This window comes from Caldalkalibacillus salinus (assembly GCF_016745835.1).
Classification (GTDB): Bacteria; Bacillota; Bacilli; order Caldalkalibacillales; family JCM-10596; genus Caldalkalibacillus_A; species Caldalkalibacillus_A salinus.
The window spans coordinates 57,672-820,610 of sequence record NZ_JAERVL010000001.1 but is presented as its reverse complement, the minus strand read 5'-3'; the positions used below and the strand labels follow the sequence as shown (position 1 = coordinate 820,610).

Here is a 762,939-nt window from a genome sequence, read left to right as displayed (position 1 = left end):
CCGAGCAAGCTCTGTTCCTCTTTGAATTCATTTAATACATGGCGAATTTGTTCCGATTGACCGTTGATGTCAGTGATCATGTTATGTTGATTGTTAGACAGAGAATACACGCTATTTTCTATCTCACCTACTCTAGTTAATAGATTGAAATTAACGATTAAACTCACCACTAAAGCCGCGGAAACGAAAATCATAAAAGGTTTTATGTACTTATTGCTCTCCAATTTCTTCCCCTCCTGTTATTCTTGTCGAGGTCAGCTTCGCTCAACACATAAACTCACGCTATGACGTAGTAACGTATCAACGTTTTTATATCCTTCTGTTCTATATTGCCTTTTTGCTTGTTGGATAAATGAGATGCAACCAAATCTCTATTGGCCACGCTGAGATACTTCATTGACCTTCTGCCTCAGCGATCAGCAACCTCCGTGAAGTGTAGAGCCGTTACTATATTGTAGTCTTATTGGCGAGACTTTCTTTTATTGTCTTCAGGATTAATTCGAGTAGTAACGATATATGCATGAAGAGAAGTGCAGCAATTACTGAGAACATAGCAATATAGTAGACTTGAAAGTGCAATTGTCTTGTAAGCATAAAAGTTAAAATGATCCCTAGAAAGGTTCCACCAAATGCATAAACCAACAAGGAGTACAAATACCTCTTTCCCCTCGAATTTATCCTCCTTAAATAATGCTCGGAAAGTATTGAATAAGGAAACCCACCGAGTATATATGATGGGAAGACATACAGTGAATAAAAAATAAAAAGACTTGAGAAGGACCAAATATACGTATCGTCCCCGTTGTGTGTTACTGGCGTGTATTGAATGACTACCAAAAGCAACGTAAATATAGATATAGTGATAGGTGATGTCTTCGTTACTCCATTGTATTTGATTTGGTTTGTGGCCCAGTTTATCTTTTCAATGGTATGCATCTATGGTAAAATTGGGATGAGAAACATGGCTTTTGAATATACTAATAAAGACCGTAGATGTTGGTAGCATCTACGGTCTGCAATAGATTGCCTCAAAGGCGATCGACATATGGATTTAACAAAGAGTAGATCTCCAAGCTTCCAAGGCTCAAGGGAGATCTACTTCTTTTTGTGGAACGCAAGTATCAAGACGACTAAAGTAGCAAATGAAATCATTAACATCAAAGCATCTTGAATCTCCACTGGCATCACCTCCTTTACAGAGGCTAGCCGACCACCCTTGAGAGTCGATTCTATTGCACCCATATTATACCATGTATTTATAATACGAATATATGTTTCTATCAAAAACAAACAATTATTCTATAAATTTATAATGTGGTTTATGATTTTATCTTTAAATAAGGTTTTAATACAGGATTCATTCTTTTGGATAACGTTTTCGTATCTACGACGTTACAGACGTTTCCGAGCTTTAGCTAGATCTTAGCTTAGGCTCGGAAAAGCCGACTCGGTTAGCGATTGGATGTGTCGAGCGTTACTTCTTGATGTCCCTCCGAGGCCGAGGTCGTTCTGCGACCGCAGTGTAGATACAATGCTAGGTGATTTTCATAGCTTCTCAGCTATCCAAACTGTCCATCTGTCTTCTTCTATTAATTTTTCTTCTCTTCCAATTTTCTGTTCTATGTAATGTACAAGATCTTTTAACTCATCATCAGTAAGTTCATGAAGAATAGAGCGACCTGTTCTCCCCATAAGATCCAGCTTAAGCTGCATAAAGTGACTATATGATTTTCTAGTCTCCCAAATCTTTTGTTCATTGATCAATTTAAAACCTGATTCATTCATTATAGATACAACCTGTTTACTAGTGTATCTCCTATTTAACTCTTTTTCTAATAATTTTGGATATCTTTCGAAAAAGAATCCTCTGATATGAGTTATACTACCGGGGAGAGAACAATCTGTAGGCGTTCTATCTTGAATAATAAGTTTCCCTTGAGGCTTTAACACTCTATTTGCTTCCTTAAAACATGATTGTAGATCCTTAATATGATGGATTAATGCTCGCTCTAAAACAATATCAAAAGTTTCTTCCTTTATACCTGTTTCAAAAGCACTGCCCTGTTTGAAGGAGATGTTTTTTATATTTTTGCAATTTTCTTTTGCCATCTTTAACATCTCTTCTGAAAAGTCTAATCCCGTTACATGTTTTGCCTCAGATTGTGCAAACACTTTTGAATATATTCCACCTCCACATCCGATATCGAGTACCTCTTTACCTATAACTTCAACGTGCTTCTTAATATTATCAATCCAACAACTCTCAGCTTCTCTCTTAGCATATGTTGATTTATTCTTACTATCATGAAAATTAATTGGCATATGCTTCACCACCTTAATGAATTTCGCCTACGCTTTCGTATCTCCGACGCCTATGAGCCTTACAGGCGATGCCTGAATCTAGAAATGCATTTCTTGGCAAAGGCGAGCCGACTCGGTTGGCGAATGGGATGTGTCGCTGATATCCTTCTTTGTCTTCAAGCCTCTAGCGACCGAGGGTGCTTGTCACCCGACGCGTGAAAACAGTGTTATCTGATGGCGATGTCTCCCTGTTCAGAGGTTGCCATGGACCCCTTGCTTGAAAATACAAGCCCCTTTTTAGCTCAATAAGCAATGCTGTTATACTATGTATACTTTGATTTAAATTTTACGAACAACGTGCAACTGCAAGCTCACTGTCTTTTTTTTGGATTATCACATTTTTATCTTTATCAACCTTATACTCGATTTCTTCAGTATTCAAGCATTTGAAAAGTGATTCCCTCAATTCATTATTCATATTTTCATTTTTAGCAAAAACAAAAAATCCATTACTTTTATCGTTTTGTTGATTACACCCCGTAAATAGAGATAACAAAAATATCGTTACCAGAACTCGTCTATTTATCAAACTGTTTACCCCCCATTCTTGCAATGATTAAAGTCCTATACTAACCTGCACCTTTACTTCTATAAAAATGGGGCATTAATCATGCTTGGATCAATGCCCATCATATTAAAGATCACAGCCCGTTAGCCAAACAACAATTTCAGTAAAGCTTTCTTTCTTGTTGACTTTTAACTTTAATGAGGATTTCCCTAACAAATGCAAAGGCAATTAACATAGTAATCATACTCGCAACTTATTTTTAAAAGTACTTTTTAAAGGTTCTAAAATGCGGTCATGGACGGCCGCACCAATACATCGCTTTCAGATAACGTTCATGTGTTCACAACGTTTCCGAGGCTTACAGACGAAGTTTGAGCTTTAGCTAGCTCCTAGCTTAGCGAAATCGAGACGACTCGGTTAGCCTCGGGAATGCGTCGCCTGAATTACTTTCAAACTTCTTGAAGTACATCTAAGTAACAATGCTTATCATTTACGTTCTAGTATTTATAAATCCTTTAAATAATTTTATAGTAAGATTGAACGGTTTCACATATTCAACATCTTCTTAAATAAGACTCGATCTCCTCCGACCCCATCATAATCCTTTGTAACAGGTACTCCATCAACTAGATAATCCCCTGGTTCTATGTCAAACCCCATTTTTTTATGAACTGTATTGATGTTTTATTCAATAGTGATGTCACACAACGGATTGAATCATATCCCTTTTTTCTTACTGCATCTATAAATATTGTATATAGTTCACGTCCCAAACCGATATTTCTATGTTCAGGATTGACTCCCACAAATGAATATAAGCTTCATTTGGATAAGTCTGAGATACAAAACCTACAATAAAACCAATAATTTTTCCGCTTTCTTCCTGCAACAAAACTAGCTTCCTTAAAGTGAATGAAAAATAGCTTTGGTAACATATCAAACATATGTCTACCACCCCACCATTCATTCATTATTGGAATAATTACGTTGTAGGCCGAATCTTTTACCGTACGGATCATTCGTGAATGCTCGTGTTATACGGCGCTACTACTTAGTTCTCCTTTATATACCGTGACAGCCTTACCAAATAAATATATATCCTCTCCTCTTACTTTGATCTTAATCTTTCCACCCCTTTTTGAGGCTTGATAAGCTATAAATTCATCTTTTTGTAATTTGTTATTCCAATATGGTGCTAAACAACAATGGGCAGATCCTGTAACTTGATCTTCATTTATTCCCTGAGCAGGTGAGAAAAACCTAGAGATAAAGTCATACTCTTTTTGTTTCGATTTTGTGGTTACAATTACGCCTCTTACTGGTAGTTTTGATATAAGATCAAAGTCCGGTTTTAAGCTAATCAGCTCTTCTTCTTTCTCTATTTCAACAATGTAGTCCCACTTGTTTTTACCAATATAGTTGACATTATTGATTCCCATTGCATTTAACAATTTGGGGTGTGGTTCCACTTCAATAGGTGCTACGGCTTGGAATTTCAATTGTATCCATTCGTTTTGATATGTCGTAGTTAGGTGGCCAGCTTCAGTATGAAAATGTATCTTTTCTTTAACAGGTAGCACATTGGTTTCCCATAGTATAAAACTTGCAGCTAAAGTACCATGTCCACAAATCATGATTTCTTGAGTTGGTGTAAACCACCTTATTTTGTAGGGATAACTATTTGTGCTGACAAACGCTGTCACTGGTTGATTTAGCTCTTTTGCAAGATTAGACATCCAATGATCACTTTTGTTTTCTTCTAGTATACAAACCATAGCAGGATTCCCTTTAAACATTTCATTACTGAATGTATCCACTTGATATATATTCATTTTTGACCTCCAGCTGGATATGTCGCCTAACGTTCATGTATTGATGATGTGCTCGTCCTTACTCCTTCATAGCATCACTTCTAATAGTAAGGTTTGCACAGGATTTTGCTACTCATCTTTATTCAACATCCAGTCTGCAAATCCTTCCAAAGAGCATGTGCCGTAGGCCGTAGCCTAAGCGGAGCGTCAATGCGGTGTTATGGGAAGTTTATAGTGTTACCTGTATGATTAAGGACATCACCATTTTTTGTTATAAATCTTATAGAATGTTCTTTATAATGTTGATTTTCTGGAATTTCAATGATGCTTAAAAAAGAATTGCTCTCCAGATTAATTTTATCTTTGATTTGCGATTCAGAAAATTCATATACAATCTGAACATACTCAATTTTATTGGATTTATTAACATATCCGAAACTAAACATTGTATTATTATAACCTTGTAAATCAGATGGGTAATAATATACAAAATCTCTTTTATTCAAGGACCCTTTTCTACCTGAAATTCCACTAGATTTATTACTACTATATTGATATTTGCCATTGTGCTTATCATAAAAGCCAGATATTAAATTCCCGTTATCTACACTAAATATGACAATGTCGTGTAACTTGTCAACATGATGAACGTTTATCTCATGACCATAACTAAATTCATGTTCTATAGCTTCTTTTAAACTTGGAAAATACTCAGGAGATTTTATACAACCTCCAAGTATTAATATGCAACATAGAATCAACAATAGTATTTTAACTTTCAATTTCTTCACATCCGTAAATTATATTCAAGAGAAAAATTTGATTGTTCACTTTCCCATAACGTTCTCGTATATACGACGCCCATGAGCTTACAGTCGAAGGCTGAGCCTATAAATGCCCTTCTTGGCAAAGACGAGCCGACTTGGTTAGCTAATGGGATATGTCGCTGATTTTACTTCTTTGTATTGAACTTTCTTCTATGTAAACTTGCCTCCCTCACTTCTAGCGACCAAGCCGCCCTCGCGCGTCGAGGCGTGAAAACTGTGTTATAAGATGTAGTCGAGCACAACATTATGTATTACTCCCTAAGTAAGTTGTGTTTAATTGTTCTTCCATAACCTTGTTATATTGTGCATTCACCCTATATCCTTTTGCACTTACTCTTGAACTTACAACTTTGTATAATTCTTCATTTATAAAATGTAATGCAACTCCATCATCCGCAGCAAATCCATGTTTAATCTCTTTAGACTCTATTAGTCTATGATATGATGGTCTTCTCACTTCTTCACCATCATAATGTGGACAATTACTTCCTTCTAAGAAACCTAGACAGTCTAGTTTGGTTAACTCACCTGGTATAGAATCGGTAACCCCTTCTTCAAACCAACATATTGATCCAGCACTGAGACCAGTAAGGATAATACCCTTTTCGTAAGCTTTCTTAAAAATCTGATTGAGACCCCACTCATTCCATAAAACTAAAAGGTTCTTCGTATTGCCCCCACCTACATAAATAATATCCTTAGACATAATATAATCTTCTAAATCTTTGGTTGGAGGCTTAAATAAAGATAAGTGGCTTGTTTCACATTTATGTGATTCAAAAGAGTTATAAAACCTTTGAATATATCCTTCGGCATCACCACTTGCGGTTGGAACAAAACACAATTTTGGAATAACTTTGTTTGATTGTCTTAATATATACAAATCTAAAAGAGGATTATCAGGCTCCATAGAAAAGCCCCCGCCTCCCATTGCTATTATTTGCTTTTTCATAACTTCACCCCAGTACGGCTTATGTATTAATAAATCCGCCTATCGTTCCCGGCATTCACGGCGTGCTCGTCCTCCACTTTGTGGAGGTTATCGCGAGACTTGCCTTTCAGTTACTCTTCTGAGCAGCAAGTCTCGCGATAAAGAGCATGATTAAGAAATGAACTTCGCTGGACCTACATCATACATGAATGCACGTGTTATAAGAAGTGTGTCGACTGCCTTGTTCAGGAGACATAATGGACGGCGTCCCTTCTTATACCTTAAACCTTTTCTCAAACTCTAACTCGTGCTGTATGGGTATCCCTTCATATCCCGTCAGTGGTATTTCGGGTTTTATTTTTCTGGCATATTCAACTGCTTTTTGGTGTAATGCGACTAAATCATATCCTCTTTTCTGGTAAAATTTGATTGCCCGAATGTTATCGTTTGTGGTAATCAACCAAATACGTTTACACTTCTTTTCTCTTGCAATTTTTTCTACCCCTTTGATCAGCTGACTTCCTAGTCCTCTATTCTTTTCAAGGCTATCCAAAGACACAATTTCACACTGATCCCCAGCTATATGATATGTAAGCAGTCCAATAATCCCATTATCTTTTATAGCCACGAAACCTGGTAATTGATTCATGTAGTGAATATGACCACGTGATACGATTTTAGGTGAGCCCCACTGTTGTGTTATTAGCTCAACCACTTGTTTTCTTAACGCCTCATTAATATGTTGTATCTTATACTCCATTACAAAACTCCTTGTTTCCTTAAGTTTTTTCTTTTTAGGCTATTATGATATTTCTGTCCCGCCATGGACGGAGGACTCTACTAATCGTCACATTTCTTATAACGTTTGTGCATTCACGAACCTCACCGACTAAAGTGAACGTAGTGAGGGGCCGCGATGCGCTTAGTCAGTGAGGGTTGTCGCCTGAGTCCGCTTCTTCGAAATGCCTCTTAAGACCGAGGGTCTGGCAAAGCCAGTCCCGATGCGTGAATGCGTTGTTATACGAGGGGCAAGGAGGCGATCAAGCATTCCCCATCTGCCGATAAAGCCTTATGTATCAACGGCTTCAGCGGTTTGACAGCTTTTCGATATTTACGAAAATAACCCCGAAAGTTATGCGAGATCGTATATCGAAATGTTTTACGCAATTCCCCTTCCAGCTTCGCATATCTTTTGACCGCGCATTACCTTCAAGGAGGAAATGCGCAATGTCCACAAACTCGAATCAGCAAAAAAACCTGTCTAAGATCGACTCGTCCATTGAGTTCAACAAGATGGCGAGCGACTCCTTGCAGGAATGCAGAGTCCGCAATTCACGGCAGGATCCATTCGGCGTTATCGCAACGGTTTAAGAAAGTTCTACCATTGTCTGGAGGCTCGGCAGCTTCTTGTTCATGATTTGAATGCCTACGATCTCACCCACAAAATCATTCCGGATATGCTGCAAGAAGGACTGGCGATCCGAACGTCAATTGCAACCTCTGCATTCTCAAGGAATTTTTCAAATTTCTTGCTGCGGAAGGATTTCTGAAAGCCATTATCGCTTCCGACCTCAAACCGTTTCAAGTCAAACCCACGATCGCCCACACTTTTACAGAAGGTCACCTGCAGCGCTTGTTTGCCCATCCCAATCGCTCGACCTTTACCGGCTATCGTAACTATGTGATGATGCTGGTTTTGCTTGACAGCGGTATCCGATTGAAAGAACTTACAAATCTCAAAGTCACCGACATCGATTTTCAGGAGCCATCTATTTTACAGGCCTTTCTCCTTAACTAGATCTGCAAAAGCTTCATACCTCGATTGATAAGAAGCAATTAGGTTCATGAAATTTCCGCACGTAACCCGTTCCAACAACACCTATTTTTAATGAGCCACTTGGTTTACCGTGATCTTGAAGTATTTTGATAGACTCATCTGCCATTTGCAAAACAGATGACTTACATTGATTATAAATTGCTCTTCTTTGAATGGCAGCAAGAAGATTCAAAAGAGTGTTCATATTCGTCATGACGACGAAGCCATGTCTTGCCGTTGCCGTCACTGCGTCCAGGTGGCAGTTCCCAGTCCTCCTGCCTGCCAAGAGCTGTTAAATCGAGGTAGTTGAAGGTGCCAATTAGTAGGTCAGTTCCACGGGCGTAAGTCGTATACGTGTGAAAAATTCTTTTACCATCGCGAAGAAAGGTACTAAAGCCAGGCACTTCCATTGACTGTACGGAATCAAGGGGGACATCTTTCTTAACAAGCTCATCCTTGGTCAAGTAGTTGTATTCGATCGGTGCGACGGATTCGTCCAGCGTAGCATGAAAGTCATAGTTAAAGTCGCTATCGAAGGACGAGTACCAAGGAATGTTCCAACCCATGCGCTCCTTGTAGAGTTGGAGCTTGGGAAGTGGAGCACGGGATATCAGAACCAGTGACGTATTTCGTGCATGCAGGTGGGCGAGATGGCCGATGTTGTCCGTAGCGAGTGAGCAAGCCGGACAACCTGCTTCCCAATCAGGATCGAACATGAAGTGCTTCACGATAAGCTGAGGACGTCCTTCAAACAGATCAAGTAGACTGGTTTTACCATGCGGACCATCGAAGACATAATCTTTATTAATCTCTACCATTGGAAGTCGTCGACGCTCGGCATTCAGCGCATCCCGTGCTCTAGTGAACTCCTTCTCTTTGGCCAGCAGTTCCTTACGATCCACAAGCCATTCGTCTCGGGACACGACATTTGGTAGTTGCAGATGTTTTTGATTTTTTTTCATATCATCTTCTCCTTTTTTGTTCTTAAGCCTATCTCAAACAATTGCTATAGACTTTTCCTACATTGCTAAAACACCTCCTTTATTTTCTTGTCATCGATTTATCAATTAACTGGCCGATTAAAGAAAAGGGACATTGTCTTATTTCAATAAGTGAACCCGATTGTTGAAAATTGTCCCGGAACATCAACACTGAAAGGATACTCAAGATAAGACTCGAGAAGATTATTGCTTAAAGTACCCTTTTTTTTTTGGAAGACTGTTATTACGCAGTGCAAGAGCTGCAACATATCCCCATCCTTTAGTCAAATATGTTTTATCAGCTATTTCCGACCTCTAAATTCGACAAAGGATTACTAGCCCTTCTGACGAATTGATGAAAACCTTTTAAAGGGGATGTTTAATCGACGACGTCTGCACTGGTGACGATTGCCGGCGTTAGCCGGCAACGACCGTCGCCGCGACGTTCTGCATACCGATCGGACACCCGTACCAAAGCCGACGAGGACCTGGTGGGAAGGACGTCACATTCCGTCGCGGTCGACCGGTGGGACTTGACCGGTGGCGATTTATGCATCTTGCGAGTAGCCATCTGCGAAGAGGATCCATGAAGGCTCCTTCTCAGTTCTTGCTCGCCGTCTACTGCTTTTAGTCGCTCAGGTGCGTCATCAGATCGTCGAGTGCGTCAGACCAGCCATCATACACGTACTGATCACCGGGGTAACCGGCGAATCCGCGTAGGTGGAAGATCATCTTAGTGCAGTCGCCGTGCTCCGTAAGGGTTAGAGTCACGACAGGGGATTTCTGGATGGGATCGTCGGGGTGACCCCAGGTGAAGACGAGCCGTTCGAAAGGTACAACGTCGAGGAACACACCTCCGGTAGGATACTCCTCGCCGGTCTCAGTGTTGACCATCGTGTAACGGTAGCAACCGCCTTTTCGTACGTCGAAGGAGATGGACTCCAGGGGTGTCGAAGGCAACCAGTTGACGAGTTCTTTCTCCTCGGTCCAGGCGCACCACACGAGTTCGCGGCGGGCGTTCAGGGTGCGAGTGATGGTGAACTCCGGTACGGGTGTAGGCACATTCATTGTTCCTTTTGAATCATTGGGCATATTCATTGTTCCTCCTTTTTGGTCATGGTCTTAAGGTGTTCTTCCAGTGCGTCGAAGCGCTGGTTCCACTCGCGGCGGTGCTTCTCGACCCAGGCTGATGCTTCATCGAGAGGCTCTGTGCGTAACGTCAGGGTCCGCCACTGTGCGTTCGCTGTGCGTTCGATCAGCCCTGCTCGCTCCAGCACTTTGAGGTGCTGGGAGATCGCGGGTGAGCTTATCTCAAAGAGCTGGGCGATCTCCCCGACTGTTGCGGCCCTCTGTGACAACCTGGTCAGGATGTTTCGGCGCGTCGGATCGGCGAGCGCAGCAAAGATGAGGCTGAGTGAGTCCTTCGTAGTCAATTAACCCACTCCTTAATTAAGTATATTATTAAATATATACTACAATGTGTTGTCATGTCAAGCTGATAGTCGGAGGAAGCCGGTCTGGTGCGAAATCTGTCCTACATCTGTTGACCTGGCTTAAAAAGCAGGGGATCGATGACGAATTCATACAGCCTTAGTGGTATATCATCAGGAAAATGCGGTTATCTTAACTAGCTACAAACGCGCTATTCATAGTATACAAAGTAAAGAAAACCGTCCAAAATGTTACTTTGTAAAAAAGTTATTTTAACTCTGTAAACAACGTATTTAGCGTAGTGATGTCTTTACAATGAGAAGGCATCGGATAACCGTTTCACAAGTGTCGGCCAAGAGGTTAGAATCTGATGCCGCGACGCTCATTGTCAAGACGAATACGTTGTTTACATGGCAAAAATGAATAAAGTATTGATAGACAAAGGTTTTCTCTTTGCGAGTTAAGATAACCGTGAATTTACAACGATAAGGAATCCGATACTAAAAAGCCCAACTTCTCCGAAAACTTTAGAGAAACTGGACCTTTTCATTACTTCATTAAAGCGCCCGATAGCTTAACAAAGTCCCGTCAATATTTATTTGATTTGCTCCGCCAACTCTAAAATAATTCCTTCTGGTCCACGAACGTAGCATAATTTATAAGCGTTTTCGTAGTTTTGTATCTCACCAATAAGTCCCGTGCCTTCCTTTTTCAATTTGGCAACAAGGGCTTCAATATCTTCAACAGCAAAGGCTATGTATCTCTTTGTTCAAAAGCTTCGAAAAGGCGGCTACGTCCCCTTCTTCGTCACGGAGAAATCGGCTCGGAAACAGCACATTTGCAAGTCATTCAAGAAGCGTATATTCATGGTGTATCTACTCCGAAGATCAAGAAACTGGCAAGTCCGCTCGGGATCGAGTCGGTCTCACGAGGCCAAGTCTCGCACATCACGCATGAGTTAAATGAACAAGTCGAGGCTTTCCGCCATCGTCCGCTAGCCACTACCTATCCCGTGCTTTTGGTGGATGCATTGTACGAAAAAATTCGTGACGGCCACCGTGTTGTAAATATGGCGGTGCAAATGGTGGTCGGCATGGATCTGGAAGGCAACGCGAGATTTTAGCCATTGAACCCATGCAAGACGAATCGGAAGCCACGTATCACACCTTGTTCGAAAACCTGAAAGCTAGAGGGCTACAGGACGCATGGCTTGTGATTTCGGATGCCCACAAGGGCCTAGCGAAAGCCATCCGTAAATCGTTCGTCGGTTGTTTTTGGTCTTTCAATGCTATTTTCAATTGAATACCCCCTGGAATATTTTTTCTAAAATGATTCTTTCGGATAACGTTCCGTATCTACGACGCTCATGAACTGACTCGGTTGGCGAATGGGGTGTGTCGCTGATTCTACTTCTTTGCCTCAATACTACAGTGACCAAACCGCCCACGCGCGGCACAGCGTGAACATATTGTTATCGGATGGCGATGTCTTCTTTGTTCAGAGGTTGCCATGGACGGCAACCCCTTTCTCGTTTAACTTAATTTAGTGACTTATTCTTCATTAGGGTACAAATACATATCAATCTCGATGGTTGTCCCTGTTAAGTAGCAAAATTCAATTATCTCAACATTAAAACTCATAAGTGGCTTTTCATCTCCATAAATACTAGGTACAATCATTATTGCAAATTCTACATCGTATTGTTCTTTGATTTGTTTTAATTGTGGTATTTTATTTTTTAGATTTTTAATTGTGTCCATGCATTGTGCTTCTACATCTAACCTTTCTATATCAGATTTTTCAGCACCCCAGTTAGAAAATAAATACTTCGATCCATTCCTTCTTATATCACCATAATTCCAACACTTAAAAGGTTGTATTCCAAGCAATTCAGTTATCTCATCTGTATTAAATATCCCATTTTCATTAGCAACCAATCCTCTATGGTCAATTTCTCCATTACTTGTTATTCCAAAGTAAGTATATGTGTTAGTTTTTTCCATTTTTAACCTCTTACTTTTATCTTTTTAAGTTGCAAAAATAGATGAATTAGTCTCCATAAATCAAGCAGTTTGTGCGTTCACAATTGCGGCCATGGACGACCGCACCAGAATACGCTGATGTCATATAACGTTTCGTATTCACGACGTCCATGAGCCTTACAGGTGAAGCCTGAACCTAGAAATGCTTTTTTCGACTGAACTCCGAGATACTTACAACTCTTGTTTCATGATGTTTGCCGCAGTCAATACCACTTAAAATTATGTATTTTTCTTCCAAAATATTTCTGTATGTGTTAAAATGATTTTAAATGAAGGTTTTTAAATGTGTTTTAATGTATATGCTTTTAAAGAGACCGCAGATGTTACTAGCACCTACGGTCAAGCAATAGCATGACCCTTCAAGGGCAATCAGCTAAATAGAAAGTGCAGAAGTTAGACCTCCTTTGCTTTCCAAGGCTCAAGGGAGGTCTACTTTGTTAAGTAGGAAAGTAATGCCAAGATGAACATGCCGAACATGAGCATCAAGAATAAAGCATCTTTTACTTTCATAGCACCACCTCTTTCCGGAGATGAAGCCAGCCGCCCTTGAGAGCCGATTCTATTGCATCCATATTATACCAAAAATTCCTCGATGCGAATATATGTTTCTAATAAAAAATAACCATTTTTTCTATAAATCTTTAAATGTGTTCTATCATTTAAGTTGTTTTAGTATTTTAAAAATGTTTAAGTCTTAATACAGTAACTTCGTTCTGTCGTATAACGTTTCAGTATTTACGATACGACCCAGCCCTAGATAGCTCTTATCTTGGGCTGGGTCGTTTGTTGTATGATTGAGTTTTGAAACATTCCTTCTAACAACCAAGGGGCTTGTCCCCGTAGCGTAAATACGTTGTTACATGACGTAGTCTTGATTAGCTTCTACTTAGTACCTATGTATATACAACCATCTTCTTAAAATCTAGAATTAATTGGTTTTTTTCAATAAAATCAGTGCCAATAATGCCATCAAAACCGTAAGTTTCTCGAGTGATTCCTAACTGTATCAAAAAATTATCCAACAAGTATGAATATATCTCAAGATTCGACACGGGTTGCTCATAGCATAATTCACTCTCCCCACCAACACCATACATCCTTCTTGCTTTCCCATAAGTCGGATCAATACTTAAGCCTATCTCTTGAACTAGATCTGTATCAAATATAGTATTGGAAGAACCTGTATCAATTAATACTTGCTTTAAAGTCATCATTTTGTCGTTATACTTCAGTTTAACCGAAATGATAGGTAGTCCGTTTTCAATATTAATTTTCACTGATATCTCCTGCTCCTAACCCCGGTAAACTGCTCTTCAATAACTTCAATGTCCTTGTTACAAGTATGGAAAATATACAATTCTCGACTTCGATCCTTCAAATGTAAATATTTGTAACCTTTCCATGCTTCAACAGAATTATTGAACTCCGAAATGACTGACATTTCTTCGATTTCACGTCGGTTGTCTTTAGATTCAGCCTTTAAAGCTTCTACGAGGACCCAACTGTCTGGATATTGATTTCTTATCTCTTCCCATTTCATATCAAATCCCCCCTTGTATAACTTTTAATTCCATTTTACTATATAGGCAATTACTTTGTATATCCAGATTAATCTACCTATGTCAGCTAATTTCTTATTTACGAACCAAGTCGTAAACACTTCCATTTAGGATATTATACGAATGATGTCTTATATATCTTTTAAAGCTCTATATAATATCTACAAATCCCTCTTTTTCCGATATAAGATCGAAGAAAAACGAGGAAAGACGAGATAGCCTTTGTCATTCTGGGGCCTATTTTCGCGTTATTATGCCGAGGGTAAAAATCCCCCGAAGTCGACTAAATGGCCGAATGTCGGGGGATTTGATTTATGCTGCTCTTCGAAACGATTCGTTAACTTATAATTGATAACTATATTACTCCCTGTGGTCAATTTTGACGTTGATCTGGATCAGCGACTCGCCTTGTAGAAAGACCATTAATGAAGGGGTTAATATCATATATTGCTCTAAACTCGACAGGTGCTCCTTTACCCCCACTAGTAACGATATTCCATTCATAATCAATCTTTTTTAAACTGAAACTTAAGTTTTTAGAAAGGAGTCCATTTTGATCAAGGTTTATGCCAAAGCTACGCCTTGACTACTTTTAACATTTGTCGAATGGCTCCAAGATGATATACTGAATGAGCCAAAGACGATAACACTTCATTAGCCAATAGTTCATTCCATTCAATAGCGTCAATTGATTCCAAAAGTGTTAAGTATTCATTTCGCAATCCTTCCTGAATTCGGCTCCATTGCTGTTCATCTACTGAATGAATATCCCAACTCTCTCCCCAATCCATTTCCGGTTGTTTACCTTTTTTAAAGATTTCGTTTATTCCCCACATGTGATAGCGGACGTGATCAGTATGTGCTGCCAATGTTGTTCCATGAACTGACATTGAAGCTTCGTCGCAAGACATTCCCTCTATTACACCAAAAATTCCGGAATTCGGTTCAACTTCTGTAAACCAACTTCCTTTTACAGGAGATGGGGGTCCTTCGAATGTTTCCTTTACCATTGTTTTAACCGAGTTTTTTAATGCTTCACTCATTTTAGCCCCTCCAATAAGTTTTTGTTATGCATACACACAACTGCCAATTGAAAAACCAACTGCTCCCATTAAAATCATCATAATAATTGATTTACCCGTAGTGGGCGACATCCTTTGCGAACCGATTTCAAAGATACTTTTACAAAACGAATGTCGAGTGAAATCAGTACATTGCTCTCAGATGTATATAACCCTCTATAGTGATTTTGATGGTTACATTGTAATGCGGTTGCTTCTAACTGTCAATACCTTTTATAATGGTTAATGGCTATAAGGAAAAATAAAAGTTATATTGCCTGGACTGTCAAAATACTTACGGTAAGACAAGGAGAAGTCACATGTCTGATATAAATAAAGATGCACACAAGCATGATTTGCTTGGCGGACGTTTGTGTTTGGATTTTGCCAATACAGTAAGTTGGCACGATAGCAGTGAGAAATCACAGGAGATGCTGACGAGTTACGAGAAGCTGGTGAACTGGAGTTTGCATGCCAATATTCTTAAGAAACAACAATCGCTTTCACTACTAAAAAAAGCAGAAAATCGACCTTCTAAGGCAAAAGAGGTTCTCCATCAAGCTATTGAGCTGCGCGAATCGATTTACCGAATATTTAGTTTAGTATCAAACAATGAAACACCAGCCTCTAAAGATCTTTCTATTTTGAATAAAGCCTTAGGCAATGCTTACGGGAGGTTGCGAGTAGTGCCTGATGAAAATAAATTTTCATTGGAATTTATAGATTGTGAAGAAACATTAGACGGTATGCTTCCACCGATTATTCAATCTGCTATAGATATTCTTATTTCTGGAAAAGAACTAAGTAGAGTGAAAAAGTGTGAAGGGGCTCCGTGTGGTTGGCTGTTTTTGGATACAAGCCGCAATCGTAGCAGACGTTGGTGTTCGATGTCAGACTGCGGGAATCGTGCAAAAGCAAAGCGATTTTATCATAATAAAAAGTAATAGTCCTAATACGGTGTTATTTTGCTTTGATAATCCAGTATTACGTTAAGGGCGCATTTCAGGAGGAATGCGTCTTTCTACATGAAACATAATGCTGTGATTAAATTATAAATTTAGTGTGAACTTTCCCTTGCCCCTTACGCAACGTCATGTCTTATAATCAATGTACCGGTAAAAAAATATGCGCGCATATGGAGGGGTGATCATCGAAAACCATGCATGGAAAGTTGGAGAACTGGCGGAGCTGACGGGGCTGTCGATTCGGACCCTCCGATATTATGATCAGATCGGATTACTGACGCCATCTGGGCATACGGAGGCAGGACATCGACTATACAACGAAAAGGATATCGCCCGCTTGCAACAGATTCAGGCGTTGAAGGAACTGGGACTGACTCTAGGGAAAGTAAAATTGATACTGCTTAATGAACAAATTGACCCGTTGGAAGTTGTGCTCATGCAAATGGAGCGAATTAAAGCAAATCTTGACAAGCAACAGAGGTTGCTGAAAGAATTAGAAAACGTGTCGAAACTTATGCAATCCGGCTCTTCACTGACAATCGAGGACTTTACCCGCTTGCTACAGTTGATGAGAGAAAATCACAATCAGTATTTTGCCAATCGTCAGAAAGAAATTGAACACCGTTTACATCGTCTGGGGAATTTCATAATCAGTAGCTCAGAAAATAAAAATGAAGAGGATGATACTTGATGGAAAACCGATTGACTGCTCATGATACCTTCGTTGTTGAAAAACAGTTCGATGCTTTGCCTGCGCAGGTATTTACCGCTTGGTCCCATCCTGAAGTGAAGTCGCAATGGTTTGCCGAGCCGGATTCGTTTAATTTTAAGGTAGGCGGCAAGGAGACGAACCAGGGAGGTCCGCCGGATGGACCGGTATTTACTTTTGAAGCCTGCTATCAGGACATTGTTCAGGATCGCCGCATCGTCTATACGTACACGATGAATAATGGAGACACAAGAATATCGGTATCTCTAGTGACTGTGGAATTTCAACCCATAGAAAACAACGGAACGAGGCTTACATACACCGAACAAGGGGTCTTTTTAGACGGGCATGATACGCCAGAAATTCGCAAACACGGGACAGAAATCATGCTAGACAAACTGGACGAAGCGGTCCAATCCAGAATGGAGCGAGAGGTCGTCAATACACGGGTGTTACATGCGCGGCGAGAGCAAATACTCAGGGCGATCAGTGAGCCAGAATTTCTTGCGCAATGGTGGGGGCCAAAAGGCTTTACGAATACCATTCAACAATTCGACATGCGTCCGGGTGGTATTTGGAAGTACGTCATGCACGGACCGGACGGAAAGGATCATGAAAACAAAAGTGAATTTATCGAAGTTGTAAGGCCTCAGCGGATCGTTCTCCGCCATTTGGAACCTGTTCACCAGTTTTTCTTGACGATGACCTTTGTCGAACTTGATGAAAAGACAGAATTGACTTGGACCATGCTTTTTGACACAAAGGCTGAACGGGATAAAGTTCAAAGATTCGTGTCTGAAGGCAACGAGCAAAATTTCGACAAGCTGGAGGCGATTCTGAAGGAAATGGAAGCGTAATGCGTTACGTTAGACACCATTGAACAATTGAGCATGTCACTCGAAAAAACAACATTACACGGTGTCACAGAGTCTATTGAAGTTCGTCAATGACCTGTGATACCGTGCTTTTGGATGAGTCAAGTCAATGACTCCTTCTGAAAACTGAAAACCACACATATAGGTGAACGCGCATGATTGATTGGAGATAAATCTGCTGTTCTAGTCTAGAACTCGCTTAAAATGGCGGTCCTGATTTCTTTATTTCATGCTTTTGCACTTCTACGCTTATCATCGGAGTGATCTGCTTTGGGGGATTGGCTATAGCACGAAACGATTGCAAATCCTCTTCTGACTGCCAAAACTCGAAATTGTTGATTCTCGCTGGATCAACAGGATCCGCCGTTATGGCCAGATCAAGGCATCCAGGAGATTGCCGTGCACGTTTTACAAGGGGCTCGTGTGCTTTCACAACTTCGTCACGCTTACTCGGATCAACGGTATACCATCCTGCTATAATCACCTTATTTGCACTCATGAAAATCCTCCTCATACATATCTTTTTCATAATATCAAAAAGTATAGCACGCATATTGAATACCAATTTCTTTTTGATTGCTGTTTTTAGTTGCGTATCATGACGTTCGTGTATCATAATTTAAGCAGATAAAAAAGCCATTCTCTTCTAGAATGGCCACTATGAGCTTTATTTGGAGTTTTATTTTACACGTCGCTTTTATAGTACTATACTTACAGATTTCCTGCGTTAGTCCGAACGCCCTCATTTCTACCCTTTCACTGAACCTGCAAGCAAACCACGAACGAAATACTTCCCGAGAAAAACGTAGACAAGCATAGTGGGTAACGCTGCTAGTAATGCACCGGCCATCTGCACATTCCAATGCACAATTTGGCTGCCCGATAGATTCTGTAACGCAACCATCACCGGTTGTGATCCTGTACTGGTGATGCTTACCGCGAATAAGAATTCATTCCAGATGTTCGTAAATTGCCAGATACAGACCACCACAAACCCGGAAATGGACAAAGGGAGTACGATGTGGCGGTAGATGCCTAAGAAGCCCGTTCCGTCAATTTTGGCTGCTTCTAGCAAACTGGTTGGAATGGCCGCATAAAAGTTTCTAAAGATTAATGTTGTGATCGGAATACCGTACACAACATGAACGAGAATAAGCCCTGGAATGGAGTTGTACAAGCCAATCGTTCTCAGAAAGTCTATGAGCGGAATGAGAATACTTTGATACGGAATAAACATGCCGAATAAGATGGCGGTAAATATCCACTCCGATCCTTTAAACCGCCATTTAGACAAGACATACCCATTTAAGGAGCCGAACAAAGCGGACAAAATCGTGGCGGGTACAACTAAATAAATCGTGTTTAATAGACTCGGTGCAAGGCGTTCAAAAGCGTATTGATATGAATCGAACGATATCGCAGTGGGCAGTTCCCACATACGGGATAGTGACACTTCATCGATCGGCTTTAAACTCGTGATCAGCATCACATAGATAGGCATGATGAAAACCAAACCCATCAAGATCAAAGAAGCGTACAAGAACACGCGACGAAAACGAAACGGTGTCAAAGCATTATTCATCGATTAATCCCCCCTCCTGTTTCCGATAAGATAAGGCACGATAAAAATAGCGACAAATAGTAGCATAATAACCGCTATCGCTGCCCCATGAGCAAAATTGTTTCCACGAAAGGTCGTCTCAAACATATACATCGCTGGGACATCTGTAACAAAGTTTGATCCTGAACCTGTCATGGCATAAACCAAATCAAATATTTTTAGTGAAATATGAGCCATAATAATCGCTACACTGACGGTAATAGGCATGAGCATTGGAAATATCACTCTACGATAAACCTGCATTTCAGTTGCACCATCGACACGTGCCGCTTCTCGTACTTCATCAGGAATGGCTCTTATACCGGCTAAATACATGGCCAGAGAGAATCCTGTCATTTGCCATACGGCTGCGATGACAACAGCAATCATGGCTATAGGTAAACCAAATTCAATACTTCCGAGTGGAAAACTGAAGGCGATGGTCGTATCCGTATACCATCGTGGTAAACTTTCAATCCCTAAACGCTCTAAGAGTAGATTAACGCCAGTACTAGGGTTGAACAGCCATTGCCAGACAACACCGGTGACAACAAAGGATAAGGCCATAGGAAACATAAAAATATTACGGAATAAAGACTCTTGTCTAATGTTCTGATCAATAAATACAGCGAGGAAGAACCCTAAACCTGACACACCTACAATAAAAAATAGTGTAAAAAATAGTGTGTTACGCATATCCGATTGGAAACGATAATCATTAAAAAGAAACGCATAGTTTTTAAGACCGGCAAAGGATAAGTCCTTCACCAACGTCGTCCAATTTGTTAAGGAAACGTACCCTGTCCAGCTGATAAACCCGTAAACAAAGATCGCAATGGCAATGATAGACGGCAGGATGAACAGGAATGGAAGTACTTTTTCAGATGAAATCTTAGGCCGATAAGCTTTTGAATGCGTTCGTTGATTCGGTTTGACTTCTTTATCATAGGCATAGTTCGTTTGGCTCACGCTTAAACCCCCCTCTTCCCTTTTCTAGTTGATTCGTTTCAGATTCGTTTCAGATTTTATTTCATAAATATGAAAACATGTTTTGTTGTGACTACTGCTTTGTAAACCACTGATGGCTCTGAAAACCATCTCAACGGCTACGGCTTAAATTGATGCCCTTCTGAGTTATCTCAACGGCTACGGCTTACAAATGATGTTTCCTAATTAAACGTGTAGAGAAAAATAAAGGTGATAGTAGGTTCACTACCACCTCCATTCACTCCTACTGACATACTCTCTACTACATACTCTCCTACTACATACTCTTCTACTGGCTATTTACTTGATATGTTCGTCCTGTGCAAGTTGAACACTTTGCACAAATTGATCGACATTTCCTGATGAGACAAAGACGTTAACCGCTTGGTTGATTTGTTGAACAAAACCAGCTGGTGCCGCTGAATTATGTGCCAAAGTTGGGGTGAGTACGCTTTCATTAAATTCTTGAATCGTTTTTTGTCCATATTCGTTATACTTGGACACATCTGCGTCCACACGTGCCGGGATTGATCCTTTTAACGGATTAAAGGTATCCTGTCCTTCGACAGAACCTAGCACTCTTAAGAAGTCTTTCACCACTTCAGGATCTTCTACCCCTGTTGGTAATCCAAACGTATCCGTTATGACCATAAACAGACCTGATGTTTCTGGAGGCGCCACCCAACCAAAGTCCTTATTTGGTTCCAAATTAAGATCAGCAGTAAAGTAACCTGCGGCCCAGTCACCCATCACATTCATAGCCGCTTCTCCGTTAGCCACCATTTGAGCCGCATCCTGCCAGTTACGTGCGGCATGATCTTCATTGATATACGCTAACATTTGCTTAAAGTTTTCCATTGCCTCTCTTACTTCTGCACTATCGAAATCGAGGTCACCTGTCCACAGTTGATTATACTTATCAGCACCTAATGTCCCGAGTAAAACAGATTCTAAAAGATGTGTAGCCGTCCATTCCCCTCGATCACCAAGTGCTAACGGCGTCACGCCCGCCGCTTGTAATTGGTCAGCGACATCAAAAAATTCATCGAATGTGGTTGGTGCTGTTAACCCATGCTCTTCAAAAATTGCAACGTTATACCATAACACATTACTTCTGTGAATATTGACCGGTACAGAATAGATCTGGCCATCTGTTTGCACCAAATTGATGAGGTCTTCAGGAAATTTCTCCGTCCATCCTTCTTCTTCATATAAATCATTCAGCGGTTCCATTTTCCCTGCCGCGGCCCATCCTGTATTTAAAGCAGCACCACCATGAATTTGGAACGTCCCAGGAGGATCATCCCCTTGCATACGGCTGGCCAATACGGCTTGCGCATTCGTACCCGCTCCACCTGCTACAGCTGCATTAATGACTTTTACATCTGGATGCTTTTCTTCAAAAAGTTCAATTAAAGCGAGTAAACCTGCTTCTTCACCAGCACCGGTCCACCAACTGAAGATTTCTAATTCCCCTTCTGAAACATCACCTGTTGCTTCTGTCCCTTCTTCATCTTGAGCAGCTTCTTCCGATCCACAAGCAGCCGCTATCAGTAGCAAAGCCATGAACAAAGCTGTCAGGATTGATAATCTCTTTAAATTCATCATTTTATTCCCCCTTGGTTTTAGACAACTTGTAACCGTTTTCATAACCTATTTAATCATAAAATGAGTCGTTATGGTTGAATGAAAACCTGTAGTATATTGTTATTTGCTAGACATTTTTAAGATGCTTCCCGTTTCTTTTTAAAGCTTATGCTTATCAGAGGTCGTTAAGGCTAGCATTTTTTGTTTTTATCCTCATAAGAAACCCATTGTAGATATCATCGTGATAGAACCTACAATGGGATTTTAGAACGTGAGTACACTTTACCGTTTATAAAAACTAAAGATCAATTTCCCTTAGAGAGTCTATCAATGTCTACTTGTGGTGCTAAAACATCATTCACTTCTTCTACTATAGTGTCCTGTTTGACAGTAAATGCGACTGTCCCTTTAATATCTGTGGATGAAGAGCCTACTTTTACTTCGTACGTTCCTTGTTCTAGAACCCATGCGGATAACTCTTCATCAAATGAAGCAATGTCTTTTGCCTGGAGCTCAAATTTTAGATTCTCTCTCTGATTGGGGCGTAGTTCTTTTGTTTTACCGAAAGCCGCTAATTCTAGCTCCGGTTTCTCAAGTTTTCCATCTGGCTTGCTGACATAAACCTGCACCACTTCTCTCCCAACCGTATCTCCTGTATTCTCTATCGTTGTAAAGATCGTGATTTTGTCTTTAAACTGACCATTTCGAGTTGTTCTCACATGACTATAATTAAAATCAGTGTAAGATAAGCCGTATCCAAATGCATAAGCAGGTGTGACATCAAATGTTGTATTGTAACGGTACCCGACATAAATATCTTCTTCATATACCAATTCACCATCGCCAGGGTATCTGTCAGCATACGGAAGATCACTATAGTCTACTGGCCATGTCAACGGAAGTTTTCCTGATGGATTAACGGCTCCTGTGATGACGTCTGCTAACGCATGACCAAACTCCTGTCCCGGCTGCCATCCAACGACAATGGCATCAACTTTATCTCGCCAGCTCACCACTTCCAACGGACCTTCAACGTTCAATATGGCAATAACAGGTTTACCTTGAGCACGATAAGCTGCTGAGACATGCTCTATCATTTGTTGTTTAGAATCGGACAAATAAAAATCTTCCTTTGATCTATCATTGCCGTAACTTCCGAATTCAGATGCTAAAACAATGATAGCTGCATCAGTGTTTTCTGCTGCCGTGACAGCCTCTTCAGTCACATCCATTTCCGGTAGGGTGGGAAAAGTTGAAACAAAAAAGTTACCTGGTGTTTGTTTATATTCATCAGTGGCTCTTAATTCCTCCACATACGTCTCATATTTCTCATACAAATCTTTATTCAATTGGAATCCAGCGTTATCTAAACCTTCAACAATCCCTACCTGCTCAGCGGGAAAATTGAGAGAGCTTCCTCTTCCACCAAACATGGGTTCGATTTGTGGTGTACCAAATACTGAAACACTGACATCCGGATCAATCGGTAGGGCATTTCCTTCATTTTTAAGTAGAACCATCCCGTCCGCTGCCGCTTGTCTTGAAACCTTGGCATTTCTATTCAGATCAGGATTGTTAGATACCGTCTCACCTTTAAATGTTGGTGTTTGAACAATGATACGTAGCATCTCTTCAACATTGCGATCTAAAATCGCTTCATCGAGAGTCCCACTGTTAACCGCATCGACGATGGCGTCTACTTGCTCCGGTCGACCGGGCATCAGTAAGTTTGTCCCCGCCTCCATCTGTTTAGCGACGTTTCTAGCACCAAATTCCCAATCGGTCATGGCAATGCCGTTGAATCCCCAATCGTCTCTTAACACATCTGTTAAAAGTGCTTGATGCTCAGTGGCCCATGTGCCATTGATCTTATTATAGGAGTCCATAACGGCCCATGGATCAGCGTCTTTTACAGCCATCTCAAAACCTTTAAGATATATTTCTCTTAAAGCTCTCTGACTCACAATTGAATCGACATTATTATCTGCTCTCTGATTGTAAGCTGCCAAATGCTTAAGCGTGACGCCTACACCATTTTCTTGAACCCCATCTGTAAAAGCACTCGTCATTTTCCCTGTTAGGACTGGATCCTCTGAAAAATATTCATGATTTCTCCCGTTAAGAAGGTAACTCTGAGTGTTTAATCCTGGGGCTAGTAACAAATCAATTCCGTATGCTCTCATTTCATCACTGATTGTGTTTCCCATTTCATTAACCAGCTCTGTATCCCATGAGGCGCCAATGCTTATTGGAAGTGGGAATTGAGTCGCGTGGTAAGTATGCTCATCCTCTTCTCTTGTTGGGCTAATTCTGACACCCATAGGGCCGTCTGCCATCACAATGGATGGAATCCCTAAACGTGGTATGCCTTGCGTTTGGCCAGCTGCACCGGGTACTTTCGTAGCCTGATCACCAATAATTTCATTATCGGTTTCTTCTAGGACTTCCTTATTGCCTCCTACAAGTAAAGCAGCCTTTTCTCTCAACGTCATAGCATCTATGACAGCTTCAATAGATGCTTCATCAACTAACTGTGGCGGTTGCTCCTCCTGTGTGGCGGCTGTTGGGTCACCATACACGGGTAGTACCAACGTTAAAGCAAGTGCCAATGACAAGAAAATCTTCAATCTCTTCATGATTGACCTCCCTTTTTTCATTTTTTGTATTTTGTAAACGCTTACAATTAAAATGATAACAAATAAAATATATAAAATTTTCAAAATAAGCTTCAAATTAATGTGATGATACTGGATTATTTTGTCCTTAGCGTTAAGTCTCCCCTACAAAAAACCTCTTTTGAACTAAGGTTCAGAAGAGGTTTTTGGTGCCCGTATTCATTTAGCTCTGTCCTTGTTTGACCCGATACTCAGAGGGCGTTATTCCTTCACTTTTTTTAAAAACACGACTGAAATAGTTGGGGTCACGGTAACCGACTTCATAACAAATTTCTTTTAAACTGTAACTTGAAGATGCCATGAGGGATTTGGCTTTTTCAATTCGGATATGGGTCAAATAATCAATGAAATTCATTTGAAATGCTTCTTTAAAAATTTTACTAAAGTAATAAGGGCTCAAATTAATATATTTGGAAACGGAGTCCAATGTCATCTCCTCATTGTAGTGCTCCTCGATATATAACTTAGCTTTTTCCAGTAAGCTTGCAGATTGCTTTTCATCTTCATCTCTCATACGTTTGATGATGATTTTTAACCGGTAGAGAGCCGTTTCTCTTAATTGCTCAATAGAGGAAACATGACTGAAATCAGTCATCTCATGTGTCAGTCCCCCTAGTTCTTCATTCATACGTGTCATGACAACAAACAGTTCTGTGACATAGCGGATAATCTGCGCCAATTGACCCTCTTGTGTTTGAAGAATGTGAGTGAAGAGTGCTTCAAATAATGGTAGAGCTTGCTCTTCATCGCTCTTTTGAATCGCTTGAATGAATAATTTCTCTTTATCAAAAGGGATCCCATGGGAATCTCCCTCTTGCAGGAGATCTTCATAAAAACGAATATTCGCTTTATAGAACTGATCTCTGGACGCAATCAATGCTTCGTGGTAAGAATGTTTTAATCCTTCTAACGAATCATATTGGCGGCCAACGCCTGCACATACATGAATGGTTCGGAAAGTTGAATCCTTAGAGACCGCTTTAAATAAATCACGTATAGCAAAGACAGCATGACTTCGTAAGGACATGGACAGGTTTTCTTTTTCTTTTAGTATAAAAATAGGGAGATGTTGCCCCATCATCGGTCCCACCAGGCATGGTGTTCTTTTTTTAATGGTTGCTTTAATATGCCTATACAAAGCCTGTTTTTGCCCTTGATCCATCTGGCATTGATCTTTGGTATAACAATGAAGAATCACACCGACGCCATAGTGGACCTTTATATCTAATAGGTGATTTAACTCTTGTAGAGACATATCCTGAACCTGATCATGGATTAAAGTCGAAACCCACTCTATTTCCGCTAGGTTCTGAACATGTCCGACCCGATCTCTTAAGTCTCGTTTTTCTTGACGTTCCTCACGCTCTTGATCGACTTGACCGCAGATATCACCAACTGTTTTTATTAATTCATCTCGTTTATACGGTTTTAACAAATAGTGCGTCACTTTAAGCTTCATAGCCTCCTGAGCATAACTGAATGTATCAAAGGCTGAGAGCACAATAAATTTAACATTGGGTTCAATGGTTTGGATCTCTTCAATCGCTTCAAGTCCATCCATTCCCGGCATTTTGATATCCATTGTGACAATATCGGGTCTCAACTGATCGGCTAGTTCGATTGCTTTTCTCCCATTTTCCGCTTCACCCACGACCTCTATATCATCCATCATCTGCTCTAACATTGATCTTAAAGCTTGTCTTTCCAATCCTTCATCGTCAACGATTAAAAGTTTATACATCATGAGACCCCCTCATTTAATTGAGTATTTTGTTTGGGAAGTTTTAATCGAATGCGTGTCCCTTCTCCTGGTTTTGAATGGATATCCATGACATTGTGATCTTGATAGAATAAAGATAATCGTTTGAACACATTCGATAAACCAATCCCTGTCGTATGACCTTTTCGATTCGTTGACTGTAGGTCGTTCTGTTGAACCTGCTGATTTTGCAGATGAGATAAGGTCTCTTCTAATGTCTCTTCATCTATGCCTACCCCATTATCATAAACGTCAATAAGTGTATGACCCTGTGTATCATAAACATTGACACGTATGACGGCGCCTTCCTCCAACGTATCAATGCCATGAATACACGCATTTTCAACCAATGGCTGTAACGTCAAAAGTGGCACAGTGTGAGATAAGTCATTGCTGTCAATATTCATATCAAACGTGACGCGCTGGCCAAAACGACTCCTTTGAATCTCAAAATAATCACGAACATGATTAATCTCATCTTTTAACGTGACCGGCTGATCTAAAGACTTTAGGCAGTAACGCAGGAGGCTGGACACGGAAACAATGAGATCGCTAGATTTTTCTGCCCCCTCAATATAGGCCATCTTGGATAACGTATTAAGCGTATTAAATAAAAAGTGCGGATTCATTTGATTCTGTAAAGTGCGCAGTTCCATTTCTTTTAACAGATGGTTCATTTCAATATTTTGTATCGTTTGTTCTTTCAGCTCCGTTTCAAGCGCAGCTTTTTGCTTCATTTCGAGAATTAATTTCTGGATACTTCTTTTCATCTGATTAAACGTCCGGTTTAGGATCGCAAACTCATCTTGCCTATTCTCTGGTGCATCTTCAATATCAAAGCGCCCTTTGGAAAGTTCTTTGGCTTGTTTGGCGAGGAACCGTATGGGGTCCGTTACTCTCTTACAGAACACATAGGTGAATAACAGGCTCAGATTAAAAAAGAAAATGACGGCCATCAATCCTAAGGACAGGTGATGCTGATTTTTCATTAAAATACCATGATGTAATTCATGATAACTTTGCAATTCATGATGGATAAAAGATAGACTCGTTTCATTTAACCATGAGGCCACCTTCTGCACATCTTCTCTATATTGAAAATGCTCCCAGCTGTGCTTCGTGTACGTGTCCATCGCCAGATCCATCCGATTAAAGAAATAGGAGAGCATATGATAATAGTTTTTATGCATGGGACGTACCTCATCAGCTACCTCCAGTTGAGCGAATTCTCCTTGTAACTGCTGAATGTCTGCCCTGTACTCTTCATACTGACGTCGTTTATCCTCAGTGGGCACGAGTAAATAGGACTGGAACAACTCATGTACTTGGTTGTTCCGTTGCGTGATCTCATTTAACAACAGAAACCTCTGCAGGATGTCATCGTACTGACGAATCGATCTCTCACTACTTTGATAAATATAAAAAGTAACGACACTCATGGATATGATTAAAATACAGAAATAGGCCGTAAGCTTATTTTGAATGGTTACATTCATATCTTCACCCACTTATAAGAGTTTTCTTTATATTCACACATCTTATCATAACAAATAGAAACAGCCACTCAAATGGTGGCTGTTCGTAAATAGTCTATTACTCTTAAACTAAAATGCCTCGTTAAGGAATATAAAATGAAAGTCTTTCCTCAGTCATCCATTTTCAAATTTGAGCTGTCTGTAAGCTAATCCCTTTATGACGAAAGTGAGGTTTATTCTGTTACTTTTAATAATACAGAGACAGATTCTTTGGGAAGACTAACTGTTTTCGTTGATGTAGATAAGAAAACTGTTGTTGGGAAAGGGTTTGCCAATCATTAGAACACTATTCTCTTTTTGATTAGTAGTAACGATATTTCTATTTGAACGGGAAACCTTTGAAAATGAAGGTAGGGTAATTTTTTAACTAATGAGCAACATTAAAGATTAACAAAATTAACAAACCCTAAAGTTTAGAAAGTGCAAACCAAACTTCTAATATCGATTCTGAATGATCATTTCCTTTAAAACGTTCATCGTAATATTCAAAACTAAACGTGTCAGCTGGCTTATATCCATCGATACGTGGACCCCATTGATGATAAAAATGATCGTAACATTTCTATTCTCCTCATCCTTTTTCCTTAACGTCATTCTACAAAAAAGACCGTAGACCTGAAGTACCTTTAGGTACTTTGTCTACAGTCTGCAATTTTTATATCAAATTTAATCACTTTCTACCCGTTTCTTTTGATAACTTCAACAGTAAACTCACCTGGAGCTTGAACATAAAAGGTATATCCATGAGATTCAATCGGAGCATCCACTTCATAACCATCAGTTTTTAGACGCTTGTTAATGTCGTCCACTTTTTCTCTACTCTCTTGAGGAAAGCCAACATGAAAGGTTTTCGGATATTGAACGTTCATCCCTTTCATTAATGTCAATACGAACTGGTCATCATCAAACATGACAGCAAACCCTTTTCCGTTGCCGCCAACCCATTTCATATCAAAATATGTTTCTAAGAACTTCCGAGAAGCTTCAACATCATCAACAGTTAAATTTAAGTGTCTAAGTTTCACTACATCACCCCCTCTCACCATTATGAAATACGTAACACGACTTCACGTGCAACATATTCATCCCTCAATTTCCCGCATGCTTCTTTTTGAACTATGTCGCACGTTATAACGATATATAGCAAAAACAGCCACACACAAAATCGCCAACCCTAGAAAGAGATTACTGTAGATAGATCCCGCCAAAGAGGCAGATAGCGGATTCCATGAACGGCTTGTTTCAAAATCAATGATCCTACTATAAACTGCAATAGCAAACGAACCTGAAATAAAGTTTTGCATCATTAACAACCCCATACCTATACCTGCATGCTTCGACGGCAACGTTAACGAAATTGACCTCGACATCACAATCCCCATGAACGATTGACCTACGTACCCCAATATAAGCAAACAAGCAATCAGCCATACACTGGAACCAATAAACGTGGACAAAAGGAAGTAACAAGAGAACAATAATACCGAGGCAATAAAGAATAAAACGTTTGGACCTTTGCTATCTGCCAGCTGTCCTCCCTGCCGGTTCAAAAGTGCTGTAACTGCTGCGGCAGGCACCATCACTAAACCAATAATACTCGCTTGAAGATCATGCACCTCTGCCAGAAATAAAGGAGTGGTGAAAAATAAAGAATAACCAATGCCTGTGACAACAAATGCTAGCATAAGATAAAAAGTGTACGCTCGATTCTTAAAAAGCACCGGTTGCACAAATGGATCCTTAGCAGTACGGATACGTGTGATAAAACAGATGAACGCGATCACTCCGCCAATCACCCATCCTATATAAATCGTGGCAGCTAATAAAAATTGTGCCACACTGACTGCCAACAAAGCGCCGCCCAGCCAATCAATTCTTGATTCCGTCGTTTGTTCGTCTCCCAGAAATTTTATATAAAGGGGTAAGGTGAATACCAGTAACATTGGAACCGCAAACAACCACCTCCAATCCAACACACTAACAATCATTGCGGAAGTCATTGGACCAAGTGCATTTCCTAGCGCGACACCAGCAAATACGGTACCCATCGCTTTGCCTCTCTGTTCCAATGGATAATAGCGAATCGGGATTAGCGTTGCAGCCGCCGGAATAGATGCAGCTCCGATAGCCTGTAGACATCTTGCGACCAACAGCAGCCAGTAGGAAGTGGAAAAGAAGCCAAGTAAAGAAGCTAAACTGAATACAATTAAGCCAAATGTTAACAAGTGCTTCAGTTTGTAACGATCGGCCATTTTTCCATAAATAGCCGTTCCAATTCCGTATAAAAGCGTATACGAAGAGGTAACCCAACTGACTTGGGAGCTATTGAGTTGAAACTCCTCCCGGATTAACGGAAGGACAAAGTTGAAAAGCAGAATACTCATAGAGGACAGGGTAACGGTTAACATCACTAAAATGAGCAACGTTTCATTGCGTTTCCTCATTATATTTATCATTCTCATTCCTCCTTAAGGTTAGTCTGTACTGACTGACATTTATAGCAGTAAAGAAAAACTTGGCTTCTTACCCAATCTTAATAGAAGTTTTAGTTTTTCTTATGCTTTCGTTGATATTAATGATGCTTTATAGTAAAAAAATGATGAGGGAGTTTAATTAGGGAGTTAATCCCCTAGTAAAAAGGTCAACACTTTCTTTCAACAATGCTTTAAATTCTTCATCAGAAAACGCCGGGTCCTCATTCATTCTTCCCTGTGCTAAACCAAAGTTCATATACAAAAAAGTAATCGCTACCTTTTCTTCATCTACATCACGCAGTTTATTTTGTTTTTTCATATCCCCAAAATATTGAGTTAAAAATTCCTGCAATGCTCTCGGATGCCTATGAGCATATTGATGCAGTCCCGGAAGGTTATTTCCGACTTTCATAATCACTCGCAGCATCTTGCGGTTTCGGTACATAATCCTGTGGTAATTCTCACTAATTAACCTCAAATCATCATATACATTCCCACTAAGCTCATTGTCAAAAATCGCACGCATTTCATCTGCATAGTGATAGCGATCAATGGCCTGCTCTAATAAATTCTGCTTACTTTTGAAATGGCGAAACAACGTCTTCTCACTAAAACCAGCTGCGGCAGCGATTTCCTCTGTTGTCACACCGTCAAATCCATTCTTAGAAAACAGCTCAATAGCCGCATCCATAATTTTTTCTGAAGTTTCCTTTTTTCGACTTGAAGCCATTCGTTACTCAACCCCCAAAATAATGTCAGTACTGACTGACTTAATAGTATACCACTATCCTTTCACTGTCAAGGTACATCTGACGTAGTATCGTTAAAGATATTTCACGTCAAAATAGCCTGTTAAAAAAGCTCAACAGGCTATTTTTATGGGCTTACACAAAATATGTTACGCCACCTACTATAACCTTACTTAAATTTTTACTGTTTAATCTTATTATCATTGATTAAACGTTCTTTTTCGCTCAAATCAAATCTACCTGGTGACCAATTAGGAAGTACGCCAAAACCTCCAATAATGTCGTCTTCGGCTTCAAATACGACTGCTTTTAAACGTTCCCCATCAGTATCTGTTTCCTTTAACTCGTAAGTATGGCTTGTCACTTCTTGGCCTACATAATCTTCCAAGAAGGTGATCCCGCTCGCTTCATAATCACTTAGCACTTCCTGTGGCATGTTTAATATGTAGGTTTTGACTTCAGTCGCTTTGTTAATTTCCCACCCTCTATCTGCTAAGTACTGTTTATGATGTTCATTTAAGCTCTCTTGACCACAACCAGAAATGATGAACAATCCAATTAATATGAGACATATTCTATTTCTCAAAAAACCACCCCCTTAACACATTCCTTTGTTACTAGACGCACAAATAAATTGAAATGTTCCATTAACCTGCTCGTTAGCACACTCTCCAACCTGTAAAAGAAGGCAAATAAGGCTGTATAATGAGTTCTAAATCAGCCTCTATCTCTGATCATGTGTTTATATATTTTAAATGTGCTGACATTGCAGTATTTGAGTTTCTATTCCTTTATCCCTGCTATTCGGCTGATCCTCATTGACTTCACAAAAGTTGAACCCTATAATAATATTATTACAATCGTAAGTTTAAGGGTGGTTTGTATGAAAGATTTACCTCAAATTTCGGAAGCTGAATTAGAAGTAATGAAAATTATCTGGAAGCATCATCCCATCAATACGAATGAGGTGGTTGAGAAGCTATCCCAAACAGCGACATGGAGCCCAAAAACCATTCAAACAATGTTGTTACGGCTACTGAAAAAAGGGGCCTTAAGTAACCATAAGGAAGGTCGCGTCTTTGTTTATACACCGAATGTAGCCCAAAGTGATTACATCGAAGTCGAGAGTGATAGTTTTTTACATCGTTTTTACGATGGTGCCCTTCATTCTATGGTGTTGAACTTTTTGGAAAAAGATAAGCTCTCGGATGATGAAATTAATGAGTTGTATCACATGTTAGAAGAACATAAGAACAGAAAGAAGGAATAACATGGACCTTTCTTTCTTTACACCCTTTCTCATCAGTCATCTCCTATTATCTGTGATCCTTTGCATCATTATCTTCATTAAAAAAGCCGTCAAGAGCCACATCACTGTGAATAGCCAGTATCACATGAGTTTGATTTCTCTTTTGGCCTTAGTTGCTCCTTTTATCCCCTTACAGTCTCAAACTTTACAACCATTCTATGACTGGATCATGAGCGTGGGCATGAGTGAGTCGAACGCTTCGGATAGTGCTGCTGCTGGGAACACGACACAAGCAATGCTACAGAACACACATTGGCTACAAGACTTTTCGATGTCCATTGAACAATCCTCATTCGGTATGATGGAGGTCAGTTTTTTCCTCCTGTGGATCACCGGCATGATCGCTGTGCTTCTAATGACGTTATCTAGCATTCTAAGAATCGGTAAAATAAAGAAAAGTCTACACGTTGTTGAAAACAAACCGTTACTCACGGTTTTTTCTGCATGCAAAAAGAAACTCCATATTCATAAAGACGTTATATTAGGGCACTCTTCATTGGTCAAATCCCCTATAACGTTTGGGCTAATCCGCCCCTATATTGTCCTACCCGATCATATGTCTATGTTTTCTACTGAGGAACTGAAATGTGTTTTGCTTCATGAGCTGTACCATTGTAAACGTAGAGATATGCTTGTAAATTACGTCATGTGTTTGTTTCAAACGGTCTATTGGTTTAATCCGCTCGTCTGGTATTTCTTAAGGGAAATGAAAACGGAGATGGAGATGTCTTGTGATTATGCCGTTTTAACATCACTAGAGCAGGAAGCGCATCTTAACTATGCTGAGGTAATTTTAAAATTTGCTTCTCTTTCTCAACGAACATCCTCTTTGCTAACGGCTTCGGAAATGAGCCACTCCTACAAACAAGTCAAGAGACGCCTGGCGACCATCTTAAATTTTCAAGCAGAATCACGTCCGCTTAAACTGAAAAGCGCGCTCGTCTTCGTCACTGTGTTAGCCGTCATTCTAATGAGTATCCCCTCTTTATCTGTCATGGCTATGAACAAAGATAAACATGATTTTGCTTATACGAATGTGACGTACAAAAATGACAACTTCTTTGACGAACGTTCCGGAAGTGCGGTACTGTATGATGCAAGCAAGGATCAGTATACCATCTATAATGAAGAGGAAAGTACGACAAGATATGCACCCGCCTCCACTTATAAGATATTCAGTGCATTGTTTGCGCTAGAGTCCGGGATTATTACTAAGGAGGATTCAAATCTGACGTGGGATGGCACAGTCTATCAGTATGAGGAATGGCATCAGGACCATGATTTATTCTCTGCGATGGAAAGCTCAGCCACATGGTATTTCCAGCATCTTGATCAACAGATGGGTAAAGAGACATTACAGCACTACTACGAACAAATAAACTACGGAAACAGAAATCTATCCGGTCATATCTCAGATTATTGGCTGGATTCCCTCAAGATTTCTCCTGTCGAACAGGTAGAATTATTGAAGAAGTTCTATCTTAATGATTTCGAATTTGCCCAGACGAACGTTGAAACGGTGAAGGACGCCTTGCTTCTGGAGGAATCGAATGGTCTTCGCTTATATTGTAAAACGGGGACGGCTGTTCTTAACGGAGAAGATATAGATGGTTGGTTTGTGGGATATGTAGAATCACGAGAGAATTATTACGTCTTTGCGGTTCATATCCAAGGTGACAAGCAGTCAGGTGGGCGCGCGGCTGCCAATATCGCATTGGCCATCTTAGAGGAAGAAGGGATTTATCAATCTACTACTAGCCCACGATAAGATTCTTGGACAAAACGGAGTGCCCCGAGGTAGGGCCCCGAATCAGGCATGGAGCGATGTACAGGAGAGCCTATCTATCGCCTTCATGAGGGGCTCTTGATTGTTGATTCTCATGTGTTAGCCTTGCGAAGTAACCATTGAGCGCAGCTCGAGTTACCGACTTACCGACGAAGGCTAACACATTTGGCCTGAGTAAGAACGGACGTAAGGATTCCCCTATTTTACTGCTATCCTGTGTCATTCACGCATCTCTGGACTTATTCTACTCTCTATGTTCATTTAAATCAAAGAACGCCGTTAGAATCTGTTTGGTAATCAACTGGGCGTAGGCCACTTGCCCCTGGGAATTCGACTTCTGCGATTTGGGTACAACAGAAGCAAAAGCAATCTGCGGATCATCGGCAGGGGCATAACCGACAAGCAAGGTATGGTTGTTCCCAAAAGAACCGTCAGCCTCAACCGTTTGTGCCGTTCCCGTTTTAGCTGCGACTTTTACAGGGAAGTCACGAAATATACGATAAGCAGTACCACCTGGCTCTGTCACCATCTCCATTCCCCGTTTGACGAGTTGAATATCGTCATCACTCATATCCACGCGATTAAGGACTTTAGGTTCCGTTTTCTTCACCACCTGCAGCAAGTCTACTTCCCCCGTAGTCCCTCGACGAATCTCCTTTACCACATAAGGCTGCATACGATAGCCATCGTTGGCGATGGTGGAGACATACTGAGCTAATTGTAGCGGGGTATAATTATGATATTGTCCAATCATAAAGTCGGCCAATAGCCCTAACAATGTTGCGTCACTTTTATATCCATCATACTCTTCGGGAAGATCGATGCCGGTCTTAACCCCTAACCCGAACTGTGAAAAATAATAATGCGCTCGGTCAAATGCTTCCTGGCGGTCTCCTAAACGATGATTCAAGTCAAGTCCAATACGGAACATGAAGATATTAGATGATCGCTGTAACGCTGTTAACGTATTCACATTCCCTAGATTTGTCCACGATTTTTTGGTTAGATTTCCAATGCGCATCGGCGTATCATATATCGTCGTGTTCGGCGTCACAACCCCTTCCTGAAGCCCCATAAGGACAGTGGCCATTTTAACCGTAGAACCCATGGCATATGACGTTTTGCCTGCTCCGATTGTTCTCACATCGTTAGACATGCCAAGAATTTCACCCGTTTTAGGATTCATAGCCACGAAAAAAGCTTCATCCACCATGTCATTTTCGGCGATGGTGTCCTCAATGACATTTTCAATCGTCTGTTGCAACTTACGGTCAATCGTCAGCACTAAATCGTTCCCGCGCTGACCAGGACTGAAGACGGGATCACCCATCGGTTTCAGTTGACGATCGACCGTCACTTCGATCACACCTTCTTTCCCCCGCAACTGCTCCTCATATTGCCACTCCAGGTAACTGGTTCCGACCATGTCATTCATGCGATATCCCCTCGATTGGTAATACTGCAGTTGATCAGCCTGAATAGGCCCCACTTTCCCCAAGAAATGTCGAAAAAGTGGGCCGTATGGATACGCCCTCTCTGCGTCAATCATCATATCGATGCCGGGCAGTTCTGCTCGATTTTCTTCTATCTTTGAAACAGTCTCAAATGATAAATCCTGTTTGATTCTCGTTGGGGCAAAGGGAACCCCTTTGTCCATCTCATGAAGTATGGCTCCCTTATCCCAATCCAACAGTTTTGCCAGACGTTCTGCTACGATCTCCCGATTATGAGGGGAAAAACGACTATTCTCTGTATAGGTCACCGTATAGATCGGTGTATTTTGAACCAATACCTCTTCGTTGCGATCCATGATTTTGCCGCGCGGAGCCTCGACCATGATTTTTCGTACGGTCGTGTCTGATTGATGACGCCATTCTTCACCGTGTACAATCTGCAAAAATCCTAAGCGAAAAATGAGAACAGAAAACAGCCCAAACGTGATCAAAAATAAAATATTCAAGCGGAAAGATAAAGATCTTGCTTTAGTATGATTCGGCACCTTCTCCCCTCCCCTTTCCCCCATTGGTCCTTCACCAAACGATTTACGCTCGCCTTGGACTACTGAGCGTTAAAGTACTCTCGAACAACCGCAGCCGTTTTCCGTAGGACATAAGCGCTCCCACCGCGATGTTGCACATCTTCGATCATGACGGTCACTAATAGATCCTCTTGCTCCGCATCATACATGACAAACCATCCGTTCTCTTGTCCTTCCTCCTCTTTGCTCCTTTTTAGTTCCGCGGTACCCGTTTTACCGGCAATACGGTGACCCTCTATGGTTGCCCCGTGTCCCGTACCCTCGGGATTTTCCACAACCTCAAGCAGCATGTTGTTCACCGTATCCGCCGTTTCAGAATCTATAATTTTGCCCCACGCTTCGCTCACCGGCTCCACGTCCTGTGCAAGTTCTAGCACCGGTTTGATCAGTTCCCCACGGTTAATAAACGGGGTATACGCCAAAGCCAGGTGCAACGGGGTCATCTGAACCTGTCCTTGTCCGTATGCAGAATCCGCCAATAAGATGTCACTCGTTATTCCCTCGTTGGATAAACTCGCTTGAGGAAACGGGTAAGCGATCGGTAGCTCTAATCCGAAACCGAATGTCTCTGCTTCTCTGGTGAAAGCCTCCGCGCCGATCTCCATCGCCTCTTGCGCTAAATAGATGTTATCCGAATACATGATGGCATCCGTAAGGGTTTCGACAGGGACATCCTTTACCCGTTTGACGTAATAATTGCCCCAGCTTTCGTCCTTAGACCACCGTAATCCATCGATGGTTCTCAGCTCGTCGGCGGCACTGACCCCCAGCTCTATGCCGATGGCGGCGGTAATTGGCTTGAAGACGGAGCCGGGAGCGTAAAGACTCGTAAACCGATTCATCAGGGGCTTTTTCGGATCTTCGTTCCACGTCGTCCATTGTTCTGTAGAAAGACCTTGAATGAATGCGTTCGGATCATAGGCCGGGCTACTGACCAATGCCAGGATTTCACCCGTCCGGGGGTGTATCGCCGCCCCTGATCCTGCGTCACCGTCCAAAGACTGATAGATCAAATGCTGAAGTCGTGCATCGATGGTCAAGTGCACGTCTTCCCCGTGTACTGGATCGTTCTTTGCAAGGGTTTCTTTATGCTGACCATTGGCTTTGACGATTGAGATTTGAACGCCGTTCTGTCCTCTTAACCGCTCCTCATATATCTGTTCCAACCCTGCTTTGCCAATCGTGTCACCCGCTTTAAGTTTCTTGTCGGGGTTTTCCTCGATATCTTCTGCAGAGACTTCTCTTATGTAACCCACTAGATGAGCGACCGATTCTCCGTAAGGATATACTCTTGCGTTCTTCTGTCTTTTCGTAACGCCTTGTAAATCACTAAAGTCGAGGTCTTCCCGATCTTTCGTCACATTAACGATAGGCACAAAAAGATCGTCTTCCACCCACGGAGCGGCAAGCTTATCGTGAATAAACGACTTGGTAACGGACAGTCTTTCTGCAAGTTCAGTGATCGTGCGCTCTTTCTCTTCCCCCATCTGGCCAGGAACAAGCCCGAGCTCTTCGATGCTGCCATTCTTAGCAAGCTTTTGACCGTTACGATCATAGATTTCTCCTCGATCGGCCTTTATTGTACGAACGATGACCTTATCCTCTCCTGTCATCGACGGAAACAGCAAGGACGGGGTCCATGTCACTTTCCACTCGTTCGTTTCTTTGTTTTTAGTCATTTTAACGGTACCTTCTACATCTATCGGTCCAGCTACGGTTCCCATCTTCATCTGATAAGGAAACGATTGGACGGCCGATTCACTGTTTTCCTCCTCCTCATCATCGTTATATACTGCTGCGACCTCCAGATCACTCATGTCGATTCCTTCGTAAATGGTGCGATATCGCTGAACGAATTCATCCTTCGTTGTGACAGCTTGACTAGACTCGGAGATAAGGCCATACATTTGTTCGTAATCCCCTTGCTCCCAATACGTGATATAACTTTCTAACACATCTTCTGGTTTGATCTCTTCTGTGCACCCCGTTAAAAGGAATATGAGTAATAAACTAAGCATAAAAACGCCAAATGTCTTCATCTTCCACCCTGCCTCCCGTATAACAAATAAATCTTACATGTGTAATACATTATAGCCTACGGGTGTAAGTCTTATCAAGTCAAAAAAAAGACTCGCCAAAGATGCGAGTCCAGAATTTTATGCTCCGATGTCACGTCGTTTGTAGCCAATAAATCCGCTGATAACGAGCACGATAGCTATACATGTGACCGCAATGACTTGAATCACGTCAAATTCTTCCACTGGCAGCTGTGGAATATGGCCAAACGGCGTTAATTTCCCCATCCAATCAGGGAATTGAAGCAATTCACCTAAATAAATGACTAAAAAGGAATACCCTAGATATAACCAAGTGATGCTCGCGAAAGTTGGTAGGAAGCCTAGTAATAGAACCGTAACCCCGATCATCACCCATATAGCGGGTAAGTAAACCATGGATGCCTGCAACATTGTAGCAAAAGAAATAGGGTCATCCATTACGGCGGTAGCGGCAGACCACAAACCGATGTTAGCAAGGCATAACACGACAAATCCCATAATCATGGATAAGATGAAATAGCTTCCCAATAATCTCGACCGAGAGACGGCAGCACACGCTAGCATTTGTTCAGTATGTTGTCGTTTTTCCTCTCCCTTAAGCTTTAACAGAATCATTAATGGAGGAATCGTACTTATAATTGTGATGACCGACATGAGCATCGTTAAGTATTGTTCCGTTAGAGATAAGCCTTCCATAGGCTGTAATAATTCTCTCATCATGTCATTACTGTTCAAGAATGTTTCCAAATCTCCGAAGACGGACCCATAAGATAAGCCTAGCAGTAACATACCAATAGCCCAGGCGATAATCCCTGTCCTCTGCAATCTAAATGGTAGACCTAGTGGACTAAGCAAAAAATTTGAGGCGTGTCGTCTACCCGGGCGTGAAGGAATGATGCCCGCACCTAAATCTCGAATCGCATTTAAATAAAGAGCGATGCCTACTAAAATCAATGCACTGGCAACCGTTAAAAATACGGGCCACCAGATATGACTCACATACACTTCAGTGCGTAAAATCCAGCCTAATGGAGAAAGCATGGACAGGGCCTCACTGCTGACATCCCCAATGGCACGGATAAGGTAAGCGATCAATAACGCAGCAAAAGAGAATCCTATCGTTCCCCTCGTGTTTCCTGAAGCTTGGGCAAACAAAACGGTGACGCCGGTGAAGAACATGCCGGTCGTACCTAAAGCAGCGCCATATAAGAGAGAACCATGTAAATCCATGCTCTCAAAACCTAAAGCAAACAATCCAAAGCCTATGGTCAAAGCTAGGAGCACATGGGTAATAAATAAAACGATGACCGTTGCACTCACATTGGATAAACGTCCTACCGGAAGGGATCGAATAAATTCGATTCGTCCCTCCTCTTCATCTGTCCGTGTGTGACGTGTCACGAGCAAAATACTCATGATGGCTACTGCGATCGCCGTGAATAGCAGCATCTGGTGAGCCATCATCGCCCCTACAGTATAATGGTCTACTCCGTAACCAGGGCCCACCATGGCGGTTACAGCTGGATTTTTCATCGTTTCAGCGATCGCCTGTCGTTCTTCTTGTGAATGAAACGCACCGGCCAAGGATGATGCCGAGATGACTGTGATAACCGTTAGGGCGATAAGCCATATGGGCAGACGCATACGATCTCGCCGAACGATGAGTCGTATCATTTTACCAGTGTGATGAAACAGCTGAACCCACATTAGGACCCACCTCCCACCCCTGCATCTGATGGGCGACCGACGTCTTTATAATGGCGCATAAACAAATCCTCTAATTTAGGCGGTGCGCTTTCTATCCTCTCCACCTGGAATTGACTCACATATTGGATCACAGCGGCTAGCTCATCCGCATCAACTTGGAAGGTCAGAGCGTTATCTCTTTCTTCTATGTCATACACACCTCCGAGCTCATTTATAGCGGGTATCGGTTGTTTTGTTTCAACCAGGAGATGGGTTCTAGTTAAATGACGTAACGCTTTTAACGTTCCCGTTTCGATGATTTCCCCCTGCCGAATAATCCCCACTTTATCACACAGTTTTTCAACTTCAGATAAGATATGGCTGGACAGTAAGACACTTTTTCCTTCTCGTTTTGCCTCCATCACACACTCTTGGAACACCTGTTCCATTAAGGGATCAAGCCCGGATGTCGGTTCATCTAAAATATATAAATCAGCATCCGCTGCGAAAGCGGCGACTAAAGCTACCTTTTGACGATTCCCCTTTGAATAGGTTCGGCATTTTTTGGATGGATCTAAGTTAAACTTTTCTATTAATTCATTACGTCGCGACTTGTGTTTGGTTCCACGACACGACATCAATAAATCGATAACCTCTCCACCCGTTAGATTGGGCCAAAGATTCACATCCCCAGGGACGTATGATAAACGCTTATGGATGTCGACCGCATCCTTCCACACGTCCTTACCAAAAATCTTTGCTTCCCCTGATGTTGCTTTCAATATGCCAAGCAAGATACGAATCGTGGTGGATTTTCCTGCACCATTAGGACCAATAAAACCGTAGATCTCCCCTTCATTTACTTCGAGATTCACGCCTTTTAAAGCCTTAAACGAGCCAAACCTTTTTGTGATGTTCGTCGTTTTTAAGATGGTCATTTCCATTCTCCTCATCTTTTTGATCTTTTGCCTTAGGTATAAAATGTCTACCCCTAAGGTCATAATTATGAAATTTATTATCCCTTTTATTTCATAATATAAGATATTTAGTGCTTTGACAATAATTTATGAAATATTTTGTTTGTTTTATTACATATTTTTTATTACACTTATGAATGAGGTGAGAGCAGTGGATGGATTTCAACGACGTAGAGAACGAAAGAAAAAAGACATATTAAATGCAGCCTTATCCTTGTTTATGAAACACGGTATTCAAAAGGTGTCGATTGCCGAAATTGCAAAGGAAGCAAAGGTTTCTCAAGTGACGATTTATAATTATTTTGAGAGCAAACATAATTTGATTCATGCAGTATTCAATTATTATGTAGACAAGGCGTTAGCAGAGTATGAACAAGTCGTTCACAGTGATCATCCTTTTCCCGAAAAAATAAAGCAATTGATTTTTAATAAAACGCAAGTCGCTAGGGATATAAACGAGGAGTTCTATCAATCATTAATGTACGAGTTCTCGAGTGGTGATTATATTCAAAAAATTTATGCCCAAAAGGTCCTACCTCATTTTACTGATTTATTTAATGAAGGCAAGGAACAAGGCTATGTTGATCGTGATCTATCTAATGAGGCTATTCTGTTTTATATCAACATGTTGAAAGACGCTATGCTACAGAAGGATGTGTATCAAAAAGTATTGCCCGTTACTGAAGATATTACAAAGATATTCTTTTATGGCATCGTTGGTAAAAGGGATGAATGAATGAGTGAATGGAAGTATGCGAAGGATGTGAATATGTATGGAGATATGGAAGTATGTGTGGAAGGATGCAGTATGAAAATATGAGAAAACAGCAGTTTGTTACGAACCACCGTATCAAACTGCTGTTTTTCGGTGATAAATTTGCTCACACTGTATTTGCTCATACACCATCTTTTTTAAACCATCCTTTATTGCTGAGTCATAAACAAAAGACAATTCACCATAACGGCAAATTGTCTTAAGTAACGGCGAAAGTCTTAACGTGTTGTTCCTACCGTTTAGAGACCTATATAGATTTGACAGCTTCCTTAACAGGCTGGTCCCCACTCACGACCTGGAATTCCTTACCTATCGTAGCGTCATTTTCTAAACATGCCTCGATGACACGTGCCACATCCTCTCTAGGGATTTCCCCTCGCGCCACTTCGGATGCTGCTTCTATCTGTCCCGTTCCATTATCGTTTGTTAATAAACCAGGGTGGATAATCGTATAGTCCAGATCCGTTTGCCTTAACCATTCGTCGGCATAGTACTTCGCTGCAACGTAGGGTGCGAAGGATGGGGATGCATCAAGTATCGCTTGACGTCTGGTGTCAAACGAACTAATCATGATAAATCGTTTCACCCCACTGTTTTTAGCCGCTTCAATGGTTTTCACCGCTCCGTCCAAATCCACCATAATGGTTTTGTCTTTCCCCGTATGTGGCCCAGAACCAGCAGTGAATACAATCGCATCAACGCCCTCAGCCGCTTTTGCAATGGTTTCGATATCCTGCTCTAGATCGACGACGACCGTTTCAGCCCCCAAGTCTTCAAAATAAGAAGCTTGCTCCGGCTTACGAATCATGGCTTTAGCATCGAGGCTATCATTTTCCTGCATAAAAGACACAAGGTGTTTACCTATTTGACCGTTTGCGCCAACAATGAGAACTTTCAATGTCTTCACCCTTCCTGAGTCAAAGTCAAAACTAAAAATGAATGGATACAAACTATTATGTACATAAACGCTTATTTATATCGTATCTCCTATAGAGCCATGATTTCAAGAATCACGCTCAAGTAGAGAGCTCAAGGGCAGACCATATTCTCCGTAAAAACGTTGGGCTCGAAAAAACGCCTCTAACTATTACTCACTCACACAAAACTCATTAATGCAAAAAACGCAACGACAATAAGAAAATAAACGATGCTAGTATTTCTGGCATTTTTATAGTATTTATAGCGTTGATTGACGAGATGTTCTAAAGCAGTAAAGAATTGTAAGATAAAACATAACGCTATGACAACAATAATCCCAATATAAAAATAGACCGAGGTCATGGTGACTCACCCCTTTGCTCGTATATATCATAAAAGCTGATATCTACATTATAGTTTCTTGTGTTTTCAAAATAAAGTTAAAATAACAAAAAAAGGTTGCCGCAGCAACCCCATTCTATTTCTTAAGTCTGTCAGTCTATATAGCTTCTCCATCATTCTAACAAGGTTCTAGCACCGCACGTACAATGATTGAATGCTAGGCTGGGTCTGGAGAAGTTAATTTTTTGCTATGGGTCGGTTGATGAGCGGGTGGTGCCGTAAACCCTTCACCAAACACCTCTGATGCCTCACACAGTATGATAAAAGCATGGGGGTCAATTTCCTGAACGGTGGATCTTAAATCCTCTGCTTTTGCTTGGTCTAGGACCATCATCATGATCACTCTTTCACTGTCCGTATAACCTCCTGCCCCCGTTATTTTCGTTAAACCGATATCTATGCCATGCAGGACCCCTTTGGTTATGCTTCTCTCATAGTCTGTAGATGAGATGATGTAAGCCACCTTCGATCCCTCACTTTTCTCTTTTCTCGCTTGAAAGATATCCATCGTTTTGCGCGTGACAAAGGCTCCAACAAGGGCGTACAATGCTTTTTCCGGTGAGAAAATAAAACCTGATGCCACCATTACCATACCGTCCATAAACAAAATCGATGTGCTGGGTTTAACAGCCTTTACTTTGTGCAGTATCTGCGCAATGAGGGTAAAGCCGCCCACATTCCCGCCAGATTGAAAGACGAAGACTAAGCCAATACCGACCCCAAATCCGCCGTAGATAGAAGCTAACAGAGGATCGTTTGTAAGTGAAGGTAACCCACTTGTAAGGTTAACAAATGACGGAAGTAAGATGGAGCCAACGATCGACTTTACAATGACCTGCCCCCCTAAGAAGTACCAGCAAATCACTAATAATGCAATCGTGGTGACCCATAAGACAGTGGCTGGAGAACCATTAAAGACAGAACTGAGTACCAGAGAAGCACCCGTCAAACCACCAGAAGCAATCTCATTTGGGCTCTGTAATACTGTAAAAGATAAAGCAATGATAAAAGTACCAACGACTAAAGATGCGTAATTCTTAACTATATTCACAATATTCTACCCCTATCCTTGTGATGTTTCTCTCTTTTCTCTTTCTCTCTTTTCCTCTTATCTTTCTTCTCTACAAGTATGGGAAACTTTCTATCTCTCCCCTGCTATTGAGATTATAAGCCTTAAGTCTATCTCTAGCAATGAAGCAAATTAACGCTTTTTTGTTTTGACGCTTTGATGCTTTTGTGTGTTAAATAACTATATTTATTTGTTCAAGTAGGATGTAGCCGTTGCGTTCAATGACCGGTTCCCGTGCCCCATTAAGGCCATGTTGATATGTGACCAAGGCAAAATTAAAAAGGACACCAAGACATGGTGTCCCTTTACTGCTTATATCATAGAACGTATTGCCTCATATCTCACGTTGTAACGTTTATATCATAAGACGTTGATTCCTCATAAACTGACGTTGTGTTCAAAAACGATAGCATTACGTCCCACAAAAAGTACGGTAAGGACGATCGGATGGTGGTGGAGGTGTGGTATAAGCTTCTTGGTCCGGTGTATGCGCGTACGGCTTAGATAATACTTCAAGCAGTTGCGTCATCACACTATAATCCCCTCGTTCCACTGCAGCTTCCAATGCTTCTTCTACACGGTGATTACGCGGAATGACAGCAGGGTTACTCTTTTTCATCAGCTGCTGAGCGTCATCTGCAGATTCTTTCTGCCTGTTTCGCCTTACCTGCCACTGCTCATACCATTGTTTGAAATCGGAAGCGTCCTGCAAATCTGTATCCTCAAGTTGATCAAAGGTGATTGCCCGAAAGGTGTTGGTAAAATCGGCACCCTGTTCCTTCATGAGACGAAGGAGATCCTGTATGAGGGATTTATCCTCTTTTTCCTCATGAAATAGGCCGAGTTTTGCTCTCATGCCATTAAGCCAGTACTGCTCAACCCGCTTGGGGTAATCTGACACGACATCCTGGGCCAGTTTGACCGCCTCTTCCTGATCGTCGTGGAGGAGAGGTAATAGCGATTCAGCAAACCTTGCCAGGTTCCACCCACCTATAGGGGGCTGATTACCATAAGCATAACGGCCTTGCGTATCGATAGAGCTAAACACCGTCGCTGGGTCATACGTATCCATAAAAGCACAAGGCCCATAATCGATCGTCTCTCCAGATATGGTCATGTTATCCGTGTTCATCACCCCATGAATAAACCCAACCAGCTGCCACTTGGCGATAAGTGAAGCCTGCCGATCCACCACATCCTTCAGGAGTGCAAGATAAGGTTGGTTCTCATCTTTTAGGGCTGAAAAATGTCGTTCAATCGTATAATCAGCTAAGTTTTTCAAGTCCTCATCCTTGCCCATGTTGGCTGCATATTGAAACGTACCAACACGTATATGACTATCCGCCACACGTGTCAGAATGGCACCGGGAAGCTCCTTTTCACGTAAGACAATCTCCCCCGTCGTCACGACCGCTAGACCACGAGTAGTAGGAATCCCCAGAGCATGCATCGCTTCACTGATTATATACTCACGTAACATCGGACCCAGTGTGGCTCGTCCATCGCCACCCCGTGAATACGGTGTTCGACCTGATCCTTTAAGTTGAATATCCAAGCGTTCACCTGAAGGGGTGATGTGTTCGCCGATCAAGACCGCACGACCATCCCCTAACATTGTAAAATGTCCAAATTGATGTCCCGCATAGGCCTGAGCAAGTGGTTTCGTCCCCTCCGGTACATTATTTCCGGCAAAGACGGCTATGCCCTCATCACTTTGCAATACCTCATCATCTAATCCTAGGGATGCCGCTAAATCTTCATTGAGGATCGTAAGCTCTGGTGAACGTACAGGGACGGGATCAATCATACTGAAAAATGATGAAGGTAAATCGATATAAGTATTGTCAAAATGCCAGTCTGCTTCGTTTGTGTGTCTATTTGTCATCGTATCCCCTTTTCTCTTCTAAAATAAATATATGCATCATGAATTATGTAAGAGAATGAGTCTTTTAACTCATGGCGCCCCATCCTTAAAAGCACTAGGAGGCTCTTCTTATTGTATACCTTTACCATTTTATCATACCTCTGCTGAACACTGATATGTGCTTGTGACCCAATAAATTTTTTCGCCCCTTACCCCCTTTACTTACATATTGGCTCGCTCTCAAATTTGTCTTCTAGCCCAACTGACTATATAATGGTAACTATTAACTTCAATTAAGGTTTGATAGAAGACAATCGTTTTCAGACATAAAGGATGATAGTCATGAATAACAGTCTAATCGTTCCAAAAATGAATATAAACGCAGCGCTTAGAGAAAATGCGATTTTCGTAGATGTGCGTTCACCAAAGGAATTTGAAGAATTTCATATCCCAGGGGCCATTAACATACCTTTATTTGATAATGAAGAGCGAGCGCAAGTGGGGACGCTATATAAACAAGAAGGTGAAGAGCAAGCGAAGGACCTTGGCATTCAGATACTATCAGCGAAGCTTCCTGACTTCTATGCAGCTTTTAAAAAGCTACATCAAGACAATGAAGGTAAGTCCCTCATCGTGTACTGTTGGCGCGGGGGTATGAGAAGCTTGAGTCTGACCTCAGTTATGTCATTGTTGGGGTTACCCGTTGCTCAGCTTAACGGTGGGGTTCGTTCATTCAGACAAGCCGTTACGAGCACCTTGGACATGCATGCCTCTTCACCAAGAAAATTTATTGTCATAGAGGGGTTAACGGGTACTGGAAAAACGGACATTCTCCATGAGCTGAGTCATGAAGGGTATCCTGTCATAGATATTGAAGGCTTAGCCAACCATCGTGGTTCAGTATTCGGGGGAATTGGAAGCTCACCCATAAGCCAGAAAGCATTTGAGACCCGACTATGGGCGAGACTTGAAGAATTGGATGATTCACCGTACTTTATCATTGAAGCCGAAAGTAAACGCATAGGCAATGTCATACTACCTGACTTTATTTTACAAGGAAAAGAGAATGGCCACCGCATGCAAATCGAAGCCGACTTAGATTTTCGTGTCAACACCATTTGCATGACTTATCCCTTTGAAGCCTTTCACGATGAATTTCGTCAATCATTATCCCGATTAGAGAAACGTATACCCCCAAAAGTATACGCCGATATCCTAGCAGCCTTTGATCGTAAGGATTACCCGAACTTTGTTTCCTCTCTCCTTCTAGAATACTATGATCCTCGCTACAAACATGCGTTTAAGCAGTATGATACGAGCTCCTATCATATATCTATCTCTCGCTTAGATGAAGGGGTCCAGCTCGTTAAACAGAACGTTACACACATACTCGACAAGTGGGATATCACTCATTAAATATCCCTTCTGTTATTCACACCTCACTTTTTCACACCTTTATTCATATCAACAAACCCCAAGCGTATTCGCAAGGGGCTTAAGGGTTTTTAAGCTGTTAAGCATCCGTTCCTGAGTCATCGGTTTTCTCTATGATGCCACGTTCTAGTATAGTCAGTACTCTAGATAACCCGGCTGGCATATTGTCCTGCACCGCTCTGACCTTAACATTCATATGATACTCCTGGCCTAGACGAGATGCACTTGATGATTCATTCGTGCGATTATGGGTTAGAGAAGCTGTAAATGACGCTTTAATTGGTGAGAACCACTTTGAATATGATAACCGTCCACTCGTGGAGCTCCCTGTGAAAGTAGAACTAGAAATCTCTTCTGTCATAATCTCCGTAATTTTAGCACTAAAATCAATGTCCATGGTATCGATCCGGATATAAGGGACAGGGACGATGGATAATACAGGAACTGTAATTTCAACAGACTCCTCTGCGCCATCCGCATTCAAACGCTCGTACGAGAAAGTGATCGTTCTAGCTTCTTGTAGATCATCGACTTGTACTCTATCATCGGGTGCCGTAAAACCTACCTTTTCGATAAATTCAATGGTAGACTTAGCAGCCTCCGCTTGTGCTTCAATAACGGATGATAAAGGCACACCAATCAGATGCCTAAAAGGAATCGCTTCTAAAAGCTCCGTTGATCGAGACATTGCGTTCCCCTCCTAGTTGTTTTATAAGCAAGTTATTTTTGTTTGCCCTAAAGCCTTGAAAACTTGGACTTGCTTATATGATTTACTATATGTGAGTAAAAAAGAAGGGAAACGATGAGAACACCTATTTCTAACTAAATGTGTTGATGAGCTATCTCTATTTATCCTTCTTGGTATGAGGTTGATATGACGCTAGTTTGTGAATATCCGCCATGACTTCAGTAAACGGGGACAATATATCCGTTATTTTTTTCGCGGTTGCCCCTACCTCTCTCCACTGCTGCTCAAGGTTCTTTTGTTGAGTTGTAAGAATGAATAATCTCTGATGCTGTAGCGTCTCTTTCATCTTTTTATATCCTGGCAGCGCCTCTTTAAACCCAGAGGCCTCTAACGCTTGATACATTTGTGAAAGACCTTTTTCGACCTCCGCTAGATTATCCTCTATATTTTTAACGATCGCTTCTTGTTCTTTGTCACTCATCAAAGCACCCTCCCCTATCAAACTATTTCCTTAAACCGCCTACTCCCTGACGAGCTTATAAGCAGGTTCACCATCTTGCATATCGACTTGATGCCATTCATAATCTTTAATCTTAAACGTTAACTTAAGTGTTGATAACACATCCTTACTGACATGCATTAAATCATCATGTAATATCATCAACTTGAGTGGTTGTGGATCTTTGTTCAACCCTTTACGCAGCTGAATGATCCCCTCCTCATGACGGTCCTTTGTTGGTGTCAGGACGCGTTTCATCTCAAGTTGAACGTCTTCAACACTGTCATCCCTTAATTTTGCCCACTTTCTTTTTAGAATGGTGTCTAGAATGTCATGTGCCACTTGATCTAAATCATAAGTTGTCATATCGACATCGGACACCCAAGGCGTACATCCGACAAGATAGGTAGGGTCCTTAATGAGTTCCGTTGTTATTTTCTCTGATTCAGCACGGATCGCTTCTATATTAATCTCCTCTAGCATGTCATGAAGTGAACCGACCTCCATACTTGTCGTTAATGCGTAACTCGTATAGACGCTAGTTCTGTTCACCCTATCGCTTAATGCAGCCTCGTTAGGACATGGATCTTCATGTAGCGCAAATTTTAGTTCCATGTCTATTTTTTCAATATCTGGTCTAGGGACTGGGAAGCCTCTCATAGTCTCGTCATTTAAATACTGTTGGGCCATATATTTGGACATTTGATCAGAGATTTCCCTTCCCTCTGCTAACGCAAGAAGGAAACTGCCTAGAACATCTTTGAAGGAGACTGGTCTATGGGGGTGATGGGGATGATGGGGATGGTCCGGGTGATTCGGATGGTCCGGATCGTGTGGATGATGATTTGTTTTTGTTTGATCAGACATGTGGCAAACACTCCTTCTTATGCATGGTGCTCTTCATTTAATGTCATGGGGTGTGACAATTTGCTTTGGATGCGTTGAGTTCCTTCAGGTAGGGTATCTTGTACAGCCGTCATCTTCACTTTCATATGTGACGTGCCGGTTTGTGTATAAGGTGTGTAAGCTGCCCTTAAATCTGGTCGGTAAGGAGATGACGATAGCCAGTCATCATATAATCCCTGTTGTTTGTTACCCTCAGCTTCAGCTGGTTGTATGGGAACCGCTTTGATATCTGTTATTTTTACCTGCCACTCAAAGGTTGTATTTTCAATACGAACATAAGGGATATTGACGAGGGAAAGTATCGGAATCTGTACGTCAGCGACTCTCCGTTCTCCATTGGACTCATAATGATCGTATGAGAGTGTCATCGTTCTGGCCTTCCCTACGCTCTGTTGGTCTTCTTCTTGTTCCGGTTCAAATCCAACTCTTTGAATAAATTCTAAGCTCGCTTGTAGGGCTTGGGCTTGAGCCTGTATAAGTGAAATTAATGGCCCACCCACGAGGTGTCTAAATGGCACAGACTGTTTAACCTGCATAGGCATTGACATCACATTCACCGTCCTCTTATAAAAAATAAAAATGAGATTTTGACAATGCTTTTGCTCGTATTAATATATGTCTGCCTTAAGCTCCTGCTAGCCTAAAAGTAAAAACCTCGTCTATATAAGACGAGGTCGGTAGAACTATGTAGGTGCAATATTTGAAACATTGGGATCTATGCATTAACCTGCCCTAATACGCCGTTGGTTGCGGCCATGCCTATAATCACGCATCCCCACATATGTTTATACGCACTGACATAATCTTCACAGGTGAACCGTATCGTTTTAGGGTTAATGAGTTCAACGGACGGAATCGTGGTGGTCATATAGGCTTGGTTTGTGCCTTTAAAAGTGATCTCAAACGTCACCGGTCCTTCCACCCGATACGGTTGAACTCGATTAGCCTTTTGTACAGTTAATTTTGCTTTATCTCTGATAAGAGCTTGCGCTTTTTGAGGCGAGAGTAAGTCAGCGGCCAAACGATCCACGCCACGCTTGACAACAGCCGTTTCAATATCTGGTAGCGTCTCCTTTACCTCTTCGGCAAGAACATCATCCCCAGACACGAGAAGAACGGGAACATTAAAGTGCCCCGCCACACCCGCGTTCATTTCCGTTTCTCCTACCACTTGGCCATTAATTTTCATCTCTTCAACACAAACGCCAGCGAGGGTATGGTTAATAATGGTCCGTTCAGAACCGCCTTCACGCCCGTGATAGCCAATAAAAAAAACACCGTCAAAGCGATCATCTAATCCTTCCATTTGACACATGACCCGGTTATTACCTGAGATCAGGCGCGCACGAGGGTCTAACTCTTCTATAAAGATGTTGGACATATTGCCATGGCCATCTGCGACGACAATCTCCGTCGCACCCGCTTCACAGGCACCTTCTATCGCAGCATTAACATCCTGAGTCATCAGCTTACGGAAGCGTTGGTATTCATCATTCTTTTTCAGTTGTATGTTCGTCGCCACACCCGATACACCTTCGATATCGGCGGAAATAAAGATTTTCATGTTCATCCTCTCCTTCTGTTCAACTCTATTATTACTTTGACTGATATGGTTTTATAAATCAATACTACGTTGGCATCATGTTTCATGATATATAACCGAATTTACTTCATGACATTAATTGGCATATGGTATATAATAGATATCTTAATGGGTCCTTTCAGGCTATATGAAGTGGCATCATGATGGGCACAATTTTAAAAAGACCCATACTATGATTTAGTGTGATGAAAGAGGAACTTTTATGTATCATGCGGAAACGTTACGAAAAAAAATCATATTGTTTATATCTATTCTATGGCCGATTTTGGTCACCCAAGTGAGCCTACATGCCATGAGCTTAGTGGATACTTTAATGAGTGGTAGAGTCGGCACGGATGACTTAGCAGGGGTTGCTATTGGCTCTAGCTTATGGTTACCGGTCTTTACAGGCATTAACGGCATTTTACTCGCTGTCACACCGATCATTTCCCAATTACTAGGGAACAACAAGCGGGATGACATCGCTTATTCAGCGACACAGTTTCTATACTTAGCCGTTATTTTGGCCGTATTGGTCATATTACTTGGCAGTTTAATCCTCCAACCTATCTTAGGCTTCATGTCTTTAGAGCCGAACGTCTCTTATATTGCTTTCCATTACTTAGTCGGCCTATCTTTGGGCATCATACCGTTATTTTTATTTAACGTCATTCGGAACTTTTTTGATGCGCAGGGGTTAACGATGATGACCATGGCCATCATTCTTATGGCTGTCCCGTTTAACGCTCTGTTCAACTATGGTTTTATTTTTGGAAAGTTTGGACTTCCTGCATTAGGAGGCGTTGGTGCCGGCTATGCCACCGCTGTAACGTATTGGATTATCTTACTCATCAGTGTGTTCATGACGTTTAAAGTGGAGGCCGTTCGTCAGTACCGCCTGTTTATAAATTGGTTTAAACCTTCATGGCAAGCTTGGAAATATCAGCTCTCAATCGGTGTGCCCATCGGACTATCTATATTCTTTGAAGCGAGTATATTTGCAGTGGTAACGCTATTAATAGGCATGATGTTCTCAACTGTCATTATTGCAGCGAATCAGATTGCTTTAAACTTTACCAGCTTAATCTTTATGGTTCCTTTAAGTATTTCAATGGCGTTGACCATATTGGTCGCTTACTCTGTAGGGGGTAAGAAGCTTGAGGCGGCCAAACAATATTCGTATCTCGGTGTTTTAGGCGGCATGGGTATATTAGGGCTATTTGCGGTCTTCCTGTTCTTCTTTAGAGAACAGATTGCTTATCTCTATACCTCTGACCCGGAAGTGGTTTTAGTGGCGTCACAGTTTTTTATCATTGCCATTTTTTATCAGTTGTCGGATGCCCTGCAAGCGGGGCTTCAAGGGGTACTTAGAGGATATAAAGATGTCCAAATCCCTTTCCTTATCGCTTTGACAGCGTATTGGATCATCGGCATCCCAGTAGGCTACACTTTATCCGCGTATACCGATCTAGGTCCACTCGGCTTTTGGATCGGCATAACACTTGGATTAACGTTCGCCGCTGTTGGCTTCCTTATTCGCTTGCGCATCATTCAAAAAAAAGCAGCCCAAAGTTTGGACCGCTTTTAAAAAAACAGACGGTGAGGTTTGTTATCATAACCTTTTTATCAAGTTGTACCATGTGGCGCCCCCATGCGTGGAGTCCGCCACCCCTGTGTTGGTATACCCCAGTTTCTTGTAAAACTGAATTAATACTGCCTTGCAAGTGAGTGTCATCGTTTCACGGTTTTGCTTTTTGGCTTCTTGTTCCAAAGTGGTTAGTAACGCGGTTGCCACACCACGGTGCTGGGCATGTGGGGACACGGCTAAACCTAAGACGCTCTGATGTCCCCCAACACTTGGATTTGGCGCACTCTCTTCAAATAAGTCGTCCGTGATGTACGCCGTCTCAATCACTGGACCATTAATGTAACCCACAATGGCCTCTTCTTCTTCCGCCACAAGAAAACTGTCTGGTATGGTTTTTATGCGCTTTTCTAACGCTTCTTCCGTCGCCGCTTCCTGAGCTGTAAAGCATCGCCGTTCAATGGCCACGAGCTGTGGTAAATCTACCATTGTGACATATCTGATGTTCAAAGATATTTATCCCCCTATCAGTTTTATCTTTATTGGTCCTTCTCATTTGGTCTCATTTATTCTATCACGACATGTACGGTTTGAATCAAGTAGATCGCGCCATACCGGGCGCATAATAAAAACCCCTCTTAGACAATATATAATAGTCTTAAGGGGGGTTGGGTTTTCTACTTTTAAAATGCGCCTATGTCATAGATTTGCCCTGTTCTATTGTTGTGTTTGTTCATTACTATCCAAGGTGACATTGACCGTCTGTAACTCACCTTCACGATAAAATTCAAGCGTAACAGTATCGCCCACAGACAACCCTGTATATAAATATTTCCGCAGGCTATTGTCGTTCTGAATAGCATGATCATCGATGGACACGAGAATATCTTCAGGTTGAAGCCCCGCTTCGGCTGCCGCTGACGATGGGTCAACCGACACAACGATGGCACCTTCAGTCACATCAGAGGGAACATCCTGTAGGTAATAGGATGGAATATCAGACAAACTCGCTAAGCCTACCCCTAAATAAGGTCGCTCGACGTATCCTTTATTCGTCAGTTCTTTAACAATCTTGGCGACATCATCACTTGGTATGGCAAAGCCAAGCCCTTCCACGCCATTGTTCGCTATTTTTAAGCTATTAATACCAACGAGCTCACCCGCTGCATTAATCAATGCACCACCACTATTTCCAGGATTAATGGCTGCGTCCGTCTGAATGACCTCTAGCTCCCATTCCCCGGCCGAGGTCGGCACTGATATTGTACGATCTACTGCACTGACGATACCTTGTGTAACCGTTCGGGATAGATTTAAACCTAGTGGATTTCCGATGGCCAGCACTTTTTCACCTGTACGTAATGATTCAGAGTCACCAAACGCCAACGGCTCTACAGAATAGTTTCCTTCAATTTTTAATACGGCGATATCGGTGAGCGGATCACTTCCGACGACATCCGCAGTGACCACTTCTCCATTATATAAAGACACTTCAATCTCGTTCGCACCTTCCACAACATGATTGTTTGTGACAATATAAGCAGCATCATCTGTGACTTCGTAAATGACGCCCGACCCTGTTCCGTTTTGTGCTTCTTCTCCCCTACGGTTAAACGGATGTTGTTGCTGAGCAACGTGAGTGACACCCACAATCGCTTGTGACGTTTGCTCAATCATGTCTGCTTGAGATTCAGATGAAGCGGACACTTGCTCGACATCCACCTGGCTTGTCGACGCTTCTTGCTCTGTACCAGCACTCTCCTCTTGAACACTTTGAGCACTTGAATTTTCTCCCTCACTAAGGTAGCCCCCTTGTGTAACGACACCAAAGGTTAACATAGAACCGATCACACCGGCCGTTAAGGACGTGAACACCATGCTCCATTTGGATTGTTTGTCTCGACTCATTGCGCATCTACTCCTTGTCTGTTTTTTTATTGACTTGATTTATCATGACGACATCTTTTATATACCCTTACTTTAACCTTTGAGTGTGTCAGGACAATGTCAGGCATAGCAAAGAAAAAACATAAAAAAAAAACGACCGTTTTAAATAGGTCGTTAATAGGTCGATCATCGTCTAGTCATCCTCGTATTCAGCGATGGGTAAGGTGATGCGAAACGTGGTTCCTGATGAGGTACTATCTTTGAGTGTCAGATCTCCCCCAAGCGATTGGGCCACCATTTTACTAAAAGGTAAACCGAGTCCCAATCCACCAATTTCAAACTTTTTATTGTCTCCGCGGTAAAAACGCTCAAAAATAAAGGGCTGGTCCTCCTCTGGGATACCGATTCCGTTATCACTGACATCGATTGTAACGTTATGTTGTGTCTTACCCAATGTGATATCTATGGTGCCTTCACCGTCCATTGCGTGAGTGGCGTTAGTCAAAAGATTGGTCATCATTTGTTGCAAGCGGATGAGATCAACACGCACCTGTATAGGTTCATTTAATAAGCTCAGTGATATTTGAATAGCCTCTTCTTCGTGAACAACCTCCCATTGACGGATAAAGTCTTGGAGAACTTTATCAATAGCGTGAGGCTCCGTTGTAACAGGGATGGCATTGGCAGCGAAAGTATTAAACGCTAATAAATCCTCCACCATCTTTTTCATTTTCGCCGTTTCTTTCAACGAAATCTCTAGAAACTCCTTCGCTTCCTCTTCCTCCACGACACCGTCATTTAACGCTTGAAGCAAACCACTGATAGAAGTAACGGGTGTTTTCAATTCATGGGTCACCCCTGCTAACAGTTCTGTTCGGAGGGATTCTAACTGCTTAAGTTTTTGAGACATATCTTTAAAGGAGTGGATTAAGTCATAGACTTCCTTCTCTTGCACGTCTTCCGGAAGATCGATATCATAGTCACCTTCTTTGACCTGTTGTGCAGCCTGGGCGACACCTGTAATCGGTTTCGCTAATTTCTTAGATAGAAAATAGATAGCAGCCCACCCTAGCAAGGCCAGTCCGATAATCATAATCGATAACTGCCGATACTCTTGATTCACTTTGGTTAAGTTCGCTTTTGTTTCAATCAGTACGACCCAACCGATGAGAAAATCCTCGGCTACTATCGGCTTTTTGACAATGTAAATCGCCTCTCCACTCTCTTCAATCGTCATACTTTGGATATCCTCTTCACTATTCACGATCGCAGGGTGTATCTGTTGCTCCAACGGACTACGTGGTAAGTTGCTGAACAGGACATTTCCTTTTGTATTGACAATATACATAAACGGCTGACTGTCCATGTCCATATACCGCCCACTCTCTCGAAGCACACGATGTAATTCAGCTTCAGGCGGCACCCTATGTTCCTCTATATTCACCATGCGGTGGACGGTTTCTTCAGCCATAAACTCCATGATATTTAATCGATGTTCTAACGTCTGATGACGAATCCATATAGCAGAAATGATCGCAATGACCACAAGCCCCACCACCAGCGTGACAACATACCGTGTCGTCCAATAACGCTGGAGTGGTATTTTCCTCTTGTTAGGTTGTATAGACACTAAACTGATACCCCAATCCTCGTAGTGTTCTAATCTCTCCCTCTGACTCGGACCAATCCTGTAAGGCTTTTCTTATACGCTTAATAGATAAATCAACGGCTCTATCACTGCCCTCGTACTCCCAGCCCCAAACGTGTTCAATGAGCTGTTCTCTGCTGAACGTCTGATTCGGATGCTCGGCTAAAAAAAGGAACAGGGACAAATCCCGTGGTCTTAAGACAATGTCCTCGTCATGTAACTTCACACGGTGGGCCTGATGATCAATTTCTAGTTGTCCGTAGCTTTTGACGGGATGCTCATCTTTTTCTGAACGTCGTAAGACTGCTTTAACGCGAGCCACGACCTCATCGCCATCAAAAGGTTTGGAAATATAATCATCCGCCCCACTGTTTAACCCCTCTAATCTATCATTCACATCACCTAAAGCGGTGAGCATGATAACGGGACAGGTACTGATTTCTCTCAATTCCTTTAATACATGCCATCCGTCTTTTTTGGGAAGCATGACATCTAGGAGCACGAGCACCGGTTTGACTTCCTTAAACCTGTCTAGGGCTTCTTGTCCATCAAATACTTGTATCGGTTTGAATTTGGCCTTCTTGAGATAAGCCTTTAAGACTTGACTAATGGCCATATCATCTTCGACAATCAATATCGGTTTCATAGCTCCATCCCCAATCAATGAAGATTTATCGCTGTCACAGTCTATATTTTTCAACTATATCATGCTTTGATGTCAGGACGATGTCAAGGTGAGCTGCAGATAAAACGTGTCATAATGATAAAAAGAGAGTGCCACTGTTTGACGTTCACTTTTATCTGAGTTATGATTTTGAAATTAAAATATAAAACCAATGATGAGCATTGACTCATGCTAAACTAAAGAAGGAGTATTTATATGTATGATAACCCATATGAGCAGAACAAACACAAACAATCGCAAGAAACAATGAAACGTAAAATTGATGTGGCAGCTAAACGAAGAAAAGCCGAAACCGTGATTAAAAATGGACAAATTGTCGATGTATTTAATCAGGAGTTGATAGAAGCCGACGTCGCCATCCAAGATGGGAGTATCGTTGGCATAGGACAGTATGACGGGGAACACATCATTAATGCACAGGGGAAATATATTGCGCCTTCATTTATAGATAGCCACGTTCACATCGAATCTTCCATGGTCACACCACAAACGTTTGCTAAAGTTGTGCTGCCTCATGGGGTGACAACCATCATTGCTGATCCTCATGAAATTGCGAATGTAGCGGGAGCAGAAGGTATTCAATATATGTTAGACAGTTCGGAAAACCTCGCCCTTAATGTGTACATGATGGTGCCTTCTTGTGTACCTGCTACTCGTTTTCAAAATGCAGGGGCCGTACTAAAAGCAGAGGACATTGCCCCGTTTTATCAGCATCCACGAGTATTGGGTCTAGGAGAAGTCATGGACTATCCATCTGTCAATCACAACGAGGAGACTATGGTCCAAAAGCTGTATGATGCGTACATAAAAAATGTCAAAGTAGATGGCCATGCGGCTGGTTTAGGCCCAGATGCTATTAATGTATACATGACAGCAGGGATTAGAACAGATCATGAGTCCATATCAGTACAAGAAGCCAAGGATCGGTTGCAAAGGGGGATGTATCTCATCATCAGACAAGGTTCTGTTGCCAAGGATCTCCCCCAACTTATTGATGTGATCACAGACAAGAATGCTCGGCGCTGTCTGTTTGGGACGGATGACAAACATATCGATGATCTTGTTGCGGAGGGCAGTATTAACCATAATGTTAAGCTAGCTATACAGCACGGCGTAGACCCTATTAACGCTATACAAATGGCATCCCTAAGTGCGGCGGAATGTTACGGATTGGATCAGAAAGGCGCGATTGCACCTGGCTATGATGCAGATCTTTTGATACTCAGTGATCTCAGACAAGTTGAAATAGAACAGGTTTTTTCCGCAGGTAAACGGGTCGCCGAAAAGGGGAAATATATCGCACAGCAAGAAAATAATGTCCAGCCCCCTCCTACTTTAAAGCATCGTATACGTGTAGCTGACATGACCACAGAACAACTAAACATTCACATGGCGTCTAGCCACTCAGCTCACATCATTGGTATCGTCCCTAATCGTTTAGTCACGGAACACCTTGTAGAGGACGTTCAAGTAGACCAAGGGTTATTTCAATCTTCTGTGGAGCGAGACCAACTTAAACTGGCCGTTATTGAAAGACATCATCAAACGGGTAACGTAGGCTTGGGGATAGTCAAAGGACTAGGTATCAAAAAAGGCGCTATCGCAACAACCATCGCGCATGATTCACATAATATCATTACGGCAGGGACGAACGATCAAGACATGTTATACGCTGTAAAGGCGATAAAAGACATGGGAGGCGGATTAGTCATTGTCGAAAATGAAAAAGTAGTGGCTTCCCTAGCCCTTCCTATCGCGGGTTTAATCTCTGGTGACAGCGTTGAACAAGTGCACTACACGTTAAAGGAGCTTAAAGCAGGACTCAGATATATAGGCGCATCCATGGAGTTTAACCCTTTTCTCACCCTTTCTTTCTTAGCCTTACCTGTCATACCTGATCTCAAAATAACGGACAAGGGTCTATTTGATGTTATAAACTTTAAACATATAGACGTAGAGGTTAACGAGTGAAAGAAGATAAGTGAGTGATGAGCTAAACGTTTGACGTAAATGCGTGTGAGTAGAGGTTCTGAGAAATAAGAGAAGATACAAAAAAGGAGGCCACAACTAAATCTGTTGACCTCCTTTTTATATTGCAATCATTCAATTTTTGTATAACCATATTCAGTTCGTTTGCATCATGACTATCTAATTAATCACACCTACACCAGCATATTGCTGCACCAGTGATTTAGCTTCCTCCGCAGTATTCGGCGTGTAAGAATAAGGCGGGACGTAATTCGTTGTAGACTGTAGATGGTCGGATGGGGTGTTGACGTAAATATTACCACTGAGATGCCAGTATCCGGTCTCAGAACTTCCGTAATACCAACCTACTGGGCCTTTCACGTGTCCAGTGGTCCCATCGGTGCCACCATCCCCAACGTTTTCAAAGTAATTATTTTCAACATAAACCCTGGCCCCCATTCGACTGTTGATCGCTGTATCATGAACATCCTCATAGTAGTTATTAAAGATATGCACATCAGCAAATCTGATGAGTGGCCCGCGTGAGTTGATATTATACCAGTGATTATGGTGGTACGTCACCTTATCCGCTGCTAATGATTCGTCGTCGGTATGACCGATTAGGGCCGTTTTCCAATGGTCATGAATCTTGTTCCATGAAACGGTGACATATTCTGTCCCTCGCTTGATATCCACAAGTCCATCATAGTAGTCTCGGTCATCATTCCCATCAAGCTGACTGTATAGATCGTTATGATCTATCCATACGTTTGAACTGTTCTCCGTGACTTCAATCGCTGTTCCTTCTCCAGCACTGACATGATGAATGGACAGATTACGAACGATAATATTGTGGGCATTAATCAGTCGTAAACCTATCCCATCAAACTCACCTTGCGTTCCAACACCAATTATAGACACATTACGAATCTCATTTGCTTTTCCACTTGGGTGCTTCAATTCAATGCTAGATTTAGAAGAGTTGGATTGTGTGATCGTCCCTTGAACATAGATCGTTAATGGCTCGTGAGGATGGGCACTACGGCTTCGTTCATTGATGATTTGTTGCAATTCAGCTCCCGTGCTAACGTATTCCTCTCTCCCCCCTTCACCACCTGTGGTTCCTCCGTTCATGCTAGCAAATCCAATCGGTGCGTCTGCATTTATTGATGGCTTGGTGTTCATCTGGTCACCCTGTTGAACCGTTTCATCCTGGTGGTCAAGCTGCGTATCAAGGGTGGCCGCTCGAGATGTAAGCGAAGGTAAATAGACAAATAACGTGAGAAACAAACTAAAGATAAGCAGTAAGCTGACGAATTTTCTCATTAATCTTATCCTTTCTCCTCAAAATTGTTATTTGTGTGAGCGATGTCATGGTTGTGAAGAAAAAACGATCTGTTCACCTCCTCTGTTTATATAACGATCTTAACGTGGTGGATATGGATATCCATATAAATATTACCATAAAAATAAGTAAAATATGTTTAATTATGGAAATTGTTATGCAAAATGGTTCTATGATACTAAATGATCAATTTATAATCTAAAAATTTTATAATCTTAGGAATGAGATAAGTGCGGATGCTAAAGAGACTCATTGGCCATCCGCCGTTTTTTTAAACTCATGGCAATTATACCGACAATTAAGGCAGTCAGTAGAAGATAGATTGCATATTGATGTTCTATAGAAATAACGCCAATTGAAAATAAAGAGAGAATAAATACAAATATCATGTGACCGAACAGTGTCGCAAGTAAATAATGTTTTGCCTTGATGTTACTCATACCACTTACAATATTAATCACACTGGAGGGAATAAAAGGAATAATACGAGATACAAAGACAGACATAAACCCTCGTTTCTCTATCTTTTGTTTAATTGATAAATGGTTGTATTTTTGAGCCCATTTATGCAGTCCGTATCTAGCCAAATAAAAAACCAGTACGGAGCCTAGGATATTGCCAGCAAGACTCCACATATAGCCGTATAGAAATCCGAAAAACCAAATATTAAACATCGTCAATAACAAAAACGGTATAAGAGAGATCACATTTTGCAACAGCATGAAACCCATAGTGATCATTAACACACTCCTCCACTCGTCCCCCATCATCAGTCGCAAAGTATCCCAATCTCCATTTTTAAACAGAGTCACCCATTCTTGTTGATAAGTGACGACAATCATGATTAAAACAATGATGAACCCTATCAGAACAGCTTTCAAAACGGTCATCTCCTTCTCCCAATAACACAATGATGTCACGATTCTACCATAGACTTTAAGAACATTTTATTTTATTTACCATTAATAGTAAAACATAATCTTTGAGCCGTGTGAAGTTATACAAGTTTTTCGACAGATGACCGCATGTAGAAGTGGATTTAACGGTCGGCTTTTCCGTCCGTCTTTCCGTCTGCTGTATTCCGTTCTTCCTTATTCGGCATGCAGACCGTAAACGTCGTGCCTCTTCCCTCTTCACTATCTACAACAATACGACCAGCATGTAACGACACAATTTTTTGCACAATCGACAGTCCAAGACCGTTCCCTTTGATACCACTGCTTCGTGCTTTATCCACTTTATAGAAACGTTCAAAAAGATGTGGAAGCGCCTCTTGTGGGATGCCTTTTCCGTCATCCTCCACACTAGCAACGATCGTTTCATTTCTATTTTTTAATACGACATGGATGTGTCCTCCGTCGTCAGCATACTTTATCGCATTGGCTATTAAATTGAACCACACCTGGTCCATCAAATCCCGGTCAGCCACAATGTCCGTCGAAGCTAAATCCAGTTGGATCTGTAGATTTTTGGCTTTCCACTGGGGTTCGGTCGCTAGTACTGTTCTCCGTATTTGTTCATCAAGTCTATACTTTACTGGATGATAAGGATGATGTTCTGAGTCTAGTGAGGCTAAACGTAATATGTTCTCTCCTAATCTAGAGAGGCGATCTGATTCTTGATACAGTATGTCTAAGTATTCTTTTTGATGGTCTTTGGGGATCAGATCATCCTTTAACGCTTTTGTAAATCCCTTTATCGAGGTCAGAGGCGACTGTATTTCATGCGATACATTGCTGACAAAGTCATCCCTCATTTTATCAATTTTTCCTAGCTCAGTCGCCATATGATTGAAGCTTGTCATTAAATCTCCAATTTCATCATTGTTCTTACTTTTTAAGCGCACATTGAAATCCCCGGTGGCCATTTTCTTAGCCGCACGCGTGACTTTCTTTATGGGGTTGACCAAGTGGCGTGAAGCGAGGACTATCAAAACACTCCCTATAAATAGCACTAAAAACAGGGCAAATACGGTCACGCGTTTGAATGTCCTGACCTCGTCCTCATAGCTGATAAGCATGAATAACCCTAAATCTTCACCTGCTACATTGATGGGTAGACCGACCAACCTCGTCGCTTCATCTTCAAAATGGTGAATGATTTGAGGTGCAGGGTCGCTCGCCTGGATCACTTCTTCTCTCGTATCTTTATGAACCTGAAATGAGGCCGTTGTCTGTGTGTAAGGCGTCCCCTCCTCATCTAAGAGTAGGATTTCAAAGTTAAACGTTTCCAACGTCTCGAACAGTGCTGGTAATCGTTCTGGCTCCGTTAGACGAACGAAATCGGCCACACCATTGGCCGCTTTAATGACTTCCTCTTCGAACATGGCCTCCTGTTTAAAGGATAACGATGTCATGATGTAGGAGATGATCAGACTGATAATCACAACACCGATAAAAGTGGCGACGATGCGTAGGTACAAGCTTCTTTTGATCATTTAAATATCCTCCAAACGATACCCTAAGCCCCTTACGGTTGTAATCGTTAACGGCGAAAAAACGCTCAGTTGCTCTCTCAGCCGCTTGATATGGACATCGACCGTTCTTTCGTCTCCTTCATAATTATAGCCCCAGATTTTTTCTATTAATTGTGCCCGGGTGTAGATTTTCCCTGGTGAATTGGCAAGTACGAATAATAGTTCGCATTCCTTTTTCTTCAGACTCACAGATTCATGGGAAGAGTGAACCATCAGTCGATCCAAATCAACGGCGACAGGACCGACCTTGACAACCTTTTCAGATACCACATTGTAACGTTTAAGCAGGGCTTTCACTCTGAGAATCAGTTCGACAGGGTCAAACGGCTTGACGAGATAATCATCCGTTCCTGCTTTGAATCCTTTGACTTTATCCTGTGACTCCCCTTTTGCGGTCACCATGAGAATCGGTATATCTAGATACGAACGGATATCTTCCGTTAAAGTAATACCATCTATATGGGGCATCATCACATCCACGATAGCGAGATCGACATGCTGCTCCCAGAGCATCTCCATTGCTTCGCGTCCATCTGCGGCTTCAATCACGGTAAACTGGCTATTTTCAAGATATAATCTGATTAATTTACGTATATGTATGTCATCATCGACAACTAGGATATGAGCGTGCATAAAGGCTCCCCCTCCTTTAAAAGGTACAGAAGATATGAAGATTCACTAGCTTTTTATTCACTAGATCATTATTTTACTAGAAAAATGTGAACTGAACATGACATACGGAAAAAAACCTTTCACCAGTTCATATTGAGTTCATATTCCTATGGTACTTTTTGTCATGTACATAGAAATGAATTCAGCTAGATTCATCCAACTGCGTCGATATGTCTAGCTGTCTTTAAGGAGGTCCAGTCGAGTGAACATAACGAAGCATGCCATCAAAAGACCTGTTTTTACGATGGTGACCATGATCTTATTTCTTCTATTAGGGACTATCTCTCTGACGAATATCCCTTTAAAGCTCATGCCGGATATTGAACCCCCCGTCGGGGCAGTGGTGACAAGCTATCCTCAAGCAGGCCCACAAGAGGTTCTAGATAAAGTATCTCGCCCGTTAGAGGGAAGCTTAGCGACGGTTCCAGGTTTAAACAACATCAGTACCGTCTCAATGGAAGGCGCTTCTATGACCATTTTAGAATTTTCATGGGACACTGCCATTGAAGATGTGGAAAATGATATCATTAATCGCATGAATCAGGTTCCCCTCCCTTCGGAAGCGGGGTCACCAAGCTTTTTAAAGTTTGATCCCTCCCAATTGCCTGTCATTCAGTTAACGTTAGCTTCTGAGGAGGAAAATTTTCATGAAATAGTGAACGATCTTGAGTCAGAACTACTCAACATGGAAGGGATCGCTTCAATAGATATTACGGGGCAAACCACTGATGAGATCGTCGTCTCGTTAGATCAACATGCCTTGGAAACATACGGATTAGACCACTCGGATGTTGTCTCTGTGCTCCAGACACATAATGTGACATCTCCTGGTGGCATGGTTCAGAGTGGAGACCTGCAATACACCACTCGCGTGCTATTTGAAATGACGAGTGTTGAGTCCATCGAGCATACGGTTGTTACAATTGATCCACAAACGGGTGATCAGATCACCGTAGCTGATATCGCTACAGTTGAGCGATTACCTGAACAAACAGACACGATAACGAGAACGAATCAAGAACCGTCTATCATGATGAGTGTGCAACAGCAATCGGATGCGAATCTCGCCCAGGTCTCTCGTGCTTTTAATGAACGGCTAGACGCGCTACTTAGTCAAGAGAAGTACAGTGACTTGGACGTGGCCGTATTATTTGATCAGGGAGAATACGTCCAAGAGGCTATCTCAAGCGTCTCCACAGCCTTAATGCTCGGCGGCTTATTTGCCATCCTCGTGCTATTTGGTTTTCTACGCAGTATGAAAACGCCCTTTATAGTAGGGATAGCCATACCGTTCTCGGTTATTGTGACCTTCGTTTTACTCTATTTTACGAACTTATCGTTGAATATCATGACTTTGGGCGGACTGGCTTTAGGCATTGGGATGCTCGTTGACAATGCCATCGTGGTCATTGAGAACATCCACCGTCATCTCTCTATGCAAAAAGATCCAAAGCAGGCAGCCTTGGAAGGGACGAAGGAAGTCGGTGGTGCGATTACAGCATCAACCTTAACGACCATTTCTGTCTTTTTACCTGTTGTCTTCATCTCAGGTATCATCGGCGATATCTTTATGGCGTTTGCCCTGACCGTTTCCTTTAGTTTGCTCGCCTCATTAGCGGTAGCTTTAACCGTTGTACCGATGATCGCTAGCCGAATATTAAAAGCACCGAAAGTCAATGTGGAAGAAAGAAGACAACGAAGTCCCCTAATCCGAGCGATGAGCGCCACGATCACATGGGCTTTGAAACACCGCCTGAGTGTGTTGGGTATCACTGCGCTATTACTTATTGCAGGTGCAGTAGGTGTATCACAGGTAGGAACAGAATTTATACCGGAAACGGATGAAGGGTTCTTTCAAATCGATGTCACACTAGAGCACGGCACGCCATTAGAGGAGACACTTGCATCCGTAGAAAGAATTGAGGATGTTTTAGACGGACAAAACGCCATCCTACACTATGTTAGTACCGTCGGTTCCAGTGGGACCGAAGGCTCGGTATTAGGAGGTAGCAGTACACACGAGGCTTCTATCTATATCACCATGGCCCCTTTAACGGAAAGAAACATGTCAACGGCAGCATTTGCCGATGACATTCGAAGTGATGTAGCTGGTGCCGCACCCGAAGCCGAGATATCAATACAACAGCAAGCGATGATGGGAGGGGAGGCTCACACCCTTACCTTTAACGTTTTAGATTCCAATTCAGCTAGACTAGAAAAAGTAGCTGCTGAGATCATGGCAACCTTAGAAGATTTGGAGCCTATCGTTGAGGTATCAAACGATTTGACGGACACGGCAACAGAAGTACAGTTCCATGTAGATGAAGACGCGGCACGCGATTTTGGTTTTGTACCAGCTCAGATTGCCCAGATGCTAAACGAAAAAATGAATGGAGCTTTTGCCACTCAAATCGTAGAGGATCAAGGTGATGTGTACGACGTCCACGTCCGTTACGATGCAGCATACGTTTCCACGATCGAAGCTGTTGAGGACCTGTTACTCAGAACACCATCAGGTACCTATATCACCCTGAGTGACGTAGTTGATGTCGTTGAGGGTGAAGGGCCTGTCACGATCAATCGTATCAATCAAGAGGCAGCTGTCCAATTTAATCTTCAATACGACAGTCAGTATCATCTAGGCGATATGTCACAGCTCGTTCAAAATACCATCGCAGATATCGACATGCCAAGTGAAACCTCTGTCGTCTATACAGGAGATCAGGACTTAATGGAAGAAGCCATGCAAGACCTAGCCCTAGCCTTAGGGTTGGCCTTAATCTTTGTTTACTTGGTCCTTGCGGCACAGTTTGAATCCTTTAGATACCCGTTTGTGATCATGTTTAGTGTTCCGCTCGTCATCATCGGTGTGACGATCGGATTAACGGTAACGTTCACCCCACTCAGTGTGATGGCTTTTATTGGCCTCATTGTGTTAGCAGGTATTGTGGTCAATAACGCCATCGTGTTAGTCGATTATATTAATAAAAAGAAACAGGCAGGTTTGCCGAGTGATACGGCTATTGTTGAAGGCGTAAAGGATCGTGCACGTCCCATCCTGATGACGTCATTAACGACGATTTTAGGGCTCATCCCGTTAGCAATGGGCATGGGAGAAGGCGCCGAAATCCAACAACCCATGGCCATTACTGTCATCGGTGGCTTAGTCAGCGCCACATTCTTAACACTCATCTTCATACCGGTGATCTACAGTTTCTTTGGTCAAGTGACTAGACGTTTAAACCATTAGTCATCGATCGTGTGCATGAAACATCAACACTAAAAAGGTGTGATAAAAGTTTTTGGCTTTTATCACACCTTCATGACATTTGTGTAGATTTAAAGTCTATTGAGACACCGAAGGTCTATTGAGACACCGGAACCGCATCCATATATTCTTCCATTGTTACGCCGAGAGAGACCATTTTCTTTGCCATGTCTTCTCCTACATACCGGAGATGCCATGGTTCATATTTGTAGCCTGTGATGGACTCTTTGCCTTCTAAATAACGTATAATAAAGCCATATTCCGCTGCATGCTCTGCTAACCATTGGGCTTCAATGGTATTTGCGAAACAATCTTCGACCACACACGTTTGATCCTGACCTGTCACATCAATGGCCAGCCCTGTTTGGTGTTCACTTTGCCCCGGTAAGGCACTGTATTGGCGTGCCACTTCATATCCATCTTCTTCAACATAAGCATTAAATAGCGCTTCCTGTGTTTCATAAGACCGATAAGCAGACACACCTAAAAGGTAGATTTGATCTTGCTCTGCTGCGGAAAATAACCTTTCTAAAGCTCTCGCCGCTTCTTCACGCATTTTTCGCTTCTCGATTTTTTCCTCAAATATGAACGGGACATCAGGATAAACCAAATCTGTAGGGGTATAATCTTGCGGTAATGCGTACGCCTTATTGACGAGCACAGCGACACTATCTGAATCCGTTACAACCTCCACCTGATTATCTTCTGAACCCCGCTGATCTCTTGAAGACGGGTCGGCTTCGTTCGGTGCGTCGTTCTCATCCTCATGAGGACTTCCGTCATCAGAAGGTGTTGAGGTAGATTCCGATTGGTCATCCTCCGGTGTGGATGGTGTTTGTTCGGCTTCTGTTCCAGTTGCTGATTCAATTTCTTTCTCTGTCCCTGACTCTGACCCCGACTCTGACTCTGATTCAGGCTCCGATTCTGACCCTGATCCTAATTCTGACTCGTGTTCTGATTCATCTTCAGTTTGGGACAGCAGCTCTTCAACGCCACAACCACCTAATAAGATGATAACGGCACTCAATAATAAGACAATCGTCAGTCTGCGTTTCATGAAGTTTCTCCTCCTAAAATCCCGTGTCCAGCCTCATGATATCATGATCAATAAATGAGTGTATATATGATTTTATCCCTAAAAAAGAAAAAAGCACCCTTCAAAAATGAAGGGTGCCGGTGGTCTGTATGGTTCATCTTGCTAGATACTTACATTAAGCGTTTTCGATGGCTTCCACCATTTTCTCAGTGGTACTTTGGCTAGACATTGGATTTTGCCCAGTGACTAAGTTACCGTCACGCACGGAGAAATCCGTCCATTTCTCACCTGAAACAAACACTGCGCCTTTTTCGCGTAAAGTCGTTTCAAGTAAGAATGGCATTGCGGCATCAAGTTCCATGTCACGCTCTTCTTCATCAGTGAATGCACTCACTTTTTTCCCTTTAACGAGCGGCGTTCCATCTTTATACGTGACATTTACGAGACCACTCGGTCCGTGACAGACAGAGCCGATCACTTTGTCCTTCTCAGCAAAAGTTTGTAAGACATGTTGCAACACTTCGCTATCTGGGAAGTCAAACATGGTACCGTGACCTCCAGGTAGGAAAACGCCGTCAAAGCCTGTGGCATCATCTTTGCTGAGTTTTACCGTCTTTTCTAACTCCGCCTCTGCTTCTGCCCACGCTTCATTTTTTTCTTCAGGGATGCTGTTAGGGTCTAATGCTACTTTGCCCCCATCAATGCTGGTTACCTTAATGTCGTATCCTTTATCCTTAAATACGTTGTAAGGAACTGCAAATTCTTCTAGCCACAGTCCTGTTTTGTGGTCATCTGAGATTGTTGTATGGTTAGTAACCACCATAAGTATGCGTTTTGAGTCAGACATGCTATCTTCCTCCTCTAGTTGTCGTCAGTATATATGCTTGAGAAGCTGCGAGTGACTTCCCTAGGGCATGATACGATAGACCTACGTTAATCATCAACTATTTTGCTTATGTTTATACATCCCTTTAAACTTTTCATTTCTATGAAGACGTTGTTTATGAATTCGATGATCCTTTCTGGACGGGAAGAAACAGGAATTATTGAACGTCAAAGCCATTTATGAACCTTTAAAGATCTGTTCCTTTGTATGGGACTTACTCCATTCTTTCATTATATTATAGAAGTCCGACCAGAAACCTATCAATTAAGACGAAATAAATAACAATTACTATTCTTGGAGCGTGATTTTTGGTGAAAGTAGTGTATAGATTATTAGGGGTTGGAAGTGCAGAATGCATGATAAAAATCGGAGAGGATAGATATACGTTCTATGCTGGAGATGTAACGAATGCTTTAGGGGATATTCTGTTTGCATTACTAAGAGTTAACCCGTTATATCCTGACGGGAAATACTCACCTGAGAATAATTCAGCCACTTTCCGATGGGATGGTGAGCCTGAAGAAACAGAATGGGGCTTTCGTTTAATAGAAGGTGACAGACTACTAGTTACAATAAATCACGATCATAAGATCAAGTTAAAAACAGAGTGCTCATATCAAGCATTTCTAGAAGATATTTTAGCATCTGCTGAGCAAATTTTAGAGGAATATGGCATTTTGGGATTTAGTGAAATGTGGTATGGTTATGGTTTTCCCATAGAATCATATCTTAAATTAAAATACTCTCAGAAGCATATGTCAGCCTTTCCTTTAGCTGAAGAGGACAAATCTTTCAAAAGTGATCTAACAACAGAATTTAAGTTATTAAAAGAAATCCTCAAAGACGACGGGTCGTGTGAAGACCTTGGAAAGTAACACTAAATATCCTTTAGGGAAGGATCGGGGAATTATAAGGTTCATCAAGTGTGTACAATTAGGTCGCCAGTCACCTTGAGTTGTTTTTTAGTTCCCTCCATTTTAAACATGTGGTTTTATCTTAATTTATTTCTGGAATTATTCACATCTTGAATACACTCATCTATGGATATGTTAAAGCTTACAACAGGTTCATCAGGGTTATCGCTTTTACGCGTCACCTGGAATATCCGTGGACTGCAAGCCGACATCGTAAGTACATCAATACTTTGAACCGACTTTGAAAAATCCTCAAGAGAATCACGATCAATATTTAACCCATCACCTGCAAAATCATCGGTGAAACCAAACGCCATCCTTAGTTCATTTTTTTCTTTGATGACCTTAAAGCAGCCCATTCCCACTTCATGAAATAATAATGGTAAGTAACGAGTTTCGTTGTCTTTCATTTTTCTTACGGTGTGTTTCCAGAAATTAAGTACGATGGCCACGGAATATTTTCTTTCGGGCAAGTAGTCTTCATCTTCGTCTTGATAATCAAAATCTTCATATGGTAATACTAAAAAATATGTAGGACAAACAATTTTAGTACCTAGTTTAGGAATCTCCATTATGAGGTCATCTGGTCCTGCATCCTTTACTTTCTCGTCAACGGTTACAAAAAACATCCGTTTCCCTCCATTCTAAACGTCTGGTTTTATCTTAATTTATTTCTAGAGTTATTCACATCTTGAATAAACTCATCTATGGATATGTTAAAGCTTACAACAGGTTCATCAGGATTATCGCTTTTACGCGTCACCTGGAATATCTGTCGTGGACTGCAAGCCACATAACTAAAATACTATTTAAATTCACTATTAGATTTATATATATTTTGTAGCATTTCTTGGACAGTAATATTAAATTTTAAAATAGGGTTCTTATTAGATTCTGACTTTTTTTCTACTATTGCTCCGTATGGCTCTTCAAATGTTGCAGGTACATAATAAATCTTATTTGTCGAGAAATACATTAACTTTTCAGAGTCAATCACTGATAAAAACAACCCATTATAAGGAGAATCTGAAATACCGTACTCTAATGATAATTGTTCGTTTACTCTCGTCATCTTAAAGCAGCCAATTCCATCATCCTCAAATGCAAAGGGAAGGTGTCTTGTTTCATTTTCATTTATATCATTTACAGTGCACTCCCAAAAATCAAGTAAAAGTGAAATTCCTTTTTTTCGTTCATCCAAATGAAAATTTGAAAAGTCCCTATATCTCATAAATGACTCGACCAAATAGAAAGTATCTGTAACAACTCTCATTTTCAGAGTGGGTATATCCATAATTAAGTCTAAGAAAGGTTCTCGTTTGTTTTCGTCTAGGTAAATATAAAACATTATTCAACCTCTGAAAGGGATTATGAATCAATCTGTTTATTTGTGTATTAACATATCAGTAATAGTTAATAAGACTTAATGTTGTAGAATGGACTTGTACACATTTTCAAATCCTCAAAATTACACATATGTTTTTATACATACATTTCGGCTTAATATAAATCTGTCTAATGCTTTTGACTAATTTTAGCCTGGTGGTTTATACCTATTTTTTTAAAATTTTCAATTTTACTGGCTATAGATAAATATGCATTGATGTGAAACGCATTCCATCGATAAACGCTACCACACAGGCAATGCCAGCCTCTTCCGTTGTGGTAAATGCATCGCTCGGGTAGCTTGGTTGAGGAAGCTTTGGTTTTGGAATGTATGATTCACCAAATATTACCATTATCTGGCTTTCAAATGACGAAAAACGAAGTCAAATTCTTCTTTTAAGGAACTATAGGCCATTTTTGGCTTCTTTCCTTTTGATAACTCTCGCCTTTCAACCGTTTCCTCTAAAAGGTATTCCTTCATTATTAGATAAGAGGTGAAAGGAAAGTCCCTTCCCGCCCAAGTCTCTAGGTAACCAAGGATGCCATGTTCCTTTATCATAGCATCCATAGAACGGATTAGCTGTTCACTAAACTCTCTTATCGAGCATTCTCCTTGAATGACTGTCTCAGTATCATCACCTATGCCGTCGACATCGTACTTAATTTCTATGTATACAGTGTCGTCATTTATCTTTTTTAATTTCCAAAGGCAAAGTGAAGGCTCTTCATCCCAAGAAAATTTTAAGGTCTTAACATTACGATGGGAAGGGTTGAAATAGCTTGAGAGTGCAAATACAGCTTCAACTAAGTCATATAAAGGTTCGCCTAAATAGCTTGGTCTCATATCGAAACTTTTATCATTAAGCTCAATCTTAACATCTGCCCATCCCGTTCCGTTTAATTCATATGATAATTTCATTAATCAAGATCCTCCTAGTCTTTTTTATATTTTTCGAGTTCCCTCCATTCTAAACGTCTGGTTTTATCTTAATTTTTTTCTGGAGTTATTCACATCTTGAATAAACTCATCTATGGTTATGTTAAAGCTTACAACTGGTTCATCAGGATTAACAATTTTACGCGTCACCTGGAATATCCGTGGACTGCAAGCCGACATCGTGAATACTTCAAAATTTTGTACCGACTTTGAAAAATCCTCAAGAGAATCACGATCAATATTTAACCCATCACCCGCAAAATCATCGGTGAAACCAAACACCAACCTTAGTTCATTTTTTTCTTTAATGACCTTAAAGCCCCCCATTCCCTCTTCCTCAAATAATAATGGTAAGTAACGAGTTTCGTTGTCTTTAATTTTTCTTACGGTGTGTTTCCAGAAGTTAAGTACGATGGCCACGGAATATTTTCTTTCGGGTAAGTAGTCTTCATCTTCGTCTTGATAATCAAAATCTTTATATCGTTCAACTAAATCTGCTGTGTATCCTATGATTTTGGTACCCAGTTTAGGAATCTCCATTATGAGGTCATCTGGCCCTGGGCGCTTTACTTTCTCGTCGACGGTTACAAAAAACATCCGTTTCCCTCCATTCTAAACATGTGGTTTTATCTTAATTTATTTCTGGAGTTATTCACATCTTGAATAAACTCATCTATGGATATGTTAAAGCTTACAAGAGGTTCATCAGGGTTATCAATTTTACGCGTCACCTGGAATATCCGTCGTGGACTGCTGAAAACCGACATTGTGAATACTTCAAAACTATGAACTGATTTTGAAAAGTGCTCAAGAGAATCACGATCAATATTTAATCCATCACCTGCAAAATTAGAGGTGAAACCAAACGCCAACCTTAGTTCATTTTTTTCTTTAATGACCTTAAAGCACCCCATTCCCTCTTCCTCAAATAATAATGGTAAGTAACGAGTTTCGTTGTCTTTCATTTTTCTAACAGTGTGTTTCCAGAAGTTAAGTACGATGGCCACGGAAAATTTTCTTTCGGGTAAGTAGTCTTCATTTTCGTCTTGATAATCAAAATCTTCATAAGGTAATACTAAATCGGCTGTTGTACCTATGATTTTGGTACCTAGTTCAGGAATCTCCATTATGAGGTCTCTTGGTCCTGCATCCTTTACTTTCTCGTCAACGGTTACAAAAAACATCCGTTTCCCTCCATTCTAAACATGTGGTTTTATCTTAATTTATTTCTGGAGTTATTCACCTCTTGAATAAACTCATCTATGGATATGTTAAAGCTTACAAGAGGTTCATCAGGGTTATCAATTTTACGCGTCACCTGGAATATCTGTCGTGGACTGCAATCTGACATCGTGAATACTTCAAAATTTTGTACCGACTTTGAAAAATCCTCTAGAGTAAAATGGACTTGTACACATTTTCTAATCCTCAAAATTACACATATGTTTTTATACATACATTTCGGCTTAATATAAATCTGTCTGTCTGATGCTTTTGACTAATTTTAGCCTGGTCGTTTATACCTATTTTTTAAAATTTTCAATTTCACTGGCTATAGATAAATTTGCATAGATGTTAGAATTTGGACACAACAAATAGGAGAGTTTAATAGAGCAAACTCCAACCTATTTAATTATCTGTTAGGCGATCCCGATATTTATCTTTAAAATCAGGGTTTTTTTCGATTTGAATCAGGTACGGGATATCCTCATTTTTCTTTTCGAAATTTACAAAATAGCTTTCTCCTACCTCAATTAAGTTCCACACCATTTCTTCTTTTACCTTTAGTGTGACATCTGTATAATCACTATCCTTAGTTTCAGAAAGCATTCTAAATACTGTTAAATATCCATCCTTGTTGTAACTTTTATCTATTACGACCCCTGATGTTACTGTGCTGGTATATGTGCTTTTCGACTCCAAGAGCGGTAAGAATAGTATTACCAAGAATATACTTAGAATCGCTATGAATACTGTTTTTCTCTTCATTTACAAGTACACCTCCGATCAATTTCACTGGCAATAGATAAATTTGCATTGATGTAATACGCATGCCATCGATAAACGCTACCACACAGGCAATGCCAGCCGCTTCCGTTGTGGTAAATGCATCGCTCAGGATCCGGTCCATTGATGAATTCTTAGTATAAATGCCTCGGTACAAACGCCCTTACACTTTCCCTCCAATTCTTAATCTATATCCGGGCTTCCTTTACTCAATTTTTTCACCGTTCTAGTCGGTAGAGGACTCTCATAGGGTCATAGGTTGTTTTTAATAGCAATAGATATATAAGGACAAAAATGACTAAAAGCCAAAAACATTTTGACAATTTTGTGAATAGAATAGATAATAGCAGTGAAGGGAGTGTGAGCGTCATGGGAAACACGAACCATCGTATACTTAAGGCTGTGAAATACGTGAGTCTGATTGTGCTGATATGTGGGATTTTCACCTTTTTATTCGGTCTCTTTGGGACTCATAGCACGTTAGTCCCTATATCGATCGGCATGATGACAGGCGCTATTTTTATCTTTATTATAGGAACCTTCTTTGTGGTTACTGAGGAAGTTCTGAAAAACCAGTGAGTAAGCGTGATATAAGAGAAGTTATTTTATGTATCGTACAGTGAACATAGTAACAGAGTACCTTTCCAGTTAAGATAACCACGACCACGACCATGACCTGATCTGACCATGATCTAAAATTTGAGGCCCTGCCCCACAGGCTGGATTGATCGTAACACGGCGTCTTTCACCTTATCGTTCAGAAGCGTCTGGATCATCCAACCCACGAGGTCCTGAGCCGCTAGGCACCCTGCGGCCGTTGCAATACGATCCTCAACAACAATAGGGTGTTCGACGACTTGCACACCAAACTTTTGTAACGCCTTCTTTGCCGATGGATACGTTGTCGCTGTTTTTCCATCCAGCAGGCCGAGGGCACCTAAGATCAGGGCTCCTGAACACATGGACCCTATCAGTTGGGTGCTAGGTTCTAATTTTATTCTTCTAAGATAGGCTTCATCCTTGTACAGTGCCCTCGTGCCAGGCCCACTAGCAAACAATACCGCATCAGCATAGGTTAACTGCTCAATCTTCCGATGGACGGGGATGGTAAGGCCCGTGACCGAACGATGAAAGTCTTTTGTTCCGTATATGTGTACCTCCCATTCAGACTGATTGACGCGGTTCAATAAATCCCACGGTAAAAAAACATCAATATCGGTGAAGTCATCAAAGGCGACGATGGCAACATCCATTCTATTTTCCTCCTTCCATAAACACCCGTTTAGATCATAAGTTTCATGATATGCCGGTCATAGCGAGCGATTAAACTTCGGTCTACTCACACCAGGTTCATAATAGGACACGATAGGCCTTGTTACACGACCGGTCTTGTCAATTGTTGAGCTGACTCACGTGTCACAGGGCCTACCTCTGTTAAGTCTTATTAGGTCTTATGGTTCAAAGCTCTCAATCTCACCACTGTCCCTATCTAGTTCGTATAATCTTGTAGTCTTTTCCGGGTTCCAATGTATGAAAAATAACTGATCCCCAATGGCATTCACCCAGTGCCATTCCTCTTCTCCGTTATAAATCTCCGTGACCTCATCACTATCTACATGTCGACTCATTAAGTGCTGACGTTCACCCGACGAAGAATAATAGAGGAATGCCTCTCTTTGATCAAACGTATGTAGGCTGCCACTCGCCAGCGGCTCCACTGTTGAGCCGTCTATACTCATTCTATAGATGTTACACTGGTCACAATCATGGTCCATGGCATAAAAGCTGTCAAAATTCGAATCTTCATTCTCAAAGTATATCCAACGCTCTGTCACGATGAATTGGGTCGTGGAAATGTCCAAGCCTTCCTCCGTCTTAATAGGGGTAACATCATGCCCGTCAGGTGAGGTCCTCAATAACTGCCCGCCACTAGGTATGGCATAATATAACTGCCCGTTAAAAAACTGCATGGCGTTCACAGGACCTTCTACAAGCTGCTGCTGATTTTGACCATCAAGATCAGATCGGAAAAGTCCGTTTTGCGCTTGATCCTCCGATGAGTATAACGTATAAAAAATATAATCGTTAACGATCACAGCATCATTGGTATGTGTCTCGTGAATGGTGTCTATTTCGCCATTAGGATCTTCTTTTGGAATTCTATACAAGCCTGTTTGACCACTCGGACTAGAGCTATGAGAGGTGAAATACAGGTAATCGTCGGTGACATTAATACCTCGCCCGTAAGTGTTATTGTACGTTTGCACTGTTTGGCCATCTGTTCTAGAAATCTGACTCTGTTCATCTCCATTAATGTAGTAAAGCCACTCGTCGTCCTGGGCCACAAACCCAAATTGTGAAGCATTAATAGGGTCGGTCCCTAACTGATAAGGTGTTTCTAACTCAACTACTTCCCCTGAACATCCCGCTATGAAAAATAGGATGCCAACGATGATAAAGACATATTTATGGTTCATGTTTTTCTCCTCCTATAGAAACGCTAACTGCCATGATAACCGTTTTCCTGGTCCCTCCTATTATAACGGGCAAAGTGTGCAAATAACAGGCGACAAAAGTCATCATTTTACCATATCAGTTGATACGCTCTTCTTATGTAACGGCTCTTCTTATAAAACGTAAAATAAGCCTAAAAGTTGCAGGTTCTGCGTCAAATGTTGGAAAAGATCGCAAGCGCCGTCCTCTATGATGCCAACAAATAGAAGTTATTACCCGTTTTAATACGATGTTGGGACGTGCTTACGGCCGCTCCTACCCCTTCCCTTTTTTGATATCATGAGGGAAAGAAGGCCTTCATAAAGGCAGGGATTGGTTCATAAGCAAAAGGTGCGTCGCCCGTACTGAACAGTACTGGACAACACACCTTAGTCTATACGTCGAATGATATATCTTCTACCACCAGTGCATGAACGACACCGGGGCCGTGAACCCCAATCGTCAGGTCATTCTCTATATCCGCTGAACGACTAGGCCCTGAGATAAAATGAATCCCAGCTGGCATCGTCTCCGGATGGTACTGGCTAATGTCTGTCATCACTTCTCCTAAGCGAGTTTTGACCACGCTCGCTGGGATCAGTATCATTAACGCCGTCGGAAGTAGACTGACGGAACGCCCTTTAAATGGATCTGACATGAGGACCACTGAGCCTGTTGTTGCGACAGCGTAATCGGCGACCACAACCCCCACATCTGCCCCCGCCGCCTTGGATAGTAAATGTCCTCTCTCCGCTTCTTGACCGTTCCAAACCGTCCAGTCACAGTCAAGGAGAGCATCCTCTAAACCAAGATCATTGAGAGTTGGGTGCTGGTGACGAATGATGTGTTTGGCTTTCATCTCCTGCGCCGTTTGAACGATATAGGATTGCGCTGTTGAGAGGTCTGGACACCGTTGGGCGTGTCCGCCTACCTGTTGCCAATTGTCTGTCAAAAGGGTTAAACGTTCCTCCAGATCTAACTCATGCGTTTGCCAGAAATCGGGTGCGCCTTGGTACGGGTGTGCCGGTGCTTCCGTTACTTTTGGCCGACCTAAGCGCTGGGCAATATGCTGCATGAACGTTTCTTGTTTCTGTTGTGAACGTGACGCTAAATCTTGATAAAAAGGATCTTTACTCATGGGAGGTCTCTCCTTTCCCATGCTTTTGCTCTTGTGCCGCTTTCACTTTATCCATCCTCGCTTGGATATCTGGGTCCATCTCTCTTAACTCCTCTTGGACATCTAAGTCCAGTGATGCCCACGACTCACGGAAAGACTGTTGATGTATAGACGGGGCATGCCTATAGGCGGTCCACGCTTTGAGCGGCCCAAGGTTCAACTTGCTCCGACCATCTTTGAGCACCGTCTTTTGCCCTACCCTACCAGCCTTTAATGCGCGGCTGAACCGTTTATGGTTGCCCATGACATACTGATAGCCTTTGAATCCTGCTCGTTCTGACAAGGGGGTATGACCGGCTTCCGCTTTTCTACGACGTAAGTACACTAACATATCATGGAGCGGTATTTTTACGGGACAAGCTTCATAACAAGCGCCACACAAGCTAGACGCATTAGCAATGTCGTCCCACTCGGCTACATTTTGATTGAGGGCAGGCGTCAGTACGGCTCCGATAGGGCCACTATAGGTACTACCGTAGGAATGACCGCCGATATGGCGATACACAGGACAAGCATTCAGACAGGCCCCACAACGAATACAGTTTAATAATTCTTGAAATTCTGGATCGCCTAATTGATGGGATCTTCCGTTGTCTAGTATAATGACATGCATCTCTTCTGGGCCGTCGCCATCTTGAGCACGTTTGGGACCCGTGATCCCTGACATGTACACAGTCAGCTTTTGTCCTGTGGCCGATCGAGGGAGGAGCGTGGCCATCACTTCTAGGTCATCCCATGTGGGAATAATACGCTCCATTCCCATTAACGTGATCTGGGTTTTCGGTACCGTGCTCACCATTCTCGCATTCCCTTCATTTTCAAAGAGGATCATGGACCCACTCTCGGCTATAGCAAAATTACACCCCGTCATCCCGATATCCGCTTCTAGGAATTTTTCACGCAGTTTTTTGCGAGCAAAACCGGCCAGGGCCGTTGTTTCAGGTGGCAATTCTTCTCCTGCCTCCTTCGATAACAGTTCAGCGACCTGATACCGGTTCTTATGTATAGCAGGGATGATAATATGGGACGGTGCTTCGTGAGCCAATTGGATAATATATTCTCCTAAATCCGTCTCAACTGATGCTATCCCTTCCTTTTCGAACGCCTCATTGATATGGATTTCTTCGGAAACCATTGATTTTGACTTGACAACTGTTTCCGCTTGTTTGTGCTCCGCAATCTTCATCGTGATGTCGGCTGCCTCTTGACCCGTTTCTGCGAAATGGACATGAACGCCCTGAGCGCGCGCATGCTCGACAAACTGATTGAGATAGTAATCTAAGTGTGCAATCGTATGGAGACGGATTTGACGTCCGCGTTCACGCCACGCCTCCCAGTTCCCGTGTTCTTCTGACGCTGACTTTTTACCTTTGCGTAATTTCTCAGTCGTGAATTTAACGGCATTTCTTAAAAACTCGTCATTCAGTGCCACTTGCGCTCGGTCTTTTACCGTCTCTCCCTTAGGTGCCATACGCTTCCTTCACCCCCTCATAGAGCAGTTCAGCTAAGTGCATCACTTTGATCGGTTGTCCCCGATAATGAAGATGACCTGATATATTCATCAAGCAGCCCATATCGAGACCGACGAGCACTTCAGCTTCCGTTTCTAGAATATGATCGACCTTCTCAGCGACCATCGCCCCTGAGATATCTGACATCTTTACGGCGAACGTGCCGCCAAAACCGCAACAATCCTCAGCAAAAGGTAAGGGGAGCAATTCAAGGCTGTTCACGCGCTGTATGAGCGTGAGCGGCTCTTCCTTAACGCCTAACAAGCGACTACCATGACAAGAAGGATGATAAGTGACCTTGTGTGGATAGGTCGCCCCCACATCTTCAACGCCTAAGACCTGCACCATAAACTGAGAAAACTCATACGTCTTGCTCACCAGGCGGTTCGCTTTCTCCAGATAAACCGGGTCGTTTTCAAATAGCTTAGGATAATAATGTTGGACCATGCCCGTACACGACCCGGAAGGAGAAAGAACAAAGTCGCTATCATCAAACGCGTCTAGGATGGTCTTAGCTGAGTGCCGTGCTTCATGCCAATAGCCGCTGTTGAACGCAGGCTGGCCACAGCACGTTTGTACGTTTGGAAAGTCCACTTTAACACCGTAACGGGCTAATAGACGTACGATGGCTTCTCCCACTCGCGGATAAATACTATCCGAGAGGCAAGTGATAAATAGAGACACTTTCATTCATGCTCACCCTCCTCTTCTCTTCCATATGCCTTATTTCTTTTTCTATTATCTGACGAACGATGACATGACTGATATCTGATAGACTATGATATGACTGCTGACAGATTATGAACTGACTGACGAGTCTTCTGACGATCCCTTTAAACGCTGTGTCTGTACCCTTAACTCTTCTAACGCTTGCAGATCCTCTTGCTTGGTTCTAGCGTCTGTGATCAGCGTATCGATATGAGTCCAGTCCGTGACTTGAGTGAAGGACTGTACACCGAACTTACTATAGTCGGCTAGAAGAATCACTTGATCAGCCAATTCAATCATTTTCTGCTTTAAGCGTGCTTGGAGCTCATTGGATTCACTAATCCCTCTCTCGATATGAACGCCTTGGCACGACACGAAGGTTTTATCAACGTGGTAGAGGTCTAAGGACCGTTCGGCTAAAGGGCCAATATAAGATAGAGATTTTTTACTCAAGCTCCCGCCCGTTGAAATGACTTCAATCTTAGCCTTGTGACTCAATTCCATGGCCACCTTGATCGAGTTGGTCAGGACGGTCAGTGGAATGTCAGGCAGTGCCTTGGCCATATACCATGCTGTAGAACTGGCATCAAGGATAATACGGTCATTTTCTTGAATATGATGAACCGCTTCTTGGGCAATTTTTTGTTTTTCATCCACGTTTTTAATCTCGCGTTCAAAGTAAGGAATCTCAGACTGCTTATCCTTTACGGAAACAGCGCCACCATGACTACGGCGTAATCTGCCCTCTTTTTCAAGGTTGTCGAGATCCCGACGTACGGTCTCCTCGGTGACGCCAAAAATCTCACTTAATTCGGAAACACGGATACTGCCTTTTTCATCGACGAGTTGTACGATTTTTTCATAACGTTCTGCAACAAGCATGTTCGACCCTTCTTTCTAACCATAATCGGACATAGTATATTTTACTTTTATCATATCACAAAATGTCTCGTAAGCCTGATGCCAAGTGGCTGTTTCTCGTGGTTCATAGGTCTGGATGGGGATGGAACGGCGAATGAGTGCTCTAGCCTCGTGGATATCCTTTAGCTTACCAAGGGCGATGTATTGCACCACCACATTCCCTATGCCGCTCGCTTCTGTCGGTCCCGCCCAAACAGGTCTGGCAATGGCGTTTGCCGTGAACTGGCATAACAACGTGTTGTTAATACCGCCGCCGACGACATGTAGCCCTGAAAAATGCTTATGGGACAATTGTTCCGTTCTTTCGAGCACGAAACGGTATTTCAGTGCGAGACTTTCTAACACAATGCGAATCATATGACCTTTCGTTTGTGGTGTCTGCTGATTCGTTTGCTGGCAGTACTGCTCTATTTGCTTTGGCATGTGAGACGGGTTTAAGAACTGTAAATCATCTGGGTCGATAAAGGCTTGAAATGCCGGAGCCCCTTTGGCCTGCTCCATGAGTTCAGTGTAACTGAGCTTGGCCCCTTCTTTTTCCCATGCGCGTTTACATTCTTGGACAATCCACAGCCCCATGATGTTTTTCAGTAGGCGGTACGTATCGCCAACGCCCCCTTCATTGGTAAAATTCCATTCTAAGGCTTGCTCGTTCAATACGGGCGTATCGACTTCGGTTCCCATCAGAGACCAAGTCCCACAACTGAGGTAAGCAAAATCTTGATCATGAGCGGGGACGCCAGCTACAGCTGCGGCGGTATCATGCTCCGTGGTTGCAATCACGGGCGTGGCAGGCACATCCAGCTCTTGACACACCGCTTCGTGTAAGGTGCCCACAACGGTGCCAGGCTGGACCACTTCACCAAAGAGGTGAACAGGGAGATCAAGCGCTTTCAAGAGGTCGTCATCCCAATCCATGGTCGTCGGATTAAAGAGTTGGGTTGTTGTCGCATTCGTGAACTCGGACTTTCGTTCCCCCGTCAGGAAGTAGCGTAAGAGGTCGGGGATCATGAGCAAAGCATCCGCTGACGAGAGTACGGACGCCTGAGCGTTTTTCATCGCCACCAACTGATAGATTGTATTAAACGGTAAAAATTGAATGCCGGTTTGAGCAAAAATCTTTTGCTTACCGAGTTGGGCGTGGACCTCCTCCATCACGCCGTTGGTATGGTGATCCCGGTAGTGATAGGGGTTACACAGCAGCTCTCCACTCGCATCAAGTAACCCAAAATCCACCGCCCAAGAATCGATGGCGATACTGTCAAGCTCCTCACCTCGCCATTTGGCTTTGACTATGCCTTGCTTGATTTCGTGATACAGGCGTAAAATGTCCCAATGCAGGCGGTTCCCCACCTGCACGGGGTCATTAGAGAAGCGATGGATTTCTTCAATGACCAGCTGGTCGCCTTGAATCTCTCCGATTAACGCACGTCCACTGCTCGCACCTAAATCAAAGGCTAGCACACTCACCAGCTGGCACCGCCTTTTCCACGAGACAGTATGGCATTGGCATGACCACTCTCTTGATACGCCTTCATAGGGTCAACGGGGACGCCCATCTCTTCACGAACCACTTGTAAAAGGGGCAACACATCAAACTCGAACGCTTGGCGTACAGCTTGTTCAGCTGCGAGAACATCTTGTTTCGCTTGAGCGTCCCTGACCTCATCTAGATTCACGAGTAACGCTTTGGCGTATAAGGTTTGAACGTTAAGGATGGAACGGATCATGGCGGGGATTTTCGGTTCAAGGTTATGACACTGATCGAGCATGTACGCGATATGCTGTGCCGTCTGAGCCACTTCAGGATCAGCGTCGTTCTCTGCTTCAATAATTTGATAGAGAATTAAGAAAATTTCGTACGGATCATGTGCCGCCACGATCAGATCATCATCGGCGTACTTACGACTGTTAAAATGAAACCCCCCTAGGCGTTTCTCATCCAATAAGTAAGCCACAATATGCTCAATATTCGTCCCTTGTGGGTGATGTCCGGTATCCACTAAGACTTCCGCTTGTGGTCCTAGCTTAAGCGCCATATTGTATGACATACCCCAATCGGCTAGGTCTGTATGGTAGAACGCCGGCTCAAAGAATTTATATTCAATCAGCATACGCATGTCTTCATCCAACGCTTGGTACATGTCCGTCAGGCATTCTTGCATCCAGTGCTTTCTGTGACGAAAGTTCGCTTGCCCCGGATAGTTCGTACCGTCTGCAAACCATAGGCTTAAGAGCTTAGAATCCACTTCTCTAGCAATGTCCACACATTCTAGTAAATGCTCGGTGGCCTTACGACGAATATGGGGATCGGCGTTGGTGACACTGCCGAACTTGTAATCGTCATCCTGAAATAAATTGGGATTGACCGCACCGATGGACACGCCGAGGTCTGCCGCATGTCGCTTTAATTGACTGTAATCCTCCACCTTGTCCCAAGGGATATGCACCGCCACGGATGGTGCAATCCCCGTAAACCGATGGACTTGGGCTGCATCTTCGAATTTTTCGAAGGGGTCTCTCGGTACCCCTTCTTGCTGGAAAACCTTAAACCTTGTTCCCGAATCACCGTAGCCCCAAGACGGGGTTTCGATTTTTAGCGCTTTCAATTTTGTTTTCACCGTTTCCAAATCTATGCCTCTTTGGTTCTGTTGTGCCTCGAATAAAGCATATTGTTGATCTAACAATGCCACCCACCCTTTCTATTGAATCATAATCATCTGAATGATCATCATCGCGATTCTATGTGCGACTCATCTATCTTTTTATAACCCTTCAAGCTTTTTAACCTATCTTGTAAAAGCGGCAGGGACACCGCCATCGACCGTGAGCATGCAGCCTGTTGTCTTTTCCGCTTTGGAAGAAGCAAAGTAGGCGATCGCTTCAGCAATGTCGTGGGGATACACATTGACCTGCAATGCCGTTCTTTTACGATAATGTTCTTCTAGCTCATCCGGTTCAATCCCGTACGCCGCAGCACGCTCATGTCTCCAGGAGGAGTCCCAAATGGCTGACCCTTGTAACACAGCGTCTGGAAGAACGGCGTTCACCCTGATGCCGTACTGACCACCTTCTGCAGCAATACAACGAGCGAGATGAGTCTCTAAGGCCTTCGCTGCGCTATACGCTGACGCATTCTTCCCTGCATAGACTGAGTTTTTGGATCCGACAAAGACCATATTCCCCCCGACCCCTTGCGCTTTCATGTGCTTAAAAGCCTCACGTGCAACGAGGAAGTAACCAGTGCCTAAGACATCCATGTTTAACTGCCATTCCTGCAAAGACGTTTCCTCTATCGGACTGGAAGTGGCTAATCCCGCGTTATTGACCACGATATCGACACCACCATAGTGTAGAGTCGCTTGTTGAAACGCTTTCTGGACTTGTGCCTCTTGGGTCACATCCATCTTAACGGCCATAGCTCTATCAGCCCCATACTTGCGGTTGATCTCCTGAGCCTTTTCTTGAGCCCCTTCTTCATTAAGATCAGCGATAATGACATGCGCGCCTTCACTGACTAGATGCTCACAAGTGGCACCGCCGATCCCACCGGCACCGCCAGTCACGAAAGCCACCTTACGGGAGAATGCGGCTTCTGGTGGGGCTAAGCTTAACTTATATAGCTCAAGGGGCCAGTATTCAATGTTGTACGATTCATTTTCATTAAGCGACACAAAGTGGCCGAGCGCAGTGGCCCCCTTCATGACAGCGATCGCACGATGATAGAGATCTCCACTGATGTGAGCCATTTTGAGGTTTTTCCCTGAGTTGACCATGCCTATCCCCGGAATGAGAATAACGCGTGGCGCCGGCTCAAACATCGTGTCTCCTTCATTTTTGTTTCGTTCAAAATACTGTTCATAGTCTCGTATGTAGTCGCTTACCCTTTTTCTAATCAGATCAGTCAGTTCGTTTACACTCTGTGTCTGTGGGTCCCAATCGATATATAGCGGGACACGCTTCGTATGCACGAGATGATCTGGACAAGCAGCTCCGACCTGAGACAGTGTTTGAGCGTCCTTGCTATTGACAAACTGCAATACGTCTTCATCGTCAGCATACGTGAGCAGCATGTTCTTTTGTTCACTTACGGCCCCTCGAATAACCGGTAGGATGTCTGCGAGTACTTTTTGACGCTTTTCTTGCGGTAAAGCCTCATATTTTTGTCCGCCAAAGGCGTTGTCCTGTGTCCGCTTTTCGTTGATGTACGCTTCAGCCTCGTTAATCACAGCGATGGTTTGTTCATAGCTTTCTTCGGCTGTCTCTCCCCAAGTCACAAGGCCGTGCTTCTCCATAAGGACAAGTTCTGCTTCAGGGTTGTTTTGAACGGCCTCAGCTAACATTTTAGATAGTTTAAAGCCTGGTCGGACATACGGTACCCATACGAAACGAGAGCCAAAGATCTCTTCTGCTAATTGACGTCCTTGATCAGAACAACATAAGCTAATGATGGCGTCTGGGTGTGTGTGATCCACATGCTTAAAGGGTAGAAACGCATGTAATAGTGTCTCAATCGATGAACGTGGGTGCTTGCTGTCTATCATACAATGCGATAGATAGTCTACCATTTCCTCATCTGACATATCCTCTCTTTCTAGCAAGGGTCGGATATCGTCCATGCGTAAGCCTGTAAAATGCTTTGCTTCCATTGTGGCGAGGTCTGAACCACTCCCTTTCACCCACATGACCTCGACTTCGCGACCGCGGAAGTCTTTCTCCATCGTTTTCATAGACGTATTACCGCCACCGAAGTTACAAACAGAGCGGTCACGTCCTAGTAGATGAGAACGATAGACGAGCTCATCCAGCCCTGCTTGTAAATGCTTTGCTTCTTCATTATCCCATAAACTTTTGACCACATCGATTCCTCCAACTCTTCTGTTTTTATTTTTTTATATTTACATTGTAGCACATATGCATTTGTTTGTGTCTAATATATTTTGTTTTAGTTTTGTTAATATTGTTTTGTATTTGTTTAATAAGTTGGACACTATACGAAGCAGGCATTTTGGCACAAAAAAGCCCTTATTTTTTAATAAGGGCACATCTTGGTATTCAGAAATCGAACAAAGGTAGGTTTAACACCTCTAATTATTGCACTTGTATCGATTGACGCAACGATTCTAATAACGGATACATGCCGTCTCCTGCTTCAGCTGGGAATGTGTAGGAGATAACAAGGACATGGTCAGCTAGGTCATAAGCATAAAAACCTCTTACAGGATAAACGACATATTGCATTTTTCCTTCTAGGCCATTTTCTGCTACCGGGATGTCTTCTAGTTTTCCTTTTTCTTCATAATCTCCTGTTTCTAATTGCGCTTGAAGTTCCTCTACTGCTTCATCTAAAGATGTGTCCGTCATGATTTCTATAGAGACCTCACTTGTCCCTTGTTCGTTCGTATAGGTTATCAATTGACCATTCACTTCGGGCTCGCCAAACAAAGTATCTAGCTGATAGGAGATACCGTACTGTGTGAGATGATAATTGACCACTTCAACCTCGTTTTCCATGCCCTCAATCATTCTCGTAACAGTCTCAGTAGACCCCGTCTCTACTTCAAGACCTTCATTTTCTGCATCGTTCTCACTCGTATCTCCTTCTTGATCACTCTCTTGGTCACTTTCTAGTTCATTTTCGTTTTCAGTCCCACTCTCATCGTTTTGTTCAGCTGAGTTGTCGTTCTCTTCTATTTGATCTGGTGCGTCCTCAGTATTCGGTGTACAACCCACTAACACGAAGCTTAAAATCAAAATAAACCCTAAAGCATACCTTTTTTTCATATATATGTCTCCTTTCGTGTGTCATGAAGATAACCATTCGTATCACCAATTAAGTTTATGACGCTGACTTGGATATTTCTACTAAAAACTTACTAGATAATAGGCCTCTGGTTCATGACACAAGTTCGCTTAAGGTTGTCCCTAAATCAGTATACTTAAATTCAAAGCCAGCATCTAAAAACTTCTTCGGAATACAATTTCGCCCCGTTAACGCTAAGCTGGGCTCCGTTCTCATAAATATATAAGCCCCTAACCAGACAAAGGGGGTTGGCGCTGGCGGTGTCCAGCCCTTACCCATTGCGTCACGTAGCGTTTTCATAAACGTTTTGTTCGTGACGGGCGTTGGTCCTGTCGCATTGTAAATGCCATCATATTGATCTTGTTCGATTGCCTCTAAAAACATATGGTTTAAGTCATCTATGTGCAACCAACTGATATACTGTTTCCCTGACCCTACCGTTCCTCCTAGGTTGAATTTCACTAATGTCTTTAACGGCTCTAATGCACCACCATTCTTTCCTAGGACAAAGCCAATTCTTAACAAGACTTGTCGCGTATGTGGGAAGGACACTCGGAAAAATTCGTCTTCCCATTGCTTACAAACGTCCACGGAAAAGCCTGTACCGTGAGGCGCCTCCTCATCACACTCCTGTTTTGTATCCCCGAATATGGCTAAGGAACCGGCTTGAATAAAAGACTGTGGAGGCTCTGAGCACTGATGTATAGCATCCCTTAACACTTTAACAGAGTTTAACCTAGAGGATAGAATCTCCTCCTTATTGGCTTTCGTGTAAATGCAATTAACGCTCTTACCAGTGAAATTAACAATGGACTCGCAGCCCTCGATTTCTGTCGCCCATTCCCCTAAGTTGACGCCGTCCCAGTGTGCATACCGAACACCATCACGAGTTGTAGACGCGGCTCCTCTCGTTAGGACCACCACGTCATAGTTTCTTTTTATCAGAAATTGAGCGAGTGATTGCCCTAAAAACCCCGAGCCGCCTGCTAGTACAATTTTTTTACCCATAAGATCACCCTTTCAATGTCAAGTATACACCTGATTCTCATCCCCAACCAATCATTTTATTGAAAAATAAGGTTATAGATGATGTCGTAGACGTGGTTGAAAGAGGCAGAGTTATCTTATAAAAAAAGCGTGCAACGAATTGAGTTGCACGCCTCTTAATATTTACTCTATTGGGCTACCTGTGAATATATAACGCATATTAAGACGGGATAAAAACTATTATTCTACTCTTGACCTAGCATATGGTCTACTTTGTCTCTATTTTCGTCAATCCATACCTGAGCCAAATCTTCAAAGGATGTGCCTTCGTTTTCATGCTTGTACATCATTTCCTCTAAATCTGAAACATCAATACGCCAACGAGACATGATGTCATACACTTCTGGGTGCTTCTCTTCCACACCGTTGTAAGAGATTACATAAACGTTATCTGATTGAAAGTACTCATCTTGTCCTTCTAGGAATTTAAGGTCGTATTGAATGAACATGGAGTGAGGTCTCCAACCCATGAATATAACGGGTTCTTCAGCGTTCATTTTACGCATCGCTTCAGACATCATGGCTTGTTCGCTACTCGTGATAAGTTCAAACCCGTCTAGATCGTAATCTTCTATTATTTCTCGAGATGTTTCTGTCATGCCAGAACCGGGACCTAAACCAACAATTTGGCCATCAAAGGCCTCTGCATGCCCTTGTAATGCTTCAATGGTATCCTCTTCAACATACTCAGGAACGACCCAACCCAGAGGGACATCCTCGTAACTAGTTGTAACCTGCTGTAGATCTTCTTCGTATTGGCTCCATAATTCGGCTTCGGTATAAGGGAGCCACGCATCCATAAAGAAATCTATTTCTTCCGTTGTCAGACCTGTAAATAGAACGGGTTGATCTGCTAAGGTAAATTTCACGTCATATCCTGCTTCTTCGAGAATCAGTTTCATAATATTGGATGGTGCTTCTGTACTTGTCCATTCTGTCATACCGAGCACGATTTCTTCTTTTTGTCCCTCTGCTGTCTGCTCGTCTCCTGTGGCACTACAACCGACAAGCGCGATTGTGAGCATTAACATCATCAACATTATTTTACTGCCTGTCTTCATGTTTGTGTTTCCCCCTGTGTGAATAATGAATAATTATAAATGCGATCTCTTCGTGACCTAGAACAATCGATGCTAATGATCTTCTCCAGTCACTTGATTAAATACGTCCCTCATGGTTTCAGGTGTGAATTGTAATTGATCTGGTCCTGTAGACTCCCAAGCCCAATATGATTCACCGCGGAGATGCTTGATTAAGTTGTCCGCACTATAAATCTTTAGACCGTAAACCCAATTAGCCATGATCAAGATTGAAGACATGTGGGCGCCACTGTTCGTCGTGGCACTGATGTCGTGAACCAAATTAACCTGATAATCACGGAAATAACCATCGAATACCGACGTCATTAAGCAACCATCTGTAACAAGGCCACCAATGATCAGATGTTTGACGCCTAGGCTTTGTAGCATAAGGTCTAGACTTGTTTGGTAAAAAGCACTCCAACGATGCTTATCGATGACAATGTCTTCTTTTGCAGGTTTTAGATCATCTATGACCTCAATACTGTCGGTACCTGTACAATAAAAAACAGGCGCGCCGGCATCGTCCAACGGTTCACCATAGGACAAACCGATGCCGTCTTGGCGGTTAATTTGACGTGTGTAGATAACGGGAATATCTTTTGCCCTACATTCTTCTATTAGGGCTTGCGCGTTTCCGGCAATGCTTTCTAACCCTTCCACACCATATTTACTCTCTTTCTGTATATCGATAAGGACTAACGCTGACTGACTGAAATCCAAGTAAACCACCTCATCTATTCTTCTTTATTTTGGCTTTGGCGCGGAATATATTGGTATATTTCTCCTGACTCCATGGCATTAATCATGCGTAGGGTCCAGTCGAAATAATCCTGTGAGCTTTCAATTAACTCAAGGTTATGGCGCGCTTCTTCTCTTGCTCGTTCACTTTCGGCATGGTGAGCCATATATTCAAGGTCGGGTTTGACGTGTCCGACAGCCTTGAGGATAATATTGCGCTCCTGACGAATGTTTTTAACAAAGAACGTCATAAAGTTCTTAAAAAAATCTTTTTCGGCTATAAAGTGGTCCTTACGATCACCTTTTTTCCAAACCTTACTCACCATCTCGATCTCTAATAATTCCCGAATCCCTGTGCTGACACTCCCTTTACTCATGGCCACTTCTGTTTGAATCTCATTAATGGACAGCGGTCTCTCGGCGAAGTAAAGCACACCATAGATTCTACCAACAGAGGGAGTGACGCCATAAATCACCATCGTTTGGGCAATTGAACTAATCATAATATCTTTCATCTGTTCAATTTTTTCATGCTCATTCACCAACAACACCTCAAACCTGTTTTGTTCAATTTTTTCAGAACTTATAAAACTCAATGAACATATTACTAGCAATAGGGGTAAAAGTCAACTTATCTTTGAATAATGAATGATGTATTGATTTAAAACACTAAAGTTAAAGACTAGTGTGATAAACATTGCCTAACGTGTGGACTTAGTTCATACACCATACTTATTTACGATACCTGCTCTCAAATTCTTTTATTTTAAAAGGTTGATGACCTTTTGTCAAAAATAAAAAACGAGTGGTCATGTCACTCGTTTTTTTATCAAGCTGAATCAAATTCACTTTCTTAACTAACTTTTGTTATTGCATCTACAAGCTGGAACTCTGGGTCAACTTGCTTAAACATGTGTACGCCAAGCTGACACCACCTGAATATAATGCCTGAGATTTATGTCAAATGAATGAGTTCCTGCAATGTCAGTTCTGCTACAACCTCGAAACCCTGCCCTTGTCCAAGAGGACGTATGACAACCGTACCCATATCTGGTATAGGGCCCAAACCAACGCCTTCAGGAAAACGATGTCCAATGATGACTCTATTGGTCGTTGCATACGGTGGACTTTCCAATATGCTCTTGAGTTGAAATAATATTCTCTCTTGTTCCGCTAGGTTCAATGGGCCACTCAATCTATTTACATCAATCCAAAAATAGTCCACTTGAACATTCCTTACCCCAAAAGCTAATTGGGCCGTATGTAACGCGCGACAGAATGGACTGGCGTGCACTGGAATCATGATAGGGATTTGCAGCTGACGTAGTGTTTGACCATAAAGGATGGCTTGCCTTCTACCATTTAGGGAAAGATTCCTTTGAGTATGACAATCTTCAAAATTCAAGTTTGGGTGATCTACGCCGACAGTGGCCTCGGCATGCCTAGCATATAAAATATACCCACCTTCTTGGAGTTCATCAACTAATTTCATCTCAATCACCTCCGTGATAGACGTGATTTAAGTGAAAATGAGACTCTAGGTCAGATGCCCACTTGCCCATCCTTAAGTAAAACATGAACAAACCATAATGATATTGCCATCAGGATCTTTGAGTGTAAAATCGGACAAGTCTGGGTGATGTTGTATGTCCGTTACAATTTCGGCCCCCATCTCTTGCACATGCCGGTATGCCGCGTTAATGTCCTCGGTGCTCAGATTAAACAATGGTTGGTTGGACAGCTTCAATGTCATCCCCTGATCAAATGAGTGATCATCTAAGGTTAATCCTGGCCGTCCTGCCCCCATATTAAAAGTGAAAATAGGGTCTCTTATTTCCCTATCTCCAATGTCTATACCCATCAGTCGACTGTACCATTCAACTGATTCTTTTAGATTGGTGACGTGCACAAAGATCGTATCAACACGGTTTTCAATGGGCTTCATAATTCCTTTCCTCCCTCTAGGTTTAAATGACATTCTTTCTATCCGGTCTTTTTGCTGGTCATTCATGTTTAACCTCCTTGGTCGATCAAGATTGGTTACTTCCTAGTGCTTACGGGGAATCGTTAAAGTGGTCCATTTGTCAGATTGGAATTGTTTGGCGATGTATACGATCTGGCCAATATGATATGAGTAGTGATACATTTGACGCTCAATCGCTTGAATGACAGTGTGAGGCTCCTGTCTAATCCTGATATGCTGAAGCAGATCACTTTCGCTAAGTGTGTGTAAGGTGGTCAAAAAGATATGCCAACCTTCCTCCCAACATTTTAACAACGTCTCTCTGTTTTCCATATCATCCACGAATTCCTGATCACGGTTTCTGTCTGGTTTTTCGCCATCCGTTTCAAAAATATCTGTCCAGCGAGAGATCATATTGCCACTCATGTGTTTCATAATCACAGCAATACTATTAGATTCTTCATTTATAGACCAAAACAAGGCTTCATCAGGTAACTTCTCTATTGCTTTCTCCGCCGTTTCCTTCATGTCCAAAAAGCGTGTGCGTACGACTTCAAGATACTCTTCAGCTATACGACGTTCTTGACTCTCCAAACGTTTCACCTCATCTTTGTATGCTATGTAAACCAGTCTAGTCTATGTAAGTGATACACCTATAACAAAAGGGGATACATACTCATAAGCGTTAAAAAAGTGTGTGATTAAAACTGTTTTTTATTTGTAATTAACATGTCCTAAATACCTTATATGAGCAATCTCATCACCAACTCTACCACTATATTGAAAGTTGTAGAGCAATATGACACTGTTCACGTGATAGGGGATGTGCTCACCGCATAAATCAACGAATTTGGGGACAATCACTTGGTGATGCGTACTAAAGGAAAGTAAATCTCTAAGATGAGATTGCTTCTGTTTATAATGCTCTATCTCCAATTGGTCGTGGTCGTAGAAGCTTAGCATAAAATCTTCCTCAAATAATGACCGTTTGACTAGCCCATCTTCTGTTTCAAAGGGAGTGAGGTAATCCTTAAGATCAATATATTCCACAAAGTTTCCAACCCATAAAGATACATAGCCGTCTCTTTTCATGATGTTATACCCCCAAGGCTCATAGATTTAAAGTTAGCTCACATATGATACGTTTAGGTACTAGCTTTGTAGCAGATACCTATAGCTTACTTTTTCTGAGCGGGGATAACAAGACCTATTAATCAGATCGTATGTGATTTTGGTACAAGCCGTCTCTTAATCAAGGGGATAAAAATTCATTGCACCAAAAAAGACGTGCAAACCTCATATTAGTCTGCACGTCTCTTAACTTGTAGCACGTTTTTTAGGCACTATAGATAGATCTTATTAACAATGTCTTTTACAAATTGCAAAACTAAATGACAGGGAATTTAGAATCTATGAGATTATACGTAACCCCAAACCATGACTAAAAGAGTGCCGAATACGGTGAGTAAGGCCAATATTACACCGTAATAGATGTTGGTGTAGATCGGTTTCTTATCTTCTGTTTCACCAGCGTGCATAAAGAATGCTAATTGGAGCCCTGCTTGGGTAAAGGCCGTTACAAGCAGGATCGTCATACCCGCAGCGAAAGACATCTCAAAGAAGTAAACTGCGAGTGCGACGGCCGTAAGCACCAGTGAGAAGATGAAACCCATCACTTGCTTGCGCGGGAATAACTCCTTCATTTACATCATTCCTTTCAAGTAGATGAAGCTAAAGATAAAGATCCACACCACATCTAAGAAGTGCCAGTACAGTGAAAAGATAAATGATTTGTTCGCTGTATGAGGCGTGAAACCATCTCTTCTCACCTGTAACATGATACATAATCCCCAAAACAATCCGAATGCCACGTGGGCACCGTGTGTCCCTAACGTTGTCAGCAACATTGATGTGAATGCACTCGTTTGAATGCTTGCCCCCACGTGTACATAGTGGAAGAACTCATAAATCTCTAAGCTTAGGAACCCTAGACCTAGTAATAACGTCAGGCCGAAGAATGTCAGCATCGCTTTTTGTCTACCTAAGCGCATCGCATGAATGGCAAGCCCTATCGTAAAACTACTCGTTAATAGAAGTAACGTTTCTATGAGTACTGGGGTGAGCTCGAAAATCTCAGCTCCGGTTGGACCGCTGCCAGTGCGGTTAACCAGAGTAAAATAGGATGCAAAGAGTGTAGCAAAGAGCGTAATTTCAGCTCCTAAAAAGATCCAGAAACCTAGGATTTTGATACGGTTTTCTTCGGTACTATATTCAAGCGGGAGTGATTGATCGATTTTCATTGCTTATGACCTCCCAACTTACGTTCAGTTTTCTCAATCGTGTCTACATGGATATGGTAACCATCATCTTTTTCAAATGATTGATAAGCCATGCAGGCAAAGATGGCTATCGTTGTCACGATGGCTGGTAGCCATAGGCTAAAGACGAACGAGAATCCCCATACGAAGAAAATACCAGCCATAATAATCGGAAGTCCGCTGTTATTAGGCATGTGAATGTCTTTGTAGCCATCCTTGAACAAGACGTGTCCATGCTTCTTCGCATCCCAAAATGCCTGATCAGAATTGACTTGCGGTACGACGGCAAAGTTATAAACAGGTACAGGGGTATGCGTGGACCATTCAAGTGTTCTAGCATCCCATGGATCGGCACTGATGTCTCGAGACGCATAACGTGTACTATAGTAGATGTTATACGCGATGAGTAGGAAGGCCACCCCAATCGCAAGTGCACCTACAAACGAAATCATGTTCCAAATGCCGAACCCAGTTGCCTCTGAGTAAGTGTACATCCGACGTGCTTGGCCGTCCAACCCTGATATAAACATGGGGAAGAAGGCGACACAAGTCCCGATGGCTAGCAACCATGCAGCCCACTTACCGATACGTTCATTTAGCATGAAGCCAAACATTTTTGGCCAGTAGAAGGTGAGACCTGCTAGTAGGGCAAACATAACACCTGGGATAATCACGAGGTGGAAGTGCGCCACTAAGAACATCGTATTATGATACTGGTAGTCCGCTGCGGACATACCTAGCATGACCCCTGTTACTCCCCCGATGGTGAAGATAGGGATAAACAGCATAGAGTATAGCATGGGAACGGTAATCGTAATCTTACCTTTCCATAGCGTGAACAACCAGTTAAATATTTTAACACCCGTAGGAACAGCGATGGCCATAGTCGTTATGGAGAATATACTGTTGGCAAAAGCGCCTTGCCCCATCGTGTAAAAGTGGTGTGCCCACACTACGAATGAGAGCAGACAGATAACAACCATAGACGCGACCATTGATTTATAACCGTATAGATTACGGCGAGCAAAGGTTGAGATAATCTCACTATATAATCCAAAGGCAGGTAGAATGAGAATATATACCTCAGGATGTCCCCAAATCCAGAACAAGTTAGCCCAAAGCATATCCATACCACCATCGGCCGTTGTGAAGAAGTTCGTACCGAATATTCGATCCATAGAGCCCATCGCTAACGCCACAGTCAGCACTGGGAATGCAAACACAATAATAATGTTTGTAATGAAAGAGGACCATGTGAACATCGGCATCTTCATCAAGGTCATACCTGGTGCTCTCATTTTGAGTATGGTCGTGGCAAAGTTAATTCCTGAGATTAGAGTACCTAAACCTGCAATTTGAAGGGAGAACATGTAATAATTCGTTCCCACATGCTGACTAAACTCATTACTGGCAAGAGGGAAATAAGACGTCCACCCAGCGTCAGGTGACCCTCCAATCACAAATGAGATATTAAACAGCATCGCACCGGAAAAGAACAGCCAAAAACTTAAGGCGTTCAGACGTGGAAAAGCCACGTCCCGTGCACCAATTTGTAAAGGTACAATGTAGTTCATAATGGCGATAATAAAAGGCATGGCCATGAATAGTATCATGACGACCCCGTGCGTTGTGAAAATTTCATTGTAGTGTTGAGCATCTAATAGCTGATTGTCTGGCATGGCCAGTTGTGCCCGCATCATAAGCGCATCGACAAAACCTCTAAACAACATCAGTAACGCTGCGATGAGATACATAATCCCAATCCGTTTATGATCAACCGTTGTTAACCATTCGCGCCACAGATAACCCCACTTTTTGAAGTATGTTAATCCACCGAAGATGGCAACCGTCGTCAATACAATAGCAACCATTGAAGCGTATATCGCTGGACTCGGGTGTGGTGGAGCGAATTGCTGGAAAAATTCCATTCTCGTTGACTCCTTTCGATGACTAAATCAAAATGTGATCAATCTTTCAGGAAAGCCTATCATTCAAAGACGTGTGTCTTTTCACGTCATTCATGATGTCCATGCTCATGCTCATCTTGAACATCCTGCTCATCTGAAGCACCTTGCTCATCTTCATGCTTATCGTTATGACTCCCATGTGATAATGGCGGGGGTGAGAATGAGAGGTGTGTCCCCGTAAATGTTAACTGGCCGAGATGGCCCGGTTCTAATAACTCGTTAAAGGTATCCTCAGTTAACGGTTCAGCCGTTGTTTTCACTTCTTCAACCCACTCATCAAATTCATCTTCATTCATGGCTTTAACACTAAATGTATTCTTGGCAAAGCCCTCACCACTGAAATTGGCGTTACGCCCCAAGTACTCACCAGGTACGTCAGCCCCCAAGTGTAGGGTTGTGGTCATGTCTGCCATGGCGTATTTTTGTCCCCCTAGTTGTGGAATCCAAAAGCTGGTGATCGGCCCATGTGAATATAGTTTAAATTCAAGTGGACGATTCGTGGGCACATATAAATAGTTCACTGTTTCAATATCTTGTTCAGGATAACTGAAATGCCATTTCCAGTTAGACGATGAAGCGTAGATCACCAATGGTTCCTTATCTTCATACACTTCTACTGGTGATTCAACGATGTAGTTACTTTGGACAGTAACGACGGATAGAAAAATGACAATTAAAGCTGGGACGCCGACACATATGGCTTCCACTATGGCATTACCTTCTATGTGTGGCGGTTCATAATCGTCACTTTGATTTGAAGCACGATACTTCACTAACATGTAGATCAAAATCACAAAGACAGCGACGACCACCCCTAGCATAATCCACATAGAAAGGATAATGTCTCCTGCAAGCCTTTCAGCTTGCGGCCCTTTAGGATCTAAAACTGTTAACGGTTCACAACCTGTCAAAATGCTCGTTATCGTGAAGAATGCTAATAAGATAGCCCATTTCATTTTTCTCATAGGGGTAACCTTTCCTTTCTTGTTGTTAGAAATCTGAAAAAAATCGCTAGCGTTAGTCATGCGCCAGTGAGCAGAATGATCACACTGACGCGTAGGGTTGATATCTGATTCATTCATGAATGTTTAATTCATATTGAATGATTTGATAGAATTGAATTTTAAAACACAGTGAGGTTGTTTTAGAAGACCTGTAGTCAAAAGTTCATAAATCAGTCACATTTGTGAATGTTTTCACAAACCTGTCAAAAAAATTTGTTATTTGACTTGCACACATTCATTGCACGATATCAAATAACAGTCTACTATCATTTGCTTATATACTTTTGTATATTAAACTTTACACCATGACAGGCCTTTTTTTCAAGGCATATGGCCACAGAATTATGAAGAATGCGTGAACGATAGGTTGCTAATATGTGACAAAGGTATCATACATCAAACCAAGTTCTCTGCTGATCTTGTTTAAACGCTAAAGACAGAATTCACCAACCAACAAAGCAAGAAGATTACCCGCCAACTGAAGCGAAAAATAGAAAAAATGTCCACTCGACGAGTGAACATTACAGATGGTTGCAAAACATTGTAGAAAAACCTCTTCTATTTTCCTATAGCATATGACGTCTAATAACCTGGCGTCTTTCTAGTGTTTAAAAAGCTAAACAAATATATGATTGATTAACCACTTGTCTTGCCGCTATATCTATGACTATGCGGCGTTTCTCCATTGACACTTGTCATTCCACTAAATTCGTGGTAGTGACCTCCGTTAGGAAGCGGGATCGCTGGTCCTGTTGTCCCACGTATCACATGCTTGTGTCGGGCATCAATCGATGTAAACGTAAAGTAACGATGTGTGTGTTGAACCCCACTCGGGGCAGGCTCAGTCGTCCCTGCGTAGCGATGATTATGTCCGACATCAAACGACGTCACGCCTTTAAATTGGTGTGTATGAACAGGCTGCCCATCCCAAGTTGTCACATAGAGGCTATGCGTATGAGTATCTCCATCGCCAGTAAACGCACATAGGTAGCCTGTTACAGGTACATCTCCCATGTCATCCCACCCTCTCAAACAAATGATGTCATATAATTTATGTAGCTAGAAAGGAGAAGGAGTGGGAACATACCTATTAATATTATAATTATACGATAACCTACTTTTACCCATCCTATATTATTTATCCCTTATGACTCATCCTCTTTCCAAATACTCTAGTATCTTATAGTCCATTGACACATTTTACTAGGTGTACACAAGGGCACAATCTTATCCTTTGACACAACAATATAATACGAGTGAACGATAATCCTAGAATGAGGGAGGTCTTTGATGCACCATCGTTACTATGGGGTCTGCAGAGCTAATATAGGCAGAGAAGCTGATATTCGCACTGTAGACGGTAGAAGACTACATGGGCAACTTGTCGGTGTCACGCCCTCCGGTGTAAGATTAAGTCCTACAGGGAGAGGCATAACAGATAAGGATGTTGCTAGTGTAAAAGGGGTCCGTGCACTGGATACAAAAGGAGATAAAACTGGCGATAGTATTCTATTTTTCCCCTTTTTCGTTCCTTTCGCAGCGATTACAGCACTCACATTTGCAGCCGCTGCAACAGCACCGTTCCGCTTCCGTAGGAGAAGATTTAGAAGAAGATTTTTTTATTAAAAATCAACCGCTCTCACACAACTACTCTGTGAGAGCGGTAAAGACTGTAAATATTACAAAACTTTGCGCCGTTTTCCGTATAGCCTGTTAACATTTCTTCGCTAACGTTACTTCGTTAACGTTGCTTTATAATTGGAATCAGAATGTCGAAGTGTGGATCCTCTAAATCTCGATCCGCAGGATACCGTTCGTGTTTTATTGGAAGGTAGTCGTCAAAATACTGAACGGATGGCTCTCTATAAGGATCGTATTCACTTTTTGTCATCCAATTCCACACTTCGTTATACGTTTGACCGATATCTTGTCCTTTTTGATGTTGTGTCATAAGATACGTCATTTCAGGCACCGCGATCTCGACCATTCCTTCAGGCACGTCCTGTTCATCTGTTACCTCATATGCGGAATAGTGCACAAAACCGTCGGGTCTTAAGTGATAAGATAACCCTAATTGTATTTGTGGGTTTACCGCATGTTCTAGTTCCCCCACTCTTTGACTTACTTCCTGAATCATAGCTTTCAATTGGCTGATGTCTGACCAAGGACCGTCCCATTTTAAACCGATCGCTCTATAAGCTGGTTGAGTGACCACCTCAAATTCATAACCCTTCATTATATTCGCCCCTTCCTCTAATACAATTAAACGTGTATGGCCATAAACCACTATCACAACTCACTGGTTCAATCATGCATAGAGTAATGCATTCATTCTATATGCTTTCATTCTATATGCATTCTATCAACTTGTCTTGACTATACTTGGTGCGCTTTTATAAATTTCTTGAAATCTATCACAGCTTGGACATGCATCCCTTCATGGAAGATCATACGTACAATGGCTTGTTCTATAGTGGTTAAATCCTCCATTTCCGTTGGAGGGAACACCTCTTCCAAACGATGCCCATAATCTCGCTCAATTTGGCTCACTTGATGATAAAGTTTCTCCTTCAGCTCATCAAAAGAAGGTGTTTCATCCGTGAAGTCAGCTGGCGTTGTACCAAAACCGAACCACTGATCATAAGCCCTCGGATAATCAATCTGTTCTCTTGTCACTGCCTCAATCCACAAATACTGATCCAAGTACACATGGCCTAAGTTCCACCTGATATTATTTTTAAATCCGTCGGGTATCATCTCGGCCTCAGCCTCTGTCACCCCCTCTAACACATGAAAGAAATAGCCCCGGTAATCTTGTAACTGTTTAAACAGCGCGACATGTCGCTTTTTCATATATCAGTCTCCTTTACTGATCACCTGTACTCATTGTAAGGCACAGACGACATTTTTGTTCGTATCATGAATGATTTATTAAAATGAATACCCGTAAGCTTTCTCCTTTGATGTTAATTGTACTGGAGTGATGCAGGAGTCGATCCAGAATGGCTGTGGCCAACACAGAATCTCCGAAAATCTCACCCCATGCACCATACGATTTGTTTGACGTCAGGACGATTGCACCTTTCCCGTAGCGTCCGGAGACAATCTGGAAGAAAAAATGTGCAGCTTCATCTTCCATTTTCCTGTACCCGATCTCATCAATGATCAGAATATGGGGCTTGGTATATTTCTTCATCTTCTGCTCGAATAAAAGAAAAAAAGAAAGCCGGATTTTTCAAGCCTCATGAACAGGACAAGCAAAACTTAACCGTATTGTTCTGATGGGCCTGCTGCATGGGCGGTCGTAAAATAGACCGTATAGCGCTTGGCGATGGCCTCCAGTGCCAGCGCTACCACAAGGTGGGTTTTGCCCACACCCGGAGTACCCAGGAAAATGAGATTTTCCTGATGTTCCACAAATTGCAGGGTAGCCAAGTCCCGGATGCGCCGCTCATCAATGGATGTTTGAAAGTCGAAGTCAAACTCATCAAATGTTTTATGATACAGCAGGTGGGCACTTGACACCCACATGAACTAAGAGGTTTGCTGCAGGCAAAGAAGGCCACTCTTCCGGAGAAATGGGAAGAGTCCTGTACACCCTCCGTACTGATCGATGCAGAAATAGATTTGCAGACTATGACAAGAAACTTTGTCCGCAATTAGCTGGGAGTGGTATCCAATGAGCAGTGACCTTCAGAGGTTGTGCAAATCACTACGATCAGCATACGTTACATACCTGTACGAGGATATTCCTTATGAGCATAAGTAACAATTCCTGTTTGATGTACTTTAAGCAGAACGTTTTCTATTTATGATCGTTCTTGAGAGGACGGGGGCTAACCCCCCTCCTACTCTATTACCATACTTTTGTTATATACAGCATCCTCCTATGATTCGTTCATCCCTTTCAGTTTAAGCCTTGTTAATCTAATACAAAGCGTTAGTTGTAAGGAGTAACTTTATATAATTGATTTTTTTTATTTGCAAACAAATCAAAATGACCTGTATATGTCTCTTCCACATCTAATGATAACCAGAGGCTTTCTTTTTTTACATATAATTTTTGTTTTTTATCACGAACCGGGGTTGATATAAATACCCAGTATTCTGTCTTATCATGACCTTTTTCGAGAATGGTTATATCAGCAACGACTGCTTCTTGAACAATGCCTTCTGTATTTTCATACTGAGATTCATCTGTACAACCAAGCGTTGTTATTAATAAAATCATTATCCCTACAATTTTTCTTGTCATTTAAGTTTCCTCCCTCACTAACGTTGCATAAAAGTTCATTTATAATTTGACAGATGATTCTCCAGAGCATGCTTGTAACCATCGGCTGAGTTGCAATAAGGACTGCTCTGCATTTGTCTCTAGCTGAACAAGTACTAATAAACAATACGTGATGAGTGCTATGTAGATCTGGTTTTGTACAGCCGTTTCACTCATGCCATAGAACGTTTTGATACGTACGTGCTGCTTAAGCCATTTGAAGAACAATTCAATAGCCCATCTTGAACGATAGATTTCACCAATTTCTTCGGCACTTAGGTCAAATCGATTGGTGATGATGCGAATACCGTTACCTTTAGAGTCTATCGTCTCGAGTATTATGAATGTTCAAAATTAATTAATGCAATGCTAGTGGGTTCGTATAATTATTTATACAACGTAAGCCTTTGAAAATCCTTTCTGTACCACAAAAGGCATTAAACGCTAACCCCTTTTTGAAAGTAGAAAATGTCTAAGCAACAACTGATTTGTAATATTCCGATTTTAAACAACTGTTTAAGACAAGAATCCTCAAAATGATGGATGATAGTCTCTTTCTGCTGTTATTTTTTACGCTTATACCATTCCCATGCTTTTCGTTCTATATCTGCTACCAAGTGGGCTTTACCACTGATGTAAGCCGCGATATCCCAAGGATAGTGTTGAGTTTAGAGCTGTTCAATGTCCTGCAATCCGCCATACATATATCTATGATGTGTATATTTTTTTACCAAACGCACAGTGTATGCTAAAATATATTTATTAGCTTTATATGGAGGTTTTTAAACAATATGAGTCAACATACAAACACAACAGAACCCGTTTGTTCTTTCTGTCATAGAGGTAAAGATCATGTCGAGGCCATTGTAAAAGGACCACAGGGCATCGCAATATGTAATGAATGTTCTGATAGCGTCCACGATATCGTTCAGAATACACTAAGCAACCAACAAGAGGACATCGACCTTGCTGACGTTCCGAAACCTGCTGAATTAAAAGATCAGTTAGATAAATATATTATTGGTCAAGATTATGCCAAGAAAGTGATGTCAGTGGGCGTTTATGAGCATTATAAAGAATTGGCTCATGACGACAGTGATGATATTGAACTACAAAAATCTAATGTCCTCTTACTCGGCCCAACCGGTAGTGGTAAGACCTTAATCGCTCAATCGCTAGCTAACATGCTCGATGTGCCGTTTGCGATCGCTGATGCCACAACAGTAACCCAAGCCGGTTACGTGGGAGAAGATGTTGAGAACATCTTACTCAAACTGATTCAAGCGGCCGACGGCGATATTAGTAAAGCGGAACGAGGCATTATCTACCTAGATGAGATAGATAAGATCGGACGCAAAGGCGAAAACGCGAGCATCACCCGTGATGTGAGCGGTGAAGGCGTGCAACAGGCTCTGTTAAAACTGATCGAAGGTACCGTCTCTAATGTTCCGCCTCAAGGTGGACGTAAGCATCCGGGACAGGAATTTGTACAGATTGACACGTCTAAGATCTTGTTTATCTGTGGAGGTGCCTTTGTCGGCATTGAGGACATTATTAAAACTCGTCTCAATCAAAAAGTGCTTGGATTCAATGCGGGTACGTCTTCCAAGACAGACATTGACGATAAAGAGATCCTAAAGTACGTTGAACCTGATGACATCTTAAAATTTGGACTTATACCAGAATTAATCGGACGTCTGCCTATTATCGCTGCTTTAGAAGAGTTAGACGAAGAGGCCTTGGTCCGCATTTTAACTGAACCTAAAAACTCTATCGTTAAACAGCTACAAAAACGTTTCGAAATTGATGAGAAAGAAATTGATTTCGAAGAGGATGCGCTTCGACTCATCGCCCAAAAGGCACGCGAGAGAAAAACGGGTGCCCGAGGGCTTAAATCGATAATGGAAGATCTACTACTTGATCTCAGATTTGAAATCCCTTCTAGAGATGATGTTAAGAAGATCGTGGTCACTCAACGTTTTGTAAAAACGAAGAACCAAGACGATTTAATGTTCACTGATAGTGAAAATGTGGCTTAATAATAAACGGTATGAGATAAAGATATATTAGATAAAAGAGGGCCTTCATCAAAGGGCCCTTTTTGTCATGCTTTATGTAACCACCATACGCCAGCACACTCTGGTAACGTCACCAAATGATCCTTTACCACGCTATGGGCTAAGTCGTCACCAAAGAAAAATCGCGTCAATGTCTCAGCTTCTTCAATATCTGCAAACTGATAATCCGTTCGCATCCATTGGTGCTTAAAACCGTATTGATTCTCAAGCAGCGTATAGTATTCTTTTAGGAAATCGGGTGGATGTGGTTGCTTGACCCCTGTTCCCATTGTTTCGAAAATGATAATAGACCCCTTCGGACGCAGCACTCTCATCATTTCACGATAGACCTGCTCTATGTTTTGATGATAGCCCTCCACATTGGCACTTCCTAGATAACAAATCGTCCAACCGGCTATTACGAGGTCGGCACTAGCATCCGGAGCTGGAATGTGTCTATGGTCAGCTACTTGTGTTTTAAAGTGACTATGTCCCTCTTGTTTCAGCTTTTTTTCATTGAGAGCTAGTATATCAGCGGACGCATCTAAAGCCAAAATGGCATTCACATAGGGCGCCATGACGGTGGTGAACCTCCCCGACCCTGCTCCTAACTCTATCACATCCAGTCCGTTTAGGGGTCTTATCTCCTCTATCACGTCTAACAAGCTCGGTTGTTTTGACACCAGGCGGTCATACTGTTCGACTTGATTCTGATAAACGTCTTCATGATTTGGCATGTCTCTCCCCCCTTTTATTATTTGTTCATTTAAAGCTTAAGGCTTGCCGTTGCGTTAAAGTCAAGGGGATATTTAAGATAACGAGCGTTTTTGATACAGATCTGTGGGGGTATAGCCGGTGTACTTTTTGAAAATAGTCGTAAAATATGCCGGGTTGACGAAACCGACTTTTTCGGAAACCTCATATATAAGGTATTGGCCCTCTTGCAGCATTTTTTTGGCTTTTTCTACTCTTACTCTTGTCACATAGTTTTTAAAAGACTCTCCGACGACATTTTTAAAAATTTGTCCCAGATAATTCCTAGAAATATATAATTGATTGGCGATATCTTGCAAAGTGATGTTCTCACTTAAGTGATCATGAATGTATTCAATCATCTGTTCAACGAGCTGCCGATGCTTAAGGTTTTCATCCCATTGCTGGTGATGACATATATATCTAATCTTCTCCTTTAACAGGGCGGCCATCTCTGCCCATGAAGTGCAAAACGTAAGGTCTGTATCAATGTCGTACGTATCTGTGAACATATCATTCATTCTGATGCCAATATCATATAAGGCGTAACTCATGATGGTCCACATTTCCATTCCGATCTTAATTCCCGTTGTAGCATGGTACGCGTGCGTCTCTAACGCTTCAAAATAAGACTCGACAACCTCACAGGCCTGCTTTTCATCAGCAAAGCGTATGGCTTCGGCTAATTTTTGGTGGGTATCCATTGTTTCGGCTCTAATGACCTCAGGCGAGATGGTTCCTGTTAGCAGCGATTTTATTTTCTCTTTTTCAACGAGGGGTTCGTATTGCAGGACTTTTTCTCTCAAGGCAGATAACTGAAGCTTTGCCTCTTGCTCCGCTTCTAACTGTGCGATGACATTGTCTAATACGTGATGAATCGTATCCATTGAAGCGGGTTTAGATAAGTAATCATCGACCTTCAGCTTCATGGCTTGTCTTGCGTGCTCGAAATCATTGTAACCGCTTAGAATAATAAATTTACCGTCAAATCCTTCTTCCCTCAGATGCTTGACCATATCTAGCCCGTTTAATTTGGGCATATAGATATCTGTGAAGACAATATCTGGTTCCTCCTGATTGATCAGCGCCATCCCTTGCTGTCCGTTTTTAGCCTCCCCTACCCACGTACACTGTAGCAGATCCCAGGGGATGATTTTTTTCATCCCTCGCAACACTTTATCATCGTCATCGATAATCGCTATTTTCCACACTCGTATCATCCCTTTTCGATATTAATCGTGTGTTCCAGCTCGTTCCTTTCAGTTACCTTAGGGATACGCAGATGCACCTCTGTCCCGCCACACGCTCTATTGGTGATATTAAAACTTGCCTGTTTGCCGTAGTATATATCTAACCTTTCAACAACATTTTGTATACCGTAGCCGCCTGAATTTTGTCTAGCTGGGGTCAATGTCTCAAAACCTTCGCCATTATCACAGATGTAGATATTGAGGTGTGTGTCTTCTTCTAAGACATTGATGTCAATGACGCCCGCTCTGCCATCTTGAAAACCATGAATAACCGCATTCTCAACAAAGGGTTGCAGCGTTAACTTAGGAATATAGTAATGAGACACGTGCTCAGGTAAATCGATATGATACGTCAGCGTGTCTTCTGATTTTATTTTTTGAATCTTACAATAATAACTAATATAGGTCACTTCGTCTCTGAGCGTAATGATACTCTCCCCTTTTGATAAACCGACACGTAACATCTTGCCTAATAGTTCAAGCATTTTACTCATATCGTGGTCGTTTCGTTCAATCGCCATCCAGTTGAGCTGGTCAAGGGTATTATATAAAAAATGGGGATTGATATTCGCTTGGAGTGCTTTCATTTCCGATTCCCTGAGCCTATTATGTTGTTTGATGAGGGAACGATATAGATTCTCTCCTCGATGGATGAGTTCCCTAAACCCATCAAATAATTGGCCAAACTCATTTTTATAATCCCGCGGTAATTCTTTTTTGACCTGGGTTAACCGGTAATTTTTCATCACATAGGCGAGATGGCGTATCGGCTTCGTTAACTGGTTGGTCAGGAAGTAAGTGCCTAGGAAAGCGAGAATGATCGCATATAACCCGATATAGACCAGAGACTGAATCATCTCTCGACTCCCTTGTAGCATGTCCTCTAATGGTGTGACATTCACAAGCGTCCACTGTGCAGGTGTAATTTGAGTGGCCACCATCAGGTGTTCTTTGTCATGAAGTAAAATTTTATGTTGGAAGACTTCCCTTTCTTCGCTTAAGGTCTCGATGTTTTTCACGTGGTCAAAAAAGACCTCGCCGATATCGAAAGAGGCTGTGCTCGATATGGTCTTCTGGTTATTATCGAGTAGCACAAGGTTGGCATCATCCGTATAGCGATACAGCCAGCCTTGAATGACGTAAGGATCGACGTTAATGATGAGCAGGACATCCATATCTCCACGGCTGTCATTGATTTTACGCCCGAGGCTAATAACGGATTGCTCACCTGCAATGGTAGATACTTTTCTTTCCCCTAGCCACGACGATTGGACCTCCTCTAGGTGCTCCAACCATGGGGCGCCTTCAACTTCACGAATATCTGAGTATCGGACAGGATAGGCAATATCATCTGGTGGCGGATGTTCTAGGAAAATCTCAATAGAATGAATGGCCGGTACGCTATAGATAAGATTGGAGAAATCATGACGCAGGTCGCTCGCATTGCGGCTCCTCTCATAATCATGCTCAGTGCCTTTGATCACATCTCGAAAAAGTTGTTGTCTTGATAAGGCAAGGGAGTAATCGTGAATGTGCTGTAACTTGCCCCTCAAATCCTCGCTCATAAACGTGAGATTCTTACCCTGGTAACCCCGTGTCGTGTTCAGTATTTGCTCAACTGAATAATGATAACTAACAAAGATGACGATCGTAAACAGAACCGTAATAAAGATGAAAAAACTGCCGAAAAAGATAGATTTCACACCGTACTTTTTGAATATACTCATGGTTTGATCCACCCCTGCTTACGTTGGTGCGTAGATTTCTACGGGACAAAGTGATCCCTCAAAGTGAACTTACTGCTCCTACACACTACTATAGAACTGTAGGCATGAGCAGACAAACACCAAGATATTGGCCCGGCATCGTCATAATATATTTCCTATCTGATACCACAATACGGATAAACGATTCACAGACAGGGACTTTGTAAGGGGTTTCATACGTTCTCAAAAAAACTCATCATCGTAACCTCATTAAGCAACCTCATGATAGCCATCCTTTTGTTATTATTCGCTCTACAAAGGTGAATCTCCTTCTTATTGGCATAAAAAGGAGATTCGAAGTGCAGACCTATATTGACTTTGTTTACATCATTTTACCTCATTTCCTTTGTTGTAGGACGGCCACATCCCATCCTTGAAGTGGAAAATGATCTTTGACCACTTTTTGAGTTATGAGATCAGTATAGGGTTGGCCCTCGGGAATACGAATGTGTACTGCCTCTTGATGATAGTTAAGCACAAATATGAAACGATCAGAGGCGGTATGTCTTTCTTGCACCTCTACGTTTGGTGGCACGTCGAGCGGGGCACGTATCTCTTTTTCTTCTAAAACCGTCCCCACTAATTCATCTATATAGGATGGATCCGGTTCTGTCCCGATGTAAAGGGCCTGGCCCTGTCCATACGTGTTTAGGGTGACTGCTGGGTACCCTTTGTACCAGTTTTCTCCAAATGCGGCCAGAGTTTTGGCCCCATCCAAGTGAATGACATCACTCCATGTATAACACCAGGCTTGTTTGTCTTCATAATGTAAACGATTTTTAGCCCCGACAGGATAAGGGTCAAATTCCTCTACCCAGAGACCTAACACGTCACGCAGTGGACCACCGTATCCTGTTAAATGAAAACGGTCGTTTTCATCCACAATAGCACTGAAGAATGTCACAATCAGCGTCCCACCTTGTGAGACAAATTGTTCCAAATTTTGTGCCTCTCCTTCTTTAAGCATGTACAGCTGTGGGGCGACGACAATCTGGTATGGACTCAAGTCATCTTGGGCTCGAACAAAGTCGACAGCAATGTGACGCTGGTAGAAAGCTTGGTAATACAACATGACTTGCTGTATATAACGCTGATGCTGGTGGGGTTTTCCTTCCTGCTCTACAGCCCACCAGTTCTCCCAATCGAAAACGATCGCGACGCTCGCTTTTGTTCTTGCCCCCACAACGGGATCTAAATTTTTTAATTCTTGCCCCAGCTGTGTGACCTCCTTGAAGATTCGACTCTCTTCCCCACCGGATAAAGGTAGCATGGCGCCATGGAATTTCTCAGCCCCAGCGCGACTCTGTCTCCACTGGAAAAACATGATGCCATCAGCGCCGTGTGCTATAGCGGCATAACTCTGTAGCCTCATCACACCGGGTGGCTTGATGACATTCACATCCATCCAGTTTACCTGGCCTGTGCACTGTTCCATCAACAAAAAGGGTTGGCCTTGCTTTAAGCTTCTCATTAAGTCATGCCACATCGTATGGCTAACGGATGGCGTGCCTTCTAGAGGATCAGGATAGGAGTCCCAAGTGACCACGTCTAGTTCCTTGGCCCACTGCCAGTAATTCAAAGGTTTAAACTGATACATGAAGTTGGTGAAAACAGGAACGTCAGGCGTCACCTCACGCAAGATATCCTTTTCTATCTTATACAGATACAAAAAACGATCATTCATAAAACGTTTATAGTCTAGCGTTTGACCAGGATTGGTAAATGTAGGTGTATGTCTCGGTAATGTGATTTCCTCAAAATCGTTATACCTTTGGCTCCAGAATGCGGTCCCCCACTTCTCGTTCAGCTTATCAATCGTGCCATAAGTCTCTTGAAGCCATACACGAAACGCTTTTTCCGTGTGCGCACTATAACATTCCGCCATATGACAAGCGTACTCATTATTGATATGCCACATTTTCAACGCCGGATGATCCTTATATCTATCCGCTAATTGACGAACGATTCTCTTCACGCCTTGAATATATTCCGGACTACAAGGGGAGTAATGTTGTCTCGACCCGAACGAGTAAGGCACCCCTTGGCGATCAACGGCGACAGAGTCGGGATATTTTTGAACGAACCACGCGGGTGTAGAGGCAGTCGCCGTTGCTAGCGAAACCCCTATTCCGTGATCATGTAAGATATTCATGATCCTATCCAACCAGGAAAAATCAAATTGATTTTCATTCAGCTCTATGACGGACCAGCTAAAAATGCCAACGGACACGAGATTCACACCTGCTTGTTGCATCAGTCGGGCATCTTCTAGCCACACCTCTTCGGACCACTGCTCGGGATTGTAGTCCCCACCATAAGCCATATATGGACATATTTCTGAAACAGATCGCATCTGGCATAACGCCTCCTTCACATTAGACGAGTCTCGTTTGTAATAACGAGGATAAGAACACGAGCATCAGTCCTTGCCCCCAACCCTGTACACGCTTATACGGCACATCCTTATATCCTTGGGCATCATTCATGACTGCTGTTCCTGCCGACACACGCATCACGCTGCCGTCTTCTCTCACTTGTGCTAATAGGCCTTCTATGGCGCGTTGAATATATTTATTATATAGCTTACCTCTGACAAACAGACTCGCAGCGATACCGGCTGTGCCCGATGTTTCTAAGTAGGAGCTCGGGTCCTTCAACACCGTGTGCCATAACCCTGATTCATGTTGTAAACGGACTAAGGCACTCTGCTGATCACGTAAAGAACAGTCGATCACCATATAGGAGGGATGCTGGACCTCGATGAGTTCTAATGCTCTCGCCATTGTTATCGCCGCCCAAGCATTACCGCGCCCCCAAAAGATACCGGACATATGGTTTTGGTTAATGTTGTCCCAACCATGATAATAAAGGTGGGTCATATCGTCTTGTAGGAAATTTTCATGACCATGGTATTGTTTCAGACCCATATCAAAGTAATCATCTCGCTCACACAATTTCCCCATCCGCAACAGGAAGTAACCTGCCATAAACATCGTATCGACCCAAGCCTGTTCAGGAAAATGATATTTCCCACCGTTAACGGTATGTTGTAAAACATCATCATCAAATCGTTCTGCATCGTGTAGAAGAAAATCTGCCATTTGAGTGGCAATGTCTAAGTAACGTTCTTCCTTTGTCGCTTGGTACAGCGTGATTAAGATATGACCAATGGAAGACGCGTTGACGGTAAGTGGGGGGATCCCATCTTCTAGCTCTTCATCCATCCAGTCCTTGATCATTTGGAGATACTTTTCTTCTCCCGTGGCTTCATACGCTTCTGTTACACCGTAAAAAGCGACCCCTCCAGGCCAATCCCAGCTGAAGTCCATGTTAAACGTTCTCTCAACGACGCGATCAATCGCTTGTTTGACCTCTTTTTCATCACATACTAATTGTGGCATCCTTATTCCTCCTATTCATTCATGTATTTATCATATAGATTGAATAATCAAAGTAGCATTCAAAGTAGAACCGAAAGTAACTCAAGTAGCATCAATGTGAACTTACTTTAAACCTGTCGTGGCAACCCCTTGCACCAAATACTTCTGGAAGAAAGCAAACAGAATAAACTGCGGAAGCAAAGACAACGTGGACATGGCTAAAATCGGCCCCCAGTTCGTACCAGATTCCGCGTCCATGTAATTTCGTATCCCTAATGCGACCGTTTGAAGTTCAGGTTTATTTAGATAGATGAGCGGAGAAAGGAAGTCATCAAACGTCCACATAAAAGAGAATATGGCAACGGTCACCAGAGCCGGCTGTAATAACGGAAGGATGATGCGCCAGTATATCCCGATTGTTGAACAGCCGTCTACTGTCGCCGCTTCGTCTAACTCCTTCGGTATGCCTCTGATAAACTGAATAAGCAAGAAGATGAAAAACGGTGCGCCTCCAAGGAAAGCGGGTACGATTAAAGGAAGAAAGGTATTCACCCAATTCAAATTGTGAAACAAGATATACTGCGGGACCAAAATGACTTGCACAGGGAGCATAATGGTGCCCATGAGACAAACAAAGAGCGTTTTCTTAAGTGGAAATTGTAATCTCGCAAACCCGTAGGCAACGATACTCGCCGACATGAGCGTTCCGATCACAACGAGACTGGTAATAATCAATGAATTTTTGAAAAATGTGTCAAAGCCATAGCGACCAAAACCTTCCCATCCATCCGTATAGTTGGACCAAACGAACGTACTTGGAATCAGTGAAGCAGCCGTATCCCCTAATATCTCATAGTTCGGCTTTAAAGAACTAGCCACCATCCATAGAATGGGATAAATCATGGCAAGGGCTAATATAGTGACAAAAGCATAAAAAGCAATATCTTTTATCCTCAATGCTAACGACCTCCCTCCGCTTCATAATGGACCCAATACTTCGCTGATAAAAAGAGGAGTAGCGTGATCACCGCAATAATGAGCAGCACCACCCAGGCCATGGCCGAGGCATAACCCATTTTTAGAAACTCAAAGGCCGTTCGGTATATATACACGGCGATTAAGTTCGTTCTTTCCATCGGTCCACCCTCAGTGATGAGGTAGACTTGGGTAAATGTCATGAAGGACCCAATCGTTTGCATGACCAAATTAAAGAAAATGACGGGTGTAAGCATGGGAATGGTAATGTGAGTGAATTGTCTCAGTGCCCCTGCCCCATCTACACTTGCCGCTTCATATAAATCTGAAGGAATCTGGCGTAAGCCTGCTAGGAAAATAATCATTGGCGACCCAAACTGCCAAATGATTAAGAGAATCAGGACAGAGAGTGCATGGTCAGGATGCATGACCCATGAGACCGGTTCCACTCCGAATCTTTCTAAAAAGGCATTGATGGCCCCATCGCTCCCAAACATCCTCCTCCATACCACAGCAATCGCGACACTTCCCCCTATGATAGAGGGGATATAGTAGACTGTCGTAAATATAGAGGAGCCCTTGCGCCCAGTATTAAATAGAAAAGCGAGGAATAAAGCGAAGGCTAATTTTAAGGGCACGGACAGCATGACGAACACAAGGGTCACTTTAATGGCATTGATAAACCTCGGATCATTGGTGAAAAGCTGGACGTAGTTCTGAACGCCAATCCACTCCGCACCCGATAATAGATCATATGAGGTAAATGATAGGTACAACGACGCTAGCATCGGACCTACAATAAAAGCGAGAAATCCAATAAGCCAAGGTGATATAATGGCATATGCTGTCAGATATTTTTTCATTCTACGTTTACGTGCTTGAGGATCTTCTATAATGATCTTATCCTTTTGTTTTGGTGCAGGAAGACTAGCATTGTTCATAAGGACCTCCCTAAATCGAAAGGGCCAAATGAATGGCCCCTATTATTTCCGTCTATCAGTGTCCGCTACTATCACGGTTAAGTGCGTATGACGCTAAGATTTCACTCTATGATCTCATTCACATCTTCTATCAGTCTTTTAGCTGCGTCTTCCGGTGTGACCATGCCGTACTTCAACTCTTCAATAATCCTCATAAACACATCCCTTGCTTCTGTAGAGCCAGGTGGCGGTGGCGGATCAGCCGGTGCAGAATAATCTTCTAGCAAATCTAAGTAATTGAATTGAGCTTGAACGTCATCAGATAGCTGATCGTAAAGGGCTTCTCTAATGTCTGATGACACCGGCACGCCTCTTTCAGCTTGCATGATTTCATGAGCCTCTATGTTATTGGTGAAGAAATCGATAAAGGTGGCTGCAGCCTCCTGATGTTCCGAATGTTGAGTGATAGAAAAGCTCATACTAGGACGAATCCAACTTCCGTGCTGATCACCTAGAGCAGGGAGTAACATTAATCCCACATCATCTTCTGTCCCGTTAGAGATGGCCACCACTTGGTTACTGGCTGCAATTTGGAGTGCTGCCATACGTCGGCCGGTATACGCTTCAGATAAGTCCGTTACCTCAGCTTGTATATCCGGAGGAACGGTAATCCCCTCTTCTAAGTACGATTGAATCATGGTGAAAAACTCAGTGGCCACGTCCTGATCAAAGCCAACGCCTGTGCCTTCTTCATTGTAAAAGGATTGTCCATGTTGACGAGCATAAACATAAAACTGTTCATAATCCGCATCGGCGAGATCGTAACCATAAAAATTATCACCCAATTCAGACTTTAGCTTCAACAGTTCATCCTGTAGATCATCAAACGTATACCCAGGTGGGAGATCGATATCATGCTCTTCAAACAAACTTTCGTTATAGACCATCGCAAGTGCATTCGCGCCTAATGAGACACCGAGTAATTGATCACCCTCTACGTTTAATTCATTGTACATAGGATCTACATTATCCAAGTTGATGGTACCATCATCGACAAAAGGCTTTAAATCAGCCAAGACCCCTCGGGAATGATACTCATTCAGCGTGTTCACATCCATCTGCACGATATCAGGGAGATTGCTTCCTGCCGCTTGTGTATTGATGCGCTCCCAATAACCGGGCCAACCTGTATATTCAGGCTCTATTTTAATGTTAGGATGCTGCTCTTCGAAGAGATCGATCACATCTAGCGTCATCTGATGCCGTGTATCTCCACCCCACCAGCCCACACGTAGTGTGATGGTATCATCATCTTCTCCTTGCCCTGGTTCAGCATCAGATTCCGAACTACACCCCGCTATGAGCATGGTGAAAACCATAAGCAGGATTAAGAAATAACGTTGACGTCTGTTCACATGAACACCCCTTTTCGACAATTTTTGTTTTTTTGTAAGTGCTTTCATAACTTATTTGTCATTATATATCGCTTACACCCATAGTGATAGATCATAAATGTTAAAAATATTTTGAAAAACAACAAAATAATGCATAAAGCCATAAAAAAGAATACAAACAAAAAAACTGTAGATCTGAAGTCCCTCTTATGGACTTCTATCTACAGTCACTCTGAACGCTTAAGGCTTATCACGTCAAAGTATAAATGATATCGCTGAGGCTGATGAGGATATACGAATGATTATTCACTCATGTTTAATTGGTAATCATGTTGTTCTAATTGATTTCTAAAGTCTAGGTATTTTGATAATATTTGATCATCTCTAGTTAGAATATCGTATCCATATACATCCTTGAGGGTAAAATCACTAGATTCAGAGCTTATGATATCCCCCTCCCATGTAGAACCAACAGGATATTTAGCGTATAGGGTTGATAATGGTAAATAAGAGCGCTCTTCTTCCTCGCTTTTTTCATATCCTTCTGGAACAGGCAATTTCTTTAAAAACAGGATATATTCACGGTCATTTTCCATTAGAAGATACCCACTTCTTGAATAATAAAAACTGAGTTTTTGGCTGGTGAAGTCAATATCACTGGGTTCGTAGATGTTTATGACGTTTTCCTTTAGCTCTCCTTTTAATACGATAGACACCTGGAGAGGCGTGAATGTCGCTTGGTGTAGATGTTTTCGTGGTTCCAGTGGTACACCTCTAACAACAGTGTCAGCTTGTTGCCACAATTCCTTTACATCCTTGATATTGTTATTAAAGTAAATGGATGTAAAAGAGTCGTTAGATGTGACAGTAACAAGGGCATCTTCATATTCAGATAGATCATTAAACTCTTCGTTACTAGCAAAAGATGACTTTGTTAGTAACGCTGTTAATACGGAAACTAACATAACCGATACTATTAAAATTAAATATATTTTTTTTCTTTTACTAATAGACAAAATCGTTTCCCCCTTAACTCTCAAAAGCTTCTTGAAGTTCTCCATTATTCATTTTTAGCTTCCTATCTGATAATAGGGTTAAGTCTTCCTTATGATGACTAGCAATAACGACGATTGCGCCTCGCTGTTTCTCTTCTATTAAGATATCCCTAATTAGCTTAACACCTTCCTCATCAAGCGCATTTGTAGGTTCATCTAGCAAAAGTATATCCGGCTTTTCCATTATGGCTTGGGCAATGGCCAGACGCTGTCTCATTCCCAAAGAATATCGCTTAACCGGTCTCTTATCCTCTGGATTTAACCCCACTCTTTCAATCGCAGCCTTAATGTCTGGACCACTAATTTCATTTTTTATACTTGCAAGCATTTTCAAATTTTCAAATCCTGAGTAGTCATCCCAGAAACCGGGCGTTTCAATGATGACTCCAATACTAGGGGGGAAAGAAATGTCGTGGTGTAGTTGTTGATCATTAATATAAACGGATCCCTCTGTGGGTTTTATCAGGCCACAGATCGCTCTAAATAGCATTGTTTTTCCAGAACCATTTCTGCCAAAAACACCATAAATGAATCCTCCTTCGAATACCATATTAATGTTACGAAGGATTGTATGATGATTTAACTCTTTGTTAAGCTGTCTTACCGTTACGTTATTCAAAGTGCTAGACCTCCTAATATAATTCCATCTTGTCTATTTTCCTTAAGAAACAATAGAATAACAGTATAATGATGATCACGAGATAAAGATACGAGATAGAGAACGTGAAATCATTGATTGTGTAACGATGAAAAACCGAAGTAAAATAAGTTGACTCATGCCATGTTATGATTCCCTGAGAAACAGGAAGCCATTTTAATAACGTCAGGTCACCTAGGACTTGGTTAAAAAAACCAGCCACAAATATATTAAACATATAAATGAAGCTTGTAATCAAATAGCTAAGTTGACTATTCAACATAACAGCCAACAGGTTAGAAAATAAGGCTATCACAAAATAAAATAAAATATAGAGGGTGTAAATGATGCCCAATGAAGTGAAATGCTGAACAGATGAGCTACTCTTTGTTACTAAGAGGATTAATATCAATGCTATAAATAGAACACTCACATAACAAATGGTAAATACAAGCAATTGCATGAGAATACTAAATGTCCATCTGCTCCTATTCTGTACTCTAGTGAAAATAAAAACACCCTTGTTTAAAATCTCCTCTCTGACAAAAGTCCCTGTTAGCATTATAAAAATAAAGAACGGGATCGCGTGAATGAAAACCGGGATAAGATATTTGATTTCAGCAAAGGCTAAATTCTCTAGTAAAAGTAATAATTGTAGCTCTATAGCATCGATTGTCTGGTCGGGAATTCTAAATACATATAAAAGAATAGCAACTGTAGCAGCCCACACACTGACTTGTATTAATATCTGTTTATTTATCACTTTCATTAGAAACTCTCCCGGCAAAGTCGGCATGATTAAGTACAAGTTTGATAAGTTTGATCAAAACTAGTAGTAAAATAAAGAAAATAAAGTATATAAAACCATCAGCAATTGTGAAAATCCCCACCTGGTTCATATCTTTGTAACGCATAAACATTATTTTATCTATTGAAGGAACAGATGAGCCATAGAACAACATGTCTATAACATTAAGAGATGTAATCAAACAGAAGGTGACAAAAGTCGCTAAGGCGCGTCTATTCACTCTTAGTACAACACACGTGTACACTAAAGCAATGATCATGAATCCTAGAAACTGCAACGTGACTCCAGTTAATATAAAGATGATAAAATCTATACCGCCTTGTCCCCTATTATTAAAAAATAAAGTTGCCATCCCAATAGTGAATAGAGGGATATGAATTAACATCACAAAACGAAAGGTGACTAACATATAAACTTTAATAACAGATTTTAATAAGTTGTTAATACGAGTGAACCTTGTCAATACTGTAATACGCTGAAAATAAGACCATAAGCCCCCCATCCATGCCAAATAGATAGGTAGGATAACCGTTATAAAGATATAATCTTTAAAGTAGATCATATAAAAGTCATAAATGCCAAACAATGAACCATCGACAATAAAATAAAGAAGGGTAAAAGCAAAGACGGTTACAATCATCAACAGTAGTCTATAACCTTTTGAGCGACGAATTAAATGATCTAGTATTTTAACGAAATCCATTGACTACTCCTATCTTTACGAAAAATCCTTTTTCTTTAATCCTAAGTAAATCAAAATGCCTGACATCATAATAAGGCAACCTGCCCAATAAATTATCACATATTCTGGGTAAATTGAAACAGGATGTAACAAAGTAGTCAATCTCAAGTGTCTTAAATCTGCCATGCTCAGAACAATATTTAAAACAGTAAATCCAAGAAATACACCAATAATCACTCTTAATTTCCATTTTTTCAAAAAGAGTAAAACAGCGTAAGTAAACAGTGCAAATAAGCCAGCAAAACCACTTATGATAAACATATATAAAAAGTTATATAGATAGGGCGATTGAATACGTAATAAATCAAATGCAAATTCAGGGCCGTAATTTTGGAACGCGAGGTCATAAGTTGGAAAACCAAAATTGTTTGATACGCCTTCGATAGGAAAAGCTATCAATGTCAAAACTTGATTAATAGTAAAACAAACCATATAAACAGTGAAAGTGGTACTAAAAATAACAATACATTGGGCGATCACTATCCTATGTACTGCTATTCTCGTTAAAGTAAAGGGGTAAACTTTGTTTGTCAAATCCCTAATAAAAGCATCAGAATATATAAGAGCGGCGAACAAAGGTAACGTTGCCACAACAATATTTAGTAAAAATGATGAGTACACTGACTGAACAATTGACATCTCTGCTGCAGATCTTAAACCATTTGCACCCGAGCCATAATGATAAAAGGCATCTATCATAAAAGCTGCAATCGATATTAAAAATATTAACAGAGAAGTAACTTGAAATTCTTTTCCTTCTATACAACGCTTCCACTCACTTCTTAATATATGTAACATTTATGCTTTTCTCCTCATGTTCAATTAGATGTATTGATACTCGTAATTATAGGGTAAAAGAGAGTAATGCCGTAAACGACACTACTCTCTTTTATCTAAATTGACGAAAATCTACTCTACCAGATACATCCTAATTTTTACAGACATGAACAAACATGTGAATAGTGCGAAATACCTATTTTATGTTTAGTAAAAAATATGACTTGTTTTGGACTATCATGTTAATTTAAACTTTTCTGTTTTCCTGTCTTGTATAACATAGAGAACATTCGCAATCTTAATCTGCTCGCTCAGCGTTAACGGCACAGATCTTAAATTCGGGCATGCGACTCTGAGGATCAAGGGCATCATTCGTCACCTGATTAATGGACAAAGCACCTCCCCAATGGAAGGGGACAAAAATCGTTCGGGGATGAATCCCATTGTGTATTTTGACTTGTAGGGTGATCTCTCCTCTTAGGCTCGTCAATTTAACCTTTTGATCCTTCCCTATTTTTAACTTTTTCGCTAGCCACGGATGGATTTCAGCTAACGGAACAGGCGCTTTCCGATTGAGTTGAGCTGTCCTCCTCGTTTGTACGCCACTAAGATAGTGACTAGCCAATCGTCCCGTTGTGAGGACATAAGGAAATGCCCTCGTCGTCACTTCAGCCGGCTTTTTTGGGGTAATAGGCGTCAACTTGGCCATACCGTCTGAATGATAGAATCGGTCTGTAAACAGTAATGGACTCCCGGCGTGATCACGCGATGGACAAGGCCAGTAGACCCCTTTTTCCTTCTTCAGACGATCATAACTGATGCCACTGTAATCCGCTTTACCTCCCGCAGAAGCCCTGCATAGCTCATCGAATACGGCTTCGATAGAATCATATTGAAAATACTGACCCTTCCCGAGGTGCTTAGCAAGCTGACAAATGATCTGGTAGTCTTGCATACTATCACCATACTCACCGAAGACTTGCGGTCGATGGATGACACGTCCTTCAAGATTTGTCATCGTCCCTTCTCCTTCTAAAAAAGAAGAACCTGGGAGCAGCCAATGAGCCAGTTGTGCCGTTTCAGTCTCAAACATATCGATAACGACCAATAAATCTAGCTTTTGTAATGCTTGTTTGACAAAATGATTATTCGGACTTGAAACGACAGGATTGGAACCTAGCACAATCATCGCTTTTATCTTCCCCTGATCTATCTTTTCTATCATTTCATAGGCTGAGACACCTTTCCCCGGCAGATCATCTGGCGATATTCCCCAAACATCAGCGACGTGCTGACGTGCAGTGGGATCGTCGATCAGACGATAACCTGGGAGCTGGTCCGCTTTCTGACCATGCTCACGTCCACCTTGACCGTTTCCTTGTCCTGTTACAGCACCAAAACCACAACCGTTTTTACCGATCTTCCCCGTTACGAGACTGAGGTTAATATAATTTAAAGTGTTGTCTACGCCGTTCGTTTGCTGTTCGACTCCGCGTGCCGTAAGCACGATGCCCGTTTTAGCTTGGGCAAAGCCGCGAGCAATCGTGCGTGTCACTTCTGGCAGAATCCCGGTTAGCGCTTCGACGCGATCAGGTGTATAGGCTTCCACTGCGTCAACCAAGCTTTCAAAGCCTTGGGTCCTTTGCTGTACAAATGTATGATCATATAAGTTTTCTTTGACGATCACATGCAATAACCCATTCACAAAGACGGCATCAAATCCAGGACGCAAGCGGACATCTATATCAGAAAGCTTAGTGGTTAGTGTATACCTTGGATCAATGGTGACGATCATCGCGCCTCTCTTCTTTGCTTCTAATAAATAGGGCACCATCGTTGGCTGACATTCGGCTATATTCGTCCCCGCCAAAATAATATAGTCTGCCTTTGAGATATCTGATAAAGGAAACGTGAAGCCGCGATCGAGGCCGAACGCTTGATTAGCGGCCGTTGCAGCGGAGGACATACAATAGCGCCCGTTATAATCTATATGTCTCGATTGCAAGGCTACACGCGTAAACTTACCTAAGAGGTAACTCACTTCGTTCGTCAGAGACCCTCCTCCGTAAACAGCAACAGCATCATGGCCATATTTGGATTGTATAGATGTGATCCTTTCTGCAATTGAGATCATAGCGTGATTCCAATCCCTAGGCATCCAAGGGTCATCCTCAGGGTTTTCACGCTGAAGCGGTCGTGTGATTCGGGAATCATGTTGCGTGTGCGTCACTGCATTTAACCCCTTTTGACAGAGTCGCCCTGTTGCCACAGGAAATGATTTACTTGGTTTGACTTTATACGTGTCGTCATCTTTGTTTTCAATGACTAAACCACATTGCATACTACAAAAACAACAATGGGTGTGCATCATTCACAGACTTCCTTGCTCAATGGTCTGCTGTCGATGTAGATTTTATGATCCGTTATCACAACAGGATAGGTTGTCACACACCCCGTATCTGGTGGCTGTACATGGCCGGAACTCAAGCTAATCTTTTGATCATGCATGGGACAAAAGACGTATTCCCCACTGACGATTCCCTCTGCTAACACACCGCCTTTGTGCGGACAGCGGTTCTCAATGGCTCTAACGTCACCATTACTTAACTTAAATAATGCCACTTCGTACCCTTGTACACGAACGGTTTTACCTGTGTTTTGGGGTAACTCATCCACAGGGCCTATTTCTATCAGGTATGGTTGTTCGTTTGTTACACTCACAGTTGGCTCTCCTCCCCTATACATCCTTTTCTTTTCTAAGCTTTCGCATCTATGACTTCATATAGATCTTTCTGTACCTGTTTGTCTTCAATGGCCTTTTGCCATGGGTCACTATGAACAGAAAGTGCGGTGACCATGCGCTGACATAAGGCTTGCCGTTGCTCATCATCCTCGATCACTGCTTGAACGTGCTCGAGACCCATCCGTTCCACCCATTGCGCTGTACGTTCTAGATATCTAGCCGTTTCTCTGTAGTACTGTAGAAATGCCTCTGCGTACTCAATAAGTTCATCTTCTGTCTTCACTGTCGCTAACAAGTCACCGACACGTATCTTCACGCCGCCGTTACCCCCGACATATAACTCCCAACCTCCGTCGATCGCCACGACGCCAAGGTCTTTTATACCTGATTCAGCACAGTTTCTTGGACATCCGGAGACGGACATTTTCACTTTATGAGGGGTATTGAGTCCTTCAAAGCGTTTCTCCATTCGGATGCCCATTCCCATCGCGTCAGCCGTTCCGAAGCGGCAGTATGTATCGCCTACACACGTTTTTACTGTACGCAACGCTTTACCGTAAGCATGCCCTGAACGCATACCGAGGTCTTCCCACACTTCGGTGAGGTTTTCTTTTTGTACCCCTAGTAAGTCGATGCGTTGTCCACCCGTGAGCTTAACCGTTGGGATTTCGTATTTTAAGGCCACTTCGGCTATTTTCTTTAGATCCTCTGGTGTTGTTACCCCGCCGTATATACGTGGCACCACCGAATATGTGCCGTCTTTTTGAATGTTGGCATGCATTCTTTCATTAACAAAGCGGGAAGTATGATCATCCGAGTAGGCCACAGGATCAACCACACCTAGGTAATAGTTCAATGCGGGACGGCACTTTGAACATCCTTCTTCATTTTTCCACTCTAAAACGTTCATCACTTCTTTGACGTACGTCAGTTGTTTTTCACGTATCGCTTCTACAACTTCCTCATGAGAGTAGTCAGTGCACGCACATATAGGCTCTTTTCCTTCTGACCCTGTATACTGATCACCTAGTGTATGCTCTAAAATCTCACTTACGAGTGGCCGACATCCGCCACATGAACGGGACGCTTTCGTGACGTTTTTGACCTCTTCCACCGTTGATAAGCCTTGCTCTTGAATCGCTTGGCAGATATCTCCTTTACTGACACCATTACATCCACAGATAATATCGGCGTTATCCATGTGTTCCGTACCTAGACCTGTGGGGGCTGTTGAGTTGTTTCCTTGGCTACCCGTTAATAGGGCATTCATGTCCTGCTGACTCACCTCCACCTGATCACGGACCAGCTTCATGATTCGACTGCCTTCCTTCGTATCGCCAAACAAGACGGTGCCTACGACTTGGTTGTCTTTGATGAGCACTTTTTTGTATATGCCAGAGAACTCATCATGAACACGAATCGCTTTCGTCTCATCCGTATCGATAAATTCTCCCCCAGAGAAGACGTCTACACCGGACACCTTCAGTTTGGTATCGACGACAGAGCCTTCATACGGTTCCGTCTCAACGTCAGCGAGTCGTTTCGCTAGCACGGCACTTTGCTCATATAGAGGGGCGACCAACCCGTATACCGTTTCTCGGTGTTGAGCACATTCGCCCACGGCAAACACGTGAGGCTGATTCGTTTCTAGCACATCATTAACAACAATCCCACGATCGACCTCTATCCCACTCGTTTGAGCCAATTCCACGTTTGGTCTAATGCCAACCGCCATGACGACAAGGTCTGCTTCTGTTGATGTACCGTCTCTGAAGCTTAACCCTGTCACCCTTTCCTCGCCTAAGATCTCTGCTGACTCTTTGTTTAGGAGAAAGTTCATCCCCTGTTCTTCCAGAGCTTCCTGTAACATTTTTGACGCGGTAGGGTCGAGCTGTCTCTCCATAAGGTGATCGCAGATATGAACCACGTCCACCTGCATCCCGAGATTAATAAACCCTCTTGCCGCCTCTAAGCCTAATAGGCCACCGCCTATGACGACCGCTTTTTTGTACTTTTTTGATGCATCAATCATGGTCTGACAGTCTTGGATATTTCTAAATGCAATAACCCCTTCTTTATCTGCCCCTGGGAGCGGCAACATAAAAGGATTTGAACCGGTGGCTAGGATCAGCTCGTCATAGGGTACTTGAACACCTTGATCACTGGTCACCGTTTGCTTGGTCGTGTCGATGTTCGTAACAGTTTGCCCCGTGTATAACGTGATACCATGCTTTTCGTACCATTCATAAGGATTCATCACGATATCGTCAACGGTTGAATCCCCTGCTAAGACCGAAGAAAGCATAATACGGTTATAGTTTGGATACGGCTCAGACCCAAAAACAGTCATATCAAATTTGTTAGGCGCGAGCTTGAGCATGTGTTCAATCGTGTTAATGCCCGCCATCCCGTTACCAACTAGCACAATTTTTTTCTTTTGTGACATGATAAACCTCCTTCAGTACTTCCACTCATTCGTTAGCGACATGCACGCGTCATTAATCTTTTCCAACAGGTGGTTTTCTTACATAAGTTGAAAAAAGCTTTACGTGTGGCTGCATGTGTTTAAATTTGTTTTTATTTTCGCACAATGAGGTTCAGTTGAGAGGTATCGTGTCAGTTTATATGACATAAAAAATGTTATTTGTACCATATAAATGAAAAAGACCCGCTCAGTGAGTAGGTCTTAACCACTCATGAGGGGACTTTTTAGCTTAGCGTTTAATACGGCTTGTTGAATGGTTTCAAGTACCCAATGCTTGATTAAAGGATGTGGGAGATACGTTTCGCCACTATACTTATAATCCAAACCGGATAGCGTTTCTGGTATCACATGATGAGTAAAGTAACCTTGGCTTAAGAATAGTGGGATGACCACGGGCGGTTTTTTATAACTAAGTTCCATCGCTTGTGTTCGTAGAGTGTTGGGCAGTAATGTAGCATAACGTGCTTCGCTAAAATGGCATGTGTGTTGTAGCTTCGTCACTAACCTGTTCAAAGTGATCTCCCACAATCGTTGGAAGATCAGTTTATTGCTACCGTGTGCAACCAATAGTAACGTCTCCTGATAAGGGGAGTGACTCAGTGCTTGAATGCGCTCGGTTAGGATACGCGTGATGATGGTATGGCTATCCATTGGAGGGCACCATAAGAGCCGCGCTTGGCTTCGAATCAGCTTGAGATGTTCAGTGGGCACCCATGATTCCTTTTTCACACCCAAAATGTACTTAATCTCCTCGAGGTGCGTACTCCCAGAGCATACAAATAACGGGACAACGATAATGTCACCTACCCCCTGTCGTTCAAGTAGACGTATACCGTCCTCAATACGCCTCTCTTCAACCAGTTCTAGAAAACCTAAAGCCATAGGAAAAGGGAGTTTAATCGATTGGGCTAAGTGGTCAATGGCACGAACCCATGTCTTTTTTCTAGACCCATGAGCAATCAGTAACACGCCTGTTTTTTCTGTTTTTTCTAACCCTGCCGTTAACATAGTGAAACACCTCGTTTCAAAAAAAGGATTATCAAAAACGCTATAAAGCCGATCTTAATGCCAGCTGTTCATGTTGCACCCAACCTCTCAGTTTTGAGGCCCCTTTTGATTGTAATAACTGTTCATTCGCGATGTTGATGCCTTCTTGTATGGAGGTGGTGTGTCCAAAAAGGTAATATCTAACCCCTGCATTTAATAAGACCTGTGCTCTATAATAAGCGATGTCGTCTGACCTCCCCTTCAAGCAACCGGTCAATGATATTCACTTGTTGCGCCAGGGTGAGGTTTTCCTTTGTAGGGTCTTTCTCATACTTAAGCCCAAACGCTTGGGGATCAATATGATGGGTGTGGACGTCTTGTGATGTCACTTCGTAGATCACACTTTTACGGTGAATCGGAACATCTTCAGACCCTTCAATTCCTTGCACAATATAGGATTGTTTGAAACCCATAGCTCTTAGCATTTCGATGTGTACATCTAGAACGGTTTTGTGAAAGATACCCACGATGACAGCAGAAGCGTGGCTAAGATTTAAAAGCTTCTCAACGGTATTAAGAAATGAGCGAACACCAATCTGCGCGCGTACAGTTTTCAGATGAGATAAAGTAGGGCACAATTTTTCAGTCCAAGCGACACCGATATATTGCTGGTCTAACGAGGACCCTACGTCCTGGGCCGAACCGGTTGTGTGAACACCTAAGCGCTCTACGATGTCTTTGATTGAGGTTCCCTTCTTTGGAGGTAGGGTATCACTGCTGTGTAGATAAGAAGGGATCCCCCTCTCAGCAAGTAATATAGAAACAGGAACCGTGGCTGCAAATGTCTGACGTCCGTCATAAGGACCAGCCACATCAATGAGCCGTTCACGAATCGTTGGTGACACTTGTATGGGCGTCGCATGTACCCTGAACTGGTTAATAAAAGCGCGTATTTCTTCTGCTGACTGCCCTTTCAACCTCAGAGCGATTAAGAATGCAGCCACTTGAGCATCTGTCGCTTCACCAGAAATCATCTGTCTTGCCACTTCCGATGCCTCTTCATATGTCAAATGACGGGCACCCTTCTTTCCTCGGGCCACTTCCTTAAGGTATGTTTGCATCTCTCCACCTCATTAAAGTTGAACTTTTCTTGTGTGATTAATATGATTGTATCGTGTCAACAACGACTTCACATTAATGTTGTAATAAATTCTCTCACACAAATGTCGTGTCTCTCTTTTCTTCTGTGTTACGTTTTGTATTAGATATGACTTGGTGGACGTCACGCACTATCGCTCTCTTTGCTCTGTTCTCCAGGCCCATAAACTGGGTTGCCTAACATTATTTCCATAAAAAAATTCGTCACAAAATCTCACTTCATTCAAGTTTTAATGAACGAGACTCAATATAATGATGGGCAATAGAAAAAAGATACTAGAGACAAAGACAGGATGAGGAGTGTGTGAGGTATGAAAGTAGGAGATTTATTTAGATTCGGTGACGAACGAATCCAAGTCTTGCATTTAACCATGATTGCTTTTTTTGTTTCCTTCTTTACGTGGTTTAACATGGCCCCCTTAGCCATGACCATGATGGAGTCGATGAACTGGTTAACACAGGAACACATTGCCGCGCTAGGTATATTAAATGTGGCTCTAACGATTCCAGCAAGAATTGTTGTTGGCATGCTGTTAGACCGATTCGGTCCCCGGGTTGTGTACGCTGCTTTATTAATCACGATGTCTATACCCACGTTTATCTTTGCTTTCGGGACGACTTGGGCTCAGTTAGCTATTTCACGACTGCTTCTTAGTAGTATTGGTGCTAGCTTTGTGATTGGTGTCCGTATGGTAGCCGAATGGTTCCCTCCCAAACAGATAGGATTTTCCGAAGCTTTCTATGCTGGATGGGGCAACTTCGGTTCTGCAGCAGCTGCGATGACACTCCCTTGGATTGCGCTCACCCTTTTTGGTGGGGACGAAGGATGGCGCTACAGTATTGCCTTTACAGGTGTTATGTGTTTCATTTACGGGATCATTTACTATATGAATGTAACGGATACACCTCAGGGGAAAAAATATGTGCGCCCAAAGCACACGGCTGCTATGGAAGTCAGTTCTTGGTCTGACTTGGTACAGCTTATCATTTGGACAGTTCCACTGGTGGGGGCCCTTGGGTTGCTCGCTTGGCGCTTACGAGAATTAGGGTTTATATCCACTACACTACTGCATGGCACATACATCGTACTGAGCTTCGTTTTTGTTTATCAAATAGTCAGAATTTTGCAAGTCAATATCCCAATATTAAAACGAGGCGTGCCCGAGGATGATCGCTATCAATTTAAAAATGTTGGGGCCCTCAACCTAACTTATTTCGCTAACTTTGGTGCTGAATTAGCCATCGTTTCAATGTTGCCCCTGTTCTTTACCGTACTCTTTTCTTTACCCCCTACATACGCAGGTATCATTGCGGCGTCCTTTGCCTTTGTTAACCTCTTCGCCCGGCCGTTAGGAGGATGGCTTTCCGACCGCATGGGAAATCGCAGAAGAACGATGCTCATCTACATGTTTGGCATTACGATAGGATTATTGGGTATGTCGACAATAGATGCCGGTTGGCCACTCTTTTTAGCGATCGCCATGACCGTCTTTACTTCCCTATTCATTCAAGGGGCTGAGGGGGCCACCTTTGCCATCATACCCATGATCAAGAAACGTATGACGGGACAAATTGCAGGTATGGCTGGTGCGTATGGTAATGTAGGCGCTGTGGTTTATTTAACCCTATATACCTTGGTCACGCCTCAACAATTCTTCCTGATACTAGCAGGAGGGGCGTTAATGAGTTTTGTATGTTGTTTACTGTGGTTAGAGGAGCCTAAAAATGCTTTTGCTGAAGATTACGAGGTGTCTTCTGTAGATTTCGCCGAACGAGAGGTGGCTGCCACCACTGATCAAGACAGTCATAAAAGAGTCGGACAGCTAGACATGACTTCATACAAATCTGAATACAAATCTTAATACAAATTTGGAACCCATGGGGACTAGAGACATCCCTACCCGTGGTTATGATGCTATACTTAACGCTTATCAACATTGATAAAAATAGGAAAGGGAGATCCATTATAGATTTTACCCCTCTACGGGTCGGATCTCCCAATTCTATTAAGTGTATGATCGTATATGAGTGTAGCAAACGAATCGCTTTGACTACTGATTTGAGTCTTGGCGCTGTTGTAAGTCTTTTAATATCTGAGGGTATTCTTGATCCAAGCGATACAGGTACATTAATATAAGTTGAGCAGCCGCAATCATCACTGGAATAAAGATAAACAAGAATATAATGGCGTTTATAGCTGTGGCTGACTGTACCTCCAACGTTCCGTTATAGCCACCTAGTGAGAGACCCCACCCTAACATAGCCGCACCGAATCCCATTCCGACTTTGGTTCCGAAGCTACCCGCACTATATACGAGGCCTTCTGTTCTCAAGCCTGACTTCCATTCTCCATACTCTATCGTGTCAGCAAGCATGGCGAAGATCGATCCCACCACTGGAACCATCCCCAATGCTCTAATGACGGTACCAACTAGGATTAAGGTCGCATTCTCAGGTTCAATTAACATGATTACTGACCCTATGATAGTCAGAATGATACCACAGATAATAGCGTTCCGCTTGCCCATTTTTTTTATGAGCGGCGCTACTAGCAATAGACCGACCATAATAGGAATGGTACTGGCCAACCCTATCGGTCCTACCCAGTCGGGGTCGTTTAAGATGTACTGAGCGTAATAGACATTGACTCCGTTCTGTAATCCCATTCCTGTATAAGTCACTAAACCGAATAGCACCATGATGATCCAGTATTTGTTTTTAATCAGTGCTTTTATGCCTAACTTCAGCGGCACTTTTGATTGTGCCTTGTTGTTGGTTGGAATGACTCTTTCTTTTGTCGTATAGAAAGTAATAATGAAAATGACAGCAGCTAAACAACCGAAAATTGAAAAGGTCACTTGCCATCCTCGTTCACCTCCACCAAAAGCGCTTACAAATGGAAGGGTAAAATACAAAATAAATGTGGCCGCAGCCGTAGCCATAAACATACGGAATAAATTTAGCGTGGCACGCTGGTATTGATCCTGAGTCATTAAGGAGTTGAGGACACCATACGGAATATTAATCGCAGTATAGATTAAGTGGATGATATTATAGGTCACTGCAATATAAATAAACTTTCCTAACGTACTAAAATCTGGCACACTAAATAATAGAATCGTTCCTATGGCATAAGGGATAGCCATCCATAACAGCCATGGTCGTGCTTTGCCATGTTTGGATGTCGTTTTATCAACGATTGCCCCCATACCAATGTCAGTTAACCCATCAAGTAACCGTGACACCAGAATAATCGTTCCTATTACGGCGCCAGATACGCCAATCACATCAGTATAATAAAATACAACAAAGGCACCCACTGCCATAAAAATAAGATTACTTGCAAAATCACCAAGTCCATAACCTAATTTCTCTTTGAAGCTGAGCTTAGCTTCTGCTTGCGTTGTGACCTCTGGTGTTGATACGCCAATTTGACTCGTTTCCGTGCGCATATTCATCCCCCTTAAGTATCAATATCATTTGAAACATTATTAAAAGCGCTTTCAACATAATGGTGAAGTAGGCTACCTCCCCCTTTGAGTGACGTTGCTTTTGCAGGTGCGAGGTAGCACTTCAACTGTACACTTAATAGATAACTAGTAGACCCCTGATATCATCGTAGCGTTATCCTTCTAAGCCAGTAAGCTTGTCAATCAGCGCGTTCAACATTTGCTCATCAAAATGTTGACTATTAAAAGCGACCAGACCTCTTAAAGGCATGTATTTGACCATTGCGGCCATCATTTCCGATGCTTCCTCTTCATCTTGCATAGCGGCAAACATTCCGCTTTTCTTATTAATGTCTTGCAAGGTCTGTTTCATAGTCGATGCATATACGGGATGATCTAATAAGTCACCTATTGTGGTATTACGTGTGATTGTAAAGGTTTGTTCTGGCTTAGAACCATGTACATAAACGTGTTCAGTAAGGTGGATATCAGCTGAGGATGACCCCACTAAGATGTCAAAATCACCACTTTCAACGACCCAATCCTTTAAATCTTCATCGTAATAAGCGAATGAACGTTGATTGAGGGTAAGCGTGACCCTTTTCTCCTCTCCTGGCTGTAAATCCACTTTGTCAAACGCCTTAAGTTCCTTTTTCGGTCGAACCACTGTGCTTTCTTTATCACATACATAAAGCTGTACGACTTCTTTTCCTGCCTGTTGTCCTGTGTTTTTAATGTTGACAGACACCGTTAACTCGTCTGTACTATGCATCTCTGGCGTACTTAAACTTATGTTTGTATACTCAAAGGTTGTATAGCTTAACCCATAACCAAATGGAAATAAAGGTTTGATATCCTTAGTATCATAATAGCGATATCCCACAAATAGGCCCTCTTTGTAATCTACTGTGTCTCCTTCTCCAGGGAAGTTAAGATAGGACGGGTTGTGACTAAGTGTTTCTGGGAAAGTTTCCGCTAGTTTGCCACTCGGATTCGCTACACCATATAATAGATCAGCAATAGCGCCACCCAGTGCTTGCCCACCTAAATAGCCTTCTAATACACCCTGAACCTTATCTAACCAAGGCATCTCGACTGGAGCACCATTTAGGAGTACAACCACAATATGACTTTGAACTTCTGTGATCGCCTCAATGAGCACGCGTTGATTCTCAGGAATGTGCAAATGGGTACGATCATAGCCTTCAGATTCATAATGATCAGGGAGCCCAGCAAACACCACCGTAACATCTGATTGGGCGGCCACTTTTTTCGCTTCCTCAATCCGTGTTGGTTCAATATCATCAGACTTTAATGTATAACCTTCAGCAAAACTAAATGCCGCTTGGGGATCGGCTGTTTTCACTAATTCATCATAGATATTGTCTAGTTTCGTTGGATTAACATGTGAGCTTCCGCCCCCTTGGTATCTTGGTTGCTGTGCAAATGCTCCGATGACAGCAACATTTGCCTGCTTTTTCAGCGGAAGAATGTCATTCTCATTCTTTAGTAAGACCATACTTTCCTGGGCCACTTCTCTGGCTAGCTGATGATGCTTTTCTTGATCAAAGGATGTGGTATCCTTCTGGTTCTCAACTGCCTTGAAGATCATAGTCAAAAGCCTTTCGACTGCAGTATCCAGCGTGCTCTCTGATAGAGTTCCTTCTTGTACAGCGTTTATGATCTTTTGGTCACCAATGCCGTTGTTGGCTGGCATCTCTAACTCTAGTCCGGCTTTAAGTGCATCGACACGCTCATTAACTGCACCCCAATCTGAAACGACAACCCCTTCATATCCCCACTCTTCTCTTAAAATGTCCGTGAGTAAGGTTTCGTTCTCCGAAGCGTATTCACCATTAACCTTGTTATAGGCACACATCACGGTCCATGGCTCCGCCTCTTTTACGGCCGTCTCAAAACTGGCTAAATAAATTTCTCTTAGTGTTCTCTCGTCAATCCTAGCGTCAGTTGACATTCTACGATGCTCCTGATTATTAGCGGCAAAATGCTTTAGGGATGTCCCCACACCCTGACTTTGAACACCTTTAATATGACTTGAAGCGAGTTGAGAAGAGAGATAAGGGTCTTCTGAGAAGTATTCAAAATTTCGCCCACATAACGGCGAACGTTTAATGTTCGTCCCTGGTCCGAGTAAAACAGCGACATCCTCAGCTTGACATTCCTTTCCTAGCGCCTCTCCGACCCTTTCTAATAGGGCTGTGTCCCATGAGCAAGCCATACCAGCTGCAGAGGGAAAGCATGTGGCAGGGACACTATCAAATAACCCTAAATTGTCTTGCCCCTCCCTTTGCTTACGAAGGCCATGGGGGCCATCAGTAACCGTAACGGAGGGAACGCCTAATCTTTCTATGCCTTTGGTATGCCAGAAATCTAGCCCTGAACATAAGCTAGCCTTTTCTTCCAATGTCATGTCGGATATGAGTTGTTGGATATCGTATTGCTGCATGTTATACCTCCTCAAAACTAAAATGCTGCTTAAGCCCTATTTTACTGTGCTTATACACCCTATTTATGGTACTATTTTTGTATTATTGGTCATTTTTTTAACTATTTTTTCTGATAATTGAAAGCGAATACACGCTAAAGGAGTTTTGTCATGCGTCCGATCACATTTCACGACCTGACACATATATGTCAACTTGCCCAAAGTGCGATTGGGGTTCCTCTCATGATTGTAGCTCAGGATAAGACTGTACTTGCCTCTTATGCCGAAATAGAGATACCGCATCCTTTTTCCAAATCATCTCATACCTCACAACTCGAATGCTTTGAACTTGAATCTGATGTTGCAGACACCTTAGTCCTGCAAAAAAATGCCTCATTAGAGCAGTTTATTTCTGTTCAAGTGACCTTATCAGACGGACAAAATGTCTGTATTATTGTGGGACCTTGTATCTCTTACAAATTGAACCGTGACGCGCTTGTCAGTCTGCTCCATGATATTGGACAGTCGTATGATCAACCTCAATTCGAGATGATACAGCAGTATTATGATCAACTTGCCGTTGTAGATAAACCCAGATTAGTGAAAATAGGGCTCATGCTTTATTATATGGTCTATGGGAAGCACCTTGACGTTGAAGACGTGGTTCAGAAAAATACAGATGTACAATTTTCAGATCAGGTTGAGCTTAACCCAGATCTCACTTTAAGTAGGAAAAGACAAGAGCTCTCTTTTCACCATCACGTTTTACACGAAAAAAACGTCCTACAGTGCATTAAAGAAGGACGTAAGAAAGAGTTACTCAAACTAACCAATCAAGCGCCAGAAGGCGAGTTTGGGCTCTTATCTAAAAAGAGTTATTTACGACATACGAAAAACCTTAGTATCTGTGCTATCGCATTGGCCACAAGGGCAGCTATGGAAGGGGGGGTACATCAAGAAGTGGCTTACACAGTGAGTGACCTATATATACAGGCGATAGAGGAATTACAGGACGTTAACGACGTACAACATATAATGACGAAAGGATTAGCAGAGTTTGCTGAACGTGTACAACATGATAAATCTAATCGGTATTCAAAACCGGTTAAGATGTGTCATGAATATATTGATCAGTTCTTATATGAGAAGATATCCCTAAACGAACTAGCACAGCACGTCAATCTTAACCCGAGCTATTTATCACAATTGTTTCAACGTGAGACAGGTGTGACTATTAGCGTTTATATACAACAGGAGCGAGTAAAAGAAGCCCAAAAGCTACTACGGTTGACGAATCAGTCACTCGCAGACATCTGTACTTGGCTACAATTTCATGATCAGAGTTATTTCACGAAAGTGTTTAAGAAATACACAGGTGACACCCCAAGACGGTATAAAAACAAGTATTCCATCATTTAACCCGGCCTTTGACTGATGGATGGCCATATTTTTAAACTTTCCCTAAAAATGGTCCTGCTGGGATCATACCTCCCTACAGGACCTCATGCATAACATTCATCGTACAACCGTGATGCTTTCACTATTTGTATGTTTAATCCATCTGTATCATCAGTCTCCAAAACCTTCATGGCCTTGACGCTGTAAGTCTTCTGCTACTAGCTCTGCTAAAACCGTTGCACCTTGACGATTAAAGTGCATATAATCTCCCGTGCGGTAGAGTAATTGGGTTTCGGCTGGTCCAATTGAGGTAAAGTAGTGAGAGCTTAAGACATTAAGATCAACAAAGCCCACTCCTTCCTCCTCTGCTAAGCTCATGGTTGTCGGGCGGTACCATTTGTCTTTGGCGTCATGTACCGGACCACTTTCATCCACATCCCAATCAATCGCTCTTCCTTGAGGCGCCACTAGAACAACCGTTGCGCCCTTTGCTTTTGCAGACTGTACAATCTCTTTCATATATTGATAAAACATCTCTTCGGAGTATGCTTTCTCGTCATTAATCCCCATTTCAAATATAAAGTAATCACCCGGTTTGATGTACTTAAGGATAGCCTCCATTTGACCGTCTTCTAGGAAACCTTTGGCCACCTGACCGGAGGTAGCCATATTTCGTACGGTAAATAAATCTTCATCTACAAATTGGTGAAAAACCTGTCCCCATCCAACAAGCTCATCGCTGTCTTTGGGATAATAGTTGGCAACGGTAGAATCTCCCCCAATCCATACCGTTCTAGGCATGACAACGCTATGAGACAATTTTTCTATCTCAAGGGCTGACAAAGTGAAAGGGGTTCCCTCTTTTCCGGCGGTTATGAGTAGGTTCAATTGGCCATCTTTTATAGGGACAAGGAAAGAATCTGTCACTTGATTACCGGTCATATTCATGATCTGGTAAACACCTTCTGCTGCAACACTGGCACGTGAAGTATCACCTAAGGTAACCTGAACCTCATATAACCCATTTTTCAAGTCTACATTAAATGTATTTGTACTATCTGTTCCGTACCTGATAAACTCAACCGCATCACTGCCAACCCCCTCACCTGATGCGTGAACATTTTCTATATACTGTGGTGTTTGGAAACCGTATCCTTTTGATCGATCATAGGCATCAGAAGCACGGACCCCGATATAGTTTTCCTCTACCTCCCCATGACCAAAGTCGAATTTGAATGAGGTAGGGTACGTTTTCGCAGATACCAATGTTGAGCTACCAATCATATCAGCTGTCATAGGGACCATTAATACAATGGCTGTTAAAAACATTAATACAGCTTTCCTCATGTTTAACCCTCCCATTAATTTTCTGAACCTACTTTTTTTTGAAATGGCTTAAGTCATTTTTTGACGACAATTGTAGTGGTTTCACCAAGTGCATCACTCCTTCCTCATTCTGAATGAGTCTCAAACAGTGAGCTCTAACAATCATGCTGACGCTTTCATTTATATATGAGTAATAATTTTCTGACAATAACAAAAATTTGCAAGAGCCCTTCATAACGTATAAGGCGAATAATGATCTTTTGATAATTGATCCATTTTTTGCAAACGCAATGAACTCAATTCCGCTCTAGCTTTGGTCTGTCGCTTGAGAAATTAACGAAACCAATTTAATTTATCCTGATGATAAGAGGCATCTCATGCATGAAACATGAATGACTCGGAAAAAATATAAGCACTTCATTTTTTATAAGCCCCTAATCTCAATGGGGTTTCTACTACATTACATTCACAAAACAAAACAGGTCTTTCTACACCACTGAATAGCTAAGGAGAGTGAGCTTATATATGACCGATCATCATGACTACCAGGATGCAATTGAAGCAGTAAAGCATGCTGAAGTGGCCCTTTATGAGGCTCAAACGAATGCCAATCCCGAAGAACGACAGGATGCGATTGTTCAGTTGAAAATCGCTCGTGATAAAGTTCTTGAAGCACAAAAAAACATAGGTCCCGACGATGACGAGCATCAACACCGTTTAGGCCAGGCAATGGAACAACTAGATCACCTTGAAGCGGCCGAACAAGCCCTTAATAACTAAACCCCAGCTCCAATTGATGGAGCTCTTCTTTGTTCTGTGTCCTTACATCCTCTCCCTCCCGCCACTTCCTTCCCTATACACCTCCTACAATAGGTTCCGATATATACCTGTGTTATCTGCACATATCTAAAACACTGACCTGTTTTGCCCTTACAACATCTTTTAATCTTCAATATACTGACCTGTATTTGCCGTACATCCCCTCTTTCTACTCGTGGTCATACCGACTGTTACTAGTTGTAAACAGAAAAACATGTCCGAAAATGTAGTCGTACAACCCATACGGTTTGCATATCTATGTACAAGGTTACAAAAATCATTGTGTGGGGTGGGATTTTGGGCAACTTTATAAGCTATGTGCTGCTAGGTTTATCACTAGCTGCACCGATCGGACCTATTAATGCTGCACAATTAGATCGTGGATTAAAAAGTGGTTTTTTTAGTGCTTGGTTGATTGGATTAGGCTCAGTCGTTGCTGATATCCTTTTGATGTGTACAGTTTATTTAGGGATGGTTCATATTATAGAAATTCCCTTTGTTAAAGCGTTTCTATGGCTGTTTGGATTCTTTGTCTTAGTGTATACGGGCATCGAAAGTATTGTTAGTGCTATACAACTAGGGACGGATCTACGTAGCAGCCAGGAATCACGTATCAAGACCTTTTTTACAGGCTTCTTTATGGCGCTATCAAATCCGTTATCCGTATTGTTTTGGCTAGGAATCTATGGCTCTATCTTAGCCAATACGGCCAAAAATACAGCCACCGACCAGCTAATCTTATATAGTTGTGCCATTATCATCGGCTTGCTCCTATGGGATGTAACGATGGCAGCCGTTTCAAGTTTTTTCAGAAAGGTACTCACCACGAGAGTATTAAAAACGATTTCTGTTTTATCTGGTTTATCTCTCGTCGGCTTTGGTATCTACTTCGGGATTCAGGCCATCATTTTAATTTTCTAAAGCACCTGTTTTCAGTCGACACCGTCCGTCTGCTGATAGATACAACACAAAACGTAAAACCTTACTTAGTTATGTATGTATTGTCAAGGCTTCCATCGTTGCCAATTCAAATGGTCTTCGTTCTCGTGACGGGGCGACCATTTCTTTCTCATGATAAGCGTGACGATGCCCACTAAAATAATAAAGACAAGACTCACGAAGAGGCCGGGTCTCGTCGATGCGTCAAACATCGTCCCCGTTATGGTTAAAAGAATTAATATAATAGCAGTGATGGACTTAATGTGATCCCACGTTGTCAGTTTAAGTAACTTCCGTGCTGCCATGAGAATGAATAACCAAGAAAAGATCAGCATCAGTCCGCCTGCCGTTGTGATGTATTCATACACTTTCTTAGGCAGTAAAAGAGCGGCAATAATAGAGATGATCATGCCGACCACAGTCAGTCCTAGCGATTGGTAAGGGATATTTCTTTTTCCTTTTTGGGCAAAGAATTTGGGCGCATCCCCATCCTTTGCGATGGTATACATCATCGAGGTGACAGCATATAAAGAAGCGACAAGACTAGAAAAACCGGCAATAATGAGGACACCGTTAAAGATATACACGATACTCGTAAACTTAATATCTTTTAGCGCAGTGACAAATGGACTTTCCTGGGCACTGAAACTGTCAAGGGGTGCTAATAGCAGCGCTAAACTGATAGAAGCCAAAAATAATACGGTCACAATCATGACCATGATTCTACCCGCTTTCGGGGCATCTTTTGGGTTTTCTAATTGTGCAGCCATGATCCCCATCACTTCTATTCCGGCGAAAGCGAAAAAAACAAAAATGAGCCCTGTCCACATGCCCATAACTCCTTGAGAAAAATAGTGGTCTGGCGTATGCATGTGAGGGGGGTCCTGACCGATCACACCAAACAAGGTTAAGGAGCCGACGCCGATAAACATGATAATGGCAGCCACCTTAATAACAGCCAATAAGTCTTCCATCGTTTCAAAGCCTTTGGTTCCTAATAAGACAATACCCACACCCAGTGTGGCAAAGATACTGGCAAACACCCACAAGGGAATATCCGGGAACCAAAATTGGGCAAATAAACCGATGGCGGTTAACTGACTGCCTAAGATTAATATTTCAGAAATCCAGTATAGCCAGCCGTGACTAAATCCAGCCCAATGGCCAAACGCTTTTTTAGAGTAAGTTCTAAATGATCCCTTCTGTGAATCGTTGGCTATCATTTTCGCTAAAGCGTCAAACACAAAAAAAGTACCAAAAGCGGCCAGTAAGAAAAGGCCTAAGACCAAAAAGCCACTTTTCTGAATCGCGATGCTAGACCCTAAGAAAAAACCCGTTCCCGTTGTGAAGGCGATCCCTAAGATAACCAAGTGCCACCAGGGTAGTTGTTTTGAACGCTTTTGTTTACTCATCCTAGTTCCACACTCCCTTCTACCAGGTTATTATCGTTGGAAAAAAGGACTGAAATTATGCATTCCCCTAAAGATTATGCATTGCCCTACGGATAGAAAGATTGACACTTCCGTAGGGTTTTTCTATTTTACTTCAGGCGATATATACAGGAACTCGAGGCTATGCATAATTAAGACACATTCAGGACACTGATAATTAAAAGAATAATAAAAGGTGGGGATTGCGATGAAAGAAAAAAATCGTTGGCTCATTGCATTAAGTGCGATCGCCATTCACTTGTCGATTGGATCTATCTATGCTTATAGCGTTTATAAACAGCCTTTCTCTGAAACGTACGGTTGGAACGCTACAGATGTGGCTTTTTCTTTTACTATTGCTATCTTCTTTTTAGGACTCTCTACGGCTATTTTTGGGCGTTTTGTTGAGAAGCGCGGGCCACGTATCTCTGCCTTCCTTGCTGCAATCCTGTTTAGTGGGGGAATGATTGGGGCAGGCTTTGCCTTAAGCATGGGTTCACTTTATGGTTTTTACCTGATGTTTGGGGTCATTGGTGGGATTGGGCTAGGGATAGGTTATATCTCCCCCGTGTCCACACTGATCAAATGGTTTCCAGATCGTCGTGGTTTAGCAACAGGGATGGCCGTTTTTGGTTTTGGTGCCGGCGCGTTAGTCGCTGGTCCAGGTGCAGAGCTACTGATGGCGACCGTGGGGATCCCTGCTACTTTTTATATCTTAGGCTCCGTCTACTTTATATTGATGGCCCTCGGTGCCAGTTATATTGCCAAACCACCGCAAGATTGGAAGCCGGCTAGCATGAAGGAAACGAATGATAAAGGACAGGTTGAAGTGAAGCAGGACCTTTCTCAAATGACGGCGAGCGAAGCAGTGAGAACAGGTCGATTCTGGATGCTCTGGTGGATGATGCTCATTAATATTTCGGCCGGCATTATGCTCATTTCGATCGCTTCGCCAATGGCCCAAGAAATGGTGGGCATGACTGAGATTGCAGCCGCCACTATGGTCGGGGTCATGGGTCTCTTTAATGGTGGAGGACGAGTCGGCTGGGCCACTATTTCAGATTATATTGGTCGTCCGAATGTTTTTGTTATCTTTTTCATCGCTCAATTGGCCTTCTTCTTACTGTTACCTTTTATCACGAGTGCGCTGCTCTTTCAAATCATTATTTACATCATACTGACCATGTACGGCGGTGGTTTTGCTTCCCTACCCGCTTTCATAGGAGATTTGTTTGGGACAAAGCAGTTAGGCGCCATTCATGGTTACTTATTAACATCGTGGTCTACGGCGGGAATTTTAGGACCGATGGTTGTGGCCTACTTAAGGGAAACAACTCAAAGTTATACCCTGACGTTTTACGTTTTTGCCTTTTTACTCGCAACAGCTTTAGGTGTATCTCTGTTCATGCGCAAAGCGATTAGGAAAGAACGTCGAGAGCTGCAACAGGCATAGCATGTTAGATCTTATTTGGAGGTATGAACATGAGTGAACAAAATTTCACGATTAAAATCGATGGCCAAACTTTTGAAGCGAGTCCGGAACAATCGATTTTTGAAGTGGCCAAGGCGTATAGTGACGTGTACATTCCTGGAATCTGTTCTTATCAGCCACAGCTGGGGATCGGTGTCGTACAGACTTGTGACACTTGTTACGTCGAAGTCGATGGCGAACTGAAAAGAGCTTGTACCACTCAAGCAAAGCCGGGTATGACAGTAGATACCACGTCGGAAAAGACGCAAGAAGCACAGTATGAAGGGATGTCTCGTATCTTAAAAAATCATGAGCTGTACTGTACGGTTTGTGATAATAATAACGGCAATTGCGAAGTGCACAATACGGCCGAGCACCTAGGAATTGAACATCAAAAATACGACTTTGAGGCTAAACCGTACCCACCAGATAACTCGCACCCTATGTACCGCTACGAACCGGATCAATGTATCTTATGTGGGCTGTGCGTTGAGGCTTGTCAGGATGTCCAAGTGAGTGAGGTATTGAGCATTGACTGGGAACGCGAACGACCACGTGTAATTTGGGACGATGATGTGCCCATTAATGAATCATCCTGTGTGTCCTGTGGGCATTGTGTGACAGTCTGTCCGTGTAACGCCTTAATGGAAAAATCTATGCTCGGTGAAGCGGGGTACATGACGGGCATGCCCAAAGATGTCCTTGAACCTATGATTGATTTAACGAAAGAAGTCGAACCCGGTTATAAGGAGATCTTTGCGGTCTCCAATATTGAGGCCACCATGCGTGAAGATCGTATTAAACGAACCAAAACCGTATGTACATACTGTGGTGTCGGTTGTAGCTTCGAAGTATGGACAAAAGATGATCGTGAAATTCTTAAGGTTCAACCTCAGGATAATGCCCCCGTTAATGGGATCTCGACATGTGTCAAAGGGAAATGGGGCTGGGATTTCGTCAATAGTGAAGACAGATTAACGACACCGTTAATTCGTCAAGGCGATAAATTTGTAGAAGCGTCGTGGGAGGAAGCCATAAGCCTTGTAGCCTCTAAGTTGAAAGAAACAATGGACACGCACGGGCCTGACGCTCTGGGCTTTATTGCCTCTTCGAAATGTACCAATGAGGAAAACTACCTATTCCAGAAGCTATCTCGTGCGATTTTCAAAACGAATAATGTCGATAACTGCTCCCGATACTGCCAATCCCCTGCCACAGCTGGTCTGATGCGGACAGTCGGTTACGGTGGGGACTCAGGAAGCATAAAAGACATCGCCAGCTCTGAGCTTGTGTTCGTTGTGGGTGCTAATCCGGCCGAATCGCACCCCGTATTGGCCACAAGAGTCAAAAGGGCCCAAAAACTGGGGCACCAGAAGATCGCTGTAGCAGATATCCGAGATCATGAGTTATTGCAGCGTTCAGATTTTCATATCAGACCGAAACCCGGCACAGACCTCGTGTGGCTGAACGCCATCACCAAGTATATCATCGATCAGGGCTGGCATGACGAAAACTTTATCAAAGATAGAGTCAACGGCTATGAAGACTACGCCGCGTCACTCGAAAAATATACGCTGGCCTATGCGGAAGAGATTACAGGTATCAGTCAAGATCGGCTGATTGAACTGGCCACCATGATTCATGAAGCAAAAACGATGTGCATTTTATGGGCGATGGGCGTCACACAGCACATGGGAGGTTCGGATACGAGTACCGCCATCTCAAACTTACTCATTGTGACTGGAAACTACGGTAAACCTGGCACAGGAGGCTACCCCCTTCGTGGACACAACAATGTCCAAGGCGCCTGTGACTTCGGAACAATGCCCGCTTGGCTGCCTGGTTATGAGCCCATAGAGAACGAACAGGTTCGCGAACGCTATGAAAAAGCATGGGGAACAGACATACCGAAAAAACCAGGGCTTAATAACCACCAGATTGTAGAAGCCATCCATGATGGCAAAGTCAAAGCGATGTATCTGTTCGGTGAGGAAATGGGGCTCGTAGACTCCAACATCAACCACGTGGAAGCCGCGTTTGAGAAGCTCGACTTTTTCGTTGTTCAAGACATTTTCTTATCTAAAACGGCCAAGTTCGCCGATGTTGTCTTACCTGCTTCTCCAAGTCTAGAAAAGGAAGGAACGTTTACGAACACGGAACGTCGTATCCAGCGTTTATACCAGGTGTTTGAACCCCTCGGAGACAGCAAACCGGATTGGGAGATTTTCCAAGAAGTGGCGAACGCCCTTGGTGCGGATTGGGATTACAAGCACCCAGGAGACGTTATGGATGAGGTTGCTAGCTTAGCCCCTATTTTTTCAGGCGTAAGCTATGAACGATTGGAAGGCTGGAAAAGCTTGCTTTGGCCCGTGGACAAGGATGGGACAGACTCGCCCCTTCTCTATGAGGACGCCTTTGGCTTCCCAGATGGCAAAGCACGCTTGTTCCCTGTAGATTGGACACCACCGTTAGATGTGGGAGACGATTATGACCTGCATTTAAACAACGGGCGTCTGTTAGAGCACTTCCACGAAGGGAATATGACTTATCGTGTGGCGTCCATTACAGAAAAAGTGCCGAATCCTTGGTTGGAGGTATCACCTGAACTTGCTGAGGAAAGAGGCCTCCAATCTGGAGCGTTAGTCAAACTAACCTCCCCGTATGGTGAAGCAGAAGTGAGGGTACTCGTCTCTGATCGTGTCCACGATAACGAATTGTATCTACCCATGAATACGCGTGAGGATCGTTCTGCCGTCAATAAGCTCACAAGTAGCTATCACGATAAAATAACCCATACACCGAACTATAAGGAGATGCAGGTGAAAATGGAAGTGCTTGAATCAGAGGGCCCTTCTCCTCTTCCAAGAAAAAATCACCGCTTTGGAAATCCGCAGCCTCATATTGGCGTTGAGGTGGAGAAGAAGTGGTCTAGACCTGATTTTGTACCCATTCCAGAAATGATTGAAAGTGAGGGAAGCGACCATGGCCAAGGCGATCAGTCACATTGAAAAACATGAACCGACCCCTGCCGAACGACAAGCGATGGCACTCGATGAGCTACTCTCGCTCATCGCCCATAACAAAGAAGCCATCACCACAACTCTGGATATCCTTAAAGAGCTGCAAGAAGCGGGGGTTCTAGACATCCTCAAAGGCATGTTAAGGACACGCGATAAAATTGGCGTCATCGGTGTTGAACAGTTAAACCAGCCTCACATGCATCGTACAATCAAAAACGGCATCAATCTCTTTCAACTGATAGGAGAAATTGACCCGGACCAACTGAATACGATTCTGGGAGCCGCCAACAAAGGCATGACCCATATCAACACATCGCCAGATAAGGTAAGTAAATGGCAGTTAATCAAGTCAATGAATGACCCTGATGTCCTTTCTGCTCTTTCTGCCATGACCGGACTGTTAAAAGGCATGGGCGTTGAATTAAAGAAACAACAACAGTCTCAAAACCCACACTAATGATGCTGACTTTTGCTTCTAAAGAGAAGGAATAAAAGGAGTGCAATCAAATGGTCACCAAGAAAACCCTATTATTAGAGGATATGAATACACCTGAGGATGCTGAACTCATCAGTGGCGTCCTGCACGATGTTTGGGGTATTCGTAAGGTTGAAATCCACTTAGATCAAAAAGAGGCCACTATTTCATACAACGAGAATGCGGCTTCAGTCCAAGACTTCGAACAAGCGATAGCCGATTGTGGATTCCAGATACGGAATGCTGAAGGCCCAATCAAACAGTAGGCCAATCATGTAAAAGGAGTGAGAATAGGTGCCTAAAATCTGTGAGGTATGCGGTAAGAGTGAGGAGTATCATGAGGAAGAACACGATATTTATGGGGTTTGTGAGGATTGTATCCATGACAGACACATCGAGGAAACACCACCGACAGAAAGTTGAATGGGCGTTTAAGACAAACAGGGTGACTGTGGTCCGTTATTAAACCTCACAGCCACCCTTTTTTTTACCTTGCCATCCACCCACCGTCAACCACTAACACATGACCATTCACATAATTTGAAGCTGGAGAGGCCAAGAAAACGGCTGCCCCTGCGAGATCATCTGGTTCGCCCCAGCGCCCCGTCGGGATTCGGGACAGGATTGCAGCATTACGCTCTTCATTTTCACGTAACGCTTGTGTATTATTTGTCGAAATGTACCCAGGGGCGATCGCATTGACTTGTATCCCTTTTTGCGCCCATTCATTGGCCAACGCTTTCGTTAAACCGGCTACCGCATGTTTACTAGCAGCATAAGAAGGAACGGTAATTCCCCCTTGAAAGGATAGGAGTGAGGCGATATTAATGATCTTCCCATATCCCCTTTCGAGCATAGGCTTAGCGATGTGTTGACTTAACACGAATAACGCATTGAGGTTCGTATCAATCACGGACTCCCAATTGTCATAGGAAAAATCGACAGCTGGCTCTCTCCGAATAATCCCCGCGTTGTTGACGAGGATATCAACTCGATGTTCAGCAAGTAAATCCTGGCAAAAAGGCGCCACTTTATCCGGCTTAGACAGGTCAAGCAACACCGTTTGCGATTTCACGCCTGCTTCACTGACCAATTGGGATGTTTCCTGCATATTATCTCTATGGCCCAAAAGGATAAGATTTGCGCCAGCCTGTGCCAAGCCCACTGCAATCGCTTGTCCTATCCCTGTTCTAGCGCCAGTAACCAATGCTGTTTTTCCTTTCAGTGAGAACATATTCTCTATACTCATCTTATCACCTCCGATGTCTGTCTCGTTTATCTCAAATCCTTCATGTCAACAAAGTCCATGTCTTTAAATGTATAGTTTTCCCCTGCCATGGCCCAGATGAATGTATAGTGACTTGTGCCGGCACCGGAGTGAATAGACCAGCTTGGTGAAATCACGGCCTGCTCATTGCTGACAACGAGGTGACGTGTTTCCTGTGGCTCTCCCATGAAGTGGAAGACACGTCCCGTATCATTCATATCAAAGTATAAATAAACTTCAGCACGACGATCATGCAAGTGTGCTGGCATTGTATTCCAGTTGCTTCCTGGTTGGAGCAAGGTCATCCCCATCATGAGCTGACAGCTTTGGATACCGTTTGCGTGAATATATTGATAAATCGTTCGTTCGTTACACTCTTCTGAAGACCCCATATGTACAGGCGTTGCTTTGTCAATCGCCAGTTTCTGTGTAGGGTATTGCGTGTGCGCCAGGCTCGAAATCATATATAAACGTGCTGGATTTTGAGGATCCGCACTGTGGAAGGTGACGTCCTCGTGACCAAGTCCCACGTATAAACAATCTCTTTTATCGAGCGTATACTCTTCCCCGTTCACCTTAACAACGCCTTTAGAACCGATATTTATAATGCCGATCTCACGACGCTCAAGAAAATAATTCGTTTTTAAATAATCGCCTGCGTCTAGCTTTAAAGGTGATGATGTCGGTACAGCCCCTCCGATCACCATCCGATCATGATGACTATAAGCCATGTTTAATTCACCCGTTTGAAACAAGTTCTCTATTAAAAATTCCTTTCTCAACCTATCCGTTGTGTAATGTTTAACGTCTTCGGGGTTCGTCGCGTATCTCGTTTCCACTATAACAACCTCCTCAAATTGTTCGTTTATGTTTGTTATAGTTTATATTTTATCACACTTGGTTTGAATCGCAACAATTTTTTGACTTTTATACCACTGTCACATTGACACCTTTTTGTTCCAGATCGCCAAGTAGCGAGCGGTCAACTTGGTCATCCGTGATCATATGATCGATGTCAGACACTTCAGCGTACTGTATTAAAGCGATTTTCCCTACTTTAGTGGCGTCCACTAACAGTGTAATGTGGTTTGCGATTTGCATGATTTGCTTCTTCCAGTCTGCATGAAGACTATTAAAGACCGTTAACCCTCGAGTAGGATGGATCCCTGTCGTTCCCAGAAACAGATGATTTACGTGGATTTTTTGCAATTCATTTATAGCCTGTGTCCCTATGAGTGAAGCTGTTGTATCAATCCTCGTGCCGCCTAAGACCATCAACTGCACCTTTTCTTTCTCTAACAAGACGTGCGCGATCTGAATATCGTTTGTAATGACGGTGACCGGCTTGTCCCCTAATTTCTCAGCTAAGGCCAGTGTTGTACTGCCTCCATCTAGTAGAATGGTATCTCCCTCCGTTATCATCGGCAGTGCTTGTTCCGTTATAGCTTGCTTCACATGGCTATTACGAGACTGACGTTCCTTTATCGGAAGCATCGTGTGACCATCTTCAGCTAAAATCGCGCCACCATGTATTCTTTTGAGCAGGTTTTGCTCTTCTAACTGTTCTAGGTCTATACGAATGGTTTTCTCTGTGACTCGCAAGGTTTGACTGAGCTCTGACACTTTGACCACTCTTTTTTTGTTAAGTAGCTCTAAAATTTTCTCATGACGTTCTATTGAGAGCATATTGTCCTCCTTTTTTCTAAATAAAAAAAACGAACATAAATGAACATAACAATACCATAGCACAAATACGAACGAAACAAAAGCAGAATAAAAAGGAGAAGCCGCAGCTCCCCCTTCTCTCTTTCTCCTAGTTAGACTATTCTCCTATTACTATTTACCTTTCTCTAAAGACAAAAATCACACATATCGCGTGCATTTCTATCTCAATACATTTGTTTTTTAATAATGAGTACAACCCCAATTACAATTCATAAACCCTAAGATTGGCATATTCCCCTATCAGCGGTGCCATTTGTCTAAAGCCTATTTTTCCTCCTTTCAATATAGGGCCGTACGTTTGCCCGTCGTCTGTCCAATCAAAGAGGATTAAGTCATTGATAAAAAACTGAATGTGACCCTCGTATTTGTAGAGCTTCATATGGTAAGGCGGCGTGGCGTCTGAAACTGAAGGCATCGGGTCGGCTCCTTGGCACACAAGGTGGAAGCCCCTACTTTTACGTAGATTGACTGTTTGGAACGCACGCTCTTCTGTATATTTACGCCGAAAGTAAGAAACATGGTACGTGTGAATATCTCCTGAATGATACTGAGCATATTCACCGGTTCTCTTTTGGAGGGTAGAGTCAAACAAGTCCTCTCCATTTTGCCCAATAGCGGCGAAAAATAAGATACAAAGCCCCGGTTCTCTGATGGGCCAAAACTCCCATTCAACACATAGATCACTAGGGAAGTCTTGATTAAGCCAGTAGACAAAATTTGCTTTCTGTCCCTCTTGGGCGTTCAAGCTGTTCTCCATTCGTAATCGACCTTGTGGGAATGAGATGACGCCCTTTCCTTCCATCGTAAAATCTCTCACATCTTTTGCCGATGCCAGTTTGTTTGCATAAATTAACGACCGATCTCGACATAAATGATCCGGCATTCAAACACACTCCTCATGCCTCTCTTTGGTTTGTTCTAGCCTGCTGTATCATCTGCCGTTTTTTCTCTATTAACCAAAGGCGATAATCGTCATTACGCCTTCTCTCTTCTCAAATTACTCCTTCTCAAATCACTCTTCCTCAAATCACTCTTCCTCAAATTACTCCTTCTCAAATCGGATGATGAGATGTTCAAATGGGTCTACTCGTATCGTTCCTGCAGATACCTTTTCACCCGTCACAGGGTTCGAACCCTTTCGTGGTATGGTCAATCTTCCACCTTTTCCGTCCATGTTCACGACACACCATAGATTATAGTCATTGCCCTGCCTTGGAGCTACGATAGTGCCGGGCGTGACGTTAAAGTAGTGATTGATGTTGGCCTCTTGAGCGTAATGATCAATCAACCGCTTCAGCATCCGATGTCCATTTTCCCCGACAGGCATAGCACCGAGCATCACGACTTTTCCTTGTCCCACCTTATGTTCTGTTATAAAAGCTTCACCAGGTGTGACACCTTGCCTGATGACCCCCTTCATCGTCCCTCCCTTTGTTTTGAATACGGCACTCCACATATCTAGAGCAGCTCGTTCTCCAAAAGCTTCACCTTCAGTGGTACGAGGGTCCATAGGAAAGGTGTACAGCGTTTCTACTCCAGCTAGTCTCTCTAGGTTTTTTCCTAAGGCCGCATCCGTGTGTATGGTATGTTCCGATGTTCGTCCCCCACTCAGAGGCCCAACAACCCATATGCCCCCTTGCTCAACGAAAGCCTGAGCTTTTTGCATATACGCTTCTGAGATATACGGCATAAAAGGCGTGAACAGCAGTTTATAGTGATTGAGTGGGTGACCTTCTAGTATTAAATCCCGATGAATCCCCATCTCTAGTAACCGTTGATGAAAATCCGACGTTAGGCTTCTGTAATTCAGCTGTCGATGGGGTTCTGTGGTAAGGAAAGTTTTTGCGCGATCCGAGTAGGTCATCGCCACCTCAGCGGGCGTGAGGACCGTGTCAACGATATAGGGTTCTATGTCTTTTCTAACCTGTTCGACCTCTAACACATTAGGATATCCCACAGTCGGTTTCCCCCAAGCACTGATCACAGACCCATGCGGTTGCTCACTTCCCGTCCTCTGCTGCCGCCAAAGCCAATAACAGAAAGCTTCTGCACCAAGGGCATATGCCGCGACCGCCTCAGCTTTTAGGTATCCGTTCGGGTGAGGAGATGCATATCCCTCTAGATGAGCATTGTAGGATGGACTCGTTTCCATGACCCAGACAGGACGGCCCTCCTTCACGTTACGCCAAAAGTCGCAGTTCATGATATACGCTCCGGCATTTTCAATGGAGGCGTAAGTATCGAACGAGGCAAAATCTAACGATTGAAAGATACGCTCATTATCAACCTTAAAACCGAAACTGCCATTATGTGTAATGGGCGCTTTTGAATATCGTCTTATCATTTCAGCCTGTTCAGCAGTAAATGCTGCTAGCATCTCCATCGAAAAAAACTGGTACATGGTCTTTAAAGCAGCATTGTGCAAAAAAGGCGTGGGTCCCGGTTGTGGCACTTGTTGAAAGGTCTGATAATACTGGCTCCAAATAGCTGTTCCCCATGCTTCATTCAGCTTATGAATCGTACCGTAGCGTTCTTCTAACCACTGATGCCACAGCGTTTGACACGTTGCGCAGTAGCACTCCCCGACATGCGCCTTCAATTCATTATCGATTTGCCAACCAACCAAACCGGGACGCGTTCCAATTGCTCGGGCCATATGCTCAGTGATAATCGCTGCCCTTTTTCTAAAATAAGGATGATTGGTACATACGTGCTGTCGAGAGCCGTGCGCCATCGTTGTGCCATCCTGATGGACATGCATACGCTCGGGGTGTCCATGCGATAACCAAATTGGAGGTGTTGGGGTTGGCGTACACATGATCGTGTCTATCCCGTGATGGTAGAGTTGGTCTATCATGTCAGCAAAAAACTGGATGTCAATGTTGTCCTCCTCCGGTTCCATGGTAGACCAAGCAAACTCCCCCATTCGAACAACGTTAATCCCTGTCTTCTTCATCAAACGGATGTCTTCTTCTCTGGTTTTGGCATCCCACAACTCAGGATAGTAGGCTGCACCATGATATAATTGTTTTTTACTGCTCATATGATGACCCCACATTATATTGATTAATTTTGACATTAATTTTAACCATACTTACGTTAAAGACACACCTGATTTCACATAGGATGATAGGGCTAACTGCTCATGATGCTTTATTTCATCTGCTACAAGTCTTGCGATCACGTCAGCACCTTTTTCTGTAAAATGCGTGTAATCTTCCCCCTTTACTGAGACCATAAACAATGTCTGCGCCTCGTCATAACCTATCGCCTCATAGTGTTGCAGACTTCGGCTCATCAGGTCGATGAGTGGCACTTGTTCCGTTTCGGCCACGTTTTTCATGGCCTTACAATAGTCTTCGAAATCGTTCATAAAGTGACCGTTTTCATAATGAAGTCTGGCTACGGGGGTAATTAGCACGGGACGGCCGTTGTGTTCTTTTATCAGTTGAATATACGTTTCTAAGAAGTCTTGATACGATGTAAAAGGGTCCGTATACCGCTCGGGCTTGTTTTTACTCGCGTCATTATGTCCGAGCTGAATGAGAACGTAGTCGTCTTGTTTTAGTCCGTCTAATATAGGCGCGAGACGTCCTTCTTCATAAAATGTCTTCGTACTTCTCCCACCTATGGCATGATTTTGAATATGAGCATGGGAAGTAAAATAGCGGTGAATGTATTGTCCCCATCCTGCTTGGGGTGCGTCATCTGTGCCATAAGTCTGGACCGTGGAATCTCCAATCAGAAAGATCTGCAACTTGTTATCTGACATGAATAAAAATCCTTTCTAAGATATTTAGAGGCTGACCTTGGCAGATCAGCCCTTTTAATCTATGCTCATCATTACTTACGCTATTACTCATGAACGGCTTCTAGTGTCGCCTGGCCCACGTATCTATCTCCGTTTGATAGTGAGCCTGTCACCTTCACATCAACACTTCCTTCCGCTTCTTGAAGTAGGTTTTTGATGTCTTGGCGATTGAACTTCGCTTTTGTTTGTTGATCTGAATCGACTAATTCTCCGGCAATGACTTGATCATTGACCTTCATATAAACCTCTTCGATGGCAGCATGAAGCTGAGTTGGTAATGTGATGTCGGCCATGAGTGTACCATTTTGACTATCTTTTTTTGTGTTTATCTTATGAGGCGTGACGTTTACCTCGGCAGGTACAAGCTGATATACATTGGGGGTTGGTGGCTCATCCATGCCGTTCCCTAAGTAAAAGCTAGGATGAGGTGGTTGGTTATAAGCGACGTTCTGCCAAGCAATGCCTAGACGATAGTTCGTATCATGCATCAGTGTATATATACGATGGTCCGTGATGTCGGTGGTGGTATACACACGCAATTCACTGCTATCGATGTCTCTGACAATCACCTCTTCACGCCAATCACCTAGGATATCAGCTTGTAAGGTAGGCGTCCCTTTTGTTCCGTTGTTGGAGGCTGTTCCATCAAGCACAAGGATGGGGTTTAACTGGCTTGTATGATAGTCCCATTTATCTATTTTAGGTGTACCGTATCCTACATCCCAGCCGTGCCAATCATGATCGAGTAACTCCCGACTGAGATCAGCATCCCACCAGATACCGAAATTAATAGAGGTTGGTGAATTATCCTGCAAGATACCGATATCAATAGAGGCTGGTGAATCATCTGATAGCTTCTCTCCTTTGGCGGTATACAAGCCCATACCATGTGAGGCCCACACTTCCTCTCCTAAGTGTCGTGGATCAATATCTGCGGACATGCCTCGACCGATGTCTTGATCCGATTTCACGCCCCATAAAATCTCGCCCGTCTGAGCATCACGATAAGTTATGCCGTACTCGCCCGACTCATGAACACCAAACACTTCTAAGCCCTCTCTAGAAGGATCTAGGTTACCAAAGTGCAAGGCATCCCCATGATTAAGTCCAGTGGTATATAAGCCTTGGCCATCATGGTCGATTGTCATCGCGCCGAAAATGATCTCATCTCGACCATCCCCATCTACATCACCGACACTAAGTTGGTGATTACCTTGTCCAACGTAGCCTTCATTACCAGGCGTATCGGTATCAAAGGTCCATAATTTTTCTAGTTGGCCATCTCTATAGTTATACGCGACAAGCATTGTTTTCTCATAGTAACCCCGTGTCATAATGAGACTAGGTTTTTCCCCATCGAGATAAGCGATACCAGCTAAAAATCGATCCACTCGGTTGCCGTAACAGTCTCCCCAGTCGCACCCGTCTCCTCTAGCAGGCTCAAAATCAGTTGTCACCATCACTTCTCCACTCTCTCCATCAAAGATAGAAAGAAATTCAGGTCCTTCTAGAATCCGTCCTTGTTCGTTACGGTAATCCGCGTCAGCATCCCCGATAACCGTTCCTTGTGAATCAGTGGCGCCATCAGCTGTTCTGAGGGCTACTTCAGCTTTACCATCACCGTCTAAGTCGTAGACCATAAATTGGGTATAGTGCGCACCTGCTCGTATATTTTTCCCTAACCCTATTCTCCACATTTGTGTCCCATCGAGCTTATATGCGTCGATGAATACTTCTCCTGTATAACCGTTATGGGCATTGTCTTTCGCATTTGAAGGGTTCCATTTGAGGACAATTTCATACTCCCCATCTCCGTCTAGGTCACCTACACTCGCATCATTCGCATGGTAAGTGTAGGAAACGCCATCTGGTGTGACACCCCCATCAGGTTTTTGTAGTGGAATGGCATGATAAGACTCTCCCCACACCTGCACAGGTTCAGATTTGGGCTGCTCTTCCCCATCAACGACTGCACTTACGCTATAAGATGCCTCCTCTGTCCCTTCAGAGTCCAGGTAATTTGTACTCGATGTGATCGGTGTGTCGTTCACCTTGACATCATCACGATAGAGGTTAAAAGTGACTTGCTTAGACTCAGTGCCCAGCCATCTCCAGCTGACAAATACCCCCTCATCCACTTTGACCGCTACAACTCCTCGATCTAGATACTCCATTTGACGCCCTTGCTCACTTTGTTCAGAAGCTTCTGCGCTACTTTGTTGACCAGAGAACGGTGTTACGAGTAATAGCCCGCATAGCAGCGTTGAGCCTAGACGTTTCATCCTTTTCATCTTTTTTCTCATTCTTTCATCTCAACTCCTTTAAATTTTCTTTTGGCCTTATTGGGTTGTCCCTCGTTAAAAAAGACTGTTTTGATCCCTCCTTTTTCTAATCATCTCTCGTCATTACAACTCATATTTATAATATTTTGTATATTAAAAATAATATGGTCTATTTGGTTGTCAGTCGTCGTTTGCTAGTATAGGTCACTACAATGAAATCCCTTTTGACAGGAAAATCTATCCCTTAACCGAACCAATGAGAATCCCCTTGGCAAAGTGTTTTTGTAGAAATGGATAAATGATAAGAATCGGGACGGTGGCCACGATGATGACTGCGAACTTAAGAGATTGCTCAGGTGGCTCAATATATTCTGCACCCATCTGACTCGCGTCCCCAATAGCCATTTGAGATAAAATAATGACTTGCTGCAGTAAGAGTTGTACTGGCCATTTAGAACTATCATTGATATACAGGAGGGCGGCAAAGAAATCATTCCACAACAGTACGGCATAAAATAAGGCAAACGTTGCGATGACAGGTTTTGATAAGGGTAAAAATATGCGCCAAAAGACACTAAACTCGCTACACCCGTCGATCTTTGCCGACTCTTCCAACTCTATCGGTAATTCCTGAAAAAAGTTTTTGACGATAATCAGGAAAAATGGGTTAATGGCCATCGGTAACATCACAGCCCACAGCGTATCTAGCAACCCTAATCCTTTGACCACAAGATACGTTGGAATCATCCCCCCTGAAAACAGCATAGAGAACAAAACCAAGTTAAGGATGACGTTTCTACCCATTAATTTTTTCCTGGATAATGGATAAGCCATTGTAAATGTAAAAATCAAACAGATCAGTGTCCCTACAACGGTCACATAGATAGAAACAAGGATACTCCGAAAGAACGTATCAGTAGAGAAAATATACTTATAAGCTTCTAGTGAAAAAGTTTCCGGTATAATAAAGAAGCTGCGCCTCGTTAACTCTGCCTCGGTGGCAAAAGAACCTGCAAGAATGTACAGGAAAGGGAGAACCGTGACGAGCCCTATGAATCCTAAAATCATGATGTTGAAGACATCAAAAACCTTTCCAGCAGGCGTATTGTGCATATTTAACATGACGTTTCATCACCTCCGTTCACTATCCCTCACATCAGAATATGCCATTCTGTCCCATCTTCTTAGCTAGCTTATTCGCCCCTAGTATGAGGATGATGCCAACGACTGCTTTAAATAATCCCACGGCTGTACTGTAGCTATAGGCGCCTTGGGTGATCCCGACAAAATAAACATACGTATCGAAAACGTCTGCCACTTCACGATTCAGTGAGTTTGTCATTAAGAAAATCTGCTGGAATCCGGTATCAAGAAAGTTACCTAGTCTCAGGATGAGTAAAATAATAATCGTACTTCTAATAGCAGGTAACGTAACATGCCACAGTCTGCGTAGCCTTCCTGCACCGTCCACGATAGCGGCTTCATATTGCTCCTGACTGACACCGGCTAGTGCAGCTAAAAATATAACGGTCCCCCATCCTGTTTCCTTCCATATAATCTGTAGCATGATCAAAGGACGGAACCATTCAGGCGCGGATAAAAAATTGATTTGCTTACCCGTGACGTTCTCTACGAGCATATTAATCGCACCACTCCCTGCGGTGAAAAAGAGATAAGTCATACTCGCAACGATAACCCAAGACATAAAATGGGGGACATAGATTAACGTTTGGATCGTCCGCTTATAAAATGTGAACCTCAATTCATTTAACATAAGGGCTAATATAATCGGGGCCGGAAAGAAAAAAACTAAGTCTAGTACGGCTAGATAAAGCGTATTGCGTAACAATCTAAAGAAGTCAGGATTCTGAAAAAAATTTCGAAAGTGATCCATTCCGACCCACGGACTGTCCCAAAAGCCCAGAAATGGAGAATAATCTTTAAATGCAATCAATACGCCCCACATCGGTGTATATTTAAATATCAAGAAGTACGCGAGACCAGGGATTAGCATGAGATATAACCATTTATCTCGCTTAAGCCTTTGATATTTAGTTAGGGGTTGTACTTGATGTTTGGCTTGGTTTTTTAACGCATATTCTGGTTTGGCCATTTGCAATAAAATCCCTCCCTCCGTATAAAGCTCCTAAATACGTCACGTCGTCCTAGTTCTGTATGGCCTGATACTGCTCGTTAATCTCATTCACATAAGCCTCTCCACCGCTTTTGTACCATAGGTCAACTGCGTCTTGGAAACCAGCCTCATCAATCTGTCCGACAATAAATTTGATCCTAGCATCATTAATGATGTTATCGAGTTGTTGGCCTCTCTGACTGTAAACTTCAGAAATTAACGCTTCAGCAGGGTTAGGGACCACGATTGCCTCGTTGGCTTCCATGATTTCTTGTTCCTTTACTCGCAGAGGGGTTTGCTCCGGTTCATGAAACCGGTTTTCAGGGATAAAAGCAATGAACTGATTGAGGTCCTGCTTCTCATAGACCAACTGATTATTGCCATTATCCAGCTCCACTAATTCACCGTCTTGTATTTCAAAATGTCGCCCTTCTACGCCGTTCTGGGCAAAGATTTGAGGTTCGGCGTCATTTAATTTATCTATAAACGTTAATATCTGTCTGAGATGCTCCTCCGTTTGTACGCTGGTTTTTGGTATCGCTAACATACCTGAATAACCAGAGGTCGGTAAGTGACGTAGTCCTTTGGGTCCCTCTACAGCGCCAAAGACATCTATAGGGTCTTCTATATCTGGATTGATTTCTTGAATATCTTCTTGTGCTCGATGCCCACGGTCTAAAACATCGACAATCACGCCAGCCTCTCCGTTCACGATCGGATCGCCCCATTCAAGGGGGTCCATCACAGCAAAGTCTTCATTAACCAAACCCTCATCATACAGTTTTTTAAAGAACCTCAACGCTTCCATATATTCATCAGTCGTAAAATCGGGGATGAGTTGGCCGTTGGGATCTTCACCCCACTTGTTTGGTGCACCGAACCAAGTCTGCATAATGTCCCAGGGGCCATTATATTTGGAGACGACCATTCCGTAGGTATCGTCTTGTCCAGAACCATTTGGGTCTTGTTCTTTAAACGCTTTCAAAACATGATAAAACTCATCAATCGTCTTCGGGATATCGAGATCTAAATGCTCTAACCAGTCTTTTCTTATGGTCACGCCTAATCGGCCCAGTGGGCGCGCTCGATACACGCCATATACCTTGCCATCGATGGACATATTATTGAGCACAATTTCATTGGACTCCTTCAGATTAGGATAGTCGTCTAAATATGGACCTAACTCCCAAAAAGCGCCGTTTCTGACCGCATTGATGAAACTGGGCATCTTATTAGGAATCATCATGATCTCTGGCAACTCTCCCGAAGCCATGGTAATGTTAAGTTTATCTTCATAGGCGTTGTCAAGAACCCAGTGCATTGTAATATCCGTATCCGTATAATCTTCTATGCCTTTTAACGCTGGACTATCGTCTGATGGTGGCTCAGGTGAGTAAGCGGTGGTCATAATATTGATTTCCAACCGATCTGTGTCGCTTTCTGTAGTAGATTGATTCGTTTCCTCAGTTGGACTACACGCTGACATGACAGTTGACACAAGAAATAAGACACTCAGTGTGAACACACCAAACCTTGTTTTTAATATTGACTTCATATGACGCCCCCCTAAATTGAAATGATTATTTGGTACTGGTCTTCCACTCCGTTAACAAACCTTCAGGTATCTTGTCTCCAATGAGCTCTAAAGCAACGATCATGTTCAAGCACCATTGAGAGATGGCATTCGTCGAAATCCAGGGTATCTCCGTAAATGTACGATAAGTCTCAATATCTTCTGTCGTTAGTGGTAAGTTCATATGACTCTGCTGTTCATCTAGTAATAGGGACCATGCTGTTTCAGCCAGGGTGCTATCTTCGGTTCTTGCCGCCGCATAGGCCACCATTCCTGAAGCAAACATTGGCCAGCTGAACATGTCGTCCGTTAAGACGCCTTGTGTTCTTGCTCTTTTCTCCTCATCACTTAGGACATAAAACGCGCCAAACTCAGCGAGCATATCTGACAACGTGTCATCCTCAAGTACTTGATCTAACTCCATCCAGACTTGTGGCGCTCCGAAGGCAATAATCATGTGATAGCCACCAGGCAGGCCATCCCCTAGATGATATAAGGTCCCGTTACTAGGGTCATATCCGTGAGTGGGACCAGATAAAAGTCGATAAGGCATGGATTTCAGACAGGTGATCCCATTCGTGATTTTATCCAGGTATACGCCATTGCCTGTACGTTCCCATTCCGTAAACCAGTTGGAGGTAAAGGCGGCCCAATCTGGACCCACTCGTGCATGTGTGGGATAAGCATCCTTCTCGACATACTCACGCATGGGGTCCAAACGCACGGTGGCATGGTCAGCATCTCTGACATCTCGTAATAAATCTCCAATCCTCTCATCAGCAGTGAGGTAGTAATAATAGCGATGCAGTCCGGCCATACTGATCCTCGCTTCTTTACAACCACACCCCCAGTGACTGACATTGTGTCTTGACCCTAACCCCGCGTAATCCCCTAGGTGATAACAGTCCACTTCACTCGTATGACGAGTCATCGCCTCAGCGAAGTCAAATAACGCTGCACGACCGGAACGGAGAAAGGCGTACCACAGCCACATATTGGGCACGAGTTCAGTATTTTGCCAGGCGAATCCCCCTAAGTCATATCGCCATTGATGTCTGACGCGGTCGTATGTATGCATCACATCCCCATAATGCCAATAACCGTACCATTTTCGCTGCTCTACTTCGTGCATATAAAATTCGAGGGCCAAGTCTAGTTGTTCCTCTAGCAAACGCTTCTGGGGGTCATGGTCATCTGGAAGACTCCAAACACCAAATACACCGGTACGATGGTAATATTCAGGTTGACAGACGAGTAATGGTGTGGATTGCCATCGTTCCGCTAGGTTGTATAGCTCTTCATGGGTGGGTGACTGGTCGAAGCATTTTAAGTTAATCTGACTCGTATTCCCTATGCCTACAGGCGTAGCCCGCATGTCATCAAATCCCTCATAAGCACTCAGCACATGGGTTGACGTGTCGTAATGTCGTAGATCCATCGCTTCTGTCTCAGGTGACCAAAACCAGACCACCATCGATGATGCTTCATCATTTAATCTTGAGACTTCTAACGTTGAAGGATACTTTTGCCAGAAATCCTTTAACTGAACGGCTAATCCCCCATTTTCTCCACCAGCATACATGAGCCCTTTGGCGCGATGACCATGTCCCGCATCAATCCATGAACAATCCGGACCGGTCCTTTTTATGATCTTGTAATGATCAGCCGAATCTTGAATTAATTTAAAGTCGTTCCATATCGCGTTTTGGGTGACGTGCTCTAATGGTTCTCTATCATCACTGTCTTCAAAGTGAACCGCCTGTCCATCGATTTGACGTCTGTACCGTCCTTTGTGATTCTGGTGTCGCCTGGTTAAAAGTAGTTGGGACGGCTCGGAGAACATGCCCTTTTCACCTGCAAACCGCACATGCCTGTTCCAAGGTTGCCCTTTTAGCGGAAGTTGAAAAGTCATACCTAATCCCTTTATAAAATCTTCATGAGGATGACCATCGTATAAGAAAGTGTGCACGATATGAATAGTGTCTGTCCCACCATAAAAGTAAAGTCTTACTGTGAAAGGGAACTGATCGTGTTCACCTCCCTCTTGTCTATGCACCCCTTGAATTTTTACCACACCTCTAATGGGACCGGCTTGTTCAACAACAACATTTTGGACATCACTGATCATCTTGACCTGCCGAAAGATCTTCTCATCCTTAGTATTTTCCCGTGACTCCTTGATGGCTATTAACTGACCGTTCGTTCCAAGTCGTTTGTCTCCTATTTTGATCGATTCAATTAAACGACTTCCTTTTTTAGGAACGATACAAGTGAGCTTTCCAGTGTCAATAATGACATGCGCTCCCGTTTCTTTAATCGTCAGTTTCAACATGGGCTCTATATTTCTGTGATTCAAACTGAGTTCCAACGATTCGTGATTGGTTTCGGGAAAAACAGCCGCGTGCCCAGTCCATTTCACGCTTCCATCTGGCCAAAACGCCATGGGCCAACTCTGAAGTGCCGTTTGTTGCCCTGACTCATCGACTAAGGATATGGCCTCACATGCTTGTACTTCCCCTTTCTTCCACGGAACGCCCCACGTGGTGCCAGCAGCTGTGTCCCGAGGTGGTGCGTTGAGCCAATGTAATTTCAACCCCGTCACTCCTTTCTCTACATCAATGTTCGGTATGTCGTTATCGTACCTCATGTGATGATAGGTTTTATGGTGGTGCCCTTGAGTAGATGTCCTAGAAGCGATCATTGATTAATTAAAAGATACAATCGATTAAATTTTCCGACAATAATACTTTCTTGTTTCACCCTCTTTTCACGCCTTTTGTATGTTTGCACTTTTTAGTCATATGCGACATTTATAGCAGTCATAAAAAAAGCAGTTTCTATGAGCAAGAAACTGCAAAACGGCCATATGTTTGTTCTAACCTATTTATTTGATACCTTAGCTGATACGGCGTGTGTGTCCCAATGTGTTTTTCTAAATTGACTCGGCGGCACACCCGTTTGCTTCTTGAAAATACGATTAAAATAACTGTGTCGATAACCCACTTTGGCAGAAATGTCACTGATTTTCAAATCCGTATTGATTAGCATGTCCTTGGCTTTATCAATCCTTAGTTGTGTGAGATAGTCTATAAAGTTAACACCCGTCACTTGTTTAAAAGCTTTACTTAAAGTATAAGGGTACGTTCCAACCTCATCCGCACAATATTCGAGGGAGATATCTTCCATGTATTGTGTCTTGATCATGGTAATCACTTTTTCGACTAATTGTTTAGACTGTATATTCGTCCTGTTATTAATCTCTTGAATATAAGGCTCAATGACCTCCTCGTTAAACCACTGTATGATCCGTTCAGGTTCACGTATGAGCGACAGTTCCTCTAACATATTCCTTCCGTTAAATAACTGATAAGGGTGTATACCAGTGTGCAAAATCTCGTGTTGCAGACTACCGAACAGTTGGAAAACTCCCGGCTGGATATTGAGCTCTGTTACACCTTTTTCGGTTAACTCTCTTATAAATGCTCGGATAAGGCCCTCTACTTCCTCTATATGCCCCATTCTAACGGCTTGTATCACTTCCTTTTCAATGGCAAATGGGTAATAGATATGCTGTGTGGAATGGTAAGCGCCGACATCTTGAAGATTGATGACCTGATTTTCATTGTCAAAATTGCGATAGCCCTTAGCCTGCGCCACTTCTTCAAACAAATGAGCGATTTTCTTCACTTGAGTTGTGGGTGAACTCAGGATAACGGTTAATGGTGAATCAATGTTTTGATTGACGGCTTTCGTGATCGCTTTTACAAATTGGTCTAAATCATGCTGGATTGAAACGTTGCTTGCGTAGACTAAAATGATACCTACCGACAAGTCATGGAAGTTGATCACATGCGATTGTTGAAAAAAGTCTTCCGCTATCTCTTCTATCATATTAGCAGCGACAAACGTCACTAAACTTTCGTCATTATTTGCATCTGAGATATCATTTCCTATTGATTGATAGCAACCAGTAAGCTGGGCATTAATGACAATAAATTGTTTATCTTTGGTATCCCAGCCGTAGCTCTCCATCCTTGCCCTCAGGTCCTCTTCAGTGTAGTGATAGAGGTACCCCTGAATAAGTTGCAAGAGGAAACCATTTGATAACTGAGGGAGGTGGGCCGTTATTCTGTTTTGGAGCAACTCACTTTTATAAGATAATTCCTGCCACTTCTCCTCAATCAATTTAAATTCATCGGTATGTTTTGCTGTGTCGGCCTCCGATTTATCTACTGTTAAATGCTTTAATAACTGTCCCACTGGATGATATATTTTCCGGGAAACAAACCAAGTTAAAATAACGGCAAGACCCAAGCCGGTCATGCTAACGAAGACGATCAGTTTAGATATGAAGACAACCGGTGAAGTGATGGATGACATAGGGGCCGCTGATACATAGGTCCATTCACTGTTGAGTCTTTCCATCTTTCCGAATGACACGGAGTAGGTGTGACCATGCCAATCAAATTGAAAAGCGTGATCATTTTCTTGCAAATCATTAATACGCTTTCTTAATGCGTGCTCTAATTGATAGCTGTGATCCGTATTGGAGGATATAAGAACTTGATTCTCCTGACCTAAGATAAATGAAATCCCCTGATTATACGGTGTTAAATTGTCTAGCATTTTGACCAGTTTGTCACGATTCAATGTCACATAGATCAGGCCATACGGCGCATGGCTTGTCCCGGGAATATGGTGTATGAGGGCAAAGGAAGGGTCATTATGACTGAGACTATCTTCAGTACCCAGACTATGTTGAGTATCGAGTCTAGCTTGAATACCAAGTCTATCTTGAGTAGCGAATATATCCTTTCGGGCATGCTCTAACCAGTAAATATTACGTTCATGATTGAATAGGGATTGAAAGAAGTCACGTTCTTGTTGATTTTTGACGGTCCCGTAATTGGTATCGAATAGGACTGAATCATCTTTCTGTACGAATAGCTTCACTTTATCAATGAGCGGATTGTAGCTTTGCATCATAATGAGCGTCTTTTCAATGGTATACGTTTGACGAAAATCCTTAATAAAGTCTATATCTTCAATAGAGGCACCAAAATTAGGTTCAAAAGCCCAATGAGAAATGGTGTATTCTAAGATGTTCAGTTGATCATTTAAGTAACTCACCGACTGATCTATTTGATTTTGATGGAGTTCCGTGAGCTCGTCCTCGACCTGTCCCACGACAAACAGATAGATACATATCCCTGTTATTAACCCAGGAATGGCGGTAATGAATAATATAAGTACAAAATTCTTTCGAAAGTACGCCCTGCTCCATCGGTCACTTACTTTTGCTTTAAATCTTTTTAAAAGCTTTAAAGACGTTCGCAAATGCCCATTCCTCCTCATACCAAATCATAGTCTATAACCTAAACATTAAAGCGCTTTCATTAATGTCCAAAGATATTTTTGTTTGTATATTCAGAAAAGTAAAAAGTCTTTTTTATAGTATAGCACTATTTTTTTGTCTATGCTATATTTCGTTTGTTTTAATCTTTGTTTGTTTTTATTTTTGTTGGTAAAATAGTCGCAATATAAACTAGCTAATGATATGTACTTATCTAGATTCATTCTTACAAAAATCATTTTATCGTTTAATGCGATTTAAGGGACGTGCTTACGGCCGCTCTTACTTAGGCATATACCCTAACATAAATTGTAGAACCGAGACATAAAAAAACCTACCTTAGTATGAATGAAATCAAGCGCCGTAAAGAAGCGGCATCCATTCGTTTACTAAAGTAGGTTTGTACAGCCCATTCTTTTTATTGTGCGATATGGCAAGCGTTATTGCTGTGCCATAGCTTCTTTTTTCTGTTGAACTTTAGTAAAAGCGGTATACGAAAACCACATCATGACGTAAGCAAGTACGCTCCCACTAAAGAAGGGAATGAGCCCTGGAATAGTAAGCATGACATAATAAAAGGCAAATACCCCCACGACCATCATAATTGTCTGTACAGGGTTCATGATCATAATAATAAGCGCATTTTTGAGGACTTGAAAATTTTTAATATCATAGTGGACAAAGGTTGGAAAAACGTAAAAAAGCATCAGGAGATAAAAGAATGTGATTGTTAAAAAGGGATAATAAAGTAATTGAGTGAGACCTGAGAGTGTCTCTCTAAAGAATCTTAGGTCAACTATGAGGATAGTACCTATGATGATAAGCACTAATCCCAATGTATTACTCTTAAGGAAGTCCCTTTTATAGTATTCTAAGAACGAACGGAACACTGGAACCTCAACCTCACCCATAATCCATTTGCGTGTAATGGCAAACATAGCAGCCGTTGCCGGAAAGAAACCTAAGATAATGAGCCCACACAGTGTAAATAAAATCCAGAGTAAGTTCACGTATGCGAGCCTCATAATCCATTCTGAAACCTTATAAAAACCGCCCATCAATCCGTTCATTTGCATGTTCTTTCTCCCCTCCAAAACTGATCCAAAATTATATTCTGTTAATGTTTGTGATTGGATTCCTTTAATCTTCTAATATGAGAGATAGTCATCCCGCGCTATGATGGCGCTTGCACTTTCAGTGTATATCACAGATTATAACATATTCTCGCCTTTATTATGGATTGTTTGTATAGAAAATTCAGATAGAACCTTATATAGAAACCCTATTTGCCCTTCAATTTTTCAATACATAACATGTCAAACATTGACAGAACATATGGGTAATAAGGTTTTGACGGATTAACTAGCCTCTTTTAGACTCCTAATTAAGCAAAGGAGTATCTAAAGCTTTATGGGTAAAGGAGGGAAGCGAAACTTGAACACTCATCACCATACGAGGTTAACAGCACCTGAAATAGCTAGCTTATGGACACAGTATCTCTTTGATACAATGTCTATCTGCTTCACTAAATACGCGCTTTCTCATATAGAAGATGAAGACATCCGGCATATATATCAATATTCTTTAAAAATAGCGCAAAGTCATGTAGAGGACATAAGGGGCTTCTTTGAGCATGAGTTATACCCGATCCCCCAAGGATTTACGAAGCAAGATGTTGATGTTCATGCTCCTCGTCTTTTTCAGGATACTTTTTATCTTAATTATCTCTATATTATGAGTCTGCATGGATTATCTGGCTATTCTTTATCTCTTAGCACTTCCATTCGCAAGGACCTAAGGGATTATTATGTGACATGCAACGAAGAGGCCATGGAGATATTTCAAAAATGCGTCGATGCCGTATTAAAAAAAGGTATTTACAACCGGCCACCTGTGATCAATCCTCCTGAAGAAAACCGAATCAGTCAAGCATCAGGGATTTTTGAGTGGGTGGTTTGGACAGCGGCGTCCTTTGACTGCTATCGAAATCAGTCATATTACGTTCAATATGAATAAAATGTACCTACATATTGCTTTGAAAACAGGTTTTGCTCAAGTCTCCCAAATAAAAAACGTTCGAGACATGATTTTAAGGGGTGTCGATATAACCTTAAAACAAACCGAGGTCTTCGAATCTATGTTCCGTGAAGAACAACTTAACTTTCCAACCTCTTGGGAATCTACTGTTACAAATTCTACAGTCCCTCCGTTCTCGGAAAAACTCATGATGTACATGGTACAGCTGTCTACGCAAGCAGCCATTGCATTCTACGGTGCCTCTGTTAGCACGACAAACCGTAGAGATCTTGGGACTCATTATTTACGTCTGATACCTGAGCTTATCAAATATGGTGAGGATTGTATGAATATTATGATTGATCATGGTTGGATGGAAAAACCGCCATCAGCTACAGACCGTAAAGCTTTGGCAAAGGAGAAAAAGCAAAACAGTGACTAGAAGTTCATGTCGGTTAGGCAAATATATACATAAAAAAGCCCATTGATTCGTGGAACCAATGGGCCAAAAAACGAATGAAGTCGGCAGCTTCACTTCATAAAATTGTAAGTGTTCACAACTAATTTACAATATACTCTACCGTATAAGTACCTGTATAGGACTCAACGGTGTTGAGCCAACCGGTCACGTCGACTGTCCATTCACCCGTTTCTGGGTGTGATATGTTTACTTTCTCAGACGTAGTTGCAAATTGACCGGAGCTTCCTGCAAGTCCACCTTCCGGGTCATACACATACAGGTCGAGGTCGTTAACGGCAAGTCCCCAGTCAATTTCGACTGTTACATTGACGGCTTCACCATCGATATCAAATAGGTATTCGTCATGAGATTCCTCATCAATTTCCGCTACGCCGGGACCAATAGTTCCCTCCCATTCGTATGAGACGGTATAAGTATCGTACTCCTTCTCTTTTTCATTATCTTTATATTTGCCTTTCTGATTCCCTGCTCGAGACGCTCTAGTCACTGCATCATATGCGTTAACATAACCTGCTCCGACTTCATGCTCACTATAATCTGGCATAGGGGTTGCTGTATCAACGAGGATTTGTTTGACGATGTCTGGGTGCAAATCAGGATTTGCATCAAGCATCAAAGCGATAACACCTGATACATGAGGTGTGGCCATACTCGTACCACTAGCCGTTGTATAGTAAGGCAAATGCCCAGGCGCGATAACCTGAATATCTGTCACTAAACCTAATGAATTCATCACTAAACCTGTGCTCGATTTTGCCGCAACAATGTCTACACCTGGAGCTGTTATGGTTGGATGTAATAATTCATCTCCTTCAACCCCACGTGAAGAGAAACTAGCTAACTGGCCTTCTTTGTCTCCTGCCGCAACACCGATCACCCAAGGTGCAACAGAATAAGGATTTAGTGTGTTATCTCCAGGACCTTCATTACCGGAGGCGAAAACGACTGTCATACCTGCATCATAAGCTTCCTTGCTGGCGATATTAATAGGGTTATTAGGTGTATACTCCCCTGTCGTTCCCCAGCTATTACTGATGACTTTAATATCATAAGTTTCTTGGTGCTTAAGAACGTAATCAAAGGCTTGAAGTGCAAAAAGGATTGAGATTGCTTCGCCCGTCCCAAGACCTACAAGGTTAGCATCAGGAGCGACACCTCTATAGGTTCCTTCGCTCGCTTCACCAGTCCCAGCAATCGTACCAGCAACGTGTGTACCGTGACCTGAAGTTGTATCCGTATTCGGCACATCCTCAGCATAAAGGGAACCATCACCAAACGGATCGATATCTGCAAGTATTTTAACGTTTTGGATGGTTTTCTCCGCTAATGTTAAGTCAGGGTGCATGGCATCTATACCAGAATCAATCACAGCAACGGTCACATCTTCACCCGTGTAACCGAGTTTAGGATCTTCCCATACTTGATCTGCTCCGATATAGGACACACTTTCATTCGTATAGTACTCTAACTCTTTGTCTGCATAAATAGAGCGAATATTAGTTAAATTAAAAAGTGATTCAATCTGAAGTTTAGTTCCTTGTACTGCCACCATAGGCAACTCTTCAAATACATAAGTGTTAAGGCCTATAGAAGTTAATGACGATAAATCTTTTTCTGTTGGTGTGTCATAGTATGTAACGACTACAGTATGTAGGACTGAATCTAGTGAGTCTTGTAATAGTGTTTGTAACTCTGGGTCCACTTCAATCGCAGATGATTGGGTAGTAGCTGTAACATGGCCTAAGCTCGACACCAAAACAAGTACGGCCAATAGCATTAAAGTAAAACTTTTCTTCCAGCTCAATAACAACACTCCTTCGTGAGACTAAATTTTGTTTGTGTCTAAATTATAGCACGACAAGTGTTGTATAAAGTCAATATTTCAAAAATTAGAACTAATGTCCTAGCATCCCCTATGACGATATAGACCCCGATATCATAAAATATACTATTTTTATACATTTTATACATTTTTTAAGATGCAATTTTGCTAGTTCGTTCATAGGAGGTTTTTCAACAATCTAAGGGAGTCGCTTGTAGCAACTCCCTTTCTTTAACCATCTAATCAGGGATCCTGTTTGTGTTGTGACTGTCATTTTTGTTGTTAGTTTTATTGTTGTTGGTTCCCTCGCTTAGTCACCCCTATCGCCGCTCCATCTCTTCTTGCATCAGCGACACCATAGAACATATGGTTATCATGGTCGATATATATGCTCTGAACATTACCGATTAGACGAGGATGTTGCTCATAAACTTGCCCTCTATCTCTCAGTTCAGTAATAACATCCTCTGGTATCCCCTCTTCCCATCTCGTTACGGAAGTATGCGTATTATATATTCGTGGCTCGTCAATCGCAGCTTTTAAACTCATATCATACGCCATAATATTGAGGAATACCTGTAGCACCGACGTGATAATAGTAGGACCACCTGGAGAGCCCAAGGTCAACACAGGCTTACCATCTTGTAAAACTATCGTAGGCGTCATCGAACTTAGGGGACGCTTATTCGGTTGGACTTCGTTCGCGCCACCCGGTCGGGCATCAAAATCCGTGAGTTCATTGTTCAACATAATACCATAACCCGGGACCATAATCCCAGTACCAAAAACCTGCTCGATCGTTGACGTATAAGACACAACGTTCCCCCAACGATCAGCTACAGTAAAATGCGTGGTCTCTCCAATATCCTTATCGTCTTCTTGTGTCACAATCCCATAATCAGCTTCTGCTTCTTCATAGCGCCATGGGTCACCATGGGTCACATGCTGCCCCGCAGTCCTTACATCAATAAGACTTTGTCTCTCACTGATATATTCAGGGTGTAATAGTCCTTGCATCGGTACCTCTACAAATTCAGGATCTCCTGCGTATGCAGCCCTGTCTGCATATGCGAGTTTCATGGCCTCAGAGAGGAGGTGGTATTTATCTGCTGAGCGGACATCATATTGTTCTAGATCGAATCCCTCAAGTATCTGAAGCATTTGAATTAAGAATAACCCACCTGAGCTAGGAGGTGGCATGCTGGCAACGGTATAACCCTTATAATCTCCATAAATCGGCTCATCAACTGTTACATCGTAACGAGACAGGTCCGAAGTCGCCATACTCCCACCGAATGATTGTACAGTTGCTGCTAACGCTTCTGCTATTTCACCGTTATAAAAAGCGTCTGAACCGTGAGTACGAATGAGCTTTAAAGTTTGTGCTAAATTACTTTGAATGAACCAATCCCCTTCTTCAATTGGCTCTCCATCAGGTAAAAACACGTCCTTGGCTGCACTAGCAGATAACTTTTTCTCGTTATTCGCTACAGCATCGGCTAGTTGTCTGTCCACTTCAAATCCTTTCTCTGCATATTGTATAGCGGGGGTGATCAGTTGTTGTAGCGGACGCGAACCCCAGCGCTCTAATGCTGTCTCTAGCCCTTTTAATGTCCCTGGTACACCAACGGCTGTTCCGTGCGTCGAACGTTGGGAGAAAGGTATAATCTTGCCTGTTTCATCAAGAAACATGTCTGGTGTTGCCCCTGCTGGTGCTCTCTCTCTGCTGTTTACAATGGTTGTATCACCCGACTCGGCATCATACACCATCATAAAACCACCGCCACCGATACCAGACATCATAGGCTCGACAACGTTTAAAGTAAACTGGACGGCAACAGCCGCATCAATGGCGTTGCCCCCTCTCTCTAATACCTGGGCACCGACTTCAGAAGCGATAGGGTGTGACGTCGATACCATGCCATGCGTGCCACTCGCTTCAACCTCAGTTGTATTTAAATGTAAATCATGGTTCTGTTGCCCAAACACAGGTTGAGAAACTGATGAGTAAGTCATCGTTACAATTAAACTGATCATGATGAAGAAAGAAACAAGTCGTTTATATCGTTTATGGCTTACTAGCACACTCAACACCTCTTTTCATGGTTTCGATTTACTATTCACAAGTCTATGTGGCTTCCAATAACTTATGAATAATCATGATATAATAAAAATAGGAGAAACAGTTTGACTGCTCCTCCTAAAAATATTGCATATCATATTAATATTAACTTCTCACGCTACCATGATCTTCGCTTCTCACACTTCCGTGATCCGCGTAAAGGTCTACGCTTCTCACGCTACCATGATCTTCACTTCTCACACTTCCGTGATCAACTGTTAAGTTTGAAGCACTTGTTTTACCTATTGTCTTATAATCGACACTAGTAAAACTGATTGATAGAGCAACCACCAGACCACCAATTATTAATTTTTTGTTCATTTTAAAGCCTCCTTCTCAGTAATCTTTCTTTTTGCTTCCAAGCTTATGTTAAAATAATGTGATGCCTGTTCATAATCTCTATTCTGATAAAATTTTTGTGCAAGTTTCTCTGAATACTCTTGAGCAAACGCCCATAAATCTTCTTTATTAAAGTAGTCAATACCCTTTCTCATAATAGGTTCCAATTCATGAAGTTCTCGGTTAGAGTAATAGGCTTCTAAAATATTTAAATGATGAAGGTACTCTTCATTGTTTAAAGCTCTACATGATTCTAATCCATCTGCAACCATTTGATATGCTTTATTGTTTTTGTTAACTCTAAAATACTCTCGAGCTAAAAGAAAGCAGGTTTTATAGCGATCGGCCTGTTTGTTATATATGTCGTTTAAATGTCGTATAGCGACCTCAGATAAACTTTGTTCTGAATATAGATAACCTAAATTGTATTTGACATGAGTTACTAAATCCTCATCATTGTTTTTCTGTGCAATATCAAGTGCTGTTATAAGGTGCTGTTCTGCATCTTCATACTGCTTGACCGCTATACAGTTTACACCTAATAAATTTTCACAGTCAGCATACTTAACACCATGGCCTATATAATTGTTAAATATGTACTGAGCTTTTCTGGTATGTTCTATGGAGACTACATTTTTACCGATATCGTAATTAACCGCAGCTACTCTGTAGTGAAACTCTCCTTCTTCAATGTGATCAGGAACATGATTTATATGTTTTTCAGCTGCACGGTATTGCTCTAAAGACTCAGTAAATTGACCGATACGCCAGAAGTACAATCCTTTAAAAAAATGGAAGTAGTATTGGAGGGTATCGTTCAGATCTCTTCGATGACGTTCTACTGTTGCTAACAAAGATTCGTACTCTGAGAAGCGGTCGGTCATAAGATGGTGACGAAATTCTAATAAAGTATAAAAGTGATGGGAGTCTTGGTCCATCCTAATATGATCTCGTCTTTCATGAATGTTTTCCCTTATCAGTTCAGCCTTGGATACGTTATGGGAACGAATTTGCTTGTACCAGTCGTTTAAGAGAAAAGCGATCTCTTCAGAAGTGATCGTTGTCATGTCTATTTCTACTCCTTTCACAATCAACCCCTACGCTTAACTCCATCCTAACATTTATTACCATAATGTAAATTGGGAAACTCGTCCAAAAATATTCGTATGATAGACATGTTTATACTAAATTTTCACAATATTGTTGATTAAGATTAAAGATGTTGTTTTTTCAAGAAACAAACAACATCTTTTAATGCTATAATGCCCATTCTTTTTAAACCATCGCGGCCGAACCCCACTAAGACCTCGTCTTGTCTGCAAAAGCTTCCCTAGGATCGTAATCTTGTAGGTTTAACTCCGTCTTTTCACCTAGTGCAAGCCTAGCGAGTTCAGCCCCTAAAAAAGGGCCACTCGTTAATCCTGAAGCACCGAGGCCATTGGCGACGAATAAATGATCGAAGCCTGGTACGACCCCCATTATCGGAAGAAAGCCTGGAGTAAAAGGTCTAAAACCGACTTTTGTCTCCAAAACGGTACTTTGGACAAGTCCAGGGGCAACATTTAGAGCTTTGTCTAAAATTTCATGCATGCCACCTGCTGTCACGCGTAGATCGTACCCTACATCATCTTCGTGCGTTGCCCCAACCACTACACGCCCTTTTTCAAAGGTCAGCATGTATTGGTTATTTGGTGGCATAACAACCGGCCATTGGCTCGTATCGGTATCGGGTAACTGTAAGTGTACAATTTGAGCTTTCTGTGAAGACACTTGTAACTCAATGCCCAAGGGTTCAAGTAATGCTTTTGCCCATACTCCGGCTGTCACAATCACTTTATCGGCATCAAGCCTGTCACTACCGACCCGTACACCTGTTACCTGATCCTTTTTCACAACCAACGAGGCATCAGCATAATTGATGAGCTTTGCACCCATCCTTGTTGCTGCATGGAGTAAGCTATCTCGCAAACGCTTACCGTTGACTCGTGCAGCGCCACTGATATGGACTGCCCTGTAGACATCAGATAGTGGCGGAAACATAGCCTGTACTTCTTCACTCGATAATCTTGATATCTCACCTATCTCTGGAGCATCCTCGCGCCGTTTATATGCACGTTCCTCCATCTTGTTCAACTTGTCTTCATCTGTATGTAAGCAAATGGCACCTACTCGCTGATATCCCGTATCTGTTAAGCCTATAGCTTCTAACTCTTTTATGAGGTCAGGATAGTACTTGGCACCCGATTTAACTAACCTATACCAAGCTTTATTACGCCGTTGGGTTAGCCATGGACATATAATACCCGCAGCTGCATCAGTGGCTTGTCCATGGTCATGTCGATCTACAATAGTCACTTGGACACCTTGCTTAGCTAAGTGGTACGCCGTCGAAGCACCTAAAATACCTGCACCTATTATGATATACTGCGTCATGTTTACACCTCTATATATCCAAATCGATTGATAGACAAGAATGTGTTCATCATTTCAGTGTTCATCATTTCAGTGTTCATCATTTCAATGTTCATTCATTTATGTATCTTTTACTATATACAAAACCTCTAGTATAACTTTAATGTCATTCATGATTAGTCTACCACGCTCTCCTACCCTAATGCCATTTATGTTTATAAAAAAGACCGTCAACAAAACGATATATTACACGCTTTACTTTACATGTAACATATGGTTTCGTTTACCGGTCATCGAATATTTATATTACTGTATTTAAGCTTGTCTTTTAATCAATGTATTCCAATGAAAAATAGCCTTAGACACTGTAACGTGACAATCTATTTTTAATAAGTTGATCACCATTGTGGTTTTGACGCAAAGGAACTCTCTTAATTCCCTTTGAAAGTGTCTCAAACCATTGTTTATCTTTTGTTTGAAGCGCAAGATCAATTAAGTCAAGCCATTGTTGATCATTTGGTACGTCTGCTGGAGGTAGTTTCTTAAGTTCCGCCACTTTAAGGCCAACAGTTTTATTGATGATTTTATCGTTATCACTAGTAACAACACGCACTTTTGTCACTTCATGATTCGATTCAATCTTCTCAATAAAACCATGAACCAATTCACCCTCACCAGTGACACCACTCACCCAATCGCCTATACTTAATACATTATTTTGGTTCATAATGATATCACCACCTATTTCTTATTGTATAGGATGAACGATAAATGAATCAATAATCTTGCCTACTTACGTCTTGATGGACTTCCGCAACAATTTCGTACGAGCGTACCCGTTCTTGGTGCTCATACACATGGGTATTAACGATTAACTCATCTACTTGTGTGACTCTTAAAAATTCCTCAAGCTCTTCACGGACTCTCTGTTTGTCCCCTACGACAGACGCTTGGAGCTGTTGTTTAACCACTTGTTTTTCATGTGGGTGCCAAATCGTCTCCATCTCCTCAACATCAACAGGTGGGTCGAGGGGTTGAGGACGACCGCGAATCAAGTTTAAGAATTGCAATTCCTGAGATGTTGCTAGCATACGTGCCTGGTCATCCGTGTCGGCAGCGATGACGTTCACTCCAGCCATGGCATAAGGCTCATCTAATACTTTAGATGGCTGGAATTGACGACGGTACAAATCAAGTGCCGCTAATAAATGATCAGGCGCAAAATGACTTGCGAATGCAAACGGTAAGCCAAGTTTTGCTGCTAATTGAGCACTGAACCCACTAGACCCTAATAACCAAATCGGAATGTTTAATCCTTCTCCTGGTATAGCCCGCACTCGTTTCTCACCAGGTTCTGGTGCACGGAAAAATTTACGCAGTTCCTCTAACAATTCGGGGAAGTCTTCGCCACCGGTCCTTAATCCTCTGCGTAGCGCTTGAACAGTCTGTTGATCCGTTCCAGGCGCCCGTCCTAAACCTAAATCTATGCGCCCAGGGAACAAGGTTTCTAAAGTGCCGAATTGCTCAGCAACCATAAGTGGCGCGTGATTAGGTAGCATGACACCCCCTGAACCGACTCGAATCTTATCTGTATTTGAAGCGACTTGACCTATAAGCACAGAAGTGGCTGCACTAGCGATACCTGGCATATTATGATGCTCCGCTAACCAGAATCTTTCGAAGCCCAATTTCTCAACATGTTGCGCAAGGTCAATGGTGTTGTGTAAAGCTTGTTTTGCGGTTGATTCTTGTACTATAGGAGATAAGTCTAAAACAGACAGTTTAATATCTTTTAATGCTTTATGATGCTCTTGCCCTTTTTCAGTCAAATAAGTTCACTCCTGTACTCTCTGTTATGTTCATATTATCGTTAGCATTTGTCTTAAATGAATGTTTATTCTACGCCGAAGCCCTCTAAAAGCCTTAGACGAGCAGTGGAATGTGTAGGTTAAATATAGGTGGCTTAGGTTTATACATCACGCTCCTCTACATTAAATTTTGAAGGAGATAAATGTCTTTTGCAATTCATATGCTTAACGCAAAAACGGTATCGTGACCGATACAAATGGCCGAAGATACCGTTTCTTTGTCTTTATAATGCCAACTCCCAAGTTTCCATCACTAAACCTTTACCGAAAGTCTCATGCTCCTCTTCTGCTACAAGCTTGAAGCCGTTCTTACTATAAATATGTCTTGCTGCCTTCAATGCACGATCCGTCACTAGTTCTATCTTCTTATAACCTACTTCTCGACAAAATCCAATGACTTCACTGACGAGATGTTGCCCCAAGCCTTGTCCTCGTGCTTTATCATCAACAAAGAATAGACGTAACTTAGAGACGCTATCTGATGACTTAGCAACCGCGATCGAACCTACTATTTCTTCCCCGATCTCGGCAATCCAACAACGTTCACGTTGCTGGTCAAAATCTCTCAAGAAATCTGCTGCAATCTGAGCGACCATCGCTTCAAATTTTTGATCCCATCCGTACTCTGTAGCATAGAGTACACCGTGTTTGTGGAGGATCATGCCTATATCACCTGGTTGATGCTGGCGAAGCGTATACGTTCTCTCTTTCACTTGTGTTTTTTGTGTTTTCTGATTTCTCTGTTCAGTATGGATTGATTTAGTCATCTCTCATGCTCCACTCCTCTTCGTATGTCTCTGGGCATATATTGCTAGAATATTATAACAAATCATAACGATTTATACACTAAACTAGTCTCGAGATTTTTGTTGTTTGTTTATTGTCCACCTGCTAGAGGAAAAGCTGACGGTATTGTATTCATAAAAAAGGCTACCCCTCAGGATAGCCTTTAAGTTCAAAATCATTTTTTGGCATCTGGATGTTCTTTTAATTCTTCGCCTTTCTCACCAGAATAGCGGCGTCCCCAGCCGGTAATGACGGCAATTAACATAACGATAAGGAGCCCCCAACCTTGGAATACGAATGGGAATACAGCAGTAGGACTTACCACGTTGACGAAATCATAGTTCTTTGCCACAGCCTGTATGGTGGCCCACGCCAATAGCACACCACCGCTCCAAGGGAATATATACCCTAACGATGAGGTGACGGTATCTAATAAGTTTGCCCGTCGGTAAGGATGTAACTTGTACTCTTTACCTAGCTTACTGACAAATGGGGCAGCAGCGATCCCCGCAGCCGTGTTAATCGTTATGAATGAATTTAATAATGCAACGATCCCATAGATGACGAATTCTGCACGGCGCGCGACGTTCTTAATCTGTTTCATGAAGAAGGATTTAATGACGTCCATCGTACCTGCTAATTCTAACAAATGTGCTGCCGCTAAGATAAATAAGATGAGTATGGCCATATTGAAGTAACCACCAATACCAGCCATAAGCGCACCTTCAATAACAGGAGATTCACCTTCACCCATATAGATATTGATTACTTCTGACATCGATGTGCCCGTAAAAAACATTAATACGATCGAGGCAAGTATCCCCCAGGTTAAAGAAGTAAGTAGATGATGTCCACTCAAGGCAAGATAGATGACCAATGCAAAAGGAATCAGTAATATTAGCCCTTCAGGACTGACTTGCTCAGATAACCTTGCAATGACATCTTCACTGCCAATGCCGCTACCTCCCCCGAATATAACGAATAAGATAAGGGAAGGAACTGCAGCCGCTATTGAATACTTGAAACGAGAACGTACAACACCAGGCACGTCCGCTTCCTGAGTGGTTGCTGACACGATTGTAGTGTCGGATACTGGCGCGAGATTGTCTCCGAAAACCGCACCACTCAAAATGGCGGCAAGGAGCATAACAGGATCTGCTCCTAGAACAATACCAGCAGGATACATTAACGTACCAAACGCGGCAACTGTGCCATATCCTGTCCCAACGGCTGTTGAAAACATAGCGGCTAACAAGAAAGTAAGACCAACATATAGTCCACCCGTTAACCCTGTCTGAAAACCTACCCAGATTAACCCATCAACGAGACCACCTGCGGATAGTAGGTTAGCAAACATACCAGCCCAGAACCAGGCGATAACGGCAACTACCCCAATCGGTTGGGCCATTCCTGAGAACAACGCTTGAGCGTAATCGGACCATTTAGATTTTGTAAAAAGTAGGCCAATACCAATCCCGATCACCATACCAAGTACGAGTGCCTCTTCTGTTACTAAGCCTTTTACACTAAGTGTAATGGCCCATACAATGAAAAAAACGAGTGGTATCGTGGCCATAAAAGGTCCCCCGCGGAACTCAAGTCTAGTAATTTCCTTCTGTCCCACTGCATCATCGACTGTGCTGTTTGATTGTGCCAATCACTTTCCCCCCTTATGTGTATTTTCGGTTAATATCTAAGTGTTGACTTGAATCTATGTTACCATATTTTTTTATACGTGTGTAATAGTTTTGTGTACATACAATAGACTAATTTCCATATAAGGTGGAATGATTTTAATATAAAACCAATTTACTGTCTGTAAAATATGATTAATATGCTTCCTCCCGTGATATTGGGAAAACTTTTATGATATCAGAACACCTGTTGTCTGCCTTTGACAACAGGTGTTTTACTCTTCATTTCTTTTGACTAGTAATGGATTGAGCTACTTGTACCGCACGAACACAGAAATGTTCTATCTCTTCCCGTGTCTTGCCTAGCTTGCTAACAAATCGAATGGTTTCATGCCCGTCTTTAAAGGCGATAAAACTCGGAATGCCAAATACATCATACTGCTCGGCCAAATCAGGTAACGTATCTCGATTAACTTGCACCATCCGTAATTGATCCCGGTACTGAGCTTCAACTTCAGGCATGAATGGGTCAATACGATGACAATCTGGACACCAATCTGCGTAAAATTTCACGACAACATGGCCTTTTTCAATCGTAGATTGAAACGCTTCAATTGTCTTGATCTCTTGCATTTTTTCTCTCCCCTTTTATTAACAACTTTTTTTAGTATAACAGGATGATCGATTGTAAATCTTCTATGATGATCGCGATTATGAATTTTTTATTATGTTTGTTATACAGTGAACCCTTTCACTCTAGATGAGCTCTCTTTTCCACTCGCTATGTTTGAAGTGACCACAATGGCTAAAATAATAGCTGTGACCCCACTCGTGAGCTTTCCAATGATCATGGCGAAGACCATTTCCTTATTAATACCAGCAACAAAGGCCAAGTGACCGCCAAAAACAAAGGCGCCACTTACAGCAAAGGCCACATTTATAATCTTACCTCTTTCATCCATGTTCTTTAACATAGCGAACATCGGGATGGCGTGAGCAAGAGCAGCAATCAACCCCGCTGTGGTATGAGCGTCTACACGCAGTAGTGCCCCTGCTTTGCTTAATGGCGTCTGAAATACCTTGGTAACAAACGCCACCAAAGGGAAAGCACCCGCAAGGACCATGGCAATCATACCAACGATTTTAAACCCTTCTTCAACTGGGGTCATACCAGGTATAATGACGTGTCCCGTTAAGGTCTCAATGATAATACATGACAAACCGATCGTAGCTATAACTTTAATCGCTTTGCCAAAAAAATGAAAGCCCTTCATGATTTGAGTTGGGAATTTACACAGACCTAAAAGGATGAAGGCCGAAAAGATAACGGTCGGAATGAGATTCCTAATGACCATTGTGATGTCTAATCCAGCTAAAACAGCCCCAACAAAGCAACCGATGGGGATCGTTGTCATTCCTACTAAAATGCCCTTGGCAAAAACGTCGTGATCTTCTTTTCGTATAAGGCTCAACGCCACAGGGATTGTAAAAACAATGGTAGGCCCCATCATCGTCCCGAGAAAAACCCAGGAAAACAACGCCGCCTCCTGATTTTGCCCCATTTCTTGGGCTAATGCGTATCCCCCCATATCCAATGCTAGAATCGTGTTGGCAAACGCCGCAGGATCTGCTCCGATCCACCCATAAACGGGACCGACGATAGGTAAGAGAACTGAAGCTATCAAAGGGGCCAGAGACACAATACCAACCATGGCTAAAGTCAATGTCCCCATAGCCATAAAACCTTCCTTAAATTTATCACCTAATCCAAAACGGTTGTCCATACAATAATCGATGGCGCCCATACACAAAAACACGACAAGTATATATATAATGACGTCATTAATCATACTACTCTCCTCAATTTCCCTAGGCCTATGACTTGTTCCGAACTAAAATGGTTAAGTAAACAGTCTCATGATCATTGTTTCCACGCCCAATAAACGTCTTTTACTTTAAAATAGAATTAATCAAAAATTTGAACTATCACGTTCATTATATATGAAAAATAGTGAGTGATAAATGAAGGGAATAATCGTTCCATAGACGTGATATTATGTCACACTATTCTCGCTTGATGATTGAAATAGGCAAATTTGCCGAGGATGGCACCAATATCTTAATTCGGAAGGGTTGGCTAGAGCAGCCACCCACGTTTGCAGATAGAGATAAGTTAGCCAAAAAAAAAAATTCCCGTCCTCAAACTTAGTGAGTGACGGAAATGATGTTTTATAACGCTTTAGTAGACTGACGGATGATTAATTCAGGCTCGTATATGACACTGTCCAACTCGGTTTTCTCTTTTTTAGATGTGGCATGTTTTTCCCTGATTAAATCGACAATCATTTTGGCTGCCGTTTCTCCCATTACATGTTTTGGATGATGGATGGATGACAACTTCACCTCAGATACCTGTGCTAAAGATGAGCTGTCATAGCCCACGATGGACATGTCCCTAGGCACTTGTATTTTCTGTTCTCTCAGGACATCTAACAACTGTAGGACAAGCTCATCGTTATATCCTACGATCGCAGTGGGTTTATCCTCTTGGTTTCCTAACAGGTTTTTGAGCTCCTGAATAGGCTTTGTCTTTTTTTCTTCTGAATAATAAGTAATCATATGCTTCGGATTAATAGGAATTTGGTGCACACGATGAGCCTTGATATAGCCTTTCATACGCTTCACACCTTGCATATCATCCGTTTGGAAAAAACCAAGGATGGTACGGTGCCCTTTCTCTATTAGATGTTCCGTTTGAATAAAGCCACCCTTCTCATCATCCATCATGATACATAGCGGCTCGAGCTCATCGTAGAAAGCGTTCACCATGATATAAGGAATATTTGAACGCTCAAGATTAAGATAATAATTAATATTAGGATTGGAAAATGCACTCTTGGTCGGTTCAATGATCAGACCATCTACACCTTGGGTGAGTATATTTTCTAGTACTCTTTTTTCGTTATCTAAATTATTGTTGGTACTAAATAGACTCACCTGGTAGCCCAACGAACTAAGGTACGATTCAGCTCCTCGTATAATCTCTGGGAAGATATAATCCGAAATATACGTTGTCATGATAGCGATATTTTTCTGATCATGGTTTTTGACGTCTTGTAATGAACGATCGGCACAAAATGTACCAGCGCCTTGCTCCCGGTACAGCCAACCTTCATTAACAAGTTCTCCTATGGCCACGCGGATGGTATGACGACTCACACCGAACTCTTTCATCAACTCATTTTCTGAGCTAATCTTCTGATGGGGGACAAAGGTCCCATCAAGTATTTGTGATCTAATGGCTTGTTTCACTTTATTATATTTTGTTTGCACTTCAATACCTCGATTCTATATATGGTTCTTGACATCATCGCACAACGTCAAATATTACCTATATGTACGTATAAGTCAAGATTACCATAACATGAACACACTCTGCAAAGTTCATGTGAGGTTTGCAAGTTACGATAATCTACGTGCGATCTCGTTCCATTGGAGTTCCTTTTGGAATTCAGACACTTTCGTCGATTCGTTAATCGTGACACACTCAATGTCGGTTAATACGGACCAATCATGTAGCTGTTCGGGTGTCACTTGGAAAGAGAAGACCGTATGATGAGCCCCACCGGCATGGATCCACGCTTCTGTCGCTTCACTTAATGATGGTCGTGGCTTCCATAGGACTTTTGCAACAGGCAAATTTGGCATGTCATGCGTAGGTTTAACAGCATCCACCTCATTAATCACAAGTCGGAAACGATGACCCATATCAACTAAAGACGCATTCAATGCGGGACCTTCAGCACCGTCAAAGACCATACGTGCCGGATCTTCTTTTCCTCCGATTGAAAGTGGGTGTACTTCAATTTTTGGACGAGTGGCCGCCACTGTCGGACAAACCTCTAGCATGTGTGAGCCTAGCACTAGGTTATTGTTCGGTTCCAAATGATACGTATAGTCCTCCATAAAGGATGTGCCTTTTCCGTCAGCTATGATTTTCATCATTCTTAAAAGTGCGGCCGTTTTCCAATCCCCTTCTCCACCAAAACCGTATCCTTGGGCCATTAGACGTTGGACGGCTAGACCTGGAAGCTGTTTCATCCCATGGAGGTCCTCAAAGTTCGTCGTAAATGCGCTAAACCCGCCTTCTTCTAAGAAAGACTTCATGCCTAACTCAATTCTCGCTTGTTCTAATATCGCGTCCCGATATTCCGGTGAGCGCTTCGCCTGAGGGTCAATGTCATACTGCTCCTCATATTCTTCATAAAGCGCATTCACTTCAGAGTCGGAAATGTCCTTCATACGTTGCACAAGGTCACCGATGCCAAAAGCAGATATGGACCATCCAAACTTCATTTGCGCTTCAACCTTATCACCTTCAGTGACAGCCACTTCACGCATGTTATCACCAAAGCGAGCGACCTTAAGATGCTTTCCGTCTGTAAAGGCAACCGCCGTACGCATCCATTCTGAAAGACGTCTTCTAACGGTTTGATCCTCCCAATGTCCGACGACAACCTTCCTTGCAACGTTCATCCGAGCCCCAATAAACCCATACTCTCGATCGCCATGTGCGGACTGGTTAAGGTTCATAAAGTCCATATCAATGTCTCCCCAAGGGATATCACGGTTAAACTGCGTATGTAGATGTAATAGAGGCTTTCGAAGCTCTGATAGCCCTCCGATCCACATTTTTGCTGGGGAAAAGGTGTGCATCCAAGTGATCACACCCGCACAGTCCTCATCGACACTTGCGGACGCACATACGTGACGAATGGCATCCGGGGTTGTTTGAACTGGTTTGAGTACAATCTCGTACGGTATGCGACTGTCCTCATTTAATGCCTGTACCATCTGTGAGGCGTGGCTTTCAACCTCTCTAATCGCTTCTTCACCGTATAAATGCTGACTACCAGTCACAAACCAAAATTGATATTGTTTCGTTTTTAACATATGACTCTCCCTCCCAGAAGGTATCTTTTGCTATCAAATCATGATTAGGTTAAAAGTGGCCTTTATCGAACCTGTGATTGGCCGCCCTTGTCTTTTATTAGGCTTTGATATTAGGCGATCCTTGAGTTTCTTTAGATAGAGATAGACCAGGCTTATGACTCTTCTTTAAGGGCTTTAAGCCTTTTCATGATGTCATTCTCACCTCGACCAAAGTAGTCGTGTAATCTTGTATATTCCTGGTATAGCTTCTCATAAATGGCGACATTCTCCGGAATTGGTTTGTACGTCTCTTCCTTCACACGCCCCATGCGTTTGGCAGCCTCGGTAATATTACGGTAGCCACCTTCTTCTTCACCTGCAGCCACGGCTCCGAACATAGCAGCGCCTAAGGCAGGTGTTTGTTTAGAAGCAGCCACTTTAATTTCTCTATTCGTCACATCAGCGTATATCTGCATGAGTAACTCGTTTTGTTGAGGTAACCCACCACAAGCATATAACTCGTTTACCTCCACACCGTTTTGGTGGAAAGCGTCTACAATTTTCCTCGTGCCGAAGGCTGTCGCTTCTAGCAAAGCTCGGTAAATCTCTTCCGGCTTAGTCAACAACGTACAACCGATTAATAATCCACTGAGGTCGGTGTCTACCAGCACAGAGCGATTTCCATTCCACCAGTCTAACGCGAGCAGCCCTGACTCACCCGGCTTGTAAGTGGCCGCTCTTTGTTCAAGGTACTGATGGACATTTAGGCCCTCTTTCTCAGCCTCATGCTGAACATAAGCTGGCACGGCATGATCAACATACCAAGCAAAAATATCTCCTACAGCGGACTGTCCCGCTTCATAGCCTAAGTATCCAGGGATGATGCCGTCCTCAACGACGCCACACATACCCTCAACTTGTTTTTCTTCGGTGCCTAAAAGCATATGACAGATTGATGTCCCCATCGCCATCACAAGCTTTCCCGGAGTGACAACCCCCACACCAGGTACGGCAGCATGGGCATCCACATTCCCGACTGCAACAGCCGTTCCTGGCTTTAAACCCATCGCTTTAGCCATGTCCTCTGTCAATTCGCCAGCTTTTGTACCTAATGGTAAAATGTCCCCTCGTAGCTTAGTCTCCACAACATTTTCCAAGCGAGGATCTAGTGATTTGAAGAACTCTTTTGACGGATAACCGTCCGTCTTGTGCCAGATTGACTTATAACCTGCTGTGCAACTATTTCTAGTGATACGACCTGTCATCTTAGACACAACCCAGTCCGTCGCCTCAAGGAAACGATCAGTGTGCTCATAGATCTCTTCGTCTTCATTTAAAATTTGCCATATTTTCGCCACCATCCATTCCGATGATAGCTTCCCACCGTATCTAGGAAGGAATGCTTCTCCTCGTGAAGCGGCAATCTCATTCAAGCGGTTGGCTTCATCTTGAGCAGCATGATGTTTCCACAACTTCACCCAGCTATGTGGGCGCGCTTGCCACGTTTGATCAAAGCATAATGGTTCCCCCGCTTCATCGACAGGCAACATCGTACAAGCAGTAAAATCAATGCCGATGCCGATCACATCATGTGGATCAATATTCGATTCTTGAATAACAGCCGGAACTGACACCGTTAAAACATCGAGGTAATCTTGAGGATGCTGCAATGCCCACTCATGACCTAAGGCCACTTCGCTGTTAGGCAGAGCTTGGTCTATGACACCATGCTTGTACTCGGTGACGTGATTGGATACTTCATGCCCATTTTCTAGGTCTATGAGAACGGCACGTCCAGATAATGTGCCGTAATCTATACCAATGGCGTATTTTTTCATTATTTATTTACCTCCTTAACCATACTGGCTACTTTTGCCCGTAATAGGCGTTTGCACCATGTTTGCGTAAAAAGTGACGATCTAATAGCGTTTGGTTCATCCGTGAGACCTGAGGCTTAATGCTTTTCGTGCGCCAAGCCATTTGGGCCACTTCCTCTAACACAACGGCATGATATACAGCCTCCTCAGCGTCCTTTCCCCATGTGAAAGGCGCATGAGAATGAACAAGGACACCCGGAATTTGTAGTGGATCTAAGGAAGAAGAGTGGAAGGTCTCAACGATGACACGACCCGTTTCAAGCTCATAGTCACCGTTAATTTCGTCATCAGTCATTTCTCTTGTACAAGGCACATCACCGTAAAAATAATCAGCTTGTGTTGTACCTAGGATTGGAATGTCCTCCCCAGCCTGTGCCCAACTCGTCGCACATGTTGAGTGCGTATGTACGATACCGCCAATATCTTCGAATTCACGATAGAGTGCCAAATGCGTAGGTGTATCCGAGGAGGGCTTCAGATCCCCCTCAACCACATTCCCCTTTAAATCAACGACAACCATATCCTCGTTTTTGAGGTCTGAATATTCAACCCCACTGGGTTTAATCACCACTAATCCATTTTCTCGATCAATGCCACTGACATTTCCCCAAGTAAAAGTGACCAGTCCATATTGAGGTAGTGCTAGATTTGCTTTGCATACGCTTTCTTTTAACGCCTCTAACATGTTTTATTCCTCCTCTCTCCTGTTATGTCTAACCCTATTATACACTTGTACGTACATATTTTGCAGTCCTAATTTTTAATATTTTTATTTTTTTTGTTGCTAAGTAAGAAAAACAACACAGTCACAACCGTACATATTGCCTGATCAAAAGGGATTTATCTCACAGTGCGGTGTTTTTATATGTACGTACATATTAGTGTTTTTATTGCATTAGTTATTTTGTTGCAGATCTCTGATCTCATCTGCGGCTTCTTTTAATGCTTCTTCAGGGCTTTGAGAACGCTGGCGCAGCACATTATTTAACACATTTATTGTTAATTGCTGTTGGACGAGAGGATTATGTTCATTGATATGAATAGACTCTATTTCATCTCTCATTTCTAGTAGAATGTCAAAAATATCATCGTTAAAGTATTCATAGTACTGATTGTCTTCTAACATTTCAGGACTGTCCCACACATCCCAACGAGGTGGGTCAAACCCTAATACTCGCCAAAGGTCGATGTTACCTTGCTCTGATAGCTTAGCAAAAGCTAAGAATTCTTTTGCCAGATCGGCATGTTCGCTTTGGTTTGTCACCACTGTACCTGTACCACCAGCACCAGCGGAACGATCGCCCCCCTCTTCCCACCGTGGTAAGGGGCGAATACGCATTTTACCGTTTAGATCCTCCATGTAATCCGTAAACCGACCCATATACCACATTGGCATCATCACTGAAGCGGCACCTTCATCGTTCATAAATCCGTAATACTCTTCAGCGTGATGGTCTCCACCGGGCGTTAACATAGCGATTTCATGATCATAAATGAGATCTTGTAAAAACTGTAATGTGTCAATGTTCGTGTTGTGATCTAGAGTGACTTGACCATTTGCGTCAAAGAAGTCCGAACCTTGCTGCTTAAGCATAGGCCAATAAGCCCAGTAGTCATTGGTTTCGACTGTTGTCATAACAGCATCAGTGTTAGCCACCACTTGTTTACCGGCCTCGACGTAGTCCTCCCAGGTCTCAATCTGATCAATATCGACACCCGCTTCATCCATGATGGCCTGGTTATAATACATCACTGTGGCCCCGACATGTGTCGGTAACCCATAATACACCCCGTCTTTGGCGTAAACATCAAATCGTGAAGATACAAATTGATCCAGAAGAGGTTCAACGTATTCATTCATCGGTTCTAATTGAGGCTCCCCTTGGAGAAAGTTTGGAAAACGCCCCAGCTCAATGTCTACAAGGTCGGGTGCACCTTTTCCCGATTGCAAAGATAGCAACAGATTATTATGCATATTATCGTACGGATAAGTTTCAGCTTTCAGTGCGATAGGACGGTCTGGATGCTCTTCATTCCAGCGAATAATAGCGCTTTCAAAAAAGTTGATGTGAAGTTCTTGAAAGGTCCAGAATAAAAGTTCTGTTGCTCCCTCATGCTCCTCTCCGATCAACCTTGTGCTGTCAGCTTCAGTCTCGCCTTGACCACATGACGTCAGAATGATGGCTAATACAACGACCACCATAAGGCTTATTAAATGTTTTTTCATACCCATAACATGACCTCCTTCTTAATTTAAGCAAGCTAAAAGTATGAGTGTCTGATGTTCACCTCTTCCCCGGAAATTCAACCTCCTCCCTTCAAAACATACGTGCCTTTTTACAAAACGCTACAATAGGTACGTATATTTTAGTGACCATTAAGATTGACTTGTATGTTTAATCCCTATTAGGAGCGAATTTAAAAAATGACCTGAATTTTCTGTCTAATTAATAAAAAAAGCTCATCGCTACTGACCCTCTAGGTTCCCTAGACGTTACGCCTATAGCGTGAGCTTCCATTATTGTATTGGCCTTTCTGATTTTGCTTTGCATTAATATGATCTATTACACCTCTTGCTCAGCCTCTAGCTTAGAGCGTAATGCTTCAAAATCATAGATAGTATCATGGGGACGATAGGCTGACTCTGTCTCACGTCGACGATGGTTATACCAAATGCTTGTCCAGCCAGCTTTTAATGCAGGCTCTACGTCGTTAGCCCAAGTGTCGCCGACGTAGACGCAACGATCAGCTGATAATCTTAGTGCATCCTGTACATATTCAAATATACGAGGGTCGGGCTTGGCTATGCCAATAGCATCCGAAATAAAGATCTGGCTTGGGGGTATGATGGTATCTAATTTTAACGTACGAATCTTTCTCATTTGATGTGCAACAGGACCATTGGTGATTAGCCCTACACATTGATGCCGTTTGACTAACACCTGTAGACAAGTCATAGCCCCTTCAAACAAGGAGATGAGGCCCTGTTGCTCCTCGTATCGATCTTGTATGTCCTGAGCCTGTTTGACTGAGAGTTCGTATCCGTGCTTGTGAAAAGCATGGATCAATCTTTGCACCCTTAGTTCTTCGAGACTCATCTTTTTATTCTCATACGCTTCCCATAACCGATCACTCGCCCTTCTGACGTCATGGAACAATTGACTATATGGAGTGTCAATATTTATATTTGTTTTTTCAATCGCTACAACAAAGGGTCTTAACTGATCATAGAGCGTATCGTCTAAATCAAAGAAATAAGCTTGATCGTACGACATCCTGATATAGATTCCTCCGTTCATGTAGAGCGTTAGTGGGCCGTGCTCACTTGATTGACATACTCGTTTAGAAAATGTAGGAAAGTGAAACGCTCTCTGATGGTATGTGCTTCTTTGAGGCTGTGTTGTACGAGATTTTGACCAATTCCTAAGTCATCTGGTGATATGTCGGCACGTACTTGCACGAGCATTTCCTCTAATTGCGAGGCTGTAGGAATGGTATCAAAGAGTTCATTAATCTCCTTTAGATTGTCTTTTATATTTTTCTTAATCGCTGGCTCTTCCTTACATAAGTGTTCTAAGGCTGTACGGTCTGAGAAAATGGCCGCACTTTCAGTTTTATATAAATGGGTAACCAAGAGACTTGAGACGGCTACTTTTGCTCCGTGTAGCACAGGACGCTTGCCATCCTTTAAAAAAGCCATTTCCCAATAGTGTGATAGGTGATGCTCTGCGCCAGAGGCAGGGTGAGAACGGCCGAATATTGACATGGCAAACCCCGACATCATAAGAGCCGACGTCAAGATTTCGATGCCCTCTTCATCACGCTCGGCAATACGACCGACGTTTTTCACACATGACGCTAAAGCTTTTTTTGTGATATCAGCCACAACTGGGCAATAAGGTTCGCCTGCAACGAGATGCCCAAAACGCCAGTCCACGAGTGACGTATACTTACCAAGCATGTCACCGAATCCGGACGCTACCATATTCTGAGGGGCTTCCTTCAATACGTTCACATCGGCAAAAACGGCGATGGGTGCTTGTGTCTGATACGTTATCTTTTGATTTTTGATGATCAGAGGTGCGCCCATAGAATTAAATCCGTCAACTGAAGGTGCCGTAGGAACGGCGATGAACGGCTTATTCATCTTGTAACTGACGACACGCACGATATCATGTATGGTACCAGCCCCTATGGCTACTACAGCAGATGCATTAGCTGGGACGTCCATTAACACATGTACAATGGCCGCTTCATCTGCCACAACATCACCATTCTGATCCCCAGGCAACATACACGTTTGAGATATGATCCCTTCCGAATCGAGCGCATCTTTTACCAACTGTCCAGCGGCGGCATAAGTTCGTTCATCGGCAACTAATACCACCTGTCCCATGCCTTTCCCCTTACAAAACTCGGCCATGTGTTTAATGGCATGTGGTTCGATGACCACCTTTTCGACAGTCAGCTTATGATGATCGTAACCACAATGACAACTCTCCGCCAATGAAGATAAATGATTGATGATACTATTCATTGCTTTGCTTCTCTCCCTTTTTTGATTTTTTATTTTATATTTCACTCCTATCTATCCCTATTCTTATATAATTTCTGAATTTTTTGCAAGAAAATTTTCCAAAAGTATTTACAATGAATGGCGTAAAAAGTTATAAAAAAGCAACACAGCGGTCTTTTGCTGTGCTGCCTTTAGTTAATGAGAAGATACTTATCCGTACCTATTGTACGTGCAAGTCTTGTATTTAAATATTTTACTTTGTTTTAACCATGACTGATGTTTAGGTCAATTGTACCGTCTGCTTAGTCATATCATTCTCTTGAGGCTCGATCGGTTTAATCTGCTGTCTATTCGCTAAAAATTCAGGTCTCGGCTTTCCACCTGAGAATGGTTGGGTCAGTTTATTTTCAATACTGTTATAAACGAAAAATACGTTACTACGAGGGAATGGGGACATGTTTCCACTTGAACCGTGCATCGTATTACATTCAAAAAATAAAACAGAACCTGCTGGCCCGGTTGCGCGATCAATTTGGCCTCCTGCTTGGTCTACGAGCCATTTGAGACTGTCATGGTCTGGTACCCCAAGCTCTTGTTTTTTCAAAGACTGTTTGAAGTTATCTTTTGGTGTTTGACCAGCACATGATACGAACCATTTATGTGATCCAGGAATTAACATGAGCGGACCGTTATGCTCATAATTATCCGTTAAAATGATGGAGCAACTCACAGCTCTCATACGTGGCATCCCGTCTTCTACATGCCAAGTTTCGAAATCTGAATGCCAGTAGAATTCTTTCCCTTTAAATCCGGGCTTAAAATTAATACGAGATTGCGTCATGTATACTTGACTACCCAAAAGTTGTTGGGCAATAGAAACAAGACGACGATCCTGTGAAAGCCGCTTCATAAAATCATTTCTCTTGTGTACTTCAAAGACAGAGCGTATCTCATCACTTTCCGGCTCACGAATGACATCATCTTGATGGTTATATTTGTTGTTCTCCATCTCTTGTTGTAGTTCTTCTTTCATCATTATGACATCGTCACTAGAGAAAAACGTTTCAAATAGGATATAGCCTTTCTCCTCGTAACTTAAAAGGTCAGCCTTGCTTAAGGGACCATCCTGTTCGGAGCTTCCATGGATGATTGGATCTTTTCTCTCCATCAATTGTACTTCAGTGCTGTTTCTTGAGGGATATAAATCTACTACCATACCAATTCACTCCTTTAGAAAATATTTTATTGTCAAGCTGGCTTGAATTTAAGCCTCACCCTCCATTCTATTGATATAGCGCTAAAAAACAACGACCGTATAAAGGCGTATGTCATCACATAAATTTTTGTTGGGCGTTCAAGGTGACATTATACGTTTCTTGCCTATTTTTGCACGTTGTATCAACTATTATTTTTTTCTTGCGTCGTTAAGCCTATTAAGTCCCACCATAAACAAGGCGTTTGATTGGGTCAGCACGCTTACAAAATGAATAAGAAGAGATAAGGTAAAGTTGAAGGAAATTAAGACGAAGATAGAAACAAAAAAAAGACCTTCTATATTCAGAAAGTCTCCATAATTGAAAAGAAGTGATCCTACATCAAACATCCATCAAGCTCACAGTGGGCTCAAGAACAGTCAAGCGATTATTAACTGTATCCAAGTTGACCGTCGCTCCTATAGGGATAGCGGCTTTATATGTACCATGTGCTGTCGCCAGGTTTGTCATCAGTGGCTTTCCTAAAGGCACTATAAAATCGTTAATGAGGTCTTCATATGTTGTGCCGTAAGAAACGAGACAATTAGTACACTCTCCCATAATAATCCCTAAACAATCGTCGAGTTTACCTGACATCGCTAACTGTGTAAAATATCTCAATAGCGTGTTTGTTGGGGCATTGATATCCTCTAAGAAAAGGATTTTACCCAATGTGTCAATCTCGAACGGTGTTCCAATCGTATTGACGACAGATGTGATATTTCCACCCACTATGGGGCCCGTCACATTTCCTGGTATCAGACTGTTTAAACGCATATCTGGTGGATTTTCTATCACTCTTGGTGCTGTTAGTGTAGAAGTGGCTTCAAAAAACTGATTAAAGTTGTATGGCGGAGTTTGAGGCGCAAAGTCTCTGAGCATCAAGCTATGGAAAGTGATGAGATCACTAAACTGATATATAGCATTTATCAAAACAGTGATATCGCTATAACCTGTTATAATTTTTGGATTTGACGATATGACTTGATAATTCAAAAAGGGAAGTATCGTTTGTACTCCCGTCCCTCCGCGAGTGGGTAATATCATTTTCACTGTGGGTTCTAGAAACATGTTCATGAGATCTTCAGCTCTTCGTTGCGCTGAAGTTGCAACGATGCCTTCGAATGCATAGACATAACGACCAAGCAGAACGTTGAAACCCATATCGGTTAAGGTTTGGGCTCTTTCATTAATAATATTCGCTTCAAGGGGACTCCCAGGCGTGACTAACCCGATCGTGTCTCCCCTTTGCAAAATTGGTGGTCTTATCGGCATGTTTCTCCCTCCATGTTGTCACTTTATGCGCCTGATGGCATACATATGACTTCTTAACTATTTAAATTAAGCAAGCCAAATTTACACCATATTTAACTCAAAATGACCTTGGATAAAGGACACACGCTTGGTTACATTATGTACAAGGGAGGTGTAGGGATGTCACGCAATAATAAAAAACGCGAGCGTCAAGAGGATAATCCACGTGTCGAGCTAGGTGGGATGGGCCTCTATGGAACAACCACCAATGAAGAGTTGGATGGTTATCAAGCGTCTGGTGATATAGAAAACGCTGGACAACTTGAGCATTTTAAAAAGGAAGATGGAACAAGCGGATCAACCGCGTCAGTAGACGAAAAAGTACAAAGGGATTAGCAACCAAAGCTCTTCATTACGAGGGGCTTTTTTTAGCTAATCCCTTTGCCTTCATTTATTTTGTGATAAACATTTGTGTCCAATAATGGCCATTCTCGTTGTAGCCTACGCCGATATGTGTGAAACTGCCATTCATGATGTTCTGTCTATGACCTTCACTGTTCATCCAGGCATCGACGACAGCTTCAGCAGTCGGTTGCCCTTGCGCAATATTTTCTGCTGCCGCTTGGTAGGACACTCCCATATCCCTCATCATGTCAAAAGGTGAACCGTAAGTTGGGCTAGAATGAGAGAAGTAGTTGTTGGCCTGCATATCATCCGATTTCTCTTGTGCCACATTTGTAAGTTCATTGTCTATTTCCAATGCTGATAAACCACTGCGTTCTCTCTCAGCATTGGTTAATTCTACGACTTGTGCTACAATCTCGTCTGCCTGCTGCGCTTGTTCTTGTTCAGGTTGTTGCTGTTGTTCACCTGGTTGCCCATGTTGACCTGGTGTTCCCATATTCGGTTGCTCAGCACCGGGCTGTTGTGAATCGGGCTGTCCATAGTTTGGTTGTTGTTGATGATCTTGTTCTGGACGATGTGGTTGTCCCCCACCTGGTTGTTGTTCGGCTTGCCCCGGTTGCTGACTTTGCTGTTGGTCCCCATGTTGCTGTGAAGGGTCGACTTCGACATAAATATACTTTGACGGTTGGACTAATATCGCTCTGGTATGTGGAAATTGTTCACTGGCAATACTGGTGTGATCGCTGGAGATGTTTTGATTTGCAAAAGATTGATTCTGTTGTTGCAGATTCTGTTGCTGAAGATTCCGTCTGACCACGTAACCATTTTGTCTTAGTTGTCTATCTAGTGGTTCTACATCGCTCGATTGTCTATTATTTTGTGCCATGTTATCTGCATTACAGCCTACAAGGGCTAGGCATGCAATCAAACAGCACATCAACGTGCCTAGTTTTTTCATTTTCTGTTATGACCTCCTTATACTGTGATACATGTTTATTTTTACACTTATCACAAGGAGTATTGATGGGAATAAATGAGAATAAAGTCATGCAGATGAGTTGAACCCCACCTTTAAATGAATTAGTATTAATAGTGAACCTCGAATACAAGATCATAAGTCGTGGTATAGTATAATTACTTACATTGTTTAGGAGGAGAAAAAATATGCTACCAGAATTACGTGAGCAAGATTATGAGGAAAAAGTACAGAACGCTGATTTACCCGTTGTACTTAAATTTACAGCAGACTGGTGACCAGGATGTAAACAACTGGATCCAGTTGTAAGTAGCGTTGCAGAGGATTTATCGAACCAAACTAAGTTCTTCAGTGTCGATGTTGACCATGCGCCAGAAATTGCTCAGCGCTTTGGCATCATGAGTATCCCAACCATGGTCCTACTAAAAAATGGTGAAGAGCAAAACCGCTTAACGGGTGCTGTACCTGAAGAAGCCGTGAAAGATTTCGTTTCCGGTTCATAACTGGTGGTTCATCAAGTAAAAAGCAAAACTAAAAGGAAGAAAATAATGAGGGTGTTTTCACCCCTTTGTTTTCTTCCTTTGTTTTTTCCTTATTTGCATTACTTTTTTATAAAAAATAAAAGTCATATCGCAAAACAATTGTGGTATGACGACTCATCGTCATATCAGGCTACATTGAGAAAGGCCATGATTTTCTCGCGTAATTTCACAAGACTTGCGCTATTTCTATTTCTTGGACGTGGCTCGTCGATGGTTAACTCTTGGACAATTTGGCCTGGTCTTGCACTCATCACAATGACACGATCCGCTAAATAAAGGGCTTCATCAATATCATGTGTGATCAGAAGCATCGTTTTATTGGACCCTTCCCATAGTTTGAGCAGCTCTTCCTGCATTTTGACCCGTGTTAAAGCATCCAGCGCCCCGTATGGTTCGTCTAATAATAATGTGTCGGGGTCCATCACAAGTGCTCTCGCAATAGAAGCGCGTTGTTTCATTCCCCCTGACAGCTGGTGCGGATAGTACGTTTCAAAGCCGGCTAAACCTACCTTAGCCATCATCGCCTTAGCCCTTTCACGACGTTCTTCTTTAGGCACACCGGCTAACTCTAAGCCAAAGCCCACATTCGATTCAATTGTCAGCCATGGATATAAGGCACTGTCTTGAAAGATCATCATGCGTTTAGCGTCTGGCCCTTTAATCGGACTATGGTTTGCTAACACTGAGCCTGACGTTGGTGATTCTATCCCAGCACACATCCGTAACAGAGTACTTTTTCCACATCCTGAGGGGCCAACAATCGCACACAATTCACCTTGATGGACTGTAAAATTAATGCCTTCTAGCACAGTTAGATTACCAAATGTTTTACTCACATCTTTAAAAGTTAATTCTTGCACGGTTATTTCTGCCCCCCTTCACCAACATAACGCCATCGTAACAATCTGCGCTTTAAGGATTCTAGTATGACTAAATCGAGTATAATGGCTATTGACCCTATTGTCACAATGCCGGCAAGCACACCGGTCATGTCTCCAATTTCAGATGCGTAGCTAGTCGACCAACCCAGCCCCACCGATGCACCTCCAACCATTTCGGCCGCAATAAGGGAACGCCAAGCGTTACCGAAAGCCACTTGCGCCCCCGTCACAAAAGCGGGTAGTGTCTCCATCGCATACACTTTGGATAACAGCTGTCTCTTGTTTGCGCCCATGACGCGAGCAAGGTCAAGGTGCGTCCGATTAACCCCCTCCGTCGCATTGAGAACGGATAAGGCCATTGGGAAGAAACTAGCAATCGTAATCACGATGATGATAGGCAAGTTCCCAAAACTAAATAATAGGACCAAAAAGGGTACCCATGTAATAGGTGGAATGGCTTGTAAAATTGAGATAACAGCGCGAAGATAAACAGCAAAAAGTCTTGAAACCCCACCAATTAAACCTAATGTGGCACCTAAAACACAAGCAAGAGGGTAGCCCCACCCTAATCGGGAGAGACTCGCTTGCACCGTCTCGATAAAGACGGGATCGGAAAAATTGCCAAAGAAGCGGCTTAAGCCTTCAAATACACTGGGCATCAAATAACCGGGTAAAATCCAATGCACCACTTGCCATATGAACAACAAACTCCCAACAGCGGCAACGAAGGGGAGCATCTTCCTTAATATCACATAAGGGGCTAGTCTAGCCCCTTTTTTTAGTATTGTTTTTGCTCTCTTGATGCGGCTGATTCGAATGGTTTGTTTCTGGTTTCATATTAATCCCTCACGTCATTCTTGACTTTCTTGCCAGTTAAGGTCAATGATACTTTCTACGTCAAACGGTTCGTCAATAACCCCTTGGTCGACCATGATATCCGCTAAGTCTTGCATCTGTTGTACATTCTCTGGCGTGATTTGCCACGTAAACGTTTGAGCTTCGATCGCTTCTTGTATCACATCAACAGCAGATACTTCGCCGTCTGGTGTGTCAAACGTATCGCCCTCGACAAAGCGATGATAGATATACTCTGCAGCTTCACGCGGTTCGTTCTCTAACATCTCGATGGCATCTTTCTGTGCATCCAAAATTTTATTGATCTTTTCTCGGTCTTCATCTAACTTATCGCCTGATGTGATAACCACCATACAAGGAAACGGCCATACCTTGCCGATCTCATAGATTTCGTCAACGTTACCCTGGAGGCGCGCAATACGGTCATAAGGTTCAAATAGGAATGCGGCATCAGCTTTACCAGCCTGTAGTGACTGAACAGCTACCGATGGCGAAACATAGTTCATATTCACGTCTTGTCTTTTTAGACCTGCTTCCTCGAACGTCACACCATTGAGTACGACGTCAGCCGTGCTTCCTTGTTTTTGTGTCGCTAAATCTTTGCCTTTCAAATCCTCTACAGTTTCTATTCCACTATCTTCATGTGCAAGTATGCTATGATACCCCATTTGAGCGCCACCGACCACTTTCAGGTCAGCCCCTCTGGAGGACCAGGATACACCGTTGGTAAACCCTAAAACGCCAGCGTCTAATTCTCCATTTACAATGCCCTTAATCAGATCTGTCCCACTAGCAAAAAGTTGTAGCTCAACATCTAAACCGTGTGCTTCATATAAGCCTGCATCCTTCGCTAACATCGCTTGTGCATCATCCATGACATTAACATAGCCTACCTTTACAGGCTCTAAATCTTGTCCTTGGTCTTGACCCTGCTCCGCCTGTCCGGTCGTTTCCGTACCACCTTGGGCACCACAGGCACCAAGCGCTAAGCTTAAAAAAAGTATGAATGCTGTTCTAAGTATACGTTTCTCTCTCACAATGACTCCCCCACTTCTAGTTATGATGTGTTAATTTCCTAGTTTACCGATAGGATTATTATATGTTCGTTTGTCTATTCCGTCAACGTTAAACACTAAAAGTCATAAGTTTTACTTTTTCTCATAAAAAGAACAGGATAGACGTTCAATCCGTCCATCCTGTTCCTATGTCTTATATGCTTTTCTCTTCATCTATACGTAGGGCAATCTTTCCAAACTGTTCAGCCTCTTCTAATCTCTTAAAGGCCTGCTCCGCGTCACTTAAAGGATACACCCGGTCTACGAGAGGTTTAATGTTGTATCGCCGTATAAAGTGTAGCATTTCTCTATACTCATCTCGACTCCCCATCGTCGTGCCTAGTAAACGATATTGGCCATAGAAAAATTGTCGGATATTAAGGGAAACTTCATCACCCGCTGAAGCACCGAAGGTCACCAACGTCCCGCCTTGGCGGAGTTGCCCTAGCGTTTTACTAAACGTGGCCGCTCCGACTGTTTCAACGGCAACATCTACTTTTTCACCTCGGAGGGCCTCACTCCAATCCTCCTGAGCACTGTCTATCGCTACGTCAGCCCCTAACGCTAACGCTTTTTGTCTTTTCGTTTCTGAACGTGATGTGACAATCACGCGGGCGCCAATCGCCTTTGCATACATTAATAAAAACGTCACAGCTCCACTCCCAACGCCGGGTAGTAAGATCGTTTGAGAGGGTTTGACACTCGCTTGTGTAAACAACGCTCGATAAGCTGTTAAAGCAGCCAAGGACAGTACACCAGCCTCTTCCCATGATAGGTGCTGGGGTTTAGGCTCAACTTGCTCCTGAGACACAATCACTTTTTCGGCGAACGTTCCGTTGTCCGGGAACCCTAATATTTGAAATCCTTCTGGTGGTGCATCGCTTTTCTCATACCAACCTAAGCTAGGATTAATGAGCACTTCGTCTCCAGGGGAGAAATCTGTCACCCCTTCACCTACCGTTTCAACGATACCAGCTCCGTCTGAACCTAGTACCAAAGGGGGATCATGCTCAGGGTGTTTGTCAAGGACGAACAAATCCCGATGATTTAAACCCGCAACCTTAACATGAATCTTGACTTCCCCCACACGAGGTGATGGTTCATCGACATCCGTCAATTTTGCACCGACTATCCCTTTTTCTCCCTCATGCACATAAGCTTTCATGCAGGCCCTCCATTCTCGTCATCTGTGAATACTACTCATATTTCTAGTCCATTCAATCGGCTATTATGACAACCTTAATGCTTTTGATACATTAGTCATAAACACGTCATCGTTTAACAGCCCATTTTTTTATTATTAAGACAAATTGTACATTCACCAGATTATCCCTGCAACGATTTTGTTTTGAAAGCTTTAGGTTCTAGGCGCGTCATCCATTTTGTTTTTCCAAAGCTAAAAATAAACAGAGCTGTCCATATTAAGATAAATGAGACGAGGTGGACTTGAGTGAAGGGCTCATGGTACATAAAGACACCGATCGTCAAATGAAGCGTAGGGGCGATGTACTGTAAGAATCCTAATAGTGATAAGGGCACTCTTCTCGCGCCGCTAGCAAAGCACAAGAGTGGAATGGCTGTAGCGGCTCCCCCTGCGGCTAATAGCCATACCGTTTGTGTATCTGATAAAACGAAATGTTGTGTCTCCCCACCCGCTAGAAAAACAATATAGCCTAATGCGACAGGCGTAACCATAAACGTTTCAATTGTTAAGCCCGTCATAGCTCCTAAGTTGACCATTTTTTTCACTAATCCATAAAGACCAAAGCTTATGGCTAAACAAAAAGCCATCCATGGAAAGGACCCAAACTGAATTGTTAAATATAATACGCCGATGAGGGCCAGGATGCAGGATATCATTTGCCAAAAAGAAAGCTTTTCTTTTAATACTAGAACACCGAGGAGCACGCTAATTAAAGGGTTAATGTAATACCCTAAACTGGTTTCGATAATGCGATCTGTATTCACAGCGTAGATATATGTAAACCAGTTAATGCTGATCAAAATTGAGGCCAGCAAAGTACCCAGGACTAGCTTTTTCTGTTTAAAAATCTCCTTAAGATCTTTTACAAACGTGCCCCACTTTTTCATTAGGATAAGAACGACAATCATGAAGACTAGTGACCATACGATACGATGGGATAACACTTCACCTGCGGGCACGTGTTCGAGTAGTTTCCAATAAATCGGGAGGATGCCCCAAAGTATATAAGCCAAGATACCGTACCAAGTCCCGATCAGTAAAGCTTTAGGATCATGATTCATTTACAAAACCTCTATTCTATTATGTCTTTGAAGCTACTATAGTCATTATAGCTCCTAACGTTTTAGTGGTAAAATAGAGATTTATGATTGAATCAATCGTTTTTTATGAACAATGATCTCCTGATAAAAGAAGGGCCTCGCTCAACCTATTGAGGTCTAAATGTTTGTAACGCCTCGTTTAGATCCTTTGTTTGGGTATAAATGTCTTGATAAATTTTAAACAACGTTTTATACTTGGCCACATTCTCAGGGATTGGCTCATATACTTGCGCTTCCGTTGTGAAAACATCAGCACACTGCTGTAAGCTATCAAACCATCCGCAGCCATAGGCGGCAAGCATGCCTGCTCCAACAGCAGGGCCTTGTTCGTTAGCCAGTTTGACGATCGTAGCGTCAAAGACATCCGCTTGGATTTGTAACCAAGTCTCGTTCTTGGCTCCGCCACCGATAGAGACGATTCTGTCTATCTTCTTACCGTTTGCCCTGAATATGGCGATAGATTCATTGAGTGAAAAAGTGATGCCTTCAATAATGGCCCGCGTAAAGTCTTTTCGTTTATGTGACGCCTCAACGCCAATAAAACTTGAGCGAATGGTTGCGTCTGCATGTGGCGTTCGTTCACCGACCAGATAAGGTGTAAATAACAGGCCGTTTGCCCCAATGGGCACCTCTTCTAGCCCTGCGAGTAAACGCTCATAATCCTCATCTGCTGCAAAGATGTCTTTGAACCAGCTTAAGCTGTACCCTGCGGCGAGGGTCACCCCCATCGTATAAAAGGCTTGCGCTTCACCATGGTTGAAGTAATGCACTTTTCCCTCAAAGTCCAGGTCATTCCTCTCTTCATAAGAGAGGACAACACCTGATGTGCCAATGCTACATAACGTTTTCCCTTGTGAAAGGATCCCTGAACCTATGGCCCCACAGGCATTATCCGCTCCACCAGCAAACACCTTCGTCGTTGAGGACAAACCTGTGGCTTGGGCAAACGCTTTAGTGATGGTTCCTACGCTATCATGAGAAGCCACTAAAGGAGGACACAGGTGAGGCTCTACCCCCACGAGGTCACAGATCTCTTTGCTCCAGCGCTTCTCAGCAACGTCTAACAAGAGTGTGCCCGCTGCATCGGAGTATTCACTATGTAATTGCCCCGTCATGACAAAGCGTAAGTAATCCTTCGGTAACAAGAACACAGCTGCTTGGCTGTAAATGTCCGGCTCGTGTTGCTTCACCCAGAGAAGTTTTGGTAACGTAAAGCCTTCCAGAGCCGGGTTTTTCGTTATTTGAAGGAGTTTATCCGGACCAACGAGATCATAGATTTGCTGACACTGCTCCGTCGTTCTAGTGTCATTCCATAGTATGGCCTCTCGAAGCACGTGATGATCTTCATTAAGTAAAACCAAACCATGCATCTGTCCTGAAAAGCTAATGCCTTCTATTTGATCGACATGTCCTTCCATCTGATTGACTAATGTTTTAATCGCTTCCGTTGTCTTGTCAACCCATTCTTGGGGGGCCTGCTCACTATACCCGGATTTTTTCTGGATGAGTGGATAGGATTTGGACACCGTATCACAAACAAGCCCTTCTTCGTTCATTAACATCACTTTAACGGCACTTGTGCCAAGATCAACACCTATAACGTACCTCATGAAGCATAAACCCCTGTGTACGCCTCGAGTAAGTATTGATTGATTATGCCTTTTAGTTTCTCTTGACGGCCGGACTTGTTTCCAACCTCACCGAGCTCAAGGGCATACTGCTCGAGTTGATGAAAATCTGTTTGTCCTTCCACAATCTCTAGCCCAATCCCTTTGGTATAACTGCTATAGCGGTCCTCTACCACACTGTCTAAAACGCCGTCTTCGATGAGACGCTGGGCTACCTTTGCTCCAATGGCAAAAGCATCCATACCAGCAATATGTGCGTGGAATAAATCTTCCTGATCAAAGGAGCCTCTCTTCACTTTGGCATCAAAGTTAAGACCACCTGTACCTAGCCCGCCATTTTTCAATATCTCGTACATCGCTAATGTTGTGGCATATAGATCCGTTGGAAACTCGTCCGTATCCCATCCCAGTAACGTGTCGCCTTGGTTGGCATCAACAGACCCTAACATGCCATTAATGCGCGCCACACGTAATTCATGCTCAAACGTATGCCCCGCAAGCGTGGCGTGGTTCGCCTCAACATTAAACTTAAACGTATCAGTTAAGTCATACTTTTGTAGGAAGGCTAATCCAGTGGCCACGTCGAAATCGTATTGGTGCTTCGTTGGTTCTTTCGGTTTCGGTTCAATCAAGAATTGAGCGTCAAAGCCAATCTCTTTGGCGTAATCCTTGGCCATATGGAAGAATCGTGCTAAGTTATCTAACTCCTGCTTCATATCCGTATTCAATAGTGTTTCATAACCTTCACGTCCACCCCAGAACACGTAGTTTTCTGCGCCTAGTTCTTTCCCTATTTCTAGTCCTTTTTTCACTTTCGCGGCGGCATAAGCATACACATCCGCGTTTGGTGACGTTGCCGCACCATGTAACCAGCGTGGATGCGTGAACATATTGGCCGTATTCCACAAGAGCTTTGTCTTACTTGTCTTCATGTAGTCTTTAATCATGGCTACAATGTCATCTAAGTTGGCGTATGTTTCTCTCAGATTCTGCCCTTCAGGCGCGATATCGACATCATGAAAACAGAAAAAAGGAACATCTAATTTCTCAAATAATTCAAAAGCCGCTTCAACTCTCGCTTTGGCTAGATCCATACCCGTATACTGATCCCATTCACGGATCATGGTCCCAGCACCAAAAGGATCGCTACCGTCTCCAACAAAAGTGTGCCAATAAGCCACTGAAAAACGTAGAAGCTCCTCCATCGTTTTTCCGTTAATCGTTTCCTCCGGGTTATAGTATTTGAAAGCAAACGGGTTAGACGACTTTGGCCCTTCAAATGTGACCTTGTTCATGTTTTTAAAATAAGACATACCAACGACCTCCTGTTTTTCTTATCATTCTAATTTTCTGAACATTTTACTTTCAATTTTAGACAACTTAGTGTGTGTAGCTCTATCATAGATGTACTGACAAACATATTGTAACAGTTAAAAGTTAGTTTGTCTATCGAATGAACAAAGTGCTAACTTAACAAGTAGGGGGGGAATATTTTACTTCGTCCCTCACAAAAAAACTGGGATCGAATACCGTCCCAGGCTTTTTTATTATTTTACTGTTATTGTTCTTGTTCAGTTATCATTCTTAATTAGTCTTTTTTGTACCTCTTGTTATTCTTGTTCTCTTCAATCTCTTCAACAATAAGCGACAGTTCAGTCCAACGTTCCATCGCCTGTTCCAATTCGTTCTCTACTTTCTTTTGCTCCTCATATAAATCACTCACTTGAGCAATATCACTACCAGCTTCGCTGATTCGTTGTTCAATGGATGCCTGTTGTTCTTCTAATGAAGCAATACGCTCCTCGATCCCATCCCATTCTTGCTGTTCATGGTACGTTAACTTTTGACGCCCTTCTTTATTGGGAGGAGCTGTGGCTTTGTTTTCTTTCTGTTTTTCTTTCTCCTGTGCTCGTTGAAGGGTCATTTCTTCTGCTCGTTCAGACTTCCTCGTTTCAAGGTAAGCAGAGTAGTTCCCTGTAAACCGTCTTAGATGTGCACTTCCCTCAAAGGCGATCAGGTCATCGACAACACGATCGAGAAAATAGCGGTCGTGTGAGACGGTGATGACGACACCAGGAAAATGGTCAAGGTAGTCTTCTAAGATTGCTAATGTCTGCACATCAAGGTCATTGGTGGGTTCGTCGAGGATGAGCACATTAGGCTCTTCCATTAATACCCGCAAAAGGTATAAGCGTCGACGCTCCCCTCCGGAAAGTTTGTTAATGATGTTCCACTGTGTGGGGCGAGGGAACAAGAAACGTTCTAACATTTGTTCAGCGGTAATGGCTTGCCCGTCAACGGTGTGGATCACTTCTGCCCCTTCTCTCACATACTCGATGACGCGCATATTGACGTCCATGTCTTCGTTCTCTTGCGTGTAGTACCCTATTTTAACCGTTTCACCAATGTCTATTGTTCCTTCATCCGGTAATACCTTTCCGGCTATAAGGTTTAATAACGTGGTTTTACCACTGCCATTCGGACCAATGATACCGATACGGTCTCCCGGCTGAACTAAATAATCAAAATCCTGGATGACCGTCGTTTTTTCATAACGCTTGGACACATTTTCGCACTCAATGACCTTTTTTCCTAACCGGGTTGAACCGGTACTCATCTCGATATCCTGGTGGACTGTGTGCGTTTTTTGCTCCTTGATCTGATCGATACGTTGAATTCTCGCTTTTTGTTTAGTGGACCGTGCTTTCGCTCCCCTTTTGAGCCAAGCAAGTTCTCGCCTCAACAGATTCTGTCGTTTACTTTCGGTCGCTAATGCTTGCGCTTCCCGTTCAGCTTTTTTCTCTAAAAACGTCTCATAATTACCCACATACTCGTACAATTCTCCCTGGTCCAGCTCAAAGATAGAGTTGGTCATACGATTGAGGAAATACCGATCATGCGTCACGACCATTAATGCGCCGGGATACTGCGCCAACGTCTCTTCTAGCCATTCAATCGTTTCGTTATCTAAGTGGTTGGTCGGTTCATCTAGTAGCAGTAGATCTGCAGGTTGAATCAGCGCTTTGGCAATGGCTACTCTCTTCTTTTGACCACCCGACAGTGCATTTATCTTTTTATCGTAGTCAGTGATGCCTAACTTATTGAGGACGGTTTTGGCGTTAGCGTTCGCTTCCCATGCGTCGTTTTCATCCATCTTCTGTTGTTTAACCATAAGCTGATTGAGCTTCGTCTCGTTTTGAGGATCTCGCTCTAAAGCCATTAACGCTTGTTCGTAGGCCCTTAGGGCGCGCATGATGTCAGAATCGCCGTAATAAATTTGTTCCAGCACGGTGAGGTCCTCATCCAGAGCAGGCACTTGCGGAAGGTATTCAACATGAAACTGCTTGGCATGTTTGATATGGCCTTCTTCTGCTGTATCTAGCCCTGCTAAAACTTTTAAAAGACTTGATTTCCCCGTGCCATTCACTCCGATTAACCCGATACGTTGTTTTTCTTTAATAGTAAAAGAAATATGGTCGAATAAAACTTTTTCGCCATGTGTTTTTGTTAAGTTTTCAACAGTAAAAATACTCATGTTATCAACCTTACCTTCTATTATGTATACCCTCATTATACACGTTAAGAGGATTGAACACATACCATGAGCTCATTAAAAAAAGCACCCTTTTATAGGTGCCATTTTATCAGCTGTCCTGCATGGGTGAGTCCCCCGCCAAATCCATACAGCAAGACATGATCTTCCTTTTTCAATTTTCCTTCACGAACGCTTGCATCTAAGGCTAAAGGAATTGAAGCTGATGATGTATTACCATACTGTACAAGGCTTGTCAGTGTTTGATCTATAGGAAAGCCAACTTTCTTACATATCGATTCAATCATTCTGAGGTTAGCGCTGTGTGGGACAAACCAGTCTACATCATTCATATTTAAGCCTGCTTTTTCGATAAGGCGCTTCATCCCGACCGGTATAGTAGATACAGCCCATTTGTATACTTCTCGACCGTTCTGTACCAGATAGCCTGGATTGTCCAACACTTCCCCGTTCATCTGTGTCGAAAGGTGGGTACCGTATAAGTTCATCCCGCCTTCCCCTTTGGCCCCAAGATGATGGGAAACAAAGCTTGGCTGCGCTTCGTCGTATTCCAGAAGCATAGCCCCCGCCCCATCACCAAATAAAATACACGTTGAACGATCCTTGTAATCAATGATTTTAGACATCGTTTCCGCACCGATAACCAGTACTTTTTGGTGTAAGCCGGACGATATCAAGCTGTTGGCAACGTGCAATCCGTAAGTAAAGCCTGCACAAGCCGCGTTAAGATCTAAGACACCCGTTTGTGGAATTCCTAGTTTCCCTTGTATATGAGCAGCGACACTGGGCATGATGTAATCAGGCGTAACCGTACAGACAATGACCATGTCTACATCAGCTACTGTTTGGTCATAACGGGCCATTAAATCCTGTACCGCTTTAAAGCCAAGGTCGCTGGAAAATTCATTTTCAGCTGCGACTCGTCGTTCCTTCATCCCTGTTCGCTGTGTAATCCACTCATCGTTGGTTTCGACCATCTGCTCTAAATCTTGATTGCGTAGTATACGTTCAGGGACGTATGACCCGATCGCAGTAATACGTGCTTTAGATTGATTCACAAAGTTCCACCTCTGAAGTTATTATTTGATTATAAGCTAATAAATATAACAATAAATGACCACATAACTTAATAATAACACTACATACTATGACTTGGTACTAATTTTTTATCAAAATGATAGACATCTGACGACAACAGCCATAAAAAAAAGTGAAGGACAAACCCTTCACTTTAAAGGCTTCACAGTGATTTAAAGACAAGCTTACATGAGTCATGTTTCGCACTTCACGCTTAACCTGGTTATGAGACCACGCTAAAAGTATAAGTGGTTTTAGCACGATACCGTTGTCCTTCTTTGACGACCGTACTCTCAAATTCGGGGTGATGAATCGCATCTGGCAGCTTTTGAGTCTCTAAGCATAGGCCTAAGTATTTACGAGATGGGACGCCTCTAATTTTAAATTGATTGTCTAACATATTACCAGTGTATAGGACCACACTTGGTTGATCCGTTTCAACCACAAGTTTACGGCCACTCTGCTTATCCATGAGCTGAATTTCTTCAGTATTGTTCACAGATAAACGCATGGGGTGGTCATAGCCACGACCAGCTAAAATATTCTGTGGATGTTGTGATTTCACGCCGTCTACGATCTTTCTTCCTTGGCGGAAATCGAATGGCGTATTCGTGACATCAATGAACGCTCCTGTTGGGATCAGATCATCTGCTAGCTCAAGAAATTCGTCACTCTTAATCATTAATTCGTGCTGTAATACGTCACGTTGTAGGTCGCCGCTCAAATTAAAGTACGTATGATTCGTCATATTAATGATCGTCGTTTGATTCGGTTGGGCATCGTATTCTATGGTGAGCGCATCATCTTCATGGAGCGTATATGTCACCTTAGCTTCAACCTGGCCTGGGTAACCTTCCTCCCCGTCAGGACTAGTATAAGTGAAGACAACGCCTACTTCCTGTTCCGTTTGGAAGGGCTCCCCTTTCCATAAGACACGGTCCCAACCTTTTACACCACCATGAAGATGGTTTTGGCCATCGTTTTGAGCTAACGTGTACGAGCGCCCTTCTAAATCAAAACTAGCGTCCTTAATTCGCCCAGCTACTCGTCCTATTATGGCACCAAAATACGGTGAATGTTCCTCATAATCATCTATATGGTCAAAGCCTAAGACAACGTTTTCATAATGACCCTGATGATCAGGTGCTAACCATTCGGTGATGACACACCCATAGTCTATACACGTCAGTTGCATCCCTTTATCGTTATGTAGGGTGTATGCGTGTACCGTTTGCCCATCATGCTCTGCAAATACCCTCTTGTCTACTTTCATCTTATCAACCTCATTCCTTTGCCCGATTTTATGCATAAATAAATTCGTTTATCACTATCATCTTATTATAACGTTGCATAGCTGTCATCCATTTCTCACAAATCAAACGGTTATGAAATGTCTTTAAACCTGTAAAAATGATAAAATAGAGCCAAGATTCACCTTCAACGACTAGGAGGACAACCCATGTATTTTATCCCTACGCTAATGCAATATCGTTCGGATTCCCAAATCCCTATACGCAGCCGTATGGTTGAACTATATCAACAGACATTCGAAACCGAAGTTGAGCAGCCTCTAGATCCCCTAGAACGTGAACAACTCAATTTTGAGTATGAATTGGAATTCTTTCAGGCACGTAGACGCATCCACTTCGCACATCGCGTGGAGTTAAAAATGAGAGTCGGTGTGGGACGTCTCTACGTCGTTAAAGATATTGAAGCGTTTCTCACTGCTTTGCTAGAACGAGAGCCTTATACATTTTCGGATCGATTCAGCTACGAACCGGACAAGCATGTTTTGTCCAACGAAGATAAAAAGGTCGCTGAGTATATCCTCACCCTGTATCGTATTCAGGAAAACGACGCCCTGTACATATCCAACCGCCAAGAGAATAAACGGGGCTTCCCTATCCCAGATGTGGCTATGAAAGAGTTAATACAGCATCTGCATGGACAAACCTTAGTTGTCACGACCGCCAGCGACCAGCGTAGACATGTACACATACAGGAGCTTGACCATTCCTATTTATTTTCCTTTCATTTGCGTAAAAGAAAAGCGGGCCGAGATACGCTCCTGACATTAGAAAATGCAGCCAATTACGTCTTTACCTATGCCTCGTATCACACACTCCTACACCAAGACACGCTATACACTTTAAGTGAAAAACAAGCCAAACAACTAGAAATGATCGGCTCACAACTACAACGAAATAACGTCATTGATACGATACCGCCTTCAGACCTAGAAGATTTTTGTTCTTACGTTCTCCCTAATCTACGTCAGATCGGACAGGTGAGCTTGCATGAATCTTTGGCAGCAAATTTAGAGACTGAGCCTTTACAGGCCGTCCTTCACTTAGCCATGAACGATCATGTTCTAGAAGGCCAGGTGACGTTTCGGTATGGTCAGCATGAACGAAATCCGTTCAGTCATGAGGTTCACAGGGATTCACCAACCATCATTGCTCGAGATGTTGAAAAAGAGGGGCTTATTCTTTCTCTATTGTCCCATACCGCATTTACGACTCGTAGTGGCAAACTATACCTTAGTGGATGGGAAAATATTTTTTATTTTATAGTCGAAAACTTACCTCGCTTACAACATGAGATGGAAGTCTATATGACAAAAGAGGTACGACAAATTCTGGTCACCCCATCTACCCCGCCCTCGGTCAGCATGGACATTGACACAGATACGCATTGGCTTGATTTGTCATTCTCCATAGATGGGATACCTGATGAAGAGCTTGTACCATTATTAAAAGCGATGCAAAGTAACGCAAAGTACTATCGTTTGGCTTCGGGGTCCTTTGTCCCCCTCCAACACGAGCAATTCAAACCTTTGAGTGATGTGCTTGATACTATATCTCCGGCAGATCAAAACATACAAAAGGATATGTCCGTCCCTCTATATCACGCGTTCACGTTAGATCCTGAAGGGGCTGGCAAAAGAATATCTGGTCGGTTGCATCGTTTACTCACGGATATAGACAAACCTGCCTTCAGTGACCACCCTGTACCCGAGTCACTTCAAGCAGATCTAAGAGACTACCAGGTCGCTGGCTTCCGATGGTTAAAAACATTATCTCATTATGGTTTAGGTGGCATACTAGCGGATGATATGGGACTTGGAAAGACCGTGCAAACCATCGCTTATCTGCTGTCAGAGGTGGAAGCCAAAAACGATTTTCAAGCTTTGATTATCTGTCCTGCGAGTCTCGTGTATCACTGGGAAAAGGAAATCCATCGCTTTGCCCCTCGTCTGAATGTGAGGGTTGTTGCAGGTACAAAGGACGCTCGACAAGAAGCGTTGAGCACCACAGACAACATGGACGTGTGGATTACATCCTACCCATTAATGCAGCGAGACGTGGATTTATATCACGCGATGCTTTTTACAACTTTGATCCTTGATGAAGCACAAGCGATAAAAAACGAGGCGACCAAAACGACAAAAGCAGTCCGCGCGATACGTACACAGAAAGTGTACGCTCTGAGCGGCACACCGATAGAGAATCAAATTGACGAAATATACACCTTATTTGAAACCCTCATGCCCGGTATTTTAGGATCAAAGCAGAAGTTCAAAAATCTCAGTCACAAAGAGATCGCAAAACGAGTAAGACCCTTCATACTCAGAAGATTAAAATCAGATGTTCTAACCGAATTACCAGACAAAATGGAATCTGTACAGTACACGGACCTAACAACTGAGCAAAAGAAGTTATACGTGGCTCAAGTCAAGCAATTAACGAAAGAAATCGATGATGCCGTCACAACAAATAAATTTCAAGAACGGAGAATGGAAATACTGGCGGGCCTCACCAGGCTAAGACAGATCTGTTGTCATCCTGCCTTAGTTTTAGAAGAGGGACAGACATACGGTTCTGGCAAGCTTGAACGTCTCTTAGAATACGTCCATGATGCTCTAGCAGCAGGACAGCGCATTGTTATTTTCTCACAATTCACTTCAATGCTCAGTATTATAAAAGAAGCGTTCGACCAACGTGAATGGTCTTATTACTATTTAGACGGACAAACCCCAAGTAAAGAACGGGTGGCTCTCGCTGATAAGTTTAACAACGGGGGTAAAGCTCTGTTTCTCATTTCATTAAAGGCAGGTGGCACTGGACTCAACCTAATCGGAGGCGATACCGTTATTCTCTACGATACATGGTGGAATCCAGCGGTCGAAGATCAAGCGGCAGATCGTGTATATCGCTATGGGCAAACGAAAAATGTCCAGGTCATCAAGCTCATTTCGAATGGGACCATTGAGGAAAAAATCCTAGCTTTACATGAAAAGAAAAAAGCACTCGTAGAGGAGATTATCCAACCTGGAGACACGACACTCCACTCCCTGAGTGCTGATGATATCAAAGCTTTACTTGCGACAGATGAAACGACGTTCAATTAAGTTCGCAAAAAGATACAGGAAAAGCCATCGGCAACTCCAAATAGGGGCCTAGCAAACCAAAAGGAGTTGAAACGATGGCTTACCAAAATTCTACCGTATCCTTAGAACAAAGGCTACTAAAATTCATGTTAATCAGTGAGGAAGGTTTTTTAACTTAGTACTATTTTACAGCTTCCGTGTTCTCATATCTGCTGTCTAAAAAATCTACAATATGAATAATGTAGCCTTCTATTGACTGTGGATTACGAATACATGATCCCCACTCCGGGAGACCGTGGTGACAGAGAATACAGTGAGTCATTTGGTGAATATTCTCTAAAGATATATGAATGTTCTCATTTTCAATAATCTTGGTAAGAATAAGTACACCATAAGGAATATGCCCTACCATTACTCCTAATTCATCCATAGTGATACCAGTTTGTTTTCGATTTGTTGTATTTGACTGATCAGCTGTAGGAAATAAAAATTGAAATTCATCAAATGTTTTTCCGGCATGATCATATTCTAACAACTTTCCAATATCATGAAATAGAATACTAGTCATAATTAAATCATAGTTAGGTTGAGTATCTTTATACTTCATCATACCCTGTAGCATATTATAAAGATGATCTATAGTGTCCTTCCAAATTAGTTGTTGTGGGTTACCGTCTGTTTGCAGTTGAGACCATAACTCATTTTTGTATGCTTTTTCAACAATGCTTATAAGTTTCATTGTTGCTTTGTAGTGATTCTCTTCAATTTTTAAGATATATCTTGCAAATCTCATTAACCCAATTGTATGCTTTAGTAATCCACCTAAATAATTATGGTGGTAGCCCTTTGCTGCTGGCCTAATTCTAAATTGATCCCAAAAGCGAGTCATTGCTGCTAAGGCAATATCTTTAAAAGGTGAGGCTAGTTCATAAATGTATGAAAATAGCTCGACAGTAAGTTCTTCTATGTTTTGTTTAGTATATGCCAATAATGAAAAAGGATTGATATCTTCTGTACATGGAGCGATTTGATTTATAGTTAGTGATTTAAGTCCTCGAAACTCATCAACAATACCTTCAATATCAAAAATAGAATGCTCTTCTAACAGAGGTTGATTCTTCTCAACAGCCCCTTGGTTATCCCACATTTTTGCATTAATTATTCCTGCGTTATTACTAAATTTCATTTTTAGAAACTGTTTGTTAGCTTTAGTTAGTTGAACATTATATTCGTTAAGGAGTACTCGAATCTTCACATTATTTCCTTGGACTTCATTTTGTATATTAAAGTTCTCATCATTATTAGGTAATACGGGTGGTGGATACTGATTAAGTATTTGTTCTCTTTCTGTTTCAGAAGCCTCGAATTTAATAGGGATAATATCATAGAAATATGATTTTAAGTCAGACATTTTTTCACTCCAATAAATAGATTAAAACTATTATGTTACTGATAGAATAATGTGTTTCTTAAATTATTGTAACGTAACTTAGCATATAGAACATTAATAAACTTTTAAAGAAAAAGAGCTAAGCCCGTGTAATTGTGTGAAAATAAAACTCTCTTAAAAATAATGAGAGCCAATTTCAAAATCCTCTGTTAGAGTTGTAGTTAACGATAACTGTACAATAAAAAAGGCGCATCACTATTGTGATAGCACCAATTGTATAGTATTAATCCCAGATACGGACTCTTGGAACATCTGCTGTTCTTAAATAATCTAATAACTGACCAGTATGAACTGATTCATGATAAGCAATACGTAAAAGCATGTCCCCCAAATCTCTTATGTAACCTGATTCTGAGCGATCAATCTTTATGTTTATTAAATCGTCTTCTGAAAATGACTTAATTGTATCCATGAACTGGTTTCGATAAGGTTCTGCAAATTCTAATTCTGCATTTACAGATGTAAAAGGTCGATTTTCGAAAGGTGAATCAAAAACAGCTAAACTACCTTTATTTTTTATAGCCAGGTGATAATAATGTTCGCTTTCGAGTACGTGTCTAATCATTTCTAAGCAGTTCAATGCTTTGTCATCTGGCTTCCAATGGAGCTTTTCTTCTGGGATAGATGTCCAGACTTTTATGCTTCTTCTTCTAACTTCAGTAAAATTTAATATAATTAAATCAATTGAATTCATATTAATTCCTCCTTTGTTTAAAAACACTTTAATTATTCACGAATGAATGTTCACGCTATTACTCCTGTCTTTGATTCTATTTCATGTAAGAACTAGAATAATTGATTAAGTCCCCCAAAAATTATAGCAGGCCACGCTATACACTAACGTATAAGTCAAACATGTTCACATCGTAATCTAACTGTTTCATGTAGTTAAATAGCTGCGCACGATGGTGGAAGATATGGGTCGCCGTTTCTGTTAACCATGTGGCTTGTGTGTGCCCACTTTCAGAATAAAAAGCGGTTGTCTCCTTATTTAGAAACGCTTCATCAGATAGAGATGTCATGTACGTTTTTAACTTTTCAAACCCCTTATACATCTCCTCAGCCAAATCTTCAGCTGTTTCTAAACGCTTATAATATCCTTCTATAGTACGGACGTCTCCTTCACCCTTCTCTTGCATAATTGTTAAATCAACCTCTGGGATAGACACGAGATGCCACATCAAGTGTCGCAGACTGTTCATATGATCAGCAGGTTGATAGTCCCAGTGCTCCTCTTTTACCTTTTTAATAAGATTGGTACTACTCTTGATCCCGACCTCCATCTCGTGTAACAAAACATCACGTAACGTATTGACCGCATTGGACATCATGAACATCCTCCCTTTCCTCATATGGTATATTTTGGGTATACCAACCACATTATAACACGTACATATGTTCCTTATCTACTATTTTTATTCATAATAGACAGTACCCTTCTTCCCTCTTCATCCTTCTACATATTTTCCCCTTGTTAGACTAGCGCTTGTCACTTCCTGCGCTTGCTCGGGAAATATTTTATGCGTCAAGTGTCTATCGTTTAATAGTGTTTGGTCCTAAATATTGTGTTACACTAAGACAAAAGATTCTGACTATATCATAAATAATCAAAAACAGTTTATATGGTACCACTTACATAGGAGGCCTACGTGTATGACAATAGACTTTCACTTACCAACCATCATTCGTGCGGGGAACGATACTTTTAGAAAAACGGGGATGTACCTTAAGTCCTCTATACTGTGTCAACGTATTTTCATTGTCACAGACTCAGGCATACAACAGGCAGGTTATGTCCAGGAGCTGGAACAAGTATTACAACGAGAGGGCTATATCACTGACGTCTTTACACAAGTACAACCGAATCCAAGAGATACAGATTGTATGGCGGGAGGGGAAGCGGCGCAACGATTTGCAGCCGAGGTCATTTTGGCTTTAGGCGGTGGCTCTGTTATAGACTCAGCTAAAGCGATTGCCATCTTACAGCGTCTGGGCGGACGTCCTCAGGACTACCAAGGACGAGACCAAATACTAGGTGACGTCACACCAGTTGTGGCCATACCTACGACGGCTGGTACTGGAGCTGAAGTGACACGTTCATCCGTGATTACCGATACAACACGTAAGGAGAAATTGACGATAAAAGACGTCAAGATCGCCCCAAAGCTAGCCATTGTAGATCCAACGTTAACTCATGCGCTTCCACCCTCGTTAACAGCGTCTACCGGTATGGATGCTTTAGTTCACGCCATTGAAGCGTACACTTGTAAAAGGGCAAATCCCATATCGGATGGATTAGCCTTACAAGCGATGCACTATATATTTCCACACTTGCGAGCCGCCTTCGAAGATGGGACTAATGAAAGGGCGAGATACAACCTCATGATAGGTTCAACGATTGCTGGTATGGCTTTCTCCCATGCTGACGTGGCCTCGGTGCATTGCATGGCCGAAGCCATTGGTGGCCGTTATGATATTGCACATGGTGTGGCCAACTCTATTTTTCTACCATACGTACTGGCATATAATGCTCAGACGGACATCACCAAGCATGCCAACATCGCTCGCACAATAGGACTCACTTCAACACAAGATGATCACGAAGCTACTGACATTTTAGTCCAAGAAATGAAACAACTTGCCCTAGATTTGTCGATCCCTTCACTATCTTCTTTTGCCCAAGTCAAAGAGCATGACTTTAATCAACTCGCTGAGGCGGCTGAAGCGAACGGTTCGACACCGAGTAATGTGAGAACAATGACAAAATCAGATTATTTGTACCTTTTCAAGCAAACCTATAAAGGTTATTAATACATTATCTAACGCATCCATTCTGGTAAGAGCTGATAGAATACATCCGTAGCAGTACCTGAAAAGTAATAAAGAGCAGCGAAGAAAATGATAAAAAATAATAATTTTTTCATACTTACTACCCCTTTCAATTTATAATGAGCGTCGAAAGCTATAATAGTGCCATTTATCTTGATTAGAAGACAATTTCTTTTATCTGTCCTTTTTTCGACAGCGACCTCAAAAGTCCTTCAGACGCTCAGTATATTTTGTTGAGAAAACATGAAAAAAGTAGCCTGTTTCTCACGAGCAAATAGCGACATTGCACTTTGTACTCATAAGATACAGGCTACATCTTAATTGTCCTTCTTACTCATCAAATTCTTGAACTCATGTGAAGACACCGATGACCGACGTACAGTCAATAGAGATGGTTATTCATCTAAGTGCTTTTTCAACTCTTTTAGCATTTGGTTGGCACCCTCTGGGCTTAGCACAATCTGCCCATCGTGTAACGTAAGATTGTCCTCAGAGATATGCCCAGTTAAGATACAAGCTTGACGGGAAATATGTTTACGTAAAATAATATGTTCGCCATCCACTAATATCTCCAAAGGATCTCCTTCCCTGATCTCGAGTGTCTTACGAAGTTCTTTAGGTATGACCACCCGACCTAACTCGTCCACTTTTCTTACAATACCAGTCGACTTCATACATACCCCTCCCTTATTCATAAATTAAAAAGCCTTATATTGGCCACCGTGTAATCTTTTAGTTTTGCAGGCATTACATGTCAATAGAAGCAGGCTTTAAGCAGAAATAGAGCATTTAAAGAAAGGAGTTCTAGCACCACTCTATATTTTTCGTTACTAGGGTATGATTCTATGTCCGTTAATTTTAATATTGTTAGGTATTTAAACATCTATTACCAGTATATCCGCTTACTTGTATTTATTTAGTTCCATTAAATCATACCTTTTATGAAGGAACAACCATTTTTTGGCCCTTTATACCTATTTTATTTCAACACTTTAAACAAATAATGCACTTAATTTTTCTAGATACATGAAAAGTTTCTCTTGTGAATCAAAGTTGATTTGAAGGGATACGTTTTCTTTAAATGTTTATGTATTCTAACGAGGTATATGATATAATACATTTAAGGTACATTGTCAGACGGTCGATCACTGTGATGATTGTAAGGAGGTTTCATTTTGGCCAATCAATCGAAGGATAATAGCAAAATCAATGAGACCGCATTCGGTCTTAGCCAAAAACAACTGATTACCTTGTTTGTCCTGAAACAATTACGTTATGGTCACCAACGTAATGCGAACCAACTGTTTAATCTTATGGAGCAAGCTCTGCCCTTCAAGCGGCGATCGCGCATGTATGTGTACCAAACATTAAAAGGCATGCATCGTAACGGCACTGTAGCACAAACAAAGTCGGGCAGAAGCTACTATTATGCGATCACGTCCAAAGGTGAGCAAGATTATCAACATTTTCTAACGTTACATCTACAGCGATTTGAGACGATAAAAAAGATACTAGACATGATGCTAGAGCAAGTCATTCATCCTCAAAGACAGAAGGCGCACGCCCTGGAAATGACACTCAGTGAGGAGGATCGCAAATTCGTAAGCAGAGTGATTAATGTGCGAGACCTGGTCCGGTATCTGACATTGCGAGAATTGCAGCAACACCCCAAAGGCATCCACGGAGGGCATGTCTACCGTTATATCAAGGATTGCTTTGTTTGGTATGTAAGCGAGGGGTACTTTTATGACGTTTTACGCCGCATGGAAAACCCACAAAAATACGACCCTGAAAGCGTTGAATTTTCTCTCGTTTACAGTACTTGGGCAGACCCGGACACTAGAAGCCATAGAAACTATTTTTTGAACCAAAACGGAAAAGCGGTGTTCTCTACCATCGAGTCAAACTTGACGAATGAGTTAAGAGACGTTCATCGCTATATCAACAGTATTCTTTCCCTATTATCTACTTCTTGAGATTTGCCTTTCGGGATTTATTCGCGATTTCGCGTGTTGACGGTCATGACCTAATATGATCATGATCTGCTGATATCTCATCATCTAGTGTTAACAGCATGTCGACATGCGGTATACCGTCCTCCAAATACATATCTGATACGGACTTAAAACCGAAGGAAGCGTAAAAATGTTGCAAATATTGTTGAGCTTGAATCTTCACCCTTTTAGCATCTAGTTTATAGTGAATCATATCTAGTGCCTGACGGAGCATGTCTTTTGCTAGTCCTTTTCCTCTATACTTTTTATTTACAATCACGCGGCCAATCGACGCTTCATCATAAGCCACACCTGGTGGTAGAATACGGGAATAGGCGGCTATCGCACCTTTTTCTTCTATATAAAACAAATGGTAGGAATCCTGATCTTTGCCATCTAATTCTGGATAAGGACAATCTTGTTCCACAACGAAAACATTAATTCTCGCCGTTATGATGTCATAGAGCTCCTGCTTAGATAATTCACTGAACGTCTTAAGTTTCCAACTCATCGCTATTCCTCTCCTTTGATCCGTTTATATGGTATACTCATTCATAAAGATTTTTTCCGTGTTATGATAATTGCAATTGACTACGCTTATTTTATCGAGTCAGAGTCGGTATGAGAATGATCTTACCGCTTACGATGCTATCAATTCAAGAATAAAAGTGACTGAAAGGAGTCTAATTGTGACAAAGTTTACATTCGAACTCATTCACTCAGATATCGAAAAATTTGAAGAAATAGACCATGTCATCCCCGCGAGCTCCTTAGAAGACGCCATTCAAAAGTTTGTGCGCAAACATGATCTTGAACCACCCGCTTATTATGATGCCCCAACGTTCGATAAGGAAATTGAATTATATTTTAATAGTGAACGAGGTAAAGTGCAATATAAAATTATGTGGTAAAGGACGAGGAGGAGTCATAAATGTATATAAGTGATGAGGCCAAACAGTTTCTTTTGCATCTACTCGCAAAGCGTCAGAAAAAAGGCATCAGAATAGGATATAACGAAAAAAGCAAGTGAGGTCTGTCAAAATTTAAGCTAACTCTGGATGAGTTAAAAGAGGGTGATCATGTACAAAAAGTAAACGGGTTGACGGTATTTTATCAAGGAGAAGTGAGCTTACATGTACACCGATTACGCATCGCATACCATGACGGTCGGTTGAAATTGTATGACACACAAGCACATGACGACAATTAACGACAAATTGATTGCCATGTAAGAATAACTAACAAACAAATATTGAGGGATCAATCCCTTGGTATGACTGCTTTAACATTATTTTTCTGAATTTTCATAATATAAAAGCATCTTTGCATATCGTTGATAGATTTGTGGTACAATGGTAGTATCACACTAAATGTGACAAAATTTTGTCATTTTTCGGCGCGTTATGTATGCGCTACATTTTTAGGGGGGTTATAATGGAGTTTTCATTTACAAAGTTTTTACAAGCCTTTGAAGAGTATCTACAAGCCTTCATTGGTGGGAGTAATGAAATACTTTGGTCTTATTTACTCGTCGGTTTGTTAGTGATCCTCGGCATTTATTTTACTATCAGGTCTAACTTCGTACAATTTAGACATATCGGGGAAATGTTTAGTCTATTTAAAGAAAAGCCTAGTAGCAAGAATCGTGTGTCTTCCTTCGGGGCATTTTGTGTGGGCGCTGCCTCTCGTATTGGGACAGGTAACCTTGCTGGTGTTGCTGTGGCAATCACATTAGGTGGTCCTGGTGCAATATTCTGGATGTGGGTCATGGGCTTTTTCGGAGCCGCATTAGCCTTCGTTGAAAGTACCCTAGCCCAAGTGTATAAGGTTAAGGATCCAAGTGGGTTTAAAGGTGGACCTTCCTATTATATGGAAAAAGCGCTTGGTAAGAGATGGATGGGTATTATCTTCTCAGTCCTCATTATATTCACTTTTGGTCTCGCCTTCGTCTCTGTACAAGCTAATACGATTTCCGAAGCCTTCAATAGTGCCTTTGGCATTGATCGTCTCGTCGTTGGTCTTTCCATTGCCTTAATCACAGCCCTCGTTATTTTCGGTGGGATCAAACGTATTGCTAAAGTGTCTCAAGTTGTTGTACCTGTGATGGCTGTATTTTATATCTTACTCGCATTATATGTGGTCATTGTTAATATCACTGAAATTCCTGGTTTAATCGGTATGATTGTATCTAGTGCTTTCGGTTGGAACGAAGCATTCGGGGGTGCGATTGGTGCCGCGATTGTAAACGGTGTCAAACGTGGATTGTTCTCTAACGAAGCTGGTATGGGTAGTGCACCTGTAGCCGCTGCAACGGCGGACGTCAGTCACCCTGCCAAACAAGGGTTTATCCAGACACTCGGGGTTTTTGTAGACACCATCATTATCTGTAGTGCGACCGCGTTTATCATTTTACTTTCTGGATTTACCCCTTCCGAAAACATGGAAGGTATTACGGTGACCCAGCTTGCGTTGAGTGAGCATGTCGGTGCATGGGCAACAACGTTTATCGCCTTTGCCATCTTACTGTTCAGCTTTAGTTCTATTATCGGGAGCTACTACTACGGGGAATCAAATATTGAATTTATCAAAGAAAGTAAGCCTACCCTGTTCGTCTTCAGACTTGCGGTTGTCGGTATGGTCACATTTGGTTCTATCGCGAGCTTAGAACTAGTCTGGAGCTTAGCAGACTTATTTATGGGATTAATGGCTGTGACCAACCTCATTGCTCTTATCCTTATTGGGAAAATTTCAATTACTGTCTTACAAGATTATTTAGAGCAGAAAAAAGAAGGCAAGGACCCTGTCTTCTTAGCGAGTCGTATCAAAGGTTTAAACAATACGGAATGCTGGAACGAAGAAGATGTACGTCATTTCACTGACGATATCAAGGTAGAGCAAAAAGATTCACAAGATGTGAACGTATAAACAGTAAACAATCTTCATTAGTAAAAAAGAGAAAATATATGTTTAGCATGCATCATTCACGCTTCCCTTAGATCTCATTCTGGGGGAAGCTTTTTTGTATCTATCATCAAAAAAAGCATCCATCTCACACGGGGATGGATGCTATCAGGATCATCGAATCAGGCTCATGTGCTCATTATGATATGAAATATGAACACACTCTATTCAACGTATGACTAGACTTTTCTTCCAGCTGATTCATAGATGACATCTATCACTTTCGTATTCAGTACAGACTGCGCTGTATCGATCGGAAGCGGGGCCTCTCCACGTATAGCTGCACAGAAGTGCTCGACCTGCGAGGCATACATGTTAAATGGCTCAAATGTTTCTTCCCACTGTTCATTTTTCGCCTCCACCCTAATCTTAGCCTCTCCTTTATCTGGGCGAAAAGGGAGATCAATTTCGATTGTACCAACAGCACCCACCACCTCAACGTACTGTCTATTGGCCGCTTCAAAAGAACAGTCAAAGTGAGCAATTGATTCATTATCGAATTTAAGTAAGGCCTGTAACGAGGTATCTACGATGCCATTGTCAGCATATTTGGCCAGTGCACGTACGTCCGTTGGCTCTTTCTGCATAATCAGACGACTAGCGTGAACACAATAACATCCTACGTCATATAAGGCACCGCCACCTGTGTCCGGTTGTAAACGTATATTCTCCTTGTCGTCCATAGGGAAGGAAAAGTGCGCTTGAATAATTTTAATCTCCCCTATGCGCCCACTGTCTAAAACCTCTCTCACCTTCTCCCATTGCGGGTGAAACTGATACATATAAGCTTCCATGAACTGTACATCGTTTTCTTTGCATACGGCTATCATCTCTTCCACCTGAGCTTGGTTTAGCCCCGCTGGTTTCTCACATAATACATGCTTGCCTTTTTGGGCTGCTTTTTTCGTCCATTCCGCATGTTTATGATTTGGAAGTGGTATGTAAACGGCATCAATGTCATCTTGATCTAAAAGTGCCTCGTAGCTATCATACGCTTCTGGAATATCATTTTGTTCAGCGAAAGCCTTCGCTCGCTCTAGAGAACGGCTAGCAACGGCCACAACTTCAGCATGATCCACTTCTTTTATAGCCGGTATGAGCTGTTTACGGGCAATACTGGCACAGCCCAGAATGCCCCATTTTATCTGTTTCATTCACGAACTCCCTCCATGGTTATCCCTTTTTATCTCTGCCACTACGATTTCTATGTCCTTTTCGTAATTCCTGTCTATTTGCGAAAATTCCTTAAGCTGTTGTATTATCATACCAACATTCTTTCCAAATCGGATGAGGATGAAAAAAATAGTATAAACAATTTACCTATAATGCCTGTTTTTTTAAATGGCACATCATGTTTGATCGGTTTTTTACTTTGTTTCATTTCCTATATGATAAAGTACATGCCTTAATAATTTACTATTACGATCCACTCTAGGATGATCAAACTCTAAGCATTTTGACATGCCTATTTTTCTCATCACGTTCTCGGAACGCGTATTTAATTTGGTTGTGAAGCTATAGACGTCTTTAAATTTTAACTCGTTAAATCCATAGGCTAAACAAGCTTTGGCCCCTTCAGTAGCATAACCGTTTCCCCAAGCTTCCTTGACTAATCTCCACCCAATCTCAATACAGGGTGTAAATTCAGCTTCAAATGTGGCCCAGTGAAACCCAATAAAGCCAATACATTTCTCATCTGACTTTGTTTCGACGGCATATAGTCCGTATCCATACTGCTCAAATTCTGCTTTAATGGCTTGTAAAAACGTCATTATTTGGGGTTCCGTCGGCATGTGAGCAAAATACGCCATCACGTCGCGGTCTTGATTCATATTGATAAACATATCAATATCCTTATCCTCCCAATCGCGGAATAACAACCTTTCAGACTCAAAATAGATCATGTGTGTGTCCCCTTTTCCCTATGTCATTTACTAGAATATTATAATCTTTAAATAGATGTATACATTCAAACCCGAAACAAAAAACGGGCCTCGCAGTGAAGCTAAGACCCGATCAGTAAAATATCCAGCTACCCTTCCATCTGTTGTTGTATCGTTTCTGGAATCATGACCACCTCTGTTTTGACATCAACCGGCTTGTATGTTTTATCAATACATTCTTCCCAGTACTGCAGATGAATCTTTTTCGTGCTGTTAAGAATCACGTGAGGTCATCGACCTGGTATAATAGAGAAACTTCAACTTTTGTCCATTCATTTCAAATTCGTCTTCACCCGTTTTTATATGCTTGAAACCATTCTTGTATAGAACTTTTTGCGACGCTATGTTGTTGTTCGTTGTCTTAGCATGGAGCTCTTTTAGGTCAAGCTCACTTATAGACTCTAATAATAGACCCAGTGCCTTGTGTCCAATCCCTTTGCCAACGTGGCTCTTTCCAACCCTATACCCTATATGGCCTGCTTTTTGAGATTGATTAATATCGACCAGATTCACTCTACCAAGTATGTCTCCTCGTTTGTTTTTAATTAAATAGTACGTTGCCAATCCTTGCGCTTGTTCATTCAGTAATGATTCATGTCTAACCTTAAAGGTATTTAAATGATAATATTCGTCCCCTCGACTAGGTACCATTGTTTCAAAAAACGCTCGATTGTCCCGTTCAAATTGATACAAATGTTGGACATCTGAATCTTTTAATTTCTCAATCGTTATATCCATTTGTTTAATCACCTACATCAGCCATTTGCATATCTACAGAATAGTTTAACGAAAATTTCATCAATGCTGCCACAAACGATCATTTCCGTGTTTACTGAGTGATCATCGGCTTAATTTCTGTTTCTGTCGTACCTTTGCGTATGGGGTCTTCATCACTTCTAGGTGAGCCATGTACAAATAAAACGTCTCCAATTCCATCGATTGTAACCGTGACACTTTCTTGTAAATGACTTAAAAACGCTCTCTGTGATTTCGTTAATTGATCTGCACACCATTGATTAACTTCGGCTACCCCGTCATCTAGTCCATGTTCAGTGCCATACCGTTCTCCAACCTCTCTATCGGCAATACCTTTTATAAAATGTACATTGCCATCAAGAGACATCAACCGTCCCAACACTAACGCCGGCTGTGGCCCCCAAGCCAAATCACCACCAACAACGATTGTATCCACATTACATTTTTGAATATCTTTCAGTACGGCATCTAACGCAAAATCATTGCCATAAATGTCATAGATAGCGGCCACTCGTTTCGCCATTTCTTGCCCCCTGACTTATATACATCATGAAACTTTGTCACCAAACACTTCTAACCTAATGCTTTGAAATGTATGGGTCATTCATTGCTTTCAAGCTTTCTAGTCGTCTTATTCCTTAAAATAAAGGATTGAAAGTATGGCTTGTTAGTTTTGAGGATAACTTTATTATAGTACTCAATGTCAAAATAGTGCCTTAATAGACTGTGAATATCTTCTTCTGTATAGAAAGAAAAAAATCGTTTTGGTTCGCACCAATCTTCTTCCCAAATGCCTTCAAAATTTTTACCGCCATAAATCCCTAGATAGAATAACCCATTTCCTTTCATCACCCGTTTAATTTCCACTAATACCTGATGGATCTCATCTTTCGGTACATGGAGTAAACAGTTCATGGCATATATACTATCAAATGACTCCTTTGGGAAACCAAGATGATAGAGATCCATCACTCTTGCATCTATTCCTTTTCTAGAACAAATTTTTACCATCTCAGTAGATAAGTCAATGGCTGTTACCCTAAGGTTATGATTCATAAAGTGCAAGCTGTCTATGCCTGCACCTGCTCCTATTTCTAGTAGTCTGGTCTTATCCTCCTGCAGTAACATATTTGTAAACTTCATTCTCTCAACTACTTTCCACTCATCCCGTTTCTTGGCTGAGCGACGATGGGCATCATAGTCATAAGATTTAATTAGATTATTTTTTATTTGGTCACTCATCGAGAGACATCCTTTCCTCTTGGAATCTTCCTCGAAGACATCATCACCCACACCCGTACTATATTAACGAGGAAGGGATAAGAGGAAGGGATATACGGTGTTTAATTCAACATTTTATTTTAAGAAGTATGATTCTTGATTCTTTATTACATTCTTCCATGCACTCATATATTCCTTCTTTATGTAATGAAATATCTACACCATATTCCCTATTGCTTTTTTGGAAATCCCTCTTGTGGTAACAAACAAGACATTTACGAATCGGATGGTTCCTGCGTTGTTTGTGCCCGCTCGTGTGACATTTGCGTAACGCTCAATAAGAATAAAACGGCCGGTACCAGTGCAACGACAAATGTCAACGTAATCGAAGAAGAAAAAGCCGAAATGACCTGATGCAAGGCTTCACCAGAAAACTGATCACGTCCCTCAGGATTTAAAAGGGTTCTTGGATCGACTTGAGAGACTTGCCCGCCAGCTACAGGAACCGCCAGCTCTCGTTCAAATCCAGTTCTTTGTACAATCCCAAATACGGTAATACCCAATGTCATTCCCAGGTTAATGGCAAATCGGTTTGTCGCTGAAGCCGATCCTCTGCGCCGATAATCAAAATTGTGCATAGCCGCCATACTGAGCACTGAAAAGGAAAAACCTGCACCGAATCCGGTCAGCGCCATGTAAATGGTGACCCAATACCGGGCTGTCTCGACGTCTAGAGTACTAAGCAAAAGAATGCCCGGAACAAAAAACGCACTAGCCAGCAACATAATCTGCTTATAACTCAGTTTTGTCGTCAAAAATCCCCCGGCTTGGCTACCGAACACCGATCCGAGCATCATCGGTGTCAAAATGTAGCCGGCTTGAGTAGCGGACCCGCCGAATACCCCCTGTACAAACATCGGGATGTACGTAATAGCCGATATATAAGCGGCGCCCACAAACAACGCGGCGGCGCAGCTAGAGGCAAACAATCGATCCTTAAACATGTCAAACGAAAGGATGGGATCAGCTGTTTTGTTTTCAATCCACAAAAACAGTGTGAGAAAGACTGCAAATAGAGTAAACAACCCAATGATGAACGGAGAAGCCCAGGCGTAAACGTCACCGCCTAGTTGAAGGGCTAGCATGAGTGCCACGACGGAAAGCACAAGCGTGACCGCTCCCCACCCATCAATTTTCTGCTTCACTCTTTCCATTGACTCCCGATAACAAAGGAACGTCAATAGAAAGGACAGTAGGCCGATGGGAAGATTGATGAAGAATACCCACCGCCATCCTATCGCTTCAGTGACCAAGGCACCGAGCAAGGGACCGAAGATACTAGATATACCAAAAATTGCACCCACGATCCCCATCATTTTCCCCCGTTTTTCTACAGGAAATAGATCTGCGACTATAGTAAAAGCGATCGGCATCAATGCACCGCCCCCGATACCTTGGATACCTCGGTATATAATTAACTGAATCATGCTCCCCGCCATGCCGCAAAGGATCGAACCAGCCAAAAACAGCGCCAATCCAATCATAAAAAACAGCTTCCGCCCATACATATCGGACAGCTTGCCAAAAATTGGCGTACTGGCCATCATCATCACCATATACGCCGATGTGACCCAGACAAACAGGTCCAATCCACCTAAATCACTAATAATGGTCGGCAGTGCCGTAGCGACAACAGTCCCATCCATCCCAGCCATCAGCATTCCTGCCAGTAAGCCCGCAATAACGAAGCCTCTGCGTGTTCGCATTTTTAAATTCCTCCTGTCATGTTCAAACGATTTATTTTATCGTAAATGCAAATGATCACACAGAATGGCTAGATTCGATCACAATACAGTCACAAAATATGAAAGCTTAATCACAGGAGCCCAACCGCATGATCGACATGATATAATAGGGCCAAATGAAACCACAATGCTCATACGGGAGTAGATAGCGATGGATCAACAAATCGTTCTTATCGTCGATGACGATCAAGCGATTTTAGAATTAATGCGGGATTTTCTAGAAGACGAAGGGTTCCTCGTTGAAGAGGCTGCCAACGCCAAAGAGGCACTGGGGATCTTACAGCGTATCCATGTTGACTGTGTACTACTTGATATCATGATGCCAGGCCAAAGCGGATTTGACCTCTGCCGGCAAATCAGACGTACCGACGACACGCCGATTCTGATCTTCAGTGCGCGCGATGAGGATATGAAAAAAATACGGGGATTGAGCTTGGGGGCGGATGACTACATTGTCAAGTCCGCCACTCCAGAGGAAGTCGTGGCCAGGATCAAAGCAGTGCTTCGCCGTAGCGGGAAAACAAAAGAAGAACGCAATACGGTACTGGACTTCGGTTCGCTGGTGTTGGACCTAAAAGCTTACGAGGCAAAAGTAAATGGAGATCAGGTTGCCCTGACCCCCAAAGAGTTCGACATTTTATGTATGTTTGCAGAATACCCCAGACAAGTGTTTACCTATGACCATCTACTAGATCGGTTCTGGGACGGCATCGGTGACAAGCATACCGTCACGGTGCACATCGGTCGTATACGAGACAAAATTGAAAAAGACGCCTCTCCCCCCCGACTCATTGTCAATGTCTGGGGCGTTGGTTACCGTTTCGAAGGCGTGCGGCAATTATGAGAATACGAAGTAAATGCCGGGGATTGCTTCGGATTCGCACGTTTATGCTGATGGGCATCCTGCTCTTATTGCTACTACCACGGCTGTTGTCTCCAATTCCCGAACTGTTAGACCGTTGGTTGACTGAAACACTACACCAGGCTGAGCAGAATCGGCAAGAGGTTGCCGTAGATCAAATTATCAGCCGTGTTGCGGCTAACCCACTACACTGGTCAGATACAGAATGGCAAGCTAGTGTAAAAAATACACTAAACGGTACCGACACAGGGCTCATGCTACTCGACGAAACCGGCCAAGAAATGTTCCGAACCGGACCCCCAGGCGCCATCCGGAACCCGTACCGAGAAATCTTGGTGACGGAAAATGGAAAAGTGACTGGGACGATCCTTTTGTTTACCCCTGATGATCATACGGCGGCTATTCTGTCAGCATCCTTGTCCATTCTCCTTATTGTGTGTATCGTCCTATTTATACGGCGGCAAATGGGACGTTACGTGGTCAAGCCACTGGAGGCAATGAGCGAGGCGACACGAAAGATCGCTGAAGGAAACATGGATTTTCAGTTGCCCCGAACGACGGTCGTGGAAGTAAACGAGGTAGGCACTGCATTGCATGAACTTAGTGAGGAAATTCAGAAGTCGATCAAGCGGCAGTCGCAATTGGAGCACGAACGTCGGTTTTACATCGGTGCGATCGCACACGACCTACGCACACCGTTGTTTGCATTGCGCGGATTTTTATCCAGGCTGGAGCAAGGTTTAGCTCGCAGCCCGGAGAAGGCTGAGAGATATTTGACCATCTGCAGACAAAAGGCCGAGCATCTGGAACGACTGGTATCTGATCTCTCCTCCTATGTCAAAAGCGATATACTAGAACAAACGATACAAAAGCAGTCCGTTCCGTTCAGTATGTTGATGCGTGAAATCATTGACGGATACCGCCCTCTGGCCGCTGCCAAAGACGTCGAAATCGTAGCAAATGACCCGGACGACCCGTGCCGAGTCAAGGCTGACGAACATATGCTGGAAAGAGCCATTGAGAACCTAATGGATAACGCTCTGAGATACACCCCATCTGGAGGAAGGATTGAAATCACTTGGGAACGAAAGTCAGATTGCGTACAGTTCACATTGTCTGATTCGGGACCCGGTATTCCAAGCAAGGTCCTCCCCCATATCTTCGACCCATTTTATAGAGAGGACACCTCCCGAAACAGCGAAAGTGGAGGAAGCAGTGGTCTTGGCCTGACCATCGCCAAGCGCATCGTCAAGGCCCATGGCGGCAACCTGACAGCCGTTAACCGTCCCTCAGGCGGTACGTCCTTCACCGGATGGATGTCGTTTTACCGTGACGAGGGCCCCCCAGAAAAGTAACAAAGCAATCACGGGATGCAAAGCGGCAATAATCGGGATTGCTAAATGAATCGTCATAAATTGAAGGGCCACTAAGATAAACAAACTGAGGCTTAACCATCGTTGGCGCCGGAGAGGCAAGGCGAGCAAAAACATCACCAGCGGAATTGGCGCAAAAAATTCAACAAAGGTACGGTGCATGCTCCAATCCATCGTCGGTGTAAATAGAGCTAGTCCGGCCAGAAACATCTGAACCAGCAAACAGCTCATAAAAATCCAAGCGAGCGCAAGATAGGCCACACGAACGATCTCTAATCGCGAAATCGACGCGTCCAAATGGCTTGATCGTGTAGGTTTCATACTTCTTTTCCTCCTTATGGTGGTGATCGTTTAAACATCTTATAACATACCTAGACATCGCGATCACCGGATTGGCATAGAACGCCTTGGTCACACGTCCTTAAAGCCTTACTCCTTTTCAGTATAGAGTTACATTTTCATTTTATTCGCTTCTGATCACAAAATAGTGTATATTCCCATCACAAAGCAATCACTAGACAACCACAATTTAGTCATTATTGTCTCTTAATTCCGCGAATGCTCTAACAGGAAATGTGCCCATTTGTTTAATTTTGGGAGGAATAGCGTAAAAAATAAACCCTATGGTAGGGAGACTCTCTAAGTTGCACATATGTTCAACAATAGGTATTTCATGTTTTAATAAGATGGAATGCACAGGCCTAGACTTTCCCTGAGTACAATCTATGTTCATGCTATCAATCCCCACTAAGGCCGCTCCATTGTTCAGTAAATAATCGGCTGCTCCTGCAGTAAGATACGGATGATCAACAAAGTAATTGTCCGTATTCCAATACTTAGACCACCCAGTATGAATGAGCACGGCTTTATGTCTTAAATCTTTGCCATCAAAAAACGATTCATCTATGACTTTAACTGCCTCGTCCACCCTTATGACAATACCATCAAGACCAGCAACGGCGTTAATAGCAATTTGTGACAAGTCTTTTCCTTCTTCATATCGGTGAAACGGGGTGTCTATATATGTTCCTGTATTCGATACCATTTCAATCTTACCTATTTGAAATTGTGTATCCTCCTCGTAAATCTCTTTAGAAGCTTCTCTACTTAGATAATCACAAATAATCGGTGCCGGAAGTCCTTTATAAGTGATCGTCCCGTCTTCGATCATATGACTAAGATCAATAAACGTTTTCTTCATCGCACTCCCTCCTAATATGTTCATTATAGATAATTATTTCGTGACGCTTTGCCCCTTGAGGCATACATGATTATTATGTTGTCACCCTGAATGAATCTTCTCATAGTACTACCCTAACTGTTCCCGTATCTTTTGAATAACTTGTCTATAAAAAGACATTTGGTGTGGTACGAAATGATCCCGGTTCACATTTTCCTCAACTATAACTTTATTACCATCACTGGTTATCTCAAATCCACTGATTCCAATCTCATCTCTTTCATTAAACCAAAGCTCTGCAAAATCGTTAAATTTGGCTCTAACGATACCTGAAACTTCTTCCGCTTGAAGGGTAAAGTCATCAAGGGCATTCTCACTCTGATATAAAAATATATTTGCCAACTCTTTATCAATAAAATTCTCTTTAACAACACAATAATCAATAACACCTATCTGTACTAAATCGTCGAAAGCGACATCTATTCCTATTTCTTCTTTTATTTCCCTCACGCCATCTTCAACCGTTTCATCAGATAGTAGGTGTCCAGCAGCCGTTATATCTAAAAGATTGGGATAATCTTTTTTATTTTTGCTTCGGAGCTGTAAATAGATATTATTTACGCCATTCTCATTGCTAACGAACCAACAATGAAATACCTCATGCCAATAACCAAGCCTATGGACATCACTACGTGAAGCCACACCGATTTGGTTTCTATCTGCGTCAAAAATCTTTAATTTTTCTTGTTCTCCCATACTTTCTCCTCATTTGTAAAATTATTCTATATTTGAATATGCGGACTATTATTTATTTAATCATCTTGTAGTAAATGACAGTCCCATCTAGTTGACCATTAGACGACTTTGCAAAATGAGGTATTTGTCCTGCTTCTGTATATCCTAGTTTTTTATAAAGAAGGTTAGACACATCTCCAAGCCTTGTGTCTAAAACGATTAATTCTCGATTGATCCTTTGAGCAGTGGCTTCAGCACTTAACATTAATTGCTTTCCTATTCCTTTCCCTCTCAATTCAGGATGAACCATAAGTTTAGCTATTTCTGCTCGATGAGTTGCATTGGGCTTCGTGTCCAGATGTAATTGAACAGTGCCTACGATACGTCCATTAGTTCTCGCCACCCACAAAAGAACATCTGAACTTAAGACACTTTTCCAGTACAGCTCTGCTTCGGGAGCAGAAATTGGATGTAGAAATCCAATTGAAGCCCCTTCCTCTACAACATCTTTTAAAAGCTCTGTTAGCCCTATTAATTCTGATTCATTAATAGCTTTTAGTTCTTCTACTAGTAAATTCATTTCCAAGTTTCATACACTCCCTTTTATTTAATAGCACTATGTTGACATTCGTTCTATCGCTCATAGGGCCAGCTTAGTTAAATTCATTGTATGTACGTGAGATGACGTTAATACTCATTATTCCACTCTATTAAATGACCATTTTTATCATATGCTGAAATTTCCTTCGTACTAAATGTCTCATGGCTTTTGTAGTACCAAATCGTTATATTCTTTACCGTAATAATAATTGCTTCTTCGTCATCTATTTTGATGTTATTAATATGTGGATCATGTACGACACCCCAATATACTGTTAAGTCCTTTTCGTTTAGCCATTTCCAAGAATACGGCATCGCTTGTCCTGGAAAAGAATCAATCTGGACTGATCCACTTACGGTACTTACTTTCCGTTTTCCATTCCACTTTTTCTTGATAAACGCTACATTAACAGCTCTTGTTTGGAAATTTTCGTAAAAAACAATATATTTATTATCTGTTTCTATTATTTCAAGTATTTCACCATATTTAAAATTTATTGGACCATTCAGCGAATAGTGAAATAAGGCTTCTTCTATGCTGTTTCCAGTCATATCTGTATGTACAAATCCATATCCCTCAGTCCAAAACCATCCAAAAATTAATAATAGGCCAATAAAGGATATAGATATCATTCTTTTTGACATTATGGCCTCCTCAAAAATATATGTTAGCTAAATCTTCGACGCCTATCAGGATAGCAAAAGTTATACTCATGATACCATAAACTAATATAAATATTCCAAAAAATGGACTGTTACTATATTTAAACGAGTGACATATGTTCTACCATCTTTAAATTGATTTGCTGAAACGTTCACCTTCCTAATCTTCGGTGCTTCATATAACGTTCATATGTTCCGGCATTTTAATGTGTTGAAAAGATAGATTTTAACCTTTTAACCAATTTTTACATTATATATGTTAAGATATCAAGTTGAGTAGGCTTTTGATATCATTTTTAAATGATGTATATACAAGGGTGGTAGCATGTTTATATTAAAAAATATTATAAAACTTATCGTCATCATTGTAAGTGGTGTATGGCTTTATGATATTAATCAGCAGATACGACAACTACCAGGTGTGGTTACATCTTTCCCTATGTCAGTTTATATTGTGATAGCTCTGCACATTTTTGTAGAGGATTTCTTAAAAAAGCTGATTCTAGGTGAAAAAAGAAAAAAGATCTCAGACACAAGCGGAAAATATATCGATCTATGGTGGAGGTATATTGTTGGTACAATTGCTCTTTTAACGGGCTTAATTGTCATTATTCACACAACAAATTACCTTATGGTTAAGTGGTTTTGGTTAATATTTATTACCTTAGCATTTGGGTTTCAGTTGTTTATGCAATGGAAGTTTTTAAAGGAACCGAGAGAGTACATTATTACACTTATTTTATTACTCATAAGTTTACTTATTGTTGTTCTATTCTCATAACGTATAGATTGTTGTAACCACTGAGAAACAGGCATGAATGTCACCTTATACATCCATGCCCTTCGCGTAGACGTTTCCAAGTACTTAATGACTCAAATGATCCTCTTCTGGAAACAGATCTTTTCGCCTGTATACACTTAAGATTATTCCCACCAGTGTGGAGTAAAACAGCAATTGAATTCCTCCGTAGCTAATAAATGGTAGGGAAACCGATGTGATTGGAACTAACCCGAATGTCATGAGTACATGCCAAAGGGTGGCCACTAGTAACATCGTTGCCCCCCCTACGACTAAACTCCTACCAAAAGGGTCCTTCGTCTTAATCGCCGCATATCCCATTCTGATAATAATGAATAGTAGGATAGCAACAAAGAGGATGCCCACAAGCCATCCAAACATATGGACGACGGACACAAAGATAAAGTTGGTGTGAGCGTCAGGCAGTCTACTCAACTCCGGTGCTTGCCACGGTATGTTCAGCCAGGATGCTTCTTGTAAATACACTTTACTCATATTCAGTTGATACCCACCTGCCTGCGGGTGGGATGCAGAAGAGAAAAACCCCGCTAATCTATTGTAGACATATTGTACATTCATTAAAAAAAAGGTTGTGATAAGACCTGTACAAACGAGTATACCTACAGATAAATGTAGCAATGTCTTGCGGTCTATTTTTGAAACTAGCAACATGGCTGCGATAGCCGAAATATACATTAGGGCGTACATTAAATATCGACTAAAAAGTAAGAGAATCAACGGTAAGCACAGTATGACTAATAATTTTATTTTCTGGGGCAGTGTGTGATATACCCTCACACGGCTTAATACTGCAGCGCCACCGAGATAGAATAAAAATAAAGCCACATTATGATCCACCCCTAAACCGAATATCATGAACATCTTCTTCCACTCAACCTGAGTGCCATAATTCTCCATTAGTATGATGAGGAGAATGCCACCGGTATAAAACCAAACGCCCCACTTCAGAAGCACGCTATAAGGAAAAAACAATAAACATAAAGCTACCGCTATTGCTATAGCAGTTGATAGGACCTTTTTTTCAAAAGACAGCTGTAAACCCGACTCTACGGATAGGACATAGATTGGCACCATGCTTAAGCCAAGAATGAGTATAAATAATAGACTTAAACCCCAATCAATGCGAGGTTTATGAATTTTATTAAAATCCTGCCCTAGGTCAATCGGATTGCCCATCTCCTTTACGGCGAGATCCTCGGCTTCTTCCCGTGAGTATCCCTCAAGCTGCAACGCCGTACACTTCTCCTCTAGGTGTTGACGTATTTCTCTTGCGACATGAGGACGGGCTTCTTTAGCCTTCATCTGTTCACATACCTGTCGAATGAAGGACTGGAAACGATTAATCTTTGATTCATTCATACCGTTCTCCCCCTTAGCCTCTCCGCGGTCACTGACTGACGTTCCATTTTTTCTGCTGTGTAAGAAGTCAGCTGCCTTTTTCCTTTAGACGTTAAGCTGTAGTACTTGCGCGCCACCTGATGAGCCTCCGACTTCGACTCACTGACCTGTTTAGGATCACTCGTATGAGATGTGGGGCTTTTCGTATCTTGATGACCTTCAGACGCATCGACTCGCCACTCAGCATAGAGGATACCGTCTCTTTCAAGCTCATGAAGGAGCTTATATATGTTTCCTTCTCGACCGTCAAAAGTTTGTATGTGATGCTGGCGTAGTTGACTAAGAATAGCATAACCATGCTGAGAGTGGTTTTTGAGGATGTCCAAAACGATCAATAGCAAATCCTTCGACCATAATGCTTTATTCTGCTGGCCCGTATTTGCCATACATGTCTGAATCGCTTCCCTTCTATCCTCGGTAAAGGATAAGCGCTTAAATGTGTGTCTTTCCATCGCTTTCTTCAAGTTATTAAGTCTATGCTCTGTATTCACCTCTACCCCTCCTCCTGCTCTGGTCCTAACTTTTCTTTTAAAAGTGTCCTTGCCCGCTTAAGACGAGATTTAATCGTATTAGGACTTTTACCTACTGCCTGACCAATCTCATGGACCGTAAACGCTTCAAAGTAATGGAGAAAAATGACTTCACGGTAGACGACCGGTAAGGCCATGACCGCTTCTGCTAATCTCGCTTCTTCGTCCTTTTGAATCACTTGTTCATCCACATCTTTGTCTTTCGTTGAAAGGACATTCAAGATCGTGTTCTGCAAGGTAAACTTGCGGTGAGACCAGCTTTTTAAATAATCCTTACAAGAATTGATAGCAATCCGATATAACCACGTTTTTAGTCGTGACCGTTGTTTGAATTGATCTAGGTTGCTATAGCATTTCAAGAAGATATCCTGGGTGAGGTCTTCAGCTATCCCTTCATCTTGCACGTATGTATACACTAGCTGTAGGATGTCTTGTCCATATGCAGTCATAATGGTGTCCATGACATGACTGATATCTTTTGTTTCTGTGAAGTCGAATTCAGCCTCTGCTGATAAACGATGGTTTATCTCTTCCACAAGTTTTAGCCCCCCTTTCCTCTATAGATTAGACGAGGCACCCTAGGAAACGGTTTATGTTTATTTTTTTAAAAAGCTTGTCTTTCAAGAACTTCTCTTTCAGGGATCTCCTAAAACCACTCTTAATAGAAAACGAGGTCAGTCCCACTAAAGGAACTGACCATCCGTTTTATTATAGATTTATTATAATCTCCCTGTTAGTTGTGTCTAATTTTTAGGCTTCAACATCAAATCCTTGTTCTTCAATAGCTTCTTTCATAGCGTCAACATTTACTTTTGATTCATCAAAAGTCACATCTACATTACCAGCTTCTAAATTAACTTCAGCTAATGACACGCCATCTAATTCTTTTAATGCACCTTCAACTGACATCTTGCAATGACCGCATGTCATCCCTTGAACGTTTAACGTTTTCTCCATGACAATTTCACCTCCTTTAAATGGGTCTTTTTATAACTTTGCTCGTTTTAAGCGTAGTGAGTTAGAGACAACACTAACCGAACTTAATGCCATTGCCGCACCAGCAACCCATGGTGCAAGTAATCCGACCGCTGCAACCGGGATTCCTGCTGTATTGTAACCGAAGGCCCAGAAGAGGTTTTGGCGGATATTCTTAATAGTGGCGTGGCTAATTTTGATCGCTTTTGGAATAAGCAATAACTCACCACCAAGAATCGTGACATCAGCCGCTTCAATGGCTACTTCGGTTCCGGTACCAATGGCAATCCCTATATCGGCGACTGCTAATGCCGGGGCATCATTTACACCGTCTCCGACCATTGCCACTTTTTTACCTTTATCCTGAATGTCTTTCACTTTATCTGCTTTTTCTTCAGGTAAAACTTGAGCGATGACTTTGTCGATGCCAACCTGTTTTGCAATGGCTTGTGCAGTTCGCTCGTTATCACCTGTTAACATGATCACTTCTAAGCCTTCCTCTTTTAACTCTCTAATCGCTTGTGGTGCTGTTTCTTTAATTGTATCTGCAACGGAAACAATGCCACGATACTGGCCGTCAACCGCAATTAACATCGCTGTCTTTCCTTCAACCTCGTAATCAATTAATGCTTGTTCCGCCCCACCAACATCGACTTGATGATTTTGCATGAGTGTTCGATTACCAACAAGAATATGCTTGTTTGAAATTTTAGCTTCGATACCCTGTCCGGGTATGGCAGTGAAATTGTCGACATCAACGAATGTCATATTTTTTTCCGTTGCATAAGCCACAATAGCTTCTGCAAGCGGGTGCTCAGAACCTTTCTCAGCACTCGCGAGTAACTGTAGTGTTTCCTCATCGCCAGTAAAGTTTGTGACTTCAGGTTTTCCTTTTGTGATGGTCCCCGTTTTATCTAGCACGATTGCGTTTAATTCATGTGTACGCTCGAGATGCTCTCCACCTTTAAATAAGATCCCATTCTCTGCAGCCTTTCCTGTTCCAACCATAATAGAAGTAGGGGTTGCGAGTCCTAAAGCACAGGGACAGGCAATAACCAGGACAGCAATCGCTGCAACTAAGGCTGGTTCAAGCTGACCAGGCTGGACCAATGCGATCCATACGATAAATGTGAAAATGGCTATTCCTACAACAATCGGTACGAAATAACCTGAAATGATATCAGCTAATCGTTGGATTGGTGCTTTTGAGCCTTGGGCATCCTCAACTATTTTTACGATCGACGCAAGGGCAGTATCTTTACCTACTTTTGTCGCTTCCATTTCTATTGATCCATTTTTATTTATCGTTGACCCAATCACAGGTGCGTCTACTTCCTTTTCAATCGGAATGGATTCTCCCGTAATCATCGATTCATCGACGGATGTTCTTCCTTTTACAACGATACCATCAACGGGTATTTTCTCCCCGGGTTTTACAACTAAGCGATCCCCTTCGGCCACTTCCTCGACTGGTATCATCACTTCTTCGCCATTTTTTATAACGCGTGCCTCTTTCGCCTGTAAATTGAGTAAAGAAGATAGTGCATGCGTTGTTTGGCTTTTTGCTCTAGCCTCCAAATATTTACCAAATAAGATCAACGTGATTAAAATGGCACTTGTTTCAAAGTATAAATGCGGCATATATTCAGGGTTGCCCATGGTCTTAAATGCTTCGTATAAACTATAGAAATAAGCTGCACTTGTGCCTAATGCAACAAGGACATCCATGTTCGCTCCACCATTACGAAGGTTCTTATAGGCGCCAACATAGAATTGCCAACCGATTATAAATTGAATGGGTGTTGCTAAAGCAAATTGGAACCATGGATTCATAAATATACCCGGTATCGACATATTAAATAAATGATCCAACATCGTCACCAATAACGGCGCCGCTAACACGGTTGAAACGATTAATTTTGTCTTCATACTCTTCATTTCTTTTTCTTTGTGTGTTTGTTTCTCTGCTGCTTCAGCTTTTGGCTTCGCATCATATCCGAGATTTTTAATTTTCTCGATTATGGCTTTAGGGTTCACCAATCCAGGATTATACTCGATAGATGCAGATTCTGTTGTTAAGTTGACAGACGCTGACTTAACGCCCTCTTGCTTATTCAATACCTTTTCAATCCGGGTCGAACAAGCAGCACAAGTCATTCCAAAAACATCTAGTTCCGTTTTTTCCATTAAGACCCCGTAGCCAACATTTTCAATTTTTTTCGTAATATCCTCAATTGAAGCCTTTTCTGAATCATAATCTACAGTTGCTTTTTCGGTCGTTAAATTGACTTGAGCTTCGACGCCATCCATTTTATTTAATACTTTTTCAACACGGGTGGAACAAGCAGCACAGGTCATTCCCGTTATACCAAGTGTTGCATGATTTGTTTTTCCCACATCGTTCCCTCCTTTTCCTTACTTGGAAAACTGCTTCATAACGTTCATTAATTCATCAATGGTTGCTTGACCATCACCTTGCTTGATCGCATCACTGACACAATGGTTGAGATGTCGTTCTGTGACAGAGAAACCTACATTTTTTAAAGCGGATTGTATTGCGCTAATTTGGACTAAAATATCTACACAATATCGGTCTTCCTCCACCATTTTCTGAATGCCGCGTACTTGACCTTCTATACGTTTTAAACGGTTAATGACTTTTTCCTTTTCATCTCGCGTCCTGGGTTTACTAGGGTGATCCTGTAAGAATTTATCCACATCATTCACTTCCTTTTGGCTTTTATATATTTATACTATACCCCCATATGGTATTTTAGTCAAATGAAAAAAAGAGCTTGGCGATATACACCAAAACTCCTTTCTCTTTAAAGGACTATAATAGCCTTATCATTACAACTTAAGATTTATTATTAAATCAATTACATTGTGCTGACATCAATCACGAAACGATACTTTACATCTGAAGCTAATACTCGTTCATACGCTTCGTCAATTGAATCGGCAGAAATCACTTCAATTTTAGGCACAATGTTATGTGTCGCACAGAAGTCCAACATTTCCTGAGTTTCACGAATGCCCCCAATCATTGAGCCTGCAAATGAACGACGATGACCGATGAGAGAGAATACATTTACTGATAATGGTTCTGCTGGCGCACCGACATTTACCAAAACACCGTCTAGAGTAAGAAGTCCAAAATAATCATCCATATTGAGCTTTGCACTTACCGTATTAATAATTAAGTCAAAGGATCCGGCAAGATTCTCAAATACTTCTGGATTACTAGTGGCGTAGTAGTTGTCTGCACCGAGTTGCAAGCCATCTTCTTTTTTATTTAATGTTTGTGATAAAACGGTAACTTCTGCACCCATAGCATGAGCAATCTGGACAGCCATATGACCTAGACCTCCCATACCAACAACAGCTACTTTCTTGCCCGGGCCAGACTTCCAATGATTGAGTGGAGAATATGTCGTAATACCTGCGCAAAGTAATGGTGCGGCAACATCTAGTTCAATGTTATCGGGGATTCTAAGTACAAAATCTTCAGTTACGACAATGTGGGTAGAGTAGCCACCTTGAGTTGGCTCTCCGTATTTGTCAACACCTGCATACGTAGGTATATTTCCTTTGAGACAGTATTGCTCTTCTCCCTGACGACAGTTCTCACATTCACCGCAAGAGTCTACCATACATCCGACCCCTACCCGGTCACCGACCTTGTACTTTGTAACGTTAGGCCCTATAGCAGAAACAACCCCCGCAATTTCGTGTCCTGGTACTAGGGGATAGTTTACTTCACCCCATTCGCCGTGAGCAGTATGGATGTCAGAATGACATATGCCTGCATATTTAATTTCAATTAGAACATCATGGGAATCAAGGTCACGTCGTTTAATTTCAGTTGCGTGAAACTGTTTGTCTGGACCATCGACAGCTCTTGCTTTTGCAGTAATCATACAGTTAGCCTCCTATCATTTCTATTAAAAGGGAACAGGCTCATAAAATGAATAATCTCAACTAAGTTAAAATCCTTCATTCATTGCTACCCCTTCTTTATCCTTTCAAAGTCTATGTTAATCCTTATAGTTAACTCTAGGTCAAGAGGTTAGTTTCATTTTTTTGAAAAACCTTCTCTACACTGGACCTCTCCAATTCTGGTGACTTTGACATTCAATCAATATCATGATAATATCCTTTCCATTCATAGCGTTAACTCGAAGTCTATATCATTTCTACAATGGAGGTAAATGATGAAGACATATTCTATCAGCGAAGTTGCAAAAGCGTTGGATCTTACAGTATATACCTTGCGTTATTACGACAAGGAGGGACTCATGCCTTTTGTTGAACGAAATCCCAACGGCACACGATTGTTTAAAGACTCCGATATCGAAGCTTTAAAAGTGATTGAATGTCTAAAATCCACTGGGATGCCTATTAAGGAAATTAAAAACTTCATTGATTGGTGTTCTGAGGGAGATGCCACCTTGCAACAAAGATATGACATGTTTATGGAACGAAAAGTAACTGTAGAAGCACAGATAGAAGAGCTAAAAAAAACAATGGATCTTATCGATCATAAATGTTTATATTACAAGACTGCCTTAGATGCCGGAACGGAAGATATTCATAAAAACGATAAAATAGAGATCCCCATTAATCATTAACAGAAACCACCCGTGTTTCATAATTGTATGGAATATAGGTGGTTTTCTTTCTATCTAAAAGCAGTACTTGAAATGGTTAAAATTGAGTTTGGGATAATTTTACGGCTATAGAAATACATGAATTAAATACTACAAGGGCTTGGGATAACACTTATAATAAACAAATGAAACGTTATGAAGATGAAGTGTTAGGGGAGTTTTAGGTGATTTTACTAGTATACTAGAAAGGATGAAGGACAATATAACTTCTTAAAAGAGGCAATTTACTCACCAACAGGATATTACTCACTTTATTGGAGTTATAATTGGGTAGCGAGCAGTCATATTTAGAATATATAATAGTAAGAAGGAGTGTTTTATCACTCCTTCTTTTAAAGGTTAGGAGGTTTAAACTTGCTCATGAGAAGAATATTAATTATCCTTAGTTCGGCCATGATTTTAGCTGCATGTACACACAATTCATCAGAAGATGAAACTAAGGTGCGTGGTAGTAGTTCAAACCCTTCAATTACTAAAAAGACGGAAGAGAGCAATCAACTATCTAATAAAGAATATATAGTAACAGAATCTGGATTAATGTATTCTTATGTAGTAGACAATACCCCCTACAATGAATTACTTGATTCCATCAAGCCTAGTTACGATAAAGAATTGCAGAATCTAAACAGTATAATTAAAACGCTACCATCTGATAAAAAAGACAAGATTAAGACATACATAAAAAATTCCGCATACGGTGGTTACTATTTAGTAGTTCCTAAAGCGATTTATTCCAAGGATAGTGTAGAAAGTAGTAAAAGCTATGTAAGTGCCGGTTTTGGTGGAAGGGCATATTTTTTATCTGAGAAAGAGTTTAATAAAACCTTAGAGAACAAAGGGACATGGGTAAACCTAATAGATGATCTTGAAGAAAAAATGAACATGCTAGATAATATAACGTCGCTCACCAATAATGAAAAAATGCATACTTATATCAATGAAACGATTAAATTGTTAAAACATGCTAGTGTAAATAAAAGTTATGCTGACTATTATTTAGCAACACAAAGATGTATCATGTTAGATTATTACATTAACGGTACGTTTCCAGCTCCATAAAAGTAGATTGATGTTTTAAAAGATTTTTAAACCACTCTGAAAAAGTTGAGCTAGAGAACCATGTTTCATAATTGTGTGAAATATAGGTGGTTTACTTTCTATAAAAGTAGTTGTTTCGTTTGCAACAACGCTACTAAATCAGCTACCCGAGGCTTGTATAGTCCCAAAGAATATGGAGTGAACTTTTTGTGATGAAGATGTTGTGATAGAACTGTTCCATAATGAGAGGAAGTATGGCGAGACCATGGACTTAATAATACTACATAATTGTATTCTTTGTATATAATTCCCAGTAAGATTCGTGCTTTGCTCCCCTGACAAAAGAGTCAAGGGACAAGCTTGTTTTGCAAGAAAAACTTTAGAATTGTGTAAATAAAAAAGGCTTGCCAGCCCTGACAATTTTATTACTGGGTGTGACCCTTGATGTTCTCTCAAACTTACTTAAATATTCAATGAGGTCCCCATGTCATTGTTTTTATATAATTCTCTACTAAACCCAAAGCACATGCTTAAAACACCTCGTTTAATTCAAATTATACCTTTGGATAGCTGTGCGGTAAATAATACTGTATTTAAGAGATGAATGCATATTAAAACAATTATTCTAAGGATCTAAGCTTATCAAATGTCCATAGTACGAAAAACGAAAAAAGAATGATGAAGCTACCACAAGAAAGTAAGATCCAAGATATAGAAAAATTAAGAGAAAGGGCAACGGAGGTCATCCCGTATGACAGTGGTATTAGCCCATTGGACGCAGTTGACATCATCCCCATTACGCGACCTATCTTATCGGAATCTGTTTTTTCTTGGATTATAGCTCTAGCTGGTATATCTCCTATAGTGATACCCATACCTAAAATAGCCAAGACTAAAATCGCCTGCCAAAAGGAATGTGACCTGTCCTAATAGTCCGATAGATATTCCCAGAATAGTTATCCTTGTTATGATTAAAAGGCCTCGCTTTGACCTAAGATTGATGATACCGATAATGATTGCGCCCAGTATCAACCCTCCTGCAATCGTACTTTCTAAATAACTAAGTTCTAAGGGACCACCCATTAAACGTTCTTCTACTATTAAAGGAATGGCCATCGTACCAGGTCCAGTGATAAAAAAATTGACGAATATACTAGTCCACATTAAACTGAGCAAGACAGGTGAACGCTTCAGATAAGAGTATCCTTCTGTAAGATCCTTTAGTGGTGAAGGCTGACGCTTAACTTCCGGCTTATCAAACGGTTCTTTTACTAGGTATATCAATATGGCCCCTATGATGAGCAAGCACGTTATCGTTCCAAAAATCCATTCATAAGCGATCATCGTGATGAGCCACCCAGCGATCATCGGTCCAATAATTAAGGTAAGATGGTTTGTGCTCTGTAAAAAGGAATTCGCACGAGTGAGGTGATCTTTCGATACAATAGAGGGTAAAATTGCATGGTTAGCTGGCCAAAAAAAAGCATCTAAAATCCCAATACAAAAAGCAAATCCAATGAGTATCCATATATTAATTAAGCCCATATACTGAAGAATGACCATCCCAAATAAAAGCCCACTTCTTGTTATTAATGAGCTAAACATAATCGTGGAACGTCTAAATCGATCCGCTAATACTCCCCCAATCATCATGAGTAAAACACGTGGAACGGTCATGGCCATTAGGACTACACCGAGAAAGGCCTTTAAACTAAGTTCATCAACCACATACCAACTTTTAGTCAAAAAATAAATAGAGAAAGACAATCCTGAAAAAACACTGGCAAACCATAAAAGTAAGAATTTTTTGTTCCTTATCAGAGAAGACAATCGCTCGCTCTGAGGTTGTTGTTGTATTTCTTTCGACGGCTCCATATCCATAAAATTCCTCCTTTATCTCATTTTTGGTCATTCACACCAGTTCAGATATGCTCATCTACTTTCCATTAGACCTTCACCGCTTAGTTCCTTTTTCACTTTCCATCATGTTTGATTCCTCATCTTTAATCTCCTGTAACGAAATATCCACGGCATACTCCAACATCCCCTCTCCATTGCCTTGTGGTAATTTACGTCCCCATTGATCAAGGAGTTCTCGAAGATCAGATTGAAACTGTTCTATATCTTCTTTGGTAAGTAACAAGCGTGTTGTCATTCGAGTGGTTGACGTGTCCCCAGGTATAGATTTTGAATCAGACTTAATGTTAAACCACGTGGATTTCGCCTTATAGTATTTCTCTACGATACCCCCGGTTTCTTTCGTTTCAATAAGGTCAATGAGTTGACCTTCATACAGTCTCTGCATATGGTAGTGAATGTTCCCTGGAGTCTGACCAAGCTGGTCTGCGACTTGTTTAGCAGTTCTCGGCACATCCTCGAGAGCATGAAGGATCTTGACCCGAAGTGCACTACCTAATAACTTAGACTGTTCAATCGAAATAGAGAGTTGTTTTGACTTATTATCCATGTCCTCACCCTTTACTAATTATATAGTCCATTCTAAAAAATTAGTACGACCTGTAAAAATAGTATAATTATAAGAAATATTTGTCAACGTTTTATTGGTCTCGCCACTACTTAAAAGCTTTGAAAGAAAACAGTATATGACCAATTACAATCACTACGGATATCAATGGAAACGAAAAAGATGCCCCCTGTTCAATACAGAGATCATCTTCTTAGAGCAGCTTAGGCTTTTTATAAATTGTCCTTTACAAAGGGTACACTTTAAATGAAGGGTGTCTTTAATTAAAGAGTTGATAGTTGGAATGATTGTCAAGTCGATTCAGAATAGCTGTGGAAATGATTCCATTGCCGAGCACTTCACCCTATTCACTGAAGGTCTTTTTAGATGTTAAGATGATCGAACTGTTCTCATATCGTTGGCTAATCACTTGGAACAAATAGTGACCTCCGTTATCTGACAGATTCAAATAGCCCTTCTCATCGATTATGAGGAGAGAAGGCTTTGCCAGCCCTCTGATCTTCTTCTCTAGTTTTCCCTGATTGTCTGCGGTTTCAAGCGTTGTGACAAGCTCTTGGGCCGTCATGAAATACTTTTAAAGGCCATTTCTTACGGCCTCTAATGCAATCGACACGTCAGGTGTGTTTTCCCTATACCGGATGGTCCTAAAAAGACGAGACTTTGATTCTCTTTAATGAAACTCAGATTCATATACTCTTCAATATCCCGTCTGCTCACGCCGGTAACCCGGTCAAAGTCAAACCCATCAAGCGTTTTTCGAAAAGGCAACCGCGATAATTTCAATAATGTCTTTCTGCTTCGCTCAATTCTGTCTTGATTTTCTATCCCCAGCACTCGCTCAAGAAATGCATGATATGGTATATTATCTTTAGAAGCTTCGTCTATGAGAGAATGCCATTCTGATTGAATTTTGGTCAATTTGAGCGATTCGCAGTATGTATCAATGATTTGATTCATGACGGATCGCTCCTCTCATTGATGAATTGGTCGTAGACGCTTAGTGGGCGCACCGCGACCTCTATACCTGAAGCAGCGTTTGAGGTGTCCGCCTTTGAACGTTGCTTTTTTCTTATCTGCTCTGATAGTGGTAATACGTGGTCATCTTTTGTATAACTCAACACAGGGTTACCGCGATGATAGATTGTTATTTGACCGTCCAACGTTTCTTTGATCATCACTTCCTGGCGAGCCATTTTAGATGGCATAAGCAGTTTCCGTGCATGATAGTTTAGTACACTGTCTCTGCCAATCTTGCGATAGGCGATATAACTAACATCGTATGTCGAAGGTGCAGGATGTATGTAAAGATTCTTTCATCCAAAGTTCTACCGGCTTTCGTTCGGTTGTGCTATGAACACGTTGGTTTGCCGTTTCTTCCACCCATCTCAGAATCATGTAATGACTGTACAGAGAGGTTTCTAGCCATCCATTCATATATCCGATGAAGCGTTCTACTTTCCCTTTCGTTTGTGGACGATAGGGACGATGTACCTTAGGCGTAAATCCATAATGATCCACGAAGTCCAGAAACCGGATTCACTTGTCTTCTTTTAAGTTTAAGTTGTATTATCTCTGACTTACTGCTTCAGTAATAGTCCTATTATGTCGACAAATTACATCCACAGATCTTTTCTTTTTACTATTTCTTATTTCAATTCCAAATTGTTTAAATGTCTCTGCTGTCTCTTCATCTATTATTAGCATTCTCTGTTCCTTTAATTGATCATTAAGATATAATTTTTTTCGATGGTTTGTCGAGATTTCTGTTATAACACCATCCACATTTTCTTGTGTGATTTCAAATCCTTCTTTTTGAATTGTTTCTAAGAGATGGTTAACGTCTACTAAGGCACATTTATCCCTTTCATTATAAAAGAATTTTAGATTAGTTTCCTGAGAATTCAATTGAGTTTTAAGAGGTGAAAATTTTATTTCTTCACTTGATATATCTAAAGATAAAGGAACCCGAGTCTCTAACTCGGTTTTTTGTTTCAGAATAGATGTAGTATGTAAATAATCCAATCTTCCAATTCTTGAAACATGAAAATCTAAATTATTTTGCACCTTTAAAAATGAATATGCAATGTTATCGGACCATGTAGTATGTTCCCCATCTGAAAAATCTTTTAATTCTTTTGATCTGTCTTCTATTAACTTTGTTAAATATTTATAGTAAAAACTCCCCCAAGTAAACTCTCTATCTATACTTTGGTTTAATTCAAATTTTGATTTACCATTGTCCGAGTCTAAAGTTGTAAGATCTAATAGCCAAGAAGGGATAAGAATATTTTTTCTTACATCAAATATTATTTCTTCTGTCCCTAATCTAAATCTCATACAACTTTGTCCGGTCACTTGAGGAACCTCTAAAATAATTGATGCCACTTCAGCATTCCTTCGAATTTTTCCCTTAACCTCTCTTACCATTAAATCACATGATTGTGTTACAAGAATACCTCTTACTGGGTTATCTTGTATTCTTAATTCGAAAATATCCCCAAAGTCTATTGGAGCATTCCTAACATTAATATTTTCATCCAACAGTTCTATTCTTCTTAACTGTCTTAAATGATTATCTGTTTCATAATCCCATATTTCACAAGTCCATCCCTGAATGTTAGATAAATTTTCATGAATTTCTTTCATTTGAGTTACACTATCAGTAATTAAATTCTTAACTAATGCTAAACTTAGTTCAACTATATAGGTAGTTTCAGAAACTCCTTCTATTTCAAGTTTTTCAGATATTAAGGCTTTCATTGTTTTACTATTTGTTAATAACAGTTTACTTATGGCATCATTAACACCCTTATCTAGCAACTTTTTCATAGAAAATAATGATTCAAACATTAGTTTGCCTGATTCCAATTCTAATAATGTTTCATATAATGCTGCGTAAAAGTCATCTTTTCTATGAACTGTATCTTTATTTATATAATTTAATATAGATTTGAATTCAAGAATATTATTGCTACTATATCTTCTAAATAGATCCTGTCTACTTTCTGAATCAGTCATCTTATATGTTTTTTCTTTATATTCGAATTCCTTATGAGAACTAATAAATATAATATATTTTAACTTCTGATCATCAAAATCATTACTCTTTAAAATATCTAGGGCAGTAAACTCACCTTTAGAATAATTATAATCCATTATAATCAGTTCAAAATCATTAAAATCTTTTTCTTCCGGCGTCTTTGCGGTTTCGATTTTGTCACTACCGAAATAGTCAGATAACTTTTTTTCAATATGTTTTGCATGGCCATTCATTATTTCTTTATCATAATCTTCTATAACCACATAGATATCGTTCCTCTTTTCTTCATCATCTAGTAAAAAATCGAAATCTTCTTCCACGAATATTAGCTCTAACTCTCCATCACTTAAATTTGTATCTGTATTTAACTTTTGCTTTAATTCTGTGTTATCTTTCTCTTTAGATAAATAAAGCACCACCTGCTGGAATTTTTCATCATCATCCAACTCTAATTGATCATCAATAAAAAGTATTTTTGAAACACCCAAAGATCCTAGTAAATTTTCTACGGACATTAGATCTCTCCCCCTAATACAATCTCAGAAAAATCTAGATTAAAGCAATATAACCTATCTCTTTGATTTCTATATTCCAATATTTCTAGGTTAATTTTGTGATAGGCTGCAATCTCTCTGCAAATAAATAAACCTAATCCTTTACCATCCCTTTTTCTAGAAAAGAATGGTTCAAAAATTGCTTCAGCATCTAAAATAGAAATTCCCGGCCCATTATCATAGAAAACAACATTCCCATCCCTCTGAATCTTAATATTAATTACTCCCTTATCTATTTCATCACTTGTCCCTAAAGAGTTTATCCAGTAAAAGGAGTTTATTAGTAAGTTATCAAAAAGTTGAATTAGTAAACCTTTATTCACTTTTATATATAGACTAACAACTTCTGATTCAACATTGATTTCAATGGCTCTATTGTTATAGTTACTTAACAATGATTTTGAAGTATCCACTATTTGTTGAATTTGATCAACAAGATTCACCTTTGATTTTGCTCTTCTTAATGTTGAAGCCTGCTCATCTATTTGGGAAATCATAGTTTTAAGGGACTTAATATTTAACTCAAGCATTTCAATATTAGTTAAATACACATTCGGTAGTTCTCTTTTTAAATCATCTAGTTTGGACAAGATTTTTTGCATAAAGTTATGAATCTCATGTGCAATTTGCATTGAAGTCATTCCAACACTAGATGTTTCTAGTAAAGCCTTTTCTCGTCTATTTAGTTCCTTAATTCCTTTATTTATTAACTTAGACTCTTGAATAATTAGCTTTATATCTTTTTCCTCTATATCACTGCTTTGAGAAATTTTTAGAATAGTTTTCTCTATATTCATTGCTGATTTTTTTGCATGACTGGTAATATCACTCGATGTTTCTTTTGGTTCATTTCTTTCAACTATATTTAATAACTTTTGAAATACACTTTTTACAATAAAATTAAAATTTTCATAAGATTTATTTTTAACCAGTCCCTCACGATTTGTTTGATCTACTAGATATGGAGATTTATTAGAGTTTAAGGCAATATAACCTGTTGTTTGCTCTCCTATAATACTCGCTTTTCCTTTTCTATACTTTTCCTTATTCAATTCCAACCAATCATCTCCGGGATCACCATAAGGAAATATCCTAAAACCGTCTCGAAAAATCATCGGCCCACCAGTATATCTGTCTAGAATTTCGCGGATAACTCTAGTATTTTCAAAACCAGTCATTTCATTTAACCTACGCCTATTAAATATATAAAAATGAAATCTAAATTCTCCTATAAAGCCTGATTCCAAAGGGTCTCTGTCTTCAATTTTAGAATCTAAAAGAATATTATCTTCACCTTGGTCGACAATAGTTCCGTTCCTTCTTACTTGAAATTGATAGTGAATTTTCCCGGGAGTATATTTTCCTTTAATTTCATGATGTGCTTGACCTAACAATTCTTTTTCAGTCTGACCAATCTTAATAAAACTTTTCTTATTATTACGGTCTGTAAACCAAACTTTAATGTTAAATTTTCTTGGTAATTCATAAAAAGGATTTATATACTTAGCTGCAGTATTAGAAATAAACTTCTCTACTTCCACCTTATCCCATTCCTCACTAATAAAATCCTTTATATCACTTATTATCAGCTTGGTATATGAACCTTCTTTTTGTTTAGATAATTCATATAAGTTATTATTAACCTGATCCAAGTATAAGTCACTCTTGTAACCAAATTTAGTCCAGTCAATTTCTAAATTCCATTGAACGTCAGAATCTTTAGTTGATGTTTGTAAAAGTAGGTGATTACCTAATTTCATGGTAGAAAAACGACCTAAGCCCTTTTCTCCAAGTGGCACTTCCTCCTGATCATCCCCAATTGAACCTTTCCTTTGAAGTCTGTTATTTGTTCCTACTACAAGCCAATGGTTTTCAATAGTCTTGTCGTCCATGCCGTGACCTTCATCATAAATGATAATTTGTTTATCATACTGATTTATAGTAATCTCTACAAATTTAGACTTGGCATCATATGAGTTTTTAACTAATTCTAAAAGTGCAACCTTTGTACTACTAATTAACCTCTCTCCTAAATGAGAAATTATTCGTGCCATTGGCCTAAAGTGGGCCATAATAATTCCCTCCCTGTATATCATCTTATACACTAATATACTGCAAAAAAAAGTATTTTCCAATGTTTTCCCTTAAATCTGAGAACTATTATTAGATGCTCAGTGGAATCACGCAACGGAAGAGGATTACGATATTAAGAGGCGACAACTACAGGAAGAAAATAAAGAAGATGGTGAGTAATAAGTTCACCACTTCTTTAAGCTAACGCTTCTTTATAACTTGACTTAAATTAAATATATCACTACTGGAAATGAACGGTACTTGTGCATAAATTAAGTTTGGTTCCCCAGACAACCTTGCGACAAGATGACCTTTGCCTAACAAATTCTCAGCGCCTTTTTCTCCCAGAGCAATTTCGGAAGTTCCTATACTACCCACTTTTAAAATAAGTCTATTGCCTAAGTTATCTCTTAATTGCATTGGCAGAGCATCCTTATCAGGTCTTTGTGCGGCAAAAATCAGGTGAATTCCGGCTGCCCTCGCCTTCACCCCTAACCTTTGAACTGTCGAAGAAACAATACTTTTATACTCATCTATTAACATCCAGTCGGCAAACTCATCATGAATTAGATATATGAAAGGCAGTTTTTTATCTTCCGGAACCTTTTCGTTATACTCTTTTAAATTTGGCACTTTATATTCTCTAAACATTAAGTACCGATTTTCCATCTCATTAACAAGATCCTCTAAAATTTCTGATGCTCGATTTTGATCAATTACAATACCTTCAGTTAAATGCGGTAAATCCTCTAAATTCTGATAGTCCACTCCATATTTTGGATCAATAAGATAAATCTTTGCAGTATTAATGGAGTTGGTAGCACAAATATCTAAAATTAAAGTTTGTATTAATACAGACTTTCCACTCCCTGTTTCCCCAGCAATTAGGGTGTGCGGTGCGTGCTGCTCTAACCCACCAAAAGGACCACCAAGATTTAAATACAGTAGTTCTCCATCTACTTCTTTGACCCCCACTACGAAATTTAAGTTTGTGTCTTTGACGTCACTTTTTAAAGTTCTAGTATTCCACACATTTGCTAGTGAAATTGTTTCTCGTTCCGGTCTTTCTATAAAGACAACAATTTCTCCGGGCTGCGGGAGCACATTAATGATATTTAAAGCGTGTGTTGTTAAAAGCTGTGATTTTTTCTTTTCTATATCTTCTACTCTTAATCGATCAGATCCCTTCAACCTGACAATTGCAGCATTAGGAGTGAGTCTTAATTCCAGAACTTTCCCCTGAAGATTATAAGTTGCTAATGCAGCTTTTAATGAGTTAACAACACCATTAAGCCATTCTCTATCACTTGAGTTTTGATCCTGTGTAACTACATTTTTAGCAATCCAAGTGTGAAGATCATTGTCTAGCTGTTCACCATTTGTCTGTGTATCATCCTTATAATCTTTCGGGTTATCTTGTTTATTAACTAACTTTTCTTCGCTTTTAATTCTATCAACATCAGCATATTCATTATTGTTAGCTAGCTGATCATTATCTCCTTGAACATCGTCTGTTTGATTCTCAGGCATATGCTCACCTTCTTGAGCAATATTAGGTAAGGTTGGATTAAAGTTTCTCCAAGTAACTTCTGTAGCAAATTTTGACCTAACTGTATATAAAGGGTTCTTTTCTAAGAGTGAAAGTATTAATTCTCTGACAGAATTCCTTGAATAAACCTCTTGGTAGCTGCTTTCAATATCATTAACCTTTATTTGTTCGCTCTCTATAGAATCTGTATTATCACTTGTTGGTACAAAGACATGCGAATATCCCTTAATTTCAATTTCAACGTTACCAGTTCTTATTAACTCTCTCCACTTTTCAATAGAAGTACTGGAATTTTGCATGAAAATTGTACCTTCAACAAGTAAATCACTAATTTTTGAGAGCCATAAGTCCCTATCAAGACTACTTGGTTTCCCAAATAAAGCCTGATCAATCCTTGAAACAGTATCGATTAATTGTTTCTTTGATGTTTTCTTTGAATTTGATAGATTTTTAATATCAACAAATTTAGCCTCAGTAACTAATAATTTTAAATAATACTTACCATTCTTTTCAAATGGGCTTATGGCAAGTAAGTCTGCAATTTGTTCTTCCTTCTTACCTAACCAACTTGCATAGTCATCGAGAAAGTACCATCCAATACTTTCTTCTTCTTCAAATTCCTCTTTAGAGATTAGCTTACTAAGGACTACTCCCATTAACTCACTAGCATATCGGCCTATTTTGGCTGCTCTTAATACGATATCACCTGATAATTCATTTGCTTCATTTATGAAAAGGTCTGTTAGCCATTCAATATCGTCATCCTTAATACCCAAATTTAGCGATTTGAACTTTCTTTTTAATATAATTTTCAACAATTTAAGTGATGTAGTAGTTGAAACAACTAAGTTAGGACCATTTGTCTTGTTATGTTGATATTTAATAATATTAACACCTTGGCTTTTCAAGAGTCTTCTATCAAGTAGTTCATCATAGTTAGCTACCCATTCACCAAGTTTATGTGATTCTTCAAATACATTTTTTGTTTCGCTGTTTTGAAAAGAAATCTGCCTTGCCGGTAAGAAATATCCCTCGTTTTCTTCATCAACACTTTCAGATATACTCTTGATGAAACGTAAATATTCCCATCCCTCGTACAATTGAATTGGACAAACTAAATAAGTAGTCGATTTCAATTCATCTTTTGCTGATGGACGACGACGTGACCATCGTGCCGGAAATAAATCTATATTACTAGGACTATTAACAGACTCAACCTTAGTCCATTCGAAGTTTGAATGCCTTGAAATAACATCTTGTAAAAATACTATGTCGTAAGGTTTCCCTTCTTCCTTTTCCGATACAGAAGATTGATGAGCCATTACTCCAATTCGCAACTTAGCCATAAAGTCATTAGTCACTTCACTCGCAACAAACATATCTGGATCAGAATCAGACCCCTCAACCATTTTGGAATAAATTTGATTCAGTTTATTTGTATCTCTATGCCTTAATACTACTTGGCATCTAATATTGTCATCCTTGCTATTTAATTTTGATACAGAGTCTACAATTGAAAGTGGCAACCTAGTTGAGTCTGAATTATAAAGAACTACTCCTAGATTTGCTGCTTCATGAGGCTGTAAAGCAAGATATTTTTCAAGTAAACCAGTTAACTTTGCGCTAGCTTCCTTGGGATCTTCATTTGTTTCCTGATCACTAACCTTAACAATAGGCATTTCCATTAAGCTATAATCATATAAAGAATCAGTAATAGAAAGTAACTCAGGCAACTCATCGCCGTTAAATCCTAGGCATATTTCTGGATAATATGAATGTTCTATATCGTTAACTAACTCATTAAAGAATAGTTTAGAATCCCCAAAATCTATTTCATTCGAAGTTAACAGTCGCTTAACTATATTATTCACTTGTTGCATTTTAGTAGCAAGAGCAGCCATTCTAAAAGGATTCCAAGGTGGTATAATCGCTAAAGGTTTTGTATCCTTTACTTCAACTACACCAAGTTTTATTATCGGATACCAGAGGTTAATACGGTTTATGTCACCTTTTGCATATTTGGCTATCTGATTTAATAAATCACCATATAGCCTAGACTGATTGATTTGCGTATCATCTATCAGGCCTTCTTCTACCCAGTATTTAAGAGCTTTATGGTATTCTGAAGAGAATTTATTCCATGAATCTAGAATGCTTGTATATCCCGCTTCGTTAATTCTTCCTTGTGCTTTGGCATCATCTAATTCTTGAAGAAATTGTTTAGAGATATCTTTTTCTTGCTCATACACCCCTACTAAGGAGCCTCTATCCTGTCTATATACAGCTTGTAATGTGTAAATATCATTTAACGAAATTCCTTGCAATTTCCCTTTTTTACTAATTGGGTTTTTGGCTACACTAGTAAATGGGAAAGGATGTTGTTTTAATCTTTTCAAATCATCAATTAGCTCCATTCCAATCGCATTAGTTGAACCTTCCCAAATTAATTGAACTTTACAGTCTTGCTCAAGTCCGTGTTCATCTTGATAATATAACTCAAAATAAAATTTTATCTGTCTAGATCCCTTAGATATCGAAGTGTTTGGCTTAAATGGCTTCCCTTTAGCCTTTGCTTTTTTCTTTTCCTCTTCAATAAAATTATCATATTTAAAAAGGTTGAAGGTTTCCCATTCAATCAAAGGCTTTGTTATTTCATCTATTCCTTTGTATCTTGTACAAAAATACAATCCTAAGTCAGTATTAAGATTTAACCAAGCAGTTCTTGAATCTCTTTTTTGTGTCTTTACTTTAATAACTTTTCTTCCTTTAGATAATTCAGATTGTGCGAATAATCTCTCAATAGCTTGTAGAAATCCAACTAAGAAATCACTACATTCAATCGGTTTTCCATAAATGAATTTATCCCATTTTGCTTTTAACTTTTTATTGTTTTCAATTTGATATCGATGTTTTTCATAAAATTCTATATCTTCTTCATTTGGTTCCCTTGCTTTTCTTTTATTTAGTAAATCTAAATAGCTCTCATCTTCTTCTGCAACTAAATCTGCATATTCGTCGGCTAAATACTCTCTTGTTTCTTCAGACAAAGTTGTTTTTTTAGATACTTTAATACCAGAAAAAAGTGTGCCGATATGGTCCTGCTCCCATTCATAGTTTGCCAGAACAGTTGATTCATGATTCCATCCGGGTTTAGAATCAATGAACCTTAGAATATCTGGGTGTATATTATCTGGTATATACTCTTTAGCCTCCTCAAATGAATTATTAAGTTGGTCATTCTCGATAACATCTCTTGAAGGTGTCAATTTATGCAAGAAATAACTTCTTTTTTCCTTTACCTCTTTGTATGCAGCTGCCCACTTATTTTTATATGTCAGCCTATTATCGGGAATACTATAGAAGTAACCTGAATCACGTGGGATTTCTAATGCTGGTAATGCCCATCCCAGTGCTTCAATAAGAGAAGCACCGTCAATTTCTATTCTCTCTCTAGTAGTAACTACATACTTACTAAACATCTCCAAACTGCAATCGTTCATACTAAGTAATCCAGTTAATGCTTTTCCCCATATATTTAACAACCGATCACTTCCGTTTATTGACGGTAAGTTATTAGAAACAACTTTTATCCAAAGGTTAGTATTTGCCTTTAAATCATTTGCACCAATAGTATAAATATTTCTCAATGATTGACCTTGATCATCATTATTATTCGCCAATAAGAGGACTGGCTTATCCGTGTAAGTATGCCTCAATCTTGTAGTTCGTTCCTTAGTGATTATTCTGTCTGGCAAATCATTACCTTTTGCTAGTTCTATTGGTATTTTTATATCAATTATATCTTTAAGATACATATCATCTAATATTTCTTTGCAAATGATTAATACCTGCGGACCAGATAGTCTATCTAATAAGAACCTTGCTGTTCCTTCAGAAGATTCACTTTCTATATTAGTTTTGAGGTATTCAACTGCTACTTTACCTATTAATTCTAAATGATTCATTATATACCATCCTTTGCAAAAGGATTCTCAACATACGCACAGGCATCAGACAATCTCCTCAATAAGCCCATACTTGAGAGTCTCTGCTCTAATCTTTGAGCATTTTCTGAAAAGGCTTCCTGATCTGCTTGCCCTGAGTTGATTACTTCTACCGCTTCGTTATCACCAATGATAAATCCATACTTTTCAAAGAGGACACCTAAAAAGTCTTGAAATTCCATTCTGTTTGGTACGTTAGCGATAACTAATGTCTTTAGAAGACTATCAGTTGGAGCATATCTAATTCTTTGACTATTTCTACTAGAAGAAAGTCCAATTTCTTTTCCCCATACTCTATGAAAATTATTCACATGCTGTTTATGTCTTGAAATTGCCTTTTCAACTAGTTCATCAATTAATGAATCTATATTTTCTGCCAAAATTTCTTCACTACTCGACGGCCATAAGAAATATTTATTTAACAGCTTTTGAGCTTCGAAAAAAGGATCTGGTAAAGATTGAATTGCTTCCCACTCATCAGTACTCTTTATACTCCTTATATAATGCTCTATGGCTTGTCTAGATAGATTATTATTATTAATATAAAAATCTGACGCGAGATCTCTTATAATAGTTTTCTTAGGAGCTAAGATCTCTAATATGAATTTTGTTTTATCATTATGACCCAGAACATCTTTAGAGCGATTAATAAAATAGATGATAAAGTGCAATCCAGTAATATTTACTATATGAGGTACAGTATCGTATGCAGGTATTTTATTATTAAATATATTAATCCAATCATCAGCCATATTAGAGTATTCCTTTAAATACTCATACGGTAAATAAGAACCTGTCGAATCTCTAGCTACTTCTTCCTTTCCATAATTAGGTTGCAATAATTGTGCTAATCTATTATAAATTGATTTTGAATTAATAATATTAGATTCAAGGAAATTTAATAGCTCGTCCCCTTTGTTGGAGCGGGAGAGCATTAAGTATAGCAATTCACCTGTTCGCCCAAAAAACCTTCTATCATTTTGGGCTTTATTTCCACTTACCCTCAAATCCTCATATAAACAATCTTTACCATAAGGAAAAATAAACTGGGAACTCCATCTTTTATTATTTTCTCCTTCTATTGTGTTACTTTGAAGGAACTTAACAGTCTCATAAAAATCCTCGAAACTATTAAAGTTTTCCGGTAAATATGAAAGATTAGGATAGTCGCTCCCACCAAAATTTTGCTCGGCCAACTTTATCCATTCATTCCATGCCTTTTTATCATCGTTATGTGCTAGATAATCTCTATATACAATTTCCATGAAAGGGTTATTGAATAGAATATTTCTCAAATATAACCTAGTATATGGACTGTATGTCAGTGTGTTAAAGCTTTGCTCTTTAAAAGCTCTCTCTCTTTCACACTCTGAATTTAATATCCCCATAAATTCCATTAAGCATAACCAAGGTGTTTGCTCATCGTATAGTCTATGACCCCAAATGGCTTCATCTACCCAAAAATCCAATCTAACATTATTAGATGTTCGAGGAAGAGTTTTTATCATTAGAACACCTCCAAATTCTTATGCTCAACTACGCCTTTATCATTTACTTTTATTAGTTTTAAAGATACTTGGGTCTCTTCTAATTCGCCATCCGCTTTTCTTCTGTCAACTAACCTCTTCAACAGGGTACTCTTAAAAGCTAATATGTCTTCATAGCATTCCCTAGAAAAGCTTCCGGGTAATGCACCTTCAGCTACCCTAGATATAAATTCATACCTTACTAATTGCAAATTAAGTCTTACAGATTCAAGTTCATTGGAAAAACCCACAGTGAGATATAACTTTTGATTGTCATCTGATAATTCGAACTTTATATATTCTCCTCTTTTTGGTGCTACTGAAATCTTTTCTTCCAATACTCGACTAATCTTTGCCTGAGAGTAGTTACCAGATGTCGATAGTATTAATGAATCGTTATCTTGAACCAATAGGCCTGTAGTAATTCGGTTTAGTCCTTTAACTAACCTAGTAATATATTGAGGTTTTACTCTTTGTTTTCCTTTTAATGCTCTGAATACTTGGTCAAGAAATTCTCCAGCATATTGAAATGTCGTTAAATTCCATAATTTCAATCTTTCTTCTTGATTCTCAGGAATAACAAAGAATAATCTTTGGCGTTGAGATTTCAACATTTCCAAGAATTGATCTTTATCTGTAACGTCACCTTCTAAGTAAGCTTTCTTTTCTGAAATAAAAACCTTATCAGCTCCGTACTGCTTATCTGAATGTACAAGATCTTCATACAAATCGTTATACTCATGGTCATCTTCTCCGAAAATCAGTATATTATCTACGAGTGTATTCGTTTCAGAACCTATACCAAACTTATTCAACGTGACAAATATATCAGTTGAGTTTCTTTTCCTAACAGATAAATTCTCTCCAAATATATTACGATAAATGCTACCTAGATAAGTTGTATTGTTTTTATTTATTTTCGGTATATCACTACACTTTAATAGTTTATCTCGTACATCTGGATGTCCTAACAGCATATTTGAAACTAGTAGTAGTAACTGCCTAAGAGGCATATGTATTTCATTAATTTCACATAGAGTTAATAAGTCAACTAATCTTCTTGTTATTAAGCTGTTTTCTTCTTTTAATCTCTTTTTATTTTCAATTATTGGGCATACATTTTCATCTTTACTATTTAGCGGACAGCTCTTACACTCTTCCCATCCCGGATTATTAAGAACTTCCTCTATTATCTTTGGAAGCAAGGTGGCAGAATTTGTTTTGCTCAGGTTATATAATTTTAACCAGAAACCACTTTGCTCTTTTTTTCCATCTACCAAAAGATCCTCAATACATCTCTTTGTATCTATGATATTATAGGTAGGCTTTAACATCTTCCACGTTTCAAGCAATTGTCCATCATTAGCAGCGACTAAAAATACGGTTTTATTTTCAATTCCCATTATAGAGTCTGCCATCGTAGACAATATTTCTCTTTCTTCTTCTAGAAGCTCACTTAGATCCTTTATGAAGATCACATTGTAATCGTTTACTACTAACTTTTCAATTTTATTATTTTCTGCCCATATAGCCGCATCTCCACCGAGCTTCTTCCATACTTCTCGACAGTAATATGTCTTTCCGTCTCCTGCTGTCCCAGTCAATATAACAGAATAGGGATTTTCACCTTTGAAGTTATCTACTAGCTCATCTAAATACTCCATATCTATTCGTATCGGTGTAACCTTTTTCTTTCTAATAATCGACTGTATTGTTTCATCATACATATTGTCGTTTTGAGGAATAGGACCGTACTGCCTTAGAAAGTTAACCCAATTAGACCTTATTGTACTCACTCTTTAATCCCCACCTTATCCCGTAACAAAATTTACCTAATTTTATTATACAAGAATATGCAGGTCTATCAAACCATGAATTAATTACCATGCTATCAACAAATCGAGAACAGTATATGAGTTAATAGTATAAAAAAAGGCGTCTTCCTTAATAAGAAGCGCCCTTGTTCAATTATTAACTTTTGTTGTGAAATTAGACTCCGCAAGAATCACCGTTTTTTAATCTACTGCTAGAGAATTTTTACTTACTTATAAGCTCATATCCGTATCGCTGATAGAAAAAGGTCAAGGCTTTGAAGTGAAAGAGTCTTATCCTCTTTAATGTTACAAAGTATTTAGATATATAGTATTTCCAAATTACACCTAATTGCGAAACATCTTTATTCAAATAGTATAATAGTATTGCTCATTAAGTTATCAATATGTAGTTGCCTATGATGGTAAATTGCAGCTCTGATTGATTGTTTGTTTAAATAGATTATATGAGTAACAGATAACTCCATACTCTTAGTTCAAAATGTGGAGTGTTTTTGTTTTTTTAATTTAGACATATCTGCGAAAATCAACCTTTAATTACATCTAAAATATCCTTGAAATCATTTTCTTTAATGTTATTAAATGACCTGCCTATTTTATTTTGTAATAAGCTCATAAAACTACTTGTTGAGGGAATTATCGAAACTAATTTTCTTTTTTCAAGTGCAAATTCGGCAGTCATTTCGGATGGAAGGTCTGCACTTTTAAGACTATTCTCCATTTCCTTCCCTCTATTATTCCAGTACGTTATGTAAGATAAACGCTTATTAAAATCATAAATACCCGCTTCAGTATTTGCATATTTATTCTCTTCCTTATAATATTTAGCGTCATCGTTGTTAACGATAATGAACAATAACTTTTCATTAAAATCAGAATCTTTCATTAACTCTGTAATTTCATACATACAATTTAAAGATTCCAAATATTTACTAGTAACAATTGAAACGACAAAATCATGATTTCTAATTGTTTTCATGAATCCATCCAAATCATCTCTATATTGAGTTATGTTTATATCTCTACTTACGCTAATATCATCATGTTTATTTAAACTTTTCTCAACGATATCTGCAAGGTCAGCATCAGCATGACAATAAGAAAGGAATACGGTTTTTGTTTTCAATTCTACCAAGTCTCCATTCGGATTAATTATATAAGGTATGCCTTCAGCCTTGACTAAATCCACTGATTTGTCAATGGAAATATAACAAAGTTTCTTACCTTCAAATTGAAAATTTTTAATTATACACTTTACATTGATATTTAAAAATTTAAATACTTTTTCTACTTGGAAGGGGATTGAATAATTTTTAACTCTTAGCAAACGTCCATCGTCTTGTACACCCAAAATTATATCGCCCCCGCTTTCATTTGAAAAAGCAGAAATATATTTAGCTGCTTTTTCAGGAGTTAAAACCGGATGTATATATATTTTATTTTTTCTGTCGCTATTTTTTATAGCTTGTATAATTTCTTCTTTTGTTCTCAATATTTTGCACCTCAGACTTTTATAATTTCCTAAGAGGTATCTTCGAGATACCGGTTGTTTTGAGGAGATCACCCAATGTTATATTCTTTTGCTCAGTACCATTATCTGTCCATAACTCATACTCTGTACTATCAAGAACTTCTAATTCTCCATCATCATGAAAAATAATTTGGTCACCATCAGTTGGGCGAATGACAATTGTTAATTCTTTTTCATCTTTTTTAATAGGGAATATCGTTTCAGTGTATTGATTAGCTTTCCATTCTTCTAAAGTTGTTGGAAGACTATATCGCTGTAATTCTTTTAAGTAACTATAGACATTGGAAACACTTCTTTCTAATAAGGCTTCGAAATACTTTCGCATTTCAGACGTCGAAGTTACAACATGCTTTAATAATTCTCTTATTTGTTCGAGGTCTAATTGTGGGTTTGCTAAAATATTTTTGATTTGTTGTTGGTTATTTATGAGTTCATCTAAACCTTTCATATCTATTCCATTTCGTTCAACTTTTTCAGCAATTTTCATTCTTCTTAAAGTTTCTTCAGGTGTTGATAACAGCATTCTTTTGGATAAACTCTTAGGAAGGAAATCTTCAGCTAATTTAGGTTCCTTTAAAAAGAAATCGGTCAGTTTATTAAAAGTCACTTGTACTTCATTGTTTCTCTCTGCTTGATTAACTGTCTCTTCTGAAAGAATAGCTGTTACTTTATGCTCTATTAAATCAGCACATGACTTCGTATCTTGTAGTTTTAAAGGATTTTTTTCATAAAAGGAATCAAATGCTGAAATGTTAAGATTCAGTAACTTCTTTTTATAGGATGAATCTAACTCAAATAAAATCCCTTTTAATTCCTCATTGATATTTGAATCACAAGAGACATTGCTAACATGCCGGAAATTATTTTCTTGCGTTGGAACAAATGCAGATATAATAACCTCTTCCATACTTTCATCATCAACCCATAATGAATAAAATCTATTTAACCACTCGCATGTTTTGAATTCGTCTTTAAAATATCCGTTAAATTCGGCAATATTCATTTCTTTGAGCATCGAATTAATGTGTTCTAAATAGAAGTTACCACCAAATACCTTTCTCCAACCTAAGAAGGTATCTCTTGTAGGTATATTAACATATCCACCATCAGTGAATAATTCCCAAAATAAAAGATCATTGTCTCCCTTTTTTGCTTTCGGTAGATGAATTTGAATGTCTCCAGAATCATCTAAATAAGACATTCTTTCGTAATCGGAAGAAGGGCTGTTAATTGGAATAAGGGGTTTTTTCTCTATATAATCCTTAATTTCATCATAGCAATATTTTTGAAGACCATAATACTGGCCACTTTTTAATAAACATATTTTAAATTCGTCTCTAGTAGTTACATTATCAGTACAATAGTCTATTAATTTTTTATATAAATAAACAGCTTCTTCAATTATCTTTTTATTCTCTGCATTACCATCTCTTATAGCGTTACGATCTATTTCAACATCAAATAAATCAGAATTCACAATGATAGGAAATGCGTAGTCCTCGCTTCCTATTAATGGGAAGTTACAAAATAACTTTGGCATATTCTCAGGAATTCTTAAAAATGACAATAAAGCAGTATCGAAATCATATGTAACAGGGCAAGCGATTGTTACGTTGTTCCGTTTTAGACAGAGTATATACTTCGGAGTATCGTTTTCAACATTGTTAGTTTTTATAGAGAATATGTTTCTATCTAATGGAGAAGGTATAGAATCGGTAGTTGCTCTTTCATAAATTAAGCCATTATAATTAATTGAATTTATATTTTGATTAAATGCTAATAGATAGGGTAATGATGCTATTAAATCATCTACCCCCTGTTTAACTGCAGCTAATGATTCAGGGGTTCCGTTAAGATTGTAAATGAATTTTGTTTTATTTACTTTCTCCATATCTCCATTAGTGCTATGGTTTAAAGTATCTAACTCACTTAACATTTCTTCTGTTTTATTTCTAATATCAGGATAGGTTCCATTAGTACGGTCAATGGTAAAATTCATATCAGTCCTGTTACCATTTTCGCAAATAAAAGTCCCTTCAAGTTCAACAATCTCCGATAATAAAAAAGTAGACATAAATCCCGTACCAAATTTTCCTGTCAATTTATCTTCAGATAGTTGTTTTTCAGAACACTGAGTTATTAACGAGAATAGATTGTCATATGAAAAAGGTGTTCCATCATGACTGAAGGAAATTCTATCATACGCAACTTCTAAAGATATGTTAATCGAACTGTCTTTAGGTGTACAATCAGAAGCATTTTGAATTAGTTCCCATATCCATCTGCGACGAATTTCATTTTTTTTTGCATCTGAAGACTCTTTAATATTTTTTAATTCGTTGAATATTTTACTTGTGCTTGTATTTAATGCAATTTCGAAATATTTATCTTTTTTCAAAACTTGACCTTCCTTCCCTCTATAAAGTTTAATTTTCTCCCGAATACTCTCGTATTCTCAAAATTTCATAAACACATAATAGCTGACACACCGTTTAAAATGGATACATATGGTTTAAATTTTAATTATTGTAAATATGGTGGGCATCCTATCTTCCGAACTGGTTAAGTTTGGTAAAAGTATATAACCGTGCCTGAAATCTCCACACAGCTCACGGTCGCTCACCCTCCCATATCTCACCGGATTATGGTCCATACATTCCTTCTTCCTGCGTATCCATGAGGTGGAGGTCGGATATGCTCCTATGCTGGGTCATCTGCCCGTATGGAATATATAAGCTCCGACTCTGCACTATTGGTGTTTGTTGAGATTCTAGTAAGTATTCAGAAGTGATTAACAGGTATTTAAATTTAAGCAACCTGTAATGTATTACTTTGAGGTAACCCTCGCAATAGCTTTAAACCATCAAATTTACACTGTTTATGACCAATGACAAACAAGATGCGAAGTAGTTTGCAACATACGGCAATCAGTGACTGTTGCTTCTTTAATGGGCGTCAGATCGTTTTGTATAGTAATGGTGCAAGGCTTTAAAGATTGGATTATGGGCAACGAGTGGGCGAATAGCTAGATACAATGTTCTTCGTAGTCGACTTCGTCCCCGTTTAGAAATCCTTGTTTGCCCTTTAAACTTACCTGAGCTATGTTCTCGCAAGGAGAGCCCTGCTAAGTTAACTAATTGCTGAGGGTGGCTGTAGTTCCTTATGTTACCAACTTCAGCAAAGAATAACGCCACTGTGGTTGTCCCTAGACCAGGGATCGCTATCATTTCATTTGCACCTGGTAATGATACAACTAAAGCTTCTAGCATTTCATCCAACTGTTCAATCTGTGTCTTGTATAGCTCGTATTGGTCAAGCAGGCAGCCCATTTCACGTTTAGCAAAACTCAAGCCAACTTGAATCCCAATACTCTTTTTAGCTGTTTCAACTAGCTTTGTTGCTCGCTTGATCCCAACCCCACGTTGTACAAAAGGCTTCCATTTCGCTAGAACACCTTCCGGTGTCATCTCCTTAATCTCTGAAGGAAATGGGAACATGCGTAATGTACACAGGGCTGCTTTGCCTTTCCAATCTCCAAACACATCGAAGAACTCTGGAAAGTAACGTTGAATGCAATTTTGAATACGCCCCTCAATGACCATCAACTGTTTTGTGAGCTGGTCTCTTAATTTAGCGCCTTCTCTTAGTTCAGCATAAATACCTTCTAAGAGATTTGGTACGGAGTACCGCCCATCCTTGATCAGTTGCGCAATCACTTTGGCATCCTTTGTATCGTTCTTCGTTGGAGAGTTGTCATCTAGCTCTTTGCTCTTCTTGACATGCATCGGATTGACCAGTACAAAGTCATACCCTTTTGCGGTAAGGTAATAGGCTAGATTCATCCAAAAGTGCCCCGTTGGTTCAACGCCGAAGATGATGTGATTTTTCTCATTCGCCTTAGCATGTTGTTGAGCCCAATCTAAAAGCTTTTCAAATCCATGTATACGATTTTCAAAGATCAATCGCTTACCATACTCAATGCCTCGATCATCCTGGGCACGCGCCACATGTTTATCTTTGGCAACGTCAATTCCAACAATGAGAGTTGACGGTGTGATTTGCGATATTTTGTGATTTTGAGTATAATTCATTCTAAGTCCTCCTTGGGTATTAATTAAGGGTCCGTAGTGCTGATCAGCTTTGGACACCTCGTATCATACCAAGGGGGCTTTTTTTGTTCAAACCTCAAATTTCTTCATTACAGGAATGCTCCTATGAAATTTATTTGATTTACTATGGAATAAATGCTATTTGTATGGAGAGAAACTCTAATTTATAAATCTACAACAGATACTTTTTCCTGTTCTTATCTATAAACAAATACGTCTTCGCAAAAACTTTTTACTGCACAGTACTCAGTACTTAGTCTACTATGTAATTGACATCCCACTCCACAATCAAACTCGTTTGGATGCTGACCTTATTTAATATCAGTCAATTTTTTTATATCATTTTTCAAACACGCAAAACTATAGCTATTCCTTTATCACAAGATGGTGGTCTGTTATTTTTCCTCACTTATTGTTATTTGGTGATAAGTGTTAATTAAAAGGTGGTCCATCTCAAAGGCTATGACAGCTAATGACTGGGAAGTTTCTAATATTTGCAAATCTATACCAGCAAGATATCCCTTCATCAAGTTTTTCAAATTGGATAAGTATGTTTCAACTGTAATTTTTCATGAGAACTTATATCAAAGGACTTGGATTCCTCCAAGCCCTTAGTTTATAGTCATATTTGCAGACCTAAGCATAATGACATACACAAGGTATATCTGTTTCTTCAGCCAATTTTTTTGCTACTTCAGAGTCTTTGTCTAACTCTTTTCTGTATTCCTCTAAGGTAAAAGGCTTTCCATTCCTTTTAAGGATAGTAACATCACCTAATTGATCCCTAAGTCTGCTTTCCATTTCTTCTTGTTCAATATAAACACTCGGCCAAGTCTCATATAAATGCTTATAGTGGTTAAATCCACCCCTTACACATCTTCCACCACAATTGGCATGAGAGAATCCTAAATGATACATTTCAGGTAGTTCAATTTCCCAATCTTTTGTGATTATTTCTTTTATTTCATCATCGGAAATATTACTCTCATAGAGAGGAAATACAGTTTTTACTGGTTGTTCTTCACCGTCACGGGGAAGTAAGAAGTGATTATATAATCTCTCAATCCCTTCTCTTCTTCGCTTCTCATGTTTGCCAATTCCAAAGTAAAGAATTGGTTCATATCCTTGATCACGCAACTCTTCAAGATACACCATTGTCTGATGAACCTTTAATTCAGATGAACATTTTGCAAGCCTAGAGTTACCTAAGAATTTAGTCTCCTCAAATACTTCTTCTGGTGTTCTTCCATCTCTTACAGTTTTGATATCTATACCGATTTTCTCAGCTATCTCTATCATAAAGCGCTTATTATCTTTGTGTTCCCAAAGTGTATCAGTAAAAAACAACTGGGACTTCTCTGCACCATGTTTTTGAACCATCAAGTATGCAACATAGGAACTTGCCGCACCACCGCTAAACATTGCAATATATATTGGTTCTCTACCATACATATTACTCACTCCTATCTATTTTCTTCATAATAATCTACCAATAATTTGTATAATAGTGCAGTAATTTCTTCTTTAGGCAATTTTCTAGCCATTAACTCAAGGTCTGTTTTTACATTAGAATAAATAATATTCCCTTTTGGTGATAAGTCTCTTTTTGGTATTGCTAAAGTTTTTGAATCAATCTTGACTTCGTGATACTCATCTTTTAAGTCTATATCCTTTATTTCTACTAGTGATTTGATTGTTTTAAAGAAAACTTCACTTGTTGCATCAGACCAATCTACTCTATTTACACCAACTAATTCACTAGATAACTCATCTACCCAATTATCCTCTTTTGTTGTTAACATTAAGTTATAAAATTTATTATCCACTTTTACTAATTCACTTTGACTCTTAACGTAATTAAGTAAATCGTCGAATGAATTAGTGTTAGTTAAGTCAAATACTGTTTTCTCAATTAACTGTTTATGTTTCTGAGAATACCCTTCACATTCATGTTTTATCTTGTTGACTGTATTCTCGTTATATTTTAATTTGAATAACTCCTTTAGTGCTGTATCTGGTTCGAATTCCCCTTTAGAAACCAACTTCTTAAATAGTATTGCTTCCTCGGATAGCTTATTAGTCTTTTGAGCAATCTTTGGTAGACTATTTAACCACCTCAATAACATTCTATTTATTCTAACACTAGGGTGATATGAATTATCTATCTCTTCTTTATATTCTTTAAAGCAGTTATCAATAGTATCAATTATACTCTTATATTTATTATCTAACTTTTGATGAGTGAATGTGTAATTTTCTGGCTTATCAAGCATTCTATCATACAATATATCCGCATCAACCTCATTAATGTATGAACCATCTTTATGATAAAACATTATATATTTCCATTCCTCTTTTAATATGGCTACTAATAGGACTGGAATAACTGGGACTCTAATACCGAAATTTTTACCTACAAATATGTTAACAAGGCTTTCGAAGGTTCCCCGATCTGATTTTACCACTCTCATAAGTTCTTGACGTAATAACCGTACATCAGCACTTTCATCTTGCATGTTAATATGATTGTTTTTCACTACAGAGGCATAAATCAACTTTGCTGGACCCTTAAACTTATAATCACTGGTCCCTCCGATAATAGAATTTACAACCTCTTTAGCAGCATTTAACTGTTGCTTCGAGATATTTCTTCGGTTAAATGACTCATTATTAATAACCGGTGTATTTCCATAGTACTTAGATGCCATTTTAGATAAGTGTTCACTTAGTGACATTCGACTTTTTATGTTTACTTGAGTACCATCATAAATCCATAAGGACCCTTTAAACTGAGTGAAAGGCTCTAGATACTCTTTTAATTTATGTGTTGTGTTTTCCTTTATTTTTAACAATTCTTCTTCCACGATAGGATCTTCATTTAATAAATATTTATCATCTAGTAATTTCTCAATAGATGAGAGTTCTATAATTCCATCATCTAATTTGTTAGTATGTCTCTTTGTGAATGCAAATAGTAATTTATGGTGATTTTCACTTATTTTAATAATATTATTCCTTAAAGTTTCCGTATCTTCACCTTTCTCATGAAGAACATATAGTACTTTAAAGTCTGAAGTATTGTCATTACTATATTCACTAATAAGGCTTTCTGTTAAATCACTATCATATACCGGTTGTATAGCCGCAAACCGAATCATATTTTTTTCATCATTATATCTCTTCGGATAAGCAAACTTTGAATCCAGTATTGTGTTAATAATATTTATTTTCTCTGACTTGTTTATGCCAAGGAGGTTCTTCTCTCGTATTTTTTCTTTTAAATTTATAGCACTACCTTCAAATACCTCCCAATTGTCATCCGCTAACCTATATCTAATAAGCTTCTTGCCTTCTAGTGTGTTCATTACTTTGTTAACTTTATTACCTTCCCAATTCAACGCAAAGGATATAAAATCCTTAGTTAACTTACGTTTACTATTTAAACTAGCTATGTCCCATAAAGTTAAAAGCTTCAATACTTGTAACTCGTGTGAGGCAGAAGCCGAATTACCTACTCTTTTTTTAACTCTAAGATATTTAACGTATGCTCTTCCAATTAGGGAGTCATTTTCAAACTCTTGGAAAGCAGGTTCAAAATAATCAAAAAGACTGCTAGTATAATACCATGTTTTCTCTTCACCGAAATAGTTTGCTAAGCCACCCTTTTCATTACTCTCTAAAAAGGTAAACAACGTTCGCTCATTCTGGGCTACAGCGTTTGCTAAACGAGGAAGCGCATAAAGTGTTACAGGATGTAATGGGTATGAATTTTCCACAACAATTGTTTTCTTTTCTCTTCCATTCAATTCAGGAAATAAGTCATACTTTATAACTTCATTTTCAAATTTATAATCTTGACTCCAATTATCCCTATATTCTGAAGTAACTTGACTAGACAACCTAATAAATGTCGCAGGGTCACTTTGTGTATGGTATATCCTAAATCGGCCTTGAATTCTTTTGAATTCATTCTGTAACTCTTCACCATAACTTAAAAAGTACTGATTTAGATTTCTATGTGTTATTAATAACACGTTAAAATTAGCACTTGGATGATGATCAGCCAATTCTGCAATATCTTGTATATCCTGCATGGCTTCAACGGTTTCATACTTATCTAAACTTTGAAGAAAACGACCGAACTCATCATAAACAAGATAGATTCCATAACCTTTTTTATCTAATTCATCTAAAATAAGTGTTAAGTGTTCAGTTAAGTCAAGGTTATAAGAAGGGCTTAATTCAGCACCGGCTGTTAATAATGGATAGATTTTTTTGAACCAATTTATTGTTTCTATCTCATATTCATTTATTTCTTTGATAAAGTCCTCTAAGCCCCAATTATTACTCTTTAACTCCTTTTTAAATTGAATAAATGTACCTTGATACTTTTCCTCCCATAAACTAATCATTTTCTTAATTTTATCTACATATGAAGGTATAGAAAAGTCAAAGCCAACATTATTAATCGACTTATGAATTGATGATACTATTGTTTCTCGAAAGTTCCCTTGGTTTCCATTTATAACAACAGGTATATATATTTTTTTCATACTCCTTAATTGGTTTAATAAATAACCAACATCTGACTCTTTAGTATTAACTCTGTCAAATTTGTTAATTAGTTCCTTGAACGTTTGGGTTTTAATGTTCTTTGAAACAATATTTCCTACTAAAGTACCGACCATTGACTTTCCTGACCCATAAGACCCTATTAATATATGTGACTTATGTCCTTTATCTAAAAAGCCTTCTAACACTCCTGCAAGACTTTCTGAATGAGTTGGTGTAGGAATATATCTTTCGGCTATCCAATTACTCCCCAAATCTAGTTTGATATTAACACTCGACTTAAATTTACTCTTTATAGTTATCATCTTAATGCCCTTTCTTTTCTAACATACTCTTCTTTCAAAAATTCAATTGGATCCACAAGAGTAACTCTAACTATGTCCAACCTATTAGTTCTATCGAATACAAGGGGATATTTAGAAGTGTTTACTAACTGCTCAATTGCCCTAACAATCTCACTTCTCTGTAAATTAAAAACCTTGCCCCAAAGTTTTTTGCTATTCTCAATTTCATCAATAGAAATTTCAGATTGACCATACCCTAATATTACGTACATTAAAGCTGTTAGACCAATATCTTCAAATTTGGGATTCTTTTTATAAATCCTACCATCTATTTCTTCAAGCAAATTCAAGGATGATAGCGGACTCTGAATAACTTCCTCCGGATCATCTGATTTAATTCTTGAAAAATATTGTTTAATTAAGCAATCAAGATCCCTTTCCAAGGTGTCAGATGAATTCTTAGATTCATAGTTTTTGTTTATCCATGCAATTAAATCATTTAAAGCTTCATTTTTATCGAATGAATTTTTTTCATATTCATTAAATAGCCAATACCATGTTGTTGAAGGATCAACATTATCAACAATATGATAATGAATAATACTTATGGTATCGTTTATCTCAATATATGGATCATAATCATCAAAAATTTTTCCAAATGGAGAAATACTATGTATTACTTTGTTATCACTATTACGTTTTTCAGACTCACAGATATCAGTTGCCTCAATCCAATGTTTTAGTGACTTTACCATATTAGTTCCTAAACCTATTAATTCCGATGCCTCTTTCTCGTAGAAAAATCTATTGTTTTTATCAAGTTGTTGTATAGCCTTTCTTAACCAATAAGTTCTAAGATAAAAGCTTTGATGTTGTCCAAACCCCAATATAATTCGCTCCTTTATTTCTGGAGGAATGTCTCCAGAATAACTACTGATTCATTTTAACATATTTCATACAGTATATCAGTCAAAATAATAGAAGAAATAACCATTCCACAATAGCTATTACATCCACCTCCATTACCCCGAAAAATTAATTCCTAAAGTTCTGTATAAGTGCGTCTTCAACGTTAATAATAACTTGTTCATATTGTTTACTAATAAGTAATTTAATATAGTGCTTTTCTAACTACTCCTCAGTTGTTTGATTAGAAGATTCATTCCTCAATATGTTCATTTGTTAGATAACCTTAGAAGTCAGGCCACTTGTGAGAGACACTTTTTCTCAACACTTTTATGAACACTTTGTACTGATCGTCTATCCCACGTCTTTTTTTGATACAATAGGCTGTAACGCCTGTATGGCATTATTTATGAGGAAAGTGGTGAAACAATGGATCGCACTCGATTCCTTTTGCGTACATCTGCCATTTATGCCTTTATCGGGGTCATGATCGGCTCCCATATGGCGGGATCTGGCGATTACGTATTCCGCGCGATACACGCGCACATCTTGGTGGTTGGATGGCTGTCGTTATTTAGCTTTGCTATCTTTTATCGCTTGTTTTCTATTCCTGCATCATCCGTGTTAGCAAAGATACACGTATGGACGTCGTTTTTAGGAACGTTTGGTCTGACGGTCGGGATGTGGCTGTATTACGCTAATCCTATACCGAATCTAGCAACGTTTAATCTCCTGTTCTTTATCATAGGGGGATCGGTTCTTTTCCTTGGATTTTTTGCCTTTTTATTGATAGCTTTTGTGCATGGCAAGCATATACACGAATAACTGTAACGACAAGGAAGCTTGACTTGTAACATATGGGAATACGCATATAGAAAACCTCTTCTTATCGCCTGTATAAGGCCAGGAAGAGGTTTTTTGTATAAGGTCAATGTATAAGAACGGATAGTCTCCCTACTCTAGTGGGTCTCCTACTCTAGTCCGAAATGACTAAGATAAACTATGGCCTTACCTCTATCGTTTGTGCCTAGTTTACTATAAAGTGTTGAAATATAGTTCTTAGTGGTCCCTTCCGTTAAAAACAACGTTTGTGCTATTTCTCTGTTCGTTTGACCTGCTAACATGAGCTTGGCAATGTCCTTTTCTCTCTCTGTAAAGGAGATGGATGGCCTTCCTTCGCTTCCTTCACTTCCTTCACTGAACTGCTGGTTCCGGAGATGTGCCGCCAGCTTAGCTGCCAGTGATGTGGGAAGCATCATGTCCCCTTGATCGCAATCTCGGATGGCTTGGACGAGCTTTTTATGGGGGATATCCTTTAACAGATACCCACTCGCCCCATGGATTAGCGCTTCTACTAAATAGTCATCATTGGGGAAAGTGGTGAACATAATTAATCTCACCTCTGGATATTCGGCTTTAATCTTTTTTAAGCTTTCGTGTCCATTCATGACGGGCATTTCTATATCCATGAGCACAATTCGAGGAAGATGGTGGGAGACAAGGTCATAGGCCTCTAACCCGTTCTTGGCCGTTGCGACAACCTGTATATCTTCCTCCAGATTTAAAATCGCTTCCAGTCCCTCACGCAGTATCGTCTGATCCTCTACGATCATCACGGGTATCTTCTCCACCTCTTGACCTCCTTTCTCTTCTGATGGGTCACGACAATGATCATATCCTATACTGTCGGTCAAATCTGCAAAAGGTTAACACATGGGTTAACACCAGCGTTTTCGTGTGAGTCATCACATTGGTCTCACGTTGGTCAGCACATGATTTATCGTGTGAGTCATCACATGAGTTATGATATTGATTTTCATCACATGGGTCTTCAAATGGGTCAGCACATGAGCTATGACACTGGCTATCACGATGAGTTCATGCGAGATATGTTCAGCTCACCGGTTGCCGTCTCCCCCCTCGTGTTTGTAGCCGAACGTTCATAAGGAATGACAATACTCAAAGTGCTACCCTTGCCCGGTTTAGACTGGAAAAAGAATTCTCCGTTCCACGCCTCCACTTGTTCCTGCATCATCGTCAACCCGAAGCCATATGTCACATGGTCCGTTCCAATCCCATTGTCTTGTAGCTGAAAGTCTATGAGACCATTTTTATAGATTAATTTAAATTGAAACTCTGTACTCTTCCCGTGACGTATGCCGTTGGTTAGGCCTTCTTGTAAAGCGTGAAAGAGGAGTTTTTGCAGGTCCGTCGGCAACTGTTCTAGTTCATCTTGATTTTTTTGTTTATATCCTATCGTGACGTGCATATGTCGTTCAGTCTCTTCAAGCAAGTGTCGCACCAAACGATGGAATTCAACATGAGAGTCACGGGCATTGGTATATACCGTCTTGACGGTGGCCCTGATTTTTTCTAACCCTTGACGTAGATGATTCTGCAGTTGGTCTGCTTTGAGCAATGCTTGCTCTGGTTCTTCCTGAATCAGATGCTTGAGCCATTCACACTGAACGATCGTCCCTGTGAAGGTGTGGCCTGCGATATCATGTATTTCCTTAGCCATTTTCGTCCTTTCCTCTAATACGGAAACTTCAACCATCGCTGTCATGGTCCCCCATATCGATTCACGTAACGCTCTGTTTTTTTCTTCGAGATGCTGTGTTTTGATTTTCACTTTTTGCTCGAGCGATTCATTGACATATGTCAATGCGTGGGCATATTGTTGGAGCTGCATTTTGGATGCTTCTATTTCTGACATCATGTTGTAAGTTTTGAGTGAAGTGTAGACAGAGGAGTACAGCTTCTGTGCTGTAAGTTCAGTCTTCTCCTTGTAATCGTTGATATCATAATCTTGAATGACTCGTTTCTCTGGCGCTTGACCAGGTTGACCTGTACGCAGAATGATGCGTACATTCTTGTTTAACATGGCATCCCGCACATAGTGAACAAAGCGCAAGCCTGCATCATCCTTCTCCATGACCACATCTAGTAGTATGACAGCGGTATCAGGGTGTGCTTTAATCATCTCTTGAGCCTCCTGGGCCGTGTATGCACTGATAAATTGCAGTGGTTTCCCTTCATAAGCAAATTGGTTTAACACCAGCTTCGTGACTTGGTGCACTTCTTCTTCATCGTCAACGATCATCAACTTCCACGCTTCTATCTGCTGTGTGTTGCTGGGGGTTAGGTTGTGTTCCATACGTGGCTCCAAGCTCCACTCCCTCCTTGGTACCATTTTTCAAAAAGTACTTCTCCACGTCACGATCCTTCCCTAAACGAACTGCGACTGCCGCTAGAAGGTGGATCATCATTTTTTGCAATACGATGGGGATGACGGGGGCGTAGGTTCCACCTAATTTTCCGAGTATCCCCACCATGAGCGGACTCTTAGGTACGACGCCTAATATAGATTCCAAGGCACGTAACGCCCGCCGAAAAAGAGGATACTTTCCTCGAACAGGAAAGCGCTTGTAATTAAAGGTCAGTTGATCATTCTCTAATCCGTAACCGATACGAATAAAAGGCTCAAAATCCCCCGCTGGCGACATCGTAACCTTAAACCGTGTGACTTGATCAGTGTGATTCCAAAAGCTGTGCGTAACGTATGGGGGCACGACTACTGAGGATTGTTGGTCTCCCGCCTTGAGGTGTAATGTTTCACGATTAAGACGCAGAGTGAGCTCACCTTCTAAAATCTCAAAGACTTCCGTCAAATACGTGTGGCGATGGGGAAAGATCCCGTCCTCAGGGTCAAGTATTGTGACAAATTCAAGGGACTGACAAGCGGTATCTTTTGTTGTTTTGGTAAAAGTGACCTTCTCCCCGCTGAGCTCATTACCGACCGTCCGGGGCATCAGACTCATCGACTCCACGATGTCTGGATCGTTTGTCAAAAAACCCATGCTAATCAACCTTCTTCCATTTCATATTCTCTTGCACTGTCCCACCCTTAGAAGTATGGTCCGCCGTCGTCGTTATAGTTTCCTGCTCTCTGACGATGGGGATCTTTATGATAAACGTGGTACCACGATCGACCTCACTTTGACAGCTAATCTGTCCAGCTAATTTCTGTGTAACGATATTGTATACAAGATTGAGACCTAACCCTGTTCCGCCGTTATGACGATTCGTTGTAAAAAAGGGTTCAAAGATTTTATTCCTATACTTTGACTCAATTCCCTTACCGTCATCCTGATAGATGATCCGTCCGTACGCTTTATCTCGTTGGATCTCTATTTGAATAGAACCGTGTTGCCCTTCGTCATAGGCGTGTTCTATAGAGTTGATGACGAGATTGGTGATAATTTGAGAAAAGGCGCCTGGATCTTCGTATAACGTCAGGTGCTCATCACCATGAACCTCTATTTGATGACCACTTTTTTCTATCTTTGGCTTCAAGGTTGAGAGGATTTTCGTAATGTAATTTAAAAGGTGAAAGGTTCTCTTCTCCTCCAATACTTGATCAACAGACATTTGCTTAAAGCTATCCATGAGTGTCGTTGCTCTCTGAAGATTTGATAGAATCAGCCGTGTGGACTCATGTGCATGTGCAAAAAAAGATTCAAAATTACCTTGTTCAGAGTCCGATAGCCTATCTATATCTCGAATTTGAGCTTGGCATTCTTCGGTCCTCTGTTGAAGGTATGATGAAGCAGTGATGGCTATACCCAAGGGGGTGTTAATCTCGTGTGCCATCCCACTGACAAGTTGACCTAGGGCAGCCATCTTCTCAGACTCTATCAGTTGGCGCTGTGTGTCTTTTAGCTTTGCCATCGCTTGTTCCAAATGGTACGTGCGGTCCTGCACCATTTGATCTAGTTCAGCGTATAAACGTGCATGCTCTAACGAAATGGCAGCCTGAGTTAGCATCATGTTCAGCATTTCAATTCTCTGAGCTGAGAATGCATGGCTGTTATACTGATTTTCAACATAGAGGATGGCGCTCAGCATCCCCCCGCGTTTAATAGGCAAACACAGGCATGAACTCACTTGGTGATCGATGAAGTAGGGATCATGACTGAGCCTTTTGGCGTCTGTCTCACTTGAACGGATGTTTGAGTCTGTAGCACGTGTGGGATCGATGTCATTAAGAATAGACGGTTTCCCCGTTTGAATCACGTGCTGGACGACTGCCATGGGGTAGCTGTCCGTATCGTGAGCAGCCGTGTCCACTCGTACGTGGATGTCGTCCTCGTCACTCTCTCCACTCGCTTTGACTGTCCATCGGTCCTCTGTCTTAAGTAAGATGATGGCTTTATTAGCACCAGCGTTTTCTAACGTGATGTGTAATAGCCGATGCAATAAGCGTTCTAGTTGTATCTCACTTGAGATGGTTTGCGTCACCTTAAGAACCGTCTCATAATCAATGACACTGGAAATATGCTTGTATTTCTTAAACGTCTCTCCGACACTCATACGATCAGGAGGCTGATCCTGCTGACCTTGACCTAGTTGACCTCGATCGCTGCCTTGCTGTGTGACGCTGCTTGACTGTCGCAATAACGCCTCAGCTTTCCCCTTGGCTCCCCATCGTAGATATGCATCGTACGCTTTTTGGAGGTAGAAGTCCTGTAACTCAACCTCCCCTTCCACTTGATACAAGTCCGCTAGCCGTTCGTAAGCGATGGCTACGTGTTGCTTGAATCCGTATTCACGGGCTGAAGACACGGCTCTCATATAGGCACGGTTGGCATGGTTGGCCTTACCGGCTACCCTGTATCGTTCAGCTTTAATCAACCAATACTTGTGATCAAAGTTAGCAGGACACCGTCGAGCCCACTGTTTAAATGTTTTCTGACCCTTTTTCAAGGACATCATCATTTTTTTATCATGTGTGGGTTGCTGCTGAGCATCAATCGCGAGAAGCATACATTTATAAAATAAGTGATCAATGTACACGACCTGACCAAGTACCGAATGTGTGTATGAATCGGCCTTTAGGATATTTTTCAGCGCCCCTGTGTAATCTCGATATATTAAGCCCCATTGCGCATGGTACAAGTGGGCTAAAAAAAGATTTAAAACCTGATTCCCTTGTTTATCTGCCTCATGATGTGATAGGGAGTCCATGATATGGTGATCAAGAGAAGCATGGCCAGCATATTCATGTCCATGTTGTAAGCGATCCATGAAATCGTGAAGGATCATCAGTCGGTCTAACGTTTCATTATTCTTAGTACGCTGATGATACTCTTGCAGCTCCTCTGCCAAAGCGTCGATCTCAGTTCCACAAAAGAGAAGCGTATCGAACCGCGCAACAGCACAGTAACTGGCGTACAGGGTATTCCCCGATTCTAAACCGGCTTGGTAACCTTCCAACAGGTAAGGCATATTCGACTTGGCGTGATGCATCCAATGGTTAATAAAAATACCGAACGGACCGTAGGCTCGGTTCTTACCGTAAGGATCACCCATTTTATCTGCTAAGGCGCATCCGATCCGCCCAAACTTGTAGCCTCGCTCGAGGTCACGTTCTGTGATGACGAGTGCTGTTCCGTAGCTCGCAAAGCCGATACACGCATCCGGAGAAAGGCCATACTTGAGTATAAATGAAACCACTTTGGCATTGATATAGCCAAACAGACGATGATGAGTGTAATAGGCTGCCGGTCCGCAATTGTGAAGTACTTTAATGACCTCGTGATATTTGGGATGGGACATCAAGGGTAGATTTAATATCTTATCCTCCGTACGCCCTCTCATCAACACCCTGACTTTGATATCTTCCCATAAGCTTGCTAAGCGACTCACATGATGCCTCATAGAAAACCCTACAAGTCCTAATACCTTGCGACTCAGCGCAAGAACATCGGTGTAACGTGTCATCCATGTATACATGTCAATTTTGACCTGGTAAACCTTAAAGATTTGTCTTTCACGCGTCACCTTTTGCAATATAGCCGCTAGTGTTCTTTCTGCTTCATCATATTGGCCATTAATGTAAAGGGCTTCAGCTTTGCCCAGGTGCAGCATGAACGCCACGTCATGAAAACTCTGATGTTGCCAGTCGTGATCATCTATTAACTGGCATCCATGCAAATAATAATGTAGCGCAGTCTGAAATGCGGCCACACGCCGGGCTTCTTCTGCAGCGAGTAAATTGAGCTCAGCCACGTCCTGTTGTTCTGCTTTATGTTTCATCATCCTTGTGCTTTGATTTAAATGATTCACGCGAGAGAATATATCGACAAAAGCGCTCTGTCCCTGAGTTAATGGCGCCCTATCATAATTGCTTGCGATAAGGTAATGCAACCGGTCTCTGTCTTCCTGAAGGATAGATTCATAAGCGACCTGATGAAGCTTCTCATGAGCAAAAACAAAATCATAGCGATGTTTCAACAACCCTTGATCTAGCGCCGTGTTCAGCGCTGTAATAATCTGTTGCTCAGATAGGTCTGTGATGGTTTGGATTTGTGTTTTGGTAAAAGAAGCTCCCACGCATGCCCCTACGGCCAATACGTACTGGGTTTCTTCAGACAGTCGCGAAAATTTGTCGATGAGAACATCAATGACATTTTCTCTTATCAAGGTCACGTCAAATGGCTGACTTAAGTCCCATTCCCACCGATGAGACGTTGAACTGTAATAGATAATCGCCCGTTCGTACAGCGTGTGGATGAGCTGCTGTATGAACAGAGGATTTCCCTTTGTGACCCTGTGTGTGTAGGCTGCTAAAGGTGCGACGGTTGATGAGGCAAGATTGAGAGATTGTTGGAGTATGGCCGATGTTCCTTTGCTATCCAATGGTCTAAGCGTAAGCTCACATGTGGTCCATACGTGAGATAAAGATGGCTTCTGTAGGTCCTGCAACAAATCATGCAAGGGTTGAGAAGTACACTCATCCCGGTAAGCCATGACCAGTAGCACCCCTGAACAATCTGAGTGATGTAATACATAACGGATGAAGGCTAACGTTGCTGTATCCGCCCATTGAAGTTGATCTAGGCAAATGACCAACGGTTGGTCACGAGGGACAAACACGCGTAAAAACCGAGCCAAGACGTAGTGAAAACGAGCCTGGGCCTCCATCCAAGATAAGGATGCCATTTCAGACTGTTCACCCCATAAGAGATGCAGTTTCGGCAGAAGATCGTTCAATATCTGACCGTTCGGACCAACCGCCTTTTGGATGTGATCAATGTAGCCTTTTTTCTTATCCGGGTCATCTAAATCAATAATGTCGTCTAACAGTTGATTCATAACACTAATGAGTAGCGCGAGTGGGGTTTCCGAGTGACCAGGCTCAGCACCCCCAAAAACGGCTCTTCCCTGATGCTGCTTGGCGTATGATGTGAAGGCATGTAGGAGTCTGGTTTTTCCAACCCCTGTCTCCCCGTTGACGAGCACAAGTCCAGAACCCCCGCTCCTGACGTGATCATACATATCGGAAAATTTTCGCTCTTCCTCCTCACGTCCGACTAATTCGCTTGATATAACTAGTTGTTCAAACTGATCCTGATCTCCCAGCTGGAACTGAGGACTGTCTAGCTTTACATGTTGTTGGTGTGGGGACATACAAAGCAACAAATCCGCTTTTAAACCCTGCGCGCTTTTATACCTTTGTACGGGTGATTTCTCTAAGCACTTTAAGATCACTCGTGAGATGGCTTCAGGTATATTGTCATCAATCTTGGAAGGTGATAGCGGTGGTTTGGCCATATGGGAGTGAATCGCTGTCATCACATCATTGACGGGGTATGGTAATTGACCTGTAAACAGTTCGTAAAGGGTCACCCCCAAAGAATAAAAGTCTGTTCGGTAATCAACAGTCCCGCCCATACGGCCAGTTTGCTCAGGCGATACATAACCGAGTGTGACTTCTTGATCATGAAACACTGCCTCCTGAACTTGTGGGTTCGAGCGAAAGGCCGCATTAGCAAAGTCTATGTATTTAGGCTCCCATCGTTCAGGATGAATCACAATATTAGAAGGGTTAATATCCCTGTGAAAGACACCATGTTGGTGTATCGCTTCCAAACCTTGTACCAGTTGTAAAGCTATATGCCACTTGTCATAGATGCTCAACTCGCTTCGGTTTCGTAAGTCATGTAAGGTCATGTAGCCACCATCCTCTAAAACCAACACAGGTCTATCTTCAACGAGTGCTAAACGAACAGGTTGTACGACGTAATTAGAGGGACACGCTTTGAGGAGATTAAACTCATGCTGATACTGTGAATATGTACTATGAGTGACATATCTTTTGGAAGGTGTTTTGATGATAACGCGCTGATCAGTGCCTTGGATACCTCGCATCAACACGGTCGATGAACTTTCATAAATCTTGGTCAGATATTGCCAGTGACCCATTTTCTTAACGGCATCAATATGCGGTTTCATGCCAGCTTAGATTACACCTCTTTTCCTAACGAGTTAAATATTTGTCCTTGCACCTTGTATCCTGTGATCATCCGTGTTGAGATACCGCTGTTCAATCTCTTCTATCGTTTTCTGAGCTGGCTGGACCCATTCACGAATCCACCTAGGCTGTGGGGAGTCAATCGTCAGTTGATGTTTGGCCATCATGTGGTGATATAACTTATCTGCTGGAGTGGGGATCCACCAGGTGAATACAGCGCTAAAACGTCGGTGAGTAAAAAAATGAAAATAATGCTGGAGTAATGCTGCCGTTAATCCTTGTTCATCATTTAACATGTCTCGTGGCTCAGGGGCTGGATAGGCTTGAGGATACTTGAGCGGTCCGTGATTTAAGAATTCTCCTATAAGCCCTATGGGTAACATCATATTGCGATGGTGAGGCAGGTGAAAAGGTAAGTCTGATACAAAATCGAGGCGTATAATGACACCGTTAATAAAGCGTTGCTCTACAGGATCTTCAGCGTTGTAATAGTCTTGTACACGCGCTTGCCAATCCCAATACACAATGGACGTGTTATGTGATCGCCAAAATAATGCAAGCATGTGATGGATATGCTCGTTGTAGCGGTGTCGCCACTTCGTTCGCCAACGTTTCAAGAGGGGTGTCTGACCCTCTCTATCCCGCCAAGCTTTCCCAGCATTAAGGTAATCGATAAGGTATTGCACTCTGGACTCATCACTGTGAGCGTCACGCGCTTGTAACACGGCGGCTTGATACAGATCACGACAAAAGTGACGGTTAACATACGCCCAGTAGTTATACTTTGCTTTCGTCCCATGACCTAGACGATCAGAGACACGATTCGTGTCATATTCCCATCGAGAAAATAATTCTACATCCATACCAAAATAATAATCACGAACAAAGGATAGCTTTCCAAATATATCGAACCATTTGAAAACGTAAGGGCTCACTTGCTTGTACCAATACCTAATACCCTCTAAACGTTCCTTTGGCGATGAACTCAATAAACGTTCTAACGGCTCTAGCTGGCTATCTTTCATCTCACCCTATCCCTCCTCCCCGTTACTGATTCGCTTTTACACTATTAACCCTTCACCCTTTCCTTCCTTTTTTGTCAACGATATCCATCGACGATATATTTTTATTCTACATTAAAGATATAACAAAAGTAAACGACAGGTGTGACTTGAATCCTCGTTTATATTAAAGATCCATAACTATGATGACAATGAATACTATGCGAGTTCGAAGGTGGATATACTGAAGGATACATACGATGAATACACCACAGGAGGAAGTCCATGAACAAGGGAGATCGAGCGTTGAAGCACCGTAAACACATCAAAAATAGAGATAAAGTTATCGATATAACGGGTTCAGAAGAGAAAGGTGCCGTCCAAACCATCCTTGAAGGGATGTGGTTTACGAAGCATTTTCGCTCTGCAACGGCCGAAGAGTGGTTTGTTTTTGTACCTCAATATACGGACCCGCGAACGGGTGGGGCTTCAGGAAAGGCGATCGTTCATTACAATCTGTATGGTAATAAAGACATTTTTATTAATACCACCGTTATCTTTGACGCGCCTGAGCTTCATACACCTGATAAACATGAGCTCGTCTACGCCCTTGCGGATGAATTGGTAAATCGTTTGGTTGGATACGCAAACACCCTGCTCTCTGTTCACGCGGGACAAAACTCTTATGAGGCAGAATACATCGATTAACACAAAAAGCCACTTCAGTACAGAACGGTCAATCCGCGTGTGTACTAAAATGGCTATCGTCGTTCGATGTCTAAAACCGCTTACTGTGGTAGATTATCGTTCAGGTGACGTTGGTCAGCAATATCCCCTTGTCCATCCAACAAATGCTCCATCCCTCTAACAAGGGTATCGTCCTCTAGCAGGCTCCAAATATGGTACCCGAAGTCTTCTCGATCGAGTAAGACTTCCTCAAGTGTCTCGACCGTACCAAAATCATTGAGATCATGCGCTCTCTTAATCGTCTTTCTCATCATTCCCTGAATTTTGAGCTCATGCTCGAGGTCGTTACGTAAGAAGTCCCTCATCGTGTAGCGACCCTCTACTTCGTGCTTAATATATGAAATTTTATGCTGTGTCTCTGGGTGGGCTGTTGGCACGACACCAAGCCGTGCAACACGCTCACCTACGCTGTCGATATGGTCTTGGGTTTTCTTCACATGTTCATCTAAGATATGGTGTAAGCTTCCGAAAGACTCCGCACCTTCCGTTAACCAGTGGTGTTTCGTGTATTGATGTAAGGCCACATTCAGCGCACAAAGATGTTCATCTAATTGGAGCCCCATCTCTAAGCGCGTTTCATACGGGAGACTGATCCCTGATCCCTCTGTTCTTGCCGTACGCGGCTCCTGACGAAAGATCATATTCTCCTGGTGCTCAGGTTGTTGATGACCTGGCATCGTCGGGTCAAAGCCCGTCATGGCTAACTTAAAGCCATCGTGTGAAAATCCTTGGTTATCATGGCCTTGCTCTTGGTTCATATTTTATACCCCTTTCACATGCGTTTGAACATAGTTTCTGTTCGATAACCAATTTTATACATTGACGCACGGTCATTTTAAGGGGCTTTGATCTAAAAATGATCTACCGATCTACCGGTCGCTGTTAAATAAGCTCCTCTGATACCGGTTGCTTTAGCCACGCCTGTAAGGATGCGTATTGGGCCTTGGCATCTTCATAACCAAGCTCATACAACGCTGTTAAACGCGTTTGATCTCGCTCTATCCTGCTCACTGGAACCTCTCGACTCGGCTGAATGAGAAAGACCTCACCCTGATCCACCCGGTGATATAAATCCTTTAATGTTTGATTGTATCGCTCATGTCTATTTTCTAGGCTTTCTCCTATCTTAGGATGTTGCCGATAAAACAACCTAGACAAGGACGCAAGTCGACTCCGTTTGCGGGTAAATCCCTCTGCTTTGGTCATGATGACAACATGACGGGTGTTACCGTCCTTTTGTGATTTTTGCAAGGGGATGGGATCAATAATACCACCATCAAGCAATGATTTCCCGTCATATTCCACCGCGGGTGCCACAAAAGGAAGTGAACTCGATGCTCTAATAATCTTGAGCATGTGCTCACCATGCTCCCGCTTCGTATAATATACAGGCTCACCAGTCTCACAATCGGTCGTACCTACGACAAATGTTTCTTCAGCATTTTGAAAGGTGTCAAAATCAAAAGGGATAATGTTATTAGGAATCTCGTCAAAAAGAAAATCCATGCCAAATAATTGCCGTTTCGTCCACAGATTACGATAAGACAGGTACTCCGGATGATTCGCTAAACCGATATTTACTTTTTTATTCCGACCCTTCTGACGTGACAGGTAGGACGCTGCCATACAGGCCCCTGCCGAGACCCCAATGACGTAAGGAAAATACAAATCCTGCTCCATAAAATATTCTAATACGCCGGCCGTATATAACCCGCGCATACCGCCACCTTCTAAAACTAATCCTGTTTGTTCCATCTCTCATCCCTCTTTATCCTGAGTGCTTCACACAGTTACCATTTTTGTATGGCTTGATGTTCGTAGTTTTTTAGCTTATTGATTAAGGTATCCGCATCGTCTTCCATGACAATCAAGTCTTTGTATGCCGGTTTTACGAAGCCTTGTTCAATCATATGATCGAACAGAGACAGCATTGGGGTGTAGTAATCGTTCACATTATGGAGCGCGCAAGCTTTCTGATGATAACCTAACTGCGCCCAAGTAAACACCTCAAACCATTCTTCTAATGTTCCTGAACCACCAGGAAAGGCGATAAAAGCGTCTGCGTAATCCATCATCAGTGCTTTTCTCTCATGCATCGTATCGACCACGTGTAGGTCAGTTAAGTTTTGATGGGCGATTTCAACGTCCTTTAACTTTTTAGGGATGACACCAATCGCTTTCCCACCTGCTTCAATAACTCCGTCGGCGACAGCCCCCATACATCCTACGGCGGCTCCACCATACACGAGATTGAGCCCGTTGGCCACTAAGGTTTGCCCTAATTTTTTGGCTTCTTGCATATAAATTGAATCGTGTCCTGTACTTGATCCACAATACACAGCAATGGTTTTCATCTCTTTTTCCTCCTGAATGATGTAAGTGACGTAAAGTATCGTGCTTACTATTTATCTTTAGCACACTTGCCTATATTTTACATTATGTATCTTATAAATCAAACCAACACCTCTCACCATTTTATCCTGTCACACTTTCATAAAAAAAGGAACCAGCACATCTGAGACGGTTGGTTCCTTATAGGGTGACCCTATTCTGGTGATCTACTCTGTTTGCGATCTACTCTGTTTGTGATCTACTCTGTTTTCGATCTACTCTGTTTTCGATCTACTCTGTTATTGCACTTTTATATTTTTGAAAGTATATCTGTGAGCGGCTTTTTACTAATACCAGGGACATGGCAATCCTCCGTGGGGTACCCTACAGGCAATACGACGATGGGCATTTCATTTTTGGGACGACCAAGGAGGTCACGTAAGAAGGCCATTGGGCTTGGCGTATGGGTAAGTGTGCATACCCCTGCATGGTGAAGGGCGCTCAGTAAAACACCCACGGCCATCCCTGCCGCTGTCATAGCTTCAGGTCCTCGCTTATCGACCTTCGTGCCATCGTCGTACGCTTGCTGTGCCCGATCCTCCTCTACTTTAAAAGCAATAATCAGGTGTGGGGCGTCAGTGAGATGGGGCTTCTGCCAGTTTGTTCCCAATGGACTTAACGCCTCTCTCCACTCGTCAGACATCCGTTCTTCGTAAAGTTTCTTTTCCTCTATTTCTGCCTGCTCACGAATTTGTCGCTTCAACGACGGTTGACTCACAACAGCAAAACGGTAGGGTTGTACGTTACCTGCTGATGGCGTGGTTGCAGCGACTTCTAAAGCTTTTTCAACAAGTTTAATGTCCACATCCTCAGTTGAGAAATCCCGAATGTTTCTACGCCGACGAATGGTCTCGTAATAGTCAGTGGCCTGCTGTAGCTGTTCTTGTGGTGTCCAATGGGGTTGTGACTGAAACTCTGGTGCCTGTGTCGTGCCCTCAGGCATGTTAATATCGCCTAATATCACTTCCGATAACGCTTTTCGGGCCAATGTAGGCGCTTGATAATCTGACTTTGCTTTACCCACGGCAAACAGGGCGATCATGGCTTCATTTTTGGGGCGATTGAGTATGTCTTGTGCCGCCTGAACGGGCTGATGCACCACACAATCTAATCCTGCATGTTCAATGGCGGTTAGCAAAAACCCTGCACAAATGGCGGCAGACTCTAGTGCATAATAATGCTTAACCTTTTGTTCCTTTCCTGACTCATCTTGTTTTAAGCCGTAGTTCTCTCTGTACAAAGCGATGAGATAAGGGGCTTCTTCTAGATAATCCAGTGATTTGTGTCGGGGGCTACCTTCACCGTTCTGTGTGGTAGTTTCTCTGTCAGATGCTTCACGAATGGCCTTCTTCACACTTGGGTCTTTGATTAAGACAAACTGCCAAGGCTGTTGATTGGCTCCTGAAGGTGACGTACCCGCCGCTTGTATGACCTTTTCCAGCGTCTCTTCTAGAATATCCTCGTCTGAAAAAGCACGAACACTTCGTCTGCGGGACATTTTCTCAGTAAACCGTGATACACTTCGCCACTGTTCTGCACCGCTTTTGCGTTCAAAGTTTAAGGGAATGAATCCTTTCATTTCTAGCATACCGGTCTCCTCCTATTAGTGTGTTCAGGGTTCAACACTTTTTTTAATAACTCTTTGACTGGCCAACTTTAGGTGTGTGTTGGGCTTTTCTTTGTTCCCAGTAGCTAGCCAAGACGGTGACGACAGGTGCAAACCATAATAGAATGGCGTAGAGCATATAGTCTAACGTCGCCACACCGATCGCAGCAGAAGATAAGATGGCCACCATGTTCCACGGGATAAGGCCTGAGGTCACAACGGCAGAATCATTAATGATACGACCGAGATCGCCTTGACGTAGCCCAGCTTGACGCCACATGCTGTGAACGGATCGTCCCGTTAAGATGACAGGGAACGCTTGATTACACCCACTCACCGCTAGGCTGATTGCGAGAATGACTGTCCGATATGTATACCCGGTAAAGGTGGATACACCCATGAAAAGCTTTTGTATCAAAGGATAAAACATTTGGGTGCGTTCGACGAGACCATTCAACATACCAGCTAGGGATACAAACAAAAGTAATGGCACCATACTCCCTAGCCCTCCCCCGCGTAAAATAGCCTCTAGTCCCTCCGGTGCCGAGTGATACCCACTTAATAGACTTGAGGACACCTCTGAGAAAGACGCGCCCTGCATGGTGAGAGCGAGGATAAGAGCACTTCCCACGCCACATAGTAGAGCATAAACGGTCGACATTTTCATTAAAATACAACCGAACAATAGACCAATGGGTAATATAGCAGCCAAATGAATCACATAGGTTTCCGTTAATTGCATGAGCACTTGATTCCCAAGTGCTTCCCCGTTCACCTCTATAGAGGAGCCTAGCAAGGTGTAAAACAATAGGCATACTGTCAGTAACATGACCGTGGAAAAACTCATGTTTCTAAGAATCACACGTACATGCTCTTCAACCGTTGTGCTTGTCAGGTGGACCATAGAAGATAAAGGAGAGGTTCTGTCACCAAAGAAGGCGCCAGACACGAGGGCGCCTGCGACGATGGGGACAGGGGCCCCAACCGATACAGCCACACCTAGAATAATCATCCCAAGAGAACCTAAAGTGCCAATGGAAGTGCCAATCACGTAGGATGTGCCTGCGGATAAAACGAAGGCAAACAGGACAATCCATTCTACCTGTATCCAACCTGTGAGATAATAGATAATGGTAGGAATCGTGCCACTTAAAATCCATGCTGGGATTAAAAGTGAGATGAGAACGAGGATAGACATGACAGGCCTAATTTTTCGTACACCAGCATAACAAATACCTAAGCCTTCCCTCAGTGAAACACCCGTCCTCAACACGAGTAGAAAAATAAAACAAAACCCTACAGCAAACCCAAGCACTAAAGGAATGCCTAAAATAGCAGAGGTGACAATACTTCCCAGCAAATAGACGAAAGTGAGTATGGCTCGCTTCAAGCACACCCCTCCTGTATATAAATATTGTACATTGTTTAATTTTATTGTACAAAAAGATCACAAAAATAGGAACCTTCTATATGAAAAGATTCCTAATAAAAGTTGCTATAAAGATGAGATCACCAGAAGTAACTCTGTTTGCGTTAGCCCGGGATTATAAAACTGGTGAGGCGTTGTCGAGCGAAACGATATCGTATCCCCTGCGTATAACCTTTGTTCCGTATGAGGAAAAACAACGTGTACTTCCCCACTCAACACATAGCATGTCTCTGTGTCGTGGTGTTCGACCTTTTCCGAAGATGAGTACTGACCAGCCTCAAGCACCACACGTAACAACCGTACGTCACCATCCATGTGAGCGGGCGTTAACAACTCGTATACGGGGATATGATCAGGAAGTTCGAGCTTTCTCCTCTGCTCCCTACGCACAACACTTTGTTTCCGTGCTTCTTCTGCCTCTTCAAAAAAGCGGCCCACGGGAATGCCTAAGACTTCTCCCATTTTGATCAGCGTCTGGATGGAGGGGCTTGTCGCGTTACGCTCCACCTGACTGACCAAACTAGGAGAAAGCTTACATTGCTCAGCAAACTCCCGTAGGGTATAGCCTTTTTCGGATCTTAGGGTCTTCACTTTTGCACCAATGTCCATACGATTCATCATCTCACTTGGTTGGCTATAGCTTATCAACTATTAAAAGTTTCCTTGTTTTCTTCTCTATATTATCGTTTATTGAACAGATTGGCAAAGGAGCCTGAGATATTTTATTCATATAGTAAGAAATGGCGATTAAAGACTGGGGTCTTCGTCTGCACTTGGCCCATAGACAGCAGGAACAGGTATATCTAATAGACGCAGGTATACGACGAGTTGTCCTCTATGGTGAAACCAGTGATTGAGCATCACTGAGCGGAGCATGAAATATCTCGATTCAGTGAAAAAGGGTTCTCCCTTTTGTGTTAATTGACATACTGCTTGTAAATCATCATCATCCCATGAGGATAGCCTCTCGATTGATGCTGTTTCACCCTGATCTAGAGCTGATAGAATCTCGGAAAGTGATTGGGGTTGTGGAAAGGTAACATCAGGCAGTTCAAGCATTTGTTCGGTGAAAAGTTCTGTGAGGACACCAGGGATAACAGCAATATGATAACCGAGTTGTCCCATTGTCATAGACTTTTCGTGTGGCGCCCAAGATAATTTGTCTTCGGGTATACACTCAAGTACTCGTCGTGAGGTGTTTACTTCATGCTTAAACTCTTTTAACAGTAAGTCACTTAACGTCACCGTTTTGTTCATTCGTATCCCTCCAGTTTAATATTTTGACGAGTGCCATTAAGAATGAACGGCACTTTCATCCATATAAATGACTTCCCACATATGACCATCTAGGTCCTGGAAGCTCCAACCATACATGAAGCCGTGATCTTGTGGGTCCATTGAATGCTTTCCACCCGCTGCCAATGCCCTGTTTACAATCTCATCTACTTGCTCCCTACTTTCAGCCGTTATCGCTAAGATGGCTTCGGTACTCGTTGTTGCATCAGATATCTCCTTCTTTGTGTACGTCTGAAAGTACTCCTCAAGAAGTAACATGGCGTAGTTATGATCACTAATCACCATACACGCCGCTTTATTATCTGAAAATTGAGGATTAAAGGCAAACCCCACACTGGAGTAAAATGCTTTCGTTTTCTCTAAATCCTTGACCGGTAAATTAACAAAAATCTTGTCCGCTTGTAACGCCATCGTTTTAGTCCTCCTTTATTTTTATTTACTCTGTACTTCAATATTAATTCTAGCACTACCGCGAAAGACAGATTTCTTCTGAATTGCGTTTTTGAGCGGTTATACTATGAACATGTAGAGAGTCGTAGTAAACTAAGAAGAGATGTAAAAAATGGAAGGAGTGGTTGAAATGAAAGTATTAACGATCGTGACTCATCCCAGAACAGATTCTCTCACATTCTCTGTGGCCAGCCGATTGGTAAAGGGACTAGAGGATGCAGGGCACAAAACCGAGGTCTTAGATCTCTACCGTAGTGGTTTTGACCCGGTATTATGGGAGGCGGATGAGCCAGATTGGTCCGCAGACGTCCAACACTTCTCACCTGAGGTTGAAAAAGAAATGACTCGCATAGCGGAACATGATGCACTAGCCTTTGTTTTTCCTCTGTGGTGGTGGAGTATGCCAGCCATGCTCAAGGGGTACATCGACCGTGTCTTCAACTATGGTTTCGCCTATGGCCCGAACAAACTTCAACATGAGCACGTGTTGTGGTTAAGTTTAGCAGGCGCGCCTGTAGAGCGATTTACGAAACGTCATTACGATGACATGATGACACATTATTTTAATGTTGGCTTAGCAGATTATGTCGGTATTAAAAGTTCAAAGTTTGAATTGTTTTACCAAACGATACATCCGACACAGGAGCACATTGAAGACCTATTAACACAAGCGTACAAGCTAGGGTTAAATTATCCTAAAGCTTAAGCGCCTATGTTTAATTTTCAAGTAGATAAACTTTTCCATATAAAATTATATTTGCTGTCCATGGTTAAACCGACTTAGAAATCTAGACATAAGTAGTGGCAGTGATATTAAGATGGGGGGGTCTCCTAATCTTGGTGGATGAAGGGTGACGTTCTGATGTGGGACCTTACCCGTAGGTTTAACCGTAATCGGTGATCTTGAACGTCCTCTCAGTGTCTGATGAGGGAGCAGGATATCCTTGGCGTGCATCCCCCAACTGACTGAGGTGGCCATCAAGTAGTAAGTTCCTGGTTGGACATGAGGAAGCACAAAGTGGCCTTCAGAAGAAACGATGGTGCCATACAAAGGTAACCCTTCCGGAATGGGCTTAGCAAACAATCCAACAAATACTATCCCCTTAAAAGGCGTCTCCGTATGAATCGTCCCTTCAATCGTGGGATCATGATGGGGCTTTTGCGCATGCCATCTGGTGAGATTTTGTAGAGAACGTAGTTGTTGATCCGTCTGTAATTGGGACTGTCTGAAGTGTGCAGGTGATACACCCACTCTATCCGTAAAACGAGTGGTAAATGTACCTAAGCTTTGTTGCCCAATCTCTAGTCCAATATCCCGTACACTCAGGTTGGTTTGTAGAAGTAAATCTTTCGCTTTTTGTAAACGTAAGGCGGACACGTAATATAGCGGAGACAAGCCGATTTGCTCTTTGAAGATACGTGAAAAATGGTACGGACTGTAGCCCGCATACTTAGCTAAATCCTGAAGGGCAAGCGGCTCGTGTATCTGCTCATGGATATAAGCGATCACGGCCTGTATTTCTGGATAGGGACCTTTCACTGTTATACGCCACCTTTTATACCGAACATGTTGTATGAAACATAAAAGCACAAAAAGATAAACAGATGAGAACGGATCGTGACGCTGTCTTGCCCCACTTTCCGTTCAGATATAAAACTGATTAATGAGTTATATAGATATGTTCGATAAAAGGGTTACAACTCCTTCCGAGAAACATATCCAAATCAAATATATATTGATGTTTATTCTGCTATCCTTTCTGATTAATGACTCTTAGACGGTGACGTGGTCAATTGTACTCTAGCCTCTGTTATAGCCGTTAAACGGCTCGTGTGGGGAGTGCCCACTGGTGCTTAACGGATACTAATCTTAAGCAGACGATGAATCCGAACAAGAGATACAACTGATAAGGTGCAGTGGCCCAACCCATGCCAATAACGAAACCAGCTAAGACAGCCCATAACACGTAAATATCTTGTTTCAGTACAAAAGGCTTACGCTGGGCAAGAACATCACGCAGGATCCCCCCACCCGCACCTGTAATAGCGGCTGCAAACATAATGGCTACTAACGGGAGCTCTATCGCTAAGGCGTGCATAGCCCCCTGAATAGCAAAGGCAGATAATCCGACAGCATCAAGAATATGCCATTTGCGTAAATGGCCCATAATATGACGCGGTAGAACAAAAATAACAGTGACTGTGATTATTGCGATGGTAAATAGGGTTGTTTGCTGCCATAACTCTGTAATCGGAATCCCGATAAATAAATTCCTAATGGCGCCTCCACCAAAGGAGGTGATAAACCCTAAAATATAAATGCCCACAATGTCATACTTTTCCTCCATGGCTACAAGTGCGCCACTCATAGCAAAAGCGATCGTTCCTATCACATTCAATACATCCCAAACCATGGTACAAACCTCCTCAGCTGTTGAATGATTATCGTGTTATCGCAACCTTCAAAGAAAATTTGTTAAGTCGGACACCACCACTAGATAAAACCTCTGTTTTCACAACGGTATGATTTTGATATTAAATAAAAGCGCAAAAAAGGACAGAAAAAAAGGTGTCATCATCACATTCATGAACCCTTTTCTCTGTCCTTTGACCTGAAAGTTTAGCCTTTTATATGGTCTCACATCATCTGCTATATGTGAACCATGATCATTGACAAACCATCGTAAAAGGCCTACCCCTTGGGTGGCTTGCGAGTCAGCTCATTAAACTGTTCACAAGCACTCTCCAGAGCTGCGTCCAACTGTAGTCTGTTGACCTGAGAGATTCATCTCTTATCTTTTAGAGATTTGCTCCTTCGGCGACGAATGGGCAACACTAGCCGTCCACTCGTACTCTCCCACAGTTATCATCCGCTCGTATTCTTTTTTCTTCACTCAATTTATACTATGGGAGTAAGGCTTGGTTTGTCAATCAATAATTTAATATTTTTGTTTGATAGATACTGATGAGCCTCACCCTCTACTCGTATGCGCCCTAATCTTATCCTCCTACATCTGCTAAACTCTTTTATGATTAGTCGCTATGATATAGATAGCAACGATGGCCATGGCTACAGCGATGCCGGACCCAATATTGAATAAACCTTTTTGTGCATACCAGACGATGGCGTACCCGATCGAACCGGCCATCAGTGCATAATAGAGGAACGCGATTAACGTTTTTCTAATAACGGCGCCTTCCTTACCCACTAAGCCGACAACGGCCGACGCTGCGACAACATTATGCACACAGATCATGTTTCCTGCTGCACCCCCAACCGCTTGAAGCGCCACAATCCATGTCGGGTCTACCCCAATCTGAGAACCAACGTCATACTGAAAGAGTGAAAACATCATATTACTGATGGTGTTACTCCCTGCTATAAAGGCGCCCAAGCCTCCGATAAAGGATGAGAACAGAGGCCAGTATTCACCGGCCAGAGCGGCCACACCGTTGGCCAGCTCAATCGGCATGCCCTCAAAGCCTGCTGCACCCCCACCAGAATTTAAGAACACTTGCACCATGGGGACGGTAAATATAAGGGCTGTGGACGCTGCAATCATCGTTTGACCGGATTGAGCCCACGCTTTCTTGTATGCGCTTACACTCATACCGTGAACAAAGTAGGTGATGAGTGATACGATCACAAAAATCGTCCCCGGTAAGTATAGTGGTTGAAAACTGGCACTAATCTCTGTCCCAAACATGTTGGGGATAGACACCGTCCAAGCCTGCATCCACTCTAAAAACGGAAGGGATTCTAATCTGGTTAACACGAGAAACAACCCTACAAGGATATAAGGGGACCACGCTCGAACCATACTCATGTGCCCGCTTTTATGAGCAATATCTTTAATTTCAATACTTCCCGTCCATTCGGGGTCCCACTTCGATCTCGCTTCGAAGTCCCACGCTTCCTCTTTCGATGGCATGAGGAAACCTTTTTTAGCAGCCGTCACGACGATTAAGAGCCCCACTAAACCACCGACCAGGGAAGGAAATTCAGGACCTAAGACGTTAGCCACAATGAGATAAGGAAGGGTCATCGCAAAGGCAGCAAACAAGGCAAATTTCCACACCTTAACCCCTTCTGAGAAAGACTTATTTTTGCCAAAAAATCTCGTCATGAAGGCGACGACAATTAAGGGGACCAAGGTGCCGACCACCATATGAAGCAGGGCCACTTTTGCTCCGATATCCGTCACTAAGACGAGTAGGTTGTCTGTAATCCCGGCTTGGTCTAACCCCGATTGGACACCGACTAGAATCGGAGTTCCTACAGCACCAAATGACACCGGTGTACTTTGGATTAACATGCCTGAAACGACAGCGGCCATGGCTGGGAATCCTAACCCGACCAGTAATGGGACCGCTACCGCTGCCGGCGTCCCGAACCCAGCCGACCCTTCAATGAAAGAACCGAACAACCAAGCAATAATAATGACTTGTATACGCCGGTCTGGTGAGATATCGGTAAACCCTCGGCGGATGGTTTTAAGACCGCCGCTTTCCTGCAATGTATTCAGGAGTAATATAGCCCCGAAGATAATGTACAGTAAAGTACCAGCTACCACGAGACCATTGATTGAAGCGGCAGCTACATTCGCCCCGGGTACTTGCCATACAAAAAGGGCAAGTAAAACAGCGACCACATATGAAATCGGCATCGCTTTACTTGCCGGCCACCTGAGCCCGACAAGAAAAATAGCCACCACTAAAATCGGTAGAAGTGATAAGAAAGCCAACATTCCCGTACTCATAAGTCAAACGCTCCTTTCTCATTGAACATGTCAAACATCCTTTCCTTTGTTTGTTATGAAGAAACCTCGTTTCTTCCTCGTCGCACAAGTTGACTCATTATGAAGCCACCCTACACGACCACCACTTTTTGAATTTTTAGAAAAATGTAAGCGGTAAATGAGTACTGGATAATCGTGATCACGCCATGATGCCTTATTATGTTGTATGCACCTGGCCTTAACATTAGTACTAGCTCTTCTGGTGACCTGTATAAAAAAACTAGCGTCGTTCGGGACAACGCTAGCTCTCGAGCTTACCTTAAACCAAGTCTCTTAGAAATGTGTTGACCGGTTTCAATCATCAAAGGCTGTAGCTGCTCAAGTCTATCATGAGTCATTCTCACAGAGGGACCTGATACGCTAACGGCACCGATGACATGCCTAGCATGATCAAAAATGGGGACAGCGATACAGCGAATATCGTATTCATTCTCTTCTAAATCTAGTGCGTAGCCTTGCTTTTTTACCTCTATTAACGCTTTGATAAACGCATCCTTATCGATCATCGTATACTCGGTATGCTTAGGCATGCCTTTTCTCTCTAGAATATCTATGACAGCCTGGGGCGGCAGATGGGCAAGGATAGCCTTACCGACCGAGGTACAATGCATGGGCGCCCGCTTGCCGACCTTGGAATGCATACGCAGGGTTTCATTGCCCTCTAGCTTCTCGATGTAAACCACTTCCCCTTGATCGTAAACCACAAGGTGAATCACTTCATTCGTTTCCTCTTCTAGCTTCCTTAAGTAGGGTTGGGCTTCCGCTCTTAAGTCGATCGATTCTAATAGACTCGCACTGAGTTCCAAGCATGTATAACCCAGTTTGTATTTTCCTGTCTCCGTATCCTGCTCAATATAGCCGTATTGTACGAGTGTGGATAAAAGACGATATACGGAGCTCTTATTAATATCCATCTGATTGGCAATGTCTGTGACACCTAGGCCCTCTTTTTTCAAGCTGATGAGATAAACGATATCTAGCGCTCGACCTACGGACTTAACCATATTCTCTCTTGGCACAAGTGTTCATCTCCCTGCTTTATGTGGTGCTTCGTCCAACAGTGTGACAAAAGAAGTCATACTAGATACTACACTTAAGGACGACACTTAGCTAAACGATGATGACCGTTGTTCTGCTGCTCTTTGCTTTGCTTCAAGTCTTCTCTGATGCAGAATGGGCTCTGTATAGCCGTTAGGCTGCTCAGCACCTTTGAATACGAGGTCACAGGCGGCTTGAAAAGCGATGGATCGTTCATAATCGAGGGACATGGGCTGGTAGGCTGGGTCACCCGCGTTTTGTTCATCTACGACTTTGGCCATACGCTTAAGCGTGTCAAGCACCTGTTTTTTTGTGACGATGCCATGCTGTAACCAGTTTGCCATGTGTTGGCTAGAAATACGTAATGTCGCCCGATCTTCCATGAGCGCGACGTGATTAATGTCAGGGACCTTCGAGCACCCGATGCCGAGCGCCACCCAGCGTACCACGTAGCCTAATATGCCTTGGGCGTTATTGTCTAACTCCTCTTGTATTTCATCACTGGACCAGTTTGTTTCAGTGGCGAGAGGGATGTCTAAAAGCTCTCTGCGATAATCTTGGTCGGGGTTGACGAGAGTTTCTTGTACTTCATGGACATCGACTTGATGATAATGGAGCGCGTGTAAAGTGGCCGCCGTCGGTGAAGGGACCCAAGCTGTATTGGCCCCCGCATGGAGTTGGCCTATCTTTTGCTTCATCATGTCCGCCATAAGATCAGGCATAGCCCACATGCCTTTACCGATTTGCGCTCGCCCTCTAAAGCCGCTCTGTAACCCGATATTGACATTAGAGGCTTCATAGCTCTGAAGCCACTTCGATGTCTTCATGTCATTCTTCCGTATGACGGGCCCTGCTACCATGGATGTGTGAATTTCATCACCCGTCCGATCTAGAAAACCGGTGTTGATAAACACCACTCTCTCTTTCACCTGTTTGATACACGCCTTTAAGTTTAAAGAGGTGCGACGCTCTTCATCCATCACACCAATTTTCAGCGTATGTCTATCTAATCCGAGCATATCCTCCACGCGGTCAAAGAGGAGGTTGGCGAACTGCACTTCGTCAGACCCGTGCATCTTCGGTTTGACGATGTACACGGCGCCTTCCCTTGAATTCTGATAGGTGCTCTGACCTTCCAGCAGTGAATGCTTAGCAATAAGACTTGTCACAACGGCATCTAGGATCCCTTCCTGTATGTCCTCACCGTTGTGATCTAGCACCGCATTGTTGGTCATGAGGTGACCAACATTTCGAACAAACATCAGTGAACGTCCCGGAAGCGTCAGCGTTGATCCGTCTATCAATGTATACGTGCGGTCAGGGTTGAGTTTTCTCGTGACCTCTTTATTTCCTTTGGCAAACGTACATGTGAGATTCCCTTTCATCAGGCCTAACCAGTTCCGATAAACCCCCACTTTATCTTCTGCGTCTACAGCGGTGACAGAGTCCTCACAGTCCATTATCGTCGTCAAGGCCGATTCCATCAGGATATCTTTGACTCCGGCTTTGTCGGATTGCCCGATAGGGTGTGTGCGATCGATTTGTATATCAATGTGCAGGCCATTGTTCTTTAATAAGATTGCCGTTGGGTAATCGCTCTCCCCCTGATAGCCCTTAAATGCAGATTCATCTTCGAGTTTCACTGTCGATTGGTCATCTAAAGTGACCTGTAAAGTGCCTTCCTTGACGGCATATTGCTGTGCATCCTTGTGGGAGCCTGATTGTAAAGGGAAAATCTCGTCTAAAAATTGGCGTGCGTAGGTGATCACTTTGTCACCTCTCGTAGGGTTATAGGACGTCGTTCTGTCTGCTCCGTTCTCCTCACTAATGACATCTGTGCCATACAACGCATCATACAGACTCCCCCAGCGAGCATTGGCCGCATTTAAAGCGTAACGTGCATTGTTGACAGGAACGACCAGCTGCGGTCCTGCTTGTTTCGCTATTTCGTCATCCACATTGGATGTGGTGATCTCAAAACCCTCAACATCCGGTTCGAGATAGCCGATTTCCTTTAAAAATGACCGATACGCCTCGTCTTGAACCTGGCCCTGGTTTGCTTTGTGCCAAGCATCAAGCTTGTTTTGTATCTCTTCCCGCCGCTGTAAAAGCTTTTTATTAATGGGGGTTAACTCGCGTACTAGGGCTTCAAATCGTTGCCAAAACTGAGCTTGGTCTACCCCGCTCCCTGGTAATGCCTCTCTATTAATAAAATGATAAAGGTCTTCTGCGACCTGTAGTTGACCCACCTGAACATACGTTGTCATCTTTTTCTCCTCCATTCTGAAAGATATGACTACAAGATTTCTCTCATTCACTCTGTCGCTTATTGCACCCATGCACACTAACGGGATTACACCGATTTTGCTTCCTGCTTGACCTCTGCACAACGCCCCGGTGTGGGAAAAAGCTTACCCGCATTTAATAGCCCCTTGGGATTAAACACGTCTCTTATATCCGTTTGAGCGTTGATCTCCTCTTCGTTAAACACCATACGCATCTCATCTACTTTCTCAATACCAACGCCATGTTCACCCGTGATCGTGCCTCCTACATCGGCACAGGCCTGTAAGCAGGCACTGCCCGCTTTTAGGGCCTTTTCCGTTTCTCCCGGCTTTCTGGCATCAAAGAGGACGAGTGGATGCAGATTACCGTCACCGGCATGAAAGATATTGGCGATGCGCAGGCCGTAAGCTTCACTGATTTCATTAATCTTCTGTAACACTTCAGGTAACTTGCTACGCGGAATGACACCGTCCTGGACGAGATAATCTGGAGAGATAGCCCCCATGGCGCCAAACCCTGTCTTCCGGTTAGCCCACCATCTCGCCCTCTCCTGTTCGTCCTGGGCCACTTTTACCTCTCGTACCTGTCGCTTTTGACATACTTCCAATATCTCCTGTACTTGTTCCTCAATCCCCGCTGCGATGCCATCCACTTCAATTAAAAGCAGGGCTTCAATATCCTTGGGATGCCCAACGGGGAACGCTGCGGCCTCGACACCTTCGATGGCGACCTGATCCATCATTTCAAGCGCGGCGGGGACGATACCGGCCGATACAATGTCCGATACCGCTTGGCTCCCATCGGCGACATTGTCAAAATAGGCTAACACCGTCTTTTTCGCTTCAGGTTCTTTCAGAATCCGTACGGTGATTTTGGTGACGATACCCAGTGTCCCCTCGGAACCTGTGAGTAGCCCCAGTAAATCGTAGCCGGGCTCATCAGGAATCCCGTTTTGGCCTAACGCGATCACATCGCCGTTAGGTAAGACCACTTCGAGTCCTAAAATGTGATTCGTGGTCACCCCGTATTTAAGACAGTGAGCGCCACCCGCGTTCTCAGCCACATTTCCACCGATCGTGCAGCAGTACTGGCTAGACGGGTCAGGAGCATAATAGTAGCCTTGATCTGAGACGGCGTGTGTCAGCTTTAAATTAACAAATCCTGGCTCTACGACCGCCTGCCTGTTTTCCACATCAACACTGAGTAGACGCTTCATTCGCACCAGGCTGATTATCACTTCACCGTTTAGGGGGACAGCCCCACCACTTAGCCCTGTACCTGCGCCGCGTGCCAGGAACGGAAGGTCATGATCATGACAGTATTTGACCGCTCGAGCGACCTCTGCCGTATTTTGAGGGAACACGACCGCTTTAGGGAGGTGGCGGTGAATGGTGAAACCGTCACAGTCATAAGCGAGGAGGTCTTCTTTTTTGTACAGAATGTGACGCTCACCGACGATCGCCGCTAGGTTTTGAATATGAGGATCTTTTGACTTCCTTTTAAAACGCACGCCCTTCCCCCCTTTTTTCATCGTGTGGCACCCATTTGTTGGTTTGCTCCTGTCCGTCCTCTTTTTGATAAGCCCAATCTAGAAGTTGGACGGTATGCACCACCCTCTGATTTCGCCCGTATTTGTGTATACCCACCGCCATTTGTAGCATACATCCGGGGTTACCCATTGCGATCCATTCGACGTCCCTAGGGATTGTGTCCATTTTCAAATCTAAAACGTCACCTGCTGTGTCAGGGTTGGTGATATTGTATATGCCAGCGCTTCCGCAGCAACGATCAGCGTGAGCCATGGGCACCATCTCCACCCCTGGTATGTCGAGAAGGAGCTCTCGAGGTTCTTGACGAATCCCTTGCCCGTGTGCCAAGTGACAGGCATCATGGTACGTTAAGCGTGTTTCATTTAAGGTGGCGCGGGGCACTTGATAGCCGGTGTCATGTAGATACTGAGAGATATCCTCCACTTTTTGAGCAAAATGCTCCGCTTTCTCTCGCCACCCCGGCTCCTCTCGAAAGAGTGCCGGATATTCCTTCAGCATACTCCCACACCCGGCTGCATTGACGATAACCTTTTCAGCTTCCTCGAAGGCTTCAATGTTTTGCTTAGCCAATGCTCGCCCCATCTCCCGTTCTCCAGCATGGACATGAAGGGCCCCACAACAGGTCTGATTTTCGGGGACGGTCACAGCATTGCCATTTCGCGTGAGGACATTGATCGTCGATTGATTGATATCCCCGAACATGACGTCCATCACACACCCCGTTAACATGGCGACTTCGTGCTTCGTCTCCCCTTCAGCAGGAATGACTTTTTGCCCCTTGTATCTGTCACGTACGGACCCTCCTATCTCAGGCATGACCGCTTCCATATTGATCAGATGGGAGGGCATGATGTGTAAGAGTTTTGTTTTCTTCACTAGGGTTCTTAACCCGCTCTGCTGATAAAATTTTAAGAGCTTGCCTAGGGTATTGAGTCTCCTAGGATGAGGAAACAGATGATGCAAGAATAAGTTGTTAGCCATTTTTTTCCACCCTTTTAAAGGCATCGCCTGGCGGATCTGACCTCGTGCTTCCTCTATTAAGCCACCGACATCAACGTCGGCTGGGCACGCCGTTGTACACGCTCGGCAATCAAGACACTCAAATATAGGGTCCGTAAATGACTCATTGACCTCGATTTTGCCTTCTGCAACAGACTTGATCAGATGCACGCGCCCTCTAGGCGAGTGCTGTTCCTGCCCGGTTAGCTCATACGTGGGACAGGATTCTAAGCACATACCACAATGGACACAGTCCGCCCACTTATTCTCATCAGGCGGGTCTCTCCACAGGTAATTGCCCAGGGAATACTTAGAATGAACAGTACGTTCCTCGTCTTTTGCCTGATTATTCATCTTAAATCCCTCCTACAAATCGCTGATCATTCAGTATGCGCTTGGGATCAATGCTCGATTTAATGCCTTGTAACAGCGGTAAAGTAGATGGTGGATCACCCCAGACATCGATTTGTCTGCGCAGAGCAAACGGCAAATGTTTGACGACGGTATAACCGCCTCGGTCGATGGCCTTTTGACGAATCACATGGATAGCATTGAGGACAGACGATGTATCTCCATTAAGCATAGTCAGACACAAACCGTGTCCTACACTTCCATGCGCTTCAATGTTTAAAGACTCATTGATGACTGCGGCTTGGTCTATGTCCTGGAGAAACGAGATGACATCTATTGCTTTTACGCCAATTTTTAACACGGCATCAGTTTGATCAGAAAGCGTATCAGAGGGCGAGGACTTAGACTCAGCACCATGCGGCTGAAGGGCATAGACTTTTTGCCACCAGGCTCGAGCTTGCTCTTGTGTAAGGACAGAGATAGACGCTGTCGGTGGTAGGAGGTCTTGGAGGAGTGCCTCTTGAGCATGCACTGCGCTTGCGTTATCTTCGAAACTGATGGCGAGTGTGCATCGCCTTTGCCCTGTTAATCGTCGCGCGAGTGTGGGATTAAAAAGTTCTAAAGAAACAGGTTCAATGTGGGTGTCTTGTAGTGCTGTGATCAACGAGTGGATATCCGTTGTCCGACCTTGAGGGAAAGCGACCAGGGTCACGCTTTCATATTTGGGTACAGGACGCAGTTTCAACGTGACTTCGGTGATGACACCTAACGTGCCCATAGACCCAATAAACAATTTGTTCATATCGTAACCGGCGACGTTCTTCACTACCTTGCCACCTGTGCGTATGATTCTGCCATCCGGATAAACGACGCGCAATCCGATGACAGTATCTCTGGCGGAACCATATCCCAATCGCTTAGGACCGCTATCGTTGGCGGCAATGATGCCCCCTATAGTAGCCTTTTCCGGCCAGGCGGGATCACAAGGCACCGTTTGATAATCCTTACTTAAATACTGTTGCAGTTCGTAAAATGTCGTGCCTGCTTTGACGGTGACCGTCATATCCCCAACCGCATGCTCAACGATGCCCTTCATGCGTTCTAAGGATAACAATATGTCGGCCGTTTGGACCAGGCCGCCGCATCCGCTTTTGGTCCCACCACCCTTGACGTTTACCTTCATGCCATGTTGGTGGGCATACTGCAGGACACATTGGACTTCTTTCTCAGTGGTAGGATAAACGGTCACCTTGCCATCGTTTCCATACACGGACGGGGATTCGAGATTTTCATTTATACTAATGTGCGGAAAGTGAGTTTGGAGTGCGGTATATAATTGGGCTGTGACCATCACGACACCTCCTTTGTGTTTTGTCATACGAAACACCGTTTCTTAAAAAGGGGCTATGTGATATATGTACATCCGCTGCTATGGTTTTATGACAGAAGCCAAACAAAAAATACCACTAGCACAAAAGCCAATGGTATTCCTCGTATCTCTTCATTCACCTTTTATCTGCATATGAAGGCCTGCTCGTCAGCTCTGCGTATCAGGCCCCTTCCTGTCAGCTCTGTGTACGGGGAGGCTCTGCGTACGACGCTACCTACCAGCTTATAACTTACTCCTTTTCGCTAATAACGGTAAAACGTTCGTTTAGGTGTTGTGGATTTTCAATTTCATCTAAAACGGCAATGGCAAAGTCAGCGTAGCTGACATAGCTCTCTCCTTCTGAGTTGACAATCAGTTGGTCTTTTCCTTTTTGGTATGTGCCCGTTCTTTTCCCGTCTGGGTTAAAGAACGCCGCAGGACTGATATAGGTCCATTGCATACCACTTGTGTTTTGCAGGTCTTCTAGGTTTTTACCCGCATTAGAAGCCGTCGGATAAATCTCTTTTGGAAATTCTGGTGTATCCATGAGGCGCGTCGTTTGAGCTTCATCCACGAACAAGCTTCCAGCGCCACCCACGACAACTAATTTCGTCTCAGAGGCGCCCTTAAGTGCTTCAATTAGCACTTTACCCGCCTCTACATGTTGATGCTCTTCTCCGAATGGGGCATTAAATGCATTGACGACGACGTCATACTCTTTAATATCCTCGGACTTCAAGTCAAAAATGTTCTTTTCTAAGATTTGTACCTGTTGATCCTCCACCTTGGATGCGTTTCTCACGATGGCGGCCACGTTATGTCCTCTTTGGAGCGCTTCTTGCATAATAAGACGCCCTGCTTTACCACTGGCGCCAATAATCCCAATCTTCATCTTATTATCCTCCTTCACTTAACAGTTGTTTTTTGTAATTGTAACCATTATGATTACATGTAATAAGTGTAATTACAGGGTCAGCCTTTGTCAACATTTTAAGTCAGTTTATATCCTTAAGCCGTTTTAAGGTATAATAGGGAGAGCTAAAAGCGAACGAGAAACTAAGAGAATAGATACATCTACATTCTTTTTAATATGTGTAAGGAAGGTGACTGAATATGTCCATCAGCAGTCGTTTTGCTGTCGGCATTCATATATTAACGCTATTAGAAGTCAACAAAGAAGGGGTCAATTCATCTGACTTTATTGCCGGGAGCGTAAACACGAACCCTGCTCTCATTCGAAAGATAATAGGCATGCTCAAGCAAGCCGATTTAGTCAAGGTCCGCCCTGGGGTGGCCGGTGCTGAACTAGCCAAAGAACTAGACGAGATCACCCTACTAGACGTGTATAGAGCGGTCAACGTGGTCCAAGATCAAGCGTTATTTGGTGTACATGAAAATCCAAATCCTGCTTGCCCAGTAGGTCGGCACATACAGGATACGATCGGCTCTTTATTTACGACGGCACAAAAAGCTATGGAAAAAGCGCTAGGACATGTCACGATCCGTGATGTGGTACAGGACGTATTAGATAAGGAACAAGCTCAGAACACGGAAGGCTAAGCTATAAGGGTTTTCCGCAGCCTGATCTCGACCTGGCATGGCTTCCCTTATCTTACCGCTTTTCCTAATTGATAATACTCAATATATAAACATGGATAAGTGCTAGCAAAAAAGAGACTAAATCTTAGACGATCTAGTCTCTTTTCTTAATTGTAACAGCGTATATTAACGTGTATTAAAGTTTTCCTGCGCTACACGCTTAACGTTCACATAATCATTGCTTAAAGCTCTTCCCCGTTCGTGGCGATCACTTTTTGATACCAGTAAAAGCTATCCTTCCTACTTCTCTCTAGTGTACCATTGCCGTCATCATCCTGGTCGACGTAGATAAATCCGTAACGTTTAGACATTTCTGAGGTTGAGAAGCTGATTAAATCAATAGGCCCCCAAGCTGTATAGCCTAACAGCTCTACACCATCGGCTACGGCTTCTTTCATTTGGGTCAAATGTTGTCTGAGGTATTCGATACGGTAATCATCATGGATACGACCATCATCTTCGACCTTATCAAAGGCACCTAGTCCATTCTCTACGATGAATAACGGTTTTTCATAACGCTCGTAAAACATATTCATGATGAGGCGTAGCCCAACAGGGTCGATTTGCCATCCCCAATCAGACGCTTCTAGATACGGATTTTTAAGGCTTGTTAACAGATTACCGGCTGCGCTTTCCCCACCCGCTCCAGGTCTAGCTGACACAGAAGACATATAGTAACTAAAGGATATAAAATCGACAAGATTGTTTTGTAATATCTGATCGTCTTCTGGTTGCTTTTTAATCTCGATGCCATGCTCTTCAAAGAAGCGTTGCATATACATCGGGTAATGTCCCCGTACTTGAACATCGGTAAAGAAAAAGGTTTTGCGCTGATCGTAAAGGGTTTCTAGTACGTCTTCAGGGTGAGGACTATTCGGATAATTGATCATCCCAATGACCATACATCCAATTTGACCATCGGGAATAAGTCGATGGCACGCTTCCACCGCTTTGGCACTGGCCAAAAATTGATGGTGTGCAGCTTGGTATTGCGCTTCTAACAGATCCTCTTCTGCCACCTGATCTCGCAGGATCCCCGCACTGATATAAGGCGACATTAAGATACAGTTAATCTCGTTAAAGGTAATCCAATACTTTACTTTATCCTTATATCGGGTCATGACTGTCTCTGCGTATTGAGCAAACAAATCCACAAGCTTGCGATTCGTCCAACCTCCGTATTCTAAAGAAAGGTTGAGTGGCATTTCGTAGTGCGATAATGTGACGATAGGCTCAATATCATTTTTTAATAATTCATCAAATAAGTTGTCATAGAACTTCAGCCCCGCTTCATTCGGTTCGGCATCATCACCATTAGGATAAATACGTGTCCACGCTATTGAAACACGAAGGGCTTTGAACCCTAGTTCCTTAAATAAAGCGATATCCTCCTTGTAGCGATGATAGAAATCGATACCGTAGCGCTTAGGGAAATGTTCATCATCCATTTCCATAAAAGATTTCACTTCTTCACTTGTCGGGAAAGGAAAAGCCATTTTCCTCCTGTCTTCGGGTTTCACGCGTTTGACCACATCTGTGATAGCCCATCCTTTTCCATCTTCATTATAAGCGCCTTCAACCTGGTTAGCTGCTACAGCACCTCCCCACAAAAAGTTGTGAGGTAGACTGGTTTCTCTTTTCATCATAATCATCCACTCCTATGAGGTATTTTTCGATTTCTTCGTTTTGATTAAACTATGATCGTAAGTAAATCCTCTTCTTCATGAATTTTGTTTTTGTTTGTTTCGACAATGTCTAGGTAGCGATCAGCGTTTGTGACAATGACAGGGGTTGTCAATTCGTAACCGGCTTCTATTATTTTTTGCCTATCGAACTGAATCAGTAAGTCCCCCTGTTTGACTTCATCACCTTCTTTTACTAATGAGTTAAAATATTCGCCTTCTAATTGAACAGTATCAAGACCAATATGAATCAGAATTTCCGCACCACCTCCAGATGTGATGCCAATCGCATGACCTGTCGGAAACAGTGAGGTAATCGTGCCATTAACAGGTGAAACAACTCGTCCCTCTGTCGGTTCAATGGCCATCCCTTTTCCCATCGCACCTGAGGAGAACACTTGGTCATTCACTTCACTTAACACTTTTACCTTCCCGTGCATCGGACTGGCAAGCACCTCTTTATTTTTTAAGGTTGATTTCTTTGCTGGATTGTCTCCTTCTTGGTTGTCAACGTCTTGTGAATGGCTGCTCTCAAATCCAAACAATACAACGAGGAGAACGCCCAATGCAAAAGAGGTACCGACACCCAACATATACAACAAAGAAGGAGTATTAATGGGAATGGAAAAAATGCTGTGGAAGGCAAATGCCTGCAACATGATCCCCATTGAACCGTTAATCGCACCCCCAACGGCACCGGCAAGCACCACATACAGCAATGTCCGTCTGTAACGTAACAAGATACCGTAAATGATCGGTTCTGTCACCCCTGCTAGTAACCCCGGCGCTGTTGTGGAGCCCGCTAATGTTTTAAGCTTCTTCTCTCTCGCTTTGATAAAAATACCGACGGCAACACCCATTTGTGCAAATGTCGCTGCGGCCCACATAGGACTTATAGGATCGCCACCCGCTACCGCAAGATTTTCCAATATGATAGGGACAATCCCCCAATGCAAGCCTAAGATGACAAGGAATGTCATCACCCCACCTAAAATTGCGCCGGCGATGATGCCGCTTACATCAATGAGATAATTGATACCTGTGGCGATGCCATTCCCCACATTTACCCCAAACGGTCCAAAAACAATGGCTGTTAAAGGAACGATAATAGCTAGAGATAGCATCGGAACGACAAATAGCTGGACATCTTTATAAATGATTTTCTTGAGCAATCTTTCCAGAAAAGCATAAATACCAATGGCAATAAAGATGGGAAAGACAGATGATGAATAATCCATCATCACCACCGGAATTCCTAAGAAACTTGTGACACCACCTTCTAATAACCCTACGAAATCTGGTTCAAGCAACGCGGCGCCTATAGCCCCCCCTACATAAGGATTCGCACCCAATTTCATCGATGCGGTTATGCCAAGCATGATCGGTAGGAAATAAAAAACAGAATTCCCTGCTGCAGATAAAATAGAATAAGTGCCATTTCCAGGAGATAACCATCCCACCATTTCTAACACTATGACCACGGCCTTTAGCATTCCTGCACCGGCAAGAACCGGGATTAATGGAGAAAAGCTGCCTAAAATAAACTCAAAAATACGGGCCCCTATACTTGCTTTTGATTTGTTGTCTTGGGTCTGGTTATCTTCAGACGAATCTAAATTCATCAGCTTTTTAATGTCTTCATATACATGTGATACATGACTACCAATCACAATTTGAAATTGTCCACCACTCTCCACGACACTTAATATCCCCTCATGATTGTCTAGCACCTGCTTGTTTGCTTTCTGGTTATCCTTAAGCTTAAATCTTAATCGCGTCGCACAGTGCACTAAACTGGAAACATTCTCTTCGCCCCCAACTTCCTTCAGTATGTCTTGTGCTAATTGTTTGTTGTTACTCATCATGCTCCCCCCTTAATGTCTCTCCATCTGTGTCTCAGTTAGATAAGTCTATAGGAGATACTTCTCCAAAAGAAAAACCTGAACTGATGCTCATAACAGGACAGTCTACACCAACTCGTCCTCGTTTATAGCATCAATTCAGGTTTCGCCTGCCAAACAGTCACAATCCCTTTATTGATCATGTCGTATGCTTTTTTTCTCTACTCGTCACACGATGAATGTGAATCATAAAATATACCTGTTCTTCCTTCGTTGGGACCTTGCCAAAATGGGTCTCAAGATAGGTCACAATCTTTTGCACGCAGCGGTAAGCTTCTGGATACTTCGCCTTGACTTGATGGTAAAGAAAATCATCCTCTTCAGTTACCCAATCATCACGCAATATACGGTAAGCAAAATAACGTAAATGGGTCATAAACCGACTGTAGTTTATAGAATTTTCGTCCATGTCCATCCCGTAATGGTATTTGACGATACTCCGTACATCTGTGACAATCTGTGTCATGGTCACGGTTTGTTCCATGTCTTGTTCACCCTGCTGGGCATTAACAAGATGTAAAGCGATGGAAGCGGCTTCATCTTCTGGCAATACAATAGCCATTTCCTTTTCAATGATGTCTTTCGCTTTCAGTGCCACTTCATATTCTTTTGTGTAAAATTTCTTCACTTCCCAGTACAGCGCGTTCTTGATCACTAAACCTTCTTTTATACGTGATAGCGCAAAGCTGATATGATCGGTTAGTGTAATATAAATATTGTCGTTCAGAGGGACATCTAACTCTTTTTTGGCCTGTTCAATAATCAAATTAGATAGATGCAAATGTTCAGGTGAAATGTCACGAATTAAATCTACGAGTTTATCGGACATACTTTTTGATAAGACAAACTTTTTATCTACTTTTGAGAAATCAATTTCCTCACCTTTATTCTTGTTAAACCCTATTCCTTTGCCCATCACAACCATTTCCTGTTGATTGTCGTCTTCTAACAAAACGACGTTGTTGTTGAAGATTTTTTTTATGTTCATAAATTCACCTACTCTCAGTCTGGATAAAATGAGATAAAAAAAACCCAAACTGAAACGAGAATACGACCCATCTATGTGGTCATTATTGTCGTTTCAATCTAGGTATCGCCTGCCGAACAGTCACAATCCGTAAAAAATAGGACCAATATTTAGTTCTTAATTACTATTATAATAGATCATTAAATCGTTTTCAAGACCTTTTCTATTTGCCATATTTGATTACACGTGGCAGGTTTACTTGTCAATTATCATTTTAAATATGTATGGTGATGTATCGTCTATCTAGATGTGATGAAATCGCTTATGCTTCACACCGGTTGTTTCGGTGGCAGAGGAAGCCTCTAGGACAGCTTCTGAATCGATAGCCAGCACCATTTCTTTTAGTTTGGGGTACATAAATCGATTGGTAATACAGTAGATCGTCTTTCTCGGCTCGTTGGAGTAACCCCCTTCTCCGTGAAGGTATGTTAATTGCACGTCCAACTCCCTAATCAGTCGTTCCCCTACTTCCTCCGGTTTACGAGAGATAATCATAATCGCTTTTTCCTGATTGAGACCGTCTAATATAAAATCTACTGTTTTGGTGACGATAAAAAATACCGCGATAGAGAACATCGCATGCTCGATTGAGAAAACAAAGGCAGCGATGCACAAAATAATCGCATTTATGCCGAATAAGAACGTACTGAACGGGATGTGATATTTTTTATTTAAGAAAATAGCTAACATCTCTGTCCCGTCAATGGCACCCCCGACTTTGACGACTAACCCTATGCCGACACCGAGTAGAAAACCACCATATAACACAATCAAGATCTCGGACGTTGTAATCGGTGGCTTCGGCGCTAACCAAATCAGTGAAAGGGTGGTGATCACATTAGCGTATAGACTGCGAATGACAAACTTCCTACCCATATACCGACCAGCAAACACTAACATAGGGACATTTAACATGAGGAAAATCACCCATAATGGAATATCCCACACGGCGTTAGTCATAATGGCTACTGCTGTAACGCCCCCATCGACAAGCTCATTGGGTGCTAATATGAGTTCAAGTCCCGCTGCCACAGTCATCGAGCCAATCGTCAGAATGATAAACTCTACTAAGCGCTTCACTTTTATCTCAATTCCCCATTCATCATTGATATTATGGATATCCTATACTCCTTTATATATGATAACATGTTTTTCACCTGTTTCTTACACATCTTGCAGTTATGTCGCTCATGTCACTCAGCACACCTCCATATTCCCAACGATAGATTAACGATGGGACAAAGCCTTAATACATTTTTCCCTAATCTCCCAAATATCCTGAGAATTATAATGGGAAAGGGCCTTTTGAACCCATTTTTGAATATACTTTTGATGCACTTGTAATTTATATGAGGCAATATCCGCTGGCCTAATTCTTTCCTCATAGATCACTTGGGAAGTGATAGCATCGCTCATGTCTGGGCTGGTAAAATCGAACCTCATATCCTTATAAATAAGATAACAATGCGCCTCTGGGATATAGTCAATCTCGTGTTGGTCTAACACAACGCCCACACCGGGTGTATTATCTTCACTCATTCTATAGATGCCCATCGCTAGCTGAACATCCTCTATACCGTGTTCTATGCATACCTGAGCCAGTAACGCATGTTTAGTGCTGCACGTGCCTTTTTCTTCTTTTAAGACAAGCGTATAGTCCCCACGGTCACTGTTACGCCCGTAAGGTAATGCTGACACATAATCAACGGCCGTGTGAAAATCTGAGATACCTCTGCTTCGAAACAGGCGTGTGACCTCTTTATGACCCATGAATTTAAAATTCCTGATTTGCACACCCTCACCTCATCCATACTCACATTGATAATAAAAGATATTAAAAGGCTCATTACATGACATCTTGTCTTTGAAAAGCAGCTTCCTCTCTATTTTTGTACCTCATTTAATCTTTTTGCATCAGGTCCCTTTCTATAAAACTAGCAGACACTGGCTCAAGACCGAGTTCCCTAGCCCACACGGACAACTGTCCAACGTGGTGGATCTCATGAGCAATTAAGTGCCTTATCACTTCTCCACAGTAAAACGTGCCTTCCATCCATGAGGCCTGGACAGGTTTATAGGTCCATTCGTTATCCCAAGCATCTATCATTGCTATAATATCCTGACGATAGTTTTCAGAAAGTGCCTTCACTTGCTCTAAGCTTTTATAATCCTCAAAGTGAGGCGCAAGATCTGGTAACCCCTTCATCGCTCGAATCCAACTATATTCAACATCAACGATATGAAACAATGTCTCTAAAATAGAGCCTACACCGCCTTGACGCTCTTGAAGGAGCACTTCATGAGAAAGTGTACGACATCTCTCAAACCACTCATCGCGGACCTGCCAATTATACTCAAATAAATGTTTCATATATTCACCGTTCCCCTTTTTAAGGATTACTACTAAATTGATACACCTCGTGCAGTGTGTCTCTGAATAGCTTATTTAACTGCTCAGTAGGATCATCTTGGTTAAATTGAATACCTTTAACGAATTGATCGATATGTTCAATCTGTGTTTCTATGTACTCATTAATCACATCAATCCTAGGCTCAAAATCCAGCTCATCCCCCTCCATCTTTCTCTCTAAGAGGTTATGAATTTCGTCATATAAGTGTCCCTTAGGCACGAGGTCCTTGACGAGGTCTTGAAACAAAATCGGTGGCATTGTGTGATGCTTTTCAATCCATTGACAAGCCAGGATTGGCCTAAGCACATAGAAGTATTTTTTAATCTTGACTTGGTCCCCTTGTAAAAACTCACGATAGTTCCCCCGTGCCATACTGAGGTAATGATACGTACAAGAAATAGGTGAAAAAACGCGAGGGCTTAATCCTTTCAGCTTTTCTGCAAAAGAATAACGTTCGTAGTAGATGATATCTGACCTTAGCCATTCCTGCAGTGGAGGGTTTGACTTGCGGAATAGTTTCAGTGCCTTACGTATATCCCACCCATTGATGTCGAGTAAATCATCGATCGGTAACTCAATGACATCTCTTCCTTCGTCAATGGATAAATACCATTCAGGTCGATGAACATAGATGAACCGCACGTCATAATCACTGTCCTTTGAAGGGAACCCCCATGCCCGACTCCCAGACTCACAGGCAAAAAGAATAGTCACGTCCTTCTCTTGTTCGATGCGTTTGATTTCTTTTATTATTGTATCTTTCATCATGCTCTCTCCTTATGATCCTTATTGGGTATGCTTGTTTGAGATAAAACACATGCCTAAACCAGTTTTGCCATAACATACTCGTCAACGTACGCCCCGTTTACTACTAGAGAATGCTTCTTTGTCCCTTGGCCAATGATATGATCCGCCTGTTCAGCTACTATAATCGTAGCACGATCCATTGACAACATTTTGTTAATTCTACGCTTTTGTTCTTCAATATTCATGGTTTGCTCACCGGGTTCTAGTAAAAGGTAATCCGATTCTTTTACTAACGCACGGTTAAACGCCAAGTATGCTTGTGCATCCTCTTCTGTTATCTCTCTCATTCGCATCGTATCCCTCCTGAATATATGGATAATGAGCTACTCCGATGTGACTCGTCTGTTTTTATCATATTAACATTTAATCTGAAAATCTCCATAGATTGACAAAACTTTTAGTAAAAAATGATTGTGCTTTGCTACTAAATTTTGCAAAATAGTAGTAGTGAAGATTTTTTAGTCATTCAGTAGTTTAGTAGAATGCCTAAAAGGAAAAGGGGAGAGGATATGAGAATTAACATTGTCAAACTGATTTCAGCTGTCATCGTTATCCTACTAGTTTCAACGTCTGTGGTGGTGTCAAACGGACATGCTGAGGACAGCCGGTTTAACATGACGTACATCCACTATCCGAGTACATCAGCATATGTAGAAACGGTAGAGCAAACACAAGAAGCTTTAGACGTTGTGTCTCCCAACTATTTTGACATTAGTTCTGAAGGCGAGCTTGAGATCACCTCAAAACTAGATACGAGTTTCATAGAAGAGATGCATGCCAGAGGGGTTAAAGTCGTCCCTTTCTTGAGTAACCATTGGGATAGAACGTCGGGCGAAAACGCGCTAGAAAACATGGAAACGCTCGTCAATGATCTTGCTGAAGCTGTTGAGACGTATCAGTTGGACGGTATCAACGTGGACATTGAAGGATTAAATCACACCCACCGTGACGATTTCACTTCATTCGTTCGCTTATTACGAGAAGTCATACCAGCGGAGCTTGAAGTTTCTGTTGCAGTAGCTGCCAACCCTAGAGGTTGGGAAACGGGCTGGCACGGCATGTATGATTATGCTAAGCTCGCTCAGCATAGTGACTACTTGATGATCATGTCATATGATGAGCACTCCGCAGGAAGTGAACCAGGTCCTGTCGCTAGTTACAATTTCACCGAACAGTCCATCCAATATGCCTTAGATCAAGGTGTACATAGAGACAAAATCGTGTTAGGGCTACCCTTCTACGGTCGTTTGTGGCAGACCGAGACACCTGACATGAATGAAAACCAAGACGACGCTCGTGAAGAGGACTTAACCAACAACGAGACAGAAGCAGGGCATGATAGTGAGAATGAGAGTGAGATTGGAAGCAATAGCGGTGAAGAGGCAGACGGTGAAGAAAGCAGCCCTAACCAAGAACAAACCCAGCCTGCACCGATCACAGGATCAGGTGTCCCTTTGTTTAGAGTGAATGAACTCGTCGATCATTTTGACGCCCACGTCGAACGTGTAGGTGACAGAGGTTCAAAGGCAACATTTACAGTCTCTGAAAATGACGAAGATTTCAACATTCACGCTTGGTCTGATCCCCTATCTCCAGGGCAATACGAGTTATGGTTCGATGATGATACGTTAATCAGACAAAAACTAGATCTCGTCCATGAGTACAATATTAAAGGAACAGGTAGCTGGAGCCTAGGCCAGGAAAACTCAAGTATATGGCAGTACTATCGTTTGTGGTTAGACGGTAAACGATTCGAGGATGTGTCTGTCGATCACTGGGCTAGAGAAAGCGTCATGCGTGTTGAATACAACGGTTGGATCGTTGGAAAAACGTTAACACAATTCGCACCAAGCGATCAGGTCACCAGAAGAGAAGCTGCCACGATCCTCGTTAGAGCCATGAACCTGCAAGCGGAGGAAAGTATCTCAAATCCTTCGTTCCAAGATGTGACTGAAGACATGTGGGGATACTCTGCCATAGAGATCGCCAAACAACACGGCATTTTTGCTGGTAAAACGGAAGGATTGTTCAAGCCAAACGATCCTATTACAAGACAGGAACTAGCCGTTGTGTTCAAACGCTTATTCGAATTAAGTGAATTGTCGGACACCCATCCTTTTCCTGACGTGAACCCGGACACCGCTCCTTGGTCTTACGCAGCAATTGCTTCGGTTAAAGAAAACAATGTATTCGGCGGCTTTAGTGACGGTACTTTTAGACCGAAAGCGCCGACAACTCGTGCCGAGATGGCTGCCCTTATGGTCCGTCTCTCTCACGAATTTGAATAACCAGCCGGCGCGTTTCTTCAAAGGCCACTATATTCTACATTATTGCTAATAAACGAGACAAAAAACGCTCAGATTCGTTAAATCTGAGCGTTTTATTATGGCCACCTTTTTCAATATGTAGGCTATGCCCTATAGTCTACCACGACACGTTCCGTGACCACCTTTTTAACAAAGCTCCCTGCTTCTTGATGATCGGGATGAATTTGATACGCTTCGAGTCCCTGTTCATCCTCGAATTCTGAATATAGGACAACATCATACGCTGTTTCAGAAGGCTCAATATTAATCCCCACTTCAATAGATTGGATGACTTCAATCTTATCTTTTAGACCTTCTAACAGCGTCTTTATTTTATACGCATTCTCTGCTTTGGTTGCGCCTTCAGCGGTTTCCTTTAGCTTCCACATAACAATATGTTTAATCATGAGCCTTTCTCCTCTCACCCTTATCTTTTGTATCTCTATTACAGTTGACCCGGGGGGCTCTGACTATTTCTTGTCGTCGCTTCGGTTAGTAAACGTCCAGCCATCCTCCTGGTACACTTTCTTCTCTTTGATCAATTTCCCTAGTGCACGTTTGAAGGCACCCTTACTCATTTTAAGCTCTGATTGGATATCTTCTGGGCTACTCTTATCACTTAATGGCATGGCGCCCCCTCGACTTTGCATATACGCTTCGATCCGCTCGGCGTCTCCATGTCTTTCTTGTTTACGAGGGAGTAGAGAAATATTCAGGGTGCCATCCTCCTTCACATCGATGACTCTCCCCTGGACCAATTGCCCTAATCGAGGCTCTTCCCTACGCTGACTCTCATGAATAAATCCGCGAAAGCCTTCTGTGGTGAGGATGTACGTTCCTATCTTCACCGCACGATACACTCTACCTTCCACATTCGTGTTAAACACCTCTGTTGAAGCGGGGTGTGTGAGTTCTTTGATCACACTTTCCGGTGCTAAGTCAGCGAGCAACCGGTCCTTTTTATCCGTTTTGAGACGTACATAGACTTTGTCTTCTGGCTTGGGCCATACAGACATTAATTTAGGTAGATCATCCTTGGAGAGAAGTATCTCTTTTGTGATGCCGATATTAACGAACACACCCATGTGTTCAATCACTTCAGAGACAACGCCCCAGCCGTAATGCTCTAACTGTATGTCAGGTAACGTCATCGTGGCTGCTAATCGTTGTTGCTTGTCTCTGTACAGAAAGACATCAATCTTCTCGCCTATGTCAATCTGCCCTTGGATTTCGTTCTCATGTAAAAGGACATCCTCTAAATCATCCGTTAGAAAATAACCAAATGGGGCTTGTCTTTCAACCTTTAGTGTTTCTATAGTACCTGCTTGTAATGCCATGCGTTCACCTTAATCCCTTCTATTGTTTCAATATTACACATGCTGGATAAGTACATTATTATTCTACCACACCATACCCGTTTTCCATTCCTAATTTCATGCATATACGTTACGGTCTTGTGACTCCTGGCATGAGAGAGGGTTGGTCGCGTACGGCGTGTAGAATAAAAAGCATCAGCGGTAAAGCACTCAGCCTATGTCGTCCGTAATAATCTTAGACCGTTAAGTGTGACAAGGAGTGTCGCTCCCATATCGGCAAAAATGGCCATCCATAACGTCAGCCAGTTGGGGATGATCAGGAGTAAAGCAACAACCTTAATCATCAGCGCTATTGTAATATTCTGCTTAATGACACGTAAGGCTTTGCGACTTAACCTCACTGTAAAAGGTAATTGAGTCAGGTCATCCGCCATAAGAGCGACATCCGCCGTCTCAAGTGCCGTATCCGTCCCGGCGCCACCCATGGCCACACCGACATTAGCTGACGCTAACGCCGGAGCATCATTGACACCGTCTCCAACCATAGCCACTTTACCATACTTCGCTTTTAATCTCTTGATGACCTCTAATTTGTCTTGAGGAAGAAGTTCTGCTGCCACTTCTTTTACACCTAGCTTGCGGCTGATAGCCTCACCCGTCTGACGGTTATCCCCCGTTAGCATCACTGTCTTTTCAATACCTAACGCGTGAAGCTGGGCTATCACGTTCTCACTCTCTGCCCTTGGCTGGTCCATAACAGCAAATATAGCTAATACTTCATCGTTTGTCATGAAAAGCATGACAGTTTTGCCTTGTGCTTGCAAGTCCTCAACCTTCTCGTAGGTACTCGCAGGCACCTCACTTGGCATTATCTCCCGGGCTAGGCCCAGATGTCCAACGTAATACGTCTCACCGTTCACCGTTGCTTTTACACCTTTACCCGTTAATGACTGAAAATCATTGACAGACCAGGCTTCAATATCTACTTTCTGTTGTTGTGCATGGTCCTTGAAGGCCGTAGCTAGGGGATGTTGTGATTGTGTCTCGATGGCTGTAGCCACACCTAACAGGTCCTGTGGTTGTCTGTCTGGATTCATGACAATGATGTCTGTCATATTGGGTTTGCCTGTGGTCAGGGTCCCTGTTTTATCAACAGCTATGGCTTTTAATCGGCCGATCTCTTCAAGATGAATGCCCCCTTTTATGAGGACTCCTTTTTTAGCGGCATTCCCAATCGCCGTTACGATTGACACCGGGGTTGAAATAACTAGCGCACATGGACATCCCACAACGAGAACGGCGAGGCCTCTATAGATCCATTCATGCCATTCCGCCGCAAATAACAAAGGGGGTAATGTTGTGATACCCGCCGCAATGACGATAATAGCAGGCGTATAGTAAGCGGCGAAGCGGTCCACAAAGAGTTGAGAAGGCGCCTTTTCTGCCTGTGCCTCCTCTACAAGGTGAATGATTTTAGCTATCGTCGTATCTTCAACCTTTTTCGTCACTTCTACAGTCAAATGTCCGGCTTCGTTTAAGGTCCCGGCAAACACCTCATTACCACTCGATTTGGAGACTGGCAGAGATTCACCTGTAATCGCAGACTGGTTCACAGAGGAGTGACCTTCTATCACCGTGCCGTCCATGGCAATCTTTTCACCTGGTTTCACCGACATGATATCTCCGACCCTGACATCTTCAACTGCGACAGTGACCCACTTTTCATCTCTCTTGACCAATGCCTGCTTGGGGGATATGTCCATTAATGAACGTATCGATTGCCGTGCCCTATCCATTGAATACGTTTCTAGAGCTTCACTAATGGCAAAAAGGAAAACGACCGTTGCACCTTCCCCCCATTCTCCAATCGCTGCGGCACCGAAAATAGCGATGGTCATGAGTGTTTTCATATCAAAACGAAAATGTATAAGATTATTAAGGCCTTGTATAAACAAGACGTATCCACCAAGCACGATAGAGGCCAGATAGGCATAAATCGCTACATCTTCACCTATGTTGAGATGGAGTCCCCATCCAATCACAAGCAAAAGTCCAGATATCATTGTACGAAGGGCTGCTTTATTTCGCCATAAGGGGATACGAGTGACCGCTTCATTCTCAGGATACACGGATAAATTTTCAAATGCCCCCGCTTTTTCTAGCTGTTTGATGGAGGTCTGACCATAGACCGTGATCTTAGATGAACCAAAATTCACTTTTGCATCCTGAACCCCTTTTAGAGCCTTAACATTCTGCTCAAACCGAGCAGCACATCCTGCTCAGGTGAATCCTTGTATACGAAACACTTGCTTTTGATCATCATGACGTTCCACGGGTATCCGCTCCTTTTATGTCTCTAGAGCTGAAAACAATTTCTCTACTTGTTTCAACCTACCATTTATATCATTTAACATTGACATACCATTAAGGCATTACCGTACGGGTCTTTGAAATGAAAGAAATGACCATGTTCAATGTCCGACGTGATGTGGACTCCTTTTTCATTAAGAAAGTCATAAGACTGTTGAATATCCTCTGTATCAAAGTGAAAAAGGGGTGCATCGCCCGTCGACCGCTGAGGATAAATCTTACTATCTAAGACCAAGCCATTACCATTTGCAAGCGGAATGACATATAAGTGTCCAAATAATATGTCACCATCTGGTTCCAAGCCGAGTATGTCGCAATACCAATCTCTTGCAGCTTCAATATTTTTCACGGGAATAAACGTGGCTCCAATGTTATGTTTTATTGGACTCTGCTTCCCCTTTTTGGCCTCTTCGTTCACTCATGTCCCCTCCCCAACTCCTATTAACAACATTATATCAGATGACATTCCAGTATGTGTTTGCATTGCCCACATTGAACAACAGTCGACATTTTTCAACTTATTTATAGATAATAGTCAAAAAAGTAACGACATTCGACATGAATTTGATATAATTTAAAAAACAGGTCTGAACATGAAGGAGGGTATGATGAGCTACGAACTATATTTTGTGCAAAGATCGCCTAACAAAATAAGAAAAGAAAAACTGCTGTCTTTCTTTCAATCAAATTTATGGCAGGTCGACACTCGTGCAGAGCAACGAGATGCGTTTGAGGTCATTTATAAGAACCCTCTTTCAAAAACCACGTTTCAACTTAACATCTTAGATAATAACCCCGGCGAACAGAAAGAAGATGGGTTTTATTTCAGCGGCATACTATTTAGTGTAGAGTATGCAAAACCTACGTTCTTCGCCTATGAAGCCATGCTCATTCTCGAAGAAGTATGTCAAGCGTTTGACCTCTATGTGATTAATCCACAAGACTATGAAATTGGTGGCGATAGTAAACCTAAAAACATGAATGCGGATGCTTTCACCGCCTCGTGGAAGGAAAATAATAAAATCAAGATCCATAACGTCTATGAAGAGATGGGCGTGACTTTACCTTACTTACCTGAAGATATAGGCATGGCCATCTGGCAGTATCATTTAAACAAGAGGACCGTCACCGACCGACTTGGGCCAGCTTATGTCGCACCAGATTATTTATTCTACCAAGAACATAGAAGTGGTGTTGTCAAGCGTGCTATCGCGTGGACAGAATGGCAAGCGATGGTATTCCCGCCCTGCGACTATATTATTATTAGTCAATCATTAGATTATATTTCTTATCAGGCATTAAGAGAGTCCTTTGGGGATTATCTGCAAAAAATCAACGGTCCCATCGACCCACTATATACATTTAACTTACAATACGCAGACGATGTGCAAAGAATATATGAAAATTTAAAGCCGAGCGGTCAGCTTATACATACCCATAAAAAAGTGATGTTATCAGAGTGTGTGGATGTCCCCGATGAACGTAAAATACATAACGAGGCGGCAGGAACTCTCGACACCCATGCCTCATCACAACAGCCAAAAGGGAAAACCACGAACCAATTTTTTAAACAATACCGCCAGTCACATACTGGGGAGAACAGCGAAAATGAGGAAAAACAAACGACCTCTTCGACAAAATCAAAGAAAGGACATGATGCAGATAACATGAACAGTTCCGATGTACTCGAAAAGAACGCAGCTTTTAGTCGTGAAAATGACGTCGTATTAAAGAGACAGACCGTTAAAATAAAAGACCTCACATTCAGTTCTTTTGTGAAGTGGAATATTTTTTTACTATTATTTATCGGTATCTTAGCCGGTTTAATCACTTTTGGATTAAGCTACATGTTTTCCGAGCAGTTTAATGTCACTGTCTTGAGTATGACCTTTGATAGTATGACAGTGGGCATAGCCAGTATTTTTGTCATTCCACTCCTATTTATGATCTTAGGATTCATCGCCTCTATTATTCTTTACGTACCGTTGTGGTTAGGATTACGAGTGGTGAATGGTTTACGCCTGAAGGGCGCTTTTGAAATCGAACCGGAGATATAAGACAACCTTATCGTTGGATTTTAGAATAATATGACCGTATTACACCTTACTTACACACGCACGATAGCTATTAAAACGTATGAAAAGAGCAGTAGACAAAGGATGCTACTGCTCTTTTTTGCTTGCTACGCCGATCTTTGGGATTTATATCACCGCTGTAATGAACGGATAAATGATTAACCAGATCATCACAAGCACATAGACGCCAATCCATTTCCAAAGGGGTTTCTTAACCCCACTATAGATTTTTTTATTAAAGGATACGTAAATCCCTCCTGCGATCGCTATGATACTTCCCCCATAGATACAAGCCGTATATAATACACTTTCTCTCATAAAGTATAGCATGATGATACCAATAATAAGCGCTACGCAACCGATCATCACACGTGTAGAGCTGTCTAAGGACTTCGGTTTACTCTTCACTTCACATAACTCATTGATACTCGCTTTGGCAATATCAAAACCTTTTAATTCAGGTAAAACTTCAATGGTCTTTAGCAGGTATTGAGAATACACTCGAAGTCCTCCTCGGTCTGTGACGAGGACTTTGTCTATCTCATCCCTTGTGATTAATATCTCTTCTGTGTTTTGTTTGTTCTGCTTAAATTGTCCAACTTGACTCACTTGGTAACTTCGCAATGGTTGCTTTTTCTTCTTCGTCTTTTTCTCTTTTTTTGTTGGCAACTCATAGATGGCTTTGACTTCCTCGTCTGTCACTATAAGCTTGAAGGACTGCAAGATACTTTTTTCCTTTTTTAATCGGGCCATCAACACCATCGTGCACGGTAAAAAGAATAGGACACCGAGAACGAGTGCGTTACCAAACAAAGCATGTTTAACGGAAGTGTTGAGTATAAGATACACTAACAACATCGTAATAAACATCATAGCAAAACGGGTCAAGGTATACGTTTTGAGCTTCTTTTCATCATATTTGAAGCTCTCCTCGTCAAGATAGCCCTTTTTCTTGCTGCTATTCCACGTACTTCCCTGGGCGTGTGAGGAATAAGACTGATAATCCTGTGAGACATGGTATTCTCTTTGTGTTTGTTTTTCTTGCTGAGCGAAAGGAGATACATACACATCTCTAGTCGCAGCTGTTTCTGTGACAGGCTCTTGGTCTTGCTTCCCCCCAGCACCGACTTTATCTAAAAGGCTGAATTTAGAGCTTTTTTTCTTATTTTTAGCATTTGTTTGAGTCCCTGGTGTTCCCTGATTCTGTTTCTGACTATGAACATCATTATGATTCTCACTCTTTTCCTGACTCTTTTCCTGACTCTGATCCACGCTGATATGTTCTCTCTTGTTTGCAATCCAGCTGTTAAAAGCGTTGCCCTTCTTATTCGGAGCATCTTCAACCGTTTCATCTATGGCTGAACTATCTTCCATCTCATCTTCATATACATCCTGATCTTCATCAACCTCTTCTTCATTTTCAAGGCCGTATTCATCACGCTGATCAACATCCTCAGCTTCCTCATCTTCCTCTAACACCCATTCATCGTCATCTCGGACGTAAGCGTCATCAGTCTCATCTTCTACCTGTCTGTACTCCTCATCAGCTTCCGTTTCAGACTGTTCATTTACTTCAAGCGCCTCATCCTGGATAGAAACACTGGATACACTGGGTAGTCCTTCCACACTGACGCAATGGGAAAAGGGAACGAACATGGCATCGCTCAATGTCCCTGACGGTTCGAGTGACTGAAATATTTTCTGGACCTTGGATTGATGTTTTTCGTCAAAAGCGAGAACCCCTTCAATAGGGATATTAATTTCTTCAAGATAATCTTCTAAGACTTCTCTTAGTTTATGATAGGTGATGTACTCTAATTGATCGTTGATAAGGATATAATCACAGGGAGCAAATACAGTGGGCTTACCATCTTCCCATTCTGTCACTAGTTCTAATTCATTGCTATCTTGTGTCTGGAATAAAGCGTACCCTGATACACGGTAAGCAGGGCCAAGCGTATCGGTGATTTTTTGTTTACCTAGCATGTACTGCCATACTTGCATGGCTTTCTCTTCTGATAGATAAGCAAAGTCTTCTCCTGCATTGGCTCTAGCCAACACTTCACGCTCATTATTTTTCTCCCATGAACGTGTGAGCTCATCGGCCTCCACTTTTTTAGGACTACCGTTACCCCCAATCACGTGGTCTTGGGCATCAATCACATACAAGTCAAAATGATCAGCCATTTCTTTGACGACGATCATACTCTCATAGGCAAAATAAGTCGGTCTAGCGTAGGACAAAGACATTAGGATCCCACTGAAATAAAACCCGCCATCTTCTTGCTCTGACGGATCGTTATCGATGATGCGGATATGAAATGTCGTCTGCGTTAAGTCATTGTGATATTTTATGTTGATGGTGGCACTTTCTTCTACGTCTATTGCCCATAGCTCGTCCTCTTGAAAAAAAGCGTCTAACGCTTCATGACTTATTTTCTCAGGGCTCTTTTGTGTGAAATACAATTCGTAACTCATTGAGATCTCCTTCTATCGTGAATGTAAGTATAAGACGGTTGTTTCTTAATAGAAAAATCATACATGGGACGTTGTGTTCTGGCTGTTGCGTTCTCATGATGTTTCGTCCATTTTAGAAGTGTTCGTCATATTCATTCTACATATATTGACAAAAACCTTCCTCAAATTTTAGCAAATTAAAAAACAGACCTGGGGTGTAAGTATAGAGAGACCATTTTTTACAAATAGTATAAGTGTTAAATAAAGACAAAAGGAGGATGCTCAACATGGATGCACAGCGGGCACAAGAGATCGCTTCCTCACCGGATATGGTTAATGTGACGTATAACGGTGAGCCAATTTATATTGAACACGTTGATCAAGATAAGGGTGTAGCAACCATTCATTCTTTAAATGAACCCAATCAAAAACAAAGTGTTACCATCGATGGTTTAACTGAACAACAATAAGCTAAAAGCATAAAGTCGCCAAGTGGACCGGTTTAAAGTCCGACTTGGCGACCTTTCTAATCATACTCCTATCTCATTTTCAAATACTTGACTTAATAAACATAGAATGACGTTGTGTCATAACTATCTTCATAGCCTGATAGGGAAGTATCTGCTCTTAAGTCATACTCACCCGTTGCTGTATAGTAGTTTGTCCCCACGGCCCATGTCGCTACCCCAGATGAGTCAGTTGTAGCCGCCCCTTGAACCGTTGTACCATTAGGGCGAGTAATGGTGAAGTCTACATTGGCATTGGCAAGTGCCGCACCGTCACCATCTTGTACTACAGCCGTGATTCTAACTGTTTCTCCTCTGTAGTAATAACTATAGTTGGTTGAAACTGACGTCACTGTGATCGCGTCTTCTCCTGGATCACCAGGATCAGGGTCTGTCACGCCACCTGCTGCTTGTACAGCAGCATAAGCGTCAACGATACCATTACCGTATTCGTATGAGCTTCCTGCGTCCTGAGCAGTGTCTGATAGGATTTGACGAGCCTCTGATACTGAAATACCAGGGTTGACCGCTCTAATTAGTCCTGCCACTCCGGCAGCATGAGGTGAGGCCATAGACGTACCAGAAATAGTATTATACTGACTGTTAGGCCATGTGCTATAAATATCAGACCCTGGCGCCATCACTTCAAGACCTGAGCCATAGTTGGAAAAATAAGATCTTGTTCTGTCAGATGTCACGGACCCCACTGCGATAACACTGTCGTATGCAGCTGGATAAGAAATACTGCTCGTACCGTTATTGCCTGCAGCAGCTACGACGATCGTCCCGCTTTCAACTGCTGTCCGTGTGGCTTCATCCATGCTTTGGTTATAGCCGCCACCACCTAAAGACATGTTGATCACATCGGACCCGATGTCAGCAGCATATAAAATGCCTTCTGTGATGCCATATAGAGTGCCGCTTCCACTATCACTCAGTACTTTGACTGGCACTAATGTGGCATTTTGCATGACCCCTGATACTGAGCCGTAACTTGCAACAGTACCTGCCACATGCGTACCGTGACCATTGCCATCCATAGTAGAACCACCAACGAAGCTACGACCTTCATCCGTATCCACAATATCAGTCAAGTTAGGATGGTTATGATCGATACCCGTGTCCAAAATAGCCACTTTAACACTTGGACTTCCCGTTGTAATATCCCACGCTTGAGGGGCGTTGATCATATTGTAGTGCCATTCTTGATTCGGGTGCATACTAGTGGTCGCTTCTTCACTTGTGGCAACCTCAGTGGCTTCCATTTTGTAATTCTCAGATACATATCTCACTTTAAATCCAAGCTCTTTTAACTCGTGTCTGAGAGCCTGCTTTGCTTTATTCAATGTTTTATACGCTTCTTCGTCGTACTCAACGAGATAAACGAGTCCCATGTTATCAATGACTTTAGCATTGAACTCGTTGCTAAGGGCTTGTACATCTCCCTCTTCTACGTGTAAGGCATTGACGACATCAAAGCCTTTGCTATTCAATCTAGCTTCTTCGCTTTTAACACTGCCTTTATTTTCTATGGTATGATTCGGTCCTGTATGTCTCGGTTCAACAGAGATAATTAATTCACCTGGGATGGCTTCGTTTCCATTCTGTGCTTGTCCTTGAAGTTCTTGTTGCTCATTTGCAAATGCCATGCCCCCAAACATACTCAATACCAACGACAACACAAGGGTCAAAATAAGACTTTTGTTCAACTTCACTATTTAACTCCCCCAATACAAAAGATTTTCATCCATCTCCTCATACATAGATGAATGTTTTAAACATTGTGGTGCCTGTCTTGGGTGTTTTCTCGTTGTGCAACGTGCATCAAACTAAACACCTCCTCAAACTTGTAGCGCTACGGCGCTTAAATTCATCGTAACAGAAGAATCGTGGACTGGTTATTGGGAAAGACTGTTTTTTATGTCAAGCTTTATCATCCATACACCCCTGACTTTTCCTAATAAAAATAAGACTTAGGTTATAGTTCCTAAGCCTTAATATCGTGCGTGTTGTCAAAGGGCAAAACCGCTCCAACTATGTGTCATGATAGGTGTCACGTTCTATTTCATTCTCTCTTCCACTGTTGTAGTATTTTTATGGTTTTAGCAGTCATCTGATCCTTTTTTACCACTGTTTTTACCATCGTGATAGATGAGACTTTAATTTCATCTCATTTTTGGATGGCTATGTTAGAGATAGTGCCATAGTAACATGACGGTCATCCTTAGGATTTAAGCATATCCTTATGTTTATGATAAAGAGATCGAAAAGCGACATATATGATGAATATAACGAAGACATGAATCATTAAATAAATAGTAGAAAAATAACTTATGACCCCATTTGTTGTTAAGTTTATTGTATACATAGCAAATGGAACTGCTAACAACGGAACAAGGATTTTAGACGTTTTTTGTAGTGTTTTTGTTCGATACTGATTCATTCGTCTGCTAAAGTATATAAATAAGACAAAGTGCCCACTAATAAGAAAAAGTATCCAAGGAAGCATAGAACCTAAGTTAAAACTTCCTCTCAAGATCGGTATAGATAAAGCCCCTAAACTTCCGACAGCTGCCGCTAATGTCATGTCGAAGCCATAATCTCTATCTCCCTCAAAACTACTTTCTCTATTATTTTTATATTGTTCATTAAGAAGATTAAAATGACGTTTATCAAAGTTTTGAATCGTTTCTGTAATCGCTTTTAGTTCTTCCTTCCCCTCAAATTTCTTTTCTTCAACCTCTGTACAAATATGATCATTGATTTCTTGTAGTATTTCATCCTGTTCATTTGCAGGAAGATCATTCATTTCTTTTCTTAAACTTTTTATAAAATCATCTATTAAAGGATGATTCATGCATTATCACCTCCTTCACTAAAATAGGAAAGCGTGTTCTCGAATCTGTTTTTTCCAACATTTCCCTTACGCTAATAGTCTATTATATTTACTTAGGCTTTCCAATAACCCTCGAGTTATTTTTTTCTTAACGATTTAATACAGGGTAATTATAATGAGCGAAAGAAACCGTTAGTCAGCTCCATCAAAAAAGGGTAGTCCTTTGACTACCCCTTACAATCTAGCACTTTAGTTATATATAACACATTCATTCTTTATTAATAGTATACGTTATGACTTGCTTAGCTAAGATTTGCTTATATTGGCTTGAAAGTAGCATAGCTAATTCATAGCTTCCCCATAGTATCCTACAAATTCGTTCTTAATTGCCATAGTTCTGGGAAGAAGCGATGGTCCACAACCCTCTTCAAGTATGATACACCAGCTGATCCACCAGTCCCCATTTTATGTCCGATAATGCGCTCAACCGTCAGCATATGATTATACCGCCACTGCTGATGCTTAGTTTCAATATCTACAAGTTTTTCTGCCAATTCATATAAATCCCAATACTGATTGACATCACGATAGACTTGTAGCCAAGCTTCTTCAACACTTTTATTGGCCTCATAATCCTCAGACCAGTCTCGGTTCATACATTCACGATCTATATTTAATCCTCTTTTGGCCATAGCTATAATCGCAGCGTCATAAATACTTTTTTCCTGTATGGCGTCCTTCAGAGTTTGGTATAGCTCAGGTTGATGTTCATAAACGGCGAGGACATGTTCTTTTTTGTGTCCCATCATAAACTCTATTAAACGGTTCTGATAAGATTGGAATCCTGAGGAATGCCCTAGTTTATCTCTAAATTGCATATATTCCGCAGGCGTTAATGTCGACAGCACATCCCAAGATTGGATGAGCTGTTGCTGAATTCGAGAGACTCTAGCAAGCATCTTAAACGCAGGCTCTAAGTCATCTTGTAAAATGCTTTTCCTTGCTTCTCCCATTTCATGTAATATAAGCTTCATCCAGAGCTCACTGGCCTGATGTATGATAATGAATAACATCTCGTCGTGGTGGTCAGACAGTCGGCTCTGCGCTGTTAGTATCTTATCAAGTTGTAGGTAGTCACCATAAGTCATCTCTTTTTTAAAATCAGTGTGAATGTGATCAGATCCGTAAGCGTTTTCCTTAGCATTGTCATCATGTTTTTTGGTCATATTAGCTCCCCCTATTACTTCAATTTAAAAATGTGATGTCTCTTATACGCTATCAGTATCTAATATAACATGATTACGACTTAAGTTCTTTTAATAGTGTAATCTTTCTTAGACACTTATCGATTCTACTCATATTAAGATAATAAATGAAAAATATGTAAGGGTACGTAAACGCTTCAAGTGACCACTTCAAGTATTGGTAGTCAAAGCCCCCGAAATGCTCCCCTGCGATATTACCAATAAACACTTGTAACATGGGATTCTGGTACACGACAAAATACCATACGACCAAAAACGGCAATAATAATGTGATGATCGGTTTCTTAGCGTTTAAATTATAGGCCCATAACGATAGTAATTTTGTGTGAGGGACTTTATCTTCTTTAACGATATCTGATGTTTTGAATGCTGCCTCATGTTCAAGATAGGTATGGTGATCATAGTATTTGCTCTCCGGTTTAAACATCAGTTCAATCTTTTGACAAAGCTTATCAATGTCTCGAAATATAACGCGTTGTACAAGTACGAAAGTGAGATGAATCACAAACCAACTGACGTATATCATCCCAAAATAAAAGATAAGAACGAACAAACTTCTTCCTAGCGAGTCGTTCATACTAAAGTAAATAAATAGTAGTCCACTATATATATAAAACAGCTGGACGAACAACTGAATCATCTTATTATGACTACGTAGTAGTAAATGATGAAGTAATCCTTGATGGACTTCTTTTAGGAAACCTATCATGTCAAAAAACCCCTTCTTTTTCTCCGATTAATTTATTTATTAATGTAGATACCCTCTTTTAATTTCGTCCACTTTACCGTTTTTCTTTAGTCTCTATCAACACTCTTTGTAAAGATAGTCCCAACGTCGAAGGTCAATAGTCTCGCAAACCGTCATAAATTGTATCTCCCCATGCTTATAGTCCTATCCAAACATTAAAAAATTGTTCAATATCCAGGTTGTATTTTTTTATTTTTTTGTCTATTATTGAATTGTGTTGTCGAAAATCTTGCAAATGAAATAAATTGCTATGATTTACCACTAGGCTTGAAGCCCTATCCGTGTAAAAATATATTTAATACAGGATATTGATACCTATCACAAGGTGATGTGAACGGCTGCTTAACGCTTTTCGGTGTACATATTTTTGCTTCTAATAAATGATCGTCGGTGACCTCGCCGATCATGATTGTGACCGAAATGGTTTCTGCTGCTCATTTTGGTCCATTCATAGATTGATAGATTCATAGTTTTATAGAAAATTATATTGCATATTTACTCGTTTACTCCTGCAATTGTACATTCTGTATTTCATAAAATATCAATAAGGAAGGTAAGAGCATTATGTTCACAAAAAACAATCACTATCCAACAGAAAAGCACAAAGAAAAAACATCTTTTGGCTCTTTTATCATGAAATCATTCTTAGCCACTACACTTCTCATTATGCCGGCCATGCATACGCTAGAAACACCTACGGCACAGGCACACAGTGTAAGTCACCACGTCAATATTGTGATTAATGGTAAAGTGAAACAGTTTGAGAATTCACCCTTTATCAGCAATGGGACAACTTATGTACCCATCCGTTATGTGTCGGAAACTGTCGGTGCTAAGGTGAAGTGGGATCAAAAGACAAAAGGCGTGACGATTACGAAAGAGGATATGAATATCTCATTTGTAGCGGGGCAACGAGGGGCTACGATTAATGGCCAAAAAGTAGATATGCCCTCCGCTCAATTAATTAAAGGGACAACAATGGTACCCTTACGCTTTGTCAGTGAAGCCTTAGGGCTTGAAGTGGCCTGGGACGCCCAATACAAAACAGCGCTCATTGGAGACACTAACTTAGTGGAACTGGAGACACTCGGTTTGGACGAAGTGAAATTAGAAGTCTTAGATTGGTCAGTAGCGAACAACGCCTTTCCAATCGGCACTGAGGCCACCGTTACAGATGTAGAGACGGGGCGTACTTTTAAAGTGAAGCGCACTTATGGCGCAAACCATGCTGATAGTGAACCGCTGACAGCGAGCGATGCTCAAGTGATGAAAGAACTATGGGGTGGAAGCTACTCCTGGACTCCGAGGGCTATTATCTTAGAGTTTGGCGATAAAAAGTTAGCCGCGGCTATGCACTCATTTCCACATAGTGTACAAAAGATCACAAACAACGGGTATAACGGACATTTTTGCATTCATTTCCAAAACAGTACAAGACACAAAGACGGGCGCATCCAACAGAGCATGCAACAGAAAGTACAAGAAGCTGCCAATTCAGGCATGTAGTGGTATGTATAGCTTAAACGATAAGCTTGAGGGACATCTTTAAAGGTGTCCCTCTTTTGTATGTACATTTTTCTCATGCACATTGGTTTAGATTATCTCGGAAGGTTAATCCGAATCAGATTTCATAAAAGGGTCTTCGATTGAGAAATGCCCATCCTTGTAAACGATATTCGTCTCATGAAAGGCTTGAGTGTCATCTTCAATGACAGCAATAAAATGGTCTTCAGGTGTATAATCTATGATGCTAGCTTCCAACGTCTCTAATTCATACCCTTCAAGATATCTATTTAATCCCGCTTTGACCTGTTCTTCTTTCACTGCATTGCCGGGATATAACAGCCAGATTAACCGCTCAACGCTTTGCTGCTTAAGAGTAGCAACGTACTCATTGAGCGCCACATCTGCTTCAGGATAAAAGGAGAAAAGGTCGCTACTATAACTGACCTTGCCATCTGTATAAGTTAAAACAAGGTCCTCATGTTTTTGCTGTTGATCATTGGAAGCATTTTCAAGTCGTACTCCTACAATCGTTTGTCCTTCCGTAAACTGTCCAAGCTCAACGTATACAGGCTCGGAAAAATCGATCATTTGATGGTATAACGCTACACTCTTAGCCATTTTGTCCTCAACTGTTTGTCTATCAAACTGCTCCGTACCATGTTCGCTGAGCCACAGCCGGCTCAAAGTGGACACCTCTTTTTCTTTTATCAGGTCAAAAAAATAGTGAGCATCCCTCAGCACTTGCTCCTCTGTGATAACGTTTGTCTTGGCGACCTGTTCCATTTCTGCTTGCTGCGAACCATCCCCTATGCTATAGCTAATGTCCTCACAGCAAAGGGTATCATTGTAAGCTAATTGTAAGAGCATCTCTTTTTCTTCGTTCCCATTCACGAGTTGCACATCTAATGATCCCGCACTGTGTTGATCTTCTAAAATATATCGGACTTGTACATCCTCGTAACCGACACCATAGACATACTCATAATGATCAATACTATACTGGTGAACTTCTCCACCTCGATCCTCATCTTGCACTTCCTGTAACCATTCATGAACTTCCTCTTCGTGTTCAGGTTGAATGGTATCCAACTCATAGGTGAAAATCTCCGGAACATTCGGTTGATCAAGCGTATTGACACTGACACAGCCCTGAAGTACAAGCAGGGTGATGAACAGGGCTCCGAAAGAAGTTATGAGTTTCAAACACTTAAAATGATATTTTTTATTAATCAACATGATCCCACCATCCTTAAACCAAGCATGACCTTCTCCATTTTATATTTAGTTTTTGGTGATATTTCTATCGTTTATAGGATTCGACATTAATCTCATGAGCCCGTATGGGACAATAGTCATACCCCTCTGGAAAAGGGCATCTCCCTAATAGAGGAGTGAAAAATAATACTTTAGAACTAGTGCGAGAATCCAATCATAGGGGACGTATGAAAAAACAAAAAGGTCCCCTTTGATAGAATGAAAATCACACATTCATTAGAGGGGTCCTTATGGTTAGACGTTATAATATGAATCAGGTGGTTTGGTGTTTTGATTCTGTTTAACTGTTTGGTTGTTTGATTCGTCTGTTTGATTTTATTTATTCTTTTAATCCTCTTGATCCAAGTTCAATTTTGAAAGGGCATCTGCTAATGCTGGATTAAATGGCTCGTCGTCATGCTTCTGTTTCTTCATATATTGTTGTACATCTTTTTTAGAAGCTTTGCGCTGTTTATCTTGTTCTCTACGTTTGTTAAAGGTTGATAGTTTTTCTCTGAAACCGCATTGACAGGCGAAGATCTGTCCTTCACCTTCTCCTCTTAATTCAAGCGTTTTACGACACTGAGGGCATCTGGCCTTCGTTTGTTTAGCCACGTTTTTGCGTCGACCACATTCTCTATCCTGACATACAAGCATTTTCCCTTTCTTGTTCTTCACTTCTAGCATAAACTTGCCACAATCAGGACATCGACTGCCCGTTAAATTGTGATGCTTGTAGGTTTTCTCGCTGTTCTTAATCTCTTGTACGACACTTTTGGCATAAGCTTTCATCTCTTGTAAAAAATTGTCCTTAGGCAATTGGCCTTTAGAGATACGTTCAAGCTTTTGCTCCCAGTCTGCTGTTAGGGCTGGGCTCTTAAGTTCTTCAGGGACGAGCTCTAGTAGCTGCTTGCCTTTAGGTGTGAGGTGTATCCCTTTGCCTCGCTGTTCAATAGCAAAGCTAGAGAAAAGTTTTTCTATAATATCTGCTCTTGTGGCTACCGTACCTAGACCGCCTGTTTTGCCTAACGTGTCCTTTGCAGCTCGGTCCTCACCTGACATATATTTCACTGGATTCTCCATGGCTGACAGCAAGGTGGCCTCATTAAAGGGAGCAGGTGGTTTCGTCTCCCCTTTTGTTTGTGTGACGGATACAACGTTCAGTGTATCTCCTTTTGTTAGCTGAGGAAGCTGTTGGTCTTGTACATCATCCGTCTGCTCATCATCATGATCCTGGTGTTCCGTCACCTCTTTCCAACCTTTCGCTCGTACAACTTTCCCTTTTGCTACAAACGTTTCTCCTGCAATGGCCGTTTGAACTGTGGTTTGTTCATACTCAAATGGTGGAAAAAGAACTGATAGAAAACGTTTAATGACAAGATCATAAATCTTTCTTTCCTTTTGATTGAGGTCTTGTAAAAGCACCGCTTGTTCGGTTGGAATAATGGCATGGTGGTCGGTGACTTTCCGATCATCTACATAATGCTTGCTTAATTTAAGTGGCATTTTCAATGCTTTTGCGGCTATGTTTGTGTATGGCCCCACTCTACAGGCTTTGATACGATCCTTTAACGTTGGCATAATATCTGATGATAAGTACCTCGAATCTGTCCGTGGATAGGTGAGTACTTTATGTTGTTCATAAAGCTTCTGCATGATAGATAGGGTTTCTTTTGCCGAAAAACCAAAGAACTTGTTTGCATCTCGTTGAAGCTCCGTTAAATCATAAAGTTGCGGTGCGTAGGACTTTTTATGGGTTTGTTTAAGATCAATGACTTTTGCTGTTTTCTCATCTTTCACTTTCTGAAGCAGCTCATCCGCCGTGGTCTTATTGAAGGTTTTGTGTTGGCCCCCTTCACTCTGCCAGTGCAAATGAAGCCCCTTGTTCAATGAGGCTTTAAGTCCATAGTACGTCTGAGGTTTGAAATGACGGATTTCTTCCTCCCGCTTGGCGATAATGGCCAATGTTGGGGTTTGCACTCTTCCACAAGATAGTTGGGCGTTGTGCTTACATGTTAAGGCACGCGTAGCGTTAAGCCCCACGTACCAATCCGCTTCAGATCTTGCTACGGCAGATGCATACAAGTTATCGTATGCATGACCATTTTTCAAATTTTTAAAACCGTCCTTAATCGCTTTGTCCGTGACAGACGAAATCCATAAGCGTTTCAACTGTTTTTTCACGTTAGCCTTCTCAATAATCCATCGGGCGACAAGCTCCCCCTCACGCCCTGCGTCAGTGGCAATCACGATTTGGCTAACGTCTTTTCTATGCATTAACTTTTTGACTGTATGGAATTGCTTACTACTTTGTTTGATTACTTCTAATTTTAGAGTCGGGAATAGCATCGGTAAGTCTTCTAACTTCCATGATTTATACTTCTCACCGTACGACTCAGGGCCGGCAAGTGTCACAAGGTGTCCTAGCGCCCAAGTAACAATATATTGTTGTCCCTCAAAATAACCGTTCAATTTCTTCGTGCATTGTAATACACGCGCAATGTCTCTACCAACGGAAGGCTTTTCCGCTAGCACTAATGTCTTTGCCATGTCTGACATCCTCTCTTACTGCTCTCTTATGGTTCATGCCCATTTCTAACACTATACCATACTCTGATTTCGATGACGAAAAAAGAAGGGCTCCGACATGAGTCGGAACCCTTCTAATGAGCGGACTAGTCATTGCTGTACTAGTCTATGGTCTACCTTCACTGTAGCCTTAGAACTCATTTACTCAGTTTCAGTTAATGTAACGTCTTGTAGCTGGAAGATACCGCCAGCGTCTACCCAAAAACCGTCTACTTTATCACTTACACCATTAAGGTACTCTTGGTGATGAATGTAAACCATTGGTGCGAGTTCAACTAGCTTCTCTTGTACCTCTTTGTAAACTTGCGCACGCGCATCCGGGTCAGACTCTTGACGACCTTGGTCTAGTAACGCATCTAGCTCTTCGTCAGCTAGGAAAGTACGGTTACCAGCCGGTCCCATATTATCTGAATGGAATAAAGCGTAAGTCGCATAGTCAGCGTCTGCTGTTGGTGTAGACCAGCCAAGGATAAACATGTCATGCTGTCCGTTGGCTGTGCTGTCTAAGTACGCACCCCACTCAAGGACTTCTACTTCTACTTCAATATTAAGGTCTCCTAGTTTATCTTGAACGTATTCAGCCATTTGAATGCGGTCTGGGTTATCGTTTGTCCAGATTGTCGTAGAGAAACCATCTTCATGTCCTGCCTCAGCAAGCAATTCTTTTGCTTTCTCGATATCGTACTCGATCGGAGTAACGGTATCATCATATCCGAATACACCTGGTGCGATAGGCCCTATAGCCGGTACGCCAGTCCCCTCATAGATACCATCGATAATGTCGTCTTTGTTAATAGCCATGGAGATCGCTTGACGCACTCTCACATCATCAAACGGTGCCTTCTCAGCATTAAAGCCGATGTAAGAAAGACTCGTACTCGTTTGTGCGTTCAGATGTGCTTCTGCCATCGAATCAACTCGTGTAATGTCACTAGGACTTACAGGGTGAATAATATGTGCATATCCAGTATCAAGCTCTGAGATACGTGCTAAACTCTCAGAAACCACTTTCCAAGTCACACTGTCCAGCTTAGCATTTTCACCCCAGAAATCTTCATTACGTACGAGTACAATCTCGTCCCCAGGTGTCCATGAATCTAGCTTAAAGATACCTGTACCAACAGGGTTATCCCCAATAACAGAGCCTGGCTCTTCTCCTTCTTCCATCGCTGCATAATCTTCTTCGATCGCTTTAGGGCTGATCATGCTACCACCACCACTATGGGATAAGTGAGCAGGAAGGGCAGCAAAAGGATACTCCGTAATAAATCTTACTGTATGCTCGTCAACCACTTCTACTTCTTCTACCATTTCATATAGAAAAGCGCGTTGAGAAGCGATGTCTGGATCCATGATACGTTCCATGTTTGCTTTTACTACTTCTGCATTAAACTCCGAACCGTCATGGAATGTAACGCCCTCACGAAGGTTGAATTCCCAAGTATGATCATCGATCATGTTCCAATCAGTAGCTAAACTTGGTGTTAACTCACCATTCTTATCGAATGTAACAAGTGTGTCATAAATGTTGTTTAAAACATTACTAGAAGGCACGTCATTTGAACCGTGTGGATCAAGTGTGACAGCATCTGATAACCACGCGATGACGAGGTCCCCTCCTTCAGCTGCTTCTTGTGAACCATCATCACCATCACTGGAACCTGGGTCAGTACTCGTATCTTCACCACCACATGCAACCGCAAATACGGAAAGCACGAGCAACAGACCTAAGAACAACATTGATTTCTTTGTTCTTACCATGTGAAAAATCCCCCTTTTTTTATATAGATATTTAATTATGTTGGATTTTTTATAAGAATGAGAAATAATAGAAATTAGTGTATAACTAAAATTAACTCTATAAAAATCCAACACAATTTATTATACTATTAATGGACCTCATAATAAAACAAAATTTTTTAAAAAAATCTAAAAAGAATGAAAGGATGCATGGAATGAGTAACAATGTCACAAATACACCAGTCCAAGAACAAACACACTCATCGCCACAGCGCACTTCAGGCTGGGTCAATTTCTATCGAAGATTAAGTAAGAATAAAGCGGCTCTTATAGGCGGTTATCTTATTATATTTTTTATTATCGTTGCGACCGTTGGTCCTTATATGATGTCTTACGACCCAAATGAGATTGAATACTCTACAAAACTATTAACGCCTTCTTCTGAGCACTGGTTCGGTACGGACCATCAAGGGCGTGACATCTTCACCCGTATCGTGTACGGGATGAAAATTACATTATATGTGGGCTTCATGTCCGTTATCGTAGGGGCTATTATAGGGGTTCCTTTAGGCATCTTTGCAGGTTATTATGGAGGTCGAATTGATGCCGTTATCATGAGGTTAATGGATATCCTGCTCGCATTCCCAGGTATCCTCTTAGCACTTGCACTGGTCAGTGTTTTAGGAGGTAGTCTAAACAATGTGATCCTAGCAGTGGGTATATTTTCTGTTCCAGCCTTCTCAAGAATTGTTAGAGGTTCCACCCTAGGCGTAAGAAAATTAGAATATATCGATGCCATTCGTGCCCTAGGGTCTAGTGATTTACGTATTATATTTAAGCACATCTTACCTAATATTCTGTCACCGATTATTGTACAAGCCACTTTACGTGTGGCTACAGCCGTTTTAACGGCAAGTGGATTATCCTTTATCGGTCTCGGTGTCCAACCGCCAACACCTGAGTGGGGAGCCATGTTAAGCGTTGGACGAAGCTATATGTTCGATTACCCTCATGTGGCGTTTTACCCTGGACTTGCTATCGTCATCGTTGTTTTAGCATTCAATATCTTCGGTGATGGTATTAGAGACGCATTGGATCCAAAAACTAAAAAATAGTAGAGAGGTGCTAGATTTGTTTAAATATATTGTTCGTAGACTTATACAAACGATACCGGTCGTCATCGGTGTAACGATACTTGTCTTTTCTCTTATGCACCTGATCCCGGGTGATCCTGCACAAATTATCGCGGGTGAAAGCGCCCCGGAGGAGCAGGTAGAACAGCTTAGAGAACGTTTAGGTTTGAACGATCCTTTACCCGTACAATATTTTAAGTACATGGGAAACGTTATTAAAGGAGACTTAGGGACTTCTATACGAAGTAGTCGTCCGGTATTAGATGAAATTAAACCCCGTTTTTGGACGACCGTAGAACTTGCGATTTATAGTACGATGTTAAGTGTCTTTATCGGCGTGATTGCCGGCGTTGTTTCAGCTGTACGTCAATATACATTCTCTGATATCGCTATTATGATTGTCGCGCTATTTGGACTGTCGATGCCGAACTTCTGGCTCGGATTAATGTTAATGCAGTACTTCGCTGTCAACTTAGAATGGGTTCCGCCTACCGGTTGGGGAAGCTGGCAACAAGCCATTCTCCCGGTTATCACGCTAGGGACAGCTGGTGCCGCTATTATTGCACGTATGACCCGTTCAAGTATGCTAGAGGTGATTAACCAAGACTATATTCGTACGGCCCGAGCAAAAGGGGTGAGTGATAGAGTCGTCACGTATCGTCATGCTTTGAAAAATGCTCTAATTCCGGTCGTCACAGTCGTGGGGCTAGAGTTTGGTATGCTGCTAGGTGGAACGATTATTACAGAGAGTGTATTCGCCATTAACGGTATGGGTCTACTGGCTATCGATCGCATTAATGCCAGAGATTTCCCCGTCGTTCAAGGCATTGTCCTTATCATGGCGTTAATATTCGTACTTGTAAACTTAATTGTCGATATTTCTTATCGCTACCTGAATAAACGAATTGACTTGAACTAATGAACACTATCGAAGGAAAAGAGGTGCATGTTCTTTGAGTAGAAATGAAGAGGTCACTTTAGAGCAAGATCAACAACAAAAAGACGTTATCTTAGAGTTAAAAGAGCTGCAAACATCGTTCTTCACAGATGATGGTGAAGTAAAAGCGGTTGACGGTGTCACATTAAAAGTCCCCAAGGGAGAGACCCTAGGGATTGTAGGTGAATCAGGTTCTGGTAAAAGTATTACTTCTTTGTCAATTCTAAAGTTAATACAGAAGCCTGGTAAAATCGTAGGCGGTGAGATGCTATTTAAAGGGGAAGATTTGATTCCCAAAACTGACAAAGAGATGCGTAAAATTCGTGGAAATCAGATCTCTATGATCTTCCAGGAACCGATGACATCCTTAAACCCCGTCTATACGATTGGACAACAGATTTCAGAAGCTTATCAGGTGCATAGAGGCTTCAGTAAGAAGAAAGCTTTGGAATCGTCTGTTGAAATGCTCAAGCTCGTCGGCATTCCTTCCCCGGAAAGCAGAGTACATCAATACCCACATGAATTGTCAGGAGGGATGCGTCAACGTGTGATGATTGCCATTGCGCTCGCTTGTGATCCCGAGTTACTCATCGCTGACGAACCAACCACAGCCCTAGACGTGACAATTCAAGCACAGATTCTAGAGTTGATGAACAAGTTACAGAATGAGTTAGGGATGTCCATTATTATGATTACGCACGACCTTGGTGTCGTAGCTGAAACTTGTGATCATGTCGCCGTGATGTACGCTGGTAAAGTGGTTGAATTTGCTGACATTAATACGCTATTCGCTAAACCAAAGCATCCTTATACAGTCGGTTTATTTAACTCCCTCCCTCGTCATGATATTGACATCGATGGAGAGTTAGCTGTCATTCAAGGAACGGTACCTAGTCCGAAAGAGATGCCAGAAGGTTGTCGTTTTGCACCACGCTGCCCTTATGCAAAAGACATCTGTCATCAAAGTTTACCTGAACTACAGGACCTTGAAGACGGTAATCAAGTACGTTGTTGGATCTATACAGATGAATGGGATGAAGAAACGGAGGTGAAGGTGCAGTATGCAGAAGGAATTACTGAAAGTTAAGAATCTTAAGCAATACTTCCCTATCAAAGGGGGATACCTTGGAAGAACGGTTAATCATGTTAAAGCGGTCGATGATGTCACCTTCACAATACACGAAGGAGAAACAGTCAGTATCGTCGGTGAGTCTGGATGTGGTAAGTCTACAACAGGGCGTGCCATCTTAAGACTAGATGAACCAACGGATGGTGAAGTGACATTTGACGGCGAGGACTTGCTCGCACTCAATAAAAATGAAATGAGAAAGATGAGAAAAGATCTACAGATCATTTTCCAGGACCCATACGCTTCACTTAACCCTAGACAAACCATCCGTCAAATATTAGACGAAGCGCTCGAAATCCAACAAGTGGTCCCAAAGGATCAACGAGAAGATAAGATTCGAGAGTTGATGGACATTGTAGGATTAGGTTCACATCAAATCGACCGTTATCCTCACGAATTTAGTGGGGGACAACGTCAGCGTGTCGGTATCGCACGTGCCCTATCGGTTAACCCGAAGCTCATCGTATGTGATGAAGCTGTCTCTGCTCTAGATGTATCTATCCAAGCACAAGTGATTAACCTGCTGAAGCAGTTGCAAAATAAGTTCAATCTCACTTATCTTTTCATCGCGCATGACCTTGGCGTGGTTCGTCATATCTCAGATCGGATTATTGTCATGTATCTCGGTAAAATCGTGGAGATTGCAGATAAAAAATCTTTATTCGAGAATCCGCAACACCCTTATACGAAAGCACTGTTATCTGCCATCCCTGTACCGAATCCTAAGGTTAAGAAGGAACGCATTACGTTAACTGGCGATGTTCCTTCACCGATTAACCCTCCAACAGGCTGCCGCTTCCACACACGCTGTCCTTTCGCAACGGATAAGTGTCGTGAAGAAGAACCTGTGCTTCACCAAGAGGGACACATGAAAGATAACCATCTCGCAGCATGTCATTATATTGAAGAGATTAAAGAAGGCCAATTACAAATGTCATAAGCCTCATAAAAAAAGGAAACTGCATCGAACGGTGCAGCTTCCTTTTTTACGTTCTCCAATCATCGTTCCCTCATCCTTAGTCTGATTCAAACTCTCTTTCACATCAACGGCTTACTTCATTCAACCGTCCCAGATACTGGAGCTTCTCTAATGGGCTCTCGTCCGCTTTACCATCAATGATGAGACGAATATCCTCTAATGTCTCACTAACTTTGAGCCATTCCCCTTTCTTCTTCGTATATGCTTCTGCCACATAGAAAGGCTGAGTCAGAAAAGCTTCTAGTTTCTCTCCCCTATGATAGATGGTTTTATCTGTATCAGGTAGTTTTTCAATCCCCCACGCGTTAACAATATGTCTTAACTCACGATAACGACGTAACATTTTCTTAGCCTTCTGTTGTACTGTAAGATGAGTGGTTTCAAGGTGTGCACCTTCAAGAATCGTTGAGGTTGACATCACGGGGTCAATAGCAGGGTACATCTTGCGTGTCACTAACTCCATGTCGAAGCGCCACAACGTCTCAAGTGGACCGTACGGTGCGTCTTCTTCAACGGATTCCCCTTGAAAATCTACGATGGCATAGGTGACAGGTCTAGCACCAGGATCGTGTAATTGGTCTTGGATATCAAATAATTCTCCCGATAGAACCACACTCCGATCAATACATAAAATGACATCTTTATCTATCCTTAGTGTCTCAATCTGCTCACAGGCCTCTTGGACATTTTGACAGATGACATCCGTCTCAGTGTAGATCTCTTCACTCCCTTGTAATTCTCGTTCAGGTTTGACATAAACCGTCACGAAGCCACGTTGCTTCAAACGATAAAAAATTTCTGGAAGAAGGACGAATTGCCCCATGCCTGGACGAGCTACAAACCCAACCGTCCCTCCTCTGACTAATGGTGCAAACAGATCCAATACTTTAATTCCCGTTTCAATCATCCCTACACCACTCCCTTTAATTAATAAATCATCCACTTTACAACCGGCTAAAGAGGCGAGTGCAACTAATGTACGTACCTCTGCTCGACCTACAGGTATTTTTCCGGTACATAGGTTAGATACTGTAGCAGGTCGAAGTCCTACCGAACGAGCTGCTGTTGTGAGATTAGGAACTTTACGTCGGAGTAAGGCCACGTCTAACTTGAGTTCATCACTCATATTACCACCTCTATTTTACTTTTTAGAGTAATTTAATTTACTCTAAAATTTTATATTATGTGAAAGTGGAGCAAAAAGCAACAAGAATTTGGAAATTGACAAAAAAAAATAAACGCCCTCTCAAGGACGCTTCATACCACTAATGTTACTTGTCTCGATTGTTTCATATGCTATTCTGGCGCCTTCATATATGGCCCGTTTGGCATCTAATTCACCTGCTCGTTTGGCACCGCCTATCGTTATCATATTAAATCCTTCTTTTTGAAGTTGTAGGAGATCCGGAACGGTGTGAGGCTCTTGGCCGGTCGCGAGAATGATATGATTTGCTGGAATGGTCATGAATGTGGGGGCCTCTTTATGCTCCTGACGGATGACCACCCCATCATGTGTAATGCTTTCGTAACTGAGGTCTGACATAAATTGTAGTCCGTTTTGTATGAGCTTGCTAATCAATGCCCATCGGGTGGTCTTACCTAATCCCTCTCCCATTTTTCCTTTACGGCGTAACATGGTGATGTTGTATTCTCCTTTTTCCAACAGATAATGGGCGACGTCACAACCGACACCCCCTGCACCTATAATCACGATCTTATGTCCTAACTGGACATTCTGATCAAAAATTTGAGGGTAGGTATAAACATGTGGTAGCTCTACACCTGGAATCTTAGGGATACGGGGTTTCACCCCAGTAGCGTTCACGATCAGGTCGGGCTCAAATGCTCTCATCTGTTCTATATTCAGCTTCGTATTCAAATGTACGGATACACCTAAACGCGTAAGCTCATGGGCATAGTAGCGTAACGTTTCATTGAATTCTGATTTATCAGGGATTTGCTTCGCGTAATGAAGTTGGCCGCCCAATTGATCTCTTTCTTCAAAAAGGTGAACATCTTCCCCTTTTTCTGCTAAGGATCTGGCGGCCTCTAACCCTGCTGGTCCACCACCGATGACCAGCACTTTTTTGCGGTCATGTGCGCTAGGAGGCGTAAGATGCCATTTAGCCTCTCTTCCGGCTCGTGGATTAACCAAACAAGAGGCCGTTTTGCCTTCAAACACATGATCTAAGCAAGCCTGGTTACAGGCAATGCACGTGTTAATCGCTTCATACTCTCCCCTAGATGCTTTGTGCAAAATATGAGGATCCGCTAGAAATGGTCGAGCCATAGAGACAAGATCACAATGCCCTTGTAGGATGAGTGTATTTGCGAGCTGAGGATCATTGATTCTATTACTACCGATGACAGGGATTGATACGTTATTTTTTATCTTTCTGGCGACTTCAATGAAACCTCCTCTAGGCACCATCATGGAAATTGTCGGCACCTTTGACTCGTGCCAGCCAATCCCGATATTAACGGCGTCTACGCCATTAGCCTCTAAGCGTTTGGCGAACTGTACCGTTTCCTCTTCTGAAGTACTGTTATCTACCAGATCGGCTCCAGACAGCCTGAATATCACTGGGTAATTAAGTCCGACACGTTTGCGTATATGACGAACGATTTCTATAGCGAAATGCATTCGTCTATCAAAGTCGCCACCCCATTCATCATCACGCTTATTGGTTACTGGAGATAAAAATTGGTTAATCAGATAGCCTTCAGACCCCATAATTTCAACGGCATCAAACCCAAGGTTTTGGGCTTGTTTAGCGCTATCTGCAAAACAATGAATAAGGTGTCGGATGTCTTCCGCTGTGAGTGCACGCGGGGTGTGTTGATGTATTGGAGAACGTATAGCACTCGGAGCAACAGCTTCTTCTCCTGATAAATCCGGATAAGCGTAACGGCCTGCGTGAAAAAGCTGCGCTGCAACTTGGCCGCCCGACTCATGAATACGCTCAGTTAACCTTTTCAAACGACTTCGATCCTCTTCACGATAGAAACCTAAAAAATGTGCTCCCCCTTCACCTTCTGGTGATACTGATACACCACCGGTCACAATGAGTCCGGGGCCAACATATTTTAACCTTTCTGTGTAGAAACGAATCAAATCCTCCTCCGCATTCTGCCTTCCTTCTAGACCTAGGTGCATCGCGCCCATCATCACGCGGTTGCCCAAGGTCAAACCTCCAATTTTAACAGGCGTTAGAAGTATACTCACTTTGGTCCCCCCTATACTATTCACATGGTAGTGACATACTACGGTTTAAATCCTACAACATGTCATAAATTGGCATCTCCTATTCTATATCTTCTATCTTTTTTATCCTAACCCTGTTACCGTTAACAAATTGCCAAAAAGTAAGCATCATTCTATCATTTGTGCTATTATTTTAATATTTTTTTACATAAAATCCTCAATCTTACTAGACATTTTTATTGTAAATCGCCAAACTAAGAAGGGACGTAATTTTTTCCAATCCAATCGTGATATAAAGAATCGAACTAGGAGGATTGACAATGGACCAAGTCACTGGTAGTTATGACTACTCCCTTGTGCTTTTATCGTACCTTATTGCAACACTGGCCGCTTACACTGCGTTAAGTTTGATTGGTCGATTATACGTCTATCGTAATTACTTTTGGCTCATTGCCGCAGGTGTGTGCTTGGGTACAGGGGTATGGGCGATGCATTTCATCTCCATGCTCGCTTTTCATTTAGACGCCCAAGTTCAAGTAAGCTATGACCTAACCTACGTGGTTATATCTATTTTATTTGCGATCTTGTCTTCTCTCCTATCACTTTACATATGCGCTTATTCAGTTATAAATGCAAAACGTTTAGCTATCGGTGCCTTTATATTAGGTCTCGGACTCACGTTGATGCACTTTATCGGTATGCGAGCGATGCAGATAGATGCCAACATGGTCATGCATTTCTCAGCACCTTATGTATTTCTATCTTTTTTGGCTTCCTCAATCGATGCCTTGGTAGCCTTTTATCTGGCTTTTTGGCTCAGAAAGTCTCATTCGAGATTCGACACTTATAAGGTCGTGAGTGCGTTCCTTATGGGTATTGCCATTTGTGGGGTGCACTATATTGGCATGTTAGGGACAACCTTTTGGCTAGAGGAAGGACATGTCAGTAGTGAAAGTACGTATTCTATTAATACACAAATATTAGGCTTGAGTATTGCCTTAACCACATGCTTTATATTGGGGACCTTTATCCTTACGATCTTCTTTGATCGCAGGATAAAGGAGTCGCAGGAACGGTATCGTTCTCTATATCAAAATAGCCCAGAGATGATCCTTATTTTGAATCCAGTTGGAGAAGTGATTCACTCCAACCCTGCCGGCTATCGTACTCTGGGGCTTTCCAAGCATGAGATTAAAAAGAAACGTTTGGCCGACATGCTTTTGCCAGATGACTTGGCTTCATTCGAGTACTCCTTTTACCAATCCCTAAAAGGCATGTCTAGTGAGGTTAGCATTCGGGCGAAGCACACACGCGGGGATATGATTTATTTAAAAGTGACCACTTACCCTTTCATGATCGAGGAGAATTTGAAGGGGATATTCTTAATTGGTAAAGATAAAACGGCGTCCGTTAAGTCTGAAGAGGCCTTAAGAAAACTGAATGATGAACACACGCTCATACTTAATGCGATGTATGAAGGTGTATTCGGTTTGGATTTAGATCTTAACGTGACATTCTGGAATCCTGCTACTGAAAGAATGACAGGTTACAAAAAAGAGGAAGTCCTTGGACGGCGTATCCCGGAACTGATCAGACGTGACTCACAGCTGGATAACCCTTTTCAAGGGCAAGGCTCTCCTATACGCCAATCCATGGAAACGGGAAAAGTAATCCACTGTAAGGATGACCTTTTTTGGAAGAAGGACGGGTATTCCTTTCCAGTTGACTACACGTGTACGCCAATCATGAAACTGGGGATGATTGTTGGTACAGTGGTCACATTCCGAGACATAACGGAGCGCAAAGAAGCGGAGGCCTATCTGAATAAGTCAGAGAAGCTGTCTGTGGCAGGAGAACTTGCTGCCGGAATTGCACATGAGATCAGGAATCCGCTCACGGCGATTAAAGGCTTCATGACTTTGATTAGACCGACGACTGACGCTAAATACTTTGATATTATCCATTCGGAGATCAGCCGTATGGAGTTTATCGTTAGCGAATTGTTGATGCTTTCCAAGCCCCAAACGGTGAATTACAATCAGAAGGACGTTCAAAGGGTGATACAACAAGTCGTCACACTGTTGGAATCCCAAGCTAACCTGAACAATATCTTAATGACATATGAACATGAACAAGAACCGCTGTACATTATGTGCGACGAAAACCAAATTAAGCAAGTGTTTATTAATTTTATTAAAAACGCTATTGAGGCGATGCCACAAGGCGGGGAAATCAAGATCAAAGCGTATAAAGACGAGGACCAAGCTGTTGTTCAAGTCATTGACCAAGGGTCAGGTATACCGGAGGAAAAGCTTGAACGTATTGGTCAGCCATTCTACACAACGAAGGAAAAAGGGACTGGCCTTGGGCTCATGGTGAGCTTTAACATCATCGAAAATCATGATGGTCAAGTCGAGGTGAAAAGTAAAGTAAATGAAGGCACTACGTTTACGACGATATTCCCGTTATATCGAGAGTAAATGTAACCTAGACATTTTACTCGTTTTAATGCGATATTGGGAGACGTGCTTACGGCCACTCTTACTCAGGCCCTTCTTTTTATTGATACCATGAGGGGAAAGAGGGCCTTCATAAAAGGCGGAAGATAAACCCTCTAACACATCCCATTATTCCGCAAGTCTGATTTCATATAGGCACTTAAAAAAGCAGACAAAATGTTGGCCATTTTGTCTGCTTTTTATTTAGTGTGTTATTTTGTCTAGACGTAAACTGTCGAAGAACAAGATCATTTTGACACGAGAGCTTAACTTACGGATGACTTGTACTTTTTTGGTCGCTTTAGGCCGCTTAGCTTATTAACTTATGCTATTCTTCTCCTTTAGTGCCCTGATACGGTAACGTCTCCCAAAAACTTGTGTCTGCTTCTGTTATGGAATCGTCAGCAATGGCTTCTATAGCTGCCTCCATCGCCACAACCCCTTGTTGGATAATATAGCCGTTACTCTTTTGTCCTAATACGTACGGTTCATAGGAATGGTCGGACATTCCCCTCATCTCAAATAGAAGCGTCGAAATGTCGTAGTCATGTGCTAGTCCGTTACGAGCAATGGTGTTGGCTGTTCCACCACGATACTTTCCTAGCGTACCATACCCTTTCTCTTCAACAGCATCATAAACCACTGCGCCCAACTGCTTAGACATGTGAGCCACCGCTGGGTCTACCTGGGGATTCGTTGGGTAGAGAATAGAGCCTGACACGTACTCATCGTTGATGGCACTTTGCGTCCCTTGATGATGGAAATCAATCAAATAATCGATGTCATATTGTTGCAGGACTTCTTCATGTAAAGCTCTAGTTTCCGGTTGTGCTAACGAGTTGTGATCTCGATTTAAGTCTGCTTCATTCGCATTATACCGTGTCGCTTGTCCCCCACCTTCATAATGGGATATATCAAAATTGACGTCTCCTTCTGCACCGTCTACGTTAAGGCGAGGGATGAATATAACATTGACTTGCTCCTGTAGCTCCCTTACCTTTTGACTATTGGTAGACAACTGTTGAATCACGCGGAGGGCCGCCTCTGTGACTAAAGCTTCGTTACCATGCTGTTGAGTCAGGATGACAATCGTAGGTCGATCTGGATTATTCCCAAACTTGACCAGAAATAGATCCCTACCTTGAACGGATTGACCGTACGTTTCCACCGTAAGATGTTCTGCTTGCTTGTCCACTGACTCCAAAAACTGAACCATGTCCTCATAACTATGTAGGCGTTCATTCTTGATCGTCTCGTTTCCATTGTAATTCGGTCCGTTCCCTACAGCATGTACAGAAACAGCAGCAGGTACCATAACGGATGAAACTGCAAGGGCAGTGGCCGTTGCAAGACTTAACACTGTCTTTCTCATAAGTCACTCTCCCATCACTCATATTTAGATACGCTAAAGTTTCGCATCTAAATATGAGTGTATAGCAGACCAAGCGCTGATACTGTCACAGTTTGTGGCATAAAATTTATCTAACTGTTTAGGACCCCATCACTTCTTGTCGAATGCTGTATCGGACGGTTGGTATACGCTGAGTACTGTACGCCAATCCCAGCGTTCGTAATAGTTAGATCCTAAGTCGATATCATTGATCCATTTTCTCGCTTGTGATCCGTCTGAGCGGCCACGCCATACTTCTGCCGAATATCGATCACTTCTCACCCACGTTAACGTGTCTAGAGATTGAATATGTTGCGGATAAAAATCACCAAACCCTCTCATCGGTGAAGTGATTGACTGTCCTTTCTTGCGTTTGGTGTCCACCTGTACTAAGACAGGAAACGGACGTTGAGATTCATCTTCTTCCCATCTGCTTTCCTCTGCTCTAGACACCGTAATGGTACGCTCGTCTTTCCAGTCAAAGTCCCAGTCTACATCCCCCGCCGGTGTGAGATCTTTTCCTTTATTCGTCCACCAGGAAAAGGGGTGTAGGGTCAAATTTTTGTTTTGTGTCGCCATACGCCCTGTTCCTTCGATAAAGGCTAACTGATGCTTCGTCGGGCCCCATTGAAACCAGTTTTCATTGTTGAGCATATCGCCTAGCTTTAAGAGTTCTTGGCCATCAGCGGACAAAGCAAATAGTGTATTTCCGTCAGCTGAGAGAGAAGCTGTGGGTCGACCAATAAAGGCGATCCATTTCAAATCTGGCGACCATTTGAACCCACTTGTGGAAATAACAAAGTAGTCTTCAGTTTGACTCGGTAAGGTATACAGATGCGTGGTCTGATTAGCCTCCTGCTCCTGTTTTGAGACAGTGAGAAGTTCTATATCTCCCCACCCCTCATCCGTGGGGTTTGCTTCAGTTGAAACAAGAAAACCGCTCCCGTTTGGTAACCATGCATATTGACCTACACCTCTAAGTACGATGTGACCTTCCTTTCCTTCAAAAACGTCATCCATGCTCACGACTTTCAAAACGGATTGGTCTAGGTAGGCCAATTCATTCTCATGTTGAGACCAACGATAAATTGGAAAAGTCGTGTCTGCTATCTTGTATGTTACTTGTGCGTCTAAATCATAAACCCAAAGTTCACTCTTTTGATTATCAAGGACTTTCTCAAAAGCAAGCCATTGTCCGTCTGTAGACCATTGCGGATAGCGGACGTTATCACCTTCCGTTAACATTGTCTCCTGCTTCCCTATCTTCAGCCATAAATCCTGATCACGGACGAAAGCGGCTTTGAGTTCAGAATCATCACCTTTGGCTACTGCTGTTCCTAAGGGGGACAACACTTGAACAAAAAGGAACACCAAGGTGAAAAGTAATTTGTAAACCACAGGCATACACTCCTTCTTTATTTCATGATGAGAAAATCACGTCCATTTCTATATGGTGCTTTGGCTGGCTTTAGTTGGCTATATTTTCCCCTAAAGTTGTCATCTCATTCCATTAACGGCCAATGATTAAAAAACCGTTACGAGAAAGAAAGTGTGATGACTAAAAAATGGCTCACCAGCTTTTCTCCTATATGATCCCGCCCCCTATGATTATGACCCCCAATAAGTTATAATCGTTCGTGGGTCTCATTTTTACTAGAATGGGCATCGCCCTATTCCTTTACAATTTTAAAAATGAAAAGGTGTTAGATATATGAGTATTTTAACAGTAAAGAACTTAAGCCATGGGTTTGGTGACCGCGCCATTTTCAACGATGTGTCCTTCCGTCTGCTTAAGGGAGAGCATATTGGGCTCGTCGGTGCAAACGGCGAGGGCAAATCCACGTTTATGGATATTATTACGGGAAAACTTGAACCAGACGAGGGAACCATCTCTTGGTCCAAAAATGTTCGCATCGGTTACCTCGACCAGCATACCGTATTAGAAAAAGGGATGACCATTCGCGACGTTCTAAAGAGTGCCTTTCAATACCTCTATGATCTAGAAAAACGCATGAACGACATTTTTAACCAAATGGCTGAGGTTTCCCCAGAAGAAATGGAGAGCATGTTGGAAGAGACAGGCACCATTCAGGAGATGCTGACCAATAACGATTTTTATATCATTGAGGCCAAGGTTGAAGAAATCAGTCGTGGCTTGGGGATACATGAGATTGGTTTAGACCGCGATGTACAGGATCTGAGTGGCGGACAACGAACGAAAATTTTACTGGCCAAGCTCCTCTTAGAAAAGCCAGATATTCTCTTACTCGATGAGCCGACTAACTATCTTGATGAGCAGCATATTGAATGGCTGAAACGCTACCTACAGGAGTACGATAACGCCTTCATCCTCATTTCACATGACATACCTTTCTTAAATAGTGTCATTAACCTTATCTATCACATGGAGAATCAAGAGCTAAATCGCTATGTGGGGGATTACGATCAATTCCTAGAAGTGTATGAAATGAAGAAACAACAACGAGAAGCAGCGTATAAAAAGCAACAGCAGGAAATCTCTGAATTGAAGGATTTTGTTGCTCGAAACAAAGCGCGCGTGGCGACGAGAAATATGGCCATGTCGAGACAAAAAAAGCTAGATAAGATGGAGAAAATTGAACTGACGAAGGAAAAGCCGAAACCTCAGTTCCACTTTCAACCCGCACGGGCGACAGGTAAACTCGTCTTTGAAACGCAGGATCTTGTCATCGGTTATGATGAGCCACTTTCTAAGCCGCTTAACCTTCGCATGGAGCGTGGCGAAAAGATCGCCTTGACTGGTGCAAATGGTATAGGTAAAACCACTCTACTCAAGAGCATTTTAGGGCTTAACCCACCCCTCTCTGGACATGTCGAGCAAGGCGATTACCTAGAGATCGGATATTTTGAGCAAGAGCCTGCAGACACGAATCGTACGTGTATTGAGGAGGTTTGGGAGTCGTTTCCGTCATATACTCAGTTTGAGGTCAGAGCAGCCCTTGCTAAGTGCGGATTGACGACGAAGCACATCGAGAGTAAAGTCGTCGTCTTAAGTGGTGGAGAAAAAGCCAAGGTCCGACTGTGTAAATTAATGAATAAAGAAACGAACATCCTACTCTTGGATGAGCCGACAAACCATTTAGATGTGGACGCGAAAGAGGAGTTAAAACGTGCCCTTAAGGCATATAAAGGCGGGATGCTACTGATCTGCCACGAACCGGAGTTTTATCAGGACGTTGTCACTGACGTATGGAATTGCGAACATTGGACAACTAAAGTGATATAACTCGGTATAAGGGAAAGAAGGCACTCTAAAGGCGGTAGATAAGCCCTACACATCCCTTATTATCGCCTTTATGAGTCTTTTCCCTTTTTCATAGTTACGGACAGGAATTCACGCCCCTCCTTAAATCCCCAATGGCACCTTAAAAAAGAGTAAAGAGTGTCCTAGACACCCCTTACTCTTCTCAAAACTTTAAGCTGTACCCTTATACATGTCTTCTATCTTCTCTTGTAAAACTTCATCCTCAAGATATTCGTCAAAGCTCATCTCTTTATCAATCAGACCGTTTGGTGTTATTTCAATGATACGGTTAGCGATCGTTTGAACAAATTGGTGGTCATGTGAGGTGAACAGGATCGTTCCCTTATAATTGACCAACCCATTATTGAGTGACTGGATCGATTCAAGGTCAAGATGGTTCGTTGGATCATCGAATAAAAGAACATTCGCACCACTGAGCATCATCTTAGACAACATACACCGAACCTTTTCCCCACCAGATAGGACACTCGCTTTTTTCATGACCTCTTCACCAGAAAACAACATTCTACCCAGGAATCCTCGAATGAACGTATCCGTTTGATCCTCTGGAGAGTATTGGCGTAACCAATCAACAAGATTGAGGTCATTATTCTCAAAGAACGCTGAATTATCTCGTGGAAAGTACGATTGAGACGTTGTCACCCCCCACTTAAACGTGCCACTGTCCGCTTCCATCTCACCCATGAGGATTTTAAATAATGTGGTTTTGGCAATATCGTCATGTCCGACAAAAGCGATTTTATCCCCTTTGTTCACTCGAAAACTGACATTATCTAATACTTTTTCACCATCGATCGTCTTAGACAATCCTTCAACTAACAATAGATCATTCCCGACTTCACGATTCTGAGTGAAGTTAACATACGGGTATTTTCTAGATGACGGCTTGATATCGTCGAGCGTAATCTTGTCCAGTAATTTTTTACGCGACGTCGCTTGTTTTGATTTAGAAGCGTTGGCACTGAATCGTGCAATGAAATTCTGCAGTTCTTTAACCTTCTCTTCTTTTTTCTTGTTTTGCTCTTGTGCCATTTTTTGGGCCAATTGACTTGACTCATACCAGAAATCATAGTTTCCGACATAAAGTTGAATCTTACCATAATCTAAATCAGCGATATGCGTACACACTTTATTAAGAAAGTGTCTGTCGTGGGAAACGACAATCACTGTGTTCTCAAAATCAATAAGGAAATTCTCAAGCCATAGAATCGCACGTGCGTCTAAGTGGTTCGTCGGCTCATCTAGTAGTAACACGTCAGGTTGACCAAATAGCGCTTGAGCTAATAGAACCTTGACCTTTTCTGCCCCACTTAAATCAGCCATCTTTTTCGTGTGGAGTTCCTCTGGAATCCCCAGCCCTTTTAGAAGAATCGCTGCGTCTGATTCTGCTTCCCATCCGTTCATTTCAGCAAACTCAGCCTCTAATTCCCCAGCGCGTATACCGTCTTCCTCCGAAAAATCAGCCTTCATGTAGATTTCATCTTTCTCTTTCATGACTTCATATAAACGCTGATGGCCCATGATGACCGTCTGTATGACAGGATACTCTTCATATTCAAAGTGATCCTGTTTCAGGACAGCCAAACGCTCGTCCGGTCCGAGATGCACATCACCCGTTTGTGACTCGATCTCGCCAGATATTATTTTTAAAAACGTCGATTTTCCTGCGCCGTTTGCTCCTATGAGACCGTAGCAATTTCCCGGTGTGAACTTAATATTCACATCCTCGAATAGCTTTCTATCACCATATCTTAAACTCACGTTGTTAACAGTTAGCATGTGTGTCACCATTCCTCCAATACTTATAAGCATCTGAGAGCCATTATACCATTTTCACCCTGCTTACCGCTATCTTTGTTACTATATCGACACAAAGCAGGTTACCTAGTAGATTGGGAGGCCCAGCAAGCGTCGTTAGGTCACCTCATACGGAAGCTCATCTGTGACCAGCACTTGGACGTGTGCTTTGATCAAAGTTTTCATGGTATTCCCAGTGAATCACGCTGTTCCCCTTTATCTGGCTCACAACCAAAAACGACCAAAATTTTTTATAAAAAAATTTGGACTCCCCCCTTTCGTTGGACTTCTTATAGATGTTAGAATGGCACCCGGTTCCTTCATATCCCTACTATAATGAACCGAAATTTTATACAGAAAGGATGTTAACGATGTACGTTGGAACAAAAGGTTGGTACGTTGAAGAATTGAAAAAAAGAGGCATTCGTTACATTGAGCAAAAGAAAGTTGAGAAGTACAAAGCTCACATCCTAGCAAACGTCCTTGAACAAAACAAATAAATGTTAAAGGGGGATTGAGACCATCATATATTGTCGTCTATCGATCCCTCTTTTTTTGATTCGAATTGTAACCCCTTTCACCCCACAGACATATATCGCCTTCCAAGCGACAAACACATTCCCACAACCATCATTCCCCTGTCAATCCATAGCGAAATATAGGCCCTGACCACTATTTCCTAGGCAATGACGGCGCTGATGGTCTGCCATTTATCCTTCCAGCTACGTTATCCCTGCTAAGTCACCCGTTCAGTGTTATAATAATCAGAGAAATGATACAAAAATCTAATCAACTGTACGGAAAAGGTAGTGAAGGCATAGATGATTGTGACAGAGCAGACACACACTATGATGAATCAACACATCGCATTATTAACAGAGATGAAAGAGCAGATTGAAGCAAAACAGGACGCAAAAACAGCGAGTAAAGTCAATGATCTTATTTCAAAGCTTGAGGAAAACACATTAAATATTGGGTTTTGTGGTCATTTTTCCGCTGGTAAGTCCAGTATGATTAATGCTTTACTAGGAGAAGCTTTACTTCCCTCTAGTCCGATCCCGACGAGCGCTAACCTGGTCATCCTACGTCAAGGTCCGCCACAAGCGGTGATCACATTAACGGATGGGCAAACGAAGACCGTAAAACTAGAAGATATTGATCAATGGAAACACTACTATAAAGACGGTACACAGGTTAAAAAGGTCGATATCCAAACGGATCAGCCCCTCTTAGAAGAGGGTGTACAACTATTGGACACACCAGGAATTGACTCCACAGATCACCAACACCAAGCGGCAACAGAGGAAGCACTTCACCTTGCTGATTTAATCGTATTCGTCACAGATTATAACCACGTTCAGTCTGAAGGGAATTTTGAATTTCTAAAACGTTTGAAGGAGAAAGGCAAGCGTATCATTCTTGTGGTTAACCAAATCGATAAGCACCGCGACAGCGAGCTGTCGATGAACAAGTTCCAAGAGCGCATGAACGAAGGATTACGCTCTTGGGGAGTTGAAGTTGAGGCGCTCCTTCTCACATCGTTAAAAAAACCCGAACACCCATATAACCAACTCCCTGCCCTTAAAAAGGGCTTACATCGTGTTAAAAAGTTAAAATACGGACTTATCACGGATCAGATACATAAGGATATCCGTACGTTATGGAAAGAACACGGCACGTTTCTGAAAAATGAGACCCAAAAACGGTACCATGCCATGTTAAATGAATGTGAAGCACTGAAAGAGAAATGGGAATGGTCTGATAATAAAAATGCCTTAGCAGAATACAAGCATTCTGAAGCTAAAATTGCGCGCTGGACGCCAGAGTGTGAAGCAGACATCACGTCTATACTGGACAATGCCATACTCACACCCTACCAAACGATGCAGTATTTAGAGGCCTTCGTTGAGAGTCAGCAGAAGGATTTTAAGGTTGGTCTACTATTCTCCAAGAAAAAGACAGCAGAAGAGCAAGAACGTCGCCTCACACAACTTTATGACAATTTGACTGAAAATATACAGACCCAGGTCGAATGGCATGTGAAGGAAACATTAAAACAAAAGGCGCACGCTTATGATCTTTATGATGAAGGTTTTGCCGAAACATTGGCCTCCTGGCATCTCACGTATCCTAAGGAACAACTGGTTCAAAGCGTCAAGCATGACACAGTTGGCGATGATTACACGTACATCTTAGCCAAAGACATCAAGGGCCAAATCAAACAGTTATACAGACGAGGCACACGCACCTTTATTGAGGAAGGTCAAGCATTATTGGAAAAGTATCACCGGGAATCGTTTGACGCTCGACAAGCACTCATTGAAGCGCTTAAACGTATCGAGGACATCGAAAATGCATATGAAGAGGCGCAACAAAGCGTTGAACATCGTATTCAGAATGATATCGCACGTGTTGAGGAAGATTTGACAGCATTGACGACAGCGTCTAATGAAGACACTCTTACACTGCAGGACGCCCAGAAGGGTCCTCATTCTGGAGCTGTGGATCAAAGCGATTCTTCACAAAACGGGCAAGTCGCTCAAATCGCACCGTTATTCGCTGAGATGAAATCTGAACAACCTGTGAGTCACGATCAGCCTATACAACAAGTGAACGACGAGTCTCTTTCATTCAACATGTCAATACCAGAAACGAGTAACGCGAACAGCCCAACACCGGAAGACAGCAACACGACTTGGGATCAAAAATGGCATGTGGACACTGAGGTCGTCCAACACATGGCTCAGCGTTTATCTCAAGGCAGTGACATCTTATCTCAATTACCTCATATGGACGCGTGGGTGCAAGACCTTCGCTCAAGAGCCCAAAGACTAGAGGACAATCAATTCACTGTCTGCTTATTTGGTGCGTTCAGTGCGGGCAAATCCTCATTGATTAACGCTTTGTTAGGTGAAGCGTATTTACCTGTCTCCCCTCACCCCACAACGGCTGCAATTAACCAGCTTTTGCCCGCTGATGCGCATTATCCAACGGGGACAGCGGTTATTCAAATGAAGTCTGAGCAAGAGATTCGTGCCCAAGTTGACACAGCGCTAGAACGCCTGCAGCTCTCTGTTCAAGGTGATATGGTTAATAAATTAGAGCAGATTACTGAAGTCGATCCGAGTCAATTACGTGCCAGCCTAAAACCTTACTATACGTTCCTCAACGCTTGTCATAAAGGTTGGTCTGTGGCACAAGACCAGCTTGGCTCAGAACAAAAAACGGACCAAGACACCTTTAGCCAGATTGTGGCTGAGGAAACGAAAGCATGCTTTGTGTCCACCATTCGGTTGTATGTCGATCATCCGTTACTTAAGAAAGGGATGACCTTCATCGACACCCCTGGCGCAGACTCTATTTTCGCTCGTCATACGAATGTGGCCTTCGACTATGTGAAGCATGCGGACGTGATTCTTTACGTGACGTACTATAACCATGCCTTTAGTAAAGCGGATCGTCAATTTTTAGATCAGCTCGGCCGTGTCAAGGACCAATTCGCTTTAGACAAGATGTTCTTCCTGATTAACGCCGCAGACCTGGCGCAGTCTGAAGAAGAGTTATCTCTCGTCGTTGATCATGTCAAACAGGAACTGTTGAAGTCCGGTATTCGACATCCACGGACTTATCCTGTTTCAAGTTTAGACGTGCTCTATGGGCAACCGAATGAAGGCTTCCATTCCTTCATGTCCTCTTTTACTCAGTTTCTTTCTACTGATGTGGTCGATGTTCTGACCAAGAGCGCAGAGCTAGACTTACAAAAAGGGGCCCAGCTGATAGACGAGATGCTTGAGGACTTACAATCCTCTCAAGACAAAAAACAAGCGAAAATAAAGTCCGTGCAGGAAGCAGGTCAAGCCTTACAGGAAAAAGTTAAAGCAAGGGCTTACGTTTCATTCCATGAGGATGTTAATCGAGAACTGCAAGAGCATATTTACTATGTCAAACAGCGCTTGTTTCATCATTTTTCTGATCATGTGAATGAAGCGTTCCATCCTTCTGTCTTTCAGGGAAATCAAAATATGAAAAAAGTGATTGATGGGTGTCTAGAAGAACTCCGTTTTGACATCTCTTATCAATTAAAGGAGGAGCTAAAAGCCCTCACCGTAAGGATGGAAAGATATCTTAAGGATGGTCTAAAGAACATTACCCAGGAGTGGCAGCACCATCTTCAACAGCATCAATGGCACATGAGTGACCTGAACATGAGTAAGTCATTTGAGCAACCCGCTATGCCAGATCAAATTGCACAACTGACAGATAAGGAACGACAGACTTGTTATAAGCAATTTAAATCAGCAAAGCAATTCTTTGAGGGCAATGGTAAAGCAACGTTACAAGCCTACTTAGAAGAACGATTACAAGGTGTTGTCCATGAATTTTTAGAAGAAGCGCTAGCCTCTTTTCAAGCGTATTATCAAGACAAGTGGGATGAGTTAAGCGTAGAAATGAAAGAGAGGTTATCAACAGAGATTCAGACACTCATGTCAGCCAAAATCCAAGCGTTACAAGGTCACATCTCCGTGCAAGAACTGAAAAAAGCCAAGGAAGCGTATAGAAGCGTATAACCTAGCCGGTTAAACTAAGTGAGTCCAAGTGACTATAAGTGACGAGTGGTATACAAAATTAGTTAAGATAAGAAATAGAGGTCAAAAGGAAGTGTAGCCATGAAACTATTAATTATCGGGGCCGGGCGAATGTCTGAGGCGATCATCTCTGGTCTCGTACAACAAGGACGTATTAAAGCGAAAGATATCATTGTGAGTAATCAAAAAAGCATGGACCGACTCCAAGCGTTACAGCAGACGTATCACGTGACAGTCACGCCTGAGTGGCCTTCGTACGTGCACCAGGTAGACGCCGTATTATTAGCTGCCCCACCCCATGCACACGACACCTTATTGGCTGAATTGAGCCACTCTGTATCCCAGCCGTTCATTATGACAGTCGCGGCTGGGATCGATCCAACTTATATGGAGGAGCGGTTACCTCAAGGAACGCCCGTGGCATGGATAATGCCTAATACGGCGGCTCAAGTTCAGCGATCACTGTCGACTTACACGCTTGGTCGATACGTAACGGAAAAAGATAAGCAAACGTTGCACATGATTCTCGAGGCGATCGGACAGGCCGTCCTCCTTTCTGAGCAGCAAGTTCATGATATGACGGCCATCACGGGTAGTGCGCCTGCGTTCTTGTATCTATTCTGCGAAGCACTTGAAAAAGCGGCTCAATCTTATGGTGTCTCTCCTGAACAAGCCCGCACCCTTGTTACCAACATGATCAGTGGCTCCGCAGCTATGCTAGAAGCCGGATATGACCCAGGTGATCTAAGAGAACAAGTTACAACACCAGGTGGTTCAACCGCCGCTGGACTAGATATCCTTCATCAGCATCGGTTTGAGGCGCTATTGAAGGAAGCTGTAAAAGCCACAAATGCTCACGCCCGAGGAGAGCAGTGAATCTTGAAGTATACATTATGCGATATCCGCTTACATACAAAACCGAGCTTGGTTGCCAACAGCGTACCAAGCTCGGTTTTGTTGATTGAATATTTTCCTAACCTCCAAAGAAGAAATCGATGACATCTGAGGTTCTATTTGCATCTTTATTATAAAACTCTGAATACCCACAATGGGTGCAGTAAACAACCATAAATCTATTATGTTGGATATCAAACATTTTAGAAAGTCCTGTCCCTGTCGTCGCAATCTCCTTCGTTTCCGCTTCTGTGTGTCCGCATTTGATACATCCCTTACCATTGCTGGCTATCTCACTCATATGACCACTCCGTTCATCATAATGTTTAAGATCGTTAGTCGTTAAATCGATATCTTTGTCTTCAATTATATTCACTACATGTCATACGGCGTCACACATAAAAAGTTTCATGAAAATATCCACCGTTAAATGATTACAACATTAAACTTGTTTGTCTTTACCTTTTCGCGACGTTCTATGAGTCGGGTGAGTCAGAACATCTGCTACATCTCATAGGTTTCTTCATCAACAATCATCTGCAAATCGAAAGACGTAACCCTGATAAGCGTATAATCTTCAGATTCCACTCTCTGACAAGCGGCTTCATACAAATACTTCGGTGTGCCTTCATTTTCATCATCATATACGAGTATTAAGGCATCACTATGATCGAGTAAAAATGTGTTCTTTGCTCTAAATTGCCATGGCCCTTCATACGGTCTTTTGGAAATGGCATTCACATAATCCGCCTGTGCGAGTATGGATTGATAACGTTCTTGCTTCTCCTCCTGCCAGTTCTTTTCTTGATCTAGAAAGGGAGTGAGAACAGCTAACTGAAGGTGTGGATACTCCTCCTGAAGGGAAAACACCACATCTGCTGCCCATAACTCTACACCTAACTGCCCTGAAATGATGACCCACTCTAACCCTTCTTCAATCAGCGTACGTAATGGCTGTTCTATCGCTTTTTTAATGTATGGAATACCCGGGTGCTTCTCGTTAAAGACACCGAGTTCATGTGCTTTATAGCCAGTGACAACAACACTTTTGACCATGAATGGAGACAACCTTCCTCTTTTTAACTCCATGATATACGCCAGCAGATTGCCGTGTAAAGATTTGTTTGCCCGTCAACAAAAATTTGTCCTTTTGTTTATTTAATTTTTAGAATATAATGATAGTTATATTTTCTATCAAAACTATCGCATCAACAAGATTGTAAGAGAGAAAGGAGTTATGAAGATGCAAACACTCGGAAAAATAAGCCAATTCTTTGGCAATACATTTGGCGTATGGGTCATTATTTTCTCTATACTGGCGTTTTTTCAACCTGAGTGGTTTACTGGTATCACGTCCATCATCGTACCTTTACTGGGAATCGTGATGTTCGGGATGGGTTTAACGTTAACCCCCAAAGACTTTAGTGAGGTCTTTCGTCGACCCTTGGATGTGGCTATTGGTGTTGGGGCACAGTTTACGATTATGCCACTCGTGGCTTTTGCTTTAGCTTACGGGTTCAGCTTGCCCCCTGAGCTTGCCGTTGGGGTAATTCTTGTCGGTTGCTGCCCCGGCGGAACTGCTTCTAATGTTATGACGTATTTGTCTAAAGGCGATACGGCACTTTCAGTTTCTATTACTTCTGTATCGACGGTGATAGCACCGATCCTTACACCGACGCTCATTTGGCTACTAGCCAGTCAGTGGCTCCCCGTATCGGCGAGTGACTTATTCTTAACCATTTTCAAAGTGATCATCATCCCTATTGGCTTAGGCATTATGGCACGTTTGATATTTGGACATATCGTAGACAGTAGTATTAAAGTGTTACCGCTGGTGTCTGTGACAGCCATCGTTGCCATCGTTGCAGGCGTGGTTGCAACCAGCAAAGAGAACCTCGTATCGACAGGAGTCACCGTTTTTGCCATTGTCATCTTACACAACCTATTCGGTTTAGCACTCGGCTATTATCTTGCGAAGTTACTCAAGGTCAGTGAATCGAAACGAAAAGCAGTATCCATTGAAGTGGGGATGCAGAATTCTGCCTTAGGCGCTACCTTAGCCACGCTTCATTTCAACCCGATTGCCGCAATTCCGAGCGCTATTTTTAGCGTGTGGCACAACTTATCAGGCCCTGTGCTTGCGACCTACTGGAGTCGGAAAGCCCAGGATAGAAGCAAACAACAAGATACTGAACAGACCTCCACGCTGTAGGTGATGAATAGTATTTTTATATATTAGGTTTAATACCTTAAGATGAGTGTTTAACCTAAGATGAGTTTAATAACCTGAGATTAGATTAAGTCAAACGTTGATGTATAGAATGTGTAAAAAGAGCTTGGGGATTTACCCAAGCTCTAAGACTTTAACGTACCTTCTTCTTGTAGAAAAGAAAAAACCTCCTCTTAGACTATAACAAACCCTGCTCCTATTCCTACATATCATTGAAATTGTACTATCGTCATGAGCCACAGCATTTCAACCTCGCAGCAACGGTAAGGTGCAACACCGGAAGGAGCCCCCTGACTTTATGATTTCTGTGATATCCACTTCGATGACATCAAATCCTCGCTTACGTAGCTCGTCATTGACATGTTTGTTAACAGGTAAGCTTAACACTTTGTTATTCCCTATACATAATACGTTTGTGCCTAGTTTAAACTGCTCTTCTTCGTTCACTTTGATCAGGTCATAACGCGATGAAAACGTATCGATATTCTCTTGTGTAAGGGCCGGTTCGTAAATCAAGGCGACGTCTGGTGACACTACATTAAACACACAATCTAAGTGTAAATATTTTTCCTTAAACGGGACCTTTATAACATTAAAGTTTGATAATAAGCCTTGCAAGTGCTCCACCGCTTGTTTGTTCGTTCGATTACTCAATCCCACGTAGACATTCTCTCCATCAATGATGACGTCCCCGCCTTCAATCTCGTCTCCAATAAGGTTGTAATAGGGAATATTCTCATCTTCTAACCACAGCTTTAGTACATCCTCCTCACCTTCACGGACTTCATGGGCCATGTCAGCAACAAAAATCGTTTGTCCTAGCGTGAAGCCGATATCACGTGTGAACACCTGCTCTGGATATTTCTTATGATAGGGAAGTAAAATGACATCCACATCGTGTTCACGAAGTGTCTTAACAAGCTTGGTATGCTGCTCCACGGCACGATCAATATCAATGCCTTCATCTTTGTATTTCGACTGGGTTTCATTGATGACGTCACGGATAGTCATATATTGCGGTTGGCACAAGACGACACGTTTCAATGGATCATACTCGTTATAACAGTATGTTTTTAATTGATAATGCTTTTCCTGTTCTGCAGCCATTCCTACTGCCCTCCTCAACACTCGTTTACTGATAGGATGACCCTATTCTTCAAGTTTAATGACAGTAGAATGACTACACACCACTTCTCGACGTTCCGAGCATATTATGATATGGTATGTTTAAATATTTCGAGAATAGAAAGGATTGTAGCACTTATGAAAACATTACTACAAGAGCTAACGCAGTTGATTGGTCCCCCTGGTTTCGAGGAAAAGGTAGTCAAATACATATATCAAAAAGTTAAGCCTTACGCAGATGAAGTGCGAGTGGATGGCATCGGAAACGTTATTGCCACCAAAAAGGGCCGAGGCGAAGGACCGAGCCTTCTCATATCTGCGCATATGGATGAGGTTGGATTCATCGTCAAAAAGATCGAACCCAACGGTTTATTACGATTTGAAAAAGATGGCGGTCACGATGATCGTATCCTTTTAGCCCAAAAAGTGCGTTTACAAACTGAACAAGGGATCGTACAGGGGGTCATTGGTACGATATCCGCTCACTTTGCCAAATTCGACGATCCTCATGCGGTAAGAAAGCATTCCCAACTGTATATCGATGTGGGGGCAAGCTCGGCAGCAGAAGCACGTGAGATGGGGATTGAAGTGGGTACGCCCGTGGCTTGGGCAACTGAATTAGACTACATTGGACAAGCGAATGGCAAACAAAGACTGGTCGGTAAAGCCTTTGATGATCGGGCTAGCTGTGCGCTCCTCATTCATCTATTACAAGAGTTACACACAGTAGACCTCAAAGGCGACCTACATTTGGTTTTCTCCGTGCAGGAAGAAGTGGGATTACGCGGTGCCAAGGTGGTCTCCTTCGATACACAGCCAGATATAACTCTGGCCATAGATACCACGCCAGTTAGTGACACACTCGAAAATATGATGGATCAGACTCTCTTGTTGGGACAAGGACCGGGTATTAAAGTCATGGATTTCAGCTTAGTCACACACCCATGGGTACGCAAACGTCTCATCAAGGTAGCAGAGACACATCATATCCCATATCAGCTGGAAGTGTTTCCTGGTATCGGCACTGACGGAGGTGCCTTGGCCACAAGCTTAGGTGGACTTCCAACGGGGGTCATTTCTATTCCATCCCGTTACGCTCACTCCCCTGTGGAAGTAATGGATTATGAAGATTTCTTATACTCTTATGAGCTGACAAAGCAATTTGTCCTTTCAATTGGTGATGAGCAGGTCGTATTTACTGAGTTAAGTGATAAAGCGTAGCATATGAAATGAGTTGACGACGTTTTTTATTTATCTAGAAAAAAATGTATAACCATTCATACATTACAAATAATACCTGTTGTGTCAGAATAAAACTAGAACGTCTAGGAGGAAAACGTTATGTCAATGAATTTCAGTGCACATGAAGTGATGGAACTTCATGAAGTTCTAAATGATGCCATTCAAGGATTAAACACATTAAAGTTGTATCGCCCACACGTCAGGGATCAGCAACTACTATCCATGATAGACAGACATGCTAACGCGTGTACAATGGAGTACAACAACCTCGTATCGATGGCGAATCAACAGGATATGGGTCAAGCCGTTCCAAACCGTCCTCAGACGATGACGAACCACACGCAACAGAATATGCAGCCTCAGTACGGGTTAAACAACCCTCAAATGCAAAACCCTGCCCCATCTCCGGACGCGATTGATGACATGGATACAACCATTTGCCTTATTAGTTGCCACAAGAATAGTGCCACCATGAAAATGAAGGCCACATTGGAAATGGCCAACCCTGCGCTACGTCAAATGATGCAGCAAGGGGCTAACGCTTCAGCTGATATGGCTTATGAGGCTTTCCAATACGCTAACCAAAAAGGATATTATCAAATTCCTACTTTAAAGGATACCACGCAGCAAACGTACCTGCATTCTTACGGAATGGCACCAACAGCAAACCAACAAGGACCAAGCGCTCCACTGATGTAAATCAGGCTGGCTGTATACACTCTAAAATAAGCCCACTCAAAAAAGCAGTCCTATTCCAAAACGGGACTGCTTTTTTTTATATGTTATTCTAATATGCCGATCTCAGGCCATTTGATTTCTATCCCTTCACTGACAATAAAAGACTGGAAAGTGGAGAGTGTCTCTTCATCGTGGTAGATTTCTCTCGGTGTCCGTCCATGCTCTAATGCATAAGCTGCGAGATAACCGGCCGCTTCTCCTATGTTCCATTCCACGGGGTGTAGTCGAAAGCAACCATTGGTTAGGTGAGTGACCCCAATATTCTTAGCTGCAGGAATAAGATTCTCTACTCTGATAGGAATCATACTGCCCAACGGAATTTCGAAGGGATAACTTGGGGCAAAGAAAAGTCGGTTGGTTTCTACAGTTGGATGAAGGTCGATCCAATAGCTTCCGACACCAACAGAATCAGGTACATGCTTGATGCCTTTATCCCCACGTACATCAGCATTAATGTGCTGTTCTAGGACGGTATGTTCAGCCTTTATCCGTCGCGATTCTCGTATATACGGGTGAAGGGCCAATCCATCATCAGTCCCCACGATGTCTCCTCTAGGACGTAGCCCGGGATATCCGTACCCTCCTTTTTCCCTTGGTGCCTCGGTTTGCAACCAATACAATAACGACAAGGTCAGTTGTTTTGCCCCATATAGATGGCGCTCTCTTTCTTCTTCGTCCACTTCATAAACAGGGCCTAACCAGTAGTCATTCTGTGGCCAGTTTAGAATCGATATCCCGCCTTCAAAGAAATCGGCCTCAAAATTAGTAGGATCTATCAGACGTCGATAATCCCACAAAGAAGGAGCCGAACTGTCCCCAGGAAACATGCTGAAAGGTCGCGATTCACCCGTCGATGCATCAGGACCATACCAGCTTAACTGCTTATGATCTAGGAATGACGCCTGATAATCCTTCCAGAAGTCATACTGTTCAGGCTTTTCTATTGTAAAATCTCCGCCCTCTACATAGTCTACTGCCATGCAGTGTGTAATAGATTGCATATCCAAGGGCTTCGCTTCACCGCTATGCGCATTGGGCTCCCCCGTTTGTTCCTGAGACTCAGCTCCGGTCACATATTCCACCCCAGCGTGTGGTAAAACGTCTCCGATCTCGGTCGCATCTAAGAAGTAGCTTCCTACGAGTATTTTCCTTTGCTTTTGGACCATATCTCTGACCGTGACAGAAAGGATATGATCCTTCTCCACCTCAGCGTCAATCATCTTATGTTGTTTGAGGATGGTGATTGTACCATTGCTCATGTACGGGGCTAGCATTGTTTCAATTACGTTGAGTGCCACTCTGGGCTCATGAGCTATACGACTCACCCATGCGTTGCCTGGATTTAAACGCTGCTCACGTCGGGCATCTGATGTTAGAGGATATTCACGTTTGTAATAAGCGCGCACACGATCTCTAAATTGGCGGTATGTTTGGGTACAACCGAACTGTTCAATCCAACGATGCTCATCAGGTGGAACCGCTTGACTCGTTAATTGACCGCCTATCCACTTGGTTTCCTCCGTAACAATCACTTTTTTTCCCGATTTAGCAGCGGCTAAAGCAGCAGAACAGCCGCCGATACCTCCACCAATAATAATGATGTCCGCTTCAAATACCTTTGCCATGTGTGCATTCCCCTTTTTATCCATTTTGTAAAAAGGAAAAGCCGAGCAATTAGACCCGGCTTTTCAACTCCCTCATCACCAACACTATCCTTCTACCCATCACGTTTTTGAAATAAACCCAAATGGATAGGTTGAGATCCTAGGCAATATTTAAATCGTTGTAGCCTCACAGGCTTTATGTGGCTCACGTTATCTAGATGCTTCTATTATCTATTTTCTCGCACCATATTAAGAAGCCCTGGAATCTCATGCGGTGCCTCGGAATCTTCTGCAAATTCTTCTTCTACAATATGCCACCACTCGTACATTTCCAGATACACGAGGTCAAAAAGCATAATCCCATGTGTCTTGTCTAATACAGAACGTAATCCTCTTCTGAATTGTTCTGGATCACCTTCGTACTGTGCGAGGTACAAGCTTCCGTAGACGAATGTCGCCTCATTGACTACATCCATGGCAATATCAGCAGAACCTTCTACACTATACCAGTCTGGATTACCTGCTTCCACTGCTTCTTCTCTGGTCACTTCAGCAAAGTAGTTTCCGGTCATCAGAAAGTCTAGTGTTTCTGCATATCCGGTTTTATGATAATCTGCGCTTGCCCAGTCATACTCCGGTTTGTACGTTCGGCTAGCCCAATTCACTCCCTCACTATAGTAAAGGGGATACCAAGAGCCAACATAAGTGCTGAAGAATAGAGATTCATCTACCCCATGTACAAGCTGTTCAGCTCTTTGGAAAAATTGTTGAATGTTACCCGCACGCCACTCTATCCATTTTTTATAATGAGGGCCTGGTACCACTTCCTGGGCCTCATCAGAAAAATCGACCGTATAAATATCCTCTGGCCAATTCTCTACTTCTTGTCCAATATAAGCTTCGAATTGCTGGCGACTTAAGTCGCTGAAGTCCGCGTACTCATTAGAGTATCGTGCACGGTCCAATACAAGACCGTCAACATCGTAGTTCGTAAGGATTTCTTCCATAATACTTAGTTCATATGCTTGAACGTCCTCACGGATGGGATTCACAAAGGTTGAGTAAGAAGGATATTCAGACGCTGGAATGAGGTCATAATCACTTTCTGAAACCCCAACTCGAGCACCTTCTTCTAGGTTTTCTAAAATCCATGCTCTTGCTTCTCCGTGTCCTGATAGAACGTAACCGTTTTCAGGCACTTCGAGTGCAGGTGCGCCGCCCACACGGTCGACGACTTGTGTCACTTCACCATCCACAACTTGGACTTCGGCTCCCCAATGATTTGCAGGAGATTCACTGTATTCACTTGGGGTATACATGACGAGTGTGTTATCTTGGCGGCTAGCATTGACACCCGTGATTTTAAAGGTACTGCCATTCTCTGCTTGAGCAAGTCGATACGCTTGATACAGTACCGTTTGCCATTCTGGATTGTTAAAAGCAGGTCCATCAGCGTATATATTATTCCCTTCTGAAAATACGTTGACATTGGCGTGGACTTTTAATCCTTGACTATGCGCTTCCTCAATCACTTCTTCTAATAAGTCGTAACCTTCAGGAAACTCATTGTACCCCGGTATCGTTGATGTATGAATGTGTGGGGCGATATCACTGTTATAGCCTACAAATCCTGTATAGTTTTTAACATCTAGAATAATCGTATCAAAGTTGGCATTCTTTGTTTTGGTCACGATATCCTTAACCTTCTCAGGCGTGTTAAGGTTCGGGATATTGGCTGACAAGTCATACCATAAGATACGCGCTTTTTTATCCTCTTCCTCCACGAGGTTCTGAAGCACTTGCTTCCTAGATTGGTCGTTTCCACCTTTTGCTGTAACAGGTACCACAAGGCCTAGCAATAATACAATAGACAATAATACGGCGACTGTTCTTTTCATTCGACATACCCTCCCACTATTTTTTAGACCATACCCTCTTGTGCAACTGCATGGTTATCCTGTCTTACTTCCCTGGTGAATCACCTCCTTTAAGTGTCGTTGTCGTTGTATGTGATAAGTGGAATTGTAATCCTATTTCAAACGTGCGCTGCCAAGGTAAATGTATTTTCAAACCCTTAACTTCATCTGAGCTTAACAGTTGCTTGACCCCCTCTTGTTGTTTGAGTTGGTCAAAATGGACTATAAATGTTTGACTCACATGGTCTCTCAGTTGCGCTTTATCTATAGTAGTTTCGTCTATCGTTTCCCTCACCACTTGGCGAACGACAGACTGATATAAATAATCGTCCAATAATCGTAAGAGCAACTGTTGACGGTGTCTCCGTTGATACTCTTCTAACGTCCCAACGTGTATGTTCCCGTCCGACATCGTTTGGCGCTCCTGCATCTCTTTCCGTCCTGTCGTCTCTTGCTGTTCTGGTCTCTCCTGTTGCTCTAACATCCTTTGTGATTCTGACACACCTTGTTGCTGAGACACGCCTTGGTACTCTGACATCCTATGCGATTCTAACAAGCTTTGTTGTTGTGATTTCATCTGCCGTAGGACGTTCATCGCACTCATGGCAACCACTGTTCCTAAAGTATTACCGGCTGTATTCCAAGCGGCAAAGGCTTCTAGACGGTGGAAAACAGAATCTGCTAACACCCTTGGCATGAGCACCGGATCGGCCCCGTTAGCGTAAGCAAGGTCTGCTAATGCGACTCGACGGCCGCGTGATAAATAGTATCGTATACGGCTGAGCCATTCTCCAATGTGACGTTCGTTCGTATCCACGTCCGTTAGGTGTAACTGCAGTGCCAAATCTCCTTGTTTTTTCCCCGGTACGTTGACCGCTAACAGGATATCCGCAGTGCTAGGGTCCACAGTGTGACTACCGAATGCCGCTATTTGCCCCTTCACCGACGTCTCAATGGGCCGATCCTCATACATGGCCGTTGAAAGGGCTCCCTTTTCACCACTGTAAAACGGAGAATAAGTAGGCTTGTCCACCCCTTCTCGCTCATATAAAATACGGGCCACCAGTACACTCCCGACCTCGTCCGCCCCCGGATAGATTTGCACTTGGTTAAAGAGCTTACGTTGGTTTACTCTGTCTGCTAAGCGCTCCTGTTCACGGATATTCCACCCGAATTCGGCCGTATCGTCCTGAGGATATACAAGATGATCGATGACGCCTTCTTCAACCAGATCCAATAAAGTAAGATTGATAGCAAAATGCCGTTCGCGTGTCCGTTTATAATCCTCTAAAATCTCATTTGGGATGCGACGTGATAATTCTTCAACGATCGTCAATGACTGTTCATCCTGTGTTTTCTCATAACGATGAGAATGATACGAGTAAGCCCAAATGTCTGGTCCATATTGCGCCCAATATGTTTTTTCCTCTTCATTGACGTTGGAATTGGAAATACGCATTGTTGAACTAAACGCCATGATGGGTTTGGTTGGGTATTGACGCTTCAATTCTCTCAATATGGCAAGTCTAGAGTGGATGACATCCGTATCTTCAGTTGTGACCCTAGATGGCACTAAACCGCCATACCCCAACATATCAATAGATAATACGAACCCTTCGACGTCGGGAGCCTTATGTTTCAACCATAACTGTAGGTCATTCACGTCACCGGGTTTTTTCAGAAAGCCGAGGTCCTCTCTCTTAGGCACACAGACCTCCCATCCACCGATGAAGGCTAATTGTTGCGGTAAATCTCTCGTGACGGGACGGCCATCTACAGGGATGTAGGCAATAAAACGAGTCATATGATCACACTTTCATAATTAGTATTAGCTTGTTACGGGCCGCTTACGATCAGGGTTTAGCCTTTGACTGCTCCTTTGGTTGCCCCTTCAATAAAGTAACGTTGAAGGATGGCAAAGACGATGATAATCGGGATCATTGAGATCACAGATCCTGCGGCAATCAGACGCCAGTTAGAAGAGAATAATCCGGTTAGTGCATTCAGCCCCAGAGGAAGTGTATACATATCCGAGTCATCAAGAATAATTAACGGCCAGAGAAAGTCCCCCCATGACATCACGAAGGTGAAGATGGCTAGTGTCACAAGGGATGGCTTCACCAGTGGCATAAGGATACGCCACCAAATCTGAAAGCTACTAGCGCCATCCATTCTAGCTGACTCATCTAACTCATACGGTAGCGTGATAAACGCTTGCCGCATCAAGAAAATCCCAAAAGCTGTCGTCGCATGAGGGAGAATGAGACCGGCATACGTGTTCTTTAACCCAAGATCTAAGGCAAAGATATAGATCGGAATCATCAACAACTGAAACGGAATCATCATCGTACTCAATATGAGCAAGAAAATCAGATTCTTCCCTCTAAAGGACATTCGGGCTAAAGGATACGCCGCGAGTGAACAAAAAAGTAAGTTCAATCCCACGGTAAATACGGCCACTACAATACTATTGAATAAGTATTTCCAAAACGGAAACGCCTCTAGTGCGGCTGGGAAGTTAGCCAGTGTTGGACTTTCAGGTATAAACGAAGGCGGATATTGAAAAATGTTTTCATGCCCGGATTTCAGTGCTGTTGAAAGTAGCCATAGAAAAGGGCCAACCATGATGACAGTCACAATGAATAACAGCATGTAATTGAGCACTGTTTTTATTAACTTTTTGACTCTATGTGTCATTGTTTGTTGTGGCACGTTTGTGACACGTTTGGTTTCTAAAGAAGGTGTACCCATACCTGATCACCCCTGGATGGAAGATTCTTTTTTGCCCATGATCCTGATGTTAATGACCGCAAATATCAGGGTTATGATAAACAGTACGACACCGGCAGCACTGGCATAGCCCATGTTAAGCTTTTGGAACGCTTCCTCGTAAATATAAAGGACTAACGTCTTGGAGCTATTTAACGGTCCGCCGCCCGTCATAATGTATATTTCTTCAAACACCTTCATCGCTGCTATTGATGACATGACGCTAACAATCATAATTGAAGGCATGAGTAAAGGGATCGTCACTTTCGAAATTTTTTGCCACAGATTAGCACCATCTATATCGGCAGCCTCATAAAGCTCCGAAGGAATGGACTGTAGCCCTGCTAAGTATATAACCATGTAATACCCGAGTCCCTTCCAAACTGTGACAGCCATAACAGCGAAAAGTGCTGTGTTGGTAGAGGTTAACCAGTGTATGGGTGCATTAATGATACCGAAGATGTCTAATAGGTAATTGAGTATCCCATTATTGGCATACACCCATTCCCACGCTATACCGGCCACAACCCATGAGGTGACAACAGGGATGTAAAATACGGAGCGGAAGAAACCGATCCCTTTTAATTTCTGGTTGACGAGAATGGCCAAAAAGATAGGCAGAATCACGAGTGCAGGCACAACACCAACAAGATAAATGAGGGTCTGAACAAGCACCTTCCAAAACAAATCATCTTGAAATAATGTCCCATAATTCTCGAGTCCAACGAATTGCTCTTCGGTCACCATGTTGTAATCAGTGAAACTGAGCCAAATAGCCTGTAACATGGGGTAAAAAATAAATGCGCCTAAGATCATACACCCCGGTACCAAGAACAAATAAGGTGTAAGCGGATTGCGTTTCACGTGAGGTTCCCTCCCTTATCCAAATGGTTCAGCATTAATTTTGCTGCACCCATCATGCCTGCTTGATTGCCTAGCTTCGCCGGTACGACCTGAGTCGTCACTGACATATCTTCTAACTGTTGATTGAGAGAGTGCCACCACATTTGCTTCGAATGAATGACCCCGCCACCAATGATGATAAGCTCAGGGTCTAACGAAACGGATAGGTTGTGAATGACGAGGGATAGGTAGTATAAATAATCATGGACCACACGCCGAGCATGTGTATCGCCATTCTTATACGCCTGAAACACCTGTCGACCGTGCTCATACTTAAAAATGATGTTATTATGTGCCACATTAGCTGCTCGGACAAGGGCTGTTCCAGATAAGTATTGTTCGATACAACCGTTTAAGCCACAGTTACATGGTATACCGCCAGGCACTAAAACGACATGCCCCCATTCGCCCCCTTGGCAATGCTTACCGCGATACAACTCACCATGCACTAAATTAGCCCCACCGACACCCGTTCCTAGTGTGAGCATAGTCACAGAATGAACAGGTGGATGTCCCCCTAACCAGTGTTCTCCGATCAGTGCTGCGTTAGCGTCATTATCGATAACGGCAGGGCGTTGATAACGTTCTTCAATCCAAGCTTTTAATGCTGTTCCTTGCCAGTCGGGGAGATTATCTGTACTATACACGATGCGTCCTGTACGAATATCCACTCTTCCCGCTGTACCGACGCCAATGCCTGCGCACTGTGGCGTGGTATGTATTAGCTGGTCAACCACTTCTCCGAGTGTATGTAAGATGCCGTCTTTCCCCTGTACAAGCGCGTTTTGTTGCCTCTCAACTTGATCCATTATGACACCGGTCGGATCAACGACAGCGCCTTTGATGGCTGTACCTCCAATATCTATTCCTATCACTGGTTTAAATTCCATAGGTACCACCATGCTAATAGATCTTGTGTAAAACAGATCGCGCTGTTATCTCTTTCATGTGTAGGGCGTGTTCTTTGTAATCCAAAGCAAGCCCGGTACAGAGCAGATCAATAACGAACAGCTGTGCAATCTTGGCTGCCATTGAACTGCCCTCCAAAGGTGATTCTTTGCCCCCACTTAGTAGGACGATGTCGGCCACTTTCGTAATGGGTGAACGAGCATAATACGTAATGGCAATCACGGTCGCACCATTCTCCTTCGCTATGCGCAAAGCATCTATTGTATCCTTCGTACTACCAGACACACTTAATCCAATCACAACGTCCCCTTCCGTTAGGGTCGCGGCTGTCATCGTTTGAATATGATTGTCTATAATTGCATCCGCCTTTTGTCCAATGCGCAATAATCGGTATTTAGCATCCAGTGCGGTCACCCCTGAGGTGCCCACCCCAAAAAGCTGTAAGCTCTTGGCTGATAAAATCATATGGATTGCTCGTTCTAATGCTTCTTTATCCACCTTATCTACCGTTTCTTGGATCGCGTTTTGGGCGTAGGTAGACACGGCTTGTATAAAATGGGCTGAAGCCTGCTCGTTGACTTCCTCTTGGACATGCGGCAAGTCCTTTGCCAGCGCGAGCTTAAATTCCTGGTAACCTTTAAACCCTATCTTGCGGCAAAAACGGAGGACTGTGGTTTCCCCGACTTCGGCATGATCCGCTAAATCTGTGACAGAGTAATAAATAACGCGGTTGAACTGATCGACGACAAGGTCAGCCACCTTTTGTTCCGACTTTGTCAACGATGGATAATAACTATGAATAACCCCTTTTACTTTCATGGTTTGACTAACGCTCATGACCTTCATTCCTTTTTATGTTTTAGATAAATGTTGAATATAATCTACATATTTTTTTGTGATGATTTGCGGCCTTGTGATAGCGGAACCTACAACAACCGCATAAGCACCAAGCTGTAGCGCTTTCTGGGCTTGCTCAGGTGTGCTAATTCTTCCTTCTGCTATGACGGGAACATTTAAACGTTGGACGAGTGCATCCAAGAGCTCAAAATCAGGCGTATCATTTGTTCGTGAATAAGGGGTATAGCCAGACAGCGTGGTTGAGATACAATCAAACCCTAGTTCTGCAGCCGCTATCCCTTCATCTAGCGTAGATACATCCGCCATGGCCGGAACCTGTTGCTTGTGTATATACTCAAGTAAAGTATCAAGGGGCGTATGGCCGGGTCGATCCCGTTTCGTGGCGTCCAAGGCTATCATATCAGCGTTTGCTTCGAGTAATTCATCCACCTCTGTTTTAGTCGGGGTGATATAAACCTCGCTATCACTATAATCTCTTTTAACGAGACCAATCACAGGTAATGCTGTCTCCTGCTTGATAGCCAAAATATCACGTTTACCGTTGGCTCGTATAGCGCGTGCTCCCCCTTCTGTGGCTGCTTTTGCCATTTTGGCCATGGTCTTTGAGCCATGTAGAGGCTCATCCTCAAGAGCTTGGCATGACACGATGAGGCCGCCTTTGAACATCTGCAATACATGACGTTTTTCCATCTCTCCACCACCATTCCTGTAAAGAGGAGAAGGGAATGCCCCCCTCTCCTGCTAGCTCAAATGCATCTTATGAAGACAATCAGCTTAGATTGGTTCATTTATCTGCCTATTGTTGACCTAAAATAGCATTCCACTCTTGCTCAGCGCTTTCCACGGCTTCCTCTACGGTCATTTCTCCCAGCATAGCCGCCTGCAACGCTTCGTTCATAGCCGTCCTAAGATCCTCATAATTCCGCATTGGTGGAATGAGAACCTCACTGTCTCGGAGCTGACTTGCAGAAATCAGACGTGCACGATCGGTCGGTGTTGGATCTTCTGGTAATTCATTAAAGAAAGGATCGTCTAAAGCCGTCTCGATGGACGGTAAAATAGGGACAATTTTATCAAACGCCACTTGATTTTCAGCGTTGGTGATAAATAAAGCGAATTTGACGGCTTCCTCTTGATGCTCACTTTGTTTAGGTACAACCAGATTCATAGCTGAAATATTCTTCTTATTGGTAGGCCCCGTAATTTGAACAGAAGACTCTGTTACCTCATAAATATCCGGTGCATTCTCCTGAACCGTGTTTAGGAATTGTGGACCTGTCGCTAGAATAGCTAGCTGGCCTGCTTGATACAAATCAATGGCTTTACCGTGTGATTCGGTTAACACTTCACGAGGAATGTAGTCATTCTCATACAGATCAACGAAAAAGCGGAACGCTTCTACACCTTCAGGGGTGTTGAAGGCAGCTTCCGTACCTTCCTCATTGGTCAGTTCAACGCCCTTCATCACGAGCGCTTCTAAAAGATGACTCGCATCTAATGGTGGGAAATATGCGTATTTGCCCGTATTTTCTTTCACGATGCGTGACACTTCTTTTAACTCCTCAAACGTGGTTGGGGGGGCCTCAGGGTCCAAGCCTGCTTCCTCAAAGATCGCTGTATTATACATCGTCACTTGTGAAGATAAATACCAAGGAATACCGAACGTCTCACCATCAAACGTGTTCGATTTCCAAACACCCTCAAAGTACAAATCTCGAATGGCCGGGTCTACAGCTTCATCCATATTAACAAGCGCGTCGAGCTCTGCTAATTTCGATGCGAATTGAGGGTTAAGATTAGCTAAATCAGGTGCTGAATCTGAAGCGACGGCAGTTAAGATTTTCTGCTCCATATCTCCCCATGGGACGTCGACCCACTTGATGTTAATGTCCTCATGTTGCGCCTCAAAGTCTTCAATCACCCCGTTCATATAATCATCGAAATCTGGCGATAACTGCATCGTCCAGAACTCTATTTCCGTTCTGTCACCGCCCTCCGTTTGGCTATCGGGGTCTCCCTCTGTAGATTCAGAGCAGGCTGTCACCATACCAATAGATACGAGCAAAATAAGAGCAAAAATCCATCCTTTTCTTTTCATTTCATCATTCCCCCTTTTATTAACAAACATCAACTCAGTTGACACCTTACCGAGTAAAGTATGTGAGCGCTCGGTGTAAGTCCTCACGCCAGAAATCCCAGAGGTGTTCTTTGGGTTCTTCATAGTAACTGACACTTGCACCTGTATGCTCTAAGATATATTTTAATCGTCTATTCTCTGTTAGGATGTGCAACGTTCGACCTGTGATTTGTGACCTGTAGTGATCCTCGTATTGACCCACGACCTGATAGATGTGCCAATGGTCTATGTACAATGATTCAGACGTTAACGAAAACGTATGCTCAAATGCTGCCGATTGTAAAAGTAAATGTGACCAACGTAAAGGCCGCTTAAGGGCGATGACTAAACTAACCACTCCCCCTAGAGAATCTCCGAGCAGGCCGGTTTTTCGGATGAGATGATTCTTTCCTATGCTCCTGCGAACTTGAGGCGAAAGCTCTTCATCAAACATTTGAACGTATTGATGATGCTGCTCCCCATCAGGATGATAATAATGATACCTGTCCATTGAAGATCCTGGTGGCACGAGCACAAAGACCACTCGCTGAAAACGATCCGTATCTTCTCTTAATAATTGGCCAAATGTGTCCTCCATTTTGCCTAGCGATAAGTAATCATCTCCATCTTGAACGAACAGGAGGTCAATGTCTGTGAGTTGATCCATGTTCTGTGACGACATGATCTTATAAGGAAAATATTTCCTAAGAATATGGCTATAAAATGACTTATTTTGTAAGAGAACCGATGGATGTCACCTCCTCGTTTCGTTATGTGTATATTAGCATATTATTCTGAAACTTTGAATACTTTCTTCGAAATTGATATAAATGGTGGAGGTTACCTCCAAAATGAGTCTTTCTACTCAGGGCCTTCATAAAGGCGGGAGATAAACCCTTCAGCACATCCCTCATGTCGCATATGTGATTGCTTTGTGTATATCCCAACATATATTGCCATAAAAAAAGCGAAGCCCTATGGACTTCACTTCTCCCTTACATGATTATTTTTTATGGTTATAATGACATTTTGTGTTGTTCCTCTGCTTGTGCTGCTTGTGCCAGCGCGTTTTCCTTTCTGCGCGCTAGCAGGGTATCTACATATCCTGTCCCTAGTAGGACCCCAAGCACGATGACAATAAACCCGGCGATTTGCGTTAAAACAATAGACTCCCCTAAAAAGAAAAAGGCACCGATTAATGAAAAGAATGGTACCAGGTTGTTAAAGATGGCTGTCTGGCCTGCACCGATATGACTAATCGCCATATTAAAAAAGATGTGACCTAAGCCAGTGGCAATCACGGCGGACGTCAGTAAGACTGTCCATACCATTGTCGTACCGGATGACAATTGTTGAACACCTTGTGGCTCTATCCAGAGACTCAAACCTAAGAGCATGACTGACCCCACTAATAGCATCACGGCCGTCATTTGTTTCGAAGATAGCGTTGCAGTGACTTTCTTAATGATGATAAAACTACACGCTTGTGCGAGCATGGAAATAAAGACAAACAGATCTCCTCGAGAGACCATACCGATGCCACCATTGGTTTGCAGGACCACCATCGACACACCTGTGAACCCTAGCAGAATACCAACGAGCCTGGTCCATGTCAAACGGTCATGTAAGAAAATGATAGCTAAAACAGAGGTTGTTAGCGGAATCAGACCCAAAATAATCGCAGCATTAGAAGCGGACGTCTCGACTAGACCAATGGCCAATAATGAATGATGGGCGAGCTGACCAAGTACGGCTGCTAACAGGATATAAAACCACTCTTGTCTCGTTAGTTGACGTAAGTCTTTGAGGAAATAAAGTGCTATGAGCGCAACCACACCGGCCACAAATATCCGTGACGCTTGCATCGCTACAGGCGGGAAATAGGCCACCAAGTACTTAATGGCGACGACATTCAGTCCCCAAGTAAACATTACCAAAATTAATAAAGCGTATGTTGAAGTGCGTGACAGTGTTATCCCTTCTTCCAGTCTTATGTTGTCCTTGTTGAATTAAATGTTTTAACCTTTCGTTAAACTTATTCAATTTTAAGGTTTTAATATGTCAATTATGTAAACACACATCATCATCTGCTGTCAAACAAAACGCTTAAGGGATACAGGTATTATTCTGTTTCGGGTGCGGAACCTTGTTTTGGGTCTTTTGGATAGTACGCAAAGATATCGCCTGACTCCATATCGTTAATTAAACGCTGCGTCCAATCGTAATACACGAGTGATTCTTCTATTAAGGTTAGGTCTTCGGTGGCTTCATCACGCACATCTTCTTGCTCAGCTTTCTCAGCGATGTCTTGTAAAACGGGCTTCGTGTTCTCTATCGCTTTAATCATGATATGTCTTTCCTGTCTGATGTTTTTGACGATGAAAGTCATAAAGTTTTTGAAAAAGTCTTTCTCTGCTATAAAATGATCTTTGCGCTCCCCTTTTTTCCAAACCTTTAATATCATTTCAGTCTCAAGTAATTCTCGTACACCCATGCTCACACTTCCTTTACTCATAGCCACTTCGTCTTTGATTTCATCGATTGTCATAGGACGTGTGGCAAAGTAGAGAACGCCATATATTCTACCGACTGACGGTGTCACACCGTATATGACCATGGTTTGTGCAATCGCACTGATGAGCATATCTCGGGTTTTATGTAACTGTTCCCGCTCTTCATTCATGTCTAACACCTCTTACCCACGTATAGTCCTACTTTCTTGTTCTATTGTTAGGTTACCCAAATGTATAAAATTAAAAAGAAGACCTTATAAAAGGCCTCCTTAAACTAAATACTATTACCCAGCGTATCATCTATATTGTGTTAAGACCTTTAGCTTTGGTGATAGCAACTTTGGTCTTCTCATTATTTATTATATTTACGTTTAGGGCTCCCGGACTTCCCTTTACCTTTATAACCACCTTCTCGGTTAAAAGATCCTCCACCTTTTTTACGGTCACCCTTATGGCGATCGTTGCGGTGACGCTTATAATCTCCACGTTGGCCATTTCGACGAGAGTGTACATTTCTCTTATTTTTCTTTTTAACCATCGGTGCTTCTTCTGTCAGCTTAACAGGTACGGCATTAGGCTCTTTTGTTAACAGTTTTAATGCAGCGGCAATAACCGAAACAGAATCACCTTGATCTTCAACAAGCTGCTCAGCAACGGCCTTGTAGTCACTGTAGTTTGCTTGCTGGACAGCTTCCTGCAGTTTTTCCACAGCCATACGTTGCTGTCCTTCAATCGCTTCGGACATCGTAGGGACTGGCCTGCGATCGACCTTTCTTTTGGTCATACGTTCGATCGCTTTAAGATGATCCATTTCTCGTGGTGTGACAAAAGTAAGTGCAATCCCTGTGCGTCCCGCTCGTCCGGTCCGCCCGATACGGTGAACGTAACTTTCAGAGTCTTGAGGTAAGTCGAAGTTATAGACGTGCGTGACCCCACTAATATCTAAACCTCTTGCAGCCACATCTGTCGCCACGAGGACTTCAATTGTTTTGTCTTTAAAACGACGTAATACTCTATCACGCTTCGCTTGATTAAGATCTCCGTGAATTCCTTCCGCTTCATAACCGCGTTTATTCAAGCCTTCTGCTAATTCGTCCACTCTACGTTTGGTACGCCCGAACACGATCGCTAACTCAGGAGAGTGAATATCGAGCAGTCGGCAGAAGACATCAAACTTCTGATTTTCACTCACTTCAACATATTCTTGCGTGATATTCGATACGGTGGCTTCTTTCGCCTTAATGCTGACCACTTCAGGGTCCTTCATAAACTTGGTGGCCAGTTCCTGTATCGCTTTAGGCATCGTGGCCGAGAACAGTAAGGTTTGGCGCTCTGTTGGCATCTCAGCGAGTATTTCTTTGATATCGTCAATGAAGCCCATGTTTAACATCTCGTCCGCTTCGTCTAAAACCACCATTTTTAAATCATTCAATCTGATCGTCTTTCTTCTCATATGATCCATAAAGCGGCCTGGGGTTGCGACAATGATTTGAGGCTTTTTCTTTAATGCTTTGATTTGTCGTTGAATGTCTTGGCCCCCGTAGATGGGAAGAGCGTGGACTTCAGTATGCTGGGCGATCCTATTGATTTCTTCCGCTACTTGTACTGCCAGTTCCCTTGTTGGGGTAAGCACCACCCCTTGGATGGCTCTCGCTCCTCCAATGATGCGATCGATTAGCGGTATCCCAAAGGCCGCCGTTTTACCTGTACCCGTTTGGGCTTGGCCGATCAAGTCCTTGCCCTCAAGTGTAGCTGGAACGGTTTGGTTCTGGATGGGGGTTGATTCCTCGAACCCCATATCGTTAAGCGCTCGAACAATGTGGTCATTTAATCCAAATTCATTAAAAGTCTTCATGTCTCTTTTGTCTCCTTTTACGTCGAACATCTTATCTTTGTCGTATCTTGTAATCCGTACATATATAGCTATTGACCGAATAAAAAAGCAATATTCCATATCTGTGGAATATTGCTTATCAGTTTATCCCTAGATAATTTAGACTTACAAAAGCGAACTGTATCAACATTCAACGTATACGTTTATTTCCAATATGTTCTGGTTGGCAGGATCTTTCTTTCACCTACCACTAGAAAATTTTACATTGGTTTATAGACTTAAGTATATAGGATAACGTGTTAAAAGTAAATATCAAGCCAACGTAGCATAATCCCTTTTAAGTCCACGGGGCTTGATGGCGGTCTTTGCTACCGTTAGACCGTCTCAAAGTACTCCTTATAGTATCCGCCAACTTTGCCTGTGTTATCAACAACAAAGATAAACTCATCCGTTTCATTTTTAACCTCATACGTTTTGCCGGGCGTGAGTACGTTATGTACAATGTACTTTTTGGCTTCTGCTTGAACACATTTAACAGTACCTATCGTTTGACCTGTTCTCCAGTTTTCATGAATCATTCATTAGCCCTCCTTTACAAATCACATCTGAATCACTGTTAAGGGGTATTTTGGTTGCCGCCTCAACCTTAACAGTCCATGACACGAACGTCACTTCTTTAAATTATATCTTTTATTTTCATGGTTTATCAATCTTCTTTCATAGATATAACGAACACACTAGGCATAAAGTACCATTTTTGAACTTTTAACACTTCTGAATGATTTGTAAAAAAAGTCTTATGACCCAAAGACACTGCGACAAAGACTGATATAATAGGGATTATAACCTCATCCGTAAAAATGGTCACTAAAAAATGTCTAGGAGAAAGGAGCGAATTCAGATTATGGGTATCATCAAATTTCTACAACAAGCCACTTTCGGCTCGTTAGCTTTAACCATATTGATTACATTGAGTTGCATTGGTATTTATTATGCCCTACTCACAATCATGAAAAAGAAACAATACAGTCAGCCATATAGGCATAGAGCGATTGCCGTGTTTGTCATTATTGGTGTGATACTTCCGTTATTCAAATCATATACGTTGTTGTTGGACTATCCTCAAAAACTCGTGGGGGCCTCCCGTTATTTTAACCCTGAGAACGCAGAATCATATATGAGTCTTGCTGTCTATGTGATGCCGTTTCTGTTTCTTGTTCATCTGTTTCTAGGCGTTCGTTATCTCTTGACAAAAGAGGGGACATCTTTCTTTACCTCTGAAGCGGGGACGTTTGTGATTTTACAATTCATGATGATTTATCTCCTTCATCATTATTACGGTTTTATCAACCTCAATATCAGTTTTCTTCTCTATGTTTTGGCCCTTAATATAATGTTGACCTTCTTTTCTTACGGATTTACGAAAGTTTTTCAGTACAGCAGTGAACGTGAAAAAGAGCGTGATGAAGCAAATGCTTCATCTTAATCACCTTCATATGTTACCTTATTTTAATTCTTCGTAATGTAATTCAATTAGTCTGTCATCCATCTGATCCGGTTGCCCTCTACCGTCAATATTATTAGTGATGATATACAGGCGCTCATCGTCATCCATGTGTATATCCCGTATTCTTCCTTCCCCTTGCCAGATCACATCCGTTGCACCCGTATGTGGATCAAAAGCCCGTACCATGCTTCCCCTTAGGCAAGCGACGTAAATGATGCCACGATGGAAGATCATACCGGATGGCGCCCAAGTGTCCTCCCCTGAATGGAATAAAGGAGGGATCAAGTCTTTTTGCTGTTGATCTCCAGTGATAGTAGGCCAGCCATAATTCTTACCCGGTACAATTCTATTGATTTCATCATATCCTTGTGGCCCGTGCTCTGAACTATACAGTACTTGTTCTGTTGCGTCCCAAGCTAGCCCTTGGGGATTACGATGCCCGTAGGAATATACTGGTGATTGACGAAAAGGGTTGTCTTCTGGAATGGAACCATCTCGTTCTAAGCGTAAGATACTGCCTGCAAGTGTCGTATGATCCTGGGATTGTTCACCCTCCCAAGCGTCACCAGTGGTGATATAAAGCAACCCATCGGGGCCAATCTTCAGACGTCCGCCATTATGAAATTGATCCCCTCTTATCCCTTCTATGACACTACGTTGTTCCACCCATGTCCCTTCGAGATACTGCACGGCGGCAACCCGATTATAGGGGGTCCCTTCTTCTCGATAGGTATGGTAGACGTAAGCGAGGTGATTATCGTCAAAGTCGGGGTCTAGTGTAAAGCCTAACAAACCGCCTTCACCATGATGGAGCACATCCTTGGTCAGTTTCAACTCTTCTTGCCTGACTTGCCCATTCTCCACTCTGGCCATGCTACCTTCCCTCTGTGTTATGAAAAATACACCGTCCCATTTCGTCATAGCCCAAGGGATGTCAAGGTTTGAAGCTAACGTTTCAGCTTTTGTCACTCGGATAAAGCCCCCGTCTGTCGTCCTTTCTTCATCGTCTGTACGCTCTTCTGTATCCTCTTCGTTGCCCACCCCCTCTTGGCCATCCCCATTTTGACTTGGCCTCTGTTCTTCGTAATCAGGGGCGACTGTGGTTTGTTCCTGATGTCCCAACTCCTCGTTCTGTGCACAACCGATGAGTAAGCTAAGGATCATGAAACAAACCATTCCCCCTTTACAGTAATGAGTCATATGTTTGTTCGGCATATCTATCTCTCCTTGCATCTCTTGTTAACGAGGGTAAAATACATGGTCTTGCCATTCTCCAGTGGTTGATATGGTTTGCAATCGTCTCAATATCTCCTCACGTTCCTCACCCTTTGCTTCCCATACAGCGCCATGACGGATTCGAAATGGAGACACCGTGGCCTTTTGTCCCCCTTCCGCATCGATTTCTAGTTGTAGAATAGCCGTTTGTCGTCCAATATCTTCATGACTCATCGTGAATACGAAGTTTCCTAAGCTATAAGCAATGAGCTTCCCTTGATGCCACTCTAGTTCCTGTAACACATGTGGGTGAGCACCTATCACAACATCTGCGCCCTCTTCTACCATCTGATGGGCGATTCTCCGTTGGTCGTCACTGGCTTCTAATTCCATCTCGTTGCCCCAATGAATATAAACCACGGTCAAATCAGCCGAAGCGGATGCCTGACGGATCCCTTGATATATTCTTTCCTCCTGGTAGCCGCTAGCTAAACCTGGTTGATCCTCCCTAGCATACCAAGAGACATCTGGTAAGACACGACTAAAACCGAGAAAGGCAACGGTTTGCCCATTCACTTCATATGTTTGCTCACGGTAAGCTTCTTCAGCATTAACACCGCCACCGACGTAACCAATTTCATGTTGCTGCAGTTCATCAAGTGTATCTAAGAACGCTACAACTCCGTAATCTAATGAATGGTTGTTCGCGACACTCACGAGATCAATACCGGCCCAGTCTAATCCCTTTACGAAATCTGGATGTGTACGGAAAGCGTAAGCCTTATCTTCCGCATCCCCTCGATCGCTCATCGCTGTCTCAAGGTTGACCATGGCTAAGTCACTTTCTTCAAAGTAGGGTCGGGCTTCTTCAAACGGATACATATATCCTTGTTCTTCTAGAATGGGCGCTACTTTACCAGCACCCATCGTGTCACCAGCGAATGCGAGTCTCAAAACCGTGTCAGATGCTGTCTCCTCGATTTCCTGCGTGACTTCTTCAGGTTGTAGCCAAGGAATATAATCAAGGAACACGCACCCTGCTAATAAGGTCAGTGTGAGGAATACGCCAGTCAGTCGTAGTCCCCTCGAAAGTATTATGTTAATCCAATTGTTGTCTACCATTCTCATATCATCACCTGTTCATTTACATTGCACTGTAGGACTTTAACCATGTCTGGGCCATTAACATATCACCAGTAGAATTCATATGAACACCATCTGTTGTAAGTGTCGTCTGAGGATATTGATTCAGCATGCCTAGAAATGCTTGATGGGTCGGGACTAATGTACCCTCAAAGCGATTCGCTAGACGATTGACGATGGTGACATATTCTTTTAATCGCTCGTTCCCTTTTGAAGCTGAATCTTCTTCAATAATGGTAGGTTCCATCAACATTAATGTCGCATCTGTTTCTTGACGAACGGAAGACAATAGCGTGGTATACACAGTTTCAAACTGCTCGGGGTACACCTGCTCAATCTCTGGACTGTCTAACTGTCTCCAAACATCGTTAATTCCAATTGAGATTGAGAGTACATCCGGTTGTAAATCCAGTACGTCCTTTTTCCACCTGCTTTCTAAATCTGTGACTCTGTTCCCCCCAATACCTCGATTAGTAAATTGCTCTTTGGTGTATCCCTGTGTGACCATCAAGACGTCTCTAATTAAACGTACATAGCCAAATCCGATTCTCTCTGGGTCCTCACGTCTTGATGAATCGGTAATGCTATCTCCAATAAATAAAATATGCTTTTTATGTCCATTCATGATTAGTATACCCCCCCTTTAAACTTGTAAAACGAGATGGCTTCAGCTCATGACCTTCACTCACGCCCATTGATGGTTTCAACGGCTGTTAATATATCTGATACAGTGGCATGGTCAGTAGAATCCTTGTCGATATGTTGCCAGCGGATGCTACCACTTTTGTCGATCAACCATGTCCCCCCAAGTTGATAAACATCTTGCGTGGCCATCGCTTTTTTAATGACTGTATTCTGCTCTCTATGTTTCGGTAGAACCTCCCGTATTTTTCCTGACAATAGATATCCTAAAATCCTCTGTAACGCTTTTACCTTTGACATCCTTTTTAAATGCATGGCTCGATAGACGTCTCTATTGGGATCACCCACTATTCTAAATGGATAAGGACCAAAAACCTCTACAAATGATTGAATTTGAGAGGCGTCCGTTGGTACAATCGCGACGATGTGAACGTCTGCCTCTTCTATTGTGTCTGCTTGCTCACGCAACTGCGCGAGGTATTCTCGACATAACGGTCAACCCGTATGCCTTAACAGGACTAATAGTGAGAGCTTATCCTTTGTGATATCTCCTAATTTAACCGCTCCATGATCAGCTGTGACAACAACCTCATTCACTCGCCTCACTCCTTTTGACTAATAATGGTAATAACTCTTTATTTATTCGCTATGGTTATCTCTATTACCTTCTTATGTTCCTTTCTCATTTGACATGTGTGTGACAAAGTTATCTTGGCCGAGCCTTTCAATACCCCCTCCATGGCTGTGAGTTGAAGGTTATATATGAAGCGCTCATTCCTAATAAAGACATCTTAAAAGACCTCCCTATACTAGTAGAGAGGTCTTTGGGCACTATGATTGGTGAGTGTCTTTTGTCGTTGCTGTTTCTTGTTGTGTGTCTGATTGAGGCTGCGCTTTCTTTCCTTGAGCGGCACGATTTCCAGAAGCTTTGTTGTTGTTTTTAGACGAACGAGCGCTTTCTTTAGTCGAACCCTCTAGTGCCGTCGTCGTTTTCTGATCCTCACCTGCTTGACTAGCCGGTCTTACTTCTTCGTCAGGTGTGATAGAGATACCACCCGCAAAACCTTCAATCAGTGATTTAACATCGATACCCGATGATTCTTTTAGATTTTCTTGTAAGGTTGCCATTAGATCTGTGGCATATCCAGATACTTTATTTGCGCCACCGTTTCCACCCGTATCGACAACGGTAATCTTCTCGATATTGCCGAGTGGGCTAGCCACTTCTTTGGCGTACTTTGGTAACATTTCTACAATCATACCAAGGATCGCCGCTTCACCGTACTGTTTGAATGCTTCGGCAATCTTTTCTTTCGCTTCCGCTTCCGCAAGACCTTTCAGGCGGATAACTTCGGATTCTGCTTCCCCTTGTGCTTTCTCAGCCTCGGCTTTAGCCAGACCGTCAATACGGATCTTTTCAGCTTCCGCTTTGGCCATCGCTTCAATGCGATATTTGTTTGCGTCTGCTTCAGCCAGTTGCTTACGCTTCTCAGCTTCTGCTGATTGTTCAACAGAATAACGATCGGCGTCCGCTTTCTTCTTCACTTCCGAGTCATATTGACGTTCACGACGTGCAATTTCTTTTTCCTCGAGCTCAATTTGTTTTTCACGCTCAATAATTTGAACTTGTAAACGTTCTTGCGTGACTTGCTGTTGCGCTCGGGCTTCTTCTAGGTGATAGGATTGGTCGGCACGTGCTTTGGCACGATCTTGCTCTTCTCTGTACTCAGCGACTTTTAGTTGGTTACTCTTCTCGGCTTCCGCAATTTCTGTGGCCCGCTCAAGTTCTGCTCTCTTGGCATCCTTACTCGCTTCAGCCTGTTTAATACGCGTTTCTTTGTCTGCTTCAGCCGTGGCGATATCGGCATCTCTCTTCACTTGGGCAATACGTGGACGACCTAAAGAGTCTAAGTAGCCGTTCTTATCGCGTACGTCTTTAATGGTGAATGAGACGATTAAAAGCCCCATTTTAGCTAAGTCTACTGAAGCGACCCTTTGAACTTCTTGTGAAAATTTCTCACGGTTCTTATATATTTCTTCAACCGTCATAGAACCTAGGATAGAACGGAGGTGACCTTCAAGCACTTCCTTCGCTTCCTGTTCTCGGTCATTCTGAGATTTCCCTAAAAACTGCTCCGCTGCTGTCGCGATCTCACTGATCGATCCCCCGATTTTAATAATAGCCGTACCATCTGCGATGACGGGGACACCTTGTTCTGTGTACACTTCAGGTGTCACGACCTCTAACTTGCTAGATAGTAGACTTAGGGGTTCTGCTTGTTGAAAGACTGGTAGAACGAACGTGCCTCCCCCGCGTACGATCTTTAGCCGATTACCTGATTCGTCGATGTGCACGTTTTTTCTACCTAGAAAACTACCTGTGACGATCAAAGCTTCATCTGGGCCGGCTGTACGATATTTTGAAACAAACACACCGATGAGTGCTAAGGTAAGCCCGATGGCGATACTGATTAATATCCCTATTGTTCCCATGTTGCGCCTCCTCTTTTTATCCTATTATTCTAAATCATCAAATGATTGGTGTGGGCTGACATGGGCCACACCAGATTTCATATCAATCACCAGTACTTTTGTACCAGAGACAATCGCTTCATTTTCAAAACTCTGGGCTGTTTTGGGGATATTACCCCCAACACCTTCAAAGAGTATTTCACCGTAGCCGTCTTCTGGAATAGAAGTGATCACCTGCGCCACCCTTCCTTTTAAATCCTCATCTGAATAGGCAAGTGATTCCTCTGCAGAAGTTAGTGGAACGAGAACAAAAAAATGTAATAAAGACGCGACAATAAGAGCACATGCGATGGAAAATAAAAGGACAATGCCACTATGAATTGGCGTGAATCTTTCTAAAATATATCCTGTACACCCTAAAAATGTGACAAAAGACAGTACAAGTGTCGGACTGAATATGCCCTCAGGAACCGATTCAAAAATCCCTTCCAAAATGTCTCCTAAAAGTATGTACATGAGCGTCAGTGCTCCACTAACAATAAACGCATAGAGGTAGAACTGTTCGAAGGATATTGCTGTCTCCTCCATTTTCAATAACTCCTTTTAAGAAGCAAACTCATTGAACTTGGCTTTTTAGAACGCTAGCTCTAAGTCTACTTCTGATTTCATTTCACATGGTTCAAGTTCATTATTTAGGGTTTGTTTGATATTCCCTGCATTTTGTGTACTTCCCTCAAATGTAGTGGTGTGTGGTGGCGTTTTAACTCTTTCTTAGTATTTAAACATCACTTTCTTACCCTCCTTTACATCTCGATACGTTGAAACCATGTTAACCTTTCGTTCCAACCGTTACTATAACTACGTACCGAAAAGATCTAAGTTTCATTTTTTTGAATGATTATATAACTTTTTTTCTAGTTTGTGTCCGGGACAACAGACTTTACGTTATGTGAAATTTTACGTATAATATTTAGATGAACGAAATATTCGTACTGAGAAGGTGTTGACTATTTCTACAAACAATCATGATGATTATGATGATTTAAAGCAGACGGCAAAAAGAAATCTATTAATCATGTGGGTTGCAAATTTCTTCGTTGCAGCCAGTGCAACGATGGTGCTCCCATTCTTATCTTTATTTATTGATACGCTAGGTGATTTCTCAGAAGCGTATGTTCAGCGCTGGGCAGGTTTCGTCTTCGGGATCACCTTCCTTGTCGCCTTTCTTGTTTCTCCGTTGTGGGGCAGATTTGGCGACCGCAAAGGATATAAGAAAATATTAATGTTTACCGGCTTCGGTATTGCCGCTAGTATATTTTTAATGGGCTACGTCCAATCTGTAGAGCAACTATTTATATTGCGCCTGTTCATGGGTATCGTTACAGGCTTCATACCTACTTCGATCGCGCTCATCTCTTCGCAGACGCCTAAGGAAGTCGCTGGGAAAACGCTAGGAACACTCCAAATGGGTACTGTAGCAGGCGGGTTGTGTGGACCCCTATTAGGCGGAACACTAGCAGATTGGTTAGGATTCTCATACACGTTTCTTTTCACTTCAGTGGCCATTGCACTAGCGACACTGCTTGTTGTCGTGGGTATTAAGGAAGTGAAATTAAAGGAACCTGGTCAGAAGGAAAAACAGTATACGAGAAAAGAAGTGCTAAGCCATATCGTGCATCATCCTGTTCTGCTTACTGTGATGTTCTTATCTCTACTGATACAGATGGCTAATTTCAGTGTCCAGCCTTTATTAGCGTTATATGTGAGTCACCTACAATCAGACGCAGCCAATATCGCATTTCTAGCAGGACTCGCCTTCTCTGCAACAGGGTTTGGTAACTTTGTAGCGACAAGACAATGGGGGAATTTAGGTGATCGGATTGGGCATGAAAAAGTTCTCCTAGGGTTGCTCATTTGTGCTTCTTTTACTTTTATACCACAGGCTTTGGCCGGGTCGCTATGGCAACTGGTTGTATTCCGTTTTATATTTGGTATTTTTCTTGGTGGTCTTATTCCATGTACAACAGGTTATATCCGTCAAGTGGCGCCACTTAACATGCAGGGAGAAGTTTTAGGTTATAATCAGAGTTTCCGCTTTCTCGGGAATGTACTTGGGCCTGTTATGGGCGGGGTATTATCAGGTTACTTTGGCATCTCTGCTGTGTTTATTGTGACAAGTGGGTTATTCCTCCTGAGTGCCGGTTTGATGTGGTATAGTATGAGTCATGCGAACACCCATACGCCTAAGACGCCTTTAGAAACGATCAATCAAACGCAACAGCGTCATTCTAAACACAATGAGCGTGTCAATGTTTAATCCAAGTAAGTACCTTAGTCCTTTACTAGCGTCATCTACTGAGCACTGACACGGCATCATTTATTTGAAGTTAGGACCTTTTCTGAGCCACCCAGATGGTCCAACGATCCATTTCTGTCACTGGCGCTTTTACTCGGTTCTTTATAAATGTACAAAGTGTATCTAGTTCTTGGTCATCTAAGTGGTGCAGAATGGATCGGCCCGTCCTTGCTTTTAACTCCTCTACCATTGCCGGAACTGAGTGATACGTTTTTCGACCTTCCCACAGCTTTTCCTCTTGTATATGTTTGAAACCTGCCGCGCGTAACGCCCTGTGTACATCTTCACTTTCATATCTCCTTCTACACTCCACGCTTGCCAAGTGTGGAAAGCATTCAAATATAAACCCTCTGATATGAGTTTGGCTACTTGGTAACAAGCAATCACCCGGTGTACGATCCTGTATTATGAGCATGCCACGATCTTTTAACAGACGATAAGCCTCAGTAAAGGGTGGTCGGAGTTGTTTGAGGTGATGAATAAGCGCCCGTTGTAGAACAATATCATAGGATTGAGACGGCAGATGTGTATCCGAAGCTTCCGCATGCACATAATGTATCTGCTCGTATCCTTCACAATTGGCTTGCGCACCTTCTAACATTGCTTCTGAAGCGTCCAGAACAGTAACAGAATGGGCGCCATTGTCTATTATTGCTTTGCTGTAAATCCCACCCCCAGCGCCTATATCAAGCACTTCACTCCCTTTCATATTAATAAGCCTAGAGAGGTCTTCCGTCCATGTTGAACTGGCCTCTCGTGTTGTGTAGCTCATGCGGTTTCTAGCATCGTGGAAATCAATCATACAGTCTCCTCCTTTTTTGCTCAAAAATTACAAGTTCCATTAAGTGAAACCACATCTCACCAAACGGAACCCATGCCCCTATTATACGTGTAAAGACGCAGTTGTTCCATCTTTTTTTCAGGTTTTAGTATAAATATTAAATAAAAGTGAAGGTCAAACTTGTACTATATTCACTCCTAGCTAAATATGCTAGAATAAAACTTGTCTTGAAGTTGCTACGTTGGGAGGATACATACCATGAGTTTGATTGAAGCGTTGATTTTGGGGATTGTGCAAGGGATCACAGAATTTCTACCCATTTCGAGTACAGCGCATATCGTCATTACATCCATTGTCTTAGATTTAGAGTTTGAAGGCTTAGCGTTTGAGATATTTTTGCATTTAGCTTCCGTTTTAGCTGTTATCATGTATTTTAGAAAGGATCTCATGACTGTTATCAAGGGATTCTTTGGTTACTTTAAAGATAAATCCACAGAGAATACGATACAGTTTAGATTCGCCATATATCTTATCGTCGCCACAATCATCACCGGTGTCCTAGGCATTGTCTTGAAAGACGTGATAGATGAATCTATGAAAACCCCCCCGTTTATTGCTGGTTCACTGACAATCACAGGCTTATTTCTTATCTTCATTGAACGCTTTCATCAAATTGGGAACAAAGATGAAGAGAGTATGACATGGCTCGATACCATTATTGTTGCGATAGGACAGACTTTAGCTGTTTTACCGGGTATTTCTCGTTCAGGGGCTACTCTTGTCGCAGCATTATGGACTGGACTTACACGAGAAACTGCTGTAAGATTTTCATTTTTATTGTCCATTCCCGTTATTTTAGGGTCTACTGTTCTGATGTTCAAAGATTTATCCATGGACATGGTGCATAGCGTCGGCGTCACGCCACTAGTGATTTCTTTCATTGCCTCTTTCTTATTCTCTATTATTGGGATCATGTGGCTCATTGATTTCCTACAAAAAAGTAAGCTTGTTTATTTCGCCGTTTATTGCTTTGCCCTCGCTTTTATTGTGTTTTTCTTCTTGGATCCTGGTTTAACAATGGATATGGAGTAGAAAATAAAGGGATATTTTCTCGTTTGATGCAGGACGTTCTTTCGGCCTGGTCTTAATCAGGTCCTTCTTTTATAGAGCTAAAAAAAGCACAAGGCTCGTTTGAGTCTTGTGCTTTTTTTTGTCTTTTAGTGATTAATATTGTTAGGAACAGAGCTTACTGAATCAGTTGCTCGTCAACAGGAAGCGGTTCAGACGTACTCACATGTCCAAAAAGTGTTTCCCGGACTTCACCTTCAACAGTAAAAGCGATGAACTCTACACCCTGTATTTGACCATAAGAATGTAGAACAGCTTGAATAGCGTAAGCTTCTCCAGTAGACCCAATGTTGACATCATCAAGTTGTCCTAAATCTAGAGAAAGTATCCCATCCTCAAGTGATGCGTTGAGTAACTCTACATTTTCCCATAAGGACACGTGCTCATCATTTTGAGGGGATTGTAGCGTACGCCAGATGGCAAACCAAGGCTGTCCATCTTGTTCATAAGCAATTTCACGTTCTTCTTGGGTCATTGACAGTAATTCCATATCTGTATAATAGACGGTCAATGTTTCTGAGATCATCTGTGACTCTTCCTCATCCCTATGGTTGTCCTCATGACCCTCGTCATTGTTTGTTTCACTGTCTCCAGCATCACCTGAATCCTGAGACTGTTCTTCCTCGGCCGAGCCTTGCCCATTACTATCCTCAGGACCTTCAGCTTGGTCTTGACCGCAAGCAGCCAATCCGAGGACAAGCAATAATGCGAGGACCGACAACATACCTTTCGTAAACATCTGTTTCATTTACTCATCACTTCCAAATTCATATTCTCTTATCGCGTCGTACATGGCCTTGGCAACTTTGTCTTGAAATGCCGGATCATTTAAAAGCTTCTCCTCGTCTGGATTGCTAAGGAAGGCTATTTCAAGGAGGGCTGCTGGCATTCGAGTTTCTCTTAAGACTTTAAAACCAGCTTCTTTTAGTCCTCTATCATTTAGTTGTGTTGCCTTAATCAGATGCTTATGAACAATGTCGCCAAACGCTTTATTGGAACCGTAATAGATATATGTCTCCGTCCCACCAATCGCCGAACTACCGGCTGCATTTGCATGTACAGAGATAAACATGTCGGCATTGATCTCATTCGCGTAAGCGGCCCGATCCCCAAGTGTGACATACTCATCAGTAGGTCTTGTCGCTTCAACTTCGATGTCAGCATCTTGCTCTAAATAATCAACAATCTGATTAGATATGGCAAGCACAATATCTTTCTCAGAGCTAAAGGAACCGTTTGCTCCAGGGTCGTGCCCACCATGACCCGCATCAATAACGACGATGGGCTTACGTTCAGTGAACGCCAAATATATTTTGTCTCCTTCAATCTCAAAGTCCACTTTAGAACGTTTGTTCAAATCAAAGACAACACGTGCTGTCATTGGCGATGTACTGAACTGGCCTACACGAACGTCATCAACAGTATCGTGGGATAGTGCTGTATCCCACTCTTGATCCTGATCCAGCTCCGTTTGTGGAATATCTAAGACAAAACGATGGGGTGAGCGTAAGAAGAAATGTTCTGTTTCTTCAGCATCGAGCCCCGGCACATGGATCATGTAACGCCCATTCTCAAGAGACACTTCTCTTAGCGTCAAGTAATCTATATCTCTATCCACGGTTACGAGCTGAAGACCTCTGTCATATTCTGTCTTCGTGCCTAATAGCTGGTCAACCCAGCTCAGATTAACCATTTTAACACCGTCAACGTTTACAATCTCTGAAGGGGGCAAATCCATTGTCACTTCTTCCTCGGATTCTTCCTTTGATCCTTGCTTATCAGAAGCCTCTGTACCGTCCCCTTCTTCGGTTCCTAAGTCCTCTTCTGTGTCGCTGTCATCAGAAGTTTGGGTATAAGTAAATTTGTAAACATCATCTTCTAGCCAAAAGGCAACATTAAGTTCTCGTGCCATGTCAAATATCGGAACATATAGATCTCCAGATATGTTAACAGGGGCATGATCATCTTCGAACGTTGTGTGATTGACCACGAGATTGACCTTGGTTGAGATGAAAGCCTGCTTCTCTGCATTATCCCAACCGACACGTAAACCTAGGTACTCACTAACAAAACGAAGTGGCACCATCGTCCGATAGTTTTCTAGGAAGGGAGCAGTGTCCATCTCTTGGGCTTGTCCATTAACATGGATCGTCTCTTCACCAAGGTACATTCTTAGATGCGTTGACCCTTCAAAGATATCGATTCTGCTTTCTGCCTGATTCCAGCTTACTTGGGCACCAATGTTCTCCACGATAAATCGTATCGGAACGAACGTTCTCCCTTGGATGATCTGTGCTGGCACATCAGATTCAACATACTGACCTTCTACCATTAGTTTGACTTCGTTACTCGCTTCAGCGTCAGCATGACTCATCATACCTACAGTTAAGAACGCGAGCGTGAGTACAATGATTAAGGACCATTTTTTTGACATTAAACCTTCTCCTCTCCCAATCAATGCCTCTAAAGCTGCTGGTTTTCTTTTTCATTTTAAGGTTTTAAGCTTTCAATCTTGTTATGTATGTGCTTGTCAACCTCCTTTCAGAGCTAAAATATTCCTTCAATATATTTGACGAATGATGTCGCAAAAAGTTGTCCTCTAATTTGGGCTCTACGTCAGTTGTTGGTCACTAGTGGGTTAAATCCCCTGACATTGCCTCGTCAGTATGGTTTTGACTTCCTCAATTTTTCTCTTAGGAATAAGGATAAACAGAATATCGTTTCCCTGTAGGATCGTATCTCCATTAGGTGTAATCAACTGATTATCTCTTATGACAGCACTGATCAGCACATCTTTAGGCAAAGGTATGTCTTGTAAGGTCTGCCCCACAACCTTGGCTTGCTCATCTATAAAAAATTCAACCATTTCGGTGTTCGTTTGGCCAATAGAAATGAGCTCCAAGCTATGTGTGGGCACTGTTCGCTCTTCCTCAGTTAATTTTAATTTATCGGCCAATGCTCCTATTGTGGAGCCTTGGATGAGAGCAGATGTCAATACGACAAAGAAAACCACATTGAAAAACATTTGGCTATAATCAAGGCCTGCTATCATAGGATAAGTAGCCAATACAATAGGAACTGCGCCTCTTAACCCCGCCCAGGAAATAAAGAGTTTGTCCTTGAACTTATACTTAGAAAGGAGCAAACTTGTATAAACACCTAAGGGTCTAGCCACAAACATTAGAACGATAGATAATAATACACCTTGTAATACAACGTTAGTCACGAGTTGGGAAGGCATAACGAGCAAGCCTAGAACGATAAACATTAGGATCTGCATCATCCATGCAAACCCTTCATTAAACCTTAGAATCGAGTGCCGGTAGGGTATCGTTGCATTTCCCATGACGATAGCCAGTGTATATACAGCTAATAACCCACTGGCCTGTATTAATGCCGTCACACTATAACCTAGAACAGCAAACCCTAATCCAAAGATAGGATATAAGCCACTGGAGTCCAAATTGATACGACTCATGGCCCATACAGCAAACCGACCTAAGAGGTAACCGATGACAAGTGCGACTCCCATTTGCCATATGAAAGCTGGGACCATGAACCAAAAATAGGGTTTGTCCAGTCCAATCAATTCAATAAATGATAAAGTCAGAAATACGGCCATAGGGTCATTTGTCCCTGACTCTGCTTCTAAAGTGGACTGTAGTCGTTGTTTAATATTTTTGCCACTGATCACGGCAAAAACAGCGGCAGCATCCGTTGAACCGACTATGGCACCAAAGAGTAGCCCTTCTAGCCACCCCACTTGGAGAATATACTTAGCGGCTACACCGACAACAATTGTGGTGAGCAACACGCCGAGTGTTGCCAGCGTGAGCGAAGATGTAGCCACCTGTTTGACATGACTCAACTTGGTCTGTAGACCACCCTCAAAAAGGATGACAATCAGTGCCAATATACCTAGTAGCTGGGCGAAGCCGGCACTGGAAAAATCAATAAGACCCATGCCCTCAGACCCGAATATCATCCCCACTGCAATAAACACGACAAGGGTCGGCACACCTACTCTTGCTGAAAACTTGGTGGCCATGACACCGGCTAAAAGTAGGATAGCCGTTAAAAATATGAAGTAATCTGTATGTAGGATATCACTCATGAATACCAACCGCCCTTACTGGAGCGCTCATGAATAAAGAAGCAGTTTTAAAAACTGCTTCTTTATTATTAACTCTATATATAATATGACCCTATATTAGTGTTTTTTACGCTTATTTTGTTCACGTTTTAACTTTTTAGGCGTGACATCTTTGCCTTCTGGGTCAACAACCTTTACACCCATAAGGTTAGCTTTAAGTGAGCTACGAACAGATTGTAGATATTCTTCACGTAAACGTTGTTGCTCGAGCTTCTCCTCCTGCGACAGTGCTTCTTTTTTTGATTTATTCGCCAGTTCATTAATTCTAGCTAATTTTTCTTGAGTGAGCACAGTAATCCCCTTTCTAATATCATCATATGACCTTTGCTCATACTATCAGCATTCCTTTATTATAACACGGGAATACTCACAATGAATAGAAAGGAAAACTTACGCCCCTCCGCTGTCTCACATTCTGTCTCCTAAACTGACCCTATTCTTCTTGGTGATGCACTAGTACCTGAAGTTCCTGTCCCGGATAAATTAAACTCCCCTCTAAACCATTGAGTACTTTCACCTGCTGTATGTATTCTTGAACGGATATACCTAGACCCTGATGGTGTTGTGCAGCAATACGCCAAAGGGTGTCCCCTGTTTCAACTTGTATATACTCATACTGATAATCTTCTGCTGAAGCCATAACGTTAGACATCGTGTAAAAAATGGCACAAAGTACAATAACAAAAACCAAGAGATATGATATGTCTTTTGTGACAAACATGATTAACCTTCCCCTTTCTTTCTTATCACTTTTATTCGAAAGTTGTCGAATAATTATGTACGGTATATGGGTGGAATGTTATACAAAAATAAATCGAGAACTTTTGTTCCCGTTTTTTATTATAATAGGAACAAAGGTTCTGGTCAAGATTTTTTTCGAACTTATGTTTGTACGCTCATTTCTTCTATGCTATAATGACAAGTAAGTAAAAAGTGGCAATTTTTATCATACTGGGTTGAGGTGAACGTTATGAAAGCATTATCAAATCGTCAAAAAGCGATTTTGGATTTTATTAAAACCGAAGTAAAAGAGAAGGGATATCCTCCCTCGGTACGTGAAATTGGGGAAGCGGTTGGGCTAGCCTCTAGTTCTACGGTCCACGGACACCTGGCGAGACTCGAGAAAAAGGGACATATACGGCGAGATCCTACAAAGCCTCGAGCGATTGAAGTGTTAGACGAAGAATTTATTCAAGAGGAGCAAGCATCCTACGAGCCTGTTGTACGTATTCCCGTTATTGGTAAAGTAACTGCAGGGGTCCCTATTACGGCTATTGAGAATGTCGAAGAATACTTTCCACTTCCGGAGAAATTCGGTGGCGATCACGACAACGTGTATATGTTAAAAGTCCAAGGTGATAGTATGATTGAGGCTGGCATCTACGACCAAGACTACGTCATCGTCAGACAGCAAAACACAGCTAACAACGGGGACATCGTCGTCGCTATGACTGAAGAGGAGGAAGCGACGGTTAAGCGATTCTTTAAGGAAAAGAACGTCATTCGTTTACAACCGGAAAACGCATCACTAGAACCTATCATTTTGCGCGAGGTGACCATTTTAGGCAAAGTGATTGGGGTATTCCGTACTATTCACTAGGACATGTTTTGTAACAGGACATTTTTTTAGCCACTGACATTTCAAAAGAAAGTGTTATGATTGAACGAATACGTGATAATAACATACATACGTTACATAAAGACACGTCGTTATAGGATTAATTAATGAATCAGTGCAGATAACACTCTAAAAGTCTAAAGTAGCTGTCAGTATTGTACAAGTTTGATGTACTTCCTGAAAAAAGCTGCCTTAGGCTTTTTTTTAATGCTCACCATCCATTACCCATTGTAAACCTCCTATGCTTATATGCCCTTTTGAAACGTTTTTAATTGATTAATTAACACTTCTTAGAACATTAATGGCTGTCTCGTTTCCAATAAATGTATTAAAAACCTGTATTTTGAGATTATATGTTAAAATATAGGTAGGAGGGATGCTTATGTGTGGACGTTTTACCCTTTATAGTCCTTTACAATTATTATATGATCGGTTCTATATTGATCATGCTGACTTCATGTTTGAATCTCAGTACAACATCGCACCTAGCCAACAAGTTCTAGCCGTTGTTAATGACGGTGAAAAGAACCGTATGGGGTATTTAAAATGGGGACTTATCCCCCGTTGGGCCAAGGACGAAAAAATCGGTAACAAACTTATTAATGCACGTGCAGAAACGATACATGAAAAACCCAGCTTTAAGACCGCTTATAAGAAACGCAGATGCTTAATACCGGCAGATGGATTCTATGAGTGGAAAAAAGAGGGTGGTCAAAAGCTCCCCATGTATGTACGCCTTAAGGAGCAGGCGCCTTTTGCCTTTGCAGGATTATGGGAGCGCTGGACGAGCCACGACGGTCGCCAATTAACTACGTGTACCATTATTACCACGGAACCCAATGACTTGATGCAACCGATTCACAATAGAATGCCTGTCATCCTGGATGCAGATGGCGAAAAGGCATGGTTAGACAAGGATACTGAGCAAGATGAACTTCACACCTTGTTAAGACCTTATCCTGCACCACTTATAGAGGCTTATGAAGTTTCTTCCTTAGTGAATTCACCTCAAAACAACTACCCTCAGCTGATTGAGACATTAGCATAAGATAAATACATTTTAGACATAAGTAACCCCTACGAATTTCGTGTATCCGTAGGGGTTACTTATTTAGAGCATATTTTTTTGAATATTTTTTATGCATATGCCATACGCATACGAACCTATGACAGCGACTTTTCTCAGTAATATAATGAAAAAACGGGCCTACCGTAAAAGCCTTCTATCCTATTCCATGACTATTTTTACTCATCAGATTGATGACCCGTTTGATGAGTCTTAAGACCGAAGCCTTTCCTAAACAACGGGTTAACTTTATCGTGGTTATTGATCTGTTCCATATTTCTTGGCCATGTAAAGGAGAGTTTACCGCTAAATTCATAATGACCAAATAGGACATCTGCAACACCCGCACCTTCACTTCCTGGCAGCCATGAAGCTACAAATGCATCCCAATCTTTAATTTCATCTGTTACCAGCATCGGACGGCCAGATTGAAGCAGCACAACCATTGGGACACCAGAGGCTTTTACTTTATTTAATAAGTTAATATCTTCTTGAAGTAATCCTATATCTTCACGATCTCCAAACATCTCCGCATAAGGGGGTTCACCAATGACAACAACTGCAACATCATGTCCCTCAGCACCAGACCCATCTTCACTATAATTCACTTTTGTATTCGGTCCTGCAACTTCATTTATACCTTCGAGTATTGTTGTTCCTGGAATTAAATCTCTTTCAGGTTCTCCCATCCATGTAGAAGACCCTCCCTGCCAGCTAATCGTCCAACCGCCAGCTTGGTATCCCATATTATCAGCCTTCTTACCAGCGACAAAAATATTTAATCCATCTTTTTGGAGCGGTAAAATGTTGTTTTTATTTTTTAATAAAACTTGAGATTTTCTAACTGCTTCACGGGCAACGGCACGATGCTCACTTTGACCAATACCCTGCGTCACTAGATCTCTGTCGGCATAAGGGGTCTCAAAAAGACCATTTTCAAACTTAACACGCAGGATTCGTGTTACAGCATCATCAATACGACTCTCAGAAACTTCGCCACTTTCAACTAGCTCTTTTGTCGTTGTAAGAAAGTGCTTCCAGTCATCTGGAATCATAAATAAATCAACACCCGCATTCATACTTCGCTTAATGGATTCTCTGAAGTCACCTGGTACAATTTGTTGCGGACCATTATAGTCGGAGATAACAAAACCTGTAAAACCAAGTTCGCCTTTTAATACTTCAGTGATAAGATGATAATCTCCATGTGTTTTAAGGCCATTTATGCTAGAGTAGGTCACCATTACAGTTCGTGCACCAGCCTTAATAGCATCTTTATATGGCTTGATATGCTTTTTAATCTCCTGGTCTGTATATTCAGTTACATCCCCTTGGTCAATACCGTCCTCAGTTAAACTATCCCCAACAAAATGTTTGATGGAAGACACAACTTGGGTACCCTTTAGGAAGTCGCGGTCTTTAGGATCTCCTTGCAAACCTTCTACTAAGGCTGATCCAAGTCTACCAGTTTGTTGAGGATCTTCACTATATCCTTCATAAGTTCTACCCCAACGTATATTTTGTGGAGCGGCAAGAACAGGAGCAAAAGTATAAGAAATGCCTGTTGCTCGCACTTCTTTTGCTGTTATTTCCCCTATACGCTTCACTAAATCTACATCGTTCGCAGCCCCTAAGCCAATGTTATGAGGAAAAACAGTAGCGCCGTAAACATTATTATGACCGTGTACGGCATCCACACCATAAATGATCGGGATACCGAGCCTAGTAGCCAACGCACCGCTTTGGAAATCATCTACCATATCTGCCCAATCCTCTGGTGTATTTCCTGTTGTTGGTAGGGAGCCTCCACCACTTAATATAGATCCAATTTTATAATTTTTAACGTCTTCTGCTGTTAGAGCACTTCGCTCAGGTTGCACCATTTGGCCTATTTTTTCTTCCAATGTCATTCTTGATAATAAATCGGATACACGTTGTTCTACACTTAATTCAGCATTTTGGTAATCTGGAACATCACTCTTTGCACTAATTGATACGCCTCCAAGTGTAGATCCTACAACCATAGAGAACAATGCTATACTCATCAATACCTTTTTCTTAAATTTACGGACGATCATCATTTCTCCTCCCTCTAATAGCTTTATTTACATCATTTACTTTAGGTTAAGTATTTGTATCGACGCTACGTACAGATGAGATACACCCCCTAAAGAGCCTTATATTGAAAACGCTTACATTCAAATTGTACAATACAGTAGCCGTTGATGGGTTAAGTAAGTGATGGACTAATTTGTTATTAACTGGATTATATTGTTGTTATTGGCTGGATTTCCTTTTCTGTCCCTACAAATAGCACCTGCAAATAAAAAACCCCTACGCATACTCGTGTATGCGTAGGGGTTAATCTTTTTAAACGACCGTTTGTAGCGATCGTTAGCCATTAATATTGCGTCAAGTATTGGTCACGCTCCCAAGGGTGTACTTGAGTGCGGAACATATCCCATTCGATTTCTTTGGCTTCTACAAAGTGTGAGGCTGCATGCTCTCCTAAAGCTTTGTAGATCACTTCGTTCTTACTGAACTCGTCAATCGCTTCTTTTAATGTGGCTGGTAAGCTCTCAATACCGTAATCTGCGCGATCTTCCTCATTCATGACATAGATGTTACGGTCTGTCGGCTCGTCAAGTGGAAGCTTGTTCTTGATCCCGTCTAAACCTGCTGCTAGCATTGCTGCTAGTGCCAGGTACGGGTTTGCAACTGGGTCAGGGTTACGTAACTCAATACGCGTGCCTAAACCACGAGAAGCCGGTACACGTACGAGCGGAGAACGGTTCTTTGCAGACCAAGCCACATAACAAGGGGCTTCATATCCTGGTACGAGACGCTTATAGGAGTTGACTGCTGGGTTCGTGATCGCAGCAAAACCTCTGGCATGCTTTAAGATACCAGCAAGGTAATGTTTAGCTGTTTCACTTAGTCCGAGCTCATCACTTTCATCATAAAAAGTGTTTTCTTCGCCTTTGAATAGGGATTGGTGACAGTGCATCCCTGATCCGTTTACACCATATAATGGCTTTGGCATGAATGTGGCATGAAGACCGTACTTTCTCGCTACCGTTTTAACAACGAGCTTAAACGTTTGGATATAGTCCGCAGCCGTTAAAGCATCCGTGTATTTAAAGTCAATCTCATGTTGCCCTGGTGCGACCTCATGGTGAGAGGCCTCAATTTCAAAGCCCATTTTTTCTAATGTTAGGACGATGTCGCGACGGCAGTTTTCACCTAAATCTAGTGGTGCAAGGTCAAAGTATCCACCTTTGTCATTCACATCGAGCGTCGGTTCCCCGTTCTGATCCGTTTTGAATAAGAAGAATTCTGGCTCAGGACCAACATTCATTTTAGAGAATCCTAGGGACTCTGCCTCTTTTAGTACACGCTTGAGTACGCCACGAGGGTCTCCTTCGAAAGGTGTATGATCTGCGTTATATATGTCACAGATAAGACGAGCCACTTTACCTTCATCTGTTGTCCAAGGGAAGACCATCCACGTATCTAGTTCAGGAATCAGATACATATCGGACTCTTCAATACGGACAAACCCTTCGATAGAGGAGCCATCAAACATCATTTTGTTGTCTAGTGCATCTTCTAATCGACTCACAGGAATTTCAACGTTTTTAATCGTGCCTAGTAGATCGGTAAACTGTAAGCGAATAAATCGAACATCTTCTGTTTTCGCAAGATTCAGAATGTCTTCTTTTGTGTAGTTCTTAGCCATAGTATAGTTCCTCCCCAATAATAGTTTATATTTAAAATTAACTTGCTACCGAATAAGGACCCGTTTACGTCATGGTAAACGATGCAACTGAAGCTGAGGGTGCTCGGGACCGGCCTAATGGAAAAACCTTGATAATTCTCCTTGGGTTAAAGCAGCGCGACCTGCAGCCCTAGCCGAGATAAGTTCAGACTTGAGCCATTTATGTAGCTCTCTCTCGCTCAGGTCTTGCTTTCTCTCACTTTTCTCTAATACCTCTCTTTGTTCTTGCTCTCGTTGCTCTCGAAGCTCTTGTTCCCTTAGTTCAAAGATCGTCTTGATGCCAGCTACGTTAATCCCCTGTTCAAGATAATCCTTTATCTCCAAGAGACGATCAATGTCATTAAGTGAAAATATTCTTTGCTTGCCTTTGTTTCGAGATGGATGTATCAGTTCTTGTTTCTCATAGTAACGGATTTGTCTCGCTGATAATTCAGTTAACTGCATCACGATACTCATTGGAAACAGCGCCATATTTCGACGAATGTCGCGACTCATACCATCCCTCCTGTCCTGCTTCATACGTTGTGCGATCTGCTTACATTTATTATTGTAGTAGAATGTTAACTTTAATGTCAAACTTATGTCAGATTATCTGACATACTTTTTAAAAAGTAAAATAGGGACACCCTGTAGACGCGTCCCTATCAGTATGTGATTCAATCTTCGTTTATATGAACGCTTCATGTTTTCAGGGCTTAAGATCTAATAGCTCTTGTTTAAGCATATTATTCAGTGCCGTTAAGATCCCGATTTTCACATGTTCATACGTTAACCCACCTTGGGCAAATCCTAGGTAAGGAGGACGAAGCGGTCCATCCGCTGAGAACTCTATGCTAGCCCCCTGGACAAACGTACCAGCCGCCATGATGACTTCGTCCTCATAGCCTGGCATGGCACTTGGATAAGGCAAGACATGCGCATTAATAGGAGAAGCTTTTTGCACCCCTTGGCAGAATGCGATGAGACGTTCAGGCGTATCAAATTGGATCGCTTGTATTAAGTCTGTACGTGTGTCATCCCATAACGGATCCGTCTTAAATCCAAGGTGCTCTAATAATGCGGAAGAAAATATGGCTCCTTTTAAGGCTTCCCCTACGACATGGGGGGCGAGGAAGAAGCCTTGGTACATCTCTTGTAATGAATACAAGCTAGCCCCCCCTTCTAATCCAATACCAGGCGCAGCAAGGCGCGTACCGGCAAGCGTAATTAAATCCTCTCGTCCAACGATATAGCCTCCCGTCTTTACAATACCGCCACCCGGATTTTTTATCAGAGAGCCGGCCATGATATCGGCCCCTACATGAGTGGGCTCCCGTTCTTCGACGAATTCGCCGTAACAGTTATCGACGAAGATTATAACGTCACGGTTGATCTCTTTGACAAAACGAATGATCGCTTCAATCTGTCGGACCGTAAACGATGGTCTATTATCGTAGCCTCTTGAGCGTTGTATCCCGATGACTTTCGTTTTTGAGGATATGGCCTGAGCAATCGCCTCTCTATCCAATGATCCATCTTTCTTCAACGGGACAAAATTGTAGTCTACACCAAACTCCGCTAAACTGCCCGGTACTTGTTGCGGCTGCTCAGGATTTCCTATGACACGATCGAGGGTATCATACGGTTGCCCTGTAATGTATAAGAGTTCATCACCTGGGCGCAATAAACCGAATAAGCACGTTGCGATCGCATGTGTACCTGAAATGATCTGCTGGCGAACGATGGTTGCTTCCGTCCCAAAAACGTGAGCATAGACCCTCTCAAGTGTATCTCGTCCATTATCATCATAACCATACCCTGTCGTGGGGGTGAAATGGTGATCCCCAACCTGATGACTTCTAAAAGCATCAAGCACCTTCCATTGGTTATGTTCAACCGTTTTTTGCACAGCTTTAAACTGATCAGCAAGCTTGTCCTCCACTTGCGCCACAATCGGTGCAAGCTGTTCTCCATGCTCGAAATGTTGTAACATCTACATTCCCCTCTACTTTCTGTACTGTCGCATCTGCTGATTTTATTGATGACGATGGTAAGGCATTATCTCATGCTCAAGTGAATGTCCCACGGGTAAATACACGGTAAAGTAATAGCCTTCATCCTGATCAGACCATTCTTCTTGAACGACGAAACCTTGCTGCCGTGCCCGGGCCATCAGGCCACTCACTTCGGCTGGTAAAAAGAGTTCATACTTAATCATATGACTTTTACAAGCGTCTTCTATCGTGTGACGAACACGCTGAATATCTTGGTCTGATAGGGTAGATAAATAGAGATCATGCTGATTGACAATCAGTTCATCTGAAGGCGTAAGATCCTTCTTATTATATATCCTCACGGTCGGTATGGCCCCAGCCCCTAGTTCCTCTAAGTGCCTCTCGACGACTTCAATATGTTTGAATAGTTGTGGATCTTGACTGTCAATGACATGTAAAATGAGATCCGCCTGGACCACTTCTTCAAGCGTCGAGCGGAACGCTGCCACGAGTGAGGTAGGAAGATCCTGTATAAAACCAACCGTATCTGTGACTAACACCTGATAGCCTGACGATAGTTTTAAACGTTTGGTCGTTGGGTCTAATGTGGCAAATAACTGATCCTCTACATAGGTATCTGCTTCCGTTAAGCGGTTGAGAAGCGTGGACTTACCCGCGTTGGTATAACCGACTAGAGCCACTTGAAAGACGTCGTTTTTCTTTCTTCTATCTCTGTAACGTTCTCGATGGGAGACGATTTTAGCTAAAGCATCTTTAATTTCTTTCATCCTTCTGCGTATGTGACGCCGTTCCACTTCCAGTTGGGTCTCCCCTGGTCCTCTCGTCCCGATACCGCCTCCGAGACGAGACAAGGCCAATCCCTTCCCCACAATACGAGGCAGTAAGTACTGATACTGTGCTAGCTCTACTTGCAACTTCCCTTCCTTAGATCGGGCACGCATCGCAAATATATCTAAAATGAGTTGAGTGCGGTCAATGACCTTACACGGTAGATATCCTTCTATATTCTTAGCTTGACTCGGTGAGAGCTCATCGTTAAAGATGGCCACATCAATGTCTAGCTCTTCTATCACGGCTTTCATTTCCTCTAGCTTTCCTTTGCCGATATAAAAAGAGGGATCGATACGCTCTCTTTTTTGCGTTACAGTTGTCACGGCCTCAGCTTGCGCCGTTTGCGTTAATAAAGAGAGCTCATGTAACGAGCTCTCTACTTGTGCTTCCGTTTGATTTGGACGTATACATCCAACGAGCATTGCCGTTTCTTTCTCATTCATGACCAAGTGTCCGTCTCCTTTGTCTTTCATATTCTTCTTATCTTACCATAAATTATTTGGATAAAGGAACAAAATCCCCTGCAGACAGGGTCATCAAGTCATTCTTGGTATTATGAGAGTGGTGTAGCAAACGAACGGCATGCTCGCGGATCGCTTTTTCTATTAGATTACGGACCATCCGAGCATTAGAAAAGTTCTTCCCTGGCTTACGCATCTCCTCTGCTATAAACTGACGAATCTTATGTTTCGCCTGGGACGATAACTGATATTCTCTCTCACAAACCATCAATTCGGCGATCGCCAACAGCTCTGACACCGTGTAATTCTTAAAAGAAAGCTGTATAGGAAAACGTGAGGGTAGCCCTGGATTTGACGCTAAAAAATAATCCATTTCATCAGGGTAACCGGCGAGGATGAGCACAAACTCATCTTTGTGGTCTTCCATCGCTTTCACCAAACAATCTATTGCTTCCTTGCCAAAGTCTTTTGTACCTCCACGCGCCAGAGAGTAGGCCTCATCAATAAATAAAATACCGCCCAGCGCCTTTTTTACGAGTTCTCTGGTCTTCTGTGCCGTATGTCCAATATATTCTCCTACTAAATCCGCACGTTCCACCTCTACAAGGTGTCCCTTAGATAAAACATTCATTTCTTGAAAAAGATGACCTAGGATTCTAGCCACCGTCGTTTTCCCTGTACCAGGATTACCTTTGAACACCATGTGCAAGGTTTGCTGAGAGCTTTTTAATCCGAGTTTCTGTCTCTGTTGAGTAATGTGTAGCCAAGCGTATATCTCATAAACAAAATCCTTTACATGCTTAAGTCCGACAAGACGGTCTAATTGATTCATGACCTTATCTAAAGCAAGGTGTTGATGATGGTCGTAATCGAGATGGTGCTGACGGTGAAGGGCGTAAGGGGTGTCTGATGTAGTTTCTGTTGGAAATGTTACGTTAATCTGACCTGATTCACGCTTAATGACAGGTCTAGTCAATGTCTTTCACCTCTCTTGTTCCGATGTACCATTACTATACGCAAGTGCCTAGCGTTTGGTGAAAAGAAGCTCGAAAATAACGAGCCAAAAGAGGCTTACTTTTGACGTTTACCTCATTAATACGCATGGTGACATCATCAGGACACTACTATTTATCTCCCTAAAAAAAGGACCTCCAACAGGGTCCTTTTTGCGTATGAGACATGCATATCAACAACACACTGGGGCTGTCTTTAAACCCACATAAACGCAAGGATGGATGCAATAAGTAAAACGACAAAGACCAGAATTAAAAACACAGCATGGCCGAAACCTTCTCTTCCTTTAATTGCCATAAACGATCCCTCTCTTTTTTTAAGTAGTGTATCCCATATGGGGCCAATTATCAGCCTTAGACGTTATTGCTATATTGGGGTTGATTTTAAGGTAGAAAGGTGAGAAGATAACTCTGGTATAAGGATATTAATCATGATCGATGGTTTTACATCATGAATGATATTAGTGAGCGTTTTGTCAGACTCATATCATTTAAAAAAATCCAGAAGGGAGTGATCATGATGATGCGTTTGAGCACAAAAAGGTTTTGTATGTTTGTTATTGGCATTCTCATACTCACGCTTGGCATCGCATTAACCATATTGTCTGAAATGGGTACGTCACCTTTTGATGCTCTGCTTGTCGGCTTATTCCACACGATCGGGCTCACCGTCGGCAGCTGGGAAATCATTATTGGCCTAATCATGATCTTCTCTAATGCATTAATACAGAAGCAAAGACCTGAATACTTGGCCCTATTAACAGCGTTTATCACAGGGGCAGGTATCGACTTTTGGCTGTTTATACTAGACCAATGGGTACAACCGATCAGCTATGTGAGTCAAATCGCTGTTCTTTTACTAGGGATGGTCATCATGGGAATAGGAACGGCCACTTATCTCAAGTCGGATTTTGCGCCCATTCCTTTAGATCGTATGATGCTCATTCTGCGTCAAATGACAGGGATGACCATCACGGTCTCTCGTACAATGATCAATGTGGCCCTTGTGCTTCTGGCTCTCCTTTTCCAAGGGCCAGTCGGTATCGGCACACTGCTCATTGTCGCCTTTAGTGGTGTCTTGGTTCATCTTTTTATGAATGTGCTAGAACGGTTAGAGCAGTCAAAACAGTTAAATGCGGTACAAGACACCGTGCAGAGGGAGTCCGTCTCCGGTTAGACAATGAAGGCACAAGACGTATTGGTGCAGCCCTCCCCATATAACAGAACGTTCTGTACAGCTGTATCCCCGTATTCATGGACTGTTATTCCCGTTGGATACAGTGGTGGCTTTTAAGTAAAAAGAAGAGGATGTCTCTAAGTTGAACGACCAACTTGAGACATCCTTTTTTTCGTTAGATTCGCTATCAGCGTGATTGTTAGTACTCTTCTTATCTCTTTCGTCTATTTCTTTACTGTACACTGAACATGAGAGCCATGTACCCGGTCACGACAAAGGCAAGCCCAAATCCAAGTGAGAAAAGGGCTGGGAACCGTCTGATAAACCCTGCTATCATGCCGCCTAAGCAGATCAAGGCGAATACGCCTAATCCGAGACTCATCCCGCTCCACCCTAAGCTCAACATCATATTCGGCTCAATATATCCGTTATATACGAGCCAAAAAAGGTTGGAAGGGCCTTCTGTTGAGATCACCATATCAATGTTATGTGGTGGTGATTCCTGACCAAGCGTAGCCGTAACTGAAAATATGAGTAGGATGATCAGACTTTCGACGCGCATCCATGAAAAAGGCTTAAATGTCGCGTCTTGCTCTAGCCTTCTTCTCATTAAGTAACCGTTAATAAAGGCGAATGTTAACAACGGCACGAATAGAATGTGTTTAATCAATAACGCTTGACCATAAGGAATAACCCAAGACTGGATATAAATATCCGTGCTGTTTAGGTCAAGGCTACTCATGAGTGCAAACCCGGCTACAATCGTGACGATCACACAGGTCACTGCCAAAGGGTGAAACCATTTCAAGAATGCCATCATGTTGGCGTTATCCCGAGCCCACCAACCGACAACCAATAAGAGCCCTACCCACACTGAGATGGCCAGTACGTGGGCACTTTGGGCCACAAACCCTAATTCTCCAGCATAAGATGTGGCGTGGCTGGCCCAGCTAAAGGATAATATCAGCAAGAGGCTGAAAAATAAGCCCATAAAAGTCACTATTTCGTTGTTGTCTTGCTTACTAAGAAGCACAGTAAGAAAGAGGGTGACACACAACAAGGCGGTGATAATCCAGGCCTCACCGACTTCAAAAGACGTAAGCACAGACTTAAAAATGGTCCAGAAGCCAAAATCACCCGCATACATGAGGACGATCTGCAATAACGGTGCAAAAGAAAGGAACATCACGCCAGCAATCGTGATCAATTGCACACGTTTAGGGATGTGAATGCTCGGTATTTTGTCTGCTGGAATGACTGGAATGATAAAACTTGCCGTTAGGATAGCAAGACAAAGATACAAGAGTGTATCCAGAACAATATAGATCATGCACGACGACCTCTAAGGGTAAATAGCAATCCAGCAACAATAGCCACGAATACGACAATTCCTACCCACGAAAAGCTAGAGCCTTCTGCATTATTCTCACCTTCAAGTTGTTCTTCTCCAGCTATAGAATCTTCTGCTTCGTCTTCAGGTTGTGCTTGTTCATCATTTTGAGCCGGCTCATCAGTAGACTCTGTTTCCTCACTGTCTTCTGATACCCCTTCTTGATTTGGTGACTCATCCGGCTCTTGTCCCTCTTCCGTTCCTTGAGCCGTGTCATCTTCTGTCTGAGCTTCGTAGTCAACTTCAAAAGGGAAAGATCCCGTCACACGGTGACCATCCAACCCAATGATATCCCATTCGAGAGTATAGGCACCTGAAGATAACGGTTCGGAGAAAGTACCTGTCATCGTGTCATCACCGACGTCAATATTCTCAGGTTCAATGTTGTTGCCTTGCTCATCCACTAAGTAAAAAGTGCTAACATTTTCAATACGTGTTTCGAAGAACAGCTCAATGGTCTCTAATGGCTCCTCAACCACTTCCCCTTCCTGTGGGTTTGATGTATCTAGATACGTATGCGCAGTGGCTTGTTGTGGCAAAATTGAGCCGGCAAGAATCACCGTAAAAAGTGCGGTCATCCAAAAGATTATTTTAATAGGTCTGTTTCGCATCATGTTAATTTCCTCCAATTTCCAAAACATAAAAATTTTCCTACAAATGTCACAATATTTCCTACTTTTTAGAGTACTGTTGTTATACTTAAAACGACCTCTCCTTACCTACGTATCGTCCCCTTTCTACTATGTCAATCTCATCCTCTCATAACATACTAAAAATTGAGATTATCGTAAATGATATTGCTCTAAACAACCTCTATCACTAGGCTAGCATATCATACTCTTCCACGTTGCTATAAAATATGAAAAATGTTAGACACTTCCACACAAAAAACCAGCCGTTTTTCAATATCCACGGCTGGCGTTTTTCCGTTTTTTCGCACATGTTCATACATGTTTAAGCTTCTTGTAAGACTTGTAGGACCTCTTGGCTGTTTTTGGCTTTGTTTAATTTTTCTCTAAACTCTTCATGAATGAGTTTACGTGATAGGGTAGATAGGATCTGTAAGTGCTCGTTACCTGCTTGTGATTCCGGTACGGCAATCAGAAAGACAATAGATACAGGGACACCATCAAGTGACTGCCAGTCAACAGGTTCTTCTAACTGGGCAAAGGCGAGGCCGGGTTCTGTCACGCCACTGGATTTTCCGTGGGGAATGGCCACACCGAAGCCGATGCCTGTCGTCCCCTCGTCCTCTCGCTTCAGTACTGCATTGACGTAGCTTTCTGCGTCGTTTATTTTACCTTGCTTTTTTAACGCATTGGTCAATTCTTTTATACACGCGTCCTTCGCATTTGTTTGTAGTGAAAGTAGGATAGACTCTTCTGTTAAAAGATCAGCTATATTCATGATTCAGTGACTCCTCTCAAATATGTGTTTAAAATGTGTGTTTGGATGGATTGATGGCTAAGCTGCCGCCCGTTTGTTATTTAATTTCTTTAGTACATTGACGACTACCGCTGTGACTACCGTGCCTATGATAATAGCAAGACCATATAAGAGAACATTGCCAACAGCATTAGGGATCGGTAGTACGAATATCCCTCCATGGGGTGCTCTAAGGGTTGCACCGAAAAACATAGATAACGAACCGGTAATGGCTGAGCCGGCAACGGCGGCGGGAATAACACGTAATGGATCTGCTGCTGCAAATGGAATAGCCCCTTCAGTGATAAAGGATACTCCAAGCACACCGGCCGCCTTACCTGCTTCTTTTTCCTCATTTGAGTATAACTTTGGGGCTAATTGAGTGGCTAGCCATAAACCGAGTGGGGGTGTCATCCCTGCTGCCATGACGGCGGCCATCGGCGCATACATCTCACTCCCTAATAATCCCACGGCAAAAGTGTATGCCGCTTTGTTCAATGGCCCCCCCATGTCAAATGACATCATAGCACCTAAAATGAGTCCAAGTAAAATCGCGTTCGTGCCTGTCAGCCCCGTTAACCAACCTGTAAGACCACCCATAATCATTCGGGCCGGTTCACCGATCACGTAAACCATCAGCAGCCCAACGATGAGCGATGATAAGAATGGAATAATGAGTACAGGCTTAAGCCCCTGGAAGTTCTGGGGAACTTTGACGTAATCTCTCACCCATTTTGCCACATAACCTGCCAAGAAACCTGCAATAATCCCACCAAGGAATCCTGACTCGAGCTGTGACGCTAACATCCCTCCAATGAGTCCTGGTGCAAGACCTGGCTTATCTGCAATAGAATAAGCGATAAAACCAGCAAGAACCGGGACCATTAAGGCGAGCGCTGCACCGCTACCGATATCCATTAATGCTGCAGGTAGTGTGCCTTCCTCTTCGAATGCGTCAATACCAAAAATAAAAGAAAGAGCGATAATAAGTCCACCAGCTACGACGAGTGGAATCATGAAAGACACACCGTTCATTAAGTGCTTGTAAGGGCCTTTTCTTTCTTTATTGTTTTTTTCTTTCGTCACCTCTACTTCCTTCACAACATCTTTTTCCTCAGGTTGTGCAGCTAAGGCACGATCAATCAGTTCGTGAGGGTCCTTAATCGCTTCGCTGACAGGTACGGAAACGATGGCTTTCCCTTTGAAGCGCCCCTCGTCGGCATCTGTGTCGGCTGCCACGATGATGGCGTCCGCTTCCTGAATATCCTGTTCGGTGAGCCCATTTTCAACACCGACACTTCCACGTGTCTCCACTTTAATGTCTATGTTTTTTTCTTTTGCTGCTTTTTCGAGAGATTCTGCTGCCATGTAAGTATGGGCGATACCCGTCGGGCATGCAGTCACCGCTAATATTTTTTTCAAGGTCGTCACTCCTCTCTATTATTTGCGCGTTATATTTTCTTCATTTGCACATCACGGAGTCGCGCTCGTGTTTCTTGTAATGTACAAACTTGTGTCCCCGGTTTGGAAGCTGTAAGCGCCCCGGCGCTCGTTGTCCATGCGGCAATGTCTTCCAAAGTCGCACCGTTTTGTATCGCGTACGCTAAAGCCCCAACCATCGCATCTCCTGCCCCTACCGTGCTCACAGGCGTGATAGGAAGTGCCTCTATTTTCAAAGCATAAGAATGATTCAATAAGATCGCCCCTTCTTCCCCTAAGGAGACGAGTACGAGGTTAACCCCGTTAGACAGAATGTCTTGCCCTGCACGGACGATCGCTTCAAATGTTTTTAAAGGTGTGCCAACGAGTTGTTCCAGCTCATATAGGTTAGGTTTAATCGCATATGGTTCCGCTTTCAACCCTTCCACTAAAGCTTGGCCGTCTGCGTCCAATATGGTTCGGACACCCCTTGATTTTGCTTGGTAAATCATTGTGCCATACATCGTATGCGGGACACCTTGCGGCAAGCTCCCTCCTAACACCAACAAGGACGCTTCATTTAATAATTGTTCGAGCTTCTGCTCCAAGGACGTCAGGTCTGCTGTTGTTAAATCACAACCGCTTTCATTTATTTCTGTCGTTAGTCCCTGTGCTTCATCTACAATCTTAAGGTTTGTTCGGGTTTCACCACCTACGCTAACAAAGTCTAAATTGATGTTGGTTTGTTGTAAACGTTGTAATAACTGATCACCATGGGTCCCTGCAATGTACCCTGTTGCTGTCACAGGCGTTTGAAAATGATCGAGCACCCGAGCAACGTTAATGCCTTTACCTCCAGGGTCAATCCTGACGTGCTTCACACGATTCAGCCCCCCCAGTTTAAGTGTGGGTACAGTGACTGTTTTATCCAATGCAGGGTTAAGGGTCACCGTAATCACTTGTTCACTCATGTTGTCCCCTCCCCTATTGCGTTGACGATGTGCATGTCAACGCCTTGTTCCTCTAGTTGTTGCACCATGTGATTTGGTACGCCACTATCTGTGATACAGGCATCAATATCTTGTAAGCCTGCGACCTTAGCAAAACTTACTTTGCCCACTTTGCTATGATCCGTCAGCACCAGGACTTGTTTGGCTGCTTGCATCATGTGGTATTTCGTCTCAGCTTCAATTAAATTAGGCGTCGTCAGTCCTTCTTCCAGATCTAGACCATTGGTGGCGATAAACCCTTTATCCACCCGTATCATATGCAAAGCTTTATTCGTCACGGGACCCACGAGAGATTGGGTTTCTCTCCGTAACGAGCCTCCAAGTACGATGACGTCAATGCCTTCATTCAACTGTAGTTCCTGAGCAATGAGTAAGGAATTTGTTACAACGGTAATGTCTGTAAACGATTTCAACTCGGGTATTAAATGGATCGTTGTTGTTCCTGAATCTATTAAAATCGTATCGCCATCTTCAATAAATGTGGCCGCGAGCTGAGCGATGGCTCTCTTTTCAGACTTATAACGCACTTCTTTTTCAGTGACCGAAGGCTCAAAGTTAACACTCTGCAGTGAAACGGCTCCACCGTGCGCCCGTTTTATTTTTCTTTCTTCCTCAAGCTCTTTCAGATCTCGTCGTATCGTGGATTCGGATACTTGAAAGGATGCACTCAGGTCTTGAACAGACGCCCTACCATTCTGGTTGACCAATTCTATGATTTGTTTCTTCCGTTCTTCTCCGTAAAGCATGGCATCATCCTTCATTATTATCAGAATTATTCGTATTTTTTCTCATTCATGACCGCTTTTTGATTAATCTAATAACATTTATAATCATATGTGGTCATTTGTGATTATTTATGATTATAAATGACCGTTTTCGACACGTCAATGATTGATTGAGCTTTTCCTGCTGTGAACCTTATGGTAATATGCATAGTGAGGAAAACGGTTGTATAGGAATCAGAAATATTTGTACAAGAAATGGGGAGAAAGATGAACAATCAACCACCACAAGAAGAAACCAAAATCGCCTGGATTACAGACAGTACAAGCTCATTAGATGAAGATTTCATTAAAGAGAATGACTTACATGTTGTCCCGCTTCATATTATTTTTGGGGATCAGGTTTACCGTGAGAATATAGATATAACAGCAGATGAGTTCTATGAAAAATTGCGCCACTCCGATGTTTTACCGAAAACTTCCCAGCCGACTTACGGCGACTTTATCAACGTCTATGAAAAAATGAAAGACACATACACACATGCCATCGCTGTACATTGTAGCTCCAAATTAAGTGGTACATATCAGAGCTCCTACTCAGCGGCTCAATCAGTGGAAGATCTTACAGTCGAAGTAATCGATTCTAAAATAGGCTCATTTCCCTTAGCAGAAATGATTAAAACGGGGGTTGAACTCACAAAGCAAGGTGAGTCGTTCCAATCAATCGTTCATCATATATCCGCTATGAGTGATCGGGTCAAAATGTATTTTGTACCAGAGAATATGGAACAATTAAAGCGAAGTGGCAGGGTCACAGGTTTACAGGCTTTTATAGGTAGCCTGCTAAAAATGAAGTTAATGCTTAAATTCGAAGACGGTGCTGTACTCGTGGAAGAAAAAATTCGTACAGCGAAGAAAGCGAAAGCCAAGTTATTTGAGACCTTACAAATGGCCACAGAGGATACATTCATCAAGAAAGTAGGCGTGTTACACGCAGATAACCTCACAAAAGCAAAAGAGTGGAAGACAGAGCTCGAAGCCATGTTTCCGAACATACAGTTTGTGACGATGCCCTTCATCCCTGTTGCAGGCACACACACAGGGGATAAGACAATGGGACTTGCGTGGATTGAAGAGTCCTAATGATGACTAAAAAAATCGCGGGATTCCCGCGATTTTTTGTCAGTCTTTAAGCTTTCATCTCAATATTAGCCTTTTGCTTGCGCTTTATCATCTTATTGATAACTGGAATAAACAACGAAAGAAGCGCTAGACCGAGTAACGTCACAGAAATCGGTTTGTGAATAAAAACCATCCAATCTCCTTGAGAAATCTGTAGAGCCTGACGCATGGACTTTTCCATAATATCTCCCAAAATGAGAGCGAGGATGAGAGGGGCGGCTGGAAATCCATACATCCTCATACCAAACCCTAAAAGCCCAAACCCTAGTAGCAAACCTAAATCGAACAGACTGAAACTCAAGCCATATACACCGATCATACAGAAAACGATGATTAGGGATAATAACATGGCTCTTGGAATCTCCAAGATCTTAGCAAACAACGGAATGAGGGGTAGATTTAATAGTAGCAGGAATATGTTCCCGATATACATGCTGGCAATCACGCCCCAAAAGACATCAGGACGATCCTGGAACATGAGTGGTCCCGGGCTTACGCCCATGATAAGCAAGGCCCCTAGTAATACTGCCGTGGTCCCTGACCCAGGGACACCCAAGGTTAGTAAGGGAACAAACGAGCCACTACAGGCGGCATTGTTCGCCGCTTCAGGAGCCGCTACTCCCTTGACATTGCCTTTTCCAAACGTGTCTCCGTCCTTGGCGATGCGCTTCTCCACAGAATACCCTAAGAAGGACGCGATTGTAGCACCTGCCCCCGGTAACACGCCCGTAAAAAACCCTAACACGGAGCTCCTGATGACGGGTGGTCCCATCTCTTTCACTTCGCGCTTGTTTAACTTTAAAGAGCCTATATGATGTTGGTTTTGTTTTTGACCGCCGTTTACTAGCATGACGAATACCTCTGCAAGGGCAAAAATACCGAGCGCAACGATAAGAAATTCAATGCCTTCATATAATTGAGACACGCCGAACGTATACCTCAGGGTCCCTGTTTGTAAATCAATACCTATTATAGAAATCATCACACCGACAACGGCAGCGATTAATCCTTTGACGAGTGACTTATCTGATAGTGAAACGACAGCGGTTAATCCTAGTACCATCAAGGCGAAATACTCGGCCGGACCAAAACTAACCGCAAACTTAGCTAATAGAGGGGCAATCAACATCAGACCAAAGATACTCACTGTCCCTCCAACAAAGGATGAGTAAGCTGCAATGGCTAAGGCTTTTCCCGCTTGTCCTCGTTTGGCGAGAGGGTACCCATCAAATGATGTGGCCACAGTGCCGGCAACCCCCGGTGCATTGAGGAGAATGGACGAGGTTGACCCACCAAAGATGGCCCCATAATAGACCCCTGCCATAAGAATGAGGGCCGATGCAGGGTTCATCCCAAACGTAATGGGGATCATGATGGCAATGGCACTCACCGGTCCTAAACCTGGTAACATGCCAATTATCGTCCCTGCAAGAACGCCGATAAATACAAAAATGAGATTCTCCCACTGAAGGGCTACACTAAAGCCGTAAAATAAACTGTCTAGTGTTTCCACGTCTCGTACCTCCCCTCCCTACATAATGTGTAATATAAACATGACATGATTGTTTAAATTGTTAACGGGCCTTGTGGTAAATAGATATTAAGCGCCTTGGTGAGTACGAAATAAAAGATAAGGGATACAGATAAGGCCACAGCCAGATTGATGAGATGTCGACGATAGCCAAAGAAGTAAGTCGTACCAAAAAGAAATATACCCGTACTGAGAATAAAACCCAGTCTTTCGAACAAGGCGATGTATAACACCGTGAATAACACTGTACAAATGACTTGCATATAAGGTTGTTGCCAACGGCTAATCGATTCATTGTTAGCATCATGATCGATATGATTCTTTTGCTGCGCTTGATACACACCTTCGTCTGTTGAATCTGTGCTCTTTTGATCTGATTCTGTAATTTTTTGGTCTGTTTGGGGACGACCTTGGTCTTCTTTTAGCGAAACGGTCGCTTTTTCTGTTCGGTCCTTTTCAAAAAATAAGGCGAACGACAGCACCAAAAGCATAAAGCCTAACACTTTTGGAAACAGATCAGAGTCAACAGGAACCGTTAAGTTGAACTGTGGTATATTAAACGCATAAAGTAAATAAGCGATCGATAAAAGAAAGAAAATGATTCCCATCACACGGTTAGGTGTCTTAAGGACCATCATGACTCCCCCCTTTGTAGTGGACCACCCCATTATAGGGGTGATCCTGACTTTACAAGATTAAAATCGAAGAGACTATTCAGTCATACCGATTTCCGCTAATATGTCCTCAAACAATGCGCTCTGCTCATCGAGAAAGGCTTCGAATTCCTCGCTAGTTAAGTAGGCATCCGTCCAGCCAAGCTGATCGCGGGCTTCTTCCCACTCAGGCGTGTCTTGCATTTCTGCAAACAAATTTTCGTAGTATGTCACAGCTTCATCCGGCATATCCTTAGGCGCCATCACACCTCTCCAAAGATCAAAGGTGTAGTCGAAGCCTGACTCTGAAATCGTAGGGGTGTCGGGTAAATGTGGTAGACGCTCAGGGGCTGAAACAGCCAATACTCTCATCTCCCCTGCATCAATATGCTGGGTTGACTCTCCAACACCTGTAATCACCACATCGACATGCCCTCCGAGTAATGAAGTAATCGCTTCTCCACCCCCAGAAAACGGAACATAATTGATTTCCTTGGCCGGAAGTCCAGCAGCATTAACAGCACCTGCAATAGCAATATGGTCCATACTTCCGGGAGCTGATCCCCCTGCTATACTGACGTCTTGTGGATTGTTCTCTAATGCCTCTAGTAAATCGTCAAACGTTTCATACTCTGAATCTTCCTTCACACCAACGATCATGTAATCGGTAATGAGACGAGCAATCGGTGTAAAATCGGTATGATCATATTCAGAATTCCCATTTAGCGGCACTAAGATAATCGGTGGACTTGTGACAAATAATTTGTGAGGGTCTCCTTCGAAACCGGCCATGTATGACCAGCCAACTGCACCGCCTCCACCAGGTTTATTTACCACAGGCAAAGGCTGAGAAGCTAGGCCAGTTGTCTCTAACACTTGTGCAGTTGTACGTGCGAGGGTGTCCCATCCCCCACCCGGATTCGCAGGCGCAATATACTCAACAGGTTTGTCCGGTTCCCATTCCTGTGCCCCTTGTTCAGCCGATTGACCTTGAGTGTCTTCTGTGCTACAAGCGGCTAAGAGTAAGGTCAAACTCAAAAATAAAAGCATGGTTAAAAAATATAAGCGCTTACAAGATATGAATGGCATAAAAAATCCCCCTTTAAGTCTGTTGCTAAAAAGATTAACACCCAGATCTCAAGAGGGAAAGATTATCTCAATAAAAACAATAAGTCGTATAAGCATCATTTTGTTCATTTTGTTCACAGCAGAAAATAACGACGTTCAGGTCGACCTACATCGCCATATATAAGCTCAGCCTTTACCTTCTTAACCCGGACTAAATATTCTAAATATCGTCTCGCTGTCGTTCTGCTCGCGCCAATCTTCTTCCCTACTTCTACAGCGGTTACGCCTCGGTGATGAACAACACTTTTCACTTTTTCTAGTGTCATTGGATCGACGCCCTTTGGTAAATTGTGAGAATGACTTGTAGTTGCCGTTTCTATTCTGGCTTGGTGTAAAATTTGATCCACATCGTCCTGTTCGACCTCTTCTTTTTCGAGCAGCTGTTTCTGTTGGTTAAATCGTTGTAATGTGTCTTTCAGTCGTTCAAACTTAATAGGTTTAATTAAATAATCAAATATCCCTCCTTGAAGTGTCTCTTTGACTGTGTGCACTTCCTTAGACGCGGTTATCATGATGATATCCACTTCACGTTGTTGCTCTTTGATCTGCCAGAATAAGTCCATCCCCGTCACATCCGGGATGTAGACATCTAACAAGATAAGATCAGGTGTATGAGACCGGAGTAATCGTAATGTATCTCGTCCAGTATGTGTCACACCTATGACCTCAAATCCCGGTATTTGTTGGACGAACTGTTCATTAATCTGTCCTACTCTAAAATCATCTTCAACGATTAGCACTTGATACGGAGACATCTTTATCCTCCCTTTTCTTGACGCTCGTTTTTAGGCACAATCACACTAAAGCAAGCGCCGCCTAATTCGCTTTCTTCTAGGATAATATGACCATTTAGCTCGTAAACGGCTTGTTTGACTAGGGCAAGCCCCACCCCTCTGTGGTGGCCTTGCTTGGTTGAGTACCCCCCTGTAAATATCTGTTCCACTTTGTCATCAGGAATGCCAGGACCGGAATCTTCTATCTCGAAGATCAGGTCATGACCTAAGTCTGTGAATGACACCTTAACTCTCGGTTTGCCACGAGTAGATAAAGAGGCTTCAAGGGCATTTTCAATCAGGTTGCCTAAGATTGTTAGCAAGGGTTCTCTCTCCTGTGACTCCGTCTCATAAGTAAGCCGACTTTCTTCATCAATGATCATTTCAACCCCTAATTCATGAGCTCTATTCAGTTTGCCTAATATGATGGCACTGATTAATGGATCAGGTACGTCCCGGACAAGGAAATGCATCCATTGCTGCTGGCACTCACTCTCACGGTTTATAAGGGCGATGGCCTCCTTCTCCTTTTTTAACTGAAGTAAGCCTGATATCGTATAGAGTTTGTTTGTAAACTCATGGGTTTGAGCCCGTAGGGCGTCTGCATACTGTTTAATTCTATTGAGTTCCTGACTGAGACGATCGATTTCAGAACGATCGCGAAAGGAGGACACAACCCCTACAACCTTACCCTCGTAAAAAATAGGAACTCTATTAACGACAACGACGTGATGCCCCAATACCATCTCTGCATGATACTGACTTTGACCTGTTTCCATGACTTCAAGCATTTTCGTTTGGGGCAGGACATCCGTTACATGGCGTCCTAAATAATCATCATATGTAGCGCCATTTTCATGTTTTTGACCCTTGATGAGCTTCTGTGCTGCGTGGTTCATGAGTGTGATTTCACCTTTGTGATTAACAGCCACAATCCCTTCATGTATAGACTGCAGGGTCGCTTCTTTTTGGATATACAGATGGGCAATTTCCTCAGGTTCAAGACCTAAGATCGCTCGCTTAACGTGGGAGGCAATAAAGATGGCGCCCGTTATGGTCAAGACGAGAACCAACAACAGAGTGAACCACAATTCCTTCTTGTAGGTTAGCATCACAGTATCAATATGCTCGATCATGAAACCTACAGATACAATTCCGACGATCTCTCCGTCCATGGAGCGAATAGGTCCCTTGCCCCGTAGCGAGGGACCTAGTGAACCGATTGCGACTGAAGTGTAAAACTCACCCTCTTGTAAAGCGCGCTGATTATCCCCACCCACCATCTGCTTGCCTAATCTATCAGGTAAGGGATGGGCATAACGAATACCATCTGTGTTACCTATGACAATAAACTTTGCACCTGTGGCTTGCCTGATAGGTTCAATAATGTTTTGGATCCTATCTGAGGGGTTTTCCTCCTCAAAAGCCTCCCTAATTTCAGGCATGAGTGCGACAGCATGAGCTAAGTTGAGGGCACGTTTACCGATTTGTTCTTCAATTGTCTCGGTGATAATGAGGTTAACGAAAAGCCCTATTAGTAGCGTTGTTCCGGTTAAGAGTCCACAGATAAGTAAAATCATCTTCAATTTTAGACCGAATCGCAGTTGCCGTTGACGTTTGGGTATCAGTGTGCGCCACCCTTTCGTAAATACTGCCGAGTATGTATTTTCGCACTATTTAAAATTGTACTAGTAAAAGCGCTTTCGCACAACAAGCACTGGAGAAAGTGAACGCTTTGCGTCCAACCTCAAACACAAAAAAACAAACAACGTTGTCCAGTTGAGACATTCGTTGTTTGTTCTCTTAAGGGAGATGCGTATACGCTTAGAGACCTTTTATTTTTTCTACAGCTGTTGCATCTAATTGCTTCGCCACTTGTACGAGAAGCTCTACGGCATGGTCTAAATCGTCTCGATGAACGACCGAAACATGACTGTGGATATACCGTGAAGGCACACTCACAACTAAGGATGGGACACCTTCCAATGTGGTATGGATACGACCTGCGTCTGTCCCCCCGCCTTCCATAATCTCAATTTGGTAAGGTATATCGTTTGATTTTGCAATATCAACGACAAAATCACGCAGCGGTCGGTGCGGGATCATGCTCCGATCTAAGAAACCGATTAACGGTCCGTCTCCTAATTTTGTGTTACTGTCCTTTTCTTTCATGCCTGGCGTGTCGCCCGCGACGCCGACGTCTAACGCGAAACCGATATCTGGGTTGACCTTATGTGTCAAAGTACCAGCTCCACGTAAACCGACTTCTTCTTGCACACTCGCACCGGCAAACACTTGGTTCGGTAACGCGTCTTGTTCCGCTTTTAAACGTTGTAACACTTTAATGGCCACATAACATCCCGCTCTATTATCCCACGTACGCGATAGCAGATGCTTTGGGTTGCCCATCACCTCGAATGGACAGATGGTTGTGATCGGATCTCCCACTTGCACCCCCATTTCCTCCGCTTCTTCTCGACTACCGGCCCCAATATCCACAAACATATGCTCAATTTTAACCACTTCTTTTCTTTCCTCTATGGACAAAGCGTGCGGCGGCTTGGAGCCGATGATACCGATTAAGTCTCCTTTTGACGTCAGGACATGAACCCTTTGGGACAGCATGACGTGCCCCCACCAACCCCCTAACGGTTTTAAGCGCAAAAAGCCATGATCCGTAATGCGACTGACCATAAAGCCCACTTCATCAAGATGGCCAATCATCATGATTTTAGGTCCTTGTTGCCCGACCTTAGCCACAATACTTCCTAGGTTATCTTTGATAACATCATCGGCGTAAGGGGTCATTTCTTGTTGGAATACACGATATATGCGCTCTTCAAAGCCAGGTGGTCCCTGGGTCTCCGTTAGCAATTTCATTAATTGTAAATCTTGATCCATTCTACATCCTCCTATTCATAGTGTGGTCTTTACTCCATCAGGTGACCGAGTAAAAGTGTGGCGATATAAAAGTAAATGAGTAGTCCCAAGATATCATTGATTGTTGTAATAAACGGACCTGAAGCCACAGCAGGGTCAATGTTAAATTTATTGATGATAAGGGGAACGACGGCTCCTGCGAGTGTGGCGATAACCAGTATGAAAAATAGGGAAAGACCGATAACAAAGCCTATTAGCGGCTCCCCTTCTGTGACGACCTGAGATATAATCATGATGACGAAACCGCACACAAGCCCCAATATGACTCCCGTGAACGCTTCTCTTTTAAGCAAGCGCACTTTGGTTTCCTTATTTAGTTTGCCTAATGCTAACCCTCTGACAACGACCGCCAGGGATTGTGTACCCGTATTCCCTGCCATGTCAGCAATCATAGGAATAAACATGGCCAACAGTACCGCACGCTCTAACGTTTCTTCAAAGCTCTTCACTATCGTGGCCGTGATCAGCCCAATAAAAAGTAATAGAATGAGCCATGGAAGTCGTTTTTTAGACGAGTCCCACGCTCCGTTTTCTAAATTGACAGCCCCCTTGGCTGCTGATATTTCCTCGAAGTCTTCTGTCGTTTCTTCTTCGATCACATCGATGACATCATCAACGGTAACGATGCCCACCAGGCGCCCATGTGCAATAACGGGCACAGCTAACAAATCATACTTTTGGATAAGCTGAGCCACTTCCTCTTGATCTTTTCGCACATCAACGGCAATCACTTTTGTTTTCATCATTTCCTGTATCTGCGTGTGCAGAGGGGACGTCATAAGTTCCCTTAGGGACACCACACCTACTAAACGCTTGTGTTGATCTGTCACGTACAGATAATAGATCGTTTCCGCATCCGGTCCCTCTTGGCGTAGCCGGTGTAACACTCTTTCAACCTTATCCTCTACAGATATCGAGATGAATTCGGTGGTCATCATGGCCCCAGCCGTCTCTTCAGGGTAAGTGAGCAACGTGCTGACTTCCTGCGCTGTGGCATCATCCATCCGTTTTAGAAAAAATCGACGCTTTTCCTTCGATAATTCAGATAGAAAATCAACCACATCATCCGTTTGCATATGGTCTATCACATCGAGTGTGTAATGGTCATCTAACTCCACGATGAGACTTTTCTGTTTCTTACGATGGTACTCTTGAAAGATGTCTGCAAATTCAGATGGCGATAAATAATAGTACACCTTTTGCCTTAGTTCAGAAGGAAAGCGAGACAGGTTGTCCATCTGGTCAGTGGGATGCATATGTAGAAACGCTTGCCGAAATGATTCAATATCTCCTCGGACTAATGCTGCTTGTAATCTATCTCTAACGGACGTGTCATTAGGCTCGTGAGTACTCATGGATTGCCTCCCAGTGTGATCTACGCCTCATCAAATCCCTTCTTCTAATTTACCCTTGTCGCGGTATCCTTATGTAATAAAAAATAAAAGAAAAGCCTATTGCTCAGGGAACAATAGACCAAAGAAACAAGATATGACAATGATGAAATTTAAATCATGAGTCCCAAGTAATAAGCTGTTAAGAAAGCGACGACACTTCCGCCGACACTCAACGTCACATATATTAAAAAAACAACACGACGACGTCGCCGCCACAACGTAAGGGCTTCGACACTAAAGGTTGAAAACGTCGTGAATGCCCCTAAAAAGCCAATACCAAACAGGGCATAAATCATCCTTTCATCGCTAAGCGTGTCTAGTGGAGATATGATACCAACAAAACCCCCTAGCACCAATGACCCGAACACATTCACGGCAATCATTGCTGTGGGAATGGGTGCATGTTGAAAGGACTTCATCCACATCAGACCTAGCGTGTAGCGTGCTATGGCCCCCAAGGCACCGCCGATCATAACCATCATATTCACAGGCACCCCTCCAATTCTTTCTTTAATTAGAACTGTCACTCCGTTCGAGCGTCCTTGGGGGCTCGGTTATGGCCAATCCACTCACCCAGGATCAGACCCATAAGGGCACAGGCGATCCCACCAAAAATAGAAAGGACCACATAGATCATCCCCAGGATCACTGTCTGTTGTGTCAACGCGACAACGTCCAAAGCGAAGGTGGACATGGTCGTAAAGCCGCCACAAAAACCGACGCCGATACTCGCTTTCAGCCACTCTTGCATCTGTCTTGCTAGCACAAAACCTGTTAGGCCACCGAGGATTAAACTTCCCAGAAGATTAACGAGGAGTGTACTATAGAACATGACAGACTCCATAAACATGTTAGAGATCATATAACGCAATAGGGCGCCCACTGCTCCTCCAGTCCCTACACCGATCAAGACTTTGCTATTCAAAAGCACTCCCTCTTTCCATAACGAATGACGGTGCATCTATGTACCGCATACCACCCCACGGTGTTACCAATCATCATTCAGGATTATATCAAAAAAAGAATGTACCTGCCTATGTCATAACGGTGTGACTCATTAATGGAAAATCTTTTAAATTTGTAGCGTTATGATTGTAAGTATGACCAATTCTCCTTATAATGAGAACAATAGAGTAGAGAAGAGGTTGTAGAGAGAGGGAGAGACCATGCCGATTAATATACCTAATACTTTACCTGCCAAAGATATTTTAAGAAAAGAAAACATCTTTGTTATGGAAGAAAGCCGTGCCGTGACACAGGATATCCGACCATTAAACATTGTCATCCTTAATCTGATGCCTGAGAAAATCAAAACTGAAACGCAACTCCTACGCTTGCTTAGTAATAATCCCATACAGATTAATTTCACGTTATTAAGACCTGGGACTCACCAATCTAAAACGACGTCACAAGCTCATCTGGAACAGTTTTACCATACGTTCAGCGATATTAAGCAGAATAAATATGATGGCATGATTATCACCGGTGCACCGATCGAACGCCTCGCTTTTGAAGAGGTCACGTACTGGGAAGAGCTCACGGAGATTATGTCATGGGGTTTAGATCACGTGACGTCAACGTTACATATATGCTGGGGCGCCCAAGCCGGCATGTACTATCATTATGGTATTCCTAAAGTCGAAAGGAAGCAAAAATTATCCGGGGTGTTCGAACATCGTGTGTTAAAACCGACTGTAGAGTTGCTAAGAGGGTTTGATGACACGTTTACTGCGCCTCATTCCCGTTTTACAGAAAATCTGAGAGAGGACATTGAGCAAGCAGAGGGACTAGACTTACTGGCACAATCGGATGAAGCTGGTGTTTACCTAGCCGCAAGTCAAGACGGTAAGCATATCTTTCTAACCGGTCATCCTGAATATGACTGCCTCACGTTACACAATGAGTATGTCCGAGACATCAAAAAAGGAGACAACGTTCAAATGCCCGTTCATTATTATCCCGATGATGACGTGAACCAAAAACCCGCGTATACTTGGCGCGCTCATTCACATCTCCTGTTCATGAATTGGCTCAATTATTATGTCTATCAACAAACCCCCTTCCATTGGAGATAAAAAGTTGGAAGTGAGTGTATACACGAAAACCACCACACTGTGACCACATACTTGTAAACTCGTATACTGGTCCTAGATTGGTGGTTTTTTATTACGCCCTCAACACCTAACACGTCTACTTTCCTTTTAGGAGATGATAACATCATCGGTTGTCCCTGTACTCGTTGGCCTCACCTTTATACAGACTTACCCCGACGTTAATAATACTTCACGTTCTCGGTATGAGGCTGCATGGTAAGCGTCTGCCAAACCGTGTTGCTCAATCTCTGAGGCTGTTAATATTTTTTCCTTAACCGTCACCCGTGTCGGTTCATGTAAGGGAAAAGGCGTGAGCGCAATGGTACTTTCGTCTACCCAACGAGGCATGATATGCTCAAAATCTAGGTGTTCGAACCGCTGACGGAAGCCATTATCCTGCCATCTGAAGTTTTCCTCCTCTTTGTCTACGGTACTCAGGCATATGAATAATGAAAGATGATCACAGAATTGTAATAGGTCATAAAAGGTGTCGATCGCTTCATGGTCATCCTCTTCCCATAACGCTAGCTGTTGGAGTAATCTCCGCTGTCTGGTCCGCTCCTGCTCATAGAAAGCCAGTGCCTTCGAATCCTGTACATCTTCGAAAAATGAAGCGTAGTGCAAACTACATAATAATGCAGCGTATGGGCTTTGTACCTCCACTTCATCTAGCCCCAGACGATAGAATTGAAGCTTCGGGTATAACGGATAGTCCTCAAAAGAGAACGGCGTCTGCGTCTTATCATTCCAAATTGGGGTTTCATCTAGATCAATCCACCCGCGATCGTGCTCGTCAACCGCAATATAAACGTCATCCGTTCGTGAGTCAAACGTCAGTCGTGGGATGTTCATCTGCCTGGCGATTTGTCCCGACGCCTGCGCATGGTCATGTTGTTTGACCAAGTGAAATTGCTGATCATGCTCTAAGATAATCACACTATGACCTCTTTCCTAAATTAAATTAATCCGTTTCAGTATGATGCACTTCTCGTGCAATGTCATGGACCATCGTTCTTAGCTCTTCATCTACAATATCAATCGTGAGATCGTAAAATTCAAAGGGATGGGTCTTCAGATAGTAGAGCTTCTGTAAATAGTCATGTGCTTCGGCCCTTATTTTACCCACGTTAATGCCTCTTTTAATCTCTTCATATGGGGCAAGTTTCTCCACTGCACCTTCTAATAGCAAAATAGCGCCTTGGGGATTATGCCAGCGAAAATGATACAATCCCACTGCCACTTGAAGTAACCCCTGGTAAAAACGGTCACGTTGGGTCTCGAACCATAATTCTTCTAAGACATCGTGACATTCATAATAGTCTCTCGTGATATTAAAATGATAAAGAAACAATAAGTACAAATAATGGTAAGCCATTCGCTCACACCCCATCCTCATAAAAGAAGACTCACGACTCAGACGTATATTACCTATATTCTGTGTCTCATGTCATGGTGCATTAAGCATCATCGTTAAAGTTGGACAACAGTTCCCGAGCCTTGTTGACCTCTTTTTTGTGGACATCGACTCGAACGGTCGTCATCATCACAGGATTCGCTTGGGCTCCCCTAGACATGCCTCTAGGTGATAAGGTCTTCATTCGGCACTTGACCCCATTGTTACGTAGGAAGGCAAACCTTGCTTGTGCACGTTGAATGGTCCTACTAGACGCCTCATATACAGTCACCCACTCTTTTTGATCTTGACGGACTAGAAAAATGCCGACAATGACAAGGGCCACGAGCAATAGTCCACTATAATCCTGTAGATACGAATCTAGCCCAAACATCCTATACGCCTCCCTCTATTTCACTTATGCCGTTTGTATGTAACATATAACAAGGTTGCCAAGCACGACAACGAGTGACCCCTGTTGCTATGAACGTGACCGACTTCCACATCTTACCTACATTTTAACGCAGACATTAAAGGAATGCTACCGACTCCGACCACTTATACCAGATTAAGCCAACAAAAAACACCCTCAATGGACATTAAGAACATCGTCTCCCATTGAAGGTGTTAAAAACCTTAAAATTAAGGTGTAAAGGCTATACAAATAAGGCAATATCTAAGTAAAGAATACCCGTCACCAATTTTCAAACGGGCGCCAGTGTCCTTCTAGCATTCCTCTGGCTTGCCTTCAGCCTCATTAGTGCGGAAAGAACTTCCGCAACCACAAGATACCGTTGCGTTAGGGTTGTCGATCGTAAACCCGCCACCCATCATGTTCTCTTTGTAATCAATGACAGTACCTGATAGGAACCGTTTGCTGTTCTCATCAACAATAACAGGTATGCCATGTTGCTCTAATTCAGTATCCGTATCATGTCTATCAACATCAAAGCCCATGCCATACGTAAACCCACTGCAGCCTCCTTCTTGGACACCGACACGTAGATAAGGGTTTCCCTCTTCACCTGCTAGCATTTCTTTGATTTTCACACTTGCACTTTCAGTAATCGTTAACATTGTATCTCACCCTCCTCGGGAAAATGAAAATGGTTCAGCTGTGATCATGCTATCAACTTAGCAGCATCTATCAGCTTACGCTACTCATACCCATTCGGTACAATAGTGTAACCCTGACTTGCTATGTGTTTGTACTCATTATAACAAGAGTTGTTTCATCGTTACAAGTCACAAAGCCATTCGTATTGATCGTTTCTCCACCATGCATTTCGGCTTATAATATGGTATGATCGAAATACAATGAAGGTACACGGGAAAGGATGAACGGCGAACATGTTTAACAATAATAGCCAAAAAGGCAATAAAAAAAATAACCAATTTACCATTGTGAGTAGTGATTCCACGGGCGGTCACGGTGGATTCGGTGTTGGCACGCTTAATTTAAATAACTTATCGCCAGTGATCGTAGACGTAGAGGATAAAGAAGCCTACGTTGATTTAGGCGCACTACATGCCAAAAGTGCGATTGAAAAAAGAATTAAGTTCCTACCAAATAAAGATGATGTACCTAATGGCAGACCGTATTGGCTCGTGTGGGTAGCCATTGACAATGGGCCTGAGGGACCCTATTACGCTGGCATCACGGCATGCGAAATGTCCGTTGACACAGAGATCAGACGTGGTTATAAAAATCTGCCTGAACATGTGAATAAGATGGATAAAGCTTTAAAACGTTATATCATGGTGGAACATATGGATGAGTCTTCTAAGAAAGTCTTAGGTGAATTCTTGAAGTCACATGATGAAAACATGTGGGCTCACTCCACCAACGAGCTTAAGGAAGCCCTTATCTCAGAGTAAAGGACACGCATTTTAAAAGGACACGCACTTTAAATGGATACACATTTTAATATAAGTAGAACCAGATTATTAATTATTATCCCTTACCCTTCTATAAACGCTCATCAATTCTAAGATAGATCAGAACAGGCGCCAACCTATGTTGCGCCTTTTTTTATTTTCAGATAACTGACCGATAATTTAACACCCACTTTAAACCTTTAAAATTAGAGACTCGTAATCTTGTGATAATCATGTAAACGTGGCACATAAAAAAACGAGCCTGGTTTGTCCAAGCTCGCTGTAAATTGTGTTACACAGGATAAAAAGGATATCACATCTTTTTTCCCTGTAACCTGTGTGTTTTAGCCACAATACTCATCATATAGAGTCGTTAATTTACCGACGATGTTCTCTGGGTCATTGTCCTCAATGTCATGACGCTCTACCATGCCCACAATCTTGCCGTCTTTCATTAGAGCGAATGAAGGTGAAGAAGGAGGGTACCCTTCAAAATATTCTCTTGCTTTAGCGGTTGCTTCTTTCTCCTGTCCGGCAAAGACAGTAAAGAGATGATCTGGCTTTTTGTCATGTTTAAGAGAAGCAATAGCAGACGGACGAGCAAGCCCAGCCGCACATCCACAAACAGAGTTGACCACCACGAGAGCCGTTCCTTTCGTTTGCTCAAACGTCTCTGCTACCTCTTCCGGTGTCATGAGTTCTTTAAACCCCGCATTCGTAAGCTCTTCTCTCATGGGCTTAATCATATCGTCCATATACTGATTAAAAAACATGTTCATGTTTATTCCTCCTAAGATGATAAATCTCTTTCATTTGGATTACCTAACAGAACATTGTATCTGCTCTATCCAATCATCCTATATTTTATCATGAACTCATTCAAATATCATGGTCTGCGCTCGGTAAATGAATATCAAATTTGGTGCCTTTGTTTAATTCGCTCTCAACATTGATGGTGCCTTGGTGATTCTTGATAATTTTATAGCTGACCATGAGCCCGAGGCCTGTCCCTTTTTCCTTCGTCGTATAATACGGTTCTCCAAGTCTTTTTATCCTTTCAGGCGGTATACCTATCCCGCTGTCAATGAAACTGATCTGAACCCAGTCTGTATGCGGATGTGTCATTTTAATATGGATAGAACCCCCCTGTGGCATCGCTTCGGTTGCATTTTTTAAAAGGTTAAGAAAGACCTGCCTAAGTTGACTTTGCTCACCATAAACTAGTGGAAGTTCCGATTCTGACTCGACAAAGATTTGAACGTTACTTAAGATCGCTTGAGTCTCAAATAGTGTCACCGTATTATTCACGAGTGTCGCAATGCTCAGTTTCTCATAGCTAAGGCTCTGTGGTTTAGCTAGGACTAGAAATTCATTGATAATAAACTCTATACGTTCAATTTCTGAGTGCATGATATCGAGATAGCGCTGATCCATTTGATCCTGATTGATTTCAAGTAACTGCACAAACCCTTTGAGCGCTGTTAATGGGTTGCGTATTTCATGTGCGACGCCTGCTGCAAGCTCGCCTACCACATTCATGGTCTCTGCTTTGCGCAGGGCCTCCTCTGCCATCATACGGTCAGTAATGTCGCGACCGACGACAACTAATCCCTTGCGCTCCCCACTTGTATAGTATATTGGGACTTTGACCACATCAAAAATTGAGGACGTACCATCCGGCTGGTTAATGACTTCCTCTACTCTCGTAGGGACCCCTTGTTGCCAGGCTAGTTCGTCCGAATCAATACATGTGCGCAGGGCCTCCGCATAATCCTGACTATGATGCGCCAGTTGATCGTCCTTTTTACCCCTATAATCCACATCTTCTAGCTTAAAGAAATGGAGGGCTTTGTGATTGGTTTCTAACCAGCGCCCTTCTCCATCTTTGAGAAACACGACATCCGGTATAGCATTTATCAAGGTCCGAAGCTGTTCTTCACTCTCACGTAAACGATCCCGATCCTGTTTCTGTCTTGTAATATCGGATACAAAACCAACAACCTCTTTGACGATCGTTTGGCCTTGATGTTCCTCTTTCACTGGCTTGGCAAAGGTGTGAAAAACACGGTTGGCGTACTTGAACTCAAAATCGACGGTGTCCCCTTCAAATACACGGGTGAAAGCGTCTTTCCATTGTGCTAATACTCGCTTATTAAGGACAGTGTTGATAAACTGGCCTTGCACTTTTTCCGTTGTTAACTGGAATTCTTCGGCTAAAGCACCCTCATGGAAGGTCATCATAGGTGTACCTTTGTCACTCAACTTACATTTAAAGATGCTGTTAGGTAGTATTTGAATCGTTTGCTTTAACTCTTGGGCTACAGGGTCTGAATCATAACTGTGACTCATATCTCCTTCACCGCGCAAATGATCACTCCTGATCTGGCATGAGTGAAACAGGACGAGCTGGTGTAAATGTCGAGATTGCGTGTTTGTATACCAGTTGTTGTTTTCCTTCACTGTCAATGACAATGGTAAAGTTATCAAATGCTTTTATAAATCCTCTTAATTGAAATCCATTTAATAGATAGACGGTAACGGGGATATTTTCTTTACGTAATTGGTTCAAAAATGTGTCTTGAATATTAATACTCTGTTTCATGGATAGCTGCCTCCCTTATACTTGACTATTATAACTATATTCGATGCTTAACAAAACTTTCCTGCCACATATTCTGCAATTATTTGTTCATGTTCTTCCCAACGATCGAGCGCTGTAACGTCAAACCATTGGATGTCTTTCATTCTTCGAAACCACGTATGTTGACGTTTAGCAAAACGTCGAGTGTTTCGTTTTAGGAGCGCTATCGCTTCCTCACGTTCTAATTCCCCAGTCAAATACCCTAATATTTCTTTGTAACCGATGCCAGAAAAAGACTGACAATCAACAGGTACACCTTCGTCAAGTAAGCGTTGCACTTCTTCTATCAATCCGTCCTGAATCATGAGATCCACACGATGATTGATCCGCTCATAAAGTTTTTGACGTTCCATGGTCAGTCCAACCATAGCCAGCTCATAAGGGGATGACTTTTCCCACTCTCCTTGATATTCGGCCATGCTCTGACCTGTCGTTTCAATGATCTCTAGGGCTCTTATCACCCGCCGTGTGTTATTAGGATGCAACTGCTCGGCGTATATGGGATCTTTTTGTGCTAGCGCTTGGTGCAAAGCTTCCCGCCCATGCTTTTGGAGATAAGTTTCCCATTTCTGCCGGACTTCTTCGTCCCTACTGTCCTCAGCGAATTGAAACTGATGGGTGACAGACTGAACATACAGCCCTGTTCCTCCCACTAACAGAGGCAATCGTCCTCGTTGATTAATCTGAGTGATATGATCGGTGGCCAGTGTCTGAAATTCATTAACAGAGAAAGATTCCCACGGTTCTCTAAGATCAATCAAGTGGTGAGGGACCCCCTGCATTTCATCAGGTGTTATTTTGGCTGTCCCGATATCCATGCCACGATAGATCTGCATAGAATCACCAGAGATGACTTCTCCATTGAATCGTTGTGCGAGCGATACACTTAATTTTGTTTTACCTACTGCGGTCGGACCTATAATGACCAGTAACTTTTCTTTGTTCATGTTGCATCAATGCTCCAATTCTATCGTACCGTACCAGTGGGAAGCGTGCTTACGTACAATTGGCTGAAAGGCTAAATTCTCAAAATAGGCACTTTCACGTGAGGCTTTTAGTACCACTCTTTGCTTGGCCACGCGCTTGGCTTCTTGAATCGCTTCCTTGGTTAATGGTTCGTAATTTGCCACTGTTTTCAGTGGGGCAATCCCTACTGATTCAGAGACTGAGAGATCAAACATGGGATCAAAATAGACCACATCAAATGCATCCGTTGGCGTTTCTTTTAATACTGCTACGTGTGATCCGATCTGAAGTGTGATACGCCTCATCGCTTCGTTGAGAGGATCAAGTTTGGTCTGCCACCGTTGAAGCCCTTTTTGCACAATCAGGCCAAGGACAGGCACAGATTCCACTCCCACGACTTGACCTGTAGCCCCCGTGATGAAAGAAGCGACGATGCCATCGGAGCCAAGCCCAAAGGTCCCGTCGAATAACGTCATGCCCTCTTTTAATTGGCAGGCCTCAACGAAAGGGTCTCTCTCTTGTCTCAGTAAGCGTTTGACCCGAAACATAGCCGAAGATGGATGGAAAAAGAACGGTTCGTGCTCATGTCCCTGCAACACGTATTTCATTCTGTCCTGAGCAATGACGATTACCTTATCGGTGTTCTGCTCTTCGAATATTTGTCCCACAGATTTTCTATATCGAGTGACATATTCACACTGTAATGTATGAGCAACCTGACGTGCTTCTTCTTCAAGACGCTCCTGCCCTTTCATGCTCGTTGTCACAATCATGACATCACTCTTTTGAACATTTTTTCTATATCATAAGTCGTTAGCAAGACCGTAATGGGACGACCGTGCGGACACGTGAATGGGTTACTCGTGGTTCGCAGCTTCTCTAAGAGTGCTTCCATCTCTTCCTTTTTCAGATAACGGTTCGCTTTAATGGCTGCTTTACAGGACATCATAATGGCCACTTTTTCTCTAAAATGAATCCATTCTAAGGCCCCTTTTTTCTCGATGACGAAGGCCACAATTTCTCGAATGAGCGCTTCTTCTTCACCTTCAGGGAACCACTGGGGATGGGAACGTACCATGTAAGAATGATGGCCAAACGATTCTAAAAATAACCCCACTTTCTCTAGATCTGCTTTGCACTGTTCTATCAAGGCATACTCTCCCGCACTGAACTCCAGTAGGATGGGGACCAGCAGGTCTTGATTCACATTCTCATGCTGATTGAGTTTATCGTAAAAGTACTCATACCAGATACGTTCTTGCGCTGCGTGCTGATCGATCATATACAGTCCCTGCTCGTTCTGAGCGAGAATGTAAGTGCCATGGAGTTGTCCCATGGGAGAGAGCAGTGGAATCTTAGGTTGAGGTGAATCGCTTTGCTCCTGTATGGACTCGGGCGCTGCTGCTTGTTTGGGTGCTTGGTTCCGATCTAAATGGTCCTGTTCGTTCAGCTGTGGTACTGGATTTTGCTCTTGATCTGACCCCTTTTTCAATTCTAGAGGTCCTTCTCTTTCAGCGGGTACGTTCATTTGTGGAGATCGGGGCTCCCTCTGTGTCTCTGTTTCTCTCTGCCTCTCTGTGTCTCTCTGTCCTTCTGTCAGAGGCGGAACCTGACCTCCCACAGCGTCACGCAAGCTCGAGCTAGCCGTGTCCCTTTGCTCTCTCAACTGTAAACGCAAGTCAAACTGATCCTGCTTATAAAACGGTTTGTTATCCGCGTCTGAATCTGATGATATACGTTGCTCTGCACCGAGTGGTTGGGACTGTTTCTGGTCAGCCAGAGGTTGTGGTATCAATGATTGTTGACTTAAAGCCACCTTTAATTCCTGTTCTAACCAGTCGACTAACTCCTTCTCCTTGCTGATACGCGCTTCTAACTTAGACGGATGCACGTTAATGTCCATGAGACTGGCATCCATCTGCAAAGAAATAAGGGCCAAGGGATAACGGTTAATCGGTAACAGGGTATGATACGCTCTCATCACCGCTTGATTAATACTATGGTTGCGAATGTATCGGCCATTAACGATGACAGAAATATACCCGCGGTTAGATCGTGTCACCTCAGGCAAACCGATATATGCTTCTAGTTCAAAGTCAATGTGGCTAGCTTTAACTGGCACCGTTTGTTTCGCTATACGGTGTCCATAAACGGACGCTAGCACGTGACGCACATGGCCGTTTCCACTCGTCTTTAATAATTGTCGACCATTATGGTTTAAAACAAACGCGATATCCGGTCTCGCCATGGCTAAACGATTCATATAGTCAGAGATATGACTCAGTTCAGTATGAATGGTTTTTAGATATTTGTACCTTGCTGGCGTGTTGTAGAACAGGTCTGTCACTTCAATCGTTGTTCCCTGTCTTAATGGCGCTGCTTGAATTTCTTTGATCTGACCGCCTTCTAGACTGATGGAGGTCCCTGTTTCTTCTCGCCCATTCCATGTTTGGAGACTCAATTTTGACACGGCTGCAATACTGGGCAAAGCTTCTCCCCGGAACCCTAGTGTGGAGATGTGAAACAATTGCTTTTCATCCTTTAACTTACTTGTAGCATGGCGCTCAAAAGCCCGCTCAGCATCCTCTCGTTCCATTCCTTGTCCATTATCTATGACTTTGATTTGTTCCAAACCACCTTCTTGCACATGAACTTCAATTTTTGTACTAGAAGCGTCTATCGCATTCTCGACAAGTTCTTTGACAACAGAGGCCGGGCGTTCAACCACCTCTCCAGCGGCTATTTTATTAGAAAGATGGGCATCCATCACAACGATATTTGCCATTTGCTCACCTCCTCACCCTCGGTCATTTACTCATCCCCGGTTTCGTTTTTCTTTAAACCTTCTTGCATCTCGTAAAGCATGTTCAACGCCTCTAACGGGGTCATCTTCACTAGATTAAGCCCTTCAATTTGCGAGATGACAGCCTGCTGTCCTTCTGTGAGACTCACATGAGGCTCCTTAGTCACAGCAACCTGTGATGACGCCGTTTCCTGCCGTAAAGTTTCCTGTGATGGCTGAGCTTCTTGAACCATCATAGGCTGACTCTCAAATAAGGATAATTGTTCTTCTTGCTGATGATTGAAAGATGGGCCTTCCACGTCATCGGTTTCTAAGTGGGCCAGTATTTGATGGGCACGTTCAATCACATCATCAGGCATTTGCGCCAATTGGGCCACGTGAATCCCGTAGCTTCTATCCGCTTTCCCTTCTAGCACCTTGTGCAGAAACACCACTTTTCCGTCCTGTTCGGAGCAAGCCACATGGACATTCACCACTCCCCTTAACTTCTGTTCTAGCTCCGTTAATTCATGGTAATGTGTTGAAAATAACGTGTAAGCCTTCACTCGGTCATGAATATATTCTACAACAGCTTGGGCTAAGGACATGCCATCGTAGGTCGAGGTCCCCCGACCAATTTCATCTAGTAGGATAAGGCTATTTTCGGTGGCCTGTGTGATCGCTCTCTTGGTTTCTATCATCTCAACCATGAATGTACTTTGTCCCCCTACAAGGTCATCAGCCGCACCAATCCGGGTAAAAATCTGATCAAAAACAGGGAGTACAGCCACTTCGGCAGGAACGAAGCATCCTATCTGACCCATCACTGCTATTAGGGCTGTTTGTCTCATATAGGTGCTTTTACCGGCCATGTTCGGGCCTGTAATAAGCAGGGTTTGGCGATGATGGCGATCCATATTGATGTCATTAGCGACGAAGCGACTTTCGCCCATGACTTTTTCTATTACGGGATGACGTCCTTCTTTGATGTTTAATGTCCCTTTTTCAAAAGAAGGTCTTGTATAGCCATACGTTTCACTCACTTTAGCAAAGGCACATAAAACGTCTAGCTGCGCGATCATCTGAGCCAATTGTTGCAGTCGGGGAAGATACTGATTAATGGTTTCTCTTAACGCTAGAAACAACTCATACTCGAGGTCCATGAGCCGATCATTCGCTTCTAGGATTAACGCTTCTTTCTCTTTCAGCTCAGGTGTAATGTAGCGTTCGGCGTTCGCTAAAGTTTGTTTACGCTCATAGCGGTCATCTGTTAGCAGGTGCAAATTAGCTTTCGTCACTTCAATATAATAGCCGAACACTTTGTTATAGCCCACTTTCAGTGACTTTATCCCTGTACGCTGTCTCTCAGTTTGCTCAAGATCGGCTATCCATTGCTTCCCATTACGACTGGCTTCAAGTAAACGATCTAGCTCTTGGTGATAGCCATTATTAAAAATACCGCCTTCTTTGACGGACAATGGTGCATCTTCATGTATCGCATCCATCAGCAGCTTCAGTAAGTCTTGACAAGGGTCTATACGGTCAGCAAGCTCCTGTATGTACGAAGGAGGGAGTTTGTGCAGTTCATTTAGAATGTCGGGTATCTTAGCGAGTGATTTTCTCAGTTGCAGTAGGTCTCTAGGATTTACGTTTCCATAGGACACTCTTCCAGCTAGACGTTCTAAATCATAGACGTCTTCTAGCATGCCAATGATCTCATCTCTTTCCCACGCTTCCTGCAGCAGGACGTCTACGGCGTCAAGCCGTTGATTGATCTTCTTCGTGTCCATTAAGGGTCGCAGAACCCAATTTTTCAGCAGACGGCTCCCCATGGCCGTTGACGTCTCATCTAGTAACCATAGAAGCGTCCCTTTTTTAGAGTGATCACGGATGGTTTCTGTTAATTCAAGGTTTCGTCTTGAATGAACATCCATCATGAGATACTGTGTGCTCGTATACGTTCTAACGGGTTGTAAATGGTCCACCGTGCGCTTCTGCGTTTCTTTGAGGTACACCAGCATAAGGATCAGAGCGCCCTTGATGGGGCCACTGAAGGGTTGCCCAGACTTGTTTAAACGCATCGAAGATGGCATTTCAACTTGCGTGCTCATGGTCTGCTCGTCCACTTGATAGACGTTCGTGCGTGTCACTTGTTTGATCTGCTCTACTTCATTAGGGTTAAAAGTGGCCGATACCACAATTTCTGCTGACTGATAAGGCACCACTTCATCTAAAACAGCCTGTAGGCTATTGACCTGCGTTGCCAGAACTTCGCCTGTAGATAAATCTGTCGCTACGAGCGCATACTGATCATCGCTATCCTCGTCCTGCTTTTGCTCTGAGAGGAACAAAATATAATTGTTTTCTCTGTCCGATAGCATATGTTCTTCCATCAAGGTCCCCGGGGTGATTACACGGATCACTTCTCGTTTGACAACCCCTTTGGCAGCCTTTGGATCCTCCACTTGTTCACAGATGGCCACCTTGTAGCCTTTGTCAATTAATTTTTTTATGTATTGCATAGAAGAGTGGTAAGGGACGCCGCACATAGGAATGCGTTCATCGCCCCCTCCTGCTCTTCCGGTTAGTGTTATCTCAAGTTCTTTCGCTGCGGTTGTGGCATCTTCAAAAAATAGTTCATAGAAATCACCTAGACGAAAGAACAAAAAGGCGTCAGGATATTGCTCTTTTATTTCGAGGTATTGTTCTATCATCGGCGTGTGCTTAGCCATTTATCTCTTCCTCCAAAACGTGCGTAATATAGTATATGTTGACTCCATTTTATTCAAGTTCGTCCTTTATGCAAATGCTATTTACGAGTACGATTATAACACGTTTCTCCCTTATCGCACATATGATTCACCTGTCATGTCACTAGTATGGTGGTAGTTGCCAAGCCTTCCGAATATCTTCAAATTCATTCCATACGTAGCGCCTTTCAATGAGTTCATAAAACCGATCTAATTCCGTTTTATATTTAGCGTATGTTGGACAATTTTTCAAATGAGACCATACCGTTCTAACGTATGAGTAAAGAGATTCTCGATTTCCAGTATAAAACTGTTGGTGTACATCATAGTTATCAAATGGAAAGTACGAAAGTTTATGATAGTCTTGAACGATGACCTTGGCTAGGCATAGCACACCTTTGGCAACCGTTGGTGATACGATCCAGCTGGGAGGGGTTCTATATTCAAAGCCACCGTGATACTGATTACGATAGTCCCCAATGAAGCCGTATTTTGGTCTGCGTGATCTCGATTCATCACTTTCCATCACACTGAGAGGTAAGGTCAAATAGTTGTCTAAGGCACGTACGAGCTTAGGCGTTAGGTAGATCTGACTAAAATGGATATGACCGCCAATAGGATATCGTGTGAGCGGTGCCCCACCCGCTAACCATTGCACTTGACTGTTGTTTATCTTTCTCACAGCTTGAGTCATACAGCGATACAAGTTGTTATATAATTGACGAGGATTTTTAGTCGGAGATGGTCGCAATTCAACGAGAGGGTGTTTGTTTCTATTGCCTCGCAGCCATATGGCGTCGTAGCCTACTTTTCCTCGTTTTGAAAAGTAACGAGAGGCAAGCACATATTTACCGTTGTTGTGTTTAAGCACGAATTCAACGTCAGCACCTAATAAAGGGGTTTTGTTTTCGTTCGATTTTTCTCTAGTCTGGGAACGTTGCACCAGTTGTTTAAGTGTACGGTCGGCTTGGTCGGCAAGCCGAGAATGGTTAAAAATTTGTGAGACTGTATATTTTGGAGCACTGGTGTGGGTACAAACCTCAACCATACCTAAATCATATCCGAGTAGATATAAGCAGCGTATAGCCACTTTTTTAGCTTTGAGTACTTCTCGCGAAAGATTTTGTGTTTCGATTTGTTTCCATAACTCTTTCTGGTGTTTACTAGAATATATCCATGGTTGCCCATTGGCCTGGTTACGAGTCGTTTCGAATAAGGCAACGACATCAAACTGATAGATAAAAAACCGAAATTTTTTTCGCGTTTTTCTTTTACCTGTATGTTTTGAAATGCCATTATACTTGAGTAGTTGAAATTCTCTCTCTCTTTCGGTGTGAGTCTCTGGTTGTTGGTATTTATTCATATCGTAACGAGCTCCCATCTGCCAAGAAAATCGCTTGTGCTCCTATCAAGATATGCGTCAGGGAAAAGTTAAGTGCACGCCTAGAAAGCAAGACAAAAAGAAAAAAGGAGGCTAGAACCTCCATCAAATGTCGTGCATTAATCTAGATCATCAATTAAAAATTCAGGATCAAGGTCTTCAAACTCTTCATCTAGGTCATCTTCAAAGCTTAAATCCTTGTCGTCATCATCACACCCATGAGGATTCACTGCGACGCAAACCTTGGTTTCTCCGATGACTTCAACATGGAAGTCGCGTTCAACCTGAACAAGGACGGAGTTTCCGGAATTGGATATGGTTGCTTCACACGCAGTGGGTTGCTGCATTGCCTTGCCATTCACCTCTATACCGTCATCCAAGCAGTTTTTATCTACGACGGTCAGTGGGATACTATCGACGTACGTCACAGTCTCCGTTGCAACTTCTGTTTTTGTATTGTTATTAAAGGAGTACCAAACGTTAATATCGTATGACCCACTTACTTCTACAGAGTCACCCACCTTATCGGTTGTAAAAGAATGGTTGATAATCCAGCATCCTAAGATACTTGTTGGGGAGTGTGATGGAGTAATCGTGTGAGTAGCTTGAGTAAATTTACGCCCTTTACCACAAACGGCTTTGGTGATAATCTCACGGAAATGAATGTCTTTTTCTGTATAAGACATATAGTTGCTACCTCCTCCAAACATCGCGTTCAATTAATTGTATGCAGGACATACGTCTAGGGTGCAAAAAAGCGCTGAATTTCATCTGAAATCCAGCGCTTTTTCTAAGAAAAGAAGGGCGATAACCTGACTTTGTTCCTAGGCACGGGATCCTGATACTGCATGCTATGCACCAAATGCCTATACGGTGAATGGAGGATATCAATTACTTATTAGGAGGAACTGTACATGTGATCGGGTTATCTCCACCCGTTTGACCACTTAGAGGGTCTCCTCCAGTTGAAAGGATAATTTCGTCCGTTACTTTGTTAGAAATAATGTTAGTCATCATTTGTAATAGATCGTTGACTTCTACTTGTGACTGCTTAAATTCTTGGACGACAGGAATTTCGTCTAGTTCACGATTTAGCTCATCTAACGATTTCTCAAAATCTTGTAACGCTTTGTTTTTATCATAGTGTTCTGCGTGGACAGCCTGTTTCTGTTTAAACTTAATGGCGTTAATGAGGTTCTGTACCTTCTGGTTTTTTTTGATCTGCTGTTCGGCCTGCTTAAAGAATTCAACTTCTTTAGACTGAGCAATCAATTTTGCTAACTTTTCCGCCTGGTCGATAATTTCTTTGCGTGATACTGTTTCTGACATGCTTTTATACCTCCACTGTTTGTACTTGTTCACCTTTTAATGTCCAAGTCTGAGGTTCGTTAATACGGACATGAACAAGCTTACCAATCGCATCCTTAGAACCTTTGAAGTTCACAAGTTTATTTGTTCTTGTACGTCCTGATAAAATGTCAGGGTTGTTCTTACTTTCTCCTTCAACTAAAACTTCTACGACTTCATCACGTAGCGCCTCGTTTTTGTGACGGCTAATCTCGTTTTGTAACGCATTTAGGCGGTACAAACGATCTTTCTTTTGTTTTTCAGACACGTCGTCTTCCATCTCCGCCGCTGGCGTACCATGGCGAGGAGAATAGATAAACGTAAAGGCAGAATCGTACTCTACTTCTTTTACTAATGCCAATGTTTCTTGGAATTGTTCTTCTGTTTCCCCAGGGAATCCCACAATAATATCCGTTGTTAGCACCACATTGGGAATCGCTTTTTTAATTTTGCGGACTAACTCTAAATACTCCGCACTCGTATACTTACGCCCCATACGCTTCAAGACTTCATTATTACCTGACTGTACAGGCAAGTGAATGTGTTCGACTAAATTACCGCCTTTCGCCAACACTTCAATGAGCTCATCACTAAAGTCCCAAGGGTGACTCGTTGTGAAGCGTACTCTTGGTATGTCAATCTTATTGATATCGTCTAAAAGGTTCGCTAAACGGTAATCACGGTCTTCAAAATCTTTTCCGTAGGAGTTAACGTTCTGACCTAAAACGGTAATTTCTTGATAACCTTTACGCGCTAATTCTCGTACTTCTGCCAGAATATCTTCTGGGCGACGGCTCCGTTCTTTACCTCGGGTGAATGGCACGATACAATACGTACAAAACTTGTCACAACCGTACATAATGTTGACCCAAGCTTTGAGTCCGTCAGCCCGTTTTTGTGGCATATCCTCGATAATGTCTCCCTCTTTGGACCACACTTCGATGACCATCTCTTTGGCCATTAAAGCGTCCCGTAATAGGACAGGGAGACGATGAATGTTATGGGTACCAAAAATAAGGTCGACTTGGTGATAGCTTTTTAGAATTTTATTGACGACAGCCTCTTCTTGAGACATACAACCGCAAACGCCAATAACAAGCTCTGGGTTCTCCATCTTACGCTGTTTGAAGCGCCCGATTTCACCAAACACCTTATCCTCTGCATTTTCACGTATAGCACACGTGTTGAAGAGGACCACGTCTGCTTCATTTTCGTCGTCTGTCGCCGTGTAGCCCATGCTCTCTAACAAACCTGAAATATGTTCACTATCATGCTCGTTCATTTGACAACCATAGGTTTTGACCATATACCGTTTATGCTTACCGATACCTTGCATTTCGTCTGGAATCTCTGCACGAAGGTGGACAACTTCTTCCTTCCCTCTTTTCTTCCCGACTTTGTAATCAGGCTCAGAGTATATAATGGCTTCCCGACCGTCTACTCTCACTTTACGGCGGTTGTCTTCTTGTTCTAACACTTTATAACTGTTGAAATACTGACTATAATCTTTGTAATTTTTTTCACGCTCATACTTTGCCTTAGCAGGATTAAATGTATCTAGATTAACGGATTGTTGCTCGTTCTTTTTATTATTATCTGACACGTGCAATCCCTTCCTTTCAATGTCAAATCAACGTTATCATAACGTAATCAAATCGACTCAATCAATCATTGATTATAACACATTTTACGTTGGATTTGAAATATTGAAAGGCACATCAAAAAAGGACGTCCGAAAACGTCCCGTCGTTTCACTTTAAAAACATTGGTGACAATATAAAATGTCATTTACCACCACAGCCACTCATTGATCCCGTAGATGGCCACAATGGCAACAAAAATGGAAGAAAAAATGAATAAGTTGGGCATACGATGGCCTTTATCCTTCAAGTGCATGAAGTAAAATAATTGGATAATGGCCTGCAGCATCGCCAGCATAACAATAAATAAAAATAAGGTTATCTGTTCCTCCACAATATTTGTTCCTACTGCAATAAAAGATATCACCGTTAACAACAAAGATAGTATGAAAGCCCAAATAAGTGCAATTCTTTCACGTTTATGCTTTTTTTGAGCTCGTTTTTGCTTTGGATCCATGACTAAACCCCTTTCTAAAGTAGCGTCCTTAGGCGACCTTATCTTCAATAAAGTGTCCTTATCCTAAGTTAAAGTCCGTCACATTCACTCATTGGGGTTAGTATGTCCACTGTTGACGTTATTCAACAGACAAAATCAATCTTAGTTTAATACTAAATTTTTCAAAACGTTAACGGTTGCCTTTATTCTGTAGCCCCTTGCTTACGAGCATAGACTAATGTCATGTCATCCATCTTTTCTTTTTGACGCTCTTCCTTGGCCCATTTAAAGAAAATAATGGCGATGGCGGTCATGTAAGTCAGTTCTTGAATCACTTTCATAATCACGCCGCCGAGCTGTTGATCATCTAACACCGGTAAAATATTAAACAATTGAGGTGCATCACGGTAAGCATCATAAATGACATTCGGAGCAAAGATAATGAGCGCACATACGGGCGTAATCAACACACCGTTACCAAAGATATAGGCGATCTTACGTAGTCCTCTCATCTTGTGATATTCTACCAGCAAATTCATAAGTGGCCACCACATGAGCATGGCTCCCATAAACATCATGGAGTGAAAGACCGTGTGGAGCATGGGCGTGGCCATGACCTTGTCAAAAACAAGCGGCAGATGATACAGGGAAAACAGTGTGTTAAATATGACAATCGAAGCCAAAGGATGGGTAAAAAATAAGAAACACGATTTTCTCAAGGGAATTCGTACAAAAGGACGTACCATACTGTCGCTTAAACCGAGTAACAACAAAGGCGGAACGACTAAGTAAATAACGGCCATTTGAAGCATATGTGCACTAAATAAATAGTGATGACCATAATAGTCGAGGGGCGATCCCTTCACGAGTGCGAATAACACGATTCCAGTGACAAATGCTGTCATTTTTGAAGGGGTCACTCGGTCCATTCCTTTATATCGCTGACCTATGACACCGGCCCACCATAAATACCCTAAGAGCGTAATAATAGATACAAGAGTGACGTCTAAACGCCATAGGTCAAAAAAGCCAGGGTCATGTACCATGTGATGCTGCATTGCTTTTCCTTCCTTTCTAAAAGAAGGACTGCAAAAGACAAATCTATGCCCATTGCAGCCCTTCCTCACTTTTCAAATATCAGAACTTATATCTTGTTAGATTACCACCAAATGAGTAACCATAAAGCGGCTACCGTAATAATGGCAACAAACACGCCTGATAGGATAAACATCGTAGGAAACTCATGTCCTTTTTGATTCATGTGCATCCATATTAACATTTGGAATGTCGCTTGAATCGCGGCTAAGAGTAGGATAAACATTCCTAACAGAACAGTATTTTCAATGAGTTCTAACCCCACTGCAGCAAAAGCAAAAACAGTCAACAAAATCGATAACGCAAATGACCATAAATGGTGTGTGACCTCACGCGCATGCTCTGTTTTTTTACGTTGAACCGTAACAGGGGTGACATTGGTTTCATTATTTAACTTTGGTTCCATTAGTGTCCTCCACCTCCAACAATCCCCATAAGATAAACAACCGTGAAGATAAAGACCCATACAACATCGACAAAGTGCCAGTACAAGCCAGCTAGGTAAAACTTAGGCGCTGTCGTTAGGTTAATCCGCTTTTTCGTGGCCTGTAACATGAGTGTTGTAATCCATAAGATCCCAAAGAGTACGTGAGCGCCGTGAAAGCCTACAAGGGCATAGAACGCTGAAGAAAAACCGCTCGTCGTAAACCCTAAACCTTGATCTACGTAAGCCACGAATTCATATATCTCAAAGCCTAAAAAAGCAAGCCCTAAGAGTACAGTGATGCCAAACCACAGTTGCATCTTCACATATTCATTACTCTTCATGGCCATGGTGGCGAATACACTCGTCAAACTACTCGTGAGTAGAATAAAAGTCATAATCGCCACGAGGTCTAAGTGAAACAGATCTCCCGGTCCAGGTCCATCTGCAACAGACCGATTTAGGCCAAGATAGGTTCCAAATAGTGTGGCGAATAAGACAGTTTCGCCACCAAGGAATAGCCAAAATCCAATGAATTTATTTTTTCCTTCTAACGTTGCACGTTCAGGATCTGGAGGTAACGTTTGAACATCATGATTTGCGGACATTATGCCTTAACCCCCTTATCACCATCGTCTTCTAGTTCATCAACGTGGATATGATATCCATGGTCATCATATAGTGAACGGATCAGCATACAGATCAGTGTAATGCCAATACCAACGCCTGCACCAACGTAAACCACGGTCGTTGCAGATGCTTCAATACCCGCATTCTGGAACACGTCTGGTAACCAGTTCCGTAACGCTAGTGAAAGGCCAGCGATAAATAACCCAATAGACATAAACAACGGCACAATCGTAGGTGAAGGCATATGAATGTCTGATAATGGCTCTGCAGGGGTTACATTCTTGTTACCAGCCATTTTTTCCAACCAAAGTGTGTCAATACCACGTACCAAAGGCGATTGCTTAAAGTTATACTCTGGTGGTGGTGAAGAAATAGACCATTCAAGTGTACGTCCATCCCATGGATCTGCTGGTGCCTGCTCTGCCCCTTTACGATGAGAAACAATAATGTTCCAGATAAATAGGAAAGAACCGACTGCCATTCCGATGGCCCCAATCGTACTAATCATGTTACCAAGTTCTAAGCCTTGGCCCGGCATATAAGTAAAGTAACGACGTGGCATTCCCAACAGGCCTAAGAAGTGCTGCGGGAAGAACGTGAAATGGAAACCGAAAAAGAACGTCCAGAAAGTCCATTTCCCTAACCTTTCGCTAAGCATACGCCCAAAGATTTTCGGCCACCAGTAAAATGCAGCTGCAAATAGTCCGAACGCTAAACCACCGACAATAACGTAGTGGAAGTGTGCCACAACAAAGTAAGTATCGTGATACTGATAGTCGGCAGGAGGAACACTCAGCATGACCCCGGTTACACCACCCATGACGAAGGTAGGTATAAATCCGATGGCGAATAAGCTTGCTGTATTAAATCTGATTTGTCCTCCCCACATCGTAAAGAGCCAGTTAAAGATCTTAATCCCTGTTGGAACGGCTATGGCCATTGTTAACACGGCGAATATCGCGTTAGCAACTGGACCAAGCCCAACTGTGAACATGTGGTGTACCCACACCATGAAGCCTAGGAATCCGATCAGTAGTGTCGCGAATACCATCGCTGTATAACCAAACAAACGCTTTCTACTGAAAGTGGCAATCACTTCAGATATAATACCGAAAGCTGGCAGAATTAATATATAAACTTCCGGGTGTCCGAAAATCCAGAAGATATGCTGCCATAGTATCACGTTTCCACCTAACCCCGGATCAAAGAATGCCGTTCCAAATACACGGTCAAACATCAGCAGGGCTAAACCAACCGTTAAGGCAGGGAAAGCGAACAAGATAAGACCAGAGGCAATAAAAGAAGACCAAGTAAATAATGGCATTCTCATAAATGTCATACCGGGCGCACGCATGTTTATGATCGTCACGAGGAAGTTAATGCCCCCAATAAGGGTCCCGATCCCCGAAACCTGGAGCCCTAGTACATAGAAATCTACGCCGGATCCAGAGAAGTCAGTAGAAAGTGGCACATACGCTGTCCAACCCGCGTCAGGCGCACCTCCCATGAACCAACTGACGTTAAGGATAATTCCCCCGGCCAAAAAGAGCCAGAAACCTAATGCGTTTACAAATGGATACGCTACATCCCTCGCCCCGATCTGTAAGGGAATAATCACATTCATAAAACCGAACAGTATAGGCATCGCTGCTAAAAATATCATCGTTGTACCGTGCATAGTGAGAATTTGGTTGTACGCTTCCCCACCGATGAGGTCATTCATTGGAAACATTAACTGAAAGCGAATTAACATCGCCTCTATACCACCCAGCAGGAAGAAGAACGCACCCGCTACGAGGTATAATATACCGATCTTCTTGTGGTCTACAGTCGTTAGCCAATCCATGACCCCTGTATATTTCTTCGCTTGAGACATCGATTTTACCCCCTTTAAGCTTCAGTTCTTAGTCGATTTTACTCAAGAGTAAGCGAATGAAGATACTCAACTAGTGCGTCCAATTCTTCATCTGATATTTGACTTTCTGGAAATTCAGGCATGTTGTTATCAGGCTTATACTTATAAGGTTCCCGTATCCAGCTTTTTAGCTCTTCATTCGCACTTTCAGGATCATCACTTGGCTTCATAAATAGACCTGCAAAAAATTCGCGATCTCCAAACCCTGCAAGGTTAGGGCCGATGCCGCCTTCCTGAGTTGAGTCAATAGCGTGACAACTGATACAATTCGTCGCATAAACTTCGCGTCCTAACGCAACCGCTTCGGATTCAACCTCTTCTTCAGCGACATCTTCAAAGTTTTGCATTGATTCCACCCATGATTCAAATTCATCCGGTTCCTGAGCTACGACCTTAAAGTTCATTAACGCGTGTGAAGGTCCGCATAATTCTGTACAACGACCGTCATACGTCATCGCTTGGTCTGCTTGTAACCAGAAGTTATTCGTTAAACCAGGGTTATTATCCATCTTCCCGGCGATAGCTGGCACCCAGAAAGAGTGTATCACGTCATTAGAATCTAACGTTACATAAACCTTTTCTCCTGTAGGAATATGAAGTTCCTGAGCCGTAACGATCCCGTGATCAGGATATCTAAACTCCCACCAGTATTGATTTGCCACAACCTCAACTCTCATCGCATCTCCCTCTTCAGGTGCTTCCTCTGCTAGAGTGAAGGTTGTCATTACAGTCGGAATGGCTAAGACGATTAACAGTAGAATTGGAATCACAGTCCATATAATTTCTAACTTGTGGTTACCTTCTACCTGCTCTGGAATTTCATCTTCTTGTCCCGGTTTTGCTCGGTATCGTATCAAAACATATGTAAATATCACGATAACGACAAGAAAGACAAAGACCATAATCGCTAAGCTAAGTATAATTAGAGATAATTGCTTCTCGGCTACTACACCGCTTGGGTCCAATGCTGATAGCTCAGGCGCACCGCACCCAGCGAGTAATAGCATGACTGTAAGGATAGGCAAGAAGCGTTGTACGATTTGCCACTTTCTCATCACACATTTACCCCACTTTCTATGTTGATTCCTCTACCATATCTTATCTCAGATCCTCTCAAACAAACCTCAGAGAAATCGGTAGAATACAAAAAAAAACGAAAATTGGTACATAACTAATTATACCAATTTTGCATGAAGTACATACATAGAATAGCATATTAGAAATACCTACGACAAGCTGTTCACACTTTTGTCACAGGGTTTTCGAATCTTCATTGTTAATTTAAGAAAGTATATTTAACTTTCGACCCACTTTTTCAAATGCGTCTAACGCTTGCTCTAGCTCTTCCTTTGTATGGCGTGCGGTAACGATGGTGCGGATACGGGCATTCCCTTTAGCTACAGTAGGGTATGCGATCCCTTGGGCATATACACCTTCCTCAAATAACGCATCTGAGAACTTCATACAGGCCGCTTCATCACCAATCATAACAGGTGTGATAGGCGTTTCGCTCTTCCCTGTCTCATACCCAAGTGATTGTAAACCTTCTTTAAAGAATCTCGTGTTTTCCCACAAACGATCTATGAGCTCTGGCTCATCTTCAAGCACGTCAATCGCTGCATGACAAGCTGCCGTTACAGCTGGAGGATGAGACGTACTGAATAAGAAAGGTCTCGCTTTGTGAATAAGATAATCTCTAACGGTCTGGGTACTGGCAATATAACCGCCGAGCACGCCAATCGCTTTACTTAAAGTCCCCACCTGAATGTGGACACGACCGTTAAGTCCAAAGTGATCAACTGTCCCTCTCCCATTCGCACCGAGCACACCACTCGCATGGGCATCGTCAACCATCACAAGTGCATCGTATTTCTCGCAGAGTTCTACGATTTCAGGTAGAGGAGCAATATCACCATCCATACTAAATACGCCGTCGGTTACGACCAATCTTTTTCTGTAGGACTGGGTTTCTTGCAACGCTTGTTCAAGATCTTGCATATCACTATGCTTGTATATACGACGTCCTGCTTTTGTTAAACGAATACCGTCAATGATTGAGGCATGATTGAGCTCGTCGCTAATGACCACATCTTCTTTTGTCAATATTGAAGATAGCACACCAACATTAGCTGTAAAACCAGATTGAAAAACAAGTGCAGCCTCTGTATGTTTAAACTTTGCTAGTCTTCTCTCAAAATCTTCATGCATTGAAAATGTCCCAGCAATCGTTCTAACTGAACCTGTCCCAGCCCCAAAGTCTTCCACTGCTTTTAAGGCTGCTTGGCGCAAGGACTCGTGTGTCGTCAGACCTAAGTAATTGTTAGAAGATAGTTGGATCACTTCTTTGCCGTTGATGGTCACCTTTGAGCCTTGATCACTTTCTAGGGCTGTAAGGGGACGAAAAACACCTTTGTCCTTCATCTCATCTAGTTCTTTTTGTAGATACTCAAAACCTTCCATTTTTCATTCCTCCTTATATATCACGATCAGCATACATTGGATTGCATCTGTTTTAATTAAAGCGTTAATACAATTTTACCAGATTTTCCACTTCGCATTAACTCGAATCCTTTTTCAAACTCCTCTAGTTTAAACGTATGTGTAAGGATTGAGCTTAAGTCCACTGAGCCAGACTTTAGTAGACCGGCTGTTTGTACCCAAGTTTCAAACATCTTACGCCCTGTTATCCCGTGTACCTGTATCCCTTTAAACACGATATCGTTGGTAATATCGACCTCTACATTTCGCGTCGGTAATCCCAGCATGGACACACGACCACCATTTGTGACCATCTTAAACCCTTGATCAATGGCCACAGGGTGTCCTGACATTTCTAGCACGACATCTACCCCGTTATCATGCGTTAAAGCACGCACTTTCTCGACCGGGTCCTCAGTACCGGGATTAATGACCTGTGTGGCACCTAGTTTTTGTGCTAGCTCTAAACGGTAGGTGTTAAGGTCGAGTGCTATGACTTCTGCTGCCCCTGAAGCTTTGGCTATAGATACGGCCATCAGCCCTATAGGTCCACAACCGATCACAGCCACCTTCTTACCTACAACAGGTCCTGAAAGAACGGTTTGAACTGCATTCCCCATAGGCTCTTGCATTGATGCTAACTCAAACGGTAAGCTCGGATCATTCTTCCACAGATTCTTAGCAGGTAAAGCGACATATTCAGCAAAACATCCTTGTGTATCAACACCGATAATCTTGGTGTCTTTACAGATATGATAGTCACCCGTTAAACATTGGGGGCAGCTGCCACAGACGATATGTGTTTCAGCAGACACGTGCTCCCCTACACTGACATTTGATACTTGGCTTCCAACCTCTACGACCTTACCGGCAAATTCATGCCCAAAAACGTAGGGAGGGTTAACGCGCGCGGCAGACCACTCATCCCATTCATATATGTGCACATCCGTACCGCATATGGAGGTGGCTTTTACTTGTATTAGTACTTCATCAGGTTTGATCGTGGGGATATCGACCATCTGCATCTCGGCACCGAAACCCGCATGATGTTTGACAATCGCCCTCATTTTTCCACCCAAGATGAACTCCCCTTTCAGTCTCTCCTATAATTGAAAATATGATTATAAATACATTATATCACTCTTTACAATACAGCCACAACTCCATTGTCTACAGGACGCGCACAAAATATGATATAAGATAGAATTTCAATTTTTTTTATTAGTTCTGTTATCGAACATAAAAAAAGAGAGTGAGTTTATCTCACCCTCTTCTAAATATGGCAGTATTACATGAACTGTTGACAGAGCTGATCAAACTTCTCTTCCCCGATTTCTAGTGGCTGCTTCACTAATCCTTCTTCTTTAAATCCTTGAACCTGATCTTCATAAGAAGGTTTATCTTTATCATGATAAATCAGGCCTGTGACAAGACCTTCATGTTCCATTAGAGTCTGCATCGCTTGCATCCGGTTATGAGGATCATAATTTTCAACGCTGGATAGGTCCGTTAAATTCTCTTTGAACCAATCATACGTATTCACTTTATTAAAGGTGACACAAGGACTAAATACATTAATGAGCGAGAAGCCTTTGTGTTCTAAACCTTGCTCAATCAGTTTTGTTAAACCTTTTAGATCACTTGAAAAGCTTTGAGCGACGAATGAAGCACCAGCTGTTAAAGCCATCTCCATGATGTTAAGAGAAGATTCAATTGATCCCGCAGGTGTACTCTTCGTTTTAAAGCCCGTTGAGGAGCGAGGCGATGTCTGACCCTTGGTTAGCCCATAAATCTGGTTATCCATGACGATATAGGTGACATCTATATTACGGCGGATAGCGTGAACGGTGTGTCCCATCCCGATGGCGAATCCGTCTCCATCACCACCAGAAGCGATCACTTTTAAATCACGATTGGCCATTTTAATCCCTTGGGCTATGGGAAGGACACGACCATGAATACCATGATAACCATAGGCGTTAATATAACCTGAAATACGGCCAGAGCAGCCAATACCAGAGGCTACGACGAGGTCTTCAGGCTCTAAACCAATATTGGCAGAAGCCCGTTGTATAGCCGCCTGAACAGAGAAGTCACCGCATCCTGGGCACCAGTTTGGTTTTACTTTGTTTCGGAAATCTTTAAACGTAGCCATCTAGACCAGCTCCTTCACTTTTTGATGAATTTCGAATGGCAAAAATGGATTTCCATCATACTTCAATACACTGTGAATCTTTTCTTTGTCGTCAAGATGAAGCTTCATAAGATCAGCTAATTGCCCAGACGCGTTATTCTCAACAACAACCACTTTTTTCGCTGATTGAATGTATGGTGAAAATGCTTCCGTAGGGAAAGGTAAAATGAGACGAGGGTGCACATGATTGACTTTCACGCCTTCAGCCTCAAGCCTTGATTTTGCTTCACTAATCGTGCCGTACGTGGAGCCAATGCCTACAATGAGAACATCAGGTGTTTCGTGTTCACAGTCTGTTTGTAAGGCATTAGGATACTCGAAGTTCTCTAGCTTACGGAGTCGTTTATCCATTTGGTCTTTACGATTTTGATTATCTTCAGACGGGCGTCCCACTTCGTTATGTTCTACACCAGTGACATGGTGAATCCCGTTTTTCTGTCCTGGAATTGACCGTGGCGATATACCATCCTCCGTGACCTCATAACGTTTGAATAAATCCCCTTCGTGTTCGGGAACTTCGTCTAGTAATTTTCCGCGTCGTATGTCAACTTTACTATAATCTAAAGGTTCAACGGATTGTTTACCTAGAGATAAGGCTAAATCCGTTGCTATAATAACAGGGCACTGGTATTCTTCTGCCAGGTTAAAAGCTTCTACCGTATCATAGAAACAATCTTCAACTGTGCTTGGTGTCAACACAATCTTAGGTATTTCACCTGGAGAACCATAAACTAAAGCATTCATGTCCCCTTGTTCTTGCTTGGTTGGTAAACCAGTACTAGGTCCGCCGCGTTGTGTATCAACAATGACCAAAGGCGTTTCAGTAATTCCTGACAAGCCGATGGCCTCCGTCATGAGTGCAAGCCCTGGGCCGGCAGAGGCAGTAAACGATCTCGCGCCACCATAATTCGCTCCAATGGCCATCGTCACGGCTGCAATCTCATCTTCCGTTTGGATAACTGTTCCGCCAAAATCGGGTAGCTTTTTAATTAGATACTCCATAATTTCAGATGCGGGCGTGATTGGATAAGCGGCCATAAAGCGACATCCAGCTGCAATAGCGCCTAAACCAATCGCGTCATTTCCGATCATGAACATACGCTGTTTTCCGTCCCCTTGCTCAAGACGTAGCGTTTCGATGACACCATTGGCCTGGTCATTAAAATACTTCGCCCCTTCATTTACAGCATTGACATTCATGTCGATAATTTTTTGTCCCTTCTTAGCAAAGACTTCGGCAACGACATTTTGGAACGGTTCTGTATCAAGACCTAATGCTGCACTCGATGCCCCAACGGCCACCATGTTTTTCATGAGAGAAGTACCAAGCTCATCCGCTATTTTAGTGAACGGAATAGAGTATAGGTCTCCGTTAAACCCTTCTGGTATGAAAGGCTCAAATTTGCTATCGGCGATGACGATCCCTTTATCGGATAATTCATGTATATTCACATCGATCGTTTCTTGGTCAAATGCAACTAAAATATCTAAATCGTCGGAAATTGAACGTGATGCTTCTGTACTTACGCGAATTTTGTTATTCGTATGTCCGCCCTTAATTCTGGAGGAGAAGTGACGATATCCATACAAATGATAGCCCAATCGATTTAAGGCTGTTGCAAATATTTCTCCAGTACTTTCAATACCTTCCCCTTGCTGTCCGCCAACTTTCCATGAAAGTTGATTGATCATATACTCCACTCCCTTTTAACATGTCCGCTGTGATGGGTTTCCTCAATAACTGCTAGAATGAAATCAAAAAAAATCATAATTCTTCAAAACTATGAATCTAAAAGGTTCTCAAACTTTCTCAATTGTAGTCCTATTTATATAGAATTGCAACCCCTTTCAACACCGTATGAGCCTAGTCTTTCCACAATCTCATATAATATTGTTTCCAGTTATCAAAACACAACTTTTGGACAATAGATTCAGAATAATGCTTGAGACACTCTTCAATCAGATCACTGAATTTCTGGCTATGCTCCATCCCTGTGACCGTTTGAGAGATGCCATCAAAATCTGAACCGAATCCTATGTAGTTTTCTCCTCCTAATGATAACATATATTCGACATGATTTAATATATCTTTTATATCGACTTGTTCTCTTTTTGCTAGAAAATAGGGAACAAAATTAATGCCAATAACCCCTTGTTGACTAAATATAGCTTTAATCTGTTCATCATATAGGTTGCGCGGATGGTCACATAGCGTCCTTGCATTGCAGTGTGAGGCCATAATAGGTTGTGAAGTATGATCGAGACAATCCCAAAAGCCGTGTTCAGATAAGTGAGATATATCAACGGCCATGTTGAGCCTATTCATCTCTTTTAGTAAGGCCAGTCCAAAGTGAGATAACCCACTAGGCGATCTTTCCTTCACTCCGTCTCCAGCCTCATTACGATAATTCCAAGTAAAACCTAAGCTTCGGACCCCTAAGCGGTGAAATGTTCTTAGTTGCGTTAAGTCTCCCTTTAAAGGCTCTGCTCCTTCTATATGTAGTAAAATATAAAGCTTGTCTTCATTGTGCTCAAGCTGATTTAGTTCTTCCACTCCCTTTATTAACACGATATCCTCTCGTTGAGACAGTATGTTCTCGTAAAAGATATCCACCATATGTAGACCAGCAGAGAGTCTAGACTCAACCGGGACCTTATGCGGGACATAGATCGCCATCGTTTGAACCTTAACACCGCCGTTCTTTAACCTGCCAAAAGAACTGTGTAATTCATCCGCTTTTTCATGGAACAGTGTATGCTCCCCTCGATCCCACATTTTATACAACACGTCACAGTGCCCATCAAATATTCTCACCTTGTTTCACCCCGAATTGTCTATTTTATGAAAAAGCTCAATTCATCACTGTGGTTATACCGAAGTAAAAAAACAGAAAACCCGTCTGCCATCGTGGTAGCAAACAGGTTCCTATCATCATTTATCTTCGCTGAATTATCGTGGTTCTACAATCAACTTAATTGCAGTCCGCTCCTCACCTTCAATTAAGATGTCGGTGAAGGCAGGAATACAAATGAGGTCAACACCACTTGGTGCTACAAATCCTCTTGCAATGGCTACGGCCTTTACCGCTTGGTTAAGTGCACCAGCACCAATTGCTTGTATTTCCGCAGCGCCACGTTCCCTTAACACGCCAGCGAGTGCACCAGCTACAGAGTTGGGATTGGACTTTGCTGAAACTTTTAATACCTCCATGAATTTGAACCTCCTCGTTTGATGATTGTTACCACTTTAACTATATTCGTTAGGTACTCATAAAATTCCTTCCAAAAGCAAATAAAATTCGCAAAATTCAACATATTTATTTTTATTACGTGATGATTTGTTAAGATTAATCGTGCATAGGGTGATCTTCATCGATACATATCCGTTCAATGTGTTTTGCCTGCCCCGTTTTTTCATCAATGTCAATGACTACACCGTTTAACTGCGCGCTCCCCTCCTTAGTCACTTCAAAACGACTAGGCATGGCCGTAAGGAAACGAGTCAGGACGGCTTCTCGATTCATTCCCAAGACCCCATCACGTGGCCCCGTCATCCCTACGTCAGAGATATATGCGGTTCCTTGAGGTAATATTCTTTCATCCGCGGTCTGAACATGGGTGTGCGTACCGACAATAGCAGAAACCCTTCCGTCTAGATACCATCCCAAGGCTTGCTTCTCACTGGTTGCCTCCGCATGAAAATCAACGAATATATTTGGGGTGATGTTTTTCACTTCGTTAATGATACGATCCGCTTTGGTAAAAGGGCAGTCGATCGGTGGAAGAAACGTTCGACCTTGTAAATTAATGACAGCCAATTTAAGCTCATTTATTTTAATCACGGTGAACCCTCTGCCAGGCACACCTTCTGGAAAATTCGCTGGACGAACGATCGCATTCGTGTCATCAAGATAATCACCAATGTCTCTTTGATCCCACGTATGATTACCAAGTGTAATCGCTTGCGCCCCCGCTTCAAAAAAAGACTTAGCGATGTTTTCTGTAATCCCTTTACCTCCTGCCGCATTTTCACCATTAATAATAGTGACCGCCGGTCGATAAATTGACTTCAGCTTCGATAAATATGTATGAATCATGTTTCGGCCTGGTGAGCCTACAACGTCTCCAATGAATAAAATTCTCATGTATACCCTCCAAATGATGTTACTGTTTTTCTATCATAGCATATCCAACATAAAATGAAAAAAGTGACCCTTTAGGCCACTTTTTTTCTCATCCTGTTTGACCAAACATCGTCGTAAACAGAATGGACTTTCCATGTTATAAGTTTATAGTTTTTGACTTATTTGGCATACTCTACTGCCCTTGTTTCTCGGATTACCGTCACCTTAATATGTCCCGGATAATCCAAGTCTGCTTCAATTTGCTTTGTTATATCACGTGCTAAGCGATATGATTCTACATCATCAATGAGATCTGGTTTAACCATGATTCTAATCTCACGACCCGCTTGGATAGCGTATGATTTTTCTACACCGTCGAAGGACTCGGAGATTTCTTCAAGTTTCTCCAAACGCTTAATGTACGTTTCAAGCGTTTCTCTTCTCGCTCCTGGTCTAGCCGCAGAAAGTGCGTCTGCCGCCCCTACTAGAAGTGAGATAATGGAGGTCGCTTCCTCATCCCCATGGTGAGATGCTATACCATTGATGACGACTGGGTGTTCCTTGTATTTCTTCGCTAACTCAATTCCAATTTCGACGTGACTACCTTCAACCTCATGGTCAATCGCTTTACCGATATCATGCAGTAAGCCGGCGCGCTTCGCTAACGTCACATCTTCGCCAAGCTCTGCTGCCATAAGACCTGTCAAATGAGCGACTTCCATAGAGTGTTTCAGTACGTTCTGTCCGTAGCTTGTTCTGAATTTCAAACGACCTAAAATCTTAATTAAATCAGGATGTAACCCATGAACGCCAGTTTCAAAAGTGGCTTGCTCACCGTACTCTCGAATTCTTTCGTCCACTTCACGACGGGCTTTTTCCACCATCTCTTCAATTCGCGCAGGGTGGATTCTGCCGTCAGCCACGAGCTTTTCTAGTGCTGTTTTGGCAATCTCGCGTCTAATTGGGTCAAAACCGGACAGAATAACCGCTTCTGGTGTATCGTCTATAATGAGATCTATCCCTGTCAATGTCTCAAGAGCACGAATATTACGCCCCTCACGACCAATAATTCTACCTTTCATCTCATCATTCGGTAAGGCAACCACCGATACGGTTGTTTCTGCTACGTGGTCGGCTGCACAACGTTGTATTGCCAAGGAAATGATTTCCCGGGCTTTCTTATCGCCCTCTTCTTTGGCTCTTGTTTCCATATCTTTAATCATTAAGGCTGTTTCATGGCGTACTTCCGATTCAACACTTTCTAGGATCGTTTGTTTTGCTTCTTCTGTTGTTAGGTTAGAAATACGTTCTAATTCAGCTACTTGGGCTTGTACTAATTTCTCCGCTTTGCTTTCCATCTCTTCAATATGTCGTTCTTTTTGAACGAGTGAATCTTCCTTCTTTTCAAGAGACTCCATTTTTCGATCTAGTGATTCTTCTTTTTGAATCAGTCGACGTTCATGACGTTGAACTTCATTTCTTCTATCGCGAATTTCTCCTTCAGCTTCTGTACGCAGTTTGTGAACCTCTTCTTTCGCCTCTAAGAGGGTTTCTTTACGGAGCGCTTCAACATCCTTCTCCGCTTGATCACGTATTTGCGTAGCAGCCTCTTCTGCACTTGAAATCTTGGCTTCCGCTATAGATTTACGAATAAAGTATCCAACACCTAGACAGACAATTGAGGAGACTAGCAAAATGAAGATAAATAAAATCGGGTTATCCATATCTTCACCTCCTCTTACTATCATGTTGGCTGCGTTTCATTTCACTTTTAAACCATCTTTACATTCGTACTTTCGTTTGTGTTTCTGTTTCATTTCGTTTTCATTACATACTCATTGTTCGGCTATACCCTTGGAATGAGCTGATGAAATCACCCATTCATCAATCACTTAGCAAAAGCAGAATAACAGAATGTCACAATCTAACAAAGGATGTAAAAAGATAAACGTGCAATTTAATTGTATAGTTGTGCCAATAGCATGTCAAGACTCTATCACATTCGGTAGAATGGATTGAATGATATCATAAGTATAGCCACGTCGTTGTAAATATAAAATGAGTTTTTGCTTCCTCTTGCGCTCATCCTTCTCCTGCGCCAGTGTACGCCATTTCTTCTCCGCTAACGCTAAACAGCTTGTACGTTGGGTTTCTTCCTCTATTTGGGCTAACGCTCGCTCAATGTAGATGGTCGCTATCCCCTTCTGACGTAGTTCCTCCTGAAGTACATACGGGCCTTTCCTTTTTGTCCTGAGACGTTCAGTTACCCATTGCATGGCAAATTTTTCATCATCGAGATAGCCTTGTTTTTTCCATTGATCAATGAGCGCTTCTATCAGCTCTTGCTCATATCCTTTCTGTAACAGGTATTGGTTCATTTCTTGCGTTGTTCGAGGACGGTATCCTAGGTACCTTAATCCTGATAACTCGGCTTTTTTACTTTCTTCCGCCTTGAGAATCCCTTTCATCTCGTCTACATCAATTTCTCTTCCTTTCAGCAACCGATGTGAGACGATGACATCTTCATGTACACTAAAAGCATACTCATCATCGATGTATATGTTATAGCGTTGTGCATGTCTTTTTTGTTTCTGTATTTTGGAAATGATGGTCGGCTTACTCACAACCCCAACTCCTCTTATCCTCATAATTTCCTTTAAAAAAGAACATCCCGCTATTTGTCAGCGGGATGGTGTGGTACAACTTAATTTTATAATAGAACACGTCTAAACGAAACACATAGATGGTTAAAGTGATGTTATAATGCTCTTGTTTATTCTAAGTCTAGAGCAAGCTCTTCGTCAGCCTGATCATCCCCTGAAAAAGCGTCACCTGACTCTCCAACTTGATCAAGTTCATGTTTTTCACGGATTTGATTTTCGATTTCGAGGCAAACCTCAGGGTTTTCTTTCAAGAACTGTTTGGCGTTCTCACGACCTTGGCCTAAGCGTTCATCATTAAAGGAGTACCAGGCTCCACTCTTCTGCACAATATCGAGATCACTGCCAATATCCAGGATACTACCTTCACGGGAAATCCCTTCTCCATACATGATGTCCACTTCACATTGTTTGAACGGTGGTGCCACTTTGTTCTTCACAATTTTAATCTTCGTCTTGTTTCCAACCATATCGTTACCTTGTTTGATCGTTTCAGCACGTCTCACTTCTAAACGAATGCTAGAGTAGAACTTAAGGGCACGTCCCCCAGGTGTTGTTTCAGGGTTTCCGAACATCACACCCACTTTTTCACGAATTTGGTTGATGAAAACAGCGATTGTTTTGGACTTGTTAATGGCACCAGATAGCTTACGAAGGGCCTGTGACATTAATCTCGCTTGAAGCCCTACATGGGAGTCTCCCATTTCTCCTTCAATCTCAGCCTTCGGTACAAGCGCAGCGACGGAATCGACTACGATCATGTCAACGGCGCCACTACGTACAAGCGCTTCTGCAATCTCTAATGCTTGTTCTCCCGTATCAGGCTGGGACAAAAGAAGTTCATCAATGTTAACCCCCAGTTTTTGAGCATAAACTGGATCTAAGGCGTGCTCTGCGTCAATAAATGCCGCTTGTCCACCGTTACGTTGGACTTCAGCTATCGCATGTAGCGCGACCGTTGTTTTACCCGATGATTCCGGTCCATAAATCTCGACTACTCTTCCCCGTGGATATCCTCCTATACCTAAAGCAATATCCAATGCTAATGCACCACTAGAAACTGTTGAAACCTGGTTATTTGCAACAGCATCACCCATCTTCATTACAGACCCTTTACCAAATTGCTTTTCGATTTGGCGAAGGGCCATATCAAGCGCTGCTCGACGATCTGACATTCTTCAACTCTCCCTTGTTCATGATATCTTAGAACCATTGTACCCTTTTTTCAATCATTTGCCAATACATTTTGCGAACATTTATTCGCTTTTTTTTAAATGAAGAGCGTTTGCCCGGTCTTTGTGTCTTTTCAAGCCGTCAAGACAGCTTGATGAACTATCCTTTATGATTAGGGCGAGAGTATTGTCGTTTTCCCCTCTCATTTGACTTTCTGTTCTCTTCTGATCTTCTGTTATGATTGGAACGTCCTGCCTGTCTTGATGAACGAGAGGTATCTCTTTCCCTCGGTTTCGCTGGCTCTAATACCACACGTGCACCGTGAATTCTAGAGTGGCGTAACGCTTCGTAGACAAACGGCGCCACGTCCTCCGGTACTTCAACAAAGGTGAATTTTTCAAAGATATCGATGCGTCCAATCACCTTCGGCGAAATGCCGACGAGGTCTGACACTTCCTCTAGTAACGTTTTCGGATTCATGTTTACGTTGCGTCCAACATTCATGAAGAAACGCACCATGCCTTTAGATGCTCCTGTTTCACCAAAGTTATATTGGGCATCTTTGGATGGGAGGGAATCGTTAAAGGCTAATTTTAGAGCGGCCGTGGCTACTTTGTCGGCAGGATAATGCTGGACCAGCTCGTCTATCACTTCAGAAAAAACGGAGAGATCTTCATTCTTATCTAGAAGCTCAATGATTTGCTTTTTCCATAGGCTTTGTTGTCTCTCAGTCACTTCTTCTAAAGATGGTAAATCCTTCGCTTCTAACGGATGTTTGAATTTCTGTTCGATTGAACGCAAGTGAGTCATTTCTCTCGGAGTCACAAGCGTGAGCGCCAACCCTTTACGCCCCGCTCTCCCCGTTCTTCCTATACGGTGAACATAGCTTTCCGGATCCTGCGGGATATCATAGTTAATAACATGAGAAACGTTCTCCACGTCAATCCCTCTGGCGGCCACATCCGTTGCGATTAGAAACTCAAGCTCACCGTCACGAAAAGCATTCATGACTTTGTCACGTTGAGCCTGTGACAGATCCCCATGCAGGGCATCCGTCATGTAACCTCTCGTTTGGAGAGCTTCAGAAAGTTCATCAACACCACGCTTGGTGCGACAGAAAATAATACCTAGTTCAATATCCTGCTGGTCGAGTATACGGCACAGGGATTCAAGCTTATTTTTTTCCAGTACCTTGTAGTAAAATTGATCAATGAGTGGGGCCACGACTTCATTGTGGCTAATACTAATCCACTTAGGTTTGTCCATGTAACGATGAGTAAGTTTTTTTATCTCTGGGGGCATCGTCGCTGAAAATAGTAACGTTTGCCTATCTTTGTTGACTTCTTTTAGAATTTGCTCTATGTCATCAACAAACCCCATATCAAGCATCTCATCCGCTTCATCTAATACGGCTAGTTTAACATCCTGCAAGCGAAGGGTTTTGCGACGAATATGGTCTAAAATGCGCCCTGGGGTCCCGATGACCACTTGCACCCCTTGCTTTAAGGCACGAATTTGATGGCCTATCTGTTGGCCCCCATAGATTGGCAGTGTTTTGATTCGTTTATACTTTGCAATCTTCTTTAATTCACCCGACACTTGGATAGCCAATTCTCTCGTCGGCGTTAATATAAGAGCCTGAATCTTCGGTTGTGATGTCACTCTCTCGGCGACTGGGATACCGAAGGCTGCGGTTTTACCCGTTCCTGTTTGCGCTTGCCCCACAACATCAACACCTTCTAAAATGGTAGGGATACAAGCCTCTTGTATTGGTGAGGGTTCTTCAAACCCCATATCATGAATGGCGTTAATAATGTCGGGATTTAACTGATAATCTTTGAAGTTTCCCATGTATTTGGTTCATCCTTCCCATGTTAATCTCTTGTGTAAAAATACAACTGCCCACAATTTTGCGGTTTATGCTGCTACTCGTTTTCACTCATCCTGTAATTGCTGGAAGAGGTAAAACAGGGCTAACTTGGATGCGCGGTGTTGTATGGCTTCACGTTGTCCGCCTACACGCACCTCTTTGACCACCGTTTGCTGTGGCAGTGCGATGCCTATGTATACTAATCCAACGGGCTGATCCTCCTGTGAGGACGGACCTGCTACCCCAGTGATCGACAAACCAACAGAAGATTGACACGCTTCCTGCACCCCTTGAGCCATCTCTTTCGCTGTCTGTTCACTGATAGCGCCATATTCTTCAATAGTTTCACGAGACACCCCTAAGTGATGGGATTTCATCTCATTGGTATAAGTGACTATAGCCCCTCGGAAAACATCTGAAATGCCTGGCAAACGAGTTAAAAATGAGCTCAACAGACCCCCAGTACAGCTTTCAGCGATAGCGACTGTGAGGCCTAATGACGCCAAACGCTGGTACAAAACATGCTCTAACGTATCTTCATCCCAGCCGTAAAGATATTGACCTACTCGCGATTGAATGTCATTGACAACGGCTGACATCTCTTGTTCAGCCTGTCCTTGATTCGTGGCAAAGCTCGTCAGTCGAAGCGTCACCTCTCCTTCTTTGGCTAGAGGGGCAATGGTAGGACTGGTCTGTTGATCAATAAGGTCCTCCAAAGCTGCTTCCAACGTAGACTCACCAATACCACAGAACCTCATTACCTTTGAAAAGACCGTTTTCTGATCAGGCCGTATATGTTGGAGATAAGGCGTGACGCTCTGCTGAACCATCGGCTTGACTTCCTTAGGTGGGCCAGGAAGGAGGATATAGCAAATCTCGTTTACTGTTACAGCCATACCAGGCGCTAATCCATTCGTATTTTGAAAGACTTCAGCCCCTTCTATGACTTCAGCTTGTCGCTTATTATTATCTGTCATTGATTTCCCATGTTGTTTAAAAAACTGAAGGACTTGTTCTAACGCTTGTTCATCCGTTACAATATCGCGGTTCAAAAAGTCGGCCACCGTTTGTTTTGTCAGGTCATCCTTGGTCGGTCCTAGACCGCCTGTCATGATAATCAGATTAGAACGCTGGCTTGAAATCTCAAGCTGCTGACGGAGGCGTTGGGGGTTATCCCCTACGGCTCCATGGTAATAAACAGGAATTCCTATTAAGGCTAATTGTTCAGAGATAAACTGAGCATTTGTGTTCGCAATTTGACCTAGTAATAGTTCCGTACCAATTCCTATGATTTCAGCTTTTATCATTATATATCCTTTCTTTCAAAAAGAGCAGAAAGTATCCTTTCTGCTCTGCTCTCCTCATTTTTGAACAGATTTTTTAAACTGGATCACACTTTTATTTTTCATGAAGTAGTCAACGCCTGAGACAATCGTCACAATCACAGCTACCCACATGGACAGCGTTGCAAATGGAATACCTATCGTTCCAAAAGGAAAGTTATTGAGCATCACTGCAACAATCGCCACAATCTGAACGATGGTTTTGAGTTTCCCTAGCTTGCTGGCGGCTATCACCTGTCCGTCAGCTGCCGCCACTAAACGTAGCCCTGTCACAGCAAATTCACGGCTAATAATCACGATGACCATCCATGCTTCTACGCTTCCGCGGTCCACTAGAGAAATAAGTGCAGCTGTAATCAAAAGTTTGTCGGCCAAGGGATCTAAAAACTTACCTAGGTTCGTGACAAGCTTTCTCTTGCGGGCAATATAACCATCTAGTCCATCCGTGCTAGCGGCGATAATAAAAATAATCGCTGCAATCATTTCAGAGTATGTAATGGTGACTTCAGCAAACGCCACTTCGCCCATATCGAATCTCACGAGCAAAAAAAGCATGATGATAGGGACTAGAAATATTCTCGCCAAAGTAATTTTGTTTGCTAGGTTCATTCAATTTTCCTCCAAGTATAAAGCTCGCCCACATTCCTTTATAAGTATAATATAAGCCATATTGAGTGTCAAAAGACTGCGGGCAGTCGTGATCTCAAAAGAAAAAGAAAAGAGAAGCAATGCCCCGCTTTTCTTTTTCATATATTCTGTGTTTAATGGTTTAAGATGATTCTTCTAAAGGTTCATATTGGATGATAATGTTGTGCGATTGGAGATCATCTTCCACTTCGGAAAGGTCAACAGCTGTCCCGTTAATAAGTATTTTCTTTCCTCTTAAGTGGCCAAACCGAATTTTAATATTTCGTTTATCTGATAAATCCCAAGTACGCTCATCACCCTCTTCAATAGTTGGCTGGTCAATCATTGTATCGGCATCAAGATCACTGAGTCTCACCCATACATCACCCACGTTGGCCTGAATTGTCAATTCAAACTGGTCTGCATGACGAAAAGCGTATGTGAGGTTTTGGCCAGATGTTTCAACGTGAACCCATTCAGGTTTCAACTCGTTCTCTGAGGACTGTTGAGCATCGTCTTCCTCTGGTGATCCCGTTTCATCAGGGTCCGGCTCTGATGCTTGGTCCTCCTCTGAAGGGTCAAGCTCACCCGGTTCGCCGTGTCCAATCGGTCCATCGCCTGAGCCAGGGTCAACCGCTTCACCATCGTCACCACCCATATAGTGCACAATCGCGAGGTATAAAATAAAAGCAATAACAAGTAAAAATAAGTACAATACAATCCTAGAAGCCCATTTGCCCACTTTTGGTGAACGTGCCCGAACATTTTTGGTCTTCCTAGGAGGTATGGGACTGTCTGCTGGATTTTTAGGGATGGCAGGCAACTCACTCTCAAACTGTTCAATAATGTCATCACCTTTTAATCCTATCGCCTCAGCGTAGCTCTTAATAAAAGCGCGAGTATAAAAGGGCCCAGGTAAAATATGATATTCGCCGTTTTCAATCGCTTGTATATAACGTTTACGTATCTTTGTCTTTTCTTGGAGTGTTTCGATTGGCATTTTCTTTTCATTGCGTTTCTCTTTCAGAAATTGACCAAGCTCAGACAAGAGGTTCACCTCCTTAGTTCATACCAAATGATGAGAATCCTTGATCAATGACCTCATATTTGATTTCCTCGTCCTGCTCGTTTCTTAACTCAATAATATAGTCGAAATCGTCTAATGTATATTCTGTTTCACGCACAAATATATCTGGGTGTTCAACCACCTTAGAAGCAGGCAAACGTAAAATTTCGCGTAGAAGCATATGATGTCGTTCAGATGCTCTTAAGGTCGAGACGATGCCATCAACGATAAACACGTGGTCAGGGGACATTTCATCCTCTGCCATTTGACTCCTTACCGTTTGGCGCAGAAGTGTAGAAGAGACGAAGGACCAGCGTTTGTTGGCACACACACTCGAAGCTACAATCGACTCTGTTTTGCCCACGCGTGGCATCCCTCTTATGCCAATCAGTTGATGCCCCTCTTTTTTAAAGATTTCAGCTAAGAAATCGACAAGCAACCCCAGTTCATCACGCACAAAGCGAAATGTTTTTTTATCATCCGCATCTCTCTCTATATATCGCCCGTGACGGACAGCAAGGCGGTCCCTAATCTTAGGGTGCCTCATTTTTGTTACTGTAATATTATCCACTCTTTCAAGGAGTTGCTTCAAAAGTGCGATGCGTTCATCGTCTTCGCTCTCAAGCAGCATCCCTCTCCGGTTGACATCAACACCGTTAATAGCAATGATATTGACTTGTAACATCCCGAGTAAAGAAGAAATATCTCCCAACAAACCAGGACGATTCTTATGTATCTGATATTCGAGGTACCAATCTTTTTTATGTGGATGTGTGTCTACTTGATTTGTCATATTTTAAAGTTCCCTTTCAATCACTTTATGTCTGGTCCCTTTACATACCCAAAATACTTTCTACATAACAATAATCTCTCATCGACAGTATTCTACATGACCAATCAAGTTCCTTCCTATATTTTATGGTTTTTTTTAAAAAATGAGAAAATGACTTGTGATCGAAAGTCCATAAAGTCATGTTTACAGGGGAAAAACGCCCAATCTAATTGAAAGGGCGTTTTTAGTGATTACACTTATTAATGGTTAGTCCCTTCATCATGAACCAATTTCACCATTAGGTTTGCAATCGCGTGTCTTTCTTTTTCGTCACCAACATCCCACAGTTGTTTTAACAGTCGTTCCTCATCATTTTGTGGATCGACTTGATCCGCTAGGTAATCTCCTATCTGGAAAGCGATTTCATTGATTGAATGTTCGTCTAAACCACTATGTTCACCTTGATCTAAACGATCTCCTAAAAAGTCTTTCCAATGATCGAAGTTGTCTAGTACAGACATGCGCATATCCTCCTCTTATCGTAATTGATGTATTAATTACACCCAATAGCTTTCAATTTTTAATATGGTTAATATTGACGTGAATTATGCACGATACCGAATATCTGTAAAAGATTTTAAGTGTGCCAACCGCCATTGACCCTTAAGGTTTGTCCAGTGACATATGTGGTCTTCTCTTGGACTAAAAATTGAATTGCATGGGCCACTTCATCTGGTGTCCCAAAGCGCCCATAGGGGATATCCTCTTTTAAAACGGACTGCTCTTCAGGACTTAAGGTTGCATTCATATCTGTATCAATCACACCTGGTGAGACGGCATTGACCATAATATTGGAGGGAGCAAATTCTAAAGCGAGTGACTTCATTAAAGCAGTCGCCCCCCCTTTAACCATAGCGTACAGTGATTCACAAGCAGCCCCTGTTTCTCCCCATATAGAGGTGACAAAGATAATACGCCCAGACCTGTTTGCCACCATATGAGGGACAATCGCTTGGGTAAGTTGGAACGGAGATGTAAGATGAAGCTGGACGAAAGCCTGGTAATCGGTGGAAGAGATGTCTGTAAATAAGCGCTGCTGAGCCTGCCCAGCGTTATGGATCAGTATGTCTGGAAGAGGTAAAAGCGTGGACAGTAAATGATCCACGCCTTGTTCCTCTGCTAAATTGGCTTGATGCACGGTTACATCGATATTGTAGCGCGCCATGAGTTCCGTTTGTAACGTGAGTGCCTTTGCCTCGTTAGCATGGTAATGTAACTGTAATGTTATACCCTCACGTGCCAAGTGATGTGCGATTGCTTGGCCGATACCACCTGATGCACCTGTGATTAAAGCAACCCTTTTAGACAAGCGTATTCCTCTCCTCTATATCATTTAGCGCACAATACATGTTGCAAACTGCTCATCCTTGAAGTGATCCTGTAACCTTTGCTGCACTTGGTCTAGGGTAATCGATTCTAGTGTAGGAATCACATCAAACAGATTCATGTTATTAAACTCAAAGCGTGTGAATTGGTTGGCGATAAACTCTGGAGAATTGAGTTGACGTAAAAATGACCCTATCTTCTTTTTCTTATTACGCTCAAAATGATTCGCATCGATCCCTTTTTCCTTTGTTTCTTGAACATGCGCTTTTATTCTAGAGATAAACGCATCAGGATCCTTGGTGTTACTCCCAATCACAGAGAAACCGTACTCCTTCTCCAAGTTATAATCCGTTCCAAAGGAGTCATCGATTAATCCCTCTTCAAGTATGGATTGGTAAAAGTCAGTACTTTGCCCAAACAAAAGATCCATGAGCAAAGATGTAGCCAGTTCTTGTTCCAGAAGTTCTGGTCCTTGCAAGCCTAGTGCGAGCTCTTTATAGCCCATCATACACTTGGACTGACCGATTGATAAGTCAATCTCATGTCTAGGGATTGAAACTTGGTTTGGCTCTTCATCGAAAAGGCGTTGAATCTCCGGTTGCTCTTGGTAGTCCTTTGCTGCTTGGTTCTCTCTTACCAAGGACATGATGTCTTCAGGGTCTACGGGTCCAATAACGAATAGTAACATGTTACTTGGATGATAAAACGTATTGTAGCACGTGTATAACATATCTTTGTTAATCTCATAGATAGATTCAACCGTACCGGCGATGTCAATTTTGACAGGGTTGTTATGGTAAAAGGCTTCAATCAATCCAAAAAAGACTCTCCAGTCCGGGTTATCCTGGTACATACGAATCTCTTGTTCGATGATGCCCTTTTCTTTTTCAACATTTTCATCCGTAAAGTATGGATTTTGAACAAAATTGATTAAGGTCGTTAGATTTTCTTTCACATTCTTTGTCGATGAAAAGAGGTAGGCTGTACGATCGAAGCTTGTGAATGCATTAGCATTGGCACCATGCTTACTAAAATCGTTAAAAACGTCCCCTTCTTCTTCTTCGAACATTTTATGCTCTAAGAAGTGGGCAATCCCGTCTGGCACCTTCGTTGCTTCCTGTCCTGGTGGGGCAAAATGATTATCCATGGACCCATACTTCGTTGTAAAAGTGGCGTACGTTTTGTTAAATCCATTTTTCGGTAATATAAACACGTCTAAACCATTAGCCAACTTTTCGTGGAATAGGACCTCATCTAACTGTTCAAAAGGAATACTTTGTAAACTCATGCTATTCACCCTCCTCTTCGCTCGTAAGGAAGTAAATGGTGTCTACCTTAATTTTCTTAGCCACTTTTTGGATATCTTCTTTCGTCACTTGGTTTATTTTCTCTATGAGTTCCTCCGAAGGGCGCTGTTGTCGACCAATAATCCCGTGCATGTAACGCTCCATCTGTTGGAAAGGCTGATCCTCGGATTCTAGGATCTGATTGACTAATACTGCTTTGGTTTGATTCAGCTCTTCGTCAGTTATATTACCGTTTGCCGTCTCTTTTAACTGTTGTTTGATAATATCAACGGTCTTCTGGTAATTTTTAAATTCTATTCCCGACATAATCATCATGAAACCTTTGTGACTCTCAACACTGGAGGAGACATAGTAGGCAAGGGATTCTTTTTCCCGTACGTGTTGGAATAGTTTGGAGTGACTAAAGCCACCGAAAACACCGTTACACACTTGTAGCGCAACATAATCATCGTCATTATAGACGGTAGCGGTCCGACAACCGATATGTAGCTTCCCTTGTGAGATTTTTGTCCGTTCAACAACCTCACGTTCCTCAACGACTTCTTTTTTGATTTCAGTCCCGTGCATCTTAATTTGTTCGCCTCGTGGTAGTTGGAGGTGCTGTTGGACGGTATTCTTCACTTGATCCTTATCAACATCACCTGCCACAAACAGCTCAATCGGATGTGACTCGATCATCTGACGGTAGTACTGATATAGCTGCTTCGGAGACAAATCGATAATTTGATCTAAGCTTCCGTTCGAGAACAAGCGAAAGCGCTCTTCTGCAAACATTTCTTCTACACATCTCTTATTTGCATAGCGCATCTTGTCATCTTTGATCTGCTCTAACCTACGTTTGAGCAACTCTTTTTCAATGTCCACATGGCGCTCAACGAAGCTATCGTTCTCAGTCAGCGGACGCAGGAGCACCTCACTTAGGAGTTCGATCCCTTTTTCTAGCAACGGCGTCTGATCTGATAGGAATTTTTCATTGGCCATTTGCATACGGAAAACGATGATCTGTTCTTCTCCACGCTTCATAACGTCGGCGTTTAGAGAGGCACCGTATAATTCTTCTAACGCTTGTTTGAACTGACCCGCAGTTGGGTACTTTTCTGTTCCACGATTCAGGATTTGAGGAATCAGAGCCACCTTAGTATGGTGTTCGTCAGCGAGTGGCTGGCGAATATACAGGGAGATGAAATTGGTTTTATATTTGTCCGTAGGGTATATATGTACGGGGATATCATTGACTTTCTCCGTGAGAAAAGGAAGCGTCATATACATAACTCCTTTCAATCGTAAAATAAAATGTGGTGTTGATTGATGACAGTGAAAGCATCTATCCGTATTGTAACCATTTCTTTCTAAAAAACGCAAAAAATACACCATAAAATTTTAAATTTAAAAAACCCCTATTCCTAGTATGATTATGCCTATGACAGGATACGCATGCATGATGTCATCCGTGCGCCTGTCATTTGTCGTCATACTAGGTCAAGGGAGGTATAAGTCATTCATCGCTCATGGAATATAGTCAGGTATCTGTTTATGAATGAGATATCGTCCCGTTAGGACGTTTTATTTCCTTTGCATACGTCTTGTTGTGACATAGTCTGTTTCATAATACATGAGATCTTCTCTCAGTTCTTCAAAGAGCTTTGAAAGGGATAAAGTGACGTTCTTTAACTTAGGGTCAATCTCTCTTTTAAACAGGATTGCGTCTCTTCCTGTATAAGAATGGCGTCCATCCTCTTCATATGATTCATTTATCGGATAGAAAAAGAGGTTAACGCAAGAGTGATACACTTGGTATAAAGCGTCTTCAGCAAAAGCGCGATTAAATTGCGCTCTTCTTAAGCAGATGCCAAGCTTTTCATAAGCGTTTTCACAATTGACCAACAAATGCCTGAGATCCTGTAAATACCCTTTATAATATTCGTGTACATCCTCAGGGTTCTCATCGGTCTCAACTAACCCATTAAGGGTGGTTTCGTTTAAGTATGTTTCTAATTGTGCAGCGATTTGCTTTAAACGTTGGTGTGTCCATTCACATGTTTCTTTCAAGTGGAAATCGGGCATATGAAAGAATCTCCTTCCCATACAAGTGTATAGATAACGACACTTTTATTTTAACACACCGTCATAAGGTTGTGTGAGGTTAAGAGATATGACTTTCGTCTTTGGTTAGTAGAACCTCACGAGGTTTGCTGCCTTCATAAGGCCCTACGACGCCCTTTGCCTCCATAGCATCAATTAACCTTGCTGCTCGTGTATATCCAATACGGAAACGACGTTGGAGCATAGACACGGATGCTGTCCCTTGATTCACCACGAGGTCGACCGCATCTTGGTAAAGATCATCTTCAATTTCACTAGGGTCATTATTTTTTTCTTCCGATTCGCTTGGCGTCATTTCCTCATGATACTCTGCTTTTTGTTGTCCGATACAGTAACTGACAATCTCGTCCACTTCCTCATCTGATAAGAAAGCACCTTGAACCCGCATAGGCTTAGAGGCTCCCACAGGCATGAATAACATATCCCCTCGGCCGAGAAGCTTCTCTGCCCCACCCATGTCTAATATGGTTCTTGAATCCGCTTGGGAAGACACGCCAAACGCTATTCTTGATGGGATATTCGCTTTGATCACTCCTGTAATCACATCCACTGACGGACGCTGTGTAGCGATAATGAGATGAATGCCTGCCGCTCTAGCCATTTGTGCCAAGCGACATATCGCATCTTCTACATCACCAGGCGCCACCATCATGAGGTCAGCAAGTTCATCGACAATCACGACAATGTATGGCAGCAGAGGTTGTTTGTTCTCTGGATTTTTGGCATTTTGTTTTTGGATCACTTCGTTGTATCTCTCTATGTCTCGTGTGCCCATCTGTGAGAACTGGTCATAACGTCGTTCCATTTCTCCCACAACCTTCTTAAGCGCAACAGCTGCTTTTCTAGTGTCAGTCACAACAGGTGTGAGGAGGTGTGGGATACCATTATACGTATTGAGCTCCACCATCTTAGGGTCGATAAGCATAAGCTTCACTTCTTGCGGTTTGGCTTTGTACAGGACACTGGATATAATGCCGTTGATACACACACTTTTCCCACTCCCCGTTGCCCCTGCTACCAGGAGATGGGGCATTTTGTTCAGATGGGCCACGATGGGTTCACCAGATATGTCTCTCCCTAAGGCGATCGTCAGCTTTGAAGGGGATTCATGATACTGCGAACTCTCAAGGACCTCCCTCAATGTCACCATGGAGACGTCTTCATTGGGCACCTCTATCCCTATAGCTGACTTCCCTGGTATCGGGGCCTCCAGCCTGATGCCTTTTGCAGCCAATGCAAGAGCAATATCATCCGTTAAGCTTACAATTCTACTTACTTTTACACCGACATCTGGCAGTACCTCATACCTAGTCACTGCCGGCCCTCTATGTACATTCGTTACCTTAACGTTCACACCAAAGCTCTGTAAGGTTTGTTCAAGTTTTGCCGCATTGCTGGCAAGACCTTTTTTCTCTGTGATATTTTTTCGTGACTGCTTCTTCAGTATGGAGAATGGTGGTAACTGATAGTTTTGTTCCTCGTCAGCGTAAGCCACAAGCCCCCCTGAGGAATCCTTATCACCTTCAAATCCAGTTGTGTCTGATGTACCCTGTTCTGTATGTAAGATGAAGGCTTCATTGGTATTCTTGGTATCCTGACCCGCTTCTAGTGACACATCGTGAGCCTCAGGGTCTTCCTGATCGGTCTGATAGGCCACATCGGTAAAATCATGGATGACAGGACTGGGTTCTTGATCGTTTGATGGTACGCTCTCAGGTTGTAACGTTTCAGTATGGGTGTCTACCGTCGGCGCTTCTTCTTTGACCTGTACCGTATCACCCTCAGCCGTTGTTGGTGTGGCTGTCTGCTCGTGTTCTTTTTCTCGTTCTTTTTCCTCTTCTTCTTTTAACTGATCCCACATCTCTCTGGTCGCTTCACGTTTTGAAGAAACCCATGCGATGGTGCTTCCAATCCTCTTCTTCACCCCAAGGATAATATCCATATATGATCGACCTGTCGTGAGGAGAATACCGATCAATAAGATAATGCTCAGCAAGAGCAACGTGCCCACTTGTCCAAACATGGTATGTAAAAAACCAAACAAGATGGCGCCAATCATGCCACCCCCAAGGTCGGGTTTTCCTTCATCAATCCCTTGGGCTGAATCGTCTGAGGACATACTCATGTCTTCCTTATAAAGCTCCCAAGTTAGCCCCAACGTACTCAATTCTTGGATTTGACCTCCGTTAGAAGCATTATAAACGAGTTTGTAGTGACTCATCGCGAGCATAAATAAGCACAATATGACGATACCGGCTGAGCGATGACTCCAACTGATTTCCCATGTACGTTTCCACATGATGTACACCGCTAAAACAAGGAGCGATAAAGGGATGAGAAAGTCCCAGTTGCCAGCAAAAAAGCGAAAAACACCATTAAGTGCCCGCCCCACAGCACCTGGTCGCACTAGCCCAATGAGAGCAACTGCGAGGAGTATTAACCCATATAATTCAAAAACGAGGGATTTTTTTAGTTGTGCTTTACGTCGTTTTCTTTTTCTCCCCACTGGGAACCCTCCTGTCTTAACTCCTTATTTAGGAGAAAAAGCCGACGGTGCATCGGCTTTAAAGTTTTCTTGTATTATAGCATATCTTGGTAATGGGAACTAGTGTTTCTCAGAGTGGAGTCGGGCCATGCGACTTCTAGGAGGAACGAAAGTGAATCACTTGGCCAGGTGAATAATCAGGATTTAAAAAGTCTTGAGGATCGGTGCTTAGTAAACGAACAATACGTCCTTGATATACCCCACAAGGTTCGATTAACATATTTACACCCTGATGAACAATTTCCTCATAATCTGGGTTAAAGGTATCATAACCATCAAAGACATGTTCTAAGGGCATTGAGGTATAAATAATCACTGCAACATTCCTCCTTGATCCTGGTCACGTCCTTCATTGCCCTGGACGACGTTATCTTCCTCTTCATTCGGTGGATAGTGACCCTCGGTTTGTTCAGGTTTACGCTCTTCAATAAGGTCATTTAATTTTTTTAATCCGTCACCTAGTCCGCCAACGTTATCGATAAGCCCATACTTCACCGCATCTGTTCCCACAACATTCGTCCCGATATCTCTTGTCAGTTCGCCCGTTTGAAACATCAGTTTCTTAAATAATTCCTCTTTGATATTAGAGTGGCGTGTGACGAAGCTGACGACACGATCTTGCATTTTATCTAGGTATTCAAAGGATTGAGGCACACCGATCACAAGTCCCGTTAATCGTACCGGATGTATGGTCATGGTCGCTGTCTCGGCAATATAGGAGTAGTCAGCGGCTACCGCTATAGGTACTCCAATGCTATGTCCACCGCCTAGGACAATGGCGACACTTGGTTTAGACAAGCTCGCAATCATTTCTGCAATGGCAAGACCTGCTTCTACATCGCCACCCACAGTGTTTAAAATGATTAATATTCCTTCCACCTTCGGGTTTTGTTCCGCAGCCACAAGCTGAGGGATAATATGTTCATACTTAGTAGTTTTATTTTGTGGGGGTAGTTGTAGGTGCCCTTCTATTTGACCCACGATCGTTAAACAATGGACTGAATTGTCGGGAGCGGGTACTTGTGTTGTTCCTAATTGTTTTATCTTCTCCATCATACCCCCACCTCCTCCTTTTCCCGGATTTTGTTTGGGCTGTTTGGTTGAAGGCTGAGGTTGGGCGGGATTAGCCGGGGTGGTTGCTCCGGGTCTATATTGGTTGACTTCATCATAATGCATCACAGGTTCATGTCCTCCTTTTAATCATCTTGGTCTGGCAGTGTCGATGGCCCTAGTGAACATCGCGTGTATGGTGGGTACACAATGACTAACTTTTTTTGCCTGAATTCATAAGCCTGATGCTTTGGATAGTATTTGTCACTTATAAAAAAGCATACAAAAAGAGTCACTGATAATAGTGACTCTTTAGTGGCTCGTATGATTAAGATTCCATAATAATCGGGAGTATCATCGGTCTTCTTCTCGTCTGATCATATAGAAAGCGTCCTAACGCATCGCGTATGCTCGTTTTGAGCGCAGCCCATTCATTGGTGTTTTCGTTCACACAGCGTTGTAACGTTTCTCTTACGAGTTGTAAAGCCTCTTCCATGAGTTCTTCGGATTCTCTCACGTACACGAATCCGCGTGAGATGATATCCGGTCCCGATAACATGATCCCTTTTTGTTTACTTAGTGTAACTACAACGATTAATATTCCATCTTGAGATAGTAATTTGCGGTCTCTCAGTACGATGTTGCCTACATCTCCTACTCCTAATCCGTCAATGAGAACATTTCCAGCCGGTAGTTTATTCCCACGTCTGGCAATGCCTTGTTGTATGTCAACGACGTCTCCACTTTCAATCAAGAAAACGTCGTCAGGGTCTACCCCTGTTTCTTCGGCAAGCTTACCATGTTGACGAAGCATACGATACTCCCCGTGTACAGGGATAAAATACTTCGGTTTCATGAGATTTAACATCAGTTTAAGTTCTTCTTGACTACCGTGACCTGAGACGTGTACACCTTCAAGGCCGTAAACAACATTCGCGCCTAATCGGTATAACTGGTCGACGGTTCTCGATACGATTTTCTCATTTCCAGGTATTGGTGTTGCGGCAAAGATCACCAAATCTCCTGGGATAATGTCAAGGTGCCGATGAGTAGACTTGGCCATGCGTGTCAGTGCACTCATAGGTTCGCCTTGACTACCTGTCGTTAAAATAACGATGTCACTAGCGTTTTGTTTCGATATCTGGTCAGGATCAATCAGTAAATCTTCCTCTGCTTTTAAATACCCCATATTCATTGCTATTTGCACAATATTAAACATACTCTTACCAATAATAGACACTTTACGTCCGTGTTCGGTCGCAGCATCAAACACATTCTGTATTCGGTGTATGTTGGAAGCGAATGTCGTTACGATAATACGACCGTCCGCTTTAGCGAATTGATCGGATATCTCTCGACCGACTTCTCGTTCAGAACGAGTGTAACCGGGTTTTTCAGCATTCGTACTATCTGATAAAAGAGCCAGTACACCTTTTTCTCCAATCTTAGCCATCTTAGAAAGATCTGCGTAGTCACCGTTAACGGGTGTATAATCGAACTTAAAATCCCCAGTGTGTACGACATTCCCCTCTGGGGTCTGTGCACAAATCCCGACTGAATCTGGGATACTATGATTCGTTCGAAAGAATGTCAGTGTAAACGTTCCTAAGTGAATTTTACTATTGGCGTGTATCGTTGTACGTTTTGTATGTTTGAGCAGATGTGCTTCTTTTAGTTTATGTTCAATAATGCCCATGGTGAGTTTAGTTGCATACACAGGCGCATGAATATGTTTAAGCAGATAAGGAAGTCCTCCAATATGATCCTCGTGGCCATGGGTTATGACAATCCCTCTCACTCGTTCCTTATTCTCTATGAGATAGGTAATATCGGGAGTAACGATATCAATACCGAGCATGTCTTCCTCTGGAAATTTTGATCCAACGTCAATCACGATGATATCGTTTCCATACTCCATGACATACATGTTCTTTCCAATTTCGCCTACGCCGCCCAAGGCGAATATGGATAATTTATGATTGCTTCCTTTTGACAATGACGATTTCCTCCTATATTCAGTTGTAGCTACACTAATACCGCACAAATCACTTATTATTAATTATACATGAACGAAAACAACAAAAACAAGTTTTCAAAAAAATATTTTATCGACGTGATCCGCCATCATCAACGTCATTTCAACAATCTTGCTATCTCACTGACGTTTGAGTGCATATAAGCCGAACATTGGGCAGTGCAAAATATTGATACTGAAAGACTCATTGTACTTTAAAACAAAAAAAAGTACAACGCTGTTTATCACGTTGTACTTATATTTTACTTGTATCGGGTTGTTTATCCCCTGAGTATTAAAAGGAAAAGTGAGAGAGTACCTGTGCTTCCTCTGTTTTATTTAATGCCACTAAAGGCAGCCTCACAGGACCCGCTGAAACGCCAATTTCTTCAAGTACTCTCTTCAATGGAGCTGGAGATGGTGCGGCAAATAGTGCTCTCATTTTGGGATATAATTCACGGTGAAGGCGGCTCGCCTTACTGACGTCACCTTCATCATAGGCATTGATCATTTGTTTCATTTCCTTACCAATGACGTGTGATGCGACACTGACGACCCCTTTTCCTCCCACAGCGAGGATGGGAAGCGTGAGATTATCATCGCCACTATATAGTTGAAAATCTTGTGATGTTGCATTGAGAATCTCTGTGACTTGACCCAAGTCCCCGCTCGCTTCCTTTATCATCTTAATGTTCGGTATCTTGGATAGACGAACCACCGTATCGACACTCATATTAACAGCTGATCTTCCTGGGATATTGTAAAGCATAATGGGAAGCATGGTACTTTCTGCTACGGCTTTAAAATGTTGATATAACCCTTCCTGACTCGGACGATTGTAGTATGGGTTCACCAGCATAATCCCATCGACACCTAACGCTGTAACTTTTTCAGTTAGCTCCACTGTTTCCTTCGTGTTATTAGATCCCGTACCAACGATAACTTTCCCTCGTCCCTTAGACTGCTGTACGGTATGCTTTATCAGTTGAATTTTCTCGTCTTTCGTTAAGGTGGGGGACTCTCCCGTTGTACCCGCTACTACAATGGCGTCCGTACCCGTTGAGTATAAGTGATCAATGACGTTAGTTTGCCGTTGTAAATCTAGTTGTCCTTTAACGTCAAACGCCGTCACCATTGCTGTTAATAGACGACCAAACTCCACTTTACGTTTACCCCTTTCGTTCTCAACTGTTAATGTTGTGTAATTCAAATTTGCGATGCAAGGCTTGAACGGCTCTGGCCATATCTTCTTCTTTGACAAGCACCCATATTGTGGCATGAGAATCCGCTGATTGGAGAATTTGAATGTCCTCAGAGGTTAGGGCTTCAACAATATGAGCCATGACTCCGGGTACACCGGCCATCCCCGCACCGACAGTAGAAACTTTGGCACAGTTTGACTGAACCACAGGATCATATCCCATGCTCTTGAGTATATCGATGGCCTTTTGAGCGACAGAGTCGTATACCGTGTAAACGACGCCTAACGGGTTAACGTTAATAAAATCGATACTTATCTTGTTTTCCGCCATCGCCTTAAAGACTTTAAGTTGTAAGTCATATTCGTTCTCTTTGGCTAATACCTTTAATTGTGTAAGATGTGGGACTTGCGCAATACCGGTAATCAAGCGATCATTGACGGTGCCTTCAAGTTGCTCAATATGCTGCACAGACGTTACCAGTGTCCCTTCGTCTTCTCTCGTCGTTGATCTGACTCGAATTGGAACTTGATGTTGCATCGCAATTTCCACAGCACGTGGGTGTATCACCTTTGCGCCATGATGCGCAAGGTTACATATTTCAGTATATGTGATACGTTTCAAAGCGGAAGCGTCGTCTACAATTCTAGGGTCCGCAGTCATAATGCCTTCCACATCAGTGAAAATATCTACGTATTCTGCCTTCAAAGCGACACCTAAGGCCGTTGCAGACGTATCACTCCCACCACGTCCTAAGGTGGTTAAGTGCCCTTCTTGGCTTACACCCTGGAACCCACACACGACAACCACTTTGCCCTGACGTAGCTCATTAAAAATGCCCTGAGGCTGAACGGATACAATTTGGGCTTGCCCATGTTCATCGTTCGTTAAGATTCCCGCATCTCTTCCTGTATATGCGACCGCTTCAAGTCCTTCATCCACTAACATACTAGACATAACCATACTCGATATAATTTCTCCGCTGCCGACGAGAAGGTCGCGTTCTCGAGCAGAAAGATGATCCACTGAGTGTGGCAGACTCAGAAGGGTATCTGTGGCATAAGGGTCACCTTCACGTCCCATTGCGGATACAACAACAACGACATGATAACCTTCCGCCTTAGCTTTCTTTATATGCGCCACGGCTTGTTGTCTGACGTTTTCATTCTTAAGCGAAGTGCCTCCAAATTTTTGGACGACAATGCTCATATTGCCCTCTTCATATTCCATATGGGGTCACCTCTATGCTTTTTCGATGTACGTTTCAGCTATTTGTACGCTATTCCAAGCAGCACCTTTTAGCAAGTTATCTGAAACGACCCACAAGTGTAATCCATTCGGTTGGTCGAGATCTTTACGTATACGCCCCACGAATACTTCGTTCTTGCCTTCTGAAGTTGTGGCTAATGGGTAATGCTGTGTTTGAGGGTCATCTTCCACGACTACACCCGGTGCTTGGGCTAATAGCTGCCGTGCTTCTTGGACATCTGCATCTTTTTCGAATTCGACGTATACAGCCTCTGAATGGCCGGTGAATACTGGCACACGTACACACGTCACTGATACTTGAATACCATCATCATGCATGATTTTCTTCGTCTCGTTAATCATTTTCATTTCTTCAAACGTAAAACCGTTGTCTTGGAAAACATCGATTTGAGGCACAACGTTAAAAGCCATTTGATGCTTCTTCTCTAAGGATCCTACAGGTAAGATATCAGGGGTGAAAGACTCCTCTTCAAGAACGGCTTTTGATTGTTTCTTAAGCTCATCGACGGCAGAATGTCCTGCTCCAGAAACGGCTTGATAAGTAGACGTAATGACACGCTTCAAACCAAAACGTTCTCTGAGTGGTTGAAGGGCAACGACCATCTGAATCGTCGAACAGTTCGGGTTTGCAATGATGCCTTTATGTTTGAAAATATCTTCTGGATTGACTTCTGGTACCACGAGTGGAACCTCTGGATCCATACGAAACGCACTTGTATTATCAATGACGAGGGCGCCTCTTTCAACCGCCTCATGTGCAAGTTTACGACTAACCGAACCTCCAGCGCTGAATAGGGCGATATCTATGCCTTCGAAAGCTTCAGGTTTCGCTTCTTGAATGGTTAACGTTTCCCCTTTAAAAGATACTTCTTTGCCTGCTGAACGGGCAGAAGCAAGTAAAGTAAGCTTGCTGATTGGTAAGTCTCTTTCTTCTAATGTTTTAATCATTTGTTGCCCTACGGCACCTGTAGCACCGACAACCGCGATGTGGTATTGTTTTTGTTCAGCCATGAATCCTTCTCCTTCCCAAGTTACAAAAATACTGACTCAGCTACATTAAGTTAATAGGTACGATGTCTCCATTTTACTGTAAATACTTATATTTTTCTACCACCATCGGTTGTATTTGCTTGCCTTCTAACGCCTGTTCACAAGTTTCCTTAATGAGTTCCATTCGTGAGACAAGGGAGTTGGGCTTCTTCTCGGGGGCATCCTGGCCGAAGGGAACAAAATAAATATTTTTTGTGTTCATCAACTTTGCCACATTCGCTGCATTAAGTCCTAAGGCATCGTTTGTCGAAATGCCAAGCACAACAGGGCGTTGATTACGTAAAGTCGCTTTCGTTGCCATGAGGACTGGACTATCTGTTAACGCATTAGCAAGTTTTGATGTTGAATTTCCCGTCATAGGCGCTATAACCATCACGTCTAATAATTTGGAAGGGCCTATTGGCTCGGCTTTTACTATGGAATCTATTATGTCTTCGTTGGTGATAGCTTTAATTTGAGCCAACCAATCCTCGGACTTGCCAAATTTAGTGTCCGTTGTCATTAAGGTGTGTGTCACGATGGGGATGACTCGAGCACCCGCGTCTTTTAATTTTTGCATTTCTGGCATGACCTCTTCAAACGTACAGTGCGAGCCGGTTAATCCAAAGCCTATGGTCTTCCCTTTCAGGTTCATATCGAAGATCCCTCCTGGTTTTCTTCAAATTGTTCCATCATCAATTGCGTCACAACATTAGCAATGATGACGCCTGCCGTCTTTGGCGCAACAATACCAGGTAATCCAGGAGCCAACTTAGCTTTTATACCGCGTTTATCTGCGAAGCGAAAATCGACTCCTCCAGGCTTCGAGGCTAAATCTAGTATGAAAGTATGATGAGGCATTTTAGCAATAATATGAGAAGTCACCACCATTTTGGGAATCGTGTTAAACAAAATGTCGCAATCATCCACATGGTATCTAAGTTGATTCATGTGAAACGGGACTAACCCCATCTCGTAGATTCTAGCTAAATCAGCTGGCTTTCGTGCGCCAACACGTACGTGTGCCCCCATGGCACTTAGGGATCGTGCGAGTGACATTCCCACCCGGCCAAGACCAAGAATGACAACGTTGGCACCATGCAGCGTCACATCTGTGTTTTGAATAGCCATCATAATGGCGCCTTCAACCGTCGGTATAGAATTATAAATAGCGACGTCATCCCGCTCTAGGAGCTGAACAAGTTTTTTGGCATGTCGCGAACAGAGTTCTTTCAAATAGTTCTTGGCCATACCAGTATAGATGACACAGTCGTCTGGCAGATTTTTAATGTGCTCTTCTCGGAATATGATCGGTTTGTCGGAAAAAATACTCTCAACCTTACCTTCTTCACTTGTACCGACGATAGGGAGTATAAGGGCATCTAAACGCTGTAAAACATCCTCTGATAGACTCGCTTTTGAAGCGCCTGCGTATTCACTCTGTAATTGATTAAAACCAATAAGAGAGATGTTCGCGTCAAGTTCACTACATTTCTTAATGACCTCTATTTGACGCGCATCTCCCCCGATGAAGGCAACATTTACTCCAGTCAGCATATCTTCAGCTGCTCCTTTCTTTCTTGTTCGTGGAGGATTAACCTGGCATTGTGTCTCTCTACCCTCATCGTATGTTAAGTCCCCATTCTAAGTGCAAGGTCACAAAAATTATTCTCCGACATACCCCCGTTGTCTTAGCTCAATGATCATCATTTCCGGTCCTATTTTACGGATCGCATCCCAAGGGATCACAATTTCCTCTCTTTTTTTACCCATACCTAAAAAGGATGATGTCGGAAGGATCATAGATTCGATCATGCCTGTGTGTTCACTGATGACGAGATCTGCTTGACCCACTAGCCCCATTCTCTCGCCGTTCTCAAGATCTATAATTTCTTTACCACTCAACTGACTCAGTCTCATTAAACTCACCCTTTCTGATTGTCCTATCTAGTTTTGTTCTATTCAAATGCCTTGCTTGGCAGAACAAAAAATGAAAACCCACCTTCAGGTCTGTCCTAAAGAATGGGTTTATTCATTAAAAGGTTTATGTTATAAGTCTGTCAGACCGTATGTTAGTGGGTATAGACGTCAATGGGCTAATCAGTGCAAAACTATGTCTCTGTTTAAAAATATTCTCTGCCATGTGATTCACATCTGTCAATGTCAGGGCTTCAATTTTTCCTAACATATCATCTAGAGTGACGTGTTTATTTAACAGGAGCTCATTTTTTCCTATCCTGGACATGCGACTATTCGTGCTTTCAAGACTTAACATAAGATTGCCTTTGAGTTGTTCTTTTCCATTGGCTAATTCCTTTTCTGTGATACCACGTACAATCATATCATATAGGATGTCCATGGTAATGTCATAAACTTCCTCTAGTTGGTTAGGGGTCGTCCCAGCGTACACGTGTAACGCACCTGTGTCACGAAAAGAGGTATGATAGGAAAAGACCGAGTAAGCCATGCCTCGTTCTTCCCTTATCTCTTGAAAAAGACGAGAGCTCATACTCCCCCCGAGGATATTATTCATCAAGATAAGCGGGTAGATTTGCTCATCTCCTAGTTGCACGCCGCTAAATCCTAAGCAAAAATGGGCTTGTTCTGTCTCCTTGGATCGGTGCAAATGATGATAAGTGTTCTGAGGTACTGAGACGTCCGCATGGTCTTGGGTTGCTGGAAAAGCATTGAAATATTCCTCCGTCATGGCGATAAGTTCTTGTTCATTAATGTTACCTGCCACGGCAATGACCGTATTTTTCGGCGTATAATGAGAGGATATGTAAGTCCGTAAATCTTCTGATGTGAGATCGTGGAGGATCTGCTCCTCACCCAATATCGGGAAGCCGAGGGCATGGTCATAAAAGGTCGCCTTGGCAATCAAATCATGAACGATGTCATCAGGTGTATCCTCGTACATTTTTAACTCTTCGAGGACGACATTCTTTTCTTTCTGTAACTCTTTCTCATCAAACTGTGAATTAAAGAACATGTCCGATAAGATATCATATGCGATGGGCAAGTGCTGGTCGAGCACTTTCGCATAGTAACACGTGCACTCCTTTGAAGTGAAAGCGTTGAGGTGACCCCCAATACTGTCAAAAGCTTCAGCAATGTCTCGTGCTGTACGCTTCTGTGTCCCTTTGAATAACATATGCTCAATAAAATGTGAAATACCGTTGTTATGGGTGTCTTCGTATCTAGAACCTGTTCCAACCCATATCCCTAAGGATACGGAGCGGACAGACGGTATTTTTTCCATGACGAGGCGCAGTCCGCTGGGAAAAGTATGTGTCTTGATCAAATGAATGCTCCTTTCTGTTTTCACTTAGCTGTATCTATTCGTATTTATATATGCGATACATGGTATATTCTCTTATATAAATATCGTGAAACGATGGATACTGTTGTGTTCCGAACATCTCTCATCGTATCATATCAAGCATGTCTTTACTTTCATGAGTTTATCAAAGTTCATCCATACTCACAACTGATAGGGTTCGTGAAGGACTTATGAGTTGTGAGACGGTGCCAACCATAAATTCTTTTTCCATGGCACTTTCTATTATTTGTGGCAGGGCTTCAACTGTAGACGCTGTTGGGTGGGAGAGAATGAGAGCGCCATTCTCTAATCTCGGGACAATGCGGTCCACGATGACATGAGCAGGGGGCTTTTGCCAATCGATGGTGTCTAGTGTCCATAGGATGGTTTTCATATTCAGTTCATGAGCCTCTTTAACCACACGCTCGTCGTACGCACCGGAGGGTGGGGCAAATACGTAAGCCGACGTTCCTAGCTCTTCTATAAGCTCGTTGGTTTTAACCAATTCCTCTCTTATACGCGAGATGCTTAATTGACTCATATCCGGATGAGAGTAAGCATGGTTTCCAACTTCATGACCACCTTCTACGATACGCTTCCCAACTTCAGGATTTTTTTTGAGCCACGAACCGTCCAAGAAAAAAGTGGCCCTTACATTATACTGTTCAAAGACTTCTAACATCTGCAGGACATACTCCGTTCCCCACGCGACATTAACCATAATGGAGACCATCGGTTTCTTGGCATTACCACGATAGATTGGAGAGACGGGTAAATCGTCCAATGTAACGTCAGGTTCAATTTCATTCACGTATAGATCCTGTAGTTGTATTTCCCCTAGTTGTTGTGCTAAACGGTACGTTTTATCAACATCAACTTCCAAACCATTATAACCAGGGATCCCTTTCCATACTTTGTCTATCCTAGCATTGACAGGTGCTTCGGTGACTTGCTGGGCTAAACTTTCGACTTCACGATATAATGTGTCATTTTGTTTTTGGCTCACCCCGACACTTTCCATCTTGACAGCCGAAATATAAGTGTCGATAGGTGATTGATTGATGATCGTGAGAATAAAGGCAAAGATAAGAATATAGCCCATTAAAAAAATCACTTTTAGTCGCATGAAAGTCCCCCTTATCGCTCCATTTCTTTCTTTTTCGACCCACCGTTTCTTGATACGGTTAGATTTTGGACAGCCTACTTCATATGTATTTAGGGAAAAAGAGATTCATGCTAGAAAAACGGAATAAATAAAATAAGTCAATCATCTACTCCGTTTTTAAGAAAAGCATCAAAAACTAAATCAAATTCTTACTTAGCTCTTGGCAGCAATTTTTGCAGTATCCTTTGCTGAATTCCAGTTGACAAGAAAAATCCCGATAAAAATGAATAATCCCCCTAAATACACATACCATTGGACTACTTCATCAAGCAGAACCCATCCAGACAAAACACCGAAAAATGGAGCTAAAAACAGGAAAGCACTTGTTTTTCCAGGGTCGCCTTGACTCAATAAGTAGAACCAAGTCGCAAACTGTACAATAGAGGCCATAATAGTGAGATAGAGAATAATCATGATGGACGAAGTATTGATTATCATTTTCGGGGTTTCTAAGGTTATACTCAGCAACAATAGGAATAAACCACCAAATAACATCTGGTAAGCTGTTAACACCCATATATTAAATCGTGACCTCCATCTTTTTACCAAGATGGTGGCAACTGCCCAGGAAAACGCCGATCCAAGCCCCAAGAGAGAACCGGTTTGTAATTGCAGATGAAAACCAAGGGTTATAACAACACCTAGAAAACCAATAACCACCCCTAACCATTGAGAAAAATTATATCTAGTTCCAAGAAACCAAGTACCTAAGATGATAACAATAAGGGGGTTGATAAATGTAAGGATGGACGATTCAGCTGCTGTAATTGTACGTAAACTTAAAAAAATACATCCCATTACACCCGCTGTCTGGAAAAGTCCGATCATAAGCACTCTAAGCCAATCCAGAGCAGAAACAGGAAGGGTCTTTTTCTTCACCCATAGAGCCATAAGCAGACCGGCAAGCGTAAAACGTAGCCCTGCCAGCAGAAGCGGTGAAAAGTACGCTAAACCAATTTTTCCTATCGTAAAAGAAGAACCCATCAGGGAAGTGGCAAGTACAACAAGGATCCCGTAAACAACAATATTCATTTTCTCCTCCTTGACCTATATTTTCAAATACAATACGATTTTAACATGGTTATAATTCGGTCAAGATCGAAGTATGATTGTTGTTTTCAATTTTTTGTTTTTTAATGAGGTTGTTTAAGAAGGAGTTGAGAGTGATGAGTTCAAACCCTAATATTGGGAAGATTGCAGCTCTTATTGGTCATCCATCTCGTGTTGAGATGCTGTTGAGCTTGTCGGGAGGAAAATCGTTGCCCGCCAGTGAGTTAGCCCGCTCTGCTCGAATCTCGCCACAGACGGCCAGTTCACATTTATCCAAAATGGTTGAAGGGGGTCTGCTAATCCATGAGTCCTACGGGCGGCATAAATATTTCCGTCTGGCCAGTGCAGAGGTTGGACACGCCTTGGAAGCGCTTCTAACTATTGCCCAGCCAAAAACGATTTGCTCCCTCCGAGAATCGAATCAACTAATTGCTTTACGCCATGCTCGTACGTGCTATGATCATCTAGCTGGTGAAATCGGCGTGGCACTAACTGATAGGCTACTCGAATTACAATTTATAGAAGAATCAGGTAAAGATTTTATGTTGACTGAGGAAGGGAAGCAAAGATTAATTGATTTTGGTGTAGAAGTCGAAGAATGTCTCAAGAGTCGTCGGTATTTAGCCCGTCAATGTCTGGACTGGAGCGAGCGGCGGCATCATTTGGCTGGAAGCCTCGGCGCAGCACTAACAAAAAGGCTATTCAATTTGGAGTGGATTGAGCGACTTCCCGACGACCGGGCTGTACGTGTAACTGAGATCGGCATAAAAGGATTGTTCGACGAATTTGGCCTACAAATAAAAGAATAACAAAAAAAAAGCTATAACAGATTATAGCTTTTTTACGAGTTAGACTTTTGGGCTTGTTTTTGTTCCTTGAGTACAGCTTTTCTAGAAAGATTGATTCTCCCTTGGTTATCAATTTCAGTGACTTTGACCATAATGGAGTCACCGATTGATACGACGTTTTCGACTTTATCAATGCGTTCCTCAGCAAACTGAGAGATGTGACATAGTCCTTCTTTGCCATTAAAGATTTCTATAAAGGCACCGAATTTCTCAATACGTTTGACCGTTCCAAGGTACGTCTCTCCTACTTCAACTTCTCTGACGATATCTTCTATCATCTGTTGTGCTTTATCGATCAGATCAACATCTGTGGAACCGATGTACACGCGTCCGTCTTGTTCAATATCTACCTTAACCCCTGTTTCCTCAATAATCTTATTGATCACTTTTCCGCTTGGCCCGATGACATCTCGAATCTTATCTGGGTTGATTCGCATCGTGCGGATTTTCGGTGCGTAAGGTGACATTTCTTTACGAGGCTCAGGGATTGCCGTCAGCATCTTGTTTAGGATATGCATTCGTCCCTCTTTGGCCTGTTGTAAGGCTTGTTCAAGAATCTCCCGTGTGAGCTGATCAATTTTGATATCCATTTGTAATGCGGTGACGCCTTTTTCTGTACCGGCGACTTTGAAGTCCATGTCTCCTAAATGATCTTCCATTCCCTGAATATCAGATAGTACCGTGACGTGCTCACCATCTTTGACAAGTCCCATAGCAATACCGGCGACTGGTGCTTTAATCGGGACACCCGCGTCCATCATCGCTAAAACACTGGCACAAATACTCGCTTGTGAGGTGGAACCGTTTGACTCTAATACTTCAGATACGAGTCGAATGGTATATGGGAAGTCTTCCTCTGAAGGAATGATTTTTTCAAGGGCACGCTCGCCTAAAGCACCATGACCAATTTCTCTTCTTCCCGGTGGTCTTGGGGCTCTCGCTTCACCGACACTGTATGCAGGGAAGTTATAATGATGCATGAACCGCTTAGACTCCTCTACACCGAGACCGTCTAGTATCTGTACATCCCCAAGTGCGCCTAAGGTACATACGCTAAGAGCTTGGGTTTGTCCACGTGTAAATAAACCTGAACCGTGTGTACGTGGTAATGTGGCTACTTCAGAAGTGATTGGACGTATCTCTTCTATTTGGCGACCATCAGGACGAACCTTGTCATGCGTGATGAGACGACGAACCTCTTCCTTCATAATACGATCAAGGGTAATATGAAGATCCTTCATCTTCTTCTCATCTTCAGCGTACGCCTCTTCAAATTCAGCGACGGTTTTTTCTTTGACGGCATCAATGGCTTCTTGTCTGGCTTGCTTTTCTCCAATTCTGATGGCTTCAATCATCTCGTCCTTAGCGAATTGTGTGACCGCTTGTTCAACGTCTTCTTCGACTCGGTACAATTCAATTTCCATTTTTTCCTTGCCCACTTCAGCGGCAATTTCCTCTTGAAACGCTACGATACGCTTGATTTCTTCATGGCCAAACATAATAGCGTCGAGCATCACTTCCTCTGGTACTTCATTCGCACCGGCTTCAACCATGTTGACCCCTTGTTTGGTACCCGCAACCGTTAGCTGAATATCACTTTTTTCTAGCTGGTCAAGTGTGGGATTAATAATCAACTGGTTGTCCACTCGTCCAACGTTCACCCCTGAAATTGGGCCGTTGAAAGGTATATCAGACACCATTAATGCTAATGAAGACCCCATCATGGCAGCCATTTCAGGTGAACAGTCTTGGTCTACGGACATGACTGTACTGACAACATGAACTTCATTTCTAAACCCGTCTGCAAACAGTGGACGAATGGGACGGTCAATCAGACGGCTTGCTAAAATGGCCTTCTCACTGGGTCGCCCTTCCCGTTTAATAAATCCGCCTGGAATCTTACCTACTGCATATAACCTCTCTTCGTAGTTAATGGTTAGGGGAAAGAAATCCAGGTCTTTTGGTTCTCTGGATGCTGTTGCTGTGGACAAAACGACGGTGTCGCCGTAACGAACCATGACAGCACCGTTGGCTTGCTTTGCTAGCTTGCCAATTTCGAAACTTAAAGGTCTACCCGCTAACTCGGTTGTATAGCGTTTGACTTCTTGTTCCATTCTTATGGCCTCCTCTCAATGAAGATCTTTTTGTTTTGATTACGGTATATGTATTATTAACCGTTAACCCTATTATTCCCTTTTTTTTCAAAGAATAAAATGCACCTTTTTTAACGTACAAAAAGCGGGAAATGAATTCCCCGCTTTTGATACAATGCTATCGACGTAAACCTAACTTATTGATTAAGTTACGGTAACGAGACACGTCATTGTTACGAAGATAAGCAAGTAAGTTACGACGTTGCCCGACCATCTTCATGAGACCACGACGAGAGTGGTGGTCTTTCTTGTGTTCACGTAGATGTTCGTTCAAGTAATTGATCTTCTCAGTCAGGATAGCAATTTGTACCTCTGGAGATCCTGTGTCTTGGTCGTGAACCTTAAACTCATTGATTAATTCGTTTTTACGTTCTTGTGTTAATGCCATCCTATTCACCTCCTTTTTTTCAATCCCCTTAAGCCCAGCTCCTCGTTGGTGAATCGATAAGCCATGCTAAAGGTTGAACTACTTATTATTGTTTACCAATAATAGTAATCACTAGACGTCCATTTGGAATGTCCTTTGCTACAATATCATATATTTTGCCGTTTGTCGAGATGAACCCTCGAAATCGAGTAGCTGATGAGATTTGGCCTGGTATTTTTTCAACAGCTCGAGTAATATCCGAGATGGTGATCCCCCGTTGTCTTCCTTCAAGTAACCTCTTTTTGGCATGGGCGGTAATGATTACTTTCATAACCGCGACCTATGTCAAAAGGATTGAATCTGTGAGGTTTTCTCACGCTGCTTTTTTTCCATATACATCGTAAATAAAGCGTCTTGAAATGCGAGGACCTTAAAATCGTCAACGCCGTTTTTTTTATAAAGCTTCCTCACTTCTTTGTTGAGCTGTTTGAATTCTTTCGAGTGACAAATGACAGCGACATGTTGACAAATGGTCAGGATGCGATGGTCCATTGAGATATCGGCATTCGTCTTCATACTGGCAACCTCCTTAGATGAGGAGAATATGGGTATTCACATATTTATGTGCCAGTTGTACGATTTATGTCGTTCAATTTCTGCCTTGCCACCTCAACATCTTGATTGATTTGGGCAATAAGGTCATCAACAGATTCGAATTTCAGTTCAGGTCGTATAAAATCGAGCCATTCGATACTCACAACCTCACCATATAGTTCTAGTTGTTTGTCTAGGACGTGCACTTCAATTGAAGGCATACCGTCCTGATGGAATGTCGGTCTCGTTCCGAGGTTAAGGACGCCAGGGTAGACGTGGCCCTTGTAGTGAAGATAGACCACATATACACCTAGTCGCGGCAAAACATAGCGAGTATCAGGTTCTATATTCGCGGTTGGAAAACCGATTTGCCGGCCTCTTTTCTCGCCGTGTATCACTTTACCCTGAATGGTATAGCGCCTTCCAAGTAAGCGGGGGATATCCGATATATCCCCTTCAGATAGTATCGCTCTAATCCTAGAAGAGCTAATTTTCTCATTCTCTTCATCAATGGAAGACACAACATCTACACTAAAGTCTTGTTTTTCTTCACTCCATGCGATGAGCGTATCCTTGTTACCTTCTCCTTTATGACCGAAACAAAAATCAAAGCCACAGACCACGTGTTTAATGTTCTGATCTATAATATACTTTTGAATGAACGTTTGAGGTCTTAGCAGAGCAAAAGCGGGCGTGAAAGCGACCAGCATGACAAAATCGACACCGAGCTGTTCAAGTTGGTGCAACTTCTCATCCAATGATGTGAGATATGAAGCATGACTAACTTTACCAAGCACTTCTTTGGGATGGGGGTGGAAGGTCATCACCCCAGATTCCATTCCCTTCTCTTTCGCACGGTGAATCGCTGTGCCTATCACTTTCTGATGCCCTATATGAACCCCATCAAATGTGCCCAGCGCCACACAGGATGGCTTCTCTCTTGTAAGGGGCTCTCTATCTGGATGAATGTGTAAAATCTCCATGGCATCTCCTCTATTTCTTTCAATTCTATCACTATGTATGCTCGTTCTCATGACATTCATTATCCTCACTATCTTCATATAGACGATGACGAATTTGGGGATGTCATCCATACTTTTACTTAAATACTTTTACTTAAATACTTTTTTCGGCTTAATATGTCGAGGTCCAACAGCTTGGCAAACAGCGATAAATCCTTGGTTTTCAACATAAACACGATATAGTTCCCGAGGGGTGACTTGTTCCTCAAGGACGAGGGTTTGTCCATTGATGAGTCGTTGTCCCATCGTCTGATCAACTGTTATTGGTTTTAAATGTTGTAATCCATTGTCTATCGCATGTAAGCTCACTTGCCACTGCTCTTTCGACCACGCCTCAATGTCCTCAAAAGTAACAGCATCATCTAAGGTGAAGGGGCCACTTTTAGTGCGGATTAAATGATTAAGGTGCCCGGGGTAGCCCAGTGAATGTGCGAGATCGACCCCTAAGGTGCGAATATATGTCCCTTTTGAGCAGCGCACCCTTATTTTAAACTTTGGATAAGGGCAAGTTGGATCATAAGCGAGCAGATCAATATCATAAATGCGGACGCGCCTTGACTGACGCTCAACATGCTTACCTTCGCGTGCATATCGATATAAAGGTACACCGTTAACCTTAACGGCTGAGTACATCGGTGGCACCTGATCAATATCGCCTAGAAAACTTTGTAACGCCTGGCGTACCTGCTGCTCTGTTGGTGCTACATCTAAAGGACGATCTTCAATCACGTCTCCGGCTTGATCTTCCGTTTCGGTCGATTGCCCTAATGTGACCTCTGCAATGTACTCTTTATCGTAATCCAACAAATATTCCGCTACACGAGTGGCCTGACCTAAGCATATAGGTAGAACGCCCGTGACGTCCGGATCTAGTGTGCCAGTATGTCCGACCTTCTTCATACCTGCTAGTTTCCTTACACGGTAAATACAATCATGTGAGGTCATGCCACTCGGTTTATTTAAGACGAGTATGCCTTTGAGTGTTTCAGTTTGTTTTGCCATTATCATCACCCAAAGCATCCTGTAACTGGTCTAGTAGTGTTGTTTTGGCATCCTCTAGCGACCCGTTGAACGTGTAACCGGCCGCCTTCGCATGTCCACCGCCACCGTTTTCCTGCGCTATGACAGCAACATCAATATCGCGCTTAGAACGCAGGGAAACTTTAACTTCCCCCTCGGACCACTCTTTTAATAATGCACCTACTTCAACACCCTCAATGTTTTTTGGATAGGATACAAGACCATCAATATCGTCTTTTGTAGCCCCTGTTTCTAGCATATCTTCCTTCGTGACAGTAAAAATGGCGACTCTTTTCCCATTAGCGAAGGTCAGTGAGTTTAAAGCTTTTTTTAATACGTTTAAATGAGAAGGTGAAGTTGTGTCTATGGCTTGCTCTGCCACTTCATTCGGGTCGACGCCAAAGGTTAGCAAGTGAGAGGCCATGTCAAATACCTCTTTTGTCGTATTAGAATGGCGGAATCCACCAGTGTCAGTGAGTAAACCGGTATACAGTGCTGTGGCTAAGGCATGATCAAAAGCGTCTTGGAAATGTTCTTTTATCAGATCATATAAAATTTGCGTTGTTGAAGCCGCTCGAGGCTGTATGAGATTCACATCCCCAAACATCGTATTGGTTGGATGGTGATCTATATTAAGTATATTTGTTTCTTTGGCAAGGTACGCTTGCACGTTCCCCATTCGAGATTCATCTGCTACATCGACAGTAATCACATGTTGAAATGTCTTATTCAATTTGGAAACTGACAAATCTTCAATGGGTTTGTAGCGACTTAGAAAAGCAAAGCGTGAAGGTGTTTCCCCCTCATTTGCTATCGTAACAGATTTACCGAGATGGTGTAGGAGTAATCCCATGGCTACTGTACTCCCTATGGCATCTCCGTCTGGATGAAGATGAGCGAGTACGAGAAAATCATCATGAGAACGAATATAATGGGCAGCTTGTTCTAATTGTATGTCGTAACGCATTTTTAACGTCCTCTCAATCCTCTTTGCGGTTGAGATCGCTGAGTAATTTTTCAATTTTGCTTCCATATTCGATGGATTCATCGAACTTGAATATGAGTTCCGGAGTGTGACGAAGACGGATTCGTCGACCCACTTCTGAACGGATAAACCCAGACGCTTTTTCGATCGCTTCAAGGCTCTCTTCCTTTTGCCCTTCATTCCCTAGTACGGTTAAGTATACTTTCGCTTGCTGCAGATCCCCGGTCACTTCGACGGCTGTCACAGTCACAAACCCGATCCGTGGGTCTTTGAGATCACGTTGAAAAATGGCACTTAATTCTTTCTTCAGTTGTTCTCCGACACGATGTACACGAACATTACTCATGACATTTTCACTCCTTCTTATGGTGAAAAACACCAAGGCTAGCAACCCCACCTTGGTGTTTCGTTCCGTTTACACTTAGCGAGGAACTTCCTCCATCACATAAGCCTCTATGATATCTCCTTCTTTGATATCATTAAAGTTTTCAATCGTAATACCACATTCGTAATTCGTTGCCACTTCTTTGACATCGTCCTTAAATCGTTTGAGGACATCCACTTTTCCTTCGTGGATCACAATACCATCGCGTATGAGGCGGACATGGGAATCTCGAGTGATTTTTCCTTCTGTCACATAAGATCCTGCAATCGTCCCAATTCGAGATACTTTAAAGATTTGGCGGACTTCAACCGATCCGATAACTTTTTCTTGGTATTCTGGGTCAAGGAGTCCTTTCATGGCACTTTCAATCTCATCGATGGCATTATAGATGATTCTATGCAAACGAATGTCGACATTTTCCTGCTCTGCTGTCGTTCTTGCACTTGGTTCAGGTCGAACGTTAAAACCAATGATGATAGCATTGGACGCTGACGCCAAGATGACATCAGATTCACTGATGGCGCCAACTCCTGTATGAATAATCTTAATTTGAGCGCCTTCTACGTCAATCTTTTCAAGTGAGCCTTTTAACGCCTCTACAGATCCTTGTACGTCACCCTTAATGATGATGTTGAGGTCTTTGATGTCCCCTTCTTGTATTTGTTGGAAGAGTTCATCTAGATTCACTCTTTGGTTCGCACCAATATCTTGCTCACGCTGTTTCATCGCCCGTTTTTCACCGATGACACGTGCTTTCTTTTCATCTTCAAAGGTTTTAAAAGGATCGCCTGCTTGAGGGACATCGTGGATACCGGTGATCTCAACAGGTGTAGAAGGTCCTGCCTTCTTAATACGTCTACCTCGATCGTTGACCATGGCACGTATTTTTCCGTACGTATTACCAACGACGATCGGGTCGCTAACGTTTAACGTTCCGCGTTGTACGAGTATCGTAGCAACGGCCCCTTTCCCTTTGTCTAACTCCGCTTCAATTACAGTTCCTTCTGCCAATCGGTTAGGGTTCGCTTTTAGCTCTTGCATTTCAGCCACGAGAATAATCATTTCCATGAGGTCTTCTAGTCCCTCACCTTGCAATGCGGAGACGTTGACGAATATCGTATCTCCTCCCCAATCCTCTGGTACAAGATTTAGTTCGGTCAGCTCTTGCATGACACGATCAGGGTTTGCCTCCGGTTTATCCATTTTGTTAACCGCTACAATAATAGGAACCTCTGCCGCTTGCGCATGCGCTACAGCTTCTTTCGTCTGAGGCATGACGCCATCGTCAGCCGCAACGACGATAATGGCAATATCAGTCACTTGTGCTCCTCTTGCACGCATCGTGGTAAAAGCTGCGTGTCCCGGCGTGTCTAAGAAAGTAATCGGCTTGTTATCGTGCTCTATTTGGTAAGCCCCAATGTGCTGAGTGATACCCCCAGCCTCACTCTCTGTGACCTTCGTTTGACGTATGGCGTCAAGGAGCGTTGTTTTACCATGGTCAACGTGCCCCATAATCGTTACGACGGGTGGTCTTTCCTCTAAAGTAGACGGGTCATCTTCAGTCACTTGCATTTCAAACTGATCCTCATCTACTTCCACTTTTTCTTCTACACTCACCCCGTATTCGTCGGCGATCAGGGCAACTGTATCAAAATCAACCTCTTGGTTAATCGTGGCCATGACACCTAATTTCATAAGTTTTTTAATGAGTTCGGATGGTTCTTTACCTAATTTCTTAGCTAAATCTCCAACCGTAATAGACCCTGATACTGTAATATAATTTGAATTGGAAGCTTCTGTTTCTTGTGTTCGTTGATGTTTGATTTTATTTCTCCTCTTCCTTTTACCAGACGATTGCTTATCGTTATTCACGACATGATCTTTAGGTGTTTGTTTTTTCTTTTTATCCTGAGATGCGTTTTGATTCCTCTGTTGATCTTTGTGTCTGTTTTTATTTTCACTTTGTTTTTTAGTATGATTCTGTTCTTTAGCTTGCTTCTGATGAGATGGCTTCGCCTCATGAGACGCCTTGTTTGCCTGAGACTGATGATTCTTTTTATGAGACTGTGACTTGTTCTGTTGTGATTGCTGTTTTTCAGTCTGTCTCTTTGCTTGTGCTTGCTGAGATATGTCAGAGGATGTTGGTGCGGAAGTCTGACTATTATTTTTGAGATTAGCAATATACTGTTCGACTTCCTTGGTCATGTTTTCATCCATGACACTCATATGATTAGAAACAGAATGACCAAGTCTCTTTAAAATTTCTATGACTTCTTTACTGGCCATGTCTTGTTTTCTGGCGTACTCATAGATTCTTAACTTACTCATACGTTCACCCCCGAAAGTTATTGATTGTCGTACAACTTCATCAATTGCTTGGCAAATCCTACGTCGGTTACTCCAACTACCACTCGTTCTGCCTTCCCAATGGCATTTCCTAACTCCTGTCTACTACTAACAATGATATTATCCACGCCGTAGTACGTTGCCTTGTCTTTGGTTTTTTTTAACGTGTTAGAGGAGGCATCGCCCGCTATACAGATCAACGCGACACGACCGTGTCTAACGGCGTTCAAGACGGGTTCTTCTCCAGATACGAGTTTCCCCGCTCTCATTGCTAAGCCTAGGAGTTGGTAAAATCGAGGATTCACTTATTTTGGACCTCCTCATTGTCCTAACTGTGTTTGTAAGGACGCATAAACATCTTCATCTATATTTGTCTTAAGCGAACGTTCCAACGAACGATTTTTTCTAGCTAGTTGAAAGCATTCATTCGTATGACATATATACGCACCACGTCCGGACGCTTTCCCTGTGGGGTCAAATTTGATCCCAGAATCAGGCGTTCTGACGACACGTATTAATGTCTTTTTGGGTTTCATCTCTTGACAAGCCACACATTTGCGGAGAGGGACTTTTTTATGCTTCATCTTCGTCCTCTACATCTCCTTCTTCTTCTAAAATATCCGTGTCTTCATCAATACTTTCATCAATTGTATCATCATCTGTTTCAGCCGCAGGTTCACTATCTGCATCTTCTGCTTCGACTTGATCTACTGCTTCACTGTCCTCGTCAACGGTTTGTGTTTCATCAACATCAGTCTCTCGTGCATCTTCAGGTGCATCCTCTTCTGGAACGTCATCGAGTAATCCTAGAGCTTCTGCATCACTTTCACTCTTAATGTCAATTTTCCATCCTGTTAATTTCGCTGCTAAACGTGCATTTTGGCCCCGCTTACCTATGGCCAGTGACAACTGATAATCCGGCACGATGACCCGGGTCATTTTCTCCTCTTCGTCGACATCTACACGGACAACTTTTGACGGGCTAAGCGCATTGGCCACATAGACGGTAGGGTCCTCAGACCAGTGTACAATGTCTATTTTCTCACCGTTCAGCTCGTCAACAATGGTTTGTACGCGGGTTCCCCTAGGTCCCACACAAGCACCGACTGGGTCTACGTCCGGGTTAGCTGAGTATACTGCGATTTTAGAGCGATCTCCTGCCTCTCGCGCAGCTGATTTGATTTCTACGATCCCTTCATAGATCTCGGGTACTTCTAATTCAAATAAACGTTTGAGTAGCCCTGGGTGTGTACGAGATAACAGTATTTGAGGGCCCTTTGTTGTCTTTTCTACTTTAGAAATAAAAGCCTTGACACGATCACCATGTTGGAAGCGATCTGTTGGCATCGTTTCGTTTATGGGAAGTAAGCCTTCTGCCTTACCTAAATCGACGTATAGAAAACGTGGGTCTTGCCTCTGTACGATCCCCGTCATGATATCTTCTTCGCGATCGATAAATTCGCTGAAAATAATCCCTCTCTCAGCTTCACGTATGCGTTGCGTGACGACCTGCTTTGCCGTTTGGGCTGCGATACGACCAAAATCTTTTGGTGTGACTTCTAATTCCACGATGTCATCTACTTGATATGTCGGGTCCATCGCATGTGCGGCTTCTAGGCTCATTTCTAGTCTAGGATCGACAACTTCCTCAACGACGTTTTTTCTGGCAAAAACTCTCACAGACCCTGTCTCTCTATTAATATCGACACGTACATTTTGAGCGGAGTTAAAGTTACGTTTGTAACCAGAGATGAGGGCGGCTTCAATCGCTTCAATTAAAACCTCCTTGCTAATCCCTTTTTCTTTCTCCACTGCCGTCAACGCTTCCATAAATTCTATATTCACTTTGTTTCTCCTCCTTTCAAATTAGAACGTCACAGCAAGCCGTGCTTTTGCAATTTTTGCATACGGTATAGAGATCTTTTTTGTTTGTGCTTTTATCTTTATCTCTATGGTGACTGTTTCCCCGTCAAATTCAAGTAATTTTCCCTCAAATTCTTTCTGTCCATCCACAGGCTCATATGTACTAACAGCGATGCTCTGTCCCACAGCTGCATGCATATCTTTTTCCTTTTTCAGCGGACGTTCAGCCCCTGGTGAAGAGACTTCAAGAAAATAGGCTTGCTTAATCGGATCTGTTTCATCTAGTTTTGCGGACAGAGCTTCACTCACTTCACCGCACTCCTCGATGTCAATGCCGCCGTCCTTATCTATATAAACTCTCAAGAACCATTGGTTCCCTTCTTTTTTGAACTCGGTATCAACGAGCTCAAAGCCTCTTTCATTAAGGATAGGGAGCACAAGTTCCTCTACGATATCGGTAACCTTCTTACTCACCAACTTACCTCCTTCTACTATCTATAGCTAAAACGAAAGAGTGGGATATGACCCCACTCTTACACAGAATTGACCGCTATTCTCAGTATTACCAAAAAGATTATATCATAACCCCTTAGAACAAGCAACTTCTCCCCCTTAGAACAGGGAGAGCTGGTTGCTTTCCGGAAGCCCTGTGAGGCATCCTTGTTCATCAAGGTATTCGAGGACCGTTTTTGTCACTTTACTCCGTTGCTGCAGATCTTCCTTACTTAAGAATTCACCCTGTTCTCGGGATTTAGCAATGTTAACGGCCGCATTTGTCCCGACACCAGGGATGGCATTGAACGGTGGGATCAGACTATCACCCTCGACGATAAATCTTGTGGCATCTGAGCGGTACAGATCGACTTTCTGAAAATGATATCCTCTTTCTAGCATCTCTAGACAGAGTTCTAGTACCGTGAGCAAACTCTTCTCCTTGGGAGATGCGTCGTTGCCTTTTTCGTTGATCTCTTCGATTTTCTTCCGAACGGCTGATGCCCCCTTAATCGCCAAGCTGACATCAAAGTCATCCGCACGGACACTGAAATAAGTCGCATAGAACAGGATAGGGTGATGAACTTTGAAGTAAGCAATCCTAACAGCCATGAGAACATAGGCCACCGCGTGTGCCTTAGGGAACATGTACTTGATTTTCTGACAGGAGTCAATGTACCAATCAGGGACATTGTGTTCTTTCATGTACTCTATTTCTTCCGGCTCTACCCCTTTACCTTTTCTCACTTTTTCCATGATTTTAAAGGCGCGCGACGGGTCTAAACCTTTGTGGATCAAGTAAACCATAATATCGTCACGGGTAGAGATCACTTCCGCTAAGACTGCCTTCCCTGCTCGGATCAGTTCTTGTGCATTATTGAGCCACACGTCCGTACCGTGAGATAACCCTGATATTCGAACGAGTTCAGCAAACGTTGTCGGCTTCGTATCTTCAAGCATTTGACGAACGAAGCGTGTGCCGAACTCGGGTATGCCTAGCGAACCTGTCTTGGACATGATTTGTTCAGGCGTCACACCTAGAGCTTCCGTGGAGCTGAATAAGCTCATCACTTCAGGATCGTCAAGGGGTATGTCTTTTGGATCGATGCCTGACAAGTCCTGGAGCATACGAATCACTGTAGGGTCATCGTGACCAAGTATATCAAGCTTAAGCAAATTATCATGGATGGAGTGGAAGTCAAAGTGCGTTGTTCTCCATTCCGAACCTAAATCATCTGCTGGGTACTGAATCGGACAGAAATCGTAAATGTCGTATTCATCAGGCACAACAATAATGCCCCCCGGGTGCTGACCTGTGGTTCTTTTGACTCCCGTACATCCAGAGGCTAGACGTGCAATCTCAGCCTGTTTCATCGCCTGTTGCGTTTCCTCTTCATACTTCTTCACAAAACCAAACGCTGTTTTGTCTGCAACCGTACCAATCGTTCCCGCACGATACACATTGTCTACACCGAATAATTCCTGTGTATATTTGTGAGCCACCGGTTGGTATTCCCCTGAGAAGTTGAGGTCGATATCGGGAACCTTATCACCCTTGAATCCAAGGAATACCTCAAATGGTATATCGTGCCCGTCCTTGACGAGGTCAGCGCCACACTCAGGACAAGATTTATCCGGAAGGTCAAAACCGGAACCGACTGAGCCGTCATTGAAAAATTCGGAGTGATGACACTCATAGCAGACGTAATGCGGTGGAAGAGGATTAACCTCCGTAATATCGGTCATGGTGGCAACGAAGGAAGAACCTACGGATCCACGAGACCCGACAAGGTAACCATCCTCTAGAGACTTGACCACCAGCTTGGCCGAGATGAGATAAATGACAGCAAATCCGTGGCCAATGATACTATTTAATTCTTTCTCTAGCCTCTTTTCAACAATCTCTGGGAGCGGGTCTCCGTAAATACTTTTTGCTTTTGTGTAGCTGATACGACGAATATCTTCGTCAACCCCTTCAATATTTGGGGTATATAATTCATCGGGGATTGGCTTCACTTCTTCGATCTGTTCATGCACATGATGAGTATTGGTAATGACAACCTCTCTCGCTCGTTCTTCTCCTAAAAATTGAAATTCCTGTAGCATATCGTCCGTTGTACGGAAATGCACAGGGGGAAGTTGATCTGGCTTAAGTGGACTCGCCCCTCCTAATGTTGTAATGAGGATACGTCGATAGACGGCATCCCTAGGTTCAAGATAGTGCACGTTGCCAGTCGCCACGACAGGTTTATCTAGCTTTTCCCCTAAATCTAAGATGTTTTTGAGAATCAGTTGTATGTGCGCTCGATCCTTAACCAACTCTCTCGCTAGAAGATGCTCATAGTTGGACACGGGTTGTATTTCTAGATAATCATAAAACTTCGCAATCTCTTCTACTTCTTCAGGCGATTTTTGCATCATGCCCTCAAACACTTCACCCTTATCACAACCTGAGCCAATGATTAGACCTTCTCGATGTTCTTCTAGCAGGCTCCTTGGGATTCTAGGCGTGCGGTGAAAATACTTGACGTGTGAGTAGGAGATTAACTTATAAAGATTTTTCAGCCCCTTTTGGTTTTGGACCAGAATGATACAATGCGATGGACGCAAGCGATGAAAATCGTTCTGACCCTTATGCTCATTGATTTGGTCCATGTGTGTAATGCCACGTTCTGTTGCATCCATGAGCATTTTCCAAAGGAGGTAACCCGTTGCCTCAGCATCATAAACAGCACGGTGATGATTTTCTAACGGGATATCAAATTTTTTACATAATGTGTTCAGACGGTGATTCTTAAACTCAGGATATAGAAAGCGAGCAAACTCTAACGTATCAATGACGGGGTTCTCCAGTTTAATATCTAGCTTTTTATAATTCATGTGTAAGAATCCCATATCGAAACTAGCATTATGGGCGACGAGTGTATGCCCATCTATAAAAGTATGAAAATCCTGAAGGACCTCTTCAATCTCCGGTGCATCTTGAACCATATCATCTGTGATCCCCGTTAACTGAGAGATCATATCTGTAATTGGTTCATGTGGATTAACAAATCTTTCAAACCGTTCTATGATCTCCCCACGGCAAATCTTGACGGCCGCCAGTTCAATAATCTTGTTATACACAGCCGATAAACCTGTTGTTTCCACGTCAAATACGATGTACGTTTCTTCTTTTAACTCCCGATGCTGTGGGTTATAGACCATCGGAACACCGTCATCAACAATATTCGCTTCAACGCCATAAAGCACTTTGATGCCGTGCTTCTTACCTGCGTTATAAGCTTCTGGAAATGCTTGCGCCACGCCATGGTCTGTGATGGCCACAGCGGTATGCCCCCATTTCGCTGCAAGCCCGACGATTTCGGAAGCGGAAGCCACTGCGTCCATCGTGGACATCGTTGTATGAGCGTGGAGTTCTACCCTTTTCTCTTCACAGGTATCTTCTCTCTCTTTCACCGTGACAACATTGACATCATTGGCCATCATCACCAGGTCGCGCATAAACGTGTCCGTCTGTACGCTCCCCTGTACTTTCACCCACATACCTTTCGATAGGGCCTCGAATACAGGAACATCCTCTTTATCCCTGGAGAACATCTTGACGGTAATTGAATCAGTATAGTCTGTGATGGAGAATATTAACAGTGTACGACCGCTGCGGAGCTCTTTTGTCTCTACGTTAAAAATTTGACCTTGTACGCAAATCTTACGCTCTTCCTCCATGATTTGTTGGATCGGTACAGGGTCCGTTTTAATTTTATAACCAATGAGAATATCATTGACGGCCACTTTTTTTGCTTTTTGATTTTGTGCAGGTTTCTCTTCTAACTCTTTTAGAGCTTGTTCCGCTCGATTCTGATCTTCTTTCACCGTCGCTTCCCTGAATTGCTGTACCGCTTGAGCTGATTCTTGAATCTGATAGGCAATCTTCACTTTTGTAGATAAAAACGCTGTTATAAAGCGGTAAAGCTCAGGCTCTAGTTTTTTGCGAAAAATATCCACTTCTATGTCACTTAATAATGATATAGTCAACGTATAATTTTCAATTATGGGTGGTTGTTCTGCCAGTCGCTTGGCTAACCCATTCAAACGTGTCTGATTCCACTCTATGAATAACGGCCAATACTCTTTTATAAAATCATGGACACTTACATCCTTGAATGTAACGTATACTGTAATGCTGGCCAAATGCTCAAAGGTATCTCTGATTCTATTTGACACCCACTCGTATACTTGACGTGGGATCATGTTGGGCACAACTAAATAAAATGCCCAATGTTTGTCTTCCTTGTATACAACGAGCTTGTCTATATAGCCATCTTGTAGATGGTTTGAGACCATATCATGTGGTATATTAGCTTGTTCTACAAGGAGTTGAAATCGTTCATGTTTTGACTTCGCACCCGCGGTCATGATCAGGTTCTCCCTCCCCCTGTCCATTACTTGTACTGTTTTCTAAAACTCTCACTAGTACACATTACCGTTTCGTTCTAGAAAAAAGAAAGATAGGGCGAGTGACCCTATACCCTATCTCCTTTGGTTAATGAATTGATTAATGTTGTTAATAGATATCTCTTCTATGTCACCCGTTTTTCTCGATTTACATTCAACTATACCCTCTTGTGCTTGTTTACCTACGGTGATACGTAAAGGAATCCCCATTAGGTCAGCGTCCTTAAATTTGACCCCTGGTCTTTCTTGACGGTCATCGAATAGCACATCGTAGCCTTGCTCTTGTAGCTGTTGATAGAGTTTTTCACCTAGTTCACGTTGCTCCTCTTTCTTAGGATTAACGGTGATCAGGTGGATATCGAATGGGGCTACAGTTTCAGGCCATATAATCCCGTCTTGATCATGATGTTGTTCGATAATAGCCGCTAATAGACGCGTGACGCCAATCCCATAACAGCCCATAATCATAGGCTTTTCTTTGCCGTTTTCATCTAAGAAGGTCGCGTTCATCGCTTCACTATATTTTGTACCGACTTTAAAGACGTGTCCCACTTCGATTCCTTCTGCAAATTTAATTCGTCCTTCCCCGTCCGGACTTGGATCTCCTTCTACAACATTACGAAGATCATAGTAATCTTCTACAGTAAAATCTCTTTCCGGTTGAGCGTGAAGGTAGTGCTTGTCCTTCTCATTGGCCCCAATCACAGCCCCTTTCATGCCTTTAACACTGTGATCTGCCAATATCTTAACGTTATCTAGTCCATGAGGTCCTAAAAACCCTGGGACTGACCCGAGTTCCTTGACGATACGTTCTTCGGGTAGTAATTCGGCGGTTTCTGCTTTTAAGAGCGCTTTGACTTTCGTATCATTGACCTCGTAGTCTCCTCTAACAAGAACAACGACAAGCTCTCCGTCGACTTCAAAAGCGACCGTTTTGATCATCTGTTTTGGGTCAACTTTTAGTGAGGTCGTTAATTGATCGATAGTCTTGACGCCTGGTGTATCCACAAGTTCAAGCGGTTTTTCTTCTGCAGGTAAGAGTTGTTCATATTCAGTAAATACGACCTCTGCCTTTTCTATATTGGCAGCGTAATCGGACGTATCGCTGTAAGCGATCGTATCTTCCCCTACTTCTGATAAAACCATAAATTCGTGCGTATCCGTTCCGCCGATAGCACCAGAGTCTGCCTCAACTGCTCTAAAATTAAGTCCACATCGTGTAAAAATTCTGGCGTAGGCCTGATACATTTTTTGATAGACTTCATTCAAGCTCGCTTCATCAGCATGCAAGGAGTAGGCATCCTTCATAATAAATTCACGTGACCTTAACACACCAAATCGTGGACGTCGTTCGTCTCTGAATTTTGTTTGAATTTGGTATACACACAGTGGGAATCTCTTGTACGATTTGACCTCGTCGCGGACGAGGCTTGTAATCACTTCTTCATGTGTGGGGCCGAGGGCAAAGTCTCTCTCATGTCTGTCTTTTAGACGCATTAGCTCCGGTCCGTATACGTCCCATCTTCCTGACTCTTGCCATAACTCTGATGGGTGAATAGCGGGTAACAAGAGCTCCTCCGCCCCTGCCCGATTCATTTCTTCACGTATAATCTCTTGTACCTTTCGTAGTACCTTCTGCCCTAATGGTAGGTAGGAGTAGACGCCAGAAGCCACTTGCCTTAGTAAGCCTGCTCTTAACATCAGTTGATGGCTCACAACTTCTGCGTCATTCGGTACTTCACGAAGTGTAGGTGAAAAAGAATGCTGCTGACGCATCATGATAACCCCTTTCAATATCGAACGTCTCCAGTTTTCACGAGGAGCACTCATCTATTTTATGATTTATTTACAGTACTGAATGGTCGGTTTCAAAACCTGGTGTTGCACTTTCATGACTGAGTCACTAGTTTGTGAACAAGCGTTGTATATCGTTCCATGTTACAACCAGTATCAAAAGCATTAATAGTGCGAAACTGATAAAGGTGACAATCCCCTCTTTATGTGGGTCAATAGGACGGCCACGAATGCCTTCAACCACTAAGAAAACGAGTCTACCGCCATCCAATGCTGGTATGGGAAGTAGGTTTAGTATACCGATATTAATACTCAAAATAGCGGTCCAGTGAAATAGGTACGATAGTCCTTCCTGTGCAGCTTCCCCTGTTAACTGGAAGATCCCTACAGGACCCGCTAAAGCGTCTAAACCAAACACACCTGTGACGAGTAAACGAATCCCCTCAAAAACGATCTTAGCGTAATCCCATACGACATTAAGCGCGTATTGGAACGAACCTAATACATCTTGTTCATGCGCGATTCTTACACCTATAAAACCGGCAACTTCTCCAGTCTGATTTTCTCTTGCGTCAGGTGTGATCGTTAACTGATGTTGCTGTCCTCCCCTATGTACCTCAAAGTTCAATGGGGTTTCAGGATTGGCGACGACAATTTCAACCATACTCTGCCAACTGTCAACGGGTTGATCATCCACTTCGGTCACTCTATCTCCAGGTTGAAGCCCAGCTTCACGTGCTGGCGAATCTTCTGTCACTTCGCCTATGACTGCTTCCTCCACTGGTACGCCAGCCACTAATACTAAACTTAGTATAAGTACAAATGCGAGTACGAAGTTGGCCAAGGGACCAGCAAATAAAGTGGCTGCTCTTTTACGTAATGATTTGCTGCCAAACTGCCGATCCTTTGGTGCGATTTGGGTCTCTTGACGCTGGTGAACCATCATAGCTTGAGGGTGTATGTCATAACGCTTCAGTTCATCTTCGTGATCGTAGCCTTCAACCACAAGCTCGTCTTCCATATCTATTTTACGGACATTAATGATCTTCGCTTCAGGATATTGTGCCTTTTGATCTAAAACAATTTTTTCAACTTGTTTTTCGGCGTTCAGTACCACACCGATGTCATGGCCCGTTTTGACTTCAATAATCTCAGGGTCCTCGCCAGCCATGCGAACATATCCCCCTAAGGGTAGGATACGAATGGTATATACCGTTTCCCCACGCTTAAAGGCGAAAAGTTTAGGGCCAAATCCGATTGCAAATTCACGACAAAGTATTCCTGAGCGCTTGGCAATAATGAGATGTCCTAGTTCATGGACAAAGATAATTAAGCCGAAGACGATGATGACTTGTAATGCTACTAACATGGGCTCCACCTTCTTTCTACAAGTTGGGAACATTTAAGGTTAATTTTCAGTTTACTCATTTTTGCATCCATAATCAATCGGATGGAGAATACGAGCGTGTAAATAAAGAACACGGTCATGCCAAGGATAAATGTCATAATGAAACCGATTTTGCCAACTGTCTAGCCCATAAATCTGTTTCTTCTATCTCCATTAAATTTGGAGACCGTATATTGTCGTGTCTTTCTAAAACTTGTTCAATCACGCGTTCAATGTCTAGAAAAGTAATATCACCTTGCAAAAATCTTTGTACAGCTATTTCGTTTGCAGCATTTAGGACCGTTGGCATACTGCCTCCCATTTTACCCGCATCGAATGCCATCTTCAAACAAGGGTATCTGTCAAAATCCATTTCCCTAAAATGCAATTTCCCAAGGGCGGCAAGGTCTAGCTTGGTACTATTGAGAGAAAGTCGTTCCGGATATGACAGCGCGTATTGGATGGGTACTTTCATATCAGGAGTCCCAAGTTGTGCCATAACCGCTTGATCCTTAAACCTAACCATCGAATGAATAATACTTTCATCATGTAGTAGCACACTTAAATCCTCATAAGGTGTGTCAAAAAGCCAATGTGCTTCTATGATTTCTAATCCCTTATTCATCATTGTTGCCGAATCGATAGTTATCTTAGCCCCCATAGACCAATTGGGGTGGTTTAGGGCATCCCGTACAGTCACATGTTGTAGTTCAGCTCGCGACTTGTCCCTAAAACTCCCGCCTGAAGCTGTTAGGATTATCTCATCAACACCTGCCCGATGCTCCCCTTGTAGACATTGGTAAATAGCAGAATGCTCACTATCAACGGGGAGGATCTTTGTGCCATGTTGCTTGATCTGTTCCATGACTAAATGCCCACCAGAAACCAACGTTTCTTTGTTTGCTAAGGCGATGGTTTTACCCGCTTCTATAGCCGCAAGTGTTGGTTTCAATCCCATACTACCGACCACTGCTGTAACGACAACATCGACTGCTTCAATGGTCGCGACCTCAATTAAGCCTGCTATACCATAGTATAGTTTGACGTGTTGTGGAATATGAGGACGAAGTTCATCAGCAATGTCTTTCGTTGCCACTGACACAAGTTGTGGTTGAAATTCGTTAACCTGTTCTATGATAAGCGATTGATTCGTCCCTGCCGCTATCGCTTCCACTTTGTACATCGTAGCATGTGACCGGACGACCTCTAATGTTTGTGTCCCTACTGATCCAGTAGACCCTAAGATGGCGATATGCTTCATAATTGCGCTCCTCTATATAAGTTGTAACAAATATAATATAGGAAATACGAACAATAAACTGTCAAATCGATCGAGAACACCACCATGCCCAGGGAGTAGCGTCCCTGAATCCTTAACACTATAGTGCCTTTTTATGGCCGATTGGACCAGATCTCCAACCTGTCCAACGGTGGATATAATAAGTGTGTATAATACAAGTTCATTGTATTGAAAGACGTTGGGTTGAAGCGAGTGAAAAATTGTTGCAGTTATCAAAGCAACTAAAATCGCCCCCGCCGACCCTTCAATCGTTTTGTTTGGACTAATCTCAGGCCAAAGTTTATGTTTACCATACTTCTTACCGACGAAGTAAGCCCCCGAGTCTGTGCTCCAAATCACAATCAATATGTATAATATAAAAGCAAAAGCATAATCTCCGTATGTTAGACGTGTATGTAAAAAGAAAAAGAATCCAAACCCAATATATATTAAGCCTAATATAACGACTCCAGCGTGCTCTATCGTAAACTTATTCTTACTGAAGACAACATACGTGAAAAGAACAACCACAATGAATATCATCACATGCTGATGGTATGTACCTGCCTCGACTAAAGTAGAGATGTTTGGTATGACGCTAGGCAAAAAGAACAAACTGGTGAGGAAGAATCCAATCACTGTGATAAAACGATCATTTTCTATGTTTGCCATTTTTGCGTACTCGTTCCAACCGAGTAGAGCTAACAACGTGACAAGGACGGAAAATATCATACCTCCGTACCACAAAACACCTAAAAATAACGCCCCACCTATGATTCCTGTCACAATTCTCGTTTTCAATGAACAACATCCTCCTCAGGTCCAAACCAGTTCCTCGTTCTGCCTTGTTAAACAGAGCCGTATCTTCTGACGCGCCGCTGGTATTCAAGTATTGCTTTAAGGAAATGATCTCGTGAAAATTCAGGCCAATAAACATCTGAAAAATACAACTCTGTGTAAGCGAGTTGCCAGAGCATAAAATTACTCAAACGGATCTCCTTCGTCCGAATAAGCAAGTCAGGATCAGTCAATCCGTTGGTTAGCAAATGTGTCTGCACCAGGGATTCGTCAATATCTTTAACTTCTAGCTCACCTGTTTTCACTTTTGTGGCAATATCCTTTACGGATTGTACAATTTCTGCTCGGCTACCATAATTTAATGCAAAATTTAAGATAAGTCCGGTATTTTCCTGCGTTTTTTCACGAGCAATTTTAAGCGCTTCTAATGTGTGTTTAGGCAAGCCTTCCTCTGTACCAATTAACCTGATTTGTACGTTTTTTTCTATTAGTTCCTCTAATTCTAGATTGATATAATCCTGTGGTAATTTCATGAGATAGTCCACTTCATCTTTGGGACGCTTCCAGTTTTCAGTTGAGAAAGCGTAGAGCGTTAAAACTTTGACTCCTAGTTCATCAGCTGCTCTTGTGACCTCTCGCACCGATTTCATCCCTTCTCTATGACCAGCCACACGAGGTAAACCTCGTTGCTTGGCCCACCTGCCGTTACCATCCATAATAATAGCAACGTGTTGAGGGATATTTTCGAGGGGAATGTGCCCATCTTCTTTGGTTTGCCTATTCATAAGATTAGAGATTTTCTGTAACATAGTCTACTCCTCCAGTGAGTATCAGCTCCGTCGTGTCACTGATGCGAATAAAATCACCCCCAATTCGAGGGTGATTTAACTCACCTACTTTACACTTCCATGATTTCTTGTTCTTTACTTTGTATAATGTTGTCTACTTCTACGATTTTTTCATCCGTTGTTTTCTGAACATTGTCTTGATGACGACGTGATTCATCCTCAGAGATCGTACCCTCTTTTTCAATCTTTTTAATTTCGTCATTGGCGTCACGTCTCACGTTACGAATCGCCACCTTGGACTCTTCTCCGTATTTCCTCACAGTTTTAACCAACTCCGCACGTCTTTCTTCCGTTAATGCTGGAATGGCGATACGAATGAGGTTGCCGTCGTTCGTTGGGGTTAAACCTAAATCTGACTTTAGAATCGCCTTTTCTATTTCTCCTAGCACAGATTTATCCCAAGGTTGGATGGTCAGTAGCCTTGCCTCTGGTGCACTCACGTTTGCCAGTTGGTTTAATGGCGTTGGCGCCCCATAGTACTCCACCGTTACTTTATCTAAGAGTGACGGTGTTGCTCGACCGGCTCTTAATGTCCCTAGGTCCTTTTTTAACTGTGTAATGGATTTACTCATTCTTTCCTTGGCATCTTGTATCACTTCATTTGGCATTATTGATTCCCCCTCACAATCGTTCCTATGTCGTCACCTGAAACGGCGCGTTTAATATTTCCTTCTTCCATAATTGAGAATACGATAAGCGGTATGTCATTATCCATACATAATGATGAGGCGGTCGAATCCATGACGGCTAATCCTTCCTTCAAGACGTCTAAAAAGGACAGTTGATCGTACTTTCTCGCGCTTGGATCTACACTTGGATCTGCAGAGTATACGCCATCAACGTTGTTCTTAGCCATCAAGATGACCTCTGCTTCTATTTCAGCGGCTCTTAAAGCTGCAGTGGTATCCGTAGAGAAATAAGGGTTTCCTGTGCCACCAGCAAATATAATAACACGCTTCTTCTCCAAATGTCTTATGGCTCTTCTTCTTATATACGGCTCAGCCACCTGGCGCATTTCGATTGATGTTTGGACTCGCGTTGGTACTCCTTCGGTCTCAAGTGCATCTTGCAATGCTAATCCGTTCATGACGGTGGCTAGCATGCCCATATAATCGGCTGTGGCACGATCCATGCCTTTTGCGCTACCAGCCATACCTCTCCAAATGTTGCCGCCGCCAACAACCACAGCGACTTCTACGTCCAATTCTACAACTTCTTGAATTTGTTTGGCAATGGATTGGATAACACTCGGGTCGATCCCGTAACCCATATTACCTGCTAAGGCTTCCCCGCTGAGCTTTAACACAACCCTGTTGTATCTTCCTTGAGCCATAGAGCATCCTCCAATCTAATAAATTCTACATCATAGTTTGTTTTCCTGCTACGGTTCCTCTCTTAAAAATAGGGAACACTGTGTGTTCCCTATGGGTTCAGCCCTTATTAAGATTTCTTTACTTGTGACATCACTTCGTCAGCAAAGTTTTCTTCTTTCTTCTCAATTCCTTCACCCAATTGGTAACGGTGGAAAGAGTCTAACGTGACATCTTTACCTTCTTTTTCTAGTAGTTGGGTTACAGTCATATCTGGGTCCTTGACGAAAGGTTGCTCAAGTAGACATACTTCTGAATAGAACTTCTTCATACGCCCTTCAACCATTTTTTCTACGATATTATCCGGCTTGCCTTCGTTTTTCGCTTGTTGAGTTAAGACTTCTTTCTCCTGTTCAATCACGTCTTGGGAGACTTGATCACGAGAAATAAAGCGCGGGTTAATAGCCGCAATATGCATTGCGATATCCTTCGCTAAGTTTTCGTTGGTGCTGTTCTTAATGATAGATAACACACTGATGCTTCCACCCATGTGAACGTATGCGCCGAAAACATCCGCATCAGTTTTTTCGAAGACTTCAAAACGTCTGAAGTTCATGTTTTCACCGATCTTTGCAATAAGCGCTGTCAACGCCTCAGAGATCGTTTCCTCTGAGCCTTCAAGTTTTTGTTCTAACGCTTCTTCTACCGTAGAAGGTTTTGTTTTCAGAATGGATTTAGCACTATTTTTGATAAATTGTTGAAAGTCTTCGTTCTTAGCAACGAAGTCTGTTTCACAGTTGACTTCTAATAATACGGCACGGTTACCGTCAACTTCAACGGAAGTTAATCCTTCAGCAGCCACACGGTCTGCTTTTTTTGCCGCTTTAGATAGCCCTTTTTCACGTAGAAAATCAACGGCTTTTTCAATGTCACCGTCTGTCTCTTGTAGTGCTTTCTTACAGTCCATCATTCCAGCACCTGTTTTTTCGCGTAATTCTTTGACCATGCTAGCAGTAATTGCCATCGTATTTCCTCCTTATGTATGTGTAATTTTTACAGAGTAGATGTTGCGTGTCATATACGCTTATTACAGAGAAAAAAAAGGGGTCTAAGGGCAATCCCCTAGACCACCCTCGATATTATGCCGTTGTTTCTTCTTGTTGCTGTGGCTGTTCCCCGCCTTGTGTTCCTTCTAGTACAGCGTCTGCCATTTTACCTGTCAGTAATTTCACAGCACGGATCGCATCGTCGTTACCAGGAATCACATAGTCTACTTCATCAGGGTCACAGTTCGTATCTACGATCGCAACGATTGGAAGTCCAAGTTTACGAGCTTCAGCAATTGCGATACGCTCTTTACGAGGGTCTACGACGAATAGCGCATCTGGCAATCCCTTCATCTCTTTAATACCGCCTAGGAATTTCTCTAGACGTTCTTTTTCCTTACGAAGAAGAATAACTTCTTTCTTAGGAAGGACTTCAAACGTTCCGTCTGTTTCCATTTGTTCTAACTTGTGTAGGCGCTCGATACGAGCACGGATTGTTTTGAAGTTCGTTAGCGTACCACCTAACCAACGTTGGTTGATGAAGTGCATACCACAACGTGTCGCTTCGTCTCTAACGGATTCCTGTGCTTGTTTTTTCGTACCAACAAATAGGATGTTTCCTCCGTTAGAAGCAAGCTCTTTTACAAACTTGTACGCTTCTTCTACCTTCTTAACTGTTTTTTGTAGGTCAATAATGTAAATACCGTTTCTTTCTGTGAAGATATAACGGTCCATTTTTGGGTTCCAACGACGTGTTTGGTGACCGAAGTGGACCCCTGCTTCAAGCAATTGTTTCATTGAGATAACTGCCATAGTGTTGTTTTCCTCCTTTGGTTTTGTTCCTCCGCTAGTATCATCTTCGGAGCTAACTCATGATCATATAGCCACAAGCACCATACTCCAAATTAACTAGCGTGTGTATTAACACCATTTGATAATATACCATATTCAAAAGGATTAAGCAACTGAGGGTCATGATTTTATAGCCTATATCTTTTACATTCTTCATACTGGGAAAGGGTTATGCGAACGATATGGTTTTTTCAAACCTTATCACTATTACTATCATGGAATAAAGCGTACGTGTTTATACGATCAGGGTACTTACAATAAAATCAATATCAAATCAGGGGTTGGCCCGCAAAAAGACAAGTAGCAACATTCGAGTCTGAGGATCTCCGAATGCTGCTACTTGTCTTTCACTTTATCATTCTCTTTTCGTTCGATAAGTGTAATCAGTAGTTGAGTTTCTCCCTTCCCTATTTTAAGTTTTTTCGCGATTTCATCCACACTGTATCCTGCGCCATGTAGACTCAGCACTTTTTCGTGATTCTCGTGTAGATTTGCATGAACATCTTCTGATTGCGGGGATTTTTCCTCGCTCGCCTCTTTACTACTTTTTTTCTCTAGCTTTGTTGCTTCGGTCTGGTTAATCGTATCCTGAGAGGCTTGTGCCTCTTGCCACAACTCATTGATCTTTTCTAACCGTTGTTCTAACACTTCCTTTTGTTCTTGCAATTGCTGAACATGATCTTGGAACATCTGCTGTTGGGCATCGGCGTCTTTAAGCCGTTTCGCTTCTAGATCCTGAATATGCTTAACAAGTTTTTGATATAATGCTTCATTGTCTTGTTCAACCTGATCTATAAATGAGGCTATGCTGTCGTGAATCGTTTCAACGTCTTGTTCTATCGTTGGTGTACGTTCAAATGAACGGCGTTGAAACAACAGAACGACGGCATAAATGGTCGCAATGTGGAGGATCAGGCTAATGATCATTATGATATACAAATGGGTTTCACCTCATTACAAAGAGATATCGATACGCTTCCCCTTATAAGGGTGAGTAGGTTCGGGGGGTATCTCATTCTTTGGTTTGTATTGATGTTGCTTGTGTGAAGGATAGTGTTGTTTGGCATGATGGTCGTGACCAAGCATTTCTTTTGTTTTTTTATCAACTTTAGAACTTTTAATTCTCTCTCGTTCATGCTTTAATTTTTGTTCTTCTGTCGCTTGGTAGTGCTGAACGGTATGTCTTTGATTCAATTGGTCTTGTTTCATACCTGCATCCTGGGTACGTGGAATCGCTACTTGTAACTCTAAGGATCTTAACCCCATGTGTCCTCACCTACTTGAACAGTATTCCCTTTGCCTTTTCCCTATCATTGCAAGGGATGAGTGACAATTTCATTACGCTCTAATGTAAATAAGACGTATTTGGCCGGTTCTTTTAGGAATTTCACATACTTTCCGAATACAAGTTTAGATCCTGGGTAAATGTAACCACTGACTTCTATCGTTGCTGTTTTTAATTCGTTTCTTTTTTGAGCGAGCTCAGAGTATTGCATATCAACCATTCGTCGCTTTTTTTCTATCTCAAGCTTGGCATTCGTCAATTTATAACGTAGGGTTTTTTTTTCGCTTGGTAAGCCCCGTTCACGCTTTTGTGTTTGGTCAATGACACGTATCGCTTTGTCTGTTTTCTCCAACTCATCGTTAAGGGATCGTCGTTCTGCCTCTAACATTTGCTGTTGTATAGAAATAGAGGGATCTATGCCTACCTCCACACGAGTCGCCGTATTCATGTTGTTGCCAATCGTGCGACAAGCAAACCTATACCCTGCACGTAAGTCCCCGCCGATCACGAGTCCTTTGGTACCATCACACTGTATGTCCTGGCCTGCCCTTACAGTTGAGTGCATGATCGTTTGAGACACGTATACACTCCCTTGGGCATGAATGTCTCCATTGACTACAAACTTCGTCACAACGTCTTTACCCGCTTTGATATAGCCCTGATGTTGAGCTGTCACACCTGAACTAATATAAACATTGCCCTCTGCCTCAAGTTCTGCTCCTTCGACGCTCCCTGTTACACGGATGTCTCCCTTGGCTTTGACACTGAATCCGCTGGGAACGTTACCGTGAATGACCACATTGCCAATGAAGTCAATGTTCCCGATAGAAAGATCAAGATCATGTGGCACCTCGTAGACTGGATAGACGTTTAAGCGGTCAGTGATACAAACTTGTCCATCTATGACAGCATAGACACTGTCAGTGGAAGGGTCAAGGACGACATGACGCCCTAGCTTGATAGGGACCTCTCTCCCATCCATCGCCTCAATTGTTTCCTCTGTCACGCTTTTACCTGCTATCCCTTCAGTGGGTGGACACTTTCGGGCTAACACCTGACCTTTTTGGACGTTGGGGATTTCTGTCACTGTAAAAAAGTCAACCCGACCATCCGCCTGTTCCTTTAATCGTGTTTGGTTTTTTTTGTGATATACATAATTTAGTTTAGTGTTTTCCCCATGAACAGGGGGTTTCCCTCTGGCCACTAGAATTCTCTGATCTTTACAGTCCTTAGGGGAACGCACCAGTGTGTCTATTTGCTTGTCCAAGATACCGTAGCGAACGCCCTGTTTTTGTAGGTAAGTTATGAGGGCTTCTTTTGTATAGTAAAGTTCATTCTCACGTCGATAAGCTCGCTCTGTCACAGTTAAATAAGCGTAAAGTTTATCAGTTGAGAGTGTCAGTTGTAAACCTTCCAGCTCTTGGTCATGCGTTTTTGTTGTCTGCATCTAACCACCTACATCTCTAAAATCTAAAAAACGTCACTGTCACTATTATACTAACTTCATAAGCTCTTGTTCTTGATGTAGCGCATTTTTTAGACGTAAAATTGCTTTTGAATGTAATTGTGAAATCCTAGAGGTAGAAAGCTCTAACACTTCGGCGATCTCGGTTAGGTTTAATTCCTCATAATAAAAAAGAGAAACAACGAGCTTTTCTTTTTCTGGTAGCTTGTTAATACCGGTTGCTAATGTGTCCTTGAGATACTGTTTATGAATATACTCCTCCGGTTTATCTGCATGTTCATTTTCTATCATATTAAATCTACCCGTTTGGTGATCTTCTTCATCATAGATCGGTTCGTCAATAGACATCAGAGAAGAGATCGTCGTGTCCTGTAGCACACGATTGATTTCCTCTTCATCCATCCCTAAAAATGCACTGACTTCTTTGTCTGTGACGGCTCGAAGTGTTTCCTGCTCAAGTTTGGCATACGCTTCCTCAATCTTACGTGCTTTGTCACGGACAGAACGGGGGAGCCAGTCCGTTTTCCTCAGTCCGTCTATAATGGCTCCTTTTATTCTCCAACTCGCATACGTCTCAAATTTAAGACCTCGTTCAGTATCAAACTTATCAAAGGCGTCTAAGAGGCCATGGCTTCCAAAGCTGATAAGGTCGTCTCTTTGAACAGAATGCGGTAATCCAATGGCCATACGATTAACCACGTATTCTACAAGTGTGAAATATTGGGAGACGAGATAGTTACCTGCCTCTTGGTCCTTGTTTTCTTTCCATTTTGTCCAATAATCTGAGGTTGGACCTTCAAGCTTTACATCGTCCAATCGCCTTCACCACCTATTCCTTCCGATTTTGAGCCAAATCAGGTTGTAACGGCTGGAAATCTTCTTCTTCCGGTGTTTGTAGGTCTATATGTTCCCCTCTTTTGGGCGCGTTTGTTTCTTCGCTTTGTAAACTCTTTGATGTGTCTTTTTTCGCCTTGCCATCACCTTGATGTTGAGCCGTTATCGTCTGCCTCCCTTGTGGTTGATTCGACGGTTGCCAGAACGTTTGATTTAAAACCTTTAGCGTGACACCCAAGATGATAAAACTGACAACCCAAACGATGAATGAGCGAAGTAGAGCTACGAAAAGTGTATTAGATGCGTAAGATAAAAAGAAACTCATTAAAAACAGGACAAAACCTGCCCAATAACTCCATAAGAGGATATATATGGTCTTCATTTTATACTTCCTTTACCTCTTGATTCACGATTCGAATGGTAAGTATGCCAGTCTCTGAATCCAGCTCTATCGTCCGACCGCATCTGCCCCCCGTGTCTTCTGCTACGATCGGGATATTTAACTTGTTAAGCAATGCTTTACATGCCTCTACGTTTCTTGCTCCGATTCTCATTTGCTCTGAAGTCGTTTTAAACATTTCAGCACCACCAGCTAACTTGGCTTCAATACGCCTCACCTTGACCCCTTGTTGTACCATTTTTTCAATTAAGGAAGGGATAGCGGTGTTAGCAAATTTGCCCTTGCTTTCCTCTTCTCTTGCTATTAAAGAGCTAGGTAGCATCACGTGTGCTAAGCCACACACTCTAATTTCGGGGTCATATAATGTCACCCCAACACAGGAACCCAGCCCTGATGTCCTGATTTTCTGCGGGGCTACAGCGATATCGAAATCAGCAATACCGACTTTCACCAAGTCACCCATGATCAGAGACCCCTAGTGACTTGAACAGGATAGAGAGGGCGGATGGTTCTGGTATCATGACAAATTGGCCTGAAACGACGTTGTCCTGCTGCGCTTCAATATCTAAAAATTCTGTGTCAATGATAAGGGCATAGTCTCCTGCTTTTCCTACATCTGTTAGTCCATAGCCAAGTATGGCACCCGCCATGTCAATGGCGAGCGCAGGTACTGACTGTGAGAGATGAAGATTGGTTAGATCGGATAAGGAGGAAAGGTAGGACCCGCTTAGTATGTTACCAACCTCCTGGAGAGCGGACACTTCCATGTCTTCTAAATCCGCTCTCTCAGTGGTATTTCTACCTATGATGGTTTGACTCAAGCTTTTGGCTGTTTCTTCTTGCATGAAAAAGAATAGATTTCCCGGTACATCTCCTTCCATTTTAAGAAAGACGGCGACCACAATTCTCTCTGGTCCACCTAAATATTCAATCACATCATTAAATGAAAGAATGTGAACATGGGGTACATTCATATCTATACTTTTTTTGACGAGCTTAGACAAAGCAGTGGCTGCATTTCCTGAACCGATATTGCCTATCTCCCTCAGGACATCTAATTGTTGCTCTTTAAAACGGTCCATTGACGTCATGGTTAGGCCTCAATCTGCTTAACGAGTTCTACCTCTTCGGGAGATAACACGCGATCGAGGTTAAGTAGAATAAGTAGTCGTTTACCAACTTTGGCTACACCTCTAAGGTAGTCTGCCTCGATTCCACCAATTACTTCTGGTGGTGGCTCGACGGCACTGGCGGGCACGTCGATGACATCATGAGCAGCGTCTACGATTAAGCCAACCTCAATGTCGTCTACAGTAACGATGATGATTCGCGTGCTTTCGAGTTCTTCTTCTTCTCCTAATTCAAATCTCGTACGCAAATTGATAACAGGCGTCACGACCCCGCGTAAATTAATGACACCTCTCACAAAGTCTGGTGTGTTAGGGACAATAGTAATATGCTGCATGCGTTCAATAGATTTAATCTGCCCTACTTCTACCCCATATTCCTCATCTTTCAACCGGAAGACAATCACTTTCGTATCTTCTACTTGCAATTGCTGTTCTGCCATGATATTCACTCCTTTTTATTAATCATTTGACTAAGGCATTCGTATCAATAATGAGTGCCACTTGACCGTCTCCTAAGATGGTGGCTCCTGAGATTGCAAATATTTCAGTCAAATAGTTCCCCAAAGATTTCAGGACTACTTCTTGTTGACCGATAAAAGAATCGACAACCAGACCGGCCATTTCATCCCCTTTTTTGACAATGACGACGGAAACTGCATCATCACGTACACCATCATTGCCTAGGCCGAACACTTCTCGCAAAAAGACTAAAGGGATCACTTTTCCACGATAATCGATCACCTTTCCTGAATGGGCAGACATCACATCCGCTTTGGGGATGACGGCCGTTTCCTCAATCGTGTTGAGCGGAATAGCATATTTTTCTGTGGACACCTTGACTAACATCGACGTAATGATTGATAACGTTAGCGGTAGTTGGATTGAGAATGTGGTACCGGCTCCAGGTATAGAATTAACGGTGACAATGCCACTTAGAGATTCAATTTTATTTTTGACGACGTCTAATCCTACGCCACGTCCAGATATGTCGGAGACTTCCTCTGCTGTACTAAATCCTGAGGCAAACAAGAGTTGATACACCTCTTGATCTGTCATTTCAAGACCTTGTTCCTCTGTGACGATGCCACGATCAATCGCACGTTCTAATATCTTTTCACGGTGGATTCCTCTCCCGTCGTCACTGATTTCAATAAAGACATTGTTCCCACTGTGGAAGGCTCTTAATTTAATGAGGCCTGTCTCTTCTTTATCTGACTCTACCCTCTCTTCAGGGGTTTCTAGACCGTGGTCTAATGCATTACGCAACAAGTGAACGATTGGATCGCCAATTTCATCAATGACAGTGCGGTCTAGTTCTGTATCAGCACCAGCGATATTGAGCTCTACTTTTTTATCTAAGTCTTTTGCGAGCCCTCTGACCATACGTGGAAATCTATTAAACACTTGTTCTATAGGGACCATTCTCATATTGAGAATAATGTCTTGTAGATCTCCACTGATACGGCCCATATGTTCAACCGTATCTAGTAACTCTTGGTTCTCGATTTCACTCGCCAATTGTTCTAGACGGCCACGGTCAATGATGAGCTCACTGAATAAATTCATCAGCACATCTAAGCGATCGATGCTCACCCGGATTGTACGGTTTGAAGCACGAGTAGATTTGGTTTGTGTTTCCGTTTTAGACACGGCATCAGAGAATGGTTCAGGTACAGCCGGTGCCGGTGTCGCGGCAGTAGATTGACTCTTTTCTTCTGTTTCATCGGTCGGTGGCGTACCTGCAGTGGCCTCAGCACTTGCTGCTGTTTGTTTTTGAGCTTCTTGTTGCTGTTCTTTGGCGCTAGCTTGTGGCTGGCTGGATGTACTCTCTGTAGGTTCTGTTGATGCATCTACCACGACCGATTGTTCTACTCCTGTTAATTTCTGAAGGAGTTCTGGTGTGAGTGCTTGAACCTCTACATCCACGATTTCTGCAACGTTCATTACTTTCTTTTGTACTTCTTCTCCAGACAGTTTTGAGACTAATAGCACCTCGAATGATGAATCGAATAATTCTTGTTCGATGTCCTCAACCGAAGGGATAGCTTTGATAACTTCACCGCCGCCCTCTTCAAGGACAGTAAACACCATGTAAGCTCTCGCGGATTTAAGTAAACAATCGGACCTGATTTGCACTTCCACGGCGTAGACTTGATAGCCTGACTCTATCGATTGTTGGACAATGGTTAATTCTATGTCATTGATATCAAATGGGAGGTCACTTGCACTCGTCGCTTTACCTGTCCCTTGGCTTGATGATGATGGACTAGTCCCCCCACCAACGGCTACTTCAGACAGTTCGCTAACGATATCTGTTACGTCTAATTTACCATCCCCGCCATCTATAATGGAGTGAACCATACTCTCTAGTGAGTCGACACTCTTAAAGATGACATCTATCATGTTGGTGTCGACTTGCAGTTCATCATTACGAATTTTGTCGAGTACGTTCTCCATTTCATGCGTTAAGGTAGCAAGGTCTTCGAATCCCATCGTAGCGGCCATACCTTTTAGTGTATGTGCGGAACGAAAGATCTCGTTAACGATTGCTAAATCATCGGGCCTTTTTTCAAATTCTAGTAAGTTATCGTTAATGGCTTGCAGATGCTCCCTTGCTTCATCAATAAACATATCTAGATATTGATTCATGTCCATCTTTGGACACCTCCTAGCTATTTATGAGTCTATTTAAGGCATCGTGAATCTCTTGTAATGGTCTTACTTCATCGGCCAAATCCGCCTCAACAACTGCTCTCGGCATCCCGTAGACCACACATGATGATTCGTGTTCGGCAATAGCGTAAGCTTTTTTCTCAGCCTTTAATTTTCTAAGTCCTTCTGTACCGTCTTTCCCCATCCCTGTCAGTACGACAGCAATCAGGTCACATCCTTCTACATTCATTGCCGACTCAAACATGACATCAACAGAAGGACGATGGCCTCCCCTTGGTGCACCTTCTTCCAAATGTAGGAATATGCCATATTGATCTTGGCATAATTCGAGATGGTAACCTCCAGGTGCAACGTAAACATGTCCTGGTTCTAACGATTGCCCCTCTTTTGCATGTGAGACAATATGATCCGTCTGTGTATTTAGGCGATTGGCTAACGATAAGGTGAAAGCAGGTGGCATATGCTGAACAATGCATACGGCTGTATGTTCTAACTGAGGTAGACGAAGCAGCAATTGATTAAGTGCTTTGGGTCCACCAGTCGATGATCCCATGAGTATAACTTCTTTGGGCACTTTCTTAACGGCTGGTGCTGTTCGTCTGACTCTCTTTTTACTTTCTGTGTGGTCATACTTATTTACATCTGCAACCGTTGAATCCCCAGTATGATAAGCTTGAGCAGCTGTTTTTACTTTGTCGATCAGCTCATCTCTTATCGCATCAAAAAGCGAGAAATTAATGCCATCTGGCTTTGCAACAAAATCAAATGCGCCTTTTTCCAGCGCGATAATGGTATTATCCGCCCCCACTTGCGTCAGTTTACTCAGCATAATAACAGGGACTTTTGAGATTTGCTTGATTTTAGATAACGTTTCTAACCCGTCAAGCACGGGCATGACGATGTCGAGCGTAATGACATCCGGTTGATACGCTTGAAATTTATCTAAACAGTCTTCTCCGTTTCTAGACGTCGTAACGACTTCTATGTCTGGATCGGAGTTAAGTAGGTCACTAATGAGTTTTCGCATAAAAGCGGAATCATCAACGACCATCACTTTTATCGTTGTCATGATTCGCATCCTTTCATGGTATATATTCATGCTGTCATAATCTAGTGGACGTATAGACCCTTAAATGGACTGCTTCAATATTTTCTTTATGAAGCCTTTAATACCTGGGTGTGAAGCAGTAGGCATGTCCAGATAATGACGACAGATGTTAAGTATCGCTTTTGAAGCTACTGTGATAGGTGACAGCAGTAGAAATGGATGTTGCTTTTTCACCGCTTTTAATACGTTTGGATCGTCTTGTATGTGGCCTAATATTGTAACCTCTTTGTCTAAAAATTGCCTGGTGACCATTTTTAATTTTTCACCAGTTGATTTACCTTCAGCCATTGATGTACATCGATTGATCACGAGTTGCACATGGGCGTGATCGTCGTTAAGATAAATCATTTTTAGTACGGCATAAGCGTCCGTGATGGCTGTTGGTTCAGGTGTTGTTACGATAATGACGTCATCAGCTGCTAAGATAAATCGTAATGAATCATGGCTGATGCCTGCTCCCGTATCAAGGATAATATAATCAACGTTGTTGTGTAGTTGGAGTAATTCCTGTATCAACTTTTGAACCTTTGCTTCGTTCATTTGCAAAAGATGCTGAAAACCTGAACCACCAGCCACGAATTGCACACCCATTGGCCCATCCTCAACGATATCCCAGATCGACAGCTCTTCCTCAACCATATCAGTCAATGTTCTTTTGGGATTGACACCCATTAAGACATCCAGATTGGCTAGTCCAATGTCTAAATCAAAAATCATCACCTTTTTGCCTTGTTGGGCTAACCCTATAGCAAAGTTAAGAGAGAAGTTAGACTTACCCACCCCACCTTTACCACTACACACGGTAATGACTTTCGTTTTCTGTGCGTCTGTATGTGTCGATTCTTGAGGTTGGAGGAGCCTTTCTCTTAATTTTTCAGCTTGATCTCTCACGAACATCGTCTCCCATTATCAAATCTGTAATGATTTCAGGGGATGCCTTCAGAATATCATCCGGTACGTCCTGTCCATTTGTTAAATAGGTCAGCGGATACGCACATTCGTGTAATAAGTTGATAATGGTGCCGTACGTATGCGTTTCATCCACCTTAGTCAAGATGAATTGATCGATAGAAATCTGTTTGAAATTGTACGCCATTCGTTTCAAATCGTCATACTTAGTGGTCAAACTTAAAACCATATTCACTTGTATCTGTAAGTGATCCGGTAGAATGTGTTGAAGTTCATCAATGTACTCTTGCTGTAAATAGTTACGACCTGCTGTGTCCATTAGGATGATATCAACATCAGCCAATGTTTGGATGGCTTTTTCTAGTTCATCAGGTGAGAAAATCACTTCTACCGGAACGTTAAGTATGTTGGCATACGTTTTAAGTTGATCAACAGCTGCTATACGATACGTATCTGTCGTTATCAGTCCAACCTTCTTATGTTGTTTAAGCATATGCTCAGCAGCTAGCTTAGCAATGGTTGTCGTTTTGCCCACCCCGGTCGGTCCGATAAAAGCCATAATTTTAGGGCATTTATTTGAAATTCCCTGATCTTTTGGCAGCAGTTCATCCAGGTAGTGTAATAATTCTTTCCTCAAAAGACGATAAATGTGTGTATGTTCCATCCTTTCAAGGGCTTCGTGCTTTTCAAACACCCTAGAGATGAGAATGGATTTGACTTTTTCATCTACACCTTGCTCCGTTAATATGTCATACATTATGTTGTAAGGTACGGAGGCCTGATTATGCCTTACAGCTAAGGTGTTTATCGCTTCTTTCATTTCTTTTAGCTCTTGAAGAACTTGATTCTGAGACTCACTTGAATGTGTCTGTTCAGCTTGACGCTCTTTAGATTTTAAGGTGGTATCTATGCTATTGACTCCAGCATTGGTGTTTTGTAATCCTTGATGTGTGTCATATTGTCCTTTATGTGGCCAACGTCCCTCAAAAGATAAAGAAAGTGAATCACCTTTGGTATTTGTGTTATCTGTGTGCATACTATCCTGGTCTATCGCAGCGATTACTTCAATCTGCTCACGACTAAACAGTCCAAATACGCCTCCACGACGCACTTTTTTAGTATTTAATATGACAGCCTGATTCCCCAATTCATGTCGAATTTGTTGCATGGCATCGGGCAAAGAGTCTACGACGTATTTTTTTATCTTCATTCGAGATTCACCACCCCAATGCTTTGCACTTCCACTTCTGGTTCTAATTCGTTATAAGATAGAACGGGTAAATCAGACATGTAACGCTCGAGAAACTGCCTTAGATACATTCGGACAGCAGGAGACGTGAGTAGTACAGGTTGTACCCCAGTCTGTTGGACACGACTGACTTGTTCTAAAACTTGTTGATAAACGGCCTGCGACGTTTCCGGATCCAGCGAAAGAAAACTCCCTTGTTCTGTTTGTTGAATACCATCAGCTATTGTCTTTTCAAGGCTTGCCCCTGCAGTGATCACTTGTAAAGGCTGACCCTGCGTTGCATACTGACTAGTCATTTGTCTGGATAATGCTTGGCGCACGTACTCCGTTAGAATACCATGATCTCTCATGGTTTCCGCATAATCTGCTAAGGTCTCAAGAATGACAGTAAGGTTGCGAATAGACACTTTCTCTCGCAATAAATTCATTAAAACCTTTTGTACATCCCCAATACTAAGCTTGTCTGGAATAAGTTCCTCTACAACTGCCGGTGCCGATTCCTTCACGTGGTCAATAAGTGATTTAACTTCCTGCCGACCCAATAACTCATGTGCATGTTTCTTAATCATTTCTGTTAAATGCGTTGAGACTACAGACGGAGGATCAACAACCGTATATCCAGACATTTCTGCCTGGTCTTTCATTTGATCATTGACCCATAACGCAGGTAAACCGAAGGCAGGCTCCACCGTTTCGATCCCTTTAACACTTTCGTCTTCTACACCCGGGCTCATGGCGAGATAATGATCCAATAACAACTCACCACGGGCCACCTGATTGCCTTTGATCTTAATGACATATTCATTAGGCTGTAGCTGAATATTGTCCCTTATCCGGATCACAGGTACAACGACACCCAACTCTATCGCACACTGCCTACGTATCATAATGACGCGGTCCAATAGGTCCCCACCTTGATTTGTATCTGCTAGCGGTATGAGACCATAGCCAAACTCAAATTCAATGGGATCAACGTCAAGCAGATTCATGACACTCTCTGGGCTCCGCACTTCCTCGAGCTCTTGTTCTTCCTCTTCTACACTGAGTTCTTCCTCAGAGCGTTGCAAGCTCTTCTGCAATTGGTAGCTCCCAAACGCGATGCCTCCGGCTAGAGAAAACGGTATGATCGGGTTTACAGTAGGGAGCAATCCGAAGATCGCTATGAATCCCGCGACGACATAAAGCAATTTTGGGTAAGCGAATAATTGTTTCGTCAGATCCGAACCAAGATTACCTTCCGAGGTTGCCCTCGTAACGATAATCCCTGTCGCGGTAGAGATAAGTAAAGCTGGAATTTGGCTGACAAGCCCATCCCCTATTGAAAGGCGCGTATAAACATTAACTGATTCATTAAGCCCCATATCATTGACTGTCATCCCAACCATAATACCACCCAGGATGTTAATGATGGTAATCACGATTGCAGCAATGGCGTCACCTTTTACGAACTTACTGGCCCCATCCATTGCACCATAGAAATCCGCTTCTCTTTCTATTTTTTCACGGCGTTCTTTCGCTTCTTTCTCAGAAATTAAACCAGCATTTAAGTCTGCATCGATGGCCATTTGCTTACCTGGCATCGCATCAAGTGTAAATCTAGCACCGACTTCAGCGACACGTTCCGATCCTTTCGTTATAACGATAAATTGGATGACGATTAAAATGAGGAATACGATAAAACCGATGAGCGCACTCCCACTTACAACGAAGTCACCAAAAGTCTCAATCAAATCACCTGCTTCAGCATTAGACAATATCGAACGAGTCGTTGACACGTTTAATGCTAATCGAAAAAGTGTCGTTAAAAGTAGCAGTGAAGGAAAGATAGAAAACTGTAAAGGTTCTTTTGTATTCATAGCCACGAGTATGATCGTTAATGAAAGTGATAAATTAAGAAAGATTAAAACGTTTAAGATGCCTGGCGGAAGAGGGACAACCATCATGATGATAATCATAATGATGGACATAAGTACGATATAATCTCTCGCTACCATTTTGCCTCCTCCTCTCGATGTACGCTTCTACACTTTTCCTTTCAAACGATAAACATACGCTAGAACCTCTGCTACCGTTTGATATAATTCTTCTGGTACCACTTCCCCAATTTCCACTTGTTGATAGAGTGTTCGTGCTAGTGGTTTATTTTCCATTGTGGTAATACGATGTTCTTCAGCCATCGCTTTAATTCTCATAGCCACTTGATCTTGTCCCTTGGCTATGACCGTGGGCGCATCCATCTCTTCCTCATCGTATTGGATGGCGATGGCGTAATGCGTTGGGTTAGTGATAACGACATCCGCCTTAGGTACTTCCTGCATCATTCTTTTCATTGCCATCTGGCGTTGCCGCTCTTTGATTTTGGACTTAATTAATGGGTCACCCTCGGTTTTTTTATGTTCATCTTTAATGTCCTTCTTAGACATCTTATTTTGTTTCTCAAAATCGTAACGCTGATAAATGTAATCCATCGCCGCAATAAATAGCAACATGACTGAGACGATTAAACCAATCTGCAAGGTCAAGCCACCAATATATGAAAGGCCATGTCCCACATCTTTTTGTGATAGTTGTAGAATGTCGTGACGCTTAGACCAGAGTAGTGTAAAGGTCACAAACGAAATGAGAGAAATCTTAAAAATTGATTTTAAGAATTCAACTAGCGCTCTCGCTGAAAAAATACGTTTGAATCCTTTAATAGGATTGATCCGTTCGGGCTTCATTTTAAGTGGGTCTGTTGCAAAAAGGAATCCCACCTGTATGTAATTCCCTAGTACTCCCGCGAATAGAGACATAAGCATCATAGGGGCGACCACCTTTGTCGCTTCTAACGAAAGGGTCTGAAAAATATAAGCTGTTGAATGCTCGGTTAATTTCCAATTTAAAAATTCACCGTAAGTGATCGTGAAAATATCGACGAAGCGCTCATATAGCCATCCACCTATAAAGAAAAGTAAAAGAAAAACAAATAGCATGATGAAAGCTGTTGGTATTTCTGCACTCTTGGCCACTTGCCCTTTTTTACGTATCTCTTGTTTCTTTTTGGGTGTTGCTTTCTCCGTTTTTTCTTCCGCAAACAACTGTAGGTTTGTCGGTCTTAGTGTCGGTTCAATTGTCGATTCTAGTGTCGGTTTCCTATGACGTTGTCCTTGGTCGTTGGCACTCATATTAAGCTCCTATAAGGGTTAATAAATCTGACATAGCCTGGACCATCTCTCCTATCAACGCTTGTAAAAGATAGAAAAATATAGGCAAGGTCAACAAGAGCATGACAAACCCGATAAAAATCTTTAGCGGAAGGCCGACAACAAAAACGTTGAGTTGCGGTATGGTTCTAGCAATAATCCCCAAAGTGACATCAACTAAAAAAAGCGCACCTACTATCGGCAATGATAGTTGAAAGGCAATAAGAAACATCTGGACAAAAAGGGTTGTTATGAAGTAGGCCACTTGCTCATGTCCTAAGGAAACAAAGTACTGTTCCAATCCTACAAAACGATAGCTACGAACGATGCCTTCTATCATTAAATGATGTCCGTTTACTGCAAGTAAGAACAGCATGGCGAGCGTGTATTTAAAATTACCGATAATCGGGATTTGAGCCCCCGTTTGAGGATCTACAACATTAGCGATGGCAAAACCCATTTGGAAATCAATAAACGCCCCGGCTATTTGAATGGTATATAAAACAAGTGCTGCAACAAAGCCTAATGCCAATCCAATCAAAGCTTCCTTGACCACAAAGCCGAGTATAGCCATATTAATCGGTATGTCAGCTGGTCCTACCGTTGGCATGATAACTAGTGTGAGAAAGAAGGCCAGTCCAATTTTGAATGTGTTAGGCAACCCACTCAGACTGAAAATAGGGGCCGCTGTAAAAAACGTTGTAAGTCTGACAAGAACAAGCAAGAAGGTTGGTAACCATTCTAGAACTAGAGTCATAGGCTCGTTCTACCCGATAAAATGGTGTATATCTTGGTATAAGGACTGTGTGAAATCTAGGATGACACTTAGCATCCATGGACCGAACACCACGAGTGATACGAGGACGGCTATTATTTTAGGTACAAAAGCCAATGTTTGTTCTTGTATTTGGGTTGTTGCTTGAAAGATACTGACCACTAAACCAACACCTAAAGCCATAAGCAACAATGGTGCAGACACTAACAATATAGTAAAAACAGCCTGTTCGGCCAATTTAATCACAGTATCCGCTGACATGTATGACACTCCTTCGCCTGATGTGTTAAAAACTGAGCAGCAAGGATTGGACGACAAGATACCATCCATCAACCAAGACAAATAACAATATCTTAAACGGTAATGAAATCATAACGGGTGGTAACATCATCATCCCCATGGCCATTAACGTACTCGCCACGATCATATCGATAATCAGAAAGGGTACAAAAATCAAAAAGCCAATCTGAAACGCTGTTTTTAACTCACTGATCATAAATGCGGGTACCAAAACATGCAGTGGTATATCATCTAGCGATGTGGGTCTTTCCATCTCGTTATAATTCATAAACAAGGCGAGGTCTTTCTCTCGCGTATGAGTGGCCATAAATTCCTTTAGTGGTACCACGGCGATTTCAAGCGCTTCGGATTGTGACATCTCTTCTTCGAGATACGGTTGTAAGGCCGATTCATTGATTTCAGCAAGAATCGGTGACATTACAAAAAAAGTGAGAAACAAAGCCAATCCGACAATGACTTGGTTAGGTGGCATGGTTTGGGTTGCCAATGACGTCCTGACAAATGAAAGTACGACAACGATACGTGTGAAGCACGTCATCATAATCAGGATAGCAGGCGCTAATGACAAGATGGTTAACATGATGAGTAACTGTAAAGTTACAGCCACATCGGACGGCTCACTCGAACCCTCAACGTCAAGATTAAAACCGGGTATAGGGATGTCTGTCACCGCAATAAAAACTTCGTTCAAGACGATCGACCTTCTTTATCTACTGAGTCTGTACGCTCTTTGATGTAAGATGTCATTTGACTTCTCTTTTCCTTCTGCTTCTGTAAGCTTTTCTCAAGCAAGGAGTGAAACGGCTGTTGCTCGCTCTCGCTGTTTTTATTTTGCCTTTGGAACAGTGAGAATCTTTCAAGAAAAGGTGTACTGACTATCGATTGTTGCTCTTCTAGGTCCTTTGTAATCTTATCCATCTGGTCAGGATCATCAATTTCCTTTAACAAACTGACCGAATCCCCTACCCCGATAAGATACATCCGCCCACCAACTTCAATTAATTGGACAGATTTGTTTGGCCCTACGGCAACAGACCCAAGATTGTTAAATAGCTGGTGGTGTTGTAGCTTTCTTTGGTTCATTGATAGAAAACGAACCAAGCCGTAAATCATGAGTCCTACAATAGCGGTATAGAATAGCATTTTCAGAACTAAAATAGTGGGGTGATCTTGCCAATTGGTCCTATCACTAGGAGACGCATCGGAACCCAATTCCGTTTCATTCGGCTCCCTTGAGTCCTGTGATGTATCCGGCTCATCATGACCTTCTTCGAACATATCACCCACATGTCGTTCGCTATTTTGGTTCAAGTCAGATGGCTCTTCCTGCGTACAACCCATCATGACAGTCATTGACAACGTCACGATTATAAACAGCAACACCAGCTTACGAGTCCATGATTTATAACTGTGCTGTATCATCATGTTGTACACCCTTTCCACCTTCTCATCTTCCTTGTATTAACCTAACGTTTTACTCACTGCTTCTAACACACGTTCTGCTTGGAAAGGCTTAACGATAAAGTCCTTCGCTCCTGCTTGTATAGCATCAATAACCATGGCCTGCTGCCCCATTGCAGAACACATAATAACTTTTGAATTTGAATCCATTTGCTTAATTTCTTTTAAAGCTGTAATACCATCCATTTCTGGCATCGTGATGTCCATTGTCACTAGATCTGGACTTAGTTCCTTATACTTTTCAACGGCTTGCACTCCATCAGCAGCCTCACCTACAACCTCAAACCCATTCTTATTTAAAATTTCTTTGATCATCATTCTCATAAAAGCAGCGTCGTCTACAATTAATATTTTTGACATTGTTTATTTCCTCCCTCAAGTTCTAAATCCATTCTTTTTATTGTAGTTTTTGTATACGATCCCATTGACTGAGAATATCTGTTACCCTTACACCGAAGTTCTCCTCTATAACCACCACTTCCCCTTTCGCGATCAGCTTATTATTAACCAATATATCAACCGGTTCTCCTGCTAGCTTATCTAGTTCTAGGATGGAACCAGGTGATAACTCTAGTATATCTTTTATCAATTTTTTAGTACGACCGAGTTCAACGGTCACTTCTAATGGTATATCCATTAATAGATTCAAATTCTGTACTTCTCCGCTTTTTTGTTGTGGTTGACTAAAGTCAGTAAATTGTGCAGATTGTACATTTGTAGCTCGCTGATTCATTGCACCACTTGGCTGCGGAGGAGGCCCTTGTGACTGTGACATCATAAGCTGTTCTGCTTCCATGTCAGTCGATTGTTGCCCTGCTGTAACATACTCTTGTTGGATATTGGCTTTAGTACTGCTCTCTTGCTCTACAGAAATAGGTTCATCCTTATGAGTACGAGGTGATTGCTCTTCCTCTCCACTCATTAATTCCTGTACCATTTCCTTGGCAAAGGGGACTGGAATGAGTTGCATGATATTTGAATCTATTAATTGACCTATTTTAAGTCGAAATGACACTTTTATTAAATGATTGTCTTCAATATCATGCTGGTCCTCTTCACTAGGATCAAATACATCAACACCCGGTGGAGAGATATCCACTCTCTTACTAAATACGGTTGACATTGAAGTAGCAGCAGACCCCATCATCTGATTCATGGCTTCTTGAACAGCACTGATATGCATATCACTTAGCTCACTCGGCGAACTCCCATCACCTCCTAACATCAAGTCAGCAATTATCTTGGCGTCCTCTGTCTTCATGACGAGTAGATTAACTCCCTTAAAGCCTTCTGTGTAATTTACGTGAATGGCAACATGAGGCTTAGGGAACTCATCCGCTAAGGATTCTCTACGGACTGTTGATAATCTTGGTGTCGTAATGTCAACTTTTTGATCTAGTAAAGTAGATAATGCAGTAGAGGCACTGCCAAAGCTAATATTGCCGATCTCACCAAGTGCATCTTGTTCAATGGCTGAGATAAAATGATCAATCGTGTACGTCTCATCCGAATCATCATCAGAATGTTTCAACAGCGCATCAATTTCATCTTGGGATAGCATATCATTCGTCATAAAAATCGCCTCCCTCCTCTTCAACCGCTTCTAAAACCTGGACGGCCATTTTTCCTTTATAGTTACCAGGTTGGGCATAATATTTCACTTTGTTGCCGACTTTAAGCTGGACTGGCTCCTCAACGGTTTGATCTAAGCGAATCACATCGCCTGCACTCAGTTGTAAAAATTCATGGACATGAATATGAGATTGACCTAGCTCGGCAACAAGCGGTATCTTCGTTTTTTTAACCCGATTCTCAATCGCTTGTTGTTCTACGGGTTCCCTCGCTTTTTTCTGTGTTGATAGCCAATGGTGAGCAGATAGCTTGGGCATAATGGGCTCTAGTACAACATGTGGGATACAGAAATTAATCATTCCTGTCGCCTCTCCTATTTTTGTACTCAGTGAAATAACGGCGACAGTTTCATTTGGAGACACCATTTGTAAAAACTGTGGATTCACCTCTAACATCTCTAAATCCACTTCTAGATCTATTACGGAAGTCCAGGCTTCCTCAAACGTCTCCAACGCCTTGCTGAATATTTTTTTCATGACAATCGTCTCAATCTCAGTCAAGTCTGAAATGTTATGAGCACCATCCCCCTGTCCACCCAGCATCCGATCTAACATGGCGTAAGCGATATTTGGGTGCACCTCCATGACCATTCTTCCTTCTAAAGGCGCTGCATTGTATACATTTAGGATGGTCATTCGAGGTATAGATCGTATAAATTCGTCATACGGTAACTGATCGACTGAGGCAACAGAGATTTGGACAAACGTACGCAATTGCCCAGAAAAGTAAGTCGTGAGTAACCTTGCATAATTTTCATAGATACGAGTTAAGCTCCTAATCTGATCTTTGCTGAAGCGCAAGGCACGTTTGAAATCATAAGTTCTTACTTTTTTCTCTACGTCTTCCTTCTTCAACTCCTCAGCATCCATCTCACCTGAGGACAAAGCAGATAGTAAGGCATCTATTTCCCCTTGTGAGAGTACCTCGGCCAAAGTGTGTCACCCCCTTTGTCAGTGTGTCTGTCTAGATGTTAACTATTGAATCTTACGATCGATCGTTTGCACCCTTATGACTTTACCTGTATGCAAAATCTCGTTATAACGTTGCATAAGTTTTGCCTCTAAACGATCTATCCCTTCTTCTCCTCGAAGAGTGTCTGGTGTTTCCCCAGCAAGAACTGATATTGTGGCGGCTCTTGCTTCCATTATTCGTTTTTCGAACTCATCTTTTGACTCTTCTCCATCCATCGTGACATAAAATTCCACAATGATGAAGTCATCTGAGGCTAGATTGGTTGTGATTTGTTCTGTTCTCACACTGTAAGCATTCACCTCATCAGCCGTCAGTTCATTAGCTTGAACAGGTTGTTGTATATCTGTCCCATGTGCAGTGGTTTCAAAGGTGGTTTTCCATAGCACAAAGGCAATTCCGCCTAAAAGAGTCATACCAACGATGATAATAAGGCTCATATTAAACAGTTTGTTATTCAGCATCTGGTGTCACCTCTTTCATCTCTTGAAAGAGATTGATTTTAGCATAAAAATCAGTTGATTTCGATATGACTTCTTCAATGGATTCCTTTACGATAATTTTTCTATTCGTATATAAGGTGAGTACGGTATCTGGTGTTTCCTCCATACGCTCTATATAAATCGCATTGATCGTAATCGGTTGTCCATTCAATCTAGTCAATGTAATCATTATGTACTGGGACTGAGGCTAAGTGCCTCAGTCTTTCCTCCTATCGCTTCAAATTAACGACTTCTTGAAGCACCTCATCAGACGTCGTAATCGTTCTAGAGTTAGCCTGGAAACCACGCTGTGCAATAATCATCTCTGTAAATTCTTCTGTCAAATCAACGTTAGACATCTCTAATTGACCAGCGATAATTTGTGTCTGTCTACCTTCTGCGTCATCTAAGATCATCGGTTCAAATTCTCCTTCTGGATGTGCGTTCGCGGTTAATTCAAACATTGAACCCCCAACCTTACGTAAACCGCTAGGGTTTTGCACGAAGCCCACAACGAGCGTATCAATCACTTCCGCTTCTCCATCCTGATCTACACCAATCACATCCCCATTTCTAGCAATCTCAAATGAGACCATATCCTCATCAATGACAATAGGGCCCCCTTCACCCTGCACGAGGTAACCGTTGGAAGTGACAAGGTTCCCAGCTGCATCACGGGTGAAATTGCCTGCCCTCGTTAATAATACATCGTCAGGGTTATCACCGTCAGGGGATACAATGAAAAAGCCATCGCCTTCAATAGACAAATCGGTCATCACACCCGTAGTCATCGGAGAGCCTGGTGTATGTAAAACGTCGATAGATCCCATTGTCGTACCTAAACCTACCTGCTGTGGGTTGATTCCACCTCTTTCCATCTCCTCTGGGGCCGTCACACCAGAAAGGTTTTGACTTAAGGCGTCTTGGAAAACGGTACGGCTTTTTTTGTACCCCACTGTATTAACGTTAGATATGTTATTCCCGATGACATCAAGTTTCGTTTGAAAACCTTTCATTCCCGAAACACCTGAATACATTGAACGTAGCATAATATTCTCCTTTCAACCTGTGAGTTTTAAAACAAACAATTTTACAAGGAATATATCCTTAAGCTACGCGACACGCTGCTTCTCTCGTTCCACAACGTAGACTTCCAAAGTAGGTCCAGTCCTGCGTAGCTCTCTATGTTTTTTAGCTATTTAGCATAACGGCGCTATCAATATTCGTGATAACATGTTGTTGCATTTGTGCTTCCTCCATAGCGGTGATGACTGTGTTGTTTTTCACATTAACAACAAACGCAAGCCCATCTGCTAAAAAAAGAGATTCTTTAGCACCTTTGCTCTTTGCCATTTGTAACCCTTTGTTGAGACGCATCTGTAAATCCTCTGTTACCTCAATTCCTCTTGCATCCATCCTTTGTAGCGCGTGTTTACTAAAGGCTAGGCTGGATTGACCAGTGACTTGCGATCGTTCTAATTGCTGTTGTAATTGTTGGGCAAAGGGCTGAGAACTCGCTATTTTTTCACCTTTGGTCTTATGGTCATTCGGTAAAGGAGACGGTGCGTAAGTGTGTCCTAGTTTGACAGGTTTCACGACTTTACATTCATCCCTTCTTGATGCCCACCATCACTGTCTTCTGATGTTTGTTCTTCCTCAGCAGGATCTGTTTCAGTGTCGTCATTGGAACCTGTTGACTCCGAGACTCTCACAACACTATCAACTGATATTTGCGTTCCATCGTCTAAATCGAGTATATACTGGCCATTTTTTAAAGTGACAGCTTCAACGATTCCCTCGCCGCTGAGTGTTTCCTCATCCACAGTTTCCTCCCAAGACACCTTCTGTCCTATCATATTTGCATAGCTGGCCATAGACCCGTTGATCTGGTGGTTAAAAAATTGTTGGAGATGTTCATTCACATTCGTTAATTGCTCTAAAGAACTGAATTGTGTCATCTGAGAGATAAACTCTCTGTCCTCTAATGGTTGGAGGGGATCTTGGTTACTAAGCTGTGTGACTAATACCTTTAAAAACGCATCCTTACCAAGTTTACTGCGTTCCTCAAACGTAGGGACCCGCTCATAGTATTGATTGTTTTGAGCCGCTGTGACGTTACTCATTGTCCTGCCTCCTTTCCTTATACCGTGAAGTTAATGTTAAGATCTTGTTCATGGCCTAAAAACGCATCTTCTGCTGCATAGGATTCTGTACTTACAGTTGTATAATCATTTACTGGCCCGTCTGTTCGGTTAGGCACTTGCTCCTGGTCTTGGTGTCCCTGCTGCTGATGCCCTTGCTCCTGGTGTTGCTGCATCGCCTGCTGGCTCTGCCTTTGTTCATGGGACTGTTGTGATTGCGATTGTTGTGACACATCAATCCGCTCTACTTGTATCCCCTGGTTTAGAAGTGCTAACCTCAACTGACTCAAACCTGTTTCTAACGCATCTTTCGCTACTAAGCTTGAGGCCATAATCTGAGCATTCACTTTACCTTCAATGCTCGTTAATCTGATATCTAGATGTCCGAGATGTTCGGGGTGTAATCTGACTCTTAATTCTGACCCCTCACGAGATATTCCTTGGCTTACCCGGGTACTTAAGATCTCCCTTACATCCTGTAATAAGTGATTAAACCGGGCATTTGTATGTTCTCCTTCTGTTTGTCTTGCACCGACTGTAGCGATCTTCTGGTCAGGTGCCCTTATATACCCTTCTACAACTGCCTTATCTGTTGCTCTACTCCCCTCAGCATCCGATGTCGTGGCTCCCTGCTTCTGGTTATGAGTTATTTGATTTAAAAGAGAAACTGGGAGGAACGATGGTTGACGCCAGCTTTTCTGTACCGCTACGTTTTGCTCTATTTGTGCTGGGCTTTCAATCTTGTTAAGTGATTCAGCAAGTTTTTTTAAGGCCTGTGGGTGCTGTTTCCATTGTTGAACTGCAGCTTCAACTGTGTGTCTCAAATCAACCATATTAATAATGTTAGCGGTACGATTGGGCCCATGATTAGCCTGTTGAGCCGTGGTGTTTCTCTGTAAGCTTTGTAACACAAACGCCCATTGTTTTAGAGGACCCTGTTGTAAGAGTGGTTGATCTCCACCTTCAGTCGAACCAGTCGTTCCCATGGCTTGCATGACATGAGCAGGTAATTGGGCAACTAGATTAACGTATGGGTGGCTTGATTCACCGTCCATAGTGGCACCGACGTAATCTTCCCACTCTGTCACCAGCGCTTGCCCGTAGGCTAATAATTCTTCCACTGAGCGTAGATCCTCAGATTGAGTACTCAGCAAGAGTGAGTCACTAAGCTCTTGTAATGACGCTCCTTCAAGTCGCTCGCCCTGAACCTCAATAGGTCTCTGACCTTTTAATCCTTCACTTAACATATCGATGCCTTCAATCTGTGAGAGGAAGGCCTCTAAAGGCGTGTGTGGCCCATTTTCATCGCCCATGTTACTCTGTGTGTCGTTAGCGAGCATTCTTTGAAACGGGGAGCTATGGGTTTCATCTGAGTTGTGCGATGCTACTGCCTTCGAGTGGATAGCCAATTCACCTGTTTGCCCTGATTGTAATAAGTCAGCCATCATATTCAGCACGTTTTCTCACCCCCTTTCTATATCACATGTTGTGTATCAACCCTACCGAAGTGAACCATTTCAGGTAGCCATATTCTAGTCTATTAATGCGTTGGTATATTGTCTGGCCACATCTGTTTCCATCGCACCCATGATGGCAGAACGATGTTCGTCACTCATGGCTGATAATAGTCTAGTAGCCACAGTAAATTCTGCTTGGTTCCCACTCATGTCTTCTAATATAGCTGCTGCTTGAGCTGGTGGCAATTGGCTATATGTATTCACCATCTGATTAATAGAGATTCTTGGACTTTGGTCAAGGTTGTCACCATCTTCACCTAGCTCTTCGGCGTCTAGTAGTCCTACCATCATATGTAATCGCTCTTGTAACGCTGCAACGTCAACATCTTCAACAGTGTGCAATTCCTTAATTACAACGGTAACCTGTGCTGCAAATGAAGGGTTAAGCCGTGACATAAGAGCCGTTTGTTCCTGTGTATTCATTTCGTTTAATATTTGAGCAGCTTCTAGTAAAGTAAGATTTTCTATAATGGGTGCTGCACGACTCGCTGACATCCTGCCGTACATTCTTGCTAACTCCTGTATCTTTTCTTCGCGAGCTTCTCTTGAAATACGGTCTTCTTCTTGTTCAGCATTCAATGTTGCTATGCGTTCATTAAGTTCTGAGATTTGCTCATCTTTTTCCCTCATTTTACTTTCGAGTGCAGTGATCTCCTCTAATGTCACAGGCTGTTCATCTAGCTGTGGCTGTCTGGTTCCCTCTGTTCCCTCTAACTCCTCTGACTGTTCCGTCATATCTGTTGCTACTGATTCAAAGCCTGGAATATTACTCACCACCTGCTTAGCTGTGTCTACGACATTATACCCCAGGAACGTGAAGATAATGGCTACTAATAGTGTGGAGAAGAAAAAAGGGATGAGAATAATATAAAAGAACCATTGCAATTTGCTATACGGCTTCTCATTCTCTTTCAACTTCTTCACCTCTTGTACCCTCGAGACGACGGAAACTGTTACGCGCGAGTTCATCAAGTGCTAATTGTTCTTTTCTTTTTTGTTCTGTTACCACGTTTTCCTTATATTTCTCCTTTAGGTGCATCCACATTTTTTCTTCTTTCAACTTTTCTATTAGGACTTCCTGCTTTTTATCGACATTTTTTTTAACCGAAGCATAATGTACTTTCTCGGAAGCGAGCTTTTTCTTGAGATTTTGTCTGTACGCTTCCATCTCCTTTAATTGTTGAATCAAAATAGTCCCTTGTTTATTTTTCGACATTTTTTGATTTATCCCTGCAATTTTTTCTTCTATCTCATGAAGTTTCTTTTCAAGTCGAGATTGCTTCTGTTGTGCTCTTGCAACTTGTAATTGTGCTTGTTCTTTTTCTTTTTCCTTGACTTCAATAATCCTTTGATAGGGATAGTGGAAAGTTGCCATTTCCTATTTCCCCTTTCCACATAGTTTGATTAACTGTTGAATGCTATCCTCCAATTGCGGCTTTTCAGACGTGTCTTGTTTGAGGAAAGCTTTCAATTGCGGATGTAGCTGAACAGCGTAATCCACCTCCCGATTAGCACCCTTCTTATAAGCGCCGATTGTAATAAGATCTTCAGACTGTTCATAGATAGATAAAACCCTTTTGAATTCTTCTGCAGCCTTCTGTTGTGACTCTAATACAATGTCGTTCATCACTCTGCTGATGCTCTTCAATGGGTGTATCGCAGGGTATTGCCCACTTTGGGCTAGCTTACGCTCTAAGACGATATGACCATCAAGAATACCTCGCACTGTATCTGCGATGGGGTCATTCAGATCATCTCCGTCAACAAGCACGGTATAAAAGGCTGTGATCGTCCCTTTATGAGACGTTCCTGACCGTTCTAAAAGTCTTGGTAACTGCGCAAAAACGCTAGGCGTATAACCTTTGCTTGTTGGGGGTTCTCCTATGGCTAAACCGACTTCTCGTTGTGCCATCGCAAATCGTGTAACGGAGTCCATCATCAACATCACGTTCTTGCCTTGGTCTCTAAAATACTCCGCAATCGCTGTAGCTGTCAGGGCCCCCTTAATTCTTTGTAAGGGTGGTTGATCTGATGTCGCTGCAATCACGACCGATTTGGACAAACCTTCAGGTCCTAGATCACGCTCGATAAAATCTCTAACTTCACGTCCACGTTCTCCAATTAAGGCAATAACGTTAATGTCCGCTTCTGTATTTCTCGCAATCATACCTAGTAGGGTACTTTTACCAACACCACTACCAGCGAAAATACCAACGCGCTGGCCTTTACCTACCGTTGTCAATGCGTCAATCGAACGTATTCCGGTGGCAAGCGGTTCTTGTATGCGCTCCCGCTGCATAGGGTTAGGGGGTTTTTGATTTGTTGAAAACCCCTTCAATCCTTTGGGTAAAGGCTTTTCGTCTAGACGCTCGCCTCTGCCATTGAGAACTGAACCTAATAGTGATGACCCAACTTTAATGTGCATCGGGTGCCCTGTATTCACAACGAGACACCCAGGTCCAATTTGCTGTACATCACCGAAAGGCATAAGCAGGACTTGGGTTTTCTTAAAACCGACCACCTCTGCTTCAACATGTTTCCCATCACCGTTAGAATAGATGTAACAGATATCTCCAATGCTCGCCTCAGGACCTTCCGCGGCTATCGTTAGGCCAATGACCTGCGTGACTTTCCCTATCTGAGCTGTCATTGTTGTGTCAACGACCTTCTTATAATCTGCTAAACGGCCTAGTAGGTCAGCACTCATTGAGACACACGCTCCTCAAAGTAGTCTAGAAGCGCCTTTTTGATTTCTTCAATTTGATTATCAAAGGTGAAATCTATAGTGCCTTTAGAAGTATGTAACAAGCAACCATCCGCAACAGATTGGCTATGACTAGGTATCATTTTGAAGCGTACGTCTGGCCCCAAGCATTGTTCAAGTTCCTCCTGATAGTCAAGGATAAACGGGTATCGTTCAGCTGCCACTTCCAAGACCACTTCTTCACGCTCAGCATAGCTCTGTAACGTGTGCTGTATATATTGTTTGAAGACACCGGGATCACGTTCAAGTTCCATGTTTATTATTTTCCGGGCAATATGGGTGCTCAGCTGTAACAAGAAATGTTCAGCCTCTTCAATCAGCTTTTCTTTTTGACGATAAGCCGTTTCTACACTGTCTTTCAAATCTACCCGTTGTTGCTGTAGTTCCTGTTGTATTTTCTGGTAACCTTCTTCGTAACCCGCCTGATAGCCTAACGCCTCAGCTTCAGTTTGAACTTGAGCTACATGCTCCTTAAGTTTGGTCTTCTCGTCATGCCACCACTGTTGAATCTCTTCTTCTGCTTTTTGCTTTTGTTCTTGTATTTGAACCCGAAGTTGTTCTTTTTCGGCAAGTAACGCCTCTACTTCTAATTTCAAGCCTTCGTATTGGTCATCGGGGTCGACGATTCCCCCATCTGTCTCGGTGTCGGATTCATATGTGTCCAATGCACGATCTGCGTTGGAAAAAGAATGGGTAGGTACGAGTTTTTTAGCCTCTCCCTTGCTTTGTAAAGTGGATTTGATCAGGTTAGACAATAATATCATCTCCTCCACCACGTGCAATAATAACCTCACCCGACTCTTCTAAGCGACGAATGGTGGCCACAATTTTGGTTTGGGCTTCTTCAACATCTTTCAGCCGTACAGGTCCCATGAATTCCATCTCTTCTTTAAATGTATCAGCCATTCTCTTAGACATATTATTGAATAAAGCGTCTTTAACTTCCTCACTAGCCACTTTCAAGGCCAACATCAGGTCATCATTCTCTACATCACGTATGACACGTTGAATGGAGCGGTTATCCATCGTGACAATATCTTCGAAGACGAACATACGTTTTTTGATTTCTTCAGCCAGCTCAGGGTTCTCGACCTCTAGCGCATCTAAGATGGTACGCTCCGTACTTCGATCAACGCCGTTCAACACCTGAACAGCCGCTTCTATACCACCAGCCGTAGTATAATCCTCGGTCACAGTTGCTGAGAGTTTTTGCTCTAGGATAGATTCCACCTGACTGATCACCTCTGGGGAGGTGCTATCCATTAATGCTATTCTTTTAGCTACATCCGCTTGTTTCTCCTGCGGTAGTTCGGATAGGATTTGTGATGCTTGATCTGGCTCTAAATAAGATAAAACAAGCGCAATCGTTTGGGCATGCTCATTTTGTATAAAGTTTAGGATTTGTCCTGGATCTGCCTTTCGGGCAAAATCAAAAGGCCGCACCTGTAAAGAAGCGGTTAATCGATCAATAATACCTTGCGCTTTGTTTTCCCCTAAAGCTTTCTCCAGTATATCTTTGGCGTAAGCAATCCCGCCCTGGCTGATGTAATCTTGAGCAATGCACATCTGATTAAATTCATCTAAGATTGATTCCTTCTGTTCGGCGTCTACTTTACGTACATTAGCGATCTCCAACGTGAGCTGCTCTATTTCATCTTCATTAAGTTGTTTAAATACCTGGGCTGATACCTCAGGCCCCAAGGAGACCATCAGTAGAGCAGCCTTTTGTTTGCCATTGAGCTCTTTTGATTGTTTCGCCATGCTCACTCACCTCTCATCATCGGATAACCACGTACGCAATAGCTTTGCAAATTCCTCTGGCTTATTCTTAGCGAGACGTTCTATACGCTTTCTGCGCGCTGTTTCTTCGTTATCTTTCTCAAAGTCGTAGTCATCAACAGCTGGTTGAGTTAATGGTCTGGCGTTTAATGGTGGCTCGTCTTCCGCATTTGAACTCTTATTTCTCTTGACCAACGTGAATACTGTTCCTCCAATAGCGAAAACCGCGATGGCACCTATGAGGTATAACCAAGCTGGTGATATACCAGAGGTGTCTTCCGTTACATCTGTACGTCCGTGAAGATCTTGCGCGAGTACCGTAATTTTATCTTGTATCCACTCTTCCGGCGCCTCTTCTGGAGGAGTTGATAGATATGTACTAACCACTGAGGACAACATCGTTTGTATATCTGTAATGGTGTCTGGTGTTAAACTATCCGGATCATCGGGCACTGGCGGTTCTACACCCACGTGAATGGTCAAGTCCTCGATCGTGTACGGACTAGATTCGATCTGTCTGTGTATGCGATTCACTTCGCGATTAATGCGTTCTTCCATTCGCTCATATTCTGAATCCTGACCTTGATTTGCCCCTTGATAACCGGCGATATCTGTGCTACCTGTACCCGGTATGCCACCCGGCTCGCCTCCCTCACCAGCAAAAGTTTCCTGGATTCTTTCGATACTGATGGCGATGCCTTCATTCGTATCAGGATCGACCGGTTCGACCAGCGACTCTTCTCTTTGTTCCTGTGAGAAATCAACGTTGGCAAATACGGATACAACGACCTTATCCATTCCCATAACCGTTCCGAGCAGTGTGTGCAGTTCTCTCTGTATATCCCTTTCAATATCACGCCTAATTTGACGCTGTGTTTGATGGGTTTCTATTGTCGACTGACTATCAGAACCGGCATTGAGTTCATAAGCTCTCCAGTTATGATCCATGATCACGATATTTTCAACAGGCAGATTAGGGACACTTCGACTGATCAGATGATATAGGCCTTGAATTTGAGTCTGGTTCAAATTTAGATTCGGCCGTGTCGTTAGAACAACGGAAGCTGAAGCAGCTTCTTGATCATCAGATACAAACACACGCTCAGTTGGCATCGTAATCATGACTTGAGCTTTTTCAATACCGTCAATTTCTTCTATCAAGTATCGTATCTGGTTCTCCACCGCACCTCTATGTACAACATCAAATTGCTGATCCGTCATACCTAGTCCCATATTTTCACTAAAGGTAGAATAATTGATATTACCACTCCGTGGTATGCCTGCATGCGCTAATTCTACCTTTAACCTCGACGCTTCTGCGCTTGGCACCCTTACACTTGAACCGTCCGAAGATATATCGACTGGAATACCCTGTGATTCAATCTCGGCTACGATCTCCCCCGCTTCTGATGGAGAAAGATTTGTATAAATGGTCGTATATTCTGGTTGCGACGCCCAAAAAATAAGCATCGTAATCGAAACCAGTATGAAGAGTATAATTCCGACCACCATGAGTTGTTGATTTCTGCTCAATCCTCGCCATTGATGTCTTATGTTGTCTTTAAACTTCAGTAGTTGTTCGTTCATAAGCACTCCATCCTAATGAGACCTACACTTGCATACGCATAATTTCTTTGTAGGCTTCTACCACCTTGTTACGCGTTTCAACCGTCAGTTGTAGAGATAAATTTGCTTTCTGTGAAGCAATCATGACTGAATGTATGTCATCGACTTCACCAGTGACTAATTGTTGTGTGAGACGGTCGGATTCTAATTGTCTTTCGTTCACTTTGTTCAAAGCCTCTCTAAACACATCTTGAAACATTTGTGTCGGATGTGTTTTTGTATCCTCTTGTTTATGGTCAATCGTATTGGTGATGGTGGGTGTGATTCCGGTCACATGGCTCATCATTTAAAACCCTCCTTCATAAAATTAACTATTTAAGTTACTTACCGATTTCTAAAGCTTTCATATACATATTCTTAGAAGCGTTCATGACGGTGACGTTCGCTTCGTAAGATCGTGTAGCAGACATAAGGTCTACCATCTCTTTGGCAATATCAACGTTCGGTAACCTGACGTAGCCTTCCTCATCCGCATCTGGATGTGTCGGATCGTATACGAGCTTAAACGGCGTTTGGTCGGGCACAACTTCGGTCACCTTCACGCCTTGCGTATCACTCTGACCTTTCCCCATCGCTTTTTGCAAAAAAGAATTGAACGATGTCGCGCCTTCTGGTGCCATTCTCGTCATCTTGCGTTGGTAAGGTTGCCACTCGCCGTCGACATACTGCGCTCTCGTTGTGTTTGCATTCGCCACATTACTAGAGATGACATCCATACGGAAGCGATTGGCAGTTAACGCTGAACCGCTATTATGAATGGATTGAAATAAAGTCATCAAACACTACCTCCCTTCGCTTATCACAGTTCGCAGACTGTTTAATTTACCGTTCGCCCTATCAGTGAGAGCATTATACCAAAGTTGATTCTCCGCCATCTTCGTCATTTCAAGATCTAAATCAACGTTATTACCGTTATGGTTATATAGTGTGCCCGTTTGAGTCACCACCTGAGGTTGAAAAGGACGGTGTTGCTGTGTGCTGAACGGAATGTGTTTATCATTTGTTTGATAGCTTTTAAGATTTTTATTATCCAACGCTTTCTGTAGTTCGGATCGAAAAGATACATCCTTAGCCTTATATTGAGGGGTATCAACATTTGCAATGTTGGACGATATCACCTTTTGTCTCTGACTAGAAACATCCAATGAACGTTCTAAAGCGTTGAGCGTAGTTGAAAATAATTGCATATTAGGCCCTCCTGGTTTATTAAGCCTTTTTTCTACATGACTTCAGTTATTTATTTTTCTACAAAATTAGATAAAATTCCTGTCTTACATTGAAAATTATTTTAAAAACAGTACAAAAGAACTAGATAATTTTTCTGAATTTTTCCGAAATAGACGTTGTCGAAATAGCTCGATAAACAGTGCTATCGTATCAAATTATAACTTAAATTGTAAGTAAAAATCAGGAAAAATCATGGATGAGTACCTATAAATCCATAAAAAATGAGATAAAAAAAAACGCATGATCCGCTTGATCACGCGTTTTTAGTCGTTATTTTGTTCATGGAAGTGTACATTTTAAAATCATTGTTTAAATCTATCAGGCTTATACTGTATCGAGATCTACCTAGGACTGTTTAATCTTATCTAACTCTATCATGAGTTTTTCGTTTAATACTTTAATGTACGTCCCTTTCATTCCTAATGAACGAGACTCTATAACGCCTGCACTCTCTAGCTTACGTAAGGCATTAACTATGACAGATCGGGTAATACCGACACGATCAGCAATTTTACTTGCCACTAATAGGCCTTCCTTGCCATCTAGCTCCTCAAAGATATGTTCCACCGCTTCGAGTTCACTATAGGATAAAGAGCTAATCGCCATTTGTACGACAGCTTTGCTTCTCGCTTCTTGTTCAATCTCTTCGGCTCGTTCTCTTAAGATCTCCATTCCTACAACGGTTGCCCCGTATTCGGCCAGGATAAGATCATCCTCATCAAAGGAGTCAGTTATACGTCCGAGTACGAGAGTTCCTAGTCTTTCACCGCCTCCCACAATTGGCACAACAGTGGTTAAAGCCTTATTAAAAATATCTTTCATTTCTACTGGAAATGCTGTATATGGGCTTGTGATGTCTAAGTTCGCTGAAGTTTCTGTAATCTTGAGTATCCCTTGTGTGTACTCCTCAGGGAATTGTTTTTCTTGCAAGTAGTTCGTCATTCTTTCATTCTCAATTTCATGATAAATGGAGAAACCTAATAGTTTTCCTTTTCTACTGACGACAAAAATATTTGCGCCAATCACTTCACTGAGAACTTCCGCCATTTCCTTAAAATTAACAGGTCCTGAGACGGTTTGTAACATATTGTTAATACGTCTTGTTTTGTTTAATAAGGCCATCTTTCTTTTCCTCCTAAAATTTAAAACTTTTTTGGCTCAATGCTACAGGATGTATTGTGATAAATCTTTGTCTTGGATAACATCATCAAGTTTTTCGTGCACATATTCTGGTGTTATCGTAATCTTCTCGAGGGTGATATCCGGCGCCTCAAATGATAAATCTTCAAGAAGTTTCTCAAGAATGGTGTGTAAACGTCGCGCACCAATATTATCCGTTGTACGGTTCACTTCTGAAGCAATTTTTGCCAACTCAACTATAGCATTGTCAGAAAATTCAACTTTAATACCTTCCGTTTCTAAAAGTGCGACATATTGCTTTGTTATTGCATTTTGAGGCTCTGTTAGGATACTAACAAAATCATCTACCCCAAGATCTTGAAGTTCTACCCTGATTGGAAATCGACCTTGTAATTCTGGGATCAGGTCAGATGGTTTACTCATATGAAACGCACCTGCGGCTACAAAGAGTACGTAATCTGTTCTGACAGCACCGTATTTGGTCATCACAGTAGCCCCTTCAACGATTGGCAAGATATCGCGTTGGACCCCTTCTCGTGATACATCAGCGGACTGTGTGTTTTGACCGCTGGCGATTTTATCTATTTCATCGATAAATATCATGCCTGACTGCTCTGCACGCTGTATAGCAAGCTGATGGACTTCATCCATATCAATCAACTTCCCTGCTTCAACCTGTGTCAGTATCTTTCTAGCTTCTGACACTGGCAGTTTGCGCTTCTTTGTTTTCTTGGGCATCATTTGACCGAAGAGGTCTTGCATATTCACACCCATCTGCTCAACGCCTTGCCCTGAGAAGATTTCAAACATATTGGGTGCTTGGTCCTCCACTTCGATTTCTACCATGTGGTCTTCAAGCTCTCCAAGCTCTAGCTGGTGTTTCATTCTTCTACGCTTTTGATATAGACTTTCTTGCTCTTGTTGGGATTGCTGTTCAGTTTCATCCGCATCTTGTTGGCCGAAAAGCATCTCCATCGGATTTTTAAACGATTGCTTCGTTTTAGGTGAAGGCACAATAATTTCCGCTAACCGATTGTTGGCATTCTTTTTGGCCTGGTCTTGAACTTCTTCCATCTTCTCTTCCTTGACCATTCGTATAGCCGTCTCCACCAAATCACGAACCATAGACTCCACATCTCGCCCGACATACCCGACTTCTGTAAATTTTGTTGCCTCAATTTTGATAAAAGGTGCTCCGACTAACTTTGCCAATCTACGTGCGATTTCAGTTTTACCAACACCTGTTGGCCCCATCATGAGGATATTCTTAGGAACGATCTCATCTTGTAGGTTTGAAGGCAATAAACTTCTACGATAGCGGTTGCGTAGAGCAATCGCAACGGACTTCTTCGCCTTACTTTGACCTACAATGTATCGATCTAGCTCCGCTACAATCTCTTTAGGTGTCATCGCTCGTTTAGTCAAAATGACCAGCCCCTCTCTTATTCCAATACTTCGGTCACAATCTGGTTATTGGTGTAAACACAGATTTCTCCAGCTACGGTGAGGGCAGCTTCCGAAATGTCTTTGGCCGTTAATTGTGGTGAGTAACGTTTCAATGCTCTTCCTGCCGATAGGGCATAGGCACCACCTGAACCGATCGCTAACACACCGTCATCTGGTTCAATAATCTCCCCCGTCCCTGATACGAGCAGTAGGTGCTCCTTATCCATCACGATCATCATTGCTTCTAATTTACGAAGCATTTTATCTTTTCTCCAGTCCTTGGCAAGTTCAACTGCCGCACGCTTTAAACTTCCGTGGTACTCTTGAAGTTTACCTTCGAACATTTCGAAAATCGTGAGTGCGTCAGCTACGGATCCAGCAAAACCAGCAACAACTTGCCCGTGATATAATCGTCGCACTTTCTTCGCTGAATGTTTCATCACCATCGCTTGCCCCAGTGTGACTTGCCCATCACCCGTCATGGCAGATTGACCATTATGCTGTACTGCAAATATTGTTGTTGCATGAAACGACTGTTCCACTTTACATCCCTCCCTTGAAGATGAGACCCGTCTTATCTATTCTTTAGTCATCAGCCTTTTTATCTCATTTACCCACAGGTCGTATTGAGCACGATCATGCCATGTTACGATGCTATCTTTGCCGCTAAGAACGTGGGTGCGCTTGACGATAAACTTCTCTAAGACGGTCGTTGCTAATATGGGTGTATATTTGTGTAGAAGAGATATTAACGTGTCCCAACAACTCCTGTACTGTACGTAAATCTGCTCCACCTTCTAGTAAATGGGTGGCAAAAGTGTGTCGAAGCTTATGTGGTGTGATCCGTTGTGTGATTGATGTTTGTTTGATCAAATCATTTAAAACACGTCGAACACTCCGATCTGTCAGTCTCCCCCCACGGTAATTGAGGAACAAGGCATCTTGTTCCTCTTTCATTAGTTGCTTTCTCCCTTTATTCAAGTATTGCTCAATTGCATCAATCGCAAACTGTCCAAGAGGGACATAGCGTTCTTTTGCTCCTTTTCCATAAACGAGCGCAACACCAAGGTCCAGGTCAATGTGTGACACATCCATACCGACTAGCTCACTCACTCGCACGCCTGAAGCGTATAATGTTTCCAGAATGGCTTTATTTCTCTGCCCTAATGGATGACCCGAGTCAGGAATAGCAAACAGCGCCTCTAAATCTTGGACAAAAAAATATTGCGGTAACCGCTTTTCTAATTTTGGTGTAGAGACAAGAGAAAAAGGATTAACCTCCGTATATCCTTCTCTCGTTAGATATTTATAGAAACTGCGTAAGCTTGAGCATTTTCGCGATATGGTTTTCCTCTCGTATGACTTCGTGTGTAATGTCGCCAGGTATTTTCTTATATGAACATAAGAAACAGCAGCAAAATCAAGAATGATCTGCTGCCTCATAAAATGCGCGAAGTCTTGAAGGTCTTTTACATAATTTTGAATGGTATATTGAGATGCATTTTTCTCGACTTGTAAATACTGAACAAAATCGTCAAACCATCTCTGTTGCTCATGGTTCATTTCATCACCCTCATTAGCAACTTAATCTTACCATACCTTCATTTTTCGTAGCAATATTTAGTTGTGTATATTTTGTGAAAAATTCTGAATAGTATCTAGTGCACGATTAGCGATAGCTGAGTTTCGCTCTCTTTTGTTTTTAATACGCTCGGGTAATGGTGGAAACAAGCCGAAGTTTGCGTTCATCGGTTGGAAGTTATCCGGTGAAGCACTTGTAATATAGTGAGCCATACTCCCAAGTGCTGTTTCATGAGGAAACGCTACCGGTTTCTCTCCCTTGGCTAAACTTGCTGCATTAATGCCAGCGATCAAACCAGAAGCCGCCGATTCCACATAACCTTCTACCCCCGTCATCTGCCCAGCAAAGAATAGCGTTTCTCTATCTTTGTATTGATAGGTTGGATGTAACAATCGAGGAGAATTGACGAAGGTGTTTCGATGCATGACGCCGTAACGGACAATCTCTGCATGCTCTAACCCCGGAATCATACGAATGACCTCTTTTTGGGCTCCCCATTTCAAATGGGTTTGGAATCCAACAATATTGTATAACGTCCCTGCTGCGTTGTCTTGACGTAACTGTATCACAGCGTAAGGCTGTTCACCCGTTCTCGGATCAACAAGACCGACAGGCTTTAACGGACCAAAGAGCATTGTTTTCTTTCCTCTTTTGGCCATGACTTCTAATGGCATGCAGCCCTCAAAATAGATTTCCTTCTCGAACTCTTTTAAAGGGACACCTTCAGCAGCGGTTAAAGCGTCGTAAAAGGCTTCAAATTCCTCTTCTGACATCGGACAGTTAAGGTACGCCGCTTCCCCTTTGTCATAACGAGAGGCTAGAAAAACTTTATTCATATCAATGGAGTCCTTCTCGATAATGGGCGCTGCTGCGTCATAGAAATAAAGATACTCTTCACCGGTCAATGCTTTTAATTCATTTGATAGGCTCTCAGACGTTAAGGGACCTGTGGCCACAATCGTGATCCCGTCTGTTGGCAGCGACGTCATTTCCTCTCTATATACGGTGATATTAGGATGTTCTTGAACCTGGCTGGTGACATTGGCTGCGAATTCTTCTCTATCCACTGCTAATGCCCCACCGGCAGGAACGGAACACCTATCTGCTGAACCGATAATCACGGAGTCTAGGTGTCTCATTTCTTCCTTTAATACACCCACAGCATTTGTCAGTTGATTGGCTCTTAATGAATTACTACAAACCAACTCGGCAAAGTCTTGTGATCGATGGGCTGGTGTTTTTCTCACGGGACGCATTTCATAAAGATTGACAGGGACACCCCGTTTAGCGATTTGCCACGCTGCCTCACTTCCTGCTAATCCCGCTCCTATCACATTTACTGCTGTTTGTTCTGCCATACTGTTCGACCCTTTCTTCCCCTACAATTGTGTTTCTTCGTAGTCACATTCAACGCATTTGACTTTTGGATCTTTCTTACTCTTCTTTTGGACTAGCATATGCTCACATTTTGGGCATTTACGAGCAATAGGTTTATCCCATGAAACAAATTCACAATTCGGAAATTCGCTACAACCGTAGAACGTTCGTCTTTTCTTACTTTTACGCTCGACGATTTTTCCTTTTTCACACGAAGGACAATCCACACCAATTTCTTTCATGATTGGCTTTGTGTTACGACAGTCTGGGAATCCGGAGCAAGCTAAGAATTTTCCGTAACGTCCAAGTTTGTAAACCAGATGTTTGCCGCATTTTTCACAGACTTCATCTGAAACTTCGTCTTCAATCTCTACTTCCTTCATTTCTTCGGCGGCTACGTTGACACGTTTTTCGAAGTCCTTATAAAAGCCGTCTAAGATCTGCACCCAGTTCTCTCTGCCCTCTTCTACTTTATCTAGGTGATCCTCCATGCCGGCTGTAAAGGACACATCAAGAATCTCAGGAAAAAATTCACTCATGAGTTCAATGACAATTTCTCCTAATTCTGTCGGTACAAAACGACGGTCCTCTAAAGAGATATAACCACGTTTTTGAATGGTCTCAAGGGTTGGCGCATATGTGGAAGGACGCCCAATACCGAGCTCTTCTAATGTGCGAACGAGCCTTGCCTCAGTATAACGCGGAGGTGGCTGCGTGAAGTGTTGTTTCGGTTCAATGTCCTCGACTTTCACTTCTTCACCCTTGCTCAATTCAGGTAGAAGTTTATTTTCTTCTTTTTTACCTTCGTCGTTGCCTTCAACGTACACTTTCATGAACCCTGGAAATTTCACTTGTGAACCAGTGGCCCTAAAAGTCACACCGTTAGCATCAAGGTCTACCGTCATGGTATCGAGTACGGCAGGTGCCATCTGGCTAGCAATAAAGCGTTCCCAAATCAAACGATATAAGCGAAGTTGGTCCCTGCTTAGGTACTGCTTGATGGACTTCGGATCGTATTGAGCTGAAGTGGGACGGATGGCTTCGTGAGCATCCTGAGCATTTTGATTCTTTTTGGCCTGCTTTTTTGAAGATGAAACAAACGCTTGACCAAAGTTCTCCTGAATATATTCTGATGCCTCTTTTTTAGCTGTTTCTGATATACGCGTCGAATCTGTACGCATATACGTGATTAAACCTGTAGTGCCTTGTTTCCCTAGGTCTATCCCCTCATACAGCTGTTGAGCTAACATCATTGTTTTCGCAGCTCTAAAATTGAGCTTTCGCGCTGCCTCTTGTTGTAGTGAGCTCGTAATAAACGGTGGTGCAGGGTTTCTACGACGCTCTTTCTTCTGTACAGACTGTACAATAAGGGGTTGGTTCTCCATTTGCTTAAGGACCCGTTGCACTTCTTGCTCATGAGGTAAATCGGCCTTCTTACCGTTTAACCCATAGAACTTTGCTTCAAACGGATTATCATTGGCGTTCAATGAAGCTGTAATACTCCAATACTCTTCCGGTTTGAAATCCTTGATTTCATTCTCACGGTCAATGACCATTTTAACTGCAACTGATTGGACACGTCCAGCACTGAGTCCTTTCTTTACCTTTTTCCAAAGAATAGGACTAATGTTGTACCCGACAAGGCGATCGAGGATTCTTCTCGCCTGTTGCGCGTTAACGAGATCCATATTAATTGAACGCGGTTCCTTAAAAGCTTCTTTGATCGCATCCTTTGTTATTTCATTAAAGACGACTCGACAGTCTGATTCAGGATTTATATTTAAGCTGTATGCGAGATGCCAAGCAATCGCTTCCCCTTCTCTATCGGGGTCGGCCGCGAGATAAATACGCTTAACTTTTTTTGCTGCATCTTTCAGCTCTTTTAATACACTTCCCTTTCCACGTATCGTGATATATTTAGGATCGAAATGGTTTTCAATGTTCACACCCATTTGGCTTTTGGGTAAGTCACGAACATGACCCATGGACGCTTTGACGATATATTTTTTTCCTAAGTATTTGCCGATAGTCTTGGCTTTTGCGGGAGATTCTACAATCACTAAGGAATCAGCCATGAGATGTCCTCCCCCTCTCATGTGTAATAAAAATCTTCTTCATTATGAAACAATTATCTTTCATTTGTCAAACGTTCTCTTTTCTTTATGTCATATTATGACGTCGTTTATATGACTCTTAATTGCCTTCAAGCCTTGTGATAGTATGATCCAGGTAAGGCATGAATTAAACCTTTCATTTCTAAACGTAGAAGCACTGATGTTAATTCTGGCACTGAAAAGGCACCTTTATTAAGCAAGTCGTTAAAATGTTGTCTTTCTTGTAGGTTGTTCAGTATTTCTTTTTCTTTATCATCGACCAGTTCTGAGGGATTTAATCCTGTCTCAAACGAATCATGTTTCTGCGGTATTAAGTAGTCGGGTAATTCTTCTAAAATATCTTCCACCTGGATTACGAGTTTGGCACCATGTTTCTGAATCAAGAGGTTGGTTCCCTTAGATTGTTGGTCGAAAATAGAACCGGGTATAGCAAATACCTCTCTCCCTTGCTCTAGTGCTTGGTGAGCTGTGATTAACGAACCGCTTTTTTCATTCGCTTCAACGACAATGGTACCAACTGACAGACCAGAAATAATACGGTTCCGTCTAGGGAAAAAACCAGGGTGTGGGCGCGTGCCGGGGGGATACTCAGAAATCATTAACCCTTCTTTTACGATTTGGGAGTAAAGAGAGCGGTGTTGCTTAGGATAAATAACATCAATCCCTGATCCGAGAATTGCCACTGTTCTACCTTTATGACGTAGCGCCTCCCAATGACTAATGGAGTCGATCCCTAAAGCCATACCACTAGAAATGACGAATCCATGCTCTAAGAGTGCTTTTACAAATCTTTGAGTGATATGTTTTCCATAGGTAGAAGCCTTCCTTGACCCGACAAAAGCCATGGAGGGGTCATGCCATAAATCACGGTTTCCTATTGTATACAGCACCCAAGGTGGGTCATATATATTTTTTAATCGTTCAGGATATGCATCGTCTAATATGGTTGTCACGGTTATATTTTTGGTCGCCCATTCTTTTAAATATGTGTTGACTCGCGCTGGCTCGTAGTGATGCTCTAAAGACTGACACTGCTTTGGTGTTAAGAACGAAAAAGTGTCTTTCCAGTGGGAAGCTGACCACTTGCCCATTTGTGCTTGATCATTTTCAAATCCTTGCTCTAGGAGCGCGTGTACCGTTTTCCACCCTATGTTCGGTACGAGTGTGAGTGCAATGAGTGAATCCCGCATGTGTTGCCCCTTTCTACTATTATATATGTAAAGATATAGGAAAAAACTTGAACCATTAGGAGTTTCTACATGATTGAGTGAATCCCTTTTATGAATTTAAAAATGACTCTCTGGAAATTTAAGAGAGCTGTAAAAAAAGCTGCCCAAAGGTTAATATACTTTGGAGCAGCTTTTAAATGACATATATTAAGTTAATTGCTCTTTAAGCTCATCGTGCATTGTTTCCAAGTATTAGCCTACAGGATGAGTGACACACTGATCAAGAAGCCCTTTCTCCTCAAGAACCCCGACTAATGTCTCACCCATAACGGCAGGTGTTTTGGCCACTTTGACACCACAAGATTCTAATGTTGCAATTTTTTCATCCGCTGTACCTTTCCCACCAGAAATGATGGCACCCGCGTGACCCATGCGTTTTCCTGGAGGTGCTGTTTGACCACCGATAAAGCCAACAACCGGCTTGGTCATGTTTGCTTTAATCCATTCAGCCGCTTCCTCCTCGGCTGTACCTCCGATTTCCCCGATCATGATAACGGCATGCGTATCAGGATCTTCGTTAAATAATTTCAGCGCGTCGATAAAATTAGTGCCGTTAACTGGGTCGCCACCTATACCGATCGCTGTAGACTGACCTATTCCTCTAGTTGATAATTGGTGTACCGCTTCGTAAGTTAATGTACCACTTCGAGAAACAACACCTACGTGACCTTTCTTATGAATATATCCGGGCATGATACCAATCTTACACTCCTCAGGTGTAATAACACCAGGACAGTTTGGTCCTACGAGGCGTGTTTTCTTCCCTTCCATATAACGCTTAACCTTCACCATATCGATGACAGGGATCCCTTCCGTAATGACAATAACCAAGTCCAGTTCAGCGTCCACTGCTTCCATAATGGCGTCAGCACAGAACGCAGGTGGAACATAAATCACACTAGCCGTTGCACCCGTTTTTTCTTTAGCTTCTTGAACTGTATTAAAAACTGGTAGATTAATATCTTCAATAACTGTGCCACCTTTACCCGGTGTGACAGCGCCAACCATCTGGGTCCCGTACTCAATCGCTTGCTTTGTATGGAAAAGTCCTGTAGAACCCGTAATACCTTGACCAATAACTTTTGTATCTTTATTAATAAGGACACTCATGATTTTACCGCCTTTCTATTTTACTAATGAGACAATTTTTTCTGCACCGTCTGCCATGGATTCAGCTGCAACAATATTGAGTCCTGACTCATTTAGAATCTTCTTACCTAACTCAACATTGGTTCCTTCTAGACGTACAACGAGTGGTCGGTCCAAGCCTACCTGTTTCGCTGCTTCTACAACACCCTCAGCAATAACGTCACACTTCATGATGCCGCCAAATATATTGACGAAAATCCCTTTAACGTGCTCATCAGATAAAATAATCTTAAAGGCTTCTGTGACCTTCTCTGTCGTTGCTCCGCCACCTACATCTAAGAAGTTTGCGGGATCACCGCCAAAGTGCTTAATAATATCCATCGTCGCCATCGCTAGGCCAGCCCCATTGACCATGCATCCGATGTTACCGTCTAATGCGATATAACTTAGATCATATTCTGAAGCCCTAATCTCTTTTTCATCTTCTTCTTCTAAATCTCTTAATTCTAAAATATCAGAATGCCTGAATAGTGCATTAGAATCAAAGTTTAGTTTAGCGTCTAGAGCCATCACATTACCATCACCCGTCACGACAAGTGGGTTGATTTCAGCCATAGAGCAGTCTTTGTCCACAAACGCTTCATATAAGCCCATCATAAACTTGACAGCCTTGTTTACAAGTTTAGTAGGAATATTAATGGCATAAGCTAGTTTTCTCGCTTGGTAAGGCACTAACCCCACTGCAGGATCAATGACTTCTGAGAATATCTTTTCAGGCGTGGCAGCTGCGACTTCCTCAATCTCAGTACCACCTTCTTCTGACGCCATCATAACGACACGCCCCGTGGCACGATCCACAACAACACCAACGTAATATTCTTGTTGAATGTCACACCCTTGTTCAATAAGTAAACGCTTAACTTCTTTACCTTCTGGTCCAGTTTGATGTGTCACCAATACTTTCCCTAAAATTTCAGAAGCGTATGTACGTACTTCGTCTAGGTTCTTAGCAACCTTAACGCCTCCTGCTTTCCCACGCCCACCTGCGTGGATTTGAGCTTTGACAACGTTGACTTCGGTTCCTAATCCTTTGGCAGCCTCAACCGCATCATCTACGGTGAATGCCACTTTCCCCTCTGGAACGGCAACCCCATATTGTTTCAGAACTTCTTTCCCTTGATACTCATGGATATTCATTTCTCATCCTCCTATCCGATGACAGTCACTGTGTAATTGCTTCCATATATCAGCTTACAACATTCCTTAAATTTTGTCGAACATCAATATTGTTCATCATGCCCTTCGTGACCTAATTGTTAGCGTTTTACATTTTAAAGTAAACGATATGCTTTTGTTTCGTAAGCCATGGGGTTAAGGTTTCCTTCTATTTATGCAGGCGAACCTCTCTCTTTCCTTGTAGACGGTCTAAAGAACGGTAGTGAATGGCCTCAGAAATCGCTTTTTCGTCTATACTCTCCGTGCCGTTTATATCGGCGATGGTACGGGAGATTTTTAATAGTTTATGATAGCCACGAGCACTGAAAGACAGTTGTTGATAAGCCAAGTTAAGTAACTCTTTGGCGCCTGTGTTCAGTCGACATTCACGTTTGATTTCCGCAACGGAGAGCGCCTGATTAGGTTTGTTATTTTTCGTACGCTCGCGTTTGAAGGCCAGGCCTTGTTCGATGCGCTTAATCATGTCTTTGGTTTCGTTTTGTGACGCATCGATACGCCCACTGTTGTTTATTTCATTATCTTGTATATCTGCTATGGGAACTAAGGGGACTTCTAGATGTAGATCAATCCGATCAAACAAAGGACCTGATAGTTTCTGTTGGTATCGCTCAACTTGTGCGGCGGTACATGTGCATGTATGGTGCATGTCTTCGTGTCCGTAGTAGCCACACGGGCATGGATTCAAGGCTAGAATCATCAAAAATTGGGCAGGAAAGGCATAATGTTGGTTCCCGCGTGTAAGGGTAATTTCACCTTCCTCTAAGGGTTCTCGTAACGCTTCAACCACTTCACGCTTAAACTCAAGAAACTCGTCTAGGAATAAAACGCCCTGGTGAGCAAGACTAATTTCTCCTGGGTTAATGGGGACGCCTCCTCCCACCATCCCCGCTAGTGTAATCGTATGATGAGGTGCCCGGAAAGGACGATCACGTATTAAACCTTGTCTATCCTTCAGATAGCCCGCTACACTGTAAATACGAGTGACCTCTAGTGCTTCAGTTTCTTTTAACGCCGGAAGTAACTGTTGAAAACTTTTGGCGAGTAATGTTTTCCCACTCCCTGGCGGCCCAACCATTAACATATGATGCTGACCACAGGCTGCCACTTCAAAAGCTCTCTTCACGTGCTCCTGACCCCGTATGTCTTCCATAGAGGTCAAAGATGGATTGAGCTGAATATGGTCCTCTTGCTGTGTCATGGTATACGTATGTGCCTGAGCAGCGCTCATCTCTTTATTCAAAAGTTGCACCACCTGTTTCAAACCATTAACGGGTATGACATTAACGCCCTTCACGATACTTGCTTCTTTATGATGGTATACGGGTAAAAACACATGGTTCATGTTGTTTTCCTTTGCAGCAAGCACCAAAGGCAGGATGCCATGGCTCGACCTTGTCGAACCGTCTAGTGCGAGTTCACTAATAAACAGACTATTTTGGATACGGGCTTGGGCTTCGTCATCCAAGCTTATCTGCTTATCAGCGATAAGGATACCTAATGCGATGACCAAATCATAATAGGACCCATCTTTTCTGACATGTGCAGGTGCCAGGTTCACGGTAATTCTACGATGCGGGAATTCAAAACCACTGTTTTTGATAGCAGAACGCACACGCTCTTTGGCCTCTTTTAGAGCGGACCCCGGTAATCCAACAATATCAAAATGAGGTAATCCGTTTGAAATGTCCACTTCGACTTCAATTAATCTGCCATGTAAGCCGTCTAAATGTGCGGTAAAACATCTTACATACATAATTTGTCTCCTTTTTCCGTATGCCTCTCAAGTCTAACCATGTCTAACCATGTCTAAAAAGCTTGTTCATAACGGTACAGCTGTGCCGTACGCTTACGTTTATTAATATAAATACACACCACATCAAACTGGACAGCGTCATGTTTTTGATTAGAGTACTGCTGTAAGTAGCACTCACTGACTCGCCTGATGGTTTGCTGTTTGTCTCTATGAACGGACTCCTCTGCAGTTCCGAAGGCTAGTGAGGTTTTTGTACGTACTTCAACAAAGTATAACGTATGATCTTTTCTTAAAATTAAGTCTATTTCTCCGAAACGACACCTGAATTGTCTCTCTATAGTTTGATAACCTAACGCTTCATATGCTTCCATAGCCAATTTCTCACCGTAATGACCTATTTTTTTGCGCTGATCCAAACGAGGGACATTGCCATTGACGTTACTCATCCGTAGACTGACTCCGATCCTGCCCGATGTGAGAATCCTGTTTCGCTTGGGATTCTAACTGATAAATCAGGGCGAAAATTTCGGCCATGATTTGATACAGTTCAGGTGGAATGACGTCATCTATTTCAAGCTTTGAGAGTACCTCCACAAGGGCAGGATCTTCGTGAATAGGGACATCGTTTTCTTGTGCTAACTGAATCATGCGTTCAGCTAAGGATTCTTGACCTTTCGCTTTTACAACGGGGGCGTCATCCGTGTGCTGATCATAACGTAAGGCAATCGCCTTTTTAGCGTTTGGTGTATGCCGACTCATAAGCGAATATCCACTCCCTGTGTCAACTGTTTATACGTCTGATAACTCTTTTCAGTCGTTTGCGCTTCTTTTTGCTCCCATTTAAGCTGCGATAAATGGTAGCCCTCTTGCTTAAGGGCTTCATACATGTTTTTTTGGTGACGATCAAGCCATGATTGGCCAACTTCACTTGGTAAGGTCGGATGAAAGATGGACACGGATACGACCTTCGCTTGAATATTGATGTCTAAACAAATGTCCTGCAACGTCGGTAGATTGAGATAAAACACGAGACGACAGTGGTCCGGGTTGACATGCCCGTCCGCCTGGGTTTGCCCTTCTAGTTGTCCATAAACAGGGATAGGCTGTTCAGAAAGCATGAAAGGCAATTGAAATAAGAATTGGTACCCTTGCTGCTGTTCGTGAGTCAATAACAGTTGTTGTCCTGTGATGTAAGACATCATTTGTGTGGCACTCGCTTTTACTTGAGCAGACATGTTTGTATCTTGCATTAAATGAAACAAAAGTTGCTTAACATGAGGTGGTTGGGAAGTTTGATCTAACACGCCTTGTGATGCGTTGACACCAGCTGTAAGAATTTGTTTTCGTAGCTGACTTTCATTATCTAAACCCAACCATTGAAAAAATTGAGTTGGATTCATCGACCGGGGTGGCAACGGGAGCTGCTGCTCAGTGGAGAGCTGTCGATTCAAACCGATTAACTGATCCATTAACGATGGGCCAAATAGAAACGTGCGTACAGCCTGAAAGGTCTCTTGAGTCAAAGGGACCTTCTTAAGCATCAGCGTTTTGATTGTCGTCAACGCTTGCTGAGAAGGTTGACTTTGAATAAGCGGCAGCGCTTGTTGAAGCCCCCTTTTAGACAAGGGAACATGCTCTGTAATGAGATATTGCAATAATTGTTCTGCCTGCTTTCCACGCCCGAGTTGAAAATACTGCATGAGGTCCTGAACGTTCGTGCTGGGATAAGAGGTGGGAGTCGAAGGGATTAGCTTCAATTGCACGGGCTGGGTATCGGTTGATTGGACTTGAAACCAAGAAGCGCGCCCGGCCGTTAAAGGCACTTCTAGTTTAGCCTGAATGGTCGCCTTCCCATCGACTTTAAGGACAGCTGTTTGATCAGGTAATAGCCTTAACACCTCCCCCTGTACCATTTGTCCCGCCCTCAATGTAAGGGGAGTGACCCTATTTGGTGACGAGGTTTGAGGTTGTGTGACCTTCTGAAGAAAGTGCGGTAACCATGAATGGATCATGATTGCTCTCCTAAAGTGATCGTCATCTGCTGTTGGATAAAGCTTTTTCGATGTATAGGCGTAGGACCCTTTTCGTTAAGTGCTTGCCAGTGTTCTTTGGTTCCATAGCCTTTATGTCGTTCAAAGCCATATTGTGGATATAAGTTTGCTATTTCCTCCATCCAGCGGTCTCTTGCTACTTTGGCGATGATAGAAGCGGCTGCAATTGATACGGAGTTAGCGTCTCCCTTCACGATTGAACGGCTAGGGTATGAAAGATGAGATAAACGCACGGCGTCAATGAGCGCATATTCAGGCTTCATCGTCATCGTCGTTAATGCATCTTTCATCGCTTGGACGGTGGCTTGATAGATATTCATTCTATCTATGTCCTTAGCGTCGACAAAAGCGATATGATAATCAAGGGCGTGTTCTCGTATGTATGTGTCATATGTCTCTCTATCCTCTTTTGACAATTGCTTTGAATCATTGATACCCACGAGTTTAAAATCCTGCGGCAAGATAACAGCTGCTGCAACCACCGGGCCTGCTATAGGCCCTCTCCCCACTTCATCTACACCGGCAATGAAATTGTACCCTTGTTCTCTTAATTCTTTTTCGTGGCGCTGTATGTGCTCCCAATGTCGTTCTCTTTCCTCCTTTAGCTGAATGCGTCTTTCCCAAGACTGTGCCAACCGTTTGACCCCTTGGCGACCATCTTTTTCCAACGCTTTGAGGTGTTGAACAACATGCTCCTCTGCCGTATTGTCTAACCAACTTTTTATTTCTTTTATCGTCATATTTTGGAATTTCATCTTGACTCTCCCATTTTACTCTTTCGACATTTATTACAAATACCCTTCATCTTTTTACATTTTTTACATTTATTACAGTATGTGCTGATCGTTAGTTTCGTCTTAATCGTGTCATCTCTTTCTCCATATCAGACGGTACGGGCACATCGAACTCTAACCGTTCACCTGTACGCGGATGTGTAAAACCTAACTGTTTGGCATGCAAAGCTTGTCCCTGTATAGATAATGTTTTGGATGGGCCATATTTAGGGTCTCCCGCTAATGGATGTCCAATATACTTCATATGCACTCTAATTTGGTGTGTCCGCCCTGTTTCTAATTGAAGTTCAACCAATGTGAATTGGTTATATCTCTCCTTGACATGAAAATGGGTGACCGCTTCCTTGCCCTGTTTGATGACCGTCATTTGTTGTCTATGTTGTGGATCACGTCCAATTGGTGCACGCACTGTCCCACGATCGTGACCAATCACCCCATGCACGATGGCCACATAACGTCGGGTGACGGTGTGGGCTTTCAGCTGATCAGCTAATGACATGTGCGCTTGGTCATTTTTGGCCACCATAAGGAGGCCGGATGTATCTTTATCAATACGGTGTACGATGCCAGGCCTCATCACACCGTTAATACCAGATAAATCTTGACAGTGTGCCATTAAACCGTTTACGAGTGTCCCTGTATAGTGCCCAGGAGCGGGGTGTACCACAAGTCCTCGAGGCTTATTGACCACGATGACGTCCGGGTCCTCATAAACGACATCTAAAGCCATCGGCTCGGCCTCAATGTTAACATCCTTCACTGGAGGGATACGCAAGTGAATGTAGTCATCCTCCTGTAACTTATAATTGGCCTTTACCGTATGTCCATTGACTTGCACGTATCCTTCTTTTATCCACTGTTGAACTTGAGAACGAGACCAATCCTCACCACTGGATGTTAAAAACTTATCTACACGCTCGGCATGTTGCTCCTCAAAATGCCAGTCATATATTTGTTCTGTGTTTTCCATTGTCATCTTCCTCTACATGCAAGATAGTAAAAAAAGTGAAACAAAACTTAGTCTTGTTCCACTGATGATTGACGTTTTTGCTTCCATTCTTGGATGCTTTCTCTTAACGTGTCCAGTAATATTAAAGTCACACCCACCACGAGTGCACTATCGGCCACATTAAATATAGGATAGTCATAATAATAAAATGATCCTAGCCGGATTTTGACATCCAAGAAATCAATCACTTCTCCAAACCGAACACGGTCGATAAAGTTACCAATCGCACCACCTAATACTAAGGCTAGAGCCCAGGAGAATAGTTTTTTCTCCTTAGCATACCGGATAAGATAATAAATGACACCTATGACGACAATGATCGTCACAAGAATAAAAAACCATCTTTGATTTTGTAGTATCCCGAATGCTGCGCCAGCGTTCCGGTGGGATGTTAAATAAAAGTAATCCTCAATGATAGGTATAGATTGTGCAATTTCCATGTGTTTCATGACGAGGTGTTTGGTCCATAGATCAAGACCTAACACAATAGCCGCTATGATAAAATAAATCATCTTATTCCCCCTATTCACCAACAGGTAAAGATGTACTTTCAAATTTTAGCATATCCCATAGCTAGCTACAACTGAGTTTTCAGGGGATAATAAACTAAATTGTGAACACAGACAAAAGGGCCGTATTTCAGGCCCTCATGCTGTGGTTATTTAGTCAACGTCTGTGTCAGGCATGATGATTTCGTCTTCCCAAATCGTTCCATATCCTTCTCCATCCTGTATATAGTTCTCATAAGAACGATTGCGGTTAACATCGACACTTTCATCGACTACATTGCCATCCATGTCCGTGATAATAAAACCTTCAATCGGTTCAACAGCCCCTCTAGACTCATCATCGTCAAGATAATCGTTGTAATACGTTTCATCAAATCGGGCAACGGCCTGATAAGCATCTTCTGCGTCGAATTGAGTCTGATCGTCATCGTCATCGAAATTAAATTGCTCAAAACCGGTGAGTACGTCTTCTTCAACTGGACGCACGCTGGAGTAACGAGGTGTACGTTCATGCTCCACACAGTGTTTAGTTGTAGGAACGGCCTGTAACCGTTCTAAACTGATGGTGCGGCCACATGTTACACAAATACCGTAGGACCCTTCTTCCATTCTTTGTAACGCGGCTTCGATCTCCTCTCGTTGATGATGATCATGTTCACGTAAGGCGAGGTCTTTTTCACGTTCATACATGGTGGACGCAGTGTCAGCGGGATGATTGTCATACTGGGACAGTTCCCCATCACTATCGCTCATGGCGTGTTTGAGTTGAAAATCACCATTCTCATGCAGACGAATGTCTAACTCCGTTTTTTCCTTGATCAGTTGCTCTCTCATACCTAAATACATCGGGTCCATTCAACATCCTCCTTTCTGCCTGCTCCTCCTTTCTTAGTTTGGTCTAATGACATCATTCAACACAGTGAAAAGTTAGGGAATCCATTCAACGGTTGGCAGAGTAAGGACAGAGAAGTTGGGCACTTTATGAATAAGGCAGAAGAAAATGTATGACATAGCACTGTAGCCCTATGACTGGAGGACCAAATATGAAAAAGACCATCATAAAAGCTCTGGCCACGGTTGGCGCATGCACAACAGCTTTACATAGGCTCAATCAAGCGCTCAGTATACCTAGCGAAACTCAACCACACGATACAGCTAAACAGTGTGTCTATCCTTGGTCTGAAGGCGATATTGTGTACCAAGTGACGGGAAGTGGAGACCCGATTCTTCTCATTCACGGGATGGGTATAGGCTGTTCTTCATATGAGTGGCGGAAAAATATTGATGTACTAGCTAAACATTACAAAGTTTATACCCTAGACTTATTAGGGTACGGATGTTCCGACAAGCCGAACATTTCCTATACAGCGTTTACTTACATACACTTGATTCGTGACTTTATCATTGATGTAATTCAACAACCGACTCACGTGATTGGAAGTTCGCACGGTGCCAGTTTCTGTATACGTTTAGCGAAAATTCATCCTGAATTACTACGTTGCCTTGTGCTCATTTGTCCTACAGGAGTAGAACAAGAACTGAACCCACCATCCTCTTACGTTAAAGCTCTGCAAACGGTGAGTTTGTCTCTACCCGTTTACCGAACAACGCTATACTATAGTATCGCTTCAAAATTACATATGAAATACTTTTTACAACGTTACTTGTATGCGAATGAGGAAAATATAACGGATGATCTCGTGGATCGTTACTACTTAAACGCCCATCAAGACGGCCAAAAGGCTGCGAGAGCGCCTCTTGCTTTTCTTAAAGGGGATTTGAACATACACATTTCTTCTGATTGGGAGGCACTGGCGCATCCTGCTCTCTTGGTATGGGGAGAAGAATCTGAACTGCACCCTATTGATCACTTGTCTCAACTTCGGGAGTTAAATTCAAATGCGGAGATCCAAGTTTATACGGAATCAGGTATCCTGCCCCATGACGAGGAAGCGTACTTATTTAATGGGATGGCGTGTGATTTTATCCAGAGACATACACACTAACGACAGTTATACCTTTATTTGTCCGCTTTTAAAACGGCATGAATGCACTTTAGATTACACGAGAAAGTGTAAGGGCACATAAAAGGTACATAAGTTATAAAAAGTAAAGCGAACCACATGCGGGTTCGCTTTACTTCTTCACTCTTTTACCCTCAAGTCGCTCCTCAATTCGAGAGAGCTCCTCTTTATTATTAAGAATTTCTCTTTTATTTTCTACGACAAGTTCTTCAAAGCTGACCTTTCGTGATTTACGCATCTCATGATCCTCCTTTATTAAATTTTCTTATAATTTATTATATCCATTCTTTTCTTACGTCAAACATTGTTGAAGATTAAATAAAGATGACATTTGTAGCGCAAAAAAAAAAGACTCTCTGCAAAATAAGCAGGGAGTCTTTCCTTGAATTAAGTGTAAAGGGGTCATCCATTCGTGATGTGTCATGTTTTGGACTGCAAGCCTTTAACTTGTATGATATCTTTTTTATTCTACTAAGTGTGCGTAATGTTCAGTAACCGTTTCAGCACAACGAGGACACAGGTCAGGATGATCGACATGCTCGTGTTGCCCTACCTCAGGGGTGACCACCCAACAGCGTTGACACTTCTCGCCTTCGGCTGGCTTAATCCAGACACTGACTGTATCTCCTTGTTGTGCATCCTCTGGGACTTGTTCAGTATCCTCATGTAACACAGCATGAGAAACGATGAACAGTTTTTCTAGATCTTCAAATTGTGCCAATAGGGCTTTGGTCTGTGCTGTTGGATATAAATGGACTTCGGCACTGAGAGAGCCACCGATCACTTTTTCCCTACGCGCGACTTCAAGCGCTTTAAGTACCTCTTGGCGAACAGTGATAAATTGATCCCATTTTTGCTCTAGGTCATCATCTTCAACGTGACTCACAGTATCTGGGATGTCCGTTAACTGTACACTCTTAGTTTCCGAACCTGGTACAAACTGCCATACTTCATCCGCCGTATGTGGGATGATCGGTGCCACCAATTTGACGATCAATTGTAATAGGTCGTACATCACCGTTTGTGTCGCTTTTCTAGCAACAGAATTGGGTGCGTCTGTGTACAACAAGTCCTTGGAGATATCTAGGTAGAGTGAGCTCAATTCGATCGTACAGAAATTGTGAACCGCTGAGTACACAGTATGGAACTGATACTCGTCATACGCCCCTCTTACTCTTGTGAGTAGGCGCTGCGCTTTAATAAGCATATAACGGTCGAGATCGGACATATCTTCCAAATTCACTCTGTCACGTGCTGGATCGAAATCAGCCAAGTTCCCTAAAAGGAAACGTAATGTGTTACGAATCTTCCGGTATACTTCCGCTATTTGCTTCAGAATGGCATCAGAGATGCGCACATCTGATTGATAATCCACAGAAGAAACCCATAATCTTAGAATGTCTGCTCCTAATTGATCGATCACCTTTTGAGGAACGATCACATTGCCAAGAGATTTGGACATCTTACGTCCTTCACCGTCAAGGGTGAAGCCGTGACTCAACACTGATTTGTATGGTGCGGCGCCACTTGTAGCGACTGCAGTTGTCAGTGAAGAGTTAAACCACCCACGGTACTGATCAGAGCCTTCTAGATATAGGTCAGCTGGCCATTGTAGTTCATCTCTTTCTTTGAGCACAGCTTCGTGAGAGGAACCGGAATCGAACCATACATCCATGGTATCCGTCTCTTTTCTAAAGTGTTCTCCTCCGCAACTCGGACACTTGAATCCTTCTGGCAAGAGTTCTTTCTCATCTTTATCATACCATGCGTTCGAGCCTTCTTCCCTAAATATAGCGGATATACGATCGATGGTATCATCATTCACAACTTCAGTGTGACAAGAAGCGCAGTAAAGAATCGGTATTGGAACACCCCATACCCGTTGACGAGAAATACACCAATCACCACGGTCTGCGACCATGTTATGGAGTCTTACTTCTCCCCAGGAAGGGGTCCAGTTGACCTCCTTAATCTCGTCTAAGATATCTTGGCGAATTTTATCGATAGAGGCAAACCATTGTTCTGTCGCACGAAAGATCACCGGCTGCTTACTACGCCAATCATGAGGATACGAGTGTGTGATGAACGATAGCTTGATAAGCGCGCCTTTATCCTTTAAGGATTCGGTTATCACTTTATTAGCTTTGTCATAGAATAAACCTTCAAAGCCAGGGGCTTCGTGCGTGAAGTGTCCTTTGTCATCAATCGGATTCAGGACGTCTAGCCCGTACTTTTGTCCCACGTAAAAATCATCTTCCCCGTGTCCAGGTGCCGTGTGAACACATCCCGTACCGGCGTCTAATGTCACATGCTCACCTAAGATCATTTGTGAAGTTCTATCATACAGAGGATGCTGCGTTGTGATATGCTCTAAGCTCTGCCCTTTTATCGTTTGGAGTACTTCATAGTTTTCCCACTCTAACTCTTGTTGCAATGTGTCTAATAACCCTTGAGCGACAAGGAGTTTTTCCCCTTCAACTCTAACAACGGCATATTCAAGGTCAGGATGAACACTAATTGCTAAGTTAGCTGGAATCGTCCATGGTGTTGTTGTCCAAATCACAACTGAGACATCTGAATCGAGAACGCCTTTACCATCTTGTACTTTGAATTTAACGTAAATAGAAGGTGAGCGCTTATCTTTATACTCAATCTCTGCTTCGGCAAGCGCTGTTTCAGACGAAGGGGACCAGTATACGGGCTTTAATCCTTTGTAGATGTACCCTTTCTTAGCCATATCGCCAAACACTCTCACTTGTCTCGCTTCGTACTCAGGCTTTAAGGTAATGTAAGGGTCTTCCCAATCCCCTCTTACACCTAAACGTTTGAACTGAGATTTTTGAGTTTCTACGAACTTTAGAGCATATTCAGCACAAAGGCGTCGAAACTCATTAATGCCGATTTTAGACCGGTCCACTTTTTCATTCTTAATGATGGCGTGTTCAATCGGGAGACCGTGTGTATCCCAACCAGGAACGTATGGGGCATCGTAGCCAGACATTGATTTATAACGTACAATCATGTCTTTTAAGATTTTGTTCAGTGCATGCCCTAAGTGTAAGTCACCATTGGCATACGGAGGGCCATCGTGCAGTATAAACTTAGGACGCCCTTTCGTTCGTTCTTGGACCTTCTCATATATTTTTTCTTCATCCCACCATTGTTGCATATCAGGCTCACGCTTAGGTAGGTTCCCACGCATAGGGAAATCTGTTTTGGTAATCTGCAGCGTTTGTTTGTACTCCACTGTCTCATCCTCCTATATTTGTATTTTAAAATGTAAACTGTGCGTATACTCAAGCTTTTTTGAGAATAAAAAAGTCCCTCATCCCAGATAGGGACGAGAGACTTCCCGCGGTACCACCCTAGTCAATAACACAGGTGCACATCGTTCACTGTGTTAAGGCCTTTCATTCGTAACGTGAATGATACGGGAAACACTTACTATTGTTCAGCGCTCCAACTCCAGGGTGATCTTCAGTCCTCCAGTTTTTACTAGGCTCACACCATCCCTAGCTCGCTTAAAAAACCATAGAGGTCTTACTATCCCATTCCTCGTTTTTGTTATATATCCCGTTAGCATTTAAACGGTGTTGCAAGTTTAGTATACGTGAGATTACAGTCAATCAGCACAGAGATCATATTTGATGTATATCGTCTATTATTAGGCAGTATAAAAAAAGTTAAACCTTTCGTCAAGCCTCATTATGCTTATCGAGCCACTTTGGGCTGTTGATTGGGTTCCGCATCATGTGTGTCATCAGTAATTCTATCCCACTCTTCACTCTGAAGCATTTCAAGCTGCGCTTCTAGAAGTGTGCGGAATCGTGCCCGATAAATAGAGGCTTGTTTCTTTAATTCTTCACCCTCCATTGAAATTTTTCTAGCCTTAGAGAGTGCTTCGTTAACGATACGATCCGCATTTTTTTCCGCTTCTTTAATAATCAACTGTGCCTCTTTTTTGGCATTTGATTTCACTTCATCCGCTGTTTCCTGGGCGACAATAATCGTTTTGCTCAGGCTTTCCTCAATGTTAGAGAAATGACCTAGTCTTTCTGTTGAATCTAACATCTTTTCTTCTAGTTCTTTTTTTTCACGAATGAGTATCTCAAACTCTTTGATAATTAAATCTAAGAATTCATTGACTTCATCCTCATCATACCCTCGAAACGAACGACTGAATTCTTTGTTGTGTATATCTAGTGGTGTTAATGACATGATGCGCACCTCCCGTTATTCATAACGTTTGCTAGAATCTATTCGACAACACCTGTGCATTTCCTTCTTAATACAGGATTTTTTTACGATTTGTTCTCTTTTCGACCTAATGACACTCGAATATTCCCCTTTTTTGTTTGTCCCTGTATGCTCGAAAATAAAAACCGACCAAAACCTTTGACGGAAAGGATGTCACCTTTCTGTAAAACCATGCCGGCTTGCTCTACAAGGCGCCAGTTCACTTTGACCTTTTTGCCTTTAATTAATGTTGTCACCTTTGAACGAGATAAGGGTAACAGCTCTGATAAAATGACATCTAAGCGTAAAGAGCTCACAGTACGATCAAATGATTGCCAAGGATCTGACGGCGGTACAAGCTCGTCTAGATGATGCGTTTGTAAGGTCACGTGATATCGGGAGACTTGATGGAAATGCCCTAATACGTAATCAGCTATATCCCCAGCCACGAGTAATTGTTTGTGTGAATCAGCGATGAGAATATCTCCAAACTTTTCTCTTTTTAAGCCAATACCGAGTAATGACCCGAGTACATCCCGGTGGGACACATTGACGTCCTGTTCAATAGAAAGAAGTGTCACTTGAAAATCTTCAGGTGACACCTCATCATACTCCGGGTATATTAACGCCCGTTTGCGCTCCGATTGTTCGTAACCCCCAAAGAACGATACGTTAATATCAGCTAATCGACCCACAACCGATTGAACGATAAACTGCTCTCGAGGGTCTAGGAAATTGGTTAGTCGACGTTGATATCTCTCTTGAACGATATCGGCCCAATCGGCCACCTTCTCAACGAAGGCGTGCTCCTCGGGCCGAAAATGGTCATAGAAGCTCATCATTAACCCCCGAAAATCATGTGCACGAGAGACTCTGCACCCATACGTGCAAAGCGTAATGCGATGAGTGCGACGATAGGAGAAATATCAATCATACCTAGTGGGGGAATAATCTTGCGAAACGGCGCCAGCACAGGTTCCACAAATTTTCCTAGAATTTCACCTAGCGCAGATTCTCGTAAGTTTGGAAGCCATGACATCAATATATATCCAAATACCATGAAGGTATATATGGTAAAAAACAGATCAACTAATTGTAATGCAACTGCGTACATGTCTACGTCACCTCATTCTTGAATGTAATTCACCCTCTGATTGTTCAGATATGTTCCCTTGTATATCAACATTGTCAGCTGTACAGAGGAAAATATTATGGCCGAGTTTATGTATATCTCCCCCTATAGCATACACTGTTCCGCTTAAAAAGTCGACCACCCTTTTCGCTTGGTCATGGGCTAGCTGATGTAGATTGACAATGATCATGCGACGTTGCCTAATATGATCAGCCAGCTCTTGTGTCTCATCGTATGAAAGGGGTTCGATTAATATGACCTTCATCTGTGATTTCACAGACTGTAACGGAACAATATTATTTGGGGGACTACTATTCTTTGTGGATTTTGGGGGCATCATCTCCTCTTCTTCGTCAGCCCAATCCTCATCCTCCATGGTTCTATGTTCGTGTTTTGCCTCATACGGGTCTCCACCTAAGCCTAGAAAATCCATCAGTTTATTCATCATTCCCACCGTCATCGACTCTCCTCATGATTTTAATTCGTTTCCGACTAAAGATGTTCCTAGCCTGATAAAGGTTGCACCTTCTTCAATCGCCACAACATAATCGTTAGACATGCCCATCGAAAGCTCATTCAAGGGGGCATGTGGATACTGTTTGGCTTTGAGTCTCTTTTGTAATGCCTTTAGTTGACGGAAGATCGGTCTCGTCTCCTCTGGATCCTCTACATAGAGGGCCATTGTCATTAAGCCGACCGCTTGTATGTGTGGTAAATGCTCTAAACGCTGAATAAAACTTTCTACCTCATCCAGATGTAGGCCATGTTTGGTTTCCTCTCCTGAAACATTCACTTGAATGAAACATGGGACAACGATATTTTTAGCACCTGCTCGTTTTTCTATTTCTTTTGCTAAAGATAGACGATCTAATGAATGTATCATCGACATTTTATCAATAATGTCTTTGACTTTATTAGATTGTAAGTGGCCGATAAAGTGCCACACACCGTGTTCATAAAGTTGGTTCCATTTTTGAACGGCTTGTTGCACTTTATTTTCTCCTATATGGACGATGCCAGCATCAAAGGCTTCCTGCATCCTTTCTATACTGACATACTTAGTGACGGCAATAATATTTACTTCATCTGGATCTCTGTTGACACGTTGACAAGCTGCTTGGACTTCTTGTTGTATGCGTGTAAGATTCTCTTTGACTGTCACGTTCTAGTTGCCTCCTCCTTTAATGCCATATAAGCTGTCATACGACCGGTTTGTCCGCCTTCCTTCCGGTGGGAGTAAAACAAGTCGGTATGACACCCTGTACACCATGTTGATACTTCTATATTTTCCGCTGGAATTCCTGCTTTTTTCAATGATTCGGCATTCACTTGTTTTAAATCCAGGAGGTACTTATCATTATTAAGGGGGGTGATGGCATATTGATCGCTGCTTTTATCTAATGTACGTATCTGATCGATCACTCTGCGATCAACTTCGTAACAGCACTGCCCTATAGAAGGGCCTATAACAGCAAAAACTTCCCTAGGTTGAATGTTAAAGTTTTGACGCCATTCTGAAACTAACTTAGCGCCAATATTGGCTACGGTTCCCTTCCACCCGGCATGCGCCACCCCTATCATCCTGTGGGAGGACGCAACAAAATATAAGGGCACACAGTCTGCATAAAAAGAGGCGATAAAAACGTTCGCTTGATCTGTATATAGACCATCGACTTGATCGATCGCGTCTGCCTGACTGAGTCTCCCTCGGCCTCTATCACTCAACTTTACATAATGTAGGCGATCTCCATGTACTTGATTACCACATGTCCATGCATCAGTAGGCATGCGATGTATGTCTAAAAGTTTTTTTCTATTATTTAAAACATCTTCCGCTCGGTCCCCTACATGCAAAGCGCAGTTCAGCGATTGGTAAGGGGAGTGACTCACACCACCATGTCGTGTGGTGATTCCAGCCATTAACCATGGGAATCTTTCCTCAAGTGAAGGAATTGTCATATGCGTCCCTTGCTGATCTTTAAGTTGAAACGGTTCCATTCCCATGTCTCTATCCCCTTTCCACTGTTTCTCTCTCAATCATACAGAATGCAATCATAACTCTCAATAAGAAACCACAGACAATATTTTATGGGAAGGTGAGTATAATAAAATAAAACAAATAAAACGTTACCCGCTGGGGGTAACGTTTTTACGTTCCATGTGAGTATGGACGATAGACTGGAGGGTCGTGATGTTCCTCCTTGTGTTTTGACTCATTATCGTCCAACGCATACGGTGTCTCATCTAGTCTGACAAGGATCACATCTGACCCTATTTTTACAATTTGGTTCCACGGGATCACGATATCTTGCCCACTAGAGAATAAGCCAAAAAACTTTCCTGGTCCTGGACACACAATTGCATCAACACGGCCATGTTTTAAGTTGATCTCCAGATCACTTACAGTACCTAGTTTACTGCCGTCCATGACGTTCACGACATCCTTGGTTTGGAACTCTGATATTTTCAACATTGGAATCCCACCTGTACCATCACTTTATACTAGTATATGTACGGGTGTTAAAAAATGTCCTTTTTCATTAGGTTTGTACATGTTTTTGCATTTGGGAGATGGCGGCTTTCTCTAATCGTGAGACTTGCGCTTGAGAAATGCCTATCTCTTGAGCCACTTCCATTTGCGTTTTGCCTTCGAAAAAACGCATAGACAGGATCATTTTCTCTCTGTGATTTAAACGGTGCATCGCTTCTTTAAGGGCGATTTCCTCTACCCATTGGATATCCTTGTTCTTCTCGTCACTAATCTGGTCCATGACGAAAATGGGATCGCCCCCGTCATGATAAATCGGTTCAAATAGTGACACTGGATCTTGAATGGCATCCAAGGCGAAAACCACGTCTTCTTTGGGTACATTCAACTCCTCAGATATTTCATTCACTGTAGGTTCACGACTGTGTAGGTTCGTTAGGTTATCTCGAACTTGTAACGCTTTATATGCGATATCTCGCAAGGAACGAGACACGCGAATAGGGTTATTATCTCGCAAATATCGGCGAATTTCCCCTATAATCATGGGTACTGCATAGGTAGAGAATTTAACATTCTGACTAAGGTCAAAGTTATCGATGGATTTCATAAGTCCTATACAACCGACTTGGAACAGGTCATCTACATACTCTCCACGATTATTAAAGCGTTGAATGACACTTAACACCAGTCTTAAATTCCCATTCACTAGCTTTTCCCTGGCTGAATAATCTCCACTCTGTAGTTGAACAAAAAGTTCACGCATCTCTTTGTTTTTTAAAACGGGTAATTTGGACGTGTCCACTCCGCAGATTTCTACTTTGTTTCTTGTCATCTGTCATTCCCTCCTGATGTTGGTGCCAAGTTATTGTTAAGTATCTCCTCAGGGGGAAAATTTATGCAGTTGTCAAACGGGCATACACGTCCAAATCAAACGTCTAGCGGTGGTTTTTCAAGGGTAAAATTTTTTCTGTCTTAGCATGTGAAAATTTTCTTTATATTTAAAGATGCGCTAAATCATTTTATTAAATTCTTTTCTCAAACGTTTAATGATTCGCTTTTCTAAACGAGAGATGTACGATTGGGATATCCCTAACATGTCAGCCACATCTTTTTGTGTTTTCTCCTCCCCGTCTGCTAATCCAAACCGTAGTTCCATAATGACCTTTTCTCGCTCAGTGAGTTTTTGTAACGCTTTGTATAAGAGTTTTTTATCCACTTCTTCTTCAATGCCTCTGTATATAGTGTCATTCTCTGTACCCATCACATCTGACAAGAGAAGTTCGTTGCCATCCCAGTCTATATTAAGTGGTTCGTCAAAGGAAACTTCACTTCTAATTTTGTTATTGCGTCTGAGGAACATCAGGATTTCATTTTCGATACAACGGGAAGCGTAGGTGGCCAGTTTTATTTTTTTCTCCGGGTCAAAAGTATTCACAGCCTTTATTAAACCGATGGTGCCAATACTCACCAAATCTTCAATATTGATACCAGTGTTCTCAAATTTCCTGGCGATATATACGACCAAACGTAAATTACGCTCGATGAGCATTGATTTAACAGCCTCATCACCTGTACTTAACTTCGATAATAAGTGTTCCTCTTCTTCACGAGTGAGGGGCGGTGGTAAAGCTTCGCTTCCTCCTATGTAATAAATCTCTTCTGCCTTTATTCCTAGAAAGAGTAATAATTTGTACCAAAGTAACACGATGTTTAGTTTCCATCTTCTGATCATCTAGATCGCCTCCTCCTTCTCCTGAGTTTGTAACTGTGCTGGGTGCAATATCGCTTCAAATTGCCCATCATGAGATAGGGGCTGGGGGTTAACTCCAATCAGGACGCGACAAGCGTCATACGTCTTCCCTTCATACGTCACTTGGACGTTGTCAGGCTTAATTGCTGCCATCAACTCTAGTCCTTGTCTGACACCCCTGTACGGAATAATACGTAAACGTTCAGCCCACTCCGTTTCACTATCAACACCTTGCCACTCACCCACCTTTTCTTGTTCTACAAGCGTCACGACTGAGTCAGGTAAGAGCGGCTTGAGGGTATCTAACTGGAGCATCATGACTGGCATCTTCGTTAACGGATCATGTAACTGATTGCCCGTGTCAATTAATCCCGTACATGAGATCTCATGCTCTCCCATTCGTATCCTCACGTCTGCTAAAACTCCCTCCTTTGCTTTGGTTATCTCTAATTGATGCCATCTGGATTTCGTCAGCCCGTACATGGCCATAAACCCGATGATGACAAACAACCAAGACACAGGATCTCCAACCCCTCCAGACTGCGTCGATAAAATTCCTTGCATGACTTCATGATTTGTTTGTAACATTGAATGGATGGCCAAAATACCGCCACCCGTGACAAATGATACAAAATAAAACATAAGGAAGGCCTGTATAAAACGTTGAAAGTTTCCAAAGCCAAACGCCACACTCACGATGACCAGGGAGAGTACAATTTTACTCAAAAAGGTATAATACGAACTCAAGGGTGGTAAAAAGAGTATAAACACGTACGACGAACCAATGGCGGAAGCTAGGACTAATCTGCTCTTTTTTAAGGGGATTTTTCGAAAATACCCTGTCATCCATAAAAGCAAGTAGTCGATGAAGAAATTGAGTAGCCAAATAAGATCGAGATATAAATACATCTCACAGGCTCCTTGTTTTGGGATGAACACAGTATATCTTATCTATATTCCAAAACTTGTTGAATCTTGCCTACTTGTCCTCAATTTTTTTAGCGAATCCATTCTAGTTATGTTGTCGAACTTTTCCATGTTATGTATAATAAAAGCTTAGTAGAACTGATTCTTTACGTTAGGAAGGATTGCATATGAAACAACAGGTCGTTGAGGTTTTGAAGGGTGTCGTCGATTTACCTATAGACAACATGACACAACTGCTAGAAACGCCCCCTACCCGTGAACAGGGGGACGTTGCTTTTCCATGCTTTCAATTGGCAAAGGTCTATCGCCAGGCACCACCTAAAATTGCAGAGGATATCGTCTCCAAACTGGACGCTACACACCTTGAAAAAAACGGTATAAAAGAGGTCGTACAAGCGGGTCCTTATGTTAACTTCTTCTTTGATCGTCAAGCTTACACCGCTAAGGTCATTAACACACGCATTGATCAACAATTAGAAGAAGTGAAGGTCGGCAAAGATAAAAGCATTGTTGTGGAGTATTCCGCACCTAACATTGCCAAACACTTTAAGCTTTATCACATCCGTTCAACCATGATCGGTCAGGCCCTGGCTAATGTGTATGGTGCGTTAGGTTATCAAGTGGAACGTATCAACCACGTTGGTGACTGGGGGACTCAGTTTGGTAAGCTTATTGCCGCCTATGTGAAATGGGGTAACGAGGAGAAAGTAAAAGCAGACCCGATTACGGAACTAGTCGCATTATATGTGAAATTCCATGAAGAGGCAGAAAATGATTCAAGTCTCGAGGACGAAGGACGGGCGTGGTTTAAAAAGTTAGAAGACGGCGACGAGCAGGCCGTACGCTTATGGAAATGGTTCGGGGAAGAGAGCCTAAAAGAATTTAATAAAATATACGATCTTCTCGGCGTGGAATTTGATCATGTGTTAGGTGAAAGTTTTTATTCCAACAAGATGGATGACGTACTCGCTGAACTGAAGGAAAAAGACTTACTTGAAGAGAGTGAAGGGGCTCTCGTTGTTTCTCTGGATGAACAGAATATCCCACCGTGTATTATCCAAAAACGTGACGGAACATCCATTTATGCCACAAGAGATATCGCCGCTGCACTATATCGTGGCAAGAAGTTTAATCCGGAAAAGATGTTATATGTCGTCGATCAGAGACAAGCGTTACACTTTCAGCAGGTCTTCTCTGTTGTTGAGAAGATGGGCTACGAGTTTGGACAGTCTTGTGAACATCTCCCCTTCGGTATTATGAAAATTGAAGGTGAAGTGGGCTCGACTCGTAAAGGAAAAGGAGTCCTTCTAGATGAAGTTCTCAACGCTGCCATTGATAAAGCGAAATATATTGTAGAAGAGAAAAATCCTAGTCTGGAGAATAAAGATGAAGTCGCTGAAGCGATTGGTGTCGGCGCCATCGTCTTTAACGATTTGAAACACCATCGTACACATGAGATCGACTTTAAGTGGGATGAAGCCTTTAATTTTGAAGGCAAAACAGGGCCTTACGTCCAATACACACACGCAAGAATGAGAAGTTTATTAAGACGGGCAGGTTCCGACACTTTTGAAAGTACGCCCCATGCCGTCTATCAATCCGACCTTGCTTGGGACATTATCTTTGCTATTGAGCAGTATCCACAGGTCCTAGTGGAAACAACGAAAAAAAATGATCCTTCCCAAGTGGCGAAGTATCTCTTAGACATCTGTCAATTATTCAACCGTTATTATGCTAACGAGCGTTTCTTTGTAGAGGACGAAGCGGAGCAACAGGCAAAGCTAACCTTAGCGTATAAAGCGGCGGAAATCCTTGAGCACGGTTTATCTATGTTAACGATTAAAGCACCACATCAGATCTAGCAGTACTATCCGTTTGCAGGGCACCAAATGAAAAGACCTGTTGTGTTTTATTCCACACAACAGGTCTTTTAGTATTGAACGTGTGTCATTTATGCTGTAGTCTTACAATTACGCTGTGTCGATATTAATATCATACGCTCGTAGCCAGGTGTCGATCTGACAGATATTGGCCATTACTTGAGGTCCTGTCATTAATTGACCAAACCACGGACGTTTAAACTTTGTGCCATGGCTCTGTATCAAATCTTCAATGGCTTGACGGTCCATGATTTCCAATATACGACAATCTTTGTCGTCAATGATCTTCTCTAGCCAAGCCCTCACCGCAGCAGTATATTCGGGGTGGTGTGTCTTAGGGTAAGGGCTTTTTTTACGATAGAGAACCTCATCGGGCAATACCCCTCTCAATGCTCGGCGTAAAATGCCTTTTTCCTTCTGATCGACCATTTTCATTTCCCAAGGAATATTCCATACGTATTCAATTAATCGATGATCAGCAAAAGGGACACGAACTTCAAGGCTAGCTGCCATACTCATTCTATCTTTCCGATCTAATAACGTTGTCATGAACCAAATCACGTTCAGGTAAAACAACTCTCTGCGTCTTGCTTCTTGTGGTGTCTCACCTTCTAACCTAGGTACTTCAGCAAGAGATTTGTTGTATTGACTTTTTGCGTATTCTTTTAGGTCTAATCTCTTGTGCCAATCATGCTTCAGCAAACGTTGCCTTTCTTCTAAAGCATGCATCCACGGAAAACCTTCACGGGCCATTAATTCCTCATCATGGAACCATGGGTAACCTCCAAAGATCTCATCGGCACATTCACCAGATAAGGCGACGGTCGCTTCTGCTCTCACCTGTTCACAAAACCATAGTAAAGACGAGTCGATATCGGCCATGCCCGGTAAATCTCGTGCTCGCACGGCATTTTTAAGATATTCTATTAACTGGTTCATATGAATCAGTTTGGTACTGTGTTGATTCCCTATATAGGAGGACATTTTTTGGATAAACGGCTCATCAGAATCGGGCTGATAATCATTTGCTGTGAAAAAGCGATCATTATCAGCGTAATCTATGGAATAAGTATGCAGGACGCCTTTACGTTCTTTTTGGAACGAATGAGCCGCAAAAGCTGTGATGGCACTTGAGTCAACACCACCCGAAAGAAAAGTACATACAGGGACATCGGCCACGAGCTGTCTTTCGATCGCGTCTTGTAACAAGGCTCGAACGCGTTCAGTCGTATCTTCTAAGCTATCCGTATGAGGATGGCTTTTAACTTGCCAATATCTTTTGATTTGTAGTCCTTGTCGATCAAAGATCATATAATGCGCAGGACGAAGTTCATCTATTCCCTTAAAAACCCCGTGACCCGGGGTTCTCGACGGGCCTAAACCTAGAACCTCAGCTATACCCTCTCTGTCAATATTTGGACTTATAGCTGGATGAGCGAGTAACGCTTTGATTTCCGAACCGAAAAGTAACCTGCTCTCCTGTCTTGCGAAGAAAAGAGGTTTTACACCTAATCTGTCCCTCGCTAGATATACACGTTGTTCTTTTTCATCCCAAATGGCAAAGGCAAAAATCCCATTTAGTTTCTCTACACAAGACGGTCCCCATTCAATATAGGAAGTCACTAATACTTCTGTGTCTGAATGAGATTGAAACGTATGTCCTTTGAGCATTAATTCTTTGCGCAGGTCCTCAGTATTATACAGTTCACCGTTGTAGACGATCGTGTATTCGTGCTCCTGAAACGTGCGTCTCATCGGTTGACAACCGCCATCTGGATCCACGACAACCAGTCGAGTATGTCCAAAGCCAACATGAGTTGATATAAACGTATTGAGTGCATCGGGTCCTCTTTTTGATAACTGTAAAGCCATGTGATGTAACGTTGGTTCACGGTTAGAAATGTTCTCTCGCCAATCAATCCACCCTGTTATGCCACACACGTCAATCACCACCCCTATCCTCTGTTTCTATATGCTAGGTTAATGCCTATGTGTACACCATATTCAGCTCAAAATAGAAATGTGCCTTGTTAATGAAAAAAGGTTCTAGCCACGTCGTCCGTAGCTAGAACCTTTTCACAACAGTATTACTTATATGACAATGCGGACAGATTCAGTATCTGTTACCGTCTATTTCGATTTCTTAAAAAGGTAGGGATATCAAGGTCACTTTCATCAAACGATGTCGTGCCTCCACCATATTGTCCTTTGACATTTTCAGTTTCAACTTTTGGCTGTTGCTGTTGTTGTTGTTGTTGTGGGGCGGCTTTTCCTGCTAGTCCGCCTCCCACTCGATTGCCAGGCTGTTGTGCCTGAGCCTCCTCAAACCCAGTGGCGATCACGGTCACCACGATTTCATCCTTCAGCTCTTCGTTAATGACGGCACCGAAAATCATATTGACCTCGGGGTCTGAAGAGGAAGCGACAATATCGGCCGCTTCATTAACCTCGTACAGGGAAAGGTTAGAGCCACCAGTAATGTTCATTAAGACACCTTTAGCCCCATCGATAGACGTTTCTAATAATGGTGAGCAGATCGCTTTCTTAGCGGCCTCTGTTGCCCGGCTTTCACCAGTGGCAACCCCGATTCCCATTAAGGCAGATCCTTTTTCAGTCATGATTGTTTTCACATCAGCAAAATCTAGGTTAATAAGCCCAGGAACAGCGATGAGGTCAGAAATACCTTGTACCCCTTGTCGTAACACGTTATCAGCTTCTCTAAATGCTTCTAACATAGGTGTATTTTTATCTACGATCTCTAAAAGACGGTCATTTGGGATGACGATGAGGGTGTCCACTTTTTCTTTTAGCGCTTCTATTCCAGCGTGTGCATGTGTTGATCTCCTTCTCCCTTCAAATGTGAAAGGCCGAGTCACAACGCCCACTGTAAGCGCACCAAGTTCCTTAGCTACTTCGGCGATCACGGGGGCAGCTCCAGTTCCAGTTCCCCCTCCCATTCCAGCCGTAACAAACACCATATCCGCACCTTTTAATACACTTTCAAGTTGTTCACGGCTTTCTTCAGCAGCTTTTTTGCCTACTTCCGGGTTTGCTCCTGCCCCAAGCCCGCGTGTGAGTTTCTCTCCGATTTGTAGTCGGTGCTCCGCTTTTGATAAGTGTAGTGCCTGGGCATCCGTATTGACTGCAATGAAATCGACACCTTGTACGCCGTTTTCAATCATACGATTAACAGCATTACTACCGCCACCACCTACACCGATCACTTTAATTTGAGCTAATGATTGCATATCCATATCAAATTCTAACATCGTTGTTCCTCCTAACTATCATCGTCCTGCGACTATGAGATCGTTTCGATTTTTAGATAAATTCTTTGAACCAACTTTTCACTTTATCTGTCACCGTCTCTTTTTGTTCAGTCGGCTGATGCTTTTCCATGGCTGCTTTTTTGTTGGTATTAGAAGGAGATGCGGCTGCTGCAACTTCCTTTTGGTGACGACGAATCTGTTGATAGGCGTATTTTATAATGCCAACACCAGTGGTGTATTGAGGCTCTCGCACACCAATATAATCTGGAATGGCCACTCTCACAGGGTGGTTAAGAACATATTTGGATAGTTCTAAAACGCCCGGCATGCTGACAACCCCTCCTGTAAGTACATACCCTCCGGGGATGTCTTGGTAACCTAATTTTTTTAGCTTGTCATCAATTAACTCAAACATTTCAGCTACACGCGGTTCAACAATATGAGCGAGGTCAACCTGACTGACCTCACGTTCAGCTTGAGTACCAATTTTAGGTACTCTGAATATATCGTCTTCTAACGCATCATCAATAAAAGCACAACCATGCTTCAACTTAATCTTTTCAGCAGTGTCGGTTGTCGTCCGTAATCCAATCGCGATATCATTTGTTATGTATTCTCCGCCTATAGGGATCATCTCAGCTGCGACGAGCGCACCATGTTCAAATACGGAAACAGTGGTTTGGCCCGCGCCTATGTCGACTAAGGCAACGCCAATAGATTTCTCATCCTTGGTTAAGGCTAAGGAACTCGCTGCTAGCGGTTGGAGAAAAATACCAGAAATAGAGAGACCTGCCCGTTCGATACAACGTACGAGATTATGAATGACGGTTTTAGAACCGGTGATAATTGTGCCTTCCATCTCAAGCCTAACGCCGATCATACCACTCGGGTCGGATATGCCGTCCAATCCGTCTACAATAAATTGTTTTGGTACAACGTCTATAATTTCTCTTTCTGGGGGTATAGCAACCACTTTAGATGCTTCAATGACCCGAATGATATCTTCTTCTCCAATTTCGCGATCTTCACTGGATACAGCAACAACGCCTTGGCTTGGCTGTAAATGTATATGGTTACCTGTGATGCCAACAAATATCTGTTCAATGGTGATCCCGACCATACGTTCAGCACTTTCAACAGCGCGTCGAATGGATTGTACTGTTAAATCTATATCGACAATAGCCCCTTTCTTAATTCCCTCTGACTCACTTGAGCCCACACCGATAATGTTGATAGAGCTATTACTTAATTCTCCAATAATCACGCGAACCTTGGATGTACCGATGTCTAAACTGACAACAAAGTCATTGGTGTTCAAGCCTTGGCACCTCCTTCATGTAATAAAAACACAACATTCATTGTGATGCACACGATCATGGTTAACATATTGTCACTTAAAAGATCATTGTTATACGTATCTTTAATGTAATTCAACATAACTAGGCATTTCCCTTTTTTATAACTAAATTTTTTATTATTTTTTTTGGGTGATTTCATCAAAGCGCAGCACACTGGTCAATTTTGGAAATTGATTATATATCTTGTTGCTTTCCACTTGATAGTCTGTGGAATAATATTCTCCTAATGATGGCCATATTGTTAAAGAGACGGACTCCGAAAGCAAATATAGCGGCCAAATACAAATCGATCCCTAGATAAATACCTAGGAAAGCCAAACCGCCTGCCAGTAACGTATTAAAAAAGAACCCACTGACGAATACAGTAATATCAAAGTTCGATTGTAAGTGCGCTCGCAAGCCACCAAAAAGGGTATCCAAAGCAGCCAAGACAGCAATGGACAAATAATGCATGTACTCTGGGGGAATTGTGACATTTGAGTAGAGGCCGAAAGCAATCCCAATCAATAAACCGACAATAGGTAGCCACATTATTCGCTTTCCTCCTTCACTGGTTCCATGTGGTGGAGTTGGACACGCTGTCTAAAACCTGGCACACGTATTTCATCCTCTACTTCAAACGACACTTCATAGTTGGCAACCATAAAGTATTGTTCAATACCTGCTAGTTTTAGGGCAGGTATCAATATGCTGTGTTCACCTATCACTTTGATTTCATATGGAGGTTGAATGGGTACCGTATTGACTAAAATTTTATCTCCCACATTTCTGATGGCTGATGTACTCATGAGCCTTTGATTATTAATGGCAATAGCTTTTGCTCCATAGGCATTTAATTCGTTTACCACAAAACGCAAATCCTCATCATATATTAAAAGAGAATGCATGTCTTGCCATTTTTCTCCCTCTACTGAAGTGATTCGTATCACAAAACCTTCCTCGACAATATCTTCAAATCCACCTATTTTTCTTAAGCGCTCTAGTTCCTGTTCCATTATATCTGTAATCCTGTCTTCTCTGTTCATGGACATCTCATATTCATATAGTAATTGGTCATGCTTTGATATCTCTTGTAAAAGAAACTCTGACCGTTCTCTTTCTCTTTGCAAACTGACGCGAATCTCGTTCATATCTCTCGTGTCTGTATACTGATAATCCTGGTTTGTCTGGAATTGTATGGCGATCATGAACCCGATTACGATGCATATCCCCGTCATCATCAGTGTCACTGGACATATTTTTTTCCCCATCGCAATCCCTTCCTTATGCTTCGCCTATGTATGCCGGAATGATCACTTCGTTTTGTTTCTCCACATTGACAGTAATATCCCATGATTGTAACGAGTCGACGACACCGCCTGGTAGATATAAAGCCTGATATAGCGTTTCTGAATCTCCCACAGCTGTTATTTCAAACGGGGCTGTGGATTTAACACCATTAACGATAATCGTTGGGCCAACACATCGGATACCTGTTAAATGAGTCACACGTTGCCCGTTAATACTGATTCCCTCTGCCCCTGCTGCCAATAACTCATTGACGACTCTTCTTACGTCCTGCTCATGTATGATATAGTCATTTGGGTTTTGAGCATCACTGGCATACTCTGCATCTTCCATTCGAATAGTGACACCGGGTCCTGTGGCGTCACTAACCCCAGCAAGAAGACGCATCCTTTCGAGTTCTTTCTGAGTGGCTGAAATCGCGTCCTCCTGAACGGAGATCCGTTCTTCCTTTTCAACAATGCGTTGCTGTATGTCCCGTAATTGTTTCTCTAGCTCTTGATTTTCCTTTTGCACCTCCGTCAACGTCTCTCTAAGTTGATCTTCTTCAAGCCAATAACGGTGCTGGGGGATCTTTTGCGTCTCTGTCTGCTTTGTGTACTGATAAGAAAACGAGAGTAGAAAACCTGCACATAAACTTACGATCGTCAAGTAAACATGAATACGTTTGATTTTCATCATGATTGTCCTTTCTATCAAGGTTACGTAACATGCTTGGCGGTATAAACCTAAGACCTTAGACATTAAGGTCTCTTAAAGCCCCTTATTCCGTCGGGTCCTCTTCACTATTGTCTATGGTTTGAGCGGGATCTTCATACCACTTACCATCAAATAAATGATAAATGCCCTCGCTTTTCAGTCCTTCCGAACGTCTTTGTTCAACTAAGGAGGGGTACCAGCTCACGTGTTCAGCAAACTTTCTAATCGATGTACGAACCTCGTTTCCATCATCCATATATAATGTGAGTCGATAAGGATCAGAAACAATAGGTGTAAGGTTTATTTCCGATATGGTTTCTAATATCGTAGCCGGTAGTTTATTCAATTCTTGGCTTAATTCTAGGACTCCCTCTTTGTTCGGCCAGCCACTCAGAATGGGATACTGAACCCTTTGTTCCTGCCATTCGCGCTGCAATAAAATATGTCCTGTGGCTATAATAGGATATAACTTTTGTTCCTGATACCAAAAAGCGATATGGCGATGCTCTTCTACGATAATAGATACTTGGTTAGGAAACGTTCGCTCCACGCGTGCCGTATGTACCTCAACACGTTCTTCTAACCGTTCTTGTACGGTCGACGTGCTAAAATTATAAAAAGAAAGCCCTTCATCAAGCTGGGCATACGCTAGGACTTGCTCTCTCGTCAGTAATTGATGACCTTCTACGTTTAGCTCCTTAATCTTTGAAAAAGGGGATTGAAAATAAATCAATAATAAGATCATTAAAAAAAAGAGGAAGATGAGAAATATAAATAATTTATTTCTTTTCGGCTTGTGTTGTTTTTGTATCGTCGGCATTCTACGATCATATATGACATTGTCATTGTGCTTGTTCATTCTTGTCCCTTCCATCCCTTTAAAAAAACGGCATATTATATATGCCGTTTTAAGATTCATCAGATCGCCTTATATCGGCTCCTAGAGCCTGCAACATACCTTCTAATTTTTCATATCCTCGATCGATATGATGAATATTTTCTACTATCGTTTCTCCTTCGGCTTTTAACCCAGCTATCACAAGTGCCGCTCCGGCTCTTAAGTCAGTCGCTTCAACCATCGCTCCAGATAGTCGACTAACGCCTCGGATATAGGCACGGTTAAGATCGGTTGAGATATTCGTACCCATTCGATTTAATTCATCAACGTGTCTAAATCGACCTTCAAATACCTTCTCTTTTACGACTGATGTTCCCTCAACAGTCGAAAGGTAGGCCATCATCAGGGCTTGGAGGTCTGTTGGAAAACCAGGGTGCGGATCTGTTTCAATTAGATCTATGGAGCGTAAACCCCTACTTACTTTTAATGTCATTATATCATTATACGTTCTGATTTCAATACCACTCGTTTGCAAGTTTGTTAAAAGCGCCTGGAGATGTTCAGCTCTTACATTAGTTAGGGCAACTTCTCCCCGTGTAATTGCTGTAGCAATCAGTAGAGTTCCTGCAATAATTCTGTCAGGAATAATCTTATATGATACAGGGGTGAGATGTTCAACCCCCTCGATGATGATTTGATCTGTGCCAGCACCTCGCACCCGGGCTCCCATCACATTAAGATAATCTTGTAAATCCACAATTTCGGGCTCTCTAGCTGCATTAGAAATTGTGGTGGTGCCTTTGGCTAAACTGGCAGCCATCATAAGATTCTCTGTTGCACCAACGCTAGGAAAACGAAGAAAAATCTGTGCGCCGGTTAACTGACGTGCCCGACATGATATCGTGCCATGGGACTCAATAATATCTGCTCCTAATTTCTTAAGTCCATCCAAATGAATATCAATAGGCCTTTCACCTATTGCACATCCCCCGGGGCGTGAAATTGTCACTTCCCCATATTTTGCTAGTAGTGGACCCATGAGAAATATAGAGGACCTCATTTTACCCATGAGTGGTTCAGGTATTCTTGTTGAAGATAAAGTAGAGGTTTGTAAGCTCACTGTGTGATCCTTGTGAGTGACCTTTACACCTAAATGATTGAGTATCTCTATCATGACTCTAATATCAAGAAGTTTTGGCACATCGGAGATTTCTTGTTCTCCAGATGCTAAGATGCTCGCAGCTAATATGGGTAATGCTGCATTCTTTGCACCGTGTATTCTTAACTCTCCTGAGAGAGGCAGACCACCTTTGATGATAAATGATGCCATGTTTCACCTCCGGTTTACCCCTCACCCACCACCTGAACTTCAGGATGCATATCTACACCATATTTCTTCTTAATGATCGTTTGAATATGGTCTATTAAGGTAAGGACGTCTTTCGCTGTAGCGTTTCCTAAATTGACGATGAAGTTGGCATGCATGAGTGATACTTGGGCCCCTCCAACTTGAACCCCTTTCAATCCAGCTTCCTCTATAAGCTGGCCGGCCGAATATGGTTTAGGGTTTCTAAAAACACTACCGCAACAAGGTTGTTGCAAAGGCTGCGTCTCTCTACGGTATTCCTTATGTTTCGATAATTCATCTTTGATCGTTTGTGTGTGACCTTCTTTCAGTTGAAACGTGGCCTGAAGACAGACACCTTTGCGTTCCTCTTGAAGTAGTGAGGTTCTATATGAAAAATGCAATGCTTCATTACTAAGGGTTTCAAGTTGACCATCGTCAAAAATAACCTCAGCTGAATGTAATATACGTGAAACATCAGACCCATGAGCGCCTGCATTCATATAGACGGCTCCTCCAACAGTACCAGGTATACCTCCTGCAAACTCTAGTCCAGTTAAGCCATGTCTGGCTACAATAGTCGCTAATTTAATAAACGAGTAGCCTGCATCAACTGTCACTCGATCACCTTCTATTCTCAAGTGGTCGAGTCCTTCCCCCATCTTAATTACCACACCACGTATGCCACCGTCCCGCACAAGTAGATTGGAACCTTTCCCAATCACACGATATGGCATTTGATGCTCTTGCACGATGCGCATACATGTAATGAGCCCTTCTTTATCATTTGGTTGTACCAATAGATCTGCAGGACCACCGATCTTCCAAGTCGTATGGTTTGCTAGTGGTTCATTCACCCACACTTTTCCCACGTTCGCCTCTTGTAGTTGTATTGCTATATCGCTCATTGGAAACCTCCTCATATGAACGCTGCTTGGGATCTGTTGTCTGTCACGTCTAGGATATTGTATGCCTGATCTAAATGTAGTGTGACAGACGCCTAACAATAAAGATTAGGATTGTATTAAGCGTTGCATCCACTCATAGATGTCCGATGACGCTAAGGGTTTCCCAAGTCGCTGTGCTGCTTGTTTCATATCTATCTGTTCTTCTTCGTTTTTCATCATCTGATTAATCATATCGTACAGGCTTTGGCCTGTTAACTCGTCCTCCAAAATGACCTTTGCCGCACCTTCTTTCTCCAACCAGCGGGCATTCTTCTCCTGATGGTTATTGGTCACATACGGCGATGGGACAAGAATTGATGGAATGCCGAGAGACGTAATCTCAGCAAGAAAAGACGCCCCAGCCCGATTCACAATAAGATCCGTACTGGCGAGTACATGTGGCAGATCATAGATAAACGGTTTGACTGTTAAGGGCATATCCTCTAAATCAAACTGTCGCAACGTTTGTTGTACTTCTTCGTAATGGACTTCTCCTGTGACATATACAAAATGTGTATCCTTCATCTCTTGTAAGCGGGGAACCATATCCATAAACGCTTGATTAATCGCCTTCGCACCACGACTGCCACCGACAATAAGTATCACTTTTTTATCGCTAGGAATGTTTAGCGACCGTCGTCCTTCCTTAGGATCAGCTTCTCGTACTTCAGTTGCTCTAGGGTTCCCTGTGACCTTTACATTTTCATGCTTAAAATAGGGCAAAGATCCCGCAAATGAGGTAGCGACCGCTGTTGTGTAGCGTGCCAAAAACTTGTTCGTTAAACCTGGAATGACATTTTGTTCATGGATTAAAGTCGGAATACCCAGCTTTGCTGCTGCAAAAACGACGGGGCCACATACGTAGCCCCCCGTACCGATCACAATATCTGGCTGAAAATCTCGGATGTACGCCTTAGATCGTCGTACCCCCCTCAGAAATCTAAGGACAGTCTTTACGTTATCGAACGATAGTTTGCGTTTAAATCCAGTAATGTCAATGGTCTTAAATGGCACGTCCGTTTTAGGTACAATACTTGCCTCTAAGCCTTTTTCCGTCCCTATATATAGAAAATGAGAGTCCGGTTCTCTTCTTCTAACCTCTTTTAGGATAGACAGAGCTGGATAAATATGTCCCCCAGTTCCGCCACCAGAAATGAGTACTCTCATCGTTTCACTCCTTTATCGAGCGTATCGAGAAATGTTTAATAGAATACCTACTGCAATGAGCATTAAGGTGAGGGAAGAACCCCCGTAGCTCAGAAAAGGTAACGTTATACCCGTTACGGGAAACATTCCTGTCACAACGCCTATATTAATAATCACTTGGATGGCAATCATACTCACAATACCGGCTGCCAGCAAGCTACCGTATAAGTCTGGTGCTGTGATGGCTACCTTCATTCCTCTCCACAATAATAACGTAAATAGCAATAAAACGGTAGTACCACCGATAAAGCCAAGTTCCTCTGCCAGTATGGCAAATATGAAATCCGTTTGTGGTTCCGGTAGATAGTAAAATTTTTGTCTACTCATACCCAACCCTAACCCTAGCAAGCCGCCCGGTCCAATGGCATATAAGGATTGTATGACTTGAAACCCCGCTCCTAAAGGATCTTGCCACGGATCAAGAAAAGCGGTAATTCTTGCAATTCGATACGGGGCTGCGATGACTAAGGCTGCAAAACCGATCAGACCAAGCATGGCCAACCCGGCAAGGTGTAATAGTCTGGCCCCAGCAATGAATATCATCACGATGGATGTACCGACCATAACCGTCCCTGTTCCTAAATCCGGCTGTAGCATGATGAGACCAAACGCCAAAAACACAATAAAAAGGGGCGGTACGATACCGCGACGAAATTCAACTATTTTCTTTTGATGTTCAGATAAAAACTTAGCCAAAAATATAATCATACAAATCTTAATAAACTCTGAGGGCTGGACAGAAAAAGCGCCAACCCCTAGCCAGCTTTTAGATCCGTTTCTTTCCACCCCAATGATCAAAACGAGTACAAGAAGGGCAAAGCACATGAGTAAGCCTATCTTGGCCCACCTTTTCCAAACCCAATAATCTATGTTCATGACAGCATACATTAATATAAGACCAAGCCCAGCAAATAACAACTGTCTCTTTGCAAAAAAGAAGTAGTCGTCGTACTTGTGATAAGACAGAATGGCACTGGCACTATACACCATCAGTATTCCAATACTAAGTATGGATAAAGTTGAAAAAATGAGTAAAAAATCTGGAGCAGAACGTGCTTTGGCCATGGACATACACCTCTGTGTCACTAGATTTGGGGTAAGTTGTCCCCTTATCTAAAGATTATGCACAGATTGGATAAACATGTCTCCTCTCTCTTCAAATGAAGCAAACTGGTCCCAGCTCGCAGCTGCTGGAGATAAGAGAACAGTGTCCCCTGTTTGTGCGATAACGGATGCTTCAGTGACTGCATCCTTAACATTATCGACCATCATCACGTCCTTTACCCCTGCTTCCTTAGCCACTTCCGTTATCTTTTTGGCAATCTGTCCGTAGGCCACAACGCCTTTTACACAGTGAGCCAAACGTGTATGTAATTCTTTAAAATCTTCTCCACGGTCCAATCCACCCGCGATCAGTATGATATTGTTGTTAAATGATTCTAGCGCCATACGCGTCGCCTGCGCATTCGTCGCTTTAGAATCGTTATAGTAACGTACCCCTTTTAGCTCGCGTACGAACTGTAGGCGATGCTTAATGCCTTGAAACGTGCGTAATACTTCGCGTATGCGTTCTGAATGTGCACCCGCTGCTTTTGCAACAGAGACGGCTGCGATAACATTTTGAAGGTTATGTCTACCTATAAGTGCCACTTCGGAAATCGGTAAAATGATTTCTATCTCACGCTGAGTGTTTTTATATACAATTCGGCCATCGCTTAAATAGCATCCTTTAGACACTTCACTCTCCATGCTAAACCAGACGATATCACTTCTGATTTCACGTCGGAATTGGACGACGTCATTCTGATCAGCATTAAGAACAGCGATGTCTTTTTCCGTTTGGTTCTTAAATATTTTGCCTTTAGAGGCAACATAGTGCGCCCTCGTGTGATGATAGTTCAGATGAGCATCATATAAGTTCAACATTAAGGCAATAATAGGACGGAATTTCAAGGTGCCTAGGAGCTGAAAACTACTCAGTTCAGCCACGATAACTTGTTCATCCGTCGCTTCTGAGGCCACTTCAGACAAAACAGTGCCAATATTGCCCGCAATGAGAGGGTCATGACGATTATCTTTTAACATTTCATAGATTAAGGTTGTGGTTGTCGTTTTTCCGTTTGTTCCGGTGATGCCAATGATAGGGGCTTCAGACAATTGGTAGGCGATCTCCACTTCGGTCATAACGGGAATGCCCTTCTTTTCAGCCTGTTGTAAGAAGGGGATGTCGAAAGGAATGCCAGGATTTTTAACGATAAGGCTGACGTCTTCTTCTAAAAGTGATAACGGGTGACCACCGCAAACCACACGAGCACCACACTCTTCTAGTTCGGTAACCCCCTCGCAATCATGGCGTTCCTTCCGCTCGTTAACGGTTACTTTTGCGCCTAAACGCAACAAAAGTTTGGCCACAGTACGTCCACTTTTGGCCAAACCTAGCACAAGGATATGTTGTTGTTGGTAGTTGACGATTGCTTCATCTCTCATTACATAAACACCTCTAAATATATTCCGAGTCCGGCAAAACCAATCGCACTTAGCCAGAACACGACAACAACCTTCCACTCTGACCAGCCACCTAACTCAAAGTGATGGTGAATAGGACTCATTCTAAAGATTCTTTTCCCTCTTGTTTTGAAGGAAACGACCTGAATCATCACAGATAGTGCTTCAATAACGAAAACACCGCCGATAATCACGAGTAATAATTCAGTTTTAGTTAGGATGGCGATGGCTGCTATCGCGCCACCTAGCGCTAGGGAACCCGTATCTCCCATAAATACTTTAGCGGGATGAGCGTTATACACGAGGAAACCAAGGACGGTGCCAACGATAGCGGCACTAAAAATCGCCACTTCAGGTTCAGAAAATCGCCACGCTAACACAGCATAAGCACCAAAAGCGATAGCGGCCGTTCCTGAGAGGAGCCCATCTAAACCGTCAGTGAGATTAACAGCGTTCGAAGCCCCCACCAACATCACGATTAAGAACGGAAAGTATATCCACCCTAAATCTAAACCGTATGATGTCCCTGGGATAAACACTTCAGTTGAGTGACCATTTTGTATGAGAAAATAGTAAAAAATGAGTGCAATCATTAATTGGGCGAAAAGCTTCTGTTTGGCTGTCAAACCAAGGTTTCTCTTAAAGTATATCTTTATAAAATCATCTAAAAATCCGATTAAGCCGTATCCCAGTGTAACGAGCATGAGCAAAAAGATCTCCACCGTATGATCAGCAAACTTAATGACGGTAAATATCAGCGCAAGTAAGATGATGCTTCCTCCCATCGTTGGTGTACCCGCTTTTTGCTGATGTGACTGAGGCCCTTCATCTCTTATGCTCTGACCGAACTTTAATCGATGAAGAACAGGTATAAACAATGGCGCGAGTAAAAAAACAATCAGAAATGCCGCCAGTATTGTTAATAAAAGTACTGAAAACATCCGCTATCCCCCCTTTACTTCTTGTTGTTTTGGATTGCTTGACGAGCGACTTCTCGATCATCAAAATGGATTGTTTCATCCTTCAGTTGTTGATACGTCTCATGACCTTTCCCAGCAATCACGACAATATCTCCGGGACTGGCCTGTTGTATCGCTGTATCAATGGCTGTTTGTCGATCAACAATGCACGTATACCGCTCTTGTGGCGTGCCGGTCTGAGCCAATCCGTTTTTCATATCATTTAGAATCACTTGGGGTTCCTCGGATCGCGGATTATCAGAGGTTAGGATCGCATAGTCAGCGTGCGCTGTTGCGATTTGGGCCATCAATGGTCGTTTGGTGCGGTCCCTATCTCCTCCACAGCCGATCACACAAAAGACTTTACCTATAGCAAACTCCTGCACCGTTTGTAAGACGTTCTTCAAGCTATCAGGCGTGTGGGCATAATCGACCAATACTGTATATGGCTGCCCCTCATCCACCACTTCTAGTCGTCCAGGCACGCCCTTTACTTGAGCAAGGCTGTGTTTGATGGACGTTAACGAAATTCCTTCAACAAGCGCTGCGGCGATGGCTGCGAGGGCGTTATAAACATTAAATTTCCCTAACATCTGTAAACGGACAGTTTCAGACCCTTTATAGTATTCGACTGTAAATGTGATTCCTTGACTGGTCAATTGAATATTTTTGGCTCGAATGTCAGCATGGTTGTCTATACCATACGTGACGACTTGGGCTGGTGTGATATCTCTAAAGTAGGTGTGTGCTTCATCATCCGCATTCAAAATCGCATACTTACGATCTTGAGGATCATATGTGTTACCTAGCTGAGCGAATAAGAGTCCTTTTGCTCTCTGATATTCCTCCATTGTGCCATGGTAGTCTAGATGATCTTGAGTGAGGTTGGTAAATACAGCGGTACCGATATTCGTTCCCCGTAGCCTTCCCATATGTATCGCGTGAGAGGAGGCCTCAATAACAGCATACTCACATCCAGCCCCAGACATACGGTGAAAAACGTTTTGAAGTTCACTAGACTCTGGCGTTGTGTTGGCAACTTCTTCTACGTTATTCCCGATTTTTGCACCTATCGTACCAATACGCCCTGTTTTGTGCTGGGCGTCTTCGAGTATCTGTTCAATCAAATGCGTGACGGTCGTTTTACCGTTCGTTCCTGTCACACCGATGACCCTAAGCTTTTGAGTCGGATGCTGATAAAAGGTGTCAGCTACAACCGCTAAGGTTCGCCTCGTATCTGGGACGATAATAACAGGGATATCGGTCTGAACCGGTTTCTGAGCCACGATGACCTTGGCACCTTTTTCTACCGCTTGTTGTACGTACTGATGGCCATCAACATGAAAACCTTCTATACAAACAAACATGGCGCCAGCTGTGACCTTTCTAGAATCCATCTCGATCGATGTAATCTCCATGTCTTCGATTTTATTTAGAACTTGATCATTTTGCCACTTGTAGGGTACAAGGGGCTCGATCAGTGTGAGTAATTGCATTGTGATCCCCCAATTTATTCTATTATTAGTCAACACACATGATCTATTTTAATCTTCTTCGTCCTGTTTGTCATCCTCTTCTTCGCCCAAATATACACGAATAGCGGAGCCTTCCTTCACATTTGTTCCCGGTTCAGGAGATTGCTTGATGACTTTTGTACCCGATCCAGAGGCGTCTATTGGAAGTTGGAAGTAACTTTGCTGTAGTTGTTTTGCGGTCATACCGATGAGAGAGGGGACTTCATACGTGATTTCGTCTCCCCACATGTATTTCTTTTCCAATGGGCTTTCTCTTTTTTCTACCCCCATGTAATCTAGCGCATCACCAATAATTTGACCCACTATCGGGGCGGCCACTACACCCCCAAATTGTATCGTATTTTTGGGGTTATCAACGCCAACGTAGACGACAATTTGAGGGTCATCTGCTGGGGCAAAGCCTATGAACGATACGATGTGATTGTTCTCTAGGTAACCCCCACCCGGCGCTACTTTCTGTGCGGTACCCGTTTTTCCGCCTACACGATACCCTTCAACGAAGGCGTTTCGTCCCGTTCCTTGGGCAACGACAGCCTCTAGTGCCTCTCTTACCTCTTGGGAAGTCTCATCTGAGATCACTCTTTCTTTAAGCGTAGGGGTATTTCTTCCTAATACCATGCCTGTTTCACTATCATGCCATTCCTTAGCAATATAGGGTTGATAGAGGTAACCCCCATTGACAACAGCCGATACAGCAGCCACTTGCTGAATAGGTGTGACAGCAACCCCTTGCCCGAAAGCTGTTGTTGCCGTTTCGACAGGGCCTCTTTGTTCCGGCTTGAATATGATCCCTTCTTGCTCTCCTTGCATATCAATCCCTGTTTTTTGACCAAACCCGAAGTTGTTTATATATTCGAATAATGTATCCGTTCCTAAACGTTGCCCTAGTTCTACGAAACCGGGGTTGCACGAATTCTGAACCACCTCTAAAAAGGATTGATGGCCGTGTCCCCCTCGTTTCCAACAGCGTAGCCTCGCACCAGCCACCGTGGTGTGACCAGGGTCATGGAAGTGATCATGATGTAAATCAACTTTCCCCTCTTCTAGGGCCGCTGCCAAAGTGATAATCTTAAACGTGGAACCCGGTTCATACATGCTGAATACTGGTAGATTACGGTTGTACACTTCAGCTGGGTACTCGTTAAACCGACCTGGGTCATAATCTGGACGACTCGCCATAGCTAATACTTCCCCCGTATTCGGTTCCATTGCGATGGCAATAACGTGATCTGGGTCGTACTTGGCTACGGCGTTATCCACTTCTCGTTCGATAATTTTTTGCACACCTGCGTCAATGGTTAAGGCTAAGTCATCCCCATCCTTAGGAGGGGTATAGACATCATGTTGGTTAGGCATGAGCTTACCTTTGGCGTCTGAGTAAAACGATACTCGCCCATCATTTCCACTCAATATATCATCATAAATGAGCTCTGAGCCTACAATGCCTTGGTTATCTATACCTGCAAACCCAAGCACGTGAGAAAGAAACTCACCATTGGGGTAATACCGCTTGCTGTCTTCTGCTATCATCACACCAGAAAGACCCAACTGTTGCACTTCACGTGCTTTTTCATTACTAATTTTTCTGCCTTCGGGTTTGATATCAACGATCATTTCTCTCTTTGTGATCGTCTGATAGATTTCTTCTTCACTTGCGTCTAAGACATTGGCTAATTCCCGTGCCGTTTTTGAAGGATTATCCACTTGAGCTGGAACGACAAAAACAGAAGGGGCGCTGATGTTATAAGCTAATACTTCGCCATTCCTGTCTAATATCTTTCCTCGTTTTGCTTCAAATGTAATATCTCTACTCCACAACTCATTTGCTTTTTCAGCTAACCAGTTTCCCTGAACTAATTGAACGTATCCCAGCCTTGAGCCTAAAACTAAATAGATTAGGATACCGACGATAAGTGCGACAAATAATCTTCTACGAACGGTTACCCCTGATACTCGCACGAATTTCCCCCCTACACCACTTAGGATTTCTTTTTTCCATATAACCCTATTCAACTTGTCTATGTTCTAGAACATGCAAGATATTCTAGAGCACTGAAGTGTTGGTGTAGAGGGGCTATACATCTCATCGCGCAAGACGCTAGACCACTGTTTGTTTATGTCTCATCAGCTACATCATCTTCATCTTGTGTATGATTCGCATCGTTTTCACCAGGCTGATCCGTTTCTCCTTCATCTGTTCCCTCCGATTCTGTGTACCTTGGTTCAAAGTTGATCGTCATCTCGTCTCCCGCTCTTATGGTGGCACCTGGATCTAAACTTTGATCCGAAGCATATCCACTACCGACGATGTTGACTTGCACTTGGGCCACGTTAGACCAATCCAGTACTGATCTAACGGACCACTCAGTAAAATCAGGCACCTGAGTCTGTTGCTGACGCTCACCTGTCAGTAAGTATATCCTAGACCCTTTTGGTAGCTTCGTGTGGGGCGCAGGTAGCTGTTCGCTTACAGTTGTACCCTCACCGACAGTCACAACTTCAAGCCCTTCATCTTCAGCCTTCTGTCTTGCTGTCATAATAGACACACCTTTATAATCTTGAACCGTGACTTTGTCTACTTCATGCGGCTGTATATTCTCTTCTTCTTCCCCTACTTCGGGTAATACACTTAGGTACTGGAGGCTGCTTCTCATGATGTGCTTAAATATTTGCGCAACAACTGAGCCGCCAACCGAGTAATGTGTGACATCCGGTGCATCGACAGCAACATAAACAACCAACTCTGGATCATCCTTTGGTGCCAGACCAATGAAAGAGTGCACGTATTTATTTTGGTAATAGCCCCCATCTGGTGAAGGTTTTTGAGCCGTTCCTGTTTTACCAGCCACATTATAACCGTCAATATAAAAATTTTGACCCGTCCCTTCCGTTACCACCGTTTCAAGTATGTCAATCACTTCACGCGCTGTTTCTGTGGAGACGACAGATTCTTCTCTCATGATAGGTTCATTTTGCATAATGACCTCGTTTGACTCACTGTTGACAATGCTATCAATAATATAAGGTTGGTAGAGTGTCCCTCCATTGGCAATGGCATTAATGGCGGCGACTTGTTGGATCGCTGTCACCGCCACACCCTGACCAAAAGTCATGTTCGCTAATGTTAACGGTGGTAACCCTTTAGGGTCATTCACAATACCCCGACTTTCGTTAGGAAGATCTATCCCTGTTCTTTCACCAAATCCGAACCGATAAATGTAATCATAAAATGTCTCCTTCTTGATACGCTCTGAACCTAAAATAGAAAAAGCTACGTTACTCGATTTTTGTACCCCTTCTAAGAAGGTAATCTCACCCCATCCCCTACCGTTATGGTCCCTTATTCTGCCTCCAGGTAAAGAATATGAACCCGACATATATTTCTCTTTCGGATTAAAGACCCCTTCTTCAATAGCGGCCGCCAACGTCACAATTTTAAAGGTTGAGCCAGGCTCATACGTACTAGATATAGCATGATTGACGTAGTTTGTGATAGATGAATAATGATTAGGATCAAAGGAAGGCCTTGAAGACATTGCTAATATTTCTCCAGTCTTCGGTCGAGACACGACGACGGTCATCCCTTCTGGCTCGTACTGTTCCTCGGCTTGATCCAAGGCCTGTTCAACGTAATGTTGGATTCGATCATCAATGGTGAGGTAGACATCGTCACCATTTACCGGTTCAATGATGGAGCTTATCCCATCAGGGAGCCGTTTCCCATTTCTATCCTGTTTAAACTCAATCGTCCCGTCTTGTCCTTTGAGTTCATCATTGAGGTGAGCCTCTAACCCCATGACAGATTCTCCTTCACGGTTGATAAACCCTATTACATGTGAGGCAAAATTATGGTTAGGATAAGCACGTTTGTTCTCTTCTCGGAAAATAATGCCGGGTATATCTAGATCATTTATTTCCTCCATTGTCTCACGATTGACCTTCCATCCACCTGGTCTTAGCTCCACTTGATACTCATTCCCTTCCCTCGTCATCAGGGAAGCAAGTCTCTCTTCGGACATCCCTAAAAGCGGGGCTAAGGCTTGTGCAGCTTCCTGCGGATCCGTAATATATTCAGGCGCTTTGTCGCTTAGCACCGCGATAACAGTATAAGCCTTCGCTTCATGAGCGAGCATTTTACCGTTCCGATCGTATATTGTGCCTCGTTCAGCAGGTAGCACATTTTCACGACTATACATCTTTTCCCCTTGCTCCTGTAAATAAGACGCTTCAACCACTTGAAGCACATAAAAACGATAGATCATAGAAAAAAAGAGCAATAAAAATATTGCTCCCATTAACTGGCCTCTTTTGTTCATCTTGCGTTTTTGTTTGTCCATACTCACGACTCTCCTTCCCTCTTGCCGTCTGCTTGTCTGTCTTGGCTGGTAAAAGGCGGCGTTGGTAAGATACGCACCGTTGACTCGGTTAGGCTAAGTCCCCATTCTTCCCTGGCAATTCTCTCAATTCGTTCAGGTGAACTCAGTTCGGCTACCTCTAGAGAAAGGGCGGCGTTTTGATCTTCAATATTGACCACTTCCCTTTCTAGCGTTTGAATGTCGTAGCTCAACTGAGAAATAGTGGCACTTCTCATGAGTAACAAGCTTGATACCGTGACGACGATGATGACCGTGAGCAAGTATAGAACTTTTTCCCCTGTCGTCATTCCTTTTGGAGAAGAATGAGGCTGTGTCTGTGGACGCTTTTGATGTGTAGGATTGACACGTTTTTTATGTTCCTTTTGATATTGTGTTGCAACATTTCCATATTGGTACATCTTATCGCCCCTTTACCACAACTGTTGTCGCCTTTAGCGCTAAATTTCTCTTACACGGAAGAACGACGGCTATATCTTTTCTGCTACTCGCAATTTGGCAGATCTTGCACGCGGGTTATGTTCTAACTCTTCTTCTGAAGGAAGTCTGGGTTTCTTTGTGAGATTTTTTAACGTGGGGGTTTGTCCACATACACACTGAGGGAAGCCCGGTGGACAAACACAACCTTTACTCATTTTTTGAAAGAATTGCTTGCAAATGCGATCCTCTAAACTGTGAAATGTAATCACACTGACACGACCTGACGGTGCTAGGACGTCAGTTGCTTGCTGCAAGGAGTCTTCAAACGCTTGTAACTCATCATTAACAGCAATACGTATTCCCTGAAAGGTACGTCGTGCCGGGTGAGGACCCTGCCGTCTTGCTGCAGCCGGTATGCTTTTCTTAATCACTTCAACAAGCTGATGTGTCCGTTCAATAGGGTGTTGTTTTCGTGTTTCAACGATGTTTCTGGCAATGCGACGAGAGAACTTCTCTTCGCCATACTGATAAATGACACGAGCGATATCCTCCTCTGTCCACTCGTTAACCACTTGGTACGCGCTCATCGTTTGCTGTTTATCCATCCGCATGTCTAAGGGGGCATCATGTTGATAACTAAAGCCTCTTTCAACCTCGTCTAGTTGAGGAGATGATACGCCTAAGTCGTACAAAACCCCGTTCACTTGCGGTATATCTAATTGTGCTAAAACGTCTTTTAACTGACGGAAATTGCTCTTGATGAGCCTGACACGATTGAGCACGGGTGCTAATACTTCTTCTGCATGTGCTAACGCTTGATCATCTTGGTCTATAGCAATGAGGGTACCCGTTGTTAATTGAGAAGCGATAAGTGCACTGTGTCCGGCACCGCCTAACGTACAGTCGACGTAGACCCCCTCTGGGTTAATATGTAGCCCCTCTACTGCTTCTTCTCTTAAAACCGTGACGTGATGAAACATATCATCTATCCTCCTAGTATCATTGCAAAGTTCCTTCTTAGCGTACCCTTATTATGCTAGAAGATAGACGTTGGTTTATAAATCAAAATCCACAATTTTCTCTGCAATTTCATTAAATGATGCTTCTGATTGACTAAAGTACTCTTCCCAAATGTCCTTGCTCCAAATTTCTACTCTGTTACTCACTCCTATGACGATACATTCTTTGGTGAGTTTGGCATATTGACGTAAATTTGCGGCGATATTGGCCCGCCCCTGTTTGTCTAATTCACATTCTGTCGCTCCTGAGAAGAAGAAACGGGTAAAAGCTCTCGCATCAGAACGGGTGAAAGGTAGAGATTTTAGCTTCTGCTCGATTTGTTTCCATTCTGTTTGGGGATAGACGAATAAACATTGATCCAGTCCACGGGTGACCACAAAGCGCTCTCCTAGATCATCACGGAACTTAGCAGGAATGATTAATCTGCCTTTCTGGTCAATAGCATGTTGATATTCTCCCATGAACATGGCGTGTCACCCCACTTCTCAACCAATCTCCCCCACATTCCACCACTATCCACCACGTTGATTCTATTTTAAGCTACAAAAAAAAATCCTGCAAGATGCGCAGGATTTTTTTTCTTCTCTTTTTATTGACGATATCAAGCTTTATACGCTTCATATTGACAAATTGTCACACCGTTCTTTACTCATTCCAAGAATCAAGATAGGATACTTGTTCTTTTGTCAGAGAATCTATTTTAATGCCTAGTGCGTCCAGTTTGTAGGAGGCGACCTGTTCATCAATTTCTTGTGGGACTTTGACGACTTCTTTGTTTAATGCTTCGTATTGCTTATTCACATATTCTAAGCCCAACGCTTGTAAGGCAAAAGTCATATCCATAATCTCCGCAGGGTGGCCGTCTCCAGCGGCGAGATTAACGAGGCGACCTTCCGCTAGGAGATAGATGTTTCTGCCGTCCTCCATACGGAACTCCTCAATATTTTGACGTACCACGCGCTTAGACGTCGATAACGCTTCTAATTCATTAATGTTGATCTCAACATCGAAGTGACCGGCATTTGCCAAAATAGCGCCATCTTTCATCGCTTGATAATGCGGTTTGCGGATGCAGTCCTTGTTACCTGTCACAGTAACAAAGTAGTCTCCATGTTGGGCAGCTTCATCCATTGACATGACCTCAAAACCGTCCATGTAGGCCTCTATGGCTTTAATCGGGTCGATCTCAGTGACGATCACTTTGGCCCCTAATCCTTTGGCTCTCATGGCTACACCGCGGCCACACCAGCCATAACCTATGACCACAACCGTTTTTCCGGCCACAACCAGGTTCGTCGTCCGGTTAATGCCATCCCATACGGATTGGCCTGTGCCGTAACGGTTATCAAATAGATACTTACAGTAAGCATCATTAACAGCTACCATCGGAAATTTCAGCTGGCCTTCTTTTGCCAAAGCTTTAAGTCTCAGTATGCCTGTAGTGGTTTCCTCTGCTCCTCCACGTATTTGTTTGGCTAAGTCAGGACGCTCACTGTGTAAGATGGAGACTAAGTCTCCACCATCATCAATGACAAGATCTGGTTTCGTCTCAAGTGTGTTCATGAGATGTTGCTTATACTCTTCTTCAGGTGGGTTATAACGGGCAAAAACTTGTATACCGTCCTCAACTAAAGCAGCACACACATCATCCTGAGTTGAAAGGGGATTGCTTCCTGTAATCGTCACTTGCGCCCCACCCGCTTGAACCACTTTAGCTAAATACGCTGTTTTGGCTTCTAGATGTAGAGAAATGGCGACTTTCAAACCGTCAAAGGGCTTCTCTTGTTCAAAACGTTCTCTGACTCGATTTAAAACGGGCATATGTTCACGAACCCAATCTATTTTCAGATGCCCGTCTTTGGCCAGACTAATATCCGCAATCTGACTATCGTTTAATGTACTCATTGTCTATTCTCCTTTCTGGTTTATCAATTCATCCGTTTAATAAAAGAGACTTTAAGTCAATACGCCTATTGAATATAAATGAGCTTGTGTTGCCCATTCGCTTCTAGTGGAAGATCTAGTAAATGCTTCACTAATACCATACCATGCTTATTAAAAAAGGTAAAAGGGTTATGGGTACGTTCCTGTAACTTCCCTAAAGGAAATAGAGACTGTTCAACTTTGTCAAACTGTCGCAGAGCCACATCGTGCTGAGACTTAAGAGAAGCTACACTTCTTTTTTCTAAGTAATCGACTTGTGTTAAAACCTTCTCAATATTCTTAGACCCCAGTGCATCCATACCAGGCACGTTCTCGAGTTTCTGCAACACTGGCTCATAAGCCTGGTGGATATTTTCGCGCAGCTGAGTAAAAGTCGTTTCTAACTGCAAGTGATCCTGTTCCTTTAGCCATTGTTGACGAAAACGGTCCATGTGGCCAAATACGGTATCCACAGGCATCTCTCGTTTCGATAAAATCTTAGCGATAGGCTTCTCTATAAGGGTCATACTCATACGAGGAGCAAGGACCGGCATCTTCTTGCCAAACGATTCAAACATTCCTTTATACAGCGCCCAATATGAGGTTTCACCAGGTCCCGCAACGAAGGCAAGTGTAGGGAATAACATTTCTTGCATCAGGGGACGAGTGACCACATTATGACTCAAGCGCTGGGGCTCGTTTTCAGCCATTTTGAGCAATTCATCCTTGGACAAGTGCAAACCGCCAACTTTAGCTTGAAAGCCATCCTCAATTTTTTCTAGTAGTAAGCGCCCTTCCTGATCTTGAACGAATAACAAGGCAGGGTATTCCCCTAGCTGAACTTGGGGTTGATAGCCTCTATCCATCACATCGCTTATGCCCTGTCGGACGTGGCCGTCAATCTCTTCATAACGCTCTATCACCTGTTTGAACATCTCTGTTTCCAAAGTCCTTAGGGCTTCGTCCGCTGAATCAATCATGAGTAAGCCGTAATCCTGAAACAAATGGTGCAGTAGAGAAGCAAAATAATCCACGAACGTCGTGGACTGCTCCATGTTAGATAGGAGTAGATCTTTTAACTCATGACTAAACTCTGTCTCTGGCTGCGATTCAAAGAATTGGTTTAACCATGCTCTGACTTCATCCTTAGGTAATGATAGGTAAGACATGGATGTTCGAGACTGCTCTGATTCCGACAAAGACAATTTGGTTACATTTTCATTTTGTCCAGGGACAAACACGTGGTTAATTTCATGATAATCGTGGTCCTCTCCCGCAATCCAAAACACTGGCACCACTGGAATCCCAAGCTCTTTTTCTTGCTGTCTTGCTAACGTCAAGATACTGATGACTTTATGTAAAGTATAAAGGGGCCCCAATAGCAATCCGGCTTGCTGACCACCAATGACGACAACACTTTGACTGTCTTCTAGTTTGCGTAAGTTCTCTTCTACGTTGGGATGAATGCCCCACTTCTGATGAAACGAGCGTATGACATCGGCTAACCCTTTTCTTGGAAAGTTTTGTTGTCTGAGCTCCTCTACTCTTTGACGATAACTATCCTCTGCAAAAGGATGATAGTGAAAAAAAGGAGCTACACGGTCAAAATGATGGATATAGTCTGTTCCAAATGACGTGAGTTGATCTATGCTATGTTCCTTGACGTGCAAATTCATAAAACAATACACCTTTCTATGCGATATGGATGTGAGATGTGGGTGGTAGTGACACGTGTCCCCCATGACCATTCACATTCGTAAAATTAGTAAGTAACCCTATGATGTATAGTTTATCACAGTTCAAAATGGCACACTACGATAAGGGTTCACATCACTTTAGGATAGGTTATCACACCACTATTAACCTTAAACCTTCGTGTGCTCGTCATGTGGTCGAACTTAGAACCGCACGTATAACAACCCATATGTACAAAACAACATGCACGGGAACAGATAGTAAAAAAGTTAATCGAATCGCCCCTTTAGCCAATCTGTCTAAATAGATGTCTCCTCTTATGGCGTATTGCAAATAGGTTAAAACAGAAATAATGAGAAATATTATTGTCCCCAGTAGCCAATGAATGGAGATTCCCCACAGCTGTTTGACCGTTAGATATATGGAGACAACGAGCAACAGGCAAGTAACATTTATGGACCAATGCACCGCTAACCGTTTGTCTCTGGTGAAAACATATAAGACAAAGAAAAGAAGAATAAAGGAAAGCAATGGGAACAAGGATAACCCTGCCGTGAGATGAGCGATAATTGAAACTAACAATATAACCACCCTCCTAGAGGCGGACTCTAACTTGCAGTGATTCGTTCCATTGTAAAACAGAGATCAGAGTCACTATTATGGTCTAGTTTTGCTGTTCTAAGTACTTGATAGATCGATATAAGAAGTTGTGCGTCGGTAGACTCCCTAACTGTTGCTTTTCAGCCATACGTATAAAGTATCCGTTAATGGCGTCTATCTCCGTCTCTCGAGATGCTCGTATATCTTGAAGCATAGAGGAAATATTTCCACTTGTAATTCTACAAATATCGATGATTTCCTCCTTTAATTTCCCTTGTTTTAAAATTTTGTCAGCTTGCTCTGGGTAGGCATCCGAAATAAATGAGGCCAGCTCCTCATACGCTTGCATTAGCAAGATATGTAACGTTTCATCGGCGATCAGTTCACCATTTTGAACCCTGAATAAAGCTGTCAGAGGGTTAATACAAGCGTTAACAATACATTTCTGTATAATAGGCATCCATACGTGATCCGTGTATTCAAATGGCACATGATGTTCATTAAAGCCTTCTTTCATGCACTGCCAAAGGCCGCTTTCTCTAGAATGGCTAGGAGGACATGATGGTGTAGATAACGATTGATCGGGATCATATCTGCCATATAGTGTTAGCCCTAAACCACGTTCCTGAACATCTGTATCAGATAAACGTGTCGCCCCACTCTGTGTCATTCCTAAATATATTGGACTATTGATAACATCATAGCGCTGTCCTAAATGACTCATACCGTTCATTAGAAAATAAAGGGCGTTCTGTTCAGTTAATAGACTATCTTGCAAAAAAGTCATGACACTGGGTAACTGATATTGCTTCACTGACACCACTATGAGATCATATTGTCTTAAAAAAGATGGGTCATGACGTATTTCTTTCATAGGATAGGCATCGACCCCTCTTATGACTGCCTTCTCATCTCTAATTAGTTTGACACCATTTTGGACTAAGCGGTCAGCCTGTTGCACTCGTCTCGTGATAAAAGTCACGTCAGCGAACAGAGACGATATTCCTCCGAACCATAACCCGATTGAACCTGCGCCAATCACACATACACGATAAGGGTCTAAGCGATCTTTAACATGCGTTTTTTTAGGTTCTGTCAAGTGTTGCCCACTTTGATGATCACTTTGCTTACCTTGATCACACATCATATCCCTGTCCTCCCCCTTTCAAAACCGTGCGTTTACCATCTAATTTACATTATACTTTCCTATCCAAAAAAACAAAAGAAGTGCTGAACAACAGCACTTCTTTCTTCATCGCTTCATCACTTTAACACTTCATCACTACCCTTATTTTCTAAAAGACGTCATTTAAATATGATCAAGATACACTTGATCAAACAGGATATACCGGATGTTTACGCGTGGAGAAGTTCAACTCTTTGCTTTGATACGATTCATAACGGTACAATAACTGCTCGCGCAAAGCGTCTCCCGGGACGATATCATCGACGATCAGTTCACCAGCTAAACGATAAATATCGATGTTCTCTTGATATTCCTTGCGTTTCTCCATTACAAATCTCATTTTTTCCTGTGGATCTTCTATTTCATTGATTTTGTTACTATAAACGGCATTAACGGCAGCCTCAGGCCCCATAACGGCGATTGAAGCGGTGGGCAAAGCGATACAAGCATCCGGTTCAAACGCAGGGCCAGCCATAGCATACAGGCCAGCTCCGTACGCTTTACGCACAATGACTGAAATTTTAGGCACAGAAGCCTCAGACATGGCAGAGATCATTTTAGCCCCGTGTCTAATAATACCCGCTTGCTCTACTTTTGTTCCGATCATGAAGCCAGGTACATCCGCTAAGAAGAGTAAGGGGATATGATAAGCGTCACACAACGTAATGAAACGGGCGGCTTTATCTGCTGAGTCTACAAATAAGACGCCACCTTTAACTCTTGATTGATTGGCCACAATGCCTATCGGTTGCCCATTTAAACGGGCGAAACCGGTGATGAGCTCTGGTGCGAAGCGTTTCTTGATTTCGAAGAAAGAGGTTTCATCAATGATAGAATCAATCAACTCATACATATCAAAGGGTTTATTCTGATCCGTCGGAACAATATCCTCCACACGTTTTGCTTCCGGGTGTGGTGGCTTAGGCTCCAGGATAGGCGGACGTTCCTTATAATGAGCTGGAAAATAGGACAAATAAGATTGAGCCAACGAAATGGCTTCTTCTTCATCTGCAGCTAAGATATCTCCACAACCACTTACTGTGCAATGCATCTTAGCGCCTCCCATTTCCTCAAGGGTCACCTTCTCTCCGATGACCATCTCAGCCATGCGTGGGGAACCAAGATACATACTAGCATTCTGATCTACCATAATGACAACATCGCAGAAGGCGGGGATATAAGCGCCACCCGCAGCTGATGGACCAAACAACAAACAAATCTGTGGGATGACACCGGATAATTTGACTTGATTATAAAATATCCGACCGGCCCCACGTCGATTAGGGAACATCTCCACCTGATCCGTAATTCTAGCCCCAGCAGAGTCAACCAAGTACAAGAGTGGTACTTTAAGTTTTTCAGCCGTTTCTTGTATGCGAATGATTTTCTCTACAGTTCTTGCTCCCCAGGAACCTGCCTTCACTGTTGAATCATTAGCCATAATACAAACAGTCTGTCCGTTAATTTTCCCTGTTCCAGTGACGACCCCATCGGCAGGTAAACCTTCTGCTAAACAATTGGCAAACTTACCATCTTCATGTCGTAAGCCATCATCAAGTAATAAATTTAAGCGGTCTCTGACGAAAAGTTTGTTTTGCTCTTTTTGTTTCTGATGGTATTTCTCCGCTCCACCACGTTCGATATGGCTGACTCTTTCTTTTAACGTGTCTTGTAATGAATCTGACATGCTTGATCTCCTCTCTTGGGTAGGGATTGAATAGACAAGTTATAAAAAATTCATATAGTTGACGGTAATATAAACATGATTCAGACTGAGCGCTCACTCAAGAACAAGCACAACGTCACCTTCATTAACAAATTCCCCAACCTGGAAACGTACCTCTTTCACTACGCCATCGATATCTGCTGTGATAGGAACTTCCATCTTCATTGATTCCAAAATAATCACATCTTGACCCACTTTGACCTCATCACCCTCTTTCACGTGTACTTGGAATACACTCCCTGCCATATTAGACGTTACCTTTTGCATCGTATGCATCCTCCTTCTTGAATCATTGTTTTTGACTTGACGTTTTTTTCTGTAATTCATTGACAAATAAAGTGGTGTACTGTCCCTTCTTAAAAGCTTCATCCTTTAATACTGCATGCAAAAAGGGTATGTTATGCTTGATACCTGAAAGCGTTGTGTGCTCTAATGCATACTTTGACTTCTCTAGGACTTCCAAACGGTTGGAACCGCTTACAATTAATTTCGCAATCATAGGATCATAATAGTGAGAAATAACACACCCGCTCTCAATACCACTATCGTATCTTACCCCACAACCGACAGCTGGTTCATAACGTTCTACTTTTCCTGGTGCAGGATAAAAAGTCTCGGGATCCTCAGCGTAGAGTCTGAACTCCATGACATGACCTTGCCTGCGGACATCTTCTTGCTTGAAGGGTAATGCTTCTCCAGCGGCAACTTGTAACTGTAAAGCTACGATGTCTAACCCGGTCAATTCTTCGGTTACAGGATGCTCAACCTGCAAACGTGTGTTCATTTCCAGGAAGTAAAATTGTTTGTCTTCTCCCATAACAAATTCAACTGTACCTGCACCGACATAGTCAACAGCTTTTGCTGCTTTGAGTGCTGCTGTACAAATCGCTTCCCTCGTGGACTCATCTAAAAAAGGGGAAGGTGATTCTTCTATCACTTTTTGGTGTCGACGCTGTACTGAACAGTCTCTTTCAAACAAGTGTACGATACGCCCGTGTGTATCACCTAGGATCTGTACTTCAATATGACGTGGGTTGATGATATATTTTTCTATAAACATCTTATCATTGCCGAAGTAAGCTTTTGCTCTCCCTTTTGCAGATTCATAGGCCTTTTTTAGCTCCTCTTCATCTTGACAGATTTGCATGCCTATACCACCGCCTCCTGCACTCGCTTTTAACATGACAGGGTAACCAAGCTGTGCCGCTTGATTTAGGGCATCCTCAAGTGTTGGGGCCTCGCCTTCTACGCCTGGCACGACAGGAACGCCGGCCTCTTGCATCTTCTTTCTAGCCTTTATCTTATCCCCCATGATTTGTATGGTGTCAGGGTGGGGGCCTATAAAGGTTAAGCCCTTCGCTAAACATTTTCTAGCGAATTGATCGTTTTCAGAGAGCAAACCGTAACCTGGATGAACATAGGTAGCGCCTTGTTCCTTGGCCACATCAATGATACGATCCATTTGAAGATAACTTTGTAGGACTGGAGAAGGACCTATATGGACGGCTTCTGTCGCTTCCTGTACATAAGGCCAATCCTGATCTGCATCAGAATAAATGGCGATCGTATCGTACCCTTTGTCATGACATGTTTTAATAATACGTCGCGCGATCTCACCCCGATTTGCTATGAGTACTTTTTCTTTTGACATTGTCTCACCCCTTGTTAGCTTGATATCACTCACAATCAAGTATGATTTTTGAAAAAAGATTCTCCATTATCATAACAATTCGACATATCGAAAAATAATTCCTTTATTTTTTTAATTTTAAGCAAAATGAAGGACGATCTCTTGTATAATCCTGTTGAACAAAGTAAACTAAGAAGTAAGATTGCATAATTAAGGGAGGCACTATCATGGAGAAACCAGAGGTAAAGCGTCTGTTAATTAATTATAAAACGCTAGAAGAGTTTCAAAAGTTTAAAGAGTATGGTCTTGAAGAGCTTTCTATGCTTGAGGATCTCCAAGCCAATATCATAGAAGATGATAGTAATTCTCCGTTTTATGGCATTTATTACGGAGATAAGCTGGTTGCTAGAATGAGTTTATATAATATCAGTGCCAAATATGACCGGTACTTTGACCCCGCAAACGGTTATCTAGAACTATGGAAGCTTGAGGTATTGTCTGACTATCGGAATCGCAATTATGGAACCGCTTTAGTAGAGTTTGCGAAGAGTTTCGGTTTGCCAGTCAAAACCAACGCGCGTCAAGCTTCAGGAGACTTTTGGACCAAGATGGGGTTCAAACCTGTCAAATATAACCCGATACGCGACCGAGGTGAGAACCCATATATATGGCTTCCTGAAGGCGTGTCCGAACAGTCCCTAGAGGATGAGTCTGTGACATCCTAGCGTTAGGGCATCTCTTAGACATGAAATCTATGACATCATTTGTAAATACGATACTAACCTAAAAAACCCTGCCGTCTGGCAAGGGTTTTTATTATTCAGGGAGTCCCTATCGTCGATTACTTCTCGACTCGTTCTAAGTTACCGTTTTTATCCATTTTAAAGCTCATTTTTTCTTCCTGTTCTTCACCTAAAAATGCTAGTTTACGGGCACGATCCATTATTTTTATGAGCGCGCGATAATCCTCGTTCATCGTTTGGTAATCATTCTGTACAGACCCTAGGTCATGTCTCATCTTTTCATTTTCTTCACGAAGCTTTTGAATTTCATCTTCCTTTTCTTGTAATTCCTTTTCCATTTGTTTGACACGCTTGAAGCTATCCTTATGAGACCGTAAGAAACGAATCACCTGGTCAAAATCAATTGAATCTTCGGTTGTCTCTGATCCACTGTTAACTGAGATATCAGATATCTCCTGTTCATAGGGTGTGCTAGCTCCATTCATGGCATATGTCTCTTCCGGTTGAGTCATCATGCCCTCGTCTTGCTCTGTAAAGAAACGTTTTTTGCCTTTCGCTTTCCTTTGCTGTCGTTGGGCTTTGGCAATTTGTATAGCAGACTCATACTTTTTACGTACAAGACTATTCCAACGGAAGCCACAAGCTGCAGCTGTTCTAGATAATCTTTGACCCACTTCTTCAAACGCGTTCAACTGTGTACTACCTTCACGTATATGTCTAAGCACAACTTCAGCTAACAATAGATCATCATCTTCGCTCCATGCGTCTTGTCTAGTTGCAGTCATTTTTACATCCCTCCAATGTTGTTTTTTATAGCTTATGCTATTAATAGAATTCATAGAATCTTTATCTACTACTGAAAGTATGTCCAAATGGAAGTCTATTTAAACAGTACACGGGATTTTTTCTTCTCCTCATTACAGAGCATCTCAAATGTATAATTTGAACCATGACTAATTTAACTGCATGCCCGTCCGTCTAAAGGCGACGTCATAAGACACTGTTATATTACTTTTAGGAAATTCTTCCCCCCAGTTCATCGCTTGCCATTCTTTGTAATGATATGCTTTGATATAGCGACCAATTCTTAAAGCGTCCGTCTTGTACTCTTGTTGGAGGATCTCGATGACTTCTTGCGCTTCTTTTTCAAATTCTTTTTCTACAATTTTAGCTAGCGATTGAAGCTCCTCAGAACGATTCATATCTAATTTGAAATTTTTCTCTATGAGATTAGCCTCGATGCTAATGTCGTAGTGAATATGAACCTCACCCTTAGGAAAGCTCACCTTTTTCTTGGTACTCAGCTGCTTAGGGCGAATGACCATATGTTCTTCGTCTCCGGTATGTATGACTCTATCTCCCCCTGGTCCTTCTCCTCTCAATTGCATCATATACCAGCTTTCCATAGGATTTAACCGCCCCACCATCTTGGTGCCATTAAATAAAGCCGTACCGTCCCACGAAATATCTTCTTCGCCAGCACGTACGTAATTGGCGATAGGCTCCATCGCATTGTTTGATTCAGAAATATAGAATTGACCGAGCGTGATATCCGGTATTCTCTGTTCTCGAGCCCCATTTTCAATGAGACTCATAATATACACCATCGGAATTTGCTCCAATTTTGCATCGGAGTAGAGCATGTCTCTTGCCTTTCCTTCAACAATGACGAACCACAGTAATCGACGTAAAGCGGGATCACGTCTAAAGCCATCTAAAATTTCTTCAAGTCCTTCTCTCGCTAAATCTTCACTGACTGAGATCACGCGGGTATGTCCCAAAAATAACTGTTGATTTAGTCTCTTCTGTAAGTTACTGAAAGCATCTGCAACAGTAAAACCCGTTGAGCTAATGACCCGAACGGCATCCATCCCTCCTGCTCCACCCCCTTCTGCACCACCGGAAATCTTGATTGGGATCGGAATCTGAAGGGAGACCAGGACCATGGCTTCTCCCTCCTCGGTTGGTTCTGCTTGATCTATACTAATGGCGATTACAGATATGCGCTCTTCTAACTCCCGACGGTCCCAACAACCGGTTAAACTGGAGAAAGTAAAAACGAATAAAAGAAAAACGAGAAAGAGCTTACTTCTCATCTTGCTCACCACTCTTATCATTTGATTGTTGTTTATATTTCTGTTGTTGTGTAGACTCTGACGACGATTCATTCTGAGAGGACTGTTGCTGATCTTTTTGAGCATTCGCTTGATTTTCCGACTCAATGCCTTCTTTCTCTTTTTGGTTGTCTTGCTCTTGGGACATCTTCGGTTTGTCAGCCGTTGTCGTTAGAGACTCATCGAGGGTTTTGAAGCCCTTTTTACGTAACCGCGCAATGATAAATAGTAAGATTGGAAAAGCTGCACCACTTGTGATGCCGAGGTACCCGATATATGTTTGCCATTCAAATAGCTCTAATATGTTCTGAGGAATAAGGGACATCCAAAATATGATAGGCAAAAAAGCGATCCCAAACCAACGACGATGTTTTCTCCGATTTAACAATTGGCTAGCGGCGATCGTGGCACAATAGTATAGATTGGCCGTTGTTGTGAAAACAGCGGCTACCCAAACCCCCAGAAAGGCAGACTCCATCCTTTCTAATACTAGACCTGGCGCTTGAGTGACCTTTACTAACTCTAATGTCGGCCACATTAATAGGGATAATTCATCATCTCCGAATACAGATACACCCGCAAATACGATGAGCAGGTAGACAAGTGCTGCGGTAATTAAACCTATCATGTTAAATTTAGTATTTTTTCGTGACACCTGTGTATGTGCTGAAAAAATGGTGATAATCTCGAAACCCTGATAGGCGAATAAAGTCATTAAGGCACCTGAAAAAAATTCAGTGATGCTTAGGGCTGGCCAAATAGGTAATACATTCTCTATACTGAAGCTTTGATAGGAAAACAAAGCAATTAAGACCACGGGTATCACGATCAAAGGCATCAGTATCTCATTCGTTCGGGCTAGAACTTCGACATCATACATCACTAATACGAGCGCAATCAGTAACATGGTTATAATAATGACTTCTAAAGGTGTTCTTCTTAATACAGCGTTTACGACCACTTCACCAAACGTTCTTGCGACAGAGGCCGTCCCCAATAGCCAAAAGGTCAGCAATGTGAAAATGATGGGGAAAGAGAGAATTTTGCCCATTATTCTCCCCATTTTTGACTCAGAACCTAGAATAATGGCGCTGTACTCGACGATTGTCTTTCTAGGAAACCGCATGCCGAGCCTTGTAATCACAACAATGGCAACGAGGGCACCAATAGATCCCACAAGAGTCGAGAGCCAAGCCGCTTCATGAGCATCCTCTGCTGTCATACGAGGCAAGGTGAGGACACCGACCCCTATCAGTGTACTGGCGATCAAAGAGGCTGACTGTCTGGGACTGATGACCAAAATCGGTTCGTTTTTTTCTGTGTGAGTCGACCCTTTCGTTTGTGCCATTATCCTTGCCCATCCTTTTTATTATTAGATTGCCGGCCATCCATTCTATTTTCGTCCTGAGGCTCAAATGGTGAAGGACGGAATTTCATGCGATACAAAGGGGCACGCAGTAGCGTATCCCTGTTATCTAATATGCGCATAGGACTAAATGGGGCCATGTAAGGGACACCAAAAGACTTCATCGAACATAAATGAACGATCGTCACAATCAGTAAAAGCATGATTCCATAAAGTCCGAACATCGATGCAGCGAGCATAAGTGGGAAACGAAGCATTCTTAATGCAATGGCAGCGTTGTACCCAGGAGAAACAAATGAACCGATCGTTGTTAAAGCGACCACGATCACCATGATAGGACTCACAATACCAGCCTGAACGGCTGCCTGTCCCACGACGAGGGCGCCAACAATACCGATCGTGGGCCCGATGGGACCGGGTAAACGTATACTGGCCTCTCTTAATATTTCTATACTAACTTCCATGAGAAGTGCCTCAACAATAGAGGGAAAAGGCACTGTAGATCGCCCCGCCGTCATAGCAATCGCCAGTTTGGAAGGGATCATTTCGGGATGAAATGATGAAAAAGCGATATACAACGCCGGAAGCAGTAACGCGATAAACATACTAATGAGCCTTATCACACGAATCAAGCTACTGATAATAAAACGCTCATAATAATCTTCAGGGCTTTGATAAAACTGAGAAAATATACAGGGTACGATGAGAACAAAAGGCGTGCCATCAACGAGGATAGCTACTTTCCCTTCTAACAAGCTCGCAGCGACTTTATCTGGCCTCTCTGTGTTTTGAATCTGAGGAAATGGAGACCAAGGATGATCCTCAATGAACTGTTCGATGTAGCCACTTTCGAGAGCACCATCAATCTTAATATCCTCTATCCTTGTTTTCACTTCTTCTAACACGTTATTTTCAACGATGCCATCTATGTACATTAGACATACGTCTGTGTTTGTTCTATCCCCTACTTGAAGATTCTTCACTCTTAATTGTGGGTCTTTCAAACGTCGGCGAACGAGTGCCGTATTGACGCGCAATGTCTCTGCAAATCCCTCGCGGGGGCCTCTCACAACCGCTTCGGTTTGGGGCTCTTCAATGCCTCGTTTATCCCAGCCTTTTGTATTACATAGGATAGCTTGGTCCACTCGGTCTAGAAGAAGCCCACAATCGCCACCTAAAATACTGTCCACTAGTTTCCTCAGTTTAGGCGTCTCACCGACTTCATTAATATTTAATCCTTTTTCCTTAACCCAAAAATAAAGAGACTCACTACCTTGCCTGCTCTCTTGTGGAATTTTTCCTTGCACGTCCATCATCAGTGACTTCAATATATACTCATCAATCACATTACGGTCGGTTAAACCATCTAGAAATATGACGGCGGCGTTTAAGGTTGCAACCCCCCCTAGTTCAATTTGCCTAATAACCAAATCATCGGATTGTCCAAAGACTTCGCGGACAAGTTTGATGTTTTCTTGTAAATCACGGCTTAATGGAATGTGGTCGAGGTTTTTGCTCACTTCAGCCTCATATTTTTTCAATTCTTTATGCCGTTTAAGCTCCGAAGCACGAATCGGCTTTTTCATTCGACGAGACATATGATGCCTACCTCTTCAACTCTGGAAAGTATTTGCGAATCGTTTGGTCAAACGATTCTCCAATTGATGATTCAGGTTCTGCTCTCTCGATGTCTCGGGCTAATCCAGTAAACCGAGATCCCAAATCAGGGTTATCTGAGACGTATATATTTTGGACATTTTGATCTGAAGTTCTCACGAGACTGACGATTCTATTTTTCACATCTTCGTTCAATTCTTGTACCTGATTGCTTAACTCTACGGAGATATACGCGTCTTGTTCTTGCAAGATAGCAACGGAATGTTCAACCTCGTCTAACGTTTCTATTTCCTCTTCCATGTAATGAGCATGGATATATTGAGGTTCATTCCCTTGCTGTTGCTCTGATTGCGCTTTTTGTTTATTTTGTTGCTCACCTTGCCCCTGTTCCTCTTTGTCCTGACACCCAGCAACTAACGCTATTGCGATCAAGATGAGGATGAGTATTTTTAAACTTTTCAAACCTATCATCTCCTGTTCCATTTTTTCTCCCTTTTTCAAAGACCTTTATTTCATTTCAACGTTATTCTGTTATAATATCCCCAGTTTTTAAGTTTTTACGCACAAAAAAACACCCCCAACGCCTGCTGGGAGTGTTGGTTTTATATGTTGTTTTACCACCCATAATACCCGCCGTATGGCAGTAAAGACAGGGCTGTTAATGCTGCGAGAGGCAAAATAAGTCTTCTAGGGGACGGATACCAAGGATAGTAACCATACGGATAGCCGTATCCCCAATATTGACGACTTTCATCCTCATTGACTACACTTGCATCTTCTCTTTCTTCATTCACGCTCTCACTCTCTGTTTCTCTAACGGACTTAGGCTTTCCGGTTTTCGTTTGCGGTTGCATTTGAGGCTGCATGTATGGCTGCATTTGAGGTTGTGATTGCATGTATGGTTGCATCTGAGGTTGCATCTGAGGTTGCATTTGGTCAGGCATTGGCATTCCCATGGCCTGGGGCATAACACTAAGCTCATCCTCATCATGAACGATAAGGTAAACATTGACTTCATCCACGTTTTCAATCATCCCTTGGAAAATTTGCCCATCGTTAGTGTGGAGCATGACATGTTGGTTCTTATGCTGTTCACACAATGGTTTCATGGGATGAGTATGGTAAGTATGGTGATCGTGATGCATACATCCTCCTCCTTTTCTACGTTTATCCTATTCAAGCCTTAGGCGAAAGGCTACACATTTGGGCTATAGCCCAGGAGGTGAGTCGGACTTTAGATGTATGCTAGCCATGAGACCATTCTCTACTAAGAAGTTAAATATTGATAAAAACAAAAAAGCTAAAGTCATCATATCATGACCTTAGCTTTGTGCCCTTTAAACATGAAACATGTTTAGGTTTACTTATTAATAACTTCCTCTCCTTTGTAAGTGCCACACTCCTTACAAACACGGTGAGAAAGCTTAAGTTCTCCACAGTGAGAGCATTTTACCATTCCAGGTACTGCGATTTTATAATGCGTACGACGAAGTCTTTTACGTGTTTTGGAAGTTCTTCTAAAAGGTACTGCCATTGTACTCCACCCCCTTCAAGTGATACTGATATCTCTGTCTCGCGTGTCTTTACTTTCAAATTTTATCCGATTAAGACGGTGACAAAACTGCTCATCATGTATGTCATAAGGCTATTTATCTTCATCAAAGAATTTCGCGAGATCTGCTAGTCTAGGGTCTATTTTGTCCTTTTTATCCTCTTCTGTCAAGCGATCATCTTCATAAGACCAGTTCTGACCTTCGCGAAGGGCGTTGTTCTTACAAGCTTCTTCTGATTCACATACAGGAATGAACGGAATAGACATGATAATTTCTTCTTCAATTTGCGGTTGTAGATCAACATATTGACCTTCAACATCGTGAATGTCTTCTAATTCATCTTTTTCATCGTCTGTTACATGTGCTTCAATATTATATCGCTCTTCAAATGGTTGTGTAAAGTCTGACTCATTTGCCGACAGACACCTAGAACACGTCAGTGTATATTGCCCTTTTAATTCACCTTTGACCACAAATAAACCAGCTTGCATCTCTCCCTCTCCCTTAAAATGAACAGGGGATAAAGCCTCAAGCTGTTGATGGCGATGAACTAAGTCGGGTAAATCGTAATGATGTTCAAGTGTCATCGGTTCCGTTTTCGTTTCTAAACATTGTCGTACCGGTATTTTCATAAGAGGTTCACCTCAAAACAACAAAGATTATTATATCGTGAGTGAAGCTTATTTGTCAACATTTCCCGCTTATTGCTATAATATTTGCAAGGAAGGTGGAGATATCGTGAACGTTGTAGGTCTTATCGTCGAGTATAACCCCCTACATCATGGACATGCTTACCATTTTCAAAAAGCTAAAGCCGTCACTCAAGCGGAAGCCTGTGTCGTTGTCATGAGCGGTCACTTCTTGCAACGAGGAGAGCCGGCCATTGTTAACAAATGGGCGCGTGCCGAGATGGCTCTACAAATGGGAGCAGATATTGTCCTTGAATTGCCTTATGTATATGCTACCCAACATGCTGAACATTTTGCCTACGGTGCAACATCCATTCTCAACCATTTACCGTTTGTGACTCATCTTTGTTTTGGCTCAGAAAGTGGACATTTAAATGAACTACAAAAACTTGCGCAATGGTTGCTTAAAGAGCCTACGTCCTTTCAACAGCAACTAAGAGCTGAAATGAGAAAAGGAAAAAGCTATCCAAAAGCCTTTTCTGACACTCTAGCCACTATTGACGAGCTTAAAGATATAGACCCTCGTCTTTATTCTGAACCGAATAATATTCTGGGTCTTTATTATCTCATTTCTTTATTAAAGTTGAACAGCCCTATTCAACCGGCCACTATTCAACGTATCAAGGCACACTATCATGATCGTACACTCTTTGAAGGGGACATTGCAAGTGCTACAGCGATAAGAGAAGCTATATTTGAGAATAGGACACCCGATTGGGATCGTATCAAGTCCTACGTTCCTCCTTATACGTTAGACATACTTAAACGTGAGTCCGAGGAAGGGAGAGGTCCTATTCATTGGGAATGCTATTTTGATCTTCTGCGCCATACCATGATTTCACTTTCCCCAGAAGCTTTGTCCCAAATTTATGAAATCGAAGAAGGGATTGAATACAGATTAAAAAATGAGATTTTGCATGCTAAATCCTTTCAAGAGTTGTTAACACGTACTAAAACCAAACGCTATACGTGGAATCGTATCCAACGCATGATGGTCCATACTTATACCAACATGCATAAAAGGGCTATGGATGCACTCCAATTAGAAAATGGCGCTTCATACTTACGCATTTTAGGATTCTCAGAGACAGGTAAAAATCTGTTAAATACGTATAAAAAATCCCTGGATGTGCCCCTTATTAGTAAAATAAAAAAAGAACGCCCCCCCATGTTAGAATGGGATATTCAGGCGTCTAAGCAATATGTATTGGGTTATCAAAATGACGTTCCTCAACATCTCTATCGTGAATACAAGCAGGCCCCCATACAAGGCACATAGTTTTTTATTTGTGAACAGGTAGCTCACTGAGGTAATCAAGCGCGTCTTTAATATAGTCGACAGGTACAATTTTCATCTCAGTTCCGATGTCCTCGGCTGCTGTTAAGGCCCTCTGATAGTTCGATTCCTCAGCTCCCTCCTCATGGGGGGCAAAAAAGATTTCGGCTCCTGCCTTGTCTGCTGCTACAATTTTTTGGTGAATGCCACCTATACGTCCCACCATGCCATCGGGGGCGATTGTACCGGTTCCAGCAACACGGTATCCTTTTGTGATATCGTGTTCTGTGAGTTGGTTATAAATTTCTAAAGAAAACATCAAACCGGCAGAAGGTCCGCCAATTCGTGACGTTTCAATTTCAACAGGTGGATCAACCTCCATATTTCTCTTTGTGACTGTCGATATACCGATTCCTGCTCTCGGTTGATGTTCGTGTGTTTCTTCATCTTCAGTCAGGGGGAGCTCTTCTAGTGAAATCATGGCTTCCATCGACTCGCCCTCTCGTGTAAATGAGATAGTGACTTCATCACCAAGCGATTTGTCCTTTAGGTATTTGATTAAAGCTTCAGCCGTGTGTACTTCTTCTCCATCGACATGAGTGATGATATCACCAAATTGAAAATGTTCCTCTGCTGGCATATCTTCTATGGTCGATACGACCATGACGCCTTTGTATTCTATTTGAACGTCACGGCCTGCCAACTCATAAGCAACGGCGATGGCGTTCTCTTTTGAAGATTCCATGACCTGGATTTGACGCTGTGTGAACTCTTCTTCATTTTGATAGTGCGCAAGTAAAACTTCCTTCGGGACAATATCCCGATATTCATCCCACCTAGCTAAGGCGTAATTAAATATATTGGCTTCCCCCATTCTAATGGTTGTCAGCATAAAGGACCCCTGCTCTGGATATCCTTGCTCTACTTTTACGATCGGACTTAATTCCATGGCTTCTCCGGGGGCCGAAACGAAATAAGGAAGAGGATAAAAGTAAGCCACCGCAAATACAACCAAAATAATAGCAATGGGTAAAAACTTTTTCTGTTTTACATTCATGATTGATTCTCCCTTCCACTCTCTAACATGACTTTTATTTGAGGCACAAGCTCTTGTGCTGCTTTTTCCCCTTCTTTTATGAGTGCCTCAATTTCTGAAAAATGATTAATACTATAATGGCCTACTTGAGGGCGTATCATAATATCTGCATCCACCATGCTATAGCGTAATATTTCACGCTCCATGACATCGATGGACTGTGCGATGACATCAAAGATGGAAGTAATGGGATGAGTGGCCTCATAATAGGATACATCAACGGCTATTATGAAATCCGCTCCCATTTTCTTGACCACTGATACAGGCACTCTATCAATGACACCGCCATCAACGTAGTACTCGCCATCTAACTTCTCTGGTACAAAAATACCAGGTATAGAGATACTTGCTCTCACCGCTTCAGCAATAGGTCCTTCACTAAATACGCGTCTCTCACCTTTTTGGAGGTTAGTTGCAACGATACTTAATGGAATACTAGCGTCTTCAATACGCTGTCTTTTTGTGAGTAATCTCATGATCTCTTTAATTTTGTCCCCTTTGATAAAGCCCATCTTAGGTACACTGTAGTCAACCCAAAATTTCTGTGGAAAATGGGTTGTAAATTGACTCATCTGTTGTGGCGTATGGCCTACAGAGTACAAAGCACCAACAAGTGCGCCTATACTACTGCCGGCTATAAGGTCGACGGGGATGTGATGCTCTTCGAATACTTTTAAAATACCAATATGAGCAAGACCTCTCGCACCACCAGACCCTAATGCCAACCCGACCTTGGGACTATTATGCGTGTTCTCCATTCACCTCTGTCACCTCTCTTTTCTATTGCTATTGTATATGTGGACAAAACATGACTAAAAAGTTATGAGGTCTATTTTTTTGAAAAGACACGTACATATATACAAGCCTAACCTTTTTGCGGAGGTTCTTGAATGAAACATACAGCTTATATAAAGACAGCTACTTTAGCGCTATTCTCACTCTTATTAGTTATACTCATTATTGCTTTTCCTAAACAAGCTTACGAGTCATCTCTAAGAGGGCTCACCATTTGGTGGGACGTCGTTTTTCCAGCCTTACTTCCCTTTTTTATTACGGCTGAATTGCTCATTGGTTTTGGGGTTGTACATTTTATTGGCACACTTTTAGAACCTCTGATGCGCCCTTTATTTCGTGTACCGGGTGTAGGTGGCTTTGTGATGTCAATGGGCCTAGCTTCTGGGCACCCTATGGGCGCAAAGTTAACCGTTCAGCTACGCGAGCAGGGACTCGTGTCACGCATAGAAGGGGAAAGGCTCGTGTCCTTTACAGGGACATCAGGTCCATTGTTTATGTTTGGTGCTGTCTCCGTTGGCTTTTTTCAAGATGTCACTCTGGGCATTATCATTGCCCTGTGCCATTACATTGCCACCCTCCTCGTTGCGTTGTTGATGCGGTATCACGGATATCGAGACCAACCAAGTGAAGAAAGAAGGCCAAGAATGAAACGTTCGGTCTTATATCGCGCGTTGCAAGACATGCATAGAGCTAGAATGAAAGACGGTCGTACGTTCGGAGCGCTAATTGGAGATGCCGTGACATCCTCTATCCAAACTCTACTGCTGATCGGAGGATTTATCATTATATTTTCTGTTATTATTAACATTTTGAACATCGTCGGCATTAGCGCTTTACTAGCTATGCTGTACAAGATGATCCTGATTCCCTTTGGTTTACACTCATCATTAAGCCTGCCTCTTGTCGCTGGTACATTTGAAATTACACTAGGTTCACAGTGGGCGAGTGAGTTAAAGGACATCGCACTTGTCCATAAAGTGGCGATGACCAGTGCCATCATTGCTTGGAGTGGCCTATCTGTCCATGCCCAGGTGACAAGTTTCATTGCCAAAACGGATATCCGTTACAAACCCTATGTGATCGCCCGTTTCTTCCACGCTATATTCGCAGCTTTGTTAACGTACTTATTATGGCAACCTTTTCAAGCCTTTATCCAAAGAGTTGATATACCAGCGTTCACGTACACGACCGAACGGTACATGCAAGCATGGCACTTCTACACTTACTTTATATACGCTTCAATATTCGTGTTTTGTATGTTGACAATTCTTATGCTACTGCAACAGTTAGCAAAGAAACAACGATAAAAAGGTGATATACGTAAAGAAGCGGCTTGCCATGGTGCAAAGCCGCCTTTTCATTAGATAAGGTATGAATAAAGTGCATAAAGATCAGGATCCTCAAGAATAGGCTTATCTCTGCCCAAACTTTTCCATAAGGGCCTCCTCTACTTCGGGAGGAACCAGATCACTCACTGAAGCATGATACATAGCGACCTCCTTAACAATACTAGAGCTTAAATACGAGTAGTTGTTGTTTGTCATCATAAAAAAGGTCTCTATAGAATCATCAATTTTCTTGTTAATAGAAGCAACCTGCATTTCAAACTCAAAATCTGAAACGGCTCTTAACCCTCTAACTATGGTTCGAGCGTTTCTCTTACTCATAAAATCAATAAGCAGACCATTATAGGAATCCACTTCAACGTTGGGTATGTCCTTCGTGACCTGTTGGATAAGCGTCATTCTCTGTTCAACGGTAAACAGCGATTTTTTATTGGCATTATTCCCTACAGCAACTATGATATGATCAAATACCCTTGCCGCTCTTTGAATAATGTCTAAATGTCCGTATGTAATTGGGTCAAAACTTCCTGGGCAAACGGCGGTGGCCATGTTATGCTCCCCCTTCTTCTCTATATAAACGTATAACGGTATCTCCGTAGTGTTGTTGTTTCCACAATATTAATTTACCCTTTTGTACAGGGAGCTGAACAGTCTTGTCCGTTTCAGCAATAACAATGCCCTGGGGCTTGAGCAAATGATGATCCTCAATAAAAGCAATCTGCTTCGGTATATCCTGCTTGGCATATGGCGGATCAAGAAAAATAAGGTCAAAGGAAATGTCTCGTTTTGTGAGTGCTTTGAGTGCTCGGAACGCGTCATTCTTGTACACTTCGCTTCGGTTCTTTAGAGAGAGCGATGCTAAGTTCTCATGGATCACTTTGATTGCTGCTCGCTGCACATCCACAAATATAAATTTAGTGTATCCTCTACTTAAAGCTTCGATTCCTAACCCACCTGTACCAGCATATAAATCTAGGCCAACGCCTCCATTAAACTCATGTTGCTCTAGCATATTGAACATTGATTCTTTTACTTTGTCAGTCGTGGGCCTCGTGAGTTTTCCTGGAACAGCCTGTAAAGGGCGTCCCTTATGATTACCAGAGATCACTCGCATATCATCACCATTCCATTTCCTCTCTAACTCGTTAAAAAACATCATGTGTTGAAGTCCTAGCTTATTTAGCTTATCATAAAAAAATTGATTTTGAAGGTATAAATTTAATGATACGGTCCATAATAGGAATGTCGGCATCGATAAGATGTCGTAGACAACCGCGGAGAAGACTTACGTTTCCCCATAAGCTCTTCCTCCGGTTTCTCCTCTCCCATTTGGCCATCTATCCCTGGATAGGATAGATGGCCGATTTTTTGTACATCACTAGTTTAATCAAGAGCATCTATCCCGTCAAATAAACCGTCTTGTGCCACAAGTTCTGGCTGATCGAAAATCCAATCTTTTATATCCACACGTGAAGCAAAGACATCATGTGTGACGAGATATTCTTCTAATTCCTCAAAAGTTGCTCCGTCAAGCTCTTCAGACTCAGTTTTACTTATTAACCCATGTGCCACAAGCGAGGCTACAATAGCTGGAATAATGATGCCATGAATATCTGCTTGCGTTGTATTCTTCTTTAATTTTTTTCTTAAGACATCAGTAATAAATGTGAAGACCAGGTAGGTGATGAGGAGAACAAAGATGACAAACATAAATGTTCTCATCGTATTCCTCCTTTCCAATTTTGGAGTCTTACATATAATGTATCACGAATGGGAATCTGGTAGTACTTAGTTGCTTCACTCGTTCACTTCCCACTAGTGACTGCTACCCTCCTCCGCAACTCGAGCTTCGCTCAAAGGTTGCTTCGAAGGGGCAGCCGCTTCACTTCGCTCGGGGTAGGGTTTTGTTTAAAAACCTAAGCTAATAAAAGAACCATAGCCATGTACGTCAGTACATAGTTATGGTTTGAATCGAGGAGTATTTTATTCTTTGAATGTGTCCTTGAAGTCGACAACGCCAGTTGATTGAAGGGTAATACCTTTGACCTGTTGGCTCGTTGCGACGATTTCGTCGGGGACGTAGAGAAATATCCATGGCGCCTCTTCGTAGATGGTTTGTTGGATGTCTCCGTAAATATTCAACCTTTTATCCATGTCAGCGGTTATGATGGCTTGGTCTAACTGTTCGTCTACTTCCTGGTTAATATAGTAACCTGCATTGTTAAAGTTTGGAGGGACGTGAGCTGAGCTAAAGTTAGGGCGTAACCCCCAATCCGCATCACCTGTACCGGGCGACCACCTTCCGAGCCATAGCTCTGTCCCTTCTCCAGAATCAAGTTGTTGAAAGAAGGTATTGCTGTCGTATGCCTGAACGTTGATGTTAATTCCGATCTCGTCAAGTTGGGCGGCCACATGTTCAGCTACAGATAAAAACTCGGGCTCATCCCTCGTCCATAATACAGATGTAAAGTCATTCTCTGAGCTTTCAGCTAGCAATGTTTTTGATTTTTCAATGTCATAGTCGTAAATCCTTTGAGCTGCATAGCCATACACTTGTGGGGCAATAGCTGAGTCGGCAATAGTGCCGAAGCCATTTAGGGCTTCCTTGATTAGGGTCTCTTTATCTACGGCATAATTTAGGGCTTGTCTCACTTTTTGCTCTTTAAATTTTTGATTTTTCAAGTTCATGCCTATATAAAAAACGTTATGTGAAGGGACTGTATGAATGTTAAATTCAGGGTGCTGCTTCAGTTTGTCTGCTTCATTCGTAGGCAACGATAGGACAACATCCAAGGCCTCACTTTTTAACATATCGATTCGTTTATCGATGTCTGTAACGGCAATAAAAGCAATGCTGGAGACGTTCGGTTGTTCGCCTTTCCAATGTTTCTCGTAAGGCCTGACTGTGATAATGTCATCCTTTTTGTCTTGTTCTACTAGTTTAAACGGGCCTGTCCCAACCGGTTGGATTTCATGTGTTCTATCTTGCTCTTTCATTTTAATTTGTTTGGGCGAAAGAAATACAGCCGCGTCATGTGCAAAGTATGATAGCATAGCTGAATTGGGATGAGTCGCTTTAATCGTAAGACGAAATTCATTATCAACGGTCACTTCTTCAATAAAGGAGAAAAAGGTGGCTCTTTCCATATCGTTTTCTTCGTTCCTGACATAGTCTAGGTTAGCCTTGACGGCTTCAGCATTAAAAACTGTCCCATCGTGAAAAGTCACACCTTCCCTTAATTCAAAGGTTAGGGTCGTGGCATCCTCACTTAATTGATAATCTTCTGCCAAGAGGGGTTGGAGTGCCATATCTTCAGTGTACGTCAGTAGTCCCTCAAACATGGTATTTTGGATCGTGAGCGCTGGACCATCTAGTACGTCAAACGGATTTAGTGAGGCTGGTTTTTGCGCGATGCCTACCGTCAGTGGTTTTCTTTCTTTTATCTGTTCCTCGGTTGTGGCTTGTATTGAAAGGGCTTGTCCATCTCCTTTACTGACACCTTGTCCTACCCCTGCTGGGCTAGCCGATCCTACGTATCGATACGTTAAAATGAAGGTTAACGTCAGAATGAAAACGGCAATAGCAATGGCCCATTTGTATGATGCGTTCATCTTCAAATCTTTCCATCTTTTTTTATCTAAAAAATCTTTCACTATGATCCCCCTTCTCATTTGGCTGATATAATCACCTTAGTATATTTGAGAAAAGACTAGGTCCCTCACATGCTGAGACAAGCTTTTGACATCAATATATGCATGATCATTCAACAATATGACGGAGATCTCATTTTTTTAGCTTCTACAAATGCAGGGGGAAGAAGGTAGCTCCGTACTCCCATGACGCTAACCAATAGACTTATACTCGTTTATAATGCGATCTTGGGATGCTACGGCCGCTCTTACTCAAGTCTTCTTTAAGCAACCCTATGAGGGAAAGAAGACCTTCATAAAGTCATAAAGGGTTAGATAAACCCTCCAGTACATACCTCCATATCGCATTTCTGAGTCTTCAGCGTTTCAGTGAAAAAAATGCCAAACAAAAAACTGTCCTCAACTCCAGTGAGTGAGAGGACAGCTTTATGATCAAGTTTCTCTATGGGCGAACGTTTCCTATTCTCAACGTTTTCTGCACTAAAGGCCCATTTTATAATCGTATTCTTTTGCTTTGTCCGGTTTGGCGTTCTGATACTCAGTTTTTAGTTCATGCTTATAGGAGCGTTCCACTTTTTTAACAAAATTAAACTGTTCTATCTTTTGTACTTTATGGTCTAAGTCAGCTTGGTCTACGTATACAACAGCATATCGCATTTTCCTCGAGACATAATGCACATTGCCAAAACGACGTAAGTGTCTTGCCATTTTTGTGTTGTTTAACCAAACTGCTAATCCTACTCGTCTTGGAAACATTCATGACGCTCCTTCAGTCCATAGTAAAGTACTTACATCTTAGCATGGAAAAGCGAAGGATTCAATCATTAACCTCTCATGCTGTCTTCAATTTTGTCTAACTTCTTCCGCAAGTCGTCTGCCTTCATTTGCTGGTAGCGTTGTTTAAGTTTCTCTAATTCTCTGTACACCTTCCAATCAGTCGATACATGCACGCGATATTTTTCATGTGTTGATCGCGCTAAATGATGTGCTTCTTTTCTCATTTCCGGTAAACGAAAACGGTGAAACTGCTGAGGCTGTAGGGCAATATAAATATCCTCATCCATCGCTACAACAACACAATCTTGAACCCCATCGATTGATAGCATATAGCGTTTTGTTTCGCGGGCGACATTGGCTTTTTTATGTTGTTTTTGTTTCCCATTTTTGGCCAGCTGTTTTTTATTTTTCTCATTATGACTCTGGTTTTGAACACCATCTCTTTTAACTTTCTTATCTGTCAGCAGACTAATGATATACTGTTTAAGGTCCACAACCCTAGGTTGCTCTAGTGACTGGTCTGTCCCAGCCACGATCATGGCCGAGGAAATATCTTGCTCATGTAAACCACCGTGGTCTGCCCCACCTGGATGCGTTGGAATCCCTTCTGCATAAAAGGAGTGGCCCGGTTTTGCTGAGAGTATAAGTGTTGGGACTGGTTGATTTTGCAAGGCACTGTAGATATGCTGAAGAGCATCAGGGTAATCTCCAAATGTAATGTGTTTGTTATGTGTATCCAACTGGAGATCAGCCGCTTCAGGATTGCCTTCAATCGTCCATGACTGGCCGTACTCATCCTCCCACTCCCCGTTTGCTTTAAAGCGAAATTGAGCGTCAGTTTCTGGTGAGCGGACTTGTATCCAATCCTGCTCCTGCCAAGCGACAATATCAACCCTTTTATCCTGGGACGCTTCTTGCGCGAGCCTAGGCAATAGACCCTGCTGATGGACGTCATACACATAACTCATCCGTTGGTTAACGCCCAACGTCACGTCACCTTGATCTGGGTCTTCAAGAGGTGACACCTGATACTGATGGAACATTTGATGTAAATCTATTTCGGCTTCAGCTTCTTCATCTTGTACTTTGACTTGCCCATGATCACCTAGAACGATGAAGATGTTTTCATCTAGTGCCTTTTCCCAGCTATCGTAAGCATTCAAGATATCCTGAATACCCTGCTCAACTGCTAAGAATCTATCTACGTTCTCAGGTCCTTCTTCATGTTCTAAATGGTCAAAATCAGGTAAAAAAAGCATCGTCAAATCGGGTTGTTTATCATGCTTAACAAGTGATACAAACGCTTTGACTGCATATTCATCGTTTAAGCCTAACTTGGCCAACAGGTGATCATTTTCTTTAACCTGTTGGATGTCTTTGCTTTTAGAGAACCGTCCAAGTGTAAACACTTCAGGTGCTTTTACTTCCCATTTATCGGGCAAGTTTAATATATTTTCGATACCGTACGGTAAGCTCAGTTGATGTGAGTGATGGCCACGGTAAATCAACATATTAATGGCACCCGTTCTCACCTGCTGTTCTTCTAAAGTCTCAAATATTGTGGGCGTATCTTTGCTGAGATGGGTTTGGTTTAAGTGAAACAGTGCATCGTTTATCCCCTCTCGTGCACCGTCAATGCCCCCCTTAGCGATTAAACTGTAAAAAGAAGAACCGTAATTAACCATACGCGCTTCTTGAGGTAGATACCAAGATAGACCTCTTACACCGTGTTCATGAGGATGCTTACCGGTTACAAGGCTACTTTCAACGCTAACAGACATACTAGGAAAAGGAGTGACCATGTTCTTATAATACTGTCCATGCTCCTTTAAATACCGTAAGGCCGGCGCCTTGTCCTGTTTAAGTGCTCGGTCCATCAGCTCACTTGAAAAAGAATCTAAAATAATAAATACAACGTTTTTATGTGTTTGACCCCCTCCAGCTTTGCCTTCCTGTTGCGCTTGCTGTTCCGTCCCCTGGTTCGGTCCCTGACATGCAACTAACGTTATGGTGAGTAGCAGTATCAAGCATTTTTTCAACACGTTCCCTCCTTGATGCGTAGTGCTGTATATATTTTGCCATGGGATGCGTGTTTTTATGAGTCGAAGCTTGCTGAGCATGTGTCTCTTGTATATAATCTGCACATTTAACCATACATAATTGAAAAAGATACCAAAAAGAAGGAATAGACTGGATTGAATGATATAAACATAAAGTCAAATAAGCCACTAAAGCATATTGACCAGGTTTTTCAAAATGTAGGGCCGGTATATGATAAAAAATGAGCATGCCCATCCACAATACAATGAACCATATGGCCTGAAAACATGCAGCATCTTTTCTTTTTATGATCCTTTTGCTTCGTTTCATGGACCGTATGCCCCCCCTAAAAAATAAATCTTACATTCACATTATGAAGGCTTGTCCTATTTTATGCTTTGGTATACAAAAAAAGAAAGCGTGATACCACGCTTTCGAATTATGCTTTCGGTAATTGAATAGAGAATGTTGTGCCTTCTCCTGCTTTACTGTGAGCCTGAATTTGGCCCCCGTGAGCTTCTACGAGATGTTTCACAATGGATAGCCCTAGTCCTGTTCCTTTACCAGACTTTCCTCTCGTCCGAGCTTTATCTGCTTTATAAAATCGTTCAAAAATAAACGGCAGGTCTTCTTCAGGGATACCATCTCCATTGTCTCTTACGGATAAATAAAGGTACTGGTCATCCTCATGAGATGAAACCGTCACATAACCATGTTTAGAGGTATGACGAATGGCATTATCTATAAGGTTCGTAAGGATTTGCTCTAGACGGTCCGCATCAACCTCATACAAATGTTCTGTATTGACGAGGTTGCTTTCTAAAACAACCTCCTGTTCTTTCGCTAAGTTGATGAATTTCTTGATTGTTTTTTGGATAATAGGATCGACCTCTACTTTTTCAAGCTTCAACTCCACATGCCCAGCCTCCATACGGGCTAAATCGAGGAGCTCGTTGACTAGCCGTCCCATGCGCACAGACTCATCATAGATAATACTTGATAGTTCCTTTCGCTCTTCTGGAGAGGCCACAATATCATCAACAAGCGCCTCACTGTATCCTTGCATCATGGATAAGGGGGTTCGTAATTCGTGAGAGACGTTAGCTAGAAAGTCTTTACGTAGTTTATCTAATCTTTTTTCGTCCGTCATATCTCGAATAACGGCGACAGCCCCTCGAATCACTTCTTTGTTGTATAATGGTGCCATGATAATGGTCCAGTACCGGCCTTGAGCTGAAATGGCACCAACATGTTCCTCTTCTGTTTCAATAACCTTTTCATATATATTCATAAAAACCTTAGGTAAAGCCTCTTTGTTGGTGACACTCTCTTCATAACGCCATGTATTGAGCATGTTTTCTGCCGGAGGGTTCATCAAAACGACGTTTCCTTTATCGTCAAGCGTCATGACCCCATCTGCCATACTCCTCAATATGTTAGATAATTGTTCTTTTTCTTGCGATAGAGCGTGAATAGAGTCATTAAGTTGTGCGGCCATATGATTAAAGGTATGGGAGAGGTCACCGATCTCATCATTGGTCAAGTGCGATACGCGTGATTTAAAATCACCTTCTGCCATACGAACAGCAGCCGATTTCATCTGTCTCAATGGTGCGGTAATGCGAGTGGATAGGAAAAAAGCGAACACAGTGGTGAGAACAATGGCGATACCCGCCGCGTATAGAATCAGCTTCTTAGCTTCATTCGTGGTCTTGTTAATCACTTCAAGACTTTGATAAAGATAGACCGCTCCGCTCTGCTGGCCATTCATTATCAAGGGGACACCGACGATAATCCCGTCAATTTCAAAGATCTCTTCTTCAGTATTGGTGACGGAGAAGTGTCCCCTTTCAACAATGGGAATCCCTTCTTCAAACACCCTTTGTAATTGAGGGTCGCTCACAAATACTTGAGGGTGAATATCTTGTACTCTCTCGTCAAAAGATTCTTGTACAATACCGCCTGGGGCGAGGACGGTTAGACTTGTTCTTGACACCTCTACTAGCTCTTTCGCCGTTTGTAAAGCCCGATTTTTATCATCGTACGTTTCAAAAATGACCGATACTTTATTAGCCATTGTTTTCAGGTTTTCGGAATGCTGATCATAGTAGAAGCCATCGAAGAACTGCACTAATAACATGGTCAGGATTAACAGGACAACGGTCACCAACCCGATAATCGTCATCCATAGTTTACCAACCACACTCCGCCAGAGAACGTTCACTCTGTCGGAACCTCTAACTTATAGCCTACACCCCATACGGTAGAAATCATATCTGCGGCTTCAGTTGAAAATTTATTAAGTTTTTCTCTGAGTCGTTTGATATGCGTATCGACTGTACGTAGATCCCCAAAAAACTCATATTGCCACACATCTTTCAAGAGCTGTTCTCGTGAGTATACTTTATTTGGAGAACTCGCAAGGTAGAGAAGCAGTTCATACTCTTTCGGTGTGAGACTGACTTCTTCACCGTGTGAGGTGACACGATGCGCATCCTGGTCAATGGTGATGTGTGGGAAGACGATCACATTCGCTGAGCCTTGCTCGATGTCTAGAAAAGCCGTTGGTGATGAACGGCGCAGGACGGCTTTAACCCGAAAGACCACTTCCCGAGGGCTAAATGGTTTGACAACATAATCGTCAGTCCCTACTTCAAACCCTTGCACACGATTCGTTTCTTCACCCTTAGCGGTGATCATAATGACAGGTGTGGCTTTTTTCTCCCGAAGTTTTTCACAAACCTCTACACCATCCATGCCAGGCATCATTAAGTCGAGTAAAATACAGTCATAATCAACCTGTAATGCCTTATCTAAGGCCTCTTCCCCATTTTCCGCCTCCTCGATGATGTACCCTTCTCTTTCTAAATACATCTTCAACAACCGACGTATTCTTTCTTCGTCATCAACAACAAGTATACGTACTTCATTTTCCATTACTATCATCCTCCAGACGCATAGGTGTGCAATCCAGCAATAATGAGATTCACAAACACGAGGTTAAACATAATGATAATAAAACCTGTAACGGCTAGCCATGCCGACTTTGAGCCATGCCAGCCTTTTGATAACCTTAAGTGTAGATAAGCACTATAGAATAGCCAAGTAATCAAGGCCCAAACTTCCTTAGGGTCCCAACCCCAGAAACGTCCCCATGCTTCTTCTGCCCAAATCATCGCAAAGATCAAAGCGCCTAAAGTAAAGATAGGGAATGCGATGGCAATCCCACGGTACTGCATTTCATCAAGTAACGTCGGTTTGATCTCAGATAATAAAGGTTGTAGAGCAGCCCCTAACCTACGACGAAGGATCAGGAGCAACAAACCGTACAAGATAAGCCCTGAGAGTACAGACCATATCAGTGTATTGAATTTACGGGGCGCATCCACCCCCTGCATCCAAGACGGCGTGTGAATAATGGGGTTCATACGATTTTCAGAGAGCATTGTAAAGCCATCGTAAGGACCAGCGATAGCAGGGAGATGATACGTAAGCTCCTGCAGTTCATCTATTTCGTTCGTATATTCGAAGGTGACTTCGTACCCCATACCGCTAAACGTTGATGTGGTGATAATAAATCCAACGAGCATGAGCACGATGGCTAGAAACGCTTCTAGTGTGAAAGTTTTCTTATCTAATCTTTTTTGACTAACGGTGCGGATAATGTACATCAGTCCTGCCGCAAATGATATGGCAAAAATGCCTTGAGACAGAGCAACGGTTGATACGTGCAATTTTAACCATATGCTTTGTAAAGCAGGTATTAATGGCTGTGGGGTTTTGTCAAAAACGGAAGCCCAGCCTAAAAGGGTGACCACAAGCGGTAGCACGAAAACACCAACGGACAATATTTTATAGATCTTGTGAATAATCACAAATCCGACCGCCGTCATCATGGCCAGAAACTGCATGTATTCAAACATGTTACTCACTGGGGCGTGGCCTTGCCCCGTCCATCTGAGGATATAGAAAACGAGGTGCAGACCCAAGCCCATATAGGTGAGTATGAGCCCAAACCTCCCCCATTGTCTCTTATGTTCATCGGCATCACGGTTTGACCATTTTCTTCCTACTACAGAAATGAAAAAGATGATGCCGGCTAAGAAGTAGATAAAAAAGGCAATAAAGAGAAAAGTATTACTTAATTCAATCAGTTGTGTGTTCATGCTTTGCCTCCTTATCCAGGGCGTCCTTATCTATCGGAATCCCTGTTCGATCAACCACAAATGATACTTCATTGTTTAACCCAAACCAATTTTTATTGGTGTGTGCTGCAATCCATACGTTCTGCCCATCAGCTTGGAGCCAAATACGTCTATGCTGCCAGTAAAAGCCCATCACCAAACCGATCATAACGATAATCCCGCCAACAATGACGTAAGGAATACTGACGTCCTGACGCACGAGTAATCCTGAGACACTATTGAGCTTTACGTCACTTAATTTTAATTCATAACGATTATCTGCACCAGGCTCTACAACCGTTTTACCTAAGAAAACCCAGCTTCGTTCCCCGTCAGGATTTTCAGGCGTGACTACCTCAAAAATGAAGGATGGATTGTTGGGTACACTGCTTCTAGTGGTTGGCTCACCATCATCACCCATCACGAAGTCTGGAAAGTACTGTATAATGTGAACGGTCATATCATTATCGAATTCATATGTCGGTTGAGGATCATGCAGGTCAATACTCATATTGCCAAGCGCCTCTTGTGATTCTGTGTCCACAAGATCAAAGGAAAATTCACTAAACTCGTTCAAACGATAGTTCGCTTGGAATAATTTTAAGCCATCGTGTACAAGAGGGTCGTTCACAGTAATCGAATGTTCCGCGACCTGTTGTAATTCCTTTTCCCCTGTTTGTGGATTTTCAATCTGTTCGTATAAGACGGCTTCAGTCCTAAATTCCTTCGGCAGGAGTTGGTTATCTCGCACATCTTCTAAGGCTGGGAAATCCCCGTCTTCATACGTCTCAAGGTAGAAACCTTTACTTTCAACGTAGTAGTTATCCGTCCCAAGGACGGGCACCGTTTCTCCGTCTCTGACCCATACATCCTCATCCACAGTGAAACCGGGTAAGATACGGATCAAAATAGCAATTAAAAATATGATTAACCCAACATGGTTGACATAAGGTCCCCATCGGCTGAATCTACCTTTTTCACCCATAAGGGCATGCTCTTCTGCGCGTACACGATAGCCTTTTTCTTTTAGTGCTTGTTTCGCTTTGGAGAAGACTTGTTGATGGTCTTCTACCTCTGTGTGACCTGAAATACGCTGACGCTTAAGAAAGGACGTATGTTTCGTCACCCTTTGCCGTTTGAGTGAACGATACAAGGGCACGACACGGTCAATACTACAAATCACCAATGATATTCCGATCATCGTCAGTAGTAGGATATACCACCAAGAGCTGTATAAATTATGAAAACCAAATAAGACATAGACGTAGCCTAGCTGACCGTACTCCTCTTGGTAATAGACATAGGGATCTACGTTAGAAGGAATATATAATTGCTGAGGGTAGATCGTCCCAAACATAGAAGCGATTAGGGTAATGACAATCATCCAGACGGCGTACTTTACTGAAGAAAAGAAATGCCATATATGATCAATGACGGTTGCTGTATGTGTTTGTGAGCGCCTAGCAGCACCTTCGTACCTCATATTTAATGTTTTATTCCAATCATCCGACCCGTCAAAGGGTTTACCGCAAGACTCACAAATTTCTGTACCTGGTGGATTGGCATGTCCACATTCACATTTAATTTGATCTAACACTGTTACTCACCAACTTTCTGCTCTAAGACCATAGGATAGCTTTACTTTTAGCTACAAAGCAACCTTCGGGGCTGCCGAAACCGTTCTGTTCTTTCCAACGTACGTCTGAAGCCTTATGATTCCTGTGCATTGACTGCACTTTCCACCAATTCTTCTATGGACTCTTCGTCAAGCATGCCTACATGGTAATCAACGAGACGTCCTTGGGCATCAATAAAATAAGAGGCCGGTAGCGTGCCCACGTTATATAAGTTGGTCACCTTGTTATGCCGGTCTAAGAGAATAGGAAAAGTAAGGTCTCTCTTATTGACGAAAGATGAGACGGCTAGTTCTGATTCTCGTATGTTGACAGCCAATATTTCAAACGCTTCATTTCCATTCTCCTCGTAATATTCTTGCATAAGTGGCATTTCTACTTTACAAGGTTCACACCACGTTCCCCAAAAATTGACGAAAACTGCTTTTCCTCTAAAATCACTTAAACGAACGACGTCGCCGTCCAATGCTTCTAGTTCAAAATCGGGTACCTCTTCCCCAACGGGTAACGGTCCTTGTTCACTCATATATGCAGTATAAAACGCACTACCAAGGGCCAGAAAAATGACAATTAAAACTGAAAAACGCAAGAGCGTACGTTTATCTCTCACTTGTTGCGCCCTCCTTTTTTCCTCTTCTAAGTCCATTATACTAGATACAAACCTCAACCCTTCAGGGGGATTTGTGAAAGTTATGTGACGTCAAGCCTGATTTGAAGCGAGCTCTTTCAGGTTATTAACCTCCTTCGGTGTGAGAGAACGATACTGCCCAGATTTGAGGTTATGTAACTGCAAAAAACCGTAAGTTTCTCTGTGTAGTTTGATTACAGGATGTCCAATTTGCTCGAACATTCTTCTCACTTGTCTGTTACGTCCCTCGTGTATGCTAATTTTAATCGTCGACCGCACCTGCTTATGGTCATCACTGATACGTTTCACTTCTGCTGGTGCAGTAGGACCATCTTCAAGCGTCACCCCTTTTCTTAAACACTCTAACGCTGCTTCTGAGGGGTGTCTGCTCACTGTCGCAAGGTATCCCTTGATGACATGAAACGAAGGATGCATCAGCTTATGTGCAAGAGCACCATCGTTAGTCAGAAGAAGTAACCCTGACGTGTCAAAATCTAATCTTCCAATCGGATAAATGCGTTGATTGATGTCCTGAAAATAGTCTAGGACCACTTTTCTCCCTTGAGGATCATGTACGCTTGTGATAACGCCTGTTGGCTTGTGAAATAAGTAATAGACAGTTGACTCTTCTACTATAGGTTGTCCATCGACTTTAATGTCCACCTGGTCTGGATTTACCTTGGTCCCGAGTTCAGTCACGGTATGACCGTCAACACTCACGCGACCTTCTAGAATCAGTTGCTCGGACTTTCTTCTCGATGCGACGCCTGAACGCGCCAGTATCTTCTGTAATCTCTCCAACGTCTTCACCTCACGTCCATGATACCCGTTCCACAAGTGAGACTCAAGCGACATCCCTTATTCAGGATTGACGAAAAAATGAAAAAGAACACCCTTTATGAGTGTCCTACAGTAGATTTATCCTATTTAACCAAAGACGAGTGTGACGATCACAATCGCAGCCACGGCCCCAGCTATGTCAGCCCATAATCCTACTTTTAACGCATACCCTACCTTTCTTATCCCTACTGCCCCAAAGTAAACGGTCATAACATAGAGCGTTGTGTCTGTACTCCCCTGCATCGTTGAAGCGAGCCTCCCTAGGAACGAGTCGGGACCGAAGTTTTCTATAATATTGGTTGTAATAGCTAAAGCCCCAGTACCAGATATCGGACGTATGAGCGCAAGTGGGACGATCTCCGCAGGAATTTGTAGGGCGGTGAGTATGGGCGAAATCGCTTTGATAATATAATCCAATGCTCCTGAGGCACGGAATATAGAAACGGCCACCATCATTCCAACGAGATGAGGGATAATCTTGATTGCAGTATCGAAGCCATCCTTTGCTCCTTCTACGAAGGTTTCATAGACAGGCACTCTGTTCACGGCCCCCGCCAGAAGGATCAGAACAATAATAGCTGGAATAGCCCATAGAGATATGGTTGTGACCATGTTATACATGCTTAAAATCCCCCTTTATACCGTCGACTATGGCGACTATGTCTCATCACCTTCGTCACCTTGTACCCTCAGGGTCCATCTTTGAATGGTTACGTGTCTCACTTAAACATCTCCCTATATGTGATGCCGGTTTCGGTAACGAAACCATTTATCCAAAAGAATCGCGACCACGGTTGAGCACATGGTGGCTAGTATTGTTGTACCTACGATTTCAACAGGATTAGCTGATTCATAGTTCATTCTAATGGCAATAATCGTCGTTGGTATTAGGGTGATACTAGAGGTATTTAGGGCTAATAACGTGATCATAGCTGGTGATGCTTGATCTTTATTGGGATTAATCTTTTGTAACTCTTCCATGGCCTTTATCCCCATCGGTGTGGCTGCGTTTCCTAATCCGAATAGATTCGCACTCATATTAGATAAAATATATCCCATGGCGGGTGAATCCTTAGGTACGTCTGGGAACAAGAACCTGCCAACGGGCCCCAGTGCTCGAGCAAATAACCTTAGTAATCCTGCTTCTTCTGCGATTTTCATCATCCCTAACCAAAACACCAAAACACTGATCAGACCAAAACAGATGGTCACCCCTACCTTGGCCCCTTCAAATGCCGCTTCGTTGATCGCTTCCATATTTCCCGTGATGGCAGCAACCAAAATCCCAATCAAAATGAGCCCCATCCAAATGACGTTAACCACACGAATGCCCTCCTACCAGCTTAAGTGACGTGTTAGATGTTATCCCCCTAACCCCCCGGCGACTAGGAGAAATATATTTTTCAGGTGCTGCCATAGACCGGGCGTTGGTTTCTCGGGCGTATATACTACAGGCACTCTTCCAACTTCGTGTTCACCTACGAAATAATGAATATACCCAGCCGGGTAAGGAATGCTTTCCAATTTCTCAGACTCAAATGCGGGGTGTATGGCGATTCTTTTCCGATAGTCTTCCGATTCCGAAAGCGGATAATATAAATCATTCATCACTTTAAATGTCCCTTTGTGTTGGGCTAGCTCCCTATGTTCGATTTCTTCCCCTTTGATCGCTAGAGGAACAGAGTCATATACTTCAAATCCGTATTCGAACATGCGCATATGATCGTTCCAGTCATCAGATGCGTTCAGAGTGACCGCAACGAGACGATGCCCATCTTTTGTTGCGGAAGACACTAATGTTCGTCCCGCTCGTTGGGTGTAACCCGTTTTAACACCATCAGCGTATGGATACATTCTCAGTAATTTATTCTTGTTACGCCAGGATCGGTTCCAAGATTCACCTTCAAGAGATGCCGAGGCATGTTTTGATTTCACAATCTCGCTAAACGTCTCATTTTTCATAGCGTAAGCCGTCAGTAGAGCCATATCCCGTGCAGTAGAATAATGTTCCTCATGCGAATCTAGACCATGAGGGTTATTAAATACCGAACGTGACATCCCAAGCTCCGCCGCTTTTTGATTCATCAAGAAAGCGAACCCCTCCACAGATCCCCCTATATGTTCGGCGATCGCCACTGCGGCATCATTACCGGAGCGTAGCATTAACCCGTAAAGCATTTCCTCTAGCGTTAACTTTTCTCCCAATTTAAGATATATGGATGACCCCTCAACTTTATAAGCGTTACTGGTGGTTTCAACTTTGTCGTCTAAGACTCCCTGCTCTATAGCAATGATGGCGGTCATGATCTTTGTGATACTGGCAATGCGCATTTGTTCGTCTATATTCTTTTCGTATAAAATACGCCCCGACTCCACATCCATTAAAATGGCTGCATGACCCGAAACCTCAAAAGGCTTGTTTGCTTCTATGTGAGGTTGAGCAGTAAACAGTAGTATGCAGCTTAGCAGTATCATTAAGTAACGACGCTTCCGACTTCTTACCCGATCATGTCTTTTCATCGCTTTTCCTCCACTTGTCCCATTGTTTGTACATGTATATGGGCTTGTCATTTCTTCTAGAACATAAAAAAATCCCTACCCAAGGTATGCTTGAATAGGAAAATAACGATATGAACATATACAGTTTAATATTATTTTTTAAATAATAAGTCAGCCTCTTCTTCGATTTCTTTCAAGTTGGTACTGTCCGTCAACATCGGTAGGTCTTCTACATTTTTTAAGCCAAAATACTCTAGAAAAGCCTTGGTTGTACCATACAGGATCGGACGTCCGATGCCTTCCATACGTCCAACTTCCTTAATCAGCGATTTTTTCATCAATGTGGTGATGGCCTTATCACTTTTTACCCCGCGAATGTCTTCTACTTCTGTTTTGGTCATAGGTTGACGGTATGCGATAATCGCTAACGTTTCCAATGCCGCTTGGGATAGTGTGGCGTGTGTCGGTGAGGCAGAAAGCTTTTCAAAGTAAGGGGCATGCTCCTGTAAGGTTGTCATTTGATAAGTACCTGCCACTTCAATAATTTGGACACCCCGGCGCTGTTTCTGCCACTCTTGTTTCATCTCTTCAACTAAATCTTTGGTTGTTTTTTTATCAAGTCCTAATACATCTGCAAGTTGTTTTAATTCAATACCTTCATCACCTGAAACAAAAATAAGTCCCTCAATGACGGATTTCATTTCGTTTATTTCCAATCTACTTCGCCTCCGAGTACAGTGAAATCATGATGTCTGAGAACAAAGCATCCTGGTGACATATGACCATTTTCTTTTTCATCAATTCTAATAGAGAGAGGAACGTCACGATAAGATAATTTTTGTTCCATTTGGCTTCGAATAATTGCCGGAAACTGACAGAGGTTCTATACTCTATCAAAGTCATGATTTCAGACATTCGCTCGTCTATTGAAATTTCTTCTCGGTCAATCTTAGATATGGTTGAAGCTGCTTTGTCTTCAAGCACTGATTCAAACGCATCTAGCAGGTCAAATAAACTCACATTCGCTACGGGGTTCTCATCCTGATGTTCCATTTGAGTGATGGACTCAGCTGGCCTGGTATAGACTTGGCTCCTAGCCACTTCTTTTTCTCTTAGCTGTTCGGCCACACCTTTGTATTTTCGGTATTCTATTAACCGTTGGATTAACTCTTCCCGCGGGTCTACTTCGTCCATTTCTTCATCCATTAACGGATCCCATTCTTCTTCCTGTTGAGGCAGTAGCATTCGACTCTTCATGGCAATCAGTTTGGCAGCCATAACGAGAAATTCACTGGCAATTTCTAACTCTAGCTGCTGCATTTTATGGATATAGGCCATATATTGATCTGTGATTTCCGCAACGGAAATATCATAAATGTCGACCTCAGCCTGATCTATGAGATGGAGAAGAAGATCTAGAGGCCCCTCGAATGTGTGAACCTTAATATTCATGTTAACGACCCTTTAGCCTTCAAATTGTTTGTTTAGATTAGCCATTTCTATTGCAGTTACGCCAGCGTCCCAACCTTTGTTTCCAGCTTTCGTTCCCGCGCGTTCTACGGCTTGTTCAATTGTATCTGTTGTGAGCACACCAAACACCACAGGGATATCATGCTGTAGGCTAAGGGTGGAAACCCCTTTGGCCACTTCATTACACACGTAGTCAAAGTGTGGCGTTGCCCCCCGAATCACAGTCCCAAGCGTAATGACGGCATCATATTTGCCGCTTTGGACCATTTTTTTTGTGGCAAAAGGGATTTCAAAAGCACCTGGTACCCAAGCGACAGCAATATCCTCTTCTTTTATCCCATGGCGTATGAGCGCATCTTTTGCGCCTCCCACCAATTTACTTGTGATAAACTCGTTAAAACGGCCTACGACGATGCCTACTTTTAGTCCTGTGCCGACGAGGTGTCCTTCGAATACTTGATTGTCTGTCATGCTATTTCCTCCTTCATATTTAGCGCTAGTCCATGTGAAGTAAATGGCCGAGCTTCGTTTTCTTCGTTTGTAGATACTTTTTATTTTCAACATGTTGTCCTGTTTCTAGAGGTACTCTTTCGACAACTTCTAGTTCATACCCTTCTAAGCCTGCGCGTTTTCTTGGGTTGTTTGTCAGTAGGCGCATTTTTTTAATCCCTAAGTCTTTGAGGATCTGGGCGCCTATCCCATAGTCTCTTTGATCAGCAGCAAAGCCTAATTTTTCGTTGGCTTCTACAGTATCATAGCCCTGTTCTTGTAGTTGGTAGGCTCTCAATTTATTAATCAGGCCAATTCCTCTGCCCTCTTGACGCATATATAGCAGAACACCTTGACCTTCTTTTTCAATGGTATCAAGCGCTGAATGAAGCTGAGGTCCGCAGTCGCAACGGTGTGAACCAAACACATCTCCAGTTAAACATTCGGAATGGACGCGTACCAACGTCGGTTTTTCTGGGTCGATGTCTCCTTTCACTAAGGCCACATGCTCCTTGTCATCCACTAGATTGGTATAAGCAACCGTTTTAAACGTGCCGTACGCTGTGGGTAGGTTCACTTCTACCTCTCGATTGATGAGCGTGTCTTTTCTATTACGATACTTAATCATATCTTTAATGGTGATCATTTTAAGATCAAAACGGTCGGCGATTTGACGTAACTCAGGTACACGCGCCATACTTCCGTCTTCATTCATAATCTCACAAATGATCCCTGCAGGGTAAGCCCCACTCATGCGAGCCAAATCTACAGCCGCTTCTGTATGGCCCGCCCGACGGAGAACGCCACCATCCTTTGCCATTAGGGGAAAGATGTGTCCTGGACGTCTAAAGTCGCTTTTTTTGACTTTCTCATCTATTAGTGCTTTGATTGTGTCGGAACGTTCATGAGCGGAAATCCCTGTGGTGGTTGTTTTGTAATCCACAGACACCGTAAATGCTGTCCCATGCGCATCTGTATTACGATCAACCATAGGGTTCAACTCTAATTCTCTCGCTCTTTCCTCTGTAATCGGAGCACAAACAAGGCCTCTTCCGTGTGTGACCATAAAGTTAATCAATTCAGGTGAACATTTTTCTGCTAGTGCAACAAAATCCCCTTCATTCTCACGATCTTCATCGTCCACAACAATAACGACATTGCCTTGCATCAACTCATAGATCGCTTCTTCCACTGGATCAAAAACGCTTGACATTTCGTCACCTCTTTACTTTTTCTTAAAATATAACGTGCTTTTTACTTGTTTTATAAGAGAACAATATCTTACATAAATCCGTTCTCAGACAGAATGTCTTGCGTGAGGCCTGCCTGACCACCCTTCGTCATGTCATGACCTTCAAGCCTTTTGTTGATGAGCCGTTCCATATATTTCGCTAATACATCACATTCGATATTCACCATGTCTCCCACTTGCTTCGCATGAAGGTTCGTTTCAGACAATGTATGAGGAATAATGGATATCGTAATCATAGGATCCTGCACTTCCATGACCGTTAAACTGATCCCATCTACTGTCACTGAACCTTTTGGTACAAAATATTTTAACCAATCTTGATCCAACTCAATGTGAAAGTATGTGGCATTAGCCGTTGTACGTCTGTCTTGTATTTTCCCAACCGTATCCACATGTCCAGAGACGATGTGTCCACCAAACCTTGCGTTTGCTGCCATCGCACGCTCTAAGTTCACCTGACTTCCCTGTTGAAGTTGAGCCAAGCTTGTCGCTTTAAGAGTTTCTGGCATCACATCTACCACAAAGCCTTGAGGCGTATAGCTAACAACGGTTAGACATGCACCGTTGACCGATATGCTATCACCATTCTGCACATCTTCGACGACTTTACTGGCAGCGATAGACACCTTGTAATCCTTCGAAGTCTTAGTCATTGACTGTATATAGCCCACTTCCTCAATGATTCCTGTAAACATGGTGCCCTCTCCTTTACATTCGTTTTATTATTGACTCTAACCCGTTTTTTTCACATGCCCCGTTACTTTGATATCATCACCAAGCTGTTCAACTTTTATATTCTCTATTACGAGTGCATCAGCCAAATGGATCATTCCCGTTCCTCTAAAGGGCGTGGGAGCCTCGTTGCCACCAATCAGCTTCGGTGCGATATACTGTACCATACGGTGTACATGATGCTCCTTGAGAAATGTAGCGTTCACTGCTCCTCCCCCTTCGACTAGTAAGGAAGTCACCTTTTGTTCACCTAATTGATTCAGAACGTGGTCAAGCGATACTCTAGGTCCATCTCCCACCGTTATCACTTTGACCCCTCGCGCTTCTAGGTGCTGTTTTTTCATAGCGTCAGCCCGATCAGTGGTGAATATCCATGTAGGGGCCACACTTGTGTCCAATATTCTCGCCTCTATAGGCACACTCAAGGCCGAATCTAAGATGACACGAGTCGGATGATGACCTTGTTCACCCTGTATTCTTGTGGTGAGTTGGGGATCATCCTTCACCACCGTTTGCACGCCAACGAGTATGGCGTCATGTTCATGACGGAGTATATGGACGTCAGCACGGGAGGCTTCATTTGTGATCCACTGACTTTCCCCTGTTACCGTGGCAATTTTGCCATCTAACGTCGTAGCCGTCTTTAAAGTGACGTACGGTCGTTTGTGTAATATATAATAATTGAAAGCTTCATTCAGATCAGTGGCTTCTTGCCCAAGCAGTCCAACGTTTACGTCAATGCCTGCTTCTTCAAGCTTGTTTATCCCCCGCCCTGCCACTAACGGGTTAGGGTCTAAAGTCGCTACGAACACTTTTCGTATTCCGGCTTCTATCACCTGATCAGCACACGGGGGCGTTCGCCCAAAATGACTACAGGGTTCCAGTGTGACGTACATCGTGCTATCCTGTGCTTTATCTCCTGCCATGTTTAAAGCGTGCACCTCAGCGTGTGCCTCACCTGCTCTTAAGTGGGCGCCCATACCCACGATTTGATGATCCTTAACAATAACGGCGCCGACCATGGGGTTGGGAGACGTTTGCCCCCTTTGAGCAGCGGCCAGATCCAAGGCGAGCGACATATATTTTAAGTGCTGGTTCTGACTCAATTCATTTGCCCCCTCTTGTTGTTCACACACGACACATGGAAATGGGTAGCAAAAAAGCCCTGAGAAAAAAAGTCCCCAGGGCGTAACGTGCCATACTTATAATCAAAAAGTGATCACGCATTATGAAATAAAGGTACACAACACCCGTTTTCAAAAGTGACAACATAGGCCAGTCGAAACACGTGTTGAACATACCTTTCCATTTCCTTCTCCCATCCAGACTGTACTGTCGGCTCTGGTTTTTCACCAGATCCACCGCTCTAACACCGTTAGAACGGGTCACGGGCTCTAACGTTTACCATGCTTACATTTACTTTGTTAAATGTTTCACTTAAGCAGATAAACGTTATTACCGCCGGTCGGGAATTTCACCCTGCCCCGAAGGATCGTGTGTATATAGTTTTCATTTCAAGATAAGTATACTCTCTTTTGCGGTGGCTGTCTACGCTTTTTGCTTCATTTCACTTACTTTTTTATAGTTATTTTATCTTTAAAAGCATATAGGGACAGCCCTTACCTTTAAAAAAAGAGGGAGAAGAATCCACATAGACTCTCCTCCCTTTAGCTCGTTTATTGTTCCTCTACTTGGACTTCCTTCATGATATCCCCTTGCTTAATTTGATCGACGTTTTCCATTCCACGAACAACTTGGCCAAACGCTGTGTGTTGGCCATCAAGATGTGGTTGTGGTTGGAAACAGATGAAAAACTGACTCCCACCTGTATCTCTTCCGGCATGAGCCATGGACAAAGTCCCGCGCTCATGTTTGTTGTCATTAATTTCACAATTGATCGTATAGCCAGGTCCACCCGTTCCTGTCCCGTTAGGACATCCCCCTTGGGCAACAAAACCAGGTATCACCCGATGAAAGGTCAATCCGTTATAAAAACCGTCTTTTGCTAATTTTTCAAAGTTAGCGACAGTATTGGGAGCATCTTGATCAAAGAGGTCAATGACGATCTCTTGACCGTTTTCGAGCGTAACTTTTGCTTGTTTTGACATACGTACACTTCCTTTTTTCTTATTCAAACGCCATTGTACTACATTTTGAACGTTTATGCCATGTCACCCGTTATAGCTTTTGGATAACAGGCGTCGGTGCATGTAGCGGTAGATCATTCTTTATCATATCTTCGTATGTCTCTCTGCGAATGACAAGATTGGCCTCCCCTTCATTAACAAATAAGACGGCCGGTCGTCTCATACGGTTATAATTGTTGGCCATTGCATAGCCATAAGCGCCTGTGCAGGAGACAGCTAGCACATCACCCTGTTGGGCTTGCGGTAGCTCTGCATCCCAAATTAAAATATCTCCTGTTTCGCACAGCTTACCTGCTATGGTGTAAGTTTCATCGCAGCTTTCCCTCATTCTATTAGCGATGGCAGATTCATACTTTGCCTGATATAAGGCCACACGTAGATTATCACTCATACCACCGTCAACGGAGATATAGTGTCTAACACCGGGCACTTCCTTTTGTGCGCCAATGGTATAGAGGGTCGTCCCTGCTTCTCCAACAATACTTCGTCCAGGTTCTATCCAAATTTCAGGGACTGGTCGTTTACGTGCGTTCCATGTACGACGGACTTCATCACACATTGCTTCTACATACTCTTGTATCTTTAGAGGGGTATCACCTTCTTGGTATCGGATACCAAATCCTCCACCCAAATTCAAGACACGTAAGTGCCAATCGACTTCCTGTTCCAGCTCTTCTATAAACTCGACCATCTTTTGAATCGTCAACAAGAAACCGTCTTTTTCAAAAATTTGTGAACCGATATGAGCATGCAAGCCAAGGACATCAAAATAGGGTTTCCCCAATGCTTGCTTAATCGCTTCTTTGACTTGACCATTCGTCAGACTGAACCCAAACTTAGAATCTTCCTGACCCGTCGTAATGTACTCATGAGTATGCGCTTCAACACCGGGTGTTGTTCGTAATAATATGTTAACTTTCTGCTCACGTTGAGCCGCTAAGTCATGTAATAAGTGGAGTTCTGTAAAATTATCGACAACGTAGCAGCCGATATTCGCATCTAAGGCCATGATGAGTTCATCCGCTGTCTTGTTGTTACCGTGAAAATGAATGCTTTCGCTTGGAAATCCAGCTTGTAGTGCGGTGTAAAGTTCTCCACCAGACACAACATCTAAAGACATGCCTTCCTCTGAAACGAGTTGACACATCGCTAGACTACTAAAGGCCTTACTCGCGTACGCCACTTGCGCTTTGATACCTTTAGCTTCAAACGCTTGTATGAAAGCGCGGCATCTCTCTCTAATCGCTTGCTCATCATATACCATTAAGGGTGTTCCGTATGCTTTGACAAGGTCTACCGTATCACACCCTCCTATTTCAAGGTGACCCCGTTCATTTATTTTACTCGTACCGTGTAGAAACATAGCCTATCTCCTCTCCCAAACCTATCCGTTCACAACAATATTAATGAGTTACTATACCACCTTTTATTACAATTGACAAGATGGCAAAAACCTATGATGGTTGTTTACGTTTATTTTTCGGGTGTACAATGCTAGGCCTTGTCTTGTTCATCGCTGTTGTAAAGCGTAAAATAACTGTAAGAAAAGCCTTTAGATTAAACGGAATAAAAGGCCAAAGATAAGGCGTACGCATAGATTTTATAGATGCTAAGTAAACAAAGACCACCGTCGTGACAATCATAAAACCAGGCACTTTAAATACATATACACTGGTTAATAACAGCAGACGGATTAATTTGTTCGCTAAACTTAACTCGTAAGATGGAGTGGCGAACATACCGATAGCAGCCACCGCTAAGTACAGTATGACCTCACTAATAAACAAGCCTACTTCAATGGCGATCTCGCCTATAAGGATGGCAGCGATCAACCCCATTGCTGTCGCGAGAGGAGAAGGTGTGTGAATGGCTGCCATTCTCATTAAATCCACTCCAACCTCAGCAAAGATAAATTGCCAAAAGATCGGGATTTTATAATCAGACTCGGATGGTCCTAGAAAATCTAAATGAGGTGGTAGTAAATCTGGGTTGAAGACGAACAAGCACCACAATGGCAGCAGGAATATAGACACAAATATACCTAAAAAGCGTATCCAGCGTAAATAAACACCTAAAGCTGGTGTCTGGCGAAATTCCTCTGCATGTTGCAGGTGATGGAAATAAGTTGTGGGAATAATAATAACGGACGGAGATGTATCAACGAAGATGACAATGTGACCTTCAAATAAGTGTGCAGCAGCCACATCTGGTCTTTCAGTAAACCGCACCTTAGGAAATGGATGGTAAGCTTGCCCAATCACAAATTCTTCGATGGCTTTCTCCGCCATTGGAATCCCATCAATATCGATTCGACCTAACTTGGTTTTAACTTCTTCAAGTAAGTCCGGATCAGCAATATCCTTGATATAACTGATACATATGTCTGTTTTAGAACGTTCTCCGACCTGAAGCATTTCCATTCTTAGCCGTTCGTCACGAATTCTTCGCCGTGTTAACCCACTATTCATGATAATATTTTCTGTATAGCCGTCTCTTGACCCTCTGACGACTCGCTCAGTATCCGGCTCCTGAGGTTCTCTACCGGGGTACTCCCTCACATCAATGATAATACCGTGTCCCCAAGACTCTCCCATAATCACAATGAGACCCGATAGTAATTTATCTACTGCCTCGTCCATATTATCTACGAGTTCAACTTGAACGTGAGGTAGATTCTGTTCCATTAATGCTTTAAAAGCCCCAACGGATGTTAGTGGACGATCTACGTGTGAGATTTGCTTTAACATTTCTATAGCAAATTGCGTGTTCATTAAACTGTTACAAAAGTAAACTTGGATATCACGGTTTCCCACATGATATTCACGAAAGTCTATATCATAATTAACGTCTAAATCTAACCGATCGTGTAAATACTGCTCATTTCTTTTTAGTTTCTGATGTATCGGTTCTTTCAATGATTGGCTCGTCAAGAAAACCACTCCGTTGTAAAATAATCTCTACTGCTTGACGTGTGACCGGCGCACCATCCTTCACATCGTCTTGACCATGCATTTTGCCTATATCCCCTACGCCCACAATGAGGGGTATTTGTAGCTCATCTAACACATCAACGGTATCACCATAAACGATGGATTCCTTCGCATGCTCTACATCACCGTCTTTGTTCACAGCATGCTGTATGATCTCTCCATGGGCATCGACGGAAAGATCAATATGAGCACCACTGACAGATTTCGTATTGGACGCAACCGCCACCGCACCAAGCACTTCAATTTCAGGGTGTGTGGCAACGTATCTGAGTGCCGATTCACCTTGACCGTAGCCTCCATTCCCACAATCATCAAACATGACGAGAACGGGGTCATATGCCGCTTTCTTTATTTGTTCCACAATACCTTCTCCTGATAGGGGAGTGGGGTTACCAGACGATCTGGAAATACACCTCCCCCCCACCTCTTCTGCGACCCGTTGCACTGTTTTAGAAGCGACTTCATCGCCGTCTGTGATAAGAACAACCTTTCTTTTCTGCTCTGACATACTGCTCTCTCCTTCACATTTGGTTAATATGGAGCGAAGAAAATCCAGTGAAAAAGTGAGCCTATCACTTTCCCTAGTACCATGGCCATGAGAAGCCAAAGTATTTTATCTTGTACAAAGATACGCTTCGCTAAAATAGGGAGGACGTTTAGGACTTCCGTTAATGCAGCTGCTAATAGGCCGATAAAAATACCGGAAAACAAGCCGTGCACAACGGTAAGTTTCCATGGCAGATGTAGATGAACTTCATGCAGCCCCATCCACGTCCAAAATACAGACCCAAAGATAATGGCGTACTGGTAACTGTAAATGTAATGCTTTGTCTTCGTAATTTGTGTTAAGCGAGGAACAATACCCAGTACCGTTAAAAAAGCCACTAGACCTGCACCAACGATAAGGCCACCGGAAAGACCAATCAATAGTAGTAATAATAGGGTGATGAAGTTCATTCCACTTTCTTTTGCGCCTCCTTATTCTCATTAATCACAACGTATTGGTCTAGACTCTGTTGATATAAAAACATTTCCACTTCCAATGGACTTGGTTCCTCGTTTAGACGTTTCTTGAAAACATGGTTAAAGAATAGGATCATCCCCACTCCAATGCCTAGTGAATAAGGAACCTGTAAGATTAACGGGTGTTCCTCCTGTACACCTGTGATCATCATATAGATTTTCTGATGAACCTGAAGCATACTGACATCCTCATGAAAGTTCATAATCGCCAATCCTGACCCTATAAACAGCAATAACCATACAAAACCGACGAGAAGGAAGGTGGGTTGTTTTCTGGGGTGCATGATTTCGATAATCGCTTGAGCCGGGCCTAGCGTTTCAATTTCAAGTTCAGGGTCATACGACTTCAAAATACGAATCACTCTCATAATATCGATGACAACCAAATGTTTATCTTCAGGTGTCACCTTATGCACAGTTAATTGTTTCACTTCTTGCTCAATACTAGGGTGTACGATCAACTGACAGATGTGGCTCACACGGACAGTCTGATCCATTTTGACTTGTAAACGATGTCTTAGTCTGACGTATACCTTTTTATCTTGTTGCATGGTGATGACCCCCATCCGTTTACAACAAATACTGTAATGGTAGTATGTACGTTTCAACTTAAGTTCATGTAAACGTGTGTTGCTTCCACACCTTTTAGACTTTTCAATACAAAAAACTCTTCCCCGTCACTATTGAGCAGGAAAGAGTTGAATGTCATTGCAGGTCTTCTTTAATTTGTTTTAAGATCTTTTTCTCCAATCTTGACACTTGAACCTGTGATATACCGAGGCGATCTGCTACCTCCGATTGGGTTTGGTCCTTGAAGTAACGAAGGTAGACAATGAGCCTCTCCCGTTCTGACAACTGGGTAATGGCTTCCTTTAATGCCAGTTTATCAAACCACTTTTTCTCTCCGTCATCTGAGATTTGATCCATGAGTGTAATCGGATCTCCGTCATTTTCATACACCGTCTCATGAATGGAAGAAGGGGCCCTCATGGCATCTTGAGCGAAAACGACCTCTTCGGGTGTAATCCCCAGTTCATCGGCCACTTCACTTACTTTCGGTTGTCTTCCTAAAGATTTTGATAAGTCATCCTTGGCGCGTCTGATTTTGTTCGCAAGTTCTTTCAAAGATCGGCTGACCTTAACGGCACCATCATCACGGAGGAAACGCTGAATTTCTCCAATGATCATAGGAACGGCGTAAGTTGAAAACTTGACATCGTAGCTGAGGTCAAATTTATCTATCGATTTGATTAAACCGATACAACCGATTTGAAAGAGATCATCTGCTTCGTACCCTCTGTTAAGAAAACGTTGGACAACAGACCAGACTAGTCTAATATTATTTTCTACTAATTGATCACGTGCTTCTACGCTGCCTTCTTGACTAAGTCTGATGAGATCTTTCACCTGATCATCGTCTAAATACGACTTGTTTTTCACGTTTTGTTGTAGATCTACATCCATAGGCATTCTCCTTAGTTACATAGCGCTTCGTTAGTGGTCAATTTTTTGGTCAGTTTGACGGTCGTGCCTTTTCCTTTGGACGTGATAATTTCAACCGAATCCATAAAGTTCTCCATAATGGTAAACCCCATTCCTGAGCGTTCCATCTCTGGCTTTGTGGTGTAGAGAGGTTGTCTAGCTGTGTCGACATCATCGATGCCACAGCCCTCATCCTGGATCAATATAGTCACTTCCTGACCATGAAGTTCCGTTCTGAGATAGACCATATCTTGTCCGTTCTCTTCATAACCGTGTATGATCGCATTTGTGACCGCTTCTGACACGACCGTTTTGATATCCGTTAACTCTTCCATAATAGGGTCGAGTTGTGATATGAATGAAGCAACGGTCACGCGCGCAAACGCTTCGTTTTCGCTCTTAGCTAAAAAGCGTAATTCCATTACATTCCTCTTACTCATGATGCCACCCCCAACGCTTGTAATGCTTCTTGTTCAGAATCGACGATTTTAAGGATTTTAAATAGCCCTGATAACTCAAATAGGCGATATATGGTTGGGGATATGGCACAAATGATCATCTGTCCTTCTTTTTGCTGTATTTGCTTATAACGCCCTAGAATAACCCCTAACCCTGAGCTGTCCATAAAGTCTAGTTCTGCTACATTTAACAAAATATGGCGAATGCCATGAGTCTCTATCTTATCCTCCACCTGAACACGTAACTTCTCAGCTGTGTGATGATCTAACTCTCCGACTAACCGAATAATGAGCACATCATCTTTGGTATTCAAATCAATCTGTAGACTCAAGGTTATTCTCCTCCTTCTTCGTTATACGCAAACTTTTCGATAACTGAAGAAGGTTTTCCTTCTACATGACAAAACTAGAAAAAACTCGATAGGGGGTGTCGAATTATGATTGTAGACCAAACAGAGATTTCGTCACGCGATTAAACATCTGTAGTAATGACGCCTTAGATACATCCATTGGTGCTTTAATCGCAATTTCTGCTGTAACCTGACCCTCTTTTCTAATCCTAATGTGACCGATGACATCCCCCTCCGTGATAGGGGCCTGCAGATGAGTCAGGGGTTCAATGGCAATATCATAGTCATCGAGCGAGTCTCCTTTTCTTGTTAAAACACTCACCTGGTGAGGGACGACCATATCTAGTTTAGATTTGGCGCCTTTGTCGATGGTTACAGCATCTAGTACGTCCCCTTTTTTATAAATAGGATGTGTTTCAAATTGATTAAACGCATACGTCAACATATCAGCTGTATATTGATTACGAACTTTAGGCTTTGGTGCGCCCATGACCACTGAGATAACGCGCATATCTCCTCTCTTGGCTGTGGCGGCTAAGCAGTATTTTGACTCATTGGTATACCCCGTTTTGAGACCATCAACGCCATCATAAAATTTGACGAGTCTATTCGTATTAACTAACCAGAATGGTTTATCTGAATCTTGACGTAGGTAATCTTCATAGACACTTGTAAACTTTGTAATATCTTCGTACTTTAGTAATTCTCTAGACATGATCGCTATATCTCTCGCACTGGTATAATGATCTTCAGTGGGCAAACCATTCGTGTTACTGAAGTGTGTATTCTCTAAACCTAACGTTTGGGCTTTTTCATTCATCTTCTGGACAAACTTATCTTCGGTACCGGCTATATGCTCGGCCATAGCTACAGTGGCATCATTTCCGGAAGCGATAGCAATCCCTTTCATCATATCCTCGACACTCATCTCTTCCCCAACTTCGAGGAAGATTTGGGAGCCACCCATTGATGCAGCCCGTTCACTTGTCCTGACCATGTCTGTCCACTTTAATTGTCCTTCGTCAATCGCTTCCATGATTAATAGCATCGTCATGATTTTGGTTATACTTGCAGGGGGCAAACGTTTATCACTATCTTTCTCATAAAGGATCGTTCCCGTATCCATGTCCATTAGCACAGCAGATCGCGCATCTGGGGTTAAATCTACTTCTTCCTCTGCTTGTACAACGGGGGTCCCGTATTGCATAAAGGTCTGTATGATCAGCGTTGTACATATCAGTAATGAAATTCGCTTTAACATAGTCTCCCTCCATTCTTTTATCCCCTATTTTTTCCATGTCAATAGAAAAATATTCCTGACGTGTTAAATAAAATAAACACAATAAAAAAAGCACCCACGTACGGGGTGCGTAAAGCTTGGTGATTTTTATTTAACTGTGAACAGTGTCTTTCTTGATAGTCAGAAGAGACATCAACGTTTATTTAATCACATCGTAGATCAGTGACGGTTCTTTTTGCTCAGAATCTGCTATGCGATAGGCCTGCAAAATTTGGTCAGTGGCTTCCTTTACGTGACTTTCTTGATTGTAATGTAGGGACACGAGCACATCACCTTTTTTGACTTGCTCGCCCACTTTTTTCTGGAGCATCACACCAACCGCCAAGTCTATTTTAGATTCTTTTGTCTCACGACCAGCACCAAGCTTAGAGGCAGCCCTGCCAATCTCTTCAGCATCAATTTGCTCGATATAGCCATCTGCAGGGGCCGTCACTTCTACAACATCACTGGCCTGTGGAAGCTGATCCGGATCATAGACCTGCTCTTTGTAACCACCCTGAGCTTCAACCATGTTGGCTAGCGTATCTAACGCCTGACCATTTTGCATCGTTTCAACGAGTTGCTCTCTCGCTGCTTCAATACTATCGGCTTTACCCGCTAAAGTAAGCATATGACTTCCGAGTGTTAAGCACAGTTCTTCCAGATCTCGAGGTCCTTTTCCTTGTAGTGTATCAATGGCCTCTTTAATCTCTAAAGCATTCCCTACAGCCTTCCCTAGAGGTTGGCTCATGTCACTGATGATGGCTGTGGTCTCTCTTCCGATTTCTTTGCCGATACTCACCATTGCTCGGGCTAGATCTTGGGCTTCGTCAACTGACTTCATAAAGGCACCCGACCCTGTTTTGACATCTAAAACGATGGCATCTGCCCCGGCAGCAATTTTCTTACTCATGATAGAACTGGCGATCAAAGGAATAATATCAACCGTTGCCGTCACATCTCGCAAGGCGTATAACATTTTATCTGCGGGCGTGAGGTTACCCGATTGTCCAACGACCGCAACCTTATGTTCGTTGACCATATCTACAAACGTTTCTTTCTCTATTTCAACTGAAAACCCTTTAAAGGACTCTAACTTATCAATCGTACCGCCAGTATGTCCTAACCCTCTACCGCTCATTTTGGCCACAGGTACTCCACAGGAGGCCACGAGAGGAGCCAAAACGATGGTTGTCGTGTCACCCACGCCCCCCGTGCTATGTTTGTCTACTTTTATCCCGTTAATGGGGGACAGATCGATTTGGTCACCTGAACGCACCATAGCCATAGTCAGCTCTGCCGTTTCTTCCTTGGACATCCCCTGAAAATAAACGGCCATGGCCCAGGCACTCATTTGATAATCGGGTATCTCGCCTTCTGTATATCCCTTAATAATAAACTTAATCTCTTCTTCAGTTAATGACTCTCCGTTTCGTTTCTTCTGAATTAGATCGACCATTCTCATAATAAACCACTCACTTAAGATAAATTTTTATTCTTACAGCGTGATACGCTTAATGATTCACACTTTGATTAATTTCTGGTAAAAAGCTTTTGCCTATGCTCGGCGCTTTGACGTTAAAAATATCCGCTACAGTGGCCCCAATGTCTGCAAAGGTGGCGCGAACGCCTAAATCTACAGTCTTTTTCATTGACGGGGTATAAGCGATCACAGGGACGTATTCCCGCGTATGGTCTGTGCCATGATGAACAGGATCGTTTCCATGGTCAGCCGTAATCATTAAAAGATCGTCCTCCTTTAAGGCCGGCAAGACTTCAGCTAACTGCTGATCAAACGCTTCTAAAGCTTTACCGTATCCGACCGGATCACGACGGTGGCCGTAGACGGCATCGAAGTCCACCAAGTTAAGAAAAACGAGCCCCTGCAAATCACGTTGACATTGTTCTAGGAGTTTATGCATGCCATCCTCATTTGATTTTGTTTTCACTGAGTCTGTGACCCCTTCACCATCGTAAATATCTGATATCTTCCCTAGAGCGATACTGTCGAAGTTCGCTTCCTTCAAGTGAGACATCACTGTTGGTGCAAATGGACTCAGCGCATAATCGCGGCGATTCGGTGTACGTTCAAATGCACCGGGCTTGCCGACAAATGGGCGTGCAATCACGCGGCCTAACTTATAAGGATCTTCTAGCGTGAGTTCCCTGGCAACTTCACAAATCTCATAAAGTTCATCTAAGGGGACAATCTCCTCATGGGCCGCAATTTGAAACACACTGTCTGAAGACGTGTAGACGATGAGATGACCCGTTTCCATGTGTTCAGGTCCTAACTCTTTTAGGATTTCCGTCCCTGAGGCCGCTTTATTGCCGATCACTTTACGACCCACGCGTTTTTCAAACGCTTCAATCAAGTCTCGCGGGAATCCGGTTTCGGTAAACGTTCTAAATGGCTCTTCCACTTTTAATCCCATAATCTCATAATGCCCAGTCATGGTATCTTTTCCAGCTGAAATCTCCTTCATTTTACCATGTACCCCAAGAGGTTGATCGACAGGGTCAATCCCCTGAACAGATACGATGTTACCTAAACCGAGCTTTTGCATGTTAGGCATCCTTAACCCGTTCATTTTTTCTGCAATATGCCCTAACGTATGGGCGCCTTCATCATTAAACTCAGGTGCATCGGGCAGTTCTCCAACACCGACACTATCCATGACAATAAGAAATACTCTTTTAAAATGCTGGTCTGTACTCATGGTTGTCTTTCCCTCCAATTGTTCCTGATTCATCTTCATTTATGCACGAGGATGGGCTTGACTGTAAACATCTTTCAGCCTTGCTTTGGTGACATGCGTATATATTTGTGTAGTCGAGATATCGGCATGTCCTAGCATTTCCTGAACGGAACGCAAATCCGCGCCATTTTCTAATAGGTGTGTGGCAAACGAATGCCTTAGCGTATGTGGCGTCAGCTCTTTCTTTATCCCTGCCTGTTTGGATAAGCTTTTAAGGTTCTTCCAGAAACCTTGTCGCGTCATCATCCGCCCGTGATGATTAAGAAACAAAGCTTTGGCCTGCTTTGATTTGTCTAGTGTCCGTCGCCCGCTGTTCATATACCTTTCTAGTGACTTAATGGCAATGTCACCCAAAGGGACAATACGTTCTCTAGCCCCCTTGCCCATACATTTCACGTAGCCCATATGTACATAAACATGATCTAATTCAATGGCAATTAGTTCGGATACGCGTAATCCGGTGGCGTATAATACTTCCAACATGGCCTCGTCACGTTCAGCTAAAGATCGGTTACGATGCAGCTTAGGGGCTTCCAATAACATGTTGACCTCCTCAGCCGTTAATACTTTAGGCAACCGACGCTCTCGTTTCGGCGACTCAATGTGTGTTGTGGGGTCCGTTTGTATATACCCGTCCCGCACTAAAAATTGAAAAAAGGTTCTAATGGAAGAGAGCGTACGAGACAGCGTTGTACTTGCCCTTCCTTTATCACGTAACACCGTTAAATAATCAATCACATGACGCCTCGTAATCGACTCAATCTCCTTGATCTCTTGCTGCTCTATATGTTGAAAGAATGAAGTTAAATCTCGTTCATAAGCTTGTAGCGTATTTGTAGCAAGTCCTTTTTCTACAGATAAATAATGGATAAAGGTTTGGACATGACTTAACATACGTCCCCCTCCTCTCCAGCGTGGTGACGCTCCAATCTTCATGCTGCCATCATGAACCTCTCATCACAACTTGCTACTCCCCATACCAATAATAGAACATCAGACGTTGTTTGACATCATGTAATGTTGTTAACATCTCTCCATCAGCATCAAATACTTTGACTGCTCGCCCTCTAGGCCCATCTTCACGATAATTCTCTTCTACCAAACCGCCTATCCACACAATACCACCATAAAAGAGCAGGGTGAGTGTTGTAAAAATAACGAGCAGTTGACATAGCCGAACGACTTCTCTCACATGATCGCCCATGGACATACCTCCTCATATTAAGGTATGCCAAAAATACACACTTTCATACTTAAAAAAATTGTCCCTCTCATGTTTGGTGTTACAACATGTGAAGGACAATCTCTGATCTATGATTGTAACGCTTCAGCTAAAGGCGTATACGGTAAATCTAACGATTGAGATACGGCTTCATAGGTGACATAACCATTCACCACGTTGACCCCTCGTGCTAAGGCTGGGTTTTCAGTGATCGCTTGCTCATATCCTTTGTTCGCTAACTGTTTGGCATAAGGCACAGTAACGTTAGTCAAGGCAATGGTGGAAGTGCGTGGGACTGCGCCAGGCATGTTCGCCACAGCATAGTGTACAACACCATGCTTTTCATAAGTTGGGTCACTATGCGTCGTTGTTTTATCTATCGTTGAAATAGATCCCCCTTGGTCAATCGCTACGTCAACGATAACAGAGCCAGGTGTCATTTGCTCTACCATATGTTCCTTCACAAGCTTCGGTGCTCTTGAACCCGGAATGAGGACAGCCCCTACGAGAAGGTCTGCTTGTTTGACAGATTGTGTAATATTAAGGTCATTAGACATGAGAGTCTGTACGCGACCACCAAACACATCGTCAAGGTAACGTAAACGATCAGGGTTAATATCTAAAATCGTGACCTGAGCCCCTAATCCCATGGCCATTTTTGCCGCATTCGTGCCAACGATACCACCACCGATAATCACAACGCGACCAGGTGATACACCCGGTACACCACCGAGTAGAACGCCTTTACCACCGTGGGGTTTCTCTAAGAATTGTGCACCGATTTGTACCGACATTCGACCCGCTACTTCTGACATCGGTGTTAATAAAGGTAGTGCCCCATTATCTAATTGAATCGTTTCATATGCAATGGCAATCACTTTGTTATCTATTAACGCTTGGGTGAGATCAGGTAGAGGAGCTAGATGTAAGTATGTAAATAAAATAAGGCCCTCTCTGAAGTATCGATATTCTGATGGAAGCGGTTCTTTCACTTTCATAATCATCTCAGATTGTGTCCATACAGCTTCAGCTGACGGAAGGATGGTCGCGCCAACAGACTGGTAATCTTCGTCTGTGAAACCACTCCCCATACCAGCGTTCGTTTCAATCAGTACCTTGTGTCCGGCGTTTGTGAGATCTTGTACACCGGCAGGTGAGTTAGCAATCCGGTTCTCGTTATCTTTTATTTCCTTGGGTATTCCTATGATCATAGATGTATAACCCTCCTTTAATTATATTTTAAACGAAATGCAAATAAATCAATCATGAATGTTTGAATAAGTCCATCCAAAAATATACGGTAACTTAAAATGACCGACTTGTAAAGATTTATATATTAAAAAAATGTATAGACCATCGATGAACAACAGCCTATACACACTACTTTTTATCCGTATTTTCTGTACACCTATGACAGACACCGTGAAATGTGAGCTGGTGGTCATAAATTTTAAATTGAAAATTTCGTTCAACTTTTTTCTCTACTTCACCTAAAAGGTCTTCCATAATTTCATCTACTGATCCGCACTGAATACAAACCATGTGGTGATGAAATCTTTCAGCACCCTCGGCATTTAGGTCATAGCGAGCCACACCGTCACCAAAGTTGATCTTATGTATGATCTTAAGATCACTGAGCAGTTCTAGGGTCCGGTAAACGGTGGCTAACCCTATTTCGGGTGATCGTTCTTTTAAGAGAAGGTATACATCTTCTGCACTTAAATGGTCTTCTTCATTCTCTAGTAAAACGCGAACGGTAGCTTCTCTTTGGGGTGTTAATTTGTAGCTATGCGCGTGTAGTTGTTTCTTAATATTGTCCATCCTTTGTTCCATGTATACCCCTCCCAATTCGCTATTCCTGTAATAATTATAGAGAGGACGTGTCTATTAGTCAAATGATGCAGCTTGTGGATGGACCAAAATTTAGCTTGCCTTCTTGTCCTACACACGCATTTGCTATCCTATTAAACGCATAAACACCGGCGAGATATACGTTTCAAATAAAGCGACAACAAACAAAATGAGTGACGCACCGAACATGATTGCCATGTAGTACCCAAGGCGTGGTTTACGTTTGACACGATTTTGGCCAAAGATATAGCCTATCAGCTGTAATGAAAAGGATATACTTAATACACTCATCAGCAAGATTAGTGGAACGACCACCATATTTTGAGGGATAACGGATACGAGTGAAAGTAGGAATCCTTCCCAACCGAGTTGATGAACCAAGAAACCGACTGAAAAACCAACAAAAACCCCTTTTAAAAATAGCAAGATCAGTATGATGGGTAGTCCAATAATCGATAGGCCGAGTAGCCATATGACTCCAGTGTATTTCATATAATGGATAAAACTTTGCCAAAATGCGTAAGACGGCTCAACGATATGATCTTCTTTCATTTCGCTCATAAATTGTTCAAAATAAAACACTAAGTCTGCTTGTTGAGAGTGCCCTAAGCTTTGTACTGTCACTGTACCAAATATGATGCCCATAACAAACAGGACAACGATGAACAAATATAAGGAAGCGTGCCGTTCAAAGTGTCGTTGAATGCCATGTCCCATTTTTTGATGGAGCATACGTTTGTCCCCCTCATTAGGATTTGTACTATAAGGATTTGTACTATCCTATGATAGGCTTGTCTACGTTATGCCCCCTCTTATCCAAAAAGAAGATTTAAGCCTCGTAATTCTTCACTTTACCGTACTTTCCAGAACCTCCTTGCTCAAACACGAGTCGGCCTTCACGAGCAGCGATAATCTGAGAGGCGACTTCCCCTGGTACACACTGTTCCAGCTCAGCTTTGGTTGAGTGGTGTATGACATTCATCTCTGATCCAAACGTGTCCACCAGTGTGTTTAACGTTTTTGGGCCTAACCCTGGGATATACTCCAAAGGGACTTGGGGGATATAGGGCGGACGAATAGGCTTGTCTCGTGGGTGTCCCTGATAAAGCTGACTTTGATCAGCCGCCAACTGAGAGACACGACGAGAGACCTCCACGTGGTATTTTCCTAATTTAGGGTCTAAGCCGTAATTCGCTTCTATTCGTTGATTCCCTTGGCCGAGTAGTGCTTGTCTCAGATGCTGAAAGTCCGCTTCGGATAATGACATCTTTTGATACTCTCGACCAATTTTAGGTAATGAGTGGGCATCGGAGTTTGTCAAGTAAGGATAGTTTTGTAATTCTAGCAATGAGTCCGCCATACTGGTATCCGAGCTCAACCCTAGTTCAACAGCCTCAACTTGATTTGGTTCAAATACTTCGCCTAAACTTTTGGCCACACCTTTTCCGTATAAGCTCTTAAACGGCGTAAATATATGGGCCGGGATAAATAATCCACCGAGTTCCTGAACTTTGCGTTGTAGGATTCTCCCCTCAACATAGCTACGCTGTGAACTTAGCGTAATATTCTTTTGATACTGTGTCATCCAATGGCTGAAGGCCGCCATTTCCTCCAAGGTAGGGAAATAGCACAGCACATGTATAGGGCCTAAGCAATGTTGGTCATAGATTTCTATTTCAGTCCCTAAGATAAGGGTTGTCCCCTGATACTGCATTCCACCACCTGCACAAGGCGTGGCTTGTCCAGATCTTATTAACTGCTTCAATTCTGCGATGACCTCAGGCACATGACTATCAATTATCCCAACCATCTGCATCCCTTTTTGGGTTGATGCGTGTTCTAAAACGTTTCGCAAGGTCATGTTTTTAGAGGCGGTTATCTTGACTGGACGACCCGTTTCCGTTTGGCCCAGATGTATATGTAAGTCTGCATAAACGGTCTTCATCATGTTCATCTCAATTCTTGTTATGATTGGCGTTGTTTAGCTGCCAATGAAGCAGGGCGTAGCACGTCTTCGCATCGTGAATTTTTTCTTCTTTCATGAGTTGTAGCGCCTGTTCTAAAGTGACTTCCACTCTCTCCACAAATTCATCCTGATCGGGTTGGGCTTCACCACTGATTAATGCAGTAGCTTCGTATAGATATAGGATTTCATCGGCAAAACCGGGGGAGGTGTAAAAGGACGTGATATAACTCATGTGTTCCGTTTGATAACCGGTTTCTTCTGCTAATTCTCGCTGAGCACAAATGACGGGGTCCTCGCCTGACTCTAGTTTTCCGGCCGGTATTTCGTATATCTCTTTTTCTAGCGGCTTACGAAATTGTCTGATCAGCACCATCTTCTCATCAGCGGTAAAAGGAACGATAGCAACGGCTCCTGGATGCTTAACCAACTCACGTTTGCTCGTATGACCATTCGGCAATTGAACGTCGTCTACTTGCACGCGTATAATTTTTCCCTCGTATATAGATTGGCTTCCGATGGTTCTCTCAGTGAAATCTTGCATGGTAGACTCAATCATCCCTTCTTTTTGTGGTTCTTAAGTCTATTTTACCATGTATCTTGTGTATGTCACTGATTGTGTAAGTACCAATATACGGCTGCAGCGACCGCTTGAAACATGAGGGGCTCTTGGTTATAACCTCTCCCCATGGAACGAATCGGTTTTTCATACCATTTCAGTGCCTCTAGTATCAGCGTATGGAGAGTTTGAGCAGGAACTGGGTATACATGATGTTGATCCTGTAGTTGCGCAATCTGCTGCGAATAGCGTAATTGATATTGCTCATAAGAGGAAGGTGACCATGCGCCCTCACACAACTGGTCGCCCTCTATGTCTGGATAAGGGATAATAGCAGGAACAAGTGTATGTGCAAGTAACGGTGTAAGTGTGTGATGACTAAAACCGATGTGGCGAGAACGTTTATCGTTTATTTGTATACGTGGAATGACAACCGCCCTTCCACCTAATGTATGGACAGTATGAATCCACTGAGACAGACTCATACCACTAAACCCTCTACTTGTTCCTGTCCCCACAACACCCGGCCCCTGAGTAATAAGGATATCATCAGCCTCAGCAACCTTCACAGCCGCTTCCAATGCAGTATAAAGATTGACAGCCTCTATGTCTCCCCCACTTGCTTGACCATACGTAATCGTCATCATATTCGCTTTGTGTTTCAACGTGCGGATATGTTGACTGAAGGACGCTTGCAAACAAGCTTGATCATCCATTATGTATACAAATGTACGCCCCTGTGAGTTTTCTGAGTTCTGACCGGCTCCCGCTTTTTTGAACGAATTTGTTTCTGATGTGAGTGTTTCTAACAGTGCAACCCATAACGGTAAGACACTGTGTAACTCCGACATGAACACCCGTTTATTTTCTAGAGAGAATGGCAGGCAAAAAGCATCGTGTCTATCACTCTCGGGTGCTTCCACAGCATGCACGGCCACCTGAGTCGGGGCATAACGCATTTTGATAATATGACCCGGGTGGGAAGACTCACTCTTTTCTTCTGATATCGTGCTAATAGCCATTACAAATCCGTATCCACCTGTTCCTAAATCTAAATCAATGGCAACTGTATTGACATACACACGATCCCCCATTCGGCAAGCGGGGTGTATCGCTAGGTAATTGATCACTGTGATCTCTCTGGCATCTTCAAGTTTTACGGTTGCGATTTGTATTTGACTATCCTCTTCGAGTATGTCATTGACGTTTCCCCAGTACCCGACCATGCGCTGAATCCCCCTTCCATTCTCTTGAGGGTACGACCCTTTGTCCTTCTTCTAAGGTATGACCGAGTGACGCCTCTCATTCAATTTTTCATATATAGAAACATGGTCAATTTTCCAATCGCCTAAAAAATGACGTTTACAGACAACTTTTAAGTGTGATATACATATAGATGTAATATATATTTCACAATCATTTAATAAGAAATATTCATTCAAAACACTAATGTCATGTTAGTGCATCCTTCATAAGGAGAGGTGTCCTCTTTTGAACATGAAAGCGGCTGAGCCGGAACCGTTATTTTCCGATTTCCCCATATCTGAGACAATGTACACGCGTGCCCAACGTTCTATCCCTGGTGGTGTTTCGGCCAACATTAAACATTTTCAACCGCACCCTATCTTTATGGAACAGGCCCAAGGCAGTCACATTTGGGATGTTGATGGCCATCATTATATCGACTATCTGCTCTGCTATGGTGCGTTAATGACGGGACATGGTCATCCTCGTGTGATGCAAGCGGTGGAGAAACAATTACGTTCTCTTGGGACCACCGTGTTTGGTGCGCCTCACCGTATGGAGTTCACACTTGCCGAAAAAGTGGTCTCCCTTTTTCCCGGTATGGATCAAGTCAGATTCACAAATTCTGGATTAGAAGCTACCCTATTGTGCCTACGTTTAGCAAAAGCGTATACCAATCGAAATAAAACCGCCAAGTTTGAAGGGCATTACCACGGAGGTTATAACGAGGTATTATATAGTATCAGCCCCAACGTAGAGCAGGCCGGTCCTGATGATGCTCCACATGCTCAACCCGAGTCGATGGGTTTAAATGATCACGAATCAGATCAAACCATCGTCCTTCCTTTTAATAATATCGTGGCCACAGAACAAATTTTACGTGCCCATGCGGATGATATCGCCGCAGTCATTTTAGAACCTGTCCAAGGTGGATTCATCCCGGCTGAAAAAGCTTTTCTACAAAAATTACGTCAAATCACGAAAGAATTAGGGATCATACTCATATTTGATGAAGTGAAAACCGGTTTTAGAATCACCCTTGGTGGTGTCCAAAATGATTATGAAGTCATACCAGACCTAACAGCCCTAGGAAAGGTTCTCGGAGGTGGTTTTCCGATCGGTGCAGTGGGGGGACCTCGTGAATTGATGACGTTGATGACCCCCCAATCAAAAGCTGACGTATTTGCTAAACAACAGGAACATCAGTCTAAGGAGGACGTCTTATTTCATAGCGGTACGTATAATGGTCACCCCACCGTACTGGCGGCAGGCTTAGCCACAATAACATTCTTAGAGGAAGACGGTCATTTACAGCGGACGATTGATCGCACTCATACTTTACGTCAACATTTAGAAGAGTTATATAAGCATGAAAATGTACCCATGCAAACGCTGGGAATGGGCAGTATGTTTAACATTGTGATGACACGTAAACCTATTAGAAACTATAGAGACTTAAAACATGATCAGCCAACTCTTCGACGTCACATCGATTACTTGTTATTAAAGCAAGGGATTTATACCAAACCACTGAATCGCTATTCCTTGTCTACAGCCCATACGATGGAAGATATAAAAGCCACGGTTCGTGCACATCAGGAAGTGTTAACTATGATCGGTAACAGACACAGTCTGAGCTTTTAGTTTTAAAAAAGGAGGATTTTATAGCAGTGGATGAAGTTTTGAAACGCATTGAAACGCATCGAACAAGAATGAGTCAAACACAGGAAAAAATAGCGACCTATATCTTGCACCAACCTGAGTCAATCCCCTTTTGTACGGTTGGTAAGCTGGCAAAGCTAACGGGGGTCAGTGAAGCATCCGTCGTCCGTTTTGCCACTTTTTTGGGGTATAAAGGCTATTCTGATTTACAACAAGATTTGCACCGTAAAGCCCAAAAACAATTGACGACGGTTGAACGTCTACAGCTTGCAGAAAACGTCTACGAACCTGCGGAGAAAGCGATATATGAAATTTTTGATGATGATATTCGTAATATCCAACGAATGGCAGAAACCTTAAACCCTAAAGATTTTCACCAAGCGATTGAATTAATCGTCTCAGCTAAAAGAATCTTTATCATTGCCAATCGAAGTGCTACCGCCATGGGACAGTTTCTAGAATTCTATCTCGATATGATGTTAGAAAACACTGAACTCATACGCAACCCGAACGGTATCTCAGAAAAGCTATTCCGCTTAGATGAACAGGACCTTGTCATCGGACTCAGTTTTTCACGGTATACGCAGAGCTCCATTAATGCTGTGGCATTTGCTAGAGACCGTGGCACACCAGTCGTCGCTATCACGGACCATATCCTGTCACCATTGGTTCCACTCGCTAATGTGGCGCTCACCTCCCCCAGTGAGATGCCATCATTCATCGATTCATTTGTCGCACCCCTGAGCTTAATCAACTCTCTTATCGTAGCGGTTGGGAGAGAGAAACGCGCTCAGATTGAAAGCCATCTATTAGAATTGGAACATGTGTGGGATCGATTTAATATCTTTTACCAAAAACAAAAGAAGTGAGAGACTTGACAGTTTTCTCACTTCTTTCACATGTTCATTCATATGAGGCTTACTTAAGACTCTATGAGCTACTTAAGACACTTCAGACGCTGGAGTATCTTTCCGTTTGTTAAAGTATTGTATCAATCCAACTGTTATGAGTACGGCAATACCCACAATATCAGATAAATAGCCAGGATTGACCATGAATATACCGGCGATAAAAAATGGGATTCTTTCCCACACATTCATTTTGCTGATCAGATGGCCCGCAAAGGCACTACTAATCATGACCATACCAATGACGGCACTCGCAATGGCGAAGCCCAGTTGCAGGGGCTCCACATCACCCTGTAGGACTAACATAGGGTTGAGTACGAAGATGTACGGGATAAGAAAAGCGGCAAACGCAATTCTTGTCGCCGACACGCCTGTACGTATCGGACTTGCTCCTGCCACACCTGCCCCTGCATACGCTGCTAAACCAACCGGTGGTGTAATGTCTGCCATAATCCCAAAGTAGAAAACGAATAAATGAGCAGCCAATACAGGAACACCTTCAAGCTGTAGAATAGCAGGTGCGATTAATGTGGCCGTCACAACGTAGTTCGCTGTGGTTGGTAGCCCCATGCCTAATACGATACAGGCCAGCATAGAAAGTATGAGAGTTGGAATAACATAGCCGCCGCTCAAGTCAAGAATGGTAGAAGCAATTTGCAAACCAAACCCGGCTGCATTAATATTTCCGGCAACCATACCGGCTGCAGCTACAGCTGCTATAACGGGGATGGCCACTCTTGTGGCTTCCACTAGAACCTCTATCATTTGCTTGATGCTTAAACGTGTTTCTCTACTTAAGAAACTGAGAACAAAGGCAGCGAAGATCCCATACCATGCCGCTTTCATAGGAGACATGTTATTGCCAAGCGTGATCACAATGACCACGAGCGGTAGTAACATATACCCTTTTTTTAACAACAGGGGCCAAAAATGAGGTAAATTTTTCACTGACATACCACTAAGGCCTTCACGCTTCGCTTCAAAATGAACGGACATGAATACACCAACAAAGTATAAGACAGCTGGTATCGCGGCTGCCATCGCGATCTCAATGTATGTCATGCCTGTAAATTCTATCATAATGAACGCCGCTGCACCCATGACGGGTGGTAGAATTTGTCCACCGGTTGATGCTGAAGCTTCAACTGCACCTGCAAAACGCGGCCGGAAACCGAGCTTTTTCATCAGTGGGATGGTAAAACTACCAGAACCTACCGTATTAGCGATCGAGCTTCCTGTAATCGTCCCTTGGAAGGCACTCGCAATGACGGCTGCTTTGCCTGGTCCACCTGTGTATCGCCCCGCTAAAGCGAAGGCCAAGTCATTAAAAAATTTACCGGTCCCTGTATACCGTAGTAGTACACCAAAAAATAAAAACAAAAAGATAAATTGCGCAGATACAGCGATGGGTGTACCCAAAATAATCGTATCTGTATAGACGTGTCGAGGGATGATAAGGCTGTAATCAAGGCCCCCAACTGTCATTGTTAAAAGTAAGGCTCCAAATCCTAACACGACAATCGGCCAGCCTACAGCTCGGCGCGCTCCCTCTAGGACCAACAGAATCATGACCGCGTTAAGGATGACATCAAATGTGTCGTATCTCCCCATGGTCCTCATAATGTCATCGATATTATAGATAAAATAGGCCCCAAATGCTAACGGTATCATAGATAAAATAAGATCATAGAAAGGTACTTTATCATTTATGCTCTTTTTAGAAAACGGGAATAATAAAAACAAGATACTCAGACCAAGACATAAATGTACCGTGCGATGTATATGCCACGGAGGCATTCCAAAATGTGCAGTATATAGATGATAGAGAGACAGACTGATCGCCAATACAAAAAAGAGTTTGTATTGTATACCACTCAAAAGTCTAGTCTGTTGTTCAGGGTCATACTTCCTGAGATCCTGATCTACATGTTCCTGAGACATAGCAACACCTCCGCTTTTTAAAAAAGAGAAAGGCTAGACAAGAGCCTTCCTCTTTCTACAACAATGATTTTTAGGTTTATCACGTTACTCTAATTCAATACCTTGTTCCTCAAAGTAACGTTCTGCACCAGGGTGTAACGGTGTGGTCACACCATTTAGCGCGTTTTCTAGAGAGATTTGATTACCCACGTTGTGCGTTTCTGCAATCGTCTCTGTGTTTTCGTACATGGCTTGCGTTAGCTCGTACACGAGGTCTTCACTTAAATCGTTAGACGCCAGCATGAGCGCTTGCATTGTGACTGTCTCGTAATCTGCTTCCATACCCTCATACTCATCTTGTTCTACAACGAAAGGCGAGTAAAACGGATGAGCTTCACGAAGAGTATCTAGTTCCTCCCCTACGATATCAAGGAACTGCACGTCGTGAGTAGAAGTCACATCATGAACAAGGCCAGATGGGCTACTTACAACAGCAAATACGGCATCAACACCGCCATCTTTGTACGCACTCACGGCATCACCAAAGTTAGAATTGCGTACATCGATATCATCAAACGTTAATCCGTACGCTTCTAATACTTGGCGAGTCGCTACTGCTGTACCGCTTCCAGGTGGTCCAACTTCAACCACTTTCCCTTCTAGATCAGCCACAGTTTCAATTCCTGCGGACGGATTAGCAAAGGCATACACAACCTCAGGATATACAACGCCCATAACACCGAAAGATGTTACTTCGCCATCTTCTTCAAATTCCTCAATGCCTTGGTGTGCATAATCTGCGATAAAGTTGATGGACATACCTAAATCAATAGAACCACCGTCTAATAAACGGATATTTTCAACTGACGCGTTTGTTTCGTTCACTTGGACATTAGAGACACCTTCTACTTCGTTCTTCCAAACTTGACCAATAGCGCCTCCAAGTGGGTAATACGTTCCGGCAGAGCCACCCGTCCCTAGTTGTAAATTAACTGGATCTGCAGCTTCTGTCCCTTCTTCCGTATCTCCTCCATTACCATCTTCTGTCGCTCCTCCACACCCTACTAAAGCTAAAGATAGCACGAGTAGAAGTGTTAATCCGGAGAATAATCTCTTTTTCATCTTTTTTTCCCCCTTATATGTAATATAAGCCTCGCTTATTATATCATAGTTCAATTGGACTAGCAAAATATAGAAATATTCTAATAGTTACGTCATTTTCTTAGGTGTATCTTCATAACTAATCCAGTCACTCCAGCTTCCTAGATATAACCTCGGTGTTATTCCTATTTCATCTAAAGCCATGATGTTCACACAAGCGGTCACCCCAGAACCACAATAAACAATCGTGTTCTTCTTCTCCACCGCATATGGGTCAAAACGCTTACGTTGCTTGTCATTCTGTATCCAGTAACCATTATCATCTAAGCTCTCTTTCCAAAAAACATTAACAGCGTTAGGGATATGGCCACCGACACGATCTACAGGTTCGTGTTCTCCACTGTATCGCTCCGGGGATCTCGAATCAATGATGACGGTATCCTCCTGATTGAGTGCTTGTTTTACATCCTCCATCTGAGCAAGGAGCGAAGGGTTTAATTGAGGTTCAAATGTTTTGCTCACTGGTGTGGGCATGATGGGCGACGTGGGATAACCGTTAGATTTCCAGGACGTATAGCCACCATCCAAAACGTAAACGCTTGGGTGTCCTAGGTACTTCAGCAACCACCATAACCTAGCAGCCATAGCCCCTCCTTGCGCGTCATAGGCAACGACTGAAACGTCACGATCAATACCTGCCTCCCCTAGTTTTGTAATGAGTTCATCAAGTTGAGGAAGGGGATGGCGCCCACCATGCGTTGAAACTGAACCCGACATATCACGTTCAAGATCAAAGTAACGTGCGCCAGGGAGATGGTCTTCAAGGTAAGCTTCACGTCCTGCATTCGGTTCCCCTAGGGTAAAACGACAGTCAACGGTAACGACTTTTGGATCATCGAGATGATCCAAAAGCCAAGCTTGACTCACAATGTTTTTAAAGCCCATTATATCCCCACCCCTAAGGCGTCTTTGACTCTTCTTAATGTTGCATTGGCAACAGTGCTCGCCTTTTCAGCACCATCACGAAGAATTCGATCTAATTCTTCAGAGTGATAATAGTACTCATAGCGTTCCTGAATCGGACTTAACTGATCGACAACAACCTCTGCTAATTCTCCCTTCAGGGCACCATAGCCTTTGCCTTCAAAGTGTGCCTCTACAGCTGACATCGGTTGATCTGTTATCAAAGCGTAAATGGATAGAAGGTTGCTCACAGCCGGCTTCTCTTCGGGATCGAAGCGGATGTGATTCTCTGAGTCCGTCACGGCACGCTTGATCTTCTTCTCGATTCGTTTAGGCTCATCGAGTAGTGAGATATAGCTATTTTCATTCGGGTTGCTCTTACTCATTTTACTTGTTGGATCGGTTAAGGACATCACTCGTCCGCCCACTTCGTTTATCAGAGGATCTGGGATGACAAACAGTTCCTGATCAAATTTGTTGTTCATACGTTGAGCAATGTTTCGCGTCAGTTCAATATGTTGTTTCTGATCTTCTCCTACTGGAACATGCGTGGCGTTGTACAGTACAATATCAGCCGCTTGTAATGCAGGGTACGTGAATAATCCAGTCGGTATGCTTTCGTCTTCTTTTGATTTTTCTTTGAACTGGGTCATACGTTCAAGCTCACCCATGTAAGAGTGACATGTCATGATCCATCCCAGTTCTAGGTGTGCAGACACATCAGATTGTATAAATAAAGTCGCTTTCTTAGGATCGATGCCAACAGCAAGGTAAGTGGCTGCCAATTTACGGATGTTCTCTTTTAGATTTTCTACATTTCGAGGAAGGGTCATGGCATGATAATCTACGATACAGAAAAAACAGTCTTCTTCCTCCTGTAGCTTAACAAATTGTCTGAGTGCCCCAATGTAATTCCCTAGTGTCATAGTACCGCTCGGTTGTACTCCTGATAAAATTCTTTTTGCCATTGTTTCGTCACCTCTTACTTCGTTTCGTTTTATTTTATTTGTGTTCTAAAGATTTTTGGAAATTAAAAAAGGTCGTACCACTGTAAAGGACGGGAGGCCCGTGGTACCACCTTTATTAACCGACTTATCCATGTACGACAACATATCAACGGTCGATTCACTCTTCATCACATTGCTCAGAAGCCCAGGTTCGGTATAGTTCGCAATCTGACTCGCACCTACCGTCAGCTCTCTGTATTGCTCCGTATACTTACTTATCTTCATCATTGCGTGCGCTATGTTGTTGTATCTAAAAGGTATATTACCTAAAAATGTTAGTGAATGCAAGTCTGAACAAGCAAGATCATCCTTTGATTGGTTGTTGGGTGATTGCAACGAAGAGTTCGGCCGCTTTGTTAAGTTCTTCTATGGGCATGCGTTCATTTTTGGTGTGAATGTTTTCGTAGCCGATGGCTAGGTTAACGGTTGGAATGCCGTGTCCAGCGATGACGTTAGCGTCAGATCCACCACCACTTGACAGGAGCTTGGCTTCTCTACCAATTTGAGCGACCGCTTGCTGAGCCACCTTAACCACATCATGATCTTGGTCATACTTATATCCCGGATACATGACGTTCACATCGACATCAGCGGTCGTATTAAATTCCTCAGCCGTTGATTCAAAAGCTTCTTTCATCGCTTGTACTTGTTGCTCCATCTTGTTTTGTTCCAAACTTCTCGCTTCAGCATAAATGTCTACCCGGTCACAGACCACATTCGTGGCACCGCCACCTTCGAACCGTCCTATATTAGCGGTTGTTTCATGATCGATACGTCCTAATGGCATGCGAGATATGGCTTTACTTGCGACCTGAATAGCGCTTATGCCGTCTTCAGGGTTGACGCCTGCATGGGCTGACTTACCATTCATCGTCGCTTTCAGTTTAGCTTGGGTAGGAGCGGCTACAATAATATGACCCACGGGTCCGTTACTATCAAAAGCAAAACCGAAATCGGCCTTAATGTATGCTGGATCTAACGCTTTAGCCCCAACTAATCCGGATTCCTCACCCACTGTGATGACAAGTTGAATATCACCATGGTTAAGATTATTTTCTTTGATGACTTTAATCCCTTCTAGCATGGCTGCAAGACCTGCTTTATCATCGCTTCCTAGGATCGTCGTCCCGTCAGAGTACACGTAACCGTCATCTTTGACCTCTGGTTTGACACCCTTACCGGGTGCAACGGTATCCATATGTGAAGTAAAATAAATCTTTGCCGCATTTTCTGTTCCTTTTAGTGTCGCAATCAGGTTACCGGCTCCATGGCCTGTTTGTTCTTTGGTATCATCTTCAATGACGTCTAAGCCGAGTCGTTCGAGCTTCTCTTTAAGTACCTGACATATGGCTGCTTCCTCTTTTGTTTCGCTGTCGATTTGCACGAGCTCTAAAAATTCTTGTAGTAATCTTTCTTCGTTGATCATGTCTTTCCTCCGTTCTCAATGTTACTTGTATCATTTTGATGAGCGTATCGTTGACTTGTCAATGCTACGTTAACGCTTTGAATGGCAATGGTCATGTTACAAGATTAAATTTATTTTATCGTACCATACTTCTAGCTCACAACGCACTTGTTTGACACCGAATTGATATAAAAATTGGACGTCGGTTGTGATTGATTTATAATGGGATATTGCCATGTTTTTTGGGTGGTCTACTCTCTTTCTTTGTTTTTAACATGTCTAAGCTTTCGATCAGTTTTCTTCTCGTTTCACGCGGATCAATGACATCGTCTACCATCCCATTTGCGGCTGCCACATACGGATTAGCAAAACGTTCACGGTATTCCTTGATTTTGTTTTGTCTCATTTCATCTGGATCGGCGCTGTTAGCGATCTCTTTGGCAAAGATGATATTCGCTGCACCTTCTGGTCCCATAACAGCAATCTCAGCGTTGGGCCAAGCATAAACAATATCCGCCCCAATCGCTTTACTATTTAAAGCCACATAGGCACCACCATACGCTTTCCTGGTGATGACAGTAATTTTAGGGACAGTGGCCTCTGAATAGGCGTAAATAATTTTAGCCCCATGCCGGATGATGCCACCGTGCTCTTGGTTGACACCAGGAAAGAAACCAGTGACATCTTCAAACGTAATGAATGGGATATTAAAGCTGTCGCAGAAACGAATAAAACGCGCCAGTTTATCTGAAGAGTTAATATCTAATCCGCCTGCCATTACTTTTGGTTGATTGGCTGCAATACCCACCGTCTCTCCGTTGATACGTCCAAAACCGACCACAATATTCTTGGCGAAGTTCGCATGTACTTCCATAAAATCTTGATCATCTACAACGGTATGTATGAGATTACGGACGTCATAGACTTTTGTCCCCTCAACGGGTACGATTTCGGCTAAATCTTCAATCCAGTCTGGCTGATCGGAGCCTGCCTGCACAGGCACTTTTTCTTCGTTATTTTGAGGTATAAATGTGATCAGTCTTCTGACATGCTCAAGGACATCAGGTTCAGACCCAGCCGTAAAGTGTGCATTTCCACTCGTTGTGCCATGAACATTCGCGCCTCCGAGCTGTTCAGAGGACAGTTTTTCTCCTGTGACGGACTCGATGACCTTTGGTCCTGTAATAAACATCTGACTCGTCTGCTCCACCATAAACACAAAATCTGTTATGGCCGGAGAATATACGGCCCCACCCGCACATGGGCCCATAATGACGGAAATTTGGGGTATAACACCGGAGTAGATGGCGTTACGGTAAAAAATATGTCCATAACCATCTAAGGAGACAACGCCTTCTTGAATTCTTGCACCGCCGGAGTCGTTTAGTCCGATCATGGGTGCACCATTTTTAGCGGCTAAGTCCATAATATTAGCAATTTTTTGGGCATGCATTTCTCCTAGTGCGCCTCCAAACACGGTAAAATCCTGAGCGAAGACGTAAACGAGACGTCCGTGGATTTTTCCGTATCCCGTCACAACCCCTTCACCGGGGGCTTCTTTGTCTTCCATGCCAAAGTGATTCCCGCGATGCTCAGTATGAGCATAAAGTTCAACAAAAGAATCTCGGTCAAGGAGTAAGTCGATTCTCTCCCTTGCTGTTAATTTCCCTTTTTCGTGCTGAGCTTGAATCCTCTTATCCCCACCTCCAAGCTCTATTTTTTGCTTTTTTTCATACATTTCATCAATTTTTTTGTGCATTTGTAGGTTTTCACTTGTCTTCAGATATTGACTCATTACGCTGACGCTCCTTTACTTCTCTATCATTATCGTCAAAATGACCTTCGCTTTGTGAATGAGGTTGAGTCAGTTCATATAACACACCACCAGACGCCTTAGGATGAATAAAGGCAATCTCTGATTGTTCAGCACCTTTTTTTGGACCATCATGGATGAGTCTAACGCCTTTATCCTTGAGGTGCTGTAATCGTGAGCGTATGTCGTCTACATCTAATGCGATGTGATGGATACCAGGCCCCTTCCGTTGTATGAATGTCGCAATGGGGCCTTCTGGAGTGGTGGATTCTAGGAGTTCAATCTTACTCTCGCCAATCTTTAAAAATGCGACTTTAACCTGTTCTTCTTCGACTGTTTCAATTCCCTCAAGCTGTAAACCTAATTGCTGGTAAAAGGGAAGGGCTTCCTCTAGGGACTCAACTGCAATACCGATATGGGATATTTTTCGTGGTGGGTCAAGTTGTTGTTCACCTTGTCTCTCTGCTAGCGCAAATCGTATGAAGTCAGCGGTATCCTTTGTCGCTGTACCTGGCGTGAATATCTTGGCGACCCCTTTTTCTTCTAAGTAGGGTATGTCCTCCGCAGGAATAACGCCGCCACCTACAACGATAATATCCGAGGCCCCTTGGTCTTTAAGTAAACGTGTGACCTCGGGAAACAGTTCGTTATGGGCACCGGATAAACATGATAAGCCAATACAATCGACATCTTCTTGAATGGCACTCGCAACAATCTGCTCTGGTGATTGCCGAAGCCCGGAATATATGACTTCCATCCCTTCATCTCTTAAAGCCTGGGCAATCACAAGCGCGCCACGATCATGTCCATCTAACCCCGGTTTGGCAACAAGTACACGTATATTTCTCATCGATCTCTCCCCTTCTCAAGCATGTTGCTTAAATCTGAACCGTTGCTCAGTTTGTCATTAAAAATAAATCAAACCCCTTGGTACTCCCCAAATTCAGCTCTAAGGACGTTACAGATTTCTCCGATGGTGGCATAAGCTTTGACTGCCTCTAAAATATAGGGCATCAGGTTGTCTTGGGTCTGGGCCACCCGCTTAAGTTTTTCCAGCGTCTCATCCACACGTTGATTGTCCCGATCTTGTCGCAGTTGTTGTAGTTTGGCCTTTTGTTTGTCACCTAGTGTTGGATCTACCCTCATAAGCTCGGGTTGAGGTTCATCCTCTACTGCAAATTTATTCATCCCCACGACGATCTCTTTCTCACTTTCGATACTCTTCTGCATGTCATACGCGGCTTGATGAATCTCACGTTGCATGTACCCTTGCTCAACGGCTGCAACTGCCCCACCTCGTTCTTCAATCTTGTCTAGATATTTTTGTACTTCGGCTTGTATCTGATCGGTAAGCTGTTCAACAAAATATGAACCTCCAAGCGGATCGACTGTATCGGCTACACCACTTTCATGAGCGAGGATCTGCTGCGTTCTTAGTGCAATTCTAGCGGATTGTTCTGTAGGTAAGGCCAATGCCTCATCTCGCGCATTGGTGTGTAAACTTTGCGTCCCACCTAAAATGGCACTTAAAGCTTGAATGGTCACCCTTACGATATTGTTATCCGGTTGCTGTGCTGTCAGTGTCGATCCGCCCGTTTGCGTGTGAAATCTCAATTGCAACGACTTTTCTTTTTTGGCCCCGTACTTATGTTTCATGATATGCGCCCATATTCTTCGAGCTGCACGGAATTTGGCGATCTCTTCAAAAAACTGATTATGGGCGTTAAAGAAAAAGGCCAGCCGCGGTGCAAATCGATCAATATCTAACCCTGCTTCTAGGGCTGCATCAACGTAAGCCATACCGTTGGCAATCGTGAATGCTAATTCTTGTACAGCTGTTGAACCGGCTTCTCGAATGTGATATCCACTGATACTAATCGTGTTCCATTTAGGGACGTGCTCCGCACAATAAGCGAAAATATCTGTGATTAGTCTCATAGAGGGTTGAGGCGGAAAAATATATGTCCCCCGAGCAATATACTCTTTTAGAATATCGTTTTGAATCGTACCCGATAGCGCCGTCGATTGGACCCCTTGCTTCTCGGCAACAGCGATATACATCGCTAATAATACGCTTGCGGGGGCATTAATGGTCATAGATGTACTGACTTTATTTAACGGTATTTCAAATAAAAGCGCTTCCATATCTGCCAATGAATCGATAGCGACACCGACCTTACCTACTTCCCCACGTGCCATCGCATCATCAGAGTCGTAGCCTATCTGCGTAGGAAGGTCAAAAGCCACACTTAAGCCAGTTTGCCCTTGCTCCAAAAGATACTTAAAGCGCTTATTGGTTTCTTCCGCAGAACCAAACCCTGCATACTGACGCATTGTCCAGTGTCTTGCACGATACATCGTCGGCTGGATGCCTCTGGTGTAAGGAAACTGTCCAGGGAAGCCCTGAGATTCAATATAACGGTCGTCTCTATCGTCGGGTAAATAAACGCGATCGATATGGAGACCGGAAGATGTGGTAAACTGTTCCTTTCTTTCAGGGTACTTCTTAATTAACTCCTCTGTTTTTTGTTTCCATTCTTCGAACAATTCGGCAAATTCAAGATCCTCCTTATTCATCCTATCCACTCCTTCAATAACAGTTGGATTTAAGAACCGGTTGAAACATACTTATACTTTAAGTATGATAGAATTTAGAGAAATAGACAAGGCTTTAAAAGGAGGTAAGACCTGTGCTACCTAAAAAATTAGTCAAAACTGTTGTATATATTATCATCGGCTCTCTGGTACTTTCTAGCTTAGTGATGGGAGCAGGTTTCTTCTTATAAGCAACTCATGATAAACAGTCCTACATTTGTAGGGCTTTTTAGTTTTATACTGTTCTTACTTTTCATTTTTTACTTTACTTACTTTTTGAGCTACAAATGTCTAGATGGCGATCGTTACGATGGCGATAGGCGCTTTAATTTTTTCAATAATCGACGTTGCCAATTCTCTGCCAGCCCTTCGGTTTGCGCTACTTTGGCTATAAACTGAGTATCACTAGACGTGAACATGGCCTCATTTGCCATACGAACAGTACAGCGTTCTTCACCTTGGTCTATTAGTTTCCAGTGGTCTTCAGTAGAAATATACCCTTCTTGTAGTACACGAACATAGTATCCGCTGTAACCTGTATCATGGACCATCGTGACCAACGACTCTTTATGCCATTTGTTTGCTAATTTGTAACAAGGCTGCCTCGGTTGACTTACTTGTATAACGGCTTCCCCAAATTGATAAGTATCCCCTATGTACACGTCCGCTTCTACACGGCCATTTATAGTGACATTTTCTCCAAATGCACCGTGTGCAAGAGAGTGCCCTAAAACAGTCTCCCAGTATGAATAGTGTTCGACTGGGTAGATACACAGAGCTTTATCTTTGCCCCCGTGATTCTTTAAGTCTGCTTGAGCATCCCCTTCTACGTTATGAGTCGAAAGATATCTCCTGTCTTCAATCCTTGCCTTATTGATACTCGTTAAGTAACGGCTGCCATTAACCTCCACTTCCTTAGGTTGCCCAGCATGTAATGCCTCAATGTTGTAACGCGTTGTATGCATGACATTGTCACCTCATTTACACGACTTTTCTTTTTAGTACGGCTAGCTGACTGATAGGATATTCAAAATTTATATCGACTTTCCTTCTCCGGCCCTTTTGTCCATAGCTATAACCTTCACTATGAGGACGGATGTTTATCGGAACGAGGTACAAAACGCCCCATCGTGACCAGGTCTATATACTCTGATTTCATCTTCACCTGTTCCTTGCGTATGCCCTCTATGACAAAGCCATGCTTCTCGTATAATTGAATGGCCTCCTTATTTGTTGAGAAAACCTCTAAGCAGATCTTCTCTAGTGTCGGTTGTTCCTCCGCCCAGGCAAGAAAGAGTGCCAGTAGTTGTGAACCGACTCCTCTCCCCCTCCATTCCTTATGAACACACATCCCTATAGTCCCTAGATGACGCAGTCTCGTCTTCTGTCCTAATGTGAAATCTAGTGAACCGATAATTTCGGACCCCTTTTCAACAATGAGGATGATGTCACTCGAAGGGTAATTGGCCTGTTGTACCCATTGTCTTGCTTTCTCTTCCGTTAGCGAGAACTCCTCGTATGTGGTAAGTAAATACTTTTCTTCTAGCATGACGCTACGAAACAAATCTATTAAGGCCCTGACGTCAGTGGGTTGTGCTCGACGAATTTTCACTTGGGTGTTATCGCTTAACCGCAAGACATACGGAAACGATAGGCTCATAATCTCATACTCCTTCCGTTTCACTACTGATTGATTCTTAATCGTGCATACCGGGTCTCATTCCCATTATCTGTAATATGTAAAAAACCTTCTTCAAATCGAATATCTATTAAAGTTCCGTCACTTATTTCTTCTGGTTCCGTAAAAACTTCAATTTGATCTTCGTTTACAAATGAATAATGAGCCTTAAACTCTTGTTGATTTTCAATCACAATGACGGTGCCATCCTCTTTAAACTCCACAGAGTGAGGGTGCTGATCATCGATCGCCTCCCACTTGCCTACAAGCTGATCACCCGACGTTTCGTGTTCTGTAGGCTGACAGGCACTGAGCACGACCAATATTAATAATGAAACAAGGAATACATAACGATAATCGCCTTTCATATGTTTGCCTCCTAATCTGTATTCAACGACGACGCCTACCTATTCTTACTATACATTTATAACATAATGACAATAAATGAGGTAGGTCTCCTTATATATATCGGCTAAATTCTCGGTTTTTTGCAATCTGCTTCAATCTACCATTCTACAGGTCTACTCTTCATAAATAAAAAAGCTACCCTTAACCGTCAAAAATTGAAAGTAAGGGTAGCGTATTATTCTTTATCTACGCTGAGTTTATATGATCAAGACCAGTCTAGCACTCTTTTGATTACTCTAACACTCTCTTAATTTATTCTAACACTCTTTTAATTAGTCTAGCACTCTTTTCGCTTTAACAGCCGATTTCACCCAAAATCCGCTAAAGTTATCGACCTGAACACCACCACGTGGAAGAGCGTGTATAATCTTTCCACCACCGGCGTAAATAGCGACATGATCAATCGCACCGTCTGAACGGTTACCTGTACGGAAAAAGATGAGGTCACCTTTTTGTAAGTCGGAACGAGACGTGATCGTGGTCCCTACTTTGGATTGTTGACGAGAATTTCTCGGTAAGTCAACGCCATGTTTGCCAAAAGCGTACTGCGTAAATGAGGAGCAATCAAAATGACTCGTTTGTCCTGAGCGCGCCCCAAAGCGATAAGGTGTACCCTTTTGCTTGGCTGCAGTGTTAAGAATGTCGTCAGCTAAGTCACTATCACTACCAGAAGAAGAACTGTCAGTATCACCACTGACTTCTTTTAGATATTTTGTTGATAGGTATCCCGTTTTACCGTATGCACGAGCTTTGACCCATTTACTGTTCACAATCTCTAGTACCTCCACTCGTTTACCTGAAGGGACTACACCAATGACGTTACTATCTAAAGATGGTCCAGATCTACCATTCAGTGCCGCTGTCGTCTCAGCATATCTCACATCCGAAGACGCTTCGGCCACATCCCCAATACCTGGTGCCATCATACTCCCTAACGCTAAGACACATCCTGCTGTTGCTGTGACTATCATTTTTTTCAAGTTACATGACCTCCTGTTGGTTTTTATTTAATGCATTTTCCAAAAAAATATTAATTAGCTATGATGCTTTCCCCTAATGACCCATATGTATAAAATTGCTCACACCGCAATAAAATTAGTGCTTAAGGTCATTAAAACAGAAGGCCTAAGCAACATCAACGCTTAATATTTTCCTATTTTACTAGATATTTTCCTATTTTTGGCTCAGAATGTGTTTCAGCCAGCCGCTCTTATTTATGATTTTTTCAGATTTATAAAAAGCAAAAGAGCCTCTCTCTGTGACAGAAAGGCTCCTCATTGTTCCTGTGTTGTATCCTCACTTGTTTTTGTGCTGTGTTCTCACTTGTCCCAACTGTAGGCACTAGAACCAGAGTAACGCCCGCTAGTCTACGGAAATGGTACCAACATGCTGCAAATTGAACACCTCTAAAAATTGTTTCTGATATTCTTCTTGCACAGCAGACATAGACACATGATGACCTAAAAGCTTTTGCATTGAGGTCACACCAAACTCACGTATGCCACAAGGCACAATATAGTTGAACATGTCTAGATTTGTATTGACGTTCAATGCAAAACCATGACTGGTAATAAAGGATTTCGAGTGGCGGCCACGATTAAACTTAACGCCAATGGCAGCTACTTTTTCATCCTGAACCCAGACTCCCGTATATTCCTCTTTACGCCCCGCTTCAATGCCATAAGTGGCTAGTGTACGTATCATCGTTTCTTCTAATTGACGTAAATACAAATGGGCATCATTGCCGTACCGATCAAGTAGAATGAGTGGATAACCAACCAGTTGACCCGGCCCGTGGTAAGTAATATCTCCACCACGATCAATATCCACGAGATCGATCCCTTCTGCATCACACTTTTCCCTGGAAATTAACAAATGTTCGAGATGTGAACCTCTACCGAGTGTATAGACATGCTCGTGTTCAAGTAATAATAGCGCCGGGCCTTTTAATTTTTGATCAATCTCTTGTACCCATTGCTTTTGTTCCTCCCACATCGGCGTGTATGCCTGTCTATGAGTATATATGTAGGTTTTAATTTGATTGCCTTCCCAAGCTGAGTGTTTTTCATTTTTATTTCGTGTCGTGTCTCTTTGGCTCATGACGTTCACTCCAATCTCTTATATAACTCTACGCATATGACTTACGTCTTGTCAAACGTAGTACCTGAACAGAAGAAACGATAAATGTAGGAAATATAGGAAAAGAGTTCTACGTCGAATGTGTTGGGTTAAGAAGCGCAAGCTCCGCACTCCCATGATGCTGAAAAATAGGCTTTTAACTCGTTTTAATGCGATGCTGGGTACGTGCTTACGGCCGCTCTTAGTCAGGCCTTCTTTTTATTGAAACCATGAGGGAAAGAAGGGCTTCATAAAGGCGGTAGGTAAACCCTCCAGCACATCCCTTCATCCCACATGTCTGATTTCATATAGCAGTTTCATAGGTGTATTGTAAAGCCGAAAAAGGACAGGTGCATACCTGCCCTTAACAGCATTTTTTAGTAGGGATCAGTACAAACTAGTGCCCTCTCCCATGTTTTCTAATTTCTGTTTGACCCGTTGTAGGAAACGCCCACAAATTAATCCGTCTAATATGCGGTGATCAAGAGACATACATAAGTTAACCATGTCTCTTGTACCAATCATGCCATCGACGACCACCGGACGTTTGACAATAGACTCGACACTGAGGATAGCCGCTTGCGGATAGTTAATAATAGGCATGGATTGTACAGACCCGAATGATCCTGTGTTGTTTACCGTGAATGTTCCACCCTGCATATCCTCAGAGCTGAGCTTACCTTCTCTCGTTTTACGAGCGAGATCATCAATCTCTCTGGCAATACCTTTAATACTCTTCTCATCCGCATGTCGAATCACGGGCACGAACAATGCATCTTCCGTAGCCACAGCAATGGAGATATTAATGTCCTTTTTCTGAATAATTTTATCCCCTGCCCATTGAGAGTTGATCATAGGGAACTCTTTCAGTGCTTCTACTGTCGCTTTTATAAAGAAGGGGAGGAAGGTTAGATTAATGCCTTCTTTTTGCTTGAATGATTGTTTCATTTGCTCTCTATACGACACAAGATGCGTCACATCCACCTCTACCATTGTCCAGGCGTGCGGTGCTTCGTGTTTACTTTGCAGCATTTTCCCTGCGATCGCTTTGCGTACGCCAGAGACAGGAATGTCTACATCTCCCTCTGCGCTCATGACTTCAGGGGAACGTTGAGTCGTTGCAGCTTTGTGGCCTTCAGGTTGACCGCTATGGTTTGCTGTTACAGACGCCGTTTGGTCTTGAGCGGGGTTCTCTTGTGTCCCCCCTGAAGTCTGAGGTATGTGACCAGACTCAATCAGTTGCAACAGATCCTTTCTTGTGATGCGGCCACCTTTTCCACTCCCCTGTACCTGAGTTAAATCAATGCCGTGTTCTTGCGCCAGGTGAACAACAGCAGGTGAGTAGCGCTGTTTCTTTCCTACAGATTTATCCGCTTGTGAGCGATGAGCATCCGCTTCTTTGTGCGCTTCTTGCTGGTTAGTCAACGGCTTTTCCTGCTGTTCTGCGCTTGAGGCTTGGGTATTATCCGCTGACGCTTCGTCTGTTGACGTGTCTGTAGGCTCTTCTCCTTCTACTTGCATATAGCAGATGAGACCGCCTACTTCAATGGTTTCATCTTCATCCGCTACAATTTCCGTTATGGTACCTGCATAGGATGAAGGTACTTCTGCATTTACTTTGTCCGTCATGACCTCGCATAACGGATCGTATTTCTTCACTGTATCTCCCACTTGAACGAGCCACTTACTGATGGTACCTTCAGTGACACTTTCACCAAGTTGGGGCATTGTCACTTTCGTTGCCATAGTCACCCTCCTCACGTATACTTCTTTTTTTTAGGTTGTGGTTTTATTAGAATTCAGCTAACGTTCTGATCGCTTGCGTTACTTTATCAGGATTAGGCATAAAGTATTTTTCCATAGGCGGGGAGTAAGGCATCGCCGGCACATCAGGTCCTGCTAACCTTTGAATGGGTGCATCCAACTCAAAAAGCGCATGCTCTGCTATAATGGCAGACACTTCACCCAATACGCCACCTTCCTTGTTATCTTCATTGATTAAGAGGACTTTTCCTGTCTTGGAAACCGCTTCAATGATGGATTCTTTGTCTAAAGGATAGAGCGTGCGCAGATCAAGAATATGTGTACTAATCCCTTCCTTTTCAAGCTGTTCTGCAGCTTGTAGTGCAAAGTGCAGTGTTAGCCCGTATGAGATGACGGTGACATCCGTCCCTTCCCGCTTCACTTCCGCTTTTCCAATCGGTAACGTGTAATCTTCTTCCGGTACTTCCCCCTTAATCAGACGATAGCAACGTTTGTGCTCGAAGAATAGAATCGGATCTTCAGAGCGAATCGCCGCTTTTAATAGCCCTTTTACATCGTAGGGGGTTGAAGGCGCCACGATTTTAAGACCCGGTGTGCTATTAAACATAGCCTCCACACTTTGAGAATGGTACAACGCACCGTGTACCCCTCCACCGTAAGGCGCACGCACCACAATAGGGCACGTCCAGTCATTATTAGATCTGTACCGTATTTTAGCCGCTTCACTTACAATTTGATTGACGGCCGGCATAATAAAATCGGCGAATTGCATCTCAGCTACGGGTCTCATACCGTACATAGCGGCCCCTATGGCCACACCAGCAATCGCTGATTCCGCAAGTGGCGTATCTATCACGCGCGCCTCGCCAAATTGATCGTATAGACCTTCAGTGGCTCTGAAAACGCCCCCTCTCTTACCGACATCTTCCCCTAAAACAAAGACTTTTTCATCCCTTGCCATTTCTTCCTGTAACGCTTGTGTTACAGCATTAATGTATGAAATTACTGCCATTGCTTTTCTCCTCCGTCTTCTAAAATTGACGTCACAAGGCCTTCAATCATTACATGAGCCTTCATCATGTCTGACTTCCCACTCTTACTCCGCATAGACATGCTTTAGTGTGCTCTCTGGATCTGGGTATGGTGCATTTTCAGCGTATTCCGTCGCCTCATCCACTTCCTCAGCAATCTCTTCATCAATGGCCTTGATTTGCTCCTCGGTAAGAACGCCCGCCTCTAGCAGGTACGTTCTGAATTTATTAATCGCATCGAGTTTCTTCGCTTCTTGTACTTCTTCCTGATCTCGATATGTTCTATCATCATCGTCACTAGAATGAGGAGTTAGACGATACGTTATCGCCTCAATCAAGGTAGGTCCTTCACCATTTCGCCCACGGTCTGCTGCCTCTTTGACCGCTTGGTAGACTTCTAATGGGTCATTCCCATCTACTTGAATACCAGGCATACCGTAGCCTTGACCTCTGTCAGCGACACTCTCACAGGCCAGTTGTTTACTGACAGGGACAGAGATGGCATATTTGTTGTTTTCACAGAAGAATATAACCGGTAGCTTATGTACACCAGCAAAATTCGCAGCCTCATGAAAATCCCCTTGGTTACTTGAACCTTCCCCAAAGGAGGCAAACGTGACAATACCCTTGTTTTCCATGCGACCTGCTAGTGCTACGCCTACAGCATGTGGTACTTGAGTTGTCACAGGAGATGAACCTGTCAGTATACGGTATTTCTTAGAACCAAAGTGACCTGGCATTTGTCGCCCACCACTGTTGGGGTCCTCTTTCTTGGCAAAACCTGATAGCATTAGTTCCTTGGCCGTCATCCCGAAAGCGAGGACAACCCCCATGTCACGATAGTAAGGGGCGGCATAGTCTTTTTCTCGATTCATAGCGAATGCAGCACCGACTTGTGCCCCTTCTTGTCCCTGACATGAGATGACAAACGGCACTTTTCCGGCACGGTTTAGCAACCACATTCTTTCGTCAATCTTACGTGCAAGTAACATCGTGCGATACATCTCAGTCACATCTTCATGACTTAGCCCCAAAGCTTCATGTCTATTTTCAGACATTGATGTAATCCCTCCTCATATATCATGCATGTTTTTTTTCATTGTATTTATGAATGAATCGCCTTTCCATCCACAGCAAGGGCTGCCTCGCCAATCACCTCACTTAGCGTAGGATGCGGATGTACGGCGTGTGCAATCTCCCAAGGTGTAGCGTCTAAGACCATGGCCAAGCTCGCTTCAGAGATTAAGTCTGTGACGTGCGGCCCAATCATATGAACCCCTAACAAATCTTCAGTTGTCTTATCCTTAATGACCTTGACGAAACCGTCTTTTTCACCGAAGACAAGGGCTTTACCAATCGCTTTGAACGAAAACGTAGCCGCTTCATACTCATATCCTCTATCTTTTACTTGCGCTTCTGTTAGACCAATACTCGCCACTTCTGGACGACTATAGGTACATTTGGCGATGTGCTCATAGTTGATAGGGTCTGGATTCTGGTTAGCGAGATGTTCCACTGCTAAAATCCCCTCATGAGAAGCAACATGAGCCAACTGCAAGCCGCCAACCACATCCCCAATAGCGTAGATATGAGACTCAGCCGTCTGCATATACTCATTTACAGCAATAGCGCCATGGTCCACTTTAATATCTGTGTTTTGTAATCCAATATTATCTACATTTGGGCGACGTCCGACTGATACGAGCAGCTTGTCAGCCTCAAACGTTTCTTCTTTGTTCTTTGTCTCCGCCTTAATCGTCACCTTTCCTTCTTCTTTTGTAAGTGTGTCAGGGAGTACTTTTGCCTTCGTGACGACTTTCACCTTTTTCTTTTTCAATAGACGTGTCATTTCTTTACTAATCGCTTCATCTTCAAGTGGCAGAATACGATCGGCATACTCGACAACGGTCACCTTTACACCGAAGTCGCTAAATAAAGACGCCCATTCAATCCCGATGACGCCACCGCCGACAATCACAACAGAGGATGGCAGTGAGGTTAACTCTAGCGCTTCGTCACTCGTTAATGTATATTCGCCATCAATTTCAAGCCCTGGTAGGGTCCGAGGCTTAGAACCGGTTGCGATGATCACGTTTTTAGGTACTAGGATATCGTTTTCTTCTCCGTTGTTCTTTTCAACAGAGATTGACCCGGCTGTTGGAGAGAAGATAGACGGACCTAATATACGACCAAACCCTTCATAAACGTCAATTTTGCCTTGTTTCATCAAGTACTGGACGCCTTGATGAAGTTGATTCACAATGTTTTGCTTACGCTCTTGCACCTTGCTAAAATCATAGCCTATATCTTGTGCCACAATGCCGTATTCTTCACCGTCTTTTAGCGTGGCATAGACCTCTGCACTCCGTAGTAGAGATTTTGATGGAATACACCCTTTATGTAGGCATGTTCCTCCAAGTTTCTCCGCTTCAACAATAGCCGTCTTTAGTCCTAGTTGCGACGCGCGTATGGCGGCAACGTAGCCCCCCGTACCGCCTCCTAGGACAACCAAATCATACTCTTGGGCCATGTAGAAGCCCCCTTTCTGTTCATTTATGGTTCAGTGAATATATGTCCAATGCTTTTTTTATCAAATGATTTATAATGAATGCTCAACAACCTTGTTGGGATAGACCTTTTCATTCTCTTCGCCGCGAAGGACACGAAGACCTCCTTCAGCTAATGCCTGAAGCTCATTTTCTCCTGGTACCACTTTCACTTCCGAGATCCAGTTTACGCGCTCCTTAATCATATTGACAAATGATTTACCGTACGCAAGCCCACCCGTGAGGATGATGGCATCAACTTGGCCTTCTAAGACAACCGCACTTGAACCGATCTCCTTAGCCACTTGATAAGCCATCGCTTCATAAACGAGATGCGCCTTTTCATCTCCCTGCTCAATCCGCTTCTCAACCTCACGCGCATCATTAGTACCCAAATAACCGACGAGACCGCCTTGTCCAACTAATTTCTTCATCACTTCACCTGAGTAATGTTCCCCGCTGAAACAAAGGGAAACAAGATCCCCCGCAGGTACGGTCCCTGCTCTTTCAGGTGAAAAAGGACCATCGCCATGCAAGCCATTGTTGACGTCGATGACTCGACCTTGTTGATGGGCACCTACTGTAATACCCCCACCCATATGGCAAATAATAAACCGACACTGTTCATAGGTCTTTCCTATTTGCTGAGCCATTCTTCGGGCCACGGCTTTCTGATTCAGAGCGTGAAAGATACTCCTTCTCTCTAATTCAGGTACACCCGATAGCCTTGCGATTGGTTGTAGCTCATCAACAACAACAGGATCAACAATGTAAGCTGGTATATTCAGCTGTGACGCGATTTCGTCGGCAATAATACCGCCTAAATTAGAGGCATGCTCGCCATACTGACCACTTCTTAAATCTTGTAACATGTCCTCGTTCACGCGGTAGGTCCCACCGGGAATTGGGCGCAGCACACCTCCTCTCCCTACAACAGCACTCAATTTTTGTAAATTAATCCCTTCGGTGTGTAATGTATCTAAAATCACTTTTTTACGAAACTCATACTGCTCAATGAGGGTCGTGAATTTGCTTAATTCCTCAGTTTCGTGGCGTAAAGTGGTTTCAAAGACCGATCTTACGTTATCGTATATGCCAATCTTTGTAGATGTAGACCCGGGGTTAATCACGAGTAATCGATAATTGTTTGTTTCCACTCTAGACACTCCCATCCGTTCTCTCTATTATTTTAGTCTCCCCATGCTTACTGAAAGGAAGCTTCCACAGCATGGCCTTCCCCTATTCTTTAACCACGTCCATTCAACATTGATTTCTCATTAGTGAGGAAGGTGCTTCTGGTATTCCTTAGTGATTGAATTCTTTCTTCTGCCATTCTGTCTGCTGCACGGTAGGTTGCAATGCCATCTCGACTAGCGATATCAAAAACGCGCTCTATGTTTTGGTAGATGCCTTCCACCTTCTTCATGGCACGTTCTCGATTGTATCCTAATAGCTCGTCAGCAACGTTAATGACGCCGCCAGCATTGATGACGTAGTCTGGTGCATAGTAGAAGCCCATCTCATGTATCTGGTCCCCATGACGCTCTTCTTTTAATACGTTGTTTGCTGCACCAGCAATGACTCGACACTTAAACTGGGGAATCGTATCGTCGTTGATCACTGCACCAAGTGCGTTCGGTGAAAAGATATCACAATCTACACTGTATATATCATTGATATCCACCGCTTTTGCGTCGAACGCTTCTACAGCACGTTGGACTGCCTCTTTGTTAATATCGGTCACAATAAGCTTAGCACCTTCATCATGTAGATATTGACATAGGTTAAAAGAGACGTTCCCCACCCCTTGGACGGCGATCGTCTTTCCTTCGAGGGAGTCATCACCAAACGCTTCCTTGGCCGTGGCTTTCATCCCTACATACACCCCATAGGCTGTCACCGGAGATGGGTTACCAGAGCTTCCGAATGCGGGCGATATCCCAGTAACAAAGTCTGTTTCTTCATGAATAAGGTCCATATCAGCCACGGTTGTACCGACGTCTTCCGCAGTAATATAACGACCATTCAAGCCTTGGATAAAGCGACCTAACGCTCGAAACATCGCTTCATTTTTATCCGTCTTAGGATCACCAATGATGACTGTTTTCCCTCCACCTAGGTTAAGGCCAGCAGCTGCGGCTTTATAGGTCATCCCACGGGACAAACGTAGTGCATCTTCAATCGCTTCAGCTTCGTTCTGATAAGTCCACATTCTAGAACCACCTAGGGCCGGACCCAGTGTGGTATCATGGATGGAAATAATCGCTTTAAGGCCAGACTCTTTATCTTGACACATCACAAGTTCTTCATAGTCGTATTTCTCCATATACTCAAAAATGTTCATAGGAAACCCTCCAGTTTTGATTTTAAGAATGGAAAGCAGCGTAGTGTGCCGCAAGTGCAATAGAGTACAGCTTCGCTTCATCGGAATCAGCTCGTGAAGTAAGTATAATTGGGGCTTTAGCTCCAACAACGAGTGCTCCCACTTTTGCACGGGCGAAGTACACTAAGGATTTATATAAAGTGTTACCAACTTCTATAGTAGGGACTAACAGTATATCAGCTTTGCCCGCTACTTCAGATTGTATCCCTTTGTGCCGTGCTGCATCCTGCGATACTGCATTGTCTAGAGCAAGCGGACCGTCAACGGTGCACCCCTGAATCTGCCCTCGTTGATTCATCATTGATAATGTGGCCGCATCAACGGTACTTTGCATCGCCGGATTCACAACTTCGACAGGGCACACAGGTGCAACTTTAGGTTGATTTAATCCTAACGCATGAGCCACACTCACAGCGTTCTCAATGATTTTTGCTTTTTCCTTTAAGTCAGGATTAATGTTCATCGCTGCATCAGTAACAAGAATCAATCGGTCATAACCTGGCACCTCAAAAGCGGCTACGTGACTAATAAGTTGTTGTGTTCGTAGTCCTTTTTCCTTGTTGAGTACCGCCTTTAGCAGTGTTGACGTGGACACTAACCCCTTCATTAAGGCTTTTGCCTGGCCGTCTGCCACTTGTTGCACAGCCCTTTCACATGCTTCCCTCTCTGACCTCGCCTCAACGTATGTATAATGTTCGGTTTGCCCTCCTAAGTGGGCGATACGTTGTTTGATTTCTTCAACTGATCCCACGAGGCAAAATTGGGCCATGTTGTGTTGTGTAGCCTGTATAACAGCTCTTAAGACATCATCGTCAGCCGCTTGGGCCACAGCGATCGTTTCTGGACGTTGGTCTGGTGCTTCATTAACAAGTGCTTGTAAGTGCATGTGTTTTATCACATCCTATCCATATCCGTTTTAATGTTATCTGGTTCTTTAGTTTTCTCACTCTATTTTAATGCAAAAAGCATGCCAACTCATAAGAAAAACTCTCATATTTTTGTGAAACATGAATAACACCTGTGGTTAAAGCACATCATAGGTTGCACTTTTATGTAAGCGTTTTCTTCATTTGTGGTTATAATGCCTGCAACATCATGCGTATGTGCAATTATTTGCAGGCAACATATTGCAGGGTGTTCAATGTACACGGTATAAAATGACAGAACGGTTCGCAGTTACATTATCCCGTCGTTATAAGTTATAGCGTAATCTCGTGTTTATCTAGCTTGTAATATAAGTTTCTGACGGAAATACCGAGTCGTTTAGCCGTCTTTGTTTTGTTACCTTGGCACGCTTTAAGCACTTTTGTAATGTATTCTTTTTCTGCTAAAGACAAAACGGCGTCTAAGCTACTATCAGCGTTAGCTTGTTCTAAAGCTTGAGAAACATCCTGAGCAGAAGGAGGAGTGGCATATAGATTTAACGGATGTAAATGCTCTAATTTCAATGCTTCCTCATTTAGCTTCATATGTATCATAGCGCGACTAATGGTATTCTCTAATTCGCGAACATTTCCTGGCCAATGATAGGCTTCTAAGTATTGTACTGCTTCGGTTGCAATGGTCTGTACAGAACGTCCATATTCTAAATTAAATTTATGGATAAAATGTTCAGCTAGCAAAGACAGATCCCCGTGTCGCTCCCTGAGAGGTGGAATGTGAATAGGCAACACATTGATGCGATAATAAAGATCTTCTCTAAACTTCCCCTCTAAAACCGCTTTATCTAACTGTACATTGGTCGCTGCAATGACACGAACATCGATCGGTACGGCTTTTGCCCCACCCACGCGTACAATCTCTTTTTCCTGTAGGACGCGCAAAAGCTTGGATTGAGTCTCTAAATTCATTTCGCCAATTTCATCTAGAAAAATGGTCCCACCGCTCGCTTCCTCAAATAACCCTTTCTTACCACCTCGGCGCGCCCCTGTAAAGGCACCTTCTTCATAGCCGAATAACTCGCTTTCAAGTAAGTGCTCTGATATGGCAGCACAATTGACACGGATAAACTGATTATACTTCCTGTCACTCTCATTATGTATCGCATGGGCAAATAGTTCTTTTCCTGTACCAGATTCCCCATGTAATAGAACGGTAGCGGGCGTCGTTGCTGCTTTTTTGGCCTGTTCAAACGAACTAAGCATCTTCTCACTCTGCCCGATTATTTCTTCAAACGTGTATTTTGCTTCCAGTGTACGAATAATACGGCGTGCTCGGTTCAACTCTGCGGTGAGTTGCTTAATTTCCGATGTGTCGTGGATAATGCCGACACTTCCTTTTAGTCTGTCCTCAACAAAAACAGGCGCCACATTTACGAGGACATCCCTACGCTGCTTACCCACTTTCATAGGGACACCGCGTACAGCTTTGCCTGTCTTAAGCACACGAATATGCATACTTTCCCCTTCGGAAATGTCTGCATCGGCCGGTTTGCCGAGGACGTCTTCTTTCCTTAGACCGGTGAGTCTGGTATAGGCAGGATTGATTAATAATCCAATCCCTTTTTCATCTACCACGGATATCGCGTCATCTGAAGAGTTTATGATGGCTTCTAGCATACTTTGCGTTTGCTTCAGCTCCATTAACTCTTCTGTGAGGGAGGTTAGATCTGTTATATCTCGAAATACAGCAACGGCACCTATGATCTCCCCTTGCTCATTAATCACAGGCACACGATTCGTGATGATTTTACATTGATTGGTCAGTCTCTGTTCTTGATTAATCTGTGATTGTCCTGTTTCTAACACACGATCTAAGCGTGTATTAGGGATGGCCTCTGTCACTTTCTTGCCTAGCACATCCTCCGTTTTTAAACCGACAATCCGTTCTGCAGCACGATTAAACAGGGTTATGATTCCCTGTTGATTGACAGCAAGCATACCGTCATGTGTCGAATTTAAAATAATGTCAAGCTCATGCTGGTGGCGCCTGAGCTTTTCTATTAATGCTTCTTTTTCCTTAATTAAGTCCATCATTACCTTGGCAATACTACCTGGAATGACAACAGCATGCTTAGGTTTGATGTGGCGTAAATCTTCAAAGACAACAGCGTTCCCTGTCGCTTCAATGATTACTTCAATGTCGTCATCAATCATGTGATGGTAGTCCGTTCCGGTAGGGATGCCATATTTCCGCGCCTCCATCATACCCGGGGCGTTCACATTCACATCTGACACCCCTTTAATTTTCAAGGAAGCCATATGAACCATGGCCCTCAGTAATGATGTCCCACCATGTCCTCCACCTACGATGAAAATCTTACGCACGGTATCCCCCCTACTATGAAAAAAATTGCACGATCCTACTCTATTGTATGTCTTTTACTTTCCCTACGCAAGCTGATCTGGGGGATATGGATGGCTCAGGGGGTATCGACGGCAGCCGTATACTGTACGCTACACTTAGAACAGCCCCCTACTGTGTGTACAGTTCATAGACAAGTATATTGGGATTGTGTATGATGGTAAGGACGAGACAAGATTAAGCTGAATTCAAGGGTGAACTTATATGACACATAACCGTAAACGATCTCCACAGCGATTTGTCGCTTTATTAATCTTGGTCATACCTGGATCCTTAGGGATGTATGGATGGACATTAATGCGTGATGCCACTTTTACCTACTTCGACCCTGAGACCCCTTTTCTATGGCTATCTTTCATAGGGGGATCCTGCCTTTTTCTCCTTGGCGTTACTTTTGTCGGTGGGTATATTTTTTATAGAGACCGTAAGAAAAAACTTGTTCAACCGAAATTTCAAAACGATATAGACGACTAAATGTCAATGTCATAAACGGATGGCGGTCACCCATCAGACAGCACCATCCGTTATCTTGTACCCCATCTGTCTAACCTAGACAGCCATGGGGTTTTTTCTATATATGACGTCATACTTCGCCGTTCCGCAAATAAACTTAAGAACAGAAAAAGCATCACGCTACCCATTTGTAGACCAAGGTTGTGTGTCTGAATCAAAAATACACCGGCTAAGCCCCCTAAGACATTAGCTCCTGTGTCACCTAGCATCGCTTTTCGTCTACGGTCATATTCAAATAAAAAGAACGTAGATAGTAAGAAAGGGAACAGAATCGCCAATCGGTGCTCAGCGTACAAAGATGAAATGGTAAAAAGACAGACGATCCAAAACGCTTTAATGGATCTACCCGGACGTACGTCAAGAAGGTTAGAAACATGAATTGAAGTCGATAAAAGCAATGTATAAAAGAGGACCGTGGCTAGCGCCTCGGAATATAAGGTGGCCACAAAAAAAGACAAGGCTATGCCCATTAAGGCTTTAAGTAACCCAGTAGATAACTTCCCCTGTTTAAGGAGATAGAAAAAATGCCCCTTCAAGCCTTTGACACGCTCTTCGCCATAATGGTCATCAATCCAGCCAATAAGGAGCATAGGGAATAACAATAAGAGCGTGATGACCATGTCCATTAACGCTGTATTTCCAATAACGGGGGTAGAGACGGGGGGATAGGCAGACGTGAAAGCAGAGGCGATTAATAATAGCATCAAAAATATCATATAGTGAAGTCCGACAAGCAGACCAAAGCTTTGGACTGTTTGATCGCCCCTGTGGTTTATCATCATCCAACGTTGTTGACGAAAGTAACGGTATAGTCTTAAAGTGAAGAGCTTTAACAGCAAAATATAACTAATGTAAATCATCAACCACATGAAAGGAACCATGCACTCTACTCCTTATTTTCTAGCGTATATGGCCTGACAAACGAACATCCCTTGCTTTAAACGATGCCTCATCCCTCGCCACGTCTTACCCAGTTCTCTATGTTCAAAGGGGACCTCCACTTCCTGTACATTGTAGCCCCCCTTTAGACAGTCGAGAGTAAGACCCACCTCCACACCAAAATGCTGATCCCCCCGATAGATGGAATGAAACACTTCCCGATAAATAGCCCGTTGACCACACAGAGGAGACTGTAGGGATACGCCTGTCTTTTTTTTAATTTGCCACTGTGCGAACCTTCTTATTAAACCGAACCCGTTAGAAGAAGTAGGGGGAAAAACAGCGGTGGTCATATGCGCCTGACCTTTCCACAGAGGCTGAACGAGCGCTTTTGCGTGTTTGGCCGTTTCCCTTAAATCAGCGTCTAGGAATAATAATATAGGATATCTGGCATACAAACTCCCTCTCTTCAGAGCTTCAGCCTTTCCAACGTTACGTGGTAGAGACAAAACATGGGCCGTGTATTTTTCCGCTATATAATGAGTGAGATCACTGCTCCCGTCATCGACAACGATCAGTTCTTTAACCCATTTTTGATCTTGCAGGACGCTTAACGTTTGTCCAATGTGCGCCTCCTCGTTATACGCTGGTATGACGACGCTTACGTGGTCTTTAATATGCAAGTGGATTCACCACTCTTTTCGACTTGATGATGAGGATATAGAAGCCTGACCCCTTTGGCATCCACTAACTTTTCACCAATTTTCAACCTCACAAGTAAAGTCGAACCCATTCCTTTTCGCCCTTTTTCCAAGAAATCAAACATATTCGTATGACTACCTAAGGTCACAATGAGCACAGCACCTGCTTCATAGGCTAGTAGTTGAGCGGCATCTTCACTTGTACCAAAACACGGGAATAGATGAGCCTGTAGTCCATGTGCTTTTATCACCTCTAACCCTGGCGCATAGCCATTAGGATAGGCATGAACAACAACGTTAGCCCCAGACTGTAAAGCTTCCTCAGACACACTGTCCATGTCACCAAAAATAATATCAGGTTGATAGCCGCATTCAATAATGGCATCGGCACCGCCGTCTACTCCGATCAACACAGGCTTTTTCTCCTGAATATAACCGTGTATAGCCCGCAAATCTTCAATATAGCCACTGCCTCTAGTAACGACCACAACATGTCGATGACGTAGCGTGTTGGCGATGAGAGGGAGGTCGTAAGTTTTCAAGATTTCGTCCATCTCACGATAAGCATGAGATAGCGTGTTTTCCGTGAACGCTCTTAAGCTATGCACCAAATTTTGTTTGGCCAATTTTTCTTTTTGATCTAGAACGTCATCCGTGTATCTCAAAACAGGAGAGATGCGTTGCAGTTGGCTTTGCCCCTGCCATATCATCGTCTCGTCAACAATATTAAGTTTACAGCCTTGTTTAAACGTGTCCTTAAACTCTTGCTTATTGAGGACATCAAATACTGGAATATTCGCATCTAATAACTGCTTAGTCCCGGAACTTGGGTACTGACCGGACATAGACGAAGACAAATTAAGGACAGCCTTAACATTCTTCTGAACAAAGGAAATGGCTGCCATTTCATCAATATCTTGATGCTGAATAACGGCAATCCCTTCAGATGGCATCCATTTGACTAATTCCTTTGTCTTGTCACTAAAATAAGCATGACCTTCAATTGTGATTGAGGGTTTTACTTGGGGCATGGTGTCATCTCTCCTTGAGTTTTCCTCATGCTAATCCTAGACAGGTGTGTGCACATGCTCACCCTATGGCACACACTTTAGAGCAGATTAAGGTTGGGATCATCTAAATACTCTACTGACGTGAGGTGTTCGACATCTGGTTGTTCATCAAGATTACTGACACGTTGCGCTGACTGATCATAGGCAATTAATATCACACCTAATTCTTGCTCGAGTTGCTTGACCTTTTGTTTTTCCACTGGCGTAAGATGAGCAACATATTGACCGTAATCGCTCAAGACGATTCCCCCTTTTCTTTTATTGATGCCTTCCTTAGGGCTAAAATATGCACCCTGTATCTAAGCCCTTATCACCATCTGTTGTCATCTAGCCCAACCATTCCCAAAGATCAAGTCAAATTAAAGGGGATACTTTTACAGGATGACCACATTTAACATCAAAAAAGACACCCACATAGACGTGAGTGCCTTTCATCTTAAGATGATTTACTCGGTTTGGCATTCGCTTTGGAACATTATTCCTTTCAACCCGCTTTATACTCCAAACGTAATTTGTCAGCCACCATGGCAATAAATTCAGAGTTTGTTGGCTTTGCCTTGTGCGTGCTGACAGTATAGCCGAACATCTTGTTAATGGAGTCAATATTTCCTCTACTCCAAGCCACTTCAATCGCGTGGCGAATTGCCCTCTCCACACGGCTAGACGTCGTGTTATATTTCTTTGCAATATCTGGATATAAAATTTTTGTAATGGACCCAAGTAGTTCGAGGTTGTTATATACCATAGTGATCGCTTCACGCAGGTATAAGTATCCTTTAATGTGGGCGGGTACACCGATCTCATGGATAATATTTGTGATTCTGGCATCCAGATTTCTTGCCGTCGTCATTTTATTGTTTGGCTTAGGTTGAGATATGTTAGAACTCATCATAGGAGCTGAAGGGGCAGAAGATGCAACGGATGTTAATTGGCGAATACGATTTGCCAGTACGTCCATCTCAAACGGTTTTAGTATGTAGAATGATGCCCCTAATTCAACCGCTCTTTTGGTCACTTCTTCCTGACCAAATGCCGTCAGCATAATAACCTTCGCTTGTGTTTGCAGGCTCTCCATGCGTATCTTCTCTAATACAGCTAACCCGTCCAAACGAGGCATGATAATGTCTAAAATAATAATGTCTGGCTCTTCAGTCTCTAAGACCTCAAGCATTTCAACACCGTTGTAGGCCACACCCACAATCTCGATGTCCTCTTGATCTGAGAAATACTCACTCATAAGATTCATGAATTCACGATTATCATCTGCCATAGCGATTTTGATTCTATCCAACGTCAAACCTCTCCCTTCTTGACACACAATGGTCAACTCCGTTTGATACATGGTTTCGACGCTTTCTTTTCCCATTCCTGCCTGTTCCTATTTGATTTGCGAAAAAAAATAAAAACCCCTTCCGTTCGATGACAGTACCTTTCATTCGACATATTTCGACAACTGTATTTTCACTCATATGACTTTTTTTAAGCTTCTTTTACTTGATAAAGAAAAACCCCGGGTCATTATAACCCAGGGTGAGTAGGTGTAATCTATCTATATTTTAAAATTATGCAGCGTCATCCTCTGCTTGTGGTTCAATGTTAACACCGGCATCCTGCAACATCCATTCTATATAACAACCATAGCCAGATGTAGGATCGTTAATGAAAACATGTGTGACAGCACCAACAAGCTTACCGTTCTGTATGATTGGACTCCCACTCATGCCTTGCACGATCCCCCCCGTTTTGTCGATTAGCTCGGGATCTGTCACTTTGATGACAAGGCCTTTTGTTGCAGGGAATTTTTGCTCAACAACGTCTGTAATTTCAACGTCAAATTTTTCAACTTCCTGTCCTTCAACGACAGTTAAGATGTGTGCTGGTCCTTCCTGCACTTCTTCCCTTAACGCTATAGGAAGCGCTTCGTCTTGAACGCCATTATCGATTCGTTCTTTCATATGACCAAATATGCCAAAAGGGGTATTCTTTGAGATATCGCCCAATACCTCTTTATCATTTAGGAAATGGGCAAATTTCTCCCCTGGTTGGCCAGATTGACCCCTCTCAATTGAACTTACTTCGGAATGAACAATATTGCCATCTCCAACGACGATCGGCTTTTTAGTATCCATGTCTGAAATAACATGACCTAAGGCGCCATATGCCCCGGATTCTGGATGATAAAACGTAAGTGTACCCACACCCGCGGCTGAGTTACGGATGTATAACCCTAATCTGTACTTATCCTCTTTTTCGTCATAAACAGGATCTAATCTCAGTTTGTGCTTCTCTTTCCCACGTAAGACATCAAGCTCTAATGTTTCGTTATTCTCTCCTGCTTCCTCAACAATATCTCCAATTTGTTCTAAATTGTTTAATTCGATACCATTCATACGCAGGATGTTGTCCCCTATTTTTACCTTAGCATCTTCACCTGGGGACACTTTTCCCTCTTCCGTTTCAATATAGTGATGTCCCACTACGACAACCCCTAATGAGTTCAATTTAACACCTATGGATTGTCCACCTGGATAAACCTTTATGTCTGGGAGGACATCAACTTTGACTTTTTTCAAGGGCAGGTTGCCTAACCTCAGTTGCATTTCTGCAGACCCTGATTTAACGCCTTCTACATTGATTCCAGAAGATTCATTTTGTTGTGTACTTGCTGTCACGTCTGAAGGGGGTTGACTGACATGAACAACAGCATCATTACTGGAGATCAGTTGGGCAGCTGCAGGTAATGTGAGACGGAGGTTTGAAGAATTTCCTTCAAACATACGGATTTCATTTGGAATTGATGCGAAATGTTGAAACGGTGTAGACATGAACAAGAAAATGGTGCATACAACTAGAACAACTCCTAAGGCTCTTTGCTTGTTAAGGAACAACGATCATCACACTCCTACTTCCCTACCTACAGCTCCTTTTGACTGTATCTATAATGTTGCCTTGTAACCCAACAAATATAACTAAGGCTAAACAAAAAAGCTATCCTTAATTGGATAGCTTCTCCTTAATTTCCGCTTGAATGTCAGTGGCTTTTTGTAGTAACTCATTGGCGTGCTGTAAAGACACGTCAGTGACTTCAACACCGCTGTTAATCTTGGCGAGCTCTTCAGCGCGTTCGTTTGTATGGAGAGGTAACACGGTTGTGCGCGTGTTATTTTTCGTTTGGTGTTTCTCTATGCGATAGTGCTGATCTGCCATTGCAGCGACCTGTGCATGATGCGTGATGCTTAATACTTGTTTATCCAATGAAATTTGGTACAATCGCTCAGCCATCGCTTGAGCTACTCGACCACTGACACCCGTATCCACCTCATCGAATATGAGTGTTGTGACTGGTTCACTTTTTGCTAATACCGTTTTTAATGCCAACATTAACCTTGACATTTCGCCACCTGAAGCGATTTTTGAGAGAGGTTTAGGGGGTTCTCCCGGATTTGTAGCAATTCGAATCTGGACATCATCCCAGCCGTCTTGACGCAGATATCTTGTAATGCCATCGTGTTCCACTTGCTCACCGGTCTGGGCTGGTATTAATTCAATTTCAACAAGGGACCGATCCATGTGTAAGCCCTTCAATTCTTGTTGTATCTCCTTTTCTAATCGCTGACATATTCTTGATCTTATGGTTGTTAAATGTTGCGCTTCAACACTCAAGTCCATCGCTAGCTGTGCTTTACGGGTATAAAGTTCATCCATTCGTTCTTCTTTGTGTTCCAAAGTGTCTAACTCATCCTCGACTTGCGCTGCGTATTCTAATATTTCTAGAACGTTTGAGCCATACTTTTTTCTTAACTTATCGATTTCAACGAGACGATTTTCGATCTCATTTAATTGATCCGGATGAAAGGAAAAATCATCTCGGTAACGACCGAGCTGAAGAATCACTTCTTCAAGTTGGTAATATACGTCTTCCACAATTTTAGACAAAGGTTGTATACTGCTATCATAAGCGGCAATGTCCTGTAAGCGACTCATCACAAGCCCGAGAGAATCAATCGTGCCGCCATCAGATTGCAGGACTTCGTAAGACTCCGAAACACCGTTAAATATCTTCTGTGAGTGAGCGTGTTTTTGCTTCTCTTGTTGTAAATGTTCATCTTCTTCTGGCTCTAATCTTGCTGCTGCAATTTCATCTAATTGAAAGCGTAGTAAATCTAAACGCTGGGCTGTTTGTCGCTCATTCTCTAATAAACGTTTGACCTGGTGACTAACGTCTTTATATTCCTGATAAAGGGTACGGTATTCCCGTTTATGCTTGGCGATTTCATCTTTACCATACCCGTCGATGACCTCTAGATAACGTTCTTCATGTAGGAGCTGATGATGTTGATTTTGACTATGTATATCCACGAGCAGTTGCCCGATCTCTCTTAAAATGGCTAACGTTACGAGCTTGCCATTAATACGACATACACTTTTACCTTGGGCGCTGATATCCCGCCTTAGGACCAGTGAATCATCGTCTTGTAAATCAATCCCCATATCTTCTAATAACGGGTTAACTGGATGATTTTGAGGTAACTCAAATAATCCTTCAATCTCAGCTTTGTTGGCACCATGACGAACGTATTCGGTGGATCCCCTTCCGCCTATCAACATGGAAACAGCATCTAAAATAATGGATTTTCCCGCTCCAGTTTCACCTGTTAAGACGTGTAGTCCCTCTCTAAAGGAGACCGTGACTGACGAAATAATGGCAAAGTTTCTAATCGAAATTTCAACAAGCATTTCTCCACACCCTTATCGCTTCTTATAGTAAGTCTAAGAAACGCTGAACGATTTTCTGTGTATCGTTTTTATCCTTACAAATAATCAGAATGGTATCGTCTCCACTAATATTACCCATGATGTCGTCCCAATCTAAGTGATCAATTAATACACCCACAGTGTTAGCGTTACCCGGTAATGTTTTGATGACGATTAAATTTTCCGTGTGATCAACACTGACAAAGCTATCCACTAGAACACGAGATAATTTCTGCAACGGGTTGTATCTCTGATCTGCAGGTAAGGAGTACTTATACCTCCCATTCATGAGAGGGACTTTGATCAGGCTTAACTCTTTAATATCACGAGATACGGTCGCCTGAGTCACATTAAAGCCAGCGGCACGTAGCTGGTCCACAAGATCGTCCTGCGTCTCAATATCGTTTTTGGCAATAATCTCACGTATGCGAATATGACGCTGTGACTTATTCATTCTTTTACCTCTTTCCTAATCTATACCTTGATGAAACTTACTTCTTATGACATCAAAAAACGTTCGATCTTTCCACTTTAACAGTGTCGTCGTATAAGGCGAACGTTTAATCTTAATTTGGTCAAAAATGTCTAACTGAACCCCTATTTGACCATCAACGGACATACCAATTTCTTGGTGCGTGGCACTGACTTCAATGGTAATTTCTTCATCTGATGACAAGATGATCGGTCGTGCCGTTAAGCTATGAGGACAAACGGGTGTTAATAAAATCGCATTCATGTTGGGTGCTAAAATCGGACCACCTGCAGACATGGAATAAGCGGTTGAGCCTGTTGGACTGGATATCACAAGACCATCTCCAAAAAACGTGTTCAGCTGTTGGTCATTCAAATAGACTTTACATGTAATCATCCGACTATAGGAGCCTTTGGCGATCCCTATGTCATTCAGAGCTGTCCAAGTGTCCACTCGCTTACCGTCACGGTATAGCTCGGCCTCGAGCATCATGCGTTGTTCCCTTTGTAGATCTCTCGTAAGTAATTGGTCGATAAGCACGGGCAAATCATCTGGTTCCGCCTCTGATAGAAACCCTAAATGTCCTAAATTGACCCCTAAAATAGGGATGTCATATGGTGCAAAATCACGAGCGATGCCCAAAATACTCCCGTCTCCACCAAACACGAATAACATGTCCACCCGTTTTGGAAAATCATGATAAGGAAGTGAGAGTTCTTCGCGCCCAATCTGATTGGCAACTCTTGGTTCAACCCATACTTGAATGCCTTTTTCCTCAAGTATAGGAATCAATTCCCTGGCTACGATTAACGCCTTTGGTTTCCCCCTGTTTATGGCTAGCCCAATTTGCAATGGTTTCATGCCACATGTCTCCTCACCCTGAATATGTTCACTTTTTCAATTGTCTTATTATCCTTATTTTGTCTGTTTACGATTGAAATTGCAAGTGAGCGTCGTGGACCACCGTATGAATCCGTTTACACCACTCCTCCTCTAATTCTAACAGCTCCCAGTCTTGCGGTAAACGTTGAGTTAGTTCTCCCTCATCTAATCCTATGACATCACTTTTTTCTTGTTCATCGTGTTGAGGCTTTTGCAAGTATAATAAGAATTCAATGTTGCCCTCTCCTCCGGTAATGGGTGAATAATGGACATCATTCAGATGGAAGCCTATGGACAAAGCCATTTTACTTACTTTTTCAACAACCTGTTCATGTACCTTAACCTCCCTAACAATCCCCTTCTTACCAACCTGCTCTCTGCCTGCTTCGAATTGTGGTTTAACTAAGGCCACCACTTCACCTTCTGTCTCTAAGATGTTGTACAGCACGGGCAGTATTAAACGGAGGGAGATGAAGGAGACATCAATACTGCTGAAATTGGGTAAACCTTGTTTAAAATCTTCTCGCTGCACATACCTAAAGTTGGTCCGTTCCATGACAACCACTCGATCATCAGATCTAAGCTTCCAGTCTAATTGACCGTAACCCACATCTAAAGCATAAACGAGGCGTGCACCATTTTGTAAGGCGCAGTCTGTAAAACCGCCGGTGGACGCCCCGATGTCTAGGACACATGCGTCATTGAGATTAAGCCCAAAATCGTTTATCGCTTTTTCTAATTTTAATCCACCCCGACTCACGTAAGGAATCGCGGCTCCTTTAACTTGAATGGGGAGATCAGCCTTGACCTTTGTCCCAGGTTTATCGACCCTTTCATTTGCACAAAAAACCAAACCTGCCATGATGGCACGTTTGGCTTTTTCTCTACTATCAAAATATCCTTGTTGCACGAGTAAGGTATCAATTCTCTCTTTCACGCTATACTACGCCCTTTGTATTTTTCTCACTTCTTGGTATACCGAACGGACCTGCTTAACAATGTTCTCGACTGTCAGACCCACTTCTTTTCTCTGATCAGTGACTGATCCATGCTCTACAAAAACGTCCGGTACACCCATTCGTTTTACTGAAACACCTTCGACCTGCTGTTCGTTAAAGAATTCGAGTACAGCACTACCGAATCCTCCAGCAAGCGCATGTTCCTCCACGGTGATGAGATGTATCCCTTTATGCACGAAGTCGAGTAGCATTTTCTCATCTAATGGCTTAATGAAACGACAGTTAATCACGTAAGGCTTCATGCCATCCTTCATAAGCTCTTCCGCTGCTTTCTCAGCCAATTGAACCATCGGTCCTACTGCCAGTATGGCACATTCATGACCTTCCTTGATCATATCCCACGTGCCAACAGGGATTTGCTGAAAGTCCTCATCCATATCGACGCCGACGCCAGCCCCTCTAGGAAACCTAACAGCGGTCGGACCATCTATCATTAATGATGTGTATAATAAGTTCCTAAACTCATTTTCGTCTTTCCCCATCATAATCCGCATATTCGGTAAATGCCGTAAAAACGCAATATCGTAGACACCCTGATGCGTTTCACCATCTGCACCAACGAAACCGGATCTGTCAATGGCGAATTTAACGTTTAAATTTTGTCTGGTGACATCATGGACGACTTGATCGTAACCCCGCTGTAGAAACGTTGAATAAATCGCAGTCACCGGTTTCATACCCTGTGTGGCCAAACCCGCGCTCATCGTCGTAGCGTGCTGTTCAGCTATCCCTACGTCAAAGAAACGTTCCGGGTAAGCTTTAGCAAAAGGATTTAAACCTGATCCTGAAGACATCGCCGGTGTGACCGCAACAACCTCCGGTATCTTTTCTGCTAATTCAATCATAGCTTGTCCGAAAACTTTCTTATAGTCAGGTGGTCCTCCAACGCCTTTAATGAATTCACCTGACTCTATCTTGTATGGACCACCTCCATGCCAAGAATCGGAATCGGCTTCAGCAGGGGCGTACCCTTTCCCTTTTTTAGTCACCACATGTAAAAGGACAGGTCCTTTTGTACGTTTGGCTTGACTAAAGCACGTTAGCAACTCTTCGATGTTATGACCATCGATTGGCCCTAGATACGTATAGCCTAGCTCCTCAAACAAAACACCAGAAACGAGTAGATATTTTAAGCTATCCTTTACTCGCTCTGCCGTGCTCGCAAGCTTACCCCCTACAGCAGGAATGCGTCGCAACAGATATTCGAGCTCTTCTTTTACCCAACGGTATTGCTTCGCCGTTCTTAGCTTGCCAAGGTGGTTATGCAAGGCACCTACGTTGGGGGAAATTGACATCTCATTATCATTCAAGACCACGGTCATATCTTTTTGCTCATGCCCTATATGGTTTAGCGCTTCTAAAGCCATACCGCCCGTGAGCGCACCATCACCGATGACAGCGACAACATGGTGATCCTCTTTCTTCAGGTCTCTAGCAATCGCCATCCCCATTGCGGCAGAAAGAGATGTACTACTGTGCCCGGTTTCCCAAACATCATGCTCGCTTTCCCTCGTCTTTGGGAAACCACAGAGTCCTTTATATTTGCGTAAGGTGTCAAACATGCCCATACGCCCCGTTAAAATCTTATGTACATACGCCTGATGGCCCACATCCCAAATGAATTTATCCTTTGGCGAATCATACATCTGATGTAAAACCAACGTTAATTCGACAATGCCTAGGTTGGGGGCTAGATGTCCGCCAGTTTTGGATAACTGTGAGATCAAGAAATGACGTATCTCCTCGGCTAGCTTTTCCAGCTCTTCTATTGTGCAATGTTTGATTTGTTCCGGGGATTGAATCTCTTCAAGGCGCATTGTAACCCTTCTTTCTCTTGTCATTTACGCTTTCATTTATCGTGATTTTTCTTCTTATTTTTCTTAGGTTTACCATTGAAAATTTTTATATGAAATTTCTGGTCCAAGTGGTAGAAAACCTTCCCCACAAAGAGAATAATATGGGTTGAATAATTGATCGCAACGGTCTTACCGAACGCCTTACCACCAACGGTCATCGCAGCGACCACACTCGTAAATAAAACAGCGACGAAAGTTTGCAGTGTGGCATGCTGTGCATATCCTAGTTCGGCCACTAATTCAAGGACAACGATGGTGCTAGCTGTTCCACTGACAATGCCACTAATGTCGCCAATCACATCGTTACAAAAACTAGAAAAGCGATCTGCATTACGACATATAGAGATGGCTTGTTTGGCCCCAATCACCTTTTCTGAGGCCATCGAGTGGAAGGGAATCTCGTCTGCTGCTGCAGCTGCTAGTCCGATCGTATCGAAAACGACACCGATCCATACGATGATAAAAACGACTAACATGCCAGTGGCAACTGTCACGCCCGACAGAATAAAGGAAGATAATATTGAGAAAATTGCCGCTAACACGAGTGTGATAACGGCAATTGCACTGCTCCAGCGAATGGTATGCTTTATTGAGAATTTCATTTGATCAAGGTGGCCTCCGATTGCATTGCATGTTTACATGACCGAACATCATATTTAAACGTATGACTTATATAAACTTAAGAGGACTATTTGTACTTATCACGTTATGAGAACTATTTGTGTTTGTGCTTTTCAAATATCATGTATGCGTCCTACAAAATGTGTAAAGCTATATGTGTAAGTGCATTGGGTGGTCACTTTATAGGTAAAAATTACGGCTTAGGTCTAGTAGGTTTTCCCAGGTAGACACCCAAACGTTGCCGATCAGGCGGTTTCCCTTTAAGTCTGCCTCAACGCTGTCACCAGTCGTTGGACTAGATTGCCACTTAGCCCGTACTATAATCCCCATAAAATGTCGTGGAGAACAGTCTAGGAGTTTTCCTCAACAACCCTTAACTTATCCTTAGCCTCTTTTGCAGGACGGATTTCAAATAGAAGAATAACAGACTATTGGCCAGATAGTATCGTTATCCTTATCCTATTATCCCCTCCGGACCACTCAAGGCAGGCTACGCTGCAAGCAGGAAGTCTTAGTTCCCACCTTACAGGTTCATACCCCAAGTCGTACCTGAATGCGCGCGGACACGCAAGCACAATCTTGGGCCTCCGCGGAAGCAGGGTCAACGCCCACATGCCTTTGTGGATCGCCCTACAACCTTAACTCCCAGCATAGACCCCCAACTGGGCGTTAGAAGCCTACACCAGGAACTTCATCGATGTGCCCTTCAACGGATTTTTAGGCCCGTCTTCGGAATAAGTGGGCTGACTAGAATACTGCACCACCCAATACTTAGGATATAACAATCCCTATGATATAAAACATATATACATGCTAAAACGGGCATGCATATAGCAATGAGTATGTACTCATATTATAGCATACAGCTAGGCTCTTCTCAATGTATAGATATGGAAGGGTGATGGCAGAGCTAGTGGGCTGCCGCGCGCCTGGGCTTAGATGGTGTTAACACGACGGGACAGATGATCTAAGACTCACGAGCGACCATAAACTCTGATAATTCAAACAGTATGTCCGATTGTGGTTCAATACGTGTGAGTAAGTCCTGTGCTTGTTTAATATGTGAGGCAACAAATGCCCTTGCCTGTTCTAGGCCATATAAGGAGACGTATGTCGTCTTCTTATTCTCCCTGTCGCTCCCTACCTGTTTACCCAGTTTTTTTTCATCCCCTACTTCATCTAGAATATCATCTTGAATTTGAAAGGCTAGACCAATGTGGCGAGCAAATTGCGTCAAATCATCTCTTTTTTCCTGCGAGGTCTCGGCCAGTATTGCACCGAGTCGAACGGCACATACGATTAAATCAGCCGTTTTATGCTCGTGTATATATCTTAGTTCTTCAGGCGTAAGCGACTTCTCTTCTCCTTGGATATCAGCGACTTGTCCACCCACCATTCCTGCTGGCCCAGCGTACCGTGATAATTCATTCACCATATCTACGATAATGTGGGGTTTCACATCGTGACTCGGATTGGTCAAAACGTGAAAAGCATGGGTCAGCAACCCATCTCCAGCTAGAATAGCCATCCCTTCACCATAGACTTTGTGGTTCGTTAGCTGACCACGTCGATAGTCATCATCGTCCATAGCGGGCAGGTCATCATGAATTAAAGAATATGTATGAATCATTTCAACCGCACAAGCGGCCTCTTTTCCCTTATTGAGATCTACACCTAACACACTAAGAGTGGCCAAGAGAAAAATAGGGCGTATGCGCTTGCCCCCTGCTAAAAGGGAATACTTCATACTATCGACGAGGTCTGCAGGCGCCTGAATCCGCTCTACACTTTCTTTTAGCGCCTCATCTAGCATTTGCTGCTGTTCCTTCATAAACACCTGCAACGAAGCCGCCACCTATCGGTCCTCCTCTAGCTTAAGTTCACGCTTTGTTAACTGTCCATCCTCTTCTAGCAAGACGTGAACTTGCTTTTCAACTTTTTCTAGCTTTTGATGACAGTTTTTAGATAGGGACATCCCTTCCTGGAAAAGTTCGATTGCTTTTTCTAAAGGGACTTCTCCCGTTTCTAGCTGTTGGACAATGTGTTCTAATTGTGCCATCTCTTCCTCAAACGATTTTTCCGTCTGCCCTACATTGCTTTGACTGTTTTCGCTATCATCAACGTTAACGTTGTTCGTATTGACTGCGTCTTGTTCACTCATGTTGGCTAACCTCCTTTTTATCACGAACCTGACAATCGAGTTCGCCATCTTGCATGCGGACCTTAACCTTCTGTCCCTCCTCAATGTCTTTGACTGATCGATACAACGTTTCCTTACTCTGATTATATATTAAGGAGTACCCTTTTGTCATAATCTTAAGCGGGCTGTACGCCTCAAGTTTAGACAGTTGCCAGTTGAGTTGCTCCCGTTTTCTAATAAGGTGTCGTTCCATCTCTTTCTCCAACTGCTGTCTCAATCTAATATGATCCCTTGCCGCTTGCTTTAATTGCGCTTGAGGATTCATCTGTATTAAAGCTCGTTTTGAGTGTTGTAATTGAAGTTGTTTACTCAATTGCTGTTGGCGTATCGCCTGTTCTAATCGCATGATCTTATGATCAAGTTCTTGTTCTTTCTCCTGTATGAGACGCTGTGGGTAACGAAAGGCGTAACGGTTGCCAATCGCCTCAAGTCGTTGGCGCTTTTGCTCTAGAGAAAGCATTAACGATCTTTTCAGGCTTGTACGCGCTTGTTGTACCTTTTCTCTTAATTCTGTCAAAACTGGGACCGCTAGCTCTGCAGCAGCGGTGGGTGTAGGGGCTCTGAGGTCCGCTACAAAATCAGCGATCGTAAAATCCGTTTCATGTCCTACGGCTGAAATGACTGGAACGTGAGAATGATGGATGGCAGTGGCCACGATTTCCTCATTAAAAGCCCATAACTCTTCAATTGACCCACCGCCTCTACCAACGATCAGAACATCGAGTTGGCCCGTTGTTTGGGCTCGTCCAATGGCATCCGCTATGGACTTTGGCGCATACTCTCCTTGGACGTTAACTGGAAATATCACAATCTCAGCGATAGGAAAACGACGTGTGATTGTGATTAAGATATCTCGGATGGCTGCCCCCGTTTTTGAAGTAATCACACCGATTCGTTTAGGAAACTTGGGGATAGGTTTCTTCTTATTTTCGTCAAACCAACCCCGTTGTTCTAATTTTTGCTTTAACTGTTCGTATGCTTGGTACAAAGCACCGATACCATCTGGTTGCATCTCTTTGGCCAACAATTGGTATTGTCCGTCACGTTCGTAGACATTCACTTCGCCACGGACAAGCACTTTCATCCCGTTTTGAGGCATGAATTTCAAATAACGGTTATGCCCTGCAAACATAACCGTTCTGACTCTGGAATATTCGTCTTTTAATGTAAAGTACATATGGCCTCGACTATGGTGGGTAAAATTAGATATTTCCGCTCTGACCCACACATTCCTTAAGGACGATTCACGTTCAATGAGATGTTTGACTTGATGGGTTAACTCACGAACGGTTAAGATATGTTGCTGATCCAATTTATCACTCCTTTGTAGAAGTGCTACAAATCACCACGCTGAATTATAGGTAACAAGACTGGTAATCACCCTGATGATACAACCTAAGTTGTTAACCGATTAACCTGTGTGTGTGACAGCTTGGTGTCTTTTGGCAGACTCTAACGTGTTATATAAAAGCATTGTTCTTGTCATTGGACCTACGCCCCCTGGTACAGGTGTGATGAAGCTTGCGATTTCTTTTAACTCGTCAAAACGTACGTCCCCAACTAAACGGCCTTCATGATTACGATTGACACCGACATCAATTACAATCGTGCCGGGTGCCACGTGTTCTTTTCCTACAAACTCTTCTCTGCCCACCGCTACAATCAACACATCCGCTTGCTTAGTGATGTCAGTTAGCTTTTGTGTCCGAGAGTGACAAATGGTGACCGTTGCATGTTCTTGCAACATTAATAACGATACGGGTTTGCCCACGATATTACTGCGGCCGACTACGACCACATGTTTCCCTTGCAAATCTGTGCCTGTTGATTTAATCATTTTTACAATTCCGTGCGGGGTACAAGGCAGAAAACATTCATCGCCAATCACCATATTGCCGACATTAACCGGATGAAAACCATCCACGTCTTTCTCTGGAACGATGGCATTTATCACTTTCTCCTCCGAGATGTGGTCCGGTAGAGGAAGTTGCACGAGAATACCGTGTATTTGTGGATCATGATTAAGCTTATCGATGTGAGCAAGTAGTTCACTTTCTGTCGTTCTCTCTCCTAAGCGTATCGCTGTTGAATGGATCCCTACTTTTTCACAATCTTTTATCTTGGCCTTCACGTAGGATACGGATGCAGGATGTTCTCCAACCAGTATAACGGCCAAACCTGGCTGCACATTATTTTTCCTCAATCTCTGTACTTCCTGCGCTATATCCTCATGAAATGTCTGGGCTAGTTCTTTTCCACTTATAATTGTTGCTGTCAAAGTTATTCCTCCTCGTCATCACACTTCGTCGTTCAATCCTGTGCTTCTATTTCCTTTATCAACAGTCTACCGTGATTCACAAGAGAAGTAAATACCGAACATTTATGTAATAAATACTATTTATTGTTCATCTTTTATACGCTTATTCGCTAAACAAGCCACACCAAAAGCGTTATCTGTCGCATAACGGGGATCTGCCGTGTAAACCTTTGCCCCATTGACAGGATGTTCTAATCGCTTTTTTAATTGTGATAGAATATATTGATTGGCCGCAACGCCCCCCACGAGAAGGATTTCTTTTACACGTGTTTGCTCTACGGCTGCGCGTACTGATTTTTCAAGTGTTTTGGATATGTTACGCTCTACTGCACGCGCGATAGCGGGAGAACTGTAATCTCTATTATCAATGTGCCGCATCCCAGCCGTGGTTGGACCAGAAAAACTAAAATCAACCCCTTGAACGAATGAAGGGATAATAGGGATGTCCTCATGTTCAGTAACAGAGGCTGCTAAATGTTCAAGGTGTGGCCCCGAGGGAAACTGTAAGCCTAAAGCCACGCCGATGCGGTCGACGAATTGTCCCGCATGCAAATCGAGTGTCCCGCCTAATTTGACAATATCGTACCCCATACTGTGACGGTAAACGTGTAACACTTCACTCGTCCCACCAGATAAGTGAACGGCGATGAAAGTATCCTGATGGGGTCTTTCTAGTGCAGAGTACTCACCTGCAGCTATATGCCCTTCCTGGTGACTTGTCGTGATGTACGGAACAGAAAGAAAGTGAGCCAAAGTCTGTGCTAAGACTTCGCCCACTTTAAATACTGGCATATAGGAGTCATCGACTGGTCGAGGTTTTACACTGACCCCGATCGCTTTAATATCATAACGTCCTTTGAGGTCACGTAAAATGTTTTGCCACGATTTGAGATGTTCAAATACTGCTGTCGATTGTTGCAGACCTCTTTCACCTTTAGGAACAGGTAAAAGAGGGTGAGACTCTTCGACCGCCTTAAAGTCATCGTTAAGGATACAGATGGACGTACGGTAATTACTGGTGTCTATTCCTAATATGGCCATGACATTACTCCTAAAATTGTTTTCAGGATGAGCTCACATTTGATAACAGACCGTTAATGAATTTTGCGGAGTCGTCCGTACCAAAAGACTTGGCCAACTCTACCGCTTCATTAATCGCCACTTCATTGGGAACATCATCACGGTGGAAAATTTCGTACACACCTAAACGTAAAATGGCGCGGTCCGTGATGGCGAGTCGCTCTAACGACCAGTTTTTCAAATGCGGTGTAATCTTTTGATCTAAGCTGTCCATTTGCTCTGAGACCCCTGCTAATACCTCCTCAAGATACGTATCAGAAGGTTCTTCATCGAGCACATTGGATAGCGCTTGTTGCCAAGAAGCCTTGACCATGTCCATTTGGTACAAGGCTTGTATGATGCGTTCTCTCGCTAGTCTTCGTTTCATTTAGTTTCTTCTCCACCCTGCTTTACGTGAACACTGATCACATGTACATTAACTTCAACGACGTCTAACCCTGTCATGTTCTGTACCGTGGATTTAACGTTTTCCTGTACAGCTGTTGCTACCTCAGGAATTCGCACACCATAGTCAACGATGATAGAAACTTCAATCACTGAATGGTTCTCACCTAGTTCGACCTTTACCCCTCTAGAGAGGTTTTTACGACCTAGTCTCTCTGCAATTCCGCCAACAAAACCACCGCTCATGTAGGCCACACCATCAATTTCCGATGCAGCTAAGCCAGCGATCACTTCAAGGACGTCTGGGGCTATTTCGACCTTGCCTAATTCAGACGCTTGATGAAAATGTGGGAATGATGTTTCCATTCTAATACACCTCCGTAAACTTACCTTACTCTTCTTATCATTTCTTTTTCTCAGTTAAATCATAAGTCTCAAGAAACTTAGTGTTAAAATCGCCGCTCTGAAAGGCTTCGTGACTCATGACACGTTTATGAAAATCAATCGTGGTGTCAATACCATCCACTGCAAACTCGTCTAAAGCACGCTTCATCCGTCTGATGGCCTCTCCTCGATCTTTCCCCCAAACGATGAGCTTGGCAATCATGGAATCATAATGAGGAGAAATGAAGTAGCCTGGATAAGCCCCGCTATCGACACGTACACCCACGCCCCCTGGCGGAAGGTACATATCAATTTGCCCCGGTGATGGCATAAAATTCTTGTCTGGATTTTCTGCGTTAATACGACATTCGATAGACCACCCGTCTAATTGTACATCTTCTTGAGAAAAAGACAAAGGATTTCCGGCGGCAACGGATATTTGTTCCTTGATTAAGTCAATACCTGTCACCTGCTCAGTCACGGGATGTTCAACCTGAATACGCGTGTTCATCTCCATGAAGTAGTAATGACCGTCCTTGTCGTAGATAAACTCAATGGTCCCTGCCCCAGCGTAATCCACCGCTTTGGCAGCAGCAACGGCGTCGCCCCCCATTTGTTGACGTTTCTCCTCCGATAGGGCTGGCGATGGCGCCTCCTCTATCAGTTTCTGTAGACGACGTTGGATGGAGCAATCGCGTTCACCAAGGTGCACTGCGTTGCCATGTTTGTCAGCCATGACTTGAATTTCTACGTGTCGGAAATCTTCTATAAATTTCTCAATATACACACCAGGATTACCGAAAGCCGTAGCCGCTTCCTGCTGTGTGATATTCATACCCTTGATGAGATCTTCTTTCGTCCGCGCTACCCGTATGCCTTTTCCTCCGCCACCTGCTGTGGCTTTAATAATGACAGGATAGCCAATCTTTTCTGCCACTTGAAGGGCTTCATCCTCGCTTTCAACAATGCCATCTGAACCTGGCACGATCGGAACCCCAGCTTCCTCCATGGTCTCACGCGCCACGGCTTTGGCTCCCATTTTGCTAATGGCTTCTGGGCTTGGCCCAATAAAAGTAATATTACAAGCGGCACAAAGCTCAGCAAAATCAGCGTTTTCCGATAAAAACCCGTAGCCTGGGTGGACAGCATCAGTCTCCGTTAAAGTCGCTACACTCATGAGATTGGTAAAGTTAAGGTAGCTCTCTTTTGACGGGGTTGGACCGATGCAATACGCTTCATCTGCTAACCTCACGTGGAGTGAATCCTTATCCGCTTCAGAGTAAACGGCGACTGTTTCAATACCGAGCTCCTTACATGCACGTATAATGCGTACCGCAATCTCTCCGCGGTTGGCAACTAAGATTTTATTAAACATGGTAACTCCCCTTTACTCAGGCCTCACTAAGAATAGAGGTTGTCCGTATTCTACAAGTTGTCCATTCTCAACGAGTACTTCTACAATCTCACCACGGACTTCCGCTTCTATCTCGTTCATTAATTTCATTGCTTCAACGATACAAACGACCGTGGCGTCTTGAACCTTATCACCAGACTTAACGTAAGGGTCTGCATCTGGAGACGGGGCAGAGTAGAACGTTCCTACCATCGGTGATGTAATCTGATGTAAATTTTGGTCATCAGCGACGTCTGATGGCGCTGGTGCAGCCTTTTCCCTTTGAGGTTCTGGTGCAACAGGAGCCTCAGGTGCTCTCGTTTCGGGCTCTGTGGACACTGCTTCTTGTCTAGTGACAGCCTCAGACGGTGTATGTACAGCAGTGGTTCCTTGTTCATTTTTCTTTATCATCACTTTGAGCCCTTCGAATTCGTATTCAAAGTCATTAATCGATGATTGATCGACTAATTTAATAAGTTCTCGAATTTCATGCATCTTTAACACTTTATCACTCCTAAACTATAGGATATCTAATTTAAACATTTACACTCATTATATCATAGTTTACCTTACATGTTGCACAAAATAAAGACCTTACTTTAGGAGTAGATCCCAAAATAAGGTCTTAACTGAAGTGTCGCATCTCTTTAGAAGTTTAACTTAGCGGAAAGTGACATTCACTTGATGTCCGCCAACGTCAAGATGCTCTTGGACCATTCGAATGATTCCCACCGCTTGCTGTCTATCAAGTGTGTCCGCTTGCACCACGACGTTAACTTTATCATCATTGGCAACAACTAATGCTTCTTCATAGCCCTCTGCTTTGAGGAGACTCTCAATGGTCAATTCTGCCTCAGATAGCTCCTCTATTCGTTCCATACTAGATCTTGTTTCTGCGAGGGTTTGGGCGTTGGCTTCCGAAGATGATAGGGCCTCTCTATATTCTTCTAGCTGTTTTTGTCTTTCGGTTTCGATTTCTACCCTCTGAGTAATAAAATAGTCACTTGTGGATTCGATACCGCTGGCCATACTTTCTTCACTTACATTTTCTTCATCTTCTGATTGGACATCCATGTCACTTTCAACCTCTCCGTAGGATTCCATTAATTCTTCATCGTCCCAGACATAATCATTCACATTCGTTGGTTCGTGGTTAAAGAGATAGTACGCTGAAAGAACCACCATCAAAGATAACATTGTCAACAGCCAAACGGTTTGTTTCTTCAATACCATTTAGACAGCCTCCCTTTTTTTCTTAGTAATCTATGTCAATTTTTAGGTAACACGGAAATGCGGTGTAAAGGTACATCCAACGTGCGTTGAACCGCCTCAAGGATCCAGGCTTTGACCTGTGCATTTTCAGCACCAGAAGCCACGACCATCACACCTCTTACTTTGGGTTTTTTCTTCATGATAATCACTGGTTCATCCCCATCATTCTTGCGTATAATGACCACTTGCTCATCTGTTGTATCGTCAACAATACTACGACTCCCCCCTTCTCTGTCTTGTTCATTGGTTTGTGAATGTTGTGTTCTCACATTCTTCTCTACGACGATTTGCTCTGTTGAATCTAGATTAACGAAAACGGTCACATCCCCAACACCTCTGATCGTTGTCAGGGTATCTTTCAGCTTATTCTCATAAAACCTTTCATACTCTCGCATGGTCTCTGGGCTACTTCGTGAAGGACCGAAGACTTCTTCTGTATCTTCAGTTTCGTCTGCTTCATGCGTTAAGTTTTCTTGAGAGGAAGACGTGACAGGTTGGACCTGTCTTTGGTCGTTAAAATAATGGTGCAGCATCATCGCTCCCAATCCGATACATCCTACTAACAAAATCCACTGCGTGATGGTGAGTTTGTTTTCTTCTGAACGAGATTCCTGTTCTTGCTTCTCCTCGAAAAAGATAGGTTTCATCCACTGCCATATTTTTCTTATCATTCACGAGTCACCTCCTCTTTGCCATGCGATATTAATCTTGTCTACAGAAATATTCCATTCATCTTGTACAAATTTTAGAACCTCTTTTTGCAAATTTTTTTGTTCTTTTGTCCAAGCTTCAGATTCAATTCCGCCGTTCAAATTCTCATTGATGTTGACATTGACCGGTTCAACTGGTTCTATAGTCACAGCATCGTCAGAAATGTCATCCTCGTCCTCCTGTCCCTTATATTCTGCTTGGGCTCCCTCTTGGCTAGTGTTCGTTTGCTTTACAGCTTGGGCTAAAGTCAACTTCAGACCTTCCAGTTCGATGTCTTCCCCTCGAACCTCAAGTGCGATCTCAATACCTGCTACACTGACAGGCCATGTTTGCTCTATTTTTTGAGTGATGTGATCCCGCCACGTTCGACTCGCCTCCTCTAGGACATAGGATTGTTGCATCTCTTCTATCTTTTCTTCATGTGCACGAACACTGGCCGACATCGGTTCCTCATGAGAAGAGGTAGAAGCGTCTAAAGCCTGTAAAAGTTGTTCATGATCAAATTGAAACAGTTTCAATACTGGAGATAAGATAATGAGAATGAGCAAGAAGCCGACTACGAGCTTGACATATTTTCTCATGCTACTATTGGGTAGTATTAAATCTAGGAATGTGGCCATGAGAATGAGTAGTACGATCTGCTGTATCCATTCCCCGATAAAGCTCATGCCAATGTCCTCCTATCGCACCATGATCGATAGATTTCCAGCCGCGATGATGATTGTAATCGCTAAAAAAAACATGAGACACACGGTGGCTAGTGCGGCAAAAACAAACAGTAGATTTTTACCGATAATCCCTAAGCATTCAATCACACTTGAGTTACCGAGTGGTTGCAGCAGTGCAGCAGATATATTAAAGATAATGGCGATGGTTAGAATTTTTAAGGCTGGAAAAGCACAAAGCATGATTAAGATAATAACGCCCGCCAGCCCGATCGTGTTTTTAACCAAAAGCGAAGCCCCTATAACAGTGTCGGTCGCGTCTGTGAACATCCTTCCAACGACTGGAACAAAATTACCTGTGACGAATTTAGCGGTCTTAATCGTGACGCCGTCGACAACGGCACTTGTGGCCCCCTGCACTGAAACCACGCCGAGAAATACGGTCAAAAATAAGCCAAGACAACCTATCCCGATATTACGCAGCAGATTGGATAAACGAGACACTTTGTACTGCTCTGTAAAAGTACTGACAATACCTAAAATAGATGAAAAAAATAATAACGGAAAAACGATGCTATAAATTAAGATACCGCTCGTGTTCACTAAAAATATGATCAAGGGGTGAAACAGGGCAACTGACGTGATATTGCCTACTGAAGCCATCAACGCTAACACTAACGGAATTAAGGCCATCATGAAGTTCACCATTGTTGAAATCGCTTCCTTGGCATAATCGATCGCGATAGCAAAGCTGTTCATCGCTAGGATAATAATGACGAGATATGTGATGGCATAGGCCACTCTACTGACACTATTCTTCTCGAATGCAGACTGGATGTGTTCTAAGATCATACTAAAAACTGTCAAAATAATAATCGTAGCTAGAAGCTTGCCATTGAGCCACAGCTCATGAAAAACAAATTTGATAAACCCCTTAACTAGTGAAATTGAGAAGAACGACCCTTCTAATTGAAAAAAGTCACTCATCTTCATTGGTTGGTTCTCGGGTAAGTAACCTTGGTACTCTTCTTGGACTTGCTTCCAGAAGGACTCAACCTCATTAGTTCCTAATTCATTTAATTGATTCTGAACGATGTTGGTCTGCAGAGCGTCATCCTCTTCCGACTGTTGTTCATCCCTCTCTTCTGCAGAGACGAGAACAGGGTTAACGGCGAGAGTCAATATAATGATGAGAAAGGACAATACCAGGACAATCTTAGTTTTCGGTTTCATGGCCGCTCGTCTCCTTTAACGGTGAGCTAGGATCAGGTTAGGATATTAAATAGGGATAAGATTCATGACCGTTTCTATAATGACTGTAATGATAGGGATGGCCATGACCATGATTAGAACCTTACCGGCGAGTTCAATTTTGGATGCGATCGCACCTTGTCCAGCATCTCGCGTAATTTGGGCTCCAAATTCAGCAATGTAGGCTATGCCAATGATCTTTAATATGGTCTTAAGATAGATCAAATTGATACCACCCTCAGTGGCTAGACGCTCGATGACCTGAATGACTTCAGATATTTTGCCAATCAGAAAGACAAAGATAAAAATGCCGGTGAACGTTGCAAGCATAAAAGCAAACAGTGGCTTCTGCTCTTTCAAAAGTAAAATGAGGACTGTAGAGATTAAACCAAGCCCCACGATTTGAATAATTTCCATTCGGAGCTCCCTCCTACTGGAAGAGGAAAACGGATTTGATTTTTTGAAAAAGATCATGAATCCAGCTGGCCACCATATAGAGTACGACAATAAATCCTATCAACGTTACCCACTGAGCCCAGTCGTCTTTACCTGCTTGCTTTAATATGGTATTGACCATGGCCACAACAATACCTATGCCCGCTACTTGAAATATGGTATTGACATCGTAGTTCAATTTATCCACCCCTTTTACAGCATCAGTATCACTATCAGTGCACCGGCTAAAAAGCCTAAGGTTTTGTACATTTTTTCATACTTCAGTTCATCATCTCTGGCTTCTGTCTCTGATTTCTTAAACTGTGCCATCATGAGCTGCAAATGTTTCCGTTGATCATCCCGGTCTGAGTTCCCTATGATTTGTCCAAAGTGCTGTAACCACTCTAGTTCTGCTTTCTTTAGCGCTAATTTCGGTGTATATGTGTGCATCGTTTTTTCCCAGCATTCATATGTTGTGGCCCCATCTAGTTCATCGAAATACTGTCCACACCGACCAAACATCTTGGATATAAGACCCAGGTCCATCACACTGACTTTCTGGAAAGCGACCTGTAAAGGGGTGGAACCGTAACATATTTCAGTCTCCAATAATTGTAAGGCCATCTGTATCTCTCTCAAGAGCAAGGTGCGATCACTCAAACGCTTGGCCAGTTGAAAACCGCATAACGTACTGGATAACAACACGAGGCCTGCCCCAATCAGTTTAAGCATAAGCACTTCCCTCCGTATGAGTGAATACAGGTTGTTGATTCTGATCATAGATGCCTTCAATGGTGCCCACACCGTTTCTATTGCTCAATATGATATATCTTTGAAAGGCGCGTTGCTCAAAGAGAGGGCTTACATTAGGCCTTTTTTCCAGATCGGACATACTCGCACCATGAGCCGTTGTTAGTAACTGCACACCTGCGTATAAAGCCTCCATGATAGCCATCGTATCTTCAGCTGAGCCTATCTCATCTGTAACGATGATGTCTGGACTCATAGAGCGTATGAGCAGCATCATCCCCTCTGCCTTGGGACACGCATCGAGGACATCTACTCTTGGACCTAAATCATTTTGAGGCACGCCCTCTACTGCACTGGCAATCTCTGAACGTTCATCTACCAACCCAATTTTGTGGCCTGGAAGCCGGAGCGCGTGTAAACCTTGACTGAGAATCCTTGATATATCCCTAATGAGCGTTGTTTTGCCACACCGAGGCGGAGAGATAATCAATGTATTAAGAAATTGCCTGTGTTGTATGAGATAAGGAAGCACTTTCTCACCTATCCCTTGGATCTCTTTGGCTACACGTATGTTGAATGAACGTATATCTCTCAACCGACGTATGCGTCCCGCTTCAACGAGGGCACGTCCCACAATCCCTACGCGATGTCCACCCGGGATGGTAATATATCCGCGACGCAATTCCTCTTCTATAGCGTATAAGGAGTGGCGACTAATCAGATTTAGAATCTTCTCTCCGTCTTCGGTGGTAGCCTTAACTCCCTGTTGCCACTCTGTTGAGAGTTCCCCACCTGCGGTTAGAAAGTAAGAAGATTGTTGAAGGACAATTTCGATTGGACGATCAATCCGTACCCGGATTTCCTCAATGCCTTGCAAGGTTTGTTCGTCTATGCGGGACAATAGCTGCCGAATCCTTAGTGGTAATATCACGCTGATATTTGCGTCCATAGAAGCGCCTCCGTCTTTGTCCAATTTTCTTTACAACCATCTTATGCGGGCTTGTATCATTTATGCCTAATTGTGTTTGACAACTTTTTAGATGAAAAAAGGCTGTTGCGGGAAAACTAATACTCATCATGTGTGCGGTTTGTCATGAATAAGTAAGGGGGATTGGTTATGAGTTTTTTACCGTTAGAGGATGTGACACTGTATTATGAAGTACAGGGAGAAGGTATACCACTCGTGTTTATTCACGGGATGAGCCTTTCTCATGTCACCTGGCAACCACAGGTCAACTATTTCAAACGCTTAGGTTATCAGACAATCACGCTCGACATTCGGGGTCATGGGCGAACGAGCGCAACACATCGTAAATATAAACACGGCGATATCATCACGCAGATCACGAAGGATGTACGGGCATTATTAAATTTCTTAAATATTGACCGAGCCATATTCATCGGTTATTCGACCGGGTCAGTGATTTGTCAGCAATTTGCGGATATGTACCCTGAGTGTGTCAGCGGTATGGTCTTGTCTGGGGCCTTCCCCAAAATAATTAATTCTTTTCTGTACTTAAAATTTGTCTTGCCCATGGGGTTAATCAGGCTTGGAATTAAACGCCCTTTAATCAAAGGCGTAGCCCGTGCGAACGGGAAAGACGAGGATCAGATACAAGCCTTTCAGCAAGAAGCAAAAAAAGTGAATAAACGGGAAGCTTTACGACTGCTCAGGGCTTGTCTCACCTTTGATAAAAGGGACGCCCTCCGAAACCTATCCTGCCCGATTTTAGTGATTTATGGCGGAAACGAAAGGCATATGATGGTATATAGACGCGCTTACCTTCGCTACGCTCCGACAGCGGAGGTGTGTTTGATTCCCAATGTTAACCACGCCACACTAACAAAGAAAACAGAAGACTATAACCGCGTCATACTACACTTCTTTAATGAGATTAAAACGAGACACCCGTTATTTTTTTAATCCGTATAATATTATCCCGACACCCAAGCCTATGAGTCCCAGTTTTGAGTATGATACTTTATCAGCGAGATGGATGAGACCTAGACTCACACTACTGATAAATACAATAGGCCCAACGATGGCTAACGTGGCATTAACCATCAACGCTTTCTCAACTTGATTAAATTTTAAAATGAGTAATCCAGCCGTCATTTCAATTAACCCCGAAAGTAAACGTAAACCTGCGAGCGTCAGTATAATTTTTTCAATTCCTGAAAACATGCATCTCCCCCCTACTTGTACATCTTATGTCCAACATCAAACGTACATGCCTCTATGGACACTTTTTTAAATGGGCGTGCATATAAATATGCCAACTGTATAATGGGCTCACTCCAATATGTACGGGGGGTTGAAGAAGACGTGAAGGTTGATGTTGCTTTATCCTTAAGCTATATGAAACAGGAAGACATACAAAAAAAGACCATCGTTGTGATTGACGCTTTGCGAGCGACGACCACCATTCTAACGGCCTTACACGCAGGTGCAGCAAAAGTCATTCCTGTAGAAACAGTAGGGCAAGCCTTACAGTATAAGTGTACCCCTGATACAATTCTAATCGGCGAACGACATAGTGTTAAAATTAACGGGTTTCATTTAGGTAACTCACCGCGTGAGGTTTTAGGGGTAGATTGGAAGGATAAAACTGTTGTCATCACAACATCAAATGGGACGAAAGCGTTACAAAAATCCAAAAAGGCGGCTTACGTCCTTGTGGGTGGCTTTGTTAATGCTTATCATTGTATGTGTGAAGCTGTGGAGAAGAAAAAAGATATTTTATTTGTATGTGCAGGTAGAAAAGGAGAGTTTGCGATAGAAGATACTTTGGCTGCTGGGTTGATGATCAAATATTTAAAAACGCTTAAGCCAACAGTTGAACTAAGTGATACAGCGTTATTTGCTGGCAATTTTTTCAATACGGACGACATTCATGGACGTTTGGCCAAACTTGTGGCTCAAGGTGGTACGGGGCAACGTTTAATTAAGACCGGTCAGAAATCCGATATTGATTTATGTTTGGACTGTGACAAATTTGAATTTACAGGGCTGTACCAACACGGCTACATTACTTCTACACATAAACCTACCAGCCTCAAGACGTGAGTACACGTTTGAAATGGGTTAAAATGCAATAAAAAAAAGGACCAGTTGAAATAATAGGCCAACTGGTCTTATTTTTTGCATTGATGTGTGAATTGATGATAACTAACACTCTTATTGTATTAGATTCATATGCTATCTGTACTAGGCACGAGAGACGTAAGCGCCCGAACGAGTGTCGATAACAAGCTTATCCCCCACATTCACAAAGAATGGGACATTAACAACGAGGCCTGTTTCCATCGTAGCCGGTTTAGAACCACCGGATGCGGTATCTCCCTTAATCCCAGGTTCAGTTTCAACGACTTCCAATTCTACTGTGTTAGGGAGGTCAATCCCTATCGTTTCACCGTTATGCATGATAATGGATACGGGCATGTTTTCTAAAAGGTAATTTAACTCGTTTTCAATCTGGCTACGGTTTAGCACCAGCTGATCATATGTTTCACTATCCATGAATGTAAAATCGTCACCAGAACTATATAAATACTGCATTTTTCTCGTTTCAACATGCGCTTTTTGTATTTTTTCTGTCGTACGGAACGTACGCTCCTGAATCGCACCGGTGCGAATATTCTTAAGCTTCGAACGTACGAATGCAGCCCCTTTACCTGGCTTCACATGTTGAAATTCTGCAATTTGCCAAACTTCATTATCTAACTCAATCGTTAAACCTGTCTTGAAATCAGAAGTTGATATCATGTTTCTTCATCCCCTTACAAAATTGTTCCACACTGCAACAACATCATTGCATTTGGATCTTCACTTCATACGTACATCATAAAGTATGTACACCAACTTATACTCTACACTATTATAAATGTCTCGTCTATTCAACCACGAGGAGTTCTTTGGTGGATGTGGTTAGAATCTCATTACCATGCTCAGTAACAACGATGTCATCTTCAATTCTAACGCCACCTATTCCGCTTAAATAGATACCGGGTTCCACGGTTACGACCATACCCGGTTCAAGGGCTATGTTTGACTTAGTGGAAAGGCTAGGTCCCTCGTGTACGTCTAGTCCCATGCCGTGTCCAGTGGAATGGCCGAAGTACTCTCCGTAGCCTTTTTCAGTAATGTAGTCACGACATATGGCGTCTGCTTCTTTGCCCGTCATCCCTGCTTTAATTTGTTCAACGCCGCGTAATTGAGCCTGAAGGCAGACATCATAAATGTCTTTTAACTTAGGATCTGGTGTGCCTAGAGCAAAGGTGCGCGTCATATCGGAGACATAACCTTGATATAGAGCACCGAAATCTAATGTAATGAAGTCACCTCTTTCTATTTTTTTATCGCTTGCAACACCATGGGGCAAAGCCGAACGATACCCCGAGGCCACAATGATATCAAAAGAAGAAGATGTCGCTCCAAGTTTGCGCATGTGAAACTCAATTTCATTGGCGACTTCAATTTCTTGCATGCCTGGTCGTACAAATTTTAAAATATGTTCAAAGGTTTGATCAGCAATATGTACTGCTTTCTTAATCATTCCAATCTCTTCATGATCTTTCACTAATCTCAGTTTCTCGATCATCTGTGAAACCGGCACAAGTGTACTGTCTTGAAATTGTGTTTCATACTCGCGGTATGTACGAAACGTGACATGATCTTGTTCGAAACCTAAACGTTGTACTTGTTGTTGTTGGAGTTCGCTTGCGATTGTTTCTCCTAACGCTCCGTTGTGTTTGATGACTCTGAAATCTTGTACTTGCTCTTCCGCTTGACTGACATAACGGAAGTCTGTAATAAAAATGGCGTCCCTTTCAGTCACTAAGGCCACCCCAGCTGTGCCCGTGAAACCTGTCACATAGCGAAGATTGGTACGGCTTGTCACTAAAATGGCGTCAATGCCTTCTGCTTCAAATTGTGCTCTTAAACGATCAATTTTTTTACTCACGTTTTTCCTCCCCATCAATTTTGCTCTCAGGTTTGCTCATGTCGCATCGCTTTTTCTTTCTCCAATATTCTATCATTAAACTCATACGAAATGGAATAACCGACGAACAAACCATAAAAGACAAAGATACAGACATACGTAATATTCGTGGTCCATCCTAATTCCCGAACAGATTCTGTCCCGGGTATTAACTGATTTAAACCTAAAAAAATAATAGCCCAAACCACTAGACCTAAGCCAATGCCTAACCATATCGTATTAAATCTACGGCACATATAGTAGTACGCATACGCCACCCCAATGGAAATGACACTGACAGAAACCATACCTAGAAGGTGTCCCCATGGCCCTTTTAGCGACGGGTAGAACATATACAGATGTGTATTTTGCCATATGATCCCCGGCCCGAATGGAATAAAGTTCATAAAATGAGCAAAGTAAGCGAGTAAGGATGCAAATAAACCACCAAAAAAGCCCGTACTTAGAATGTATTGTCTCATCGGAGTTTCCCGTCTATGGTCTTTTTTATCATTTTGCAAACTTTCATCTCTATGACGACCACGTTTCATGATATCTTCCCCCTTCATGACTTGTACGTATAGTATGTGCAGCCTTAGTCTTCCCCATGAGCGAAACAATGAATTCTACATTTTTTCAACACATTTGCAACATTTAGGCGCTTTGCTCATACATATGAAGAAAATAGATACGAAGGGGAATTCGCATGGCTAAATATATCGTACAATTAAGAGATGAAGGTCAGTTGCAAAACTGTTCTGAGCTCCTACAGGACCAACAAAAACATTTTCAAGAGCTCACCAGTTTGGGTGCTTTAACCGTTAATGCCGATAACCGGCAAGAAATATATCACTTACTTCGATCCTCTAGCCAAATACAACGTATTACTGAAGATATTGAAGTCAAATTAATTGAAGATGAAACGATTGAAACCCAGTTACGCCCCTCTCTCCCATGGGGAATCAAACATATTGGCGCTTCTTTTTCTTACATTCCGCAACGCTACTCCCGTCCTAAAGTCGGTATATTAGACACTGGGCTAAGTCTCCACCCTCGTTTCAATGTACGCGGCCAGTATGTCAATTTCACTGATGAGCGTAGTCCGATTGACTCTAACGGACATGGTACACATATCGCTGGGACAATAGGTGGGTTCAGTCGTCAACGAAGTCAGTCATTCCATGGTGTCTATCCACAACTCGCCCTCTATTCCATTAAGGCTTTCAATAAGGATGGATCAGCAAGTCTATCCTCTATACTAAGTGGGATTGATTGGGCCATCCGACAGAATATCCGTATCCTTAATATGAGCTTTGGTCTTGATGATCACATTCCTGCACTGCATGATGCTGTTAGAAGAGCTGCTGCAAACGATATTGTCATGGTTGCGGCAAGTGGGAACAAGGGAACGCCTACTGTGAGCTTTCCAGCTCAGTACCCTGAAGTGATTGCAGTCGGTTCCATCAACCGAGATGCTGAAGTCTCTTCTTTTTCTCAGTACGGAAACAGTCTAGATCTCCTCGCACCTGGTGAAGAGATTGTCTCTACTTGGATTCAGAAGTCATATCGAAGTATCTCAGGGACATCTATGGCATGTGGGCATGTTTCAGGCGCAGCGGCAATCGTACTGGCACTAAAACCTGAATTTACAGCACAGGAAGTGAAAGATATACTCTTCGAGCAAGCTCAGGAACTTTCTACACCTTCATACTTAAGACAAGGAAATGGTGTGATCTCAGTACGTCATATTGTCTCTGCACTTCGCTAGGAATAACGTTAAACGATAACCAATATAAAGAGTCTCATATCAATTCCAAAGTAGTATGAGGGACCTATTCATGTTACAATTAGTAACTACAGATAGAACAAGCAGAAGTATCAATGTCACCTTTTTAGGGCATGCTAATAATTGACATGTGACAAAAGAAAAAATGACTTACAAAGACCAAAGACCTAAGGGTAAAACCCACGATGGCTTAGATATTATTTCAAAGGTGGTGTCCAGGGTGCGAAACAAATACCAGATCCCTTTCCTAATATTGATGGGATTAGCACTGTATGGCTTCATACTTCAGCTTACCACCCAGCCATTGCGCCTTGTATATGACTTGCTCTTCTTTGTCGCCATTGCTGGGATTGTGTGGGTCATTTATATTGTCTGGTTTAGATCAAAAAAACCGAAAATACGCTACTCCAAAACACAACAAAGATATTCACCCAAAAGCCAATCTAAAATGATTCCCTTCAGGTCAAAGGGGCCACGAGCCCAAGGCAAAAGTAAACGGTATAAAAAACATACTTTTACCGTCATCGAAGGAAACAAAGGAAAAAAGAAAAAACCGTTCTCCTCTTGAGGCTAACGCCCTATGAAGAACGGTTTTCTTTATTTTTAAAACGATAATTTTCTATATATGCTGTAAAATCCCATTGGTCAAAGAACGCACTTGTTTCCTCTCGCCCTAATGCGATGAGCTTCTTCTTATCTTCATATGAAATACGAAAGTCTGTCGCTTTGACGTCACTCACGGGAATGAAGATGGATCTTGCGGCGTCACGCTGATTGATATACCGACGATCGTGTGCCTCCATCATGGTCGAGAATATGGCCAATAGCAACGAGATAGGCCCTCTTATTTTGATTGGCTTCTCTTCATCCGCCCCTCTTAGCCTATATCCAAACGTTGGCCAACGAGGCGATGTCACAGAATCAAAGATCCAGATGGGGTAATTACTTAGAATAACACCATCTACAATATAGGCGTTACTGCTTTTTTGCTTTATGATGTTAGGCTGAAAAAAGAATGGTATAGAGCTACTCATTCGTACAGCACGACTAATGGGAAAATCTCCAGGTTCTATGCCATAGCGTGGGAGATCATCCGGCAGTAACATGATACGGCCATTGGATAAGTCGGAAGCCACAATTTTCAATTTACCTTCAGGTAAATCGGAAAATGTATGCACACCTTTCTCGTTCAACAATTTGTTCATCCATTGGTCGAAGTCATTTAGTGCGTATATACCGTTTTTACGGAGTATGTTAAGTACCAATCCTATTAATGGAATCTTTCCAACAGCAGTTAGTTCTAAAAACATTCTGAAGTCAAGGTCCAGGAAGATTTCTTCTAACTCTTTTCCTGTATAACCGGCGGCTAACAGACTACCTACGATCGATCCCGCAGAAGTCCCAGCAATCTGGTTAAACGAATACCCACGTGCTTCCGTTTCTTGGATGGCACCAATGGCCGCTACGCCTTTCACCCCTCCACCTTCAAATATCGCATCACATTTCACATGCGTTCGCCTCCCTTTTTGATCCTACATGGTGATACGCCTACCAATCGTGGTGCGCCTTAACTTAATTTCTCTACTCCTTTATCTCACATATGTACTCATACAACCTATTCAAAAACTTGTAAAAAAATGCAGAAAAGCACCGGAATATCCGATGCTTTTCGAACTATATTTTATCCTTTGTTTTATCTTCTTTTTCGTCTTCTTCCTTCAAGGCAAGTAACCCTTCTAATGACGTTGGTTCGTTTTTAAAATATTCTACAAGATATTCAATACACGTAATGGAGTCCGTGCTGAGGTGATGTTCTATCCCCTCAACATCCTTATAGATATTTTCCTCATTTACACCTATCATCGTTAAAAACTCTTCTAAAAGCGTGTGGCGATCCACCAGACGCTTCCCAATTTTTTTCCCCTTGGGTGTTAAAATAAGGCCACGATATTTTTCATAAACCAAATACTTTCCTTGATCGAGTTTTTGAACCATTTTCGTGACTGACGAGGGATGGACCTGTAAGGCATCTGCGATGTCAGACACTCGAGCATATCCCTTCTCCTCTATAAGTGAGTAGATCTGTTCTAGATAATCCTCCATACTTGGTGTCGGCATCGATCCCATCCCCCCATAAAACTCTACATACCCTTATTTGCACTAAGATGATACACCATTTTAGAGTCCTAGACAAGGCTTTTACGTAAAATATTCAATTTTCGCTTCAGGAAATGCCTGTTTGATTAAATCTTGAACATACTCGCGTAATTCTTGTGCTTCATCGTTCTGATAGACGTATTTCCCACGTCCATAACGGCCCCATTTGTACTTGCGTTGTTCTTCGTCCATTTCAAGTTTTGTTTTAGGATAGCGGTCTAATATCACGCGTTTCGCTGTTTTGGTAAAGCGGTGCATGATAAGCTCGAACGTCAGGTCTTTACGTGCATCTGCTATGAGCTCTTTATCTAATCGTTCAAACAGCTCTGTATAGCCTTCCTTCCAGCCATCGAAGCGAATTAATGGCGCGAGAATAAATCCTAAGGGATAATTTGCTTTTGCCACTTTTCCCGCTGCGGTAATCCTATCTTGGAAACTTGATGTTGCCGGCTCAAAATTTTTTATGACGTAATCTGCGTTGAGACTAAATCTAAAGCGAGTGTGACCATTATGTTGCGCCTGAAGTAAATGATCCACGTGATGATACTTGGTCACAAAGCGCAGTCTTCCGTATTTTTGTTGTCCCATGAACTCAATCGCTTTATATAATGATTGGGTAATGTGGTCAAACCCAACAGGATCTGAGGTACATGCCGCTTCGAATCGTGTCAACTCCGGGGCACGTTCGTCAATATATTTCTTAGCCTGCTCAAATATGTCATCCAGATTAACATACGTACGAACATAGGGCTTAGCGCCGAGTGTGGTCTGTAGATAACAATAATGACAATGCCCCATACAGCCTGTGGCTAAAGGGATAGCGTACTCCGCCGACGGTTTAGACGTATCGAATTTCAGTGTTTTACGCACCCCGACAACAAAGGTCCGCTTAGCGTTACGATATGCAGCCGTGGGTGTATCACCCGGTATCCCGCGCACTTGGTTGTGCGACGTTGTCATTTGAATCGGGACGTCTTGTTCTTTGAAGCGTTCCATTAATTCCTGGCCTAATGGATACTCTAAGGCCCTTGGTTCAAAAAACACATAGTCCGGTTCAAAGGCTGGCATGGGCTTCGGCTTTCTTTTTTTGCGAGGCTTTTGGCCATTATTGGTTTGCTGTGTCTTTTCATCTTTTTGCGTTGTGGCTTGTTCTCCTTGTTCTAGATCTTGCTTCCTCTGTGGATCTTTTGTTGGTGTTGCCATTACTTCACCCCTTTTAATGTTGATTAAAAACGGGCATTTTCCTGTATTTCTATTTTGAGCAAAGAACGCGAAGTCATGACGCACAATATCTGTCATTGTGCAACAACTGCCCTTTCTTGCGCATACAAAAAAAAGAATGGCCTCCTTTATCGGGGCCATCCTTTTTAAATTGAAAAATTTAGCTTTTCTCGTCTTACCCTAATCTTTGGAGCCACGTTCCTTCAATCAGTCGATTAATCCATATATAGATGTCGATCATGCGGTCTGTATACAGAAGAATCCCCATGATAATCATGACCCCACCACCGATTTTCATAATCAGATCACTGTATTTAATAATCCATTTCGTTGAACTAATAAAAAATGAAAGCAAAAAGAATGGCAGGGCGAATCCTAATATAAACATAATCATATAGTTTGTTGCGCTGGCTGGATCTTGTAGGGATAACGAGAGGATTACGGTTAAAATTGGCCCTATACACGGTGTCCAACCTGCCGCGAACCCCATTCCAATAAATATTGATCCTATATACCCCACTGGTCTTTTTGTCCACTGCAAACGATGTTCTCTCATTAAAAAGTCGACCTTAAAAACCCCGAGTAGAAAAAGCCCCATAATAAATATCAGTACTCCACTTATCTGTTGAATCAGGGTTTGGTAAGTCTGAAAGTACACACCGATAAAGCTAGCACTCCAAGCTAAAGTCATGTATATGGTGGAGACACCCAACAGGAACAATATACTGTGTACCATCATCTGCAAACGGATTTTACCCGTGTGGTTAATTTTAATATCCGTTACTGATACGCCAGTAATGTAAGACAGATATGCAGGGTATAAAGGTAAGGTACAGGGCGAAATAAAAGATAAAACACCTGCAGCGAAAGCGATCCATATCGTAATATCAGCTGGATCCATGACGTATGCCCCCTTTTTATATATGAATCGACGACGTTTTTTAAAATGCTTTTACTGCACACGACGTAGACGTATGTAAGCTGTGACTCATGTCCCCATCTCTAGTAACATTGTACACGAAGAACCTGAAATTCAGAAATATAAAAGGTGACAATTATATGGACACCATACATTGATACAGGATCGGAGTAGGGAAGGTATAGGAACTCAAAAAGGAAGAGAGTCATGAGCAGTAACTCTGCTCATCCTCTCTTCCTTTTATTTTTGTCTCTGGCTTATAGGCCGCACTTCAGCTGAGCGTTACAGTTTGTGCACGTGTTACAGCCACCAACATCCTCAACGATCCCTTTACGGCAGATCGGACACGTTTCTCCCACTTCCGTACCGTACGTCACGTTCGTTGATTGTAACTCTGGGATCGTATCTAAGACGTATTGTTTTGGCTGTTCTTCAATCTCCCAGCTCTCAAATAGGCTGTCCGTTTGATTCACGTCGTTTTCTTCAGCCGTTAGGGTAAGCACTTGCGCGTCTCTAGACCCATCCACATAGACAGTACCGCCTTTTGCTCCACCACGATGGAGGCGTTCGTAGACCGCTTGGACCTGTTGAACTGAGTAGCCCTTCGGTGCATTAACGGTCTTACTCAGAGAACTATCCACCCATTTCTGAATGATACACTGTGTATCGGCATGCTGTTCAGGTGTCAGCTCCATCGTTGAGATAAACCATTCCGGTAAATCGTTCGCGTCGACCTGTGGGTGACGCTCTAGATACTCTTGAACGATATCTGCCTTAACCTCGATAAATTTACCTAGACGTCCAGATCGATAATATGTGAAGGAGAAATAAGGCTCAAGCCCCGTGGATACACCGACCATCGTTCCTGTTGATCCTGTTGGCGCCACCGTTAAAAGATGTGAATTGCGGATACCATGGGTTAAAATGTCTTGTCTAATATCCTCAGGCATCTTTTGCATATATCCCGTGTTAATAAATCTTTGACGGCGTTCTTGCTTATCTTCTTCTGTCTCACCGTCTAAGAATGGAAAGCTTCCCTTTTCCTTTGCGAGTGCAACTGATTCACGATATGCAGTTGTCGCCATCGTTTCGAATATCTTGTCCACTAAAGCATTCCCTTCAGGCGAGCCGTATACTTTCTCCTCGTAGATAAGCGCATCATGTAAGCCCATCACACCAAGACCTACACGACGTTCACCCTTTGCTTGATGTGTGTTCTCCTCGAGGAAGTATGGTGTGGCATCAATGACGTTATCTTGCATGCGGACGCCTACTCTCACAGTCTGCTTTAACTTCTCAAAATCAAATGTTTTGGTTTCTTTGTCCACCATTTCTGCTAAGTTGACGGCAGCAAGGTTACATACAGAGTAAGGTGCAAGCGGCTGTTCCCCACAAGGATTCGTGGCCACAACCTTCTGGCCGTAAGCCTTGGCATTCGTCATGTCATTAGCATTATCTATAAAAAAGATGCCCGGTTCGGCAGAATAAGTAGCACAGATGTTGATTAAGTTCCAAAGCTCCTTGGCCTTCATACGCTTATAAACTCGACTCTTAAACCCTTTTGCCTCCCATTCGCGAACATCTCCACACGCCTGCCATTCTTGGTTATATATCTCCATCTCTTCTGGCGTGTAGTTCTCAATATCTGGGAAACGCAATTCATATTCAGCGTCTCGTTCAACGGCGTCCATAAATTCGGAAGATAAGCAAACAGAGATATTAGCCCCAGTTAAAAACTCAGGGTTGTTCACTTCATATGTTCCTCCGTCCGCCAACTTCTGCTCTGCCTCTTCCACAATCTGTTTTGAGAAAGGGGAATCCGTTCCTTCACGGTTCATCCTCATAATCTGCTCATACATGTCTCTTTCCGTACCGGTTAAAGGTATGAATTTTAATTTATCTTTAGCGAGCTTTTTGATTTTAGGATCATTCGTTTTATCTACGATAAAGCGGAGCACTTTAGGATTTTGCATTTTAGATATAATAAATTCAATAATGTCCGGATGCCAGTCAGCAAGCATAATCATCTGTGCTCCGCGACGGGAACCTCCTTGTTCAACCAAGTGTGTGAGCTTGGCTATATCATCTAACCAAGAGACGGACCCACTAGATTTTCCGTTGACACCCTTACATAATGAACCTCTTGGGCGTAACGTTGATCCGTTTGTGCCTACTCCGCCACCGCGACTCATAATTTCCATCACTTTTTTACGGTGATCGGCAATACCTCCTCTAGAATCATGCGGGTACGGCATAACATAACAATTGAAGAAAGTAACGTCTGTACCAGCCCCTGCGCCATAAAGGACACGACCTGCTGGAACAAAATTCATATGTACTAACTCATGATAGAATTCTTCAAAAGCGCGCTTGCGATCAGCTTCAATTTGTTCAACTGCAGACAGTCCTGTGGCCACTCTCGCCGCAATTTGCTCATAAAAAATCTCCAGTGGTTTCTCAATGACATCGATCGTCACCTCAACGACACCACTTTCAGCTTCCGCAGGATCTTCAATCACACCTTGGAAAGCCTCGTCCACTTTAACTTTAGCTGTTTTTTGCTCTTCGTTCAGCTCTTGGAGAAAACCGTATCCCCGAGCTGGAAATTTAGGATCATCTTTAATTGTTAAGACAACAAAATCTCCAACTTTTAATGTCTTCTTTTCTATATCTTTAAAGGCGTACCGATCTAGCATCACGAGCCTAGATACCCCTTCTAATTGGCGATTCATACCGGGCTGAATGGGATGTACCTGCGGAAATACCTTAATATCTTCATTTAGTTGAGCAATGTTTAACTCATCCTGAACAAGTGTTGTGCCCACACAATCTCCCCCTTTTTCAAATTAAAAAATGGCCAAACATGCTTCACGTTCATCATGGCTTGTCCATTGTGTTCTAAAACGATCAGATATAGGCTGCGTTTTTAGACATGTATCATAACTGTGAATGAGTATACTTTATCATAATCTGATGGTTATAACAATATATTGTATTAAAGTTTTTTTAGAGCACTACATATTGCGTTTTTGAACAAATCTTTCCCACCTCGTCAACTTAAAAATTCTCCGATTTTTGCGCTGAGACATCGTATCCTCTTCCTATCTCATTTTTTTTATTGAATTTACTTTTTTTCGTGACTTGCCAAAAACGACCCCCATAAAACCTTGCGATTCAATACATTTTTCTTTTTAAAAAAGAAGATTTATCTATTTTTTTCATGTAAAATAGAACAAAATTTAGTCACATCAAATGGAGGTTTTGACATGACCTGGATCTACCATAACGGTGAATTTAAATCACGGGACACCATACATGTTGATATCGAAGACAGAGGGTATCAGTTTGGTGATGGAATTTATGAGGTTTTCCGCATTTATGACCAGCAATTATTCGAGGTTGATGCTCATCTACAACGTCTAGAACGCAGTGCAAATGAAATTAAGATGCATCTTCCCGTTAGCAGAGATACCTTGGCACGTGATATGCACGAATTGGTACAACGAAATGACATACTAAACGGGATCGTTTACTTACAAGTGACGAGAGGAGTGGCTGCCAGGTATCATGGTTTCCCTTCCTCGGATGTCCCCACTCAAATGGTGGCTTATGTTAAAAACATGCCAAGGCCCACAGAAGACATGCAACAGGGTGTAAATGCTATCTTAATAGACGATAGCCGTTGGTTACGTTGCGACATTAAGAGCCTTAATTTACTAGGCAATGTTTTAGCGAAACAAACCGCTTCTGAACACGGCGCTTTTGAAGCGATCCAACACCGAGACGGTACGGTCACTGAAGGGAGCTCGTCTAACGTATTCATGATTCAAAATGGCAAGGTATACACTCACCCCGCCACTAATCTCATCTTGAATGGCATCACGCGTCTAAAAGTGCTTAAACTTTGTCAGCAACTTCAACTCGAGGTGTATGAAAAAAGCTTCAGCACAGAAGAGATTTTAGATGCTGATGAAGTTTTTATCACCAGTACGACGAGTGAGATTATGCCCATAAAACGCGTGAATGACCAGGATATAGGACCTGGTATCCCAGGCCCTCTTACGGTCAAACTACAAGAAGCGTTTGAAAAAGAAATACAGGCTGTCTAGAGATAGCCTGTTTTCAAATCCCCTTTTACTGTTAAGTCTCCACGAAAAGGATGAATCATTGAAACATGTCAGTTTCATTTTTTTGACGCAATAGCTATCCTAACGCGCTTGATCCCCGGCGTCAAGATAAAAGACGCACACGGCCCTAGTAAAATGTCATCAAACGATAAAAGATCATGTTATCTTCTGTGATTCCACTCTTCTTGCGTGTATTTATTTAATATGAGATGCCTGCTCAGTTCTCGCTCGTACAGGGTGAGATCTTCTTTTCGCAAAGATTGTTGTAACGTATGCTCAAAACCGGTATAAAAAGCGTCTTGTAGACCTTGAATCGTAACAGGCTGGGTTCTTAATGCGTTGATAGCGACGGCTTTATCTTTGAAACCTTCCTTCATCCGCTGCTTCACTTTGTCACTTGGGAAGCGACACACGTCAAAGAGCATATCTAGATTAAAGGATAAAGGAATAGACCCGTGTTGTAGCACAACGCCTTTTTGTCTCGTTTGGGCGCTCCCTGCCACCTTACGCCCTTCAACGATAAGCTCATACCAGGATGACGCATCGAAGCATACGGCAGATCTGTTTTGTTTGATATGGCGTGGTTGGGCAGCTTGATCAGGTATAGCGAATGAAGCCTCAAGTCCTAATGCCTTAAAACCATGCAGCAAGGCTTCACCGATCAGTCTATAAGCTTCAATCACTGACGTGGGCATATGTTTCTCAGATATCATTACACTATAAGTCAGTTCGTCATCATGGAGAACGGCTCGACCACCCGTCATCCTTCTCACTAGCCCTAGATTGTAAGACTTAATCTGATCGAGGTCAATCTCTTTATGTAGTTTTTGAAAATATCCTATGGACACACTGGCTGGTTGCCAAGTATAGAAACGTATCGTTGGTGGAACGAGGCCTTCACTATGGGCCATGAGTATCGCTTCATCTATAGCCATGTTAGTGGCAGCGTCTTGTTTACCTGTGTCTATGAAACGCCAATTAATCTCTTTCATATACTCACCTGTTATCATAATGGAAGTGATTGATGTCATTTGAAAAGGTAGACCTATCATGGCCTACCTTCTCAGTCTATCATGCTAAGCGTCTCTGTCCCAACGTAAAACGGGTTTTCTCGCTGCAGTGACCTCGTCAAGGCGACCTACAACGGTTGTATGAGGCGCATCTTGTACTTTTTCAGCGTCCTCTTCAGCTTCTGTTGCAATTTTTATCATAACGTTAATAAACTCATCAAGGGTTTCTTTCGTTTCTGTTTCCGTAGGTTCAACCATCAGACACTCTTCTACGATTAATGGGAAATAAATCGTTGGTGGATGATAACCGAAGTCTAATAAACGTTTTGCGATATCTAATGTTCTGACGCCTAGTTTCTTCTGACGTTTGCCTGATAAAACGAACTCGTGCTTACAATGTTGTTTGAATGGGACGTCATAATGGTTCTCTAGCTTACGCAGCATATAATTGGCATTTAAGACGGCCTGCTCAGAAACCTGACGTAATCCCTCTCCTCCCATCGTTCGGATATACGTGTAGGCACGAACGAGTATCCCGAAGTTACCATAGAATGCCTTCACTCGACCGATAGACTCTGGACGATCATGGTCGAACGTATAGCGGTCGTTTTCCTTCCGTAAAACCGGCTTAGGTAAGAATGGGATCAGTGCCTGCTTCACACCAACGGGCCCTGCGCCTGGTCCCCCACCGCCATGTGGCGTGGTGAATGTTTTATGCAAGTTAAGGTGTACGACGTCAAAGCCCATATCACCAGGGCGCGCGATACCTAAAATGGCGTTCGCATTTGCACCATCGTAGTATAGGAGGCCGCCCGCTTCATGAACAATCTGTGCGATCTCAGTAATCTCTTCTTCAAATAACCCTAACGTATTCGGATTTGTGAGCATGAGCGCTGCTGTATCTGCGCCCACCGCTTCACGGAGCGCATCAAGGTCTACTAGCCCTTTTTCGTTAGAAGCGACCGTTATCGTTTCAAGACCTGCAACAGACGCACTGGCCGGATTTGTGCCGTGTGCTGAGTCTGGGATTATGACCTTGGTACGTTGCTCCCCTTCGCCTCGCGATTCATGATATTTGCGAATCATCATTAATCCAGACCATTCACCTTGTGCCCCAGCTGCGGGTTGTAATGTCACTTCATCCATCCCCGTTATTTCCTTGAGGTCTTCTTGTAGATAGTAGAGCACTTCTAGGGCGCCCTGCACACTTTCTTCAGGCTGGTACGGGTGAATACGAGAAAAACCAGGATACCTGGCAACGTCTTCATTGATCTTTGGATTATATTTCATCGTACAGGAACCGAGAGGGTAAAACCCACTATCGACACCATGATTACGTGTTGATAACGCTGTATAGTGACGCATGAGTTGGAGCTCTGACACCTCAGGTAACTCTGCAGGTGTCTCACGAAGTAGTTCGGGCGGGATCACATCAGTGACATCCGTTTCCGGCACGTCATTTTGCGGTAAACTGTGCGCTATACGCCCTTCTTTACTCATTTCAAAAATGAGTGCCTTCTCATTGCTGTTAGACATGAAGGATCGCCTCCAATTCCTGTACAAATTGGTCAATCATGTTTTTCGTTTTCATTTCCGTTACGGCAATCAGCATGTGATTTTCCATATCTGGATAATCTCGACCGAGGTCGTAGCCACCTATCATTTTTTTATCAAGTAGCGCGAGATTGACATCTTCCACTGATCGATTAAGTTTAATGACAAACTCATTGAAAAATGGCTGATCATAAGGAATCTCCACCCCGTTAATGCCTTGCAATTGCTTTTTAGCGTACTGCGCTTTTTGGATGTTTTGCATGGCCATTTCCTGCACACCATTTTTACCTAAGGCTGTCATGGCCACCGAAGCTGCAATCGCGTTTAAAGCCTGGTTAGAGCAGATGTTAGAAGTCGCTTTTTCACGGCGGATATGCTGTTCACGGGCTTGAAGCGTTAATACAAATCCTCTTTGACCTGTGTCATCTTTCGTTTGCCCCACTAAACGACCCGGAATTTTACGCATCAATTTCTTTCTCACTGCGAAGTAGCCGCAATGGGGTCCACCGTATGCTGTAGGGATGCCAAACGGCTGTGCATCGCCAACCACAACGTCCGCACCGAACGCACCTGGGGGCTGTAATGTACCCAAGGCTAGCGGATTAGCACTGACGACCATTAATCCCTTGTGTTTATGGGCAATTCGTTCTACTTGTGCTAGATCCTCTAGGTGCCCAAAGAAATTCGGATACTGAACGAGAACCGCTGCCGTCTCTTCATCAGCCGCTTGATCTAGAGCAACAAGGTCCGTTACGCCAGCTCGAACGGGTACTTCTACTACATCTAAGCCCAAACCTTGAGCTGAAGTGTGGATGATCGCTCGTGCTTCAGGGTGTACAGCTTCAGAAACGACGATTTTTTTCTGCTTGCCGATCCCGGAGGCCATCGCTGCCGCTTCGGCTAAGGCCGTTGGGCCATCGTACATAGAGGAGTTGGCGACGTCCATGCCCGTCAGCTCACATATCATCGTTTGGAACTCGAATATGGCCTGAAGCTCCCCTTGGCTGATTTCCGGCTGATATGGCGTATAAGCCGTATAGAATTCTGAACGGGAGATCACATGATTCACAACACTAGGGATGTAATGATCATAGGCGCCTGCCCCTAAGAAGGACGTGAACGTCAACGTATCAGCATTCTTGTTAGCGAGCTGCATCATATAACGTGTCAATGCTGTTTCATCTAAAGCGGATATATTCATTTCTCCGTTGTAACGAATATCTTTAGGAATATCGTCAAATAAGTCTTCTATTGAAGAGACGCCGATGTCTTCTAACATCTCTCGTTGATCGACGTCTGTCATTGGTAGATAACGATGCTTCATCCATAACCCCTCCTCTTTGTCTGCTTGCGACGGTCTCTCTCACCGTGGCAAAAGGTTAACCTATGGCTTGCTCAGGGCTTTCTGTCATTAGCATGACAGTAACCCGTTTCAAAGGTTACTTCTGTCTTTTATAAAATGGTGTCTGTACCACTTGGGCCTTAACTTGTTTGTTTCGAATATGCACAGATACTTCTTGCCCTATCTCTGTGTATGCTTGATCTAAGAGCGCATGGCCTACGTTTTTTTTCAGCGTTGGAGATTGAGTCCCTGAAGTGACTGTTCCTATTTGATTATCTTCCACGTACACGGGGTAACCGTGACGAGGGATACCACGTTCAATCATCTCAATACCCACTAGTTTTCTTGGTGCACCATTCGTTTTCTGTTCTTTTAATACATCCTTACCGATAAAGTCTTCCGATTTGTTCGTTTTGACAGCGAAGCCGAGTCCCGCTTCAATCGGTGAGATATCGGCTGTTATCTCTTGCCCATATAACGGTAGTTTAGCTTCAAAACGCAACGTATCTCTTGCCCCTAAACCACATGGGATAACCCCTTTGTCTTCACCCGCTTTGAGAATCTCTTCCCATAGGTGGGGCGCATCTTCCGGTGCCACGTAAATTTCAAACCCATCTTCACCGGTGTAACCGGTACGTGACATGAGAACATTGACATCGGCTAATTGAACATGATCTTTGAACTTAAAGAATGTAATGGCGCTCAGGTCTTCGTCCGTTAACTGTTGTAAGACGTCTACTGCTACAGGACCCTGCATGGCCACCTGTGCGTATTGATGAGAGACATCTTCTACTTCCACATCACCTTCAACATGCTTCTGTAGCCACTCAACGTCTTTGTCAATATTCGCCGCGTTGATGACGATTAAGTAATCATGGTCTGCTTTTTTGTACAGAATGAGATCATCCACTGTCCCTCCGTCTGGGTAGCACATAATCGTGTACTGTGCTTTACCATCCACGAGTTTTGACACGTCGTTGGTGAGCATCTTCTGTAGGTAGCTAAAAGCGTCAGGTCCTTTTACTGCAACCTCACCCATGTGCGAGACGTCAAACAACCCTGCTGTTGTACGGACAGCATGGTGTTCTTCCTTGATACTAGAAAACTGTACAGGTAGCTCCCAGCCGCCAAAGTCAACCGTTTTGGCCCCGTATGTTTCATAAACCGGATACAGAGGAGTACGCTTTAATTCTGCCATTCTTACACCTCCAAATAGGATGAATATATGTATTCACTTAGCTTTTTAATGGTCAAAATCAAGACAAAAGAAAAGGACAGACGTATACATTGTATCCAAGTGTATACTCTGTCCGTTGTACCTGAGAGTTACCCCTATGAAGCAATGACTGTCAACAGTAGGGTTTCCCCTTTGGTGGCCTCTTTAAGGAGGCGCTCTCCAGAGGTGCGTCCTGTAAGAGTCTTTTTGCCTGAGAGATTCACCCCTTATGAGGGCTTGCTCCTTCGGCGCTACGATAAGGTATGGATGGCCTTTCGCAGTCTCTCCCCTTACAATCATTCGCCCGTATTCAATTTACTTTTCTTGACCATACTAGACATTAAACGTCAAATTTTTCACAGTTCTATCCTATCATTATTCTCTTGCGATTTCCACTTCTTTTTAAGCGCATGAAGCCCAGGCCGAACAGAAGACAAAAACTTTGAATAAAGGGTGTGTTAGCGTGAATATTCCAGTGCATTTTAATCACGAGTGGTTACCTGAAATGCAGCATAAAATAAAAAACGATGGCCCCTGGGATAAACAAGCGTTATTTGATCTCGCTTTACAGGCAGAAAAAAGCTTAATGATCTCGGATTTCGACACGCTCGAATGTCTTCGTCATCTCCCTCAGTTAGAGCCGTTCCCCCATCAGGTTGAAGCGGCTAAAAAAGTGATCACGGACATGCATGGCAAAGCAATATTGGCCGATGAAGTAGGACTCGGAAAAACGATAGAGGCTGGCCTGATCTTAAAAGAGTATATGGTGCGTGGACTCGTAAAGAAAGCCTTAATCTTAGTCCCTGCCTCACTGGTCATACAGTGGACAAGGGAGCTGACACAAAAGTTTGCCATCCCAGCTATGGCACAAAAAAAAGAATACATGTGGAAGCAGTACGACATTCTAGTGGCTTCAATGGATACGGCTAAGCGACCTCCGCATCGCGATCATGTACTAGAGCAGGACTACGACATGATCATCGTGGATGAAGCTCATAAATTAAAGAATAGCAAATCTAAAAACTACGAATTCATGAACCAATTGAAAAAGAAATATTGCTTACTCTTAACGGCCACGCCGGTACAGAACGAGATACAAGAGCTATTTAATCTCGTCTCTCTACTTCGCCCAGGCATATTGGGGAACACAGCTTCCTTCAGTAAAAACTATGTCAAAGGTAAAAGAGAGTCTAAGAACAACGAGCAACTGCATGCCCTGTTGGAAAAAGTCATGATTCGCAACATGCGTAAGGATGGGGACATTGCCTTCACGAAACGCTATGTGAATAATATCCAGCTCGACTTATCTGAGCCTGAACGTAAACTTTACAATGCAGTGACCTCGTTTGTACGAGAAAAATATAAACAAACTAACGGGGCTAGCAACGCCTTTTCTTTAATTACGTTACAAAGGGAAATTTGTAGCAGTCGCGAAGCCACGTTCCTCACGCTCTATCAAATGTATCAGAAGAGTGCGCCAGACTCACCCATGAGACAAAAAATATGGGACTTAATGAGCTTGATTAAAGCCATCAATACACACTCTAAGGCTGAAAAAATGATGGAATTGATTAAGCAGATTGACGATAAAGTCATTGTTTTCACTGGTTATCGTGCGACGCAGGACTATTTACAAAGAGTCCTATATGAAAATGGCATTACGTCTGTCCCATTCAGAGGGGGATTCAAACGTAATAAAAAAGATTGGATGACAGAATTATTCCAGCAAAGAGCTCAAGTCCTGATCGCCACTGAGGCTGGTGGAGAGGGCATTAACTTGCAGTTCTGCAACCACATTATCAATTATGACATGCCCTGGAACCCCATGCGCGTGGAGCAACGTATCGGTAGAATACACCGCTTAGGCCAAAATCGAGACGTGCATATATACAACCTGTCCACCAAAGGGACGATTGAAGAATATATACTATTTCTTCTTTATGAGAAAATTAATCTCTTTGAGATGGTCATTGGAGAGCTGGACGAAATTATCGACAAGATGAAGCTCAAGCACTCCATCGAAGATAGCCTAACGGATATCTTTTTAGAGTCTGATTCAAACAAAGAGGTTGAAATTAAGCTAGAAAACTTTACACAGTATATCCAGAGCATTCAAGAGGATGTCAAACAAAGCAAAACGGATCAAGGGGATCGAGGGGAGTTATCGTTACCATGAATCAATCAGAGATGTACACTTATATCGAGCGCTTTTTCCGTGAAACAGGATGTACGATTCTAGAACAGGACCCGACTTATATCCGGGCACAGCTTACGGTGGATGTAGACAAAGAAATTACCAACCGTCCTTATTATTGGATGTTTGTAGAGAAAACGGGCGCCGAACCTCAACCACAGCAACTGACCTTCGTACTAGACGATGAAAATGTACCCGATCACGTGCGCGGTGAACTGATTAAGTTCGGTTGCTGGCGTCTACACCAAATCTTTCAATCAGCGAAGAAGAACGGTAGCTTCATTCGCTTGTACGAAGTTGTTGATCAATCGAGGCGTACACAAGGGCTGATTCCCTGGTTGTTCATCAATTATCGCATTTCCTTTATCAGCGACCAAAAAAAAGATATTTATTATCCCTTAGGTTTTAATTTATTTAACGGAGAAATGATGACTCAGTTTGACAAAGCAATAGAACATTACGCGTTATCTCCAAAGATTCCTGATTATCATTTCACGCTACGGCCCATCTTCTCCTTAAACTCTGCTATTCAACGCATTGAAGACCATATTAACGACTTTTTAGAGAGCCAGGATACGACATGGGCCGAAGAAGCGAATAAGCGTCTTGATGAAGAGCGTGGGCTGATTACTTCTTTCTTTGAAAATGCTAGTGAAGAGACACGCGCGACTCTAGATACGAGATTAGAGGAGGTAGAATATTACCGTCCACGGATAGAAGTGAACCCGATAAATGTCGGCTACATCTACCTCCAAACCCACCCAATAACGATGTTTCGAGAAAACTAGTGCTAAATAGTGTAATCTCACCCGACATGGAGTTACAAGAAATTGAACATAAACGCGATACAATGAGCATACACTGGTAAGTTAAACAGACAACAGCCATGTGTTCTTGCCAGTACTTTGTTTTTCTCCCCCTCCTGTCATGCGCCCCCTGTCCTACCCTATTCAGCTGTGATACAGCTATGATGCGTGACAGGAGTTTTTTGTTTTTTAGCGCATTGTTTTTAACGTATGAAAGATTGAAATGAGAAGGAGTGACGGAACTCATGATGAGCCAACCACGCTTTGCCATCAGTTTTTTTATAGGCATTCTCATTCTAGGTATCATCTTCGTCCCCCACGCTGTTGTATCACAGACCGTTGACGAAGAAGATCAAGTAGGGATAGAGGAGCCAGTCACCACTGAAGAAACAGCGCCATTCATTCAAGACACTCATACAGTTCAAGGACCTTGGGAGGATAGATTTGAACAACAAGTTAAGGAGTGGATTGATCAGATCGCCCATCAAGATGAGCAGTTTACGAGCTGGAAGCAGGCAAATTGGGATTCGTACCCAATGGGGCCAGGGAGTCGCCAATGGGTCGTACTGTTGGTGAATAAAGGTCAGGAAGTTGGTTATCTGATCGTCGGACAAGCAGATGACGATCATCATGAATTTGTCTTAATGGAATACGGTCAACAATACCAACAGTCACTCCAAGGTTGGTTAGAAGAGCCTTACGAATCTTCAGGGCCTATCCTTTATGCTGGGCTGTTTTGGGGATATGAGGTAGATAACGTCCTACATGATTTCTTCACGCATGAGGCTTATGAACATATTGAAACGGATATCGTTGTGGATAAACCAAAGGGCGCTAAGGTTGACCTTTTACAGAAGGTACACCGTGTGGACAAAGACCAAGGGACTAGTATGGCTAAAATATCGGGTTCCGTAAGCGATATAAACGGCTCCCCAATGGATGAAGTTGACAAAGAGGACTTATCACAGCATGACATACACCATACGGTCACCGATGCCGCTATATTTGATGCAACGATTAATACGGTGACTTATTTAGACACTTATATCCTACCTCAAGTTAGAGCGATATATGATGTCGTTGGCTTTCATGTTTGGGAAAAAGGGACGCCCCATCTGGACCAGGGTCCCACTCACTTAAAAGAGAGAACGGAACAGCCTATGACGTTATTCGTTGGTTTAGAGGATGCAGGTATTCGCTACTTAGGGTTACAGTATCTTACGTCCATTGAGACTGATACTAAATAAGGTCAAGGCATGATTTTGACCATGAGGGCGATACGCTAAGTCTCCATCACCCTTAAAGTTAATGACGTTTAAATAACATACTGATAGCGGTTGGGATAACCCCAAACCACTGTTGACTCCAGTTTTTTTGTTTGTTTTTTGACTTCTGCCTCAGTCGCTCGTCTCTTGGTGTATCCATGTATTGAACGAACTCCTGGGTCATAAATTTGACCAGGTCTTGAAAAGACATACAGAGACACATCCTTTCCTAGCTACTTATTTATATTTTTGCCACCCTCATCATGATTTATCCTGTGGGGCTTGAATTAATCTTTGTTTTTTGTGTATATATTCCGCGTTAGCGTCCATACTAAAAAATGTCGATGGGAAGTAGCCAAGTGGTAAGGCAACGGACTTTGACTCCGTGATGCGCAGGTTCGAATCCTGTCTTCCCAGCCATTTCTTTTTTGGAAAGGAATAGTGGAATCACATCCGGTGTGGTCACAGCTATAAACATACATAAAAACATTCAAGTCCCTCCGGTTTAAAGATAACACACACAACACACCCACACAGCAAGCATATACCCAGCCTTATGTTCTTCATAACTGGGATGCCTGTGTGCTTTCGTGCTTCAACGATTGTTCAGAAATATGACATTATTTCTTCTGTGAATATACGTTTACAAGCTCCAAAAACTCATCTATAATAGGAATATCTATGCTGGTGAGAGATGTAAAGGAGGAAAAACAACATGCCACGTATGTATCGCGTCTTTGCATTTTGGACGGCCGTAACCGCTATATTAGCACTCGTGGGACATATGGAAGGAATGGCCTTATTATTTTTTGCTCAAACCGTTATATTCTTAGCCCTTAGCTATATGAATTTCTCTGAGAGAGGTTATATCTATATTTTCGCTGGTTACCTCGTCTTATTCTTTGTTGGATTTACATATTACACAACGTTTATGATGTGACGGAGAGAGCATGATCCATGGGACGAATGGGTGACTTATCGTCTTAAGTATTACGCTTACCATGAAAAAACAGTGAAAAACAGGAGAAAAGACACGGGAATGAAACACCCGTGTCTTTTTTTGTTACGTATTTGTCATCTTGTTAATAGCGTCGTACTATAGCCTAAATTTAAACGCATTGAGAAACGAAAAACTTTGCTGAGCAGGTGCACCCTTTGCTAATATGAGCACTTTGAAGGTCGCCCCTAAGCCTTCTGGAGACACAAATTGTCTGATGGCTCGATTCTTGCGTAAAGTCGCATTCTGAAAAGGGTCCCCACCCGCTTGTTCTGTGTACTGGTCTAGGATTCCCGCTTGCAATAAGAACTGATGCTGAGGGAGATACGCTAACTCAGTCCAGCCCCGCTCTATCGCCTCATCCCTTAATACTTCGAAGTGAACATGAGCGGTTATATCCTTCTCTCCCGGTCTTTCCAAAGGTCGATCGTCCGTCTGATGACGATCGTAGCACAATAAGGTACCGTCTTTTCTTGCTGGGTGCTGATACTCTTCTGTTAAATAACCGTAATCCACCGTTATCCACATGCCTTCTTCCACAGCCTCTGTTACTTCAGCTAGCCATTGGCACATATCGGGACACACTTCAATTTTTTGTCCCTCTGATAATTTGAAGCCATGCTTATCAAGATAGTGATGTATATCATCCCTTTCTAACGGTAGCCATTTTTCCGTCAATCGTTGTTGACCTTCATCCCAGCCAACGAAGCGTTCATATCTTCTGTCATCAGGACGTTGTTCAAGCACATGAACGGGAAAGGCATCAACGAGTTCATTACTGTAAAAGAAAACCTGTCTGTCCTGGGTCAGGTCGCTGAGGTCGGCGAGCGTGGTCCACACCACCCTGTTATCATGTCCGTTAAGTAACTCACCCTGGACACGTCGATGGTATCCGCTTACTTCAATAATCACATACTGTGTGTGTTCATATACGGATGGATACTCAGCTTGTAAGGCATCTAACATCTGTTTAGCGAACGTGCCCTTGCCCGCTCCCATTTCTACAAAGGATACAGGCTGACGAGATTGTTGCACCACTTGTACAAAAATATCGGCTAAGACGCGTGCATACACTGGATGAACATCGCTTGAAGTATAGAAATCGCCTTGTTTACCAATCTTTCGTTCCTCACGCATGTAGTAACCGTATACGGGATGGTACAAGCAGTCTTGCATGTACTCATAAAAGGAGATGGATTGAGATGGCCGCTGTTTTATTTTACTGACGATATGGTTCAGTAAAGCCATCGCCTAACGCTCATTCAAGAATGGATTCATTGCTTTTTCTTGTCCCACCGTCGTCTGTGGACCATGCCCCGGGTAGACGATCGTTTCTTCAGGTAACGTTAAGATATACGCTCTAATACTATTTAAAAGTTTGACATGGTCCCCACCAGGCAAGTCCGTTCTGCCGATAGAACCAGAGAATAGCGTATCTCCTGCAATGACGAGATTTTCTTGTTCTATGTAGAAGGAGACACTACCAGGAGAATGTCCAGGTGTGTGCATCACCTTCATATCGATACCTGCGATCGTCAATGCTTGCCCATCCTCTAGACCTTGGTCTCTTGGCTGGCAGATAACGGGCTCAGTGACCATACTCCACCGACTGGACCCATTCAGGTCAGGATCTGTTAACCATTTCTGTTCAAGATTATGAATATACACTGGCGCGCCAGTTTGCTGGCGAACGTGTTCTAAACCCGCAATATGATCAAAATGGGCGTGCGTAAGGAGAATGGCTTTGATATCCAAATCTTGAACGTGCTCTACCATCGCTTCAGGGTTCATCCCAGGGTCAATAATGATTCCTTGTTTTTGATCATTAGAGAGTACATAACCGTTTGTTTGTAAAGGCCCTAAAGGTTCCATCCATAGGTTCATCTTATTACCACCTCTGTTATTGTCTTTGTCTGTATTTTACCGTTATAAAATTTGTGCAGCAAGTTTAGCGAGGGAAGAGCGTTCACCTTTTTCTAACTTTATATGACCACTGACGGCATAGCTTTTAAATTTTTCGACCACGTAGGTTAAACCGTTGTTAGACTCATCTAAATAGGGGTGATCTATCTGCTCCGGGTCGCCCATGAGTACAATCTTACTCCCTTCACCTACTCTTGTAATAATCGTTTTTACTTCATGCTTAGTCAGATTCTGTGCTTCATCAATGATGATAAATTGTTCGGGAATGCTACGGCCTCTTATATAAGTCAGCGCTTCGACCTGAATAGTTCGATTCATTCCTGCTAAAATACGGTCAAGTTCACCCGGTTTTTTGGCGTGAAATAGAAACTCTAAGTTATCGTATATGGGTTGCATCCAGGGCCTTAATTTTTCTTCTTTTTCCCCAGGTAAAAAGCCAATATCTTTGCCCATAGGAACAACGGGCCTGGCGACTAACAACTTCTGGTAACGATGTTCATCTTCGATCTTATATAATCCAGCCGCTAAGGATAACAGCGTCTTACCTGTACCTGCTTTACCAGTCATTGTCACTAAAGGGATGTCATCATTGAGTAACAATTCTAGGGCCATTTTTTGTTGGGCATTTCGCGGTTTAACTCCCCAGACGTGCTCTTCTTGGTGTAGCAGTGTAACAGATTGTTGATCTGCACTCACTCTCCCAATCGCTGAAGCAGAGGAGCCCATTTCATCTTTAAATATAATAAATTGATGGGGATTCAAGCGCTCATGCTGCGCCACGTGCTTTATTTCTATTTTTTGATCAGAGTATAACTGATTAATGACCTCTCTTTTTGTCTTCAATTCCTGACTACCCGGATAAATCTTTGAGTATTGCACCACCTGATCAGATAAAAAATCCTCGGCGTGCAAACCGAATACTTCTGCCTTCACCCGTACTAATGCGTCCTTACTAACAAGCGTTACAGGCCTGCCCCCTTGCGGTTTGACATCCTGTTCTTCTTTCAAGTTTAATGCGACAGCAATGATACGATTATCATTGGTTTTCTCTATGAGGGTATCACGTAGCCTTTGAAATGAACGATGATTTAATTCCACACGGAGTGTTCCTCCGTTTTCAAGATCTACTCCTTCATGTAGTTTACCCTTTTGCCTATATTTATCAAGCAAACGGGACATATACCTTGCATTTCGCCCAATTTCATCAGTGTATCTTTTTTTGGAATCGACTTCTTCTAGTACAACTGCTGGAATGACAACTTCGTTTTCCTCAAATGACAAAACTGACCGAGGGTCCTGCAAGAGCACATTCGTGTCCAATACGTAGATCTTTTTCAAATTTCCGCCTCCCTTTGGTTGAAGAAAATTGATGCCTTACTGGAATAATTTATAAGATGCGGTTCTTGTTATTTTTCATTGTATGACTTATGGATTTAAGTTAGACGGATAAACTATAGGTAATCTTCAAAAGTTTGTACAACATAGAAAGGATGGATTACCGATGAAGAAAACCCGTTTCCGTCTGCTGATGGTTTTACTTGGCATAGCAGTGCTAACCGCTTGTAATCCACAATCTCAAACACAGCCTTATCAAAACCACCCTCCTACATCTTATGATCAAAACCCTCAGTTTGAGAGTGAGACGTATGACGGGAGACAGTCTGGGCAAATGAGATCCCGAGATCGGGACTTAGAAGGCATATATTCTTATGATCAAGCCCTTCCCCACGGCTCTAGAAGAGCACCTATGGGAGGACAAGATGGGCAAACGAACAACATGGGGAACGCTGACCGCAATCAGCAAGGACAGCAAAATGGACAACAACAACAAAATCAAGCGAAGGGGCAACAACAGGGACAACAGGATAATAACAATATGCGTGCGCCGCAATCCCCTAACCAATCGGCTCGTGCCCAAGAAATTGCTGATCGCCTCGCTGACTTAGCCACACAGGTGGATCAAGTTAATGACGCCACAGCTGTTGTCGTTGGACGCTACGCGGTAGTGGGTATTGATGTAGATGCGGAACTTGACCGTTCTAAAGTCGGGTCGATTAAATACTCGGTGGCTGAGGCTCTTAAGGCCGATCCACGAGGCGCTTACGCTGTTGTCACCGCTGATGTGGATACTTATTACAGATTGCAAGAAATGGGTGAGGAAATCCGTAACGGGAGACCTTTAGCAGGTGTGATGGATGAATTAGCAGGGATCGTCGGACGTCTCATGCCGCAGCTACCTAGACAGGTTGAAAAGCCTGATGGAGGTCAAAAACAAACACCAGCACAAGGAAACCAAAAACAAAAAGAAAATCAAAATAACAACAGATAACAATAAAACACCGTGAGCGCCATTCACGGTGTTTTTTTACTCATCCTTTAGTTTTCAAGGTGCATTTCAATATGCATTTTCCCTTTATAAAATCCCTACTACTCCTAAATAACATCAATTTCGCAGGGCCACTTTCACTTAAGCCTTAAGAGCTTCAAGCACCTGTCGATCCAGTTTAGCGGCTGCTTCTTCATCATACGTTTTCTCATATTCTGGTTCAACGGAAATTTTTGAACCGTAAAACATGACATCACGCACTTCGGTCACATCAATGTCTACTCTTGCTAACTTTAATGGCACATCATCCAATTTCTCAACGGCTACATTCGCTTTGCCCGCTATAGCGTAGCAAGAGCCTGCACCAATGACATTAAGAACGACACTACTATTCTTTGCGATATTTTCGATGATACGGGAACGATTGTCTACCGCAAAGCGCACGACTTGACGATCAGGAGCATAAACCCAAGAGATTGCGCTGACATTAGGTGCACCAGTTTCTTTGTCCACGGTCGCTAAAGTGACAAAGCGCTCTTTTTGTAATAAAGCATGTAATTCCTCCGTAAGTTGTGTTTCAACTGTCTGTGCCATGACACTCACTCCTTTTATTCAAATTTATCTTGGAATTGTTTTTTTATCTCTTCTATACGTTCGTCAGGTATTATGGTATATCCTTGTGATGAATCCCAATAAGCGTCATTTTCTATCGATTCTAAATCTGAAGGTGACAGAGACTTTAAGTCCCATATGAGCTCTTTCATCTCATCAGGCGTGAAATTTGTAGATACATTTTGTACAACAGCATCCAACACTTGATCCATCTTAGATAGACCCTCAACGGTGGTTAAACGGTCTGTTATCTCGCGGATCACTTCATGCTGGCGTTCGTTACGTTCAAAATCACTAGAGTAGTATGCTTCTCCACGATCATCCAGGCGATGACGGATATAACCTAACGCGTGATAACCATTAAGCACCTGCACACCCCTTGGAATGTCAATCTGCGTTCCATCTTCTGGATCGTGATACTTCATGCTACGGGATACATCCACTTCGACCCCACCAACAGCATCCACGACATCGACGAAGCCTTGAAAGCCGATATGTACATGGTAATCTACTGGTATCTCTAAGTATTCACTTAATGTTTCCTTGACCAATTGTGTTCCAGAGGTCGTGGGCTCTTCTCCGGCAAACTTCTGACGATTCCCTTCCGCTTCGCCTCGTGCAAATACCGCATTCGCTTTTATATAACCTGAATGACCCGGTATTTGAACTTTAGTGTCTCTCGGAATGGACAAAATGGAGACTGAAGGCGTTTCTCGGTCAATCAGAGCAACCATGAGGACGTCTGTGTTGAGTGTTCCACCAGATCCTGTTCGTCGATCTGTGCCAATAATGGCCACAGCGAGTGGCTTAATCTGATCCTCTTCCTCCTGAAGTTTACCATCCTTTTTATCATCTTCTGAAGCTGATGGCGGTGTGTCATCTTGTGTGGCTGCACTTACTTTATCCTGTTTACTCACTTTATGGAACGCTTGATCCACTTTCCAGTAAGTATAGCCAAAGACAGTGATCGTCCCTAGCATAAAAAAGACCGTCATCCAAATCATCATGCCAATGATTGATTTTTTTCTTCGTCTTTTCTTGAGGTCGTGACTCTTACTACGACTGACTTCATTAAAATTTGACATCTTTTAGCACTCCCTTGGTCTATAACACAGTTTAATTCCTAATAAAAAAAGTGTCAATCAGACCCCGTGTTCGCTATGTACACGTATGAAGCTGTATCAATCCATGCTATACTAGTGATATAGGAGGCACAAATATGAAGATACAGTGTGTAATTTGCGATACGATTGAACGCATTGATGCAGATTCGTTATTAGGAAAACGTCTAAGAAACCACCCTTTATCAACTTACGTGTGTCAGACCTGTCACGCTAGAATTACTGAAAAGACTGAAAAAAGAAAAAGAGAAGGCAAACTGACCGAACCGGTGCATTCAAAAGAGGATGACGGTTGGTTATAAATGTGTAACGCAATGAAACATTTATAGCGACCATTAAGCCATGATCTGTCCTACCGTTATTAATTTTTTATCTAAAAAAGTGTAGTCCACCTGAGGACTACACTTTTTCTTATGCTACCTGTCTTTCTAACAGCCTGTCTGGTTCTGGTCATGCATATTTTCTAAATCGTGATACAATTGATGCACAAACTCACTGGGATATGTTTTGCTACGTTCTTGCTCATCCTTAACAAAAGACACAATATGCATGTTGTCTTCAAGCTTGACCTCAATATCTGTCAGGTGATGATCTTCTTCTAAGATGGTTGTGAAGAATTCGTACGTATCTTGAGCCGCTTCATCATCCGGTTTCATCTCAGCCACATGTCTAATTTGTAACCAGTTAAATATGGCATCATCTAGCTTCATGTTAACAACCCCCTACTAAAGGCAGTCAGTAAAGTAATAAACTACGACGCCTTTTTCATCCTGAACCTTACGATGGCTAACATCGCAACAGCAATGATTAACGCTTCAATAAAGGGCAAGGCAATGCCTAAAAACGCTAATGGTAAGGCACCGATGGCTAGGACAACATAGACAATGAAAGCCTTGAGGACGGGAAGTCTTCGTTCAAAGCCAAGCTTGTAGACAAGGCCAAGCAATACTGCCGTTATAAGATACAGAATAAGAAAGGCCCCAAAGGTCAACTCTCCGTCTACAAATAACCGATCGGTTATCATACGCTCCCCTCCAAACCTTAGGACTTAAGTCCTAATTTCTGATTCTTTTCATGACGTTCACGTTCCGATTTATTGAGAAACTTCTTGCGTAATCTTACCGTGTCTGGTGTGATTTCGCAATACTCGTCGTCCCCTAAAAATTCTAATGCTTCTTCTAAAGTGAGTTGACGAGGCGCTTTTAATTTAACGGTCTCTTCTTTCGTTGCCGAACGAATATTATTAGCGGCCTTCGTCTTACAGACGTTTACGACAAGGTCATTATCTCTAGAATGCTCTCCGACAATCATGCCTTCATAAACCTCTGTCCCTGGTGAAATGAACATCGTTCCACGATCTTCAACATTCAGTAGCCCATACGTGTTAGCCGTCCCCGTTTCGTGAGCGATCAACGCTCCGAAGCGTCGTCCTCCGAGCGTCGCTTTGACGAGAGGTTGATAAGAGTCAAAGGAATGCGTCATGATGCCGTATCCACGTGATTGTGTGAGAAACTCGGTGCGATAACCGATCAACCCTCTTGACGGGATCAGGAATTCGAGGCGTACTTGCCCGAATCCATTGTTGACCATGTTCAGCATTTCCGCTTTTCTTGTACCCAACGTTTCCATGATACTGCCGGTATAGTCATCCGGGACATCGATAATTAAACGCTCAAATGGCTCCATTTTCTTTCCGTCGATTTCTTTGACAATGACCTCTGGCTTGGAGACTTGTATCTCATATCCTTCACGTCTCATGTTCTCGATTAAGATAGACAGATGGAGTTCCCCTCTCCCTGAAACCGTGAACACTTCTGGGCTATCAGTTTCATCTACACGTAAACTGACGTCCGTTTCAAGTTCTTTAAACAAGCGTTCTCTTAGCTTACGGGCGGTCACGTGTTTACCATCACGACCAGCAAAGGGACTATTGTTCACTAAGAACGTCATCTGTAACGTCGGTTCGTCTATTTTTAAGAGAGGTAGAGGTTCGGGATGACCGGCGTCACATACCGTTTCACCCACGTTAATGTCCTCTAAGCCTGCAACGGCCACGATATCCCCCGCCTGAGCTTCTTCTATTTCCACCCTTTTCAGCCCTAGGAAACCGAAAAGCTTGGTCACACGGAAGGATTTTTGTTTACCTTCACGGGTGATCACGACGATAGGCTGGTTCAGTTTAATACGTCCGCGCTGAACACGCCCCACGCCAATACGACCAAGATAGTCATTGTAATCTAACATAGTGACCTGAAGTTGTAGGGGTTGTTCCGTATCAACGGCTGGAGCTGGTATATGAGAGAGGATGGAAGAAAATAGCGCATCCATATTCTCCTGTTGCTCCTCAGGTTGGTCACTAGACGTGCCCGCAATCGCTGAAGTGTATACCACTGGGAACTCCAGCTGATCCTCATCCGCACCTAGATCTATAAATAAATCTAATACTTCATCTACCACTTCCTGGGGTCTAGCGTTCTCTCTGTCGATCTTGTTTAGAACCACAATAGGGGTAAGGTTATGATCGAGTGCTTTCTTTAGCACAAAGCGTGTTTGAGGCATACAACCCTCAAAAGCATCGACAACGAGTAGCACGCCATCGACCATCTTCAAAATACGCTCAACCTCCCCACTAAAATCTGCGTGGCCAGGTGTATCCAGGATATTAATTCTATGATCATCGTACTTAATGGCGGTGGTTTTTGCTAGGATGGTAATGCCTCTTTCTTTTTCAAGGTCATTAGAATCCATCATTCTTTCTGACAGTTGCTCATGTTCTTTGAAGGTTCCTGACTGCTTTAACAATTGGTCAACCAATGTTGTTTTTCCGTGGTCAACGTGTGCGATAATCGCAATATTTCTAAGGTCCTGTCTTTCACTCATCTAATTATTCTACTCCCGTCCTGTATTGTAGATATTCCTACACAAGTGTACACTTGTTTTAGAAGAGTAGCAACTGTGACAAAGTTTTGTTACAACACAGAAGGGGAGTTTACGATGAATTGGAATACGATTGCACTTATATTCGCCATCTTAGCGGTGACCTGCTTTGTATTAGCTGGAATCGCTGTGGCTGAGCGTAGTGCCATAGGGTTTATCGGTGCTTTACTCGCTTCCGTTTGTGTGATGGGGACGGGCTTCATGTTAAAGAAAAAAAGGAAGAAAAAGGCGTCGTAATGACTGCCTTTCTTCCTTTTTCGTTAACCCACCATTTTTTAATATTATCCCTTCATTTGACTAGTTTGAGTCAGATTTGCGCTTTACTTCGACACCGGCTTGCTCTTCTACCCTTCGAATGATAGCCGCCACATCTTGTTTACCGTACCCTTTATCGGACACGTCTTGAATGATTTGTTCCGTACGGCCCCCCAGTTCTGCTTCAACCCCTAAGTTATTGGCCAGATCGATCGCTAGTTTCATGTCCTTATGTAGCAGGTCAACCATAAAGCGTTGCTCAAAATCACGGTCTTGTATGAGGTCAATGGTGCGATCAATCATATGTGAATGACCGGTACTCACTTTGATCAGCCTGTGGATCATCGCAGGATCGATTCCCGCTTTGGCTCCCATGACAAAGGCTTCAGACAAGGCTTGTGTATGAACGCCAACTAACATGTTATTGATCAGCTTGACGACACTTCCAGACCCAACCGGTCCAACAAGCGCTATCGTTTGACCTACAACGTCTAGTATCGGACGCACTCGCTCAAATGCGCTTTCATCACCACCGCACATGATCGTCAAGGTACCAGCCTCAGCTCCCATTGGTCCTCCACTTAAAGGCGCATCTAAAAAAAGACCACCTTTCTGAGTGATAGCGTGATGCTGTTTTTCGTTCAACTGTGGTGAGACTGTACTGTGCTCAAGCACAATGGTATCCTGGACACCTGCTTGAATAATGCCGTTCTCTCCAAAATATATCTCCTCAATACTTTCTATGGTTGGTAGACATGTCATGACAACATCCACCTGTGATGTGAGGTCTGCAGGGCTTTTGGCCTCTTTTGCCCCTAATTTTAGCGCCTCCTCTATAGGGGGACGGCTTCTGCTTACCACCCATGTATCAATATCCGCTTGTAGCAGGTTCTTGACCATTGGCAATCCCATTGTGCCCAAACCGATGTAGCCTACTTTCATTGTACTTCCCCTCCCAATTTATGTATCGTATTACCATCCTGGCGCTTCATCTACGAGTAAAAAGTGGTCACTAATATGCTCATGAAGGCCAGGCTTAGCGACAAATATAGACGTTTGTTCAGACGTAAAGATGTCGATCGGTTCATTTTCTATCGTGGTCATTCTCGCACCCAATTCATTTAAAATGACAAGCCCCGCGGCGTAGTCCCATGGAGATAAACGTAACGTCAAATACCCGTCTAATCGTCCACAAGCGACGTATGCGAGCTCCAGGGCCGCTGACCCAAGGGAACGAGACCCACGCGCATGACGAACAATCGATTGTAGCTTACGATGATCGTATCGGCGATTAGGGGTTAGCCACAAACCGTTAATGCCGAGGACAGACTGCTCCATTGTCGTCTTCTCTAGCGGTTCAAGTTTACGTTCATTGAAGTATGCTCCTTGTCCCTTTAAGGTGTGGAAAAATTCGTCATGGATCGGATCGTATATGATACCAATCCTGGGCTCCCCCTGTTCGTAAATGCCAACGGATATACAGAAATTAGCTTGTTGATGTACGAAGTTAGTGGTCCCATCAATAGGGTCGATCACCCAGACAATTTCACGATAGGGATCTTCTATCGTCTCAGCTAATCCCTCTTCCCCTAAAATAGCGTGTTCCGGATAGTGATGTCGAATATGTTCAATGAAGAATTCTTCAATTTCATGGTCTTTTTGTGTCACCAGATCCGCTGCGGAGGTTTTGTATTCAACATTCAAGGTTCCACCTAGTGTATCTCTTAGGCGTTGGCCTGCTTCTTGTGTCCATGCTTTTGCTGTGTGGTAAATATCCTGCCATGCTTGATGTGCTTCCATGGATTCATGCCTCCATCTCTCTTTTATCTCTTATCCCAAGTATACTATAAACTAAAACACCCCGCTCTGATGAATCGAACGGGATGTTTACGGGTCTCTTATCTTCTTTCGCCACTGTCTCACGATTACCCTCCAATAGAATAAGCTTCTAACATCATCATTTCTTTTCTAAGCTTCTGTAGCTTAACCTTGCACGCTTCCATCTTCTCTAAGTCCTCATCGAGCATAGCTTCATGTAAATTTAAAAGCTCATAATCAATTTCCATCCGTAACACAGGAATTCTTTTCTCGGCATCATCTCTTCTGAAAACTTCAATGACCTGTTCCATGGTTACGTCACCCTTTCGTACTGATTATTCAGAAAATTATTTTTATTGTTAGTATATATTATTATGCATCGCTGTATTTTGCAATAACAATTTTTAGTATGCTATATTTTTGTTATATTTATCTCTATCACTTTTATCATGTCAACGAGATATAAAGGAGGCACACAATGAGTACCCATACATTTACTGGTTTTACTGAAGACGACTTTAATACCTTTCACATAGAAGGCTTAGACGCCCGCATGGAAGCGATTAAAGAACGAATCCAACCTAAGTTTCGTCAAATCGGGGACGTGCTGACGGAGGAAATGACCCACATGCTAGGCAACGACATGTATCTTCATATCGCTAAGCACGCTCGGCGTACAGTGAATCCCCCTCATGACACATGGTTGGCGATTGCACCTAACCAGCGCGGGTATAAGAAGCATCCTCACTTTCAAGTCGGGCTATTTGATGATCATGTCTTCATTTGGCTCGCTTTTATTTATGAATTACCCTACAAAAGAGAGATTGCCCAGACGTTCCTCAAGCATTTAGATCAGTTGGACGACACGATTCCTAACGATTATGTGATTTCTCTGGACCATACCAAGAAGGACGCTAAAGCGAAAGATGTATTGAAGCAACAAGGGCTGAAAGATGTGCTTGTGCGTTTTAGGGACGTAAAGAAAGCGGAGTTCCTCGTTGGGCGCCACATTGCCGCTAACGATTCGCTACTTTCCGACGGGGAGCGATTCATGCAGTATACAAAGGACACATTGGAGACCTTAGTGCCTTTATATCAATTGGCCTATCAGGAGCAGTAATTAAGCATTTATCAAACCCTCAGCGATTGCAGTCGCTGAGGGTTTTGTTATCCATTGTTATCTACTGCTTCTTGACATCTCTTGACCCGCGCCTGTGCCTCTTCCTCCATTCGCTCTAGCAGATCTGCCACACTAGGGACATCGTCAATCATTCCTATCACCTGACCTGCCCAGCCGAACCCTTCGTCTATATGACCTTCGTGAATTAATTTTTTATTTGTTTGACCACTGATAAGGGGTTGGAGATGGTCGTAAGTGGCACCTTGCCCTTCTTTTTCTAGAATTAAGCGCGTGGTTCGCGTATCCAAAGCTCTGGCCGGGGCCCCAAGGGTACGCTTAATCACCACAGTGTCATTTTCACTCCCTTGCAGGATAAGGGACTGATAAGCTTGATGAGCATGCAAGCATTCTTTGGTGGCGATAAAGCGTGTGCCCATCTCAATCCCGTCCGCCCCTAAAGCTAACGCAGCGAGTAGTCCTCTTCCATCTCCTATTCCGCCACTTGCGGCAACAGGGATGGATACAGCGTCAACAACACGCGGAATGAGGACCATCGTACCCGTATCGTCACGCCCTAAATGCCCGCCCCCTTCTTGTCCTACCGCCATAACCGCATCGGCCCCTAGCGCTTCCGCTTTTTGGGCCTGGCGCACGGATGAGACGAGCACTAGCGTGGCTGTTCCCGTTCCTTGTAGGCGTTCGAGTAGCGGTTGAGGGTTGCCACCAGTCATACTAATCACGGGCACTTTTTTCTCAATGGCGACCTCTAGCATCTCTTCATAAGGTCGTCCGTGTTGACCAATGGCAAAATTCACACCAAAAGGTTGATCCGTCTGCTCATATACTTTATTGATTTCTCTTTCCAATTCGCTGGAGGATGATAGCGACATCGCCGTGATTTGACCTAATCCACCCGCACGAGATACGGCTGCTGCCAAGTCTGCGTAGGCAAGATAAGCCAGTCCCCCTTGGATAATTGGACGCTTAATTTGTAATAATGAGGTTAGCCTTGTTTTCACTATACCCCTCCTCGTCATTATTATCTATATTTTAAAGGTTTGTTTGGGACTTGTAGAGGACTTGCATTATTTTTTGCTTGCATTCATGATATTTTCTGATATACTCTATTTGCTTTATTGAACCGTCACATAAACGTGACTTACATTCACTCACACTATAATATGATCACCTGCGTGTATAGAAAGAGGTGTTGTCCGTGTCTTCTCAATATGATCATACGCGCACCCCGTTATTTACCGGGGTTATGCAGCATGCGCAAAAGGACCCGATCCAATTTCATATCCCTGGACATAAAAAAGGAAAAGGCATGAACCCTGAATTTCGTGACTTTATAGGGCAAAATGCGCTTAATATAGATTTAATTAATATCGAACCATTAGATGATCTTCACCACCCACAGGGCATTATTAAGGAGGCACAAGCACTTGCAGCTGACGCATTTGGTGCTGACCACACCTTCTTCAACGTGCAAGGGACAAGTGGTGCGATCATGGCCATGATTCTTTCCGTATGTCAGCCAGGAGATAAAATTATTATCCCTCGCAACGTGCATAAATCCATCTCGTCTGCCATCATTCTGGCGGGAGCCATTCCTGTTTTCATCCATCCCGCTATGGATAAAAAGTTGGGTATTTCCCACGGTATGGCCACTACTGCTGTACAGACTGCGTTAGAACAGCATCCCGATGCTAAAGCGGTATTAGTGATTAATCCGACGTATTTTGGTGTAGCCGCAAATGTGAAGGAGATTGTCCAAGTCTCTCATGCGTATGACGTCCCTGTTTTAGTAGATGAGGCGCATGGGGTGCACATCCACTTTCATGAAGATTTACCGATGTCTGCTATGGAGGCCGGGGCTGATATGGCGGCGACCAGTGTGCACAAGCTAGGTGGCTCGATGACGCAAAGCTCTATCCTGAACATTCGAGAAGGTTTGGTTACAGCGAAACGGGTGCAAACCGTCATTAGTATGATGACGACCACCTCAACATCCTACTTACTGCTATCCTCATTGGACGTGGCACGCAAACAGCTCATGTTAGAAGGTCACTCATTAATCAGCGAAGCGATGGCCTTATCAAATTGGGCTCGTCAAGAGATAAACAAGATGCCTCACTTATACTGCATGGGTGAAGATATTCTTGGTAACGATGAAGCGATCTATGATCTAGACCCGACTAAACTACTGATTCATGTCAAGGATTTAGGTTTGACGGGCTATGACGTAGAAAAGTGGCTACGTGAAGACGCCAATATTGAAGTTGAGATGAGTGATCTGTATAACATATTGTGTATTGTGACACCAGGAGATACTAAAGCGGATGTTGAAACGCTCGTGCAAGCGTTCGAGCGTTTACTACACGTAGCTGTGGAGCAACCGGATAAAGTGACCAATCTGCCCGTAGAGCTCCCGAATATTCCTAAGCTAGCCATGTCTCCACGAGATGCGTTCTATGCCGACACAGAGTTGGTTCCCTTTTATGAGTCTCACGGGAGGATCATTGCTGAGTTTATTATGGTCTATCCGCCAGGTATCCCTGTGCTTTTACCTGGGGAAATCATCACACAGGATAATCTCGATTATATTCAGCATAATTTAGAAGTTGGCCTTCCTGTACAAGGACCTGAAGATTTTGATTTTAGATACCTGCGTGTGATAAAAGAACATCGCGCCATTATGTAAGATGAAGCTATAACGCGTGCTTTAGTTGCACATAGAAATTAAAAGTCCCCTCCACATTGAGAGGGGATTTTAAATTAGTTTCTAGTTTGAATGGTGTAACACTTTCTCCTTGTGTTCTTCTTCCTGCTTACAAGTTTCACACATGGTACACGTACCGTACAGGGTCGATACTTTCGTATCCTCAAAATGTCCAATCGTCTTCTCACACGTTTGACACACAATCGTCCCCACGACGTTTCCCCTCACTTTCATGTAAGCGTTTTAATAATGTTATACTAATATAGTATTATGATATATTATTTTTGTCAATGAGATATGTGCGTGCCCTTAGTGCTTATCAAGATAATAGGTTTCATAGGTTCATATCAAAACGCCTAATGACACATATGGGTTTACGCTTACAAAAAAAGGGAAATAACGAGGGGATAAAAAGGTATGAGGATAATTTGATTTTCGCTCAGCCACTCCATTACTCATATTGAGAAAGCAATGACGGGAAAGGGAGTTGATGACGGAAGAATTCAGCTAGCTTCTCTCCTTCACCCGGATCTGATAGTTGAAAGGTTGTCAGCAGGTGATCTATGTTGCTTGCCTCCTCTGCACAGAGAAGAGTGGACTTACCAGTTTGCATACAAATCACAAGTGGTTTACCGAAAAATTGGTTGGTATATATAATGCCAAAATCATACCGAGCCAAATCTGTCACAAATCCCACAAACTTAACAGTGGCTCGTTCCACCTCTTCATACAAACGCTCATAACCGTCCAAGGGCTCCCCCTCCTTTATGCTAAATCTTAATCCCTATATGTATATGACTAGATTGCTCGTCTATATTCCGCAAGCACATTTGTTTAACGGTTTGTAAGGTCTATCTCCAGGGTGATGCTCGTTGACTCGCTTATATTAACCGATTTTTAACATAGGTCATGACTTCGGAGAAGAAGTCATAATCATCTTGATCAAATAAGTGATATTGATCCGTATATATGACTAAGATGCCTAATAAATGGTGCCCATGGTAACAAGGAAAGCAGATTTTTACCCAGTCACCGTATTCGAACGTCTGGCATTCCCCTCTGATGGCACAAAGCGATAGATCATTATTTCCGAACTGTACATCCTGTTCGGGCTCTACATGTCCAGAATGGGCGAGTAATGTAAACGCCAGGTCTTTGCAGAGATACACATGTGAAGAGCGATACAAGGGATTATTAGCGGTTATTAGGTTATTGACATGTTCTATAAAAGAGATAGTATTTAAATTTTGATCTCCACACCGGCCTATTTCATACCTTAATTCATCTAGGGTGTCGGATTTTGAAAACTGCATATCAAACTCCCCCTTTTTAAAGCTTTTATTTTTTTATGTTTTTATATTTTCACTTTTTATTTTTTTATTTTCATTTACTTTAATGTTACTCATCGTTTTTACTTCTTCATCACGTGCCAACAACAAGGTTCACTGCCAACGATTTTAGGAATCACCATCATTATAGGGTATAAACATTAGTTATGAAACATATAAATATCCCCTATCATAGCCATTGTATCCAATACGATACCATGTTTCTACATTAAATCTTGAACTTCAACATTATATACGGATTTGGAGGGAAGGAGGTTTCACTTTTGCGACAATTTATGGCTGTCAATGCAAATAAAGAGCACTTTACTTCCAACTCATACGATGATCAAGAGTTGAGAGGTAAAGTGCCCTATCATTATGATTTTGAGTGTCTGCCGTTTGTATACTCGCCTTTTGATTTCCGCCTAAAATGGTGCTTAATATACTGCGGGATCACTCACTTGCATATGATAGACGTGTAACAGTCCTTTTGGTCCCATGACCCGGTGACCCTTATCTTTAAAGCCTGTCCTTTTATAGACTTGCTGAGCGATTTCGTTATTCTCGTTGACGGCTAATATAAGCTCGTTTATCTCAGGAAAATTTTCCGATACAAACTTGGGAAGGAGCTGTAAGGATGTCTTAGCGATTCCTTTCCCTTGATAACGCGTATCTATAGAATAGGCCCTGATGAGCATCGCTTGTTTATTATCGTGATAGTCTTTTACACCGTACCATCCATGTAGGACAAAAAAGCCTACCATGACACTATGACTGAATATGACGATGGGATGTCGTGTATGATCTATCTCACATTTCTCAACCGCCTCTAATGGATGGGAGGTGTAACATAACTGCTCCTCTGAGAGTCTATACCCTTCCAACTGTGCTTTCATGTGTGACTGGAGAAAGTCTAGGCTGACAGTAGTATTAGGTGATGCTGTTGCTTTATCCATTGCTTTTGCCCCCAGAACTGATCGTTTTTATTCATTTGTCCTTATGACTTAGATATTTCTTGCTTTTATCATCTGTCTGTAGAAGCATTCTCTATATATCGGTACTGATTGACCACGTAGATACCGTGACCCCCTTGTTCACTCGGTTGAATCAGATGTAACTGGATCACTTTCTCGTCACGCCATTCATATTGTATGACTTTCTCAGATGCTTGATCCACTAGCACGTCAGATCCACTGTTCACGTCTACGTCCATTTGGTGTAGAAACTCTAGTGCAACTTGAGTAGGGTCAAGTAACCCAGGTCTATTTCCATTGTTGACTTGTTCCTGTAGCTGGTCCATGTCGCTTAGTTTATAGTCTGTTTGAATCCAATCCTCACTATCAAGATCTACTACCGAGAGATGACGTTCGGTATCAGAATGCGTATCATTCTCGTCCTGTACACCTTTTTCGTTCTCCTCAACTCCTTCGGCACTTTCAGTATCTCGTTGGGACTCACTTTCTACAGTTGATCCATCTTCCCCATTCTCTACATCGGCATCTGTTTGACCACTACACGCACCTAAGACCAAAATAAAACCAAGCATGATGTATGTGGTATGTCGTTTTAGCATCATTTTTGTGTGTATGTCTCTCTCCCCCTCATCCTTAATCATTTTTTAAGTATACAATGCTCTACTAAATATAACGGAGAAAGAGGGACAAAAGTTCCACCAAAGGGTCTTTTTTTACTTTTAATGTCATTTTTTGCCCTCCCTATGTGATTGTTTCCTCCATCACTTCTTATGGTTCGTATATCATTTTGCGTGTCATTCCACCGTCAATGACAAGGTTGGCCCCATTGACGAAGTCATTTTCTTCAGCAGTGAGGTACAAACATGCCCTAGCGATATCTTCAGGCTCTCCGACACGCCCTGCTAAGTGTTGGGCATGATCACGTACACTTAACTGTGTGTCTTTATCTGTTTCTATCCAACCCGGACTGATACAATTCACCTGGATGTGATCGGGGGCAAACGAAGCAGCCATGGCATGGGTTAAGGCTACGATCCCCCCCTTAGTAGCCGCATAAGCCTCTGAGTGGGGCTCAGACATCATCGCCCTAGTAGAGGATAGATTAACGACGGAGCCGCCTCCATTTTGTCGCATATATTTCGCTGTCTCCCGTGTACATAAAAAGACACTGCGTAAGTTTGTATTGATGATATGATCCCACTCATCCACTGTCAGTTCATTAGGTGATGCCCATTTGGAAACACCCGCATTATTTATGAGAATGTCAATTCTACCATGTTGTTCAAAAGCTTGGCTTACTAAGGCTTCAATCTGGCTAGGCTGGCTGACATCCGTTTGAATGAATGTGCTCTGTCCGCCCTTTTCAGTGATACATTGCGCTGTTTGCTGTCCTGTAACCCTATCTTTCTCCCCTATTATGACATGAGCACCTTCCTCAGCATACGCGAGTGCAATGGCCTGTCCAATACCGTGACCTGCTCCGGTTACAATTACGACCTTATCTTGAAAACGCATGATGGATCCCTCTCTTTTTCTACATGTTGTCCTCTTGTAAATGTATTGATATGATTTCCTTTTGCTTTACGGTCTCTTCTCCCACGGGTGTAACTGTCCGACAACGTAAGGACTATTCTTTGTTTGGATTGCATCGATGACCCCCATAGATATTTCTTCGTTCGTTAACCACCTAGAGGTAGAACCCGTTAATTTAAAACCAAGTTGAACCTGGACATATTGACACTGGGCAGGTGTGTCCAACTTTTTTAGTATCTCTTCTAAGTTAGAACTACTACCAAGTACATGGAACAATTGAAATGTTTCCTTTTGGTGCTGACTAATCGTTTCCAGGACTTGTGCCAATGCGTGTGGTGCAGTACGATGAATCCAAGCGACAACCAAAGTGATAGGCGCTTGATGTTGTAAATCTCTAACCTCGTGCTGTAAGGCTGCACCGTCAGTGTAGTCCACTGATACAGGGATGATACCCTTGTTCCTGTCTTGTAACTTCTGAAGTTTAGATCGGCTTCTCCCAATAACGGCTACTTTATAACCTTGTTCAGCTAACCATACACTCGTTTGCGCTAACATACCCGATCCACCAATGATTAGTGCTTGGCTCATGAGATCTCTCCTTTTTAAATCTGTTATCTGTAAGGGTTAGGGCACAGTAAACCGTGTGACCCCTTCAGCATCAGTGACTGTTACTATTTCACCACGCGCTTCTAATAAATCCAGATGTCCTAGTATTTCTGAAAAGATAAGAAACTGCTGTTGGGGCTCAGGTTGTGGAAATATGGCTAAACATATATCCATGAAGTTTAGAGCAGAAGATTCCCCGTGCCATTTAGAATAAATACCTTTCTGATTCTGTGAATCTGTTTGAGTAGCTTCGTGATCCGACTGTATGACTTTAACGTCTGTGTGCACAGCTTCGATAATCAGTCCCTTTATCTTCTCTGCACGCGCGTTCATTTGTTTCAACCTTTTATGTATGAGTGAATCAGGGTCTCTAACGACGTCTCCATGACCAGGGTAAACGGTTGTGACGTCTAGTTCTAGACATTTCTTCAAAGCCTGCTCATATTGCACAAGTGTTTTCGGTCTGTCTACCTCCCCAGGAAAGGGAGGTTCAATAATAGCGTTTGACGAGATATGCCCGATTAAATGATCTCCCCCTATCATAATCCCCTCATCTTCCTTATACAGGATGATGTGACTTGAGGCATGGCCAGGTGTTTCATACACTTTCCACCCGGATAATCCGGGGACATCATCTCCTTCACTTAAGGTTGTATGGAGTGCACCTACACCGTACGAGTGCATGATCGATGTGTGTTCTTTATTCATATTATGAATCATGGATGGGTCTATACCAAGGCTGTTGTAGAGTTGTTCAAAATACGTACGCTGAGCATTGAAAAAAGACGGATCTTCTTCAAGCCAAGGTTTATTTTTAAAATGTCCCATAACGGTTAACTGTCCATGAGGAAAAAACGGTAACAAACCCACATGGTCTGGATGATGGTGGGTCAGAACCACCTGATCAATATCGCTAGGCATCATACCGTATGCGTTTAGTTGCTCGACAAAGCTAAGCCAAGCTTCCTGTGTATATGGACCTGCATCAATGAGGGTTAATCTCTCTCCCGTTATGATATAGACATTAACAGGGCCAACGGCAAAAGGCGTTGGTAGTGTGATGGGATAAATTTGCTGTACTGCTCCATCATTTGTTGACATGCCAGCAACTCCTTTACATATCTTACACGTACCACAAAGATTAATGAATGAGCATTCACTCACCACAGTAGAACGTCAGAGTAAAGTAAGTGACACCCTTTGTCGTTGTTTCATTTATCAACAAGGTGTACGAAACGGGGCGACCGGGCTTATTAGTCCATGGCCGTCTTATATAGGTCGACGAAGTGACGCAGAATACGAGCCGTGAGTCCCCAAATCACATAATCTTGATAGTAATAGAAGTATTCCGGCAAACTCGCTTTACGCCAATCATACTTTTCGCCTTTGGGGATGAGATGATAAGGAAAGTTCTCCTCCGGTTCGGGTATGAGGTGCAAATCGTATCTCTCCGGTTCATGTTCTAAGAAGTGCTGAATAGGTACAGAGAACACTTCTGCCACTTCCTCAGGGTTAGGCGTCATCTGTGTCTCATGATTGATACAGCCAGCAAACGGATAAACGATAGAATGATGAGCTAACGGGAGGAAATCTAAAGCGGCTATAACCTCCACTTGATTTTCCTGAATACCTAGTTCCTCACACGTTTCACGGATAGCCGTGTCTTGCATGCTGTTGTCGGCCGCATCCACTCTTCCACCAGGGAAACATATTTCTCCGGGTTGTCTTCTAAGTTGATGGGAACGGACTTCGAATAATATGTGCATTTCCCCCTCAACAGACATCATAGGGATTAGCACGGCTGATTTATGGAAAAACTCATGATCTAATATATGGGGTTGGCGCGTCTTTAAGCGTTGTTCTAATAGGTCTAATCTATCTTTATTATTGTTCATGAATGGCCACTCCAATTTGAGATGTCTTTTACTGGAACAACATGATACGGGTACTGAGTACCATCGTATACTTTAGCATTAATTATACAGTAAAACCTTTTGAGGTAAAAAGGTTAACGGGGGCTCCACGTTTTGAGTGTTTATCAGTTCCCGGTACCGTTTCTGTGGTTAATTAGTAAGAACTTACGAGAAGAAATCGCAAAAAACAGAGGAAGATCGATTACGGGGGAGCAGTCACGTTTGTCATTGGTATGTCCCATTCTCTGAACTATGAGGAAAAGAAATATAAAAAGTCGTCCCTTTGCCAACCTCGCTTTCGATTTGCACCTCCCCTTGCATCGCCTTAATGATACCGAAAGCGACCATTGTACCAAGTCCAGTTCCTTTATCCTTCGTTGTATAGTAAGGCGTACCGAGCTTAGCCACTTGTTCTTCATCCATACCTTTACCAGTATCTTTAATTTCTACGATCACTCTCTTAGCTTCTTTCTTAAGTGTAATATGAATATTTCCGTTATCTTCTACGGCCTCAACTCCGTTTTTTATAATATTAATAAAGGATTGGTGAAGCTTCTTACTTTCTCCTAATATATGGAGGGACTCTGCCTCCCGACTCACTTGAATATGTATATTCTTCATAGTTGCGTATGGGTTAATAACGGATATGATATAATCGATCTCTTGGTTTAAATCTAAACATTCTACGTTGTCTGGGGATGGTTTAGCAAACGTGAGATAGTCCGTAATAATATTTGAAGCTCTGTCTAATTCTCTCAAGCTTAAATCGATATAATGCTCCCTATTCTCTTCCGATAAATCAGCATTTTTCAATAACTGGATAAAACCTCGCGTCACCGTCAATGGATTCCTTACCTCATGAGAAATACTGGCGGAAATTTGGCTAACCGTATTAAAGTGTTCTAATTGACTGAGTTCTTGTGATAACGTATGCTCTATGACTAAACGCTGCACTTCCTCTTCTAGCAACTTTTTATCCGTTATATCACGTAGATGAACCGCCCAATTACATATCTTATGGTTCATATCGAATATGGGGGTGATGGAAAGCATCATATTATACTCTTTCCCGTCATCAGTCATACGTATGGTATTAATCGTGTCTAGCTCATCGTTCACCTCTCCCTCTTGCTCATAAACAGCTGACACCACTTTGGTATAGTACTGTTTCATCTGATCTATTAAGTGTGGGGGGATAGAGGGACAGTCTAGAATATGAAACCCTTCTAGGTTTTCTTTTTTCCACCCTAACAGCTTTGAAAATGCTTGGTTAGCGAGCACAATCTTCGCATCAAGGTTGAGTAATAAAATTGGATCACGATTATTTTCGATAAATGATTCACATAAATCTTGTGAACGTTGCAAGATATCCGCTTCTACATCTTGCTGATCTAGCATATTGGTGATATACAACGTGACACTCAGAATTTCACCTCTTAGTATGTTTGGAACGGTTTTTATTAACAGCTCTGAGCGGTGACGGTGATGTTCCGCCCCCATGCCCATTTGGAATTCATGTGTTTCGCCCCTAACCGATTGATGAAAATAGTAATGAAATTCTGCAGAACTCTGGAAACAGTATACATCCTTGTAACTCCTGTTTAAGAGTAAATCTCTGTTGTCGTTAAAAAGCTCACCGGCATTGTCATTGGCATAAATAATATCTCCGTGAAGGTTAAGGATGCATACCGCTTCAGAATGGTAATCAAATAGAAAAGGATAACTTTCAGATAAATGAATGGACATGATTAGAGACACTCCTCGTTATATTACAACACAATAGACACTGCATTATAATGTTATATAACACCTCCATTATAACCTATTTGCAGAAGTATTTGGCATTTTATAAGAGAAAGGGTACATAAGACGATCGAATCTAGCGTGTTTCCAACAATAAAAACACTTGAATGTATAACTAGAATCACTAATGAGGATTCATCACCATTAAACAACATCCAAATGTTTCTGTACCAAACGTGCATCAATATTTACCATTTTTGAGGCTTAACAAAGATAATAAAGATGACATGAGTTGTTATTTTTACCAATACCTGCTCCCCCGATCCTGTCACCTTGTGCTTTCATCTGACAGATTGGTTCCGATACTGAATGTGGATGGTGAGGGTTCACCCTGAAGTTGAGCCTGTTCTGTACACTTGTCGTTGTACGTTCTCAGAAATCGAACAACGATAATGGCCATCGTAAGATAGACAACGTAGCTTGATATCGACAATACATCTAATATCATCCACTCTCGTTCTGTCACCAGCTCTAGTTTACGATCAATGTAACGGCCATAAGCATCACCGATATACTGCACAAAATATAGTAGCGGCACAGCTAGTAACAACATAGTCCCTAGCCTAGTATTTTCCATTACCCGTTTCATAAAGCTTGACAGTGTGTGATAAACATTGGCCCAACCCCAAAGGTTATAAATCGGAATGAGAATGCGTGCAAGAGCTTGCTTAGGCGTCACGTCGTAACTTGGTTGTAACGCTATTAAATCTTCATGTACACGGTAGATCCATATAAGATAGATGACAATGGTCAAGTAGTACAAGGTGGTATTAAAAATCAGTGATATTTGGGCCAACGTTGTGTAAATGTGATGTTCAAACACCATCCCGTTATTTAACCATATGATGGTGAGGACGATATCAAAGAGGGAAAAACCGAGTCCGATCCATAAGTATAATAATAAAATAGTACTTACTGTGTCTGATTTTAAATCCATAAGTCCCTCCTAGTGTGTCACGCTTGGTAGCATCCGTAAAAAGCTTAAGGCTTCGTCTAAATCTGCCACGGGGACAACCTCTAAATTCAATTCATACTCTTCCTTTAGTCTTTCCGCCTCAAACTGATTACTCCATTCTTCAAACTCATACCACTCCTTATCCTTAGGCACAAAGAAAAAATCGACTTCATTTAACTCAGCTGTTAAGAGTTTATGCTTAATGCCACCGACAGAGCCCACTGTCTGGTCCCACTCCAAAGTACCTGTCCCCGCTATCTTATACTGCCTTCTCGAAAAATTCTCCTCATTCATTTCTTCCACTAAACCAATCGCAACCATTAAACCAAAAGAGTCCCCTATATACTCTTCCGTCTCGGCAATGATGGCATTTGTTCTTTCTACTAAGTCATAATCAAGGGCACGTTCTGTCTGTGCATCCGCCTGTTCGACCACATTCACCACCACCTCTTCCCTCTCCTCTTCCCAATCTTCTATCCAATCTTCGTATAGAAAAACATCTTCTTTCTCCAAGGGATAGAAATCAGCGTGAGGGAATTCAGAGCCCGTGATGATTCTTTCATAAATGTTACTTGTATACCCTGATTGAATGTATGTGAGATACACTGATCCCTGTATACCTAACTCTCTTACATTAACCACTTCCCCTAATCCTTCGAACTCTGCATAAGTAGGGTATACCAAAACGATGGTCACCAGTAATGGTAGGACTAAGAGAGCCAAACCGATCGTCAGCCCCTTGTTGCGCTTCTCTGCTCTGTACATAAATAAGATTCCTTTCAAAAAAATAAAATGTAGTCTTCTACGTATATAAAAGCGGGTCTATGGATCTCCCTCTATGTATCTATTAAGTGTATCGTGCCCTGTCTTTTTTTTATAATGGTCAGATGACCACAGGAATAAAAAGAGTCTACCAAACCTTCGACAAATTGTAAAATTATGCTACACAAATGAACCCAGTTGGATTCCCAACTGGGCGGATGTTCGCTTAAAAAATGGACACCATACATCCCTTTAAATAGCTACTTTATACGTTTGACTTTTTTTCTTGTGTGAATAGCAGCCCTTCAAGAATACCCTAGGCCCTAACGTCCCTGTTGAATTCTGTCTATCTCTACACACGCCATGATAAAGGCCCCGACACCATGGAGATCGTTCGTGCTTCTTTCGCGAGTGACATAATAGTCATATAATCCTGCAGAGGTGCCCACACAAATGTCGTTTAAACGTACATTTTCGCCTTCACGCCATTCTACTTTTTCAGTAATGAGTCCGTTGTAGCCTTTCTCCATGGCTGTCGTGTAAGTCCTGTCTAGTATGCCTAAACGCATCCCTTTAGCTATGGTATAAAGGAATAAACAGGAGGCGGACGTTTCTAACCAGTTATCAGGTTGGTGGCCTTTATCTACAACCTGATACCACAATCCTGAACGCTCATCCTGATATCGAAGGAGATGATCGACTAATTGCCGGACTACATCCGTCAGCTCTCCTTTTTTCGGGTGGGAGGAAGGTAAGTCTTCTAGTATATCGACTAGCGCCATACCATACCAACCGATGGATCTTCCCCAAAAGTCAGGCGATTGGCCTGTGTCGGGGTCAGCCCATGATTGTTCCCGCTTTTCATCCCATGCGTGGGCGTATAATCCTGTCGTATTGTCTTTCGTATTCTTACGCATTAGGGATTCTTGGAACAGTGCCCATTCTATTAATTGTGGTTCGTTAAACATTTCCCCGTATTTGACGGTAAAAGGGCCGGCCATGTACAAGCCGTCTAGCCACATTTGGTAAGGATATTTATCTTTATGCCAATAGCCTCCTTCACTCGTTTTGTTAATCGTGTCCAAGAGGTGACGTAATTTTTTAGCGGCTAGGGCATAGCGACGGTCTCCAGTTTTTTTGTACAGTGGAAACAGCAATAACCCTGCTTGAATGGCATCAAGCTCATCTCTACGGAAGTATAAGCTACCATTCTCATCAATGAGATAATCGACGTAATCTTTTAGATACTGATAGTACGCTTCATTCTGAGTCTGTTCCCAAAGGCGATAGACGCCGTATAGGAATACCCCTTGATGGTAATGCCATCTTCTCTCTGGTGGAAGCATTGGTGGTTCATACGTACGCATGAGTGACTGACTCGCTTCCTCTGCCCATGTTAAGGGGGACATCGTTTTAACGTTTTGTGGCTGTTGCTCGCTCATAACGCTTTCCTCCTTTTAACCTCTTACATTTTTCGACTGTTGTTGAGCTCCGTGATTGTGACTCTCTTCTATTAAGGCTTGAAGTTTCTGAGCTGTTTGAGCATAAATACGCTTTAAGACATCCCGGCTCAATCCACATTTTGAGAGTGGCGTCGGCCATATGCGAGAAGAGGACAGGATCGATTCGACTAAACGGTTAATATCACCGTCTCGGTCATAAGCATGCCAGAATGTCTCGAAAGTCGTTAATGCTGATTCAGCATCCTTTAGCTCGTAAGATTGTTTCACCCCATCCTTCCATCTCCATGCAATCCATTGGCCATCTTCGTTCTGCTCACACCTGTAAAATAGGATGAAGTATGCGAGTGAAGTGAGTAGCCCATCGGGGATTGTGTCTTGTTCTTCTACGCTTTCTATTAATGTGGGTAATAGACGTGTGCAAAACTTGGTGGTACTGTTCATGGCGATATCTAATAAACGATGATGAAGATACGGATTTCGAAAACGATCATACGTTTGACGAATATACTGATCGACTTCTTCCTGTGGAAAAGGAAGGAGCGGACGTACATTTTGAGTTAAAAAGGCCTCTAGCCGCTGCGTTATGTCGATGTCATCCATCGCTTCGCGTACGGTGTCATGGCCATGTAGAAAAGCGATCGGAACCATCCAGGTATGAGCACCGTTCAATATTCTCACTTTACGTTTGATATAAGGGCTGAGAGACGGGACCCATTTCACATTGAGACCCGCTTCATGAAAAGGTAGGGCTTTCGCCATATCTTCATCCCCTTCAATCACCCACTGGTAATAAGGCTCAGCCACAGTGAGTAAGGCATCATGATATCCTAACTGCTCTAGTAAGCGTGATTCCTCGTGATGCGGATAACCTGTGACAATACGATCGACGATAGAATTAAGAAACACATTCTCTGTTTGCACCCACTTGTGGAACGCTTCATCTAACTCCCACGCTTTAGCATGCTGTAAAACGATATCTCTGAGATCGTCCCCTGCTCTTTCAAGGAGTTCACAAGGCACGATGGTCAGCCCTTTGAAATTGGCATATCTCCTCGTATTATTGTAGCGGCGATATAACAAAGCGGTCAGCTTGCCTGGATAAGAATGAATAGGTTGGGTCATGTCTCCTTTTTCTGGCTGGTACGTCACCCCCGCTTCAGTCGTATTGGAAAACACGTATGTGATATGAGGGTCATCCGCCAAAGAAAGGAAGGCCTCCCACTCTTGGTAAGGATCTATGGTTTTGGAGATACTCGACACAACCTGATGCTCCTCTGTCACTTGCCCCTCTACTAAACCTCTAGAGACCAGTGTGAAAAGCCCATCCTGTTGCCTTAGCTTTTGGAGTTTGGGCGCCCCTTGTTCTCTCGGTTGTGTGGCAGCGATCGTCCCCTTGAATACACCTTGTAGATTACATTGATCCACCATCCAATCGACGAACGCTCGTATAAAATTGCCTTCTCCAATTTGCACCGCTTTTACAGGATAATCATAAGGGGCGCGGTAGTGTTGACGATTCAGCGCAGCATGGCTATGGGTTTCCTTTTGATTGTGGTGCACCATTAGAGAATCACCCCGTCTTTGAATATAGCGATTTCTTTAAAGCCATTTTTTTCGTTATGGGTTTGCTTCCCACCTGAAGCTAACTCAAGGACATAATCATATAATTGCTGTTGCAGATCTTCAATGGACATCCCTTCTAATATAGGACCTGCGTCGAAATCAATCCAATTCTGCTTACGCTGATACAGATCCGAGTTTGTGGACATTTTGATCGTCGGTACTGGTCCGCCAAAAGGGGTCCCTCGACCCGTTGTAAAAATGACGATATGGGCGCCAGCGGCTGCTAACGTAGTCACTGATACGAGGTCATTCCCCGGTCCCTGTACGATATTCAGACCTTTCTTTTCCACAGTGCCGCCGTAAGGCAGAACATCGACCACATCGGCCAAGCCTCCTTTTTGGACACAGCCTAAAGATTTTTCTTCAAGTGTTGTGATACCACCAGACTTATTACCGGGGGAAGGATTTTCGTAGACAGGTTGGTCATGTTTGATAAAATATTCTTTGAAATCGTTAATTAAGTGAACCATATCTGAAAAAACGTTCTCATCTACGGCACGATTCATGAGTATCGTTTCAGCGCCAAACATTTCGGGTACTTCAGTAAGAATGGTGGTTCCTCCTTCACCGATGAGACGATCGGACAAAGCACCGACGAGCGGATTGGCTGTAATGCCAGAGAATCCGTCGGAGCCACCACACTTTAAACCAATTTTCAATTCAGATACGGGTACGGGCTCGCGTTCAAATTTTTCGGCATAGTGTACGAGTTCTCCAATGGCAGTTAGCCCGGCTTGAAGTTCATCTTCTACTTCTTGACTGACGATATATTTCACACGGTCTTCGTTGACATGGCCCACCACGTTTTTAAATGCAGCGATATGATTATTCTCACAACCGAGACCGATCACCAGTACCCCAGCTGCATTAGGATGTTGCACGAGGTTTCTTAGAATTTTCTGAGTATTGTGCAGGTCATCCCCTAATTGTGAGCATCCGAAGGGATGTGGATAATGATAGATACCGTCAATACCTGCATCCGCGAACTGCTGATTGGCCATCTTGGCGAGCACTTCTGCCGTCTTATTGATACAACCTACGGTATTGATGATCCAAATTTCGTTACGTATACCAACCTGACCATCATCCCTGCGATAACCAAGAAAAGTCCGATCTGAAGGTTGCGCTTTAACCTTGCTATTCTCTGCTTGGTAATCATAGGACAGTGTACTGTCTAGCTTTGTACGGACGTTATGTGTGTGTACCCAATCTCCTACTCTGATCCGTTGTTTGGCTACACCGATTGGAAAGCCATACTTTATGACCTCTTCTCCAGGCTCGATGTCTCTTATCGCCACTTTATGACCAGATGGGACATCCTCTCTAAGCGTGACCGTTTGATCACCTGTGTGGAGGACCTCCCCTTTCTGGAGAGATGTTAAGGTCACAATAACAGCGTCATCTTGTCTAATGTGTAAATGAGTCGATTTCAATCCTGTTCCACCTCAATTCTGAACATAAAAATCACCAAAATAACAACGTTGTTATTTTTATTCTATATGATATAATGGCAATTAGCAATCATTTATGACCACGTTTTTAGAATATTCGGTTAGAAATATATGTGATAAGTTGCTACTTGCACATTTGTGGAGTTCTGACATTGATCATACATGAAAAAGTAAACAGAATAGATGATTGGGAGGAAAATAAGCATGGGTGTAACGATCAAAGATATTGCCCGCTTGGCCGGAGTAAGCTATTCTACGGTGTCTAAGGCATTAAATGATAGCCCCCTGGTCAGGCCCGACACGAAGCAAAAAATATTAGACATTGCTAATGAATTAGGCTACCAACCTAACATAGCGGCAAAAAAACTCGTCTCTAACCAGAGTAAAACGATTGGTGTGGTGTGGCCTACCGTTAACAGGGTCGCTCTATCTACCATTGTGACGAAGCTCAATGAAGCTGTGGAAGCAGCCAACTACTCGATGATATTATCCATTAACGATGTCACCTCTGCTATAAACTTATTTAAAAGGTTTCAGGTGGATGGCATTCTTGTTTTTGAAACAAGCCATCAAATATTGAGAGAAGGCATCGATAGTCAGATTCCCCTTACCCTCATCGCTGTTCCAGATAGTCCTTTGCCCTCTATTGATGTCCGAAGGCGAGACGCCATCTACAAAGCGGTGGCATATCTTCACAACCTAGGGCACGAAAAACTGGCCTATGTCGGTCATCTTCCTGAGCAGCAGGATGGACAATTTGAAAAATATATTGGATTCACAGAAGCGCTTATTCGTCTCGGATTAAATCCGCGCCCAGAAATGTTCGTTAATACAGAGGGGCTGTATGTGGACCATGGTTACCGGGCCATGCATAAGCTTCTGCAGTCCGGCGAAAGACCGACGGCCGTGATTGCAGGGTCATATGAAATTACACAAGGGATTATACGCGCGACTAAAGAAGCAGGCTTACGCATCCCTAAAGACATTTCTTTAGTCGGATATGATAACATCCCTCAAATGGAGGAGCTAGAAGTCCCCGTCACCGCAGTCGGTGCTTCAGCAGAGACTATTGCTAATAAAGCGGTGGATGTGTTATTCAAGTATATCCATGACCCTAAAGCTCAGCCTACAGTCGCATCTATCGAACCGGAAGTCAATGAAAGGAAATCCTGCCAACCACTCTACAAAGTTGAAAGTGAGTAAGTTTATTAAAAGGGCGCTCTTATAAACAAAGGTATTTTACGTTGAGTAGGGTCAAACGTAAAATACCTTTTGTTCATTTGACATTTTCATTCAGGGCTTAACTTAACGGGAGTTGAATCGTCCTTATACTTTTTGTTTTACAGTGAGCAAATCGGCTAAGCGGATGGGCTTATTTTCTTGCACCGAACGCCACACAGCCTCTCCAGTTGACACGGCGTATCCCCCATCTATGGCACCGGAAAGAATAGGATATGTTCGTCGAGGGTCAACACCAAGAAAGAGATCTTCTAACATAACAGGGTCCGCTCCTCCATGACCTCCCTCGCGATGAACGACGTGTATCGTTTCTTTTGCCCCGAATATAGGGAAGTAATCAATCGTCTGCACAGGCGTTGGAAAGGGGATACGTGCTGGTGCATGATACTCCGTCGTTTCTATACGGCCTTTGGTTCCATTAATGGCAAGACGATACCCTTCGTAAGGAAGTGAAAAATTAATAGAATAGCTTAGCAATGCCCCTTTATTGTACTTTACTGTGGCCGTGTATGTATCTTCTATGTTAATGTCAGAATCAAAGATACATTGGTCCGGGCGATAACCAGTATAGTGCTCATGGTCATTTTTCAACCCGATCGCTCCAATATGGTCATCTTTGACTTTGAGTTGCTCACTCCGTGCGTGCCACCTCACGTAGTAATCGCAGTCTTGTCTCATTGAGCACGTCCCACAATATCTTCCATCAACCTGTTCTGGATTTAACTCTCCCTCTGGCCCGTAGTAGTTCAGTGCGCCGTAAGCAAAGACCTCCTCAGGTTGTTGATCTAACCACCAATTCACAAGGTCAAAGTGATGCGAGCTTTTATGAATAGAAAGTCCGCCTGAAAACTCGCGCATACGATTCCAGCGCTTGAAATAACTCGCACCGTGATACGTATCGATATACCAATTTAAATCAACGGACGTAATACGCCCTACCTTACCTTCTAAGACCAACTCTTTGATTTTGGTGTGGATAGGTGCATAGCGATAATTGAACGTGACCGTGACCTTCCCTTTACTCTTGGCCTCTGCGTCTAATATGCGTTGGCAGTCCTCTGCCGTTGTCGCCATGGGCTTCTCAACAATCACATCCAAATCATGTTCTAGCGCTTGTAATATAAAATTGACATGCGTATCATCGCGACTAGTCACAATGATCGTGTCTGGTGATGTCTCAGATACCATTTGCTTGAACTGTTCTGCCCCATATTCAGGCACTTCACTCAATTGCGGATGAATGGATGTACACACCTCAAAACGTTTTGAATCAACGTCTAGTAAGCCCACGATGTCTGTGTAGTCTGTGAAATGCTCCAACATCCCTCCGATAAAAAGTTTAATCGCACGGTTACTAAGACCACAGATAGCGTATTTTTTCTTCATACCGACTCCTATCCCCTTTCATATTTCCTCTCGTTGAACGGGAGCAAGAATTTCCCGTTTTCTATCCAGACGACCTCTTTCTGTTTGGTCAGGCCTTACTTAATCCCTGTCGTGGCAATCCCCTTAACAATATATTTTTGACAAAACAAGAACAGGATGAACTGCGGTAGTAGAGATAAAGAAGACATGGCGATTAAGGGGCCCCAGGCCGTCATGGCATCAGGGTCCATGAACCCTCTCAACCCTAATGCTACTGTATACAAACTGGTGTCCTGCAGAAAGATTAAAGGTGTGAAAAAGTCATCCCATGTCCACATAAATGAAAATATGGTCACGGTGATTAGTGCTGGCTTACATAACGGCAAAATAACATGCCAAAAAATACCGAAGGGTGAGCATCCGTCAATGACAGCGGCCTCATCCAACTCACGTGGAATGCCACGTATGAATTGAACCATAAGAAAGATAAAAAAAGCAGCACCACCTACAAAAGCAGGCACGACCAAAGGGAGAAATGTATCAATCCAGTTCAGCTTGTGGTAAAGAATGTACTGTGGTATGACGACCACTTGTACTGGAAGCATCACTGTGCCCAACAAGCAAGCAAACAGAAACTTCTGAAATTTAAATGTCAGACGAGCAAAACCATACGCGACCAAACTAGAGGAAAACAACGTGCCCACCACGACCAAACTTGTGACAATGATTGAATTTTTGAAGAAAAGGCCGAAGTCATATTGACCGTAACCTTCCCAGCCGACGGCGTAGTTTTCCCACTTTATATCCGAGGGGATAAGCGACGCTGCGTTTTGAAAAATTTCTGCTTCCGGTTTAATCGAACTGACAAACATCCACAGTATCGGGTACAGCATGATAAACCCCAACCCAATAATGAAAGCGTGGTAAAGTACAGCAGATAACGTTGATTTTCTATTGAGCACCTTGTTTTCCTCCCTCCGATTCATAATAAACCCATTTCTTAGACGTTAGGAAGATTAAAGCGGTCAGTATGCCGATAATCAATAATAGAATCCAAGCTAAAGCTGAGGCATACCCCATACGGAAGTACTCAAACGCATTTTGATAGAGATACAAAGCATAAAGTAATGTCCTGTCAATCGGTCCACCTGCCGTAATGAGAAATGCTTGCGTAAATGTTAAAAACCCATTAATCACAGCAAAAACGAGATTAAAAAATATCACCGGTGTTAGCATCGGAATAGTAATACGAAAGAATCTATGAAAAGCATTGGCCCCATCAACGGCCGCCGCTTCATATAACTCTGAAGGTATTTGTCGTAAACCGGCCAAGAAAATGACCATTGGTGAACCGAACTGCCACACAATAAGTAAAATAAGGACAGATAACGCATAGTCCGGATGTGCAAACCAGTTGTAACCTTCTATATTAAACCAAGCGAGCACATGGTTTAATGCCCCTTCACGACCAAATATTTGTCTCCATATTACAGCCACAGCGACACTGCCACCGATTATTGAAGGAACGTAATAGATGAGGCTATACACACCGGCCCCTCTGAATCCCATGTTCATTAGCATGGCAATCGCAAGTGCAAATATGAGTCTTAAGGGTACGGCAATAAAAACAAACAGAAATGTAACTTTCAAGGTTGTCCAAAATCGTGGGTCTTGCGTGAAAATATTAATGTAATTCTCCATTCCGATCCAACTAGGCGCACTTAATAGATCGTAATGAGTAAAAGATAAGTAAAGCGAGTACAACATGGGACCGACGATAATACCAATAAAACCAATGAGCCACGGTGAAATGAAGGCATAACCGATCAGATTGTTTCTGATCGTCCTTTGTTTCAATGTGGTTTCAACGACCTGGCGTTTCTTACCACCTTGTACAGGGACGTTCTCCATGTCCTAACCTCCTTAGAGAAGCTAAAGCCATCTAAACAACACTCTTATTTAGATGGCTTTCTAACTTCTAAGTCAATGCTTTACTGTCTGTTGATGACATCTATCTTTTCTTGCCTATATGTCTCAACCGCTTCTTCTGGTGTCATCGCTTTATATAATACGTTATAAAATGCACGATCAAAGACATCGTCTAGCTCACTGCCGGCCGGAGGGGGAGGTGGTGGCACATCACCAGCATAATCAGCAATGAGGTCAATGTAGTCAAACTGTTGTTGGACCGTTCGTTCAACATTACTATACAAGTGTTCCCTAATGGCAGAAGACACCGGCACCCCTCTGTCCCCCTGTATGATCTCATTGGCTTCTACATCATTGGTCATCCAATCCATAAATTTGGCCACTTCTTCCGGGTGTTCAGTGTCTGGACTCATGGAGAAGAACATAGATGCCCTGACGTACGCTCCCGTGTTCCCGTTTTCATGTGAAGGGAGTATAGTCATTTCAAATTCGCGGTCTGCGGCGTTCGTTACAGCAACAATCTGGTTACTGTGAATGATTTGCATGGGGGCTTGTTCATTAACAATGAGGTAGTTTTCTATCGTGTTGGCTGATTCAACAACATCGGCTGGAGGAACGACCCCTTCTTCTTCAAGGTCAAGCCAATAATTCATGAAGTCTACAAATAGTTGTTCATCTTCCCAACCTAAGCCTGTACCCTCTTCGTTATATAACCACTGAGCATGTTGCAATAAATAGTGACCGAAGGATCGTGCATGATTGACATCGACATAGGTTCCGTACATGTCTAGTCTTTCGGCCAAAAGGCGAGCGGTGTCAGCAAACTCTTCCCAGGTATACCCAGGCTCCAATACAGGGACGTCCGCTTCCTCGAAAAGATCCGGGTCATAGACGAGAGCGAAAGTGTTACTACCTGTGCTTAACCCCACCAGTTCATCATCGATGTACCCTGGGTCTAAACTGCTTTGATTAATATGCTCAGTATTAATGACATCTGAGTCAATATAAGGCTGTAAATCTGCCAACTGGCCTCTAGTCGCATACATTGGTAACCATCGGTCCACCATTTGGAATAGATCAGGTGCGTTCCCTCCTGCTACCTGTGTGGCTAATCGGTCAGCATAATCACTGAAGCCTAAAAATTCAGGGTGAATCTTAACGTGGGGATTGAGCTCCTCATATCTGTCAATCAAGGCTAAAGTTCTATCATGTCTATCTTGGTTGCCCCACCACAGAAAACGGAACTCCACATCATAATCTTCCCCATCAGCAGATTGTCCGTCCGTATCTTGACTACTTGGCTCCGAGCTCGTACATGCACTTAGTAATAAAGCAACCATAAGGAATACAACGGTGATAGAAAACTTAGATTTACCCTTTTTAAACATTGTCCTCCCCCTTTTTAAAAAATGAACATCGTACGTCTTGACCGTTAACCATTGATTGATGTCAAATCCCTTCGTGTTTTGGTATCCTCACTGGACTTAAACCTCAATGTAAGGGTTTACATTGTAATAACAACGTTGTAATTTTATATTATCATGTCTCCTGTGCGGTTTCAATATTTTTTAGAATATTTATATTATTCGGTTAGACGTCGTGATTCAATCCAAAACTCGCACCAAGACCACATCTTTCACCGTTCTACCTCTCTTTCCCGCTGATCACTCAAGTCAAATGGTCGACGCTAAGGGACGATTCTATGAAGGAAAAACACAAAACACACGACCTTGTGTCATTTTAATCTATCGAGAATAATGATTGCTTAAATTTTTTTAATATTGTAGTATGTTGTTAACAACGTTGTTAATTTAATGCATAGGAGAGGAGTTATGATATGGAATTGAAGCGATTTTACAAAGCAGAAAAAATTGAAGGGTACCAGGACATCATTGCCGAGAGTGACGCCTTGTTAGATTACCTCGCCCTAGCCAAAATTTCTCTTAAAGAAAAGGAAACCGTCAGTAAGCAAACGGCAGGGTTTGAAACGGTCCTTGTGATTTTATCGGGAAAAGCCACCATTCGTACAGAAGGCATTCAATGGGAGCAGCTCGGTGGCAGAAAGAATGTGTTTGAGGGGCAAGCGACTGCCGCGTATATCCCGTGTCACTCTGAGTATGAAGTGGAAGCTGAAACGAATGTGGAGATTGCTGTCTGTAAAGCATTAGCGGACGTCAAGCACGAACCGTTTGTTATCCGACCAGATGATATCGTCGTCCATCAGCGTGGACAACAAATGTGGCAAAGAAAGGTCCATGATATTATTGCTGATAACGCGGACGGGCGTGTCCAACGCATCGTTCTCGGAGAAACGTTTAATGACCCCGGGCATTGGTCTGGTTACCCTCCACATAAACATGACGGAGAACATGCCCCTGAGGAGCCTAATCTAGAGGAAATCTATCATTTCCAGCTTAATCCTAGTCATGGCTTCGGTGTACAATTACACTATACGAAGGATGGCAAGATAGATGATGCGTATACGATTAGGCAAGGTGACAGTTTTGCGATCGATGTAGGGTATCATCCTGTCAATGCTGCGGGTGGATATCAAGTCTATTACTTATGGTTTATGGCTGGGAATACAGGTCGCAAACTCAACCCTTATGAAGACCCTGACCATAAGTCCCTCAATGACAACCCTACCCCAACCTCAGACCAACATGTATTGTAGAGCCGTCAAAAAAAGTGCACGTCATTGTGCACTTTTTTTTTGCTATCCAGTACGATTCTCTGATTATCCATGCCTCACATGCCTAATGTGCTTTACGCACGAGTATGGCTGGGCGCTTAATCTCCTTTCGCCCGACCTCAAATGTTTCATAAGGAAACTGATTCGTATAGGTTAATAGATGGGGTATACCCTTATCCTCTACTAATATGGTATCTTCAGACTTAGCCCCCGGTACGCTAGGGTTCCAAGCGTATACTTGGTGCAATTGTACATTGTGAGTACTTTGAGGTAGCAATAAAGCTTCTCTTGTACTGTAACCACTAAGACCACCTTGGTGATGGTGTTGCCACTCGTTTTGAAAGCCCACTTCAGTGTAGGCCGCTTTCATGATATCAAATAATTCAGAAAATGGTCGCCCTAGGGTCGTATTGACAATCATATGGCTGTCGACTAAGGCGACGGCTTCATGTCGCTGTAACAAGTCCTGTGTAGGCGAACCAAAATGGACAAGGCGTGTGACTGACATGATTCTTCCAGCACGTCGAGCACATAAAACGAGCATCACATAACGATCCAACTTTTTACTTGTAGGAAGTGGATGGCGACGAGTATACACTCTTTCATCAGCGGCTACTAGCGTGACGATCGGTTCAATCTCCCTGCTCAGACAATGCTGGGCTAGTAACCCGGCTATTTCATACTCCGTTTGGCCCCTTTTTAACTGAAAAGCTGTCGCTTCGATAGCTTCAGCCGCTGTAATGCCTAGATGACGGATTTGTGGCAAGTCTTTGGCATCCATAACTGTACGCAATGGGAATAAGTGCTTCTCCCAGTCTGTATCAACTATGATTTCCTGCTGCATGAGTTGGTTAAGCCAAGCTTCTCGTTCTTCAGGCGTATACCACGGAAATACTTCCACCTTGTCACACATATCTGACATTTCCTCTTCTAATAATCTCTGTTTCTCAATATTATTCGTCACGAGGGTGACCGATTCATCTGTGATGAGAACGGATGCCACTGCCACCTCACTGGCCACATTAATAAAACTCCTGCCCCCTGTAAGCCAGGACACGTTTTTCTGTTGGGTTAGTAAAACCCCTTGTTTATTCTCTTCCTTCAAAATCTGGCGTAATTGATCAACCTTATGGTCAACAGCGAGCATATAGACGACCACCTTTCTCCTTTTTCTTCCAAAAATACCCAAGAGTGAACTGCTGTGATTTATGCATCTGATTCTATACCTTTGGTTTTAAGCTTTTGCCTTTATACTTTCGGTTTCTTTTGCCTATAATTTTGGTTTTATGCTTTTGCTTTTTGTATTCCCTTTTCTGTACGCCCTTTCTTAACGACACTGATGTTCAAGATACATAGAATGAGTAGTAATTCAAATAAAAAGCCGGTCCCTTGGGCTATTGCGCCTATGGCTCCCCCTAGTGAAGGGGTGATAAACACCAGTACGCCTAACATGATCCACGTCATCACGATGTTACAGGCTTGAGTGAAAGCCATCACCGGCGTATTGCCCCTTACCATCACTAATCCGTGACAAAAATCTAGCCAAGGAAAAACGAGCGCATATATTAGAAAGAACTTAATCGCCCTAATCCCTTCTACTAACAGTTCACCTGACAACCCAACGATGTGTTGCAATACCCAAGGCCCTAATGGTGTGAAAGCGATGCAGCCCAGTACGAAACCAGGAATAAAATTAACCCCAAGGGCAAAACGAAGCACCGCACGTCCATTTTTACGATGAAAATTAAGGACGATTTGATGGATATACGTTGTAAAACTTAAAAACAGCTGAGTAAAGGACCAGGCTACGGCAAAGGAAGCCACGGCTAGAGCCCCTTTTTCACTCCAACTGAGCATAGCGTTAATAGAAGGTTGAACCAAAACAGCCATAAATGAAGCGAATAACAACGGATAGTAGAAACTTAAGACGTGACGACTTTTATCAATATGATGATTCTCTCTTCTTTTCGGTAGTTTCTTAAGTAAATACGTCCCCTCAAGGGCACTGACCAACGCCTCGATGGCCATGCCAATCAAAAAGATTACAGAACCGATATAAGCCTGTTCCACCCAGCCTAAGTAGAGAAACACCCAAGCCACTGTTGCCATGAAAAACAAACGGATGACCATCCCGATCGTCATCCATTTGGTCCGTAAATTACCGATAATAATCCCCTGAAACAAACATCGAATGATTGAAAAGATCGTCACGAATACGAGCACTTTGTACGCATCAAGTGTCGAGGGGAGTAAGGACCGCTCAACACCAAACATGTAAGTGAAAACCCAAGCTCCAAGGGGAGTGAAAGCAATCGTCAAAGTGATCGCCATCACGATTAATAACACGTATAATGTCACCCTCGAAACAGCACGGAAAGAGAGATGATCTTGAATAAGCTTAGCCGCCGTTGGGCGTAGCATAATGGCATTGCGTTCAAATACGGCAAAAAAGCTTAAAGCCACTGCATAACTCGCAATCACGGCTTCGGGGTTTGGTGCGCGAGCTAGAGTACTGTGAATGATCACATGTGAGACGGTCACCAAACTAGCTGAAAAACCTAAAGGTAGAAAAAACAACAGTATGGTTCGCCAATGAGTGGGCGTTTCCTCCGTTTGCTCTCCTCCTATTCGAGCCGATGTGTCCATGTACGCTCCCTCTCTCTAATCTTTCTTGTAAAAAGGAGAGGAGTCCCCTCTCCTTTGCTACTCTTTAACAGTCATAACCGTACGCCCTTCAAATCGTAAACCCGAATGAATCGCTCCACTTACCTTCATGTGTATGACTCTATTATAAATGAACGCCCTTAAAATAACAACGTTGTTATTGGCTACATCTACTCTTCCTCTAACAAGTCTTCTCTGATAGGGGTAAAAGTATCTAGTAACG

The 762,939-nt window shown here is 42.6% G+C and carries 696 protein-coding genes, 1 tRNA gene, 10 pseudogenes, 5 riboswitches and 2 other annotated features (1 of these 714 cut by a window edge); of the genes and pseudogenes, 97 read left to right on the top strand and 610 right to left on the bottom strand.

Annotation, left to right across the window (positions count from 1 at the left end; all coding sequences use genetic code 11):
* From JKM87_RS03695 to JKM87_RS03655, 10 genes and pseudogenes are all read right to left on the bottom strand, one after another.
* Nucleotides 1-224 (bottom strand): hypothetical protein (locus tag JKM87_RS03695; protein WP_202077965.1); only part of this gene is annotated, 224 nt, incomplete at its 3' end.
* A gap of 871 nt (nt 225-1,095) precedes the next feature.
* A complete protein-coding gene (locus JKM87_RS18245; protein ID WP_419761830.1) occupies nt 1,096-1,185 on the bottom strand; it encodes a putative holin-like toxin in 90 nt (29 codons plus the stop codon).
* Between the two features lie 360 nt (nt 1,186-1,545).
* Nucleotides 1,546-2,322, bottom strand: a complete 777-nt coding sequence (locus JKM87_RS03690) for a class I SAM-dependent methyltransferase (RefSeq protein ID WP_202077963.1) — start codon at nt 2,320-2,322, stop codon at nt 1,546-1,548.
* A 325-nt stretch (nt 2,323-2,647) separates the two neighbouring features.
* On the bottom strand, nt 2,648-2,890 hold the full coding sequence (locus JKM87_RS03685; protein WP_202077961.1) for a hypothetical protein: 243 nt from the start codon (nt 2,888-2,890) through the stop codon (nt 2,648-2,650).
* Between the two features lie 525 nt (nt 2,891-3,415).
* Nucleotides 3,416-3,888 (bottom strand): annotated as a pseudogene (locus tag JKM87_RS03680) (GNAT family N-acetyltransferase).
* Between the two features lie 15 nt (nt 3,889-3,903).
* On the bottom strand, nt 3,904-4,701 hold the full coding sequence (locus JKM87_RS03675) for a PhzF family phenazine biosynthesis protein (RefSeq protein ID WP_202077959.1): 798 nt from the start codon (nt 4,699-4,701) through the stop codon (nt 3,904-3,906).
* A gap of 197 nt (nt 4,702-4,898) precedes the next feature.
* Nucleotides 4,899-5,462, bottom strand: a complete 564-nt coding sequence (locus JKM87_RS03670; protein WP_202077957.1) for a hypothetical protein — start codon at nt 5,460-5,462, stop codon at nt 4,899-4,901.
* 289 nt (nt 5,463-5,751) lie between these two features.
* Nucleotides 5,752-6,459, bottom strand: coding sequence for a Type 1 glutamine amidotransferase-like domain-containing protein (locus JKM87_RS03665; protein WP_202077955.1), 708 nt, complete (start codon nt 6,457-6,459; stop codon nt 5,752-5,754).
* 253 nt (nt 6,460-6,712) lie between these two features.
* Complete coding sequence (locus tag JKM87_RS03660; protein ID WP_202077953.1) at nt 6,713-7,198, bottom strand: GNAT family N-acetyltransferase; 486 nt, start codon at nt 7,196-7,198, stop codon at nt 6,713-6,715.
* Between the two features lie 666 nt (nt 7,199-7,864).
* A complete protein-coding gene (locus JKM87_RS03655; protein WP_202077950.1) occupies nt 7,865-8,083 on the bottom strand; it encodes a hypothetical protein in 219 nt (72 codons plus the stop codon).
* Here JKM87_RS03655 and JKM87_RS18160 point away from each other — a divergent pair.
* Nucleotides 8,072-8,236: a hypothetical protein gene (locus JKM87_RS18160; RefSeq protein ID WP_336885120.1), complete on the top strand. Its 165-nt coding sequence runs from the start codon at nt 8,072-8,074 to the stop codon at nt 8,234-8,236. The genes JKM87_RS03655 and JKM87_RS18160 overlap by 12 nt on opposite strands.
* Before the next feature lie 170 nt (nt 8,237-8,406).
* Here JKM87_RS18160 and JKM87_RS03650 read toward each other — a convergent pair whose 3' ends face one another.
* The 4 genes and pseudogenes from JKM87_RS03650 to JKM87_RS17835 form a co-directional block, all read right to left on the bottom strand.
* Nucleotides 8,407-9,216 carry a DUF899 domain-containing protein gene (locus JKM87_RS03650; RefSeq protein WP_202077948.1) on the bottom strand — a complete coding sequence of 270 codons (810 nt, stop codon included), beginning with the start codon at nt 9,214-9,216 and terminating at the stop codon, nt 8,407-8,409.
* 645 nt (nt 9,217-9,861) lie between these two features.
* A complete protein-coding gene (locus JKM87_RS03645; protein ID WP_236838527.1) occupies nt 9,862-10,332 on the bottom strand; it encodes an SRPBCC family protein in 471 nt (156 codons plus the stop codon).
* Nucleotides 10,329-10,667 (bottom strand): ArsR/SmtB family transcription factor, encoded by a 339-nt coding sequence (locus tag JKM87_RS03640; protein WP_202077946.1) that lies wholly within the window; start codon nt 10,665-10,667, stop codon nt 10,329-10,331. Before JKM87_RS03640 ends, JKM87_RS03645 begins: the two co-directional genes overlap by 4 nt.
* A gap of 593 nt (nt 10,668-11,260) precedes the next feature.
* Nucleotides 11,261-11,428: pseudogene (locus JKM87_RS17835) on the bottom strand (VOC family protein); the annotation flags it as partial.
* Between JKM87_RS17835 and JKM87_RS03635 the strand changes: the two are divergent.
* Nucleotides 11,421-11,943, top strand: a pseudogene (locus JKM87_RS03635) (IS256 family transposase); the annotation flags it as partial. The pseudogenes JKM87_RS17835 and JKM87_RS03635 sit on opposite strands and share 8 nt — an antisense overlap.
* Before the next feature lie 272 nt (nt 11,944-12,215).
* Here the strand turns inward: JKM87_RS03635 and JKM87_RS03625 are convergent.
* The 5 genes from JKM87_RS03625 to JKM87_RS03610 all read right to left on the bottom strand — a co-directional run bounded on the left by JKM87_RS03625 (nt 12,216) and on the right by JKM87_RS03610 (nt 15,309).
* Complete coding sequence (locus JKM87_RS03625; RefSeq protein ID WP_202077940.1) at nt 12,216-12,668, bottom strand: DUF4279 domain-containing protein; 453 nt, start codon at nt 12,666-12,668, stop codon at nt 12,216-12,218.
* A 468-nt stretch (nt 12,669-13,136) separates the two neighbouring features.
* A complete protein-coding gene (locus tag JKM87_RS18015; RefSeq protein ID WP_272899171.1) occupies nt 13,137-13,217 on the bottom strand; it encodes a putative holin-like toxin in 81 nt (26 codons plus the stop codon).
* Between the two features lie 383 nt (nt 13,218-13,600).
* Entirely contained in the window at nt 13,601-13,984 is a 384-nt protein-coding gene (locus tag JKM87_RS03620) for an aspartyl protease family protein (protein WP_202077938.1), read from the bottom strand.
* Entirely contained in the window at nt 13,981-14,247 is a 267-nt protein-coding gene (locus tag JKM87_RS03615) for a hypothetical protein (protein WP_202077936.1), read from the bottom strand. Before JKM87_RS03615 ends, JKM87_RS03620 begins: the two co-directional genes overlap by 4 nt.
* Before the next feature lie 594 nt (nt 14,248-14,841).
* Nucleotides 14,842-15,309: a hypothetical protein gene (locus JKM87_RS03610; RefSeq protein WP_202077934.1), complete on the bottom strand. Its 468-nt coding sequence runs from the start codon at nt 15,307-15,309 to the stop codon at nt 14,842-14,844.
* 338 nt (nt 15,310-15,647) lie between these two features.
* On the opposite strand from JKM87_RS03610, the gene JKM87_RS03605 reads away from it, so the two are divergent.
* The 3 genes from JKM87_RS03605 (at nt 15,648) to JKM87_RS18155 (ending at nt 17,858) form a co-directional block, all read left to right on the top strand.
* Nucleotides 15,648-16,271 (top strand): CGNR zinc finger domain-containing protein, encoded by a 624-nt coding sequence (locus JKM87_RS03605; RefSeq protein ID WP_202077932.1) that lies wholly within the window; start codon nt 15,648-15,650, stop codon nt 16,269-16,271.
* Between the two features lie 181 nt (nt 16,272-16,452).
* Nucleotides 16,453-16,983, top strand: coding sequence for a MerR family transcriptional regulator (locus JKM87_RS03600; protein ID WP_202077930.1), 531 nt, complete (start codon nt 16,453-16,455; stop codon nt 16,981-16,983).
* Nucleotides 16,984-17,039: 56 nt separating this feature from the next.
* Entirely contained in the window at nt 17,040-17,858 is an 819-nt protein-coding gene (locus tag JKM87_RS18155; RefSeq protein ID WP_336885119.1) for an SRPBCC family protein, read from the top strand.
* A gap of 217 nt (nt 17,859-18,075) precedes the next feature.
* On the opposite strand, the gene JKM87_RS03590 is transcribed toward JKM87_RS18155, so the two are convergent.
* The 11 genes from JKM87_RS03590 to JKM87_RS03540 all read right to left on the bottom strand — a co-directional run bounded on the left by JKM87_RS03590 (nt 18,076) and on the right by JKM87_RS03540 (nt 31,828).
* Nucleotides 18,076-18,375 carry a putative quinol monooxygenase gene (locus tag JKM87_RS03590; RefSeq protein WP_202077926.1) on the bottom strand — a complete coding sequence of 100 codons (300 nt, stop codon included), beginning with the start codon at nt 18,373-18,375 and terminating at the stop codon, nt 18,076-18,078.
* Between the two features lie 249 nt (nt 18,376-18,624).
* Nucleotides 18,625-19,458: a carbohydrate ABC transporter permease gene (locus JKM87_RS03585; protein ID WP_202077924.1), complete on the bottom strand. Its 834-nt coding sequence runs from the start codon at nt 19,456-19,458 to the stop codon at nt 18,625-18,627.
* 3 nt (nt 19,459-19,461) lie between these two features.
* Nucleotides 19,462-20,367, bottom strand: a complete 906-nt coding sequence (locus tag JKM87_RS03580; RefSeq protein ID WP_336885125.1) for a carbohydrate ABC transporter permease — start codon at nt 20,365-20,367, stop codon at nt 19,462-19,464.
* 396 nt (nt 20,368-20,763) lie between these two features.
* Nucleotides 20,764-22,068, bottom strand: coding sequence for an ABC transporter substrate-binding protein (locus JKM87_RS03575; RefSeq protein WP_202077921.1), 1,305 nt, complete (start codon nt 22,066-22,068; stop codon nt 20,764-20,766).
* A gap of 287 nt (nt 22,069-22,355) precedes the next feature.
* Nucleotides 22,356-24,686 carry a beta-glucosidase gene (locus JKM87_RS03570; protein ID WP_202077919.1) on the bottom strand — a complete coding sequence of 777 codons (2,331 nt, stop codon included), beginning with the start codon at nt 24,684-24,686 and terminating at the stop codon, nt 22,356-22,358.
* Between the two features lie 202 nt (nt 24,687-24,888).
* Nucleotides 24,889-26,466, bottom strand: coding sequence for a response regulator transcription factor (locus tag JKM87_RS03565; protein WP_202077917.1), 1,578 nt, complete (start codon nt 26,464-26,466; stop codon nt 24,889-24,891).
* Complete coding sequence (locus JKM87_RS03560; RefSeq protein WP_202077915.1) at nt 26,466-27,980, bottom strand: sensor histidine kinase; 1,515 nt, start codon at nt 27,978-27,980, stop codon at nt 26,466-26,468. The genes JKM87_RS03565 and JKM87_RS03560 overlap by 1 nt, the downstream gene beginning before the upstream one ends.
* A gap of 716 nt (nt 27,981-28,696) precedes the next feature.
* A complete protein-coding gene (locus tag JKM87_RS03555; RefSeq protein ID WP_202077914.1) occupies nt 28,697-29,044 on the bottom strand; it encodes a VOC family protein in 348 nt (115 codons plus the stop codon).
* Between the two features lie 57 nt (nt 29,045-29,101).
* Nucleotides 29,102-30,475: an MFS transporter gene (locus JKM87_RS03550; protein ID WP_202077912.1), complete on the bottom strand. Its 1,374-nt coding sequence runs from the start codon at nt 30,473-30,475 to the stop codon at nt 29,102-29,104.
* Nucleotides 30,476-30,632: 157 nt separating this feature from the next.
* Entirely contained in the window at nt 30,633-31,223 is a 591-nt protein-coding gene (locus tag JKM87_RS03545) for a TetR/AcrR family transcriptional regulator (protein WP_202077910.1), read from the bottom strand.
* Between the two features lie 200 nt (nt 31,224-31,423).
* A complete protein-coding gene (locus JKM87_RS03540; RefSeq protein ID WP_202077908.1) occupies nt 31,424-31,828 on the bottom strand; it encodes a DUF4830 domain-containing protein in 405 nt (134 codons plus the stop codon).
* A 297-nt stretch (nt 31,829-32,125) separates the two neighbouring features.
* Between JKM87_RS03540 and JKM87_RS03535 the strand changes: the two genes are divergently transcribed.
* Nucleotides 32,126-32,512, top strand: a complete 387-nt coding sequence (locus tag JKM87_RS03535; RefSeq protein WP_202077907.1) for a BlaI/MecI/CopY family transcriptional regulator — start codon at nt 32,126-32,128, stop codon at nt 32,510-32,512.
* Between the two features lies 1 nt (nt 32,513).
* Nucleotides 32,514-34,319 carry a BlaR1 family beta-lactam sensor/signal transducer gene (locus JKM87_RS03530; protein ID WP_202077905.1) on the top strand — a complete coding sequence of 602 codons (1,806 nt, stop codon included), beginning with the start codon at nt 32,514-32,516 and terminating at the stop codon, nt 34,317-34,319.
* 262 nt (nt 34,320-34,581) lie between these two features.
* Here JKM87_RS03530 and JKM87_RS03525 read toward each other — a convergent pair whose 3' ends face one another.
* The 4 genes from JKM87_RS03525 to JKM87_RS03510 form a co-directional block, all read right to left on the bottom strand.
* Complete coding sequence (locus tag JKM87_RS03525; RefSeq protein WP_202077900.1) at nt 34,582-36,336, bottom strand: penicillin-binding transpeptidase domain-containing protein; 1,755 nt, start codon at nt 36,334-36,336, stop codon at nt 34,582-34,584.
* A gap of 59 nt (nt 36,337-36,395) precedes the next feature.
* A complete protein-coding gene (locus JKM87_RS03520; RefSeq protein ID WP_202077899.1) occupies nt 36,396-38,414 on the bottom strand; it encodes a penicillin-binding transpeptidase domain-containing protein in 2,019 nt (672 codons plus the stop codon).
* Nucleotides 38,415-38,531: 117 nt separating this feature from the next.
* Entirely contained in the window at nt 38,532-40,139 is a 1,608-nt protein-coding gene (locus JKM87_RS03515) for an ABC transporter permease (RefSeq protein ID WP_202077898.1), read from the bottom strand.
* On the bottom strand, nt 40,139-41,056 hold the full coding sequence (locus tag JKM87_RS03510) for an ABC transporter ATP-binding protein (protein ID WP_202077897.1): 918 nt from the start codon (nt 41,054-41,056) through the stop codon (nt 40,139-40,141). The genes JKM87_RS03515 and JKM87_RS03510 overlap by 1 nt, the downstream gene beginning before the upstream one ends.
* 190 nt (nt 41,057-41,246) lie before the next feature.
* Between JKM87_RS03510 and JKM87_RS03505 the strand changes: the two genes are divergently transcribed.
* Complete coding sequence (locus JKM87_RS03505) at nt 41,247-41,831, top strand: TetR family transcriptional regulator (protein ID WP_202077896.1); 585 nt, start codon at nt 41,247-41,249, stop codon at nt 41,829-41,831.
* Nucleotides 41,832-42,117: 286 nt separating this feature from the next.
* Here the strand turns inward: JKM87_RS03505 and JKM87_RS03500 are convergent, their stop codons facing one another.
* The 3 genes from JKM87_RS03500 to JKM87_RS03490 all read right to left on the bottom strand — a co-directional run bounded on the left by JKM87_RS03500 (nt 42,118) and on the right by JKM87_RS03490 (nt 46,144).
* Nucleotides 42,118-42,768 carry an SDR family oxidoreductase gene (locus tag JKM87_RS03500; protein WP_202077895.1) on the bottom strand — a complete coding sequence of 217 codons (651 nt, stop codon included), beginning with the start codon at nt 42,766-42,768 and terminating at the stop codon, nt 42,118-42,120.
* Nucleotides 42,769-43,347: 579 nt separating this feature from the next.
* Nucleotides 43,348-44,241 (bottom strand): YitT family protein, encoded by an 894-nt coding sequence (locus JKM87_RS18150; RefSeq protein WP_202077894.1) that lies wholly within the window; start codon nt 44,239-44,241, stop codon nt 43,348-43,350.
* A 430-nt stretch (nt 44,242-44,671) separates the two neighbouring features.
* Entirely contained in the window at nt 44,672-46,144 is a 1,473-nt protein-coding gene (locus JKM87_RS03490; RefSeq protein WP_202077893.1) for a protein adenylyltransferase SelO, read from the bottom strand.
* Nucleotides 46,145-46,465: 321 nt separating this feature from the next.
* Between JKM87_RS03490 and mnmH the strand changes: the two genes are divergently transcribed.
* Nucleotides 46,466-47,539 carry a tRNA 2-selenouridine(34) synthase MnmH gene (gene mnmH, locus JKM87_RS03485; RefSeq protein WP_202077890.1) on the top strand — a complete coding sequence of 358 codons (1,074 nt, stop codon included), beginning with the start codon at nt 46,466-46,468 and terminating at the stop codon, nt 47,537-47,539.
* A 97-nt stretch (nt 47,540-47,636) separates the two neighbouring features.
* Here mnmH and JKM87_RS03480 read toward each other — a convergent pair whose 3' ends face one another.
* The 5 genes from JKM87_RS03480 to JKM87_RS03460 form a co-directional block, all read right to left on the bottom strand.
* A complete protein-coding gene (locus JKM87_RS03480) occupies nt 47,637-48,245 on the bottom strand; it encodes a DUF2589 domain-containing protein (RefSeq protein ID WP_202077888.1) in 609 nt (202 codons plus the stop codon).
* Between the two features lie 157 nt (nt 48,246-48,402).
* Nucleotides 48,403-48,726: a hypothetical protein gene (locus JKM87_RS03475; RefSeq protein ID WP_202077886.1), complete on the bottom strand. Its 324-nt coding sequence runs from the start codon at nt 48,724-48,726 to the stop codon at nt 48,403-48,405.
* 39 nt (nt 48,727-48,765) lie between these two features.
* Complete coding sequence (locus JKM87_RS03470) at nt 48,766-49,611, bottom strand: hypothetical protein (RefSeq protein ID WP_202077884.1); 846 nt, start codon at nt 49,609-49,611, stop codon at nt 48,766-48,768.
* Nucleotides 49,612-49,628: 17 nt separating this feature from the next.
* Entirely contained in the window at nt 49,629-50,198 is a 570-nt protein-coding gene (locus JKM87_RS03465) for a DUF2589 domain-containing protein (protein WP_202077882.1), read from the bottom strand.
* Nucleotides 50,199-50,365: 167 nt separating this feature from the next.
* The gene (locus JKM87_RS03460) at nt 50,366-51,214 is read right to left on the bottom strand and encodes a M55 family metallopeptidase (protein WP_202077881.1); all 849 of its coding nucleotides are present in this window, start codon (nt 51,212-51,214) and stop codon (nt 50,366-50,368) included.
* 241 nt (nt 51,215-51,455) lie between these two features.
* Here JKM87_RS03460 and JKM87_RS03455 point away from each other — a divergent pair, with 241 nt between their 5' ends.
* On the top strand, nt 51,456-52,820 hold the full coding sequence (locus tag JKM87_RS03455; RefSeq protein ID WP_202077879.1) for an MATE family efflux transporter: 1,365 nt from the start codon (nt 51,456-51,458) through the stop codon (nt 52,818-52,820).
* A gap of 24 nt (nt 52,821-52,844) precedes the next feature.
* Here the strand turns inward: JKM87_RS03455 and JKM87_RS03450 are convergent, their stop codons facing one another.
* From JKM87_RS03450 to JKM87_RS03435, 4 genes are all read right to left on the bottom strand, one after another.
* A complete protein-coding gene (locus tag JKM87_RS03450; protein ID WP_202078095.1) occupies nt 52,845-53,306 on the bottom strand; it encodes a GNAT family N-acetyltransferase in 462 nt (153 codons plus the stop codon).
* Nucleotides 53,307-53,534: 228 nt separating this feature from the next.
* Nucleotides 53,535-54,725 carry a S1C family serine protease gene (locus JKM87_RS03445; RefSeq protein ID WP_202077877.1) on the bottom strand — a complete coding sequence of 397 codons (1,191 nt, stop codon included), beginning with the start codon at nt 54,723-54,725 and terminating at the stop codon, nt 53,535-53,537.
* Nucleotides 54,726-54,897: 172 nt separating this feature from the next.
* Complete coding sequence (locus JKM87_RS03440; protein ID WP_202077875.1) at nt 54,898-56,334, bottom strand: ATP-binding protein; 1,437 nt, start codon at nt 56,332-56,334, stop codon at nt 54,898-54,900.
* Nucleotides 56,318-56,998 carry a response regulator transcription factor gene (locus JKM87_RS03435; RefSeq protein ID WP_202077873.1) on the bottom strand — a complete coding sequence of 227 codons (681 nt, stop codon included), beginning with the start codon at nt 56,996-56,998 and terminating at the stop codon, nt 56,318-56,320. Before JKM87_RS03435 ends, JKM87_RS03440 begins: the two co-directional genes overlap by 17 nt.
* 234 nt (nt 56,999-57,232) lie before the next feature.
* On the opposite strand from JKM87_RS03435, the gene ade reads away from it, so the two are divergent.
* Nucleotides 57,233-59,008, top strand: coding sequence for an adenine deaminase (ade, locus tag JKM87_RS03430; protein WP_202077871.1), 1,776 nt, complete (start codon nt 57,233-57,235; stop codon nt 59,006-59,008).
* 177 nt (nt 59,009-59,185) lie between these two features.
* On the opposite strand, the gene JKM87_RS03425 is transcribed toward ade, so the two are convergent.
* The 4 genes from JKM87_RS03425 to JKM87_RS03410 all read right to left on the bottom strand — a co-directional run bounded on the left by JKM87_RS03425 (nt 59,186) and on the right by JKM87_RS03410 (nt 63,459).
* Complete coding sequence (locus tag JKM87_RS03425) at nt 59,186-60,331, bottom strand: pectate lyase family protein (protein ID WP_202077869.1); 1,146 nt, start codon at nt 60,329-60,331, stop codon at nt 59,186-59,188.
* A gap of 258 nt (nt 60,332-60,589) precedes the next feature.
* Nucleotides 60,590-61,231: a TVP38/TMEM64 family protein gene (locus tag JKM87_RS03420; protein ID WP_236838525.1), complete on the bottom strand. Its 642-nt coding sequence runs from the start codon at nt 61,229-61,231 to the stop codon at nt 60,590-60,592.
* Between the two features lie 158 nt (nt 61,232-61,389).
* Nucleotides 61,390-62,787, bottom strand: coding sequence for a sensor histidine kinase (locus JKM87_RS03415; RefSeq protein ID WP_202077862.1), 1,398 nt, complete (start codon nt 62,785-62,787; stop codon nt 61,390-61,392).
* Complete coding sequence (locus tag JKM87_RS03410; protein ID WP_202077861.1) at nt 62,788-63,459, bottom strand: response regulator transcription factor; 672 nt, start codon at nt 63,457-63,459, stop codon at nt 62,788-62,790.
* A 241-nt stretch (nt 63,460-63,700) separates the two neighbouring features.
* On the opposite strand from JKM87_RS03410, the gene JKM87_RS03405 reads away from it, so the two are divergent.
* Nucleotides 63,701-66,748 (top strand): efflux RND transporter permease subunit, encoded by a 3,048-nt coding sequence (locus JKM87_RS03405; RefSeq protein ID WP_202077859.1) that lies wholly within the window; start codon nt 63,701-63,703, stop codon nt 66,746-66,748.
* Between the two features lie 115 nt (nt 66,749-66,863).
* On the opposite strand, the gene JKM87_RS03400 is transcribed toward JKM87_RS03405, so the two are convergent.
* Both JKM87_RS03400 and JKM87_RS03395 read right to left on the bottom strand, forming a co-directional pair.
* A complete protein-coding gene (locus tag JKM87_RS03400) occupies nt 66,864-67,823 on the bottom strand; it encodes a M15 family metallopeptidase (protein ID WP_202077857.1) in 960 nt (319 codons plus the stop codon).
* Between the two features lie 154 nt (nt 67,824-67,977).
* On the bottom strand, nt 67,978-68,649 hold the full coding sequence (locus JKM87_RS03395; protein WP_202077855.1) for a type 1 glutamine amidotransferase domain-containing protein: 672 nt from the start codon (nt 68,647-68,649) through the stop codon (nt 67,978-67,980).
* Nucleotides 68,650-68,999: 350 nt separating this feature from the next.
* On the opposite strand from JKM87_RS03395, the gene JKM87_RS03390 reads away from it, so the two are divergent.
* Nucleotides 69,000-69,563, top strand: a complete 564-nt coding sequence (locus JKM87_RS03390) for a hypothetical protein (RefSeq protein WP_202077853.1) — start codon at nt 69,000-69,002, stop codon at nt 69,561-69,563.
* 116 nt (nt 69,564-69,679) lie between these two features.
* Here the strand turns inward: JKM87_RS03390 and JKM87_RS03385 are convergent, their stop codons facing one another.
* The 6 genes from JKM87_RS03385 to JKM87_RS03360 all read right to left on the bottom strand — a co-directional run bounded on the left by JKM87_RS03385 (nt 69,680) and on the right by JKM87_RS03360 (nt 73,914).
* Complete coding sequence (locus JKM87_RS03385; RefSeq protein ID WP_202077851.1) at nt 69,680-70,231, bottom strand: hypothetical protein; 552 nt, start codon at nt 70,229-70,231, stop codon at nt 69,680-69,682.
* Between the two features lie 176 nt (nt 70,232-70,407).
* The gene (locus JKM87_RS03380) at nt 70,408-70,950 is read right to left on the bottom strand and encodes a hypothetical protein (RefSeq protein ID WP_202077849.1); all 543 of its coding nucleotides are present in this window, start codon (nt 70,948-70,950) and stop codon (nt 70,408-70,410) included.
* Nucleotides 70,951-71,340: 390 nt separating this feature from the next.
* Nucleotides 71,341-71,907, bottom strand: a complete 567-nt coding sequence (locus JKM87_RS03375) for a hypothetical protein (protein WP_202077847.1) — start codon at nt 71,905-71,907, stop codon at nt 71,341-71,343.
* Between the two features lie 63 nt (nt 71,908-71,970).
* A complete protein-coding gene (locus tag JKM87_RS03370) occupies nt 71,971-72,522 on the bottom strand; it encodes a hypothetical protein (protein ID WP_202077845.1) in 552 nt (183 codons plus the stop codon).
* 29 nt (nt 72,523-72,551) lie between these two features.
* Nucleotides 72,552-73,109: a hypothetical protein gene (locus JKM87_RS03365; protein ID WP_202077844.1), complete on the bottom strand. Its 558-nt coding sequence runs from the start codon at nt 73,107-73,109 to the stop codon at nt 72,552-72,554.
* A gap of 445 nt (nt 73,110-73,554) precedes the next feature.
* Nucleotides 73,555-73,914, bottom strand: a complete 360-nt coding sequence (locus tag JKM87_RS03360) for a hypothetical protein (protein WP_202077842.1) — start codon at nt 73,912-73,914, stop codon at nt 73,555-73,557.
* A gap of 387 nt (nt 73,915-74,301) precedes the next feature.
* On the opposite strand from JKM87_RS03360, the gene JKM87_RS03355 reads away from it, so the two are divergent.
* The gene (locus tag JKM87_RS03355) at nt 74,302-74,511 is read left to right on the top strand and encodes a hypothetical protein (RefSeq protein ID WP_202077839.1); all 210 of its coding nucleotides are present in this window, start codon (nt 74,302-74,304) and stop codon (nt 74,509-74,511) included.
* Nucleotides 74,512-74,624: 113 nt separating this feature from the next.
* Here the strand turns inward: JKM87_RS03355 and JKM87_RS03350 are convergent, their stop codons facing one another.
* The 23 genes from JKM87_RS03350 to JKM87_RS03240 all read right to left on the bottom strand — a co-directional run bounded on the left by JKM87_RS03350 (nt 74,625) and on the right by JKM87_RS03240 (nt 97,675).
* Entirely contained in the window at nt 74,625-75,185 is a 561-nt protein-coding gene (locus JKM87_RS03350) for a DJ-1/PfpI family protein (RefSeq protein WP_202077837.1), read from the bottom strand.
* A 198-nt stretch (nt 75,186-75,383) separates the two neighbouring features.
* Nucleotides 75,384-76,409, bottom strand: a complete 1,026-nt coding sequence (locus tag JKM87_RS03345) for a DUF5050 domain-containing protein (RefSeq protein WP_202077835.1) — start codon at nt 76,407-76,409, stop codon at nt 75,384-75,386.
* Nucleotides 76,410-76,819: 410 nt separating this feature from the next.
* Nucleotides 76,820-77,563 carry a LutC/YkgG family protein gene (locus JKM87_RS03340; RefSeq protein WP_202077833.1) on the bottom strand — a complete coding sequence of 248 codons (744 nt, stop codon included), beginning with the start codon at nt 77,561-77,563 and terminating at the stop codon, nt 76,820-76,822.
* Nucleotides 77,556-79,073, bottom strand: a complete 1,518-nt coding sequence (locus tag JKM87_RS03335; protein WP_202077830.1) for a LutB/LldF family L-lactate oxidation iron-sulfur protein — start codon at nt 79,071-79,073, stop codon at nt 77,556-77,558. The genes JKM87_RS03340 and JKM87_RS03335 overlap by 8 nt, the downstream gene beginning before the upstream one ends.
* Nucleotides 79,063-79,803, bottom strand: coding sequence for a (Fe-S)-binding protein (locus JKM87_RS03330; RefSeq protein ID WP_202077828.1), 741 nt, complete (start codon nt 79,801-79,803; stop codon nt 79,063-79,065). The genes JKM87_RS03335 and JKM87_RS03330 overlap by 11 nt, the downstream gene beginning before the upstream one ends.
* 108 nt (nt 79,804-79,911) lie before the next feature.
* Complete coding sequence (locus JKM87_RS03325; RefSeq protein WP_202077826.1) at nt 79,912-80,703, bottom strand: DeoR/GlpR family DNA-binding transcription regulator; 792 nt, start codon at nt 80,701-80,703, stop codon at nt 79,912-79,914.
* A 15-nt stretch (nt 80,704-80,718) separates the two neighbouring features.
* Nucleotides 80,719-82,209 carry a rhamnulokinase gene (gene rhaB, locus JKM87_RS03320; protein ID WP_202077824.1) on the bottom strand — a complete coding sequence of 497 codons (1,491 nt, stop codon included), beginning with the start codon at nt 82,207-82,209 and terminating at the stop codon, nt 80,719-80,721.
* Complete coding sequence (gene rhaI, locus JKM87_RS03315) at nt 82,206-83,426, bottom strand: L-rhamnose isomerase (protein WP_202077822.1); 1,221 nt, start codon at nt 83,424-83,426, stop codon at nt 82,206-82,208. Before rhaI ends, rhaB begins: the two co-directional genes overlap by 4 nt.
* Before the next feature lie 102 nt (nt 83,427-83,528).
* Nucleotides 83,529-85,598 (bottom strand): bifunctional aldolase/short-chain dehydrogenase, encoded by a 2,070-nt coding sequence (locus tag JKM87_RS03310; protein ID WP_202077820.1) that lies wholly within the window; start codon nt 85,596-85,598, stop codon nt 83,529-83,531.
* Between the two features lie 232 nt (nt 85,599-85,830).
* A complete protein-coding gene (locus JKM87_RS03305) occupies nt 85,831-86,523 on the bottom strand; it encodes a hypothetical protein (RefSeq protein ID WP_202077818.1) in 693 nt (230 codons plus the stop codon).
* A gap of 112 nt (nt 86,524-86,635) precedes the next feature.
* Complete coding sequence (locus JKM87_RS03300) at nt 86,636-87,550, bottom strand: TIGR01777 family oxidoreductase (protein WP_202077816.1); 915 nt, start codon at nt 87,548-87,550, stop codon at nt 86,636-86,638.
* Nucleotides 87,551-87,774: 224 nt separating this feature from the next.
* Nucleotides 87,775-88,650 (bottom strand): glycine betaine ABC transporter substrate-binding protein, encoded by an 876-nt coding sequence (locus JKM87_RS03295; RefSeq protein ID WP_236838524.1) that lies wholly within the window; start codon nt 88,648-88,650, stop codon nt 87,775-87,777.
* 72 nt (nt 88,651-88,722) lie between these two features.
* The gene (locus tag JKM87_RS03290) at nt 88,723-89,391 is read right to left on the bottom strand and encodes a cysteine hydrolase family protein (protein WP_202077814.1); all 669 of its coding nucleotides are present in this window, start codon (nt 89,389-89,391) and stop codon (nt 88,723-88,725) included.
* 14 nt (nt 89,392-89,405) lie between these two features.
* Nucleotides 89,406-89,924 (bottom strand): GbsR/MarR family transcriptional regulator, encoded by a 519-nt coding sequence (locus tag JKM87_RS03285; protein WP_236838523.1) that lies wholly within the window; start codon nt 89,922-89,924, stop codon nt 89,406-89,408.
* Nucleotides 89,925-90,364: 440 nt separating this feature from the next.
* Nucleotides 90,365-90,901, bottom strand: a complete 537-nt coding sequence (locus JKM87_RS03280) for a histidine phosphatase family protein (protein ID WP_236838522.1) — start codon at nt 90,899-90,901, stop codon at nt 90,365-90,367.
* Between the two features lie 72 nt (nt 90,902-90,973).
* Nucleotides 90,974-91,420, bottom strand: coding sequence for a VOC family protein (locus tag JKM87_RS03275; RefSeq protein WP_236838521.1), 447 nt, complete (start codon nt 91,418-91,420; stop codon nt 90,974-90,976).
* Between the two features lie 36 nt (nt 91,421-91,456).
* Nucleotides 91,457-91,966, bottom strand: coding sequence for a DinB family protein (locus JKM87_RS03270; RefSeq protein ID WP_272899164.1), 510 nt, complete (start codon nt 91,964-91,966; stop codon nt 91,457-91,459).
* A 120-nt stretch (nt 91,967-92,086) separates the two neighbouring features.
* On the bottom strand, nt 92,087-92,464 hold the full coding sequence (locus JKM87_RS03265; RefSeq protein WP_202077812.1) for an immunity 22 family protein: 378 nt from the start codon (nt 92,462-92,464) through the stop codon (nt 92,087-92,089).
* 326 nt (nt 92,465-92,790) lie between these two features.
* The gene (gene qoxD, locus JKM87_RS03260; RefSeq protein ID WP_202077809.1) at nt 92,791-93,075 is read right to left on the bottom strand and encodes a cytochrome aa3 quinol oxidase subunit IV; all 285 of its coding nucleotides are present in this window, start codon (nt 93,073-93,075) and stop codon (nt 92,791-92,793) included.
* On the bottom strand, nt 93,076-93,672 hold the full coding sequence (gene qoxC, locus JKM87_RS03255) for a cytochrome aa3 quinol oxidase subunit III (RefSeq protein WP_202077807.1): 597 nt from the start codon (nt 93,670-93,672) through the stop codon (nt 93,076-93,078). It lies immediately after the preceding gene.
* Nucleotides 93,669-95,618, bottom strand: a complete 1,950-nt coding sequence (gene qoxB, locus JKM87_RS03250; RefSeq protein WP_202077805.1) for a cytochrome aa3 quinol oxidase subunit I — start codon at nt 95,616-95,618, stop codon at nt 93,669-93,671. The genes qoxC and qoxB overlap by 4 nt, the downstream gene beginning before the upstream one ends.
* An 86-nt stretch (nt 95,619-95,704) precedes the next feature.
* Entirely contained in the window at nt 95,705-96,622 is a 918-nt protein-coding gene (gene qoxA / locus JKM87_RS03245) for a cytochrome aa3 quinol oxidase subunit II (RefSeq protein WP_236838520.1), read from the bottom strand.
* A 675-nt stretch (nt 96,623-97,297) separates the two neighbouring features.
* Complete coding sequence (locus JKM87_RS03240; RefSeq protein ID WP_202077803.1) at nt 97,298-97,675, bottom strand: YmaF family protein; 378 nt, start codon at nt 97,673-97,675, stop codon at nt 97,298-97,300.
* A 276-nt stretch (nt 97,676-97,951) separates the two neighbouring features.
* Between JKM87_RS03240 and JKM87_RS03235 the strand changes: the two genes are divergently transcribed.
* On the top strand, nt 97,952-98,287 hold the full coding sequence (locus tag JKM87_RS03235; protein WP_202077801.1) for a hypothetical protein: 336 nt from the start codon (nt 97,952-97,954) through the stop codon (nt 98,285-98,287).
* A gap of 115 nt (nt 98,288-98,402) precedes the next feature.
* On the opposite strand, the gene JKM87_RS03230 is transcribed toward JKM87_RS03235, so the two are convergent.
* The 5 genes and pseudogenes from JKM87_RS03230 to JKM87_RS03210 form a co-directional block, all read right to left on the bottom strand.
* Complete coding sequence (locus JKM87_RS03230; RefSeq protein ID WP_202077798.1) at nt 98,403-98,897, bottom strand: GyrI-like domain-containing protein; 495 nt, start codon at nt 98,895-98,897, stop codon at nt 98,403-98,405.
* A gap of 140 nt (nt 98,898-99,037) precedes the next feature.
* Nucleotides 99,038-99,514 (bottom strand): DinB family protein, encoded by a 477-nt coding sequence (locus tag JKM87_RS03225; RefSeq protein ID WP_202077796.1) that lies wholly within the window; start codon nt 99,512-99,514, stop codon nt 99,038-99,040.
* Nucleotides 99,515-99,578: 64 nt separating this feature from the next.
* Nucleotides 99,579-100,177 (bottom strand): annotated as a pseudogene (locus JKM87_RS18285) (ATP-binding protein); the annotation flags it as partial.
* Nucleotides 100,178-100,601: 424 nt separating this feature from the next.
* Nucleotides 100,602-100,916 carry a hypothetical protein gene (locus JKM87_RS03215; RefSeq protein WP_202077793.1) on the bottom strand — a complete coding sequence of 105 codons (315 nt, stop codon included), beginning with the start codon at nt 100,914-100,916 and terminating at the stop codon, nt 100,602-100,604.
* Between the two features lie 39 nt (nt 100,917-100,955).
* Nucleotides 100,956-101,258: pseudogene (locus JKM87_RS03210) on the bottom strand (transposase); the annotation flags it as partial.
* 467 nt (nt 101,259-101,725) lie between these two features.
* On the opposite strand from JKM87_RS03210, the gene clpX reads away from it, so the two are divergent.
* Entirely contained in the window at nt 101,726-102,973 is a 1,248-nt protein-coding gene (clpX, locus tag JKM87_RS03205; protein ID WP_202077791.1) for an ATP-dependent Clp protease ATP-binding subunit ClpX, read from the top strand.
* Nucleotides 102,974-103,038: 65 nt separating this feature from the next.
* Here clpX and JKM87_RS03200 read toward each other — a convergent pair whose 3' ends face one another.
* The 18 genes from JKM87_RS03200 to JKM87_RS03115 form a co-directional block, all read right to left on the bottom strand.
* Nucleotides 103,039-103,728: a class I SAM-dependent methyltransferase gene (locus JKM87_RS03200; RefSeq protein WP_202077789.1), complete on the bottom strand. Its 690-nt coding sequence runs from the start codon at nt 103,726-103,728 to the stop codon at nt 103,039-103,041.
* A gap of 72 nt (nt 103,729-103,800) precedes the next feature.
* Complete coding sequence (locus JKM87_RS03195; RefSeq protein WP_236838517.1) at nt 103,801-104,964, bottom strand: response regulator transcription factor; 1,164 nt, start codon at nt 104,962-104,964, stop codon at nt 103,801-103,803.
* Nucleotides 104,961-106,721, bottom strand: coding sequence for a sensor histidine kinase (locus JKM87_RS03190; RefSeq protein WP_202077787.1), 1,761 nt, complete (start codon nt 106,719-106,721; stop codon nt 104,961-104,963). The genes JKM87_RS03195 and JKM87_RS03190 overlap by 4 nt, the downstream gene beginning before the upstream one ends.
* A gap of 376 nt (nt 106,722-107,097) precedes the next feature.
* On the bottom strand, nt 107,098-109,113 hold the full coding sequence (locus JKM87_RS03185; protein WP_202077785.1) for a beta-galactosidase: 2,016 nt from the start codon (nt 109,111-109,113) through the stop codon (nt 107,098-107,100).
* Between the two features lie 22 nt (nt 109,114-109,135).
* Nucleotides 109,136-110,161, bottom strand: a complete 1,026-nt coding sequence (locus JKM87_RS03180; protein ID WP_202077783.1) for a glycoside hydrolase family 88/105 protein — start codon at nt 110,159-110,161, stop codon at nt 109,136-109,138.
* A 102-nt stretch (nt 110,162-110,263) separates the two neighbouring features.
* Nucleotides 110,264-111,043, bottom strand: coding sequence for a carbohydrate ABC transporter permease (locus JKM87_RS03175; protein ID WP_202078080.1), 780 nt, complete (start codon nt 111,041-111,043; stop codon nt 110,264-110,266).
* Between the two features lie 56 nt (nt 111,044-111,099).
* The gene (locus JKM87_RS03170; RefSeq protein WP_202077782.1) at nt 111,100-112,056 is read right to left on the bottom strand and encodes a carbohydrate ABC transporter permease; all 957 of its coding nucleotides are present in this window, start codon (nt 112,054-112,056) and stop codon (nt 111,100-111,102) included.
* A 101-nt stretch (nt 112,057-112,157) separates the two neighbouring features.
* Nucleotides 112,158-113,450, bottom strand: a complete 1,293-nt coding sequence (locus tag JKM87_RS03165) for an extracellular solute-binding protein (protein WP_202077780.1) — start codon at nt 113,448-113,450, stop codon at nt 112,158-112,160.
* Between the two features lie 281 nt (nt 113,451-113,731).
* A complete protein-coding gene (locus tag JKM87_RS03160; protein WP_202077778.1) occupies nt 113,732-114,445 on the bottom strand; it encodes a hypothetical protein in 714 nt (237 codons plus the stop codon).
* 13 nt (nt 114,446-114,458) lie between these two features.
* Nucleotides 114,459-115,103: an ATP-binding cassette domain-containing protein gene (locus JKM87_RS03155; protein ID WP_272899163.1), complete on the bottom strand. Its 645-nt coding sequence runs from the start codon at nt 115,101-115,103 to the stop codon at nt 114,459-114,461.
* A gap of 13 nt (nt 115,104-115,116) precedes the next feature.
* Complete coding sequence (locus JKM87_RS03150; RefSeq protein ID WP_202077776.1) at nt 115,117-115,890, bottom strand: hypothetical protein; 774 nt, start codon at nt 115,888-115,890, stop codon at nt 115,117-115,119.
* Nucleotides 115,874-116,632, bottom strand: coding sequence for a hypothetical protein (locus tag JKM87_RS03145; protein WP_202077774.1), 759 nt, complete (start codon nt 116,630-116,632; stop codon nt 115,874-115,876). The genes JKM87_RS03150 and JKM87_RS03145 overlap by 17 nt, the downstream gene beginning before the upstream one ends.
* Nucleotides 116,633-116,647: 15 nt before the next feature.
* A complete protein-coding gene (locus tag JKM87_RS03140; protein WP_202077772.1) occupies nt 116,648-117,469 on the bottom strand; it encodes a hypothetical protein in 822 nt (273 codons plus the stop codon).
* A gap of 277 nt (nt 117,470-117,746) precedes the next feature.
* Nucleotides 117,747-119,816, bottom strand: a complete 2,070-nt coding sequence (locus JKM87_RS03135; RefSeq protein WP_202078076.1) for a molybdopterin oxidoreductase family protein — start codon at nt 119,814-119,816, stop codon at nt 117,747-117,749.
* Nucleotides 119,816-120,169 (bottom strand): nitrite reductase small subunit NirD, encoded by a 354-nt coding sequence (nirD, locus tag JKM87_RS03130; protein ID WP_419761829.1) that lies wholly within the window; start codon nt 120,167-120,169, stop codon nt 119,816-119,818. Before nirD ends, JKM87_RS03135 begins: the two co-directional genes overlap by 1 nt.
* A gap of 35 nt (nt 120,170-120,204) precedes the next feature.
* Nucleotides 120,205-122,637 carry a nitrite reductase large subunit NirB gene (gene nirB / locus JKM87_RS03125; RefSeq protein ID WP_202077768.1) on the bottom strand — a complete coding sequence of 811 codons (2,433 nt, stop codon included), beginning with the start codon at nt 122,635-122,637 and terminating at the stop codon, nt 120,205-120,207.
* Between the two features lie 240 nt (nt 122,638-122,877).
* Nucleotides 122,878-123,684 (bottom strand): sirohydrochlorin chelatase, encoded by an 807-nt coding sequence (locus tag JKM87_RS03120; RefSeq protein WP_202077765.1) that lies wholly within the window; start codon nt 123,682-123,684, stop codon nt 122,878-122,880.
* Nucleotides 123,685-123,893: 209 nt separating this feature from the next.
* Nucleotides 123,894-124,784 carry an anthranilate phosphoribosyltransferase gene (locus JKM87_RS03115; protein WP_202077763.1) on the bottom strand — a complete coding sequence of 297 codons (891 nt, stop codon included), beginning with the start codon at nt 124,782-124,784 and terminating at the stop codon, nt 123,894-123,896.
* A gap of 348 nt (nt 124,785-125,132) precedes the next feature.
* Here JKM87_RS03115 and JKM87_RS03110 point away from each other — a divergent pair, with 348 nt between their 5' ends.
* Complete coding sequence (locus tag JKM87_RS03110; protein WP_202077761.1) at nt 125,133-126,683, top strand: MFS transporter; 1,551 nt, start codon at nt 125,133-125,135, stop codon at nt 126,681-126,683.
* Nucleotides 126,684-126,872: 189 nt separating this feature from the next.
* On the opposite strand, the gene JKM87_RS03105 is transcribed toward JKM87_RS03110, so the two are convergent.
* The gene (locus JKM87_RS03105; protein ID WP_202077759.1) at nt 126,873-128,273 is read right to left on the bottom strand and encodes an MFS transporter; all 1,401 of its coding nucleotides are present in this window, start codon (nt 128,271-128,273) and stop codon (nt 126,873-126,875) included.
* A 172-nt stretch (nt 128,274-128,445) separates the two neighbouring features.
* A complete protein-coding gene (locus JKM87_RS03100; RefSeq protein ID WP_202077757.1) occupies nt 128,446-130,737 on the bottom strand; it encodes a glycoside hydrolase family 3 C-terminal domain-containing protein in 2,292 nt (763 codons plus the stop codon).
* A 150-nt stretch (nt 130,738-130,887) separates the two neighbouring features.
* Here JKM87_RS03100 and JKM87_RS03095 point away from each other — a divergent pair, with 150 nt between their 5' ends.
* Nucleotides 130,888-132,135 (top strand): helix-turn-helix transcriptional regulator, encoded by a 1,248-nt coding sequence (locus JKM87_RS03095; RefSeq protein ID WP_202077753.1) that lies wholly within the window; start codon nt 130,888-130,890, stop codon nt 132,133-132,135.
* Between the two features lie 150 nt (nt 132,136-132,285).
* Here JKM87_RS03095 and JKM87_RS03090 read toward each other — a convergent pair whose 3' ends face one another.
* Entirely contained in the window at nt 132,286-133,461 is a 1,176-nt protein-coding gene (locus JKM87_RS03090) for a rhamnogalacturonan acetylesterase (protein WP_202077752.1), read from the bottom strand.
* A 504-nt stretch (nt 133,462-133,965) separates the two neighbouring features.
* Between JKM87_RS03090 and JKM87_RS03085 the strand changes: the two genes are divergently transcribed.
* Nucleotides 133,966-134,220: a hypothetical protein gene (locus JKM87_RS03085; protein ID WP_202077750.1), complete on the top strand. Its 255-nt coding sequence runs from the start codon at nt 133,966-133,968 to the stop codon at nt 134,218-134,220.
* Nucleotides 134,221-134,556: 336 nt separating this feature from the next.
* Nucleotides 134,557-135,180 carry a LysE family transporter gene (locus JKM87_RS03080; protein ID WP_202077748.1) on the top strand — a complete coding sequence of 208 codons (624 nt, stop codon included), beginning with the start codon at nt 134,557-134,559 and terminating at the stop codon, nt 135,178-135,180.
* Nucleotides 135,181-135,263: 83 nt separating this feature from the next.
* Here JKM87_RS03080 and JKM87_RS03075 read toward each other — a convergent pair whose 3' ends face one another.
* On the bottom strand, nt 135,264-136,610 hold the full coding sequence (locus tag JKM87_RS03075) for an amino acid permease (RefSeq protein WP_202077746.1): 1,347 nt from the start codon (nt 136,608-136,610) through the stop codon (nt 135,264-135,266).
* Nucleotides 136,611-136,836: 226 nt separating this feature from the next.
* Here JKM87_RS03075 and JKM87_RS03070 point away from each other — a divergent pair, with 226 nt between their 5' ends.
* The 5 genes from JKM87_RS03070 to JKM87_RS18010 are packed head-to-tail and all read left to right on the top strand — an operon-like array spanning nt 136,837 to nt 142,017.
* Nucleotides 136,837-138,081, top strand: a complete 1,245-nt coding sequence (locus tag JKM87_RS03070) for an L-lactate MFS transporter (protein WP_202077743.1) — start codon at nt 136,837-136,839, stop codon at nt 138,079-138,081.
* 29 nt (nt 138,082-138,110) lie between these two features.
* The gene (gene fdhF, locus JKM87_RS03065) at nt 138,111-141,107 is read left to right on the top strand and encodes a formate dehydrogenase subunit alpha (RefSeq protein WP_202077741.1); all 2,997 of its coding nucleotides are present in this window, start codon (nt 138,111-138,113) and stop codon (nt 141,105-141,107) included.
* On the top strand, nt 141,082-141,576 hold the full coding sequence (locus JKM87_RS03060) for a helical membrane plugin domain-containing protein (RefSeq protein WP_202077739.1): 495 nt from the start codon (nt 141,082-141,084) through the stop codon (nt 141,574-141,576). Before fdhF ends, JKM87_RS03060 begins: the two co-directional genes overlap by 26 nt.
* A gap of 50 nt (nt 141,577-141,626) precedes the next feature.
* Nucleotides 141,627-141,860 carry a heavy-metal-associated domain-containing protein gene (locus JKM87_RS03055; protein WP_202077737.1) on the top strand — a complete coding sequence of 78 codons (234 nt, stop codon included), beginning with the start codon at nt 141,627-141,629 and terminating at the stop codon, nt 141,858-141,860.
* A gap of 28 nt (nt 141,861-141,888) precedes the next feature.
* The gene (locus JKM87_RS18010) at nt 141,889-142,017 is read left to right on the top strand and encodes a hypothetical protein (protein WP_272899162.1); all 129 of its coding nucleotides are present in this window, start codon (nt 141,889-141,891) and stop codon (nt 142,015-142,017) included.
* A 64-nt stretch (nt 142,018-142,081) separates the two neighbouring features.
* Here JKM87_RS18010 and kduD read toward each other — a convergent pair whose 3' ends face one another.
* The 14 genes from kduD to JKM87_RS02985 form a co-directional block, all read right to left on the bottom strand.
* Nucleotides 142,082-142,843 (bottom strand): 2-dehydro-3-deoxy-D-gluconate 5-dehydrogenase KduD, encoded by a 762-nt coding sequence (kduD, locus tag JKM87_RS03050; protein WP_236838515.1) that lies wholly within the window; start codon nt 142,841-142,843, stop codon nt 142,082-142,084.
* Between the two features lie 26 nt (nt 142,844-142,869).
* A complete protein-coding gene (gene kduI / locus JKM87_RS03045) occupies nt 142,870-143,700 on the bottom strand; it encodes a 5-dehydro-4-deoxy-D-glucuronate isomerase (protein ID WP_202077735.1) in 831 nt (276 codons plus the stop codon).
* Between the two features lie 88 nt (nt 143,701-143,788).
* A complete protein-coding gene (locus JKM87_RS03040) occupies nt 143,789-144,547 on the bottom strand; it encodes a DeoR/GlpR family DNA-binding transcription regulator (RefSeq protein WP_202077733.1) in 759 nt (252 codons plus the stop codon).
* A gap of 241 nt (nt 144,548-144,788) precedes the next feature.
* Nucleotides 144,789-145,469 carry a DUF1961 family protein gene (locus tag JKM87_RS03035; protein WP_202077731.1) on the bottom strand — a complete coding sequence of 227 codons (681 nt, stop codon included), beginning with the start codon at nt 145,467-145,469 and terminating at the stop codon, nt 144,789-144,791.
* A gap of 92 nt (nt 145,470-145,561) precedes the next feature.
* Nucleotides 145,562-145,627 carry a hypothetical protein gene (locus JKM87_RS18240; RefSeq protein ID WP_419761833.1) on the bottom strand — a complete coding sequence of 22 codons (66 nt, stop codon included), beginning with the start codon at nt 145,625-145,627 and terminating at the stop codon, nt 145,562-145,564.
* Between the two features lies 1 nt (nt 145,628).
* A complete protein-coding gene (locus tag JKM87_RS03025) occupies nt 145,629-147,629 on the bottom strand; it encodes a beta-galactosidase (protein WP_202077727.1) in 2,001 nt (666 codons plus the stop codon).
* Between the two features lie 51 nt (nt 147,630-147,680).
* Nucleotides 147,681-148,358 carry a rhamnogalacturonan acetylesterase gene (locus JKM87_RS03020; protein WP_202077725.1) on the bottom strand — a complete coding sequence of 226 codons (678 nt, stop codon included), beginning with the start codon at nt 148,356-148,358 and terminating at the stop codon, nt 147,681-147,683.
* Between the two features lie 83 nt (nt 148,359-148,441).
* Nucleotides 148,442-150,700: a rhamnogalacturonan lyase gene (locus JKM87_RS03015; protein WP_202077723.1), complete on the bottom strand. Its 2,259-nt coding sequence runs from the start codon at nt 150,698-150,700 to the stop codon at nt 148,442-148,444.
* A 216-nt stretch (nt 150,701-150,916) separates the two neighbouring features.
* A complete protein-coding gene (locus JKM87_RS03010) occupies nt 150,917-151,801 on the bottom strand; it encodes a carbohydrate ABC transporter permease (protein ID WP_202077721.1) in 885 nt (294 codons plus the stop codon).
* A gap of 34 nt (nt 151,802-151,835) precedes the next feature.
* Entirely contained in the window at nt 151,836-152,792 is a 957-nt protein-coding gene (locus JKM87_RS03005; protein ID WP_202077719.1) for an ABC transporter permease, read from the bottom strand.
* A gap of 52 nt (nt 152,793-152,844) precedes the next feature.
* Complete coding sequence (locus JKM87_RS03000; protein ID WP_202077717.1) at nt 152,845-154,368, bottom strand: extracellular solute-binding protein; 1,524 nt, start codon at nt 154,366-154,368, stop codon at nt 152,845-152,847.
* Nucleotides 154,369-154,393: 25 nt separating this feature from the next.
* Nucleotides 154,394-157,033 (bottom strand): exo-rhamnogalacturonan lyase family protein, encoded by a 2,640-nt coding sequence (locus JKM87_RS02995; RefSeq protein ID WP_202077715.1) that lies wholly within the window; start codon nt 157,031-157,033, stop codon nt 154,394-154,396.
* A 233-nt stretch (nt 157,034-157,266) separates the two neighbouring features.
* Nucleotides 157,267-159,723 (bottom strand): AraC family transcriptional regulator, encoded by a 2,457-nt coding sequence (locus tag JKM87_RS02990; protein WP_202077713.1) that lies wholly within the window; start codon nt 159,721-159,723, stop codon nt 157,267-157,269.
* A 456-nt stretch (nt 159,724-160,179) separates the two neighbouring features.
* Entirely contained in the window at nt 160,180-160,815 is a 636-nt protein-coding gene (locus JKM87_RS02985; protein ID WP_202077711.1) for a YesL family protein, read from the bottom strand.
* A gap of 358 nt (nt 160,816-161,173) precedes the next feature.
* Here JKM87_RS02985 and JKM87_RS02980 point away from each other — a divergent pair, with 358 nt between their 5' ends.
* Nucleotides 161,174-161,755: a DUF3231 family protein gene (locus JKM87_RS02980; RefSeq protein ID WP_202077709.1), complete on the top strand. Its 582-nt coding sequence runs from the start codon at nt 161,174-161,176 to the stop codon at nt 161,753-161,755.
* Nucleotides 161,682-162,197, top strand: coding sequence for a DUF3231 family protein (locus JKM87_RS02975; RefSeq protein WP_336885117.1), 516 nt, complete (start codon nt 161,682-161,684; stop codon nt 162,195-162,197). The genes JKM87_RS02980 and JKM87_RS02975 overlap by 74 nt, the downstream gene beginning before the upstream one ends.
* A gap of 118 nt (nt 162,198-162,315) precedes the next feature.
* Here the strand turns inward: JKM87_RS02975 and JKM87_RS02970 are convergent, their stop codons facing one another.
* The 11 genes from JKM87_RS02970 to eutH all read right to left on the bottom strand — a co-directional run bounded on the left by JKM87_RS02970 (nt 162,316) and on the right by eutH (nt 175,069).
* Nucleotides 162,316-164,040 (bottom strand): S8 family serine peptidase, encoded by a 1,725-nt coding sequence (locus tag JKM87_RS02970; protein WP_202077705.1) that lies wholly within the window; start codon nt 164,038-164,040, stop codon nt 162,316-162,318.
* Between the two features lie 306 nt (nt 164,041-164,346).
* Nucleotides 164,347-166,095, bottom strand: a complete 1,749-nt coding sequence (ggt, locus tag JKM87_RS02965) for a gamma-glutamyltransferase (RefSeq protein ID WP_202077703.1) — start codon at nt 166,093-166,095, stop codon at nt 164,347-164,349.
* Between the two features lie 190 nt (nt 166,096-166,285).
* Entirely contained in the window at nt 166,286-166,501 is a 216-nt protein-coding gene (locus JKM87_RS02960) for a hypothetical protein (protein WP_202077701.1), read from the bottom strand.
* Nucleotides 166,498-167,586 carry a response regulator aspartate phosphatase gene (locus tag JKM87_RS02955; RefSeq protein WP_202077699.1) on the bottom strand — a complete coding sequence of 363 codons (1,089 nt, stop codon included), beginning with the start codon at nt 167,584-167,586 and terminating at the stop codon, nt 166,498-166,500. The genes JKM87_RS02960 and JKM87_RS02955 overlap by 4 nt, the downstream gene beginning before the upstream one ends.
* 232 nt (nt 167,587-167,818) lie before the next feature.
* Nucleotides 167,819-168,952 carry an NAD(P)/FAD-dependent oxidoreductase gene (locus tag JKM87_RS02950; RefSeq protein ID WP_202077697.1) on the bottom strand — a complete coding sequence of 378 codons (1,134 nt, stop codon included), beginning with the start codon at nt 168,950-168,952 and terminating at the stop codon, nt 167,819-167,821.
* 337 nt (nt 168,953-169,289) lie between these two features.
* Nucleotides 169,290-169,658 (bottom strand): IDEAL domain-containing protein, encoded by a 369-nt coding sequence (locus JKM87_RS02945; RefSeq protein WP_202077695.1) that lies wholly within the window; start codon nt 169,656-169,658, stop codon nt 169,290-169,292.
* Between the two features lie 49 nt (nt 169,659-169,707).
* Nucleotides 169,708-170,760 carry an LLM class flavin-dependent oxidoreductase gene (locus tag JKM87_RS02940; RefSeq protein WP_202077693.1) on the bottom strand — a complete coding sequence of 351 codons (1,053 nt, stop codon included), beginning with the start codon at nt 170,758-170,760 and terminating at the stop codon, nt 169,708-169,710.
* Between the two features lie 263 nt (nt 170,761-171,023).
* Entirely contained in the window at nt 171,024-171,566 is a 543-nt protein-coding gene (locus tag JKM87_RS02935) for a GNAT family N-acetyltransferase (RefSeq protein WP_202077691.1), read from the bottom strand.
* Between the two features lie 194 nt (nt 171,567-171,760).
* Entirely contained in the window at nt 171,761-173,242 is a 1,482-nt protein-coding gene (locus JKM87_RS02930; RefSeq protein ID WP_236838514.1) for a Na+/H+ antiporter NhaC family protein, read from the bottom strand.
* A 259-nt stretch (nt 173,243-173,501) separates the two neighbouring features.
* On the bottom strand, nt 173,502-173,852 hold the full coding sequence (locus tag JKM87_RS02925; RefSeq protein WP_202077689.1) for a thioredoxin family protein: 351 nt from the start codon (nt 173,850-173,852) through the stop codon (nt 173,502-173,504).
* 101 nt (nt 173,853-173,953) lie between these two features.
* Nucleotides 173,954-175,069, bottom strand: a complete 1,116-nt coding sequence (eutH, locus tag JKM87_RS02920; protein WP_202077687.1) for an ethanolamine utilization protein EutH — start codon at nt 175,067-175,069, stop codon at nt 173,954-173,956.
* Between the two features lie 203 nt (nt 175,070-175,272).
* Here eutH and JKM87_RS02915 point away from each other — a divergent pair, with 203 nt between their 5' ends.
* A complete protein-coding gene (locus JKM87_RS02915) occupies nt 175,273-175,428 on the top strand; it encodes a DUF3231 family protein (protein ID WP_336885124.1) in 156 nt (51 codons plus the stop codon).
* A gap of 20 nt (nt 175,429-175,448) precedes the next feature.
* Here JKM87_RS02915 and JKM87_RS02910 read toward each other — a convergent pair whose 3' ends face one another.
* The 9 genes from JKM87_RS02910 to JKM87_RS02870 form a co-directional block, all read right to left on the bottom strand.
* A complete protein-coding gene (locus JKM87_RS02910; protein ID WP_202077684.1) occupies nt 175,449-176,552 on the bottom strand; it encodes a substrate-binding domain-containing protein in 1,104 nt (367 codons plus the stop codon).
* Between the two features lie 129 nt (nt 176,553-176,681).
* On the bottom strand, nt 176,682-178,172 hold the full coding sequence (araA, locus tag JKM87_RS02905) for an L-arabinose isomerase (RefSeq protein WP_202077682.1): 1,491 nt from the start codon (nt 178,170-178,172) through the stop codon (nt 176,682-176,684).
* Between the two features lie 152 nt (nt 178,173-178,324).
* Complete coding sequence (locus JKM87_RS02900) at nt 178,325-179,992, bottom strand: ribulokinase (protein ID WP_202078070.1); 1,668 nt, start codon at nt 179,990-179,992, stop codon at nt 178,325-178,327.
* Between the two features lie 25 nt (nt 179,993-180,017).
* The gene (araD, locus tag JKM87_RS02895) at nt 180,018-180,713 is read right to left on the bottom strand and encodes an L-ribulose-5-phosphate 4-epimerase (protein ID WP_202077680.1); all 696 of its coding nucleotides are present in this window, start codon (nt 180,711-180,713) and stop codon (nt 180,018-180,020) included.
* 210 nt (nt 180,714-180,923) lie between these two features.
* On the bottom strand, nt 180,924-182,255 hold the full coding sequence (locus tag JKM87_RS02890; RefSeq protein WP_202078068.1) for an ABC transporter substrate-binding protein: 1,332 nt from the start codon (nt 182,253-182,255) through the stop codon (nt 180,924-180,926).
* Nucleotides 182,256-182,592: 337 nt separating this feature from the next.
* Nucleotides 182,593-183,303: an HAD family hydrolase gene (locus JKM87_RS02885; RefSeq protein ID WP_202077678.1), complete on the bottom strand. Its 711-nt coding sequence runs from the start codon at nt 183,301-183,303 to the stop codon at nt 182,593-182,595.
* 32 nt (nt 183,304-183,335) lie between these two features.
* On the bottom strand, nt 183,336-184,565 hold the full coding sequence (locus JKM87_RS02880; RefSeq protein WP_202077676.1) for a sn-glycerol-1-phosphate dehydrogenase: 1,230 nt from the start codon (nt 184,563-184,565) through the stop codon (nt 183,336-183,338).
* A 259-nt stretch (nt 184,566-184,824) separates the two neighbouring features.
* A complete protein-coding gene (thpD, locus tag JKM87_RS02875; RefSeq protein ID WP_202077675.1) occupies nt 184,825-185,760 on the bottom strand; it encodes an ectoine hydroxylase in 936 nt (311 codons plus the stop codon).
* A 379-nt stretch (nt 185,761-186,139) separates the two neighbouring features.
* On the bottom strand, nt 186,140-187,072 hold the full coding sequence (locus JKM87_RS02870; protein ID WP_202077672.1) for a S66 peptidase family protein: 933 nt from the start codon (nt 187,070-187,072) through the stop codon (nt 186,140-186,142).
* 159 nt (nt 187,073-187,231) lie between these two features.
* Here JKM87_RS02870 and JKM87_RS02865 point away from each other — a divergent pair, with 159 nt between their 5' ends.
* Nucleotides 187,232-187,447, top strand: coding sequence for a hypothetical protein (locus JKM87_RS02865; RefSeq protein ID WP_202077670.1), 216 nt, complete (start codon nt 187,232-187,234; stop codon nt 187,445-187,447).
* Between the two features lie 55 nt (nt 187,448-187,502).
* Here JKM87_RS02865 and JKM87_RS18235 read toward each other — a convergent pair.
* A pseudogene (locus tag JKM87_RS18235) lies at nt 187,503-187,865 on the bottom strand (CAP domain-containing protein); the annotation flags it as partial.
* 755 nt (nt 187,866-188,620) lie between these two features.
* Here JKM87_RS18235 and JKM87_RS17790 point away from each other — a divergent pair.
* Both JKM87_RS17790 and JKM87_RS02855 read left to right on the top strand, forming a co-directional pair.
* Entirely contained in the window at nt 188,621-188,710 is a 90-nt protein-coding gene (locus JKM87_RS17790) for a thioredoxin (protein ID WP_236838511.1), read from the top strand.
* A gap of 12 nt (nt 188,711-188,722) precedes the next feature.
* Nucleotides 188,723-188,935 (top strand): annotated as a pseudogene (locus JKM87_RS02855) (thioredoxin family protein); the annotation flags it as partial.
* A gap of 164 nt (nt 188,936-189,099) precedes the next feature.
* On the opposite strand, the gene JKM87_RS02850 reads toward JKM87_RS02855, so the two are convergent.
* From JKM87_RS02850 to JKM87_RS02805, 10 genes are all read right to left on the bottom strand, one after another.
* Nucleotides 189,100-189,834 (bottom strand): ATP-binding cassette domain-containing protein, encoded by a 735-nt coding sequence (locus JKM87_RS02850; protein WP_202077666.1) that lies wholly within the window; start codon nt 189,832-189,834, stop codon nt 189,100-189,102.
* 2 nt (nt 189,835-189,836) lie between these two features.
* A complete protein-coding gene (locus JKM87_RS02845; protein WP_336885116.1) occupies nt 189,837-190,607 on the bottom strand; it encodes an ABC transporter permease in 771 nt (256 codons plus the stop codon).
* A gap of 99 nt (nt 190,608-190,706) precedes the next feature.
* Complete coding sequence (locus JKM87_RS02840) at nt 190,707-191,747, bottom strand: ABC transporter substrate-binding protein (protein ID WP_336885115.1); 1,041 nt, start codon at nt 191,745-191,747, stop codon at nt 190,707-190,709.
* 172 nt (nt 191,748-191,919) lie between these two features.
* Entirely contained in the window at nt 191,920-192,930 is a 1,011-nt protein-coding gene (locus JKM87_RS02835) for a zinc-binding dehydrogenase (RefSeq protein WP_202077664.1), read from the bottom strand.
* 161 nt (nt 192,931-193,091) lie between these two features.
* Nucleotides 193,092-194,030, bottom strand: coding sequence for an EamA family transporter RarD (gene rarD, locus JKM87_RS02830; RefSeq protein ID WP_202077662.1), 939 nt, complete (start codon nt 194,028-194,030; stop codon nt 193,092-193,094).
* A gap of 146 nt (nt 194,031-194,176) precedes the next feature.
* On the bottom strand, nt 194,177-195,679 hold the full coding sequence (xylB, locus tag JKM87_RS02825) for a xylulokinase (RefSeq protein WP_202077660.1): 1,503 nt from the start codon (nt 195,677-195,679) through the stop codon (nt 194,177-194,179).
* Nucleotides 195,676-197,010, bottom strand: coding sequence for a xylose isomerase (gene xylA, locus JKM87_RS02820; RefSeq protein WP_202077658.1), 1,335 nt, complete (start codon nt 197,008-197,010; stop codon nt 195,676-195,678). The genes xylB and xylA overlap by 4 nt, the downstream gene beginning before the upstream one ends.
* 275 nt (nt 197,011-197,285) lie before the next feature.
* A complete protein-coding gene (locus JKM87_RS02815) occupies nt 197,286-199,232 on the bottom strand; it encodes an ABC transporter ATP-binding protein (RefSeq protein WP_202077656.1) in 1,947 nt (648 codons plus the stop codon).
* Nucleotides 199,233-199,324: 92 nt separating this feature from the next.
* Complete coding sequence (locus JKM87_RS02810; RefSeq protein WP_202077654.1) at nt 199,325-200,308, bottom strand: beta-ketoacyl-ACP synthase 3; 984 nt, start codon at nt 200,306-200,308, stop codon at nt 199,325-199,327.
* 242 nt (nt 200,309-200,550) lie between these two features.
* On the bottom strand, nt 200,551-201,600 hold the full coding sequence (locus tag JKM87_RS02805) for an aldose epimerase family protein (RefSeq protein WP_202077652.1): 1,050 nt from the start codon (nt 201,598-201,600) through the stop codon (nt 200,551-200,553).
* A gap of 186 nt (nt 201,601-201,786) precedes the next feature.
* Here JKM87_RS02805 and JKM87_RS02800 point away from each other — a divergent pair, with 186 nt between their 5' ends.
* Nucleotides 201,787-204,738 (top strand): DEAD/DEAH box helicase, encoded by a 2,952-nt coding sequence (locus JKM87_RS02800; protein ID WP_202077650.1) that lies wholly within the window; start codon nt 201,787-201,789, stop codon nt 204,736-204,738.
* A 160-nt stretch (nt 204,739-204,898) separates the two neighbouring features.
* Here JKM87_RS02800 and JKM87_RS02795 read toward each other — a convergent pair whose 3' ends face one another.
* The 3 genes from JKM87_RS02795 to JKM87_RS02785 all read right to left on the bottom strand — a co-directional run bounded on the left by JKM87_RS02795 (nt 204,899) and on the right by JKM87_RS02785 (nt 207,498).
* Entirely contained in the window at nt 204,899-206,128 is a 1,230-nt protein-coding gene (locus JKM87_RS02795; protein WP_202077648.1) for an HD domain-containing protein, read from the bottom strand.
* Between the two features lie 262 nt (nt 206,129-206,390).
* Nucleotides 206,391-206,861: a DinB family protein gene (locus tag JKM87_RS02790; RefSeq protein WP_202077646.1), complete on the bottom strand. Its 471-nt coding sequence runs from the start codon at nt 206,859-206,861 to the stop codon at nt 206,391-206,393.
* A gap of 136 nt (nt 206,862-206,997) precedes the next feature.
* Nucleotides 206,998-207,498 (bottom strand): DinB family protein, encoded by a 501-nt coding sequence (locus JKM87_RS02785; protein WP_336885114.1) that lies wholly within the window; start codon nt 207,496-207,498, stop codon nt 206,998-207,000.
* Nucleotides 207,499-207,820: 322 nt separating this feature from the next.
* On the opposite strand from JKM87_RS02785, the gene JKM87_RS02780 reads away from it, so the two are divergent.
* Nucleotides 207,821-208,978, top strand: coding sequence for an iron-containing alcohol dehydrogenase (locus JKM87_RS02780; RefSeq protein ID WP_202077644.1), 1,158 nt, complete (start codon nt 207,821-207,823; stop codon nt 208,976-208,978).
* Nucleotides 208,979-209,391: 413 nt separating this feature from the next.
* Here the strand turns inward: JKM87_RS02780 and JKM87_RS02775 are convergent, their stop codons facing one another.
* Nucleotides 209,392-209,670, bottom strand: coding sequence for an AbrB/MazE/SpoVT family DNA-binding domain-containing protein (locus JKM87_RS02775; protein WP_202077642.1), 279 nt, complete (start codon nt 209,668-209,670; stop codon nt 209,392-209,394).
* A gap of 501 nt (nt 209,671-210,171) precedes the next feature.
* On the opposite strand from JKM87_RS02775, the gene JKM87_RS02770 reads away from it, so the two are divergent.
* Nucleotides 210,172-210,972 (top strand): hypothetical protein, encoded by an 801-nt coding sequence (locus JKM87_RS02770; protein ID WP_202077640.1) that lies wholly within the window; start codon nt 210,172-210,174, stop codon nt 210,970-210,972.
* Between the two features lie 43 nt (nt 210,973-211,015).
* On the opposite strand, the gene JKM87_RS02765 is transcribed toward JKM87_RS02770, so the two are convergent.
* On the bottom strand, nt 211,016-211,501 hold the full coding sequence (locus JKM87_RS02765) for a GNAT family N-acetyltransferase (protein WP_202077638.1): 486 nt from the start codon (nt 211,499-211,501) through the stop codon (nt 211,016-211,018).
* 178 nt (nt 211,502-211,679) lie between these two features.
* Here JKM87_RS02765 and JKM87_RS02760 point away from each other — a divergent pair, with 178 nt between their 5' ends.
* Complete coding sequence (locus JKM87_RS02760) at nt 211,680-211,901, top strand: hypothetical protein (protein WP_202077636.1); 222 nt, start codon at nt 211,680-211,682, stop codon at nt 211,899-211,901.
* Between the two features lie 523 nt (nt 211,902-212,424).
* Complete coding sequence (locus JKM87_RS02755) at nt 212,425-213,915, top strand: alanine/glycine:cation symporter family protein (protein WP_202077634.1); 1,491 nt, start codon at nt 212,425-212,427, stop codon at nt 213,913-213,915.
* A 215-nt stretch (nt 213,916-214,130) separates the two neighbouring features.
* On the opposite strand, the gene JKM87_RS02750 is transcribed toward JKM87_RS02755, so the two are convergent.
* The 7 genes from JKM87_RS02750 to JKM87_RS02725 all read right to left on the bottom strand — a co-directional run bounded on the left by JKM87_RS02750 (nt 214,131) and on the right by JKM87_RS02725 (nt 219,637).
* Complete coding sequence (locus JKM87_RS02750) at nt 214,131-215,105, bottom strand: Gfo/Idh/MocA family protein (RefSeq protein ID WP_202077632.1); 975 nt, start codon at nt 215,103-215,105, stop codon at nt 214,131-214,133.
* Nucleotides 215,106-215,318: 213 nt separating this feature from the next.
* On the bottom strand, nt 215,319-215,855 hold the full coding sequence (locus tag JKM87_RS02745) for a GNAT family N-acetyltransferase (RefSeq protein ID WP_202077630.1): 537 nt from the start codon (nt 215,853-215,855) through the stop codon (nt 215,319-215,321).
* A gap of 128 nt (nt 215,856-215,983) precedes the next feature.
* On the bottom strand, nt 215,984-216,118 hold the full coding sequence (locus JKM87_RS17785) for a DUF6176 family protein (RefSeq protein ID WP_336885113.1): 135 nt from the start codon (nt 216,116-216,118) through the stop codon (nt 215,984-215,986).
* Nucleotides 216,108-216,632 carry a GNAT family N-acetyltransferase gene (locus tag JKM87_RS02740; protein ID WP_202077628.1) on the bottom strand — a complete coding sequence of 175 codons (525 nt, stop codon included), beginning with the start codon at nt 216,630-216,632 and terminating at the stop codon, nt 216,108-216,110. The genes JKM87_RS17785 and JKM87_RS02740 overlap by 11 nt, the downstream gene beginning before the upstream one ends.
* A 91-nt stretch (nt 216,633-216,723) precedes the next feature.
* On the bottom strand, nt 216,724-217,173 hold the full coding sequence (locus JKM87_RS02735) for a metallophosphoesterase family protein (protein ID WP_202077626.1): 450 nt from the start codon (nt 217,171-217,173) through the stop codon (nt 216,724-216,726).
* A 77-nt stretch (nt 217,174-217,250) separates the two neighbouring features.
* Complete coding sequence (locus JKM87_RS02730) at nt 217,251-217,892, bottom strand: class I SAM-dependent methyltransferase (RefSeq protein ID WP_202077624.1); 642 nt, start codon at nt 217,890-217,892, stop codon at nt 217,251-217,253.
* 254 nt (nt 217,893-218,146) lie between these two features.
* Nucleotides 218,147-219,637, bottom strand: a complete 1,491-nt coding sequence (locus JKM87_RS02725; RefSeq protein ID WP_202077622.1) for an MDR family MFS transporter — start codon at nt 219,635-219,637, stop codon at nt 218,147-218,149.
* A 190-nt stretch (nt 219,638-219,827) separates the two neighbouring features.
* Between JKM87_RS02725 and JKM87_RS02720 the strand changes: the two genes are divergently transcribed.
* On the top strand, nt 219,828-220,520 hold the full coding sequence (locus tag JKM87_RS02720; RefSeq protein ID WP_202077620.1) for a response regulator transcription factor: 693 nt from the start codon (nt 219,828-219,830) through the stop codon (nt 220,518-220,520).
* 44 nt (nt 220,521-220,564) lie between these two features.
* On the top strand, nt 220,565-221,893 hold the full coding sequence (locus JKM87_RS02715; RefSeq protein ID WP_202077619.1) for a sensor histidine kinase: 1,329 nt from the start codon (nt 220,565-220,567) through the stop codon (nt 221,891-221,893).
* Here the strand turns inward: JKM87_RS02715 and JKM87_RS02710 are convergent.
* The 5 genes from JKM87_RS02710 to JKM87_RS02690 form a co-directional block, all read right to left on the bottom strand.
* Nucleotides 221,828-222,232 carry a DUF6220 domain-containing protein gene (locus JKM87_RS02710; protein ID WP_202077617.1) on the bottom strand — a complete coding sequence of 135 codons (405 nt, stop codon included), beginning with the start codon at nt 222,230-222,232 and terminating at the stop codon, nt 221,828-221,830. The two genes, JKM87_RS02715 and JKM87_RS02710, sit on opposite strands and share 66 nt — an antisense overlap.
* Before the next feature lie 208 nt (nt 222,233-222,440).
* On the bottom strand, nt 222,441-223,112 hold the full coding sequence (locus JKM87_RS02705) for a cyclase family protein (RefSeq protein ID WP_202077615.1): 672 nt from the start codon (nt 223,110-223,112) through the stop codon (nt 222,441-222,443).
* A 108-nt stretch (nt 223,113-223,220) separates the two neighbouring features.
* Nucleotides 223,221-223,847 (bottom strand): NUDIX hydrolase, encoded by a 627-nt coding sequence (locus JKM87_RS02700; protein ID WP_202077613.1) that lies wholly within the window; start codon nt 223,845-223,847, stop codon nt 223,221-223,223.
* Nucleotides 223,848-223,899: 52 nt separating this feature from the next.
* Nucleotides 223,900-224,406 (bottom strand): GNAT family N-acetyltransferase, encoded by a 507-nt coding sequence (locus JKM87_RS02695; RefSeq protein ID WP_202077611.1) that lies wholly within the window; start codon nt 224,404-224,406, stop codon nt 223,900-223,902.
* 107 nt (nt 224,407-224,513) lie between these two features.
* The gene (locus tag JKM87_RS02690) at nt 224,514-225,071 is read right to left on the bottom strand and encodes a hypothetical protein (RefSeq protein ID WP_202077609.1); all 558 of its coding nucleotides are present in this window, start codon (nt 225,069-225,071) and stop codon (nt 224,514-224,516) included.
* A gap of 343 nt (nt 225,072-225,414) precedes the next feature.
* Here JKM87_RS02690 and JKM87_RS02685 point away from each other — a divergent pair, with 343 nt between their 5' ends.
* Nucleotides 225,415-225,870 (top strand): DUF4181 domain-containing protein, encoded by a 456-nt coding sequence (locus JKM87_RS02685; protein ID WP_202077607.1) that lies wholly within the window; start codon nt 225,415-225,417, stop codon nt 225,868-225,870.
* A gap of 84 nt (nt 225,871-225,954) precedes the next feature.
* Here the strand turns inward: JKM87_RS02685 and JKM87_RS02680 are convergent, their stop codons facing one another.
* The 7 genes from JKM87_RS02680 to JKM87_RS02650 all read right to left on the bottom strand — a co-directional run bounded on the left by JKM87_RS02680 (nt 225,955) and on the right by JKM87_RS02650 (nt 232,732).
* The gene (locus tag JKM87_RS02680; RefSeq protein WP_202077605.1) at nt 225,955-227,268 is read right to left on the bottom strand and encodes an FtsW/RodA/SpoVE family cell cycle protein; all 1,314 of its coding nucleotides are present in this window, start codon (nt 227,266-227,268) and stop codon (nt 225,955-225,957) included.
* The gene (locus tag JKM87_RS02675) at nt 227,265-227,798 is read right to left on the bottom strand and encodes a helix-turn-helix transcriptional regulator (RefSeq protein WP_202077603.1); all 534 of its coding nucleotides are present in this window, start codon (nt 227,796-227,798) and stop codon (nt 227,265-227,267) included. Before JKM87_RS02675 ends, JKM87_RS02680 begins: the two co-directional genes overlap by 4 nt.
* Before the next feature lie 2 nt (nt 227,799-227,800).
* Entirely contained in the window at nt 227,801-228,373 is a 573-nt protein-coding gene (locus JKM87_RS02670) for a sigma-70 family RNA polymerase sigma factor (RefSeq protein WP_336885112.1), read from the bottom strand.
* A gap of 214 nt (nt 228,374-228,587) precedes the next feature.
* Entirely contained in the window at nt 228,588-228,794 is a 207-nt protein-coding gene (gene copZ, locus JKM87_RS02665; RefSeq protein WP_202077601.1) for a copper chaperone CopZ, read from the bottom strand.
* Between the two features lie 30 nt (nt 228,795-228,824).
* Nucleotides 228,825-231,209 (bottom strand): heavy metal translocating P-type ATPase, encoded by a 2,385-nt coding sequence (locus JKM87_RS02660; RefSeq protein ID WP_202077599.1) that lies wholly within the window; start codon nt 231,207-231,209, stop codon nt 228,825-228,827.
* A gap of 18 nt (nt 231,210-231,227) precedes the next feature.
* Nucleotides 231,228-231,530, bottom strand: a complete 303-nt coding sequence (locus tag JKM87_RS02655; RefSeq protein ID WP_202077597.1) for a metal-sensing transcriptional repressor — start codon at nt 231,528-231,530, stop codon at nt 231,228-231,230.
* Between the two features lie 161 nt (nt 231,531-231,691).
* Nucleotides 231,692-232,732 carry an NAD(P)-dependent alcohol dehydrogenase gene (locus JKM87_RS02650; RefSeq protein WP_202077587.1) on the bottom strand — a complete coding sequence of 347 codons (1,041 nt, stop codon included), beginning with the start codon at nt 232,730-232,732 and terminating at the stop codon, nt 231,692-231,694.
* A gap of 294 nt (nt 232,733-233,026) precedes the next feature.
* On the opposite strand from JKM87_RS02650, the gene JKM87_RS02645 reads away from it, so the two are divergent.
* Nucleotides 233,027-233,443, top strand: coding sequence for a MerR family transcriptional regulator (locus JKM87_RS02645; RefSeq protein WP_202077585.1), 417 nt, complete (start codon nt 233,027-233,029; stop codon nt 233,441-233,443).
* Between the two features lie 399 nt (nt 233,444-233,842).
* Nucleotides 233,843-234,541 carry a hypothetical protein gene (locus JKM87_RS02640; protein ID WP_202077583.1) on the top strand — a complete coding sequence of 233 codons (699 nt, stop codon included), beginning with the start codon at nt 233,843-233,845 and terminating at the stop codon, nt 234,539-234,541.
* Nucleotides 234,542-235,363: 822 nt separating this feature from the next.
* Here the strand turns inward: JKM87_RS02640 and JKM87_RS02635 are convergent.
* From JKM87_RS02635 to JKM87_RS02560, 17 genes and pseudogenes are all read right to left on the bottom strand, one after another.
* Nucleotides 235,364-236,395: an MFS transporter gene (locus JKM87_RS02635; RefSeq protein ID WP_202077581.1), complete on the bottom strand. Its 1,032-nt coding sequence runs from the start codon at nt 236,393-236,395 to the stop codon at nt 235,364-235,366.
* A gap of 79 nt (nt 236,396-236,474) precedes the next feature.
* Nucleotides 236,475-236,987 carry an ArsR/SmtB family transcription factor gene (locus JKM87_RS02630; protein ID WP_202077580.1) on the bottom strand — a complete coding sequence of 171 codons (513 nt, stop codon included), beginning with the start codon at nt 236,985-236,987 and terminating at the stop codon, nt 236,475-236,477.
* A gap of 361 nt (nt 236,988-237,348) precedes the next feature.
* Nucleotides 237,349-237,570, bottom strand: a complete 222-nt coding sequence (locus tag JKM87_RS17780; RefSeq protein ID WP_236838510.1) for an ATP-binding protein — start codon at nt 237,568-237,570, stop codon at nt 237,349-237,351.
* 32 nt (nt 237,571-237,602) lie between these two features.
* Complete coding sequence (locus JKM87_RS17775) at nt 237,603-237,962, bottom strand: ATP-binding protein (protein ID WP_236838509.1); 360 nt, start codon at nt 237,960-237,962, stop codon at nt 237,603-237,605.
* Complete coding sequence (locus JKM87_RS02620) at nt 237,959-238,210, bottom strand: hypothetical protein (protein WP_202077578.1); 252 nt, start codon at nt 238,208-238,210, stop codon at nt 237,959-237,961. Before JKM87_RS02620 ends, JKM87_RS17775 begins: the two co-directional genes overlap by 4 nt.
* A 64-nt stretch (nt 238,211-238,274) precedes the next feature.
* The gene (locus tag JKM87_RS02615; RefSeq protein ID WP_202077576.1) at nt 238,275-238,523 is read right to left on the bottom strand and encodes a DDE-type integrase/transposase/recombinase; all 249 of its coding nucleotides are present in this window, start codon (nt 238,521-238,523) and stop codon (nt 238,275-238,277) included.
* 48 nt (nt 238,524-238,571) lie between these two features.
* A complete protein-coding gene (locus JKM87_RS02610) occupies nt 238,572-240,560 on the bottom strand; it encodes a hypothetical protein (protein ID WP_202077574.1) in 1,989 nt (662 codons plus the stop codon).
* Entirely contained in the window at nt 240,560-242,671 is a 2,112-nt protein-coding gene (locus JKM87_RS02605; protein WP_202077572.1) for a sensor histidine kinase, read from the bottom strand. Before JKM87_RS02605 ends, JKM87_RS02610 begins: the two co-directional genes overlap by 1 nt.
* A 202-nt stretch (nt 242,672-242,873) precedes the next feature.
* Complete coding sequence (locus tag JKM87_RS02600; RefSeq protein ID WP_202077570.1) at nt 242,874-248,186, bottom strand: FtsK/SpoIIIE domain-containing protein; 5,313 nt, start codon at nt 248,184-248,186, stop codon at nt 242,874-242,876.
* Nucleotides 248,186-249,733 (bottom strand): methylation-associated defense system protein MAD7 family protein, encoded by a 1,548-nt coding sequence (locus tag JKM87_RS02595; protein ID WP_202077568.1) that lies wholly within the window; start codon nt 249,731-249,733, stop codon nt 248,186-248,188. The genes JKM87_RS02600 and JKM87_RS02595 overlap by 1 nt, the downstream gene beginning before the upstream one ends.
* Nucleotides 249,733-251,547, bottom strand: a complete 1,815-nt coding sequence (locus tag JKM87_RS02590; protein WP_202077566.1) for a hypothetical protein — start codon at nt 251,545-251,547, stop codon at nt 249,733-249,735. Before JKM87_RS02590 ends, JKM87_RS02595 begins: the two co-directional genes overlap by 1 nt.
* Nucleotides 251,548-252,109: 562 nt before the next feature.
* Entirely contained in the window at nt 252,110-253,075 is a 966-nt protein-coding gene (locus tag JKM87_RS02585) for a TIR domain-containing protein (protein WP_202077563.1), read from the bottom strand.
* Between the two features lie 19 nt (nt 253,076-253,094).
* Nucleotides 253,095-255,512 carry a sacsin N-terminal ATP-binding-like domain-containing protein gene (locus JKM87_RS02580; RefSeq protein WP_202077561.1) on the bottom strand — a complete coding sequence of 806 codons (2,418 nt, stop codon included), beginning with the start codon at nt 255,510-255,512 and terminating at the stop codon, nt 253,095-253,097.
* A 410-nt stretch (nt 255,513-255,922) separates the two neighbouring features.
* Nucleotides 255,923-257,205 (bottom strand): annotated as a pseudogene (locus JKM87_RS02575) (IS110 family RNA-guided transposase).
* Between the two features lie 654 nt (nt 257,206-257,859).
* Entirely contained in the window at nt 257,860-258,675 is an 816-nt protein-coding gene (locus tag JKM87_RS02570) for a phosphoadenosine phosphosulfate reductase domain-containing protein (RefSeq protein WP_202077559.1), read from the bottom strand.
* An 11-nt stretch (nt 258,676-258,686) separates the two neighbouring features.
* Entirely contained in the window at nt 258,687-262,100 is a 3,414-nt protein-coding gene (locus JKM87_RS02565; RefSeq protein ID WP_202077557.1) for a hypothetical protein, read from the bottom strand.
* On the bottom strand, nt 262,097-262,966 hold the full coding sequence (locus JKM87_RS02560) for a DUF4007 family protein (RefSeq protein WP_202077556.1): 870 nt from the start codon (nt 262,964-262,966) through the stop codon (nt 262,097-262,099). The genes JKM87_RS02565 and JKM87_RS02560 overlap by 4 nt, the downstream gene beginning before the upstream one ends.
* Nucleotides 262,967-263,414: 448 nt before the next feature.
* Between JKM87_RS02560 and JKM87_RS02555 the strand changes: the two genes are divergently transcribed.
* Nucleotides 263,415-263,810, top strand: coding sequence for a hypothetical protein (locus JKM87_RS02555; RefSeq protein ID WP_202077554.1), 396 nt, complete (start codon nt 263,415-263,417; stop codon nt 263,808-263,810).
* A 146-nt stretch (nt 263,811-263,956) separates the two neighbouring features.
* Here the strand turns inward: JKM87_RS02555 and JKM87_RS02550 are convergent, their stop codons facing one another.
* The 5 genes from JKM87_RS02550 to JKM87_RS02530 form a co-directional block, all read right to left on the bottom strand.
* Nucleotides 263,957-264,616 carry a response regulator transcription factor gene (locus JKM87_RS02550; RefSeq protein ID WP_336885111.1) on the bottom strand — a complete coding sequence of 220 codons (660 nt, stop codon included), beginning with the start codon at nt 264,614-264,616 and terminating at the stop codon, nt 263,957-263,959.
* Nucleotides 264,617-264,852: 236 nt separating this feature from the next.
* Nucleotides 264,853-266,154, bottom strand: a complete 1,302-nt coding sequence (locus JKM87_RS02545) for an ATP-binding response regulator (protein ID WP_202077552.1) — start codon at nt 266,152-266,154, stop codon at nt 264,853-264,855.
* Entirely contained in the window at nt 266,078-266,845 is a 768-nt protein-coding gene (locus JKM87_RS02540; RefSeq protein ID WP_202077550.1) for a cupin domain-containing protein, read from the bottom strand. The genes JKM87_RS02545 and JKM87_RS02540 overlap by 77 nt, the downstream gene beginning before the upstream one ends.
* 1 nt (nt 266,846) lies before the next feature.
* Nucleotides 266,847-272,282, bottom strand: coding sequence for a trifunctional serine/threonine-protein kinase/ATP-binding protein/sensor histidine kinase (locus tag JKM87_RS02535; RefSeq protein ID WP_202077549.1), 5,436 nt, complete (start codon nt 272,280-272,282; stop codon nt 266,847-266,849).
* 33 nt (nt 272,283-272,315) lie between these two features.
* A complete protein-coding gene (locus JKM87_RS02530; RefSeq protein WP_202077547.1) occupies nt 272,316-273,326 on the bottom strand; it encodes a hypothetical protein in 1,011 nt (336 codons plus the stop codon).
* Nucleotides 273,327-273,701: 375 nt separating this feature from the next.
* On the opposite strand from JKM87_RS02530, the gene JKM87_RS02525 reads away from it, so the two are divergent.
* Complete coding sequence (locus JKM87_RS02525; RefSeq protein ID WP_202078054.1) at nt 273,702-274,010, top strand: hypothetical protein; 309 nt, start codon at nt 273,702-273,704, stop codon at nt 274,008-274,010.
* Nucleotides 274,011-274,090: 80 nt separating this feature from the next.
* On the opposite strand, the gene JKM87_RS02520 is transcribed toward JKM87_RS02525, so the two are convergent.
* From JKM87_RS02520 to JKM87_RS02485, 8 genes are all read right to left on the bottom strand, one after another.
* Nucleotides 274,091-274,807: a Dps family protein gene (locus tag JKM87_RS02520; protein WP_202077544.1), complete on the bottom strand. Its 717-nt coding sequence runs from the start codon at nt 274,805-274,807 to the stop codon at nt 274,091-274,093.
* A 124-nt stretch (nt 274,808-274,931) separates the two neighbouring features.
* Nucleotides 274,932-275,804 (bottom strand): patatin-like phospholipase family protein, encoded by an 873-nt coding sequence (locus JKM87_RS02515; RefSeq protein WP_202077542.1) that lies wholly within the window; start codon nt 275,802-275,804, stop codon nt 274,932-274,934.
* 35 nt (nt 275,805-275,839) lie between these two features.
* Nucleotides 275,840-276,403 carry an LOG family protein gene (locus JKM87_RS02510; protein WP_202077540.1) on the bottom strand — a complete coding sequence of 188 codons (564 nt, stop codon included), beginning with the start codon at nt 276,401-276,403 and terminating at the stop codon, nt 275,840-275,842.
* A 287-nt stretch (nt 276,404-276,690) separates the two neighbouring features.
* A complete protein-coding gene (locus JKM87_RS02505) occupies nt 276,691-278,028 on the bottom strand; it encodes a nitroreductase family protein (protein ID WP_202077538.1) in 1,338 nt (445 codons plus the stop codon).
* A 43-nt stretch (nt 278,029-278,071) separates the two neighbouring features.
* On the bottom strand, nt 278,072-279,436 hold the full coding sequence (locus JKM87_RS02500; RefSeq protein ID WP_202077536.1) for a Na+/H+ antiporter NhaC family protein: 1,365 nt from the start codon (nt 279,434-279,436) through the stop codon (nt 278,072-278,074).
* 105 nt (nt 279,437-279,541) lie between these two features.
* The gene (locus JKM87_RS02495; RefSeq protein ID WP_202077533.1) at nt 279,542-280,096 is read right to left on the bottom strand and encodes a helix-turn-helix domain-containing protein; all 555 of its coding nucleotides are present in this window, start codon (nt 280,094-280,096) and stop codon (nt 279,542-279,544) included.
* A 126-nt stretch (nt 280,097-280,222) separates the two neighbouring features.
* The gene (locus JKM87_RS02490; protein ID WP_202077531.1) at nt 280,223-280,732 is read right to left on the bottom strand and encodes a DinB family protein; all 510 of its coding nucleotides are present in this window, start codon (nt 280,730-280,732) and stop codon (nt 280,223-280,225) included.
* 36 nt (nt 280,733-280,768) lie between these two features.
* Nucleotides 280,769-281,182, bottom strand: a complete 414-nt coding sequence (locus tag JKM87_RS02485; RefSeq protein WP_202077529.1) for a VOC family protein — start codon at nt 281,180-281,182, stop codon at nt 280,769-280,771.
* Between the two features lie 169 nt (nt 281,183-281,351).
* On the opposite strand from JKM87_RS02485, the gene JKM87_RS02480 reads away from it, so the two are divergent.
* On the top strand, nt 281,352-281,927 hold the full coding sequence (locus JKM87_RS02480; protein WP_202077527.1) for an NAD(P)H oxidoreductase: 576 nt from the start codon (nt 281,352-281,354) through the stop codon (nt 281,925-281,927).
* 45 nt (nt 281,928-281,972) lie between these two features.
* Here JKM87_RS02480 and JKM87_RS02475 read toward each other — a convergent pair whose 3' ends face one another.
* From JKM87_RS02475 to JKM87_RS02435, 9 genes are all read right to left on the bottom strand, one after another.
* Complete coding sequence (locus tag JKM87_RS02475; protein WP_202077525.1) at nt 281,973-282,761, bottom strand: helix-turn-helix domain-containing protein; 789 nt, start codon at nt 282,759-282,761, stop codon at nt 281,973-281,975.
* A gap of 280 nt (nt 282,762-283,041) precedes the next feature.
* Nucleotides 283,042-283,635, bottom strand: coding sequence for a trimeric intracellular cation channel family protein (locus JKM87_RS02470; RefSeq protein WP_202077523.1), 594 nt, complete (start codon nt 283,633-283,635; stop codon nt 283,042-283,044).
* Between the two features lie 184 nt (nt 283,636-283,819).
* Nucleotides 283,820-283,972: riboswitch (glycine riboswitch) on the bottom strand.
* Between the two features lie 3 nt (nt 283,973-283,975).
* A riboswitch (glycine riboswitch) is annotated at nt 283,976-284,091 on the bottom strand.
* A 147-nt stretch (nt 284,092-284,238) separates the two neighbouring features.
* Nucleotides 284,239-285,981, bottom strand: a complete 1,743-nt coding sequence (locus JKM87_RS02465) for an L-lactate permease (protein WP_202077521.1) — start codon at nt 285,979-285,981, stop codon at nt 284,239-284,241.
* 293 nt (nt 285,982-286,274) lie between these two features.
* Nucleotides 286,275-287,039, bottom strand: coding sequence for an IclR family transcriptional regulator domain-containing protein (locus JKM87_RS02460; protein ID WP_202077519.1), 765 nt, complete (start codon nt 287,037-287,039; stop codon nt 286,275-286,277).
* A gap of 87 nt (nt 287,040-287,126) precedes the next feature.
* Entirely contained in the window at nt 287,127-289,325 is a 2,199-nt protein-coding gene (locus JKM87_RS02455; RefSeq protein WP_202077517.1) for a malate synthase G, read from the bottom strand.
* 86 nt (nt 289,326-289,411) lie between these two features.
* Complete coding sequence (locus tag JKM87_RS02450; protein ID WP_202077515.1) at nt 289,412-290,854, bottom strand: FAD-linked oxidase C-terminal domain-containing protein; 1,443 nt, start codon at nt 290,852-290,854, stop codon at nt 289,412-289,414.
* A complete protein-coding gene (locus JKM87_RS02445; protein ID WP_202077513.1) occupies nt 290,844-292,247 on the bottom strand; it encodes a (Fe-S)-binding protein in 1,404 nt (467 codons plus the stop codon). Before JKM87_RS02445 ends, JKM87_RS02450 begins: the two co-directional genes overlap by 11 nt.
* Before the next feature lies 1 nt (nt 292,248).
* Complete coding sequence (locus JKM87_RS02440) at nt 292,249-293,622, bottom strand: FAD-binding oxidoreductase (protein ID WP_236838507.1); 1,374 nt, start codon at nt 293,620-293,622, stop codon at nt 292,249-292,251.
* 241 nt (nt 293,623-293,863) lie between these two features.
* On the bottom strand, nt 293,864-294,505 hold the full coding sequence (locus JKM87_RS02435; RefSeq protein WP_202077512.1) for an NAD(P)-dependent oxidoreductase: 642 nt from the start codon (nt 294,503-294,505) through the stop codon (nt 293,864-293,866).
* 221 nt (nt 294,506-294,726) lie between these two features.
* Between JKM87_RS02435 and JKM87_RS02430 the strand changes: the two genes are divergently transcribed.
* Entirely contained in the window at nt 294,727-295,173 is a 447-nt protein-coding gene (locus tag JKM87_RS02430; protein WP_202077510.1) for an Rrf2 family transcriptional regulator, read from the top strand.
* Nucleotides 295,174-295,394: 221 nt separating this feature from the next.
* Here JKM87_RS02430 and JKM87_RS02425 read toward each other — a convergent pair whose 3' ends face one another.
* The 8 genes from JKM87_RS02425 to JKM87_RS02390 form a co-directional block, all read right to left on the bottom strand.
* The gene (locus JKM87_RS02425) at nt 295,395-296,858 is read right to left on the bottom strand and encodes a glycoside hydrolase family 1 protein (RefSeq protein WP_272899161.1); all 1,464 of its coding nucleotides are present in this window, start codon (nt 296,856-296,858) and stop codon (nt 295,395-295,397) included.
* Nucleotides 296,859-296,902: 44 nt separating this feature from the next.
* Nucleotides 296,903-298,756: a beta-glucoside-specific PTS transporter subunit IIABC gene (locus tag JKM87_RS02420; RefSeq protein ID WP_236838506.1), complete on the bottom strand. Its 1,854-nt coding sequence runs from the start codon at nt 298,754-298,756 to the stop codon at nt 296,903-296,905.
* A gap of 178 nt (nt 298,757-298,934) precedes the next feature.
* Nucleotides 298,935-299,783: a BglG family transcription antiterminator LicT gene (gene licT, locus JKM87_RS02415; RefSeq protein ID WP_202077506.1), complete on the bottom strand. Its 849-nt coding sequence runs from the start codon at nt 299,781-299,783 to the stop codon at nt 298,935-298,937.
* A gap of 282 nt (nt 299,784-300,065) precedes the next feature.
* Nucleotides 300,066-300,902 (bottom strand): YitT family protein, encoded by an 837-nt coding sequence (locus JKM87_RS02410; protein WP_202077504.1) that lies wholly within the window; start codon nt 300,900-300,902, stop codon nt 300,066-300,068.
* Between the two features lie 147 nt (nt 300,903-301,049).
* Nucleotides 301,050-301,592 carry a hypothetical protein gene (locus JKM87_RS02405; protein WP_202077502.1) on the bottom strand — a complete coding sequence of 181 codons (543 nt, stop codon included), beginning with the start codon at nt 301,590-301,592 and terminating at the stop codon, nt 301,050-301,052.
* A gap of 130 nt (nt 301,593-301,722) precedes the next feature.
* Complete coding sequence (locus JKM87_RS02400; protein ID WP_202077500.1) at nt 301,723-302,193, bottom strand: DinB family protein; 471 nt, start codon at nt 302,191-302,193, stop codon at nt 301,723-301,725.
* Between the two features lie 19 nt (nt 302,194-302,212).
* Entirely contained in the window at nt 302,213-302,998 is a 786-nt protein-coding gene (locus JKM87_RS02395) for a nucleotidyltransferase domain-containing protein (RefSeq protein WP_202077498.1), read from the bottom strand.
* A 56-nt stretch (nt 302,999-303,054) separates the two neighbouring features.
* Nucleotides 303,055-303,333: a hypothetical protein gene (locus JKM87_RS02390; RefSeq protein ID WP_202077496.1), complete on the bottom strand. Its 279-nt coding sequence runs from the start codon at nt 303,331-303,333 to the stop codon at nt 303,055-303,057.
* A 216-nt stretch (nt 303,334-303,549) separates the two neighbouring features.
* On the opposite strand from JKM87_RS02390, the gene JKM87_RS02385 reads away from it, so the two are divergent.
* Nucleotides 303,550-305,328, top strand: coding sequence for an S-layer homology domain-containing protein (locus tag JKM87_RS02385; protein WP_202077494.1), 1,779 nt, complete (start codon nt 303,550-303,552; stop codon nt 305,326-305,328).
* Nucleotides 305,329-305,450: 122 nt separating this feature from the next.
* Here the strand turns inward: JKM87_RS02385 and JKM87_RS02380 are convergent, their stop codons facing one another.
* From JKM87_RS02380 to JKM87_RS02365, 4 genes are all read right to left on the bottom strand, one after another.
* On the bottom strand, nt 305,451-305,753 hold the full coding sequence (locus JKM87_RS02380) for a Dabb family protein (RefSeq protein WP_202077492.1): 303 nt from the start codon (nt 305,751-305,753) through the stop codon (nt 305,451-305,453).
* Nucleotides 305,754-305,816: 63 nt separating this feature from the next.
* A complete protein-coding gene (locus JKM87_RS02375) occupies nt 305,817-306,683 on the bottom strand; it encodes a CvfB family protein (protein WP_202077490.1) in 867 nt (288 codons plus the stop codon).
* Nucleotides 306,684-306,877: 194 nt separating this feature from the next.
* Nucleotides 306,878-308,995, bottom strand: coding sequence for a heavy metal translocating P-type ATPase (locus JKM87_RS02370; RefSeq protein WP_202077488.1), 2,118 nt, complete (start codon nt 308,993-308,995; stop codon nt 306,878-306,880).
* 74 nt (nt 308,996-309,069) lie between these two features.
* On the bottom strand, nt 309,070-309,450 hold the full coding sequence (locus JKM87_RS02365; protein WP_202077486.1) for a VOC family protein: 381 nt from the start codon (nt 309,448-309,450) through the stop codon (nt 309,070-309,072).
* Nucleotides 309,451-309,640: 190 nt separating this feature from the next.
* Between JKM87_RS02365 and JKM87_RS02360 the strand changes: the two genes are divergently transcribed.
* Nucleotides 309,641-311,089, top strand: coding sequence for an ABC transporter permease (locus tag JKM87_RS02360; RefSeq protein ID WP_202077484.1), 1,449 nt, complete (start codon nt 309,641-309,643; stop codon nt 311,087-311,089).
* A gap of 144 nt (nt 311,090-311,233) precedes the next feature.
* On the opposite strand, the gene JKM87_RS02355 is transcribed toward JKM87_RS02360, so the two are convergent.
* Nucleotides 311,234-313,585, bottom strand: a complete 2,352-nt coding sequence (locus JKM87_RS02355) for a hypothetical protein (RefSeq protein WP_202077482.1) — start codon at nt 313,583-313,585, stop codon at nt 311,234-311,236.
* Between the two features lie 266 nt (nt 313,586-313,851).
* Here JKM87_RS02355 and JKM87_RS02350 point away from each other — a divergent pair, with 266 nt between their 5' ends.
* Nucleotides 313,852-314,034, top strand: coding sequence for a small acid-soluble spore protein H (locus tag JKM87_RS02350; RefSeq protein WP_202077480.1), 183 nt, complete (start codon nt 313,852-313,854; stop codon nt 314,032-314,034).
* Nucleotides 314,035-314,126: 92 nt separating this feature from the next.
* On the opposite strand, the gene JKM87_RS02345 is transcribed toward JKM87_RS02350, so the two are convergent.
* The 4 genes from JKM87_RS02345 to JKM87_RS02330 form a co-directional block, all read right to left on the bottom strand.
* The gene (locus JKM87_RS02345) at nt 314,127-315,785 is read right to left on the bottom strand and encodes a S8 family serine peptidase (RefSeq protein WP_336885110.1); all 1,659 of its coding nucleotides are present in this window, start codon (nt 315,783-315,785) and stop codon (nt 314,127-314,129) included.
* 509 nt (nt 315,786-316,294) lie between these two features.
* A complete protein-coding gene (locus tag JKM87_RS02340; RefSeq protein WP_202077478.1) occupies nt 316,295-316,927 on the bottom strand; it encodes an HAAS signaling domain-containing protein in 633 nt (210 codons plus the stop codon).
* A 347-nt stretch (nt 316,928-317,274) separates the two neighbouring features.
* Nucleotides 317,275-318,132: a tryptophan 2,3-dioxygenase gene (gene kynA / locus JKM87_RS02335; RefSeq protein ID WP_202077476.1), complete on the bottom strand. Its 858-nt coding sequence runs from the start codon at nt 318,130-318,132 to the stop codon at nt 317,275-317,277.
* 73 nt (nt 318,133-318,205) lie between these two features.
* A complete protein-coding gene (locus tag JKM87_RS02330; protein WP_202077474.1) occupies nt 318,206-318,880 on the bottom strand; it encodes a hypothetical protein in 675 nt (224 codons plus the stop codon).
* Between the two features lie 672 nt (nt 318,881-319,552).
* On the opposite strand from JKM87_RS02330, the gene JKM87_RS02325 reads away from it, so the two are divergent.
* Nucleotides 319,553-320,425 (top strand): copper amine oxidase N-terminal domain-containing protein, encoded by an 873-nt coding sequence (locus JKM87_RS02325; RefSeq protein WP_202077472.1) that lies wholly within the window; start codon nt 319,553-319,555, stop codon nt 320,423-320,425.
* Between the two features lie 105 nt (nt 320,426-320,530).
* On the opposite strand, the gene JKM87_RS02320 is transcribed toward JKM87_RS02325, so the two are convergent.
* The 3 genes from JKM87_RS02320 to JKM87_RS02310 all read right to left on the bottom strand — a co-directional run bounded on the left by JKM87_RS02320 (nt 320,531) and on the right by JKM87_RS02310 (nt 326,029).
* The gene (locus JKM87_RS02320) at nt 320,531-321,628 is read right to left on the bottom strand and encodes a hypothetical protein (protein WP_202077470.1); all 1,098 of its coding nucleotides are present in this window, start codon (nt 321,626-321,628) and stop codon (nt 320,531-320,533) included.
* 399 nt (nt 321,629-322,027) lie between these two features.
* Nucleotides 322,028-324,229, bottom strand: coding sequence for a DNA topoisomerase III (locus JKM87_RS02315; protein WP_202077469.1), 2,202 nt, complete (start codon nt 324,227-324,229; stop codon nt 322,028-322,030).
* A gap of 180 nt (nt 324,230-324,409) precedes the next feature.
* Entirely contained in the window at nt 324,410-326,029 is a 1,620-nt protein-coding gene (locus JKM87_RS02310) for a glutathione ABC transporter substrate-binding protein (RefSeq protein WP_202077466.1), read from the bottom strand.
* Nucleotides 326,030-326,223: 194 nt separating this feature from the next.
* Between JKM87_RS02310 and JKM87_RS02305 the strand changes: the two genes are divergently transcribed.
* The 4 genes from JKM87_RS02305 to JKM87_RS02290 are packed head-to-tail and all read left to right on the top strand — an operon-like array spanning nt 326,224 to nt 330,147.
* Nucleotides 326,224-327,123, top strand: coding sequence for an ABC transporter permease (locus JKM87_RS02305; protein WP_202077464.1), 900 nt, complete (start codon nt 326,224-326,226; stop codon nt 327,121-327,123).
* Between the two features lie 16 nt (nt 327,124-327,139).
* Nucleotides 327,140-328,060 (top strand): nickel ABC transporter permease, encoded by a 921-nt coding sequence (nikB, locus tag JKM87_RS02300; RefSeq protein WP_202077462.1) that lies wholly within the window; start codon nt 327,140-327,142, stop codon nt 328,058-328,060.
* A gap of 34 nt (nt 328,061-328,094) precedes the next feature.
* On the top strand, nt 328,095-329,165 hold the full coding sequence (locus JKM87_RS02295; RefSeq protein ID WP_202077460.1) for an ABC transporter ATP-binding protein: 1,071 nt from the start codon (nt 328,095-328,097) through the stop codon (nt 329,163-329,165).
* A complete protein-coding gene (locus JKM87_RS02290; RefSeq protein WP_202077458.1) occupies nt 329,140-330,147 on the top strand; it encodes an ABC transporter ATP-binding protein in 1,008 nt (335 codons plus the stop codon). The genes JKM87_RS02295 and JKM87_RS02290 overlap by 26 nt, the downstream gene beginning before the upstream one ends.
* Before the next feature lie 103 nt (nt 330,148-330,250).
* On the opposite strand, the gene JKM87_RS02285 is transcribed toward JKM87_RS02290, so the two are convergent.
* On the bottom strand, nt 330,251-331,312 hold the full coding sequence (locus JKM87_RS02285) for an ATP synthase beta subunit C-terminal domain-containing protein (protein ID WP_202077457.1): 1,062 nt from the start codon (nt 331,310-331,312) through the stop codon (nt 330,251-330,253).
* 120 nt (nt 331,313-331,432) lie between these two features.
* Nucleotides 331,433-333,412 (bottom strand): oxidoreductase, encoded by a 1,980-nt coding sequence (locus JKM87_RS02280; RefSeq protein ID WP_202077454.1) that lies wholly within the window; start codon nt 333,410-333,412, stop codon nt 331,433-331,435.
* A gap of 299 nt (nt 333,413-333,711) precedes the next feature.
* On the opposite strand from JKM87_RS02280, the gene JKM87_RS02275 reads away from it, so the two are divergent.
* Nucleotides 333,712-335,871, top strand: coding sequence for an MHYT domain-containing protein (locus JKM87_RS02275; protein WP_202077452.1), 2,160 nt, complete (start codon nt 333,712-333,714; stop codon nt 335,869-335,871).
* Nucleotides 335,872-336,217: 346 nt separating this feature from the next.
* On the opposite strand, the gene JKM87_RS02270 is transcribed toward JKM87_RS02275, so the two are convergent.
* Both JKM87_RS02270 and JKM87_RS02265 read right to left on the bottom strand, forming a co-directional pair.
* On the bottom strand, nt 336,218-337,261 hold the full coding sequence (locus JKM87_RS02270) for a M14 family zinc carboxypeptidase (RefSeq protein WP_202077450.1): 1,044 nt from the start codon (nt 337,259-337,261) through the stop codon (nt 336,218-336,220).
* A 129-nt stretch (nt 337,262-337,390) separates the two neighbouring features.
* Nucleotides 337,391-338,677: a TolB family protein gene (locus JKM87_RS02265; RefSeq protein ID WP_202077448.1), complete on the bottom strand. Its 1,287-nt coding sequence runs from the start codon at nt 338,675-338,677 to the stop codon at nt 337,391-337,393.
* 313 nt (nt 338,678-338,990) lie between these two features.
* Here JKM87_RS02265 and JKM87_RS02260 point away from each other — a divergent pair, with 313 nt between their 5' ends.
* Entirely contained in the window at nt 338,991-340,544 is a 1,554-nt protein-coding gene (locus JKM87_RS02260; RefSeq protein ID WP_202077446.1) for an ABC-F family ATP-binding cassette domain-containing protein, read from the top strand.
* 189 nt (nt 340,545-340,733) lie between these two features.
* On the opposite strand, the gene JKM87_RS02255 is transcribed toward JKM87_RS02260, so the two are convergent.
* Complete coding sequence (locus JKM87_RS02255; protein ID WP_202078046.1) at nt 340,734-342,362, bottom strand: ABC-F family ATP-binding cassette domain-containing protein; 1,629 nt, start codon at nt 342,360-342,362, stop codon at nt 340,734-340,736.
* A 389-nt stretch (nt 342,363-342,751) separates the two neighbouring features.
* Here JKM87_RS02255 and JKM87_RS02250 point away from each other — a divergent pair, with 389 nt between their 5' ends.
* From JKM87_RS02250 to proC, 3 genes are all read left to right on the top strand, one after another.
* Nucleotides 342,752-342,880: a DUF2639 domain-containing protein gene (locus JKM87_RS02250; RefSeq protein WP_202077444.1), complete on the top strand. Its 129-nt coding sequence runs from the start codon at nt 342,752-342,754 to the stop codon at nt 342,878-342,880.
* Nucleotides 342,881-343,231: 351 nt separating this feature from the next.
* Nucleotides 343,232-346,948 carry a dynamin family protein gene (locus JKM87_RS02245; protein WP_202077442.1) on the top strand — a complete coding sequence of 1,239 codons (3,717 nt, stop codon included), beginning with the start codon at nt 343,232-343,234 and terminating at the stop codon, nt 346,946-346,948.
* A gap of 99 nt (nt 346,949-347,047) precedes the next feature.
* Nucleotides 347,048-347,842 carry a pyrroline-5-carboxylate reductase gene (proC, locus tag JKM87_RS02240; protein ID WP_202077440.1) on the top strand — a complete coding sequence of 265 codons (795 nt, stop codon included), beginning with the start codon at nt 347,048-347,050 and terminating at the stop codon, nt 347,840-347,842.
* Between the two features lie 97 nt (nt 347,843-347,939).
* Here the strand turns inward: proC and JKM87_RS02235 are convergent, their stop codons facing one another.
* Together JKM87_RS02235 and JKM87_RS02230 are read right to left on the bottom strand one after the other, a co-directional pair.
* Entirely contained in the window at nt 347,940-348,161 is a 222-nt protein-coding gene (locus JKM87_RS02235) for a zinc ribbon domain-containing protein (RefSeq protein WP_202078044.1), read from the bottom strand.
* A gap of 203 nt (nt 348,162-348,364) precedes the next feature.
* The gene (locus JKM87_RS02230) at nt 348,365-348,916 is read right to left on the bottom strand and encodes an SLOG family protein (protein ID WP_202077438.1); all 552 of its coding nucleotides are present in this window, start codon (nt 348,914-348,916) and stop codon (nt 348,365-348,367) included.
* A gap of 187 nt (nt 348,917-349,103) precedes the next feature.
* Here JKM87_RS02230 and JKM87_RS02225 point away from each other — a divergent pair, with 187 nt between their 5' ends.
* Nucleotides 349,104-350,072, top strand: coding sequence for a bile acid:sodium symporter family protein (locus JKM87_RS02225; protein ID WP_202077436.1), 969 nt, complete (start codon nt 349,104-349,106; stop codon nt 350,070-350,072).
* Between the two features lie 264 nt (nt 350,073-350,336).
* On the opposite strand, the gene JKM87_RS02220 is transcribed toward JKM87_RS02225, so the two are convergent.
* Nucleotides 350,337-351,197: a dimethylarginine dimethylaminohydrolase family protein gene (locus JKM87_RS02220; RefSeq protein ID WP_202077434.1), complete on the bottom strand. Its 861-nt coding sequence runs from the start codon at nt 351,195-351,197 to the stop codon at nt 350,337-350,339.
* A 156-nt stretch (nt 351,198-351,353) separates the two neighbouring features.
* Between JKM87_RS02220 and JKM87_RS02215 the strand changes: the two genes are divergently transcribed.
* Both JKM87_RS02215 and JKM87_RS02210 read left to right on the top strand, forming a co-directional pair.
* Nucleotides 351,354-352,436, top strand: coding sequence for a M42 family metallopeptidase (locus JKM87_RS02215; RefSeq protein ID WP_202077432.1), 1,083 nt, complete (start codon nt 351,354-351,356; stop codon nt 352,434-352,436).
* A 120-nt stretch (nt 352,437-352,556) separates the two neighbouring features.
* Nucleotides 352,557-353,156: a spore coat protein gene (locus tag JKM87_RS02210; RefSeq protein ID WP_236838505.1), complete on the top strand. Its 600-nt coding sequence runs from the start codon at nt 352,557-352,559 to the stop codon at nt 353,154-353,156.
* Nucleotides 353,157-353,239: 83 nt separating this feature from the next.
* On the opposite strand, the gene JKM87_RS02205 is transcribed toward JKM87_RS02210, so the two are convergent.
* The 14 genes from JKM87_RS02205 to JKM87_RS02140 all read right to left on the bottom strand — a co-directional run bounded on the left by JKM87_RS02205 (nt 353,240) and on the right by JKM87_RS02140 (nt 369,195).
* A complete protein-coding gene (locus tag JKM87_RS02205) occupies nt 353,240-354,820 on the bottom strand; it encodes an FAD-dependent oxidoreductase (protein WP_202077430.1) in 1,581 nt (526 codons plus the stop codon).
* A 206-nt stretch (nt 354,821-355,026) separates the two neighbouring features.
* Nucleotides 355,027-356,697: an alpha amylase family protein gene (locus JKM87_RS02200; protein WP_202077428.1), complete on the bottom strand. Its 1,671-nt coding sequence runs from the start codon at nt 356,695-356,697 to the stop codon at nt 355,027-355,029.
* 64 nt (nt 356,698-356,761) lie between these two features.
* Entirely contained in the window at nt 356,762-358,519 is a 1,758-nt protein-coding gene (locus tag JKM87_RS02195) for a DUF4127 family protein (protein WP_202077426.1), read from the bottom strand.
* Between the two features lie 56 nt (nt 358,520-358,575).
* Nucleotides 358,576-359,466 carry a carbohydrate ABC transporter permease gene (locus tag JKM87_RS02190; protein ID WP_236838504.1) on the bottom strand — a complete coding sequence of 297 codons (891 nt, stop codon included), beginning with the start codon at nt 359,464-359,466 and terminating at the stop codon, nt 358,576-358,578.
* Nucleotides 359,467-359,472: 6 nt separating this feature from the next.
* Entirely contained in the window at nt 359,473-360,348 is an 876-nt protein-coding gene (locus tag JKM87_RS02185; RefSeq protein ID WP_202077424.1) for an ABC transporter permease subunit, read from the bottom strand.
* A complete protein-coding gene (locus JKM87_RS02180; RefSeq protein WP_202077422.1) occupies nt 360,345-361,277 on the bottom strand; it encodes an ROK family protein in 933 nt (310 codons plus the stop codon). Before JKM87_RS02180 ends, JKM87_RS02185 begins: the two co-directional genes overlap by 4 nt.
* A 13-nt stretch (nt 361,278-361,290) precedes the next feature.
* Nucleotides 361,291-362,133, bottom strand: coding sequence for a MurR/RpiR family transcriptional regulator (locus tag JKM87_RS02175; RefSeq protein WP_236838503.1), 843 nt, complete (start codon nt 362,131-362,133; stop codon nt 361,291-361,293).
* A gap of 15 nt (nt 362,134-362,148) precedes the next feature.
* Complete coding sequence (locus JKM87_RS02170; protein WP_202077420.1) at nt 362,149-362,844, bottom strand: N-acetylmannosamine-6-phosphate 2-epimerase; 696 nt, start codon at nt 362,842-362,844, stop codon at nt 362,149-362,151.
* 106 nt (nt 362,845-362,950) lie between these two features.
* A complete protein-coding gene (locus JKM87_RS02165) occupies nt 362,951-364,252 on the bottom strand; it encodes an ABC transporter substrate-binding protein (RefSeq protein ID WP_202077418.1) in 1,302 nt (433 codons plus the stop codon).
* Nucleotides 364,253-364,298: 46 nt separating this feature from the next.
* Nucleotides 364,299-364,952 carry an alpha/beta hydrolase gene (locus tag JKM87_RS02160; RefSeq protein WP_202077416.1) on the bottom strand — a complete coding sequence of 218 codons (654 nt, stop codon included), beginning with the start codon at nt 364,950-364,952 and terminating at the stop codon, nt 364,299-364,301.
* A gap of 334 nt (nt 364,953-365,286) precedes the next feature.
* Nucleotides 365,287-366,240 (bottom strand): DMT family transporter, encoded by a 954-nt coding sequence (locus tag JKM87_RS02155; RefSeq protein WP_202078036.1) that lies wholly within the window; start codon nt 366,238-366,240, stop codon nt 365,287-365,289.
* Nucleotides 366,241-366,392: 152 nt separating this feature from the next.
* Entirely contained in the window at nt 366,393-366,953 is a 561-nt protein-coding gene (locus tag JKM87_RS02150) for a GbsR/MarR family transcriptional regulator (RefSeq protein ID WP_202077414.1), read from the bottom strand.
* Nucleotides 366,954-367,135: 182 nt separating this feature from the next.
* Nucleotides 367,136-368,638: a degradosome RNA helicase CshA gene (cshA, locus tag JKM87_RS02145; RefSeq protein WP_202077411.1), complete on the bottom strand. Its 1,503-nt coding sequence runs from the start codon at nt 368,636-368,638 to the stop codon at nt 367,136-367,138.
* A gap of 353 nt (nt 368,639-368,991) precedes the next feature.
* Nucleotides 368,992-369,195: a DUF6501 family protein gene (locus tag JKM87_RS02140; RefSeq protein WP_202077409.1), complete on the bottom strand. Its 204-nt coding sequence runs from the start codon at nt 369,193-369,195 to the stop codon at nt 368,992-368,994.
* Between the two features lie 326 nt (nt 369,196-369,521).
* Between JKM87_RS02140 and JKM87_RS02135 the strand changes: the two genes are divergently transcribed.
* Complete coding sequence (locus JKM87_RS02135) at nt 369,522-370,103, top strand: hypothetical protein (RefSeq protein WP_202077407.1); 582 nt, start codon at nt 369,522-369,524, stop codon at nt 370,101-370,103.
* An 18-nt stretch (nt 370,104-370,121) separates the two neighbouring features.
* On the opposite strand, the gene JKM87_RS02130 is transcribed toward JKM87_RS02135, so the two are convergent.
* From JKM87_RS02130 to JKM87_RS02105, 6 genes and pseudogenes are all read right to left on the bottom strand, one after another.
* Entirely contained in the window at nt 370,122-371,339 is a 1,218-nt protein-coding gene (locus JKM87_RS02130; protein ID WP_202077405.1) for a PQQ-dependent sugar dehydrogenase, read from the bottom strand.
* A 24-nt stretch (nt 371,340-371,363) separates the two neighbouring features.
* Nucleotides 371,364-372,461: a CapA family protein gene (locus JKM87_RS02125; protein WP_202077403.1), complete on the bottom strand. Its 1,098-nt coding sequence runs from the start codon at nt 372,459-372,461 to the stop codon at nt 371,364-371,366.
* Between the two features lie 22 nt (nt 372,462-372,483).
* Nucleotides 372,484-373,107 carry an SGNH/GDSL hydrolase family protein gene (locus tag JKM87_RS02120; RefSeq protein WP_202077401.1) on the bottom strand — a complete coding sequence of 208 codons (624 nt, stop codon included), beginning with the start codon at nt 373,105-373,107 and terminating at the stop codon, nt 372,484-372,486.
* Between the two features lie 56 nt (nt 373,108-373,163).
* Nucleotides 373,164-373,607, bottom strand: a pseudogene (locus tag JKM87_RS02115) (peroxiredoxin-like family protein); the annotation flags it as partial.
* 570 nt (nt 373,608-374,177) lie between these two features.
* Nucleotides 374,178-375,617 (bottom strand): annotated as a pseudogene (locus JKM87_RS02110) (SPFH domain-containing protein); the annotation flags it as partial.
* Nucleotides 375,618-375,641: 24 nt separating this feature from the next.
* Nucleotides 375,642-376,184, bottom strand: a complete 543-nt coding sequence (locus tag JKM87_RS02105) for an NfeD family protein (protein ID WP_202077396.1) — start codon at nt 376,182-376,184, stop codon at nt 375,642-375,644.
* A gap of 487 nt (nt 376,185-376,671) precedes the next feature.
* On the opposite strand from JKM87_RS02105, the gene JKM87_RS02100 reads away from it, so the two are divergent.
* Entirely contained in the window at nt 376,672-377,913 is a 1,242-nt protein-coding gene (locus JKM87_RS02100) for an MFS transporter (protein WP_202077394.1), read from the top strand.
* 70 nt (nt 377,914-377,983) lie between these two features.
* Here JKM87_RS02100 and JKM87_RS02095 read toward each other — a convergent pair whose 3' ends face one another.
* A complete protein-coding gene (locus JKM87_RS02095) occupies nt 377,984-378,754 on the bottom strand; it encodes a class I SAM-dependent methyltransferase (protein ID WP_202077392.1) in 771 nt (256 codons plus the stop codon).
* Nucleotides 378,755-378,991: 237 nt separating this feature from the next.
* On the opposite strand from JKM87_RS02095, the gene uppP reads away from it, so the two are divergent.
* Entirely contained in the window at nt 378,992-379,825 is an 834-nt protein-coding gene (gene uppP, locus JKM87_RS02090; protein WP_202077390.1) for an undecaprenyl-diphosphatase UppP, read from the top strand.
* A gap of 154 nt (nt 379,826-379,979) precedes the next feature.
* Here the strand turns inward: uppP and JKM87_RS02085 are convergent, their stop codons facing one another.
* The 5 genes from JKM87_RS02085 to yneA form a co-directional block, all read right to left on the bottom strand.
* Entirely contained in the window at nt 379,980-380,609 is a 630-nt protein-coding gene (locus JKM87_RS02085; protein WP_202077388.1) for a GerMN domain-containing protein, read from the bottom strand.
* Complete coding sequence (locus JKM87_RS02080; protein WP_202077386.1) at nt 380,610-382,295, bottom strand: N-acetylmuramoyl-L-alanine amidase family protein; 1,686 nt, start codon at nt 382,293-382,295, stop codon at nt 380,610-380,612.
* 204 nt (nt 382,296-382,499) lie between these two features.
* The gene (locus tag JKM87_RS02075) at nt 382,500-383,975 is read right to left on the bottom strand and encodes a potassium/proton antiporter (RefSeq protein WP_202077384.1); all 1,476 of its coding nucleotides are present in this window, start codon (nt 383,973-383,975) and stop codon (nt 382,500-382,502) included.
* Nucleotides 383,976-384,071: 96 nt separating this feature from the next.
* Nucleotides 384,072-384,305, bottom strand: a complete 234-nt coding sequence (locus JKM87_RS02070; protein WP_202077382.1) for a DUF896 domain-containing protein — start codon at nt 384,303-384,305, stop codon at nt 384,072-384,074.
* 142 nt (nt 384,306-384,447) lie between these two features.
* The gene (gene yneA, locus JKM87_RS02065; RefSeq protein ID WP_202077380.1) at nt 384,448-384,735 is read right to left on the bottom strand and encodes a cell division suppressor protein YneA; all 288 of its coding nucleotides are present in this window, start codon (nt 384,733-384,735) and stop codon (nt 384,448-384,450) included.
* 249 nt (nt 384,736-384,984) lie between these two features.
* On the opposite strand from yneA, the gene lexA reads away from it, so the two are divergent.
* A complete protein-coding gene (lexA, locus tag JKM87_RS02060) occupies nt 384,985-385,614 on the top strand; it encodes a transcriptional repressor LexA (protein ID WP_202077378.1) in 630 nt (209 codons plus the stop codon).
* 400 nt (nt 385,615-386,014) lie between these two features.
* A complete protein-coding gene (locus tag JKM87_RS02055; RefSeq protein WP_202077376.1) occupies nt 386,015-386,680 on the top strand; it encodes an SOS response-associated peptidase in 666 nt (221 codons plus the stop codon).
* A 197-nt stretch (nt 386,681-386,877) separates the two neighbouring features.
* On the opposite strand, the gene JKM87_RS02050 is transcribed toward JKM87_RS02055, so the two are convergent.
* From JKM87_RS02050 to spoVK, 6 genes are all read right to left on the bottom strand, one after another.
* Nucleotides 386,878-388,776 carry a glycoside hydrolase family 3 protein gene (locus JKM87_RS02050; protein ID WP_202077374.1) on the bottom strand — a complete coding sequence of 633 codons (1,899 nt, stop codon included), beginning with the start codon at nt 388,774-388,776 and terminating at the stop codon, nt 386,878-386,880.
* Between the two features lie 323 nt (nt 388,777-389,099).
* On the bottom strand, nt 389,100-390,437 hold the full coding sequence (glnA, locus tag JKM87_RS02045; RefSeq protein WP_202077372.1) for a type I glutamate--ammonia ligase: 1,338 nt from the start codon (nt 390,435-390,437) through the stop codon (nt 389,100-389,102).
* A gap of 114 nt (nt 390,438-390,551) precedes the next feature.
* A complete protein-coding gene (locus JKM87_RS02040) occupies nt 390,552-390,971 on the bottom strand; it encodes a MerR family transcriptional regulator (RefSeq protein WP_202077370.1) in 420 nt (139 codons plus the stop codon).
* A gap of 193 nt (nt 390,972-391,164) precedes the next feature.
* Complete coding sequence (locus JKM87_RS02035) at nt 391,165-392,448, bottom strand: methionine gamma-lyase family protein (RefSeq protein ID WP_202077368.1); 1,284 nt, start codon at nt 392,446-392,448, stop codon at nt 391,165-391,167.
* Between the two features lie 42 nt (nt 392,449-392,490).
* Nucleotides 392,491-393,744: a GTPase HflX gene (gene hflX, locus JKM87_RS02030; protein ID WP_202078034.1), complete on the bottom strand. Its 1,254-nt coding sequence runs from the start codon at nt 393,742-393,744 to the stop codon at nt 392,491-392,493.
* Nucleotides 393,745-393,796: 52 nt separating this feature from the next.
* Nucleotides 393,797-394,738, bottom strand: coding sequence for a stage V sporulation protein K (gene spoVK, locus JKM87_RS02025; RefSeq protein WP_236838502.1), 942 nt, complete (start codon nt 394,736-394,738; stop codon nt 393,797-393,799).
* A gap of 560 nt (nt 394,739-395,298) precedes the next feature.
* Here spoVK and JKM87_RS02020 point away from each other — a divergent pair.
* Nucleotides 395,299-395,952, top strand: coding sequence for a YczE/YyaS/YitT family protein (locus JKM87_RS02020; protein WP_202078030.1), 654 nt, complete (start codon nt 395,299-395,301; stop codon nt 395,950-395,952).
* A gap of 232 nt (nt 395,953-396,184) precedes the next feature.
* Here the strand turns inward: JKM87_RS02020 and JKM87_RS02015 are convergent, their stop codons facing one another.
* From JKM87_RS02015 to JKM87_RS01990, 6 genes are all read right to left on the bottom strand, one after another.
* Complete coding sequence (locus tag JKM87_RS02015) at nt 396,185-397,282, bottom strand: copper resistance D family protein (protein ID WP_202077366.1); 1,098 nt, start codon at nt 397,280-397,282, stop codon at nt 396,185-396,187.
* The gene (locus JKM87_RS02010; RefSeq protein ID WP_202077364.1) at nt 397,279-397,956 is read right to left on the bottom strand and encodes a copper resistance CopC family protein; all 678 of its coding nucleotides are present in this window, start codon (nt 397,954-397,956) and stop codon (nt 397,279-397,281) included. Before JKM87_RS02010 ends, JKM87_RS02015 begins: the two co-directional genes overlap by 4 nt.
* Before the next feature lie 340 nt (nt 397,957-398,296).
* Nucleotides 398,297-398,749, bottom strand: coding sequence for a PTS sugar transporter subunit IIA (locus tag JKM87_RS02005; RefSeq protein ID WP_202077362.1), 453 nt, complete (start codon nt 398,747-398,749; stop codon nt 398,297-398,299).
* Between the two features lie 57 nt (nt 398,750-398,806).
* The gene (locus tag JKM87_RS02000; RefSeq protein ID WP_202077360.1) at nt 398,807-400,189 is read right to left on the bottom strand and encodes a PTS fructose transporter subunit IIC; all 1,383 of its coding nucleotides are present in this window, start codon (nt 400,187-400,189) and stop codon (nt 398,807-398,809) included.
* A gap of 29 nt (nt 400,190-400,218) precedes the next feature.
* Nucleotides 400,219-401,157: a 1-phosphofructokinase gene (pfkB, locus tag JKM87_RS01995; protein ID WP_202077358.1), complete on the bottom strand. Its 939-nt coding sequence runs from the start codon at nt 401,155-401,157 to the stop codon at nt 400,219-400,221.
* Nucleotides 401,154-401,957, bottom strand: a complete 804-nt coding sequence (locus JKM87_RS01990) for a DeoR/GlpR family DNA-binding transcription regulator (protein ID WP_236838500.1) — start codon at nt 401,955-401,957, stop codon at nt 401,154-401,156. Before JKM87_RS01990 ends, pfkB begins: the two co-directional genes overlap by 4 nt.
* Before the next feature lie 231 nt (nt 401,958-402,188).
* On the opposite strand from JKM87_RS01990, the gene JKM87_RS01985 reads away from it, so the two are divergent.
* A complete protein-coding gene (locus JKM87_RS01985; protein WP_202077355.1) occupies nt 402,189-403,061 on the top strand; it encodes a DegV family protein in 873 nt (290 codons plus the stop codon).
* 46 nt (nt 403,062-403,107) lie between these two features.
* Here the strand turns inward: JKM87_RS01985 and JKM87_RS01980 are convergent, their stop codons facing one another.
* From JKM87_RS01980 to JKM87_RS01940, 9 genes are all read right to left on the bottom strand, one after another.
* Complete coding sequence (locus JKM87_RS01980) at nt 403,108-404,613, bottom strand: tripartite tricarboxylate transporter permease (protein WP_202077352.1); 1,506 nt, start codon at nt 404,611-404,613, stop codon at nt 403,108-403,110.
* A gap of 53 nt (nt 404,614-404,666) precedes the next feature.
* Complete coding sequence (locus JKM87_RS01975) at nt 404,667-405,269, bottom strand: tripartite tricarboxylate transporter TctB family protein (RefSeq protein ID WP_202077349.1); 603 nt, start codon at nt 405,267-405,269, stop codon at nt 404,667-404,669.
* 72 nt (nt 405,270-405,341) lie between these two features.
* On the bottom strand, nt 405,342-406,373 hold the full coding sequence (locus JKM87_RS01970) for a tripartite tricarboxylate transporter substrate binding protein (RefSeq protein WP_202077347.1): 1,032 nt from the start codon (nt 406,371-406,373) through the stop codon (nt 405,342-405,344).
* 113 nt (nt 406,374-406,486) lie between these two features.
* Nucleotides 406,487-407,167, bottom strand: a complete 681-nt coding sequence (locus tag JKM87_RS01965) for a response regulator (protein WP_202077344.1) — start codon at nt 407,165-407,167, stop codon at nt 406,487-406,489.
* Nucleotides 407,168-407,169: 2 nt separating this feature from the next.
* A complete protein-coding gene (locus tag JKM87_RS01960; protein WP_202077341.1) occupies nt 407,170-408,765 on the bottom strand; it encodes an ATP-binding protein in 1,596 nt (531 codons plus the stop codon).
* 244 nt (nt 408,766-409,009) lie between these two features.
* A complete protein-coding gene (locus JKM87_RS01955) occupies nt 409,010-410,086 on the bottom strand; it encodes a M42 family metallopeptidase (RefSeq protein ID WP_202077338.1) in 1,077 nt (358 codons plus the stop codon).
* 29 nt (nt 410,087-410,115) lie between these two features.
* Nucleotides 410,116-411,480: a magnesium transporter gene (gene mgtE, locus JKM87_RS01950; RefSeq protein WP_202077336.1), complete on the bottom strand. Its 1,365-nt coding sequence runs from the start codon at nt 411,478-411,480 to the stop codon at nt 410,116-410,118.
* A 149-nt stretch (nt 411,481-411,629) separates the two neighbouring features.
* Nucleotides 411,630-412,001, bottom strand: a complete 372-nt coding sequence (gene crcB / locus JKM87_RS01945; protein ID WP_236838556.1) for a fluoride efflux transporter CrcB — start codon at nt 411,999-412,001, stop codon at nt 411,630-411,632.
* A 41-nt stretch (nt 412,002-412,042) separates the two neighbouring features.
* Entirely contained in the window at nt 412,043-412,444 is a 402-nt protein-coding gene (locus tag JKM87_RS01940; RefSeq protein ID WP_236838499.1) for a fluoride efflux transporter FluC, read from the bottom strand.
* Nucleotides 412,445-412,685: 241 nt separating this feature from the next.
* Between JKM87_RS01940 and metA the strand changes: the two genes are divergently transcribed.
* Nucleotides 412,686-413,594: a homoserine O-acetyltransferase MetA gene (metA, locus tag JKM87_RS01935; RefSeq protein WP_202077330.1), complete on the top strand. Its 909-nt coding sequence runs from the start codon at nt 412,686-412,688 to the stop codon at nt 413,592-413,594.
* A gap of 186 nt (nt 413,595-413,780) precedes the next feature.
* Here metA and JKM87_RS01930 read toward each other — a convergent pair whose 3' ends face one another.
* From JKM87_RS01930 to JKM87_RS01915, 4 genes are all read right to left on the bottom strand, one after another.
* Nucleotides 413,781-414,548 carry a DUF3891 family protein gene (locus JKM87_RS01930; protein WP_202077328.1) on the bottom strand — a complete coding sequence of 256 codons (768 nt, stop codon included), beginning with the start codon at nt 414,546-414,548 and terminating at the stop codon, nt 413,781-413,783.
* 25 nt (nt 414,549-414,573) lie between these two features.
* Entirely contained in the window at nt 414,574-414,987 is a 414-nt protein-coding gene (locus JKM87_RS01925; RefSeq protein ID WP_202077326.1) for a DUF309 domain-containing protein, read from the bottom strand.
* Nucleotides 414,988-415,069: 82 nt separating this feature from the next.
* Nucleotides 415,070-415,399 (bottom strand): hypothetical protein, encoded by a 330-nt coding sequence (locus JKM87_RS01920; protein WP_202077323.1) that lies wholly within the window; start codon nt 415,397-415,399, stop codon nt 415,070-415,072.
* A 332-nt stretch (nt 415,400-415,731) separates the two neighbouring features.
* Nucleotides 415,732-416,082 (bottom strand): HesB/IscA family protein, encoded by a 351-nt coding sequence (locus tag JKM87_RS01915; RefSeq protein WP_202077320.1) that lies wholly within the window; start codon nt 416,080-416,082, stop codon nt 415,732-415,734.
* Between the two features lie 273 nt (nt 416,083-416,355).
* Here JKM87_RS01915 and JKM87_RS01910 point away from each other — a divergent pair, with 273 nt between their 5' ends.
* A complete protein-coding gene (locus JKM87_RS01910; protein WP_202077317.1) occupies nt 416,356-416,883 on the top strand; it encodes a YwhD family protein in 528 nt (175 codons plus the stop codon).
* Between the two features lie 344 nt (nt 416,884-417,227).
* Here JKM87_RS01910 and JKM87_RS01905 read toward each other — a convergent pair whose 3' ends face one another.
* The 50 genes from JKM87_RS01905 to JKM87_RS01660 all read right to left on the bottom strand — a co-directional run bounded on the left by JKM87_RS01905 (nt 417,228) and on the right by JKM87_RS01660 (nt 472,618).
* Nucleotides 417,228-417,662 (bottom strand): BrxA/BrxB family bacilliredoxin, encoded by a 435-nt coding sequence (locus JKM87_RS01905; protein WP_202077313.1) that lies wholly within the window; start codon nt 417,660-417,662, stop codon nt 417,228-417,230.
* Nucleotides 417,663-417,762: 100 nt separating this feature from the next.
* Nucleotides 417,763-419,250: a PAS domain-containing sensor histidine kinase gene (locus JKM87_RS01900; RefSeq protein ID WP_202077311.1), complete on the bottom strand. Its 1,488-nt coding sequence runs from the start codon at nt 419,248-419,250 to the stop codon at nt 417,763-417,765.
* 4 nt (nt 419,251-419,254) lie between these two features.
* Nucleotides 419,255-419,485 carry an RNA chaperone Hfq gene (gene hfq / locus JKM87_RS01895; RefSeq protein ID WP_202077308.1) on the bottom strand — a complete coding sequence of 77 codons (231 nt, stop codon included), beginning with the start codon at nt 419,483-419,485 and terminating at the stop codon, nt 419,255-419,257.
* A 47-nt stretch (nt 419,486-419,532) separates the two neighbouring features.
* Entirely contained in the window at nt 419,533-420,471 is a 939-nt protein-coding gene (gene miaA, locus JKM87_RS01890) for a tRNA (adenosine(37)-N6)-dimethylallyltransferase MiaA (RefSeq protein ID WP_202077293.1), read from the bottom strand.
* A 6-nt stretch (nt 420,472-420,477) separates the two neighbouring features.
* Nucleotides 420,478-421,263 carry a class I SAM-dependent methyltransferase gene (locus tag JKM87_RS01885; protein ID WP_202077290.1) on the bottom strand — a complete coding sequence of 262 codons (786 nt, stop codon included), beginning with the start codon at nt 421,261-421,263 and terminating at the stop codon, nt 420,478-420,480.
* A complete protein-coding gene (gene mutL / locus JKM87_RS01880; RefSeq protein WP_202077287.1) occupies nt 421,260-423,275 on the bottom strand; it encodes a DNA mismatch repair endonuclease MutL in 2,016 nt (671 codons plus the stop codon). Before mutL ends, JKM87_RS01885 begins: the two co-directional genes overlap by 4 nt.
* 26 nt (nt 423,276-423,301) lie before the next feature.
* Entirely contained in the window at nt 423,302-426,004 is a 2,703-nt protein-coding gene (gene mutS / locus JKM87_RS01875; protein ID WP_202077285.1) for a DNA mismatch repair protein MutS, read from the bottom strand.
* A gap of 142 nt (nt 426,005-426,146) precedes the next feature.
* Nucleotides 426,147-427,385: a putative amidoligase domain-containing protein gene (locus tag JKM87_RS01870; RefSeq protein ID WP_202077282.1), complete on the bottom strand. Its 1,239-nt coding sequence runs from the start codon at nt 427,383-427,385 to the stop codon at nt 426,147-426,149.
* A gap of 137 nt (nt 427,386-427,522) precedes the next feature.
* Entirely contained in the window at nt 427,523-428,089 is a 567-nt protein-coding gene (gene cotE, locus JKM87_RS01865) for an outer spore coat protein CotE (RefSeq protein ID WP_202077279.1), read from the bottom strand.
* Nucleotides 428,090-428,294: 205 nt separating this feature from the next.
* The gene (locus tag JKM87_RS01860; RefSeq protein ID WP_202077276.1) at nt 428,295-428,732 is read right to left on the bottom strand and encodes a YlbF/YmcA family competence regulator; all 438 of its coding nucleotides are present in this window, start codon (nt 428,730-428,732) and stop codon (nt 428,295-428,297) included.
* Between the two features lie 4 nt (nt 428,733-428,736).
* Complete coding sequence (gene miaB / locus JKM87_RS01855; RefSeq protein ID WP_202077274.1) at nt 428,737-430,353, bottom strand: tRNA (N6-isopentenyl adenosine(37)-C2)-methylthiotransferase MiaB; 1,617 nt, start codon at nt 430,351-430,353, stop codon at nt 428,737-428,739.
* Between the two features lie 185 nt (nt 430,354-430,538).
* Entirely contained in the window at nt 430,539-430,847 is a 309-nt protein-coding gene (locus JKM87_RS01850; protein WP_202077272.1) for a cytochrome C oxidase subunit IV family protein, read from the bottom strand.
* Between the two features lie 182 nt (nt 430,848-431,029).
* Nucleotides 431,030-431,884, bottom strand: coding sequence for a cytochrome c oxidase assembly protein (locus JKM87_RS01845; RefSeq protein WP_202077269.1), 855 nt, complete (start codon nt 431,882-431,884; stop codon nt 431,030-431,032).
* 101 nt (nt 431,885-431,985) lie between these two features.
* On the bottom strand, nt 431,986-432,327 hold the full coding sequence (locus JKM87_RS01840) for a cytochrome C oxidase subunit IV family protein (RefSeq protein ID WP_202077266.1): 342 nt from the start codon (nt 432,325-432,327) through the stop codon (nt 431,986-431,988).
* Complete coding sequence (locus JKM87_RS01835; protein ID WP_202077263.1) at nt 432,327-432,953, bottom strand: cytochrome c oxidase subunit 3; 627 nt, start codon at nt 432,951-432,953, stop codon at nt 432,327-432,329. The genes JKM87_RS01840 and JKM87_RS01835 overlap by 1 nt, the downstream gene beginning before the upstream one ends.
* Nucleotides 432,953-434,851 carry a cytochrome c oxidase subunit I gene (ctaD, locus tag JKM87_RS01830; protein WP_202077259.1) on the bottom strand — a complete coding sequence of 633 codons (1,899 nt, stop codon included), beginning with the start codon at nt 434,849-434,851 and terminating at the stop codon, nt 432,953-432,955. The genes JKM87_RS01835 and ctaD overlap by 1 nt, the downstream gene beginning before the upstream one ends.
* Before the next feature lie 38 nt (nt 434,852-434,889).
* Nucleotides 434,890-435,945 carry a cytochrome c oxidase subunit II gene (coxB, locus tag JKM87_RS01825; RefSeq protein WP_202077256.1) on the bottom strand — a complete coding sequence of 352 codons (1,056 nt, stop codon included), beginning with the start codon at nt 435,943-435,945 and terminating at the stop codon, nt 434,890-434,892.
* A 226-nt stretch (nt 435,946-436,171) separates the two neighbouring features.
* Nucleotides 436,172-437,350, bottom strand: a complete 1,179-nt coding sequence (locus tag JKM87_RS01820; protein WP_202077253.1) for a glycine C-acetyltransferase — start codon at nt 437,348-437,350, stop codon at nt 436,172-436,174.
* Nucleotides 437,351-437,406: 56 nt separating this feature from the next.
* A complete protein-coding gene (gene tdh / locus JKM87_RS01815) occupies nt 437,407-438,447 on the bottom strand; it encodes an L-threonine 3-dehydrogenase (protein WP_202077250.1) in 1,041 nt (346 codons plus the stop codon).
* A gap of 209 nt (nt 438,448-438,656) precedes the next feature.
* A complete protein-coding gene (locus JKM87_RS01810) occupies nt 438,657-439,523 on the bottom strand; it encodes a 2-oxoacid:ferredoxin oxidoreductase subunit beta (RefSeq protein WP_202077248.1) in 867 nt (288 codons plus the stop codon).
* On the bottom strand, nt 439,524-441,254 hold the full coding sequence (locus JKM87_RS01805) for a 2-oxoacid:acceptor oxidoreductase subunit alpha (RefSeq protein ID WP_202077245.1): 1,731 nt from the start codon (nt 441,252-441,254) through the stop codon (nt 439,524-439,526).
* Between the two features lie 172 nt (nt 441,255-441,426).
* Nucleotides 441,427-442,377: a dipeptidase gene (locus JKM87_RS01800; protein ID WP_336885109.1), complete on the bottom strand. Its 951-nt coding sequence runs from the start codon at nt 442,375-442,377 to the stop codon at nt 441,427-441,429.
* Nucleotides 442,378-442,512: 135 nt separating this feature from the next.
* Entirely contained in the window at nt 442,513-442,773 is a 261-nt protein-coding gene (gene spoVS, locus JKM87_RS01795; protein WP_202077239.1) for a stage V sporulation protein SpoVS, read from the bottom strand.
* 136 nt (nt 442,774-442,909) lie between these two features.
* Complete coding sequence (locus JKM87_RS01790) at nt 442,910-443,707, bottom strand: TIGR00282 family metallophosphoesterase (protein WP_202077236.1); 798 nt, start codon at nt 443,705-443,707, stop codon at nt 442,910-442,912.
* A 158-nt stretch (nt 443,708-443,865) separates the two neighbouring features.
* Complete coding sequence (rny, locus tag JKM87_RS01785; protein WP_202077234.1) at nt 443,866-445,410, bottom strand: ribonuclease Y; 1,545 nt, start codon at nt 445,408-445,410, stop codon at nt 443,866-443,868.
* A 261-nt stretch (nt 445,411-445,671) separates the two neighbouring features.
* Nucleotides 445,672-446,310, bottom strand: a complete 639-nt coding sequence (locus JKM87_RS18145; RefSeq protein WP_202077230.1) for a RecX family transcriptional regulator — start codon at nt 446,308-446,310, stop codon at nt 445,672-445,674.
* A gap of 149 nt (nt 446,311-446,459) precedes the next feature.
* Complete coding sequence (gene recA, locus JKM87_RS01775) at nt 446,460-447,521, bottom strand: recombinase RecA (protein WP_202077227.1); 1,062 nt, start codon at nt 447,519-447,521, stop codon at nt 446,460-446,462.
* 157 nt (nt 447,522-447,678) lie between these two features.
* The gene (locus JKM87_RS01770) at nt 447,679-449,370 is read right to left on the bottom strand and encodes a DEAD/DEAH box helicase (RefSeq protein WP_202077224.1); all 1,692 of its coding nucleotides are present in this window, start codon (nt 449,368-449,370) and stop codon (nt 447,679-447,681) included.
* 84 nt (nt 449,371-449,454) lie between these two features.
* Nucleotides 449,455-450,693, bottom strand: a complete 1,239-nt coding sequence (locus JKM87_RS01765; RefSeq protein WP_202078026.1) for a competence/damage-inducible protein A — start codon at nt 450,691-450,693, stop codon at nt 449,455-449,457.
* 57 nt (nt 450,694-450,750) lie between these two features.
* Nucleotides 450,751-451,341 (bottom strand): CDP-diacylglycerol--glycerol-3-phosphate 3-phosphatidyltransferase, encoded by a 591-nt coding sequence (pgsA, locus tag JKM87_RS01760; RefSeq protein ID WP_202077221.1) that lies wholly within the window; start codon nt 451,339-451,341, stop codon nt 450,751-450,753.
* A 160-nt stretch (nt 451,342-451,501) separates the two neighbouring features.
* Nucleotides 451,502-452,407, bottom strand: a complete 906-nt coding sequence (locus JKM87_RS01755; RefSeq protein ID WP_202077218.1) for a helix-turn-helix domain-containing protein — start codon at nt 452,405-452,407, stop codon at nt 451,502-451,504.
* A 13-nt stretch (nt 452,408-452,420) separates the two neighbouring features.
* Complete coding sequence (locus JKM87_RS01750; RefSeq protein ID WP_202077216.1) at nt 452,421-453,218, bottom strand: YmfK family protein; 798 nt, start codon at nt 453,216-453,218, stop codon at nt 452,421-452,423.
* A gap of 239 nt (nt 453,219-453,457) precedes the next feature.
* Nucleotides 453,458-453,718, bottom strand: a complete 261-nt coding sequence (locus JKM87_RS01745; protein WP_202077214.1) for a DUF3243 domain-containing protein — start codon at nt 453,716-453,718, stop codon at nt 453,458-453,460.
* Between the two features lie 116 nt (nt 453,719-453,834).
* Nucleotides 453,835-454,566, bottom strand: coding sequence for an elongation factor P 5-aminopentanone reductase (gene ymfI, locus JKM87_RS01740; protein ID WP_202077212.1), 732 nt, complete (start codon nt 454,564-454,566; stop codon nt 453,835-453,837).
* A gap of 24 nt (nt 454,567-454,590) precedes the next feature.
* Nucleotides 454,591-455,871, bottom strand: coding sequence for an EF-P 5-aminopentanol modification-associated protein YfmH (gene yfmH / locus JKM87_RS01735; RefSeq protein ID WP_202077210.1), 1,281 nt, complete (start codon nt 455,869-455,871; stop codon nt 454,591-454,593).
* Nucleotide 455,872: 1 nt separating this feature from the next.
* Nucleotides 455,873-457,153 (bottom strand): EF-P 5-aminopentanol modification-associated protein YfmF, encoded by a 1,281-nt coding sequence (gene yfmF / locus JKM87_RS01730; protein WP_202077208.1) that lies wholly within the window; start codon nt 457,151-457,153, stop codon nt 455,873-455,875.
* A 300-nt stretch (nt 457,154-457,453) separates the two neighbouring features.
* Nucleotides 457,454-457,954, bottom strand: a complete 501-nt coding sequence (locus JKM87_RS01725; protein WP_202077206.1) for a DUF3907 family protein — start codon at nt 457,952-457,954, stop codon at nt 457,454-457,456.
* A 79-nt stretch (nt 457,955-458,033) separates the two neighbouring features.
* Nucleotides 458,034-460,499, bottom strand: coding sequence for a DNA translocase FtsK 4TM domain-containing protein (locus tag JKM87_RS01720; RefSeq protein ID WP_202077204.1), 2,466 nt, complete (start codon nt 460,497-460,499; stop codon nt 458,034-458,036).
* Between the two features lie 136 nt (nt 460,500-460,635).
* Entirely contained in the window at nt 460,636-460,854 is a 219-nt protein-coding gene (locus JKM87_RS01715) for a YlzJ-like family protein (protein WP_202077202.1), read from the bottom strand.
* Entirely contained in the window at nt 460,851-461,714 is an 864-nt protein-coding gene (locus tag JKM87_RS01710; protein ID WP_202078024.1) for a ClpP family protease, read from the bottom strand. The genes JKM87_RS01715 and JKM87_RS01710 overlap by 4 nt, the downstream gene beginning before the upstream one ends.
* A 202-nt stretch (nt 461,715-461,916) precedes the next feature.
* Complete coding sequence (locus JKM87_RS01705; protein ID WP_202077200.1) at nt 461,917-463,584, bottom strand: ribonuclease J; 1,668 nt, start codon at nt 463,582-463,584, stop codon at nt 461,917-461,919.
* 313 nt (nt 463,585-463,897) lie between these two features.
* Nucleotides 463,898-464,764 carry a 4-hydroxy-tetrahydrodipicolinate synthase gene (dapA, locus tag JKM87_RS01700; protein WP_336885108.1) on the bottom strand — a complete coding sequence of 289 codons (867 nt, stop codon included), beginning with the start codon at nt 464,762-464,764 and terminating at the stop codon, nt 463,898-463,900.
* 22 nt (nt 464,765-464,786) lie between these two features.
* Nucleotides 464,787-466,010 (bottom strand): aspartate kinase, encoded by a 1,224-nt coding sequence (gene dapG / locus JKM87_RS01695; protein ID WP_202078022.1) that lies wholly within the window; start codon nt 466,008-466,010, stop codon nt 464,787-464,789.
* A gap of 33 nt (nt 466,011-466,043) precedes the next feature.
* On the bottom strand, nt 466,044-467,081 hold the full coding sequence (locus tag JKM87_RS01690; protein WP_202077196.1) for an aspartate-semialdehyde dehydrogenase: 1,038 nt from the start codon (nt 467,079-467,081) through the stop codon (nt 466,044-466,046).
* Between the two features lie 73 nt (nt 467,082-467,154).
* The gene (locus tag JKM87_RS01685) at nt 467,155-467,754 is read right to left on the bottom strand and encodes a dipicolinate synthase subunit B (protein WP_202077194.1); all 600 of its coding nucleotides are present in this window, start codon (nt 467,752-467,754) and stop codon (nt 467,155-467,157) included.
* Nucleotides 467,751-468,656: a dipicolinic acid synthetase subunit A gene (gene dpaA / locus JKM87_RS01680; protein WP_202077191.1), complete on the bottom strand. Its 906-nt coding sequence runs from the start codon at nt 468,654-468,656 to the stop codon at nt 467,751-467,753. Before dpaA ends, JKM87_RS01685 begins: the two co-directional genes overlap by 4 nt.
* 108 nt (nt 468,657-468,764) lie before the next feature.
* Nucleotides 468,765-469,019: a YlmC/YmxH family sporulation protein gene (locus JKM87_RS01675; RefSeq protein ID WP_202077189.1), complete on the bottom strand. Its 255-nt coding sequence runs from the start codon at nt 469,017-469,019 to the stop codon at nt 468,765-468,767.
* Nucleotides 469,020-469,143: 124 nt separating this feature from the next.
* A complete protein-coding gene (locus JKM87_RS01670) occupies nt 469,144-470,403 on the bottom strand; it encodes a M16 family metallopeptidase (RefSeq protein WP_202077187.1) in 1,260 nt (419 codons plus the stop codon).
* 163 nt (nt 470,404-470,566) lie between these two features.
* Nucleotides 470,567-471,547 (bottom strand): polysaccharide deacetylase family protein, encoded by a 981-nt coding sequence (locus JKM87_RS01665; RefSeq protein ID WP_236838497.1) that lies wholly within the window; start codon nt 471,545-471,547, stop codon nt 470,567-470,569.
* 192 nt (nt 471,548-471,739) lie between these two features.
* A complete protein-coding gene (locus JKM87_RS01660; protein WP_202077185.1) occupies nt 471,740-472,618 on the bottom strand; it encodes a DMT family transporter in 879 nt (292 codons plus the stop codon).
* Between the two features lie 134 nt (nt 472,619-472,752).
* Here JKM87_RS01660 and JKM87_RS01655 point away from each other — a divergent pair, with 134 nt between their 5' ends.
* Nucleotides 472,753-473,445, top strand: a complete 693-nt coding sequence (locus tag JKM87_RS01655; protein WP_202077183.1) for an ArsR/SmtB family transcription factor — start codon at nt 472,753-472,755, stop codon at nt 473,443-473,445.
* A gap of 32 nt (nt 473,446-473,477) precedes the next feature.
* On the opposite strand, the gene pnp is transcribed toward JKM87_RS01655, so the two are convergent.
* The 76 genes from pnp to JKM87_RS01275 all read right to left on the bottom strand — a co-directional run bounded on the left by pnp (nt 473,478) and on the right by JKM87_RS01275 (nt 547,572).
* Nucleotides 473,478-475,598 carry a polyribonucleotide nucleotidyltransferase gene (pnp, locus tag JKM87_RS01650; RefSeq protein WP_202077181.1) on the bottom strand — a complete coding sequence of 707 codons (2,121 nt, stop codon included), beginning with the start codon at nt 475,596-475,598 and terminating at the stop codon, nt 473,478-473,480.
* A gap of 157 nt (nt 475,599-475,755) precedes the next feature.
* Complete coding sequence (gene rpsO, locus JKM87_RS01645) at nt 475,756-476,025, bottom strand: 30S ribosomal protein S15 (protein ID WP_202077179.1); 270 nt, start codon at nt 476,023-476,025, stop codon at nt 475,756-475,758.
* An 85-nt stretch (nt 476,026-476,110) separates the two neighbouring features.
* On the bottom strand, nt 476,111-476,335 hold the full coding sequence (locus JKM87_RS01640; RefSeq protein WP_202077177.1) for a hypothetical protein: 225 nt from the start codon (nt 476,333-476,335) through the stop codon (nt 476,111-476,113).
* Nucleotides 476,336-476,349: 14 nt separating this feature from the next.
* Nucleotides 476,350-476,580 (bottom strand): hypothetical protein, encoded by a 231-nt coding sequence (locus tag JKM87_RS01635; RefSeq protein WP_202077175.1) that lies wholly within the window; start codon nt 476,578-476,580, stop codon nt 476,350-476,352.
* Nucleotides 476,581-476,624: 44 nt separating this feature from the next.
* Nucleotides 476,625-477,632: a bifunctional riboflavin kinase/FAD synthetase gene (locus JKM87_RS01630; RefSeq protein ID WP_236838496.1), complete on the bottom strand. Its 1,008-nt coding sequence runs from the start codon at nt 477,630-477,632 to the stop codon at nt 476,625-476,627.
* Between the two features lie 78 nt (nt 477,633-477,710).
* On the bottom strand, nt 477,711-478,622 hold the full coding sequence (truB, locus tag JKM87_RS01625) for a tRNA pseudouridine(55) synthase TruB (RefSeq protein ID WP_202077173.1): 912 nt from the start codon (nt 478,620-478,622) through the stop codon (nt 477,711-477,713).
* A complete protein-coding gene (locus JKM87_RS01620; protein WP_202077170.1) occupies nt 478,606-479,607 on the bottom strand; it encodes a DHH family phosphoesterase in 1,002 nt (333 codons plus the stop codon). Before JKM87_RS01620 ends, truB begins: the two co-directional genes overlap by 17 nt.
* Before the next feature lie 13 nt (nt 479,608-479,620).
* Nucleotides 479,621-479,971: a 30S ribosome-binding factor RbfA gene (gene rbfA, locus JKM87_RS01615; RefSeq protein ID WP_202077168.1), complete on the bottom strand. Its 351-nt coding sequence runs from the start codon at nt 479,969-479,971 to the stop codon at nt 479,621-479,623.
* A gap of 75 nt (nt 479,972-480,046) precedes the next feature.
* The gene (infB, locus tag JKM87_RS01610; RefSeq protein WP_202077166.1) at nt 480,047-482,338 is read right to left on the bottom strand and encodes a translation initiation factor IF-2; all 2,292 of its coding nucleotides are present in this window, start codon (nt 482,336-482,338) and stop codon (nt 480,047-480,049) included.
* Nucleotides 482,339-482,355: 17 nt separating this feature from the next.
* Nucleotides 482,356-482,661, bottom strand: a complete 306-nt coding sequence (locus JKM87_RS01605; RefSeq protein WP_202077164.1) for a ribosomal L7Ae/L30e/S12e/Gadd45 family protein — start codon at nt 482,659-482,661, stop codon at nt 482,356-482,358.
* Nucleotides 482,662-482,676: 15 nt separating this feature from the next.
* Nucleotides 482,677-482,940 carry an RNase P modulator RnpM gene (rnpM, locus tag JKM87_RS01600; protein ID WP_202077162.1) on the bottom strand — a complete coding sequence of 88 codons (264 nt, stop codon included), beginning with the start codon at nt 482,938-482,940 and terminating at the stop codon, nt 482,677-482,679.
* Nucleotides 482,930-484,201, bottom strand: coding sequence for a transcription termination factor NusA (nusA, locus tag JKM87_RS01595; RefSeq protein ID WP_202077161.1), 1,272 nt, complete (start codon nt 484,199-484,201; stop codon nt 482,930-482,932). The genes rnpM and nusA overlap by 11 nt, the downstream gene beginning before the upstream one ends.
* A 21-nt stretch (nt 484,202-484,222) precedes the next feature.
* Complete coding sequence (gene rimP / locus JKM87_RS01590) at nt 484,223-484,693, bottom strand: ribosome maturation factor RimP (RefSeq protein ID WP_202077159.1); 471 nt, start codon at nt 484,691-484,693, stop codon at nt 484,223-484,225.
* Nucleotides 484,694-484,831: 138 nt separating this feature from the next.
* Entirely contained in the window at nt 484,832-489,127 is a 4,296-nt protein-coding gene (locus JKM87_RS01585) for a PolC-type DNA polymerase III (protein ID WP_202078016.1), read from the bottom strand.
* A 114-nt stretch (nt 489,128-489,241) separates the two neighbouring features.
* Nucleotides 489,242-490,942, bottom strand: coding sequence for a proline--tRNA ligase (locus tag JKM87_RS01580; RefSeq protein WP_202077158.1), 1,701 nt, complete (start codon nt 490,940-490,942; stop codon nt 489,242-489,244).
* A 127-nt stretch (nt 490,943-491,069) separates the two neighbouring features.
* Complete coding sequence (gene rseP / locus JKM87_RS01575) at nt 491,070-492,329, bottom strand: RIP metalloprotease RseP (protein ID WP_202077156.1); 1,260 nt, start codon at nt 492,327-492,329, stop codon at nt 491,070-491,072.
* A 133-nt stretch (nt 492,330-492,462) separates the two neighbouring features.
* Nucleotides 492,463-493,608 (bottom strand): 1-deoxy-D-xylulose-5-phosphate reductoisomerase, encoded by a 1,146-nt coding sequence (locus JKM87_RS01570; protein ID WP_202077154.1) that lies wholly within the window; start codon nt 493,606-493,608, stop codon nt 492,463-492,465.
* 12 nt (nt 493,609-493,620) lie between these two features.
* Nucleotides 493,621-494,427, bottom strand: coding sequence for a phosphatidate cytidylyltransferase (locus tag JKM87_RS01565; RefSeq protein ID WP_202077152.1), 807 nt, complete (start codon nt 494,425-494,427; stop codon nt 493,621-493,623).
* Between the two features lie 47 nt (nt 494,428-494,474).
* On the bottom strand, nt 494,475-495,233 hold the full coding sequence (locus JKM87_RS01560; RefSeq protein WP_202077150.1) for an isoprenyl transferase: 759 nt from the start codon (nt 495,231-495,233) through the stop codon (nt 494,475-494,477).
* A gap of 89 nt (nt 495,234-495,322) precedes the next feature.
* Nucleotides 495,323-495,880 (bottom strand): ribosome recycling factor, encoded by a 558-nt coding sequence (gene frr / locus JKM87_RS01555; protein ID WP_202077148.1) that lies wholly within the window; start codon nt 495,878-495,880, stop codon nt 495,323-495,325.
* Nucleotides 495,880-496,605, bottom strand: a complete 726-nt coding sequence (pyrH, locus tag JKM87_RS01550; RefSeq protein WP_202077146.1) for a UMP kinase — start codon at nt 496,603-496,605, stop codon at nt 495,880-495,882. Before pyrH ends, frr begins: the two co-directional genes overlap by 1 nt.
* A 107-nt stretch (nt 496,606-496,712) precedes the next feature.
* Nucleotides 496,713-497,606: a translation elongation factor Ts gene (gene tsf, locus JKM87_RS01545; RefSeq protein ID WP_202077144.1), complete on the bottom strand. Its 894-nt coding sequence runs from the start codon at nt 497,604-497,606 to the stop codon at nt 496,713-496,715.
* 115 nt (nt 497,607-497,721) lie between these two features.
* Nucleotides 497,722-498,441, bottom strand: coding sequence for a 30S ribosomal protein S2 (gene rpsB, locus JKM87_RS01540; protein WP_202077142.1), 720 nt, complete (start codon nt 498,439-498,441; stop codon nt 497,722-497,724).
* 375 nt (nt 498,442-498,816) lie between these two features.
* A complete protein-coding gene (locus JKM87_RS01535; RefSeq protein WP_202077139.1) occupies nt 498,817-499,419 on the bottom strand; it encodes a DUF6115 domain-containing protein in 603 nt (200 codons plus the stop codon).
* A gap of 15 nt (nt 499,420-499,434) precedes the next feature.
* Entirely contained in the window at nt 499,435-499,746 is a 312-nt protein-coding gene (locus tag JKM87_RS01530; protein WP_202077137.1) for a hypothetical protein, read from the bottom strand.
* A gap of 44 nt (nt 499,747-499,790) precedes the next feature.
* Complete coding sequence (locus tag JKM87_RS01525; protein ID WP_202077135.1) at nt 499,791-501,212, bottom strand: DUF342 domain-containing protein; 1,422 nt, start codon at nt 501,210-501,212, stop codon at nt 499,791-499,793.
* Nucleotides 501,213-501,257: 45 nt separating this feature from the next.
* Nucleotides 501,258-502,046 carry a FliA/WhiG family RNA polymerase sigma factor gene (locus tag JKM87_RS01520; RefSeq protein ID WP_202077132.1) on the bottom strand — a complete coding sequence of 263 codons (789 nt, stop codon included), beginning with the start codon at nt 502,044-502,046 and terminating at the stop codon, nt 501,258-501,260.
* A 13-nt stretch (nt 502,047-502,059) separates the two neighbouring features.
* Nucleotides 502,060-502,446, bottom strand: coding sequence for a hypothetical protein (locus JKM87_RS01515; protein ID WP_202077130.1), 387 nt, complete (start codon nt 502,444-502,446; stop codon nt 502,060-502,062).
* Between the two features lies 1 nt (nt 502,447).
* On the bottom strand, nt 502,448-502,927 hold the full coding sequence (locus JKM87_RS01510) for a chemotaxis protein CheD (RefSeq protein WP_202077128.1): 480 nt from the start codon (nt 502,925-502,927) through the stop codon (nt 502,448-502,450).
* Nucleotides 502,920-503,555, bottom strand: coding sequence for a chemotaxis protein CheC (locus JKM87_RS01505; protein WP_202077126.1), 636 nt, complete (start codon nt 503,553-503,555; stop codon nt 502,920-502,922). Before JKM87_RS01505 ends, JKM87_RS01510 begins: the two co-directional genes overlap by 8 nt.
* A gap of 2 nt (nt 503,556-503,557) precedes the next feature.
* The gene (locus JKM87_RS01500; protein WP_202077124.1) at nt 503,558-504,034 is read right to left on the bottom strand and encodes a chemotaxis protein CheW; all 477 of its coding nucleotides are present in this window, start codon (nt 504,032-504,034) and stop codon (nt 503,558-503,560) included.
* Between the two features lie 22 nt (nt 504,035-504,056).
* On the bottom strand, nt 504,057-506,249 hold the full coding sequence (locus JKM87_RS01495; RefSeq protein ID WP_202077122.1) for a chemotaxis protein CheA: 2,193 nt from the start codon (nt 506,247-506,249) through the stop codon (nt 504,057-504,059).
* A gap of 13 nt (nt 506,250-506,262) precedes the next feature.
* Nucleotides 506,263-507,336, bottom strand: a complete 1,074-nt coding sequence (locus JKM87_RS01490; RefSeq protein WP_236838493.1) for a protein-glutamate methylesterase/protein-glutamine glutaminase — start codon at nt 507,334-507,336, stop codon at nt 506,263-506,265.
* 60 nt (nt 507,337-507,396) lie between these two features.
* Nucleotides 507,397-508,266, bottom strand: a complete 870-nt coding sequence (locus tag JKM87_RS01485) for a P-loop NTPase (protein WP_202077120.1) — start codon at nt 508,264-508,266, stop codon at nt 507,397-507,399.
* Complete coding sequence (gene flhF, locus JKM87_RS01480; protein ID WP_202077118.1) at nt 508,250-509,494, bottom strand: flagellar biosynthesis GTPase FlhF; 1,245 nt, start codon at nt 509,492-509,494, stop codon at nt 508,250-508,252. Before flhF ends, JKM87_RS01485 begins: the two co-directional genes overlap by 17 nt.
* The gene (gene flhA, locus JKM87_RS01475) at nt 509,491-511,527 is read right to left on the bottom strand and encodes a flagellar biosynthesis protein FlhA (protein WP_202077116.1); all 2,037 of its coding nucleotides are present in this window, start codon (nt 511,525-511,527) and stop codon (nt 509,491-509,493) included. Before flhA ends, flhF begins: the two co-directional genes overlap by 4 nt.
* 27 nt (nt 511,528-511,554) lie before the next feature.
* Complete coding sequence (gene flhB / locus JKM87_RS01470; RefSeq protein WP_202077114.1) at nt 511,555-512,697, bottom strand: flagellar biosynthesis protein FlhB; 1,143 nt, start codon at nt 512,695-512,697, stop codon at nt 511,555-511,557.
* A gap of 1 nt (nt 512,698) precedes the next feature.
* Nucleotides 512,699-513,472, bottom strand: a complete 774-nt coding sequence (gene fliR, locus JKM87_RS01465) for a flagellar biosynthetic protein FliR (RefSeq protein WP_202077112.1) — start codon at nt 513,470-513,472, stop codon at nt 512,699-512,701.
* A gap of 9 nt (nt 513,473-513,481) precedes the next feature.
* A complete protein-coding gene (fliQ, locus tag JKM87_RS01460; protein WP_202077109.1) occupies nt 513,482-513,751 on the bottom strand; it encodes a flagellar biosynthesis protein FliQ in 270 nt (89 codons plus the stop codon).
* A gap of 25 nt (nt 513,752-513,776) precedes the next feature.
* The gene (fliP, locus tag JKM87_RS01455; protein ID WP_419761832.1) at nt 513,777-514,487 is read right to left on the bottom strand and encodes a flagellar type III secretion system pore protein FliP; all 711 of its coding nucleotides are present in this window, start codon (nt 514,485-514,487) and stop codon (nt 513,777-513,779) included.
* The gene (locus tag JKM87_RS01450; RefSeq protein WP_202077105.1) at nt 514,478-515,215 is read right to left on the bottom strand and encodes a flagellar biosynthetic protein FliO; all 738 of its coding nucleotides are present in this window, start codon (nt 515,213-515,215) and stop codon (nt 514,478-514,480) included. The genes fliP and JKM87_RS01450 overlap by 10 nt, the downstream gene beginning before the upstream one ends.
* Nucleotides 515,216-515,251: 36 nt before the next feature.
* Nucleotides 515,252-515,611, bottom strand: coding sequence for a response regulator (locus tag JKM87_RS01445; protein WP_202077103.1), 360 nt, complete (start codon nt 515,609-515,611; stop codon nt 515,252-515,254).
* Nucleotides 515,612-515,648: 37 nt separating this feature from the next.
* The gene (gene fliY, locus JKM87_RS01440; protein WP_202077101.1) at nt 515,649-516,824 is read right to left on the bottom strand and encodes a flagellar motor switch phosphatase FliY; all 1,176 of its coding nucleotides are present in this window, start codon (nt 516,822-516,824) and stop codon (nt 515,649-515,651) included.
* Nucleotides 516,814-517,815: a flagellar motor switch protein FliM gene (gene fliM, locus JKM87_RS01435; RefSeq protein WP_202077099.1), complete on the bottom strand. Its 1,002-nt coding sequence runs from the start codon at nt 517,813-517,815 to the stop codon at nt 516,814-516,816. The genes fliY and fliM overlap by 11 nt, the downstream gene beginning before the upstream one ends.
* A 42-nt stretch (nt 517,816-517,857) precedes the next feature.
* Nucleotides 517,858-518,316, bottom strand: coding sequence for a flagellar basal body-associated FliL family protein (locus JKM87_RS01430; RefSeq protein WP_202077097.1), 459 nt, complete (start codon nt 518,314-518,316; stop codon nt 517,858-517,860).
* On the bottom strand, nt 518,306-518,524 hold the full coding sequence (locus JKM87_RS01425; RefSeq protein ID WP_202077096.1) for a flagellar FlbD family protein: 219 nt from the start codon (nt 518,522-518,524) through the stop codon (nt 518,306-518,308). Before JKM87_RS01425 ends, JKM87_RS01430 begins: the two co-directional genes overlap by 11 nt.
* A gap of 40 nt (nt 518,525-518,564) precedes the next feature.
* Nucleotides 518,565-519,383 (bottom strand): flagellar hook-basal body complex protein, encoded by an 819-nt coding sequence (locus JKM87_RS01420; protein ID WP_202077093.1) that lies wholly within the window; start codon nt 519,381-519,383, stop codon nt 518,565-518,567.
* Nucleotides 519,384-519,525: 142 nt separating this feature from the next.
* Nucleotides 519,526-519,930 carry a TIGR02530 family flagellar biosynthesis protein gene (locus JKM87_RS18005; protein ID WP_202077091.1) on the bottom strand — a complete coding sequence of 135 codons (405 nt, stop codon included), beginning with the start codon at nt 519,928-519,930 and terminating at the stop codon, nt 519,526-519,528.
* Nucleotides 519,927-520,457, bottom strand: a complete 531-nt coding sequence (gene flgD / locus JKM87_RS01410; RefSeq protein ID WP_202077089.1) for a flagellar hook assembly protein FlgD — start codon at nt 520,455-520,457, stop codon at nt 519,927-519,929. Before flgD ends, JKM87_RS18005 begins: the two co-directional genes overlap by 4 nt.
* A gap of 17 nt (nt 520,458-520,474) precedes the next feature.
* Nucleotides 520,475-521,920 carry a flagellar hook-length control protein FliK gene (locus JKM87_RS01405; protein WP_202077087.1) on the bottom strand — a complete coding sequence of 482 codons (1,446 nt, stop codon included), beginning with the start codon at nt 521,918-521,920 and terminating at the stop codon, nt 520,475-520,477.
* 87 nt (nt 521,921-522,007) lie between these two features.
* Complete coding sequence (locus tag JKM87_RS01400) at nt 522,008-522,907, bottom strand: MotE family protein (RefSeq protein WP_202077085.1); 900 nt, start codon at nt 522,905-522,907, stop codon at nt 522,008-522,010.
* Nucleotides 522,894-523,367, bottom strand: a complete 474-nt coding sequence (fliJ, locus tag JKM87_RS01395) for a flagellar export protein FliJ (RefSeq protein WP_202077083.1) — start codon at nt 523,365-523,367, stop codon at nt 522,894-522,896. The genes JKM87_RS01400 and fliJ overlap by 14 nt, the downstream gene beginning before the upstream one ends.
* Before the next feature lie 3 nt (nt 523,368-523,370).
* Nucleotides 523,371-524,699 (bottom strand): flagellar protein export ATPase FliI, encoded by a 1,329-nt coding sequence (gene fliI / locus JKM87_RS01390; protein ID WP_202077081.1) that lies wholly within the window; start codon nt 524,697-524,699, stop codon nt 523,371-523,373.
* The gene (locus JKM87_RS01385) at nt 524,696-525,511 is read right to left on the bottom strand and encodes a FliH/SctL family protein (protein ID WP_202077079.1); all 816 of its coding nucleotides are present in this window, start codon (nt 525,509-525,511) and stop codon (nt 524,696-524,698) included. Before JKM87_RS01385 ends, fliI begins: the two co-directional genes overlap by 4 nt.
* Nucleotides 525,504-526,517 (bottom strand): flagellar motor switch protein FliG, encoded by a 1,014-nt coding sequence (gene fliG, locus JKM87_RS01380; protein ID WP_202077077.1) that lies wholly within the window; start codon nt 526,515-526,517, stop codon nt 525,504-525,506. Before fliG ends, JKM87_RS01385 begins: the two co-directional genes overlap by 8 nt.
* 6 nt (nt 526,518-526,523) lie before the next feature.
* Nucleotides 526,524-528,122, bottom strand: a complete 1,599-nt coding sequence (gene fliF, locus JKM87_RS01375; protein ID WP_202077075.1) for a flagellar basal-body MS-ring/collar protein FliF — start codon at nt 528,120-528,122, stop codon at nt 526,524-526,526.
* A gap of 22 nt (nt 528,123-528,144) precedes the next feature.
* Nucleotides 528,145-528,444, bottom strand: a complete 300-nt coding sequence (fliE, locus tag JKM87_RS01370) for a flagellar hook-basal body complex protein FliE (RefSeq protein WP_202078012.1) — start codon at nt 528,442-528,444, stop codon at nt 528,145-528,147.
* A gap of 37 nt (nt 528,445-528,481) precedes the next feature.
* Nucleotides 528,482-528,937 (bottom strand): flagellar basal body rod protein FlgC, encoded by a 456-nt coding sequence (gene flgC, locus JKM87_RS01365; RefSeq protein WP_202077072.1) that lies wholly within the window; start codon nt 528,935-528,937, stop codon nt 528,482-528,484.
* A gap of 6 nt (nt 528,938-528,943) precedes the next feature.
* The gene (gene flgB, locus JKM87_RS01360) at nt 528,944-529,348 is read right to left on the bottom strand and encodes a flagellar basal body rod protein FlgB (protein ID WP_202077070.1); all 405 of its coding nucleotides are present in this window, start codon (nt 529,346-529,348) and stop codon (nt 528,944-528,946) included.
* Nucleotides 529,349-529,733: 385 nt separating this feature from the next.
* Nucleotides 529,734-530,510: a GTP-sensing pleiotropic transcriptional regulator CodY gene (gene codY, locus JKM87_RS01355; protein ID WP_202077068.1), complete on the bottom strand. Its 777-nt coding sequence runs from the start codon at nt 530,508-530,510 to the stop codon at nt 529,734-529,736.
* 42 nt (nt 530,511-530,552) lie between these two features.
* Nucleotides 530,553-531,953: an ATP-dependent protease ATPase subunit HslU gene (gene hslU / locus JKM87_RS01350; RefSeq protein WP_272899160.1), complete on the bottom strand. Its 1,401-nt coding sequence runs from the start codon at nt 531,951-531,953 to the stop codon at nt 530,553-530,555.
* A 17-nt stretch (nt 531,954-531,970) separates the two neighbouring features.
* On the bottom strand, nt 531,971-532,516 hold the full coding sequence (gene hslV, locus JKM87_RS01345; RefSeq protein WP_202077062.1) for an ATP-dependent protease subunit HslV: 546 nt from the start codon (nt 532,514-532,516) through the stop codon (nt 531,971-531,973).
* A 124-nt stretch (nt 532,517-532,640) separates the two neighbouring features.
* Entirely contained in the window at nt 532,641-533,537 is an 897-nt protein-coding gene (xerC, locus tag JKM87_RS01340; protein ID WP_202077061.1) for a tyrosine recombinase XerC, read from the bottom strand.
* A gap of 57 nt (nt 533,538-533,594) precedes the next feature.
* On the bottom strand, nt 533,595-534,914 hold the full coding sequence (gene trmFO, locus JKM87_RS01335) for an FADH(2)-oxidizing methylenetetrahydrofolate--tRNA-(uracil(54)-C(5))-methyltransferase TrmFO (RefSeq protein ID WP_202077059.1): 1,320 nt from the start codon (nt 534,912-534,914) through the stop codon (nt 533,595-533,597).
* A gap of 21 nt (nt 534,915-534,935) precedes the next feature.
* Nucleotides 534,936-537,008: a type I DNA topoisomerase gene (gene topA / locus JKM87_RS01330; protein ID WP_202077057.1), complete on the bottom strand. Its 2,073-nt coding sequence runs from the start codon at nt 537,006-537,008 to the stop codon at nt 534,936-534,938.
* Between the two features lie 128 nt (nt 537,009-537,136).
* Nucleotides 537,137-538,237, bottom strand: coding sequence for a DNA-processing protein DprA (gene dprA / locus JKM87_RS01325; protein WP_202077055.1), 1,101 nt, complete (start codon nt 538,235-538,237; stop codon nt 537,137-537,139).
* Nucleotides 538,238-538,468: 231 nt separating this feature from the next.
* A complete protein-coding gene (sucD, locus tag JKM87_RS01320; protein ID WP_202077052.1) occupies nt 538,469-539,386 on the bottom strand; it encodes a succinate--CoA ligase subunit alpha in 918 nt (305 codons plus the stop codon).
* A 15-nt stretch (nt 539,387-539,401) separates the two neighbouring features.
* Nucleotides 539,402-540,562, bottom strand: coding sequence for an ADP-forming succinate--CoA ligase subunit beta (gene sucC, locus JKM87_RS01315; RefSeq protein WP_202077050.1), 1,161 nt, complete (start codon nt 540,560-540,562; stop codon nt 539,402-539,404).
* Nucleotides 540,563-540,749: 187 nt separating this feature from the next.
* Complete coding sequence (locus JKM87_RS01310; RefSeq protein ID WP_202077048.1) at nt 540,750-542,354, bottom strand: YifB family Mg chelatase-like AAA ATPase; 1,605 nt, start codon at nt 542,352-542,354, stop codon at nt 540,750-540,752.
* A gap of 53 nt (nt 542,355-542,407) precedes the next feature.
* The gene (locus JKM87_RS01305) at nt 542,408-542,800 is read right to left on the bottom strand and encodes a YraN family protein (protein WP_202077046.1); all 393 of its coding nucleotides are present in this window, start codon (nt 542,798-542,800) and stop codon (nt 542,408-542,410) included.
* On the bottom strand, nt 542,793-543,113 hold the full coding sequence (locus JKM87_RS01300) for an EscU/YscU/HrcU family type III secretion system export apparatus switch protein (protein WP_202077044.1): 321 nt from the start codon (nt 543,111-543,113) through the stop codon (nt 542,793-542,795). Before JKM87_RS01300 ends, JKM87_RS01305 begins: the two co-directional genes overlap by 8 nt.
* Nucleotides 543,110-544,366: a hypothetical protein gene (locus tag JKM87_RS01295; protein ID WP_202077041.1), complete on the bottom strand. Its 1,257-nt coding sequence runs from the start codon at nt 544,364-544,366 to the stop codon at nt 543,110-543,112. The genes JKM87_RS01300 and JKM87_RS01295 overlap by 4 nt, the downstream gene beginning before the upstream one ends.
* Entirely contained in the window at nt 544,363-545,160 is a 798-nt protein-coding gene (locus JKM87_RS01290) for a ribonuclease HII (RefSeq protein WP_202077039.1), read from the bottom strand. Before JKM87_RS01290 ends, JKM87_RS01295 begins: the two co-directional genes overlap by 4 nt.
* 91 nt (nt 545,161-545,251) lie before the next feature.
* A complete protein-coding gene (locus JKM87_RS01285; protein WP_202077037.1) occupies nt 545,252-546,169 on the bottom strand; it encodes an RluA family pseudouridine synthase in 918 nt (305 codons plus the stop codon).
* Between the two features lie 47 nt (nt 546,170-546,216).
* Entirely contained in the window at nt 546,217-546,720 is a 504-nt protein-coding gene (gene lspA, locus JKM87_RS01280; RefSeq protein ID WP_202077035.1) for a signal peptidase II, read from the bottom strand.
* A 150-nt stretch (nt 546,721-546,870) separates the two neighbouring features.
* The gene (locus tag JKM87_RS01275; protein WP_202077033.1) at nt 546,871-547,572 is read right to left on the bottom strand and encodes a TraR/DksA C4-type zinc finger protein; all 702 of its coding nucleotides are present in this window, start codon (nt 547,570-547,572) and stop codon (nt 546,871-546,873) included.
* 188 nt (nt 547,573-547,760) lie between these two features.
* Between JKM87_RS01275 and JKM87_RS01270 the strand changes: the two genes are divergently transcribed.
* A complete protein-coding gene (locus tag JKM87_RS01270) occupies nt 547,761-548,723 on the top strand; it encodes an alpha/beta fold hydrolase (RefSeq protein ID WP_202077031.1) in 963 nt (320 codons plus the stop codon).
* A 130-nt stretch (nt 548,724-548,853) separates the two neighbouring features.
* Here JKM87_RS01270 and JKM87_RS01265 read toward each other — a convergent pair whose 3' ends face one another.
* The 12 genes from JKM87_RS01265 to spoIIGA all read right to left on the bottom strand — a co-directional run bounded on the left by JKM87_RS01265 (nt 548,854) and on the right by spoIIGA (nt 559,256).
* Nucleotides 548,854-548,979, bottom strand: coding sequence for an FbpB family small basic protein (locus JKM87_RS01265; protein WP_202077029.1), 126 nt, complete (start codon nt 548,977-548,979; stop codon nt 548,854-548,856).
* Nucleotides 548,980-549,204: 225 nt separating this feature from the next.
* Nucleotides 549,205-551,988, bottom strand: a complete 2,784-nt coding sequence (ileS, locus tag JKM87_RS01260; protein WP_202077027.1) for an isoleucine--tRNA ligase — start codon at nt 551,986-551,988, stop codon at nt 549,205-549,207.
* Between the two features lie 86 nt (nt 551,989-552,074).
* Nucleotides 552,075-552,306: a binding site (T-box leader), on the bottom strand.
* Nucleotides 552,307-552,452: 146 nt separating this feature from the next.
* Nucleotides 552,453-552,959 (bottom strand): DivIVA domain-containing protein, encoded by a 507-nt coding sequence (locus JKM87_RS01255; RefSeq protein ID WP_202077025.1) that lies wholly within the window; start codon nt 552,957-552,959, stop codon nt 552,453-552,455.
* 83 nt (nt 552,960-553,042) lie between these two features.
* Nucleotides 553,043-553,816: a YlmH family RNA-binding protein gene (locus tag JKM87_RS01250; protein WP_202077022.1), complete on the bottom strand. Its 774-nt coding sequence runs from the start codon at nt 553,814-553,816 to the stop codon at nt 553,043-553,045.
* Nucleotides 553,817-553,818: 2 nt separating this feature from the next.
* A complete protein-coding gene (locus tag JKM87_RS01245; RefSeq protein ID WP_202077020.1) occupies nt 553,819-554,091 on the bottom strand; it encodes a YggT family protein in 273 nt (90 codons plus the stop codon).
* Between the two features lie 7 nt (nt 554,092-554,098).
* Complete coding sequence (locus JKM87_RS01240; RefSeq protein WP_236838491.1) at nt 554,099-554,569, bottom strand: cell division protein SepF; 471 nt, start codon at nt 554,567-554,569, stop codon at nt 554,099-554,101.
* A gap of 9 nt (nt 554,570-554,578) precedes the next feature.
* Entirely contained in the window at nt 554,579-555,271 is a 693-nt protein-coding gene (locus JKM87_RS01235) for a YggS family pyridoxal phosphate-dependent enzyme (RefSeq protein ID WP_202077018.1), read from the bottom strand.
* Nucleotides 555,268-556,113: a peptidoglycan editing factor PgeF gene (gene pgeF, locus JKM87_RS01230; protein WP_202077016.1), complete on the bottom strand. Its 846-nt coding sequence runs from the start codon at nt 556,111-556,113 to the stop codon at nt 555,268-555,270. The genes JKM87_RS01235 and pgeF overlap by 4 nt, the downstream gene beginning before the upstream one ends.
* Before the next feature lie 145 nt (nt 556,114-556,258).
* On the bottom strand, nt 556,259-556,582 hold the full coding sequence (locus JKM87_RS01225) for a YlmC/YmxH family sporulation protein (protein ID WP_202077014.1): 324 nt from the start codon (nt 556,580-556,582) through the stop codon (nt 556,259-556,261).
* Nucleotides 556,583-556,649: 67 nt separating this feature from the next.
* Nucleotides 556,650-557,429, bottom strand: coding sequence for an RNA polymerase sporulation sigma factor SigG (gene sigG, locus JKM87_RS01220; protein WP_202077012.1), 780 nt, complete (start codon nt 557,427-557,429; stop codon nt 556,650-556,652).
* A gap of 177 nt (nt 557,430-557,606) precedes the next feature.
* The gene (gene sigE / locus JKM87_RS01215; RefSeq protein WP_236838490.1) at nt 557,607-558,329 is read right to left on the bottom strand and encodes an RNA polymerase sporulation sigma factor SigE; all 723 of its coding nucleotides are present in this window, start codon (nt 558,327-558,329) and stop codon (nt 557,607-557,609) included.
* The gene (gene spoIIGA, locus JKM87_RS01210) at nt 558,330-559,256 is read right to left on the bottom strand and encodes a sigma-E processing peptidase SpoIIGA (RefSeq protein WP_202077010.1); all 927 of its coding nucleotides are present in this window, start codon (nt 559,254-559,256) and stop codon (nt 558,330-558,332) included.
* 185 nt (nt 559,257-559,441) lie between these two features.
* On the opposite strand from spoIIGA, the gene argS reads away from it, so the two are divergent.
* Nucleotides 559,442-561,136 (top strand): arginine--tRNA ligase, encoded by a 1,695-nt coding sequence (argS, locus tag JKM87_RS01205; protein WP_202077008.1) that lies wholly within the window; start codon nt 559,442-559,444, stop codon nt 561,134-561,136.
* Nucleotides 561,137-561,244: 108 nt separating this feature from the next.
* Here the strand turns inward: argS and asnB are convergent, their stop codons facing one another.
* From asnB to JKM87_RS01075, 26 genes are all read right to left on the bottom strand, one after another.
* Nucleotides 561,245-563,095 carry an asparagine synthase (glutamine-hydrolyzing) gene (gene asnB / locus JKM87_RS01200; RefSeq protein ID WP_202077005.1) on the bottom strand — a complete coding sequence of 617 codons (1,851 nt, stop codon included), beginning with the start codon at nt 563,093-563,095 and terminating at the stop codon, nt 561,245-561,247.
* A 182-nt stretch (nt 563,096-563,277) separates the two neighbouring features.
* Nucleotides 563,278-564,423 (bottom strand): cell division protein FtsZ, encoded by a 1,146-nt coding sequence (gene ftsZ, locus JKM87_RS01195; protein WP_202077003.1) that lies wholly within the window; start codon nt 564,421-564,423, stop codon nt 563,278-563,280.
* A 52-nt stretch (nt 564,424-564,475) separates the two neighbouring features.
* The gene (ftsA, locus tag JKM87_RS01190; protein ID WP_202077001.1) at nt 564,476-565,741 is read right to left on the bottom strand and encodes a cell division protein FtsA; all 1,266 of its coding nucleotides are present in this window, start codon (nt 565,739-565,741) and stop codon (nt 564,476-564,478) included.
* 214 nt (nt 565,742-565,955) lie between these two features.
* A complete protein-coding gene (locus JKM87_RS01185) occupies nt 565,956-566,312 on the bottom strand; it encodes a small basic family protein (protein WP_202076999.1) in 357 nt (118 codons plus the stop codon).
* The gene (locus tag JKM87_RS01180; protein ID WP_202076997.1) at nt 566,312-567,031 is read right to left on the bottom strand and encodes a DUF881 domain-containing protein; all 720 of its coding nucleotides are present in this window, start codon (nt 567,029-567,031) and stop codon (nt 566,312-566,314) included. The genes JKM87_RS01185 and JKM87_RS01180 overlap by 1 nt, the downstream gene beginning before the upstream one ends.
* Before the next feature lie 13 nt (nt 567,032-567,044).
* Nucleotides 567,045-567,743, bottom strand: coding sequence for a DUF881 domain-containing protein (locus JKM87_RS01175; protein WP_202076995.1), 699 nt, complete (start codon nt 567,741-567,743; stop codon nt 567,045-567,047).
* A gap of 85 nt (nt 567,744-567,828) precedes the next feature.
* A complete protein-coding gene (locus tag JKM87_RS01170; protein ID WP_202076993.1) occupies nt 567,829-568,623 on the bottom strand; it encodes a cell division protein FtsQ/DivIB in 795 nt (264 codons plus the stop codon).
* A gap of 49 nt (nt 568,624-568,672) precedes the next feature.
* On the bottom strand, nt 568,673-569,932 hold the full coding sequence (gene murA, locus JKM87_RS01165; protein ID WP_202076991.1) for a UDP-N-acetylglucosamine 1-carboxyvinyltransferase: 1,260 nt from the start codon (nt 569,930-569,932) through the stop codon (nt 568,673-568,675).
* Between the two features lie 14 nt (nt 569,933-569,946).
* Nucleotides 569,947-570,855: a UDP-N-acetylmuramate dehydrogenase gene (gene murB / locus JKM87_RS01160; RefSeq protein ID WP_202076989.1), complete on the bottom strand. Its 909-nt coding sequence runs from the start codon at nt 570,853-570,855 to the stop codon at nt 569,947-569,949.
* A gap of 105 nt (nt 570,856-570,960) precedes the next feature.
* The gene (gene murG, locus JKM87_RS01155) at nt 570,961-572,061 is read right to left on the bottom strand and encodes an undecaprenyldiphospho-muramoylpentapeptide beta-N-acetylglucosaminyltransferase (protein ID WP_202076987.1); all 1,101 of its coding nucleotides are present in this window, start codon (nt 572,059-572,061) and stop codon (nt 570,961-570,963) included.
* A gap of 12 nt (nt 572,062-572,073) precedes the next feature.
* Complete coding sequence (gene spoVE / locus JKM87_RS01150; RefSeq protein ID WP_202076985.1) at nt 572,074-573,165, bottom strand: stage V sporulation protein E; 1,092 nt, start codon at nt 573,163-573,165, stop codon at nt 572,074-572,076.
* Between the two features lie 48 nt (nt 573,166-573,213).
* A complete protein-coding gene (murD, locus tag JKM87_RS01145; protein WP_202076983.1) occupies nt 573,214-574,587 on the bottom strand; it encodes a UDP-N-acetylmuramoyl-L-alanine--D-glutamate ligase in 1,374 nt (457 codons plus the stop codon).
* Nucleotides 574,587-575,546 carry a phospho-N-acetylmuramoyl-pentapeptide-transferase gene (gene mraY, locus JKM87_RS01140; protein ID WP_202076981.1) on the bottom strand — a complete coding sequence of 320 codons (960 nt, stop codon included), beginning with the start codon at nt 575,544-575,546 and terminating at the stop codon, nt 574,587-574,589. Before mraY ends, murD begins: the two co-directional genes overlap by 1 nt.
* Nucleotides 575,547-575,560: 14 nt before the next feature.
* Nucleotides 575,561-577,060 (bottom strand): UDP-N-acetylmuramoyl-L-alanyl-D-glutamate--2,6-diaminopimelate ligase, encoded by a 1,500-nt coding sequence (locus tag JKM87_RS01135; protein WP_202078007.1) that lies wholly within the window; start codon nt 577,058-577,060, stop codon nt 575,561-575,563.
* A 48-nt stretch (nt 577,061-577,108) separates the two neighbouring features.
* Entirely contained in the window at nt 577,109-579,058 is a 1,950-nt protein-coding gene (locus tag JKM87_RS01130) for a stage V sporulation protein D (protein WP_202076979.1), read from the bottom strand.
* A 155-nt stretch (nt 579,059-579,213) separates the two neighbouring features.
* A complete protein-coding gene (locus tag JKM87_RS01125; RefSeq protein WP_202076977.1) occupies nt 579,214-581,436 on the bottom strand; it encodes a PASTA domain-containing penicillin-binding protein in 2,223 nt (740 codons plus the stop codon).
* A gap of 2 nt (nt 581,437-581,438) precedes the next feature.
* On the bottom strand, nt 581,439-581,873 hold the full coding sequence (gene ftsL, locus JKM87_RS01120) for a cell division protein FtsL (RefSeq protein WP_202076970.1): 435 nt from the start codon (nt 581,871-581,873) through the stop codon (nt 581,439-581,441).
* A gap of 69 nt (nt 581,874-581,942) precedes the next feature.
* On the bottom strand, nt 581,943-582,872 hold the full coding sequence (gene rsmH, locus JKM87_RS01115; protein WP_202076959.1) for a 16S rRNA (cytosine(1402)-N(4))-methyltransferase RsmH: 930 nt from the start codon (nt 582,870-582,872) through the stop codon (nt 581,943-581,945).
* Between the two features lie 75 nt (nt 582,873-582,947).
* Entirely contained in the window at nt 582,948-583,379 is a 432-nt protein-coding gene (gene mraZ, locus JKM87_RS01110; RefSeq protein WP_202076950.1) for a division/cell wall cluster transcriptional repressor MraZ, read from the bottom strand.
* A gap of 178 nt (nt 583,380-583,557) precedes the next feature.
* Complete coding sequence (locus tag JKM87_RS01105; protein WP_202076949.1) at nt 583,558-584,817, bottom strand: adenosylhomocysteinase; 1,260 nt, start codon at nt 584,815-584,817, stop codon at nt 583,558-583,560.
* Nucleotides 584,818-584,882: 65 nt separating this feature from the next.
* Nucleotides 584,883-586,511 carry a bacillithiol biosynthesis cysteine-adding enzyme BshC gene (bshC, locus tag JKM87_RS01100; protein WP_202076947.1) on the bottom strand — a complete coding sequence of 543 codons (1,629 nt, stop codon included), beginning with the start codon at nt 586,509-586,511 and terminating at the stop codon, nt 584,883-584,885.
* A 208-nt stretch (nt 586,512-586,719) separates the two neighbouring features.
* On the bottom strand, nt 586,720-587,112 hold the full coding sequence (locus JKM87_RS01095; RefSeq protein ID WP_202076945.1) for a DUF3397 family protein: 393 nt from the start codon (nt 587,110-587,112) through the stop codon (nt 586,720-586,722).
* An 82-nt stretch (nt 587,113-587,194) separates the two neighbouring features.
* A complete protein-coding gene (locus JKM87_RS01090) occupies nt 587,195-588,277 on the bottom strand; it encodes a 2-dehydropantoate 2-reductase (protein WP_202076943.1) in 1,083 nt (360 codons plus the stop codon).
* A gap of 187 nt (nt 588,278-588,464) precedes the next feature.
* Entirely contained in the window at nt 588,465-590,003 is a 1,539-nt protein-coding gene (locus tag JKM87_RS01085) for an acyl-CoA carboxylase subunit beta (RefSeq protein WP_202076941.1), read from the bottom strand.
* Between the two features lie 93 nt (nt 590,004-590,096).
* On the bottom strand, nt 590,097-590,309 hold the full coding sequence (locus tag JKM87_RS01080; protein WP_236838489.1) for an acetyl-CoA carboxylase biotin carboxyl carrier protein subunit: 213 nt from the start codon (nt 590,307-590,309) through the stop codon (nt 590,097-590,099).
* A gap of 22 nt (nt 590,310-590,331) precedes the next feature.
* Nucleotides 590,332-591,693, bottom strand: a complete 1,362-nt coding sequence (locus JKM87_RS01075) for an acetyl-CoA carboxylase biotin carboxylase subunit (protein WP_202076937.1) — start codon at nt 591,691-591,693, stop codon at nt 590,332-590,334.
* A gap of 206 nt (nt 591,694-591,899) precedes the next feature.
* On the opposite strand from JKM87_RS01075, the gene JKM87_RS01070 reads away from it, so the two are divergent.
* Entirely contained in the window at nt 591,900-592,397 is a 498-nt protein-coding gene (locus JKM87_RS01070; protein ID WP_202076935.1) for an N-acetyltransferase, read from the top strand.
* 116 nt (nt 592,398-592,513) lie between these two features.
* Here the strand turns inward: JKM87_RS01070 and JKM87_RS01065 are convergent, their stop codons facing one another.
* From JKM87_RS01065 to JKM87_RS01030, 8 genes are all read right to left on the bottom strand, one after another.
* Nucleotides 592,514-593,200, bottom strand: coding sequence for an RsfA family transcriptional regulator (locus tag JKM87_RS01065; RefSeq protein WP_202076933.1), 687 nt, complete (start codon nt 593,198-593,200; stop codon nt 592,514-592,516).
* A 168-nt stretch (nt 593,201-593,368) separates the two neighbouring features.
* Nucleotides 593,369-594,511: a Ger(x)C family spore germination protein gene (locus JKM87_RS01060; protein ID WP_202076930.1), complete on the bottom strand. Its 1,143-nt coding sequence runs from the start codon at nt 594,509-594,511 to the stop codon at nt 593,369-593,371.
* Complete coding sequence (locus JKM87_RS01055; protein ID WP_202076928.1) at nt 594,501-595,877, bottom strand: GerAB/ArcD/ProY family transporter; 1,377 nt, start codon at nt 595,875-595,877, stop codon at nt 594,501-594,503. The genes JKM87_RS01060 and JKM87_RS01055 overlap by 11 nt, the downstream gene beginning before the upstream one ends.
* Nucleotides 595,877-597,493, bottom strand: a complete 1,617-nt coding sequence (locus tag JKM87_RS01050; RefSeq protein WP_202076926.1) for a spore germination protein — start codon at nt 597,491-597,493, stop codon at nt 595,877-595,879. The genes JKM87_RS01055 and JKM87_RS01050 overlap by 1 nt, the downstream gene beginning before the upstream one ends.
* A gap of 7 nt (nt 597,494-597,500) precedes the next feature.
* The gene (locus tag JKM87_RS01045) at nt 597,501-597,974 is read right to left on the bottom strand and encodes a YhcN/YlaJ family sporulation lipoprotein (protein ID WP_202076925.1); all 474 of its coding nucleotides are present in this window, start codon (nt 597,972-597,974) and stop codon (nt 597,501-597,503) included.
* Nucleotides 597,975-598,126: 152 nt separating this feature from the next.
* Nucleotides 598,127-598,657: a hypothetical protein gene (locus JKM87_RS01040; protein WP_202078100.1), complete on the bottom strand. Its 531-nt coding sequence runs from the start codon at nt 598,655-598,657 to the stop codon at nt 598,127-598,129.
* Nucleotides 598,658-598,872: 215 nt separating this feature from the next.
* Nucleotides 598,873-599,046 carry a 50S ribosomal protein L32 gene (rpmF, locus tag JKM87_RS01035; protein WP_202076923.1) on the bottom strand — a complete coding sequence of 58 codons (174 nt, stop codon included), beginning with the start codon at nt 599,044-599,046 and terminating at the stop codon, nt 598,873-598,875.
* Between the two features lie 111 nt (nt 599,047-599,157).
* A complete protein-coding gene (locus JKM87_RS01030; RefSeq protein WP_202076921.1) occupies nt 599,158-599,697 on the bottom strand; it encodes a YceD family protein in 540 nt (179 codons plus the stop codon).
* A 106-nt stretch (nt 599,698-599,803) separates the two neighbouring features.
* Here JKM87_RS01030 and JKM87_RS01025 point away from each other — a divergent pair, with 106 nt between their 5' ends.
* Complete coding sequence (locus JKM87_RS01025) at nt 599,804-601,033, top strand: nucleotidyltransferase (protein WP_202076918.1); 1,230 nt, start codon at nt 599,804-599,806, stop codon at nt 601,031-601,033.
* Between the two features lie 4 nt (nt 601,034-601,037).
* On the opposite strand, the gene JKM87_RS01020 is transcribed toward JKM87_RS01025, so the two are convergent.
* Entirely contained in the window at nt 601,038-602,087 is a 1,050-nt protein-coding gene (locus JKM87_RS01020) for a SepM family pheromone-processing serine protease (RefSeq protein WP_202076916.1), read from the bottom strand.
* Nucleotides 602,084-602,884: a patatin-like phospholipase family protein gene (locus JKM87_RS01015; protein ID WP_202076914.1), complete on the bottom strand. Its 801-nt coding sequence runs from the start codon at nt 602,882-602,884 to the stop codon at nt 602,084-602,086. Before JKM87_RS01015 ends, JKM87_RS01020 begins: the two co-directional genes overlap by 4 nt.
* Before the next feature lie 132 nt (nt 602,885-603,016).
* On the opposite strand from JKM87_RS01015, the gene ylbJ reads away from it, so the two are divergent.
* Nucleotides 603,017-604,228: a sporulation integral membrane protein YlbJ gene (ylbJ, locus tag JKM87_RS01010; protein WP_202076904.1), complete on the top strand. Its 1,212-nt coding sequence runs from the start codon at nt 603,017-603,019 to the stop codon at nt 604,226-604,228.
* Between the two features lie 105 nt (nt 604,229-604,333).
* Here ylbJ and coaD read toward each other — a convergent pair whose 3' ends face one another.
* The 41 genes from coaD to JKM87_RS00805 form a co-directional block, all read right to left on the bottom strand.
* Nucleotides 604,334-604,816 carry a pantetheine-phosphate adenylyltransferase gene (gene coaD, locus JKM87_RS01005; RefSeq protein ID WP_202076893.1) on the bottom strand — a complete coding sequence of 161 codons (483 nt, stop codon included), beginning with the start codon at nt 604,814-604,816 and terminating at the stop codon, nt 604,334-604,336.
* A gap of 1 nt (nt 604,817) precedes the next feature.
* A complete protein-coding gene (gene rsmD / locus JKM87_RS01000; RefSeq protein ID WP_202078005.1) occupies nt 604,818-605,381 on the bottom strand; it encodes a 16S rRNA (guanine(966)-N(2))-methyltransferase RsmD in 564 nt (187 codons plus the stop codon).
* 269 nt (nt 605,382-605,650) lie between these two features.
* Nucleotides 605,651-605,989 carry a hypothetical protein gene (locus JKM87_RS00995; protein ID WP_202076892.1) on the bottom strand — a complete coding sequence of 113 codons (339 nt, stop codon included), beginning with the start codon at nt 605,987-605,989 and terminating at the stop codon, nt 605,651-605,653.
* A 261-nt stretch (nt 605,990-606,250) separates the two neighbouring features.
* Nucleotides 606,251-607,921 carry an ABC transporter substrate-binding protein gene (locus JKM87_RS00990; protein WP_202076890.1) on the bottom strand — a complete coding sequence of 557 codons (1,671 nt, stop codon included), beginning with the start codon at nt 607,919-607,921 and terminating at the stop codon, nt 606,251-606,253.
* 477 nt (nt 607,922-608,398) lie between these two features.
* Nucleotides 608,399-608,674 carry a YlbG family protein gene (locus tag JKM87_RS00985; RefSeq protein WP_202076888.1) on the bottom strand — a complete coding sequence of 92 codons (276 nt, stop codon included), beginning with the start codon at nt 608,672-608,674 and terminating at the stop codon, nt 608,399-608,401.
* Between the two features lie 68 nt (nt 608,675-608,742).
* Complete coding sequence (locus tag JKM87_RS00980; RefSeq protein WP_202076886.1) at nt 608,743-610,734, bottom strand: alkaline phosphatase family protein; 1,992 nt, start codon at nt 610,732-610,734, stop codon at nt 608,743-608,745.
* Between the two features lie 440 nt (nt 610,735-611,174).
* The gene (locus JKM87_RS00975; protein ID WP_336885107.1) at nt 611,175-612,938 is read right to left on the bottom strand and encodes an ATP-binding protein; all 1,764 of its coding nucleotides are present in this window, start codon (nt 612,936-612,938) and stop codon (nt 611,175-611,177) included.
* Between the two features lie 17 nt (nt 612,939-612,955).
* Entirely contained in the window at nt 612,956-613,672 is a 717-nt protein-coding gene (locus tag JKM87_RS00970) for a response regulator transcription factor (RefSeq protein ID WP_202076884.1), read from the bottom strand.
* Nucleotides 613,673-613,677: 5 nt separating this feature from the next.
* Complete coding sequence (ccsA, locus tag JKM87_RS00965; RefSeq protein WP_272899159.1) at nt 613,678-614,901, bottom strand: cytochrome c biogenesis protein CcsA; 1,224 nt, start codon at nt 614,899-614,901, stop codon at nt 613,678-613,680.
* Complete coding sequence (resB, locus tag JKM87_RS00960) at nt 614,882-616,516, bottom strand: cytochrome c biogenesis ResB family protein (protein ID WP_202076882.1); 1,635 nt, start codon at nt 616,514-616,516, stop codon at nt 614,882-614,884. The genes ccsA and resB overlap by 20 nt, the downstream gene beginning before the upstream one ends.
* A 113-nt stretch (nt 616,517-616,629) precedes the next feature.
* Nucleotides 616,630-617,163 carry a thiol-disulfide oxidoreductase ResA gene (gene resA, locus JKM87_RS00955; RefSeq protein WP_202076867.1) on the bottom strand — a complete coding sequence of 178 codons (534 nt, stop codon included), beginning with the start codon at nt 617,161-617,163 and terminating at the stop codon, nt 616,630-616,632.
* A 90-nt stretch (nt 617,164-617,253) separates the two neighbouring features.
* Nucleotides 617,254-617,982: a pseudouridine synthase gene (locus tag JKM87_RS00950; protein WP_202076866.1), complete on the bottom strand. Its 729-nt coding sequence runs from the start codon at nt 617,980-617,982 to the stop codon at nt 617,254-617,256.
* Nucleotides 617,983-618,108: 126 nt separating this feature from the next.
* Nucleotides 618,109-618,642 (bottom strand): spore maturation protein, encoded by a 534-nt coding sequence (locus tag JKM87_RS00945; RefSeq protein ID WP_202076865.1) that lies wholly within the window; start codon nt 618,640-618,642, stop codon nt 618,109-618,111.
* A gap of 114 nt (nt 618,643-618,756) precedes the next feature.
* Nucleotides 618,757-619,344 carry a nucleoside recognition domain-containing protein gene (locus JKM87_RS00940; RefSeq protein ID WP_202076864.1) on the bottom strand — a complete coding sequence of 196 codons (588 nt, stop codon included), beginning with the start codon at nt 619,342-619,344 and terminating at the stop codon, nt 618,757-618,759.
* A 39-nt stretch (nt 619,345-619,383) separates the two neighbouring features.
* Nucleotides 619,384-620,541, bottom strand: coding sequence for a D-alanyl-D-alanine carboxypeptidase family protein (locus tag JKM87_RS00935; RefSeq protein ID WP_236838488.1), 1,158 nt, complete (start codon nt 620,539-620,541; stop codon nt 619,384-619,386).
* Between the two features lie 131 nt (nt 620,542-620,672).
* Nucleotides 620,673-621,236 carry an SMC-Scp complex subunit ScpB gene (gene scpB, locus JKM87_RS00930; protein ID WP_202076863.1) on the bottom strand — a complete coding sequence of 188 codons (564 nt, stop codon included), beginning with the start codon at nt 621,234-621,236 and terminating at the stop codon, nt 620,673-620,675.
* Nucleotide 621,237: 1 nt separating this feature from the next.
* The gene (locus JKM87_RS00925) at nt 621,238-621,972 is read right to left on the bottom strand and encodes a segregation and condensation protein A (RefSeq protein ID WP_202076854.1); all 735 of its coding nucleotides are present in this window, start codon (nt 621,970-621,972) and stop codon (nt 621,238-621,240) included.
* Between the two features lie 12 nt (nt 621,973-621,984).
* Nucleotides 621,985-622,461: a 6,7-dimethyl-8-ribityllumazine synthase gene (gene ribH / locus JKM87_RS00920; protein ID WP_202076851.1), complete on the bottom strand. Its 477-nt coding sequence runs from the start codon at nt 622,459-622,461 to the stop codon at nt 621,985-621,987.
* Between the two features lie 25 nt (nt 622,462-622,486).
* A complete protein-coding gene (locus tag JKM87_RS00915) occupies nt 622,487-623,692 on the bottom strand; it encodes a bifunctional 3,4-dihydroxy-2-butanone-4-phosphate synthase/GTP cyclohydrolase II (RefSeq protein WP_202076849.1) in 1,206 nt (401 codons plus the stop codon).
* A gap of 68 nt (nt 623,693-623,760) precedes the next feature.
* Nucleotides 623,761-624,426: a riboflavin synthase gene (gene ribE / locus JKM87_RS00910; RefSeq protein WP_202076847.1), complete on the bottom strand. Its 666-nt coding sequence runs from the start codon at nt 624,424-624,426 to the stop codon at nt 623,761-623,763.
* A gap of 36 nt (nt 624,427-624,462) precedes the next feature.
* Nucleotides 624,463-625,569 (bottom strand): bifunctional diaminohydroxyphosphoribosylaminopyrimidine deaminase/5-amino-6-(5-phosphoribosylamino)uracil reductase RibD, encoded by a 1,107-nt coding sequence (gene ribD / locus JKM87_RS00905; protein WP_272899157.1) that lies wholly within the window; start codon nt 625,567-625,569, stop codon nt 624,463-624,465.
* 200 nt (nt 625,570-625,769) lie between these two features.
* A riboswitch (FMN riboswitch) is annotated at nt 625,770-625,959 on the bottom strand.
* Between the two features lie 180 nt (nt 625,960-626,139).
* Nucleotides 626,140-626,571: a peptidylprolyl isomerase gene (locus JKM87_RS00900; protein WP_202076845.1), complete on the bottom strand. Its 432-nt coding sequence runs from the start codon at nt 626,569-626,571 to the stop codon at nt 626,140-626,142.
* A gap of 70 nt (nt 626,572-626,641) precedes the next feature.
* On the bottom strand, nt 626,642-627,973 hold the full coding sequence (lysA, locus tag JKM87_RS00895) for a diaminopimelate decarboxylase (RefSeq protein WP_202076843.1): 1,332 nt from the start codon (nt 627,971-627,973) through the stop codon (nt 626,642-626,644).
* A 91-nt stretch (nt 627,974-628,064) separates the two neighbouring features.
* Nucleotides 628,065-629,525: a spore germination protein gene (locus JKM87_RS00890; RefSeq protein ID WP_419761828.1), complete on the bottom strand. Its 1,461-nt coding sequence runs from the start codon at nt 629,523-629,525 to the stop codon at nt 628,065-628,067.
* Nucleotides 629,488-630,108, bottom strand: a complete 621-nt coding sequence (gene spoVAEA / locus JKM87_RS00885) for a stage V sporulation protein SpoVABEA (protein WP_202076831.1) — start codon at nt 630,106-630,108, stop codon at nt 629,488-629,490. The genes JKM87_RS00890 and spoVAEA overlap by 38 nt, the downstream gene beginning before the upstream one ends.
* A 23-nt stretch (nt 630,109-630,131) precedes the next feature.
* Nucleotides 630,132-630,557 carry a stage V sporulation protein AB gene (locus tag JKM87_RS00880; protein WP_202076829.1) on the bottom strand — a complete coding sequence of 142 codons (426 nt, stop codon included), beginning with the start codon at nt 630,555-630,557 and terminating at the stop codon, nt 630,132-630,134.
* The gene (locus JKM87_RS00875) at nt 630,554-631,174 is read right to left on the bottom strand and encodes a stage V sporulation protein AA (RefSeq protein WP_202076827.1); all 621 of its coding nucleotides are present in this window, start codon (nt 631,172-631,174) and stop codon (nt 630,554-630,556) included. The genes JKM87_RS00880 and JKM87_RS00875 overlap by 4 nt, the downstream gene beginning before the upstream one ends.
* Nucleotides 631,175-631,328: 154 nt before the next feature.
* Entirely contained in the window at nt 631,329-632,087 is a 759-nt protein-coding gene (gene sigF / locus JKM87_RS00870) for an RNA polymerase sporulation sigma factor SigF (protein WP_202076825.1), read from the bottom strand.
* An 11-nt stretch (nt 632,088-632,098) separates the two neighbouring features.
* Nucleotides 632,099-632,545, bottom strand: a complete 447-nt coding sequence (spoIIAB, locus tag JKM87_RS00865; RefSeq protein WP_202076823.1) for an anti-sigma F factor — start codon at nt 632,543-632,545, stop codon at nt 632,099-632,101.
* Nucleotides 632,542-632,895 (bottom strand): anti-sigma F factor antagonist, encoded by a 354-nt coding sequence (spoIIAA, locus tag JKM87_RS00860; protein WP_202076821.1) that lies wholly within the window; start codon nt 632,893-632,895, stop codon nt 632,542-632,544. The genes spoIIAB and spoIIAA overlap by 4 nt, the downstream gene beginning before the upstream one ends.
* Before the next feature lie 103 nt (nt 632,896-632,998).
* Complete coding sequence (locus tag JKM87_RS00855) at nt 632,999-634,174, bottom strand: D-alanyl-D-alanine carboxypeptidase family protein (RefSeq protein WP_202076819.1); 1,176 nt, start codon at nt 634,172-634,174, stop codon at nt 632,999-633,001.
* Between the two features lie 178 nt (nt 634,175-634,352).
* Complete coding sequence (locus JKM87_RS00850) at nt 634,353-635,657, bottom strand: pyrimidine-nucleoside phosphorylase (protein ID WP_202076817.1); 1,305 nt, start codon at nt 635,655-635,657, stop codon at nt 634,353-634,355.
* Between the two features lie 49 nt (nt 635,658-635,706).
* Nucleotides 635,707-636,912, bottom strand: coding sequence for a phosphopentomutase (gene deoB, locus JKM87_RS00845; RefSeq protein WP_202077988.1), 1,206 nt, complete (start codon nt 636,910-636,912; stop codon nt 635,707-635,709).
* A gap of 39 nt (nt 636,913-636,951) precedes the next feature.
* Entirely contained in the window at nt 636,952-637,845 is an 894-nt protein-coding gene (xerD, locus tag JKM87_RS00840) for a site-specific tyrosine recombinase XerD (protein WP_202076815.1), read from the bottom strand.
* Nucleotides 637,846-637,918: 73 nt separating this feature from the next.
* Nucleotides 637,919-638,155: a DUF4227 family protein gene (locus JKM87_RS00835; RefSeq protein WP_202076813.1), complete on the bottom strand. Its 237-nt coding sequence runs from the start codon at nt 638,153-638,155 to the stop codon at nt 637,919-637,921.
* 107 nt (nt 638,156-638,262) lie between these two features.
* On the bottom strand, nt 638,263-639,384 hold the full coding sequence (ald, locus tag JKM87_RS00830) for an alanine dehydrogenase (RefSeq protein WP_202076811.1): 1,122 nt from the start codon (nt 639,382-639,384) through the stop codon (nt 638,263-638,265).
* A gap of 169 nt (nt 639,385-639,553) precedes the next feature.
* Entirely contained in the window at nt 639,554-640,006 is a 453-nt protein-coding gene (gene fur / locus JKM87_RS00825) for a ferric iron uptake transcriptional regulator (protein ID WP_202076809.1), read from the bottom strand.
* Nucleotides 640,007-640,129: 123 nt separating this feature from the next.
* Nucleotides 640,130-640,756, bottom strand: coding sequence for a stage II sporulation protein M (spoIIM, locus tag JKM87_RS00820; protein WP_202076807.1), 627 nt, complete (start codon nt 640,754-640,756; stop codon nt 640,130-640,132).
* Between the two features lie 97 nt (nt 640,757-640,853).
* Nucleotides 640,854-641,969 carry an endonuclease Q family protein gene (locus JKM87_RS00815; protein ID WP_202076805.1) on the bottom strand — a complete coding sequence of 372 codons (1,116 nt, stop codon included), beginning with the start codon at nt 641,967-641,969 and terminating at the stop codon, nt 640,854-640,856.
* Nucleotides 641,970-641,979: 10 nt separating this feature from the next.
* A complete protein-coding gene (locus JKM87_RS00810; RefSeq protein ID WP_202076803.1) occupies nt 641,980-642,531 on the bottom strand; it encodes an NUDIX domain-containing protein in 552 nt (183 codons plus the stop codon).
* Nucleotides 642,532-642,596: 65 nt separating this feature from the next.
* Nucleotides 642,597-643,772: a DUF3866 family protein gene (locus tag JKM87_RS00805; RefSeq protein WP_202076801.1), complete on the bottom strand. Its 1,176-nt coding sequence runs from the start codon at nt 643,770-643,772 to the stop codon at nt 642,597-642,599.
* A gap of 271 nt (nt 643,773-644,043) precedes the next feature.
* Between JKM87_RS00805 and JKM87_RS00800 the strand changes: the two genes are divergently transcribed.
* Nucleotides 644,044-645,435: an aspartate aminotransferase family protein gene (locus JKM87_RS00800; RefSeq protein WP_202077986.1), complete on the top strand. Its 1,392-nt coding sequence runs from the start codon at nt 644,044-644,046 to the stop codon at nt 645,433-645,435.
* A 26-nt stretch (nt 645,436-645,461) separates the two neighbouring features.
* A complete protein-coding gene (locus tag JKM87_RS00795; RefSeq protein WP_336885106.1) occupies nt 645,462-646,322 on the top strand; it encodes a MurR/RpiR family transcriptional regulator in 861 nt (286 codons plus the stop codon).
* A gap of 72 nt (nt 646,323-646,394) precedes the next feature.
* Here the strand turns inward: JKM87_RS00795 and JKM87_RS00790 are convergent, their stop codons facing one another.
* The 8 genes from JKM87_RS00790 to JKM87_RS00755 form a co-directional block, all read right to left on the bottom strand.
* Nucleotides 646,395-648,302 (bottom strand): TRAP transporter permease, encoded by a 1,908-nt coding sequence (locus JKM87_RS00790; protein ID WP_202076800.1) that lies wholly within the window; start codon nt 648,300-648,302, stop codon nt 646,395-646,397.
* A gap of 84 nt (nt 648,303-648,386) precedes the next feature.
* Nucleotides 648,387-649,403, bottom strand: coding sequence for a TAXI family TRAP transporter solute-binding subunit (locus JKM87_RS00785; protein WP_202076791.1), 1,017 nt, complete (start codon nt 649,401-649,403; stop codon nt 648,387-648,389).
* 87 nt (nt 649,404-649,490) lie between these two features.
* Nucleotides 649,491-650,327 carry a sulfurtransferase gene (locus tag JKM87_RS00780; protein ID WP_202076788.1) on the bottom strand — a complete coding sequence of 279 codons (837 nt, stop codon included), beginning with the start codon at nt 650,325-650,327 and terminating at the stop codon, nt 649,491-649,493.
* Complete coding sequence (trpS, locus tag JKM87_RS00775; RefSeq protein WP_202076786.1) at nt 650,327-651,313, bottom strand: tryptophan--tRNA ligase; 987 nt, start codon at nt 651,311-651,313, stop codon at nt 650,327-650,329. The genes JKM87_RS00780 and trpS overlap by 1 nt, the downstream gene beginning before the upstream one ends.
* An 82-nt stretch (nt 651,314-651,395) precedes the next feature.
* Nucleotides 651,396-651,589 (bottom strand) — a binding site (T-box leader).
* 67 nt (nt 651,590-651,656) lie between these two features.
* A complete protein-coding gene (locus JKM87_RS00770) occupies nt 651,657-652,778 on the bottom strand; it encodes a M20/M25/M40 family metallo-hydrolase (RefSeq protein ID WP_202076784.1) in 1,122 nt (373 codons plus the stop codon).
* A gap of 196 nt (nt 652,779-652,974) precedes the next feature.
* Nucleotides 652,975-654,516 (bottom strand): acyl-CoA carboxylase subunit beta, encoded by a 1,542-nt coding sequence (locus tag JKM87_RS00765; protein WP_202077982.1) that lies wholly within the window; start codon nt 654,514-654,516, stop codon nt 652,975-652,977.
* Nucleotides 654,517-654,526: 10 nt separating this feature from the next.
* Nucleotides 654,527-655,420, bottom strand: coding sequence for a methylmalonyl-CoA epimerase (mce, locus tag JKM87_RS00760; protein ID WP_202076782.1), 894 nt, complete (start codon nt 655,418-655,420; stop codon nt 654,527-654,529).
* A 68-nt stretch (nt 655,421-655,488) separates the two neighbouring features.
* The gene (locus tag JKM87_RS00755) at nt 655,489-657,147 is read right to left on the bottom strand and encodes an acyl-CoA mutase large subunit family protein (RefSeq protein WP_202076780.1); all 1,659 of its coding nucleotides are present in this window, start codon (nt 657,145-657,147) and stop codon (nt 655,489-655,491) included.
* A gap of 113 nt (nt 657,148-657,260) precedes the next feature.
* Between JKM87_RS00755 and prli42 the strand changes: the two genes are divergently transcribed.
* Nucleotides 657,261-657,356 carry a stressosome-associated protein Prli42 gene (gene prli42 / locus JKM87_RS18000; protein WP_202076778.1) on the top strand — a complete coding sequence of 32 codons (96 nt, stop codon included), beginning with the start codon at nt 657,261-657,263 and terminating at the stop codon, nt 657,354-657,356.
* A gap of 114 nt (nt 657,357-657,470) precedes the next feature.
* Here prli42 and JKM87_RS00745 read toward each other — a convergent pair whose 3' ends face one another.
* The 13 genes from JKM87_RS00745 to JKM87_RS00685 form a co-directional block, all read right to left on the bottom strand.
* A complete protein-coding gene (locus JKM87_RS00745) occupies nt 657,471-658,130 on the bottom strand; it encodes an MOSC domain-containing protein (RefSeq protein WP_202076769.1) in 660 nt (219 codons plus the stop codon).
* Between the two features lie 119 nt (nt 658,131-658,249).
* Nucleotides 658,250-658,825, bottom strand: a complete 576-nt coding sequence (locus JKM87_RS00740) for a GNAT family N-acetyltransferase (RefSeq protein ID WP_202076767.1) — start codon at nt 658,823-658,825, stop codon at nt 658,250-658,252.
* Between the two features lie 23 nt (nt 658,826-658,848).
* Entirely contained in the window at nt 658,849-659,211 is a 363-nt protein-coding gene (locus JKM87_RS00735; RefSeq protein ID WP_202076765.1) for a hypothetical protein, read from the bottom strand.
* Between the two features lie 312 nt (nt 659,212-659,523).
* Nucleotides 659,524-660,222: a C40 family peptidase gene (locus JKM87_RS00730; RefSeq protein WP_236838537.1), complete on the bottom strand. Its 699-nt coding sequence runs from the start codon at nt 660,220-660,222 to the stop codon at nt 659,524-659,526.
* 391 nt (nt 660,223-660,613) lie between these two features.
* Complete coding sequence (gene lipB, locus JKM87_RS00725; protein WP_202076762.1) at nt 660,614-661,351, bottom strand: lipoyl(octanoyl) transferase LipB; 738 nt, start codon at nt 661,349-661,351, stop codon at nt 660,614-660,616.
* Between the two features lie 405 nt (nt 661,352-661,756).
* On the bottom strand, nt 661,757-663,115 hold the full coding sequence (locus tag JKM87_RS00720; protein ID WP_202076761.1) for a dihydrolipoamide acetyltransferase family protein: 1,359 nt from the start codon (nt 663,113-663,115) through the stop codon (nt 661,757-661,759).
* 46 nt (nt 663,116-663,161) lie between these two features.
* Nucleotides 663,162-664,145, bottom strand: a complete 984-nt coding sequence (locus tag JKM87_RS00715) for an alpha-ketoacid dehydrogenase subunit beta (protein ID WP_202076760.1) — start codon at nt 664,143-664,145, stop codon at nt 663,162-663,164.
* Nucleotides 664,146-664,229: 84 nt separating this feature from the next.
* Nucleotides 664,230-665,222: a thiamine pyrophosphate-dependent dehydrogenase E1 component subunit alpha gene (locus JKM87_RS00710; protein WP_202076759.1), complete on the bottom strand. Its 993-nt coding sequence runs from the start codon at nt 665,220-665,222 to the stop codon at nt 664,230-664,232.
* A 47-nt stretch (nt 665,223-665,269) separates the two neighbouring features.
* Nucleotides 665,270-666,694 carry a dihydrolipoyl dehydrogenase gene (gene lpdA / locus JKM87_RS00705; RefSeq protein WP_202076758.1) on the bottom strand — a complete coding sequence of 475 codons (1,425 nt, stop codon included), beginning with the start codon at nt 666,692-666,694 and terminating at the stop codon, nt 665,270-665,272.
* A 69-nt stretch (nt 666,695-666,763) separates the two neighbouring features.
* A complete protein-coding gene (buk, locus tag JKM87_RS00700; RefSeq protein ID WP_236838487.1) occupies nt 666,764-667,882 on the bottom strand; it encodes a butyrate kinase in 1,119 nt (372 codons plus the stop codon).
* Between the two features lie 74 nt (nt 667,883-667,956).
* Nucleotides 667,957-669,054, bottom strand: coding sequence for a Leu/Phe/Val dehydrogenase (locus JKM87_RS00695; RefSeq protein ID WP_202076756.1), 1,098 nt, complete (start codon nt 669,052-669,054; stop codon nt 667,957-667,959).
* A gap of 22 nt (nt 669,055-669,076) precedes the next feature.
* Entirely contained in the window at nt 669,077-669,979 is a 903-nt protein-coding gene (gene yqiS / locus JKM87_RS00690) for a phosphate butyryltransferase (protein WP_202076754.1), read from the bottom strand.
* Between the two features lie 313 nt (nt 669,980-670,292).
* Nucleotides 670,293-672,359 carry a sigma 54-interacting transcriptional regulator gene (locus JKM87_RS00685; RefSeq protein ID WP_202076752.1) on the bottom strand — a complete coding sequence of 689 codons (2,067 nt, stop codon included), beginning with the start codon at nt 672,357-672,359 and terminating at the stop codon, nt 670,293-670,295.
* Between the two features lie 241 nt (nt 672,360-672,600).
* Here JKM87_RS00685 and JKM87_RS00680 point away from each other — a divergent pair, with 241 nt between their 5' ends.
* Nucleotides 672,601-672,870, top strand: a complete 270-nt coding sequence (locus JKM87_RS00680) for a DUF2627 domain-containing protein (protein WP_202076750.1) — start codon at nt 672,601-672,603, stop codon at nt 672,868-672,870.
* A 50-nt stretch (nt 672,871-672,920) separates the two neighbouring features.
* On the opposite strand, the gene JKM87_RS00675 is transcribed toward JKM87_RS00680, so the two are convergent.
* From JKM87_RS00675 to spoIIIAA, 30 genes are all read right to left on the bottom strand, one after another.
* A complete protein-coding gene (locus tag JKM87_RS00675; protein WP_202076748.1) occupies nt 672,921-673,790 on the bottom strand; it encodes a hypothetical protein in 870 nt (289 codons plus the stop codon).
* 12 nt (nt 673,791-673,802) lie between these two features.
* Nucleotides 673,803-674,471, bottom strand: coding sequence for a glycosyltransferase family 2 protein (locus JKM87_RS00670; protein ID WP_202076746.1), 669 nt, complete (start codon nt 674,469-674,471; stop codon nt 673,803-673,805).
* A complete protein-coding gene (gene steA / locus JKM87_RS00665) occupies nt 674,450-675,520 on the bottom strand; it encodes a putative cytokinetic ring protein SteA (RefSeq protein WP_202076744.1) in 1,071 nt (356 codons plus the stop codon). The genes JKM87_RS00670 and steA overlap by 22 nt, the downstream gene beginning before the upstream one ends.
* Before the next feature lie 77 nt (nt 675,521-675,597).
* Nucleotides 675,598-675,798, bottom strand: coding sequence for a hypothetical protein (locus JKM87_RS00660; protein ID WP_202076742.1), 201 nt, complete (start codon nt 675,796-675,798; stop codon nt 675,598-675,600).
* 245 nt (nt 675,799-676,043) lie between these two features.
* Nucleotides 676,044-676,850 (bottom strand): sporulation transcription factor Spo0A, encoded by an 807-nt coding sequence (spo0A, locus tag JKM87_RS00655; RefSeq protein ID WP_202076740.1) that lies wholly within the window; start codon nt 676,848-676,850, stop codon nt 676,044-676,046.
* Nucleotides 676,851-677,121: 271 nt separating this feature from the next.
* Nucleotides 677,122-678,447 (bottom strand): SpoIVB peptidase, encoded by a 1,326-nt coding sequence (spoIVB, locus tag JKM87_RS00650; protein ID WP_202076739.1) that lies wholly within the window; start codon nt 678,445-678,447, stop codon nt 677,122-677,124.
* Nucleotides 678,448-678,553: 106 nt separating this feature from the next.
* A complete protein-coding gene (recN, locus tag JKM87_RS00645) occupies nt 678,554-680,296 on the bottom strand; it encodes a DNA repair protein RecN (RefSeq protein ID WP_202076736.1) in 1,743 nt (580 codons plus the stop codon).
* Between the two features lie 22 nt (nt 680,297-680,318).
* On the bottom strand, nt 680,319-680,768 hold the full coding sequence (ahrC, locus tag JKM87_RS00640) for a transcriptional regulator AhrC/ArgR (protein WP_202076734.1): 450 nt from the start codon (nt 680,766-680,768) through the stop codon (nt 680,319-680,321).
* 15 nt (nt 680,769-680,783) lie between these two features.
* Nucleotides 680,784-681,647 carry an NAD(+)/NADH kinase gene (locus tag JKM87_RS00635; RefSeq protein WP_202076732.1) on the bottom strand — a complete coding sequence of 288 codons (864 nt, stop codon included), beginning with the start codon at nt 681,645-681,647 and terminating at the stop codon, nt 680,784-680,786.
* A 67-nt stretch (nt 681,648-681,714) separates the two neighbouring features.
* Complete coding sequence (locus tag JKM87_RS00630; RefSeq protein ID WP_202076730.1) at nt 681,715-682,605, bottom strand: TlyA family rRNA (cytidine-2'-O)-methyltransferase; 891 nt, start codon at nt 682,603-682,605, stop codon at nt 681,715-681,717.
* A 6-nt stretch (nt 682,606-682,611) separates the two neighbouring features.
* Nucleotides 682,612-684,504: a 1-deoxy-D-xylulose-5-phosphate synthase gene (gene dxs, locus JKM87_RS00625; protein WP_236838535.1), complete on the bottom strand. Its 1,893-nt coding sequence runs from the start codon at nt 684,502-684,504 to the stop codon at nt 682,612-682,614.
* A 32-nt stretch (nt 684,505-684,536) separates the two neighbouring features.
* A complete protein-coding gene (locus JKM87_RS00620; RefSeq protein ID WP_202076725.1) occupies nt 684,537-685,145 on the bottom strand; it encodes a hypothetical protein in 609 nt (202 codons plus the stop codon).
* A 199-nt stretch (nt 685,146-685,344) separates the two neighbouring features.
* On the bottom strand, nt 685,345-685,494 hold the full coding sequence (locus tag JKM87_RS00615; RefSeq protein WP_202076724.1) for a hypothetical protein: 150 nt from the start codon (nt 685,492-685,494) through the stop codon (nt 685,345-685,347).
* A 637-nt stretch (nt 685,495-686,131) separates the two neighbouring features.
* On the bottom strand, nt 686,132-687,019 hold the full coding sequence (locus JKM87_RS00610; protein ID WP_336885105.1) for a polyprenyl synthetase family protein: 888 nt from the start codon (nt 687,017-687,019) through the stop codon (nt 686,132-686,134).
* Nucleotides 687,020-687,325 (bottom strand): exodeoxyribonuclease VII small subunit, encoded by a 306-nt coding sequence (gene xseB / locus JKM87_RS00605; protein ID WP_202076722.1) that lies wholly within the window; start codon nt 687,323-687,325, stop codon nt 687,020-687,022.
* On the bottom strand, nt 687,318-688,676 hold the full coding sequence (gene xseA, locus JKM87_RS00600) for an exodeoxyribonuclease VII large subunit (RefSeq protein WP_202076720.1): 1,359 nt from the start codon (nt 688,674-688,676) through the stop codon (nt 687,318-687,320). The genes xseB and xseA overlap by 8 nt, the downstream gene beginning before the upstream one ends.
* A 99-nt stretch (nt 688,677-688,775) precedes the next feature.
* Nucleotides 688,776-689,642: a bifunctional methylenetetrahydrofolate dehydrogenase/methenyltetrahydrofolate cyclohydrolase FolD gene (gene folD / locus JKM87_RS00595; RefSeq protein WP_202076718.1), complete on the bottom strand. Its 867-nt coding sequence runs from the start codon at nt 689,640-689,642 to the stop codon at nt 688,776-688,778.
* A gap of 120 nt (nt 689,643-689,762) precedes the next feature.
* Complete coding sequence (locus tag JKM87_RS00590; protein WP_202076716.1) at nt 689,763-690,722, bottom strand: Kae1-like domain-containing protein; 960 nt, start codon at nt 690,720-690,722, stop codon at nt 689,763-689,765.
* Between the two features lie 22 nt (nt 690,723-690,744).
* On the bottom strand, nt 690,745-691,128 hold the full coding sequence (gene nusB, locus JKM87_RS00585; protein ID WP_202076714.1) for a transcription antitermination factor NusB: 384 nt from the start codon (nt 691,126-691,128) through the stop codon (nt 690,745-690,747).
* Complete coding sequence (locus JKM87_RS00580; RefSeq protein ID WP_202076712.1) at nt 691,125-691,511, bottom strand: Asp23/Gls24 family envelope stress response protein; 387 nt, start codon at nt 691,509-691,511, stop codon at nt 691,125-691,127. Before JKM87_RS00580 ends, nusB begins: the two co-directional genes overlap by 4 nt.
* Before the next feature lie 37 nt (nt 691,512-691,548).
* Entirely contained in the window at nt 691,549-692,904 is a 1,356-nt protein-coding gene (accC, locus tag JKM87_RS00575; protein WP_202076709.1) for an acetyl-CoA carboxylase biotin carboxylase subunit, read from the bottom strand.
* Nucleotides 692,905-692,916: 12 nt separating this feature from the next.
* Complete coding sequence (accB, locus tag JKM87_RS00570) at nt 692,917-693,426, bottom strand: acetyl-CoA carboxylase biotin carboxyl carrier protein (RefSeq protein ID WP_202076707.1); 510 nt, start codon at nt 693,424-693,426, stop codon at nt 692,917-692,919.
* 156 nt (nt 693,427-693,582) lie between these two features.
* Complete coding sequence (locus JKM87_RS00565; protein WP_202076705.1) at nt 693,583-694,155, bottom strand: SpoIIIAH-like family protein; 573 nt, start codon at nt 694,153-694,155, stop codon at nt 693,583-693,585.
* Nucleotides 694,156-694,190: 35 nt separating this feature from the next.
* The gene (spoIIIAG, locus tag JKM87_RS00560) at nt 694,191-694,865 is read right to left on the bottom strand and encodes a stage III sporulation protein AG (RefSeq protein WP_202076703.1); all 675 of its coding nucleotides are present in this window, start codon (nt 694,863-694,865) and stop codon (nt 694,191-694,193) included.
* The gene (gene spoIIIAF, locus JKM87_RS00555) at nt 694,866-695,573 is read right to left on the bottom strand and encodes a stage III sporulation protein AF (RefSeq protein WP_202076698.1); all 708 of its coding nucleotides are present in this window, start codon (nt 695,571-695,573) and stop codon (nt 694,866-694,868) included.
* 12 nt (nt 695,574-695,585) lie between these two features.
* Nucleotides 695,586-696,803: a stage III sporulation protein AE gene (spoIIIAE, locus tag JKM87_RS00550; RefSeq protein ID WP_202076696.1), complete on the bottom strand. Its 1,218-nt coding sequence runs from the start codon at nt 696,801-696,803 to the stop codon at nt 695,586-695,588.
* Nucleotides 696,804-696,848: 45 nt separating this feature from the next.
* A complete protein-coding gene (gene spoIIIAD, locus JKM87_RS00545) occupies nt 696,849-697,238 on the bottom strand; it encodes a stage III sporulation protein AD (RefSeq protein WP_202076694.1) in 390 nt (129 codons plus the stop codon).
* A gap of 13 nt (nt 697,239-697,251) precedes the next feature.
* Entirely contained in the window at nt 697,252-697,455 is a 204-nt protein-coding gene (gene spoIIIAC, locus JKM87_RS00540; RefSeq protein WP_202076687.1) for a stage III sporulation protein AC, read from the bottom strand.
* Nucleotides 697,456-697,469: 14 nt separating this feature from the next.
* A complete protein-coding gene (gene spoIIIAB, locus JKM87_RS00535) occupies nt 697,470-697,988 on the bottom strand; it encodes a stage III sporulation protein SpoIIIAB (RefSeq protein ID WP_202076680.1) in 519 nt (172 codons plus the stop codon).
* Nucleotides 697,981-698,955 (bottom strand): stage III sporulation protein AA, encoded by a 975-nt coding sequence (spoIIIAA, locus tag JKM87_RS00530; RefSeq protein ID WP_202076679.1) that lies wholly within the window; start codon nt 698,953-698,955, stop codon nt 697,981-697,983. Before spoIIIAA ends, spoIIIAB begins: the two co-directional genes overlap by 8 nt.
* 168 nt (nt 698,956-699,123) lie before the next feature.
* Here spoIIIAA and JKM87_RS00525 point away from each other — a divergent pair, with 168 nt between their 5' ends.
* Nucleotides 699,124-699,930 (top strand): alpha/beta fold hydrolase, encoded by an 807-nt coding sequence (locus JKM87_RS00525; protein ID WP_202076677.1) that lies wholly within the window; start codon nt 699,124-699,126, stop codon nt 699,928-699,930.
* On the opposite strand, the gene JKM87_RS00520 is transcribed toward JKM87_RS00525, so the two are convergent.
* Nucleotides 699,919-700,191, bottom strand: coding sequence for a YqhV family protein (locus JKM87_RS00520; RefSeq protein WP_202076676.1), 273 nt, complete (start codon nt 700,189-700,191; stop codon nt 699,919-699,921). The two genes, JKM87_RS00525 and JKM87_RS00520, sit on opposite strands and share 12 nt — an antisense overlap.
* Before the next feature lie 102 nt (nt 700,192-700,293).
* On the opposite strand from JKM87_RS00520, the gene JKM87_RS00515 reads away from it, so the two are divergent.
* Entirely contained in the window at nt 700,294-701,073 is a 780-nt protein-coding gene (locus JKM87_RS00515; RefSeq protein ID WP_202076675.1) for a 2-phosphosulfolactate phosphatase, read from the top strand.
* A 141-nt stretch (nt 701,074-701,214) separates the two neighbouring features.
* On the opposite strand, the gene efp is transcribed toward JKM87_RS00515, so the two are convergent.
* The 3 genes from efp to JKM87_RS00500 all read right to left on the bottom strand — a co-directional run bounded on the left by efp (nt 701,215) and on the right by JKM87_RS00500 (nt 703,539).
* A complete protein-coding gene (gene efp / locus JKM87_RS00510) occupies nt 701,215-701,772 on the bottom strand; it encodes an elongation factor P (RefSeq protein WP_202076674.1) in 558 nt (185 codons plus the stop codon).
* A gap of 127 nt (nt 701,773-701,899) precedes the next feature.
* Nucleotides 701,900-702,970, bottom strand: coding sequence for a M24 family metallopeptidase (locus JKM87_RS00505; protein WP_336885104.1), 1,071 nt, complete (start codon nt 702,968-702,970; stop codon nt 701,900-701,902).
* A 26-nt stretch (nt 702,971-702,996) separates the two neighbouring features.
* Nucleotides 702,997-703,539, bottom strand: a complete 543-nt coding sequence (locus JKM87_RS00500; protein ID WP_202076671.1) for a YqhR family membrane protein — start codon at nt 703,537-703,539, stop codon at nt 702,997-702,999.
* 155 nt (nt 703,540-703,694) lie between these two features.
* Here JKM87_RS00500 and JKM87_RS00495 point away from each other — a divergent pair, with 155 nt between their 5' ends.
* Together JKM87_RS00495 and JKM87_RS00490 are read left to right on the top strand one after the other, a co-directional pair.
* Entirely contained in the window at nt 703,695-704,756 is a 1,062-nt protein-coding gene (locus JKM87_RS00495; RefSeq protein ID WP_202076669.1) for a S8 family peptidase, read from the top strand.
* 238 nt (nt 704,757-704,994) lie between these two features.
* Complete coding sequence (locus tag JKM87_RS00490; protein ID WP_202076667.1) at nt 704,995-705,342, top strand: hypothetical protein; 348 nt, start codon at nt 704,995-704,997, stop codon at nt 705,340-705,342.
* A gap of 10 nt (nt 705,343-705,352) precedes the next feature.
* Here JKM87_RS00490 and JKM87_RS00485 read toward each other — a convergent pair whose 3' ends face one another.
* The 5 genes from JKM87_RS00485 to JKM87_RS00465 all read right to left on the bottom strand — a co-directional run bounded on the left by JKM87_RS00485 (nt 705,353) and on the right by JKM87_RS00465 (nt 711,896).
* On the bottom strand, nt 705,353-706,282 hold the full coding sequence (locus JKM87_RS00485; RefSeq protein ID WP_202076666.1) for a patatin-like phospholipase family protein: 930 nt from the start codon (nt 706,280-706,282) through the stop codon (nt 705,353-705,355).
* A gap of 166 nt (nt 706,283-706,448) precedes the next feature.
* Entirely contained in the window at nt 706,449-706,892 is a 444-nt protein-coding gene (gene mntR, locus JKM87_RS00480; protein WP_202076665.1) for a transcriptional regulator MntR, read from the bottom strand.
* 81 nt (nt 706,893-706,973) lie between these two features.
* Nucleotides 706,974-707,999, bottom strand: coding sequence for a spore photoproduct lyase (gene splB, locus JKM87_RS00475; RefSeq protein ID WP_202077979.1), 1,026 nt, complete (start codon nt 707,997-707,999; stop codon nt 706,974-706,976).
* A 328-nt stretch (nt 708,000-708,327) separates the two neighbouring features.
* Nucleotides 708,328-709,053: a cytochrome c biogenesis CcdA family protein gene (locus JKM87_RS00470; RefSeq protein ID WP_202076664.1), complete on the bottom strand. Its 726-nt coding sequence runs from the start codon at nt 709,051-709,053 to the stop codon at nt 708,328-708,330.
* A 275-nt stretch (nt 709,054-709,328) separates the two neighbouring features.
* The gene (locus JKM87_RS00465) at nt 709,329-711,896 is read right to left on the bottom strand and encodes a vitamin B12-dependent ribonucleotide reductase (RefSeq protein ID WP_202076663.1); all 2,568 of its coding nucleotides are present in this window, start codon (nt 711,894-711,896) and stop codon (nt 709,329-709,331) included.
* 441 nt (nt 711,897-712,337) lie between these two features.
* Here JKM87_RS00465 and dat point away from each other — a divergent pair, with 441 nt between their 5' ends.
* The gene (gene dat, locus JKM87_RS00460) at nt 712,338-713,180 is read left to right on the top strand and encodes a D-amino-acid transaminase (protein ID WP_202076662.1); all 843 of its coding nucleotides are present in this window, start codon (nt 712,338-712,340) and stop codon (nt 713,178-713,180) included.
* Nucleotides 713,181-713,359: 179 nt separating this feature from the next.
* Here dat and JKM87_RS00455 read toward each other — a convergent pair whose 3' ends face one another.
* The 4 genes from JKM87_RS00455 to gcvT all read right to left on the bottom strand — a co-directional run bounded on the left by JKM87_RS00455 (nt 713,360) and on the right by gcvT (nt 718,302).
* The gene (locus JKM87_RS00455) at nt 713,360-714,190 is read right to left on the bottom strand and encodes a lipoate--protein ligase family protein (protein ID WP_202077976.1); all 831 of its coding nucleotides are present in this window, start codon (nt 714,188-714,190) and stop codon (nt 713,360-713,362) included.
* An 84-nt stretch (nt 714,191-714,274) separates the two neighbouring features.
* On the bottom strand, nt 714,275-715,744 hold the full coding sequence (gcvPB, locus tag JKM87_RS00450; protein WP_202076661.1) for an aminomethyl-transferring glycine dehydrogenase subunit GcvPB: 1,470 nt from the start codon (nt 715,742-715,744) through the stop codon (nt 714,275-714,277).
* The gene (gcvPA, locus tag JKM87_RS00445; RefSeq protein WP_202076660.1) at nt 715,737-717,086 is read right to left on the bottom strand and encodes an aminomethyl-transferring glycine dehydrogenase subunit GcvPA; all 1,350 of its coding nucleotides are present in this window, start codon (nt 717,084-717,086) and stop codon (nt 715,737-715,739) included. Before gcvPA ends, gcvPB begins: the two co-directional genes overlap by 8 nt.
* Nucleotides 717,087-717,201: 115 nt before the next feature.
* Nucleotides 717,202-718,302, bottom strand: coding sequence for a glycine cleavage system aminomethyltransferase GcvT (gene gcvT, locus JKM87_RS00440; RefSeq protein ID WP_202076659.1), 1,101 nt, complete (start codon nt 718,300-718,302; stop codon nt 717,202-717,204).
* A gap of 106 nt (nt 718,303-718,408) precedes the next feature.
* A riboswitch (glycine riboswitch) is annotated at nt 718,409-718,506 on the bottom strand.
* Between the two features lie 3 nt (nt 718,507-718,509).
* Nucleotides 718,510-718,620, bottom strand: a riboswitch (glycine riboswitch).
* Nucleotides 718,621-718,825: 205 nt separating this feature from the next.
* Between gcvT and JKM87_RS00435 the strand changes: the two genes are divergently transcribed.
* From JKM87_RS00435 to JKM87_RS00425, 3 genes are all read left to right on the top strand, one after another.
* Nucleotides 718,826-720,496: a DEAD/DEAH box helicase gene (locus JKM87_RS00435; protein WP_202077975.1), complete on the top strand. Its 1,671-nt coding sequence runs from the start codon at nt 718,826-718,828 to the stop codon at nt 720,494-720,496.
* Nucleotides 720,493-721,302 (top strand): YqhG family protein, encoded by an 810-nt coding sequence (locus JKM87_RS00430; protein WP_202076658.1) that lies wholly within the window; start codon nt 720,493-720,495, stop codon nt 721,300-721,302. The genes JKM87_RS00435 and JKM87_RS00430 overlap by 4 nt, the downstream gene beginning before the upstream one ends.
* A 263-nt stretch (nt 721,303-721,565) precedes the next feature.
* On the top strand, nt 721,566-722,567 hold the full coding sequence (locus JKM87_RS00425) for a hypothetical protein (protein WP_202076656.1): 1,002 nt from the start codon (nt 721,566-721,568) through the stop codon (nt 722,565-722,567).
* A 58-nt stretch (nt 722,568-722,625) separates the two neighbouring features.
* On the opposite strand, the gene JKM87_RS00420 is transcribed toward JKM87_RS00425, so the two are convergent.
* The gene (locus JKM87_RS00420; protein ID WP_202076654.1) at nt 722,626-722,796 is read right to left on the bottom strand and encodes a YqzE family protein; all 171 of its coding nucleotides are present in this window, start codon (nt 722,794-722,796) and stop codon (nt 722,626-722,628) included.
* A 134-nt stretch (nt 722,797-722,930) separates the two neighbouring features.
* On the opposite strand from JKM87_RS00420, the gene JKM87_RS00415 reads away from it, so the two are divergent.
* A tRNA-Gln gene (locus JKM87_RS00415) sits at nt 722,931-723,005 on the top strand.
* A gap of 295 nt (nt 723,006-723,300) precedes the next feature.
* The gene (locus JKM87_RS00410) at nt 723,301-723,525 is read left to right on the top strand and encodes a DUF2626 family protein (protein ID WP_202076652.1); all 225 of its coding nucleotides are present in this window, start codon (nt 723,301-723,303) and stop codon (nt 723,523-723,525) included.
* Nucleotides 723,526-723,681: 156 nt separating this feature from the next.
* Here JKM87_RS00410 and JKM87_RS00405 read toward each other — a convergent pair whose 3' ends face one another.
* The 3 genes from JKM87_RS00405 to JKM87_RS00395 are packed head-to-tail and all read right to left on the bottom strand — an operon-like array spanning nt 723,682 to nt 726,843.
* Nucleotides 723,682-724,830 (bottom strand): class I SAM-dependent methyltransferase, encoded by a 1,149-nt coding sequence (locus JKM87_RS00405; RefSeq protein WP_202076649.1) that lies wholly within the window; start codon nt 724,828-724,830, stop codon nt 723,682-723,684.
* A gap of 3 nt (nt 724,831-724,833) precedes the next feature.
* The gene (locus tag JKM87_RS00400) at nt 724,834-725,466 is read right to left on the bottom strand and encodes an MBL fold metallo-hydrolase (RefSeq protein ID WP_202076647.1); all 633 of its coding nucleotides are present in this window, start codon (nt 725,464-725,466) and stop codon (nt 724,834-724,836) included.
* A gap of 42 nt (nt 725,467-725,508) precedes the next feature.
* Nucleotides 725,509-726,843 (bottom strand): PhoH family protein, encoded by a 1,335-nt coding sequence (locus JKM87_RS00395; protein WP_202076645.1) that lies wholly within the window; start codon nt 726,841-726,843, stop codon nt 725,509-725,511.
* Between the two features lie 163 nt (nt 726,844-727,006).
* On the opposite strand from JKM87_RS00395, the gene JKM87_RS00390 reads away from it, so the two are divergent.
* A complete protein-coding gene (locus JKM87_RS00390; protein ID WP_236838486.1) occupies nt 727,007-727,834 on the top strand; it encodes a YhcN/YlaJ family sporulation lipoprotein in 828 nt (275 codons plus the stop codon).
* A 138-nt stretch (nt 727,835-727,972) separates the two neighbouring features.
* Here JKM87_RS00390 and JKM87_RS00385 read toward each other — a convergent pair whose 3' ends face one another.
* Together JKM87_RS00385 and JKM87_RS00380 are read right to left on the bottom strand one after the other, a co-directional pair.
* Nucleotides 727,973-728,425, bottom strand: coding sequence for a pyridoxamine 5'-phosphate oxidase family protein (locus JKM87_RS00385; protein WP_202076643.1), 453 nt, complete (start codon nt 728,423-728,425; stop codon nt 727,973-727,975).
* A 14-nt stretch (nt 728,426-728,439) separates the two neighbouring features.
* Nucleotides 728,440-729,528, bottom strand: a complete 1,089-nt coding sequence (locus JKM87_RS00380) for an LCP family protein (protein WP_202076639.1) — start codon at nt 729,526-729,528, stop codon at nt 728,440-728,442.
* A gap of 134 nt (nt 729,529-729,662) precedes the next feature.
* Here JKM87_RS00380 and JKM87_RS00375 point away from each other — a divergent pair, with 134 nt between their 5' ends.
* Entirely contained in the window at nt 729,663-729,866 is a 204-nt protein-coding gene (locus JKM87_RS00375) for a YlaI family protein (protein WP_202076636.1), read from the top strand.
* A gap of 126 nt (nt 729,867-729,992) precedes the next feature.
* On the opposite strand, the gene JKM87_RS00370 is transcribed toward JKM87_RS00375, so the two are convergent.
* The 3 genes from JKM87_RS00370 to typA are packed head-to-tail and all read right to left on the bottom strand — an operon-like array spanning nt 729,993 to nt 732,444.
* Nucleotides 729,993-730,274 carry a hypothetical protein gene (locus JKM87_RS00370; protein WP_202076634.1) on the bottom strand — a complete coding sequence of 94 codons (282 nt, stop codon included), beginning with the start codon at nt 730,272-730,274 and terminating at the stop codon, nt 729,993-729,995.
* 41 nt (nt 730,275-730,315) lie between these two features.
* Nucleotides 730,316-730,588: a YlaH-like family protein gene (locus JKM87_RS00365; protein ID WP_202076632.1), complete on the bottom strand. Its 273-nt coding sequence runs from the start codon at nt 730,586-730,588 to the stop codon at nt 730,316-730,318.
* Nucleotides 730,589-730,605: 17 nt separating this feature from the next.
* Nucleotides 730,606-732,444 carry a translational GTPase TypA gene (gene typA, locus JKM87_RS00360; RefSeq protein WP_202076630.1) on the bottom strand — a complete coding sequence of 613 codons (1,839 nt, stop codon included), beginning with the start codon at nt 732,442-732,444 and terminating at the stop codon, nt 730,606-730,608.
* 114 nt (nt 732,445-732,558) lie between these two features.
* Here typA and JKM87_RS00355 point away from each other — a divergent pair, with 114 nt between their 5' ends.
* Nucleotides 732,559-732,738: a DUF5325 family protein gene (locus JKM87_RS00355; protein ID WP_202076627.1), complete on the top strand. Its 180-nt coding sequence runs from the start codon at nt 732,559-732,561 to the stop codon at nt 732,736-732,738.
* Nucleotides 732,739-732,798: 60 nt separating this feature from the next.
* Here the strand turns inward: JKM87_RS00355 and JKM87_RS00350 are convergent, their stop codons facing one another.
* The 4 genes from JKM87_RS00350 to JKM87_RS00340 are packed head-to-tail and all read right to left on the bottom strand — an operon-like array spanning nt 732,799 to nt 734,885.
* Nucleotides 732,799-733,698, bottom strand: coding sequence for an NAD(P)-dependent oxidoreductase (locus JKM87_RS00350; protein ID WP_202076625.1), 900 nt, complete (start codon nt 733,696-733,698; stop codon nt 732,799-732,801).
* A 30-nt stretch (nt 733,699-733,728) separates the two neighbouring features.
* Nucleotides 733,729-734,556, bottom strand: a complete 828-nt coding sequence (locus tag JKM87_RS00345) for an inositol monophosphatase family protein (RefSeq protein ID WP_202076623.1) — start codon at nt 734,554-734,556, stop codon at nt 733,729-733,731.
* A gap of 4 nt (nt 734,557-734,560) precedes the next feature.
* A complete protein-coding gene (locus JKM87_RS17995; RefSeq protein WP_272899156.1) occupies nt 734,561-734,692 on the bottom strand; it encodes a hypothetical protein in 132 nt (43 codons plus the stop codon).
* Nucleotides 734,682-734,885, bottom strand: a complete 204-nt coding sequence (locus JKM87_RS00340) for a hypothetical protein (protein WP_202076621.1) — start codon at nt 734,883-734,885, stop codon at nt 734,682-734,684. Before JKM87_RS00340 ends, JKM87_RS17995 begins: the two co-directional genes overlap by 11 nt.
* A 167-nt stretch (nt 734,886-735,052) precedes the next feature.
* Here JKM87_RS00340 and JKM87_RS00335 point away from each other — a divergent pair, with 167 nt between their 5' ends.
* On the top strand, nt 735,053-735,694 hold the full coding sequence (locus tag JKM87_RS00335; protein WP_202076619.1) for a YktB family protein: 642 nt from the start codon (nt 735,053-735,055) through the stop codon (nt 735,692-735,694).
* Nucleotides 735,695-735,741: 47 nt separating this feature from the next.
* Here JKM87_RS00335 and JKM87_RS00330 read toward each other — a convergent pair whose 3' ends face one another.
* Nucleotides 735,742-736,731 carry an NAD(P)H-dependent flavin oxidoreductase gene (locus JKM87_RS00330; protein WP_202076617.1) on the bottom strand — a complete coding sequence of 330 codons (990 nt, stop codon included), beginning with the start codon at nt 736,729-736,731 and terminating at the stop codon, nt 735,742-735,744.
* Between the two features lie 227 nt (nt 736,732-736,958).
* Here JKM87_RS00330 and JKM87_RS00325 point away from each other — a divergent pair, with 227 nt between their 5' ends.
* Nucleotides 736,959-738,398, top strand: coding sequence for an aminotransferase class I/II-fold pyridoxal phosphate-dependent enzyme (locus JKM87_RS00325; protein WP_419761831.1), 1,440 nt, complete (start codon nt 736,959-736,961; stop codon nt 738,396-738,398).
* A gap of 81 nt (nt 738,399-738,479) precedes the next feature.
* Here the strand turns inward: JKM87_RS00325 and JKM87_RS00320 are convergent, their stop codons facing one another.
* From JKM87_RS00320 to JKM87_RS00250, 15 genes are all read right to left on the bottom strand, one after another.
* Nucleotides 738,480-738,629 carry a GapA-binding peptide SR1P gene (locus tag JKM87_RS00320; RefSeq protein ID WP_202076615.1) on the bottom strand — a complete coding sequence of 50 codons (150 nt, stop codon included), beginning with the start codon at nt 738,627-738,629 and terminating at the stop codon, nt 738,480-738,482.
* 238 nt (nt 738,630-738,867) lie between these two features.
* Nucleotides 738,868-739,167: a DUF3055 domain-containing protein gene (locus tag JKM87_RS00315; protein ID WP_202076611.1), complete on the bottom strand. Its 300-nt coding sequence runs from the start codon at nt 739,165-739,167 to the stop codon at nt 738,868-738,870.
* 130 nt (nt 739,168-739,297) lie between these two features.
* Nucleotides 739,298-739,729 carry a hypothetical protein gene (locus JKM87_RS00310; protein ID WP_202076609.1) on the bottom strand — a complete coding sequence of 144 codons (432 nt, stop codon included), beginning with the start codon at nt 739,727-739,729 and terminating at the stop codon, nt 739,298-739,300.
* 452 nt (nt 739,730-740,181) lie between these two features.
* Nucleotides 740,182-740,700: a GNAT family N-acetyltransferase gene (locus tag JKM87_RS00305; RefSeq protein ID WP_202076607.1), complete on the bottom strand. Its 519-nt coding sequence runs from the start codon at nt 740,698-740,700 to the stop codon at nt 740,182-740,184.
* Nucleotides 740,701-740,768: 68 nt separating this feature from the next.
* Nucleotides 740,769-741,317, bottom strand: coding sequence for a hypothetical protein (locus JKM87_RS00300; protein ID WP_202076606.1), 549 nt, complete (start codon nt 741,315-741,317; stop codon nt 740,769-740,771).
* A gap of 169 nt (nt 741,318-741,486) precedes the next feature.
* Nucleotides 741,487-742,233 carry a glucose 1-dehydrogenase gene (locus tag JKM87_RS00295; RefSeq protein ID WP_202076605.1) on the bottom strand — a complete coding sequence of 249 codons (747 nt, stop codon included), beginning with the start codon at nt 742,231-742,233 and terminating at the stop codon, nt 741,487-741,489.
* Nucleotides 742,234-742,299: 66 nt separating this feature from the next.
* Nucleotides 742,300-742,839, bottom strand: a complete 540-nt coding sequence (locus JKM87_RS00290; protein WP_202076604.1) for a KR domain-containing protein — start codon at nt 742,837-742,839, stop codon at nt 742,300-742,302.
* Between the two features lie 36 nt (nt 742,840-742,875).
* Complete coding sequence (locus tag JKM87_RS00285; RefSeq protein WP_202076602.1) at nt 742,876-743,958, bottom strand: MBL fold metallo-hydrolase; 1,083 nt, start codon at nt 743,956-743,958, stop codon at nt 742,876-742,878.
* Between the two features lie 152 nt (nt 743,959-744,110).
* Nucleotides 744,111-744,752, bottom strand: coding sequence for an NUDIX hydrolase (locus JKM87_RS00280; protein ID WP_202076598.1), 642 nt, complete (start codon nt 744,750-744,752; stop codon nt 744,111-744,113).
* A gap of 243 nt (nt 744,753-744,995) precedes the next feature.
* Complete coding sequence (locus JKM87_RS00275; protein ID WP_202076597.1) at nt 744,996-746,516, bottom strand: ATP-binding protein; 1,521 nt, start codon at nt 746,514-746,516, stop codon at nt 744,996-744,998.
* A 325-nt stretch (nt 746,517-746,841) separates the two neighbouring features.
* Nucleotides 746,842-747,510, bottom strand: a complete 669-nt coding sequence (locus JKM87_RS00270) for a hypothetical protein (protein ID WP_202076596.1) — start codon at nt 747,508-747,510, stop codon at nt 746,842-746,844.
* 9 nt (nt 747,511-747,519) lie between these two features.
* Nucleotides 747,520-748,293, bottom strand: a complete 774-nt coding sequence (locus JKM87_RS00265; RefSeq protein ID WP_202076595.1) for a hypothetical protein — start codon at nt 748,291-748,293, stop codon at nt 747,520-747,522.
* A 320-nt stretch (nt 748,294-748,613) separates the two neighbouring features.
* Complete coding sequence (locus tag JKM87_RS00260) at nt 748,614-749,732, bottom strand: glycoside hydrolase family 88/105 protein (RefSeq protein WP_202076594.1); 1,119 nt, start codon at nt 749,730-749,732, stop codon at nt 748,614-748,616.
* Between the two features lie 15 nt (nt 749,733-749,747).
* Nucleotides 749,748-751,313: a tagaturonate reductase gene (locus JKM87_RS00255; RefSeq protein WP_202076593.1), complete on the bottom strand. Its 1,566-nt coding sequence runs from the start codon at nt 751,311-751,313 to the stop codon at nt 749,748-749,750.
* A gap of 2 nt (nt 751,314-751,315) precedes the next feature.
* Nucleotides 751,316-752,809 carry a UxaA family hydrolase gene (locus JKM87_RS00250; protein ID WP_202076591.1) on the bottom strand — a complete coding sequence of 498 codons (1,494 nt, stop codon included), beginning with the start codon at nt 752,807-752,809 and terminating at the stop codon, nt 751,316-751,318.
* Nucleotides 752,810-753,031: 222 nt separating this feature from the next.
* Between JKM87_RS00250 and JKM87_RS00245 the strand changes: the two genes are divergently transcribed.
* On the top strand, nt 753,032-754,030 hold the full coding sequence (locus JKM87_RS00245; RefSeq protein ID WP_202076589.1) for a LacI family DNA-binding transcriptional regulator: 999 nt from the start codon (nt 753,032-753,034) through the stop codon (nt 754,028-754,030).
* Between the two features lie 123 nt (nt 754,031-754,153).
* On the opposite strand, the gene JKM87_RS00240 is transcribed toward JKM87_RS00245, so the two are convergent.
* The 4 genes from JKM87_RS00240 to JKM87_RS00225 form a co-directional block, all read right to left on the bottom strand.
* Nucleotides 754,154-755,452: a Gfo/Idh/MocA family protein gene (locus tag JKM87_RS00240; protein ID WP_202076587.1), complete on the bottom strand. Its 1,299-nt coding sequence runs from the start codon at nt 755,450-755,452 to the stop codon at nt 754,154-754,156.
* 95 nt (nt 755,453-755,547) lie between these two features.
* A complete protein-coding gene (locus JKM87_RS00235; RefSeq protein ID WP_336885102.1) occupies nt 755,548-756,393 on the bottom strand; it encodes a carbohydrate ABC transporter permease in 846 nt (281 codons plus the stop codon).
* Nucleotides 756,383-757,342, bottom strand: a complete 960-nt coding sequence (locus tag JKM87_RS00230; RefSeq protein ID WP_202076583.1) for a carbohydrate ABC transporter permease — start codon at nt 757,340-757,342, stop codon at nt 756,383-756,385. Before JKM87_RS00230 ends, JKM87_RS00235 begins: the two co-directional genes overlap by 11 nt.
* 80 nt (nt 757,343-757,422) lie before the next feature.
* A complete protein-coding gene (locus tag JKM87_RS00225; protein ID WP_202076582.1) occupies nt 757,423-758,748 on the bottom strand; it encodes an ABC transporter substrate-binding protein in 1,326 nt (441 codons plus the stop codon).
* Between the two features lie 449 nt (nt 758,749-759,197).
* On the opposite strand from JKM87_RS00225, the gene iolB reads away from it, so the two are divergent.
* Nucleotides 759,198-760,034 (top strand): 5-deoxy-glucuronate isomerase, encoded by an 837-nt coding sequence (gene iolB, locus JKM87_RS00220; protein WP_236838483.1) that lies wholly within the window; start codon nt 759,198-759,200, stop codon nt 760,032-760,034.
* Nucleotides 760,035-760,116: 82 nt separating this feature from the next.
* Here iolB and JKM87_RS00215 read toward each other — a convergent pair whose 3' ends face one another.
* The 3 genes from JKM87_RS00215 to JKM87_RS00205 all read right to left on the bottom strand — a co-directional run.
* Nucleotides 760,117-761,199 (bottom strand): M24 family metallopeptidase, encoded by a 1,083-nt coding sequence (locus tag JKM87_RS00215; RefSeq protein ID WP_202076581.1) that lies wholly within the window; start codon nt 761,197-761,199, stop codon nt 760,117-760,119.
* Between the two features lie 137 nt (nt 761,200-761,336).
* On the bottom strand, nt 761,337-762,698 hold the full coding sequence (locus tag JKM87_RS00210; RefSeq protein ID WP_202076578.1) for a multi antimicrobial extrusion protein MatE: 1,362 nt from the start codon (nt 762,696-762,698) through the stop codon (nt 761,337-761,339).
* Nucleotides 762,699-762,886: 188 nt separating this feature from the next.
* Nucleotides 762,887-762,939, bottom strand: partial view of a cupin domain-containing protein gene (locus JKM87_RS00205; RefSeq protein WP_202076577.1) — the 3' end only. 268 nt of this gene lie beyond the right edge of the window; only the last 53 of its 321 coding nucleotides appear in the window; the start codon falls outside the window, past its right edge; its stop codon occupies nt 762,887-762,889.

Bases quoted from the DNA above. Each gene is read 5' to 3' on its own strand.
- JKM87_RS18245 (WP_419761830.1), bottom strand. From the start codon at position 1,185: ATGCCAGTGGAGATTCAAGATGCTTTGATGTTAATGATTTCATTTGCT.
- JKM87_RS03690 (WP_202077963.1), bottom strand. From the start codon at position 2,322: ATGCCAATTAATTTTCATGATAGTAAGAATAAATCAACATATGCTAAG.
- JKM87_RS03675 (WP_202077959.1), bottom strand. From the start codon at position 4,701: ATGAATATATATCAAGTGGATACATTCAGTAATGAAATGTTTAAAGGG.
- JKM87_RS03665 (WP_202077955.1), bottom strand. From the start codon at position 6,459: ATGAAAAAGCAAATAATAGCAATGGGAGGCGGGGGCTTTTCTATGGAG.
- JKM87_RS03660 (WP_202077953.1), bottom strand. From the start codon at position 7,198: ATGGAGTATAAGATACAACATATTAATGAGGCGTTAAGAAAACAAGTG.
- JKM87_RS03655 (WP_202077950.1), bottom strand. From the start codon at position 8,083: ATGGGCAAACAAGCGCTGCAGGTGACCTTCTGTAAAAGTGTGGGCGAT.
- JKM87_RS03650 (WP_202077948.1), bottom strand. From the start codon at position 9,216: ATGAAAAAAAATCAAAAACATCTGCAACTACCAAATGTCGTGTCCCGA.
- JKM87_RS03645 (WP_236838527.1), bottom strand. From the start codon at position 10,332: ATGAATATGCCCAATGATTCAAAAGGAACAATGAATGTGCCTACACCC.
- JKM87_RS03625 (WP_202077940.1), bottom strand. From the start codon at position 12,668: ATGGAAAAAACTAACACATATACTTACTTTGGAATAACAAGTAATGGA.
- JKM87_RS18015 (WP_272899171.1), bottom strand. From the start codon at position 13,217: ATGAAAGTAAAAGATGCTTTATTCTTGATGCTCATGTTCGGCATGTTC.
- JKM87_RS03615 (WP_202077936.1), bottom strand. From the start codon at position 14,247: ATGAAATGGGAAGAGATAAGAAATCAATATCCAGACAGTTGGGTCCTC.
- JKM87_RS03610 (WP_202077934.1), bottom strand. From the start codon at position 15,309: ATGAGTGAAGCATTAAAAAACTCGGTTAAAACAATGGTAAAGGAAACA.
- JKM87_RS03605 (WP_202077932.1), top strand. From the start codon at position 15,648: ATGTCTGATATAAATAAAGATGCACACAAGCATGATTTGCTTGGCGGA.
- JKM87_RS03600 (WP_202077930.1), top strand. From the start codon at position 16,453: ATGCGCGCATATGGAGGGGTGATCATCGAAAACCATGCATGGAAAGTT.
- JKM87_RS03590 (WP_202077926.1), bottom strand. From the start codon at position 18,375: ATGAGTGCAAATAAGGTGATTATAGCAGGATGGTATACCGTTGATCCG.
- JKM87_RS03585 (WP_202077924.1), bottom strand. From the start codon at position 19,458: ATGAATAATGCTTTGACACCGTTTCGTTTTCGTCGCGTGTTCTTGTAC.
- JKM87_RS03575 (WP_202077921.1), bottom strand. From the start codon at position 22,068: ATGAATTTAAAGAGATTATCAATCCTGACAGCTTTGTTCATGGCTTTG.
- JKM87_RS03570 (WP_202077919.1), bottom strand. From the start codon at position 24,686: ATGAAGAGATTGAAGATTTTCTTGTCATTGGCACTTGCTTTAACGTTG.
- JKM87_RS03565 (WP_202077917.1), bottom strand. From the start codon at position 26,466: ATGTATAAACTTTTAATCGTTGACGATGAAGGATTGGAAAGACAAGCT.
- JKM87_RS03560 (WP_202077915.1), bottom strand. From the start codon at position 27,980: ATGAATGTAACCATTCAAAATAAGCTTACGGCCTATTTCTGTATTTTA.
- JKM87_RS03550 (WP_202077912.1), bottom strand. From the start codon at position 30,475: ATGATAAATATAATGAGGAAACGCAATGAAACGTTGCTCATTTTAGTG.
- JKM87_RS03545 (WP_202077910.1), bottom strand. From the start codon at position 31,223: ATGGCTTCAAGTCGAAAAAAGGAAACTTCAGAAAAAATTATGGATGCG.
- JKM87_RS03535 (WP_202077907.1), top strand. From the start codon at position 32,126: ATGAAAGATTTACCTCAAATTTCGGAAGCTGAATTAGAAGTAATGAAA.
- JKM87_RS03530 (WP_202077905.1), top strand. From the start codon at position 32,514: ATGGACCTTTCTTTCTTTACACCCTTTCTCATCAGTCATCTCCTATTA.
- JKM87_RS03520 (WP_202077899.1), bottom strand. From the start codon at position 38,414: ATGAAGACATTTGGCGTTTTTATGCTTAGTTTATTACTCATATTCCTT.
- JKM87_RS03515 (WP_202077898.1), bottom strand. From the start codon at position 40,139: ATGTGGGTTCAGCTGTTTCATCACACTGGTAAAATGATACGACTCATC.
- JKM87_RS03510 (WP_202077897.1), bottom strand. From the start codon at position 41,056: ATGACCATCTTAAAAACGACGAACATCACAAAAAGGTTTGGCTCGTTT.
- JKM87_RS03490 (WP_202077893.1), bottom strand. From the start codon at position 46,144: ATGACAAATAGACACACAAACGAAGCAGACTGGCATTTTGACAATACT.
- mnmH (WP_202077890.1), top strand. From the start codon at position 46,466: ATGAATAACAGTCTAATCGTTCCAAAAATGAATATAAACGCAGCGCTT.
- JKM87_RS03480 (WP_202077888.1), bottom strand. From the start codon at position 48,245: ATGTCTCGATCAACGGAGCTTTTAGAAGCGATTCCTTTTAGGCATCTG.
- JKM87_RS03475 (WP_202077886.1), bottom strand. From the start codon at position 48,726: ATGAGTGACAAAGAACAAGAAGCGATCGTTAAAAATATAGAGGATAAT.
- JKM87_RS03470 (WP_202077884.1), bottom strand. From the start codon at position 49,611: ATGTCTGATCAAACAAAAACAAATCATCATCCACACGATCCGGACCAT.
- JKM87_RS03465 (WP_202077882.1), bottom strand. From the start codon at position 50,198: ATGTCAATGCCTATGCAGGTTAAACAGTCTGTGCCATTTAGACACCTC.
- JKM87_RS03460 (WP_202077881.1), bottom strand. From the start codon at position 51,214: ATGAAAATCTTTATTTCCGCCGATATCGAAGGTGTATCGGGTGTGGCG.
- JKM87_RS03455 (WP_202077879.1), top strand. From the start codon at position 51,456: ATGTATCATGCGGAAACGTTACGAAAAAAAATCATATTGTTTATATCT.
- JKM87_RS03450 (WP_202078095.1), bottom strand. From the start codon at position 53,306: ATGGTAGATTTACCACAGCTCGTGGCCATTGAACGGCGATGCTTTACA.
- JKM87_RS03445 (WP_202077877.1), bottom strand. From the start codon at position 54,725: ATGAGTCGAGACAAACAATCCAAATGGAGCATGGTGTTCACGTCCTTA.
- JKM87_RS03435 (WP_202077873.1), bottom strand. From the start codon at position 56,998: ATGAAACCGATATTGATTGTCGAAGATGATATGGCCATTAGTCAAGTC.
- ade (WP_202077871.1), top strand. From the start codon at position 57,233: ATGTATGATAACCCATATGAGCAGAACAAACACAAACAATCGCAAGAA.
- JKM87_RS03425 (WP_202077869.1), bottom strand. From the start codon at position 60,331: ATGAGAAAATTCGTCAGCTTACTGCTTATCTTTAGTTTGTTTCTCACG.
- JKM87_RS03415 (WP_202077862.1), bottom strand. From the start codon at position 62,787: ATGATCAAAAGAAGCTTGTACCTACGCATCGTCGCCACTTTTATCGGT.
- JKM87_RS03410 (WP_202077861.1), bottom strand. From the start codon at position 63,459: ATGCACGCTCATATCCTAGTTGTCGATGATGACATACATATACGTAAA.
- JKM87_RS03400 (WP_202077857.1), bottom strand. From the start codon at position 67,823: ATGAAACGCAGACTGACGATTGTCTTATTATTGAGTGCCGTTATCATC.
- JKM87_RS03395 (WP_202077855.1), bottom strand. From the start codon at position 68,649: ATGTCTGACTCAAAACGCATACTTATGGTGGTTACTAACCATACAACA.
- JKM87_RS03385 (WP_202077851.1), bottom strand. From the start codon at position 70,231: ATGTTTTTTGTAACCGTTGACGAGAAAGTAAAGGATGCAGGACCAGAT.
- JKM87_RS03380 (WP_202077849.1), bottom strand. From the start codon at position 70,950: ATGTTTTATATTTACCTAGACGAAAACAAACGAGAACCTTTCTTAGAC.
- JKM87_RS03375 (WP_202077847.1), bottom strand. From the start codon at position 71,907: ATGAAATTATCATATGAATTAAACGGAACGGGATGGGCAGATGTTAAG.
- JKM87_RS03370 (WP_202077845.1), bottom strand. From the start codon at position 72,522: ATGTTTTTTGTAACCGTCGACGAGAAAGTAAAGCGCCCAGGGCCAGAT.
- JKM87_RS03365 (WP_202077844.1), bottom strand. From the start codon at position 73,109: ATGTTTTTTGTAACCGTTGACGAGAAAGTAAAGGATGCAGGACCAAGA.
- JKM87_RS03360 (WP_202077842.1), bottom strand. From the start codon at position 73,914: ATGAAGAGAAAAACAGTATTCATAGCGATTCTAAGTATATTCTTGGTA.
- JKM87_RS03355 (WP_202077839.1), top strand. From the start codon at position 74,302: ATGGGAAACACGAACCATCGTATACTTAAGGCTGTGAAATACGTGAGT.
- JKM87_RS03350 (WP_202077837.1), bottom strand. From the start codon at position 75,185: ATGGATGTTGCCATCGTCGCCTTTGATGACTTCACCGATATTGATGTT.
- JKM87_RS03345 (WP_202077835.1), bottom strand. From the start codon at position 76,409: ATGAACCATAAATATGTCTTTATCATCGTTGGCATCCTATTTTTCATA.
- JKM87_RS03340 (WP_202077833.1), bottom strand. From the start codon at position 77,563: ATGAGTAAAGATCCTTTTTATCAAGATTTAGCGTCACGTTCACAACAG.
- JKM87_RS03335 (WP_202077830.1), bottom strand. From the start codon at position 79,073: ATGGCACCTAAGGGAGAGACGGTAAAAGACCGAGCGCAAGTGGCACTG.
- JKM87_RS03330 (WP_202077828.1), bottom strand. From the start codon at position 79,803: ATGAAAGTGTCTCTATTTATCACTTGCCTCTCGGATAGTATTTATCCG.
- JKM87_RS03325 (WP_202077826.1), bottom strand. From the start codon at position 80,703: ATGCTTGTTGCAGAACGTTATGAAAAAATCGTACAACTCGTCGATGAA.
- JKM87_RS03305 (WP_202077818.1), bottom strand. From the start codon at position 86,523: ATGAAAAAAAGGTATGCTTTAGGGTTTATTTTGATTTTAAGCTTCGTG.
- JKM87_RS03300 (WP_202077816.1), bottom strand. From the start codon at position 87,550: ATGGGTAAAAAAATTGTACTAGCAGGCGGCTCGGGGTTTTTAGGGCAA.
- JKM87_RS03295 (WP_236838524.1), bottom strand. From the start codon at position 88,650: ATGAAGACAGGCAGTAAAATAATGTTGATGATGTTAATGCTCACAATC.
- JKM87_RS03285 (WP_236838523.1), bottom strand. From the start codon at position 89,924: ATGAAAGATATTATGATTAGTTCAATTGCCCAAACGATGGTGATTTAT.
- JKM87_RS03280 (WP_236838522.1), bottom strand. From the start codon at position 90,901: ATGAAATTAGTTGATGAACTCCAAGAAGGTGGGTATATTTTATATGCT.
- JKM87_RS03275 (WP_236838521.1), bottom strand. From the start codon at position 91,420: ATGAATGACCAGCAAAAAGACCGGATAGAAAGAATGTCATTTAAACCT.
- JKM87_RS03265 (WP_202077812.1), bottom strand. From the start codon at position 92,464: ATGAAAAGAGACGGCTATGTATCTTTATGGGTTGGAAACTTTGTGGAA.
- qoxD (WP_202077809.1), bottom strand. From the start codon at position 93,075: ATGAAGGAGTTATTCCCGCGCAAGCAAGTGATGGGTTTCATCTTCTCA.
- qoxC (WP_202077807.1), bottom strand. From the start codon at position 93,672: ATGAAAATCGATCAATCACTCCCGCTTGAATATAGTACCGAAGAAAAC.
- qoxB (WP_202077805.1), bottom strand. From the start codon at position 95,618: ATGGAATTTTTCCAGCAATTCGCTCCACCACACCCGAGTCCAGCGATA.
- qoxA (WP_236838520.1), bottom strand. From the start codon at position 96,622: ATGAGAAAAATGAAATGGGCTATCTTATTAGCATTCTTCACGATAACG.
- JKM87_RS03240 (WP_202077803.1), bottom strand. From the start codon at position 97,675: ATGGGAGATGTACCTGTAACAGGCTACCTATGTGCGTTTACTGGCGAT.
- JKM87_RS03235 (WP_202077801.1), top strand. From the start codon at position 97,952: ATGCACCATCGTTACTATGGGGTCTGCAGAGCTAATATAGGCAGAGAA.
- JKM87_RS03230 (WP_202077798.1), bottom strand. From the start codon at position 98,897: ATGAAGGGTTATGAATTTGAGGTGGTCACTCAACCAGCTTATAGAGCG.
- JKM87_RS03225 (WP_202077796.1), bottom strand. From the start codon at position 99,514: ATGAAAAAGCGACATGTCGCGCTGTTTAAACAGTTACAAGATTACCGG.
- JKM87_RS03215 (WP_202077793.1), bottom strand. From the start codon at position 100,916: ATGACAAGAAAAATTGTAGGGATAATGATTTTATTAATAACAACGCTT.
- clpX (WP_202077791.1), top strand. From the start codon at position 101,726: ATGAGTCAACATACAAACACAACAGAACCCGTTTGTTCTTTCTGTCAT.
- JKM87_RS03200 (WP_202077789.1), bottom strand. From the start codon at position 103,728: ATGCCAAATCATGAAGACGTTTATCAGAATCAAGTCGAACAGTATGAC.
- JKM87_RS03195 (WP_236838517.1), bottom strand. From the start codon at position 104,964: ATGATACGAGTGTGGAAAATAGCGATTATCGATGACGATGATAAAGTG.
- JKM87_RS03190 (WP_202077787.1), bottom strand. From the start codon at position 106,721: ATGAGTATATTCAAAAAGTACGGTGTGAAATCTATCTTTTTCGGCAGT.
- JKM87_RS03185 (WP_202077785.1), bottom strand. From the start codon at position 109,113: ATGCGATCTGTTTCAGAAATATGTCCATATATGGCTTATGGTGGGGAC.
- JKM87_RS03180 (WP_202077783.1), bottom strand. From the start codon at position 110,161: ATGCCACAATTAGTATGTGATGAAAAAGAGGTCAAACAAGCGATTGAT.
- JKM87_RS03175 (WP_202078080.1), bottom strand. From the start codon at position 111,043: ATGATTTATCCCATTCTATGGATGGTGGCTAGTTCTTTAAAGCCGAAC.
- JKM87_RS03170 (WP_202077782.1), bottom strand. From the start codon at position 112,056: ATGAACAATGCTAGTCTTCCTGCACCAAAACAAAAGGATAAGATCATT.
- JKM87_RS03150 (WP_202077776.1), bottom strand. From the start codon at position 115,890: ATGAAAGTGATAAATAAACAGATATTAATACAAGTCAGTGTGTGGGCT.
- JKM87_RS03145 (WP_202077774.1), bottom strand. From the start codon at position 116,632: ATGGATTTCGTTAAAATACTAGATCATTTAATTCGTCGCTCAAAAGGT.
- JKM87_RS03140 (WP_202077772.1), bottom strand. From the start codon at position 117,469: ATGTTACATATATTAAGAAGTGAGTGGAAGCGTTGTATAGAAGGAAAA.
- JKM87_RS03135 (WP_202078076.1), bottom strand. From the start codon at position 119,816: ATGCACACCCATTGTTGTTTTTGTAGTATGCAATGTGGTTTAGTCATT.
- nirB (WP_202077768.1), bottom strand. From the start codon at position 122,637: ATGTCACAAAAGAAAAAAATTGTGCTAGTTGGTAACGGGATGGCGGGC.
- JKM87_RS03120 (WP_202077765.1), bottom strand. From the start codon at position 123,684: ATGTTAACGGCAGGGTTAGAAAAAACAGAAAAAACAGGCGTGTTACTG.
- JKM87_RS03115 (WP_202077763.1), bottom strand. From the start codon at position 124,784: ATGCAAACATACCTTAAGGAAGTGGCCCGAGGAAAGAAGGGTGCCCGT.
- JKM87_RS03110 (WP_202077761.1), top strand. From the start codon at position 125,133: ATGAAAGTAGGAGATTTATTTAGATTCGGTGACGAACGAATCCAAGTC.
- JKM87_RS03105 (WP_202077759.1), bottom strand. From the start codon at position 128,273: ATGCGCACGGAAACGAGTCAAATTGGCGTATCAACACCAGAGGTCACA.
- JKM87_RS03100 (WP_202077757.1), bottom strand. From the start codon at position 130,737: ATGCAGCAATACGATATCCAACAACTCATATCCGACATGACATTGGAA.
- JKM87_RS03095 (WP_202077753.1), top strand. From the start codon at position 130,888: ATGCGTCCGATCACATTTCACGACCTGACACATATATGTCAACTTGCC.
- JKM87_RS03090 (WP_202077752.1), bottom strand. From the start codon at position 133,461: ATGAGGAAAGCTGTATTAATGTTTTTAACAGCCATTGTATTAATGGTC.
- JKM87_RS03085 (WP_202077750.1), top strand. From the start codon at position 133,966: ATGACCGATCATCATGACTACCAGGATGCAATTGAAGCAGTAAAGCAT.
- JKM87_RS03075 (WP_202077746.1), bottom strand. From the start codon at position 136,610: ATGAGTAAACAAAAGCGTTCAAAACAACTACCCTGGTGGCACTTGGTT.
- JKM87_RS03070 (WP_202077743.1), top strand. From the start codon at position 136,837: ATGAAAGAAAAAAATCGTTGGCTCATTGCATTAAGTGCGATCGCCATT.
- fdhF (WP_202077741.1), top strand. From the start codon at position 138,111: ATGAGTGAACAAAATTTCACGATTAAAATCGATGGCCAAACTTTTGAA.
- JKM87_RS03060 (WP_202077739.1), top strand. From the start codon at position 141,082: ATGGCCAAGGCGATCAGTCACATTGAAAAACATGAACCGACCCCTGCC.
- JKM87_RS03055 (WP_202077737.1), top strand. From the start codon at position 141,627: ATGGTCACCAAGAAAACCCTATTATTAGAGGATATGAATACACCTGAG.
- kduD (WP_236838515.1), bottom strand. From the start codon at position 142,843: ATGAGTATAGAGAATATGTTCTCACTGAAAGGAAAAACAGCATTGGTT.
- JKM87_RS03040 (WP_202077733.1), bottom strand. From the start codon at position 144,547: ATGCTCTCAATAGAACGTCATGAGAAAATTTTAGAGCTACTTAACAAA.
- JKM87_RS03035 (WP_202077731.1), bottom strand. From the start codon at position 145,469: ATGCCGGATCATTTATGTCGAGATCGGTCGTTAATTTATGCAAACAAA.
- JKM87_RS03025 (WP_202077727.1), bottom strand. From the start codon at position 147,629: ATGAGCAGTAAAAAACAATTATATCATGGTGCAGCCTACTATCCTGAG.
- JKM87_RS03020 (WP_202077725.1), bottom strand. From the start codon at position 148,358: ATGTCAGATAACAAGTTGCAGATCTTTCTGATTGGAGATTCCACGGTC.
- JKM87_RS03015 (WP_202077723.1), bottom strand. From the start codon at position 150,700: ATGAGAAAAAAGATGAAAAGGATGAAACGTCTAGGCTCAACGCTGCTA.
- JKM87_RS03010 (WP_202077721.1), bottom strand. From the start codon at position 151,801: ATGTTAAATATGCACAATACGCCTGCTGGAAAGGTTTTTGATGTCTTC.
- JKM87_RS03005 (WP_202077719.1), bottom strand. From the start codon at position 152,792: ATGGCCAAACCAGAATATGCGTTAAAAAACCAAGCCAAACATCAAGTA.
- JKM87_RS03000 (WP_202077717.1), bottom strand. From the start codon at position 154,368: ATGAAGTCAATATTAAAAACAAGGTTTGGTGTGTTCACACTGAGTGTC.
- JKM87_RS02995 (WP_202077715.1), bottom strand. From the start codon at position 157,033: ATGAGGTACGATAACGACATACCGAACATTGATGTAGAGAAAGGAGTG.
- JKM87_RS02985 (WP_202077711.1), bottom strand. From the start codon at position 160,815: ATGCAAATGAACGGATTGATGGGCGGTTTTTATAAGGTTTCAGAATGG.
- ggt (WP_202077703.1), bottom strand. From the start codon at position 166,095: ATGATCAGTTTAATTGTAACGATGACTTACTCATCAGTTTCTCAACCT.
- JKM87_RS02960 (WP_202077701.1), bottom strand. From the start codon at position 166,501: ATGAACAAAAAATTAATAATTGGTGGTCTGGTGGTTGCTCTATCAATC.
- JKM87_RS02955 (WP_202077699.1), bottom strand. From the start codon at position 167,586: ATGACAACGATCACTTCTGAAGAGATCGCTTTTCTCTTAAACGACTGG.
- JKM87_RS02950 (WP_202077697.1), bottom strand. From the start codon at position 168,952: ATGACGCAGTATATCATAATAGGTGCAGGTATTTTAGGTGCTTCGACG.
- JKM87_RS02945 (WP_202077695.1), bottom strand. From the start codon at position 169,658: ATGAACCAAAATAATGTATTAAGTATAGGCGATTGGGTGAGTGGTGTC.
- JKM87_RS02935 (WP_202077691.1), bottom strand. From the start codon at position 171,566: ATGACTAAATCAATCCATACTGAACAGAGAAATCAGAAAACACAAAAA.
- JKM87_RS02925 (WP_202077689.1), bottom strand. From the start codon at position 173,852: ATGCAAGAGATCAAGACAATTGAAGCGTTTCAATCTACGATTGAAAAA.
- eutH (WP_202077687.1), bottom strand. From the start codon at position 175,069: ATGATTAATGACGTCATTATATATATACTTGTCGTGTTTTTGTGTATG.
- araA (WP_202077682.1), bottom strand. From the start codon at position 178,172: ATGTTAAAAACGAAACAATATCAATTTTGGTTTGTGACTGGTAGTCAG.
- araD (WP_202077680.1), bottom strand. From the start codon at position 180,713: ATGTTAGAGGCGTTAAAAGAAAGCGTATGCAAAGCAAATCTAGCACTA.
- JKM87_RS02890 (WP_202078068.1), bottom strand. From the start codon at position 182,255: ATGAAAAAACATTTAATAAGCCTTATGGTGGTCGTTGTATTAGCCATC.
- JKM87_RS02885 (WP_202077678.1), bottom strand. From the start codon at position 183,303: ATGTCGTACGATCAAGCTTATTTCTTTGATTTAGACGATACGCTCTAT.
- JKM87_RS02880 (WP_202077676.1), bottom strand. From the start codon at position 184,565: ATGAATAGTATCATCAATCATTTATCTTCATTGGCGGAGAGTTGTCAT.
- thpD (WP_202077675.1), bottom strand. From the start codon at position 185,760: ATGGTAGTAGATTTATATCCCTCAAGAAACAGCACTGAAGTACAATTG.
- JKM87_RS02870 (WP_202077672.1), bottom strand. From the start codon at position 187,072: ATGCCGATAAGACCACCAATTTTGCAAAGGGGAGACACGATCGGGTTA.
- JKM87_RS02865 (WP_202077670.1), top strand. From the start codon at position 187,232: ATGTCACGCAATAATAAAAAACGCGAGCGTCAAGAGGATAATCCACGT.
- JKM87_RS17790 (WP_236838511.1), top strand. From the start codon at position 188,621: ATGCTACCAGAATTACGTGAGCAAGATTATGAGGAAAAAGTACAGAAC.
- JKM87_RS02835 (WP_202077664.1), bottom strand. From the start codon at position 192,930: ATGAAAGCTTATGTGCATGAGGGAGAAAAAGGGATAGTCGGTGCAAAA.
- rarD (WP_202077662.1), bottom strand. From the start codon at position 194,030: ATGAATCATGATCCTAAAGCTTTACTGATCGGGACTTGGTACGGTATC.
- xylB (WP_202077660.1), bottom strand. From the start codon at position 195,679: ATGAGGTACGTTATAGGTGTTGATCTTGGCACAAGTGCCGTTAAAGTG.
- xylA (WP_202077658.1), bottom strand. From the start codon at position 197,010: ATGTCTTATTTTAAAAACATGAACAAGGTCACATTTGAAGGGCCAAAG.
- JKM87_RS02815 (WP_202077656.1), bottom strand. From the start codon at position 199,232: ATGAGTATTTTTACTGTTGAAAACTTAACAAAAACACATGGCGAAAAA.
- JKM87_RS02805 (WP_202077652.1), bottom strand. From the start codon at position 201,600: ATGAAAGTAGACAAGAGGGTATTTGCAGAGCATGATGGGCAAACGGTA.
- JKM87_RS02800 (WP_202077650.1), top strand. From the start codon at position 201,787: ATGTATTTTATCCCTACGCTAATGCAATATCGTTCGGATTCCCAAATC.
- JKM87_RS02795 (WP_202077648.1), bottom strand. From the start codon at position 206,128: ATGTCTGACTTAAAATCATATTTCTATGATATTATCCCTATTAAATTC.
- JKM87_RS02790 (WP_202077646.1), bottom strand. From the start codon at position 206,861: ATGAATTCAATTGATTTAATTATATTAAATTTTACTGAAGTTAGAAGA.
- JKM87_RS02785 (WP_336885114.1), bottom strand. From the start codon at position 207,498: ATGATGTCCAATGCGGTCAATACGTTACGTGATGTTTTGTTACACGAG.
- JKM87_RS02780 (WP_202077644.1), top strand. From the start codon at position 207,821: ATGACAATAGACTTTCACTTACCAACCATCATTCGTGCGGGGAACGAT.
- JKM87_RS02775 (WP_202077642.1), bottom strand. From the start codon at position 209,670: ATGAAGTCGACTGGTATTGTAAGAAAAGTGGACGAGTTAGGTCGGGTG.
- JKM87_RS02765 (WP_202077638.1), bottom strand. From the start codon at position 211,501: ATGAGTTGGAAACTTAAGACGTTCAGTGAATTATCTAAGCAGGAGCTC.
- JKM87_RS02755 (WP_202077634.1), top strand. From the start codon at position 212,425: ATGGAGTTTTCATTTACAAAGTTTTTACAAGCCTTTGAAGAGTATCTA.
- JKM87_RS02750 (WP_202077632.1), bottom strand. From the start codon at position 215,105: ATGAAACAGATAAAATGGGGCATTCTGGGCTGTGCCAGTATTGCCCGT.
- JKM87_RS02745 (WP_202077630.1), bottom strand. From the start codon at position 215,855: ATGATCTATTTTGAGTCTGAAAGGTTGTTATTCCGCGATTGGGAGGAT.
- JKM87_RS02740 (WP_202077628.1), bottom strand. From the start codon at position 216,632: ATGGATATAACGATTGAGAAATTAAAAGATTCAGATGTCCAACATTTG.
- JKM87_RS02735 (WP_202077626.1), bottom strand. From the start codon at position 217,173: ATGGCGAAACGAGTGGCCGCTATCTATGACATTTATGGCAATGATTTT.
- JKM87_RS02730 (WP_202077624.1), bottom strand. From the start codon at position 217,892: ATGAGTGACCAAATAAAAAATAATCTAATTAAATCTTATGACTATGAT.
- JKM87_RS02725 (WP_202077622.1), bottom strand. From the start codon at position 219,637: ATGCGAACACGCAGAGGCTTCGTTATTGCGGGCTTACTGGCAGGAATG.
- JKM87_RS02720 (WP_202077620.1), top strand. From the start codon at position 219,828: ATGGATCAACAAATCGTTCTTATCGTCGATGACGATCAAGCGATTTTA.
- JKM87_RS02715 (WP_202077619.1), top strand. From the start codon at position 220,565: ATGCTGATGGGCATCCTGCTCTTATTGCTACTACCACGGCTGTTGTCT.
- JKM87_RS02710 (WP_202077617.1), bottom strand. From the start codon at position 222,232: ATGAAACCTACACGATCAAGCCATTTGGACGCGTCGATTTCGCGATTA.
- JKM87_RS02705 (WP_202077615.1), bottom strand. From the start codon at position 223,112: ATGAAGAAAACGTTTATTGATCTTAGTCATATGATCGAAGACGGGACG.
- JKM87_RS02700 (WP_202077613.1), bottom strand. From the start codon at position 223,847: ATGGGAGAACAAGAAAAATTAAAGATTTTTGACGCAGATAGAAACCAA.
- JKM87_RS02695 (WP_202077611.1), bottom strand. From the start codon at position 224,406: ATGAATTTACTAGTAGAAGAACTAAAAGCTATTAATGAATCAGAATTA.
- JKM87_RS02690 (WP_202077609.1), bottom strand. From the start codon at position 225,071: ATGTCAAAAAGAATGATATCTATATCCTTTATTGGCCTATTATTAATT.
- JKM87_RS02685 (WP_202077607.1), top strand. From the start codon at position 225,415: ATGTTTATATTAAAAAATATTATAAAACTTATCGTCATCATTGTAAGT.
- JKM87_RS02680 (WP_202077605.1), bottom strand. From the start codon at position 227,268: ATGAATGAATCAAAGATTAATCGTTTCCAGTCCTTCATTCGACAGGTA.
- copZ (WP_202077601.1), bottom strand. From the start codon at position 228,794: ATGGAGAAAACGTTAAACGTTCAAGGGATGACATGCGGTCATTGCAAG.
- JKM87_RS02650 (WP_202077587.1), bottom strand. From the start codon at position 232,732: ATGATTACTGCAAAAGCAAGAGCTGTCGATGGTCCAGACAAACAGTTT.
- JKM87_RS02645 (WP_202077585.1), top strand. From the start codon at position 233,027: ATGAAGACATATTCTATCAGCGAAGTTGCAAAAGCGTTGGATCTTACA.
- JKM87_RS02640 (WP_202077583.1), top strand. From the start codon at position 233,843: ATGAGAAGAATATTAATTATCCTTAGTTCGGCCATGATTTTAGCTGCA.
- JKM87_RS02635 (WP_202077581.1), bottom strand. From the start codon at position 236,395: ATGGAGCCGTCGAAAGAAATACAACAACAACCTCAGAGCGAGCGATTG.
- JKM87_RS02630 (WP_202077580.1), bottom strand. From the start codon at position 236,987: ATGGATAATAAGTCAAAACAACTCTCTATTTCGATTGAACAGTCTAAG.
- JKM87_RS17780 (WP_236838510.1), bottom strand. From the start codon at position 237,570: ATGACGGCCCAAGAGCTTGTCACAACGCTTGAAACCGCAGACAATCAG.
- JKM87_RS17775 (WP_236838509.1), bottom strand. From the start codon at position 237,962: ATGAATCAAATCATTGATACATACTGCGAATCGCTCAAATTGACCAAA.
- JKM87_RS02620 (WP_202077578.1), bottom strand. From the start codon at position 238,210: ATGCCATCTAAAATGGCTCGCCAGGAAGTGATGATCAAAGAAACGTTG.
- JKM87_RS02610 (WP_202077574.1), bottom strand. From the start codon at position 240,560: ATGTCCGTAGAAAATTTACTAGGATCTTTGGGTGTTTCAAAAATACTT.
- JKM87_RS02605 (WP_202077572.1), bottom strand. From the start codon at position 242,671: ATGGCCCACTTTAGGCCAATGGCACGAATAATTTCTCATTTAGGAGAG.
- JKM87_RS02600 (WP_202077570.1), bottom strand. From the start codon at position 248,186: ATGAATCATTTAGAATTAATAGGTAAAGTAGCAGTTGAATACCTCAAA.
- JKM87_RS02595 (WP_202077568.1), bottom strand. From the start codon at position 249,733: ATGATAAAAACTCTTCCTCGAACATCTAATAATGTTAGATTGGATTTT.
- JKM87_RS02570 (WP_202077559.1), bottom strand. From the start codon at position 258,675: ATGTATGGTAGAGAACCAATATATATTGCAATGTTTAGCGGTGGTGCG.
- JKM87_RS02565 (WP_202077557.1), bottom strand. From the start codon at position 262,100: ATGATAACTATAAAGAGTAAATTTAAGTCGAGTGTTAATATCAAACTA.
- JKM87_RS02555 (WP_202077554.1), top strand. From the start codon at position 263,415: ATGGATCGCACTCGATTCCTTTTGCGTACATCTGCCATTTATGCCTTT.
- JKM87_RS02540 (WP_202077550.1), bottom strand. From the start codon at position 266,845: ATGGGTTTTTTGACAAACGATCCAGACATCGTGGAGTCGATGAGTCTG.
- JKM87_RS02535 (WP_202077549.1), bottom strand. From the start codon at position 272,282: ATGAAACCGCATATTGATGCCGTTAAGAAAATGGGTCACTGGCAATAT.
- JKM87_RS02530 (WP_202077547.1), bottom strand. From the start codon at position 273,326: ATGAAAGATAGCCAGCTAGAGCCGTTAGAACGTTTATTGAGTTCATCG.
- JKM87_RS02525 (WP_202078054.1), top strand. From the start codon at position 273,702: ATGTGGTTTACGAAGCATTTTCGCTCTGCAACGGCCGAAGAGTGGTTT.
- JKM87_RS02520 (WP_202077544.1), bottom strand. From the start codon at position 274,807: ATGAACCAAGAGCAAGGCCATGATAACCAAGGATTTTCACACGATGGC.
- JKM87_RS02515 (WP_202077542.1), bottom strand. From the start codon at position 275,804: ATGGAACAAACAGGATTAGTTTTAGAAGGTGGCGGTATGCGCGGGTTA.
- JKM87_RS02510 (WP_202077540.1), bottom strand. From the start codon at position 276,403: ATGAAAACCATTGCTGTGTATTGTGGATCAAGTACAGGACACGATTCA.
- JKM87_RS02505 (WP_202077538.1), bottom strand. From the start codon at position 278,028: ATGCTAGAAATGAAAGGATTCATTCCCTTAAACTTTGAACGCAAAAGC.
- JKM87_RS02495 (WP_202077533.1), bottom strand. From the start codon at position 280,096: ATGATGAATCGTATGGACATTGGTGCAAAAGTGAAGACCCTAAGATCC.
- JKM87_RS02490 (WP_202077531.1), bottom strand. From the start codon at position 280,732: ATGAACAAAACGGTGACGTTAAGTGACTTACTGTTAAAAGAGTTTAAG.
- JKM87_RS02485 (WP_202077529.1), bottom strand. From the start codon at position 281,182: ATGGCGTTACAAGCGGACAAGATTTTTGTTAATTTACCGGTCAAGGAT.
- JKM87_RS02480 (WP_202077527.1), top strand. From the start codon at position 281,352: ATGAAAGTATTAACGATCGTGACTCATCCCAGAACAGATTCTCTCACA.
- JKM87_RS02470 (WP_202077523.1), bottom strand. From the start codon at position 283,635: ATGGTTTGGGATGTATTGAATGTGATAGGAACGATCGCTTTTGCTATG.
- JKM87_RS02465 (WP_202077521.1), bottom strand. From the start codon at position 285,981: ATGAGTACGGGAATGTTGGCTTTCTTATCACTTCTACCGATTTTAGTG.
- JKM87_RS02455 (WP_202077517.1), bottom strand. From the start codon at position 289,325: ATGACAACGTATGTTCAGGTGGGTCAACTACAGGTCGCAGAAGACCTT.
- JKM87_RS02445 (WP_202077513.1), bottom strand. From the start codon at position 292,247: ATGAATAATCAGGCAAAAGACGAGGAACGTACTGTTCATTCTAAGTAT.
- JKM87_RS02440 (WP_236838507.1), bottom strand. From the start codon at position 293,622: ATGACAAAACACAAAGGAGGTGTCGTGATGGTCACAGCCCAATTATAT.
- JKM87_RS02435 (WP_202077512.1), bottom strand. From the start codon at position 294,505: ATGAAGATTGGGATTATTGGCGCCAGTGGTAAAGCAGGGCGTCTTATT.
- JKM87_RS02430 (WP_202077510.1), top strand. From the start codon at position 294,727: ATGTCCATCAGCAGTCGTTTTGCTGTCGGCATTCATATATTAACGCTA.
- JKM87_RS02425 (WP_272899161.1), bottom strand. From the start codon at position 296,858: ATGATGAAAAGAGAAACCAGTCTACCTCACAACTTTTTGTGGGGAGGT.
- JKM87_RS02420 (WP_236838506.1), bottom strand. From the start codon at position 298,756: ATGAGTAACAACAAACAATTAGCACAAGACATACTGAAGGAAGTTGGG.
- licT (WP_202077506.1), bottom strand. From the start codon at position 299,783: ATGAACATAAAAAAAATCTTCAACAACAACGTCGTTTTGTTAGAAGAC.
- JKM87_RS02405 (WP_202077502.1), bottom strand. From the start codon at position 301,592: ATGGGTCATAAAGAGGTCACACGCCTGTTTCGAAGCAGAGGTATCTCA.
- JKM87_RS02400 (WP_202077500.1), bottom strand. From the start codon at position 302,193: ATGAAACATTTATTTGAGTATAATTGGCAGGTCCGCGATGAGTGGTTT.
- JKM87_RS02395 (WP_202077498.1), bottom strand. From the start codon at position 302,998: ATGAAAGATACAATAATAAAAGAAATCAAACGCATCGAACAAGAGAAG.
- JKM87_RS02390 (WP_202077496.1), bottom strand. From the start codon at position 303,333: ATGCGAATGAGAGAGATAACAGAAGAGGATGCACAAGCATACTTGGCG.
- JKM87_RS02385 (WP_202077494.1), top strand. From the start codon at position 303,550: ATGAGAATTAACATTGTCAAACTGATTTCAGCTGTCATCGTTATCCTA.
- JKM87_RS02380 (WP_202077492.1), bottom strand. From the start codon at position 305,753: ATGATTAAACATATTGTTATGTGGAAGCTAAAGGAAACCGCTGAAGGC.
- JKM87_RS02375 (WP_202077490.1), bottom strand. From the start codon at position 306,683: ATGGCATTACAAGCAGGTACTATAGAAACACTAAAGGTTGAAAGACAA.
- JKM87_RS02360 (WP_202077484.1), top strand. From the start codon at position 309,641: ATGAGCTACGAACTATATTTTGTGCAAAGATCGCCTAACAAAATAAGA.
- JKM87_RS02355 (WP_202077482.1), bottom strand. From the start codon at position 313,585: ATGAGTTACGAATTGTATTTCACACAAAAGAGCCCTGAGAAAATAAGT.
- JKM87_RS02350 (WP_202077480.1), top strand. From the start codon at position 313,852: ATGGATGCACAGCGGGCACAAGAGATCGCTTCCTCACCGGATATGGTT.
- JKM87_RS02340 (WP_202077478.1), bottom strand. From the start codon at position 316,927: ATGAATCATCCTTTAATAGATGATTTTATAAAAAGTTTAAGAAAAGAA.
- kynA (WP_202077476.1), bottom strand. From the start codon at position 318,132: ATGACCAAAAAACATGATGACAATGCTAAGGAAAACGCTTACGGATCT.
- JKM87_RS02330 (WP_202077474.1), bottom strand. From the start codon at position 318,880: ATGATAGGTTTCCTAAAAGAAGTCCATCAAGGATTACTTCATCATTTA.
- JKM87_RS02325 (WP_202077472.1), top strand. From the start codon at position 319,553: ATGAAATCATTCTTAGCCACTACACTTCTCATTATGCCGGCCATGCAT.
- JKM87_RS02315 (WP_202077469.1), bottom strand. From the start codon at position 324,229: ATGGCAAAGACATTAGTGCTAGCGGAAAAGCCTTCCGTTGGTAGAGAC.
- JKM87_RS02310 (WP_202077466.1), bottom strand. From the start codon at position 326,029: ATGGTAAGAACAAAGAAATCAATGTTGTTCTTAGGTCTGTTGCTCGTG.
- JKM87_RS02305 (WP_202077464.1), top strand. From the start codon at position 326,224: ATGAGTAACAATGTCACAAATACACCAGTCCAAGAACAAACACACTCA.
- JKM87_RS02290 (WP_202077458.1), top strand. From the start codon at position 329,140: ATGCAGAAGGAATTACTGAAAGTTAAGAATCTTAAGCAATACTTCCCT.
- JKM87_RS02285 (WP_202077457.1), bottom strand. From the start codon at position 331,312: ATGAGTGATGAACTCAAGTTAGACGTGGCCTTACTCCGACGTAAAGTT.
- JKM87_RS02275 (WP_202077452.1), top strand. From the start codon at position 333,712: ATGGACCAAGTCACTGGTAGTTATGACTACTCCCTTGTGCTTTTATCG.
- JKM87_RS02270 (WP_202077450.1), bottom strand. From the start codon at position 337,261: ATGAGAAAGACAGTGTTAAGTCTTGCAACGGCCACTGCCCTTGCAGTT.
- JKM87_RS02260 (WP_202077446.1), top strand. From the start codon at position 338,991: ATGAGTATTTTAACAGTAAAGAACTTAAGCCATGGGTTTGGTGACCGC.
- JKM87_RS02255 (WP_202078046.1), bottom strand. From the start codon at position 342,362: ATGCTAACTGTTAACAACGTGAGTTTAAGATATGGTGATAGAAAGCTA.
- JKM87_RS02250 (WP_202077444.1), top strand. From the start codon at position 342,752: ATGTACGTTGGAACAAAAGGTTGGTACGTTGAAGAATTGAAAAAAAGA.
- JKM87_RS02245 (WP_202077442.1), top strand. From the start codon at position 343,232: ATGAATCAACACATCGCATTATTAACAGAGATGAAAGAGCAGATTGAA.
- proC (WP_202077440.1), top strand. From the start codon at position 347,048: ATGAAACTATTAATTATCGGGGCCGGGCGAATGTCTGAGGCGATCATC.
- JKM87_RS02235 (WP_202078044.1), bottom strand. From the start codon at position 348,161: ATGAGTGAGATAGCCAGCAATGGTAAGGGATGTATCAAATGCGGACAC.
- JKM87_RS02230 (WP_202077438.1), bottom strand. From the start codon at position 348,916: ATGGTCAAAAGTGTTGTTGTCACTGGCTATAAAGCACATGAACTCGGT.
- JKM87_RS02225 (WP_202077436.1), top strand. From the start codon at position 349,104: ATGCAAACACTCGGAAAAATAAGCCAATTCTTTGGCAATACATTTGGC.
- JKM87_RS02220 (WP_202077434.1), bottom strand. From the start codon at position 351,197: ATGGCTGCAGAACAGGAAAAGCATTATCAATTAAAAACATACTGTTAT.
- JKM87_RS02215 (WP_202077432.1), top strand. From the start codon at position 351,354: ATGAAAACATTACTACAAGAGCTAACGCAGTTGATTGGTCCCCCTGGT.
- JKM87_RS02210 (WP_236838505.1), top strand. From the start codon at position 352,557: ATGTCAATGAATTTCAGTGCACATGAAGTGATGGAACTTCATGAAGTT.
- JKM87_RS02205 (WP_202077430.1), bottom strand. From the start codon at position 354,820: ATGGCAAAGGTATTTGAAGCGGACATCATTATTATTGGTGGAGGTATC.
- JKM87_RS02200 (WP_202077428.1), bottom strand. From the start codon at position 356,697: ATGAAAAGAACAGTCGCCGTATTATTGTCTATTGTATTATTGCTAGGC.
- JKM87_RS02195 (WP_202077426.1), bottom strand. From the start codon at position 358,519: ATGACTCGTTTTATTGCCTACATCCCTGTAGATGGCCGTCCCGTCACG.
- JKM87_RS02190 (WP_236838504.1), bottom strand. From the start codon at position 359,466: ATGGGTACACCTTCTTTAGAAACCAAACGTGTCACAAACGTGCCACAA.
- JKM87_RS02180 (WP_202077422.1), bottom strand. From the start codon at position 361,277: ATGGAATTTAAACCAGTGATAGGAATAGATATTGGAGGTACAGCCATC.
- JKM87_RS02175 (WP_236838503.1), bottom strand. From the start codon at position 362,133: ATGAGCGTTAGTCAAACCATGAAAGTAAAAGGGGTTATTCATAGTTAT.
- JKM87_RS02170 (WP_202077420.1), bottom strand. From the start codon at position 362,844: ATGGAAAAACGTCATGTATTGCAGATGTTCAAAGGCGGCCTCATCGTG.
- JKM87_RS02165 (WP_202077418.1), bottom strand. From the start codon at position 364,252: ATGAAAAGAAAAGGATGGATTTTTGCTCTTATTTTGCTCGTATCTATT.
- JKM87_RS02160 (WP_202077416.1), bottom strand. From the start codon at position 364,952: ATGTCGTCACAGAACATGGATCAACTCACAGACATTGACCTCCTGTTC.
- JKM87_RS02150 (WP_202077414.1), bottom strand. From the start codon at position 366,953: ATGAATGAAGAGCGGGAACAGTTACATAAAACCCGAGATATGCTCATC.
- cshA (WP_202077411.1), bottom strand. From the start codon at position 368,638: ATGAAGACTTTTAATGAATTTGGATTAAATGACCACATTGTTCGAGCG.
- JKM87_RS02140 (WP_202077409.1), bottom strand. From the start codon at position 369,195: ATGATTCATGAAAACTGGAGAACAGGTCAAACGATAGGTACTGTTAAA.
- JKM87_RS02135 (WP_202077407.1), top strand. From the start codon at position 369,522: ATGGGTATCATCAAATTTCTACAACAAGCCACTTTCGGCTCGTTAGCT.
- JKM87_RS02130 (WP_202077405.1), bottom strand. From the start codon at position 371,339: ATGCCGAACAAACATATGACTCATTACTGTAAAGGGGGAATGGTTTGT.
- JKM87_RS02125 (WP_202077403.1), bottom strand. From the start codon at position 372,461: ATGGTAGACAACAATTGGATTAACATAATACTTTCGAGGGGACTACGA.
- JKM87_RS02120 (WP_202077401.1), bottom strand. From the start codon at position 373,107: ATGAATGGACATAAAAAGCATATTTTATTTATTGGAGATAGCATTACC.
- JKM87_RS02105 (WP_202077396.1), bottom strand. From the start codon at position 376,184: ATGGAGGAGACAGCAATATCCTTCGAACAGTTCTACCTCTATGCGTTT.
- JKM87_RS02100 (WP_202077394.1), top strand. From the start codon at position 376,672: ATGTGGGTTGCAAATTTCTTCGTTGCAGCCAGTGCAACGATGGTGCTC.
- JKM87_RS02095 (WP_202077392.1), bottom strand. From the start codon at position 378,754: ATGATTGATTTCCACGATGCTAGAAACCGCATGAGCTACACAACACGA.
- uppP (WP_202077390.1), top strand. From the start codon at position 378,992: ATGAGTTTGATTGAAGCGTTGATTTTGGGGATTGTGCAAGGGATCACA.
- JKM87_RS02085 (WP_202077388.1), bottom strand. From the start codon at position 380,609: ATGAAACAGATGTTTACGAAAGGTATGTTGTCGGTCCTCGCATTATTG.
- JKM87_RS02080 (WP_202077386.1), bottom strand. From the start codon at position 382,295: ATGTCAAAAAAATGGTCCTTAATCATTGTACTCACGCTCGCGTTCTTA.
- JKM87_RS02075 (WP_202077384.1), bottom strand. From the start codon at position 383,975: ATGAGTGATATCCTACATACAGATTACTTCATATTTTTAACGGCTATC.
- yneA (WP_202077380.1), bottom strand. From the start codon at position 384,735: ATGTTTGTCACAAAAGACATATCATATCTCTTGGTTTTTGTTATTGTA.
- lexA (WP_202077378.1), top strand. From the start codon at position 384,985: ATGAAAGCATTATCAAATCGTCAAAAAGCGATTTTGGATTTTATTAAA.
- JKM87_RS02055 (WP_202077376.1), top strand. From the start codon at position 386,015: ATGTGTGGACGTTTTACCCTTTATAGTCCTTTACAATTATTATATGAT.
- JKM87_RS02050 (WP_202077374.1), bottom strand. From the start codon at position 388,776: ATGATCGTCCGTAAATTTAAGAAAAAGGTATTGATGAGTATAGCATTG.
- glnA (WP_202077372.1), bottom strand. From the start codon at position 390,437: ATGGCTAAGAACTACACAAAAGAAGACATTCTGAATCTTGCGAAAACA.
- JKM87_RS02040 (WP_202077370.1), bottom strand. From the start codon at position 390,971: ATGAGTCGCGACATTCGTCGAAATATGGCGCTGTTTCCAATGAGTATC.
- JKM87_RS02035 (WP_202077368.1), bottom strand. From the start codon at position 392,448: ATGTTACAACATTTCGAGCATGGAGAACAGCTTGCACCGATTGTGGCG.
- hflX (WP_202078034.1), bottom strand. From the start codon at position 393,744: ATGAATGAGAAAGAAACGGCAATGCTCGTTGGATGTATACGTCCAAAT.
- JKM87_RS02020 (WP_202078030.1), top strand. From the start codon at position 395,299: ATGCGTTTGAGCACAAAAAGGTTTTGTATGTTTGTTATTGGCATTCTC.
- JKM87_RS02015 (WP_202077366.1), bottom strand. From the start codon at position 397,282: ATGATCTATATTGTTCTGGATACACTCTTGTATCTTTGTCTTGCTATC.
- JKM87_RS02010 (WP_202077364.1), bottom strand. From the start codon at position 397,956: ATGATGCGAAACAGACCTATTAAAATAATCTTTTGGATGACCGCACTT.
- JKM87_RS02005 (WP_202077362.1), bottom strand. From the start codon at position 398,749: ATGAATATAGCTGATCTTTTAACAGAAGAGTCTATCCTACTTTCACTA.
- pfkB (WP_202077358.1), bottom strand. From the start codon at position 401,157: ATGAGTGAACAAGTGATTACGGTGACCCTTAACCCTGCATTGGATAAA.
- JKM87_RS01990 (WP_236838500.1), bottom strand. From the start codon at position 401,957: ATGAAGGATGATGCCATGCTTTACGGAGAAGAACGGAAGAAACAAATC.
- JKM87_RS01985 (WP_202077355.1), top strand. From the start codon at position 402,189: ATGAACAATCAACCACCACAAGAAGAAACCAAAATCGCCTGGATTACA.
- JKM87_RS01975 (WP_202077349.1), bottom strand. From the start codon at position 405,269: ATGATGGTCCTTAAGACACCTAACCGTGTGATGGGAATCATTTTCTTT.
- JKM87_RS01970 (WP_202077347.1), bottom strand. From the start codon at position 406,373: ATGCCATTCATATCTTGTAAGCGCTTATATTTTTTAACCATGCTTTTA.
- JKM87_RS01965 (WP_202077344.1), bottom strand. From the start codon at position 407,167: ATGTCTCCGTATCAAGTGCTAATCGTTGAAGATGATTTTAGAGTAGGA.
- JKM87_RS01960 (WP_202077341.1), bottom strand. From the start codon at position 408,765: ATGATTTTACTTATCTGTGGACTCTTAACCGGAACAACGCTACTAATA.
- JKM87_RS01955 (WP_202077338.1), bottom strand. From the start codon at position 410,086: ATGGATCAAGATTTACAATTAATGAAATTGCTAACGGAGACCCAGGGA.
- mgtE (WP_202077336.1), bottom strand. From the start codon at position 411,480: ATGAGTACTCACGAGCCTAATGACACGTCCGTTAGAGATAGATTACAA.
- crcB (WP_236838556.1), bottom strand. From the start codon at position 412,001: ATGATGGTTATGATCGGCGGTGCCTTGGGGGCCATAGCACGCTACACG.
- metA (WP_202077330.1), top strand. From the start codon at position 412,686: ATGCCGATTAATATACCTAATACTTTACCTGCCAAAGATATTTTAAGA.
- JKM87_RS01925 (WP_202077326.1), bottom strand. From the start codon at position 414,987: ATGGCTTACCATTATTTGTACTTATTGTTTCTTTATCATTTTAATATC.
- JKM87_RS01920 (WP_202077323.1), bottom strand. From the start codon at position 415,399: ATGTTTGGGCTAGATTCGTATCTACAGGATTATAGTGGACTATTGCTC.
- JKM87_RS01915 (WP_202077320.1), bottom strand. From the start codon at position 416,082: ATGTTAACGATTACTGAAAGTGCAAGTGTGAAAATCAAAGAAATGCTA.
- JKM87_RS01910 (WP_202077317.1), top strand. From the start codon at position 416,356: ATGTTTAACAATAATAGCCAAAAAGGCAATAAAAAAAATAACCAATTT.
- JKM87_RS01905 (WP_202077313.1), bottom strand. From the start codon at position 417,662: ATGAACATGTTTTTTAATCAGTATATGGACGATATGATTAAGCCCATG.
- hfq (WP_202077308.1), bottom strand. From the start codon at position 419,485: ATGAAACAGAGTATTAATATTCAAGACACATTTTTGAACCAATTACGT.
- miaA (WP_202077293.1), bottom strand. From the start codon at position 420,471: ATGAACAAAGAAAAGTTACTGGTCATTATAGGTCCGACCGCAGTAGGT.
- JKM87_RS01885 (WP_202077290.1), bottom strand. From the start codon at position 421,263: ATGATTGTGACAACGAGCATGAAAGGGCAGGAGCGTCTTGAAGAAGAA.
- mutL (WP_202077287.1), bottom strand. From the start codon at position 423,275: ATGGCAAATATCGTTGTGATGGATGCCCATCTTTCTAATAAAATAGCC.
- mutS (WP_202077285.1), bottom strand. From the start codon at position 426,004: ATGGCTAAGCACACGCCGATGATAGAACAATACCTCGAAATAAAAGAG.
- JKM87_RS01870 (WP_202077282.1), bottom strand. From the start codon at position 427,385: ATGAATAAATACCAACAACCAGAGACTCACACCGAAAGAGAGAGAGAA.
- cotE (WP_202077279.1), bottom strand. From the start codon at position 428,089: ATGTCTTATACAGAAAAAGACATTCATTTCCGTGAGATTATCACCAAA.
- JKM87_RS01860 (WP_202077276.1), bottom strand. From the start codon at position 428,732: ATGTCAGAAACAGTATCACGCAAAGAAATTATCGACCAGGCGGAAAAG.
- JKM87_RS01850 (WP_202077272.1), bottom strand. From the start codon at position 430,847: ATGGATCCAAAGCAAAAACGAGCTCAAAAAAAGCATAAACGTGAAAGA.
- JKM87_RS01845 (WP_202077269.1), bottom strand. From the start codon at position 431,884: ATGCAGCATCACATGGTACATGACCCTGGCTTTTTTGACCTATGGCGT.
- JKM87_RS01840 (WP_202077266.1), bottom strand. From the start codon at position 432,327: ATGGAACCAAAGTTAAATAATGAAACCAATGTCACCCCTGTTACGGTT.
- JKM87_RS01835 (WP_202077263.1), bottom strand. From the start codon at position 432,953: ATGTCCGCAAATCATGATGTTCAAACGTTACCTCCAGATCCTGAACGT.
- ctaD (WP_202077259.1), bottom strand. From the start codon at position 434,851: ATGTCTCAAGCGAAGAAATATACAGGGGTCATGGATTGGCTAACGACT.
- coxB (WP_202077256.1), bottom strand. From the start codon at position 435,945: ATGAGAAAGTGGCAAATCGTACAACGCTTCTTGCCTATCCTTACAGTC.
- JKM87_RS01820 (WP_202077253.1), bottom strand. From the start codon at position 437,350: ATGGAAGGTTTTGAGTATCTACAAAAAGAACTAGATGAGATGAAGGAC.
- JKM87_RS01810 (WP_202077248.1), bottom strand. From the start codon at position 439,523: ATGGCTACGTTTAAAGATTTCCGAAACAAAGTAAAACCAAACTGGTGC.
- JKM87_RS01805 (WP_202077245.1), bottom strand. From the start codon at position 441,254: ATGATCAATCAACTTTCATGGAAAGTTGGCGGACAGCAAGGGGAAGGT.
- spoVS (WP_202077239.1), bottom strand. From the start codon at position 442,773: ATGGAGGTATTAAAAGTTTCAGCAAAGTCCAATCCCAACTCTGTAGCT.
- JKM87_RS01790 (WP_202077236.1), bottom strand. From the start codon at position 443,707: ATGAGAATTTTATTCATTGGAGACGTTGTAGGCTCACCAGGCCGAAAC.
- rny (WP_202077234.1), bottom strand. From the start codon at position 445,410: ATGGATAACCCGATTTTATTTATCTTCATTTTGCTAGTCTCCTCAATT.
- recA (WP_202077227.1), bottom strand. From the start codon at position 447,521: ATGTCAGATCGTCGAGCAGCGCTTGATATGGCCCTTCGCCAAATCGAA.
- JKM87_RS01770 (WP_202077224.1), bottom strand. From the start codon at position 449,370: ATGGGAAACTTCAAAGATTATCAGTTAAATCCCGACATTATTAACGCC.
- pgsA (WP_202077221.1), bottom strand. From the start codon at position 451,341: ATGAACCTAGCAAACAAAATTACTTTGGCGAGAATATTTCTAGTCCCT.
- JKM87_RS01750 (WP_202077216.1), bottom strand. From the start codon at position 453,218: ATGACAAATCAAGTAGACACACATCCACATAAAAAAGATTGGTACCTC.
- JKM87_RS01745 (WP_202077214.1), bottom strand. From the start codon at position 453,718: ATGTCTGTACTAGACAACTTCGATCATTGGAAAGACTTTTTAGGAGAT.
- yfmH (WP_202077210.1), bottom strand. From the start codon at position 455,871: ATGAGTTTACAAAGTATTCCTTTTGAACAGTTAGATGAGGTCCTATTC.
- yfmF (WP_202077208.1), bottom strand. From the start codon at position 457,153: ATGACGCTTCCTTTTCTCACGGAGAAAGTCAATGATATCCCCGTACAT.
- JKM87_RS01725 (WP_202077206.1), bottom strand. From the start codon at position 457,954: ATGCCCGATTTCCACTTGAAAGAAACATGTGAATGGACACACCAACGT.
- JKM87_RS01710 (WP_202078024.1), bottom strand. From the start codon at position 461,714: ATGCATTATGATGAAGTCAACCAATATAGACCCGGAGCAACCACCCCG.
- dapG (WP_202078022.1), bottom strand. From the start codon at position 466,010: ATGAGCATTGTCGTCCAAAAATTTGGAGGCACTTCGCTTAAGAATGAA.
- JKM87_RS01690 (WP_202077196.1), bottom strand. From the start codon at position 467,081: ATGGCTGAACAAAAACAATACCACATCGCGGTTGTCGGTGCTACAGGT.
- JKM87_RS01685 (WP_202077194.1), bottom strand. From the start codon at position 467,754: ATGAACCTGAAAGGGAAGACCATAGGCTTTGGATTAACCGGCTCGCAC.
- dpaA (WP_202077191.1), bottom strand. From the start codon at position 468,656: ATGCTGACTGGAGTAAATGTTGCCTTCATCGGGGGAGATGCGCGTCAA.
- JKM87_RS01675 (WP_202077189.1), bottom strand. From the start codon at position 469,019: ATGAGACTGAGTCAGTTGAGTGGTAAAGAAATTATAGATCTTGAGAAC.
- JKM87_RS01665 (WP_236838497.1), bottom strand. From the start codon at position 471,547: ATGCGACTAAAAGTGATTTTTTTAATGGGCTATATTCTTATCTTTGCC.
- JKM87_RS01660 (WP_202077185.1), bottom strand. From the start codon at position 472,618: ATGAATATTGTTGTTTACGGGATCCTTGTTGTACTTGCCACTTCCCTG.
- JKM87_RS01655 (WP_202077183.1), top strand. From the start codon at position 472,753: ATGAGTTCAAACCCTAATATTGGGAAGATTGCAGCTCTTATTGGTCAT.
- pnp (WP_202077181.1), bottom strand. From the start codon at position 475,598: ATGGAACAAGAAGTCAAACGCTATACAACCGAGTTAGCGGGTAGACCT.
- rpsO (WP_202077179.1), bottom strand. From the start codon at position 476,025: ATGGCATTAACACAAGAACGTAAAAACGAATTAATCAATGAGTTTAAG.
- JKM87_RS01640 (WP_202077177.1), bottom strand. From the start codon at position 476,335: ATGAAAGTAATCATTACCGCCCATGCCAAAAAGAGGTTACTTGAAGGA.
- JKM87_RS01635 (WP_202077175.1), bottom strand. From the start codon at position 476,580: ATGAAGACGAATGCCGATATCTCAATGGACCATCGCATCCTGACCATT.
- JKM87_RS01630 (WP_236838496.1), bottom strand. From the start codon at position 477,632: ATGAGAACGAGCATACATAGTGATAGAATTGAAAGAAATAGAGGAGAT.
- truB (WP_202077173.1), bottom strand. From the start codon at position 478,622: ATGGCAAAACAAACTGAAACACTCAAAGGCATACTCGTCTTAAATAAA.
- JKM87_RS01620 (WP_202077170.1), bottom strand. From the start codon at position 479,607: ATGCGTTACGACATACAATTAGAACAAGCTGCCCATTATATTCGTTCT.
- rbfA (WP_202077168.1), bottom strand. From the start codon at position 479,971: ATGAGTAATGTTCGTGTACATCGTGTCGGAGAACAACTGAAGAAAGAA.
- infB (WP_202077166.1), bottom strand. From the start codon at position 482,338: ATGAGTAAGTTAAGAATCTATGAGTACGCCAGAAAACAAGACATGGCC.
- rnpM (WP_202077162.1), bottom strand. From the start codon at position 482,940: ATGAAGCATAAAAAAGTCCCTCTCCGCAAATGTGTGGCTTGTCAAGAG.
- JKM87_RS01585 (WP_202078016.1), bottom strand. From the start codon at position 489,127: ATGACCGCGGGTGCGAAGTCAAAACATGAACGATTTCAACTCCTTGTA.
- JKM87_RS01580 (WP_202077158.1), bottom strand. From the start codon at position 490,942: ATGCGTCAGCAGCATTCTTTTTCACCTACACTTCGTGAAGTACCGAAT.
- rseP (WP_202077156.1), bottom strand. From the start codon at position 492,329: ATGTTAGTAGCATTACAAGTCATCATCGTCTTCGGCTTAATTATCTTT.
- JKM87_RS01570 (WP_202077154.1), bottom strand. From the start codon at position 493,608: ATGAAGCATATCGCCATCTTAGGGTCTACTGGATCAGTAGGGACACAA.
- JKM87_RS01560 (WP_202077150.1), bottom strand. From the start codon at position 495,233: ATGTTACAGAAAATCTCTAATCTTATGAATAGGCAAACCAAAGAAGAT.
- frr (WP_202077148.1), bottom strand. From the start codon at position 495,880: ATGCCAAATGAAGTGATACAAGATGCCAAGGAAAGAATGAGTAAATCC.
- pyrH (WP_202077146.1), bottom strand. From the start codon at position 496,605: ATGGCTCAAGGAAGATACAACAGGGTTGTGTTAAAGCTCAGCGGGGAA.
- tsf (WP_202077144.1), bottom strand. From the start codon at position 497,606: ATGGCAATTACTGCTAGCATGGTCAAAGAATTACGCGAAAAAACAGGT.
- rpsB (WP_202077142.1), bottom strand. From the start codon at position 498,441: ATGGCAGTTATCTCAATGAAACAATTGCTTGAAGCAGGGGTCCACTTC.
- JKM87_RS01530 (WP_202077137.1), bottom strand. From the start codon at position 499,746: ATGGGGTTAAGATCCTTAGAGTTACAAGTAGCGATTCCACGTACCCAG.
- JKM87_RS01525 (WP_202077135.1), bottom strand. From the start codon at position 501,212: ATGCAGACAACAAAAACGCATGACCAAGAGCTGGAAGGTTTACAACTG.
- JKM87_RS01515 (WP_202077130.1), bottom strand. From the start codon at position 502,446: ATGAAGACCATATATATCCTCTTATGGAGTTATTGGGCAGGTTTTGTC.
- JKM87_RS01510 (WP_202077128.1), bottom strand. From the start codon at position 502,927: ATGGGTGACTTGGTGAAAGTCGGTATTGCTGATTTCGATATCGCTGTA.
- JKM87_RS01505 (WP_202077126.1), bottom strand. From the start codon at position 503,555: ATGACGTCAATGGACCGTTTTAAAGAGCAACAATTAGATGTCCTGAGG.
- JKM87_RS01500 (WP_202077124.1), bottom strand. From the start codon at position 504,034: ATGGCAGAACAGCAATTGCAAGTAGAAGATACGAAAGTGATTGTCTTC.
- JKM87_RS01495 (WP_202077122.1), bottom strand. From the start codon at position 506,249: ATGGACATGAATCAATATCTAGATATGTTTATTGATGAAGCAAGGGAG.
- JKM87_RS01490 (WP_236838493.1), bottom strand. From the start codon at position 507,336: ATGACAACGATAAAAGTGATGGTCGTTGATGATTCCGCTTTTATGCGA.
- flhF (WP_202077118.1), bottom strand. From the start codon at position 509,494: ATGAAGATAAAAAAATACGTCGTAGACTCTTTGCCCGATGCCATGCAA.
- flhA (WP_202077116.1), bottom strand. From the start codon at position 511,527: ATGGTAGCGAGAGATTATATCGTACTTATGTCCATCATTATGATTATC.
- flhB (WP_202077114.1), bottom strand. From the start codon at position 512,697: ATGAGTGCCAACGACCAAGGACAACGTCATAGGAAACCGACACTAGAA.
- fliR (WP_202077112.1), bottom strand. From the start codon at position 513,472: ATGACTCTAGTTCTAGAATGGTTACCAACCTTCTTGCTTGTTCTTGTC.
- fliQ (WP_202077109.1), bottom strand. From the start codon at position 513,751: ATGTCAGCGGATACTGTGATTAAATTGGCCGAACAGGCTGTTTTTACT.
- JKM87_RS01450 (WP_202077105.1), bottom strand. From the start codon at position 515,215: ATGATGATACAGCACAGTTATAAATCATGGACTCGTAAGCTGGTGTTG.
- JKM87_RS01445 (WP_202077103.1), bottom strand. From the start codon at position 515,611: ATGTCAAAAATATTAATTGTAGACGACGCTGCTTTTATGAGAATGATG.
- fliY (WP_202077101.1), bottom strand. From the start codon at position 516,824: ATGACGAATGATATGCTATCCCAAGATGAAATTGATGCGCTGTTGAAA.
- JKM87_RS01430 (WP_202077097.1), bottom strand. From the start codon at position 518,316: ATGCTGAATAACAAACTGTTTAATATGAGCCTTATTATCATCGTTGGT.
- JKM87_RS01425 (WP_202077096.1), bottom strand. From the start codon at position 518,524: ATGATTACATTGACTAGATTGAATGGACAACCGATTACGATCAATGCG.
- JKM87_RS01420 (WP_202077093.1), bottom strand. From the start codon at position 519,383: ATGCTACGTTCAATGTATTCAGGTGTTTCGGGAATGAAAGGTTTTCAA.
- flgD (WP_202077089.1), bottom strand. From the start codon at position 520,457: ATGAGTAACGTCACAGCGGCTCAAAACAATCAATACTATGAGCGGGTC.
- JKM87_RS01405 (WP_202077087.1), bottom strand. From the start codon at position 521,920: ATGGCTGACTTATTACAATCAGGGCAAACAGGTGAATTGGCTATCCAC.
- fliJ (WP_202077083.1), bottom strand. From the start codon at position 523,367: ATGGCAACTTTCCACTATCCCTATCAAAGGATTATTGAAGTCAAGGAA.
- fliI (WP_202077081.1), bottom strand. From the start codon at position 524,699: ATGAGTGCTGACCTACTAGGCCGTTTAGCAGATTATAAGAAGGTCGTT.
- fliG (WP_202077077.1), bottom strand. From the start codon at position 526,517: ATGGCGAAACAATCAAAAGAGCTCAATGGCAAACAAAAGGCTGCTCTA.
- fliF (WP_202077075.1), bottom strand. From the start codon at position 528,122: ATGAACGAACAACTACTGAAGTTTAAAGACAACATAAGACATCAATGG.
- fliE (WP_202078012.1), bottom strand. From the start codon at position 528,444: ATGAGCCATGTGACCGGAATCACACCCACCATCACCAATACGATTGAC.
- flgC (WP_202077072.1), bottom strand. From the start codon at position 528,937: ATGACTTTATTTCAATCCATTCATAATAGCGGTTCAGCGTTAACTGCC.
- flgB (WP_202077070.1), bottom strand. From the start codon at position 529,348: ATGCAATTATTTTCAACTACGCTCAACGCTTTAGAACGTTCATTGGAT.
- codY (WP_202077068.1), bottom strand. From the start codon at position 530,510: ATGGCCTTATTAAACAAAACAAGACGTATTAACAATATGTTACAAACC.
- xerC (WP_202077061.1), bottom strand. From the start codon at position 533,537: ATGAACCATGAGCAACAGAGATGGTTTGACGATTTTGTTCAGTATTTA.
- trmFO (WP_202077059.1), bottom strand. From the start codon at position 534,914: ATGGCAGAACAAACAGCAGTAAATGTGATAGGAGCGGGATTAGCAGGA.
- topA (WP_202077057.1), bottom strand. From the start codon at position 537,008: ATGGCTGATTCCTTAGTGATTGTAGAATCTCCCGCAAAAGCCAAGACT.
- dprA (WP_202077055.1), bottom strand. From the start codon at position 538,237: ATGCGGGATTCACTCATTGCACTCACACTCGTACCGAACATAGGGTGG.
- sucD (WP_202077052.1), bottom strand. From the start codon at position 539,386: ATGAGTGTCCTTATTAATAAAGATACAAAAGTTATTGGTCAAGGTATT.
- sucC (WP_202077050.1), bottom strand. From the start codon at position 540,562: ATGAATATCCATGAGTATCAAGGGAAAGAAGTTCTGAAACAATATGGG.
- JKM87_RS01310 (WP_202077048.1), bottom strand. From the start codon at position 542,354: ATGTATGTAAGATGTTTTACCGCACATTTAGACGGCTTACATGGCAGA.
- JKM87_RS01305 (WP_202077046.1), bottom strand. From the start codon at position 542,800: ATGAGTAACGTCAATGGCAATGTCCCTCGTTTGGATCAGCGCAAAAAA.
- JKM87_RS01300 (WP_202077044.1), bottom strand. From the start codon at position 543,113: ATGAGTCGGCATACACCAAACGCTAAAAAGGCGATTGCCTTACGTTAT.
- JKM87_RS01295 (WP_202077041.1), bottom strand. From the start codon at position 544,366: ATGATCCATTCATGGTTACCGCACTTTCTTCAGAAGGTCACACAACCT.
- JKM87_RS01290 (WP_202077039.1), bottom strand. From the start codon at position 545,160: ATGAAATTCCAAAATATGACGATAAAAGAAATAAAAAGTTGGTTAGAC.
- JKM87_RS01285 (WP_202077037.1), bottom strand. From the start codon at position 546,169: ATGGAAAACACAGAACAAATATATGACTGGCATTTTGAGGAGCAACAT.
- lspA (WP_202077035.1), bottom strand. From the start codon at position 546,720: ATGATTTATTTTATCATAGCGGCTATTGTGTTAGGTCTTGATCTATGG.
- JKM87_RS01275 (WP_202077033.1), bottom strand. From the start codon at position 547,572: ATGGACCCGATGTATTTAGGTATGAGAGAGCAACTGATCAAGGAAAAA.
- JKM87_RS01270 (WP_202077031.1), top strand. From the start codon at position 547,761: ATGAAAAAGACCATCATAAAAGCTCTGGCCACGGTTGGCGCATGCACA.
- JKM87_RS01265 (WP_202077029.1), bottom strand. From the start codon at position 548,979: ATGCGTAAATCACGAAAGGTCAGCTTTGAAGAACTTGTCGTAGAAAAT.
- JKM87_RS01255 (WP_202077025.1), bottom strand. From the start codon at position 552,959: ATGTCATTAACACCACTAGATATACACAACAAAGAATTCAGTCGTTCG.
- JKM87_RS01250 (WP_202077022.1), bottom strand. From the start codon at position 553,816: ATGAGCTTCTATGACCATTTTCGGCCCGAGGAGCACGCCTTCGTTGAG.
- JKM87_RS01245 (WP_202077020.1), bottom strand. From the start codon at position 554,091: ATGTACGCAGTTGCATTACAATTAGTTGATCTGTTTTTTACCATATAT.
- JKM87_RS01240 (WP_236838491.1), bottom strand. From the start codon at position 554,569: ATGACGGTGGGAATGATGAATAAACTGATGGATTTTCTAGGCTTAGGT.
- pgeF (WP_202077016.1), bottom strand. From the start codon at position 556,113: ATGGGAATGGAACCGTTTCAACTTAAAGATCAGCAAGGGACGCATATG.
- JKM87_RS01225 (WP_202077014.1), bottom strand. From the start codon at position 556,582: ATGTTGAAAATATCAGAGTTCCAAACCAAGGATGTCGTGAACGTCATG.
- sigG (WP_202077012.1), bottom strand. From the start codon at position 557,429: ATGACAAGAAACAAAGTAGAAATCTGCGGAGTGGACACGTCCAAATTA.
- sigE (WP_236838490.1), bottom strand. From the start codon at position 558,329: ATGATCAGAAGATGGAAACTAAACATCGTGTTACTTTGGTACAAATTA.
- spoIIGA (WP_202077010.1), bottom strand. From the start codon at position 559,256: ATGTATTTATATCTCGATCTTATTTGGCTACTCAATTTCTTCATCGAC.
- argS (WP_202077008.1), top strand. From the start codon at position 559,442: ATGAAACAACAGGTCGTTGAGGTTTTGAAGGGTGTCGTCGATTTACCT.
- ftsZ (WP_202077003.1), bottom strand. From the start codon at position 564,423: ATGTTAGAATTTGATATGGATATGCAATCATTAGCTCAAATTAAAGTG.
- JKM87_RS01185 (WP_202076999.1), bottom strand. From the start codon at position 566,312: ATGTGGCTACCTATTGTCGGTTTATTGATTGGGATTGCTTTCGGCCTC.
- JKM87_RS01180 (WP_202076997.1), bottom strand. From the start codon at position 567,031: ATGGGGAAAAAAATATGTCCAGTGACACTGATGATGACGGGGATATGC.
- JKM87_RS01175 (WP_202076995.1), bottom strand. From the start codon at position 567,743: ATGAAAATCAAACGTATTCATGTTTACTTGACGATCGTAAGTTTATGT.
- JKM87_RS01170 (WP_202076993.1), bottom strand. From the start codon at position 568,623: ATGAACAAGCACAATGACAATGTCATATATGATCGTAGAATGCCGACG.
- murA (WP_202076991.1), bottom strand. From the start codon at position 569,932: ATGGCATCATTTATCATCAAAGGTGGTCTGCCTCTCTCAGGAGAGTTA.
- murB (WP_202076989.1), bottom strand. From the start codon at position 570,855: ATGAGCGATATAGCAATACAACTACAAGAGGCGAACGTGGGAAAAGTG.
- murG (WP_202076987.1), bottom strand. From the start codon at position 572,061: ATGAGAGTACTCATTTCTGGTGGCGGAACTGGGGGACATATTTATCCA.
- spoVE (WP_202076985.1), bottom strand. From the start codon at position 573,165: ATGGCCAAAGCACGTTCTGCTCCAGATTTTTTACTCATTTTTTCAACT.
- murD (WP_202076983.1), bottom strand. From the start codon at position 574,587: ATGAGAGATGAAGCAATCGTCAACTACCAACAACAACATATCCTTGTG.
- mraY (WP_202076981.1), bottom strand. From the start codon at position 575,546: ATGTTTTCAGTACTTTTATTAACAATACTGGCGGCATTTCTGATTGTT.
- JKM87_RS01135 (WP_202078007.1), bottom strand. From the start codon at position 577,060: ATGCAATTACTCACACTGATCGAGCCCCTTGTACCCTACAAGTGGCAA.
- JKM87_RS01125 (WP_202076977.1), bottom strand. From the start codon at position 581,436: ATGGACAAACAAAAACGCAAGATGAACAAAAGAGGCCAGTTAATGGGA.
- ftsL (WP_202076970.1), bottom strand. From the start codon at position 581,873: ATGTACCAATATGGAAATGTTGCAACACAATATCAAAAGGAACATAAA.
- rsmH (WP_202076959.1), bottom strand. From the start codon at position 582,872: ATGTTTCATCACGTCACGGTTTTAAGAGAAGAAGCAGTAGAGGGGCTA.
- mraZ (WP_202076950.1), bottom strand. From the start codon at position 583,379: ATGTTCATGGGAGAATATCAACATGCTATTGACCAGAAAGGCAGATTA.
- JKM87_RS01105 (WP_202076949.1), bottom strand. From the start codon at position 584,817: ATGAGTACATTAAACGATAGTCAGATTGCGGATATTAGTCTGGCCAAA.
- bshC (WP_202076947.1), bottom strand. From the start codon at position 586,511: ATGAATTTGCACGTCAAGGAACATAGCATAGATCAACTCACGTCATTT.
- JKM87_RS01090 (WP_202076943.1), bottom strand. From the start codon at position 588,277: ATGATGTGTGATCAAGGTAAGCAAAGTGATCATCAAAGTGGGCAACAC.
- JKM87_RS01085 (WP_202076941.1), bottom strand. From the start codon at position 590,003: ATGTCAGATTCATTACAAGACACGTTAAAAGAAAGAGTCAGCCATATC.
- JKM87_RS01080 (WP_236838489.1), bottom strand. From the start codon at position 590,309: ATGCAAAAGGTAACGTCTAATATGGCAGGGAGTGTATTCCAAGTACAC.
- JKM87_RS01075 (WP_202076937.1), bottom strand. From the start codon at position 591,693: ATGTCAAAAGAAAAAGTACTCATAGCAAATCGGGGTGAGATCGCGCGA.
- JKM87_RS01070 (WP_202076935.1), top strand. From the start codon at position 591,900: ATGGAGAAACCAGAGGTAAAGCGTCTGTTAATTAATTATAAAACGCTA.
- JKM87_RS01065 (WP_202076933.1), bottom strand. From the start codon at position 593,200: ATGACTGCAACTAGACAAGACGCATGGAGCGAAGATGATGATCTATTG.
- JKM87_RS01060 (WP_202076930.1), bottom strand. From the start codon at position 594,511: ATGAGAAGTAAGCTCTTTCTCGTTTTTCTTTTATTCGTTTTTACTTTC.
- JKM87_RS01055 (WP_202076928.1), bottom strand. From the start codon at position 595,877: ATGGCACAAACGAAAGGGTCGACTCACACAGAAAAAAACGAACCGATT.
- JKM87_RS01050 (WP_202076926.1), bottom strand. From the start codon at position 597,493: ATGTCTCGTCGAATGAAAAAGCCGATTCGTGCTTCGGAGCTTAAACGG.
- JKM87_RS01040 (WP_202078100.1), bottom strand. From the start codon at position 598,657: ATGCATCACGATCACCATACTTACCATACTCATCCCATGAAACCATTG.
- rpmF (WP_202076923.1), bottom strand. From the start codon at position 599,046: ATGGCAGTACCTTTTAGAAGAACTTCCAAAACACGTAAAAGACTTCGT.
- JKM87_RS01030 (WP_202076921.1), bottom strand. From the start codon at position 599,697: ATGAAAATACCGGTACGACAATGTTTAGAAACGAAAACGGAACCGATG.
- JKM87_RS01020 (WP_202076916.1), bottom strand. From the start codon at position 602,087: ATGAATGTAAAACAGAAAAAGTTTTTACCCATTGCTATTATTTTGGTT.
- JKM87_RS01015 (WP_202076914.1), bottom strand. From the start codon at position 602,884: ATGGAGAACACGCATAATAGTCCCAAGGTCGGGTTGGCATTAGGGTCT.
- ylbJ (WP_202076904.1), top strand. From the start codon at position 603,017: ATGAAACATACAGCTTATATAAAGACAGCTACTTTAGCGCTATTCTCA.
- coaD (WP_202076893.1), bottom strand. From the start codon at position 604,816: ATGGCCACCGCCGTTTGCCCAGGAAGTTTTGACCCAATTACATACGGA.
- rsmD (WP_202078005.1), bottom strand. From the start codon at position 605,381: ATGCGAGTGATCTCTGGTAATCATAAGGGACGCCCTTTACAGGCTGTT.
- JKM87_RS00995 (WP_202076892.1), bottom strand. From the start codon at position 605,989: ATGAGAACATTTATGTTTGTCATCTTTGTTCTCCTCATCACCTACCTG.
- JKM87_RS00985 (WP_202076888.1), bottom strand. From the start codon at position 608,674: ATGTTTCCAAGACGAGTAGGATTAGCAGTTTGGTTAAACAACACAAAA.
- JKM87_RS00970 (WP_202076884.1), bottom strand. From the start codon at position 613,672: ATGGAAAATGAAGTACGTATACTTGTTGTTGATGACGAAGAAAGAATA.
- ccsA (WP_272899159.1), bottom strand. From the start codon at position 614,901: ATGAACACACAACTGATTGAATTAAGTAATACTTTTCTCTTTATTGCC.
- JKM87_RS00945 (WP_202076865.1), bottom strand. From the start codon at position 618,642: ATGTATAACATGGTCACAACCATATCTCTATGGGCTATTCCAGCTATT.
- JKM87_RS00935 (WP_236838488.1), bottom strand. From the start codon at position 620,541: ATGAAAAGACATGATCGGGTAAGAAGTCGGAAGCGTCGTTACTTAATG.
- JKM87_RS00925 (WP_202076854.1), bottom strand. From the start codon at position 621,972: ATGAATATTAAGGTTCACACATTCGAGGGGCCTCTAGATCTTCTTCTC.
- ribH (WP_202076851.1), bottom strand. From the start codon at position 622,461: ATGACAGACAATCAAGTATTCGAAGGACACCTCGTCGGCACAGGACTA.
- JKM87_RS00915 (WP_202076849.1), bottom strand. From the start codon at position 623,692: ATGTCAAGCGTTTTTGATCCAGTGGAAGAAGCGATCTATGAGTTGATG.
- ribE (WP_202076847.1), bottom strand. From the start codon at position 624,426: ATGTTTACAGGAATCATTGAGGAAGTGGGCTATATACAGTCAATGACT.
- JKM87_RS00900 (WP_202076845.1), bottom strand. From the start codon at position 626,571: ATGTCAAAACAAGCAAAAGTTACGCTCGAAAACGGTCAAGAGATCGTC.
- lysA (WP_202076843.1), bottom strand. From the start codon at position 627,973: ATGTTTCTACACGGTACGAGTAAAATAAATGAACGGGGTCACCTTGAA.
- spoVAEA (WP_202076831.1), bottom strand. From the start codon at position 630,108: ATGTCAGAGCAGAAAAGAAAGGTTGTTCTTATCACAGACGGCGATGAA.
- JKM87_RS00880 (WP_202076829.1), bottom strand. From the start codon at position 630,557: ATGAACTTCATCACCCTATTATTACTACTATTGATTGGTCTTTCCGGT.
- JKM87_RS00875 (WP_202076827.1), bottom strand. From the start codon at position 631,174: ATGCAACAAGATAAAAAGGTATACGTCAGACTAAGACATCGTTTACAA.
- sigF (WP_202076825.1), bottom strand. From the start codon at position 632,087: ATGGATGTAGATCTACAACAAAACGTGAAAAACAAGTCGTATTTAGAC.
- spoIIAB (WP_202076823.1), bottom strand. From the start codon at position 632,545: ATGAGTAAGAGGAATGTAATGGAATTACGCTTTTTAGCTAAGAGCGAA.
- JKM87_RS00855 (WP_202076819.1), bottom strand. From the start codon at position 634,174: ATGTTAAAGCGAATTTCATTACTGATATGTACAACGCTGATCATACAG.
- JKM87_RS00850 (WP_202076817.1), bottom strand. From the start codon at position 635,657: ATGAGAATGGTCGATCTAATTCAGAAGAAACGAAACGGAGAGTCATTA.
- deoB (WP_202077988.1), bottom strand. From the start codon at position 636,912: ATGAGTACAGACCAGCATTTTAAAAGAGTATTTCTTATTGTCATGGAT.
- xerD (WP_202076815.1), bottom strand. From the start codon at position 637,845: ATGTTAAGTCATGTCCAAACCTTTATCCATTATTTATCTGTAGAAAAA.
- JKM87_RS00835 (WP_202076813.1), bottom strand. From the start codon at position 638,155: ATGGGCGATCATGTGAGAGAAGTCGTTCGGCTATGTCAACTGCTCGTT.
- ald (WP_202076811.1), bottom strand. From the start codon at position 639,384: ATGATCATAGGAATACCCAAGGAAATAAAAGATAACGAGAACCGGATT.
- fur (WP_202076809.1), bottom strand. From the start codon at position 640,006: ATGGAACAAAGGATGGACAATATTAAGAAACAACTACACGCGCATAGC.
- spoIIM (WP_202076807.1), bottom strand. From the start codon at position 640,756: ATGCTCCATCAAAAAATGGGACATGGCATTCAACGACACTTTGAACGG.
- JKM87_RS00815 (WP_202076805.1), bottom strand. From the start codon at position 641,969: ATGAAGACCGTTTATGCAGACTTACATATACATCTGGGCCAAACGGAA.
- JKM87_RS00810 (WP_202076803.1), bottom strand. From the start codon at position 642,531: ATGCAAGATTTCACTGAGAGAACCATCGGAAGCCAATCTATATACGAG.
- JKM87_RS00805 (WP_202076801.1), bottom strand. From the start codon at position 643,772: ATGGTCGGGTACTGGGGAAACGTCAATGACATACTCGAAGAGGATAGT.
- JKM87_RS00800 (WP_202077986.1), top strand. From the start codon at position 644,044: ATGAAAGCGGCTGAGCCGGAACCGTTATTTTCCGATTTCCCCATATCT.
- JKM87_RS00790 (WP_202076800.1), bottom strand. From the start codon at position 648,302: ATGTCTCAGGAACATGTAGATCAGGATCTCAGGAAGTATGACCCTGAA.
- JKM87_RS00785 (WP_202076791.1), bottom strand. From the start codon at position 649,403: ATGAAAAAGAGATTATTCTCCGGATTAACACTTCTACTCGTGCTATCT.
- JKM87_RS00780 (WP_202076788.1), bottom strand. From the start codon at position 650,327: ATGGGCTTTAAAAACATTGTGAGTCAAGCTTGGCTTTTGGATCATCTC.
- trpS (WP_202076786.1), bottom strand. From the start codon at position 651,313: ATGGCAAAAAGAATTTTATCAGGAGTACAACCGAGCGGTACTATGACA.
- JKM87_RS00770 (WP_202076784.1), bottom strand. From the start codon at position 652,778: ATGATCAACGAAGAAAGATTACTACAAGAATTTTTAGAGCTCGTGCAA.
- JKM87_RS00765 (WP_202077982.1), bottom strand. From the start codon at position 654,516: ATGCACAAAAAAATTGATGAAATGTATGAAAAAAAGCAAAAAATAGAG.
- mce (WP_202076782.1), bottom strand. From the start codon at position 655,420: ATGAGAAATATACGTGTACTTGTTGCCAAACCGGGGTTAGATGGACAT.
- JKM87_RS00755 (WP_202076780.1), bottom strand. From the start codon at position 657,147: ATGAATAAGGAGGATCTTGAATTTGCCGAATTGTTCGAAGAATGGAAA.
- JKM87_RS00745 (WP_202076769.1), bottom strand. From the start codon at position 658,130: ATGCATACAACGCGTTACAACATTGAGGCATTACATGCTGGGCAACCT.
- JKM87_RS00740 (WP_202076767.1), bottom strand. From the start codon at position 658,825: ATGAGCCTATCGTTTCCGTATGTCTTGCGGTTAAGCGATAACACCCAA.
- JKM87_RS00735 (WP_202076765.1), bottom strand. From the start codon at position 659,211: ATGAAAGGCGATTATCGTTATGTATTCCTTGTTTCATTATTAATATTG.
- JKM87_RS00730 (WP_236838537.1), bottom strand. From the start codon at position 660,222: ATGATAGTCACAGCAACAGCAGGATGTGTCTTAGCGTTAGGGAGTATG.
- lipB (WP_202076762.1), bottom strand. From the start codon at position 661,351: ATGAGCCAAAGAGACACGACACGAAATAAAAATGAAAAACACTCAGCT.
- JKM87_RS00720 (WP_202076761.1), bottom strand. From the start codon at position 663,115: ATGGCAACGAAAGTGACAATGCCCCAACTTGGTGAAAGTGTCACTGAA.
- JKM87_RS00715 (WP_202076760.1), bottom strand. From the start codon at position 664,145: ATGGCAGTAATTTCATACATTAATGCTGTAACACAAGCGTTACAGGAA.
- JKM87_RS00710 (WP_202076759.1), bottom strand. From the start codon at position 665,222: ATGTCTGAAAATAGACATGAAGCTTTGGGGCTAAGTCATGAAGATGTG.
- lpdA (WP_202076758.1), bottom strand. From the start codon at position 666,694: ATGGCCCAAGAGTATGATTTGGTTGTCCTAGGAGGCGGTACGGGGGGC.
- buk (WP_236838487.1), bottom strand. From the start codon at position 667,882: ATGGGAGTGTCTAGAGTGGAAACAAACAATTATCGATTACTCGTGATT.
- JKM87_RS00695 (WP_202076756.1), bottom strand. From the start codon at position 669,054: ATGAACATTTTTGAGTATATGGAGAAATACGACTATGAAGAACTTGTG.
- yqiS (WP_202076754.1), bottom strand. From the start codon at position 669,979: ATGCACTTACAAGCACTTGTTAATGAAGCACCAGACCAACGTCCAGAA.
- JKM87_RS00680 (WP_202076750.1), top strand. From the start codon at position 672,601: ATGACACATAACCGTAAACGATCTCCACAGCGATTTGTCGCTTTATTA.
- JKM87_RS00675 (WP_202076748.1), bottom strand. From the start codon at position 673,790: ATGGTTCCTTTCATGTGGTTGATGATTTACATTAGTTATATTTTGCTG.
- steA (WP_202076744.1), bottom strand. From the start codon at position 675,520: ATGCCCCAAGTAAAACCCTCAATCACAATTGAAGGTCATGCTTATTTT.
- recN (WP_202076736.1), bottom strand. From the start codon at position 680,296: ATGCTTGTTGAAATTTCGATTAGAAACTTTGCCATTATTTCGTCAGTC.
- ahrC (WP_202076734.1), bottom strand. From the start codon at position 680,768: ATGAATAAGTCACAGCGTCATATTCGCATACGTGAGATTATTGCCAAA.
- JKM87_RS00635 (WP_202076732.1), bottom strand. From the start codon at position 681,647: ATGAAACCATTGCAAATTGGGCTAGCCATAAACAGGGGGAAACCAAAG.
- dxs (WP_236838535.1), bottom strand. From the start codon at position 684,504: ATGCGCCTTGAAGAGATTCAATCCCCGGAACAAATCAAACATTGCACA.
- JKM87_RS00620 (WP_202076725.1), bottom strand. From the start codon at position 685,145: ATGAAATTCTCAATAAAGCATACCATTCGCTGGAGCAGTGCAATTGCC.
- JKM87_RS00615 (WP_202076724.1), bottom strand. From the start codon at position 685,494: ATGGGGATTATAGTACGGGCTAAGTGGCAATCTAGTCCAACGACTGGT.
- xseB (WP_202076722.1), bottom strand. From the start codon at position 687,325: ATGAGTGAACAAGACGCAGTCAATACGAACAACGTTAACGTTGATGAT.
- JKM87_RS00590 (WP_202076716.1), bottom strand. From the start codon at position 690,722: ATGGCCATATTAGGAATAGACACCAGTAATTACCGTACGTCCATCTGT.
- nusB (WP_202076714.1), bottom strand. From the start codon at position 691,128: ATGAAACGAAGACTAGCGAGAGAACGCATCATACAAGCCTTGTACCAA.
- JKM87_RS00580 (WP_202076712.1), bottom strand. From the start codon at position 691,511: ATGGAAACATCATTCCCACATTTTCATCAAGCGTCTGAATTAGGCAAG.
- accC (WP_202076709.1), bottom strand. From the start codon at position 692,904: ATGTTTAATAAAATCTTAGTTGCCAACCGCGGAGAGATTGCGGTACGC.
- JKM87_RS00565 (WP_202076705.1), bottom strand. From the start codon at position 694,155: ATGGTATTGAAGAAACAAACCGTTTGGCTGTTGACAATGTTATCTTTG.
- spoIIIAG (WP_202076703.1), bottom strand. From the start codon at position 694,865: ATGATAAGAAAAATATGGCAGTGGATGAAACCTATCTTTTTCGAGGAG.
- spoIIIAF (WP_202076698.1), bottom strand. From the start codon at position 695,573: ATGAGCTTTATCGGGGAATGGATACAGCAGATCGTACTACTCATTCTC.
- spoIIIAE (WP_202076696.1), bottom strand. From the start codon at position 696,803: ATGAAACCGAAAACTAAGATTGTCCTGGTATTGTCCTTTCTCATCATT.
- spoIIIAD (WP_202076694.1), bottom strand. From the start codon at position 697,238: ATGGAAATTATTCAAATCGTGGGGCTTGGTTTAATCTCTACAGTCCTC.
- spoIIIAB (WP_202076680.1), bottom strand. From the start codon at position 697,988: ATGCTTAAACTGATTGGGGCAGGCCTCGTGTTGTTATCCAGTACGTTA.
- spoIIIAA (WP_202076679.1), bottom strand. From the start codon at position 698,955: ATGGACGCAAATATCAGCGTGATATTACCACTAAGGATTCGGCAGCTA.
- JKM87_RS00525 (WP_202076677.1), top strand. From the start codon at position 699,124: ATGAGTTTTTTACCGTTAGAGGATGTGACACTGTATTATGAAGTACAG.
- JKM87_RS00520 (WP_202076676.1), bottom strand. From the start codon at position 700,191: ATGTTTTCAGGAATTGAAAAAATTATACTGACGCTCGCAGGTTTACGT.
- JKM87_RS00515 (WP_202076675.1), top strand. From the start codon at position 700,294: ATGGGCTCACTCCAATATGTACGGGGGGTTGAAGAAGACGTGAAGGTT.
- efp (WP_202076674.1), bottom strand. From the start codon at position 701,772: ATGATATCAACTTCTGATTTCAAGACAGGTTTAACGATTGAGTTAGAT.
- JKM87_RS00500 (WP_202076671.1), bottom strand. From the start codon at position 703,539: ATGAAACGTGGTCGTCATAGAGATGAAAGTTTGCAAAATGATAAAAAA.
- JKM87_RS00495 (WP_202076669.1), top strand. From the start codon at position 703,695: ATGGCTAAATATATCGTACAATTAAGAGATGAAGGTCAGTTGCAAAAC.
- mntR (WP_202076665.1), bottom strand. From the start codon at position 706,892: ATGCCGACACCAAGTATGGAGGATTATCTAGAACAGATCTACTCACTT.
- splB (WP_202077979.1), bottom strand. From the start codon at position 707,999: ATGCCAGCCTTTGAACCGGACTATGTGTTTTTTGAACCAAGGGCCTTA.
- JKM87_RS00470 (WP_202076664.1), bottom strand. From the start codon at position 709,053: ATGGATCCAGCTGATATTACGATATGGATCGCTTTCGCTGCAGGTGTT.
- dat (WP_202076662.1), top strand. From the start codon at position 712,338: ATGACCTGGATCTACCATAACGGTGAATTTAAATCACGGGACACCATA.
- JKM87_RS00455 (WP_202077976.1), bottom strand. From the start codon at position 714,190: ATGAAAGAGATTAATTGGCGTTTCATAGACACAGGTAAACAAGACGCT.
- gcvPB (WP_202076661.1), bottom strand. From the start codon at position 715,744: ATGTCTAACAGCAATGAGAAGGCACTCATTTTTGAAATGAGTAAAGAA.
- gcvPA (WP_202076660.1), bottom strand. From the start codon at position 717,086: ATGAAGCATCGTTATCTACCAATGACAGACGTCGATCAACGAGAGATG.
- gcvT (WP_202076659.1), bottom strand. From the start codon at position 718,302: ATGGCAGAATTAAAGCGTACTCCTCTGTATCCGGTTTATGAAACATAC.
- JKM87_RS00435 (WP_202077975.1), top strand. From the start codon at position 718,826: ATGCAGCATAAAATAAAAAACGATGGCCCCTGGGATAAACAAGCGTTA.
- JKM87_RS00430 (WP_202076658.1), top strand. From the start codon at position 720,493: ATGAATCAATCAGAGATGTACACTTATATCGAGCGCTTTTTCCGTGAA.
- JKM87_RS00425 (WP_202076656.1), top strand. From the start codon at position 721,566: ATGATGAGCCAACCACGCTTTGCCATCAGTTTTTTTATAGGCATTCTC.
- JKM87_RS00420 (WP_202076654.1), bottom strand. From the start codon at position 722,796: ATGTCTTTTCAAGACCTGGTCAAATTTATGACCCAGGAGTTCGTTCAA.
- JKM87_RS00410 (WP_202076652.1), top strand. From the start codon at position 723,301: ATGCCACGTATGTATCGCGTCTTTGCATTTTGGACGGCCGTAACCGCT.
- JKM87_RS00405 (WP_202076649.1), bottom strand. From the start codon at position 724,830: ATGGCTTTACTGAACCATATCGTCAGTAAAATAAAACAGCGGCCATCT.
- JKM87_RS00400 (WP_202076647.1), bottom strand. From the start codon at position 725,466: ATGAACCTATGGATGGAACCTTTAGGGCCTTTACAAACAAACGGTTAT.
- JKM87_RS00390 (WP_236838486.1), top strand. From the start codon at position 727,007: ATGAAGAAAACCCGTTTCCGTCTGCTGATGGTTTTACTTGGCATAGCA.
- JKM87_RS00385 (WP_202076643.1), bottom strand. From the start codon at position 728,425: ATGGCACAGACAGTTGAAACACAACTTACGGAGGAATTACATGCTTTA.
- JKM87_RS00380 (WP_202076639.1), bottom strand. From the start codon at position 729,528: ATGTCAAATTTTAATGAAGTCAGTCGTAGTAAGAGTCACGACCTCAAG.
- JKM87_RS00375 (WP_202076636.1), top strand. From the start codon at position 729,663: ATGAAGATACAGTGTGTAATTTGCGATACGATTGAACGCATTGATGCA.
- JKM87_RS00370 (WP_202076634.1), bottom strand. From the start codon at position 730,274: ATGAAGCTAGATGATGCCATATTTAACTGGTTACAAATTAGACATGTG.
- JKM87_RS00365 (WP_202076632.1), bottom strand. From the start codon at position 730,588: ATGATAACCGATCGGTTATTTGTAGACGGAGAGTTGACCTTTGGGGCC.
- typA (WP_202076630.1), bottom strand. From the start codon at position 732,444: ATGAGTGAAAGACAGGACCTTAGAAATATTGCGATTATCGCACACGTT.
- JKM87_RS00355 (WP_202076627.1), top strand. From the start codon at position 732,559: ATGAATTGGAATACGATTGCACTTATATTCGCCATCTTAGCGGTGACC.
- JKM87_RS00350 (WP_202076625.1), bottom strand. From the start codon at position 733,698: ATGAAAGTAGGCTACATCGGTTTGGGCACAATGGGATTGCCAATGGTC.
- JKM87_RS00345 (WP_202076623.1), bottom strand. From the start codon at position 734,556: ATGGAAGCACATCAAGCATGGCAGGATATTTACCACACAGCAAAAGCA.
- JKM87_RS00340 (WP_202076621.1), bottom strand. From the start codon at position 734,885: ATGGAACAGGTCATTGAAGTTTTCAGAAGAGATGATGCCGAGAAAAGA.
- JKM87_RS00335 (WP_202076619.1), top strand. From the start codon at position 735,053: ATGAGTACCCATACATTTACTGGTTTTACTGAAGACGACTTTAATACC.
- JKM87_RS00330 (WP_202076617.1), bottom strand. From the start codon at position 736,731: ATGACGAGGAGGGGTATAGTGAAAACAAGGCTAACCTCATTATTACAA.
- JKM87_RS00325 (WP_419761831.1), top strand. From the start codon at position 736,959: ATGCAGCATGCGCAAAAGGACCCGATCCAATTTCATATCCCTGGACAT.
- JKM87_RS00310 (WP_202076609.1), bottom strand. From the start codon at position 739,729: ATGCAGTTTTCAAAATCCGACACCCTAGATGAATTAAGGTATGAAATA.
- JKM87_RS00305 (WP_202076607.1), bottom strand. From the start codon at position 740,700: ATGGATAAAGCAACAGCATCACCTAATACTACTGTCAGCCTAGACTTT.
- JKM87_RS00300 (WP_202076606.1), bottom strand. From the start codon at position 741,317: ATGCTAAAACGACATACCACATACATCATGCTTGGTTTTATTTTGGTC.
- JKM87_RS00295 (WP_202076605.1), bottom strand. From the start codon at position 742,233: ATGCGTTTTCAAGATAAGGTCGTAATTGTAACCGGAGCAGGTCACGGT.
- JKM87_RS00290 (WP_202076604.1), bottom strand. From the start codon at position 742,839: ATGAGCCAAGCACTAATCATTGGTGGATCGGGTATGTTAGCGCAAACG.
- JKM87_RS00285 (WP_202076602.1), bottom strand. From the start codon at position 743,958: ATGTCAACAAATGATGGAGCAGTACAGCAAATTTATCCCATCACACTA.
- JKM87_RS00280 (WP_202076598.1), bottom strand. From the start codon at position 744,752: ATGAACAATAATAAAGATAGATTAGACCTATTAGAACAACGCTTAAAG.
- JKM87_RS00275 (WP_202076597.1), bottom strand. From the start codon at position 746,516: ATGTCCATTCATTTATCTGAAAGTTATCCTTTTCTATTTGATTACCAT.
- JKM87_RS00270 (WP_202076596.1), bottom strand. From the start codon at position 747,510: ATGGATTTAAAATCAGACACAGTAAGTACTATTTTATTATTATACTTA.
- JKM87_RS00265 (WP_202076595.1), bottom strand. From the start codon at position 748,293: ATGTACAGAGCAGAGAAGCGCAACAAGGGGCTGACGATCGGTTTGGCT.
- JKM87_RS00260 (WP_202076594.1), bottom strand. From the start codon at position 749,732: ATGAGCGAGCAACAGCCACAAAACGTTAAAACGATGTCCCCCTTAACA.
- JKM87_RS00245 (WP_202076589.1), top strand. From the start codon at position 753,032: ATGGGTGTAACGATCAAAGATATTGCCCGCTTGGCCGGAGTAAGCTAT.
- JKM87_RS00240 (WP_202076587.1), bottom strand. From the start codon at position 755,452: ATGAAGAAAAAATACGCTATCTGTGGTCTTAGTAACCGTGCGATTAAA.
- JKM87_RS00230 (WP_202076583.1), bottom strand. From the start codon at position 757,342: ATGGAGAACGTCCCTGTACAAGGTGGTAAGAAACGCCAGGTCGTTGAA.
- JKM87_RS00225 (WP_202076582.1), bottom strand. From the start codon at position 758,748: ATGTTTAAAAAGGGTAAATCTAAGTTTTCTATCACCGTTGTATTCCTT.
- iolB (WP_236838483.1), top strand. From the start codon at position 759,198: ATGGAATTGAAGCGATTTTACAAAGCAGAAAAAATTGAAGGGTACCAG.
- JKM87_RS00215 (WP_202076581.1), bottom strand. From the start codon at position 761,199: ATGCTCGCTGTTGACCATAAGGTTGATCAATTACGCCAGATTTTGAAG.
- JKM87_RS00210 (WP_202076578.1), bottom strand. From the start codon at position 762,698: ATGGACACATCGGCTCGAATAGGAGGAGAGCAAACGGAGGAAACGCCC.